This window comes from Cytobacillus sp. NJ13 (assembly GCA_030348385.1).
Taxonomy (GTDB): domain Bacteria; phylum Bacillota; class Bacilli; order Bacillales; family Cytobacillaceae; genus Cytobacillus.
In genome coordinates this window covers 4,301,244-5,223,989 of record JAUCFP010000006.1, presented here as the reverse complement: position 1 = coordinate 5,223,989, position 922,746 = coordinate 4,301,244, and the positions used below count along the sequence as shown (strand labels likewise).

Sequence of the window (922,746 nt, the reverse complement as noted above, 5' to 3'; positions counted from 1 at the left end):
GCAGCCTTTAGAGGTTTAGATGCTTCACGCGCAATGATCATTGCGCACTCTTTTTTTTCTTCCTTCATGATGGCAACTGCATTTTCCAGTATTTCTGCCCTTTTATGAGCAGGCATTTCAGCCATTATTTTTCTGGCATGATCTGCTGCATCAATTGCTGACTTCACATCGGAAGGAGAAGCCATGGCAACTTCTGCAATAACCTCCCCGCTGTAGGGGCTTTTCAATGCTTTGTAGTTCTCTGTTTCCTTGAACTTTCCGCTGATCCATAAATGTTGTTTCATTGGAATTCCTCCTTATTTGCAGCATTCACCTATTACTTCTTCTAGTACGGTTAATCCTTCATTGAGCTGTTCATCGGTTGTAATTAGCGGGGTGAGCAGGCGAATGATATTCCCATAAAGGCCTGCGCTCATAATAATGAGGCCGCGCTTGTGCGCTTTTGACAGGATCTCCTGAACGATTTCCTTATTCGGTTCCTTTGTATCCTGATCTTTAACAAATTCAATGGCACACATTGCCCCTAAAGAACGAACTTCACCCACTTGCTTATATTTTAAAGGAAGATCTGAAAATTTTTCAGTAAAAAGGCTTCCGATTTCATTTGCCCTTCCTAATAATCCTTCTTCCTCAATTGTTCGAATCACTTCTAATGCGGCTGCACACCCGAGCGGACTGCCTCCATAAGTTCCGCCAATTTCACCGATATTCGGTGAATCCATTATGTCAGCCCTTCCAGTTACAGCACTGATCGGCAATCCGGCAGCGATTGATTTTGACATCGTAATTAAATCCGGCACAACATCATAATGCTCCATAGCAAACATTTTGCCAGTCCTGCCAAATCCCGTCTGGACTTCATCAGCGATAAAAAGGATTCCATGTTTTTCACAAAGCTGTTTTACACCTTTTACAAAACGGGAAGACGGCATAACGAAACCGCCCTCACCCTGTACAGGCTCCATAATGACAGCAGCAATTTCTTCAGGAGGCACCTCGCTGAGAAAAAAAGTTTCGAATCTCTTAAGTAAGGCAAGATCATGTTCTTTATCCTTCAGACCCTCGCTGCGGTAATAATAAGGGTAAGGCCATTTATATGTTTCAGGCGCAAATGGCCCGAATTCATATTTATATGGTTTAACCTTGCTCGTTAAACTCATGGACATATAGGTACGGCCATGAAAACCCCGCTCAAATGATATGATCCCTTTACGGCCTGTATATTTCCTTGCTATCTTTACGGCATTTTCCACTGCCTCTGCGCCGGTGCTTAAAAAGAATGTTTTTTTGCTGTGATTTCCGGGTGTAATGCTGTTGAGTTTTTCTGCTAGCTTAATATAAGGCTCATACATCATGACATGGAAGCATGGATGAAGATATTGGTCAATTTGGGCATGCAGGGCTGCCACTACCCTTGGCGGGCAGTGGCCAACATTTAGTGTGCCGATTGCCCCGGCAAAATCAAGAAAAGTATTTCCGTCTATATCTGTCAGAAGTGCTCCAACCCCCTTATCCGCAAATGTCTGCATCGTGTTAAATGGTCCCTTTGGCACATTCTGTTCTTTTTTAGACAACAATTCCTTCGCTCTCGGTCCCGGTATCTCCGTTCTTATTTTAATTGATCCCAACATCATTTCCCCTCTCACTGATTAGTGCCGCACCATTCCAGTATGGCCAGAGCAATGATTTCAGCAGCTTCAAAAACTTCCGGCAAGGAAATATATTCGTTAACATCATGGGCTGCTTCAGTTACACCGGGCCCGAAGACAACTACAGGTGTATTCCCCACTTTTGATAATATTCCTCCATCCGTGCCCCAGGGTGATGCTTCAACTGCCGGCTGCATGCCTTTTACTTCTTCAAAAGACTCCGATAGTACGGTCATTAGAGGGTGATCCTGTTCCAAATTACCGGGCAGCCAGCGTCCGCCGAACCATTCAACTTGGGGAGGATTCTTTTTAAGCCATGCATCAATTTGTGCTGCTTCCTTCAGACACTGCTCCAGCTCTTTTTCGGCAGATTTCATTTCCTCATCTGGCGCCACCCCCATCCTTCCCTCTATGACGGCAATATCCGGCACTGAAGAAGGCCATTCTCCGCTATTTATTTTTCCGATATTAATAGGGATCGGGATAGGAATCTTGGAATATAGCGGATCCTCAATTTTAAGGTTTCTTAATTTCTCCAGTTCCTGAAGCTTTGTCATCACTATCATGGCTTTTTCAATTGCATTGATGCCTTCATATCGGGTTCCTCCATGAGCGGAACGCCCTTTGACTGTTATCCGGAACCACATTGAACCCTGCTGTTTTGGGAAAAGCTTCATATTTGTCGGTTCTGGAATGATTGCCCCGTCTGCTGTATATCCCCGGAGGACAGCAGCCAAAGTACCCGCCCCTCCACTTTCCTCTTCTATGACACTTTGGAATATCACATCTCCTTTAAGCTTGATTCCAAGCGTTATAATGGCTTCCATTGCAAGCAGGATCGAGACTGTTCCCCCTTTCATGTCCGTCGAACCCCGGCCATATAGTTTTCCATCTTCGATTCTGCCGCTAAATGGATCATGATCCCAATCGTTTCGGTCTCCCTCTGGAACAACATCAATATGGCCATTCAGGATAAGGGACCTGCCCCCGCCTGTTCCTTTCAAAGTAGCCACCACATTGGGATTACCGGAAAAATCCTTTCTATCAGAACAAAAGGCAGGATGTTTGATCAATTGCTCCTTGCCAATCTCCCAAATATCAAGGGTTAGTCCAAGTTTGCGGCATTTTTCAATGATGACAGCCTGTGCACTGCTTTCTTTCCCACGGATGCTTCCTTCCTGGACAAGCTGCTGAAGAAGTCTTGTTCCCCTTTGCCTATTTTCTTCCAGCCACTGTTTAATCTTTGCATGAGCATTCATATTCTCACTCCTTTTTTGAGACCACAGCCAAACATAGGATACTATCTATCAATTAATCATTCTCACATTCTCAGCAATTGTAAAACTGCAGCCGGTTTTCGCCTTTACTGCATTAATTGAGTGCGGCGCAAACAATTCAGTCAGTGTCAGACCATGATTTGTTATTTGAAAGACAGCCATCTCCGTAATAATCATGTCTACACAGCGGGCAGATGTAAGAGGCAGACTGCACTCGTTCACAATTTTTGAATTTCCATACTTGTCTGTCTGGTTCATAAGGACAATTACTTTTTTGGCTTTTTGGGCAAGTTCCATTGCCCCGCCCATGCCAGGCACTTTTTTACCGGGTACAATCCAATTGGCCAGATCTCCCTTTTCACTCACCTGCAGGGAGCCAAGGATGGTCATATCAACTCTTCCTCTGCGTATCATCCCAAAGGCAATAGTACTGTCACAATAAGAAGCACCTTTTACAACGGAAACGGGAAAACCGCCAGCATTACAGAGATTTTCATCTTCCTCCCCTTTCTCCGGACTTGGCCCGATACCTGTAATGCCATTTTCAGCATGAAACATCACTTTTGTCCCAGCTGGCAAATGATTGGGAACAAGCGAAGGGATTCCAATGCCGAGATTTACAATCATCCCGTTCTTTATTTCTTCAGCAGCACGTTTTGCAATGCGATCTCTGATTTCTACTCCCATGCCCATTTCCAATTCACTCCTTTCGAAGGGACAATATAATCCACAAAAACCCCTGGTGTTATAATTTCATCAGGATCGAGGCTGCCAAGAGGGACGATTTCCTCCACTTCTGCAATGGTCATATCTCCTGCCATAGCAACAAGCGGGTTTGTGTTTCTCGCACTTTTGTCATAAATCAAGTTTCCGTAGGGATCCGCTTTTTTTGCAAAGACAATGGATATTTCAGCCGTTAGAGCCGATTCGACGAGATATTTTTTCCCACTCAAATTACATGTTTGTTTATTGCTGGTTACAATGTCATTATCAAGGCCAATATCGGAAAGAATGGCAGGGATGCCGACCCCCCCTGCACGGATTCTTTCTGCCAATATCCCCTGTGGTGAAAATTCCACTTCCATTTTCCCATCTGTCATTAATTGGCCGGCTATGGGATTTGAGCCGATATGGGAAGCAATCATTTTTTTTGCCCTTCCCTGGCTGACCACTTTCCCTATGCCAATATGGGGAAAACCTGAATCATTGCCAATAAGCGTTAAGTCTTTGAATCCATTCTCCAAAATGCCATCAATAAGGGCAGGAGGGGTGCCAATTCCGCCGAATCCGCCAAACATAATGATTATGCCATCCCGAAAATGCTTCATTGCATCATCAAGTTCAATGATTTTGTTAAAAGTGTTTTCCATATTTATTCAGCCTCTTCCTCAGCAAAGATCAAGTGTTTTTTTGTGAAAATCTGTAAAGTTCTATCTAACCGTTTCACCAAATCATCAATTTCCCTTTTGGTAATGGTAAGCGGCGGTGCAATCAATACAGCATCTCCTTCTGTGCCCGTTTTGCCTGCACCCGCAGGGTAAATAAGCAGTCCCTGTTCCTGAGCTTCCTGTATTAATCTCTGTGTCAGGCTGAACTTTCTTGAAAACGGCTCTCTGGACAGATGATCTTTTACAAATTCAAGTCCGATCATTAGTCCTTTTCCTCTTACATCACCAATAAAAGGAAATTTGGATTGCAGTTTTGTCAACTTATTTCTCAAATACACACCTTTGCTATCCACTTCAGGAATGATGTTATTTTTCTCAATATACTCAAGCACTGCGAGAGAAACTGCGCAGGACTGAGGATTGGCACTCAAGGTATGGCCACTCATAATGCTCTTTGACCCTGCCAATATAGGCTTCATAACTTCATCGCTAACAAGGGCAGCCGCAATCGGTGCATACCCGGCCCCCATTCCTTTACCAAGTGCGACAATATCAGGTTTCACATTCCATTGCTCGCAGGCAAGCATTGTACCCGTTCTGCCAAAACCAGTCATAACCTCATCAGCAATAAACAAAATGTCATACCGGCCACAAATTTCTTTTATTATCCGGTAGTAATCCTTTGGAGGGGTAATAGCACCCCCTGCAGCCCCAATGACTGGCTCTGCGATAAATGCAGCTATATTCTCTTGTCCTATCCGTTTAATGACAGTTTCAAGTTCATGGGCACACAGATAACCGCATTCAGGCGCTTCCAGATTATAGGGGCACCTATAGCAATATGGCGGATGAACGACAGGAAAATCTTCAAGCAGCGGTATGAAGCGCGCCCTTCTGCCCGTATGACCTGACATCGATAAAGCACCCAGGGTTATGCCATGATAGCTCATCCACCTTGAAAGCACCTTTGTTTTTGTCTGAATGCCTTTTTCCTGCCAGTATTGAATCGCTATTTTCATAGCTGTTTCAGTGGCCTCAGACCCGCTGTTTACAAAAAAGCTCCAATTCAAGTCGCCAATCGCTGCCTCTGCTATTTTATGGGCAAGCTTTTCAGCTGCCCCGCTGGTAAATTGCGAACGATACACAAAAGACACTTTCTTAGCCTGTTCATGCATTGCCTCAATGATTTCCTCAATACCATGGCCAATATTGGCCGTTATCGCACCAGACGATGCATCCAAATATTCCTTTCCGTCAGTATCATATAAATAGACGCCTCTGCCGTAATCAATAACTGGATAATGTGCATGAAGCATTGGCTTTATTAGGTTTGATTGATCCATTTCAGAAACCCCTCCATTGTTATTCGTGCAAAAAAGCGTCTTGGTCTCTAAAGTTGAAGCAGAAATATAAAGTGTGACGCTATCTTCCGGGCCAATATATTAAAATATATGAAATGACTTCCAAAATCTTTCTTAAAGAATATTCATATCCTTAAAATGAACCATTTGCAGGAATTAAAAAAACAGCCGGTTTAATAACGGCTGTTTGATTGGTTAAATAATGCTTTTTTTCAGGTTCATTAGATCAATATCTTCCTCTGCAAGTTCTTGAAAATATCCTTCTTCATCATGATGAAAGACATACTCAAGTTCTTCTGCAGCTTCTTTCAATCTATTTAAGATTGAAAGATAGCAAGCTTTATTATATCTCGCTATCAAAAGGTCAGGATCAATTTCAAGCGCTTCCTCCATTAGTTTTAGTGATTTTTCAACATCCTTAATTTTATGAAAAGAAATAGCCAGTTCAATATATAAGGAAGTATCCTCGTTATGAACCTCTAACCCTTCTTTCATAATCGCTATCGCTTCTTCATACCGTTTTCTTTTATTTAATAATTGTCCGTATCTAAAATGGGCCTCTTTTTCATACGGATTTTCTATTAACACCTTTCTAAAGATTGTTTCTGCCTGGGTGAATCGCATCCTGTGTGTAAATGCAACTGCCTTTAAGAGCATGAGATGTGTATCGTCCGGCTTTTCTTTTAAGCAGGCATCCAGCAGTTTTATTGCTGTATTCATCTCTGCCGCTTCCTCAATGGGATCATTCCCGCCCGCTAAATGCATCTGTGCAAGCTGGTAGGCTGTAATAAAATCCCAATCTTTTTCAAGAGAAGACTTCAGAACCTTTTTGGCATCCTCCTCAAGATTTACAGATTCATAGAATCCGGCAAGACCGATTGGTGCATTTTTATTAAGCGGATTATGTCTGATTGAGGATTCATATAAGTCGATAATTACTCCAAACAAAGTGATTTGCTTTGTCTTTTCTCTCATCTTTTGAACAAACCTTCCAATGAAGGAGGATTTTTGTTCAGCTTCCCAATCCACACCGCTTGCATGCAGGGCCAATGCATCAGCTGCCTTTAAGAATACCTGGCTCTTTTCCGTTTTTTCAGTTCTAATTTTCCCGAGGAATGCCGGAAGGTGTATAATTTTATTGGTTTCGATGAATAGCACAATTAAAGTTTCATATAAGTCTTCGTCATCCCAATATTCTTTAATAAGTTCCTCCAGAGATTTCCTGGCCTCTTTATATTTCTTATTCTTTATAAGCAATTTTGAATAGTGATGTCTTAATTCAGCCAATTGAGAATCCAGATTCAGAGCCTGCAATAGACATTCCTCTTCCTTGACTCTGTCTCCTGCAGCTCCATAAGCATAAGCAAGGCTATCCAATCTCCATGTTTCCAGAACTTCTCCCTGCATACGAATTAATCTTTCAATAAATCCCCGAAGCTCTTCCATGGATAGCAAGCTTGATAAATATTCAATATTAACTCTTAACGGAGCCTTATCAATCAGCTTGAGCATATACTCTGTTTCCTTCAGTTCATTTCCCAAAATCCCATAGATTTGTGCGATGCGGCTATATGCCCCCTCTGTTTCAGGATTAAGATCAAGACATTTTCTTAATGCTTTAACCGCCAGTTCAAACTTTTCAAGTCTAAAATACGTTTCCCCCAGCCTGTAGTATGGAAAAGCTGTTTCATTTCTCCCGATGGCTCTTTTGTATAGGCTAATTGCTTCAGCATATCGCTCAGCACTTTCATATAAAGTGCCCGCATAGCATAGATAGTCAGTTTGGGAGCCTTCACCAGCCTTTGCTTCCAGAAAAGCGATTGCACGATTCACGAAAGAGGACTCTTCTGCTATGTTTACATAAAGCTCCAGGGCTTCATCCATATTTTGATCAACGTAGTTAAAACCTCTTTCAATTAAAGACATTCCTGCCTCCAGCAGGCGGGAATCCTTCAGGCCTTGTGCGAAGTCTGCGACCAGTTTGCCGCCATTTATTAAAAATTCGCTATCCTCACAGAAACGTTCTTCATGTTGTCTTATAAATTCAGCTGCTTCATCAGGCCTCTTCGTTTCAGAGATAGCCAATGCATAACCTAGATAGGCAAAAACCTCATCTGGATTTTCTTCAATACAGGAGAAGTAAATACTCTCTGCTTTTTCATATTCCTCATGATCTTTGTAAAGATCACCCAAGCGAATTAAAATCTGCGGACTTCCTGATAACCCCACTCCTTTCAGTAAAATCTCTTCAGCACGCATTTTGTCTTCAAATAAATATTCATAGCAGTCGGCAAGAGACAGATAGGGATAAGAAATTTCCGGATCAAGGCTGGCTGAAATCATGTAGCCTCTTTCTGCTTTGCGGATTTTTCCTTCTGCCTGGTCAAGCTTTGCTCTCTCATACCATACATGCGAATCACCATGATCTTCACGAAGCAGCTGGCTGAATATCGAGCGTGCTTCATTGTACTTATCCTGGTCCGTAAGAATTATGGCATGATTTACTCTAATAAAGCGGTCTTGCTCATTTATATTTAGGGCAATGTCTGACATTTCTTTCGCATTTTCCGTCTCAGAATTATAGAGGAAGCACAGCGCTATATAACTCCAAATATAGTATTGATCCGGGTCAAGCTGAAGGGATTTTCTGAAAAAACCGATCGCAGAATGGTATTGGTCCTTATACATCTGAATCCTTCCATTCAAATATTGGTACAATGGGCTGAAGGTTTTTCTGTTGACAAGTGTTAAAATCTTTTCCGCTCGATCGATTTCGTTTAAACGTATATATGCCTGAGCTGCATGCAGCTTAAAAAAGTCAGACTCAGGATAAATGGCAAGCAGCTTTTCGGAACATTGAATAATGAATTCTTTGTGTTTATCCCCGGAAAAAAATTTTAATGTATATATGAGCGTATAAGGTTCATTCATTGAAGATGATAAAAAGTCTGCCATAACCGGTTCATTTTTCATTATGTCTTCTTCAACCATTTCCGAAAGGGAGTGAAGTTTCTTATAATACAGGTGCTCTTCCATAGGCAGGAATTCAAGCTCCGCCTCTCTCTCTATTGGCACTGCCGCAATCGACAAAAAATTTGTATTATCAGCAAGCTTTTGGAACTCTGCATAAGGAACATACATTGTATCAAGAAAGTTTGGATCTTGGACCAAATAAAAGCCAAATCGTTCATCAATCCCAATCATAACCTGGACATGTGAAGATGCCTCAAAATCCACACTAAGGATGACGGGTATCCCCTGCTGCAATAATGCCTTATAACGCTCCTTATCACCTGTAAAGAAACGGCATGCGAAACCTTCTTTTTCAAGGTATTCTGCAGATGCAGACAGCTTTGAACCAGTCACATCAAAAATATGTTCTGCAATTTCATCCTGAGTTTCCTTTTTACCAAAATAAGAAAAGAGCATTTCAAAGCTGGCAGGCACACAGTAATTGCTTTTCTGTACAACTGGATTGATTGAGAGCTTTACTGCATCACCTGTTTCAGAAAACCCCTTTTCTCCTGAGAAAGGGCTGTCCTTCATTTTCTTCTGAGAGATAAAGTGTTGTAATTTTTCAAGTTCGTTTTTTTGATAATAGGAAAAAGCTATAAGATGTTCAAAATAGCGCTTATAACTGTGAAAAGGAACAAGCCGATCAAGCTCACTCATTTCTGATAGCATGTCCTCATGCAAGCCGAAATCCCTGTATCTGCGAATAAGCTCCAATTTTATTGCAGGCGCCTGGGGGTGGACTTCCATTCCCTCTTTAATCGTTTGAAGAGCTTTTTCCCTTCCTCCATTTGATGCGTATAAATCTGATAACAAAAGATAACAAACATGTCCCCGTTCTTCATCTCTCAGGCCAGCCGTTAAATAAGATTCTGCCTTTGCACGTTCACCTGTCTGCAGATAATAAAATCCAAGTTTATCCCATATTGGCTTGTCGCTGACCGCCTCCATTTCAACGAGCCTTTTCACTGCTTCTTTTGTTCTTTTTAACTCAAGAAGGCTATGTACTTCTGTAAATATCGCACTTATCCTCAGCTCATTTTCTGCTTCATGCGGCATCTTTTTCAAATATTCCGTTATAATATTATTTGCTTCCAGTGACCTGCCGCTGTCAATTAACTCATCGCAATACCAAATGGCGGTTTGAAGTGTTTTAAAACGCCTGTGTGCATAACGGGCAAGAAACCCGCTATATTGGTACATCAATCCACGGTCAAATAATCGTATGAGCAGCTTAAAATCTTCAACAGAAGTTATTTTTGCTAATTGATTCTTAATAATTGAGAACTTTGATTTTTTCATATCTTCCAACTCATTAGCGAGAACATTCAGCGCCTTTAAAAACTGCCTGTCTTCTGCCAGGCCACTTAGATTTTTCAAAATTTCCATTCTGCACCTCATTTGGGTATGTTAGAAATATAATACAAACATTTACAGAGATTGACTACAGGAAATGGTTGTATTTTATGCTTCACATAAAAATACCCCGGCATATTATCCGGGGATGAATGATTTCTGTTCAATCCAAATTTCACTTTCAGAAGCTTGTGCTTTTATTGCTGCCTTTCCTCCAATCGGAATAGTGGCATAAGGCTGTACATGGCCAAAATTCACATCAGCTATCACAGGAATGCCGTGAAGCTCTTTTTTTGAATCAATAATCTTTCTCAGTGCCTCTTCGGTAACCTGGGAATTCTTCTGAAATCTGCCAATCAGGATTCCTTTGATGCCTTGAGCATCAGGCAGGTGCAGCAGTGATTGAAGATCCCGATCAAAGGTAAGAGCATGTGATTCCTCATCATCTTCAATAAATAAGATTGAATCTTTTAATGATGGCATGAATTCTGTCCCCTGCAGCAAATTAAGGGTACATAAATTTCCTCCTATTAATCTGCCTTCTGCATCCCCTTCCTGAAATACCGTATACCCATTATGTTTGATGAAATGCCTGTCTTCCTGATCAAGATACCATGGATCATCACTCCAATGTGACGATGCGAGAATTTCATAGGGAGCGTCATTGGTTACTGCATTAATAAAAGAATCAAGAGTGTACTCAAACCCATGTTTCACACCAAAGCTTGAGAAATGCGGGCCTGAATAGGTGATCAATCCTGTTTTTTTATAAATGGCCCCCTGCAGTGCTGTGATATCACTAAATCCGCAAAATATTTTCGGATTGTTTTTTATTATCTCGAAGTCTATGTAATTCAAAAGCTGGTTGGCGTTATAGCCGCCAATCACTGTCAGGATTCCCTTTACATCAGGATCAAGAAAAGCATCATGCAAATCTTCAATTCTCTCTTCAATCGAACTACTGAAAAACTCATCATGCTGTTCTGCATTTTTGCCGTATGTTACTGTGAATCCAAGCTGATTCAGCCGTTCCTGGGCAATTCGCAATTGTTCGCCTTTTATGATGGCCATGCTTCTTGACGGTGCAATGACCCGGATCTCATCCCCTGGCTTTAAACGCTCTGCAAGCATTTTTGTCCTCTCCTTTGCCGCTTTTTAGTCTAGTTTATTGTTTTACATTTTATCAGATACAGTCTCGTTAAGAAATGACTGTTTTTACATATTGAAAAAAGGCCAGCTTTTCAGCTTGGCCTCCTTGTTTTTATACTATTGCAGGTTCCCTTCTTGGTGCATTGCTTTTCTTTTCTACGATATCCCTTGCAATCCAAACTCCGCAAGCTCCCGCTTGTGCGAGCCCTCTGGTGATGCCCGCACCGTCCCCGCCGACATAAAGACCGCTGATTTCCGTTTCGAAACAGTCATTCAGTCTTGGGCGCGCAGAGTAGAATTTTGCCTCCACGCCATAGAAAAGTGTATGTTCTGATGCAAGGCCAGGAGATACATGGTTTAAAGCCTCAGTCATTTCAATCAGGCTTTTCATTGTATTATATGGAAGCACAAGGCCTAAGTCGCCGGGTACCGCCTCTTTTAAGGTTGGCTCCAGGAAACCTTCTTTAATCCTCTTCTCAGTTGATCTTCTTCCTTTTAATATATCTCCATACTTTTGAACAATGATTCCGCCGTTTGAAAGGCTGTTGGCAAGCCTTGAAATTTCGTGTGCATATTCATTTGGCTTATCAAACGGCTCTGAGAATGTATGGGATACAAGGAGCGCAAAGTTTGTATTCGGGCTTCCCAGTTTAGGGTCTTTATAAGCATGGCCATTCGCCAGCATGATTCCGGAGTGGTTTTCCACTACGACGTGGCCAGAAGGATTGCTGCAAAATGTCCGTACTCTTGTACCGACAGATGTATTAAATGTGAACTTTCCTTCGTAAAGATGTTTATTGATCTCTTCCATGACAATATTGGAAGTTTCAACCCGGACGCCAATATCGACCTGATTATTGATCATCTTTAAGCGGCGGGACTTCAGGAGATTTGCCAGCCAAACAGATCCATCTCTTCCGGGCGCTACAACCACCTTATCAGCATGAACCTCATTTCCGGACTTAAGCTTAACTCCCTTAATGATATGCCCATCAGGCGTTTTATCGGTTATGAGATCATCAACCTCTGTCTTATAGGACATATCAATTTTCCCACGCAAATATTCATAAATGCTTTTTAGTATTTCAAGGTTCTGCTCCGTACCTAAATGCCTAACCTGTGCACGAAGAAGTTTTAGTCCCGCTGCATAACCACGGCGCTCAATATCTCTCACTTCATCAGTCATTGGATCTGTGATGCTTTCAGTTGCACCGTGTTTCAAATTAATTTCATCTACATATTTTATCAATTCAACAACCTGGGAATCAGGGAGATAATCTGTCATCCAGCCGCCGAATTCACTTGTAATATTGAATTTTCCATCTGAATAAGCACCTGCTCCGCCAAAACCATTGGTAATTGAACATGCCGGCAAACAGCCTGCATATTCTTTTCTTCCCGCGGCCGGAGGGCATTTCTCAATTTTTTTCTGTAAAATCGGACAATTCCTCCGATAAATGTCATGACCTTTATCAATTAATAAAATATTTGCTTCAGGCATTTTTAGTGTTAGTTCATAACAAGTAAATATTCCAGCCGGTCCAGCACCGACAACAATAACATCATAATTCGCGTTCATCGTCCTATTCCCCCAGACGCATTATTCGTTAATTTCAACAACCCTAGGTAACTATATCAAACACTGAATAAATGATCAATCTATTTTACGAACTATTTAATTAAATTAGTATATATTGTTCGTATTTACGATAATTTATGTAAAATTCCGTTAATACCAGAGCATCTGCTGGATCCTCAACAAACAGAAGGCTGCTCCTAAGAGCAGCCTCCACAAGATTCATTTTATATTACCAACTTCCACAGCAGCATGCTCCGATAATGATCAATAGAATGAACAATACGACGATCAAAGCAAAACCGCCACATCCACATCCTCCAAATTGAGCACCCGCTACAGGATATCCAAATCCTGGATAGCATGGGTCGTAGCCAGCACCAGCAACTGCACCTTTATACATTAATAATCACTCCTCAACAAGTTTTCTTGGGCATTTTCAATATTAATGTATGTGGGGTGAACTTGACCCGCATGTGTATTTGCCCATTTTTATAAAAAAACGCTGAACTCCATTTTAAACCTTCCACCATAGCCATTATTAGGGTACGATAACATTAAGAGATTCGGAATAGAAGCGGGGGATTCAAACCAATGAAGAAAAGGAAGATCGGCATATATTTTTTTATCATCACTTTTATATATGGTTTGTATCATTTGTTTGATAGCCTATCTAAAGTTGAAGGGGCAAATCCAACTAACGTGTATCAAAAGCTATCTTCAAAAGAGAATATCAATTACCTTATTATCGGGGATAGCATTGGCAGGGGGTCAGGCGCGACCTCTAAATCTACTGCATGGTTTACAAGGCTTGAGCGGCATCTGCATAGTGAATTTGGGATTAAAGCCAAAAGGCATTCCATAGTCCAAAGCGGTGCCACTGCCTTTGAAGGTTTATATAAGCTTCAGCAATCCGAACATTTAGGGAAAATTGATTTAACTTTTATCGTGTTTGGGGAGAATGACCGCAAATATATGGATGAAAAGCAATTTTCATATTTCTACGAAGGGCTTATCCGGAAAACCAAACAGCTCTACCCTGACACCGAGATCATAACCATTACAGAAAATCCGCTTGATAATGAGGCATTTGTTCAAGCAATTTATGCAATCTCTAATCACTATGGTGCAAAAAATGTGGATATGAGAAAGCCATTCGGACAATCCGGATTGCCTGCAGAGGAACTGACAAAGGATATGGTTCATCCAAATGATGAAGGCTATAAAATATATGCAGATACACTAATCAAGAAAATAAGAGAATTAGCCGGCAGTCATGCAGAGATTGCTGAGCTTTCTGCCCCCATACATGAAAATGAGGATATCGAAATAGCATCCATCCCTCATGTTTCCGATATATCGGGCTCATTTATTCACAAAGACGGCATTTGGGAGAGCAGTCAGGCGGGTGACATTCTTGAATATCAATTTAGCGGCCCTTTCCTTGGGGTCCATATGATTCGAAGCGAAAAAGGCGGGAAGATGGATGTTTTTATAGATGATGCTTATATTACATCTTTATCCGCTTGGTGGCCACTGACTAAAGAGAGATACCAGTATATCGTTAGCGGCCTAGATAACGGACCGCACCATGTAAAATTTATTGTGTCGGATGAAAAATCAGTAAACAACAGCACTCACAATGCTGTCATTCAAATTTCTTCCATTCTTGCAAAATCAGAATAGCAAAGTTTTTTCGTTTGAAAGAGGAGAGCAATTCATGAAGAGTTTATTCAAGAATTTTATTAATGGGATTCTAACGATTGTACCCATTATTTTAGCAATATTTGTTGTGGTCAAAACCTTTTTGTTTCTTGATGGCATTACAGGGAAACTCTTAAAGCCTTATTTAAAAGATGATTATATCCCTGGAATAGGATTGCTCGCTACACTTATCCTGATTACCTTATTAGGATGGCTTTCAACAAAATTCATTACCGGATCCATTATTAAGCTTGCAGATCGCCTGCTGGAGAGAATTCCTCTGGTTAAAACGATTTACACTGTCATTAAAGATATTGTTCATTCCTTCCTTGGTGAAAAAAAATCATTCTCAAAAGTAGCATTGATTACAATCCCAGGAACTGAAATGAAGAGCCTTGGGTTTATTACTTCGGAAGGACTGGAAGATTTTTATGACCCGCTGAGGGAATATGCAGCTGTCTATGTACCCCAAACCTTTCAGGTTGCAGGCTTCACGTTTCTAATACCTAAAGAGCAAATTGAGATCATAGATGTTAAGCCTGAAAATGCAATGAAATTTATTCTATCTGGGGGAATGACCTCGAAGGGACCAGACAAGGAACGAAGTTTATAAAAAATCATGAAAAAGCCGCCCAATCATTGGCGGCTTTTTCTAATTATTTTACAGTAACTGTCATAACTGTAGATGTACCTCTCGTTACAGCTCCCCCAGCATTCATCTCAAGAGATGCAACCTGGTCGCCATTGGTGACTATAATCGGTGTGACTGTACTCTTTGCTTTTTCTTTAACTAGAGCTAAATCAAACGTGACAAGCTTATCGCCTTCACTGACCTTTGTACCTTCGGAAACATGGGTCTCAAATCCTTCACCTTTCATTGAAACCGTTTCAAGGCCAATATGAATTAAAATCTCGGCACCATTTTCAGCCCGAATGCCAACTGCATGCTTAGTTGGGAACACTTGTACAACCTCTCCATTTACCGGGGAAACGACTACCCCTTCAGAAGGTTGGATTGCAATACCGTCTCCCATCATTCTTTCTGCAAAAACTGGATCGGGCACTTCTTCCAGTTTAACTGCTGTACCTGTCAAAGCAGCCTTAACCTCAATTGCTTTGACCGTTTCCTTTTTGCCGAATAATTTTTTAAACATAAAAACACCTTCCATTTCTTAGTTTGCACCATTAAATAATGGCAGAAATTCTTTATAGCCTTCTTCCTCCATCTTTTCCTTGGGTATAAACCGAAGCGCAGCAGAATTAATGCAATAACGGAGGCCAGCAGGTCCCGGTCCATCATCAAAAACATGTCCCAGATGGGAATCAGCCGTTTTGCTTCTCACTTCAGTCCTGACCATAAAGTGACTGCGGTCTTCCTTTTCCAGAACTTCTTCATCTTCAATAGGCTTAGTGAAGCTCGGCCAGCCACAGCCGGCATCATATTTGTCTTTTGAGCTGAAAAGAGGCTTGCCAGAAACAATATCAACATAGATTCCGTCTCTGAACTCATTCCAATATTCATTTCGGAATGGCGGTTCTGTCCCATTATTCTGGGTTACTTCATATTGCATTGGAGCAAGCTTTTGCTTTAAATCTTCTTTATTTTTTGTCATTATCTTTCACCCCAATGCTTATTAATAAATGCCTTTCTTCCAGAACCGGTTTGATAGGCATTGTATCTTTCCGGATTCTTTTTGTAATAATGCTGGTGATAGTCTTCTGCAGGGTAAAAGTCAGAAGCAGGCAGAATCTTAGTAACAACCGGTTTTGTAAAAGGACCGGTTTCTTCAAGCTTTTGTTTTGATTCTTCTGCTGACTGTTTTTGTTTTGCATTATGATAGAAAATTGCCGTCTGATAGGATTGACCTCGATCATAAAACTGGCCGCCTTCATCAGTAGGATCTATCTGCTGCCAATATAGTTCAAGAAGCTTTTCATAAGGGAAGACTTCAGGATCAAATGTTATTTGAACCGCTTCATAATGGCCAGTGGTTTCAGAACAGACTTCCTGATAAGTTGGATTTTTCACATTCCCTCCGGTATATCCGGATTTTACTTCTTTTATTCCAGGCTGTTCATCAAAAGGCTTTACCATACACCAAAAGCAGCCTCCTGCAAATGTTGCCTTTTCAAATTGTTTCTCTGTCATTTACTCCACCTCTTTCCGGCACTTTTCTATCTTTTACTTTTTCCCTTAGAAAGATGATTTAAAGCTATATACATAAGATTAATGAAAAGATTCTTTATATGCAAAAGAAACCTCTTTGCTGAAGAGGTTTCCGAATTTTCACATTCTTTTATTCTTTACTCCAGCGCTCAATTTTTTCCAGCGTTTGCGCTCTTCAGATTGGGCTCTCTTATCCTGCTTTCTGTCCAAATAAGCGAGTTCCTTGAGGAGCTTTTTATAGCTGATAAGACGTGCCCTTGATATGCTTCCATCCTCTATTAACCTAAGCACATCGCAGCCTGGCTCATTTTCATGTGTACAGTCCCTGAATCTGCAGTTTTCAGCGGCTTGCTCAATATCTGTGAAGCTTTCAGAAAGCCCGCTTTCACTTTCCCACAGCTGAAGCTCTCTCATTCCCGGAGTATCAATTAATATGGCACCCTCAGGAAGAAGGATAAGTTCCCGATGGGTAGTTGTATGCTTTCCTTTATCATCACTTAGTCTAATATCCTGGACTTTTTGCTTATCCGCGCCTAGAAGGTGATTTGTAAGAGTGGATTTCCCTACGCCTGAAGAGCCGAGTAAGGCGATTGTTTTTCCCGGCTCTAAAAACGGCTTAAGCTGGTCTATTCCCTTCTCTTCAATGACACTGATTGAGATAACAGGAACACCCATGGCAACACTATCCACCTCAGCAAGCTTATCCTCCAGATTTTCACAAAGGTCAGCCTTGGTAAGAACAATGACAGGAGTTGCCCCGCTTTCCCATGATAAAAGCAAATAACGTTCTAATCTCCTTAAGTTAAGATCCTCGTTAAGAGAATTAACCAGGAAAATAGTGTCTACATTAGCTGCTACAATTTGCTCTTCAGTATTCATCCCTGCAGTTTTCCGTGAAAATTTGCTTTTTCTTGGAAGGACTGCATGAATCGTCCCTCGCTGTTCGCCCGCCCTTTCTTTGATGACAACCCAGTCACCGACAGCAGGATAATCTTCCCTTGATGATGCATCGAAAGAAAACTTCCCTGATACTTCACAAAGCATTTCCCCGTTATCTGTCCAAACGCGATACATTCTTTTATGCTCTAGTGCAATACGGCCAATTTGATACTCTTTTTCTTCATATGCTGAAAACGCCTGTTTAAAGAAGTTATTAAATCCAAATTTATTGATTGTCAATGTTTGTTCCTCCATGCTTATAGAAATTTAATTTACATTTAAAAAACCATAGGCAATCAGCCCATGGTTTGATAATGCAAAGTTCAATAAGCAGTGGAAAACTAACTGGTCCGCTCGATTAAACGATCTCCATTTGGGCTGTGCCTGAATTATTTACAATGAACGTATTTGCATAAAGTTCTCTTTTCATAGCACATCACCCGCTTTCGTTTATTTGTTTATATTATATGGAATATTGCACCAGAAGTAAAGCCCCTTCTTTACTTCATTTTCCAAGTGTGGCATTCACCCAGGCATAAGCATATGTTATTGAAGCAGATTTAGGAGGGAGAAGCATGGCTTCAGAGAGAAATCGGCAATGGTACTTCCAAAGAGCAGCTAAGTATGATCTTCTGGCACAGTATTTTAAAAATATTGACCCTGCACAGCATATTGCATATTACCATAAACATTTACATTGCCTGAATCAGGCTTTTCAAATGATGCGTACAAAAAACCAGCAGCCTTCTGTAAGGGTTCAAGAGGGACAGCAGGCAAGAGTACGAATCTTTCATGGTTCACCTGATGCCGGTCAGATTGATATTTATGTAAACGGTACGCGAATTTTGAAGGATTTCCACTATAAAGAAGCAAGCGGTTATGCTTCACTGCCAGCTGGCAAGCATCAGATAGACATATATCGAGCAGGTAACATGGTGTCCACGCTTCTAAGCAGAAAAATCATTGCTGCCGCAGGTAAAGCCTATACAATTGCTGCCGCAGGAATTGCATTGAAATTAAAGCTTGTTATTTTAGAAGACCACCCTGAAGTACCTGCTGGAGAAACAAAAGTCAGATTTGCCCATCTTTCAGCTGATGCTCCTGCGTTTGATATCGCCGTAAAAAACCGGGATGTCGTTTTTTCCAACATCGCTTTCAGGCAGGCCAGCAAATATCTGGCCTTAACTCCTATGGCTGTCGACTTGGAAGCAAGGATTGCAGGAACCCCCAATACAGCCTTGTCAATTCCCCGAATGCAATTTAAAGCAGACCAGGCTTATACCCTATTAGCTGTAGGTTCCGTTGCCAATGAGCCTGTGCTTGAAGCAATTCTGATTCCAGATTAATGGGTTCAAATACTCGTTAACAGAAAAAGGAATCCTTTGCGAAAGGATTCCTTTTTCTTATTTAACCGGCACAAGAAGAGTAAAACGAATATCATCCTGCTTTAAATTAAATTCATCCACTTTTACTTTTACATCACTTTTCAGCTTCATTTCCTGAAGCGATACATAAATTCGTTCTTTCTGCGGCTGGATTGTAACCCCTTCTGGAAGCTTGTAACGGTCTTTTACCAGCTTTAGGACATGTGATACGGGGAGATTCAGCTGTCCTACAGATATGGACTTTTGCTGGAGGACAACATCCCCATTCTCCAAGGCTTCTGGTTCAAATGATAATTTCATTTGCAGATCCTGGCTGAAGAAAGGGATTGTCCCATATAAATCAACTTCATCATTCAGGAGAACTTTATAATCTATTGCCCCTGTGAGTCCTTCTTTTTCAAGATAGTGGTTAATGACTCTATTCAAGTCTTCTTTATTGGCTTTTATGTTAAAAGGAACATAACTATCACTATTCTCGGTGATGGCTGAATAGTCTTCATCATCTGCCGGCATGCTGATAAAAATAAACAGCACAATTAAAATGATTGCATTAATGACCAGCAGTGCAAAAAACAGCTTTTTCCATTTACTATCTTTCAATCGTCTTCTCTCCATTTCCTTCTGCTTTCCTTTTATACGGAATTTCTTTCAGAACTTCTTCTGTGAGGATTTGATGAACTCGGCCAGCTATTAATTCATAGCCTTTGTCATTTGGATGAAAATAGTCTGTATATAAAAGATTATCATCGGTATTTTCGAATATATCATCTATTTCAACAAAATACGTCCCCGGATAATCTTTTAATATAGCCTGGCTTGTGCCATTCCAATCTTCAAGAATATCATTTATTTCCGTTATTTCGGAAAACCATTTTAAGAATGGATTATACAATCCTATTAAAACGATGTTACTATTAGGGTTTACCTCTTTAATCGCATCTAAAACCTCAATCAAATTCTGCTCATAGTTTTTCTTTTCTTTAGTAAAAGCCCTCAGCTTTAGGTTTGAAAAATTCTCACGGACAACTTTCATTACATCATTACCGCCAATGGTTATGATAATCGCGTCTGCTCTCTTCACAACATCTTTTACTTCTTCAGTCCCTAATTTTTTCAATAATTGATCGGAACGATTGCCTCTTACTCCAAAATTATAAAAAACAGCGTCTTGAACACCTTTGTCTTTTTCCAGTGACATTTCAAGATATGGCACGTAACCTCCACGTTCAGTACTGTCTCCAACCCCCTGGGTTAAAGAGTCCCCTACTGCAGCAACTGTAAGATTTCTTGGGAAAAAGTCGAGGGGAATTTCCTCTTTAAGTGCGAGTTTAGATTCTTTTTTAGAATGAATGATTTCGCTGTTATTTGATGAACTGCAGGAGGCGAGAAGCAGCATGATCAAAAAGATGAAGGTGAATTCTTTTATCATACTATCACCTGCCTATATAAGTCTTCATATTATAACATGTACTTTACTATTAAAAATAATTTGCTTTGCCCGGAAGGTTCCCAGGCTTATCCGAAAAGAAAAATAGACCTTTTCCAAGGTCTATTGCAAGGCTTTAATATCATTCATTATTTCATCTAATGGAATTTCATTAAGTCCAGTATAGTATTTCATTACATTGCCGTTCTGGTCAACAAGATAAAAATCAGTTCCATGGATAACCTGATCGCCTGATTGCGGCTTTTTCACAATGGTTTTAAAGTATTCCATAGCATACTTCTCAATTTCCTCCTGGGCATAACCTGTCAGAAAATGCCAATTGCTGAAATCTGCATTGTATGTAGATGCAAATTCCTTTAATACCTCAGGTGTATCAACGCTGGGGTCAACACTGAAAGAAACAAATTCAATATTTTCAATGCCTTCCTTCTTGGCCAAATCCTGAAGCTTTTTCATATTAGCTGTCATTGGCATACATACATCTTCACAGTTTGTAAAAATAAAGTCCGCAACCCATACCTTGCCTTCAAGATCCTTTAAACCAAATTCCTTATTGTCCTGATTTGTATACTTAAAATCTGCAAGTTCCCAGTTTAACGCATCCTTTATACCGCTCTGTCCGCATGCTGAAAGGACTATTAGCATAAAAGCTGAAACGATAATAGCAAATACTCTTTTTCTCATACATTCACCTGCTTTAATTAGTTACGATGCTAATTTTAGCAAATATTCTTGAAAGAAGAAAGAAGTACTTGTGACAAACTTGTGAATAGAAGCTTTTGCCTCATTTTTAAGAAATAGCGGGATAAGCAGGAAGCATTCGCAAATACACACTTCCTTTTAGGGTGTTTTCGTTTTATGATTGGTCATTATCTCATAAAATGTCCTGATAAAATTTGAATAATTAAATTGCACAGCAATACGATGAATCCGGTATTTCATCTTATCTTCAGGAGGTACATTCCTAAAATCTCCAATGCTCTGGCCAAACGCCTCTCCTCTGTCGACAATTATTTTTATCGGGACATCCATGTATTGAATTTCAGCTCCTTCAAGCATTGCCCAAAAGGTTAACAAATCGTGCAGGGGACTGCCGCTTATGCCAGGATAGGTTTCTTTATAAAAATTAAAATAATAATCCACCATAGGCTTAAGAAGTAAGCCTACTTTATTTTGTACAGACAGATAATAGGCATTAAGTGCGTCGACAATTGCTGGTGTAATGATCGCAGACATTGTTACATCCAAAGGAAAGATATGAATTTTCTTCGGTGCATTCACAAACACAACATTAGCCGCATACGGATCACCATAAAAATTTGCTTCAGCCACTGGTGTCACATTACCGGGAACATTAAATGCCCCTCCCATTATATAAAAGTCACTGACTTTACTCATGAGTCCAGGGTAAAGAATAAATGCCGCAGCCAGTGAAGAAAGTCTGCCTACATTTACTATGATTATATCATTTTCATACTTCTGGATCAGGTCTTTAAAATCACCGAAATTTTCAAATAGGATATTTGAATACTCCAGATTCGGCACAATTGGGCCGAGTCCCTCTAAACCGTGGACGTCCGGATAATATACTGGAACTTCCCCGGTTAAAGGCAGCTCGGCTCCACTGAATACAGGAATATCTTTGTGTCCAGTTACTTCTTGAAGGTATGCAGCATTTCGGATGGCATCTTCTCTGGATACATTTCCATAATCAGCAACAATCCCCACGATATTGATTTCTTCTGAGAAAAAGGCAAAGATCACCGCAACAAAATCATCTATTCCAAAGTCACTGAATAAAAGGACATTTTTTCTCATCAACCCTACACCCCCATAATTCATTTTATTCGGGGGATAAACAAGAATGGCAAATATTTTCAATTAATTATAGGATAGAAGTCTATAAATTTAATCAATAGCCAGCGGAATGAATATCCGGAAAACCGTTCCTTTTCCTTTTTCACTATTAACCTCAATACGTCCCTTCATCCGGTCGACAATCTGGTAGCACACCAGCAGGCCCATTCCAGTTCCCTTTTCTTTCAAAGAATAAAAAGCGGTACCCAATCTATCCATTTCTTCCTTTGTCATACCGATTCCAGTATCAGAAATTTCAAAAACACCATATGTACCTTCACTGGATACTGAAAGCGACAAACAGCCCCCATTTTTCATGGCTTCAATGCCGTTTTTATAAATATTGATCAAAACCTGCTTTAACTCACTTGCATTCCCTTGTATCCATATTCCTTCAGATATCTCCGAAACAACAGATATATTTTTTGACATCATGGCATATGAGTTCATTAAATCAATTACACTGGCAGCAAGTTCTCCGGCATTGATCGCCTCCACTTGTTCTAAATCAGGTTTGGCAAGTGATAAATAATCGTTTATGATTGTTTCTGCTCTGTCCATCTCATCAATCATAAGCTTTATGTACATTTTTTCTTCTCCGGTCATTTCTTCCTTGGCCAGAAAAATCTGGAGAAATCCTTTTACCACTGTCATTGGGTTTCTGATCTCATGTGCCACCGAAGCAGCAAGCTGGCCAATTGCGTTCATCTTTTCAGCTCTTTGCAGCTCCTTAATAATCTTTGTCCTTTCCATGATATGCTCCATTTCCCCTATTGCTTCTTCAAAGCGATGTGAAGAGGGAGTATTCCTTTGAACTGTCCCAAATTGCTCGGAAGTGGCAGACAGCCTTTCAAAAAGGATAGCCAGCCGGGTTGTCATAAAGTTAAATCTCTCAGAAAGAATGCCTAAATCTGCTTGATTAGAAGGCTTTAACTTTACGTTAAAGTTACCGCTGCTGACTTCCTTAAAACCCGAAATAATATCATTGATTGGCTCTAATACTTTTGTAAGACCCCGCTTCAAAACAAAATATACTAAAAAGATAATGATTAAAAACAAACCTGATAAATAAAGGGCTAAATCTCTTTGAATCGATTTCAGCACAGCTGCATCAATATCTATGCATAATATGGCAATTATATTTCCTTTAGGATCCTCTATAGGTGCAAAGGCAGAAACCCAGGTGCCAAACTGATCCTCATAAACCTCACTGGATACAGAGCTTTTTTTCTGCACTGCCGCCGTTAAACCATCTGTAAATTCGTCACCTGCCGAATAAAGTGAAAATGATTCCAGGCCCATTTCTTCAAAGCTTTTGGAAGTTACTAATAACTTTACCGAATTATTATCACTTTTTTCCGGCATAATCAGAGATGCATTTGAAAAGGCTGCCTTTTCATTTACCAATGAAATAAGATGATGCAGCCTTTTATAAGCAGGATCGGACGGATCCTGATATTCCTTTACTTTTTCAACATCTTCGTACGCTATAACAGAGCTCCAAAGAGAAGCCATGTCAGTCACTCTATCTGTAAGCTGCTTCTCCAGCTGCCGGGTTTCAACCATAAAGCTGATGCCTGCTGTAAAAACCGTGACAAAGAAAGAGATGAGGAAGGAGAATAACAGCACTTTTCTGAACAAAGGCAGATTTTTTATTTGATCCTTCATATAGCAGTCACCGATTCCTTTTTTCTAAGTAGCTATCTAACCTTTTTCGGCAAAATTCTGCTGAAATCCTCTAAAAACGCCAAAGTTTTAGAAGTGCAGGCATTTAATCCAGCAAAAAAAACGCATAGCCTTATAAGCCATGCGCCCGTATTATTAATCTTCCAGATGATACATAAATCCAATTGCTCCTGGTCCCGTATGTGTACTGATAATTGGAGTTGTTTCTTCAATTTCAATCTCTGAAGCAGCATCCAGCTCTTCAATCATCTTCTTCAGTTTAGAAGCTAACTCAATGCCTTCTGCATGGACAAGGCCTACACCTTTTATTGTTTTCCCTTTGATATCCTCTGCAAATTGCTTGGCCAAATATTTGGCAACCTGGGTATGGCTTCTTACTTTGGCGACAGGTGTGTATACACCGCCTTCAAGCGAGGCAATTGGTTTTATATTCAGCAAGGAACCGATCATGGCCTTGCCTTTGCCGATTCTTCCGCCTTTTACAAGATTTTCTAACGTATCCACTACTACAAACAATTTAGTATTTATGCGAATGGTTTCCAGCCGGCTGACAATTTCCTGAATACTTTTCCCTTCGCTGGCCATTTTTGCAGCCTCCAATACTTGAAAAGCCAGTGCTTTGGAAATATATCTTGAATCTACCACTGTAACATTTGCATGTGACATAGCTGCTGCACTTTCTGCTGACTGAACAGTACCGCTCATTCCGCCAGTCATATGAATAGAAAGAATATCATAGCCCTGGTCACCAAACCTGTCATACACCTCAGCGAATACTCCCGCAGGAGGCTGTGAGCTTTTAGGCAACTCGTCCGCTTCTTTCATTTTTTTCATGAATTCAGATGGAGTAATATCAACCCGGTCTAAGTATGTATTACCTTCTATGTGAATAGATAGCGGGACGACTTCAATATCGAATTTTTCAATCAATTCGCTGGATAGGTCAGCTGTAGAATCTGTAACAATTTTTATTTTAGCCATTATGCTTTCACTTCCCCTGCATTAACAATTAGTTCATATTATACATTCAAGCAAAATACAAATAAAGCAATAAATATATAGCCTGTATTTCTCCTCCTCAAGGGGTCAAAAAAATACCGGCTGGCTGCCGGCATCAAAGTTGTTAAGCGTTATTTTTTAATTCTGGAGTCTTAAAAATCTCTTCATAGACGGGCCACTTTAAAACTCTCTTTAGATATTCTCTAAAAGAATGGTTCTTAAGTGTTTTCTCATTGGCGTTAGTGGCCGCAATAAAAGTTTTCAAACGGACTTGGATCATAAAATAATAAGGGCTATCTTTTGCCAATACAGGAATTTCAATAATTTTTACCTTCTGTCCAACAGCATTTTTGAACTCTAGGCTTTTAAATAGCAAAATATCAATCCTCTTTTTTACCCGTTTGTTTATATTATACCCCAAATTTGGCTCGAAATGTGTCTGATTATGCTATCTGATTAATTTTTTTAAGAAGATGCCTCTCCTGAATTCTCTGCCTTTTTCAGCTTTCTTTTGTAGACAATTTTTGATAAGTTGATGCTTATTTCATAAAGCAGAAGCAATGGAATAGTGACAAGAATATCAGACATAAAGTCAGGAGGTGATATAACAACTGAAATCACGACAAGGACAAAATAAGCATACTTCCTGATTTTAGTAAGTACATAAGGATTAATGATTCCAAGCGAAGTCAGGAACATGATGACTACAGGGAGTTCAAACAAAACTCCAAAAGGCAATGTCATATTAAGGACAAAGCGGAAATATTTATCCGCAGTGAAATTGGCCTCAAACATTTCTCCACCCAATTCAACAAGAAAGCTTAATACGGTGGGGAAAATGACAAAATAGCCAAAGCAAAGGCCAATAATGAACAAAATAAAAAGCGCCGGCACGTAAGAAAGAGAAATCCTCCGCTCAGCTGCTGTCAGAGCAGGCTTGACAAACAGCCAAATCTGCAAAGCCAGAATGGGAATTGTCCCTGCAACCGCAATGACCGCAGCAAGCATAAAGTAAACCCAGATAATATCACTTGGGCCCAGGACAATCAATTTGACGTCCAGATCTCTTACCAGCCATTTATAAATATCCTCCACAAAAACAAAGCCTGCAATAAAGAACAGGATAAATGCTGATGCCGTTATAATGAGTCTTTTTCTTAATTCATCTAGATGTTCGACTAAATTTAACTCTTTTTCTTCCATACAATTCTCCTGCTAATTTTATAAAAAACCAGGCTTTGGCCCAGCCTGCTGTATCTGAAACCAAAACAAAAAGGCGCAAGAAGTATATCCTTACACCTTATTTAACCGTTTTTTTCTTAGAATCCTGTTCAAGTTCTTCCATTACGTCACTCGTTAGGTCACGGGTGGATTTTTTGAATTCTCTAAGTGTTTCACCAAAAGCACGGCCAATTTCCGGCAGTTTTTTGGGTCCGAATATGATTAACGCCAAAACAAGGATTAAAATTAATCCCGGAACACCAATATTTGAAAGCATATTCACATCTCCCTTTAAAGTACTTCCCTTCTGAATCTAATACGATTATAGTACTTTTCAAAGGAAATGTCACAGATATCATAAAAATTCATATTTCAGTCACAAATCATAATAAGTAATATGAAGCTGCCAAGTCATCCGGTTACTTATACCAGCAGATGAAAAAGGTTACTGTCTTTGTTTATTTCTTTGTATGAGAATCCTTTTTTATTCATTCTCAAAATGAGGTCACTATAGTCCTTTTTATGCTTCAGCTCAATTCCAACAAGGGCTGGACCATTTTCTTTATTATTTTTCTTCGTGTACTCAAACCGTGTAATATCATCTGTTGGGCCAAGAACCTCGTCAAGAAACTCTCTTAATGCTCCCGCACGCTGAGGGAAATTCACAATAAAGTGGTAAAGCAGGCCTTCATAAAGCAAGGACCTCTCTTTTATCTCCTGCATTCGTCCAATATCATTATTGCCGCCGCTGATCACACATACGACATTCTTCCCTTTGATTTGCTCCCTGCACATTTCAAGTGCGGCTATTGGCAGCGCACCGGCAGGCTCAGCCACAATCGCATGCTCATTATATAATTCAAGGATCGTCGTACACACTTTCCCTTCAGGAACCATGAAAATGTCATCAACAAGCTCATTGCAGATCTCATAGGTTTTTTCACCGACACATTTTACTGCCGCTCCATCTACAAACTTATCAATTTCATCGAGAGGTGCTACTGTTTGAACCCTGATTGATTCACTCATCGATGGTGCTCCTGCCGGTTCTACTCCAATCATCTGTGTTTCCGGTGATATACTTTTTATGTAAGTGCTCAGACCGGCCATTAATCCGCCTCCGCCAATACTCGCAAAAACAAAATCTGCAGGCTCCTCACAGTCATTAAGGATTTCCACCGCTACTGTCCCCTGTCCTGCAATCACCATTTCATCATCAAATGGGTGAATAAATGCCCTGCTTTCCGCCTCTGCACATTTAAGTGCTTCGTAATAGGAATCATCAAAAGTATCTCCTACGAGAATGATTTCCACTGAGTCCCTTCCAAACAGCTCCACTTGACTTACTTTTTGCCTCGGTGTGGTTGCCGGCATAAAAATTTTCCCCTGGACTCCAAGATGCCTGCACGCGTAGGCGACTCCCTGTGCATGGTTCCCTGCACTTGCACAGACTACACCATTTTCCAGTTCCACTGCAGTTAAAGATTTAACTTTATAGTAGGCACCTCTTAATTTAAATGAGCGGACATGCTGAAGATCTTCTCTTTTTAGATAGACATTGCACCCATACTTTTCTGATAGACGTTCATTTTTCTGTAAAGGTGTATGGGCAACAATATCCTTTAGCTGCTGGTATGCAATCAAAATATCTTCCAACTGCACCCATTTTTTTGTCATTACCTTCTGTTCCATTTTGCCACCCTCTTCTTTACAAGTTATTAATTTGTACATTATACCATGACAAATCATGATTTCAATTGGGTTTTTTTAAAATTTACATTTTTCGAATTATTTTAAGGGTAGAAATCCCTCAAACCGACATATAATAAGCAAAAGTTAATTTATATCTCAAAGGGGTGCAGGAATGGAGTTTTCTTTATGCAGTCTGGATAGCGCTTTGCCTGTGGAAGTAACATTGGATGAAGATAATGGCCGGTATATGATTCGGAAAAGCGACACGAGCGGAGAGTACTTCAACAGTGCTGATGAATTAATACAGTGGGTAAAAACCAACTTTACAGCAGAAGAGTTTTGCGATCCCAAAGAATACCATGGAATGATTCAGAAGCTGACAGATTATTTAGTGAATCCCAATTTCTAATTTAATTTACCGCTTAAATAATGACAGAAAAAGGCCCCTGACTAAAAAGGGGCCTTCTTCTTATGACGCGATCTTCTTGCCTGTAAGGCTGCTGCAGATTATTTCTCTTACTTCCTGAGCAAGAAACTTTGCATCCATATCTTTAACAATCTTAGAATTCACAGGTTTACACACCCGGATTTCTATTTTAGCCGGCTTTATAAGCCTCCCATTCTTTTCAAAGACATCGGCTGTTCCTTTAATAGAAATTGGCACAATCGGAACTCCTGCATCCTGTGCAAGCCGGAATCCGCCCACTTTAAAAGGCGCTACCTGCCCGCCCTTGCTTCTTGTTCCTTCCGGGAAAATCAGGAGAGAGTGTCCCTGCCTTAAAAGCAATGCAGCATCCTTTAAAGAATTGATAGCCTTGCTGCGATTGCTGCGATCAATAAAAACACAGTTCATGACTTTCATCCATGAAGAGATAATGGGTGCTTTCTTAACTTCAACTTTTGAAATAAAACCAAAAGGTTTATGAATAGATGCAAGAAGGACTGGAATATCAAAATCCCCTTCATGATTGCAAACAATGACAACAGGCCCCTTGGGAATCAATTCCTGCCCCGTAACTTCCACTTGAGAGCCTGAAATTTTCATTATTGTCCTGGACCACTTCTGCGGCACATTATGGATGATGCGGTCTCGTTCATCAACAGGGAGCGCTGCATTCAGGTTCCTCATGCGGGATAGTGCAGGCAGGCTATAAACCAAATATCCGCCCATATACAGAAAAAAGATTATTAATCGAAGCATATTGACCTCCAGGTATTGGAATGGTTTACAAATATAATAATCAGGTTCCTTTCACAATATGTTTAAAGTTTAAATGATTAAAAAGGCAGCCCGCCGGTGCGAGCTGCTTTTAAGGTTATTTTCTTTTATAAATGAGGAATTCAAAATCATATGGATTTTTTTCATCCCTGGTGCCCTTCTCCCTTGATAAGAGGTCCCATTCTGACATGTCTAATTCCGGAAAGTATGTGTCTCCTTCAAATTGATCATAAATCATAGTCAGATAGAGACGATCAGCTGCAGGAAGAATGGCTTTAAAAATCTCGGCACCGCCTATGACGAAGATTTCATCTTCCCTTTCACCGCTGTACTTCAGGAGCTCTTCAACCGTATTTACAACTGTGCATCCTTCACAGGAAAAGGATTTATTCCGGGTAATAACAATATTCTCTCTCCCTGGCAGAGGTCTTCCGATTGAATCCCAGGTTTTGCGTCCCATGGCAATCGGATGCCCCATTGTAGTTCTTTTAAAGAACTTTAAGTCCTCAGGCAGATGCCAGGGAAGTTTATTATCCTTGCCGATCACACGATTCTCATCCATAGCCCACATTAAAGAAATCATACACTGACAACCCCTTTAATATGAGGGTAGGGATTATAGTCTTCCAGCTGGAAATCATCAAACTTAAAGCTGAAAATATCTTTCACATCCGGATTAATAATCATTTTTGGAAGCTTTCGGGGATCTCGGCTCAGCTGGAGGTTTACCTGGTCAATATGATTCTGGTAGATATGCACATCACCGAAAGTATGAACGAATTCACCAGGCTCCAGATCGCACACCTGTGCAACCATCATAGTCAGTAAAGCATAGGAGGCAATATTAAACGGCACTCCGAGAAAGACATCTGCAGATCTTTGATAGAGCTGGCAGGATAGCTTTCCATCTGCAGCATAAAACTGGAACATGCAGTGGCAAGGCGGCAAAGCCATCTTTTCAATCTCTCCTGCGTTCCATGCATTTACAATCAGCCGGCGGGAATCGGGATTTGTTTTAATCTGGTGAATCAGGCTGCTGATCTGATCAACTGTATTTCCATCGGCACCTGTCCAGGATCTCCACTGATGACCATAAACCGGCCCAAGATTGCCTTCCTCGTCAGCCCATTCATTCCATATCCTCACACCATTTTCCTGAAGGTATTTTACATTTGTATCACCGTTTAAAAACCATAACAGTTCATGGATAATGGATTTCAAATGCAATTTTTTTGTTGTTACCAATGGGAAGCCTTCCTGAAGGTTAAAGCGCATCTGATAGCCAAATGTACTTATTGTCCCTGTCCCTGTACGGTCTTCTTTCTTTGTACCATTTTCCAAAACATGCCTGCATAAATCCAAATATTGTTTCATTTCAACCCAACCTTTTTTTAAATACTAATAATATTGTACACGAATTTCCGGAAGTTTCACATCCGATAAAAAACTTTAAGAAACCCCTGTTTTTTTCTACAGGGGTAAACTTAGTTTAATTTGTTTATAAAATCATAGGTTTTCGGAGCATTCACTCTTAATAATTTCCTGGATTCCCCTCCTGCAAAATACATGGCAAAAGCCTCAGCGAAATATTCTTCAGGGAAGGAAAGAAAATAATTTTGACCCGGGAACAATTTAGCTTTCTCGGCTTTCCAGACAGAGAGAAATTTTTGATTAAATCGGATGCCATTGTAAACATGGCGATCAACAGAATGGGCAAGTTCATGAAGTTCCAGATTAACGGACCCATGGCCTTTCCCCTTATCACTGTAGCCTATTTTAACAAGGACTGTTTTTGCCCCGCCAATCCCCGGGACATCATCCCAGGTGGTACCCCCTGTATAGCCGCGGGGAATTACCCCTTCAAGGTGCTGGGCTGTAGGATTATCAGTAAGCTTTCCTACGAATAATTTAACCTTGATATCTTGATCCTCTATTTTGGACAGCAGGGAAGCGGGCAGATTATCCACTCGGGAAATCATTTCTGCAGCCTCCCCCTCATCAAAAGGTTCGAGCGGCAATATAAAGATGTCGCCAAGCTGGCGTGGAGATTTTAAACTGAGAAACTCTTTAAGCTGGGAGGAGTGCGGATAATCCTTTAGTTTTATCCCGCCCATGGCTGCCTGAGAATTCCCCAGCAGTGCAAGGGAAACCATCATGATTGTAAATGTCAGTACCATTTTGCGCATTTTAAAAGCCCCTTCTGCTATTCTAAGATGTATAATTTGCGGGCAACAGAGCTCTATGAAGTGTAAAAGCTGCGGAACTGCCTGAATGGAGTAAAATCTTTAACCGTTCTGGTAAACTATTAAAATTATAACATAGGCAGGAAGGAATTGAAGGAAACAAATGATGGGAAAATTTAATGAAAATTCAAAAAGGGCCCGAGAAATTTCGGGCCCCTGCCAATGGTTATCTTTCTTATGAATATGAACGCACAACATCTGACAGGCCGGGAGAAGCCGTTCCAGTGCCAACTGCAGCAAATTTCCAATCGCTTCCATGGCGATAAATCTCACCAACAATTAAACTAGTTTTTCCGCTGTAATCATCTGTAAGATTGTATTTAATCAATTCTTGATTATTTCCCGAGTTTACGACACGAATGAATGCATTCTGAATCATTCCAAAATGCTGCTTTCTTTTTACACTATCATAGATGTTTACGACAAAAACCATTTTGTGAACGTGTGCCGGCACTCTGCTTAAATCAATCATTACCTGCTCGTCGTCTCCATCTCCCGCTCCGGTAAGATTGTCCCCGGAATGCTGTACACTTCCATCGCTGCTTTTTAAATTACCGAAATAAATAACATCTTTATTACTCTTAAGCTTTCCATTTTCACCAAGCATAATAACAGAAGCATCGCAGTCGATATTTGCACCGCCGCCTCCGAATAAAGATCCCAGGAGACCGCCGCCTCCGCTTTTTTGTACTGGATCCCAGCCTAATCCTACCATAATTTTAGATAATCCCGGATTTCCTTTAGTTAAGTCAACACGCTGGCCCTTTTGAAGATTTATTGCCATTTCAATTCCACCTCATCAATAATTTATATTTTATTTTAAAATGAGCAGCTGCCTAACCCTGCTGCTTCATTTTTTTAAAATTGTCCTGCAGCTGTTCCAGTCTCCTGGTTCCATCTTGCCGTAAACGCTTGTTTTCTTCTTCTATTGATTTTGTCTCCTGCATACCTTTCATGATGATATTCCAGGATTCCTCAATGGTTTCTATCTTAATGCTCGGACCGCCTGCCAATCTTGCGATATCAGCACTTTGATTAGAAATATTCTGGGCATTGCGCACAAGCATTTCATTTGTCCGTCTGTCCAGCTCGCTCATTGAATCTGCAACAAGCTTTTGTCTCTTTGCTGCCACTGCCTGAATCAGGCCATTTTTAAAGATTGGAATAGTGGTAACAAATGCAGAATTAATCTTGCCGATCAGCTTAGTATTGCCCCGCTGCAGCAGCCGGATTTGCGGTGCTGTCTGAAGGGCAACCATTTTAGCCATTTCAAGATCATATACTCTTTGCTCCAGCAATTCGATGGCATTTCTTAACGTATCCAGCTGCATCGAAGCCATTTGATCCCCCTGGGCCGCCCTTCCTTCCAGCAGAGGAAGCTGATTGGCTTTTAAATCGTCGGCTTTCATCTGCCCTGCCACAGCATATTTTTCGAGCGTCAGATAGTACTGATAATTTTGCTCATACATTTGTTCAAGCATGGTTGTGGAATCAACCATTTCACTTTGGTATTTGGAAATTTCAACATAAACTTTATCAATTTCCGCGCCCATTGTCTGATATTTTCCGAAAAGCTTTTCAATCATCTTTTCTCCGCGCTTGAAAAGCTTGCCAAAGATCCCTTTTGATCCCTGCTCGAAATCCTTCTTGTCAAATTTGTCCATAATTCTGCCGAGCTGTTTTAAAAGCTCACCTGAATCTTCAACCTTGGTTGTTCTCATGTTGCTCAGTATCTGATCGGAAAAGCGGGAAATCTGGACAGCAGGCTCTTTACCGAATTCAAGTATTTGAATTTGGTCCTTCTCATCGATGGACCTGGCCAAATTTTGCACCTCAGGCTCCTGCCTTAAAGCAAGCTTAATTTCAGATACCTTATTTTCGGTTAATTTGTCATCCTGCACCTGAGTTGTTAAATTCAAATCTGTTGCTTTAGTCGGATTCATTTTCAATCACCCTTTAAATTTTTTAATAATCCTTGAAAGAGAACCTTCTTTAAAAAGGATGGCTCCTTAAATTCCTGTTCAAAAACAACATCCTCAAGCCAATGGACATCATATAAATCTTCCTCAATGAAGTTTTCAATGTCGTTATGGCCCGGCGGATTATACAATACAATATCCAGTCCAAACTGATTAAGCAGCAAAAGAAGAGCGGCATCCGATCTTACCATCGTCCCGTTCAGCTCGTTGTTATAGAGGATAATCTTAGGGACGTCCTGCGAATAATCAAATTGCTGCATTAATTTTAGAATGCTCGGCGGAATTTGCAGGCTTTGGCTAAATAGATAAATCCTCAATTCTTCTTCCGATTCACCGGAAAGCCGCTTTATACGCGGACGTTCACACATATTTCTAATGGCCATTGCAATTCCATTTTGCAGGCCGCCAGGAAGCTGCTGATACCTCCAATAGTGCCCTGCAATGACTTTTTCAGGGTCAAGCTTTCCTTCCCTGTCAAGTGCATTCCGATAATGGAACCGAAAATCATTGTTGACGCTATTTGTAAAAGGAAATCTCCTTATCAGCAAACTTTCATCATACTGGCTGATTGTCTGTATTCGATCCCAGTATTCCTTGCGGTTCCTGCTTACACCCTGGATCTTTGAAAATACGGAAGGTATCATTACCCTTCCTTCTTTCACCTCGAAGTTTGGGCGGATCATGGCTTTCTCTTTGATTAAAATAAAGAGCTCATCATAAGTGGTTTTCAGAGTCACAGAGGAAGGTGTATAATCCCGCAGCTGCCAGGGTTTATAAAGCCCTGAACCCTCATGGTTAAGGATGGTTTCTATTTCCCTGGATGCTCTATAGGCAACTGTAGCACTCCTTCTTCTCTTTTCTTGCGGAAAAGGCTCTGGCTTTTTCTTTTCAGGGTAATGATGGACAAAAGATTCCTGACCCGCCGGACCCATTTTTGCCGGAAGATCTTCCCCTGAAGGAGAAAAATAAAGAATATCGCACCCTAATTGAATTATGTAGTACAAAAAATAAAAATGACTCTTTTTCCCATTACCGTACCATAGGATCTTTGGCATGGCTATTTTAGGGTCAATATCTTTAAGTTCTGTGCCCAAATGGTTAGCGGACCACTTAATCACATCTACAAGTACTCTTCGGATATCCTGGTTTTTTAATCCGGCTGATTCATGTTCAGAAAAAAGTTTCAGCATACTGATCATCGCTTCTCTAATCTTCCTGTGCATAGAAGGTGAGGATGATTTAAGCAGCAGCTGTTCCCCATCAAGGAAAGCGGCAAAGCGGTTTATGGATAAATCCTGTTCCCGGTTAATGTTCAGGACTTTTTGTATCGCCTGGAACTGCTGATTATTAATGGTTTTATCCAGATGTTCTTCACTCAAAAGAAGCAGCCCTGCATTCTCTGTGTGAATAAGATCAAAAAGACGATTATAATATTCATCTTCATCGAGCGGAACTCCGAGAAACCTGGCAACAATCTGGCCAATATGCAAAGTTTGCTGTTCCTCTCTGTAACTATCACGCTCGTGATTAGGTTTTGTTAAGTGTGAGGTCCAATTCTCATGTGTAACCTTTAAGATGTGAGTTTTGATTTGACTGTACGACAAGTTCAATTTATATCCCTTCCCTCTATGAGCGAAAGATGCATTCTTATCATTTCATTCAAAAATGGCGTTTCAGTTCCCGGATAATGACACCGGGAAAAAAATATGTAAACTTATAACCATCATATCATAGGAATACAGCCTTTTTCTAAAATGGTTAACTTTCTTTACGATTTAACAGGAAGAAAGTTTCATTTCAGCAGTATTTTTCGTAGCTGAATAACCTCAAATGAACTTTTTCACCATTAATCCTGTCCCCGCATAAATTGAAGTACTCTGTGAAAGGAAGGTGAATCAATATGAGGCTGCTTTTTCGAAGAGTGAGATACCAGGGGATTGATCATGATCTCGATATGATCAGGAATATTTTATGTTCCGGTTCTTTAGTTGTTATTGACATCTTTTTCTTGTCATTAATCCTTTCCATTTTCACTTTTGCCAATTACCAGTCTATAGCCATCAGCAGCTTAATCTTTACAGGATGCTATACTTTTTGCATCTGTTTATTTATCGTTTTAAAAAAATGGCTGAGGGACCAGCCGGACTAAACTCTCTCTTTAATATTATTTAAAATATCATCAAGAATTTCTTCTCCGGCTGCTGCCCCTCTATTATTCGAAATCAAGTAAGGATGTGAGAGGGCTAGATTAGCTGCCAGCTCACCATGGTTTGGGACGTATGGGAAATCACAGAACTTTAAGAAATCATGGTCCAGAACTGAATCACCTGCACCGAAAACAATATTTATTCCTTCCCGATTCTTTATAAATTTTACCGCCTCGCCTTTACAGATGGGATTTGGCATAAAGTACAGTTTTCTCCCCTGAAGGGATATTCTCCACCCATAAGACTCAGTCAGCCTTACTATTTCCTCTTTGGCTGCTGTTGTTATTTGTTCATTCAGAATATAGTAAAAGAAAAGATTTTCAGCCGTTTTTATTTTTCCGTTCAGTTCCAGGCATTGTGATCTGTCCATCATTTCCTCAAGCAATGCACACTCTGCCTTTAGACGCTTTCGGACTATGCCGGACCACTCCTCAAGAGGTTTTCCATGATAATGAATATTTGCCCCATTCGATGTGATAGTGTACGGAATGTTAAGGTCATCCTGAAAAATGAAAATACGCTTATATTGTTCGTATGTTCTCGTTGTAACAGGCACAAATAGAATTTGAGCTGATACCTCTTTCAGCATCATGAGAGCCTCATTGGTCATAAAGGCTACTTCCTTGCCATCTTTACGCTCAACACCTATTAAATTTTCTTTTCCTGTCTGTTCAAAATCAGCTAGTGCTTTATTTGAGTAGATCAATGTCCTGTCCAGATCTGAAGCAAACATCCTCATTATTCTTCTCCCGTCTTTTTAATTAATCCACAGCATGTGTAGCTCATATCAGGATAATGAATAATCTCGACATTCCGCTCCCGGGCCAGCATGACGATATGACGAACATATGGGCTTTCCGGGTCTTTCACCAGGATTTTCCATGGAAGCCTTCTCAGAAGAACCCTGGTGGTTTCTCCGACTCCCGGCTTTACAAAGTTGATAGATTCAATTTTAAATTCCTCTTGTATTCTCTGAACTTCTTTCATTCCTTTAAAAGTTGCTTCCCCCGGATTTTCCAAAATCTTGGCCGCAAGTTCAGCTGCTTCCTGTTTAATAGCCGAGAACTCCTCTGTAAGCGCTGAGAGATAATGGTTTGATACATCTGCTTCCTCCATATCCTTATAATATTTGGCGCCATGGAAATCTTCCGGCCCAATTAAGGATTCATTTAATACTGTTCTGCTGACCAATCCTGAAACAGTAGAATTGAGGCAGGCACTTGGAATCAGAAAGTCTTCCCTTGTTCCATAAATTGTTGTGCAAAAGCCTGGATCCGCAAGAACGGCCAAAGTGTCATCGAGAAGAACACCATAAAGTTCATGGAATTGTCTGCATGCCTTGGTTAATTCAACTGAAATAGCCCCTTTGCCTGTCCATCCATCCACAAACTGAATATTGCAGCCAGGATGTGAGTTTAAAATATGCTTTATCGCATTTTCGTCAATCCCCCGATCCCTGATAATGGAAATGCTGTAATGCGGCAATCTTACACCATATACTTCATAAAGATACCTTTTTATCAGAATTCCGACAGGCGTCCCAGCCCTCGCCAGGGAAACTAAAACTGTACTTTTTCCTTTTTGCTTCCAAATTTGTTCTGAAACCACTCCTGTGGACAATGCTGCTTTTCGTTTGTATTCATCAAGCGTTTCCCAAAACAAGGAAAGGTAATTTTCAGGGGGCTGGTATTCAATAGGAAGTGTTTCACTATAATGCTCACCGGACTGAATGTTTTTTTCCCTTTGCTCAATGGATCCCTCAAGTGAATATCCGCTTAAATCCTTCAGTAAAAATACAACGTCATCTTTGCTATATGAACCAAATTTATCCGCAATTCTATTCATTTCTCTCACCCCCATTAAAGTAAACTATTTTTATATTCTTAATATATTTCTTTAATTGATTGATAAATGCCATAAGTGAATCTTTTTCTGGCTCTCTTTCGAAAAACAGGAATACTTCTTCATAATAGTCCTCTGGAATGTTATAAACAAATTGTGCCATTTCAGGGTCTTCAGGGTTTTGAAAGGATATGCCGTATTTGGCTCCATATTCATTATCATTTCTTACAAAAATGGGACTGCGTGTTGTTGAATGGAATTTTACGCCTTCCCCCATTAATGAAGCAAGTTTCATAGGGATATACATAAACTCCCCGGTTCCAAGACATAACGTATTCTTGCCACCCCGTTTTCGGGCTAGGTATTGGCCGATCTCAGCTAATGACACACTTAATCCGGCTTGGCGTTTTGCATCCAGCCCGAAACGGCCAGAATCTTTTAAATAAGGAATAGTTCTGATTTCACCGCTTAGTGCAGCAGAAGGCTCATTCATCCGGCTTAATAGTTCAGGGAATTCATTATTTATATTAATATAGGAAATTAGCGCATCATTTCCTTTCAGTTCATCCGATGTCTGACTTTCATGCACTTCATGGGAACCCTTAACGTCGATCTCCCCTTTAAGAAGAGACACACTGTGAATAATAATGCCCAATTCTTTTTCAAGATCATCAAACAGAAGCTGGTTTTTTGGGGAACGCCAATCCAGAATGGACACGACTGTATAAATCTTTCTGGGGAAGCGATCATGAATGGATCGGATGATATTAATGGCTGTTTTTCCTGTTGTCATTTCATCATCGACAAGAATGATCTCTCTCTTATTATCCAAAAGGCTTTCATTTGTGTAGCATCTGTGGGAAGTAGCATGGGAATGTTCTTCTTCAAATGTTATGACAGAATTCCTATCAATCAGCTGCTCTCTTGTTGTGTGAAAGTAATCGGCACGTTTAAATGATTGAAAGAAAGCATGTCCAAGTGCCGTTGCTGTTTCGGCAAAACCGATAATGACAGGGTTATAGTCTTCACAAATAAAAGGGCTGCTGTTTATGATGCCTGAGCCTTTTTTAAAAGCAGATAGAAGTTCAGCTGCCTTTCCTGCCTCTACTTTCTTCACCTTTTCTATATATCGGCTGGCAAGCAGTTCCCCTGTCAGGAGCCCGATTTGCGGATTAATCGGAATATGTTTTCCGAGTACATTGCTGACAAATAAAAAGGATCTTTTTTTATTTATTCTTGCGGCCATGACAAACAAATCTTCAGGCGCCAGCTCAAAAGGGTTATCGGTTATCTGAATATCAACGGTTAACGAGTTGAGTATCTGAATAGAATGTTTCGTTTTTGAGAAGGTCAATGTATGTGATCTCATCCTGCAGCACCCCGTATACTTCTGATTTTAATAATATTTTTTTAGCCCAATATAAATGGGGTTTAATTTCATTCATTTTGTTTTGGTAATCGCTTTTCATAACACCTATTTTTCCGTCAGCCTGACCGGCGATGCTCTGTGCATCCAAATACTCTTCAAGGGTGACAGTATTCAATGCCTGTACTGGCCTTATATGGGTTGGATGGATAATGGTTTTTCCAGTTAAGCCATTTGAAATATCCATTGCGATTTCTCTTATTAATCCGTCCATATGCCGATCAATCAAGTCCGTCCTCATTTTAAGCCCATCCTGCCCAAGACGTTCCCTGAATGGCGTTTGCCTGATTTGAGGCTTTAGAAGACGCTCCTTTGAAGAGAAATATTCCCATACCGGGCCTGAGATGACATATGGCTGGTCCGCACGCAGGAAAATATTAATGATATCTGATATACAATCTCTAATTACAGCAATATCGTAAACTGTTGTATCTGAATTTCTTCGTATCCCATACAAGCCGCTAAAATCCGTGGCTCCAATTCTCACATTCAGAATCGAAGCAGAATATTGGTCCAGCACCTTCTTAATGCCGATTAACTCCTCAAGCCTTGTTTCTTTTTGAATGATTTCTTTAGTTTCGAGAATCGGCATGGCATATAAACAATAACCATAAGAATTAAGCTTTTCAATTTCAGTTAAAATTTTGCATCCCTTAGCCGGAGAGAACTTCGGCAGGACAAAACCAGTCAGAAGATGCAGGCCATTGGGAATTCTGCTCTTAAGTCTAATAAGCTGATCATAGCTTCTGATTCGCACGAAGATCAAAGGGAGATCTTCTTCTTCACAAAGCCCCTTCGCAAGGTCCGAGCTCAAATTTTCCAATTCCAAAGACAGCAGGTCTTCTGCCTGTTCCACTTCATCATCACCAATTGCATCTTCAAGGCATATGACCATGGATGTAAGGCCTGCATGCTTTTTTGAGAGCAGATCCTGATGAATATTAGGCCTTGTAGCCGGCATATATAAAGTTGCTCCAAGTGCATATGCTAAAAGCTCCCTGTCAGACCTCTTATTAAAATAGCCCGGCTTTTTATAAAACACCTTATTAATTTTTTCATCCGGAAGATCGGAAAATAGTCTCATTTTTGCAGCTCCATTCCTTCACTTAAATACTACTTTCTTCCTTTTTCATCCAAAAAAGATAAAAATAAAAGGGAGCGGACAATTGTCTGTTCCCTTCTTAACTCAATGTAGTTACATTATTTATAATCAGCCCTGATCTGCAGCTTCCTTTTTTGCATTCCTTGCATGAACAATAAATGTAATAGCAAACACGATAACCAATACAATAAAGAAGTAAATATGGTCAATATGAATACCAGCAGCACTTGCAAGCATCTTAGCAGCAATAAGCAGGATCAGAATATATGAGCTGGTTTCCAGTTCAGGCACCCTGTCTATCAGCTTCAAGAATATTCCCGCTACACCACGCATCATGATAATACCAAGCATGCCTCCTATTAACAGCACCCAGATTTCTTGGCTCACTCCAAGCGCAGCCAATATACTGTCTATTGAAAAAGCGATATCCATTAATTCAACTGCAATGACTGTTCCCCAGAAAGTACCGAAAAGGCGAATTAATAAGCCTTTCTGATTAATCCCTTCTATTGCCTCTTCATCACCTTCTTGTTCGGCATTCCGCTTATCAATAAAATACTTGATTGCAAGCCAAGCTAAATAGGCTGCACCCAATACCTTAATATACCAGAATTCAATTAAGAATACACCGATTCCAATGGCAATAAACCTGAAGAAATAAGCACCTAACAGACCATAAAAAAGTGCTTTCTTGCGCTGTTTTTCCGGCAGATGTTTTACCATTACAGCAAGTACGAGTGCATTATCAGCAGAAAGTAAGCCTTCTAAAATGACAAGTGTCCCTATCAGTGCCCAGCTTTCCGGCTTTGATAAAGCTTCAACCCACATGTCCCAGTTAAAGAACTGGGAATATGTATGCATAATAGATTCTAAAATTTCCATTCTAATTTATTCCCCCCGGATGATAACTATTTTATTCATATAAAAGACCCGGCATTGCCGAGCCTTATTAAGCAAATATACCTCTTGTTTATCCAACCTGTAAACCAAAATCTTTTGCCAGTGCAGCCAATCCGCCCTGATATCCGCTTCCAATTGCACTGAACTTCCATTCTCCGTTATGTCTGTATAGTTCTCCAACTACAAGTGCAGTTTCAATAGAGAAATCTTCTCCCAGGTCATAGCGGATCAATTCTTCGCCTGTATCTTCATTCAGGATTCTCACATAAGAATTCGATACCTGTCCAAAGTTCTGATTGCGTGCTTCTCCGTCATGAATCGTGATAGTAAACGTAATACGCTGGATGTTTGCAGGCACATTAGCCAGGTCAATTTTCACCTGCTCGTCATCGCCAGCCCCTTCACCTGTACGGTTATCTCCAGTATGTTCAACGGAACCATTAGCACCTGTTGTATTGTTATAGAAAACAAAGTCGCTTTCAGAAGTTACCTTCCCAGTGTCTCCAAGCAGGAATACGGAAGAATCCAAATCGAAGTCATTTCCGCCATCGTATTTGTTCGTATCCCATCCAAGTCCGACTATTACCTTAGTCATTCCTGGATTTGTTTTTGTTAAGTCAACTTTTTGTCCTTTTGATAAGCTTACTGCCATTTCAACTCAAACCTCCATTATGTAGAATAAATGTATTTACGCTATAAATCATGAAAAGTTTCATAATCCATAAAAATATTTTTTCATATTCCAGGATTTATTTCAATCTTTAAGTCATCCATTTCGGCGGAGTGTTTTTATTCCAGTAAATTGATCCAAGTTCATGGTGGGCCTGAAAATTATCATGGTGTGTATGATAGTGAAAATTAAACCAGTATCCCTGCTGCGGAGGATGGTCCCTTCTTACATGGAACCGTATAACATCATCATTCGTCCTGCTGTTGGTAATATGGAAGATTTTCTCCGATAATCCGCCTCCAGGATTTTCTGTAACTTTTAACTGGGCAAGGCTTTCTTCCGGATATTGCACCGCCACCTCCTGGATAGCTTTTTCAATATTTGGCAGTATTACTTCGCTAAATTCGTTTTCAATAACAGGCCCAATCTTGGCGCCAAACTTCTCATACGATTGCGCCTCAGCTTCCATCAGCATTTGCCTGATAAAGTCCTCTTTATCAAAATGACTGTCTTCCTCATCAGCCAGGTCTGCATTATTTTCTGAGCTTTCCACATCGGAGGCTCTAGAGGCCTTTAACTGGCTGGTATTTTCATATAGAAATGCCTGAGAAGGTGTGACGAGGCCAAACGTTAAAATGGTAACAAGTACAACAAAGGATTTTCTCAGCCAATTCGGCATGTTTTTTCGCCTTCCTTTCTGCTAAGCAAGGATTTTCTTAAGCATGCCGCTTTTTTCAATATTTGCGGCAGCTTGCCTTAATTCATTTTCGGGCTGAACAAGTGCAATCCGAACATATCCCTCACCCCATTGGCCAAAAGCACTTCCAGGGGTTACGACTACGCCGGCGCGGTTAATCAAGTCAACCGCAAAATCCCTGGATGAGCTATATCCAGATGGAACCTCGGCCCACAAGAACATTGACCCCTCTGGCTTGCTGATATCCCACCCGACATTTTTCAGCTCTTTTAATAATACATCTCTTCTTTTTCTGTATGTCTCTCTCAAGTCCTGCAAAAAAGAGGACTGATCATTCAATGCTTTCACTGCAGCTGACTGCACCGGCAAGAATACCCCATAATCCAAATTGGATTTGAAGTTGGCCAGCAGCGCAATAAGCTGCTGATTACCGGCAGCATATGCCACTCTGCAGCCTGCCATATTAAAACTTTTTGATAGTGAATTCATTTCAATCCCTACATCCATGGCCCCTGCTACAGACAAAAAACTTAGAGGTTTCTTCTCATAATAAAGTTCCGAGTAAGCAAAATCATGCAATACAGCAAAGCCGTACTTCTTTGCCAGATGGATCGCCTGAAGAAAAAACTCCTCCGTCGCCATCGCAGGAACGGGATTGCCGGGGAAATTCAGGATCATTAATTTCGTGTTTGCGAGAATTTCTTCAGGGATTTCATCAAAATCCGGAAGGAAGCTGTTCTCCTTTTTTAAGGGCATACCGTACATCTGTGCACCAGCCAGGGCTGCACCTGCAGCATACGCAGTATATCCCGGGTCCGGAACAAGGATATACTCTCCTGGGTCACATAGAACCATCGGCAAATGAACCAGCCCATCCTGTGAACCCATTAAAAGCAGCACCTCTGAAGATTCAAGATCCACTTCAAAATTTCGTTTATAATAGCTGCAGACTGCAGAATGAAATTCAATTGTACCTGTTAACGAGTACCCATATAATTCTGGTTCCCGGGTTCCTCTTGCTAATTCCTCCATAACAAAAGCGGGAGGGGGCAAATCAGGGCTGCCAATGCTCAAATCAATCACCGGAAATCCGCCTGAAAGTTTCGAATTCTTAATTTGGGCCAATTCCGCAAACACACTTTCCGGAAAAGAAGCCATTCTTTTTGAAATAGGAAATTCCATCGTATCCTTCCTCGCTATGTATCTCAATTCTATTTTTCTATTATACTTCTTTTCGAACCAAATTTAAATTGATTTCATGTATCGTTAAAAAGAACAATAGATATATAGTGAAAAATATAATTGCCGGATTATAAAGCAGCAAAGCGGGAATAATAAGAACAAATCGTGTTCTTCAAGCCGAGGAGAAAAAAAAGGGGGAAATTCAGATGGATTGGTCTGTATTCTTTGTTATTGCAAGCCTTTTGCTGATGGCTTACTTTGTTTATCTGGCCATCGCAGATTAAATAAGCAGGTGCCTGGTTTTTCAGGCACCTTTTTTTATTTTTCAATTACCCCAAAATGAAATTTCGATGACTTTCTTTCAATTACTTTGAAGCCATATCGGGCAAACCTGGAACTTCTAAAGTGATCCTTCAGAACCACTCTCTGTCTGGCTGCTCTTTTTGCATGAAAAATAACTTCCTCTGACAGGTCCTCATAAACAGCAAAGTTCCTTAGTGCTTTAATCCCCTCTGACTCAAGGATTTTTTCTTCAAACATGGGATCAAAATAGACAACGTCATAACTGTCCACGGGCAATTTTTTCAAATAAGGAAGGGCCATTGAAGATTCCACCTTTATTCTTCTCATTGCCTGATTCATACTCTCAAGCCCCGAGTCCCATTGTCTAAGCCCATTCGCCACCAGGAAGGAAAGATATTTATTTCCTTCCAGTCCTGTAACTTTGCCTTTACTCCCTGCTGCATAACTGGCTGTTATACTGTCAGAGGCCAGTCCAAGGGTACAATCGAGAATACTGCTGCCTTCTTTAAGCCCCGCAGCCTGAAGAAAAGGATCACCCTCTCCTTTTAGGAGACGTTTTACTCTGAACATCGCTGAACTGGGATGAAAAAAGAATGGCTGGCTTTCACCTATCGGAAAAAGCTCCAAACGTTCTTTTCCAACTACTATGCAGTCCTCAGGAATTTGTTTTTGGATCATTTCTACAGACCTTTTATTCCTGCTGATATATTCTGCTCCCAATTGTTCAGCGATTTTTTTTGCTTTTTCTTTTATTGCTTCATTGGTGCGTCCGGCAGTTGTAATAATCATTGTGTTCACCTGAATTTCTTAATTTTGCTATAAGAAAAGGGTGCCTGCAGACACCCCGTTTTGTTTAATCTTTATATTCTCAGCAATTCGCCTCAAAAGCAGCAAGAAGATTTTCCATGATCGCTTCCATGGAATGGTCTTCAATATCATGGCGGTGAATGAAGTGTACAACTTCCTTCCCTTTTAAAAGAGCCATAGAAGGAGATGAAGGCTCATATCCATCAAAGTACTCGCGCATTTTAGCTGTTGCTTCTTTATCCTGTCCTGCAAACACCGTCACTAAATGATCAGGTTTCTTTTCACTGCGTAAAACGGCCTGCGTTGCTGCCGGCCGAGCCAGTCCAGCGGCACAGCCGCAAACTGAATTGACAACCACAAGAGCTGTTCCTTCAAGACCTTCCATAAACTGCTCTACATCTTCTGAAGCCGTCAGCTCTTTAAAACCGGCCTGTACAAGCTCCTCACGCATCGGTTTTACCATTTGCTTCATATATTCCTCATATGCCATAGACATAAAATTTGCCTCCTCCTTAAGCTGCAGTTTGTAAAGTAAGCATACTATATCGTATGATCTTTATGCAATTTTTCTATGCCGGGTAAAACTTTGCAATCCTTTTTATCGTCCGATTATGGTATTCTATCGTCCTAATTCATATACATATCGGCCAAAAACTCTTATCAGCAAGAAAGCCAGTCATAAATGACCGGCTTTCTTAACATTATTAAATTTTCATAACGCCGCCCGTGCTGGCATTGGTTACAAGCTTCGAATAACGGGCAAGATACCCTTTTTTGACCTTTGGCTCGAAGCCTTTCCAATTGGCTTTGCGTTTTTCAAATTCTTCATCTGAGATTTCCAGGTTGATTGTACGGTTATTCAAATCCAATTCAATGATATCTCCATTTTCCACGAATGCAATAGGCCCGCCTTCAGCAGCCTCTGGAGAGATGTGCCCAATGCTGATTCCCCGGGAAGCCCCTGAGAAACGGCCATCTGTAATCAGGCCGACTTTTGCCCCAAGTCCACGGCCGACAATCTGGGATGTAGGTGCAAGCATCTCCGGCATTCCAGGCCCTCCTTTAGGACCCTCATAACGAATGACAACAACATGGCCTTCCTGCACTTTGCCGGTAATGATTCCGGATAATGCCTCTTCCTGCGAATCAAAGCAGATGGCTGGTCCTCTATGGTACCCGCCTACTGACTCATCAACAGCACCGACTTTTATAATTGAGCCTTCAGGAGCAAGATTTCCAAATAGAACTGCCAGCCCTCCGCGTTCAGAATGCGGATTCTCCAGGGTTCGGATTACATTTTCATCCAGAATTTCACTGCCTGCTACATTCTCCCTGAGCGGCTTTCCGGTAACTGTCAGACAATCTCCATTCAGGGCGTCCGGCTTTTTAAGCAATTCATTGATGATCGCACTGACTCCACCCGCATTATGAACATCTTCAATATGATAATCTGAAGCAGGAGCAATCTTCGCTAAATGCGGAACCCGGTTGGCAATCTCATTAATTCGTTCAATCGGATATTCAATTTCCGCTTCATGAGCAAGTGCCAATGTGTGAAGAACTGTATTGGTTGACCCGCCCATTGCCATATCCAAGGCAAATGCATTGTCAATTGCATCAATTGTAACGATATCACGCGGCTTAATGTCTTTTTTTATTAATTCCATCAGCTGCTTGGCTGAACGTTTAACAAATTCTTTTCTCTCTTCTGATACTGCCAAAATCGTGCCATTGCCAGGAAGTGCAAGACCCAGTCCTTCTGCCAGACAGTTCATGGAATTTGCAGTGAACATTCCGGAACATGATCCGCAAGTCGGACATGCAACCTGCTCGATTTCCTGAAGCCTTTGTTCATCGATTTGTCCAGATTCAAAGGCACCTACACCCTCAAAGACAGAGCTTAAAGATAAAGGTTTTCCGCTTGAATCAACACCAGCTTTCATCGGGCCTCCGCTGACAAAAACGGTTGGAATATTAACTCTTAAAGCCCCCATCATCATTCCAGGCGTAATTTTATCGCAGTTCGGGATACAGACCATTCCATCAAACCAGTGTGCAGAAACAACTGTTTCAAGTGAGTCTGCAATGATTTCGCGGCTTGGGAGAGAATAGCGCATGCCAATATGGCCCATGGCAATTCCATCATCTACTCCGATGGTATTAAATTCAAATGGAACGCCTCCTGCTTCACGGATTGCTTCTTTAACAATTTTACCGAATTCCTGCAAATGCACATGTCCAGGTACGATATCAATGTAGGAATTGCACACAGCAATAAATGGTTTTCCAAAATCCTCTTCCTTAACTCCGGCAGCACGCAGCAAGCTGCGGTGCGGAGCCCGGTCTGTGCCTTTTTTGATCATATCACTTCTCATGTGTGAGCCAGTCATAGTATGTAATACCTCCGTTACCCTAGATTCATAATCTCTTATTCTATGGGAATAATATGATAAGCCTCCTGCCCCCAAATATTTTCTTTCCAATATAGACCCTTTTTCGGATAATTTCAATAATTTTTACAAATTTATTATAATTTTTCGCTTTAAATGGGTAAAACTGCAGTGTGTGTAAGTGATGAAATTCATTAATTTGGGACCTTCTATAAAAATGCCGGGCACACAATTTCGCTTCAGTCATTACCATACTGCCATCCTTCCTAAAGCTTGGAACGATTCCTTCTAAGCCCAACAAAAAAACCGCTCCAGATTTTCATTCTGTGAGCGGTTATTCCCGTAAATTATTCCTGGCCCTGTTTCCGGGATTCAGTCATCTGTTTCCAAACTGATCCTTTTGCTTCTTCTCCATGTTCAATTCTTTCAATTGCCAATTTGATTTGCATGCTGACTTCGAATTCCGGATCGTCTTCTGCTGCTTTTAAAGCAGGTAGCGCACTTTCATCACCCACTTCGTAAAGAAACATGGCCGCACGCCAGCGCACAAGTTTACTGTCGTCCTGCAGTGCTTCCTTCATGGCGTCCATTGCTTCTTCAAATCCCAGGTCAGACAGACAGTCCCCTGCTGTACGTCTTACAGTGACTGTTTTATCCTTCAATGCTCTGTACAGAAGAGGCAGGACACTCTTATCCTCAATCATCCCAAGATAAACTGTAGCAAGTCTTCTGATTGAAGCCTTCTCATCTTTAAGCGCTTTTTCAAGAACAGGCAGGTCCTCCAGTTCAGGATCATCCATCTGTTCGAGTTTTTGATAGCGCTCCCGCCAATCTGGGGAATCCAGATCTTCGACAGACAATTTAAGAAGGGAACGTGCGAGTTTTTCCTCCGTTTTATCAGGGCTTTTTGCCATTTTCACAAGTATCTGGAGTCTCCCATCTGGATAGGCAGCCATTAGTTCTTCTACAATATCATGTCCAACCTGGTCAAAGTCTCCATAGCGGACACCGAATTCTTTCCACTTGCGGACCATGACAACATTATCAGCAGGATCCTGAGCCTCTGAAACAGCTTTGATATAGTTTTCAGGAAGTGCAAAACGCTTTTCTTCCGTGCCGTCAGTCAGTTTCACCTGCATGGGGATTCCTTTATACATTTGGACTAACACCTGTACCTCACCAAAATGTTCATCGATGCCGTTTTCTTCCGGGCCTTCATTTTCCACATCCTCGCCAAAAGCGGATCTTACTTGAGGGAGAAGCTCTTTCCAGTCATATTTGGCATTTCTTTCGACAGCAAGGAAATCGGCAACATGGTAAACCCCTTTGATTCCTTCAATTTCAAGAATATCAAGAATAATCTGTGGAGCTCCTTGTTTTTTATCCTTTTTATAATTATTGGCTTTCCCCATCGGAAGCTCTTCATCAAGAATAACCTTCATTGTATTTGGACTTGGTGTTGGTTCGATTGCTTTTATTTTCAAAAGTATCACCCTTTTTTATATATTCACGATGGTAACTGGTTTTATTTTAACATAAGGAAATTTACGAGGCATTTTAGGCGCTTTTGAAAAAAACCCGGAGATTACTCCGGGTATGCATCACTCATTCTCAGCTGCTTCTGAAAGATAGCTCCATCTCTCAATCAAGTATTCAAGCTCTTCATTCAGCATTGTTTCTTCTTCTACTAAGGCCTGACCCTTTTCAAAGTCACTGCCGATGCTGGCCATTTCTGAGGAAATCGCTTCGAGACGGGATTCAGCCGCTTCAATTTTCCCCTCGATTTCTTCCCATTCCTTTTTTTCTTTGTAGCTCATTCTCTTCTTTTTCGGCTTAGTTTCCCTCGATTTTTTTGGGGCAGGATCAACTTCCTGAACAGGCCTGGCATTCTCGCTTTCAAGAAATTCACTGTAATTTCCATAGTAGGATTCGACTTTGCCCTCGCCTTTTAATACAAGAAGCTGCTCAGCCACTTTATCCAGGAAGTAGCGGTCATGTGAAACTGTAATGACTACACCTGGAAAATCTTCAAGGTAATCTTCGAGAACCGTCAGGGTTTGGGTATCAAGGTTATTGGTCGGCTCATCAAGCAGAAGAACATTAGGCTCAGACATTAAGATTTTCAATAAATACAGCCTGCGTTTTTCCCCGCCGGAAAGCTTGCGGATAGGAGTGCCGTGAGAATACGAAGGAAATAGGAAGCGCTCCAGCATTTGAGCTGCAGAAATCGTTTTGCCATCGGAAGTTTCAACCACTTCTGCTGTTTCTTTGAGGTATTCGATCATGCGCTTGTTCTCATCCATATCTTCGCTTTCCTGTGTATAGTAAGCGATTTTTACCGTCTGCCCAATAATGCGCTTACCTGAGTCAAGCGGAATCCTGCCTGCCAGTATGTTAAGCAGAGTAGATTTCCCCGTTCCATTTCTTCCGATAATCCCTATTCTATCCCCTGGTTTTACAAGAAGATCAAATTGATCCAAAATCGTTTGAGTGCCATACTTTTTTGAAGCAGATTCGAGTTCAAATACCTGTTTTCCGAGGCGGCTGCCGCTTAGGGACATATCCAATTTTTCAGAGGATTTAACTGAGGCAAGCTGACTGTCAAGGGTTTCGAACCGCTGAATTCTGGCCTTTTGCTTGGTGGTACGGGCTTTTGCACCTCGTCTGATCCATTCCAGTTCCCTTCTGAACAGATTTTTCTGCTTATCAATGGCTGCTGCCTCATTTTCCTCTCTTACCGCCTTTGCTTCAAGGAATGCAGCATAATTTCCTTTATAGCTGTATAGATTTCCGCCTTCAAGTTCAAACATCCTATTTGTAACCCGGTCAAGGAAATAACGGTCATGTGTTACAAGGAGCAGCGCCCCCCTGTATCTGCCCAGATATTCTTCCAGCCATTTGACCGATTCAAAATCAAGATGATTTGTCGGCTCGTCAAGAATCAGCAAGTCAGGGGACTGGATCAGTACTTGCGCCAGGGCAACCCGTTTTTTTTGCCCGCCAGAAAGCTCTCCAATCTTTTTGGTGAACTCCTCGATACCCAGCTTAGTGAGTATCGTTTTTGCATCGGTGTTCACTTCCCAGGCATCAAGGGTATCCATTCTTTTTTGAAGTTCGAAAAGATTTTGCTGAATGTCTGAATCTTCAGGGTGCATGCTAAGCTCCAGCAGGGCTTGTTCATATTCTCTCTGCAGTACAAGAATTGGCGCATCTCCTGCAAAAACCTGCTCGAGAACTGTTAAATCATAGTTGAGTTCAGGCTGCTGTGCTGAATATGAAATGGTGTAATCTCTAGGAGTGACTACTTCTCCAGAGTCTGGCAGGTCAACACCGGCAATCACTTTAAGCAGGGAAGATTTCCCTGTACCGTTTACACCGATCAGTCCTGCTCTTTCTTTTTCAGCGATTGTAAAAGATATATCATTAAAAAGTTCTTTCTCTCCATATGTTTTTGTAACATTTTCCACAGAGATCATCTTCATGCTTGACCATTCCATTCTATAAAAAATTGATGCAGATATTGCTCCATAATTTGATGCCGCTCTTCTGCCATTTCCCTGGCAGTGTCAGTATTCAGCAGGTCTCTCAGCTTCAATAGCTTTTCGTAAAAATGATTGATGGATGATGACTTGCCATTCCGGTATTCATCTTCAGTCATTTCCTTTCTGATTTCAAGGCCAGGATCATAAATCGGCTGCCCTTTTTTGCCGCCATAGGCAAATGCTCGTGCAATCCCCACAGCACCAATCGCATCCAATCGGTCCGCATCCTGGACTATTTTAGCTTCCACACTTAAGACCTTCTTGTTATTGCCGCCTTTAAAAGAAACTGAATCAATAATTGTCTTAATGCTGCTGGAGGCTTCTTCTGCAATCTCAATTTCCTGCAAAAAATCAGATAGCTTCCTTTCTCCCGCTTCCTTTGAAGTGTTCAGCTTAGCATCGGGTATATCATGAAGCAGCGCTGCCATTTCAATTAAAAAAGGATCTCCTGCTTGTTCCTTTTTAGCTATGTAAAGGGCATTTTTTCTCACCCGCTCAATATGATGCCAGTCATGCCCGGTTGAATCTTCTCCGAGTGTATCCCGGACGAATTTTTCTGTTAAATGTATATTTTTTTCCTTCATTATTTCACCTGCTTTCAAACTCCACACTCCATTTTAACATTAGTCTCAAAAAGAAACGATGGCAAGGTCATACCATATCTATAGAACTATTTAATGGATTCATTATTATAGACTGCACCGATAAAAAAATGGTGCAGAAAACCAATATTTGATTTCCTGCACCAGGTCCCTAAGCTATTTTATTCCAGGCCATTCAGCCAGCTGATGCCAAGTGTATTTTCTCCTGCATGAACGCCAATGGTAGCCCCCAAAGAATAGCATCCAAATTCAACTCCATTAAATTCTTCCTGGAGTTCCTTCTTCCATGTCTCCGCTTCTTCCGGATGCAAACCGTATAGGATGAATACTTCCTTCAGCGTTTTTCTCTCATGCGCACTCCTCAGCAGATTTACAATTTTATCTTTTGCCTTTCTCTCGCTTCTGGCTTTCTCTTTTACGCTTAATTCTCCATCATGAACTGAGATAATTGGCTTCACATTTAGCATGCTTCCCAGGAAAAATTGAACTCCGGACATCCTGCCGCTTCTATGAAGCTGTTCTAGACTCCCAATGAGGACATATGTTTCGCCCGTATTGCGAAGTGTTTCGAGCCTGCGGATAATGTCTTTAATATCCAGTCCGTTTTCTGCCAATTCCATCCCCTTAAGGATTAATCTTGTTAAAGGGTATGATAATATCTTGGAGTCTATGCTGTATACTGGTATATCAACCAGCTGGGCGGCCTGTTCACTGGAAGAAACAGTCCCGCTGAGCTTTGCTGATACAAGGACAGCGATAATACTGTCATAGTCCTTCTGCAGATTTTCATATAAATTCCGGAAAGCGCCGATGGATGGCTGGGAAGTTTTTGGAGGGGTATCCAGGGTTTTTAAACTCGCATAAAGTTCTTCCGGTGTTAAATCAACCCCATCAGTATATTCATTTCCATCCATAATGATGGTCATCGGAATCTGGTACAAGTGAGGATGGTTTCTTAACTCGTTATTTAAAAAAGCTGTGCTGTCTGTTACCCATGCAATTTTAGCCACTAAATCCTCCCCCTTTTATGTTATTTATACGTGTATGTATGTAAATAAGACTATTTGAAAGGCTGGAAGTGAAAGATTTCTCTTCCAGCCGAAGGTTCTATGGCAGAAAAGGCTTGATTTTAGGAAAAACCTTTATAGCGGTATTGTAAAAAACATCTTCATGATGCTCTTCAGGTATGAGTTCTTTAATAAATTCAATATAAGGACCCACTGGCGCAAGCGGCCAATCGGTTCCAAACAGCAATTTATCGTAAGAATCTGCAAACACTAAAGCATGCCTCAGATGATCCAAAAATCTTCCTTTGCTGCGCTTCTTCAATTCTTTTTCTGTTCCGACAATCAGTCCTGAAAGATCGGCATAGACATTAGGATTCTTGTATATGATTTCAGCTCCCGTCAGCGTCCATGGATCTCCGAAATGAGCCATCATGAAATTGACATTCCGGTGTTTAACAGCAACCTCGTCAATAGCCAGGGGATGAGAATACTTAAGCAATCCCCTCTCTGAATAAGTATCCCCTGTATGAAATACAACAGGAACTCCATATTTTGCAGCGAGTTCGTATACAGGTTCATAAACCTCATCATAGGCGTAGAAAGGATAATACCCCAGGTAAATCTTGATCCCTGCCACGTTAGGCTTTTGCAGATCATCCTCCAGCCTTTGAAGAGCCCCTTCATTGAGATCGTATGGATTGATGCCAGCGCAGTAAACGACATTAGCCGGTATCTTATCATCCAGGTCAAGCCCCATAGGTGTTCTTGCTTCATAATCAGGAAAGCCCATATTTTCTGTTTCTGTAAGTCCCATTGCAATGCTCAAAACTACATTTGCTTTTTGGAACTCCTGCTGATGCCCATGATATGAATAATCTACAAATGAGAGTTCATTGGCAGTATGATGAAATGATTTTATATCAGAAAAATGAATATGCGCATCTATGACTTTCATAATTTCTCCTTTAGCGGAATTCCAGGTTGTGGAGTCTATTAAGCAGTCCGCCCTCGAAGCTTCTTTCATCAAATGCAATAAAGCCCGGTTTGGCCAATGGGCCTGCTTTTCTTTCCGAAATAACTTCGAATGCTTCTTTATTCATATATGCTCCAAGGAATTCATTATCTTTACTTCTCATTACATACATATTTTCAGGAGACCGGCAGCTGGAAATACGGGAGCCATCTATAAGAACAAATGACTGCTCCTCAACTCCGGCCTGATATGCTGATTCTGCTCCTTTGTCACTTACTGTAAGAGTAAGATCCGTTAATGAACCTCCGGATATAAATAAATCTGTAATCCATTTTTCATTTAACAAATACTTCCCGCCTGCATTCTCCGCTTTTACCCAGTGGGCAAGGAGCGGCACTCCCGGCAATAACGCGAAATACTGTGTATATTCAAGGCCTTTCCATATGGGGTGAAGGACAACTTTCGTATGGATGGCCAATACAGACCATTCGTTTCCATACGTATCTTTAACACTGGTAAATTCAGCAGAAGATGTCTCCTTCAATAGCGAGAACACACTCATTTGCGATGGCACAGTTTTCATGCCGCCAGCCCAAGGATTCCACCATCCTTTGGGTACCGGTTCGGGAAAGGAAGAATCAAGCCACTCCCGCTTTTTATAGGTTAATGAGAATAATCCAGGATAAAAATCCGGTGCACCTTTTAAGGTAATGATGCCGTTATCCATGATAAAAACAGCCTTGCCGCCATGCTCTTCCGTAAACATACGGACATTTCCCCGGGGCACAAGCAGGAGTTCTCTTACATGCTTCTTTTCACTGTCAAGGGTAATAGCAGCATTTAAAATAGATAAAGGTTCAGTATCCTTAATAGGAAAATTCGATTTAAATACCCTTAATTCCTGTTCTTGACTGAAATTTGAGGTTTGTTTTTTATGTGTATTTAAATATAAATCAATAGTGCCATTAAGATAACTTGAACGATATGTTTTAAGAGTGAACTCTGCTGTTTCCTTTTCTTTTGCAACTGGATTTCCCCTATTGATAATCAGCGCTTTTTCATTGTGTATATGATTTTCATACTTTGTCTCCACACCTGCAAAATGCTGCATTTCTTCCCATGTCCGGAAAGCTCCTATTGATAAATAGCCAGGTGCCAATACGATCTGATCTCCCGATTCAAAAATGCCAGTTTCCTGCTGATAGCAAAATTGCCACCCATCCGGATTGGACTTCGCATGTTTGGGCCAGCAGAATCCAACCGGCTCGCCGTTATGATCGGCGAAGAACCAATTTTCGGTTATACCTGATAACTCCATGAACCCCAATTCTTTTATGTCAGAAAACTCGATTACTTTATTATCCAGCGGAAAATATGGCTGCTGCATTTCATAATATAACGGCTGGCTGAAATACAGGTTCTCATATTTTACATCCCCTTCGTTTGTCAGTTCAGCCCATATTTTCACAAGGCCTTCACCATATAGGGATGTATACAATGATACAAGAATTCCTGTAAATGCCTCAGACTTGAATACCAATTTGAAGGTGATCGCAGTGTCATCTGTGAACCACTCTGCTGCCGCCGGCTTTGCCTTTGAAAATTCAGTTGAATAGGGTTTCCCAAGTTTAGGAGCAAAAAACGCGAAAGGCTGGTTAACACTTTCGTTCCTGCCAGCCGTTATCTTATAATCCAATTTCCGGATATTCACCTGGCAGATTCCATTGCAGATGTGCCAATAATCCTTCGACTCTCCTCCGAACTTTTGACCAAAGCTTTTAAGGGGAATGCCCACCGAGCTGCATGTAAAAGCGAGTTCGCCCCCATTCTCCTTTGTTGCCAATATCGTCATTTCCGGCTGATAGAAGCCATATTTTCTCACAATGAAAGGCACCTTCAGCAGCTTACGCTCTTTTTTGTGAAGCCTTATTCGAAACTCCCGCTTTTCTAATTCGACAAGATCACTTACAGGAAATGAAAGGTGAAATACAGCGTCTTCTTCCAGGTTGTTCTCTACCTCAATTTCCAATTCAGCTTCCTGATTTATAAATCTGAGATTCCCTTTTGAACCGCCTGTAATTTTGGCTGGCTGCTTAGCAAGCAGACCAAGGCGCAATTCACACTCCACACCATTTACCCACACCTTAACTTCTAATGAAGGATGCGTTTTCCAGATACTAGGCTCTTCCCCTTCATGCACTATGAATTGTCCGGTAATTACCGCGTCACTCTCGGCCATCAGGTCATGCTCGAAAGCAGCTTCGACTCTTCCCTGGTTATTCCCTTCAGCCTTAAAAGAAACAGGAATTCCCGTCTTATTTATGAGTTTGAGCTGGAAATTTTGGATTTCATTTTCGATTACTTCATGATGATCCATGGATAGTTCTAGAAAGTAATCATCCGTTTCTATTAAACTGATTCCTCTGCCCGTTCTTTCAAACCTGACTCTTGCAGACACTTCCCCGCTTTCCCATTTATACTCGTAAAACGTAAAGCCGCTTTCTTTGATTCCATCTGGCTTCACGTCAATTTCTCTCATGCTGCTGCTGTACCAATCAAGCTTTTCTAGCGCCGGTTTCAAGAGCTGTGTCTGGTGAACAGCCGGAATAAAATTCATTAAGTGTGTTGTATCATCTCTGTCTTCCCAGAAGAAACCGCATTTTTTGTAAAGCGGGACAGCTTTCACATTTCCTGGCCATGTATATAAGTCAAGGCGCGGCCAGCCCAATTCAATTGTTTTTTGCAGCGCTTTCAGCACAAGCATCTTTCCTATTTTCCGTCCATGGTAATCCGGCCTTACATTTAAAAGAGGTATATATAAGGAACCCGTATCTTCTTTATATTCCGATAACCCGCAATAGCCCACGACCTCTTCTCCATCCAGGGCTAAGTATAAAGTAATATTGCCATTATTCGCTTCCTTCGTTTTCACTTGTTCTTCAGTCATTACACTGGTATCTCCGCCCCAGCTGTCTCTGCTCAAGTTCCACATTTTTGCGATTCCTGCCGCAAAGCCCTCATGATACTCTGCAATAATAATTTTGTCTGTACATTGAACCATACTTTGTCCTCCTGACTAGGTTACGTCTTGTCTACCCTTCTCAATTCCTTTTCCTGCAATGATAACCATAACCATTTGCTTCTCCTCCTTTTGGTATTTTTAGGGATGTTTTTCCATTCCTTCTTAATCGTATTATCAGAGGATGTGATTGTAAATATATTTTTGAATTTTCCGTATAAATTACATACGAAAAAAGCGCCTTGCTATTTTCGGCAAGACGCATTCATATTAAAAATGGATTTTTCTTAAAGCTTTCATCGAAGCGGTCATATAAGAGATCATTTCATTCAGATCATCTATTTGCTCTTCATAAATAAGCCGGTTAAAAGAAATGACGGTTTCTGTTTCGGCCAGGGCCTTCATATTTTCAGGTTTGTATTTTACAGTCTGTTCGACCTTCCGTCCGCTGCCCCAGATATGACGAAGAACTTCACGGATTTCCAGAAATACATGGGAATCTTTTGGATGTTTAATTGTAAATTTCACATAAATCCGGCAGCCTGCCAGTTCCTCAGATTTCCCTTGAGGCAAAAGCTCAGCTGCGAGATTATCCAGTCCCGCTTCCATTGTAAAGGTACAGAAAATCTCCGCCAAGCCTTTTTCGATGTCTGTGAAAGTAATGTCATACCTCCGGCTCATTTTAGCTGAGTTTAATATATCATTTCGATCAACAATTCTTATTTCACCGTCCAGATCCCGGTCATAAATTCCGCCTTCCATTACAACCTTCATATTTTCAAAGGCAGTTGGATCAAACATGGGCTAATCCCCCTTAAAATAGGCCGACAGCATTCCCATCTTCATCTACATCCATGTTCATGGCTGCAGGGGCTTTAGGCAATCCAGGCATAGTCATCACATCACCGGTGAGTGCTACAATGAATCCTGCACCAATGGATGGCTTCAGCTCACGTATAGTAATGGTAAAATCTGAAGGCCTCCCAAGCTTTGAAGGATCATCAGATAATGAATATTGCGTTTTAGCCATACAAACCGGCAGGACGCCCCAGCCAAAGCTTTCAAAGTCTCTTATCTGCTTTTTCGCTTTGGTTGAGTATTCTACTTTACTTGCGCCATAAACCGTCTGGGCTACTGTTAGAATTTTCTCCTCAAGTGGCAAAGATAAATCATATAGGTGGCTGAACTTCGCTGCTTTTTCATCCAAAATTTCCAGCAGCTTCTCGGCCAGCTCAATTCCTCCCTGCCCGCCTTTTTCCCAAACCTCTGTCAGCGCCACTGGAATGCCGGCCTCACTGCAAAGTTCTATAAGGACCGCAATCTCATTCTCACTATCGGAAATAAACCGGTTAATGGCCACCACATAAGGAAGCCCAAAGCTTTCAATTGTTTCAATATGCTTTTTTAAATTAGCGAAGCCTCTAGTAAGTGCTTCAGTATCTTCCCTGCCCAATTCAGCTTTTGACAAGCCGCCATGCATTTTTAGAGCACGGATTGTAGCTACGATTACAACTGCTTCAGGGTCAATGCCTTCGGTTCTGGCTTTAATATTTAGAAACTTTTCAGCACCAAGATCCGCACCAAAACCAGCTTCTGTCACTACATAGTCAGCCAGTTTGGAGGCAGCGGCAGTTGCAATCACACTATTGCAGCCATGAGCAATATTGGCAAACGGGCCGCCATGAACCAATGCAGGTGTATGTTCAATTGTCTGCACCAGATTAGGTTTTACTGCCTCTTTTAGTAGCAAGGTAAGTGCGCCTTCTACCCCAAGATCAGCCACTGTTACCGGCTGTTTATCATAATTATAGGCTATAACCATTTTTCCCAGTCTTTCCTTCAGGTTCTGAAGGTCAGATGCAAGGCATAAAACGGCCATAATTTCTGAAGCCACGGTGATATCAAATCCATCTTCCCTCGGAACACCTTGTACAGGCCCTCCAAGGCCAATGACGATTTTTCTTAATGCACGGTCGTTCAAATCCAAGGCACGCTTCCATACAATTCTTCTCTGGTCAATATTTAACAGATTCCCCTGCTGGAGGTGATTATCAATCAGGGCAGCCAATGCATTATTGGCTGTAGTGATTGCGTGAAGATCGCCGGTAAAATGCAGATTGATGTCTTCCATCGGCAGAACCTGCGAATACCCTCCGCCGGTTGCTCCGCCCTTAATTCCCATTGTCGGCCCCAAAGAGGGTTCCCTCATTGCGACCATAGCCTTTTTGCCAAGCCTGTTAAAAGCATCAGCAAGACCGACTGTTACTGTGGATTTCCCTTCTCCTGCAGGTGTCGGATTAATGGAAGTGACAAGAATTATTTTTCCGCTTTCTTTCGTGCTTAATTTTTTTAAAATGTCTGCGGATAATTTAGCTTTATATTTGCCGAAAAGCTCCAGATCATCCTCTAAGAGTCCGATTTTTTCAGCTATTTCCGCAATGGGCTTCATTGCAGATGCCTGGGCAATTTCAATGTCTGATTTGACAATCGGTTTCACATTCATTTTTATCCCCCTAGAATCCATTATGTATAGGTTCCTTACAGCTATATTGTACCATCCCTGAATCGAAATATTGTCATTTACTTTTGATATTTTCGCATTTTCACACAGTAAAGCATTGATACAATTTTGAATCGTCTTTATAATAAGTTTAATTGAATTTTTGCACAGGGAGATGATCACTTGCCAATAAAAATTCCTAAGCTTCTTCCTGCAAGGGAGATCTTAGAGGAAGAAAATATATTTATCATGGATGAGGACCGTGCCAAACAGCAGGATATTCGCCCATTGAATATCCTCATCCTGAATTTAATGCCTGAAAAAGAAAAAACCGAAGCACACCTTTTAAGACTCCTTGGAAATACGCCTTTACAGGTGAACATCTCATTTTTAAAAACTGCCACACATCAATCAAAAAATACCAGTCCTATGCATCTCGAACAATTCTATACTACGTTTGAGCAAGTTCGAAACCGCAAATTTGACGGAATGATCATTACTGGAGCACCTGTAGAGCTTCTCGACTTTAAAAAAGTGGACTATTGGGAGGAACTAACCGTAATAATGGAATGGACGAAAACGAATGTTACTTCCACTCTGCATATATGCTGGGGAGCACAGGCAGCATTATTTTATCACTTTGGAATCGGAAAATATGAGCTGCCTGAAAAATGCTCAGGTGTTTATCTTCATGAAGTCCATGACAGAAGCGAGAAATTATTGAGAGGTTTCGACGATATCTACTTTGCTCCGCATTCGCGCCATACCGATGTTTCCATAGAGCAATTGCTGAAACACCCGGAAGTCAAGCTGTTGTCATCATCTGAAGAGGCGGGCCCTTTCATCATGAGTGCAAACGGCGGAAGACAAATCATGGTAACTGGACATCTGGAATATGAAGCAGGCACACTTGCAGAAGAATACACAAGAGATAGAAGCAGGGGGCTGCAGGTTCCAGTGCCCAAACATTACTTCCCTAATGATGATCCTGGCAGAAAGCCGCATAATAAATGGCGGTCACATGCCCACTTAATGTTTTCCAACTGGCTGAACTACTATGTTTATCAGGAAACTCCTTACGAGTGGGATTAATAGTGCAGTGAACGGATAACTTAATTTGCTGCAAAAAGCATGAAAAAAGCCGGTTTATATAAGAGGTTACCCCTCTCAAAAACCGGCTTTTCCTTATGATTGCTGAGCATAATACACTTCTTCAAATGGCTGAACTACTACAAAACCGTCACCTGAAAACTTCATTTGGATCGACTCTCCGCTTCCTCTTCCAAGGAATGTTTTAAATGAGATATCTGTAACAAATTCCGGCTGCAGTGTACCTGACCAAGCAACTGTCGCATTCGGATCGGTATATACCGGATTATCAGGAGTAACCAAAAGTGTCAGCGGCTCATAGTGAGAAGTGATAGCCACCATTCCTGTTCCTTCTAAACGGACATTGAACAAACCTCCTGCAAGCATGCCCGCCATCCTCTTCATTAACTTAATGTCCCAGCTGATGGAAGGCTCGAATGCAAGCAGATCATTTCCATTTACAAAGATGGCATCTCCATCGAGATTCAGGATTGAAATTTTCTTCCCCTGGTCTGCAAGGTACAGCTTTCCGTTGCCTGTAGCTTTCATTAAAGCTGTTCCTTCTCCAGTAAGTGCCTTTTTGAACATTTTTCCTAAGCCATTCTCGAGAATCCCTTCGCGCTCAAACTTAATTTGGCCGCGGTAGGAGACCATCCCCCCTGCTTTAGCCCAAACCTGGCTGGTTAAATTAATTTCGAGCATCCTTGGTGTTTCAAGTTCAAATAATCCTTCTCCTTTATCCTGCTGTTTCGTCTGGTTTACAAACTCTTCAATTGAATATCTGCTCATTCTTGTCCCACCCCTTCATTTTTCTTATTTTCAAGCATAAAGATCCACATAAAAGATAATGATTGCTTTAGCTCATCCGTCAGTGAACCTTTTGAAAGCTGGTCTGATGCTTTTTTATAAACACCCAGTTCATCAATCTTTGACCATCCGTTTTCATTTGCAAGCTGTTCAAATTCCCACGGCATCATGGTATTGCAGATAACTTTTTCCTTATAGAGCCTGCGGTAGCTGTTAGCCCGTGGTGCAGCTGTTGGACCAAGAATGCCCACACACACCCTTCCGCCCGGCTTAACAGTTCGCCGAATTTCTTTTAATACATCCAGCGGGCTCTCTGTCCATTCCAGTGAATTGATGGCAAGGACCGCATCAAGTGTATTCTCTTCAAGCGAAAGATCGGAAATGTCTTCTTTCTTAAATACCGCACCAGTTTTTTCGTTCAATTTTTCCGCTTTATGTATCATCTCTTCAGAGACATCAATCCCGATAACCTTATAGCCAGCCAAAGCAAGTTTGTACGAACCATATCCATCTCCGCATCCAAGGTCACATACGGCAGATCCATTTTTGACATGCTTTTCGAAGAAAGAGATGATATCCTTTCGGCTCCCTTCCTCCCACATTGCCATGCTCTTTGCATTCCATGATACCGCATTTTTATCCCAAAGCTTCTCTGCTTCTGCAGACCAGTTAAAAGTGTTCATCTAATCCCTCCGTGTATACATACGTTTGTTCCATTAAAAAGTTCCCAATATTTTAAATTCGATAAGATAATCAAAAATACCTCTGATTATAAAATGTTAAAAACGTCAACAATATTGATAGAAAATGAATAAGGAGAGTTTTGTATGAACGGCGAACAGCTGACAGCAGTCTACAGAAACAACAATGATGAGATTATTTCATTCCAGACTTCTGGAGGACGGATCATTTCTTATCGGAAAGCACTATTGGAGGCTGAAGAAGGCTTGATTGAGGGTATTCAAATTTATCAAGACGAAGATGGTTCTATGCATCTAAATCCTTCCTATGCGTCATCTTTTGATGATTTTCCGAGCTTCTATTAAAACAGTGCCAGTACATGAAAAAAACCTGACGCAAAGCAGTCAGGTTTTTACTGTTCTTCTTCATTTTTACGCTGGATTTCCCTCAGCACTCCAATGCGGCTTTCATCTTCTTCAAAAAACTGAACCAGGTCGCCAACCCTGTCGATGGCATCCCAGCTCAGGTGATGTTCAATGCCTTCCACATCTTCATAGATATTTTCTTCTTTAACTCCAATAATACGCAGGAGCTGTTCTAAAAGTTCATGCCGATAAACAAGCCTCTTCCCGATTTTTTTCCCTTTTGGCGTTAAAATAAGCCCTCGGTATTTTTCATAAACAAGATACTCATCCTTATCAAGCTTCTGAACCATTTTTGTCACAGAAGAGGGATGTACAGCGAGAGCCTCGGCAATATCAGAAACTCTGGCATATCCTTTGTCTTCAATTAACATATATATTTGTTCAATGTAATCTTCCATACTTGGTGTTGGCATTACGCAACCTCCTGCCAATTAGAAAAGCGCAGAGCGCCATGTCCACTTTATTTCATTCATAAATAATTATAAGACTTTAACGATTTTACTACAGTTGGAAAATAGAGACAAGGAAATACTCTGAAGCAGGCAAATTCAGGTCTTTTGCGGGAAGAGAAATTTGACTCTGTTCTCCTGTTGGTCCCAGGTTAATTTAGCTGAAAATGTTTTATCCTTCCCTTTGCTTGTAAAACCTTCAACTAATTCAGTTTCTCCATCTTTTAATAGCTGTTTGAGCAGTTTTTGAGTCATCGTCTTGCCCATAATGCTTTTGGAAATAGTGAAAGTGCATTTTGTCTTATTATAATGGGAGCATCCATAGAAGCTTCCCTTATCAACAACTTTCCCATCACACAGCATGCATTTGCCCAGATTGGCAGCCCTCTTTTGCTTGAATTTCCCAGGCGTGAATCCCTCTTTATCTTCATCTGAAAATGTCCACTTACCCACATGTTCAATGGAGGCAGAAATCAAATGGCCAACCATTTTATTGGTTTGCTCCATGAATTGTTTGGGGGATGCCTGACCATCCGAAATATCCTTCAGCCGCTGTTCCCATTTAGCCGTCATTTCTGGAGAGGCCAGTATTTCTGTGCCTATTGCCTCTATCAGGATTTTTGCTTTTGAGTTTGCATATACAAGATTCTTCTTTATATCAATGTATTTGCGCTCCTTCAGCATTGTGATGATTCCCGCCCTTGTTGCTTCCGTTCCAAGACCTTCCGTCTTCATCAGGACCTTCTCAAGTTCCTTATCTTCGATTTGCTTCCCGGCCGTTTTCATCAGTGTAATCAGCTGGCCTTCTGTATACCTTTTTGGCGGCTGGGTTTTGCTTTCTTTAACATCCGCCTTTATCACTGCACCTTGATCACCCGCCTGCAATAAAGGCAGAATCGGTTCCTTTTCCTTCTCCTGCTGTGGAATCACTTTTCTCCAGCCTTCTTCAAGCTGTACTTTTCCCTTGGATAAGAACAAAGCTCTTCCATCTGCAAGGGTCTTAATAGTTGTATATTCTGTTACAGCTTTTCCATAATGTGCAGCTATTAAGCTCCTTACGATCAGGTCATAGAGAATTTTTTCATCCGAAGATAATCTTCCCAGGTCTGGCACCTGTTCGGTCGGAATAATGGCATAGTGATCAGTTACCTTTTTATCATTCACATACCGTTTATTCTGCAATATCGAGCTTGAAGGCAGAGGGAAAAATTCCTTATACTCATCTTTTGTTTCCATTTTTCTGAGGATCTCCGGAAACATTTCCGCTTCTCCTTCTGTTACATGCCTGGAATCTGAACGAGGATATGATACGATTCCTTTTTGATAAAGCTTCTGCAATACATCAAGTGTTTTTTTAGGCGGGAATTTGAATCTGCGGTTGGCTTCTGCCTGCAGTGCAGAAAGGTTATAAAGCATCGGCGGCAGGAATTCTTTTTTTTCGGCCTGCACATCTTCTACCTGTGCATCTTTGTCCCTGCAGAATGCCGCAATCTTTTCGGCAAGCTCTTTCGTCTTAATTCTTGTCTCCCCATCTTTTTCCCACTTGCCGGTATATTTTTTCCCGTTTACTTTAAACTGTGCAGTTACCTCCCAGAAAGGTTCGGAAACAAAATTCTGGATTTCCTGTTCTCTTTTTACGATTAAAGCTAAAGTGGGAGTCTGAACCCTTCCTACTGAAAAAACATCCGAGAAACCTTTCTGCTGCAGAAGAAGACTGTATAATCGAGAAGCATTCATGCCAACGATCCAGTCGGCACATGCTCTCGTATAGGCTTCATAATATAAGTTCCTTGTGTCACTTTCATCCAGCAAGGCAAGAAACCCTTCCTTTATGGCTTTAGGAGTCAAGGAAGAGATCCAGAGTCTTTTCATGGGCACAACGATACCGGTAAGCCTTAGAATATTCCGGATGATAAGCTCGCCTTCTCTCCCTGCATCACCAGCATGGATAATTTCTGTTAAATTAGGATTAGAAGCAAGCTGTTTGATTATATTAAATTGTTTTGCTTTATCCTTTGTCACTTCATATTGAAATTGCTCCGGAATTATGGGCAATGTTTTCAATGACCATTTTTTCCATTCCTTACTGTATTTTTCAGGGGCAGACAGCTGGCATAGGTGGCCTATGGCCCAAGTAACATGAGCCCCTTGGGGAAATATATCGTTCGGAAGGATCTCAATATATCCCTGGTGTTTCTTCATTTTAAAAATAGAAGCCAGCGTCATACCCTGATCGGGTTTTTCCGCGATTATCAGTTTCATACTTTAGCTCCCTTTGCATTGTAGAACAAATTGTAAATATCTATTTTAATATTAACCTAAAAATTTAGCAAAGGAAGTTAAAATACCTATATAGTTATGAAATTTTTAAAACAATCGTGTTCCGCTAAGCAAAACAAAAGAAGAACCCCCTGACAGGATTCTCCTCCGTTGCTTATCTTTTAAGAATAAAGCTTGTTTGTGCGGGTACTTCAATTGTTTTTGACTGATATATCTTTATGGTTCTTATCCCAGCCTGTTTTCCGTCTGCAAGCAAATGCCAAGGGCCCTTGCCTGGAAGTGATATTTTAGCTGGTTCTGTATTTGCATTATGGATTACAACAATCTCTTTCGCTCTATCTTTTAGGCCTTTTGCATCCAGTCTGTACGCCACCGTATTATCTGGGGCATCAATAAAATTAAGCTTTGATTGAATATCCTCAGCTGTTGTCATTCTAAACGATTTATAATGCTTTCTGAGCTTAATCAGACCTTTAAAATAGTCTACTTCCCCGCTGAATTCAGTTCGGCGGTCCCAGTCTAACTGATTTACACTGTCAGGGGATTTATAGCTGTTGTGATCCCCGTATTTTGTCCGCATGAATTCCTGGCCTGCATGAACAAAGCTGACTCCTTGGGATGTCAGTATAATGGAAGAAGCCAATTTATGCATTTTCTTTCTTGATTCTTCCGCTGCATCTGGATTGGTCAGTTCAAGCTTATCCCAAAGAGTGTGGTTATCATGTGCCTCAGCATACGTAACCGCCTGTTCAGGATCTTTGTATGTGGCCATTGTGCCCGGATAATCCAAACCGGCTGCAATCCCTTGCTGTACAAAGTTTTCCATGCCTTGTTTGCCATTTACAAACCCTTTATCTAGTTCATCAAACACACTGCCTTTTAATCCATCCCGGATGCCATCATTGAAATGGCCAATGCCAGGCATATCTTCGGCATTTTTCTGATTGGCCTTTCTTTCAGCTGCCAGTGGTGTGTTTAAATCCCATCCCTCCCCAATGATAATGATAGTAGGATCAATATTATCCAATGCCTTTCTTACTTTATTCATTGTTTCAGTGTCATGAATGCCCATCAGATCAAAGCGGAATCCATCAAGATTATATTCCTCAGCCCAATATGCAACAGAGTCGACAATAAATTTCTGCACCATTTTTCTTTCTGAAGCTGTATCATTGCCGACGCCTGTGCCATTGGCAAGTGTTCCATCTTCGTTATAGCGGAAATAGTAGCCTGGAACAAGCTTATGGAAACTGGATTCATTTACTGCAAACACATGATTATACACAACATCCATTACAACCCGCAGCTGCTCATTATGGTATTCCTGAATCATAGTCTTCAATTCTGTAATTCTTGCCGCTGGATCATAAGGATCAGTAGAATACGAGCCTTCCGGCACATTATAGTTTTTAGGATCATAGCCCCAGTTATATTGTGGTTCGTCCAGTTTTGTTTCATCAACTGTCCGGTAGTCATAAATCGGAAGGAACTGAACATGTGTGACTCCAAGATCTTTTATATGATTTAAACCTGTTTTTTCTCCTTTAGAATTTAAGGTGCTTTTCTCAGCAGCCCCAAGGAACTTCCCCTTATGCTTAATGCCGCTGTCCTCATGAATCGAAAGATCCCTTACATGAACTTCATAAATGATGGAGTCCTCTGGATTCTTTAACTTCGGCTTCTGTTTATTCCACTTTTCAGGGTCGGTTGAATCCAGATCCATCACAACGCCCCTATCGCCATTCACTGTTACAGCACGGACATAGGGATCAGTCGCTTCTGTCCATTCTCCTCCGATTTTGACTTTATAATTGTAAATCAGCCCATTTTGATTGCCTTTTAAAACAGTTGTCCAGGTTCCTTTTTCACCTCTTTTAAGAGGAAGTTCTTCAGCGGTCTGATCATCCCAGCTGTCATAAAGCACTAACGATGCTTCACGTGCTGTAGGAGCCCAAAGCCTGAAGGAGGTTTGATTTTTCGCATACTGGTTTCCCAGCTTCCCATCATAATAGAAAGCATCATCAAATTCCTTTGATCTGACAATATCCCCAATCTTCACCTCTGCCTCTCCGAATGAAACTGCAGAGATTTTATATGATTGCCTGAAATCTAGTTTATCTTCTGTTATCACTTTTACCTTATTTGTAAAATCCTTTTCCTCTTCCCCGTCATAAGGGACAACTTCTTTAATATCGGCATTGTCAATTTCAATTATGGATTCCCAATCCCTCCACTGGAAAGGAAAATTGGTTTCAAGTGTAATCTGATTAAAAGTATCCATAGAAGCATTCACTATTTTTGGATCTTTTTCAATATAGGCTGGATTGTAATAAATTCTTTCTGTTCCCTGAACAATCCATACTTCTGCATTCCCATTATCTTCGAACTTTGTAATAAAGCGATCACCAAATTCCTTACCGGCCCAATCATTTCCTTCCATGCTCTTCCTGACTATAAATCCGGCCTTTTTCATACCTTCGGGGTTTTCAAGCTCAAATTCAGCAACTTTCCCAAAATCATCTTCTGCTGTAAAATCAACTCTTTTGCCGTCCTTGCCTTCTGGCCATGTCCATAAATTCCAGCCTTCATAATTTCCGTCATATCGATAGTAGTGGAGTTTTACCTTCACCCGTTCAAATGCTGGAAAGTCCCTGTACTCACCATCAGGCGGTGATGTATATGTATGTTCATCGCCTGCTTTCACCCATACTTCATCATTGCCGCTCTGTACATTGATGAATCGATCCCCTCCATCTTTCTCCCAGCTGTCAGTGCGGACAATAAAACCAACTTCATTATGGATACCTTGCAGCACAACCTCTGCAATAAGTCCAAACTCATCTTCACCAGTGAATTCAAAAACCTGTCCCTCGCCATCTTTTGGCCATACCCACAAATTCCAATCCTTCATTTCTCCCTCTTCAGGCTGATAATGGATGGTGACTGCTGTAGTCTGACCGGCCCCTTGTGTCGTTTTTTCGGCCGATGCAATCGTTTGCATAAATGGGGATAATAAATTGGATGCCGCCATTATTATAGCTGCGGCCAGAAAAATAAACTGTTTATACCCTTTCAACCTAAGTCCTCCTTTATAAATTGTTTAAAGATTCCTGCAATTATATATTAATCCATATGGGAAAGCGTTTGCATAAGGCGGAAGACTCTGTGATTTTTTACCTATTAAACCTGGTCACTAAAAAAATCGGCTTTAGCCGATCATTCTTTTAGATAGCGCATTATTATCAGATTTTTTTGGATGTACCATTTATTTTCTGTGACAATGTTAGAAACCGTCAAAATCATGGATGGTATTTTCTCAACATTAAAAACTATGATGCCTAATTGGTCATTCATAATAATAAAAGACTCTCCATGCGAGTATAGAGGGAGGTCCTTGCCAAGCTGCAGGATTGAGCTGATGATGGCCTGCTTCTCTTCCGCTTCTATTTGGATGTTGGGTGAAAACCTCAAGATCCAATCTTGATTCTCAATGGAAAACCGATACATTTTCCTCACCCTTTGGCAACAAGATAATTATTAATTAATATGAGAAAATCTATAATTTATGTTATCAAATCACTGCATAAACATTGCATTACACTCTCAAAAAAACAAAAGTTAAAATATTTAAAATATTTTAATGTTTTTTGTAAAAAAGCGTTTCAATTCCTTGACGGAAAGTGCCCATTCGTGTATATTATAATCATCATTTAACAGAATATATTTCCGTTATTAGATAAAAATATCTGCTCTATGTTTTGTTAGGTGGTAATATTCATCTAAGGCACAAGATGTGTCTTGACAGGCTTAGGAGGAAAAGTACACATGCAAAACGGTAAAGTAAAATGGTTCAATAATGAAAAAGGTTTCGGTTTCATCGAAGTTGAAGGCGGAGACGATGTATTCGTACACTTCACTGCTATCCAAGGTGATGGTTTTAAATCTTTAGAAGAAGGCCAGGAAGTTTCTTTTGAAATCGTTGAAGGAAACCGCGGACCTCAAGCTGCAAACGTTGTAAAACTATAATTCAAATATAACGATTATAAGGCTGGCATCTGCCAGCCTTTTATTTTCTTCCTGTATTTATGAAAGCTTGCTGCCAATTGATTTAATTTTCTCACCTACCGTGCACTCTTTAATGCAAAATCGATGGGCATATCTGCGCCCTCTATCCTCTTTATGATGTTTATGAAGGAAGCAGTCTTTGCAGTAACTGATCATCAGCTCCTCCACTTCATTAATAATTTCCTTTCTGCTCAAACGATTCACGCCTTCCTTATACCCGATTATATGATCTGCATTTTGCTGTTAATAAACTTACCCTGCAGTGCCTGACCGGCCAATTTATCTGCTTCTTTGTTTTCATTGCGCGGAATGGGTCTATACCTTGGAAGGATACCAAGCTTTTTAATTTTTTCTTCAATACGGTCAAGCCAGCGGTTTAAATTTTCTTCATAACATGGCCATTCACCTTCAAGCTGTTTCAATACTACCTGGGAATCCCCTTTGAATTCACAAGTCATATGATGAACGCCCATTTCATCGAGCAGGTTGAGAGCGTAATAAATGGCCGCATATTCTGCCTCATTATTATTTTCCATCTCATCAAAGAGCTCATTTGCCCGTACACGGTACTTTTTTTTGCCCTGTTTATAATATATTACCGCACCGAGTCCAGCCTGACTGGTTTCTTTATTAAATCCGCCATCAAAAAATACGGTAATATCATGAGGATCCTCTTCCACTTCCATTAGAAGCTTTCTCATTTCTTTTGTGCTCCATGAGGTGCCAGCTTCATCATAATAAATTACTTCTTTGCCCTTCCCTGATTTTTCAATATCTTCTCCAGCCTGCAATGCCGATTCACCGTCAATCCAGTCTGAAGTAAATAATATATCCTCATTTCCTTTAAGTTTATATTTCCATTCCAATTTATATTTCATTAAGGTCAGCCTTTCTGTACTTTATTAGCTGGTCATCATTATTAGAACTGTTTGCAATAGTTGAACTTATTATACTTTACTCAGTTTATTACTAACTGAGTATATTTAAAGGTATAATGGTCAATGACAATTTTATATCTCTGCGGTTCGCAAACTCCCGCATTAACAAAACTAGGAGGAATATGATGTTTAATGAATGGTTTGGATTGTTCTTTGCAATTATTAATTTCACATTAGTATTGGCTATGTACCGCATGTTCGGAAAGACTGGTTTATTCGTCTGGATAGGCTTCTCTACTGTCATGGCCAATCTTCAAGTAGTAAAAACCATTGAAATGTTCGGCCTGACGGCTACTTTAGGAAACGCTATGTACGGTACCGCTTTTCTCGTTACGGATATCCTAAATGAAAAGTACGGAAAAGAAGAAGCAAAAAAAGCTGTATGGCTTGGCTTCTTTACTCTCCTGTCCATGACTCTCATCATGCAGATGGTATTATTATTTAAACCGCATGAAACAGATTTTGCACAGGAGCCGCTCAGCACTCTTTTTTCGATTCTGCCGCGGATTGCTGCCGGAAGCCTCGCTGCCTATTTAGTCAGCCAATTTACGGATGTTTATATCTTTACCTATTTAAAAAAGAAATTTCCAAAGGATTGCCAATTTTGGATCAGAAATAATGGCAGCACCATGATCAGCCAGCTATTGGATACCCTTGTTTTTACAAGTATTGCCTTCCTCGGTGTTTTCCCAAAGGAAGAATGGATTCAAATATTCATCACGACTTATTTGCTGAAATTTATAGTAGCTATACTTGATACCCCGTTTGGCTATATTGCTAAACGTTTTCCAGTAAAAGATTAGGATGCCGTTTTGGTATCCTTTTCTGCTTTAAAAGCGCCCTCACTGATTGAAGTTTCACTTTATCAATTATTTTTATGATAAACTACATTTAGTTTACCCTATTATGCTGTTAAAATCAGGAGGCAGTTTAATTGATTGAAGTATATATCGATGGAGCAAGTGCCGGAAACCCAGGTCCCAGCGGTGCAGGCATATTCATTAAAAATAATGGCAAAGTTGAACGCTATTCCATTCCTTTAGGGAATATGGAAAATCACGAAGCCGAATACCGTGCATTTATTCATGCGCTGGAAATATGTATAGAAAAGGGGTACAAAACAGTTTCCTTTCGAACGGATTCACAGCTCGTTAACCGGGCCGTTGAAAAGGAATTCGTAAAAAATAAAAAGTTTGCTCCCTTGCTTGAAAATGCTTTGGAGCTTACAAGACAATTTGATTTGTTTTTTATGAAGTGGGTGCCCAGCTCCGAAAACAAAGGAGCAGATGAATTGGCCAGAGCTGCCATTCGCAAAAATAGAGCGAAAGGTCAAAAAGATAATGAATAGATCGGTTATATTTGCAGATGTAAGCCTTTTGCTGGTAGCCTTTGTGTGGGGAACCACCTTTGTACTTGTACAAAACGCCATTGCGTTTCTTGAGCCATTTTCTTTTAATGGCGTACGCTTTTTCATGGCCGCTTTCTTGCTGGGAGGCTGGCTTGTTATTTTTGAGAGAGAACAGTTAAAGAAACTAGACAAAAAGCTTTTGATTTCCGGAGTTATTATGGGCTTGTTTTTATTTATAGGCTATGCTTTCCAGACAATCGGCCTGCTTCATACAACTTCTTCAAAAGCTGGCTTTATTACGGGGTTAAGTGTAGTAATGGTCCCAGTCTTTTCTTTTATGCTTTTAAAAATCAGGCCAGGATTTAATGCCATTATAGGTGTATCAATTGCAACGGGGGGTTTGTATTTGCTTACAATGACCGATAAAGTCTCGCTTAATATCGGTGATGCATATGTATTAATCTGTGCTGTCGGTTTTGCACTTCATATCATATTCACAGGGAAATACAGCAGCAAATATCCCGCCCTGCTATTAACGGTTATTCAAATAGGTACCGTGGCATTACTATCAGTCATTTTTGCATTTTTCACAGAAAATTGGCAGCAGGCATTTGAAACAGGAGTCTTATTTAAGACCAATGTGGTGACTGCTCTGATTGTAACTTCACTATTTGCTACCGCGATCGCATTTTTTGCACAGACGGCATTTCAAAAATACACAACACCTACAAGAGTAGCCCTGATCTTTGCCATGGAACCTGTGTTTGCAGCCGCTGCGGGATTTATGTGGGCGAATGAGAGACTTTCCTTTAGTGCCCTGACTGGCTGTCTGCTTATTTTCGCAGGAATGGTTTTTGCAGAAATCCCTGCTAAGAAAACTTTATCGATCTTTAGGAAAAAAACAGCTTAATAAATAGAAAAAAGGCGTGTTCTCTAAAAAGACACGCCTTATTAAATGATTGCTTTTTCTTTTACAAATTTTATCGCTTCCCGCCTGCTGGTAATATTCTTTGAAACCAATGTTTCAAGCAAAGATACGTAAAAACTGCCGTCAAATGATTTCTGCGCTTTTAATGTAAGTTCTATTGCTGCATTTGCAAGCTCGTCAGAAGCATTGGTATAATTTTTGCCAAAGTAAATGAAGCCAACCGCGTCTTCCCGAAATTGAAAACCTTTACTTTGCAAAAAGTGCAAATACTCTTCAACTGTCATTTTTACTTACCCTCTTCCCCTGCTCCCTCCTGCGTTCTCCTAAATCTTACTTGATTTTTCGACAATTATCTACCTTTTTTCTGCATGAAGCAAGGGAGTTGTAAGCTCAATTAGCATAAATTATTTTTTCTTAGTTAGAAGGTAGCCAAGTGTTCCAGTTAATACACCGAGAAGAGCTCCGCCCAATACTTCAGCAGGCTGGTGGCCGAGCATTTCCTTCAGTTTCTTTGGACCTTCCTCCTCAAACTTTACTGTTTCATCTTTGTGAATTTTATCAACCAGCTCACCCAGACTGTTTACCTTCAGGGTTAGCTCACCGGTCTGGCGCCTGATTCCCTGGGCATCATACATAACGATCAGGCCATAAACCAGCGACAAAGCAAAGTCGACCGTCGGCACTCCCCGCTTTAAAGCAATAAAAGTAGTTAAAGACGAAACACCTGCCGAATGGGAACTCGGCATGCCCCCTGTCTGGAAAAATAAATCCGGACGAAGTTCTCCCTTTTTTACATAATGGATGGGGATTTTCAGGCCCTGTGCCAGCCCTATACTTAAAAGAGCGATATAAACTCCCTTATTCATAAAAACTCACCTCTTCTTTATTTTGAAGTATGCAGACTTTTATTATTCCTCCTTCAAATGCTAAATAGGCTTGTATTCATGGAGTAATTAAACCCAAAAAAGAAGAAAAATTCACCGCATCAGTTGCTAAATTGTACCCTGCATGGACATGATTAAAACCCTTAGACTTTAACAATAATAAGGTTATCAATGGAGGAATTGCTGGCTGGGGAGGTGATCACATGAGCAAAAATGGACATACAAACAGAGGAAAAAAAGCACCTGGCGTAAACCCTCAAGGATACGGGCAGGATGCTGAATTTTCAGAAGAGCCTAAAAGCAAACTGGAGAATGCAGCGAAGAAGAAGAATACTAAATAATGCTTGATGGCCGCCTTGGGCGGCTTTTATGATTTATGGGGAATATTGGTTCTGAGGGGAACGCAATTTAAAAAAACCCCAGGCAGCCGCCTGAAGCTTCTATTATGCATATTCCTTTTTAAAATCAAGAAATCTGTGAAGGCCGCGGAATTCAATTTCAGTGAATTTCTCCATGACCTTTTCCCGGTTCATTGTGAATTGCGCCAGGTCGAGAGGGCATTCAACTGGTACATCGCATTTTATTTCGGCGAGCTGTCTGCTCAAGTGCAGCATTTCAAGATCCTGTTCGATCTTGGCACGCTGTCCTTTTGTGAGCTGTTCCAGGTTTTCCAGTACCCCTTCAATATGCTCAAATTGCTGCAGCAGCTTCAGAGCTGTTTTTTCGCCAATTCCTTTTACTCCCGGATAATTATCACTCGTATCCCCCATGAAGGCTTTCAGGTCAATCATCTGCTTAGGTGTTATTCCCTTTTCTTCATAAAAGGTTTCCGTCGTATGCACAAGATAATTCCCATAGCCTTTTTGCAGCAGAATGACAGAAATATTGTCATCCAGAAGCTGCAGGATATCCTGGTCGCCAGTAAGGATCAGGACTTCCGCTTCCTGGCTAACTTTTCTTGCAATGGTGCCAATGCAGTCATCAGCTTCATATCCTTCAAGGCCAATATTAGGCACATCAAAAGCTTCCACGACATCTTTTACTAGATCGAATTGAGGCACAAGTTCAATCGGAGCTTCAGGACGGTTTGCTTTATAGGCATCAAACATTTCCGTGCGGAAGGTTTTGCTTCCCATATCCCAGCATACGGCCACATGAGTCGGGTTAAAGGAAGAAACAGCCGTTAAAAAGTGTTTAACAAATCCGTAAACTCCATTTGTAGGCATTCCTTTTGAATTTATCATAAATTGACCGGACATTGCTGTTGCAAAATATGCCCTGAACAGCAGAGCCATTCCATCAACCAGCAGCAGTGAAGGTTTCTTCTCGTTCATTTTTTCGCCTCCCGATTATAATCATAACAATTATTATAACATGGGAAACTCTCCGTTTCTCTTGAAAAGTTTTACAGCCTTATTCTGTTTCCCTTATTAATTCAACTCCATGTTCTTCCAGTTCATAGTAAGTAGCGATTCGAGCATTACGTATATTATTATTTAATGGATATGCATATATTGTACCATCTTTAAAGGTAAATATTAATTCATCATCAGACATAACACCCATTTTGTTTATGACCGTTTGCCTGGCTTGTTTGATTTCCGGCCAATCATAATGCTTCTCCTTCAAACTGAATAATGTATTAAAATGGACACCATTCTTATCAATATAGTGGTAATAATCAAAACTGAGAATCACTGTAGCCAGTGAAAATAAAAAACATGCTCCTGTAATAAATTTCGCAATCATGCCGAATTTTTCAGCACTGTGCAGCCAAACCCCCGCTAAGATAAAAATCCCCATCGATGCCAAAGCTATGCTAAATGTAATATAAGCGGCTTTAGGCGCTTCGAAAACCCAGGTCCCCTCAGGTCTGTAAAATTGTGCCTGAAATGGCGAAAGTAAAAATATAGGAATAAAAATTGCTGACAATATTAGAATGATTGCAGTCGTTACCAATATTTGTTTTGTTTCAGTTCTTTGTTTTTTTGTTATCGTGTAGCCCGAAGTATTCATTAAACCCCTCCATTTTCAAAATCTATTAAACCTTTTAAATTATATAATAATTTAAAAAGTAAAAAAATCCCTTTTTCAAAAAGGGATTTCACTATTTTTCGACAGTTTCTATTTTATTGCCGTCATAAGAGATCCAGTCACTGAAGCTTCCAGCATATAATTTAACATTAGGGAAGCCGGCTTCCTTTAATGCCAGGAAATTAGGTGCTGCTGTTACCCCAGATCCGCAGTAAACAATTACCGGTTTATTCTTATGTATGTCTGCAAACCGTTGCTCCTGTTCCTCTGCTTCTTTAAACCTTCCATTTTTATACGCTTCAAGCCAAACTCTATTGATTGCTCCAGGGATATGGCCGGCTTTTTTATCAATAGGCTCTTCCAGTCCCAGGTATCTCTTTTCCTCTCTCGAATCAATCATTACAGCAGTATCCTGATTATAGGTAAACTCTTTAACTTCTTCGTATGAAGCAAGTATATCAGGCTGCAGATCGATTTTAAAGTCAGCTGGCCCGTAGCTTTGAACCTTATTAGTCAAAGGATAGCCGCTCTCAGCCCATTCTTTATATCCGCCGTTCAATACATATACTTTTTCATGTCCCAAATACATGAGCATCCACCAGAATCTTGCAGCAAAAGCCCCTTCTCCTCCATCATAGGCAATTATTGTGGTATCCCTGCTGATTCCAGATTTCTCAAGTGCTCCTCTAAATTGAGAGGGATCGGGAAGCGGGTGCCTGCCCCCATGTTCTCTCACAGGGCCTGACAGATCCTTCTCTAAATCAAAATACACTGCATTGGGAATATGGCTGAGATTATATAAGCTGCGCCCTTCTTCAGGCGACCCAAGTTTAAAGCGGCAGTCGGCAATTCGGATATTGGGGTCATCCAGTTTGGTTAAAACCCATTCCTTTTCTACCAGATACTTCATTTAAGGTTCTCCCCTTTTCTCTTTTCCATCAGGCGTATTATATGTTCCTTTGGTGTCCAGCAGTTAAATTGATAGTCAGGTTTCGTTTCATAGCCCAGTCTGCTGCAAAAATAAACCATTCCTTCTTTACGTCTTTCAGGCTGGAAGCTTACGCAGGTTGCACATGCATGAAAAGAATTCTTCCCCATAGCTCTCCCTTTTCTTTTCAGAATTAATTTTAAACTTTCAGTAGTTCCCAAAGCCATTCATTCAGTCCGGATACTTTGCCTTTTTCTTTTGCCATTGATTCACCGGCAATATAGAGGACTTCCCTTTCTGACTCGAGTGTCTCAGCTATTTGATTTGCTAAATGCTCCTGAATAAGACCCCCACGTTTTTTTGCATTAGCCAGGGCCTGATAAAAGAGGGTAATCTCATCCTCTTCCTTTAAACAAAAGAGACCTGTATACAAAAAGTCTCCGTTTAAATTATTTTGCTGAAGCAGCTGCCTTGAAATGAGGCAGGCTCTTACCGCCTGAATTAGCAGCTTCTGTTTCTTAATTGTAAATTCCTCTTTTTTAACCGCTTCACCAAGATTGCGGGAAAAAAGCTGGGTGTAATGCTGGAATAACTTATATCGTGAGAACTCTTTTTCCGCGATACTCCTTAGCCTATTTGAAAAGCCATCCTTATCCTTGTAGATGATGGGTGAGTATGCCCATTCGAAAATACTTGGATTAGATTTCTGCATAAGGTCAAATGCTTTAAAAATATCCCAGCCGTGCACATCATAAGGGGTATTTGCATCAATAACCTCTTTTGCACGTTCAAGGGCAAGATATGCTTTCAGATCCTTATGTTTAAAGATGAAGCGGATATCATAATCTGATTCCGCATCATCTGTCCCCCAGGCCCTGCTTCCTGCTTCACATGCAAAAAGGATGTCAATATTGTATTTTTCTTCAGCATCGGAAAGCCATTTTTCCATAAGAAAAGCAGCAACCTTTCAATACCAATTATTCGTACTGTGCAATGTTCCTCTCAATTTCTTTCAGCTCTTCAATTGGGAAATCATCTTTTAAAGCAGCCGTAATTCCTTCATAATATTCATTGTTCTGTTCAATCAGCGAATTGAGCAGCCGCTCAAATTCGGCCGTCAGCAGGCTGCTGTAATGGAATTTTAGTCTGGTGCTTTCAGCTTGCAGGTAACGGTCTGCAGGTTCCTGCAGGTTCTTCTCCAGTTCATCCGCTAACAGCTTGCGTTCATTCTTTTCAAAAAACGTTTTTGGATTTTTAAAGTAGGATAGAGCTTTTTTAAATTGATTCGGATCTTCATTGGAAAATGCTGAATCAAATTCAATACTTTCCATTTTTAATGGCTCATATGTGCTAAAAGACAAATCACTGTTCACATTGGCGGCTTTTTTCAAAATAGTCTCCTGCTGCTGACCGATCAGCTTGGATATATAGGATTCAAGCCTTAATGTTGTTGCACGAAGCTCTTGGGCAAAATCAAATCCAAAGCTTTCCAGGAATTCATCAAGAGCGATTTTAAGCACTTTCTTTAAGTTCCGGCCATCATCTTTCAGGACTGAAGGGTTGAAAGCCTCCTTAACAAAGTCAAAGAAACGAAGAAACACTCTTTGCTTGATGTAAAAGACAAGCTCATCCGTTTCCTGTTCAAGCCTTTGGGACAGCAGTTCGGATTTTTGTCCACGGATAATTTCAGCAACCGTTTGATGCTCTTCCTCAAGCTGTTTCAGCTTTTCAAACCTGACTTCTTTATTTTCCTGTGAGGAAGAAATGTAAGACCTGAGCTGAGCTAATAGGCGCCTCCACTCTGTTTCTGCTGATGAAATGGAAATATTCAGCAGGTCTTGATTAATAAAGGAGTAAAAGCTTTTTTCAAATGAGCCGATATTGGAAACTTTCTCTTTGCTGCTATCCAGCTTCTCTTCCAGAGCTTGAAGGCTTGAAATGCCAGACAGATGGGGCCGGCGGATTCCGTATTGCACCAGCTGCTCTTCAACGTACTCCAGTACCGAATCCTTTTCTTCTTCACTATTGGCAAGGTCAATGGCATTGACGATAAAGAACATTTTATCAAGAGAGAAGGTGTCTTTGACCCTTCCAAGCTGAATAAGAAACTCTCTATCGGCTTTCGAAAAGGCATGATTATAATAAGTTACAAAAAGGATTGCATCTGAGTTTTTTATATATTCAAATGCAACCCCGGTATGCCTCGCATTAATCGAATCTGCCCCAGGTGTGTCAACAAGGGTAATTCCCTGCCTTGTCAGTTCACAATCAAAGTAAACCTCAATCGTCTCAACGAAGCATGATTTTTCTTCATTTGCAACATAATCCCTAAACTCTTCCAAATCAGCTTTTATGACTTTCCCAAGCTGATCTGTGAAGAAATTAAAACCTCTCATAAACGCATTAAGAAATGCAAAGTGTGTCTTTTCATTCGCATCGAAATCCTGGTTTTCCCCAGTGATCTTCTTAATCGCTGCAGCAGCATCGCCGAAGTTTCCTGCAGAATAATCAAAGACCTTCAATGAATGATTGATATCATTTAAGAGAGTCTTCGAATCCTTTACTTTTACAAGAACGGTTCCATGCTCATTCTCTGCACTAACAGGCTTAATTTTGTTGATTGCAGCTGTAGTGGGATTTGGTGAAACCGGAAGCAGTTTATTCCCGATTAAAGCGTTGGCAAAGGAGGACTTCCCTGCACTAAATGCACCAAAAAGGGCAACTGTGAATTCTTTGCTCTCAAGCCTTGATGCTTTATCTGCCAAATCAGCTGCAAGCTTTTTGAAACCTGGGATATCTTTTACTGCATTAGCGGTGAATTGAAGCTTTTCAATAACAGGCTGAACGGAAACCGCAGGAACAGTTTCCCCTGTCTGCTCTTCTTCAGCAGATTTTTCAGGTTTATTGAGCACCTTTTCCTTCTCAATTTTATCTTCATGCAGGAAAACAACTTCAGCTTCATCGACATCTTCTGCTGCAAGCATTTTGCCTTGCTCTTGAAACTCATCATGAGCAAAGTCACCTGTCAGATAGACTTTCATCTCGGCAGATGCCTTAATTACTTTTTCATTGAGAGCTTTAATTGCACTAAGGGCTTCAGCATAGGCTGTAAGCTTGCGAATTTCATTGACCAGTACAGTTTGATCCTGACTGTTATTTTCTTCAAGCGCTTCCAGAAGTGCATTTTTCAAGAAAGCTGCATTCTTTTTGGCAATTCTCTTTACAGCCTCTGCTGTGTCGTTTGTATACTGAAGAACATAATCTCCTGAAACCACGGCGCCGGATTTTACTGTTTCGGCTAAAACTGCTGATTCAAAGGAAAGCTTGAAGCTCTGAACTTGTGCAAGAATTTCTGAGTCATGGATATTATGCTGCTTGAACTGCTGTAAAAACAGCTCTTTTATATGCCACTCCAGCTGAGACTTAACCTTTTCGGAAAAATCCTGATAGAAGCGGTCAAGCCGCACTGACCTTTCCTGCTCCGTTTTCTGTTTGCTGAAAAATAGGCCAATTTTAAACGAAGGCTGGCACGACTCAAGGTAAGATTCTGCCAGTTCCCTCGTCTGGAAAGGCATTAAATAAGCGTTTTTTAAAATCTCATCTAACTTTCCGGATAACTCAATATCTGCTTCATGTATGGAAGACTTTAGCTTATTCAACTGATTCTCTAACTCTTGCAGCCTGTTTCCGAGCTGATCCCGTTCTTCCTGATCTAATTCAGCCAATTTTTCTTCCCATTTATCTTTTTCAGCTGCATGGGCGTCTCCTAAAAATGCCAGATGATCCTCTGTTAATTTCTTTAAAGAATGAAAAACGGACTGGGGCAAAAGCACTTCACGGTTATCAATGCTGCTGTTAATAAAGTTCTTAAGTGCCTTAAAATCGTTTGCCTGGTGATTTTCGTCTTTTAACGTGGTGTAAAAAATCCGCGCAGGCTTTACTCCCCAGGATGCAAATGATTCCTTTACGCTTTCTTTAAATTGTTCAAAGCTGAGCTCTTCATCCCGGTGTTTATCAATTTGATTGATAACAAGATAAACTTCTTTTCCTGCAGCCGTCAGTTCTTTTGTAAAAAGAAAATTTAATTCCGACTGGACATGGTTATAATCCATAACATAAAAAACGAGGTCAGCCAAATGAAGAGCAGATTCAGTAGCAATTCTATGCGCATCATCTGTAGAATCGATTCCAGGTGTATCCATAATTACTGCCTTCTTGGGCAAACTGGTGGCAGAATGGCTTATTTCAATGGAATGAATTGAATCGCCGTCCTTGCAATAGGATTTTACCTGTCCGTAATCATACGGAGCTGGATAAATCCTTGGCTTTCCTTCCTTAAAAATAACTTTTGCATAATCTTCCTCACCTGATTTGACTTTTACCAGGTTGGCACTGGTTGGTATCGGCGAGGACGGAAGAAGGTCCTCTCCTGCAAGCTTGTTAATCATGCTCGATTTCCCAGCTGAAAAATGTCCGCAAAAAGCGATGGCAAATTCCTGGTCTCTTAGCTTAATTAAGAGATCCTTAGCTCTTTTAGCTGTCTGGCTATCCCCATTTCTCTGGGCGAATGTATATATAGCAGTTATTCTGTTCATTAATTCAGTTTGCTGCAATCCAGGTTGCAAAATCGTGTCAGCCATTTCCATTAATCCCCTTGTAACTTTAATTTACTTCTTATTTTAAATGATTTTCGTTTATTTTCCTATATAGGATGGGTTATTCTTTGATTTTTCTAATATTTCTCAGCAGAAATCAATTCCTGCTTTTATTCTATGTTCCATTTGCATGTATTTTCACATGCGTTAAAAAAACAAAAACCAGGCCTCTGCCTGGTTTCAAAAAAATATAATTATCTTGTATGTGGTTTAGCTACGTTATTTAAAACATGTTTCATAACAAGTGAGTAGGCAGCAATTGTGCCTGCAACAAATAGAATTGTCATATGTAGCAACACCTTCCTGTTGGAATGATATTGAGAATAATTTTCAAATTCAATTAGAAGTTTATCACGAACGATAATCATTTTCAATAGGGATTTTAAAATTGTCAAACTTTTTTAATATCTCTATTCAGGCCTGGCCTTAATCGTAAAAAAGCTTCTTCGTATTCTGTCAATTCTTTTAGTGCTTTTTCTTCGGCTGGTATCCTGACCGAAAGTACCTTTATGTTCAGCAGAGTAAATACAGCCGCTGTGATATAAGCCTGAAACATTAAAGGTATCACGAGAAATTCAGCAGCAACAATTACATAATTGGGATGCTTTATAAAGCGGTATGGCCCCCTTCTGACGACCTTGGCCCCCGGCATGACAATGATTTTAGTATTCCAGTATTTCCCTAAAGAGAATAGTGCCCATATTCTTCCCGCCTGGGTAAGGAAGAAAAGAATCAGAAGAATGGGCCAAAGAGGGGACAGGTCTTTTTCAAAGATGGTTACTTCAACCAGAAAGCAAATAAAAAAGGAAGCGTGAACCGCAACGATCCAGGGATAGTGCCGCTGGCCAAATTCCAGTGCGCCCCGGCCTTTCATCCACTTTTCATTATTTCGGGCTACAGCAAGCTCTGCTGCCCTCTGCAAAATGATGACTGCAATAAATATTTTGAACAGCATCTACACTCACTCCCATTTCAGCAGCAGTAATTCCGAGCTAAATCCCGGGCCAAGGGCAGTTGCAAGCCCGGTATCTCCCTGTCGGCCGATCACCATAAACCTTTTCAATACGTAAAGAATGGTTGCAGATGACATATTCCCGAATTCCTTTAATACATCAAGTGAAATTCTTGTCATATCAGGATCGAATTGCAGTGCTTTCTGATAAGCATCAATGACTTTTTTGCCGCCAGGATGGGCAACAAAATGGTTTATCTCTTCCATTTCTATGCCTTTTCCCCTTAGAAATTCCGTTACATTCGGCTTCAGCCAGCTCTCTATTATGGATGGTATATCCTTTGAGAAAACCACATATAAGCCTTCATTCTTTACTTCCCAGCCCATTACATCCAAAGAATTGCGCATCGTTGTTGATTGGGTTCCCAAAATCCTCGGAATGGATGACACCTTTTGAAAATCCCTTTGAACGTCATCACCCGTTATCAGCGCACATGCTGCACCGTCAGCAAAAAGAGAGGTACCGATTAGATTGCTCTTTGACCGGTCATTGCGCTGAAAGGTCAAGCTGCATAATTCTATGGTTAATACCAGTACTTTTGCTTCAGGGAAAGCCAGGCAATATTCATAGGCTCTTGAAAGACCTGAAGCTCCGCCCGCACAACCCAGTCCCCATATCGGTATTCGCTTGGTATGTTCAGAAAATGGAAGCTTATTCATGATTCTTGCTTCAATGCTCGGTGTGGCAATTCCTGAACTTGAAACAGTAAAAATGGCATCGATTTCATCGCATTGGAGATTCTTGCTCAGGAAAATGTCATTTTCCAGACAGCACTTTATGGCCTTTGTACCCAGTTCAATAGCCTGTTCAATGTAAGCATTGTTTCGATCTTCAAATGATTTATCTGTTTTAAACCAATCGAGTCCCTTTGCAAAGTGGCGCTTTTCAATTTGACCGTTGCGGAAAGCTTTCAATAGGCGTTCAATATCCTTAAAGGACTCTGAAAATAAATCTCTGGCAAAATCCATTACCTGATCCTGTGTCAGAACATGTTCAGGTATTGCTTCTGCAACTGATACAATTGCTGGCATACATGACTCTCCTCCGCTTGCTTTCTTTTATTTTTTCCAAATAAAAACAATTTATGTTCGTAATTGTACAATCAAGCAAAAAAAAGCTCCCCCCATTTGGAGGAAGCAATGTGTTTTGAAGGAGTTGTTGTGCATCTTTATTATAAAGGAATAACTAAATGAATAGCATTACTAAATCTTTTCCAATTAGCGCTGGGGCCAAGCATTTCAATAAATATAACTGGCCCATGACATAGTTATTCTGATGCATCCAATCCATTATTGTTTTTGTGATGCTTTTGTACTTCTATATATATTTTTTTCGTAACCAGGATACCGCAAGCAGCACAAACCTCTTCTTCATTATATAAAAGCCGGCAGTTATCACAATAATATTTCTCCATCACATTACACTCTCTTTCTTGCGAGAAACAATCGCTTCGGAAATGTAAAATACCGATAGAATATTATATTGATTGCCAGAATTATTGTGATTGCCGCAAAGAAGAATTATGAAGCCTTCTGCTCCGCAAAAGATGCAGGCTGAACTGCTTTTTTTCCTTTAGCAACATTGAATACGATGTTTAAAAGAATTGCCGTCACACTGCCTGCCACTATTCCATTATCAGTCAGGATGCGCACACTGGAAGGCATTTGCGCGAATAGTTCAGGAACGGCTGTTACTCCTAATCCCATCCCGACAGAGCAGGCAATGATTAATAAATTTTCCTGAGATGAGAACTCTACTTTGCTGAGCATTTTTATTCCATAGGCGACGACCATACCGAACATGGCTACCATTGCGCCTCCTAAAACGGGAGTTGGAATAATGGTTGTCAATGCGCCGATTTTCGGAACTAGCCCAAGCAGTACAAGAAAAGCCCCTGCTGTATATATGACATTTTTTGTTTTAACGCCTGACATCTGAAGAAGTCCGACGTTTTGCGAATATGTTGTATAAGGAAAAGCATTAAAGACAGCACCAAGGATGATTGCAAGTCCTTCGGCACGATAGCCATTTGACAGATCTTTTTCTTCCAATTTTTCTTCACAGATATCACCAAGGGCAAAGTATACGCCTGTAGATTCAACTAAACTGACCATTGCTACGAGAATCATAGTGAGGATCGCTGTCACCTCAAATGTCGGCATGCCAAAATAGAAAGGTGATGGCATATGAAACCAGGAAGCTTCCCCAACAGCGGAGAAATCTACCATGCCCATAAAAAACGCTGTAATGGTGCCAGCAGCCAGCCCCAGCAAAATGGCAATCGCACGAATAAAGCCTTTAAAGAAGCGGAAGAGAATAATGATGAACAGCAAAGTTCCAAAAGCCAATGCTATGTTTGTCATGGAACCAAAATCCGGGCTTCCCTGTCCTCCAGCCATGTTGTTCATTGCAACAGGAATTAACGTAATTCCTATAATTGTAACAACAGACCCTGTTACAACAGGAGGAAAAAATTTAACTAGTTTTCCAAAATACTTTGAAACAGCTACAACAAATAAGCCAGAAACTAGAATGGAACCATAAATTGCTGGTATTCCATATTGCCCGCCAATCGCAATCATAGGTCCAACGGCAGTAAATGTGCAGCCAAGAACGACTGGAAGGCCAATTCCAAAAAATCTGCTGCGCCATACTTGAAGAAGTGTTGCAATTCCGCACATAAAAATATCAATGGAAACTAGATAGGTAAGCTGTTCCCCCGTTAAGCCCAGTGCCCCTCCTACAATCAATGGTACAATTACTGCGCCTGCATACATGGCAAGGACATGCTGAATTCCAAGGGAAGCAATTTTAAGCGGATTCTGATTCATCGCATTAGTTCCTCCATTTTCTTTGCTGTTTTATCAAAGCTGATCATGCCGTTTTCAAGCGAATCAATAATTGCTAAGGATTCAACCCGAAATCCCTTTTCCCTCAGCAGCTGTCCGCCATTTTGAAAGCCTTTTTCAATAACTATTCCAATCCCTGCTATTGCTGATCCCGCTTTTTTCGCTATATCCGCAAGACCCAATGCTGCCTGTCCATTCGCTAGAAAATCATCGATTATAAGAACATTATCTTTTTCTGAAAGATATTTCTTTGAAACAGAAATTTCACTTGTTTCTTCCTTAGTAAAAGAATAGACAGAGGCTGTAATCAGGTCATTTACCAGAGTGAGAGATTTTCTTTTTCTCGCAAATACAACTGGAACATTCAGATGGAGCCCCGCCATTACAGCTGGCGCAATCCCCGAAGATTCTATAGTCAATATTTTTGTAATTCCGCTGCTGGAGAATCTATCTGCAAATTCTTTGCCGACTTCATGCATTAGCTGAGGATCTATTTGGTGGTTCAGAAAAGAATCCACCTTTAAAACTGTCGGCGATAAAATAATCCCTTCGCTCTTTATTTTTTCAATAAGCATATTCATTTTGCATCCTCCTCTATGATAGATAGCCTTCAAATACCCATTCCGGCCATATAAAAAGCCTGAAGCCCATCGCATTCACAACATAAAAATGAGTGAAGCAATGGCCTTCAGGCTAATGGATCTAAGCTGCAGGCAAACAAGGATGACTAAAAACGTCCTGTACATTGCTCACTCATAGTCGGATCATTTACGGTAACCCGGTAGAAACTTGCGAGCCATATCCTCGCGATTATATGAGTGAATGTTATTAATTTATTAACATTATAACATCATTTACTAATACTTCAATCAAAATCTTTAACTAAATACGAACTAAATAATATATTTTCAGAAAATTGTTCGTTAATTAGACAATTCACTCTCTTCAGTATGCTCATCTTGAAATAATTTAGCCTGCCTTCTTCAGCTTCATTAAACCTTCACAGTTTTTTCACAATTTACAGGTTTGTTTTGTGACATAAATCACTTAAATACCAATTTTTCACCATTATCATAGTGTTTAAGTTACGAATGAACAATTTGTGAACTCAATGAAAGCAACTAGAATCTTCCTAAATGTTTTGTATTATGAAAGTGTAATCATTTACTTTTTCCAAATATTCGAAAGGAGTGAAGGACAATGGCGAAAACGGAACTCAGCCGAAAAACAAAGACTGAAATAGAGGATAGCTCTTCCTTAAAGGGAACGCTAGCTTCCGTTTTCTTATTAGGATTCTTCCTGATCATTACATGGGCAGGTGTTTATTCATTATTTATCAGCCGCTTTTAAAGTTAGAAAGGGGAAAAAGCCATGCATATGCATAAATTTGAAAAGGCCTGGCTCACTTTTGGAATCGGATCGCTGCTTGTTTTTCTAACAGTCTTGGGAGTCAGCGCATTTTACCTGGGCAATCAGCCCCCAAGCTGTTTGGCAACAATTGACCCAGAAAAGGTCGATACTACCGCTCCATTTAATGAGCCAGGACTGAAAAAGGTAGAAGGGAAAGATTGGGATTACGAATTGGTATACGTAGCATCCGCGTTTTCCTATAGCCCGGCTGAAGTGGAGGTTCCATATGGTGCCAAAGTGAAAATTATCGCTACAACCAAAGACGTCGTCCACGGTTTCGAAGTTGCGGGATCAAATATCAACATGATGCTTGAACCCGGCTATATCAGTGAACATGTTACAACATTTGATAAAACAGGCGAATACTTAATTGTATGTAATGAATATTGCGGTGTTGGTCACCACATGATGTCGTCCAAAATTAAGGTGGTGGAATAATGTTTAATCCTTCAGCAAAATTAAAAGTTGACCGCCGTGACGGAAAATTGGCAATGGCTCACTTTTTCGTTGCATTTACAGCTTTAGCAATAGGCGGCCTTGCTGGTTTATTGCAGACTTTGGTCCGCTCCGGTAAATTCGAGCTACCAGCAGGCATCGGATATTACCAAATTCTCACGGTTCACGGTGTTGTTCTGGGACTTGTACTTACTACCTTTTTTATAATGGGCTTCCAGATTGCTGCAACAAGCAAAACATCAGGGACCCTTACAAATAAACAGCGAATTGCCGGCTGGATCGGTTTTTGGCTGATGACAGCAGGAACTGTTCTTGCAGCTGTCATGATCCTGTTGAATGAAGCTACTGTTCTTTATACTTTCTATGCTCCTCTTCAAGCACATGCATTGTATTATATCGGCTTAACACTTGTTATAGTGGGAAGCTGGGTTGACGGGGCAGCCATCATTATGAAGTATGCAGAATGGCGAAGAAAAAATCCCGGACAGCCAAGTCCGTTATTAACCTTTATGTCATTGGTCAACACGATGATGTGGATTGTGGCAACAATCGGTGTAGCGTCTACCGTTCTTTTCCAGCTTCTTCCTTGGTCATTGGGGTTTGTAGAAACAGTAAATATCGGAGTCAGCCGCACTCTATTCTGGTATTTCGGACATCCGCTTGTTTACTTCTGGCTATTGCCCGCATACATGGCCTGGTATGTTGTTATTCCCAAGGTAATCGGCGGAAAAATATTCTCTGATTCATTGGCACGTTTGTCATTCATTTTATTCCTGCTGTTCTCAATCCCTGTCGGATTTCACCATCAATTAATGGAGCCGGGAATTGATCCAGCATGGAAATTCTTTCAGGTTATCCTAACATTCCTGGTTGTCATTCCATCTCTGATGACTGCATTTTCTCTATTTGCCACTTTTGAAAGCTTTGGCCGTTCCAAAGGGGCCAAAGGATTATTCGGCTGGGTAAAAAAACTGCCTTGGGGAGATGCCCGATTTACTGTTCCTTTCATCGGAATGGTTGCCTTTATTCCAGCGGGTGCAGGCGGTATCGTTAATGCGTCCCACCAGATGAACCAGGTTGTTCATAACACGATCTGGGTAACCGGCCACTTTCACTTAACAGTGGCAACATCTGTAGTACTTACATTCTTTGGGGTTTCTTACTGGCTGATTCCTCATCTGACAGGAAGAACATTAACAAAGGCAATGAATAAATTAGGGATCATCCAAGCAGTTATCTGGGCCATCGGAATGACATTCATGTCAGGTGCCATGCATGCTGCCGGTCTTCTAGGAGCGCCTCGCCGTTCATCATACTCTGAATATGGCGGAGCAGCACAGGCAGCAGAATGGATTCCATATCAGGTTGCACAGGCAATCGGCGGTTCTATCCTATTTATAGGCATCATCTTAATGCTTTATATCTTCATCAACCTTGCCTTTTTCGCACCAAAGGGAGAGCAGGAATTCCCTGTCGGAGAAGCTGCCGATGAAGCCGAAAAAGCTCCAATGGTATTTGAAAATTGGAAGCTTTGGCTTGGAATTACGGTTGTTCTTATTCTATTTGCCTACACCATTCCATTTATAGATTTAATTCAAAATGCACCTCCTGGGGCTAAAGGATATAAGCTTTGGTAGAAAGGAAAAGCGGAAGCGCCTTGCCCATGAAGGAGCGCAGAGAACGCCACGTCCTGTGGCAACGTCTGCATGACCCACATCCTCCCAAAAGCTGTCGCTTTCGGTCGTGCGATGTTTATGCTGACGAAGCCTTCCCTGTCCTGTGGGCCTCAAGCACAAGACGAGCCTCTCGAAAAGGCGTTCTTTGCCTTTTTGGGAGGCTTGCCCGAAATGTGGAGGCGACTGCCTAGGGACGAAAGGCATAAGACGGTTCCTGTAAGAAGGCGTTTTTCCTTCTGGAAGGAAACGGCTTATGACCCCGAGTCCCTAGGAGCCGCAACTAGACAAGCTTGTGACCTCGAGGGGGTAGGCTGCTTGCGCTAGACAGTTATCTAAGTTCAAAATTTCATTCTCATTTATTTTAAGAAATAACACTCCGTTCCGATATGGACGGAGTGTTTTAGTGTTCAAGCTCGCTTGAGTCAGCCACCATTCCTGCATTTTTCCTTCTTGCAGGCAAATTCACAATAATTACCGAACTGAGTATCAGCAAAGTACCGGCAATCTGGACTGCACCTAGACTTTCCCCGAAGAGTGTTACTCCTAGAAGCATGGCCACGACTGGTTCAACTGTAGCAATGACAGCTGCTTTGCTTCCATCCGTTTTTTCCAGTCCCCATGTATAGACAAAATAGGCGAGAACCGTAGGCACAAATCCCAGACCAATACTAAGGAACAAAACTTCAGTGTTTAAAAACATTTCAGCTTTTGTCCACAGTCTGGTTACCGGGATTAGAAATACCGATGCAATCAGGAATGTATAAAGCGTAACTGTAAACGGATGATATTTTCTTAACGCAAATTTTCCGAATATCGTATACAGCGCATAGCCAAACCCAGAACCCAATCCCGTCAGAATTCCCAGCATAGTAAGATCACCGCTGCCTGCTGTTACTCCGGCAATTAGAATGCAGCCCAAAATCGTGCCTGCCACAGCTGCAATTTTCCCCAGATTTATCCCTTCCTTTAAGAACAGGTAAGATAATACAGTAACAAATGCTGGAGCTGTGTAAAGCAGAACGACTGCCATTGATATGCTGATTTGATTCATCGCTGTGAAATAACAATAATTAAAAAAGACGATGCTCAGTATTCCGGTTCCGGCAAAAAGTCTGATGTCAGAGGCTGATTCCAGTTTAAAGCAGTTCCGGAAACGCACAATTCCGAAAAGAACGAGAAATATTGCTGCAAAAAAAACTCTCGCGGCCACAATTTCCATAGCCGTAAATCCATAATCTCCGAGCCCTTTAACAAATACAGCAATAATGCCCCATAGACTTGCTCCTAGCGCAATCATTAAGAATGGAAGTATTTTCTTCATTATTTCTCTCCATGAAGTAAGAGGATGGCTGAGGCCACCCTCTTACTCAAATTATTAATAAACACCTATTTCAGCTGATACACCTTACCGTACTTATCATACAGATAGTCAATTAAATGCTGGGCATTCAGCCCTTCACCAGTTACGTCATTTAAGATTTCAAGCGGTTTTTTCATTTTGCCGAACTGGTGCACATTTTGTGTAAACCACTCTTTGATTGGCAGCAAATTGCCCTCTTCAAGTAATTCATCATAGTTTGGCAAATCCTTTAACATGCTGTTTTTAAGCTGTGCTGCATACATATAGCCTAAAGCATAGGAAGGGAAATAACCGAAGCTTCCTCCAGCCCAGTGGACATCCTGCAGAATGCCTGCTCCGTCATTTTCAGGCTTTACTCCCAGGTATTGTTCATATTTTTCATTCCAGATTGCAGGAAGGTCTTTAACTTCGATTTCATCATTGAACAAGCCCTTTTCAATTTCATATCGGATGATGATATGAAGCGGATATGTTAATTCGTCTGCTTCAATACGGATTAAAGAAGGCTTTGATTCATTAATGGCACGATAAAAAGCATCTATTGACACATCATCAAATTGACCGCTTGCATATTCTTTAAGAAGGTCATAATTCTTTTTCCAGAAAGAAAAATGTCTTCCAACAAAGTTTTCATAAAATAATGACTGTGATTCATGAATTCCCATGGATGTTCCAGAGCATAGCGGAGTGCCCACCAGGTCAGAAGAAATATTTTGTTCATATAGAGCATGCCCGCCTTCATGAATTGTACCAAATACAGCTGTTCGAAAATCTGTTTCATCATATTTGGTTGTTACTCGGACATCACCAGGGTTTAAACCGGTTGCAAAAGGATGAACAGTCTCATCAAGGCGTCCTGCCTTAAAGTTATAGCCCATCTGTTCAAGAACTTTAAGGCTGAAATCCCGCTGTTTGTCTTTGGAAAAGTGTTCAAATAAAAAGCTGGTGTCTGGTTTATTCTGTGATTCGGAAATTTGCTGAACCAGCGGAACAATTTTTTCCCTCAGCTGCCCGAAAACCTGATCAAGTGTTTCAACAGTGACACCAGGTTCATACATATCCAGCAGAGTATTATATTTGTTTCCTTCATATCCCCAATAAGAAATGAATCGTTTATTCATTTCAACAAGCTTTTCCAAATAAGGCTGGAACATTTCAAAATCTGAGCCTGCCTTTGCATCTTCCCAAATGCTTTCAGCTTTGGATTGCAGGATGACATATTCCGTGTATTCCTCTTCAGGAACTTTTTTATTCCGATCATAATCCTTTTTACATTCTTCAAGAGTTTTCAATGTTACTTCAGAAAGATTTTCCTGGCCGGAAAGTTTCGCTATGTATGCAGCCATTTCCTCAGATGTAGACATTCTGAATACTTCTGAGGAAATCATTCCAATCACTTCGGAGCGCTGTTCTAGACCCTGTTTTGGTGCGCCTGTCCGCATATCCCAATACATCAGCCCGATGGCTTCATTATAGGCCGTCATTTTTTTGACATAATCAAGGAATTGCTGTTCTGTCTGTTTTAGTGATTCTGCCACACTATTTCCCCCTCTATATCTATTACAGTATCATTTTATCATATTTTTCTGAAAAGGCAGTCATCATAATCTTTTTCCTTTTGCTGTTTTTCTTTTTAACCTGCCGGCCAAAGAGTTATAATGGTGGAAAGTGAACTAAACATAAAGTGAAACTTCAATTAGCGGGGCGCTTTTCCCCGCTGATTGTTAGTTGAACTTATCGGGCCCTTACGGGCAGTTTGACCCCACTTATCCTCTTTTGATTCCTCTGAGCCCTAAAGTGAAGGTCTTACTGCCCGTTGGACGCGAGAAAGTGAGATAGCATGAAATATTTGATTTACTTTATCGTTATTGCAGCATTTATAGATACATTTTCCCAGCTCCCCATTATGAGCCCTTTTGCCAAAACCTTTGACTCTTCACCAGCCTTTGTGGGATTGATTGTTGGGATGTATTCCTTCTCGAATATGATAGGCAATATTTTAGCAGGCTATTGGATAGATAAAAGCGGAGCAAAAAAAGTTTTGGTCTCTGGCCTTTCCTTAACTGGTATGATTTTAGTCCTATATACATTTGCTGAGACACCTGTGGATTTAATTACAGTAAGGTTTTTTCATGGGTTATTTGGCGGCTTTCTGGTACCTGCCGCTTTTACAGTCATTGCAGACCGCGGAAAATCACACAAACAGGGTAAAAAAATGGCTGTATCAGGCGCTGCTGTTGGCTGTTCTGCCATTATCGGGCCTGCTTTTGGCGCTGTGATTGCTTCCAATTACAGCATAAACTGGGTCTTTTTAATTATAGCAGCAACGATGATCAGCAGTGCAGTCCTGGCCTTTGTGTTTTTGCCATCTGGGAATCTGAAAAAAGTTAAAGAAGAGAGCTCTCATTCTGAAAAAATGCTTCCATTACTAAAAAATCCTATGCTTGCAGCAAGCTATTTAGGAGCTTTTTCACTCATGTTTGCTCAAGGGACACTTGCTTATCTTCTTCCTCTTCAGGTAGAAGCTCTGCAATTTGATTCGATGTACAGCGGGATCTTATTAAGCACTTTCGGAATAACCGCAATCCTTATTTTTCTGCTGCCCATTAATAAGATTTTTGATACATATAAGCATCACAATAGCATGCTTGCAGGAATGCTGATCATTGGAATTGCACTCATTCTGCTAAGTTCAGCTTCTTCTCTTGCATTCATGTTTTTATGCATGGTTCTTTACGGCACCGGGTTCGCTCTTTTATTCCCTTCCATTAATGCCCTTATAGCCAGCCATACAACAGAAAAAACAAGAGGAAAGGCGTTTGGCCTTTTCTATGCCTTTTTTTCTTTGGGCGTTGTAGCTGGCTCCACCCTATTAGGTTTATTGGGAGTAACTTTCAACATAGGTTTTTTGATCGCCGCAGCACTTTTACTGTTAACGGTATGCGGCATGTTCATATACTTTAAAAAACGGAGTTCCCAATTATTAAAGAGCCAGGAGTGACCTAAAATGAAGGAATTCGTTGGCAGCTGCTCTGTTTGCGGCAAAGACCTATACTGTCTTGATGGATTCTTCAACGGAGTCCATAATGAAAAAAATGAAACAATCTGTTTTGAATGTATTGAAGAACAGGAAGAATCCGCAGAGTAAGCATCTGCGGATTTTTTTGTTCTAATGATTTTTTTATAACTTTATAATGCCTTTTGAAAAATGTTCTTCGAAATATGATATATGTCACTTATTTGAAAAGCTGCCGCTGTTAAACTAAAAGCAATTAATAACTATTCTCATTGCAGTTGATTCACTGTTATTGGCAACTAATTTAAACCATTAGCCAATTAAAGGAGAGATCAGAATGGAAAACAAAATCGTTGAACTCGATGTAAGAGAGGATATAAAAAATAAATTGGAGCCGTTTCAGAAAATCATGTCTGCGGTATCTGGACTTGATGCCGAAGATGTTTTTATTCTGCATGCCCCATTTAAGCCCATCCCTCTTTTTGGAGTATTAAAGGCAAAAGGGTTTGAATATAAAGCTGAAGAAATTGACAAGAAGCATTGGAAAGTGATCTTTACTAAGAGAGGTGCGTCAAAATGAAGCTGGATAACCGGGGCCTGGAGCCGCCGCAGCCGATGCTGAGAACACTTGCAGCTCTTGATAGCCTTCCAGAAGGAGAAACCTTATCAATCATCAATGACAGGCGGCCCATGTTTCTTTATGAACAGCTGGATGAAATGGGCTGCAGGCATGTAACTGCCGAAAAGGAAGATGGAAGCTTTTTAATAGAAATTAAGAAATAAGCAGGTGATCCCAATGCTCGCCAATACAAAAAATGAGACCAATATCAAACTTCCTTTTTTATTTATACTTTTCAGCTTGCTCTGTTTAATAGGATCTATGGCCCTCATTCTTTTTCAAGGCGATTCCATCATTAACAGCCAATTTCGCGTACCCGCAATTTGGTCATCCGCTCATCTGTTTATATTGGGATGGGCGCTGATGACAGCAATGGGAGCTATGTATCAGCTCATTCCAGTGGCCTTTCTAACACCAATATGGAATGAAAGGTTTGGCTTTATCCAATTTACGGTTACTGCCTTTGGAATATTATATTTTGCCCATAGTTTATTTCATAATCCAGAAAGTGCACTGCTGCCTGGGCTTATTACATTAACAGGCATCTTATTGTTTCTGCTGCAGATGTTCATGACTTTAAGGCAGCAGGCGAAGCCCAATGTATTGACTCTTTTCGTGGGAACTGCGCTGATTAGTCTGTTAACTGCTATTCTAATGGGAATCATCATGGTCTACAGCATGAAAACAGGCTTTATTTCTGATTATTATCAAGCAGTCTTTAAAAGCCACATACTTCTTGGAACAGCAGGCTGGTTTACACTCTTGATTTTTGGATTTTCCTATAAAATGGTTCCCATGTTTTCCTTGTCTCATGGCTATAGCATGAAGCCGGCCAAATATGTCTTTACGGTTTATGCAGCAGGTCTGGCTGCGGCAGTTATCTCTTTTTTCACAGAGAAAAGTTCACTTCTTACCATTGCATTAATGATCCTGGCAGGAGGATTTGCATTCTTCACCTGGCACATGCTGCAAATTCTGCAGAGAAGAATAAAGAAAAAGCTTGATTATTCATTCCGGTTTGCTCTTCTCGCTATACCTGCAGGACTGGCCATCCACCTGGGAGCTTTCGTATGCTCGCTTACCGGCAAATTTGAAAGTACCGTTGGGTATCTGGCATTTGCATACCTCTTGCTTTGGGTAGCATTGAGCATTCTGGGTTATCTATTTAAAATAGTGCCATTCCTATGGTGGACTTGGAAATACAGCAAAAAGATCGGCAAAAAGAGTGTACCTTCGCTCAAGGAAATGATGAATGACAAGGCAGCCATTCCGGTTCTTTCCGCTTTCATTCTCGGTATACTCAGTGTGACAGTCTCCATTGCATATAAACACCTTGTACTGTTCCTATCCGGCCAGATTTTAACGGTTGGCGCCAGCATTGTTTTCTGTTATTTGATTATAACTGTTTTAAAAAAATAGGAGGATTAAACATGAATCCAGAAGAATTAGTTCTCAGCAATCTAAAAAGAGTTATAGATCCTGAGTTAAATATAAACGTGGTTGATTTGGGACTTATTTATGATATTGATTTTCCCCATGATGGCAAGGCAGTTATTACCATGACCCTGACAACACCCGGATGCCCGCTCCATGACAGTATAGTCAGCGGAGTAAAGTATTGCATTGAAGATCTGAATCAATTTTCTGCTGTTGACGTCAACCTTGTCTGGGAGCCTGCCTGGACCCCTGCCCGTATGACACCTGAAGCAAATCAGCTTTTGAGAGGTTAATCGAGTAGGAGGGGGTGACTAACCCCCGACCTCTCACACCACCGTACGTACCGTTCGGTATACGGCGGTTCAATTAAGTTTGACGTAGAAATTCATATCTTTGATATAGACTTTTAAGCCCTCGATTACTCCAATAGGAGTTATCGAGGGTTTTGTGTAGAATTGGACTAGAGGCTATTCTCCAATATTTCTTTCTGGAGTTTCCCCATTCGTATGCCTTTTGGTCAGTGACACCTAGACCTTTGAGTTTTCTTACTCTTGTCCTCGGTTTCTTCCATTGTTTCCATTCAATCATACGAAGTCTTCTTCTAATCCACTCATCGAATTCTTTAAATTTACTTGGTGTATCAGCCAATGCAAAATATCCACACCATCCCGTTAGATATTGATTTAGTTTCTCGATTCTAACTTCCATAGGAATTGGTTTAGAACGGGAGGTTAACCCCCTTATTTTAGTTTTAAGCTTTTTGATACTTTCATTTGCTATTCGAACCTTCGGTATCTTATTAAACGTAAAGCTAAAGCCAAGGAACTTTCGTTTCCACGGGCGATCAACCGCTGATTTTTCTCTATTTACTTTAAGCTTTAATTTCTGCTCAATGAAGCATGTAATCGAGTTCATCACTCGTTCTCCAGCTTTCTTCGATTTCATGTAAATATTACAATCATCGGCGTAGCGGACAAACTTGTGACCTCTCTTTTCTAGCTCTTTATCGAGCTTATCCAGAAGGATATTCGAAAGAAGAGGGCTCAGAGGACCTCCTTGTGGTGTCCCTTCTTCTGCATCATGGACTACACCATTTATCATGATTCCTGCTTGGAGATATTTCCGTATCAATTTCAAGACCAATCGGTCTTGGATTTTACTTGCCATTATCCCCATCAATTTATCATGATTCACTTTGTCAAAGAATTTCTCCAAGTCCATGTCAATCACCCATCTATAACCTTCACTAATAAATTCCCTTGCTTTACGAACAGCGTCGTGAGCTCTTCTTTTTGGTCTAAATCCATAACTATGTTCTGAGAAGGTTGGGTCAAAAAGCGGGGTTAGAACTTGGGCGATGGCCTGTTGGATGAACCGGTCTGTCACGGTAGGTATTCCTAGTAACCTTACTCCACCGTTCGATTTCGGGATTTCGACTCGACGGACTGGGTTAGGTTGATAGGTACCTTTCCTTAAAGAGTCACAAAGGGTGTCCCAGTTCTCATAAAGATGTCTTCGTAGGGATTTTACGGACATTCCATCTATGCCGTGACTCCCTTTGTTCTTCTCCACACGTTTAAGTGCTTCTATTAAGTTTTCCCGTGACAGAATCAGATCCATTAACATGTGATATTTCCTTTCGACGTGAACGTAGAAATCTAATTATGTTATTCCTGCTCCACCCTCATGAAGTCCCCTGTGGATTCACCACTTCCTCCTTCAAGTAAGTCCTTTCGGATTGTCTGCTTCTACACAGGAATTGTATGCCTAGTTTCTCGTTCTTCCTAATTGTTCAGTCCTTCCCTTACCGTCTCGAGTTGGTAAGGTACTATGACCTCTGCTGACTTCTAATTGTTCAGCTATCTATCATTAGATAGGTTACCAAGTGTACTTGGCGTTTCAATCAGACCTCCCCGGGTAAGAGTACAGTCTTTCCCTCCATCTATCTGCTCCATTTACTCTGTACCACCTTCGGCAGTAAGGATTTCGTTTTGATGTGCAAACTCATCCAATGGTACCTAGCCTTATATGAAGTTCGTGTTCCTCAGACCGGAGGTTTGCCGCTCGCTTCCTTCAGATTCCGCGTCACCGCGGACACCCTTGCGTTAAGCTAACCACTACTACTGCCTTCATGGCTCGGGACTTGCACCCTATAGACTGCACCCATGCCGGGCGCACACAATAAGGCAGTGCCCGCTTTTTGGGCACTGCCTTTGTTCAGCTTTTTATGGATGGCTCTGCAGGCAGAACCTTATTTATCGTTTCGCACACTTCTTGATTTTCATTTTTATTCATCAGAATGTGAACTGTGCCCTTGTCTTCATGTGTTCTAATTAATCTCCCAATCCCCTGCCTTAACCGAAGAATCATATATGGCAGATCAACCTCTCTGAAAGGATCAGATGAACCTTCCCTTTTGGCTGTAAAGACCGGATCATGAGGAGGAAATGGCAAGCCAAAAATAAGCACATTTTCCAGGGATCTTCCCGGTATATCAAGTCCTTCCCACAAATGGACCGAACAGAGGACTGAATGCTCATCATTTTGGAAATTTGACACGAGGGTACTTATTTCTGCATCCCCTTCAAAAAAGACTGGCACACTCAATTTTCCTGATGCAAAGGCTTTGAATTCTGCCAATTCAGAAGGGTTATTGAATAATACTAAAGCCCTGCCTTCTGTCAGCATAATTTCTTCTAGAACATATTCCATCTTCTCTAAGCCTGATTCCTCTGCAAATTCCGGCATGCTAATGACCATATTTTCTTCATAGTCGAACGGGGAGTCTACGGTAAAAGATAAATAATCATCTACTCCGAGGCTCTTTGCCATATAATCAAAGGATTTATTTTCTGACAATGTTGCTGAAGAGAATACAAACGGCTTCTTCTGGGAAAATACTTCTTCCCGCATAATATCTTCCACCATTCTTGGCATGATGACCAGGGTTCTTTCCCCATCATTTTCTTCAAACCAGGTAATTCCTTTTAAATCCTTTAGGAACAGTGAAAGTGAGTATGCAATTTGCTCAAGATATTCTTCGACAATTTTCAAGTCATATTCATTAATGACGTACATTTCGCTTTCAAACACCAATTCTTCCTCAAGAGTATTGATTAAGCTCTGCAGTTTACGGCCTTCCCTCATTACATCGGCAGTTTTTTCAATCGTTTTCTTGTCAGAGCCTGTGTCACCCGAAGCGGACATGGCAAGTGTTAAAAAGAAATGCTCATTCTGGTAAATAGCATCCTCAATGATATTTAACGTTTTTTCACGTACATCATTAGCCATAAGCCTTGTTAAAATGGATTCCAGTATCTGCTCAGTAAAACGATAGGTCAGAGCCTTTTGGGATGCATATTCCAGCAAATGGCCTTCATCAAAAACCACACAGGAGCTCTCAGGAAGCAAGGGCAGCTGCCCTTCACGTTTTCTTGATTCCTTTGTCCAGATATGTTCCATATAAAAATCATGCGAACAAATAATCAAGTCTTTTGCGCTCCGGTAGTATTCCCTATGGAGAGTTTGACCGCAGCGGTGGCGTTTCTCACAAGTAAAACAATCCTGGATTGAATCCCACGAGACATTCTTCCAATGCTCATCCGGCAAATCAGGATAATCTTTCCGGTCACCATATCTCTCAAACTTTTGCATGGAAGAGCCTGTTTGAACAAAATCCGGAAGATCATCAAAAATGCGGTTATAATGATCATGAACATCATTCGCTACGAGCTTATCCAGCTTATTTAAGCATAGGTACTGATCACGTGATTTTGCCAGCCTGACATCAATATTCAACCCTAATGCTTTCTCCAGCTTGGCAATATCTCCTTCCTTTTTCACAAGCTGCTCGATTAAAGTCTCATCCGCACAGGCGATAATAGCAGGTTTGTTTATGTACCTGGCATAGCTAATTGCATATAAAAGATAAACAATCGTTTTCCCGGTCCCTACACCAGCCTCAGCAAAAATAATACTTTTGTCTTTAAATGCCTTCTCCAGCTGAAAGGCCATAAATATTTGCTCATCCCGAATTTCAAATCCCGCTTCAGGCAATATATCGTAAAAAACATCTCCGATCCACTCGCTAAGCTTCTCGTAAAAAGATTCGCTCTTGGATACGGCAAAAGGCATTCGGTTAGACATGCTACCCCTCCGTAATTAAAAAGTTAAAGCGCCTTTTTATCCAGACGCTTTGATTTCAGTTCTATCATTATTTCATATTTAGATTGTTTATAATCAAATGAACATCATATAATTTTATCTCAAATACTGCAACTGTCAAGATTTATAAAAAATCGAATATTGATCTTTCACATAAAAAAACAGGGGTGCAATTAAAAGCAGCCCCTGCTCGATATTGACGATTAGTTGACACGTGACATAGAAAATGACAATGCCTGCTGCAATTCGTCCTGTGCATTTCTTAGACTCTCCAGTGCTTCTGCTGATGGATCACCATCTCCCTGTATTGCTTCAAGTGTTCCATTAAGCGCCTGGGAAATTTTATTGAAATCAATGCTGGAATGTTTCATTGCCACCCCTCCTGAAAAAAGAATCAGATAGAAATATTCTATACAGTTTCAGGAGGAATTATGCTTTTGTTTTTAAATACTAATTATTTCTTGGCGGTCTTTTGCCCCAGTACTGATAATAGTCTGTGCGAATAAAACCATTGAAGAGCTTGCGTTTCTTAGTCGCTTTTTTTCCAAAGTGAGTTTCAAATTCTTCGTCTGAAGTCAGGATATAAATGGACCACGTGTCAAGAGGGGCCAAGGCACTGCCCATTTCAGCATACATCCGCTGTACCGCAGCTTTCTCACCAAGTCTCTCCCCATATGGAGGATTTCCGACAATGACACCATATTCCTTAGCAGTCGTAAAATCGCGGACTTGCATTTGTTTGAAGTTTATTAAATCTCCCAATCCTGCTTCAAATGCATTTTCTTCAGCTATTTTCACCATCCTGTGATCAATGTCAGCACCTGTGATATCGAGAGGCTGATCATAGTTCGCCAGATCTTCAGCTTCATTTCTTGCATCTTCCCAGACTTTTTCAGGAATCCATGCCCATCCTTCCGAAATGAATTCACGATTAAAACCTGGTGCAATATTCTGGCCGATTAACGCTGCTTCTATCGGAATAGTGCCAGATCCGCAGAAAGGATCTGCAAATGGCTTATCCGGGTTCCAATTAGTCAGCATAACCAGTGCAGCTGCCAGTGTTTCCTTTAGGGGTGCTTCCCCCTGCCCTGCACGGTATCCCCGTTTATGGAGTCCGCTTCCACTGGCATCGATGGTCAAAAGTGCTACATCTTTATGAAGAGCAACTTCTATTTTAAATAACGGCCCATTTTCTTCGAGCCAGCCTGTCTTCTGATACTTTGTTCTCATACGTTCCACTATTGCTTTCTTGACAATAGCCTGACAATCGGAAACTGAAAAAAGCTTGGACTTCACAGATTTTCCTGAAACAGGAAATTCGGCATTATCAGGCATATACTTTTCCCAGGGCAGCGATTTTGTTTTCTCAAAAAGCTCATCAAAACTTGTTGCTTTAAATTCTCCAACTTTTATGCGAATTCTGTCTGCTGTTCTCAGCCATAAATTCGACCGGACAATTGCAGCTTCATCGCCTTTAAATGTTATTCTGCCGTTTTCAACTTCACATTCATATCCGAGATCGCGCACTTCTTTGGCAGCGAGTGCCTCAAGCCCCATGGCCGTAGTGGCGATTAAATCGTATTTAGACATATTTTCACCCTAACCTAATTCTTATTTCTATTATGTATACCCTAACTCGGCTTAGCAATCAACACATAAAGTATATCTGTTTATATGCTTAGCCGCAATGAAGGCCTGTTAGGTTCCATGATTTTGATTTTATACAAGGCAGCAAAGTAAAAAAGCTCTCCCAAAAGGAGAGCTTGAATTTATAACACTCATACTGTCTCACTAATAACGTTCTGTAAGCCATGTTTTGTACCGTAGTACTGCAAGCGACAAATGTCTCGTACTCAGGTGGCAATCATCTATCTACAGGCATCTGCCTGTCCTTCCCGTTGTTCATTTCCTCAGGGAAAGTGCCCCTACCATCATTTGGGTTTCTCGCTCGCGGGGTTTACCTCGTTCCACCCTTTTCATTTCTGAAAAGGCTACGTCACTGTGGCACTTTCAAGGTATTCATGCCATATCCCGAAGGACTTAGGCATTTTCCCTGCCGTCAGCCAGAGCTAGCTCAGACTGCCCTAGCTTATGAATTCGCTAGGCACGAACACTACAGGCATCTCAGCCTGTGCGAGCATGGACTTTCCTCTACAATATAAAATATATTGCAGCGATTACCCGAACGCTATTAATGATCACAAAGAATATTATATGTAATCTGTGATGGAATAGCAATGGTTTTAAACAGGAAAAACTGATAATTCCTGTCAATCATACAACTTGCTGCCAAAAACGTGTTTTTCCAGATTTGATAATCTTTTTAGAATATCAAAATTGGTTGTACCTGCAGTTTGTGCTGCCGGTCTGCGTGAAGCTTCATCAGCCTGTTTTTTCAATCTCATATTTTCCTGCTGAAGATCTTCAATTTCCTGATGGAAGGCTTCATAATCTTTAATGACCAAATCTAAGAACTTATCAACATCTTCAGGCTTATAGCCTCTCATGGCTGTTTTAAACTCTTTTTCCAAAATATCTTTTGCAGTTAATTTAATTTTATCGGATAGCATGACACTCACCTCAGTATATCGCCAATCATAATTAATACTATTTTTCCAGAGATATGTACATTTGTCAATTTATCTGAGCATTATTCAAATATGTCTCTCTGAGAGAATTGTTCTTCTTCTATAATCAATTGTAAATCATAAAAGGTGATTAGTCTAATGTCATATTCATTTTCTTCCTGATATTTTTTTGCTGTTTCGTATAAATACTTAGGGCTTCCCTCTTTTTCCGAATCATAGAATAGGAGAAGCACGTCACTTTTATTGACAAAAAAATGATTTTTAAGCCTGAATTGCTGCGGGCTTTCATACGGTTTTTTTGATACTGAATCAATAAAATCAGCCTGAAGCAGTATGGATTCATACCATTCCTTGTTCGCATCCTTCCAGGACGCTTCCTGCTCCAAAAATGGAGTTATGACTGCAAGCTTCAGATCTTCGTAACCTTCCAGCTTAAGGTCAGATACAACTTCAGCCGCCCAAAGCTCGGCACCCAGCTGCCCGCTGATGATTACCCACTCGAGGCCATCATCCATCAAAGAAAGCAGGCTTTTTCTTATCGCGGTTTTTATATAGCCGACTGCAGGGTCATCATTTTTAAAAATCCCTACTTCAAAAGGCTTGTACCCTGAAATAACTGCTACTTTTGTCAATTGCAAAAACTCCTTAAAGAAATCTGGCCGTGACTCATTTAAGTTTCCATTTGATATTTATATAAATAAAACAAGGGCAAAAAAGCCCTTGTTCATTATCTGCCGGAAAAACTTGGCCCTTGTTTTGGACCCATTCCGGTTGATGCTCCTGCTACGCCAGTACCTGGTCCGCCATATCCAGGGCCCATTCCCATACCTGGACCCATTCCCATACCTGGACCCATTCCCATACCTGGGCCCATTCCCATTCCTGGCCCCATTCCTGGGCTATATGCCCCTGCAACACCTGGTCTTGGTCCCAAATTAACATTTGATTGTGTCACCTGGTTCACTGTTGACTGAGTTTGCGGGAAAGAATGCTGATTCTCATAGTTAATGTGGTTTACATGAGTATGATGTGTAGGATGAATGTGTGGAACCACAATGTTCTGGAACGAATGAGTTACACAGCATTTTGTCGGATAAACAACAGCAGGCAGCACCTGCGAAGGTCTTGGTCTGCAATACATGTAAAGATCCCCTTTCGAAATTGTTTTTACATTAACAACCTATGTGAGAAAGAGTAATCTTGTACTAATGAAAATACCTATTTTTTAGGTACTAGCCTTAGAGCATGCTGTAGAAACTGTCTTTTAAATTGGAGAAAACGATTGCTGTAGTGAAAATTACAAGGAAGAATAAAAATAAGATTGTTTTATACATTTTTTACCAGCCCCACTATATAAAATTCCTAAAAAAGTACCACACAAGTTATAATTTTAACTGTTAGGAGAAGTACATACAACTAGGAAATAGTGGATTTTTTTGTCTGGTATATTAAAATTATGTTACAGGGGAATTTAAATTCGATTAAACTTTCGTTCAAGCCGTACAATCCGCCGATGTATTTCTTCCTGTTTTATTTTTAGCTTTTCTGTTTCGCCACCTGAGATTTCTTTCATCATGTTAAAAGCTTTTTTCGCATACATAATAGCCTGGCCTATATCCTTAAATCGATGCTCATAGATCTTGGCCAGTTCAATGCAGGATATTACCTTCATATTCATCAAGCCTTTTTCAGCAATATCCTTCCATAATTTTGCCGCCTCATCCCAGTTTTTATGTTTCTTATGCTCAAAAGCCAGTGCAAACCTGGCATCCAAAGCTTCAGAAGACTCTCCTTCAGATATTTTATTAAAGACTGTCTTCGCCTGTGAAGATTCTCCCAGTGCTGAAAGCCACCTTCCTACTTCATAAAGCTCTCGGGAGGTCTGTTTTTCATCGAGCTGCAGTATTTGGAAAGAAAGATGTGTATACAGGCTGATCAGGGATAAAATATCAATTTCATTATGTTTTATGATTCCCAGCATGCCTTCAGGATCTTTTCTTTCAATAAAATCAAAGTAAATCATCGGTGCGAGAAAACCGGGAATATCGTCTTTTCTCTCAATCCCCAGAACATCTTTTTCTACTGCAGCAAGTTTTATTCTCTCGAGTTTGTGCTTCCACATTCTCCTTGCAGCATGATATAAGTCGAAATGGCCAAATGGAGGCAGCTTTGGGACATGCTCCCTTAGGAGGGTATGTCTCGTTTTTACCTGCGGCCAGTCGAAAGCTTTCCCGTTGTATGTCACCATTGTTGAATAATCAATGCTTTCCAGAAAGCTTTTATACAAAGGTATCTCAGCGCCTGGGTGAGGAAGGATATGCTGTTTCAGCTTTATTTTGTTTCCCTGCAGACTGGCTTGGCCAAGCAGGAAGATAGTATTGCCAGTCCCTCCGCCCAATCCTGTTGTCTCTGTATCAAAAAAGAAAAGATTTTCCGGCCCGTGACCGGAAGCAGACAAGGGATGACTGATGCTTGTAGAATTCCATGCCTCCACTGCTGCTGTAAAGTGCCTGAAAGGATAGATTCCATGCATCTGATCAAGACTGTATTCTTTTTCCCTTACAAGGCAGTAGGAGTCTTCAAAATAATACGGATAAACACCTTCATTAGCCCAAACTTCTTTATATGGGACCTCGATCTTATTCTCAGGGTTCCGGACGAATAATGAGGGCTGTTTATTACTATCTGTACCAAGATGGCCCTTTAGCCTGTTCAGCTTGTTTTTAATGGACAATTCTATCACCTGCACTATTAACGCCATTTTTAAAAAGCTTAAGAATCCTGAGTACATCTTTTTTTGCCGTTTCTGATGAAGTATCTGTTCCGATGCAGGAAGGACAGCCATGGTCACATGAACATCTGCTGACCATTTCCTTCGTTTCGTGCATGATATGTTCTATTCCCCCAAAAATTTTCTCACTTAACCCTACACCGCCGGGATACCTGTCATAGAAAAAGATCGTCGGCTTTTCATTATGGGCCGCTTTCACTTGAGGGACAACATGAACATCCTGAGGATCGCACATAACAAATAGGGGTACAATATGTTTAAGCGCATGTGCTGTTCCGATGAGTCCCTGCTCAAGCCGGTCTTGCTTATAATTTAAGGATTCCTTGTTAAACGAAAGCCAGGTTGAGCTTGTATGAAGTTCTTCCTCCGGAAGTGTTATTGGACCGGATCCGATATTTTCATGTGTTTCAAACTTAATTTTCTTAAAGATCGTAGCCATTGCCACAACACTTACATCCCCAAACCCCACTTCCCCAATGGTAGATGTTCTGAGTTTATCCTGTTCCAGCACCTTTAGCTCAACTGCCAGGTTGGCATCAGTAAAATAGTCTACATCCACTTCCCGGACAAACGCCTTTTTCTCTTCCCAATCAAGCATTTCCACCTGAAACTGGGTCCCCTGGTGAAGATAGATTGCTTCTTCATGCAGAAGGGTCATAGCGGAAAAGCGGTCCATTTCGCCAATAACTTTCACATTCGCGATATCCGATTGATCAATTATAACGACATTTTCCTGTGATGCTGAACGGAGGCTGATGTTATGGGCAGGAAATGAGTCTTTCATCCAATAAAATTTATCTCCATTTTGATGAAGCACCCTTTCTTCCGCCAGGTATTCTAATACCTCTTCAGTTTCAAAGGTGCCAAAACGGTCCCCGGCATTAAAAGGAAGCTCATAGGCTGCACACTTGATATGATCCACCAGAATAATAAGATTATCTGGATTAATTCTGGCTGTTTCAGGACTTTTATTAAAAAAGTAATCAGGGTTTTGAATAACATATTGATCGAGCGGACTGGAGCTTGCCACCATGATGACAAGCGATTCACCATGCCTTCTGCCTGCACGTCCAGCCTGCTGCCATGAGCTGGCAATTGTACCGGGGTACCCGGTCATGACACAAACCTGCAGCTGTCCGATGTCCACTCCAAGCTCAAGGGCATTTGTGCTGACAACTCCATAAATCTCCCCTGAACGAAGTCCTTTTTCAATTTCCCGCCTCTGGGTTGGCAGATAACCGCCTCTATACCCCCGAATGGCTTTAGGCCCCAATTTATGCTTTACAAGCTCTTGGAGGTAAGTCAGCAGGATCTCTACTCTGACTCTGCTTCTTGCAAACACAATGGTCTGGATTTTATTTTTCAGAAGTTCACCTGCGAGCTTTCTCGCTTCGAGAGTAGCGCTTCTTCTGATATTCAGCGGTTTATTGACAATAGGAGGATTGTAAAACACAAAATGTTTTTTCCCGCTCGGGGCTCCATTATTATCTACAAGTTTCATCGGCTTTTCTGTAAGCTTTTCTGCGAGTTCCAATGGATTTGCAATTGTTGCAGAAGTACAGATAAAAATGGGGTCACTTCCATAAAAACGGCAAATGCGTCTAAGGCGGCGAATGACATTGGCTACATGGCTGCCAAATACCCCTCTGTAAATATGAAGTTCATCTATGACCACATACTTTAAATTTTCAAACAAAGACACCCATTTTGTATGATGAGGCAATATCGCCGAATGAAGCATGTCCGGGTTTGTTATAACCACATGCCCAGCCCTGCGTACCTTTTGCCGGATGTTTGCTGGTGTATCCCCGTCGTATGTATAGGAATTGATATCCAATCCGGACTCCTGGATGATTTCATTGATTTCGCTTTTTTGGTCCTGAGCCAAGGCTTTTGTCGGAAACATATAAAGCGCCCTTGCATCTGGATCATTGACGATCGTCTGCAGGACTGGAAGGTTGTAGCAAAGTGTTTTCCCTGAGGCCGTCGGAGTTACCGCTACAAGACTGTCCCCATTCATGGCTGTCCGATAAGATGTTTTTTGATGTGTATAAAGCCTTGTAATGCCCCTCTTTTGAAATGCTTCCATTAAAGATGGATGAATGTCTTCCGGAAGGCCGGCAGTCTTAGCCTCTTTTTCCTCTATTGTATGCCAATGGACAATATTATCTTTATATTGCTGTTCAGATATAAGCTCTTTCATGATTTCAGGCAGATTTTTACGCACTTTCATCTATTTCACCTCATATCCCTATTTTAGCGAATAAACGTTCGTTCTAACAGAGCAAACTCTTAAATTTCATTAACTTTTTATGGAAAATATTCTATTAAACATTAAAATCCTCAGTCTGCATTTTCACTAAATCAGAATTCATGGAAAAAATTGACTGAAAGTTCTAAATATAGGACAATATTATGTATATTTTTCATTTATTCTAAAAGAGGTGAAGCCATGCTGCACAGCATATTAAAATCAGCAGCAGTATTTTTGTTAATACTAATTGGATTTATCCTGATTCTTCTTCTTCCCCGGGAACAAGAAATAACTGTTTTTTCGGCGTTTCATGTTGAAGCGGATTATCCCTTTAGCTTTGAATTATATATAGAGAGAATACAAGATTTCACTGATTATATATTAACTGAAAAAGGTTTGGGTGATGCAAGGAGCGGACGCCCAGTCAGTGAGGAATCAGGGATATTTGTTATGCGGAGCATTAAGATTATTTTGCCGGCTTTCTTGGTCAGCATGCTGCTTGGCACACTGATGGGTGCACTCCAATTTTACAGGAGAAAAAAATTTACCGGGAAGCTCCAGAACTTTCTTTCCTGGCTGTTTTCTTCAGTACCCGATTTTTTTCTTTTTATTGCCATTCAATATCTTTTGATTTTGATGATGCAGCAAGGGCTGCCGCACTTTAAACTATATGGGCATGAAAATTGGTATAGCTTTTTACTGCCTCTCATTTCTTTATCCGTGTTTCCATTTCTTCACATGTCCCGTTTTACCTCGGCTGCACTTGAAAATGAAATGGGTGAAGAGTATGTGCGCACAACCTATGCAAAAGGGCTTAGCGACTTTAAAGCACTTCTGCATATGCTCTGGAATTGCTGGACCCCCATTTTGAACCAGGCGCAGCTGGTGATGCTCTATATCCTATCCAGTCTGCCAATCATTGAAAAGCTGGCAGGCTATAATGGAGCAGGCAAGGAGCTTCTATTCAGCATATCATCTAATGATGAAATTAAGGCACTGTCCCTTATGCTCCCTTTCCTCTTTATCATGTTTATAACCATAACCCTTTCACAGATAGCAAAATTCTGGCTTGTGCCAAAAGGAAGGACGTGATGGAGTATGTGCTTTTTAATATGGATTAAGAAACATGCCTTATTTTGCATAGGGGCTTTTTTTGCTGCTGATATTATTGGCAATCACGTTTGCCGGACCATATCTTCCTTTTGTAGACCGCGAGTTATCAAAGATTACATACATCCTTAATGAGGATAAAAAGCCAGTTATACCGCCTTATCCGCCATCAGAGGATTACCTATTCGGCACTGACAAAAGCGGAAGGGATTTGCTCAGCCTGATCATATTGGGAGCAAAAGAAACCATTTTGCTTGTTGCCTGTATAACTGTCCTGCGATACGGACTGGCTATTCCGCTCTCCTTTCTTGCACACAAAAAATGGATGGGTACACACTTATTCCTTAAATGGCTTAATGGGCTGCTGTCATATATTCCAACCATCATCATTGTCATGCTTCTTGCCATGCTTCCGCCATTTTTGTTAACTGAATACCGGCCCCTATCCCTGCTCCTTATTATAGGTTTGGCAGAAATGCCCCGTGCTGCAGAAATGATAAAGCTGGAATTTGATCAGATTTCTTCTAAGGAATACATATATGGAGGGATTGCTGCCGGAGCTTCACCTTCCAGGCTTTTCAGAACATACTATTTGCCTTTTCTATTCAGTAAGCTTCTTGTATATATGGTTACAGACCTTGGAAAAGTCATGTTTTTGCTTGGTCAATTAGGGTTTGTCGGCATTTTTATTTCCCAGGATTTAGTTCAATCCATGGGAGGAGATTGGCAATTGGTCAATAATTCGATTTCATGGCCTATGATGCTGATGAAAGCCTTTGAGGATATAAGAGGCCCAATTTGGATTCCTTTCTTCCCGGCATTTGCAATGACCTGTGCCATCTTAACTTTTAATATATTCGCTCAGGGATTAAAATCATTTTTCACCAGGAAGGTCCGTTATATTTAACTTTTCGGACCAGCCCATCCTCTTTAAGGGCCTTATATGAAAATAAGCTTTTTCTTAATATAAACGTTATGAATGTTTTTTGTTACAATAAGCTTAATAGGACAGAAGCAAGAGGTGGATTATGAGAGCAGAAGAAATTAAAGGAGTTCTTTCCCAGTTCTCTCTTTTTAAAGAACTGAACAATGAAGAGCTGGATAAAGTGGTAGAGATATCAATTTCACGGGAATGGAAAAAAGGAAGTCATGTTTTTCTTCAGGACGACCCGCTGGATAATGTTTATTTCATTAACAACGGCAGAGTTAAGATATATAGAAGTGATATTAATGGTAAAGAGCAGATTGTTGCCATCTTAACAAAAGGCGAGATGTTCCCTCATGTAGGATTTTTCAGAAAAGGGGGGTATCCGGCTTTTTCCGAGGTACTTGAAAACGCTCAGCTCGTTGTTGTGCCAATTTCGCAATTTGAAAAGGTACTAATTGAGAATCCGGAGCTATGCATTAAGGTGTTTAAAGTTCTGGGCGAGAAGATTGTCGATCTGCAGGAGCGGCTGGAAGCCCAAATTTTAAACAATACTTATGAACAAATCATCAAATTGCTTGTCCGTCTTGCCAAAATGCATGGGAGAAAGCTTGAAGACGGCAGCTTTATTTTAAAAGGGGACTTTACCAATAAAGACCTTGCCAATATGATTGGCACTACAAGGGAAACGGTCAGCAGGACTTTAACAAAAATGAAAAAAGAAATGTTAATTGAAACAGATCAGGATGGACATTTAATCATAAACCCTGATCATCTCCTAGAGACAATCTTTTAAAGACCGCACTATGCGGTTTTTTCTTTGTCTAACTCCATTCAGCGACTGCTCCCTCGAGGGGTCGGATGTGAGCACCAGGGTAAAGCTTCATTTGGATGTTCTTCACAGAAACAAACGGTTTTGACTTGTTTCGAAGGCACTTCCGCTCTTCTTTGACTTATTGCTCAATAGGAACATCCACCCAAAGGTCAGCATAGGATATGTTGAAAAATCCTGTTTGAGAGGGGATGGATGTATATGGAGGATCCAAAGAAAAAAGACCGAAATGAGCCATTTGGTGATTTAATGAAATCGATGAATCAGCTTTTCCATGAAAAACCCGTTAGAGGATTTCTGCAGACTATGGATGATTTCTTTAAGAATCCCTTCCCAACTTCTTCTTCCTTCCATGTCGATGTTGCAGAAACTGAAAAAGAACATATCATTAGTGCAGAACTTCCAGGAATAAATAAAGAGCAAATACAAATTGACATCCTGGACAATTATATAACTATTTCTGTCAGATCCTCTGAGATGATAACAGAAGAGGATGAGAAAAATAAAGTTTTCCGAAGACAGCAAAGCATGCAGCGTTCCAGCCGGACTATTCCGCTTCCCCAGCCAGTCAATGAAAAGAAAGTAAAGGCAGTTTACCAAAATGGCCTTTTGCAAATCACAGTGCCAAAGCAGCAGGGAAAAAGAATCGTGATCGATGAAAGCTGATCCTGACTGCAAGCCAGGTAATAATGGTTATTTAATTGGGTCTGGTTAAACAAAAACAAGCAGTATCAATGTCTGCTTGTTTTTGTTTGAATGAACTAAACCAAAGGTGCTAATTAGCTGTTTAGTTTAGTTGTATCAATCCAATTATTGAAATAGCCAGTCGGAACACTGAAGTAATCTTTTGTGAAGGATATAAACTCCTTCGTATCGACCTCTTTATAACGGAAATTTTGATAATAATCGGACAGGAACTGCATCCCCACTGCTTTAGGGGATTCCCCTTTTAAGGTATACTTTTCCTGAATCATTTGTAAAATCTCCAGAGCAGGCTGCCCATAGATATAGCCTGTATGCTTTACCTCATTAACCGGTACATTTGAATATTGCCTGCCAAGGCCAGCTTCCTCAATGGCCTCCATTCGAAAATGGGAAATGCCAAATGCCTGTCTTTCAGCCTGATTTTGACCTGCATAGAAATACATAGAGGTGGCAAATTCAGTAATTCCTTCATCAATCCATGCATTATTGTAAGGGTCATTGGCCACTACTCCATAAAAATACTGATGTGCAATTTCATGAACAATAGAAATTTCATAAAACCTTTTATCATCAATATAAGGGTTAATGGTTACAATACCGGGATATTCCATAAATTGTCCATCATCCAATACGATGTCAAGCTGCTTATGCGGGTAGTCTCCTATATTATCCTGATAGAATGTTAATGCATTTTTTGCCAGTGTTAAGGAAGCTTCAGGGTCTTTATCATGATTGCTCCTTGAAAATAATCTGACCTTCACACCGTCTTTCGCTTCCGTTTCATAAACTTCCATATCCTTCATGACAGCAATGAAGAAGTCTCTGACCTTTTTGGCTTTAATATCCCCTTCATTTTTCCGTTCTGCCGGATCTTTGTCTGCTGTAGAAGCCAGAGAATATCCTTTTGGAAGCTTATAGGAAACTTTGAAATCAGAGAAGCCTGTATGAAATGTTTCCAGCCCTTCCATATAAGGCTCTTTATTCCATTTTCCTTTTTGATAAACTGCAGCCATAGGGTACCATTGAGCAAGATAATAGTTTGTGTCTACTTTTGAAAAGCGGCTGCCTTTGTCAGGGACTGTAAATCCATATTCGATCTTTACATTATGGCTGCTTCTATCTTTCATTTCAGGTCTTAAATGTATGGTTAACGCATCACCCTTTAGCATAAAAGACGCTTTTTGCCCGTTCACTGTCACCTTTCTGATATCTGCTACAGATGTGCCTTCGACAGAATCAAATGCATGTCCCTCTGTAAAAACGTTTGGAATGAAATAAAATACAAGCTCTTTCCATTCTTCATTTGATTGGTTTTTCAATTGGATATTTGCATTGGCAGTGAAATAGCCTTCCCCATTCATTTCCAGATCAATGTTGTAATCCGCGCGGCTCCCGCTTTTAACTCCAATATTGGCGTCTTTTGCGGCAGTTACATAGATCCCAGCACCAGCAAAAGCAATGACTAATACAGAAAAGGCTGCTTTATGAGCAGAAAATGACCAAAATTGCTTTTTTCGGCCATATTGTTTTCTGGAAGGCTGAATTAACGGTTCATGCCCTGTCTTAATCCACGGTGTACGCTGATAATTTGACTGAAATCGATTCTTCAATCCATTTGCCAGCAGGCTGAAGGATACTGTTGTAAATAAAAGGACCGTAAGTGGCGCAACTAATATATGAGTGTTTCCATAGATATTCAATCTTGCCTGCCCAACAAGACCTGACAGCTCTTTTGTAGCTGATAGGTAAATGATGGGGTCAAATCTCATAATGGTTCCGCCAACAAAAATATTCAAAAGCGCCAGCTGGCCCATAAGAGCGATCACATACACAATTTCAAGTATAAACATAACAAGGAAAGTTTCCTTTAACTGAGGGAAAATATGCCTCCAGATTAAACGGTTTTTTCCAGCTCCCAGTGCTTTTGCCGCTTCAATATAAACGGACTTATTTAATTCAGCGGTTTTAAGCCTTACAGATGATACAATGCTAGGAATGCTGATGATTGATGCAATAACTATAAAGTAGAGTATTAATACATTTTGCTTAAGGCTGCTGTTGAAGCTTATTGGTGCCAGGAAAAAATACAGGATCAGAAACAGCGGAACATAGCTCCATGCATTTTCGAAAGCAATTAGCCAGCCAGGTGTCCTTTTCAAGGTGCCAGCATACAAACCGATGATTGTTCCGAAAGCCATTTTAATGATCGTAACAGCAGCTGCAATAAAGACAGTGTATCTTAATCCAAATAAAATCATGGACAAAAGATCGTAGCCCCATTTGTCAGTTCCAAGCGGATAGGAGGATGATTCAAAGGGCTCCAATGGCGGAGCCAAAACCTTCCCGTTTGTATATTGTGTTTCCAATGCTGAAGTCAATGAATGCGGTGCAAGAATAGGCCCAAATATGCTGAAAAAAAGCAGGCCTGCAACCATAAGAATTCCGATAATCAAGGAGTAATTTATTTTTAGCAGCTTATTCATAGATAAAACCCCGTTTAAACAGATAGAATATGAGCCTGTTAGAAATATAGACAATTAGAGAAATCAAAAGCATAGCAAACAAGCCAATTGCAATCGGCTGGACCTCATGGCTCTGAAAAATAAATTTAGTTATGCCGGAAACATTCATAATATGTTCAATAATGAAGAGATTGCCGATGGCCAGGGAAATCACTTTGATTAGCTCAGATTTAATAAATGGCTCTAAATTTTTAAATACATGCTGAAAATTTATGTAATTCAAGCCCATTCCTTTAGCAACTGCAGTCTTAATATAGTCCTCCCCGCTTGTTTGATAATATTTTACCGAGACAAGCTTAAATAAATATAGTGTTGGAGCTAAGCTTGCTAGCACTGTGGGAAACCAGGTGTTAAGGGCTCCTCCATCCGGCCTGAGTGAAATCACTCTGATTCCCGTCATCTTATATATTTTAACGGCAAGAATCATAGACATCACAATGATAATAAAGTCGGGTATGGACGCAAGGATATTTAAGAATGCCCCAAAAAGCTTAGTAAGCCTGAAACGGCTGACAAATACCCCGAAAATAAGACTTATAACCAAGGAAGCATTCACAGCAATCAATACAATTAGCAAACTGGTAAAAAAGTTATCAGCTATATCTTCTGCTATAGGACGCGTTTGCCGGCCAAGCTGATAGGTACCCAGGCTGCCCCCGCTTACTTCCGTAATAAAATCTCCATAAATCTGCGGTAAACTTTCAAAGCTCCAATCAAGACTCCCGCTTGATGGATCAACAGAAATAATTTTTGGCAATGCCGCAAGAAGCAAAATTAATATAAATATGATAACTATTTGCTGCAGAGCACGAACCATACAAATCCCCCTTTAATGACCATAAGTCATTTTTCTATTTTTTCACCTTTATCTAAATTTTGTCAATCATACAATTAAATTTTCCTGGTTAATAATTCCTATATAATGGGAATCGCAAAAAATAGACCGGTTATTTTATTTTTAAATATATTTAATTTTTTTTCAAGTCTGATTTTTATATATAATTCCATGCCCCTAAAATCAAAGATAAAAAAAAAGGCCTATTCGGCCATGATCAGTTAAGCTTTAAATATTCCGCCAATCCCTTTTACCATTGATGATACTTGCGTTACAGCAGACATCATCTGGCCTGCGGTGTCCACCATTTTATTAAGATCAAGCGAACCATCCTGGGCTTTAAAGGAATTCATAATGCTTTGCACTCCGGATGGCTGCTTAGGAATGAATGATTGTTTCGGATACGGATTCATATACGGCATTTGCTGTGCAGCGGACTTGTTTGCTTGAGTTCCATAATAATCTTCAGATTCTAATGGGTTTTGAAAAACACCAGCATTTTTCGAACCGGGCTGCGGGTAATATCCTGGGCCATAATTATGCTGCTGATAGGGCTGTTGTGAATAACTTTGCTGCAATCCTGCCATCTGAGGCGGCTGATGATATTCCATATTATAAGGCAAATAATAAGGGCTATACTGTCCAGCAGAATTATTATAATTCTGCATTGGCTGCTGCCTCAAATAATATTGGCCATTCGTCCCCATATAAAATGGATCAATGTAAATATTTTGATTTAAATGGCCGTATGGCTGCAGATGGTTCGCTCTTTTCATTACTCGGCCAAACATGGGCAAACATCCTCCCCATTCAAAAAATATAAGTATATTAGCGATAATTACAGGTAAAAACGTTCTTATTATCACCAATATACTATATGAAAGATTTTCCCAGAATGTGAAAGAATCAATAACATTTAAAATGGAAGCGGTTTCCGTTTTTGTCTAACTATGAAGAATGCTGTCGGAAGTTTGATTTTTTTAAAAACGATGAAAAATAAATTTTCATGATAGGATATAAAAAACAAAACAGTTTCTTGTCCCCCTTTTTCATTTACCGGGCTGCGGGGAACGAATTTCTCCGCGAATCTATATTCAGAGGAGGCAATATCATGAATGTTCACGAACTAAAAATGAAGTTTCATCAGCTGCGGGAGTACACTCCTGAAAATGTTAATGAATTATTGGATTTTGCTAAAAAGGCCTATATCCATAATGAAATTTCCAGTACAGATTATCGAAATCTCGTTCGTGAGCTTGAAGCTCAAGGAGCGGCCGTTCCGGAAAGCTACAAAGATAACACCCTCCAGGATTCAGTAAATGCATAAGAAATTCAAAAAAAGGGACCCTATTTCAGGTTCCCTTTTTTTCTTCACCTACTAATTTTAACAATTGCTTTAGGACATACTCGGCGGAATTAACATAATTAATGAACCTGGTTTTGCTTGTTTCAGGGAAAAATGCCTGAATGGAAACCATTTCAATATGTTCAGCAGCAGATTCAATCTGCTGTGGATAAAGATTTCGGGGGTTATGAATGCCAATCCACTTCAGGGCTTCTTCTTTCCATCTATCATTTATGGATTTAACGTCATCAGCAAAAGGTTTGACTTCATTATAAAAATCACCCTTTTCACCTGATTCCTTCACCTTTTTAAACCTGCCGTCTGAGATTTCCATATATTCAAGCAGCTGTTCTGTCATTTGCACCAGTACTTTTTCACGATTCATTCAGCTTCATCTCCAAAAATAAAAGTAGCTAGTCAACTTTAGCTACTGAAGGATACTGCTATTCTATGCCACTTAGAAGCCAAGTTCAAGCTTCATTCCGGCTGATCTTTTTGCGTTTTCTATATTGTCTGCCTCAGACCTGATTGCCGTCATATCCTCTTCAATCGCTTCCAGCCTGCTTTCGCAAACCTCTATTTTTTCTGACTGTTCATAATACCAATCCTGGCGAAGTCCCGACAAATTAGACTCAAGTACATTTTCAAGCTCTTCCAGCTGATCATATATTTCTGAAAGCATGGCCAGCAATTCTTCTTTTTCTACCATTTTTCCCTGCATACAAAAAACCTCCCGATTTCTTTTTCTCCTTGCTTCCTGGAATAAATACGACGAAGGATACAGTGAAAATTTTGCTGTGTGCCTACTTAATTCTATTTTGCCTGTAGGTTTCCTCCATGCATGACAAAACTAGAAGTGATTCGTCAAAGAAAGTACTTATTTGCATGGCAGCAACATGGTTTCGACAGCCGCTGGAAGAATGAAAATAACGTCATTGAACAAACTAATTAACGGAGGTGTAATGTAATGGCAAAAAAAGAAAAACAAAATAAAACACAGCCAAAAAAGCTGGAAGAAACTAAAACAGGCTATGGCAATAAGAAGCTTGAAGGCCCTGACCGCCCTTCAACATAAAATGTAAAAAGCAAGGGATCCCTTGCTTTTTCCCTATTCCGCTAACAAAGCAAGCGAAATAATTTGCCCAGCTTCGCAGCAGTATGAAGCTGTTTCTGCTTATGCAAATACCATTTTGTAATATGGGCAGGGTGTTTTAGGACAACCGATTCTGATGCCCATTTACTCTTTATTCGTTTTTTTGCAGACCAATCATTAAATTGATGAATGTGATGAGTGATTATCGGGTATGTACAGCGTAGGAAAGGGCTGGTTCTCCGTATTCTTCCCTTAAAGTATTTCTCATAATCATGCCTTGAACCAGTATGAATCGTGCCCGAAGCAAATTCATACACGTCCTCATAATAGCTGGTGTCAAATAAGATTTCTGCCAGCCGTTTTCCAAGATCAATTCTTTTGGACACCGATCGGAAACCATTTACACTTGCCCCGTATAATTCCCCTTTACAAGTAGGGAAGATTACAGAACTAAAATGAAGATAGTCCTGAAAGGAAAAAAGCAATGTATGAAAAACTTTACTCTTATAAATTTCATGTTCCATTACAGGCTCTTGAATAACATTTTGTTCATTAATAATCAGTGAAATCATTAACCTCTTTTTATTTCTATTTTTCCAGAAATATAGCCACTCCTGTTCCATAAATGCCGATACACGAAAAATTTTTAATAAATGAAACATTGGCCTATTTATTTTCGTCGAATAATGATAGAGGAGTAATTGTGGAAAGGCATCCTGAAAAATCAGCCAATTGGCCCTTTCATATGTAATATAAAGCATGTCCCGCAATTTCTTTCCTATCAATTTAGGAAAACAGCTTCCTTCAAGATCACACATATTCCAGCCGGCATTTCGAGACACCATGGAGGCAAGAAACGCCCACTGTATCTCAGGATGCTTTTTATAAAACCGGAAATATGCTTCCGTTCTTGAAATATTGTCCAGGTTATATTTTGCTGTCATCTTCATAATATGATCTATTATTGCCTGTTCCTTTTTCTCGTGGCTATTTAAGAATTTCCCAGGAAGAAACATCTCATTTCACCTCAGAAACTGATTAGTCTATATTTTTCCAGCAGGAAGACATGCCAAATGACCATGTAACACGAATAAAACCGGAAAATAATGCTCAAATGGAGTTTCCTATATACTTTGTTATTTAGAACTTTTTATTCAGCCAAATCATGCTTACTTTTGTTATTATAGGGAGGAGTTTAAAACGAGGTGAATGCATGAATTTCCATTATCCTAATGGCAGGAGATATACTCCATCTGCTAATAGCGCCAAAAAATTAACACCAGAGAAGAAATGGACATACAGCAATCGAGGAATGACACTGGAGGAAGATATAAATGAAACCAATGAATTCTATCTGAAACATGGAATAGCAACTATTCATAAAAAGCCTACGCCTGTTCAAATCGTCCAGGTCGATTATCCGAAGAGAAGTGCGGCCGTTATTAAAGAAGCATATTTCAAACAAGCTTCAACAACCGATTATAATGGTGTGTATAAAGGGAGATATATTGATTTTGAAGCAAAAGAAACTCAGAACACGACCTCCTTTCCTTTAAAGAATTTTCATGAACACCAGGTGAAGCATATGGAGAAGGTATTAGTCCAGCAAGGGATTTGTTTTGTTCTTCTCCGCTTCTCTGCTACCGAAGAAGTTTTCCTTTTAGAGGCACATCATTTGCTCTCATACTGGGAGAGAATGAAGGATGGGGGAAGAAAATCAATTACCAAGGGTGAAATCGAAATGAATGGCCATCACATTCCGCTTGGATTTCAGCCCAGAATTGACTATATTAAGATAATAGATTATCTTTATACCCTTAAATAAGTTTTTTACAGTTCCATTGTCAAGAAAGGATGAACATAGATATGACTGAAAAATATCAATCAAGAGAGGAGCGCCGCAAACAGCAATCCAAGCCTAAAAAGAAGGGCGGGAAAAAAGGCACAGGCACTTTTAAACGTATTTTTCTTATTTTAATTGCCCTCGGAATTGCTGGAATGCTTTTAGGAGCAGGCGCTTTTGCTTTTATGGTGAAAGACGCACCAAAGCTTGATGAAAAATTGCTGAAGGATCCAATTTCTTCACAGATTTACGATATGGAAGGTGAATTCATTACAGATGTAGGCTCGGAAAACCGTGATTATGTCGCTTATGAAGATATACCAAAACTAGTGGAAGATGCCTTTTTGGCAACAGAGGATGTCCGCTTTTATAAACATAATGGAATGGACTTAATTCGATTAGGCGGTGCCGTAATCGCCAATGTCACACGTGGATTTGGCTCTGAGGGAGCAAGTACGATTACACAGCAGGTGGTAAAGAACTCCTTCTTAAATAATGAAAAAACGCTGAGCCGTAAAGCACAGGAAGCCTGGCTTGCCTTCCAGCTCGAGCGCAAGTATACAAAACAGGAAATCTTTGAGATGTATGTGAACAAGATTTATATGTCTGAAGGTCATGGAGTGCTGACGGCATCGAAAATTTTCTTTGGAAAAGAATTAGATGAGCTGGAGCTGCATGAAGCGGCCCTTCTGGCAGGTATGCCGCAAAGCCCGAACAACTATAATCCTTTTAAACATCCTGATCAAGCAGAAAAACGGAGAAATATAGTTCTTTCTCTTATGAATCAGCATGGTTTTATTACAAAAGCAGAAATGGAAGCAGCTCAAAAAGTGCCTGTAGAATCTACACTTGTAGCTGAGGAGAAACGAGAAACAAATGAATCAAAATATGATTCTTTCATTGATGTTGTCCTGGATGAAGTAGAAAAGAAATATCCGGATTTAAATCCATATTCGGATGGCCTTAAAATCTATACGACCCTTGATCCTAATGCACAGAAACACGTTGAAAACATCTTAAACACTGATGCAGCAGTAGCATATCCAGATGACGAGTTTCAAGCGGGAATAACCTTGCTTGATACTAAAACAGGTGAAATCAGAGCAATTGGCGGAGGTCGCAACCAGGAAGTAAAACGCGGCTTTAACTATGCTGTAGATCAAAAAAGACATGCTGGTTCAACTTTTAAACCGATTGTCGATTATGGACCAGCAATCGAATATCTAAAATGGGGAACCTACCATACTATAGTTGACGAACCCCACACATATTCCGGCGGTACAAAAATCAATAACTGGGATGGAAAGCATATGGGCTCTATGTCCATACGTGAAGCCCTTGCCCGTTCCCGTAATATCCCTGCCCTGAAAACACTTCAGGAAGTAGGAACTGATAAAGCTTTAGAATTTACCAATAAATTAGGCATCCCAATGGAAGAAATGTATGAGTCATATTCTATTGGCGCTTATGAGGTTTCATCTATGCAGGTAGCCGGCGCATACAGTGCATTTGGAAACAATGGCTTTTACACTGAGCCACATGCCATCAAGCAAATTGAAATGCGTGACGGCACGAAGCTTGATTTGAAACCTGAATCTGAAGTAGTAATGAAAGATTATACAGCATTTATGATCAGTGACATGCTGAAAAGTGCAGTTAAATCTTCTTATGGGACCGGCCGTCTGGCAGATGTTCCAGGATTGCCTGTAGCAGGAAAAACGGGGACTACTAACTACACCGATGAACAGGAACAGGAGTTTGGAATACCTAGAGGTGCTGTGCCTGATGCATGGTTTGCAGGATATACAACCAACTATACAGCGGCTGTCTGGACCGGCTATCAGGATAGAAAAAATTATATTCCTGCAGGCGACGAGCAAAAAATTGCTCAAAAACTTTTCAGCAGCTTAATGGCACATGTATCAGAAGGAAAAGAAACAGAAGACTTCAAGGTCCCTAACTCTGTGGAGGAGGTTGCCATTGAAAAAGGAAGCAATCCTGCCAAAAAGGCAAGCCAATTCACGCCTCAGGACCAAATCATTTATGAGTATGCTGTAAAAGGCCATGCTCCGACACAAGTGTCTGAGAAGTTTGATAAACTGGACTCCCCTTCTGGCCTGTCAGCGAACTTTGACCAGGAGACAAATGAAATTACATTATCATGGGAATACCCAGAAGATGCAGAAGGCACTCAATTTGAAGTGACGGTATCTGTAAATGAAGGAGGAGATCAGCAGCTTAGCGTCACTTCTGAAAAAGGCTTAAAAATTGCCAACCCTCAGCCTGGAGCTGTGTATACCTTTAAAGTAACAGCATTTAACGGTGATCAGCAAAGTGATCCTGCTTCTGTAAAAGTAGAAATCCCTGATCAAAGCGTCATCGAAGAAGGTGATACTGAAGGTGAAGGACAAGATGGAACTGGCGAAGAAGAACAGGAAGGTCAAGAAGGACAAAATGGTGAAGACGGCCAGGACGGAAACCAAGATGGCGACGGTTCTGGAAATGGTGAAGGTGAAGGTTCCGGAGATGGCTCCGGAGATGGTGAAGGAGCCGGAAACGGTGAAGGTAATGGTGAAGGTTCCGGAGATGGCGATACCGGTACCGGAGAAGGAAACGGAACGGGTACTGGAGGTACTGGAGGTACTGGAGGTACTGGCAGCGGTGGAAACGACACTGGCAGCGGCACTCCAGGCTCGAGCGGTTCCGGAAATGGATCTGGCACATAACTAAATAGAAATGAAGAGCTGGCTCAGAGTTGAGTCAGCTCTTTTTTGTCGCTGTGCTGATGAACTTGTCTCTAGCCATAGAAAAAAGCGCCTATCATTTAAAGGCGCTTTCTCTTTATTTTTTCCAATGCAAGCATCTTCATATATTGCTTTTCCATTTCAGTCATTAGTTCAGAAAGCTGTATATAAGAATGATAAAAAGCCGGTCGTGCAAAAATGAAATTCAGCCGTTCTTTAAGGTTCACTGGCTTTATTGGCAATTCTCCAGGATCTGACTGAAGGTTTACCGGCTTGCTATTTGCCCAATACAATAGCTGCAAAAATACTCCCAAAGATATTTTCATTGGATCTAAGGCAGCCTTCTGGTTCCGGTTTGAGAAGTGAATATCCAGAAGATGTTTCTGCCCTGCCCATTCCTTCATTAAAACCGGAATATATTTATCGCTGGTTTCCCAAGGCCTTACAGCAGGTATGCCCGCATAAAAAGCCGCTTCATATAAAAATGGCGGGAGAGGCTGATAAGCGGAAAGAGATCCTTCATTTACAGCCAATGAATCATTCTTTTTGTAAAACAGGGAATGGCATAATTGTTCTGTAACAGGAATGGCTATCTCTCCGGTCATTTTGCTTGCTTCATCTTCATTCGTTTTTTGCCTTCACGGCATAAATCCAGCAGAGGGCAAATCTCACATTGAGGATTCTGTGCCTTACAGTGATATCTTCCAAAAAAGATCATACGATGATGAGTAATTGACCATTCATCCATCGGCACTTTCTTCATTAATGCCTTTTCAACTTCCAGTACAGAGTCCTTCCAGCGGCAGAAGGCAAGCCTTTTGCTTACTCGTTCAACATGAGTATCGACTGCAATCGCAGGCACTCCATAAGCCACTGAGACAACGACATTAGCAGTTTTGCGTCCTACTCCAGGAAGCTTTGTCAGCTCATCTCTGTCGCGGGGTACTACACCCTCATATTCATCCAGAAGCAATCTGCATAGCTTTTGAATATTTTTAGCTTTGTTGCGATAAAGACCAATAGAGCGGATATCCTCCTGCAGTTCCTCTATGGAAACATTGAGGTAATCCTGGGGAGTTTTATACTTTTGGAACAGGTTTTTTGTCACTTTGTTAACCAGTGCATCAGTACATTGTGCCGATAGTGCAACAGCTATGACCAGTTCAAATGGATTGGAATGATTTAATTCACAGTGCGCTTCCGGGAACATTTCCCCCATTGCATCAAGGCAGTATCTAATTTGTGTATTATTTAACAAAGAAATCACCAACTTACTATATTCAATATTTTGGGTGCTGCTTTAGCCTGCTTACTGTTCAAGCCAATTATAAAAGGGAACGGATTTCGTTGTCTGTGACGGTGTGTCTTCCCTCTTCGTTCTTTGCTGTGCTTGGTTCTGCCTGAATTTTTTACCATAGCTTTTAGCCTGTTCAATCGTTTTTATGCCGTTCTTTTTCCATTCAAAAAGAATCCTGTCTATATATCTGAAATTTAGTTTACCGGACAGGACAGATTCTCTTAATGCAGCTTTTATAATATGGGGATCATGGTGATCATCATCCATCCAAAGCGCAAGTGTTTCACATTCAAAAGGTGAAAGCGGCCTGCCGAATTCTCTTTCAAAGCAAGTATAAAGATCTGTTTCCTCCTGCTGTATCTTAACAGCTTCCTCTTTTTTGCCGCTGAGCAGAAACTGGTCAATAAGCTTTTCCCAAAGCGGATCAAGATGGTACCTTTCATATCGGATGCCATCAGCAGAATAGCTATCTTTGATATCAATAAAGCCTTTTTGAATTAGTTTTCTTAGCATATCGGTACATTCAGCCACAGAAATGGTCATGCGGGAAGATAATTCTACAGGGGTGGGAAATTCATTCCCATGTTCAATATAGGAAATTACATGAAGAATTAAGACGAGTTCATGCTCATTCAAATTCATTTCTTTATACTGTGACAACAGGACTCCAGGTATTGAAATATTTCCTTCCTGAAGCCATTTTAATAAACTATTTTTAGACATTCGGGACACCTCCTTCTAAGTATATCATGAACATAGTGGCCAAAGTGAGATGAAAAACCGGTAACTTTTCCATGAAATTCAGCCTGACTGTTTCTTCTGAATGATCCAGCGGGAATCGGAAGAAGCAAAAAATCCGCAGTAGGCGGATTTTTGCTTTATCTATCAATTAATTTTAATTATGGATATAGACGGTTTAATAAACGAGGAAATGGAATTGTTTCACGCACATGCTCAACGCCGCTGATCCAGGCTACGGTTCTTTCAAGCCCAAGACCAAATCCGGAATGCGGCACTGAACCATATTGGCGAAGCTCCAGGTACCATTTATAAGCATCCAAATCTAATTTATGTTCATCAAGGCGCTGCTTGAGAAGGTCATAGTCGTGAATACGCTCAGAACCGCCGATGATTTCCCCATAACCTTCAGGTGCAATCAAGTCGGCACATAATACAACATCTTCTCTTGATGGATCCGGCTGCATATAGAACGGCTTCAGTGAAGTTGGATAGTGTGTGATAAAAACTGGCTTATCATAGCTTTCTGCAATTGCTGTCTCATGCGGTGCACCAAAGTCGTCTCCCCACTGGATATCATCAAAGCCTTTTTCCTGAAGAAACTTAATTGCTTCATCATACGTGATGCGCGGGAATGGAGCCGTAATTTTCTCAAGTTTCTCCGTATCACGGCCAAGTGTTTTGAGTTCAATTGAACAGTTCTTAAGAACAGATTGTACAATATGAGCTACATATTCTTCCTGTACTTTTAAGTTATCATCGAATTCACAGAAAGCCATTTCAGGTTCAATCATCCAAAATTCGATTAAATGACGGCGAGTTTTGGATTTTTCAGCACGGAAGGTCGGCCCGAATGAAAATACTTTTCCAAGAGCCATAGCAGCTGCTTCCATATAAAGCTGGCCGCTTTGTGATAAATAGGCATCTTCATCAAAATATTTTGTTGCAAAAAGTTCCGAAGTGCCTTCTGGGGCGCTTCCCGTCAGAATTGGCGGGTCAACCTTGGAAAAACCTTGCTCATTGAAAAACTCATAAGTTGCCCGGATAATTTCATTTCTGATTTTCATGACTGCATGCTGGCGGCGGGAGCGCAGCCATAAGTGACGATTGTCCATCAGGAATTCAGTTCCATGTTCTTTAGGAGTAATCGGATAATCTACAGCCTGATGAATAACTTCCAGGCCTGTTACCAGCATTTCAAATCCGAAAGGTGAACGCTCATCCTTTTGTATCTTGCCAGTAACATAAACGGAAGATTCCTGAGTAACTGATTTTGCACCCTGGAAAATCTCTTCCGGCACTTCCGCTTTCACTACAACACCTTGAATAAAACCAGTCCCATCGCGCAGCTGCAAAAATGCAATCTTTCCGCTTGAGCGCTTGTTGGCAATCCAAGCTCCAATCGTAACTTCCTGATCAACATATTTATGAACTTGAGAAATTGTTGTTTTTATCAATTTATGTTCCCTCCAAAAAAATCTAAGCAATCACTTCTTATGTATCGCTATATATTATACCTTCAAGCACATTGACAAGCAATAACAGTAAGTTTTACGCGCTCTAAATAGATAGAAAACACAGAAGGAGGCCGGATATGATCCGGCGCTCCTGTTTCAGAAAATAAGAAAGTCCAAAATTTTGAATGTAAATTACTGTCTAGCTCCAGCGCCTACCCCCTCGAGGTGACGGGGGTGGAGAAGGCGCTTCCGCTTTTCTTTACTTCATGTTCTTTTCCACAAACCCGTGCATCCGTTCCACTGCTTTCTCTAATAATTGAAGAGAAGTTGCATATGATAAACGGATATTATCCGGAGAGCCAAAACCAGAGCCTGGAATTACTGCAACCATCGCTTCCTCGAGAAGCGCCTTCACAAATTCATCGACACTCGCAAATCCGGTCAATTCTGCTGCCTTTTTCACATTGGGAAACAGGTAAAATGCTCCTTGCGGTTTTACACATGTAAAGCCTGGAATGCTGATTAATTTATCATAGATAACATTTAATCGATGTTCGAATGCTTCTCTCATTTCTTCCAGTGTATCCTGTGGCCCGGAATATGCAGCAATTGAACCATATTGTGCTGTTGTTGTCGGGTTGGATGTGCTGTGGCTGGCAAGGTTGGTCATGGCCTTGATAATATTCTTATTACCTGCGGCATATCCAATTCTCCAGCCTGTCATGGAATGAGACTTGGATACCCCATTAATAATAATGGTTTGTTCTTTAAGTTCAGGTGAAATTTCGGCAATCGAAGTATGCTGATGGCCGCCATATACCAGCTTTTCATATATCTCATCAGAAATGATAAGGACATTATGCTTTAAACAAACCTCGCCAAGCTCCTTTAATTCCTCCGCCGAATAAAGCATGCCGGTCGGGTTGCTTGGTGAGTTAATGATAACTGCCTTGGTTTTGTCAGTTATGCTTTTAGCCAGCTGTTCCGGGGTGATCTTAAAATTATTTTCTTCTCTTCCCTCTGCATAAACAGGAATTCCCCCAGCTAGTTTAACCTGTTCTGGATAGCTGACCCAATATGGAGTCGGGATAATGACTTCTTCCCCTTCATTCAGCAAAACTTGGAACAGTGTATATAAGCCATGCTTCGCACCATTGGTAACGATGATTTCTGAAGCGTCATAATCAAGTCCCTGGTCTTTTTTAAACTTGTTTGCGATTTCTTTCTTTAATGCAGGAAGACCTGCCGAAGGCGTATATTTTGTATGTCCCTCATTCATGGATTTCACGGCAGCATCGATAATATGCTGTGGCGTATTAAAATCCGGCTCGCCTGCTCCCAATCCAATAACATCATGTCCCTGGGCTTTTAGCTCTTTTGCTTTAGCTGTGATTGCCAAAGTTGTTGATGGTGTCAATGCTTTTACTCTTTGTGCCAGTTGAATCTCCATTGCTTGCTTCCTCCCGATTTTCTCCTGCACTAAGGCGGTGTGTTGCCTCAGGCTATAGATTTTCAATTTTTTTTAGCCATTCTCCTGTTTTAAAATCTATATAATAATAATTTATTAAATCACTGCCGGAACGGTAATGAATTTCCCATAATGGAATATTTTTCTCCATTCCCAGCCGCACAGACATGATTTCAGCAGCATTTTTCTCCTGCTTAAGTCTGTTAATGGCTTCATTTCTGGAAATTCCATCAGATTGCTTCAATGTAACGATTTTCCCCTTTTTTTCTGGAACCCACACATATATGCTTGTCCCATCATGATCTTTGCCCTCGATGACATAGTAGGTCTCAGTGCCATGATATAAATTGAAATCTTCAGTTTCAGCAAGATCCGTTTCTTTTTTCGCAAGCTCTACAGCCTTTGATTCTGCCGCTCTAACGGGCTTCATGCTGTTGAAATAAATTAAAGAGCCTGCTCCAATGCATATGACAAGCAGAATAATGATACCCCATATTGCTTTTTTCATGTCTCAATCACTCTTTTATGTACGATATATCGTAAAAATCGCTTTATTTTGGTCTTCCTGATCAAGCGCCAAACCGAACATCAGGTCTTTTTCTTTTAGAGTTCTGTTCAGTGCATCAACAATTTTATACAGATCCGGGCTTTGCTGGATCTTCACGGTAGATAAAACCTCAATTTTGCTTTCCATTCTGGAATTCCTCCTCAGCCTCTACAATATTTGTAACTTATATACTCAACCGTTAAGGTTAAACTAATTTTACAAAGAAATAATCTCAGTAACAGTATAACAGCAGATTTGATTAACTGGTATTAAAACAACTATAAATTTTCTTCTGGTCCACCACGTCATGCTGCGCTGCAAGCGCAGCTTTTTCGTTGTTCCATTTTCCGGGAGATGATGATTCTGCCGATAATTATTAATAAAAAAATTAATTACCTTCACAAAATATCTCCCGAAGGGAATTTTCGTGAAGGTTTAATTTTTGTTTATTTGAACTCCTCGCCCTGGAAAATCGTAAATAATTCATAGTTAATGTCTGTAAATTTGATGGTGACGGTTCCGTGCTTTCTTGTATAATATACATCAACCCAGGCGTCATTTAACAGTCCGAACAGATTCGAATCATGTTTTATGGATGGATTATAAAAAAGAATGGCGATCTGAGGATCCAAATGTTTGATCATCTCTTCTGATATGGAATCGTTCCCTCCAAACGCAGGAAGCTTTACAACATTAACATTGGATAACTCTTTTTCCATGAAAAAATCTTTAGATTTTGGACTTGTCGAGTTCATAAATAATAATCGATGCCTTGCAAATGTAAAGGAAATATCCATTCCTTCCCCCGGTTCCTTACCTGCATAAAGAACTTCTGCAAGCAATCCCGGAAAAAGCTGCTGCTTAAAATTCTGATTCCAGGCATGCAGATTAAGATCACTGATTCCGTTCTCACCCTTCAAATCCGAAACTGCAGAATCATTCGCTATAATTTCTTTAACCCCGAAATCTTCTATCAGCCATTTAAGGCTGGTCATGTTATATAATTCCTCATCTGTCAGGATGATTGCTGAAATACGATTAACGCCATATAATTCAAGAAGCTTTTTTAATTCTTCCTCTGTTCCTTGTCCGCCGGTGTTAATAAGGACTTTTTCGTCATTTCCATGATGAATCAAAGAAGCCTCGCCATCAGATAAAGAAAAAAACGTAAAAGCCAGCTCATTACTTTTTAGTTTTAAGTCAATGCTTTCCACTTTAACAGGAACTGCTGGTGAATCCTTAGGTATGTAATACCAATTCGTGAACAGTAGCATAAAGGCGAACAGCACGTTCATCTTTCCATTCCTCCTACATATGAACAAAAGCAGACTGAGTATTTATAAATAAAAAACCCAACAAATTTATAATGCGTTAATCATCTGAATTTATCCTGATAAAACAGATGCCTTGTTCATCATAGAAGGATTCAGTTGAAAATCCCCGGAACTTTTTACAGCCAAGTATAAATTAATTCGACAATTTCATCAATATTACTTTTCTGGACAGGAATAGGCGGAATGGAATCCAGAAATGCCTTTCCATACCTTGCGGTGATAATTCTCCGGTCAAATATCACGATGACTCCTCTATCCGAACGTGTTCTGATTAATCTCCCGACACCTTGCTTAAAGCGGATAACTGCTTCGGGCAATGAGTATTCGGAAAATGGGTTTTTTCCTTCAATTGCAATTTGCTCATTTTTCGCCTGTGCCATCGGTTCATCTGGCGGTGAAAAAGGCAGTCTGACAATAACAAGGCAGGAAAGATCCTCCCCCGGGATATCCACACCTTCCCAAAAGCTGCTTGTCCCTAAAAGAATGGCTTTATCAAATCGCTGAAAATTCCTCGTAAGCCTTGATCGGCTTCCGCTTGTAACACCCTGGGCAATTAGAGCATAATCCTCCAGAAAACCTGATTCCTTAATAAGCTCATAGGTTCTCCTTAACATCTCATGCGAAGTGAAAAGAATCAGCATTCTTCCTTTCGCTGCTTCCGCAATTGAAATTATATGCTCGGTAATAGATGCCACATACTCCTCGAGCGGTACTGCATTAACTTCAGGCAAATCATCAGAAACCACGAGCTTAACCTGCCTCTGATAATCAAAAGGAGATTGAATTTGCTTCATAGTGCATTGCTGTTCCTCAAGCCCCAGTTCCTTTAGAATAAAACTGAAAGAATTTTTTACAGATAAAGTAGCAGATGTAATGACCGCACTTTCCTTTTGGCTGAAGAATTGTTCATAAAGATATTCAGAAACCGATACAGGCTGTGCATAAACAGTTGTGGCATTTTGTGCAGAGCGCGTATCCATCTCAATCCAAACAACAAATTCCGGGGACGGCAAGTGAAAGATATGGTTTAAGTCCTCATACATATCCCTCAAATCATCCAAAATGGAAGCCACTTCCTCCATTAATGCCTTTTCCTCAAAAGAAAGAGCCGATTTAATCTTTGAAACTGCGCCTACACGGCTGTCTAAGCCTTGGATCAATTCCTTTAGCATAAATCCAAAACGTTCCGCACTCGCTAATACAGCATTCGTCTCCTTGTTAGCAGCACTTTTAAATCGGACCGTAATTCGATTTACGCTTTTTTTTGCTTTTGTAAATTTTTTAGCATAAATCGCTATAACTCTAAACAACTCATCCATTTCATGAATAATCTCAGCTATTATTTGGTTGATTTCAAAAGAATGCATGAAATCATCAGGTGTCTCTGCTTTGTCTTCCACCAGCTTTTCAAGCTTATAATATAGCTGTTTCTGTTCAAATAATCCAATTTGTCCAAGCATCAGCCGAACTGATAGATAATCAAGCTTGTTGCCAAAATGTTTCCCTGAAGCCTTAACAAAATGATGCCCCTCATCGATAACCACATGGCTGAATTCAGGCAAAATAACATTCTCTGCTGTAAGATCCGTTAAAAGCAGTGAATGATTCGTAATAATAATATCTGCCTTTTGTGCATCCTTTCTTGCCCTCAGATAAAAATCTCTGGAAATCCACGACTTATCCTGCAAAAAAGCTGTTTCATCATTCTTTATCCTGCTCCAGTAAATCATCCCGCCGCTTGACAGGTTCAATTCATCAATATCTCCCGTGTCAGTCTCTAGGAGCCAGACAAGAATCTGCATTTTGCTGAGGATTGTATCATAATTATCTTCATTATCTCTTAACGTTTGAACAAACTTCGCAAGGCTGATGTAGTGGCTTCTCCCCTTTAGCAATACAGCTTTAAGCGGAAACGACAGCATCTTTTGCAGCAGAGGAACATCCTTCGCCAGCAGCTGCTCCTGCAGCTGTGTTGTATATGTACTGATAAGGACAGTTCTTCCGCTTTCCTTTGCATAAACAGCCGATGGAACAAGATATGCTAAAGATTTCCCAACACCAGTGCCTGCCTCTATTATTGCATGCTGTTTATTTTTGAACGCTCCATAAACCGAATCCATCATGATAAACTGGCCTTGCCTTTTTTCATAAGCAGGGAAAGCTTTAATGAACATTTCCTGCTTTTCCTCATCACTGAATGGAAAGCCCTGAAATTCGGAGCCTGGAGATTCCTGTGCTTTCATCTCTTTTTTCAAAGCAATCCCTCTGTGAACTTCAATTTCATCAGCTAAATACCCAATCTTACTTTCATTAACAGCAATGAGCTCGTCCAATAATATATCAAGATCACTCTTTAAGCCTCCAGACAGCTTGTGCAGCTGTTCTATGGTGTTTTGGGGAAGGTTTTTAAACTTGTTTAATAATATTAACAGGAGCTCAGCAGTTACATACGCATCACTGTCTGCCTGATGGGGACGTTCATGATTAAGGCCTTCCCGGAGTGCAAGATCAGATAATTTGAAGCTATCTGCGGTCGGAAAAAGAATACGGGCCATCTCAACTGTATCAAGAACAGGACCGTAAAACCCGTTATATCCTGCCTCAATTAATTCTTCCTGTAAAAAAGATAAATCAAATAAAACATTATGAGCCACAAAATAGGCACCCTCAAGCAAAGTCAAGACTTTAGGGGCAATTTCCGAAAAGAGCGGGGCATTCTCGACCATTTCATCTGACAATCCTGTCAGCTCTTCTATGAAAGGGGGGATGGATTGCTCCGGGTTTACAAGGGAGGAGTATTCCTCTGTGATTTTTCCGTTTTCAATCACCACAGCAGCGAATTGTATCATTTTATCGCCTTTTTTCGGGGCGTTCCCGGTTGTTTCCAGATCCACTACAACATATTTATTACCCATGGCTAACACCTCTATATTCAGTCATTCAAACGGTATCATAAAAACGGAAAAAGAAAAAGGCAAATAGCTTTTCCCTTATTATTTTTCTTCCACCTGAACTATGCCGTTATTCACGGTGATTATAAGAAAAGCGGAAGCGCCTTGCCCGTCTCCGGCACCTCGAGGGGCAGGCGCTGGAGCCAGACTGTTATCGAAGTTAAAAATGAATGCTTTTCAAAATTTATAAAAAAGAGCTGAAGCTCCATAAGAGTTCAGCACCTAAAATAACTCTATTATAAAACCGTACTTTCCGGCTCTGCATGTATCATGTCAGTGATCCGATTGCTGCTGTCCATTATCGCTACCTTTGGTTCATGATAAGGCACCTTTTCATCAGGAACGAGAGCATAAGAAATGATAATGACAATATCCCCTTCCTGAACAAGGCGTGCAGCTGCACCATTCACGCAGATTACGCCGCTCCCTCTTTCACCGGGTATAATATAGGTTTCAAATCTTGCCCCATTGTTATTATTAACGATTTGAACTTTTTCATTGGGAGCCATTCCTACTGCTTCAATGATGTCTGTATCGATAGTGATGCTGCCAACATAATTAAGATTGGCTTCTGTTACTGTTGCACGATGGATCTTGCCATTCATCATGGTGCGAAACATGCTGCCTTCCTCCCTTAGCTTTCTTTTTTCACTGATATTATAGCGTTATCTATTAAACGGGCCTTTGAGAATTTAACGGCCATTGCGATGATGATTTTACCTTCCAGGCGGGAAAGCTGTTTAAGATGGGGATAGGATAGAATTTCAATATAATCTATTTCCCCGCTTGTATTTTGTTTAATGAATTCCTTCATGCGTGCGAGAATCCTTTGAGGATCATGTTCCCCTTCAGCTATAGCGGACTCCGCCATCTTAAGACTTTGATAGAGAGCTGTTGCCTGGTCGCGTTCTGCTGGAAGAAGATGCACGTTCCTTGAGCTCTTAGCCAGGCCATCTTCTTCCCTGACCGTCTGAACAGGGACAATTTCCACAGGAATATTGAAATCTCTTACAAGTCCATCAACAACAGCCACCTGCTGAGCATCCTTCATCCCAAAATATACTTTATCAGGCTGTACAATGTTAATGAGCTTTATAAGGACCGTTGCAACACCGTCGAAATGTCCCGGCCTGGATTTCCCGCATAAGACATCCGTCCGGTCCTGTACATTGGCCGTTACAGACGGAGTCACAGGATACATTTCTTCTGCTGAAGGATAGAAGATATAGTCGTTCCCCTCATTCTCTGCAAGGCTGCTGTCACGCTCGAAATCCCTGGGATATGTCGCTAAATCTTCTTTAGGGCCAAATTGAAGCGGATTGACAAAGATGCTTACCACTGTCACATCATTTTCTTTTCTGGCGGCACTTAATAAGGAAAGATGGCCATCATGCAAATAACCCATAGTCGGGACGAAGCCGATTGTCTTTCCTTCCCTCTTAAGCTGAAAAGCAATACTTTGCATTTCTCTTATATCAGTAATCGTTCTCATACTTTTCCTCCATACAAGCTCTGCAGCTCTTCCTCTTTCATCTTGAAAGAATGGGAGTCATCAGGAAATGATCCGTTCTTCACTTCTGCAGAATAAGCCGCAAGACTATCGCCGATAATCGGGTTCAGGTTTTCATACTGTTTCACAAACTTGGGAACACGCTCTACACCGTATCCTAATACATCATGGTAAACAAGAACCTGTCCATCTGTATCCTTGCCGGCTCCGATTCCAATGACAGGAATCGTCAATTCTTCAGTAATCTGCTTTGCCAGCTGTTTTGGAACACACTCGAGGACAAGAGCAAAAGCTCCAGCCCTCTCACATTCCCTGGCATCATCAATCAGCTTTCTGGCTGCTTCAGCGTTTTTCCCCTGGACTTTATATCCGCCCAGGACCCCCACGGATTGTGGTGTCAGCCCCAAGTGGGCAACAACAGGAATACCTGCTTTTGTTAACGCTCCGATATGTTTTGCGACTTCATCACCGCCTTCAAGCTTAACAGCATGTGCTCCTGTTTCCTGAATAAGCCTTGCTCCATTTATAAGTGTATCTTTTGCGGACAAATGATAGCTCATAAACGGCATATCAATCACAATGAATGTATTTTTTGCTCCTCGCTTGACAGCTTTTCCATGATGAATCATATCCTCCATTGTAACGGGAACGGTTGAATCATAGCCCAGCACTACCATCCCAAGCGAGTCCCCAACAAGAATCATGTCCACATTGGCATTTTCGGCCTGTTTGGCAGCAGGAAAATCATAAGCGGTCAGCATGACAATTTTCTCATCATTTTCCTTCATTTTCAGAAAATCAGTTGTTTGCTTCATTATTCGTCCTCCTTATGCAGGAAGAGGCAATAAAACTTCCAAATGAGTTAAAAAACAGAACATTTAAAAAATCCTTCTGAAGGCAGAAGGATTTTGCAATAGCTCATATATCAGTTCATCCCTCTGTCCCGGTCCATTTTTTGGATCTAGGCAGATATTCTATTTATTTTATGATTCTTGCAAAAAGGTGCAGTTCTTTTAAGGATACTGCCCATAAAAAGTATATCAAAAAGGTAAAAGAATTGGCTATAAAAAATTGTAGGCGAGCAAATTAGACATCCAGCTCAATGTCCGCAGAATAGACGTGATGGACCTTCCCGCTGCTGTCTTCAATCATTAGGACCCCATCTTCTGTAATTCCAAGAGCCTTGCCATATATGCTGCCGGTAATAGTTCTTGCAGTAAGGTTCTTGCCAATGCTGACAGCATAACTTTCCCATAAAAGCTTAATCGGATAGAAGCCTTTATCTAAATACAGTTTATAAAGGTTTTCCAGTTTGCCCAGCAATACTCTAATCAGCTCTGCTCTTGAAAGCTTTTCGCCTTTTTCAATGGATAAAGAAGTGGCAATCTCTTTAAGTTCATCTGGATAATCATCATGCGCCTGGTTAACATTGATTCCAATGCCGATGATTATTGAAATTATGCGGTCTGCATCCGCCTGCAGTTCAGTCAGGATTCCAGTAACTTTTTTCCCGTTCATTAAAATATCATTCGGCCATTTAATTTGCGGTGTTAAATCTGTTAACTCTTCAATCGCCTGTACAACAGCCACTGCTGTAATGAGCGTAAGCTGCGGTGCTTTCGGAGGTGGAATGTTCGGCCTCAGGATAACACTCATCCATACACCGGTTGATTTTGGGGAATGCCATCTCCTGTCCATTCTACCCCTGCCTGACAGCTGTTCTTCCGCAATGACGACTGTTCCTTCCTCTGCACCCTCGTAAGCAAGGCGGTGGGCAATCTTCTGAGTTGAGTCAACACTTTCTTCATGATGAATTTGACGGCCAAGTGTTTCAGTCTGCAAACCCAGCCTGATTTCATCAGGAGTAACCTTTTCAGGTGTTTTCGTAATCCGATATCCTTTTCTTCTGACCGCTTCCAGTTCAAAACCTTCTTTCCTCAGCTCTTCAATATGCTTCCATACAGCCGTTCTTGAACAGCCAATCAGGTCGGCTAAATACTGGCCTGAAAGGTATTCCTCCTTGCTTTTCGTAAAAGCATCAATCAATTTTTTCCTGATTTCTGATTGCAATTTATGAGCCACTCCCTTATGGATTCATTGCTATTATTCAATTCGCCGCTCAAGACAGCTTTCTCCGTTTTTTCAAGCTCCGCTTTGATCCAGGGACCAGGAGGTTTGCCAAACCAATCCATCAGGTTATCTCCGGTAAGCTGAAGATCACTTCTCTCTTTAATCGGCAGGGAATTGTATTGACTCCTCAGGGTATCGGTCCCCCTGATTGAGTCCTCATGCATGATTACGTTGCGGACACGCTCGGCGTTAAGTGAAACGCCCCCTGCCTGGTAAAGGGAATAGGCATCCCACTTGTTGTTGGCTCTATACCGAATCCATCTATTAATTGCCAATATCTTTTTTATTTTCTTTATAGGCAGTTTCCAGCTCTTAAAAAAAGCTTCAGCCTGCGACTCGCCCAAATCAAAGATGCATGCAAGAAAGGCCCACATTTCATCCACTGTCAGTTCAGCTGCATTATAATCTTCTGCCTGCATTAATTCCTTTCGGAAGCCAGACATAGCTGGCAAATACTTAGACAATCCTGTTTCCCCAATGACCTTAAGAGCCTTCATCCGGCTGGTTCCTGCTAATAGCTTTTCGAATTCTGCCAGCTTTCTTTCCACTGCAATGTTTTCAAGTAAATGAGCCAAAGATGCCAAAGCATCATACGTTTTTCTTTCAATTTCGAATGCAAGCTGACTAAAAAAGCGGACTGCTCTCATCATTCGAAGTGCATCTTCAGTAAATCTCTCAGCAGGCTGTCCAACGGTGCAGATTCTTTTTTCCTCTATAGCGCCCCTGCCGTTAAAGGGATCAATAAGTCGCCCTTCCTTATCCATGGCAATGGCGTTCATCGTAAAATCTCTTCTTTTCAAATCCTCTTCCAGAGATCTGATAAATTGAACTTCCGAAGGACGCCTAAAATCCAGATATTCAGCCTCTGTCCTGAAAGTTGTAATTTCATAGGGTATTCCATTATATAGGACAACCACAGTGCCATGCTCAATGCCCACATCAAGTGTTCTTGAAAATATGGTTTTTACTTCCTCAGGGGCAGCGGAAGTGGCAATATCAACGTCCGCAATTTCTTTACCTAGGATATGATCCCTGACAGAACCTCCAACAAAATAGGCCTCATAGCCTGCCGCTTCTATATCCTTGAGCACAGGAACTGCCATTAAAAAAGCTTCATTCATCCAAGGTCACCTTTTTCCAAAAGTTCATAATAAAACTCTTCATATTGAATGACAATCTGGCCGGCACTGAACCTGTCTTTTGCAAGTGAAATGGATTGGGAAGCAAACCTTTTAAGAAGGAGCTCATCCTTAAGCAGTTTAATTGCTTTTCGTGAGATATCAGTTATATCCCCCAGAGTACAAATATAACCAGTCTCACCGTCGCTGATTACTTCTGGAATTCCCCCGACTTTTGTGCCGATGCATGGCACTCCGCATGCCATCGCCTCGAGAGCAACAAGTCCAAAGCTTTCCTTTTCCGATAATAAGAGCATTAAATCACTAATGCTGTAAAGTTCCTCCAAATTATCCTGTTTTCCCAAAAACAAGACCTTATCTTTAAGCTGCAGATCATTCACCAGCCTGCATATTACGGTCATTTCCGGTCCATCGCCTACTAATAGCAGCTTGGAAGGAAATTCTTCCATGATTTTTGCAAAAGCTTTGACAACATCAGGCACCCGCTTTACACCGCGGAAATTGGAAACATGGATGATAACCTTCTCATCCGCTTTTATACCATATTCTTCTTTAAGATAAGCAGAATCGGTTTTCTTGTATATTCGTTCATCAATAAAGTTATAAACCGCTCTTATTGATTTATCAGGTTTTATCAGGTCATAAGTTTGCGAAATGAGCGCATTGGAGACCGCTGTAACGCCATCAGATTTTTCGATTCCAAAACGGATTGCATCTGTCAGGGATGGATCATACCCGAGAACGGTAATATCTGTTCCATGAAGGGTCGTAACAATCTTAATATCCGTACCGCTCATCTGCTTAGCCAGAATCGCACAAACTGCATGCGGAATTGCATAATGCACATGAAGAAGGTCAAGTCCCTCGCGTTTTATCACTTCTGCCATTTTACTTGCAAGCGCGATATCGTAAGGAGCATATTGGAACACGGAGTATTGATTTACATCCACCTGGTGATAAAAAATATTTGGGTACATCCTTTTCAGTCTAAAAGGGAGGCTTGATGAAATAAAATGTATTTCATGGCCTTTTTCGGCCAGCATTTTACCCAGTTCTGTTGCAACAACACCTGATCCTCCCACCGTGGGATAGCAGGTGATACCTATTTTTAATTTTTTTCTCATAATTCTCCACCGAATATATCCATATTAACCACTAAGGGTTTATTGACAATAAAACCCTCTGCATATTCCACCCCTGCCTGTTTTCCAAATAGGCTTTCCCTCGCTGCAACAGTTTCAATATAACCGTTGACAAGCGGTGTATCAAATGATTCAGGGCTTTTTGCAAATTGACTTCGATAAGACTCCAGTCCTGCAGCTTTTTTATCCATAAAAGCTGAGATATCGATAAGGAAGTCAGGCTTATGGAAACCATTTATCATGTAAAAGTGCAGGCTTTTCACCTTATGCGGAGCAAAATTGCCGCCTGTTGCATACTTCCTGATTCCGGCCGAAAAGACGGCTTCTTCCACCAGACGGGCACAATGTCCATGGTCAGGATGCCTGTCCTCCATATAAGGCGCAAACACAAGAGCAGGCTTGTATTTACGGATCATTTCAGCAATCTTTTTTATGTACTCCTGGTTAAAATATAAACCCCTGTCAGGCAGATTAAGAGTCTCCCGAACACCAGCCCCCAGAATTTCAGCTGCTTTTAGTGATTCCTCTTTACGGATTTCAACCGTCCCATTAGAAGAAAGCTCGGCCTGGGTCAAGTCGCATATTCCAATCTTTTTTCCAATCGAGGCAAATTTGGCTATTGTGCCGCCCATGCCGATTTCAACATCATCAGCATGCGCGCCAAATGCCAGAATATCAAGATTATCCAGGTTCATTCATGTCACCTTTTTCACTTACAATATTCCTCCATGATAAATCATTGCGTTCCAGGCCTTTAATAATAATTTCAGCAGTTCCCATATTAGTCGCCAATGGGACGGCATATACATCACAGAGGCGCACCAAAGCTGAGACATCCGGCTCATGAGGCTGAACAGTCAGAGGATCTCTGAAGAAAAATACAACATCCATTTTATTGTTGGCAATTAAAGCACCAATTTCCTGGTCCCCGCCAAGTGGTCCAGACTGAAAACGATGAATGGAAAGGCCAGTTTCTTTCATGATACGTGAACCAGTTGTTCCAGTAGCATAAAGGGTATGTTCAGCAAGAATAAATTTATAGGCGATCGCAAATCTTACAATATCATCCTTTTTCTTATCATGAGCAATTAAGGCAATATTCATGTTGGCACCCCTTTCTAATCGATAATATTTTCGAGGCCGTAGACGAGAGTATCAATTTTTAAAACAGTATCAACAGCAAGCTTTACTCCAGACATAAAGGAAGCCCTGTTATAGGAGTCATGACGGATGGTCAATGTTTGTCCCTCCGAACCGAACATTACCTGCTGATGAGCAATCAGGCCAGGAAGCCGTACAGAGTGTATATGCATGCCATCAAAATTTGCGCCTCTTGCACCAGGAATCGTCTCCTTTTCCTGTGAGTGCCCCTGCTCCTTTTTTGCTCTTACATCAGCAATCATTTCTGCTGTTTTCACTGCAGTCCCTGATGGAGCATCCAATTTCTGGTCATGGTGCAGCTCTATAATTTCCACATCGTTAAAATATCTTCCTGCCAATTGTGAGAATTTCATCATTAATACAGCACCAAGTGCAAAGTTTGGGGCGATAATGCAGCCGATTCCTTTTTCCTGGCAAAGTTCTTCAAGCTCTTTCAGATTTTCCTTCGAGAAGCCTGTTGTTCCAACAACTGGCCTTACACCGTACTCCAGGGCTGTTTTTGTGTGGAACATTCCTACTTCCGGAGTGGTCAAATCGATAAGCACATCCGGTTTTAGTTCCTGAAAGCACAGAGCAAGATCTGTGTATACCGGAACTTGGCCAAATTGTGAGAATCCTTCAAAATCGCCAAGATAGCCCCCGCCATTTTTATGGTCGATTACAGCAGCTATTTCATAGTTTTCTATACGATTAACGAGCTGGACTGCTTCGCTTCCCATTCGCCCCCGCGGTCCCGCTATAACAACTTTTACTTTTTCCATTGTCCTCTCTCCTTCTATTCCTCAATTCTTGTCCATCTGTCTTTATCCCGTGTGCTGAATTTTTTCATGACACGATCGTGCGCTTCTTCCAAGTCAATATTTAAGGAATTAGCAAAGCATATTAGAACAAAGAGCATATCTCCAAGCTCTTCTTCGATAGCCTTTTCTTCTTCGGTGGATTTTTTAGGTTTTTCACCATAGTGATGGTTCACTTCCCTGGATAGTTCCCCAAGTTCTTCAGTCATTCTTGCCAGCATGGCCAATGGACTGAAATAACCTTCTTTAAATTGGCTTATGTATGAGTCTACTTCTGTTTGCATTTCTTTGATTGTTTTTGATGTTTGCATTTATTTCACCTCTGCTTTTAATAGGTGTATCTATATACGGAGATTATCACTTTTCATGTTAAGCTAAAGATCGGCTATTTTACAAATATTTTTTATCATCGCGCTTAATTGATTCCCCTGTGCATTCTTGTCCGGAAAGGTCATTGCTCTTATATTCTGTATCTTATATAATTAGATACGCTTTGGTATTGTGATATTCAGGCAGTGGAGGGATAATATGCTTTTTGGGTTAAAGTTTAAAAATATTTTTTTCATTTTGCTTGGTGCGGCCATTTTTTCGTGGGGCCTTGTTCATTTTAATATGCAGAATAATTTGGCTGAAGGCGGATTCACCGGGATAACGCTGCTCTTATATTTCCTTTTCAAGTGGGACCCATCTTATACAAACTTGCTGCTAAATATCCCACTATTCTTTATAGGGTGGAAACTTCTTGGCAGGAACGTTTTTGTTTACACGATCATCGGAACGGTCGGTGTATCCATTTTCTTATGGATTTTTCAGCGGTACCAGATCGAAATGCCTTTAAAAGAGGATTTAACTCTTGCTTCTCTATTCGCCGGAGTCTTTATCGGAATTGGCCTAGGGACCATTTTCAGGTATGGGGGCACAACAGGCGGAGTGGATATAATCGCGAGGCTTGCTCATAAGTACGCAGGGGTCAGCATGGGAAAGACGATGTTCATTTTTGACTTTTTTGTTATAGCACTTTCTTTAATTACATATTTGGATTATAGGGAAGCAATGTATACTCTTGTTGCTGTTTTTATCGGTGCCAAAGTAATCGATTTTATGCAAGAGGGCGCCTATGCAGCAAGGGGAGCGATGATTATTTCCGAACAAAATGATGCCATTGCCGATAAAATCATGAAAGAGATGGACCGGGGTGTCACTGTGTTAAAAGGCCACGGCTCCTTCACCAAGAAAGAGCGGGAAGTGCTCTATTGTGTAGTTGGCCGTAATGAAATTGTCCGGTTGAAAAATGTCATTACAGCTGTTGATCCTCATGCATTTGTTTCGGTTACAGCTGTCCATGACGTACTGGGGGAAGGCTTTACTTTGGATGAAAATAAAAAGCCGGTTGAACGCTAAAAAATAATTCCAGGAGATGTTATAATGAACATCTCTTTTTTGGGCAAAAAAAAAGCCAGCTAGCCGGCTTTTTTTACTATCTAGCTCCAGGCGCCAGCGGCTTTTCCTACTCCGATCTTGTCATACCTGTGTAAATAAGGATTAAGCGAAGCAATTCAAGCACAGCAACAGCTGCTGCCGCCACATATGTCAATGCAGCTGCATTCAAAACTTTTTTAGTTTCTCTCTCTTCATCGTTTCTGATAATTCCGAGTGACACTACCTGATCCATCGCACGATTAGAAGCATTGAACTCCACTGGAAGAGTGATGACCTGGAATACCACTGCAGCTGCCATAAAGATAATTCCCAACAGCACCATTCCGCTCAACCCTGCAAAAAAACCGATTATGATCAGAATCCAGGAGAAGTTTGAACCAAGATTCGCAACAGGCACCAGCGCATGGCGAAAACGCAGGAAAGCGTAATCCTGATTATCCTGAATTGCATGGCCAACCTCATGGGCCGCAATGGCCGCAGCTGCAACTGAATGGCCGTGATAATTTGCTGCTGATAGCCTGACAGTCTTAGAACGCGGATCATAATGGTCTGTTAAATGTCCCCTGGTTTCCTCCACGCCAACGTTAAATAAGCCATTTTCATCCAGAATTCTTCTGGCTACTTCAGCACCTCTCATTTGCGTGGATGAAGGAACTTTTGAATATTTGCTGTAAGCTCCCTTTACTTTCATTTGCGCCCAAAGCGGAACAAGAATAATTATTGCAAAGTAAATGAGATATCCTCCCATTTTATAACCTCCCATCAAGCTGATCATGTTGAATTTTAACCGCTGGCTTTCATATCTCCAGCATACGATTCGTTCTAACTATCTTTTTCCCCTTTCCCTTTATGGCAAAACGGAAAAAGACCTCAATTATTCTTTTTGTACTTAAGATCGATTTTTTTGTCTTGCTCTGTCTCCCTTATATTTTCTCCAGCCTACGTAAGATAATGTAATGATGATAATGCTCCCTGTTGAAATGATCACCCACCATAGGGATGGATCTGTTTCATCTTCTGTCATTTCATCAAAGATTGTCTGCAGATCATTTTCCAATGCAGCGAGTTCCTGCTGACTTGCCTGCTGGGAAAGCACCTGCGGTCGATAGTGATCGATAAAATTAATGCGGGCGTTCAGTTTTTGTACCTTTTCTGCATCAACATCAATTTTTAAACTGGGATAAATAACCTCATATAGAGACAAAAAGGAATTCAAATGTGAATGAAAGTTCTCGTTATTTCCGCTGTATGCGGCTTCCTTAACTTCTCCAAATACCGTCATAATCGGCTTCTCCATTTCGGTCCATAAAGGCTGATATTTTGAGGAGATTGCATCCATTACAAGGCGGAATTTTGTTGCATGATTCAGCCTTTCTTCATGGCTCATTGATGTATTGACAGCAGCTTGTACAGCATCATCATGAGAGACGGTAATAATCCGCAGTTCGTCCATTGTAAATGGCCTTTCCTTGCCATTCACTGCAACAAATTGCTCGGAAAAATACTCCAAAAGCTTCTTGGCATCCTCATACCTATGGAGTTTAACCATCTGTAAGGCTTCATTAGATAATTGATCTAATTTATCTATTTGTGTTGTCTTATCTGCAGACACCATTCCTGGCAATAACATAATAATGAATAAGAATGCGATTACTTTTCGCCTCATTAAACTTGTCCCCCCTCAAATTACTATTAGATAAATATGAAAAGAGGGACAAGGTTAGACCAGAAAATAATTCCGTCAGCCAGGTTATTTCTTTCAAACAAACGAGGAACCAATACACTCAATGATTTGGATCAGGACAATCGAAGCACTATTTCACTATATCCAGACTAAACCGATTCTTTCTTAAGACGAAGTAATAAGCGGTCCCTAATGAAAAAAGACTGAGCCAAAATGTAAAATAGCCGATTTGCGGTGTGTAAAGATCTAAAATAGGATAGCGCGGCAGCATGAAAAAGACGTAATCAATTACATCATTATGAAGAGTCCAGATTCCTGTTAAGACAAGATGCCATACTTTAAAACGGTAGAAAGGTGCATACAGAACGCCCTGAACTGCCATTGCACCATGCGAGAAGATCAGCATGAGAGCAACAGGATCCATTTCACCTGTCACCTGAAAAACGAGCAAATTCATAACCACAGCCCAAATTCCGTATTTAATAAGGGTCACTATAGCTAATGCTTCAAACAGCGGCCAATTTTTACCCAATAGAAAGGCGATTAGCACAAACATAAAAAACAGGCTCGCTGTAGGACTGTCCGGTACGAAAGGCAAGAAAATTGGCGGTGTATCAACAAGCTGCCACTTATACCATATATACCCATAAATTGTGCCTGCCGTGTTAATGATCAGAAGCAGTATCAGCATAGCTCTGCTGCCTAATAAAGGATAGATCCATTTCATATTTTGTTCTCCTTCTCTATGTACACGATTATTTCATTATTTTACCACACCAAATGCCTGTAAAAAAACTGAACAATTTATGTGCATAAAAAAGAAGCTGGCAATGCCAGCTTCTTTACAAATTATTTGCTTTCAAGGCCAGAAATAAACTCAGCAAGCTTCTGAAGTTCTTCATCAGTGCCTTTGAACATTCCTGGAGGCATAGCGCCTTTACCGTTTTTAGCAATGTCAGAAACTTCTTCAGGTGTTAACCCAGTGTCAACAAGTGCAGGTGAACCTGCTCCACCCTGAAGATCTCCTCCGTGGCAGGAAATACAGCCGTTCGCTTCAAAAATCTTGTAGCCTTCATCCTCTTTATCAAACTCTACTTCAGCCACAATCTTACCTTGCTGTGCGGCAGCTTCCCAGTCATGGTGTGCAACAGACTCCCAAGTCAGGAAAGTGATGCCGGCTAGAGCCAATAACATGAAGCCAGTTGCTAAAGGACGCTTGGACGGACGGCGTTCAGGTCCGCGGTCTATGAATGGTGCAAGCAGCAAAGCTCCGAATGCAAGACCCGGAATAATGAAAGCACCGATTGCATTATAAGGTCCAGAAGCATAGCTGTATTTCAGAAGCTGGTACAAGAATAGGAAGTACCAGTCTGGCAGCGGGATATAAGCTGTATCACTAGGATCAGCAATTTTTTCTAATGGCGGCTCATGCGCAATTGTCAAGCATAGGAAACCGATAAGGAATACAGCCCCTACCATCCATTCCTTTAATAGGAAGTTTGGCCAGAATGCTTCTGTTTTTCCTGGATATTCCGAATAGTCTTTCGGGATATTCGGTTTGCGTTCTGCAGGAACACGAGAGTCACCTACGAATTTCATACCTTTACCACGATGCATTGGGCGATTTCCCCTCCTTTTGCAATGATCAAAAAAATTATTTCTTACAACGGTCCTGAAATACCCTGTTTACGAATCATAATGAAGTGGGCAGCCATTAACCCGAATAGTGCAGCCGGTAAGAAGAATACATGGATGGCAAAGAATCGGGTGATCGTCTGAGCGCCGACAATATCAGAAGATCCAGCAATAAGTATTTTCAGATATTCTCCAATCAGCGGAGTTGATTCTACGATCTGGATTGTTACTTTTGTAGCGAAAAGGGCTTTCATATCCCAAGGCAATAAGTAACCTGTAAGTCCGAGTGCAAGCATAATGAAGAAAATAAGCACTCCGACAACCCAGTTTAATTCACGGGGCTTCTTATAAGCTCCCTGGAAGAAAACACGTAACGTATGTAGGAACATCATTACGATTACCAAACTTGCTCCCCAGTGGTGCATTCCGCGGACAATTTGTCCAAATGCAACATGGTTCTGAAGATAATACACGGATTCCCATGCATTTTTAATATCCGGAACATAATACATTGTCAGGAACATACCGGATAAAATTTGAATTACAGTTACAAAGAACGTCAGACCGCCAAAACAGTAAACGAATGCAGAGAAATGATGTGCAGGGTTTACATGCTCAGGAACTTCGTGGTCGGCAATATCCCGCCAAATCGGCGTAATATCTAATCGTTCATCTACCCAATCATAAATTTTGTTTAACAATTATTACGCCTCCTTTCGCGGTTCAGCCTTGCCTAAATACAAAAAGCCGTCTTTTTCTGTGTAAGGAAATACATCTAGCGCTGCAACCGGCGGTGTACCTGGAACGTTTGTCCCATCCTTTGTATAAAGGCCGCCATGGCAAGGGCAGAAGAAATGATCAGGATTTGATTTGTCAGTATTCCAGTCAACTACGCACCCTAAATGCTTACATACTGGAGACAATGCTACAATTTCACCTTTTTCATCCTTATAAACCCAAGCAGTGCCGGTAACTTCGGATGTGTACCAAGCATCCTGCTGTTCAAATGTGTAATCAACCCTTGTTGGCGTTTCAGTAATTTCAGCCACTTTTTGCTTTGTTGGGATAAAATCACTCTCACCAGCTGCCTGCAATACAGGATCGACCGCAAAACGGACCATCGGCATCAGCATGCCAGCTGCCATGAAACCGCCTACACCAGTAAGTGTATAGTTTAGGAATTGACGTCTAGAAACTCGATTTTTGCTCATACTTTTCCCCCCTCTATTATGAAGTTAAGTCCAACGGACAAAATTCAACACAATATAAAACTAGGACATAACAATGATATATCAATCTTTATGTAAGGTCAATATAATCCTTTGGCGAAACATGTAAATAGAGCGACTCAACATTCACACTATTCACCATTTTGCCACTTTTGCACGAATAAATTCAACAGCTGCTTCACCTGGTCATCAAGAATGGAATTTCGATAGTTTTCATCCATATGCTCAAGAGGCAGGGATGGCAGCCAAATCAAACCTCCTTCCAAACGTTCTTCAAGTGATTTCCACATGCTATCTGAAGTTAGAAGGAATATATGCTTAAATCCCTGTGCCTTCAATTCTGCTTCCCATTTTCCCAAGTTGCTGAGGAGGCTGTCTTCCCCTGCTGATTTCAAATAGGCATAGCCAGGAAGCATGATCAGACGGCCTCTGAATTGCCGTTCAAGCTGCACACTTAGAAGCGATATAAATTCTGTCATAGCTACAGACTGTTTGATATCATCGCCAAATGATATTGGAAGGAGCGGCAGAACTGCAGTGTCTACATATTGCTTTTCTTTAAGGAACATTTCGATATCCTGTGATACCCATTTCATATCATTCACTCCATTACATATATTTGCCTCCCTTAATATATCATTAATGATTAGAGTGCTTCAAATCAGATTACGCTATAAGGACTCTGACAAAATAAGAGCCCTGCTTTAATAAAAGCAAGGCTTAGGTTGTTTCTATTTTATTCAGCTGCTGAGTCAAAATGTTAAAAGCTTTTTTATCCTGCTTATCCAATGCTTCATCAATCAGCTCAAGGAGTTTTTCTCTTCTAAATTTCTCAAGGCTTTCTGTCAGGAACCTTTCCGCGATCAGGCGGTCCTTTTCATTAATCTGGAGTGTTTTTGGCATAAAGGGGTTTTCCTCCATGACAGCTGCATACTGATGGGCCTTGTTGGAAGCATTGAAATTAAGCTGAATGTAAATCTCTTCATCCCTGTTTAAGCGGATATCATGGAAGGACTTCTCCGCGTCTGTGGTCATTACATTCTCTTTGTAAAAACGGAAAGGAACTTCATCCACACAATGGGTGGACATGATCAGGCCTCTTGGACAATACTGTGCCTGCTCCACAAAATGCACTTTCTCCATAAGCTGGTCATGGCTCATCAAATAATTGAGAATCCATACGCATTCTCTTCTTTTGAGCTGATAATGGTTTAAAAACCAGCGGATAAAATCTTTCTTCTCGTTGACAGATACAGGGGTCGCCATTTTTGATTCCCTCCTCTGCTTACAGACAAATTTGGCCTAACTGAAATTACAATAAGGGCACCATTCGCTTATAAAAAGCAGCTTCCTCATTTAAGCAAGAAAATCATCTGTGAGTCTTTCCAGAACATCGAGATACTCTTCATTGCCTGGCTCCAGTTTGATTAGTGTATTAAAAATTTCGGCAGCCTCTTCCCTTTTTCCTTCCTCTGCTAAAAAATATCCGTAATCTGAAAGAAAATCAGGCTGCTGTTTAAAGAAAGTATATGCAAGCTGATATTTGTTTAATGCCTCTGAATATTCTTCAGTATGCTGAAAGGCAACAGCTGAATCCCATATAAGCTGCGGCTCTTCAAGCTCGTTTAAAATATCAGTGATCTCGATTACATCTTCATATCTTTCATGCTGGAGAAGAAGTCTATTTAAATAAATGGCTGCCTGGACATATTCGGGATCCAGTGCAAGAGCCTGCCTGAACATATCTTCCGCTTCTTTTTCATTGCCATTTTTCAAGGCGAGCTTACCGCCATAGAAGAATAGTTCTTTATTAAACTCGTCCTGTTTTATGCCTTCCTTTACCGCTTCAAGGCCTTTTCCAGCCTCTTCCTCCCGCTCGTATGCCTGGGCAAGGTATAAATACAGTGAATGATACTCGGGGTCCAGTTCCTTCAGTTCTGTCAATTTTTCAATTGCTGTACGGTTAAAGCCAGCTTGCAGCGCTGTAAAAGCATAGCTGAAAAGGGTATTAATCTCCAGTTTATCATCAAGCGCTTTTTCGTAATATGGAAGGGCATCTTCAAATGCTCCTCCTGCGCTGAGAATATCCGCCATTCTCTGATTTACATTTATACCTGCAATAACTTCCTCTTTCCCGAGAACAATTTCGTAAATCCGTTTTGCTTCCAGGAATCTTCCCTGCTCTGCATAAAGTTCCCCCAAAGCAAAATCTACAATTACTTCATCAGGCAATATTTCTTTTGCTTTCAGCAGTTTTTGTTCGCTGACCTCGAATAGACCATCCATTTGGTACAAATCTGCTAATAGGAGAAGCGACTGCGGAAAGCTTGGATCACGCTCATTTATTCTTTCAAGGACGAGGATGGCTTCCTCTTCATTTCCCAGATCAATATGTGTTTCAGCTAACAGAACGAGCAGTTCCCCTTCTTCCGGATATGCTTCCAGAAGACGTTCATATAATGCTTTTGATTCCTCAAGGAACCCATACTGGAACAGTTCTTCCGCCAGCAGGAACCTTTCTTCATGTGCACCATCCAGCAGTATTTGCTGATAGCTCTCCAATGCTTCTTCGTGATGACCGTTTTCTAAAAGAGTAATGATTTTATTTACTTTATCCATACTAAATTCCTTTCGAATGCTAATCGGCTATTTTAAAGTAGGCTGGTGTACTGATTTTAACATGCTCGCCGGACCCTGAACGAAAAATCACTTCCTGTCCGGCTCGTATCACATTTCCCCTCAGTACAGAGACAGCAAGTTTATCTCTATGATAATGAAACAGCTGTGATTCTTCAATGGTAAGACCTTCTCCAGGTTTTTCATATAAATTATAACTGACTTCACTACCCTGATGGATATTTCCTTTTAACGGGTAAATTCCTGCTTTGGATAGGACTGACCGGGATAGCGGTTCGTGTTCGTTCAGCTCACTTGGCATGGAAGGAATTTTCTGCTCCTGCATCAGTTTTTTCCATAATGTATTAATTCTGCTTTTCTCCTTTTCGTTCCTGCATGCAAAGATAGGGGCAAGCGGGCAATTATAAGGAAACATGGCTTCCCGCAGCCACCCCCATGGTACAGTTTCAAGCTCCTTTGAATCCTGTATTTCAACAAAAACAACAGGAACCCTTTCCCTCTTGCATCTTCTCATAAAAGAAGGTGTGAGGAGACGGACAGGAATCTTAACACCAATAATATAGTCGATTGGGCTGCTTAACAAACCTGCCTTAAAGCATTTCAGGTCACTCTTCATGGAATATTCATGTGTTACAGGTGCGGCTGTCAGGAAGGCTGTACAGCCTTTTAATAGGAACTCCCTTATATAATACTCTTTGAGTTCAGAAAAAGGTTTTTCCAGCGGTATAGATGTATCCAGAACCACAAATCCTGCAGCCATAATAAATGCAGCAACATCCATTCTGGCAAACTGAAACCTTTTCATTTCTGCCTGCATCAGTGAAATCTCATTATTCTTGATAAGCAGTGATGTTTTTAACAGCTTGTCTTCCTTTAAAATATTTGCATTCTCAATAATATAAGTCATAAAACCACCCTCTTAAACGGTCTTATGACAAGCTATGAATTTTTTACATAAATATGACTGATTGAATAGAAAAAGAGCTGCAGGAAAACAGCTCTTTTTTACGATTATGAAATAAGGCTTTCAAAATGCTCGAAAAACGACGGATAGGATACAGAAATAGCTTCTTTCTGATGAAGCTGAACTTCCTCCTTTGAAATGGCAGCTGCAATCGCAAGCATCATGCCGATTCGATGGTCCCCATGGCTTGAAACAGTTCCTCCTGAAAGGGATGATCTCCCTCTGATCACCATTCCATCTTCTGTAGCAGTAATATCGGCTCCAAGCTTTGACAGTTCATTGACAACCGTGTCAATGCGATTCGTTTCCTTGACCTTAAGTTCTTCTGCATCCTTGATTACTGTTTCTCCTTCTGCCTGTGTTGCGAGCAGGGCAATAATAGGAATTTCATCGATAAGCCGGGGAATGAGCGCCCCTTCGATAACAGTTCCTTTAAGGTCAGATGTTCTAATGGTAATATCTCCTGCAGGCTCGGCTAATCCATTTTCATATGGCTCAATGCTAATATTTGCACCCATCTGCTGCAATACTTCAAGGATGCCGGTCCTTGTAGGGTTCAGCCCGACGTTTTTCAATTTAATCTCACTATTAGGCACAATGGCTCCTGCAGCCAGAAAGAAGGCAGCAGAAGATATATCGCCAGGAACATGAATTTCTGTCCCTGTTAGTGTTTGTCCGCCTTTAATCCGAATGGTATGCCCATCTGCCGCAGCTTCCCCGCCAAATTGCTTAATCATTCTCTCGGTATGATCACGCGTCTTCACAGGTTCAATAATGACTGTTTCCCCGCTGGCCTGCAGACCGGCAAAGAGCAGCGATGATTTTACCTGTGCACTCGCAACAGGAAGCTCATACTTTACCCCTGTCAGAGGTCCTCCAATTACTGATAAAGGAGTAAACTCTCCATTCTTCCTGCCATTAATCTTCGCTCCGAATAAACTTAGTGGCGCAGTAACTCTTGTCATTGGCCTTTTGGCTATTGATTCATCCCCGACAAGGACCGAATGGAACGGACGGCCAGCCAGGATTCCCATCATAAGACGAATGGTCGTACCGGAATTGCCAACATCCAAAATATCTTCAGGCTCCTGTAATCCTTCCATCCCCTGCCCCATAATTATGACTTTATTGCCTTCCTGTTCAATAGATACTCCCAGCTTTTGAAAGCATGCAATCGTACTTAAACAGTCCTCACCAAGCAGAAAATTGGTTACAACAGTCTTTCCCTTTGCAATTGATCCAAACATTACAGATCGATGAGATATGGATTTATCACCTGGTACCGCAATTTCTCCGCTTAATCCTTTAAGATTTGTCCTCAAATTTGCCGGAATCATATTAATCACCCTTTGCTGGTTTATAAATGTCTTTCCTCCTGCCCTATAGACCGATGGTTGTTTCATAGCTTGTATATCGCTCTAAGCAATTTATTGCCCGTTCCCGGTCCTCTTCAGTTTGAAAGCTGATAACCAGGACACCGTAAATTTCTTCTCTTGTTTCCAGAATTCTGATATTCGTAATGCTGATTTCTTCCTTGGCTAAATATCCAGTGATTTCTGAAATGACACCAGGGTAGTCAGGAACATCGACGAAGAGATCATAAAATGCCGGAATTGCCCCTTTTTCTTTTTGCGGCAGTTCATCCCTGAACAGTTTTGCACTGGAAAAATACTCAAAAATGCCCTCACTGTTTTCTTGCTTGAGGATTGATTTAACATTCTCCATTTCTTCCTGCCAATCCTCCATTAACTTAAGCAGCACTTCTTTATTCTGAAGCAGGATATCTCTCCACATTGCAGGGCTGCTGGAGGCAATCCTGGTAATATCCCTGAATCCGCCAGCAGCCAGTCTTGGAATAAGCTTTTGCGAACGGCTTGTTTTTTCTGCCTGATGGACAAGAGAAGCAGCCACCATGTGCGGGAAATGGCTCACGATACCAGTTATATAATCATGTTCTTCAGGCGATATGGTCAGAAATTTTGCTCTCGTCCCTGAGAGCCATTCTTTTAACCTTTCAATCTCTTCCGGGGAAATATGATCTTCAGGAGTGAGCAGATAAAAGGCATTTTCAAAAAGCAATGCTTTTGCTGCTGTGACACCGCTCTTATGGGAGCCTGCCATCGGGTGGCCTCCGATAAAAGCAATTCCTTTTTCCTTCAGTACCTTAGCACAGCTGACAATTCCATTTTTAGTGCTGCCTGCATCCGAAATGATGACCGTGCTTTTCAGTTCACACTCTTTTAAAATATGTATAATTTTTTGCGTTTCCTGCACAGGAGCAGCTATTAAAATTAAATCGGCGTCCCTTGCCCCATCTTCAATAGTAGCAGAAATTCCATCTGCGACCCCAAGCATTTCAGCAAGGCGTCCCTGCTCTTTATTTACATCAAAGCCGATGATCATGCTCTCACTATGGCTTCTTTTTATTGATAATGCCAATGAACCGCCGATCAAACCAAGGCCGATAATAAAGATTTTCCCTCTCATCCTCTCACCGCCTTTATTAAAAATAATTCAGAGGCAGCCCTGTGCCTCTGAATGGATATCAAAAAAGTATTAATACTAAGAGCTCCAATATTGCCTACAATGCTGCAGCCTGCTTTGCAAGGTATTGATCCATCGCGGCAAGCACACCATCATTCTGTTCCTTGGAACCTACTGTGACACGGACATATCCCTGGAAGCCAAGTGCTTCGCCGGAACGGACGATATACCCTTTTTCAAGTAAAAATTGAAACACTTCATTTGAATCGGCGTTAAAGTTGATTAAAATGAAATTTCCCTGTGAAGGGTAGTATTCCAGTCCATGTGCTTCACAGAAAGCATAGAATTGTTCCAGCCCTTCCCGATTTTTCTGTCTGCACTCTTCGATAAAATTCTGATCTCCAATGGCTGCAGCAGCTGCAGCCTGAGCAAACTTGTTTACATTGAATGGCTCCCTAACCGGCTCAAGAGCTTTGATAGTTTGAGGATCTGCAATTCCATAGCCTACCCTAAGGCTTGCTAAGCCATAAATTTTCGAAAATGTACGCAGGACAATCAAATTTTCGAATTTCCGGATCAAATCCAATGCATTGTAGTAATCCTCAGCAATAACATATTCATAATAAGCTTCATCAAGGACAACCAATACATCACGAGGCACCTTTTGCAGGAAGGAAAGCAATGAAGATTCATTAACATAGTTCCCTGTCGGATTGTTTGGACTGCAAACCCACACTACAGCTGTATTTTCATCGATAGCAGCCAGCATTCCATCAAGATCATGACCCCCATCAACTAATGGAATTTCTCTGATTTCGGCACCTTCTACTACAGCATTATGCCTATATTGAGGGAATGTTGGCGCAGCCATAACAGTATTTGTTTCTGGACTTAATAAAGCTCTGGAAATCATTTGAATAATTTCATCCGATCCGTTGCCAAAAATCAGCTGATCTTCCTGTATGCTTAGGTGTCCAGCCAGAGCCGTCCGCAGTTCAGAAGCATAACCATCAGGATACAGCGCAAAAAATGATGGTGACTGATTCATAGTAAAAAGAACTTTTTCAGAGCACCCAAACGGATTTTCATTTGAAGCAAGCTTAACTATCTTATCCAGACCGTATTCCTTTTTTACTTGATCAATTGATTTTCCCGGCTGGTAAGGAGTTAAATTCAACAGCTGTTCCTTCCATTTCATTCAAATCCACCTCTTTTTCATCACTTTTACTTATTATCGTATTAAAGTATTATTTGATCTGCTCCTATATTATCATAAAACTCTCCATTAAGGAGAGTCTGTGGTCTTTAGATCTGGCCGAAGCTGGATGGCTTCACGCAAATATATATGGCAGATATTCTGCTGAGGGGCATCTATATTCACATGCATCATTACCCTAATACAATTCCGAAGTGACCCTTCAACAGGTATTTCCCTCATGCACATGACAGGAACATAAGTCCAGCCCTCTATTGAACGCATTGCCTTTGCGGGAAAGGCTGCTGTTAATTCTTCCGTAACGGATATAAATACAGAAGCAACATCCTCAGATTTAATCTTATTCTCCTGAATCATTTGTCTGATCAGCAGCTCAGTTGCTTCTAATATCTCAGATTCACTATTCTTATCTACGGTGACGGCTCCCCTCACCCCTCGAATCACTTGCAGCACCTCCCAAAGCTGATTCACCAGCCTTTTCTTTTTATCTCTTAGTAATAAAGTCTGCCTTGTTTATTTTAAAAATATTGCAAGCTCCTGCAGAATCAAGTCATCAGAAACCTGGTGCATAACGGGACTGCCCACTTCTTTTAATAGAACAAATCGGACATTCTGGCCTTCTGATTTTTTATCCTGCTTCATCCGTTCCAGCAGTTTTGAATGTGATAAATCTTCCGGGAGATCGGTTTTGTAGCCAAGCTGATCAAGCCAGCACCGGAATTCGTTAACATTAAAACGCAGGTCAAGCATTTTTTTACTTAATTGGAGTGCGAATAGCATCCCTACTGCGACAGATTCTCCATGTGTCCATTCTCCATAGCCTTTTTCTGCTTCGATTGCATGACCCAAGGTATGGCCGAAATTCAAGAATGCACGAACACCATCTTCCTTTTCATCCTCAGCAACGATCCTGCCTTTGATTTCTATCCCCTTTGTAAGCATCCCGCTTAAATCATCAGAAGGAAGGTCATCGAGCGAGCGGATGTTGTTTTTAAGACTCAAATAAAAGTTCATATCATGTATCAAGCTATGCTTTATTACTTCTGCAAACCCTGAGCGCCTCTCTTTTTGAGGAAGGGAGTCAAGAAAATTTAAGTCATAAAATACGGCTTGAGGCTGATAAAAAGACCCCACCATATTTTTTCCTGAAGGATGGTTAATGGCAACTTTCCCCCCAACGGCACTATCATGCGCCAATATGGTAGTAGGAATCTGAATGAAGGGTATCCCCCTCATAAATGTGGCTGCCACGAAACCTCCCAAATCTCCGACAGCTCCCCCTCCAAACGCCAGAATAAGAGATTTTCGGTCAAGCTTATGTTCTAAAGCAAATGACAAGCATTGATAGTAAACTTCAAATGTTTTGGCTTTCTCCCCGCTAGGCACTGTGCAGACTTTTGCCTCTATATCCTTAAGTGCTGCTTTTAGCGCAGGCAGATGTATGTCCCTGACCGTTTCATCTGTAATTATCATTAAATTCGTCATGGCCGGAAAAGTATCTTTAATATATGATCCCAATGCCTCAATTGCTCCAGCCCCTATATAGACGGGATAGGTCCTGCCGGGTGTTTTGATTGAAATACGATTCATTAAAACTCCCTCGCAAATTTTCTTTGCTGTTCAACCGAAGCTTTTAATGCTTCAAACCGGTCAGAATAAAATTGATCCACAATGGCTGAAGCCAGTTCCCAGGCAATTACATTTTCTGCAACGACTGCAGCTGCCGGTACTGCACAGCTGTCAGAACGCTCTATGCTTGCTGAGAAAGGTTCCTTTGTTTCAATGTCGACACTCTTAAGGGGCTTATAGAGGGTTGGAATTGGTTTCATCACTCCTCTGACGATGATAGGCATACCCGTTGTCATGCCACCTTCTAAACCGCCAAGCCGGTTCGTTTTCCGATAATAGCCTTTTTCAGGATCCCATGCAATTTCATCATGAACTTCACTTCCAGGCTTCCTTGCAGCCTCAAAACCAATGCCAAACTCAACACCTTTAAAAGCATTAATGCTCACCATTGCACCTGCTAGCTTCGAATCGAGCTTACGGTCATAGTGTACATAACTTCCAACTCCCGGAGGCATGCCTTCAACAATAACCTCCACTATTCCGCCAATGGAATCGCCATTTTCTTTCGCGGAATCAATGGCATCCATCATTTTTTGGCCGGCATCCGGATCCAGACAGCGAACAGGCGAATCTTCTGTGATTTCTTTTAACTCCTTTAGTGAAGAATACTCTCTCTTGCCTGAAACAACCCCGCCAATTTCAATAACATGTGCTGCAACTTCTATCCCTAATTCAGAGAGGAGCTTTTTCGCAGCCGCACCGGCTGCCACCCTCACGGTGGTTTCCCTGGCTGAAGATCGCTCCAACACATTCCTCATATCCCTGTGCCCATATTTAAGGGCTCCATTTAAGTCAGCATGGCCTGGACGGGGACGTGATATTTTTCTCTTCACTTCACCCTCATCCTCAGGATTAAGAGGGTCCTGACCCATAATTTTTGTCCAATGCTTCCAATCATTATTCTCAACAACAAGTGCCACCGGCGATCCCAATGTATATCCATGTCTGATCCCCGCTGTTATTTGAACTGTATCCTTTTCAATTTGCATCCTTCTGCCTCTGCCATAGCCTTTCTGGCGTCTGGCAAGCTCTTCATTTATATCTGAATCAATCAGCGGCATTCCTGCAGGCAGCCCTTCTATTATAGTGGTCAGCTGCGGTCCGTGAGATTCACCAGATGTAAGATATCTCAAAACTCTTTCCCCCTTCAACTCATTAAAGGATTATGTATCAATATAACATAATGCTAAATATAAGAATAGATAAAATTGAAAATTCCTATAATATTTTATTTCTTCTTATGAATGGAGCCATTTTAACACGAATAGATATCTACTACAAAACGGAAAATAACAAAAGAAAAGAGAATGGCAGAAAACCATCCTCCATGCTGTTACTATTTTTATTCTTTTCTATAAAAGAAGGTTTCAGCAGATTCCAGGTGATAGCGGCCAGAGTTAAAAATCTGTTCAGTGCTCCCAACAAAGAATATGCCATCTTTTCTTAATGCGCTGCTGAATTTGTGATAAAGCAGATCCTTAGCTTCCTCTGTAAAATAAATGAGAACGTTCCTGCATACAATTAAATCAAACGGTCCGCCAAAATCGTCTGCAAGAAGATTTTGCTTTTTAAAAATTACCGTCTTTTTTATATCCTCGGATACTTTATAGTAACTTCCTTCACGCCCAAAGAACTTCTGTCTCATCGTTTCAGGAACTTCATTAAGCGAACGTTCAGGGTATACACCCATCCGGGCCCTCGCCAGGGCATTTTCATCAATATCTGTTGCTGTAATCTTTATTTGGGATATTGGCAGCAATTTTGATAAAATCATGGCAATTGTATAAGGCTCTTCACCAGTGGAGCATGCTGCGCTCCAGATTTTCAGATTCCTATTCTGCTTTAATAGCCCCGGCATGATTTTTTTTTCGAGCACCTCCCACCTCTGCGCATTACGGTAAAATTCAGAAACATTTATCGTCATCCTGTCCAAAAAATCATTCAGGAGTTCCCTATCCTTGACTATGCCATTAAAAAAATCTCCAAATGAATTAAAGCCTTTTTTCTCATACAATGATATGAGCCTTCTTTTCATTTGTGCTTCTTTGTACAGAGAAAGATCGATTCCTGTTTTTCTTTTTATATTTAGAATAAAATCCTGATAATCGTTAGCCATTCCTTTTCCCCTCTGGTAATAATTGGTGAGCTTTTTGTCTTCTATTCTCCATGCCAGCACAGCTGTCAAAATGAATTCGGTTACAAAAAAAGCACTTGTCAGGGACAAGTACTTTTTTGAATATTAGTTAATCCATTCATTCATTAGTTTTTTGTATTCCACTTTTTCTTCCTCTTTGAAGAAAAGGCCGATTTCACGTTCTGCACTTGCCGGTGAATCTGATCCATGGATTACATTTTTTCCAACTGTAATGCCGAAATCTCCGCGGATTGTTCCAGGAGCAGCATCTTTAGGATTTGTTGAACCCATCATCTGACGAGCTGTAGCGATAACATTTTCACCTTCCCAAACCATTGCGAATACTGGTCCGGACGTAATAAAGTCAACAAGTTCTCCGAAGAATGGACGCTCTTTGTGCTCTCCATAATGCTCTTCAGCAAGTTCCTGGCTAATGCTCATTAGCTTGCCGCCTATAAGCTGAAAGCCTTTCTTTTCGAAACGGGAAACGATTTCCCCGATTAGATTGCGCTGTACTCCGTCTGGTTTAACCATTAAAAATGTTCTTTCCATTGAATTCCACTCCTAAAACTTATGTATAGTGATTTATGTTAATCCACGAAAATATTAACATTGTTTTGAAAATTTAGCAACAGAAATTTGAAAGCGCTTTTAATTTAAAATTTCCTCATAAACATAAATTACCGGCACCCGGAAGAGTGCTGGCAATTTATTGTGAGGATTAAAATTTTCTTTTGCCTATAAATTTTGCAATATCCCGCAAAGCTTTCTTTGACCTGGAAGGAGGCAGCTCTTCAAGAACCCCCAAAGCTTTTTGCAGATATTTATCACTAATTTGCAGAGATTTTTCAATTGCACCGGAGTCTTTGACCAAGGCAATTATTTTCTCTATATCACTTCGTTCAGTTCCTTCGTGGACTCTGCTGATCTGATCACAGATGATGCTGTCCTCCATTGCAAATAAAGCAGGGAGTGTAATGTTACCCTGATGGAGATCTCCTCCTGCCGGCTTGCCAAGCTCTTTTTCTGTACCGACAAAATCCAGGACATCGTCAATAATTTGATAGGACATTCCCACAAAATAGCCGAATTTAAAAAGCTTTTTATGTATATCTTCATCTACATTAGCCGCAATGCTGCCAAGCTGACAGCTAACGGCAATAAGCATGGCTGTTTTCCTTTTAATTCTCCGGAAATATGTCCTAATATTCTGGTCATAATTATACTTATCTTTAATTTGCTCAATTTCACCTATGCACAGTTCCACAAGTGTATGAGATAGAATTTTGTGAGCATGCGGACTTTCCACATTGGTTATTAACTCCAAGGCACGCGCAAAAATATAATCACCAGTATACATGGCAATCTTATTATCCCATTTTGCTTTAATGGTAGGCTGACCACGGCGCAATTCTGCATCATCAATAACATCATCATGGACAAGCGACGCCATATGGATAAGCTCCAGTGATACCGCTACGTTTTTAATTTTATTAATATCGTACTCTCCGAACTTCGCAGCAAGCAAAACGAAAACTGGGCGGATTCTTTTCCCCCCGGCCTGCAGCAGATGCAGGGAAGCCTGATGCAATAGAGGAGACTCAGCTTTAATCGTCTCCTCAAGCTCGTTCTCTATAACAGTTAAATCTGAATTTAAAAATGAATACATCATTTTCAATTTCATTTGCTTACTCACCCAGCTTATCGATCCCGTCTGATCTATTCTCTATCATTCGATGAGAAACATACAGAACAAGTTATTATTTTTATTTCGTTCCAATGTGTACTGCAGCCACACCGCCGCTATAAGGCTTAAATGTGACATTCTTAAAGCCTGCTTCCTCAAACATTCCTTCAAGTTCTTTCATCCCAGGAAAGTCTCTGGCTGATTCCTGCAGCCAGGAATATTCATTAAAGCTTTTGGCAAAAAGCTTGCCAAACATAGGCATGATAAAACGGAAGTAGAAATAATAAGCCTGCTTGTATCCGAACAGAGTTGGCTGAGAAGTCTCCAGACACACTGCTATACCGCCAGGCTTTGCAACACGGTGCATTTCTTTTAATACCTGCAGATAATCCGGAACATTGCGCAAACCAAAACCGATTGTAACATAATCGAAGGAATTGTCCGCAAAAGGAAGCTCCATTGCATTTCCATGCACAAGCTCCACTTGCTTCAGTTTCCGATCCTTAATTTTTCCCTCGCCGATTTTCAGCATATTTTTACTGAAATCCAAACCTATTACTTTACCGCTTTCTCCTACGGCTTCAGCAAGGGCTATGGACCAATCGGCTGTACCGCAGCATACATCAAGAGCTTTTGAACCCTTTTGAACATTCATCTTTTTCATTGTATCTTTGCGCCATCTTAAGTGCTGCTGAAAGCTGATGACTGAATTCATTTTATCGTAGTTGCCATAAATCTTTTCAAATACGCTATGAACACGTTCTTCTTTTGATTGCTGCATATTTTATCCTTCTTCCACAAAAGTTTTAGCCACAGACTGACTATTATTGAAAATGCTGTGAATACGCTGCTCTAATAATTCATTTGCAAGAGGAAATTTCCTCAGGGATTGATCAACCAAATTCCTTGAAAAATCAATATATCTGTCACAAATGAGAATCAGATATCTCCGCTGCTCCGCAGACATGTCTTTCACTTTTGGGAAAGTCAGCTTTTTAAGGGCTTCAAAAACAACTGAGGTGCCTTCCTTTATGAACTGCTGCTTCTCTGCAATCAGGCGCTTGATGAATAAAAGATTGGATATTACCTCTTTCCAAGCTGCCTTGCTGAATGCATCAGCCAGTTTTTCAAAAAGTGACGCCTCAACTTTTTTGACTGAATTCATCAGGCTGTCAACTGCATCAGGAGACTTCTGATATAGAGAAATTTTATGCTCATTCACATCTTTTATCCCATCTGCGAAGGCCCTGATCATTCGGATATCATCAAAAGCTGCGAGAATCTTGTAATATAAACCGCTGTAATAAACACCTGCAAGTACAGTAAGCTGTCTATGTTTAAGACCTTTGTCTTCAGATTCATCGTTCTTAACAAGTTCATGGGTATCAAGGGCGATTTGGATAAGCATTGCAGTTACTGCATATTTTTCTGCTTTTGAGTCGGGTATTTCCACATCATCCAGGAAAGAGATTAGAAGCAGAAGCTTGTCTTCATCAATAACAGGAGAATCAATATACCTGAGCAGATAAGGGTGGTTAACTTTTTTCTCAATCTGTTCTTTAACATCTGCTAATTTAATCTTCACATCATGCATGCCATCACCCTTGTTTCCCCTTAGTTTTCTTTTTTCATAGCCGCGATTTCTCCATGTGAATACTGCGACAAAGAGATCGGGCACATATTGTCCTTATACATCTTATCTATTTTTAGCCAATTCATTGATTACTATTAAATGAAAACAGGCAAAAAAAAGCCTTTTCCCCGGTATCTTGTATTCAAGAGAAATAATCAAGCAGAGACAATTATATCATAAATTACAGGAACATGTCAGGACATTCTCTTGTGAAAATATCCTATCCTTCTATTCAAAGGGAAAGCTATTTTTTAGCCTCACTTTCAAGTTCCCCGTAGCTTGTCATTATTCTTGCATTCCCCCGGATCTTAATCGCAGAAGTATGCTCTGTAAATTGTGCAATCATTACCTCTCCCTGGTCAAGTTTTTCTGAATGGTGGAATCTTGTATCAGAGCCTCTTGTTAACCCTATGACATTAACACCGTCTTCTTTGGCTTTTATCACAATATAATCATTTCCTGATGGACTTTTCTTTTCCATTCATACCATCCTTTGCTTAATATTGTTCATTTTGATAATTACTTACAAAAAAAGGCTAAAAGTTTTATCTTTCAGCCTTTGACCAATTTATAGCCTGAACTCACCATTAACAGAGCTCTAATTTTTATTGTTTAATCAGCGAAAGGACTTCAGCCCGTGCTCTTGCATCCTCTGCAAACACGCCTCTTACTGCTGATGTCACCGTTTTTGAACCAGGTTTTTTAACACCGCGCATTGTCATGCACATATGTTCCGCTTCTACAATGACCATTACACCATGGGGCTCAAGCTTTTCCAGGATAGAATTTGCTACAGTAGATGTAATGCGTTCCTGAAGCTGAGGACGCTTTGCAACTGCCTCTACCGCTCTGGCAAGTTTGCTTAACCCTGTAACTCTGCCGCCCCTCGGGATGTAAGCTACATGAGCAACACCAAAAAAAGGCACAAGGTGATGTTCACACATAGAGTAAAATGGAATATCTTTAACTAAAACAAGTTCTTCATGATCTTCTCCAAATACTGTTTCAAAGTATTCTTTAGGATCCTGGTTAAGCCCCATAAAAACTTCTTCATACATTTTTGCGACTCGCTTTGGCGTATCCATAAGTCCTTCACGATTCGGGTCTTCACCGATTGCCTCTAATATTAAACGCACCGCATCTTCTATCTGGGCACGATTTACTTCTGCCATAATTATGCCTCCTATGTATTAACACTGTGGTAATAATATGTTCATATTAGCATAACCCTTTCATTCAGGCAAAACGAAACTTCCGTGTTTTTCACTAATATAAATAAACAGCTCTTTCCCCTGGGGTCAGCGCGATTTCAGATCGGATAAAAAAGAAAAAACCGCGAATATTCGCGGTTTTTAGCTCAAGCATAAGCTTTAAGCACTTGTATGTAGATTATTTAACTGCATCTTTAAGCGCTTTACCTGGTTTGAAAGCAGGAACTTTGCTTGCAGCGATTTCGATTTCTTCGCCAGTTTGCGGGTTGCGTCCTTTACGGGCAGCACGCTCGCGAACTTCAAAGTTTCCGAAACCGATTAGTTGTACCTTATCACCATTTTTCAAAGCATCAAGGATTGTATCGAAAACAGCATCAACTGCTTTAGTCGCGTCTTTTTTAGAAAGTTCGCCAGCTTCAGCAACTGCGTTAATTAGTTCTGTTTTGTTCATGCCTTTCACCTCCTCCCAAATATGGATAAAACCCAGTAAAATAAGATTCCTTACATACATTTGTAAACAAAATTACTGAATTCTATACGTTATGGCGTTTTTTTGTTTAACAAGCCCTATAATAAATGATAAATTGAAATTTTTCAATCCAAAAATCATTATAAACCCTTTAAATATAAGGGTTTCGGCCGCCATAACGGTAATTCTGTTAAAAGATTATCACAATCAAATGCTGTTATCAAGAATATTTCATGATTTAATGGGAATCTTTTCTTCTTTGCAACATATTTGTAATAAGTTGACCTGTTTTTATTACCCTAATGGAGCGTTTTAAAACACTATTATGGATACCGCAGGGTAAAAAATAAAAAAAGACTCCAAAAGGAGCCTTCATTAAAGAATTATCGCAATTAATCCGCCAGAGCCTTCGTTGATGATTCTTTCTAATGTTTCTTTCAATTTGTATCTTGCATTTTCAGGCATTAGGGAGAGTTTGGCCTGAATTCCTTCTCTTACGATGGAGCTTAGGCTGCGTCCAAAGATGTCGGAATTCCAGATTGAAAGCGGATCGTCTTCAAAGTCCTGCATCAGGTAGCGGACCAGTTCTTCACTTTGCTTTTCTGTTCCGATGATAGGTGAGAATTCAGATTCCACATCTACTTTAATCATATGAATGGATGGAGCAACGGCTTTTAGTCTTACACCAAAACGAGATCCATGGCGTGTAATCTCCGGTTCATCGAGGCTCATATCAGCAAGCGAAGGAGCAGCAATGCCGTATCCGGTTTGCTTCACCATTCTCAGCGCATCGGAAATTTGGTCATACTCTGCTTTAGCATGGGCAAATTCCTGCATGAGCTCGAGCAAGTGGTCTTTTCCGCGGATTTCAACACCCACTATCTCTTTAAGGACCTCATCATAAAGATCGTCTGGCGCATATAAGTCAATTTCGGCTACTCCCTGCCCCATTTCAATTCCTGCAAGGCCTGCCCGGTCAATGAATTCAAAGTCGCTGAATTGATGGACCACACGGTCGACATCTCTTAGCCTCTTTATATCCTTAACCGTTTCTTTAACAGCTTCCTGATAGCTTTCACGAAGCCAGTGATCTTCATGCAGCACCATTACCCAGCTCGGAAGATTTACATTGACTTCCAGTACCGGGAACTCATAAAGAGCTTCACGCATAACGTTTAGTACATCTGATTCCCTCATGCCCTCAACACTCATGGCCAGGACAGGGATATCGTATTTTTCAGCGAGATCATTTCTCAGTGCATCCGTATTTGGGTGGTGAGGCTGGACACTGTTAATGATCATGATAAATGGCTTGCCAACTTCTTTTAACTCCGCAATAACCCTTTCTTCGGCTTCCAGGTAATTCGCCCGCGGGATTTCTCCAATTGTTCCGTCAGTTGTAATCACCACTCCGATAGTTGAATGCTCCTGAATCACCTTTCTTGTTCCTATTTCAGCAGCTTCATGAAAAGGAATCGGCTCTTCATACCAAGGTGTATTGATCATTCTAGGGCCGTTTTCGTCTTCATAGCCTTTCGCCCCCGGTACTGTATATCCCACACAGTCCACGAGCCTGATATTTACATTCAGCCCTTCTGCAACATGTACTGTAGCAGCCTGGTTAGGGACAAATTTCGGTTCCGTTGTCATAATTGTCTTGCCGGCAGCACTTTGAGGAAGCTCATCCTGAGTGCGGGCACGTTCTGCTTCGTTCTCCATATTTGGCAGTACAACTAGTTCCATAAACTTTTTTATAAATGTAGATTTGCCTGTGCGAACTGCACCAACTACTCCAAAATATATATCGCCGCCAGTTCTTTCGGCAATATCTTTAAAAATATCAACCTTTTCCAAGTGATCCCCTCCTGAAATCTTGAGTTAATGGGATAATATTATCCTATCTATTATGTTTGGACATTATATGTGTATGATGTTGTCCTACATTGTTATGACAGTTTTTTAAAATTTTTACCCCCTATCAGGAATGTACATTGCACCTGCCAGCCCAGCTGGAAATCTCCAATCCTATGACAGTATGAAATGGACAGCTGGCCATTCCAAAATTCCTTTTTTATTTACTATCTCCCCTTACTTCTTTATTTCTTTGCCTTTATGCTTATAGTCAATAGTTGAAGAGTGGTTATAAAAATATATAAAAAAATAACCCTTCTCCTACAATATATTTTGCAGGAGAAGGGTTATGACTATTTCACCAAAAAGATTGGATCATTCGTGCCTGGATCAATTGTATAAGGCAGAGAATAGGCGGGAACAAAATCAGAATCCTCCACAAGAAGATCTCTAATATCTTCTCCAGGTTTAGGCTTGTTTTCCTTATTTTCCAATGCCTGATATAAATCAGCCCGATAATCCACATATACCTCTGCATTGCCGGTAACGACATACGGGAGGCTCTGGCCGCTGTATGGACTGAGGGCTTTAGGTTCTTCCTTAAACCCTAACTTTTTGAAATCCATTGTAAAGACATTTTCAGCAATCTGCTCTTTATATGGCGGGAACCCATGAGCCTTAACCCTCAGGTTAATATCTCTAATGGTTTCAGCAATTCTTAAATCAAAAATCTTCACTTTCGGATCTGTTTCAGCATCAACGATCACATATTGAAAAACTCCGCCTGATTCAAAGGCATTCCCAGGCGGCTCTGCCATATATTCCGGGGCAATTTTCTTAAAGTCAATTGGATACTTTTGATAAATAGGGGTTGTCTGATCCTTGGTTTTAATCGGCAGAAGGCCTCCATTTGCTTCCTGATATTGGTCCACTGCCGACTGGACAGACTGGAGCTGATCCTTGTAGGCTATCTGATTTTGCGATAATTTCTCTTCAGGATACATACAGCCCGTCAGAATAAAAGCACCGCTCAACAAAAGCAAAAACATATTAAAAGCTTTTTTCATTTAATCAACCCTTTATGTAAAAGTGCTAGCTGCTTGTCGGACCGCTGAACACGACAATCACTATAATAATCCCGCTTATTATCATTAAAAAGTAGGCAACAATGGCTGTTATAACCTTAAAAACTCCAGCTTTCAGCTTGTAGCGGCTAAGATAAATTAATATTATAGATAAAAACATAAATCCCATTGAAGCAAGGGATATCCACATTTTCATTAAAGCCGGCGACATACAAATCAACTCCCTTTTCCGAAATGTATTATAACATATTAAATGAATAAATCTAAAAGCTTTTCATTACGAAAAAAATTAAGCACAAAAAAACTGAGGCAAAGAAGGGGCAATTCTTTACCTCAGCCATTTGACTAAATAACCCAGCACCCTGTTCATTACACTAGTTTGCTTCGTTGCATTGTATGCAGGAACCTGCTGTCTCGCATCATCTAATGCCTATATTTTTCAATTAATAAACATTTCAGTTCTTTTTACTCCCGCTTTGATCTTCCAAAACGTTCGCAAGATCTTCCATCTCATGTGTTTTTCCTCTTGCCATCAGAAGATCTACAGCATCCTTCGCATTAACATTATTAAAAAGAACATCATACAGGACAGTGGTAATCGGCATTTTTACGTCATATTTTTGAGCCAGCTGATGTGCTGCCTTTGTTGTCCTGACTCCCTCTACCACCATGCCCATATTATCAAGGACTTCCTGCAGATTATGGCCCTTTCCAAGAAGGTTGCCTGCCCGCCAATTGCGTGAATGGACAGAAGTGCATGTAACGATCAAATCACCGATTCCCGCTAATCCGGAGAAAGTAAGCGGGCTTGCCCCCATCTTCATACCGAGACGGGCAATTTCAGCAAGACCTCTGGTTATCAGGGCTGCCTTTGCATTGTCTCCATAACCTAAACCATCTGTAATTCCAGCTGCAAGGGCAATAATATTTTTTAAAGCACCGCCAATTTCCACTCCAATGATATCCGGGTTTGTATATACTCTGAAATTGTTATTGATAAACAAATCCTGAATTTTTTCGGCAGAGTCCATATTTTTTGATGATACCGTAACAGTAGTTGGATGCCGCAGACTAACTTCTTCTGCATGGCTTGGGCCAGAGAGTACCACTACACTATCCAGAAGATTTCCTGGCATTTCTTCTTCAATCATTTCAGAAATCCGGAGAAGTGAATCAGGTTCAATGCCTTTACTTACATGTACAATGGTAAGGGGCTCTTTTCTAATTCCCTTGATCTTGCCGATTACTTCACGAATGGCCTTTGTCGGCACTGCCAAAATCAAAGTGTCTGTTCCGGTTAAAGCCTCTTCAAGCGAAGTGTATCCTCTTATTCCTTCAGGCAGATGTATCCCTGATAAATATTTTTGATTCATATGCTGCTTATTGATTTCCTCTATTTGATCAGGATTGTGGCCCCACAGTCTGACGTCATGCCCATTATCCGCAAGCACCATAGCCAGGGCAGTCCCCCAGCTGCCGGCACCTGCTACAGCTACACTTTCTTTTTTCCGCTCCATTTGATCACTGCCTTTTAATGTATTTGGATGCATCAAAAATTCATCCGATTTTCCCTGCCAGACAACAATAAAGCTTTCTGGCTGGCGTCATCGCATTATTTTCTTTCCCTTGCAAATATCTTAATAGGTGTGCCTTCAAAACCAAAAGCGTCTCTAATTCTGTTTTCCAGGAAACGTTCATATGAAAAATGAAGAAGTTCAGGATCATTAACAAACACAACAAATGTCGGCGGCTTCACAGCAACCTGTGTTGTATAATAAATTCTTAGGCGTCTTCCTTTATCCGTAGGTGTCGGATTCATCGCAACAGCATCCATGACGACATCATTAAGGACGCTTGTTTCAACACGCAGAGCATGGTTTTCACTGGCTGTGTTAATCATTGGAATTAGGGTATGAATACGCTTTTTCGTTTTAGCAGAAAGGAAAACAACTGGTGCATAATCAAGGAATTGAAAATGCTCACGGATATTTTGTTCAAAAGCCTTCATCGTTCTCTCATCTTTTTCAACAGCATCCCACTTATTGACAACAATAACAACAGCTCTGCCTGCTTCATGAGCATAACCGGCAATGCGCTTGTCCTGCTCGATGATTCCTTCTTCTCCATCGATGACAACTAAGACAACATCTGAGCGTTCGATAGCCCGCAAAGCTCTCAGTACACTGTATTTTTCTGTTGTTTCATAGACTTTCCCTTTTTTTCGCATTCCTGCAGTATCGATGATGACATATTCCTGTCCGTCAACTTTCACCTTTGAGTCGATAGCATCTCTTGTGGTGCCTGCTATATTGCTGACAATGACCCGTTCTTCGCCAAGCATTGCGTTTACAAGGGAGGACTTCCCGACATTTGGGCGCCCAATTAATGAAAACTTAATGACATCTTCTCCATATTCAGTTTGGCCATGTTTCGGGAAATGCTTGGCTGCTTCATCAAGCAAGTCTCCAAGACCAAGCCCATGAGAACCTGAAATAGGAAATGGTTCACCAAAGCCAAGAGCATAAAAGTCATAAATTAAATCCCGCATCTCAGGGTTATCGATTTTATTTACCCCAAGTACTACAGGCTTTTTGGCTTTATATAAAATTTTGGCAACTTCCTCGTCTGCAGAGGTAACACCCTCTCGCCCGTTTACAAGAAAAATGATGACATCTGCTTCATCTATCGCAATTTCTGCCTGAAGGCGAATTTGCTCTAAAAATGGCTCGTCTCCAATATCAATTCCGCCTGTGTCAATAATATTAAAATCATGAGTCAGCCATTCTGCTGAACTATATATCCTGTCCCTTGTCACTCCCGGAATATCTTCGACAATGGATATCCGTTCTCCTACAATTCTGTTAAATATCGTTGATTTTCCAACGTTAGGACGCCCGACAATAGCCACCACTGGTTTTGCCATGAACATCACCCTTTCAATTCTTTATTCTTAAATTGTTTAAACATCCCATCTATGTTTCAGAAATGCCTTTACCTTAAGTAAGCATACAGATGGCTGTCCACAATAACACTACATTGATGTTAAAACCATCCAAAAGCTGTACATTTATAAAATAAACCCTTCTCAAAGATAGAAGGGTCTAACTTAGATATTTTAACAAAGAGAAACCTTCCTAGCAATAGGAAAAGCGGAAGGCGCCCGCTTAATGAAGGCACGCAGACTAAAAACGCCACGTCCTGTGGCAACGTCTGCATGACCCACATCCTCCCAAAAGCTGTCGCTTTCGGTCGTGCGATGTTTATGCTGACGAAGCCTTCCTTGTCCTGTGGGCCTCAAGCATAAGACGAGCCGGCTGAAAGGTTGCTCTTTAACCTTTTGGACGGATAGGAAGAAATGTTGAGGCGACTGCCCAGGGACGACAAGCATAAGACGGTCCCTGTAAGAAGGTGGTTTTTCCTTCTGGAAGGGAACGGCTTATGACCTCGAGTCCCTAGGAGCCGAGACTAGACAAGCTTATGACCTCGAGCCGATGGCGCCTGGAGCTAGACAGTTATCGAAGTACAGAGATATAATTTCTGATTTTATAAAAACTTGGAAGCCTCATTAATGCTTAACAATTACATATAGTTCTTCTGTTAAAGCATGGGCTATACCGTCAAGAATAGCTTCAAGATTGGCTGCGATGATTTCCATTTCTTTTTTATCTTCACATTGAAATACGGCGGTTCCTGATGGTACCTTGGATGGATTTGTTGTAATTGCAGCCAGTATGAATTTTTCAAGCACCATACGCTAACTTCCTTTCCCATTCGTTTGCCGTTCAGTAGGCATCCTAATCGCGTTTTCGAGTGTTGGAACCGCTTCGATGATTTTTATGGCTTTATTGATATTCTTTTCCTGCGGCAATACAAAAACCCCTACACGCCCATCATCAAGGTCCCTTTTCGCAAGCGGAACAAGCGCAGGAGTCCCGGAATCCCGGTAAACACCCAAAGCAGTAGAAACATCATGCAATATAGCCTGCCTCTGCCCAAGATTGGCAATGGTGGAGCGGGCATTGAAATTTTTAGGTTTTAAAATAAACCCCATTCCATAACGCAGCACTTCCTCTTGTCTTTCGGGCAAACCTATATTCATGATATAAATATTGTCAACATACAGGCCCGCTCCATCAAATCGCGGCTCCACAAACTCAACATCAACGATTTCCTTCAGCCTTCCCCCTGACATTAATTTCTTAGAAATAAGTACGGCCAGAATGGCTGCCGCAAGCCCTCCCCATATATTAAAAACCAGATAGCCAAGCGTACTTAATAAAGATGTGAAAATCACAAGATAATTTCTGCTTTCGAAGGCGATCGCCACGCCTTCTATATACGTTTTGCCTCTGGGAACCATTTCGTAGCTGTCCAGTTCAGTAAGCGTGTTTCTCTCCATGTTTCTGACTTCCCTAAACTGGGATGCAGCAAGGGTCAGAAAGGTAATGGCTGTGAATTCTTCCTCCATTATTGAAGGAATGGCCACCGTTCCCAGGCCAGCAGCAATGAAACCCAATGCAACGTGTATAATCTTTCCATGCAAGTATGTAGGATATTGCCGGTAATCGGTCCGCAGCATATAAATACGGGTCAAAGTTCCAGCTGCCAGACCAAAAAGTATCGGGTACGTATATTCGCTCATGATAATTTTTGTTTCTCCCTTTCGAAATGTTTAAAGTTGGCTTCAATATATTTGACTCCCCATTGCACTGCAATCCATACGGCCGATATGGAAACAGAGATTGCCATGATATCCAGAAAGGCCAATGATCCAATAGTGTACGGAAAGGAAAATTTTTTAAGAATGAGTGCATAAAGAACTTCTCCCTGGATGCCCCCGAGCAATACTAACGGCAGTCTGAGCATTCTGTTTTTTTGCAGGAGAACTGCCATATAAACAAGAAGGACTGACAGCATCCAATTACGGGAGAATATTACCCAAACCGGATCAAACAGTTCAAACAGATGAAATGTGACATAGGCCATCATCAGGATGAAAGCACAAAAAAGGAAATAAAATTTACTCAGTTTTTTTAATCTCCCAGCAAAAATATATAAAGATATAAGCAGAAAAAGGCCACCGATACTAGTTTCAACATTCAAGATTTTAAGTGTCCAGGGTGACAGAATAATGAAGAATAGAATCCAGGCAGACAATAAAAACCTGTATTTATTATTTCGATCCATAAAAAAAGTCGCCATAATCCAAACCATCCAGGAAATCCAATAGAAAATTAATCCTTCCATACTCTACCTCCTATCATTTCCATTATGGCTTTTTTGTATGTAAAATAACCCTTCAACTTCAAAAGGATAATTCCTTTGGAATCAAAGTTATCTTTTTGCATAATTCTTTTGCACTCATTTCATCTTAATAACATGGAGGTGTTTAATATGGGCAAAGACAGACAGGAAAAAAAGCTTAAAAATAGCGGAAAAGTGGAATCCGATCGCGACCAGGCACTTCATTATCCTGGAGCTGCCAAGATGCAGAGCCCCGAAGAAGCCAGATCTTTGAATGATTCAAAATACAGTTAAAAAAGAAAAGCGGAAGCGCCTTGCTCCCAAAGGAACGCAGACTAAGAACGCCACGTCCTGTGGCAACGTCTGCATGACCCACATCCTCCCAAAAGCTGCCGCTTTTGGTCGTGCGATGTTTATGCTGACGAAGCCATCCTTGTCCTGTGGGCCTCAAGCACAAGACGAGCCTCCTGGAAAGGCGTTTTTTGCCTTTTTGGGAGGCTTGCCCGAAATGTGGAGGCGACTGCCCAGGGACGACCAGCATAAGACGAGCCCTGCAAGAAGGTGTTCTTTCCTTCTGGAAGGGATTGGCTAGTCTTTCGTCCCTAGGAGCCGAAACTGGTCAAGCTTGTGACCTCGAGGGGGCAGGCGCTCCTCTTAAAAGCTACGCTTTTAATCGTGCGATGATTAGGCTGTCGAAGCGTTCCTTGTGGAGCTAGACAGTCTTCGATGTCCAAAATTTAATATTTACTTCCTTTTGAAGACAAAAAAATAGCTCTCGTCATTGGACGAGAGCTTTACTTTTGGATTATCCGCTGGGAATATGCTTTTGTATCAATGCCACGTTCATTCAGCCAATGATGGGTCCTTTCAGTTATGATAATTGGAGCCTGCTGAAGCTGGGCGATGTTTGCTGCCCCCAAGGCAGTCATGATCACTTTCAATTCGGTATGCATATTGTTAATCTCTTCAATGAGTTCTTCAAGTCCTTCTTTCATGAGAACTTTCAAAAAGTATCCCGCCAACCCTGCAGCTCCTGCACCAAGAGCAATTGCCTTAGCTATTTCATGGCTTGTCTGGATGCCTCCCGAAGCTATGACATCAATATCTTTTTCCAAAGATGCAGCTTCTGCAATGGAGACAGCTGTCGGGATTCCCCACTCATTGAAAAACGTTAGAAGTCTCTCTCTTCTTGCATTTTCTATGCGGGAGAAATTCGTTCCGCCAAATCCGCCAATATCGATTGCTGTAACACCGGCTGATGCAAGCATTGAAACTGTTTCTTTATTTATGCCAAATCCTACTTCTTTTACAAATACTGGAACTTCAGAATGGGAGACGATATTTTCAATTCTTTTTAAGGCACCCCGAAAATCACGGTCACCTTCAGGCATGGTCAATTCCTGGACAACATTTAAATGAATTTGCAATGCATCTGCTTCAATCATATCAACCGCTGCTTTTGCCTGATCGATTGTAGCTTCGCTGCCTAAGTTGCCAAAGATAATTCCACTGGGGTTTTCTCTCCTGACAACCCTGTAGGATTCTGCTTCACTTGGATCCTTCAATGCAGACATTTGAGATCCTACTGCCATAGCAAGGCCTGTTGATCTGGCAGCCAGGGCGAGATCCCGATTAATTTGAACCGTTCTTTCTCCTCCGCCCCCTGTCATGGCATTTATAAAAATTGGCGAACTTAATGTAAGTTCGCCAATTGAAGTGCCTAAATCAGCCTGATCAAGAAACGCATCAGGAAGACTTTGATGAATAAATGCAATATCCTCTAAACCGGTATTGCTGTTTTGGCCCGTTGCCAAAGCATGCTGGATATGATCCCATTTACGTTTTGATCTAGACACAATTTATCACCATTACTTTTTTAAATTCTTTAGCTGGTCGCCAATCATATCACCAAGCGAGAAGCCTTTATTTTCTTCAGGAAGTTCATAGTCAGTCACTTCTTCCTGTTCTTTTTCAAGAAGATCTTTGATGCTCAATGAAAGGCGCTGGTCCTGTTCGTTCACATCAAGAACCTTTACTTTTACTTCCTGTCCTTCGCTCAATACTTCATGAGGAGTTCCAATATGCTTATGCGCAATTTGAGAAATATGGACAAGTCCTTCTACACCTGGGAAAACTTCCACAAATGCTCCATAAGAAACAAGTCTTTTTACTGTTCCATCGAGAGTGCTTCCTTTAGGAGCCTTTTCACTGATATTATCCCAAGGCCCTGGCAAAGTCTCCTTAATGGAAAGTGAAATGCGTTCATTGTCCCGATCTACACTTAATACTTTCACTTTCACTTTTTGGCCTTCTTCCACAACATCTGAAGGCTTCTCTACATGCTCATAAGAAAGCTGGGAAATATGGACAAGACCATCAATCCCGCCGATATCAACAAATGCTCCAAAGTCAGTAATTCTTTGAACTGTTCCATCCAAAACCTGACCTGCCTGAAGGGATTCAAGCACTTGATGTTTCTGTTTTCCTTTTTCTTCCTCTATTACAGCACGGTGAGAAAGAATCAGGCGATTTTTATCTTTATCAAGCTCTACAATTTTAAATGTCATCGTTTTGCCTTTATAATCAGTAAAGTCCTCAACAAAGTGAGCTTCAACCAGGGAAGCAGGAACAAATCCGCGCACACCCAGGTCTACTACTAAACCGCCTTTAACAACATCTTTTATTTCTGCTTCAAAAACTTCACCCTCATTGAATTTCTTTTCGAGGGTTTCCCAAGATTTCCCAGCATCAACTTTTCGTTTAGAAAGAATAAGGGCTTCTTCTTCCACTTTTAAAACTTCAAGCTCGAGCTCATCTCCTTCTGAAACCGCATCGCCTGCTTTTTCAATATGAAGGCTTGAAAGCTCGCTGATTGGGATTATCCCATCCAGTTTGCTGTCAGCAAGGTCTACAATGACTTGCTTTTCTTCAACTTTGGTAACTTGGCCTTTTACCTTGTCACCCACCTCAAAATTTTTAACTTCTACTTGATTCATTTCCTCTGACATATGTATTCCTCCTTAATCCAATGGCTGCTTTCAAATTTTTAATCTGTATTCAACTGCCTGCCATCCAGGCAAGAACCCTGTGTCAGCAGCAGAAATACTCGAATGGCTATTTATTTTGCAGGCTATTTTTCAACTGCTGTTGAATGTCTCTTTCTGCCCTCATAAGAAAAGCGCAAGCGCCTTGCCCGCCCCCGACAAGCTCGAGGGGGTAGGCTGCTTGCGCTAGACAATTCTTGAAGTTCAAAGTAAAGGACAGCCTTATTTTTCGAATATTTTCGCCTTTTTAAAAAATGCCTTTTTACTAACTTCTTACAAAAGAAGTTTTTTGTCAAGCAAGAAGGTCTATGAATAATCTTCAATTAATTTACGTATTTCTGACATAATCATTTCGGTGGTTTCCTCCGCCGAAGCCTTTCTTTCCCTTAGCTCTTTCATATCAATTGGTTTTCCGTAAACAACTTTTAATTTTGAAAAAGCTTTATAGGGGCCAATAATGGCGCAGGGAACGACATGCGCTTCTGACCTGAGAGCAAAAAAACCTGCTCCCGCCAGCCCTTTCCCCAGCTGCCCCGTTTTACTTCTAGTACCCTCTGGAAACAGCCCTAAAACATTTCCTTCTTTTAAGATCCCAAGCCCTTTTCTTAATGCCTCCCTGTCACTCATTCCTCTCTTGACAGGAAATGCGTTTAGATCGGGAAGAATTTTCCCCAGGACCGGTACTTTAAAAAGCTCCTCCTTTGCCATAAAATAAACTGGCCTTGGAGCATTAATGCCGACTACCGGGGGGTCGAGATTATCTATATGATTGGAGCATAAAAGGGCGCCCCCTTCAGCAGGAAAGTTCTCCTTCCCAATTACTTCAAATCTATATATGGGTTTTAGGACTCCATAGACTGCTGCTTTGGCAAAAGAATAGAGATTCACTTTGAACCAATCCTTTCAATAGCCAGATCCATTATCTTATCGACTACCTGTCCAATTGACAAAGAAGTTGTATCAATCTCTATTGCATCATCTGCTTTCTTTAATGGAGCTACTTCACGTTCAGAGTCCAATTTGTCCCTTAAAGAAATTTCTTCCTTCAGCTTCTCAAGATCAGATGGATATCCCTTCTGGATATTTTCGTTATGTCGTCTTACAGCTCTTTCATCGACAGAGGCTAAAAGAAAAATCTTTACTTCTGCATGGGGCAGGACATGGGTTCCGATATCCCGTCCATCCATTACCACTCCTCCATTTAAAGCAAAGCTTTGCTGGCGCAACACCATTTCTTCTCTAACCAGCTTATGCATGGAAACTATAGAAACAGAATTTGTCACTACAGAAGTCCTGATTTCATTTGTCACATCCTGCCCGTCCAGATAAATTAACTGCCCTTTTTCGCCTGGCTGCAGTTCAATAACTGAATTGTTTAGAATCTCCATAAGAGAAGCTTCATCTTCAAGACTTGCATTCTTCTGAATCGCTTTATAAGTCAAGGCGCGATACATGGCACCAGTATCAATATATATGTAAGATAATTTTTCTGCCACAATCTTTGCTACTGTACTTTTCCCTGCAGCAGCTGGGCCGTCAATTGCAATTGATATACGTTTGCTCATAGTTCCTCCTGTACCCCTGGCCGCTTCTTCCCCAGGTTCATTCAGCTTTATTTTAACATAATAAGTCTGCATCAGTGCATTATTAAGCTGTTTTTTAAGTCTTGCAAATTTTTTAAAATAGCCCCTAAAAGACTTATAAATAATCGTTTTTACACGACTGCCAGCACAAAAATAAGCAGGCGCCTGCCTGCTAATAATTTTTCCTGAACGTTTCAAGCAGTTCAGTAAAATTCTGATCTGTTACACCCTCATACTGTGTCAGCTGCCTTAATTCCGGAAAAGCATCCATATGATGAAAGAAAAATTGAGTGAACAGCAAGAAAACAAATTGCACAATAATTAACTTTAGAATAATCCTCTCCACCGTTTTCATCATTGCCATCTCTCCAACTGGTAATATAAGAATAAGCCAATAGACTTCACCATCTATTATGAGAGGTGAGTATAAAAAATATTCCTTTATTTATATTTCCAGGCCTTTTTTCTTCATGGCCAATTGCCTATCGAAACAAAAGCGCAGAAGCAATTGCCTGTCCTGGGGGCTTGTCTCCATAAACTGAACAGAAATAAGCGTTTTTCCATTTTGGAGTTCAGAAACTCTGATTACTTTACTTTTAAGCCGCAAATAATAATTATCGCCGTTTTGCATAGCTAATACGAAATAAGTATGTATTTGCATATTCGCTTTTAAAGAGCTGCTCGTTTGTGCGATAATTGCAGCCCCGCCCGCACTAATATCATCCGTAACGGATACAAAAGGAATAAATTCATTACTTTCCGGGTGGATAGCAACATCAACAGGTGTTTCAACCCGGACAAACTGGCGCCGCTGAATTTTCACCAAATGTTCGTCCCCCGGATATGATAAAATCATCATCGGGATCTTAAGCTTAACTCTTCCCTTAACTTCGCTTTCGAAAAGATATACCGTCCCATCTTCAGCCAAAAAGGTTGCCTTCAGCTGAGTCCCATCGAGCAGGAAAGCAGTTTTATTCGTTTCCTGATTTATTGGATAATCAATATATAGATTATTTCCTTCTCTTTCAGCAAGCTTGCATTTATATTTCTCGGTTTTTTCCGAGTACGTTAATTCCAGCAGCAATGTCTCTCCAATATTTATCACACTGACACACTTCCCCTTATTAAAAGGATAATCTTGTCATTTAATTATGACCGGTATAAAAGAATCCTGCAATAGCATTTTTGAAGTATTTGGGCAAAAAGACCCAAATACTATTTAAAACAAAAAAAAGAAAGCCTATCCGGCTTTCTCTACAGTACATCTTCAAATACTGGTTCAGCATTTTTTAGCTTTTCTACTTTTTCTTCCTGTCCTGTTTCTGCGTTAATATAGATTCTGTAGGTATCTTCACCCAATGTGCCCAGAAATTCATAACAGGAAACTTCCTGATTCAAATCATTAATGATTATTGCCCGTCTGTCTTCCATGACTTTCAGCTGTGGATTCACCTTTGTTCTCGCCTCTTCTGCAGTAATTAGAGGCTCAGGAATTTCTCTCTGATGATGAGCTTTTAAATAATCTTCAGCTGAAAAGGCTGCCATTCTGCCATTGTCAAGCGCAACTTTCACACGAATGGAGTCCGGATAAATTCTTACGCCATCCTGATTGGACACGAAGGTAAATACCCCTAAATTGTCATACTGGGCACTCTCAAATAAATCAAGGTCCTTAAAGCCATTGTCTTTCAGAAATTTAACCGCATTATTGCTTGCTTCATTAAGGCTTACTTTTTGTTTCGCCACTTCCCGATCCAGTATAAACCAGATTGGATAACCGCCTTTTTTAGTGATATCCATGTTTGCTTCTTCTTTTGTTTTTTTATTTTGAATACTGACACTATAAAACCCGTAATCAGATCCTTTGCCGTTTTCCGTCACTCTGATATTCACATTATTTCCCAGACTTGCATATTGCTGACCTATTCGTGCAGCTTCTTCTTCTGTTATTTCTTTGCCCTTAAGATATTTGTAATTTTCATCCTTCCTCTGCATATTTACAAATGCAGGTCCAAAGTCAGTCTCTCCATAGCCTTCAACCGTTTTTTCCACTGTCTTAAATCCATCTATGATTGTATTATCTGCAGCTTCCTCATTGGAAGCGAGCGCCATTTCTACATCCATCCACCGCAAGTTCTTTTCAAGCACCATATGCTGAACTTTGCGCAAATCCTGCTGAACATCAGCAGACTGTTTATAGAGCTGCTTTAGTGTTTGATGTTCCTTATCCGATAAAGGTTCCTTCTCCAAATCCCTTACTGCTGTCCGATAACTGAAATCTCCGATATTGGATAGAAACTCTTCTGTTTTATTGAAAGGAAGAAGCGAGAGAGGCAGCTGGCCAACATCTGAGTGAGCTTCTGAAGTCAATCTCCATACTTCTGCCAATTCAGGTGATAGTGAAGCTCTCGAATTCATCGCTAAGGTTGTTCCGATTTTGTCATGCAATAGGTCAATTTGGTAAGTTAAATCATGAAATGCCCTTTGATAATTATTTTCGGCATTAATTAGGATTGCATTTTTCTCCCGGTGTTCCTGATAGCCCCAAAACGCTGTACCGGCAACACCCAGTGCAAGTACGCCTATGAGAATTCCTCTAAGCATGATCATTCACCCCTCTATTTACAGAATATATGTTTTCCAATCTGCTTGATTTGCGGCCGTGTCCAAATCCATCCGCTTGTAGCTGTATCCGGATTAAAGTAATACAGTGCCTCGCCTGTTGGATCCCATCCATTGATGGCATCAAGGACGGCTTTTTTTGCTGTATCATTCGGCGTTAACCATATCTGTCCATCGGCAACGGCAGTAAAAGCACGAGGCTCAAATATAACGCCAGAAACAGTGTTTGGAAATGAAGCACTGTCTACACGGTTTAAGATTACTGCGGCAACTGCCACCTGGCCTGTGTACGGTTCCCCTCTTGATTCTCCATAAACAGCATTCGCCATCAGCTGGATATCATTTTCTGAGAATCCGTTAGGCACATTTGCAGCAGTTGGCTTTTTAGGAGCTTCCTGCTGCTGTGCCGTTCCCCCGGAAGATCCACCTTGCTGTGGCTTAGTCTGCTTTTCAGTGTCCACTCCGCCATAATGGGTAAATTTATTGCCCTTATTGATTTGTTCTTTCACATACTGCTCGTTATATTTGGATGCTTTCGCAAGCTTGTTTTTTGTTTCCTGGCCAGCAAGCCCGTCTATCGGAAGTCCGAATTCATATTGAAAATTCCTAAGCGCCCAATAGGTTCCCCACCCAAAAACTCCATCGATTTTCCCATTGTAAAATCCTAAATACTGCAGGCGGGACTGAAGCTCGATTACATCATCTCCCACTGCTCCGTGCTGGATAACCTGGTTCGAAAAGGCATTAGCTTTGTCCATATTCCCGCTCAATGGAATTCCCAGAACACAAAGCGAGATTATGAGAAGAACCTTTCCTGCCAAAAAATTCTTTTTCATGGATTTAAACCTCCAAAAGTCAATCTTTTTTCATTGACCCTATTTTTTGTAGTCCTTGGCTTTTTATTCAATAACTTGTGTCTTTTTACTTTAGGAGCGGTTTTCGGCAAAATAAAAAACCCTCCATCAGGAATGGAGAGTTTTCTGTATATCGAATTGATTATTCATGTGGTTCACGCTATGTGCCCTTGCTTTTTTGACTTTTCTTAAGCCCAGCCACCAAAGGAAAATCATAAAGGGAAACATGATAAAAATCCAATGTTTTAGGGAAATCAGGATGTAGTCGTAAATACCGTGAAGGAGAAAAGGTATAAAGAGCGAGAAGGCTATCCATTTTTTTGTCGAGGTTGCCGAGAATTTTCCTTTTCCTATATAATAGCCCATGATAACACCAAAGAGAGCATGACTGGAAACCGGAAGCAAGGCCCTTCCAAGAGCGTGTTCCACACCGAGCGCGACGAGATAGAAGATATTTTCTGCAGTGGCGAAGCCAAGTGACACAGAAGCACCATACACAATTCCATCATATGGTTCATCAAATGTTATATGCTGATAAATAGTATAAAATAATATAAACCATTTAAAGAATTCTTCCAGCAGGCTTGAGGACAGAAATGCATCCATCAAACTGGATTGAAGCACCCCTTCAGTCTCTAAAACATACTGGATAAACATGATGGGGAACACGAGCAAAGCACCAAACAAAAAAGTTTTAAAAACCATTGATATGGGTTCAGACTCATATTGATCTTTTAAATAAAAATAGCTTAATAGTGCCAACCCCGGCGCGATGCCAGCGGATAATATTCCCAGCATGAGCTGCCCTCTTTTCAATCTGTTTTCTTAATCGTATCATGATATAGAAAGAATTAAAATGATTATTCAAATATTGGAAAACAAATATTTCGCATCATAATTTAATTCAAAGCTAAAATTGGGGGATTAACATGGAGAAAAAAAAGATACTTGTTATACACACCGGAGGCACCATTTCAATGAGTGAGGATGCAGCAACTGGTGCTGTTAAGCCGACAGACAATAATCCATTAACTGAAAAAACAAAGGAACTGCTTTCCCTTGCAGAATTACTGGTTGAAGAGCCTTTTCATCTCCCTTCACCGCATATAACACCGAGAGAAATGCTTAAATTGAAGGAAATCATTGAAAAAAGCCTGGCAAAAGAAGAGATTAGCGGCGTAGTAATTACCCATGGGACAGATACATTAGAAGAGACATCCTATTTCCTGGATCTGACTGTAAAAACATCCCTTCCAATCGTTGTTACAGGTGCTATGAGATCAAGTAATGAAATTGGCTCTGACGGACTTTACAACCTAATGTCCTCCATTCGCGTAGCTGCATGCGAAGAAGCAAAAGACAAAGGGGTTCTGGTCGTTTTAAATGATGAAATTCATACGGCGGAAAATGTGACAAAGACACACACAAGCAATGTATCTACTTTCCAAAGCCCGCAGTATGGACCAATCGGAATTGTCACAAAGAGAGGTGTATTATTCCATAACACGCCCACAAATAGAGAATATTATCCTTTAGATGCTATTGTAAAAAAAGTTACACTTATTAAAGCATTTGCCGGAATGGATTCTTCTCTGCTGTATGCGATAGGTGATTTAGATTTTGACGGAGTTGTAATTGAAGCACTTGGACAAGGGAATTTGCCACCAGCCACAATCGAAGGCATTAAAGCTCTTACAGAAAAGAACATTCCGATTGTATTGGTTTCCCGATGTTTCAATGGAATTGCTCAAGATGTATATGGCTATGACGGAGGCGGAAAACACCTTAAGGACATGGGTGTTATTTTCTCTAATGGACTAAACGGGCAAAAAGCAAGAATTAAACTGCTAATCGGACTGGAAACCCAGCAAAATATCGAAGAGATTTTTCAAATATAAATATCCAATAACAAAGGCTGATCCCATGTGATCAGCCTTTGTTATTGCCACTCTCTTTTTCAAATATAGCTTTCGCAATTTGTCCGCCATGGAATCTGCCATTTTCAATAAAAATTTCGTTGGCATTATTTCCGGCAGCTATCACACCCGCAATAAATATTCCAGGAACATTCGTTTCCATCGTTTCAGGATTATAATGAGGGCGGCCTGTTTCTTCATTTATTTGAATCCCCATACTCCTTAAAAATCCGTGGTCCGGATGGTAGCCAGTCATGGCAAATACAAAATCGTTCTTAATGTCGAATTGCTGGCCATCCACCATGTAGGTCAGCTTATTTTCACTGATTTCTTTCACATGTGCACTAAATTTCATGTTAATGACGCCATTTCTAACTAAGGACTCAAATTCAGGCAGGATCCATGGCTTTATGCTTGGTGAATATTCTGTTCCGCGATAGATCACCGTAACTCTGGCTCCTGCTTTAACCAGTTCGATCGCAGCATCGACGCTTGAGTTTTTCCCGCCAATTACCGTTACGTCTTTGTCAAAATAAGGGTGGGCTTCTTTGAAATAGTGAAAAACCTTTGGCAGGTCCTCTCCTGGAACTCCCATGTAATTTGGATGGTCGTAATACCCTGTAGCAATTATTACGTTATTGGAGGTATAAACGCCCTTATCTGTTAGTACTTCAAATATCTCAGATTGATTTTTAATTACTTGGAGAACTTTTTCAAAGGCATTAATCTTAATGCCCTTTCTTTTCACTACTTCCCGGTAATAAGTCAGCGCCTGGTTTCTCTTAGGCTTGTAATTTTCCGTTATGAAGGGTACCCCGCCGATTTCGAGCTTTTCGCTCGTGCTGAAGAAAGTTTGGTGTGTTGGATAGTGGTAAATTGCGTTTACAATATTGCCCTTTTCGATAACAAGCGGGTTACGCCCAGCTTCCTGAAGGGCTATGGCAGCTGCCAATCCGCAGGGTCCTCCGCCAACAATAATAGCGTCTATATTCAAGATTCTCACTCCTTAATCAATACCAAGGAAAAAATTCCATATTTTGGTTTATAAAAAAATCTCCCATCAGTTTATGATAGGAGATTTTTTATGATTATTCAAATGTCTTACTTTCACAAATGGAAATTTATAATTAAATCCATCCGCGGAATCTTGAAGCTTCCGCCATTTTTCTCACACCAACCATATAAGCAGCCAGGCGCATATCCACACGGCGGGTTTGGGACGTCTGATAAATATTATCAAATGACTTAACCATTACCTTCTCAAGCTTTTCTTCTACTTCTTCTTCAGTCCAGTAATATCCCTGGTTATTTTGTACCCATTCGAAATATGAAACTGTTACACCGCCGGCAGAAGCCAGTACATCAGGGACAAGCAGTATCCCTCGCTCAGAAAGGATTCGTGTAGCTTCCAAAGTAGTTGGGCCGTTAGCCGCCTCCACTACAATGCCTGCTCTTATATTATGTGCATTGTCTTCTGTTATCTGATTTTCGATGGCCGCAGGAACAAGAATATCGCAATCAAGCTCAAGCAGCTCTTTATTTGTAATTGTATCATTAAACAATTTTGTCACAGTGCCAAAGCTATCTCGGCGATCCAAGAGGTAATCGATATCAAGGCCTTCCGGATCATATAAACCGCCATATGCATCTGAAATGCCAACAACCTTTGCACCGGCATCATGCATAAACTTTGAGAGGAAACTTCCAGCGTTCCCGAATCCCTGAACAACAACTCTTGCACCTTCCAGATTAATGCCTTTTTTCTTGGCAGCTTCCCGGATGCAAATTGTAACCCCTTTAGCTGTTGCTGATTCCCGTCCATGTGAACCGCCAAGTACAAGTGGTTTACCGGTAATGAAGCCTGGAGAGTTAAATTCATCAATCCGGCTGTATTCATCCATCATCCATGCCATGATCTGCGAATTGGTAAATACATCAGGTGCAGGAATATCCTTAGTCGGCCCCACAATTTGACTGATTGCCCGTACATACCCGCGGCTTAGCCGCTCTAACTCACCGAAGGACATATCGCGAGGGTCACAAACGATTCCGCCTTTACCTCCGCCATATGGAAGATCCACAATTCCGCATTTTAAGCTCATCCAAATTGACAGTGCCTTTACTTCCTTTTCAGTTACATTCGGGTGAAAACGAATACCGCCTTTAGTAGGACCCACTGCATCATTATGCTGGGCCCGGTAGCCAGTAAAGACTTTTACTGTTCCGTCATCCATCCGTACAGGAATTTTCACTGTCATCATGCGAATTGGCTCTTTTAGAAGCTCATATACCTCATCCGAATATCCCAGCTTCCCTAAAGCCTTATGTATGACAGTTTGAGTCGACTTTAAGACGTCCAATTTTTCAGCTTTATTTGAATCAGTACCTTTCTCGGCTACCATTTGTAAACCTCCTAGAAAAATCACTTTCATTAGTTGTCCGCTTCCATGGATTAGTATACACCTTTGCCTAATTTATGCAAGAAGAATAATCTACTTTTCCGCATTTTTTAATTTTTTTATGAAACCGCTCTCAGCCTTGGTATTAAAGGGAATTTTCTGTTTACTCCTAGTACCCGTTTTCCCGTTTAAGCCTAAAAGAAACATCCCATTTCCTTCTTTACTGTATATTTAAAAACTTTTCCATTTTTATGCTATTATTGCAGCTGATTAACTATACTTGTTTTACCCAATTTTTATATAGTTCATGACCATTTAATCCAAATTCACTGCATTTCGCTGTTATCATCCTGCCTGCTGATCCCTGTGGCAGCCTGCAAAAAAAGAGACTGCCTTTGTTCAAAAAAAAAAGAGGATCTCCCCCTCTTCCGCCTTATGAAAAGTATTCAATCAGCTTTTTTACAGCATTGGACTCGATAAGTACTTTCCCATATTCCTGAATTACATGTATGCTGGTAAAGTCTGAATCACCGTACTCAGCTAATATGGCAATAACTCTATGAATGTCTTCTCCCGCTAAATCTGTAACATGATAATAATACATTTCTTTATAACAATATACGCTTCCTTCCTCAATCTGCACACGATTCAGCTCTTTAGCCATTTGAATTACATCTTCAAAATCCTGGAACTCGAATAATATATCTTCACTGCCCTCAACAGTTACTTGCATTTCAATAAAACCATCCTCAAGGAGCTCTTCATCCATCTGCTCCTCCATTGTAACGATCATAACCATTCCCTGAGCCTGCATGGAGAATATCTCCACAGCAACTGAGCCTTGAATGTCTACTCCAAATTCTTCACTTGCCTCTTCCAGCATCTCATGAAAAAGCTGGTGCCATTTTAGAGAATCCTTCCAGACATCTTCCTTAGTCAGTCCCCTATCATTCAAATCATCTAATGTTAGAAAGATTTTGATTTTATTATAATTCAAACGTTCTAAGCGCATAATAAGCCCCCTGCCCTGAACCAACTCTTTGGTTTAGTGTATGAAACATTGCTCAGTTTGTGAGTCGTCTTATTTTGTATGACTTAAAAAAAGAAAAGACCCGGCAATTAACCGCCAGATCTTATATTATAGGAGCCGTTCTCTAATCCATTCTTCCCATTCATGTGTGGAACCGCCGGGAATAAACTGTTCATACTTCATTTTTTCTTCATTACTAAGGGTATCAATGCCGAATCCCCCAAGGCCTACATGCAGTTTCCCATAAGTATCTGTAAGTCTCTCTAGAAGTTTTAGGGTTTCAGGTACGTTGGACTTCATCGTACAGGAAAAGAATACAAACTTTGGTTTAACAATTTCAATCACAGTATCAATATCTTCTTCAGCAATGCTTGTCCCAAGGTAAACGACTTCAAATCCCCTTCTGCGTAAAAATAAAGTAAAAATTAAAAGCCCTAATTCATGAGCTTCTCCAGGTCCGCAGACTGCTATCACCTTTGGCAGGACCCCGTTATGCGGAAAAGAATGGAGAATCATCCCAATTCTGGATCTTAATATGGATGAGGCAAAATGCTCATGTGCACTTGTTATTTTCCCCTCTTCCCACAGAAGTCCGATTTTTACAAGAAGAGAGCCTAATATATCAATTAGGACTTTATCTATGGTATAAAAACTAAAAGCCTGATTAATTAAATCATGTGCTTTTGATTCATTAAACTGAAGAAGAGCTTCAAGAAGCTCATTGGCGAGGGCACCAGACCGATCACCTTCCTTATCCATCTGAAGCGGCTCGGCATTTAATTCCTTATTTTCCAAAAGGGAAACAGCCTGGCTTATGGAAAAACCCTGATCCACTTTCCTGATCAGCCATTTTAACACTTTGATATGTTCTTCTGTATATAGCCTGTGGCCTGATTCATTTCTCTTGGGAGCAACGATTTGATACCGTCTTTCCCATGCTCTTAACGTTCCTGGCTGAATGCCGAGCATCTTAGATACAGCCTTAATATTATACTTTCCTTCTTCTGTTGCCATGCCCAGCCCTCCATTCATTACTAATTATAAAAAACCGTCGCTGGAACTGTAAAATCTGGGTGTGTTTTATTTTCAGCCTTTATTAAGAGTAATGAAATGAGTTTCCGGCTTTGCCCCCAGCCGCAATGGCACACCGGTCGTACCGTAGCCGTTGCTGATCAGAATTGTTGTTTGCGGCAGTACTTTTATCTGCCCCTTCTCATATGGGCTAAACCCGAAAATATGAATTTGCCCGCCATGCGTGTGTCCGCTTAAGACCAGGTGAATATTTTGTTCTTTTTTTATACTGTTAATGATTCTTGGGTCATGGCTGACCAGCACCCGAAATCCTCCTGAACCCGCATCCTTAAGTGCAAGGTCAAGCCGATCTCTATCCTTGCTGAGATCATCTGTTCCCATCAAAATAAAACGTTCTCCTTCATTTGATTCAAAGGAAAGGGCAGTATTATCAAGAATTTTTACTCCGCATTCGAGGAGCAGAGCATCGAGCTGATGATAATCCACTTCATAGTCATTATTCCCCCAAACGAAATAGACGGGCCCGCATTCCTTTAACCCCATTAGGTTTTTCTTTACTCTTTCAAAAGGGACTCCTTTTTCCAAGAGATCGCCGCCGATGATGACCAGGTCAGGCTTCTTCTCTTTAATCTCCCCGATTATCGTTTCTGACACCGTCCGTTTATGAATATCAGAAATAAAAAAAAGCTTTACTTCACCGAAGCTTTCCGGGAATTCAGGAAAAGAAAGCTCTTTATATATAATTCTATCTGCAAATGCCTCCCTAAGCATAAACATTAGTAAACACACACCGCCAATTAAGGCCAAAGCTATTAAGTATATCATAAATCCCCCTGCATCAATCGCCTTCAATCAGTCTTCGGCAAAAGTGATTTTCTTGAAATCTAAAGAAATAATACCATAAATTACTGAAAAACAGAAAAGGGCAAATGCTTCCCATGGCGAAAGGACTGACAAAACAAAAAAGCCTCCAATAAGCAATAAACTCAGCACAGGCCCAAATAAAGCATCAATATGTTTTAATGACCTCATATTTTTTAAAAGCCTGGCGGTCCACTCGATTATACTTCTAATAATCTCTGCGTTGGCTATAAAGGCGATAAGGAAAAAAGTCATTCCCAGGACGAAGCCCGCCGGCTCCAGTACAAAAATGACAATCATATCCGAGATGCCCATTGGAATAGACACCGGAAAAAATTTAATAAATAAAATGCCGCTAATAAAGCCTGTCATTAGCTTCAGGAAAATAAAAAACACTAAAAATCCCTCCCATACAAAGTGTATGAGAAGGATTTATTTTGTTGACTATATTTACATTAATCCTCTGTTATATCCAAAACACGGAAACCGGACTTTTCAAGCCTGCTGATGAACTTATCCATATTATTATTTTTTTCCACCTTCATCACGATGCGGCGGACCAGTTTGTCTGTTTCATCAAAGGTTACAAGGGAAATGATGTGCTCATGGAAATAATGGGCGATTTCGGCTAAACGTGCTATTCGCCCTTCCGCTTCTACAGAAGTAAACGCAATCCTGACGCCGGATTTATTGGTGCCGAAGGCGGACTGGAATTGAGCGAGAACATCAAAGCGAGTAACAATGCCCAGAAATTTACGATTATCGCCCAAAACTGCTAGTAAAGGGAAATCCTTTAAATCCAGAAGCGTTTTTTCAAAAATCTCATTTCCTTTTAAATATAGCTCCTGATGTGTGGCAATATCCTTTACCAATGTCCCTTCAAGAAAATCTTCCTTTGATTTCCCTGACAAAAAGAAGTTCTCATATATTCCATATCTTGTAATTATGCCGGCATATTGGTCGCCATCCAATACAGGAAGCCCGTCTATCTGGTGGTCCTCCAGCAAAGCCAGAGCGTCTATCAATGCTGCATCCTGTCCGATTGTATAACAGGTATGTTTGGGGATCATGATACTTTTCACAAACATTGCCATCACCTCAGAGTAATATTAATTAGACCTAACATTTAATTTCGCCATCACCTCAACTTTCCCCTCTTTTTATTAGAGTAAACAATCATAAAAACACTGCACTTTTCATAAGTTTCAATGACGCATAAAAAGGAGGGATTATGAATGAATACACTCCGTAAAACCTGGCACCCATATGTCAGCCCCTTTGACCCTTGCACTCCGGTAAAGGTCAAAACCTATTCCACTCCTCCAAATCTATATATGGGATTTCAGCCGCCAGGACTTGAACAATTTACACCAATGGAGGCTTTAAGAGCAGGAACGCTTTGGAAGGCTTTCTATGATCCATGGTACAGTCCCTATGAAAAAGCCAGGGAGGGACAATAGCCATGAAACAATTGCCGGCAGATTACTATCAGCTCCTTGAACAGCTTCAGGCTGTGGATTTTGTCCTTGTGGAACTGACTCTATACCTTGACACTCATAACAATGATACAGAAGCCATTAAGCAATTCAATCACTATGCAAAGGAACGAAAAAAACTGAGAAATGCCATTGAGAGCAAGTATGGTCCATTAATGCAATTTGGACACAGCTATTCCGGTCAGCCATGGAATTGGGATGATGCCCCGTGGCCTTGGCAAGTATAAATTTGGTTTACAGGCGCCTTCTTGCATGAAGGCGCTCAATAGATTAGCGGACTTCCGAAAGGAGCTGAGAAAAAATGTGGGTTTATGAAAAGAAGCTGCAATATCCAGTGAGGGTAAGCACATGCAATCCCAAACTGGCAAAGTATCTAATTGAACAATATGGGGGAGCGGACGGTGAACTTGCTGCTGCCCTAAGATATTTGAATCAGCGCTATACTATTCCGGATAAGGTCATCGGACTTCTTACAGATATCGGAACTGAGGAGTTTGCCCACCTGGAAATGATTGCAACAATGGTTTATAAACGAACTGTTTCTATTTTGCAACTATTAAACAAAAAGAAAGGAGGTTCAATGACCTCCAGCGTTTTACTTTATTAGAGAGCTTTTCAAGAGTCGTTCAACGAGTTTCTCAAAATCTAATTTTCCATAAACCTCAACCGTTCCAACTCCGTCAACCGTCTTGGAGCTGGTCAGTTCTTTCCCCTTCAAGAGTTCCTCAAGCTGTTCTCTCATGGTTCCTCACTCCTCATTCCCAGACTATGAACAAATGAATTTGTCCTATGTCTGACACAACGAGAAAGGTCTGGAGTCGTGACCAACTCGGAGCAAAAACTTTTCAAACTCCTCTTTTCTAAACGAGTTCAAATAACGAGTCAGCTCTTGTTGTCTTGTTTGGACTTGGTTCCTTTACAAAGGTTCCCAGAGGGAATGTCAAAAGGTTCCCAAATAAAAAGACCCCAACTCATGAAATTTGAGTGAGGTCTTGTTTATTCTCGTGACAATAGAAAACATACTCCCTATATTGTTCTGGAGTCATTCCGTTGAGGTCTGACAGATATTCAATGAGACTGTCAAAACGGTCTTGAGAAAGGTCAAAGCGTTCCTTGTTGTCCTCGAACCAGAGGAATAAATTGGAGTCTCTCTTGGAAAGGTTCAAGTCAGCTCGTAAAGGAACCATGTTCTCAAAAACTGTTCCTCCGTGACCTGTTGCCAATGGAATGACATGGTCAAAATGAATGCTCTCTGTTGCTCCAGTCAAACAGCAACCTCCGAAATATTGGAGCGTTTCCTCTCGTTCTTTTTGAGTCCAGTCATGAGGGAGAGCTTTCTGTTTTGCTTTTCTTTTCTGGTTCAAAGTATTCACTTTTTCTGGATTGTTCTTCCTCCATTTGTTTCCAGATTTTCTCGTCAGTTCTCTGAACCGTTTTTTATTTTCCTTTATCCATTGAGAGTTTCTTTCTCTGTATGTTTCAACGTTTTCCAAATAATACTGTTTATGATATTCTTGAATTTTTTCTTTGTTTTCAGTGTAATACTCAATTTGTTGTGTCAGCATTTTGTCTCTGTTCTCTTTGTAATATCCTTTTGAACAGACCTTACATTTTGCTTTACGTCCTCCAAGACATTCTCTGTCTTTGTTGAACTCCTCCAGCGGTTTCCACTCATTACACTGTGAGCAATTCTTTCCAGTGACTCCATTTACTGTTTCAAGTTTTGTGTATTGTTTCCCTTTGAAACCTTTACAAAGTTTACACTTTGAGAAACGTCCTCCGAGTCCGTCCATTTTGCTGAAATATTCCTCCAAAGGTTTCCATTCCATGCAACCAGAACAGACCTTTCCAACGACTCCAGACCGTTCAGACAGCTCCGTCTTGAACCTTTTTCCCAAAATAAAAACCTCCTTGAACTGTTTCTCTTGTTCAGTTCAACGAGGTCTCTCTCAAGTTGTGACTCTTTCTTTACATAATTTTAAAAACGAGTCATTTCATGTTGTTCGGTCTTGTCTGGGAGCTTTCACAAAGGAACCTCAAGGGAATGTCAAAAGGTTCCTAACTGGGAACTATTAAAAAGGTAGAAAAGCGGTTTTTCCTGTTCCTGTTGCCATATAAAAAGACCCTTTCCAATTTATGAAAAAGGTCTCGTTCACTATCTCGTATTGTCTGGAACCTCAACAAGCTCCAGAATTTCATTAAAGTCAGTAATGTTGAGAGCGTCCATAATAGTTCCCAAATGTTCATAGTTTATTTTTAATGTATTGTTGCGGATAATCGTTGAAAGCGTGGCTTCTCTAATATTTGTTATTTCACATAATTGTTTCTGACTCATTTTTCTATCGAATAATATTTGAGCTAATTTAAATCTAACTGTTTTCAATTCTGTTTCAACCTCCTTTTTTCTGTTTTAGTATGTAATTTTCAAAACAATATTACCACTTTAAGCAATTACTCCACAACTCAATTTTGTAAATCAGTAAAAAGGGAACAGTCCGAACTATTCCCTCGTTGTTCCTATCAGTTTTCTAGTTTGCTTGTTCCTCTAGTTCTTGACCATATCTCAATTCACTTTGTAAAGCTCGGAGACTCAACTCAATTCGTCCCATATATTTCAATTTATTAATTTCCATTGTTCTCGCTTGGTCATAGTTCCCCTTTTCTCGTTCAATGTCCTCCAACGTTGCCCAACGTTTGAGAGCGTTCCATTCATTAAAGGTCTGTTTCATTAATTGCAATGTTTTGTCACTCGTTGCCATTATTCAAATTCTCCTCTCGGTAAAATAAAAAGGAGGAGCCGAGGAAATGACCTCGCTCCCCTTACTGTTCTCAACTCGTCTCAACTCAAGCGGTCAAACTATTGAAGCATTGAAAGACCAGCTTTTTGACCATCAATATTTTCGTAATATAAAATACTGATTGAACCTTTTCCAATTGCCATTAATAAGTCATTTACAGCTTGAGAATAAATTGCTTCAACCTCGGAGACCTTTGGTTTGATTACATATGACAAATAGGTTTGAGTTCCCTCTGTGTAAACGTCAACCCCAATGATAGTGAACTCCATTCCTTTTGCTAAATGGTCAGCTTCAATTGCTTTTCTGTAAGACTCTTGAGCCATGATTTCAGCTCCAGCTTTGTTGAAAGCTGTTGCTTCAGCCGTGATAAAAACTCCTGTTCCATCGTCAATGTTTGCTGTCGTTGGAGCCGTGTAACTCGTTTTATTGACAGCCGTGTAAGTTGTTCCAGAGTCCAGAGCTTTTATTTCCTCGTCCAGAGCTTGAATTTGAGCGTTTGCTTTCTCAAGTTCAGCTTCAAGACGGTCAATTTCTGCTTGAGCTTCTGCTTGACCAGTCTGTCCTTGAGCTTTCAAGTCGTTGAGCTGTTTGGTCAAGTCCTCAATTTGACCGTTGAGAATTTCTCGTTCTCGTTTCATGTCATTGATTGTTGTATTAGCTTGTTGAACAGCTCCGTCAAAAGTTGTTTTCAATGTGTCATAGGACGTTTTCAAAAAGTTATTGTCAGCAATTGCCGTTGTGAGCTTGTTTTGAATGTTGTTTACACTGGAACGAATGGAGTCAATGTTTGCTCCTCCAGTCCAAGTGATTGTTGAAACAATGAGTCCAGTTCCTAAAACTCCAGCTAAAATGGTTTTTGTTCCCCATACCATAATAAACATTCTCCTTCCGTCCTCTCCCAGAGGACATTCAAATTTTTAGTTTTCAAAGACCGCAATGCAACGAGCAACAATTTAGACCTCGGTCACTTGTTCATAACGCTGGGAATATTCGTTCCAGACATAACCAATTTTCAGAGCGTACTCCTCAACGGTTATTCCGTCAACGTCAGCTCCAAGTTCTGACCGTAAATATTCAAACAACTCTTGTCTTGTCATGGGTTCACCCCCTCAACAGATACGACCTCTCCGAACTCGTTCAACAATATTTTGACTTGGTCTCCCTCTTGAAGCTCCATGAGGTTCATTTCAACGTCAGAGAGAAAACAATTCTGACCTTGACCGTTGACCGTTTTCACATAACCGTCAGAGCGTTCACTCGTTACCGTGTAAACCAACTGACTTTCTTTCTGTTCCTTCACGAGCTGACTCATTGCTGACAGACTCGCTTTCGTTTGACTTACATTCATTTTCATGACTTGTTGTAATTGCTGGAGGTCTTGTTTCGTGACCTCGTTTTCACTCGATTGACAACCAGTGACCAGCAACAGACCAGCAACGACTCCGACAGTTAGCTTTGTTACTTTGTTCAATTACATTTCCCCTTTCAAACTATTTATTTCAACGCTGACCCTCGGAGGAGTGAGGTTCAACGGTCTTTCCCTGTTCGACCTTTGAGGAGGTCTGGAGGTTCAAGAGGAATGAACCGAGGAAATTGTATTGAAGTTTTTCAATTTAGTAAATAAGCAATTTAGCAAAAGGGTAATTAGGGGGCAGAGTTCTGGAACTGACTCTCTCCCTCAACGGTTTTTCACTTGGAAATTTTCCGTCCTATATAGCTTTTGAACAGTCCATTCAAAACTGAACCAAGCTAAAAAGTTTTTCCAGTCCGTCTCTGTTGGAATATGAAAGTTTTCACCAGTCATTAGCTCCCACTCGTGAATGAGGTCTTGAATGTCGTTCCAATGTTTGTCAGTCCATTCATGAGTATCTGAATAGTAAACAAGCTCTCCAACGACTCCAGACTGACAACCATGAGTGAGAACGTCTCGGACAAAGTCCTCTTTCCAGTCCTCGTGAGACTCAACAATTTCTTGAACCGCTTTTTCAAGTTCAGTCATTTTGACCAGCTCACTTTATTTAATTTTCAAAATGTTACTATAACCGAGTATAAGGGCAATTACCAAATTCGTCAATTACCAAATTACTATTTTAGGTAATATTATTCACAAACTCATTATTGACGATGGTTCACAGCTTTTTCTGACAATGAGTTCAACGAGACCGACTTCAGACCGTGACATAAATAATTTCAAAAAATCATGTCACAACGCTGGAGCTGTTTCGTTGTATAAAACAACACGGTTATAACAATGTAATTACTTTGTTTTACTCTCACTCCGTTCGAGGTTAAAACCAACACTGACAACAACGAGAAAAATAAAACCTTGTGACGTGTAGTTGTATTTTGTAATAATTAGCCCCACTAATAACTAGAAACGAGGAAAACAGAACGACAGAGCTTGACTTTGTTTAATGCTTTTCCTTTGTGACCTTTCCTTTTCCTTTACAATTCTCCTTTGAAATGGAGCCACATATTGACGAATATGTCCTCCTTTCTTGCGTGGTAATACAACCCGACAATGATTAGAGGTTGTAGGTCTTATGAAATTGCGGAAACAGTTTCAGAAGACCCTTGTCTGATACATAAAAAATGACAAGTTTGTCAAGACGTTACGTTTCTCCCTTTTGAAAGCTGGTTTTTCCAGCTTCTCTCTTTTTTGGAGGAGTGTATTCAAAATGAATACTTTTCAAAGCTGGTTTTACAGTCTCTCTCTTTTTTTTTGAGGAGTGTATTCAAAATAAATACTTTTGAAAGGAGCTGGAGAAAATGAGAATTTTCACTGGTGAGGAGCTGGTCAAAGTCCGTCATATTTTGGGAATGTCTCAACGTGAACTTGCGTCCGTTGTTGGTTGTTCCCAGCCATTAATCAATAAAATTGAAATTGGTCAAAGACGGCTGACAAGTAAGGTCAATGAAAGAATACAAACGGAAATTTTCCGTTACATTGACAAGGAAACTCTGTTCAAAATGTTGGACGGAGAAATTGAATTTAAATAAAAAGGAGAATGGAAAATGAAAAAATTAATTCAATTCAAAGAGGAGCTTCAAAAATTTGACAATAGTCTGGGAGAGCTGGTCAAGGAACTGACCGCAAAACAAGACGAAAAGAAAGCTCTGGAACAACAGAAAAAGGACTATATTTTGAGTAACTTTGGAGAACACCGAGACCAGAACCAAGTCCGAGCTTATGAAATTAAAATTCGAGAGGTTGACCAAGAAATTGAAAGTCTGTCTGACCAAGTCGCTCTCCTTAATGTCGAAAAGAAAAGCATTTTCAAAGCTAAACTTGAGGACTTGAAAAAGGAACGTCAAGAACTCGCTGACAAGAAAAACAATGAGTTCATTGAATATGAAAAGGAAATTTACAAAAGACGTTTCGAGCTTATGAAAGCAATTGAGGACGCTGGAGCAATTCAACAGCAAAATGAACTGGAGTTGAGAGAGTATAGTGAACTATTTTCTCAATTTGGTGAACGTGACATTAAACCAACAATGTCAACGCTGTTGACCTTTTACCCAGACGCTTTAATTCAAGGAGCTGACAAGGTTCCAACAGCTCCGACAGACTATGAAATGAAAGAGCTAATGAAAGGACTTGGAAAGAACGGTTCAAGACAGCTCCCTCACGCTTATGAACTGTTCAAGCTGACTGGAGAGGTTGTTCTGTCTCAAGCTGAAGCATTGACAAAACTTGAAGCTCACAAACAGAAAGGAGCTAAAAAATAATGAACGAGAAAAACTTGGAGCAATTGTCAAATGAGGAATTTGACAAGCTCCCTCCTTCTCTCAAAATGAGACTTGGTTATTTGAAAGTCATGAAAGAAAAACAAGAGCAACAAAAAGAGGAGGAGCAATTGACGGAGGAACAACTCAAGGAGCAACAAGAAAAGACTCCTTATGAACTGTTGAAACTTGGTCTGGAAAAACAATTGAAAGCTGACGAAAAAGACAGTTTGTCTGACTAAAAAACTAGAAAAGGAGTTTGATTGAATATGGAAAAAGAAAACTTGTTTTTTGACGTTGAGTTCCAGCTCAATGAGAAAGGTCAATATATCAGTGAGGTCTTAATTGGTTCAAAGCTCTCTGGACGTGTTTTAATGACAGCCGAACTCCGTCCATTTGACTCTCTGGAGGAACTGAAAAACGGAGCAAAAGAATTTGAAACGCTGTTCCTCCAAGTTTACGAGGTTTCAGCTCGAAAAGTTATGAGAGAGAAAGGTCTGGAGACTTATGGAGAATAACGAGTTCCGAGAGTTACAACTCCAGAGGAAAGACGAGGTCAGAGAGCTTCTCGTCATTACTCTTGAAGGACGAGAAATTGACCTCCAGAACCTCCCAGAACCAAAGACCAACAACACAAGGAAACTGACTCATAACCAGAGAAAACTCGCTTTGTTACAAGCAACAGCTCCATATCATAACATGAGTTTTACTGAACAATGTGACCTTGTTGGAATTTCTCGAACGGCTGGATATAAAATCATTAAAAAACAGAACTTCCAAGAATACGTTGAGGAGCTGTTGGAGTTCCAGAACCGTCAGTTCATGGGAACAGTATTCAAGACGCTGGAGGACTTAATTTTGAAAAGTCGCTCTGAAAAAATCAAACTGGACGCTGTCAAAGTCTATTTGACTATGACTGGAAAACTCTCCGAGTCCAAGACCGTGACTCATGAAATTAAACAGCTTGAGAGTCAAGAGGAAAGAGAACGGAGAATTATTGAAATGGAACATGAATTGCTTGAAATTGACGGAGACCTCTCCGAGTAAAACAGAGGTCTCTTTTTATTTTTCTAATTCGGAGGAGAATTGTAAATGAAAAACAGTTATGAAATTCAAGACAATGTCGTCTTTATGGAAATAAACGTTAAAGGAAAAACAATGATAACAGCTTTTGACCTCGTTGACCTTGAACGAGTTGAGTCTATTGAGGGAACTTGGTTTGGTTTTGTCGATAATCGTTCTGGAAAGGTCTATGTTGCTCTTTCTAAAAAGGACGAGGATAAAAAGAGAAAAACAATTTTGCTCCATAGGTTCATTTTAGGTCTTGAAAATGAGAAAGGGTTTCATGTTGACCATGTAAATTTCAACACGCTGGACAACAGACGAGGAAACTTGAAAGCAACGAGTCCAACAAGGAACATGAAACGACAAAACAATGAACGGTCAAAGGTCAGAAAACGAGGTTCACAATGGTTTGTTGTCGTTCTCGGTCATATTGTTGGACTACACGAGACCAGAAAAGACGCTCTCATTCATTCCGTTCATGTTGACCGTGAATTGTTTCCAGAGCTGGAGGACTATGTTGAGTTTGAGACTGTGTTGAAACGGCTGGAGGAGTCACAATGACAACTCTGGTTTTTTGTTGTTTAGCTCTCTTGGTCTGGAACAGCAATGACAGAGAAAACAGAATGTTAGATTTTTATATTCAGAGGAGGAACCATTCATGAAAAATGACCGCTTTTTCTTTTCGTACTCGGAGAAATTGAGCTTTTTTCTCATTGAGGTCAAAGGACTAAAATATATAACTCATGCTCGGAGAATGGACAACGACAAGGAGTTTTTCTTGTTTGAAGTGACCAACAAGCTTGAGTCAGCTCTGGAGGAGTACCAAGCAATTAAAAATAAAAACAACTTTGTTCGCTGGGAGGACTTGAGGAAACTCGCTAAATAGTGAGAACAGACAAGGAAAGGAGAGTTTGACTCTCTTTTTTTTATTTGTAAGAAAGGAGAAAAACACATGAATGTTACTGTTATTGACTCCATTATGGGAGCTGGAAAAACGAGTTTTGCAATTCAAACAATGAAAAACGCTCCAGAGACTCAAAAATTTATTTATATTACTCCGTTTCTGGACGAGGTTGAACGAATAAAAGAGTCTGTTCCAGAGAGAAATTTCAAGGAACCAGACATAAAACATGGTCACGGAACAAAGCTCTCCTCATTGAAAAAATTAGTCTCACAAGGAGAAAACATTGTGACAACTCATTCCCTTTTCTCCATGATTGACAACGAGCTAAAAGAATTATTTGAATGGGAGAATTATATTCTCATAATTGACGAGGTCATGGAGGTTATTTCCCAGCTCAAGACCGTCAAGAGAGACGACATTCCAGTAATGTTGAAATCTGGTCTCATTGAAATTGAACCAGAGACAAACAGAGTCATTTGGACGGCTGACACAAGTTTGAATACAAAATATAATGACGTGAAACAATACGCTCTTTCTGGTAATTTATACGCTGTCAACGGAGTCGCTTTCCTTTGGTCTTTTCCAGCTCAAGTGTTTGACCTATTTGACCATACTTTCATTTTGACTTACCTTTTTGAAGGTCAGCTCCAAAAATACTATTATGACTACCATTCTATTAAATATGAGAAAAAGTCTGTCATTCAAGAGAACGGAGTTTTCAAGCTGGTTCCTTACTTCAAAGAGGATAGACAGCAATTCAAGGAGCTTATTTCTATTTATGAGGGAAAGTTGAACAACATAGGAGACAAGGAGACAGCTCTTTCAAAAAGCTGGTTCACGAGTCCTCATAATAAACCAAAAATAACAAGGTTGAAACATGACCTCTATTCCTATTTCAGAACAGTTCAGAAAGCAAAATCAGAACAAATTCTCTGGACAACATTCAAAGACTCTAAAGCTAATATTCATGGAAAAGGTTTTTCAAAGGTTGCTCCAAAAGGGAGACCAGACATTGAGGGAACAGCTTGTTTTATTCCATTCACAACAAGAGCAACAAATAAATATAAACACAAGTCAGTTCTCGCTTTTTGTCTTAATCGTTATATGAACCCTCTGGAGTCTCATTTCTTCAAACAAAGGAATATTGAGGTTGACCAAGACCTTCTCGCTTTGTCTGATATGCTTCAATGGATATTCCGTTCAAGAGTGAGAGAAGGTCAACCAATTGAAATATATATTCCGTCAAAACGAATGAGGAAATTATTGAGAGCTTGGTTGGACAGTGAAATATAACCTTGCAAAAAAAAGTTGCAAGAATTTGTTAAAAACCCAGTCGTATCAAGGGTTTGAAGGCTCTCACCCTTAAAGGAAAATATATAAAATGAGGAACGGCTCCAAAGGAGCCGAGGAGCTACGCTCCTTTTAACAAAGTCAAATAAAACTATTTTAGGAGGAACTTGAAATGAAAAAGGGAACAACAACAGTCAATGAATGTCGTTTAATTGAAATTATTGAATTTCTAATGTTGAAAGAAGGTTCAAAGCTCAAGGAGGTTGACTTGAAATATAAAGAGGACGGAAAACTGTTCGTCAAAGCTCTTTTCAAAAAGGATAAGAGGACATGGAGGTTTCGAGGAGAGTTCAAAATTGATAATATTGAGAATTTAACGCTGTCCGAGTTTTACACTGTTGTTTATGAACAATGTCAAAAACATGGAGTTGACCGCAAAAAAGAGAAAAAGGACATTCAAATGAAAAAGCTCCAAGCAATTCAAGAGGGTTCCAATTGAGGAACTCTCCTTTTCTTTTTGTTGTCATTGTAAACATTGAGGGAATAATGTCGTTTTTATAAAAACGCAATGTATAAGGACATTGACGAACGACAAGAGGAACCTCTGGAACCTTAGAGCGACAAGGAAAATACCGTTTGTTTAACATGGACATTTACCGTTATTTGTCCTCTCTGAAAAGACATTATGAAATGACTTGTATTCATATAATGCGTTCACAAAGGTTAAAACACCCGCTGAAACCTTTCCCCAGAGACAGCTCTCCAAAACTTTGAATACTAGACTATGACCCTCAAATAATGACTCCCTCCTCCCTCCTCTGTTGACCTCTGGAGCTTTCCTTGTTGCTCCAAGTGTTGTTCCCCTTGTTGACCCTATTGGAACCAGCAGAACAGCAACAACGGACGCTCAACAGCTCAAACTCTTTTATTCAATTGTTCATTGTTCTGGAGCTGGTAAACGTCAAACTCTTTTATTCAATTGCTGTTGGTCTTGGAGCTGGTCTGTTGGTCTGTCTGTACTAATGAACGTGAGAACAACACGGACTCAACACGGTCAGAACTATGACTCAACACTGGTTAATTACTGTTCAATGTAACACAATAGTTATTTTGTTACATTCATAAAGACTCATGAAACGTTGGTATAACAACGATTGACGACAATGAGACAGCAAAAAGAGACTCAAAAAGAATAAAATCATAATATATTGACTCTGTTGGACTGGTCATGAACTTGTTGAGACTCATTCAAACTGTTACAAAACAAATGCTTTTGAATGAGTGAAACAGTTTTATTCCCTCGTCAATCAGACCCCCTACACATGGGGGGACAGGGGTCTCTCTTGTCTCCCTCTGGGTCTTACAATTTACACATAAAATTTTTAAAACTTGAGGGAACTGGTCTTGGTTGACGCTTGGTTGACGTTCATTGTCTCCGTGTTGTTCCTTTATGGTTGACCCTTATCTCATGACCGTGTTGACGAAAGCTCTCTCCATTCAAACAACAAGACAAACAACAATGTTCTATACAATGTCGTTCTCATGAGAGCGGACAGTCTGACCCTCTGACCCCTAACAAGAATGACCCCCTTTGTTCTGGAGTAAAACCTTGAAAAAAATTTAAACAAAAAATTTTCAAAAATTGAACCGCTTGACGAATGTAACATAATTCATTTAAACTTTTCACATAATATAGTAATTTAGTAATTACCTAAATAAGTAATAAAGGAGCTGTTGAAAATGGAATTTGTTCAACCTATCAGAGACAAGGAAAAAATTGAACTCATGAAAAAGAGCTTTAAAAATGACCGTGACCGCTTTCTCTTTGTACTAGGAATAAATGTTGCTTTAAGGGTCTCGGACTTGTTGTCGCTCAAGGTCAAGGACTTGAGGAACCGAACTCATTTGGTCATGAAAGAGAGCAAAACTGGAAAGGAAAAACGTCAAATAATTTCTCCAACTTTGAAAAAGGAAATCAATAAATATACCAAAGGAATGGACTCGGAGGACTGGTTGTTCCCTTCAAGAAAGGGAGACAAACCTATTTCAAGAGTTCAAGCATATAGAATTTTGAATGAGGTTGCTCAACGTGTTGGAGTCGAGGAAATAGGGAGTCATTCGTTGAGAAAAACATTCGCTTTTCACTATTACCAAGCAACGAATGACATTGTCACAATTCAACAGCTTTTGAACCATTCGACTCCAGCCGTTACATTGAGATATATCGGAGTAAATCAAGACATAATGGACGAGAAACTCAAGGACTTCAGTCTTTAATGACTGGAGCCTTTTTTGTTTTACCGAACGGTCATTCTTGGTTTTTCTAACCAAATTTGTCCCTAAACCGAGTGGTCAAAATCGAATAGTTTTGACCGAGAATGACCAAGTAGATAGAACTAAATAAATAATATATAGAACTAAATAAATTATGTCCTCGCTACGCTCGGACGTTTATTCAAAAGTTTGATTAATTCAAAGTAACAATGAATATAACACTGTTATGACTTTGTTGTCCCTCGCTGTTTACTTTGAATTATAACTTTGATTGACTCCTCGTTGAACGTTCGCTCTCTCCGACTCCGTCTCCGTTCACTCCCTTATTAAACAACGGTTGAAACAGCTCCAGAATAAATGTCCTTTCTTGTATTAGGTTCTTTTTAAAAGGTTCCCAGAAGGAAGTTCAAAAGGTTCCTCATAGGGTTCCTAAATATTTAATGACTAGGAATGTCTCTAGCAGCTCACCAGAGGACGTTCACGAGGTCTTTTTTGTCTCTCCTTTGTGTTAGGTCTAGGAACTCAAACTGAAGCTCCTCGACCCCTCCAAATACGTTATATAGTAATGACCAAATTTCCTAATAACTCAATAACTCATAGGAGCTATCTTGAGACGTTTTGAGAGCTGTCTGGAGTGTTAGGTCTCGGAGGACAAATTGAACGCTCTGGAGCCAACTCTGAAGGTCTGACGGTTATTTAGAGCAAAACAAAAAGCTCTCCTTTGTGGAAAGCTTTCTGTTGGATATAATTCTATTTCTTGGTCTTGTATGCTTCAATGAGGAACACTATATTTGTTGCACATAAATGTAAAGCATATGCCACTTTATATCGAGGAATTTTTACACTTTTTACTCCCTGTCCATGAGCAGTTAATTTATTTCTTAAAGTTGGAAGACCTAACATTGAATTCTCTAGCCATTCAGGAATTAGTTGGTTTTTCATTAATGTTTTAATCAAGAGGTTTGCATTTTGTTTTGCTGGTAACTCCCATTTCTTTTTTATACAAATTGTTTTCATAACACTTTCAAATGCTTTTTCAGCTTCAGTAACAGCTTCTTTATCGTTACCCTTTTTAAAGTGTTCGTGAGCGTTCATGAACTCCTCTGAAGCTCCTTCAAAACCTTCTCCGAACATAAGCTTGACAGCTGGTTCAACAGCTTCTTTATAAATGTAATCAGAGTCAACACGGACTATTTTTCCATTTAGATACTGATAACCAATACCGTGTTCTTGGAACCTTTTATTCAGTTCTTCAATTGCGTCGTCTGGTGGTTGAGCGATACCCATTTCCTTCCAAAGATGTTCAGTCTGTCTTATTGCTTTATCAATCACTCTGAAAGAAAGTTCTATTATATCAAGAACTTTTTCCACCGATTTTTCATCTTGTAAAAACATAATACAACGCTCTTTTTTATTATTTCCTTTTTGACTTAAAGCATAAACACCATATTCCCTAGATAAACCGTCATGCAAAACGTCCCATGCCTTGTTCGTACTTGGTGAGTAGTAATCACCTATGTCATATCTTCCAATTGCACCATTCCAAATATGAACAATTTGTACTCTTAAAGCTTGTGGTATTTCGTCATATTTAAAAATTGATTTATCATTTTGTTTATTTCTTTTAGAAAAAATGTCAAGAATCCCCAAATTTGTCTCCTCGCTTTTTTGACTAATTATACTCTAAAATTGCATTTTTCTCTATAATATGACATTTATTGAAACAAAAAACTCACCAATAAAAAACTCCTAAATTATATATTTTTAGAACTTCTCTCGGTAACAAAATGATTTAATACAAGGAAAAACACAAAGACAACTCCAAGTCCTATCCACATAGCTGTTGAACCGAGAAATTTCTCTATTAAAAACAGTCCAAATGGAACTCCAACAAGTCCTCCAATGACTAAAGCAATGAGTCCGAACCAATAAAGTCTATGACTTTTGTCGGTTACAATTTTTATAATAGGTCTGATAAATAATAAATAAATCATAACGAGCAAAAAGACAGCTCCAGTTATGTAACCAATAAATTGAAATAAATAATATAATAGCTGAAATAAACCGCTTATAAAATCCATTAAAAACAGCTCCTCTCATTACTAAAATTAAACAAAACAGAGTAAAAATCCTTTTTTAGAATATAGAAAAGACCTCCAGTTCATTGAAGGTCTTTCATAATAATTTTTATATTCATGTCATTGTCGGTCTTGGTGTAAACAATTGCGTCAACGAACTCTCTCAAAATTTCATTTGCTTCTCTCTCGTCCATGTCGTCAGACCCTTCAAGGAAAGCTTTCATTTTGTTCAAGGTCTGTTCCAGAGCGTCAACCTCGGAGGAGTCCTCTTGTTGCTCCAGTTCCCCAATTTGACCCTCAAGCATTGCAATTTGACCTTTGAGCTGTTTAATTTGGTCTTGAGCTTCAGACTCGGAGAAAATTTCCATGAGGAACCCTTGTTGAGTTTTCTTGACTTGTTGCTCCAGCTTTTGAATTTGTTTTCTCTTGGAGTCAATTTGTTCAGCTCTGTTGTCTGTCTGTTCTGGGAGGTCAGCTCCCTTGATTGTTTCAACGTACTTCTCAAGCTGGTCAACGTATTCTGAAAAGTGAGCGTAAAACAATTTTTCAAATTCGGATATGTTCGCTCCCTTATTGTCACAAACAAAATACTCGGTCATGTCCTCGTTATAGTGACGAGTTTGACAGCTTGAAATTCTTTTCCGTTTATATCTGGACGTTTGAAAGGAATGAATTGCTCCACATTTTGAACAGCGAATGAGTCCAGAAAATTTGTGTTTTCCCAGTCTCAAACTCGGAGGTCTGGAGTTCCTCTTTTCTTTAATTGTTTGAACCAGTTCCCACTCCTCAAGGGAGACAATTCCCTCATGAGTATTTTTCACGAGAATTTGTTCCTCCTCACTGGTCTTTTCCGTAACTCGTTTTCCGTCCTTTTTATATTGTTTTGTCTTTCCATATAATGAATGACCAGCGTAAACAACATTGTTCAATAGTCTGGAAACTCCCGCTGGAGTCCATTTCATACCGACAGAGGTCATGACTCCCTCATGTTCAAACTTGAAAGCAATGTCTTTTGTACTCATTCCATTCATGTATAATTCAAAGAGTCGTCTCATTATTTCAGCGTCCTCACTCTTTTCAAGTCGTTTGGTCTCTCTGTTGTACGAATAACCAATAGGAACCTTTTTCCCTAAATAATTACCCTCACGAGCTGACTGTTTTGTCCCTCTGACCAGACGCTTTTTAATTTGTTGGTATTCACTTTTAGCAATAACAGACATAAAGTCTGAAAACATATCGTCCGAGTCCTTTGAATAGTCAAAGACCTTTGACGGAGTGACAACGAAACAACCAGCGTTCATTAGTATCATTTTTATTTGACCAAAGTGAACAACGTTTCTGGAGAGACGGTCTTGGTCAGCAACCACTATTGCGTCATAATGGAACAGCTTGACCTTTTCGAGCATATTCTGAAGCTCTGGACGGTCAAGGTCTTGAGAGGAACCGACCTCCTTGAACAGCTCCCAGTTCCAAGAGTTTTTCTCACAATGGTCAATGAGGACTGACTGTTGACGGTTCAAAGCTTGTTCGTCCTCGTCCTCCCTCGACTTACGAACGTAAACAGCGACATTTGTTATTTGTTTTTCCACGCTCTCCAGCTCCTTTGTAGCTTACAACGATTTATATTCCGTTAAGTGACGTTGCAGAATATAAACAAATTGTAAATTAACAAAGGATGCTACGCCTGATCAAATGATAGCTGCCGGTCTCGACGCCCATTATGCCAACCATGATAATGCTCTGTTTTATAATAATGCTGCAGGTGTGCCTTGGACAGCTTCTTATATTCAGGCAAAGGGCGACCCTATAGCAGACTTATACGAAGACATCGCTGCAGAAGAGAAAGCCAGGGCAACCTATCAATGGATTATTAATATGAGTGATGACCCGGATTTAAATGACGGACTACGGTTTTTAAGAGAAAGAGAGATTATCCATTCCCAGCGCTTCAGAGAAGCCGTGGAAATTCTTAAGGAAGAACGCGATAAGAAGAAATTCTTTTAACACTATACTTAACAAAAAAGAAGCAGACGGGCTGCTTCTTTTTCCATTTACTGTGTGTCATTTATTCTCATGATAAAGATTTATATCATAATTTTTTTTCATCATTTCGAAAACGGTATGGCGATTTTTCCATTCATCTTCTTTTTTCCAAAGGTCTTTGCTCTTATCAATTATTTCACACCTTAGGGCATGATATTCTTTTTCTGCTTTCTCCCTTTTTTCCCTCAGAAGATTCATAAGTCCATAAAGGCCAACCGTAAAAACAAGCAAATAGAAATTAGCTGACTGATTGACAAAAGCCGAAAACATGGATGCAAACGAGTAAGAGTAAGGCTGCATGACACTCTTATAAATATAAAAAAAGAATAAAAAAGAAATAAAAACAGTCGCCCACATGGCAATTAAATGCCAGGACTTGAATCGATCAAATTTTTGCTTTCTCTCTACTACTTTCTCAAGCATTTTTCTTGTAGCCTGGTCTGTACGTTCGTCAAGCATTCTAATCGGCGATTCCAAAACTCTCCCTCCCTTTCTCCATAATGTATGAGCTTGTACATTATTATATGACTAAGAAGGAGAGGCGGCTGCCGCACCTGTTTTCGATCCTTTTATTGTTCAAGCGGAATCTTTAATACCTGGCCCGTTTGTATCTCATTCGACGGCAAATTATTGGCTTGCTTTATTTTTTCAATTCCCGACTGGGATTTATAATAAGTCATGGCAATTCTAAAAATTGTTTCCTTTGGTTTAACCGTATGGTAAACAACTTTGCCTTCCTTTTTTATTTCTTCCAGTTCCTTTGTCCCGGCTGTTTTAGAAGAGTCTGTAGTTTCAGGAGCTGTTTGCTGGGCTTGCTTTTTGGGTTCAGATCCTTTATCTTCTACATCGGTATTTTGAGGGACCTGTTTTTCCTGCTGGACTTTGGCATCTTCTGTTTCTTGAGCATCCTCAGCTTTTTCAGGTTTCTCAGGTTCCTGGGATTCCGGCTCTTCTCTTACTTCTATAGTTGTCTCTTTATCTTTATCATTTGTGGCAAAAACGACCGTTTCAGAACCGGTTTCCTCAATTTCTGCATTTAACCCGGCATTGATGCTTTTATCACTACTTACATATTGATAAATACTGAAAATGGTGATAGGCAAAAGGATAAAGAATAAAGCAAGCAGGCGAATAACAGGGTATTTAATCTTCCACTTACTCTTTTTTCTTTTTTCATGATGAACACGGCTCCGTGGCGGCAAGGCTGATTTTTGCCCGCTATTTTCCGTTTCCTGTTTTCGGTCAATCTTCTTACGGAGTCTTTCGGCTTGATCTCTATAAGGGTCTTCTTTATTCATGTTTCATCCCTTCCTGTAATAAAAAAATCATAAGAAGTATATTTTGATGCTGCTGTTAATGATCGTTAATTACATTCTCCTCTTCCGCTTTCCTTTTAGATTTTACCAGGTAACGTTTTCGAATAAGAATACCAAGAAGAAAGTCAATCAGAAAATGCATAACAATCGTAACAAGCAAATTATTAGTTATATGATAAATATAACCTATTAAAAAGCTTAATGTAATAATATTTACAAACAAAAACCAATTAAAAAGATACCGATAATGAACAAGCGCAAAAATAAGACTTGAGATAGCAAGGCCGAAATGGGTCTGAATAACTCCCCTGAAAAGAAGTTCTTCACTAAAAGCCACCACTGCAGCTATAAAAGCAATATGGAGAAAATTGCGATTCTGAAAGATTTTCTCATTTAATCCTCCATCATCATACAATTTTTCTGGAAGAACCTTCATCAAGACGATATCAATCAGGACAACTGCCGCTCCTGCCGCCGCTCCAATTACCAGAATATTTATATCATCGAATACAAAAAGAGCTTGGAATTCCTCAAAACTATTAAACAATATTATACTTAGAATCAAAGAAATGGATAAAATAAGCACCTGAGTAAGATAAAGATGAAATAATAGTTCCTTGTCTGTCAATTCCTTAATGATATCCGCGTATCTTTTTCTCATTTTGGTTCACTCACTTGGAATCAGGAGGTATTCAAGATGATTTTTCCAATCATACAGCGGGCTTTCCTGATTATCTGAATTTGTATTTCTTGTGAAATTTTCAAATTGCAAACCGCAAATATCACAGCAGGATTGGACGGAGGCATTTTTTTCCTCATCAAAATAGGAAAGTATATTCTCTCTTCGGCATGTCTTCTTGTGTATCCACTTATATACTTCCTCAATGCTAACCCTTTTCAATTTGATTCTGCCTTCGTAATACCCTTTCATCTCCTGCAGAATCCTTCTGTAATCGAGTCCAGATTTGCTTTTCCGCTCAAAAAAGTCATTAAATATTCTCCACTGAACATCGGTTAAACCGGAACGCTGCTTAATTTGCTCTTCAAATGGACCAATATTCAGGATCGCATTTGGGTTTTCTTCTACCCATTCCCTAATCCAATCAATTTGTGCTTTGTCAGGCAATTCACTTTCTGCAAGCTGTATGGGAAGCTGCTCATCACCCGGTGCATAGAGCATGATGGCTATACTTTGATTTCCATCTCTCCCTGCTCTCCCAATTTCCTGCAGATAGGATTCAATCTGAAGAGGCATATGAAAGTGTATTACAAACCTGATATTATCTTTATTAATCCCCATGCCAAAGGCGCTTGTAGCACAAATAAGATCGAGCTGCCCATGAATAAATTGCTGCTGCACAAGGATGCGGCTTTCCTGGTCCATTCCCCCATGGTAAGCCATCACTCTTTTGGCTCCTTTGTCCCTAAGCAGCTCAGCTGTCTGTTCCGCCATTTTTTTGCTGGAAAAATAAATAATTCCAGGACCCTGAAGGATTTCAGCAAGCTCCACAAGTCTATCTGTTTTTTCACGGAAATTCTCTAACTTTTCTACAGATAATGCAATATTAGGCCGGTCAACGGAGTAAATAAATTCGCTGCAGTCCAGTATGCCAAGTGACTTTTTTATATCTGCTTTAACGTCAGGGGTAGCTGTAGCAGTTAAAGCCAGTGTAACCGGGTTCCCAATCATTTTTCTGACTTCGCCAAGCTTTAAATAATCGGGCCTGAAATCATATCCCCATTGGGAGATACAATGAGCTTCATCCACAACAAATAAAGCAATGCGCAATTTCTTCAGCTGAGATAGTACTGATTCATAATAAAGCATTTCAGGTGAAATAAAGATAAACTTATATTGATTTAGATGAATCAATGCCTGTTTTTTCTCTGCACGTGTTAAAAAAGAATTGAATGCAATTACTTTTTTTTCCCCATTCATCATAAGCTGTTCAGCCTGATCCTGCATCAGGGACAGCAAAGGAGATATAATAATCACCTGGCCTTCAATCATATATCCCGGCAGCTGATAACAGAGGGATTTCCCTGTACCTGTAGGCAGCATGGCAACAGTATTTCTCCCTGAAAGCACAGATTCAATGATCTCCTTTTGTCCTGGTCTGAAGGAAGGATAGCCAAATTTGCTCTGCAATACCGCTTCTAATCTCATTGTCCCTCTCCAAGCTTTGCCATGACTAATCTGATTTCAAAATAATCGGATTCCGGCACGATTTGACGTATTTGCTTTAATTGCAATGAATCAGCACTGTTCGCTGCTTGAAGAATCAATTTCTGTTTCTTCTCCGATACATAACGTGTGATATTAAAGCCGCTGTCATTTAACGCTACCTCCACCACATGATCCTCAATTGTGCTTTTTTTCAAGTTTCTCGCTTTCGCTATAACATCCAAATCCAGTCCCTGTTTTAGCAGTGTGTAAGTTCTTTGGGCCGACAACGTTAGCTGAACTTCATTTCCTGCCCCGCTCACTAATTTATCGATAAGCGGATATTCGGCAGCATTTTCTCTTACGCTTGCAAGAATATGATGAATGGCTCCAAGGAACTGATGGTGGTAATAATCCTGCCTGATTCCCAGCTGTTCTGAAGCCTGAACAGCAGTGAGGCCAATACGGTTATAGCCCGTCAGCCTCAATGTCAGCACAGCAGGATTAATATCACTTAGTCTTTCGAGGCACTGGCAAAGTTCCCTGTTCAGCACACCCCCTACTTCCTCGCGGGCAAATCCAGATGTTCTCAAAAAATTTTTCAGCCAGTCATGAACATCTTTTTTTCTTTGAATAGGGAGGTATTTTACATTGTTATTATTTAAATGTGATATAACCTGAATTAAAAGAGTAATCCTCTCCCAAAACAAGTCACCTGCACTATGATACAGCCATCCGTTTAATGAAGACGGTATTGGACATTCTAAAAGAGACCCTTCCAGCTTTTCCTTACCCTCTGCAGTCAAAATGTAATGCTTTTCATCAGTAGCAGTCATCCAGCTGCTGCTTACAATTTCTTGTGCAAGATGATCCAGAACATCTCTGCTTAAACTTCCAAATGTCCGAAAAAGCGGGGTTAGTTGAAATAAATGAGCATCTTGGATGGTTTGGGAAGACTTTTTTCCATTCAGCAAATGCAAAATGGAATATATAGTTCTTTGTCCCTGTAACTCTTTAACACAGTACATTATTACAGTTTTCAAATAAGATCTTTCCATTTTTTTCACCTTACGGCCAAAGATTTTTTTCTTGTTTTAATAAGCTTGTTCTCCTTCTTCCATTTTATCATGAAAGAAATCGGCAGGCCGTTTTTATTATTTTTTTAGTGGGTAAATTATGCCTAAACCCTTATGTGATAAGCATTCTCAATACATTTTCTATTGAAAAGTTGAACATTCAGTTTTACAATAGATGTGAGGAATGTGTTACCATCATCTTGATGGACGATTAATTGTTTAAATCTTGGGAGGTTTTTTTCATGGCAAAGTATACAATTGTTGACAAAGAAACATGTATTGCATGTGGAGCTTGCGGTGCAGCTGCACCGGACATTTATGATTATGATGATGAAGGCATCGCATTCGTTACCCTTGATGATAACCAGGGTATCGTTGAGATTCCAGATGTATTAGTTGATGATATGATGGATGCATTCGAGGGCTGCCCAACCGATTCAATCAAAGTAGCTGATGATGCTTTTGATGGCGATCCGCTGAAATACGAATAATCCTTCAACCATACTTTATCCTTTGTTAAGCTGCTGCTCCCTTTCGTCATGAAAGGGAGTTTTTTTGTTAACTTTTAACAAGCTTGCATGGAGTGAACAGAAAAAGCAGCGGCACACATTTGCCGCTGCTTAGGATTTTATATTAATTATGCTGCACTTTTAATAACAGCCTGCTTTTCCACCCAAGTTCTCATGCGTGTAAAAATAAGCATGAAAACAATTGAAATGATTAAACCTTTTAACATATTGAATGGCAATATCCCAGTCACAATCATTGTTCTCATTTCAGGTGCTGACATTGCAGGGAAGTTAAGGAAGAATGTATATGCCGGCAGAATTACAAGGTAATTGAGCACACTCATTATGACAGCCATAACCATGGTGCCGATTACAAGCCCAAACGTCATGCCCTTTTTTGTTTTCAGCTTGCTGTACACATAATAAGTCGGCAGGACAAACAAAATGCCTGCAGCAAAGTTTGCAATATGCCCAACAGGTACTCCTGTTGCACTCCCTGTCATGAAGTAATCAAGAATATTCTTTATAAGCTCCACTAAAATCCCTGCTGCTGGACCAAAGATTAACGCTGCGATTAATGCAGGAATATCGCTGAAGTCAATCATTAGAAATTGCGGAAACGGCGGGATTGGGAAATTGAGCAGCATTAATACGTAAGAGATGCTGCTTAGCATTCCGATGGCAACCATTGTTTTGATATTAAGTTTTTTCAAGTTCCTCTCTCCTTTTTAGGACTATCTCTCCTAAAGAAGAAAGGTTCAGCAAAGCAAATGTCTTCGCAATAAATAACCCTCAAGCAATTATAACTTGAGGGAGAGTTGCAAAGGCACGCTTAATAACGTTCAAAACCTGCATTTTTTGAACGTCTGCAGAACCTCCATCTTCTCCCATCCAGACTGTACTGTCGGCTTTGGAATCGCACCAAATCCTGCCCAAATTAACCGCAAAGCTTTTTATTCAAAACTCTGCTCTCAGGCTCGCGGGCTTAGAGTCAAGAATGACCCATCACCGCCGGTCGGGAATTTCACCCTGCCCCGAAGATAGACCGTATTTATTTATACAGATTAATTATACTGAAAAAAAGTTATTCTGTGAAGGGATATGTTTACCTGTCAGGTTTAAATCCATGCCAATACACTTTCAGTTTTTTTAGATATAACAAAAAAGACGGCATTATGCCATCCTTTATATATTATCCAAGCGGAAATTCCTTTCTTTCTCCCTTTGAGAAGGTCATGATGGACTGATACCCCACTTCTCTTGCTAAATCAATTGCTTTTTCAAAATCTGCACCTACATGTTCAGGAAAGTGCGCATCAGACGAAAGAACAATTGGGATATTTTTTTCATGGCATTTCTGAAGAAGCCGTCTGTCCGGGTAAAGTTCCCCCACTGGTTTTCGCAGACCAGCCGTGCTGATTTCAACACATGTCTTGGATTCTGCCAGCGCACTGGCTGCACGTTCATATTGCTCCAGCAAAAATTCTTCGTCCTGGGGCACATATTTAAAAATTTTCACGAGGTCTAAATGGCCAACAATATCGAATAAATTTGACTGAGCAAGAGTGACCACCTGATCAAAATACTTTCGATATACATCATATAGATCCCGTTTATCCCATTCTTTTCTAAATTCAGCCAGGTCTATGCCAAAATCTCCAACCCAATGAATGGATCCGATAACATAGTCAAATGAGTAACTATTAATAAACTTCGCCATTTCACCGTGCTTGCCGGGCGTGTAGTCCATTTCAATCGACATCTTTACATCTATGTCATTGCTCCACGCTTCATGAAAAACATTCACATAGTCTTTCATATCATAAAAGCGCCTTTCGTTTACCCATGGATTCTGCAGGATGTCTGCTGTCTGATAGAAATGATATGCGTGCTCTGAAATTCCAAAAGACTCAATCCCTTTCTGGGCTGCAGCATCTGTGAATTTCTTTAAATAATCCAGGCTCAACGTCCCATTTTCGAGATGATTATGATAGTCTGTAAGCATTTCTCAAACTCCCCCAGTTTTTTTACCCATTATACTTTAAGGGAGTAAAGCGGTGCAATCATTTCTCTTCTATTTTTTGCGAATGATTAGAATTTGTCCAATTTTTATAATATCTGAATCAGCATTATTTAAGTCTTTGATTGCTTCTGCAGTTGTATCATGCAATTTCGCTATAGAAGATAGAGTATCTCCCTGTTTAACAGTGTATTCTCTATATTTCTCGGGTTTTATCAATAGCTTTTGACCTGAAAAAATGTTATGAGGATTAATATTATTTAAATCCGCAATATCCCCGGCCTGCAAATTATAGTGTGCAGCAATAGACCATAATGTTTCCCCTGTTTTAACTATATGGTATGTTTCCTCGGAATCATTTTTTATTTTCCTTGACTCAAAATTAGACGGCTGTGCAGAAACTTCACGCGCATTTTCATCTTTAATCACTGTATTTACAGCTTGTCCAACTTCTCCTATCCCAAATGCAACAGAGGGATCAACTGCATTTATTTTATCAGCTGTCCATGCCTGCGTATGTATTTCAAAATGGAGATGCACCCCTGAGGAGTCACCCGTGCTTCCCATCAGTCCGATTTTCTGTCCCTGCACAACATTTTCGCCTTCAGCAGAAAAGCGTTTATCCAGATGGGCGTATACTGTTTCAGTTTGGTTGTTATGTTTAATGAATATCACGTTCCCGTATGTTTGGGAATAATAAGACCTCGACACAATTCCTGCGTCAACAGAATAAACAGGAGACCCGGAATCTCCAGCTATATCGATGCCTTTATGATGCCCTTCCCTTGTCCCAAACGTATCTGTAATGACACCATCTGCAGGCCATACCCAATGCTCTGTCAGTTCCGAAATTTTTGGCTCGGCAGCTTTAGAATGCTTCCCTCCCAGAAATAACAGACTCACACAAAGAGCCATTATTCCTGCGATAAAGAAACGCCTTATGTAATCCTTCATTCTTTTCCTCCTATGTTGTCAGCTGAAATATCCGTACGAGTGCCTGTCATTGACCGCACTCTCTTTCACCCTATGACAGCTTGTACTCTTTTAGAACAATTAACAATAAAGCTCTTAAAAGCACAGTTATTAGTATACTTCGAGCAGCATAGTTTTTATGCAGACCTGAGGGATTTTTATCCCTAAAAAAGAAAAGGCAGCCACATGGGCCGCCTCTCTAATTTGGTAAATCTCGTTTATTAGCTGCTATTGGTACCTTTAATTCTTCAGTAAGGTCAAACTTGCCTATTTTATCAACATCTGCATTTTCCAGTTTCACCGTGTCAAAATCAAAGTCTTTTGCCGTCAGAAGTATTGCTTCAATCGCATGAAGTGTTGATTCATCATCAATTATTTCTGATTCATTATTAAAACGGATTAAGAGTTTGCCATCCTGTATTTCTTCTGTTTCAAAATCAATATCTTCTGGTATGGATGCCTGTAAATTACTTTCAGTCCGGTTTTGCTGCATGGCTATTAGTGCATCTTTTATAGAATTGAGCTGTTCTCTCAGCGGGACCAGGAATGGTGTTGAATCTGCTCCATTTGGATAAAAGAAATAATAAATTAAGTTACCATTGCTATTTTCTGGGATAAATTCCTCTCTATATCCGTAATGGCTAAATTCAATGCCGGTTTCCCCTTCAGTCATGAGGTTAATCTTTTCTATATCAAGATTATTCATTATATTGGACAAGACCTTCTCTAAAAGTAATTCTGTCGCGGAAGATATACTATATGGATGATCCGCTGGCACATTAACAGTTAACATTTTATTTCCCTGATCATAGGTGAAATTTGCCTTCAAAGGATAGTAATCATCTAAACCCCATTCATCTTCGGTAAGCCTGCTCATCGTGTCTTCAAATTGTTCAAATTTCGTCCTGGCAGGGTCTTCATCAATTAAAACACTGACGGGTACAATATTTTGCGCATCCTTATCCGGAATCGCATAAGTCAGTACCTCTTTCCCTGCCAAGTCTTCTTCATAAACGGCAGTAGGGCTTGATTCTGATGCAACTGTCTTCTCGCTTATCTCATCATTTGTTTCCGCTTCCGGCTCAGTGGACAGCTGTGCCTGGTCCTGTTCTTCTGAGCCTTTTTCTTTAGCAATTAATTCAGAGTCTTCCTCTTTTGCTTCCAGAATAGTGTTATTTTCACTTGTTATTTGTTCTGATGAGGTTGATCGGTCCGCTTTCAATTCGACCTGCTTATCGGCAGACTCCTGCCAGCTCATAAGGTTTGGGGCGAGAATAAAAAGCAGGAGCAATGCAGCAGCCGCTGCGACAGATGGCAGGATCCACGTTCTGTTTTTTTGCTTTCCCATCTTAATTTCGATGGCTTGATAAATGTCTTTCGGATCACGATCATCTTTAATTTTAGGCATTTGGCTCAGCAATTCCTGAAGCTGCTCATCGCTCCACTTTGATTCCTTCATTATCCATTCCCTCCTTTACCTTAAAATCTTCCATATGTTTTTTAAGCACCTTTAAAGCACGATGCTGGGTTGTTTTTACCTTGCTTTCGGTCCAGCCAAGCGAATCCGCTGTTTCATTTATGCTGAGTTCATGTATATATCTCATAATTATGACAAGCCTCTGGTCAATGGTGCATAAATCCAGACAGCGATAGATCAGCTGAATCTCTTCCCTTTGCACGGCAATTTCTTCCGGCAAGGGCAGCTCATCCTTTACCTCCTGAGTTGACCAGTCAAATTTCTCCATAATCCTTTGCTTCCATCCCTTTTGCTTGCGAAAGGAATCTATGGCAACATTCCGCGCAATTGAAAAGAGCCATGTTTTTTCGCTGCTTTTCCCTTCAAACCTTTCATATGATTTTAATACTCTTATATAGACTTCCTGGACTAAATCCTCAGCCAGTTCCTTGTTTTTGACCATATAAAAAAGAAATTGAAAAACGTCATGATGGTATTTTTTATAAAGTTCATCAAAAACGGAGTCCATGGATTCCCCTCCCCGTTCAATAAAATAGTCGTTCTTTCTCTAAAAAAAGTTACAGTTTAACTATATTATTATTTTGCAGAAAAGCGCAAGAGCCTGTTTGGGAACAGGATTACTCCCTTGCCTTCAAAAAGGCCGGCCTATTGCTTAGAACAGAATTTCAAAAAAATAGGGAAGGAAATTTCATGCATCTCCTTCCCTAAGCCTATAATTAAGTGTTTCCCGTGTATCAAGAACAATCGTCACATTTCTCGCCTTTATCCTTCATTTCGAGGGATAAAGATTGAAAATGTCGTACCGTGTCCTGTCTTGCTTTGAACGGTAATATGACCTTTATGAGCTTCAATTATATTTTTTGCAATTGCAAGGCCAAGGCCAGTTCCAGATCGGCCCCTTGTTCTTGCTTTGTCCGCTTTGTAAAAGCGTTCAAATACAAACGGCAGGTCTTCTTCGGGAATCCCTGAGCCAGAATCTTTCACTTCGATAAACAGTCCCCGTTCATCACTTCTTTCTAGCACTTTTACCTCTCCATTCTGAGGGGTATGCCGGATGGCATTATCAATCAGATTGGTCATGACCTGTTCAATTCTGTCCGGATCAATTTGAATAGGGACACCCTTGCTTTGCAGATCATGTTCCAGACTAATTTCCTTCTCTTTTGCCAGCCCCTGAAACTTCCTGATAATTCTTTGCAGATAGGAATTCACTTCAGTTTCTTCCATTGTCAGCTGAATATGTCCGGCTTCCATTCTGGCAAGATCCAGCAATTCATTCACAAGCCGGCCCATTCTCAGGGATTCATCATAAATGACACTTGCCATCTCTTTTTTCTCTTCGTCCGTTCCGGCAATATCATCGACAATCGCTTCACTATACCCCTGCATCATAGAAATCGGCGTCCTTAATTCATGAGAAACATTCGCTATAAAATCGTTCCGGAGCTTATCAAGCTTACGCTCCTCCGTCATGTCCCTGATAACCGCAACCGCTCCTCTTATATATTTATTATTATAAAGAGGGCTGACGATTATTACCCAGGAACGTCCTTGTATAGAGATTTCGCCAATCTGCTCCTTCTCGGTATTAACAGCAAGCTGGAAAAGCTCCATGACTTTGGATGGCACTTCCTCTGTATTATTCTCAATGTCATCCAGTTCATAAAACCAGCTTTGCAAAAACCGCTCTGCAGGAGGATTTGTGATGAGAATCGTGCCATCCCGGTTGAAGGTGATAACCCCATCAGCCATCCCGCTTAGAATGCTTGCCAGCTGTTCTTTTTCCTGGCTTAGAGCATTCATATTGAATTTCAGCTGTCTGCCCATTTGATTAAAAGCCATGGCTAATTCGCCAACCTCATCATTAGTCAGAATCGGAACCTTTGTATCAAATTTACCTCTTGCGACCTCAAAGGCAGCTTCTTTCATTTTTCTGAGCGGAGAATTAATTCTTGTCGATAAGAAAAATGCAAAGATGGTTGTTAAAATAATGGCAACTCCTGCAGCCAGCAAAATAAACTTAGTCGTTGAACGCAGTGTTTCATGCATGACTTCAATGGACTGATAAATAAAGACTGCCCCATTGCTGCTGTCACCTCCAAGAGGGACTCCGATTATAAGAATCTTGCTGTCGTCATCTGCGTCTACGTCTGTATACTCAGGATTAACGGATGTTACTTTTTTTACAGTCTTATCTTCCGTGAGAACTTCTTTTAAATCATCTTCCTCGGTGAGGTAGGAGATAGGGAGTTTTAATGAACCTGTATGGTTGGGAGAATAGTAGTACTCATTCGGCGAGTTAATAATAACTACTTTTGTAACATCGTCGACAAGTTCCCAGGAAATCTCCAAACCGACTTCACGGTTATGCTCTTTTAGAATTCTGGTTATTTTATGGGCGGTATTCGATAATCCTTTTTCTGTTTCATTTATATGGTAATTCTCAAAAAATTCAAGCAGCATGACTGTTAATATCAGCAGTACAAAGGAAACTAATAAAAGAATTGTGCCCCATAGCTTACCTGCAACACTCCTAAAGAGCATCATTCATTGATAACCTCGAACTTGTAGCCCACTCCCCAAACAGTTACAATCATTCTGGCAGCCTGCTCAGAAACTTTATTTAATTTTTCACGCAAGCGCTTCACATGTGTATCGACTGTTCTTAAATCTCCGAAAAATTCATAGTGCCACACTTCCTTAAGCAGCTGCTCCCTGTCAAAAACCTTATCCGGTGCCTTTGCCAGGAAATAGAGAAGTTCATATTCCTTTGGAGTTAAACTGACTTCTTTCCCATCAGCCAACACTTTGTGAGCATCATTATCAATCGTTAGATGAGGAAAAACGATTACATCTTTTGCTGTTGTTTCTGTTTGAAGGTAGGTAGTTTTAGAAGACCTGCGCAATAATGCCTTCACGCGTAGCACAACTTCCCTAGGGCTGAAAGGCTTTACAATGTAATCATCAGTGCCCACTTCAAACCCCTGTACGCGGTTAACTTCTTCCCCTTTGGCTGTCAGCATGATCACAGGAGTAGCTTTTTTCTCTCTCAGCTCTCTGCAGACTTCAATGCCGTCTTTGCCGGGCATCATTAAATCCAAAAGAATGACATCGTAATCATTTGCCAGAGCTTTTGATAAAGCCTGGTTTCCATTTTCCGCTTCATCAATGGAATAATTTTCACGCTCAAGGTACATCTTTAATAAACGGCGGATTCTTTCTTCATCATCCACTAGTAAAATTTTTACTTGTTTTTCCATTTTCCAAATCCCCCTAACCTTCAATAAAAATAAATAAAGCTTTAATTAAAGCCTCCACTGTTGTGAAGTGAAGGCTTATGTTTAATATCAGAATTTTTATCTTTGAATTTTGAGAACTGTCTAGCTCCACAAGGAACGCTTCGACAGCATAATCATCGCACGATTAAAAGCGTTAGCTTTTAAGAGGAGCGCCTACCCCCTCGAGGTCACAAGCTTGTCTAGTTTCGGCTCCTAGGGACGAAAGACTAGCCAATCCCTTCCAGAAGGAAAGAACACCTTCTTGCAGGGCTCGTCTTATGCTTGTCGTCCCTGGGCAGTCGCCTCCACATTTCGGTTTGTCTTGTTTCGGCTCCTAGGGACTCGGGGTCATGCAGACGTTGCTACAGGACGTGGCGTTCTTAGTCTGCGTTCCTTTGTGAGCGAGGCGCTTCCGCTTTTATATTTATGATCCGGCGTAAGAGTGCAATCCTGCAATGACCAGGTTTACCGCAACCAGGTTAAACATGATAATGATAAAGCCGATTACTGCAAGCCACGCAGACTTTTCACCATGCCAGCCCTTTGAAAGGCGAAGGTGAAGATAGGCAGCATAAAATAGAAAGGTAATAAGAGCCCATACTTCCTTTGGATCCCATCCCCAGAAACGAGTCCAGGCGATTTGTGCCCATATCATGGCAAAAATCAAAGCTCCGAGCGTAAATACCGGAAATCCGATTAATACTGAACGGTAGCCGATCTCATCAACCAAATCCAGATTAATATTTTTTGCAAGCGGCTGAAGCGCAGCTCCAACCCTTTTTCGGAGAATCAATCTTAAGGCAAGATATAGAATGATACCTGAAGCCAATGACCATATAACTGTATTTAATTTTTTTGCATTGATAATTGCAGGCATTTCGGCCAGAGGTTCAAATTTCCCTTCCGTAATCAGCTGCCCCTCGTTAGGACCAGTTAAAGCAGGCATATGATACTCAAGAACAGCTTCCTGTCCGTTCTTATCAATCCAGTTAAACTCGGCCTTGTAGCCGGAAGCTGAAAAGCTTGAGCTTATAATGATAAAGCCAAGTGTACAAACCAAGCCAAACATAACGGCTTCAAGCCAGAACCTCTGTTTGCTTTGCTTGGTTTGATCGACTGATTTTACCAAATAGATTATTCCTGCAGCAAAGCTTACAGCCAAAATAGCCTGCCCAACTGCCGCAGTTGTAACGTGAATATGAAGCCAATCACTCTGCAAAGCCGGGATCAGCGGTGAAACTTCCCTCGGAAACATACTTGCATAAGCGATCATAAGGACCGCAACAGGAAGCGTAAAGACTCCCAAAATAGGTGTTTTATAAATTAAGTAAATAATAATAAAAGCACCTACAAGCGACATTCCAAAGAATGTTGTAAATTCAAATAAGTTGCTGACAGGCGCATGTCCGGCTGCAATCCATCTCGTAATAAAGTAGCCGAGCTGTGCAGCAAATCCGATAATCGTAATCCATAATCCAATTGCTGCCCATTTGTTTGGCCCTTTGTTTGTATTTTTCTTATCCTTTATGGAGCCAGCAAAAAAGACAGTAGCAATTAAATAAAGGATAAAAGCTGTGTATAGTAAATTGCTGCTTATTGTAACCACTCAGATTCCTCCTTAGCCTTTCTTTTCACTTTGATCTTGCAGCTGGTCTTCCGGCACCTTAATTCCGGTTCCGTCCAATGCTGCTTCTATTTCCCTTTTAAGTCCATGCCAGTTTTTGTTAGTGTGTCCGGCTACCCACACTTCTCCATTGACACGGCGCAGCCAGATTCTTCGATGATTCCAATAAGACCCTTGTGCAACACCTATCATGAAAATAACACCGCCCAATGCGATAATCCATAGGGTCAAATCTTTTCGGACAGTCAGAGCCGATACATTTTTAGTATCTATGCCTTTAAATGCCATCTTATATTCATTATCGCCAAAAGGTTCAATTGTCTGCCGGATTGCAACAAAGCTAATTTCTCCATCTGGCTTATCCGGAGTAAACATTTTAAAAACAAAGGCAGGATTATTAGGAACTCTGGACTTTGTAATCGGTTCCCCATTTTCATCAAATTCAAAATCGGGAAAATAGCTGACAACTTCCGCTTTAAAGCCATTTCCTAGATCATAAACATCCTGAGGATCATTCAGGTCGACTGTTAAATCACCATATTCTTCACCCGTTTTTTTATTTGTCAGGGCAAAGGACATTTTGTTAAGCTCATTAAGCTTATAATCTACTTGGTATAATGCAAATTTTTCAAACTTCAAAGGTTTATTTACCTTAATTTCATAGTCCTTAACTTTCGCGAGATCAGCCTCTTCCCCTGCAACTGTATCTCCCTGTTTTTTATAAAGAGTCACATTGGACTGATAATTTTTTGCTACCATCCCTGCTTTATCAATCGCTTCTTCAAACACTTCTTTATCTTTCTCTTTATCGTACATTTCAAGGATGAAGCCATCATTTTTAAGGTAGTATTGTCCATTGGTTTCAGGGATAACCTTTGTCTCGCCTTCCCGGATCCAAAGTATTTTGTCAACGTACATGCCTGGTACAAAACGCAGCATTCCGCCGATTAAAAATATGATAAGTCCTACATGATTAACGTATGGGCCCCATCTTGAGAAACGTCCCTTCTCGGCAAGGATGTTTCCATCCTCTTCTCTGATGCTGTATTTCTTGGATTTTAATTTTTCTTTTGCCATTGTAAATGCCTGATCAGTATCTTCTGCCTTTGACACTCCAAAGACCCGCTGGCGCTGCAGATAGCTTTCATGACGGCTTACCCTCTGTTTTTTTAGAGCCCTGTACAAAGGGACAACCCTATCCAGACTGCATATCACAAGCGATATGCCGATTGAGGCAATTAAAATCAAATACCACCATGAGCTGTAAAGGTTATGAAATCCCAGATCATAGTATAATTTACCTATCCAGCCATATTGATCTTCGTAATATTCTTCAGCAGGCATGATCGGCGGAATATACATTTCCTGAGGCAGAATTGTTCCAAGGGCTGAAGCAATCAGTGTTATTACAATCAGCCAGACTCCAACCTTTACAGATGAGAAGAAATTCCAAATCTTATCAATTATCGTTTTATTATAGGTTTGCGAACGGCGTGCACTTCCTTCATACCGCATATCCAGAAGCTTCTTATCTTTTTCTTTTTCTTCCAATACCTTGCCGCAAGACTCACATAGTATCGTACCTATGGGGTTAACATGGCCGCAGTCGCATTTTACTTCTTTCATATATAAAAACTCCCCGTAACTTATGGTTTAATCTGTTCCATATAGTTCTTGATCGTATCTTCAGTCATCTCTCCTGTAATATACTTGACTACCTTACCGTCTTTATCGATAAGGAAAGTTGCAGGAAGAGGATTAATCCCGTAAGCTGATTGGACCTGGGTATTCTTATCAATGACAATCGGGAAAGATAAATCGTAACGCTCAGAAAATTTATTAACTGCCAAATCTGTTTCTCCTACATTGACAGCCAAAACCTGAACACCATCATCTTTAAATTGCTTATATTGGTTGTTCATATATGGCATCTCTTTCTCACAGGGCTTGCACCATGTTCCCCAAAAGTTCAGGAAAACACCCTGGCCTTCATAATCTGATAACCGGTGTTTATTTCCATCCATGTCTGTTAGAACAAAATCAGGTGCCTTTTCTCCTACGGCAACCTTTTGAATCTTGTCTTTCGTAAAATTAGCGTATAGCGTATATGCCACGGCAGCACCAAGGACAAGCAATATGATTGTTCTCATTATCAGACGCTGCTTTTTCATAAAAAATTTCCCTCCTAAGGCATCCTTTTCAGATCAAACATCGTACCCATTAACAAATTAATATGTAACATATGGAAAAAGAAATTAGCCTCATAGCTGTTTACTATTATAGCATTTTTCATCATACCTATATTGTTAACAAATAATCGTAACTGTGACACTTCTATGAATTTTTTTAAAAACTCACTATTTCTTTTTCATAGCAAGTGCCCGCAGCTGCTTAACTTCATGGGCCGTAAGTTCTCTCGCATCTCCCGCTGATAAACCCTGCAAAGTGAGGTAGCCATATCGCTCCCTCTTCAGTTTCAGAACGGGGTGGCCAATGGCTTCAAACATCCTCCTAACCTGGCGATTGCGTCCTTCATGGATGCTGATTTCCACAATGGCTGTCTGTTTTTTCTTATCCATTGATAAAAGTTTGGTTTTGGCAGGTGCTGTTTTTCCATCTTCGAGTATCACACCTCTTTGAAGGCTTCTCATGCTTTCTTTTGAAGGGATGCCTTTTACCTTGGCAACGTAGACTTTTTCAATCTCATTGCTTGGGTGCATTAAAAGATTTGCAAACTCCCCATCATTAGTAAGAATGAGAATTCCGGATGTATCATAATCCAGTCTTCCAACAGGGTAAATTCTTTGTTTGATTCCTTCAAAGAAATCCGTGACGACTTTTCTGCCTTTATCATCGGAAACGGCAGAAATTACGCCTCTTGGCTTATAGAGAAGGAAATAAACGGGTTCCTCCCTCTCAACTGGAATTCCATCCACTTCAATCCGATCTGAAGGAGATACCTTAACTCCCAGTTCCTTCACTGTTTTTCCGTTAACTTTTACACGGCCTTCAGCCATTAGTTCTTCCGCTTTTCTTCGCGAAGCAAACCCGGCATGGGCAATAACTTTCTGCAATCTTTCCATATATGTCACCTCAAAGTTTTATTAACAGTATTTCATACTTTTTCACTCCTACTGAATTATGACATAATTCGTCAAGTTTTCAAAGCAAACCATAGTCAAAACAGCTATCATTATAAACAATCTATATTTACTGAAAGTTGAGAATTTGAAAGTAAAATATAAAAAGATACCCCCAAACAAGGTATCTTTTGTGCTAGAAAACTTCTTTACTTTTAACGCTCGCTTACATACTGCCAAAAACAAGAGTTACGATCACAATGGAGGCAATGATGCCTGCCAAATCGGCTAAGAGTCCGACTTTGAGGGCATCTCCCATTTTTTTGATTCCTACCGCTCCAAAGTAGACTGTCAACACATAAAAAGTTGTATCTGTACTGCCCTGAAGCACTGAGGCAAGTCTGCCTATGAACGAGTCAGGACCATGGACAGCGATTAAGTCACTGGTCATTCCCAGAGCTGCAGTTCCAGAGATCGGACGGATGATAGCCAGGGGTACGATATCAGGAGGTACTCCAATGGCATCTAGTCCGGGCCTGATCAGATCCATAAAATACTCCAAAGCGCCGGAAGCCCTGAAGACCGATATGGCTACAAGCATGCCGACAAGAAACGGAATGATAGATACAGCAATTTTTATGCCTTCTTTTCCGCCTTCAGTAAAGCTTTCATAGGTAGGAACTTTCTTAAAAGTTCCATATATTAATATAAAGCCTATTAAAATAGGAATAAACCAAAGGGAAACAGCTGACACAATCTCCATCCTAACCTCATCCTTTACGCGTTCTTCGGTAATAGAAATAACGGTCAATCATTATTGCGGCCAATGTTGAGCAGAATGTAGCCACTAAAGTGGGACCTACAATATCGGTTGGCGAGGCGGAATTATAATTCATCCGTATTGCAATCACGGTTGTAGGAATTAAAGTAAGACTTGAAGTGTTAATAGCCAAAAAGGTTATCATAGAGCGGCTCGCTTCATTTTTGCCTCCATTCAATTGTTTCAGCTCTTCCATAGCTTTAATGCCGAGAGGGGTAGCAGCGTTTCCAAGGCCGAACATATTGGCTATCATATTTGAAAGCATATATCCCATCGCAGGGTGATCACCGGGCACCTCTGGAAAAAGCTTTTTCACAATTGGACGGAATAACGAAGCAAGTATTTTCAGCAATCCAGCGTCCTCTGCTATTCTCATCATTCCCAGCCAAAAAACAAGAATGCTAATCAGACCGATACATAACGTGACCGCTTCTTTTGCACCATTGAAAATGGCTTCGTTCACTTCATTCATGGTGCCATTTATCATGGCAAAAACAATGCCTATAGCGGTTAGTATCACCCAAATGATATTAACCATTTGTCTTCACTCCCGCAATGGAGGTAAAAAGACCCTTAAAGTAATCTAGTAGCGATTTATCTTCTTTTGCTGGATCATGCTTATAATATAAAGGAAGCTTTTTAACAGGCTGATTTTCAAAATACACTGTTGCGTGGCCGATGACTTCAGGCATAGTCCGGCTGTCTTCCCATTTTGACTCAGGTTTCTGCAGCTTTATATCAATTTTAAACTTGTCTTTTTCGTCTTTTGAAATAGGGTAGTGGTAGGAATGCTTTAAATAAACCTTGCCTTTATAATACTCTTCATCCATATCCTCTAAAATTCCCTCGGGCAAGACTTCCACACTATCATAGGTTTTAAAAGCTGTCTCATACATATTAATATGGTCATTCCAGTCATCGGGTCCGTTTAAGGTTACTGCAATCAGATTAAGGCTGCCTTTGGATGCTGTTGTAACAAGAGTTCTCTTTGCCCTTTTTGTATATCCTGTTTTTCCTCCGGTGCAATACTCATATAATTCAGTCAGGAGCCTATTTTTATTTTTCCACACCCTGTCCCAGCTTTCATTCGGGTTTGGCGCTCTGTGCACCTTTGTTCCAGCAATCTTTTGGTAGGTCTCATTATTCATTGCATACCTGGTCAGCAAAGCCATATCATACGCGGTCGAATAATGGTCTTCATGATCATCCAGACCATGAGGGTTTGCGAAATGTGTGTTATTCATGCCAATCTCTTCAGCTTTCTTATTCATTAAAAAGCCGAATCCTTCAAGGCTTCCGCCAACATGCTCTGCGATTGCAACAGCAGAGTCATTGCCTGAACGAAGCATGAGTCCATAGACCAGATCTTCAAGCTTAATTTTTTCGCCTGGCTTTAGATAAATCGAGGAGCCTTCCGCTCTGACAGCACGATCACTAACTTTAACCATGTCGTCCATTTTCCCGGACTCTATAGCCAGAATTGCTGTCATGATTTTTGTTATGCTTGCTATTCTCCTCACTTCATTTGCATCTTTCTGGTAAAGGATACGGCCAGAATCCTGCTCTATTAATATGGCACTCCGGGCACTTACTGAAACAGACGCTTCTGCCTTCTGAGGAATATTCATCATCATCAACGCGGTGGCCAAAACCATGGCCATCAGCCTGCTAAACCATTTCATTGCACAAAACCCCGTCTCCTTTGTGGAATGTTAAATTGAGCGAAATACATGATCTCCCCGACAGGGAGGAGCTCCATGTTTTTCATTTATTTGTACAAGTTTATGCAGGACAAGTAGTGATATGACTATTAAGTTTGACTTGTCTGGCGGCTTTGGAGAAGGCTTGTCCATCAAAAATAAGGGGAATACTCCTGGTACTCCCCTCTTACTTATTGCTCCTATTTAGAACGGCTCCCATTTTAACTCAGATGCTTTTAAATACCTGTCTTCTACATCCTTCCAGTTGACAACATTCCACCAACTTTTCACATAATTCCCCCGATTATTTTTATATTGCAGATAATAAGCATGTTCCCATACATCTAAAACCAGCAATGGGATCGTATCCCACTGGGTTAAAAGCATATGTCTTTCCGACTGAAGTATTTCGAGTCTGCGCGCTCTTGGCGACCAGACCAGGATTGCCCAGCCTACGCCTTCTACCTGTTTGGCTGCTTCAGTGAAATGGCTTTTGAACCTTTCAAAGCTCCCAAAGTATTTGTTGATTTCTTTAAGGAGTGCCCCAGAAGGTTTTCCTCCGCCCTCTGGGCTCATATTATTCCAGAATATTGTATGCAAATAATGACCCGACCCATGGAAGGCGAGTTCACGGGACCAGTGTTTTACGAGATTGTAGTCATTATTGTCTCTCGCATTTTGAAGCATCACCTCTGCTTTGTTCAATCCATCCACATAAGATTGATGATGCTTATCATGATGCAGCCTCATAATTTCACCTGATATATGCGGTTCAAGTGCACTGTAATCATAAGGGAGCGGAGGCAAAATATGCTTACCCGCAGAAATGTACGATTCATTGATATAGATATTTCCAAGCTGCTGCCTATTAGTAAAATAATTCTCCATATCGGAATGAAGAGCGTCCACTTGTTCCTGCAGCTTTTCCAGGGCTTCTATATCGAGGGGACCGTTTATTCCATCCATAATTTCGGTAAAATGATTCAGTCTTTGCCACAGTTCATTATTTTGTTCAACATCCTCCGAGTCTAAAAAATCTCTTAGCTCCTTGTTCCATTTTGTAACTTCCTTAATGTAATCTTCCATTTTACTCATACAATCCCCCACTCACTTCCTTTTATAGCTCACTTTCTATTTGTATGAGTGGAAGGTTGTACGTTTTCCAAAGAAAATTGGAAACCTGCATATAAAGTGAAACTTCAATCAGAGGGTTTTACTGCCCGCTAGCCTGCGATAACCCAGCCCAAAAAAAAAGAACAGCTGCCTGCTGTTCTTCTACATTCCTATTTTGACTGAATCATTTTTGTCCGGTAATCGGTTTCGTAATATTCAAGTTCCTCCCGAATCCTTTGGAACTCTCCTTCCAGCTGCCTGAACATTGTTTTTAGGCTGTCAGGAACTTCCTCATGGAATTGGATTGAGTTTTTTCCAGTATATGCTGAACGGCTATTCTCAAACCAGGCATCATTTTTCGGAGAGAAAAACTCTTCAATGCATTGATGGTAAATCCGATATAATGTTTTTTCGGCAGCCCCCTTTTGGAAGGGTTCGCTTTTTAAAATGATCGTGCAGGTATCAAGCCCTTCTTCACAATAAACCAGCAGTTTTCTGACATGTGAAAGAATGCTTTTATAATAATTCACATTTCCCTGTTTTTCTGTTTCAAGATCTTTAATCGTTGTATTATTTAAGAAATCTTCAAAAGCGGCAACGCTATTACCGAGGAAATTTTTCACATCTTCCATTTGTGATTTAACGATTGAATTCCCCATCCATTACACCCCCGTATTTATACACTGGCTATTACTGCGGTTGAACAATAAAATCTAAAGGTGATCGCAGGTCAAAGGATTTTTTATTCTCCAGCGCTTCAAAAATGGAGGGAAGCCTGGAAAAGTCCAGATCCTGAAAATAGGATGCAAAATCAGCCTTAGAGTTAAGATAAATTCGTTTGCGATGCCTAAAACCCGGGTTCTTTAATAAACATGAAAGAGCAACAAGATCTTTGAACTGCACCTCTCTCGAACCAGCAATGAAGACTGGGTCCTGTTCATAGGGTGTGAACTCATTCATGGATTCATCAAAGAAACGGACATATAAAACATGAAAAGTTTTCTCCTGCCCATCTTCTTCGAACACAATCTCGCTTCTGTTAAAAAAGTCTTCCGAAGTGTTCGGCTTTTCTTTTTCAAGCTCGTATCCCCTGCAATGTTTAATCAGCAAGCAAAACCCTCCTATTTCCCCCGATGGTTTTAAGATGATATGTATGACAGCTGTTTTAAAAGGAAAGGGAAAAATATAAATCTATTTTACCACACTTCCTATGTAATGTGTCAGAAAACTCAAGAATCTAGCTCCTGGAACTTCTCAAAGAATAAATCTGCCTCTTCATGGAAATCCTCTTCTTCACTAATCTTATCCTGCAGCGGCGGAAGCTCTTCTATGCTTTTAAGGCCAAAGTAATCAAGGAATTCTTTAGTCGTTCCATACAGGTAGGCCCGACCTGTTCCTTCTGCCCGCCCAACTTCTTTAACCAGTGCTTTTGCCGATAATGTCTGAAGAGGCCTCTCTGTCTTGACTCCCCTTATCTCTTCAATCTCTGTCCTTGTAATAGGCTGTCTGTAAGCAATGATTGCCAATGTCTCGAGTGCCGCCTGAGATAAGGAGGCGGAAGATGGAGATTCTACCAGCTTTTTTAAATATGCAGAAAACTCTTTTTTCGTTACCAGCTGAAAAGTCCCCGCCAGTTCAACCACCATAATTCCGCGGCTGCTATTGCTGTAGTCTTCAATAAGGCTGTCCATGATTTCACGGGCCTGAAGTTCTTCCACCTCCAGAACATGGGCAATTTGCTTTAAGGATAAGCCTTCATCACCGGCAGCAAACAGAAGGCTTTCAGCAATTCCCTTCCAATTAATAATCTCCATACTATTTTTCTCCTTCCATGGAAGCTACAAAGATATCCGAGAAGTTTCTGTCCTGCTCGACCAGTATTTCTTTACGCTTGATTAACTCCAGCACCGCCAAGAAAGTTACCACTATATGTTCTCTGTCTGATATTGGAAAAAGGTCGGTGAATTTTTTCCTGCCCTTAAAATTCCTTAACTGGTCCACAATTTCAGACATCCGCTTCTCTATAGGAATCTCCTGGCGGGCAACTTTCGCAGAAAGCGGCCTTTGCAGTTTCTTCCTTCTTAATAACTTTTGCAGAGCGCCAAGCATATCATAAAGACTTACATTCAAATCAGCTTTTTCCTGCTGTGAATCATTCACATATTCCGAAAGGTCTGCAGGCGGCTTTGTGTACATTAAACTTCTATCCTGTTCGCGCTCCTTAAGCTCTTCCGCAGCTTCTTTATATTTACGGTATTCAATCAGCCGTTCTACAAGTTCATCCCTTGGATCTTCTTCCATTTCCATTCCAAATTCATCCTCCAGCTCTTCCTCATCATGCTTTGGCAGCAGCATTTTGCTTTTAATAGCCAGCAGTGTAGCAGCCATTACAAGATATTCGCTTGCTACGTCAAGCTGAAGCTCCTTCATTGTATGTATATAAATGAGGTATTGCTCGGTGATTTCTGATACAGGAATGTCATAGATATCGATTTCAAGCCGATTGATAAGATGAAGAAGAAGATCCAGCGGCCCTTCGAACGCATCTATTTTTACGTTATAATGATCATATTGCATAAATAACCACCAAATTTTCCTAATATAAATTCCCTTAAACGCCAAAAGACTATATCTAGTATAGATTATTCATTAATGTTATCCAATAGAAAAATAACCCGGATGTCCATAATGCCCCCAAATTCATTTTCGAACTTTTTGATGCGCCCAATCATTCAGGCAATTGCCTACATACGATGTATGGAAATAAAGATACAGGAGGTATTTTATATGTCTAATACTGGATTTGGAGATTGCGGAACCGGGTTTGCTTTAATTGTAGTGCTGTTCATCCTATTAATTATTGTAGGAGCTTCCTGGTGCTTCTAAATTGTTGCGTTTAATACAGCAAATAACAAAGTCGGCACTTTGCTGGCTGGACCTGAATAAGAATGGCCTTTCAGAGACCAGCCAGAAGCGCCAAAATATACGTGTTCAAATTCATCCCCTGTAAAAGCCCGGTTAAATCGCCGGGTTTTTATTTTTCTGATAACCGCTTCTCCTATGTTAAGATAAAGAAAGAATTGTCAAGGAGTGAGAGTATGTATCCTGATGAATATATCGAGTTCATGGTCCATTTTCATGGTGACCGTGATTATTTTGAATGTCACGAAATACTGGAGGAATACTGGAAGAATACGGATCGAAACAATAAAAATTCTACATGGGTTGGATTAATTCTCATGGCAGTTTCTTTTTATCATCATCGCAGAGAAAATAATAATGGTGCCGAACGTACTCTCCGCAAAGGAATCGGCATATTGGAGTGCAGTCCTGCAGATTTGACGGCACTGGGACTTAATGCAGATCAATTGATGAAAGACCTTAAGGAAAGGCTCGAGCTGATACAAAAAGGCGGAAAGTATACGAGCGTTAATTTACCAATTACAGACCACTTGCTTAAGGAAAAATGCATGAATATTTGCTCTTCCAGGGGATTTGCCTGGTGCTCTGACAGCATTCTACTGGATAAAGAAATTGTTCACCGCCATAAAAGAAGAGATAGAACAATGGTCATTAAAGAGAGACTGGAGGCTCTGAATCAGAAAAAAAGGCAGGAATATTGATTATTCGCTGCCTTTTTCTTTATTTTCATTATTGATATCACATTTGTTCAGAAAAGATTCCGTTTCATCAGTTGCAGTTAACGTTTTGCCAGGGTATAGTTCATCCAATGCTTTTATCATTGTTTTGCCTATCCCTTGATGCCGGTGTGACGGGTTAACAGAGATATGCTGAATCTCCATGGTCTGATCACTTGATGTAACACCAACCAGCCCAATTATATCTTCGCCTTCCTTCCACAAAAACAGCTGCCAATTTTCTTCTGATTCATATTGCTTCATTGTCTGCTGCAGCCTTTTCAAGTCTTTTTCATTAGGCATGAAAGATAAAAGACCCATTGCAATTTTTTCAAATGATTTTTTATATCGAATTAGCATATTAATCCCTCATTATTTGAATAAAAACATCATAAACTATTTTTCCCATTTTTTAATATTTGTAAACTTACCATAACAGTATATGTATTCATGCTGAATGTTGCTATTTTCGAATAAAAACCGAATAATTCATTGCCTTAGCACCTTTTTTGATACAATAAGCTCTAAACTATAAAAAACCAGTAAACCAGTCCCCATCCGATACTTAAGACAAGCAATAAAATAAAAAGAAGCCAATTGCTTTTTTTCATGATTCCTTACTGCCCCCATTTATATATAAATCCTATGACTCACAAACTATCATTCATTTTACACTATTCTTTCTGATAATTCCATTCTGCTTGCTGAAATAGGCATTTTGAGCTAATGTTTCAGTTAAAGAAGAATTGAAACTTTTTCGCATAAGAATCGTCTATTTACAGGAAGCCATTATAATTAAGGAAAGACTTGTCATACATGGCTTACCTATTTTTGCTCCGGGAGGAAACCGCATGAAATGGAATAAAATGCTTGCGCTATTCATGATTTCGCTATTATTTATTATGCCGATACAGGCATTTGCCGATATGGCAGAAGGTGACGTAATTGTCACTCTAGGAGAGAATCTATCAGAAGAACAAAAAAATATGCTTCTGGCTGAAATGAAAGCTCCGAAAGATGCGACCATCATTACTGTTTCAAATGAAGAAGAACATAAATATCTTGGCAATTATATCTCTAAAGCTTTAATAGGCACGAGAGCTATATCTTCTTCAGCCGTCACAATAGCAAAACAAGGCTCCGGACTTGAAGTTGAGACAAAGAATATCAACTGGGTTACTGATGAAATGTATATTAATGCCTTGATTACTGCAGGTGTAAAAGATGCGAAAATCTATATAACAGCTCCTGCGAATGTTTCCGGAACAGCTGCCTTAACAGGCATCATCAAGGCATATGAAATCTCGGCCGAAAAAACAATTCCTGAAGAAGTAAAACAGGCTGCCAATGAAGAAATGGTTGAAACAGCTAAGCTTGGCGATTCGGTCGGAAACGAGAATGCTGCTGCTTTAATTGCCAAAATTAAAGAGGAAATTGCCAAAAATTCACCTGAAACCGATGCAGAACTAAGAACTATTATCGAAAATGCCGCAAAGGAACTTGGCATCACTCTGACTGAACAGGAGATTTTAAGTTTAATAGATTTGTTCAACAAGCTGAAAGAGCTTGATATCGACTGGAATCAGGTCGGCGAGCAGCTTAACCAGGCAAAAGACAAAATTTCCAAGTACCTTGAAAGTGAAGAAGGCCAAGGGTTTTTAGAAAGTTTAAAGCGTTTTTTTGTGAGTGCAATCGACGCTGTTAAAGCCTTCTTTTCTTAAAAAATTAAGCTGCCTTGGCGGGCAGCTTAATTTTTTATTTTTTCATTAATCGGCAGATCTAATCTTAAAATGTCCTCGTATGTTTCTCTTTTAATAACTAGCTTAGCCTCCCCATTTTCAATAAAAACGACAGGCGGCCTTGGGATTCGGTTATAGTTGTTTGCCATGGAATAACCGTATGCACCGGTGCAGAAAACGGCCAGGAGGTCTTGATCCCCTGCTTTTGGAAGAGGCAGATCCCAAATAAGCATATCGCCTGATTCACAGCATTTTCCGGCAATTGATACTGTCTCTTCGGGTTTATCCAATACCCGGTTTGCCAATACCGCTTCATACTTAGCCTGATAAAGAGCCGGCCTGATATTGTCACTCATGCCGCCGTCCACAGCCAGATAATTTCTAACATTAGGAACCTCTTTGCGTGATCCCGTCTGGTATAAAGTTGTCCCTGCATCTCCGACAAGGGACCGCCCCGGCTCAATCCAAATTTCCGGCATCTTCATTGAATAATGTTCAGCCTGTTTCTTAACTTCCCCAATGATTTCTTCAACATATTGAGATGCATGAATCGGATCATCATCTTCTGTATAGCGGATTCCAAAACCTCCGCCTAAATTAAGCACTTTAGGTTCATAAGCATGCTTTTCTTTCCATTCTGCCATCTTTTCAAAAATTTTCTTGGCAGCCAAAATGAATCCTGTTGTATCGAAAATCTGAGAACCGATATGACAATGTAGTCCAAGCGTATCGATCCAGCTTGAATTCAGCGCTTTTTGTAAAGCCGTTTCCGCCTGTCCATTCTGAAGGTCAAACCCAAATTTTGAATCCTCCTGGCCAGTTAAGATATAATCATGGGTATGAGCTTCAATTCCAGGTGTAACCCTCAGTAAAATTTTGGTCCTGGCTGCAAGAGATTCACAAATCTCCTCTAATAATTCCAGCTCATAAAAATTATCGACAACAATACAGCCGACATGATTCTTAAGAGCCATTTCCAATTCTTCTCTGCTTTTATTGTTCCCGTGAAAATGAATTCTTTCAGATGGAAAATCTGCAGCAAGAGCTGTGTATAACTCACCGCCTGAAACTACATCCAAAGAAAGACCTTCTTCATCAACAAGCTGAACCATCGCCACTGTAGAAAAAGCTTTACTTGCATATGCCACTTGCGCTTTTATTCCAAGCTTATCGAAAGTCTGCTTAAATCCCCTTGCCCGTTCTCTTATTAATGCCACATCATATACGTATAAAGGTGTTCCAAATTGACCGGCAAGATCGATTGTGTCCATACCGCCAATTTCAAGATGCCCTTTTTCATTTACCTTCATGGTGCCGTGAAAAAACATGGTTCCCCCTCTTCCTTTTTCCGCAGGAGCCAGGCCAGGTGCCCCTGCCCCCGAGATTATTCAGTTTATGAAAGAAATAGACAGCTGCGTAAGAGACTGTCTATTCTGTTTCCTTTAATCCTTTATTTAATTAAAAAAACTTTACCATATTTCTTGTATTTCCGCAATCGGCATTACGCTTATTTGTTATTTTACAGGCTGCTTATAACGATTTTTAGTCTGAACAATACTCGGCCTGATTTTTGAACCGGGCATGGAACGGCGAATCAGGATTTGGGTTAAGGCCACAGGGCTGAATGGAATAAACGGCCATAGATATGGTGTATTCAAAGACTTAATGCTTGCCAGCAGGAGAATGACTAGTGTAAGTCCAACGACTAGGCCGGGTGTATGGAAAATGGCAACTGCCACAAGCAAACCCAATCGCAGAATTTTATTGGCAATGCTCAGTTCATAGCTTGGTGTCGTATATGTTCCAATTGCCGAAAGTGATACATATAAAATGACCTCAGGAACAAATAGGCCAACATCTATGGCAATTTGGCCTATAAGTACAGCGGCTATTAAGCCCATAGCAGTTGAAAGAGGTGTAGGTGTATGGATGGCTGCAATCCTTAGAAATTCAATTCCGACATCTGCTAGAAACAGCTGGGCTATGACAGGAACATTCGTTTCTTCGTTTGGTCCGATAAACGCGATCCTTTCAGGCAGAAGCGAAGGCTCCAAAACAAACAAGAACCATAGCGGCAAAAGCACAACAGAAGCCAAGAGACCTAAAAAGCGAATCCAGCGGACAAATGTACCGACAGCTGGCGATTGCCTGTATTCTTCCGCATGCTGTAAATGATGAAAATAAGTAGTAGGTGTAATAATGACACTTGGTGAAGTATCAACAAATACAATAACATGCCCCTCAAGCAAATGGGCTGCTGCCACATCCGCCCTTTCCGTATAACGGACCAGCGGGAAGGGATTGTATCCCTGTTTTAATATAAATTCTTCAACTGTTTTATCAGCCATGGTAATTCCATCTATTTCAATTGCCTTGATTTCTTTTCTAATTAAATCAACTAAATCTTTATTGGCAACATCTTTAATGAAACCGATGGCAACATCTGTTTTAGACCTTTCGCCTACGCGCATTATTTCAAACCGGAGTCTTTCATCCCTAATTCTTCTGCGGGTTAAGGCAGTGTTTACTATAATATTTTCTACATAGCCATCTCTTGATCCGCGGACAACTTTTTCAGTATCCGGCTCCTGAGGGGTTCTGCCGGGATAGCTTCTGACATCGATGACAAGCCCTTCTCCCTCTCCTTCGCCCACAACCACAATTAGGCCTGAGAGCACCTGATCGACCAGCTCATCCATTGTTTTAATGTGCTCAATTGATTGATGCCTCAGCCTGTTTTCAATGATTTTAAATAGATTAGCGGAAAGTTTTTCACTGTCATTGATCCCAACCAATCCCTCAATAATGGCAATAATGAAACTTGTATCCGTTAATCCATTAATATAATAAAAGTGTACATCTTTCCTTAATATCGTTAGCTTTCTGACACCCAGGTCGAAGCTTTCTCCAAGGCCGACTCTTTTTTTCATATATTTTTCAATTTCATGTACGGATTCAAATATGGGTGTCTTATCTTCCTTCGTCTTGCTTTGTGCCATAATAGCCGCTCCTTTCCAATACAAGTTCTACTGCCTTTTTAGTAATTGGTGATCCTGCATCATAATGATCTTTCTTAGACATCTTCCCGATATCGCCAATTCCCACGATTATCGGGACATCCAGCTGATCAAGACAATAAACGGTATCACCATTGATTCTGCCTATTTCCATCTCGGGAACTCCAAACTTATCAACTCCATAGGGGGTTAATTCGCCATTATTATCAATACATACATCTACTTTTGTCCATTCGGCCTGTCTTGTTTTCGAGGCAACAGCTATGATTCCCAGAACATCGATATCCTTATGGCACGCAACATATTTCAGCGCATTCTCCCCAGCTCCCTCCCCGATAAACCCGCTGTCATCAAACATGACCAGCACAGGATCATGGGAGACTTTTTTTATCAGCTTGACGATTTGCTGACCGGTTAAGATTGAAGGATTTCCATGCGACAAGGATAAACACCTTCCTCCAATTTCCTTAGCAACAAGCTCAACTGTCTTCCTCGCAAAATCGTCTCCATCTGTTATAAGAATGACGTGCCTCCGTTCATCCATAGCCGTTTTTCCTTTCCGAATCCTCATTTTTCTTTAAATATGCCCAGCCGATTGCTTATTTATTTACAAAATAAATCCATTGAAACAGTGATCCGAACACCTTTCCAAATACAAATGCCATTAATAAAATCGCAATTTTCCCATCCACTCCGATTCTTTTCGCAAGGATTGGAAATACATTCAAAACTTCAGTTAAAGCTGCTGCCAGCATTCCAATAAATATTCCCGAAGCGAGCCCCAGGGGGATTAAAAGCAGCGGTGTTAACTGGAGCACCGGATCCCATAAAGTTACCAGTGCACCTGCCAAAGCGCCTATAACAACGGCAGCTTCATAATGATGGATCATTTTCATCGTTTTGGTCAGCTGGGTCAGCCTCGGGATAATGCCTAAAACAGCCAGAAAGGCAACAAACCCTGAACCAACAGCGAGCCCCCCCGCAAATCCAATGATCATTACCAGGACAACATTAATGGTCATCAAGATGCTTCATACTCTCCTTGTTTTCTTTCAATGCAACATAATTATCAAGATCCAGCTGATAATTGAACATTTCTACTTCCAATGGGCTAGGCTCTTCATTAAGCCGCTTCTTAAAAACATGATTAAAGAATATGATCATGCCAAGCCCCAGGCCTATGGAATAGGGGATTTGAAAAATGAGGGGCTTGCTGTCCACTTCCCCAGTTATGAGAGTGTAAATTCTAAGCTGTACAGCCTGCATGCTCACGTCTTCATGAAAATTCATAATAGCCAGGGCAGCACCAATAAACAGAAGCAGCCAAACCAGCAGGAAAAGAGGGAATGATACTTTTTGCTTTTTTGTAACCACCTCAACTATAGCTTGAGCCGGCCCGATCGACTGGACTTCCAGGTTTGAAAATAATTGGGTAATGGCGCGAATTACCTTCATAACGTCAATTATCACAATATTCCGGTCATGCTCGTTTACTTTATAAAGCGGAAGTGCACAAAGCTTTTCATAAATGTCATCATCGGCAATGACCTGCGCGATATCTTTAAGCAGTATTCTCTGATTGGGCCTTATTTGCAGACGGTGCCGCAAGCGAATATAAACTGTTTTCTCCAAAACGCTCACTTCCCACAAAGTGATTTCCTTTTCATCGGACTTGGTACGCCTATTTAGAGCGTTTCCGCTTTTGTGTCTATATTTAGTATGAGTTACATATATTAGCTTCATGACCTCCAATAATTGGCTGTTTAGAAAAGCAGAAGATGTATGGATCTTGACAGTTATCGACATTCAATGCTTTATTTTTCTTATTTTGAAAATGAAAAAAAGAAAGACCGGATGGATTTATATATCCATTCGGTCTTTCATTTGCTGGAGTATCTTTTTTTCAAGACGCGATACCTGAACCTGAGAAATACCAAGCCTTGCCGCCACTTCGGATTGGGTCTGATCTTTATAATAGCGCAAATAGACTATCAGTCTTTCCCGCTCATCCAATTCGCGGATCGCTTCTTTTAGAGCTATCTTATCAAACCATTTTCCTTCATTGCCATCATCTATCTGATCGAGCAGCGTTATGGGATCTCCATCATTTTCATACACTGTTTCATGTATTGATGAAGGAATACGGCTTGCTTCCTGGGCGAGGATAATATCTTCCGGAGAGATTTCCAGAAACTCCGAAAGCTCTGTAACTGTTGGGATGCGGCCAAGCGTTTTTGATAGCTCATCTTTGGCCTTCCTGATTTTATTGCCCATTTCCTTCAATGAACGGCTTACCTTAACCGTTCCATCATCGCGGATGAATCTTTGGATTTCTCCGATAATCATTGGAACCGCATAGGTTGAAAACTTTACATCATAACTGAGATCAAATTTATCAACCGATTTCAACAAGCCGATACAGCCAATTTGGAAGAGGTCATCCGGTTCATATCCTCTATTCAAGAATCTCTGGACGACAGACCAGACAAGACGCATATTTTTTTGAACAATTTTGTCTCTTGCACCCTGATCTCCGCTTTGGCTTTGCTTTATAAGCTCCTTGACTTCATTGTCCTTTAAATAGGTTTGGCCCTTCTCTGCTTTAACCTCCACATCCATAGCAAGACTCCCTTAATTGCATAGCATTTTACTATTTGATAAATGCTTCCTTAATCGGATCTCTGTGCCTATTCCCGGCTGCGATTTGATTTCGATTTCGTCCATGAAATTTTCCATGATGGTAAAGCCCATCCCTGATCTTTCCAGTTCAGGTTTTGTTGTAAATAACGGCTGCCTGGCCTCCTCCACATCCATAATTCCAAGGCCTTTATCCTTAATCGTCAAATCAATGAATCCATCTTCAATCAGGACAGAAATATAGACAATCCCATTAGGATCATTTTCATAACCGTGAATAATGGAGTTGGTTACAGCTTCGGAAACGACAGTTTTAATTTCTGTCAGTTCATCCATCGTCGGATCAAGCTGGGCAATAAAGGCAGCAACAGTGACACGAGCGAATGATTCATTTTGGCTAAGTGCGCTAAATTCGAGGTTCATCACATTTTTCATAATTCTAGGCAACCCCCAATCTTTGCAGTGCATTTTCTTCTGTCGGTTCTAAACGGATAATCTTAAATAAACCCGACATATCAAATAGTCTCTGCACTGCAGGAGAAATCGCACAAACAACCATTTCACCATGCTTTTGTTTGATTTGTTTGTACCTGCCCAAAATAACTCCTAACCCTGAACTATCCATAAAAGAAAGATGCTCAAGGTTCAAAATAATATGATGGATGTCATGATCTTCAATCGCCCTTGCTGCCTGTTCACGCAGCTCATCTGCCGAATGATGGTCGAGCTCCCCGCTTAAACGAATACATAAGACATCATGCTTCACTTCCAAATTAATGTTAAGACTCACTATCTTAGCCTCCTTATCTGGTATCCGGAACTGAAAAAGCCGCTAATGCTTCATGCTTTTCCTCCGGATAGGATAAGCCGGAATCTCAAAAAATTCCGGTATCCGCCCTTATAGTGAGTCAATTTCGATGCCTGATGTTTCATTTCCTTCCTGGAGACAAAACTAGTGCATTTTCGCTAAAAATAATTAACATTAATGTTCTTTTCGACAAAAATGGAATGGTATTTATTCAGCTTTTGAAAATAATCCCATTGATCTCTTAAACAAGGTCCACCATGATGCTTCCTTGCTATCTTCTTTAGCTACCAGAGGGCTCTCAACTAAAACTTTTCCATCCTTTTTCAAGGTTAATGTTCCGATTTGATCGCCCTTTTGGACAGGTGCCTTAATATTTTTATTTAAAGTGACTTTTTGTTCAATTTCCTTAATGCTTTCACCTTTTTTAGTTAATAGGGAAATCGGTTCGCTTGTCAGGGCTTCAACCATTTTCTTCTCCCCTTTGCTAACTGTAATTTTGCCAAGAACGTGATTTCTTTCATACATTGGGTGTGTCTTATATTGGCTGAATGCATAGTCGAGCATTTTAGTCACCTGGGCATTGCGTTCTTTCGAAGTCGGTGCGCCAAATACAACTGCTATCACACGCATGCCATCTTTCTCCGCTGTTGCTGTTAGACAGTATTTTGCTTCAGAAGTAAAACCTGTTTTAAGCCCATCAACTCCTGGATAAAAACGCACAAGGCGGTTTGTATTGACAAGCCAGAATTTTTTATCTGTGTCCTCACGAAGATAAGCTTCATATGTGCCAGTAAACTCAGTTATTTTTTCATATTTAAGTAGCTCTTTCGCCATTATTGCCATATCATGTGCAGTACTGAAATGTTCCTTAGCTGACAGGCCTGTGGGGTTTTGGAAATTAGTATTCTTAAGACCTAATTCCTTTGCCTTTTTATTCATCATTTCAACAAAAGCTTCTTCTGAACCGGCAATTCTCTCAGCCATTGCAACGGACGCATCGTTTCCGGAACCAATTGCGATTCCCTGCAGCATTTGCTTTGTGGTCATTTCTTCACCTGGCTCGAGGAAGATTTGCGAACCGCCCATGGATGCTGCGTACTCGCTTGTCCGGATTTTCTCATCCCATGACAGTTTTCCTTCATCTATAGCTTCCATGATTAAAAGCATTGTCATTACTTTAGTCATACTCGCAGGCGGAAGCTGTTCACCGCTATTTTTTTCATACAATATCGATCCGGTATCACGTTCGATAAGAATTGCGGATTTCACATTATCCGCTAAATCTGCACTGTTTTCTCTTGCAAATCCTGAAGGAACAAAGATTGTTGCCATTAATAATGTTATTAACATTAATGAGACGAGTCGTTTCATCACACAATACCTCCATTCTTTATAGCCTCCATTTTTTCCATTCAAAGAAAATTTATACAGTTAAGGCTGACTAAAAAGAAAATAAGAGAAGACAGTACCACAGCAAAAAGCCGCCAGACATAAAGTCCTGGCGGCTTTTTGATGCTATATTATTCAGTTATTTCTTCATGAATCAATATTGGAGCCGGTACTTTTTCAGTCGACATAGTAATGTTTTCATAAAGCATATTTCTTACTTCTTCTACATTTTCGAAATTGCTGCAGATGGTTACGAGAGATTCACCTTTGCTTACCCGGTCACCGATTTTCTTTCTTAAAACAAGGCCGACAGCAAGATCGATTTCTGATTCCTTTGTAGCTCTTCCTGCTCCTAAAAGCATGGCTGCAGTTCCGATTTCATCTGCAACAATCTCAGATACATAGCCATCCTGCTTAGCTTCTAATTCAAATGTATATTTTGCCTGAGGCAATTTTTGCGGATCATCAACAACGGAAGCATCTCCGCCCTGAGAGCTTAGGAATACTTTAAATGTTTCTAAAGCGGAACCGTCTTTAATAGCGTTCTCAAGCTTTTCGCGCGCTTCCCTCAATGTATCCGCTTTTTTCGCCAAGAAAACCATATGGCTGCCCAAGGTCAGGCAAAGTTCTGTCAGATCTTCAGGACCTTCGCCTTTTAATGTATCGATCGCTTCTTTTACTTCAAGGGCATTTCCAATTGCATACCCCAGCGGCTGGCTCATATCCGAGATAACTGCCATTGTATTTCTGCCAACATTATTTCCGATTCGGACCATCGCTCTCGCTAATTCACGGGAATCGTCAAGCGTCTTCATAAATGCGCCAGCGCCTGTTTTAACATCGAGGACAATAGCGTCAGCACCTGCAGCGATTTTTTTGCTCATAATCGAACTTGCAATTAAAGGAATGCTGTCGACTGTAGCTGTAACATCGCGCAGTGCATACAATTTTTTGTCCGCTGGCGTTAAATTACCGCTCTGTCCAATTACTGCAATTTTATTTTGATTAACAAGCTTAATAAATTCATCATTTTCAATTTCCACGTGGAAACCTTCTACAGACTCAAGTTTGTCGATTGTTCCGCCTGTATGTCCGAGGCCCCGCCCTGACATCTTCGCAACCGGAACACCAACTGCTGCTACAAGCGGCCCCAGGACCAGTGTTGTTGTATCGCCAACACCGCCAGTTGAATGTTTATCTACTTTAATGCCTTCTATTTTTGATAAGTCGATTTGATCACCGGATTCTACCATCGCCATAGTCAAGTCGGCTCTTTCATTCTCTGTCATTCCCTGGAAAAAGATAGCCATTGTTAAAGCACTTATCTGATAGTCCGGGATTGAACCGTCTGTATATCCATTAATGACGAACTGAATTTCTTCTGTTGTTAACTCAAGACCATCCCTTTTCTTTTCAATAAGATCCACCATTCTCATATTAAAACACCACTGCTTTCATTTAATATATTTTCTTACGCACCAAATTCTTTAACGATTGCTTTCACATAACGAAGAAAATCGGCTTTGACTTTCTCAGTTGTTTCGATTACTTCTTCGTGGTTCAGCGGCTGATCCAGGATACCTGCAGCCATATTTGAGATACAGGAGATTCCAAGCACATTCATTCCTGAATGCTGTGCCACAATGACTTCTGGAACAGTTGACATGCCGACTGCATCTCCGCCCACTGTTCTCAGCATGCGAATTTCTGCAGGAGTTTCATAAGTTGGCCCTGTATTGCCGACATAAACTCCTTCCTGAATCTTCAGGTTTAGCTTATCGGCTATACCTCTGGCAAGCTTTCTCAATTCTTTGGAATATGCTTCTGACATATCCGGAAAGCGTGGACCCATGCGGGAATCATTAGGACCAATAAGCGGATTGCTGCCCATATTGTTGATATGGTCTGAAATAAGCATGAGATCACCAGGTGAATAAGTTTCATTCACTCCGCCTGCTGCATTCGTAACAATAAGCTTCTCAACACCCATTTCGTTCATAACTCTTACTGGAAAGGTTACCTTATCAAATGAGTATCCTTCGTAATAATGGAAACGGCCCTGCATAGCAACCACTTCAATGCCGTTCAAACGTCCGAATACCAGCTGTCCAGCATGGCCCTCTACTGTTGATACAGGAAAATCAGGGATTTCGTTATATGGGATTTTAACCGGTTCTTCGATTTCGTCTGCCAGTACTCCAAGTCCTGACCCTAATATCAGCCCAATCTTTGGCTGCCCTGTATATTTATTTTTTAGAAATTCAGCCGCATTTTGAATTTTAGTATAATTCATCGTCATTCTCCTTATCTGCTTTTTTATTGCGTTATTTCAATTGATTTAAGAAGCTTTTGCCAAAAGCCGGCATCTTTACATTATAGTTATCAGCGATTGTTGCTCCAATATCTGCAAAGGTTTCGCTAATTGGAAGCTCTTGCCCTTCCTTCATGTCTTTTGAGTAAACAAGAAGAGGAACATATTCACGTGTATGGTCTGTACCATGATGGACAGGGTCATTGCCATGGTCGGCAGTTATCATTAAGAGGTCGCCGTCCTGCATTTTTTCAAATACTTCAGGCAGGCGCTCATCAAATTCTTCAAGAGCTTTTCCATAGCCTTCTGGATCACGTCTATGCCCAAACAATGCATCAAAGTCAACAAGATTCAAAAAGCTCAGGCCCGTAAACTCTTTTTCAAATGTTTCAATCAGTTTATCCATTCCGTCCATATTTGAAGTTGTGCGAATGGCTTCAGTTACCCCTTCGCCATCAAAAATGTCGGAAATTTTGCCGATTGCCAATACATCGAGGCCGCTGTCTGCCATTTCGTTCATTACCGTGCGGTCAAATGGCTTTAACGCATAATCATGTCTATTTGATGTTCTTTGGAAATTTCCCGGCTCGCCAATGAATGGCCTGGCAATCACTCTGCCGACCATATATTTTTCATCCAGCGTCAGCTCGCGTGCAATCTTACAGATTTCATACTGTTCTTCGATTGGTATTATATCTTCATGTGCCGCGATCTGCAGTACTGAATCGGCTGATGTATAAACAATCAAAGCGCCGGTTTTCATATGCTCTTCCCCGAGTTCAACTAGAATTTCCGTTCCGCTCGCCGGTTTATTGCCGATTATTTTTCTGCCGGTACGGGCTTCAAGTTGAGAAATCAATTCCTGCGGGAATCCGTCTGGAAATACCCGGAAAGGAGTTTGGATATTCAAGCCCATTATCTCCCAATGTCCCGTCATTGTGTCTTTTCCATTAGAAGCTTCCTGCATTTTTGTGTAAAATGCCATTGGCTTCTCTGCTTTTTCGATTCCTTTGATTTCACTGATATTACTAAGCCCGAGCTTGCTCATGTTGGGCATCTTCAGGCCATTCATTTTTTCTGCAATGTGGCCAATCGTATCAGCGCCTTTATCACCGAACTTTTCGGCATCAGGCGCTTCTCCAATTCCTACTGAGTCCATAACGATTAAAAAAACGCGCTTATATGTATATGCAGACATTTGAAAACCTCCTAATTATTTGAATACGGTTACAAAAATCATATTCGTATAGTACCCTTTTTAGGTTTATTTAACACCGATTCTCTTGCTGAAAGAAAAGCGGAACGCCTTGTCCGCCCGCGACAACTCAAGGAGTAAGGCGCTGGAGCTGGACAGTAAAAAAGGAAATTCTTTCAGTTAAATAAATATATAGATAGCCCTTTCATTCGTCAGAAGTCTGACATCTATATTTTACATAATAAACAGGTAAAAAGACAAGAAAAAGCTGCCTATTTTTCATGGCAGCTTTATGACATTTATATTACTTGGTTAATTAATGGCTTAAGCACGCGGATGATATTGGCTGTACACATCTTTAAGGCGAGTTTTGGTTACATGCGTATAAATTTGCGTAGTGGAAATATCGGCATGTCCAAGCATTTCCTGAACTGCCCGCAAATCCGCACCATTTTCAAGCAGATGAGTAGCAAATGAATGCCTCAGCGTATGCGGAGTAAGTTCTTTCTCGATCCCTGCCTCCTGAGCCAGCCGCTTCAATATTTTCCAAAATCCCTGTCTTGAAAGACGTTTGCCGTGATGATTTAAAAATAACGCTTCATCTTTATGCTTTTTTGAAGCAAACTTTCCTCTTCCTTCATTTAAATACTTTTCAAGCGCTTCGGAAGCTGTTTTGCCAATAGGCACAATCCGTTCCTTGTTTCCTTTGCCTATACACCTTACAAAGCCCATCGTTAAATGGATATCACCTATGTTCAGGCCAATCAGCTCACTCACGCGAATACCTGTAGCATATAAAAGTTCAAGCATGGCTTTATCCCGCAAACCAAAGTGATCCTTTATCTCTGGAAAATCCAATAAGGTTTCCACTTCCTGCATGTTTAATACTTTTGGAAGCGAACGTTCCATTTGCGGTGTTTCTATATGGACAGAAGGGTCATGGCCAACTGCTTTTTCACGGAGCAGAAATTGGTGAAAGGCCCTTAAAGAGGCTATATGCCGGGCCAAGGTTTTTGAGGATTTGCCCTGTTTTTTTAAAAAGCCGAGAAATTGAACAATCTGCGTACGCTGCACACTCTCAAGGCTTGAAATTTTCTCTTCAGACTTGAGATATTTCAGATAACTTTTCAAGTCTCTTTCATAAGAAACAATTGTATTTTTAGCGAGGCCTTTTTCTACAAGTAAATAATGAATAAAGTCTCTTAACTGATCATCCATATGATTGCATTACTCCCCATTTAAGTAGAAAAGAATTAACCGGTCCAGCAAGCTCGCATCTTCATCTGTTCCGCTCGCCGACACCTTAACAGCCGCTCCCTGTGGTTCGTCATAGCGGTGATAATCCTGGTATTCTTCGTTTAACCACATAATACCATAATAAAAAAGGATTGTGCATCCAGTAAAAATGACAAACACTTTAATGGTCTGAAAAGCCATACTCAGCCAGGATTTCATTGATTGGTCCTCCATCACTTTTAATAAGCAAAGATTCAAATGCTTTCTATTACTAAAAGGTATGCCATTTTGGACAAGAATTATACCTGAATCTGCATAATTGGCGTTTCTTTAGGGCACTTTCCTTTTTGTTTGTTATGGAGGATTTTACTTTATTAACAAGACTCTTATAGATTGTAGTTTTTCTCGAAGAAGACCGTTGATTTCCTGTGTGCACTCAGCGGTAAAATATTTTCACCCATTTGAAAGCAGCAAACTTTGTAAAAATAGATAAAAATAAAAAGCCCATTCTCATGTAAGAATAAGCTTTGTCAATAAATATTAGTTTTCTTCTGCTTCGGTTTCGTTGTCTGTCTGTTTATCCTGGCAGCGGTAGCAGATGCCATGAAACGTAAGGCGGTGATCCTTTATTTTAAAGTTCCAGCGGCGTTCAACCACTTCCTCTACGTCTTCAAGCAAATCTTCCTGAATTTCATCAACAGCTCCGCACTCAATACAGACTAAATGGTGGTGAAAATGGGCTGCCCCTTCCTGACGCAGGTCATAACGGGAAACTCCATCACCAAAGTTAATTTTATCGACAATTTTTAGTTCAGTCAGCAATTCAAGTGTTCTATATACAGTTGCCAAGCCTATCTCAGGCGATTTCTCTTTTACAAGGAGGTAGACATCTTCCGCACTTAAATGATCCTCTTCGTGTTCTAACAGGACGCGAACTGTTGCCTCTCGCTGTGGTGTTAGTTTATAGCTGGATGAATGCAACTGTTTTTTTATTCTTTCAATTCTGCTTTCCATACCGAAAGTCCCTCCCTCGCCACTAACATTCTCATTATAACAGAAATGAGATCACATTCAAAATAAAATAATTATAAATAACAGATAAAAATAACTTTTATATAATAATTATTATAATATACATTAAATCATTTTTATACCTCTTTATATGTACCCTATCTTCTTTGTTTCTACCCCTTTTCCTGTACAAACAAAAGGCAGAGCCGCCCGCTCTGCCTTTTGCAATGATTCATATTTTAGGATTGGATTGAGTTGACAACAGACTTCATTAAGACAGGCGAGATAAACGCCTCCACTCCGGCTGCAGCAATTAAGAACAGAATGGCTACAGCAAAAGCAATCATATATCTTCCAAAAAGAGGCATCATGGGCTGACCGACTTTTTTCATAAATTGCCTTCTTATCATTTTTAAAGAGAAAGACACAGCCAGTGCTGCAGCGAGAATAAATATAGGTATGATGATCAGATTCTGGGGAAGGACAGATACGAAGGAGAGCAAAAATCCCTCCCACCCCATTTGGTTAACGAGAAATCCAACTGTAAAGCCAACCACCATCCCTTTCATAAATAGGAGTATCAGAATGACAGGCAGTCCAATTATGGAGATTCCCAAAACCCAAATCAGTCCTATAAATTTTGTATTATGAAAAAAGCTTTGTTTGAATAATTCATCTGCTGCTGCAACATGTCCATCTGATACTTGGCCAAAAAACTGCGACAGATAATAAAATAAATCTTCTTTTTGGGTAAAACTTAAGCTATTTACAACGATAGCCCCAAAAATGACACCCATCAGGAATAAAACAATAACAAATAAATAGATTGAGGAATGTTCGCGAAAGTGGGCTGCTGCGGCGTTCTGGTACATTTTTTTCTTCATTGCTCTTCCCCCTAAGACAAAACAAATTGGATATTAAATTGTATGCCTGTCCCAGATTTGTATGACAAAGAATTGGATTATTCCCAATGGAAAAAAAGTCTTGAATACTTCAGTTATTTCCGCTATAATTTTCAAAATTATTTAAATTTTCATAGGGGGAATAACAATTGGATCCGATTTTAATTGAGTTTCCAGAGAGGATTGAAACCGAAAGACTTTATATGAGACCTGCCTTGCCCGGAGATGGAAAAACAGTGCATGAGGCTGTATTAGCTTCAGCTGCTGAGCTTAAAAAATGGCTTCCTTTTGCGCAGAATGATCAATCAGCGGATGAAGCTGAAGCTGGCATCCGCAAATCTTATGCCAAGTTTATCCTTAGGGAAGATTTCCGTATCCATATTTATAGGAAAGAAGACGATGCTTTTATTGGCTCCACTGGCCTGCATCGTATAGATTGGGATGTCCGTAAATTCGAAATAGGCTATTGGGGAGATTCGAGGTTTCAGAAAAAAGGATATATTACTGAAGCTGCCGAAGGTTTGACGAAATTTGCCTTTGAGCATTTTCAAGCGAATAGAGTGGAAATTAGATGTGATCCGAGAAACATAAACAGCCGAAGGATTCCCGAAAGGCTGGGATTTACACTTGAAGGAGTACTAATCAATGACAGTCTAAGCGCAGATGGAAAAGAGCTTAGGGATACATGCATTTATGCTAAAGCACCTAAAAAACATAGAGCCTGATGAGCTCTATGTTTTTTAGGAATCCATAATTTTGCCGTACTTGCCTCCGCCCCCTGCCTTGAGGTTTAATGTTCCTTCACGCGCCTTCCCAATAAGCCTTGCTGTTTTCTCAGGGATTACTTTGCTTATTTCTGATAAAGGAACATCGTGAAGAATGGCCATTTCAGTGCCGAAATGATTCAGCAGCTTCTCCAGCATTTTCGGGCCTAACCCTGGAATGAATTCAAGAGGTACCTGATGAATATAAGGAGGACGTTCAATGAGCAATTCTCCAGATGATTTTAGTTCAGAGATCCGGTCAGCCACGCCTTTGATAAATTTGTGGTGACCGCAATTTCTGCATTTACCATTTGCATCATCGAAGGGGCCAAAACATTCAGAGCAAACAGTCTGATGGTATTTTCCAAGCAGCGGATCGAGCCCGAAATTGGTTTTCACCTTGCCTTTTTCTTTTCCAGTCAAAGCCTTTTTCAGGTCAGCAAATGTTGGTGACTCCATTTCAAGGATTTGATATTCTCTCGCGATTTTTTTTAGCGAATGGGCATCTGAGTTTGTTAAAAAGGTATATCTGTGAAGTTCAGCTATTTGATCAGCCATCTTAGTATCTGCACTGAGCCCCAGCTCTATTGCATCAATTAAACCAGGATCAAAAACCTCTGATAGCGACCGCTCTACCCCTTTCCCGAATAAACTTTTAAATGGGGTAAAAACATGGGCAGGAATAAATAGCCCATCCAGTTCCTTCACTTTTTCCTGAAGCATTCTGCCTGAGACATAAATTCTCTGTGAGCTTAACGTTATGTTCTTTAAATGCCCCGATAACCAGGCTGAGAAAACCTTCATGGCTGAAAGGGTCGGAAAGAAGCAAAGAACATGAATGGGGCCTTTACAGGATTCATCGTATATTTCAAGTTCTGACCCGGGTATAATTGTTAAATCTCCATATTGAAGTCCCCCGTCCCTTTGTTCAGTTACAAGGCCTTTTTGGGACAAATCCTCGATTTCAAGTATGACTTCAGGAGAATGACAATCAATAATGCCGATGATATCAAGCCCTTTTTCATTTCGGGCATGCCTGATGATATTTGTGAAGGTTAGGGATTTAGCGCCTGTTATTTTAACAGGCTTTCCCGTAAACGTACGTCCAATATGGATATGGAGATCAGCAAAAAAGCGCTTCATGCTATTTTTTCAGCGCCTCTTGCAGCTGCAGATATTGGATAGCATAAGCGGTTTTCGCATCATAAATCCTTTGCTGCTTCAGCAGGGATATTGCTTCATCAAGCGTTACTTCCATAAGATTCACAAATTCATCTTCATCAGGCGAAGCGGCATTTTCTATTTTCATAAGACCCTTTGCTATATATAAATGTACCAGTTCATCGGCAAATCCAGGAGAAGTGTAGAATGAGATCAGCCATTCCATTTCCGTGCAGCCGTACCCCGTTTCTTCTTCCAGTTCCCTTTCTGCACAAACTCTGGGTTCTTCTCCTGCTTCAAGCTTTCCGGCAGGGATTTCAGCAATAATCTTATCCAGCGCTTTTCTATATTGTTCGACCATCACTATTTTATTATCTTCTGTTACTGCCAATACAGCTACTGCCCCGGGATGTTTGATAATTTCCCGCTTCGATGTTTTGCCATTCGGCAGCTCAACATCTTCCACCTGCAGACTAATGACTTTACCAGTGAAGATTTTTTCCGTATTAATCGTTTTTTCTTCTAGGCGGCTCATTGTTTTAAGTCACTCCTGTTCTATTCCGATAATGATTGCTCATACATTTTATCATACTTGATGAGGGGGAGTATGGCATGAAGGTGTATGTCCACAATAGGGGAATTATTCTGGCCGGCAAAGCCTGGGAAGTCCGTGAGAAACTAAAACAATACAGCAGGCAGTATATTCTTGTAAAAGACTGGGTTGAATCTCAGAACAATATAAAATGATAAGCCTCTAAATTTGAGTATGCCTCATTTGTTTATGTACAATTATAGAAAACACTCAAATGAGGTGGGTACTTGAAAAAGAGAAGACTTGGAAACTCAGACTTGTACGTAAGCGAGCTTGGGCTGGGCTGCATGTCAATTGGCACCAAACCTTCCCAGGCTCAGGAGATTATTGAAGCTGCCCTTGAAGAAGGAATCAATTATTTTGATACAGCTGATTTATATGACTTCGGCGAAAATGAAAAGCTTGTCGGACAATCCTTAAAGGGTGTCCGCGAACAGGTGATCATTGCTACCAAAGCCGGCAACCGCTGGAATAAAAATAATGACGGCTGGAGCTGGGATCCCTCAAAAAGCCATATCAAAGAGGCGGTAAAGGACAGTTTAATAAGGCTGGGCACAGACTATATTGATTTATATCAGCTTCATGGCGGAACGATTGAAGATCCTATTGATGAAACCATTGAAGCATTTGAGGAACTGAAGGAAGAAGGATACATCCGGCAGTATGGCATATCCTCCATCCGTCCAAATGTGATCCGTGAATATGCTTCAAGGTCCTCCATCATTTCAGTCATGATGCAATACAGCATTCTAGATCGGCGACCGGAAGAAGAAGCTTTGCCGCTTCTAAATCAAAAAGGCATCAGCGCGGTTACAAGAGGTCCGCTCGCTAAAGGACTGCTCAGCGACAAAATGCTGGATAAGGCTGCGGAGTCAGTTAAAGAGAAAGGCTATTTGGATTACAGCTATGCTGAATTGGAAGAAACACTTACCAGCATTAGGGAAAAAATTTCGGATGAGCGCTCCATGACTGAGATAGCATTTCAGTATAATCTTGCGGATCCCGCTGTCGCTTCCGTGACGGCAGGTGCCAGCATGGCAGAGCAAGTTAGGGCAAATGCAAGTGCAGCAAGAGCTAATCCCCTGAATAAAGATGAATTGACTATTATTCAATCCATTGCCAAGCTAAACAAATATGAGCAGCATCGATAATAAATAGCTCGTAATAATGGAAAAGAAGGGGCTGACGGAAAAGTGGTCTTACCCCTGTCAAGTAGACAACCTTAAAAAAGACTAAGCAGCCAGTGTGAGTCGGTATTCAACCGGAGCACACTGGTTTAGTTTTTTCTGGAATCTTTTATAGTTATAGAGATACATGTATTCTTCAAGTATTTGAATTAATTCTTTTTCTGTTTTAAACTGTGATCGATATAGCTTCTCTGTCTTTAGATGAGAGAAGAAAGACTCAATACAGGCATTATCGAGGCAGTTTCCTTTGCGAGAATGGCTGCCTTGAATGCCTATTTTCTTTAACTTTTTGTGGTATTGATTAGACGTGTATTGGAAGCCTTGATCTGAATGCAGGATCGCACCATACACGTTTCTTTTTTGTGTTAATAGATCGATTGTATTAAGGACCAATTCTAAGTCATTTCTCTTTGAAATATTCCAGGCTAAAACCTCATTGTTATAAAGATCGAGTATAACGGAAAGGTAATAAAATGAATCTCCAACTTGAATATACGTAATGTCTGTTACGTATTTCTCATCTGGTTTTAGAGCCTTAAAGTTACGGTTTAATAAGTTTGAGTAAATAACGGAAGGCTTCCTTCCGAAGAAGTTTCGCTTCTTCCTAATTTCAGCTCGAATATTCATATCAGTCATTAATCGATATACCTTCTTATGATTAATATGAAATCCTTCGTCTTTAAGAGCTATTTTCATACGAGGGTAACCATAAAAAGGGTATGTATGATGAATAGCCATAATATGTGATTTTATTAGATATTCTTTGGTCTGCCTGTCCTCCCTAAGGGAGGTCGTTTTAAGCCACTTATAATAACCTGATCTTGAGACTTGCGCAATCTCAGCTAACCAAGCGATAGGGTAAATACCACTTAGTTCGTTTATGATTTCGAATCGTTCTGCTTTTGGGATGATCCCTCCTCGTGTAGATTTGGATACCGCTTTTTTAGGTATTCAACCTGAGCTTTATAATAATCCCTTTCCTCTTGGATACTTTTAAAGTTCGTTCTGGGGCGCCCTTTAAGTGGATTACTGTCTGTGTTACCGCCTGCACGTCCCCTTAAATCTTCAAAGGACTCTCCCTGATTAAATTTCATAACCCATTTCTTTAATTGGGTTGGACTTCGAAGACCTAGCTCTTCCGATACTGTTCGGTAACTTTTGTTTCCTTCTTTGTATAGTTTTACTGCTCTTATTTTAAAATCTTCTGTATATTTTTGATACGTTCTTCCTGTTTTCCCCATGAAAAATCCCCTCCAAGTTAAGTGTATCACCATTTTTTATGATGGTCTTTTTACACTTCTACTTAGAGGGGATAATATCAAAGTCAGCCCCTTCTTTTTGAAAGATAAGAATGTGTAATTTCTAAAGTTAGATAACTGTCTAGCTCCAGGCACCATCGGCTCTCGGGCCGATAAGCGAGCGCCTTCCGCTTTTCTTATTATTTGAACTCTTTCCAGTTAAGATCGCTTTCTCCAAACAGTTCTTCAAAGCTTTTATTTTTTTCGCGCAGTCTTCTTTCCTCTTTTTTTCGGCGCTCTTCTTCTTTCTTCTGTTTATCTTCAGCAGCTTTTAATTCCTGCTTTTTCCCTTTTAATTGCTCCATCAAGTCCTGGTTTAGCATGTCGCCAAGCGTGACTGGCTTATCGTCTTTTTTAGGCTGGGAATGGTGTTTTTTCTTTTTCATAAAATCCCCTCATCAACTAATTTTGCCATTTATTATATCATATTTTTTTATTCATGAAGGAACAGGCTGCAAAGCTATAGCTATTACGACAAATACTCCAGGAACTCAATTCTGTTTCCGAATGGATCATCAACAAAGAATCGCTTTCTTCCTTCTATTGGCGGTTCTTCCTTTATAGCTATCTTCTGCTCTTCGAGACTGCTTCTCAAGTCTTCGAGGTTTTCCACAATAAATCCTGGGTGGGCTTTTTTGGCCGGCAGGAAGCCTTCCTGCACCCCGATATGGATTTCCTGATCTCCGCATATAAACCAGCAGCCGCCGCGCTTCTGAAGATTTTCAGGCTTGGGAATTTCCTTCAGTCCAAGCTGTTCACCATAAAATTTTCTGGCTGCATCCTCGCAGCCTTTTGGAGCTGCCAGCTGGATATGATCGATTCCTTTAAATGAAAAACTCATTTTTTCTCCTCTTTTCCTTAGGCTGAAAATAATGAAAAGCACAGCATGCAGCTGTACTTTTCAAAAGATATTAATAAGCTTCTGTTACAACTTTGTCATCCACTTGCAATTCAGGTTCTGTTGAATTGATTATGTCCTCGATTGTGAAGCCTTTAGCGACTTCAACAAGCTTCAAACCAGAATCGGTGACATCGATGACTGCCCGCTCAGTTATAATGCGGTCAACGACGTTTTTTCCTGTTAAAGGCAGACTGCATTCTTTCAGGATTTTCGAATCGCCATTTTTATTGGTGTGGTCCATGATGACGATGATTTTATTGGCGCCATGAACCAGATCCATTGCACCGCCCATTCCCTTGATCATTTTCCCGGGAATCATCCAGTTGGCCAGATCCCCTTTTTCAGAAACCTCCATGCCGCCGAGAATAGCAATATTTACATGGCCTCCCCTGATCATCGCAAAAGATTCAGCACTATCAAAATAGGAGGCCCCCGAAATTGCGGTAACTGTTTCTTTTCCTGCATTAATTAAATCCGGATCAACTTCGCTTTCCGCAGGATATGGTCCAATTCCGAGCAATCCATTTTCAGATTGAAGGACTACTTCTTTATTATCAGAAATATAGTTTGCAACCAATGTCGGCATGCCGATTCCCAAATTCACGTAAAAGCCATTTTCTATTTCTTTCTCAGCACGTCTGGCAATTTTCTCGCGGACTGCTGCTTTATCGTTACTCATGAGACCCTCTCCTTCCGTCAGTATCTATTTTTTTACAGTCAGTCTTTCAATGCGCTTTTCCTGTTTTCCCTCAATCAGCGACTGAACATAGATGCTCGGCGTATGAATATAGTTCGGATCCAATTCACCAATTTCATAAAGTGTCTCCACTTCTGCAATCGTCACTTTGCCTGCTGCTGCAATCATCGGATTGAAGTTCCGGGCAGTTTTGTGATATACAAGATTGCCCATTTTATCGCCCTTCCATGCTCTTACAAGGCTGAAGTCTGCTTTCAGTGCCTCTTCAAGGAGATATTCCTTGCCGTCAAAAACCTTGGTTTCTTTCCCCTCTGCAATCGGTGTACCTACTCCTGCCGGCGTATAAAAAGCAGGAATGCCGGCACCGCCTGCACGGATTTTTTCCGCCAAAGTTCCTTGAGGAAGCAGCTCCACTTCAATTTCGCCTGAAAGAACCTGCCTCTCAAACTCTTTGTTTTCGCCGACATAAGAACCGACCATTTTCTTAATCTGTTTATTTTTTAAAAGCAATCCAAGTCCCCAATCATCAACACCGCAGTTATTCGAAATGACAGTAAGGTCCTTGACCCCTTTATCAACTAAAGCAAGAATAAGGTTTTCAGGGATTCCGCACAGACCGAAGCCGCCAACCATAAGGACAGCGCCATCATGAATTTCCTGAACCGCTTCACTGAAGGAAGTACAAATTTTCTTCACTTCAATCACTCCTTTCATTGAAATACTCAATTTTTTTTGGTAATCATTTATTTTGGAAATTTACTATCCAAGCTCCACCACTGTGGCTACCCCTTGGCCACCGCCGATGCATAGAGTTGCAAGGCCTTTTTTCGCCTGTCTTTTTTGCATCTCATGAATAAGAGTTACAAGAATTCTTGCACCGCTTGCGCCGATTGGATGTCCGAGTGCAATGGCCCCGCCATTGACATTCAGAATCTCCTTGTTAAAACGAAGCTCCCTGTCAACTGCGAGCGACTGGGCTGCAAATGCTTCGTTTGCTTCAATAAGCTCCAATTCATCCATGGAAACAGATGCCTTTTCAAGCGCTTTTTTTACCGCAGCAACAGGGCCAATGCCCATAATGCTTGGATCCACACCTGCACTTGCATTTCCTTTAATCGTCACTAAGGACTTAAGCCCGAGTGCATCTGCTTTCTTTTTGCTCATAACAAGCAATACCGCAGCCCCGTCATTAATCCCGGAAGCATTACCGGCTGTTACGCTGCCGTCTTTCTTAAACGCCGGGCGCAGGCCTGCGAGCTTTTCAGCAGTCGTCCCTTTTTTCGGATACTCGTCTGTATCAAAAATAATCGGATCCCCTTTTCGCTGAGGAATTTCCACAGGAACGATTTCATCTTTGAATTTTCCTTCTTCAATTGCCTTTGAAGCCTTTTCCTGGCTGGCTGCGGCGAATTCGTCCTGTTCTTCCCGGCTCAGCTCGTATTTCGAGCAGAGATTCTCAGCAGTAACTCCCATATGGTAATCATTAAATGCACACCAGAGCCCATCTGATATCATTGAATCTATAAGCTTTTGATCTCCCATTTTAAAGCCATTTCTTGCATTTTTCAGTATGTAAGGAGCCTGACTCATATTCTCCATGCCGCCAGCAATCACCGCTTCAGCATCACCGGCTAAAATGGCCTGTGCAGCTAAATGAACTGCCTTCAGCCCGGATCCGCAGACCTTATTAATCGTCATCGCGGAAACGCTTTCAGGAAGGCCCGCTTTAAGAGCTGCCTGCCTTGCCGGATTCTGGCCCAGACCTGCCTGCAGGACATTCCCCAGGATTACTTCATCTATCTGATCCGGTGTTACACCTGCTTTTTCAAGAGCGCCTTTTATCGCAATCGCCCCAAGCTCTGGTGCTGATACATCTTTAAGGCTTCCATTAAAACTGCCGATTGCTGTCCGGACAGCGCTGACTATTACGACTTCTGTTTGTGCCATCTCTCTCATCCTTTCAAAACATCTCTCTGCTTATATTCGTGCCAAGATCTCAAAATTCCTTTTATTTTGTCAAAATTTTTATTATTCTTGCAATCGAAAATACTTTCCTACTACAATAAATTCAAGATATTCAGCATTTTTAAGAAAGCGCTTACCAGGCACAATCTAAAATATGAAACGGGAGAGGAAAACATGACGCTTGCATTTCCAAATAAAGTAACAATTATTGAAGTGGGCCCGCGGGATGGACTGCAAAATGAAAAGGCCTTTGTACCCACCGAAGTCAAGAAAGACTTTATCAGAAGTTTGAAAAATGCAGGATTAACAGAATTGGAGCTTACTTCATTTGTGTCTCCGAAGTGGGTCCCGCAGATGGGGGATGCAGCTGAAATTACGGCAGATTGCCTTGATTCAGATACAAGGGATATCGTGCTGGCCCCAAACCGCAAGGGCATTGACAGGGTATATATGACTGAATGCCGGGCTGTTGCCGTTTTTGTCGGTGTAAGCAATACGTTTAATAAGAAAAATATCAATAAAACCACCCAGGAAAGCATGGATGAACTAAAGCCGATTATCGGAGAACTGAAGGAGAAAGGTTACTTTGTCCGCGCCTGCATCTCCACGGCATTTCATTGCCCGTATGAAGGAGCAATCAATCCTGAAGATACAGTTGGACTATGCCGTCAATTTGTTGAGGCAGGGGCTGATGAATTAAGCGTGGCAGATACAATCGGGATGGCTGCTCCCCATGAGTCGCACGGGCTTTTTTCCCGTTTAAAAGCAGAGTTTCCAAAAACCCTGCTGACTGCACATTTCCATGACACAAGAAAAATGGCCCTTACTAATATTTTTGCAGCCTTACAGGCAGGTGTCGACCGATTTGATGCTTCCGCCGGAGGACTTGGCGGATGCCCATTTGCCCCGGGCGCTGCAGGCAATGCGGCAACTGAAGATGTTGTTTATATGCTTGAGCGTATGGGAATTGAAACCAATGTCAACCTTGATCAATTAATGGAAGCGGTAAAAATTGTTCAGCCTCATCTTTCCAGGCCTATTGAAAGCACCTATTTCAGGCTGAACGCTCAAACTGTTCAATAGCAGCTTCTTAAGATGAATAATGCGCCCTCTCTTATAGCATCTTATTAGATGAAAGCAGCTGACGAATTCAAATCAGCTGAAGCCTATAAAAAGGGGGATAATCCAATGAGCCCAAAACGCGATAAAGGATATAGCCAGAAGGGGAAGCCGAATTCCGATACAGTAAACCAGACGATTGCTGCCGAAGAATTAGAAAAGGCGATTCATCCAACTAAAAGACAAAACGCAAAGCAATAAGCCGCCGCAAAGCGGCTTTTTTCATGCTGAGAGTCCTTCATGAAATTCAGCATGTCCCGGCTCACATCTCTGTTTTAATTTTATCCAGAATGGTAAAATAAAGAAAAAAAGATGGAGGGATGGGTTTGAGAAGGTTTTTACGTTATTTATTTTCCATCGTACTCTTTCTTTTATCACTCGGCGTCTATTTTACAAATAGGCTCATGTTTATGAAAAAGAAGGAAGATGACTTTATTTTAGAAAGGGAGAAGGAGTCCGGCAGACTTGATCTTATCAAGTATGAAAGCCTGCCAAAAAGAGAAGTGCTTATTCCCTCCCCATTTGGCTATAACTTAAAAGCCGTGGCTGTCGAACCGCATAAAAATAGTCGCTATATTGTTATTTCCCACGGGGTTACGGAAAATAAAATGAACTCGATTAAATATATGAACCTCTTTTTGGACCGGGGATTTAATGCGGTTATCTATGATCATCGCCGCCACGGAGAATCCGGAGGAAGAACCACAAGTTACGGGCATTATGAAAAGTTTGATTTAAAAGCAATTATTGATTGGCTTAAAGCGGAAAAAGGGCCAAATATTCAGATTGGCATTCATGGCGAAAGCATGGGAGCTGCTACAATGCTCCTCTATGCGGGAATGCTCGAAGACGGGGCCGACTTTTACATCGCCGATTGCCCTTTTTCAGACTTTAAAGAGCAGCTGGCTTACCGTCTGAAAGCAGAAATGAAGCTGTCGCCAAAGTTCTTTTTGCCTGTTGCCGATCTATTTCTGCGGATGCGTGAGAAATACTCCATCGCAGATGTATCGCCCATTTCCGTTATTGAAAATATAAAGCAACCCATCCTGTTCATACACAGTGAAAAAGATGATTTTATTTTGCCGACCATGTCCGAGGCTTTATACGAGAAGAAAAAAGGCCCTAAACAGCTTTACCTTGCTGTCAATGGGATCCATGCCCAATCCTTCAATGAAAACAGAGAAGATTATGAAAAAGTCATCGACGAGTTTTTGGATCAGTATGTCAACAGCAAAGATACTTTATCACAATAGAAACAGCTGGCTTCAATGTGAGCCAGCTGCTTCATATAGGATCCTCTAATTTTTCTTTTTCTTTATGATTTCCTTGCCCTCTGCCGACAGGCCTCTTGCAGTATGAAAATCTCCCATTTTAAAATAATAGCGTTTGTTTTCTTTTTTAATAATAGCCGCTTCTTCAAATTTCTCTTCCTTGCCGGCTACCTCTACTTTTTTTATATCCCCGTTCTGAATCTCACCAAAAATAATCGGTAATTTGTTTTCTAATTTACCTTCCTTATCGTAATCATAAAAAGTATCTGTATAAACAGTCATATGTTCATTCTTATAATATTCCCAATGGTTATGGCCTTCATTTTTCCAGCCTTTTTTGTCACTGCCCTTCAAATAGGCAGCCGCCATGGCCTCGACCTCGTTTTGTCCATCATTCTGCTGCGTTAAATACAGCAGTATGACTCCATCTTTTACTTTTTCTTTATGTAAGATTTCTTTTACATTGAATGGAATTCCATCATCAATCGCCTGTCCCATTGTTGCTGTACTGCACCCTGACAAAATCAGGAAAGCTGCCGCCAGCAAAAATAACTTCTGCTTCATTCGAATCTCCCCCAATCAGCACTCTCTTCACCAATAATGACAAACATCTTTGTTTTGTTATTCTATTTAGCCTGTAACCTTTTACTAATATATTAAAACCTTATTTTCCAGAATTTTGGAAGGGTATTTTTACCTATGCAGCCAATTAAAAAAGACCGCCTCCTACAGCGGCCGCCTGCTACATCATTATTTTGTTTTATCAATAAAGCTCATTCTCGGGTTTAAATACTGATTCGGGCTTTTTAACTGAAAGCAATTTGCTTTCACTGAAAAGTCTATTGTTAAATCGTCATCCAAAAATACTTCCTTTGATTTTTCCACATATATGCTGCCAGTGTTCGTTTTAATTTCCCTGTCATCTTCATCCAGGTCATTAACAAGCCAGAGAGCCGTTACCCCGCTTACTACACAGCCGCAGCCATCTATATCATACTTTAGTTTTATGAATCCATCTTTGCCGGCAATCCGTTCGGATAATTTTTCTGCCGCCAATTCAGTTAATGCAATTTCCATGTTTAAAACTACCTCCCCTTTGCATATGCTGTATTTTAACACAGATAGGAATAACATGCTTCTGAGAGAGACAGTTGCTTATTCAGCCACCAAACTAAAAATGATTTTGTGAAAGGATGATTGGATATGTCAAAGGTGCAGATTAAAGTAATGGATAATGGATCGTTTCGTGTAACAGGTGATGTAGAGTTAATTGATATGGATGGCAATAAATTCGAAACAAAACAAACCTTTTCCCTTTGCCGCTGCGGAAGATCCTCGAAAATTCCATTTTGTGATGGCACTCATAAAGGAACTTTCCAATCCTGTGTCCGTGCGAAGGAAGCTCTCGATGACAAGCAATAAGGGGGAAAACGGGGACAGTCATCCCCGTTTTTTTTCATTTTTTATTCTTGCGGGTGTTGCTCTTTCATCCTGTACAATACCCTGAAGCAGTTCCCGGTCCCTGTCCGTACTGTCTTCTCCGGCCCCTGGTGCGATATTGGCCATCGGCAGCTGTTCCAGTTCTTTTCCTCTAGGCATATTTCATACACCTCCCTGCTGTTAAGTTGCTTCCCACGCCCAAAAACTACCCGTTTTAAATTCATCCAGTTCAGACAGCTCTATTCTTCCGTGAACCGCGCATCCGCTATAGCGTTAATGGAAATACGGTGAATTTCCCCAAATCGATCAACAATATGAAGCTTTTGGCCAAGTTCATCCCAATAATGGATGCTCCCGATGACCAGTTCATAATTTCTGCCTCTGTAATGAGTAAGTGTAACGCTTTTTTGAAATTCCATTGCCTCCGAAAGAACTTCATCCATATATTCAAATTTCTGCTGATCCAATTCCCGCTTTTGCTCGTACGTATCTTCCTCTGCCCAGTCTCTTAAGAGCTTTACATGTTCCGGCAGCATCATAGAAGTCCATTTTATTCTGCCCCGATCGCGAATCATAAGCTGACCCCCTTTTACATTTTATGGCCGCCAACCAATGTCGCACGGTGCTTGGCGGTTCCTGCGCTTGTATAAGAGACGGCTCTCAGCAGAGCTCCTCCTCCAAACTTGGAGCGGATCCGGTCCACTGTGTAGCCGAGCTCCCTTTTTTTCCAGCCATCCAAATCGAACAGACTCAGCTGCATTTCGCAGTCATCCGTAATATTGCCGAGGGAAATGGAAATCTGACGCACTGTTTTGCCCTCATAATTCTCGTCAAAAAGCTCGAGGCAGACGCGATAAAGATCCATCGTAATATTGGTTGGCTGGTCAACTGTCCTTGAGCGGTAAAAGCCTCCTCCGAATTCATCCTGGCTGTAGCCCAGGCCAAAGCTTATAGTCCTGCCGGCTTTGCGGTGGCTGCGGGCCCTTCTTGCCACTTCCTCACACATCTCAAGGACCACATGCTTAATTTCCTTTTCCTCTTTGTAATCCCTCAGTAAAATCTGGCTTTTCCCAAAGCTGATCTGCCCTTCCATGATCGGTGCCCCTATTTCCGACAGATCAATACCCCATGCATGGTGATAGAGCTGATTGCCCATAATCCCAAACTTTTTTTCAAGCTTAGCCAGATCATAGCGGGCAAGCTGTCCGACTGTAAAGATCCCCATTCCATTCAATGTCTTTTCAACACGGCGGCCGATGCCCCACATTTCCCTTAAGGGGGATACATTCCACAGCTTTGTTTTCACATCTTCATACGTCCATTCAGCAACTCCCTTTTTTTTCGCCTCAAGATCCAGGCAGAGCTTTGACATAAGCAAATTAGGCCCTATTCCTATGGCACAGGGGAGCTGAAATTCCCGTTCAATATCATCTTTTATTTTCCAGGCAATTGTCCGGGCATCACCCCAGAGATGCACTGCGCCGTCTACTTTTATAAAACTTTCATCGACACTGTAGGTATGGATGGCTTCCTTGGGGACATAACGGTTAAACACCCTGGTGATTTCAGTGGAGATTCTTAAATAAGTCGCCATTTTCGGCTCCTCAATTCTAATGCGCGGGTCATTAGGAACCTCAAAAAGGCGGGCCCCTGTCTTTATCCCAAACTCTTTTTTCATTCGCGGAGAGGCAGCCAGAACAACGCTGCCTTTCCGTTCCACATTCCCGGCAATCACAAGATAGCAATCAAGAGGATCCAGACCAAGCATGACAGCAGAACAGCTTGCATAAAAGCTCTTCATATCAACACACAAAATTTGATTATTCGGCATTGCGCTGTAATCAACCATGACTTCGACATCCTCCTTCAGAAAAGCGCAAGGCGCCGTACCTGCTTATGCTCGACGGCAGCTCCTGAATCCAATAGAAAATAAACAAGAACATCTGTTCTATATATGTATACCCATTATATTAAGCGAATATGCGTTCGGTTTCAATGGAAATTTTACGCGTTTTTTCTTAAAACAGGTTCTTTTGCCAGGTGCCGATATTACCAGAAACCAGTATAATCAGCATGAGGTGCAAAAATAATGAACAAAAAACTGATATATAAAATGGTTCAAAACTGTTTAAAGCAATATAACGAGGACAGCCATTCCATTTCGTTTGAGAGCAGGGAATTTGCGGAGATATTCAATAAAGTCATAGAGGAGAAAAATAAAGAAGCAGACAGTGAGGTGCATGAAATAGTAAATGATGTGGTGTACGGGTATATAACGGGATCACCTTATTTTTAAAGAATGAAAAAACAGCCGCAGCGATTTTGCTGCAGCTGCATTTTCATTTCTGATTGAATGCACGTTTTCCAATTTTTTCGAACAAGCCTGGAAAAAGAGAATAGACAATGCTTCCCGCATTCATCCACCGCGGAAGATTGATTTCCCTGACTGGCCGGAGCATTGCATTGACTACCTTGAGTGCCACATATTCGGGCTTAAGCATATACTTGCTGACATTTTTCACATATGTGCCTTTTTCATCGGCAATATTGAAGAAGTTTGTCTCAATCGGTCCGGGATTAACTGCGGTCACAAACACATTGCTGTCGTCAAGTTCCATCCGAAGGCTGTTTGTATAGCCAAGAACGGCATGCTTGGTTGCGGAATAGACACTGGATTTCGGTGTGGCAATTTTGCCCGCCTGTGAGGCGATGTTGATAATATGGCCGCTCCTCTGTTTCCTCATCACCGGCAGCACCATGCTGGTGCAAGCCATTAAACCAACTACATTTACATCAAACATTCCCTTTATTTCTTCAACTTTTGCTTCATGCGCTTCCCGGAAAACTCCGAACCCGGCATTATTCACAAGAACATCTATGTGATCAAACCGGGCAAGTACCTCGGTAAAAACAGCCGAGACCTGGTCAGTGTCCGAAACATCGAGTTTATGTATGTAAACATCCACTGAAAAACGCCTCAGCAAATCTGCCTGCAGTTCCTGCAATTTGTCAAGGCTGCGGGCAAGAAGGACAAGGTTTGCTCCCCTCTCGGCACAAAGGACAGCCATTTGGGCCCCAATCCCTCCAGATGCGCCTGTGATAATCACATTTTTATTCTTTAATCTGTCTGACAAATCAAACCACCTCTTTTGATGCGGAATACAAGAATGCTTCCTCCTCTTTATTTATATAAATCTCTCCTATCGAATGCAAATAGTCAAGCTGGGCAACCGTTTCGGAAATCGTCAGGGAAAGCTCCTTCTCATAAACTTTCGGAAAAAGGCGGCGGCACACTTCAAAAACAGTGAGCGATTCGGACTCGAGCCATGCCTTTACTTTCATTGCCCGCTCATGCTGGCGGCCAAGCCTTTCGTTTATTAACTCATTGACATTTGTAATATCCTCTCCATGTCCAGAGTAAAAAAGGGATATTGGCAGCAGCCGCAGCTTTTTCAGCGACTCGTTATACTGAAGCTGGGGCTTTGGCCGTTCCGTATTGCCGGGAAGCGGAGGCTCCAGGATGGGATTAGGAGAAATATGTGCAAGCAAATGGTCTCCTCCAAGGAATACACCATCTTTCTCCCTGAACAAACCTATATGGCTCTGTGCATGCCCAGGTGTCTCCATTACCGTCCAATCGTCCAGCCCTTCAGGCTGGCTGCCTTCCTCCAGCTCGCCCGTCAGGGTACGATTGCAGGAATAGCGCAAAGTCTTTTTCATCTTATTTATAAAAGAAATATAACTTTCAGGAATCCCAAATTCGCTGAACAGTTTTATGTAAAATTCATCATGAAATTTTAGAAATTGGTCCGTCCGGGACAGCCACCTTTTGTTAACCCGGTGCCCGAACACATCGAGATTGTCAGGAAAAAAGTCAAGCAGCCCGGCATGATCGGGATGATGATGTGTGAGGACAACCTGTTCAAAATCACCGGGAGTTAAATTCAGCTCTTTAAGCTGGGATTTTAAGGCTTCCCATGCTTCGTCCGTTTTAGGGCCGGCATCCACAAGAGTCAGCTTTTCCCCTTTTACTGCATATACATTAACGTCGCCGACAGGAAAAGGTGTCGGGATAACAAGTTTTGCAATTCCATCCTTCCATTTTGCCATTTTAACAATCCCCCTAAAATCACTATATTTAAATAAAATAAAGCTGTTTTTTTTATACTTCCGCAGGCCAGCCAAGTCATACAGTCCATATGCCCTTTAGATAAGCCAACCTGTTTCACCCTTAAAATATCAGCATTTGCCATGCGTACAAATTACCGAAATTCCATAACGTAATTTAGAAATCTTCATATATAAAAATAAGTGTACCGTTCTTTTTATCAATTGTCATTATTTTCACATAACTTTTGCGTATTATTAATATTTTATTGGAAAATACCGCTTGACAAATAAGCGTGTCTTCTTGCATAATCACAATTAAAATTTGATTTAACAGACCAAAGCTGCAATATTGGACAGCAGAAAAATAGCGATGAATAAGATTAGTAAATGGAAAACGGCGAAAGAGAGTGAAGCTCAGCGGCTGAAAGGCTTCACCGTCCACTTGACCATTGAACCTGCCTTATGAGCTGTTAGGAAAACCTAAACGCACCCCCGGCGTTATCGGGATCGAGATGCCTTTTCAAAAGACAGCGGCTGCAGCAGGCATGCTGCACTAAGAAGGAAAAGGCAATGAAGGTGGTACCGCGGAAGCATAGTCTTTTCGTCCTTTACAGGATGGAAAGGCTTTTTTTATTTTAGTCAGCCGGCATTTTGGAACAATAAAGGAGGAATAACAGCAAATGAAAAAATTAGCTATTGTGGGAGCAGGATCAATGGCAGAAGCGTTAATATCAGGAATGATTGAAAGCCGGCTCATTACCGGCAGCAATATTTGGGTGACAAACAAATGCAGCAGGGAAAAGCTGCAATCCATGCAAAAAGCCTATGGCGTTCAGGCAACTTATAATCTCAGTGAACTGTTCAGGGGGGCTGAAACTGTTATTTTAGCGATGAAGCCAAAAGATGCAGCGGATGCCATCACTCTCATAAAACCTTATTTACAGGAAGATATGCTGATCATTTCCGTTCTGGCTGGCGTTTCAATCGAAAGCATTGAACGTTTGGCGGAAAAAAAGCTGCCAGTCGTGCGAGCCATGCCGAATACATCGGCAGCCGTCGGAAAGTCAGCGAGCGCCTTATCGGCTAATGAAAGAGTGACCAAAGAACAGATGGAAGCAGTAAGAGGCATTTTTGATACAGTGGGAAAGTCAGCGTTTGTAGAGGAAAGACAGCTGGATGCTGTTACAGGCCTGTCAGGCAGCGGACCGGCATATATTTACTATCTTGCGGAAGCTATGGAAAAAAGCGCGGAAGAAATCGGGCTCGAAAAGGAAATGGCGAAAGAATTCATCATTCAGACCCTAATCGGGGCAGCCGAAATGCTGGCCAGGTCAGCCAAGGACCCTCAGCAGCTTAGGAAGGAAGTAACAAGCCCCGGCGGCACCACCGAAGCAGGTGTAAAAGTGCTTGAAGCGAACGGGGTGCAGGAAGCCTTTATTGAATGCATCAAGGAAGCGACAGCCCAATCCAGGCGGCTTGGCCAAAGCTTCAGCAGCACAGTGAAAATTTAGCTGGGGGCATCTCCCCCCTGTAGATACGTCTTCTTATTGCAAACTATGAAAAAAGGATGAGAAACCTGCAAATGCTCATTATTCTATTAAGCGCAAGCCTCCTTGTATGGATCGCAGTACTAATTGATGCCGCTCTGGGACTAAAAAGCCTGGACCGCCTTGAAGATAGCGATACGATGACTGAAGGCCCCCTTCTTTCTGTTATAACAGCGGCAAGGAATGAAGAAGCCAAGCTTGCGGAAAGCTTAAAAACCCAGCTGCAGCAAAGCTACAAACGCATTGAATGGATATTGGTCAATGACCGTTCAACCGACAGCACAGGAAGCATCATGGACCGCCTCCAGAAGAGTGATTCAAGGGTTAAGTGTATTCATATTGGGTCCCTCCCTAGTGGATGGCTAGGAAAAAACCACGCCCTTTATAAAGGATATATGGAATCATCTGGGGAATTAATTTTATTCACAGATGCTGATGTTTTATTTAAAAAGGATGCCATCGGCAAAGCGGTTCATGATTTTACAAAAAATAAGCTTGACCATTTGACAGCAGCACCAAGCTTAAAGGGAAGGAGTTTCTGGCTCAACACGTTCATTGCTTTTTTTCTTTTCGGCTTTTCCTATTATAAACGCCCCTGGCTGGCGAACAATCCACGTTCCAAAACCGGCATTGGCATTGGGGCATTTAACATGGTATCCAGGCAATCCTATGAAGCAATTGGAACACATAAAGTAATAAAAATGCGGCCTGATGATGATTTAATGCTTGGAATGAGAATGAAACAAAATGGCCTCAAACAGAAATTTGCAACGGCGATGGACCTGATTGAAGTTGAATGGTATGAAAGCTTAAAAGAAGCCTTCAAAGGATTGGAGAAAAATACTTTTGCAGGCCTTCATTACCGGGTAAGCATGGTTCTGTTTGCAATTGCCGGCACATTCATTTCTCAGGTGCTTCCCTTTATCACAATTTTTTCAGCAGAAAAAGTTACTTTCAGTTTAAGCCTTGCAAACATCATTTTTTTAGCAGGTGTTTATACAATCATTACAAAAAGAATGTCCAAATTCTCTCCGCTTCTGTTTGTTGTATTTCCAATTACAGCTTTACTGTTTATTTATTCCATACTCCGTGCCAGCATTCTAACCTTTGTACGGGGCGGTATAGTCTGGAGAGGTACATTATATAAATTAAGCGATCTGAGGAATAAGCGCTGAAGTAAGCGAACACCTTCCCAAGTGCATCTCTTTTTCATTTGCGGAATCGCCTGATATACTTAATATTTAGGATAGCGAAATAAGGAGGCATTGATTATGGAAACAAAGCTTTTTTCCCCTTTAACGATTAAAGGAATCACCTTTAAAAACAGAATTGTTATGGCACCGATGTGCATGTACTCAAGCCACAATGAAGACGGCATGGTTGAAAACTGGCACCGGACCCATTATACTAGCCGGGCTGTTGGCCAGGTAGGATTAATCATCCTGGAGGCAACTGCTGTAACTCCGCAGGGACGTATTTCTCCGCAGGATCTGGGAATATGGAGCGATGACCATATCGCAGGCCTGAGAGAATTAACCGGGCTAATGAAAGAACACGGGGCATCAGCCGGAATACAGCTTGCACATGCAGGCAGAAAAGCGACTGTCGAAGGGGAAATTCTCGCTCCATCAGCTATTGCTTTTAATGAAAAAATGAAATCACCTAAAGAAATGACAAAAGAAGAAGTGTCTGAAACTGTGGAGGCATTCAAAAGAGGTGCTGAAAGAGCGAAAAAAGCCGGCTTTGAAGTAATTGAAATCCATGCGGCACACGGCTACCTGATTAATGAGTTTCTTTCACCGCTAAGCAATAAGCGAAGTGATGAGTATGGGGGATCAGCCGAAAACCGCTACCGTTTCCTCCGTGAAGTCATTGAAGCAGTTAAAACCGTTTGGGATGGGCCTTTATTTGTTAGAGTATCAGCACATGATTATCATGATGAAGGGTTAACTGCAGAGGATTATGCAGAAATGGGCAAATGGATGAAGGAGCAGGGAGTGGATCTTATTGACGTAAGTTCCGGAGCAGTAGTGCCAGCTAGAATAAATAGCTACCCGGGCTACCAGGTCAAATTCTCTGAAACCATTAAAGAAGGTGCCAATATTCAGACTGGTGCAGTCGGGCTGATTACATCCGGCCTGCAGGCAGAAGAAATTCTGCAAAACGGACGGGCAGATTTAATCTTCATTGCGAGGGAATTGCTGAGAGATCCTTACTGGCCTCGTACGGCAGCAAAAGAACTTGGCGCCTCAATCGAACCTCCTAAGCAATATGAACGCGGGTGGATTTAATTTATAACAGAAAAGGGATGGTGAACCACCATCCCTTTTCTGTTAAATAATCTGCAGTGAATCAAGGAATACAATGATGATAACCAAAGGCACCACATAACGCAAAAGGAAATACCACGCGGAAAAAATCCCATTCAGCGATTTTGAACCTTGAATCAATTCATTTCTCAGCAGGTCTTTCTTCATTTTGTATGAAACAAAAATAGAAATGAACAGCGCCCCTATCGGCATTAATACATTGCTGACAAGAAAATCGGCACTGTCGAAAATCGTTTTGCCGAAAATTGAAATATCTGATAGGCTGCTGAAGGAAAGTGCCGATGGGACTCCCACGATAAAGATTGCAAATCCTGTCAGCCAGGCTGCACGGTTTCTGCCCCTGCCCTTCTTATTCGTCAGAGCAGCCACCACAATCTCGAGCATTGAAAACGCGGAAGTTAGGGTTGCAAATAGAAACAGTGCAAGGAATAAGAGCAAGAACACTCGTCCGAACAATATCTGATCAAAAACAGATGGCAGAACAATGAACAATAAACCAGGACCTGCAGCAGGCTCAAATCCCAGTGAGAAAACGGCCGGGAAAATAGCCAAACCAGCAAGAATCGAAATAAATAAATTCATTCCGACAACTGAAAAGGCAGGCTGCATCAAATTTTCATTCTTAGATAGATAAGAGCTGTACGTTACCATAACCGATACCCCGACACTTAGAGAGAAAAACGATTGACCCATCGCATAAAGGACAGTTTCAGATGTTAAATTTGAAAAATCAGGCTTTAAAAAGAATGAGACGCCTTCCATGGCATTATCCAGTGTTAGAGATCGTGCAATCAAGATAATAAATAAAACGAACAAAGCCGGCATCATAATTTTGCTGACCTGCTCGATACCCTTCTGGATGCCCTTAGCCACCACTAAAACAGTTATGAATAAAAAGATCCCTTGTGCCGCTACAACAGACACAGAGTCTGACACCGATGCGCCAAATAGCTCTTCGTAATTGCCGGCTCCATTCATAGAACCGGTAACCCCGTAAACAATGTACTTCAGAATCCACCCGCCTATCACACTATAAAACGATAAAAGCAGAAAACAGGTAAATACGCCAAGGTAGCCAATCCAGTGCCATTTAGTTCCCGGAGCAATATCCTTGTATGCCGAAATTGCCTCTTTCCCCGTGCTGCGGCCGATCACAAACTCAGCCAGCAAAAGCGGAAAACCAATTAATAGGGAAAATAGCAGAAATAATAATATAAATGCTCCGCCGCCGCTTGTTCCTGTCACATACGGAAGCTTCCAGATAGCTCCAAGTCCGATTGCCGAACCGGCCGAGGCTAAAATAAATCCAATCTTCGATGACCATTGCTCATTTTGCTGCATGCCGTACCTCCATAATTTTAAAATAAGAAAGTGTAAAGTTCTGAAATTCAATAACTGTCTAGCTCCAGGCGCTGATAAGCGGGTACCTGGAGCTTTTCTTAATAGAAACCGGCCAGATTTCCATTTTAAGATACTTTTCCAAAAAAACAAAAAAGCCACATATTTCAAAAGGGACGCGAATCAGATTCACGCGGTACCACCCTTTTTGAAAGCATGTGACTTTCCACTCGAAATATAACGGATTAACCGTCTTCCCTGCTATAGTGCAGAAAAGAAAAGCTCCAAGATGAAATTCATCTTATCTTTGTGCCAGTTTCCACCATCCACTGGCTCTCTATAAACAGGGAGATAAGACTTAATAGAGTCTCTTCATAGCTTTTTAATATAATGTTTTAAAGTATAAATGTGATTATATTATGCCTGCAGGAAACCGTCAATGCCAAATTTGAAAAATTCAATTTTTCCAGACATTACTTTTCGTTCCAAATCCGCCTCCAAACCGCACCCTCACTATCTGCCTTAATTTCGAAAACATCCGGGTTGCTCATCTTCATAAGATGCTCAAAGCCTGCACTTTCATCGAAATAGCGCAGCAGCAAAGTGGATAAATTGCCATGGCTGACCAGAACGAAATGATTTTCATTAGAAGCAATTAATTCATCCAGCAGGGAAGCAGCTCGTTCCATACCTGACGAATGGGATTCTCCCCCTTCGAAAACCAGATCAAAATTGGAAAAGCTCTGTTTAAGCTTCTCCTGCCAATCATCAAAAAGAAAGGAGCTTAGCACCCTTTCCCCCAAACGGCTTTCCTCAACAATCTCAAGATTTCTCGACTGTGCAAGCGGCCGGATAGTTTCAATCGCCCGCACAAAAGGGCTTGAGTATATGCGATTAATTTCCTTGCCTTTAAAGAAATCAATTAGTTTTAATGCCTGTTCCCTTCCGCTTTCTGTCAATTTGGCGGAGAAAGGCTGGCCCTCAGCCTTTGCATGGCGCACGATATAGAAAGTTTTCAATTAATTCTCCTCTCCTTTATCAAGCGGTATATGAATTTCTTTAAAGTCTTCAGCAATTACCGTATTGGGGAAAATTGTCTGTGATTCCTTCACAAGCTGTTCCCAATCCTGGCGTTCATATCGTGAACTGATATGATTCAGGCAAAGTTTCCTTGCATTCGCCTTGCACGCAACTTTGGCAGCCTGCAGGGTTGTCGAATGAAAATAATCGTATGCAAGCTTTTCTTCCCCTTGCGAGAAGGTTGCCTCATGAATTAATAGATCAGCATGAGACGCTAATTCTATTGCCGCATCGCAGATTCTGGTATCTCCCAGCACTGTGACAATTCTTCCCTTTTGAGCAGGGCCCAGAAAGTTCTTTGCTTCCAGAATACTCCCATTCTCAAGCTCTATGTTTTCGCCATTTTTTATTTTCTTATATATTGGACCCGGTTTGATTCCCGCTTCAGCAAGCTTATCCGCGAGCAATGTTCCCGGACGTTCCTTTTCAGTAACCCGGTAGCCATATGAAGGAATCCCGTGCTCGAGCAAGCGCGCTTCCACCTTAAAGTCTTTTTCATCCAATACAGTGCCATCACTGATTTCAGCAACTTTCAAAGGGTATTTAAGGTATGTGCCGCTGACAGAGAGCGAGACTTCAATATATTCTTTCAGCCCTTTTGGCCCGTAGAGAGTCACCTCAGTATCACCACCCTGAAAAGAGCGGCTCGAGAGCAATCCGGGCAGACCATAAATATGATCTCCATGAAGATGGGTAATAAAAATTTTTTCAATTCTCCTCGGTTTAATGCTTGTATGCAGTATTTGGTGCTGAGTAGCCTCCCCACAGTCAAAAAGCCAAATGCTCCCTCTTTCATCAAGGAGCTTTAAAGCCATAGAAGATACATTCCTCAGCTTGGCTGGAATTCCCGCACCCGTTCCCAAGAAAAAAACATCCATTGAAAAAACAACCTCCTTTCCCGCAGTTCGGATTAAAAATCTGCCAGGCCTTGCCAGTTCGAATATATACAATATACCACAGCAGCCGCGGAAATCATTCTAAAACAATTGTATTTTGTTTTATTTGACAGGATAGTTCCTGGCCTTTAGAAAGAAACTATGTTTAAAAAGGGCAAACTTAATATTTGCGAAAATAGCTTTAAACAGATACAATTTTATACTTGTACAGACGTTTTTTAGAATGCAATATAACAGCTTTTACTCAAGCTGCGGGGTGACAAATGTCAGTCCAGCCTTACATACAGAAATTTTGTCGAAAAGAGGTTCTAGAATCGTGAAATCAAACGAAAAACCGACCGCATTAATAATGATATTTGGGGCAACGGGGGATTTGGCAAAAAGAAAATTGTTTCCCTCACTTTACCGCTTGTACAAAAAAGGCAGGCTGTCTGAACGTTTCGCGGTAGTCGGGATTGCCAGAAGGCCGCTCTCGAATGATGAGTTTCAGGCAAGTGTCAAAGCCTCTGTTGAGTCAGCTATTAAAGATAACGGAGAACTTGAAGATTTTATTTCTCATTTTTACTATCATTCGCATGATGTGACGGATTCAAGCTCCTATTTGGCATTAAAGAGTATGGCCGAAAAATTGGATGCTCATTATTCCCTTGAAGGCAACCGCATTTTCTACCTTGCCATGGCCCCTGAATTTTTCGGAACCATTGCAGAGCATTTAAAAGCAGATGGCCTGACGGATGTGGATGGCTTTAAGCGCCTTGTCATTGAAAAGCCTTTTGGTCATGATTTGGAATCAGCGAAACAGCTTAATAAGCAAATTCGAAAAGCTTTTTCAGAAAATGAAATTTACCGGATTGATCACTACTTAGGGAAAGATATGGTGCAAAATATTGAAGTTATCCGTTTTGCCAATGCCATTTTCGAACCTTTATGGAACAATCGCTACATCTCAAATATCCAGGTTACATCAAGCGAAGTACTGGGTGTAGAAGAACGCGGCCGTTACTATGAAAAAAGCGGCGCCCTTCGTGACATGGTTCAAAACCATATGATGCAAATGGTTGCACTCCTGGCAATGGAACCGCCAATCCGGCTGACAACGGATGAGATCAGATCTGAAAAAGTGAAGGTTTTAAGAGCCATGCGTCCGCTTGAAGGCGATCAAGTGAAAGAATACTTTGTCCGCGGCCAGTACGGAAAAGGCCAACTAAACGGACAGGAAGTCCCAGCTTACAATGAAGAGCCGATGGTGGATGAACAATCAAACACCGAAACTTATGTTGCTGGCAAGCTGATGATTGACAATTTCCGCTGGGCAGGTGTGCCAATCTACATTCGTACTGGAAAAAGAATGGCTGCAAAATCAACGAAAATTGTTATCCAGTTCAAGGATATTCCGATGAACTTATATTATCAGACTGAGCAAACGCTGAATCCGAACCTGCTGGTCATCCATATTCAGCCTGAAGAAGGCATTACCCTATATTTGAATGCCCAAAAATCAGGACAAAACATGGAAGCCACACCGGTAAAATTAAATTTTGCCAACAAAGGCATCGATGATATGAATACGCCTGAAGCTTATGAAAGGCTATTATATGATTGCATGCGCGGAGACGCAACCAACTTTACCCACTGGGATGAAGTGGCCCTTTCCTGGAGCTTTGTCGACAAAATTTCCGACGTATGGGAAAACACTAAAGAAGATGGCTTCCCTAATTATAAATCCGGTTCAATGGGTCCAAAAGAAGCGGACCAGCTGCTTGAAAAAGACGGTTTCTTCTGGTGGCCTGTAACAGACCTTGATGTTGAACAGTGTTAACTAATTTTCGAAACCCCCTGCCGCGGCAGGGGGTTTTCGTTTAGTACATGCCATGATCCAGCTTCCTGCAATTATAAAAAAACAGCGCCTGTTGGACGCTGTTTTTTTATATTACTCCATCCAATTTGTATGGAAAATGCCTTCTTTGTCTGTACGCTGATAAGTGTGTGCGCCAAAGTAGTCACGCTGTGCCTGAAGAAGGTTTGCAGGCAAAGTTTCAGTACGGTAGCTGTCATAATAGGACAGCGCAGCAGAGAAGCATGGTACGGGGATGCCGTTCTTCACAGCCGTACTGATAATTTCACGGGTAGCATCCTGGTAGCTTTCCACGATTTCCTTGAAATACGGATCAAGAAGCAGGTTCTTTAAACCAGGCTCACGGTCATATGCTTCCTTAATTTTTTGAAGGAATTGGGCACGGATGATGCATCCGCCGCGGAAAATCATTGCAATATCACCGTATTTAAGATCCCATCCATAGTCTTCGGATGCTGCTCTCATTTGAGCAAAGCCTTGGGCGTATGAGCAGATTTTACTCATGTAAAGGGCTTTGCGGACACTCTCGATAAAGGCTTTCTTATCGCCGGTGAATTCCGATGCAGCTGGCCCGCGAAGAACTTTGCTTGCGTTGACACGCTCTTCTTTCATAGCAGAAATGAATCGGGCAAAAACAGATTCAGTAATGATTGGCAGCGGTACACCGAGGTCAAGCGCACTTTGGCTTGTCCATTTGCCGGTTCCCTTTTGGCCTGCTGTGTCAAGGATGACATCTACCAGCGGCTTTCCGGTTTCACCATCTTTTTTCGTGAAGATATCAGCCGTGATTTCAATTAGATAGCTGTCAAGCTCACCTTTATTCCAATCGGCAAATACTTCATGAAGCTCTTCAGCAGTCAAACCAAGCACATTTTTCAACAGAAAATAAGATTCGGAAATCAGCTGCATATCGCCGTATTCAATGCCGTTGTGGACCATTTTCACATAATGGCCTGCCCCGTCCGGACCGATGTATGTTGTGCATGCTTCGCCATTAACCTTTGCCGCGATATCTTGAAAAATAGGGGCAACCAGCTCGCAGGCTTCTTTTTGGCCGCCAGGCATAATGGATGGCCCTTTTAACGCGCCTTCTTCACCGCCGGATACACCAGTACCAATGAAGTGTATGCCCAGCTCGCTTAATTCCTTATTGCGGCGCTGTGTGTCCACAAAGAAAGTATTTCCGCCATCAATCAAAATATCCCCTTTATCCAATAAAGGCTTTAACTGCTCAATTGTCGCATCTGTCGGGCCTCCTGCTTTAACCATAAGCATGATTTTGCGCGGTTTTTCCAGGGAATCAACAAACTCCTCAATTGTATATGTACCTATAAAATTTCTTCCTTCGACTTCCTTAAGCATCTCATCCGTTTTTTCGCGTGACCGGTTAAAAACGGATACTGAGTAGCCTCTGCTTTCAATATTCATGGCAAGATTTTTGCCCATTACGGCTAAGCCGATAACACCAAATTGTGATTTCGTCATCTTTTATTACTTCCCTTCCAGCCTTTAAGCGTGTAATTGCTTGTTCAAAAAGAAGATCTTATTAAGAGTTTTTTGAACATCATCCAATAAAGTGAAGCTTCAATCAGTGAGGGGATGCCTTTTTCCTCACTGATTGTTAGTTGAGGCCCACAGGAGGTGGGTCACAAAGGCGTTGCCACAGGACGTGGCGTTCTTAGTCTTTGTTCTGCTTTTCGGGCCTTTACGGGCAGTTTGATCCCCACTTATCCTACATTGATTCCTATTAGTCTTAAAATGGGGATCTTACTGCCCGTTAGACTGCGATAAAAGAATCCACTATACTTTAGCAAGATTCCTATTCTTATTCAACTTTCCTGTCTTAGTTTAGCTTATAGCCGCCTGAAAAACTCATGAAATATCATCTTTTTCCTCTTTATTGCCCCTTCCAGGCCTGCTATGCAAAAAATCTTTATTAAAGCTGGTATCAGTGCCGATTTTGGGGCGGGTCAATTTCATTTCCGAAAGTGCACCTGCATTGTCGATTATTTTAGCCCCATATTTCTTTCGCAAAAGATCCATTGTCTGAAATAACGGCTCCTTTTTGGCATCTTTTTCAAAACTGAATAAATCCAGCTGTTTAACCGCCTGTTCGGGTTCGACAAGGTCTGTTCCTGTAATGCCCAGCAGCCGTACTGCGTTTCCATTCCAATGTTTTATAAAAAGCTCTTTTGCCATTTGATAAATTTCTTCATCCTGCTGAATCGGATTCTTCAGTTTGCGGCTTCTGGTAATGGTTTTTCTGTCCTTATACCTAATGGTAATTCCCAGAGAAACCGCCATTACCTTTTTTCTTTTCAGTCTGGAAGAAACCTGTAAAGCCAATTTTTCAAATACTTGAAGCAGCTCTCTTTGATTTGAAACATCCCTTGGCAGTGTAGTCGAATTCCCCACACTTTTAAATTCAGATGCCGATTCCGGATCGACTTTTCTAAGATCTTGGCCATTGGCTTTTTGTTTCAGTCTGGGGCCATTGATGCCCAAGGCTGCTTTTAATAAAATTTCATCGGCTTTTGCCAATTCGCCGATTGTGGTGATGTTGAGATTTCTCAGCTTTTCCCCGGTTTTCTTGCCGACTCCGTGCATTTCTTCCACTTGCATTGGCCATAGAATATGCGGCACATCTCTTTTTCTGAGAACGGTAATCCCCATTGGTTTTTTCATGTCAGAAGCCATCTTGGCTAGAAATTTGTTGGGAGCAACACCGATGCTGCAGGGCAAATCGAGCTGCAGAAAAATCTGCTTCTGTATCGTCTCAGCAATCTCTATTGGGCTCCCAAACTCATAGCTGTCTGTTATGTCCACATACCCTTCATCAATGGATACAGGTTCAACAAGGGAGGAATATTCGTGCAATATATCAAACATTCCCATAGAAGCTGCACGATATCTCTCAAAATTTGGCTTCATAATAATCAGCTGGGGACAGAGCTTTTTAGCCTCCCATAGAGGCATGGTGGTTTTTACGCCGAAGCTCCTTGCCTCATAGCTGCAAGTCACAATTATTCCGCGCCTTTCCTCCGGATTGCCTGCGATCGCTAAAGGCTTGCCTTTTAATGCAGGATCATAAGCCATCTCAACCGAAGCATAAAAACTATTCATATCAACATGGAGGATAACTTTCCCATTTTTTGGATACATTTGTTTCATGCCGGCACTTCCCTGTCAAAATCATTCAATTCTATTTTAGCAGAAATTTTTCTATTCTTTTATTAGGAGGATTTTATAAAAGCAAAAACAGAGAATCTTGATCCCCTGTTTTTAAATTCGCTCACTATGCAGTTGTATGCTGCGTTTTCATATACTCTTTTATTTCCCTTATTCCTTCCAGAGATTCCACCAGCTTTGCAGGGTCGATTATGGTTATCAGCCTGCTTTCGATATTGGCTACACCTGTAAAATAATTGGTTTTCTGATAGGCAATCAAACCTGGCTGTTTCAGACAGTCTGCTGGAATATCGAGAATTTCCTTGGCTTCATTCACTAGCACTGCGAATGATAGCTCGTCTGTCTGCAGCACAATCATTCTTGCTGAGCCGCTATTGGTCAGTGTCCGGCTGTAAAGTATTTCTTCAAAATCAACAACGGGAATTAGTTCTCCCCTGACTTTAACAATTCCTCTTACATAACTAGGCAAATGAGGAATCGGTGTAATGCCTTCCATTTTCTCAATGGATATAACAAAAGGAATGGGCGTGGCATATTCCTCATTTCCAACCCGGAATACGACAGCTTTATTATTTTCAATCATTCCATATCCCCCTCGGACAACACTTATGTATAAAACTAATATATCATAGCCATTATTTTCTAACTAGAGAGGAAACTAATTGAATTCTGTAATATAAAAAAGAGAACCGTATCGGGTTCCCTTTTTTAAGTTTACGCTTTAGACTTCTTCGATAATGGCAATGACCATTTCAGCCAGTTTAGTTAGTTCTTCAATAGGCATACGCTCATTGGTTGTATGAATTTCTTCGTAGCCAACAGCAAGATTGACTGTTGGAATGCCAAAGCCCGCAATAACATTCGCATCACTTCCGCCTCCGCTGTGAAGAAGCTCCGAGCTGCGGCCAATTTTTGCAGCCGCCCTGCGGGCTACTTCAACGACATGGTCGCCTTCGCCAAATTTAAAGCCAGGATACATAACCTGAACATCCACTTCAGCTCTGCCGCCCATTTCTTCGGCAGCACTTTCAAAAGCTTCTTTCATTTTAGCTACCTGCTGTTCCATTTTTTCAGGAATTAATGAACGTGCTTCTGCTAAAATATCAACATGATCACACACGATATTCGTCTGCTGTCCGCCTTCAAAACGGCCAATGTTAGCCGTTGTTTCTTCATCAATGCGGCCAAGCGGCATTCTTGAGATCGCTTTCGCTGCCATAGTGATAGCAGAAATGCCTTTCTCAGGGGCTACACCGGCATGTGCTGTTTTCCCTAGAATAGCAGCTTTAACTTTAGCTTGTGTCGGGGCGGCAACGATAATATTTCCGACTTTGCCGTCACTATCCAGAGCGTAGCCAAACTTCGCTTTAACAAGTGAAGGATCGAGAACCTTCGCTCCGACCAGTCCGGATTCTTCACCAACTGTGATAATGAACTGGATAGTTCCATGAGCAAAATTCTGCTCTTTCAGGACTTTAACAACTTCAAGCATAACGGCAAGTCCTGCCTTGTCGTCGGCTCCCAGGATCGTTGTTCCATCGGTTACAACATAGCCGTCCTTGATGGAAGGTTTAATTCCTTTTCCAGGAACAACCGTATCCATATGGGAAGTGAAATAAATTGTATCTGTTCCTTCTTTAGTTCCCTGAAGAGTGCAGATGAGGTTACCTGCACCGTGTCCGGTCTGTGCAGTTGTATCATCTTCGTACACCTCAACCCCAAGATCCCTGAATTTTTTCTTCAGCACTTTTGCAATTTGAGCTTCATACTTTGTTTCAGAATCAATTTGCACCAGTTCCAGAAATTCGTTTAATAAGCGTTCCTCATTAATCATTTATGTACAAACCTCCAAATTTAAGCTTACTAAGCAAGTATAACTCCAATATTTTAGCACAGCAAATCAGGAATCCATTATAGCGGGATATTTCCATGCTTTTTATGAGGCCTGTTTTCTTTTTTATTGCGCAGCATTTCAAGCGCCTGAATGATCTTGATTCTGGTTTCTCGCGGATCGATGACATCATCCACCATTCCCCGGCTTGCCGCCACATATGGATTGGCGAACTTTTCTCTGTACTCCTCGATTTTTTGTGCCCTGGTGGCCTCGGGATCTTCACTATTCTGGATTTCCCTTGCAAAAATAATGTTGGCTGCACCTTGAGGACCCATTACGGCAACTTCCGCATTCGGCCATGCAAATACAAGATCTGCGCCAATAGATTTGCTGTTCAGGGCAACGTAGGCTCCTCCGAATGCTTTTCTTAAAATAACAGTAAGCTTTGGCACTGTTGCTTCTGAGTAAGCATAGAGAATCTTTGCGCCATGACGTATGATCCCGCCATGCTCCTGTTTAACACCTGGGAAAAAGCCTGTAACGTCCTCAAATGTAATAAGAGGAATATTAAAGGAATCACAGAACCGGATAAACCTTGAAGCCTTATCGGAAGAATCAATATCAAGGCCTCCTGCCATTACCTTCGGCTGATTGCAGACAAGTCCCACCGTCTCACCCTTGATTCGGGCAAGACCGACTACAATATTTTTAGCAAAGTCACGCTGTACCTCCATAAAAGTATCTTTATCCACTACCTGTTCAATGACTTTTCGGACGTCATATGGACGAAGGGCATCAAAAGGAATGGCGTCTGTCAAATCCGGACGGTAATCATCGTCCTCATCCCGTTCTGACATTGGCGGTTTTTCCTCATTATTCTGCGGAAGGTAGCTTAACAGTCTCCTCACCTGTTCAATAACTTCCTCTTCAGACTCACCTCTAAAATGTGCGTTTCCGCTGATGGTATTATGTACCCTGGCACCGCCAAGGTCCTCCGGTGAAATCTTTTCCCCTGTGACCGTTTCGATTACTTTTGGGCCAGTTATGAACATCTGGCTAGTTTTTTCCACCATGAAAACAAAATCCGTGATCGCTGGAGAATAAACCGCACCGCCGGCGCAAGGCCCCATGATGACAGAAATCTGCGGAATCACTCCCGAGTAAATGGAATTCCTGTAGAAAATATGGCCGTATCCATCAAGGGAAACAACACCTTCCTGGATTCTGGCACCGCCGGAATCATTCAAGCCTACAAATGGAGCCCCATTTTCAGCCGCCAAGTCCATTACATTCGCAATTTTTTTTGCATGCATTTCCCCGAGGGCCCCGCCAAAGACGGTAAAGTCCTGGGAGAAAAGGAAAATGGGCCTGCCATTCACTTTCCCATAGCCTGTTACTACTCCATCGCCTGGCCCTTTTTGATTTTCCAAACCAAAATCCGTGCTGCGGTGTTCAATAAATGGATTCAGCTCAACGAAAGTTCCCGGATCTACTAATAAATCAATTCGCTCACGGGCAGTCAGTTTCCCTTTTTCATGCTGTTTTTGTATACGCTCATCCCCGCCGCCCAGTTCAACTTCCCTGCGGCGATCGTATAGTTCGTTTATTTTCTCATAGATGTCTGCCATGCTTTATTTCAATCCTTTCTTTTCACAGAATTCATATAATATGCCGCCTGTTGATTTCGGATGCATAAAGGCTACCTGGGCACCGCCAGCGCCCAACTTCGGTTCTTCCTGGAGCATCCTGATGCCCTGTTCCTTCATTTCGTTTATACGTTCCTGTATGCTGTCAACACCTAATGCTACATGGTGCAGGCCTTCGCCTCGCTTTTCTATAAACTTGGCAATTGGGCTATTCTCACTTGTCGGCTCCAGAAGTTCAAGTTTCGTTTCTCCTGCTTTAATAAAAGCAACCTTTACTCCTTGACTCCCCACTTCCTCAATTCCGAGAAATTCAAGTTTAAGCGTTTCAGTATAAAATGGAAGCGCTTCATCAATAGACCTGACAGCAATTCCAATATGGTCCACCTTCTTGATCATATGTTCCCTCCTCCTGGATGTCGGAATTTGTAAATTCCCCACGCAGACGCGGGGTTTTTTTGATTCTATTATTTAAATATTCGTTAAAAATGTCGAATATCCTTTTATTAATTGAGCGGTTGTTCAATTTGATGTTTACTAGTAAAATAATAGTAAGAATTGGGACGAGGAGGAATAGAATGTCAAATAAGAAAATGACGAAAGTGATTGTTTATTTAATGATATTTGCAATGCTCGCATCCACCCTCATTATGGGGATGTCGATGTTTTTATAACAGGATTTTTCAGCTGCTTCGGATGGCAATTCCGGGCAGCTTTTTTCTGGCATGATTGTGTTTTTTTCTGCATATTTTCAATTCACCTAACATGTATTCCATTTTATTTTACTCCCAGAATGCTTTGCAATGGCGGCCATTGCATAAAAAAACTGCATCCATTCAGATGCAGCTGCTTATTCTTTCAATCCATCACTTTTTATTGCGCCGTACTCTCTTCCAAGTTCATCAAAATTTTCGGGAGAGGTGACAACTAAAATTTTTGTACCAATCGGTACAGATTCATATAACGACTCGACTGCTTCATTCTGCAATCTAATGCATCCATTGGACACGTACCTGCCGATGGATGCAGGGTCGTTCGTCCCGTGAATGCCATAAATTCTTCCATCTGTATTCTCTGCATCAAATCCAATCCATCTTGTCCCGAGAGGATTACGGGGGTCACCGCCTTTAATATCCTTTTTCCTATAATAAGGATCAGCTGCCTTAACGATAACAGTGAACACCCCTTCAGGTGTAAGATCATCCGTTTTCCCAGTTGCAGCTGTGATTACACTCTGCACTTTATGATCATGAATAAACGCGACTTCATTTGTCCGTTTATTGACAATTAAAAATGGATCTCCGGGCAGCGGATTGGGTCCCAAAGGCCAGATTGGGGAAAACGAAAAAAACATGAGGGCCGCTGCAGCAAATTTTAGCATGCTTATTCACGCTCCAAGTCCTTTTCCTTAGTTTGCTTCTGCAGTGCGGCTTTGATTCATTTCCCCATCCTTTAACCCTTTAAATGAGCTTTTTATAATTAAATACTGTTCCATTTCTTTAACAAAGTGCAGCAGGGCAGCACGTGCTTCAAATTCCTCCCTTGTCTTGGGGAGCTCCATATTTTCAAAAGATACTCTCATGCGATACAATTTTTCAAGGAATTGTATGGCTGTATTGCCTGGATGGATATGCTCTGATAATTCTTCAATAAAATCAGCAATCATTTCCCCCTGTTCAACAGGGAGTGCAATGGAAGTTACACTCGGAAGGACACGCTCAATAATTTCAAATTGTTTTTCCCTCATTTTGAAATAGTGATAATATAAATTTTCGTTTCTGCGGAAGTGGTTCTCCACATCCCTGAAGGCCAATGTTTTTGCCTCATCAATCAATTCCATTGTTTCAGTAATTTCTCTGCCGTCCCAGCTGCTTTCATGAGTACGCAAATACTTCACGATTTCGTCAAATATAATCTTAAAGTTTTCTTCTATCTCGAGCCTATATTCCTTAAGCTTTGATTCCAGGCTAGGCATATACAGGTTCGCGATCAGGGCCACACCAATACCGACAATGATAATGCCCAGCTCATTCAGCAGAAGTTCCATGGAAACTTCCCCTGCAGAATAAATATGTAAAATAATAACGGAGCTCGTCACAATCCCATCGCTTGCCTTCACCATGACAGCTGCAGGAATAAAAAACAGAAGCAGAAGTCCAATTACAAGCGGATGGTAGGCAATCCCCTCAAATAACAAGGAAGAAAACGCCATTGCCATTAAGCAGGCAAAAAAACGGTCCCATGAAGCTCGCAGAGATTTTTTCTTCGTTACTTTTATGCATAAAATAGTCAATATTCCTGCAGAGACAAAATTGTCAAGCTGCAGCATCTGTGCAATCATGATGCTAATGGAGGTTCCCAGGGCAGTCTTGATTGTCCTATAGCCAATTCTGTATTTCATTTAGTCAAACTCCTATATTCATTTGCCCGCCCCTAAATTTAAAGAAGGCTGTTTGTTTTGAGAAAAGCGAAAGAGAAGATGATCCTTTTGATCATCTTCTCCCATAGCATATATCGATTATAGCATTTTTTGCAAGAAATCCCTTGCACGTTCACTCTTAGGATTAGAAAAAAATTCTTTTGGTGAAGAATCCTCTACAAGCACGCCGCCATCCAGGAAAAGCACCCTGTCTGCCACTTCACGGGCAAATCCCATTTCATGGGTAACAATCGCCATTGTCATGCCTGTATGGGCTAAATTTTTCATAACGTCCAGAACTTCTTTCACCATTTCCGGGTCAAGAGCGGATGTGGGTTCATCAAACAGCATGACATCAGGCTTCATAGCAAGAGCTCTGGCAATCGCAACCCTTTGCTTCTGTCCCCCGGATAACCGATTTGGATATTCGTATGCTTTGGCTGATAATCCGACCTTCTCCAAAAGCTCGAGCCCTGTTTTCTCAGCTTCCGATTTCGAAACTCCCTTTACCTTCATTGGTGCATAAGTCAGGTTTTGAAGGACCGTTTTGTGCGGAAATAAATGAAAATGCTGAAAAACCATCCCCACATCTTGGCGCACTTTCATAATGTTCGTGCCCTTATCCGTAATGTCCTGCCCGTTAATCATGATCCTGCCGTCTGTAGGCACTTCCAGGAGATTGATGCAGCGCAGCAATGTTGACTTGCCGGATCCGGATGGACCAATAATAGCTACTACTTCGCCATCTTGAATACTGGTTGAAATTCCTTTAAGAACTTCAAGTTTACCGAAATGTTTATGCAAATTTTCCACTTTAATCACTGCGTCTCATTCTCCTTTCAATCCCTTTTCCAAGCACAGTCAGGATCATTACCATAATGTAATAGATAAGCCCGGCAATCAGTATTGGTTCGAAGTAGGAAAACTTTTCGCCTCCCACGATGTAAGCCCGGCGCATCACGTCTGTTACCCCAATAACCGTTACGATTGCAGATTCTTTTGTAAGGGTAATAAACTCGTTCATCAAAGCAGGCAAAATGTTTTTCATTGCCTGCGGGAGAATAATATCCATCATGGCAGGCCTATATGGGACACCTAAAGCCATGGCCGCTTCACTTTGACCCTTATCAACAGCCAGGATGCCGGCCCGGATAATCTCAGAAATATAGGCTGCTGAGTTTAGTCCAAATGACAGAATGGCAGCTGTTGATGGATCAATTTTATACCCGATCAGCTGGGGCGATCCATAATAAATGAGCATCAGCTGAAGAACAAGAGGTGTTCCTCTAAATACGGATGTATAGGCATCTGCTATCCACCCAAGTAGTTTAAATCTGCTGATTTTAAAGAATGATAGAATAATACCTAATACAAAACCCAATATTCCTGCCATAGAAACTATTTGAAGCGTAACACCAATGCCTTTAAGTATATATGGAAGGGAGGGAATGAACTGCTGAAAATCCAGATTCACTATCTTTCCATCCTCTCTATAAATAGTTTATTAGTTTCCCGGGAAGAATAAAGCGTCCAAAGGAAAATATGCCTTGGACGCCAATTCCCAGCGGAATTATTTGTTATCAAACCATTTTACGATCAGTTCTTCCAATTCACCGTTTTCTTTCATCTTCGCAAGCTCTGCATTAAATTTCTCAGTTAATTCACTGTCTTTTGGAAAAGCAATGGCAGAACCTGCCTCAGCTTCAGCTTCTTCGATTGTAAAACCGCCAAGATCTTCATTTTTTTCAAAGTATCCTTTTGCAACAGTGTCTTCAATCATGGCAGCATCAAAACGGCCTGCCATAATTTCCTGAATCAATTCAGGGATGCGGTTGCGGTTTTCCACAGTCATATCAACTGTCTCACCAATTTCTTCTGCTTTATCAGCCTGAATGGAGGCAAGCTGCACACCTAAAGTTTTCCCGTTCAAATCTTCCAAAGACTCAATTCCGCTTCCCTTTTTCGAAACGATCATGTGACTCGCTGTATAATATACATCACTGAAATCAACGTTTTGTTTGCGCTCTTCAGTAGGTGTCATACCAGCCAGAACAAAATCTACCTGGCTTGTTTCCAATGCAGGAATCAATCCGTTAAAGTCCATATCCTTCACTTGTATCTCATAACCCAATTTTTCAGCGATCGCTTTGGCCAAATCCACATCAAAACCGATGATTTCTTCCCCTTTTGCGGAATCTACATATTCAAATGGCGGATAATCCGCTGATGTACCCATAGTTAATACTTTTTTATCTGAGTTTTCCCCTGAGCCGCTTCCAGTACTGGCTTCTTCACTTGTGCCGCATGCAGCTAATACGCCGACTAAAAGTATACTTAAAGCAATCATGATGACTTTTTTCATTTTAGTTTCCCCCCTATAAAATATGAATAATTTCTGCATAACTATTAATAAATATTCACTAAAATGAATTTTAACAGATTTTTATATTTATGCAATAAGATTTTTAAATATTTATTAGAAGTTTAATTATTCAGATAAATAGACATAAAAAAAAGTCCCGTAATTCGGGACCTTTCCGCTTAAAGCTCTTCGCAATATTTCTCAAAGGTATCCTGCAGTTTTTGAACAACAGCCATTGGCTCATGACCTTCAATTTCATGACGCTCGATCATCGTGCATAATTCTCCGTCTTTAAGAAGAGCAAAAGATGGTGATGATGGCGGATAGCCAGTAAAATAAGATCTTGCTTTTTCTGTTGCTTCTTTGTCCTGGCCGGCAAATACAGTAACCAAATGGTCAGGGCGCTTATCATAATGCAGGGAATGCAGGGCCGCAGGGCGGGCAATTCCGCCTGCACATCCGCAGACTGAGTTCACCATTACAAGTGTGGTGCCTTTTTTATTAAGGGCTTCATCCACTTCTTCCGGTGTCGTTAATTCTGTATAGCCGGCATGCACGATTTCCTGCCGCGCCTGCCTTACAACATCATTCATAAATAAGTTGAAATCCATATTCATAGTCATCGCTCCTCTGCCAAGTTTCTTTTTCACTATATACATAATACCAAGACAAGACCAAAATTTACAATCAAGTCAATTTTTTGAATAAAAAAGTTTAGCTTTTGAGTTATGGGGGAAAGATAAAACTACAGCTAGATCCATACCCCTAAACTCCCTAGATTCGCCAGTGCCCGCAAGGCACTGGCCATTTTTTTTTATGAAAAGCTGCCCCGGCGCGGGCAGCTTTATCTTTTCGAATATATATTAAACAATTCTTCCACTGCGGATGTAACCGTCCTGTTTCCTGCGATGACCTCGTTTTCGATTTTCGGAAGGAGCGGTTTTACAGCAGGATGATAAAAAAAGCTGAATTGAAGCTGATCCAGGATCATGGAATGGATCCATTGTTTTGTCTGGAGTCTTCTTCTTTCCTCAAATACACCTGAGGCTTTTGCAGTATCTTCAAACGTTTTGATCACTTTCCATATCTCAGGGATGCCCTGATTCAAAACAGAGGAGCAGGTATAGGCTCTGGTTTGCCATCCCTTTGTAGCAGGCTGGAGAAAGTGAAGAATACGGTTATACTCCGCTTTTGTTTTCTCGGCCAATTTTTTATTGCTTCCATCGGCTTTGTTGACAATTACTGCATCAGCCAGTTCCATAATGCCTTTTTTCATTCCCTGCAATTCATCGCCTGCCCCTGTCAGCGTTAAAAGCATAAAAAAGTCCACCATGTCCCTGACAATGACTTCACTTTGTCCCACGCCGACTGTTTCAACCAGAATGACATCAAAGCCTGCCGCCTCACACAGGAGCATGGTTTCTCTTGTTTTCCGGTGGACTCCCCCCAGTTTCCCTGCTGAAGGGGAAGGTCTTATGAATGCACTTGGGTTTCTGGAGAGCTGCTCCATTCTCGTTTTATCGCCAAGGATGCTGCCGCCGCTCAAGCTGGAGCTCGGATCAACGGCAAGCACAGCTACTTTTAATCCTGCATCACATAGGTATGTCCCAAAAGATTCAATGAATGTGCTCTTTCCTGCTCCCGGCACTCCGGTTATCCCAATCCTAAGCGATTGTCCTGAATGGGGCAAAAGTTTGTGCAGGATTTCCTGTGCATGGCGAAAATGATGTTCTGCGTTACTTTCAATCAGAGTGATCGCTCTGGCAAGCACACCTCTGCTGCCTTTCAAAATGCCTTCTTCAAGAACGTTAAGATCAGGCAGGGAGGCAGATTTTTTTTGAAACCTGCCTTTTTTCTCAAATTTCAGCTTAGGCTCACCTGTATCCACCCCACCGCGCACAATGCTTGTAAAATTATCTGCCTTTTCTTCATCAAACCATTCCGGTTTCTTATCCTCAGTCATTTACTGGGTCACTTCCTCATACCCGAGACGGCTGTATATCTCCCTGATGACTTTTTGGGCTGCCACTGGAATGACGGTGCCCGGGCCAAAAATGGCAGAAGCACCATGCTCATATAAATACTGATAATCCTGTGCCGGAATAACCCCGCCAATGACGACAATAATATCTTCTCTGTCCAATTTTTTCAGTTCAGCAACGAGCTGTGGCAGAAGGGTCTTATGGCCGGCAGCAAGTGAGCTGATTCCAATGACATGAACGTCATTTTCCACAGCCTGCATGGCTGTTTCTTCCGGTGTCTGGAAAAGCGGGCCTATATCCACATCAAAGCCGAGATCGGCAAAGGCGGTTGAAATGACTTTTGCTCCCCTGTCATGTCCATCCTGCCCCATCTTGGCAATCAGAATCCGCGGTCTCCTTCCCTCATTTTCAAGAAATTCATCTGTCATCTGTTTTACTTCTGCAATTTCTTCTTCGTTGGAAAAAGCAGAACTGTACACACCGCTGATAGAACGGATAATCGCTTTATGGCGATTGGCCACTTTTTCAATCGCTTCAGAAATTTCACCGAGAGTGGCTCTCACCCTCGCTGCATTTACTGCAAGCTCAAGAAGATTGCCTTCCCCTGTATCTGCAGCTCTAGTAATAGCTTCCAAGGCTTCCGCAACTTTCTCATTATCACGTGAAGCCTTTAACTGCTCCAGCTTTTCGATCTGCTTTAAACGGACAGCTGTGTTATCAATATCCAGGATATCAATCGGCTCTTCTTTTTCCAGCCGGTACTTATTCACACCAATAATGGTTTCTTTTCCGGAATCAATTTGTGCCTGTCTTCTGGCAGCCGCTTCTTCGATTCTCATTTTTGGCAATCCTGTTTCAATTGCCTTTGCCATTCCGCCAAGATTTTCGATTTCTTCAATATGCTCCCAGGCGCGCTTTATTAATTGATCTGTTAAAGCTTCTACATAATAAGAGCCGCCCCATGGATCGATTACATTCGTGACCCCGGTCTCCTCCTGCAGGTACAGCTGGGTATTTCTCGCTATGCGGGCAGAAAAATCTGTCGGCAATGCGATGGCTTCATCCAGTGCATTCGTATGAAGGGATTGTGTATGTCCCATCGCTGCCGCATGCGCCTCAATAAGCGTTCTTGTTACATTATTGAATGGATCCTGCTCGGTTAAACTCCAGCCAGAGGTTTGAGAATGCGTTCTAAGCGCCATTGATTTTGGATTCCGAGGTTCGAATGTCTTCATCATTTTTGCCCAAATGTAGCGGGCTGCCCTCATTTTTGCCACTTCCATAAAGTAGTTCATGCCGATGGCCCAGAAAAACGAGAGCCTCGGTGCAAAGGAATCGATATCGATTCCAGCTTTAAGTCCAGTCCTTACATATTCGAGGCCATCTGCGAGCGTATAGGCAAGTTCAATATCAGCAGGAGCTCCCGCTTCCTGCATATGATAGCCTGAAATGCTGATGCTATTGAACTTCGGCATGTATTTTGATGTATATTCAAATATATCGGCAATGATTTTCATGGACATTTCCGGAGGGTATATATATGTGTTGCGCACCATATATTCTTTTAAAATATCATTCTGGATCGTTCCCGAAAGTTTCTCCTGGCTTACTCCCTGCTCTTCCGCTGTAACAATGTAAAAAGCCATGACAGGCAATACCGCTCCATTCATCGTCATGGATACAGACATTTGATCTAATGGTATCCCATCAAACAGCGTCTTCATATCCAGGATGGAATCAATGGCCACGCCAGCTTTCCCGACGTCTCCCTCGACTCTTGGATGATCTGAATCATAGCCTCTATGAGTAGCAAGATCGAAAGCGACTGATAAGCCCTTTTGCCCCATTGCAAGATTGCGCCGGTAAAAAGCATTACTTTCCTCTGCTGTAGAAAAACCAGCATATTGTCGGACAGTCCATGGCCTGTTCACATACATGGTTGAATATGGTCCCCTTGTATATGGAGGAAGCCCCGGCTTATCGTTTAGGTGCTCCATGTCTTTAAGGTCTTCATCTGTGTACAGAGGCTTTACTTTTATTTGCTCATTTGTTTCAAAGAGAAGATGATCAATGGATGAATTGATTTCTTCCTCCGCTTTTCTTTTCCAGTCATTTTTTGCTGATTGTTTTGCTTCAAGAATATCAAGGCTTTTAAAATCAGGTTTATTGGCCATTGCTTGCCGCCTCCATCTCGTTAAGCATATTTAAGAGAGTTTCATAGCAATCGCTTTTTACATGAATGTATCCGCTGATGCATGCGTTCTTATATTCATCCTTCTTCCTATCTTCGGGAAGGCCGGCTAAATAGATTGCAGCTGACGGGAAAGCTTCTTTCAATTGTTTAATTAAAGGTACAGCCGTACTTTCGTATTGTTCATTTGATCCGCAAATAAAATAATGCCTGCAATTTGTTTTTTGAATAAACGCTTCAGCATCTTCAGGATTATATACAGAACCGCTTTTAACTGCTTCAACCCCGCCGGGAGCCAGGAAGCCTGAAATAAAATCAGCACGCGCCTTATGGTCTTTCAATGCTCCCAGACAGATAAGACCTGCTTCAGGACGAATGCCCTTTCCCTTTAATCTTTCTGATAAACTCCGCAAACCTTCGAAGGACTCAGAAAGACGAACCTGCGGGATAGGCTTGAGATCTCTCCTGCTGTTCTGGACGATTTCCATATCTGCCTGAAGCGGCTTTTCATCAGGATTTGCATATATATTTGTTCCGATGATACTTCGTTTTCTTGTATGAACATCTTTCTTCTTCTTTTCAAGAACCTGGGAAATCTGATCCTGAACCCATCCTGTTTGAAGGGCATCCGCCATTCCTCCCTGCTCTTCTATCTCCAGGAAAAGCTCCCAGGATTTAGAAATCAGTTCGTTTGTCAGATGCTCAATATACCATGAGCCGCCTGCTGGATCAGAGACCTTCAGTAAATGCGCCTCTTCCATTAAAATGAGCTGAGTATTGCGGGCAATTCGTTCTGAAAAAGGAGATTGAGATCCTTCCAGGTCATTATATGGACTGACATGAAGGTATTGGACTCCTCCCAAAACTGCTGCGAACGCTTCATTTCCTGCTCTCAGCATATTCACATAGGAATCATAGGCTGACTTTGTAAAAAAGGACGTCTCTGCTGAAATGACCATTTTTTTACTGTCACTCTCAGCTCCGTATGCTTCTGCCACTTTGCCCCATAAAACCCTTGCGGCACGCAGCTTGGCGATTTCCATAAAAAAGTTTGAGCCAACAGCAAACTTAAATACCATTTTGGATAGCATTTCTTCGGTGCTTTTGCCTTTTTCAAGAAAATATTGCAGGTGATTTACCCCTGCTCCAAGTGAAAAAGCAAGTTCCTGGACAGCATTCGCGCCGCCATTATGATAGACCACAGAATTTACCATGATTGTTTTCAGGCTGGGCAGATTTTCAGCTGCCACACTCACCGTTTCATTCAAATTTTCATATAGCTCATCGATTGAGCGGTCGTTCAATGAATCTGCAGCAGCAATAGCAAGCGGGTCAGCGGCAATATATCCAGAGACTTTTTCTCTTTCTTTTACTGCACCAAGCCCTGCTATTAATAAGTGCTGATTTGGTCCTGCATCCACACTGAAAGGATATATTTCATAGAGTTCCCCAACAGCCACGCTTATCTTCTCTGGATTTTTTAACTGTTCAGGTTCGAAAGCTAGCGCTGTCTGCCCTTTATTTGTGGCGGCAAAGAGTTTATCTGCCAGCTCTTCAGAAGATGATGCATTAATTTTCTGTGCAACTTTCCATTCTTCTGACAGGTAGCCGGCAGCATATGAACCTCTTCTGAAATCTTCTGCACCTGGATACTGTGATAATGCACCTGTTGTCAGGTCTTCTTTAGAATAAAGCGGTTTCAATTTTATGTTTTCATATGTATTTCGTGATAATGATTCAATGGATTTTCCTTTAAGAGCTTTTTCCGCACTTTGTTCCCATTCATCAATTGACTGCTGCGGGAATTTTTCTTCAATCATTTTCTTTAATGACATAATTTGCTGTCCTTGTAGCTGACAGCGTTCCCTCCCCTCATGCGGCAGCGGACCCGTTTCTTATATGAAACAATGCCGCAAGAAAATTATAATAAAATTCTAAATTCTCCATATACCTATTTTAGTATACAAAAGAGAAACAAGCAATGAACAATAAGAAACCGCTGCCCCAAAGCAGGGCAGCGGCAATTTTACACCTTAATAAATAGTTGTATTTTCTTTAGATGTGTTCTCAAGAATTTCTTTCACGCGCTGCAGGAAGCGTCCGCATACCAGGCCGTCAAGCACACGGTGATCTAGTGACATACAAAGGTTAACCATATCACGGACAGCAATCATGCCATTGTTCATTACAACAGGACGCTTCACAATGGATTCAACCTGAAGAATTGCAGCCTGAGGATAATTGATAATCCCCATTGACTGGACAGAACCGAATGAACCGGTATTATTTACAGTGAAAGTTCCACCCTGCATTTCAGCGGAAGTCAATTTGCCTGTACGTACTTTTAATGCAAGATCATTGATTTCACGGGCAATACCCTTAATCGTTTTTTCATCAGCTGCTTTGATGACTGGAACGAATAACGCATCATCTGTTGCAACTGCAATGGAGATGTTGATATCCTTCTTCTGGATAATCTTATCTCCTGCCCACATTGAATTAATCTGCGGGAATTCCTTAAGGGCCTGTGCAACTGCTTTTACAAAGAAAGCAAAGAATGTAAGGTTGAAGCCTTCTTTTTGCTTAAACTCACCTTTGATGCTGTTGCGGTATTCAACAAGATTTGTAACATCCACTTCCATCATTGTCCAGGCATGAGGTGCTTCATGTTTGCTGCGGAGCATATTGGCAGCAATCGCTTTACGCACTCCAGTGACAGGGATTTCAACATCACCCGGCATAATTGGAACATTAGGTGCAGGCGCTGCCTGTTTAGGTGCTGCAGGCTGGGACGGTGCTGAAGACGGTGCTGGTGCTGGAGCTTCTGTCTTTTCCGGTGCAGCCGCAGCTGCTGCAGCTGTCGGAATATCTCCGGACTCAATGATTTTCAAAAGGTCTTTGCGTGTAATGCGTCCGCCGCCGCCAGAACCTGTTACTTGATTTAAGTCAATGCCATGCTCTTGAGAAAGTTTTAGAACTGCAGGTGAATAGCGGACTCCATTTGGCGCCGCTGATTTAGCAGGTGCTGCTGGTGCGGAAGCTGCCGCCGCTGCTGGTGCAGAAGGTGCTTTTTCTTCCGACTTAGGATTTTCGGATGGAGCTGCCGGAGCTGCTTCACCGCCGCCATCTGTTTCGATTGTCAGGATAACCTGGCCAACTTCATATGTTTCGCCTTCTTCGGCAATCAGTTCTTTAATTACACCAGTGAATGAAGATGGTACCTCAGCATTTACTTTGTCAGTCATTACTTCAGCAAGCGGGTCATATTTATTTACTTTATCTCCAACGGAAACCAGCCATTTGCTGATTGTCCCTTCAGTAACACTTTCCCCCAGCTGGGGCATTTTAATTTGCTCAATAGCCATTGGGTAACCTCCTTCTAGCTGCCCGCATTTTGCGGGTCATGCAGCTGATGCAGCTGAGCCGGAATGAATTCCAGCCGGAGAGCTTCACCAGCTGCGCTTTCCATTTTTATTAACTAAAATCCAGTTATTAAAATTCAGCCAATTCACGCATTGCTTTTTCTACTTTATCAGGATTAACCATAAAGTATTTTTCCATAGTCGGGGCGTAAGGCATTGCTGGCACATCAGGACCGGCAAGGCGTTTGATAGGTGCATCAAGTTCAAACAGACAATGTTCCGCAATAATGGCAGAAACTTCACCCATGATGCTGCCTTCTTTATTATCTTCAGTTAGAAGAAGAACCTTTCCTGTTTTTGAAGCAGCTTCGATAATTGCTTCTTTATCAAGTGGATAAACCGTTCTCAAATCAAGAATATGTGCCGAAATGCCGTCTTTCGCAAGTCTCTCAGCAGCCTGAAGAGCGAAATGAACGCACAGACCATAAGTGATGACAGTGATATCTTCACCCTCGCGCTTTACATCCGCTTTTCCGATTGGCAGTACATAATCATCATCAGGAACCTCACCTTTAATCAGGCGATAAGCACGCTTATGTTCAAAAAACAGTACAGGATCCTCATCACGGATTGCAGCTTTCAATAATCCCTTAACATCATAAGGTGTCGAAGGCATAACAATTTTTAATCCCGGCTGATTCGCAAAGACTGCTTCAACAGATTGGGAGTGATATAAAGCTCCATGAACACCTCCGCCATATGGTGCACGAACAACAATCGGGCAGCTCCAATCATTGTTGGAACGGTAGCGGATGCGTGCTGCTTCTGAAATAATCTGGTTAACAGCCGGCATAATAAAGTCGGCAAATTGCATTTCAGCAATCGGTCGCATTCCATACATAGCCGCACCAATTCCTACCCCAGCGATTGCTGATTCAGCAAGAGGAGTATCAATTACCCGGTCTTCGCCAAATTTTTCATATAGTCCTTGTGTAGCTTTAAATACGCCGCCTTTTAAACCTACGTCTTCACCTAAAACAAATACCTTTGGATCTCTTTCCATTTCCTCGCGGATTGCCATTGTTACCGCATCGATATAAGAAATTACAGCCATCTTCTCTCCCCCTTACTGTTCAGCATAAACATGCTTTAAAGCAGATTCCGCTTCTGCATATGGAGCGTTTTCAGCATAGTCAGTTGCTTCGTTAACAAGTTTCATAACCCGATCATTAATTTCCTTTTCAAGAGCATCATCCATTACGCCATTTTCTTTCAAATATGCGCCAAATGTGATGATTGGATCTTTTGTTTTGGCTTCAGCTACTTCATCAGGAGCACGATAGCTTCGGTCATCATCATCAGATGAGTGAGGAGTTAAACGGTATGAAATGGTTTCGACCAATGTTGGCCCTTCTCCGCGGCGCCCTCTGTCCGCTGCTTCTTTTACAGCCTTATAAACTTCAAGCGGATCGTTTCCATCAACTGTTATACCCGGCATGCCATAGCCGATAGCTCTGTCAGAAACGTTTTCGCACGCAAGCTGCTTTTCAATCGGAACAGAAATTGCATATTTATTATTTTCACACATAAAGATTACAGGAAGCTTATGAACTCCGGCAAAGTTTGCGCCTTCATGGAAGTCTCCCTGGTTTGAAGAACCTTCACCAAATGTAACAAAAGTCACGAGATCTTTACCTTCAAGCTTTCCTGCAAGAGCGACCCCAACAGCATGTGGAACCTGTGTAGTAACCGGAGAAGATCCTGTAACGATACGGTTCTTCTTTTGGCCGAAATGTCCAGGCATTTGGCGTCCGCCTGAGTTTGGATCTTCAGCCTTAGCAAACCCGGACAGCATTAATTCCTTTGCAGTCATCCCGAATGTAAGAACGACACCCATGTCACGATAGTAAGGAAGGACATAGTCCTTATCGCGGTCAAGTGCAAATGCAGCACCAACCTGCGCAGCTTCCTGCCCCTGACATGAAATAACGAACGGAATTTTCCCAGCACGGTTTAAAAGCCACATGCGCTCATCAAGACGTCGGGCTAATAGCATCGTTTCATAAATTTCAAGAACTTTTTCATCACTTAAACCTAAATCTTTATGACGGTTTTCAGCCATTTATACAACCTCCTAAGCTAATATGTATCTCCGGGCTCTAATAGTGAGCCTGGACTTTTTCTATTTATTCATTGGAACTTTATCCGTGGATAGCTTTTCCATCAACTGCAAGGGCAGCTTCACCGATTGCTTCAGATAAAGTTGGATGAGGGTGGATGGTATGTGCTACTTCCCATGGAGTTGCATCAAGAACACGAGCAAGGCCTGCTTCTGAAATCATGTCTGTTACGTGCGGGCCTATCATATGGACACCCAGGATATCATCGGTATCCTTATCTGCCACAATTTTGACAAAGCCGTCGGATTCACCAAATACGAGTGCCTTTCCGATTGCCCGGAATGAGAACTTGCCCGTTTTGACATTATGGCCTTTTTCTTTAGCTTCATCCTCTGTTAATCCTACGCTTGCCGCTTCAGGTGAACTGTAAATGCATTTAGAAACCAGGCTGTAGTCAATTGGAGAAGGATTCTGGCCGGCAATGTGCTCCACGGCTACAATGCCTTCATGAGAAGCAACATGCGCCAGCTGAAGGCCGCCAATGACGTCACCAATTGCATAGATATGGGATTCCTTTGTCTGGAAGTATTCATTTGCTAAAACAAATCCCTTTTCAATCTGAATGTCAGTATTTTCAATGCCAATGCCCTCTGTATTTGCCTGACGACCCACAGAAACAAGCAATTTCTCGGCGGAGAATTCAGCTTGAGATCCTTTCACTTCAGCTGAAATCGTAACTCCTTCGCCTTTCTGAAGGGTTTCAGGAAGCACTTTTGCTCCTGTTACAATTTTGACTCCCTTTTTCTTCATAAGGCGCTGCATTTCTTTTGAAATTTCTTTATCTTCCGTAGGAATAATGCGGTCAGCATATTCGATTACTGTTACATCAGCACCAAAGTCTGATAACATTGATGCCCATTCGATGCCGATGACTCCGCCGCCAACAATTATAATGGAGCTTGGCACTTCTTCCAAAGCTAAAGCCTCATCCGAAGTCATTACAAGTTGTCCATCAATGTCCAATCCTGGCAGGGTACGAGGACGTGATCCAGTTGCTACAATAACATTTTTAGGGATAAGCATTTCATTTTCGTCCCCATTGTTCATTTCAACAGAAATTGTCCCTGGCATTGGAGAGAAAATAGAAGGTCCAAGAATGCGGCCTGTGCCTTCAAAAACATCAATCTTGCCTTGCTTCATCAAGTGCTGAACACCTTTATGAAGCTGATCAACGATTTTATTTTTTCTTTCCTGTACCTTACTGAAATTGATGGATACATCACTTGTCATTACGCCAAAATCTTCACTGTGCTTAGCGGTAGCAAACACTTCAGCACTTCTTAATAAAGCCTTGCTTGGTATGCAGCCTTTGTGAAGGCAAGTCCCTCCAAGTTTTCCTTTTTCAACGATTGCCGTTTTTAAACCAAGCTGTGAAGCACGGATGGCTGCTACATAACCGCCTGTGCCTCCACCTAAAATCACCAAATCATATTCTTGTGCCAAGTTGCTTCCCCCTTCTATTTCAACGCTGCTTTGCCAGCTGTTTTTCCAGGATATTCTTTTTCAGTCTCTTCACCGCGGAGGACACGAAGAGCGCCTTCTGCGAGTGCCTGCAGTTCATTTTCACCAGGCTGCACCATAACATCTGCAATCCAGTTAATCCGCTCACTGATTTCTTTTACAAAGTCCTTGCCATAGGCAAGACCGCCTGTAAGGATAATGGCATCAACCTTTCCGCCAAGCACTGCACTGGCAGATCCGATTTCCTTAGCCACCTGATAAGCCATTGCGGAGTAGACAAGCTTTGCTTTCTCATCTCCGTTTTCAATCATCTTTTCAACCTTTACTGCATCATTTGTTCCCAGGTAACCAACGAGACCGCCTTGTCCAACAAGCTTCTTCATCACTTCTTCACGATAAAAGCTGCCGGAGTAGCAAAGTCCCACCAAATCACCGGCAGGAACTGTACCTGCCCGTTCCGGACTGAATGGACCGTCTCCGTGAAGTCCGTTATTTACATCAACTACTCTGCCTTTTTTATGAGCGCCTACAGTAATACCCCCGCCCATATGCGTAACGATCAGGTTAAGCTCCTCGTACTTTTTGCCAAGTTCTTTGGCTACTCTCCTGGCGACAGCTTTCTGATTTAAGGCATGGAAAATACTTTTTCTTTCTATCATTGAAAAGCCTGAAATACGGGCAATTGGATCCAATTCATCAACCACAACCGGATCGACAATGAACGAAGGAATATTTAAACCCGAAGCAATCTCATATGCCAGGATTCCGCCAAGGTTAGAAGCATGCTGACCAGCATAACCGGCACGAAGATCCTCAAGCATTGCATCATTAACTGAATAAGTGCCTCCTTCAATCGGTCGCAGCAAACCGCCACGGCCGCACACCGCACTTAATTTGGAGATATTGATTCCTTCATGATCCAGTGTTTCCAGAATGGTCTGCTTGCGGAATTCATATTGATCGATAATACTTTCATAAGAGTTAATGACATCTGCATCATGGCGCAATGTCTTCTCCAGGACAGAGATCTCATTATCGAAAACTCCAATCTTAGTTGAAGTGGATCCCGGATTGATGACGAGAATTCGATGTTCTTGTTCTAGCACGTTTAAACCTCCATAAAGAGCGGAAATCTCCCTTGTAAAAGCATACTCTTACTCAGGTACAATTATCTGCCGCTGCATTTTTTCTAATCTGTTTTTAAAGGCAAAGACGCTGAATATCCATTCAGCGCTTTGCATTCCAGGAAAGAAAGTCCTCCCTGAAGCTTATCTGCGGCTTAGAATATGATGGCCATTTTGAAGGAATTGTCCGCGTGAATTACGCATTCTTTCAATTCTTTCCTCAACCATGCGGTCAGCCGCTTTATATGTCGGAATTCCATCCCTTTTAGCAATCTCAATAACTTTTTCAATATTATTGTATACAGTTTCAACTTTTTTCATTGCACGTTCGCGGTTGTATCCGTACAGCTCATCTGCAACATTAATAACTCCGCCTGCATTAATTACATAGTCTGGAGCATAAACGATGCCCATTTCATGGATTAAATCACCGTGGCGTGTTTCTTTAAGCTGATTGTTGGCAGCTCCAGCGATTACTTTTGCTTTCAGCTGTGGAATTGTATCATCATTAACTGTTGCACCTAAAGCACAAGGGGCATAAATATCGCATTCAACTCCATAAATTTCATTTGGTTCAACTGCTTTAGCACCGAACTCTTCAACTGCACGCTGAACTGCTTCTTTATTTATATCCGTAACAATCAGCTGTGCACCTTCTTCATGCAGATGGCGGCAAAGATTGAACGCAACGTTTCCAACACCCTGAACAGCAATTGTTTTGCCTTCAAGAGAGTCAGTTCCGAATGCCGCCTTTGCTGCTGCCTTCATTCCTCTATATACGCCATAAGCTGTAACTGGTGAAGGGTTGCCAGAAGAACCGAAAGCAGGTGAAATTCCTGTTACATAGTCTGTTTCCTCATGGATCAGGTCCATATCAGCTACAGTAGTACCCACGTCCTCAGCAGTAATGTAACGTCCATTTAAACCTTGGATATAGCGTCCGAATGCACGGAACATTTCTTCGTTTTTATCTTTGCGCGGATCTCCAATAATAACTGTTTTACCGCCTCCAAGATTTAAACCAGCTGCTGCATTCTTATAAGTCATGCCGCGTGCAAGGCGCAATGCATCCTCAATAGCTGCTTCTTCAGATTCATAAGTCCACATGCGTGTACCGCCTAGTGCTGGGCCTAAAGTGGTATCATGAATAGCAATAATAGCTTTTAAGCCTGATTGTTTGTCCTGGCAAAACACCACTTGTTCGTAATCGTAAGTTTCTAGGTATTTGAAGATTTCCATGTTATAATTCCTCCCCGGATTTTTTAAAAGTAATATGTTCGTTTTGTTAATAAATTTTTAATTGCAATTTATAAAATGCTGAATGAATTAATTTCTATCAGATCCATTATTTTGCTGAGCATATCGCTAAAGCCAGTGAATAAACCTTGCTTTCAGCAGAATCTGCTCTTGAAGTAAGAACGATCGGAGCTTTGGCTCCTGCAATAACGGCTCCTACTTTTGCTTTAGCAAAATAGACAAGTGATTTATATAAAGTATTCCCAACTTCTATAGTCGGCACTAATAAAATATCTGCCTGTCCGGCAACTTCGCTTTTGATCCCCTTATGTTCAGCCGCTTCAAATGAAATTGCATTATCCAAAGCCAGAGGACCGTCGACAAGACAATCTTTTATCTGGCCCCTTTGGTTCATAAGAGTTAATGCTGAGGCATCCAGAGTTGCCTGCATAGCAGGATTAACAACCTCTACTGCAGCAATCGGGGCTGCGAGAGGCTTTTCTATTCCTATGCTCCTTGCAATTTCAACTGCATTTTTCAGGATCTGTGCTTTTTGATTGAGGTCCGGTGCAATATTCATGGCTGCATCAGTGACAATCGTAAATCGTTCAAAACCTGGAACCTCAAATACAGCCACATGTGATAAAACATTTCCTGTTCTTAAGCCGAATTCTTTATTTAAGACAGCTTTTAAAATACCTGCAGTCGGGATATTTCCCTTCATCAGCACATTGGCTTTCTGCTCTTTTACAGCCCTGACTGCCAATTCTGCAGCATATGCAGGCGATTCTGCATGAATGATTTCAAGCTTAGTGCTCTCAGCTGCTGTGCTATGATTCCGATTTATGATTTCGCGGATTTTTTTCTGATCCCCGAATAATAAAAAGCTTGCTAAGTTCAGCTTAATTGCTTCAGCAACTGCTTCGAGAACTTCTTCGTCTTCCGCTGCGGCTACGGCTACAGTTTTCTCACCATATTGGGTTGCTTTCGTTAGAAGCGAATCCAATTTCATCTGTTCAACCCCCTTACAAGAAAAGCGCAGGCGCCTTGCCCACCCCCGTCACCTCGAGGGGGCAGGCTGCTTGCACTAGACAATAATCGACGCCTTTTTCTTGATGTTCTTCCGTTTATTATACTTGCAAGAAGTGTGCCAACTTAAAAACGCTGTGAAAACGCTTTATTCACCGGACTAAAGCACGCAAATAATTGCACACCATGAAATTTATTGCATGCCATCTTTTGCAATATCGTATTTCTCCAATTTATAGTAAAGATTCCTGACTGAGAGTCCAAGCGATTTAGCTGTCTTGGTTTTATTTCCATCCAGCTTGTGAAGTGTTTGTCTGATCATTTTTGCCTCATACTGCTCTACCAGCTGAGTTAAGGTTTTAGTTTGTTCTTCTTCACTTGTTTCAACGCTTGGAGACGGATTATTGGCACCTATCAAATCTGGAATATGCCGTTCCTCTATTTCCGTTTCGTTGTAATTCATAAAAATAATGGCTCTGCCGAGGATATTATCAAGTTCTCTCACATTTCCCGGCCAATCATAGGCCATCAGTTTATTAACTGCTTGTTCTGTTACACCTTCTACATTCCGTCCATATTCCTGATTGATCTTTTGAATAAGTCTGCTGCATAGAAGAGGAATATCCTCCTTCCTGCGTCTTAATGAAGGAATATGTATGGGCATTCTATTCAGCCTGTAGTATAAGTCTTCCCTGAAGGTGCCCTCTGCAATACCTTTTTCTAAATTCACATTGGTCGCAGCAATAACACGAACATCTATTGATATAGGCTTAGTCCCTCCCACTCTTGTAATTTCATGTTCTTGAAGAACCCTGAGCAGTTTCGCCTGAGTGTTAGCTGTCAGCTCGCCAATTTCATCCAGAAAGATACTGCCTTTATCAGCTTCCTCAAACAAACCCCGTTTGCCGCCTCTTTTTGCTCCCGAGAATGCCCCCTCTTCATAGCCGAATAATTCGCTTTCGAGAAGAGACTCTGATAATGCGGCGCAATTAACCCTGATAAACTTGTTATATTTTCGGTCGCTTGCATTATGTATAGCGTGGGCGAACAATTCTTTGCCAGTCCCTGATTCTCCTCTAAGCAAAACGGTAGCGGGAGTTTTAGCTCCAAGTCTTGCCTGTTCAATTGCAAGCGTCATCTCTTCAGATGTTCCAATAATATCCTCAAATGAATATTTTGCTTCCAATGTACGGATAATCTGTCTTGCCCGGCTTAATTCACGGTTCAGATTCTGAATTTCCGATACGTCGTGAATAACACCCACACTTCCTTTTATCTTTCCATCAACAATGACAGGCGCAACATTTACAATAACATCCTTTCTTTTCGGTCCGACCCTCATGGCCACACCTCTCATCGCCCTTCTCGTTTGAAGAACCTTCATATGAACACTTTCACCTTCGGAAATATCCGCTGTGGCAGGCTTCCCGATCACTTTTTCTTCTTCCAGTCCGGTAAGCCTGGAATATGCCGGATTAATCAAAATCCCTTTCCCATTTTCATCAACTACGGAAATGGCTTCCTCACTTGATTGAATAATCGCCTGAAGCATCGTCTGTATCTCTTTCAAATTCGTAATTTCTTCCGCAAGCGAGACTACTTCTGTTATGTCCTTAAAAACAGCAAATGCACCCATTAATTCGTTATTTTCTCCAAGCATCGGTATTCTTGTCGTTATAATTTTAAGGCCATTTGCCAAAGTCATTTCCTGATTCGCTTCAATTCTCCTTGTCGCCATAACTCTGGGAAGCATGCTGTCTGTAATGACTTCATTAATTTTTTTTCCTAAAGCGTCTTTTCTCTTAATTCCTGTCATTCTCTCCGCACTTCGATTAAAGACTGTAATCTCACTAAGGTTATTGATTACAATCATTCCATCATCAGTCGAATTAAAAATTAAATCATGCTTATACGTTTCATTTCTGAATTTTGAAATCAGCTCTTCCTTTTCTTCAAGTAATTTTGCGATTAAAAAAGCTACACTTCCAGGTATTAGGACCGTATTTTTACTTCTGGCTTCCCTGATGTCGATAAAAACTTGTTCATTTCCGGTAACTTCAATAATGATATCAATATCTTGATCCATAAAATGACGCCAATCAGTGCCAACCGGGATGCCGCTTTCTTTGGCAATCTGAAGCCCGTCAGCATCCGGATCGATATCCACCATTGCTTTTACATCCAGAACAGCCGTTTCTTTTATTATTTTAAGGATGGCCGTACCGCCTTTTCCTGCACCGACAATCATTACTGTTTGCATTGTTTTACCTGCTTTCGTTGAAAATTCTTGCACGATTGACATTATTCCGTGCAACATTCTTCATGAATTTATTTTAGCACAGCAGCGGTACTTGACAAATTTATTTAATGATTTATGATTTCGGTAGGTAATTCGATTTGAAGGGAATTTTTTTATGATTAGACTAATTGCTTTATTAATTTTACTCCTGCCAGGCATATTGGCTGTCTATGGGATAAAATTAATGAGAGATATGGTCTTTGGCGTATTGCAAAGCCCATTTCCATATTTATGGCTTCAATTTGTTTCAGGTTTCCTTTTCTTAATCATAGGTCTTGGCTTTATCGCAGGATTTATTCTTTATCGCGATCGAAAGAGAAACAAAGTTCAGGAACGTTTTAAAACCAAATAAGTTAGTGGGGGATAAAGGTGAAGCCGCTGCAGATATCACCGGAAACAGCATTAAAGCTTGCTGAAAAACTAAATCTTCCTCTTGAGCAAATCATGCACATGCCTCAGCACATTCTAATTCAAAAGATGATTGAGCTTGAGAAAGAAGAAAAGAAATAAATAAGAAAAGCGGAAGGTGCCCGCCTATCGGCGACAAGCATAAGACGAGCCGGCTGAAAGGTTGTTCTTTAACCTTTTGGCCGGATTGGCTTATGACCTCGAGCCGATGGCACCTGGAGCTAGACAGTTATCTAAATTTAGAAATCCTATATCTAATCTTTTAAAAAGTTCAGTTTGAAAAATTTCAAACTGAACTTTTTTGTTTCCGCTGAGTTTTGAGGGGTAATAAAAAACGCCCCATAAGGAGCGCAGCAAAATAAATAAATGATTTTGTTATAAGTCCTTACCCTTTCAAGAAGCTTTGTGCTCCAGACGCAGCTTATCTGCAACCATTGCAATAAATTCTGAGTTGGTTGGCTTTGCTTTTGTCATGCTGACTGTATATCCAAAAAGAGAGGAAATGGAATCAATATTACCGCGGCTCCACGCAACTTCAATCGCATGGCGGATTGCACGCTCCACACGGCTTGCCGTAGTATTAAACTTCTTAGCTATATCAGGGTAAAGCACTTTTGTAATGGAACCGAGAAGTTCTATATCATTGTACACCATTGAAATTGCTTCACGGAGATATAAGTATCCTTTAATATGGGCAGGAACACCAATTTCATGGATGATGCTGGTGATGCTGGCATCCAGGTTCTTAGGCTTTGCTTCTGCCTGAGGACGGTAAGATGGAGCAGGCTTGCGGAGAAATGAATTTGATTTTCCGCTGACCTGACGTATATGGCTTGCCAAATTGTCCATGTCAAATGGTTTAAGGATAAAGTAAGAAGCTCCCAAATCCACTGCCTTCTTGGTAACATCTTCCTGGCCGAATGCAGTAAGCATGATGACATTAGGGAGTGAATTCAAATTTAAATCTCTCATTTTTTCGAGTACAGCAAGTCCATCCAAGTGAGGCATGATGATATCCAATACAAGAACGTCGGGCTGTGTCTGCTCTAATATTTCGAGGCAATCCTGTCCATTATGAGCAACACCGGCAACTTCCATGTCTTCCTGGGAAGATATATATTCCTCCAAAAGCCCGACCAGTTCCCTATTATCATCCACAACACAAACTTTTATTTTTTTCACTTACTTTCCTCCTCGGTCCAATTAGGTCTCTTTAATGAATGTTCATTTTCGAACACGCTCTTTTTGATATCTATTTTCTATTCTAAATGAGAAATTCGACAATGCAACAAAAATTCCTCTACTTTTTTGAAATTTTCTTAAAAAACCAACTAAACCTCATTTATTCTTTTGTTTTCTTCTGTTTTCGACCGATTTCGTCACACTCTTTGCAATTCATGTATTTTTGTCGAAAAAACTTTATGCACGCTCATTTTACCACAAAAAAAGAAAAAGACGGGACTATTCCCCGCCGTTTTCCTGATCCATTCAAGTATTAGGATGCTTTTTCTTCAGCTTTTTCATATATATCGATCCCTGCTTCATTTAGCATCCATTCAATATGGACACCATATCCTGAAGTAGGGTCGTTTACAAATACATGTGTCACTGCTCCAATAATCTTGCCATCCTGGATAATCGGGCTTCCGCTCATCCCCTGGACTATGCCGCCTGTTTTATTAAGCAGCTTCTGATCCGTCACTTTAATGACCATTCCTTTTGTTGCCGGAAACTTCTGCGGAATCGTACTGACAATTTCTATATCGAACAATTGTACTTCATCATTGTCGACCACAGTTAAAATTTGGGCAGCTCCCTCTTTTACCTGATGGGATAAGGCTATAGGCATCGGTTTGTCAAAAATTCCGTTCTTCATATCCCGGTTTAATTCCCCAAATATTCCGAAAGGACTGTTCCTGACAATATTCCCGATTATTTCTTTATCAGAGGAAAAACGTGCAAGTTTTTCACCGGGATTGCCATTGCTGCCTTTTTCAATTGAAGTTACAGTCGATCTGACAATTTGTCCGTCTTCAACCACAATTGGCTTCTTTGTATCCATATCCGAAATAACATGGCCGAGTGCTCCATATTTTTTCGATTCCGGGTGATAGAAAGTCATCGTCCCAATGCCTGCTGCAGAGTCACGTATATATAATCCAAGCTTATAGGTTTCTTCCCCGTTTTCTTTTAAGGGAGTCAGCTCAGTTTTCACCTTCCCGCTTTCACGGCTTACGATGATTTGGAGCGGATTGCCGCTTTTGCCTGCTTCTTGAACAAAGGGAGCAACATCTGACATTTTTTCTATCTTCTTTCCATTGATTTCTGTAATGATATCCCCTATTTTTATTCCGGCTGTTTCGCCTGGCGAAGCTTTTCCTTCAGCCGTATTAATCTGATGGTGTCCAACTACTAACACGCCTACTGTATTCAGTTTAACCCCGATCGATTGGCCTCCTGGAATTACTTTAAAATCTTTTAAAACGTTAACATCAACTTTCTTTATCGGAAATCCTGCCAGCTCGAGAAGCATTTCATTTTTTCCATTTTCATTTGCATGAAGCGATATCGAATGGTTATCTTCCTTAAGTGAAACACTTGTATTATCTATGGACAGTCCAGCCGACACTGCTTCTGCCTTTGCAATGTCCAGCTGCTGCCCTTCAAAAAGAGTAATATTTGCAGGTATTTGCAAATATTCCTGAACAGGCTTGGAAAAACCTAAAGCAATTAATGAAACAAGGAGAATTCCACCAATTATTTTGCGTAAAACATCATATGTCAATTTTTTCACTCTCCTCGCTTCTAGTCCATCCACGTCAAATGGCTACACCTTTAATTTTGCCTGCATTGAAGGCATTTATAACAGCCATTCACATAAAAAAAGCTATCCTGCTTTGGATAGCTTTTCAAGGTATTAGTTCTAATAGCGCAGCTGATGGGAACAGACCTTATAATTGATCAAAATTACTTTAGCTGATTAGCCAGATGCAGCAGCTCTTTCGCATGCTCTTTTGTCAAATCAGTAATTTCCACTCCGGAAATCATACGGCCGATTTCTTTAATTTTCTCATTCTCAGTCAGCGGTTTTACTGTTGTTTTCGTCCGCCCATCCTTTGTGTTTTTAGCAATGAATAAATGAGTATCTGCCATAGCCGCAACCTGCGGAAGATGAGAGATGCACAGCACCTGTGAATCCACGGAAACGTGATGAATCTTTTCCGCGATGGCTTGCGCAACCCTGCCGCTCACGCCTGTGTCTACCTCATCGAAAATAATACTTGTGACACCCTGATGTTTTGAAAATATGCTCTTTAAAGCAAGCATGATTCGGGACAATTCTCCGCCCGATGCAATTTTAGACAGCGGCTTGAGCGGTTCTCCCGGATTGGTTGAAAGGTAGAACTCCGCCCTGTCAATTCCGTTCTTCAAGAAGACTTCGGGATCAGAAAAGAATCTGACCTCAAAAACTGTCTTTTCCATATATAATTCCTTAAGCTCTTTATGAATTAACTTGGTAAGCTTAAGAGCAGATTTTCTGCGCAGCTTGCTCAATTCTTCTCCTTCAACCAGAAGGTCTTTTTTCAGTGCAGCAACTTCCTTTTGCAGCTTATCAATATGAGTTTCTTTATTTTGCAGGGTTTCAATTTCTTCTTCTATTTTTGCAGCGTATTCCAGCACTTCTTCTACCGTTTTTCCATATTTTCTCTTTAGCCCATTAATTTCATTCAATCTGCTTTCTATCTCATTAAGCCTTTGGGGATCATATTCCATAAAGTCCATTTCATTGCGGAGTGATCGGGCTGCATCTTCAAGCAAATAAAAACTGTTTGCCACGTTTTCCGCTATTTCTTTATAGGCGGAGTCCAGTTCAGCGGCATCATTCATATAGCCCATAACCATGCCGATCCAATCAAGCCCTTTATGTTCTCCTTGAAGGGCATTATAGCCTGACTGAAGAGAATCAAAAATACGTTCATAATTGGAAAGCTTGCTCTTTTCTTCAATCAAATCTTCATCTTCGTTCAATTTCAGCTCAGCCGACTGAATTTCATCCAGCTGAAATTGAATTAGATCAAGCCGATGCGCCATTTGCTGTTCATTCTCACTTAAATTCTTAAGCTTTTTCAGAGTACTTTCATATAACCTATAGATATCGTGGTATTCAGTTAAGGCACCGGATATTTTGGATCCTCCAAACTGATCGAGAAGTGGAAGATGAAAGGTTTCATCCATTAATTCCTGATGTTCGTGCTGACCGTGTATATCAATAAGTGAACTTCCGATTTCTCTCAATACAGAAATAGTGACAAGTTTTCCGTTCACTCTGCAGACGCTTTTTCCTGTCTTTGATATATCCCTGCGGAGAACAATCATTCCATCTTCAATCTCTATCCCAAATTCAGCAGACCTGTTATAGCAAGGGTGTTTAGGATCATCCAGGATAAAAAGCCCCTCAATTTCAGCCTTATCTTCACCATGGCGGACAAATTCTGCAGATCCCCTGCCTCCAGCCAGCAAGTGAATGGCATCGATAATGATGGACTTCCCTGCTCCGGTTTCACCAGTTAAAACAGTTAAGCCCTTTTCAAATGAGACAGAAAGGGCTTCGATTATGGCAAAATTTCGTATGGATATTTCGTTTAACAATCATATCACCTCATAAGAAAAGCGCAAGCGCCTTGCCTACCCCCGACACCTCGAGGGGGTAGGCGCTGGAGCTAGACAGTAATCTAACTTCAGAATTTATACTTTCTTATCTTTTAAGAAAAGCGCAGAACGCCCGCATATCGGCTTAAGACCTTGAAGCAATGGCGCTCGCAGCCAGAAAAGTTATCTAAAGCATTTCAAGAAACCGATTTGAAATAGCTTCTGTATCTTCTGGGGTTTTACATATGATCAGGCATGTGTCATCCCCGCAGATTGTTCCCAGAATCTCTTCCCAGTCAAGGTTATCGATAAGTGCGCCAATAGCCATGGCATTGCCGGGAAGAGTCTTCATTACAAGGAGATGTCCTGCAGTATCCACTCTAACAAAAGCATCCATTAAATTTCTTTTAAGCTTTTGCAGCGGATTGAAACGCTGATCCGCCGGAAGACTGTATTTGTACCTGCCGTCCATTAATGGAACTTTTACCAGGTGAAGTTCTTTAATATCTCTTGAGACAGTCGCCTGGGTTACATTAAACCCGGCGTTTTTCAATTCATCCACCAGGTCATCCTGTGTTTCAATATCGTTATTTGTAATAATATCCCGAATTTTTATATGTCTTTGCCCTTTATTCATTTTTTCACCTCTATAATCAGCCGCTTGACAGCAGGCAGAAAAAAATTAATTTAAAGTGTTTTGTACTCTAATGTTAGCTGATTTTCTCAATAAAGTACAATTTTTCCCGTATATTATTTATTATAATTCGTTGAAAGTCGACAAATTCCTTTTAAAAAAGGAACAGGCATTTAGCCTATTCCTCTTCTTTAACCTGCTTTGTTTTCAGTTCGGCATGGGCTTCTTTTACAACTTCATCTGTCCGGGCTTTAAGAAGATTTTCTCCTTCTTCTTTGATGCCTGACCAATACAGATGGAGGAGAAATTCTATGTTGCCGTCTCCGCCTGTAATGGGTGAAAAGGAAACGTCCTTGACATCATAGCCGAGGCTCAGTGCAAATTCGATAATTTTATCAAGCACGGCTTCATGTATTTTAGGATCTCTGACAATCCCCTTTTTCCCAACCTGTTCCCGTCCAGCTTCAAACTGCGGTTTCACTAGGGCAACTGTGTCACTGCCGGGAACCAGCAGCGTTTTTAATACAGGCAATATAAGCTTTAGTGAGATGAACGAAACATCAATGGACGCAAAGTCAGGCATACCGGCTGAAAGGTCGGCTGGGGTTACATATCTGAAATTGGTCCTTTCCATTACAACTACCCGTTCATCCTGCCTTAATTTCCAGGCAAGCTGATTATATCCGACATCTAAAGCATAAGACATTTTGGCGCCATTCTGCAGGGCACAATCTGTGAAGCCTCCGGTAGAGGATCCAATGTCAAGGAGGATCTTGCCTTCAATTTCTAAATCAAAAACTTTTAGAGCTTTCTCAAGCTTTAAGCCTCCGCGGCTGACGTAAGGCATGACCTTCCCCTTTAAAGTCAGCGGAATGTCTGCACTAACCTTCTCGCCCGGCTTATCCAGCCTGCTTTCATTGCTGAACACCAGGCCGGCCATAACAGCTCTTTTCGCTTTTTCTCTTGTCTCAGCAAGACCTCTTTCCACTAATAAAACGTCTAATCGTTCTTTCTTTGTCTTCATTCTTTATGCCCTTTTTTGTTTTTTTCTTGCCAGTTTTCCCATTCTCTCAACAGCATCATCTGCAGTCATCCCGATTTCTTCCAATAGTTCATTTACACTGCCATGCTCAATAAATTTATCAGGTATCCCCATACGGTCGATTTCCGCATGATGGAAGCCATGTTCGTGTGCATATTCAAGAATTGCACTTCCAAAGCCACCCTGCAGCACAGCTTCTTCTATAGTGAGAATAGGCATATTGGCTGAAAACAATTCATGCAGCATTTTTTCATCAAGCGGCTTAATAAACCTTGCATTAATGACTTTAATGTTGTGTCCATGCTTCTCCAGGGTTTGAGCTGCCTTCAAAGCCATTGGAATGGTTGTCCCAAAGGTTAAAATAGCTCCGTCATTGCCATCGCGCAGAACTTCCCATGTTCCAATTGGAATTGGCTTAAGTTCTGTATCCATAGGCACTCCTATGCCATTTCCGCGCGGGAAACGCATAGCAATAGGTCCATCATTATATTCTATAGCTGTTTTTACCATATGCTGGCCTTCATTTTCATCTTTTGGCATCATCAATACCATATTCGGCAAATGCCTTAAAAATGCAATATCGAATACACCCTGATGGGTTTCACCATCTGCACCCACAAGGCCTGCCCGGTCTATTCCGATAAATACATTCAAGTTCTGGCGTGCAATATCGTGTACGACCTGGTCATAAGCACGCTGCAGGAAAGTAGAATAAATCGCAAGAAACGGCTTCATGTTTTGGGTTGCAAGCCCGGCAGCTACGGTTGCTGCGTGCTGTTCAGCAATACCAACATCGTACATCCGATCCGGAAATTCACTTGCAAAGCCTTCAAGCTTCGAGCCAACAGGCATTGCAGGAGTAATTGCAACAATTCTTTCATCTTCTCTCGCAAGCTCCCTGACGGTTTCGGAGACAAGCTTGCTCCATGCAGGCGGTGTACTTGCAGGTTTCACAAAGTCGCCTGTCTCCATTTTATAAGGGCCTGTACCATGCCATGTGCCAATCTTGTCGCTTTCGGCAGGGTGATAGCCTTTTCCTTTTTTCGTAATAACATGGAGGAGCACTGGGCCTTCTGTTTTCTTTGCATAAGCAAGGTTCTCGAATAAGGCTTCATAGTTATGCCCATCAACAGGTCCCAAATAGGTAAAACCTAATTCTTCGAAGAACATGCCTGACACAAACAGATACTTAAGGCTATCTTTCAGTCTTTCAGCAGTTGAGGCTAATTTGCCGCCGACTGCCGGAACCTTTTTTAATAAATATTCAAGTTCATCTTTTACCCAATTATACTTGCCTGCGGTCCTTAACCTTCCAAGTACATTGTGAAGAGCACCTACATTAGGGGCAATTGACATTTCATTATCATTTAATATAACGATCATATCCTTTTTTTCATGACCGATATGGTTTAAGGCTTCTAAAGCCATCCCGCCTGTTAAGGCACCATCCCCAATTACGGGAATGACATAATTATTCTCTTTTTTCAAGTCTCTGGCAATAGCCATTCCCATCGCAGCTGATAAAGAAGTGGAGCTGTGCCCCGTTTCCCATACATCGTGCTCGCTTTCAACCATTTTTGGAAAACCGCAAAGACCTTTATATTGTCTTAAAGTATCGAACTGACACGCACGGCCCGTAAGAATTTTATGGACGTATGACTGATGTCCGACATCCCAGATAATTTTATCCTTCGGACTGTCAAAACATTTATGCAATGCAACAGTCAGCTCAACAACTCCAAGATTAGGCCCAATATGCCCGCCTGTGCCTGAAAGCTTTTCTATTAGGAAAGTGCGGATATCCTGACTTAAACTTTCCAATTCTTTATTCGAGAGCCCTTTTAAAAAGGAAGGGTCTTTAATTGATAACAGATCCATACTGCGGACCACTCACTTTCGTTTCTTATTCGTCCGTTTTCTTTTTACGTAATGTTAGGCAGTGTTGGTATAAGCCTTAACAAAACAAGCCTATTTATTTAAGCGTCTAGCCTGTCTAAAAGATAGTATCTTAAGATTACCTTATTACAGGAGATTTTCCAAATGCTTTTCATATTAAACAGCTTCAGAATATGCTTTCTTGATGGTGTCTCTTCCGCTGGCGAATGCATCCACAGGGAAAAAAGTGCAAGCTTCTCCGGCAGCAATTCCTATGATACCAAAATATACACATTGAAGACCATCATTTTATTAAACAGCAAATGCCGCTGATACAAAAGTACAGCGGCAAGGCCATCGGTTATACATATAATTAGTGGTCCCTGTTTGCAATCAGATCTGTTATTTCTTCCAGCAGCTCTGTTTGAAGGCCTGTTTCCCTCAGCTTTTCTTTTGCAGATCTGATATGGTTTTCAAGCGCCTCTTTCGCCCCATTTATTGTAAGAAGAGATGGATAGGTGCTTTTATTTTTTGATTCATCACTGCCAACAGGCTTCCCAATTATCTCCTCTGTCCCTTCAAGGTCGAGGATATCATCCCTGATTTGAAAAGCCAGTCCCAGATGATAGGCAAAAGCAGATAGAGCCTGAAGTGTTTCCTGACTGGCATTTGCCAAAATTGCTCCTGATACAACACTGCATTCCAGCAATTTGCCGGTTTTATGCACGTGGATGTACTCAAGATCCTCTAAGCCCAGCTGCTTGCCTTCTCCTTTAATGTCTGCTGCCTGGCCGCCAACCATCCCCTCAGCACCGGAAGCTTTCGACAGCTCCTTAATTAAAGACAGCTTTGTTTCGGCTGAAGCAAATTCGTCAGGTGTTTCCGCAATTGTCTGGAAGCTGTAAGTAAGCAGGGCATCGCCTGCCAGAATGGCGAATGCTTCTCCAAATACTTTATGGTTGGTCGGTTTGCCTCTTCTTAAATCGTCATTATCCATGCTTGGCAAGTCATCGTGAATGAGCGAATATGTATGGACCATCTCAATCGCCGCCGCAGTCCACAGCCCTTTCGACGTATCCTCGGCAAAAGCAGCCAATGAAGCAAATAACAGCATTGGCCTGATCCGCTTTCCTCCGGCTTCAAGTGAATACAGCATCGATTCCTTGATCTCAGGAGGAGCTTTCAATTTATTTACGTAATCCTTTAAATGAATTTCCAGTTTTTGTTTATGCAGTTCAGAGAAAGAACTTAAGGATTGCTGCAAGATTATTCCTCCTCCGGAATGGCGAAGTTTGCTTTACGGCCATCCTCCGTCAGTATTTCTGTAAGCTGTGATTCCACGTTTTTAAGCTTATCATGACATAATTTTGAAAGCTCCATGCCTTTTTTATAAATATTTATAGCCTCTTCAAGGGGAACATCTCCCTCTTCAAGCTTTTCTACAATAACTTCAAGTTCTTCCATCGCTTGTTCAAATGAAAGTTGTTTTTCATTCGCCATGCCATTCACTCCTCAATATCCGTTACCTTGCATTCAATGGTTCCATCAGATATCTTCAATTTTATCATATCATCCGCTTTAACTTGGGACACGGTCTTTATTAGGGTTTCCTTTTCTGTATAAGCAAGGCTATAGCCCCTATCCATAATTTTAAGAGGACTGAGTGCCTCGAGGGTTGAAATGACCCTCGCAAAGTCCTTTTCTTTTGCAGCCAGGATATTTGCCATTGTTCTGTTTAAAAGCTTATGAAGCCGATCATTTTTTTCTTTCGCCTGATCCTTTAGTTGTCCTGGATGACTCCTAACCAGCCTTTTTTGCAGGGTTTCTGCCTGCTCCAGCTTTAAATCGTGCAGCCTTCTTGACCCTCTCATTAGCTGTTCGGTTACTTTATCCAGCTGTTCCATTTTTTGTTCATACAATTTTTGCGGGTATCTGAAAGCGTATGATTTCTGCACCCTTAGAAGCCTTTCATTTTGCAGTGCAACTTGTTCTTTCATCGCTCTTATCAGCCTTGATTGCCTGTTGAAAAGCCTTTCCGTCAAGTCATCAATATGCGGAACTGCCATTTCTGCAGCTCCCGTTGGGGTGGGGGCCCTTAAATCTGCAACAAAATCTGCTATTGTAAAATCCGTTTCATGGCCGACAGCTGAAATAATAGGTATTTCGGACTTGAATATTGCTCTGGCTACAGCTTCTTCATTAAAGGCCCAAAGCTCTTCAATAGAGCCTCCGCCCCGGCCGATGATTAAGACATCGGCATCCCCAGAGGAATTAGCTTCAGTTATCGCTTTCACAATAGAGGGAGCTGCCTGGTTACCCTGAACAAGCGCAGGGTAGATAAGTATGTTCGCAATTGGATAGCGCCTTTTGAGCGTTGTCAGAATATCTCTGATTGCAGCTCCAGTAGGGGATGTAATAACAGCAACTGTTCTTGGATAACGCGGGATCTCTTTTTTATGTGCAGGCGAAAAGAATCCTTCTTTCTCAAGTTTTTCTTTAAGCTGTTCATAAGCCAGATAAAGTTCACCAATCCCGTCCGGCTGCATTTCCTGTACGTATATTTGATATTGCCCGCTGGATTCATAAACGGAAATGGCTCCGCGAACTAAGACTTTCATGCCATTCTCTGGCCTAAATTTCATGGTTCTCGCATTTCCTGCAAACATTACAGCTAAAATTCGGGCTTTCTCATCCTTTAAGGTGAAATACATATGGCCGCTTGAATGCTGTTTAAAGTTTGAGATTTCTCCCTTAACCAATATATTTTGCAGATGAGGGTCGGCATCAAATTTTCTTTTTATGTATTTGGTCAGTGCGTTTACTGTCAGATACTGCTGTTCCTTCATAACAATCTCCTTTATGCTGAAGCTGCATTGCATCTCACCAAGAGCAATAACGCAAAAAAACTGTCCTTCCATTCAGCCCGCATGCTTATACCTGCATGACAGGTTTCCTAAATACAGGATAATGGAAATGGACAGATTTTGCATCTCTGGCGGCCATTACTTTTAGATTTTGCTAATGGAAGACTTTGCTGCCTTTAAAGTATTATGCATTAACATGGTAATTGTCATCGGTCCCACTCCGCCTGGAACAGGAGTAATAAATCCTGCTTTGTGCTTAACTGCCTCGAAATCAACATCGCCGCAAAGCTTTCCTTCCTCATTTCGATTCATGCCGACATCTATCACGATTGCGCCATCTTTAACATGGGCTTCTGTGATTAATTTCGCTTTCCCTGCTGCAGCCACCAGGATATCCGCCCGCTTTGTATATTCCTTCAGATTAGCCGTTTTCGAATGACAGTATGTGACAGTAGCGTCTTCATTAAGGAACAGCTGCCCGGCGGGCTTCCCTACAATGTTGCTTCTGCCAATAACCACTACATGCTTTCCGGAAATGTCTGCACCAATGCTATCCAGCATTTCAATGATCCCTGCGGGAGTACAAGGGATAAATGCATCCTGAGCTGTCATCATCCTGCCAATATTTATGGGATGAAACCCATCAACATCTTTGTCAGGAGATATGGTCTCGATGATGGCTTTTTCATTAATATGGCTTGGGAGCGGCAGCTGGACAAGGATTCCATGGATATCATCACTTTCGTTTAACTCTGTGATTTTTCTGATAAGCTCTTGCTCACTGACGCTTTCGGGAAGTTCAATAAGCATAGAATTCATGCCCAGCTTATCGCAGGTTTTCTGCTTGTTTTTCACATATGTTCTGGACGCCTGATTATTCCCCGCTAAAATAACGGCCAGGCCTGGCGTAATCCCTGCCGCCTTCAGCTTTTGCACTTCTGAGCCGATTTGATCCTGTTTCTTTCTTGCAATTTCTTTTCCATCTATTAATTCTGCAGCCATTTTTATCCCCCTATCAGGAACTCGGAAGCGCCTATGATAAGGACTGCCGGCTCGCTTGCATCTAGATAGTGCCAGCACATTCAGTGTGAGTCAGAATTCTAATGTTTTTTAGAGCTTTTCTTTTACCTTTGATAAAACACCATTAATAAACTTGCTTGACTGATCATCACCGTAAAGTTTGGCGATTTCTATTGCTTCATCGAGCACCACATTGGCTGGCACTTCCTCCGCTAAATACAGCAGCTCAAAAACGGATAAGCGCAGAATATTGCGGTCTACAGTAGCAAGCCTTTCCAGCGTCCATTTTTCAAGAAATCCTTTGATTTCGCCATCAATTGTTTCTTTATGCTGCAGGACACCTGATACTAGTTTGTTCAGGTACTCATCGCTTTTTTCACCCTCTAAAACGTGTTCGATGGCAGTCTCCGGCTCTGTCCCGCTTACATCAATCTGAAATAAAGCCTGCAATGCTTTTTCTCTGGCTGTTCTTCTCTTCATCTTTATAAAACTCCTTTATGGCTAACATAGTAATTTTCATTTTTGAGCATTTGCACGTCCAAAAATTGCATAAGAAGATAATAGCATAAGTAAGGAATCTTCGCACTACAACATGAGCATTATGTTTGAGCAGAAACATGATTTTAGGCATGGAAACTTATGAAATTAATTTTCCCTTTAAAAACTCCTTTATAACGTCTTAAGGAGTGAATGATGAAGAGAATGAACCATGAGAAAAGCCAAAGACGAGTTTTATGTCTTTGGCTTGATGGTGCGTTACATTTCCTGTTCGTATTCAACCTCATGCTTTTGGTTTTCAAACATGATTCCTACTACGTGAATGTTTACTTCCTGGGCGTCCAGGGCTGTCATATTCAGGAGGGCCTGACGGATGTTATCCTGAATTTTTTGGGCAACGCTTGGAATGGACACGCCGAATTTCATCAGACAATATACATCAACTTTGATGCCATCTTCTGTTAATTCGACTTTAACGCCTTTTCCATGGTTCTTTTTACCGAGCCTTTCAACCACTCCTGTAGCAAAGTTTCCGCGCATTTGCGCTACGCCTTCTACTTCTGAAGCAGCAATGCCGGCAATAACCTCAATAACTTCCGGTGCAATTTCCACCTTGCCAAGGCCAGAATTTTCAGGGCTCATTTCGAGAATATTATTTTCGCTCATTTCAGCACCTCCACAAGTCTTTAAGAATTCATTACATCGTGCAATTCAAGAAATTTCGTATTAAACTGCCCTTCCACAAATTTTTCGTGGCTTAGGAGCTTGAGGTGGAATGGGATTGTTGTATGAACCCCTTCCACTACAAATTCACTTAATGCCCTTTTCATTCGAGAAATAGCTTCTTCTCTAGTATTGCCGTAAGTGATCACTTTCGCAATCATTGAATCGTAATATGGAGGAATCATATAGCCCGGGTAGGCAGCAGAGTCCACTCTGACACCCAGCCCGCCAGGAGGAAGATACATATTGATTTTTCCTGCTGATGGCATAAAGTTCTTCTCCGGGTTTTCCGCATTAATTCTGCATTCGATCGACCAGCCGCTAAATGTAACATCGCTCTGTGTGAAATTAAGCTTTTCACCTGAAGCAACCTTAATTTGCTCCTTGATTAAATCGACCCCTGTAACCATTTCTGTAACAGGATGCTCCACCTGGATACGCGTGTTCATTTCCATGAAATAGAATTTGCGATTTTGATAATCGTATATAAATTCTATCGTGCCAGCGCCTGTATAATCAACCGCTTTTGCTGCTTTAACAGCTGCATTTCCCATTTCTTCGCGTGTTTCACCGTCAAGGGCAGGTGAAGGCGTTTCCTCCAGCAGCTTTTGCAGACGCCTTTGAATAGAGCAATCCCTTTCCCCTAGATGAACGGTGTTTCCATAATTGTCTGCAAGAACCTGGATCTCCACATGGCGGAAGTCCTCAATATATTTTTCAATATAAACACCAGGATTTCCGAACGCAGTTAGTGCTTCCTGCTGGGTAATCGTAATTCCTTTAATAAGCTCTTGCTCATTGCGCGCTACGCGGATTCCTTTCCCGCCTCCGCCGGCAGTCGCTTTAATAATTACCGGATATTCAATCTTTTCAGCTAGCTGAATAGCATCTTCTGCATCCTTTATGATTCCGTTGGAGCCAGGAACAATCGGTACTCCTGCTTCCTTCATGGTTTCCCTTGCAATATCCTTTGTACCCATTTTGCTGATGGCTTCTGGAGTCGGGCCGACAAAGATAATATTGCATTCTCTGCACAGTTCAGCAAAGTCCGCATTTTCAGCTAGGAATCCATAACCTGGATGGATGGCGTCACAGCCTGTAAGCTTAGCGACACTAATTATATTGGTAAAATTCAAATAGCTGTCCTTTGACGCTTTCGGGCCAATGCAGTAAGCCTCATCGGCCAGCTGAACATGGAGTGCTTCCCTGTCAGCCTCTGAAAATACAGCTACAGATTCTATCCCCATCTCGCGGGCTGCCCTAATGATGCGGACCGCTATTTCTCCTCTGTTGGCAATCAAGAGTTTTTTGATCATCTGTAACCGCTCCTTATTCAGGCTTTACTAAAAATAGTGGCTGGCCATATTCAACTAATTGACCGTCCTTTACAAGCACTTCTACAATTTCGCCATTGACTTCTGCTTCAATTTCATTAAATAACTTCATTGCTTCTACAATGCAGACAATGGAATCTTTTGTAACCTTAGAGCCGGATTTTACATATGCGTCGGCATCAGGTGATGATGATTGATAAAAGGTCCCTACCATTGGTGAGACAATCTTATGTAAATCTTCCGCGGCATCAGCCTGCAGTGCCTGTGCCGGCGCTTCTGCTTTTGGCTCTTCCACTTTTACAGCAGCTGGCTGGACTGGCTGCGGAGCAGGAGCTAACGCCTGAACAGCTGCCGGCTGAACTTGCTGAACAACGGCTGCTTCATTGCCTTTTTTCTTCATCTGAATTTTTGAACCTTCATGCTCATATACAAATTCATCAATATTTGACTGATCAACCAATTTAATCAGTTCACGGATTTCTTGTACTTTTAACATTTTTGCACCCCTTGTTTTCTCACTGCATGACAATTCCTTTAGTCCGTATAAATACTTTTGCTGCAAAGAATTAGAACATACGGCAGGAATGTTCTGCATGATTTAATTATGACTAGATACTAATATCATACGATAAGACCTTATAAAACTTCAACATCCTATTATGTACTGGATAATAATTTCTGTATCCATCCTTTATTTCATTTTAATATTTTTCTAATTTTTTGTGAAATATTTCAGATGATTTACACGAAATTCATCCAGATTTCTATAGTAAACAGGACTTTTATATTATGCACTTATATGAAAAAGTTACCAAACCGCAAACGAAATTATAAAGGGAGCCTGCAGGAATTTTGCAGGCTCCCTCTATATCTTTTACTTTTCAACCTGGAATTCAACGGCTACTGCCTCAAGCTGCCCAATTTCGTTCCTTACTTCCTGAATGATATTGTTTGCAGCGGAAGCTGAATGATCTTTTGCCTTAACCGTAATTTGAACCTTCTTGCCATCAGCACGGACAAGTACATCTTCATAATCCATTGCTCTGATTAATGTTTCAAGCATCGCTTCTTTTTGAGCGATTTCATTTAATTCATCAATTTGATCTTTTGCCTTCATTCTTTCTTCAGCCGGAAGATCTGTTTGACCTAGGACCTCTGTAAGATCCTCCTTCATGCGGCTGCGCTCATCGTCAAGCTGAAGGCGCAGAGTTTCAAACATTTCATCACTGGCAGTGTTTGTAATGATCGCCTTGCCATCTTCACTTTCAACTGATTCCATTTCTCCCTCTGCCTTTTCTTCTATTGCAGCAAGGTCACTGCCTTTTTGCTCCGGAGATGTTACGTAATATACAGATAATACAACCACCAAACTCAGCATTGTTAATAGCCAGACCGTTTGTTTCTTTAAAAGCATCTATTATTCCCCCTTAGTTTTTTTAGGCATTACGGATACTCTATGACTTGGAACATCAAGCGCTCTTGTTACTGCCTCTATAATCCACTTTTTCACTTGTATATTTTCAGCCCCTTTTGCCACAACCAGCACTCCCCTTATTTCAGGTTTCTTGGTTTCTATGACAATGGGAACCTCTTTTTCTCCATTTCGGACAATCACAAGCTGTTCCTCCTGTGACTGATCCTCAACCTTCCTTTTGCCGCCTTCCCGATCTGTTTCATCGGTTTTTTGTGTTTGGGTCGTTTTGTTTTTTTCAAGGACTTTCTTCTCTGTGGCATCCACATTAACCACAACAGTGGCATCTTCTACTCCGACGATTGCATCAAGTGCCTCTTTTATTTGAGCTTCGTATGCCTTTTCATAATTGGCGATTGTGTCATTTCCTCCAGATTTCTGCTGGCCGAATACTGGCACCTCTTCCTCCTGCTTTACTTCTTCTTCTCCATTTTTAAAAACGGACAAATCCTCGGTAGAGCTGTCTTCTTGAAACAGTGTATTGCTGACCAGCATGATCGCTGCTCCAAAAAGGAGAACAAGCAGCAAATAATGGAATTTACCGGGTTTCTTATCAGACTGCCCATCTTTGGAAATCATCTTCTTTATCCATGTGAAAGGACCTTTTTCATTATCCATCCTTATCCATATTCCCCCCTTCTACCAGAACTTCGATTGAGTTTGCGTCTACATTCCATTTTTGTGCGAGAAGAGAAGCAATTCTTACTGCGTCTTCATGTTCAGGCCCGCTGGATGGAAGAGGTTTCCCGGCATTGATTTCTACTGTTTTAACCACTTCTACAGCTTCAGCTTCTGCATCTTCTGCTTTGAGTTGGATCATGACCTTTTGCAGGTTATCCGGGAAGGCTTGATCACTGCTTTCATCTACTAAAATATCAATGTTAGCAATTTCCAGACCGTACTGTTCCATCAACTCCTCTTCTGCGTCCTGTTTCATGTGGACAGCCATTTGTTCTAAAATATATGCATCACTTGAGGCTTGTATTTCTTTTTTCTTCATTTCTATTAAATTTTCCATATTTTTTTCTCCCGATGCCTCAAAAACTGGCACTGAAACAAGGGCCTCTTCAAAATCACTTGATATAATTCTTAAAATTGGTGTAAGTATAATCGCAATCAGCAGCAGTCCTGTCACCATTTTTGTGTATTTCTGAAGCTTGGAACTGGGGAGGAGCATATCAATGACAGTGGCAAGCAGAACAAATAATATGATGTTCGTTACCCATTCTTTTATGAAATCCACTTCATTCCCTCCCTACCTGACCATCATGGTCAAATTTCCGGCTGCTATAATAACCGTAATACTAAGGAAAAACATCAGGGAGACGATGGCCAGAGCGGCAAAAACATAGATGATGCTTTTGCTGATTATATCCAGGCAGGAAATGATTGGCCCTCCCCCCAGCGGCTGCAAAATGGCTGCCGCAAATTTATATATAAACGCAATCATTAAAATTTTGATTGCAGGAAAAGCTGCGATAATAAGGAGAATGGCGACTCCTGCTATCCCAACAGTATTTTTCAATAGCACCGAAGCGCTAATTACGGTATCAGTCGCATCTGTAAACATCCTTCCAATGACCGGAATGAAATTTCCAGTAATAAATTTTGCTGTACGAATGGTAATTCCATCAGTAACCGCGGCTGAGGCTCCCTGAACTGATATAACTCCCAAAAAGACTGTCAGAAACATCCCAAGAAGCCCTATGCTCCAATTCCGGAGCAGATTCGCAAGCTGAGTTACCTTATAGTGTTCTGACAATGTGCTGACAATGCTTAACAGGGCTGATAAAAATAAAAGCGGAAGGATGACATATTGGATAAATAATCCGCTGACATTCATCAAAAATAAAATCACCGGGTGGAAAAAAGCAGCGGATACCACGCCTCCCGAAGAAGCAATCAGTGCAAGCAGCAGCGGTATGAGAGCCATTATGAATGACACCATGGTTGAAATGGTTTCCTGTGTGTAAGTGATCGCAACATGAAAGCTATTCAGCGCAATAATTATTAAAACCATGAACACGATTGAATATGCCGCTTTACTGACAGTGCTTTTTTCAAATGAATTCTGCAGGGACTGGAGAAACATGCTGAATACCGTCAGCAATATCAAGGTTCCCAGCAGTTTTCCATTTACAATGAACTCATGGAACACAAACTTCATTGCGCCTGCAGCCCACTCTTTTAGTGAGAATTCTTTTTCTCCCTTTATAAATTCATAGAGGCTCCCCTTTTGGCTTTCAGGCAAAAAGCCTCCATACTCTGTTGTGATTTCTTCCCAAAATCCTCTTAATTCATTTAGATCTAACTTCTCCACCTGAGATTCTACTAAATCCTGAGGGGATATCGTTTCCTCTGCTTCGCCGGTCTTAGGTGATGCTTGTACAATTGGTGCCAGGAAAAAGAATAGAATTAAACTGAACCATAAAATTTTCTGCATCCTTTGCTTCATTTTTTTCACCTCTTTTAAAAGACCCTATCTAATGCCAGCAATATGTGCTTGTCCAGTCCGGCAGCCTGCATATTCAGCAGGCCGCCGCAAGCTAGCTCGGAATCATGCGAATGATGGTTTCGATTAATACAGTAAGAATCGGGATAGCCATCGCGAGTATAAGTATCTTCCCGCCCATCTCAATTTTTGCTGCAATGGCCCCCTGTCCTGCATCTTTCGTAATCTGGGCTGCAAATTCAGCAATATAGGCAATTCCGATGATTTTTAAAATGGTTTCAACATATACGATATTTACCTTTGCATTGACGGCAATCTTTTCAATCATATGGATAATGGCATAAATTTGGTCGACCAGAAAAAGAAAGATGGCACAGCCGACAAATACAATCAGCAAAAAAGCAAAATTGGGTTTTTGCTCCTTAACAATCAGCGCCAGGAAAGTGGCTACAAGCGAAAATCCGACTATCTGAAGAATTTCAATGGCTGAGCCCCCCTTTTATCCCTGAAACAAAAAAACAGATTTTATTTTTTGGAATAGGTTATCTACAATGGAAGCAACCATGAACAAGATATATATAAATCCGAAAAGCGTCACCCATTGTGCGTATTCCTTTTTGCCCACCTGATCAAGAATAGTATGCAAGAAGGCTACAACAATTCCGACACCTGCAATCTTAAATATGATATCTACCTCTAGGCCCATCTTTTCTCCCCCTAAGCTCTGATCAGCGTCCGGCAATTCAGGCTGCCGGCGTTTCCTACATTAGTAATATGATTAAGAGCAATCCGGATAAAAACCCCAGACTTTTGACCATTCTCTCGTACTTCACTTGTCTGTCATGTGCATCTGCTTCTTCACGTTCAAGATGGGAAAGGGTCAGCATGATCTGCTTTTGCTGGGAAAGACGGTCATGTCTTCCAAGTGTTTCGCCAAATTGCTTCATGATCTCGAATTCCCCTTGTTTAAAAGCCGTCATTTTCCATATTTCCTTCAAACTTTCTTCCCAGGCGTCCTTAACGGTCGTCTCGGAATCAGTCAATTTCTTTGCAAAGGATTCAAAGAACCAGGATAACGGCTTGGAAAGCTGGGCAGAAAGTCTTCTGGCTGCTTCATGGAGAGGCGTATGGCCATACATAATTTCAGCCTCCAGCGACTGCAGGGCCGATTTAAGCTGGCGAAGCTGCCGCGGCCTTTCGCTAAGATGCCTCGAAGCTTCAAATCCTGCCCACGTTGTAGCAATGATGATCAAAACAGCTCCAATAACCTTCATCATTTACATCACGCCCGCTTTATACGGGTATCCCACACCGTCTGAGTTTCTAATGCACACAATGCTGCCAGGCTCTTCTTTCCTGCTCAGTTCAATAAATCGCTGAAAAATGCCCATTTCCAGTATGGCTTGTAAAGTGGGGCGCTTCTTAATTTCTTCCAGAGAATTTCCATGTGTAGTCATAATCAGCTTTATTCCGGCATTTACAGCCTCCATTATGGCCTCTGCATCTTCATGCCTGCCAATTTCATCAACAACCAGAACCTCGGGGCTCATGGAACGAATCATCATCATCATGCCTTCAGCTTTTGGACAGGCATCAAGGACATCAATTCTATTCCCAAATGTCATTTGCGGGATTCCGTTCACACATCCTGCTATTTCGGAGCGTTCATCCACAATCCCGACCTTGCTGGCAGGAAAGTCACCATTCAGATCACCAGATGAAATGATTCTCGCAATGTCCCGCAGCAAGGTGGTTTTACCAGTCTGCGGCGGACCAATAATCATGGTATGCAGCCACCCATCCCTGTAAATTCTGGGAATCAAATTCTGGGCAATGCCGATTTTCTCCCTGGCAATTCTAATGTTAAAAGAGGAAATATCCCTGATTGCCTTAACCTTTCCTTGTTCAAGAATGACCTTTCCAGCAAGTCCCACCCTATGGCCGCCTTCAATCGTGATATATCCTCTTTTCAGTTCTTCTTCCAGTGTGTAAATGGAAAAATGGCTTATTTTATTCAGCAAATGCACGGCATCCTCTGACTCAACTATATAAGGGAGATAATGCGGTACTCCCCTTGCTGTCAGCTCAATGGGCCTGGAAATGCGGACCCTGATTTCCTCCAGATCCTTTAAGATTTGCGGAGGGATTCTCTGTATTTGTTCGGCTATTTTTTTCGGCAAAAAGGCTATAATCGTTTCCATGTCTGCTCCTCCATTCATAATCTGATCTCGGACTAGCTTCTCATTATTTAAAATGTATGCCTGAGGCAAAACAATATGACTTAGATTTGCAAGCTTCACATTTATTTAGGACAAGCTTTTCGCTGAGTAAAAAAAGTCATTTCTCCAAAAAATAATCGAATAAGAACGTTGATAAAGGCTGGTGTCAATTTATGAAAGCTAAATGCATTTACATTATGATTATTTTTCATCTTTTAGTCCTTGGCTTCTTCCCTGCAGAAGGAATGGCTCATCAGGGAAATACAAAAGGACCGCAAAATGTCATTCTGATGATTGGTGATGGAATGGGAATAGGCCAGATTGAGATTGCAAGAAAACTGGAATATGGAAAGGATGGGCGGCTGTTCCTGGAATCTCTCCCTCACACCGCATTGGTGCATACCGAATCTGCCAATAATTTTGTTACAGACTCAGCTGCCGGTGGCACCGCACTTGCAATTGGAATAAAAACGAATAATGAGATGATCGGAGTCACTCCTGATGGGAAGGAAACAGACAGCATTCTTGATTTATTCAAGAAAAACGGAAAAAAGGCGGGGGTTATCTCTACCAATACAGTTACAGATGCAACACCTGCCGCCTTTACAGCAAGCGTTTCAAACAGATGGTCTGGACAGGAGGAAATTGCACGCCAGCAGCTCAATAATGAGGTGGATGTGTTAATGGGAGGCGGGAGAGCCTATTTTAGCCCGGAAAAGCAAGGCGGGAAGGATTTAATTAAGGAGGCCAGGATGAAAGGGTATGACTATGCAAGCAATCGGGATGAAATGCAGAAAGCAAAAGGGAAAAAGCTTCTCGGATTGTTCAATAATGGATATATGAACTTTAAACTGGACCGTCCTCTAAAAAACAGCAAAGAACCAAACTTAAAAGAAATGACTGAAAAAGCGATCAGTGTACTCTCAAAAGAAAAACAGGGATTTTTTCTTATGGCTGAAGGCGCAAGGATTGACCACGCTTCACACGCAGGGGATATTACAAGCATCTGGAAAGAAACCATTGAATTTGATGAAGCTGTCAAATATGCGGTTGAATGGGCAAAAAAAGACCAAGAGACACTGGTTTTGGTTGCCGCTGATCATGAAACCATGGGTATATCAGCATCAGAGCCGCTGGATATACAGCAGTTAAAAGAAATCAAGGCGACACCGCAGTATATGGTCAGCCAATTTGCCAGAGATGAAAATAGGGGCACTTACCGGTCAGAAAGCGTGAAAGATGTTTTAAAAAAGTATGCAAACATTGATTTAACCGAGCAGGAAATTGAAGCATTTAATGACAAGCTGATGAAAACAGACAGCCAGGTTTATCCTAAATATTTAGCAGCATGGGAAATAGGCAGCCTGATTGCAGAAAAATATCATGGGGGAATTTTAACGAATAAAGTAAGATCTCTCAGCTCAACCGGCGGACATACAGGCAATATGATTCCTTTATTTGCTTATGGCATTGGGAGCGAAGCTTTTACAGGAGTGATGGAGAATACAGATATCCCAAAGAGAATTGCGCGGCTGATGAATTACAGCTGGGATTAATAAGTACGCATTTTCTCTCTTACTCCCGCGTAATTCTAGAAAGATACCTCAATGAAAGCGGGGAATGAAATACATGTATTATTATCAGCCCTTTGTCCGCAATTCTGTGCAAAAAGGAAGCCATTCCAGATCAAAACCAAATATTTTAAGGGTTTCAGGTGAGGGGAAGCTAGCTGTACAGCCTGACCAGGCTAACATAAAGCTGGGAGTTTTAACAGAAGACATGGAGCTTCAGAAAGCACAGGAACAGAATGCAGATGCCATTTCAAGTGTCAAAAAGGCGCTTAATGCTATTGGAATAACAGATAAGCAGATTCAAACGTCCGATTTCACCATTTTTCCGCAGTATGATTTTGTGGATGGCAAGCAAATTTTCCGCGGGTACAGGGTTGAGCATATACTAGGCATTACTGTCGATGAGATAGAAAATACGGGACTTGTTGTGGATACAGCAGTGGATAACGGTGCAAACATTGTCAGAGGAATTCATTTTGAAGCTGAAAACCAGTCGGATTTGTACCAGCAGGCATTAAGTCTGGCCGTTATGGATGCTTACAAAAAGGCAGAAACAATTGCCTCTGCACTAAGAGTACAATTAATCAGCACCCCGGTATCCGTTGCGGAACGAGCTTTAGGCATTGAGCAGCCTGTTTCGTTTCAATCCTCCACTTTTGTTAAAAGTGCCGTCAGCACGCCTATCCAGCCCGGAACCATAGACATAGAAAGCCAAATCACGGCAGAGTTCACATATTATAGTTAGAAGATCTTCGAATTATAATCATGAGGAAAAAGCTAATACTAATAATGTTTCACTGAGTAACTTCCCAGAGAAATGAGGTTTTAGGATGAATGAAAACTTAGGTGAATTTTTAAAATACCAGAAAAAAGGCGACAGGGCTTATCTTGGCGGAACACGCGATAACAGAAATGCTCCTGTATCTGACCCTGATTATAATAATCGCAATGATACTGACATATCCCCCGGAGCTGAAGGCAGAAAATATAAAGGATAAAAAAAAATCCCGAGAGATCGGGATTTTTTTATCAAATTATGCACGTGACACATATGAACCATCAGTTGTATTGATAATCAGCTTATCTCCTTCATTAACAAAGAAAGGAACTTGTACAGTCAGGCCTGTTTCAAGTGTAGCAGGTTTCGTTCCGCCGGAAGCAGTATCCCCTTTAATACCTGGTTCTGTTTCAGTCACTGTCAGCTCAACAGAGTTAGGAAGCTCGATTCCAAGAGACTCTCCCTGGTAAAGCATAATAGCAACTTCCATGTTTTCTTTTAAAAACTTTAATTCATACTCAATTGCTGATGCAGGCAGCTCGATTTGCTCATAAGACTCATTGTCCATGAAAACATGCTGATCTCCATTAGCATAAAGGTATTGCATTTTGCGGTTATCGATTTGTGCCTTCCCTACTTTTTCACCTGCACGAAAGGTTTTTTCCTGAATAGCACCTGTGCGAAGGTTACGCAATTTGGAACGTACAAATGCCGCTCCCTTTCCCGGTTTAACGTGCTGGAAATCCATTACACGCCAAATGCCGTTATCAACTTCAATCGTCAATCCCGTTCGAAAATCGTTTACAGAAATCATGAGTTTGTCCTCCTAATGTGTACAATTAAAGAATAATCAATTCTTTAGTAGAATGAGTAAGCGTTTCATTGTGATCCTTTGTAATGACTGTATCATCCTCAATTCGGACACCGCCGAGGCCCGGTATGTAAATGCCCGGCTCCACCGTTACAACCATTCCAGGTTCAAGTATAACATCAGACTTAAATGACAATGCAGGCCCTTCATGCACTTCAAGCCCTATGCCATGTCCGGTAGAATGGCCAAAATATTCGCCATAGCCTTTACCAGAAATATAATCACGAGTTAAGGCATCTGCTTCTTTGCCGCTCATTCCCGGTTTGATGCCTTCCATCCCCCGCTCCTGAGCTTCTTGCACAATTGTATAGATTTCTTTCAGCTTATCTTCAGGTTCTCCAACAGCAACCGTACGGGTAATATCTGAAACATAGCCCTTATAATAAGCGCCGAAGTCCAGTGTGACAAAATCGCCTTTTTCAATAACTTTATCACTGGCTACTCCATGCGGAAGAGCAGAACGGTATCCGGATGCTACGATAATATCAAACGATGATGAAACTGCACCCGCTTTTCTCATAAAGAATTCTAATTCATTGGAAACTTCCAATTCAGTAATTCCTGGCCGAATGACATCAAGAATATGTTTAAACGCAGCATCTGCAATGTCAGCTGCCACCTTTATTATCTTAATCTCTGAATCGGTCTTTATCAAGCGTAACTTTTCAATTGTGTCAGAAAGAGGAACAAGCTCAGAGTTAACAGCTTTTTCATATGCTTTATAGGATGAAAAAGTTAAATGATTCTCTTCAAAGCCAAGCTTTTTGATCCCAAGCTGTTCAGCCTGTTTGGCAACTTCTTCTGGAATTGCACCAGTATGCTTCACAATTTCATACCCTTCACACTGCTTAGCTGCCTGTTCTGTGTACCGGAAATCGGTTATGAAGAGTGCTTTATCCGCACTGATTAATACCACGCCGGCTGAACCGGTAAAACCAGTCATATAACGGCGGTTGAAACTGCTGGTAATCAGCATCCCATCTATCCCTGACTCTGTAAAGCGCGCGCGTAATTTTTGTATTTTTTCCATTTTATCCTCTCCCCTTTTGAAAATTCATTAATGCATGAAAAGCCAGTTCATACCCTTTAAAGCCCAGACCAACTATTTGGCCCATTGCAGCAGGTGCAATGACAGAAGTATGCCTGAATTCTTCCCTGGCATGAACATTTGAAATATGTACTTCGATCAAAGGAACCTGGATTCCTGCAACAGCATCCCTGATCGCATAACTATAATGGGTAAATGCGCCGGGATTGAAAATAATACCCTGTGTGCCATCTTCATTGGCGAGGTGAAGCTTGTCAATGAGTTCCCCTTCATGATTTGACTGAAAACAGGTCACTTCTGTCTCAAATGAAGCACCCAATGCTTTCATATTTTGCTCCAGCTGATCAAGCGTTTCTTTTCCATAAACACCTGGTTCCCTTTTGCCGAGCAGGTTTAAATTCGGCCCATTTAACAGGAGTATTTTCCCCATGTTCAACCCCCTTTTACATAGTTGCTGACGGGCCTCTCTTTCTATTCAAGTCTTCTCCTGACAGCATCGAAAAAGAATGCCCATTAAGAACATTCTATCATAAAGCAAAATTTCATACAGTTCTGATGTATAGCGCTTTTCGCAAAATTCTTCATTACTTACCAGCAATAATGCACAAAGATTTAACATTCGTCATTATGCTTTGTTCATCGAGTTAAATCCGGATCTGTCCGGGCCTTTTTTTCATCTTCAGTCTTGCCTCGGATTTCTTGAGCTTCATAAGAAATGGAATACCCTACGAAAACGCCAAATAATATATAGAAACAGATCGATGTTACAATTGTATTCCGCTCAAGATCCCAAAACGGGCTGATTCCAGGGAAGATTGGATTGAGTACAAAAAATACCAGTAAAAAAAGGGCAACTCCATAGCCAGCCCCCACGAAAATACTTTGAAATTTCCGCAGCGCTGCATAATAAATTAAGGCCGCCACAATCGATATTGCCCCAATAAGGAGAATTGAGATCAGAGTTCCCAGCCAGCCCTCTTTCCAGGCCCCAATCGTCCAGGGTTCGAGAATGACATTAGGGCGAATTTCGGTAAAATTAAACACGTATGCCAGATAGGCCAGGCCGCTCCAAAGAATGCCTCCAACCAGTCCGGTAATGACCACCATTGCCATAAAAGACATTGGTTTTTCCCTTTGATCCTGTTCCAAGCGCTCCTTTTCTTCTGCCACTTTGCGCCACCTCCTTTTCCTATTATGTCCACACGCATTTATTCCATTGCATCAGATTTAAAATAAATGCAGATTGGATTAACCCTCCGGCAAAGATCGTTCATATTTTTTATATATTTTCCTGTTGTATAGAGGTTTTATGAGATTTTAGGTCGAATAAAATAATTAATGATACAGTCCTTTGATTTTGTGCTTATTTGAAGTAATGTGTGTTCCGGGACTGGTGTGCACAGCATAAATTTAAGTATAAGCAACATGCGGGATACTCTTTGATAAACATGCAGCTATTCCTGAAACTAGTTAAAAGTTAATATTCCGCTGTTTAAATTGTAAAGAAATAGGAAAAGAAAAATATGAAGACAACTTTCATTAATTATTTCGATAAACTTTAGCTTATATAGTTTAAAAGCTTATAAAATTGCTCATCATGCTTTTAGGGAGGTGGCTTTCTTGAAAAAACCATTTACATTTTATATTGTCTCCGGGCTCATTATGCTAGCTGTCATCGGAGTTGCCGTCAGCCTGATCTCAAATCCTGCCGGTTTTTTGCAGAGAATAGCTGTCATTGTCATCATTGGTGCTGTGGTATACTTTCTTTTTCAGCGCTTTAACAGATCTAGTCCCTCAAAGCGGGAGCAGCGAGCTTTTATAAAGGCAGCCAAAAAATCAAAAAGGCGCTTTAACAATAAAGAAACAGGCTCAGCCAATGGAAGAAAGGCTTCCGTAGGTTCCCTTACTTCAATTAAAAAGTCTAAGAAAAAATCTTCTCCACACTTGACAGTCATAGAAGGCAAAAAAGGCAAAAAGAAAAATCGAGCCTCCCTTTAATTTGGGCTCGATTTTTTACTTTTATATGATAAGTTCTGAATTCTGGGGGGACCTTCCAGATTAAGCTCATGGCTTTTCTGCTTAATAGCTCCATGATGAAAAAAATTGCTCCGCACATTGCCTGCCGTGCTCCAGAAGATCTTTTTTCTTCTGCTCAGTTATATTAAATTCCGCAGTCAGAACGCCATCCGTTGGAATGAAAATAATGTTTTGTGCATGTTTTCTGGAGATGTATCTGGCATCATGTGCATCCTTCATCGTTTCAAAAAGCGCAGCATACATTTGGATGGCGTTGTCAATTTTATTCGGCGGCCGTTCGCTTAAATTATGGCTTAACTTTATCCCCAGGACAGGCCGGGTCTTCTTCACGTTTTCCTTATCAAAAAGCCACATAGGAAAATTGCTTAGCACCCCTCCATCCACAATGACACTGGAGCTGCTGTATGCGTTCAGCTTGACCGGCTCAAAAAAATACGGGAGACTGCAGCTCATCCTGATCGCCTTTGCAACCGAAAACGAAGCGGGATCAATCCCATAATTTACAAGATCATCGGGCAGTACTACCAGTCTTCCGTTTGTCAGGTCAGACGCTATGACTCTCAGCGATTGCGGAGGAAGGTCTGAAAAGGTTCTAATCCCCCTGTCAGCCAGCTTTTGAGCCATCCAGGTTTCCAGCTCGGATCCTTTATATAATCCCAGCCGCCAATAAAGGTTAAGCCATTTGCCGACAGCGAAGGGAATAAAGGTTTTTCTTTCATCAAGAAGCTTTTTTACATCAAACTCATCGACGAGCTGATATATTTCATCACTTGTATAATTGGCAGAAATTAAAGCAGCAACGATCGAACCTGCACTTGTTCCCGCAACCCGCTTAAATCGAAAACCTCTTTTGTAAACTTCCTCATATGCACCGATTAACGCAAATCCCTTGATGCCTCCTCCTGAAAAAACCCCATCTATATACATGTAAGCCACTCCTGTCGATGTACTTGCCCATAGAGGAACTCTTACTTATACATCTTTAATCAGGAGCTTTTTAAAATAGTACGGCTGACAAGCCAAAAACTCAGGTTTAGGTAAAATATTGCACTTCTGCTTCTGGAAAATAAGAGTGAATATACCCCCTAATCGTATTTTCAAGATCCTTTGCTTCATCAGTCGGATAAACATACTTGCCTATTCCATATCTTCCCCACTTATATTTACGTTTTTCTTCATCCATTTCCAGCTTTGTTTTCGGGTAGCGTTTTTCAATTACCTTTTTGGCTGGCTTTGTAAATCTGTGCTGGATTAACTCGAAAGTTAATCCTTCCAGATTGATGCCTTCGAGCGATTTGCTTAACCTTTGAAAAAGTTCATGATAGCCTTCACGCCAATCATCATGCATGTAAATTGGCGCCACGATAAAGCCAAGCGGGTAGCCTGCATTAGCTACTTTACGGGCGGCTTCAAGCCGATCGTCGAAAGAGGAAGTGCCCGGCTCAAAGTTTTTTATTACAAACCGCGAATTAACACTAAATCGAAAACGGGTTTTCCCATTATGTTTAGCATCAAGCAGATGGTCGACATGATGATACTTGGTGACAAACCGGAGCTGGCCATACTCCGTCTGGCCAATAAATTCAATTGTTTTTTTCAGGGAATGGGTTAAATGATCAATCCCTACGATATCGGAAGTACATGCAGCTTCAAATCGCGTAAGCTCCGGCTTTCTTTCTTCCATATATTTAGAGGCCTGCTCAAAGATTTCTTCAAGGTTTACATACGTGCGAATATATGGCTTGCTTCCAAGTGTAGTTTGCAGATAGCAATAATGACAGTGGCCCATGCAGCCTGTAGCAAGGGGAATGGCGTATTCTGCCGAAGGCTTGGATGTATCAAATTTCAGAGTCCGTCTGATCCCTACCACCAAAGTGGATTTCGCATTGCGGTATTTCTGCAATTCGTTATCACCGGGAATATTTCTCACCTGGTTATGTGATGTTGTTTCTCTAATTTCTAAGTTCATTTTTTTAAATTTTTCCTTTAGCTCTCTTCCCAGGGGATATTCAAGAGCTTGAGGTTCTATATAAACTAACTGTGGGATAAATGGCTTCATAGGCATACCTCACTTAATCAATTTGTCCTGCCAGCGAAAAATATCCGCTGAACCCTATGACTGTAGTATGAACCAAATGATCCAACAGCAAAAAAAGAAGATGGAACAATTATTTCCATCTTCTTTGGTCTATTAAATTATTTTTATAAGCCGCATTTCAGCTGTGCATTACAGTTAGTGCAAGTATTGCAGCCGCCGATTTCTTTGACTTTTCCTTTACGGCATACTGGGCATGTATTGCCGACTTCCGAACCGATTGTTACATCGGTTGAACGCAGGTCGCTGATTGTATCAACCAGAACTACATGCTGCTTTGATTTTTCTTTTTTGACTGTATCTGTACCTTCAAAGCTGTTCTCTTCAGCTTTCAGCGTCAATACTTGAGAATCGCGTGATCCGTCTACATAGACTGTGCCGCCCTTTGCACCGCCGCGGTATAAGCGTTCATATACTTTCTCAACCTGTTCAACACTGTAGCCCTTCGGTGCGTTTACTGTTTTACTGATCGAACTGTCGATCCAGCGCTGAATCACACATTGAACATCTGCGTGCGCTTTTGGAGCCAGATCCATTGCTGCCACAAACCATTCAGGCAGATTATTAGGATCTGCATCCGGATTGCGATCCAAATATTCCTGAACAATATCTGCCTTCACTTCAATGAACTTGCCTAAGCGGCCGCTTCTGAAGTATGAGAAGGAAAAATATGGTTCAAGACCTGTTGATACTCCAACCATGGTGCCTGTGGATCCAGTAGGAGCAACAGTCAGCAGATGTGAATTGCGGATTCCGCTTTCTAAGATGGATTCACGGATATCCTCTGGCATTTTCTGCATGAAGCCTGTTTCTGTAAAAGCTTTGCGAAGACGATTCGTTTCTTCAGGATTTTCACCTGTTAAGAACGGGAAGCTTCCTTTTTCCTTTGCAAGCTCTACAGAAGCTTTGTAAGCTGTCGCTGCAATGGTTTCGAAGACTTTATCAATCAGCACATTGCCTTCTTCAGAACCATATTCTGTTTCGCAATAGATCAGCAGATCATGAAGCCCCATAACGCCAAGACCTACACGGCGCTCGCCTAATGCCTGCTTTTTGTTTTCTTCAAGGAAGTATGGTGTAGCATCTATTACGTTGTCCTGCATACGTACTCCTACTTCAACAGTACGCTTCAGCTTTTCAAAGTTAACGGTCTTATTTTCCTTATCTGCCATTTCTGCAAGGTTCACTGCTGCAAGGTTGCAGACAGAATATGGTGCGAGTGGCTGTTCGCCACATGGATTTGTTGCTACAACCCTTTGTCCGTAAGCCTGTGCATTGGTCATGTCGTTGGCATTATCAATAAAGAAAATACCTGGCTCTGCTGAGTAGGTTGCACAGATATTAATCAGGTTCCAAAGTTCTTTCGCCTTGATTTTGCGGTGAACACGGACTTTATAGCCAAGTTTTCCCCATTCTCTGACATCACCGACTTTATGCCATTCTTCGTTGTAGGTTTTCATGGTATCAGCATCATATGATTCAACATCTGGGAAGCGAAGCTCGTATTCTGCATCATTTTCAACTGCATCCATAAATTCTTTTGTCAGGCAGACTGAAATGTTTGCACCAGTAAGGAATTCAGAATTATGAACACTGTAAGTACCGCCAGTCTCCAGTTTTTCTTCAGCATCCTTTATGATTTTATCGCTGAACCCGCCATAGCCAGGAATGCTCTTGTAATTAATAATACCCTGGTACATGGCAATTTCCTGTTCAGTAAATGGAGTGAATTTTAATTTTTCTTTAGCATATTTTTTTATTGTTTCATCATTTGTATTTTCAAGAAGGAATCGCAGGATTCTTGGGTTTTGCATTTTCGAGATGATGAATTCGATAATGTCCGGATGCCAGTCCGCCAGCATAATCATCTGAGCACCTCTGCGGGAACCGCCCTGTTCCACAAGGTGTGTAAGCTTCGCAATATCATCAAGCCAGGATACGGAACCCGAAGACTTGCCGTTTACTCCTTTAGCAAGTGTGTTGCGCGGTCTTAGGGTTGAGCCATTTGTTCCAACTCCTCCGCCTCGGCTCATGATTTCCATTACCTGCTTGCGGTGTTCGGAAATTCCTTCACGGGAGTCCTGTACGAATGGCATTACGTAGCAGTTGAAATAAGTAACATCTGTGTCGGCACCCGCTCCATACAATACGCGGCCAGCCGGTATGAAATTCAAATTTTTCAATTCCTGATAGAATTTTTCAAACCATTCTTTTTTCTTTTCTTCGATTTTCTCAACAGATGCCAGGCCTGTTGCGTTACGCTTGGCGATTTGCTCATAGAAAATTTCAAGGGGCTTCTCGATTACATCAAGAGGCTTTGTAATAATGCCTGTTCTCGATTCTTCCGGATCATCCAGCACTCCTCTGTAATCTTCCTCTACTAAAACTTTGGCTGTCTTGTTTTCCCAATCGATATCCTGGATAAAGCCCAGGCCCCGTGCAGGAAATTTCGGATCCTCTTTGATGGTGAGGACAACGAAGTCACCATTTGTGAGTGTTACTTTTTCGGTGTCTTTGAAAGTGTAGCGATCAAGCATAACTAAGCGGGAAACACCTTTGTGGGTCATTTTCATATCTGGGGTTACAGGATGAACCTGAGGAAAAAGACGGATGTCCTTATTTAAACGATCGATGTTCAATTTCATTTTTTGTCCTAGAGCAACAGACATTGTTACAACTCCTTCTAAATTCAATTATCAATTAATGTGTAAGCATTTGGGCAGATAGAGTAAATCTATCTGTTTTAAAAGAGTACCCTAAAGTTACCATACCTCAAACCACAAAATCAATATATAGTGTCTTAAATATTTTCGACACCACTACATATTGTGTCAGATTCAGCTAAATATGATTTTGTCAAACTTAAAATATACTAGAATTTAAAGAAAAACAGAGTTAATAGCCGATTTCCGACAATTAACGATAAATTTTAACATATTTTGAAGCTTGCACTTTTACATGGCAGCAATTGGAAAATTATTCATTAAAAAAAGAGAAAAAGCGACTCAGCCGCTTTTATCTCTTATAGTTCCAGTCATCACTTTCATATCGCTCTTTTGCGATTTTTTGTACATATGCCATTTCTTCATCTGTAAGCTTGTAAGGTTCAAGTTCAATATTCATGCCTTCTTCAAATCCCTTTTTGAAAGCTGTTTTTGCTTGATCCAGGGTAATTTTTTCGGTTGTCAGCTCATTTATGGCAACAGCTTTATTTTTGAAAGCTTTTTGCATTCTCTCTTTGACTCTGTCATTCGGATACTTGAACAAGCTGAACAGCTTGTCTTCATCCAAATCAAGCAAAATGGAACCATGCTGAAGGATGACACCTTTTTGCCTTGTTTGTGCACTCCCCGCCACTTTACGGCCTTCTACAACAAGTTCATACCAGCTGGGGGCATCAAAACAAACAGCAGATCTTGGATTTTTCAGGGAGTCCCTTTCTTCAGCTGTCTTTGGCACTGCGAAATAAGCTTCCATCCCAAGTCCGTGAAAACCTTTTAAAATCCCTTCAGAAATGACTCTGTACGCTTCTGTAACTGTATTCGGCATTTCGGGATGGGCTTCAGGAACGATCACACTGTAAGTGAGTTCATGTTCATGAAGCACTCCTCTTCCGCCTGTAGGCCTGCGGACAAATCCCAATCCATGCTGCTTTACAGCTTCCATATCTATTTCTTTTTCAACCTTTTGGAAATAACCGATTGAAAGAGTGGCCGGATTCCAGCCGTAAAAACGGATTACTGGCGGCATTTTGCCCTCACTGTTCCAGTCAAGCAATGCTTCATCCAAAGCCATATTAAAAGAAGGTGACCCCTCTCCTGAATCGATAAATCGCCAAACTTCTTTAGTCATATGTAGCCCTCATTTTCAGATTCTTTAACTAGTCATTTGCGGTTAATAGTCTACCAAAATTCCAGTGAAATTTAAAGCAAGATGAATTTCCATAACAAATTTAACAGATTTCCTTTACTCCTATTAGGAAAGGCTTATATAATATTAGTTGGCTTACCTATGTGTGAAAGGAGAAAGACATATTGGAAACACTTTATTTCATTCTAATCATTTTGGGTGCAATCATTACCTATTCCGTAATAACCTGGTTTTATCAGCGCCGAATTGTTAAAACGCTTACGGAAGACCAGTTTAGGGAAGGCTACAGAAAAGCCCAATTAATTGATGTACGTGAACCAAATGAATTTGAAAACGGCCATATTTTAGGTGCCCGCAATATACCGCTTTCACAAATGAAAATGCGCATGAAAGAATTGCGTCCGGACAAGCCAGTCTACTTATATTGCCAAAGCGGCATGAGAAGTGCAAGAGCTGCCCAGTTTTTGCATCGTAAAGGCTACAAAGACCTTTCACACCTGCAGGGCGGATTTAAAAAATGGACAGGAAAAGTGAAAGCGAAAAAATAATAGCAATATTTGAAAAGACCCCGTTTACTTAACGGGGTCTCTTGATTGAGAAAGCCCCTCTGCCGGTTTAATTATAAGCCAATCCTCAAATCCGCTGTTCTTTTCCTCATTTTCCTTGATTCTTTCCCTTGTTTTCGATTCTTTTCCCCGGAATCGCTGCATTAATCCCAAACTTCCCTATTCCCTTACCAGAGTTCACAATTAGTTTATTTGCCGAAAAAAAAGAGTGTCCTTTTTAGGACACCCTTTTTTTGCTTTTTATTGCTTTTGATAGCGAAGAACCGGCTTTCTTGCAGCCATTGTTTCATCCAGACGGCCAATTACTGTTGTGTGAGGTGCTTCCTGGACAATCTCAGGGTTTTCCTCAGCCTCTTTAGCAATTTGAATCATGGCGTCAACAAAAGCGTCCAGCGTTTCTTTTGATTCTGTTTCTGTTGGCTCAATCATAATGCACTCTTCCACGTTAAGCGGGAAGTAGATGGTCGGCGGATGGTAGCCAAAGTCAAGAAGGCGCTTGGCAATATCCAAAGTACGCACGCCAAGCTTCTTCTGGCGCTTTCCGCTTAAAACGAATTCGTGCTTGCAATGTCTGTCAAATGGCAGGTCAAAGAATGGCTCAAGCCTTCTCATCATATAGTTTGCGTTTAGTACCGCATTTTCCGTAACAGCCTTAAGTCCATCCGGCCCCATAGTACGGATATAAGTATAAGCCCGGACATTGATTCCGAAGTTACCGTAATATGGCTTTACGCGGCCAATTGATTGCGGGCGGTCATAATCAAATTCATATTGGTCACCTTTCTTAACCAAAACTGGCTTCGGAAGGAAAGGAATCAGATCCGCTTTTACGCCGACTGGGCCTGATCCTGGTCCGCCGCCGCCATGCGGTCCTGTAAAGGTTTTATGAAGATTAAGGTGAACAACGTCAAATCCCATATCTCCAGGGCGTGCCTTTGAAAGTACAGCATTCAGGTTAGCTCCATCATAGTATAGCTTCCCGCCGGCGCTATGAACAATCTCAGCCATTTCAAGAATGTTTTCTTCAAACAAACCTAAAGTATTCGGGTTAGTCAGCATAAGGGCAGCAGTGTCCTCGCCAACCACTCTTCTTAAGTCCTCTAAATCCACCAATCCATTTTCATCCGATTTAACAGTTACTGTTTCAAAGCCTGCGACTGTCGCGGATGCAGGATTTGTTCCGTGGGCAGAGTCAGGAACGACTACTTTAGTACGCTTTGTATCTCCATTCGCTTCATGATAAGCACGGATCATCATTAATCCAGTCCATTCTCCATGTGCTCCTGCAGCTGGCTGAAGCGTCACTTCATCCATTCCAGTAATTTCAATCAGATGCTCCTGAAGATCATACATCAGTTCCAGGGCACCTTGAACAGAGCTTTCATCCTGCAGCGGGTGCACGTGGGCAAAACCATTGAAGCGCGCTACATTCTCATTGATTTTAGGGTTGTATTTCATTGTGCAGGACCCCAGTGGATAAAACCCTGAATCAACACCATGATTGCGTTTAGAAAGTGCAGTATAATGACGCATGATATCAAGTTCAGACACTTCCGGCAGCTCTGGCTCTTCCTCTCTCAGGTAGCCTTCAGGAAGAAGCTCGCTTAAGGCAATTTCCGGAATATCCATTTCAGGCAGGCTGTAGCCGATACGGCCTTCTGTGCTTAATTCAAAGATGAGTGGCTGATCTTCCTTATGCATGGTAATCCCCCATTTCTTTAACGAATGCATCGATTTCTTCCTTCGTTCTCAATTCCGTTACAGCAACAAGCATATGATTTTTCAGGTCAGCATAATCTCTGCCCAAATCGTAGCCGCCAATAATGTCCTTTTCAAGAAGCTTTTGATTTACTTCTTTAACAGGCTTATTCAGCTTGATGACAAATTCATTAAATGAAGGGCCTTCGAATGGAACTTCAAAGCCGGCAGACTTGAGTTGCTGTTTTGCATAATGGGCTTTTTGCATGTTGGCAGCTGCCATATCCTTTACGCCCTTCTTGCCAAGAGCAGTCATCGCTACAGATGCCGCTAGTGCGTTTAGAGCCTGATTGGAACAAATATTGGAAGTTGCCTTATCGCGGCGGATATGCTGTTCACGTGCCTGAAGAGTAAGCACAAAGCCGCGGCGCCCCTGATCGTCTACCGTTTGTCCGACAAGACGTCCCGGGACTTTTCTCATCAGCTTGGATGTTACGGCAAAATATCCGCAATGCGGGCCTCCGAAAGCTGTAGGAATTCCGAATACCTGGGCATCTCCTGCTACAATGTCTGCTCCGAATTTACCTGGAGGTGTCAGTGCGCCAAGAGCAAGCGGGTTGCTTGAAACAACAAACATGGATTTATGGGCATGAATAATTTCCTCAAGCTCTTTTAAAGGCTCGACTCTGCCAAAAAAGTTAGGATACTGTACAATGACAGCTGCGATGTCATCGCCAATCATTTCATTTAGGGCTTCAAGATCTGTGATGCCGTCTTTATGAGGGATTTCAATCACTTCAATATACTGGCCCTTTGCGTATGTCTTGACTACTTCTTTAGATTCAGGATGAACTGCGCTTGAGATAAGTATCTTCTTGCGGCGTGTGCTGCCTGCGCTTAGCATGGCTGCTTCGGCAAGTGCTGTTCCGCCATCATACATGGATGAGTTGGCAACATCCATTCCTGTTAACTCACAGATCATTGTCTGGAATTCAAAGATTGCCTGGAGCTCACCCTGGGAAATTTCCGGCTGGTAAGGAGTATAGGCAGTATAAAACTCTGAACGGGATAAAACATGATCCACAATGATTGGCATGTAATGATCATAAACACCCGCACCAAGGAAAGATGTATTTGTACGAAGATCAGCATTTTTCTGAGCCATTTTAGTAAGCTCTTTCAGTAAGGCTGTCTCTGATTTTGCCGGCTTGATTTTATATTCGCCCTTAAATCTTACGCTTTCGGGAATATCACTGAATAGTTCTTCCACAGAACTGACGCCGATTTTTTCAAGCATTGCTTTCTGGTCAGACTCTGTCATCGGTAAATAGCGATGTTTCATCATTTTCTCCCCCCGGTTAGTTCTTTTCTTTTTTATAAAAAGGTGTTGCTGCAATCTTAGCCTTCAGACGTTTGCCGCGGATTTCCACTTCTAGTTCAGTTCCCGGCTCCGCATGCTCTTTCTTGATAAGAACAAGGCCAATGTTCTTTTTTAATGTCGGCGATTGAGTGCCTGTTGTCACTTCCCCGATCAGTTCTTCCCCTTTATATACAGGATAGCCATGGCGCGGAATGCCGCGGTCAATCATTTCAATACCAGCCAGCTTGCGCGGAACCCCATTTTCTTTTTGATTCTTAAGTACTTCTTTGCCGATAAAATCAGCTTCTTTATTGACTTTTACAGCAAAGCCGATTCCTGCCTCAAGCGGTGTGATGTCAGGTGAGAGCTCCTGGCCATAGAGTGCCAGGTTGGCTTCAAAGCGAAGGGTATCCCTTGCGCCAAGTCCGCATGGGAGCACGCCTTCTTCTTTGCCTGCTTCAAGGATTTCATTCCATAATGCGGCTGCATCCTTGGCATCACAGTAAACTTCAAATCCGTCTTCTCCTGTATATCCTGTTCTGGAGACGAGCGCTTTTTTGCCATTCAGATCGACATCCTGCTGGAATTTGAAAAATCCGATATCCGACAGGTTCGTGCCAGCAATCTTTTGGAGCACTTTTTCTGCAAGCGGCCCCTGAATCGCCAGCTGTGCCATATCTTCAGAAAGGTTTTTCAATTCCACATTCCCTTCAGCATGGTCCTGAAGCCAGTTGAAGTCCTTTTCAATATTGGAAGCATTTACAACCAGCAAATAGTGGTCATCCTCTATTTTATAGACAAGTAAATCATCAACAGTTCCGCCATTCTCATAACACATGGCTGTATATTGAGCACCTGAGTTCTTTAATTTGGAAATATCGTTTGTCATCATTTTTTGAAGGTATTTAAGGCTGTCCGTCCCCTTCACTTCGATTTCACCCATATGGGATACATCAAAAAGGCCGGCTTTTGTACGGACTGCTTCATGTTCTTCTTTAATGCTTGAAAATTGAACAGGAAGGTCCCAGCCTCCGAAGTCGATGGTTTTTGCTCCATAATCTTTGTACACCTCGAATAAAGGCGTGCGTTTTAACTGTGACATTTACTCGTCCCCCTTAAATCTTTTGAAGTTTGTTGTAGGAACATAAAAAAGGACAGAGTATCCCCTCAATTATGAGAAGATCTCTGTCCTTGCACCTGAAAGTTTACCGAAACCGGCTTTCCCCTTGGGTGGCTTATTTAAAAGCACTCTCCAGAGCTGCGTCAAACAAGAGTTCTTTTGCCTGAGAGATTCACAGATTTTGCTTGCTCCTTCGGCGCTACAAAGTAGTCTCTCCCCTTGTTGTCATTCGCATTTATAAAATTTTCCAAGTTGGTCATACTTATACCAAACAGAAAAAATAAAGAATCCATTATTTCGGTTAACTAAATGTAATGTGTTAACTTTCAAAACTTTCAAAGCTATTAACATCGTACCACCTTAACAAGGTTTGGGCAATATCTTTATATAGATAAAAGGAGCTGTTTTTATGACAGTGCAAATTGGCTTTGATTCTGCCTGGCAGGATGAATTCTTAAAAAGAATTGATGACGACGGCCCATGGGGAAACTGGGAGCTTTATAAACTGGCTGTAGAGGTTGAAAACCACACGACTATTCCTGATTTCGAAGGCCTGCAGGCTCCAAAGCATCTGCCGAACCTTACTCCCCTTCCCCATCAGCTGGAAGTAGCCAAGCAGGTTGTAGAAAGCATGAACGGCAAAGCGATCCTTGCTGATGAAGTCGGTCTCGGCAAAACGATAGAAGCTGGTCTGATATTAAAGGAATATATGATCAGAGGACTCGTAAAAAAAGTCCTTATACTCGTTCCTGCTTCCCTCGTTTCACAGTGGGCCATGGAGCTGAACAGCAAATTTTTCATTCCTGCTGTGGCACAGCGGAAAAGCTATGTATGGGAACAATGCGACGTTGTGGTATCATCCATCGATACAGCCAAACGCAATCCGCATCGGGACATTATCTACAGCCTGGATTATGATCTGATCATTATAGACGAAGCTCACAAGCTTAAAAATAATAAAACCAAAAACTATGAGTTTGTGCAAAACCTGAAAAAGAAGTTTTGCCTCCTTTTAACAGCAACACCCATTCAGAATCGCATCAGTGAGATATTCAATCTTGTGTCCTTGCTCAAACCCGGCCATCTGGGCAATGAATCAGCCTTTTATGAGAATTATAAAAAGGACTCGCGTTCTTTAAACGATGATGCACATCTAAAAGAACTCGTAAACAAAGTCATGATCCGCAACCGGAGGGCAGATACAGGAATCGAATGGACTAAAAGACATGTGGAAACAATACCGATTGAATTTTCACAGGCTGAGCGCGAGCTTTATGAAGCTGTAACAGAGCTGCGGGGTGAAGGTGACTGGGTCAGTTCCAGCCAATTTTCAGTGATGACCCTGCAAAGAGAGGCATGCAGCAGCAGGGAAGCTGTCTATTTTACCCTTCAGAATATGCTGAAAAGACAGGAACAGCCCTCAATAGCTTTTCAGGAACAAATACAATGCCTTATTAAAAAAGTTGAAGCTGTCCAGCAAAATTCCAAAGCTCAAAAGGCTCTGGAATTAATACAAACAATAAATGACAAGGTCATAATCTTTACTGAATACAGAGCAACACAAATGTATCTTCAGTGGTTTTTAAAACAATATGGAATTACATCTGTGCCGTTCAGGGGAGGATTTAAAAGAGGCAAAAAGGACTGGATGAGGGAGCTTTTCCAAAAGAATGCCCAGATCCTGATTGCAACAGAAGCAGGAGGGGAAGGGATAAACCTGCAATTCTGCAATCATATCATTAATTTCGATCTCCCCTGGAACCCAATGCGTCTCGAACAAAGGATTGGACGTATCCATCGTCTCGGCCAGGAAAAGGATGTCATGATTTATAATTTTGCCACGAAAGATACAGTCGAAGAACATGTAATGAAGCTTTTATATGAGAAAATACATCTTTTCGAAAAAGTCATTGGTGATTTGGATGATATTTTAACAAAACTTGAATTTGGCAGTATTGACGATCACCTTGTTGATATTTTCGGAAGATCAGCTTCAGAAGGTGAAATGCGAATCAAAATGGAGAACCTGACGAGCATGATTCAATTTGCTGAAGATATGAAAGAAGGTGGACTGAATGCAGCAACAGGAAATTCATAAATTCCTTGAAAGGTATTTTCACGCAAATGGATGCGAAATAATTGATAAAAGCCCGGGGTATATGATCGTACAGCTGACGATCGATTTGGATAAGGAATTAATGAATCGCCCCTTTTACTGGCATTATCTCGAAAAAACAGGCGGAGTCCCTAATCCTATGCAGCTTACACTTATTACAAACCAGCAGCTCGCCCCTGCGCATATTAAGGGGGAAGTCATTCATTTTGGCTCCCCAAGACTTCACCAGATCTTTCATTCAGCCCGAAACCTGGCAGGCTATATACGATTATATGAAAACCACCGGCAGGCACCTGGCATGCAGGTTCCATTAAGGCCATGGCTGGGAATGAACGTCCGCGTATCTTATCAATGCGACCGAAAAAGAGATGTCTTTAAATCCATCGGCCTCCAATTAATAAATGGACAAATGGTCGAAAGCTTTCATGACAGATTGCTTGGCATGAGCCTTACACCTAAGATTCCCGACTACTCTTTCACTCTATCTCCACTCATTATGCCGGGGAGCGGTGTATTCAGGGTAGCTAATTTCATAAAGTCCGAAATTGAACAAGAAGAACATTTATGGGCTGATGAAGCTCGTAACCGCTGGCAAAAAGATCTCAACCTTCTTGAACATTTTTATGAAGATGCAGAAGAAAAGGGCGAAAGCTATGAAAACGAAAAAGCAGCCCTTCAAGAGCAATATGAACCAAAAATTAATATCTCTATAATAAATGGGGGCCTCTTTTATCTGACAGACAGCGCAGTATGAAACCACACAAAAAACCGGCAGACATTGCCGGTTTTTTGCATGAAACTATTTATGTTTTTTTCTTCTCATGCCCAAATAGAAAAGATATGAAAACATTCCAAACCACCTGAATAAAAACGGCTCTTTCATGTCCTTTTTCTCTATTCTATACCGTTTTCGCTCATCTTTGGGCTGATCAATATATTTTACTACTGTCTGTGTAAGATACTTTACATAATCGTTGGATTTCATTTGTCATACCTGCCTTTTTCCGCACATATTGCAAAAACAGCTTGCTATTTATCATTTACAAGTATGTCCAACGAGTTTTCACCCTAAACAATCTATTATTTCTTGAATTATTTCTGCTTTTTCTTTATTAGTGGTATCAATGACCACATGGGCGGTTTCATTATAAAGCGGCATCCTTTTTTCATAAAGTTCCTGAATCAGCTTTTTTTTATCGCCTTTCAGCAGTGGTCTGGAATGATCATTTTCAATCCGTTTAAATATTTCTTCCGGCGATGCATAAAGGAAGAAAACGATTCCTTTTTCATTCAGCATTTTTCTGTTTTCAGGCTTAACCACAATTCCCCCGCCAGTAGTAACAATTCCCGCTCTATTATCAAATTCATTTAATATAAGCGTTTCAAGGTTTCTGAAGTATCCCTCTCCATGCTCTTCAAAAATATCATTAATATTTTTCTTCTCCCGCTTAACTATTTCTTCATCTGTATCGATTACTTCCTGATTTAAGCAGGATGCAAGCTCTTTTCCAATTGTTGTTTTGCCGGCACCCATGAATCCGATTAAGTAAATTGGCTTCATCTTTATCCCCACTCAGTGTTTTTCAATCCATTTTATCATTTTTTGCAGATCCGTGTCATAGTAAGCATATCCGGAAATTTCCTTATCAGAGCCAATTTTCGTTTTGAAAGTAATTTGAATTAAGCCTGTTGCCACTTGTGAAATTTCATATGAAACAGATCCATTTTTAAACGAATAAATTCCTGACTTTTCCGGGTTTATATTTTCTCTCAGCATTTTTTCAGTTTTTTTAAAGGAACACAGTAAGTAATACTCCTGCATCATGACGGTTTCCGCCTGATTCACTATCCTTTTCTCAGAAATAAATTGATCTAATTGAATCGTAAGGAGAAAGAGTGCAGCCAGAATGATTGCTAAAGTAAGCGGATAAGAAAATCCCTCCTGATTACGGTACATCAACATCCTCCATATTCATCAGGTAATAAAGAAAAGCGGAATGCTCCTGATCAAAATTATCCGATACATTTATTTCAACTCCGCCATTGAAGGAACTGAATGTAATACCATCTAGTTTTTGAAGGACAATTTCATGGCCCTTCATATCCACTCTCCTCCTCAAATTGGAACCATATTTTTCATAAATCACACTTTTCCCGTCTATCGCTAATGCAATTGAAACAGGTGATATATCTGCAGTATCAGCAAGCCTTATCTCTTTTTTCAGCTGATTAATAAATACATGCCACTCAAGTCTTTGTGTCCTGGCTTCCATTTTCCAGTCCTGAAAGAGGAAATTAAAGCTGATCGGCAAAAAGGAAACGATCAATAAAAATATTGAAAACGCAAACAGCATCTCCAGCATGGTAAATCCATTATTATTGAAATACTTCACACTTTTCTTTCGTTCTATCCCGTACATTTTCATATCTTATGCAAACCTCCATAAATCCTTGGTTTTCCTTAGGGAATATTTCATAGACTGTTTGATTTCTTTTTATAGTCCTCCCCTCAGGAAAACGCCCTTCCGAGGCGGACTGCTGAAGACTCTCATAAAGCAGCTGTGTGCTTTCGTAATCCTGTTTTACCTCTTCAGAATGCTCTATAGCTTTAATGATAAGAGGAAACACTATGCCCGCTGCAAGCAGCATCCCTGATAAAGAAAGCAGGAGTTCAGCCAAAAAGAAGCCTTCATTCCTTCTCCACATAAAATCTCCCTCTTCCGATTAAAAAGGTAATTTTGTATTGATCATTGTCTGCTTTGACATAGAAGGTACCGAATTTATTTGTAATGCCGCCTGGCCCATATTGAAAAAACAAAGGCATGGTCCCCTCCTTAATCTCAATGATTCCCGGATATTCTCTGCTAATGATAGGATCAGCTGCAAGCTTTACCTGAGCAAAATACCTGTTCTCCTCGGGAATAATCTGAATAGCTACATCTGTCTGATGTGTTATGGCATAGTTTTGGGCATAAAGCAGGTCAGACTTTAATTGGGAAAAGAACATTATCTTTTCAAGATAGAGGAATTGCGGTTTTAGAAGAACAGCTGTAATCGTGGCAATAATAAGGAAAATACTGAAAATGAATAGAGTTTCTATTAATGTAAAGCCTTCTTTGTTTTTTATCATGACCCTGCAGTTTCAACCTTCCCCTCTGCAGAAATCTTAATGGCATCTCCATTTGGACAAGTAGTGGTTTCGGCATTGAGATATTCAGCATCCACTAAATCCTGTATATCCGAAGGAAGCTCTTTATTGTCAATTTCATATGCCTGAACCTGGGCCTGCACCATTTTAACAAACGCATCGCATCCCTTGCTGTTTATTTTTGAATTGTGTTTCGTTACATTCGGAATGGTAATGATTAAAAGCACCGAAATCACCAATAAAACAATCATCATTTCAATGAGCGTGAACCCTTTGTCATTGTTGTTTACTATGCGCCATTTCATTAGAATCCCTCCAATAGATGAAACATAGGCAGCAGAACCGCCAAATACATTGAGACTATTAAAAACCCGATAAACATATATAAAATAGGCTGAATCATTTTTAGGAGTTTTTCTGTCTTTTCCTCCAATTTGTTTAGGCAGTGCCTGCTGAAAAAAGATAATTCCTGGTCCAGCCTGCCATTTTTTTGACCATGTCTGATAATATTGGCCAGTTCCCTTTCAAAAAAAGGATAACTCATGAGTATATTCTCAAGCTTATTCCCCTCTCGGAGTTTGATTTTCACGGCTTCACCCAGGGCACTGTAAAAAGGCTGCTTATCATTTTTCTCAAAAAGACTAAGTGCCTCATGTATGGATAGGCCGCCATTTAAAAGGTGACTGAGCTGTGCAGCAAAGAAATGGGTGTAGTAAAGGCGAAGAAAATGGCCTCCTGCAGGAACTTTTACCATGATCTTTTTTTGCTGGATAGGGGAAAGGTTTCTGAATCTAAAAAAATAGTATATAAGCAAAGGGACTAATCCGAAGAGTGCAATCAGAATGAATAATGGGAGAAGGTCCCCAAACAAATAAACGGCTTTTGTGAAGAAATTAGGCTGAAGTTGCATGGAAACGAATAAAGAAGAGAAACGGGGGAGCAGGACTTTATCAACGAAAACAAATAGCAATGCGGTAATGAACATCAGAAAAATAGGATAGGCCATCAATTTTTTCAATTTTTCGATGTCCCTGCCTTTTCTCAGCACCATTTCGCTTCCTTCAAGAAATGCAGAAGCAAGACCGCCATGCTGTTCAGCAAAAAATACATAGCCAATCAGATTTTTATTAAAGTTCATGTTTGCAAGGATTTGATAAAATGGAAATCCTGCTTTCAATTGAGAGTGGCACAGGCTGATTTCATGTTTTCGTTTTGGCGGCAGCTGATGCATCAGTGATTCCAGTGCCTCAGATAAGGGGTACCCTCTGGACAGCAGTTCTCCTGTATTCTTCAGAAACAAACCCTGTTCTTGAATGGTCCATTTATTTGTCTGCATTATCGTGCACCCACCTGCTGTACTCAGTTTCCTTTATATATCCAAGAGCAATCCCTTTAGTTATTACCTCTTTAAGTGTGCGATACTTAACAAGGCTGATTTCGCCTCTTGCCTTCTTTATGGAGGCATTAAGCGCTCTTCCTGCAAGAAGCTCAAACACACTTGCCCTTTTCCACCTGCCGTATCCATAGCAGAATGGAGAACAGTCCCCTTCACAAAAAGGGCAATTCAATTCGACAAGGCGCTGAGCAGTGACAGCCACTAGTGTCTGCTCAATTTCCAGCATATTCACCCCAAACTCAGCTAAACGATATACAGCCCCCTGAGCATCCCGAGTATGCATCGTGCTTAAGACAAGGTGTCCTGTAAGCGCTGCTCTAACTGCAATCTTCGCAGTTTCCGCATCCCGGATTTCACCCACCATAATGATATCGGGGTCATGGCGAAGTATTGCTTTCAAGCCTGCGGAATAAGAAACGCCCGCTTTCTCATTTACTTGAACTTGAAGAACCAAGTCATTCTCTTTTTCAATCGGATCTTCCAGGGTGATCACATTGCGATGGAACATATGGGAGGTTTCATTCAGCAGGGAATACAATGTTGTGGTTTTTCCGCTTCCGGTTGGGCCTGTGAAAATTATTAATCCATGAGCATGCTTCAGCAATGCAAGCATTTTTCTGGTCATGTCTGGAAAAAGGCTGATTCGAAAAAAAGGAATTTGTTCCTGCTGGGGCAGAATTCTGATAACGAGGCTTTCGCTGTGGCTTGATGGGAGGGTTGAAAAACGCAGTCCAATCATTTGTCCATCAACTTCAAGGGAATATGCACCGCTTTGCGGCCGTCTTTTTTCACCAATGTCCATTGAAGCGGTAAATTTAAAATGAGAAATCAGTCTGTCACACTCTTCTTTGGGAAGATAAAGCCTGGGGGTCAATTGGCTGCCGAATCTAAGCTGAATTAGAGTATCTTTTCTTCGGGGAATAATGTGGATGTCGGAAGCATGGCTCCTAACGGCGTCTTTAATAATTCGTTCTGCCATTCTTTCAATTATACTCAACTACTTATGCACCACCTTTATTAATTGTTATAGATAATAATTCGACTAATGCCGGGCATAACCTTCATATTCCGGCAAAACTTTTTGACGAATTTGTGAATAAATTAATTCTTTCTTTTCATAATAAAAGTGTACCAAATGAATTGATGGGCTATAGCCAAGCGGTAAGGCACCGGACTTTGACTCCGTCATGCGCAGGTTCGAATCCTGCTAGCCCAGTAATTATGGAAGGACACCAGGTGTTCCTTCCTTTTTCACTTCAAAAAAAAAGAATGCGCATTATATACGCATTCCTCTTTAAATCTATTTCGCAATATTCTTAAATGCATCCGGATTATAGCCAATGACAATTTTATCTCCGGTTGTCAGTATGGGCCTCCGGAGCAGTTTTGGCTCCTTTATTACCAATTGCACCACTTCTGATAACGATAATTCTTCAAGGTTCTGTTCCAGTTTTTTATAGGATTGGCTGCGGGTCGCGAGCAGCTCGTCAAGGCCGCTTGTTGTTAAGGAAAGGATTTTTAATAATTCTCTTGGTGATGGAGTCTCCCTGAAGAGATGTCTTTCTTCAAAATCAATTGAATGGGCTGTCAGCCATTTTTTCGTCTTTCTGCAGGAAGTACAGCTGGGATATGTGAAAAATGTCAATTGGCTCATACCTCTTCACCTCACAAATTCAGTATTATATCTATTCTTATTGTACATCATTTGTATAATTAATGTATACACTCTTGTATAAGTAATTAAACCTCATTTGTGAACATTTTCTAAACTTATAGTGATTACAGTGTTAACCTCAATCGACTGTATTATAATGGAAGCAGGCCAGGAAGGCGCCAGCTAAATCATATAAGTGACTGCTGATGACCTCGGGAATAAATAACCCTTTTGAGGTGACAATAAATGGAGCAAACATTAAAAATAACTAATGTGTTATCCGATCCAACCCGCTATTATATTTATCAATACATTACGAAAAGACATAAAAATGTTACCGTACAGGAGATTGCAGATAATTTCAGCATCCATCCCAATGTGGCAAGATTGCATTTATCCAAGCTCGAAGATGTCAGTATGCTTGTATCTGAAACAAAAAAAACAGGCAAAGGCGGAAGGCCAAGCCGGTTATACCGGTTATCTGATGATGTAATTCAGCTGCATTTTCCTTACAGGGATTATCAGCTGCTGGCCAAAATAGCCATGGAGACAATGCTGGAGTTAGGTGAAGAAGGCAGAAAAGCACTATATTCGACAGGAAAGAAATTTGGCAGAGAACTGATCCAGCAAGAGCTTAGAAGATTTGCAGGCACAGAAAAACTTACCTTTGACCAGAAATTAAACATCTTAAAGCATGCTGCCGATATGTCAGGTTTTCACCCTGAATTTGATGCAAATGACGAAAAGACCATTGTCTATTTCCAAATTTATAATTGCCCATTTAAAGAGGTTGCAGCTCGGCATGCAGAGCCTGTGTGCAATATGCATTATGAATATTTGAAGGGAATGTTTGAAAGTTTGTTTGATTCCATTCAGCTGGTGGAAAAGCAAAATATGCTGACTGGCTGTGATGCATGCTCCTACCAGGCAATTGTTGGAAACTAAATAACACCCAGAGAAAATGGCGGGAAAAAGGCCATGCTTTGTGTACTATTTTGAAACCATTATTTACTTTTATTGAGCATTTACTTTATAATATTGTAGTGATGGACTTGTAAGGGTAAAAGGAGGGATACATATGGATCGTATGTACAGAGTATTAGGCTTCTGGACGGGAATTTTCGCTGTTATGTTTTACCTTGGCGATATGTATACAACGTCCTTGATTTTCTTCGGCCAAACAGGATTTTTCCTGCTTTTAAGCTACTTAAAGCTTTCCGAACGTATGTATATTTATGTTTTTGGAGCATACTTAACCGTTTTCTTCGTAGGCTTCACTTATTGGTCAACATTTATGATGACACCTGGCGCTGGCGGCCACTAATAGCCGATATAAAAAAGCGATGAATCCATCGCTTTTTTATTTTTCTCATATTTTCTTTGCCTGAAGAACTAGATGAAATGCTGAACTCATTCCTGAAGGCATAATCAGACTTCTGATTGCCCGGTTTCTTTTGCTGATAGGAGAAAAAGGGTTAGGATCATAATGATCTTCAAGTTCCTGTAAAATGCCCGCAGACAGAAAGAATTCGTCCTGCCTCATTTTAAAATGGAAATTCAGCCCTCCCTTTTCTCCAATGCGGATCAGGGAATCAAAGTGGATATGGCTGGTTATGTCCATCTCTCCTGGGTGCTCCAGTACATTATTGATTAAAGAATGCTTGTAATAACCTCTGAGACTTCCATCCCTTCTCATCGGTTCTTGCCATTCCTTATCTGTATATCCATAATCGGCAGTCAGTACAATGCCTTTATCCAGTGCAGCAGACAAGCTCTCAATCATCTGTTCCATTTGCAGAGGAATTTCAATTCTTTGGCCATTGCTAAGTGACAGACCGCTTTCTTCAAGAAATAAGCAAATATCTCCATTTGTTAATGGCACAGCTTTCTCTGCAAGCTCCCCTTCTTTTACGGTTACCATAATTTCATGCAATTGATCATTCTTTTTTTCAACCACATGTACGGGCAAGGCATCAAACAGCTCATTTGAAAAAATCATGCCGCAAAATGGAGTGATTTCATTCAAGCTATCTATTTGTCTGATATGTTCAGAAAATGCAATCTGTTCCCGCTGCAGCTTCCTGTGATAGGGGCTTGTTTCAAGAATGCAGTAATGAATCTCTTCATCAGCAATAAGATTCCATTCATCAATGAAAGCTCTGGCGAAACGCCCATTTCCGCCCCCTATTTCGCAGACCTGAAAAGGCAGCTTATACTCCTTTGCCTTCTGAAAAAACCACTTTGAAATGGTTCTTCCATATATATCAGAAATATTGCTGCTTGTTATAAAATCTCCTCCTGGCCCAATTTTCAGCATATTTTTCATATAATAACCATATTCGGAATGGTACAGGGCCTGCTGGATATATTCAGCATAGCTGATCATTTGCTGAGGAGTATTTTCTATAAAATTCATCAAAAAATTCCGCATAAGAACTCCCTTTTTTAAAAAATTCTAGCTCATTGGAACAGCCATGTAATATTGTTTTGATCACTGTTTTCACTATTGACATAGTGTTTTCTCTGTTATATTGTTAATGTAGTAGCTTAACTATATCCCCTCCCATTTTTATATGAATAAAACATCCCCCAGAAAAGCCCTTCTCATTGGAGAAGGGCTTTTCTATTTTACATTCAGAACCCATTCAGGAATGGATTTGAATCCATTTCCTGTCCAATTGTCGTAACCGGTCCATGTCCTGGAAGTACTTCTGTTTCTTCAGGCAATGTTAATAGCTTATTATGTATACTTTCAAGAAGCTGCTGATGATTGCCGCCCGGCAGGTCTGTGCGTCCAATGCTCCCGCTGAATAATGCATCACCGGCAACCACGATATCAGCATCTTTAAAATACAGTGAAATACTGCCGGGAGAATGGCCTGGCGTCTCTAAAATTTTTAAGTTAAATTCACCTATGCTCAACTCTTGTTCCCCTGTTATAATATGGTCGGCGGCCCTTGCTTTTATCAGCTTGCCTATTCTAAAAAGGTGCGAACCATTTAATGCTGGATCTGGAAGCCACGCTGCTTCTTTTTCATGTATGTATACAGGAATAGAAAATGCATCTCGTATTTCGTCTACAGCGCCAATATGATCAAAGTGGGCATGAGTAAGAATTACAGCTAAAGGATTTAGCCTTTTTTGTTCAATAATAGCGCTTAGTTTTCCGCTCTCTTCACCCGGATCGAAGATTAAACAATCTTTGTTTTCATTCGAAAGTACATAACAGTTTGTTTGCAATGGGCCAAGAGGGATCTGATTCCATTCCATTGCATACACCTCCTATTGTTGGTTTAATTGTTTATTATTTTACACTATATCAGAATGGAATGCCTTAAATCTGCAAAAGGAGAATAAGATGAAAATCCTATATGGCGTTGAAGCCAGCTATATTATTCAAGATGTGCCAGAATTCATGGATCTAATAAAAAAAGAGACTGATCTGTTCGATTTCCAGCAGAGCACTTTTCTGTTTGAGCAGATGGCTCATGCAGAATTTACAAGAAGTGTACTCGCCGAAGCCGGGCTGTTCGAAGAATTTTTTAAGCTCTTTTACATAAATTCCGGTGTAAAGGGAGATACTTTTAATGATTATGCTATAGAAACAGACAGCGGATTCTGCTTGTTCACTGAGCTTCTTAGCGCCTTTACTATAACCGGGGGCAGTGAGGAAGATATCCGGATGGCTCTCTATCAATTTCAGGAACATTTAGTCTTTACGGCAAAAGAAGAAGTGCCATTGGTTTATTTTTCAGAACTTCACTTAAAGGATTTAATAATCGGCATTGCTGAAGCATATGACATACAAGTGTCATTTTTAGACCTCGACAAATAGAAGAAAAAAATATAAAATAAAGGACGAATGTATATACTTGGGTTTTTACATAATGGGTATATAACCTGAACAATGATTTTGATCTGGCTTTTGCCTGGTGATCACGAAATAAAGGGGGCTGTTTTAATGGGACTACCAATTATTTTTGCATTAGTCGCAGTTCTTGCAGCTTTTGGTGCGTTTAGCGCACTGAAAAACAAGAACTTCCTTGGCTTGGTTTTTGCTGTAGGAACACTTGCCGTTTTCGGATGGTTCTCTGTAATGACCATAATTAACAGTGGATATCCTGCTGTTCACTAAGAAAAGCGCAACGTGCCCGCTCGAATTAGCAGATGGCGCCTGGAGCTTGACTTTTAAAAAAATAAAAGGGCTTCCCTCAACGGGGAGCCCTTTTATTTTAGCCATTTAACTGACTTTCAACCCTTCGGACTTTTTCTTCCATTTTCCTTTTAACATCACGTCTGTCATCAATGCGGATATTCGTCGCCACCCTCATTAGGCCATTTTCAAAAGGGACTTCATGCATTGCCTGGATGACCTCAAACAAATCAGCAAGCTCCCCTTCAATAATGGTATTCATAGGTGTCAGCTGAAATCGGATTTTGCCGCTTTCTTCGTATTTTTTTAATACACGCTGAATGTCTGCCACATAACTGCTGACACTTGGCGTTTCCGTTCCAATTGGAATAACAGTAACATCTGCAATAGCCATATCTTTACCCCTCTATCTAACTTGATTTATGTTCTACTAACCGAAAGACTTCTCTTCTGTCGGTCATTATTAATTCTTCGAGATAAAAACCCGCTAAACAGGCTGTCCCATTGGGTGAGCAGCTGAGCGGCGCATTTTCCATATCTTCCAGAAGCACTTCCTTATCTCCTGTTTCACTGTCAACGGATATAAGCTGAAATCCCCCTGCATACATATCACTTTCAGCGCTATACAATGGCTGAAAAGTTATGATGCCCCGAGGAGTCCAGTCATAATACGGTACCAGCCAATCTGAAAACCTTGTCAAATGAGGCACTGAGATTGATGATAGCTTCCTGAAATCATTATCCATAAAAGTATACTTAGCCTGGTCTGACTGATCTGCCGGCACAGTGATGGTCATTAGCCTGTCTTTGGCAGCATCGAATTGAAAAATGTCTGCCTCAACCTGGGTTTCATTATTTCCATCAATAGATTGTTTAACCAGCGGTGCGAAAAGTGACGGGTTTTCACTGTCCCAATCAAGGAAGAAAAGATGATTCGAATCCCCCCATTTGGCAAAAGGCTCCCTTAGGTTTAATTCTTCTGATGTACCTTTTGCAATATCGATATGGTAGGAAGTAAAATCCCAGTCTTCAGTAAATGAAGCAATTAATAATGATTCTTCATGATAAGGGTTCCACTCAACTGCAAAATCATAGCCTGTAATATTTTCCTCCCAAACAACTTTCCCATTTGCTTTTATAACCGTTAAAGTTCCTTCATAAGTTCCTGGTGATGTTCGAATCAGAATGTATTTGCCAGCTGGGCTGACCGTTACGGACGCAATCGGATGTGAACTTTCATAAAGAAGATTTTGATCGCCAGAAAAGAGGTTATAAGAAAAAACCCTGGAAGCTGTTCCCTCATTTACAGTGTAAACAATTTTATCATCGCTGAGCCAGCCATTTGCTCCCTGAAATTCCCCTTCTGTAATCCGGATTGGCTTAACGCTCTTATTTTCATTATCAGGTGGTGCGGACGGTTCAGAGGTTTCTGTTTCTTGATTCTTTTTCTGCTGCATCTCAGCTTTTTCCGGCTGTTCACAGCCGGTTATTAAAAATAGTGAAACCATCAGAATAAAAAATAAAAAAAGAAACTTCCTTTGATATGTAGATTGAGTGTTCAGCAAATCCGCACCTCCTTTTCTCCCTAAATATAAGTACGTAAACAGCATGAAAATGTTTCAAAAATAATAGTATTAATGTATTTAATAGGAAAAAGCCGTTTTTCCGTCTTCGATTTGGAAAAGCGGCTGGTTGCCATAGAACTATTGGCTTGTGAAGTTAGTATGATAGTTATTTTAATGTCTGTTTGATTAAAATACAATAAAGAAGCATTTTCAATGTTAATTTCTCACATATAAAGCGATGCAAGAAAAATGCCCAGCACTTCTTCATAAATATCATCAAATTGTGACAGGGGCAGCGGATTGATGCCTCTTCCAAGTTCAATTGTGAATCCCGGTCTCCGGAACTCCTGTATGAACCAATCCTTATAACCCGCAAAACTATCAATGTATTGAACTGCTTTATACCCGCTGACACGCTCGAACTCAAGCGCGAGCACCTGTGATTCCGGCGGCTCCAATCCCTCGAATCCCCAATAAAATTCTGCTCCTTGTGTATGGAATGCAAGCATCCGGTCGAATTGATTATCTTTTGCCAGTTCCGCCATTGCTATGGCTTCTGGTTCCGTTAACGGGGCTTCGCCAAGGTAATCTCTTGGTGCCGGAGCATTTTGTTCACTTCTCTGCTTCTCAAATTCCCATTTGGCAGGATACTGATTATTTAAATCAACACCCCTAATATTAGCCTTCCAGCCTGTGAAATCAGTGCTTCCCCTATTTATGGCGATTACTTCTTCCCTTAGATCTGGAGGTGGCCCATTTAAGACGAGATCTACTCCATCAGGGTTCACCATTGGAACTATGGAAAGGTCAACAGAATTATATAAAGGCATTGTTGCAATCCCTCTTATCGGCCGGACATTTGTTATGGATAAGAGAAAGCTGTTCAGCAAAGCCATTAATATAGGGGTTGTAATCCATTCGTTTGCATGAAAAGATGCATTAATTTGCACTTTCTTATTCCTTTTTCCCAGACGAATCTCCTGAATTGGCTTCCCAAGGACACTTCTGCCAATTGTATTTACCTTTATAAACGGATAAATATCTGACAGCATGGAAATATCGGCCGTTAAAGCTTTATAGTCATAATTTCTCCTGCCTGATACAATTGGAGATATTACCCGCCTTGGCAGCTTTATGGCTGCACCAGGGGCCAGACTGGTGGGATTAAGGGATTGATTAACCAGGAGAAGAGCATCTGCAGAAAGGTTTCGGGAAGAACTCAGCTTCCAAAAGGTGTCTCCTGGTCTAACCGTATAATTGTGCAATGTAAAGCCTGGAATATTAATTTCCTGGCCTATCTGCAGCGATGCAGGATTAACGCCGGGATTGGAATCAGCAATGAGATTGACTGGCACCATAAAGAGCTGACTGTAATACCATAAGGAGTCTCCGGACCGGACTTTGACTTTCATCTTTATCCCCCTTTCCATCATTTCAATTTTATGAAAAAAGGAAAAAAAGATGACTGTTTAACTGTGTAAATATGAATTGCTGATATGAAAAAGGACTCCGCAGTGTCTAAAGACTCTCACTGTTTTTAAGCAAAGAAAAAGCACCTGCACACAATCAGGCACCTTTTTTTTCAATTTATTTATTTTTAGCAAGCCATGCTGCTCCAATTACGCCAGCATCATTGCCCAATGTCGCAATATCAATGACTGTGGATTCCTTCACTCCTGGAAACGCAAATTTAACGAAGTTTTCAATAACAGGCTTCAGCAGGACATCCCCTGCTTTGGATACTCCTCCGCCTAAAACAATTTTTTCAGGATTTAAGGTATTCGCAATATTTGCCAATGCCAGTCCAAGGTGCATAGCTGTTTCATTGACTACCAGAAGAGATGTTTTATCCCCATTCCTTGCCGAATCGAAAACATCTTTTGCGGTGATAAACCCATTCTCCTTATACAAATTGGAAAGAACCCCTTCTCCACCTGATTCCAGGTTTTCAAGAGCCTGACGGACAATGCCTGTAGCTGATGCTATAGTTTCAAGGCAGCCAGTTTTTCCGCAATTGCACTGAGCTCCGCCAATAGGAACAGAAGTAATGTGGCCTATTTCACCTGCAGCCCCGCTGGCTCCCTGCACAATATCTCCGTTTGCAATTACTCCGCCGCCGACACCTGTGCCAAGTGTGACACATACAAGATCTTTAGCGCCATTTCCGGCACCTTTCCACATTTCCCCCAGAGCTGCGCAGTTAGCATCATTATCAATGATGACTGGAAGCGATGTTTCCACTTCAAGCAAATCCTTCAGCGGGTAATTATCTTTCCAGCCTAAATTAACAGTGTTATAAACAACACCTGTTGCCAGATTTACAGGACCTGGGGCCCCCATGCCAATGCCGATGATTTTGTCCTTGCTTAAATCCAGTTCCTCCAATTTATGATCGATGGCTTTAGCAATATTTATCGTAATATTTTTTCCTTCTTCACTATTGTCAGTGGGAATTTCCCATTTATGAATGATTTCCCCATAGTAGTTGATAAAAGCAAGTTTTGTAGTTGTTCCGCCTAAATCTACCCCAACCAGCCATTTTTCTGCCAAACCCCATCACCTTTTCTGTCTATTTTTTCTCTTTAAGATTCTGAATTTCAGTCCGTAAAATCAAGATGCTGCTCTGGTAATCTTTCACATCAATAAGCTGAGAATCATATAGCTCTTTTAATTCGGCAGCCATAAGCTCCAAATCAGCTTCACGATCCCCTATGTAGATGATTGTCCCATACTTCTTCAGGAATTGCTGTATATCATAAATGGTTTTCATTCTGTACCTCTGCTTTTTCGATAAGTTTATACCACAATAAAGTATAATCTATATTTCCATCCTTCTCAAGATGGACAAGCTCCCGGAAATAAATAAGATTCCCGGACTAATGTAAAAAATCCCTTTCTGGCACAGCAGCCAGTGAGGGATTTTTTACATTTAGCGGTCTGGATCTTTGGGATGCAGGAAACGCGGCCGCCTGTTCTTCAATGGTATTGGCGATCTGAGCAATACATCCCTGAATGCTCTCAGATTGAAAGGGATGAACGGCCACAAGTACGGCACTCCAAAAGATTTCATTCTAGCCAGCATGATTATCAGCAGCATGATGCCAACTACATATCCATAAGTATGGAAAAGACTTGTTGCAATCAGCAGAGCTATTCTTATCAGCCTGTTAGCCAGGCTCATTTCATAGCTTGGTGTTGAAAATGTTCCAATTGCTGCTATTGCTAAATAAAGAATTACTTCATTAATGAACAATCCAACTTCAACAGCTACCTGGCCAATCATCAGGGCCGCCACCAGACCTAGTGCAGTGGCCAGCGCGGATGGCGTATGGATCGCTGCCATCCTCAGCATATCGAGACCGAGCTCTATCATAAGGAACTGAATGACTAATGGCAGCTGTCCTGTATCATTTGGCCCGATATATGATAATACATCAGGCAGCAGCTGTGGCTCTATTGCAAATAGGTACCATAAGGGCAAAAGAAAAATGGAAGCCCATACAGCCAAAAAGCGGACAAATCGCAAATAAGCACCTACAAGAGGCTTATTCCTGTATTCCTCAGCATGCTGCAGGTGATGCCAGAAGGTTGTCGGTGTTATGATCACACTGGGCGAACCATCGACGATAATGCAGACATGCCCTTCATAAAGATGGGTTGCTGCTGTATCAGGCCTTTCAGTATATCTTACCATTGGATATGGATTCCAATGCCGGCCAGAAATGAATTCCTCTATTGATTTTTCGGCCATTGGCAATCCATCAGTGTCAATCTTAGAAATTGAATCCTTTATTTTTTTGACCATTTCAGGATCTGCAATGTCTTCAATATAACTGACAACAATATCTGTTTTAGACCGTCTTCCCACTTGCATATATTCCATGCGAAGTGTCCGGTCTCTAATTCTTCTCCTCGTTAAAGCAGTATTAAAAACGAGTGTTTCTACAAACCCATCCCTTGAACCGCGGACAACACGTTCGATATCAGGCTCCTGTGGGCCTCTAACCGGATATGTACGGGCATCAATGAGGATCACTTCATCGACACCATCCACGACTAATGCAGTCGGACCAGCCAGTACCATATCCACAACTTTATCCAGATCATCAGTGGTTTCAACCTCTACGTATGGTATATACGTTTTTATTAACCGGGAAAGTGTATCCCCTTCCAGCTGGCCTGCATCCAATCCAGCAAGCATTTTCATCAGATAGTGCAATATATCGTCTTTTACAAAGCCATCTACAAGATATAGAGCCATTTCCCTTTCAGCATATTCAACATCCAGCTGAATCACATCAAAGCTTTTTTCAACTCCAAGTGCATCTTTAAGATATTTTATATTTTCTTTCAGCGAACCCTTTACAGGCTCTTTTCTGACTTTCTCCAAAATCCCCACCTCAGCATTCTGTTCCATTCTTTTCCTTGCATACTATTCAACATCATAGACATGCAAAAAAAAAATCATACCAATGACTGGCATGATTCAATGAAAAATCCCCGGAAATGAAGATTTTATTTCCCAGGAAGTAAGCTGAAAATTCAGTATAATATCGGCTGTCTTTCTATTCTATTTGCTTTAATAGCTTTTGATACTCTTCCTGATCCGGTTTAAGACCAGCGGCTTCTTCAGCATGATGCCTTGCTTTTTCCGGGTCTTCTTCATCTAAATAGATCAGTGCCAGATTATAATGTGCTTCGTGGAAAGAAGCTTCTTCCTTCACCACGTGGAGGAGATGCGCTTTTGCTTCTTCCAGTTGTCCCACTTTTATTTCCGCATAGGATAACAGAAAATAAGCTTCCGGGGAAGCGTTCCCTTCATTAACAAAATCAGCAAGCATTGAACGAGCCTGTTCATACTCTTCAGCATTTATTTGCTCCTGGGCCATTATCATTGCAGTCTGTTCATTTAAAAGCCTTCCTGGTTCATTGAAACCATATTTCAACAATCCAGCAGCCAGACAGAATGATGCTGCTAAAAACAGGAACTGAAGCATTGGCCGTTTCTTCTTGGGAAAATGCACAATCCCAGTAGCAAGAAATCCGCCAATCAGCCCCCCGATATGGCCAGCGTTATCAATCCCTGGAATGGTAAACCCAAAAGCAAGGTTGATTCCCAATACTACAAGTATATTAAATCCCATTGTTCGGAAGAAAAGACTAGGATAAATGAGCCCAAAATATAAAAGTGCTCCGAAACAGCCAAAAATAGCTCCGCTTGCCCCAGCTGAAAGTGTAGGGCTAAAAATGAAACTGGCTAATGTCCCGCCAAAGCCAGCAGCCAAATAAATAAATAAGAACCTTATATTTCCATACACGCGTTCCACTGCCGAACCAAGATAAAATAAGGCAAGTGTATTCATTAATAAATGCAGCAGCCCAATATGAAGAACAATCGGAGTCAAAAACCTCCACCATTCCCCCTCAAGAATTAATGGGTTAAATTTAGCTCCATACTTAATTAAAGTCGATGTATCTGTGCTCCCGCCCATTGCTTCCAAAAATAAAAAAACAGCAACTTGAATAAAAATGAATATATACGTAAAGAAAGGCTTCCCAAAATTAAACATTTCCTTTTCTTTCTTTGCTGTTTTCACAGCTTTAGAAAGAGCAGCGTGCTTCAGAGCATCAACATCCATTTCCGTATAATTTCCGGACAGAAGCGTTAATGGCTTTTCGAAAATGGCCTCAACCGCACTTAGGCTATCCGGTTTGCCGGACTCAATGATTAGGGTTTGGACAGAGGCTTTCGCATTTTCAGGCATGAAGGGGTCTGTGATGCGGAATTCATAGTCATCTACAGGCAGGTACTTAGTGACATAGATATTTAATACCGGCATCTCCCTTTTACCAAGCTGCTTCCTGACAGATTCTGCTTTTTGGGCAGTAACTTCAATATCCCGCTGCATCCAATTGCTCCAGTCAAGATTATATTTTAAGAGCCTGATTGCCTTTATCGTTCTATGCTCCATCTTTTCAAGCCATAATTCATCCTGATCTCCAGATAGCTGAATCATTCTGTACCCCTGATCAGATATGAAATAATCCGCAAGTTTCCAAAATAAATAATCCTCTTGAACGGCCAATTCTTCCCCCACTCTCTATATGTTGCAATGATTACAATACTTTATTTTACTATAGGCAAAAAAGAAACCTTTTGTAAAAGAAAAAGCACCTAAATATTTTTCCAAAATAAAAAGACCATTACGGTCTTTTTACTTCTTTATTGCCGCCCTTCCGATGGCCCGGAAGAGAAAACAGAGCTCATCATCCTGTCGCGGACAAGCGGAAAACTCATTACTGAAGTGACTAGCAGTTTCCGCAAAAAGACATTCCCAAAAATAACATTAATCAATCGATAACGGTTATGATAGGCAAAATAAGTGCCAAGGCCTATCATAAATATAGATAGTAATCGAGACATTAAAAATCCCTCCTCTTCCTTATTGTGAGAAGAGGAAATAATTTTTATCCATGCTTCAGAACAAAATAAAATTCGCTCCCCAATGCAAGCTGACTATTCCTTCATTATCGGCTCCATCGTTTTCTTAAGAACATTTACAGAATGGGTAAACTTATCCTTCTCTTCGCTGTTTAAGTGAAGTTCAACAATGTCGCGAATGCCATTTCTATTGACTATAGCAGGTACCCCAATGTACACATCATCATGACCATATTCCCCATCTAAGTATGCTGACACCGTAAGGACCGAATTCTCGTTCTGAAGGATGGCTTTCGTCAGCCTGACCAGACCCATGGCTATTCCATAATAAGTCGCCCCTTTTCGCTCAATAATCTGATAAGCCGCATCTCTGACATTAAGGAATATCGAATTAAGATCTGCCTGCCTAAAATTCTCTTCTTTCCCCATCCAGTCATCAATGTTTTTCCCTGCAATATCAGCATGGCTCCATACAGGCAATTCAGTATCCCCGTGTTCACCTATAATATAAGCATGAACATTGCGCGTATCGACTTTGAAATATTCTCCCAGCAGAAACCTGAATCTGGCCGTATCCAATATCGTTCCAGACCCGATTACTCTTTCTTTTGGCAGTCCGGAGAACTTCCAGACTGCATACGTCAGAATATCAACTGGATTCGTTGCAACCAGGAAAATGCCATCAAAGCCGCTGTCCATAACATGATCCACAATGTCTTTAAAGATTTTAGCGTTTTTTTCCACAAGATCCAGGCGAGTCTCCCCAGGCTTTTGATTCGCTCCAGCAGTTATGACAACCAAATCAGCCTCTTTGCAATCTGAATAATCTCCAAACCAGATTGATGTTGGGGAAGGGGCAAATGGCATGCCATGATTCAAATCCATCGCATCTCCTTCAGATTTATCCTTATTTAAATCGATCAGAACCAATTCCTCTGTAACACCCTGATTTAATAGTGCAAAGGCATAGCTTGAGCCCACAAAGCCAGTTCCAATCAGCACAACTCTGTTTACCCGATTTTTCATAACAACTCCCCTTTTCACTTTATGGTAAGGAACAGCTTCCTCTTAGTCCCTTTATGTCAATACAATATATAGAAGCATTCCCACCGAGGCAGAAGCTAAACCTGAAAAAAAATTAACAAAGTCATTATCTGCAAAACGCCTGCCTTTTACCAAAGAGGCCGGCTGCCCGCAATGTTCGGTTTTTTCAATGTGTGCATTGCACACCAGGCACTTGTATTCAGCCTGAAAAAAAGCTCCAAATATGGAATCAATCAGATTTCCCGCAAATCCAAAGATCCCAATAAGCAAAGCCTCATAAAATGAAACACTGAACAGCATGAATGCCAGAAGTCCAATAGCAAAAGAACCTGACAAAGCTGCAATTGTGCCCAAAATGCTGACAGCACCTGAAGTTCCCGTTTCTATTGGCTTCCAGGTCCTCAATGAAATGGGAGGTTTTTTACTTAATGAGCCAATTTCTGATGCCCAGGTATCCGAGTTCGCTGCAGCCAGGCCGATTAGAAATGCTATTAGCCAAACCGGTAATGGGTTCAGAAGATAAAATATGCTGGCAATAGCTGCTATTCCTCCGTTTGCTGCCACCTGCTGCCAATCCCTTCTTGACCCTTTTGCATGCTTATGTTCGAATGTCTCTTTTCTATGGCTTTTAAATTTTGACCAAAAGCTTGAACTAGCAAAAAAGAACCCCAGCACAAGGAGACCGTAAAAACCAAATCCCCATCCTGTTGCCGCTCCTACAATGAATGCAGCTATACTGCCTGAAAAGGTCAGCAATTGAAAATAATACCCGGCTAGCGCTGTGATCAATATAAAAATAACAATTACAATAGATTCAAGCATTGCCGGATGCCCACACCCGCTGATCGGTAATAATCATTTCCACCGGCTTGTCATGGTTTTCAACTGGAAAGCCGTTTATGACCTGCAGTTCAAAAGCCAGTGAAACGGTTCTTCCTTTATATTGCTCGAGAAAACGATCATAATAGCCTCCCCCAAACCCCAGGCGGAAGCCGTTTTTCATGTATGCCAGCCCGGGTACGATTAAAGTTTCGATTTCCTCACTGCGGACTTCACCTGTCTTTTCTGGACTCGGCTCCCATAATCCATAGTATACAGACTCCAAATCCCTGAAGCTTTTCAGTTCACGGAACACCATTTGTTTTGCGTGTGGAATGCACTTCGGGACAGCAACCCTTTTTCCATCTTCCCATGCTTTTCTGATAATCTGCCACGTATCCGCCTCAGGCGGCTTTGAAACCGTTATTCCTATCGTATTAGCCTGAAGCCATATAGGGCTGCTATAAAGGCTGCAGGCAATTTCATAGGATAGCTGTTCATACTCAGGCTTGCTCAATTCCTTCATTCTTTCCAGCATTTTCTTTCTAAGCGCCTTTTTATCCATTTCCATATCAAACCCTCCAACAGAAGATTTCATCTGCAAAGCCCCTCAATAATTTAACCAAAAAAGGGAAGTATACCCATAAAAAAAATCAACAAAAAAAGCAGTAGGAATGATCCTACCGCTTATTTTGTTTCACGATGTGTAGTCGAACGCTTATCTCTTGGGCAATATTTTTTAAGCTCAAGACGATCTGGATTATTTCGTTTATTTTTTTTAGAAATATAGTTACGATCTCCACATTCTGTGCAAGCTAACGTAATGTTTACACGCATGTAATTTCCCTCCAAACTATGTTCAAACTAGTTCGTTCATACGACTTTTCTATAATATCACTTTTTAAATTGAAATGCTAGTACGTTTTTTTAAAAGTATCCTCTTTAACCCTGCCTATTAGCAGGCTGTTATACTGAAGAATTTCTGATTTGCTGTCCCCGTTAATAATCCATGATTCTCCTTCCACTGTCCCTCTTCCATTGAATACTGCATTAAGCGAGAAGACACTTATGGCATTTCCCTGAACCATAGGATGATATTTTAAAGTTCCTTTCTTTCTGCAGTTCCAAATTTGGTCACTGTATACGTTCCAGTAAGGCTGAATCGTACACTCTTCCATTTTTTTGCCGTTTAGCTGCCCATTAACCAAAAACAGCTTGGAATCAGCCAAATGAAAGATGACATTTTCTGCGGGAGAAATGAATGAGAGATGTTCACGGGAAGAATACTCATGTCTGTGCTGCAATAAGAGCTTAATCGTTCTGGGCTCGTCCACATGGTTTGTGATATAGCTTTTAAAATATGAAATTTTAGAGTGTATTTTTTCTGTCTTAATTTGTACAGAAATATTCTCATCAGGAAATATCTCTTTACTGCCATTCTCCATCCAGAAAGTTTTCCCGCCTATCCATAAACCCGGAATCATTTTCAATTTCCCTATCGGCGCTTTCTCCATTTCTTCATAAACATCAGATTGAATCCAATTTAATGTATTCATCTTCATGCACCTTTTTCTTTATATTTTTTAAAAATTCTAATAAAAGGTTAGTCATATATATTTTACCTGTTGATTTTAGCACGGGTCACTTGCTTTCCGCGGGGAGGAACGCGAGCCTCCTCCCGATGGGTCAAGTGCCCTCCGCTACAATCAACTCAGTGCTTAAAAGTTTTCCAACCTGCTAATACTGCAAAAGCTTTAAACAAGGTCTTCTAGCTTCTGGCTGATTAGGGTTTCCTGGAATACTCTTTTGGTTTCCTCCGCAATGCGTCCCCAGCTGAATAGACTTTCTGCGACCTTTTGACCTTGTCTGCCAATTGTAAGAGCAGCTTTTGGATCTTCAAGGAGAGCGGATGCCTGCTCTGCGAAACTGTCAGGATCACCCGGGGTCATGAACAGTCCGGAATATCCATGTTTTATTATCCCCTTTAGCCCGCCAGTGTTAGATACTATCGCCGGTTTTCCGGCAATCATTGCTTCGAGGGCAACAATGCCAAACGGCTCATAATAACTTGGAAAAACAGCGAACTCACACTTCAGAAAGAGAGCTACTCTTTGCATATCATTAATATATCCCGGAAAATGAATTACATCGTCCACTTTCAGTTCTTTTGCTTTTTTTCTGTGCGCTTCAAGCATAGGACCTTTGCCGGCTATAATTAAATAGGTATCCGGGTACTTTTCTTTTATAATAGGCGCTGCCTCGATCAAGGTATCAAACCCTTTTTCCCTGACCATCCGCCCAATGGAAAATATCAGCCTGGCTCCTTTTTTTACCTGCAGCCCCTCCAATAAACAGTCAGGGTCATCAAGCAGGGTTTCCTTGCTGATTCCGTTTGCGATAACAGACATTTTTTCGCTTTCGATACCAAATTGCTGAAGTACTTCTTCCTTCATATATTCACTGCAGACAATAACCTGATCTGATTCTTGTATCAGCTGCTCTTCTTTCCTATGGATAAACTTCTGCAATTCTGTGTAAATCCCATTATTCCTTCCATATTCGGTTGCATGTATAGTCGTGATTAAAGGACACTTTAAACTCTCCTTTAATGACAGGCCGCAAGCACCTACAAGCCAGTCATGTGCGTGGATGACCTCGAAGCGATGGAAGGATGACAGTTCAATGGCTTTTTGCTCCATAGCCAAATTCAATCCTAAAATCCAATGCAAAAAGTTAGGATCTTTTTCATTAAGCGGCTTAACTCGGTGTATATAGATACCATCTTTAAGTTCAGTGCTGGAAAGATCGCCCGGATTAGCTGTCAGAATATGGACCTCATAATCATGTTTCAATCCTCCGGCGAGTCCATGCACATGTCTTGATAAGCCGCCGACAACATGTGGAGGATATTCCCACGTAAGAAGAAGGATCTTAGGTAAACCTTTATGGCAGCTATTTTTATTTCTCTCAGCAGTTACCGTTTCCATCATTATTTACCTTCTCCTTCACTCATTGATTCATAATAAGTGTATGTACTCACATTCACAGTCCATTCAGCAGGCTGCTTCTCAGCTTCGCCTTTTCCGGATGGTTGATAAAGCATTTCCTCAGAAGTATGAATTGCTTCTGAGCGCAGCAATGGGAAGAAATGGACTTCTGTCAATTTTATGCCCAGCTCTACACAATACACCCTGCCAGGTTTGAGCCCTTTGAAGATCCATTCTGACTGATGAGACAGGATTACTTCATGATCAGAGAGCGCATTGGCGCCATCAAAATTAATCCCGGTTACATCATAGATTCTTAAAGATTTTCTCATGGAAGAGACAGGCTCGTCCAAGTAAAGTGAAGCCATCCTCTCTTTATGATTAGATAATTTCCATAATACTTTTACCTTATCAGATGTTATGCTTGTTAATATCAATTGATCTTTCGTTTGTTTAGGAACGGGATTTTCTTCAGCTGTCCCCTTATGCCCGGCAGACTCCTCGCTGTCGCGTTTTGCTTTATTTTGGATAAGTTTGGTCCATTGGTATTGCACTTTTCCTACTGTTGTATCAAGCTCACTGGCAATTTTGCGAAATGAAAGCCCCCTGCGGCGAAGCTTAATAATTTCATCGATCATACCCGGCACCTCTTGTATTTATTTTCATAACCCAATAAAAAAGGGATATATATGACAAAAAGCAAAATTTTATGACTATTTTTATAACTCAATGTTATCACTGATATGGATAGCCTACAATGAACGGAAATTGTCGCTTCCTGCGAATGCACATGCCTGCTTGAATATAAATAAGAAAAAAATTTTCAAAATTTGCCGGGATGCTTTTTCGACAGAGCTCCAGCGACAAAAATCTTTAATTTTCACCTGTTTATGGATTGCATATCGAAATTTGTCAATTTTGATGGTAAAATATTTCTGTTCAATGAATAAGAGGTGACTTTTTTGGAATCAATCATGCTGGCATTATTGATCTTGTCTATAGGGCTATTTATACTTTCAGCGTTCTTGAAAGATCCTTATAAAGAGCTGCGCGAAGAAATGGACCAAATGTCCATGCAGCAGATTCAGGAAATGTATCAGATTAAAAAGAAATTAAAAGTATTGGAAGAAGAACTGCTGGTGGCTGAAGAACCCTTTATTCAGCACGTTCCTGCTGACTCTTCTGCTCATTCCTTAGTGAAAAGGGACGTTCATGAAATTATAAAAAATCAGGTGATGCTGCTTACCAGGCAAGGATTGTCAATAGAGCAAATTGCCAGACAATCATCACTCTCTCCTGATGAAGTAAAGACCATTCAAACAGAAATGAAATTTAGAGGTCATGGCTATGAATAAAAGAAATACCCGGGCATTTGCATTTGGCATCCTTATGGCTGTCATAGCCTTCGGCACAGCCTATTTTTTCATAAAACCGGATCAGTCTGAAAATAGAAAAATAGATGAAAACAGAGCGAAAGAATTTCTTCAGACAAACGGCTATACTGTTTTAACAGACGAAGAATATACTCTATTGCAGCAGACTAAATCCGAAGATCCAGCAAACAAGTATACGGAAGAAAAAGAAAAACCTGCTGAGAAAAATACGGAGCCGGAAGAAAATTCACAGGAAGTTTATCAGCTTACAATTAATAGTGGCATGACACCTGGGGAAATCGCAGCACAGCTTGAAAAGGCAAATGTAATCGATCAGGCAGCAGACTTCGGCAATTACCTTGAAGAATACGGGTACAGCAAAAAAGTACAGCTGGGCACATTTGAACTGACCGCTGATATGAGCTACAAAGAAATCGCAAAAATCATAACAAAAAGCTAAAAGGAGGTGAATCCTTTTAGCTTTTTTACTGTCTGGCACAAGCGCGGCAAGGCACTTCCGCTTTTCTTATTTAATTATTCAAATCATACTGGCGTCCTTTAACCAGGTAAAAAATATGTTCAGAGATATTGGTAACATGATCCGCTGCTCTTTCTAAATATCGGCAAACAAAAGACAGCTGAGTGATCTGAGGAAGATATTCGGGTTTCTGCAGGTTGATTTGCAGCAGCTCTTTAATTGTTTCACCATATAGGTCGTCTACCTGATCATCCATATCGGCAACTTTTTTTGCCTTTGTAATATCTTCTTCAGTGAAAGCCTCCAGTGATAGACGCAGCATTTCTGTAGAAATTTTGTACATTTCTTTTATATGTTCAATCGGCTTAATAAGAGGTTCTGACCCAATCCGAATTGTAGACTTCGCAATATTCACTCCAAAGTCAGCAATTCGTTCAATGTCTGTTGCGATTTTTATAGCGACAATGATGCGGCGAAGGTCAATAGCCACAGGCTGCTGTTTGGCAATTAACAGAATGGCTAAATCATTTATTTCCTCATATAAAATATCAGCCTGGTTATCGTCATCAATGATCTCAAGTGCCAATTCTATATTTTGTGTTTCAAGCGCTTCAACCGATCTATGCAAGGCCTCTACAGCAAAATTGCCAATTTCAATCAGTTTTTTTTGAAGTTCCTGCAGATCATATTCAAACCTTTCGCGTACTACCATCAATGTAATCCCCCTTCATCCTAATAGTAATGATTAAATCGTTGATACAAACCAGTATAATTGATTAGCCGAATCGTCCAGTGATATAATCCTCAGTCCGCTTATCTGAAGGGGTAGAGAATATCTTATCTGTATCGGCAAACTCGATTACTTCACCGTTTAAGAAGAAAGCTGTTTTATCAGAAATACGTGCTGCCTGCTGCATATTATGAGTAACGATGATAATACTGAATTCTTCCTTAAGCTCCTGCACAAGCTCCTCTACCTTTAAAGTGGAAATTGGGTCGAGTGCAGAAGTTGGCTCATCCATTAAAATGACATCCGGTTCAATTGCAAGACAGCGTGCAATGCATAGACGCTGCTGCTGTCCGCCGGATAAGCCGTACGCATTCTGGTTCAGCCGATCCTTTACTTCATCCCAGATTGCCGCTCCCCTTAAGCTTTTTTCAACAATTTCATCCAGTATTTTTTTATCACGGATTCCGTGTATTTTCGGTCCATATGCCACATTTTCATAAATAGACTTTGGAAAAGGATTTGGCTTTTGGAAAACCATGCCTACACTTGTTCTTAAATCCTCCACTTTAAAAGATTTATCAAGTATATTACGTTCACGGTATAAGATTTCACCGGAAATCTTTACTGTAGGCACAAGTTCAACCATGCGGTTCAGAGTTTTAATATAAGTGGACTTGCCGCATCCTGATGGACCGATGATGGCTGTTACTTCATTTTCATTGATGGCCAAATTAATATTTTTTAACGCATGGCCCTCACCGTACCAAAGGTTAAGATCTTTTGTATGATAAACAACTTTTTTGTTTTCTTTTGAATTTGGGTTTAAGTTTTCTTTTTTTACATTTGGATTTGTTTTTTCTGTCACTACAGGCATTATATAAAACCTCCCAGACTAATATCTTTTTTGGAATTTATTGCGGATCAAAATAGCGATTGAATTCATCACAAACAATACAATCAATAATATAACGATAGTTGCAGCTGCCAGGTTGGCATATTCCGCTACAAGGGCAGAGTCAAGAGTCCAGTAATAAATCTGCACCGGCAATATCGTAAATTTATCAAAGATCCCATCAGGAACAGGTATTAACAATGCCGGAATACCGATAACAACCAATGGCGCTGTTTCACCGATTGCCCGTGACAGTGCAAGAATGACACCCGTAAGAATTCCCGGCAGAGATGCGGGAAGGACTACATTTTTAATGGTCTGCCATTTTGTTGCACCCATACCGTAAGAGGCTTCTCTTAAGAATTGAGGAACTGCACGAATGGCTTCCTGGCTGGCAACTACTACAACAGGAAGAACCAGCAGTGCCATCGTAAGACCTCCTGCGAGAACTACAGAACCCAAATCCAATGCTCTTGCAAAAACAGTTAATCCAAGGATTCCAAAAACAACAGACGGAACACCCGCCAGGTTTGAGATATTCGTTTTAATAAATGAAGTAATACGGCCCTTGGCTGCATATTCTTCAAGATAAATGGCTGTGCCTACACCAAGAATCATCGTTACAGGAGCAACAACAAGCATCAGCCATAGTGTTCCTGTTATTGCTCCCCAGATTCCTGCTCTTTCAGGATCCGTCGATAAACGGTTCATCAGAAAATCCATGTTGATCCAGCCTAAACCATCAGCAAGAACCCGATAAATCAAAACAATTAAAACTACCAGGCCAAATAAAGTGGCCAAAAAGAAAAGTGTTTTAGCAAGGCTATTGGCTAGCAGTCGGCTGCCCATTTTTTTATGCACTTGTTCAGAATCTACATATTTCATATTAATATTCCTCCCTGAACCTGCGAGAGATATACTGAGCAAGAAGGTTCATAATTAACGTAAACACAAACAATGTCATAGCAACAGCATAAAGACTGTAATATAATGTTGTTCCTGCGGCTGCTTCCCCGCCTGTTACTTCCACAATATAAGCAGTCATTGTCTGCATGGATTGAGTAACGTCAAATGTAAAGTTTTTCGAACTTCCGCTCGCAATGGTTACGATCATCGTTTCCCCGATTGCTCTAGAAATTCCTAACACAAACGAAGCAATGATTCCCGAAATAGCTGCTGGTACAACAACTTTCCAGGTCACCTCAAGTTTTGTTGCGCCCAATGCAAGGGCACCTTCTCTCATTGCATTAGGTACAGAACTCATTGCATCTTCAGAAAGGGACGCTACCATTGGGATGATCATGATTCCCATTACAATCCCGGGGCTTAAAATATTTGTTGGTTCAAGGCCGGGAATAAAAGATCTTAGTAAAGGTGTTACAAATGTAAATGCAAAAAATCCATAAACAATAGTAGGAATGCCAGCCAGAATCTCAAGAAGCGGCTTTAAAATTTTTCTTGTTTTTTCTGATGCATATTCACTTAAAAATATCGCTGTCATCAGTCCCACCGGAATGGCAACAAGCATGGCTATTAGTGTGGAAATGATTGTTCCGGTCAGTAAAGGAAGAACTCCAAAAACAGCATTGGCACCTAATGGTTTTAATTCAGTGCCTGTAAAAAAATCTATAAAAGGAACGTCTTTGAAAAAGGCGATTGTTTCCGTAATTAAAGTAAGTACAATTCCAATAGTAGTCAAAACAGAGATTGCTGCGATACCAAATAAAATTTTAGGAATTAACTTTTCAGTATAATTATTAACACTTCGAGATTTTTTCTTTTGTTGTATGATTTCACGTATATTCAACTTTTTGTCGTTATCGTGAACAGCGCTTTTTGCCAAGTGTAAAACCCCTTTCATCCCTCTCATCCATAGAAGAACTTTTTAGCATATATACCCGCATAAAAACTTTTAACACCACAAGAAGATGAGAAGGCTAACCTCTCATCTCCCCGTTTTCAACACTTTTAACACTTACTTCAATCCGTTCAAAGCATCTAGAGAAGCTTGGATATCTTCATCAGATAATGGAGCAAATCCAGTTTCTGCTGCCACATCCTGTGCATTTTCCATTGTATAGATAGCATAATCAAGGACTTGCGGCTTTTCTTTCGCCATATTTGTATTCAGGTATGTGAATACCGGGCGAGTAAATGGAGCATAATCTCCGTCTTCTTTAATTGTGTCTAATGATGGCTCAACTGGCCCATTTCCAAAGTCAACTTTTACTGCAGTCAATTTATCTTTGTTGCTGTCATAGTATCCAAAGCCAAAGAATCCGATAGCGTTTTTATCTTTAGATACAAGATCCACTAAAGTTGAGTAGTCCTGCTGTAAGTTGATATTTTCAGGAAGGTCCTGTTCTTCGAGAATATTTTCAAACATAAATTCGTAAGTGCCATGGTTTTCATTTGGGCCATAAGTTTGAATTTCTTCATCCGGGAAGTCAGGGCGAACATCTGACCATTTTTTCTTTCCTGCACTGGCAAGGAAGATATCGACAACTTCTTGCTGTGTAAGCTCAGCAGCCCAGTCATTTTCTTTATTAATTACAATTGTTATACCGTCTAAAGCAACCTTCATTTCCTGTACATCAATGCCAAGCTCTTCAGCTGAAGCTTTCTCTTCATCTTTGATTTGGCGGGAAGCATCGTTAAAATCTGTTCCGTCTTCTGCAAGGAATTTCTTGAAGCCAGCTGAAGTTCCGGAGCGGCTAACTTCTACAGAGACATTTTCTTGTTCTCCCATATAATTTTCAGCCATGCGTGCCATGAATGGATAAACAGTTCCAGAACCATCTATTACAACACTGCCTTCCAGCTCTTCACTATTTTCGCCATTCCCGCTTGCACCTTCATTTGTATCTCCGCCACCGCAAGCTGCAGTAAATACCATCACAGCTGCCAGCATTAAAAACAGGCTCATTTTTTTAAGACGTTTCATTCCTGAATTCCCCCTAAGAAAATTGGTTGTTTTGTCCTACGAGTATTAGAATAAGGGTTGACTGTTAACGCCGTTTTAACTGATTGTAAAGCTTTTGTAAATGTGGACGATTCTTGTGTAAATATGTCGAATAAGAGGTATAACATAAATTTATCTTTCCATCATAGCCGGGTTGCAATTCATAATAAAAAGAGAAATAAAAAACTGCCTCCCCTTATTGGGAGACAGTTTAGCAGCACTTATTCATCCTCTTCCTTGCGGGCCTCTTCCTGCCCTTCAAGTACATCATCTATATTTTCCACTTTTTGAACAGATTCTTCACTATCATCGCCCTTTTTATGACGTTCCTTTTTAAGATCAAAATAAGCATCCAGGACGCGCTCTCCAATTTCTTTATTGGCACCGTGGTCTACGCTTCCCTGGTAAGCCCATGGAACTAACACTGCCATAGCAACCTCGGGGTTTTCAGACGGTGCATAGCTTACAAGACTAAGGTTCATCACTTCCGGCGGCTCTTTGCCAAACTTGCTGCGTTGCGGTCCATCGTAAAATGCCTCGGCAGTACCGGTTTTCCCTGCCGGCTTATATTCCTTACTTCCAAACAAACCGTATGCTGTTCCGCCTTTTTCCTGCATGACTCTTCGGAAGCCTTCCTGGACCCGGTCCATCCATCCCTCTTCCAGTTCAACCCGATTAAGGACCTTTGGCTCCATTTCCTGAACAATAGGGCCAAGTTCTTGATTTTCCATCAATGGCTCACGGATTTCCTTAACAATATGAGGCTCCATCCTATTTCCGCCATTGGCAATGACCGAAACATATTGGGCAAGCTGCATATTGGAATAGGTATCGTACTGGCCAATCGATAAGTCAAGCATGAAACCAGGCAATGTACTCGTCCCTTTAAAGCCTGTTTGCTCATTCGGCAAATCAATTCCTGTCCGTACCCCAAGCCCGAATTGAGCGAAGGAATCCCTTACAGTATTAAAAGCTTCTTCATTTATCCGCAATGGCTGTTCATACTCATATTTCCCGCCGCCTATATTGATGACAGTTTCAAACATATAAACGTTGGAAGAATATTTAAGCGCATTAATATCATTTAAAGGACCAAAATTTCTCCAGGATTTTTTTACTGGTGTTCCTTTTATTTTTAAAGGCCGGTCGTAAAAAACGGTCCCCGGAGTAATAGCACCCGTTTTATATCCGGTAAGAATTGTAGCGCCCTTCACAGCAGAACCCACATTATAAGTAGTAGTGATATTGCCCAATGCATCGTCCTGCATGACTGATTGGCCAGTCTCTTTATCCTTCACAATCTTTTTGCCGGCCATTGAAAGAACCTCTCCGGAATGAGGATCCATCAGCACTACATATGCTCTGTCCAGTAATGCAGTACCTGCAGATGCCTTGGCTTCACGCAATTCTTCTTCAATGATTTTCTCGACTTCTTTCTGAAGATCCATATCTATGCTCAGAACAAGGTCCTTTCCTCTTTGTCCATCAGTGATGGGTACAGTTTCAAGAACATTTCCGGCCTTATCTGTAATATTTTTCACTTTTGCCTTTTGGCCGTGAAGCACTTCTTCGTATTGCATCTCAATATAACTTTTTCCTACACGGTCATTGCGGCTGTAATCACGGGCCATATAGTATTCAAGCTGCTCAGCCGGCAGCCCTTCATCAGAGCTTGTCACATTACCCAGCACTGATTTTAATGTATCTCCGAAGGCATAATACCTTTCCCAATCGGTTGTTGTATCAACACCCTGAAGAATTTGAAGATTTTCGCTGACAACTGCGAATTCCTCAGGAGTGACTCCTTTATTTTTGACAATTTGCGGTGTTAATGCATATCCGCTTGTAAACTCTCTGTAGATGGCAAGTATTTCAAGATCATCTTTTGTCAATTCGCTTAATTCATCTTCTGTAATTCGATCCAATGTTAGCTGGTAGATGGCTTTGTCCAATTCTTTCTGGTCGCCTTCATACTTCTTTTCAAGCTCTTCTTTGTCTTTTTTAGAGATCTTTTTTTCAGCCTCTTCAGGATTTTTCATAATCCAGTAATCTTTTTTATCGCGTTCCTGAACCTTTTCGGTATCTTTGTGTATGAGCTTGGCCAGCCTTTCTGCCACCTCAAGCATTTCGTCCTGCTTGTATCCATTATTAGTAAATGTGATGGCATTTTGCGGAGTATTATCGACAATCACCTGGCCATTTCTGTCAAACATCTTTCCTCTCGGCACCGGGCTGTTGACTGTAACATCTTCCGTTCTTTCAATCTCACGCTTATAATCGTCACCGTAAACAATCTGAACCATCCCAAGCCTGAGGATCAGCATGGAGAACAATAAAAACACAGCAAAGAAGAGCATATTCAGACGGAAAGGAACATGGGTCTTCTTCTTTTTCTTCCTATTCAAAATTACGCACACTTCCTTTAAAAAAGTCTCATAATCCCATTCTAAAAGAAAATAGCAATAAATTCTATAAAGAACCCTTTTTCGACAGAGATATTTTTCTGGTAAAAAAAGAGAGAGGATTTCCTCTCTCTCATGCAGACTGAAATTGTATTTTCCTGACGAAGAAATATATGACCGAATGTCCGGCCCCAATGATTAAGAGAAGAATAGGGATGCTTTTTTCTTCATTGAAAAAAGATACCGCAGCTAAAAAACTTAAAATGGATACTACACGTCCTGCATTTAAGAAGATTTCCCTTACTACGATATACTCAATTCTCATCTCTGCAGCCTTCCAGCCTCTGCCAATGACATCATATGTCAATGAGATATATGGCACAAGCAGGAGAGGATACGCTATAGCAATAGCGGCTGCATACATCAGCAGCTTTGGATACGTAACCTCAAAAACGATAAAGAAAATGGCACCATACAGTAATAACCCGCCTATAAGTATGGCCCTTTTCCGATACTCCTTCTTTAAAAGCCTTGATACAAGAAAATACCCCAAAAAAGATATACTTGAGTTGACCAATCCGTATGTACCAAGAGCCAGTTCACTGCCAGTTGAAATAAAAACATAAACTGATATGACAAAAATAAAGGTTCCCTCTCTGAGACCCTGAAAAAAATGGGCATTCGTAATCATTCGCCAGTTCAGGCTGTTTTTTCGTTCTGCCAGGATTCTTCCAAATAAATACCTCCCATCAGCTGGCCGCCTTTTAAGAAAAAAGCTTAAAAAGACGGCTATTGAAAAAAGCGTCAGTGAGATGCCGAAGATAACGGAATATCCCGTGAACTTTTCCATCCTTGAAATAATGAAACCCGCTGCTATCGGTCCAATCATACCCCCCACGGATGTTAGTATTCCAAGGAAGCCATTAAAGAAATCGCGATTCTCCGGCTCAGTTATTTCAAAAGTAAGTACATTGAAAGCAAGCCAGTAGAACCCATACCCGACTCCCAGCAGAGCCCCTAGAAGCAATAGAAATTTTGAGGCATTCGTTCCAATGAAAAGCACTGTCAGATAAAATAGTGCCAAAAAAATTACACCGATTCTCAGTACAATGACACGGTCAATTTTTTTCGCCCATCTCCCTGCCAGGATAAACGTCAAAGGCTGAAGAACCACAATGGCCAAGTTATATAAAGCAAGATCGCTGAACTCGCCAGACTGCTTCCAGAGATAAATATTTACAAATGTGTTAGAAAGGGCAGCACTTAAAGAATACAGCCCCCCTATAAATAAAAGCAATGTTAAATCTTTCGTTAAATCCACATCACCGATCAGTTTTTTAAATCTGCTCATAAAAAAAAACTCCCCTTTGGTTCTAAGGGTAGTCTCCTACAAAGCAAGTGCGGTTATGCAATGATTTAGAAATTAGCAGAATAGCTCTTAATTCAAGAACAAAAAAACACGGCAGATGTAATCCGCCGTGCTTTTTGATTTTATTATTTTGCTGCGCTGTAACGCTTAGAAACCTCATCCCAATTAACAACATTCCAGAAAGAATTGATATATTCAGGACGGCGGTTTTGATATTTTAAGTAGTAAGCATGCTCCCAAACATCAAGGCCAAGGATTGGAGTCTTGCCTTCCATTAAAGGAGAATCCTGGTTAGGTGTGCTAGTTACTTCCAATTCGCCATTGTTTACTGCCAGCCAAGCCCAGCCAGAACCGAAGCGAGTTGTAGCTGCTTTTGCAAATTCTTCTTTGAAGCTGTCATAGCTTCCGAATTTACTGCTGATAGCGTCTGCTAATTCACCTGTAGGCTCACCGCCGCCATTTGGAGAAATGATCTGCCAGAATAGAGAATGGTTTGCATGGCCGCCGCCGTTGTTTCGTACTGCAGTGCGAACAGCTTCAGGTACGGCATCCAGGTTAGAAACTACTTCTTCAACAGTTTTAGAAAGAAGCTCTTCGTTTCCTTCTAAAGCATTGTTAAGGTTTGTTACATAAGTATTGTGATGCTTTGTATGATGAATATTCATCGTTTCTTTGTCGATGTTTGGCTCCAATGCATCATAAGCGTAAGGTAATTGCGGTAATTCGAATGCCATAATAAAATTCCTCCCTATGTATCTGTTTTAGTAAGCCCCTGAAACACTTCAATCATTTATAAAATTCTGATTTTAGAATGTTTCTAAGGTCTTTAGTTTAAGATTACCAAAGTTGGTTTTTTGTTTCAAACAAAATGCTTTGCTACATATATACAATATCCAAACTCGTTTTTATTATTCCATCAAATTCTAACCATTCAAGCGGGTCCTCAAAGGACCACAAATAGAAAATAAATAATCATTACCCCTTGAATTACCGCTTTGGCTGCTGCACTGCTGACAAAGCCGATTACCGATCCAAAACCGATTTTCACTGCATCATTGAAGCTGGCCTTATTTACTGCGAGTTCTGCAATGACCGCACCCAAAAAAGGCCCAATTAATATTCCCAATACAGGGATGACAAATGGACCTGCCAGCAGACCGATTGTGCTTCCCCAGACACCCGCTTTTGAGCCGCCATACTTTTTTACCCCAATCATATTTGCTACGTAGTCTGCACCAAATAGCAGCAGGACAAATAGCACCTGAATCGTCCAGAAAAGCCAGTTAAAAGGTTCGAAAGAAAAAAGAATTCCATACAGGATAAAACCGCCCAGCAAAAACAGCACACTTGGAATTATCGGAAAAACCAGGCCCGCAAAAGCGATAATAAATAACAGAATGATCAGCGTCCAATAAATTATCTCCATGATCAGCACCCTTTCTCGAAAAGCGCAAGCGCCTTGCCCACCCCCGACAGCTCGAGGGGGTATGCTGCTTGCGCTAGACAGTTATCTAACTTCAGAATTTATACATTCTTTTAATAAAATAAATAAGCAAGGGATTTCCCCTTGCTTATTTTACCACTTATTCTTCTCCTAAAACAGCTTCAGCAATATTCACCGCGTGATCGCCGATACGCTCAAGGTTGCTGACAATGTCTACATACACAATGCCGGCCTGGCCAGAGCAGACTCCTTCATTCAGACGAAGAATATGCTGTTTGCGAAGCTTTCTTTCCATCTTGTCTATCTCTTCTTCTTTTTTTACAACATGCTCTGCAGCAATTTTATCATTATGGTCCAGTGCCTGAAGAGCTTCTTTTACAGTAGAAATGGTCAATTTGAACATTTGTTCTAAATCAGCCATAGCTGAATCAGTAATGGACACTTTATTTGCCTGTTTATAATCAATCAGTTCTATTACATTTTCGAAATGGTCACCGATACGCTCAATATCTCTTACCGTATCCATCAGCACAGTGTGCTCAGCAGACTCATGTGCTGAAAGTGAACTTGTAGATAGCTTAATCAGGTAATCCGTAATTTTGCGGTCTAGATTATTGATCGCGTCCTCTAACTGGTATGCACTTTCGGAATGTTTTTGATTGCCGGTTTTCAAATATTGAACCGTTTCTTCCAGTCCCCGTACTGAGAATGCTCCCATGCGAAGCACTTCTTCTTTAGCTTGTCCAAGTGCAATCGAAGGGGATTGTTCTATAAAAACAGGATCCAGATGTTTTGCTTTATATTCAGCAACTGCATCTTCTCCCGGAATAAGCTTGGTTACAATCCATGCCAGCACTGCTACAAAAGGCAGCTGAATAAGTGTATTAGTGCTATTAAAAATTCCATGCGCAAAGGCAATGGTCATCTCAGGATTTAAATCCATTTTCCCCTGCAGTGTTTCAATCAATAATGTAAACGGCTTTAATAGTATCAAGAAGATAGTAGTACCAATTAAGTTAAACAATACGTGCACGGCTGCAGCTCTTCTTGCAGCAACAGACGCTCCAATTGCAGCTAATACCGCTGTAATCGTCGTTCCAATATTATCTCCAAACAGAACCGGCAATGCCGCATCCAGGTTAATCAGCTCTTCAGAAAACAACCCTTGAAGAATGCCGATTGTGGCACTTGAGCTCTGAACTATAACAGTAAACACTGTTCCGACAACCACACCTAGAATTGGATTTGAACTCATGCTTACGGTCAAGTCATGAAAAGCTTCCAATGAATGAAGAGGCTTCATTCCCCCGCTCATTAATTCAAGGCCATAGAATAATGCACCAAAGCCAAAGACAATTTGACCGATATTATGGACTTTCTGGTTTTTAAAGAAAAATAATAAAATAGAACCAAGTGCAATAATTGGTAAAGCATACTCTCCAACATCAATACCAATAATAAATGCTGTTACAGTGGTTCCTATATTGGCACCCATGATCACCCCAATTGCCTGGCGCAGAGTCATGAAGCCCGCAGATACCAAACCGACAGTAATAACTGTAGTTGCAGAACTGCTCTGAATCAGCATGGTTACAAGCATTCCAGCCAGAACACCCATAATTGGATTTGTAGTAAAACGATCTAATAAGTCCCTCAGCCGGTCACCAGCTGATTTTTGCAATCCATCACCCATAAACTTGATTCCATAAAGGAAGATACCAAGTCCGCCAAAAAATTCAAATAGCATTTGCTGAACATTTAGTTCCACAATTTTTCAACCCCTATAATTATTTCGACATGTTTCATCAAACCCCATACAATTATTAATAGAATCCCATAGAAATGTAAACCTGTTATGAACTAAATTTACAATACCTTAACATTACATACTTATATTACATTTTTGTTACAAATACCAAAAAGCCTTGCAAATGCGTTTACTTGTAACATCTGGATATTTGGCTAAAATATAATAGTGAATCTCAAAAAGGGTGTGTCCAAATGAATATCTTTCTTCAGTTTTATAAAAGCCTGTTTTCTCCTAAAGATATCGCTTTATTTCGTCATCAGGGCATAGGAAAGACTATTTTGTATGTGTTTTTCCTTACCCTGCTATCAGTACTGCCAACCGTGTATTATTCCGGTTCGGCAATCATTAATGGCTTAAATGCTATTGATGAAACAATAGACAGTGATATACCGGATTTTGAAATTGCAGAAGGAAAGCTTCACACAGAGGAGGAAGTACCTGTAACCCTCAATAAAGATAACTTTACAATCATTGTTGATTCGACAGGAGCAGTTGACCTTTCTGTCTTATCCGAAAGCGGCAATACGATTGCATTATTAAAAAATGAGGTCTACATACATGCTGAAGGACAGGAACAGACATATCCATACACATTGCTGACAAGCCGCACAATAACAAAAAATGACTTATCAGACTTCCTTTCTTCTGCAGAATCCCTTATGCCGATTATTATTCCTTTAATAGCGGCTGTCATTTATATTTTCGCAGCCGGCATTCGATTTATTGAGATATCCCTGTTAGCACTTGCAGGTCTGCTTATCAAAAAAGCTCTGGTCAAAAAATTGGAGTACCGTCATTTATGGCGCATGTCTGCTTACAGCATTACTTTGCCTACCATTTTCTTTGCTATCATGTCTGCCCTTCAGACAGCAGTGCAAAACGGGGCGATGATTAACTGGTTTGTTTCTCTTATCATCCTCCTCTTGTCCATAAAGGAAGTCCCAACTCATAGCTCTAAATAAAAACGTGCCATTAGCGCGTTTTTTTTTTGCAATTAAAAAGAGGAGTTATTTTTTAAATAAAGCAGTTATTAATGCAGAATAATACAAATTGAGGACTTTTCTTGGTCTAATCATATTGGGACAAGCATACTTATTGGATAAACATGCTATTTGCAGGGGGTTTGGCCAATATGAAGAAGCTTGCGGCAGTACTGCTTTCAATCCTAGTTATATATGTAATCTATTATGACCTTAATCAAGGCACACTGCCCGCTGGACAAAAGCAGGCATTGGAGGCAAGTACCCTGCCCGCAGAAACAGGTGAAACCTATTTTGAAGAAAAGGTCAATCCTGGAGAAACAGTTCTTTCAATTATAGAACTAAACCTTGATGGACCAATTCCTGTTGGCATAGACCAGGTTGTGTCAGACTTCTCGGAATTAAACAATGGAATGCAGCCTGAAGACATTAAATCAGGTGAGATCTATAAATTTCCAAAATATACTCAGGACAACTAATCATCATTCTTGTCAACTTCAGCGGTTCATTGATACAATAAAGTGAACCTTCTCTAACAGCATGCATGTCATCTGTTATATGAAAAGATAAAAAGGAGCGAATCTCCATTGAGTGAAATTATACATCGCACTAAAACAAGGCCTGTTAAAGTTGGGCCTTTAACAATTGGCGGAAGCAATGAGCTGTTCATTCAGAGCATGACCACTACGAAAACACATGACGTTGAAGCAACTGTAGCTGAAATTAAAAGGCTGGAAGAAGCAGGATGTCAAATCGTGCGTGTTGCCTGTCCGGATGAAAGAGCTGCAAATGCCATAGCAGATATTAAAAGACAAATTAATATACCGCTTGTTGTAGATATCCACTTTGACTACAAGCTAGCATTGAAGGCAATTGAAGGCGGAGCAGATAAAATCCGCATTAATCCGGGGAATATTGGTAAACGCGAAAAAGTGGAAGCAGTCGTCAAGGCTGCAAAAGAAAAAGGAATCCCTATCCGCATTGGTGTAAATGCAGGTTCTCTTGAAAAAAGAATCCTTGAGAAATATGGATATCCTACAGCAGATGGCATGGTTGAAAGTGCACTGCATCATATCAAAATTTTGGAAGACCTTGATTTCCATGACATCATCGTTTCAATGAAAGCATCCGATGTTAATTTGGCCATTGAGGCTTATGAGAAAGCAGCACAAGCATTTGACTACCCTCTCCATTTAGGTATAACAGAATCAGGCACACTTTTTGCCGGTACTGTAAAAAGTGCCGCTGGACTTGGTGCAATCTTAAGCAAAGGAATTGGAAATACGTTAAGAATTTCACTTAGCGCAGATCCCGTTGAAGAAGTTAAGGTTGCCCGCGAACTTCTTAAAGTGTTTGGTTTATCCTCCAATGCTGCAACACTGATCTCATGTCCAACATGCGGAAGGATCGAGATTGACTTAATCAGCATTGCAAATGAAGTGGAAGAATATATTCAAAAAATTAAAGCGCCCATTAAGGTTGCTGTATTGGGCTGTGCTGTTAACGGGCCTGGTGAAGCCAGGGAAGCTGATATCGGCATCGCAGGTGCCCGCGGAGAAGGCCTTCTGTTCCGCAAAGGCCAGATTGTAAGGAAAGTTCCAGAAGAAACAATGGTTGAGGAACTTAAGATTGAAATCGACAAAATCGCAGAAGAATATTTTGCCAAACAGGAAGAGGAAAAAGCACAGGCAGAAAGCCTGCTGCCATAAGGCGATTGCTGCCCGCTTTCCGAAGTTCAAAAATCTATAGAAAAAGCCTGGCACCAAAATGGGAGCCAGGCTTTTTTCTTCTTTTTCTAAAAAAACGGCAGAATAAACATACCGACAATAATGGATATAGCCCCTATTGCAATCGCCCAGCCACCAAGGCTTTCTGATCCCCTGCGGCGTGCGATAAAACCAAGCACAATTCCTGTTGCTCCAAAAAGAACCGGCAGTACAAACAAAGATAAAATGGAAAGTGCCAGGGCTGCATATCCGACTCCTCTGCCGGCTGCAGCTGTTTCAGTTTCTTCATCCCTATCCACCGATCTATTATAAACACCCGGCGCTGCTATTTCCGCAGAGGTTTCCTCAGAATAATCTTCATGAACTGCAGCTGTTTCAGTTTCTTCATCCCTGTCCACTGATCTATTATAAACACCCGGCGCTGCTGTTTCCGCAGAATAATCTGCATAAACTGATGCTGTTTCGTTTTCCTCATTCCGATCCAGCGACCTGCCGTAGACACCTGGAGCTGCTATTTCCGCAGCAGCTTCTTCAGAATAATCTGCATCTGCTTCGCCAATCCGCTCACTGTACCTGAGGTCATACTCTTCATTACTGCGCTCTTGGTCTGCCATCATGATCCCTCGCTTCCTTTGCTGTGTTCCTAAAAAGTACTGCTTAATGGAGCATTTATAGTGTTTGCGATATAAGCCTTTTTTAAGATGTAAATGTTTAACTTTCAAACCTGTTCAGGCAACACCCTTTTGCAAGGCCGGGACTTTTGTTAAGATAAGGGATATATGCATTAAAGGAGATCATAATGATGAAGAAGCGTTTTGGCATTGATATAGACGGAACGGTTACCTGTCCTGAAGCCATGGTTCCGTATTTAAATGAAGCATTTAATCTGAATATTACTTTAAATGATATTAAGCAATATGATTTAACACCTTTGGTGACGATTTCAGAAGAACAATTTGCACATTGGTTTTATGAAAATGAGCCTATCATATACAAAGAATCTCCCATTGCTAAAGGCGCAAAGGAAGTTTTGACCAACTGGAAACGCAAGCATGAATTGTATTTTATAAGTGCCAGGGGTTCTCACCTGCAGCAAATAACAGAGGAATGGTTTTTAGAGAACACATTGGAGTTTGATCATATTGAACTGATCGGGAGCCATGATAAAATCGAAGCAGCAAAAAAATATGAGGTGGATATCTTTTTTGAGGACAAACATGATAATGCAGTCATGATTCACGAGGCATGCGGAATTCCTGTCATTTTATTCGATACACCCTATAACCAGGAGCCACTTCCCAATGGCGTCATTAGAGTCAGAAACTGGCAGGAAGCGAATGCATGGGTAAATGACTGGCTGAAGCAAAAAGAAGCATGGGGCTACAATATATAGCTCCATGCTTCTTTTTTATTCTTTATTGAAAACATTCCGGGCACTTTCCATATATTTCGAACTTATGTCCAGAAACATCATATCCCTTCAGATTTTCCTGTACCTGCTTCATGGGACAGACTTCGATTTCTTTTGTCTTGCCGCAATCCAGACATATAAAGTGATGATGATGATGTTCATGTGAGCAAGTAAAGCGGAAGTGTTTTTCTCCTGATAGCTCTGTCATTTCAAAAATATCCAGATCCACGAATAAAGATAAGTTTCTGTAGATTGTATCAAAGCTGAGTCCAGGGTAATTATCCTTCATTTTTTCCAGTACATCTTTGGCCGTTAAATATTTATCGCTGTCAGCAAACAGCTGAAGCATCTCTTCTCTCTTCCCTGTATGCTTATAGCCTTTATCCTTCAAAAGCTGCATGGCTTCATCAACATTCATTCTTTTCACCTCATTTTTTGCTCTGAAATAATCTCGGATAGAAGTCATTCACATTTATGCCGGCCTCATGCCTGCAATTTTTTTAAGCAAGATTGTCACAATCAGTATTAACACCGCAATCATGACGATTGTTCCGCCTGGAGCTAAATCTATATAGTAGGAAATCGTCAGTCCGCCTAAAACTGAAATTTCACCGAAAAGCATGGACAGGAAAATCGTCTGTTTGAATCCCTTTGCAATTCTGATGCTTGCTGCAACCGGCAAAGTCATTAGTGATGAAACCAATAAAATACCCACTATTCTCATGGAAGCAGCTATGACCAGAGCCACCATAACAATAAATATGAAGTGGACACTTTTAGCAGCTATTCCAGATGCCTTGGCATGCTCTTCATCAAATGACAGCAGAAACAATTCTTTATAGAGCAGCACCACAAGTGCAATGACAAACACGCTGATGATTAAAATCGTCCATAAATCCAGCCGGCTGACTGCACTGACACTGCCAAACAGATAACTGAATAAATCAGTATTGAACCCGTCAGCGAGTGAAATGAATATTACTCCAAGTCCAATGCCTCCAGATAAAATAATAGGAATAGCAAGCTCCTGATAATGTTTATAAACAGCTCTCAGTTTTTCAATAAACAATGACCCGGCTACTGAAAAGGCCATCCCCATATATAACGGATTCAACCCGCTCAATCCGACAAATTTCTTTTCAAGCAGCAGGCTTGCAGCGATGCCAGCAAGTGTTACATGACTTAAAGCATCGGCAATTAAAGACAGCCTTCTGACAACAATAAACACACCCAGTAGAGGAGCAATGATTCCGATGATAATTCCCGTTAAAAAAGCATTTTGTAAAAATTCATATTGAAGGATTCCTGCAATCATCTGCCTGCTCCTTTATCGTGGTGATGATGGTCATGATTATGTGTCAGAACATGTACATCGTGCCCGTAGATCTCTGACATTTCATTTATATTTAAGCTTTCAAATTCTGCTGTATTTCCATGGAAATGCAAATTCTTATTCAGGCAAGCCACATGGGTGACTTTATCAGAAATTGTGCCAATGTCATGTGTAACCAGCAATAGAGTAATGCCAAGCTTCTTATTTAAATCATCAAGCATCTCGTAGAAAGACTGGACATTTTTTGCATCTACGCCTACTGTGGGTTCATCCAATATTAATAATTTTGGGTCGCTTACCAATGCACGGGCAATGAAAACCCGCTGCTGCTGCCCGCCTGAAAGCTCGCCTATATTGCGCCCAGCAAACTCTTGCATGCCAACAGATTCAATAGCATGCAGAACTTTTGCCTGATCGGCCTTGCCCATAAATTTAAAAAGACCCAGCTTCTTTGTAAGACCGCTTGAAACGACTTCAAAGACCGTTGCCGGGAATCCTGTATTAAATGAATTTGCCTTTTGAGAAACAAACCCAATGTTTTGCCAATCCTTAAAGCGGCTTATTTCCTGGCCAAACAGTTTGATGCTCCCCTTCTGCACTTTAAGCAAATTCAGGATAAGCTTTAGCAGGGTTGATTTTCCCGAACCATTCGGCCCGACGATTCCGAGGAAATCTCCTGAATTAATGGTCAGATTAATATCCTCAAGGACATTTTCTTTTTCATATCTATAAGAAACATGATCTATTTCAATAATTGGCTGTGCCATTTTTATCACCTTACATATTAAGAATCATTACGATTTACTAACACAGTATACAGGAACCTGCATTTAAAGTAAAGGTACATGCTTATTTATGGGAATTTCAAAACTTATTGTCACTATTCACACCCTTAACTCATAAAGTACTGAGGAGGAGTGATGAACATGAAAATATTTGAAAACATCATTAATCACAAGTTAAGCAATATTACAGCAGATGAATTATTAAAATATGGAGAGCAGTTCAACATCAGGATTACAAAAGCGCAGGCGCAGAAAATTGCAGACCATTTGCGAGGCAAGCAAGTAAACATCTTTGATGATCGGGAACGGACAAAAATAATAAAGGAAATTGCCAGGATTGCCGGCCCGGAAACTGCAAGGGAAGTAAACAGGCTGTTTTTGCAATTTACAAAATAGGACTTAGCTTATAATACTTAATTTCTATTGCAAAAAGCTGTGCAATTTCAGGCACAGCTTTTTATTATGGTTATCCAGCCGTAATAGCTTCTAATAGATTTTCATTGAATTCCTGGCTGCGCAGCATATTAATTTCATGCTTATAAGGCGCTTTTTTATTGTTTTTATCTTCGCCAACATAAGGAGTCTCCAGAATTTTAGGGATATCCTGTAATTGCGGATGATGAACAATGTAGTTTAATGCACTGAAGCCAATGTGGCCAAATCCGATATTCGCATGACGGTCTTTACGCATTCCGCGCTCATTCTTACTGTCATTAATATGGAGAACTTTCAGGCGGTCGAGACCAATAATCTTATCGAATTCTTCCAATACACCATCGAAATCATTCACAATATCATATCCTGCATCATGCGTATGGCAAGTATCAAAGCATACAGATAAATGGTTGTTATAATTGACTCCCTCTATAATCATAGCCAGCTCTTCGAAGGATTTTCCGCACTCCGAGCCTTTTCCGGCCATGGTTTCAAGTGCGATCTGCACATTTTCTTCGCCATTTAAGACTTCATTCAAGCCTTCAACGATTTTTTTGATGCCCTCCTCTGTTCCTGCTCCTACATGGGCACCAGGATGGAGAACAATCTGCTTAGCTCCAATCGCTTCAGTGCGGTCGATTTCTGAGCGAAGGAAATTAACGCCTAATTCAAATGTTGAAGGGTTTGAAGTATTCCCGATATTGATAATATAAGGAGCATGTACAACAATATCAGCAATCCCGTTCTCTGCCATATGCTTCAGCCCGGCCTCAATATTCAGATCTTCAATTTTTTTTCTTCTTGTGTTTTGCGGGGCTCCTGTATAGATCATAAATGTATTGGAGCCATATGAAACAGCTTCTTCGCTTGCTGCTAAAAGCATTTTTTTCCCGCTCATGGACACATGTGATCCAATTTTCAGCATGACGATACCTCTCCCTTTAATATTTTTTTAATTGTTTTAGTTATAAAGCATGTCCGTTGATTTCCACTACGTGCATTTGCATTCCGCGGGGAGGAATGAGAGCCTACTCGGCTTCGCCTGCGGGGTCTCTCACTCCCTCTCCTCCCGCAGGAGTCAAATGCCCTCCGCTCCAATCAACTCAGTGGTTAAGACGAGTTAGCCGGTCAAAAATCTTACAAATACCCTTTATATTTATTTACGCTTTATTCTTCTTTCGCGTTTTTTTATTTTATCCATTTCCCATTTCATTTTCTTTTTATAGCCTGGTTTTACTTTTTTTGGTTTTTGTACTAGTGATGCAGCTTTTTTATCAATGTCATCTTTTTGTTTCTGTCTTGTTTTTCGCTTATTGCGATTGTCCAGGTCTGTCCATTCACCTTTTTGCAGATCTTTGTGCTGGAATTCTAATCCCATTTTTTCAAGTCTGTTTAATGCATCTTCATCGGAAGTCTCATACACTGTCAGCGCAATCCCAGAGAATCCTGCACGCGCTGTCCGGCCAACCCGGTGTATATAAAAATCAAGATCTGTCGGAAGTTCATAGTTGATTACATGGCTGATTCCCTGGATATCAATCCCCCTGGCTGCCAGGTCTGTTGCCACAATATATTGAAACTCAAGGTCTAGAATCTGCTTCATCATTTTCTTACGCTCACGCGGATTAAGGTCACCGTGAATACGTCCCACTTTTAGACCTTTGCTGATTAATCCGTCTGCCACTTCATCTGCCTTTTTCTTGGTGTTGGTAAAAACAATGGCTAAGTAAGGATTAAATGAAGTTAATGCTTGATAGACAAGTTCCACTTTGTTCCGGTGTCTGGACGGCAGAAGCCAGTGCTCGATATTGGCTGCTGCTGCCTGCTTCGGCTCAACGTGAACATATTTTGGGTTTTCCATATATTTCTTCAGGAAAGGCTTTAGCTTCTCTGGAATAGTAGCTGAGAACACAAGCATCTGCAGCTTTTCCGGCATCCTTGCTGCAATCTGATCAACATCTTCAATGAATCCCATATCAAGCATTAAATCAGCTTCATCCACAATAAGAATTTCTGCGGTATGCACAAACAGCGCCTGTTCCTTTACAAGGTCATTAATTCTCCCCGGTGTGCCTACAACCACATGAGGCTGTTTTTTCAGCTTTTCAATGGTTCTCTGCTTATCCGTTCCGCCAATATAGCAGCGTGCAGTTATTTCTTCTCCTTCGGGACAATGCTCTGTAACTTTGAGAATTTCATGATAAATCTGATTGGCAAGTTCTCGGGTTGGAGCTGTAATAATAGCCTGAACCTCCTGGCGGGATGGATCAACTTTATGAAGAATAGGCAGTACGTATGAATGAGTTTTTCCTGTCCCTGTCTGTGACTGGCCAATGGCGCTTTCACCCTTAAGTACGGCAGGAATCATTCTTTCCTGAATTTCTGTCGGCTCGTAAAAGCCAAAATCTTTAACCGCTTCTATAATAAATGGCTTCAAATTAAATCGGTCAAATTTCGTTTCGTTCATATGAAAACTCCTCAATTATTCAGATTCGCCTCAGTTCAGGCTGTATCCGAAACATATATTAGTGAAGTAAGATCTACTAGTATCAACTGACAACTTGCTGGTTCCGAGCTTTTCTTACATCCTGTTATTATAATAAAGTTTCCTGCAAATAACCACTCATACAGGCATTTATATTTATATGATAAGCTTTTTGGGCGATTTTAATAAATAAATTGGTTTCTTCTGCTTTATGCCTAAACCAAAATGGGATAAACGCATACTTTATTATATGAAATTTTATTAAGAAGCAGAGATGTGCAAAGAAAGGAGGCCAATGGATATGATGCCAGGATCAAGACCCCCTATGCGCGGAGGAATGCCTCCCCATCCTTTTATGACACCGATGCAGGGAAGACCTCCCATGGGGCCAATGATGGGCGGTCCTCCGGGAATGAAACGCGGTGGCGGCAGGGGAGGATTGCTCTCAAAAATATTGGGAAAAGGCAATGCTCAGCCTGCAGCTGGAATGGGAGCAGCCAGAACGGCAGGAGGCTCCCCCGCAGGCGGAGGCATATTGAAGGCAATAAGCAATCCTTCTTCTATAAACGGCTTTTTAACGAACACTCAAAAGGTTTTAAATACAGCACAGCAAATTGGGCCAATGGTTCAGCAGTATGGTCCGCTGGTCAGGAATCTTCCTGCTATGTGGAAACTTTATAGAGGTTTGAAAGATGCCCCTGAAGCTGATGATGCTTCTTCTGAATCTAAAAAGGAATCCTCTCAGGCAAAAGCAGAAAAAAAGAAACCAGATGCACAGAGCAAAAAAACAAAAAAGGCACCTGCCGCTGAAAAGCCAGCAGCCAAATCGTCTTCAGCAGAAGGTATTTCCAAACCGAAATTATATATTTAAAGAAAAGGATGCTGAGGCATTCTTTTTTTTTTGCTTTTCATTAAGAAGAATTACTCCTTTTGTAATATCGGTTTATCTCTTATATAATAGAGATGCAATATGGGATTTTTTCCGCATTAGAAATAGAACTCACTTCAATTCAGATATAAGCTTTCATTAGGGAGGATAAGCAGATGAATGTCATAAAAATCTCTCCTCGGGGGTATTGTTACGGTGTGGTGGATGCAATGGTTATTGCGAGAAACGCTGCACTTGATCCATCATTGCCAAGGCCCATCTATATTTTGGGTATGATCGTCCATAACAAACATGTAACAGATGCTTTTGAAGAGGAAGGCATTATTACACTTGATGGGAAAGACCGCAAAGAAATCTTAGATAAAGTTGATAAAGGCACTGTCATTTTTACAGCTCATGGCATCTCTCCTGAAGTGCGTGAAGCGGCCAAACAAAAAGGCCTTGTGACAATCGATGCTACGTGCCCTGATGTAACAAGAACACATGATTTAATCATGGAAAAGGAAAAGGAAGGTTTTCAAATCATTTACATTGGCAAAAAAGGCCATCCAGAACCTGAAGGTGCAGTAGGAGTAGCTCCTCATGCAGTCCATTTAGTGCAGACCATTGAGGATGTAAATGAACTTAGCATACAGGCTGATAAAATACTGGTGACTAATCAGACTACAATGAGCCAATGGGATGTCGTCCATGTAATGGATCAGATAAAGGAAAAATATCCTCACGCAGAGTTCCACAAAGAAATCTGCATGGCTACCCAGGTGCGCCAGGAAGCTGTTGCAGAACAAGCTGGCCAGGCTGACGTGTTAATCGTTGTGGGGGACCCGAAGAGCAATAACTCCAATCGTCTTGCACAGGTATCAGAAGAAATTGCCGGTACAAAAGCCTACCGCATTGCTGATATAACTGAACTGGATGTGAATTGGATTAAAGATGCATCGACAGTTGCAGTCACAGCAGGAGCCTCTACACCGACACCGATCACAAAGGAAGTCATCACGTTCCTGGAACAATTTAATCCCGGTGATGAATCCACATGGCCACGCGAGAAAAAAGTGCCATTAAATAAGATACTTCCTAAAGTAAAGAAGCCTGCAAAGCTGTAAGAAAAGCTGAAGTGCCTTGTCCACTCCCGACAATGACCTCGGGGGGGGCAGGGCTTGGGCTAGACAGTTATCCACGTTCAAAAATTATACTTTTTTAATCAGAAGAACCGGGCCCAATGGGAAACCGGTTCTTTTTTTATATCAGACAAACTTAAACGGATCAGTATGAATTTCGGAAGGGAAAATGGATACGCTATACCCTTTGTCCGAACACATCTGTGTTAATCTTCGGGTGACTCCTTTTTTCATTACCTTTTCAACATTATGACCGGGGTCAACAATGTTAAGGCCCAGCATCATAGCATCATGGGCCACGTGATAATACATATCCCCCGTCACATATACATCTGCACCTTTCATCTTTGCTGACATGAAGTATTTATTTCCATCTCCACCCAGAACAGCGACTTTCCTGACTTTGGATGAGAGGTCACCTACTACCCGAACTCCATCCACTTCAAGTGTATGTTTTACATGCTCTGCAAATTCCTTTAGAGTCATCTCGCTGATTTCTCCAATTTTGCCAAGCCCCAAAACTTCCCCTTTGTTTTCAAGCTTATATATATCATAGGCAACTTCTTCATAAGGATGGTTTTTGAACATGGCCGACAGCACTTTCTTTTCTATATGTTCAGGGTAAATGGTCTCAATGCAGACTTCCTCAACAGTCTCGAGCTTTCCCTGCTGGCCGATATGCGGGTTTGCCTCCCCATTAGGCTTAAACTGACCTGTTCCACGGGAGGCAAACGAACAATGACTGTAATTGCCAATTGAACCTGCCCCTGCGTTTCCAAGCGCTTGCCTTAGTGACTCAGCATTTTCTTCAGGTACAAACACAGCGAGCTTTTTCAATTCAGTTTCATATGTTGGATATAATACTTCTGTATCGGTAAGCTTCAATGCATCAGCAAGCATATCATTGACCCCGCCTTTGGCGATATCCAAATTGGTATGTGCTGCATACACGGCTATATCATGTTTGATAAGCTTTTCAATAATTCTTCCTGACGGAGTATCCGTTGAAATTTTTTGCAGCGGTCTGTAGATTAACGGATGATGAGCAATAATCAGCTGCACCTTCTTTTCAATTGCCTCATCAACGACTTCTTCCAGCACATCAAGGGCAATCATGACATTTTCAACGGGGGTGTTTAGCCTGCCAATCTGGAGGCCGATTTTGTCTCCTTCCATCGCATATGCTTTTGGGGAGAACTGCTCAAATAATTGGATAATCTCATGTCCATTTATTTTTTTCATTGTTCGAGTACCTCCTCTGCCATTTTGATTTTCTCCTTTAACTCCTGTTTTCTCTTTTCTGTTTCGCTGGAGTATGCGGCTTTATCAAGCTGCACAAGGATTCTCTCCCAATTTTTCCTTTCACCGAGCCACTTGTTTCGAAATACTTCGGATTTTTGCTCCATAAGAAAAGGACCCATCAGCAAACCTTGTTCTTTATTCTTGTAAGGTTTCAATGGCTCTCCTTTTTCAGCTGCAAGGATTTCATAGATCTTTCCGTCTTCTTCAAGAATTTCTTCGGCGATTAGCTCCCAGCCATTTGCAATCAGCCAGGTTCTAATCGAGATGGCACTTAAATTCGGCTGGAGAATAAGCCTCTGCACAGATGCAAGCTTGCTCTTCCCATCTTCAAGAATGCTCGCAATTAAAGCGCCTCCCATGCCCGCAATGGTTATACAGTCAACTTCACCTGGCCCAATTACTTCAAGGCCGCTGCCTTTTCTTACGGAAATCTGATTTTCGAGCCCTTCCATTTTCACCTGTTTTTTGGCTGATTGATATGGCCCTTCCACCACTTCACCAGCAACGGCAAAAGGGACAATGCCTTTCTTTACTGCATAGCATGGCAAATACGCATGGTCTGAGCCTATATCAGCCACGCGAAGGCCAGGGGGGATATAATTTGTTACAGCTTCAAGCCGATTTGATAATTTCTCTGTATTCATTCTGTCACCACTTATATATGTATTGTAACAAGCGCAGAGCGCCTGCCTATCTGCTCCTCCTGAGAGAAAAGCTAAAAAAGCTATCGTAATTTGCGATAGCCTTTCTTATAGTATAAAAAAAGTCCTTTACATATGCAAAGGACTTTCATTATAGGTATTACTTAAGGCCTGCTAACCATTCAGCCATTTCGGCAGCTTTGTCTTGAGGCACTAATCCTGGAGGCATTGAGCCTTTTCCGTTTACTACGATATTTGCGATTTCATCTTGTGATAAACGATCGCCTACACCTGTTAGAGCAGGACCAACTCCACCTTGATACTGGTCACCGTGACATCCGATACAGCTCTTCTGATAAATTTCTTCAGGGGTTGCAGCTGCAGTTTCTTCAGTTTCAGCACCGCCGCCTTCCTGTTCTTTAGCAAGCTCTTCCATATCGCCAAGACCTTTAAAAGAAACAAGGAACATTGCTACCACACCAAAAACCATAATTAACACAAATGGAATGATTGGATTGCGATTCATGATTTAACCTCCCTTATGTAAGCACATTCAGTTTAAGTAAGTATACAAACAATCTCTATTTTACTTTAAAAAAGTCAGAAGGAAAAGCCCTATTGTAAACTTTGTCAAATCTTGTTCATAAAATGGACAAAAACTCCATCCTGAGGGTGGAGTTTTTTGTTAATTATTTTAACCGCATGACCAAACAAAATCGGTATTAGCACCCAATAAGGCGTGCAATGACCATTCTTTGTACTTCTGAGGTACCTTCACCTATTTCTGTGAGCTTTCCGTCTCTCATGTAGCGTTCTACATGGTAATCTTTCATATAGCCGTATCCGCCGTGAATTTGGACGGCCTGATCGGCGATTTCCATACAGATTTCAGAGGCATAGAGCTTGCACATGGAAGCTTCTTTTGCGAAAGGTCTTCCCTGGTCTTTCAGCCATGCTGCTTTGTAAACCATATTTCGTGCCAATTCAATTTTCATTGCCATATCTGCAAGTTTAAATTGGATAGCTTGGAAGTTTGAGAGAGAACGGCCAAACTGCTGGCGCTCCTTTGCATATTGAAGTGCCTTTTCGTAGGCAGCCTGCGCTATCCCTAGAGCCATGGCTCCAATTCCAATGCGCCCTCCATCCAATGTGATTAAGAATTGCTTAAAGCCCTCTCCTTTTTTGCCGAGCAAGTGCTCAGTCGGAACGCGCACGTCTTCAAGGACCAGTTCAGTAGTATTTGAGGCGTTGAGTCCCATCTTTTCGTAATTATCGATCACTGAAAATCCTTCTGCATCCGTTGGTACTATAATCGCACTGATTTCTTTTTTGCCACCCGCTTCACCGGTGACAGCAGTCAATGCTAAATGCTTAGCATAGCTGGCATTTGTAATGAAGCATTTATTTCCATTAATAATGAATTCTCCATCTTTTTCGACAGCTGTTGTTCTCGTACCGCCTGCATCAGAGCCTGCATTAGGTTCTGTTAGCCCGAAAGCTCCAAAAGACTCACCTGTACAAATTGGCACCAGATATTTTTGCTTCTGGTCTTCGGTTCCGAATAAATAAAGCGGTGCCCCGCCAAGAGAAATATGCGCGGAGTAAGTGATCCCGGTAGACGCACATGCTCTGCTCAACTCTTCTGTTACAATAGCGAAGCTTACAGTATCTGCCCCTGCCCCCCCATATTCTTCAGGGAAAGGAAGTCCCATCAAACCAAGGTCTGCCATTTTTTTGAAAACTTCTATCGGAAATTCTTTTGTACGGTCCCTTTCCAAAGCCCCCGGGGCCACTTCTTCCTGAGCAAATTCCCTTATTGTTTTAAGGATCATATTCTGTTCCGCAGTCAAATCAAAATTCATTTACATCCCCCTCAAACACAAATGTTGTATACGCTTTCATTACTATTATATAAGGGATGCAAGAGTTTTCTCAACATTTAAAAACTTTTTAAAATATTTTATTATACGAATATAGAAATAACTATTAAAAAGGATCCTAGTGTCCCTGAAATCCATAAATATTGAAACTTAAATTTTATACCCGCAAACAGCCAAAGAACACAATTGGTTACTAAGACAGCATATAGTACTTTCTGGTTTTCGGGATATATTTCCGATACAAGCCAAACAGATCCCATCAAGAAAATTAAAGCTGATGAGATGATGGGAATATGCATCAATTTTGCTTTCCTGGAAAAATAAAAAACAAAGAAAGTACACGCGAAAATAAAAAGAATCAAAATGGCGGTTTGCAAAATAATAGACAATTCAGTAAAATAAATTAATAAAGCAGAAATTGGAATAAGCAGCAAGAAAATAAGGTTGGCAAGATACAAAACCTGCTTTTTTATTTCCTTCGGCTGACTTCCTTCCGTATAAAGAGCCAGCAGGTAGTCACAATATCGATCAGGGAGCATTCGGCTTTTTTTCCAATACAGAAGTTCGTTAACAATGACCTTTTTCCTGTTTTCATCCAACCAAAGCACATCCAGTCAAAAAAAATAGTTTACTTCCATTTTAAGAAGTAAACTATCCACTGGCAATTATTTTTTATTCTAAGAAGTCTTTTAAACGTTTGCTTCTGCTGGGATGACGCAGCTTTCTTAAGGCTTTGGCTTCAATTTGGCGAATACGCTCCCGGGTAACGCCAAATACCTTGCCAACTTCTTCTAAAGTCCTGGTTCGGCCGTCGTCCAGTCCGAATCGAAGACGAAGAACATTTTCTTCACGGTCAGTAAGTGTGTCAAGAACATCTTCAAGCTGTTCTTTCAGGAGCTCATATGCCGCATGCTCTGATGGAGAAGTGGCATCCTGATCTTCAATAAAGTCACCTAAGTGAGAGTCATCCTCCTCACCAATAGGTGTTTCTAAAGAAACAGGTTCCTGTGCAATCTTAAGAATTTCTCTTACTTTGTCTGGCGTTAAATCCATATCTTCAGCAATTTCTTCTGGTGTTGGTTCACGGCCAAGATCCTGAAGAAGCTGACGCTGGACACGAATCAATTTATTGATTGTTTCAACCATGTGGACAGGAATACGAATGGTCCTGGCCTGGTCAGCAATTGCTCTTGTGATTGCCTGGCGTATCCACCATGTTGCATACGTACTGAACTTAAAGCCTTTGCGGTAGTCAAATTTTTCAACCGCTTTTATCAGTCCCATATTCCCTTCCTGAATAAGGTCAAGGAACAGCATTCCGCGTCCCACATACCTTTTGGCAATACTTACAACCAATCGGAGGTTAGCCTCTGCCAGGCGTCTTTTTGCTTCTTCGTCGCCTTCCTCAATTCGATTGGCAAGTGCGATCTCTTCCTCTGCAGAGAGTAAATCAACACGTCCAATTTCTTTTAAATACATACGGACAGGATCATTAATTTTCACACCCGGAGGGACACTTAAATCATTAAGGTCAAATTCCTCTTCATTTTTTGCAAGCTCCTGAACATTTGGATCGTCATTTTCATTATCTCCGACTAATTCAACACCCTGATCTCCGAGGAATTCATAGAATTCATCCATCTGGTGGGAATCGAGTTCAAATTGAGACAATCTTTCTGCTATATCATCATAGGCAAGGACACCTGTCTTTTTTCCTACTTCAACTAATTGATCTTTTACTTGTTCAAGGGTCAACTCTGAATCAACCTCTTTTGAACGGGCCGACTTTTCAGCCATATGTCCCCCTCCTTCCAAAAATCACACACATTCTTAACACTTCTTGCAAATGGGACTACTTCCTTAGGAGACGCTTAATCCCAAAAAACATTTATTTAAGGCACACAGCCTTCTTATAGTGACTTACGCAAATGAAGGATCTCCATTGCGATTAAAGCCGCTTTAGCATAATCCTTTTGTCGTTCTGCTTCTTTTTCTTCATTTAGTTTTTCCTTTATTTTTAACATCTTTTGATAATTCAACACCTGTTTAAGATAATCTGATAATTCCTGTTCGCTTATTTCATCGTTTATGGACATCATTTCTATATCCACCACAATGCGCTTAAGCTTTTCATCTTTTATAAAATTTATAAATGCACTTGGATCAGGCGCATGGCCTTTTTCGTAGAAACCTAAAAGATAGGTAATAATTGCCTGGTGTTCATCGATGTTAAATGTGTTTCCCTGAAGCATATCCTGAACTTTAAATGCTATGTCACTATTCCTGAGCATGTGGGCGATTAGCCTTCTCTCCGCTGTATGGTAGGCGGGTTTAAGACTGTCAGCCCTTATTGGTGTTTGCAGCCTTTTTTGAGGTTCGAAAGTACCTTTCCCCTTCTGGCTATTCCTTCTCTTCTCCGTATAATAGACCTGTTTTTGCTGCTCTTTCAGGGCTTCCAGAGAAAGGGAGAATTCATTCGCAAGCTGGCGCAGATAATGATCTCTTTCCACCGCTTTATCCAGCTGGCTGATTTCCTTTAATACCTCTTCGATATAAAGGAGACGATCTCCTTCATTTTGAAGCCTTTTGCCCCTGCGGAGATAAAGAAGCTTAAATGCCATAAAGGTTATGCTGGACTCGATTACATCATGACGAAATTTTTCTTCGCCGAATTCATTAATATAATCATCCGGATCATATCCGTCAGGCATGAGCGCCACTCTGATCTGGCAGCCTGCTTCCATTAGCAGGTTTGCTGCCCGGTATGCGGCTTCAATACCCGCATTATCGGAATCATAACAGATCGTGATTGATTGAACATTTCTTCTTAATGAAGAAACATGTTCTTCAGTTAAAGCAGTGCCCATCGTACCAACGCCATTGCCGACACCAGCACGATCAGCGGCGATTACATCTGCAAACCCTTCAAAAAGAACGGCCCTCTGCAATTTTTTAATCTGTGGTCTCGCCAGATGAAAATTATATAAAGTTTTGCTTTTATTGAAGATTACAGTTTCAGGGCTATTTAAGTATTTGGGCTCATCGTCCCCAAGTGATCTTCCCGAAAAAGCAATCGTATTTCCGCTGCGGTCAAAAATCGGGAACATGATTCTATCTCTGAAGCGGTCAAAATAGTTCCCATCTTTCTCCCTTTTGATTATCAGTCCTGCTCTTTCCATAACATCTGCCGGGAATTTTCTTTTAGTCAGAAACTTGAAGACAAAATCCCAGGACTTCAATGAATAACCGATTTGAAATTTTTCGATCGATTCCATTGTAAAGCCTCTATTAAGCAAATATTCAAGTGCATGCTGACCATCTTTTGTGTTTACGAGCAGATGGTGATAAAATTTACGTAGAAGCTCATGTGCTTCCATCATCTGCTGTAAATCTACAGGCATTGATTTCGCTGATGCTGCAGATGCCGCATCAATTTCAAGCTTGACATTTCCTTTTTCAGCAAGTTTTAAGGCAGCTTCCTGAAAGGAATACCCTTCTAATTCCATTAAGAAAGAAAATGCATTACCTCCAGCTCCGCATCCAAAGCAATGATAGATTTGCTTTTCAGGTGATACAGAAAAGGAAGGAGTATTTTCGCCATGAAAAGGACAAAGCCCAAAGTAGTTGCGTCCTTGCTTGTTTAATTGAATATAGTCGCCAATGACATCAACAATATCTACAGCTTGCCGAATTTCATTTACTTTCTCCTCGGCGATCCGTTCTGCCATATGAACAACTCCATTACTTACTCAGGTATTCGATAAACATTACTGAATTCCTTCAAGATTCGACAAAATCTTTGTCAATTGCTGCACAAACCTGGATCGGTCCTCTCGGCTGTATGGTTTTGGGCCTTTCCCATAAACTCCTCTTCTTCGCGCTTTCGCTGAAAGATGCCTCATTTCAAGCGCGGTCCGGATTTCATTTTCTTCAAATAAAATTCCCCTGGGGGAAAGGACGTAAACACCATTCAGCAAAAGAGTGGATGCCAATCCAATATCTTGAGTTACCACTACATCTCCTGATTTCACATAATTCATTATGAATAAATCAGCAGCTTCCTTACTGCTGTCAACAAATTTCCAGACAGCCCCATTTAGGTCATTTTTCATATGGGCATAAGAAGCAACAAACACTGCGTCCATTGTAAAGGAATTGGCTATTTCGACAATTTCTTCTTTTACGGGACAGGAATCAGCATCCACTATAATGTTTGGTTTGCCTAATGTTCTAATAATTCTACATCACTCCGCATAATCCTTCTTTGCATGAATAACTTTTGCATAGTGAGATATGTCGAATTTTTTCTTGGACGAAAGCTTGACATGCCACAATAAATAGTTTATTCCTTCGCAATGAACTCTAAACCTATTCGGGTACATTTTTATCACAATTTTTTATTATAGTACATTAATCTCTATTTTGCCATTATTTTATCTGGCATGAATATAATTTAATTTGCAGTTTTTTTGTTAAAATGCCCATCTTAGAGTGGAGCATATTTACGTAAAGCTAATCAGCCTTGATGCCGAGCATAAAAAAGAAAAGGCACATAAAAAGTTTATGTGCTAGCTTTTCGGAAAGCTTTTACGGTATTGATTTAAAATCATATTGGCTGTTTCTTCTACTGCCTTATTCGTGACATCTATAACCGGGCATTTAATTTTGGATACGATCTTCTCAAAGTAACCTATTTCTTCTTTGATTCTCTCTATATTAGCATAGCTGGCATTATCGCTTAAACCTAGCGATATTAGACGTTCTCTTCGGATAAAGTTTAATTTCTCAGGACTGATTTTCAGACCGAAGCACTTATCCGGCGGGACAAGAAACAGCTCTTCTGGAGGATCTACTTCAGGAACAAGGGGAACGTTAGCCACTTTAAGGCGTTTATGTGCAAGATATTGAGAAAGAGGTGTTTTTGATGTCCTTGAAACGCCTATTAACACTATATCCGCTTTTAATATTCCACGAGGGTCCCGGCCATCATCATATTTCACAGCGAACTCGATAGCCTCAATCTTTTTAAAATAATCCTCATCAAGCTTTCTGACCAGTCCAGGTTCAAAAAGCGGTGTAATGCCGCATGCTCTTTGGATTTGATCCATTAAGGGGCCAACGATATCAAAAGCATATATCCCTTCTTCTGCAGACCGCTGGTTAATATATTTCCTCATATCCGGCTTAACCATTGTATAGGCTATCATCCCATTATCCAGCTTTGCCAGCGAAATGACTTCATCAATATGTACTTTTTCTTCAACATATGGAAAGCGCTTAATAAATATATCACTGCCATTAAACTGACTCGTGGCAGCTTTTGTTACAAGTTCGGCCGTTTCTCCCACTGAGTCCGAAACGACGTAGATGATCGGCAATTTTTCCATTCTTCAACACCATCTCCTTCTTACTTTTCTACTTTTCTCCGGCCAGGGCCAAGAATGCTTTTGTCAGGTTTGTTTTGGTTATCCTGCCGTTTACTTCGAACCCTTTCTCCGTCTTTTTAACAACAGGAAGGGCATCGATTTGCTTTTCAATCAGCTTTTTAGCGACTTCTATGAGCAAATCATCTTTTTCACACATCGTAATATTAGGCATTCTTGTCATAATGATATTAACAGGGATGGAATTAAGCTCCTGCTTGCCAATACTTGCCCGAAGCAAATCCTTCCTTGACAAAACCCCTACAAGCAGCGAACTCTGGTCCACAACAAATAGCGTGCCGACATCTTCCAGAAACATAGTCACAATTGCATCATATACCGAAACATTTTCATTAACGACTACAGGAATGGATTGATAATCTCTTACATAAAGCTTCTGAAGGTTTTCTGTCAACAGCTGTGCCCCGGTTTTCCCCGTATAAAAATAGCCTACACGCGGACGGGCATCCAAATAGCCTGCCATCGTTAATATAGCCAGATCCGGCCTTAGTGTTGCCCTGGTTAAGTTAAGCTGTTCCGCTATACTTTCACCAGTAATCGGCCCGTTTTCCTTTACGATTTCTATGATCTTTTCCTGCCTTTTATTTAATTCGATCTTCCTCACCACCTAATCTGAAAAAGGTATGCTAATGGCACTCATTTCCCGCTATAATAAGGTTATACTTTTATATAATTATTATATACTATTTGTCATAAATGAAAAGATGTGTTTCATATATAGTTTTCTTTAACTTTGCTTAATATGTCCAAAATATGAAAGAGCCCGTCAGCAATATAACAGGCTCTTTCCTGACAGCCAAAGCAGCTGTCTTCCCTCTTAAAATTTAATCCTATTCCAGCATAAAACGCAAAATTTAAGCTCGTTATTTAACAATAATTTCGTTCATATTTGCAAATTCCTTAATCACATCAGCCAAATTTGCCATCTGATGCAGCCTATTGCTGCGAATTTCCTGATTTTCATCCATAACCATAGTATGCTCGAAGTAATGATCAATTTCAGGTTTCATGCTTATTAGCAAGTTAAAGGCAGCTTCTTCTGTAACCTCTTTTCTTAATTCCTCGCTCACTGATAAATATTTGTTGAACAGAGCTTTTTCGTATTCGTTTTCAAATAAGCTGCTATCTATGTCCTCTTTGTTCTCTGCCTTAGAAGCAATGTTGATAACTCGGCTAAGAGCTTCAATACTTTCCTTGAAACCTTCAGCATCCTTGTGGGATTCCAATACTTCAGCTCTATTTACAAGTGAAGGCACTGAACCGATTTCACTGCCTAAAACAGCTTCAATTAAGTCATAGCGCACTGCCTTCTCCTGGAGCAAATATTTGATTCTTAATTTAAAGAAAGAAACCAGTTCCTGCATCAATTCACTCTTTGATTTCTTTCCAATCTTCGAATTAAGAACAGTCTCAGAAGATAATGCGATCAATTCTTCGAGCTTTAGATCCCAGTTTTTTGCCAGTAAAGTCTGGATAACACCTGTTGCCTGTCTTCTTAAAGCATACGGATCCTGGGAGCCGCTTGGAATAATCCCTATTGCAAAGGAAGACACAATTGTGTCCAGCTTTTCAGCAATAGACAGTACTGCACCAGCATCACTTGCAGGCGTCTGGTCCTCTGCATTGCGCGGCATATAATGTTCATTGATTGCACGCGCCACAGCTTCCTTTTCACCTTTTTGCAGGGCGTATTTTTCCCCCATAAAACCTTGCAGCTCTGGAAATTCATAAACCATATGCGAAACAAGGTCGAACTTGCTGATTTCAGCAGCCCGGTCTGTCACGGCCTTTGCTTCATCACTGAAATGAAGATTCTCACTCAGTCTAGCTGCCAGCTGGCGAACACGGTCCACCTTCTCAGCAAGAGTTCCAATTTCTTCATGGTAAACAATGTTTTTAAGTTTTTCCAGTGATACCGCGATTTCCGTTTTTTGGTCTTCCCTGTAGAAGAAAGCTGCATCAGAAAGTCTTGCCCGTAATACTTTCTCATTTCCTTTAGCCACTTTCTCCAAATGTTCATGTGATCCATTTCGGACAGTAACAAAGTAAGGAAGCAGCCTGCCCTCTTTGGACTTCACCGGAAAATAGCGCTGGTGCTCCTTCATGGAGGTAATTAAAACCTCTTCCGGAAGCTCCAGGTATTCCTCTTCAAACTGCCCATATAATGCTGTCGGGTACTCAACCAGATTGTTTACTTCTTCCAATAAATCTTCATCGACAGGGATCACCCAGTCATTCTCTTCTTCAATTTTTTCCAATTGTGATAGAATAGCACCTTTTCTTACCTGAGGGTTAGTTATCACATATTGCGCCAGCAGAAACTTTTCATAATCAGAAGGATTGTTAATTTCAATTTCTTCGCCCAGAAAGCGGTGGCCCCTTGTAAGGTTAGAAGTCTGAACATTCGTGATTGCAAAAGGAATGACTTCATTTCCGAATAATGCCATAAGCCATTTGATCGGCCTTATAAAACGCAGTTCCTGGTTTGCCCAGCGCATATTCTTCGGGAATGATAATGAGGTAACAATCTGCTGAAGTTCCGGCAGCAGGGCTGCTGTTTCTTTCCCTTTAATAAATTTGCTGACATGGGCATATTCAACCCCATTAATTTCTTTAAAGAATATATCTTCAACAGAAGCTCCCTGACCCCGGCTGAATCCAGCCGCAGCTTTAGACCATTCTCCATCCTCGGTTAAGGCGATTTTTTTTGCAGGTCCTTTCGCTTCCTCATTTATGTCCTCCTGGGCGGTATCTACTCCCGTTACAAGAACAGCCAAACGGCGTGGAGAAGAGAAAGCGCTGATCTCGTCAAAAGATATTTTCTTATCCAAAAGCCATGATTTCACTTTATCTGAAAGCTGATTCATTGAATTAGTGACAAATCTGGCAGGCATTTCTTCGAGTCCAATTTCCAGCAGAAGATCTTTCTTATTCATGAGATCCTTCCTCCTTATCCTTTAAAATTGGGAAGCCAAGTTTTTCTCTCTCTTCATAAAAAGTTTTGGCTACTTTTCTGGCCAGATTTCGGCATCGTGCGATATAGCCTGTTCTTTCTGTTACAGAAATCGCTCCCCTTGCATCAAGCAGATTAAAGGTATGAGAGCATTTTAATACATAGTCATATGCTGGGTGTACAAGTCCTTCATCCATTTGCCTATGTGCTTCTTTTTCATAAATATTGAACAAATTGAAGAGCATTTCCTGATCAGACGTTTCAAATGTATATTTCGAATGCTCGAACTCAGGCTGCAGGAAAATATCTCTAACCGTAAACCCGTCAGTCCATTCAAGGTCAAAGACATTTTCCTTGTCCTGAATGTAGGATGCGAGCCTTTCAATTCCGTATGTAATCTCAACAGACACAGGCTTACATTCCAATCCGCCTACCTGCTGGAAATAGGTGAATTGCGTTATTTCCATACCATCAAGCCAAACTTCCCAACCTAAGCCTGCACAGCCCAGAGAAGGATTTTCCCAGTTATCTTCTACAAACCGGATATCATGTTCAAGCGGATCAATACCCAATGCTTTTAATGAATCAAGATACAGCTCCTGAATATTATCAGGCGACGGCTTCATGATCACCTGAAATTGATGATGCTGATAAAGCCGGTTTGGATTCTCTCCATAACGCCCATCGGCCGGACGGCGTGAAGGCTCTACATAAGCCACATTCCAAGGCTCTGGTCCAATCGCTCTTAAAAATGTATACGGGCTCATTGTACCGGCCCCTTTTTCAGTATCATAAGCCTGCATCAAGATACAACCCTGTTCAGACCAATGTTTCTGAAGTGTTAATATCATGTTTTGAATATTCATAGGACACCTCTTTCTTATTTGTTATAAAGTAAAGCTTTATGAACTTAGCAGCTGTCTACCTGCAGCGCTTCCGCCTTTTTGTGAACATAAAAAACTCCCGTCTCTATGCCCAATGGCATAGGGACGAGAGTTTACCCGCGGTTCCACCCTATTTGCTGCGATTTTGACCGCAGCCTCTTTTGTTGTCGATAGACAATATTGCTCTGGAACGCCCTTCCTTAACCATCCATGCCCGGCTCCCACTATCCCGGGTTCGCTTTTATAGAAAATGTTAAGTACTCTTTTCCTTCACAGCAATTATATTTTATTAATTTGAATCATAGCGGAATGGATTTAAATTGTCAATAATAACAAAAGCTTCGCTTATAAAGAAACTCTTTACATTAAATCATTAAACTTAGCCATTTGATTCAAAAACTTCTTTGTCTTCAAGTTTAAACCTGAATACTCTTCATAATAGGCAGAAATAATCTTTTTTAATTCAGCTTTGGTTTCCGGTTTGACAGAGATATTGCCGAGCCGGGACAAGTCAAAAAAGTAAAATAGGCGAAGCAGCTTAATTGTCGCCTGCGACACTTTATAATGATAAGGATCCTTACCAAGACAGCGGTGACAAATCAGGCCGTTTTCCCGGATAGAAAATGCAAAATGTCCGTCAGTGCTTCCGCAGACAGAACATTGATCAAGTACTGGATATAAACCCAGAGCATTCAGCATTTTCATTTCATAAATGTTTGTGAGAATTTCCGGGTCATATCCTTCGTTTATTAAATTTAGCGTTTGATACAGCAATTCGAATAAGAATGGATTAGGCTTCTTATCCTCGATGCTTTTATCAGTCAAATCGACAATATAGCTTGCATATGCCGTCAAAAAAATATCTTCTTTAATGGACCGCATGGATGAAATCATGTCCCCCTGCTGCAGGGTACCCAAACCGCCTCCACGCTGAACTAAAAAATTCCCGTATGTAAAAAGCTGGGTGACCGCAGCAAGTCTGCTGTTCGGCTTTTTCGCACCTCGTGCCATCACACCAACTTTTCCCCATTCACGGGTATATAAAGTAACAATCTTATTTGTTTCACTATAATTAGTTGTCCTGATGACGATGCCTTCACATTTATCAAGCAACCGTGACACCATCCCTGTCTTTCGACAAACCTATGAGATGGGAAAATCAGCTTCTGCTAGCTCTTCATCATTGCTGCCGGGTATATCCTGAGTTTCCTTTTCTAGCTCCTTGAAGAGAAGATATGTGTCAATATTTCCTGTCTGGGAAAACACTCTCCAGGTAAAATCCATCATCGAAAACCCCACCTTTCAGTTATTCAACTAGCAATTTCTTTATCCCAATACATTTATCTATATCATAGCCTGTCTTTGTAAAATCATGAGACGAAAATATTGTCAATCACCTGTATGCATATAAATCAGAAATGGATAATACTTTAATTAGGGCCGGGTTTAGTACTCATCTTCACGGAAGCCAAAGTCGCGGAGCTGAGACATTTTATTGCGCCAGTCTTTTTGGACTTTGACCCATAGCTCCAGAAAAACCTTTGATCCAAGAAGATTCTCAATATCAACCCTTGCTCTTTTTCCGATTTCCTTGAGCATTTTTCCTTGCTTTCCAATCACAATGCCCTTTTGGGAGTCACGCTCCACAATGATTGTTGCCATGACATGAATGACATCCTTATCTTCGCGGCGCTCCATTTTATCAATGGTTACAGCAAGCGAATGCGGTATTTCTTCTCTTGTTAAATGGAGCGCCTTTTCCCTGATCAGTTCGGAAACGATAAATCTCTCTGGGTGGTCCGTTACTTGATCAGCTGGATAAAACTGCGGCCCTTCCGGAATATATTCTTTAATCTGTCCTAACAGCGTCTCTACATTATTGCCTTCTAAAGCAGAAATGGGGATAATTTCGCTGAACTCGTACTTTTCCTTATATGACTCAATAATTTTAAGAAGTTCATCAGGATGTACCTGGTCAATCTTATTGATTACAAGGAAAATCGGTGTACGGACTGACTGAAATTTCTCAAGTATGAATTCTTCACCGCGTCCAAAGCCTTCCTGGGCATTTACCATAAACAGGATGACATCCACTTCTTTAAGTGTATTCTGGGCAACTTTCATCATGAAGTCTCCCAGTTTATGCTTTGGCTTATGGATTCCTGGCGTATCAATAAAAATAAATTGTGCGTCATTGGTAGTCAGGACACCCTGAACTTTATTGCGCGTTGTCTGCGGTTTATCACTCATAATCGCAATCTTCTGCCCGATTACGCGATTTAAGAACGTCGACTTTCCTACGTTCGGTCTGCCGATTATGGAAATAAACCCTGATTTGTGTCCTTTTGGTGTAGTAGTGTTATTCATGTAAATCCTCCGGTGAAAATGCTCCTGGCAGTAATTCTTCAACTGTTAATTCCTTAATATCCCCTTTTAAGTTGGTTAAAACCACTTTCATGTCAGGCGGACATAATTCGGCTATTACCTGTCTGCATGCACCGCATGGGGGAACTGGACGGTCTGTGTCAGCAACTACAGCTATGGCTGAAAAACTTTTTACGCCATCAGAATACGCTTTAAAAAGCGCAGTCCTCTCAGCACAATTACACATGCTGTATGCAGCATTTTCGATGTTGCAGCCATGAAAGACCTGCCCGTCACTGCTTAATAGTGCCGCTCCTACTTTAAATTTTGAATATGGCACATATGCTCTATCTCTTGCAATTATTGCTTCTTTTATTAGTTGATCGCTGTTCACAAATATTTCTTCCTTTCCTGTAAAGCGAGTTGCTCCCCAAGCCAATATAACCCAATTTTCGGACCTGTAGTGGGCCTTGTGAAATTAAGCAATGCGCTCAATAGCTTCTTCGGTAAGAAGCAGCCGCTTCTCTTTTATTTTACAACATTTTACTGTGATTTTCATCGTTTGTAGCAAAAACGTAATAAAAAAAATTGAATTTTCTAAAAATATATAGGCTGATTTAATTTTGAACCAAACCATTGTTCTGAATGAGATTCCACAACATCTCCCAGCATGCAATATTAACTGCTGTTCTGTCATTTTAGCGGATTCAGCGAGCGTTTTCAAACCCATGCTCTATATTTTTTTCAGAATACTGTCAGGCCTTGCTGTTTATATAGAAATACCAAAAAGTAAAGCTGCCCATCCGGACAGCTTCACATTACTGCAAAAAAATGAGAATTTTAGGAAGAAGTATAACTCCGCCTATAATTACACTTACAATTGCATACACCAGTACTGCTCCAGCAGCAATATCCTTTGCTTGCTTTGCAAGGGGATGATACTCTTCTGTTGCCAGATCCACAACCCTTTCAATGGCTGTGTTCAGCAGCTCGAGTGAGAGCATGCCCCCGATGGCCAGGAGAATGATCATCCATTCAAGGCTGGAAATGTCAAAGAATACCCCAAACATAATAACAGCTATCGACACTGCCAAATGTATCTGCAGATTCCTTTCATTCAATACCGCTGCCCTAATGCCGGAAAAAGCAAACGAAAAGGATTTGAGGACACTGTGTTTTCGGACCTTTCTATCTTGTGAGCCCGAATTCATCTAATATATCCTTTTGGCGGGAAAACATTTTTTTCTCATCTTCTGGATTTTCATGATCATATCCAAGAAGATGAAGGAAGCCATGGACCGCCAAGAAACCAAGCTCCCTTATAAAAGAGTGACCGTACTCCTCCGCCTGCTCCTTCGCCTTCGCAACGGAGATAATGATATCCCCCAGGACTCTGGGCATATCGGCACCAATCAGTTCGATTTCACCTTCTCCCAACTCTTCCATTGCAAAAGAAATAACATCTGTCGGCCGATCTTTATCCCGATACTCCCTGTTGATTTCGCGGATGCGCTCATTGGTCACAAATGTGATGGATACTTCGCTTTCCGGCTCCACAGATTCTATAGAGGCAGCAAAATTAATTAGCTCTTCAATTTTGGCTATATCATTTTCCTGAAGCTCATTTGTTTCGTCCAAAAAATCAATATTTAAATTCATGCCTGTTTCACCTTCTGTTTTGTCATTTCAGGATACTCAATACGTGAATGGAAAATCCCGTTTAACGTTTCACAGAACGAGTGTGAAACGGTTTCCAGCTCTTTTAAGGTTAAATCACATTCATTCAGCTGTCCATCCTGAAGTCTGTCTGCGATTATCTTTTTGACCAGTTCCTCTATTTGTTCTGTAGTAGGATGCGCCATTGAACGGACTGCAGCTTCCACACTATCAGCAATGCCAATTACTGCCGACTCTTTTGATTGCGGTTTTGGTCCCGGATAGCGGTAGTCCTCTTCCTTTACTTCCATTCCATTCTGTTTTGCTTTGTAGTAAAAATATTTCAGCAATGTTGTTCCATGATGCTGTTCGGCAATATCTACTATCTCCTTAGGCATCTTATGCTTCCTCAGCATTTCAGCACCATCGGCAGCATGGGCAATAATAATATTCTTGCTGGTCTGCGGAGGGAGCCGATCATGCGGATTTTCAATATTAACCTGATTCTCGATGAAAAATTGAGGCCGCTTTGTTTTACCGATATCGTGATAATAGCAGCCCACCCTTGCCAGAAGGCCATTTGCCCCAATAGCTTCACACGCTGACTCGGAAAGATTAGCAACCATTACACTATGATGGTAGGTTCCGGGAGACTCGGTCAGTATCTTTCTCAGCAGAGGATGATTAGGATTAGATAGTTCAATCAGCCTCATAGTAGACAAAATTCCAAAGCCTGCCTCGAAATACGGCAGCAGGCCAATTGCCAGCACTGCAGAAGAAATGCCTGAAATCAGAGCGATAACAAAATAAAATCCGTATTCAATCGTATCATAGTGACCGTTTCTTAAGAAAAGCATTGAAAAGATAACAAGTATGTTTACTGCAGATACAAATAAACCAGCCTGCAAAATTTTGGAGCGGCGATTCTGCTTGCTCAAAAACAATATGGCAGCCAAGCCGCTGCAGAGGATATAAATGGCTGATGTCAGCTGAAACGTCCCAGTGACGCCTTCATTAAAAATTACGCTTCCTGTGATAGCCATTATGATCGTATAGTACATGGCAAGCTTTTCATCAATTAGTATTTTGATCAGCATAGCTCCCATTGCTGCAGGGTAAATGTATCCTATCTCTGAATAATCAGCATATTGGAATAGGCTTATGACCTTCATCAGTAATATGGATAAGATAAAAATAAGGCTAAACAGCAATAGATAACTTTGCTTTAATTCCCGCTGTACGTTCATTTCATGGAAATAATAATATAGGGCCGATAAGACAATGACGATTATCAGCGATAACCCGATAAAAGGCTGAATCGAATTTACACTGTCAAGGAGTCCTACAAGTTCCAGCTGCCTGTATATGTCCCTGCTGATCAGCTGATTTTCTTCAACGATTATCTGTCCCTGCAGGATTTTAACCGGCTCGACACTCTCAACAGTCTGCTGCCGTAATTCTTCCGTGGCAGCAGGATCATAAAATTGATTTTGATATATAGCATATCGTCCCAGTTCTATTGCAGCTTTTTTCAAATCTGAATTTAAGCTGGTAAACTTCAGTTCTTCTTCAACACGCTTTTTCGCGTTCTCCACCTGTTCAGCCGGAATTTCATTGTTCATAATTTTATTTATGGCCGTTACAGTAAGGTCTTTTGCAATGCTCAGCTCTCCCTCCTTTGCCTGCAGCAAAGAAAGGAAAACGCCATCTGAAACCTCACGTGTTACGTCATCAGTGAGCTTTTCTTTAACCATAGCCAATTTATCATCAGGACCAGGGCCTGCAGGGTCTGGTGCCTCTGCATCTTTATCGGCCTCATTTGCAGCAGCTTTCTTCTTCTCTTCCATCTCTTCTTTTACTTCATCGTTCACTTCCGATACGGAACCGAAAATGGAGGTAACCAGGTCAACTCTGTTTTGTGCAATCTCTTTTTTTACAACGTAAATATCCTTAACGTTATTTTCTGCTTCTTTTCTCTTTCTTTCTGTGCTTGCTTTATCCTCTACTGTGATTGGTGACCTTATCGTCTGTTCAGCAACAGAGAATAGACTTACATCCAGCTTTTCAGGCTTTACATTGCTATACATGGAAAAATACATAACAATACCCAAGAGAATAAATAAGAGAACACGAAAAAAGTTCATATTAAGCAAATTTCTGATTGTTGTCATACTCTGCTGAAGGTTTGGCACATTTACCCCTCCTGTCCTGGGTAAAAAAATTCCAATAAACTTTAAAAAGCATTTCAGTATTAATTATGTAAAATCATAACAGTTTTTCTGATGGTTTTCACCAAGAAAAAGGCCTATCTATTAACAGGTTACCTAAACATTTCATTAATAGCAAATAATTCCATGAGGATTCCTGCTATTCATTTATACCGCTGAATCTTTTTACTCAACGAAAAAACCGCCAAAATCGGCGGCTTAACGGTTCACTGCTTATCTTCTTTTTCGTATGCCTGGATAATCCTGGCCACAAGCGGATGCCGCACAACATCACTTTGTTCCAAATGAACGAATGATAGCCCACTTACACCCTTGAGTATATCTTCAGCCATTATCAGGCCGGATTTTACTCCCTTTGGAAGGTCAACTTGTGTTCTGTCTCCAGTAATAATCATTTTTGAGCCGAAGCCCAGCCGGGTTAGAAACATTTTCATTTGGGCTTGAGTTGTATTTTGCGCTTCATCCAGGATGACAAAAGCATCATCTAAAGTTCTTCCGCGCATGTACGCCAGCGGTGCAATTTCAATCGTGCCTCTTTCAATCATTCTTTGTGTATGCTCTGCACCTAAAATATCATGCAAAGCATCATACAATGGCCTTAAGTAAGGATCGACTTTTTCCTTCAGATCCCCCGGCAGAAAACCAAGGCTTTCGCCAGCTTCGACTGCAGGACGGGTAAGGATAATCCTTTTCACATTCCCATTTTTCAAAGCATTTACGGCCATGACAACAGCCAAATAGGTCTTGCCTGTTCCTGCCGGACCTATGCCAAAAACCAGGTCATTTCCACGGATTGCTTGAATGTATTGACGCTGGCCTAATGTCTTAACACGAATGGACTTGCCTTTTGCATTTTTTGTAATTTCTTCTTCATATAAATCACTGAAGTACTCAAGTGTACCCTTATGAGCCATTTGAAGGGCATACATGACGTCTCTCTGGCTTATATTTATCCCTTTCCGGATTACATAAAGCAGTTTATCCAGAACCTTTCCAACCAGTTCTACCTTGTCCATTTCTCCAGACACATAAACAGATTCTCCCCTGGTTACAATGGAAACATTCAGTTCTTGCTCAATAACTTTTAGGTTTGCATCCGAATTTCCCAATAGGGCAATTGCTTCGTTTGGGTCTTCCAGCTGCAGGTTCATTGTTTTCAAGTCTTCTGTCATTCCGAATCTCCTTGAATAATTGGTTGTCCTTCTGCAATATTCTCAATAATTTGGAAATGTATTGCTATTGTTACTTTACCATTGTCAATTGATTGGTGCAAAACTTTTTCTCCCATAACTTTAGCATTTTCATCTAAGCTGCTTTTTATTTTTTTTCTTGCCAAATCTTTCGCTGCTTCAAATGCCTCTTTATTGGAATATATTCTTGTGACTTGCTCCCTTTCACGGAACGTTTTATTTACATATGAAATAGGAAGCTCCCATTTCAGGAATTTTACTCTTTTTTCATTTTCCTCTAATTCATACTCTTCAAACTCCGGGCTTCCAAATCCCCATAATGGAATTTCAAGATTTCCGATCGTAATTGCATGCTTGACTTTTTCACTGCCGCTGAAGACTTTGAAAGTGCTTTTAAGCGGAAGAATGACTTCAGACTTATACCATGTCTCCCCGAAAATCTCCCCCTTCGAAGGAACAGTCTCTGTTTGGCCCTCTTTCCCGATTATCCCTGAGACCAAAAGCTGTCCTGGCTGAACATGATCGTGTATATCAACGACTGCACGCCCTTCTTCGACAAACATATCTACAATGACTGCTTTCTTCTTCGCTACCAAATGACGCGGACTTAAATACTCAGGCTTATTAGGCTCATTTTTCTCTACGACCTGCAAATGGTAGGTTGTCCCTTTTAACTCCACACCGACCCAAGTAATCGCTTCAATATTGTTTGAAAGTTTACGCTGAATAGACTCCACGTTATCTACAAAGAACTGCAGCTTTCCTTTTTTAACCCCCATCTTGTCCAATTCTTTGATGATCTGATATTCAGTAGCAGGATTTGCACCCTTGATCTCTATTCCCCAAACCATATTGGATAAAAGGAGAATGACTGCAAAAAACGCGAGTGCACCAGCAGCAAACCCGCTGTTTTTCAGCAGCCTTTTCACAAGGAATGGAGCTCCTGCCCGCTGCAGGAACTCGATTCTGCAATCACTGTTCCTGGCGTGGCTCCTTATTTTTTTGGCATCTTCCAATTTCATTTTAAAGGTGACTGATTGCGTTCCATGGTTTTTCACGTTCCAGATATTGATTCCGCTGCGGGTAAGCGCATTAATAAATCTTTCTATTCCCCTCCCGCTTGCTTTAACTGTTACAAGGCCCCTGTAAAATTCGATCCACTGGTTCTTCATTTCCTTCCCCCTGAATTCTTAATCAGTGTCTGTAATATAAGTAACTGAGTCAATTTTCCCCTCCAGCAATATTTCTTCTGGCAGTATCGTTTTTATAACGAAAGCTTTCCCTCGAATTAAAAGCTGCCCCTGCTTCAAAAGCAGTCTTAATTCCTTATCTGAAAAAGCCAATAATCCCCTGTGGTTCTCTATATAGATATGGATTTGCCCAATCATTGTGATGCGGGGCAGATCCATCATGACATCTTGAGGAAGCTCCATATTTTTAGTCATCCAGCCGCGGACGAATTGTCCCCACTTTTTTGCCATAAAAAAAGAACCCCCTTTCATCTCATATTTATGAAATGAACGGAGGTTCTAGCACTTATTTTTTATTGCTTCCTCTTAGGGATCGGTGAGGATTTTTTGATTTTGGAGGCCCAAGGATTTCAGACCAGATAATTCCGTCAACCAGTGACTGTTTCCTTAGCTCAAAACTTCCTGCTCCAGATGGTTCCTTTGGATGCTCTGCGTTTGTATTTGAAGCTATTTTCGCTAATGCACTTGCTTTTCTTTCGGCAGCTTTCCGCTGATTCTGAAGAGCCTTCATACTTTCTTCAGCCTTCTGTTTACGCTGCCTGTATTCTTCTTCAATTCTTCTGGCTTTTTCTGTCTGCTGCCTTTTTTCTTCTTTTAGCGCTTCGGCCAATGCAGACTCTGCCGAAGTTCTTTCTGCCTGTGTCCGCTGCTCTTGCTGTACTGAACGGGGAGTCTGTTTAACAGGCTTTTCCTCCTTCTTTTTTTTGAAGAAGGAGGAAATGAAAGCTATTAAGGCAATGAGAATAAAAGGATTCTCCAATAAGAATTCCAAGAGAGTTTCCTCCCTTCTCCCAATATGGGATCATTTAGTCATTTTTGCGGCCACTTTTGCCGTCATCACTCATATTGCCGATTGAGTCCCTCATTTCGGTATCAGCTGAGATGTTTTGGATATTCATATAATCCATTACACCAATATTTCCAGAACGGAGCGCTTCTGACATGGCTAGCGGCACCTGAGCCTCTGCTTCCACAACCTTCGCTCGCATTTCTTCAACACGGGCTTTCATTTCCTGTTCTTGCGCTACTGCCATTGCACGTCTTTCTTCCGCTTTCGCCTGGGCAATCTTCTTATCCGCCTCTGCTTGTTCAGTCTGAAGTTCCGCACCGATATTTTTGCCGATATCCACGTCCGCAATATCAATGGAAAGGATTTCGAAAGCAGTCCCCGCATCCAGACCTTTCGAGAGAACAGTCTGAGAAATCATATCAGGATTTTCGAGTACTTTCTTGTGATCAGTCTGCGAACCGATTGTAGAGACAATCCCCTCACCAACACGCGCCACAATTGTTTCCTCACCGGCTCCCCCGACTAGACGGTCAATATTTGCCCGGACCGTAATTCGCGCTTTCGCCTTTACTTCAATACCATCCATCGCCACACCCGCAATGAAAGGAGTTTCAATTACTTTTGGGTTAACGCTCATTTGAACAGCTTCCAAAACGTCACGCCCTGCCAGGTCGATGGCAGCACTGCGTTCAAAGCTTAAATCAATATTTGCACGGTGTGCTGCAATTAATGCATTGACAACTCTATCAACATTTCCCCCTGCCAAGTAATGGCTTTCCAGCTGGTTTGTTGATACATCAATCCCTGCCTTATGGGCTTTGATTAACGGGTTAATAACACGGCTTGGTATAACCCGGCGAAGCCTCATTCCAATTAATGTAAAGATACTGACTCTGACACCCGCTGCCAATGCTGAAATCCACAGCATTACCGGTACAAAGGTGAATAATATCCCAAGTAAAATGACACCAAGTACAACGGCAACCAGAACAAATACTGTCCCTGCTTCTAACATATTCCTACCTCCTGATGATTTTATTTATCTAAATCAAGATTAGATACTTCCCTTACAACAATACGTGAGCCTTCTGCTTTAACAACTTTTACTTTTGCCCCTTTTAGGATAAAGCCTCCCTCACTGACAACGTCAATCCGCTCATCCCCGATGACAACTGTACCAGATGGCCTTAGTGCTGTAAGCGCATAACCCTCAAGGCCAATCAGTTCAAGTCTGCTCTTATTTGAAATATAGCCTTTTTCTGTATTTGTGCTATCGGTTAATATTATTTTTTTGAAGAATTTCATTTTTTTACCAAACACCTTTATCATTAATATAGATGCCAATACTGAAACTCCCATAGCAATTAAAATAGACATTCCCATATGGGCTGCATTGTCAGCAGCCAGGAACAGGCTGCCCAGCACAGCTGCTATTCCAGCTATTCCTGCAATTCCTCCAGGAAGGAAAAACTCAGCTATTATTAAACCTATGCCTATTACAAACAGAATTAATGTTTCATATCCTGCCAGGCCGGCCACCATATGGCCATAAAAGAAAAGGAGCAGGGCCGATAACCCCATGAAGCCAGGGATGCCGAAACCCGGTGAATACAGCTCCAGAACAAGCCCAAGGCTTCCGATGGATAATAGAATTGGTATAACGACAGGATGGGTAATAAAACGGGCCACCTTTTCTGCAAAGCTTTCATCAATTGTCTGTACAGCAGCTCCCTCAAACCCCAGCACTTTCAGTAATTCCGCCCTTGAATCTACTGTGCCTTCCGAATACCCTACCTCTTTAGCCTGTTCAGCTGTGAGGGTAAGAAGCTTTCCTTTCGGCGCCCCTAAATCTGGCAGATCCACCGATTCATCTGCCATAGCAAGGGCATAAACAGGATCTCTGCCCGTTTGTGAGGCAGCACTCTGCATAGCCGCAAACCAGTATGATTCCGCTTTCTTGCCAGCCGTATTACCCTGCTGGTCAATAATTGCTGCTGAACCCATTGTTGAACCAGGCACCATGTATATTTCATCCGTATTCAATGCTATATAGGCACCTGCAGATAAGGCCTGCTTATTGACAAAAGATATTGTTTTTACATTTGTCGAGGTTAACAGCCTTCCGATTTGCCCGGCTGCATCTACTGCGCCTCCGGGTGTATTTATTTCAAATATAATGGCTGAGGCATTTTCTTCTTCAGCTGTTTGGACCGCTCTATTTAAAAATGCATAAAGCCCTTTTTCCACAGTTTCTTCAATAGGAACAATCAGCACTTTTTCATTATTGGCTTTTCCTTGAAAAGGGCTTCCCAAAAGCAGCAGAGCAAAGAACAATGAAAAGGCGGTTATTGCTCTTCTGGCAATCAAATTTCTCCCCCCTTTAACCGCAAAATAGATTCTATATGTATTTACGATTCAATCATTAAAAAGTTTCATTTTTATTTTTTCCTATAATCAGTATTTACAAAGCGGATGTATTATTAGTATAACCTAGAAATAAACGTAAAACATTCCAGCATTATTTAAGCTTTCATAGCCTAAAGGATAAGAATAATTTAAGTGAACAGCAAATAAAAAAGACCGTCAGCCAATGGCTTTCGGTCTTTTATTGCATAGTTTTATGAAAGGTGTTGTTGTACAAGTTTATTTACAAGTGACCCATCTGCTTTGCCTTTTACCTTAGGCATAATTGCAGCCATCACTTTTCCCATATCAGCTTTTGAAGAAGCACCAGTTTCTGCAACCGTTTCTGCAACAATTTTTGAAACTTCATCTTCAGAGAGCTGTTTTGGCATATATAATTCGACATACTGAAGTTCAGTACGAATTTTTTCAACAAGATCTTCACGACCTGCTTTTTCAAATTCATGGAGGGAATCCTTGCGTTGTTTAACTTCGCGAGAAAGGACAGTTAGCTCCTGTTCTTCGTTAAGCTCTTCACCAAGCTTGATTGCTTCGTTTTGAAGCGAAGCTTTAATCATACGAATTACAGTAAGCTTTTCTTTTTCTTTATTCCTCATCGCTTGTTTCATATCTTCATTTAAACGCTCGAGAAGACTCATTACATACACCCTCTCTTACCACTTACGCTTTCTAGCAGCCTCAGACTTTTTCTTACGTTTAATACTAGGTTTTTCGTAGAATTCGCGCTTTCTTGCTTCCTGCAAAGTACCAGTTTTTGATACTGAACGTTTGAAGCGACGAAGAGCATCTTCAAGCGATTCGTTTTTACGAACGACGGTTTTAGACATTCTCTTTCCCTCCCTCCGAGCACAACACACTTACATCAACAACATGGTTTATTCCATGTACCTTGCAATTATAATATAACAGCTTATCAAGGTCAACAGTAATTAGCCTGCTATAGGATTAGTTTTTATTTGATTGTGATTGTTTTATACCCCATTCATGACAAGCTAAACAATTTTTCGCACTTAAGCATGTCCCAGCATGCTGTCCCATAGTATTAATTGTAGGGGGTGAATGCTTGGTCCAGCTGTTATTATTTTTTCTGCTAATCGGGTTATTTATTTATGGTATGACACTTTTAAGATCAGGCCTGTTTAATTTATCTGCCGATTCATTTAAAAAATGGCTGGCAGTGATGACAAATTCACCATGGAAAGGTCTTGTTATTGGCACAATGGTCACCGCTGTCCTGCAGAGCAGTTCAGCGGTAATGATTATTACAATTGGAATGGTTTCTGCACGGATTCTTACTTTTCCCCAGACAATCGGCATCATTTTAGGAACCAACATCGGGACAACATTTACGACAGAATTAATCACTTTTAATATAGAATCTTATATTATTCCGCTTGCTGCTGCCGGAAGCATCCTGGCGGTATTGAAGAAAAATAGCATGCGAAGCACCGGTCTGGCATTACTGGGTTTATCAGCGGTTTTTGCAGCAATGCGCGGGTTTGAATATCTGGCCGGTTCAGTTAAAGATAATGATATGGTTAATCACTGGCTGCTTGCTTTGGATGGAAATTACATATTCGCAGCAGCGGCTGGAATTGTCCTTACTGCGATTATCCAATCAAGCACCGCAACAACTGGCATTATCATGGGGTTTTTAACTGCAGGAGCAATGGATTTGGATACCGGCATTGCCATAATGCTTGGATCTAATATCGGAACATGCGCAGACGCTTATTTAGCATCCATCGGTTCCGGAAAAGAAGCAAAGCTGACTGCCTTTGCACACATCTGGCTGAACTGCCTGGGTGTCGCAGCCTTTTATCCTTTTATTCATGCCCTTGCTGTTTTTGGACAAAGTGCAGCCAGTTCCCCGGATGTGCAGCTTGCACACATCAGTGTTTTATTTAATGTGATATCCTCACTGCTTGTTCTTCCAGTTGCAAATCAGTTTGGAAGGTTTGTCATTAGGCTTCATGACCGATAGAACAATAAAAAAATGCCGGAAAATCCCGGCATTTTTTTACAACAAGTATAATATTTTGAATTTCGATAACTGTCTAGCTCCGGGCGCCCGTTTATCGGCTCGAGGTCATAAGCCGATAAACAGGCGCCTTCCGCTTTTCTTAATAATCTGAATCGCTTGTTAAACCGTTGACAATAGCAGCGCCAGAGCTTGCTCCAATTCTCGTTGCACCTGCATCAATCATTTTCTGTGCATCTTCAGCGCTTCTAACTCCGCCTGAAGCTTTAACACCGATTTCTGGGCCGACAGTTTTTCTCATAAGTGCGATGTCTTCAGCTGTTGCTCCTCCTGTTGAAAATCCTGTAGATGTTTTAACAAAGTCAGCACCTGCTTTTACAGAAAGTTCACATGCTCTAACTTTTTCATCTTCAGTAAGAAGACAAGTTTCGATAATAACCTTTGTTAATGCTTTTCCTCTGGCAGCATCAACAACCGCACGGATATCTCTTTCCACTAGCTCATTGTCTCCGCCTTTTAAAGCGCCAATGTTAATTACCATATCTACTTCTGTTGCACCGTTTTCGATGGCATTCTTTGTTTCAAATGCTTTTGTTTCAGGTGTGGAAGCTCCCAGCGGGAAGCCGATTACCGTACAGACTTTTACTTCAGTTCCGTTAAGCAATTCGCTTGAAAGTTTGACCCATGCAGGGTTTACACAGACTGACGCAAAATTGTATTCTTTAGCCTCAGCACAGATTTTTTCTATTTGGTCTTTTGTTGCATCGGCTTTAAGTAATGTATGATCGATCATTTTCGCTACGTTATTTGTCATTTTAACTACTCCTTTTAAAAAACAGTTGTACGTACCTCTTACATAATATCACTTAGATAATAAAATATCGAGCACTATTTATGTTTTTTGTAATCGTTTTCGAAAATAGTTTTTCCCAAAAGATATTAATAAATTTATCAAGATGTATTTGCTTATGAATTCAGCTCGTTGCTTTCCGCTGCGGGCACTTGCTTTCCGCGGGGAGGAATGGGAGCCTCCTCGGCTTCGCCTGCGGGGTCTCCCACTTCTCTCTCCTCCCGCAGGACATTGATTAAGCTTCCTGGAATAACACCGCACGAAGGAAATGCGTCAGCATTTGCGAGGATCAAGTACCCTCCACTCCAATCAACTCAGTAAATAAACTAAGTTATTAAAAAGAAATAAACTTAAATAAAAGCTTAATAAAAAAGGAACTACCATAAGGTAATTCCTTTAAACTGCAGCCTCTTCTGTTTCATTCAATTCATCAAGGACTCTTACAAATTTACCTTCATTGTAAGGGTAGCCAGCTTTTGTAATTTTAACTTTTACAATCTGGCCGACCATTTCTTCCGTTGCCGGGAAGACGACTTTCAAGTAATTGTCAGTGTAGCCGACAAATAAACTGCTGTCACTGCTTTCCTTAAAGCTTTCCTCTGGAATCACTTCAAGAACTTCGCCTTCATACTGAGATGCGTATTCTTTTGCAAGCTGATCTGATAAGGCAATCAGGCGATGGACACGCTCGTTTTTAACTTCTTCATCAATCTGGTCGTCCATTCTCGCTGCAGGTGTTCCTGTACGCTTTGAATAAGGAAATACATGAAGCTCGGAAAATTTATGTTCTTTAATAAAATTGTAGGTTTCCATGAATTCTTCTTCTGTTTCTCCCGGGAAGCCAACGATAACATCTGATGTAACAGCCAAACCTGGGAGAGCTTCTTTCAAGCGCTCAAGACGCTCAGCAAAGAACTCCATGGTATACTTGCGGCGCATCCTCTTAAGGACCGTATTAGATCCTGACTGAAGAGGAATGTGCAAATGCCTTACAACAACCTTGGACTGATCCATAACCTCAATAACTTCATCGGTAATCTGGCTGGCTTCAATAGAAGAAATTCTTAAACGTTTAAGACCTTTTACCTGAGCTTCCAGATCCCTAAGAAGCATAGCCAGATTATAATCTTTCATATCTTCGCCATAACCGCCTGTATGGATTCCAGTCAGAACGATTTCTTTATAGCCGGCATCAACCAGCTGCTGCGCCTGGCGGATTACTTCTTTCGGATCCCTGGATCTCATTAAACCGCGCGCCCAGGGGATAATGCAGAAAGTGCAGAAGTTATTGCAGCCTTCCTGAATTTTAAGGGAAGCACGTGTCCGATCGGTAAATGCCGGAACATCTAGCTCTTCGTAGACACGATTCTTCATGATGTTTCCAACACCATTGATCGGCTGCCGTTCTTGTTTATACTGCTCGATATACTCAAGCATCTTTACTCGATCCTGGGTGCCAACAACGATATCCACTCCAGGAATCGCCATAATTTCGGCCGGTGAGGTTTGTGCATAACAGCCCGTTACACAGATAACCGCATCAGGGTTTTTCCTGATTGCCCTTCTGATTACCTGGCGGCTTTTCTTATCACCAGTATTTGTAACCGTACATGTGTTAATCACATATACATCTGAAACGGATTCAAAGTCTGTCCGTTCATAGCCAGCTTCTTTGAACAGCTGCCAAATGGCTTCTGTTTCGTAATGATTGACTTTACAGCCAAGTGTATGAAATGCAACTGCAGGCATCTAATTTCACCCCATTAATTCAAAATGATAGGAAACAGCTGACAGCAAATAGAGAGGTGCTGTCTCTGTTCTTAAAATACGCGGCCCCAACCCGCAGGCCAGAAAGCCTGCTTCCTGCAGCAATGAAACTTCATTGTCTGCAAGCCCGCCTTCTGGCCCGAATACAACCATAAGTGATTGTCCTTTATTCATAGAAGAAAGTGTTTTATAGAGCACAGAGTCCTCTCCCCGCTTCGCTTCTTCCTCAAAGGCAATCAATTTATATGAATAATCTCCAGATAATTTCAGCAATGACTTCAAATCAAGAGGTGCAAACACTTCAGGTACCATGGTCCTGTGTGACTGTTCAGCAGCTTCTTTAGCAATCTTCTGCCATCTCTCTGCTTTTTTCACAGATTTCTTCGCATCCCATTTTACTACTGAACGGGCTGAAGTAAAAGGGATAAAACGATGTGCTCCCAGCTCAGTGCCCTTTTGAATGATCCACTCCAGCTTATCCCCTTTAGGCAGTCCGCTCACAATAGTAATATCGGCAGGCAGCTCAGAAGACCCTTCAATCCATTGTACAACTTCTGCAGCTACATGTTCATCGGTAATTTCTGCAATTGAGCAAAGTGCGCTATTTTGGGATTGTTCGACACAGATAATATTGTCGCCTTCTTTCATGCGCATTACTTTTACAATGTGATGGCGGTCTTCCCCTTTAATTAGAAAGACATTTTCCTTTACAGCATTCTCTGTGAAATACCTCTGCACAACCTGCACCCTCTTTCTTGCCAGTCCAGCATTCTATCAACTGTAAAAGGGGGGTAAGTTCATTACCCCCTTTTCACATTATTATTTTCTCCTTGCCACAATAGCAACCCAATCTTCCATTTGAATGGTTTCTTCAACTTCAAATCCCGCTTCGGAAATAGCATCTCTTACTTCCTGTTTCTTCTGCTGGATAATGCCTGAAGCGATAAAGTACCCGCCTTCCTTTACGACAGATGCAACATCATCAGTAAATCGGAGAATCACTTCTGCCAGGATGTTGGCAACGACCACATCAGCTCCCTGACTGACACCATCGAGCAGGTTTCCTTGTGATACTTCAACTATTTTCTGCACTTTATTCAGCTTAATATTTAATTTAGCTGAATTTACTGCCACTTCATCAAGATCAAGTGCTTTCACCTTCTCAGCACCAAGCATAGCTGCTGCAATGCTTAAAACTCCCGATCCTGTTCCTACATCTACAACTTTATCACCCTGTTTTACTGTTCTTTCAAGTGCTTGTATACACATCACCGTTGTAGGGTGTGTTCCCGTTCCAAAAGCCATTCCAGGGTCAAGCTCTATGATAAGCTCATCACTGCTGACAGGTGTGTAATCCTCCCAGGTTGGGACAATTGTAAAACGTTCTGAAATTTTTACAGGATTATAGTATTTTTTCCAGGCAGTAGCCCATTCTTCTTCATTTACTTCACTAATGCTGACTTTATTTGCCCCAATGTCAATGTTAAATAATATCAGGTTATTGATCGCTTCTTTTATTTCATCGACAGTTTCACCAAGAAAACTGTTTACTGGCAGATACGCTTTTACAATTACGCCTTCTTCAGGATAATCCTGCGGATTGAGCTGGTAGATTTCACCGAATTGGTCCTTTCTTTCTTTTACAAGTTCTAAAGGATCCTCTATAACAACTCCGCTTGCTCCGGCTTCATGCAAAATATTCGAAATCGGTTCAACAGCTTCATTTGCAGTATGAATACTGATTTCTGACCATTTCACTACTACCAACTCCCATTCCTTTATTCACCTTTAAAGGCTCGTTTTACTTTAGAAAAAAAGCTTTCTTCCTGTTCTCCCTGGGGAACTGTTCCGCTGACTTCAGCAAATTCGCTTAAAAGCTGCTTTTGTTTTTCTGTCAGCTTTGTAGGAGTAATAATGCGTACAATAATATGCTGATCCCCTGTTCCGTATCCTCTTACATTTGGAACACCTTTTCCTTTGAGGCGGAATTTGGTTCCTGTTTGTGTGCCTGATGGGACTTTAAGTTTTACTTTTCCATGGAGTGTCGGAACTTCGATTTCATCGCCAAGGGCTGCCTGCACAAATGTTATAGGCATCTCGCAATAAACGTCATCGCCATCACGCTCAAAGAATTCATGTGAACGAACATGGAAAACAACATAAAGGTCGCCAGAAGGGCCTCCATTTACACCGGGTTCCCCTTGGCCCGCCACGCGGAGCTGCTGGCCATCATCAATGCCCGCAGGAATTTTCACGTGTATCTTCCTGCGTTTCTGGACTTTACCGGTTCCTCGGCAAGTAGTGCACTTCTCTTTGATTTCCTTGCCGGTACCATTACAGTAGTGGCAAACTCTTCTATTTACTATCTTGCCAAATGGCGTATTTTGTTCAACATTCAGCTGACCTGATCCATGACAGTGACGGCATGTTTCCGGCTTAGTTCCTGGCTTCGCGCCTGAACCGCTGCAGGTATCACACGTCTCTTCACGCGGAATTTCAATATCGGTCTCTTTGCCAAATACTGCTTCCTCAAAGGATAAGGACATGGTGTACTGCAAGTCTGCACCCTGCCTTGGGGCATTAGGGTCACGCCGGCGGGAGCCTCCTCCTCCGAAGAAGGTGCTGAAAATGTCTTCAAATCCTCCAAAACCTTCAAAACCGGCTCCGCCAAAGCCCTGATTAGGGTCCGTATGGCCGAATTGATCATAGTGGGCCTTTTTCTGGTCGTCGCTGAGGACTTCATATGCTTCTTTAACTTCCTTGAACTTCTCGTCTGCATCAGGCTCTTTATTAATATCAGGATGATATTTTTTTGAAAGTTTTCGATAAGCCTTCTTAATTTCATCCTTGGATGCACCTTTGCTGATTCCAAGAACTTCATAGTAATCCCTTTTACTCATGATTACCACTCCCCGATTCATTTCACATAAAGGTTATTGTATCATTCTCTAATTATATTCCGCAACCGCATTACACACTTCTAATGCAGAGAATTATCCATTTGCATTTGCCGCTTCCCCAAAGAAAGGACCCCGGTCCACTCATAGGGCAAGGGGCAAAAACACTTTTATGCATCTTTAATGGATTGCTTCAAACAGAAATAAAAGCCAAAGCCAAGAAAAACCTGACTTTGACTTTTGATGTAAACCTGTAGCTGGTGTGTAGATCACACCATCATTTAATTGATGAATTATTTATCGTCTTTAACTTCTTCGAACTCAGCATCTACGACATTATCGTCGTCACTTTTGCTTTCAGCGCCTTCTGCACCCTGTGCAGCCTGAGCAGCTTGAGCCTGCTCATAAAGTTTCATTGTTAACGCCTGGACAACCTCCTGTAAAGCATCTTTCTTCGCACGGATCTCATCCAGATCGTTCTTTTCAATTGCAGCCTTTAGGGCATCTTTAGCTTCATTTGCTTTGTTCACTTCAGCTTCATCCACTTTGCCTTCAAGATCTTTTAGAGTCTTTTCAGTAGTGAATACAAGCTGATCCGCTTCATTGCGGAGTTCAACTTCTTCTTTGCGCTTCTTATCTGCTTCAGCATTTTCTTCAGCTTCTCTTACCATTTTTTCGATTTCTTCATCAGATAATCCTGTTGATGATTTAATCGTAATGGCCTGCTCTTTATTTGTGCCCAAGTCTTTAGCGCGTACGTTTACGATACCATTTTTGTCGATATCGAATGATACTTCGATTTGAGGCACTCCTCGAGGAGCAGGAGGAATATCGCCAAGCTGGAAGCGGCCCAGTGTTTTATTATCTGCAGCCATCGGGCGTTCCCCTTGCAGCACATGGATATCAACAGCTGACTGGTTATCAGCAGCAGTTGAGAACACCTGAGATTTTGATGTTGGAATGGTTGTATTGCGTTCAATCAGCTTAGTGAACACTCCGCCCATTGTTTCAATTCCAAGAGATAAAGGAGTTACATCCAGCAGGACAACATCCTTAACGTCACCTGTGATTACACCGCCCTGAATGGCTGCACCCATTGCTACAACTTCATCAGGGTTAACTCCTCTATGTGGTTCTTTTCCTGTTTCTTTCTTGATTGCTTCCTGTACGGCAGGAATACGAGTTGAACCTCCGACAAGGATAACTTTATCAAGTTCTGAAGGAGTCAATCCAGCATCCTTTAACGCCTGGCGTGTAGGTCCCATTGTGCGTTCAACAAGGTCTGCAGACAGCTCTTCAAATTTGGCTCTTGAAAGTGTCACTTCAAGGTGTAAAGGGCCTGCTTCCCCAGCCGTGATAAACGGAAGCGAGATTTGTGTTGAAGTAACACCTGAAAGATCTTTTTTCGCTTTTTCAGCGGCATCTTTTAAACGCTGAAGAGCCATTTTATCTTTAGCAAGATCAATGCCATTCTCTTTTTTGAATTGATCAACCAGGTAATCAATAATTACTTGGTCAAAATCATCTCCGCCAAGACGGTTATCCCCGGCAGTTGATTTTACTTCAAATACTCCATCGCCAAGTTCAAGAATAGACACGTCAAAAGTACCGCCGCCAAGGTCATAAACAAGAATTGTCTGGTCTTCATCCATTTTATCAAGACCATATGCTAAAGCTGCAGCAGTAGGTTCGTTGATGATTCGTTCAACTTCCAGGCCGGCAATTCTGCCCGCATCCTTTGTAGCCTGACGCTCAGCATCGTTGAAATATGCCGGAACTGTGATTACTGCTTTAGTAACACTCTCGCCAAGATAGTCTTCTGCATAAGATTTCAAATATTGAAGAATAATAGCAGAAACCTCTTGAGGCGAGTATTCTTTTCCTTCAATTTCAGTTTTATGATCCGTACCCATGTGGCGTTTAATGGAAATGATGGTGTTCGGGTTTGTAATAGACTGGCGCTTTGCCACCTCACCGACCTGGCGCTCGCCGTTCTTAAACGCAACAACTGAAGGTGTTGTACGGTTGCCTTCCGGATTTGGAATTACTTTTGGTTCGCCGCCTTCAAGGACAGCGACACATGAGTTTGTTGTACCTAAATCGATTCCGATAATTTTGCTCATGTTCTTTACCTCCCCAAATATGTAGTTATTGATTTACTTTAACCATTGATGGACGAATGACTCTATCCTTTAACTTGTAGCCTTTTTGAAATTCTTCGACCACAATATTGGAATCAAAATTCTCATCTTCCACCTGCATCACAGCCTGGTGTAAATGAGGATCGAATTCTTTCCCAACTGCTTCAATCTGTTCTGCGCCTTCTTTTTTAATAGCCTCCAGCAAGCTTCGGTAAACCATTTCCATCCCTTGAAGGATAGATTTAGCCTGTTCATTTTCAGTTTCCATCTGAAGTGCTCTCTCAAAATTGTCAATTGCAGGCAGCAAATCGGAGATTAAGCTCTGTGCTCTATATTTTTCAGACGCTTCAAGGTCAAGCCTCGCACGGCGCCGAGAATTTTCAAAATCAGCCTGAAGGCGGTAGATGCGATTTTCTTCCTCTTCCAGCTTGTCTTCCAGTTCAGCAATTTTCGCTTTCGCTGCAGTAAGCTCTGCATCAGTGCTTCCCTCATCAGTACCAGCTTCTGCCTCTGCCTCCGCAAATACCTCTTCAATAGGAGCCTCATTTTCAGTTCCTTCAGGTTCGTTGGTTTGTTCATTTAATTCTTGGTTTAGTGTGTCTTTCTCTTCTGCCAACATGTTCACCTCCCTTAAAGAATGGATGTTTCTTAGAAATAAAAACCATAAGGAAAGGAGCGGAAAGGTTTTTCCACCCTTAATCAATATCTCCACCATCATCTGTTTTGATACAGTTTAGATAAAACAGCTGATAGGTCTGCACTGATATAATTCAATAAGCTTATGACTCTTGAATATTCCATTCTGGTCGGCCCCAGAATGGCGATGGTACCGAGCTGTTCGGTGCCGATCGAATAGCTTGCTGTAATCAGACTGCAGTTTTCCATTGCTGAATTATTATTCTCCCGGCCGATTTTTATATTGATCCCTGACTTGTTTTTACGGATTAAATCATATATGCCTTCTTCCTGCTCGATCATATTCATGAGGTTTTTAACCTTTTCAATATCATGAAACTCGGGCTGGCTGAGCATATTTGTTTTACCGCCAAAGAAAAGCTTATCATAGGCCGGTATCTTGATTGTGTCGGCAATTGAATTCAGCATTAGATCATAATTATTAATATGATGCCTTAAAAGAACGGCAACCTCTTTATATAACTTATTGTTCAGACTTTCCAATGGTGCACCTGCAAGTCGGTCATTAAGGATATTGACAACCTTCTCCAAATCACCAGCATCAATGTTTTCCGGCAAGTGGAACATCCTGTTCTCCACATGGCCTGTATCTGTGACAATAATTGCTATCGCTGTTTCTTTATTCAAGGGTACGATCTGAATTTTCTTCAGCTTGTTATCCCTTACTGCAGGCCCGAGGACAATGGATGTATAATTTGTCAGCTCAGATAGAATTTTTGCCGATCTTTGAACGATTTTCTCGAGCTCATAGATTCTTTCCGCAAAGATAGATTGCACTTTGTGAATATCATGCTGATTTAATTTTTGCGGGGATAAAAGGTGATCCACGTAGTAGCGGTACCCTTTTTCAGATGGAATCCTCCCCGATGAGGTGTGTGTTTTTTCAATAAACCCAAGTTCCTCTAAATCAGCCATCTCATTTCTGATCGTTGCGGAACTAAAAGAAATTTCTTCTTTTTTCGACAAGGTTCTCGACCCGACAGGCTGTGCAGTTTGAATAAAATCATCAACAATTACTTGAAAAATTAATAATTGACGATCTGTTAACACAGTTATCACCTCTGTTAGCACTCTTTGTTCCCGAGTGCTAATTCTACTAATAAATTATCAAATCAAACGTGCAGTGTCAATAATTTGGCTTTCTTTTTTCCCGGTGCACTACCCATGCCTGATTACCCTATAAAGGACTGGAATACTTCATTTCCAAGAAAACGTCCTCGCCTTGTCAATTTAATATGCTCTTCCCCTGCAACAATTAATTCTTTTTCGGTATGCTGTTTAATTTGGACTTCAAACAGCTCCAGGGGATCTTTGCCAAATTTCTCTTTAAAGCGACTTATTGAGACACCTTCCGTTTTTCTCAGTCCAAGAAACATCTCCTCTTCCATCTGTTCATCCAAGGGCACTTTATGTTCTTCTAGAATCGGAAGCCGGCCGTTCTCAATAGGCTCCATATATTTTTTCAGGGGACCGTGATTTGAACGGCGAAGCCCTTCTACATAGCCATGTGCACCAGCTCCAAAGCCGAAGTACCATTCATTATCCCAATAAGTGAGGTTATGCCGGCTCTCAAAGCCTGGTTTTGCAAAATTGCTGATTTCATATTGCGTAAAGCCGTGTTTGTCCATTTGTTCCATTAATAATTCATACATCTCAGCTTCCACATCTTCTCCAGGAGTAGGCAGCTTTCCTTTTCTCATCAGATTATAGAATACCGTTTTGGGTTCAATGATCAGCGAATAGCCGGAATAATGGTCAATATCCAAGGTGAATGATGTTTCGAGTGTATCTTGAAAATCCTGAAGTGTCTGACCCGGAAGACTGTATATAAGATCGATACTGATGTTATCGAAACCGACTTTCTTTGCAGCTTCAATTGATTGAAAAACGTCTTTTGCTCTGTGTGACCTTCCAATTCTTTTTAAAAGTACATCGTTGAAGGTCTGAACGCCAAAGCTGAGCCGGTTGACTCCAGCATCATGCAATATTTGAAGTTTTTCTTTAGAGAGATCTCCGGGGTTAGCTTCGAATGTATATTCTGTAAAAGAGTCATAGGGAAGCTGCCGTTTAATAGTGCCGCAAAGCTGTTCAAGCTGGTTCTCGTTAAGCGCAGTTGGCGTACCGCCTCCAACAAAGATGGAGTCTAGACGGGATGCAGGTGTTTCTTTCAAAGCAAGATTCATCTCTTTGTCAAGAGAGTCCAAATATTCTCCAACTGGCTGGTTCTTCAAGAACACTTTATTAAAATCACAGTAATGACAAATATGTTCACAAAATGGGATGTGTATATAAGCTGCTTTAATCATTTATTTCACTACTTTCATCATTCAATCAACGTTCATAGACAGCAGAATCCTAAATAAAAAGAGGCTAGTGCTGTTATTATTATGACAGCATATCTAACCTCTTAAAACAAAGCAAATATTTTACTTTTTAGGGCTGTTATCGTCCATCTTCAAAACTGCCATGAAAGCTTCCTGCGGAACTTCAACCGAACCAACCTGCTTCATCCGCTTTTTACCTTCTTTCTGCTTCTCCAATAGCTTGCGCTTACGGGAGATGTCACCGCCGTAACATTTCGCCAATACATTTTTGCGAATGGCTTTAATGGTTGAGCGGGCTACAATTTTCTGGCCGATCGCCGCTTGAATAGGAACCTCAAACTGCTGACGGGGAATCAGCTCTTTTAACTTCTCAACGATTACTTTTCCTCTTTCATAAGCAAAATCCTTATGAACGATGAAGCTCAATGCGTCTACCTTTTCTGCATTTAACAGAATATCCATCTTAACAAGTTTGGATGGCTTGTACCCAATTAATTCATAATCAAAAGAAGCATATCCTTTTGTATTGGATTTCAGCTGATCAAAGAAATCATAAACAATTTCCGATAAAGGAATTTCATATATAATGTTTACTCTGGTTTCATCCATGTATTGCATATCAATAAAGATGCCGCGTTTTTGCTGGCAAAGTTCCATAATGGCTCCCACATAATCATTCGGCGCCATCATTGTAGCTTTTACATAAGGCTCTTCAACACGGTCAATCTTTTGAGGATCAGGCATATTGGATGGGTTATCTACTTTAACTTCCGTACCATCAGTCAGGATAACATCATAGATAACACTTGGTGCCGTTGTAATCAAATCAATTTTGAATTCGCGCTCGATGCGCTCCTGAATGATTTCCATGTGAAGCAATCCAAGGAAACCGCAGCGGAATCCAAAGCCAAGCGCCTGTGAAGTTTCCGGCTCGAACTGAAGGGCAGAGTCATTAAGCTCAAGCTTTTCAAGAGCTTCCCGCAAATCATTAAATTTGGCGCTATCAATTGGATATAAACCGCAATAAACCATTGGATTTAACTTTCGGTAACCAGGAAGAGCTTCGGCTGCACCCTTTTTAGCACTTGTAATGGTGTCACCTACACGGGTATCGCCAACATTTTTGATGGCAGCAGTCAAAAAGCCAACATCGCCAACTGACAATTCAGGCATTGGAGTGGATTTAGGTGTGAACACTCCAACCTCTGTAACTTCAAACTCTTTGCCTGTTGCCATCATTTTAATTTTATCCCCTACTTTTACCGTTCCATCCACCACACGGATATAGGCTACTACACCGCGGTAGGCATCATAAAGGGAGTCAAATATAAGCGCCTTTAAAGGGGCATCCGGATCACCTACTGGAGCGGGCACTTTTTCAACGACCTGTTCAAGGATTTCTTCAATGCCGATTCCTGCCTTTGCTGAAGCAAGTACTGCTTCAGAAGCATCCAGGCCGATTACTTCTTCAATCTCATTTCGCACCCGTTCCGGATCCGCGCTTGGAAGGTCAATTTTATTGATGATCGGAAGAATTTCAAGATCGTTATCCAAGGCCAGATAAACATTTGCAAGGGTTTGTGCTTCAATTCCCTGAGCTGCATCCACAACCAGAATTGCACCTTCACATGCCGCAAGACTCCGGGATACTTCATATGTAAAATCGACGTGTCCCGGGGTATCTATTAAGTGGAAAGTATATATATCACCATCTTTTGCTTTATATTTTAGCTGGACGGAATTAAGCTTGATAGTAATGCCGCGCTCTCTTTCGAGGTCCATGGAATCAAGGAGCTGATCCTTCATTTCGCGTGATGTAAGCGCATTGGTTTTTTCGAGGATCCTGTCAGCCAAAGTTGATTTGCCATGATCAATGTGGGCGATGATGGAAAAATTCCTAATTTTCTCTTGCCTTTTAAGTCTTTCTTCTCTGTTCATTGTTTATAATTCAACTCCTACTATAAGAAAAGCGCAAGCGCCTTGCCCACCCCCGACAAGCACAGGACGAGCCTCACGGAAAGGCGTTCTTTGCCTTTTTGGGAGGATTGGCTTGTGACCTCGAGGGGGTAGGCGCTGGAGCTAGACAGCTATCGACGTTAAAATTTCATACCTTCTTACTTTTTAAGAAAAGCGCAAGCGCCTTAAAACAGGCGCCTGGAGCCAAGTGTGGTCAATTTTAAAATAGTCCTTTTAGTTTATACACTATTTTTGATTATATCAGTACGCATGTGAAGATTCAATGCTAAGCTTTACGCCTTAATCGTTCAAAAAAATAAGGCTGCCCTCCTGAGCAGCCTATTTTCCGGTTATTAAGTCTGTAATGAATGCGACCGATTTTTCTGTCAGCTCTGATAAGCCTTCGGAGATGCTTTTTCCCAGAGATGAAAAGAAGTTATATGCTTTCATTTCTTCAAGCTTTTCTTTTTTCTGCTGAAGATCATGGCTGGACACATCATTCCCCAGGACAGATGCCTGCACTTCACCTTCATTGGTTTCATTTAAGGTTAAGGCACTTTTGAAATCTTCGTCATGGAAACCCTTCATTCTGTGGATTCCTTCATTTGCCTGCTGCATTCCAAATAATACTGAGACAAACATAAGCGCTGCCAGAAAAAGAGCTTTTAGCATAAATATTTTCATTCCGCATCATCCTAATACTATTTCTTTTCTGATTCACCGCCAGCTGGTGAATTCACTTCCTCGGCCTGCCAATAATATTCACTGAACACTTCTGCGATTGCTTCTGCCGAACGGTTTAATTCTTCAAACGTATTATCAACTCCGCCAAATTCAATGAGGATGGCATTTCCCGATAAATCCTGATTGAAGTTGCCATTTGTCCCTGCGCCTTCTTTTTTCATGATTCCCCTGCTTAACCCTTTGTACTTAACGTTCAATCTATCATGCAGCTCTTTCGCAAATTTTAAGTTCTTTTCGTAATTCGGGTTATTTCCGCCAATAATGAAAGCTAGTTTGGCATAAGACTCTCCGTTAATTTCTTTCGTTGTATCTTTTTTTCTTTTTGAATCACGGTGAATATCGATTAAGTAAGACAAATCCCGGTTGGACGTAATTGCAGCCTGAACAACTTCTCTTGATTCCTGATAGGAACGTCCATACGTTAGTCCTTTCTTGCTTAAATTTCCCTGGATATCCGTTTTGTCAACAAAGGTCCCTATTCCTTTGCTCTCCATCTCTTCCTTAAGCTTATCACCAATCTTAGTAACGTTAATTTTGGAATGAAAGGCTGCATCAGGATTTGTTACACCCTTCAGATAAGGAAGATAGGATTCCGTATTATGAGAAAAATAAACATAGACTGGTTTTTTATCACCCGTAGACATCGGCGGTGTTTTCGACTGTTTCGCATCACCATCCGGCTCAAGTCCTTCGGTGTTTTGCAGGGCTGCCTCCTGTTCTGCCATCAGCACTTCGATAGGAGGAGAAGATTCCACAGGCATGTTTGTATAATCCGTTCCTTCACCAGCAACAAGGATTTTACTGTCATAAATAGAGAAGAATGGAAGCTCCCTTCCCAAAAGGCTTCTGGGATCATCCAAATTGACATTTGTGGATAGCTTAAAAACCAAATTGGCAAAGCCCGGGGGAGAACTGTTTTCAGAGACCCCCTGGAGAAATGAGTGGTTTTCCCACCCAAGGAAATGATAAAGCATTTCTCCTGTCAGGCTGTTCGCGGCAGAATTAACTGAAGATGAGCTGATTCTGTATTCCGGCTTTAATGAAGTTAATGCTCCGCTTATTGAAAATATCATAAATAGAAAAAGCAAAAATCCGCCAATGGCTTTCAGCAAGCTTGTCCCTTGAATGGTTACTACAAGTCCGTTCGATTTAAAAGGTTTCATTGTTCCACCTCTCCTTGCTAGTCTAGTAAATGTTATGACTTTGCTAGAGAAGATAGAACAGTTATTTCCTATCTGGTATAAAAACCGGCATTATCCTGATTCACTTTTTGATGGAGTGCTGCGTTCAAACCGTTAGCAATTAAATTTGACATATCTTCTATAAATACATCTACTTCCTTTGGAGTCACCATAAGGTTGTGCCCCAAAGGAGACAGCACTTCATAAATAAGCTTCCGCTTCTCCTCTTCAGGCAAGGTTCCAATCATGCCAAGAAAGGTTTTTCTATGATGCTCTTCCGGCAGGTCATCATCTGTGAGCTTTCTCTTCTCCCCAAAAGTCATTCCTGCAGGAGCAAGAGCACGTGATGGACGGTCGCCTTCCTTCATTTCCTTGCCGAAATGCTTCAGGATGTAATCAATTGTATCGCTTGTGATGGATACGGCATCGACAACTGTTGGGATGCCAATCGCTATGACAGGTATCCCTAAAGTCTCTTTGCTGATTTCTTTTCGTTTATTCCCGACACCGGAACCAGGGTGAATCCCTGTATCCGAAATTTGAATGGTAGAATTGACTCTTTCAATTGATCGGGAAGCAAGAGCATCGATTGCTATGACAAAATCGGGCTTTGTTTTTTCAACAATGCCATAAATAATGTCACTTGTTTCTATCCCAGTCAGGCCCATCACTCCCGGAGAAATAGCACTTACTGGCCGATAGCCTTCTTCTACGCTTTCAGGCTGCAGCTGATAGAGATGTCTTGTGATAAGCAAATTTTCGCAAACTTGCGGACCAAGTGCATCGGGAGTCACATTCCAATTGCCCAGACCTACAATTAAACAGGATGCATCTTCATTGATTCCCAGCTGTTTAATAAATTGGGAGAATTCATTTGCAAATACAGACTCCACTTTGTGCTGCAGCTCTGTATCCTGCTGGCGTATGCCCGTCACTTCAAGGGTCAGATATTTTCCTTCTTTTTTTCCCAATGCCTCTGCACCTTCTTTTGTTACTTCTACAAAAGAAATTTTTATATCATTTTCTTCTTTTTCTTTAATTATTACGCCTTCTATTTGGGAAAGATTCTCCTGCTGATGAACATTGTCTTTCTGCCTGTCAGAAATAACCATTTCCCTTGCTTCAATGGCAAGGTCCGTTCGGACTGAGTACTGGCTTAAATCTATTGAATCCTTCATAATTTATCCCTCACATTCTCAGCTTTTTAGGTTATTGGAAAATAACACACAATATACTAAAATTCGGATATATTCTATCATTGCCTTTAAAGTCCAAAAACATGCAGAATAAGAATTAACTTCCCTAATAATGGCGGTCAGTAATTTTGATTACAGAGTATTGCATTATGCCCCCGTGTTTGATAAAATATCACTTGTTCTTAATTATTGTTAATGAATGTGAATGTCGAGTTATAGAATCTCGATGCTTTTTCAGGAGGTGAATGGAATGCCAAACATTAAATCTGCTATTAAGCGTGTTAAAACTAGCGAAGCTCGCAACGCTCAAAACGCTACAGTTAAATCAGCAATGCGTACAGCTGTTAAGAAAGTTGATGCTGCGGTCGTAAACAACGATGCTGCTGCTGCAACTGCATCTTTCGCTGATGCTGCTCGTAAACTAGACAAAGCTGCTGCAAAAGGTCTTATCCACAAAAATGCCGCTGCCCGTAAAAAGTCTCGTTTAATGAAAAAAATGAACTCTTTAAACGCTTAATGTTTGAAGATATCGGCTATTCTTTTGGGATAGCCTTTTATTTTACATAAAAAAGCGGTCCAATTGGACCGCTTTTTTATGTCACCAGAATTTATTATGTCACAGCCCTCAAGATGTCAGAGGCGGGCAAGACGCTCTCTCTCTAAGGATTTTTTCTGAGAGCCTGACTTTGCAGACGAAACAGGAACATTTCAATCAGCATGGTTTTATTCATGCCACCAGTTTTCATTTGGTAATCTGCATCAGCAAGCAAGCTTATGATCGCTGCAAGTTCTTCGTCTGCAAAAAGCTGCGCCTGTCCAGCCGCCAGTTTCACCCGGAAAGGATGAATTTTTAAATAGCCGGCAATCTGCTGCTGGCCGTAGCCTCTCCTGGCAAGCTCCTTCACCTGATAAATTAATCTGAACTGTCCCGTAATAACAGATAAAATCTTAATTGGTTCTTCATTTTGCTTTAATAAATCATAATAAATTCTCAGGGCTTCTTCTATTTTGCGGTGAACAACCTTATCTACAAGGGAAAAAATATTTTGCTCCAATGACCTTGATACCATTTTCTCTGCCATTTGTTCATCGATTCGCTTCGTGTCATTCGCATATAAAGCCAATTTATCGATCTCGTTTGTCAAAATAAATAAGTTGGTGCCTGCCAATGTCAATATCAGTTCAACTGCCGATTCATCAATCTGCACGCCGTTAAGTGCTGCCCGTTCCCTGATCCAGGCTTTCAATTCACCTTCATTTAGTTTCTTTGCTTCAAGGACTGCAGCCGTTTTTTTCAATTGTTTAGTTATTTTTTTCCGGTCATCCAGCTTTTCTGCAGCTGAGGAGAATACCACCACTGAATACGGAGCAGGCGCTTTAATATAGGCTTCCAGCTTTGACAGGTTATGCTCCTGTTTAGCTTTCGATTTTTCAGATGTTAAAAATACTGGGTTATGTAAAAAGATCAGTCTTCTTTCCCCCATAAACGGAAATGTCTCCGCATCTTCAAGCGCTGTATCGAGTGGGGTTTCCTCAAGGTCATAAGAAGATAAATTAAAATCAGCTTCATCTTCGCTTAGCACATTGTTGATCAGAAGCTGCTTCGTTTCGTTTATAAGATAGGGTTCTGTTCCATATAATAAATAAATAGGAGCAAAACTTTTCGCTTTTATTTGCTTCCAAATATCAAAAACCAATTTCTTTCTCTCCGTTCGCCTTACATTATATTCATTTTATTGCAGTCAATCGGGCAGGGATAAAGTCACATCCACTGATTGCATTGCACGTTCACTATATATCCTAAAGAAGCAATGGCAATTTGACAAGACATAAGAAATTGGCGCCCATAAGAACGCCAATTTCCAATCTATATAGAACGCTGCCGCCTGAGGCCCGGGATACTCAGGAAGCTGCGGTGCACCTTTGTTCTATTATTTTCCCCTTGATGTGCTGGCATATTTGTGACAACTCCTGCTATTGCAGGAAAAGGGCAGGGGAACTCTAGATTTTTTTATTTGAATGACTTATACTATATAGGAAATAGGAGGGGTAGACTGTGAACGAATTTGAAAAGAACGTCCAAAGCAAACGTAATGATGCAATCGACTCTGGAGTAGGATTCATCGTATCATTCGGTTTCTTCGCAACGTTATTTGTTATTGCAACAGTCATTAAATTTTTAGGAGCTTAATGGCTACATAAAGTAAGTAAATGTGTCACAATACCGCTGACACATCGAGGCTGCCTCAGCAGTCTCTTTTTTTGCGGCTATAATTGATTAATCATTATGAAGTCCAGACAGGAAGCTGAAGCATTTCTAACATATACTATGGAAGCTGAACGGAAAAGGTTCCTGAATTTCCTTTAAAAACATAGGTAACCGCCCCTTGCTTGTCGGTTCTCAGAACTTGCACATTATAGTCTCTAAGCCTGCCCATTACATCATTATGAGGATGCCCATATCTGTTATTTCTGCCTGCAGAAATAACGGCAATCCTCGGTTTAACAGCTGACAGAAATGAATCTGTTGTGGAGGTTTTGCTTCCATGATGTGCAATTTTTAAAACATCAATTTTTAAATTGGGATAAGATCGTATAAGCTGACTTTCCCCCTTTTCCTCCAAATCTCCGGTAAACAGCCAGTTTAAGCCCCCCACTTTGGCAAAAAGGACAATAGAGCCATCATTTTTCCCTGTATACACGCCCCCCAGCTGATCCCCAAATGGAGACAAAACCTGAAAAGCGTAATCTCCTTTAGACCAGCTATCTCCAGCTTTAGTGAATACAATATCGCTTTTAGTTAATTTAGCCTGAACAATCAATTCCTTCTCAGCCTCTGAGATTTCCGCTCCCTGTGAAAACACAACAGATTTTACCCTCATTTCCCTAATCACAGCTGATGCTCCTCCAATGTGATCCATATCCCCGTGAGTCAAAAAAAACTTATCTATTTTACTGATCCCTTTGCTTTTCAGAAAAGGCACTACTGTGTCCTTTCCTGTATCATAAGGATCTCTTCTCATCCTCCAATCCTCTGTGTCAAACATAAGCGTGCCTCCTGCATCTATCAAATAATTCCCTCTTCCATATGGAAGCTTTATCAGAATGCTGTCACCCTGCCCAACATCTATAAATGTAATTTCACCGGCAGGAGTAAATACATTCGTTAAGTAATGAATTAATATTGCAAGGATAGGGAGCACACCGCTCTTGATTAGAACCTTTTTATTTTTTGACCTTTCCCAGCCGGCAAAGAATGCAGGAATCAGCAGCAGATATACGATCAGCATAATCAGGGACGGCCTGCCAAGGACAAGGGTCGAGTTAGGAATGGCCGAAAGCACTTCAGCAATCCAATTTAGAAAACAGATAAGTTTTTCAAATCCATTAAGCAAGAAATTTGCATTCCCCCATGATAATAAATCAAAAATGAAGAGGATCAACACCACCGGCAGAATTATGGAAGAATATAAAGGCACAAAAATCAGATTGGCAATTATGGAAATATACGATACCTCATAAAAATGCCACAGAAGGATGGGAATGGCAGCCATCTGGCAAACAAAAGAAACTGCCAGGATAGCAGCGTATGATACAGAAAATCTTTTGAGGATGATGGGAGCTGAGAGAATAAGCGATAAGGCGACAGCAAACGACAGCTGAAACCCGGCATTATAGATGATATATGGAGATATAAAAAGGTAGCCAATAAACACTATAGAGATAACATCAGTTAATTGAATAGGGACTTTCAGCTTCTTTGCGAGCAAAACCAGAAGCATCATAAACACAGCCCGCAGAACAGATGGTGCTGCCCCTGTCAGGACTGCATATAGAGGCAAAACTAATAATAAGATGCTGGTCATTTTTTCTCTGGTGATTCCGGCACGTATACCAGCAAGAAAGAACATCCCAGCAAGCATTCCTACATGAAGGCCGGATATCGCAAGCAAATGAATAATTCCGATTTTCTGATAAGAAGCTATGGTATCCTGATCAATAAAATCACGATCGCCGAAAACAAGAGCAATAGCCAGTGGAGCTGTCTGTTCAGGGAAATGGTCCAGGATATATTGAATTCCGGTCTCTCTTATTTTTAAAATGGTTAATGTGGGGCTGCTTTTACGGTAACTGCAATCAGGGAGGTTTAACTGTTCCAATTCGAGGATCCAAAAGATGCTGTTGTGGTTTAGATATTTCTGATAGCTGAAGGAATTAGGATTGGTGGATGTTGAAGGAGTCTGTAAGGTGCCAGTTACCCGGCATGTCATTCCTGTTCCCAGATGGTCTGCAAGGACCTTTTTTTCTGTTTCGGTTTTAATTTTATATCTGGCTGCCAGCTTTTCTTTTTTATCGGCTAATTCAATTATGACTGTAAGAAGGTCTCCATCTATTTTTGCAGATTCTTTCATGGTTATTTCGAACTCGCTCTCATTTCCGTCAAGACTTGTCCTGTTATGTTCTGCCGCCAATTCACACCGCATGAATAAGGCAAGGTAAATCATAATCAGGATGCCCGCGCTCTTTTTGGCCAAAATATTTCTTTTTAAGAGGAAGAGGGCCAGCAGAAAAAAAATGACAGCAATAGCCGGATGAAAAAAAGATGTCAAATTTCCCAGTAGTGAGGCAGCTGCTGCATAGATCCATCTGCCTTTCATATCATTTCTCCTTTAATTTTTTGGAAGGAGTAAGACCTTTTATTTCAGGTGTTACTCCTTCAATGGTTTAATTCTGAAAAAGCTTCTCCTTTGTTTCTTTATAGCTTTTCACCAAGTCCCGATCTTTTCCGCTTTTTTCAAGCTCATTTATTAATTCTTCTATAAAATCACGTTTTTCTTGTTTGCTGTCATCAAAGGACACTTTTTCTGCTATTACCTGCACAGTTTTCACTCCAGCCTTCTCAAAGAGTTCAATTCCATAAGGGTGATTTTTATAGTCCTGTGCGTAATAAACCGTTTTAATGCCTGCCTGTATAATCGCTTTGCAGCATTGGAGGCATGGAAAATGGGTTACATATAATTCTGCATCACTTGTAGGCACCCCAAATTTTGCACACTGTAAAATCGCATTCATTTCCGCATGAATGGTTCTGACACAATGGTTATCAATAACATAGCAGCCATCATCAATACAATGTTCACCGCCGGCAATCGATCCATTATAGCCGCCGGCAATGATTCTCTTATCCCTTACAATGGTTGCCCCTACCGCAAGCCTTGTACATGTGCTCCTCAAAGCAAGCAAATGGCTTTGTGCCATAAAATATTGGTTCCAGGAAATCCGATCCATCTCGCAGTCTCTCCCCTTCCGTCTTTTTCACAGGCGTGTATGCCCCGAATTCAAGCATAGCTTTTTCTCTCAATAAGTGTAAGCCTCAAGCTCATGAAGGTCAATGGATGAAATTATTTTACACTAATATGTTCTTTAAGTTTTTCAAAGGTTTTCTCTCCTATCCCTGATATTAATTTCAAATCCGCAATATCCTTAAAGGATCCATTTGTCTCGCGGTGTTCAATTATGGCTGCCGCCTTGGATGGGCCGATACCAGGCAATGTCTGCAATTCCGATTCATCGGCTTGGTTTAAATTTATCTTTCCGTTATCTTGCTCTCCCCCCGCCTCGAAATTTCCACCAGCTGTGGCCTCCTCGAGGACTTCTCCCTTTTCCGGAACATATATGACCATTTCATCCGTGATATTGAGGGCAAAATTGATTTTAGTGCCATCTGCTTTTTCCGTCAGTCCGCCTGCTTTTTCCAGCAGGTCGATTACCCTGTCTCCTTCTGCCGCTTCGTACACTCCCGGCTTTTGTACAGCACCTTTAATATCTGCCTTCATCGGCTGTGGCATCTGTCCAGCCGGTCCATCACCTTCTGTTTCTATTTCATTAGCACCATCTTCATTTTCATTTAATTGAAGTGACTGTTCAATCTCAGGAAATACTTCATTCTCTTGAACAGGCATGAAAAAATAATAGAGGACGGCAGCCAATGCAATGGCGGCTCCTGCAAAGTAAATTTTATGTGTTTTTATCCATTCGGGCATTAAGGATCGATCCTTTCTTTTTGGAATAAATGTTTTTTTGATACATATCGTTATATGAGAGATCTTGCTTTTGAAGGAGGGATGAAGCGATGAAAATCGGAATTATTGGCACAGGTAACATGGGGAGGATACTAACCGAGGCTTTCCTCGATGGAGGAACCGTTTCCCCATCCTCCATGACGATTACCAATCGGACAGCGGCAAAAGCGATGGAAATAAAGGAAACTCATCAGGATATTACTGTTGTAAATAATGCAAGAGAGGCTGCGCATCGATCTTCGCTTATCTTTATTTGTGTAAAGCCTCATGATGTGTATAATGTCGTTCAGGATATTTTGCCGTTCCTGTCAAAAGATAAATGTGTGGTTTCAATAACCAGCCCAATTAGTGTAAAACAGCTTGAATCAATTCTGCCTTGTTCAGCAGCCAGGGCGATTCCAAGCATAACAAATCGTGCCTTATCAGGGGTTTCGCTATTATCATTCGGTGAACAGTGCAGCGAGCAATGGAAAGGGATAGTTAATACGCTTTTTGAAAGCATCTCCACACCTGTTTTTATCGAGGAAAATATTACCCGTGTTTCTTCGGATATTGTCAGCTGCGGACCTGCCTTTTTCAGCTATTTGACGCAGCGCTTCATCAATGCGGCAGTTGCAGAAACAGAGATTGATAAGGACACAGCTACAAAGCTTGCAGGAGAAATGCTGATCGGGCTTGGGGATTTACTGAAAAAAGGTTTTTATACATTGCCGACATTGCAAGAGAAGGTATGCGTCAAAGGTGGAATTACAGGGGAGGGAATTAAAATTCTCGAAAGCGAGCTTGGTACAATATTTGAGCACTTATTCCAGGCAACACATTCCAAGTATGACGAAGATCTTGTTGAGGTAAAAAAACAGTATTCTCTCCATTAGCTATTCGATGTTCATGGAAATAATCCTTCTTTTTTCTTAAAAAACCAGCCGGATTGCTTTAGTCAATCCGGCTGGTTTTTATTTTAGTTCCTTTTCTTTGCAATAAAAATGATTCGTTCACCCTGGCTGCCTGGAGGGCCCTCTTCAAAATCTGCTGAAATGTCAAGCAGTTCAAATCCGCATTCTCCAAGCCAGCTTTCATATTGATCAATAGGATAAGTGCGCTGGAAGTGAAGTTCGTCATGGCGGTCATACTTTCCGGTTTCTTCTTCCAGGACAAAAAATGAAAGATCATGCTCCACAGAATTAGGATATTCACCCTGATAGCTGTGCCAGATATATGAAATTTCCTCATCATTTTCTGCAAATGTCTGGTTCATAAATATCTGCATAATTTTATAAATGGAGTGGACATCAAATATAAAAAGACCGTCACTTTTCAAATGGGTGTGGACCCTCATGAAGGTGTCCTTCACCTCTGATTCCGTCTCCAGATAATTCAAAGAATCACAAAAGATGCCAATAATATCAAATTCACTGAAACCTTCAAGTTCTGCCATGTTCTGCAGGTAAAAGGGGATTTGCAGACTGTTCTGTTCCGCCTTTGCCTGTGCTACAGCCAGCATATCCTCTGATAAGTCCACACCAGTAACCTCATAACCCTGTTTACTTAGCCTTATGGAAAGCTGTCCGGTGCCGCAGGCAAGGTCCAGCAGTTTTTTGCCGGGTACATTAAATTCAGCATGCTTTTCATTGACCAATTTAATCCAGCTGTCATAAGGGACATCTTCCATCAGTCTGTCATAGAGATAAGCAAACTTTCCGTAGCTCATTGGTTAAGCATGCCTTGAACGTTCTCGACCGGCGCATCGCCCCAAAGTCTTTCCAGATTATAGTAGCTTCTTTCATCCTTATGGAAAATATGAGCAACTATATCACCCATATCAACTAGAATCCACCTTGCTTCATCAAAACCTTCCATTCTTTTAACAGTAAACCCATGTTCTTCAGATTTTTCTTTCATTTCCCGAGCAATGGCCTGCACTTGTTTATCAGAGTTGCCATGGCAAATTACAAAGTAATCTGAAATCAGGGAAATACCTTTCATATTAAGTACTGTTATATCTTCTGCCCGTTTATCATCTGCTGCTTTAACTGCTGTCATCAGCAATGTATTTTCATTCATTTAATCAGTCCTCCTTATTCATTACAAGGTCATTATAAGTTTGAAGGGACGCTGGAAAAACAGGCTGCCCTTTTTTCATTAAAAACATGATAGTATTTTGGACGGCCTTGATTAAGGCTTTGTCCAAATTCGTCTTCGCTAAATCACGCACTTCATCAACACCTGGAAAATGCCTTCCAGGTTCAATATAATCCGCAAGATATATGATCTTTTCAAGAAGTACCATTCCCGGCCTGCCGGAAGTATGATACCTTATGGCATCCAAAACCTCTTTATCATTAATTCCTACTTCTTTCTCCGTCAGAAAAGCACCGACGGGAGCATGCCAAAGTTCACTATGGTACTCCAGAAGCTCACTTGGCATTCCTTCCTTAATGATAATTTCCCTCATCTCTTCCTTAGGACGAAACTTAGCATAATCATGAAAAATGGCCGCCAGTTCCGCTTTCTCTGTATCAGCACCATATTCCGCTGCAAGGTTAATGGCTGTTTCCATCACTCCTACTGTATGAAGGTAGCGATGTTCAGTCAGCTGTTCCTTTACAATTGCAAGTGCCTGTTCACGATTCATATAAATGATTCTCCTTTATATAACTCCGTACAGCATCCGGTACCAGATAGCGAATAGTTCCGCCTTCCTTTACACGGCTTCTGATCATACTCGAGGATATCCCCATTTCAGGAACATCAGCATAAAGAATCGGATACGGAGTCTGCAAATTGTAAGATGGCCGCCTCACTCCTATAAAGGTAATCAATTCAAGAAGTTTGTCAATGTTATGCCACTTGGGCAGATACTCAACCATGTCAGCTCCAATAATAAAATGAAATTGCGTTTGAGGATAGTTTTCCTTCAGAATCCTGATTGTATCGTAGGTAAATGAAGGGCCATCGCGCTCCAGCTCAATCAATTGCAATTTAAAGCCGGGCTGGCTCTGCAATGCCAGTTTCAGCATTTCTGTACGATCACCGCTGCTGACATTATCAAACCTCTTTTTATGGGGAGGTTCATGGTTCGGCATAAACCAGATTTCATCCAAACCATGAGAAGACATTACCTCATTCGCGATAATGAGATGGCCTAAATGAGGCGGATTAAAGGTCCCTCCAAGTATGCCTACCTTTTCCATTTACACTCCTCCATACTTCCAGTTTTACGCTTAAGAAACTTACGGCAAGTCGATTTGTTTGTTTTCTTTCGATTCTTTATATAAAACAATCATATTCCCGATAATTTGTACAACGTCAGCCTTTGTACCTTTTGACAGCTGCTGTGCCACCGTATCCCTGTCTTCTTCACAGTTTTGAAGGACTGAAACCTTTAATAATTCACGGGCTTCCAGTGCTTCTCCTACCTGCTTAATCATATTTTCATTTACCCCGCCCTTTCCCACTTGGAAAATCGGGTTTAAATGATGGGCTTTTGAACGTAAAAAACGTTTTTGCTTTCCTGTTAGCATGATAATCCTCCCAGCTGATTTAAAACTTTATGTCTCATTCTTTCAATGTCAGGTCCAATGCCAGTCCACATCTCGAAAGCAAGTGCACCCTGATATACAAACATATCGATCCCATTCTGAACTCCCGCACCCTTTTCAGCAGCATCCGTCAGAAGCTTTGTTTCAAGCGGGTTGTATATGATATCACTGACAAAGGCTCCAGGCTTAAGCTTATGTACTGAAAGCGGGCTTTTGCCAATTTCCGGATGCATCCCTATTGATGTAGTCTGAACTATTAGATCGTATGTCTCAAGGCTTCCCTCTGCGTCCTGTCTGTTCAGCACCCGCGCAGGAACCCGAAATGGGCAATCATTTATAATTTGTTCGGCCCTTTGTGGAGTCCGATTGCAAATATCCAGAAGCTCAGGACCTTCTTTGGCAATTGTAAAATAAATGGCTCTCGCAGCTCCGCCTGCTCCCACTAGGAGCACTTTTTTATCTTTAATTGATTGTTTTTGATTCAGCAGGCCTTTTACATACCCGCTCCCATCAGTGTTATAGCCTATTAGCTTTCCATCCTGATTAACTACTGTATTAACTGCTCCAATAGCCTCTGCCAGGGGGTCCAGTTCATCTAAAAGAGGGATGATAGCCTCCTTATGCGGTACTGTAACATTAAATCCCGCAATGCCAATTGCCCTGAATCCTTTTATAGAATCGTTAAGATTTTCCCTGGATATATGGAATGGCTGATAATGTGCATCAATACTGTAAGCATTAAATAAATCATTGTGCATAGCGGGGGACATGGAATGGGAAATCGGATCCCCAATAACCCCAAACAGCTTTTTCAAAATTCCTCACCCCTTTTGAAAAGCATAAGCAGCTGCAGGTTCACAGCCTAAATTAAAGACTTTCTTATCATGGCATGTACTCCTTTAGGAACATAAGCAGCTACTTTTGCCCCGCCTTCATTTACTGTAATCCAGCCAAGTCCTGAAAACACTATATCTGTTTTCGGTTCTTTTATTGTGAATTCATGTTTCACAAGCTCCGGGAAGGTTTCCATCTGTTCTTCTCTTGGAGGGGTGAGCATCTCTCCTGCATGATTCCGATATAGCTCATCGGCCTTTTCTGTTTTGGTGCGGTGAATGATTAGTTCATTGGAGAAATGGCAAACAAATGAACGCCGGCCCCCAGCAATGTAATCGAATCTTGCCAGTCCGCCAAAGAACAGAGTCTGCTCTTCATTCAGCTGGTAAACCTTAGGCTTTATCTCCTTTTTAGGTGTAATAACCTTTAAATCCCTTTTATCTACATAATGGGCCATTTGATGATGGTTTATTATTCCCGGAGTATCTACTAAAGCTTTTCCATCAGATAAAGGTATTTCGATAATATCAAGAGTTGTGCCCGGGAAGTGGGAAGTTGTGATGACATCGCCCTCACCTGTTACTTCCTTTAATATGCGATTGATGAATGTGGATTTACCTACATTTGTACACCCAACTACATACACGTCTTTTCCTTCCCGGTAATGGTCGATAGCTTCTGCAATCTCGTTAATGGAGTACCCTTTCGCAGCACTTGCCAGATAGACTTCTTCCGGTTTCAATCCCAGCTGTTTTGATTCCTGCTTCATCCAGTTAATCAGCTTGTTTGTTTTCACCGACTTTGGAAGAAGGTCAACTTTGTTTCCGACAAGCAGAATTTTATTGCTGCCTACAAAACGGTGAAGCCCCGGAAGCCAGCTCCCGTTAAAATCAAAGATGTCCACAATCTTCACGATAAGTGCATCACTTTGTCCAATTTCATTCAGGATCTTAAGAAAATCATCATCAGTCAAGCTTACATCCTGAACTTCATTATAATGTTTCAGCCTAAAACAGCGCTGGCAAATAATCGTTTCCTTCTGCAGAGCTGATTGAGGAGCATAGCCCAGCTCCTCAGGATTTTCTGTTTGAACTTTTACTCCACAGCCTATGCAAACAAATTGCTCTTCACTCACTTTTTAATCCTCCCACTGAATCATTCCCTTTTTTCTGAACCAATTTAATATTCGTCTTTCCACCAGCCGGTTAAATTTTGTAAAAAACCCGTCAGTTTGAGCAACAGGCACGACCAAAATAGTATGGAAGCCGCTTCTGTTTCCCCCCAGGACATCAGTCAGCAATTGATCACCAATCACAACTGTTTCTTCTTTTCTCAGCTCCATCTCTGATAGAGCTCTTCGGAAGGCCCTGCCCATTGGCTTTCTAGCCTGGTAAATAAATGGAATATCAAGAGGGTCGGAAAAAGCCTTAACCCGATTTTCATTATTATTTGACACAATAGTAACCTTGATGTTGCTTTGCTTCATTTCTTCAAACCAGCTAATCAGCTTCGGTGTTGCATTTGGCCTGTCCCATTCGACTAATGTATTATCCAGGTCCGTGATAATTCCTTTAACTCCCTTTTCCTGTAAACTGTGGGGAGTGATTTCAAATATACTTTTTACATGCTGATCAGGCAAAAAATGCTTTAACACTATATTTACACCTCAATCATTTATTCGTATGGTCCAACAATATTGTTTCTCAGCCCTCAAATAGCTCCCGGGCTATATTAATAATTAGCATCAGCAGAGTTTTCACTATAGGAAAACACCGATTCCATCATATCCAATTTCATCCGCTCTTTCAAAATAAAAACTGGCAGATACAATCCAGCTGTTCTATTTTATACGATTCCACAAAATGGGGAAAGACACTCAAAACTCAGTAAATTTCCATGGAATAGGCCTGATTTATGCTTAAAATAAAAATTTTTCGACAAAAACCAACTGCTCTCCCACCCTGTGGATAACTTTATGCACATAATCCAATATGATTTTTATACTTTTTCCCTTTTTATAAACAAAATAATCACAGGTTATCCACGGTTTCCTGTGGATAAGAGAACGGTTGTTCTAGTCGTTTAATTTTGCTAGAGTAGGGGTACAACATAAAATCTTACATTATATGTATAAAATAATTCTTTTAGAACTGAAATATCAAGTACCTGGAGGTGGGACAGGAATGCGTAAACTGTCAGATGAATTACTAATCGAATCATATTATAAAGCAAAGGAACTGCAGCTTAGCAAAGACTTCATTCGTTTAATCGAAACAGAAATCCACCGTCGCTCACTATCAAACAGAATAAAAGTTACTTCTTAAAAATGGACAAGCCCTTAATAGGGCTTTTTTTATTTTCCGTATTCCTTCAAAACCGCAATAAATGGCCACACATTCACATTAGCGTCCCAATCCGCTCCCCTACTTTAATGTGAGCAGGAGTTCTGATTGACTTTTCAAGTTCGAATTTCCCTTGCTCAAACAGGAGAATGACAGTAGAGCCAAACGTAAAATAGGCCATTTCCTTTCCTTTTTCAAGCTGATCCCCTTCATGAGTAAGCTCAATGGAATTTACAAACATAGCGCCAACCTTCACAATCGCAATTGCTGCATCACCATGCCTCACTTCAGTTATGCTCCGATAATTTTTGGAAAGTGTATCTCTTCCATATTTTAATCCCCATTTGTTGACCGGAAAAGATTTCAGCCCCAGAATCCATTGATCTGCTACTTTTCCAGTGACCGGACTGTGTATCCTATGATAGTGGCTCGGACTTAAATAAAAGATCATATAAGTGCCGCCTGCATATTTTCCTGCTTTATTTTCACCAAGCATCTCAGAGATGGAATAGTTTTTTCCTTTTACTGTAATAATACGGTCCTCACGGATGCTCCCAACATCTTCGATTACAGCATCTACAGGACTGACTGCCGAGTCAGGGCTCACATCTGTTACTCTTGCACCTTCTTTTAGCCTTCTAATGAAAAACTCATGAAGTGTCGGATATTCATGCAGGTTTTTTTCCATTTCACTCTCATTTATATTATAAATCCTTATAAATGACGGAATGACCCGCCTGCTCAAATTTGATTTTGCAAATTTCTGCAGCATCCCGGATGTCCATTTTCCATTTGTCAATTCAATCAGCAGGCGATATACAGGTTTTAACAAAGGACATGCCCCCTAAAAAATATGTTCTTTACGAACAGGCATAAAAAGCATAGAATAAAATATTATTATATAACATATAAAACTAAGTTTGCCATAGACTTCCTCAGATTTGACGCTTTTTTTATTTTTTGCTTTTCTTTAAATGCTGTAGATTACTTCTATTTCTACCCTTCCAGATGATTCCCAATTAACAGTAAACTTTAACACATTGCCATAAGAAAAAAACTTCTTATAGTCTGCAAGCTGTGATTCCCAGGTGCAAGGAGTGTTTGACATGTTTTTACAGGATGTTCTTGATTTAACCATCAAGAAGCTAAAGGCACAGATAGCCAATATCTTAACTCTGTCTAACCTGTTTTTAGGGTGCTTTGCTATTTTATTTTCTATTAATGATAATTTGAATTTGAGTGTGCTGCTGATCTTTATCGCAGCACTTGCTGACCGTTTTGATGGGATGGCAGCAAGAAAAATGAATATTGAATCGGATTTAGGAAAGCAGCTGGATTCCATGAGTGATATTATTTCTTTTGGCGTTGCTCCTGCACTGCTCCTATACATAGGCGTCCTTTATGATTTTGGGGCACCAGGCGCCTTCTTAACGGCTATATATATCGGATGTGGAGCTTTGCGGCTTGCACGTTTTAACATCTGTGAAAATAATGGCTATTTTACAGGCTTGCCGATAACGGCTGCCGGCTGTCTGGCCACTTTATGCTTTCTGGCAGTTCCATATTGGCCTTCACCTTTATTTCTCTTTATCATGCTGACACTTTCCATTTTAATGATAAGCCCTTTCAGGCTGAAAAAGGTGTAAAAAAGAGCCATGCTCAACAGAGCGCGGCTTCTATTTTTATTAATTTTCTGTTAATGCCAGGAACTCTTCCACATCGTCCATGCATAATTGAACGGCACTTTCCCAGAACTCAGGTTTTGTTAAATCGGCATTTAAATGCTTCATAGCCAAATCTTCGACTGTCATCGATGCTGTATCCTTTAATAATGCTATATATTTTTCTTCATATCCTTTTCCTTCTTTAAGAGCCTGTGCATAGATTCCAAGCGAGAACAAATATCCAAAAGTATATGGGAAATTATAAAACGGCACGCCAGTAATAAAGAAATGGAGCTTTGAAGCCCAGAAAGATGGATGATACTCATCAAGTGCGCTGCCATAAGCTTCTTTTTGGGCACCCGTCATGATTTCATTCAGACGGTCCGCACTTACATTTCCCCGTTTTCTTTCTTCATAGAATCGTGTTTCAAACAGGAATCGTGCATGGATATTCATAAGCAATGCAACAGACCTTTGCACTTTATCTTCCAAAAGCGCCAGTTTTTCTTCTTCTGACCCTGCATTTTTCACTGCTGCATCAGAGACAATCATTTCTGCAAAAGTAGAAGCTGTCTCAGCAACATTCATGGCATAATTTCGATTCAGCAAATGAAGGTCCCTCATTGCGTATGTATGAAAACCATGCCCCAGTTCATGTGCCAGGGTTGAAACATTGGATGGTGTCCCTGAGTATGTCATAAAGATCCTTGATTGGCTGCTTTCAGGGAAGTAGGTATGGAATCCTCCAGGCGCCTTTCCTGGACGATCTTCTGCTTCAATCCATTTTTCTTCAAACGCTTTTTTAGAAAAGGCTGTCATTTCTTCTCCAAAGTGAGCAAACTGCTCAAGGATAAAATTTGCACCCTGCTGATAAGTTAATTTTGTTTCTGACTTGGAGAGCGGGGCATCCAGGTCATACCAGCTTAATTTTTCTAATCCTAAAAGCTTAGCTTTTCTCTCCAAATATTTAACAAGAGGTGCTTTATTTCCGGAAATTACATCCCACATTGTATCAAGAGTTTCTTTTTTCATCCTGTTTAAGTCCAGAGGTTCTTTGAGGAAGTCATTCCAGCCTCTTAATTTATAAACATTTAATCTAAAACCGGCTAAATGATTTAAGGTTTTAGATAAATAGTCAGACTGGCCATTCCATGATTTTTCCCAATTATCAAATACCTCTTTGCGTAAATTTCTGTCAGGACTTGAAAACTTATTAGCAGCCTGTCCAACTGAAAGCTGCTTTATCTCGCCATTTTCAGTGTAAGGGATTTTTATATTTCCTACTATTACGTCATACATCTGGCCCCATCCGTGGTAACCATCAACAGCAAGGGCATTAATGACAGTTTCTTCTTCTTGCGAAAGTCTTTCTGAAGCATTTTCGCGGCGTTCGTTTAATACAAATGAGAGTTCATTTAAAAATTTATCATTTATAATTTGCTCCCAAGAACTTTGTTCTAAACTTGCAAGCTTCTGATCAAATGCCGTTAAAGCGTTTTGAAAAGCTGCACTAAGTTCCGTAGTTGCCCCTCTAAGATCTTTCGCTTTCTTATCCTCGGTATTCTGAGCCTGAAGACAGCTTACAAAAGCACCAGCCTGGCGCACCTTTCTTGCCGTCTGCTGGAAAAGTTCAATGATTTCACTTATTTCAGCTGCATCTGCAGGTGAATTAGCAGGCTGCCAGTTATGTATTTGATTAAAGAATGAATCAATATGCTTTCTTGTTTCCTGTAAATGCTGATCAAATTCTGCTGAGTCGCTTCCATCCTTAAAAAAGACATCCAAATCCCATACTGACGAATAGGCTGTTACAGTCATATGATCCCCCCATAATAAATTTCGATTACAGAAATATTATACCGTGATTTTTCCGAAATTTCTATAAATATTCTATTAAAAAAGAAGCCCATACTCCTTGGTATGAGCCGACTGCTGGTTCATTTACCTGAAATAGCCTCCGCCATAGTATGCAAATCCTCCAAAAACAAGCAGCAGGATCAGCAGTACAACTGCGAGAGCCAGCCAGAATCCTCCGCCTCCATAATAACCGCATGGATAAGGAGCGGGAACGGGATAACCGCCATAACCATAAGGCATAACCTTTCCCTCCCTTCGCCTTCTATTACTAAGATATGTAATTAAAGGACCAGCGTTTAGGCTTTTACACTAAAATTACGGTGAAAAATCGGTATTTTCTTAGCACCGCTATTAGAATAGTTCATAGAATATACCAGAAGGAATTTTATGGGAGGAGTGTTAAATGAAGATTATCTCAATCTGCAAGAAATGCAAAGGCACAGGCAGCACTACAGCATGTAAATTCATTAAGAAATCCTGCCCTGCCTGCAAGGGATCCGGCAAAGTGACTAAACACCTCTCCGATTTCAAGAAAGACGAACGGAATAAGTTTTTTCTTTACTCTTAACAGGGAGCAATTTTTATGAACCCTTCCACAGGCAAGGGTTTTTTATTTTACGCTGAAATACTATATAATGACATCGATAATGATCGTAACCATTGAACCGATATGAATTGGAGTGAAATGAATGAAACAAGGCAGAACGATTTTGGCAGTTCTTCTGTTATTGCTCGCAGCTGGCTGTTCTGCTGAGGAAGAGCAAAGTAAAAAAACTGCTGATGAACCTTCAAGTAAAACTTCAGATGAGGCTGACTATACTATTATTGAGGCATCAGCTCAGCAAATCGAGCATATTCAAGGAATTGGATACCCGGGAAATGATACTGGCCTCTACCTATCATCCAGCGATGGCTTAAAGTTTTTTAAAGATGGCATTTGGCATGAGACCACTGCCCTTAACCATGACTACATGGGTTTTCAGGCAGTCAAAGATGGTTTTATTATCAGCGGCCATCCTGATAAGAACTCTGTCATAAAAAACCCTCTTGGTATCGTGAAAAGCACTGATAAAGGAGCTTCCTTCAAGAACCTGGCTTTTAGCGGAACAAGTTCCTTTCCTTTTTTGGCTGCCGGCTATGACACAAATATAATCTATATGATCAATCAGGAAAATAGCGATGAGCTTGAGGCAGGTGTCTACCGTTCTCAGGACGCAGGCAAAACATGGGATCCAGTCAGTTTAAATGGACTTAAGTCCGACACACTTGGTATGATTGCAGCACATCCAACCCATCCGGAAATCATGGCCATGTCCACAAGAAGCGGCATCTTCTTCTCACAGGATAAAGGTGAAACTGTTAAATTAGTATCTGAGCCAATCATGGCTACAGCCCTCACTTTCACGGAGAATAGCTTGTACTACGCGTATGCAGATCAGGAAAAGGTTCAGATGAGCAAAATCGATCTTAATACGATGGAAAACTCACAAATTAAAATTCCTTTTCTCAGCTATGACAACCCTATTACATACATTTCTGCCGATAATAAATCTAAGGGAAGGCTTGCTATTTCAACCTATCTCAAAGATTTATATGAATCTGCAGACAGCGGTGAGAACTGGCAGCTTTTATTAAAAAATGGAAGAATAGAATAACCAAAGGGACAGTTGAACTGTCCCTTTAGCTGTTATTTTTCCTTTTTTCTTTTTCCGCCCGATAAAACTCATGGAACATTTTCATCAGTGCCCTCTTTTCAATTCGGGAGACATAACTTCTTGAGATGCCAAGCTCTTTGGCAATTTCTCTTTGTGTTTTTTCTTTTTGCAGGTCAAGCCCGAACCTGCCGACAATTACTTCTTTTTCTCTATCATCCAAAACATCAATATACTCCTTCACTTTTTCCAGCTCCATATTTAGCTGAATCGTATTAATAACATCCTCAGATTCCGACTTAAGAACGTCAATAAGGGATATTTCGTTCCCTTCTTTGTCCTGTCCGATGGGATCATGAAGGGATACATCTTTTTTCGTCTTCTTCAGTGCCCGCAAGTGCATCAGTATCTCATTTTCAATACAGCGGGCTGCATAGGTGGCAAGTTTTGTGCCTTTTCCTTCCGAATAGCTCTCAATGGCCTTTATCAGACCGATTGTCCCTATTGATATCAGATCTTCGGAATCCTCCCCTGTGTTTTCAAATTTCTTAACAATATGGGCGACCAGCCTTAGATTATGTTCAATAAGCATATTACGGGCATGCGCATCGCCTGCAGCCATCAATCGCAGGTATTTCTTTTCTTCTGCTGGAGACAGCGGTTGAGGAAATGCATTATTTTTTACATAAGATACAAGAAACACAATCTCCTTAACCAAAAACCCGAGTGCAGTTAAAATGCCGGACATCGTTCCACCCCCGCTTAGAATGCGTTCAAAAATGTCTATAACTAATTCCTATGTATGAATGGAGTTGTTTTTGTCTGTCCACAGTATTTAATTTGGAGAAAAAATAAGCAGGCAATTGTTTTCTAAATTATTTTAAATAAAATTTATTTTCCTATTTTCCCTTTTTGATTTAAAAATAGGCTGATTGCATGTACAATGTCCTACCATGATACATATTGATATATTACAAAAGCTTAGAAAAGCTTTAAATCCTTAGGAGGCGAAAAAAGTTGAGTATGGAGATGTTTAGTTCATTAGTAGGCAAGACTGTAAAAATTAATAGAAAGGGGCCGGAATCTGTAACTGGAAAAGTATTAAATGCATTCGCTGATTATTTAATTATACAATCCCAAGAGGGAGGCATTGACTATCTTCGTTATCAGCATATTAAAAGCATTACGGAGAATTCAAAACAGGCTTTGATGAACTCTGAATACCAGGAAACTGCTGAATATATGACCGGGGATTCATTTGAAAGTTTAATGAAAAACTTCTGGTATCACTGGGTGACGATCAATAGAGGCGGACACGAAAAAGTAGAAGGAATTGTAGAAAATATTAACGGAAATTATATTACGATCGTTCAAAATGAAGAAATCATCAGATTACCCATGTACCATATTCGAGGCATTAGCTATGGATTACAGCCGTCCCAACCAGAAGAAAAGGAAGAAATGAAAGAAAAAGAAGAAAAGAAATAACAACGTTTGTTTATTGAATAATTTTAGTAAGGAGATGGGACTTAATGGAAAATAGTCAATTTAAATTGGCTTTGTTAAACATGATAGGTTTTGATGTGAAATTATATACGGTTGACGGCAGCACTGTAAAAGGGTTACTAAAAGGGATTCAAAACGATTATTTAGAAGTGGAGTCGGAAGGAACCGGAACAACCTACTTTAGATTGCAAAATATTAAAGGAATCGCAAAAAATGTAAAAGATTACCAAAAGAAAACGTTAGAGACTAGCGCAGGCTCGCCTAACCTTTTAAGAGAGCTGTTAAAGCAGCTTAAGCACCAATGGGTAACCATCAATGGTCAAAAAGAACTCTCTGGAATTTTAAGCAGCATTGAAGATGATTATGTTATGCTGCTTGGGAAAAATGAGCAAATTCTACTCAATACTTCACAGGTTGATCATTTCAGCAAACCAGGATTTCAAAGTGAATCAAACGGAACAGCAGATAAAAATGATGAACAGAATAGCCAAGTCAGCGGGACTGCAAATAATACAAATACTGCTTCAGTTAAAAATACAGAAGGCAAACAGGAGACAAAAGAGAAAAGTTCAAAAAAAGAAAATAAAGAAGAGACAGGCTGCAAAGCTGAAAACGTTAAAGATTATCAGGCTCCAATAAGTAAAGAACCACAAACCTATGAATACTCAATTTTTGGACCAAACCCTGATGATTATTACGCCAGTGCCCGTAGAAAGAAGAGGAAAAAGTGCAGAAAAAAAGCTTAGCATAAGCAGGATAACACGATGACAAAGAGAATGAAAGGAGGACAAAAAAATGGCAGTTTACATGTTTCTCTTTTTCTCGTTAATTGGAATATTATTTTTTCACTTCTTTCTTAAACCTCCTTATTACCAAGAATCACGGAAGGAGCTTTTTGATCTTAATGCATCCCGCCGGGAACTTCTCACAAAAAGCGAGGCGGCAAAAATAAATGGATAGCATGCAGGCAATATGGATGGCAATTATATTTTCACTGACAATCATATTCATGTTATGGAGGCCAAATGGAATAAATGAAACGGTCCCAGCTACCATTGGCGCTGGTATAACTTTGCTGGCTGGAATTGTACCCTTTACAGACATTCTGGACATTTTTGATATAGTAAGCGGTGCCTCATTAACCATTATCTCAACTATCATGATGTCCATTGTATTAGAGAGTATTGGTTTTTTCAGATGGATAGCACTAAATATAGTAAGCCGTTCAAAAGGTTCAGGACTGAGATTATTTATATATATAAATTTATTATGTTTTTTCATGACAATGTTCTTTAATAATGACGGAAGTATCCTTATTACAACCCCTATAATTATTCATGTCGTTTCTCTCCTGAAATTCACAGCCCATCAAAAATCCCCTTATTTAATCTCTGGTGCACTGGTTGCAACTGCTGCAAGTGCTCCAATTGCAGTAAGCAATATATCAAACTTAATCGCCTTAAAAATTGTCGGGCTAAGCCTAAATGATTATATAGAAATGATGTTTGTACCATCGATGATTGGCATTTTTACTATGGGTTTATTGCTTCTTCTATACTTTAGGAGAGATTTGCCAAAAAAAATATTGAAAACACCTTTAAAATTGGACAAATTATCTTCTAATTTCTCATATAGCCACCCTCTTGATCAGCCGGATAGGCATAAATCCATTGATTGGTGGATGTTTAAAGTTTGTTTGTTCATAGTCATCCTAACCAGAGCTTGCTTTTTTGCCCTTTCCTCCTTTGGAATCCCGCTTGAATGGATTGGATTAACAGGTGCATTTCTGCTAATAGTGATTAGATGGAAAAGAAACGGAATTGGTGTAAAAGACATTATACTAAAGACTCCATGGCACATCTTATTGTTTGCTTTTAATATGTATGTTCTAGTATATGGTCTAAAGAATGTAGGGATAAACGAATTTCTTGTTACGAATTTAACAGTTTATATACAAAATGATCCGTTAAAGGCAAGTTTTATTATGGGTACCATTCTTACAGTCTTCTCCAACCTTTTCAATAATCTTCCTGCTGTTATGATCGGGACACTGGCTATTACTGAAATGGGATTGAAAGGTTACATGCTGCAGATTGCTTATCTTGCAAATGTAATGGGAAGTGATATAGGAGCTCTGTTAACACCAGCTGGCACTCTAGCCACTTTAATCTGGTTCCATATCCTAAAAACCCACTCTATAAGAATTACATGGGGCCAATATTTAAAAGTTACTTTCATCATCATACCGATTGCTTTATTTGTCAGTCTGCTGAGCCTTTATTTATGGATCACTTGGCTATTTGTATAGGAAGGAGGAGTTTTCTTGAAAAATATATTTAAAAAACTAATGGGAGAGAACTTAAAATTAAAGTTATCCGAAAAAAAAGTTTTGACGGGGTTATTGATTGACATTGGAAGCGATATACTTGTACTGTTCGATGGAAAAGATTATTTATATATTCCGGCTGTTCATATTCAGGATATGAATGTCCTGAATTCAAGTGAAATTTCAATAAATCCGCCAGCCGATTCTCCTAATCTGGAACATCAAGATGAGCTGTCATTAAGAAAAATATTGAATTCAGCAAAAGGAATGTTCAGTGAAATATATATTACTGGCAATCAGGCTATCCATGGGTACGTAACAAGCATAATGAATAATTACTTTGTGTTTTATTCTCCTGTATATAAAACTATGCTGATATCACTAAATCATTTAAAGTGGCTCATCCCTTATACTTCAAATAAACGGCCTTATGGGCTTAATAACGAGCAGCTTCCTTTAAGTCCAACAAACATTTCATTAGCCAGATCACTTGAAGTTCAAGTTGACAAACTGGCTGGAGAGTTAATTGTCATAAACGTAGGAGGGCACTGCCAAGTGATAGGCAAAGTGGTTAAATTAGAGAATAATTTTATTGAATTAGTTACAGCTAAACAAGAGTATATCTATTTAAACATGCACCATCTTAAAACAATACATTTTACTAATAACCAGTAATGAAAGTACAGAAGCGCCAATTTTCGAAAACTGAATACGCCATTTTTGATTAGACAATCAACTGCACTATTCGTTAAAATAAATTGACAAACTATGAAAGAGGGAAACGATTTTGAACCCGCAGCGCGTTATTCTGGCTCTTGTTTTTTTCATTGTTCTAATGGACAGCCTTGCAAAATTCATTTTCGAAGGATTTTCTTTAAATACCTTGCTAATATTGCTCGCAACTTTGGCAATCGTTTTATTTCTATGGATTTTTCCATATAAAAAGGACTGACTTTAGATATTAAAAAAGTCAGTCCTTTTCTTTTATGGCATGTTATTCTATTACGCTTACCTCAGCAGAAATAATGCAGCCGATAGAACCGCAAACAACTAATCCCATTACAATCCAGAACATCTTTCACACTCCTTTTTTAAATTTCCTTATTTTCTTTAATGTAACATGGCTTTTGCTACAAAAAAGAAGGAGATTGTGAACATTCTGTTAATCGTGACCAAATGGGTCAATTCCTTTTCCTGCGGAATTTCAGCGTTAAAATTAATATATGCAGAGACATGGCTCCTTCCCTCCTAACTGTTTCGTTAGGTGGAATCTTTCTCCACCCAGAAAATTGCCTGACGTCCTTGTAAAATGTAAAACATTTAGCAAACCACCTTTCCTAATTTTTTATTACTGAAATTAAAATGGACGGTAAATAGAGAATTGACGATCACGGTTTTGATCAATAATTTTTTTAGCCATTTGTTCGCGAACAACATCTTCTGCTGATAATTGACGTTTTTTTATTGTGACTGTCAAAAATAATATATTTAATGTCATTAGATATTCCACCTCCTCTTTCATATCCAGCCTGAAGGCACAAAAAAGCCGCAAAGAGATACACTCCCAGCGGCCTGGCCATAAGGCATAAAAAACCGCAGGGCACAATTCTCCCTGCGGCATGGATATGTAATGTCAATTAAGCAAATTTAAGCGATCCATTCCATGTAGGTCGAATTCGTAAAATATTTATTTAGCTGTGCATCTAATACAATTGCCTTTAACATCATTTCATTCGACCTCCTTTTTAGAATTTTTCACTTACATTGGTAATTATATCCACGATTATATAATTTGTAAACCTTTTTTGATCATTTTTATTAAATTTTTATTTTATAAAAAAAAAACGCCCGGAACTCCGGACGTTCATATTATTTATTTCCTCATTAGGTATTCCTGGCCTTCATCCGTTTCATTCAATTTACTTCGGCATCGTTTTGAAAGGATAAAGAAAAGGATTGAGCCAAAGAGGAAAGCTGAAGAAGATCCAGCCATTATATATAAATCAGAAACTGTATTTGCAGTGTCAGGGATAATCAAACCAATGTAAAAAAAAGATCCGACAGCAAGCATAGAAATTGCAAAACGCTTGAAATCCACCATTTTTTCAAATAAATGCTTTGCTTCATTCTTCATTTATTATCACCTTCTATGGAATAGGTCTTATTAAAGACTATAATCCTACTTTAACATATATGTCAGATGTGAAGGTGATGTAAATAATGTAAGCGAGGGAAAAACATCCAAATTAGAAAAGCGGAAGGCGCCTGAAGCTAGACAGTTATCAAAGTTCAAACATATAGATTCTGATAAGACGAAAAGACGGCTCCCCATGATGAAAAGCCGCCAAAACGCCGTTATCTTTAATTACTGCTTTAGGGCATCCACAATCTTCATTACCAGCGTAGCAGAATGAAGTGCCGCCTTCTCCAAAAATTGCTCAAATGAAACATCGGATTCTTTTCCAGCAATATCAGAGAGTGCACGAATGACAACAAAAGGAGTCTGAAATTGATGGGCAACCTGTGCCACCGCCGCTGCTTCCATTTCTACTGCCTGCAAGTCTGTAAATTTATCACGGATATAATCCACTCTTGCCGGATCATTCATGAAGGAATCACCTGTTGCAATTAACCCTCTGACAACCTGGATATCCCCGATTTCCTTTGCACACGCTTCAGCGATCTGCACCAGACTGCCGTCTGCTTCAAAAGCAGGCGGCAATTGCGGCACTTGTCCATATTCGTAGCCAAAAGCGGTAACGTCTACATCATGATGCCTAACCTCTGTTGAGATTACCGCATCGCCCACATTCAGTTCTGGATTAAAGCCTCCAGCAGAACCCGTATTGATTACATAATCCGGCTTATATCTCTCCAAAAGAATAGCAGTGGACATGGCTGCGTTTACTTTACCTATTCCTGAACGGAGAAGCACAACGTCTGCGCCATTCATTTTACCAGCTGTAAACTCGCATCCGGCAATAGTTTCCTGGTGCCTGTCTTCTATTTTATCTCTAAGTAAAGTAACTTCCTCTTCCATTGCTCCAATAATAGCTATTTTCATTATAAAACCTCTTTCTCATTTTTCTAAGCTTTTGATTGCATTCATCAGTATTAGAATGCCCATATGCAGTATCCAAACTCTATTCTACCATCTTAGACGGGATGTTTACCATATTCGGAAATCTATCCAGATTTGAAAGTTGCCAGACTAAAATGCACCCCATAAAATAAATATTGTAAAACAGTATTGAAAGGAAGGGAATCACAATGAATTTTCAGTTCGATTTGATAGAAGATAAGGTTGAGTTCTATGAGGCTCTTGATTTAAAAGAGCTTGAAAAGAAAATAAATACACAGATTGAGCATAATAAAGCAATCCTTTTATCTGTCCATCACGTTTCCCATCAAATGCATCTTGATGAGAATGGAAGAACTTATTACTCGGCGATGGTACACTATAAAGTAAAAAAATAAGGACGCCAAGGCGTCCTTATTAATTGATTTCATTTAATACTTCTACTTTGGATGGCTTCCAGCCTTCTCCGTCAACCCAGTCTATATAGACACGGTACTTTTCGCTTTGATCTTTTGTGGAAATTGTCCCGACAGAGCTGTTTGGCCCATTATTGCCAAGGAACCATACAGTCATATTGCCCTGATCAACTCCGGTAGCATAGGTAATGGCATTGAGCATTTCCTGCCAATCAGCAGAATTTTGATCATAAACAGCAGTATGTTCCCCGGATTGAGATGTACCAACTGGTTTCCATGCTGGATTTTCGATCGTTTTTTCCACATCAGGCGCACTTCCGCCTTCTGTCACGACTTGTTCTTTATCTTCTTCTGATTCCTCTTCGGCTTCATTTTCTTCTGCCTCTTTTTCTTCCTCTTCGGAATTCTTATCTATATTCTCGTCCTCTTTATCCTGCTCCACGTTTTTGCCCTGGTCTTTATTATCATTTTGTTTTGATTCATTCTCAGATGCTGTCTGTTCATCAGCCGGCATTGCCTGGTCATTATTTCCGCCAAAGAATATTTTGGCAGAGACAAAAATAATCAAGACGATAACAAGTGCAATAAGACTATTTAAAACGATATTTGTTTTTTTTCTTTTTTCCCGTTTTCCAAAACGGGATTCTCTGCTATTTCCTTTCAAGGTTTATCCTCCCCAATCTATTATCAGACTTTCAGGTAAATATATTAATAAATGCTTAGTAAGCATTACCCCAGCCGCATGCCGACAGACTATTGCCCAAACAGCGGCTGTCAACATTCTAACATGGAATCAGGTTATCTTAAAAGAAATAACCTATGGACTAAAGGTACTGTCAGCAATTAAATGGACGACGTCAGCATGTGGAAAGTTACACTATACCATATTTGTTTAAGAGTCTGCAGAGCCAGATGGAGGATTTTCTTTTTTATGATTATTGTTATAGATTTCTTTCACAATATCAGCAAAAAGCGGATTTACCCCTCCTGTGTCTTCAGTAACTTCCAGGTTTACCGCTACAAGGGCATATTTAGGATTTTTATAAGGGAAATATCCAGCAAACCATTTATTGTGAAGCTGTTTTCCATCTGACATTATGCCTGTTTCTGCAGTGCCCGATTTACCTGCAGCTTCGTATGGAAGTTCTTTAAACCAGCGGCCGGTCCCTTCTTCATTTATTACTACTTCCCTAAGCAGCCTTTGAAGCTTCATAGCAGTAAAAGGGGCAATTATATCCCCCTCCAGCTTCTGCTTCTTGAATTCTATAAGAGATGTACTGTTTTTATATTCTATTTCAGAAGCAACCCGGACCATTTCTTTTTCGCCTCCTCTTGCTATAGTTGCCATCATGTTGGCAACAGCAAGTGGAGTGGCTCTCACTTCATGCTGTCCGATCCCTGTCAGTCCTGCAAAATTACTATCTTTTTTTGCATCTTCAGACAGAAATACACGTCCTTTTTCTTCATCTTGTAGCTGTTTAAAATCATTAAAATGATAAATATCTCCCTGCCAGCTCACAGGACCCATTAATGAAAGCTTTTCTGCATACTCCTCAAGGAGATCCGGGTTAATATCTTTCAGCTCCTTAGCAATGGAAGCAAATGTATTATTGCAGCTTCTGGCAAAGCTATCATTAAAATTCAGCATCCCATGCTGGTATTTAAGATCGGGCTCTCCGTTTATTTTCCTGCTGCAGTCAAATTGCCTTTTCGGATCGTCCAGACCATGATCAATTGCCGCAGCTGCCACCACAGTTTTAAAAACCGATCCCATAATTTGCTGTTTAATCATATGATTAACCGTCCCGCTGCTTTCTTCATCAAAAGGATTATCTTTATTAATGGATGGACGTGACACCATTGCCAAAACCGAATTAGTCTCAATATCAAGGAGGACAACTCCGCCTTTTTTAATCCCATGCTGATCAGCCAATTTTTCGGCCACCATCTGCAAATCGTAGTCCAAAGTTGTTTTAATATTGACCGGATAAAAGGGGTTTGCCGGCTCAACATATTTTACATCAATCCCAAACAGCGGTCCGCCTGTCGCATCCACATGATAGACAAGTTTTGATGCCCCTTCAGGAAGCAGAAACTCATCAAAGCTTTTCTCCATGCCGGTAATGCCGATCATTGTGTCAGAAGACAGATCTTTGTCCGGATACCTTTCATTTAAAACGTTCTGATTTTGTCCGGTAATTCCAATTAGCTGAGAAGCGGGTTTCTCAGAACGGCTGTATTTCTTCTCAACAGCAAAGACACCCGGAATTTTCAATGCATTGATGTCCTCCATCTGATCGAATGACAGCTGTATTGGCTCTGGGATTCCAAAGGCAAACGGCTCTTTTGCATTCTCAACTGAATGTCGCAAAGAATACTCCGAAGCACCCGTAATTTCAGATATCTTCTTTATATCCCACTCCATTCTTGCAAGGAAGGGGAATAATATAAGAACAGATTTATTCTCAAATGTCATTGGATTTCCGCTGCGATCCAGGAAATTTCCTCTCCCGGCATCAATGATCATCTCTTGGGACCGCTGACGTACACTCGCTTCCAATAGATTGATTTCTCTGCCTGTAAAATGCTCTGTTGAAACAAGCTGCAGCTGTATCAGTCTGCCCATAAGAAAACAAAGGACCATGAAACTTACGATAAGCCAGCCAACTGCTCTTTTTCTCCACATAAAAAAACACCTCGTCAAAAGTCTTGACGAGGTTTTCTGATTTCAAACCAGCTATTCTTATTTAATGGAAACAATGCGTACGTTCATTTCTCCACCAGGAGTCTGAACAGTAACTTCGTCTCCAACTGTACGGCCAATCAGGCTTTTTGCAATAGGAGAATCATTTGAGATTTTTCCTTCAAAAGGATCTGCCTCTGCACTTCCCACGATGGTGTAAGTTTCTTCGTCTCCATCTGGAAGCTCTACGAAAGTAACGGAACGGCCAAGTCCCACAATATCTCCGGCCATTTCTTCCTCTTGGATGATCTTTGCATTGCGGATCATATTTTCAAGAGTGGTAATCCGGCCCTCAACAAATGCCTGCTCTTCTTTCGCTGAATCATATTCTGAGTTCTCGGAAAGATCTCCGAAGCTTCTTGCGATTTTTATACGTTCAACCACTTCTTTGCGTTTAACCGATTTTAAATATTCAAGTTCCTGCTCAAGTTTTTCTTTACCTGCTTGTGTCATTGGGAAAACCTTTTCTGTAGCCAAAACCTTCACTCCTTCGAATTACACATTCTTTAAAAGTATGTGTTCTATAATGTATGTACTTCTTTTTATCATATTTTTAGGAAAATGAACAGGAGCGCGTCCTTTGTTAAAGGGCGCGCAGATCATCTTTTTATGTTGACTGGCTCTGGAAGATTTTGCTGACGGCCTATAGCTAGAATCAGCATCAGATCTTAACACAGCCATTCGGTAAAAGGATAAGTCCTATAGAACATTTTCAATGCTATTGTTTCATAAAAATGACTTTTGTTCAAGAATTGTTTGAATTTTTGTGACCATTAAATCGATGGCAACATAATTATGCCCGCCTTCTGGGATAATGATGTCAGCATATCTTTTGGTAGGCTCAATAAATTGGTTATGCATTGGCCGTACCACATTCACATATTGTTCTATGACTGAATCCATGGTGCGTCCCCGTTCTTTTATATCCCTGAATAAGCGGCGGATAATACGCAGGTCGGCATCCGTATCTACATATAATTTCATATCCATCAAATTACGGAGCCTCTCATCCTCTAGGATCAGAATACCTTCTAAGATGATTACATCCTTTGGTTCGACTTCAATTACCTCTTCTGACCTTGTATGCATGGCATAATCATATACAGGCTTGTTAATCGGTTCATATCTCAGCAGGCTTTCAATATGTTCAATTAGCAAATCGTTATCAAATGCAAGCGGATGGTCATAATTCGTTTTCAATCTTTCTTCAAAAGGCAGATGAGTCTGATCCTTATAATAATAGTCCTGTTCTATCATAAGGATTGAGTGCCCTTTGAAGCGGTCATAGATCGCTTTGGTTACGCTCGTTTTACCTGAGCCGGAACCGCCGGCTACCCCAATTACAACGGGTTTGCGTTTCATTGATTAGAGCTCCTTTCGCATCATGTTGTTAGGGTATACCGGCTTATCAACCTTAAATTGAACAATCTGAAGCGGATGGCGCGCTGCATCCAGCTCATTGCCTTTTTCATCCCATATTTTATCGATGACTTGTGTAAAATTGTCAATTTCAGGACCGAAGAATTCAACTTCCTCTCCAGGCTGAAATTTGTTTCTTTGCTGAAGGGTAACAATTTTTGTATCCGGATTGTATTCCAGCACAAGCCCGACGAAATCGATATTCGTCTTTTTGCTATGATTTCCAAACATTTGCTCTTTATACCCAGGAACCCCTTCAAAGAAAGCAGGAGCTGTTTCGCGGTTTGCACATTTATCAAGCTCTTCAAGCCATTCCTGCTTAATCTTGAAGTTATCTGGATCTGCACAATAGGCATCAATCACTTTACGGTACACGCTGACTACTGTTGCAATGTAATGAATAGATTTCATGCGTCCTTCTATTTTTAAGCTGTCGATTCCCAGTTCAATCATACGTGGAATTGATTCAATCAGCTTAAGATCTTTCGGACTCATTGCAAAAGGAGCAACTCCTTCACTGTATAAAGGAACTTCATTCTCGCCTTCAAGCTGGTATAAGTCATAATCCCAGCGGCAGGATTGACAGCAGCCGCCCCTGTTGGAATCACGGGCTGTCATATGATTGCTGAGTGTACAGCGTCCGGAGTAAGCAATACACATTGCCCCGTGGATGAAGGTTTCAATTTCAATGTCTACCTTCTCCTTCATTTCTTTTATTTCCTCCGCACTTGTTTCACGCGCAAGGACGACACGCTCCAAGCCTTCTTCTTTCCAGAACTCGACTGCCTTCCAGTTAGATAGGGATTGCTGCGTGCTTAAATGAACTTCTATTTCCGGGGCAACACGGCGGCAGGTTTCAATGATAAGCGGATCTGCTACAATGATTCCTGCTACTCCAGCTTCTTTAAGGCCCAGCAAATACTCCTCAAGACCATCAATATTTTCGTTATGTGCGAAAATATTGGTTGTGACATAAATCTTAGCTCCGTATTTTTTGGCGAATTCCACGCCTTCTTTCATTTCTTCAAAAGTGAAGTTGCCTGCGTTCGAACGGAGGCCATATTCCTGTCCGCCGATGAACACGGCGTCTGCACCATAATGGACGGCAATTTTCAGCTTTTCAAGGTTTCCTGCCGGAGCAAGCAATTCAGGCTTCTTTACAATAACCCTTTTGCCGTTGACAATTTCGGAAATTTTTTCTTTTACCGCTGCCATAAAGCTTCCTCCTCTTTCTTTTTAATATAGTCAAATCAGTAGACGGTTTCTTTGAAGAAGAACCCAGTATCAAGCTTTCGGTTCGCCGGCTGAATTTCTTCAATCTCAGCAAGAAGGCCATCTTTTATTTCATCGTATTGGTCCGGGTCTTCGACACATAGATCAATAGCTTTTCTGTAGAGTTTAGTGACTTCGATAATATAGTCCGGGCTTTTTAATACCCCGTCAATTTTAAATGAATCAACACCTGCTTCAATCATTTCCTGCAGTTCATCTATAATGCAGATGTCATTAGGGCTCATGATATGGGTGCCATTTTCATCTTCGAAGATCGGGTATTTGTTTTCCCGTTCCTTGTCGTGAAGGAACATATTTTTTTCCTGTTTGCGGTTTTCAACTTCCAGGGCTTTTCCCTGATATTCATAATAATTGCCAAGCAGGGAGCGCTTTGATTGGAACATTGCTGTCATGCCATGAACCTGCACTTCAATTTCTACTTCAGCATTTTCTTTTATTTCTATGATGGCATCCATATTAATCTCTCTTGCCAGGACTGCGCGTTTAGCACCCTTTCTGCCCCAGTAATTGCATGTATACCAGTTTGTTGCAGTAGTTTCGGTATTCCAATGGAGCTTCATGTCAGGGGCAGCCGAACGGGCTGCCATTAATACAGCCGGATCCCCGAAGATAACAGCATCAGCATTTATTTCTTTTAAGAAACTGATATAGTCCTCGAGCTCAGGCACTTTATCGTTATGAAATAAAGCATTCATCGCCACAAACACTTTTTTTTCATGCTTGTGGGCAATTTCCACCGCTTTTTTCACATCTTCCCTTGTGAATTCTCCTGCAAGCCTCAGTCCATAACGCTGTTCACCTACAACAAAGGCATCTGCACCAGCCGACACAAGCTGCTCGATATCTTCAACTCTTGTGGGTGTTACTAACAGTTCAGGTTTTTTCATTATTATCACCTCTTTTTACTAATTGCCACGCCATCCCCAACAGGCAAAATAACTGTGTGATATTCAGGATGACTCATTAACCATTTATTAAACATATCAATTTTTTTAACCAGATTCCGGATACGTTTATTTTCTATATCAGATTCACACACAAGGCCTTTAAAGAGGACATTATCTGTAATGATTACACCGTCATCAGATAGATAGCGGGAATATAATTCAAAAAACCGCTGATATTGCCCCTTTGCTGCATCGATAAAAATTGCATCATAGGGTCCGTGTTTTTTGACGTCCTCCTCAACTTCCAGTGCATCTCCCTTTATGATGAGGATTTGCTCCTTTTTCCGGGCTTCATCTATATATTGCTCGGCTAGCTGGTAACGTTCCACATCGCGTTCAATTGTAACAATTTTTGCTTCAGGAACTGCGAATGCCATTCTGAGTGCAGAATAGCCAATTGCCGTGCCTACTTCCAAAATCGCTTTCGGCTTTTGGATGCGCAAAAGCTGAAGCATCGCCTCGATTCCTGCCAGTTCCATGATCGGAACATTATGTTCCTTGGCGTATCGCTCCATTTTGTTCAGTAAGTGTGGTCTTTCAGGTATTATTTCCTCTATATATGCATGCAGCTTATCATTCATCAAGCTGGCATCACCTCGATCAGACGGAATTTTATTGTCCAGCTGCGGCTCTCAGGACTCCGGGTCTAAGCCGTTTCCCTCCAGAAGAAAATACGCCTCTTACAGGAATCGTCTTAATCTTGTCGTCCCTTTCCGCTATTCTATTTAGACATGAAAAAATAGCGTTCACAGATAGGATGTGAAAATGCGCTGTGCGGCATTCCGGCTTAGGTGAGCCTGTATCCATGCTTGTCCGTGATTTACGCTATCGCAAAGCTTGTATTAAAACACCTGATCTATTTTACCATAATTAAAAGGGGAATGCTATATCTGCACATTCCCCTTTTTTGCTGTTTAATTATTTGTAATATGCTGTGCTTTCTTTTGGTTATGCTCATCTAGAGTTTTTGAGAAAAGCACTTCTCCTGTAGATGTAGCCAGGAAGTACAGGTAATCTGTCTCTGCCGGCACCAATGCTGCTTCAATTGATGAAACGCCGGCATTGGCAATTGGTCCGGGCGTCAGTCCAGGATACTTATATGTGTTGTATGGCGAGTCGATCTCCAAGTCTTTATATAGGACCCTTGATTTATGTTCTCCATGTGCATACAGGACAGTTGGATCTGTCTGCAGCGGCATTCCTGTGTCTATCCGATTGTAGAAAACACTCGCAATCTGATCACGGTCTACTTTCGCGGTTGCTTCTTCCTCTATGAGCGATGCCATTGTCAACAATTTGTGGGGGGTGTATTCCCGCTGCTCCATGTCACCTCTATACTCTTTAATAACTGATGCCGTTTTATCGAGCATAACTTTGACAATTTCCTCTATAGTCGGATCTTCTTTGTAAAAAGGATAGGTTGCCGGGAATAAGTATCCTTCTAGGGGATACTTAATATTCTCTGCAAGGATTTCCTTTGTCAGCAATTCAGGATATTCTGCTATTAAAGACTCAATAAAAGCTTTATCATTGAGTTTCTTCAAAACGTCTTCAGGTTTTTTATCAGTCTTTTCGGCAATAATTCCTGAGATCTGCTCAAGCTGTTTTCCCTCCGGAATGGTGATCTTAAAAGCCATTTCTTCCATAACCTTACCTGTTTTCAAGCTATCCAGGATTTCCTTCATGTTCATGGAAGGCTTCAATTCATATTCTCCAGCCATGAATCCAGCTTCATTTTTAAATTTTACATAATATTTAAAGACACGCGCATCCCTGATAATCCCATTTTCTTCAAGAACATTGCCGATTCCTGTAACAGATGAACCGATTGGTATTTCTACTTTCTTTGACTTATCATTGTCGGGATCAACAGGCTTTAAAGCTGAATTAATATAAAAATATCCGCCGCCAATCACTGCAGCAGCTGAGATTAATAATATGATTGCAACTATCATTACAATTTTCCGGACTACTTTCGCTTCACCTTGGCGCTCAATCATTTTTTCGCGTATTATTTCTTTTTTCCCTTTTTTATCGTCTGCCGACATCACATATCCCCTCCGTTCCAAAGACGTTGGCTTCTTTTGCAAGAGACAGGCCAATAGCATGATGTTATCCAGTATTAACCAGTATACTTGCTTGCCAACAAGCCTAAGAATATCGTTGTATCATCTTTGTTTCCTGATACATCTCGGCTAATTATACTATATTTTCTTTTGGAAGTCGCAGGATATTACAAAAACCAAAAAGATTCGCCAATAATTTCCACGCTTTTCACTTTTGGTTTTATAAATTTTAGGCCTTTTGAACTCATATCAGAATTCGGAGAGAAAAAATAAAAAACTGGCCCGGGGGGCCAGTTTTATTAATCTTCTTGCTCATCAAGGAATGTGTTAAGCATTTCTTCAATTAAATCCCATTCCTCTTCTGTTTCGATCGGCTGAAGCTCGCCATCCTTGCTGTCTTCGCTTGGGCTGAATGCAGATGCGTGAATTTCAATTTCTTCATCGTCATTTTCATCTGCCCCCACTGGGTAGTACAGGACATATGACTTGCCGAATTCTTCGGAATCAAACGTGAACAATACTTCGCAAAGCTGCTCGTTGCCTTCCTCGTCAATTACAGTAATGTTGTTATCTCCATGGTTCATTTCTGTTCACCTCATTAAATTTGGCTATTTAAAAAGCCTTGTAAAATCATGACGGCTGCCATTTTATCAATGACCTTTTTCCGTTTTTTGCGGCTGACATCCGCTTCAAGCAAAACTCTTTCAGCTGCCATCGTAGAGAGACGCTCGTCCCATAATACGACTGGAAGACCAAATAGCTTTTCCAGCTCTGAAGCATAGAATTGGCTTGCTTCACCTCGGGGGCCAATGGTTCCATTCATATTTTTTGGCAAGCCGACAACAATTTTACTGACTTCATGCTCTTTTATTATTTCACTAATTCTTTCAAAACCAAACTCTTTTTCTTCCTCGCTGATTTTGATGGTTTCCAAGCCCTGCGCTGTCCATCCAAGCGCATCGCTTAGAGCGACGCCGACTGTCTTAGAGCCGACATCCAGTCCCATAGTCCGCATGTTTATCCCTCACGCTGCTGTTTTAAGTATGACTTAACCAATTCTTCGATGATCTCATCCCGTTCAAGTTTACGGATGATATTGCGGGCATCCTTATGGCGGGGAATGTAAGCTGGATCCCCGGACAGCAGATAACCGACAATTTGGTTAATAGGGTTATACCCTTTTTCCTGGAGGGCCCCATAAACTTGAAAAAGAACTTCATTCACATCTTGTTCGATTGGTTCTTCAGGAAAATTGAACCTCATTGTTTTATCAAATGAGCTCATATCTTACACCTCGCTTTTCTGTATGAAGGATGAGGATAGCTTATATGTGCCGGACCTGAAATCCGGTGAACAGCCAGCTTGTCCAGCTCTTCATAACGGTTTGGCCTGCCGCCTGAATAAACAGAGCGATCAATAAATGATCTTGTTCCTGACAGGAAAACATGGTGAAGAACAAGCTGTTTCTTCCTGATGATGAACAATCTCTCTTGGTTACCTACATTTTACACTACTTTTCAGGGATATCAAACGGATTTAACCCATTCTTCCACAAATTGCAGAGCACTTTCAAGTTTTTCCGGGTCTTTTCCGCCAGCCTGGGCCATGTCCGGACGGCCGCCTCCGCCGCCTCCGCATTTTGCAGCGACTTCTTTTACCGCTTTGCCTGCATGGAAGCCTTTTTTGATCAGATCATCTGTTACCCCTGCTATAATATTCACTTTACCCTCATTTACACTGCCTAATACCACAACTGCAGATCCGAGTTTTTGTTTTAAATCGTCGGCCATATTGCGCAGATTATTCATGTCTGACGCCTGAACCTTCTCAGCAAGAACAGTAACGCCGTTGACTTCTATTGCCTTTGATACCAGGCTCCCTGCTTCAATATTGCCCAATTTTGCAGCTAAAGATTCGTTTTCCCGCTGCAGCTGCTTCATTTCTCCAAGCAGCACATCAATTCTTGAAGACAAATCTTTTGGATTGGTTTTTAATTTGCCTGAAGCTTCTTTTAAAACATGAATCTGGTCATTCATCAGCTTATATGCAGCCTCGCCAGTTACAGCTTCAATTCTGCGTGTTCCAGCCCCAATTCCACTTTCCGATTGAATCTTAAACAATCCGATAGAAGAAGTGTTCGGAACATGGCACCCGCCGCAAAGCTCAAGACTGTAATCCCCAACCTGAACAACACGGACAATCTTGCCATATTTCTCACCAAATAGAGCCATAGCCCCCATTGCCTTTGCCTCATCAATATCCTTGAAATTGATATCAACTTCAAGGCTTTGCCAAATTTGTTCGTTGACAATAGCCTCAACCTTCTCAAGTTCTTCAGAGGTAATTTGCCCGAAATGGGAGAAGTCAAAGCGCAGGCGATCAGGGCCTACAAGGGATCCAGCCTGGTTGACATGGCTTCCCAATACATCTTTTAAAGCCTGATGAAGCAAGTGAGTTGCAGTGTGATTCTTGATTACCTTAGAACGGATTTGCTCATTTACTGAAGCCAATACAGATGCTTCAGCCTTCAGCGTTCCTTCTTCAACGACAGCTCTATGAAGGTTTTGTCCATTTGGCGCTTTTTGAACATCCTTAATGGAAACCTTTAAACCCTCTGCTTCAAGAGTTCCCTGGTCCGCTATCTGTCCGCCGCTCTCTGCGTAAAATGGTGTTTCATTCAGGATCAGCTGAACTTCTTCACCCGCATGAGCTTCTTCAATTAATTGCCCTTCCTTCACAATCGCAGCTACTCTTGTTTCTGTCTGGAGCTTTTCGTATCCAACAAATACGCTTTCAGTTTTCAGTTCCCCTAATACGCCGCCTTGGACTTGCATGGAATCTACATCCTGACGCGCTGAACGTGCACGCTCGCGCTGTCCTTCCATTTCCTTTTCAAATCCGGCATGATCCACTTTCATACCTTCTTCTTCCGCATATTCCTCAGTTAATTCTACCGGGAATCCGTACGTATCATAAAGTCGGAAGACATCTTCTCCCTGAATCGTAACACTGCCTTTTTCCTTTTCTTTCTTAATAACAGAAGATAGGATGGCAAGACCTTCATGGAGTGTTTCATGGAAACGTTCTTCTTCGTTTTTGATGACCTTTTGGATAAATTCTGTTTTTTCTTTTACTTCCGGATAGAAGTCATGCATTATTTCTCCTACTACCGGCACCAAATCATACATGAATGGCTCGTTTATATTGATTTGCTTGGCATATCTGACTGCACGGCGAAGCAATCTTCTCAATACATAACCCCGTCCTTCATTGGAAGGCAGTGCACCATCCCCCACTGCAAATGCTACTGTACGGATATGATCGGCAATAACTTTAAATGCAACATCCGTTTCTTTAGAAGCTCCATATTTCTTGCCCGAGATTTCTTCTGTTCCGCGGATAATTGGCATAAATAGATCTGTATCAAAGTTGGTAGGCACATTTTGAACGACAGATGCCATCCGTTCAAGTCCCATCCCGGTATCAATATTTTTCTTTGGAAGAGGCGTATAGGTGCCATCTGGATTATGGTTGAATTCAGAAAACACAAGGTTCCAAACTTCTAAATACCGCTCGTTTTCACCGCCAGGGTATAGTTCGGGATCTTCCGGATCATTTCCATATTCAGGTCCGCGATCATAGAAGATTTCTGTATTTGGACCACTTGGGCCTTCTCCGATATCCCAGAAGTTTCCTTCCAGGCGGATAATTCTTTCTTCCGGAACTCCTACTTTTTCCCGCCAGATTTTAAAAGCTTCGTCATCTTCGGGATGAATCGTAACAGATAGCTTTTCTTCTTCAAAACCAATCCAATTTTTATCAGTCAAAAACTCCCAAGCCCAAATGATTGCTTCTTCTTTAAAGTAATCACCAATTGAAAAATTGCCCAGCATTTCAAAAAATGTATGGTGCCTTGCTGTTTTGCCTACATTTTCAATATCGTTGGTGCGGATGGATTTTTGGGCATTTGTAATCCTTGGATTCTCAGGGATGACACGGCCGTCAAAATATTTTTTCAGAGTGGCGACACCACTATTAATCCAAAGCAGGGAAGGGTCTTCGTGAGGGACTAGGGAAGCGCTGGGTTCAACAGCGTGTCCTTTCTCCTTGAAGAAGTCTAAAAACATTCGGCGTATTTCAGCACCTGATAATTGTTTCATTCTAACCAGCCTCCTAAAAATATGTAAAAACTTTTAAAAACAACAAAAAAAGCCCTCATCCCTGGACAGGGACGAGAGCTTGCTCGCGGTACCACCCTGATTATGGAAGTTTTACGAATAATGACCAGAACTTTATCCAGTTCATTAGTAAATCCCCCATCTCTCAGATCCTTAACGCGGATAAACGGCAGGGATTAGCTGCACTCGGGATTAGCTTTCTGTTATCCTTCATCTAGGAGTTCTTTCAGCCTGGGAACTCCCTCTCTTTTATGAATGCAATACTGGCATTTCACGCAGATGGCCTATAACATACTTATTCCGTCACCATGTTTAATATAGCTTTATAGACGAATTATAGCGATTTATCTTTATTGTTGTCAACATCATGATGGCGTTCCGGTGATTTTTGGCTGTTTATTTTTTGAAAAGTGTTTTTTCGCATGTATGATGCTTACTTTAATGACAGCTAAAATCGGAACTGCGATGATTAAGCCCAATATCCCTGCTGCTTCCCCGCCAGCCAGCAAGGCCAGCATAATGAGAAGCGGATGCATATGAAGGCTTTTTCCAACAATCAGGGGTGATAGGATATTCCCCTCGAGAAACTGAAGAACTATAATGATGCCAATCGTAATCACGATCATCTTGACCGATAAAGCAGAGGCAATGATTACAGCCGGGACTGCTCCGATAATTGGGCCAAAATAAGGAATTACATTGGTAACTCCGATTATAGTGCCAAGCAATAGAGGATAGCGAATATCAAAGATCCAGAAAAGCAGAGAAGATATAGCTCCGATGGCCGCACATACCAAAAGCTGGCCTCTAATATAGCTTCCCAGGGACTTATCTACATCCCTTAAGAATAAAACGCCTTCCTTTCTCCATTTCCTTGGCGTCAAATACCAGGCAGCTTTTTTCATAATCGAAAAATCTTTAAGGAGATAAAAAGAAATAAAGGGAATAACAGCGATAATCACAGCATAATTCAAAACATTAAGAAAAAATGTGATTACCTTCGATAAAAGATTATTTAACCGTTCCTCAACCGCTGCAATGACATCATCTATCCTGGTTTGCAGGCCATCAGGCCATGTTGATGTTTTACTCTGAATAAGGTCGATCCATTCCCGGTACTGATCGGCAAATTGAGGAGCATTTTCTGCAAGATCACGCAATTGATGAATAAAAGCTGGAATCCCTTTATATAAAGCTAGTCCGATCCCCCCGAAAAATAAAAAATAAATAATAAAAACGGCAAACCCTCTATGAAGGCCAGTTTCATGCAATTTTTCCACAATCGGGTGAAGGAGATATGTAATAAATGCTCCAATGACAAAAGGAATGAATACTGCCAATAAGATTTCCAGAACAGGCATCCATAATGCCTGAAGCTTTAGAAAAACTAAAATCACAATAAACAAGAGAAGCAGAAATCCAAGCCGGTAGTACCATTTCATTTGAATATTCAATATGGCCCGCCTCCTTGTTTTTATTGTGATTGCTTCGTGGGGATTTATGCATCGTATGTAATAAGCAAGCGCGAATGCCTTGTTCATGGGACAGGAGCTCAAGCATTCAATTCCACAAAAAAGCTGGCCCTTTATAAAGAACCAGCCCCAAAATAATTTTAAAATAAAGCTTTCGTTATTCTTTTTTGCATGCGTTTCATTTTTCGGCCTGATATCATATTATTCTTTTGCGCGTAATTATAAGCAGCCATGCCTGCCCCAAGCATCATTGCAGAGGTTAATATTTTGTTCAAACTGGCTCACCTCTTTCGTCAATAATTACGAAAGAAACCGGCGCTCATCTTCTTCAAATAAATCATCAAGGGAGCTAAGTGTACCATCTTCCTCTACTTGATGGGTGTTAATGACCCCTTTGGACAAGGAAAGTTCTATAAAGCAATTCCAGCAGTAAAATTGGTTAATTCCAATTTTTCCAATATCTTTGCTCTGGCAATTTGGACATTTCAGCACGGAAAAGACACCTCACTATTTTACATTTACAATTATGGCGTCTTTTCCAATTGCAGGCGGGTCATCGGTTTTTATGACACGTTTTCCTTCCAGCACATCTGAAAAGAAGCCATCCGACAGTTCGTACCCTACAATCGTGCCCAATTCTTCCTTGAAGTATACATCCTCAAGTAAGCCCAGCCGTTCACCTTCCTGGCTCATAATTATTTTTCCAGTTAACCGGTTATGGGTCTCACATGTATAATCCTCATGTTTTGGAATTGCTTGCAGAACAGAGGAATCTTCAATCATTACTCCATCCCATCCAAAAGATGCCACGTCCTCAATATTGATGATAAATGTCTTTTTCAGAAGAGCGCCCTTTCGCAGCAGTAATCCCTGTACTTTACCGGTGCCTGAAATGGATAAATCACAAATATCGCCTGCTTTATTGCCGGTTTTCAATTCAAAGACCGGCAAACCTTTTAATAAAGAAAATGTCCGCAAAGAGAATCCCGCCTTCCCGAACATTTTTAGTTTTCACTGCCCCTCAAAAAACATGACGGAAAACCATTGCCATGGGAGCCAAAAAATATTTTCTCTCCCAGTTTAGTTCTAAGAATAAGTTTTACTTGCCGGTATATCTCGGCTTATTAAAACGCTCATTACGCTCTCCACCATCCGAAAGTTCCTCTGAAAATTCATAATCCGGCTGCTTCGGCTTTTTACGCCGTTTCACACCATGGAGATTGAGAAGAGAGCTTCTGCTTTTATTATTCATGTTCACTGCTCCTCTATATAAATTTATAATTAAACGGCTACACAGTCCTTCTATTGCCAGGATTTTTTAATTCCCCTTTGGCTGAATCTTTCTTATTATCACCTTTAACCAGGTCAGCGCTGGAGGTTAGATTGGAGGCTGCCAGCTCTTCTGAAGCCATATTGTTGTTTGGTGCAGCTTCTTCATTCCACTTTCCCATAAAATCCCTCCTATAAATCTGATGGTATACAAAAAGAACAGTCTGTTATTTAGACTGTTCTTTTTAGCTATATTCTTTTTCCATAAAATCATACGGTGTTATATTTCCCATTCCTATCATGGGATCGGCGCGGAGAAGCTTTTCCTCGAGGGTTAGTGTTTCCTGCAGAGAAGATTCAGCTGTATCTTCCTGCACTGTTTCATCATTTAATGGGATTGCATCTCTAAGCTTTTCAGATAAAGTTGTCAGGCGGGCCTGTTCATCCGCACGTTCCACACCGATTTTTAACGCATCTTCCTCACCGCACAGTATTAAAAATTGTCTGCTGCGGGTAATGGCGGTATAAAGAAGATTTCTTCTAAGCATCCTGTAATAGCTTTTAACAACAGGCAAAATGACAATAGGGAATTCACTTCCCTGGGATTTATGGACAGAACAGCAGTAGGCATGAGTGATCTGATTGAGATCCTGCCTTGTGTATGCAGCTTCCGCACCATCGAAGGATACGACAATCATATCCTGTTTTTCCGTATTTTCCTTTGCGTAAAAAATAGAAACAATCTCACCCATATCCCCATTAAACACATTATTCTCAGGCTGATTGACAAGCTGAAGGACTTTATCGCCGATTCTGTATTTCACATCACCAAAGGACAGCTCTTTCCTCGTTCCATCAGCATTTGGATTCAGAATTTCCTGCAATATTTCGTTTAGCCTGTCAATTCCTGCGGGTCCGCGGTACATAGGGGCAAGCACCTGAATATCTTTTGAAGAATACCCTTTCTTTTTGGCATTCAGGACAACCTTTTCAACAACATCCGCAATTTGGCCCGGCTGGCATTTAATAAAGGAACGATCAGTCTGCTGTGCAGAAATGTTCGCTGGAAGTTTGCCCTTCTTCATTTCGTGGGCCAATTCAATGATTGAGGATCCTTCAGCCTGCCTGTAAATATCTGTAAGTCGAACAGTAGGAATACGTTCTGAACGCAAAAGATCTTTCAAAACCTGGCCTGGACCCACTGAAGGCAGCTGATCTTCATCCCCTACAAGGATTACCTGCATATTTTCAGGGAGAGCCTTGAAAAGCTGATTAGCAAGCCAAACATCAACCATTGATGTCTCATCAACAATTAAAATTCTGCCTTCCAATGGACTCTCTTCGTGACGGTCAAACCCTTCGGTCCCATTCCATCCAAGAAGGCGGTGAATGGTTACAGCGGGCAGCCCTGTTGACTCGGCCATCCGTTTTGCAGCCCTTCCTGTTGGTGCAGCCAGCAGGAACGGAAAAGGCTCTTCCTTTTTATAGTCTTTAGGTTCAAGGGAGCAGCCATGCAGCTCGGCATATAATTCAACAATTCCCTTAATAACAGTTGTTTTTCCTGTACCCGGGCCGCCAGTCAGTATCAGCATAGGAGACATAAGAGCTGTTTGAATGGCTTCCTTTTGGGTTGGGGCATACTGAACACCCAGACGTTCCTCCAGATTGCCAAGGGCCAAAAGAAATTCCGACTCCGGGAACTGTTCATCATACTGTGTTTGCTTAAGGATCCGTTTAATATTGGTTACAAGTCCCTTTTCAGAAAAATATAGGGATGGAAGGTATATCTTTTGGCCTTCAGCCATGATCTTCCCTTCCTCTTCAAGCTTAATGAGTTCATTGGATATATCCTTGTATTCAATGGTATCACGCTTATTTTCTTCTAAAAGCTTCTTCACACTTTGCAGAAGAGGTCTTGCTTCAATATAAACATGGCCTGCCTGCATGCTTTCCATTTCAAGTATGTAGAGGCAGGCTGCTTTTAAACGATCAGGATGATTTCCTGATATGCCGATTTGATATCCCAGTTCATCTGCACGGCCAAAGCCGACTCCTTCTATATCCTCAACCAGCTTATAAGGATTGTTTTGAACGACTTCGATCGTCATTTCTTTATACACTTGATAAATTCTCATGGAAAGCTGCGGGCCAAAACCATATTGATTAAGCGCAATCATGGCTTGCTCAAGACCTTGATGTTCCATAAGCGTGTCGTAAAGCAATTTAGCTTTTTCAGGTGACAGTTTTGGAACCTTATCAAGGATAGAAGGCTGATTAAGAATGCGTGTGATTGCATCTTCGCCAAGTGTCTCGACGATTTGCTCGGCGGTTTTCTTTCCAATCCCTTTAAATAATTCGCTTGATAAATAATTGGCTACACCTTGCTTGGTCTGGGGAAGATCTTTCCTGTAATGGCTTGCGTGGAATTGGACGCCGAACTTAGGGTGGTCTTTGAATTCACCATAGAAAATATAAGTTTCATGCTCATGCATCTTTGGCAGATAGCCTGTAATGACCGCTTCTTTTTCATCATAAGAGTCATTCGTTTCATCAACCCGAATGCGCACAACCGTATATAAGTTTTGTTCATTATGAAAGATTGTGACAAGGTGTCTGCCTTTTATGAACTTTCCCTGTTCGGCAAAAAGATCCATGGAATCCTGTTTCTCCATTATTTTTCCCTCCCCATAGGGCAACTTTTAGTTCAATTCACTGCCGCCTTTTTCAATCAGCTTTTTTCCATAGCCGGCAAGCATATGGTCCGGCTGGATTTCCAGCGCCTTATTAAAGTAAGCAAGTGCTTCATTTTCCTCTTCTTTAAATCCATATGCTACTCCAAGGTTATAATAAGCATCTGCATGCTCCGGCTCAATTTCAATGCACTTTTTCATCTGCTGGATTGCTTCATCAATATAATCCAGCTGTGCCAGGCATAATCCATATTGAAAATATGCTTCAGCATCGTCTTCATTCAGCTCCACACTGCGCTGCAAATAAGGCAAAGCCAGTTTGCCCTGGTCAAGTGCAGTTAGCGACATACCAAGCATGAAGAAGTTATCTCCGGTTTCCAGGCCTTTTTTCAATGCTGTTTCAAACATTTTTTTGGCTTCGTCAAACTGCTGCAATTCATAATATAAATTCCCCGCACTGTAATACGCAGCACCGGCATTTTCATCAAGTCCTATTGCCTTTTCATAGAACTTCAGCGCTTTTTCGTTTTCCCCTACAGCTGATAACACATTTCCAAAGTTAATATAGGAAACAGGATCAGAAGGATTTTCTTCGATTGCTTCCATAAAAACTTTCGCTGCTTCTTCCCATTTTCCTTCCTGCATATATTGAATACCCACTTGGTTCTTATCCATTATTCATCACTCCATTCCAATCAAAGTATAGCATATTTGAATTTTCCTTTTCCGCTGTCGGCTATTCCCCATAATAAAACCCCGATTCTATGTAAGAATCGGGGTCCCGCCTTTTCTTAACCCACATAATCCAGCTGTTTGCCATCTTTGAATATTTTATCAATTGTTCCCCCGCCAAGGCACTCGTCTCCATTATAAAAAACAACTGCCTGCCCCGGGGTAACAGCTCGGATTGGCTCGTCAAAAATAACTTGTACTTTTCCATCTCCAAGAGTATGAACTTTTACTCTGCTATCAGCCTGGCGGTATCTGAACTTAGCCGTACATTCAAATTCCTGCGGCAGATCTGAATGGGTAACCCAGCTGGCATTAACAGCAATAATGGAGTCTGAATAGAGCATTTCATTGTGGAAGCCTTGTCCAACATACAAGACATTCCGTTTCAGATCTTTGCCAATTGCAAACCATGGTTCACCTGCTCCGCCAATGCCAAGTCCATGTCGCTGCCCAATCGTATAATACATCAGGCCATCATGCTTGCCGACAGCTTTGCCGTCCATGGTTTCCATGTTCCCTGGCTGAGCGGGAAGGTAATTTCCAAGGAACTCCTTGAAGTTACGCTCTCCTATAAAGCAGATGCCCGTGCTGTCTTTCTTTGCTGCAGTTGCCAAACCGGCTTCCTTTGCCAGTTCACGCACTTTTGATTTTTCAATATCGCCAATAGGAAACATAACTTTTTCGAGCTGTTCCTGTGTTAACTGGTTCAGGAAATAAGTTTGGTCCTTATTATCATCAAGGCCTCTCAGCATTTTGTATTCGCCATCCCTGAATTCCACGCGTGCATAGTGGCCAGTAGCCAGGTAATCTGCGCCAAGGCTCATAGCGTGTTCAAGGAAAGCCTTAAATTTAATTTCCTTATTGCACATGACATCGGGATTGGGTGTTCGTCCTGCCTTGTATTCTTCAAGAAAGTAGGTAAACACCTTATCCCAATATTGCTTTTCAAAGTTGACTGCATAATAAGGAATTCCGATTTGGTTGCATACCCGGATGACATCATTGTAATCCTCTGTGGCGGTACATACACCGTTCTCGTCGGTATCATCCCAGTTTTTCATAAAAATCCCGATCACATCGTACCCCTGTTCCTTCAGAAGCAGGGCCGCAACAGAAGAATCAACGCCTCCGGACATTCCAACCACTACCCGGGTATCCTTTGGATCTTTATTCATCTATTTCACCTCAATTCCTTGCTTATAAATTTTGCCCGTTGATTTCCGCTGCAGGCACGCAGCGAACCAGCGGGGAGGAATGAGAGCCTCCTCGGCTTCGCCTGTGGGGTCTCTCACTTCCCTCTCCTCCCGCAGGACATTGAATTTACTTCCCCGAATAGCACCGCACGAAGAAAATGCGGATGCATTATCGAGGATCAAGTGCCCTCCGCTCCAATCAACTTAGTGGCTGAATTCATATTTTCAAATATCTTATCTATTTAGCCAGCCGCTTCACGATTTTGGCTGTTTGTTCTGCTGCCCTTTCGGCTTGTTCCTTTGTGTTAAACAGGCCAAAGCTGAAACGGATGGAATTTTGCAGTTTGTCTGATCCTTTTCCAAACATGCTGACAAGGACGTGGGATGGATCGATGGATCCTGCAGTACAGGCCGACCCGCTTGATGCTGCTATTCCAGCCAAATCAAGATTAACCAGCATGGCTTCAACATTTGTTCCGGGAAAGCTTAAGTTTAAAACATGAGGCAGGGAATAATCAAGTGATCCGTTCAGTTCAAAAACAGCTTCTTCCTGCTTCAATTTATTCATGAACAGCATCTTAAAAGAATGCAGCTCTTCCCGCTTAGTTTCCATCTCCTTCTGAATGATCAGGACAGCCTCCTGAAAGCCTGCAATAGATGGGACATTTTCAGTTCCTGCTCTGCGCTTTCTTTCTTGTTCACCGCCAAAAAGGCGTGAAGAAAGTTTCACATCAGGATGGGCATATAAAAATCCGATTCCTTTTGGGCCATTAATTTTATGGGCGGAGACAGAAAGCAAATCCACTCTCAGTTCCTGCACATCAATTTTTTCAATCCCAAAAGCTTGAACAGCATCGGTATGGAATTTAGCAGGGTGCTCCGCTAATAGCTCGCCTATTTCCTTAATCGGCTGAAGGGTCCCTATTTCATTATTTCCATACATGATGGTTACAAGAATGGTATCCTCCCTCAAAGCTTGTTCTACGTCCTTTACCGAAACACGCCCATTCGGATCAACAGGCAAATACGTTACCTCAAAGCCCTGTTTTTCAAGCTCCTCACATGCATGTAAAACCGCATGATGTTCAATTTGCGTTGTGATGATGTGTTTACCCTTATGGCGGCAGGATTCAGCCGTTCCAAAAATTGCATGATTATCAGCTTCAGTACCGCCGCTTGTAAAAATAATGTCATTGGCTTTTGCACCAATGCTGTTTGCTAAGGAAGATCTTGCTTCATCAACAATATGGCGTGCACTCCGCCCGAAATAATGAATACTTGAAGGATTTCCATATTCAGATTTCATGACTTCAGTCATCCGTTCAATCACTTCCGGATGCATTGGCGATGTTGCCGCATGGTCAAGGTATATTCTTTCCAATCTATTTCACCTACTTCATTTCGTCCTGCTGTTTGCTTTTTTACATATGAATTATCCCCTGATTAAGGACTAAATATAAAACATATAAGCATCCGATTCACCGGTATCCGTATGGCTGGCAAGGTCTTCGAGTGTTGTATTATCAAGCACATCTTTCACGGCATCACGAATGCGCATCCATAGTTCTCTCTTTGCAGGCTCTTCATCTTCAATGCCTTCCACCGGGCTGATCGGCCCTTCAAGCACTCTGATAATATCACCGGCAGTAATTTTTGTCGGTTCTTTTCCTAAAATGTATCCGCCGTATGCACCACGGATGCTTTTAACAAGACCGGCATTCCGGAGCGGCGCTATAAGCTGCTCCAGATAGTGCTCAGACAGGTCATTCGTCTGGGCAATCGACTTTAACGATGTAGGGCCTTCCCCATGCTTTTTAGCTAATTCAATCATTATAGTTAAACCATAACGGCCTTTAGTAGATATTTTCATCAGCTTGCACCTCTATCCTTTTCTTTAAGCATTTGATTCGCATAAATATCCTTTTCTTTAAGCTTTGCCAAAAATCGGTCAGTTAAAGCCTGGCACTGCGGCAAAGCTGCCCCGACAATCGGCCCGACTGTCAAGCTGAGCACAATGGTTCCCCAGAAGACAGGTCCTCCAAGCTGCCATCCAACTGTCAGTACAGCAATTTCCATTAAGGCTCTGACATTTCTGACCTTCCAGCCAGTTTTTGCTGTCAAAGCAATCATCAGGCTATCCCTTGGCCCGGCTCCAAGCTGAGCAGAAATGTAAAGCCCCATTCCGTAGCAATAAACAATTATCCCTATCCCAAACATGGCCATTTTTCCAGCAATCCCATTTGGTGTCTGCATAAAAGGCAAAAGTAAATAGGCGTCAATAAACAGACCAATCAGTATCATATTCAAGAATGCACCGGCCTGTGGAAATTCCTTTGAAATCAGTGCTGCAGCAGCTAATATGAAGATCCCCACAATGATGGACCAGCTGCCTATCGTCAGGCCAAGCTGGTAGTACAGCCCAACATGCAGAACATCCCAGGGAGTTGCCCCTATATCAGCTACTATTAATAAAACAATACCCAGGCTCATGACAAGCAGTCCTGTTAGATACACCATAAACCTGGGACCGATTTGCCCTTTATTTTTCAATAACATGTGCTCAACGCTCCCTGCAAGACCTGCTTTAATATATGAAGATTAAATCCTTAGTAATATTATAGACTTTTGACATTATAGCATATTTTAGGAGGAAAAGGGGCGGGACTGGTTTGAACTAAGGGCAATGCTGACTCTGGCCTAATTAATTTCGCAGCCAGATATGTTATGGTATCTTAAATAAAAAGCGGAAACTTTGCTAAAAGTTCTAAGCAGGCTGCAAACTGCCTGCAAAAGGCTGGAGTGATAACGTTGAACATTAAACCTCTTGCATACCGGATGAGACCGAGAACGATTGATGAAATCATCGGCCAGGAGCATCTTGTTTCAGAAGGAAAAATTATCTATCGCATGGTGCAGGCTAAACAGCTTTCATCGATGATTCTGTACGGCCCTCCAGGTATTGGAAAAACCTCGATTGCAAGTGCCATTGCAGGGAGCACCAAATACGCTTTCCGCACTTTAAATGCTGTGACTAACAATAAAAAAGATATGGAAGTGGTAGCGGCAGAAGCCAAAATGTCCGGAAAGGTTATTCTCCTGCTGGATGAAGTCCATAGACTTGATAAAGGCAAACAAGATTTCCTGCTGCCCTATCTGGAAAATGGCAGCATCACTTTAATTGGCGCCACAACCAGCAATCCATATCATGCAATTAACCCGGCTATCAGAAGCCGGTGCCAAATTTTCGAACTAAAGCCGCTGTCTGCTGATGAAATAAAAAGAGCACTGACAAGGGCATTGCTGGATAAGGAACGAGGTCTTGGCAATAAACAAACTGATGTTACCGATGAAGCGCTGACGCATCTTGCCACCGCTTCAAATGGTGATGTCAGAAGCTCGCTTAATGCATTGGAACTGGCTGTGCTTTCAACAAAAGAAGATGAAGAAGGAATCATTAAGATTGATTTGTCTGCTGCCGAGGAATGCATTCAGCGCAAAAGCTTTACACACGATAAAGATGGAGATGCCCATTACGATGTCTTATCCGGTTTTCAAAAGTCCATCCGCGGAAGTGATGTAAATGCGGCATTGCATTATTTGGGAAGATTAATTGAAGCAGGCGACCTGCAAAGCATAAGCAGAAGACTTTTGGTTATCGCCTATGAAGATATCGGACTGGCATCTCCGCAAGCCGGAGCCAGAACCCTTGCAGCCATCGAAACAGCTGAAAGGATTGGATTCCCGGAAGCAAGGATTCCGCTGGCAAATGCAGTCATTGAGCTCTGCCTCTCTCCAAAATCCAATTCAGCATACACAGCATTGGATTCTGCAATTGCGGATATCCGCGCAGGAAAAAGCGGTGAAGTCCCTGATCACTTGAAGGACGCCCACTACAAAGGAGCAAAAGAGCTTGGCAGAGGCATTGGCTATCTATATCCCCACGATTATGAAACAGGCTGGGTCAAACAGCAGTACTTGCCGGACAGAATAAAAAACAAGGTGTATTATCAGCCTAAGAAAACAGGCAAATTTGAACAGGCATTAGCATCTGTCTATGAAAAACTCCTTAAATAGCAAAAGGTCTGGCAGCGATGCCAGACCTTTTATTAATTTTGCGCTTTTATGCAGAAACATCTCTTTTATTAAACACATAAAATGCAAGCACCTGGAAAAGCAGGAAGTATATTAGTATCATCAAGATTGAAAATCCAATCGTCATCCCCTGAACCATTGGCATCCCTTCAAAATATTGAAGGAGGTCTGTATTGGCAAATAGGCTGTACTTTGCCCAATCATATTTCATTGCAATCAGCCTTGTAACCTGTCCTCCCATAAACATGAGAAACAAGGAAAGTCCTATTGCCAGCGAGCTATTCCTGAAAACAGCTGAAATCATAAAAGCCATGGTTGCCAGCATAAGCATATTAATGGATTTAAGGCCATAATAAGCTATCAGATGAAGTCCCATACTTTGTTCTGTCACTGTTCCATTGTAATAATATAAATAAGGAAATGCTTTTTCAGGAAATCCAAAAAGGAGTCCGCCAAGCAGTGCTGAATATCCAAAGAGGATGGACAGCACCAGCAGACCGAATAGAACAACGGTAATATACTTTGCTCCCAGGATTTTTACTCTTTTGATAGGCCTAATCAAAAGAAGCTTGATGGTTCCCCATGAAAACTCACTTGCCACAATTCCTCCGGCAATGATGATGGTAAACAGGCCGGCAAATTCTATCAGCTGTGAGGTATCTGATACAAATCCCCAGACAGAGTATTCCTGATTCGGTGAAATATCATTTTTAATTCTGTATTCGTTAATGGCAATCTCCCTCTGATACTGTTCTTTCATTTCTCTGGGTGCCATTTCCCCCATCTCTTCAAGCTGTTTTTGATAGCTTTCGTTTTGAGTCTGCAGTCCCCTTTTCCATTCCGTATTATCCGGGACCGTCCCTCCGCTTTCCTGATATTTTATAAAGGCACCTGCTACAGTCGTCATGATTAAAAGCAGTCCGATCATAACATATGTGCCCGGCCGCCTAAAAATCTTCATCCACTCATTTTGAATCAGCCCGACCATCACCTGCACCCCCTTTATACTCTGTTACTTCAAGAAAACGGTCTTCCAATGTTTTGGTCACTTCACGCACAGCAAATATTTTTATGTTTTCCCGGACAAACTCCTTTATCATTTCAGGTATCTCGTCCCGGACAAGCGGAAGAATCACACTATTTTCTGTGAATTGAACAGGCAAATCAGGCTGTGCAGCTTTTATAATTCTGTTCGCTTTTTCAGGATCATCCACTTCTACTTCATAAACTTTTTCTTTCCCCTGTACAAAATCACTGATGTGCTGAACATCAATCAATTTCCCGTTTTGAATGATGCCGATTCTGTCACACATCATCTCCATTTCAGATAGTAAATGGCTGGAAACAATGACAGCCATTTCTCTTTCTCTTGCAAGCATCCTCAGGTGATCCCGAATCTCCCTGATGCCGGCAGGGTCGAGCCCATTCGTAGGTTCATCCAGAATGAGGATTTTGGGATCATGCAAAAGACACTGTGCCAGACCAAGCCTCTGCCTCATGCCAAGCGAGTATGTTCTGACTTTATCATGAATCCGATCCGCCAGTCCTACAAGTTCAACCGTTTCATTAATTTTTTCTTTAGTTACACCTTTTGACATTCGTGCATAATGAACCAGATTTTGATAGCCTGACAAAAACTTATACATCTCAGGGTTTTCTACAATGGCTCCAATATGAGAAACCGCCTTTTCAAAATCTGTTTTAATGCTGCTGCCAAGAATTTTAATGTCCCCTGAAGTAATGCCGATCAAGCCCACCAGCATTCGAATAGTGGTGGTCTTACCTGCACCGTTTGGGCCAAGGAAACCGAACACCTCTCCCTTTTTCACCTCAAAGCTGACAGAATCAATGATCGTCCTTCCTTTTATCACTTTTGTAACATCCAGAATTTCTACAAGAGTATCCATATATGTATCCTCCTCCCATCTTTTAAAGTTTTGTCTCGTTTGCAGACGTCTTTTAAAGTCGGGATCATAATTTGACTTACACTTTGTTATTTTACCTTTCAACAACTGAGAATGGAATATTTTCGTCTATTAGGGTGACGATAAGCCTAACAATCGTATTTTCCGAGGTGGTTAAAGGAATGAAGGAACGGAAAGACTTATGGAAACCGGAAGAGGATCATTTACTCGAAGAGACAGTGCTTGAATACACATCAAACGGGGATACAAAAGCATCAGCTTTTAAGAAGGCAAGTACTGATCTCGGCCGTACAGTTTCAGCATGCCAATACCGCTGGAACACAGTCATAAAAAAAAGGACAGATTATGGATCCCGAGAAATCGCAAGCAATAAGGCAGCCAGTCAAACCAATGAAACTCCTGACAGTGTTCCCCCTGCCAATTTGGCTCAAGTCATACACTTCTTAAGGAATTTTGCGAAAACACAGCCTAATTCAGAGCAAATGAGGGAAAATAAACGTCTGCACGAAGCACAAGTGGAATTAAAACTTCAAAATGAGCAGTTAATCAGAAGGTTGAAGGACAAGGAAGCGGAATTTGAAAATCACCTTCTGCAATATGAAGAAATGGCAAGCATCCTGAAAGAAGCCGACCAGCTGCTGAAGCATGACAGCAAAGAAGAGAAAAGAGCCGTTCATTGATTGGAGAGATTCCAGAACTTTATATGCGAAAGACCGGCATGCAGCCGGTCTCTTTTCAGTCATTTACACGTGCAATTTTAATATCGCTTAATAGTTCTTTAACTACATAGCTGGCCATGATTAAACCTGCAACAGAAGGAACAAATGCATTTGAAGATGGCGGCATTTTGGCTTTTCTGATTTCAGCATTATCTTTCCCAACTGTTTTGCGGACATCCTCCCGGATAACGATCGGGCTTTCATCAGAGAATACAACCGGAACGCCTTTTCTGATTCCTTCTTTTCTCAGGCGCGTGCGGATAACCTTAGCAATCGGGTCAGTATGAGTTTTGAAGATATCAGCAATCTGGAACCTGGTCGGATCCATTTTATTTGCAGCACCCATGCTTGAAATCATTGGAATCCCTCTGTTCAAGCATTCTTTCATTAAATGAATTTTATAAGAAATCGTATCGGAAGCATCAACTACAAAGTCCAGTCCATAATCAAAGAATTGCTCATAGGTTTCCTCTGTATAAAACATTTTCAAAGCAATAACTTCACAGTCAGGATTGATATCCTTAATTCTTTCTTTCATTAAATCCACCTTTGGTTTCCCGACTGTAGATAATAAAGCGATGACCTGTCTGTTCACATTTGTGATATCAACATCGTCTTTATCAACCAGCACAAGCCGGCCAACACCGGAACGTGCCAGTGCTTCCGCAGCAAAGGAACCAACTCCGCCGATGCCCAGTACTGCAACGGTACTATTTCTCATTTTTTCAAGGCCTTCTTTGCCAATAGCCAATTCATTCCTGGAAAATTGGTGAAGCATATATATATCAACTCCATCAAATGTTATTTAAAAAGCATGTATTATCTAATACCCGATAATGAATATATCATACTTGAATTTTAAAACAAGTAGTTCTATAGGATTAATTACATTAAACAATTTACCATTAATTAAATTCGAAAACTTCCTCTCCAATAGTGTTAACAGCACTATAATATTTAATCCTTATCACCTTTCAGCAATAGCACTGTTCCAGTACGATCATAATGAATAGGACAACAAAAAATCCATGCTCACAAGCATGGATTTTATCAATCGTATGTATTAAAGAGTCCCAATCGTGCCGTCGCTGTTGATGCCCTCGTTTTGAACCCGCACTCAGCAGGTGGGTGTCCTGTTTCCTGCGTTTGTAAGTCCTCATCCATGAGGCTTTTACGCTGCGGGAAAACTCCGGACTCCCGAAGGAATAATGTTGGTCAAAATTTCAGGTTTTACAACGAACACATCAGGACTCTTTATTTATTGATATGATCATATCACACGGTTTCTTCTTTTTCAAGCTGATGAAATGGGGCAAACTTGAACAAATTTATCCATTTTATTCCTTAAAATTAGACATCCTGTCTAAAAATCAGGAGTTACTTCCCAGTTTAATTTTCTAAAAAATGAATTTTTTCTTCTATTTAAACATTATATAGGAAATTACTCACTTTTTTTCAAGTTAAGCGCTAAGTGCAAATCATTAAGCTGGGACTGGCTAACTTCACCAGGAGCTTCTGTAAGCACACAGCTCGCACTGGCTGTTTTAGGGAAGGCAATCGTATCTCTCAGATTTGTTCTGCCAGCCAACAGCATCACAAGCCTGTCTAATCCAAGTGCAATTCCGCCATGCGGAGGAGTGCCATATTCAAATGCTTCAAGCAGGAATCCAAACTGTTCAACAGCTTCCTCTTTTGAGAAGCCAAGCACACTGAACATTTTCTCTTGAACGTCTCTTTCGAAAATACGCAATGAACCGCCGCCAAGCTCGTAGCCGTTTAATACAAGGTCATATGCTTGTGCACGGACTTGAGCTGGATCTTTATCGAGAAGATTTAAATCTTCTCTGGCAGGCATTGTAAATGGATGATGGGCTGCATAATAGCGGCCTTCTTCCTCATCGTACTCAAGCAGCGGCCAGTCTGTAACCCAAAGGAAGTTAAACTTGCTTTGATCAATCAGATCAAGCTCTTTTCCAAGCTTTAATCGCAGAGCGCCAAGTGCATCTGCCACAACGTTTTTCTTATCAGCTACAAAGAGTAGCAAGTCTCCAGGTTCTACTGACAGAGCTGCATAGAAAGCTTTTTGTTCATCCTCAGTCACAAACTTGGCAATCGGACCTTTTAATCCGTCTTCTTCCGCTTTTAACCAAGCAAGCCCTTTTGCACCATAAACAGCAGCAAACTCTGTTAGGGCATCAATATCTTTTCGTGAATACTTTCCTGCACCATTTTTTACATTAATGGCCTTTACCTGTCCCCCGGAAGCTACTGCTCCGGTAAATACTTTGAAGCTTGAATCTTTTACTATTTCCGATAGATCCGTCAATTCCATTTCAAAACGTGTATCCGGCTTATCAGATCCAAAACGGTCCATCGCTTCCTGATAGGTCATGCGCGGGATTGGAAGCTGGATATCCAGGCCTTTCACTTCTTTCATGATCTTTTTCATCATGTTTTCCATCAGGCCGATGATTTCTTCCTGGCTCATAAAACTCATTTCGATGTCGACCTGAGTAAATTCAGGCTGGCGATCTGCGCGCAGGTCTTCATCACGGAAGCATCTTGCAATTTGGTAATAGCGTTCAAATCCCCCTACCATTAATAACTGCTTAAAGATTTGAGGCGATTGCGGAAGAGCATAGAATTCACCAGGATGCACACGGCTTGGAACTAAATAGTCTCGGGCTCCTTCCGGGGTGCTCTTCGTTAAAATCGGTGTTTCTATATCAAGGAATCCTTCGCCGTCCAGAAAATCCCTCATCGTTTTTGTTACTTGATGACGCATCTTAAAGGTATCAAACATGACTGGGCGTCTCAAATCCAGATAGCGGTATTTGAGGCGGACATCTTCGGAAACATCCGTTTTATCATCAATGACAAAAGGAGGTGTTTTTGCTTCATTTATGATAGTGACTTTCTCTGCTTTAATCTCAATGCGCCCTGTTTTCAGGTTCTCATTGATCGTGCCTTCTTCTCGTGCAATTACTTCTCCCTCTATATCAAGAACAAATTCATTGCGGATCTTTTCAGCTGCTGCAAGAGCTTCAGGGGAAACTTCCGGATTAAATACAACCTGAACAATGCCTGTGCGGTCACGAAGATCCACAAAGATCAGACCGCCTAAATCCCGGCGTTTTTGTACCCAGCCTTTTAAGCTTACTTTTTCTCCAATAGCTTTTTCCGTTACTTCCCCGCAAAAATACGTTCGCCCAAACATTCTAATTCCTCCCAAATATAAAGCTGTTTTATGATTGATAAAGCTCTGTAAATTTTTCAATAAAAGAATCAAGATCAAGCTCTGTTTGTTCTCCCGATTCCATTGATTTCACATTTATTTTGTTCGCTTTAAGTTCATCTTCACCCAAGACAGCAACAAATTTTGCATTCGACCGGTCTGCCGCTTTAAACTGGGCTTTAATTTTTCTGTCAAGATAATCTCTTTCAGCAGAATATCCTGCCATTCGAAGTTTTTGAAGAAGGCCGACTGTATAATCCTTTGCTTCCTCTCCAAGGGATACAAGGTAGCAATCAATGCCCTTATTAAGAGGCAGATCCACCTTCTCTGCCTCAAGAGCAGCGATGAATCGCTCGATACTTAAAGCAAAACCTATTCCCGGCGCTTCTGGACCGCCAATTTCCTCAGTGAGGCCATTGTACCGTCCGCCGCCGCAAAGAGTTGTAATAGCGCCGAATCCTTCGGAATCGCTCATAATTTCAAAAGCAGTATGATTGTAATAATCCAGGCCGCGAACAAGATTTGGATCGACAGTAAAGTCAATATCCAGGTTCTTTAAATACTTTTGAACCTTCTCAAAATAGGCTTTTGAATCATCATTTAAATAATCAATGATGGATGGAGCCGATTTCATAAGTTCATGTTCACGATCCTGCTTACAGTCCAGGATGCGCATTGGATTTTTCTCAAGGCGATTCTGGCAATCCTGACAAAACTCCCCGATCCGCGGCTTGAAGTGGCTGACCAGAGCCTCTCTGTGTGCCGAACGGCTTTCTTTATCTCCCAGGCTGTTCACAATCAATTTAAGCTTTTGCAGTCCCATGCTTCTATAAAGTGACATTGCCAGTGCGATAACTTCCGCATCAATTGCCGGATCCGCGCTGCCGATCGCTTCGACGCCAAATTGGACAAATTGGCGGAAACGTCCTGCCTGGGGGCGTTCATAACGGAACATAGGTCCCATATAATAAAGCTTTACAGGCTGGCTCGCATCACCGTACATTTTATGTTCAACGAATGATCTTACAGTCGAAGCTGTTCCTTCAGGGCGAAGTGTCAGGCTTCGTCCGCCGCGGTCTTCAAACGTGTACATTTCTTTTTGAACAATATCCGTCGTGTCTCCAACACTGCGCAGAAATAATTCTGTATGTTCAAAAATAGGTGTTCTGATTTCACGATATTGAAACTTCTCACAAAGTTCCCTGGCCTTTTCTTCAATCAATTGCCATTTTTCAACTTCCCCCGGCAGAATGTCCTGCGTTCCCCTCGGTATTCGGATAGACATGAAAATTACCTCCTAATGCAAAATGATATCTATGTACAAATTATTGATCCTTATATGATCTAGCCAATAAAGCAGCCATGATCACAATCTCCAAAATAAAAAAACTCCCGCCTCCTTGTATATTAAATACAAGGGACGAGAGTTTGGTTTTCCCGTGGTGCCACCCTAGTTGAAGCCAATAAATAAACTTCCTCTTTTACAGTTAACGCCTGTTAACGTTCAGCTCCTACTAAAGATCACGCCTTTTTCAGAGAGAAACCTACGAAGTGTTCTTTCGTTAAATCATCATGTGAGAATGCTTTCAGCCGTGTGGCACTCTCTCTCTTTTCATGTGGGGTTTAACTACTCTTCTCCATCAATGGTTTATCGAAAAGCAAACACGCCTTGGTCAGGCGCTGCAGCTAGATATTTAATTGTATTTGTCATTTTATTTATATTATAATACGGAGCATTTTCATCAATGTCAAGACTAAAATCATGTTATGATCGCTCCAGCTTTTTTTTCAGTTTCCTGACATCCTTGAGAGATAGTCCAAACTCAGAAGCGAGTTCAATCATGTTTGAGTTTTGTTCTCTCTGTATAAAATCATGAAAATCAACCCCGAACAGCTGATTTTCACCAGATTGTGCAGACATCCCTTTTTCTCCAAATCTCATAATGCTCACCCTTTTTTATGTAGTCTGTTCTATTCTTTCCATTTTCAGATGAAATGTTTCATAACAGGGAAATTTAATTCCCAGCTAAAAATGATTGCTGAGATACCGATATTAGAAGGGAAATTGCACAAGATGCAGAAGTATTTTAGGACCAAAGTTATCTTGACTGCCGGCACCTTGTTTGTTTTTCTGTTAATAAGGATTTTAATTATGAAAGGAGGCGGCCTGTTGGAGAAAAGAAAACCACTTATTCTCGTGATATGCCTCATGCTTTTGGCTGGCATAACACAGGCGGAAACACAGGTTAAAGCTGAAAACAGTTCTGTAACAATTACCACCAATAATCTTAACGTCCGTCAAGGACCAGGCTTAAGCTATCCAATTCTGGGACAAGCCCAGAAAGGAGATCAATTTAACACCCTTTCCCGTGAAGGAGAATGGATTAAAATTAATTTCCAGGGGGAAAATGGCTATGTGGCCAGCTGGCTTGTTTCCGATATGACCACCAGTCAGACAGGAGAAAAAGCCGGCAGGACAAATTCCCAGGCAATCATCACAGCAGATGGCCTGAGGGTGAGAAAGGGACCTGGTACAAGTTACGGTGTTATGGGGACTATCCAGAAAGGAACAGCCTATAAGGTCAAGGGCACAGAAGGAAGCTGGGTTAAGATCCAAACTCCTTATGGAGATGGATGGGTCGCAAATGAATTCGTCCAATACAGCGGCAGCCAAAAGAAAAATTCACTAAGCAGCAGCAAAACCGGGAAAATCACAGCAAACTCCCTAAATGTGAGAAACAAGCCATCGCTTCAAAGTGACATCATCGGCAAACTAAATTCAGGGGAGACAGTAGCTGTTTTTTCTCAAAATGACAGCTGGACAGAAATCTCTTTCTCGGGCAATACCGGATGGATCAGCAGCCAATATATTACTGTTCAATCTTCACCATCAGAAAGTAAACCAAAACAGTCAGCATCCGGGAAATCCGGCACTGTTACAGCAACCTCTTTAACCGTAAGAAATAAAGGATCGTTAAATGGGAAACCAATTGGTTCTGTTACAAAAGGACAAACTTTCCCTATTCTTGAGCAAGCTGATAATTGGGCAAAGATAGAATATCAGCCTGATTCTTATGGATGGGTGGCAAGCTGGTTCATAGACATAGCCGCCGGGAAGAATTCCGGCTCTTCCCAGCAAGGTGTAAACGGCAGTTCTGCAATTATATTACATAACGGATCAAATATTAGGAAAAAAGCGAGTACCCAATCGTCTGTCATTCACAGGGCAAATAAAGGGGATAGCTTTGAAATTATCAGTCTGAATAACGATTGGTATGAAATTCGCCTTCCAAATGGCGGGCAGGGTTTTGTTGCCGGATGGATCGTCACCGTTGAGGGATCTGCACCTGCAATAACAAAACCGGGGGCGGAAAAGCACCTGAAAAATAAAACAATCGTCCTTGATCCCGGCCATGGAGGCCGTGATAACGGGACAACAGGAGCCCGAGGGACCCGTGAAAAGGATATAACGATCAGGACCGCTCAATTGCTCGCCGATAAACTAAGGGCGGCAGGTGCCAATGTCATTCTGACCAGGAACGGAGATACCTATTTGCCGCTGCCTTCCAGAGTAGGCATTTCACATTATCATAATGCAGATGCTTTTATCAGCATTCATTATGACAGCACGCCAGATCGGACTGCAAGAGGGGCGACTACCTATTACTATCATTCTTTTCAAAAGGAACTTGCAGCCAATATCCACTCTAATGTAACAGCGATGACAAACCTGAGAGATCGGGGCTATAGAGTCGGAGATTATCATGTGATAAGAGAGAATAAACGCAATGCCGTTTTAATCGAACTTGGATATCTGAGCAATCCGGCTGAAGAAGCTTTGATTGCTTCTGCACAGTACCAGCAATCGGCAGCAGCAGGAATTTTTCAGGGACTTGCCCGTTATTTCAAAAATTAGCAAAAGCCCCGGCAAATGTTTGCCGGGGCTTTTTGCTTAATTAAAAAACTTTACTTGCTTTCTAAAATTAACGTAACTGGTCCATCGTTGGTTAATTGAACATCCATCATGGCGCCGAATTCACCTGTTTCTACTTTCAGGCCTTTAGCTTCTAAAAACCGGTTAAAAGCATCGTAGATTTTTACAGCATGCGCAGGGCTTGCCGCTTCCATGAAATTGGGCCGTCTGCCCTTTCGGCAATCTCCATATAAAGTAAACTGGGAAACCGAAAGAATTTCACCTTCCTGATCCAGCAGTGATAAATTCATTTTGCCATTTTCATCTTCGAAGACGCGAAGATTGGCAACCTTATCAGCCAGAAAAGCTGCGTCCTCTTCCTTATCTTCATGGGTGACTCCAACGAGCAAAACAAACCCCTTTTTGATGCTTCCTACGGTTTTGCCATCCACCGTAACGCTGGCTTCTTTGCTTCGCTGCACTACAACACGCATTCTATCTGCTCCCCTTAGTTCATAATCCTTCTTACTGCATAAATATCAGGAATTTGTTTGATTCGTTCCACAACCTTTTGCAGGTGGCTGACATTGTGTATGGCAATGGACATATTAATCGTTGCTGATTTATTGCGGTCGGATCGTCCTGATACTGCTGAGATGTTGGTTTTTGTTTCATTAACAGCCTGAAGGACCTCGTTCAATAATCCCCTGCGGTCATAACCGGTAATTTCAATTTCAACATTGTATTCTTTCCGGTCATTTAAGGCTGTTTCCCACTCAACCGGGATGAGCCTTTGTTTCGCATCATCCGTTTCTATATTAGGACAATCATCACGGTGTACAGAGACTCCTCTGCCCTTTGTGATAAACCCGACGATTTCATCTCCCGGGACAGGATTACAGCAGCGTGAAAGGCGAATCAGCAGGTTATCAATGCCTGACACCCGGACACCGGATTCGCGTTTTTTTGCAGATGGAAAAGTCTTCAGTTCCGAAACAGCATTTGTAATATCGGAGGTTTGTTCGAGATCTCGTTTCTTGCGCCATTTTTCTGTCAGCCTGTTGGCTACCTGAAGTGCCGTTACCCCGTTATAGCCAACGGCGGCATACATATCTTCCTCTGTGGCAAAATTGAATTTCTCTGCGACCCTTTTAACATTTTCAGATGTCAAAATTTCCTTCAGGTCGAAATCCATATTGCGAATCTCCCGCTCAACAAGCTCTTTCCCTTTTTCCACATTCTCTTCTTTTCTTTGCTTTTTGAAGAAAGTCCGGATTCTATTTTTTGCCTGTGAAGTCTGAGCAAGCTTCAGCCAATCTTTGCTCGGTCCATAGGAATGCTTGGATGTCAGAATTTCGATGATATCGCCGGTCTTCAGTTTATAATCCAGCGTGACCATTTTTCCATTGACCTTGGCACCGATTGTCTTATTTCCAATTTCCGAATGAATCCGGTAAGCAAAGTCAATTGGAACAGAGCCGGAAGGAAGTTCGATGACATCCCCTTTAGGAGTAAAGACAAACACCATATCGGAAAACAAATCGATCTTCAGTGATTCCATGAACTCTTCAGCATTTGCAGCATCATCCTGAAACTCCAGGATTTCACGGAACCATGTCAGCTTCTCCTCAAAAGAAGAGCCCTCATTCACTCTTTTTCCTTCTTTATAAGCCCAATGGGCAGCAATACCAAACTCTGCAATTCTGTGCATATCCATGGTACGGATCTGGACTTCCAGCGGGTCACCTTTTGGCCCGATAACCGTAGTATGAAGAGATTGATACATATTCTGTTTAGGCATGGCAATATAATCTTTAAAACGGCCGGGCATCGGCTTCCAGCATGTATGAATGATCCCGAGAACCGCATAGCAATCTTTAATGCTGCTTACAACAATGCGTACAGCAAGCAGATCATATATCTCATTGAATTGCTTATTTTGAAGCGCCATTTTTCGATAGATGCTGTATATATGCTTAGGGCGGCCGGATATCTCTGCTTTAATTGAAACCTCTGACAGTCTGCCCCGCATGACATTGATAACATCATCTAAATACTCTTCCCGTTCCGCTCTTTTTTTCTTCATCAGGTTTACAATCCGATAATATTGCTGCGGATTTAGGTACCTTAGAGCCGTATCTTCAAGCTCCCACTTAATCTTTGAAATTCCAAGCCTATGGGCAAGAGGGGCAAAAATTTCAAGCGTTTCGTTTGAAATGCGGCGCTGCTTTTCAGCTGGCAGATGCTTAAGTGTCCGCATATTATGAAGACGGTCAGCAAGCTTAATTAGGATCACACGGATGTCCTGGGCCATTGCCACAAACATTTTCCGATGGTTTTCAGCCTGCTGCTCTTCCTGTGATTTATATTTAATTTTCCCCAGTTTTGTTACACCATCGACAAGCATTGCCACTTCTGAATTGAAGGCTTCTTCGATATTCTCCAACGAGACTTCGGTGTCTTCAACCACATCGTGAAGAAAGCCGGCAGCAACCGTTGATGGATCCATCTCCAGGTCAGCAAGGATGCCTGCCACTTGAATTGGATGGATAATGTATGGTTCACCGGACTTCCTATATTGTTCACGGTGGGCATGCTTGGCAAACTCGTACGCTTTTTTTACAAGCTCTGCATGCTCATCGTTTAAATATTCTTTTGCTCTGTTGATGACTTGCTCGGCGGTCAGAACTTGATCGTTCGCCATGGAATCACCTTTATCTCCCTGAATTTTATGCTTTTGCATAATGTAAAAATTTTGAAATTGGTCATTTATAACAAGTTATAAAAAAAATTAATATTGCTACTATTATCGAAAAAAAAAGTGAAGATGTAAAGGGATAGACTGTTATTTTTATGGGAATAACAGAAATTTTGTCGTTTTTTGTCCGAATTTCTTTATTGTTTTTCCATAATTGGTTTTGGAAGCACTTTATATATCTATTTTCACAGATAAATTAAAAAGAGCGCCATTTCGTCTGGCGCTCTCCTGGTATGAAAAAATAATTAATACTGCATCAATGTCAGAATATCGTAGTCGTCAAGCTTTTTACGGCCGTCAAGGTAAGTTAATTCGATAAGGAATGCAATGCCTGCCACTACTCCGCCAAGTTCTTCAACCAGCTGGATGGTTGCATCGATTGTTCCGCCTGTCGCAAGGAGATCGTCAGTAATCAGAACTCTTTGCCCGGGTTTGATGGCATCTTTATGAATGGTTAAAACATCTTTGCCATATTCCAGGCCATAATTAACCTTGACTGTTTCACGGGGAAGTTTTCCTTCTTTGCGGACAGGGGCAAAACCTACACCTAATGAATAAGCAACAGGGCAGCCGATGATGAATCCGCGGGCTTCCGGGCCAACAACCAAATCAATTTTCTTTTCACGGGCATATTCAACAATTTGGTCAGTCGCATACTTATACGCCTCACCGTTGTCCATAAGTGTTGTAATATCTTTAAATTTTATGCCTGGCTTCGGCCAATCTTCAACAATTGTTATATACTGTTTTAAGTCCATTTTTCTTCCTTTGCCTCCTCAAGTTTTACAGCCCCTTGCATAACTTCATCAAACCAGTCTTTGAGCTGCTGAAAGGATGAATAGAGCAAATCGCTCTCAAGAGTGTATTGTGCCTGTTTAAGCTGATAGGTTCGCGAATCAGCTAAATCACGTTTAATTGATGTATTGTTTAACGAAATGACACCATTATTTATTTTAACAAAATCCAATTCAAAAAACACTTGAGACATAAAATCTACCGTTTCCCTGCTCCATCCCTTATGCTTCGCTATATCATTCCCATGACGCCTGATATCGATCGAGCCTTTTTTAGCAAGCAGGGCAAAATACCACTTAAAATGATCTCTTGTTGGAATAGTGCTGAAATAGTCACTGTCCTCTTTATAAAAATGAGCATATATTCTGGCAGGTTTTTTTCCAGAGAATACATGAGCAAGCATTGCCTTTGAAGGCGGCAAATCTGCAAGCACGATGTTTGAGCCTTCCAATTTTAAAGCTTTTGCATCCTCTTCAGATGTTATTTTCACCATATTTTTCTCTGCGAATGTCCTAAACTTTGATATATATTCCTCATTAAAAAATATCCAAGTTGTGTTTACCTCAGGAATGACGCTTTGAAGCCTTTCGAGCCGCTTTAAACTCCGGATATCGAATAGCTGCCAGGAGTTCACTGCCATATCCTGCAGGAATATTTGCGGTTTTTTAATATTATTCCATTCATTAATGGATAATTCACCAATAACCGATAGCTTGGAATATGGTGAAATATGCTCATGCAAATGTCCGAGGCCAAAGCCGATTCCATCAAGGGAAGATCCATCATTCTCGATAGTGACCTTTATATGAGTTTGATCAGATCCGATTTTTCTCATAGCGGCAATATTGGCCTCTTTTATCATAACTTTCGGTTTTGGATTTCCCATCCCAAATGGGGCAAGCAGCTGCATTTCCTCAATAGAAGAGAGGCTGATATCCTTTAGATGGAAGACGCCATCAATGCTGGTTACCGGAATATAATCTTCCTCGGTCAGCTGTTCATTTGCAAGAGTATTCAGTCTATCCCTGAGGTCATCGACCGATTCAATTGACAATGTCATTCCTGCCGCCATTGGATGCCCTCCAAAGTGGGGTAGGATATCCCGGCATTCAGAAAGATTTTTGAACAGATCAAAACCTTCTATACTTCTTGCTGATCCCTTTGCCAGCCTTTTTTCACTGTCATAACTGAGAACAATGGCCGGGCGGTAAAACTTTTCAACAAGCTTTGAAGCTACTATTCCGATTACACCGGCATTCCAGCCTTCTTTGCCTACAACAATTACTGAATTCTCACTGATTGGAAAATTTGTTTCGACCTCTTTAAACGCTTGTGCCGCAATGTCATTGACAATAGCTTGCCTCTCTTTATTTAACATTTCAATTTCTTCGGCAATAGCTTGTGCTTCATAAGGATCGTTTGTCAGGAGCAAATCCACTGCAGGATCCGCACTTTCAAGCCTGCCGGCTGCATTGAGGCGAGGCCCGATTGTAAAGCCGATTGTTTCTTCACTAATGGATGGAAGTTCAATTCCAGCAGCTTTAAACAAGGCATTCAAACCTGTATTCTTAGTTGATTTCAGCTTTTGAATCCCGCGCTTGGCAATAAGCCTGTTCTCTCCCGTTAAAGAAACAAGATCGGCAATTGTGCCAATTGCAGCTATTTCCAAAAGGTGATCAGGAAGTTCACCATATAGCGCATGTGCAAGCTTAAATGCTACTCCAACTCCGGCCAGTTCCCGGAATGGGTATCTGCTGTCCGGATGCTTAGGGTGCACAATTGCCCATGCTTCAGGAAGCTCCGGGCCAGGCTCATGGTGATCTGTAATAATTAAATCCATCCCAAGCTCTTTTGCAGCCTTTGCTTCATTTACAGCCGATATCCCTGTATCTACAGTAATAATTAAACGGATTCCGGCATCAGCGGCATGTTCAAAAGCCGGGATATTAGGTCCATAGCCTTCAGTAAATCGATTTGGTATGTAGAATTGGACGTCAGCACCGAGATCTCTAAGTGCCATCATCATGACAGAAGTGCTTGTCACTCCGTCCGCATCATAATCACCAAAAATTAAGATAGGTTCCTGTTTTTCAATTGCTTCTTTTATTCTGGAAACAGCATTTTCCATATCTGACATTAAAAAAGGATCATGAAATTCCTGGTCTTTATCCAATAAAAAATACCGTGCTGAATCAACGGTATCCATTCCGCGATTAATTAACAGCGATGCGGCAAGAGGAGCAATATTCAATTCCTTTGAAAGCTGCTGCACCTTATCCTCCTGTGTTTGCCGAACAATCCATCGCGTTCTTGAATGTAACATACGTTCACCCCTCAGCTTATTAATTATACAAGAGGGGGACATGTGTTTCAATAAGTTAAAATCGGGATATTCCATACAGTTTTGGAAAGAAAGATATTAATTGCCGGTCATTTTTTGAGAGCAAAAGAAAAACTTGAGCAAAAGCCCAAGCCTGTTTTATTTTAATGTATATCCCTATCCAGTTCTTTTTCGGACTCTTCTTTATCGGCATTATCCTTTACCGCATGTCCTGCATTCAGCTTTTCATTTTCCTTTTTTAATATTTTCACTTTCCTTTGAAGTGAATAAATGCGGACAAGGCCTACAGAACCGACAATCAATCCTCCCATAAGGACTGATCCTAAAATCACAAGAATGAGCGGCCACTGGCTTTGCCCAAACAAGTAGTTTACCGTTACATTATCAACATTGATTACTGCAAAAACAGCAACTATTAGTGCAAATAAAAAACCAAATAATAAAGCCCATTGAAATTTCATACAATCCTCTCCCAAATATATTCTCTAATTTATGCGCTCTTCCCTATAAGGATTAATGTGCACAAATACATTTTGCACATTTTCCAATCCAAGCAGTTTGCGTTTCACTTCTTTGCCCACCCGATGGCCATCCTCAACAGTCATATTCGGATCCACTGAAACTTTAATATCTACAATTACATAATGTCCGTGTTCCCTGGCGTGCAGTTCATCAATCCTTTTAACCTGTTCAACGGATTCAGCAGTTTGGCGCATCTCAAGTGTATCTTCTTCATGAAGCACATGATCAAGTGTGCTATGAATTGATTCTTTACCCAGCCGCCATGCCATCTGGAGAATCATAAGGGAGACAATGAGGCCAGCAACAGGATCTGCATACTCAAGCCATTCGATCCCCATTCTTCCGCCAATAATCGCACATCCAATGCCTATTAAAGCTGCAATTGATGAATATACATCTGAACGGTGTTCATAGGCATTTACAATTAAAGCATCACTGTTAAGTTTCTTTCCCAAATTATACTTATAACGAAACATTGCTTCTTTCACAATGATAGAAACCAGCACTGCAGCAATCGCAATTGCTTTTGGAGGTTCAATTGGCGAAAAAAATGACTCAAATGATGCTTTGCCGATTTCAATTCCCACGAGGAACAGCAAGACCGCAACAATTATGGCTGCAATCAATTCAGCCTTTCCATGACCATATGGGTGATCCTCATCCGGCGGCTGTTTTGCAGCTCTCAGCCCCAAATACACAGCAAAGGATCCGGCTACATCTGAAGCAGAATGGACCGCATCCGCCACGAGCGCTTTACTCCCTGAATAAACGCCTATTCCCCATTTGATGGCAGCAAGAATAATATTGCCCACGATGCCAATTATAGCTGCAAATTCAGCTTTCTTAAAACGATCGTTATTTTCCAAAGCGATACTTCCTTCCTCCCTGAACTTGTTTTTAGTTTATCCTATTTTCCGGAATCATTAACCATTTTTGTAAAACAGACGGCATCCTGTATTTCAGATTAATAAAAAAAAACTCAGGCATTCGCCTGAGTTTTTGAAAGTATTATACTTGAGGTTCGTCACTGACTTTGCGTTTTTCTTTTACGGTATTAATAACGCCTTTTTCTTTCAGTTCTTTGCCTTTCCATACTGCCCACATCTGCGCAGCAAGGAAAATCGATGAATAGGTACCTGCGATTAAACCGATCAGAAGCGCAAACGAGAAATTTCTGATTGACTCACTTCCAAACACCAATAGCGCTACGACAGTAAATACAACAGTTAAAACAGTATTCACTGAGCGGCCAAGCGTTTGGCGAAGACTTTTGTTTACAACATCAGCAATATCCTCGAATGATTTGAGCTTTTTCTTTTTCTGCATATTTTCACGCATCCGGTCGAACGTTACGATTGTATCGTTGATCGAATAACCGACTACCGTCAGTACTGCTGCAATGAAAGTAATGTCCACTTCAAGACGCGTAAAGCTAAATACAGCGATTATAAAGAAGGCATCATGCAGAAGCGCAAGAACTGCAGGAACAGCCATTTTGATTTCAAAACGAATGGTTACGTAGATGATAATGCCGACAGAGGCTATGGCCAAAGCGATCAGCGCGTTTTTGGCAAGTTCCTTTCCAACTGTCGGTGAAACCGTACTGACATTTGGATCTTGACCGAATTTTTCATGAAAATGAGTCTTTAAATCGGCAATTTCATCTTTTGTCAGCACACCTTTTAACCTTGCAACACCAGTTTCTTTATTATCACCTGAGATGACAATATCATCAGTCTCTAATCCTACTGCTGATAATTCAGTTTGGAGCTCCTCTTTGGTTAAAGGTTCATTAGCCACCTGCTCGATGCGCGTACCGCTGGCAAAATCAATTCCGAGGTTCAGTCGGAATATGGAAACAACGATTATTCCCACTGCAATTAACACAGCAGATAGAATGAAAAACTTTCTGCGATGCCCTACAAAATCAAATTTATCGAACTTGGTCGGCAAATCAAGGGTATCGTAATTTTCAGCAATATTTTTGATCTCACTTTTCTTAACCCCAAACCAGCCTGGCTTTTTATTCAGTGCTTTACTATGGACCCAAAGACCCATAAGCAGCCTTGTGCCATAAACCGCAGTAATAAAGCTTGCCAGGATACTTATAATAAGCATGGTAGCAAATCCTTTTACAGAACTTGTCCCATACATGAATAAAACGCCTGCTGCTAGTATCGTTGTGATATTTGCATCAAATATGGTCGAAAGTGAGTTTTTCTCACCAGCCTGGAAAGCTGATTTGATTGTTCTGCCCACTTTTATTTCTTCACGGATTCTCTCGTAGGTAATGATATTTGCATCAACAGCCATACCAACCCCCAGAATCAGCGCAGCAATACCAGGCAGTGTCAATACGCCATTCATCCAGTCAAATACGAGTAAAATCAGATAAATATAGAAAGATAATGTAAGTGTCGCTATAAACCCAGGGAAACGATATACCGCAATCATGTAGATAAATATAATTGCAATTCCAATGATACCGGCAAGAATAGTCGTTTCCATTGCCTGTTCACCGAATTTCGCACCTACCGATGTCGAATAAACTTCATCGAGCTGTACAGGCAGGGAACCGGCATTCAATAAATCCGACAGTGTCTGTGCTTCTTCAATCGTAAAGTTCCCAACAATTGACACGGTATCCTGATTAAAAATCTGGCTTACCTGGGGAGCAGATAAGTATTTTGGATCTTCTTTTGCTGACTCTGCCTGGAATGAATCCTGGCCTTCTTCAAAATCAAGCCAAATGACAAGCAGGTTATTTGGCGCCCCCATATTGACAATTTTTTGAGTTACATCTTTAAATTTGCTGGCACTCTTTAGCTTCAATGAAACACTTGGCTTTCCGTTTTCATCGAATGTCTGCTTAGCACCGTTTTCAGCAAGGTCTGAACCATCCATCATCAATTGATCATTAACATCTCTAAATGATAGATTAGCTTCTGTGGACAGAATTTCCCTTGCCTTATTCTGATCTGTTACACCAGCAAGCTGAACACGGATCCGCTTATCTCCCTCAATCTGGATATTCGGCTCGCTGACACCGAGAACATTGATTCGCCTATCCAGTGCTTCAGCAGTACTTGCAAGGACATCTTTATTTACCTTCTGCCCATCTTTTGGTGTTACCTCATAGAGCACTTCAAATCCGCCCTGCAAATCAAGGCCTAGCTTAATATTTTTTAAGATGTTGTTTGTCGTTGCCCCTGCCAAGCTTCCCAATAATAAAACAATCAGGAAAAAGGCAACGATACGGCTGCGCTTTACCATTATGAATAAATCCTCCTTAGCTATCGCCCGCTATTTGAAATAACCACATTAGCATCTGTGATGCATTATTTGCCATACTGGCTTGCGTCGGAAAGCTGCATAGCTGTTAAGCAGCCTCCCGTAATAAGATTTTCGTTCGAACCTAGCCGGTTTTTACCATTCGTTCTTAAATTTCACTTTATGTATGAACAATGACATGAAAAAGACCGTTTACTCCGCTTTTCATTATGAAACAGATTGTAAAACCTGTCAATTTGCCTTATATCATGTTAATTTGTGTAAAAATTGGAAATCCGGCTACTTTAATAGTTCCCTTCTTTCTTCTTCATTATCAAAAGCAAAGTCAGCTTCTTTAAAAGCCTCGATGGTAGCATAGTGAATGTATTCACTCACTTTTACCTCCATGATTTCTTCCACAATTTCAAATAGCCTGACATTTTCTTTTGGTTTTTTCCACTTTTTCTTTGTCAGGAAGCCCCAGAGCTCCTGTTCAGTCACTTTTTTATAACCCAGCAGCCGAAATTCATCCAGTTTGCTTTCCAATGCAGGTTTTACCGTAGTGCGAAAATAATCATATTCATGGCCGATTTTCAACTTTCAGCCGCCTCCCCGCCATTATTCACATGGAAATTATGATAGCTTGTCATGCTTTGTCCTCTATCTTGCATATAGATAATTGTATATGATAATACCCATTTTGAGAAGGCAGGGAGTTGAATGTCCAAATTTCTGAAAGGTACCATGATCCTGCTTGCTGCAGGCCTGGTGACCAGGGTTCTGGGTTTTATAAACAGAATTGTCATTGCCCGATTTATTGGAGAAGAAGGCGTAGGCCTTTATATGATGGCTTTTCCAACCATGATCCTTGTCGTCACCATTACACAGCTTGGACTGCCGGTTGCTATTTCTAAGAATGTGGCCGAGGCAGAGGCAAGGGGAGATACAGCAAAAATCAAGAAAATATTAGTGGTTTCCTTAGCGACAACCATTTCACTTTCAATTGTTTTCACTCCTGCTTTAATTTTGCTCGCTCCATTATTATCAGAGACACTCTTTACTGATAACCGGACTCACTTACCGCTTATGGCGATTGCACCAATCGTTCCAATTATTGCGGTTTCTTCTGTCATCCGGGGTTATTTCCAAGGCAGACAGAACATGAAGCCTGCTGCCTATTCCCAGATGATTGAACAGATAGTCCGAATCAGCCTGATCGCTTTGATGACTAAGGCATTTCTGCCATACGGAATTGAGTATGCGGCAGCGGGAGCCATGCTGGCAGCTGTCATAGGAGAGCTTGCATCATTGCTTTATTTAATGACCACATTTAAGCTTAAAAAGAAATTCAGAGTCAGGAAACAATTTTTTAAATTTGTTTCTTCCGGAAAAAGTACATTTAACGAACTGATGACCGTTGCACTTCCGACGACAGGCAGCAGAATGATCGGTTCAGTCGCCTGGTTTTTTGAACCGATTGTGGTAGCGCAGAGTCTTGCACTTGCAGGGGTGGCGGCAGTTGCGGCTACGAAGCAATATGGTGCTCTTACCGGCTTTGCCATGCCTCTTCTGATGCTTCCATCGTTTATTACTTATTCTTTGTCAACATCTCTTGTTCCGGCTATCAGCGAAGCAAATTCACAAAATAATATGCGTCTGATCGAATACCGGCTTCAGCAGGCACTTCGGTTTGCATTTATTACTGGCGGCCTGGCAGTAGTGGTTCTTTATGTCCTTTCTGATCAATTGATGGAAGTAATGTACGGCTCCTCAAGCGGTTCTCATTTTATTAAATTGATGGCGCCATTTTTTCTGTTTTATTATTATCAGGGGCCTCTTCAGGCAACTTTACAGGCATTAAATCTGGCCCGTGCCGCAATGATCAACAGTCTGATTGGCGCTGTCGTTAAAACGGCTGTCATCTTTCTTCTTGCCAGCCAGCCTGCATTTGGCATCAATGGTGTTGCGATGGGAATTCTGACCGGCACAGTCCTGGTGACAATGCTTCACTTTGCAACAGTACTGAAAGCTATTTCGTTTACTTTTTTCGTCAGGGACTATCTAAAGACGTTCATTGCCATGTTTTTGTCAGGAGGCATTGGCTTCTGGATGCTCAAAGATTTACTTTCTCCTGACTTGAATACAGCAGTAAGGGTAATTATGATTTCTTCCGCCATCACTGCTGCATATATAATTCTCTTATTATTCTTTAAGCTCATTAAAAAGAATGATTTGATTCGGATCCCATGGATTGGCAGACTGTTATCAAGGTTTGCATTTAGTTAATTTGCCTTTATCAGCAGGGTCAGCTCAACAAACTGGCATATCTTGAGCTGACCGCTAATTTATTTCCTTTCGTCGAGCAGATCTACATAAAATTGGCCATTTTCATAGCTGCAGAATGATATTTTGGATAACTCTTTAAACCCCTCTTTTCTAAGCTCCTGACGCAGCCAAAAGTCACTTTTATTTATCGTTTCCAGATTAGTTTTCTGAATTGTGCCATCTATAATTAAAGGGATCGTAATCCCCCCCTCTTTGCTTTCCTTTTTTTCAAACACTGACAAAGTACCTGAAGATTCAAGGATGGCAAATTCCACATCTGAGATTTTGGCAATATCTTTTTCTCTTAACTGAAGAAGCAGGTCATCAAAGTTATACCGCTGTTTCCTCATGGCATTTTCATCAATTTTTCCTTTATTAATAATAATGGTCGGTTTGCCATCAACGACATCCCTGAACGTTTTGCTCTTCAGGGAAAATAGGGCCAGCACAATCTGCACAACCATCAAAAGGAGCATTGGCAGCACATTTTTCAGGATTTCTGAATCCGGAGTTTCAATCGCCACTACTGCAAGTTCAGCAATCATGATATAGACGACTAAATCCAGGATGCTTAATTCACCAATTTCTCTTTTGCCCATTAGTCTAAAAATAAGAAGAATGACTGCATAGAGAAATAATGTTCTTCCTACAATGATTAAATATTCTTCCACTTCTACAGCACTCCTTTTGATGCAATCCTTTATATCCTTCCGCATATTGGAACTTTTATGATTTTATCAGGTTTTTTCTTTGAACATTTTCGATTCTATTTTTTCATTGTGTGAATATGCTTGTACTAAGGATTAAGCTGAATAGCCTCTGGGGTAAAAGCTGTTCCTATTTACTGATTCAGAAGGGAGAGGGTCAATATAGAAGAGTCAAAGAACTTCGGGAGCGCCGTACTTTATGGAATTATCGCCATTTTTGCCATTGCTGTAGCGAGCAGTCTCGTTTTTTCACTGCTGCTGCGGTTTACCTCGCTGCAGGAGTCTTCCCTGCAGTATATTATTACTGCTGTTTCGTTTGTTTCTCTTTTTGCGGGCGGGTTTATATCCGGAGGTAAAGGGAAGCAAAAAGGCTGGCTGCTTGGAGGCCTTACAGGCCTTATTTACTCAATCGTTATTTTTCTATTTCAATATTTGGGACATGACAGTTTATTTGATATGGAGCAAATGATATACCACACCTGTTTCACGCTGACAGCAATGATGGGCGGAATATTGGGAGTAAATCTCAACACCAAAAGAACTGCTTAAAAAAGAAGGTCCTGAAATTCAGGACCTTCTTTTTTTGATATTAAGATTTTGCTAATGCATCGCCAGTTGCCTGCGTTACTTCGCGGATCGCTGCACGATCGTATGTAAGACGGCTTCCGTCACCACATTTAATAACCACTTTGTCTTCGTCGATGGCATCAACGAATCCATGAAGGCCGCCGATTGTAACAACCTTATCTCCCTTTTTCAAATCACTCTGCATTTGCTGAACCGCCTTTTGGCGTTTCTGCTGCGGACGAATTAACAGGAAATAGAATAAAACAAACATCAGCAATAATGGCCCTAATGTTCCTAAAAGCTCCATAGTTTTCCCCCCTTTCAAAGATTGTTCCGCTTTAAGGAAAACTGCTCCTTAAATGAACTCTCTTTTTTTTATTAAAAGTTCTTCGCGTTAGGCTTATTGAATCCATACCTTTCGAAAAACTCTTCTCTAAAGTCACCCAAACGATCGTCTCTAATCGCCTGTCTTACCTGCTCCATTAATTTTAGCAGAAAATAGAGATTATGGTAAGTTGTAAGCCTGATTCCAAATGTTTCGTCACAGCGGATCAAATGCCTGATGTAAGCACGGCTGTAATTGCGGCATGTGTAGCAATCGCAATTCTCATCAATAGGGCCAAAATCTCTTGCAAATTTTGCATTCTTAACAACCAGTCGGCCATTACTTGTCATCAATGTTCCGTTTCTGGCAATCCTTGTAGGAAGAACACAGTCAAACATATCAATCCCTCTGATTGAACCATCAATCAGGGAATCGGGGGATCCTACTCCCATAAGGTATCTTGGCTTATCAGACGGCAAAAGCGGTGTTGTGAATTCAAGCACACGGTTCATTACATCTTTAGGCTCGCCCACAGATAAACCGCCCACAGCATACCCTGGGAAATCAAGAGATGTTAAGTCTCTCGCGCTTTGTTTGCGCAGCTCCTCATATTCTCCGCCCTGTATAATTCCGAAGAGTCCCTGATCATTGGGGCGTTTGTGTGCTTGTAGGCAGCGCTCAGCCCAGCGGGAAGTCCGCTCTACTGACTTCTTCATATATTCGAAGGAGGCTGGATAAGGAGGGCATTCATCAAATGCCATCATAATATCTGAACCAAGCGAGTTTTGAATATCCATTGCTTTTTCAGGTGATAAAAATAGCTTGTCGCCATTCAAGTGATTCCTGAAATGAACGCCTTCTTCTTCAATCTTACGGAATTCACTAAGGCTGAACACTTGAAACCCGCCGGAATCTGTTAAAATGGCCCGGTCCCAATTCATAAACTTATGCAGCCCGCCTGCTTCTTCCACGATTTCCTGACCCGGTCGAAGCCACAGGTGGTAAGTATTGCTCAGAATAATGCCCGCTCCCATTTCCACCAATTCTTCCGGGGACATGGTTTTTACTGTAGCGAGTGTTCCCACGGGCATGAACACAGGGGTTTCAAAAGATCCATGCGGCGTATGGACCCGTCCCAGACGGGCACCAGTTTGCTTACATGTTTTAATTAATTCATAACGAATTGCAGTCAAGTTGCAGTTCTCCTTCCATTTAAAACCTCAAAGCAATTATTTTTGCCTGACAAAGACGAAAATAATGCTACAAAATGAGCATAGCATCTCCAAAGCTGAAGAATCGATAACGTTCCTCCACCGCCTGATTATAGGCATTCAGAACGTTCTCACGGCCCGCCAGTGCACTTACAAGCATAATCAAGGTCGATTTAGGCAGATGAAAATTCGTAATCATGCCATCAATCGCTTTAAATTCATATCCAGGATAAATGAAAATATCTGTCCAGCCGCTTGCTTCCTCAAATCGGCCATTATGCATGGAAGCAATGGTTTCTAAAGTCCTCGTGGATGTAGTCCCCACACTGATAATTCTTCCTCCCTGCTCACGCACTTCATTCAATAGCCGTGCTGTTCCTTCTGTTACCTGGTAAAATTCAGCGTGCATTTCATGCTCATTCAAATCCTCCACACTAACCGGCCTGAAAGTTCCCAGACCAACGTGCAGTGTAATAAAAGCAATATGCACACCCATTTCCTTAATCTCTTCAAGGAGCTGTTCAGTAAAATGAAGGCCTGCAGTAGGAGCTGCAGCAGAACCGCGCTCACGGGCAAACACAGTCTGATAACGGTCACGATCATCAAGCTGCTCCTTAATATAAGGAGGCAATGGCATTTCTCCCAATTGCTCCAGCACCTCATAGAATATCCCGTCATACTTAAACTCCAGTACCCTGCCGCCATGATCTGAAGTTCCAGTGCAAACAGCAGTCAAATTGCCGTTTCCAAACGTTATCTCAGTTCCTTCTTTCACTCTCTTGGCTGGCTTGACCAGCGTTTCCCAGGCATCCCCTTCAAGCTGTTTGAGAAGAAGCACCTCTATTTTCGCACCAGTGCCTGTTTTTTCTCCAAACAGCCTGGCAGGAAGGACCTTTGTGTCGTTCAGCACAAGACAATCTCCAGCTCTGAGATTACTCTTAATATCTTTAAAAACACTATGCTGAATATTTCCTGTTTTTTTATCGAGGACCATTAGCCTGCTGCTTGTCCGATCAGCCAAAGGCGTTTGTGCAATTAATTCCTCAGGCAAATGAAAATCAAACCAATCTACTTTCATGATGTCACCCTCTGTTATTCATATAGACTACCGGAACCTGCCAATAAAATAAATGATGGCAGAAAGGATAACACTGATCAAAATCGATGTAACGACTGGAAAATAAAATGTCGTATTGCCTTTCTTGATCACTATATCCCCCGGCAGCTTGCCAATATTAATAAACTGGCTTATAAATCCGATGGCAAAAATGATGGCGCCAATGACCATCAGCCACTTTGATATGCCGCTCAATCAGCAGGCACCTCCATCAGAAAATGGCGGTACACCAGGTCCGTTACAATTCTTCCTCTTGGTGTCCGCTGAAGAAACCCAATCTGCAATAAATATGGTTCATAAACATCTTCAATCGTGTGCGCTTCTTCCCCAATGGTCGCTGCAATTGTTTCAAGGCCAACAGGTCCGCCGCGGAATTTTTCTATAATCCCTCTTAATAATTTATGGTCAATATGATCAAGGCCTAAACGGTCAACCTGCAAAAGCTCTAAAGCTTCCTTGGCCAGCGTTTCATCAATCTGACCATCTGCTTTGACCTGGGCAAAATCCCGGACTCTCCGGAGGAGCCTGTTTGCAATTCTAGGCGTGCCTCTTGACCTTCTGGCCACCTCAATGGCAGCTTTTTGTTCTATACCTGTATCAAGAACCTCAGCTGTACGGACAACAATATCAGTCAGCTGCTCTTCTGAGTAGTATTCAAGCCTGCTGAGCACTCCAAAACGGTCCCTTAACGGAGCCGATAACGACCCTGCCCTTGTAGTCGCGCCAACCAGTGTAAAAGGCGGCAAATCCAGTCTGACTGATCTGGCACTTGGCCCTTTTCCGATGACAATATCCAGACAGAAGTCCTCCATTGCCGGATAAAGAACTTCTTCAATCGAACGCGGCAAGCGATGAATTTCATCAATAAACAGGACGTCACCCGGTTCCAATGCAGTCAGGATCGCCGCCAAATCACCAGGCCTTTCAATGGCGGGGCCTGCAGTGGTTCTGATATTTACGCCCATTTCATTGGCAATAATGGCAGCCAGTGTAGTTTTACCCAATCCAGGCGGTCCATATAGAAGGACATGATCTAAGGTCTCCTCGCGTATTCTGGCAGCTTTGATAAAGATCTCGAGGTTCGCCTTTACTTTATCCTGGCCTATATACTGCTTTAGTGTCTGAGGGCGCAGACTCTGTTCGAATGAAAGATCCTGAAGATCAGCTTCACCGGATATTATCCGCTCTTCCATACATAATCACCTTCTTAATATCAGCATAAATGAATCGGACCGGTTCCAATAAATTATAGTTTTAAAAGCTTTTGCAGAGCCTTCTTTATGTATTGGTCCGTTGTAAGCTTTTCCTTCTTCAGTTCCGGCGTAATCTTTTTCAGTTCCTTATCTGAGTAGCCCAGCGCTTTTAATGCAAGCAAAGCTTCTTCCAGGTCTCCCGCAGGCCCGCTTTCAGCCTGAAGTTTATCCGCTGAAAACAGATTAGGGAAAAAGTCAGGTACAATATCCGGCAGCTTCCCTTTCAGATCAAGAATCATTTGTCTCGCTGTTTTCTTTCCGACTCCAGGAAACTTAACGAGGAATGCTTCATCTTCATTTTCAATCGCCTGCACCACCTGTTCCGGTTCTCCCGAAGCAAGAATTGCAAGAGCTCCCTTCGGCCCAATGCCGGTAACATTCAGCAGTTTGGTAAACAGGGTCTTCTCCTCCCGAGTCTGAAAACCGTACAATGCCATAATATCTTCCCGTACATAATGATACGTGTATATCCTGACTTCCTGCCCGAACTCCGGGGTATAGCTAAATGGATTTGGCGTTAATATCTGATAGCCAATACCATTGTTTTCAATAACCACATATTCCGGTCCGATAAAATCCAGCTTGCCTCTTACAAATTCAAACAATGCCTTTCTCTCCTCTGATTTAACTGTACCTCATTGTACCATAATATATTTTAGGCACGAAGAATAAAATGCTGAAAACCGCTGAGGGAATAATGGTGATTACAATTTTTCGTGAAGCATTTTCTATACATTCCCTTGTTCTTTCCTTAAAACATCCTTTAAATCGTCCTGGACACTCTCTTTACTCAGCTCCACATTAGAACGGTAAGCAGCACGGCAAATTACGTGTGCGGAAATTGGTGCAGTCAGAAATACAAAGAATATTCCAAGCAGTAATCGAATACTGAAAAAATCATCTGCAATCAGGAAGAACAGGAATGCTCCCAGCAGTGTAAACAATACACCTAGAGTGGAACTTTTTGAGGCAGCATGAGACCTCGTGTACACATCAGGAAGCCGTATAATGCCGATCGCACTTAAAAAACTGAAAATGGTTCCTGTCAGTATTAGAATTGCAGCTATCAATTCACTTGACACGTCTGCGTTCAATGACAACCCCCCTCTCCATAAAGCGCGCAAATGCAATAGTTCCAATAAAGGAAAGAATGCCAATTAATAAAATGACTTCCATGAAGGCATGCGTTTTTAATAATACCGAGAAAATGGCTACCCCCGAAATTAAATTAATTCCCAATATATCTAAAGCCTGAACTCTGTCAGGTGTCGTGGGCCCTTTAACCAGCCGAAAGATTGTTGCCATCATTGAAAGCGCCAGAAAGCCCAATGAAAGCATTAAAATGATTTCTATCATTTGCGGGTCACCTTCTTTATCGCTTTTTCAAAGCGTTCCTTTGATTTCATGACAGATTCACTTGATTCCGGAATATCCATTGCATGAATATAAAACACCTTATTATCATGAGAAACCTCTACTACTACAGAACCGGGAGTCAAGGAAAGAAGCAGAGCAAGCAAAGTTACTTCCAATTCTCCTTCAAGTTCAGTTTCAAGAGTGAAAATCCCAGGTGTGATATTTATTTTTGGTCTAATTACCTGACGGATTACAAGTATGCTTGATGTGAATAATTCCCAAATAAAAACAAAAAACAATTTTAGTATGGCAACCAGAGATCTTAAATATAAAGGAGCTTTGAAAAACCTCTCCAAAACGATTAAAACAATTATCCCCACTAGATACCCGCTGAAAAAGGACAATACGCTCCAGTCATCTTGAAGAAACATCCATAAAAAAGCTATAAATAAATTAATTAACACTTGAATGGGCAAATTGATAACCCCTTTCGAAGAAAATCAGTTCTTTTCAAGGCATTAAGGAGTTGACTGGCCTCCAAAGACTGCATGAATATAAAGTTCCGGATTCATTAAGGTTTCAACTGCTAGTTCGGTATATGAAGAGAGTCCTTCAGCTCCCAATCCCAATAATATCGTCAGCAGGCTGAGACAGGCTATTGGAACCATTAGACCTTTAGTTGTACCTGACATCATCTCTTCACTTAAAAAAGTTTCTCCCCAAAAACAATTCATAAAAATTTTAATGACAGAGTATAGGGCCATCAGACTTGTCATCAGGCCTATCCCGCCCAGCCAATAGTAGCCCGCTTCAAAAGTCCCATGTGTTATAAATACCTTGCCAAGGAAACCGCTTAAAGGAGGAATTCCTGCCAGGGACAAAGCAGCAATAAAAAATATCCATCCCAGATAGGGGTGTGTACGAATGAGTCCGCTCATATCTTTTAATTTCCCTGTGCCTGTGAGACTGATTATTGTACCGCCTAATAAGAAAATAAGTGCTTTAACAATAATGTCATGAATTATATAGTAAACAGAACCTGTAATACCCTCGATAGAGAAAGAGGCCAACCCTGCAATGATGAAACCAACACCTATAATCACATTGTAGGCAAGTATATTCTTAATGTCCCAGTGGGCAACAGCTCCAATCGCACCTAAAATCATGGTTGCCGCCCCCAAAATGCCGATCAAGAAATGAGTTATTTGCGGCTCGTGGTAAAAGACCAAGGTAAATAAACGAAAAATCGCGTATATGCCAACTTTTGTTAATAACGCAGCAAAAATCGCAGCCACTGCTGTTGGAGGTGCACTATATGAGCCTGGGAGCCAAAAGAATAGAAATAGTGCTGCTTTTAAACTGAATATGATTAGCAATAAAATGGATATAATTGTCAACAATCCACCCTGGCCTGCCTCTGCAACCCTCACTGAGAGATGGGCAAAGTTTAAAGTCCCGGTAATTGCATAGATATAGGCAATCGCCACAAGGAACAGAAATGACGAAATGATGTTGGTCAGTACATATTTAATTGACTCCCGGAGCTGTACTTTTGTGCCTCCCAATGAAATCAATACATATGAAGAAATGAGCATAACCTCAAAACAGACAAACAGATTAAATAAGTCCCCCGTAATAAAAGAGCCATTTACTCCAGTAATCAGAAATAAGAATAAAGGATAAAAATAATGGCTCTCCCTTTCTTCCCCTATTGACCTGAAGGCATAAAGCAAACAGCAGATAGCTACAATACTTGTTGTTAAAAGCAGCAGTGAGGAAAACATATCTGCAACCATACTAACCCCAAATGGGGGCTGCCAGTCACCTAAATGCAGGGTCTGTATCCCATCGGCTTTAATTTCTCCCATTAACAGGACGGCAATGAGACCTGACGCAGCTAAAGCAATGAGGCTTAAGATTTTATGAAGTTTTATATTCCTCCTAAATATCACCATAGCCATTCCTATAATCAGCGGAACGATTATTGGCATAATAATTAAATTATTCATCATGATTACCTCTCATTTGATCCGTATCGTCCGTGCCCAGCACTTTATAAGCGCGATAGCTCAAAACTAAGAATATAGCTGTTGTTGCAAAATTAATTACAATCGCTGTTAAAATAAGTGCCTGCGGCAGCGCATCTGTAAATGGAAGATCCTGCAGACCCAACAGTGGAGGACCTCCCGTTTTTAACCCGCCCATCGTGAGAATAAGCAGATGAACCCCATGGCTGATAATGGACGTTCCTAAGATGATTCTAAGTAAACTCTTGGTCAGGATTAAATAGGTTCCTATAGCAAAAAATAGACCGACTAGCAGCGACATTAAAGTTTCCATTCTTAGTGATCATCACCTATACTCAGAATAATGGACATCGATGTCCCAATAACGGCCAATGCGACCCCAACATCGAAGAGCACCGCAGTAGCCAGCTCAGTCTTTCCAAAAACCGGAAGATCGAAATAATTGAAAGCCTGTGTTAAAAATGGCGCACCAAAAACAATGCCCCCAATTCCTGTAAAAACAGCAATCAAAACTCCAACGGCTGTAAGCACTTTAAAGTCAACGGGAATGTTTTGGCGGACTGTTTCAATGTCGAAGGCCAAGAACAGAAGCGTCAGAGCAGCTGAAAACCCTAAACCTCCAATGAATCCTCCACCCGGGTTATGATGTCCTGAGAAGAATAGATTGATCGAAAAGGTAAGAATGATGACTACAGCCACCTTTATAACAGCATGCAAAATGATATCATTTGGTTCTTTCACCCCTTATCCCTCCCCGTTATTCTCAGCTTCACCAATGTATAAACCCCTAAAGATGCAATACCAAGAACAAAAATTTCAAGCATTGTGTCGATTCCCCGAAAGTCTACAAGTATGGCGTTAACAATATTTCTTGCCCCAGCAAGTTCATATGAATTTTCATAATAATAGGCAATAGGCTTGAATAACCTTGTCCCATTAGCTGATAGTGCCAGAATTGCGACTATAGCTCCAACACCTATAGAAATTATCAGATTCGTTATTCGGAATTTCACTCTGACTGATTCCTTCCGTATTTCAGGCAAATGGTAAAAGCACAAAAGGAAAAGCGCAGTTGTTACCGTCTCAACAACCAGCTGCGTTAAAGCTAAATCTGGAGCGCGGAAAATGACAAAGAAAAGTGAAACCAGGTATCCGAGTGCGCCAACAGCCACTATAGCAGTCAGCCTTGATTTGGAAAATAGAACGGTTAAGGCCGCAGTGAACATACTAATGATTAACACGCCTTCATATATGCTGACAGGTGCATTGTTGCTGGTATCGAAAGATGCTCCATCCAAATACCAAATGGCACCGCCAACAATAATAATTAGAAAAGAGAAGATATAAACAAAATAGTCACGAATAAAACCTGTCATATAACTCTTTGTTATGGAAACGGACATGTCTTCCATTTTACCAAGCCCTTGATTATAGAAGTTATTGAAGGTCATGCTATACGGGTAGATCGAGTAGATTCCAATCCATTTTTTTAGATATAAATATAGAAAGGTTCCTAATACGACGACTCCCATGGTCATAAATAATTCTGTATTCCAGCCATGCCAGGCACTTATCTTTATCTCAATCTCCCCAGGCTGTGAATAGGACGGCAACACAGCTGCCATTGCTGGTTTAAGAATGTATTGAGAAAGTACATTGGGGAAAAAGAAAATAATTAAAACCAGAGAAGATAAAATAACAGGAGGCACTAACATACCAACTGGAGCCTCATGGGCTTCTTTTTCCAGCTTTTTCGGTTTGTATTTTCCGGTAAAGGTCTTGAAGATCAGGATCATACAATAGATAAAGGTAAAAACGCTTGCTGCCCAGGCGATTACAGGAAAGAGCAAACCTAAGGATTCCATGCTGAATATGGACATATCAGAAGCATTCAGCACGGCCGTAAAGAACATTTCCTTGCTTAGAAATCCATTAAATGGAGGAAGGCCTGCCATAGAAAAACCGCCAATTATTGCAAGGGTAAAAGAGATAGGCATAAGGTGCATCAAACCGCCAAGCCTTCTAATATCCCTTGTTCCGGTTTCATGATCAATAATTCCCACAACCATGAACAAACTTCCTTTAAACGTCGAGTGATTTATTAAATGAAAGATTGCTGCCAATACTGCCACTGCATACATCGAAGCTTCATCACCCGCTCCGAAATACAGAGACGCCGACCCCATGCCAAGCAGACTCATGATGAGCCCCAGCTGGCTAATGGTTGAGTAGGCTAATAAAGCTTTTAAATCTGTTTGCTTTACCGCGTTAAAAGAACCATACAGCAATGTTATAAGCCCTGCACTGGTAACAAGCCAAAACCACTCCGGAGAACCTCCAAAAATCGGTGTCATACGTGCCACTAAATATATTCCCGCTTTAACCATCGTCGCTGAGTGCAGATAAGCACTAATGGGCGTGGGAGCTTCCATTGCATCCGGAAGCCAAATGCTGAATGGAAATTGGGCAGATTTTGTGAACGCCCCAATAAGAAGGAGAACCATTGCAGGCAAAAATAATGAATGTTCATAGATGATGTCAGTTTGTCTGATCATCTCACGTATGCTATATGTTTCTGTCATCATAGACAGCATAATGAATCCAGCAAGCATGGCAAGTCCGCCAAAAATCGTAATATTCATAGATTTTTGTGCCCCGTACCGTGATTTCTCCCTTTGATACCAATAAGCAATTAATAAGAAAGATGAAATGCTTGTCAATTCCCAAAAAACATATAAAACAAGAATGTTATCAGAGAAAACCAAGCCAAGCATTGCCCCCATAAATAACAGTAAATAAACATAAAAATTATGCAGTGATTCTTTCAGCTTTGACATGTAATAAATGGAATACAGCACAACCAAAGCGCCGATCCCTGTAATCAGCAATCCAAAAACCAAGCCTAATCCATCAATATATGTTGTATAGTTGATGCCAAATGATGGTATCCAGGGTACAGAAATAATAATTGTATCTCCATTTGAAATGACTGGGATATACCTTAGTAAATACAGAAAAATGACGGAAGGCACAACAAGCACAAACCAGCCTGTATGTATGCGGGGTGTAAACATTCTATAAATAAACGGAACAACTATTGCATATAAAAATGGAATTAAAATCATTATGTGCAACCAAGACAAACAGGTCCCCTCCTTTTTTAAAAACCCGGTTTACTTTACTGCTTCTAAAATTTCCAGGGCATTTATTTGGTCTCTTAGAGTATGCTCCCATATTCATAAAACCATGACTCCAGAATTTGGTTTAAATTTCTTGAAATGACATTGACTGTTCAGGCAGCATAAGCTATAGTCATACATAGTTTAAAATTATGAACACTATTTAATTTTTCACATCTATTCGAGGTGAGCTTAAAGTGAAGAAATTAAAAGGACGGATGGACGAAAGCATCCTTGTCTGCGTTTATTACGGGCCAAATGGCGAACGGCTAATTCGCCGCGGCTGCCAAATAGCCAGTATGCTCGATTGTCCTTTATATATATTAACCATTGATCCAAAACCTTTTGATGAGATGGATGCAGAAAAATCACATTACATCACAAGATGGAAACAATTAGCTGAGCACTTTAGTGCTGATGCTTTCATTCTGAAAGATAATGATAAACGGCCAGTATCGAAAGTAATTGCTGATGTTGCAAGAGAAAAAGGCATTACTCAAATTATTCTCGGTCAAACAGCTCAAAGCCGCTGGGAACAAATTGCCAAGGGGTCCATCATCAATACACTTCTTCGTGAAATTCCATTTGTGGATCTTCATATTATTTCTGTGTCCCGTTACTTGAAAGATCAAGAGGGGCAATTTGAAAAAGGTGTCCGTGCATACCTGGTTAAGGATGGAAGCAACTATCGTGTGACTTTCAGACATACGAAGGATGCTGAGTTTGAAGGAATCTTCTTTAAAGATCAGGGAACAGACTTTAATAATGGGATTTTTAAATTTATGAAGGATAAGAAAACACTTCAAGTCATCGTTACAGAAGACATAATATCTGACTTAACAAATATTGATTTAGATGATTCCCTAAATGGTGATGATGAATAATCCTCCTCTGCTGAAATGCGGAGGAGTTTTTTTATGCTTTCATATCATTCTAGAGGTTAACGTCCACCTTAATTAATTGCTTTTGACCTTTTTCTATTCCTAAATAACGCAATGTTTCAGCTGATGAGTGATGATTATATATGGACATAATGATCGAGATAGCTATCCCTTTTCTGTAAGCATGATAGCCAAAGGTTTTCCGAATTGTATGAGTTCCAATTTTCCCTTGTATGCCGGCTTCCTTTGCAGCATTATTTATGATCCGATAAGCTTGCTGACGGGTTATTGGCTGATTATTCTTCTTGGATTTGAAAAGAAAATCACAATCAGTAAAGTCATGCTGGGAAAAATATTTTTTTAGTTCTTTTTTCACGCTGTTATTTAAAAAATATGCTTTTGGGTCATTATTTTTACACTCAGGATCATTGTTATTTATATCATCGATATATATAAATTCTTTTATCTCTTTCCCATCCCAGACATCACTGATTCTTAAAGAAAGTAAATCACTGACTCTAATGCCTGTATTTATTCCTAAAACAAATAGCAGTAGATCCCGCTGCGACTGTCTCTTTAAAATCTCTTTAATTTTATTAATACTTTTGATGTCCTTGATAGGATCAACATATTCCACAAGATTCCCTCCTGCATCTAATGTTACTTAACTACATGTTATCAGAAACTAAGTAACATTACAAACGATTCATATCTTCTCTTCTTCAAAACAGAAACATGCAAGAGAAGTCCGCTCTCTTGCATGTTTCTGCACTTATTTAATTTGCGTATTTTTCTCCGGTGGAATAGCTTTTAAATGTTTCAAGGACCTCAACATAACGATCTTTAGTCATAATAGGTATCCCTTTTTTCAGCTCTATGCATTTTGTGCTTTCTAATTTCCCTAAATCGATTTGAAAGAAAGACTGAATGATATTTGTTTTTTGCGGCCTTCCATTGAAAATGGTTAATGTGCCATCCTCAGTTATACCGAAGTACCCATTTGCTTTTAATAATGGCGATATATCATCCATTTTCCGGCGGAACACCATATAATCTATATCCATATCAACAAGCTGCCATTGATCATATTTAGCCCAGAAATCTTCAAGGGTCCATATGGTTTCCTCTATCGTTTCCTGGCTCACTTCCCCATCCAGATATTCTCTCTCCAAAATGACATCCATCTTAAGCGGACCTTCAATGTGTTTTTCTGCTGCCTCAGCATATACAGAAGTATCCATAGATAAAAAGTTGAATGCATCCGTCTGGAAGAAGGGATAAAAGGAAGCAGCTCCTATTAATAGCAAGCCCCATATGGTTCTCATGATCGATCACCTCGATTAAGTAGTAACTTCTGCAGTATCCGCCTGAGCCTGTTTTCCCAGATCTTTATGATTAGTGTGACCAATATTTTCATGTTTATCCTGAAATAATTAATATGTAAAAAGGGGCAAAGCCCAAAAGCTTTGCCCTCTTTGCTAAACCTTTAATTTTCCCTGCGGAATAAACTTTTTAAATCCCAATCAATTTGCTCTCGCGGGCCGCCATCACGAAGATTGTTATCAATGTTTCTTAAACGGCTAAACGTTCCTTCATCAGTTACCACCGTGGCAGATCTTCCGCGCAAATATGGCTGAACAGCTTCATGAATCGCTTCTTTCGTCTGTTCTTCCTTATCGTAATCATTCAAATCTACAGCAATCAAAACATCGCTTCCATAAGTAACAGACCTGACATCTTCAACGTTTGGAACAGCAGCTGCAACGTTGCCAATTTTTTCAGCAAGCTCACCTTCATAAGCCTGATAATAAGAATTTTTGGCTTGTCGTGTATTGTCATCGAGATGCCCATGATAATTTGCATCGCTATGGCTAAAACGATTATCTCTCCGGAAAAAGTTGCTATCCCTGTCTGCAAGAGGAACAGTAGGGTTTCCGGTGTTTTCATTTCTGACTCTTCTTGCATTATTGTCCACTCGGTTGTAGCCGTTATTTTTTCCCTCTCCGCCCAGAGTATGATCCATCATTTCTGTCAGGGGCCCATCATTATCTGTACCATCTTCAACCCGGACATTTCCACCGCGGTTTCCGTGATTTTCATTTGAATAATACCCCATGGGCTGACCAATTTCATTTTTTCGATCAACAGATGCATCTTCATTCGTTCCGCATCCTGCCAATCCCATCGTCATGATGGCAGCCATCGGCACTGCAATTAATTTCTTGTGCAAGCGAAAAACCCCCTCGCTAATATTACAAGCCCTGAGCATTTCTGCTCTTTCTTAGCTTGTGAGCGAAAGGAGGCTTTCATTCTGTCCATTTACGTCCAATTTTTTTGTACATTATTTGTTTATCTCATTGGCTGCATATTTAAGAGCTTTAATAAAACGCTGTCTCTCAGCAAACTGACCTACAGTTAAATCCAAAACAGGACGAATCTTTACAGAATCAAGATATGTTCTATCCCTTATTACACGATTCCATTCCCTAAATATATCAGTTGGAAATGCCAATGCATGAAGAAAGCCCTTTTCTTCAAGATTGGATTTAAAGATTGGATATTTTCCCAAATCGTCAAATGACCATTTCATAAAAGGGAGGATGCGATTTGCATACTGCAAGTAATCGGAATGAGGAGTACCTATCGCTATCAGGTCAAAATCAAGCAAATATAAAGATTGATCCTTTGCTCTGAGAAAATTATGATGTGCTACATCACCGTGCAGAATAACCTTCCTCCCGGATTGAAAAAGCCAGTCTTCCTCTTCAATGCCTTTTAAGGACCAATCTGCCCAGGCTAATAATTCATTAATAATTTCTTTTTGGACAAAATATCTTATTACAGGGAGATTATTAAGGAAAAGGGTCGCTCTTTCTCTCCACTTGTCTGCCTGCCGATATGCCGGCACAACCGTCTGGTAACGGCTTACCAACTTCTCTGTAGTATCGTGGTAATTCTTCAGCAAATTCAGCCCTTCCAAACGATCGCTCTTCAAAAAATAGGTGAACACTTCTTCCGAAGGCGGGATGTACTCCATACAGCCATAATAAGTCCTGTCAAAAAACAAAGGCGGTTCTTTGGCAACCTCGTAAAAAATATATGTCTTTGCAAATCCCTCATTCATTAATGATGAAGTGAATGCCTCCTGAAGCTTTAGCCGGTGATAGGTTGAAAATCCTTTCAAAATAAAGATCCGTTCCTGCGTCCTCAATAGAAAAACCTTTTTTCTGATCTGCTTTAATTCTTCAATTTTAAAGGGCAGCTGATCTTGCAAATAGGAGAGGAGACGATTTTGAACTAAATCGTCTCCTCCATTATTAACCGTCGTATTCACTGCTTTCGTCAAAATTTCTAGGCATTCCAAATGCCTCTCCGCCCATTGGGCCAAAGCCCGGTCCTGGGCCAAAGCCTGGTCCTGGGCCAAAGCCTGGTCCCGGGCCAAAGCCTGGTCCTGGACCAAATCCTGGTCCCGGGCCAAAGCCTGGTCCTGGGCCAAAGCCTGGTCCTGGGCCAAAGCCTGGTCCCGGGCCAAAGCCTGGTCCCGGGCCAAAGCCTGGTCCCGGGCCAAAGCCTGGTCCCGGGCCAAAGCCTGGTCCCGGGCCAAAGCCTGGTCCCGGGCCAAAGCCTGGTCCTGGGCCTGGAGCAAATTGTGGTCCTCCACATCCGCAATCATTGGAAGCACCCATCACCGATCCAGGCATTAATGGCTTTTGGGACATACCCGGAGATTCTTCCATGCCCTGCACCTGCGGCATCTGATGTGGCATTTGCATTCCCATGTCTTCTGCACCCATTACACCTGATGGCATCTGATGCGGCATTTGTGGCATCATGGCCCCTTGCACTTGATGCGGCATTTGCATTCCCATGTCTTCTGCACCCATTACACCTGATGGCATCTGATGCGGCATTTGTGGCATCATGGCCCCTTGCACTTGATGCGGCATTTGCATTCCCATGTCTTCTGCACCCATTACACCTGATGGCATTTGATGCGGCATTTGCATTCCCATATCTTCGGCGCCCATCACACCCGATGGCATTTGATGCGGCATCTGCGGCATCATCGCTCCCTGCACCTGCGGCATTTGGTGCGGCATTTGTGGCATCATTGCTCCCTGCACCTGCGGCATCTGATGTGGCATTTGTGGCATCATTGCTCCCTGCACCTGCGGCATCTGTGGCATTTGTGGCATCATTGCTCCCTGCACCTGCGGCATCTGTGGCATTTGTGGCATCATTGCTCCCTGCACCTGCGGCATCTGTGGCATTTGTGGCATTTGCGGCATTTGCGGCATCTGCGGCATCATCGCCCCTTGCACTTGATGCGGCATCTGCTGTCCCATATCTTCCGCCCCCATCACACCCGACGGCATTTGAGCCATTGGCATGAAAGGCGAAGATTCATCATAATCCGGACTTTCAACTCCAGCCATCATACCCATATGAGGCAATTGATGCTCGGGCATCATTGCTCCCTGCACTTGGTGTGGCATCTGCGGCATCATCGCTCCCTGCACCTGCGGCATTTGGTGCGGCATCTGCGGCATCATCGCTCCCTGCACCTGTGGCATTTGGTGCGGCATCTGCGGCATCATTGCTCCCTGCACCTGCGGCATTTGGTGCGGCATCTGCGGCATCATTGCTCCCTGCACCAGTGGCATCTGGTGCGGCATCTGCGGCATCATCGCTCCCTGCACCTGTGGCATCTGGTGTGGCATCTGCGGCATCATCGCTCCTTGTACTTGAGGATAAGGCATTTGCGGGTAACATGGGTTAAAAGGAAACATTGGCTGATATTGACCTCCTTGATGTGCATATAAAGATGATTCGCTTTCCGGCGATTCAGGACTTTCTTGATTCGAAGCCGGCTTTACCTGCGGAAGGATATTGACTGGTTTAGGCGGGAGCTGGGGCTGTGGCTTGGATTCTGATATAGGCAGTGGTTTTTGCTGTGGTTTTGTTTCTGCAGGCTTCAATGGTTTTTCCTTCGCTTTAACCTCTTTAGCCGGAAGCGGTTTTTGCTCCTGCGGTTTAACCTCTTTTGCTGGAAGCGGCTTTTGCTGCTGCGGTTTAACCTCTTTTGCTGGAAGCGGCTTTTGCTGAGGAGCCGGCTGCTGAATATTCATCATAAAATAATTATTTATATCAATTTCAGGCATAATAGGCTTTGGCATTTTTGGCGTATAAGGTTTTTTGGGAACTTCTTTTGGTGCAGGCTTAGGCACTTCTTTCGGAATTTCAACCTTTGGCGCCGTTACTTTTGGCATTTCCTTTTTCGGTGCTTCTTTTACCGGCTTCTCCTTAGGTGCTTCAGCTGACGGCATGGTAATAGGTTTCTCTTTGGCAAAAGGGTGTTCTGCTTTTGGCATTTCCTTTTTGGCACCCAAATTTATTTTTGCTTCCGGTTTTCCTCCAATAGGAGCCTCTTTTTTTATTGAGCCCCCGCTAGCAGGAACTTTTATTTTCATACCGGGCATAATCATATCAGGGTTGCTGAGCTGTGTATTCATCTTTTTCAGCTCTTCAAAATTCACGCCGTACTTTTTGGCAATCTTCCAAAGAGTATCCCCTTTCTGTACGATATGGATTTTCACTCTGAATTCCCTCCTATGCGTAAGGTGATACTTCCATCAGTGATGGTTAGTAGAACCAATCGGGCATTTACGGGCATTTCATCCATTTATTTAAAAGGTGCAGATTAGTGCCCGTTAATCGCGATGAGTCCATATAGTGTATGAAGGAATGGGCAAATTGCTAACAATCTACACAAAAAGATATGCATTCTTTCCAGGAATTATGAATCAACGTTTCTTCTAATCCTAGTAACAGCAAAGGGCAGCAAGGCAATAAAAAAATCCTCCCGGCGGGGAGAATTTTTTTATTAGCCTTAGTTTACGCAGGGTGTTTCTGAATGCCGCGCGTTAATTTCCTCTGGTTTAATGAACGGCAAACCTTATGCAAACGCTCATGGACGTTCGAGCATCCTATCTAATGCCAATTTAGCAAATGCTGCTGTTTGTTCTTCAACCTGAATTAGATTCTGGCTTTCGCCCTGCACGATTGCTTCAAGACACCAAACAAGGTGCGGCAAATCGATCCTGTTCATGGTCAGGCAGGGACACATATGAGGGTTAAGTGAGATGATTTTTTTATCTGGATGCTGGGTGATAATCCTTTTAACCAGATTCATCTCTGTACCGATCGCCCATGCAGATCCAGGTTCTGAATGTTCAATTGCATCTATTATATAATTGGTCGACCCTGCCATATCGGAAAATTCCACAACTTCCCTTCTGCATTCCGGATGGACAATGATCTTCATTGCCGGATATTGTTCCCGAACTTCTTTGACATTTTCAACAGTAAAGTTTTCATGAACAGAACAATGGCCTTTCCAAAGAATTACTTTAATGTCCTCAAGCGGCCCTTCATATTCCAGCTGATCCGTAATGGGGTTCCATACAGCCATTTCCTCAAGCCCAATTCCGAGGTTATAAGCCGTATTTCTTCCAAGATGCTGGTCAGGCAGAAATACAATTCTCGGCTTCTGCTCAAACGCCCAGCTTACCATTTTTTCAGCATTCGAAGAAGTAACTGTTGCTCCCCCATGACGGCCTACAAAAGCCTTGATGGCCGCAGTAGAGTTTACGTATGTTAAAGGAAGCATTGTATTGCCAAACACATTCTGCAGCTTCGTCCAGGCTCTTTCTGTTTGGCTGATATCAGCCATATCGGCCATGGAGCAGCCTGCGCGCATATCAGGCAATACCACTTTTTGATGGGAATCTGTTAAGATATCAGCCGTTTCAGCCATAAAGTGAACTCCGCAAAACACAATATATTCTGCCTCTGAATTTTCCTGTGAAAGCTGGGCAAGCTTTAGTGAATCACCAGTAGCGTCCGCAAACTGGATGACCTCATCCTTCTGATAATGATGACCCGGAATGAACAGCTTGTTCCCAAGCTTATCTTTTATCTCTCTTGCTCGATCCTCCAGTTCCTTTACAGTCATCATTCGATATTTTTCCGGAAGAATAGTTGTTTGTTTTTCTGCTGTCTGAAAAATATTCATTTCCTCCATACCCCTTTGCCAATAATGCATATATTTTTTTAGAACTTTATATCTTTGAACGTCTATAACTGTCTAGCTCCACAAGGAATGCTTCGACAGCTTTATCATCGCACGACTAAAAGCGCTAGCTTTTAGGAGGAGCGCCTACCCCCTCGAGATGAGGCCCCCAGGATGGGGGTCATGCAGACGTTGCCACAGGACGTGGCGTTCTTAGTCTGCGTTCCTTCGTGGGCAAGGCGCTTCCGCTTTTCTTATTCAACAGTAACCTTCACACTTATATCAAGCGATTTCACAGAATGTGTAAGAAAACCCAGTGAAATAAAATCAACCCCTGTATCGCTGTAAGCTGACAGGTTATCCAATGTAATTCCTCCGGAAGCTTCTGTCAGAATCCCATTCGGCACAATGCTGATCCACTCTTTAATCTCTTCAGGGCTTCTGTTGTCAAACATGATTACATCTGCACCTGCTTCAACTGCTTCAAAGACCTGTTCTTTTGTTTCCGTTTCAACTTCAACTTTTACCATATGCCCAATTTTTGACTGCACTTCTTCCACAGCTTTCGAAATTGAGCCTGCAAAAGAAATATGGTTATCTTTAATCATGACTGCATCATAGAGGCCATATCGATGATTAAATCCCCCTCCGCACCTGACTGCATATTTTTCTAGCATTCTAAGGCCAGGTGTAGTTTTTCTTGTATCACAGATTTTCGTATGAGAACTATTTAAGACCCGGACAGCCTCACTTGTTTTTGTTGCAATTCCGCTCATTCTTTGAAGCAGATTTAAGATCACTCTTTCTCCTTTTAATAAATCGGATACAGGCCCTGTGGCTTCAGCAAGGACTTGACCTTTCTCAATCCATTCTCCATCCTTTACTTTTATATTGACTTCAGCCTCTGGATTCAGCACTTTATACCCTGACCTGATTATTTCTTCTCCGCAAAAAATGCCATTGTCCTTTGCCAGGAAAACGACCTTTCCAGTCTGATCCTCTCCAAAAATAAGTCCGCTTGTCAGGTCGCGGTCACCGATATCCTCGAGAAAAAACTGTTCAAGTTGCAATCGCAGCTTTAATTTGTTCATTTTTACCATCCTTTTCAGATTTTCGGGATTGAATAATTCTTTTTCCAAGCCATTCATGACTTTCGAAAGGATAATCCTGCCGGCAATGACCACCCCGGCTCTCTGTCCTCCTTAATGCAGAATCTGTTATCAGATAAGCTGAAATAAGCATGAAAGCCCGTGTTACTTCCTCTATTGAAAGATCATCAAGTTCTGCTTTCATCCATTCTTCAATTTTGCAGCCTTTAAGCCAGGCAAGCTGATCTAAAAGCCCTTCTTTTGTTTTGATAATCCCTGCATTTTTCATCATTCTCATTTTTATTTCTTCAATTGAAGGCAACCTTTCTTTGAATAGACATCTGAATTCTGTCTCGGGAAATGTCAGTCCTTTAGCAGGTCCACTTGGCGGCTGTTCATTAAGCCATTCCGCAAGTCTTTTGCCCAAATATAAACCTTCCAGAAGGGAATTGCTTGCAAGCCGGTTAGCGCCATGTATGCCTGTGCATGCAGCTTCACCTATCGCATACAGGCCAGGAATGCTGGTGCGGCCCATTAAGTCAGTTTTAATTCCTCCCATTAAAAAGTGGCTTCCGGGTGAAACTGGAATTTTCCCAATGCTTAAATCTACTCCGTTTTGTTCACAGATTTTTGTTATCGTCGGAAACCTGGATTTAAAGTTTTCGATTGTGGAGATATCCAGGAACACGGCTTTTCCTTCCTCAAGAGAATGAAAAATTGCCTGTGATACAACATGTCTTGGCGCTAAATCTCCCTGTGGATGAAGTCCTGCCATTACTGGTTTCCCGTCTTCTGTAATGAGCCGGCCGCCCTCTCCCCTGACAGCTTCAGAGATTAGCCCCAATGCTTTACCGTCTTTATAGAGAAGCGTGGGATGAAATTGGATGAACTCCATATCAGCTATTTCCGCACCTGCTCTGTACGCTAAGGCAATTCCATCTCCTGTTACGGTATCGGCATTGGATGTATATTCATATAGCTGGCCGCAGCCCCCTGTTGCAAGCACAACATGAGATGAAAAAAATCGATGAATTACACCATTGGCATCTTTTCCTTTTACCCCTATACAACTGCCGTCCGTGTCATTTATCAGCAATTCAAGCACGAGAACATTTTCCTTGATTCGAACGTTTTGATTTTTCTTTGACAGCATAAAATCAATGACTGTTTTTCCAGTGCTGTCCCCGCCTCCATGTACAATTCTGTTTTCTGAATGAGCCCCTTCTATGCCTAACGCAATTGCTCCTTCAGAATCCATATCAAACGGGCATCCCTCTTGAATAAGCTCTTTTATCAGGGAGGGTGCTTCACTGGTCAGGGCCAGCACTGCCTCAGAATCATTATGAAACCTTCCTGCTTCGAGTGTATCCATGTAGTGCTTGGATGGGTGATCATTTATTCCCAGGGCAGCCGCAATACCGCCCTGCGCCATATATGAGTTTCCATTTTTAACAGTTGACTTTGTGAGAACAATCACATTCAAGTCCTGGCGCAGCTTCTTTGCCAACTGCAAAGCGGCTACCCCGCTTCCAATAATCAAAACGTCGGCATACATTATTTTTTACCTCCTGTTTTTACAGGTGTCTTGACACCTATATTTACACAGATTTAGAATTATGACAAGAGGTTTTCATAGTTTAAGAGGAACTTCTGGCTTTTTGAATGCTTTATTAAAAAAAGAGAGCAGGTGAGAACATTAAATATTTTGATTATGCAGCATCATGTCCGCTTGATCCGGAAGCGGCAGATGCCTATATAAAAGCCTCAACTGAATACTTTGGCAACTCCCGCAGTCTTCATGATACCGGGAGCGCAGCAGAAGGGCTTCTTGAAAATTGCCGGAGAGAATTAGCCGTAATTTTAGGAGTTGAGAGTGAAGGAATCTACTTTACCAGCGGAGGTACAGAAAGCAATTTACTCGCTATATTAGCCTTGCTGTCTGGCTCTGAAACATCAGGAAAACATATTATAGCGGGAATGGCTGAACATTCCTCTATTCATAGTGTCTTAGAGAAATTACGCCTTGATAAAGGCTTTGAAATTACAGAAATCCCTTTTGGAGCAGATGGCCGTATTGACCTAAAAAAATTAAGTTCAGCCATCAGGGATGATACCGTCTTAATTACCATACAGCATGGCAATCCTGAAATCGGCACATTGCAGCCTGTCCTTGAGATCAGCCAGCTTTGCAGGCAAAGACAAATATTGCTGCATAGTGATTGTGTCCATACTTTTGGCAAATCAGATTTGAAAGAAGTCGCCCGCTTTGTTGATAGCCTGTCCTTTTCTGCCCATAAATTTTACGGGCCAAAAGGGGTTGGAGGGGTTTACCTCAAACCCGGCAGGCGGTGGAGCTCCTTCTTACCCGGCGTATCACATGAAAAAGGTTTCAGGCCAGGCACCGTGAACCTTCCGGGAATTGCCGGAATGACAGTGGCTGCACAGAAAGCTTATGTAAATTTAAACAGACATAACAGCCATTTCCAGACACTGCGTGTAGCACTGCTGCAGGAGCTTGAATCTTCACAGGAGAAATTTGTGTTATACGATTTTGCAGGCTCTTACCAGCTTCCTTCAACATTGGGACTTCGGCTAAAAGGGGTGGAAGGGCAATATACCATGCTTGAATGCAACAGACTCGGATATGCCGTATCTACAGGAAGCGCATGCAGCACAGGCATGAAAACTGTTTCTAAAACGATGGAGGCCCTGGGGGTTACAGAAAAAAACGGCAAGGAATTTATCCGGATTTCTTTCGGGTGGAATACTGCTGTTGAGGATGCAAAGTCACTCGGGGAAAAGCTGGCAGAAATGGCCCGGGAACTCGTACCGCTCTAATCTTTTATCTTCTGCCGTTTCTTATGTTAGAATGAGACATTATCGGATTATAAGGGTGAGGAAAAAATGAAGGAACAAAAAAAGGTGCTCGGAGAGGAGCGAAGGACCTTTCTGCTTCAGCTTCTTAAAGAAAGCGGACAGCCCATTACAGGAGGCGACCTTGCAGCAAAAACAAGGGTAAGCAGACAGGTAATTGTTGGGGATATCACCCTTCTAAAGGCAAGAAAAGAGCCAATCATTGCCACGAGCCAAGGTTATATGTATCTTCATCAGGCTTCTCCTGCTTCTTTAGCCGAGCGGGTCATTGCCTGCCATCATGACCCCGCGAGGACTGAAGAAGAATTGAATCTGCTTGTCGATCATGGGGTAACAGTAAAAGATGTAAGAATTGAACATCCTGTTTATGGTGACTTAACTGCCTCGGTTATGGTATCAACCCGTCAGGAAGTCAAGCAATTCATGGATAAAATTAAAGCCACAAAAGCTTCCTTCTTATCAGAACTGACAGATGGCATTCATCTTCATACTCTTTCTGCAGCCTCAGAACAGAAACTCGATGAAGCTGAGAAATTATTAAAGGAAGCAGGATTTCTTATTGACCTGGAATAGAGTTAATCTTTCTTATTTTCAAATTAGAAAGGGATCCGGATATGTATACACCGGATCCTTTTCTTTTGCTTTATTCCTGAAGAACTTTTGTATTTTTATTGCGAAGCTGAAAATATGGATAGCTTCCCAAAACCTTAACGCTGCAGCCCAGTGCCTCCAATTCGGCAACTGCCCCGGGGATAAGGACATCGTCCTGCTTCATATCCACGTCAATGATAAAGAAATAATTTCCCAATCCTGTTTTCATCGGCCTTGATTCAATCTTCGTCAAATTGAGCTTTCTCCATGCAAATGCCGAAAGCACTTGATGAAGTGCCCCTGACCTATCAGCCGGCAGCGTCACCATAACAGTCGTCTTGTGCCCGGCAAACTCTTTGCGGTCTTCATTGATTGACAGTTCTTTACTGGACAATACTATGAACTTTGTATGGTTAAAATCAAAATCATGGATATCCTCTTTAACGATCGCCAGTCCATAGACTTCTGCCGCTAATTCATTAGCGATGGCGCCGGCCCGCAAGTCTGGATTTTCTTTTACATATTGAGCTGCTGCTGCAGTTGAAGTAGTGCTTTCACAGGGGATTCCTTTCAGCTCTTTATGCAGAAATTTATGGCATTGTGCAATAGCATGGGAATGGCTATAAACTATATCGGTTTTATCCCATTCCTTAACATGATCAGGATGGACCATAAAATGCTGGCGAATAGGGGCTGTCAGTTCGCCGATAATAGGAAAACCGACTTCATGGATTAAATAATCCAATGTAATATTCACTGAGCCTTCCAATGCGTTTTCAAGAGGAACTACCGCCAGTTCTATTTCATTCTCATTTAATGCATCAAAACAGGCTGGTATCGTTGGGTAGGCAACGGCTGTCTCATTCGGAAATAAACTCCTTGCAGCAATATCTGTAAAGGTGGCTTTGGGGCCCAAAAATCCTATCTTCACGGTAATTACCTCCTTTTTCGTCAGACTTATCTTAAATCACTGAAAATTTTCTTTATACTTTACTACTTTAACATATGTATGTAATTTACAAAATAATAAACTAAAAAAGGGCAGGGTACAGAGCGCATTTTCTTATGCACCCGTCCCCAGCACCTCTACTTTTTCTACAAACTCTAATTTTCGAAGCCTTGCCAAGAGCTCCTCAATCTCGATGCCCATTTCAGTTACATTCAGGGAAAGAGTGACATTTGCCCTTCCCTGGAGTGGAATGGTCTGGTGTATGGTTAGGACATTGCACCCCGATGAAGCCACAACGCCCAATAAATGGGATAAAGTCCCCGATCTGTCTTCCAAATGAAAGAATAAAGTGATCAGCCGTTCTTTGACAACAGTATGGAAAGGAAACACAGTGTCTCTATATTTATAAAAAGCACTTCTGCTCAAATCGACCTTTTGGACAGCATCCCAAACCGATTCGGCTTTTCCCCTTTCGATCATTTCCTTCGCATCCAATGTTTTCTTCATTGCTTCAGGCAAAACATCTTCGCGAACCAAATAAAATTTCTTATCGAATCTATCTTTTCTCATTTCTCCACCCCGTCAATCGAGAAGGTTAGTCAATAAACTCGAATTCATAATCAAGCAGCTTAACGGTATCACCGTCTTTTGCTCCTTTTTCACGAAGTGCATCATCCACACCCATTCCGCGCAGCTGTCTTGCAAACCTGCGGACAGATTCATCTCTTGAGAAATCAGTCATCTTAAAGAGCTTCTCAATAGCATCGCCAGATACGACGAACACTCCTGCAGGGTCTCTCGTAATGACAAATTCCGTCTGCTCAGCTTCATGCTTATAAAGAACGCGGTGCACACCTGTATCTTCTTCTTCTTCATGCGACAGCGGGAATTCAGGCGTTTCTTCAAGCTTATCTGCAACGGCAAATAATAAATCCCTTAACCCTTGTCTTGTTAAAGCGGATATCGGAAAAATCGGATACTCTTCTTCAAGCTGTTCTTTGAATTTATTAAGATTTTCCTCTGCATCAGGCATGTCCATTTTATTTGCCACAATGACTTGAGGTCTTTCAGTGAGACGAAGGTTATATTCTTTTAATTCTTTATTGATGGTTAGATAGTCTTCAAATGGATCCCTGCCCTCAACAGCAGCCATATCGATAACATGGACAATAACTCTGGTTCTCTCAATATGCCGTAAAAATTGATGCCCAAGGCCTACTCCCGAATGGGCGCCTTCAATTAATCCAGGCAAGTCTGCCATGACAAAGCTGCGGCCGTCTTCAGTCTCAACCATTCCCAGATTGGGAACAATCGTCGTAAAGTGGTATTCCGCAATCTTCGGTCGTGCCGATGAGACAACGGACAGCAGCGTGGATTTTCCGACGCTTGGAAAACCGACTAAACCAACATCAGCTAAAAGCTTGAGTTCCAGCACAACATCTCTTTCCTGACCCGGTTCGCCATGTTCGGACAATTCTGGAGCAGGATTGGCCGGTGTGGCAAAGCGGGTATTCCCTCTGCCTCCGCGGCCCCCGCGTGCTATGACAGCTTTTTGCCCGTGCTCAGTCAAATCTGCGATTACTTCCCCTGACTCGGCATCAGTTACAACTGTTCCCGGCGGAACTTTAACAATCATGTCTTTTGCATTTCTTCCATGCTGATTTTTAGACATTCCATGCTCACCGCGGGGAGCTTTAAAATGGCGCTGATAACGGAAATCCATTAACGTGCGCAATCCCTCATTCACTTCAAAAACAACATTGGCACCCTTGCCGCCATCTCCCCCGGCTGGGCCTCCGTTCGGCACATATTTTTCACGGCGGAAAGCAACCATTCCGTTGCCCCCGTCCCCGCCTTTAACATAAACTTTGACTTGATCGACAAACATATATTATTCCTCCCGTCTGCAGTATGTCCCAATTGTCTGGCATTCAGCCAAATTAACGGCACTGACTGGATCCACTCTTACACTTAAGAAATGCTCCAGCCTGCAGAGTTTCACACTTAGTATTGCTTTCTGCGGCGGAAATCACTCTCTGCCATTCGCAATGAATGGCACAAATAATTCCAGTGCAAGCTCCTCTTCAGCTAATTCCTGAACAGCAGCCGTTATGTCATCGTTCTTCTTTTTGAAGAACTGATCCAATTTATCGATATCTGTTAGTATTCCGCTAAAATCAAAAAAGAAACGAGCCCCTTCTTTTTCATGCCTGATGGATACAGATAAATGATTATCATGGTAAGGCCTTACTGATGAGTCCAAAATGGCAAAAAAAGAGCCTGTCCACTCAGAAAGGACAAAGTCATCCAATCGGCCGGAAATGGTATCATCGAGCACCTCATATTCAAGCTGAAAGTAGTGGTTTTCCCAATTATAAGTCAATAAAAGCGAAGCAAACTCAGGAAGGTTTAAATTTGAAAGTCTTGCTTCCTGCTGAGCTTCCACCACGATTTCATCTATGATTTCCTTAGCCCTGTCTACCTTGTTAAGGGAAAGGTTGCCTTTAATTAATTGTATTTTATTCAGCCAGTCATGCCGGGCATGACGCAGCACTTCAATCATATTCCAGTCTTTTTCCATATATGCACTCCTGTATGGTTATTAGGCTGTCAGAAGACTGTGCTTGCTGTAAGTATATCAAAAAACATAAGTACAGTAAGCAAATTTATGTTAAATAAGAAAATATTGCTTATGCGAAGAAGAGCTGCTGTCTTCTGGAGCTATAAATTCATTAGATAAAATGTGAAGTGCACTGGCGGATTTTTTGCCAAAAAAAGAAAACCCTAACCTTGTGGGCTAGGGTTTTCTCGAAAAGGCTTACGCCTCTTGAGCTGCAGGATATACGCTCACTTGCTTGCGGTCACGTCCAAGACGCTCGAACTTAACAACACCGTCAACTTTCGCGAATAGTGTGTCATCGCCGCCTTTACCCACGTTTACACCTGGGTAGATCTTAGTACCGCGCTGACGGTATAGGATTGAGCCGCCAGTTACGAATTGTCCGTCCGCACGCTTAGCGCCAAGACGCTTAGAGATTGAGTCACGGCCGTTCTTTGTAGAACCTACTCCCTTTTTAGAAGCGAACAACTGAAGATCTAATTTTAATAGCATTTATTCCACCTCCTGCTTTTTGAAGGTAATCTTTATATACTTTCCGTAGTCTTCTTCAATCGTCTGCAATGAAACAACCATGCCTTCAAGAAGAAGCTGCACTTTCTCATTCATGTCATCCTGAATACCAGGAAGAACACAGCGGAGAAAGCCATCTCCGTGGCTGATTTCTGGTGTCACGCCGGTTAGGGCATGGACAGCATTAATGGCACCGATGGAAACGGCAGATACACCTGCACAGACGATATCCTTGCCTCTGTTTGCGAAGAATGCATGACCGCTTATTTCAAACGAACGAATATTTCCGGAATCTTTACGAATAATCGTAACTTCAATCATCTGAATCGCCTGATTAAGCGTTGATTTTTTCAATCATAACTTTAGTGTAAGGCTGACGATGACCTTGCTTCTTACGATAGTTTTTCTTTGCTTTGTACTTGAATACAGTGATTTTCTTTTGACGGCCTTGTTTTTCAACTTTAGCTGTAACAGTAGCACCTTCAACTACAGGGCTTCCTACTTTTACGCTGTCTCCGCCAACGAAAAGAACCTTTTCAAAAGTAACTGTTTCGCCTGCTTCTGCGTTAAGCTTTTCGATGTAGATAGCTTGACCTTCTTCTACACGTAATTGCTTACCGCCAGTTTCGATAATCGCGTACATGAACTGCACCTCCTCTTAGACTAAGACTCGCCATCCCAGGCGCCGACACGAAAAGCGGGCTTATGTACCTGTTCTGTGCGGTTGTAGCACGGGTGCGCTACAAACATAACATGAAAATCCTATCATATAATGATTATTCATGTCAATAAGAATTATATGATTCTCTTTTTTGCACCTAAAAGTTACTTTTTTACGTGCCTATACAATTATAATGCTAATGGGGTTATTAGGGAAGTGGGAAATACTGCACTAAAAAAGCAGGCGGTGTGGTTAACCCCGCCTGCTTTGAACTATTCAAGTTCTGCTGCACTGCCAAACTTTCTGATTTCATAAAATGGCTTGCAATTTTCCTTATAGGAAAACATTATTTTTAAGCCAATGCTGTCTTCGATTCTCTTTTTATGGGCATCATTTTCCCCTGAGAATAGCGCCGCTGTGCCTGGGGTGGTTTCGATTAAGACAGCTTCATGGTCATTGCCGCGATGTTCCCACAGTTCTCTTTCCAGCCTGAAGGCAATGGTTTCAGCACTCAGCACTCTTCCGGCGCCTTCACATACTTGACACCTTTCGGTGAGTGATTCTGATATAGCCGGTTTTGTCTTTTTTCTGGTCATCTGGAGGATTCCAAGCGGGGTGAATCCAACGAGTTTAGTGCGTCTTTCATCTTTTTTCAGCGCATTTTCCATGGTGGAGAGAATATGCTTCCGGTCAGATGCTTCTTTCATGTCGATAAAATCGATTAGGATCATGCCGCCTATATCGCGGAGCCTGATCTGCCTTGCAGCTTCTTCGGCCGCCTGCTCGTTCGTTTTTAACACAGTATCCCTGCGGTCCTGCTTACCGGCGAACTTTCCGGTATTTACATCGATGACTGTTAAAGCTTCGGTTTCATCAAAAATAAGATATGCGCCAGTTTCAAGCCATACAATTCGTTTCAGCGCTTTATCAATTTCAGCTTCAACATTAAAAGCGGAGAAGATATTTTCCTTGCCAGTGTGCAGCCGAATTGGCAGGCTGGTGTGTTTCTGGAGCACACTCTTCAGTGTTAAATCGTCCACTGCGATTTCTCCGTCAGCCATTTTCTTCGCTTCTTCTTTAATTTCCTCAATAAAAGAATCCGCTTCGTAAACTTTTCCCGGTTTTTTCTTTGCTTCTGCTGCCCTTAAAAGGTCCCTGTACTCCAGCCTTAGCCTTTCAAGTTCATCCATGAGTTCAATTTCTTTCTTGTTATCACAGGATGTTCTGAAAATCAGCCCTTCATTCTCTTCTTTAGCACGATAGCCAAATTGGCGCCAGTTTTCTCTTGCTTCACTATCCTCAATTTTCTTGGATACAGCAACATAACGGCCATTTGGCATATATATCAGCGAATCTCCTGAAAACTCAAGCACACCTGACAATCTCGGTCCTTTAGTTCCGGCAGCGTCCTTTTCAACTTGAACAAGTATTCTTTCTCCCTGATGGACAAAAGAAGAGATGCTCCGTTTTTCCTTTACTTGCAATTCTTCGGCAGAACGAACATAGGCTGCCAGTTTGTCCCGGTGAATAAATCCGCTTTGATCTTCCCCAATCTCTACAAAAGCTGCATTCAATCCAGGCATTACTTTTGCAACGGTGCCTAAGTAAATATCCCCTACTGATGAACGCTGCTTCGGCTGATCAATAAATAGCTTCTCGACCCTCTTATCTTTTAAATGTGCAAATCGGCGCTCTCTTGATGCATAATTTACAACTAACATGTCCAAAACTATTTCCTCACTTTAAAACATTATTTATTCACGTTAATAAAAACTAGCTCTTCAGTAAACATAAAGCAAATCTCCAATTTTAGCAGTCAGCACTTTTTCTGCAAAGCACGCATGCAGCAGTTCATTTTCATCTAAAGCACCCTTCTCTTTCCCGTCCTTTTCAACTATGATTGGGTGTTTGCATCCTCGCTGAAATCTTTCCAGAACGTCAATAACCAATTCTTCCTCTCTTACAACGATTGGTTTTAATGTCCGAAAGTCGCTGTGCTTCCCATAGTATCTTTCGAGGAGAAAACGGATAAATATGAATCGGCTCTGCTTCCATTCATGATATAGCGAAAACACCAAAAAAGCGAGGACTACCCATATATTCAAGTTAACAGGAGAGGTCAGCAAAGTTAATATAATGAAACTGATTAGACCCGCAGCCGAAATGAAAAGTGTTTTTCTATGCGCTTCCGGAAATGCCTGATTAAGAGAAAGCCATAAAAAAACAAGCTTTCCTCCATCCAATGGCCAGACAGGGAGCAGATTAAAAATCAGTATCATTAAATTAAACTGAATAAACAGGTGAAAAATATCAGCAGATACAAAGGAGAGCTCATAAAATAACAGCGCCGCCCCCATCATCCAAATATGCTGAAGCGGCCCTGCTATAATGACTACGATCTCCTCTTTCAGCGGCCGGTTTCCGTGTTCATCCATTTCCGCTACGCCGCCAAATGGCAATAGGGCAATCTTTTTTATTCTCCAGGAATAAAAGGATGCTGCAGCTGCATGGCCCATTTCATGAACGAAGATAATCAGGAGCAGCATGCATAATTCCATAAAATGAGCAGTCGCGACAGATAGTCCGATAATGGCCCATAACAAAGGATGAATATGAATATGTTTAATTAATCCTGTTATTTTATTCAAATGGGATCACCTGGATCGGATCTATAAAATCATCATCTTTTTTTATCGCGAAATAAAAAGAGCCTTTTTCTCCATCATTGGCGTCACCTGCCGTGCCTATACCGGTTCCTTTTTCAACATATTGATATAAATTCACATTAATTTCAGCCAAATTGCCATACCAGGACTCACTTTTATCACCATGCTGAATAATGACCGTATTTCCGAAACCATCTTTCTTTCCAGCAAACCGCACAAGCCCTTCACTCATTGCTTCAATGGAAGCTTCCTTTCCTGTTTCGATCGTTATTCTCTGTCCATTATCATTAAAGTCTTCCAGGATTTTTGCAGAAGCAGGCAATGCATACTCACTGTTTTCTTCAACGTTCTTTTCATCTTTTTTACCATCTGAAAATGGAAGCAGGGCCAGTGGTTTTCCAAATTGTTCCTCATACCAGCCGGAAACCGCGGCGAATTGAAAATCTTTCTCCATGGCTGCCTTTACAAAGTCTCTTGCAGGATCAAATGTCGCAGCCTGGTTTTTAAAAAGAATAGCAGCGAATAAAAAAATACAGGCAGAAGCAAGCAATTTGAAAAGAAATAGTTCCTTTCGAAATAAGGGGTGATTTCCCTCATCGAGGTTGCTCTCGTATGAAGGCAGCTTATTAAACCCATACCGCTCTTCATCTTCTGTCCAAAGAACAGTTGAGTCTCTCTTGTTTGAGAATCTTTCTTTCTCCTTTTTTCTCCGCTCGATTCTCTTGCGTATTTCATCCGCTCTTGAATTCATAATATCCCCACCATTTCTATATAGCTCTATTTGTACAAGTTTATGAGTTGTCCAAATAGAGTATGACTTGAAGTGGGTGTCTGAGATAAAAAAATAAACCGGAGAAGGCTCCCCGGCTTAAGTTCAATAAATTTCAATTATTTAACACCAAAAAACTTTTTTAGTTTTGAGAATACACCTTTGTTCTCTTCTTCAAGAGGCTGTAGCGGAACAGCTTCACCAAGTATGCGTCTGGCGATATTTCGGTAAGCAACAGAAGCTTTGCTGTTAGGATTTAAAGCAATAGGCTCACCATGATTGGAGGCCTTGATCACTTCATCATCATCTGCCACAATTCCAATTAAATCAATCGACAAATGTGCGGTTATTTCATCGACATCGAGCATGTCGCCATTTTTCATCATATGGCTTCTAATTCTATTTATTATCAGTTTTGGAGCCTCTACATTTTCCTCTTTTTCAAGCAAGCCGATAATCCGGTCAGCATCACGCACGGCTGAAACTTCAGGTGTGGTAACAACAATTGCTTTATCTGCACCGGCAACAGCATTTTTGTACCCCTGCTCAATTCCAGCAGGGCAGTCTATGACAATATAGTCATAATCCTGCTTTAACTCGTCGACCAGCTTTTTCATCTGTTCTGGTGTAACAGCCGTCTTATCACTTGTTTGAGCAGCAGGAAGCAAATACAGCAAATCATCAAACCGTTTATCTTTAACAACAGCCTGATGTATTTTGCACCGGCCTTCGACTACATCGACCAGATCATAAATAATGCGGTTTTCCAGTCCCATCACCACATCAAGATTTCGAAGGCCAATGTCTGTATCCACCAGGCACACTCTTTTCCCCTGAAGGGCCAGAGCAGTACCTACATTTGCGGAAGTAGTCGTTTTTCCGACTCCGCCTTTTCCGGACGTAATGACAATCGCTTCTCCCATCCTAGCTTCCCCCTTGCAATCTAGTAATATTAGGTCTTAGATGCATTAATACTTGTAATCTATCTACGGTAATTTGATCATCTTTATCTATGTAAGCACATTCCATTTCTCTTTTTTCGTCATCCTGATCCTTGTCAGGAGCCCGGTTAATACAATTGCTGATCCTTAATTGGGATGGTTTCATAAGCGAAGCAACGACCACGGCTTCCTTATTCCCATGGCATCCGGCATGGGCTATGCCTTTTAGCGCCCCCATTATAAAGATGTTTCCTCCAGCCATGACAGTGCCCCCGGGATTTACATCTCCGATAAGAAGCAGATCTCCCGCCACTTCGAGAACCTGCCCGGAACGAATCACCTTCGCCACAGATACAATTTCGTTTTCTTCCTTCTGTTTTTCAGCTTCTTCTTTGGTAATGACATTGGAGCTTATAGACTCAACGATCAGGTTCTTCTTTTGCCTGATTAACTCCTTCAATTCTTCCTGCTGCTCTTCTGTGAGATAACGGTTGCCGACTTGTACCCTCACTGAAAGGAGCCGGTCTTCAACAGATCTGGAGTTTTCTGAAAGCTTTCTATCAAGTTCTTTCTTCAGCTCTCCATATGAACAGGAATCATCGAGATGCAAAGTCAAACCATCTTTCGTACCTTTTATTGTAACGTTTTGGTTTTTTTTCATTTCAAGATGTTCACCTCAATGATAAGAAACACATAAGTGCTGTTGGCACTCTATTTTAAAGCAGTCCATAAACTGCTATTTTTTCAAACAGCCGCAGGGCCATTCTTTTAAAAACAAATTATGTCAATTATCCCTATCCAATTTGCCCATAAAGGTAGAATTCGACAGAAACCTTCTAAATTCCTTTTTTCCTAAAAATTATTCATTTAAAAGAAACCGGATTAATCCGGTTTCTTTTAAAATGAATTGTGAAATTATATCACTTCAAACGGTTAGTCGTTTAAGCTATCTGCAAATTTTTCAGAAAGTCTTTTAAATGGATAAACAGCTAATATAATGAAAATGGCATTTAATATCAGAGTTGGCACGAGACGGGACGAAAGAAAGGCTGCAAAGACCATATCAGTATGGTGAATTAATAAGTTCATCTGGTAGACACCGGCCTCAAGAAGAGTGATGCCTAAGAGCACAATGATGGAAGCCATAGCCATATTCGTCTGAAGAATTTTCATTAGTTTGGTTGTAATAAAAGCAATGACTGGAAATAGAAACAGGTAAACGCCAATAATTTCCACGTACACAATATCAAAAAGCAAGCCGAATAATAAGCCGTAAAGAATTCCGTGCTTTCTTGAGCCAAAAATGGTCAAAAAAAGCAATCCGGCCATCAGGAAACGGGGAACTGCTATTTTTCCGCTGCCTAACAAATCATGCGGAGTTAATTGAACAAATATGCTTTCACCGATAAATAAGGCCAGGAGTATGAGTGGAAGAAGGAATCTTCTCACAGTTCCTCCTCCTTCTCATCAACCATTTCCATTAGTTCAGGCTGTAAAGCACCTCTTTTAACGACCATTACATGTCCAATATCATAGAAATCTGCCCCCGGCTTAACATAGGCGGTCTGCGTAAGACCAAATTCATCAGGAACAACATCAACAACCTTCCCAATCGGAAGGCTCTCAGGAAAGACACCGCCCAGACCTGATGTAATAACGTTTTGATCCTTTTTTACCTTTGCATCATAAGGAATTCGCTTAAGCAAAAGAAGACCTTTTTCTTTATCGTAGCCTTCAATCAGACCAAAAAAGTTATTCTCGCCTGCCTGAATTTTAGCAGAGATGCGATTTGTCGGGTCCATTGAACTAAGAAGCTGAACTGTTGAAGTAAAGGTATTGCTGCTTTTCACTTTGCCGATCAGGCCTTTAGACGTAATGACAGCCATGTTCGGTTCAATGCCAGCATTTTTCCCTTTATTAATGATAAGCAATTCATGCCATCTGTCGGGATTTCTTCCTATAACAGTTGCCTGCTTTGGCTCAAATTCACTTAAAGAGTCTTTCTTATCCAGAATCTCACGAAGTTCTGTATTGTCTTTTTTCAGCCGCTGAACCTCAGACTCAAGGCGTGCAAGTTCATCCAGCCTTGTCTTTAGCTCTTTATTTTCTTTGTATGTATTTTGCAAGTCTTCGACATTTTCAAAGAATCCTGCCACATAATTCACAGGGCTGGAAACAGCATTTTGTATAAACCCGGTAGTATCTTTTAAAAATTGTTCAGGCCAGGTCAAATTTTCTCTATCTTTTAAAGAAAATCCAATCAATGCCACGAGAATAATAATGCTGACAAGCAAAATAATCAGGCGTTTGTTCAGAAAGAACTGTGGCATCCGTTACACCTCGATTAGTATTTTTTCAGGAAAAATTGTGCCATTAAGGCGCTGCTCAACAAAATATAACATATATCTGCGAAATTATCATTTAAGGTTCAAGAAAAAAACCAAATTTGAGCCCATGCACTTTTTAAGAAGTGAATGGGCTTTATCATTTTCTTATTCAGGCTTCTATTTATCTGGATTCTTTAGCTTTCGTTTTGAATAAATCGATATGGTCAAGAGCTTTTCCAGTACCTATTGCGACACAGTCCAATGGGTTTTCTGCAATAAGGACAGGCATTTTCGTTTCTTCGCTGATTACTTTATCCAGGTTGCGGAGAAGCGCTCCCCCGCCAGTAAGTACAATACCTCGGTCCATAATATCTGCCGCCAGTTCAGGAGGAGTTTTTTCAAGAGTATTTTTTACTGCATCCACAATTGCATAAACTGTATCATTCAAGGCTTTTGAAATTTCTTCAGCAGTAATTTCAATTGTTTTTGGCAGGCCCGTCAGCAGATCGCGGCCGCGAATTTCCATGTTTTCGACGCCTTCCGGATCTCCAGCAGAACCCACTTCCACTTTAATCGTTTCTGCTGTACGGTCACCAATCATTAAATTATAATTTTTGCGGATATAATTGATGATCGCGTCATCCATTTCATCACCGGCAATGCGGATGGATTGGCTCGTAACAATTCCGCCCAAGGAAATGATGGCTACTTCGGTAGTACCTCCCCCGATATCGACCACCATGCTTCCTGTCGGTTCCCAAACAGGAAGATTAGCCCCGATTGCAGCGGCAAACGGCTCTTCGATGGTATAGGCATCGCGTGCCCCTGCCTGGCGGGTGGCATCGACTACAGCACGTTCTTCAACGGCTGTAATGCCGGATGGCACACATACCATTACATATGGCTTACCTGAAAAGAAGCTCTTATTTTTATTAGCCTGTTTAATATAATATTTCATCATGACAGCGGTTGTTTCATAATCCGCAATTACGCCATCCTTCATTGGACGCAGAGCGACAATATTGCCGGGTGTACGGCCGATCATATTTTTCGCGTCATTGCCGACTGCTACAATATTTTTAGTATCTGTCTGCAGTGCTACTACTGACGGCTCTCTGACAACAATTCCTTTTCCTTTCACATAGACAAGTGTATTAGCTGTTCCTAAATCTATTCCAAGGTCTCTAGTACCGATTCCAAACATAAATGGTATCTCCCTTTCTGATACAAATTGCTCATTTTCCTAAGTAAGGTATTTTAATGGAATTTTCTTTAATTTTTCTAGTACAATGAGCCTCCAAAAAGCAAGGCATCTCAAAAATCATAACCAATATTATAGCGCAACGTCAAATAAAAACATAGTGTTATAAATACCCTTTTTCCTTTAAACTGACAAATTTATTTTCACCGATGATAAGATGGTCCAGCACATCGATGCCAATTATTTTTCCGGACTCCGCAAGTCTCTTGGTTACTTCAATATCTTCCCGGCTTGGAGTCGGGTCACCGCTCGGATGATTATGAATACAGATAATGGACGCAGCCGACCTGCGGAATGCCTCTTTAAAGACCTCTCTCGGATGAACAATTGAAGCATTCAGGCTTCCAATAAAGATGGTCTGCTTATGCAGCACCTGATTTTTTGTATTTAAATAAAGGCATACAAAATGTTCCTGAGACAGGAATCGCATATCATGCATAACATAATTTGCTCCATCCTCAGGAGAACGGATAATATATCTGTCGTCATATGTGAGATTGGAAATCCTCCGGCCGATTTCAACTGCTGCCAGCAGCTGAATTGCCTTTGCAGATCCTATTCCTTTAATGGCCGTTATTTCATCCAGGGACGCATCCTTTAATAGCCGGAGTCCTTCAAAATGGGTAAGAAGCCTATTCGCTAGTTGCAGAACAGATTCATCTTTCGTGCCCGTTCTGAGTAATATCGCTATCAGTTCGTGAATGGATAAGCTTTGCGGACCATTTTGGACAAAGCGCTCACGAGGGCGTTCATCTTGAGGGAAATCTTTAATCAATAGAGTATCCGTTTGCATATTTTCCTCCCTAAACTCTGGGGCCAGGGAGCTGAAGATGAAAAATGTATATTAAGTAAGCGAATACCCCGCTTTCCTTAATTCACGAACCGTTCTGGAGACAGGAAGGCCGACAACAGAGAAATAATCTCCGGTTATGCTTTTTACAAGCATGCTGCCAATGCCTTGTATCCCATATGCTCCTGCCTTGTCAAATGGTTCACCGGTGCCAATATAAGAGTTAATTTCTTCATCCGTTAACTCCCAGAACACCACATCGGTTTTTTCATAAAATGTAATTACATTTTCAGGCGCCACGATGGATACACCTGTGTAAACAGAATGGGTGGTTCCAGACAGACTTTTAAGCATCCTGAAGGCTTCCTTGCTGCTGCCTGGCTTTCCTAAAACATTGCTGTCTTTAACTACAACTGTATCTGAGCCAATTACATATGAATCAGGATGTTTATTAAATATAGCCTGTGCCTTTCTATGGGCAAGCTCCTTCACGATCTCTCCTGGTGACAGCACTGGATCAAAACTTTCATCGACATCACTGCTGGAGACTTCAAATTGCAAATGAAGATTTTCAAGAAGTTCTTTTCGCCGCGGGGAAGAAGAGGCTAAAATGAGGTTTTGCATGTAATCACCTTACCTTTATGTATCATATTGGGAGATACAGGTTAATCGTATCAAAAAATTGCCAGACAAACAATTTTAAAGAGGTAATTTATAGATATTTTTATCATAAATTATCGAATAATGACAAAAGAAAGAGTCTGTCTAAATTTCCCGAACAGACTCCATTTAATATGTGATATTTCCCAGAAAATATTCGAATCGGATATTATTATGGCACAATATGCCGGGTCCTTACTGCCCGTCTGACTGCAGCAAAGTCTGATAAGCTGCAAGAAACGCCAGCAGGTGCTCCTGAATTTTACCGGCTGATGCAGAATCACCTGCCTGCTGGTATGTGTCTATTTGCTTCGAAGCATCCAAAAGTTCTTCTCTTATAGAAATCAGGCTTTTATTTTTAATTTGATCGGCCGGCAGATCATTCACTGCCTTGCTATGATTTTTTATTTCCTCAGCCGCCTCAGGAGTTATAGAGCTGCCGAGAGAGGCACTGGCTGCACCTTCTGAAAGGCTTTGATAAAAAGCAGGAGCATTTTCAGCCAGTTTTTTCTCTTCGGCATTCAGCCCTTCAAGTGCTTTACCTTCAAAGGCAACTTCTTTTGCAAATACATCAATCCCTTTGCTTTTTAGATCCGCACCTATTTCCTTAGCCTGATCAAGGCTTCCGGATACCCCTAAAAAAAGAAAAGTCTGCTCACCTATATTTATTGATTGGCTATAGACTCCCTTTTGTGAGTTAGCTTCCTGGATTTGCTGTGCTGCTTCACTGTTTGAGAAAACCCCGCCTTGAACTACGTATGCTGTTAGTGTCTCTAAAGCTGCAGCTGCAGCGGGAGTCTGCTGATTTGATGCTGCCGGAGCTTCATTACTTGGAGGTGCCACAGTTTCGGCTGCCTGATCGGTAAATACAAGCTTCAGCATGATGAATCCGAAGCTGGTCCCGAGCAGTACAGCAAAAAAGACAGCCAGAATAATGGATGTTAAGAAACCTTGCTTATTTCTCCCCTGGAATTTTTTAGCCAGTTTGCTCAGCCCATTTTTAGATGGTGATTTAGGAGGAGCTGCTTTTTTATATTCCTTTATATCCGCATCTTCCGCTTCCTCAGGCAGAATCCAGTCGAAGCTGTCATCCGCCTCTTTACCGGCCGCTGTTTGTATGGTTGCGAAAAATTCAGTTTGTTCCTGCTTTTTCTGTCTATCCAGCTGTCTCGGATCCCATGCTTTCTCCTGCATTTCTTCCTTTTTCTCCTGAAACGGACGGTCCTTGCCATTAATCTTAATTGTGATCGTTTTTTCGCTTTTAGGCTTGTCCACATCTCATCCTCCTTCCGTACCGTTTCCTGAATTGTTTTCATCCTAACATAAGGAAAAAAAAAAATAACAAGACTTTTGTCGTCTTGTTACGGAAGGATTTCGTCAAATTTTTCATTTGGATTTTCGTTTGATTTTCTGTAATTAATTTAGGATCTAATTTATTTATAGGGAGTCCTTCATTGCCGTCAGAATAGCATAAACTTCGCTTTTCGCCTTTAAAACAAACAGCGGTTATGGATTTTCTCTAAAATATAACAAACAGAGAGATTTTATCATTTCCACATTTGATTTTATATAAAAAAATAAAAATCTCGAAATAAAATTACACTTTTTATACTCATTAATTTCTTGGCAATTCCGACTATTTATAAAGGACTGAGTGAAAGTACCATTTTATCAATTCATTGCCATAAAAGTAGGCAATTATTGTTCCCATACCAATAAAAGGACCGAATGGAATTGGTTTCCCCTTTTTCACAACTCCTATAAACATGCCTATACCACCTAGAAATGCTCCAAACAAAGTGGCTAGAAAAAACGAAAGCAAAACAAGCTTCACACCTAAAGCAATACCAATAACTGAGTATAGCTTTATATCTCCTCCACCCATGCCGCCTTTACTGATTACAGCTATAAATAAAAGCAGTAAAAAACCAAGTACCCCGCCTGCTAAACTGTCCCACCAAGGAGAAAGAGGAATAAAAATACGTTCTGCTGTTAGGGTCACACCAAAAACTAAGAGAACTTTATTTGGAATGATCATATATTTATAGTCAGATACAAATATAATGACCAAAAGAGAAACTAGTGTCCAGGCAACAATCAACTCGGAAGTCCACCCTAAAATTAATGGAGCAGCAGCAAACAAAGTACCTGTCGAAAGCTCCACAGCCGGATATAAGGCTGAAACTGACACCTTACAGCGCCTGCATTTTCCACCTAGAAATACATAAGAAAAAATTGGGACAAGCTCCAAACATGATAAAGTATGATTACAGTGTTTACAGTGTGACCTCGGCTTTACAATTGATTGATTTTCAGGAACTCTTAGGCCAACTACATTGTAGAAGGAACCTAGTATGGCACCGAATAAAAATAATATAATTAAGAGATTTAGCATAAATATTAACGCGTCGGCGCAGGCACAAGAAAGCTGATTTCCTCAGTGTCCTATTAGATATAGCGGTCCTCAAATATTGTTATATGCCCGCAGCTTGTTTCCTCCTCCAAAATTTGCAAAACAAAAAAATGATCAATTGAATATGAATATACTTGAACAGTATATGTGTAAGCTTTATGAACTTCAATGATGTATATCACTAAAGGTTTATTTTCGCACAAAAAAAATCCTTTTGACTAACAAAAGGATTTTTACTTCACATATTCCGCAACCTTATTCCTCCCTGCACGCTTAGCCCCAAGATATAAAGCTCGGTCAGCATGGCGTATAAGGGCCAGTGAATCATCAGCATCTTCAGGTGCAGCAGCTACCCCAATGGAGGCAGTTATATAAACTTTTGTGCTGCTGCTTCTTCCATCAATGTTCTGTTTGAGTATGAATGGACGGTTGGCAATGGTCTGCCTGATAAGCTCTGCCCAGCCTATCGCATCGGCTTTCCCGGTTTCAGGCATTAAGACAACAAATTCCTCGCCGCCATATCGTGCAGCAATTCCTGCCGTATCTATTAAATTTGTCAGCCGATCAGCCAGTTCACAGAGAATTTCATTTCCGCTTTGGTGCCCATAAGTATCGTTCACTTTTTTAAAATGATCGATGTCAAGTATGATGAGTGAGAGGAGTTTTCTTTCACCATTTTGCATTCTGCTGAATTCTTCATTTAATTTAGCTTCCATATATCTATAATTGAATAGTTTCGTTAACGCACAGCGCTCGCTTTGGGCTTTTGTTTCCTCATAATGCTTTGCATTCTCAATTGCTATCGCAAAATGCGAACATAAAATATCGACAATCATGAGCTGTGACTTTTCATATGCCCTCTTTTTTGCTGAAGAAAGCAGCAGAATCCCCAATACTTCATCACTTCGGACTATCGGAACACAAATAATGCTTTCGGCATCTGCAGGCAAGAATTCCTTAGCAATGCTTTTCCATTTCTTCCTCAAATGGAAAAGGGCAGATTTTCGGGTGCCCAAAACCAATCCGCTGATTCCCTCACTTTTTTTGGCAGGCTTAAGGTCATTCGGCTTTATTTGGCCACGCTCAATTCGGTAAATCGTGTGAAGTTCATTATTATCCTTAATATCCAGAATATAGGCATAGTCAACAGGCATCATTTCGCTAAATTTCAAAATAAAAAGCTCCATAACCTCATCCACATCAAGGCGCTCTGCCATTTGATGTCCTATATCTGCGGCTTTTTGAAGGTAATCAATAACCTTTTCACTTGAGTAATAAAGATGAAGAATGATTGAAAGACTTACAAATGGCACCCCTACAAACAGCAGTGCAAGAATTCCCACTTCAGCATATAATATGTAAAGGATAAGGCCGATCGGGAATGTTATCAGAGAGGTAATAGTTTCCCATATAAGGTCTTTTTCCAGAAAAGATATTTTCCTGCCATACAATGCAGCCTGAATTACGCTGATCCATACCTGATTTAGAGTAAAATGGATTACCGGGTATGTTGCAGCGACCCAGAAATATTGGGGATTGGCTATTAGATCTACGCCTATTTTGCCTCCCATTGCAAAGTAAGCGAGCCCGCTCAATAAAGATAATGCAAAGAACAAAAGTGAGTTAAGCGGCAGGCGAAACAGCTGATCCTTTTGTATTTTCAGCCTTAAAAGAAGTACCAGGATCCCCAATTGTACCATTATCATTTCAGCAAGGAGCCCAAAGGTTAAAAACACTGCCATCGTAACCCATTGAATTAAAAAGATTGGTGTATTATTGATTACCATCGGCATGGAAGAAACGAAAAACATCAATATGAAAAAGGCAAACAAACTGAGTCCCTGTCCTGAAAAATCGGGAGGGTAAAAATGATAGGTTAGCATGGAACCTGCAGGAAATATCAGTATCCATAATAACCATATTATTTTTTTGGCTGGTGAACTAACTATCTTTTCCCCCTCCTCCAATTTATTCAGGAAAATAGTCGGATAACACAAACATTTTATCAAATTTTCTAACTTTTGTCATATTTTCATTTATTTTTTTCCAAAAGATTCAAAAAAATAGGCTTCACTTCTGAGAGGAAGTAAAGTGATCCAGTAATAACCAGCACGCTGTTTTTTCCTGCTTCACGCAGTTCAGCCTCCAATAGCTCTTTCCAGTCCGTATGAAACTGTCTCCTGCTATTTTTACTGAGATTATATAAATCTTCAGCTGATGCTACTCTCGGAAACTCAAATTCGGTAAAGGTGATGCGATCTGCAGCAGAATCAAGCTTACTGATCATTTTATCAAGCTTTTTATCAGCAAGCGCAGCGAATACAATATTTTTGCTTTTATCTCCAAAACGGTTGTTCAGCTCAGCAGTTAAGGCAGTTATCCCTTCTTCATTATGCGCTCCATCTATTACCACCAGCGGGTCTTCAGATAGAATTTCAAATCGGCCGGGCCAGAAAGCTTTTTTCAATCCGGCTCTTATATGATTTACTTCTATAAGGAAAGAATAAAATTTATTTAAAAGCTCTGCTGCCATTACAGCAAGGGAAGCATTTTCAGTCTGATGTTTTCCGCTCATTCCTGTCTCAAGATCAGAGAAGTTCTGAAAGACTGTCTTAAGGGAGAAGAATTCTCCCAGGTCCAGGGATTTATGATCAGAAATAGCAAACTCATTCCCCAGCTGATAAACAGGGGACTTCATGCTTAAAGCTTTATCTTGAATAACAGCGAGCGCTTCTTCTTGTTTAACAGCTGTAATAACACTGATTCCAGGTTTAATTATTCCCGCTTTTTCAAAAGCGATTTCCCCGTATGTATTCCCAAGGATGGCTGTATGGTCGAGTCCGATGCTTGTAATGATTGATAATACAGGATAGATGATGTTAGTAGAGTCATACCTTCCGCCAAGTCCCACTTCAAACAAAACGAGATCCACTGGCTGTACATGGCCAAAATATTGGAAAGCCATAGCGGTAATGATTTCAAACTCGGTTGGACCGCCAAGTTCCGTCTGTTCCAATTCAATCGCCAGCGGATATATATCATTAGCAAGGCGAACAAGATCTTCATCCTTAATTGGTATTCCGTTAAGAGAAATCCGTTCATTAAATTTCTCAAAATATGGCGATGTAAAAGTTCCGACAGAATAACCTGCCTCTTGAAGAATGGATCTTAAAAACGTAACTGTTGAGCCTTTTCCATTCGTTCCGCCAATATGGACGGACTTAATTCTTCTCTCGGGATGGCCAAGTTTTTCCATCATCCATTCCATCCTTTGCAGACCCGGCTTCATCCCCAGTCTTAGCCTTGAATGAATCCATCCCAGTGCTTCCTCATAAGTAGCAAACATTTATATGCACCTCCGTTATACAGGAAGGAAGACGAATCCCTCATATGGACCCGCCTTCCTCAACTATTAATTATTCTCCTTTTAGCTCTTTAATGCGAGCTTCTACAGCTGCTCTCTTCTCGCTGTAGTCTTGTTCTTTTGCTTTCTCTTCTTCAATTACCTTTTCAGGCGCCTTTTTAATAAAGCCTTCATTTGAAAGTTTCTTCTGGACTCTTTCAACTTCTTTATTTAATTTATCCCACTCTTTCTGAAGGCGGGCAACTTCTTCTTCAATGTTAATCAGGCCTTTAAGCGGAAGAATAATTTCTGCCCCAGTCACAACTGCTGTCATCGCCTTATCAGGAGTCTCAACATTCTGAGCCAGCACTAGTTCTTCAGGATTACAGAATCGTTCAATATAGGCACGGTTATTTTCCAGTGTACCCAGAATTTCCTCATCCTTAGCTTTAACCATCATTTTAATTTTCTTGCTCATCGGCGTGTTCACTTCAGCACGGCTGTTGCGGACAGTGCGAATGATTTCTACAAGCAGCTTCATTTCATTTGCAGCCTGGTTATCTGTGTACTCATCGTTTACTGCCGGCCACTGGGCAACCGTAATGGATTCACCTGAATGAGGGAGGTTCTGCCAAATTTCTTCCGTGATAAATGGCATAAATGGATGCAGCAGACGCATTGTATTGTCCAGAACATATGCCAGGATGGAACGGGTTGTTTTCTTGGCAGCTTCATCTTCTCCATACAGCGGAAGCTTCGCCATTTCGATATACCAATCACAGAAGTCATCCCAGATGAAGTTATATAACACTCGGCCAACCTCGCCAAATTCGTAGCGGTCAGACAATCTTGTAACCGTCTCAATTGTTTCATTCAAACGGGTTAATATCCATTTGTCAGCAACAGACTTTTCACCGCTCAAATCAATTTCTTCGTATGTTAATCCATCCATGTTCATTAATGCAAAGCGGGATGCGTTCCAGATTTTATTGGCAAAGTTCCATGTTGCCTCAACCTTTTCCATACTGAAGCGCAGATCCTGTCCCGGTGAGCTTCCTGTAGAAAGGAAATAACGGAGTGAATCAGCTCCATACTGATCGATTACATCCATTGGATCAACGCCATTTCCAAGGGACTTACTCATCTTGCGTCCTTGAGAGTCACGAACAAGACCATGAATTAATACATCCTGGAATGGACGCTCTCCTGTAAATTCGAGACCCTGGAAGATCATTCGTGATACCCAGAAGAAAATGATGTCATAGCCAGTTACCAGAGCAGCAGTCGGATAGTATCTCTTGAAATCGCTTGAGTCAGTATCCGGCCAGCCCATTGTTGAAAATGGCCATAGGGCTGAACTGAACCAGGTATCCAAAACATCTTTGTCCTGCTCCCAGTTTTCAATATCTTCAGGTGCTTCGTGCCCTACGAAAACCTCACCTGTCTCTTTGTGGTACCAGGCCGGGATGCGGTGGCCCCACCAAAGCTGGCGTGAAATACACCAGTCACGAATATTTTCCATCCAGCGCAGATACGTTTTTTCAAATCGCTCTGGAACAAAGTTTACTTTTTCCTCTTTAGTTTGAAGAGCGATGGCTTCATTAGCAAGAGGCTGCATTTTTACAAACCATTGTGTTGAAAGGTAAGGTTCAACAACTGCGCCGCTGCGCTCTGAATGGCCCACAGAATGCATATGTTCTTCAATTTTGAAAAGAACTCCTTCTTCCTGAAGATCCTTCACAATTTGCTTGCGGCATTCAAAGCGGTCCATACCTTGGTATTTACCGGCTCTGCTGTTCATTGTGCCGTCTTCATTCATTACAAGAATTCTTTCAAGATTGTGGCGATTTCCTATTTCAAAATCATTTGGGTCATGAGCCGGCGTAATTTTTACTGCGCCTGACCCGAAATCCATTTCTACATAATCATCTGCAACAATCGGAATTTCTCGTCCTGTGATCGGCAGTTTAACCGTTTTGCCGATTAAATGCTTATAGCGGTCATCTTCCGGGTGTACTGCTACAGCTGTATCGCCAAGCATCGTTTCAGGGCGTGTAGTGGCAATTTCGATATGTCCTGAGCCATCTGTCAGAGGATATCTCATATGGTAGAAAGCACCTTGAACATCCTTATAAATAACTTCGATATCAGAAAGGGCCGTTTTCGTAGACGGATCCCAGTTGATGATGTACTCACCGCGATAAATCAAACCTTTATTATAAAGTGAAACGAAAACTTCTCTAACAGCTTTTGATAAGCCTTCATCAAGGGTGAAGCGTTCACGGCTGTAATCAAGCCCTAATCCAAGCTTTGACCATTGCTGGCGGATATGGCTGGCGTACTCCTCTTTCCATTTCCAAGTTTCTTCTACGAACTTCTCACGGCCTAAATCATAGCGGCTTTTGCCTTCATTGCGAAGCTTTTCTTCGACCTTTGCCTGAGTGGCAATACCCGCATGGTCCATGCCTGGAAGCCATAAAACATCGTATCCCTGCATACGCTTCATCCGGGTGAGGATATCCTGAAGGGTCGTATCCCATGCATGGCCAAGATGAAGCTTTCCTGTTACGTTCGGAGGCGGAATCACAATTGTATAGGGCTGCTTAGTTTCGTCGTCTTTTGCTTCAAAGAACTTCCCTTCCAGCCACCAATCATATCGTCCTTTTTCAATCCCCTGAGGATCATATTTCGTCGGCATTGATAATTCATTATTATCCATGTGTCATTCTTCCTTTCTAAAAACAATCCTAAAAAATAAAAAACTCCATTCGCCATAAAAGGACGAATGGAGTTTGTTTCGCGGTACCACCTTTTTTTCAATCACTAAAGAAAATCATGGAAAGACATTCTTATAGAGATTGACACTTAAACAGATAACGGATTTCCCGTCTTTTACTACTTGGCTGAAGCCTTTCGCAAAAGATGCTCTAGGGCGACCTTCCAACGGTTCTGCCTGGATAACCTTTCAGCTGCTGGTTTTCCTCTCTTAAAGGCAAATGGCCATTGTACTCTTCCCTGTCTTAGCATCGATATACAATTATATATATAAAATATACTACCGAAAAAAGACTGTTATAGTCAATAAGGATACCCGAGTTTTTTATATATTATTCATTATTTCCATCGAAGTGATGATGATATTGCCTGAAAAAACTTCTTAAGGGGAGTTTAACTATGCCGTTATACAGGAAAGAAACAAAAATAGGCACTTTACCGAAAAATGAATCATAGAATATACATATGAACATTTGGGAAAGGGGCATGCGACAATGAGAAGAAAATATAATCCTTACACACTGCCTCCCTGGTTAAGAACTTTCAGGAATGTGTGTGCACAGTTCATTATCCCGTTCTGTGTTTTTCAAGGCATAAGAACAATTTTGCTGCCTACCACCTTTGATGTACTGCTGCTATCGCTGTTCATTCTGATTGCTATTGCTTTCCATCTTCAATTGGTTTAGGAGCCCGCATCTTTTAGCTTTGGGCTCCTTCTTGCGCTTGAGCTTCGGCAGCTGCCTTAGCTTCTTGTTTTTGCCTCTCGATCTCATCAATTCTCATTACAGCATATTCAATATTTTTCAAAAGCCAATACTGCCTTTGCAAATGCTGGACAGCCTTTCTTTCTCCCCTTTTTCCTTCCCCTTTATAATATTGTTCAGCAGCCCTGATAATAGGACTCGGATGAGCAAAGTAGCTTTGAAACAGCAGCATCTCATCGTCTCTGAATGGAAAGTATTTCATATAAGTGTAAATCCACTCTACACATTCTTCGGATCTTTTTGGATAAGTTTTCAGTGTTCTTGATAAGAACGGCAATATATCATGGAGCGGCGACCCCTGTCTAGCATTTTCAAAATTCGTGAAGTACCCATATCCCCTTTCATCGTACAGAAAATGTTCGGTTGAAACTTTACCATGAATGATTACCGTTCGTGCTTTGTCACTTTCTTTTGTTTTTTCATACCAATCTTTAAATTTGTTTGTGGAGAATTTCAATGCCTGGCTGACGTCGTGATAATATAGGGAAAACATTAGTTCAAAAGGAGACATATACTCTTTTCTTTCGCAGGCTTCGATGAATCCCTCCAAAAATTCCTTTTCTTTCTCCCATTCCTGCAATGTTTTTTCATAATGTTCGGTTCGGTCATCCTTTTTTATAGGAACTTCCCGCGAGGACAATGTGTGCAGTCTTGCCAGTTCCCTCAGCATCTGCTGATGCCTCTCAAATCTGTCCTCCTTTTCTTCATTGGGCATCCAGGGCATTATATAAAATAATTCATTCTGATGGAGCACTGCATATCTTCCATCAACCGTCGGGTAAATAGGGACAATTCTGTTATAGCCTTTTTGAAAGAGAGTTTGTACATGCCTTATAAAATCCGCTCCATGCTGAGGCTTTATTTTCTTCAAAGCAAACACACCTTTGCTACTGTAAACCTTCTGAACTCTCCCAAACTCCTCTACAAAATGCGGCTCTAATGAATAATGATTTAAAATAGGGGAGACTTTCCGCAGCCGATTTTTTTCTTCCACCTTAACCACTCACTTTCCAGAATGAGAAAAAATGATGTTATTCTGAAATATATTGGCTATACAAAAATAGCTGAGCGGGTTATCAATACCTGCTCAGCCTTTTAATCATTTAATGGGCTACCGCTACAGGAATGTACAGCACTTGCCCTTCATAAATATCCTGATTGATTTCAAGGTGATTCACCCTTAATAGCTGCTGTGCTGGTATCTCATACCTTTCAGCAATGGCATCAATTGTGTCGCCGTTCTGCACAATGCAAACCTTGAGTTTAACATGTTCTTCTGTCTCTTCCTTACGGGCAAAGAACTCTGTTAACGACATGCTTTTCTTCTTGGAGAGTTTCTTCTTCTTAGCTTCCTGTTCTGAAGAGGATGATGATTCCTCTGTTTCCTCATGAGTAACTTGCGCAGCCGCCTGAACTGGTTTCTTTTCAAAAGAAGGACTATCTGATTCGGATGCTTCCGTCATTTGATAGATTTCCTGTGCGGTTGGCGGTGCTTCCTCCTCATTGCGCTGAGAAGAAAAAGATATTTCCGGTGCAGTTTTCGGCGTCTGTTCCTCTTCTGGCTGCTCTTGTTTTACTTCGAGCGCTGCCGGCACTGACGGTTTAATGACTTCCTGTTCTTCCACTTCAGGCTGCTTTCTTGCTTCCGCCTCAAATGGAATATAAACCTCATCTGTTTCTGAATGCTCTACCTGCGGCCCCTCTTCCCGTATATCTTCCTCGGCGCCAGCGGATACCTGTTCCTCCCTTTCTTCCTCTTCCTCCTGTTCTTCTTGCTGATAAGAAGGCCATTCCTGCTGAATTATTTCTTCTTCCTCTGTCTCCTCTGCCACTGCAGAAGATCTGTACAGAGGCTCTAATTCTTCCGTTTCCGTTTCAGCTTTAGTTTCAGCTTCAGCTTCATCCTCCCATTCTTGAACAGGAACATGCTGCTGATCACCATACAATCCGGTTATGGTTAAATTAGCTGTCAATTTCATACAGCTTCGTTCCGGCAGAACATAATCGAAGGACTCTACCGAAACGTCAATATCGTAGATGCTTTGGATTCTATTATTCGGAATAGTGATATCGACAGGAAAATAGTGTTTGAATTCACAAACTCCTTCTCCTCTTTCTTCAACTGTCTGAACGAATTTGGTGACTGCCAAATCCTCTTGTTCTTCCTTAGATGCTTCTTCTTCGCTGCGTCTATACTCACCTGCCAATTCAAGTGCTCCCTGGATTGTTACATATTGATCGCTTTCCTGAATTGTTATATTGGGGTCTAACGAGATGGAAATCAGGTCCGATACTTCCTGTCCTTTTTGAAACCATACTGATTCTTCTAAAGAAAATCGTAAGCACGATGGATTCCCCTGAGACAAAGCGACTCCTCCCTTCGAATCTTTACGTTTAATCACTATGTCATTAACAATCCTATGAGGGATTAGGATACTTTATGAATAGAAAAATAGCGCTCTGAGGGAATCTTAGACTAATTTAGAAAAAGAATCTTGGATAAGACTTTTTTTCGCGGCTGCGCATCCAAACGATGCACAAAGACTCTAATAACCATAATTACAAGGGCATAAAAAAACACCCATCAATCGATGAGTGTCAGGCCGTGCTTATTTTAATTTGGAAAATGCCTTTTCAGCTGCATGGATAGTCTTTTCGATATCTTCATCAGAGTGTGCAGTTGAGAGGAAGAGTCCTTCGAATTGCGATGGCGGCAGGAAGACTCCCTGGTTTGCCATTTCCCTGTAGTATTCTGCAAAGAACTCCAGATTGGATGTTTTGGCTTTTTCATAGTTAATAACGTCTTCATTTGTAAAGAAGATGCCGATCATGGAACCTGCACGGTTAATGGTGTGCGGGATATCATATTTATCAGCAGCAGCTTTAAGCCCTTCTTCCAGTCTGTCTGCTTTTCTTTCGAATTCTTTATAGGAATGTGGAGTCAGCTGGCTTAATGTCTCGAAACCGGCTGTCATGGCAAGAGGGTTTCCGGATAGTGTTCCTGCCTGGTAAATTGGACCGCTTGGTGCAATCTGCTTCATAATTTCCGTTTTCCCGCCATATGCACCGACTGGGAGGCCACCGCCTATAACTTTTCCGAGACATGTAATATCCGGTGTCACTCCAAAATAGCCCTGAGCACAATTATAGCCGACGCGGAAACCAGTCATTACTTCATCAAAAATAAGCAGGGAGCCGTTTTGTTCTGTAATTTCTCTTAAGCCTTCAAGGAAGCCTGGCTGAGGAGGAACGACTCCCATATTTCCAGCTACCGGTTCCACAATCACACCTGCGATATCGTCTCCGAATTGCTCAAAGGCATATCTTACGCTTTCAAGGTCATTGTAAGGAACCGTAATTGTATTTTTGGCAACTCCTTCGGGAACCCCTGGACTGTCAGGCAGCCCCAGAGTTGCTACACCAGAACCAGCTTTAATTAAAAGGGAATCACCGTGGCCATGATAGCAGCCTTCAAATTTCATGATTTTATCTCTGCCGGTATATCCTCGAGCAAGCCTCAAGGCACTCATGGTAGCTTCTGTTCCGGAAGAAACCATCCGCACCACTTCAATTGAAGGCACGCGTTCAATGACCAGTTTGGCAAGCTCGTTTTCGATTTCAGTAGGAGCTCCAAAACTTGTCCCCATTTCAGCTACTTTCTTAATAGCCTCGACCACACGTTCATTAGTATGGCCCAGGATTAATGGGCCCCAGGACAATACATAATCGATATATTCATTGCCATCGATATCGTAGATTTTAGAGCCTCGTCCGCGTTCCATAAAAATGGGATCCATATTAACTGATTTAAAGGCACGTACAGGAGAGTTTACTCCTCCAGGCATCAATTCGCTTGCCTCTTTAAAAGCCTTGATAGATTTTTCGTAAGAGCGCATGTCATCCCTCTTTTCGTTTAATGAGAAGTTTTCAATTACTAAGACATCAAGTATTATTAGTCCTGTTCCTTAATCCACCTTGCCGCATCTTTTGCATGGTAAGTAATAATTAAATCACTTCCTGCACGCTTCATGCCTGTGAGCATTTCCATGACTATCTTCTGTTCATCGATCCAGCCGTTTTGTGCAGCAGCTTTAACCATTGAATATTCACCGCTCACATTATAAATCACAATCGGCAGGTTGATGTTGTTTTTAACATCCCGAACAATGTCCAGATAAGGCATTCCCGGTTTAACAATCAGGAAGTCTGCCCCTTCCATTAAATCAGATTCTGCTTCGCGCATGGCTTCCATACGGTTGGAAGGATCCATCTGATATGCCTTTCGGTCGCCAAATTGCGGTGTGCTGTCAGCAGCATCACGGAATGGACCGTAAAATGCAGATGCGTATTTAACTGCATAAGACATAACCGGGATATCTTCAAATCCGGCTTCATCAAGACCTGCTCGGATGGCTGCTGTAAATCCATCCATCATATTTGATGGGGCAATTATGTCTGCTCCTGCTTTAGCCTGGCTGACAGCTGTCTGCACAAGCAGTTCAAGGGATGCATCATTCAGCACTTCTCCATTTTCAATCAATCCGCAATGGCCATGATCGGTATACTCACAGAGGCAAGTATCAGCAATGACGATGATTTCCGGATATTTAGCTTTAATAAATCTTGTAGCTTCCTGTACGATTCCATGATCATGATAAGCCTGCTGCCCGCATGCATCTTTCTCTTTAGGTATACCAAATAAGAGTACCGATTTTATTCCGAGTGAAACGACCTCATTCATTTCCTCTTCCAGGTGATCCAGCGATAAATTGAAGATTCCCGGCATTGAAGGGATTTCTCTTTTAATGCCGTCTCCTTCTGCCACGAAAATCGGATAAATTAAATCCTCAGTACGCAAGAAGTTCTCACGGATTAGAGCTCTCATATTCGGACTTTTGCGAAGGCGTCTATGTCTATTAAATTGAAGATTCATTATTTTCCCCTCCTAATTTCTTCCAAGTAGCTGATAATGCTCATAAGCATGCTATGTACTGTATATTCTTCAGGAACCGCATGAACCTGCAGGCCACATGCCTTTGCGCGTTCTTTAGTCACAGGCCCGATGCAGCCCACCACACTGTCTTTAACAGCATTCTGATATCCAAGCTCCTTTAAAGCCCCTATAAAATGATCCACTGTGGAAGGACTGGTAAAAGCAAGGACATCTAACCCTTTTCCTGAAAGCTGTTTTCTTAACAGACCGATGCTTTCACGTGGAAAAGTTGTCTGATAAACAATGATTTCATCAACTTCAGCACCATTTTCAGAAAGGGAGGCGGCGATATAGTCACGTGCCAGGTTCCCTTTGGGGATTAATACTTTCATCCCTTTTTCTACAAATGGCAAAAAATCCCCAACAAACCCTTCGGCAACATATTCCCTGGGCATAAAATGCACCTTTAATCCCTTATCCGTAAGGAATTTCTTAGTCTTCTCTCCGATAACCGCTATGTTAGGGAAAGGCCCGCACAGACTCAAATTTTCAAAAAAAGCTTCCACAGCTGTTTTGCTTGTGAATATCACCCAATCATACGTATGAATCCGCTTATGGGCTTGAATTAAAGCTTCCTTATCCTGCAAAGGCTCAAAAGCAATCAAGGGGATCTCAACTGGTATCCCCCCAAAGCTTTGGATGAGGGCCGAAAAGGAGTGGGCATGTTTTTTCCCTCTTGGCACTAAAACAGTCATGCCTTCTAAAGGGGAAGTCTGTTTCATTGCCCGTCAAGCTCCTCTTTTACCCTATCAATGAGCTCTTTGGCTCCTTGTGCAGTTAGCCTTTCAGCCATCTGAACTCCAAGCTCTTCCGGATCTGAACCTGTTAGGATCTCCTTATAAATCACTTTACCATCAGGGGAACCTACAAGTCCGGTTAACTCCATTTCACCCGTTTCATTGATTGTGGCAAACCCTGCAATTGGAACCTGGCAGCCGCCTTCCATTTTATGAAGGAACGCACGCTCTGCCCGTACAGTCTGGTTCGTCTCCGAGCATGTGAATTTATCCAGCAATGCCCGAAGCTCCTTATCACTTTCACGGCACTCAATGGATAATGCCCCCTGGCCAACAGCCGGCACGCATACTTCCGGCTCCAGGAATTCTGTAACAACATCAGCCGCCCAGCCCATTCTGGAAAGTCCTGCTGCTGCAAGAATAATCGCATCATATTCTTCCGTTTCAAGTTTAGATAATCTGGTATCAATATTGCCTCTGATCCACTTAATCTCAAGATCCGGACGCTGTGCCAGCAATTGTGCCCCTCTGCGCAGGCTGCTAGTTCCTACAATAGATCCTTCCTTTAAATCATTCAGTTTTATATGCCCTTTTGAGATAAGGGCATCCCTATGGTCTTCCCTTTCAGGAATGCTGCCAATTATCAGTCCTGCCGGAAGAACAGCGGGCATATCCTTCATGCTATGTACAGCCATATCTATTTCTTCGTCAAGCATGGCCTGCTCTATTTCCTTTACGAACAACCCTTTTCCTCCGACCTTTGAAAGGGTAACATCAAGAATTTTATCACCCTTAGTGACAATTTCCTTCACCTCAAACTCAAAGGATGGATCAATGCTTTTCAATTGGCTGATCACCCAATTTGTCTGAGTTAGTGCCAGCTTGCTTCGTCTTGAACCTACGATAATTTTTCTCATGACAGCCTCCTGCAAATATGTCTATCTATGGCTCCTGCTGAACAGTCGCCTCCGCTTTTCTTTGTTTATGTCCAGCTGCGGCTCCTAGCCCCTCGAGGTCATAAGCTGTTCTGCTCTGCGGCAAACTGCGCCGCGGCCGCAGACCATCTTATGCTTGTCGGGGCTGAACAGTCGCCTCCGCTTTTCTTTACTATGTCCAGCTGCGGCTCCTAGCCCCTCGAGGTCATAAGCTGTTCTGCTCTGCGGCAAACTGCGCCGCGGCCGCAGACCATCTTATGCTTGTCGGGGCTGAACAGTCGCCTCCGCTTTTCTTTACTATGTCCAGCTGCGGCTCCTAGCCCCTTGAGGTCATAAGCTGTTCTGCTCTGCGGCAAACTGCGCCGCGGCCGCAGACCATCTTATGCTTGTCGGGGCTGAACAGTCGCCTCCGCTTTTCTTTACTATGTCCAGCTGCGGCTCCTAGCCCCTCGAGGTCATAAGCTGTTCTGCTCTGCGGCAAACTGCGCCGCGGCCGCAGACCATCTTATGCTTGTCGGGGCTGAACAGTCGCCTCCGCTTTTCTTTACTATGTCCAGCTGCGGCTCCTAGCCCCTTGAGGTCATAAGCTGTTCTGCTCTGCGGCAAACTGCGCCGCGGCCGCAGCCCATCTTATGCTTGTCGGGGCTGAACAGTCGCCTCCGCTTTTCTTTACTATGTCCAGCTGCGGCTCCTAGCCCCTTGAGGTCATAAGCTGTTCTGCTCTGCGGCAAACTGCGCCGCGGCCGCAGCCCATCTTATGCTTGTCGGGGCTGAACAGTCGCCTCCGCTTTTCTATGAATACCAAAAATGGAAAGATGAAAGTTTGCCAAACAAAAAGAAGTTAATTAATACAATTAAAAATGATGCCAAATTCCAGAGCGCTAAAGATTTTCCATATAGGCCCTTTCCAACTTTCATATAGAGATAAATACTATATAAAGCAAGGACAATAAATGAACCGATCACCTTAGAGTCATACCAGACCATATGCGGCAACTTAATGTATGCCCACTGGATGCCTAAAATTAAACTTATCATCAGCATAGGTACACCGATTACATTTAATACATAGGACATATGTTCAAGCTTTGACAAGTCCGTTATCCGCAGCAATCTCGTTCCCCATTTTTTCCTTTTCAGCAAATCATATTGAATCAGATAAAGCAGGGAAAAAACGAAGGAAAGCGAGAAGGCTCCATATGAAAGGATTGCAACTGTTATATGAATCAGCAGAAGTTCTGAGATGAGCTGCTGTGCTTTGACAGCCGAATCAATCTGCACAGGTGCGAATGTATGGATCGCCATTATGATAAAACCAAGAACATTTGTAAAAAAGACGATAAAATCGACTCTGAGCAGCCTGTTAATTCCCAAAGAAAGAGTGATAAGCACCCAGGCATAAAAGTATAGGCCCTCAAAAATGGTCAATACAGGGAACCTTCCTGTATTAATCATATAAAGTATCAGGAACACCGTTTGAAGCACCCATACAAATGCAAGTAACCAGAAGGCAATCCTATTCGCCTTCCGGTTATGATGAAGAAAATCAATAAAATATAATAGGACACATAGGGCATACAGAACCACCGTTAATTCGTGCAGCCGTGTCATATACATGTCAGACATGGACAGGACCCCTTTTACGATTGAAAGGAAGTCTGCGGTGATTGAGCGAATGCGTGCTTTGGTTTGGCTGCTGCGTGCACGTTTTGCTGATCTGAAACAAGTTCTTCTATATTAAAGATTTTTACAAATAAGTCTAATGCCTGTTCGGAATCTTTCTGTCCAGCCATTTCTTTAGCTTGTAAAATAGGATCTTTTAATAGCTGATTGATAATGCTCTTTGTATGCTTGTTCAGCACTTTTTTATCACGATCACTCAAATGCGGCAGCTTTCTTTCAATGCTTGTCATGGTTTCACTCTGTATAGCCAGTGCTTTCTCACGCAAGGCGGAAATTACCGGAACAACACCAAGCAGGTTCAGCCATTGCTTAAATTCAACAATGTCCCCTTCAATCATTAGCTGAATTTTCTCGGCTGCCTTTTTACGCTCCTGAAGGTTTGCTTCAACAATGCCTTCAAGATCATCAATATCATATAGGAAAACGCTGTCCAGGTCAGCCAGTTTCGGATCCAGGTCTCTTGGGACAGCAATATCCACCATAAATAGAGGCTTGCCTTTGCGCATTTTTTCTGCGTAAGCCATCATATCCTTCGTGACAACAAACTCTTTGGCCCCAGTAGAACTGATTAAAATATCAGCTTCAACAAGGGCACATTGAAGCTCATGCAATGTTTTTGCCTGGCCCGCATAGCGGCTTGCGAGATCCTGCGCTTTTTCGAATGTACGGTTAATAACTGTTACTTTACTGGCTCCGTTGGCATGAAGGTTTTGGATTGCCAGCTCACCCATTTTACCCGCTCCTAAAATAAGAACATGTTTCTTTTCGAGAGAGCCAAAAATCTTCTTTGCCAGTTCCACTGCTGCATAGCTGACAGAAACTGCATTTGCCCCTATTTCCGTTTCAGAGTGTGCCCGCTTAGCAAGCGTAACTGCCTGCTTAAACAAGTGGTTGAAAACTGTTCCGGTTGTACTTTCTGATTGAGCCTCCAGAAAACTTGTCCTTACCTGTCCTAAAATCTGTGTCTCGCCAAGGATCATGGAGTTAAGGCCGCATGCTACCTTGAATAGATGCTCAATGGCCCCATCCTCTTCATAAATAAATAGGAATGGAGAAAATTCACTCTGATCCATATTGAAATGTTCTGCCAAAAATTCCTTTATATAATAGCGGCCAGTATGAAGCTGGTCCACAACTGCATAAATTTCGGTCCGATTGCATGTAGACAGAATGACATTCTCTAAAATGCTTTTTTTGTCATTTAATGTCTTCATTGCCTCGCCCAATTGTGAAGGATTAAAGGTTAGACGTTCACGGATTTCAACAGGGGCAGTTTTATAGTTTAGACCGACGACCAAGATATGCATTGAAATTGACACCCCCAGAATTATTACCCAGTTCATTAATATTAATTATATCATTTCTATTATTTCAATTAATGCTTAAATGTGAACAGATATTGAACACATATGGTACTATATTTTTAAAAGGAGGCCAGTCTTAGGTTATCCTAAATAGACAAATACTCCCTTATGTACAGTAACAAAAAAACTTGCCGGATTCAAGTGATCCTTATTGGAAGTGGTGTTTTTCATGAAAAATCAGCGTATTTTCCCAGGAATTATTTTACTCGGATTTGGAGCCTACTTTTTCCTGCAGCAGAGCGGATTTACTGCCTTACAGCCTTTTTATTCCTGGCCGACTCTTCTCATTATCGTCGGAGCAGCCTTTTTAATTCAGGGATATGGCGCAAGAGATTATGATTCCATATTGCCAGGTGTCATTTTAACCGGATTTGGCCTGCACTTTCATGTGGTGAAACGCCTGGAAATTTGGCCCGATCATATCGGAACATTCATTCTGATAATCGCACTCGGCTTCCTCCTTCGGCATCAGAAGACAGGGGCAGGATTGTTCCAGGGCATCTTATTTTTAATTCTTGCCGCATTGCTTCTTTTTTATGACAGGGTTGCAGAGTGGATGGGACTCCTGGAAAATGGTGTTTCTGATGTTTGGCAGCTATGGCCGATTCTTTTAATGATAATTGGATTATATTTTTTATTAGTGAAGAAAAAGTAAAAGCGTAAGCGCTTGTTCCTGTGAAGAACATCCAAGGAAGCTTTCTCTTGGTGCGCGCCCCCGACAAGCATAAGACGAGCTCTGCAAGAAGGTGTACTTTCCTTCTGGAAAGATTGGCTTATGTGTCGAGTCCCTAGGAGCCGCAACTAGACAGGCTTGTGACCTCGAGGGGGCAGGCGCTGGAGCTAGATAAAATAAAGACAGGGATATTAAACTTTTCCCTGTCTTTTTATATTCAAACTGGTTAGAGTACAGAATCGAGAAAATTTTTGGTTCTTTGTTCTTTTGGATTGTTAAATAGATCTTCCGGATGTCCCACTTCTACAATTCTTCCATCATGCATATAGACAGCCCAGTCTGCCACTTCTCTTGCAAAGCCCATTTCATGAGTGACAACGACCATTGTCATCCCTTCAAGGGCCAGCTCTTTCATTGTGGAGAGCACTTCCCCCACAAGCTCCGGATCAAGTGCTGATGTCGGCTCATCAAAAAGCATGATATCGGGCTTCATTGCCAGCGCCCTTGCAATGGCTACACGCTGTTTCTGCCCGCCCGAAAGTTTTGATGGATATACGTTCTCCTTGTCAGAAAGACCAACTTTTTTTAATAGTTCCTGGGCATCTTTTTTCACTTGATCCTTAGGAAGCTTTTTCACATGTAAAGGTGCTTCCATCACATTTTCAAGAACAGTCATATGAGGAAATAAATGAAAATGCTGAAAGACCATTCCTACTTTTTCTCTCACTTTATTTAGATCATGTGTTTCTTTTTCAACCTTTTCTCCCTCAAAAATGATATTGCCGCTGTCCTTTAATTCAAGAAAGTTTAAGCAGCGGAGAAGTGTGCTTTTTCCGGACCCGCTTGCACCGATCAGGCAAACAACATCACTTTCTTTCACTGTTATGTCAATGTCCTTAAGTACGTGCAGATCCCCGAATGATTTGTTCAATTTTTCTACCTTAATCATATACGATTCACTCATGCCTTCATTCCCCCTTAATCACTGCTGGCCATTCTTTTCTCAATCATATTTACAAGTATGGAGAAAATAAGTACAAGTACTAAATAGTAAACAGCTACGATCAGCAAATAGCTCATGTAGTCATATTCATTGGAACCGTAAGTCGTGGCCACGTTAAAGAGCTCGTACATGCCGATAAAGGAAGCAAGCGATGAATCTTTCAAAGCAATGATAAATTGATTGCCAAGAGGCGGCATAGCCCGGCGGAAAGCCTGAGGCAGAATTATCCTTCTCATTGCAAGGCCAGCAGTCATACCCAGCGATCGCCCTGCTTCCATTTGTCCTTTGTCGATGGATTGAATGGAGCCCCTGAAAATTTCGGCTATATAGGCACCATTGTGAAAAGCAAGTCCAAGGACAACCGACCAAAACTGTGAAATATCCAATGCTGTCAATCCGAAATAGAAGATAAAAATCTGGACAACAAGAGGCGTTCCCCTTACAAGAAAAATATAGATGTCGGCAATCCATTCCAGAACTTTAATTCTTGAAATCTTTAAAAAGGCAAAAAACAATCCTATAAAAATAGCAATAAACACGGCTACAATGGTTAATTGAAAGGTTAAGAGCATCCCCTTTAAAAATACGGGATATGTATCAATAAACTTTGTAAGCAAATCCACAAAAATCCCCCTTCAGATGGCTATTTCAATTTGTGTAAAAAACAAAACAGGCGAATGTCTGACACACATCCGCCCGCAATGTTATTCCTTCTCAGGATCAACTGTTATATCTTCACCGATATATTTTTTGCTGATTTCTGTGAGTGTTCCATTCTCGCGAAGTGTCTCAAGAGCTTCATTCACTTTTTCGAGCAGCTCTTTATTATCCTTTGCAACAGCAATCGCCTGCTCACTGCGGCCCAGCAGCTCTTTCCCTTCGATTTTCATTCCTGCGCCAATCGCTTCTTTACCTGTTACAAAGTCAGTGATGACAGCATCATGTTTTCCCTTGCTCAAGGCCTCCAGGGCGACAACATCACTATCGTAGAACTGTATGTTATCTGTAGCCTCCTCTGCATTTGAAGTGTATGTAGAACCCTTCGATACTGCTATTTCCAAGCCTTCGAGGTCGGCAAGCGTTTCAACGCTGCTGTCTGGACGCACATAAATTTGCGGGCCTGAATAGTAATATGGCGTCGAAAAATTGACCGCCTTCAAACGTTCTTCCGTAATCGTGTGACTGGCTACCGCTGCATCAAAACGGCCGGACTTCACACCTTCGACAATACCGCCAAACTTAAATTTATTCTGAACCGGCTCAAGCCCGAGTTCTTTTGCTACAGCCTCGGCCACATCAATATCAAAGCCGCTCATGCTTCCATCATCATTTGTATAACTAAAAGGTTTGAACTCTCCCGAAGCCGCGTACGTAAATTTGTCATCGTCTACCAGATCCATTCCGTTTTTAGACGCTTCCTCTGATCCGCATGCCGCCAGGACCAATACAAAAGCAGCTGCAATAATTCCTTTTAACCAATGTCTCACTAGTCTAAATTCCCCCTTCAGTATCTCTCTTTTATAAATGCCCTTTAACTCTATCATGATTTTAAAATATTCTCAAAATTCATATTTTATGATTATTAGTGATATTAAAGAATTTAAGCTGTTCTCACTAACTGACCGTCTTTGAACTCCAACATGACTCCATATCCTCCAGTATTCTGCAGATTCCTCACCCTTCGACAAACACATTATCCATTTTATCCCATCGTTTACTCCCCAGCGGAATATCACATCAAAAGCATTCTTAGGACGAAAGACCTGTATGCAGAAATCACAAAAAATCCCGCTGCACAATGCAGCGGGATTTTTTAAAATTACATGAAGCTTTTCAATGCAGACCAGGCCTTATCTTTTCCATAACCCGTTTCGGAGGAAAACATAATGATCTGATCATTCGGATCGATATCCAATGTTTCTTTCGTGATTTTCATATGTTTTTGCCACTTGGACTTAGGTATTTTATCCGCTTTTGTGGCAATCACTATACAGGGAATTTCATAATGCTTTAAAAAGTCGTACATCATGACATCGTCACTTGTAGGGGGATGGCGCAGATCAACAATCAGAACAACAGCTTTTAACTGCTCTCTGGTTGTTAAGTATGTTTCTATCATTTTCCCCCATGCTTCACGTTCCTTTTTGGATACCTTTGCATAACCATAGCCTGGAACATCAACAAAGTGAAGAATCTCGTTAATAATGTAAAAGTTCAGGGTTTGTGTTTTCCCCGGTTTAGAGGATATTCTGGCCAATCCTCTTCGATTGAGCATTTTATTAATGAAAGAAGATTTGCCGACGTTGGAACGGCCGGCAAGGGCAAACTCCGGCAAATCACTGTCAGGGTATTGATCAGGCTTAACAGCACTGATGACGATTTCTGAGCTGGTTACCTTCATGCTTGAGCACCGCCATTCAGGGCATGCTTTAACACTTCATCCACATGTGATACCAAAACAAAATCAAGCTCTTCCCTGATGCTTTCAGGGATATCTTCAATGTCCTTTTCATTATCTTTAGGAAGAATGATCTTCGTCAAGCCTGCACGATGGGCGCTCAAAGATTTTTCTTTCAAACCGCCAATAGGAAGCACTCGGCCTCTTAAGGTGATTTCCCCTGTCATTCCCACTTCTTTACGGATTGGTTTTCCAGACAGAGCAGAAACCAATGCGGTTGTAATGGTAATTCCTGCAGATGGACCATCTTTTGGAACAGCACCTTCTGGTACATGGATATGAATGTCATGCTTTTCATGGAAATTCTCATCAATGCCCAGTTCCTTAGCTTTTGAACGAACATAACTGAATGCCGCTTGAGCAGACTCTTTCATGACATCCCCAAGTTTGCCTGTAAGAACAAGCTTCCCTTTTCCAGGAGAAAGGGATACTTCTATCTGAAGGGTGTCGCCGCCAACTGTTGTATAGGCCAGCCCTGTAGCAACGCCAACCTGGTCTTCAAGCTCAGCCTGACCGTAGCGGTATTTAGGCTTTCCAAGAAACTCTTCAGTATTTTTACCATTCACAATCACTTTCTTCTTTTCGCCGGATACGATAATTTTAGCCGTTTTCCTGCAGATAGTAGCCAACTGACGCTCCAAGCCCCGGACTCCTGCCTCACGAGTATAATAGCGGACTACCTTCTGCAGGCCATCTTCACGAATCTGAAGCTGTGATTTGGAAAGTCCATGTTCTTTAATTTGCTTAGGCAGCAAGTGGTCTTTAGCTATATGAATCTTCTCCTGCTCTGTATAGCCTGCAATCGTGATAACTTCCATTCTGTCCAGCAGCGGACCAGGGATCGTACCGAGATTGTTGGCTGTGGCTATAAACATGACCTTTGAGAGATCATAAGTTTCTTCAATGTAATGATCACTAAAATTATGGTTCTGTTCAGGGTCTAAAACCTCCAGCATCGCAGATGAAGGATCCCCGCGGAAATCAGAAGACATTTTGTCGATTTCATCAAGCAGGAACACAGGGTTAATCGTCCCTGCCTTTTTCATGCCCTGAATGATGCGGCCAGGCATGGCACCTACATAAGTTCTTCTATGTCCGCGAATTTCAGACTCATCCCGGACTCCGCCGAGGGATACACGGACGAAATTGCGGTTAAGCGATGTCGCGATGGAACGTGCAAGGCTTGTTTTACCGACACCTGGAGGGCCTGCAAGACAAAGAATCGGCCCCTTAAGGGAATTCGTCAGCTTTTGCACCGCGAGGTATTCCAGAACCCGTTCCTTAACTTTTTCCAGGCCATGATGGTCTTCATTCAGAATCCTTTCCGCCTTCAGGATATCCAGGTCATCATCTGTTGCCTTTGACCATGGCAATGTGACAAGCCATTCGATATAGTTGCGGATAACTGCACTTTCAGCTGAACTGGATGGAACTTTTTCATAGCGATCCAGTTCTTTTAAAGCTGTCAGCTGGACATGCTCAGGCATACCGGCATTTTCAATCTTTTCCGTCAGCTCAGCAATTTCTCCTGTCTTGCCTTCCTTATCCCCCAGCTCTTTTTGGATTGCCTTCATCTGTTCACGCAAATAATATTCCTTCTGCGTTCGCTCCATTGATTTTTTTACACGCTGGCCAATCTTTTTTTCAAGGTTCAGAACTTCTTTTTCATTATGGATGATTTCAATAACCTGGTTCATGCGCTCTTTTACATCAATGGTTTCAAGAATATCCTGTTTTTCTTTAAGCTTTAAAGGCAAATGGGAAGAAATGATATCTGCCATGCGCCCCGGCTCTTCTATATCTGCTACAGAGGAGTACGTTTCGGCTGAAATCTTCTTCGATACCTTTATGTATTGCTCAAAATATTCAAGCATGGTCCTCATCAATGCCTGATCTTCTACGTCCTTTGTCTCAGGATCTTCAAAAACCTTCACACTAACGGAATAATGTTCGGCTTCTTCCTGAAAATCAATGATTTCCGCTCTCTTAAGCCCTTCTACAAGAACACGGATTGTACCGTTTGGAAGCTTTAGCATCTGCTTTACACGTGTTAGCGTGCCCATTCCATATAGATCATCTTCTGATGGTTCATCTATAGATATATCCTTTTGTGTTGTTAAGAAAATTAAATGGTCATCTACCATTGCTTTTTCAAGGGCCTGAACCGATTTCTCACGGCCTACATCTAAATGCAGAACCATGGTCGGATATACAAGCAAGCCCCGAAGCGGCAGGAGGGGGACGATGATTTCTTTCTTTTTCGCCATTCCATTGCACCTCCAAAATGCATCTTTTTAACCCCATTATTGCTAATAATTTCTTTGTACAATTCTATCGTATTTAAATAGCAGTGTCTATTAAAGAGAAATTGCTGAAAGCCAGTATTAAAAAGATATTCATTTATAATTACACTTTATCCTTCTTTACGCAAATAAAACTTCGGTTTGTAGCCTAAACTGCAAACCGAAGTTTCTGACCGCGATTAGCGGGAGGCGTTTGTTCAGCGGGTTTTCAATAACTGACAAATCCTGAATGGGTTACTGGGCCACACATCATATGCTCTCTTTTTTCTTTAATTCGATTGAAGCAGTTATGGCCTGCTCTTTGAGATACTCTTTTTGCAGCGCTGCATCAAATACTTCATTCAAATGGGTTACAGGAATAATCTTAATGCCTGTTATTTCCTTTAAGATGGATTGCATATTTTCTTTTGGGATAATTACTGTCTCTGCTCCTGCTTTTTTTGCAGCTTTCACCTTTGGATATACGCCTCCAATTGGCTTGACGTACCCATGAATGCTGATTTCCCCGGTCATAGCTACAGTATTGTCCACTGGCCGTTTATAAATAGCAGAATAGATCCCTGTCGCCATGGCAATTCCCGCAGAAGGGCCGTCAATTGGAACTCCGCCAGGAAAGTTGACATGAATATCATATTCGTCAGCCGGAACGCCCATTGACCTCAAAACAGTAATTACATTTTCAATTGAACCCCTGGCCATACTTTTTCTCCGGATTGATTTTCCTTGGCCGCCTATGCTTTCTTCTTCAACTATGCCTGTAATATTAATACTGCCTTTTTCTTTTGCAGGAATCACAGTAACTTCAATATCAAGCAAAGCACCTGTGTTCGGTCCATATACGGCCAGCCCATTTACAAGACCAACAGCAGAATGGGAATTGATTTTCCTTTCCATTCTCGGTGAAAGCTGACTCGATTGCACAACCCATTCAATATCTTCATCTTTTATGTAATCACGGTCTTCAGTAATCGCTAACCCTGCAGAGATTTGAATCATATTAACCGCTTCTCGTCCATTTCTTGCATAATTGGCGAGAATGCCAAGCGCATTTTCACTAATAGAGAGATTGACCTTATCCGAAGCCTTTTTTGCTACAGCAGAAATCTCTTCTTCAGCTAACTCTCTGAAAAATACCTCCATGCATCTGGAACGAATGGCAGGCGGTATTTCATTCGGAGTCCTGGTAGTTGCTCCGATCAGGCGGAAGTCCGCCGGCAGGCCATTCTTAAAAATATCATGAATATGGGTTGGTATTTGAGTATTTTCTTCATTATAATAAGCACTTTCCAGAAAAACTTTCCGGTCTTCAAGCACTTTCAGAAGCTTGTTCATCTGTATGGGGTGAAGCTCACCGATTTCGTCAATAAAAAGCACGCCTCCATGTGCATTTGTAACAGCACCCTGTTTAGGCTGCGGAATTCCCGCCTGCCCCATTGCCCCAGCACCCTGATAGATAGGATCATGAACAGAACCTATCAGAGGATCTGCAATGCCCCTCTCATCGAATCTCGCCGTAGTAGCATCCAGTTCTATAAAAACAGAAGCTGCCTCAAAGGGTGACTTTGCATTTTTCTTGGCTTCTTCCAGTACCAATCTGGCCGCAGCCGTTTTTCCTACGCCGGGTGGACCATAAATAATAACATGCTGAGGATTGGGTCCGCACAATGCTGCTTTCAGAGATTTAATTCCATCCTCCTGCCCCACAATATCTGCAAAACTGGATGGACGAACTTTTTCTGATAAAGGTTCAGTTAACGAAATGGAACGCATCTTTTTCAATACATCCATTTCCTTCCTTGATTCACGGTCGATAGAAACTTTTTGTGTCCGCTGGCTCCTAAGCAAATTCCAAAAGTAAAGCCCAATGACAATTCCAAAAAACAATTGGATAAATAAAGCGATCCCCGTCCAACTCATTGTGTTCCCTCCTGCATTATTTGTTCTCGTTGATAATGCTAGTATCTCCCTGACTGAGTTGGAATAAACAAGGAATTCATTTAAAAGTAAGCACGGAAAGCGGAAGCGGCTTCCCCACCCCCGACACCTCGAGGGGGTAGGCGCTGGAGCTAGACAACCCTCAGAGTACAAAGTTTTAAATTCAGAAAAACAAAAAAAATGGCCATGCCCCAAGGTGATATTATCCCCTCTAAGTAGACAGTGTAAAAAGACCATCATAAAAAATGGTGATACACTTAACTTGGAGGGGATTTTTCATGGGAAAAACAGGAAGAACGTATCAAAAATATACAGAAGATTTTAAAATAAGAGCAGTAAACCTATACAAAGAAGGAAACAAAAGTTACCGAACAGTATCGGAAGAGCTAGGTCTTCGAAGTCCAACCCAATTAAAGAAATGGGTTATGAAATTTAATCAGGGAGAGTCCTTTGAAGATTTAAGGGGACGTGCAGGCGGTAACACAGACAGTAATCCACTTAAAGGGCGCCCCAGAACGAACTTTAAAAGTATCCAAGAGGAAAGGGATTATTATAAAGCTCAGGTTGAATACCTAAAAAAGCGGTATCCAAATCTACACGAGGAGGGATCATCCCAAAAGCAGAACGATTCGAAATCATAAACGAACTAAGTGGTATTTACCCTATCGCTTGGTTAGCTGAGATTGCGCAAGTCTCAAGATCAGGTTATTATAAGTGGCTTAAAACGACCTCCCTTAGGGAGGACAGGCAGACCAAAGAATATCTAATAAAATCACATATTATGGCTATTCATCATACATACCCTTTTTATGGTTACCCTCGTATGAAAATAGCTCTTAAAGACGAAGGATTTCATATTAATCATAAGAAGGTATATCGATTAATGACTGATATGAATATTCGAGCTGAAATTAGGAAGAAGCGAAACTTCTTCGGAAGGAAGCCTTCCGTTATTTACTCAAACTTATTAAACCGTAACTTTAAGGCTCTAAAACCAGATGAGAAATACGTAACAGACATTACGTATATTCAAGTTGGAGATTCATTTTATTACCTTTCCGTTATACTCGATCTTTATAACAATGAGGTTTTAGCCTGGAATATTTCAAAGAGAAATGACTTAGAATTGGTCCTTAATACAATCGATCTATTAACACAAAAAAGAAACGTGTATGGTGCGATCCTGCATTCAGATCAAGGCTTCCAATACACGTCTAATCAATACCACAAAAAGTTAAAGAAAATAGGCATTCAAGGCAGCCATTCTCGCAAAGGAAACTGCCTCGATAATGCCTGTATTGAGTCTTTCTTCTCTCATCTAAAGACAGAGAAGCTATATCGATCACAGTTTAAAACAGAAAAAGAATTAATTCAAATACTTGAAGAATACATGTATCTCTATAACTATAAAAGATTCCAGAAAAAACTAAACCAGTGTGCTCCGGTTGAATACCGACTCACACTGGCTGCTTAGTCTTTTTTAAGGTTGTCTACTTGACAGGGGTAAGACCAAGGCTGGCCACTTTTTATTATGCTGAAGTCTTGCGCTCTTCTTCTACGACTGTTCCGTCCTCCAAAACAAGTTTTGGCGAACCATTATCAATAACCGTTTCTTTCGTAATAATGCATTTTTTAATATCATCGCGTGATGGAAGATCAAACATCACATCCAGCATGATTCCTTCAATAATGGAGCGCAGTCCGCGGGCACCTGTTTTTCTTTCAATTGCTTTTTTAGCAATTTCTTCAAGTGCACCTTCTTCAAAATCAAGCTCAACATCATCAAGTTCAAGCATTTTCTGATATTGTTTGACAAGTGCATTTTTAGGTTTAGTTAAAATCTCAATCAATGCAGCTTCATCAAGCTGGGAAAGGCTTGCAATAACCGGAAGACGTCCGATAAATTCAGGAATTAAACCGAATTTCAGCAGGTCTTCTGGAAGCACTTTTGCAAGAAGATCCTTTGGCTCGATTTCTTTTTGATTCTGGTCGGATCCAAAGCCAATTACCTTCTGGCCTAAACGGCGTTTAATAATTTGCTCAATGCCATCAAATGCACCGCCGCAGATAAACAGGATATTGGTCGTGTCAATCTGGATAAATTCCTGATGAGGATGTTTGCGGCCGCCTTGTGGCGGTACGCTCGCAACTGTTCCTTCCAGAATTTTCAATAGAGCCTGCTGCACACCTTCACCTGATACATCACGAGTGATTGACGGATTTTCCGACTTACGTGCAACTTTATCAATTTCATCAATATAAATGATTCCTTTTTCTGCCTTTTCCACATCATAATCAGCTGCCTGAATAAGCTTTAAGAGGATATTTTCAACATCTTCCCCGACATATCCGGCTTCAGTCAATGATGTTGCATCCGCAATTGCAAACGGAACATTTAGAATGCGGGCCAATGTCTGAGCCAGCAATGTTTTACCGCTTCCAGTCGGACCGATCATGGCAATATTACTTTTTGATAGTTCAACTTCATCAATCTTGCTGTTGGAATTGATGCGCTTATAGTGATTATATACTGCTACAGATAGCGATTTCTTAGCCTGATCCTGGCCAATTACATACTCATCCAGTATGTCGCGTATTTCAGCTGGCTTTGGCACATCTTTGAATTCCACTTCTTCTTCTGTACCCAGCTCTTCTTCCACAATTTCAGTGCAAAGCTCAATGCATTCATCACATATATATACTCCGGGCCCAGCAACAAGCTTGCGGACCTGATCCTGTGTCTTGCCACAGAAAGAACATTTCAATTGCCCTTTTTCATCATTAAATTTAAACAAATCCTTCACCCCTTGAAAAAACTTCAAAACGATATATTAAGCTTGCGAGATCACATGCAAATAGTTCTTTATTCAGCCATAGAAAGGTTGGGAATTATGGTGGACTCTTTGAAATATACGTGCAATCATGTCCTCTTTAATAATTCACACTTTCTTAAAAATCAAAACCTTCAGCAGTTATGTATTGCATTGTAACACATTTTTACAGTGGACAGGAAATGATAACTCTTAAAACATTTCAATTATGTATGCATGCATGTGATGGGATATCGCAAAGAAAAAACAGGCTGAATTTTATATGTACTTTCATAAGCTTAACCAAAAATGGCTAAATTAAGTCGGCCCCTTGGACCGATAATTAAATTATCTATATATGTATTTGTATTCCTGTCCATGTTCAATATGCCGTAAAACTTTTCACCTGGCAAAGATACAAGGGAGATTTTCATTATGTATTGTCTTGATGGTATAAAACAAGGCACGATAAACTCGCGCCTTGTTTCTTATTAAAAGGGAGAAAATTTCTGCTTTCGAAGTTAGACTACTGTCTAGCTCCGCCTCCTTGCCCCTCGAGGTCATAAGCCAAATTACTACTGAGGTTTAACAACCTCCTCCGTAATTCGTCTTATGCTTGTCGGGGCAGTGCAGTCGGCTCCGCTTTTCTTTTATTATGCAACAGTCTTGCTATTTTCCACAAGGAAATCTACTGCTTTTTTAATTTGAAGATCTGCTTTTAGGCCTTCAAGGCTTCCAAGAGCTTGTGTGATCTGGTCAGCAGACATGTTGTACATTTCTGCCATTTTGTTAAGCTCTTCTGTAACTTCTTCATCGCTTACTTCGATGTTTTCTGCTTTTGCGATTGCTTCAAGAGTCAGGTTAACGCGTACACGCTTTTCAGCTTCCTCTTTCATTTGCTCGCGCAGTGCAGCTTCATCCTGTCCGGAGAACTGGAAGTATAGTTCAAGGTTCATGCCTTGCATTTGCAGGCGCTGTTCGAACTCCTGCATCATGCGGTTAACTTCTGTGTCAACCATTGCAGCTGGAATTTCCATTTCTGCATTAGCAGCCGCTGCTTCAACAACAGTATCGCGGACATGGTGCTCAGCTTCATGCTTCTTGCTTTCTTCTAAGCGAGTTTTGATTTTTTCTTTTAATGCATCCAAAGTTTCAACTTCTTCGTCTGCATCTTTAGCAAACTCATCATCCAGCTCAGGAAGCTGTTTTGTTTTGATTTCATGTACAGTTACTTTGAATGTTGCAGGCTTTCCAGCTAGCTCGGCAGCATGGTATTCCTCAGGGAAAGTAACTTCAACTTCCTTAGATTCTCCAGCAGCAGCTCCAGTCAATTGGTCTTCAAAGCCAGGGATGAACTGTCCTGAACCAAGTTCAAGTGAGTAGTTCTCAGCTTTTCCGCCTTCGAAAGCTTCGCCATCAACGAATCCTTCAAAGTCCATAACAACTGTATCGCCAGTTTCAGCTTTTCCTTCTTCTTTAACGGCAAGTTCAGCTTGTCTTTCCTGAAGTGAAGTTAGCTCGCTGTTAACATCTTCATCCGTAACGTTTGTTTCAAGAGGCTTAACTTCAAGGCCTTTGTATTCGCCAAGCTTTACTTCAGGCTTAACAGTAACTGTAGCTTTGAAGATAAGGTTTTTTCCTTTTTCAATTTGCTCAACATCGATTTCAGGACGATCTACCGGCTCAATGCCTGTTTCGTCAATTGCATTAGCATAAGCTTCTGGAAGAAGAAAATCTACTGCATCCTGGTATAAAGATTCAATTCCGAAACGCTTTTCAAACATTCCGCGAGGCATTTTTCCTTTACGGAATCCTGGAACGTTTACTTGCTTAACTACTTTTTTAAATGCAGCGTCCAGACCTTCGTTCACTTTCTCTGCATCTACTTCAATTGTAAGAACCCCGCGGTTCCCTTCTAACTTTTCAAATTTAGCAGACATACAATCATTTCCCTCCAAAAATCTATTATCATTTCATTCAACACAGAATGTTATGAATATCTCTTGTTATTCAAGCCATATCCATTAAATAAAAATGTATATATACACATAATACAACCATTATATTATAACATACACTCCCTGTCTTTCAACATTGAAGGCTAAATATTGGGATAAGAAATTTCTTCTATCTTTCTTATAAAGGCAAAAGCCTTTTCAATTTCCTCTTCTGGAGCTTCATAAATATCTCCCAGTTTGCTGAAAGAACTGGTTAAGCCATGGTACTCATAAGAAAGCATATGGTATGCCGCCGCCCAGGAAGCAGCGTTATCCGGTGAGGCTTCAAGCGGATATAGCAGGAAAAAGTGCCTTTCTGCAAGGCTCTTTGTATTTTCATATAATACCGGATCTTCCTGCTCGAGCTGAATCTCGAGTTTATTGACTATTTTTAACAGCATCGGCTGCTGATGTACCGGGGGAAGTTCAGCAGGAATCACCCGAACGCTTTTATCAAATTTCCGAATCGGTACATATTTATCATAACCATGCTCGGTAAGCACATTTAACAGCATCGTTTTAAAGAAAGGATTTCCGTCATGCGCTTCAAGATATGCTTTAATATCTTCTATATATGGCCTGATATTATGTTCTGCCAGCTGTGCAGCGATCTGCATTTGGTCATGCTGATCCTTGCAGGAGAACAGATTGAGCTTCCTGTCCTTGAATTCCTCTATTTCAGGTGCTTCAATCTCGATTTCAGAAGGGGAAGCAGCCATCTTTCTGCTGAACTCAAGCATTCTGCTAAAATGCTCAAATTTCTCCTTCGGGATCTCCCTCTCTTCAAGCAGAACTTCAATCATTGCTGCAATCTCGCTGTATTGATGAAGCTGCACAAGGATCATTAAATAAAGATCCATTACTTGTATGTAATCCCCAATGCCTGTTTGGAGCATTTTATTAGCCAGTTTCTTCGCTTTTTCCAATGCTCCAGCTTCATAATATGCCAGAACAAGCCCGATATGGACATCTGTATCCTCAGGCTCCATCTCCATTGCTTCTTCAAAGAACTGGATCGATTCCTGATACCTTTTCTGCTGAAAGGACTCAAGCCCCTTTTCAAGCAGTCTTTTCTCAAGGCCGGGAAATAGAATAATTTTATTGTTTTGTTTTTTCCGTTCCCGCTTTCCCATGCTAGTACCGCCTCAACTTATATTTTTGAAGTTAGTGTAGCATGAATCAGCAGAAAAACAAAAAGATTCATGGTTTCCCGCCATGAATCTTTCATACATTCTTACTGTACAGCTAACTGTTTTTCTTCAAAATTTGAAATGCTTTTATCTAATTGAAGGGTAATCTCTATTTCATCCCAGCCATTAATCAGCATTTTTTTCCAGTAATCATTTATAGAGAATGATGCTGAAAAATTATGTTCATCCTCAATTACTTGATTCTGCAAATCAACCTTCAATTCGTATGGCTGGCTTTTAGCACACTTGAGCAGGTATTCGACTGTTTCAGCCGGAAGAGTGATTGGCAAAAGGCCATTTTTTAAGCAATTTTGATGAAAAATATCAGCAAATGAAGGGGCAATGATGACTTTAAAGCCATAATCTCCTAAAGCCCATGGTGCATGCTCCCTCGAAGAACCGCAGCCGAAGTTTTCATTTGCAATGAGAATAGTAGCACCCTGGTTTTCTTCCTTATTCAACTCAAACTCAGGGTTAGGCAAACCATCTTTTGTAAATCTCCAGTCATAGAACAGATATTGTCCAAACCCCGTTTTCTCAATTCTTTTAAGAAATTGCTTGGGTATAATCTGATCAGTATCCACATTTGCTCTATCTAAAGCAGCAGCTTTCCCTTGCAGTGTTTTAAATCCGCTCATTTTGTTCTCCTCCTTCTTATTGAACTGTTTCTGCGCTAAGCAAAGCTCCTACGTCCACAAAATGTCCGTACAAAGCTGCAGCAGCCGCCATTAAAGGACTGACAAGATGTGTTCTGGCCCCTGATCCCTGGCGTCCTTCAAAATTTCGGTTTGATGTTGAGGCACAATGCTCGCCGCTTGGCACAATATCATTATTCATGCTCAAACACATGCTGCAGCCTGATTCCCTCCATTCAAAACCAGCCTGCTTAAAGATAAGATCCAGTCCTTCAGCCTCCGCCTGCTTTTTGACCTGCTGTGACCCTGGAACAACAAGTGCACGGACTCGAGGATGAACTTTCTTCCCTCTAATTATTTCTGCAGCCTGTTTTAAGTCTTCCAGCCGGGAATTTGTGCAAGACCCGATGAAAACATGCTGAATCTGAATGTCTTCAATTTTCTGCCCTTCCTGCAGCCCCATATAATCTAAAGCTCTGGATAGTGATTTTTGTTCAAGCTCGTTTTTGCATTCCTCAAGTTTTGGAAGTTGTTCATTCACTTTGGAAGTCATAGAAGGATTCGTCCCCCAGCTGACCATTGGCGCAATATCTGCTGCATCAATTTGAATGGTTTTATCGTATGCCGCATCAGGATCAGATACAAGCTCTTTCCAATTATTGACTGCCTGTGTAAATTCAGCTCCTTCTGGTGCATACTTCTTCCCTTGCAGATAGGCAAACGTTGTTTCATCAGGGCTGACAAGCCCAGCCCTTGCTCCTCCTTCAATGGACATATTGCAAATCGTCATTCTTTCTTCCATTGACATTTTAGCGAGTGTGTCCCCGCAATATTCTATAATATGGCCCGTACCAAAGCCAATTCCGTTTTTGGCAATAATATAAAGTATGACATCTTTAGCGGTAACACCCTTTTTCAGCTCTCCGTTTATCTCCAGTTTTAATGTTTTAGGCTTGCTTTGCCATAAAGTCTGGGTAGCCATGACATGCTCCACTTCACTTGTTCCAATGCCAAACGCTATTGATCCAAAAGCTCCATGAGTGGATGTATGGCTGTCACCGCAAACAATTGTCATGCCTGGCTGAGTAAGCCCCAGCTCCGGCCCGATCACATGGACTATCCCCTGTTCAGGACTATCCAGCCCTGCAAGAGGGATGCCGAATTCCAGACAGTTTTTTTCCAAAGTGGTCATTTGGTTCAGTGCAACAGGATCATTGATGACTTTTCGGTTATCAGTAGGAATATTGTGGTCAACTGTAGCAAACGTTTTATCAGGCCTCCTGACTTTTCTGTTTTTCATTCTTAAACCTGAAAAAGCCTGAGGGGATGTAACTTCGTGCACTAAGTGGAGGTCTATGTACATCAAATCAGGCTTCCCCTCTTCCCTGTGGACTACATGCTTTTCCCAAATCTTATCTATTATTGATTTTCCCATTCTGTTCCACTCCCTTTTTAAAAGAAACACGGCCGATGAAGGCCGTGTCCCAGTTTTTAAAATCAGCTGAAACTGTGTCCAGCCATCATTTCAGCTTTTATGCATAAGCCCCCATAATATTAAGAATAGCTTCGTTATCCAAAAGGGTAGCCTTTACCTCTTCAATCATTTCAGAAGTAGTAACCACCTTTTTTCCAAATGAAACAATATCTCTTGTACGATAGCCAGCTTCAAGCACTTGATTAACAGCATTTTCAACCGCTTCAGCTTCCTCTTCCATTCCGAAAGATAAGCGAAGCATCATGGCTGCTGATAAAATCATGGCAATAGGATTGGCTGCATTCTTCCCTTGAATATCCGGTGCTGAACCATGGATTGGTTCGTATAAATAAGGCCCGTTTTCCGAAAGGCTGGCAGAAGGAAGCATTCCTAAAGAGCCAGTCAAAACAGAAGCTTCATCGCTCAAAATATCACCAAACATATTTTCCGTTACTACAACATCGAATTGCTTCGGATTTTTAATCATTTGCATCGCTGCATTGTCAACAAGCATATGCTCCAATGTCACTTCAGGATATTGCTTTGCAATGTCCTCCGCTACCTCTCTCCACATTCGGCTTGATTCCAGAACATTGGCCTTGTCAACAGAAGTCACCTTGCCGCGGCGGCTTCCGGCAAGTTCAAAGGCCAGTTTAATGACACGCCGCATTTCTTCTTTTTGATAAAACAATGTATCTACCACAGCATCTTTTCCGTTTTGCTGGGTCCTCTCGCTTGGCTTTCCGAAATACAGGCCGCCGGTTAATTCCCTGACCATCAGCATATCCACACCTTCAATTACTTCATTCTTTAATGGGGAAGTATCCGAAAGGCTGGAATAATATTGAGTTGGCCGCAGATTTGCATAGAGATTCAATTCCTTGCGGATCTTCAAGAGACCCTTTTCAGGACGAAGGTGGGGAGGCTGCCGGTCCCATTTAGGCCCTCCAACCGCTCCCAGCATGACCGCATCGCTTTCTTTGCAAAGCTCCAGCGTTTCATCAGGCAGCGGAGTTCCGGCTGCATCAATAGCAGAACCGCCAATCTTGCCATAAGAAAATTGGAATTGATGCCCGAACCGTTCTCCAACGGCCTGCAGGACTTCAATTGCTCCCTTCACCACTTCTTTGCCGATCCCATCTCCTGGAAGTACTGCGATACGTTTTTTCATTTTTAATCCCTCCGTCTGGTTTTTTGTTTATGCTTATAGATTATTGTTTTGGTTACTCTGCGAACCCGCGGGGAGGAACGGGAGCTTCTATCAATTCGCCTCTACCGCTTGCGCCTGTGCTTTTTCTTTCATATATATCACTCTATTAACAGCGTTCAAGTAAGCTTTTGAGGAAGCTTCGAGCACATCCTGGGCCAATCCTCGGCCGCTGGTTTCCATTCCTTCGTAGTTCAGTTTTACATAAACCTGAGCTAAAGCGTCTCTTCCTGCCCCCACGGATTGAATGCGGTAATCAAGAAGGTTAGCTGTCCCATTCAAGCATTTTTCCAATGTGTTATACAGCGCTTCGATGCTTCCAGCTCCAGTACCCGCTTCCTGGATCACTTCGTTGTTTGATCCTGACAGGGTAACAGTTGCCGTCGGAACAGAGTTCGTACCATATTGAATTTGGATTCCGATCAAATCATAGAATCGCTGCTCCTTGGAGAGCTTCTCTTCAAGTACGATTGCTGCAAGGTCGTCGTCTGTCATCTCTTTTTTGCGGTCGGCCAAATCTTTGAAAACAGTGAATAGCCGGTTTGCTTCTTCATCTGCTACTTCAAGCCCCAGTTCACTCAGGCGGTTTTTAAAGGCATGGCGTCCAGAATGTTTTCCAAGCACCATTGAATTGGATTGGAATCCGACTAGATCAGGGGAAATAATTTCATAAGTTGTTTTTTCCTTCAGTACCCCATCCTGGTGTATCCCTGATTCATGTGCAAAAGCATTTCTTCCGACAATCGCTTTATTGGCTGGTACCACCATGCCTGTCAGCTTGCTGATCAGGCTGCTCGTTCTGCTGATTTCCTGAAGATTCAGACGCGTCGAAGCCTGATAATGATCATTCCGGATATAAAGGGCTACCGCCAGCTCCTCCAATGCCGCATTTCCAGCTCTTTCACCAATCCCGTTAATGGTGCCCTCAATCTGTGTTGCTCCATTTTCTATAGCTGAAAGGGAATTAGCTATGGCCATTCCCAAGTCATCATGGCAATGAGCTGATAAGGATACTTTATCAATAGAAGGAACATGATTTCTTAAGTATTGAAAAATCTCTCCATATTCCTGTGGTGTTGTGTATCCAACAGTATCCGGTATATTGATGATCCTCGCCCCAGCCTGGATGACCTTTTCGATTATTTCAGCAAGAAAAGGCAATTCTGTCCTGGAAGCATCCTCCGCAGACCATTGGACGATCGGGAACTTTGAAGCAGCATACTTAACTGTTTCTACTGCTGTTTCAACCACTTCCTCTTTCGTTTTCTTTAGCTTATATTGCCTGTGGATTGGAGAGGTTGCCAGGAATGTATGTATTCTTGGCTCAGCCCCGTCCTTTAATGCTCCCCATGCAGCATCTATATCAGAGATAACTGCTCTTGCCAGTCCTGTGACCGAGCAATTTTTAATCGTCTGGGCAATTTTCTGTACAGAAGCAAAATCACCTTTGGATGCTGCAGGAAACCCAGCTTCAATAATATCAACATTTAAACGCTCCAGCTGCCTGGCGATTTCTAACTTTTCGGAAAAGTTAAGGTTGACACCGGCTGATTGTTCGCCATCTCGTAACGTTGTGTCAAATATCTTAATTGTTTGCACTTACGACCACTTCTTTCTTCTTGCTGCTATTGACAAACGGCATCATTTTACGAAGTTCTCTTCCAACCTGTTCAATTGGATGCTCATTCTCTCTCTGATTCACGGCATTAAATACCGGACGATTTGCCTGGTTTTCCAAAATCCAGCCTTTAGCAAAATTGCCTTCCTGGATATCTTTCAAAACTGCCTTCATTTCTTCTTTCACTCTTGCATCTACTACGCGCGGGCCGCTGACAAAGTCACCCCATTGTGCAGTATCTGAGATGGAATAGCGCATTCCTTCCAGACCGCCTTCATACATAAGGTCAACGATGAGTTTAAGCTCATGCAGACATTCAAAGTATGCAAGTTCCGGCTGATATCCTGCTTCTGTAAGAGTTTCAAATCCTGCTTTAACCAATGAAGTCAGCCCTCCGCAAAGCACTGCCTGTTCACCAAACAGATCTGTCTCGGTTTCTTCTTTAAAAGTTGTTTCCAATGCTCCTGCGCGAAGTGATCCAATGGCTTTAGCGTAAGAAAGGGCAAGCTCCTTTGCTTCTCCTGTTACGTCCTGATGGACTGCAAACAGGGCTGGGACACCCGCATCCTGTTCATATGTTCTTCTGACCAAATGTCCTGGCCCTTTCGGTGCTACAAGCAATACATCACACTCTTTTGGAGGCACAATCTGATTAAAATGAATATTAAATCCATGGGCAAACATTAATGCCTGATTTGATAGATTCGGTTCAATTTCTTCCTTGTATACTTTTGGCTGGAGTTCATCCGGCAATAGGATCATCACTACATCTGCCTGTGCTGCTGCTTCACCGACTGAGTATACCTGGAAACCGTCTTCTTCTGCTTTTTCCCAGGACTTCCCTTTGCGAAGGCCGATTACGACTTCAACACCACTGTCCCTCATATTCAACGCATGCGCATGTCCCTGAGATCCGTATCCGATGACCGCTACTTTCTTTCCGTTTAAATACGCTGCATTTGCATCTCCGTTATAGTACATTTTTGCCATGTTTTATCTCCCTCTCCGATTAAAATTTATTATTTTTTATAATTAATTTTTGGCTCTATTCGTATAAATTGTAGTGTTTCGTCTATCAATGCTGTCCGTTTATTTCCGCTCCAGGCTGCTCGCTACAATCAACTCAGTAATTAATAATTAAACAATAGAGTATGATTTGGACTGCTGGGAAGTACGCTGTGTTCCTCTAGGGAATGCCGTTGTTCCCGTCCGGGCAAGCTCTTTGATTCCATATGGTTTAATGAGTTCAATGAAAGCTTCTACTTTATCAGATTCACCTGTAATCTGAACGGTCATGCTATCTTTGCTGACATCTATAACAGAAGCTCTGAAAGGTTCAATTAAAGAGTAAATCTCATTTCTGGTATAAGGGACCGCCTGAACTTTAATGAGGGCGAGCTCTCTTGCCACTATCGATTGATCCGTGATATCAGTTACTTTTATCACATCGATTTGCTTGTTTAGCTGTTTTGTAATTTGTTCACTGGCACTGGAGTCCTCAACATGGACCACACAAGTGATGCGCGACATCCCTTCATGCTCAGACAGGCCAACTGAAATGCTCTCAATATTAAAGTTTCTTTTGGAAAATAAATTCGTGATTCTGTTTAGAACACCCGGCCGATTCATAACAGTCAGGCATATGACTCTTTTCATGGTTTTACACCTGCCATTTCATGAAGTCCTTTTCCAGGTGCAATCATCGGATACACATTTTCACCCGGATCCACCCGGAAATCGATAAGTACTGGTTCACGGTTATGAAGCACTTCATCCAATAACTCTTCAGCTTCGCTTTCAGATTGAATGACATATCCTTTTATTCCGTAAGCTTCTGCCAATTTTACGAAAGATGGCTGTACTGGGATTTTGCTGTGAGAGAAACGGGATTCATAAAAGATCTCCTGCCATTGCCTAACCATGCCAAGGGCCATATTATTAAAAATGATAATTTTCACCGGCAGATTCATTTCCTGGATAATGGCAAGCTCCTGCGTTGACATTTGGAACCCTCCATCTCCGCAAATAGCGAGTACGCATGCTTCCGGGTCGGCCAGCTGAGCTCCGATGCTGGCAGGGAACCCAAATCCCATTGTTCCAAGCCCTCCTGATGTCACCCATCTGTCTGCCTTATTAAAGCGGTAGTATTGGGCTGCCCACATTTGATGCTGTCCTACGTCTGTTACGACAATGGCATTCCCTTCCGTTTTTGAATGAAGCATTTCCATAACTTTCTGGGGCTTCAATCGTCCAGATTCTTTATCATAGAAATATGGATATTCCTCCTGCCACCTCAGGATGGTTTCCATCCATTCTTTATGGGCCGGCGGTTTTCCATCCTGCAGAATCAGCTGCTCAAGAGCTTCTTTTGCATCTGCTACAATCGGAATTGACGTCGGAACGTTCTTTCCTATTTCAGCAGGATCAATATCAATATGGGCGACTGTTGCATGTGGTGCAAAATGCTGTAAGTTTCCTGTTAATCTGTCATCAAAGCGGGCTCCAATATTTATCAGCAAGTCACATTCTGTAAGTCCCATATTGGCTGCATAACAGCCATGCATTCCTGCCATTCCGATAAATAATGGATGATCTGCCGGGAACCCGCCGAGGCCCAGGAGTGTGTGAATAACAGGAACTTGCTGCTGCTCTGCATACTCTTTTAATTCTTTGGATGCTCTACCATGAAGCACGCCAGCACCAGCCAGGATGACTGGCTTTTTCGATCTGCTGACCGCTTCAGTTAATTTCCTTATTTGCAGGTAATTTGGTTTTAAAGTAGGCTGATATCCCGGCAGATTCACTTCCTTTTCTTCCTCAGGCTGATCTGAAACTCCCGCAGCTATGTCCTTAGGGATATCGATCAGTACCGGTCCTGGCCTGCCGGTTGAAGCTATATAAAAAGCTTCTTTAACAATTCTCGGGATATCTTCAATGCTGCGGACCTGATAATTGTATTTTGTAATTGGAGTGGTTATCCCCAGGATATCCGCCTCCTGAAAGGCGTCTGATCCAATGACTCCCGTTGCCACCTGGCCTGTAAAAACAATCAGCGGAAGTGAATCCATCATTGCGTCTGCAAGCCCGGTAACAATATTAGTGGCTCCTGGTCCTGAAGTGGCAATTACAACACCCGGCTTTCCAGATATCCGGGCATACCCTTCAGCAGCATGAATTCCTCCCTGCTCATGACGCGGCAGCACATGAAGAATCTCTGAATGATACAGTTTGTCATAGAGTGGAAGAACAGCTCCTCCAGGATAACCAAAAATCACTTCAACATTTTCTTTCTCCAAGGCTCGTAATAACAGATCAGCACCGGTGACAGGATGTGTCTCCGTTTTTGTTTCTGTTAAGGCAGCTTCCTGCAGCATTTGTTGATAACCTCCTCATATTTTTTATAACTCCAATATAAAAAGCCCTTCCACCCCTAAAGACACCTATCGATTGTAGGTATAAGGGATGAAAAGGCTTTGATAACCTGTTCCACGGTACCACCCTGATTCACGCTTATGATGCGTGCACTCATGAACAGCGAAATGCTGTCCTTTTTGATAACGGGTGAAGAACACCCGGCAGCCCCTAGTCGATCATCGATCATCTTTCAGGACTGCGCTCAGAGGTGAGTTCATTTTAAGAGGGCATTACCGGTTTTCAGCAAATCCGGCTCTCTGTGAATGCCTGTCATAAAACTACTTATCCTCTTCTACGCTTTTCTTATTCGGAGTTAAACCCTTAAAACATTAACGCTTTAAACCACTGAATTATTAAGTTGAAAAAATTCATATTGAGAGAGATTTCACTTAGATGAAGGTTTTAATTCTATTTAACTTTAAGGTGTGAATTTCTTATATTGAGGACTATCTTACGCCCATTTTTATCAGCCGTCAACACCCTTTTCGTGAATTATTAGATAATTTCGATTAATCTGTTTTTCTGTATCCGCTTACATTGTTGATATATTCACATTCCCTGGGACAAAAAAATTTTAGAGAATTTTTTAATTATGGAAGATGACAGCTGAAATGGGTTCAAATATTAAGAGGTTTGTAAAGACGATTTAAATATCGAGGGTTGCACTGGCAGACCCTGCCATTAAAAACTAAACTAAAACAAAAAAACTCACCAAAATGGTGAGTAAGAATTCGGTAAGATATGTAGTGCTGCCAGATGTGTAAATGGCGTCCCAGGAGAGATTCGAACTCCCGACCGACGGCTTAGAAGGCCGTTGCTCTATCCGGCTGAGCTACTGGGACGTATTGAATAATATCACTTGATTGAGATTAATTAACTTAACGACAAGATTTATTATATTAGACAAATGTTAAGAAGTCAACACTTTGTAAGATATTTTTTTATTATTGAGGGAAGACTTGCTTCCCTCAGTTATTATATTCAAATTAATTGCTTTTTACCAGTGAAAAATTTTGTGTCAGATCAGGAATCTTCCCATTAGATAAGTCATACACATCCAGTGTAACATCTTTTCCCCTGGCTTCCAGTATGACATATGTCTTTTCGTTTCTTCCTCTGGGCAGCTGTATGCTTCCAGGGTTAATAAATAATATCCCATCAGACATTTCAGCTCCCAGACCATGTGAATGGCCAAAACATACGATATCTGCTTCCATTTCACGTGCCCTGTATGACAGATTCATTAAGGTAGACTTAACGGAATATCTGTGGCCGTGTGTGACGAAAATGCGGATTCCCCCAGCTTCTTCTATTCTATCCTCCGGGAAAGCTGCCTCAAAGTCACAATTTCCTCTTACAGCAGCGTATCCTCTTAATGATTCATGATCTGCCTGAAGCTCAGAATCTCCGCAGTGAATCATCAAATCCATATCAGGATGCATTTCGCGAATTTGGCTAAGTTCAGAGGTTAACCCATGGCTATCACTTACAATCAGTACTTTCATGAGTTCTCCGCCCCGGCCAAGAAAGAAGGAAGCAGCTCCTCCAGCTTTTTGAGAGCATTCGCCCTATGGCTGATCTGGCTTTTTTCCTCCGGCATTAATTCAGCCATTGCTTTGCCTTTTGCTTCTGCAAAAAAGATAGGATCATAGCCAAATCCATAAGTCCCTCTTTTTTCTCTTAAGATATGGCCTTCACAAGTTCCTGCAGCTGTTTCAGTAGTTTTTCCGGGAGCAGCGATTGCAAGAGCGCAATAGAACCGAGCATGCCGCTTATGATCCGGGATGCTTTCGAGCTCATCGAGAACCTTGTCCATGTTTTTCTGGTCGTTTTTTTCTTCGCCTGCATAGCGGGCAGAATAGATGCCTGGCTTTCCTCCAAGCGCATCAATGATCAGCCCCGAATCATCGGCAATTACCATTCTTCCAAAAGCTTTAGAAACGGCTTCCGCTTTAAGAATGGCATTCTCTTCAAACGTGCTTCCTGTTTCCTCTACATCCTGAAAATCCGGATAATCCAGCATCGTTTTAACCTCATACCCAAGAGGCTTGAACATCCGTTCAAATTCTCTCGCTTTGCCCGCATTTTTAGTAGCGATAATAACTTCCTGCATGCTATGACCTCCCCTTAAGCTTTTCTCTTTTGCTTTGAATGCTTTCTGTGATTTTCTCCCCAAGGGCAGCCTTTTGAAACTCAAACAGCTCTGAAATCCCTTCCTGTGCAGCACCCAGCATTTCCTGCAGCTGGGTATAAGAAAAAGTCGCTTCTTCTCCAGTTCCCTGAAGTTCCACAAACTCACCGCTGCCAGTCATTACGACATTCATATCTACTTCAGCAGAGGAGTCTTCAATATAATTCAAATCCACTGCAGCCTGCTTATTTTTAAGAATTCCCACGCTTGTGGCAGCAAGGAAATCATTGATTGGGTAGTGAGTAAGCTTCTTGCTGCTGTACAGTTTATCCATCGCCTGTGCCATAGCAACAAAGGCTCCTGTAATGGATGCTGTCCGGGTCCCTCCATCCGCCTGGATTACGTCGCAATCAAGCCAAACCGTTCTTTCGCCAAGTGCATCAAGATCCACCACTGCACGGAGAGCACGGCCGATCAGGCGCTGGATTTCCATTGTTCTCCCTGAAATTTTCCCTTTTGCTGATTCCCTGATATTTCTCTGTTCTGTTGCTCTTGGAAGCATGGAATATTCAGCTGTTATCCAGCCTTTCCCCTGTCCCCTCATAAATGGAGGGACCCTCTCATCGATACTTGCTGTACAAATCACCTTCGTGTCTCCAACGGTTATAAGGACAGATCCCTCAGGATGCTTTAAGTAATCTGTTTCAATATGTATAGGCCTAAGCTGCTCAGGTTCACGTCCATCTGCACGCATAAGCTGATTCCCCCTTCTTTTGCTAAGATAAAAATTATTTAGTACGACATATGTATCATTTGCTCAGGTACATTGGCATGCCTTCATTTTACCAATAAAGAAGAGGCGGCATTAAATGCCAACCCCTTTTTCCTGTTACTATATAGTATAACAAAATCTGCTCTATTAAAAACTTCCTGTATTCACATTTTCAGGACGGGTTACAGGTTCAGATAGTTTTTGGCCATCCTCATTGACAATCTCTGCTTTGCCATCGACTGTGACCGCTACGCTTTCGATGCCCTTTTGTTCTGTCAGTGAAAGGACAAGGGCATTCAGCAAGTGCTTGGAAATCATTTTCTCTTCGAAGCTGCTGAAGACATTCTCATTGAAGTTTAATGTGACTTTTCCTTCTTCAATTTTTGGAGCTTCAAGCAGCTCTACATCCGGAAGGAAATCTGTCACCAGATTGGAAGCATAGTTCGGCCCTTTTATAAGTTCGGATACAACAGCTTCAACTTTATTGTCCATATCATTGCTGACACGCTTGGTGACAGGCACGTAATAATAGTTTTCTTCATCCCCGCCCAGATAATAAACGGTAACCGGCTTCGTATTAGTGATATCCACAACTTCTGTTGTATCCATGTTTATTCCATTGGCTCTGCTTAATGCCGAGCTGACCGGAGTGCCATTCACAGGCATCTCTTTTAATTCATGTCCGTTTAATGTCAGCTTAACTTTATCAATGGAATCAAACTGTGTGAGTGTCCAGGTAACTGATTGGAGAATGTTCTTTTCATCTTCTGGAGCATATTCCTGAAATTCTTTTGAAAAATCGACGGTTGCAACTTTATCTTTAATATTTACAGAAACTTTTGTATCAGCCGGAAGGACTGCACGGAAATCATTAGGAAGAAGCTCTGAAACAGGCCCGTTTTCTACCAGATACTCTAACGCCTGTGTAGCAACTGAATTAGTTTTTGGAAGATCAATTGTCTGGGGAACGACATACCCATTCTTATCAATCAAGTAAAGCTCTGTTTTAAGATTTGCCGTAACACCCTCTTCATTTTCGGCTGTTTCTTTTCCAGCTGTTTCTTCGGCAGCACTTTCGCCTTCATCGGTATAAGATACTGCTTTTGGCGGATCGACCTTTTCCTTCCCCTGGCTTCCAAACAATCCGCAGCCTGATAATAGAACAGATGATACCAGCACAGCTGACACTATAGACGTTTTTTTATTTATAGACATACATAATCCCCCCTGAGACAGTTTGTACTACATGTATACGAGCCTATCTGAAATTTAGACCGTCTTTTGGGATAAAAGTGTTAATAGATTTTTGACAAATTTGGACAAACCGAAGGAAAAGCGCAAGCGCCTTGCCCACCCCCGACACCTCGAGGGGGCAGGCGCTGGAGCTAGACAGTTATCGACGTTCAAAATTCTCTTATCTTTCATAGAAAAAGAAGCCCCCATAAGGAGCTTCTCTGTCAAATTTGTTTCTGCAGTTCATCTTTTACCAGGACAGCTTTGATTTTAAAATAATCTATTTCTTCCGGAAGTTCATCTTTAATTGGTTTAAGTTTGTCCCTTCCAGCTTTTTCAGCAGCCTGTAAAACAAGCTTTTCCTCAGTTTCATTGAAAATATCTGACCACTCGATTATATTGCCTTCTCTGATAGAGCGAAATATATGCTCCTGAATCGTTATCGGCGAGAAATTTCGCTTTTTGGCTATTTCCCTTATTGAATCTCCATCCTTGTAATAGTCAAAGGAAATTTGGTAGCTTGGACGATCATCTATAGGTTCCTCTTGTTTTGACGGCGCTTCTGCTGCAGGCTTAGGGGAAATATTGTGTTCTTCGGCAAATTCTCTAATAGCCTGGATAAAGTCTTCCCCATACTTTTCAAACTTCATTTGCCCTACACCTTTAATATTTAACATCATGTCTTTGCTGACGGGAAAATAGCGGCTCATTTCTTTTAATGCTGCATCAGCAAAAACTACGAAAGGAGGGACATTTTCCTCATCTGCAATCTTTTTCCTGAGCTTTCTCAGCATCTCGAAGAGTTCATTGTTCTCTTCTGTGTCCTGAACAGGCACAGGCACATTTATTTTCATGGATAATCTTTTCTGCCCCTTCAAAACGGGAACCGCACTGGCGGATAGCCTTACTGTCGGATATTTTCCATCTGTTAAAATCAGATAGTCCTCAGCAAGCAGATAGTTTATCATATCAGCAATCTCTTTTTCTTTGCGATTTTTCAGCAATCCAAATGTTGAAAGTTTATGAAAATTCATTTCGCGGATTCTCTTATTATTGGAGCCTTTCAAAACCTGGGCTGTCAAAGTAATGCCAAATCTCTCTCCCATTCGCTTAATGCATGAAAAAATCATTAAAGCTTCCTGAGTAATATCCATGCTTGTCCGTTCATCCAGACAGCTGCTGCATTTGCCGCATTGAATAGATTCAGCATTCTCATCAAAATATTCAATGATATAGGACTGGAGGCATTTTTCTGTATGGCAGTAATTAACCATATCCTTAAGCTTGCTGTATTCCTGCTCCATTTTTTGTTGATTCAGACTGCTCTCCTCTATCAAAAACTTCTGCAGCTGGATATCCTGAGGGGCAAACAGCAGGTAGCAGGTGCTATCCACGCCATCTCTGCCAGCCCTTCCCGCTTCCTGATAATAGGCTTCAATGTTCCGCGGAAGATTATAGTGGATGACATACCTGACATTGGATTTATCAATCCCCATTCCAAAAGCATTCGTTGCAATCATAATGTCTGATTCATCGTATACAAAGGCATCCTGCGCTTCTTTTCGTTCTTCTTCCTTTAGGCCTGCATGATATTTGGCAGATGAGCAGTTCTTGCCTTTTAAAAATTGGTACAGCTGGTCCGTTTCCTTGCGGCTTGAAGTGTATATAATTCCCGCTTCGTTTTTATGTTTCTTTATGGTCTGCAATATAAAGTCCCTTTTGTTAACACCTTTCAAAACGTGGAAAGATAAATTCTCCCTTGCAAAACCAGTAATGAACGTATTTTCCTGTTTAATGTTTAAAAGCCTGCGAATATCATCTGCAACATCCCGTGTTGCTGTTGCTGTCAAAGCAGTGATTACAGGTTTCTGGTTCAGGCTGTTAAGCTCAGCGACGACGGAACGATAACTTGGTCTGAAGTCATGCCCCCATTGAGAGATGCAGTGCGCCTCATCAAAGACGATAGCACTAATCGAAATAACGTTTAATAATTCCAAAAAGGCCATGGAACCAAATCGTTCCGGCGCCACATACACGAGCTTATATTCACCATTACGTATTCCGGCCACAACATGCTGATACTCGGCAGAAGACAGTGTGCTGTTGATAAAAGCAGCCGGGATGCCGGCAAGGCTAAGGGCATCTACTTGATCTTTCATCAGGGAAATTAAGGGAGAAATCACAATGGCCGTTCCGGGGAGTACAAGAGCGGGTATTTGAAAGCAGATTGACTTTCCGCCTCCAGTTGGGAGAATGCCAAGAGTATTGGTATGAGAAAGGATATTTTGAATAATCTCCTGTTGACCGGGGCGGAAAGAGGTATATCCAAAATATTTTTTCAGATAGCTTTCGGCTTGTGCCAGCAAATTGATCACCAACTCAACTAATATATTTTGTCTTTCATTCTCATGATACCAAAGCTTTTTTAAAAAGTAATCCTAAAAGAAAAGCGGAAGCGCCTTGCCCACGAAGGAACGCAGACTAAGAACGCCACGTCCTGTGGCAACGTCTGCATGACCCCCATCCTGGGGGCCTCACCTCAAGGGGGTAGGCGCTCCTCCTAAAAGCTAGCGCTTTTAGTCGTGCGATGATAAAGCTGTCGAAGCATTCCTTGTGGAGCTAGACAGTTATTCGCGTTCAAAATTTTATACTTAACTTTAAAAAACACCTTCTAAAAAAGTTCAGAAGATGTCTGCATTTGTTAAAGCGATATTTTTTCTACGGTATTTACAGGAAACCCCAGCCACTTTGAAGCAATTTTAGAAAAAATGGCCGTTGAGCCCGTTGTGCAGAATTTATATTCAGGGTTCTCAGCCACAGCTTTAAGCATTCCATAGTGATGCAGGATGGTACTTGCTTCCCTTGCTGTTTCCTCACCGGAACTGATGACATTTACGTCTTTTCCCATTACATTTTGAATAATTGGTTCTAATAAAGGATAATGGGTACATCCGAGAATGAGTGTATCCATTCCTTTGCCTTTAATAGGCTGAAGAGTCTCTGCCACGATCTTTTTGGCAACAGAGCCTTCATACTCCCCGCTCTCTACAAGAGGAACGAATTTAGGGCATGCCAGACTATGCACATGAGATCTCCTGTTTAACTGAATCAGCGCATTTTCATATGCCTTGCTTTTGACTGTGCCTTCTGTGCCAATGACACCAATTTTATGATTTTTCGTTACTTTTATAGCTGTTCTGGCCCCAGGGAAAATGACACCGATAACCGGTATTCTCAGTTCCCTGCGTATTTCTTCCAGGGCTACAGCAGTAGCAGTATTACAGGCAATGATCAGCATTTTAATATTTTTGCCAAGCAAGTATTTCGTCAATTGCCAGGTAAAAGATTTTACCTCGTCACCAGGCCGGGGGCCATAGGGGCATCGGGCTGTATCTCCGAGGTAAACAATATCTTCATTTGGCAGCTGACGCATAATTTCTTTTGCGACTGTTAAGCCTCCGACTCCGGAGTCAATAATTCCTATAGGTTGTTTCACAAGTACCGCCTCATTCTCCTCGCATATCATGGTGTAATTTCATTAAGTTATCTTTTAAGAACAAGACCTCATTATGTGAAGAATTTTTAAGAACTTCTTTTAGATAATCCTGGCGTTTCTTTATAACTTCTTCAATAATCCGCTCTCCTTCTTCAAGCAGATGGATCCTGACCACTCTTCGGTCATTTGGGTCTTTAACCCTCTTCACAAGGGTGTTTTTCTCCATTCTGTCAACAAGATCTGTTGTCGTGCTGCATGCAAGATACATTTTGTTTGAAAGCTCACCGATGGTCATATCGCCTTCTTCAAAAAGCCATTGCAATGCAACAAACTGAGGAGGGGTAATGGTGAAATCACTTAGAATTTCCCTTCCCTTCTGCTTGATAATGCCGGATATGTATCTTAAGTCTTTCTCAATTTCAGCTACAACATCATTTATTTCATTTGTTTTAGGATCTTCAAGCTTCATTCTTAAACACTCCCATTTAAGCTTTTACGACGTTTTCTGCCCTTGTGCATTATTTTCACCTTTTTCCGTAAAAATTTCAAGACAGAAATAAATCCAATAATGTAAAAATCCCTTTATAAATGTGATAACCGGCTTCCCAGAAGGGTAGCCGGTCTAAATTAAAGTTCTAGCTCTCCCATTCGAAGGAGCTCTACAACAGCTTGTGATCGCCCCTTTACACCAAGCTTTTGCATGGCATTGGAAATGTGGTTCCGAACCGTTTTTTCACTTATAAACAATTCACCAGCGATTTCCCTTGTTGTTTTATCTTGTACTAACAATTCGAATACTTCTCTTTCTCGTTTGGTGAGTAACGGCTTGTGAGTATATTCGTTCTCCTTCAAGTATTGTAACCCTCCTTGCCTTTCGCCAGCTATGAACCGCGGGATGGGTATATATTTAGTCACCATATCATATGTCAGCAAAACAGCCGAAGTGACTATATTTAGTGAAAGGAGAAAGTTATTTTCAAAAATGTGCCATTGTGCCGTTAGGCTCGTACTTTAACCCCGCTTTTCAGCATTTCTTTCATTTCTGCGGTCCAAGGCACACCCTTGCCTGTCACCTTTGATATCTGCACCATCGTCCCCCTGCCGGTGAAGCAAACTGAACCGTCTGATTTCTTGCCCATATAATGAAGATCAACAGAAGAATTACCTATTGAATCAGCTTTTACATATATTTGTATCTCTTCATCAAAGAAAACCTGGCAGATAAAATCGCATTGGAGGTCTGCTACGACTGGTATGGTTTCATTATCAGGCATTACCCAGTCCTGCATGAAGCCTTTACTTTTGAAAAATTCTATCCGTGCTTCTTCATAATATGTGAATGGAACGGTATTGTTCAAATGTCCAAACATATCTGTTTCAGAAAATCTGACTTTTACTGGATGAAAGAAAATGAATTCTTCTTCCCATTTTTTATAATCGTCAATATAGCTCAATTTTTTCATGCTGGTTCCTCCCGGCTATTTATGAATGAGCGCTCACTCTGCTGTATTTATTATAGTGTTTTTTGAATTATTTGAAAACCAAAACCTTTCAGCTTTGAATGCAAAAACCCCTCTCCAAAAAGGAAAGGGGTTTTAAGATGTTTAGATCTGGTCGCTTCCAAAGAAGTTTTTGAAAGACTGGAATGTTGTATCGCGGTTAAGTGCCGCGATGGATGTTGTTAAAGGAATGCCTTTCGGGCAGGACTGTACGCAGTTTTGAGAGTTTCCGCAGTTGGCTAGTCCGCCATCACCCATGATTTGCTCCAGGCGTTCTGCTTTATTCATTTCACCAGTTGGGTGAGCATTGAACAAACGAACCTGTGATAAAGGAGCTGGCCCGATAAAGTCAGATTTGCTGTTTACATTCGGGCATGCTTCCAGACAAACACCGCATGTCATGCACTTTGACAGTTCATATGCCCATTGGCGCTTTCTCTCAGGCATACGCGGTCCTGGTCCCAAATCATAAGTACCATCGATCGGAATCCACGCTTTTACCTTTTTCAAGGAGTCAAACATACGGCTTCTGTTGACCTGCAGGTCACGGACTACAGGGAACGTGCGCATCGGCTCAAGACGGATCGGCTGTTCCAGCTGATCTACAAGTGCCGTACATGACTGGCGGGGCTTTCCATTAATAATCATTGAACATGCACCGCAGACTTCTTCAAGGCAGTTCATATCCCATGCGATCGGAGAAGTATGTTCACCCTTCACGTTGACCGGATTACGGCGAATTTCCATAAGGGCAGAAATAACATTCATATTTGGACGGTAATCTATTTCGAACTCTTCCTGATAAGGGGCTGAATCAGGAGTATCCTGGCGGCTGATTACAAAACGGACTGTTTTAGTTTTTGTTTCTTGCATGGATTAATTCTCCCCTTTCTTTTTGGAATAGTCACGCTTACGCGGTTTAATTAAGCTTACATCAATGTCTTCATAATGGAATGCTGGAGCGGAATTTGCATCAACAAACTTCGCCATTGTTGTTTTCATGAATTCCTCATCATTACGCTCTGGGAAATCCGGCTTATAGTGGGCACCGCGGCTTTCATTACGGTTGTAGGCACCAATTGTAATAACACGTGCCAATTGAAGCATATTCTGCAATTGGCGCGTAAAGCTTGCACCCTGATTGCTCCATTTCGCAGTGTCGTTAATATTGATGTTTTTATAGCGCTCCATAAGTTCAACAATTTTTTCATCTGTTTTCAAAAGCCTGTCATTGTGGCGGACAACCGTTACATTGTCTGTCATCCATTCACCAAGCTCTTTATGAAGGACATATGCATTCTCTGTGCCATCAAGAGACATGATATTATTCCATTTTTCTTCTTCCTGTTTTACATGGCGGTCAAATAATGATGATGGCAGATCTTCAGCACTCTTATCCAGGCCGCTGATATATTTGACAGCATTCGGACCTGCCACCATACCGCCGTAAATGGCTGATAGCAGTGAGTTTGCGCCCAGACGGTTGGCACCGTGCTGAGAATAATCACATTCACCTGCAGCAAATAAGCCAGGAATATTTGTCATCTGATCATAGTCAACCCATAGTCCGCCCATTGAATAGTGGACAGCAGGGAAGATTTTCATTGGCACTTTACGAGGGTCTTCACCCTGGAATTTCTCATAGATTTCAATGATTCCGCCAAGCTTGATATCAAGCTCTTTAGGATCTTTATGGGAAAGATCAAGATAGACCATGTTCTCCCCATTAATGCCAAGCTTCTGGTTAACACACACGTCAAAAATTTCACGGGTTGCAATATCACGAGGCACCAGGTTTCCATATGCAGGATATTTCTCCTCAAGGAAATACCATGGTTTTCCATCTTTATATGTCCAGACTCGTCCGCCTTCACCGCGCGCAGATTCACTCATTAGGCGAAGCTTATCGTCTCCCGGAATAGCGGTTGGGTGAATTTGAATAAATTCTCCATTTGAATAATAAGCGCCCTGCTGATAAACGATTGAAGCAGCCGATCCAGTATTGATAACCGAGTTAGTGGATTTTCCGAAGATAATTCCAGGTCCGCCGGAAGCCATAATTACAGCATCTGCAGCAAATGACTTGATCTCCATAGAAGTCAGGTTCTGGGCAACGACGCCTTTACAAGCTCCATCATCGTCGATTACTGCCCCCAGGAATTCCCAGCCTTCGTACTTTGTTACTAACCCTGCCACTTCATGGCGGCGGACCTGCTCGTCCATCGCATAAAGAAGCTGCTGACCTGTTGTAGCACCAGCGAATGCTGTACGGTGATGCTGTGTTCCGCCAAAGCGGCGGAAATCCAGCAGTCCCTCAGGTGTACGATTAAACATAACACCCATACGGTCAAATAAGTGAATAATTCCTGGTGCTGCCTCTGCCATTGCTTTAACAGGCGGCTGGTTTGCCAGGAAGTCTCCGCCATAAATTGTATCGTCAAAATGAATCCAAGGAGAATCGCCTTCCCCTTTTGTATTTACTGCTCCGTTGATGCCGCCCTGGGCACAAACAGAGTGAGAACGTTTAACCGGCACTAAAGAAAATAATTCAACCGGAGTCCCGGATTCTGCAACTTTAATTGTCGCCATTAAACCGGCTAATCCGCCGCCGACAACTATAACCTTTCCTTTACCCATAGTGACTCACTCCCTAATTACTAGTACAACTTAGAAAAGCGCAGAGCGCCTGCCTATCGCGCTTAAAGCCAGACTGCTTCTCAAAGCTGCAATATTATTGGCACGTTTATAAATCCGAGTTCTAATAGTCTTTTATTGTCTTTTAAATAAATGCTGTAAGAGCACGTACACCAACAATAGATAGTGCAATGAAGATTCCGATCGTTACATACGTGGAAATGACCTGTGAACGAGGAGATACTGTAATTCCCCAGCTGACAAGGAATGACCAAAGCCCATTAGCAAAGTGGAAAATTGCAGAAATGACTCCAATAATATAGAACCAGAACATAAATGGATTAGATAGGATGTTCTCCATCATCTGAAAGTTAACTTCTGCTCCAAAGGCAGCCTGTACACGTGTTTCCCAAACATGCCATGCAACAAAAACCAGTGTAATGACACCTGAAACACGCTGCAGCATAAACATCCAGTTACGGAAGTATCCATACCTGCTTGTGTTATTTTTCGCAGTAAAAGCAATATAAAGGCCATAGATTGCGTGGAACAGCAAAGGTAGATAGATTACAAACGTTTCAAGGAATATTCTGAATGGAAGACTTTCCATGAAATGCGCCGCATTATTAAAAGATTCCTCTCCCCCTGTTGCAAAATGATTCACTACAAGGTGCTGCACCAAAAACAAACCAACCGGTATAACCCCAAGTAATGAATGCAATCTGCGATTAAAAAACTCACGATTACCTGCCATAAACTTTCCCCCCTGATTTTAAAAAAATGATGCTGAGCCCCCGCTCAGGACATCATCTCGAAAATGTTATTCATTTTCTTACAATTATGTGACATGTCCATTTTACTCCCAAGATAATAGAGCGTCAAGAAAACGGATACATAAAATGTTCCATATTAATAAAATTTTTAAAAAATATTAACAGCTAAAAAACATATATTATTCTGCGGTTCAATATGACCTAGTTGCCGGTCTCCAGTATACTGAAATAGTAATTATTTCTATGCAAATCGTTCTATTTTTTCCCGAATTGATATTAACTCCCTCAGCATATTGTATATAATAGAATCATAGAAAGAGGGGAGACTATTGAGCGAATTAGCATCTGCGAAATCCACTAATGAAGATCACATACAGACAGTTCCGGTATTTGGCTATGAACTAATCCGGGAAGTGCTGCTGCATGACCTATTGGGAAATGAAGCACCTGAAATTTTATATTGGGCCGGCAAAAGGATCGCACGCATGTATCCTCTTAAAACAGCCGGCCAGATTGCCGAGTTTTTTATAAACGCCGGCTGGGGAAATCTTTCCATCGCAAACGAATCAAAACATGAAATTGAAATGGAATTATCAAGCCAGCTGATTGCAGACCGCTGCAAAAAGAATAATAACTGCACTTTTCAGCTTGAGGCCGGTTTTATAGCCCAGCAAATTGAACTTCAAAAAGAAGTCATTTGTGAGGCATTTGAACATCCCCGCAAAAAAACTGGCAAAATCCTTATTACGGTGAAGTGGGATAAAAAGGATCCTGCTGAGTAATATCATATGTACGAACAATGAGCTATCAATTTTGATAGCTTATTGTTTGATATTCCTGGAATTAAGCCTTAACCGGAGAAACTGACAGCTTAAATGCATCATGCAAAGCATCAACGGCATCAATCATTTTGCTGTTTTCAACAACTGCCGAGACTTTAATTTCTGACGTGCTTACCATTTTCACCTGTATTTCATTCGCGGAAAGCACTTCGAACATTTCTGCAGCCACACCCGGATTCGAAATCATACCTGAGCCAACAATCGAAACCTTGGCAAGGCCGGATTCCCATTCAATGCGGTCATAATTTAATTGTTCTCTATACTTTTCAAGCACTTTTACTGTATCAGTGAGATCTTCATTCTTTATTGAAAATGAAAGGTTTGTCTTCTGAGCTTCTGTCATGCTCTGGATAATGATATCAACATTAATGTGATTTTTGGCAAGCGCCGAGAAAATAGTAGACAATCCAGTCAGTGAATTAGGAAGACCCAGAATCGTCACTCTTGTTATATCATCCTCAAAAGCCACACCGCGCACGACTAAGTTTTGTTCCATTTTTACTTCCTCCTCAATGATTGTTCCGGCTTCCTTCTCAATGCTTGAACGCACTTCAAGGGGAAGTCCATAGTTTTTAGCAAATTCGACTGCTCTTGGATGGAGCACACCAGCCCCCAAGTTGGCCAGCTCAAGCATTTCATCGTAGGAAACAGAATATAATTTTCTGGCATTCTTTATAAAGCGGGGATCTGATGTAAATACCCCGGTTACATCAGTATAAATATCACATTTATCTGCTTTAAGTGCTGCAGCCAGTGCAACAGCAGTTGTATCAGAACCGCCCCGGCCAAGTGTAGTGATGGAACCATCTTCAGTCATCCCCTGGAAGCCTGCCACAATAACAATTTTCCCTTGGTTTAATTGACCCTGAATGGTACCTGGATCAATATTCACTATCCTCGCATTGCCATGGACCGGTTCTGTCTTAATGCCTGCCTGCCACCCTGTAAAAGAAACGGCGGGATGCCCTTTCGCATTTAAAGCCATCGCCAATAAAGAGATCGTCACCTGTTCACCAGTTGTAAGCAGCATGTCCATTTCCCTTTTATCAGGTGAGGGGGAAATCTCCCTTGCCATGCCAACCAGCTGATCAGTCGTTTTGCCCATTGCCGAAACAACCACAACAACATCATTTCCCCGATTCTTTTCTTCAATTACCCGATTGGCGACATTTTGAATTCTGTCTACAGTCCCCACGGAGGTGCCCCCGAATTTCTGAACAATGATTCCCACAGCTTTCCCTTCTTTCTAAAGATCTAATAATTATGATTTGCCGTCCTTTGTAAGTGAAACTTGAAAGTTCACTCTGCTGTATTTAACAGTGGCTTTAACTCTAAAATACCCTTTTGGGCAATAAAAAAAGCAATGGAATAGTTTACTATCCCATTGCTGTGCAGCCAAAGTATAAAAATGAGCAAACACAGTGAGATAGCTCTCCAGGACGGCATTGTCCTGACAATCCTGCATTTGTTCAATGCAGAACCAGCAGAAAAAATGATGAGATTTTCTCCACTTCGGCGAACATACCCTTTCAAAGCTTTTCATGGAAGCTCATTCTTCTCCAAGCTTTTACTGATGAAGTTCGCACCTCTACCTTCACTTAACGATTCAGTTCACAGTTCAAAAACTTCGTTTGAACTATATGAACATACGCTTTATCGCTATAAAGTGATATTGATATAAAGTTTCAATTAGTATAACATGTCTGAATTTTTCTGTCTATATCCATTTATGACTTAGGATTTCCATTTTGTTCCTCAAGCCTCTGTTTTAATTCCTCAGCAACATTCGCAGGAATGCCTATTTTCCTAAACTCCTCGATTGGTGCCTCTTTCATTTTCTTTACAGATCCAAAGGCTTTCAGCAGCTGTTTCTTTCGTTTTTCTCCTATGCCCGGAATATCATCAAGAATAGACTGAAAGGCACTTTTTCCGCGAAGCTGGCGATGAAAAGTAATCGCAAAGCGATGAACCTCGTCCTGAATTCTCTGCAGCAGATAAAATTCCTGGCTGTTCCTTGCAAGCGGAATAATTTGAAGCGGATTACCATATAAGAGCTGTGAAGTCCTGTGCTTCTCATCCTTCACCAGGCCTGAAATCGGAATATCCAGACCGAGTTCATTTTCAAGCACATCCCGTACAGCTTCAACATGCCCTTTTCCCCCATCAATCATAATTAAGTCCGGAAGCGGCAGCTCTTCTTTCAGTACCCTTGTATATCTTCGCCGGACTACTTCTCTCATGGATCCATAGTCATCAGGGCCTTTAACGGACTTAATTTTATATTTACGGTACTCTCTTTTCTCTGGTTTGCCATCAATAAAGACGATCATGGCTGAAACAGGGTCCGTTCCCTGGATATTTGAATTATCAAATGCTTCTATCCGGTGAGGAGTATAAATTCCAAGCTGATCCCCCAGATTTTCTACAGCCTTAATTGTCCGTTCCTCATCACGCTCAATTAAAGAAAACTTCTCCTGAAGAGCAATTTTTGCATTTTTATAGGCAAGCTTCACCAGGTCCTTTTTTTGCCCGCGCTGCGGTTTTAGCACTTTAACATCCAGAAGCTGTTCTGCCATAACAGCATCAACCGAATCCGGTGCCAATATTTCACGCGGTTTAAAATGGTTTGTTTTTGTATAAAACTGGCCGAGAAAAGTTAAGATTTCTTCCTCCGGCTCATTATAAATAGGGAACATTGATACATCCCGTTCAATGAGTTTGCCCTGTCTGATGAAGAATACCTGAACACACATCCATCCTTTATCAACCGCATACCCAAATACATCCCGGTCGGTAAAGTCTGTCATTGTCATTTTCTGCTTTTCCATCGTTGCATCTATATGGGCAATTTTATCCCTGAGCTCTTTTGCCCTTTCAAAGTCCAATTCTTCAGCAGCCGCTGTCATCTTTGCAGTCAGGTCTTTTTTAATCTCTTTATATCCGCCATTTAAGAATTTTGCAATCTCATCTGTCATTTGCTTATATTCGTCTTCACTTACGTCCTTCACGCATGGCGCAAGACATTGGCCTAAATGATAATAAAGGCAGACTCTGTCCGGAAGAGTTGAACATTTGCGGAGAGGATAAATTCGATCAAGCAGCTTTTTTGTTTCATTGGCAGCCTGTACATTGGGATAAGGTCCGAAGTATTTTCCCCTGTCTTTTTTTACTTTTCTAGTTGTAATCAGACGGGGATGGCGTTCGGCCGTCAATTTGATAAAAGGGTAGCTTTTATCGTCTTTCAGCATTACATTATACTTCGGATCATATTTCTTGATCAGGTTCATCTCAAGGATCAATGCTTCCATATCTGAAGAAGTGACAATGTACTCAAAATCTACGATCTCATTAACAAGTCTTAATGTTTTTCCATCATGTGAGCCTGTAAAATAGGATCTGACACGATTTTTCAGGATTTTTGCCTTTCCTACGTATATAATGGTGCCCTGCCTGTCTTTCATTAAATAACAGCCCGGCTGGGCGGGAAGCAGCATCAGTTTATTTTTTATCGTATCATTCATGGACTTCACCTCCCCGGTTAACTATTTTTATTGCAGTTCAATTTATTCATTATTTGGCATAATCAATTTGGGGTGCAAGCTAGTAATAAAACTTAGTTTGCGCTGGAAGCAAACCAATATTATTTAGCCTCCAATATGCAGATGGCACATTATTACCATCTTATTATATCAGCCTGGAAACCTGCAGCATATCAACAAAACCCATATGACAAAAAAATCCCGATGTCCTCTTGGGACACCGGGAAATTTCTTATAGATTAAGCATGTTTTGTAAGCAATTCAGCAAGAGCTTCTTTCGGCTGGAAACCAACCACTTTATCTACAACTTCGCCTTCTTTTAGAACGATTAATGTCGGAATGCTCATTACGCCAAACTTGCCAGCAGTTTCCTGGTTTTCGTCAACATCGATTTTTACAATTTTCACTTTATCGCCCATTTCAGAATCAAGCTCTTCTAAAACAGGGGCGATCATTTTACAAGGGCCGCACCAAGGAGCCCAGAAATCTGCCAATACTAATCCCGAACCAGTCTCAGCAGTGAAGTTTTGGTCAGTTGCATGTGAAATAGCCATTTGATATGCCTCCTAAAATTTAACTCAAATACTAACGACAGTATATCATCGTTTATTATATGTTGCGAACAATCTGCTCGATCGTAATTTACCCTATTTGGAGCAGATTATTCTCTTTCTTTCCCTATTGGCACTATGTATAATGGGCGGCCATCAGCCGCCCATTGTTATACTATCTTATGCGTTTACTTTAAGCTTTTTGAATTCTTCAGTTAACAGTGGAACAACCTCAAACAGATCTCCAACAATACCGTAATCAGCTACTTTAAAGATATTGGCTTCCGGATCTTTGTTAATGGCTACGATTACTTTTGAGTTGGACATCCCAGCTAAATGCTGAATAGCGCCGGAGATACCGCATGCAATATATAGATCAGGTGTTACAACCTTACCGGTTTGGCCAATTTGCAGTGAATAGTCGCAATAATCAGCATCACAAGCTCCGCGTGATGCACCCACTGCCCCATTTAGAACAGAAGCAAGCTCTTTTAATGGCTCAAAGCCTTCCTCGCTCTTTACGCCGCGGCCGCCGGCAATGATAACCTTAGCTTCGGATAAATCAACGCCTTCACTGGCTTTGCGTACAACTTCCTTAATGATTGTGCGAAGATCTTTGATTTCTGCAGCAACAGAAGCAACATCTCCTGATCTTGATTCATCTTTTTCCAACGGAGCTATGTTGTTTGGACGGATTGTTGCAAAAAGGAGACCATCTGTCATAATTTTCCTTTCAAATGCTTTGCCTGAATAAATCGGGCGGGTGAACACCAGGTTGCCGCCTGCCTCTTCAAGGCTCGTTACGTCAGAGATTAAACCCGACTCCAGCTTGGCAGCAATTTTAGGAGCAAGATCCTTCCCTAATGCTGTATGTCCAAAAATCAGGCCTTCCGGACTTTCGGAATCAATCACAGCCATTAAAGCCTGTGAAAAGCCGTCAGGAGTATATTGCTTCAGCTTTTCATCTTCAACAGTTACAACACGGTCAGCACCATAGTGAATCATTTCATTAGCTAAAGCGCTTACAGAATCACCAATTAAAACACCTACAACTTCTCCGCCTTCTGACGCAGTCTTACCAGCTGCAACAGCTTCGAAGGATACATTACGCAATGAACCGTCACGGACTTCACCCAACACTAATACTTTTCTAGCCATATGTTTTACCCCCTGCGTTATTATTATAAGTTATTGATGATCAGACAACTTTGGCTTCAGTATGAAGAAGCTTTACTAGTTCCTTAACTTGACCTTCCAATTCGCCTTCAAGAACTTTTCCTGCTTCTTTCTTAGGCGGCAAATAGATTTCGATTGTCTTTGTTTTAGCTTCAACATCGTCCTCATCAAGATCAAGATCGTCAAGCTCAAGTTCATCAAGAGGCTTCTTTTTTGCCTTCATAATTCCCGGCAAGGACGGATAGCGCGGTTCATTTAAACCCTGCTGGGCAGTGACCAATAATGGAAGTGATGTCTCAATTACTTCTGAATCCCCTTCAACATCGCGCACTACTGTCGCAGAGCTGCCATTGATATCAAGCTTAGTAATAGTTGTTACATAAGAAATGCCCAAAATTTCTGCTACACGAGGTCCAACCTGTCCCGAACCGCCATCAATTGCTACATTTCCAGCAATGATTAAGTCAGCATCTTTGTCTTTCAAGTATTCGGATAAAATTTTTGCAGTCGTGTACTGGTCCCCATAATCAAGGTCATCTTCTGTGTTTATTAATACAGCTTTATCGGCACCCATCGCAAGAGCGGTACGGAGCTGCTTTTCAGCTTCTTCTGTTCCCACAGAAACAACTGACACTTCTCCTCCATTCGCATCACGAACCTGGATTGCCTCTTCAATTGCATATTCATCATATGGATTAATGATAAATTCAGCGCCATCTTCATTGATTTTGCCGCCGGAGATTGTAATTTTTTCTTCAGTATCAAATGTTCTCTTCATTAATACGTAGATGTTCATGATTTCCCTCCTAGTAATTAAGCATTGTCATAAAACAAAGCCATTAATTAAAACATTTCTTCACTTCGAAAGATTGAAAATATTTAATGCATACAGAAAGGCTAATCTGCTTGGAACTGCCCGCTTTTTAAAATTGAGCGGGCGCTCGCTCACAGACCATAACTTAACCGATGAATCTTCTGAAGATTAAATCATCCGCATACAAGTCTATTATAATAGATTATGAGGATGAATGTAATCTTTCAGCCCAAATCTTTTATAACACTATTTTCCGGTAAAATTTGGTTCACGCTTTTCAATAAACGCAGATATACCTTCCTTGCCATCTTCAGAAACAAATACTTCTCCAAACAATTCCGCTTCTTTTTTAACACCTTCGTAGAATTGTCCGGTCTTTCCGTAGTTTAAGAGCTCAATGGCCGCCTTAATCGATCCAGGACTCTTCTTAGCAATCTTCTTCGCCATATTATAAGCGTTGTCCAAAAGCTGCTCCTCAGGATAGGCATGGTTAGCCAGACCATATTGCACTGCCTCAAGCCCGGTAATTGGGTCACTTGTAAAAAGCATTTCTGCTGCACGCGCAGCACCCACATATCGGGGAAGCCGCTGAGTTCCGGCAAAACCAGGAATTAATCCAAGCTGAAGCTCCGGAAGGCCAAGCTTTGCGTTTTCAGCTACGAGACGGAAATGACAGCCCATAGCAAGCTCCAGGCCGCCGCCCAATGCTGCTCCATGAATCGCTGCCATAATTGGCTTAGGGAATTTTTCCATTCTTTCAAAGAGATCCTGTCCAAAGTTCGCCAAGTTTGAAAAATCTTCTCCGCTTTCAATGGTTGTAAATTCTTTAATATCAGCACCTGCCGAGAAGAATCTGCCTTCCCCATGAATAAGGATTACCCTAATTTCTTCATTATCTTCAACTTCATCCAGGACAGCTGAAAGCTCTTTCAAAAGACCTGATGAAAGAGCATTCGCAGGCGGGCGTTCAATAGTGATCGTCGCCACTAAGTCCTGTTGGGACCATTTTAGATATTCCATCTTATCCCTCCTTACTAATTATAGAGCACTTTATCTGCCTCAAGGTTTTCCGCACCCGCTGATCAAAAGTTTATGAACAGGCTTTGCCAAAGCAGTAAGATCATATTTTTGCTCATTCATTACCCATGTGGTTACTGTTTCATCCATGGTGCCAAAAATCATTTGTCGTGCGAGCCTTATGTCCAGGTCAGCTTGAAACTCACCGCTCTCCCTGCCGTCAGCAAGAATCCTTTCCACTAAAGCGAGATATCCTTTGAGCACCTCATTAATTTTATGGCGAAGATCTTTATTGGACTGCCTCAATTCAAGCTGGGTTACAATTGCCAGGTGCCTGTCTTCCGAGAGCATTCTAAAGTGTGATTCTACCATCATTAATAGTTTCTCTGCAGCTTTCTCTTTTCCTGCAATTTTTTCTTCAATTTTTTCAACAAAGTAGCCCATTTTATCCTGAAAGAGGGATATTAATATATCTTCTTTGTTCTTAAAATATAAGTATATGGTGCCATCAGCAACACCAGCCTGTTTGGCAATTTTTGATACCTGTGCCTGGTGATATCCATTTTCAGCGATCACGACTACAGCCGCATCAATAATTTGCCGGTATTTAGGCTTTGTTTTTTTCAAGCGGTTCCCTCCTTTCAGAATAAACAGGTGTATTGATTTTTATTGAGCAGCAGGATTGGAGTAATACCTTTCCTGCTGCCGGGATTGGACAATCAACTTAGTTTATTTTTGAATTTAATAATCGATCTAAAATGAATGAATAATCATTCATATTTTTATAATAGTAGGACAATTCATTTATGTCAAGAAATTATCCCTAGAAATATAATTTATTATTACATTTCTTTTATGTCCGGACAAGCTTATTGGCTCAAAAATAAAGAGCCGATCGAAAATCGGTCTCTGAAGTTAAGCCCGCTTTTCCTCTTCTTCTTTAAATTTCTTTTTTTCTTCATCTACTAATGCCCTTCTCAGTATTTTACCAACAGCTGTCTTAGGAAGCTCCTCGCGGAATTCATATAGTCTTGGAACCTTATAAGCTGCAAGATGCTTTCTTGCAAACTGATTCAGTTCTTCTTCCGTTGCTTCTTTGCCCTCTTTCAGTACAATATATGCTTTTACTGTTTCTCCGCGATATGGGTCAGGTATACCTGCAGCAACCACTTCCTGCACGGCTGGATGCTCGTATAGCACTTCTTCTATTTCACGCGGATAAATATTGAATCCCCCCGCAATAATCATATCTTTCTTCCTGTCCACTACATAGAAGTATCCATTCTCATCCATATAGCCCAGGTCACCTGTAAGCAGCCAGCCATCTCTTAAGGTCTGTACTGTTTCTTCCGGGCGGTTCCAATAGCCTTTCATTACCTGAGGACCTTTAACTGCAATTTCGCCAACTTCTCCTGCCGGAAGGGCTTCTCCCGTTTCCAGTGAAAAAATGGCTGCATCTGTATCAGGCCAGGGGACACCTATACTGCCTTTGACCCGGGGGCGGTCCCATAAGAAATTCGCATGTGTAACAGGTGAAGATTCCGTCAAACCATAGCCCTCGACAAGCTTTCCCCCTGTTATTTCTTCAAATTTCTGCTGGACTTCAACGGGCAGGGCAGCAGATCCGCTGATGCAAGAGTCTATGGAAGATAAATCATATTTTTTAATATCAGGATGGTTCAATAACCCAATGTAAATCGTTGGGGCACCAGGGAATAAGGTCGGCCTCTGCTTATGAATGGTTTTCAGGGTCGTTTCCGGATCAAATTTCGGAAGGAGGACCATTTTGTGAGCATCCATAACAGATAAGATCATAACTGTTGTCATTCCATACACGTGAAAGAACGGAAGTATGCCCAGCACTGTTTCTTCGCCGCGCCTGCACTTATAAAGCCAGGCTTTACACATTGCTGTATTGGATACCAGATTGCTGTGCGAAAGCATGACACCCTTTGGAAAACCGGTTGTGCCGCCTGTGTATTGCAGTAATGCCAAGTCTTCTTCAAAATCGAAGTCATGGATTTTCAGAGGTTCCGCCGGCCATTTTAAAATCTCCGTCAGCAAATGGTTATGCCCTTCATGTTTTACATTTACGACAAGGCCATACTGTTTTTTCTGGATAAAAGGATATATTAGATTTTTAGGGAATGGAAGAGCATCTTTGATAGCGGTTACAATTAGATGCTTCAATTCTGTCTGCGGCATCACTTTGCTCACTCTTGGAAATAAGATATCCAATGTAATGATTGCTTTTGCTCCTGAGTCTTTCATTTGGTATTCCAATTCCCGTTCCATATACAGCGGATTTGTCTGGACAACAACCCCGCCAGCCATCAGAATTCCATAATAGCTGATAACGGACTGCGGAGTATTCGGAAGCATAATCGCCACGCGGTCCCCTTTTTCAATTCCGAGATTCTGCAAATATGCAGCAAGCTTCAGGGAAGAGTCATATATATATTTATATGTGAATTCCTTTCCCATAAAGTGGATGGCTATTTTCTCCGGAAATTCTTCTGCAGCATTCTTCAAATAATCCTGTACCGGCTGTTTGGGATATGACAAGGTTGAGGGGATTTCTGCCGGATATTGCTTAAGCCATGGTTTTGCTTCTGCCATTTTGTCCCTCCTTTGTTTCATGCCCATCAGAAAAGCGCAAGCGCCTTGCCCACCCCCGACAAGCACAAGACGAGCCTCCCGGAAAGGCGTTCTTTGCCTTTTGGGAGGATTGGCTTGTGACCTCGAGGGGGTAGGCGCTGGAGCTAGACAGTTATCGAAGTTCAAAGTTTTACTTGCTAAACTTTTAGAAAAGCGATGAGCACCTTCTGAACTTTTAGAACATTCCAACTGTTCGACCTTATTATAATATAATGCTGGTTCTATGACAATTAGAATAAGACCTTACACTCAGGAAGATATTTTTTCAAAGGGCTGTCCAGCCAATCGTGGATATTCTTTTTAATGGACATAACAAAAAAATCGCCATATATACTGGCGATTTCCCCATATCCCTATTTCACAAAAATATTATGTTATGAAAAATATATAAATGGCCCCTATAAGAATAAATACTCCACTAAGAACCAGCAGAACCTTTGCTAACTTTTCCAATGTTAATTCTCTCCTTATGATAAACCTGCACCAATTACATAAGACAATCCGATTGACAGCACCATGGAAATAAAACCGACTGCTTTGTTATTATTTTCAATTTCTTCGTCTATTCTAAACTTAGGTGTTAAAAATTCAAATATGAAATAGCCGATCAATAAAAGAAAAAATCCAAAAATTCCCCAGGTAATCATTGTCAGCAAGGTATCATTATGCATGATGGAATGCCTGAAGATATTTGCAATCCCAAAAATTTTTCCGCCGGTCGCCATTGCTACAGCGATATTTCCATTTTTGATTTCTTCCCAATTGCGATACTTGGTAACTAATTCAAAAATAGCTAAAAAAACAATCATACATAAAATGACTACACTGTAATACGCAGCTGTCTGAATAAATTCATTTTCCCAAAATTCTTTCATTTCCATTCTCCCCGCTGGAATAAGTACCCTCCCCCCTGATCAAAAACAAAAGGGGAGCGGGTGGCAAAACTTATTTAAATTCAACGACTGTAACACCTGTGCCGCCTTCTCCTGCTTCACCAAATCGAATTTTTTTAACTGACTTGTGATTTTTTAGATACTCCTGAACACCCTGCCTCAAAGCACCAGTCCCTTTACCATGAATGATGGAGACACGTGGATATCCAGCCAAAAGGGCATCATCTATATATTTCTCCACTCTTAATAGTGCGTTTTCATATCGTTCGCCCCGTAAATCAAGTTCAAGGCTCACATGAAAATCTTTGCCTTTTACGGTTGCAACTGGTTTTGTTTCAACAATTTTTGGACTCTTGATATATTCTAAATCCTTCTCGGCAACTTTCATTTTCAAGATGCCGATTTGAACCTGCCATTCATTGTCAGACACCTTTTCAAGCAAATTCCCTTTTTGTCCAAAACTCAGAACTTTTACCTCATCGCCTGCTTCAAAAACATGTTTATTATTCTTTGGCTTTAATTTATTCTTTGCCGAGCTCATCTGCGGTGCAGCTTCGGACAGGCGTTTCTTTGCTTCTATCAGCTCATGTTCCTTCACTTCAGCATGTTTCTCCATGCGCATTTTTCTTAAGTCACGGATAATTTCTTCTGCTTCTGCCTTGGCTTTCTCAACGATATTCCCGGCTTTCTCTGCTGCCTTCTCATGCATGGCATCTTTTTGCTCATAAAATTCAGCCATTTGCTTTTGCAGATCCTTATGAAGTTTTTCTGCACTTTTCAAAAAATCATTGGCTTCTTCCATGTCAGCCTCTGCTTGTCTGCGGCTTTCTTCAAGTGATGCAATCATATTCTCAACCTGGTTTGTATCTGCACCGATATAGGATCTTGCGGTCTCAATTACTTGATCATTGAGTCCAAGCCGTTTGGAAATTTCAAAGGCATTGCTTCGGCCCGGAACCCCAATCAGCAGCTTATAGGTTGGACTTAGCGTTTCAATATCAAATTCTACACTGGCGTTGATAACTCCTTCTCTGTTGTAGCCATAGGCTTTCAGTTCAGGATAATGAGTCGTGGCGATAACTCTTGCCCCCCGCTTGTATACTTCGTCAAGAATGGAAATCGCCAGGGCAGCACCTTCCTGGGGATCTGTACCTGCACCAAGTTCATCGAATAATACCAGACTATTGAAGTCAACCTGGTCAAGAATATCCACGATATTAACCATATGCGAAGAGAAGGTACTTAAACTCTGTTCGATTGACTGTTCATCCCCGATATCAGCATAAACATTTCCGAATACAGCCGTTTCAGAACCATCCAGCGCCGGGATCTGAAGACCGGCCTGAGCCATTAATGTACAAAGTCCAACTGTTTTTAATGTAACTGTTTTACCGCCGGTATTTGGCCCCGTAATGACAATGGTAGAATATTCAGCTCCGAGCTTAATATCATTTGCCACTACTTCATCAATCGGAATAAGCGGATGCCGGGCTTTGAATAATGAAATCTTTCCATCATTATTGATTTTTGGCTTTGAAGCTTTTATGCGTTTACTGTACCTGGCTTTTGCAAACATAAAATCGATTTCCCCAAGCACATCAACAATAGTCTCCAATTCACTGCTGTTTTCAGCGGTTTGTCCTGACAGCGCGATGAGAATCCGTTCGATCTCCTGCTGTTCTTTTACCCTGATGCCCTGCAATTCATTGTTCAGCTGAACAATGGACGCGGGCTCAATAAATAATGTCTGGCCAGAGGAGCTTTGGTCATGGATAATACCTCCGTAATGTCCCCGGTACTCCTGCTTTACAGGTATGACAAACCGGTCATTGCGGATTGTAATAATCGCATCAGAAAGCATTTTTTGAGCACTGGAGGAGCGAATCATGCTCTCCAGGCGCTCTCTTACACGTGATTCTTTCGTGCGCAGCTGATTTCGAAGGGAACGGAGAGTCTCGCTTGCACTGTCAAGCACTTCTCCATTGTCGTCAACGGCATTGCGGATAGACGTTTCCAACTCAGCCAATACGATAATTTTATCTGTATATCCCAGCAGGATCGGCAGGCTGCTTTCTTCCTCAGCAAATTCCTCGATGAACCTTTTCATCTGCCTGCTTGCATGAATCGTGCTGGATATCTGATTAAGTTCCTGGGGACTAAGCATCCCTCCAATGACCGCTCTCTTCACATGAGGACGAATATCAAAAATGCCTCCAAGAGGTATATTCCCCTTAATTCTAAGTACTGTCACGGCTTCATCTGTCTCTTCCTGCCTGCGGATTACTTCTTCATATTCAGTGGAAGGGCGAATATTTATGGCTTTTTTTCTTCCCAAGGATGAAGAAACGTGCTCAAGCAGCTGTTCCTTCACTTTATTGAACTCAAGTATCTTCAATACTCTTTCTTGCATGAGGATTTTCCCCTTTCATACCCAATTTCCTACTCGCGTTCTTTCAGAAATTTGAGCAAATCTTCTGTTTCCATTGCATTTAGAACGGAAGCCTTCTTGATCCATCCCTTCTTTGCCGCAGAAACGCCGATTTCCATGTGATTTAGAGTGTCTATTTTATGTGCATCAGTATTAATCACTATTTTCACACCGGCTTCCTGAGCTTGTCTGATATGCTCGGAAGCAAGGTCCAGACGGTTCGGGTTTGCATTCAGCTCAAGGGCTGTATTTGTTTCCTTTGCAAGCTCGATGAGCATCTCCATGTCTACTTCATAGCCTTCCCTGCGGCCAATCAATCTTCCCGTAGGGTGGGCAATGATGTCGACATGGGCATTATGCAGCGCCGTTTTCAAGCGAGCCATGATTTTTTCCTTCGGCTGTGAAAAAGAAGAATGAATGGAAGCAATGACAATGTCCAATTCTTCTAGAAGTTCATCATCATAATCAAGCGATCCATCGGGCAGAATATCCATTTCCACTCCTGACAGAATCGTGAAATCATCGATTTGCTCATTAAGCCGCTTTATTTCTTCTTTTTGACTGCGAAGTCTATCAGCAGTCAAACCGTTCGCCACTTTCAAGTACTGAGAATGGTCTGTTATAGCCATATATTTATAGCCACGGGCACGGCATGCTTCAATCATTTCCTCAATGGAATAGGCGCCATCACTCCAGGTTGAGTGCATATGAAGGTCACCCTTAATATCTTCAAGAGATATTAATTCCATGTCTTGCGTATATTCATCAACTTCTTTCCCATCTTCTCTAATTTCAGGCGGGAAGAGTGGAAGTCCGAAATGGGCGTAAAATTCCTCTTCATCTTTAAAAGTAAGGATTTCACCTGTTTCTGTGTTTTCAACTCCGTATTCACTGATTTTTTCCCCGCGCTCTTTTGCAAGCTGGCGCATCCTGACATTATGGTCCTTCGATCCAGTAAAATGATGGAGTGTTGTGGCAAATTCATGCGGCTCAACTAAACGGAAATCAGCCGATATATCATAGGAATGTTCAAAAACAACGGAAACCTTTGTATCTCCTGCGGCGATCACTTCTTTGATCCCGGATAAACTTAATAACTGCTCTTTGACAGAAGCAGGATTGTCTGTAGCTATAATAAAGTCGAGGTCTTTGATTGTTTCCCTCATTCTCCTTAAGCTTCCTGCCCTTGAGTATTTTTCTATATCCTTCATTTCCTCCAGGGCGGCTTCTATGCCTTCTGCTATAGGCAGCATGAATGCAAGCGGCAGCCGTTCCAGTCTGGTTCCTGCATTTTCAAGGGCAGCGAGTATCTTTTCTTCCGATTTTTCCCCAAAACCTGCAAGTCCGCGGACCTTCTTATTGCGGCACGCATCCTCAAGATCTGTGGCATTTTCGACGCCTAGTTCTTTATATAGCTTGGCAATTTTCTTGCCGCCCAGTCCTGGGAGCTGAAGCAGAGGAATTAATCCAGAAGGCACTTCTTCTTTTAATTCATCCAGTACAGAAGACTTTCCTTCTTTTATGTACTCCTCAATAACAGCAGCGGTTCCTTTCCCGATGCCGGATAGCTTTGTAAAGTCATCAATTTCAGTCAAGCTTTCATCATTTGATTCAAGTGCCAGTGCCGCTTTTCGAAAGGCAGCTGTTTTGAAAGGATTTTCTCCTTTTAATTCCATATAAACAGCGATTGTTTCTAAAAGCCTCACAACATCTTTTTTATTTATACTCACGAAAACCACCTGCCTGTAACTGTATTAGTATCCGTATTATCTCTTATTTTGCGGTGGAACTTCAAATCATGGCTATCTTCAAAAAGAAAACTTCTCTAGAAATAGAGAAGTTACGCAGCCATATATTCAACCCACATTTCTTTGAGCTGGTTAGAGAGAACAGGCGTATTCTTAACCATTAATTCTGCCATAAAGGAATTATTGATCGGCACCTGCAGCACTTCTATTGGAACCAGTGCGGCTATGTATAATAGAATAAACATGATAAGATAGACTTCGATAAATCCGAGAATGCCGCCAGCCCAAACATTCAGCTGTTTTAAAACAGGTAGATGGGCAACAAAATCAAGCATGCTTCCGATAATCTGCAGTAATATTCTTACCGCAAAAAAAATCACGACAAATGCAATGGCGCGATAGTAAGCATCTTCAAGATCTGCATTCTCAAATAACGTCTGAATCGCCGAGTCACTGCTAAAGCTTGGATATGGCACCCATAAGGTCAGCTTAGGTGCTAGTTCGCCGTAATACATACGGGCTACAATGAAAGCAATAATGAATCCAGTCAAATGAATTAATTGGAGGATAAATCCTCTTTTCAAGCCTATAAAAAAGCCAAAAACCAAAATAATGATAATTGCAAGATCCAGCATGACTACTTTCCGTCCTTTACTCTATTTAATTCGTTTTCCAGCCGTTCCAGACGGTCTGTTAGCTTTATATAATCATTAACAGCATTGACTGCGGTTAGCACGGCTAACTTACTAATGTCGAGTGAAGGATTCTTCGAACTGATCTCACGCATTTTATCGTCAACCAGCGAAGCGACAAGGCGAACATGGCTGGAGCTCTCTGAGCCTACTATTACATATTGCTGTCCATAAATATCTACACTTGTTCGATTTCTTTGTATCTCTGACAACGTCCATGCCCTCCTTCTTTAAAGAATCCTAATCAATATCATAACATGAACGTATATTGGTGGGAAGTCAAAGCATGTTAAAAGAGCTCAGTTCTTAAGAAAAGCGGAAGCGCCTTGCCCCCCCCACAAGCTGTGACCTCGAGGGGGTAGGCTGCTTGCGCTAGACAGTTATCCAAGTTCAAAATTAAGCGGAATCTTTGTAATACTTCCAAAAGAGGAAGAAGATTCAATCAGTTAACAAAGATGAGGAGAATTAATATGAGCCAAGTAGTACTTTTAAAAAAACCCAATGAATTATCAGAAATGAAGGCCTATTATTCAGGCAGCCTAAATGATAAGCAGCCTCCTGGAAGCGTATTTGCTGCAAAAGTGCCTGGATGTTCGATCACTGCCTATAAATCAGGCAAAGTCCTCTTTCAGGGAAGCGGATGTGAAATAGAAGCTAAAAAATGGGGAGATATCGCCCGCAGTGCACAGCCAAGCAAAAAAACCAGCCCTGCCGCTGCCAAATTGCCGGAAAATATCAGTTCCCTTTCTGTCATAGGATCAGACGAAGTGGGTACCGGTGATTATTTTGGCCCCATCACGGTTGTTGCAGCTTACGTAAAAAAAGATCAAATCCCTTTACTGAAGGAGCTTGGAGTTAAGGACTCCAAAAATCTGGGAGATGAAAAAATCATTGAAATCGCAAAACAGATAAAAGATATTGTTCCCCACAGCCTGTTAACCCTGCATAATGAAAAATACAATAAGCTTCAGCAAACAGGGATGTCACAGGGGAAAATCAAAGCATTACTGCACAATCAGGCAATCGGGCATGTTTTAGGGAAAATTGCACCTGAAAAGCCTGAAGCCATTTTGATCGACCAGTTTGCAAAGGAAGAGGTTTACTTCAACTACTTGAAAAACCAGAAGACCATTCAGAGGGAAAGGGTTTTTTTCAGTACAAAAGCGGAAGGAATCCACCTCGCAGTTGCGGCAGCATCAATCCTGGCCCGCTATGCGTTTGTGCGCCACTTTGAAAATCTTAGCACAAAGGCCGGTTTTCGGCTCACTAAAGGCGCCGGTCCGAAGGTTGATGAAGCAGCAGCCCGGCTGATCAGAGAAAAAGGCAGAGAAGCGCTGCCAGCTTTTGTGAAGCTCCACTTTGCCAATACGGATAAAGCCTTAAAGCTTTATAGCCGGAAATACGAGTAATGAATGCAACCAATCTTGACCAGATTGGCTTTTTTGCACCAGCTAAAGCAAAAAATAGCTGGTATTTTTATTTTTACCGGCCGAAAACGGTCATTTACCGGCCAATTTTTTATATTTACCGGCCAAAACAAGGGAAATACCGGCCAAACTTAGACTTTTACCGGCCGAACTTGTTTCTGTCAAAACGAAAAGGCAGCCCTCGGGCTGCCTTTTCATTTTATCCTCTCAATACTGCTCCGGCTCTTTCCTTCACAGCATCCAATACTTTGTCATGTGTTTTTGTCACATCTTCATCCGTTAGTGTACGTTCAGGGTCGAAGTACTTAAGGGAGAAAGCAATTGATTTTTTACCCGGCTCCATCCGTTCGCCTTCGTACAGGTCAAAAACATGAACGTCTTTTAATAGCTTGCCGCCGGCTTCTTTAATGATTTTTTCAAGCTCGCCCGCGGCTGTTCCCTTATCTGCTACAAGGGCAATATCCCTTGTGATTGAAGGGAAACGCGGGATAGCTTCGTACTGCAAAGGTGAAACTTCTTCTTCCAGGATCGCTTTTAAGGAAAGCTCAAACGCATATGTTTCTTTCAAATCAAGCTCTTTTTCCACAGTAGGATGGATTTGGCCGACAAATCCCACTGATTCCCCGGAAAGCAATACTTCTGCTGTTCTTCCAGGGTGCATCCCGTCCTTTTGTGCCTGACGGAATTCAGCCTTATCAGATAGTCCGAGCTTATCAAATAATCCCTCAAGAATTCCTTTTACAGCGTAGAAATCAACCGGCTTCTTTTCTCCCTGCCATGGGTGGCTGTGCCATAAGCCAGTAACCGCTCCAGCAAGATGCTCACGCTCTTCAGGCAGATCCTCTTCTCCATTGGAGAGGAACACCGCTCCTGTTTCATAAACAGCCAGGCTGTCGTTCTGGCGTGCAGAGTTATATTTTAATACTTCTAAAAGCTGCGGAACAATACTTAATCGGAGCAGGCTGCGATCTTCACTCATAGGCATTGCCAGCTGCACAGGTTTGCGCTCTTCCAGTGCATATTGAGTCGCTTTTGCTTCATTTGTTAATGAATAAGTCACTGCCTGGAAAAGTCCTGCACCTTCAAGGTAACGGCGGACCAATCTGCGTTTGTTCTGGTATTCAGTAAGATGCCCTGGTGTAGACGATCCAACCGGCAAAGTCGATGCCAGATTATCGTAGCCAAATAAACGGCCAACTTCTTCAATAAGGTCTTCTTCAATCGTAATGTCGCCTCTGCGTGTTGGAACTGTAACCGTAATAGTATCGTTATCAGTTTTTGTTTCAAATTGAAGACGGGCAAAAATATCCTCTACTTCATTCATGGATAATTCCGTGCCAAGTACACGATTGATTTTTTCAAGCGTTACAGACACCACGGCAGGTTCCACCTGCAGTGCATCTGCTTCCACAGAACCTTCAAGCACTTCTCCACCCGCATATTGTGCGAGCAATTGAACAGCTCTTTCTGCAGCAGCTCTAACTCTGTTTGGATCCACACCTTTTTCAAAGCGGGCACTTGCTTCGCTTCTTAAGCCATGTTCTTTTGAAGCTTTTCTAACCGTTGCCCCTTTAAAATAAGCTGACTCAATAAGTACATTTTTAGTGTCAGACTGCACTTCAGAATTTGCCCCGCCCATGACGCCGGCAAGTGCAATTGGTTCTGTACCATTTGTTATTAAAAGGTGATCTGAGGTTAACTCACGCTTGGCATCATCTAGAGTGACAATCATTTCGCCATCGCCTGCTTTACGGACAAGGATTTGCTTTGATCCCAGCCGGTCATAATCAAAAGCATGAAGAGGCTGGCCGTATTCAAGCAGAATGTAGTTTGTGATGTCCACCACGTTATTGTGAGGACGAATGCCCGCCGCCATTAACCGAGCCTGCATCCATACAGGAGATGGACCTATTTTTACATTTTTTACAACCTTCGCAACGTAAAGAGGATTATCTTCTTTTGCTTCCACCTGAATTTCAATGTAATCAGACGCCTTTTCAGAAGAAGTCTCAGCATGCGGCTCAGGAAGCTTTACTTCTCTTCCTAAAATAGCTGCTACTTCATAGGCAACACCCAGCATGCTTAAGCAGTCAGAACGGTTCGGAGTCAACCCAAGCTCAAGAATCTGGTCGTCACGATTTAGCTGCTCAAGAGCATCCTGGCCAACTTCTGTATCATTAGGGAAAACATAAATGCCTTCAGAGTATTCCTTTGCAATCAGCTTGCTTTCAATGCCCAGCTCTTGAAGCGAACAGATCATTCCATTTGATTCTTCGCCTCGGAGCTTCGCGCGCTTAATTTTGAAATTGCCTGGAAGCACAGCTCCAACTGTAGCCACGGCCACTTTCTGTCCCTTATCCACATTTGGGGCACCACATATGATTTGTACAGGCTCACCAGCTCCTGTATCAACTAAGCATTTATTCAGTTTATCAGCATTTGGGTGCTGTTCTCTTTCAAGGACATGCCCTACAACAACACCTTTGATGCCTTCATTCAAAACCTCTACGCCTTCAACTTCAATACCGCTTTTTGTAATCTTTTCTGCAAGCTCTGCAGGTGTAACGCCTGATAAATCAACATATTCCTGCAGCCATTTATATGAAACGAACATTTATGATCCTCCTCTTTTATTGTCCAGCTCCGGATTTTCTAATTACTCATGAATTGAAAATTGCTTCAAGAAACGAACATCATTTGTATAGAAGTGGCGAATATCATCCACACCATATTTCAGCATGGCAATTCGCTCAGGTCCCATTCCGAATGCAAAGCCTGTGTATTTCTTAGAGTCGAAGCCAGCCATCTCGAGAACATTAGGATGAACCATTCCGGCGCCAAGAATTTCAATCCAGCCAGTGCCTTTACATACGCTGCAGCCTTTTCCGCCGCAGATTTTACAGGAAATATCCATTTCAACAGATGGCTCTGTAAAAGGGAAGAAACTTGGGCGAAGACGGATTTCCCTGTCTTCTCCGAACATTTTCTTCGCAAACACTTCCAATGTTCCTTTCAAATCGGTCATTCGGATGTTTTCATCTATAACAAGTCCTTCTATTTGCATGAACTGGTGAGAGTGTGTTGCGTCATCATTATCACGGCGATACACTTTACCTGGACAGATGATTTTAACCGGCCCTTTGCCTTCATGCTTCTCCATTGTTCTAGCCTGTACCGGTGAAGTATGGGTGCGCAGAAGTATCTCTTCTGTAATATAGAAGGAATCCTGCATATCGCGGGCAGGGTGGCCTTTAGGAAGATTCAAGGCTTCAAAATTATAGTAGTCCTTTTCAACTTCAGGACCCTCAGCCACTGTATAGCCCATTCCAATGAACAAATCTTCAATTTCTTCGATAATGCGTGTCAGCGGATGATGGTTTCCTGATTTGACAGGACGTCCAGGAAGAGTAACATCTATCTTTTCAGCAGACAGCTTTTCCAGTACTGCCGCTTCCTCAAGATGCTTCTGCTTTTCTTCAATTCCCGCAGCAATACTGTCTCTCACTTCATTAGCCAGTGCTCCCATTTTAGGGCGCTCTTCCGCAGACAGTTTCCCCATTCCTTTAAGAACTTCTGTTATTGGGCCCTTTTTGCCCAGGTAAGATACACGGATGTCATTTAATTCTTTTAAATCAGCAGCAGTGCTGATTTTTTCCAACGCTTCAGTTTGCAGTTCCTTTAAACGCTCTTGCATCTAAAAATCCTCCTTGAAATTAATTTTTTACTTTTTTGGCCAAAATAAAAAACCTCTTTCCCCATAAAGGGACGAGGTTTCGCGGTACCACCCTTTTTAACACATATATGTACTTCATGCACGTGTTCACTTCATTGGGATAACGGCTTATGCCGGTACATCTTTACACGGAAAAGCGGAAGAAGCTCGTTCAGCCGCTTCAGCTGGACAACTCAGCAGAGCGCCAACAATACTTTTCAATGGTCCCGATGCCAACTCAGGAGGTGAATGTTCCCTTGCATTTCCTGTAAAAATGCTTTCAGTCTTAGGCATTTTCTCCCTGAAAAGGCTGACTGCAAGGTACTGGTCTCCGTCATCGTTTTGTTATTATAATTTTGCTGTTAATTATATTACATTCTTGAGGCTGTTTCAAACGGTTTTCAAAAAATTGCCGCCCATTTTCTATTTTCTTAAGTGATAAAGCAGAATTCCGGCAGCCACCGCCACATTAAGTGATTCGCTTTTCCCGAATATCGGTATATAAAGGTTTGCTTCTGTATTAGCCAGGAGCTCTTTATTAACACCATTTCCTTCATTTCCAACGAGCAGTGCGAAGGAATCAGAGGACTCATACTTCGTGTATTCCTGGGCATTTTCCAAAGCGGTTCCATAGACAGGGACTTTCCTTTCTGTCAGTCTGCCGATCCAGTCAGACAACTTCCCTCTTAAAACCGGCAAATGGAAGTGACTGCCCTGTGCAGAGCGAAGCACCTTTGGGTTATATGCGTCAACGCTGCCTTCACCCACAATAACGGCATCAATACCAGCAGCATCAGCCGTCCTTATCATCGTACCCAGATTTCCGGGATCCTGGACGGCATCTATTAATAAAAACCGTTTTCCTTTTACTTCCTCAGTGGAGGGTTCCTGACTGCAGACAGCAAAGATTCCCTGCGGCGTTTCCGTATCCGCCAGCTGCCCGATGATTTCATCTGTAACCATTGTTAAAGGGATGTCGCCATAATCCCATCCAGGAGGCATGTTTTTATTTTCACTAATGATAATTTCAGCTATTTGATTGGCTTTGAGTGCTTCTTCCACTAAATGAAAGCCTTCAACCAAAAAGGTTTCTGTTTTGTCGCGCTCTTTTTTGGTCAAAAGTTTTTTCCATTCTTTAATTTTTGGATTTTTTGCAGATTGTATATGCTTCAATACGGTCTCTCCTTTTATAGAAAACCCCGCACAACCGGAATTTCTTATACAGTTTTTTCATTATAGCCTATTTGAAATACATAATAAAAGCGAAATTAGAGAAGATAATAACGAATTAAATCTGGAAGGAGTGCATCAAGGTGAATTTAAACCTGCGCAATGCCATTTTACACAATGTTTCAGGCAACTCTCAAGACGAACTTAAAGATACGATCGTAGATGCCATTCAAAATGGGGAAGAAAAAATGCTGCCTGGATTAGGTGTTTTGTTTGAAGTAATTTGGAAAAACTCTTCAGAAGAAGAAAAGCTGGAAATGCTTCAAACATTGGAGAGCGGCCTTAGATAAAGCAGAAAAAACTCCGGTAGCCCCGGAGTTTTTCTATTATTCAAAAGTAATTTTATCAACAGTTTCCCGGTCAAGCTTTTTAATCACTTCAGCAATAAGCTTAACGGCATTTTCATAGTCATCGCGGTGAAGCATTGCTGCATGAGAATGGATATAGCGTGTTGCGATGGTGATGGAAAGTGATGGAACTCCATTATGAGTAACATGAATGGCTCCTGAATCTGTTCCGCCGCCAGCGATAGCATCAAACTGATAAGGGATATTCAGTTCATCCGCAGTGTCTGTTACTAGATCACGAAGGCCTTTATGCGAGACCATTGATGCATCATAAAGGATGATTTGCGGACCTTTGCCCATTTTGCTCATGGCTTCTTTTTCAGAAATCCCTGGTGTGTCCCCTGCGATTCCCACATCTACACCAAATGCGATATCCGGCTCGATTTTTTGCGCAGAAGTGCGGGCTCCGCGAAGTCCAACCTCTTCCTGTACCGTTCCTACACCATACACTTCATTTGGAAGATCAGCATCTTTCAATTGCTTAAGCACATCAATGGCAATAGCGCAGCCAATACGGTTATCCCAAGCCTTTGCCAAAAGCATCTTTTCATTATTCATAACCGTAAACTCAAAATAAGGAACCACCATGTCACCAGGTTTTACTCCCCACTCTTTCGCTTCTTCACGGCTTGAAGCACCAATATCAATGAACATATCTTTAATTTCAACAGGCTTTTTGCGCGCTTCAGGGGACAAGATATGCGGAGGCTTTGAACCAATTACCCCGGTGACATCTCCCTTGGACGTTACAATCGTCACCCGCTGTGCAAGCATAACCTGTGACCACCAGCCCCCAACTGTCTGGAAGCGGATGAAACCTTTATCATCAATGTTTGTTACCATAAATCCAACTTCATCCAAGTGGCCAGCTACCATGATCTTAGGACCGCCTTCTTTGCCGTTTTTTTTAGCAATCAGGCTTCCCAGTCCATCTGTTGTCACTTCATCAGCATATGCTGTTATGTATTTTTTCATAACCTCGCGCGGTTCGCGCTCATTTCCCGGAATTCCTTTCGCATCCGTTAAGTCTTTAAGCATGGTTAACGTTTCATCTAATTTAGCCATCATTTCGACTCCCTTAATATTTATTCAAACCTATTATACAGAACCTGCGATTTAATATAAAGAATTATCAGACGGATATTTACTCCGGCTGCAGGCGGACCTACAGGATTAGTATCCTTCAGCCTGCCTTTTATAATTTACTTCATTTTTATCATTATATGCTTTTTCTATATGTGAAGAGTTAAAGCCAAGCATTTCCCCTAGATGTAAATAGGCAGCAATAAGCTCTTTATAATCCGGCAGGGAACGGCTTGTACGAAACTGTCCGATAGCTTCATAGACAGACAAAAACTGGCCATTCACTGACTTCGCCTTTTCCAAAGGAACAGCATATTCCTTTTCGGCGTCAAATCCGCATTCAATTCCAAGTGATAAAATGAAATGTATACCGTCTACAAACTCTTCCAATACTGTTTCCTGAGGAGAAGATGGCTTAAGGCTCCAAAACTTGAAGCATCTTGTCTCATTTGCAAGCTCTCCCAATTCAACCAGCAGCGCAAGCACCTTACGTTCAAATAAATCTTCTTCCTCTAAACCATGGTTCGATTCTATATGGCTGTCCAGCCCTTTTTGCATTTGAAATAATAGCTGATAATTCATTTTCCACCATCCTATATGAAATAAATGATTAACATTCAAAACATTGCCTATCAAAAAAATTATAACAAATCGCAAAAAAGTTGAAACTTTTTTTAATCTCATCCGTAAAGTAAGGAAAATAATAATGGAGGGCTGGTTATTATGTGGCTCCTGCGTATGCTATTGTTTGCTCTGATTCTTTTTCTTATATACACTGCGGTAAAATATCTGCTGAATTCTAAGAGAAAGCTCGAGCTTGCCCATGAACAGAAACGATATTATTTTTGGGATGACCAGGAAAATGTCAGGAAGAACTTCCTGATTACGTATAAAGGGGTTTTATTTGAGGGCGAAAAGTATCTGGGAACCACGGCCAATGCTTTTGATGTGGTCTCCATTTTCATCTGGCCGCACAATACATCGGCCCTTAAAGGGATGGTAAGGGAGGATTTTCTTTTTATAGAAAGAAAGATAACCGAGGCCTATCCCACTGCAAAAATTGACTGGAAAAGTCCAGTGAAGGAATTTATGCATAAAACAGCTTCACCAGGCGAGGAAATTAAAGACCATCTGTAAAAAAACGTTCGGCTGGCCCGAACGTTTTTTTATGCTGCTTTAAAGAATTCCTTCCATTTGATAACGGTCACCTTTTCCCTCAGCACAAATACTAAAACAGAAAGTGAAAGCAAAATCAGGATAATCATTGAAGGAGTGAATCGGCTGATGAATTCACCAAAAACGGTATAAAAAACAGCCAGCGGCAAATTAGAGATCCATGAATTTTTCAAATATTGGTCAAAACCCTTATGTCTCTCCATAAGACAAAAGTTCAATAAATGATAATGAATAAAAGGGATAAGCCTTAATACCGCAACCTGGCCGACAGTTAAATTCCGATATTCCCCGAACCACCGCTTTTTTAGTAATGAAAGCTTTTCATGTGTCCTCGGCATTTTTGTGATCAAAAAATAAAAAAGAATGCTGCTGATCATCAGTCCTGCAATGGAGAAAACAGAACCAAAAAAACTTCCAAACAGAACTCCTCCAGTTATGCAGACAAGCGGTACCGGTATGAATAGAAACTGCCTGATGATATGAAAAAAGATAAAAACAATGGGAGCAAGAATTCCAGCAGTCTCAGCCATGGCAAATAATAGAATCAATTGATCATTCATGCCTTCACCTCTCCCCGATGTCTTTCCTGCTGTTCCCTAAAGCTTATGGATAGCCCTGGCTGTTTATGACAAGAGAATAACCAGGTACACAAGCAAGCCTGCTTCAAGCATCGCCAGAATAGGCAGTCCCCATTTAAACTGCACATGCTTCGTTTTATGCCTGAAGGTCTTCATTCCAAGAGTCATTCCGGCAGCCCCGCTCAAAAAGGCTGTGATCCAGAGTTTTTTTTCGCTGATTCGATACTGATTTCTTTTCGCCTTCTCCTTATCAAGCTTCATCAGGTAAAAACCAGCCACATTCATAATCAGATAGATAAGAGCAATTGCATTGACCATGAGCTTTCTCCTTTGTATGTATTAAGTCTGTATTGAGCTTAAATGAAACGAAAGTTTCTGTCCATTTAAAGCAAAATAAAAGCCATTCCCGTATTTAGGGAATGGCTATTTTATGAATAATTATTACTTGCTAAGCTGCTGCTTTGCAACTGATGCTAATTCAGCAAATGCTTTTTCGTCAGCGATTGCTAATTCAGCAAGCATTTTGCGGTTAACTTCGATGCCAGCAAGCTTTAAACCATGCATTAAACGGCTGTAAGAAAGACCGTTCATGCGAGCTGCTGCATTGATGCGAGTAACCCAAAGTTTGCGGAAGTCGCGCTTTTTCTGGCGACGGTCGCGGTATGCATACATTAGGGATTTCATAACCTGCTGGTTAGCAACTTTATATAATGTATGTTTTGAACCGAAATAACCTTTAGCTAATTTAAGAACTTTTTTACGACGTTTGCGAGTAACAGTACCGCCTTTTACACGTGGCATATTATTTCCCTCCTAATTTCGAGATATTACTTAAGATTTACTAGTAAGTTACGGATGCGCTTGTAATCGCCTGAAGAAACAAGAGTTCCTTTGCGAAGCTTACGCTTTTGCTTTTGAGATTTGTTAGCGAACATATGGCTTCTGTAAGCATGAGAACGCTTCAGTTTACCAGAACCTGTTCTTTTGAAACGCTTAGCAGCGCCGCGGTGAGTTTTCATTTTTGGCATTGGGAATTCCTCCTCTTACTTGTCGTTTTTCGGTGCTAAGACCATAAACATGCTTCGGCCATCCATTTTTGGATGTGATTCGACTGCTGCAACTTCATTGCATGCTTGTGCAAATCGGATTAAAACACGCTGGCCAATTTCCTTATGCGTAATGGCACGACCTTTAAATCGGATCGATGCTTTTACTTTATCGCCTTTTTCAAGGAATTTAATAGCATTGCGAAGCTTTGTATTAAAGTCATGCTCTTCAATAGTCGGGCTAAGACGAACTTCTTTAATACTAATAATCTTCTGGTTTTTGCGAGCTTCTTTGTCTTTTTTCTGCTGCTCGAATTTGAACTTTCCGTAGTCCATGATACGGGCTACCGGAGGTTTCGCATTCGGTGCAACCAGAACAAGATCAAGATTGGCACGAGAAGCAATTTCAAGTGCGTCGAATTTTGATTTAATACCTAACTGCTCGCCGTTTTGGTCAATAAGACGGACTTCGCGGGCGCGAATGCCCTCGTTTAACAACATATCTTTGCTAATAGCTAGACACCTCCAAGGTTTAATGCGAACACAACGTTTGGGTCAAGAAAAGCGCAAGCGCCTGCTGGAGCAGACAGCTTTAAAGCTGCCAGCTGCACCGGACCAAAGCTGAATCGCAAGTTATGCAACATTTCTCTTCCGGAGCGGAAGCAGAGCTGTTTTTAACCAAATAAAAAAGTGCGGATGAAAACACCCACACTTACGTATATAAACAGAAAATGTTCACGTAAAACCTGCCAACTGCACTTTGCGTCAATCAGGTGAGAAGCGGGTGCTTCTTCTTTTCCTCAAACTGTATTCAATTTACCTTAGCTACTATATCACAAAGTATGAATTCGTGTCAAACGAATAACTTTTATCACAACGAAGAAAATCATAACAAAATTAATCGCTTTTGGCAATATGATTTTAACATTTTTTCAAAATGAATTTAATGCCAGCTTTTTGGTTGGCATCAGCTGACTCTGAAATCATAGTTACTGGCGGGCTGCCACGAAGACTTCACAAAAAAAGGGCTGCAGCTCATGCAGCCCTTTTTCATAGTTATCGTTTAACTTCAGCTTTTAATGATGCGATGAAGTCTTCAAATGAAACCGTTTCTGATTTTTGCTCTCCATATTTACGGACATTGACAGCTTTTTCAGCTACTTCATTGTCCCCCACAACAAGCATGTATGGAGTCTTTTGCATTTGCGCTTCACGGATCTTATAGCCGATTTTTTCATTGCGGTCATCCAGCTCTGCGCGGAAGCCCTCTGCCTGAAGCTGCTCCTGGACTTGTTTTGCATAATCAAAGTGAATATCAGGAGAAACCGGAATGACCTGGACTTGAACTGGGGCAAGCCAAGTTGGAAACGCTCCCTTATACTCTTCAATCAGGAATGCCACAAAACGCTCCATAGTGGAAACGACACCGCGGTGGATAACGACCGGACGATGAGGCTTTCCATCTTCAGCTACATAAGTCAGGTCAAAACGTTCAGGAAGCAAGAAGTCCAGCTGGACAGTAGATAATGTCTCATCCTTGCCAAGCGCAGTTTTAACTTGAACATCCAATTTCGGACCGTAGAAAGCTGCTTCTCCTTCTGCCTCAAAATAATCAAGACCGATTTCATCCATGGCTTCTTTAAGCATTGCCTGTGCTTTTTCCCACATTTCATCATCATCAAAGTACTTCTCAGTATCCTGTGGATCTCTGTAGGAAAGACGGAAGGAGTAGTCATTGATATCGAAGTCTTTATACACTTCAAGAACCAGATGTACTACGCGCTTAAACTCTTCCTTAATCTGGTCAGGGCGAACAAAGATATGAGCATCGTTCAGAGTCATGCCGCGTACACGCTGAAGGCCGGATAGTGCTCCTGACATTTCATAGCGGTGCATTGTTCCAAGCTCAGCAATGCGGATTGGCAGTTCACGGTAGCTGTGGATGCCATTCTTATAGATCATCATATGATGCGGGCAATTCATTGGACGAAGAACAAGCTGCTCGTTATCCATTTCCATTACAGGGAACATGTCTTCCTGATAATGATCCCAGTGGCCGGATGTTTTATAAAGATCTACACTTCCCATGATCGGAGTATATACATGGTCATAGCCTAGTCTTTCTTCCTTGTCAACGATATAGCGCTCGATATTGCGGCGGATTGTTGCCCCTTTTGGAAGCCACATCGGCAAGCCCTGTCCGACTTTTTGCGAATTCATGAACAAGTTAAGCTCTTTGCCGATTTTACGGTGGTCACGCTCTTTCGCTTCCTCAAGAAGACGCAAATGCTCAGCCAGGTCTTCCTTCTTAAAGAAAGCTGTTCCATAAATGCGCTGAAGCATCTTATTGTCACTGTCGCCTCTCCAGTAGGCGCCAGCAATACTTAATAATTTAAACTCTTTTAGTTTGCCAGTCGATGGAACGTGGACTCCGCGGCAGAGATCAAAAAATTCTCCCTGCTCATAGATTGTCACTGTTTCATCTTCCGGGATGGCTTCAATCAGTTCAAGCTTGTATTCATCACCAATTTCCTTGTACATCTGAACCGCCTCATTACGGCTGACTTCCTTGCGGACAATGTCAAGGTTTTCATTAATGATTTTCTTCATTTCTTTTTCAATCACAGGAAGGTCTTCTGGTGAAAGTGATTCTTCCAGGTCGATGTCATAGTAAAATCCGCCTTCAATGACAGGCCCTACCCCAAGCTTTACATTTTTATATAAACGCTTGATTGCCTGCGCCATTAGATGGGCAGTGCTGTGGCGAAGAACCTCCAGCGCATCGCTTGAGTCCGGTGTTACAATTTCAATAGCTCCATCCTTTTCGATTGGACGGCGAAGATCATACATTTCTCCATCCAGCTTGCCGGCAATTGCCTTTTTCTTCAGGCCCGGGCTGATCGAAGCTGCAATATCTTCTGTTGTCGCTCCCTTTGGAAACTCCTTTGCAGCTCCATCTGGAAACAAAACTTTAACAACTTCTGACATGATATTTCCTCCCTTTTTATGTAACGCAAGACACCTGGATCAGATGCTATAGCGTTTTGCACTTGAAAAATAAAAAAACCCGTCCCTAAAAAAGGGACGAGTTGTATTTAACACGCGGTTCCACCCTACTTCTCGTTCTCTTAGAAGAAAAACGACTCTGTAGTAAGATAACGGTCTTTTCCCGCCAGCCCATTTCCTGGCTGGAGTTCAGAGGCGGTAAGCATTCGAATCGTGTTAGGAAGGTTTCAGCCTTGCCTTCCCTCTCTTTAAACCGTATTAGAATACCCATATCCTCATCGCAACTTTTGTTCGATTTTTATAATATGTACGTTATTATAGTTTGTTATTTCAGGAAAATCAAGGGTATCTTTTACATTTTTCATCATCGGCATAAGGATGGGTGTTTTGATAATTATAAAAGGCTTCGATAGAGCTTAATTCAAGTCTTTCTTCAAAAATATTGCGGATTGTTCTGACCAGCGGCTGATCGAAATCATCTGAATACAGATAAATAGCTGAAGGTGCGATTGAGAGCAGCGGCGCAATCGTAACGGAATCCACGTATACAGGATGATTGGATAATAGCTTGCGGTCAATCATTCTTAATAGCTCTCCGCGTTTAATTTCGCACAATTGCTCATCATAAAAATAAACGCCTTCATCCATCAGGACATGGATCGTATTAATCTTTGGCTGCTTTCCTGACAGGAAATCTCTCAATGTATGAATAAACATCTGATATTCCTGCTCCATTTTATATTCATCGATGGAAACTTCAACGTATTTGGTCATTTCATTCATAAGCGGCCGCATTCGGAATTTTACGAAAGAATCAAAAGAAAAGGAAATGTTATTCTGGAACAGCTGATCAATTGCGCTTTTCAAACTTTCTTTTACATCCAGGCCACTGACAAACGCAGCAAGATCCTCCCGGCTTCCTTCCAAAATAGAGTGAATGATTTCAAGAATCTGCTGCTGCTCACCTTCGTCCTCATAATAATAATGCTCCATCAGTATCCGTTTAAACCAATCATCCTGCTTCTGATTCACTATAAATTGAAAAAATACTTCCTTAACAGTATTCAGGACAGCACCGCTTTTATCAGCAGAAATTCTGACTATATGTTGACCTTCAAAATGAAGAATATTATTATCACATTGACAAAAAAACTGCAGCTGTTCATAAAGATGCTCATAAAAATTCCTCGCATCCGTGCTGCTTTGGAAAATGATTTCGATCAACCAAATCCCCCCTTTATACAAATCTCTGTTCTATGTATATGGCGGACTTGGCCAAGTTAGAAGTGGGGTTTTGTCTTTTAGTATATTAAACTATGATAAATATTATATGCCTCTTTTCGGATAAATTGTTGTTTTCCGCCTATCAATGTTGTCCGTTGATTTCCGCTCCAGGCTGCTCGCTTTCCGCGGGGCGGGCGGTGAGCCTCCTCGACGCTCCGCGTCTGCGGGGTCTCACCTGTCCCACTACTCCCGCAGGAGTCTCGCACCTTCCGCTACAATCAACTCAGCGAATAATATACAAACAGCAACTCACCTTGCGAAAACAGCTATAATAAAAAAAGCTGCCGGACATTTCATCGGCAGCTTTCAGATTATACTCTTCTGTTCGGTCCTTCCACAAGCACTGGTTCAGCCAGATATTTAATGCGTTCCATAATTCTTCTTGCCTTCATTTTCTCTTCCTCTCCGCGCTGGCTATAAGAGAGATGATGTTCGAGACCCTGCAGGTCGAAGTTGGACGTAAAGAAGGTTGGAAGGCTTTCCTGCATGCGGAACTGCAGAATCGGCCCTAAGATTTCATCCCTTGTCCAGCTGGACATAGTTTCTGCACCAATGTCATCGAACATTAATACCGGTGCTTTTTTAATGGTTTCAATTTTGCTGTTAAGAGTTTGATCTCCAATTGAATTTTTCAATTCCCTGAATAGTTCAGGAACGTAGACAATCATGGAGGATACTTTCTGGCTTGCAAGCTTATTGGCGATAGCACCAAGCAAATAAGATTTGCCTACACCGAATTTTCCATAAAAATAAATTCCTTTTCCCTTGGATCCCGGCTGGTAGTCCATAACAAAAGATGCCGCCTTATCAACAGCCTCAATGCGATCGTCATCATCATATATGGAATCAAAAGTGGCATGAAGGATATCAGATGGTACATATAAGCTCTGAATTAATTTTTCATTTCTCCGCTTCTCATCGTGCATGACCTTGCGCGGGCACTTATCATATTTCAGATCGATAGATCCTCTTTGAATCACAAGTTCCGGATGATAGCCCTGCATAAAATTCACACAGCCCTCCAAGCTCGGACATTTATTGCATTCCTTGCTCTGCTGTGTATACTCAAAGAGTTTGCTAAGGCTCTTTTCAACCATCTCGGATGTTAATTCATCCCGATGAGTATGGATAAAAGCCTTTACTTCAGGATGATTAAGCGTTTGGTTTCTCATCATTTCATACCTTTTTTGAAACCCTTCATTGCCCGCAAGGCGCCTTAATGTTTCATTAATTTTCTCCATCAATCAGTCACCTCCTGTGATCGCAGTTTTTTTAATTTTTCATGAAGCTCCTTTTTTTTCATTTCCAGCTCATACTGATCCTTTTCGCTGTTTTGCTGCTGGGGCTCTTTCTTTTTGGCGGATTCACTGCTTTTTTCATCAAACCACTCCGGAAGCATCTCTGTTCTGATCGGCTTCTTTTTCTTTCCAGTTGTGCTGGCTGTTTTCTTTCCTTCCGCCCAATCCAGGTATTGCCGGTGTTCTTTCTTAGCTAAAGCAATAGCTTCCTGGGGTGTTTTTATTTTCTTTCTAGCCCAATGGCCAGCTATTTTTTCTACGTAGCCTTTGGTCAATTTCATATCTGTTTTGAGCATAACATATTGAATCAGCACATTAATTACCCCGGGCAAAAGCTTTTGCTGGAACATGACATCCTCAATGATCTGCAGATCGCCTTTCGACGGCTCAGCCCCTCCGGATATATCTTTTAAAAGCTGCCTTGGGGAGGTGATTTCCAAATAGCGGATCAATTCTTCTTCCTGCGTTTCAGGCTGTTTTTTGTGAGACTGATGGAGGGCAGGCTGAACCCTGTCAATCAGGGATGGCAGCTGGTCCTGGTTTTGGAATTGATACCAGTCCCGAGCAGATTTTCTTAACTCATCTATGTTTATCTCGTTATCTTCATTCACAGCGCTCATGACAATATTTTTCATTTGAATAGGGTCGATTCCGTACAAAAAGGCAAGATTGCTGATGGACTCCTTTACTTTAACTGTAATGGCCTTTTTCGGTACAAGCGATTCATTCAGCCCAGCCTGAAGCAGTTCAAAATTAAAATCTTCATTCCCGATTTGAATGCCTTCCTGCTCCTGCCTTCCAATATACCCTTCCCCCTCTGATTCATTCATCAGCTGCACCACTTCATCGTCAACCTCAAAAGAACCAGGGTGTCCAGATTGAAATACATCCTGAAAAGCCTTTGTTACTTCCTCATACCCTGTGGCCGGCTGCACCTTCTGGTCAGAGAAGAAGCGTTTCAGCCTCATAAATTGATTTCTGCCCAATTTCTTATAAAGATAGATATTGAGCATGCCATCAAGGAAAAACTGTTCAGGTGTCAGCGGGGGGAGAAGTTCATAAATAAATGACCTTGTCTCTTCATCCTTGTTTACGTATACCTTTAAAAGTCCTATCCCTTCAAGCTTGAGGCGGGCTTCATATATATCCTTAAGCCCCATGCCCATGAAATTCATTAAACTATGGTGTGAATTTGAAGATGACCATAGCCGATTTTCTTCAAGCTCCGCCCATAATGTCATATATAAACTGAAGCACGCAGAGCCAATGAGCGGCTGGTATAAAAGCGTCAGCACTTTTCGGTCATAATCATGCAAAAGCCCGCTGGCTGCTACTGTATATCGATCTATGGGGAGCATTTCCTGCCAATGCTGGGCCATGGTGTTCACCTTTTCTATAAGAGTTATTATGATGATATTGTTCAAAAGCATATATCGTAAAAAAAGAGCCAAAGAAAATCCTTCAGCCCATCAAACTATTTCATTAAAAAGTAAGGACAGCGGCAACTGACCTGATTTAAGATTGTTCTTTTTTGATTAATTCTTTGAGTTCATCAATGAAAACATTGATATCTTTAAATTGCCTGTATACTGATGCGAAACGAACATATGCCACATCATCCACATTGGCGAGCCTGTCCATGACCATTTCGCCAATTTCATCGCTTTTTATTTCAGAGACACCGTTGCTGCGGAGCTCTTTTTCCACTTCAAAAGTAATGTCCTCCAGATCCTTCAGGGCAACCGGCCTCTTTTCACATGCTTTAATAAGGCCTCTCAGTATTTTTTCCCGGCTGAATTCCTCTCTGGTGCCTTCTTTTTTCACAACGATTAAAGGAATTTCTTCCACTTTTTCAAAAGTCGTAAACCGGTATCCGCATTTCTCGCATTCCCTTCTGCGGCGAATGGACCTGCTGTCATCAACAGGACGGGAATCGAGAACACGGGTATTATTGTTTTGGCATGAAGGGCATCTCATACAATCAGCTCCGAATTCTTTTATAAGTAAGTTATTTTGCTGGCTTTAGACCAATTACCGAATTTTATTTGTTACTCTTATCTTATAAAAAAGGAGTTGTCAGTACAAGTACAACTATTTATCTGCGTTTCTTGCAGAACCTAGAAAATCATGCCGTTTATTTACCTTCTCATAAATGGAAAGAACTTCTCTTTTAAGTATTGGGTGTACACCTGCCGGAGAGGATTGCTCAGTTGACATATTGATATCTACAGCCGTTTCAAATGGCCTGACAGTCACGACTGTGACAATGGCAAAACAAGATTTATCTTTCTTAATTTCTGCTGCAATCTCGCCGTGTTCTTTGGAAATGCTGAGAATGTTCACATTTTGGTCTGCTTTGAATAAATCTTCAATCGTCTGCATCATTTGAGCTGTATTGCTTCTATAATATCTTGTAGTGAGCTCAGGATCAGAGTGGTTTTCATTTGTTTCACACTGCTTTTTATAGCGGCTGGCAAGCTGCCTGAAAATAGACATCCTCTTTCCTCCGTTATTTATTATGTATCCTTATTGTACTATTTTTGCTGAAGATACTAAAGGCAGTGGCAGTGTATTTAAGCAAAATAAAAAGAGGTGTATTGAATACACCTCTGGATTGCCTAAGTTCATTCTGTTATTAAAGTACTTGAGCTTGTTTAACTTGAACTGGACCCATACCGCGAGGAATTTCGATATTCTCACGCGTTTGAGCTCCTAACGATTCTGCAATAAAGTCTGCAGCGATGTTAGGGTCAAGATCTCCACACGTATATACATCAATGCTGGCATAGCCATGCTCCGGGAAGCTGTGAATAGTTAAATGAGATTCAGAGATGATAACCACTCCGCTTACACCCTGTGGCGCAAACTTATGAAATGCAACCTCGCGAATTTCAGCACCAGATTTTAATGCAGCATTTACGAATGTCTGCTCAATAAAATCCATATCATTTAACTTTTCAAAATCGCATCCCCAAAGTTCTGAGATTACGTGACGACCCATAGTTTCCATATTCAAATTTCCCCCTTTAAACTTTTAAGCTATTAATTAATGAAATTCCAGATTTAAACTGGTCCATAACTACCACGGGGGAAAGTTAGTCCAGAGAGGTCCTAACCCTTTAAGTAGCTACCATACCAAAACCTCGGAGAAGTTCACGAGGATTAGTATACTTTGTTTAATTTCTTTTTGCAACACATTGTTTTACATTTTTTTTGGCAAAATTTCTGAAGACTTTTCCTTCTCAGGATTTAATTTTGTCCAATAAAAGGAGCCTGCCGGGGAATGGCAGGCTTTAAGGGTATGGGTAGTTTTATATTAAGAGAAACTGGCAATTAACCAATTTTTACTGCAGATGCCTGGAATAGTTCCTGTGCAACAAATTTTGTTAAGTCTACAACGCGGCAAGAATAGCCCCACTCATTATCGTACCATGCAAGTACTTTCACTTTGCTGGTGCCGATTACCATTGTAGATAATCCATCAATGATGGCAGAGTGTTCATTTGTGTTGAAATCAATTGAAACCAATGGTTCGTCAGTAATATCAAGGATACCGTGCAGCGATCCCTGTGAGGCAGCTGCAAATGCCGCATTCACTTCTTCTATTGTAACGTCGCGCTTTAAGTCCACCACGAGGTCAACTAAAGAAACGTTTGGCGTTGGGACACGGAGTGCCATTCCATGTAATTTGCCCTTTAAGTGAGGCAATACCAGCGACAAAGCTTTGGCGGCACCAGTGGAAGTAGGGATTATGGACTGTCCGCAGGCACGTGCCCGGCGTAAATCCTTATGCGGGTTATCAATATTTTTTTGGTCGTTTGTATATGCATGAACTGTGGTCATAAGTCCGTTTTCAATGCCAAATTGTTCATCAAGGACTTTTGCAACAGGTGCAAGGCAGTTTGTTGTACATGATGCATTTGAAATAATATCATGTTCTTCAATTTTTAATGCGCTTTCATTTACGCCCATAACAATAGTCACATCTTCATTTTTTCCAGGTGCAGTAAGAATTACTTTTTTTGCTCCGGCTTCAAGGTGAAGAGCTGCTTTATCACGTGAATTGAACTTTCCTGTAGCTTCAATGACGATATCGATGTTCAATTCTTTCCACGGAAGTTCTTCAGGATTCCGGTTGCTGACAAGCTGAACACTTTTGCCGTTCACTACAATAGCATTGTCTTCTGGAACGACACTTCCATCGAATGGTCCGTGGTTTGTATCATATTTAATTAAGTGTGCCAAAGTTTCAGCTGGATAACTTGCATTTATGGCAACCACTTCAAGGTTTTCATCAAGGATGGCTTTTCTAAAAACCATACGTCCAATTCTTCCAAAACCATTAATCGCTATTCTCGCCTTCATGTTACGGCCCCTTCCGCATTAGTGTTATACTTTTTGTTACCCTAAGATGTAATTAGTATAACATATTAAACATCATTTGTGATGAACTAAATGCGGATTTTTTAATGTTTAACAATTCAGAAATATGAGTTCTTTACTTTCAACAGGATTTATGGGGGAATGGCCTAAAATACAGAAACAATATGTTTATTTTGTCATACTAATTGGGTATTAAATGGAACAAAAAAAAGAGCCTGTGACAGGCCCTTAGATAGCATTCCATTCTCTTAAAATATCCCACAATTGTTTCTCTGTTTCTTCAATCCTGCCATTATTATCGATTACTGCATCGGCCAATGCCTTCTTTTCTCTTAAAGGCATTTGGGAATGGATTCTTGCCATTGCTTCTTTCTCGGAAAGCTGATTTCTTTGCATCAGCCTCTGCAGCTGTATACCTTCATCTGCATAAACTAATAATGTTTTGTCGCACATGTATTGTAATTTACTTTCAAATAAAAGCGGTATATCAAGAATAACCAGCTGTTCATTACGGCTGAAAGCTTGTTCCTTTTTGGCTGTCATTCTTTTGCGGACGGCAGGATGTACAATGGTATTTAAGACTTTCCGCTCTTTTTCATCATGAAAAATAATGGAACCCAGTTCTGCACGATCAATTGAACCGTCTTTAAGCAGAACCCTTTCCCCAAAATGACGGACAATTTCCTGATAAGCTTCTTCTCCTTTTTCAACAGCTAATCTGGCTTCTATATCCGCGTCGATTACAGTGTATCCTTTTTCGATGAGGAGAGATGAAACGGTGCTTTTCCCGCTTGCAATCCCGCCTGTCAAACCTACAGTCAGTGACATAGTGTGTTCCTTTCATATAAAATGCTAGATTTTTAATATCCCGATTACGATTAGAATAATGCCAGGGATGAATGAGAACTTATGGACCCATCCGCTTTTGGAGAAGAGGGATCCTACCTGCATTCCCATAAACACAAACAAAGAACTCATAACGGCGACTGTCATTGCCAGGTAGAAAGGCGAGTACCCAAGCATGGCTGCACCGATTCCAGCTCCGAAAGCATCAAGCGATAAAGCGAGCCCGAGCATAAGTGCTTCAATTCCTGTGATGGTTCCGGATTTATCAAAATCAGCGGACATCGGCTTTTTCAGGATATTAATGACAAGCCCAAGAGATTTGATTTCCAGGTTTACAATCGTTTTTTCATGCGGCAGAACATCCTTAACCTTTTCAGGCCTGAAAAATTGATAAAGAACCCAGGCACCAAGAAAAATAAGAATGACTCCCCCTAGACTTTCAGCTAAAGCCGGAGATAAAAAGGCTTCTATAAAATGGCCAATTGTCATGGCAGCCATTAATGTTATAGCTGAACAGCAAGCGATTATACTGATCGATTTAAATGGTATTCTCATTTTCCTTAAGCCATAGGTTAAACCGACACTAAAACTGTCAAGACTGACAGCAAAAGCAAGTATCAAAAGTGAGAATGTATGCGCCATAGAATAGAGCTCCTTCCTGTCAATCGCTACGATAGTATATGGAAGAAGCCCATCCAATGTTATTCGAAACGCATTTCAGCTCTATTCTTCTTTATTATTTTTTCTGGCAAGCTGGACAGTAAACTGTCCCCCTGCCTCCTGTCACGATCCGCTCAAGCGTGCTTCCGCAGACTTTGCAATCCTCCCCTTTTCGCCCATACACAAAAAGTTCGAGCTGAAACATGCCAATTTGCCCCTGAGAATTAACATAGGAGCGAATGGTGCTCCCTCCCTTATCAACTGCTTCCCTCAGGGTATCCGAAATCTCTTTGTGAAGTGTCTCCAATTCGCTCCTTGTTAAGCTATTTGCCGCTCTTTCAGGATGTATTCGTGAACGGAATAATGCTTCATCGACATAAATATTCCCTAGCCCTACGATCGTTTTCTGATCGAGAAGTGCAGTTTTGATATTGCGGGTGGTCCGGGCAAGTCTCGCAGCAAGGTCGTCTGCCGTAAACTCTTCTGCAAATGGTTCCGGTCCCAGGTGTGCCAGCGGAAGAGTCTTAAATTCTTCGCCCTTTGCATATAGATGCATCGTTCCAAATTTACGGACATCCTTATATCTGAGCTCAGTGCCATCTGTAAAATGAAAAATCACATGAGTGTGTTTTTCAACAGGTTCTTCTTTTGAAAAGAGTCCGTACCTGCCTTCCATTCTCAGATGGGACACAAGGGCATAACCATCGGTATAGAGTATTAGAAACTTTCCTCTCCTGCCAATGTCCTGAAAAACTTGGCCTGCTAAAGCATCTTTGAATTGGGCAAGCTCTTCCGGATGCTTAACCATTTTGGGCCAGAAAACTGAAACATGTGCAATGGTTTTGCCGATCACCAATTCTTGCAATGTTCTTCTGACCGTTTCAACTTCAGGAAGTTCCGGCATGGTCCCCCCTCCTTTGTAAATCAGTTAAAAATGCTTTGGACTTTGCTTTATGATATATTTTGAATCCTGTTTGCTGGTGTGTTAATTTCCGCTGCAGGCACTCGCTTTCCGCGGGGCTTCCGGGAGCCACCTCGGCGCTATGCGCCTGTGGGGTCTCCCTGGGTTCGCCACTCCCGCAGGACTTTGAATAAGCTTCCTTGAGTAAACACCGCACGAAGAAAATGCGAATGCATTTTCGAGGATCTCGCACCTTCCACTCCAATTAACACGATCTTTAATAGCACTTAGCATATCACAACAAGAAAAATCATTTTAAGTGAATTACTTGCAGAGTAAATTCCTCAAGATCAACTTTTATTTCGCATCAAACCACGTTGGCCCGAAGGAATAATCCACTTTAAGCGGAACTTTCAATTCTACTGCATTTTCCATAACATCCGGTACGATTTTTTTGAGCGTTTCTATTTCATCCTCTGGTGCTTCAAAGATCAGTTCATCGTGAACCTGCAGCAGAAGGCGTGCTTTGAGTTCTTCTTTTCTTAGGCGGTCGGCCATGTCAATCATGGCTTTTTTAATTATATCTGCCGCGCTTCCCTGGATTGGTGTATTCATGGCGGTTCGTTCTGCAAAGCTTCGCAGGTTGAAGTTTCGGCTTGTGATTTCAGGCAGATACCTTCTCCTGTGAAGAAGGGTCGAGACATATCCTTTTTGTTTAGCATCATGGATAATATCATCCATATACTGCTTAACGCCAGGATAGCTTTCAAGATAGCGGTCAATAAATTTACCCGCTTCTTTCCGTGTGATGCCCAGGCTTTGGGAAAGGCCATAATCACTGATTCCGTAGACAATTCCAAAATTAACGGCCTTTGCATGGCGCCGCATATTGGATGTAACTTCATCGGCATTAACGTGGAATACTTCCATTGCCGTTTTTGTGTGAATATCCATATCTTCAATAAATGCTTCAATCAGCTTTTCATCATCTGCAATATGAGCCAGTACTCTCAGTTCAATCTGCGAGTAGTCTGCTGCAAAGATGGCCCAGCCAGGTTCTGAAGGGATAAATGCCTGCCTGATTTTTCGCCCTTCTTCCAGACGGATCGGAATATTTTGCAGGTTCGGATCTGTTGAGCTTAACCTTCCTGTCTGTGTAAGAGCCTGATTAAATCTGGTGTGGACTTTTCCGGTTTCATAGTTAACCACCTTAAGCAGGCCTTCAATATAAGTGGATTGAAGTTTGCCAAGCTGGCGGTAATGCAGAATGTCCCGGATAATTTCATGGCTGTTCTCAAGTTTCTCCAGGACATCAGCAGATGTGGAATAACCTGTTTTGGTTTTTTTAATGACAGGCAGCCCTAATTTTTCAAAAAGGATCACACCGAGCTGTTTTGGAGAATTGATATTAAAGGCTTCCCCGGCAAGCTCATGTATGCGCTTTTCGATTTCATCCAATTTGAAGAGCAGGTCCTGTCCCATTGTTTTCAGGCGCTCAAGATCCACTTTAATACCGGTTGATTCCATATCAGCCAAAATCAGAGACAGCGGCATTTCCAGGTCATAAAACAGCTCGGATTGCTGGTTTTCCTTCAATTCACTATCCAGTTTTTCCTTCAATGTCATCAAGGCCGCTGCTTTCCTTGCCAAATGCCCGGCAAGTTCCTTTTCTTCCGGAATCCGCCTTTTTGCTCCTTTTCCGTAAAAAGCTTCATCAGATTGAATCGCATTATAGTCATGATTTTTTGCTATTGAGGCCATATCTTCAATAGTCTGAGACGGGTTAATAAGATAAGAAGCAATATAAAGGTCAAAATCGGCCCCTTTTAGATGAATACCATGATGACGGAGTGAGACTTCCGATCTTTTTGCATCATATACTGTCTTCTTTTTGGTTTCATCTTCAGCCCATTTTTTAAAAACATCAGACTCTAAAGCCGTATCTTTAGAGAAGAAGAAATTCCCCTTTTCATTCGCAACGGAAAAACCAATGATGTCTGCATAATGGTAATTATCTTCTAGAAGTTCAACATAAAATGCATTTTCATCCGAGAACATCTCTTCCTTAATTTCATCTGCAATGGTAAATTCAATTTCTTCCAAATTCTCTTCGACTGCTTCTGTGTCTCCGCCAAGCTTTTCCAGTAAAGAGTTAAAGCCTAGTTCTTTAAAGATGCTTATGACTTTATCTTTTTCAAATCCTTCATATTCAATGTCTTCAATTTTAATTTCAACAGGAGCTTCTCTGGTGATAGTGGCAAGTTCTTTGCTCATTAAAGCTTGATCCCTGAATTCTTCCAGCTTTTCTTTCAGTTTTTTGCCGCTCACCTTATCAACAGAATCCAAGAGCTCTTCAAGGGTTCCAAACTCTTTCAGCAATTTAAGGGCTGTTTTTTCACCAACTCCAGGTACGCCTGGGATATTATCTGAACTATCTCCCATTAGGCCCTTCATATCAATAATCCTGTCAGCAGTGATTCCGTATTTTTCTTCTATATGAGCTGGTGTGTATTCTTCAATATCAGTAATGCCTTTGCGGGTAATGCTGACTGTTACAGCATCGGAACTTAACTGTGTTAAATCCTTATCTCCTGATATAACTTTAACTTCATAGCCATCTTTTTCGGCATGCAGGGACAGTGTTCCAATAATATCATCCGCTTCATAGTTTTCCAGTTCATATCTGGAAATCCCGTAAGCATCCAGCAGCTCTCTTATATAAGGGAACTGTTCGGAGAGCTCAGGCGGTGTTTTCTGCCTTCCGCCTTTATATTCGCTGAAGGTTTTATGGCGGAAGGTTGTTTTTCCGGCATCGAACGCCACAAGGAGATGAGTTGGTTTTTCATCCTCCAGAATCCTTTGCAGCATCATGGTAAATCCGTAGACAGCATTTGTATGTATTCCTTTATCATTGTTTAAAAGCGGCAGAGCAAAAAATGCCCGATAAGCGATGCTGTTGCCATCTATCAGAACAAGCTTTTTTTTATCCAACTAATATCTCCTCCTCTTAAGAAAAGCGCAAGCGGCTTGCCCACAATAAAAAAGCCGATATTTTCCTTTATTCTATCATGAGCAGATAGAGAAAGAAAAATAACGGCTTTTGGGTTATAAATTATTAATCCGTATACCCCATCAGCAGCCGGGCATATGGTGAGTCCGAAGGGAGAACAATTACAGTCTCGCCATTAATGGTCTTTTTATAGGATTCAAGCGTACGGTATAAGGAATAAAATTCAGGATCCTTTGAGAAGGCTTCGTTGTAGACTTTCGCAGCTCCCGCTTCTCCTTCCGCCCGGATTGCTTCCGCATCCGCCTGGGCCTTGGCCAGCATTTCCCTGACACTCCTGTCCGTTTCAGCAATGATGATATTCTTCTGGGCATCACCTTTGGACAGGTATTCCTGGGCTGTTGACTGGCGCTCTGAAATCATCCTTGTGTACACGGACTGTTCGTTTTCAGACGGTAAATCTGTTCGCTTAATTCGTACATCTGTTACTGTAATTCCATAATTATCATTAGAAAGCAATTCATTCACTTTAGTAGTAATTTGATCATTCAATGATCCCCGTGATGACTTTTCATCATTAATTATTTCATCATAATTCAGCCTGCCCAATTCGGAGCGGGTCACGGAGTAGATGAACTCTTCCATTCTGGCCTCCGCTCCCTCCAATGTTCTGGCGTTTGAGATCATTTTCTTCGGGTCATCAATTTTCCATACTGCATAATTATCGATAATCATGACCTTTTTGTCCTTTGTATTGATTTCAGCTTCGGACACGTCATAAGTCATTTGGTATTTTGGCAGCGTGGAGACACTTTGGATAAATGGTATTTTGTATGTTAATCCAGGCTCGCTCTCAATCCTGACCACCTCTCCAAATTGACGGATGACCTTGTACTCTCCTTCCTTTACAATAAAAAGGTTGCTGAAAAGAATTACGAGTGCGGCAATGACAAGCACAAGGATGATTCCAAGTTTGGTATAACTTCTCCACTGGAAATTCCCGCCCCGTTCATTGATATTTACGACATTTTGATCACTCATTATCCGCACCAGCTTCCTCTTTCGGTTTGGCCTGTTCTTTCTCAAGCGGCCTGATCGGGAAATATTTCATTGTATTTCCATCGTCATTCATAATGTAAATTTCAGCACCTGGAAGGACTTGTTCGAGCGTTTCAAGGACAAGCCGCTCACTTGTGATATCAGGATTATTCTTGTATTCTCCATACAATTTATTAAATACTGCCACATCTCCACGCGCTCTTTCCAGACGGGCCGCCTTTTCACCTTCCGCTTTGGAGGCAAGAGCCTCCTTCTCACCTTCTGCTTCATTCATTCTCTGGTTCTTATATTTTTCTGCTTCATTTTTTTTGGTATTGGCTGTTTCCCTTGCATCTGTTACATCCGTAAAGGCTTTTCTGACATCATCATTCGGCAGTTCCACATCCTGCAGTTTGACTGCAAGAACGGATATGCCAATATCATATTTGCCAATTAAAGAGGTTAGGAGCTCTCTGACATCCGCTTCAATCTCTGCTTTCCCTGAAGTTAGCGCATCATCAATTTTAGATCCTCCTATAATACTTCTTAAGGATGAGGAAGTAGCATCATATAGAATTTCTTCTGGATCTTCAGCATTATAAAGATATTTTTCCGGATCCGTAATTTTCCACTGTACAACTAGATCTGCCAGAACGATATTTTCATCACCGGTTATCATCTTTGTCTCATCAGGAAAATCCTTTATTTCTCCGTCTTTTTCTTCATATCCAAACTGCAGGGAAAAAGTTTCTTTTGAAAGCTTCTCCACGCTTTGGACAGGCCATGGCAATTTGAAATGAAGTCCCGGCTCCGTAATGCCTTCCTCTACTTTACCAAATGTTAAAATGACTGCCTGATCCGATTCATCGACGGTGTACCATGTTGTAAAGGCAACTATACTTAAAATAACAATTGCCAGAATTAGCCCTGCGATTGTATAAATTCGCTTTAAGCTGACCATTCCTCTCTCCCCTTCCCTAGCGCTTCCTATAACTTTTCATACGATTTATTTACGTAAAGGTTTCAAAAATATGACAAAAGTTAAAAAAGAAAGAAAATCAAAAATGAAAAAGGCGAAAGCGGGGTCAGCTTTCACCTTTTTCTATGGCTCCTTGGATGAAGGGGTTTAACAATTATGATTTTATCAGCGGAATGTAAAGGGTACATAAATCTGCTGTAAAAATAATGTAAAGTTAATCCTGCCACTTCACCCATTTTTTTCATTATTCATTTTAGGAAGTTCAATTATAAAGGAGGTGCCTTTGCCGACCTCACTTTTTACTGAGATGGATCCTTTATGTGCTTCAACCAGATGTTTTACGATTGCAAGGCCCAGTCCTGTACCGCCGGAATTCCTGCTTCTGGCTTTATCCACCCGATAAAAACGTTCAAAAATACGAGGAATTTCACTGGCTTCAATTCCAATCCCCGTATCCCTTATTTCAGTCAAAACTGTGCTGCCGGTCTTTGCCGCCGAAATATAGATGATCCCCTTATTCGGCGTATAAGAAATTGCATTTGATATGATATTTATAAACACCTGCTTAAGCCGGTGAACATCAGCTTCGATATATACCGGTTTTTCATCTCTCTGATATTCAAAAACAATTTCCTTTTCTGCAGCTTTCCCCTTCATGATGGCCATCACATCTTCGAGCACATCAGTCAAATCCAGCTGCTGAATGGATAGACTGAATCCTTGCTTTTCGATTTTCGATAGATCCAGCAACTCCTGAATAAGAGATTGGAGACGATCACTTTCCTTCAGGATGATACTGAGGAAATCATTCAGAGCCTGTTTGTTTTCCATCGCACCATCCAAAAGAGTTTCCGAGAAACCCTTTATAGAAGTTATAGGTGTTTTCAATTCATGGGAAACATTCGCTACAAAATCCTTCCTCATCTGCTCAAGCTTCTTCAGTTCTGTAATATCATGAAAAACAAGCAAAATCCCTTTCCATTCGTCATTCGTGCCAATAATCGGGACTCCATATACTTCAAAGTAACGTCTTTCGATATTGACGGGAATTATAAGCTGCTTTTTTACTTTCTGCTCAGTCATGAAAATTTCTTCGACCATTTCGGTAATACCTTTGTGCTCAATCACTTCATAATAGAGTTTGTATAGGTATTCGGAAGGATTTACATTGAAAACCTCTTTGTATGGCCGGTTCATTAAATTAATATAGCCTCTGCTGTCAATAAGAATCAGGCCGCTTCCCATGTTTTCAATGAGAGCTCCAAGCCGGTCCTGCTGCATTTCCTGGGACTTCACCATTTCCTGAAGATTCCTCGCCAATACATTGATAGATTTACTCAGCATACCTGTTTCGTCTTCCTGATCTTCATATGTTCTTGCCCGGTAGTTTCCCTTTGTAAGTTCAATCGCAACCTTTGTGGCTGACTCGATAGGCTTTGTATATCGTGCCGTAATTCTTGATCCAAGCAGAATAATCACAAATAAGGAAACCCCCATGCTGATAGTCAAAATCCACCAAATCTGCTGATAAGCCTTTTGGAATTCAGCCATCTTTGTGCTTAAGAAGATATAGCCTTCCTTCTCGCCATTTATCATGACAGGCTGCCAATAATAGTGCAGATTAAACCCTCCGCCCACTTCCAATCCTGATTCATTTGCAGATTCCTTTTCTAAGACTTCTAATATAATTTCCTGATGCCTGCTTTTTGTTGTCTCGCTTTTGACGCTGCTGTCCATTAATATTCTGCCCTTGCTATCAGTAGCAGTTACTCGCAAATCAAGAATCTCTCCGAACTCATTGACTTTATCAATACTAAGGGAGCCAATGCCTCCGTTGCCCTCAACATAGCTCGATGCCAGTTCAGACTCTTTTTGCAGACGGGCATCAAATGTATTTAAATAATAGCTTTTAAAAAGCTGGCCTAAAAGAAGACCTAACGCAATTAAAACAACCAGAATTAAAGTGAGCAATGCGAATAGCAGGCGGGTGCGAAACGTGTTCATTCTCCTTTAGGCTCCTCCAATTTGTAGCCCAGTCCGCGAATGGTCTTTATATATACAGGTTTTTTAGTGTTGGTTTCAATCTTCTCTCTTAAATGGCTAATATGTACATCAACGATTCTTGTGTCTCCCGCAAAATCATAATTCCAGACTGCGCTAAGAAGCTGATCCCTTGTAAGAACACGGCTCTTATTCTTGGCAAGATATAATAGCAATTCAAATTCCTTCGGTGTTAATTCAAGAAGTTCATCTTCAAAATAAGCTTCATAATGCTGCGGAAATATCTTCAGGCCGCCAATCCTAAAAGAATCTCCTTCTTCCGTTTTCTCCTCAGCAGCCTCAGGCACATATTGAGTTCTCCTTAAGATGGCTTTAACTCTGGCAACCACTTCCCGGGGGCTGAAAGGTTTTGTCATGTAATCATCCGCACCCAATTCAAGGCCAAGAACCTTATCAAATTCATCATCCTTGGCAGTCAGCATTAAAATAGGTGTCGCAATTTTCTGCTGTCTAAGCTGTTTGCATACTTCAATTCCATCAAGCTTTGGAAGCATAAGATCAAGTACAATAAGATCCGGCTTTTCAGAAATGGCCAGATCTTTTCCCTCCTGGCCATCCATGGCTGTGATCACTTCATAGCCCGCCTGCTGCAGGTTATACTGAAGTAAAGTTACGATAGATTGTTCGTCATCTACAACTAGAATTTTCTTATCCATACGATCCTCCGAGTGAATGAATTACCCCTGTTTGAAACCTCGGCTGAAACAGCACCATTGGAGTGTCAGCAATTTTTATAAAAGCAGGTATCCCTCCTGCCTTTCAAACCCCTATTTGCCATATACCTATATTATATTATATTTCATGAATTTTTTTCGGATCAATTGTTGGATAGGACTGGATTTCATAAAAAAAAGATGTGCGTTTGCTGCACATCTTTTTGCTATCAGAAATTATCCAGAGCATTCCCATCCATTGGCTGTGGCTTGTATGGCGGGCATATAAGGAGCTGTCCGTTAATAACCGTCTGCTCCTCTTCATTTGTTCCCTGTACCTTAATTTGTACGGTATGACTTGAGGTGTTCACTTCTGTTACCTCAAATAAAAATTGAACGGTGCCATAATGATAGACAGGCTTCACATACTCAATCTCCTGCTTTAAAACATGGCTTCCCGGCCCCGGCAAATATTTTGATATGGCAGAGTTAATGATGCCATTCAGCATAACACTTGGTACAATCGGTTTTTTATAAGGTGTTTGTGAGGCATAATCATGCTGGATATATAAAGGGTTTGCATCGTTCGTTAAGCCCAGGTACAGCAATAGGTCCTTATCTTCTATTTTTTCTGTAAGCGTCAATTTTTCGCCAACAGATATTTCATCAATGGTTCTTCCCAGTTTTCTTTTCTTTCCAAGCAGCATATCTAAGCACCTCCAAGTATTGTAACCGTTTACATAGTTGCTGTAAAAAATAGACTGTTAAATATTTTAAATTATTCAGTCTATTTTTTATATGATATCATTTTATACTATTTCCCAAAAGGGCTTCCAGTAAAAAAATTCGGAGAGTCGCCCCCGAATTTTTTACTATTTATTTTCCGAAGTTATTGATTAGCTTAAGAATTCTGCACGTTGATTTCCGCTGCGGTCACTTGCTTTCCGCGGGGCGGGCGGTGAGCCTCCTCGGCGCTTTGCGCCTGTGGGGTCTCACCTGTCCCGCAGCTCCCGCAGGACATTGAATAATCTCCCTTGAATCAACACCGCACGAAGGAAATGCGATAGCATTTTCGAGGATCAAGTGACCTCCGCTCCAATCAACTCAGCGATTAAACTGAGACAGCTGCAGGGAAAAAACTAGCCATCTTTCCTTAGTACGCTAAAACTTCCATTACCTTGCGAACTGAATCTGCCGATTTATCGAGGGCAGCTTTTTCCTCGCTTGTCAGTTCAAGTTCTATTACTTTTTCAATTCCGTTTGCTCCAAGGATTGCAGGCACACCCAGATAGATTCCTTCGTAGCCATATTCTCCTTCAAGGTAAGCAATGGAAGGCAGTACACGCCGCTGATCTTTAAGGATAGCTTCACACATTTCCACAAGGGAAGCAGCTGGTGCATAGTATGCACTTCCGTTGCCTAATAAGTTGACGATCTCCCCGCCGCCTTTACGTGTGCGCTCAACAATGGCATCAAGACGATCTTTTGAAATTAATGTTTCCAAAGGAATGCCGCCTGCATATGAATAGCGGACTAGCGGAACCATGTCATCACCGTGTCCGCCAAGTACGAATCCTGTAATGTCTTTAACAGACAAATTCAGTTCCTGTGCCACAAATGTGCGGAATCGCGCTGAATCAAGAACGCCTGATTGGCCAATTACACGGTTTTTGGGGAATCCTGATTCTTTGAAGACTGTATAGGTCATCGCATCGACTGGATTTGTCAGAACAACAATATAGCTATTTGGGGAATGTTTTACAATCTCCTGAGCTACACTTTTCATAATCTTCTGATTCGTCTGCACAAGGTCGTCCCGGCTCATGCCTGGCTTCCGTGCAATGCCTGCTGTAATAACGACAATGTCAGAGTCCTTTGTATCTTCATAGCTTGAAGTACCCGTGATGTTCGCATCGAATCCTTGAACAGGACTTGCTTCAAGCATATCAAGAGCTTTTCCCTTTGTCGGATTTTCCATTTGCGGAATATCGACCAGCACAACGTCTCCAAGTTCCTTTTGGGCAAGCAAAAATGCGGTTGTTGCACCAGTAAATCCCCCACCGATTACAGAAATCTTTTTTCGTTTCAATGACATGAGCAGTTCCTCCTTTAGGAAATGAAAGTATCAGGAATTTGCATTCCTTATGTAAGAGGCTGTTTTATTAAACAGCCATCCTATTAGCTTTACACATTCATCACTTACAAAAATCGCCAGCTGTCCAGCTGCAGAAGTTTCCCCAAGAAGCAATCTAAATAACACTGCAGAAATAGTATATTAGCCAAAAGCGCCTTTTATTAAAGGCGCTTTTGATTTTTTCATAAATAAAAAAGTATAAAATTTTGAACTTCGATAACTGTCTAGCTCCAGCACCTAGCCCCTCGGGTCATAAGCCAAATCACTCCAGAAATCAGGATTTCCTGTGTGATTCGTCTTATGCCTGTCGGGGCTGATCAAGGCGCTTCCGCTTTTCTTACTCCATGTTTTTAATTAATTCGTCTGCAAATTCAGAGCATTTCACTTCAGTTGCTCCATCCATTAGACGGGCAAAATCATATGTTACGACTTTAGAAGCGATAGATTTTTCCATAGATTTAACGATCATGTTTGCAGCTTCGTTCCATCCAAGGTGTTCAAGCATTAATACACCTGAAAGAATAACAGAAGAAGGGTTAACCTTATCTAGGCCAGCATACTTTGGAGCTGTACCATGAGTTGCTTCGAAGATCGCATGTCCAGTTTCATAGTTGATGTTTGCTCCTGGAGCAATACCAATGCCGCCAACCTGTGCAGCAAGTGCGTCAGAAATATAATCGCCGTTCAAGTTCATTGTCGCAACAACATCAAACTCTTTTGGACGGGTAAGGATCTGCTGAAGGAAAATATCAGCAATCGCATCTTTAACGATAATTTTGCCGGCTGCTTCTGCATCTGCCTGTGCTTTGTTCGCAGCTTCAACACCCTGCTCATCTTTAATGCGGTCATATTGTGCCCAAGTGAATACTTTTTCTCCGTACTCCCTTTCAGCAAGCTCATAACCCCAATTTTTAAAGGCGCCTTCAGTAAATTTCATGATATTGCCTTTATGTACAAGTGTTAGAGATTTGCGGCCTTCTTTGATTGCATACTCGATGGCAGCGCGTACAAGGCGGCTGGTTCCTTCTTCTGAAACAGGCTTAATGCCGATGCCTGAAGTTTCCGGGAAGCGGATCTTATTAACGCCCATTTCATCCTGAAGGAATGAAATTAGCTTTTTAACCTCATCAGAGCCTTTTGCATACTCAATGCCGGCATAAATATCTTCAGTATTTTCACGGAAAATAACCATGTCAGTATCCTGAGGGCGCTTAACTGGAGAAGGAACGCCTTCAAACCAGCGGACCGGACGCAGGCACACGAATAGGTCAAGCTCCTGGCGAAGCGCAACGTTCAGGGAACGGATGCCGCCGCCGATTGGTGTTGTTAATGGTCCTTTAATCGCAATAAGATATTCATTGATCACATCAAGTGTTTCAGAAGGAAGCCACTCACCAGTCTGATTGAAAGCTTTTTCTCCTGCTAACACTTCTTTCCAGACAAGCTTGCGCTCACCTTTATATGCTTTTTCAACAGATGCATCCAATACACGGGAAGCTGCTGCCCAAATATCAGGACCTGTTCCGTCTCCTTCGATAAAAGGAACGATTGGATTGTTTGGTACGTTTAATACACCATTAGTAACTGTTATTTTTTCACCTTGCATTGTTATACCCTCCATTTTGAAAAGTGCGAGCATCAGCCTTTTTATTTATATAGTCTGCGGCACGATACTGCATCAGTATATCAGAATCAAAGGTTAGAAGGCATTTGCCCCTAACCTTTTCCCTGCTCTCTCTATTACAGCAATTTTTTAATAAAAAGTAAAATGCTGAGTAGTAATTTTAGTTCTATTAATCTGGTTTCTGCTTTTTAAAGGCCTCTTTGCTCTACTGGCACGTATTTTTGCATTCCCGGGCCTGTATAGTCAGCACGAGGGCGGATCAGACGATTATTCTCATATTGTTCGAGAATATGAGCCAGCCAGCCAGATACGCGGCTTACAGCGAAAATCGGCGTGAACAGGTCGTGGTCGATTCCCAGGCTGTGGTATACAGATGCAGAATAGAAGTCGACATTTGGCGGAAGTTTTTTCTCTCCGGTAACAATCGCTTCAATTTGCGTGGACATTTCGTACCAGTGTGGTTCCCCGGTAAGTTCTGTAAGCTTTTTGGACATTTCTCTTAAGTGCTTGGCACGAGGGTCGCCCTGACGGTATACACGGTGCCCAAAGCCCATGATTTTCTCTTTCTTTTCAAGCTTTTCACGGATATAAGGCTCCACATTTTCAAGAGTGCTGATTTCAGTAAGCATTTTCATAACCGCTTCATTGGCACCGCCATGCAGCGGCCCTTTTAAAGCGCCAATTGCAGCTGTAACTCCGGAATAGATATCTGACAATGTGGCTACACATACACGTGCAGTAAAAGTGGAAGCATTTAGTTCATGGTCAGCATGAAGAACTAGCGCTTTATTAAATGCTTCAATCGCGATTGGTTCAGGCTCTTTGCCTGTAAGCATGTATAGGAAGTTGGCTGCAAATCCAAGATCTGTTCTAGGAGCAATTGGCTCAAGGCCTTTTCTTACTCTAGCAAATGCCGTTACGATAGCAGGCATTTTAGCTTGAAGGCGAATTGCTTTTTGATAATTTGCTTCTTCATCCATCTGGTCTGCTTCTTCATCATAAAGTCCTAATAGAGACACTGCAGAACGAAGGGCAGCCATTGGATGCACTTTCTCGATTGGATATGTTTTAAAATGGTTCAGAACTTCCTCTGGAAGAGAGTAGTTTGCTGCAAGCTGACTCTTTAACTCATCCAGCTGGGATTGAGTAGGAAGCTTTCTGTGCCATAAAAGATAAATAACCTCTTCAAAGCTTGCATTTTCAGCCAAATCATCAATATTGTAGCCTGCATAGGTTAATGTATCGTCTATGATGGAGCTGATAGACGAAGTAGTAGCTACTACCCCTTCAAGACCGCGTGTTACTGTCATACCGAATCTCTCCTTTACATAATAAAATTTCCCCATACCCATTTTTGTCTGTACATTAAACATAAGTAAGCCGAACCTGATTTTTCATTTTTCAGAAAAGCTTCCTTGTCATGTCCACATTCTGTATTATCTTTATTATGAACACTTTATAGGGCTGCAGGACAGCCATTGCAAAGCCGGCTGTATTAGCCGATCTACAGACCAAAACCATGAAAGGTGAAACTTCCATTTAGTGAAAGGGCACTCCCCGATATACGGAAGAAATAAACTTTCTTTTGGCTTGCATTCCATCGAGCGGTTGCTCGGTACTCTTTAAAAAAAAGAAAATGCTTACATTTTTTCTGAATAGAAAAAAAGAAAATATATTAATAACATTTTAATAGAGCTTAACTGAATATAATAGGTACCGTGAAATAGGTTACGCTTACAAGTCCTATTATAAACAATTATCTGACTTTTGTGAATGAAAAGCACTTAAAATGTTAAAAAATATTATTTTTCAAAAAAAGTTTATTTACATTAATTGCCCAAGGGCAATAAGAAAAGCGGAAGCGCTTTGCCCATCCCCGACACCTCGAGGGGATAGGCTGCTTGCGCTAGACAGACATCAAAGTTCAAAGTTTTCTTTCTTCTTTTCAAAAAATCTATCATGAGCACTTTAGTCATTCATTTAAAGAGCTCAAAGATTTTCATTGCCATATACGCAATTCCTGCCCCTATCAGAGGACCGACGGCAACACCTTTAAAAAGGGAAACAGCAAGAATGGTCCCAAGAACAAGAGCAGTTGTTATATGAGGGTCTTCAGCGAGCAGAACGATGCCGCCTTTTGCCAAAAGCGCAACTGCAATCCCTGATACAAGGGCAACCCATGCATAAGGGGACTTGAATGCTCCGCCTAAATCCCGGAAGCCGATTTCACCGCTTGCTATAGGTGCCAGGACAGCGATCGTAATAATGGTTACACCCCAGTTAATCCCTTTGGACTGCAGGAATGAAAAGGCTTTTGAATCGAGGCCGGCTGCTTTAAGGACAATCAATACAAAGACAGCAATGATCAATGATTGATTTTTTGCTATTACACCTATACCCAGCAAAAGAAACAAAAAAATGAGCGATTGGGAAAACATTTGCTAATTCACCTGCCAGCTTTCTATATTATCGTAACATAATTTATTTCAATTTAATAATTTATGAGTTCTTTACCGCATTTTAATAAATAGAATAAGTATTACTAGACAATAGCTAATTATTTTTAGCTCCATCAAAAATAATGTATGATATGACTAATAACATTACATAAAAGCGGCAGCTGCAATGACTTAGTCTGTTCTAATTAAATAAGGAGGCTATTACTTGAACCCGGCATATATCTATCGGACCGTAAGATTTTTCTTTGTCATTGGAGTAGTGATCTTAAGTCTCTATGCTTTCTTATATTTATCCAAAGTGACTTACCCTTTCATTATTGGACTGGCTATTGCCTTTCTAATAAATCCCTTTGTCAACATGATGGAAGTTAAATGGAAAATCCCCAGGGCTCTTGCAGTCCTCATCGCTCTGATTCTTATCTTTGCCATTTTTGCTGGATTAATCACCTTGCTGGTAGCAGAGATCGTATCAGGTGCGGATTATTTGGCAAAAGTTGTGCCGCAGCACCTCGATACTTTAATTGGCTTTATTGAGCAGTTTTTTGCTGGGCAAATCATTCCTCTTTATAACCAGCTTGCAAGTTTATTTAATAATCTTGGTACAGGCCAGCAGGATACCATAATGACGAACATAGAAAATGTCGGGAAGCAATTTGGCTCCACTCTGGGAGATTTTATCCAGGCATTTTTCGAGAAAATCCCAAACATCCTTTCCTGGTTTCCCAATGCAGCAACTGTCCTGATTTTCTCGCTGCTGGCCACTTTTTTCATCAGCAAGGATTGGCATAGGCTGTCAGGCCACTTCAGCCGCATACTGCCCAGCCGTGCAAAAAAGAGCGGCAGAACTGTATTTGCCGATCTGCAGAAGGCCTTGTTTGGCTTTGTCAAAGCACAGGCTACCTTAGTATCCATTACCACTGTTATTATACTTGCCGGACTGCTGATTTTGCGTGTCGATTATGCTATTACAATTGCACTTGTGACTGGTCTTGTCGATATCATTCCCTATCTCGGAACAGGGCTCGTTTTTGTGCCATGGATCATCTATGAGGCAATTGGGGGAGAAATGAGCAGGGCAATCGGACTTGGCATTCTTTATATCATCGTGTTGGTGCAGCGCCAGATTATGGAGCCAAAAATTCTTTCATCAAGCATTGGTCTTGATCCTTTAGCTACTCTGATTGCTTTATTTGTCGGTTTTAAACTGATTGGATTTCTGGGCTTAATCGCCGGGCCGGTTACTCTTGTACTCATCACCACTCTTCATAAAGCTGGAGTATTCAGGGATATCTGGATGTTTATAAAAGGCAATGAAGAAGCAGATTAAGATGAAGAACCTGAAATATGGGCATCGCTTTCAATCAGGCTATGTAATGGATTACCTATTTGGCACTTTACATAACCAAAAGGTGTAATACGTCAAAAAATACAAATGCCAATAAAATAAACAAGCCGCTCCCATTTAAAGGAGCGGCTTTATATAACTGTTTTCACCTGATTATCGTGATCGTTCCCTTGTTCATCCATTTTTTCAGCCCAATATACAGGATGTTTTTAAATACTTTTCTTGCAGAAGGAAGAAGCAATGTAAATCCTAATGCATCTGTAATGAATCCGGGTGCAAGAAGCAAGGTGCCTCCAATAAGGATGCAGGCCCCATCAAGAATGGCATCCCCAGGCATTTGCCCGCAGCGGAGCTGGTCCTGTATTTTTCTGATTGTTTCAATGCCCTGTTTTTTAGCCAGATAAGCACCGAGAACGCCTGTAATCAAGATAATCGCAAGAGTAGGCCATAGCCCAATTGTGTTCCCTGATAGAAGTAAAACACTGATTTCAGCAGCAGGAACGATTATCATCAGCAAGAAAATGTAGCGCATCAAGCACCTCTATTTTGTATAAGACTTACCTTCATTATATCAAACATGGAACTGAGAATATAACAATTTGTCTTTCCCAGGAATCAAGGAAAGCGCAAGCGCCTTGCCCACCCCCGACAAGCACAAGACGAGCCTCACGGAAAGGCGTTCTTTGCCTTTTTGGGAGGATTGCTCGAAATGTGGAGGCGACTGCCAAGGGACGACAGGCATAAGACGGTTCCTGTAAGAAGGTGTTCTTCCTTCTGAAAGGAAACGGCTTATGACCCCGAGTCTCTAGGAGCCGAAACAAGACAAGCTTGTGACCTCGAGGGGGTAGGCGCTGGAGCTAGACAGTAATCGACGTTCAAAATTTTATATTTTCTTATTTGTAAAAAAAAGGAAGGGCATCCCCTTCCTTTTGTGAACCCTAATTATAGCACACTTGCATGGCCGTTATAAATTACGCCGCGCTGAGCATCGACTGTTACTTCCTGTCCATCTTTGAGAAGGGTTGTTGCTTTTTCAACCCCTACAATGACAGGTATGCCAATATTAAGGCCTACAACAGCTGCATGGCTTGTAAGCCCGCCTTCTTCTGTAATAAGTGCACTGCATTTTTCAATAGCAGGCACCATTTCACGGTCAGAACCGATTGTAACCAGAATAGACCCTTCTGTTACTTTTGCCAATGCTTCCTCTGCATTTCTAGCCACAACGACTTTTCCAAAGGCTGATTTGCGCCCTATTCCTTGCGCCTTAGCCAGGATATCCCCCACCACATGAATTTTCATTAAATTGGTGGTACCCGCTTCACCAACAGGCACTCCTGCTGTAATAACCACTAAATCTCCTGATGCAACAATTCCGCTGTTCACGCTTTCTTCAACTGCAATATCAAGCATATCGTCTGTAGTAGACGCTTTTTGGCCAATTTGAGGATAAACACCCCATGTTAAAGATAAACGGCGTGATACATAGTCATTTGATGTAACGGCAACAATAGGAGCTTTTGGACGGTACTTTGAAATCATTCTTGCTGTATGGCCGCTCTCAGTCGGTGTAATAATTGCGTTAACATCAAGGTTTAGAGCTGTATGTGCCACGGATTGTCCAATGGCATCTGTAATGTTATGTTCATTATCTTTGCTGCGATTTGATAGGATTTCTTTATGATCTAATGCAGATTCTGCTCTTGATGCGATGTTGTGCATCGTCTGCACAGCCTCGACAGGATAAGAGCCCGCTGCCGTTTCGCCGGATAACATGATAGCATCTGTACCATCAAAAATGGCATTTGCTACATCACTCGCTTCTGCGCGTGTTGGGCGGGGGTTGCGCTGCATGGAATCCAGCATTTGTGTTGCAGTAATAACAGGTTTACCCTGTGCATTGCACTTTTTAATTAATTTCTTTTGCACGAGCGGAACTTCTTCTGCTGGAATTTCAACACCAAGATCTCCGCGCGCTACCATAAGACCGTCTGAAATTTCAAGAATTTCATCAATATTATCTACACCTTCCTGATTTTCAATCTTAGGAATGATGTTGATATAAGAGGCATTGTGCTCTTCAAGCAGCTGTCTGATTTCCAAAACATCAGACGCTCTGCGGACAAAAGAAGCGGCGATGAAATCGACGCCCTGTTCGATTCCGAAGATGATGTCCTGAGCATCTTTCTCCGTTATGCCAGGAAGATTCACAGATACTCCTGGAACGTTGACGCCTTTTTTATTTTTAAGTGTTCCGCTGTTTAATATTTTTGTGTGAATTTCACTGTTGGCTTTATCAATTTTTGTCACTTCAAGTCCAATTAAACCGTCGTCAAGCAGAATTTTGCTTCCTGTGTGCACATCTTCAATAAGCCCTGCATATGTAACGGAAAACTTATCTGCTGTTCCTTCAACCTCGTTCATGGAGATAATAATGTTTTCCCCAGCTATCAGTTCAATCGCACCATCCTTCATATTGTTTGTGCGGATTTCCGGTCCTTTGGTATCCAAAAGGATCGCTACTGTTTTGCCGGTCTTTTCTGAAGCCACACGGATATTCTGAATTCGCTGTCCATGCTCCTGGAAATCACCATGGGAAAAATTTAAACGGGCAACATTCATCCCTGCTTCAATAAGCTGTGTTAACTTTTCAACACTTTCACTGGCAGGTCCAATAGTACAAACGATTTTCGTTTTACGCATTATAATTTACCTCCTGAATTGATGCAGCTTGAATACCAGCACTGACAGCTTTATGCCGCTTGGTGCCGGCTTATATATGATTAGATTAAATAGACAGCTCTTTCGAAAGTTTGAATAGGTCCAGGTCAAGGGTATGCTCTCTATCCAATATTTCTATTATATCATGGTCAACAAGTTTATTATTTTGAATTCCTACTGCACGTCCGCCTTTGCCTTCAAGGAGAAGTTCTACTGCATGTGCTCCAAGGCGGCTTGCCAGCACCCGGTCGAATGCAGTTGGGGATCCGCCCCTCTGCATATGGCCAAGTACAGACACCCGTGTATCAAAGTTTGTTGTGTCTTTGATCTGCTTGGCAAATTCCACTCCGCTGCAGACTCCTTCTGCAACCACAATGATACTGTGTTTTTTGCCGCGTTCATGTCCCTTTTTAAGCCTTTCTGCTATTTCATCCATGCTATAGCCTGCTTCAGGGATGAGGATTGTTTCCGCACCGCCTGCTAATCCTGCACATAAAGCGATGTCTCCTGCATCTCTTCCCATCACTTCAATGATAAATGTTCTTTCATGGGAAGTAGCTGTATCACGGATTTTATCAATTGCATCAATAACCGTATTTAAAGCCGTGTCAAACCCAATAGTATATTGGGTTCCCGGAATATCGTTATCGATGGTGCCAGGTACGCCAACACAAGGAAAGCCCTGCTCTGTCAAAGCTTTTGCTCCACGGTATGAACCGTCCCCGCCAATTACTACAAGACCTTCAATGCCGTGCTTATTCATCTGTTCAATGCCTTTTTGCTGGCCTTCTTTTGTTTTGAACTCTTCGCTTCTTGCCGAATGCAGGACTGTGCCGCCGCGATGGATGATGTCACCAACCGAACCAAGGTCAAGCTTCTTAATATTCCCTGACATTAAGCCGGAATATCCGCCAAAAACACCATACACTTCAATATTATGATAGATCGCTTTACGGACAACTGCACGTACAGCTGCATTCATGCCAGGAGAATCGCCGCCGCTTGTTAATACTCCTATTTTCTTCACAATAATCACCCCGAATGTAATTTATATAAAAATAAGAAAGCGTGTTGTCTGCTGCGCTGTTTATTAACAGCCTATAAACCATGGACACGCCTGCCCAAGAATTTTGTATGTAATATAGGCTCTTTATGTAAAGCAGAGCATAGTCTGCTTATCTTATTATTGAACAAAACGCTATTGAATATTTCTAAAATACCATGAAGAAGGGAGCATCTCAACTTAATCAGGCAAATTCAAGGAAATACAGAATTGTCGGGATACTGAAAGCGTTTTATATTGGAAAACCTGCATTTTTTACTTTGAAGGCGGGTTTTAATAAAAGCCTCACTCTGACGAAGATGGCCTTCCATTCGACACCAGGATGCAATGGAATGTGCAAAAAATAAAAGCGTGCCCGAAAGCACGCTTTTATTTTACCCCAATAAATTCCTTTAAAAACGAATATTCACCAATGGATTTGAACTTGTTGTATCGGTGATCGATCAGCTGATCTTCAGAAAGGACCATCAAATCCTTCAATGATTGATAAAGGACCTCTCCGATTTCCGCAGCCTGAACCTTTACATCTTTGTGGGCTCCACCCTTTACCTCTTCGATAATCTCATCCACAACACCTAATTCTTTTAAATCCGGAGCAGTAATTCTCATGGATTCTGCAGCCTTTTTAGCCTGCGTGGCATCTTTCCAGAGAATGGCAGCCGCTCCTTCTGGAGAAATAACCGAATAAGTGGAGTTTTCGAGCATATGAATATGGTTTCCCACACCGAGAGCCAGCGCTCCGCCGCTTCCGCCTTCACCAATGACAATACAGATAACAGGAACCCTAAGGCTGGCCATTTCAAACAGGTTTTTGGCAATTGCCTCACTCTGTCCGCGTTCCTCTGCTGCTTTCCCAGGGTAGGCACCCTTTGTATCAATGAAACAAATAATCGGCCTGCGGAATTTATCGGCTTGCTTCATAAGCCTTAATGCTTTGCGGTAACCTTCGGGATGCGGCATTCCAAAATTTCTGCGGATATTCTCTTTTGTGTCTTTTCCGCGCTGATGCCCGATGACGGTAACCGGAAGACCCCTAAACTTTGCAATGCCTCCAACAATTGCTTCGTCATCCCCAAAAGCACGATCTCCATGACACTCGAAAAAATCCTCAAAAAGATAGGAGATATAGTCCTGTGTAGTTGGCCTTGCGGGATGTCTTGCAACCTGCACACGGTCCCACGGTTTCATATTTTCATATATATCGGTTTCTAATTTTTCCAAGCGCGCTTCCAGCTTCTCTATCTCAGAGGATAGGTCTACATCGGCTGTTTTTGTAAACTCTTTTAATTCAGCAATCTTTTTTTTCAGTTCCATAACCGGACGTTCAAATTCTAATTCTCCTGCCATTGGAAGTCACCTCCTGGTTGATGTATCGATAAAATGGCTGATATCTTGTCCTTTAGCTCTGTTCTGGGAATTACTGCATCCAATTGACCGTGTTTCAATAAGAATTCTGCTGTCTGGAAGTCTTCCGGCAGTTCTTCTCGGATTGTTTGTTCTATGATTCTGCGCCCCGCAAAGCCAATCAAAGCACCAGGTTCCGCCAGATTGTAATCTCCCAGTGAAGCAAAGCTTGCAGACACACCGCCTGTTGTCGGATGAGTCATGATGGAGATAATCAGGCCTCCATTATCACTGAATCTTTTTAAGGCTACACTTGTCTTAGCCATTTGCATCAGGCTCAAAACGCCTTCCTGCATTCTTGCTCCGCCCGAAGCGGTAAATATAATAAAAGGAACTCCCAATTCATCTGCTTTTTCAATGGCACGGGTGATTTTTTCTCCGACTACAGAGCCCATGCTTCCCATCCTGAATGTGGAATCCATAACAGCCACTGCAAGTTTTTGGCCATTTACAGTGCCTGTCCCAGTCACTACCGCTTCATTAATCTTTGTTTTTTCCCGATCCTTCTCAAGCTTTTCAATATAATCCGGGAAATTCAGAGGATTTTCAGAAATCATATTTGCGTTAATTTCTTCAAAGCTACCGGCATCCAAAAAGCTGGCCAAACGTTCTTTTGAATTCATGGTGTGGTGGTATTGACAGTGGAAACACACTTTAAGGTTCTTAACCAATTCTTTTGTATACATGATTTTCTTGCAGTTCGGACACTTTGTCATGATTCCTTCCGGCACATCCTGCTTTGCCGTTTCCGATGGAATAGTTGCATATTTCTTCTTCTTCGTCTTTGTAAAAATATCTTTAAGCAAGATGAAACCTCCCTGATAATCACTGAATCATTTCCATTAATTTCAACAGTGGTCAGACCACCGATCTAAAAATGAATGCCTAACTCTCCTAGGCTCCATTTATGCTTGTCTGATTATTTAAATATAGAGTATATCAGCTATAAAATCTGCAAAAAATTGTCGTTAGCTTTTCGACAATTTTCTCAGATTTCTATATACACGAATAACTTCGGATTCATTTCTGGAAATCAATGTCTCAATCAGCTCTGCATATTGTTTCTTGGTTACCATCATTGTCTCCAGATCCAAAGAATTATAATAATCTTTAAGGATGATCCAGATACGGAGGAAAAGATGATTATCTGCAAGTGTGACGATTTCCAGGAAAAAGTCATCATCTGAGTAGTCTGCTTCAAGAGCCCACTTTTTGAACCTAAGAAGCTGATCTTCTCCAGCCTTTTGAATGATTAGCCATAAACAATCCAGTTCGATCAGAAACTTGGTTTCTTTAACATCTCTTATGGATTTCTTATCCTGAAGAATAAACGTGCTAAGCAGCTGTACAAGCTGATGCCCTCTAAAATCTCTCACAAAAGTCCCCTCGCCTCTCCTTGTCTCTATTAAGCCAAGAAGTTCAAGGGCTCTTAATGCTTCCCGAACGGAAGAGCGCCCGACACCCAGGCGCTCTGACAGCTCTCTTTCGGAAGGCAATCGATCTCCAGGCTTAAGTCCGTCATGTTCAATCATGGACCTAAGCTGTTTGACAATGCCTATATAAACCTTCGTGTTATTTTGAGGTGAATTCACGTATGGAGTCACTCACCTTTTCCAATGACAGCAAGTTGCTTCGTTTTTTCCTTTATTTCTTCAGGATCCACTTTAATGCGGGCAACACCGGTTTCCATAGCTGCCTTTGCGACAGCAGCCGCAACCGCAGGTGCGACACGGGGATCGAATGGTCCCGGGATAACATAATCCGCATTCAGTTCATCCTGATGAACCAAATTGGCAATGGCTTCTACAGCAGCTACTTTCATTTTCTCATTGATATGAGTTGCACGGACATCCAGAGCACCGCGGAAAATTCCAGGGAAAGCCAGCACATTATTGACCTGGTTAGGAAAGTCGGATCTTCCTGTACCAACTACCATCGCTCCAGCTGCTTTCGCTTCTTCAGGCATAATTTCAGGAGTTGGATTAGCCATCGCGAAAATAATCGGATCCTGATTCATGGTGCCAATCATCTCTGCCGTTAACGCTCCAGCCACAGATACCCCGATGAATACGTCTGCGCCTTTAATAACATCAGCTAGGCTTCCCTTCGCATTCTCCCGATTCGTATACTTCGCTACTTCATTTTTTATCTCATTCATTCCCTGCGGGCGGCCTTCATAGATGGCACCCTTGGTGTCACACATAATAATATCGCGAACACCATAGCTGTAAAGAAGTTTAATGATGGCAATTCCGGCCGCACCCGCACCATTTGCCACAACCTTAATTTCATTCATTTTCTTCCCGGAAAGCTTCAAGGCATTCACAAGACCTGCAACAGTCACAATGGCAGTGCCATGCTGGTCATCATGGAAAACAGGAATATTTGTTTCCTTCTTCAGCCGCTCCTCTACATAAAAGCAATTTGGAGCAGCAATATCCTCAAGGTTTACGCCCCCAAATGTAGGTTCAAGAAGTTTTACAGTCTCAACGATTTTATCTACATCGGTGGTGTTAAGACAAATTGGAAATGCATCCACACCAGCAAAACTTTTGAATAGTACAGCTTTACCTTCCATTACAGGCAGGGCGGCTTCCGGCCCGATATTTCCTAATCCCAGCACTGCTGTTCCATCAGAAACAACCGCGACCATATTGCCTTTCATCGTATATTCATAGACAGTTTCCGGCTTATCATAAATCTCCTTGCAGGGCTCAGCAACCCCCGGGGAGTAAGCAAGGCTTAAGTCTTTGGCATTTCGCACCTGTACTTTTGATTTAGATTCTAATTTCCCTTTATTAGCTCTATGCATATGCAGTGCTTCTTCGCGTAAGGTCAAAATTTTCACTCCTCATATTCCGAATAGGATTTATATATATAAACATAGATCGACAAACATATATATGAAATGCCGCTGCCGTACTGCATGTTCGCCAGATGGTCAGGGCTTATCTTTTCGCTTCAGTGGTCAGACCAGTTTATTTTTCTTCTTACAAATATACCATAATTGTTATTGTTGTAAAGGGTAATTACTTTAAAATGACGTTATTCTGACCAAGCATTTTCATAAGCAATTTAAGGAAATCCTCTGATGGCGAGATTAGATCCTCTTCACCCAGGCGAATGGTTTTTCGGGAGCTTTCATAATACAAAACCACCTGAATCCTGCCTTCATTTTTTTTAAATAATTCTTTAAGCAAACGAAGATTTTCCGATGTTTCCCGATCCTCAGTAATCCTTAAATACAAAACGGGATCTTTGTTTTGTATTTTTTCAATAGCTTCCTTCACATCATCAAGATGCTGGACAATCAGCTGTTTCTTTCCATCCCGCTCCTCTATCCTTCCTTCCGCTAAGACGATGTTTCCCTGGGAGCAGAGCATAGAAAATCGGTTAAACACCTTTGGAAAAACAACTGCCTCCATATCCCCCGTCTGATCGCTCAAGGAAAGAAATGCCATTGGCTCTCCTTTTTTCGTACGAATCTTTTTCACTTCGGATAAATAAGCAACTGTTTTTGCCTTATTTGCAGTTCTTTCGAGTTCAAGCAGCGGACAGGCATCAAGCATATGAAAAGATGATTCGTAAATCGAAACCGGATGATCCGATAAATACAGGCCCAGCACTTCTTTTTCAAATCTCAGCTTGTCCTCGGAACGGATCGGATCTACTTCGGTATATTTAGGCTTAGGAAAAAATTCATCATCCTCAAAGAAATCAGCTTGGTCGTCCTCCGGCATAACAAGCTGGGCATGTTCTGCAGCCACATCCAGGCTGGCAAGAAGAACAGCTCTATCTTCCCCAAATTCATCAAAGCTGCCTGAATGAACCAGGGATTCGAGAATCTTGCGATTAACAGCTTTTGTTGAAACCCTTATGCAAAAATCAAACAGATCTTCAAAGCGCTTATTTTTCCTTGCCTGAAAAATATCCCTTAAAGCTGCAGCACCTACGCCTTTTATGGCTGCAAGACTATACCTGATTGAATCTTTCTCTACCAGAAATGAATAGCCGCTTTTATTAATGGAAGGCGGGCTGAGCGGCAAACCCATCTGTCTCAGTTCTCCAATATATTGGGCAATCCTGCCTTCATTTCCTGCGGCTGAAGTCAGCAGGGAAGCCATAAAGTGAAGCGGATAATGAGTTTTTAAATATGCCAGCTGATAAGCTATGAAACTGTATGCAACCGCATGGCTCCGGTTGAATCCATAGTTTGCAAACCGGACAATTAGATCGTATATTTCATGAGCAGCTTGTTCATTATAGCCTTTCTTCACTGCCCCCCCTGCAAAATGGGAACGCTCACGGTCAAGCACTTCTTTTTGCTTCTTGCTGACCGCTCTCCGAAGCAAATCGGCTTCCCCCAGTGAAAATCCTGCCATTTTTGCAGCGATTTGCATAATTTGTTCCTGATACACGATGACACCATACGTATTTTCAAGAATAGGCTTCAAATCAGGATGAGGATAATTTATCGGCTTCCTCCCATGCTTCCTGTCAATAAACAGCGGAATATTTTCCATCGGACCGGGGCGGTATAGGGCATTGACAGCCACAATATCTTCAAAGCGTGTTGGCTGGAGCCTTGTCAGCACACTTCGCATCCCCTCAGATTCAAGCTGGAAAATGCCTGTAGTATCTCCTTTTCCCAATAGACTGTATACTGCCTCATCATCTAGGGGAATGTTTTTTATATCAATCTGTGTGCCTTTTTTTCTCTGGATAGAGCTTAGGATATTCTCGATTAATGTCAGGTTCCTAAGACCGAGAAAATCCATTTTTAATAGGCCGACATCTTCAAGATGCTCCATTGAGTATTGGGTAAGATAAACATTTTCATGCCCCTTTTGAATAGGAATCGCCTCAACAAGCGGGTGCTCGCTGATTACAACACCGGCAGCATGAGTGGATGTATGCCTTGGCAGACCTTCCAGCTTGATAGCCGTTTCAAAAAGTCTCCGATTTAAATCGGATTCCTGGGTGAATCTTCTTAATGGCTCTGATTCTTTGTAGGCCTCTTTGAGGCTGATGCCCAATTTGGAAGGTACTTTTCTTGAAAGCATGTCCAGCTCTTTCGGATTAAGCCCAAATGCCCTGCCGACATCCCGAAGTGCAGCCTTGGCTGCCAGTGTTCCAAACGTAAGAATTTGGGCAACATGGAGCTCTCCATATTTCCTGGAGACATACCGAATCACCTCATCCCTTCTGTGATCCGGGAAATCGATATCAATATCAGGCATGGAGATTCTCTCTGGATTCAGGAATCGCTCAAATAATAACTGATGCTCAATTGGATCCACATCTGTAATATATAAGACATATGCAACCATTGAACCGGCAGCTGATCCCCGCCCCGGACCGGTTAAAATCCCATTTTCTCTCGAAAACTTCATAAAATCCCATACAATTAGAAAATAATCGCTGAACTTCATGTTTCTAATTATGTTCAGCTCATACCGCAAACGTTCTCTATGCTCATCATCTGCATCCGGATATCTGTCAGCAAAACCCTGCCAGCAGACTTCTGCCAATAGCTCATCGGCACTCATGCCTCTTACAGCAGGATATTTAGGAAGGTTCTGTTTATCTAGCTCAAGCATCACATTGCATTGCTCTGCTATCTTAATCGTATTCTCCAAAGCATCTGGATAATCCGATAACAATTCTGCCATTTCCCAGGATGATTTTAAATAATACTCATCACTCTTCAGCCGCTCTCTCGCTTCATCCTGAAGCTTCTCTCCATTTTTAATGGCCAGCAGGCACTCATGGGCAAAAGCATCTTCTTTCTTTATGTAACAGACACCATTTGAAGCAGCCAGGCCAATCCCTGTTTCCCGAGAAAGCTGAACCAGAAGTTCATTGTTTTTTTTCTCTTCACGCAGCCCATGATCCTGTATAGCAAAAAAGAATGAATTTGGCTCGAAAAGACTGCTGAAAAGTTCTGCTGTTCTTTTTGCCAGGCCGTATTCACCTGCCTCAAGATATTGTTCGATTTCCCCATCAAGCCCGGGAGTTAAAGCAAACAATCCACCTGCATAGTGCTTAAGCCATTTAACAGGGATGCCTTCAGGCGATTTTGTCTGGACTGTGCTTGTGATTTTTAATAGATTCTGAAAACCCTGCCTGTCTTTAGCCAAGATGACCATTGGATAAGCTTCGCCTTCGGATATCTCGCTTAACACATCCACAGAGAGGCCCAGAATCGGCTTTATGGACTGCTTAAGACATTCTTTATAAAAGGCAACAGCTCCGTACATGACATTACGGTCCGTTAAAGCCAGGGCAGGAAACCTGTTTTCCCTGGCGCCTGACACAAGCTGCTCTATTCTTGCCGTGCTCGACAGCAGGCTATAAGCGCTATATACATGAAGGTGAATAAATGACACGTTTCTCACACCCTTAATTTCTCTGCTATTTTTTATTATAGAACGCCCGTTTCCAAAAAGAAAATATGTTCTCTCTTTAACGGCAGCTAAAAAAACATATTTTTCTAAGTTTGTCCATATGATGAAGTATCAAGATAATTCTGGCAGGGCCATTCCTGCAGCGAGGATGGATGATATGAATACCCAGCCCTTTTTTTCCACTTTAATTGAGAGTTATTTTATTGCTTTCGGTGTTTTGATAGGAGGTTCAATCATTGGAGGCATGGCTGCTTTTCTGACAGGAAAACCTCCTTTAAATCAAATCTTCCAGATTTCCAATATGATACGCATTTGGGCAATCATTGCAGCAATCGGAGGAACCTTTGATACAGTTTACAGCTTTGAAAGAGGTGTCATGGACGGACAGACAAAGGATATATTTAAACAATTCATGCTGATTCTTTCTGCTCTCGGAGGGGCCCAGACAGGCGCCATGCTCATTAACTGGCTGACTCAGGAGAACATTTCAGCATGAGGATACCGCCTTACTACCGATTGCCATCCTGGCAGCGCTTTTTTTCAGGAATGGCAATAGGAGGCATCATCAGCTGGTTTATTTTTTTATTTGTTTTTGGGCAATGGCAGGAGAAATACAGCAAAGAAATCAAGCTTCAAAAGGATGCTATTTATGAATTGGAAAAAGATAAAGAAATCTGGCAGGAGGAATTCAAAAAACTAAATAAAGAAAACCAGAAAAAACTGACTGTCCAGGATATATCCATTAAAATTATCAACAGCGACAAATATAAACTGGATTCCTTCAGTGTTTTTCAGCTGGAAGATGAAATAAAAGAGGATATTAGCATGATGATTGCCAAAGACATCGGTACTGTTTATAAAAGCAGTGAACTGATCAAGAAAATAATAGAAAATAAGACACATCGGGTTAACGAAAAGAGATACCGGGTGGAAGTTAAAGAATTGGTCATCTATACAACTGTCTCAATTGAATTGAATATTATGCTGGATTAATGCCCGGCTTTTGCCGGGCATTATATTTTAGTCAGCTTTGCAGACATCCTCCAGATCTCTTACAACGGATTCCATCTCTTCCCATGAATAAATGGAAGCTCCGGCAGCAAGAGGATGTCCTCCGCCTTTATACTTCCTTGCAATTTCATTAATTATTGGACCCTTCGAGCGGAACCGCACACGGATTTGATCACTTTCCTCAATAAAGAAGACCCATGCTTTTATTCCCTTCACATCGCCAAGAGTGCTTACAAGCAGGGAAGCTTTAGAAGGTACTGCCTGAAATTCTTCGAGCAATTCTTTTTTCAGGATCATAACAGCGGCCCCGCTGTCTCTCATTTCAAAGTTCTGCAGTACATAGCCCTTCAATTTAACAATATTTGCGTCCAGCTCGTACATCTTATCAAACAGTCCCGGCCGTGAAAAATTATAGTGAATCAGTTCACCTGCATACGCAAACGTCTTTTCTGTCGTACTTGGATAGAGGAATCGGCCGGTATCCCCTACTATTCCGGCAAATAACAATCTTGCAGCTTCATCCGACATTTTCAGGCCCTGATCTTTGCCGAAAAGATAAAACTCATAAATCATTTCACTGGTAGAACTTGCATCCGTATCAACCCACATCATATCTCCATACGGATCCATATTCGGGTGATGATCAATTTTGATCAGTTTATTACCCGTTCCATATCTATCATCACATATCCGTTCCGCATTTGCTGTATCACAGACAATGACCAGCGCCCCATAATATGTATCATCAGATACTTCATCAAGCCTTCTCATATAATGAAGTGTTTCTTCTTCCTTCCCGACAGTGAAGATCGATTTTTCAGGGAAAGAAGCCTTCAGGATTTCAGCAAGGCCTCCCTGTGAACCATATGCATCCGGATCAGGACGGACATGCCTATGAATAATGATTGTTTCATATTTTTTGATTTCATCTAGTATCTTTTGTTTCATGGCGCGCTCCTTTTATTCTGAATACTACTTTATTTTTACCATATCACCATGAAAAGAAAAAGAAAACACTGCACGCTTATGGCAATTTTTTAATAATGAAGGTAAAATAATAAGAGATTGTCGAAACTTGGAGGTTATGAAATGCCTATCTTTGTTATCCTGATTATTGTCTCTTTTTCTTTCTATATTTTCTATAAAGTGAAATTCTTCAGAAGCAAACAGCCGGCTGAAAGACAATGGATATCAGCCAAGTCCAGGATTGCGCTCGGTTCATTCGTCGCCATATTTGGCCTTAATCAGCTTTTTTTATACAATACAACAACAGCTCTTATTGTGGGAATTGTGTTTATCCTTATTGGGGGATTGAGCATTTGGGGCGGCATAAAAGCATACAAGTTTTACATGCCTCACGCTGCTAAAGAAGCTGAGGAAGCAAGGAAGAGTTAAATTTAACCTGACTTCCCAAAGAGCCCTGCAAAAAAAGCCGTTCAAATTTGAACGGCTTTTTCTTCATTTCTCTCTTAATGCCTGTCAATAAGCTGACACATCATCATCGCCTTGCCTACAAGGACACCTTCATTAAAAACTTCAACATCCACTTTTCCGAACTTCCGTCCTACTTCCAATACTTTTGGATAGATTTCAAGCATACTGTCGATCTGAACAGGCTTAATAAAGTAGACAGTCATATTTTCAACTACGAGATCCCCTTTTTTATAGCTTCTTAAGACTCTGTTTGCAGCTTCCGAAACAATGGTTGTAAAGACTCCATAAGATATCGTTCCGAGGTGGTTGGTCATCTGCGGAGTAACCTCACAGCGATAAACGTCATCTCCTTTTGTTTTTCCCCGTGTCATAACCAGCTGGTTAGTGACTATATCGTCAATTGTTTCACCCACCTGCGGCTGCCTTTGGATCATCTGCAGCGCCTTCAGTACATCCTGACGGCTAACAATCCCTTCGAGTTTATTCGCTTCATCTACCACAGGAAGCAATTCGATTCCTTCCCATACCATCATATGCGAGGATGAAGCAACACTCGTTTTTCCGCCAACCGTCATAGGGTTTTTGGTCATGATTTTTTCTATAAGCGTTTCCTTTTCATGTCCCATAATATCCTTGGAAGTGACAACTCCCTGCACTTTCAGATTACTGTCGACAACCGGGAATCGGCTATGTCCGGTTTCACGATTGTATGTTAGCCAATCCGCAATTGTATCGGTTGTTTCCAGGAAAATCGCTTCTTGCAGAGGAGTCAGGATGTCTTCAACAAGTACAATTTCCTTTTTGATCAGCTGGTCATAGATAGCCCTATTGATCATAGTTGCCACTGTGAAGGTGTCATAGCTGCTTGAGATCACAGGAAGCTGCAGGTCGTCAGCAAGCTTTTTGACATGGTCTTCTGTATCAAAGCCCCCAGTAATTAACACAGCAGCCCCGGCCTTCAATGCCAATTCGTGTGCCTGGGTCCGGTTTCCGACAATCAGCAGGTTTCCGGCATCAGTGTATCTCATCATCGCTTCAAGCTTCATCGCTCCAATAACAAACTTGTTCAGTGTTTTATGGAGGCCGGCTCTTCCCCCGAGCACCTGGCCGTCAACAATATTAACAACTTCTGCAAAAGTAAGCTTCTCAATATTTTCTTTCTTTTTCCGCTCGATTCTTATTGTCCCAACACGTTCTATTGTACTGACATATCCCTTATTTTCTGCATCCTTAATCGCTCTGTATGCAGTCCCTTCACTGACAGCGAGCGCCTTGGCGATCTGTCTGACCGATATTTTTTCTCCAATTGGCAGTTCATCAATGTAATGTAATATTTGCTCATGCTTAGTAGCCAAGACTTTCACCCTCTACAAATTATTCCTTATTTTTCATTATAAGGGTAAAGGGGCCATGATACAATTGACTTAGGCAATCTAAGATTATCGCAGTCTAACGGACAGTAAAACCCCCACTTCAAGACCCAGAGGAATCAAGAAGATAAGTGGGGGTCAAACTGCCCGTAAAGGCCCGATAGAAGAACAAAGACTAAGAACGCCACGTCCTCCCAAAAGCTACCGCTTTCGGTCGTGCGATGTATCGCTGCCGTAGCTTTCCTTGTCCTGTGGCAACGTCTTTGTGACCCACTTCCTGTGGGCCTCAACTAACAATCAGTGGGGGATAAAGAAAACCCTCACTGATTGAAGTTTCACTTTATCTGCCGAAGGAGCGCACCCGCTTCCTGTCTGCCATTTTGCGTACCTGCTTCCCCGAAGCAACCGCTTTTTTCGGGGCAAACAGCAATGCAGTCAGGTTTCCGGCAATGACAAAAAGGGCAAGGGCCAGCCAGCTAATGGCAAAGATCCCTTCAGTCCCTCCATTAAACACACCCATTCTTGGAGCGGCATAATAAAGCATCAAGCCGCACAGCAGCAAACATAGCAAATATCGGTTTTTATTCAATTTAGCTTCCTCCTTTATCCTATCCTCCCTAATATGTATGCGGACAGGCTGGGAAAATGATTGGTTTTTAGTCATAAAAAAACAAACGCAGCCTCCATTAGAAGCTGCGTTTTCATATTATAATTCAATTGATTCTCCTGCTTCCAGCACCTGGCCGACTCCAGTTTCCAGCATGCTGATGAATTTATGCGGATCCTGTTTGATTGGCGGGAACGTGTTGAAGTGAATCGGAACCACCTTTTTGGCGCCAAGGAGTTCTGCTGCGTATGCTGCATCATCCGGCCCCATGGTAAAGTTATCTCCGATTGGCAGAAATGCCAGATCGATTGGATGACGGTCGCCGATTAGCTTCATGTCAGAGAAAAGCCCTGTATCCCCTGCATGGTAAATCGTTTTTCCTTCTAAAGTGATAAGCACACCCGCAGGCATTCCCAGGTAGATAATTTCCTTGTTTTCTGTCTCAAGGCCTGTCCCATGAAAGGCAGGTGTCAGCTTCACTCTTCCAAAATCAAAGTCATAACCCCCGCCGATGGACATCCCGTGAGCATTGACACCCTGCCAGCCCAAATAGGTAGCAAGCTCAAAGTTTGCAATAACAAGAGAGTCATTGCGCTTTGCCAATTCAATCGTATCCCCAAGATGATCACCGTGTCCGTGTGTGACAATCATAACATCTGGTTTCTGGTCTTCGGCTTTTAAATCAGTTAAATCATTCCCGGTAATAAAAGGATCTATTAAGATTGTTTTTCCCTGTGATTCGATTTTCACTACTGCATGGCCATGAAATGATACTTTCAATTTTATGCTCCTTTCAAAATTAGAAGTTATGTAAGTTACTTCAACAGAAATCAAGTTATTCCTGCTCCCTTTTTAATATATACCCGAATTGGCAATCTTTAAAAAGTTTACTTTTTTTAAGATTGAATGTATATTTCTGAAGTTAGATAACTGTCTAGCTCCAGCGCCTACCCCCTCGAGGTCACAAGCCAACCCTCCCAAAAAGGCAAAGAACGCCTTTCCGGGAGGCTCGTCTTGTGCTTGTTGGGGGTGGGCAAGGCGCTTGCGCTTTTCGTATTTAGTTGCTACTCTCAAAGTATCAGTACATAAGGAGGTTCACTATGAATAACAGATTGCAGAAACTGACACAATGGATGAAGGAAAATGATATACAAGTTACCTTTGTAACATCACCGGATAATGTTTTTTATTTAAGCGGCTTTTTAAGCGACCCTCATGAACGCTTGCTTGGACTGGCTGTTTTCCAGGAAGAAGATCCTTTCCTCGTATGTCCGGCCATGGAAAAAGAAGATGCAAAAAAAGCCGGCTGGAGCCAAGAAATTATTGGCTACAGCGATATTCAGAACCCTTGGGAATTTATCCAGACATCCATACATAAAAGAATTGGGAATGTAAATAAAGCAGCAATCGAAAAAGAGCATATGAATGTAGAGAGGTATGAAGCCATCTCTGAACTGTTCAGCGGCGCTTCATTCGCTTCGGCAGAAGAAAAGCTTCGTCAGCTTCGGATGGTTAAAGATGAAAAAGAATTGGAAATCATTCGCGAAGCATGCGCACTGGCCGATTTTGCGATTGAAACAGGCTGTGCCGAGATTCAGGAAGGAAAAACTGAACTGGATGTTCTAGCTGCTGTAGAATATGCACTAAAGAAAAAAGGCGTTAACGAAATGTCTTTCTCTACCATGGTCCTGACGGGGGCTAACGGAGCTTCTCCTCATGGGACACCAGGAGTGACGAAGATTCAAAAAGGGGATTTAGTCCTATTTGACCTCGGAGTTGTCTGGAATGGCTACTGCTCAGATATTACTAGAACTGTGGCTTACGGTGATATCAATGATAAACAAAAAGAAATTTATGATACGGTATTAAAAGCTCAGCTTGCAGCTGTGGAAGCGAGCAAGCCGGGAGTTACTTGCGCAGATATTGACCTGACAGCAAGAAACCTGATAGCAGAAGCCGGCTACGGCGAATTTTTTCCGCATCGATTGGGCCATGGACTTGGTGTGAGCGTTCATGAATATCCTTCATTAACAGAAACAAACTCACTTTTGCTTGAAGAAGGAATGGTCTTCACCATCGAGCCGGGAATCTATGTCCCAGGTGTTGCCGGAGTGCGGATTGAAGATGACCTTGCTGTAACAGCAGACGGAGTTGAAATTTTAACCAAGTTCCCTAAAGAGCTTCAGGTTATTAAATAGAAATTAGAAAAAATTCCACAGAAAATCCGGAGCTATTCAGCCCCGGATTTTTCTTTGAAAAAAATTCGAATTTAGATAAGTGTCAAGCTCCAGGCGCCGATAAGCGGGTACCTTCCGCTTTTCCTATTGCTGTTCCAATTGTGTTCCCGTATCTGAATAGTCAAGGTTATGGGCCTCCGCTACCGCCTTGTATGTCACATAGCCATTTAATGTATTAACTCCCTTTAATAAAGCCTCATTATCCAGACATGCCTGCTTGTAGCCTTTATTCGCAATTTGTACTGCATAAGGCACCGTCACGTTGGTCAGTGCAAGAGTTGATGTCCTGGGAACTGCTCCCGGCATATTAGCTACCGCATAATGAACTACGCCATGTTTTTCATATGTGGGATTGTCATGGGTAGTAATTCGATCAGTTGTTTCAAAAATCCCTCCCTGATCGATTGCGATATCCACGATAACAGAACCAGGGCTCATCGTTTTGATCATTTCCTCTGTGACAAGCTTAGGAGCTTTTGCACCCGGAATCAGGACAGCTCCAATTACGAGGTCTGAATCCTTAACAGCTTCAGCTATATTGTAAGGATTTGAGATTAATGTTGTTATTTCTTTTCCGAAGATATCATCAAGCTGCCTAAGGCGGTCTGGATTCAAATCGATCATAGTCACCTTTGCCCCAAGGCCTATTGCCATTTTTGCCGCATTGGTTCCAGCAACCCCGCCGCCGATAATGGTAACATTTCCCCGGTGCACCCCTGGTACCCCCGATAGCAGGATTCCTTTCCCTCCATGTATTTTTTCTAAAAATTGAGCTCCTACCTGAGCTGCCATTCTCCCGGCCACTTCACTCATAGGAGTCAATAGAGGCAATGTCCGGTTGGGAAGCTGGACTGTTTCATATGCGATGCCCGCTACTTTCTTATCAATTAAAGCACTTGTCAAATCAGGTTCAGCAGCCAAATGCAGATATGTAAAGAGAATTAACCCTTCCCGAAAATATACATATTCGCCCGGTAACGGCTCTTTTACCTTCATGACCATATCCATTGACCATGCCTCTTCTGCAGTTTGAACAATATGTGCACCCGCACCCATATAGTCGTTATCCGAAAAACCGGAACCAGTCCCGGCATCAGCTTCGATATAGACTTCATGTCCAAATTGGATGAGGTTCATAACACCAGCAGGGGTCATAGCAACCCTGTTTTCATTGTTTTTTACTTCCTTTGGAACCCCGATGCGCATTCTGCATACCTCCGTATTTTAAATGATATACCTATTATCTTTATATGGCTATTTGAGGGAAAAGTATACAATAGCTTTGCCCATTTTTTATCTTTACCCGGTATTGCCAAATCCTCATTAAAAAAGCTCTCATTAATTTATGAGAGCTTGCTTTCTTATTGCGGATTGCCTTCATTCCGTTCATGAGCTTCCATGTCAAACTCGGCATTCGGCTGATCAATAACACCGCTGTTATAAGCATTCATGATTTGTGCGCTTACTTCATTTGTACCCTGCTCATCAAAAAAATACGCGGACCCTGCTTTCGGTTCTCTCTTTTCCATTTTCATCTGCTCCTTTAATAAATTTTCATCAGCCTTACTATTGTTCGATTTTTTGTTACAGATATTCAGATTTAACAGCTGTATAATATAGGTAAAGGAGGAGATTCAAATGGGCATGAAGTATAAAAACATATTAGTCGCTGTAGATGGTTCAACGGAAGCAGAATGGGCTTTTAAAAAGGCAATTGAAATTGCGAAGCGCAATAATGCTTCTCTTGTATTGGCACATATCATTGATACCCGCACCTTTGCTACGGTTGAAGCCTATGACCGCACGATAGCTGAAAGAGCTGACCGTTTCGCAACCGAATTAATGGAAAAATACAAAAGAACGGCAATGGAAGCAGGCATCGAGAATGTAACATATGAAGTCGATTATGGTTCCCCAAAAGTGAAGGTTCCAAAAGATATTGCAAGAAAGCACAACGTCGACCTGATCATTTGCGGTGCAACAGGCATGAACGCAGTTGAACGTTTCATCATCGGCAGTGTATCTGAACATATTACCCGATATGCCCGCTGTGATGTCCTCGTTGTCAGAACGGATAAAGAAGATGAAGAATAGAAAAATGGCGCTGCCTGCTGCAGCGCCATTTTTCTATTCTTTATTGACATACTCTTTAATGCTGAGAGATTCCTTCGCTTTTTCAATCGCGATGCTTACTTGTTTAAATCCCGTTCCGCCTGCACTATTTCTTCTTTTGACAGCTGTATAGGGATCCAGTACTTCATAAATATCTTCTTCAAACAATGAATGGGCGTTCTTGAAATCTTCAAGCGGCAAATCTCCAAGGAAGCATCCCTTTTGTACACAGACAAGGACCAGTTTCCCGACAATCTCATGTGCTTCTCTGAATGGAATGCCTTTATCAGATAGATAATCCGCCAATTCAGTAGCATTGGAAAAATCATTTTTAGTCGCTTTTTCCATCTGCTCTGTTTTAACCTTCATGGTGCGGATCATTCCTGCAAAGATTTTCAGTGAACCTGTGACTGTCTTTACAGTATCAAACATCCCTTCCTTATCTTCCTGCATATCTTTATTATAGGCTAGCGGCAGACCCTTTAGTACTGTCAGCAGCCCCATAAGGTTACCGTATACACGTCCCGTTTTACCGCGGATGAGTTCCGCCATATCCGGATTCTTCTTTTGCGGCATAATGCTGCTGCCGGTTGCAAAGCTGTCGTCCAGTTCAATGAATTGAAACTCCTGGCTTGACCAAAGGATGAATTCTTCGCTTAAACGTGACAGATGCATCATCAGGATTGAGCTTGAGGATAAAAACTCAAGAATAAAGTCTCTGTCACTGACTGCATCCAGGCTGTTTTCATAGATGCCTTCAAATCCGAGAAGGTCCGCGGTATACTCACGGTCGATTGGGAAAGTGGTTCCTGCCAGAGCCCCTGCTCCAAGCGGAGATAGATTGATTCTTTTTAAGCTTTCAGAAAATCGCTCTTTGTCTCTCTCAAGCATCCAGAAATAAGCCATTAGATGATGACCGAAAGAGATCGGCTGTGCCCGCTGCAAATGCGTATAGCCCGGCATGATGGTTTCCACATTATTTTCAGCCTGGATGATTAACTCTTCCTGCATTTCCTGAATCAATTCAACAATCTGCTCCACCTGCTTGCGCAGGTATAAATGCATGTCTGTTGCCACCTGGTCATTTCGGCTTCTTGCGGTATGAAGTTTACCGCCGACAGGCCCAGACAGTTCGGTCAAATGACTCTCAAGATTTAAATGAATATCTTCAAGTTTTACTGAGTAATCCAGTTCATCCTTGGCAGCTTTCTCTTTTAGCTGCTGAAGGCCTGTTTTGATTTTTTGAGCATCGTCCTCAGTGATGATTCCTGTTTTAGAAAGCATGGCAACGTGGGCCATGCTCCCTTCTATATCTTCCATAACCAATTCCTGGTCAAATGAAATCGACGCTCCGAATTCATCTACCCATTCTTCAGCAGATTTTGTGAATCTGCCTCCCCATAACTTTTTCACACTGTCACCTTCTTACTGTTTTGAACAATGCTCTGCACCTTTGTCGGCAATCCCCAAAGCTTAATAAAGCCAACTGCCGCATTATGGTCAAATTCATCATCGGAAGTATAAGTTGCTAACTTTTCATCGTAAAGGGAATAAGGAGATTTTCTTCCTTCAACAATCGCATGGCCTTTAAACAGCTTCACTCTGACTGTTCCTGTAACAAAGGTTTGTGTCTCTTTCAGGAAAGCTGTTAATGCATTGTTAAGCTGAGAGAACCACAATCCTTCGTATATAAGCTCAGCCACTTTTTTCTCAATAACCGGTTTAAAGTGGGCCAATTCTTTTACCATCGTTAAGTCCTCAAGCTCTTTATGTGCTTTAAGAAGTGTCATCGCTCCTGGACACTCGTAAACTTCACGGGATTTGATTCCGACAAGCCGATTTTCTACATGGTCGATACGCCCAACTCCATGCTTGCCTGCAACCTCATTCAGTTCGGCAATAAGCTCGGAAAGCTTAATACTTTTGCCATTCAAGCTGACTGGTACACCCTTTTCAAAACCGATTTCAACGGTATCAGGTGTATCAGGAGCTTTTTCAAGAGAAACGGTAAGGTCGTATGCATCTTCCGGAGGAGCTGCCCATGGATCTTCCAGGACTCCGCACTCATTGCTTCTTCCCCATAAGTTTTGATCAATGCTGTAAGGAGAATCCAGATTAATTGGGATGGGGATATTATTTTGTTTTGCATATTCAATTTCTTCCTCACGTGACCAGCTCCACTCACGAACTGGAGCTAACACCTGAAGATCAGGGTTTAGAGCCTGGATTGCCACTTCAAAACGAACCTGGTCATTTCCTTTGCCGGTACATCCATGTGCGACTGCTACAGCACCTTCTTTTTCTGCTACTTCAACAAGCTTCTTGGCGATCAGCGGACGTGAAAGAGCAGAGATCAATGGATACTTATTTTCGTATAAAGCATGTGCCTGCAGCGCTATTAATGCATATTCATTAGCAAATTCTTCTTTTGCATCAATCACATAGGATTGGACAGCACCAACAGTTAAAGCTTTTTTCTGGATAAAGTTAAGATCTTTTCCTTCACCAACGTCAAGACAGCAGGCAACAACTGCATAACCTTGATCCTGCAGCCATTTAACCGCAACTGATGTATCCAAACCGCCTGAGTATGCAAGAACTACTTTATTTTGAGACATATATATTTCCTCCTTGGATTATACGTATAAATATACAATAAAATTATGTTTTTATTCATTTATTATTCTCTTACTTTAACAACCTTTTCTTTAAAAATCAATACTTATTCTTAAAAATGTATAAAAATAAATATAATTTTTCCAATAAAAAAGGCAAATGCCCCGTTTCGGCTTTTGCCTGCAATAGTTTATTAATTTAATGCTTCATAAACCGCTGAGATTACACTTCCATATTGACTGATGCTGTATGTGTCACCTTGAAACTTATGCGGATCTTTTAATGGATCAATGACTGAAGAATGTTTTTTATTTGTCAGGAGAGCGATAGCTAAATTATTTTCTCTGTCTATCACCGTTACCGTTCCTGTCCAGCCGGTATGCCCAAATACTTCTTTCCCAGCATACTTGCTGAACATCCACTCCATACTTGGATCTCCGTTCAAACGCCATCCTAACCCATATGTAGGATTCATATCATAAGGTTCTACAAACTCATCAATTGTTCGTTTATCAAATAACTTTATATTTCCATAGCCTCCATCATTAAGCATCACCTGCATCAGGACAGCAAGATCTGCAGTTGTGGAAAAGAGGCCAGCATGCCCGGATATTCCATCCATTGAATAAAAGGACTTCTCATCATGAACCTCTCCCTGAAGAGTATAGGTCCGGATATTAGGGAAGAAAATGACCCCATCCCTGGTGTTGCCGTGTAATTCAGTTGCGGCGAAATCCTTTTCTTTGAATCCCTTGCGAAGCGGATTAAATAAAGTATGCTTTAACCCTAAGGGCTTATAGATATGATTCTCAGTATAATGGTCAAGCTGCACTCCCGTTATTTTTTCAATAATAAATCCCAGCAGCATATAGTCAATGTCACTGTAAATCTGTTTGGTGCCAGGATCATACTGAAGGGGAGTTTTTAAAATCATGGAAAGCGTTTTACTGCGTTCCTGGGAATACAATTCTCCCGCCCTTTCAGGATTATGATAATGGATGCTTGAAGGAAATCCGGCAGTATGGTGGAGCAAGTCGATTATCCGGAGTTCACCTTTCCCTTTTATTTCATCTTCTGCTGAATCTTTAAATTCAGGAAAATAATGCTGAATTTTTTCTTCAAGATTGATCTTTCCTTCACTGACAAGATGCTGCAGTGAAAAGTTAACGGCATACATTTTCGTGTTTGATGCTAAATCAAACATGGTTTTTGTCTTCATTTTCTGCGGGTGATTTAACGGATCAGATTCATCAAAGACTTTGGCTGAACCATATGCGGAGTTTTTAACAATCTTGCCATCTTTAATTACGACTAAAGCTGCTCCTGGAAAACCATTTTCTATTTCTCCCTCGATCAGCTCATCAACCTCTCTGAGCTTTTTGGAAGAAAAGCCTGCATCCTCGGGGCGCTTTGCTTTTGACAAGGTTGGATATTCTAATGGTTTTTTATGTTTAAATACTTCCTCTTCTGAGCTGCTGCTTCCTGTTCTGCCCAATTCTTCTCCCAGGGCTGCAACGGGATAAGGCAAAAGCAAAACCAGCACCAGGCCTAAAACTGTTAAATGTGTAATAAACCTTTTCATATTATCCCCCTTTTAATTATTTTAATATTCTTAATAGTCAATATGTTATTCGATATCTATTAAATCTGTAAACCAATACCTTAGCTTTTCTATTAAATCAGTACTTGTGAACCAAGTTCATTTATCTTTACATTGGTTCCATAGTAGTATCTGCAGAAAAAGAGTGAATACTAAAACATTCATGCACCGTAAACACCTTTATAGTAAAATAAAAACAAGATTATCGTTTGGGGGATACAAAATGGAGGAGCATTTTTCACATAATGGCCGTCTTGGCATTCCCATACCCGCCTTTGACCGGGAATGGGATGAATATTCACCAAAAACACAGCAGATGATCCTGTTTCAATGGGAAAAAATAAGAGGCAGGATTCCTGACCGCATTGCCGAGCTTGAAGCGGATATCAACAGGAAACAGGCTGAGCTATCAGATGAGGGCAATTTCGAAAGATCATGCAGACTCAACAGTGAAATTTCAGAACTGGCATCAGTCATAAATGATCTGTGGCTATGGTATCGAACGAATCAGGATATTACAGGGAAAATGCATTCATAAAAGAAAAGCGGAAACGCCCCGACACCTCGAGGGGCAGTCTGCTTGCGCTAGACAGTTCCCGAAGTTAAAAATTATACTTCCCTATCATTTTAAAAAAACCTTTCCGCGGCGGAAAGGTTTTTTGCCCTTTATAAATCTTTTCTTAGTTCCCTGACGATATGCCCGAGTTCAGGCAGAATCAGCTTATTCATCGCAAGGCGAACAGCCCCGGATGATCCTGGTGTTGAGAAAACGGCTTTATTTTGCACTGTGCCTGCAGCAGCTCGTGAAAGAATGGCCGCAGACCCGATATCTTCCGTGTAGCTTAACATCCTGAACAATTCGCCGAATCCGTCAATTTCTTTATCAAATAATTCTCTTACCGTCTCAATAGTCACGTCCCTTAATGCAATTCCTGTGCCTCCATTTGTAAGGACAGCGTCAATGCCGGGGTTTTCACACCCTCTTAATACGGCCTCACGAATGAGATTTCCTTCATCTTTGACGATTTCATAGTCAGCTATGACATGTCCTGCCTCTTCCAGCAGGCGGATCATCAGCTTTCCGCTTTTATCTGTTTCTTTATTTCTCGTATCACTTACGGTGACCACTTTGCATCTAACTTCTTTTGGGGCTTCTTTTTTATGCTCGAATGTACTCATTTGGCATCACCTTTGCTTATAATTCATAGTAATCCGGGAGTTTACTGCTGAATGTTTTTTCTATGCAAATATCTCATTTGATAATATTTATGAGCGAAATCTGTTACTTTTCTTGTCAGCTGATAATTGGTCCCGGCTCCAATGGCCATGCTTATGAACGGAATTCCCTGTACTGACTTTCTGCGGAAAAGGTAAATAGCCATTGCTTTAAAAAGCTGCTTCATTGGCTGCTCAATCCAGGTTATATCAGTCAATTCTTCTTTTCCTTCATAAAAATAGAATTCTTCCTGATTCTTCAGCTCATTCATCAGTACTTCCCAAGCACTGCCCTGCATGCGCGGAGGCAGAGTGGCTGCGTGAAAAACCTTAAGAGAGCTCATCATTTCGAATGGAGTATTGACCTCAAAACCATAGGTCATGGCAATCAGCTGGACAGCACGAAGATTAATAACCGCCATAGCAGGAATATCTGTACCCAGCATGAGTGAGCTGCCTGAACCGGCAATGCCGCCTTGTGCAAAAGAATAAAGACGATGCCGGGCAATCTGCTGTTGAGCTATGTATTGAAGCTGGTCGATATTCAATTGCTTAAGGTCTTCAATCGACTCAATATCAGAATGAAAAACACGGCCTGCCGTCAAAATGCGCTCTTTCGCATCCATTTGAAGCTGTGAGCCTTGAATAAGCGCATGAAGATGAAACAGCCAGCTATCCATTGCTGAAAAAAATTGCTGCTGAACTTCTTCAGGCAATAGTGAAAAAGACCTTTCCAATGATTTATCATAAACCATTTCCAAATCATTGGGTTCATAATTCAACAGCTTGTTTTCCCACTCCTGAATACCGGCCAAAACACTTTCTTCCCGTTCGTTCAATGGCATCACAATTCCTCCCAAAACATTTTTTCTTGGACTCAGTATAGCATAAGTCAGATGATGAATTCTCCTTCCGCCTGATGGGCAATAAATCCCGATAAAAACAAAAAAGACAAGAGCGTTAAGCCCTTGCCTTGTTATGAATGTTATTTAGCCAATCTCACTACATCACGTGCAATCATGACTTCCTCATTTGTTGGGATAATCATGACTTTAACTGGTGAATGAGGGTAATTAATGAACGCTTCTTCACCGCGCACTTTATTTAATGCAGGATCCCAGTATACGCCCATGAATTCCAGCCCCTGAAGAACACGATCACGGATAACATCACTATTTTCACCGATTCCGGCAGTGAAGATGATCGCATCTACGCCATACATGCGGGATGCATAGGATCCAATATATTTGTGGATTCTGTTTGCGAATACTTCAAGAGCCAATTCTGCTCTTTCATTTCCTTCAACCGCTTGAACTTCAATGTCGCGAAGATCACTAGAGAATCCGGAAACACCAAGCATACCGCTCTTTTTATTAAGAACGTCAAGAACTTCATCTGCATTCTTGCCCGTCTTTTCCATAATGAATGGAATAAGTGCAGGGTCAATGTTCCCTGAACGGGTACCCATTGTAACACCCGCTAACGGAGTGAATCCCATGGAAGTATCGATTGACTTTCCGCCTTCAATGGCTGTAATACTTGCTCCATTCCCTAAATGGCAGGAGATGAGGCGAAGCTGTTCAAGCGGACGGCCAAGCATTTCTGCAGCACGCTCTGATACATATTTATGTGAAGTACCATGGAACCCATACTTGCGGATGCCATATTTTTCATAATACTCATATGGCAAGCTATATAGGAATGAGCTTTCAGGCATCGTCTGATGGAAGGCTGTATCAAATACTGCCACTGCAGGCACATTCGGAAGAACCTGCTGGAATGCCTTAATTCCCGTAATATTAGCCGGGTTATGAAGGGGTGCAAGTTCCGAAAGTTCATCTATTTTCGCAAGCACTTCATCCGTAATGACTACAGAATCGTTGAATGCCTCACCGCCGTGTACTACACGATGGCCAATGCCTTCGATTTCATCAAGAGATTTAATAATCCCAAGATTTGTTAATTTATCAAGCAGGATTTTAACCGCTACTGAATGATCAGGTATATCAGTTACTTCCTTAATTTTTTCGCCATTTACAGAAATATTGAAGACTGCGTTATCCAGCCCAATACGCTCGATTAAGCCTTTCGTAATTACTTCTTCACTCGGCATGTCAAATAATTGAAATTTTAACGAAGAACTGCCGGCATTGATTGCTATGATTTTTGCCATAAAGCTACCGCTCCTTTAGAAGATGTTCAAAGGGACTGACTTGTCTCTCCAAACCCATACTTTTATATAACAATGTGTGATACGACACCTAAAAGTAATACAACTTTATTTTGTGCATCGGCCACAATTAATATCTCTCAATTTTCCATTTAAACACTGTAAGCAATACATTTCAAGAAGCACCTTGCAATGGTATCGTTTTCATGATAAATTAAATATTTTCTGATACTTCCCTATATTAATACATTTAAAAAAGAAGCCGGCAAAATGCTCGGCTTCTATTCGTTTATCCTTATTTGCTTTCTTTAAACCAGACATCAATTTTCTTGAGAATTTTTTCAGCTTCTGCTGTTTTGGATAAGCTGGGCAAGTTGACCAGCAGAGCCTGCTTAGGCGGAGTGACTCCATCCCCTTTTTTCTGAAGGATAAATATGCTTTTGGCCGCTTTTTCATTTTTAAACATGGTAAGAGGCAGCTGGACCAAGCCTTGAATATAGGCATACTCCATAATGAATTCATGCAGCTTTGGTGCCTGCTCACTTTCAAACAGCCCATTTGGAATGATAAAAAATAGATAACCTCCAGATTTCACATGATTCATGCTCTGCTCAATAAATAAGTGATGAGAATAAGAATGTCCCTCATCTGCTTTTAACTTATACTCAGCTGAACGGACATCATTCGGATAATAGCCAACAGGCAGATCACTCACTACAGCATCAGCAGCTTCTATAAACAAGGGCTCAAGGCTATCCTGGTTAAAAAATTGAATGGGATGCTCCTGTAAATTGGCATTTATATAAGCAAGCTTAATTAATAAGTCGTCAATTTCAATCCCAGTTGCCTCAACCGTTTTATCCTTTTGGTGATTCATAACGGTTGTCAATAAATTTCCTGTTCCTACTGCAGGATCCAGCAGGCGGAAATCTTTTTCCTGAATGAATTTTTCGACCAGATACCCCATCAGCATGCCCACTGCATCTGGAGTCATTTGATGATTAGGCTGGACGTTTTCTTTCATGCCTTTTAATATGGCAAGCTGAAAGGATTTTCTAATCTCTTCTTTTGTGCAGCTGCTTAAGTCAATGGATTCATAACTCTTCCTAAGCCTTTTAACTGTTAATTCGCTAAGCTCATCCTGAAGAATGCTTTCATGGAATAGATTCTCTCCTGTTTCTGCAAGAGCTTCCAAGTATGTACAATGCATTTCTTCCTGCATAATAGCAGCCGTTTCGTTTAAAATGGTAAATAAATCCTCAACCGGAGTTATTTTCACAGCTTATCCCTCCCGTCCTTATTCTTTTTCCTATTTTAACGGGCTTTTGTTTCATTCACAAGTTTGGTGCTGAATGAGAAGTAAAAATTCAAGTCTAACATAGATTGTCATTTTTAAATGTTGCCCGTTGATTTCCGCTCCAGGCACTTGCTTTCCGCGGGGAGGAATGAGAGCCTCCTCGGCTTTGCCTGCGGGGTCTCTCACTTCCCTCTCCTCCCGCTGGAGTCAAGTGCCCTACGCTCCAATCATCTCAGTTGGTTAAAATTAGTTTGCAGCTAATTTCTTACAAGAAGCAGCTAGTATTAAATCTGAATCAATCAGGACGCCACCAGCATAAAAAAATAAAGCCCCGGAACAAATCCGGAGCTTTCAATATTCGTATAATTATTTCGCTTGCTTAGCAGCTTCCACTGCAGCTTCATAGTTTGGATGATCTGTTGCTTCGCTTACATATTCCGCATATGTAACTGTGTCATTTGAATCGACAACAAAAACGGCACGAGCCAATAGGCGAAGTTCCTGGATGGCAACCCCATAAGCTTCACCGAAAGAAAGGCCGCGGTGATCGGAAACGGTTTGAACATTTTCAATGCCTGCTGCTGCACACCAGCGTTTTTGAGCAAATGGAAGATCCACGCTTACAGTAAGAATCTTAACATTGTCTAGCTTGGAAGCTTCTTCGTTAAAACGGCGTGTCTGCGCATCACAAACTCCCGTGTCTATAGAAGGAACTACGCTGATTAGACGCACCTGCCCTTTTGAATCAGCAAGTGTTACTTCAGAAAGATCATTTGCAAGCACCTTGAATTCAGGAGCTTTATCTCCAACTTTTACTTCATTGCCCAGCAATGTTACAGGATTTCCTTTGAACGTAATAGATGCCATTTAAATCGTCCTCCTTAATCACTTATGTACAGTGTAAATCATATCTTTTCAGAATCTTTTTTGCAATTATTTAGGATACATTCCAAGAAAAAAGTTAACTCTCCCGGGGAAAGTTAACTTCCTTCTCTTAGATATCAAGGTCTTGTTTCTTGCCGCTGTACTCATCATTGTTTTGATCCTGAGGCTGGCTTTGCTGATTGCCTCCGTTTTTCTTATTGAACATTTGCTGAATTTTATCGACGGCCTGTGGAGCAAGATCAAGAATTTTCTCATATAAATGAGTGCTTTCATCCAGATGAACCATTTTCACCCCTTGAGAATTAACAATCAAAAAGGCGATTGGAGTGATGGAGACACCGCCTCCGCTTCCGCCGCCAAACGGGTGGCCCTTTTCCTCGCCTGATTGTCCATCAAGCATGAACTCGCTTCCTCCTGCGGCAAAGCCAAAGCCGACCTTTGAAACCGTTAAAATTACACTGCCATCAGGGGTTTCTACTGGATCCCCAATTATGGTGTTAACATCAATCATCTCTTTCAGATTTTCCATGGCAGTTGTCATAAGCCCTTGAATAGGATGGTCAGACATTCTTGCTCCTCCTCTTTTAGACAGTTTTAGTACCATCATCAGATAAGGCAGAAAGCGGCTTTGTCCTGAAATCCGGCCGTCCGCCTTTCCAATATTTGATCAGTTTAATTCCTGCTAACATAGCATGCCCGACACGAAAATGAATCATACATGAAATGGCCGTTTGTGAGACGGAAAATTGGAAATGGGGAGTTACGGTGATGCTGGGAGGCGTTTTCAGTTTCATATAATGACTTATTAATCCAATAATGCTCCCTTTTATCGCCCAGAGAGCCCCAGTAAGCATTCCCGTATGGGCTGCATCCCCAAGGCCAGCAAATGTATGCCATTCAAGATTCCGGATGGTCACACGCTTTAGAAATTTCCGTATTATTTTGTGAATAGACACGATATGATTTATCATTGATTTCGTATCATGCAAACTATTAATAAGATCTTTTGCGGAGTATTGCTTTGTATCTTTTTTAGGAGCATTTTCCTGTGGTCCAGCAGCTGTCTTTTCCTTAACAACAATAGTTGGCGAGTTATCATCCACTTTTATTAGAGGGACATCCATTTTGTATCTGATCAGACCGAACCAGGCTTTGAATTGGATTTTTAAATGGTCATTATCATTTCCATGGTAAAAATGAATATATATCTTTAGTTTTGTTGCCATGACGAGAATTAAAAGAAGTATGAAGACAATTACGGCAATCAGAAGCCACTTCACTTTTTTCACACCCTTTCAGCATTGTATTATGCCCAACTGAAAAAAAATAAACCTGCCACCAAGCGGTGACAGGCTTCCTTTTTTTCAATTATAGACTTGTTCATTTTGCCTTTCATGAACTACAGAGGTATCTGCAAAAAGATCATGCAATCCCTGTTTCTTCGGCAGAAATGCTACAATCACATACCCGACAAAAATAGTCGCTGAAATAAAGCGGCCGATCCATTCACGGAACAAAATTGTGCTCCATGTCAGTTTCTTTCCTTTAAGATTTACTACCTTTAAACCAAATACCATTTTACCGAGTGTCTGGCCAAAAAACTTTGTCATCAGCACAAAATAGGCATAAAACGTAATGGCAGTAGCTATGGAAATCGGAGCAAACAAATTGCTTTCATGCAGAGGAATATCCAGCGCTCTAAAAATTGGATTAATCAATATCCGGTCAACACTGCCAACCACAACTAAATCTAAAAGATAAGCCCAAAATCTCATCCAAAACCCGGCAAACCTGAAGGGTTCCGCAGTTTTCTGAATGGGGAGGGTTTCTGCTTGTGTGATCGTTTCATTAACAGCAGGATCTGCTTCATCAGGGGATGACTCATTCCTGCCTTCACCCTGCAATGAAACAGGACGGGCAAGCTCTCTTTCATTCTGTTCATTTGAAGTCATTTTCTCTCCCCCTCCCTATTCAGCATAAAGATACATTAAACGCGGTGAGTTTGGCTGAGATAACAATTTCATCATCCCTGCCATTTCCAGGTCATCACCCATGATTTTTCGCGCTCCCATGCTGAACATGGAGCCGAACCCAAAATTCTCAGTGTACTTTACAACCTGGGCACCATCTAATTTATGGTCTTTCTTTAATTGTTCAATTACATCATCGTCATAGCCAAAACCGTCAATCAGATTCAGTTCTTTCGCCTGCCGTCCGTCATAAATACGGCCATCTGCAATTTCCTTCACCTGTGCCTCAGTTAGTCCGCGGCCTTCCGAGATGACTTTAACAAACCCTGCATAGGAATTATCAATCATGGATTGAAGGATTTTTCTTTCCTCATCTGTCATATCCCTGGTAGGGCTCATAATATCTTTATACGGCCCGCTCTTAATCGTTACAAACTCCACACCATATTTTTCAGCAAGCCCTGCATAATTATAGCCCTGCATGATAACACCCAGAGAACCGGTCAATGTCTCGGGGCTCGCAAAAATCTTGTCAGCCGGAGCGGATATATAATAGCCTCCTGATGCAGCCATTGATCCCATTGATATGTATACCGGCTTCTTTGTTTCCTTTTGAATTTCAATTATCTTATCATGTATTTCGGCGCTTTCCACAACCCCTCCGCCTGGAGAATTAACCTTAATGACAATCGCCTTTACTGTGCTGTCTTCTTTTACATATTCAAGATTATCCATGAATCCTTTGTGATTGTATCCCGGGCTTGCAAATAAAGAAGCTGCATCTCCGGTATCCTGAATCACTCCATTTACATCAAGCACGGCTATCTTTTTCTGTGCATTTCCCTCTTCAATGACTTCTTCCAAAAATGCTTCATTGCTTCCTGCAAACAGTTCATTTACCGAGCTTTCAAAATCTGTAAATGCAAATGCAGTTACAAAGTTCAGCACAACGGAAAAAACAAACAGACCTGCTGCTATTCCCAGTGCAGCCCAACGTTTTCCATTCATTGTGAAATCCTCCTTTTAATATGCTTTCTCCTTACATAACCAGCCACCCTTGTGCCTTGTTTGACAGATTATGATTCCCAGAAAACCTATTCGTCACATATTCTTCATACGTATAAACTTTTAAAATGTTTCAAAAAAAGGTAAACTGAACTCAGGCAACCATAATCATAGCAAAATATGAATTATTTGGGAAAGAAAATCATCAAGGACATTTTTTCCCCTGGAATTCCACAACCTTTATTACTGTTTGGAGGAATGAATATGCCTGAAAGACGCAATATATACTTTTATCACAAAAAAGATGAAGAAACGATGGAAAAAGTAGCACCGCTTTATAGCCTGGCTAAAGAGCATGCCTTTACCATTGTTAATGACTTCAAACAAGCCAATATCATTGTAAGCATCGGGGGAGACGGAACCTTTTTGCAGGCTGTCCGCAAAACTGGCTATCGAGATGATTGTTTGTATGCCGGTATTTCAACGACTGGCAGTCTGAGCCTGTACTGTGATTTCCATCTCGATGATACTGCCAAGATGGTAGAGGCAATGACAAATGAACAAGTAGAAGTAAGACGCTATCCCACTATTGATGTTACGGTTGATGACCAGACATCTTTTCAGTGCTTAAATGAATTCAGCATCCGTTCCGCCATAATTAAAACTTTTGTAATTGATGTCTTTATCGATGATTTTCATTTTGAAACGTTTCGCGGGGACGGAATGATTGTTGCCACCCCAACCGGAAGCACAGCCTATAATAAGTCTGTAAATGGAGCTGTTGTTGACCCGCTGCTTCCTTGCATGCAGGTAAGCGAACTCGCTTCACTAAATAATAATCGCTATCGCACACTCGGATCTTCCTTTATCCTGAGCGGAAACAGAAAGCTGACCCTCAAAGTGGTTCAAGACGGCAACGACCATCCTACAATGGGAATGGACAACGAGGCCCTCAGCATCCAGCATGTAGAAAAGATTGATATTAAGCTTAGCGACAAAATCATTAAAACCGTAAAACTGAAAGACAATTCCTTTTGGGAAAAGGTTAAGAGGACATTTTTATAAAAAAAGAGTTTCGCATGATGGTGCGAAACTCTTTTTTCTATATGCCAATACCTTTTCCGCGCTTTAGTTTTGTTTCCCAATGGACAAAGAGTTTTGTCCTTGAAACAGAGTAAATCGTTAAGGCCAGCCAAATAAACATAAAGGAAAGCAAGTGAAGCTTTGTAAAGTGCTCATGATAAACGAAGATCCCCAGAATCAGTGTAATGGTCGGCGCAATATACTGCAGAAAACCAAGCATGGACATCGGTATCTTTTGTGCCCCTTTGGCAAAGTACAATAGCGGCACTGCTGTGGCTGCGCCTGCTCCTATGAGGAGCAAGTCGGAGCTTAGAGAAACATGCAGAAATGCCTGTTTGCCATTCATAAAAAGCAAAATCATATAAATAAATGCGATCGGGGTCACTACAAGTGTTTCAAGTGTTAAACCAACTGCAGAATCTACCTTTATGAGCTTTTTGGCTAGCCCATAAAGGCCAAAGGATAAAGCGAGGACAATGGCTATCCAGGGAAACCGCCCATAGCTGACAGTCAAAATCATAACCCCTGCAAACGCAAATCCAAAAGATACATATTGCGCAGGTGATAGTTTCTCTTTAAAAACCACCATGCCCAGAACCACACTTACGAGCGGATTAATATAATAGCCAAGACTAGCCTCAATCATCTGATCGGTATTGACCGCCCAAATATATAAAAACCAGTTGGTGCTGATCAAAAGGGAGGCAATTACAAGAGCGTAAAGCTGTTTTCTATTTGTTTTAAATCCTTTTAGCGTTTCAGCAAAAGCATTCCATTTCTTTGAAGCCAGCAAGATCATCAGCATAAAGAAAAACGACCAAAAAATCCTGTTTGCCAAAATCTCATCTGCTTGGACGTGATCTAAAAACTTCCAATAAACCGGGAGAATGCCCCATAAAAAGTAAGCAAACCCTGCGTATAGTGCTCCCGTTTGCACTTCATTATTTTTCATTGCCATTTCCTCAATTCTTTCTAGTATCGAAATATTTATATTATAAATCTGCCATAAAAATGTTTGCAATCATTTTTTCCTGCCAAAACGATGCCAGGCACCTGGTGGAATAGGTGCCTGGCACTTTCGCTTATGATTCGTATACTATTTTTCCGTCAATAACGGTTTTGTTTACTGAAATGGCGGCAATTTGCCCTATTGGCATTTTAAAGATATCTTCATGTAATATGGTGAAATCTGCCATATATCCTTCTTTTATTACACCTCTATCATTTTCATGGGATGCAGCATATGCACTTCCTTTTGTGAATAAGCATACTGCTTCATAAACAGTTAACGCTTCACTTGGATAATAGACTGTATTGTGCGGATCATCTATATTTGTTCTTGTAACAGCCGCATGAATTCCAAGAAACGGATTGGCCGGCTCAATCGGCGCATCAGAACCTCCTGCACAATGTATCCCTTCTTTAAGAAGTGTCTTCCAAGCGTAACAGTACTCCATATGTTCTTCACCAATGCGGTCAATCACCCATGGAAAATCAGATGCTGTAAATCTTGGCTGGATATCAAGGATTAATGGCAGTTTTTTAGCCCTGTCTATAAGTTCTTTGCGCAATATTTGTGCATGAATCAGCCTGTCTCGTCCCAAACCTTCCAGTGGGTGCTTTTCTATCGCATTTAATGCCATTTCAAATGCCAAATCTCCAATCGTATGGACGGCAACCGGCAATTCATGCTTGCGGGCTTTCTCCACTAATCCATCAAGCTGCTCCTGTGAAAAAATGGCAACTCCCGAAGTGGATGGGTCATCTGCATACGGATGGCTTAATAAAGCTGTTCTTCCGCCCAGGGCTCCATCGGCGAATATCTTCATTGCCCCAAATTCTATATGTTTACTTCCCTCTAAAAACCCTCCGCCTGATTCCTTCATTTCATCCGCAACTTCATGATGAACAAGCAGATGTGCACGGAAAGGAAGATTATCCTCCTCTATTACCTGCTTGAAAGCCTGATAAGTTTGGCTGAATCCTCCATAATAATTGAGATCCTCAGTATGTCCTCCTGTCAGTCCAAGCTTATAGGCATCTTTAATGGCAGCATGAAGTGCCTTCCTTAAATAGCTTTGTGAGACAGCCGGCATCACATTAAATAAAAGTTCCTGGGCCTGGTCTTTCAAAAGTCCATTTAGTTTCCCATATTCATCTTTATCAATTACTCCACCTGGAGGACATTCAGTATCCTCTGTAATATTTGCTTTTGATAATCCAAGGGAGTTGACTGCAAGCGCATGTCTGCACACACGTTTCAGCATGACAGGATGATTCGGAACAAATTGATCAAGCTCTGAAGCATAAATAGGTTCCGGCTGATCCCATAAATTTTCATTCCAGCCTTCCCCAATGACCCACTCTCCCTCTTCTATGGTCTCTGAGAATTCCCTAACAGCCAAAAGAACTTCCTGCTTTGATGTGTGCTTAGATAAGTCGAGCCTTATTAGCCTTTCACCATGCCCGATTAGATGCATATGGCTATCCACAAATCCCGGCAGCATGGTGCTTCCCTGCAGATCTATCTCTTTTTGAATCTCTTCTTTATATTTGTTTCTTAAATCCCTCAAAGCGCCAATTTCAATAATTTGGCTGCCTTCTGTAAAGACGGCCTCTATCTGATGACCTTCCTGCTGAAGGGTATAAATCATGCCCCCATGCCAAAGCGTTCCCATAAATCTTTTCTCCTTTAATAAACTAAAAGTTCACATTTTACCATAGTATAACAAAAATACAGGCGGAATTCCCGCCTGCATTTTTCATAGCATTCAGTTTTGCGCTGAAGCAGTTTCCGCTTCTTTTTTCCGTAATTCAACACGCATAATTTTTCCTGAAGTAGTTTTAGGAAGTTCTGATAGAAATTCAATTTTCCGAGGGTATTTATAAGGAGCCGTCAGCTCTTTTACATGTTCCTGCAGCTGAGAAACAAGGTTAGGATCGCTTGGGTCGACACCCTCCCTTAATACAACGAATGCTTTAACAATCAATCCGCGCACTTCATCCGGACTCCCCACAACTGCACATTCCGCTACATACGGATGCTTTACAAGCGCATCTTCCACCTCGAAAGGTCCAATGGTATAGCCTGAGCTGATTATAATATCATCTCCGCGGCCTTCAAACCAGAAATAGCCATCTTCATCTTTCTTTGCTTTATCTCCGGTAATATAGTAATCTCCGCGGAATTGCATAGCTGTTCTTTCCGGATCTTTATAATAGTTTTTGAAGAGCGCAGGAGTTTCGACATGGACAGCGATATCTCCAACCTCACCAACAGAACATATCTCACCTTCTTCATTGATAATGTCAACTCTGTTGCCAGGGGTCGGTTTGCCCATTGAACCTGCTTTTAGCTCCATATCCTTCGTAATGCCGACAAGCAGGGTATTTTCTGTCTGTCCATACCCGTCACGGACATTTACGTTAAAATGCTTTTTGAATGTATCAATCACTTCGCGGTTTAGCGGTTCACCGGCTGAAACAGCACTATGAAGCCCAGGCAGCTTGTATTCATGAATATTTTCAGCCTTTGCCATCAGCCTGTATTCAGTCGGCGTACAGCAAAGGACATTTACCTGATAATCTTCTAACAGCTGCAAATATTTCTTCGGCTCGAACTTGCCATTGTAAACAAGTCCGGTAGCACCAGAACCCAGAACAGAAAGGAATGGGCTCCAGATCCATTTTTGCCAGCCAGGGCCTGCCGTTGCCCATACTGTATCGCCTTCATTAATGCATAGCCAGTTCGGTGCTGCTGTTTTTAGGTGAGCAAATGCCCAGCCATGTGTATGTACTACACCTTTGGGATTTCCTGTTGTTCCTGATGTATATGAAAGGAACGCCATGTCATCCCGGGAAGTATCAGCCAACGAAAGCTCATCGGAAGCCTTTTTCATTTCCTCATCTAACCCGATCCAGCCTTCTGCGCTTCCGCCTATCACAAACTTCGGCAGCGCTGCTGCTTCCTTAATATCTTTAAATTGGTCAACATATGGATAATAACTTACTATACCTTTAACATCCCCATGATTAATGCGGTATTGGAGATCTTTCGACCGAAGCATTTCTGAACTTGGTATGACGACAATTCCGGCTTTTAATGATGCACTGTAAACCTGATACGCTTCAATCAGTCTTGGAACAATGATCAGAATAACATCCCCTTTATTCAGACCATTTTCTAAGAAAACGTTTCCAATTCTATTTGCATTAAGGATCAGTTCACTGTATGTAATCTCTTTCTTTTCTCCCTGCTCATTTTCCCACTTTATTGCAAGTTTGTCCTTATCTCCGGCAAACCGCTCCATTTCTGATACGAGATTGTATTTCTCCGGTGCAATTAAGTCTTCCCGTTTCATCAAATCTCCCCCTGACAATTTCATTTGCTGGTGTCTGAACATAGATGCGTAATCTATAGAAATTATTATACTAAATTATTATAAAATTTAAAATTATTTATTTTTTGAAAAATAAATTTCGCACAAAAATAAGGAGCAGGAATGATTCCTGCTCCTTGTAGCCATATTATTTAATTATCTTTGGAAACCGCCTAATTGCTGTTCAGCCATTTGAACTAAACGCTTAGTGATTTCTCCACCTACAGAACCGTTAGCGCGAGAAGTAGTTTCAGCACCAAGGTTTACACCGAATTCAGTAGCGATTTCGTACTTCATTTGGTCAAGAGCTTGTTGTACTCCAGGAACTAGAAGTTGGTTTGAGCTGTTGTTGTTTGCCATGTGATTTTCACCTCCTTGTGAGTATAGAATGTGTAGAATCACATGGCCATATACACTATTTAATTGGTAATTGTTGTATTATTTTTTAAAGTTAAATTTAACAATTAATCTGCATTTAAGATCAAAATAACTCCCCAAAAGACTCTTCATTGCGCGATTGAGGTTTAATAACCGTCATTTCGGTATCATCAACTGCTTTTGCAATAAGCGGCTCGAAGTCAACAAAGCTTTCGAAGCGGCGGACTTTGTCGCGTTTTGGTTTTGTTTTTGGTGATGATGGGACAAAAACGGTACAGCAATCTTCGAACGGCCTGATGGATATGTCGTGGGTATCGATGCTTTGGGCAATGTCGATGATTTCTGATTTATCCATTGTGATAAGCGGCCGCAGGATAGGTGTTGTTGTCACATCATTAATGGCAAACATGCTCTCGAGTGTCTGGCTGGCTACCTGTCCAAGACTTTCCCCCGTGATGATGGCAAGACCATCATTTTTATTGCGTATTTCATCAGTGATCCGAAGCATCAATCGTCTTGTAGCCGTCATCGTATAATTCGACGGAACCTGCTGATGGATCAGCTGCTGAATCTCTGTAAAAGGAACAATATGAAGTACTACGGTTCCAGCAATATTAGAAAGTTTTTCAGTTAAATCAATTACTTTTTGTTTTGCGCGCTCACTCGTGAAAGGCGGGCTGTGAAAATGGACAGCTTCAATTTCCAATCCCCTCTTCATGGACAAGTAACCTGCTACCGGGCTGTCAATTCCCCCAGAGAGCATAAGCATGGCTTTTCCGCTCGAACCTGCAGGAAGTCCGCCAGCACCCTGAATGGTTTCGCATGATAAGTAAGCCGCCTCTTCGCGAACTTCAATTTGCAGATTTATATCCGGTTTTTTTACGTTCACTTTTAGACCCGGCACATTCTTCAGCAGGTGTCCGCCAAATTCATGATTGAGTTCGTCTGTATTTAAAGGAAAGCTTTTATCCGCTCTCTTAGCCGTAATTTTGAAAGTCTTTCCTTCTTCAAAATGTTTTAAGAATAATGCCAATGCGGCTGTCTTCATTTCTTCTATATCTTTAGTGGTTTTAACAGCAGGGCTGAAAGACTGAATGCCAAAGATGCCCTTGAGGCGATCAGAAACCTCTCTGCCATCTGCTCCATTCAAGACAACATACATTCGGTCTCTTGTAGATTCAATCTTGATCCCGGGAAATTCATTGAGCACATCTAATATGCTTTTTCTTAATTTATCCACAAACTTATTGCGGTTTCTTCCTTTTGTGGAGATTTCTCCATATCGTATAAGTATACGATCATAATTTTTCATGATTTCATTACCTCTCTTAGCCTTATGACGGTCTCTTTTACTGCCTCAGCAAAAACCTCTGCCTCTTCCATTGTATTATCATAAGATAAGCTGATCCGGACTGCACTTTTCGCATCTTTTTCAGGGATTCCCATAGCCATCAAGGTGATGCTGGCAGCAGCTTTCTTTGAAGAGCAGGCACTTGTAGTTGATATATAAATCCCGCGCTCTTCTAAAGCGTGGACAAATACCTCTGCTTTGAATCCTTCTATGGAAAAATTCACAATATGAGGAGCAGAGTTTCTTTCGGGGGTATGGACAGTAATATCCTCAATTTTATTCATTTCCTCAAAAATATACCTTTTAATAGATATAAGCCGGCTCAAATGCTTTTCCATATTATTTATTGTAAGCCTTAGCGCCTTTGCCATTGCTACAATGCCAGCTACATTTTCTGTGCCGCTTCTTATTTTCCATTCCTGATTGCCCCCGGAGAATAACGGTGAAAGACGAAGACCATCTCGAATGAACAAAACCCCATTCCCTTTTAAACCGTGGAATTTATGAGCTGAAATCGTACACAGATCCACGCTGGCTTGATAAAGATCAAGAGGAACCTTTCCGATTCCCTGGACGTGATCTACATGGAATATCACTCGCGAATGCTTCTTCAGCATCTCTCCAATTTCTTTTATTGGCTGAATGGAACCAATTTCATTATTTACATGCATAACTGAGACTAAAATAGTTTCCGGTGTAATTTCCTTTTCAATGTCTTCAGCATGGACAATACCGTCTTTATCCGGTGGAATGATGGAAATGTGGTAGCCCAATTCTTTCAGCTGCTCCATCGCTTCCTTCACTGAAGCATGTTCCAATCCAGTTGTGATAATATGGCGGCCTCTTTTCCTATGCATTAAAGCCGTTCCTTTTATTGCAAGATTATTGCTCTCTGTCCCTCCTGATGTAAAATACACCTCATTATGCTTAACATTCAGCAGATGAGCAATTTGCTCACGTGCCTGCATGAGCAGCCTCTCTGCCTTTCCGCCGAATTCGTGCAGGGAAGAGGGATTCCCAAAGTATTCTGAAGAAACCTTTATAAAAGATTCAAGCACTTCTTTATATGGTTTTGTCGTTGCACTGTTATCTAAATAAATCACGGACTTCTCCTTTCCGTTCCGAAAACCCTTTAGCCAACTGTAAATCATATCATAACCATGTAAGATTGGAAATGTAATTAGCTTTTGTTTTTAAATATTCATTTCTTTACTATTAAATTATTCAAGTTTGAACAAATTAACCAAATGAATGAATTGCTGCCCCCGTGGAAAGCTGATAATATGGCACTGTGAGTAAAGGACAGCTCCAGTTTATTATCATAAAATACTTAATATTAAGACTTCGTATTTTTTCGACATTTTTTTTAGCACCTGTGCTAATATGAAAATGTTCTAAACATTATGATATGGAACTATTTTCAGGAGGATATATATGGAGAATAAAACATTAGCACCAAAACAAATTCTCGCCGTCGGACTCATGTTATTTGCTCTATTCTTTGGGGCAGGGAATATGATTTTCCCTCCATTCCTGGGACAATCTGCCGGAACGAATGTATGGACTGCTATTATCGGATTTTTAATTACAGGGGTCGGATTGCCGCTATTAGGCATTATTGCCATTGCCAAAAATGGCGATTTACAGACGATTGCAAGCCGTGTACACCCTTTATATGGAATTATTTTTACGATTATTATGTACTTAGCCATCGGACCATTTTTCGGAATTCCGCGTACCGGAACCGTTGCTTTTGAAATAGGGATTACTCCGTTCTTGTCTGAAACCGCTTCCAAAAGTGCATATGCTTTATTAGCTTATACCATTGTCTTTTTTTGCATTACAGCATGGCTTTCTTTGAATCCATCGAAGTTAGTGGATAGGATCGGCAATATTTTCACGCCTGCACTCCTCATAATCCTTGCTGTTCTGGTTATTAAAAGCATCATTACTCCAATGGGCGAATTAAAAGCACCGATGGGGGCATATGCAGAGGGGCCGTTCTTTAAAGGCTTCATTGAAGGCTACCTGACTATGGATACAATTGCAGCTTTAGTATTCGGTATTATTGTTATTAGTTCAATAAAGGGTATGGGTGTGACAAATAAACATTCACTTATGAAAATATGCATTACTGCCGGACTTATAGCAGCTGCTGGTCTTGCGGCAGTATACTTGTCCCTTGCATATATTGGGGCATCAAGTATGGAAGCTATAGGTCAATTTGATAATGGCGGTGCTGTCCTATCCGCCGCTTCTCAATATCTATTTGGCGCTTCGGGAGCATTGATCCTTGGGCTGGCCATTACGGTAGCATGCCTTACCACGTCAGTCGGACTCGTTTCCGCTTGTGCGCAGTACTTTCATAAGCTGCTCCCAAAAGTACCTTATAAAACCATTGTCATCATTCTTTCTCTGTTCAGCATGGTGGTTGCAAACATTGGTTTAACTCAGCTGATTCAACTTTCATTGCCAATCTTAATCATTATTTATCCTCTGGCCATCGTGCTGATTCTGCTTTCCTTTATGCACAATGCCTTTAATGGATACTCTGCGGTATATATAGGGGCTTTAATTCCTACAGGCTTAATTAGTTTTGTGGATGGGTTAAAAACAGCTGGAATGGATGTATCCGTCATCACAGACTCACTGCAATTCCTGCCATTCTTTGCTGAAGGAATCGGCTGGATTGTGCCTGCCATTGCAGGAGCTGTAATAGGTTACTTCCTGGCAATAGCTTTCGGAGAAGCTAAAAAGCCAATTGCTGTAAATGACTAAAGAACAAAGGCAGAAGCGGACAACAAAAAACCAGATCCAATCGGATCTGGTTTTTTAGTGCTCAGTTATCATTTCTTCTATTCTCTTGATCGCACCCGGCTCGACCTCTTCGATTGAAGCTGCAGCCTGCTCCAGTGCTGTTTTATATTCATAGTTTCTAAATGAAGCTTCTGCTTCCATTAACCCTTTATCAATAGATGGATATCTGCTTCTGTATCGATTTCCATATTGAATGACTTTCTCAGCTAAAAGGATCGTCTCAATCATATCACTCACTGAATCCGCAGCCTTATCGACAGTAAGCACCGCAACTTCAAGATATTGCTGGACCGCAGGAATATTCAATGGTTTCTCATCGAGTTTAGCCAGCACATTATCTATGCTTTCTTTCGCATCCTGGATCAAATATTTATATTCCTGGGAAACTCCAGGCACATTGTTTTTGGAGATAAGCCTTATCGTTTCTGCCACTTTCTTGCTTAACTCTTTTACTTTTTCCCTTGCAGACATCTCGTCTTTTCTTAAGGCCTGGAGCATTTCCGCAAAGGCTGTCTGCTCATCTGAAATTTCCTCAATGTGTTCCTTGATTTCAGCAAGCTCTTCTCTCAAGACAGTATGGGGAGTACTCCCGCTATTAATTTTATGCTCCAGCACTTCGAATTTTTTGAAGAGCTGAGTTATTTTTTTCTCCAGATGGATTTGAATTTCCAGATCCTTGTCTGGAACATGATAGCTATTCCGGATAGCAGTTATCTCTGTCTTAAGCTGATTATTCATATCTTTATTATTATAAAGCATGTTTCTTGTTGCATCATCCTGCTGGCTTAAGTAATGTCTGGCATGTACTTCCTTTTCGAGCAGATCATACAGAAGTTCAATATTATCTTTAATCTCTTCGACTCCTTTTTGAACTTCCTCGATTTGCGCTTTATCAATAGAGCCGGCATATGCAGTTACTTGTTCTTCAAGTCTCTCAATTTCTTTATCTATTTGCAGATGATCAAGCAGATACCCCTGATCCAGCATTTCCTTGTACCCATCCCTTAACTCTTCCAGCTGGGAAGGGATCTTGGATTGACACTCAACCATCAGGTTTGGAATAGCTTCCATTTTAGCCTGAGAATCCTCAAGCAGCACTTTAATCACAAGAAGGATCTCACGAGCTTCAAGGTAATTGCCCTTCTCCGTTTTCTCATCAAATTCTTCAAATTTGGCTAATGCTTCATCCAGCTGTTCTTCAAGAATTATTTCTGATTTACCGAATGTATGGCGATGTGCAAGCAGAGACTTTTTGCATTGGCGATACATTTCTTTCAATTCTTCAATTTCCGCTCTATTTTTCTCTTCACTGCCTACCAGCTCATTCAATTCACTCAGCAGATTTTTTATGCTTTCTTCTATCTCGGTTAATCTCTTCTCTATTCTCTGCTGGATTTCCTGGGAATTCTTAAAGCGGTATTTATCGATGCTCTCTTCAGCATCAAATAACAATTCCTCCACATCCGGAAGCTGTGATGTTACGATCTCATCCCATTCATTTCTCCAGCGTTCAAACAATTCTTCTGTCTGCCCCGTCATATTAAGTTTTTTAACTCTTGACATCTCATCTAGAACAGGGCGGTCCGTTATGTCCATCTTCCATGTTTCCAGCCTGTCAATTTCCTTATAATGTTTTTTCTTAAAAAAATATCCCGTGAGATATAGGCATAAAAGAATGACTATAACTCCAATTATGTATTCCATTTTAAAGCCCCCTGTTCTGTTCCCGAGCCAATATGTATATGTAAAGTTTTTATTTAAGTAATAACAAATGCCCGCAGGCGTTTCTTCATTTTCACATGTTATTTTCAATGCTTTTATGATACCATGTAAACGACATTTTTTGACTATTTATTTCATATTTTTATGAATTTCTTCTTTTATATCTTATCTAAATTGCTATTTTCGGAAAATAACTGGAACATCCGTATTTTTTTATTGAACTATATGAGCTGTTCAAATACAAACAATTCGCTTTTTATAAAAGATTTCCTTCTTTATTTAAGAGATATGTTAAAAAGAGACTTGAGTACTGTATTTATAAACATTTGCAGAAAGGAAGCTCTCCATATGCTAAAAGACGGACACATCCACACCCCCTATTGTCCTCACGGGACAAAGGACGCATTAGAAGATTATGTTGAAAAAGCAATAAATCTTGGTTTTAAGGAAATTTCATTTACTGAACATGCTCCGCTCCCTGAGGGCTTTGAGGATCCCGCACCTGCTCGCGACAGTGCGATGCGCAAGGAACATCTTGAAAAGTATTTTACTGATATATCAAGAGTGAAAGCTGCTTATCAAGGAAAAATCAGGATTAATGCGGGGCTTGAAGTGGATTATATTGAAGGCTTTGAACAGGAGATCCGAAAATTTCTCGATATGAACGGGAAGTATATGGATGACTCTATTTTATCTGTACACTTTCTAAAGCATGGGAGCCGCTACGAATGCCTGGACTACAGTCCCGATGTTTTTGGAAAGATGATCGAAGAATACGGTTCAATTGAAGCTGTTTATATGAATTATTTCCGCACCCTGCTTTTATCTATAAAAGCAGATTTGGGGCCATTCAAACCAAGAAGGATTGGGCATATTACCCTGGTTAAAAAGTTCCAAAAAAAATATCCCGCTGATCGGGAATTTAGAGAGGAAATAAACCAAATACTTGATGAGGTACAAAAACAAGACTATGAACTCGACTATAACGGAGCCGGCTTCGCCAAGCCGTTATGCAAAGAGTCCTATCCTCCCGATTGGGCAGCAGAAGCAGCGGCCCAAAAAGGCATTTCACTGATTTATGGGTCCGATTCTCATCAGGCAAAGGAAATGGGCCAGGGCCTTGATAGAATGAAACACCTTTAAATGCTTTCAGAGTACAGCAGCATAAGGTTTTCCGGCATGATTGCATAGGACTCCATCAACCCAATTGAAGATCTCCTTCGTGTATTTGTCTGCGAAATATTTTTCATGAGGAAATACATGCAGAACTTCAGCCATATAATGTGTGTTCAAAAATGGCATGGACAGGAGTCCTTTCAGCTGGACAATCGTATAATTGGCTGAATGGATACGAAACTCTTTTGTTTTCATGCCCCTTTCCAGCACCTTGCCAAAATAAAACTTTTCCTTTGCTAAGTAAGTGGACATGATTTCCCTTACTACTTGGGAGTCTATAGAAATTTCCCGGAGGATCAATCTTGTTAAATGGCTATGTTCAAATTGATAAGCCATAATATTTTGCGCAATTTTTTTCAGGCTCAGAGCAGCCCCCTGCTCAAGAAATGAAAACCCCCTCTCAATCTCCTGAATATACCCTTCAAAAAATGCAGTAAAGCAATATTCAAGCAGCCCGTGTTTGTTATCGAAATAGTATGCGATATTCGCCGGATTTGTCTGCGCTTTGCCTGCAATATCACGGATGGAAGTCCCAGAGAATCCTTTCGTATTAAATAAGGAGATAGCGGCCGACACAATTGCCTCTTTTGAATTTTTTTTCATCTTTCCCGCCTCGCTTTCTTTTGTAAAGTCTCTGTTCATGCATAAATGAGCGAATAATAAATTATGGCTTTATTCAAAAACGGATTTGTTGTGATAATTAAACATTCTTGCTAAAATCGTCTTATCCTTTTTAAAGTTCTCGACAATGTCTATCTAATTTCCTGTTCTTCTGCCAGGAAATTCATATATCTTTGAGGAAGTAAGGTGAATTGTGATGTTTAGTGTCGAATCATACAAGGGAACCCGTGAAGAAAATTATCAATTATTGATTAAACAGCTCTCTGCTCTTCTTGAAGGAGAAACAAACAGCATTGCCAATCTAAGCAATGCATCAGCACTTCTTAATCAATTCCTGGACCGTACAAACTGGGTAGGGTTTTACTTGATGGAAGAAGGCGAGCTGGTTCTTGGGCCATTTCAGGGTCTGCCGGCATGTGTAAGAATCCCCCTTGGTAAAGGCGTTTGCGGGACAGCTGCCAAGCAAATGGAAACATTCCGTGTAGAAGATGTCCATCAATTCCCTGGCCATATCGCCTGTGACGCAGCTTCGCAGTCTGAAATCGTCATTCCGCTTGTCAAAGAGGGCAATCTTCTTGGTGTGCTGGATATTGATTCACCAGAAAAAAACCGGTTTGATGAACTTGACCAAAAATACCTTGAAGACTTCTCGGAAGTGCTTGTATCATTCCTTTAACGGAATTGCAAAAAGGAGATGACCGTATCTGAGGCCATCTCCTTTTAGTATTAGGCTCCTTCGAGTGCCTGGGACAGATCATCCCTGATATCTTCCCACGATTCAAGTCCAACTGAAAGCCTCAGCAGAGTATCTTCAATGCCCATCTTTTCACGTGACTCCTTTGGAACCACTGCATGAGTCATCGTAGCAGGGTGCTGAATCAATGTCTCAGCATCTCCAAGGCTCACAGCAATTTTAATTAGATTCAGCCGGTTCATAAATTCCTGAGCAGTCTCTTTATCCCCCTTTAGAGTAAAAGAAATCATCCCGCCAGGTCTCCTCATTTGTTTTTGTGCAATTTCAAAATCTGCATTATTGCTGTCTCCTGGAAAATAAACTTTTTCTACCTTTGGATGCTCCAATAAGTATGTTGCAAGCTGTTCCGCATTGTCACAATGCCTGTCGAGTCTGACTGCAAGTGTTTTCAACCCGCGCAGAAGCAGCCAGGCATCAAAAGGTGAAATAATGCCTCCAATGTCTTTTTGAGTCGTCATGGAGACTTTATCTAAAAATTCTTTAGACCCAATTACAAGCCCGGCAACTACGTCACCATGACCCCCGATGTATTTTGTCGCACTATGAATGACAATATCACAGCCCAGTTCTATCGGATTCTGCAAATATGGCGAACAGAAAGTATTATCAACTACAACTGGAATTCCTTTCTCTCTCGCTGCTTCTGCAACCATTTTCAGATCCACTAATTTCATTGTTGGATTTATTGGAGTTTCAACATATATACAGGCAGTTTCCGGTTTAATTTCATCAAGCAGCTGCTGCTTTGATTCCATAGCTGAAAAATCATGGCTGATTTTATACTTTTCATCCATCATCTCCAGGAGCCCAAATGTACAGCCATAAACTCCCTGAGAACATAAAATATGGTCAGCTGTCTTTGTTAAAGCAAACAGGACAGCTGAAACTGCAGCCATACCAGACCCAAAAGCAAGGGCTGCTTCTCCTTTTTCCAGAGCGGCCATTCTTTCTTCAAGCATCTTAACTGTTGGATTTCCCAGACGGGAATAGATATAGCCTTCTTCTTCACCCGAGAAACGCTTTTCTCCCTGCTGTGCTGTCTCAAATGTAAAAGTTGACGTCTGGAATATTGGCGGTGCGAGGCTCCCCTTGAACCTTTCAGCATCATATCCTTCATGGATGACCTGCGTCTCGAAGTTAAACCGATGTTTCCTATCCATTCTACCTCTCCCTTTCACTGCAAGCGCTTACATTATTATCTATAATAAACTTCTCTTTCAGCATATGATAATAGTATATTTTTTGAAAGTATTTTGTTTTGGAAAAATACCAATAAAGACTGCCTTTCCATAAGGCAGTCCCTAGATAAATGAATCTGCAGCCGACTCAATGATCACTTTATTTTTCCCTGTATTTTTGGCGGTATATAATGCCTTGTCAGCCCGTTTAAACAGCGCAGCATATGAATCATTTTTCCCCCTGCTCCAATACGATACACCGCATGAAATGGTTACTTGGGGATCAGTGATTTGACATACCTTTCTGACAAGCCGTTCAGCAATAAGCAATCCCGCCGGCAATGAAACACCTGGCAGGTAAAGAGCCAGCTCCTCTCCGCCCCATCTTGCACCTATATCAGTGCTGCGGATATTGCTGTTTATTAAATTGGCAACTTGAATAATGATTTCATCGCCAACCTGATGTCCGTATGTATCATTTACCAATTTAAAATCATCTATATCTACAAGCATAAATGTTCCTTCATGATCTTCATTCATGGACTGATGAATCCGATCATCCAGATAACTTCGCGAATATAGCTTTGTTAAATGATCCGTTACAACCATCTTTTCAAGCTCTTCTCTTAGCATTGAATTGGTAAAGGCAAGTGTGGAATGATGAATCAAAGATTGGAGCAGCTTGAATGTTTCAAACGAAAAATGATAAGGAGAACTATGCATGACAAGGGCAAACCCCTTTAATACTCCAGATTGGGTCATTGGCACAGCCATGATGGATTTGTAAAAGCTGGCCATTCCCTCGAACTGTAAAGAAAAATCCCCAATAAAAAGAGACTCTTTCTCTTTAATGATCTTTGTCTTTATATACTGAATATAGATTTCTGCCTCTTTGGTTTGAAAAAATTCAGTGCTGCCCTGGATTATATTCACATCGGCACTATCAGAAGATATTAAGATGAAACCGGCTTCTTCAGCATCAAAGGAATGCAGAATCTGATCCGCCATGAAGTTCATGGTTTCTGTCAGGCGCAAATTCGAATTCAGGCGGTGGGATGTTTCGTTAATTAATTGAAGGTCCGCTATCAATCGCTTGGATTGCTGATAAAGCTGCGCATTTTCCAGTGCACTGCCTGCAGTATTGGCCAGAAGCGTGATAAATTCAATTTCATTTTTAGGGAATATGATGGTATTAGGAGCTATGACCTGAAGCACTCCATAAACCCCCTGTTTCCCTTTTAATGGAGCATATAAGACAGAGCGCATTTCCTGCAGGGAATCTTCAAATTGAACAGCCCCTGTGACATATGCCTGCATGGCCGCGATGTTTTCGCTGTCATATTCAAGGTCTCTAATGGGCAAATCCCCATGATTATTATTATCCTGGGACAGCAGAAGGTAATAGGTAAACGTAGGATACATTTCCTGCAAAGTATAAATAATTTCCCCCAGCACCATATCCATATCCATTGAGGAATGGAATTTCTCTGTAACTCGATACAGCTGTTTATAGCGTTTTTCTTCAGATGCAATTTTGGCGAGACCCTGAGCTTTAGCAAGAAATTGCCCGCATTCTTCGCTAAGCTCCTGAAATACATTTTCTGGATAGGAGTGAAAACAGCCTGATTCACCTGTTAAAATCATGCATCCCAGCAGCTGACCTCTCTTTACAAGAGGAATCATGATTTGTTCTCCCTTAATCTCAGTGCCTAAACTCTGCAGCTCTCTATTTTTGTTAGCCCATCTTTTTAAATCACCTGAAAAAGCAGGTGAAAGCAAAGCATCCGGGTTCGTGGCAGCTTCTGCAAAAAACTCCTGCTTCCATTCATTAAAGACGTACAGAGTTATTTCATCAGCTCCGGTAAGGGCTTTAATGGCAGAAAGCATTTCATTCACTAATTTTTCATAGTGAAAGAAACCGTTCTCCGTATCGATAATGTCAAAAAATCGGCTTTTTAAATTAAGTATGATTTGGCGTTCAAGTGTATCCATCTTTATTATCACCCATCAAATGTCTCAGATCATGAATCTTTAAACCAATAAGGTATATTATAACGGACCAGAATTAATATTTTCAGCATACATGTGGCTATTTCGTTTCGACTTTCCTATATTCATATCTTTTAAGGCAAGAAATACACATTAAAATAAAAAAAGCAAAGCATCCTTCCTTTAATTAAACAATTCCAATTTTTTCTTTATTATATCATATCTTGCAAATGGACTCTTTATAAGTTTTCTAATTTCATGTGAAAAATAGCAAAGGACAAAAACTTCGCTTATAATTTAAACATTCTTTAAATATGAAGGAGTAAAAAATAAAATCATCTTGACTTTTATCCTCTAAAAATTATATAATACTCCTTGTGTAAAATATTGCAGCCTATGTGAGCACCTTGATGCACTCATTTTGTTCCTCAACCAGAGTTTTCTGGGGATGGGGTACTGTGTAACCCTCTGCTGCTAGGGCGAAGGTACATGAAAACAAAATGGACATGATTGTTGTGCGCATCTGTTTCTGTTTTTATTTTACCCAAATAAAAACACAAAAGGAGGAGTCTTAAATGGCTCGTTATACTGGTCCAAGCTGGAAATTATCCCGTCGTCTTGGAATCTCTCTAAGCGGAACTGGTAAAGAATTAGAAAAGCGTCCTTACGCTCCTGGACAACATGGTCCAAACCAGCGCAAAAAATTATCTGAATACGGATTACAATTGCAGGAGAAGCAAAAGCTTCGTCATATGTACGGAGTAAATGAGCGTCAATTCCGCAATTTATTCGATAAAGCTGGCAAAATGCCTGGTAAGCACGGTGAAAACTTCATGATTCTTCTTGAATCACGCCTTGACAACGTGGTTTACCGTTTAGGTCTTGCACGCACTCGCCGTCAAGCTCGTCAGCTAGTTAACCATGGTCACATCATGGTTGATGGATCTCGCGTTGATATTCCATCATACCGCGTAGCACCTGGTCAAACAATTACACTTCGCGAAAAATCTCGCAGCCTTGACATCGTTAAAGAAGCAATCGAAGTAAACAACTTCGTACCTGACTTCGTATCTTTCGATGCAGACAAGCTAGAAGGAACTTTCACTCGCATGCCTGAGCGTTCTGAACTTCCAGCTGAAATCAACGAATCTCTAATCGTTGAATTCTACTCTCGTTAATAATAGTAAAACTGCCGATGAAATGTCGGCAGTTTTTTTGTTTATGGAGTGTTAATGGAATAATATTAATGAACAATGATTAAATAACAGCTTTTACCAGCGTTGACCATAAAAGTAAATTCTCATGAACAAGCTTATGCGGGATTAACTACTTTATTGTTTGCCCTGATGTCTTTTTCGTAGTTAATCATCTTGATTAACTGCTATTTCTGTTACCCCTCGCCTGTTTTCGTCGTTATTCATCTTGATTAACTGCCATTTCTGTTACCCCTCACCTGTTTTCGGCGTTATTCATCTTGATTAACTGCCATTTCTGTTACCCCTCACCTGTTTTCGTCGTTATTCATCTTGATTAACTGCTATTTCTGTTACCCCTCGTCTGTTTTCGTCGTTATTCATCTTGATTAACTGCCCTTTCTGTTTCCCCTCACCTGTTTTCAGCGTTAATCAACAGAATTAACTGCCCTTTCTGTTCTCCCTGAAATAATCGTCGTTACTCAGTGCAGTCAACGAGTATTTGTTCATCGCGGCTGGTGTTGAATTGCCAAAAAGCCCTCCGTCACAGGAGGGCTTACATTTTAGTATTTAATTAAAAAGTATTTCTTCTTTCCGCGGCGAATGACAGTAAATTGGCCTTCAATCTTGTCCTTATCCGAAAGAGTGTAGTCAAGCTCCGTTATTCGTTCTCCATTTACTGAAACAGCGCCATTCGTCACATCTTCACGTGCCTGGCGTTTGGATGGGGAGATTTTGGCAGAAACAAGCAAATCAACGATGCCCAATTCTCCGCCTTCTGAATGCTCATAAGATGGAACATCCTTAAAGCCTTGTTTGATCTCTGAGGCCGAAAGGTTTTTAATTTCCCCGCTGAATAACGCTGCTGTAATCTTAATAGCCTGTTCCAATGCTTCATCCCCATGGATCAGGCGTGTCATTTCTTCAGCAAGTGCTTTTTGGGCTTTACGGAGATGCGGTTCTTCCTGAACAGCTTTTTCAAGGCCTTCAATTTCTTCACGGGATAAGAATGTAAAGAACTTAAGATACTTGATTACATCCGCATCTGCTGTGTTAATCCAGAACTGGTAAAACTCATAAGGAGATGTTTTCTCCGGATCAAGCCAGATTGCGCCGCTTTCCGTTTTGCCGAATTTAGTTCCATCCGCTTTCGTAACCAGAGGGATGGTCAGACCGTATGCCTTGGACCCTTCAGGCGCCATTTTGCGGATGAGCTCAAGGCCGGTTGTGATATTCCCCCATTGGTCGCTGCCGCCAATCTGCATTTTGCAGTTATGGTTCTCATATAAATGAAGGAAATCCATTGCCTGCAGGATGGTGTAAGTGAATTCAGTAAAGGAAATTCCCGTTTCCAGTCTGGAAGAAATGGTGTCTTTAGCGAGCATGTAATTGACTCCGACATGTTTCCCGTAATCACGCAGGAAAGTAACAATATCCATGGAGCCTGCCCAATCATAGTTGTTAACCATAATTGCACCATTTTCACTTTCAAAATCAAAAATTCTTTTTAGCTGGTTCTTTATGCAGTCGACATTATGCTGTACAGTTTCCAGCGTCTGCAGCTTCCGCTCTTCGCTTTTACCGCTTGGATCTCCAATCAGGCCAGTGGCTCCTCCTACAAGAACGATTGGACGATGGCCTTCTTTTTGAAAGCGCCTTAAAGTCAAAAACGGCAGCAGATGCCCGATATGCATGCTGTCAGCTGTTGGGTCTACACCGCAGTATAAAGAGATTGCCTCTTTTCCGAGAGTGTTCTCGATGCCCTCTTCATCTGTCTGCTGGTAAACAATTCCTCTCCATTGCAAATCTTTAAGTAAACTCATCTTAAACTCCTCCTAATTAACGGCTATTTTCAAGGCATTAACAGGTTATCACCCATACAAAAAACGCCCCTGCAAATATGCAGGGACGCATGATCATTTTTGCGCGGTACCACCCAAATTGAGGACAGCTGTCCTCCACTCTTTCAGAATAACGGATAATCCGTCCACTGCTATAACTGCTGTGCAGGTTGACAGTGAAAGCTCAGGGAGGTAATTCATCCTTCTATTTGTACCGGCTCGCAGCGAACGCCGGCTTTCTGAAACAGGGATAGAAGCATTACTGGGTTCCCATCAATGCCTGTAAAATATTTAAACGTCTTAGATAAAACATTTTTATCATAAAAATCAGCCAAATGTCAAATGCCTGTGCAAAAAAAGGAAATTTCAGATAAATGGCGAACCTTGTCATATTACTATGTCGCAATATGCTATAATAGATGTGATTTTAGGGGGATTGATATGATGAAAGAAAAGCTTCAGATATTATTTGATAAATTGAGGCAAACTCCGGGCCTTTTCGGGAATAAGAAAGCAGCTAAAGGAGCGAGTATAACGTACCAGGTTATCTGGAATCTTACTTTGCTTTTTATCATACTGGCTGTCATTGGCGGTGCGTTCGCGGGAGGAATTGGAGCTGGTTATTTCGCGTCGCTGGTAAAGGATGAACCCATCCGATCCTATGCCAGCATGAAAAAAGATATTTATGACTATGAAGAGACATCGCAAATATACTTTGCAAATAACGTATATTTAGGAAAGCTGAGAACAGACCTCGAACGTGAGGAAGTTAAGCTTGATGATGTTTCCGAACACTTAATTAACGCAGTTGTGGCTACTGAAGATGAATACTTTTACGAACATGACGGAGTGGTGCCCAAAGCGATTATGCGCGCACTGTTTCAGGAAGTAACAAATTCATCTGTTCAATCCGGCGGAAGTACACTTACACAGCAGCTGATAAAGAATCAAATCTTAACGAATGAAGTTTCTTTCGAGCGAAAAGCAAAAGAGATCCTGCTTGCTTTGCGACTGGAGAAATTCTTTGATAAAAAAGAGATATTGGAAGCATATCTGAATGTATCTACCTTTGGAAGAAATGCATCCGGACGTAATGTTGCCGGAGTTGAAGCAGCTGCCAAAGGCATTTTTGGGGTGAGTGCAAAAGAATTAACTTTGCCTCAGGCCGCATTCATAGCAGGACTGCCGCAAAGTCCATTCGGCTACACTCCTTTTACAAGGGAGGGAACGGTCAAAGAGAATCTGGAACCAGGTTTCTCCAGGATGAAAACTGTTCTGAAAAGAATGTATGACGACGGAAAGATTGACCAGAAGCAATACGAGGAAGCTTTGGCTTACGACCTGACTAAGGATTTCACTACGCCTTCAGAAAGCCCTTTGGAAAAGTATCCATATTTGACGTATGAAATTGAAGAACGTGCAGTAAACATCATGACTAAAATTCTCGCAAAAAATGATGGATACGAAGAGCAGGACTTAAAAGAGGATGACGAGCTCCGAGAGGAATACAGGACTCTGGCAGACCGGACGATCCGCCAGAATGGCTTCCAGATCCATACGACGATCAACAAAGATATTTATGATAAAATGCAGCAGGTGAAAAATAACTACCCTTATTATGGGCCAGACAAACCTGAGACGATTAAGGACCCGGTAACCGGTGAAGATAAGCAAATCATGGAGCCCGTAGAAGTTGGTGCTATTTTAATTGAAAATAAGACCGGGAAAATCATCAGCTTTGTCGGCGGACGCGATCACAAACGCGAGCAGCTGAATCATGCTACAAGCGCTCTAAGGCAAAATGGTTCAACCATGAAGCCGCTTTTAGTCTATGCTCCTGCAATGGAACTTGGAAAAGCAGCGCCCGGCACTATTCTGCCTGATGTGCCGCTATACCTAAGTCCAGGATTAAATAGACCTTGGCCAAAGAACTATACAAATACCTATAGCGGGCTCGTTTCAGCCAGACAAGCACTCAAGCATTCATACAATGTCCCAGCTGTAAAGCTCTATAAGGATATAGTCGGACAGCGGCCTGCCGCTTATCTGGAAAAAATGGGCTTTACCTCTCTGATCGGCCCTGACTATACAAACTTGTCTACATCCATTGGTTCTTTGGAATATGGGGTAACTGTTGAAGAAAATACGAACGCCTTTACTACATTTGCCAACGGCGGGAAGTTTATTGACGCCTATATGATCGAAAAAATCACAGATAAAGACGGGAACATTATATTCCAGAATAAATCCGAGCCTGTTGATGTTTTTAGTCCGCAGACAGCGTACCTTACAATCGATATGATGAGAGATGTTATTAACAGCGGAACTGCCACATCGATTAAGAGCAGATTGAAGTTCAGTTCCGACTGGGCAGGGAAAACCGGTACTGGTACTGAATTCATAGATGCATGGTTCGTGGCATCCAACCCAAATATCACTTTCGGTATCTGGTCTGGCTATGATACGCCTAAATCATTAAAAGCCCCTGGACCGCTAAGCTATAGTTTGCGCAATAACTATCTCTGGGCGGATTTGATGAATGCAGCATATGACGTCGCACCTGACCTTGTTGATCCGAGCGAAAGCTTTAAAATGCCGGGCGGAATCGTAAGACGTTCATTCTGCGCCATTTCAGGCCTTCTCCCTTCAGAGGCATGTTCTAAAGCTGGCCTAGTCGAGACTGATTTATTCAATGCCAAATTTGTTCCTACAAAAGTTGACGATAGCCTTGGCAATGGAAAACTTGTACGAATTGGCGATAAAAAATATATGGCACTTGATTCAACACCAGGAGAATTTACTGAACCTGGAATGGTAGTGAATCCGGATTATATTCAAAAACTATTCGGCATTAAAGCAAATCTAAGTACTCTTATTCCGAATAAAGAACGCTGGAAGAGTATTCTGACAAGTGCAGATCAGCTCAAAGACAATGGCAAAGCACCTGCGGCCCCAAGCATAAAAGCTTCAGGCCAAACCATTACTTGGGGAGCACATCCTGAAAAAGATGTCATTGGCTATCGAGTATACAGCGGAGGTAAAAAGGTTGCTACTATAAAAGCCGGCTCTTCCCTAAACTACAAGGCTGGAAGCGGCTCGATCCATGTAACAGCCGTTGACATTGCCGGCAAAGAGTCTGCTTCTTCCAATGTAGTGGAAATCGGCCAAAAGACGGAAAAAGAAAAACCGAAAGAAGAGAAGCCAAAAGAAGAGAAACCTAAAGAGGAGAAACCTAAAGATCCTCCAGCCGAGGAAAAGCCTGATGCTGAGAAGCCATCAGAACCCGGTGATGGTGAAGAAACTAATTAAAGAAAAGCAGAATTCCATTGGCCCAGACAGGGTCTGGGATTCTGCTTTTTCTTTATAGAAATAACAATGCCAAAAATATATTCTGGATACTTTGTTAAACAATTTTATCAAAAGGTTTATAACAAACAACCTTGAAACAATAACAAAGACCGCTGCTCATTAAGCAGCGGCCTCCTCTATTAATCTTCCATTGTAGACAAATCGCCAGTTGGCAGGTCCAGCTCCCATGCCTTAAGCACACGGCGCATGATTTTACCGCTGCGGGTTTTTGGAAGTTTGTCTCGGAATTCGATTTCACGCGGGGCAGCGTGGGCAGCAAGGCCTTTCTTAACGAATTGGCGGATTTCTTCCACTAATTCCTCAGTAGGTTCATGTCCGTCTCGTAAAGCAACAAATGCTTTAATAATTTCACCGCGGACAGGATCCGGCTTGCCGATAACTCCAGCTTCTGCAACAGCTGGATGTTCGATCAGCTTGCTCTCTACTTCAAACGGCCCTACACGTTCGCCAGATGTCATGATAACGTCATCTACACGGCCCTGGAACCAGAAATATCCATCTTCATCCATATAAGCAGAGTCTCCCGAAACATACCAGTTACCTGGCATAAAATAAGATTCATATTTTTGCTCGTTATTCCAGATGGCATTCATCATGGAAGGCCATCCTTTTTTAATCGCAAGGTTCCCCATGCGGTTTGGCGGCAGCTCATTTCCCTGATCATCGACAATGGCTGCTTTAACACCCGGAATCGGCTTACCCATTGATCCCGGCTTAATTTCAAGGCAAGGATAGTTGCAGATGAGCTGTGCACCTGTTTCTGTCATCCACCATGTATCATGGATGCGCATATTGAATACTTTTATGCCCCATCTGACTACTTCAGGATTTAGCGGTTCCCCGACACTGAGGACATGACGAAGGGAGCTTAAATCAAACTTTTTCACAACTTCATCGCCCGCCCCCATCAGCATGCGGAAAGCGGTTGGAGCACTGTACCACACTGTGACTCCATACTCCTCAATCATTTTATACCAAGTCTCCGGGTTGAACCTGCCTCCAACAATAAGGTTTGAAGTCCCTGTCAGCCAAGGGCCGAAAATGCCATATGAAGTACCGGTTACCCATCCCGGGTCAGCAGTGCACCAATATACATCTTCTTCTTTTAAGTCCAGCACCCATTTAGCGGTCTGATAATGCTGAATCATTGCATTATGTACATGCAGCACTCCTTTTGGCTTGCCTGTGGAACCGGAAGTATAGTGCAAAATAAGGCCATCTTTTCCATCAACCCATTCAATCGGCAGCTTCCTGCTCGATTCAGCCATTCTTTTATTAAAATCAACATATGGTCCTGTTTCCTCGATATTTTCCCCAACAAGAAAAACATGCTTCAAGGCAGGCAGCTGATCGACAGGCACACGCTCCAAAAGCTCAGGTGTTGTAATCAGGACTTTTGCTTCACTGTCATCAAGTCTGTCACGGACTGCTCCTTCCATGAAAGCTTCAAACAGAGGGCCTACAATGGCTCCCAGCTTAATAGCCCCCAATACGGCAAAATAGAGTTCAGGAGAGCGCGGCATAAAGATAAAAACCCGGTCTCCTTTCTCTACATCCCCATATGCTTTTAATGCATTTCCCGCTTTATTGGATAGTTCCTTCATTTCTTTAAATGTATATTTCTCATTTCTCTGTCCATCGCGATAATAAAGGGCAACCTTATTTTTTCTGAAAGATTCCGCATGACGGTCAATGGCCTCATAGGCCATATTCATGCGGCCGGTTTCTTTCCAGGAAAATTCTTTTTCCGCATCAGCCCAGTTAAAATTTTCATAAAGCTCATCATAGCTTTTTAAATTGAAGTCCCCTTGTGTTACTGGCAGCGCTTCCACTTTCATATATAATTATCCCCCTTATTTAAGATTTGATATTATTATAGTATAAACATTATATTTTCTCAATTTTTAAAATTTTGCAGCGAAAAATAATTACTTATGAACCAAATAACAAATTGTCACAAACTTTTTTAAATTACACAGAAAATTATGTGAAAGCGCTTTATCCCCCGTGTTTTTATGTATAATAGAAATTACATTGATCATGTCTATTGGGCGGTGAATAAATGGAACATAAAAGAACGTATAATGCAAAAGAATTAAAAACATCCAATGGAAAATTAATCATTGAGGGGCCAATTTCACCTGAAAAATTGGCAGATTATGAGTTTCATAAAGATCTTGTTGCTTTCAGGCCTCCGGCTCAGCAGCATAAAGCCCTGGTTGAAATTGCGGGATTGCCGGAGGGAAGAATTATAGTGGCCCGTGACAGACATACCATTGTCGGCTATGTTACTTACTTGTATCCAGACCCTCTTGAGCGCTGGTCTGAAGGGAAAATGGATAATTTAATAGAATTGGGTGCAATAGAAGTGATCCCTGCTTTCCGAGGTTCAGGGACAGGCAAGAACCTGCTGAAAGTATCCATGATGGATGACGCAATGGAAGACTATATCGTTATAACGACTGAATATTATTGGCATTGGGATTTAAAAGGAACTGGCCTGAATGTATGGGAATATCGAAAAATCATGGAAAAGATGATGAATGCAGGCGGTCTTGAATGGTATGCCACAGATGACCCTGAAATCAGTTCTCATCCTGCAAATTGCCTAATGGCCCGCATCGGAAAAAGAGTGGACCAGGATTCAGTGCAGCAATTTGACCGATTGCGCTTTATGAATCGCTTTATGTATTAAATCTTTATTAACAGCGTCAATACATAATTCATGCCTGTATTCAGTCTATTTTTTCGGCATGAATGCATCTCCATATATTTTATAAGGAGGCATTTAAAGTGATTGTTGAAGAAATTATGAAAACGGATGTCACGTCCTTGTCAAAAGAAGACACCATTGCCGATGCCATAAGAATTATGAGCGAAAAAAGAATACGGCATTTGCCTATAACAGATGAAGCGGGCAAATTGCAGGGACTTGTAACAGATAGGGACATTCGTGATGCCACACCATCTATTTTTCATACAGAACTATTTAAGGAAGATCTGCAGCGGCCATTAAAAATGATTATGAAGACAGATATCATCACAGGACACCCTCTTGATTTTGCTGAAGAAATTGCTGCGGTTTTTTATGAACAGCGGATTGGCTGCCTGCCAATATTAAACGATAATAAGCTGGTTGGAATTGTCACAGAAACCGATTTGCTTCATACGCTAGTTCAATTGACGGGAGCTCATCAGCCAGGTTCGCAGATTGAAGTGAAGGTGCCAAACAGGGCGGGCATGCTGTTTGAAATCGCTGAAGTCATCTGCAAAAGAAAAGCAAATATTCAGAGTGTCCTTGTTTATCCTGACAAAACGGATGATAAATACAAAATACTGGTGATAAGGGTACAGACTATGAACCCTACGCTTGTTGTTGAAGATTTGAAAAAAGCAGGCCACCATGTTTTATGGCCCAGTCTGCCGGGGATTTCACTATGACACATGATTCAGTATTTGTTTTTTCGGAAGACCTGCTGAACTATAAATTCAGCAAAAATCATCCTTTTAATCAGATAAGGCTGAAACTGACACTCGATTTGCTCAAAAATATTAATGCCATTGATGACTGTCATATTATTCCCCCGCGCCAGGCTTCCGATGAAGAGCTTCACTTGATTCATGATCCTAATTATGTGAATGCTGTCAAGCTTGCCGGCCGGGGACAGCTTCCTGAGGATATCGGCGAAAACTATGGTCTCGGAACAGAAGACACACCTATTTTTCCAAACATGCACGAAGCAAGCTCCCTTTTAGTAGGAGGCACTCTGGCAGCCGTTGATGCAGTCATGAGCGGACGTGCTAAGCACGCACTTCACCTTGGCGGCGGCCTTCACCACGGTTTTCGGGGAAAAGCTTCTGGATTTTGCATCTACAACGATAGCTCCGTAGCCATAAAATATATACAGGAAAAGTATAAAGCCCGTATTCTGTATGTGGATACAGATGCCCATCATGGTGATGGTGTCCAATGGTCATTTTATGATGACCCGGATGTATGCACCTTGTCTATTCACGAAACAGGCAGATACCTTTTCCCCGGAACCGGAAATGTAAATGAACGAGGACAAGGGAAAGGATATGGATTCTCTTTTAATATTCCCGTGGATGCATTTACTGAAGACGATTCTTGGCTTCACGCATACCGTACAGCTTTTCGGGAGGTTGCAGAATTTTTCAAACCGGATGTGATTCTGACGCAAAATGGTGCTGATGCACATTATCTTGATCCTCTTACCCATTTGTCATCTACTATAAAGGTTTATAGGGAAATTCCGAAACTGGCCCATGAAATTGCCCATGAATATTGTGATGGGAAATGGATAGCCGTCGGCGGCGGCGGTTATGATATTTGGAGGGTTGTTCCCCGGGCATGGGCCATGATATGGCTTGAAATGACTGAAAACTCGAATTGTTACGGCAATATGCCGGAGGAATGGATAAACAAGTGGAAAGAACACGCCCCTGTCCCTCTTCCCCCGGAATGGGACGATCCGGCTGATTTATATAAGCCTATCCCCCGTAAGAGTGAAATAACTGAAAAAAATGCCCGGACAGTGGACAAAGTCCTTTATCCCATCCGGAACAGATCTATGACAGAATCTTTATAAGAACAGCGGCCGGGAACATTTTACCGGCCGCTGTTCATTTCTGCATATACAAATAAACAGGTCTGACTATTACCAGACCTGTTATCAATTATGAATATTGTTATCTTCATTAAATTTCGGATCAGAAATAATGATTTCAACACGCCTGTTTTTCTCCCAATTCTCCGGTCCGGAATTAGGAACGATAGGACGGGTTTCCCCGTAGCCGACGGCCATAAACCTATGACTGTCAAGATTATGCTTTTCTGTTAGATATCTGATTACAGTACTTGCCCTGGCAGCAGATAACTCCCAATTGGACGGATATCTGTAAGTAGTTATGGGCCGGTCATCAGTATGTCCTTCCACCTTCACAAGGTTTGGCATGTTTGCTAAAAGGGTTCCTACTTTATCCAGAAAAGAATAGGAACTGTCTATCAGACTTGCATCTCCGGATTCAAATAAAACCTGTTCCTGCAGAACGAGAACAACCCCCCGTTCCGTCCTGTTTGCCACAATGACTTTTTCTAATCCATTCTTATCCAGATACGACTGAATCTCCATCAGAAGCTCATCAAGCGAATCGGATTGCCCGCTGCCTTCATTTTCTTTTATTTCTTCATTTTGTCCCGGGTTCTCTGCAGGAATGATAGACGGCTGGAAATCCAGCACCTGCCTGTCCCGGAAAGAATCGGATAATGCCTGAAACTTCATTAAATCAATCTGTGACATCGAAAACAACAGAATAAAAAATACCAATATCAGTGTGACGAGATCGGAGAAAGTCACCATCCATCTTGGGGCGCCTTTTGGAGGCTCCGGAGATCTTCTCCTAGGCTTCATAATCCAGTGCCTCCCCCTCATTTACAGCTTTCTCCAAATCTCTCCGTTCTTCTGAGGATAAAAAGGCGCTCAGCTTTTCTTCCAATATTCTCGGATTCTGCCCGGATTGAACACCGATAACCCCTTCAATAATAATCTGCTTCAAAAAAACTTCCTTCTCTGTCTTTAAAGCCAGCTTTGCCGCCATCGGCAGAAAAATCAGATTGGCCAGCAGGGAGCCATATAAAGTAGTCAGTAAGGCAAGAGCCATATTGGGCCCAAGTGTGGAAGGATCATTCAAATTCTTCAGCATCAGAACCAGTCCGATCAGGGTCCCTATCATTCCCCATGCCGGAGCGTACTCCCCGGCTCTTTCGAGAATGCTTCTCCCTTTTCTGTGCCTCTCTTCCATCGCCATAATTTCGGCATTCATAATGTCAGTAATGACATCTGGCTCTATACCATCCACAGCCAGGTAAACGCCTTTGCGTATGAAAGGATCTTCCACCTTCTCGATTTCAGCCTCAAGCGATAACAGCCCTTCACGCCGGGCACGCTCAGAGAGTTTGACAAAAATTCCAATCAGCTCGCCAACGCTTTGCTCTTCACTGGAAAAAACCTGCTTAAAAACGGTGGCCATATGCCTGATATCTTTTAAAGGAAAACTTACAAGCAGCCCGGCTATTAAACCGCCCAAAACAATAAGAATTGAAGAAGGGTCAACAAAGGATAAAAAACCATCAGCTCCTCCATTCCACATGATTCCAAAAATCAGCATAGCAAGCCCCACCATTAACCCTGCCGGTGTTAAAATATCAAACTTTCTCATACTCTCTCTCCCTGATCCATTGCGAATTGCCTTTGTCTAATGGTTTATTTATGTCCTCGAAAACAGGTACGATAGCTAAAATTGGCAGAAAGAAACGCCTTCTAATTAAGGCGCTTCTCTTTCTTCCCTTTGTCTAGCTGCAGCGCCTAGCCCTTCGAGTCACTTTGGTCCAGCGCTTATCGGGGCTGGTCGAGGCGCTTCCGCTTTTCTGTTATATCGGCAAGTCCATTATTTTGTTGAGCTTCGTTCTTCAATTCGGTGAGGGAGTACAACAATTTGCTCATCGACTGATTCCTTATTCATAAGTTTCGTAAGCAATCTCATGGCAACTGCACCAATATCATACAAAGGCTGTACGACTGATGTCAGCTGAGGACGGACCATTAATGCCAATCTGGTATTGTCAGAGCTGATGACCTCAAAGTCTTTCGGGATATTATACCCTTTATCCTCCGCCCCGTGGACAATTCCCAATGCCATTTCATCAGATCCTGCAAAAATAGCGGTTGGACGCGGATCTGCCTCAAGCAGCTTTTCAAAGGCTTCTATACCTGAATCGTACGTATAATCTCCTTCAACCACCAATTCATCGCGGAAGGGCACCTCAGCTTCTTCCAATGCCCGCTTATAGCCTGCAAGCTTTTTTTCCTGATTAATCGGCTCTCGGAGAGGGCCCACCACGATAGCAGCATCTTTATGGCCTTTTTCAATAAATGACTTGGTCACATCAAATGCTGCCTGTTCATAATTAATATTTACAGATGGGATTTTGCCTGTTTCTTCAATAGAGCCAGCCAGTACGATCGGAACTGGTGACTTTTCAAACTCTTCAACATGCTCGGACGTAATATTGCCGCCCATGAAGACTATTCCATCTACCTGTTTCCCGAGCATAGTATTGAGCAAGTGCAGCTCTTTTTCAATATTTTGGTCGGAGTTGCTGAGAATGATATTATATTTATACATTGTCGCAATATCCTCAATGCCCCTTGCCAATTCTGCAAAAAAGGTGCTGGAGATATCGGGAATAATCACACCTACTGTAGTAGTTTTCTTGCTTGCCAATCCTCTTGCAACCGCGTTGGGGCGGTACCCAAGCCGGTCAATTACTTCCATTACTTTTTTTCTTGTTGCAGGTTTAACATTCGGGTTGCCATTTACAACACGAGAAACCGTTGCCATTGATACATTCGCTTCTCTTGCCACATCGTATATTGTTACATTCATTACTGACACTCCTTCTTTAAATAGCGGTCACTTCTATTACTGTATATTTTACAGCAACACGGCGTAACCTACTCATTTTTTATCCTAATTTGTGAGTGGTTACACATGTACAATTATGTATTTAATCATACGACAGTCCAGGATTTGCCGCAATGTCAAGGCTTGTATTTTTGAAAAAAACTTAAATTTGCACTTTAAATGAGAAAAAGAGCCTTCTGCAACTGGCAGAAGGCTCTTCATATTTAGATGGCTATACTCTCAGCAATGCTGAAGATTGAAGTTCAGCCATAAACTGATCAAATTGATTCAAATCCATTTGCTGCGCTGAATCTGAAAGGGCAACTGCCGGGTCAGGATGAACTTCTGCCATTACGCCATCTGCGCCGATTGCCAGCGCTGCTTTTGCTGCTGGAAGAAGCAAATCTCTGCGGCCAGTTGAATGCGTAACGTCAACCAGTACTGGCAAATGTGTTTCCTGCTTAAGAATTGGCACAGCCGAAATGTCCAGTGTATTGCGTGTTGCACGTTCGTATGTGCGGATTCCGCGCTCACATAGGATGATCTGTCCATTCCCCTGAGACATGATATATTCCGCAGCATTGATGAATTCTTCAATTGTAGCTGCAATCCCGCGCTTTAAAAGAACTGGTTTGTTTACAGCCCCCGCTGCTTTTAATAGCTCGAAGTTTTGCATGTTTCTTGCCCCTATTTGAATGACATCAATATAATTTACAGCCGTTTCAATATCATTAGGGCTTACGATTTCAGAAATAACTGCCAAATCGTATTCATCTGCCACTCTTTTTAAGATTTTTAGACCTTCAAGGCCAAGCCCCTGGAAATCATATGGCGATGTTCTTGGTTTATATGCGCCTCCGCGAAGGAGCTTAAGACCTTTTGCTTTTACAGCTTCAGCAACAGTTGCAACCTGCTCATAAGATTCCACTGCACAAGGGCCAAAAACAAGATGAGGATTGCCGTCCCCTACTTTTTCACCCTTTAAGTCTACAATTGTATTTTCAGGCTTCTTTTTGCGTGAAACAAGAAGCGCTTTTCTATGATCATCTTTTTGAAGTTCAAGACCTGCTTTAAAAATTTCCTTGAACATATGCTCAATTGTTGAATTTTCAAAAGGACCGTCATTATGCTCTTTTATCAAGTCCAGCATCTTGCGTTCTCGGACAGGATCATAACGATAAACCCCTTGTGTTTCCTTTACTCTTCCGATTTCCTGAACAAGTTCTGCTCTTTCATTGATCAAAGCTAAAAGCTGGAGATTCAGCTCATCCACTCGATCGCGAAGTTTATCTAGCTCTTTATTGCTCATTTCCTGTCCCTTCCTTTCGAATCTAAATTTAAGCCGTGTTGGTTTCAGGATGTATGCACATAGCACGCATTTAAATGCGCACAGCGTTAAACATTTCCATCTTTCTCTTTTACGGCCTCTGGATATGTGATACATTTTTTATAATTAGGGTTATTATATATGAATTATTCAGACATGTCACGAAAAATTTCTTTATTAATTAAACGCTTTTAAGTGATAAAGCAGTTTTAGGGCATTATATAAGCATTCTATGACATTTACAAAGAAGGTGTACTGCTTTGGACGAACAAAAAAAGCTTTTTGCACTGGATATCGGCACCCGCACGGTGGTTGGAATTATTCTCGAAGAAAACGGCGGGCAATATCATGTGAAAGACATCGTGATTAAGGAGCATGCAGAAAGGGCCATGCTCGATGGACAGATCCATGACGTACTGGCTGTATCAAAAATTATAGCAGAAATCAGGGATGAACTAGAAGCAAAACACGGCCCATTAAAAAAAGTGTGCGTTGCAGCGGCAGGCAGGGCTTTAAAAACAGAAAGATCTGAAACAGCTATCAGTATTAAAGGAAAACCGATGTTGCAAAAGCAGGATATACTTCACCTTGAATTAAGTGCAGTTCAGCAGGCACAGGCAATGGCTGCTGAACTGCATGAAACTGAAAAAAGCTATTATTACTATTGTGTTGGATATTCCGTTTTATACTATCGTCTTGACAGAGAAGAAATCGGCAGTCTGATTGATCAGCAGGGGGATGAAGCATCCGTTGAAATCATTGCTACTTTCCTGCCCAAGGTTGTAGTGGAGTCACTAATTTCAGCTCTTCAAAGGGCTGGCCTGGAAATGGAAGCTTTGACACTTGAGCCAATCGCAGCTATTAATGTGCTGATTCCTCCTTCGATGAGAAGGCTGAATGTTGCTCTTGTTGATATCGGTGCCGGAACATCCGATATTGCCATTACAGATATGGGCACAGTTACTGCTTATGGAATGGTGCCTGTAGCAGGCGATGAGATAACTGAAGCAATCAGTGACCAGCTTCTGCTGGACTTTCCTTTAGCCGAAAAGGCAAAGAGAGATTTGCATTTATCGGATACAATTACTGTCACGGATATTCTCGGCTTCCAGACAGAAGTCAGCAGGGAAGAGACAATTGAAAAAATTTCTCCTGCGCTTGAACGTTTGACAAATTCCATCTGCGATGAAATTCTGCAGCTGAATAATAGGCCACCCAAAGCCGTCATGCTGGTAGGGGGCGGGAGCTTAACACCTGGACTTCCTGAAAGGATAGCGCAAAGATTGGGCCTTCCAGCGAATAGAGTCGCAATTAGGGGAATTGATGCCATAAGCGGGCTGAATTTACCGGATTTTACAGACAGAGGCCCCGAACTTGTCACCCCAATAGGAATAGCCATCGCTGCTAAAAAAGCTCCGGTCCAATATTGTACAGTTTACGTCAACGATCAGCCTGTCAGGCTATTCGAGGTCAAGAACCTGACAGTTGGGGATTGTCTCCTGGCAGCAGGCATAAAAATGAATAAGCTTTACGGGAAGCCCGGACTCGCCATGATAGTCCAACTAAATGGGCAAAGCGTTACGATTCCGGGAAGCCATGGAGAAGCTCCTGTCATCAAACGCAACAGCCTTACAAGTGCTTTGGATGAAGAAATTAAATCAGGGGATATCATTACTGCTTCAAGAGGACGAGACGGAGTGCCTGCTGAAGTCCGCATAAAAGATTTGATTGATGAAGTTCCGGAAAAGTCAATCACTATTAACGGAAAGCAGTACACAATCCAGCCTGCTATTACCTGTAATGAAAAAGCGGTCTCGCTTGAGCAGATCATTGCTGATCGGGATAAGGTGGAGTGCAGGATTCCGGAAACGTTTGAAGAAACCTTAAGAATTTTAAACCTAAACGATTTATTAAACGAGCTTACGCCTTTTAGAATCAGCATTAATGAAAAAGAGACATTTCTGCCTCGCCATACCGGAAAGCTTTTTAAAAACGGCCTTGAGGCGAATTATCATAGCATAGTAGACGATGGTGACAACCTGCGAATTGAAAAAAGAAGCACACTAACAGTAAAGGAATTAGCAGATATTAAGCAGCTGTCACTTCATCAAAGGATCCCGGTCATGTTTAACGGTAAAAAATTAGAGCTTTCCAGGGGAATACTTGAATTTCAGAGAGAAGGAACTGTCCTCACCGAAGATGATCCGATTCATGCTGGAGATGCCATTACACTCGTGAAAAAACCAATGCCCCCCTTTATTTTCCAGGATGTCTTCAGCCATGTTAGTGTAGATATGCCTGCAGCATCTTCCGGAAGCTTCGTTCTCTTGAAAAATGGGGAAAAGACATCTTTTCATGAACCTGTAGAGCCTGGTGATCACCTCAAAATCGTGTGGCCTGCCATAAATAATAAAAATTCAAATGTAAACTATATATAAGAAAAGCGGAAGCGCCTTCGGAACAAGCCAAAAACGCTTGTTCCTGTGAAGAACAACCAAGGAAGCTCTACACTGGGTGCTCACCCCCGACAATGACCTCGAGGGGGCAGGCTGCTTGCGCTAGACAGTTATCGACGTTTAAAAAATTTTATATTTTCTTGTTTGATAGCAAAAACCCATCCGATTGGATGGGTTTTATCTGTTTTCTTTCACAGCATTCACCAGGGAATCATATGTAATCTTCCAATGTGATGCATGCCAGGCAACATCTCCATTATTAAATAGGATGGCCTGAGGTGACTCATGTTTGATATGAAAAGCTTCTGCAATGTGATTTGACAAAGGACGATCTTCCTGAACAACTAAGTAATAAGCATTTACATCTTGATGCTCTTTCACAAAGCTTTCATATTCTTCATACGCTGCTCCGCTTACCGGGCAAGTGGAACTGTGTTTTAAAATCAGCAGCTGCTCTCCTGATTCTACTGCTTGATCAAATGCTTCATGGCTATCAAATTTTTTCATTTTCTTGCCTCCACAACTAAGCCAGGCAAAGCCTCGCTCTTTAAAGTAAATAACGGTGAAGTAATCGTACCACTTCACCGTCGTTTAAACAAATAAAATTAATTATACTTTTGTTCGGTTTCGTCAAAAGCTTTTTTCGTCTCTTCCAGCTTCATTTGGATTTCCGCATCATTTACTGGTGCGTTCCCTTCTGCCTGGAATGTCTCGTTATTGATGGCCTCTCCATTTTCTTCGGCTGCGCCGTTTGCAGCAGCTTGTCCATTTTGAGCGTCTTTCAAGTTTTTCACTTTATTTACAAGTTCATTGGATTGCTTTGTAACCGTTTGAGTTAGCACATTAGTTTTTTCTTTTGCAGCATTAGCCAGTTCGGTACCTTTTGTCATAGCTGTTTCACGGTACTGTCCTGACTTTTCTTTTAATAGGGCAGCCTTTTCGCTTAAATCGGTCTGAAGCTCTTTGCCTGATTTAGGAGCGAGAAACAGAGCGGTAGCTGCGCCAACCATGCCTCCAATTAAGGCACCAATCATGAAATCTTTCGTATTGATATTTTCATCTGTTTTGGCCTGATTTGAATCAAATTGAGTACGGTCTTGGCTATTCATTCTCCTTTTTCCTCCTTTAAATCTAGTATCTTGCTCTTTCTCTCTGGCGTTCGGGCGGAAGCATCTGTTTCTCACTGACATTGTACTGATAAGGGTCTTCTTTTCTCATTTTCCACTTATCTTTGATTTCCAGGAGAACATTGCTCCACTGTACCACCTGTGAGATTTTATCTTTATTCTGTTCAAGCTGTGTGTTTACAGAAGATGTGATTTTCTGAATGGATCCATTAAATTTGCGGACAGAGTCACCAACTTCTTTTACCGCAGTTACGACACTGTTCAGGTTCTCAGATTTCTGCTGAATGTCTGTAGCCAGTGAATTGGTTTTATGCAGCAGGACAGTTGTTTCCTTCGTGACACCATCTAATTGCCTTTCAAGGCCTGCCAATGTGTGTGATACGTTATCTAATGTCCCCTGTAAGGATTTTAACGTTTTCGCCAGATAAATGACTAAAACAAGAAATGCTATAGCAATGACTGCTACACTTAAGTATAAAATAATTTCCAATTCTTACACCTCCGGTTGTCTGTATACTAATCTTTTTACCCAGATGCACTGCCTCTAAACCAGGAGTACATTAATAGATTCCACTTGTGAAGTCTAAATTCCTTCTCTAACAGGTATTTTCATCAGTTAATGTAAATTCTAGCACAATTGGAAAAGGTTAAACAAAACCTTTCATTTCGGGTACAATAATAGTTGTCGGAAAAATAAATTTACTGGAGGTATTTATCCATGAAAGATCCCCGTATTGCAAAACTGGCAAAAAATTTGATTAACTATTCAGTCCAGCTTCAGAAAGGCGAGAAGATCCTTATTGAAAATTTCGGACTTCAAAAGGAATTAGTGACCGCGCTGGTTAAGGAAGCATATGCAGCTGGAGGATACCCGTTTGTTTCCTTAAAAGATCATCAGGTTGATCGTTCCCTGCTTTTAGGCGCACAGGAAGAGCAATTCAATATGATGGCTGAGTTTGAAGCAAATGTTATGAGCAAAATGGATGCATACATAGGACTGCGCTCCGGAGAAAACATCAACGAGCAGGCTGATGTGCCGGATGATAAAATGAAAATTCATGGATCAACCATCGGACAAAAAGTGCATAGAGAAATCCGTGTGCCAAAAACGAAATGGGTGGTTTTGCGTTATCCTAATGCTTCCATGGCCCAGCTGGCTAAAATGAGCACAGAGGCATTTGAAGATTTCTATTTTGATGTCTGCAATTTGGATTACGGCAAAATGGACAAAGCAATGGACAGCCTTGTGGATTTAATGAATAAAACCGATAAAGTCAAAATTACTGGCCCTGGGACAGATCTATCCTTCTCGATTAAGGATATTCCGGCAATCAAATGCTCCGGCCAAATGAATATTCCTGATGGAGAGGTCTATACTGCCCCTGTACGTGAGTCTGTCAACGGCGTCATCACCTATAACACTCCATCTCCATACCATGGTTTTACATTTGAAAATGTAAAACTGACATTCAAAGATGGGAAAATTGTTGAAGCGGAAGCGAATGACAGCGAACGCATCAATAAAATCTTTGATACGGATGAGGGTGCGCGCTATATAGGTGAATTCGCTATCGGGGTTAACCCATACATTCTTCATCCGATGCAGGATATTCTGTTCGATGAAAAAATTGATGGAAGCTTCCACTTCACACCTGGACAATGCTATGACGAAGCCTATAATGGCAATAAATCCAATATTCATTGGGATATGGTTAACATCCAGCGCCCTGACTATGGCGGAGGTGAAATCTACTTTGATGATGTCTTAATCCGGAAAGACGGCCGATTTGTCATTAGTGAACTTGAAGCATTAAATCCGGAGAATTTAAAGTAATAAGAAAATCTCCAGGCAGTTACCAACACTCAAATTATATATAAAAAGGATGCTTCCTTAGCGGAGCATCCTTTTTTAGATTTATATTTGGTTTTCATATGCCTGCTGGAATTTTTGGATATCCCCGGCACCCATAAACATAATTACGCTATCTTCATGATTCCTTAGTACAGCCGTTTCTTCTTCATTTAGAATTTGTGCATTGGGAATTTTGGCTTTTAAGTCATCAATCGTGAGTTTTCCATGGTTTTCACGGGCAGAGCCAAAGATTTCGCATAGGTACACTTTGTCAGCCAAATTAAGACTTAACGCAAAATCATCAAGAAAGGCCTGAGTCCTTGTAAATGTATGCGGCTGGAAAACTGCGACAACATCCTTTTCAGGATACTTTTGTCTGGCAGCTTCTACAGTCGCCTTAATTTCTGTCGGATGGTGGGCATAGTCATCAATAATTACCTGAGAGCCCACTTTCTTCTCGGAAAATCTTCTTTTCACCCCTTCAAAGGAAAGAAGCTGTTCCTGGACAATCTTCGCATCGATCTCTTCATAATGACATAGAGCGATAACAGCTAAAGAGTTCAAGACGTTATGATCTCCATAGGCTGGAATAGAGAAAGTCTCATAGAAGGTGTTGCGGACAAACACATCAAAGGTTGTTCCTTCTGTTGTTTTAACTACATTGCGTGCCTGAAAATCATTGTCTTCTCCAAAACCATAAAATACCACGGGCACTTTAGCCTGGATTTTTTGCAGCTGCTCGTCATCACCGCATGCGAAAATCCCCTTATTCACTTGCCATGACATTTCCTGAAAAGCAGAAAAAACATCTTCAATGTTGGCGAAGTAATCAGGGTGGTCAAAATCAATATTCGTCATTATTGCATAATCAGGATAGTAAGAAAGGAAATGCCTTCTGTATTCACAAGCTTCGAAAACAAAATATTCCGCTTCCTTGTCCCCTTTGCCCGTACCGTCACCAATAAGGAATGAAGTTGGTTTTGCGCCTCGCATTACGTGCGCAAGCAAGCCTGTAGTAGATGTTTTTCCATGAGCTCCCGTCACTGCAATGCTCGTGAAATTCTTCATGAAATCACCTAAAAAGCGATGATAACGCACAACAGGCAAGCCAAGCTTCATTGCTTCCTCAATCTCTTCATGTGTGTCCGGATATGCATTCCCGGCGATTACCGTCATGCCCGGCTGTATGTTTTCCTTTTGAAAGGGAAGGATCTTTATTCCGGATTTTTCAAGTGCCACCTGAGTAAAAAAGTGTTTCTCAAAATCGGAGCCTTGAACCTGATAATTCATATCATGCAGAACTTGTGCCAATGCACTCATTCCAGACCCCTTAATACCTACGAAATGGTAAATAGTCATATAAAGAACCTCCAACCATCGTATATCTGTAAAACAGTATATGACATATATCTAGTTTTGCGCATATCCCCTTAGAAGACATGCTCCCATGACTGTGCTGCTAAGCTTTTCCGCTGTCACTTTTATTTACTTACACTTTAATGTATTGAATCATTATATCATTAATTGATTTTAAAAACTATGTAACGTATTGCCAGCTATTTATTCCCCAAAAATAAAATATAAAACATTAGATTTCAGGAAGGCTCTCCACGTAAGGTCAGGAACTTTTAATTTTGACTTCGAAAAGGTCTCTGTTAAACGTTTAACTGCTTCATTACTTTGAATAGAGATAAATGGTCCGATAGGCAGATCATACATCTGGATTGGTATTCTTCTAATAAAATACCACCCTATTGACAGTTCCGGCCGGACCACCCCGTGCTGACTTAAGAGAAAAGAAGTGTTATCTTCCGCACTGTAGGCAGAGATTACCTTTTGGCTTACATCTAAAATCCGGATGGGCTCCATGACTGATGTTAAAAAGAGAGCCCCCTGAATGAGATCTGATTCTGAAAGCTGCCGGGAATTGTTTTTTAAGAACAGACTAAACATAGATGAGCCTTGAATGGTTTTATAATCAAAGAGAAACCAATCCTGAAAAACTTCCTGCAGAATAGGCGAAAAAGCCGCTTCAGGAGCAAGACCGAGCGTTTGCCGAAATAAATGCTTTGCCCGGACTTTCTCTCTGATATTAGCCGTCCGTTCCGTATAATCCTTGCTTAATGTGTATAAACGCAGAGCATTTTTTTCTCCCTGGAGCTGTTTAGCTTTACGGAAAGAATGTAAATCCAGAATTGAGCCGTCCATATCCATTTAGGATGCTCCTTACTTTCTTGTAAATAGCGTTCTGTTATTCAACCTTTTCAAGGCGGGGGTTTGGACGATAACGCCGTCCTGCCTTAGCTGCATGCTTACCGTCAATCATTACATTGTCTCCAGTGAATCCTGTGGTGATCTTCAGCAGGCTGCTTCCAATTCCATAGGTATCAACCGGAACACCCTGTTCTTCAAATTCGCGGATTCGGGATTCAGTAAAACCGCCGCTCACCACAATCTTCACATGTCCGAAACCTTCATCATCCAGCGCTTTTCTTAAAGCAAAAATCAGTTCTGCATTGACCCCGCGCGGGTCAAACGTTCCCAGCAAATGCTGATTTCTTAAGAAATATTGATCAATCATTGTTCTTGATGTGTCAACCCGGACTCCTCTAAGCTCTTCGCCAAAGGCTCTTGCCACTTTTAGGGAATCGGTGATGGCATCATTGTTGTAGTCTACCAGAGCGACTAAATCGTCTTCAGGAAACGTCTCCTGATAAGCCTTAGTGGATGCAACGATATCTCCCTTGAACATTTGGATCAATGCATGCGGCATTGTTCCCATGCCTTTTTTGCCCCACCATTCATTCATGGCATGCGTGGCCTGGGCTGTTGCCCCCCCAATAAAGGCTGCATAGCCATCTCCTGCCTGGGTGATATAATGATCATCCCGGTCCCCCATGAAGATGACCTGCTTTTGAACACCAGAAACACCTGCCGCTTTTACCACATTATAGACATTCGTGGCAACTGAAGTTCTTCTGGCCAATATGCCGTCAATTATTCCTTCGAGATATCCAAAATCCTGATATCTTCCTGTAATGGTTAATACTGTTTCAAAGGGTGAAATCTTATCACCGTCTTTTAAAGAATGGATTTCCAGATCATCCGGGCGGTCCGCAAATGTTTTTAATAGCGCAATGACTTCATCCGTACCGCATAGAACAGCATGATTCTTTTGGAAAAACTGCATGGTTACGATTTTATCTTCATGATATTTCTTAACAATCTCTCTTGTCTTAAGGAAGTATACCGCTGAAAACCAGCCATCTCTTACACGTTCATCGAATTTAAAAGTCTGGTTTGTCAGACGTTTAATTTCTCCTTTAACCTTCATTTCAATTTCCTTCATCCCTAAAGCTCCTTAGAAACACGAAAAGCGCAAGCGCCTTGCCCACCCCCGACCCTCGAGGGGGTAGGCGCTGGAGCTAGACAATTCTCGAAGTTCAAAAATATAGATACTTTTATCCACAAAGAAAGCAGGCGCGCCTGCTGACTTGGGTTTGCAAGGAGCAGGCATCTATGCTGGCAGCCCGCCAGCTTCAGAAGGCTTTCTTCGTTTATCGCAGTCTAACGGGCAGTAAGCCCCCCATTTCAAGACTCAGAGGAATCAATGGAGGATGAGGGGGGCAAACTGCCCGTAAAGGCCCGATAGAAGAACAAAGACTAAGAACGCCACGTCCTGTGGCAACGTCTTTGTGACCCACTTCCAGTGGGCCTCAACTAGCAATAAGTGGGGATAAAGCCCCCCCACTGATTGAAGTTTCACTTTATCGTAGTTGTTATTCATATTATTTTAAACATGCAAGTAAAGAATACCATGGATTAATTTAATGTACTAGTGTCTTGTATGGATTCAAGATCAGCTTCTGTAATGAGGACATCCCTTGGTCTGCTGCCTCTATTTTCAGAAATGAACCCTTGTTTTTCCATCATATCAATCAGCCTGGCTGCCCTATTATAGCCTATTTTGAATCTTCTTTGCAGGCTCGAAGTGGAAGCCGCTCCCTGATCAACAACAAATTCGCATGCTTCAAAAAACAGTTCATCCTCTTCTTCTATGGCATGGGCTTTTTTCAGAAGTTCTTCCTGTTCAAATAAGTAGTCGGGATCGCGTTCCCTGCGTACATGGGCTACCACATCATCAATTTCTTTATCTGAAACAAATGTCCCCTGCAGCCTCACTGGCTTTGAGGATCCATTTTCAAGGAAAAGCATATCTCCCCGGCCAAGCAGTTTTTCAGCTCCGCTTATATCAATAATTGTTCTTGAATCGATTTGAGATGACACGGAGAATGCAATTCTTGTAGGCACATTCGCCTTTATTAGGCCGGTAATAACATCCACGGAAGGACGCTGGGTTGCGATAATCAGATGAATTCCGCATGCACGGGCTTTTTGTGCAATCCGGCAAATGGCTTCTTCCACATCGGCCGGCGACATCATCATTAAGTCTGCCAGCTCATCAATCACAATGACCATAAATGGCAGCTTCTCTGAAAATTGCTGATGCTCTTCTGCCAGCTCATTAAAACGGTTTATATCCCTCACACCGGCATGGGCAAACAATTCATACCTGCGTTCCATCTCCTCGACAGCCCACTTCAAGGCAGCCGTTGCTGCTTTTACATCGGTAATAACCGGGCTGACCAAATGTGGAATTCGATTATACGGTGCAAGTTCGACCATTTTTGGGTCGATCAGAAGAAGCTTTAATTCATCCGGACTCGCCTTATACAGCAGGCTTACCAGGATCGTGTTAATACAGACGCTCTTCCCTGATCCCGTTGCACCGGCAATCAAACCGTGCGGCATTTTCCGTAAATCCGTCACAATCGGCTTCCCTGAGATATCAAGCCCCAGTACAGCCGTTAATGGGGATTGTCCAGTCTGGAACTCCGGGGTGCTGATGATCTCACTGATAAATACCGGACGGCTGCTCTGGTTCGGAACCTCAATGCCGATTGTATGCTTTCCTGGTATTGGCGCTTCGATCCGAATATCCCTTGCTGCGAGACTCAGCTTTATATCATCTGAGAGGTTCGTGATTTTATTCACCTTGACACCTGGTTCAGGCTGTACTTCAAACCTTGTTACAGAAGGTCCTTGCGTAACATTAACCACCCTCGCCCTGACATTGAAATTTTGCAGTGTGGAGTTTAACATTTGTTCCTGTTCGTAAAGCCAATCGGAAGCTTCCTCCATGATAACTGGCGGTGTAAGCAATGTCTGGGAAGGGAATTGGTAATAAAAAATTTCTTCATCCGCCAGATAATTCTGTTTATCCTCAATTCGGACCGATTCCAGTGCAGGCGGTGACTGTTCTTCCATAGGCAAATGGTTCTCCGCTGGATGATCCTCGATCTTTTCTGCTGCAGCAGCAGACTGCTGAATGTTTTCAGACGGAAACATAGCGATCTTATTTTTTTTTTCATTTGACGGTCTTGCGATCTTATCCTGCTGATTCAGTTTTTTTCTGTCATTGTTCAGCATGATGACATTAAATGGAATTGACCCTCTTGATGAAGGCTTCTTCTCTTCCTGGACATCTTCTTCCTGCTGCGAGGTTGACGCAGCAGACTCTGTTTTTGTTTCTAAGTATTCATTTGCATCTGCAGTCTGATTTTGCTCTATATTCTCAGCCCTGTTTATATTAGTAATCAGTTCAGTCTGAGAAAAGAACGAGCCTGTTAATTCCCCGCTATCTTCAGGTTCAGAACTTAATTCAGCTTTATCAGACGTCTCCAGTCCTTCTGCTTGTGAGTTTCCCTCTTCTAAGTTTATATGGATAAACTCTTCCGAATCACTTTTAGCATCAATCCCTAAATCGTGATGGAATTCATTTTTTTCTGCACCCTCTTCAGCTTCAATCCCAAGGATCGCATGAGATCTCCCTTCGCTCTGTCCTGAGAGTTCTGCTGTGTATTCTTCATTTTTTTCTTCGTGCAGAGCCTCTTCAATCAAGTTTGCGAGCGATCTGCTGATTCCCGATTCTTTTTTATGACCGATGCGATCCTCCCTGTTTGGAGATTCACCGTCGGACTTGGAAGATCCAGGCTGCCTGGCAGGTTCCTTATGATCTTGCCATGCAGGATGTGTTTCTTCATGCCGCTCTGTTTCTAGGTTATCTTCGGGTACTTCAAACATTAATTCAGACGCTTCACCTATTTTGTATCTTTTTGCTGCAGGTTCCTCTGTTTCCAATGCAGAAGCCTGTGCCTGGAAAGCTTTCAGTTTATCGGAAATGACAGTTTCTCTTTCTTCATCCGAAACAGCTTCGGTCACCTTCGGCCGATTAGTAGGAGTCTGCTGAATTTTGCGCATAACCTCATCGTATGTAAGTTCCCTGTGGTTTTCCTGTTCCCCGTTTTCTGATTTATCTTGCTGGGCATTTGGCCGCGGTCTCTTAAATCCATATATCGGCGATGGAATTTCTGTTGGCTGGAAAGGCCTTTTCTTGCTGGCAGCCTCTCTTTCATTACGGGTCAGAATTTTTTCTTCACTGGCAGGTGATGGCGCAGACTTTCTTTGCCGCTCCCTATCTGCGGAACGAGGTGTCCTTTTTTCATGGATTTGAGTATCCGCCGGCTTTCTCTGCCATTCCGTTTCTCCTGCCCTTGACTGCCGTTTTTCAGTTTTATTTACAGTTTTCCCACGAATATGGTCCTGTCTATTATGATTCTGTCTTTGCTGCCTCTTATTCTCCCGTTCTGCTTCATGGTCAGGTATGACCGGAAAACGGAATTGGCCTTTGGGATATTGATAGACTACTTTAGCATCTATATCCCTTGAACTTTCTTTTGTTTTTTTAGAAGGCGGCTGTTTCTCATAATTTTGCTCATCTGGATGTTCCTCAAATTCCTCATATTCTTCCTCATCACTTTTAAACATATGGAATATCTTTTTAATCCAGCTCATTTATATCAACTCTTTCTATTAAAAACTTTGTTAGACTTTCTATATTATTTTAGCAGTTATTCACAGATTTTGAATAAGAAATCCGAGAATGAGTCCTTATAAAGACAGAATGGGTAAATTTACAAACAAACTAAAAGCTGCAGGCATACTTTCGACTCAGGCGGGTGATTAAAGGTTCATATGTACAGACATCTGACTTTTTACCCGGAACTGTTTTATTTTATTTGAAATTACTGATCTATATATAATTCGGTAATGACTCTTCTCTCCTGGGGGTTTATTGCCTTGTTTTCAGCGCGTAAACAAAAAAGGACCACATTGCTGTGACCCTAAAAAAATTACTTCTTTTTATTCTTACCCAAAATAAATATTGGTTCAAACTCTCCGTTCTCATATAGGAATGACAGAGAAGTGATGGGCACTCTGCCGCTCGCAAAGAAACTCATAGTCATCTGGGCGAGAACGTCATAGCCTGTTTCATTTTTAATATCAGCAATGATCAATACGTCTTGATGCGGAACTGCAACGGCCATGGATCCTTCTGCTTTCCTGTCCATTTCTTTAATAAAGGAATCATTCAGTATTCTGCTTGCATCATATCCATCATTTTTGTTTAAAAAATAGAAAGTATTGCCTGCAACAGTATCCGATTTCATATCTGTCGACAGGGATCTTACGTTGAAAAGAGCCGTTTCTCTAATTCTTTCCGGATCCCAGCCCTCTTTTTCCATTAGCTTTGCATCAATGAGACGATACGTATTTCCGAGATCGAGCGCATAGTAAATTCGTGTTTCAGCCGTATGTTCATCTGTCAAAAAAGGAATACCTTCCTGTGACTCACCTGGAAAAGAAGTTGATCGGATGACTGGAAAAATATTTTTTTCATGTCCCGACAAATGGGCATCCTCCACCATTGCTTCCAGGCCTTCCTCCACATAATATACGACTTCGTCAATCGCTTTTTCCTTTTGCTCCTGCCATTTAGCAATAATGCCCGGAAGAGAGATGGTAATTCCTTTTCCAGTGTCCTTATTTTCGATTCTGAGCTGATCTTTTTCCCTGTCAAAAGAGAAAGTCCGGTTCTTTTTTCCTAAGCGCTGCTCCAATTCATTTTTCATCTTTCTGCTATCCATTTTCATATATAAGCCCCTCCTTATGGGGATTGATTTCCGACTATCATTTTACACTAATAAACCCTCCTGCTCAAAAGAGATGCAGGAGGGCCTAAAAGCTGAAGCGCCTTGCCCCGCCTCGAGGGTGCAGGCTGCTTGCGCTAGACAGTTATCAAAGTAAAAATTTGAACACTAAATGTACGCAGGCTTATTGTTCAAGAGTTTGAATAAAGTTTTCAATTTCTTCCTGGGTTTTGCGGTCTTTGCTGACAAAGCGGCCGAGTTCCTGGCCGTCCCTGTATCCAATGAAGCTTGGGATGCCAAAGATATCAAGCTCTATGCAAAGATCAATGAATTGATCACGATCTACATAAATAAAAGTGTATTCACTATATTTTGCTTCAATTTCAGGCAATACCGGTTCAATAACCCGGCAATCCGGACACCAGTCAGCTGAAAACATGAAAATATGTTTCCCATTGCTGCGCATCTCGTTAAATTGCTCTATTGATTCCAATTTTTTCATTTTCTTTCGCCCCCTGTGCTGATATGCATGTCTCCATATTGGATCCAGCCTTTTTTCCTCATATATTCAGATAATATCAGGCTGATAAGAGCCGGTCCAATAAAATGCAATATAATTACCTTCATCCAAACATCTGAACCAAAGCCCATCGTTGTAAAAGTCATTATCTGGCCAACAAGCCCGCTTGTTCCCATGCCTGCTCCTGCAGCATTGTTTTCCATTAGCCAGATGGTCGTGCCGAAGGGTGCCAGGACTGCTCCTGCAAGAGTAGGAGGAATCAGGATACGCGGGTTTCTAATAATATTAGCTACCTGCAGCATAGAAGTTCCAATTCCAATCGCTACTAATCCTCCCATCTTATTTTCCCTGAAGCTGCTCACCGCGAAGCCGACCATTTGTGCTGCACAGCCAATCGTGGCAGCTCCTGCTGCAACTCCGTGCAGATCAAGCATAAGCGCAATGGCGGCTGAAGAAATGGGAGCCGTCAATGCAAGGCCCATTAATACCGCCACAATGATGCCCATGATGATTGGCCTTTGCTCAGTCCCCCACATGATCAGGCTTCCAAAGCTCTTCATTCCATAATCGATCCCCGGGCCAATTAATGTTGAAACGATATACCCTGCCGCTATTGTAACAAGCGGAGTTACAATGATATCAACCTTTGTTTCCTTACTGACAAGTTTTCCAAGCTCTGTGGAAATAAGGGCGGCGGCGAAGCTCCCTGCTGGACCGCCAAGAGCCGCGCCTGCAGCACCGCTGGCAATGGCCGAAAAGATAACCAGCGGCGGCGCATTAAGTCCGTATGCAACTGCAACACCAATTGCAGGGCCCATCAGCCCCATAGCCAAATTGCCCATATCCTGCAGATATTTGAAATCAGTCTGTTCGCCAATTGTCTTAATAATCAGCCCAATAATCAGCGAAGCGAATAATCCAAGCGCCATGCTGCTCAGTGCATCTATAAAATATACTTTAGGTGAAAGGGTTACCCCTTTTCTATTCAGAAAGGCTCTCATGATTTTCCCCCTATGTAAAAGTTCTGCAACTATAAGATAACACATGTAAAGACACTTGTAATATAAAATCTTTTGTATTCTTATTGTTCTTTATAATAGGGGTTTTCTATCATATTTATTAAAAATTAATTCTTTAAAAAAAGCAAAACAAAAACGAAGGACATCGCCCTTCGCTTTAATTCTTCACCTGGACAGAATTAGCTATCTCCATCATCGCAGCGGCCTCAGAGGATAAATTTCTGGTCGCAGCCTGCGTAGATAATTTTACTCCGCCAATCCCGACTACCAATTCATGTTCATCTTTTTTTCCGCTGTTGATTAACATGAAGCCGTTATGACCATCTTTTGTAAACGTCTCTTTAACTTCATATTCATCTTTCTGCTTTAGAGTAGCATCATATACAACCTTGCTGTCCGAACCTTCATGCTGGTTGTAAAAAAGGATATACCGTTTGGAGCCATTTTTTAAAATGATGTTATTTGGACTTTCCTCTTCTACTTCGTACCCAAAAGGCAAATAATATTCTATATCTTCAAACTCATGGTTTGGCTTTTCTTGTGATTGGCTAAATGCTTCCTCTGCAGCATTCTTTGCGGCAGTTTGCTCTTCTTTCAACGATGCTGAACAGGCACTGAGCAGTATAAATGAAATAAATAAGAACAAGGCTGCGGTGAATCTTTTATGCATTTCTAAAGTCCCCTCCTTGCATGGAATGTCATATCCTTCCCTATCATACATTTCTTCTTAATAGTCTGACAACCCTTCATATAAGGATTGAGAGCCTTTTCACTGCGTTACTTCTTAGAAGAAATGTTAAAATATAAGAATATTGCATAAAGGAGGAAAAAAGATGGAAATAACCGTCTACTTAGCAGGTGAAATACATTCCAATTGGCGCAATGAATTAAAGGAGAAAGCTAAATCACTTCAGCTGCCTGTTCATTTCACAGGTCCTATGGAAAACCATGACCGTTCTGACATGATCGGAGAGGAAATTCTCGGGAAACAGCCGGATGCAATCTTCCGTGATGAAGCCGCTTCAAGCATCAATAACTTAAGAACACAGCTTCTTATGCAAAAATCGGATCTGGTGATTGCTTTGTTTGGTGAAAAGTATAAGCAATGGAACACTGCCATGGACGCAAGTGCTGCTGCTGCACTTGGAAAACCGCTGATCCTCATCCGTCCCAATGAGCTGCATCACCCTTTAAAGGAGCTTTCAAGTAAAGCAAATGTTACAGTTGAAACGGTCAACCAGGCCTTGAAAGTTTTGTCGTACATCTTCGAAACCGAATAAAAAAAGGGGGTTAGCACTTAGCTAGCCCCTTTTCTATATTCATATTGCCCAACAAGAAGCTTCATGACATGTGAGAACATGTCAGCACGATTTACCTGCCCATTTGTAAAAATTCCAACTGCCCCTTCATTTTTGCGGACGTTTTCTTTTTTTGCGTAATCATCCATTACAGGACCCAATTCTTCGCCAGCAAGAAGCCTTGCTGAAATTTCCTCAGGAAGCGGAATCCTGGCTCCCCCTGCAATAATCGGAGGCTGTCCTTTTTCCGCCAGTGCTCCCCAGTTACAGAGAAAAAGCCCGTATTCTGTTTTTTGCACACCGCCTTCAAGGCCGATGCCAATTTGACCGCCTGATGATTCAAGGGCTCCATAGGCTCTATTGATGGCCCCTTTTATGGTTTCTTCATCCGAGAATGGCTGGACGTTTACTCCAGAGGGCACATCTTCGGATATAATAGCAGCTTCATAATGACTAAAAGCAGCTTGTACTGCCAAAATTTTTGCGGGATTCTTTGAACCAATGATGACTTTCATGAGAACTCCTTTCATATTACAGGAAAAAGAGACAGCATCTGCTGTCTCATCTGCTTAACTGTTTTGACGGATGGTTTCTGCTGTTGAACGGTCACAAGCTTTTACTAGTTTTACAAGCAATTCTTTTGCCGCTGCATAGTCATCAACATGCACAATGGATGCATGTGTGTGAATATAACGGGAGCAAATGCCGATTACGGCACTTGGAACACCTTCATTGGATATGTGAACTTTTCCTGCATCTGTTCCGCCTTGCGAGACGAAATACTGATATGGAATGTTGTTCGTTTCAGCTGTATCCAGAACAAATTCCCGCATGCCGCGGTGCGTTACCATTGAACGGTCCAGTATGCGCAGAAGAGCTCCTTTGCCTAAATGGCCGAACTCGTTTTTATCCCCGGTCATATCGTTGGCAGGGCTTGCATCCAATGCAAAGAAAATATCAGGATTGATCATATTTGCTGCAGTCTGTGCACCTCTTAAGCCAACTTCTTCCTGAACTGTTGCTCCGGAATAGAGAATATTGGGAAGTGCTTCACTCTGGACTTCCTCTAATAGCTCCACCGCTAAACCGCAGCCATAACGGTTATCCCATGCTTTCGCCAGGATTTTCTTTTCATTTGCCATTGGTGTAAATGGACAAATCGGCAGAATTTGCTGTCCTGGCTTAATGCCTATTCTTTTCGCATCTTCACGGTCATCTGCACCAATGTCAATCAGCATATTCTTTATTTCCATCGGCTTGCTGCGCTTTGCTTCATCTAAAAGATGTGGAGGAATTGAACCGATAACTCCTGTTACAGGTCCATTTTCTGTAATAATTTGGACTCTTTGTGCAAGCATTACCTGGCTCCACCAGCCGCCGAGTGTCTGAAAACGGATCATGCCATTATCAGTAATGGAAGTGACCATGAATCCAACTTCATCCATATGGCCTGCCACCATTACAGTTGGGCCGCTTTGATCGCCTCTTTTTACGCCGAAGATGCCTCCAAGCTTATCCTGAACGACTTCTTCTGTATACTGGCTGATTTGTTCACGCATAAATTTTCGTACTAAATGCTCGTTTCCAGGTGCTCCCGGCAACTCTGTCAATGTTTTAAAAAGCTGCAATGTTTTTTCGTTCATTATTCTTCTCCTTTATCACTTTCCAAATTAGCTATGCAGATATGTATAATTTTATTTTACAGAACTTTCATACGTCTTTCCACCATTTCAGACATGAAACTTCGATTGTCGAAATTTAGGCTGTGTATTATTTATTTTAGTTTAATCCTATTTTTGGTAAGATAGAATTGGAAAACAGCTAAAAAAATGTAAAAATGAACTGCTTTTTTATCATCAGCCTGGGGAGGTGCAAATATGAATTGGAAGTCATTTATGTTAGGTGTTGGGGTTGGTTTGGCAAGCGGATACGCAGCAAGGGAATTGCTCTCGCAAAAAACTGCTGTTTCCCCGGAGAAAGCTTTGGCAAATGCAAAGGATGCATTTAAACAGGAAGGACCGATAAGCGGGTCATGGATTCATATGAAAGCTGAACCTTATGAAAAAGGTCATTTAAAATATCAGGTTTATAAGGGCGGCATTTCGAGGTTTTCGGGTGAAGAAGCCGAGCAGTATGAATTCATTGCCGACGCAGAGACTGGAACCATTTTGGACGTTTTTCCTCTGCATTAAGGAAAACGCAAGTGCCTTGACCACCCCCAACACCTCGAGGGGGTAGGCTGTTTGCGCTAGACAGTTATCGACGTTCAAAGATTGTTAAAAAATCCCCGAAAGGGGATTTTTTAACTTTGTTTCTTTTCCACTTTCTCCAGCATGTTTCCTGATTCATCCCACTTGACTGCCCGGTAAAAAGCATCATGGTAAAAAGTGAACCATGCATTTTTTTTCAGCCCGTATCCCATCCATTTTTCCTTAGCGCTTATTGAATCCATCGGGTAGTCATCGTAAGCGAGAACCCATAATACATTCGCATGGGCATGAGTTGGCATGATATCAGCCATATGAATGACGGTCACATCCTCATCTTCTATAACAAGTATAGAATGTCCATCACTATGGCCGCCTGTATGCACCATTTTAATAGGGCCGAGCGTCCACTCTCCTTCAAAGACTTCCACCTGATGCTGAATGGACTCCCAGTTTTCTTTCCAATATGTATTCCTAGAGCGGATATTAGGATTTCTCATTTCTTCCCATTCCACTCGTGATGCAATGATTCTGGCATTTGGGAATACAGAAGAAAAATTTCCTTCTTCCGGTTTTGTCAGTCCGCAGGCATGATCAAAATGAAGATGGGTCATAAGGATATAATCGATGTCCTCGGATGACAAACCGTGCTTGGCTAAATCCTGTTCAACAAAAGACTCTTCAATCGCTCCGAAATTCCTCTTTTGTTTATCATTCAGCTTCCCGTTTCCAAGACCCGATTCGACTAAAATATTTTTACCGTCAAATTGAATAAGTATGGGATCTGTTCTCAATTCAATCTGATTTTTTTCATTGCAGGGATATCTTTTAGACCACAAAGGCTTGGGAACTACTCCAAACATTGCTCCGCCATCAAGATGTGTGACACCGCCGCGAAGCCAGGACAGCTTTAAGTTCTTTAACTCCAATGTTTCCATCATTATCTCCTCCATTTAAGTTCTCTGAGCAAGCGCTCGCTTTCCCCTAATCTCATATTAACATTTAAGCGCTTACTTATAGAAATATTTAAATTATTTTAGGCGCATGCAAACAGCCAATATAGCAATACCAAAAAAAGCCTATCCATCTGGATAGACTCGCTTATCTGTATTGTGCTTCACACCGGAATATACGGCTTCCCCTTGAAGAAAACTTCTCTTCATATTCGGTCATGATGTTTCCTTCATAATCGCTATTGTGAAGGTCCAGGCTGACAAATGTCAGAAGCATGCCGTACTCGGAGAAACTCATAAGAGATGATTCAAACAATCCCTGGTTATCAGTCTTAAAGTGGATTTCTCCCTTATCCCCAAGGATATCTTCATAAATCTCCAGGAAGCTTCTATAAGTCAGCCTGCGTTTTGCATGGCGTTTCTTTGGCCATGGATCTGAGAAATTGAGGTATACACGATTGACTTCGCCTTTTTCAAAGTACTCCCGAAGATCATTGGCATTCACATTCAGAAGCTTTACATTTGGTAGTTCATCCTCGATGATACGATCCAGAGCAGTGACAATGACGCTGTCAGCGAGCTCAATTCCTATATAGTTGATATCCGGGTTTGCTTTTGCCATACCAGTTATGAAACGGCCTTTTCCTGTCCCAATTTCTATATGAAGGGGCTGATCTTTATCGAAGGCTTCCTTCCACTTTCCTTTATATTTTTCAGGTTCTGAAATTACGTATTGTGGATATTCGGCTAATTTATCTTTCGCCCAGGGTTTATTTCGCTGTCGCATGTTGACACTCCTAAAAATTAATATCGTTCAAACAATATCATGCCTATCGCAGTGATGCAACTTTATTTTCAGGGGGATTACTAAAGTGGTTCATCCCTTGTTTGTAGTTTAACCCAATGGCACTCAAACACCTAAATTACAATCCGCCAATGAATAAATAAAAAAAGGAATCCACAAGCTAAAAGTGAATTCCTTTTGTTTGTATTTTCAGCTTCAATAGAAAGGGTGCTTTTCATGCCGCTTGGACACCAGGATCAATTAAATTTATTAAAAGATATTTTAAGCAATCATCAGACAGATTGCTGTGGCTCTATTTCAGAATGTGAACAATTGGAACGTTTGGTAAAATCATTAATGATCAACGGAAATATTAATCAAAACGTAAAAACAGTATTAGAAGAAATTTATGAATACAGTCAGCACGGGATCAATTCTTCCCAATTGGATAATCACATTGAGTCCCATCAGAATGAATTATCACAATGGGTACAGGATATAGATCAATTTTCGTAATTCTTAAAGGAGCTCATCCAGATAGGAAAGCCACCTTTCCATTTCCTGGTACCTGAATTTATTTTTATGCCATTGGATAGATGTCAAAGTCTGTGCAATCACATACCATTTCATGCGGAGCAGCAAATCATCTGTCAATTGAATACCGTACCGCTCAAGCCAATTTGGCCATTCTTCTTTAGGAATATACCAATACAATAGCATCCCCAGATCAATGGCCGGATCTGCTATCATAGCTCCATCCCAATCAATCAAGTACAGCTGGTTGTTTTCCGAAAGCAGCCAGTTGTTATGATTCACATCGCAATGGCACACCGTATTTTCCTCACAGCGGATATGCGATACCTCTTTCTTCAGGAAATGGACTGACTGAATAACAGCAGCCTGTTCCTTCAGGTCACAATCCAGTTCTTCCTCAATCAAATGCAAAAGGGTTTCGGGCTGCAGCGGAGACTTCCCCATTCTTGTCAGCATACCAAGCAGCGGCTTTGAAGAATGAATTTTCCTCAAAAGCTTTGCTACGCTTTCCTGGTTCATGTCAGAAGCTTTAAGCTCTCTTCCATTAAGCCATTGCTGGGCAGTTATAACGTCCCCATTTTCCATTCTTTTTGTCCAGATAAGTTTCGGGACGATTCCTTCCGCAGACAGAACCGCCAGGAAAGGAGAAGAGTTTCTTTTAAGAAAAAGCCTCTGCTCTTCGTGCTTTGCGTAGAAGGCTTCCCCTGTCGCCCCTCCGGCGGGAACAATCTCCCAGTCATGTCCAAATAAATGTTCCAAAATTGTTCACCTGCAATTTAGTAAGCCATTGGTTGTAAAATAGCTTGAGTTGAAAAATAAGCCCTGTTTTTTGCAGCAAGACTTATTTTGCCATGGCCGATAAAGAGGCCGTTGCTTAGTTATGTTGAGTTCTATTCGACTATACTGCATTTCCTCAAATATAGCTGTTTATCAGGTTAATCAAGTAAAGCACCTATAAAGCACAAAGTAATCGGGCAAATACAAAACCAGCAATGTATCGGGAACTTAAAATAAAAAAAGAGCTATTGATGTAAGTTCCCTACAATAGCCATCTTTATAAATTTTATTCTTACTGGCTTTTTTCGTCAAGTGCATCTATTTAGGTTTACGGAATATTATCTGAAAAAATGAAGATTTTTCTGGTCAATTCATCAGTATTTTCCATATGAGGATAATGTTTTAAAAGATAGCACGGGACACCGGTATGCTTCTCAGACTTCTTCTATCTTCTGCAAACCAATACATATGAACATAATGGCGGCATTTCAAATCTGGTATTAATCTTGCGAATAGTGGAAATTCCGGCTTCATGTTCATCCGCAATAAGGTCCCAATCCCCTTCCGGGAGAAAAATTTCTTCTTCCGTCATTGAAGGATTGATAATAACGGCGGCATGGCTGTAATCGGCATTTTGATCACTGCTTATTAACACATAACCTATTAGCGGTTTTTTAATATCCAGAAACCGCATGGAATTCCGGATCATTTCTGCATTGGCAAGCCTGAAAAGAGGTATTGACCTTCTAATGCTGATCATCCCTTTAATGTATTTAACATTATTTAAGTAATGGGATTTCCTCTCCCAGTCCAGATTATTGATGGAGTCTGGGGCACGGTAGCTGTTTCCATTTCCTTCTTTGGTCCGAAAGAATTCCTGTCCGCTATGCAGAAATGGAATTCCCTGTGAAAGGAGTACCATTGCTGTTGCCAAGCGGTGCTTTTGCTGCTGAACAAGAGGATCCGCATTTTCAGAACAAACCTGTATTTTATCCCATAGAGTATGATTATCATGTGATTCCACATAATTTACAGATTGAGACGGGGAAAGGAAAATGCCTTTTTCCTTTTTTTCGAGGCCAATGCTTCCACCCAATACCTGCTTTGCCGCATCATAGTAATAATCATTCCCCAATGCATATCCTTTATCATATAAATTAAACGTACTGCCTTTGATGGAATCTCTGAACCAGTCATTAAATTGGCCGATTCCCGGCATCTTTTCCTGATTGCGAATGCTTGCTTTTTGGTCATCCGGTATAGGGGTATTCAAATCCCAGCCCTCACCAATAATAATGACGGATGGGTCAATCGATTCCGCATTCCGGCGAACATCATTCATCGTTTCAATATCGAGGATACCCATCAAATCAAACCTGAACCCATCAATTTGATATTCCTTCATCCAGTATGATACGGAATCAACAATAAATTTCCGGGCCATCAGGCGTTCAGAGGCAAAGTCATTTCCAACTCCGGTGCCATTTGATGGCATTCCATATTCATCATGCCGGAAGTAATAACCCGGTACGATTTTTTCAAAAGAAGAATGCTCGCGAATATAAACATGATTATAGACTACGTCCATAATGACTCTTAGTCCCTGGGAATGAACAGACTGAATTAAGGCTTTCAATTCTCTGATACGCGAATAGGGGTCTAGAGGATCAGTAGAATAACTTCCTTCCGGAACATTAAAATGGAGCGGATTATAACCCCAGTTGTATTCTTCTTTTGGACTTTTTTCATTCACACCTTCAAAGTCATGGACAGGCAGAAACTCAATGTGAGTAATACCGAGCTGCTTGACATATGACAGGCATGTCGGCTCCCCATCTCTGCCAGCGGTGTTAGTCTCTCCCGCTCCTAAATAAAGGCCTTTCTTTGCTGCCCCGCTCTCGGAATGAATGGTAAAATCCCTTATATGTGTTTCATATATGATGGCATCTGTCGGCTGCAGAAGCGGCAGAAGCTCCGGCTTCTTTATTTTTGTATTTTCCAGATTGACTACCGCACCATATTCCCCATTTATAGCCGAAGATACTGCGTATGGATCAACAGCTTCTTTCCACTCCAGATTAATGCATACAAGGAAAGAATAAAGAAAACGATCCAGGTCGCCTTTTACTTCACAGCTCCAGACTCCTCTCTCTTCTCTGGCCATCGGAATACGCTCAGCTTCCTCCTCCAATGCTCCTTTAAGCTTCAATTTTACCTTTGCAGCTGTCGGAGCCCAGAGCCTGAAAAGCGTCTTTTCTTTGCTGTACGAGAACCCCAGTGGACCGTCATAATAGAATTTCTCATCAAAATCACTTGTTCGAATAACAGCACCAATTTGCAGATCTGTTTTCCCCCCATATTCATCCACTATCCAATATTGTTTTCCGAATTCGACTTCATGGTCTATTCTGCATGTATATTTAACGGCATCCTCAATCGGCATGCTTTTCAATATTTCAACAGGAAACTCTTCTTCCCAGTCAGTAAGGAGAGAGAACCCGGAAGAACGTCCCTGATGATAGCTGAAAGGAAGTATGATCGTAATGAGGTGCATTTCGTCTAAGTATGCATTAAAAGTCCGTTCAATCGTTATCATTCCGAACTCATCTCCTTTACTTAGTCGGACGGTAATTTAAGAGCAGCTCTCTCCTAAAATCATCACCCATCTTTTACATTGCCTATAATTACAGGAAGGGCTTCGGGGCAAACAGAGGCTGAAATCGGCGTGCTGCCTAAGGCCTCGCCATCTGCGTGAGCAGGGATGGGGTGTGAAGATCTAATGCTGACATTCCGGCCCTGAAGAACTGTGACTTCTTTAAATCCTATATGACGCCCCTTGAAGACAGAGGCAAATACAATCAAAAGTTTTATTCTTGATATATCATGGACGACCGTCACATCTAGAATTCCATCAAAAGGATTTGCATCCGGGGAAATCTTCATACCGCCTCCATAGAATGGCTGATTGGAAATAGTAATAAACCAGGCTGAGTTAAAATGGCGTTTTTTTCCATCAATAACGATTTCAAGATCAGAGCATTTATAGGTAAACAGCTCTTTTACAAGAAAGAGAGCGTATACAAATTTACCCAGAGATAACTGATTCAAGATACCTTTCATCTTTGAACTGTTTACTTTTCGGGAAATCAGTGCATCAAATCCAGCGCCCATATTATTAATAAAATATGTTTTTTTCCCATCTATGTGTCTCATCATTCCGATATCAGCTTTCACAGAAGAATGACTGATCCCCTTAAGGATTGCGTGTAAAGACTCTGCGGGGTCTTTAGGAACTCCAAAGCCCCGCGAGAAATCATTCCCAGATCCTCCCGGAATAAATCCGACAGTCACATTCTGATGCCTCGCAGCGCCATTCATAACCTCATGAACCGTCCCGTCTCCGCCCACAGCAACAAGATACAATCTTTGTCCGCCTGCCTGTTCTGCATAAATCTTCGCCAATTCCCTGGCATGGCCCTGATATTCTGTACTGGCTGCAGAGAAAGGGATATTTTCCTCTTTCAGCATCTGCTCAACTATTTTCCAGACTTTCAGGCAGGAGCCATTTTTCGCCTGCGGGTTAATAATGAACTTAAGCTCTTCCCTGCTATGCGCTTTATCCTCGATGAAATTTTCATGATTCATCCCGATTCTCCCACTCCAGCCTTTTGACTGATGCAGTCTGGCAATATTGAAGCAGTGCCTGTGCCCCTTTTAATTGAACATGCTTAAGAGGCGAACGCTGGCTTCTCATTGTCTGAAACCATTGATCATAGGTCCTTTTCTCGATTAGCTGAACATCAATAGGAGCTGCCGGATAATCAATATAGCCATTTCGAGTAAGTACAGCTTTTTTAATCGGCAATTCAATAGAATGAATTTCAAATATTTTTCGGACAATTTTTTCAGTTCTATTTAATGCAAGCAGCGGATTCAGGACCTTCCTTTCTTCCCCTTTTCCCTTTTTTGTCCAGAATCTATCCTTCGAACCTGAGAATACCGCTGAATCTTCTTCCTCCAAAAAGCTGATGCACCATACCTCTGTCGGACTTATTACAATGATTTCTGTTTCCACCGGCGCCTTTTTCAGCAGAAAGATCGGATTGTACATGACAAGATACGTATCCGGATATCTTTGCAAAAAATACTTTAGCTTCTCATCATAATAGTAATGCTTATCAGGAAATGATTTTTCCGTTAGTGTGGAGGTTGCCCATTTCATCTGAAATCGGTAAAGCTGGTCTAGAAACTGGTGTTTTAAATTCTCGATTGTTTCTGGACGCACAGCAAAGGAGGCTTCAAATTCAAGCACATCTTCCTCCTTTTTCACTTCATTCCCGGCAGTCTCGTATTCCTCTAATTCTTCATTTTTCCCCCGCTTTAATAACCCCTTTAGCTTTTCCATAAACGGCTCTTTTTCTTCCTCTGGCCAGTCCGCCGTGCCGGCTGTATATTGCTGCCCGGATTTGTGGCTGAAGGATTCATTTGTTTCCCATGCTTTATGCCATTTATCCCACTGCTGTTTTTTTAGCCTGACAAAACGGGAAGGATATGCAAAAATATCCTGTTGGTAACGAGAAACATAATCCTGCAATTTAATTAACTGTCCCATTCTCCTAGCCCTGCTTTCGTATATAACTTTCTATCTCTAATTATTCATTTATGTTCTTTTTATTTTGCCCGTTGATTTCCGCTGCAGGCACTCGCTTTCCACGGGGCTGCCGGGAGCCTCCTCGACGATGCGTCTGCGGGGTCTCCCCTGGTGCGCTACTCCCGTTGGAGTCTCGCACCTTCCGCTCCAATCAACTCAGTGATAAATATTTTATATTCTTTCAATAGCAGCAATTTCACCTAAGCTGTTATTCATTAATAGTATGTATTTATTTTATTCCGCCAAGAGCGGAAAGATGGCAATGCTTTCATATTTCGGTGTTTTGTCGAGATGGGTCTGGTAGAGGACGACTTCTGAAGCCTCAAACTCAAGGGGCCCCTCCTTGAATGGACTGTTAGCGTCCAGCATGCTTTCCTGAAATGGATTAGTGCCGGCCCATTTTCTTGCCATAGTGATATGAGGTTTAAATGGTCTTGTCTCCAATTCAAAGCCCGCTTCTTGACACGCTGAATATACTTTCGATCTTAAATCCTGGAGATGTTTGTCCTGCTGTGTTCCACACCAGAAAATTCTTGGTGCGTCTTGTTTTCCGAATATGCCAAGTTTGCAGATATGAAGGGGAAATCTTTTTTCATTTCTGATTGAGTCAGCAGCAAGCTTGGCTGCTTTCTGCAGGTTTTCTTCGGGTGCAGACCCAAGAAATGCTAGTGTAATATGATAATCCTCTTGATGGACCCAGCGGCTAAAAGGCATCTTTGAACATAAATTCACGCAGTATTCTTTCAATTTTCCCTTTGTTTCATCCGGTAATTTTAACGCAAAGAAAAAATGATCATTCAATTGTTTGGACACTTGAGATTCCTCCATATTTTCACTTATTTTAACAAACATCAGTTAAAATTGGCAGATACTTTCTGTTTGTCCTCTCATTTTAAGTATTTCTTCCAATTCCTTTTGATTTGATTGGAATAGTCTGTTTTAGTATGATGGATATAATATGAATAGTTATAGATTTCCTTTGTTAGGATGAATTTAAACAGATGGACATAAAATAACAAAGTATTAAACTTCCTTGTTATTACAGTCTTATTCGAAAGGGAGAGTCAGATGAAAATTGTCAACAATCTCGCGGACTTAATTGGAGATACTCCACTTGTTAAATTAAATAAGCTCGCCCCTGAAAATGGAGCAAGCATTTATGCAAAGCTTGAATTCTACAATCCAAGCCGCAGTGTAAAAGACCGCGCGGCATATAATATGATTGTCGAAGCTGAGAAAGCAGGCAAATTGAAACCAGGTTCAACCATTATTGAACCAACCAGCGGAAACACCGGCATCGGGCTTGCAATGAATGCAGCAGCACGCGGCTATAAGGCTATCCTGGTTATGCCTGATACCATGACGGCAGAGCGCATCAACCTTTTGAAAGCATATGGAGCAGAAGTTGTCCTGACTCCTGGAGATGACAAAATGCCCGGTGCTATAAAAAAGGCTAATGAGCTGGCTGAGGTAATCCCAAACAGCTTTGTGCCGATGCAATTTGAAAATAGCGCTAACCCTGATGCACACCGCCATTCAACAGCAGTCGAAATTATTGAGGGCATGAAGGAAATCGGCAAACCACTTTCTGCCTTTGTTGCCACGGCAGGCACCGGCGGCACGATTACCGGCACAGGAGAAGTTTTGAAAGAGCATTATTCTGGATTGGAAGTGCATGTTGTGGAGCCCAAGGGCTCACCTGTCCTATCGGGCGGAAAGCCTGGCAGGCACAAGCTTGTCGGCACAAGTCCCGGATTTGTTCCGGAAATTCTCAATACGGATGTTTATGATGAAATTCATCAAATCAAAGATGAAGAAGCATATGATACGACGCGCAGAATGGCAAGAGAAGAAGGGATATTAGTCGGTCCATCCTCAGGAGCAGCCTGCTATGCTGCCATCCAGGTTGCAAAAAGGCTAAAGCCGGACGAAGTTGTCGTATTCATCGTTTGCGATACTGGAGAAAGATACCTTTCAAGCGATCTGTTTCAGTTTGAATAAGGAAGTTAAAAGACCAAGACCCCAGGGATTTCTCCTGGGGTCTTTCGTTTTAGAACTATCTAATTTTAACCGTCAAACTGCCGCACTGTTTTTCAATTGCCTCTTCAAAAAGGTTCTGTAATTTATTTGTGATGGGACCAGGACTTCCATTACCAATCGGCTTTCCTTCAATCTCTGTAATCGGAGTAATTTCAGCTGATGTACTGGACATAAAGACTTCATCCGCGTCCAGCAGATCATCCTTTGTAAAAGCAGATTCTTCAAGTGCTACTCCATTTTCCCTGCAGATCTCATTGATCTTGCGGCGGGTAATGCCATTTAGGATCAGATTTGTTGCAGGATGAGTATATAGTGTCCCATCTTTTATGATTGCAATATTGGAGGAACTCCCTTCAGTCACCGTATCCCCGCGATGCTGAATCGCTTCAAAGCAGCCGGATTGTGCTGCTTTTTGCTTTGCCATGATATTGCCAAGCAAATTCAGGCTCTTTATATCACAGCGCAGCCAGCGAATATCTTCAATCAAACTAGCCTTAACGCCATTTCTCATGCTCTCAACAGGCCTTGAGGTTTCACGGGTATAGGCGGTAAGCACCGGTGCAACATCTGCACCAGGATAAGCATGATTTCTTGGAGAAGTTCCCCTGGAAAATTGCATATATACAATTCCCAGTTCAAGATTATTCCTCCCAATCATCTCTGCAAGCATCTGTTTAAGCTGCTCTGAGGAATAAGGGATGTTTAGCTCTATTTTCTTTCCGCTTTCAAGCAGCCTTTCAAGGTGATCCATTGCTGTAAACATTTTTCCGTTATAGACGCGGATCACTTCATAGACGCCATCACCAAATTGATAGCCCCGGTCCTCGATATCCACTTTTGCTTCTGATCGTTCAATCAAGTCTCCGTTCAAAATAACATATTCCATTTCCCTGCCACTCCCTGTATATGTTTTTTTGTCTAATCTATTAGCTGTTTATGTAAAATCTTTCAGCCATCATATCAGGTTTTAGAGCTATTTCGCAAGTTCATAAATCGCCTGTGCATAAATAGCTGCAGCTTTTATTAAATCCTCAATAAACACATATTCATCTTTTTGATGTGCCACGTCTTCCCTGCCTGGGAAAAGCGGGCCAAACGCCACACCAGACTTCAAGGAACGTGCATATGTGCCCCCCCCAATGGATAAGAGCTCTGCCTTTTCCCCAGTCTGCTGTTCATACACTTTTTTCAGGGTTTGGATAAGAAAATCATCTTCTTCCACATGATGCGGCTTGGCATCAGTGAAATTCTCTAATCTGAAATGTTCGTCTTCGATCAAGGACTGAAGCTTATTTTTCGTATCATCCATATTGTTAGTGACGGGATAACGTACATTAAAGCCTAAACGGCCGCCATTTTCTTTCGTATATGAAAGTTTTCCTACATTAACGGTTAAATCACCGGTAATCTCATCCGTACAGGCGATGCCAAGCTTTCTTCCTCTGGAATCATCACATAAGTATCGTGATACAAACTGAAAATATTGGCATGCCTTCCCATCCAGCTGAAGGGATGCCAGGAATGATGCCATTAGAATACCTGCATTTTTCCCATTATCAGGCTCCATCCCATGAGCCGATACCCCCTGAAGCTCCAGAATCAGTTCGCCGTTATCTATGTAATACTTTCCTTCAAGCTCAGTCTTTTTCAGGAAATCAATATACCTTTGCACCACTTCAGTGTGTTCAAGATGGACTACAAGACTAGCTTTTGCAAAATCAGGAACCATGTTATATCTTCTTCCTGATTGGAAATGCACGACCTCTGCCAATACTTCCCTGTCTATTTCTTCGGTATGGCCGATTTGGACAAGATCAAAATCTGAGATGCCCTTTTCTGCATAGATAATTGGGAAATCTGCATCAGGTGCAAATCCCATTGCTGGCATTTCTTCGTGTTTAAAATAATGCTCTACACAGCGCCAGTCACTTTCTTCATCTGTTCCAATAATCATTCGGACCCGTTTGCTTAAAGGCAGCTCCAATTCCTTTACAATTTTCATAGCATAATAAGCAGCCATCGTAGGGCCTTTGTCGTCGATCGCCCCTCTGGCAAAAATCTTTCCATCGCGAATTTCTGCACCAAATGGGTCGCTAGTCCATCCATCTCCTTCAGGAACTACGTCGACATGACAAAGTACACCAACAATTTCTTCACCCTCGCCAAATTCCAGATGACCAGCCAGGCTGCCGACATTTTTGACAGTGAATCCATCCTTTTCTCCAAGCTCAAGCATGAAATCGAGTGCTTCCTTTACACCTTCACCAAGGGGCGCATCATCTGCTGCATTCTCTTCATCCAGCAGGCTTTTAATTCTCAAAAGTTTTTGAGTATCTTCAATTAAAGCGTCTTTTCTGTTATTAACCTCTTTTTGCCAATCCAATACGTTCATAAAGTTACCTCCTTATCCTGATTTGAACATTTATGATTTACCCATTATAACCCATTTTGCCTGCAATTTGCTTATGGGACTGTGTAATAAAAACATACCTTTATTATGCACCAAGAATGCTGAACCTTGCCAAGATGATTGTCAAAACGCTTACAATCAGGCCTAAGATCAAAATGGCAAGGAAGAATAAGGCTATGACCGTTCTATTCCTTGCAGTGAAATAGAAATCTTTTTCACTATATTTTTTCGTAGAGGGATGGGACATAATGGATTTATCCCAGGTGATCGAAAGCCATGTATACATTAAGAAAAGGAAGACAGCCGACACAATTACTTTTATCCATAGTGGCGGAATGGCAATAATCCCCGCTGCGCTTACAGAAATGATTTGAAAAAAACTGAAAATATATGAGGGATTCCGTATGAAAATCTTTATGAATAATTCTATCAGTCCCGTAATAGGTGTTCTCTTCTTAAAGATCCGTCTGGAGTTTCTGAATAATAGAGGTCTTGTCCTCATTGAAATTGCAGGCTTTTCTATCTCAGGAGCCATCATAAATATCCATTTGATATACTTTGTTTTTTCCTCCTGCTCAAGCATAATTTCAAAGTCTGCGGCCGATATCTTTTTCAGCATCTGGGAGACTCTCGTTAAGGTGTCGGAAAGCAGCACTGCCGATATCATGTATACCGGAAAGTCTGCACCGAAATTCCACAGTGAATAGACGAGCTGGCTGAACCAGCTCAATAATACAAACAGCAGAAAGCCAATTACATATCTTCTAAACTTCCCTTCAACTCTCTTCAGATAATAGGAAACTGTCATAATCGCCCATTTCAGAGTAATGAAAAAAATCAGCAGGGCAATGATTTGACTCCATTGCAAAAAATAACTGTTCTTTAGAAAGGGAAGAAGAAGAGCTATCATTGCGCCTGTACTGACTGCCTGAAAGAAAAGTGAATAGACAAATCCCCATTTTCTCATTCCCAAATAGAGGCTCTTATTCTTCACCAGAAACACTTTATCAGCCTCTTGTATAAATGGGCGAAAGTTACCCAGCCATGAAAAAATATAAAGCAGGAAGAAAAGGAGAAACATTGGCAAGTTTGCAATCCATTCCGGCGTTTCTAACCACCAGGAGCGATATATCATTCCAAAAATGACAGCACCGGGAACAATGAGATAAACCATGATGGTCCAATCTGCAATGGAACGGAAAATACCAAACTGATACTTCCAGCTATTGATTAACCTTACAAGAAAGAGCGAACTACTTTTCATTGTCATTTCCCTCTGCAATCTGATGAAAGCAATCATAAAGCGAACCAGCCAAAAGACCGCATTGCTGCCTGATATCGTCTAATGAGCCGGAAGCCTTCAACTGGCCATCATGCACAATTAGAAAGCGGCTGCACACTTTCTCTGCCGTATCCAGTACATGTGTGGACATAAGAATGCCTGCGCCTCTTTGCCTCTCTCTTTCAATTGATTCCAGAAACAGTTTCATAGCATTAGGATCCAGCCCAATAAACGGTTCATCAATAATATAGACATCAGGCTTGGCAATCATCGCAAGAATCAGCATGGCCTTTTGCTGCATTCCCTTTGAATATGTGCCAGGAAATTTATGAGCGTGTTCAGACAGATTATACTCCTTCAAGAGCTCTGATGCCCTCTTCTTATACTGGCTTTCCGGCAGTCCCTCTACGGCAGCTGTAAAATCCAAGTGTTCCCACAATGTCAGCTCATCATAGAAAATGGGGCGTTCAGGTATATAGGAATACTTAACTCCCTGCTTAAATTCCACTGTCCCCTTTTTATGTTCCAATAATCCCAGGATTGTTTTAATCGTTGTGCTTTTTCCTGCCCCGTTAGGACCTATAAGGCCGATCAATTCCCCTGTCTTTACATCAAAATTAATATTATGTATGATCGGGTTTCCATTTTCATAGCCTGCTGATGCAATATCGACGTTTAATAAGTTCATTTACTCTCCTCCTGACTATACATACGGATATATTTGGAAAAGGTTTCCTCTTTTTCATATATTCTTTATAACCTAAATAAAACTGCCCCTTCAAAGGAGCAGTTTAATTATGGCTGGAGGATATCCATTAATTCTGTATTTTCAAAGTCTGCAGCGTAATCATAGGCTGTATAGCCATCCGCATCCTTCACAGCGGGATCTGCACCATACTCGAGGAGAAGCATGGCCATTTCAGTATCCTCATTAAATACTGCACTCATTAAAGGAGTGGTTGGATAGTTATCTGCCGAATTAGGATCCGCCCCGCTTTCCAGAAGAAGAGCCGCACTGTCATACTGGCCATTAAGCACAGCCCAATGCAAGGCAGTCGTGCCATCTGCATCTTTTTCTTCAATATCAGCCCCATCAGCCAGCAAAGTATGAATCATGTCAGTATCATTCTCGCTCGCTGCATTCATTAGAGCAGTAGCTCCTTCAATTCCCATAACCGTTTCAGTCCACAAATCCATTTTTTCAAGTGATTTAAAACCAATCCAAAGTCCGCCGGAAAGAATAGTCAGCGTTAGGACTGATCCTGCTATCCCCAGCCATATCCTGCCCTTTGGTTCTTTTAACTCAACTGCAGAGTCTTCAGCAAAAACTTTTGATAAAGCATAAATTCTTTTCGGCAGGTGAGGATGGGTGGAAAGTTTCTCATTCAGCCAGACAAAAAATCCCGTTTCCGTTTGGAGCTGCTCCATGTATGCCTGCTTATTGACCTTAGGATAAAGTTCTTTTCCAATGGCAAGCATGGTCAAGGCATCCCTTGATGCTTCAAAAGACTTTATATAATAGGCAGCATAACGATCACATGTATACTCGCATGCTCTTAGGTATGCATTCCCGAGGAATGGAACCCACATAGCAGGGAGCAGAAGCAGGCTTATGATAACATGCTTTCTTTTTAAATGAGCAAATTCATGGGCCAGGACGAACAGCACTTCCTTTTCAGCTCCCCGCGCAGTCAATTCAAAAATACCAGAATATAAGACAACCATATTTCTTCTGAAAAACCTGGTTGCAAAAGCATTTAAGACACCTTCAGACTCAATCACGTATATATCCGGCAGATCTTGCAGACCCATTTCCTTCGCAGTTAATACTGCTTTTTCATAAATCTCCGGAAATTGTTTCTCATTTATTCTTACTCCGTTTCGTCTGATGCCGCCCATCATAATACCATGGAACAGAAGAGATACAATGATTAATGCCAATATAATGACAATCCCAATAATAGAGAATGCGAGAAAAATATAAGACAAAATACTAAATAAAGCAACGAATGCAAAATAAATATTTTCCTTCGGGTATACCAGGCGATCTCTCAGCGAGTGAGCTTCCATAACACTTTCTTCCTTTCAATCTCTTTTAAATATACCAATTGATTATAATCAAAAAACAAATTTTAGGATATAGAAACTTTCCTGAATGATTATTTGAATTTTCAGTACATATTACAGGCCCCTTCTGCCATAAGGTATAGTAATAGTCCCTTTTCCCATCGAGGTTTAATCGCAAATAATTAGGGAATTAAACATACATTAAAAAGGAGGGGAACGTAAAGACTAAAACACAAGCAGCATTATAAATTTTTTGTAAAATTGTACTCTTAAAGTAGAAATAATCAGATAATAGCGTTACAATATAGTCAGAGGTATGACATCTTGACTAAAATAACCAGAATACAAAGGGGTTGTCTGGGGAAAAGAAAACTACATACGATTGAAGGAACATCCTTCAATGTAGCTGTCGGTTGCAGGAAATTGCCATGGGGTTTGAAAAAAGGATAGGGAGTGGTTTTTTGAAACCTTCAACTAACCGGATGTTAAACCGTGTAAAATCCGTCTACATGTTTATAAGTAAGCGCGGAACTGTAACAACTCAGGAGCTTGTAGAGGAATTTGGTATTACTCCTCGCACCATTCAAAGAGATTTAAATGTCCTCGCCTACAATGACTTGGTTAAGAGTCCAAGCAGAGGCAAATGGACCATAACTCAAAAGAAAGTAAAGATGTCATCTTAACACTTAAAGCATAGCCAACCTATTAAATAAAAAATCGCCCTGCTGTCAGGGCGATTTTTCCGTCTCATCTCACTTCATAATTCATCAGCTTATCAAGCTCTTCATCAGTCAATTCCCGATATTCACCCAATTCCAATGTTTCATCCAGCTTGAGCGGGCCCATTGAGAGTCTCTTTAAATAAATGACTCTTTTGCCCACTGCCTCAAACATTCTTTTCACCTGATGGAATTTTCCCTCCGTGATGGTTAACTCAATATCGGATGTCATGCCGGATTTAAGGATCTCCAGGTCCCCAGGCTTGGTTTCATAGCCGTCATCCAATATAACCCCTTTTTTAAATGCGGCAATATCATCAGCTGTTACTTCACTGTCTATGACTGCAAAATAGGTTTTAGGAACATGCTTCTTTGGAGAAAGCAGCCGATGGGCCAGCTGGCCGTCATTGGTCAGCAGCAAAAGCCCTTCTGTATCCTTATCGAGGCGCCCTACTGGAAAAGGAGAAAAAACAAGGTCTTCCATTTCAAGCAGATCCACCACGGTTTCAAATTGAGAGTCCTCTGTTGCGGAAATGACGCCTGGCGGTTTGTTCATCATCAAGTATATGAATTCCTTATATTCAACCTTTTCGCCATTAATGATGACAGCATCCTGTTCAGGATCGACCTGGTGCTTGGGATCCTTTACTTTTTCATCATTAACGGTTATAGCTCCATCCTTTAATAGCTTCTTAACATCCTTACGGCTGCCGTAGCCCAGATTGGCCAGCATTTTGTCAATTCTCATGGCTGTCCCTCCCTTTTAATCATAATTAATCTGGTTTAGATTAAAATCGCGTTATTAAAGAGTTATCTTTTAAAAAGATTCTCTTATTCTTGTTATAAGTAAATATTCTGCCCGTTGATTTGTATATTGTTATCTAAAACCAAATCCTAAACATTCTTTAAAAAAGGCCCCCATCACGGAGACCTTCTATTTTTATGCCTTCAATCTTAATTTCTTCAGCATTCTATCGACTCTTGATCCGAACAGGAGATAGATTAAATTTGTTCTGAAGCTTAAGTAGAAATAGACACCCGCTCCTGCTGCGGCACAAATGATGACAATAATCATAGCCTGAAAAGGTGATGCCGGCGATAAAAAGACTGTTGTGATTTTATAAACCACACCTGCAGCAATGTACATGCACGCAGTAAATAATACAATCAGCATTCCCCTTCTTAAGACAAGCTTGAACGGATATTTTGCATAAGTTTTGATTACAAATAGGTTAATTAATATTGCCACAGTATAGCCAAGAGCTGTTGCAAATACTGCTCCCTGTGTTTCAAACAGCTTTATGAGCGGAATATTCAATGACAGCTTTACAAGCAAGCCTGTAAGCAAGCTTAATATTGTAAAACGCTGTTCATTGATTCCCTGCAGAATGGCTGCTGTTACAGAAAAATAAGCAAACAGAATCGCTACAGGTGCATATGTTCTCAGCACTTCAGTACCCAGTTCTTTATGCTCATAAAACAGGGTAAAAACCGGCTCTGCAAGCAGGGACAATCCTGCCACGGCAGGAAGAGTCAGAAAGAGAAGCACCTGGAAAGTCTGGTTAAGCTGGCGGTTTAAATCTGACCTATCTTCTTCCATAAATGCTTTCGTCACACTTGGCACAAGCGTCAGCGAGAAAGCTGTGGCGAGTGAGACAGGAATGATGACCAGCTTATGCGTCTCAAAGTTCAGGACAGAAAAGGCTGCCACTGCATTTTTCGATTCACCGATGGCATCCATCGCCCTTGTAAATGTAATCTGATCAATAAACTGAAAGAGAGGATTAGCGAGACCCACAAATACAAAAGGTGCGGCATAAAGAATGATTTCTTTATAAATTTCCTTTAGGGAAATGTCCACGGTTCCTTTATCTTCTTCAAGCATTTTATCCAAATGCGGTTTACGTTTATGCCAGTACCAGAATAACACCCCAAGGCTTCCGAGTCCGCCGATAAAGGCAGCAAAGGTGGCGACACTGATCGCTGTGGTCAGCGATCCCTCCATAACATTTAAAACGACATATGCACCTGCAAGAACGAACAGAATGCGGACAATCTGTTCCACAACCTGTGAAACAGCAGTAGGACCCATTGACTGATGTCCCTGGAAGAACCCTCTTATCAAACTCATGAACGGAATAATAATCAGGGCAAATGATACCGCTCTGATTACAGTTGTTACATCTTCAACACTGACCTCAACATCTTTTCCTGCCAAGGTCATTTCGGCAACAACTGGTGCCAGGAAGAACAGGATAAGGAAAGAAATAACCCCGCTAGCCGTCATAATTACCAAACCTGATTTGAACAGCTTTCTACCGACCGCATATTCCTCTATTGCATTATATTTAGAGATAAACTTTGCAACAGCGAGCGGAACCCCTGCTGTTGCAACACTAATAAAGATTGTATAAGGTGTATACGAAAAGGAATAAAGGGCTGTCCCTTCCTTCCCGACAATTTGGTAAAAAGGAATAACATAAAACAAACCAAGAACCTTCGAGATAATTGTGCCAAGCGTAAGGATGAAGGTTCCCTTTAAGAGCTTAGATGACATAAAATCCCTTCCTTAAAAAAACTGCAGCATGCAGACTTTGACAGCCTGTGATTGCCAAAATAATTCGCAGTAAGTTCGTCAATTTTCTATCTTTTTAGACACACTATTTGTAGTGTACTCTTCTTGCTGAAGAAATTCCACTTGCAATACCGCATAATGGGGCATTATTTTTAGAAATAGGATATTTGATTTATAATGGAGCTATTGCTTTCTTAGCTAATCAAAATAAGTTGGTGAAATCATGAAATATGATGTAATAGTTATAGGCGGGGGTCCTTCGGGATTAATGGCAGCAATCGGTGCTGCGGAACAAAAGGCAAAAGTTCTGCTGATTGACAAAGGAAACAAGCTTGGAAGGAAGCTTGCCATTTCCGGAGGAGGCCGGTGCAATGTCACAAACAGGCTGCCAGTAGATGAAATCATTAAGCATATTCCCGGCAATGGCCGGTTTTTGTACAGCGCATTCTCCATTTTCAGCAATGAAGATATTATCCGATTCTTTGAGAATTTGGGAATTAAGCTGAAAGAGGAAGATCACGGGCGGATGTTTCCCGTTACCGACAAAGCACAATCTGTTGTTGATGCCTTGATTTCAAGGCTGAAAGAGCTGAATGTCGATATCAAAACGAACAGCCCGATTCAGGATGTTCACTATGAAAATGGAAGGGTGAAATCGGTAGAATTAAAAACAGGCGATGTTTATGAAGCAGACTCAGTTGTGATAGCCGTCGGAGGAAAATCAGTCCCTCATACCGGCTCAACCGGTGACGGCTATGCATGGGCGGAAAAAGCAGGCCATACGATTACAGAGCTTTTCCCAACCGAGGTTCCGCTGACATCTTCTGAGAATTTTATTAAAGAAAAAATGCTGCAGGGATTGTCGCTTCGCAGTGTAGCACTTAGTGTTTTAAATCCTAAAGGAAAAGCGCTCATAACCCATCGGATGGATATGATTTTTACCCATTTTGGCATTAGCGGCCCGGCCGTTTTGCGCTGCAGCCAATATGCGGTGAAAGCGATGAAGAAGTGGAATTTAAAAGAAGTGGTCATGAATTTGGACGCTATCCCGGATACAAAGGAAGAGCCTCTTTTTCAGGAAGTGTCCAAAAAGATTAAAGAAGATCCAAAGAAAAGTATTAAAAATCTCTTAAAAGGGATGCTTCCCGAAAGATATCTTTTGTTTCTTCTTGAGCAGAACGGAATGGATCCGTCCTCACAGGGAGCTGCGATTTCAAACGAAAAGATCAGAAGTTTTGTTAAAGCCTGCAAATCTTTTCAATTTAAAGTAAATGGGACGTTGCCTCTCGATAAAGCCTTTGTTACGGGCGGAGGGGTTTCCGTCAAAGAAATTGAACCGCAAACAATGGCTTCAAAATTGATGGAAGGACTTTTCTTCTGCGGAGAAATCCTGGACATCCATGGCTACACAGGCGGGTATAATATCACATCCGCACTTGTAACAGGCAGGTTAGCCGGAATAAACGCAGCAGTTTCAGCTAGAATCGTATAATAAAGATAGAGCCTGATGCTCCTCAGACATCAGGCTCTATATATAACCATTGCAGAGAAACAATAAATTTGTTCATCTTCATCCTCTTTCATTGCGGCAACATTATATTTTATATCCAGCAGCTTTTTTTCCTCAATCTTCTCCAGAAAATGATTCATATCCTTTTCCAGGTCTTTTTCATGTTCATGATCAAATAACTTTACCTTAATCACAGGAAACTTCCTTTCATAGTTTTTTATCAGTCTGGACAATTTTCTGAATTTTTAAAACAAAATAAAAAAAACGAAGCCTTCTGCGGCTCCGCTCTTTTCTATTTTGTTTCCCCCTGCCAGTTCAGCATGCCCCCGGCCATATTGCGGACTTTATATCCCTGGTCCTGCAAATAGTGGCATACGTTTCCGCTGCGATTGCCAGAACGGCAAATAATAATGTACTCCTTATCTTTATCAAATTTATCAAGATTTTCAGGTATCGTGCCCATACGGATATGTCTCACCCCTGGAATCATGCCGGATGCAACCTCTGCATCTTCCCTCACATCTACAAGCTCAAGCTTCTCCCCAGCTTCAAGCTTTTTCTGTAATTCTTCTGTTGTAATCTCTTCAATACGCTCCAATCCTAACACCCTTTCTGGAAAGCTTTTTAAATAGCACTTAGCATTTAATACTGCTGCCACTCCTATAATACCCTATATATCACGAAAAATATAAAAGGAAAGTTTCATTATCACAAATACAAAAACCACCCCTTATCAAATAGAGGTGGTTTCATCTGATACAACTTAATTTGCAACGATATTTACAAGTTTACCTGGCACCGCGATGACTTTACGGACAGTTTTTCCGTCAATTTGTTCTTTTACTTTGTCATCGTCCATTGCGATTTGCTCCAATAGGTCTTTTTTGGCATCGGCAGGAACCATAAGCTTTGCTTTAACTTTGCCGTTGATCTGGATAACGATTTCGACTTCATCATCTGTCATTTTGGCTTCATCATATGCCGGCCAGGCTTCATAAGCAATGGATTCACCATGGCCTAATTTTGACCAAAGCTCTTCAGACATGTGAGGAGCAATTGGTGAAAGCATTTTAACAAAGCCTTCTGCAAAGATCTTTGGAAGCACATCTGCTTTATACGCTTCATTAATGAATACCATCATTTGAGAAATAGCTGTGTTGAAACGAAGCCCTTCGTAGTCCTCAGTTACTTTTTTCACCGTTTGGTGGTAAACCTTTTCAAGGCTGCTGCCTTCTTCAATGTCCTGAATTCCCGGGCTTAATTCACCAGTCTCTTCCACAAACAAACGCCAGATGCGGTCAAGGAATCTTCTTGAACCATCCAATCCATTTGTAGACCATGCAATGGAAGCTTCAAGCGGTCCCATGAACATTTCGTATAGACGAAGAGTATCTGCACCGTGGCTTGCTACAATTTCATCCGGATTAACGACATTGCCTTTTGATTTACTCATTTTCTCATTATTTTCCCCAAGAATCATACCTTGGTTAAATAGCTTTTGGAACGGTTCCTTCGTATGGACAACTCCCACATCGTAAAGGACCTTGTGCCAGAAACGGGCATATAGAAGGTGAAGAACCGCATGTTCAGCTCCGCCGATATAAATATCAACCGGAAGCCATTCTTTTAATTTCTCAGGATCTGCAAGAGCTTCACTGTTTTTCGGATCAATATAGCGAAGATAGTACCAGCAGCTTCCTGCCCATTGCGGCATTGTGTTCGTTTCCCTGCGGCCTTTTTTGCCTGTTTCAGGATCCGCGACATTAACCCAATCATCGATGTTGGCTAATGGTGACTCTCCAGTGCCGGATGGTTTGATTTCCGTTGTTTTTGGAAGCACTAATGGCAGCTGATCTTCCGGCACGGCAGTCATTGTGCCATCTTCCCAGTGGATCACTGGAATCGGCTCGCCCCAATAGCGCTGGCGGCTGAATAGCCAGTCACGAAGACGATAAGTAACCTTCTTAGTGCCAATGCCTTTTTCTTCAAGCCATGCGATCATTTTCTCAATCGCTTCCTCTTTGCTTAATCCATCAAGAAAACCTGAGTTCACATGCTCGCCATCGCCAGTGTATGCTTCCTTTTCAACATCTCCGCCGGCAACGACTTCTATAATAGGAAGATCAAATTGCTTGGCGAACTCATAGTCGCGCTCGTCATGAGCTGGAACTGCCATGATGGCCCCGGTTCCATAGCTGACTAAAACATAATCTGCAATCCAGATTGGCATTTTTTCGCCATTAACCGGGTTAATCGCATAAGCACCAGTGAAGACACCTGTTTTTTCTTTGGCAAGATCTGTTCGCTCGAGATCGCTCTTGCTCTTTACTTTGTCAATGTAAGCCTGAACTGCGTCACGCTGCCCATCTGCTGTGATTTTTTCAACAAGCGCATGTTCTGGAGCAAGAACAGCATATGTTGCACCATATAATGTGTCAGGCCGTGTTGTGAAAACAGTGAACGTGCCATCATGGCCCTCAATATTGAATGTTACTTCTGCTCCTTCAGAACGGCCGATCCAGTTTCGCTGCATATCCTTAAGGCTCTCTGGCCAATCCAATAAATCAAGATCTTCAAGCAGGCGATCCGCATAGGCCGTAATTTTAAGCATCCACTGTCTCATTGGACGGCGTTCTACCGGATGGCCTCCGCGTTCACTTTTTCCGTCAATGACCTCTTCATTTGCAAGCACTGTTCCAAGTGCGGGACACCAGTTAACAGCTACTTCATCGATATATGCAAGTCCTTTTTCATAAAGCTTTAAGAATATCCACTGAGTCCATTTATAGTATTCAGGGTCTGTTGTGTTTACTTCACGATCCCAGTCATATGAAAAGCCTAACGCCTTAATCTGGCGGCGGAAGGTGTTGATATTCTGTTCTGTGAATTCAGCAGGATCGTTTCCTGTATCAAGGGCATATTGCTCAGCAGGCAAACCAAATGCATCCCAGCCCATTGGGTGAAGGACGTTATAGCCCTGCATGCGCTTCATGCGGGAAAGGATGTCTGTTGCCGTATATCCTTCCGGGTGCCCGACATGAAGTCCTGCACCTGAAGGATAAGGGAACATATCCAGCGCATAAAACTTGCGCTTGCCTTTATCTTCAGTTGTTTTGAATGTTTTATTTTCTTCCCAGTAGCCTTGCCACTTTTTTTCAATCTCCTGATGATTGAAACTCATTTTGTTTCCTCCTAATATCCGAAAGCGCAGGGCACCCGCTTATCGGCGACAAGCATAAGACGAGCCGATGGCGCACGGAGCCAGACTACTTTCTGACTTCAAAAATTTGCACTTCATTTTTTTAATACAATAAAAAAACCTCTCATCCCAAAAAAGGGACGAGAGGATTATGTATAAATCTCCCGCGGTACCACCCACATTAGTGAACATGTCACTCGCTTCATTCATCCTTAACGCGGAAAACGGCAAGCATTACTGGCACTTCACACTTGCTGCTCAAAGGCGAGTTCATGATGTGCCCGGCTGACTTGCACCTTCCGTCAACTCTCTAAAACGGGCTGCTGCACCACTACTGCTCCTTATCTAAGCATTTTAGTATAGGAATATGACTATTGTAATAAATTTCCCGCCAGGATGCAAGAGGCTTATTCTGACAGGAATTTAATAGCTAGAATATGCAATGCTTTTCGCAAATGTGCCTGTATTTACTGAACAGTATAACCTCCATCAATAACTGCCGCCTGGCCTGTAATTCCTTTAGCTCCTTCACCAGCCAAAAAAATCGCATAATCTGCAATCTCTTCCACCGTCAGAAGCCTCTTCTGCGGCACTAAAGGATAGATGACTTCTTCCAGCGCCTTTTCAAGTGGTACATTTCTTGTTTTAGCAAGGTCGATCAGCTGGTTCCTAACAAGTGGTGTATCCACATATCCCGGACAAATCGCATTCACCGTGATTCCATCCTCAGCAGCCTCCAATGCTGCTACTTTAGTAAGGCCTATAACGCCATGCTTAGCACTGTTATATGCTGCCTTACCTGCAAATCCTACAAGTCCATTAATGGACGCCATATTAAGTATTCTGCCGGATTTTTGTTTTTTCATGATTGGCATCACGTGCTTGATGGCCATGAATGGGGCAGTCAGCATCACTTTGATCAGAAATTCAAATTTCTCAGTAGGGAAGTCTTCAATAAAAGAAACATGCTGCAGCCCCGCATTATTTATCAGCACATCCAAGGAACCGAATTGGCTGACTGTTTCATTGATGGCTGCTTGTATATCAGACTCGGAAGTCACATCACATTTAAGCCCAATTGCTTCAAATCCTTCATGCTTCAGCTTTTCAGCAGCTTTTTTCACAGCATCTTCCTGAATATCCGTCAGAACAATTTTCGAGCCGTGTTCAGCGAACCTCTTGCCAATTTCATAACCAATTCCCTGGGCTGCACCAGTAATAAACACTACTTTATTTTGTACCATGAATAAGCTCCTTTCAAAAACAAAGCCGGGGCTCACCTTAAAAGAGCCCCTGCCGCAGGAATTTAGATTCCTAATCCGAGTGAGAACAAGATAATAGCAAGCGCTGTCCCAAGGGCAGGCACTATAACAGTAAGTGCTCCCACTGCGCCATATGCATCCTGATGCGTTTCACCGCAAATTGCCCTGACAGTTGTAACAACATAACCATTATGAGGCAGAGAGTCCAGTGCACCTGATGAAATGGCTACTGTTCTGTGAAGGGCTTCTGCATTTACCCCCATATCCATATAGTGCGGGGCTAGAATTGGCAATGCAATTGCCTGGCCACCAGAGGAGGAGCCTGTCATACCTGCAATCACACTAACAGCAATCGCACCGCCTATAAGCGGACTTCCTGGGATATTTGTCATCCACCCTACAGCAGTTTCAAATGCAGGCACTGCTTTGGCTACCCCGCCAAACCCTACAACAGCCGCTGTGTTGCCAATGGCTATCAATGCACCTAGAGTTCCATCGGAAACGGCATCCCAGAAGTTTGTAAAATACTTACGGTTTAGTAAATAAGTAGAAATGACTCCACCTAATAAAGCAAGTATAAGTGCAGATTGTTTAAGTGAATCATGGAATAAAAAGGAGATGATCAGCACGACGATTAACGGCACCACTCCCATTAATGGATGCGGTAAATCTTTGTTTTCAGTAGCAGGATCCTGCTCGCGTGATTCAAAAACTTCTCCATTATTTACAGCTTTTGTAATCATACGCTTCAGCCACCAATAGCCAAAGATCATCATAAATACTGCTACGATTATGCTGACTTCCCATCCGGCATATGGAGTAGTTCCCAGAAATTCAACCGGAATCCAGTTTTGAATTTCAGGTGAACCCGCAGAAGTCATCGTAAAAGTTACGGATCCAAAAGCAAGTGCTGCAGGGATAAATCTTCTTGGAAGATTAGCCTGCTTAAATAAACTCAATGCCATAGGATAGACTGAAAAGGCAACAACGAATAAACTTACTCCTCCATAAGTTAAAATGGCACATGAAGCGACAATGGCAAGAACAGCATACTTCATTCCAAGTTTATCTACTACCATTTTAGATACACTGTCGGCCGCTCCGCTATCTTCCATAACCTTTCCAAAAATAGCTCCCAATAGGAACATTAGGTACCACGACGTAACAAATCCTGAAAAACCGGACATGTAGTTGCCTACCAAATTGGCTTCTCCTTCACCAACCAGCTGCGGAAACAGCGGCATACCGCTTAAAACAGCTACAAACAGTGCGGACAACGGCCCAGCTACCAGCAGGTTCATTCCCCGCATGGTAAAGAAAATCAGCAGGGCAAGCCCGCCTATTAATCCAATCATACTTAGCATTTCATTTCCCCCTTTGATTTAACATGAAAATAACTAATGGCTCCCTCCTTTATTGAAACCGTTTGCAAAAAAAGAAAAAAATAACTTACTTAGAAATTAAAATGCAAGAAGCGTGCCAACATGAAATGCCTTTATAAGATTGGATTCATGAACAAATTATGAATTATTTTTCCAGAATCCTGGAATGAGCAGGGGAGCAAGTCTTCTTATCTGATAGACTAATTTTCTGATAATTCCGTCCGGGATAGGATTATGGGCGCATACAATTACTAGAATGAAAACAGTCCAGAAATCCGGAACGTATTCCGGATTTCTGGACTAGCTAAAATTATACAATTCCATATTTCTTTAGTTTTTCATACATAGAAGATTTACTGATGCCCAGAGCCTTCGCCGCTTCTATGCGGTCATTGTTATATTTGCTTAAGCTTTGTGTCAGGATTCGTTTTTCTGTTTCCTCCAAAATATCCTTCAAATTCTTTTTCCCGACTGGATAAACGGCAGATTCTTTCATATAATCCGGCAATGATTCTATGGTAATCATTTCACTGCTTGTTAAATGAATGGATGCCTCTATGACATTTTCAAGCTCTCTAATATTGCCGGGCCAGCTATATTGGTGAAATTTTTCTATAACCTCATCGCTAATCGAGCTTATTCTCTTTCCTGATTTTTTCGTTATTTTATTTATAAAACTGTCGATTAAAAAAGATAAATCCTCCATCCTGTCGCGCAAAGGAGGAACCATGAACGGCACCACATTAATCCGATAAAATAAATCCTCCCTAAAGCGTTTTTCTTCCATCATTTTTTCGAGCGGCCTGTTGGTTGCAGCAATAATCCGGACATCCACTTTAACCGTTGAAGTGGAACCAACGCTTTCAATCTCGCCTTCCTGCAGGGCACGCAATAATTTCACCTGCATATTGAGCGGCATATCGCCAATCTCATCCAAAAATAATGTCCCACCATCAGCAAGCTGAAACTTTCCTTTTTTGCCGCCCTTTTTCGCTCCTGTAAATGCTCCTTCCTCATAGCCAAAAAGTTCAGATTCAAGAAGTTGTTCAGGAATGGCGCCGCAATTTATTTTGACAAACGGCTGATGGCTCCTGTTGCTGAGCTGATGAATGCTGTGGGCAAAAAGTTCTTTGCCGGTTCCGCTTTCCCCGCGGATTAAGACGGAAATATCACTAGCTGCAACCATTTTTACTTTTTCCTTAAGGCTTTGAATCTGGCTCGATTTCCCTAATATATCATCGAGGCTATATTTTACGCTGCGGTCAATTTCCTGAATGTAGCTCTGGATTTTTGTCAGCATGCTCTTTACATGGCTGTTCATCTGCATCCATTCCTTTGTATCCCTAAAAAAGACTGTCCCGAAAGCGCCAATTACTTCGCCATCAGATAAAATCGGAATGCGGTTTGCTATCATATAATTGCCTCTTATATATTGCAGATCTGCAATTTCTTCCTTGCCTGTTTCTGCCACGATATGCATTCGGGAATTTTCAATAACCCCGGAAACATGCCTTCCAAGAACCTGTTCCCTCTCCACTTCAAGAAAATCGCAATAATTTTTATTGATGTAAATAATTGTTCCTTCTTTATTTACAACCACAAGCCATCCAAAGGCGTTCTCAACAATGGTTTCAACAATTTTCAAAGGCAAATCGAATAACGCACTTTTCATTTGAATCCCCTCATTTAGGAAAATCTACTATTATGATCACTATTTTATCATATTTTTCTGAAAACAAATTCACTTCAATGGGTATTCTTATTGCTTTTGCTGTCCATAACACTAGTAATCGGCAGACATGGGAGGTGTTTGAGCTGAAAGGCATCTATCTGATTAATCCGCACTGGCAATCTGGTAACAAATCAAAGCAGGAATGCGCTCAAGCGCAAAAACAGGCGCTGGAAACCTATATTGAGGACCATAATATTTTTACAGTGAAGCTAAATCAATGGCAGCTAAATGACTATTACACCATTCCGCATGCCCTTTTGTATGATTTGAAACAAAAAAAGGCAGATCTGGATGTCCTGCTTCTTTATTCAGAAGAGGTACTCGAAGACTTTATCAATTCTTATCCAGCGAGATGGCTGATTTTGAAAAGCTTCTTCAATGAAGTTGTATTTGCTGCTAAGCAAAAAGAAAATTACTTCGAAGGCGCCGGTTAAAAACAAAAATATTAAAAAACCTGCAGCTCAAAACTGCAGGTTTCTGTCTTAAAAAGGATGTATAAATTATGAAGTTGGATAACTGTCCAGCTCCACAAGGAAAGCTGCATCAGCATTCTCATCGCACGACTAAATGCGACAGCTTTTTATGAGGGGGCGCCTTCCACTTTACCTATGATGCATGCGCCAACTCTTTAGACTCCTTCAATTTCCGGTCATAAACAAGAGTTGTCAGAATGGCAAAAACAAATAGAACCATTAATACTGCAAACAGCATGGAAATTCCGTAAAGGTCAACCAGAATCCCCCCCAATAATGGCCCGATCATCCGTCCGCCTGTTGCAGTGCTGTTAACGATTCCCTGGTAAAAACCTTCCCGCCCTTTTGGAGCAAGCTGGTTGGCAATGGTCGGAACTGCTGGCCATATAAGCATTTCACCAATCGTCAGAATAACCATGGCAGTAATAAAAGCTGAGAACTGTTCTGCACTGGCTGCAGCAGCAAACGATCCTATAAATATGACCATGCCGGCAATCATCTGCACCTTTAGCGTTTTGAACCATTTTACCAGAGCACTGATAAAAGGCTGGCCCAATACAATCAATGCTCCGTTAATTGTCCACAGCAGGCTGTATTGCTTTAAAGAAATATTCAATTCCTGTGTGTAAGCAGCGATAGTGGATTGCCATTGCACATATCCGACCCAGCACAATAAATAACCTGAGCATAATATGAGCAGTGCGTAAAGCTTGGTATGATTTTTAACCTTACGATTTTCCTGAAGGATGGAGGTCTGCTGACCCATAACAGTATTTATTCCCCTGTATCCAAAAACAGCGATCAGTAAAAAAACGATATACATAACAGTATTGGCCAGGAAAATTAACTGAAAAGAGTACGATGCCACAAGACCGCCGAGTGCAGCACCAATGGCCACACCGGCATTCTGAGCTACATAGATGGCATTGAAAGCTTTACGGCCGCCTTCTTTCCAGACAGATCCCGCCATCGCAAACATTGAAGGAAAAACAATTCCAGATCCGAATCCCACAAAGGTCAGGAACACCACGTATGCAGGCCAGCCATGCCAAAAGGTCAAACCGAGGAGTGCCATTACCGTGATGACAATTCCAAGAAGAATCGAACGATAGCCGCCTATTTTATCATATAGGCTTCCCCCTATTAAATTTCCTGCTACGCTCGCAGCTGCGTTCACCATCAGAACCAGGCCGGCTACCGATAAGGATTTGCCTAAGTGGTCATGGATGTAGATTGTATTAAGAGGCCACAAAAAAGAAGATCCAGTTACATTTACTGCCATCCCAATAATTAAAAGCCATAAGCTCCGCGGCATAAGATTACGCCCCTTTTTTCATATTTTTTATGTTTAGCCGGCACATTACCACTCCGGCACTATTTCGAAATCCAAAATAATTTTAGTTGGTTTTTCCTGTCCTTGCAAGAGGTTTTCATTCGATTTTAATAGACAGAATACTCCTTCTTTTAAACTTGAGCTGAATGTGGATTTTTAAGGAATGCACCTATTAAGAATAGTTCGTTAAACGGCACAAAAAATAAAGCCCCGATTTTGAAAAATCGGGGCTTTCCATATTAATAAAAAAATTAAATTTTAATGTAGATAGCTGTCTAGCTCCAGCGTCTACCCCCTCTAGGTCACAAGCCAATCCTCCCAAAAAGGCAAAGAACGCCTTTCCGGGAGGTTCGTCTTGTGCTTGTCGGGGGTGAGCAAGGCGCTTCCGCATTTCTTATGATGATTGTTCCGGCTCAGGGTGAAATTTTGATTTTACAGGCTGACCGCCTGATTTCTCATAGTTCTTTTTCGACTGCTTTACCGCATCAAAATCCCGGCCAAGTTCAACATCCTGGCTATTGGCGCCATTGCGGGTCTTTTGTTCCGGATTGTTTTGTTTTGAGCGCTTTTTTACCATCTGTGGACCACTCCTTAATGAGGAAGTATTATCATCTGATTTTGGAGCTGCTGCAGCTGGAGCCTCATCCGGTGAAGCTGTTCCCGCTGCTGGGAGTTGGCGCTGTGCGCCATCTGGGTTATATCGTTATAAGCAGCTTCCAAAGACTGAAGTGCATTGGAGTATTCGTTATCATTGTAATGCTCCTGCGTTCTGCCTGATTCAAACTGCTCCTGGGCAAAACGGATTGCATCCTCACACTGCTGCAGGAGTGTATCCATCGATTCTCGGGTTGCCATTATCTGTTCCCCTCCTTAACGAATGGGTCTAGAAGCTTGCATGCTTCATTAATTAGTTTGTTCATTTTTCCTCAATCCTTTCCACTCTATTTCCTGCCAATTCCCCTTGGATAAGATTTTGGGTCATGATAAGATTAATTTTATGAAATCCTTCATATTCATTTTTACCTTATAGATTACTCTTTGAAAAAGGAGGGATAATTGTGGATAAAGTAAATCCTTTTCCATATGCATCCGATAATAAACGGTACCATACATGGAATTATCATTTGCGTAATGAATTTGGCCATAAAGTTTTTAAAGTGGCACTCGATGGCGGTTTTGATTGCCCAAACCGTGATGGCACGGTCGCACATGGAGGATGTACATTCTGCAGTGCCGCCGGTTCTGGAGACTTTGCCGGGAACCGCGCTGATGATTTGGAAACACAGTTTAATGCAATAAAAACAAAAATGCATCATAAATGGAAAGACGGAAAATACATGGCCTATTTTCAGGCCTTTACGAATACACATGCCCCTGTGGAAGTGCTTCGTGATATGTATGAGAGGGTGCTTGAGCAGGACGGTGTTGTCGGGCTGTCTATTGCAACCCGCCCTGACTGTCTGCCTGATGATGTAGTTGAATATCTGGCAGAGCTTAATCAGCGAACCTATCTCTGGGTAGAACTGGGCTTACAGACTGTACATGAACGGACTGCCCTTTTAATTAACCGCGCACATGATTATCCATGCTATGCGGAGGGAGTAAACAAGCTCCGCAAACATGGCATCCGCATCTGTGCACACATCATTAATGGCCTTCCGCTTGAAACACCGGAAATGATGATGGAAACCGCACGGGAAGTTGCGAAGCTGGATGTGCAGGGCATTAAAATTCATCTCCTTCATTTATTAAAAGGAACCCCAATGGTTAAGCAATTTGAAAAAGGCATGCTTGAGTTTCTTTCTCTTGAGGAGTATGTAAACTTAGTATGTGACCAGCTGGAGATTTTACCTCCGGAAATGATTGTCCACCGTATAACAGGCGATGGGCCAATCGATTTGATGATCGGGCCAATGTGGAGTGTGAATAAGTGGGAAGTGCTCAATAGGATTGATGCGGAATTAAAGCTCAGAAACGGCTGGCAAGGAAAATTTTACAACCCAAGCCAAATGGAGGCATTGTCATGAAGCTTGAAAGAATCTTACCTTACGCAAGACAGCTGCTTGAGAAAGCAGTATCACACGGGGATATCGTTATTGATGCCACTTTGGGCAACGGTCATGATGCAGTATTTCTGGCGGATCTGGTAGGGCCTAATGGAAGAGTCTACGGATTCGATATTCAGGAAGAAGCTGTCCAGAATACAAAAACACGCCTGGCTGATCATGATCTGTCAGACAGAACTACCCTTTTCCATTCAGGACATGAATTCATTCTTGAGAATGTGCCGCCTGTCCATCATGGAAAAATAACTGCAGCCATTTTTAATTTGGGTTACCTGCCTGGCGGTGATAAAGATATTGTCACTCGTCCGCAGACAACCATTTCTGCCATCGATCAGCTTTTGGAACTGATGGCTCCGGAAGGGATTATTCTTTTGGTGATTTATCACGGCCATATTGAGGGAGCTGTTGAGCGTGATTATCTGCTCAGATATGTAAAGCAGCTGGATCAAAGCCTCGTTCATGTTTTGCAGTATCAGTTTATAAATCAAAAAAATAACCCGCCGTTTATTGTAGCAATTGAAAAACGGTAAAAGCCTGCGAAAAATGCAGGCTTTTTATTATTTTTCAATTGCTCCTGAAAAACCAGCAGGCATCATCTTCTGCAAAGTCCGGTAAGCTCTTCCGTTCACATAAAAGAAATAGCTTACCATTCCGCCTGTTCTGATCATGCTTTTGGCTAATCTTCTGACATTCCGCTGCTTCCGGACCTTTTCATCGGATAGATAGACCCCAAGCAAGCCGCGATTAATCAGTTTATGGAAATGTTTATGAGGCAGCTTTTCAGTATGCTTATCTGCTTCGGCAACAAAATGCTTCAATCTCGAAAACAGTTTTTCTTCGTTCTCATAGTAAAAGCAAAAATTCAAGTCTCCACCGGCTTTGTCCTCTTCCTGATCAATCAGATAATCAAGAAGAATGTGGAGACCCTGGATGTAGGGAAAATATCCATTTCGTATATTTACCGCATGCTCCGCTTCAAAATCATCTCTCAGTGCGTAGGAAACAAGGCAAAAAATCCCCAAAGTCGAACCCGAGCAAGCAGAGAATTCATACCATTCCATCTCAGGTATATCAGACCGATATTGGTCAAACCAGTTCTGCAGACGGGGAACTCGTTCTTCCACCACAACATGCTTATGTATTTGCAGATCACAATAGTAACGGCATAATTCAAGCAGATGGCTTTTTATATGTGTGTAATGCTCCAGACTGGACAGCACTTCCCTGCATGCTGCAGCTAAATCTGCAAGATAGTTTCCATCATCCTGTTCATTTCTCAGCCGATAATATTTTTTTTCTGATGCATCCGTATCGAGGGCATCCTCCATTGACTCGTGAAGTGCCGCAAAGTCCCGCGGATCAAGCGAGGTGCTCCGGTCGCAGAGATTGTCCAAATAATCACTGATTGTCTGATATGCGACGATAAACTTAATCGCTTGTTCATATTTTTCCTTGGCCATTAATGACATAATAGCTCCGCCTTCACAGTGGAAGGTTTTATGCTCAATGCTGGCAAGAGCCTGCTTTCTTAACTCCTGATCAGGAATTGCTTCCGCCCTGCTTCTCCAGTATGCAAGTTCCTTATGGACAGCTGGCAGAACCTTCCTGTAGACATGTGACATTAAGCTAATTGGCATGGAAGGTACACTCATGACATGATAAACCTCCTTTTGCTTAGGGGATAGGTAAGCAGTTTCTTATGTTAAGCCTGCACCCTCCATAATTAAAACCCCGTTCTTAAACCACATAACCAAGCGCTTTTAATTGGCTGTTCACGAAATCCTTCGCGTATTCAAAAACTTCTTCACGTTCAGGTTCATTAAAGACTTCGTGGTAGCATTTAGGCCATTCTTTGAACCTTTTCTCTGAGAATGGCGCAAGATTAAACCACTCTCTGACAGTTGTTTTATTCACGATCTTATCATCGCCGCCCTGCAATACGAGGAGGGGCAAATCCTGGATTTTATCAAGATTCTCAAAGGCAAGCTTTATAGCAAAAACAAGTTCCCTGTACCATCTGACCGACACTTTTGTCACATACAGTGAATCATTTAAATCAGCATCAAGGACATCCTGATTCCTCGTCGCCATGTCCACGGATAATCCGGCATCCATTTTCAGGCCTGGCATCACAGAATTGAGTCCAAGCGATAAAAAGTTCAGAAATTTAGAAGGCTGTTGAACCAAACCTAAACATGGAGATGACAAAATCACTCCAGCGAGATTCATTCTTTCCTCCTGCAGCAGGCGAATGGCAATCAGTCCGCCCATGCTGTGTCCTAAAAGAAAGACAGGCAATTCAAATTCATAAGCAGCCTGTACCCAATCCTGAACTTCAAGTATATATTCATCAAAGGAATCAATATGGCCTCTTCTGGATCTTGAAGTCATCCCCTGGCCAGGAAGATCTCCCATAATGACATGGAAACCAGCCAAGCGCCACATTTCAATCAGCCAGCCATAGCGGCGGTGATGCTCCATTGCCCCATGCACCATGACAATAACGCCCTTTGCATCTCCTTCAGTTTCCCATTTCCACATAGTCAATCCTCCCAGCCTTTTTACGTACTGTCTTATGTAAATATATTATAGCCTAGATGCTAAAATTGTTCATGAATCAACCTTTGTAAAAATGGAATTCTTTTTGCCAGAATAACGTTTATCATGCCTCTTATGATAAAATCAAAATAATCAAACTGCATATAGGAGTGTTTCACATGATCTATCCATATAAAGATAAAGAACCTAAAATTGCAGAATCCGCATTTATTGCAGATTTTACTACCATTACCGGTGATGTTGAAATTGGCGAGAATTCCAGTGTTTGGTTCAACTCCGTTATACGCGGAGATGTAGCTCCAACAATCATCGGCAAAAAAGTCAATATTCAGGACAATTCCGTCCTGCATCAGAGCCCGAATAACCCGCTGATATTGGAAGATGAAGTGACAGTTGGCCATCAGGTAATCCTTCATAGCTGCATTATCCGCAAAAAGGCTTTAATAGGGATGGGCTCGATTGTATTAGATCAGGCTGAAATCGGAGAGGGAGCATTCATTGGCGCAGGGAGCCTTGTTCCACAAGGAAAGAAAATTCCTCCCAATACTCTTGCATTCGGCAGGCCTGCAAAAGTGATCCGCGAGCTGACACCAGATGATATCAAAGATATGGAACGGATCAGCAGGGAATACGCCGAAAAAGGGGAGTATTATAAGTCTTTGCAGAAAAAGCCTGAATAACTCTCCTGCACCCTTTTATTAATAGAATGGGAAAATAGCCGATAATAAACATAAGGCAATACCAATGGGCGGGTGAAGAAATTGAAAATTTATATTGCGGCTATTGTTCTTTTCTTACTTTTAATAGTGATATTCAGAAAAACAATGTTAAAAACGGCACCAATGTTTTTAATTGTCTTCATTCTGATTTCTGGTGCATTTGTTTATGACAACCTTTCAGGTAGCCAGCCAGCTTCAGCCGTAAACCAAATTAAATCATGGCTGTCTGAACCTGCTGAGAAAGCCAGCTCTTTCCTTGGACACAACACTGCCGTAATTAAGATCAAGGAAGAAACAATTATAGATGCTCCCGCAGTCAATCAGTTTCCTGAGCTCCCCAGGGGATGTGAAGTGACGAGCTTAGCCATGCTCCTTCAGCATGCAGGGATCCAGGCTGATAAAATGACGCTCGCTAAAGAAATAAAGAAAAATCCTGAGCCTTACCGCATTGAAAACGGAAAAATCTATTTCGGGCACCCGAATGACGGGTTCATAGGCGATATGTATTCCTTTGATAATCCAGGTCTCGGCGTTTATCATAAACCCGTAAAAGAGCTTGCGGAAAAGTACATGCCTGGCTCCATTGAAGACCTTACCGGATCCGATTTTGAAGAATTAAAAATCCATTTGTCAGACAGCAGGCCTGTCTGGGTTATTATCAACACAGCCTATAAACAGCTTTCTGATGACTTTTTCCAGACCTGGCATACGCCAAGCGGAAAAATCCAGATTACCTATAAAGAGCATTCAGTCCTGCTCACAGGCTATGATCAGGAATACATGTATTTCAATGACCCGCTCACAGGCGAGAAAAATAAAAAAGCACCCATAAACGATTTTGAAAAAGCATGGGTGCAGATGGGCAAACAGGCTATTACCTATCTCCCAAAATAAGAACGTCCACCAGGTTTTCACCTGATGGACGTTTTTAATTTAGCCTTTAAGCGGCTGCAAGTCTTTAGTTAACAAATACTCTTTCTCAAAAGAATACTTTTTCTCCACATATACCTGATGCCAAACCATGAACATAAGAACTGTCCAGATTTTGCGGCTGTTATCTGCTTTATCCTGGCAATGGTCTTCAAGAAGCCCTAACACATAATCTTTATTGATTAAGTGATCCACATTGCTTTCACGGATAATATTTTTAGCCCACTCATTCATCTCGTCTTTCAGCCAGTGGCGGATTGGCACAGGGAATCCAAGCTTCTTACGGTTCAGCACATGATCTGGAACGACTCCTTCAGCAGCTTTGCGAAGAATATACTTCGTAGTGCCATTTGCCGTTTTCAGGCTGGTCGGAATTTTGGAAGCCACTTCAAACACTTCTTTATCAAGGAACGGAACACGAAGCTCGAGAGAATGAGCCATCGTCATTTTGTCCGCTTTCAATAGAATGTCTCCGCGCATCCAAGTATGAATGTCGATATACTGCATGCGGTCAACCGGATCATATCCGCGGCTTTCTTCATATAGCGGTTTAGTGATATCCGTATAATTTAAGCTGTCTTTATATACATGAAGCAGGCTGCGCTTCTCTTGCTCTGTAAACATTTTTGCGTTTCCAATGTAGCGCTGTTCCATTGGCGTTACACCGCGTTCGATAAAGCTTTTCCCTTTCATTCCCTCTGGCATCATATTTGCAATCATGCGAAGAAGCTTTTTGCCGATAGCAGGAATTTTATTGAAGACTTCCAGGGATTGTGGTTCACGGTAAATATTATAGCCGCCAAATAGCTCATCGGCTCCCTCACCTGAAAGTACAACCGTTACATGCTTGCGTGCTTCTCTTGCCACAAAATAAAGGGGCACACAAGCTGGGTCAGCAAGCGGATCGTCCATATGCCACATGATTCTCGGAATCTCATTCATGTATTCCTCAGGAGTAATGATGTAGCTGATGTTTTCCACACCAAGCTTTTCTGCTGTTTCTTTCGCTACATCCACCTCGCTGAAGCCGTTGCGTTCAAAGCCGACAGAGAAAGTTTTAATGGCAGGATGAAACTCTTTCGCAATGGAAGCAATGATGGAAGAATCAATTCCGCCTGAAAGGAATGAACCAACCGGAACATCGGCACGCATATGCATTTTGACTGAATCGAACAAAACATCTCGAATTTCCTTTGTAAAATCAGCTTCTGATTTTTGCACTGGATGGAAAGCAGCTTTCCAATAGCGCTTAATATCCATAGGAGCGCCAATTTTTTTCGTGAAATAGTGACCTGGCTCAAGCTTATGGATTCCCTCTGACATTGTGTCTGGCTCCGGCACAAATTGATATGTCAGATAATGCTGGAGAGAGTCATAGTTTAATACATCATTCTGAAGCGCTAAAAGAATACTTTTCTTCTCTGAGCCGAAGAACGTGCGGTCTCCTTTATTATAATAAAAGAAAGGCTTTATCCCGAATGGATCTCTGGCTCCATATAAAGACTGCTCCTGTTTATCCCAAATGACAAACGCAAACATTCCTCGCAATTTTTCAACAGCCTTTTCTTTCAGATGGCTGTAAAGGGCGATTATAACTTCAGTATCTGAGCTTGTTTCAAAGCTTAAGCCAGCTTTGAGAAGTTCTTCACGAAGTTCCACATAGTTGTAGATTTCTCCGTTAAAAATAATCCAATAACGTTTATTTTCGTAAGTCAGCGGCTGGTGCCCGCTTTCAATATCGATGATGCTCAAACGGCGGAAGCCGAATTGAATATGATCATCAAAATAGTATCCTGAATCATCCGGACCCCGATGGGTAATGATATCATTCATATTTTGAAATTGTTCTTTATCTGCGTCACGGTAATTTTGTGCTTTTTCATGTACACAACCAATAAAACCACACATTATGTACGTCACCTACTCCATTCTATTCTCAATATTTAGATATAGCCTTAACGGCTCCTTTGTCTTAGAAAACATACCCTATAATACTACCACTAATCATTTATAATTAGCACGTGGATTATAAAAAAAATCTTCGCGGAAAATTAAGCCATTATCCGAAGTTTATACGATAACATATAAAAATAAACGACTAAAGAGCAGAAAGAACGAAAAGTGAATTAACGCCCTATATGTATAAAGACGCAAAAAAGAAAGCGGGAGTTACATTATGAATGCAACTCCCGCTTTTTATATTATTGTCTAGCTCCACAAGGAACGCTTCGACAGCTTTTAGGAGGAGCGCCTCCCCCCTCGAGGAGGCCCCCAGGATGGGGGTCATGCAGATGTTGCCACAGGACGTGGCGTTCTTAGTCTGCGATCCTTTAGCGAGCAAGGCGCTTCCGCTTTTCTATTCAGCTTCAGAACGAAGAATTTCTGCCTTATCTGTACGCTCCCAAGGAAGATCAACATCTGTACGTCCGAAATGTCCGTAAGCAGCTGTCTGCTTGTAAATTGGGCGGCGAAGGCCAAGCATATTAATAATTCCTGCAGGACGAAGATCAAAATGCTTTCTTACTAGATCAACCAGTACATCTTCGCCCACTTTGCCTGTTCCGAATGTATCAACAGAAATCGATACAGGCTGTGCCACACCGATCGCATAAGCAAGCTGAACTTCAACTTTTTCAGCTAAGCCGGCTGCTACAAGGTTCTTTGCTACATAACGAGCAGCATAAGCAGCAGAGCGGTCAACCTTTGTAGGATCCTTACCGGAGAAAGCGCCTCCGCCATGACGGGCATAACCGCCGTAAGTATCAACAATGATTTTGCGTCCGGTCAGGCCTGCATCCCCTTGAGGTCCGCCAATAACGAAACGTCCTGTTGGGTTGATGAAGTACTTAGTATTCTCATCGATTAGTTCTTTGGGAACAACCGGGTTAATAACATGTTCCTTCAGGTTGCGCTGGATTTGCTCCAGGCTGATCTCAGGGTGATGCTGAGTAGAAATAACAATTGTGTCAATGCGGACAGGCTTGTCATTTTCATCATACTCAACCGTTACCTGAGTTTTTCCGTCTGGACGAAGGTAAGGAAGGATTTCTTCTTTACGAACTTCAGTCAGGCGGCGGGAAAGTTTATGTGCTAAAGAAATCGGAAGAGGCATAAGCTCTTTCGTTTCGTTGCAGGCAAAACCGAACATTAAACCCTGGTCTCCTGCACCAATTGCTTCGATTTCCTGATCGCTCATTTGTCCTTCGCGTGCTTCAAGGGCCTGGTCAACACCCATTGCAATATCTGCTGACTGCTCATCAATGGAAGTTAATACTGCACAAGTTTCGGAATCGAAACCATATTTAGCACGGGTATAACCGATTTCTTTTACCGTTTCACGAACGATTTTTGGAATATCTACGTATGTAGATGTTGTGATTTCACCTGCAACTAATACAAGTCCAGTTGTTACAGAAGTCTCTGCAGCAACACGGGCATTCGCATCTTTAGCTAAAATTGCATCTAAGATTGCATCAGAAATTTGGTCACAGATTTTATCCGGATGACCTTCAGTAACTGATTCAGAAGTAAACAAACGACGCTTTGTTGACATCTGGCTTCCTCCTTATAAATAGAAAATTGAGCGAGAATTAAGAAATGGGGGAAGCGGAAATAACTTTTCCCTGTCATTTCATGGATCTCTGTTTGATACGGAACTCATTCCCTTAGTAGTATGAAATAAACATGGAGTTTTTATTAGAAAAATAGACAGCGCTGGGCAGAAAGCCAGGCATCCATTTTTCATTATGCATCTCTGCAATCTGCTAAAAACTCACATAAATAGTACATTCCAAAAGCCGTTCATTTCATTGCAAAATAAAAAACCTTCTCATTAGTGAAAAGGTTGAAAGCAAATCGATTCGCGCCTTTCACTCTTATCGTTCAAGGAATTACGTCCTTGCGTCAGGTTAGCACCTTTGCTGATTATTGCCTTTAGCAGGTTGCTGGGTTTCATAGGGCCTGTCCCTCCACCAGCTCGGGATAAGAGAGTATCCGTTCAAGGTTGAATCATACCGTATTTTATCGAATCATGTCAACAGATTTTCATTATTTTTCACTTTAAGTTTTAAGCATTTAAGATTATGCTCCATGCTTACAGCGAACAGCTTCCGTCGTCACATTTTTTCTTTAGAAATTTATGCCTGTTTTTAGCAATCCATTTATAGATCGGATCGCCCAGCATTGGCGTCAATGGGAGATATAAAAGGAGGCCAATTAAAAAGGATGCAGGAAAGAGGAACAGCAGTCTCCTTACTGCAGAATACCCCTTTTTCACACCACCCGATGGTGTAATAATATGAAGCTCTCTGCGCAAATCAATCTTGGAAAACGAGAGCGAGTTCGGGATTTTTTCATACTCCTGCAGAGAAATCCATTCCACTTTATTCAGCCAATCGAGTTTTTTAAATATCTTCTTTGTTTCCTTGCATAAGGAACAAGTTCCATCATAGAGAGCAATTGTCTTCATTTTAGATCAGTCCCATGTTAAAATTAACACTTTCTTCTATATTAACATATACAAGTTATAAGGTTATTAAAGTGGATTACTTGTCCAATTATGACATTTTTATAACATGAACAAAAAAGTTTCGTAATAGTATAGACTAATCATTTTAATGTGTTATACTAATTTCGAGATGTAATCACTTTCATAAAAAAATCGGGAAAAAGGAAGGTATTCATCAGATGAACTCTGTAAGCATATCAAACGAATTGAGCGAATTACTAAATGGCAGCAACATTCAAGTGCAATTATCCGTTCCTCAGCTTGTGGAAAAAGTATTAAACCGCAATGAAGGGTCCCTTACCTCTACTGGTGCCGTACGCGCTACTACAGGCAAGTATACAGGACGTTCTCCTAAAGATAAATACATTGTTGAAGAAGCATCAAATAAAGATAAAATGGACTGGGGCAGCGTAAACCAGCCTATCTCTGAAGAAGCATTCTCTAATCTTTATAATAAAGTAATCAACTACTTAAAAGAAAAAGAAGAAGTATTTGTTTTCAAAGGCTTCGCAGGTGCCGATAAAAAGCACCGCATGCCAATCCAGGTAATTAATGAATATGCCTGGCACAATCTTTTCGCACATCAGTTATTTATTCGTCCGGCAGAAGACGAGCTATTGGATCATCAATCAGAGTTCACAGTCATTTCTGCACCTAATTTCAAAGCAGACCCTGCAGTTGACGGCACAAAGTCCGAAACATTTATCATCATTTCATTCGAGCGCCGCACTGTTTTAATCGGCGGTACTGAATATGCAGGCGAAATGAAAAAGTCCATTTTCTCTGTTATGAACTACATGCTTCCAGAAAACGGGATTCTTCCGATGCACTGTTCCGCGAACGTTGGTCGCGAAGGTGATGTTGCTTTATTCTTCGGCTTATCCGGAACAGGAAAAACAACCTTATCTGCAGACCCTAACCGCAAGCTGATTGGTGATGACGAGCATGGCTGGTCGGCAAATGGTGTCTTCAATATTGAAGGCGGCTGCTACGCAAAATGCATTAACTTATCCCGTGAGAAAGAACCGCAAATTTTTGATGCAATCCGCTTTGGAGCTGTATTGGAAAATGTGGTGGTAAACAGTGAAACTCGGGTTGCTGATTACGATGACAGCACTTTAACTGAAAATACACGTGCGGCATACCAGCTTCAGGCCATCGATAATATCGTTGACCCAAGCATTGCCGGGCATCCTAATACAATCGTATTTTTAACAGCTGACGCATTTGGCGTATTGCCTCCAATCTCTAAACTATCAAAAGAGCAGGCAATGTACCATTTCTTAAGCGGCTATACTTCCAAGCTTGCAGGAACTGAGCGCGGCATTACTTCACCGCAGGCAACGTTCTCAACATGCTTTGGCTCACCTTTCCTTCCGCTTCCTGCAAACCGTTATGCTGAAATGCTTGGCGAGAAGATCGATGAGCATAATGCAAAAGTATTCCTGGTAAACACAGGATGGACTGGTGGAGAGTACGGAGTCGGTGAACGCATGAAACTTGCTTACACTCGTGCTATGGTGGAAGCTGCACTTGAAGGCGAACTGAACAACGTAGAAACAGTCAAGGACGAAATTTTCGGATTGGAAATTCCGCAGCACGTTACAGGTGTGCCTGACGAAGTTCTTCAGCCAAACAAAACATGGGCAGATCAGGCTGCTTATGAAGCAAAAGCAAAAGAACTCGCTGCAAAATTCCGTGAAAACTTTAAGAAATTCACAAGCGTTTCTTCTGATATCGAAGAAAAAGGCGGACCAATCGCATAATATCAAAAAAGGAATTGCCGTATGAGCGGCAATTCCTTTTTTGATATTTTATTTTGTAATTCAGCCATCTCGAATGAGTATGTTTCCACAAGCGGACTTATATTTGCCGATCGGCACTGTTCACACCGATTAGTTCCCTTCGTGGCGCCTTGTCCTCGCTTAGCGGCACTATCCCCACTGATTAGTTCCTTTCGGGCTCTCTTTCTCTTTCCTTAATTTAAAAGCACTATTCTCACTTGCAGTTTTCAGAAAATTTTCGAACGAAAAAACGCCGGACTTAGTCCAGGCGCTCTTTTAGTTTGTTGAGTTTAAGGAAACAAGCTGGTAAGTAATGAGGGTCTGGCTGTTTTCCCATTCCACTTTTCTGATAACACCCATACCGTTCAGGTCACCATCAATTGTTCTTTTTACCTCGACCGGGATATCGAGCGGATATAATCTGTACCCGTCTTTGACAAGTGAAAAGAAATTCTCATCAAGTCTGATCTCCCTTCCCTTTGTCACTATCATTGTGTTCAGCTCTAAAGGCATACCCATTGGTATCTCTCCTTCATTCTTAATATCCTTTTCTCTATTTTACCCCACCTTATTGCGCTCTGAAAGTCCTTAATTTTATCTGCCCTTTGCTTTCATCCACACGCTTAAATCCTCTACCGTCTTGCGGTTCACGGCTGGCGGAAAGTAGTGGGTATATTCAGGGAAATACCAGCTGCCTACTTCTTTTTTTAGAGCCTTGAGCCTTTTTTCCAGGCGATAGGAATGCTCCACCGAAACATTATGATCCTGTTCTCCATGGATGATTAGGACAGGCGCCTGCAGCTGCTCCAGCCGAAAAAGCGGGGTGCGATATTTATACCTTTCCGGGAACTTTGTCGGGGTTCCGCCTATTACACGTTTCATCATTCTCCGAAGATCCTTGCGTTCCACATAAGTGAGAAACATGTCACTGACCCCTCCCCATGTTACAATGGACGCGGCTTCCGGAAACTCGATTGCAGTAAGCAATGCCATTACGCCACCGCGGGAAAAGCCAAAAATATGAACTCTTTTTACCCGGGCATGCTCCTGAAGAAGAGTAAAAGCGGCAAACGCGTCCTGTCTGTCCTCCCCTGCAAAATCTTCGTTTCCATCTCCCCCTTGGTTGCCTCTGTAAAAAGGCGCGAATACAATAAAGCCTTCACAGGCAAACTGGACAATCCGTGAAGGCCTTACTTTCCCGACATTTTTTATGCCTCCTCTCAGATATAGGAATCCATCATATAGCTCCTCCCCCTTTGGCTCTGCCAGCAGGCCTTTTATATGTAAACCGTTTGCATGATATGTGACAACAGATAATTCGATTGCCGGATTTGGCGAAGGAAATCTCTGTTTATTTATGATATGGCCATTTTGGAATTCCATGTCCTCATCCCCCTCTTGAAGTAGAACTGAATACGACTAATAGTATGAGCTATATGACCTCCGCCTAAAAATGTTTCCATGGGCATTCACACATTTTTTCGATTTTCATACGATATCCTAGGCTTTTAAATCTGACTTTTTTAGCATAAGGGAGGTCTTATGGCTTATGAAAAAATGGATGAAAGTAAGCATGCTTCTTTTGCTTACAGCGATACTTATTGTTCCTTTGGCAGCCTGCGGAAAGGATGAAATGCAAACTGTCCGTATTGCCGAAGTGACACGCTCCATCTTCTATGCTCCGCAATATGTAGCCCTTGAGAAAGGTTTTTTTGAAGAAGAAGGGCTTAAAGTAGAGCTTACGACAACAGCCGGCGGAGATAAAACGATGACTGCTCTGCTGTCGGATAGTGCTGATGTCGCTCTTGTAGGTTCTGAAACTTCCATTTACGTTTCGGCTCAGGGCTCCAATGATCCAGTCATTAACTTTGCCCAGCTCACCCAGACAGACGGAACATTTTTAGTTTCCCGCAATAAAATCGACAATTTTTCCTGGGATATGCTGAAAGGCAAAACATTCCTTGGCCAGCGTAAAGGCGGTATGCCGCAAATGGCCGGTGAGTTTGTTTTGAAAAAGCATGGAATTGATCCTCACGCAGATATGGACTTGATTCAAAATATTGATTATGCCAATATCGCTCCGGCCTTCGCTTCAGGAACAGGCGAGTTTGTTCAGCTGTTCGAGCCGACTGCCAGTGTTTTTGAAAAAGAAGGCAAAGGCTATATCGTAGCTTCTTTCGGAACAGAGTCCGGTCATATACCATATACCACATTCATGACAAAACAAAGCTATATTGATGAAAATAAAGAAACGGTCGAAAAATTCACAAGAGCTATTTATAAAGCACAGCAATGGGTTGAGACACACAGTGCGAAAGAAACGGCAGAAGCCATTCAAGGATATTTCGACAATACCGAGCTTGATATCATTGAGATGGTAGTAGATCGCTATAAGAGCCAGGGGTCATTTGCAGCAGATCCTATCCTGGACACTGAAGAATGGGAAAACCTGCAGAACATCATGGACGAAGCAGGAGAGCTCCCTAAGCGCATAGAGCATGACACACTTGTCAACACAGAAATTGCTGAAGGCGTAATGAAGTAAACGAAAGAGGAGGCCGACATGAATTTTCTAAAGGTAGATGCTGTCCACCACACTTATTTTACGAAAACCTCTGCTGTAACGGCCCTCTCCAATATTTCGCTTGAAGTGGAGGAAGGAGAATTTGTTTCCTTCCTCGGCCCAAGCGGATGCGGTAAGACGACTTTGCTTTCCATCATAGCAGGCTTGTTTGAACCTACTGAAGGCACTGTAATACTTGAAGGAAAGCGGGTTAAAACAGCAGAAAATGAAATTGGCTATATGCTGCAGCAGGATTATCTTTTTCCCTGGAAAACGATTGAAGAAAATATCCTGCTGGGGCTTAAAATTGGAAACAGCCTTACTCCCGACAAAAAAGCATATGCACTGCAGCTCCTTCAGGAAATGGGATTAAAGGGTGTAGAGTCACAGTTTCCGAAGCAGCTTTCAGGCGGAATGCGCCAGCGCGTTGCCCTTGTAAGAACACTTGCAACTGAACCAAAGCTGCTCATGCTTGATGAACCCTTTTCCGCATTAGATTATCAAACCAAGCTGAAGCTTGAGGATTTAGTCTCTAATACGCTTAAATCATTTGGAAAGACAGCCATACTGGTTACCCATGATATTGGTGAGGCAATCAGCATGAGTGATCGTGTTTTTCTCTTTTCAGCAAGGCCCGGACAGCTTCATAAAACGTTTGTAATACCAAAAGAATTAAGAGATGAAACCCCTTTTAACGCTAGAAATCATGAAGCATATCCAGCGATTTTTCAAACTATATGGAAGGAGCTGGAGTCCCTTGAGCCCGCAGGAGAACGTTAAATTCCTCCACCAGAAATATATCCAGTCGCTAAACCGTGAAAAAAAATGGGTCCGCTTCTATCAGGCTGTCATCTTTATCGTATTTTTTTCCGGATGGGAGCTGGCAAGCCAAAAGCAATGGATTGACCCATTGATTTTCAGTGCGCCTTCTAAAGTATGGGGATTATTTTTAACCAAAGTTCAGGATGGTACCTTGATGGTGGATTTAGGCTACACCTTGTCAGAAACCGTATTTGGATTCATATTAGGCACTTTTCTAGGCACATTGCTTGCAGCCATCCTCTGGTGGTCACCGATGCTTTCAAAAATAGCGGATCCCTATTTGGTTGTCCTGAATTCAATGCCAAAGGTTGCTCTTGGTCCGATATTAATCGTCGCATTAGGCCCCAGCTTTACTTCAATCGTAGCCATGGGCGCGATTATTTCCATCATCATCACAACCATTGTCGTGTATACATCTTTCAAAGAAGTTGACCCCAATTATATTAAAGTGCTTCAAACCTTTGGGGCAAATCGATTTCAAATCTTCAGGGAAGCCATTTTGCCTGCTTCCTTCCCGACCATTATCTCCACTTTAAAGGTGAATGTCGGGCTATCATGGGTCGGTGTTATCGTAGGCGAATTCCTTGTATCCTCAAAAGGTCTCGGATACATGATTATTTACGGCTTCCAAGTATTCAACTTCACACTTGTCATGCTGTCATTGCTTGTAATTGCTGTTTTTGCAACAGTGATGTATCAGCTCGTCGAACTGCTCGAGCGAAAACTGATAAAAAATGGGTCATAATTAAAACGGCAGCGATAATGCCGTTTTTTTACTTTCCCTGCATGATTTTTTCGAGGCTCTTTTCAACTACTTTATCCTTCATGATAAAACTGTATTGGCTGCTCCACCTGTCTTCCAGCAAGTTTCCCGCTGTCAGAATGGGACCGTTTGTTTCAAAATATTGATCCGTTTTGTTAAGGCTTTTCACCTCGGCGAAAAAAATGGCTTTGACAAAACGCTCTGTTCCCAAATTAACTTCATATTCACCAATAAAATTTAAATTCTTTAAGTCTGCTCCTGTTTCCTCATAAACTTCTCTTCTGGCTGCCCCTTCAAGAGACTCACCCTGTTCTCTCTTACCGCCTGGAAATTCCCACCCCCGCTTTTTGTGATTCGTCAGCAGCCATTGATCGCCATAGCGGCAAATGACCAGAACATGTTTTGGCTCAGTTCCGAAAGCTCGTTTATTAAAAGAAAATCGCACTTCCCCGCCGTTCTCATCCAAAAAGGTTTCCATACTTTTCCCCCACTCGATAATTAAATTCTGATATTATCATTATAAAGGTTATTCATATATTTAAAAACTTCTGGGGCTAAAGTATCAATTTACATATTTTTGAAACTTTTCTCCTTTTTTCCTCGTAAAATTAGTTGACTAACCTAAATAGAGGAGTGTATACCTTGAAAAAATCCCTTGCAGTCCTTACCGGATTCCTAATGATTCTAATGCTGGCTGCGTGCAATGAAACAGCCAAACCTGTAAATGAATCTGCTGGCGGCACCGACAAAGAAAAGACAAAAACAGAAGAAGCTTCAGAATTGACACTGGAGGAAGTTTTAACGAAATCTACCGAGGCTTCAGAAGAGCTAAAAAGCTTCTCGGTAAATATGGATATGAGCCAGGAAATGAGCTCAGGCACTGAAGGGGAAAATATGAATATTGATTCTGTCATTGATATGGATGTTACAACAGATCCATTGGCCTTCTACCAAAAAATGACTATGTCGATGGACGGCACAGAAGAATCGTATGATGTTGAAAGCTACTTTACTGAAGAAGGCATGTTCCTCTATGATGCAGCCGGTGAGCAGTGGATGAAGTTCCCTAAAGAAATGTCGGATGATTTGCTTCAAATGTCCAGCCAGCAGACGAATCCTGGTGAAGAACTAAAGAAATTGCAGGAGTTCGTGGACGACTTTACGTTTGAACAGGATGCAAAAAGCTATATCCTAAAACTGAAAGCCGATGGAGAAAAATTCAATGATTTTGTGAAGGAAACAGCAGCAGAAACACTTCCGCCAGAACTGGCAGCCAACGGAGAAATGCTTGATAACATGAAAATTAACGGCGTGGAATACGAAATCGTGATTGATAAAGAAACTTTTTATCCAAGCGTGCTGAATATGATTATGGAAATGGAAATCACGGCTGAAGGCCAGACAATCTCCATGAAGCAGAACATGAACGGCCAATACGCAAACTATAATAAGGTAGAGGCTATAGCCGTTCCGCAGGAAGTTCTAGATACAGCTGTAGAAATGGAAATGTAAGAAAAGCTGAGGCATTCGCCTCAGCTTTTTACCCTTGGTACTTCGAGAGCTTTCTAGCTCCAGCGCCTCCCCCCTCGAGGTGTCGGGATGGGCAAGGCGCTTCTGTTCTTCTTATTTATGTTCCTCTTCAGTAAGGATTCCCATGCTTTCTATATGTTTTCTTGCTTCATCGTCTCCAAGATCATAAATCATTCCATATATTTTCTTCATTGTATCATCATAAGCATCATTTTCACGGTCATAATGGTATTGAACATAAGGAACATGGGCTCGGTAAAAATTCTGCCACTCAGTTGAATAGTTCTGGTCAAAATATTCTCTTAAGGCAATGATTTCATCATCTGTTGCCTCTATTTTAAAATTCCATGTTGAGCCAGTGGCGCTTTGTGAAATCTCCCCAGAACCAAGCGTTATATAATACGTTTTTTTATTCCCTTCCAATCCTGTCAGCCCCTTTTTTGTTCATTCCTGTGACGCAGTTTCAACACCGGTTACTTTATCATTAAATATCATGACTTTTTCATTTCTATAGTTATCGTTTCCCACATTTATGATAAAATTATACGAAATTACGATCATTCTTCATAAGCTTACATATACTAAGTTAAATAATTGAGAAACAGCTTCTCAATTTATCTGCGGTGAATATTTTCCTGCATCAGGGGTATTAAATTAAGTATACTATATAAAACGGGAGAATTTTTTTAAGGAGGTGTTATCATGAAACTGATTGATGAGCTATATGAACTTTACAGGAATAAGCTGACAGGTGATGAAGAGGATATCGATATGCTCGCTTTTGCCTTCTTAGAAGAAATGGACAGAGAAGACCTGCTGAATATTATCAGGGATCTCGATAATCAGGAATTATATGATTTAATGGGGCTTTATCTGATTGAGAGCTTAAAAGGGAAATTTGCCAGTGAGAATTACGGCCAGCGCAGAAGCCCAATCATTCATCACCGGAACATACACTAAACTATACATATCCGAATTATTAACTATCCATATTATTTGAAGGCGGCGATAAGCCGCTTTTTATTTTAATGTCTAGCTCCAGCGCCTGCCCCCTCGAGGTGAGGCCCCCAGGACAAGGAAGGCTTCGTCAGCATAAACATCGCACGACCGAAAGCGGCAGCTTTTGGGAGGATGGGGGTCATGCAGACGCCACAGGACAAGGAAAGCTACGGCAGCGATACATCGCACGACCGAAAGCGTTAGCTTTTGGGAGGACGTGGCGTTCTTAGTCTGCGTTCCTTCGTGGGTAAGGCGCTTTAAGCTTTTCTTTTTTGCATATAAAAAGACCAGCTTTCCAGCCAGTCTTTGTTTATTATCCAAGGTATGCTTTCAGCATCCAAATATGTTTCTTTAAGCTTTGCTTTACAGCAATCAGCATGTCGCCTGTTCCTTCATCTTTGGCTTCTTCTGCAAGCTCAATTGCTTCCTGAAGCTCGTCCACCATTTTTTCGAAGTCATCTACGACGGATTGGACCATCTGTTCTTCATTTTCTTTTCCTGTCGCTTCTTCGAGAGAACTGGTCTCAAGAACTTCCTTCATAGTCGCAACCGGCTTAGCCTCAAGAGCCAGGATTCTCTCAGCCAGTTCATCTACATGTATGTTGGCTTCATTATAAAGTTCTTCAAATTTTGCGTGAAGGGTAAAAAAGTTTTTCCCTTTAATATACCAATGATAATTGTGAAGCTTTACATATAGAACAGTCCAGTTTGCTACTTGCTGGTTAACAGCTTTTACTAATTCTTTACTCATATAAATCATCCTCCCAACAATAGATTACCCACAATAACAAAATTCAAACCTGTACCTAGGCCATAGCGAAATCTTTCATGAAAGAGCTGCTTTCATGGTAAAATATTGAGAGAAAAGGGGGAGAAACATGTATACGGTATTAGTCATATCGATTATCATTGTGATCGTGGTACTGCTTTTAAGCGTCATCACCACTTCAAAAGCTTACAAATTCAAGCATACGGTAGACCCAATTGATCCGCTTCCTGACAGCGAGCAGGGACAAAAAGAGGCTAAAGAAGAACAAGAAGATAACCAAAACCGTTCATAAGCATACGATATTATATATACAGCCTCCGTACAGCCGGAGGTTTTCCTTTTAAATGGACGGAAATAACATACATGTGGAGAGGACATTGAGATGGATATATACTCCATGATGCTTACAGTATTTTTAGTCTTAAATTTTATCCTGGCTATATTTGTTATCTTTCTGGAGCGAAGGGATGCAGGCGCCACATGGGCGTGGCTCATGGTTTTGTTTTTTATTCCTCTTCTTGGTTTTTTCATGTACCTCTTCTTTGGGCAGAATTTAACCAAAAGAAAGATGTTCCAATGGGAAGACCGCAAAAAGATTGGAATTGATGAACTGCTGAACAATCAAATCAGAGGAATCAAGGAAAAGGATTTCCATTTTCAAAATGGCATAATTAAAAACTCCAAAGACCTTATATATATGCACCTTGTCAACAATGATGCGGTATTGACACAGGACAACGAGGTCAGGATTTTTACAGATGGGAAAGAGAAGTTCAATTCGCTTGTGGAGGATATCAAAAATGCAGCCGATCACATCCATCTGCAATATTATATCTTCAAAAGAGATAATTTGGGGAAAAGCTTAATCAATCTTTTGACGGAAAAGGCAAGGGAAGGCGTAAAAGTAAGGCTTCTCTATGATGAACTGGGCTCAAGAAGCCTGCATAAAAGGGCGTTTAAAGAGCTGATTGCGGCAGGAGGAGAAATTGAGGCCTTTTTCCCTTCCCGGCTGCACTTTATCAACTTGAGAATTAATTACCGGAACCATCGTAAGATTGCCATTATTGACGGCCAGATTGGATATGTTGGCGGGTTTAATGTTGGGGATGAATATCTCGGGCTAAATCCAAAGTTTGGATATTGGCGTGATACTCATTTAAGAATTAGAGGGAGTGCTGTTCATTCCCTGCAGACTCGCTTTATCCTTGACTGGAACCAGGCTTCGCACCGCCATGATATTTACTATGCCCCTAAGTATTTTCCGCTGGCCGAGTCTCGCGATAGCGTAGGGATGCAAATTGTTACCAGCGGTCCTGATTCGGAATGGGAACAGATTAAAAATGGATATATAAAAATGATTTCATCGGCCCGTAAATCTATTTATATCCAAACCCCATATTTCATTCCGGACGCAAGTCTTTTGGATGCATTGAAAATAGCTGCATTATCAGGTGTTGAAGTGAACATTATGGTACCGAACAAGCCTGATCATATGTTTGTTTATTGGGCAACCTACTCCTATATAGGGGAAATGTTAAAAGCTAATGCAAACATCTTTATTTACGAGAATGGCTTCATCCATGCAAAAACCTTGATTGTTGACGAGAAAGTTTCGTCGGTTGGAACCGCGAATATAGATGTTAGAAGCTTCAGGCTGAATTTTGAGGTAAATGCCTTTATATATGATGAGGACGTTTCGAAAGAACTGACTGAGAGCTTTAAAGAAGATGCCCAGCTTTCAAGTATTCTGACTGCAGAAGATTACAGGAATAGGGCCTTAAAAATCAAATTAAAAGAATCCATTTCAAGGCTTTTATCGCCAATATTATAAGAAATACAGTTATCGGCGTTCAAAATTTTATACTTATCTTATTATAAAAACGGGCTGACTAGTCAGCCCGTTTTCATTATGCAAAAACCTGTTTCAAGTCATCCTTCGATTGTTCCAGCCAGAATCTCATAAGACGTTTTGCGCCTTCAAGGTCATGAAGCTTTGCCTGTCCGCATTGCTTCTCATTTGCAGCAGGAATCTCGGTTATTTCAACCGCATCTTGCATTGTAGCTTCAAGCAAATCGATTATTTCTTCTACTGACGGCTCTCCGCTAACGACTAAATAATAGCCTGTCTGGCAACCCATCGGGGAAATATCAATAATATCAAAATGATCATATTTCTCTGCATGTGTACGGATATTAAAAGCAAGCAGATGCTCAAGTGTGTGAATGACATCCGGCTTCATCGCCTGCTTATTTGGCTGACAGAAACGGATATCAAACTTGTTAACTAAACCATCACTTCCCACTTTATGCACACCGCAGTGCCTCACGTATGGAGCTTTTACAGCATTGTGATCCAATTCGAAACTTTCTACTGAAGGCATTCAAAACACTCCCCTAAAGTTTTCCTTTTATTATAACGTAATATCCGACTAAATTCATCAAATTAATATGAAAATTATGACGTTTTCACGATTATATGTTATTTTAAAAGAAAATATGTTTTAACCAGGAAAGGTAATGCCATGTTTAAAAAGATATTGATTTCAATATTTCGTTTCTATCAAATTGTGATTTCCCCGCTGAAGCCTCCAACATGCCGGTTTTATCCGACATGTTCCCATTATGGGCTGGAATCTGTTAAGCGATTCGGCGCCTTAAAGGGCGGATGGCTGACGATAAAACGCATTTTAAAATGCCACCCCCTTCATCCAGGCGGAGTGGATCTTGTTCCTGAGGAATGGCCTAAAAGGAAAAAGAATTAACCCTCGTATCCGTCCACTACCAGGTCAAGCTTGCCTGTGCCAGGATGAATTACAAGCCCATGCACAGGCACATCAGCTGGCATCAATGGATGCTTTTTCACCATATGGACGCTATGGGAGACACTATCCTCTACATTTTCAAAGCCTCTTAGCCAGTCCTCTGCAGCAATTCCTGAGTATGTCATCGTATCCAATGCATCCTCAGTAATGCCTCTCTCCTTCATGCTGCTCACAACCGCATCTGCTTTCATTCCGCTCATGCCGCAGTCATGATGGCCAATAACAAACACTTCTTTTGCCTGCAGCTGGTAAACAGCTACTAAAATGCTTCTCATAATACTTCCAAACGGATGTGTTACTAAAGCTCCCGCATTTTTGATAATTTTCACATCACCGTTTCTTACATTGAGCGCTTTTGGCAGAAGCTCCACTAAACGTGTGTCCATGCAAGTCAAAATAACCATTTTCTTATTAGGGAATTTCGTTGTTTCAAATTCTTCATACTTTTTTTCTTCAACAAACTGCTGGTTATGGTTTAAGATTTCTTCTAAAAGTTTCAATTGTTCCACTCCCTGTCTTTTATGCATTCCTTTGCTTTGAGCAGGCATAAATGCTGCAATACTTGACTAAAAGATGTCAATACTAATGATAACCTTTAACAGGCATCTATATTTATGATACATAAAGCTTGAGCTTCAAACAAATTTTTATCCTTGCTTTTTAGCTGGATATTTTGTAAGATAACTAAGTGAAATCGTAATGATTACGTATTATTAATTACTTGGACGCTGACTTCGGCAATTAACTGCCCTAATAAACATTATCTAAAATAGAGTCCGTGCTTTAAATCGTAATAACTACGTTTTATAAAAGGAGGAGAAAAAATGACAAAGAAATTTTTAGTATTTATTCTAGGCCTAGTCCTTGTTATATCAGGCTGCTCAGATGCAAAGCCAGAGGAAAACAGCAGCAATAAAACTACGGTTTATACAACGGTATATCCGCTTCAATACTTTACTGAACGAATCGGAGGGGATGCGTTAGAAGTTGAAACCATCTATCCTCCCGGATCGGATGAACACACTTTTGAACCATCACAAAAAGATATGATGAAGCTGGCTGATTCTGATCTTTTTATTTTTATAGGACTCGGTCTTGAAGGCTTTGTGGAAAAAGCAAAAGGAACATTGAAAAATGAGAAAGTTAAAATGGTGGCCGCAGGAGAAAATATAGAGTTTGTTCACTCAGATGAAAATCATGATCCTGCCCATGAAGACGAAGGACATACTGATGAAGCTGAGCATGAAGAAGAACATGCTGATGAACACGGAGCTGAATCTGAAGAAGGCCATGATCATAGCCATGGAGATATCGACCCCCATGTTTGGCTGGATCCTTTATACTCCAAAGAATTGGCTGAATCAATTAAAGATGCCTTAGTGGAACAGATGCCTGAGCAGAAGGAGCAATTTGAACAGAATTATCTGGAGCTTGCCCAGGAGCTCGATAATCTTCACAATGACTTTGAGCAGACAGTCCAAAATGCTGAGCATAAGGAATTCATTGTTTCACACGCAGCATATGGTTATTGGGAAGACCGATATGGTTTGGATCAAATCAGTGTATCCGGTTTAAATTCTTCCAGCGAGCCAACTCAGAAAGAACTGCAGAAAATCATCGCGGAAGCAAAAGAACATGACTTGAAATATGTCTTTTTTGAACAGAATGTAAGCTCAAGACTGACTGAAATTCTGCAAAAAGAAATCAGCGCAGAACCGTTAATGCTTCATAATTTATCGGTCCTGACGGAAGAAAATATTAAAGAAAACCAAACATATTTTAAATTAATGAACGACAATCTTGCTGCCCTTGAAAAAGCTCTAAATGAATAATTACATTCACCTCCCGGTTTGGGAGGTTTTTTCATTAAAACAGTCCAATCTTGACATTCCTTCAAATGCCATGACTGAATCCGAAGACTCTGCAGAAAATAAAGAAGACCCTGGTACCAGGTGCCGCCCGAAATTTGCAATTTTCGGCTTGGTCATATTTTCTGCTTAGGAGTGATCAGCAATGGCAAAAGATGTTTTATGTGAAGTCAATAATTGTGCGTTCTGGAAAAATGGGAACCGCTGCAGTGCCGACCAAATATACGTAGTCAGCCATACTGGCGAAACTGCAGACAACAGCAAAGAAACAGACTGCAAAACGTTCGAGCCTCATGACCTTTAATGGGTGACAGCACCTTCCAGGTGTTGTAGGCGGTCTTGCATTTCATTGGATAGTTATGCGAAATGCTGCAAAAGCGGTGCATTTTATGCATCGCTTTTGCGTTTTTTATAAAAACAAGTTTATTAAGATTATTACTGGGAATGTATAGAGTAACAACAACTTATAGGAGTGATACAAATGTTATCAACCATTATTTTGCTTGGAGCTGCTTTTGCCGCTGCTGCTGGATTAAGCTCCTTTGCCATTAAAGAGGATTCATTTATTAAGGATGAAATTACACAATAATTAATAATAAAAGGCGCTGATAATGCGTCTTATTTTTTTGCAATAAAATGAAAACCGCAATTCTGACAAATATAGAAATGCGGTTTTTTACTTATAAAGCAATGCTTTCTTTTGAGGCGGAAACTTCGTTCAGCCTTTTCTCATTAATTTCATAACCGATTCCCGGTTTATCAGGAACTTTTATCATCCCGTTTTCCACGGTGACTTCGGGAAGAATAATGTCTTCTTCCCAATACCTGCCCGATGCTGAGATATCACCAGGAATGGCAAAGCCCTCCATGGAGGCAAGAGCAATATTATGTGCACGGGAGATACCGAACTCCAGCATGCCTCCACACCAGACCTGGATCCCTTTATCCATGCAATAATCATAAATCTTCTTTGCCGTCCCCAGACCTCCAACCCGGCCAATCTTAATATTGATTACTTTACAGCTTCCCAGCTCGACCGCTCTCCTGGCATCATTAAAGGTGACAATACTTTCATCCAGGCAAATCGGGGTTTTCAGTTCTTTCTGAAGCTTTGCATGATCAACAATATCATCATATTCCAGCGGCTGTTCAATCATCAGCAGCCCGAAGTCATCAAGCCGTTTTAAATGATCAATATCGTCCAATGAATATGCTGAATTAGCATCTGCCATTATTGGCAGATCGGGGTAAAAGCGGCGAATCTCTGAAATAAATTCATAATCGTTCGCGGGGCTGATTTTTATTTTGACCCTTTGATAGCCATTCTCCAGATAGTATTCAATTTGCCTTCTTACTTCTTCTTTTGTTTTGGCGCCAACAACCACGCCTGATGGAATCAATTCCCGCTGGCCGCCTATATATTTTGATAGCGAAATATCTTCTTTTTTGGCTGCCAAGTCCCATAAAGCCGTTTCCAGCGCTGCTTTCGCCATTTGATTCCTTCTGAAGGCGTCAAAAACCCGGCCTGCTTCTGAAGGATGCTTTATATCCGCATTACGCATTGTTGGGATAAGGAATTCTTTAAGCATATGATAGCTTGTTTCAACCGTTTCCTCCGTATACCAGGGTGAAGAAAAAGCGACTCCTTCTCCGTACCCTTTCCGTCCTTCTTGATCGATTACCTCAACAATGATTCCCTCTCTGTCCCTCACTGTTCCTAAATGAGTGGAAAATGGCGTTTTCAAAGGCATCTTGATTTTATATAAAGTAATTGTTTTTATATCCATGTTAATTCCCGCTTTCCTCAAGCATTTCCCGAAGCTTTCTTCTTAAAATCTTTTTAGAAGCGTTCCTTGGAATTTCATTGATGGTGATAAGTTTTTTAGGTGCTTTATACTTTGCCAGCTTCTCTAAGCAGTACTGCATCACTTCTTTTTCATCCAGATTCTCGTCTCCGGCAATAAAGGCGACAGGCACTTCACCCCAAACGTCGTCCTTCATGCCAATGACCCCTGCATCCGATATTTGGGAGTGCGAAACAAGAACACCTTCGACTTCAGCCGGATAGATATTTTCTCCGCCTGAAATAATTAAATCTGACCGCCGATCAAGCACATATAAGAATCCTTCTTTATCCACATATCCAATATCTCCAGTTGAAAGCCAGCCACCCTTTAGTTTTTCTGCTGTTTCCTCTTTTCGGTTTAAATACCCTTTTGTCACATTTGGACCTTTTACGAGAATTTCGCCCGCTTCTCCGGGGTTAGCATGCTTCCCATTATGAGCATTAACTTTCAGCTGGGAAGGAAATAAAGGCTTACCGGCCGAACCCAATTTGCTGAAACTGTATTCCGGAGCCAGTGTAACAATCTGGGACGAAGTTTCTGTCATTCCGTAAGTCTGGTAAACAGGAATTCCCTTCTCTCTGCAATCCTCAAGAAGTGATTTTGCTGCGGGCCCTCCCCCTAATAACATACATCTGAAATACTCCGGCAGCTTTTCGCCTTTAAGTGCATCTGCTATCCTGGTAAGCATCGTACTTACAACAGACATGATGGTCACTTTTTCGATGGAAATAGCCTCAATAGCTTTCTCTTCATGGAAAGATTCGAAAAGAACCATTTTCATGCCATAGATAATGCTTCGCATTAAAATGGAATAGCCGCTAATATGAAAAATCGGGACAGCACACAGCCAGCTGTCGTTTTCATTCAACCCTAAATTCAATGCAGATCCCACTGCACTCCACCAATGATTTCCATAGGTTTGCAGAACACCTTTCGGATTGCCGGTTGTTCCGGATGTATACATGACGGTACAAACTTCATCAAGACTTATTTCTTCCACTAATGACGGCTCATCAGGATTTGTCTTGAATAGATCTTCTTTATGGATCGCCGAAATTTCTCCTAAAGACTTTACAACCTTTTGGCTTACTTCGTTAAAAGAATTCTCTGTTAAAAGGAAAGCGGCCTTCGAATCATTCATTTGCCAAATCAATTCCTCAGCAGTCAGCCTGTTATTTAATATAACGGCCTTTACATCGATTAGCTGCAGGGCCAAAAGAATAAAAACAGTGTCTTCATGATTTCGGAGAAGGACACCTGCAAACTGTCCTCTCATGCATCCAGCTGCCTGCAGCTGCCCTGCTATCGTGTATGCACGCTCATATATTTCAGAAAATGTATAGGTTTTCCCCAAAAAGGAAAGGGCAGGGCGATCGGGGGTTAAAAAAGTTCGCTTTTGAAGAAAATTCGGCACTATTTGCGCTTCCATCATATACTCCTCATTTCATGCGATTTTTAATATAAAAACAGCCTGATGGCAAGCCATCAAGCTGAAAAAATCAATATTCAATCAAGGAAAACGCGGGAATTGGCCGAAGTCAGGCTTGCGTTTTTCTTTAAATGCGTCACGGCCTTCTTTCGCTTCATCCGTTGTATAGTATAGAAGTGTTGCATCTCCGGCGAATTGCTGGATTCCTGCAAGCCCATCAGTATCGGCATTGAAGGCAGCCTTCAAGAAGCGGATAGCCGTCGGGCTCTTCTCAAGTATTTCTTCACACCACTTAATTGTTTCTTCTTCCACTTTCTCAAGCGGCACCACTGTATTGACAAGCCCCATATCCAAAGCTTCTTGAGCGCCGTACTGGCGGCACAGATACCAAATTTCGCGGGCTTTCTTATGGCCGACGATTCTTGCAAGATATCCTGAACCATAACCTGCATCGAAGCTTCCTACTTTAGGTCCTGTTTGTCCGAATACAGCGTTATCTGCTGCAATCGTTAAGTCACATACGATATGAAGGACATGTCCTCCACCAATTGCATAGCCTTTTACCATCGCAATAACCGGCTTAGGAATGACACGGATCAGGCGCTGCAGATCCAGTACATTTAAACGAGGGATCTGATCATCGCCTACATATCCGCCATGTCCTCTGACAGATTGGTCCCCGCCTGAACAAAATGCTTTGTCTCCAGCACCTGTCAGGACAATAACACCTACATTTTCATCATCACGTGCGTACGCAAATGCATCAATTAATTCCATTACCGTTCTTGGCGTAAAGGCATTATGGACTTGCGGTCTGTTAATCGTAATTTTCGCAATTCCATTGTATGTTTCATACATGATTTCTTCGTACTGTTTTCCTGCAACCCATTCAACAGCTGACATACATGAATCCTCCTTAATATGTATTAGAAAGTGTTAATTGCCGCACAGCTTTTGCGCAAGCATTGACATCATTCCTCAATCTTTGCTGCTTTTGTATTAATCTCCTCTGTTTGCGACAAAAACCCACTTACTATTGTACCAAATAATTCAGGTTTCTCCACATGAATTGCATGTCCTGCATCTTCAATGGACTTCCACTGGACATTTGGCAAAATTTTCGCCATCTCTTCTGCAATTCTGCAGAATTTCTGGTCCAGTTCTCCAGTAATTAGAAGGACTGGCATTTCGAGCTGAACAAGCTCGTCCCAAAAGGATGGCTGCGCGCCAGTTCCCATGCCATTCAGGCTGTTTGCCAGACCATCAATAGAATTGGCCAAACGCTGGCTTCTTATTCTGGTGCGGATTTTTTCTGGAAGGCTTTTTTGACTTTGAAATAAAGGGATGTCCTCCCAATAGTCAATAAAATTATTAATGCCTTCCTGCCGGATTCTTTTAGACAATTTTGTATCCTGAATCCTTCTATCATGCCGCTCCTTTTCCGTCCTAAGCCCAGGAGAAGCACTTTCCAAAATCAGCATGCGGACCTTTTCAGGATATTTAACCGCAAAAGTTAGCGCAAGGCGCCCTCCCATAGAATATCCAAGAACATCGATCTTGCCGATTCCCATCTTTTCTAATAGACTGTTAATCACTGCGGCCGACTCTTCTATTTGATAATGGCCAATATCAGGTGGTGATTCAGAATCCCCATGGCCGATAATGTCCAAAGCTATTATCTTCGAATGGTCCTTCCAGAAGGGAGAGAACTCTTTCCAACCTTCACTATTTCCTGTGAAGCCATGTAGAAGCAGAAGCGGAAATCCCGTCCCCCATGTATCGACATGATATCGAACTCCATTAATGACATATTTCATCGGCATTCACCCTTCCAGCAATCGACTTATTTCCCGGGAAACAGATTCCCACAATTCTCGATGCTCGGTTAAATTTCTATCCCGATTTGTCGTAATTTCCATTACTTTTATGCCTGATCTGTCCATGTTCTGTTTGAAGACGGAAATAAAATGCTCCCAATCTGAGATTAAATCGTATTGGCCGCCAAACATCTTAATGGCATGGCTGAAATCCAGATCAAGAGGTGTTCCAAATAGTTTTTCAAAGTTCCTGGGGTGATTTGCCTGCGGAAGGAATGAGAAGATTCCTCCTCCATTATTATTAATCAGCAATATATTGATATCAATCCCATACTGTTTAGAGGCAATTAAGCCATTTAAGTCATGGAAAAAGGTTAAATCACCAAGCACTAGATAAAGCGGCTGTGATGCCACTCCAGCACCAAGAGCAGTTGAAACGGTGCCATCAATGCCATTTGCTCCCCTGTTGGCCATTACTCTAATGCCCTTTTGATTATAGTGGAAGAATGTATCCAGGTCCCGTATAGGCATACTATTTCCTACAAATAGGGTTGAGCCTTCCGGCAGCATTTCCGCCAGCTGGAAAAATAATTTCCCCTCGCTCAATTCGTTCACTGCATTAATATCAGCAAGCCTTGATCTGGTAAGATCATTGATTTTTTTCCATAGAGCAATGAATTCATCATTCTCTGGAGTGTTTAAATATGGGGAGACAGACTCGCAGAATAGCAGCTCATCGCAATGAATCATTTCGGTCGAGAGCAGTGCAGGATCCCGCCATCCGCCGCCTCCATCAACAATAATTTGGCGGGCAGTGCTATTTTCTTTCATAAAAATGGTCAATGGCTTCGATACAGGCATTGCACCGAAGCGTATAATGACATCCGGCTTGAGTTCCTTTTTCGCATCCTCATTTTTCAAAAAGCTATCATATGCATCAATAATGCAGCTTCCTTCGTGAAGCCCGCTTCTTAGCTGGGATAATGGATCGGCAATGATCGGATAGTTCAGCTTTTCCGCCAGCTTAATCACTGCTGCAGGGAAGTCGGCTTTTTCCAAAGGACCGCAGACAATAATCCCTTTTTGTGCAGTGTTTAATATCTGTGCCATTTCCTTGTACTGTTCTTTATGCAGCCCAAACTGGCCACCCTGAATATTTACATAACCTTCGGTGCGCTCACGAAGCTCAAATAAATCAGCACGATCGAGCTGCGGAACCAGCGGCTCACGGAAAGGAAAGTTAAGATGAACCGGGCCTGCTGGCGAGCTCTGGGCAGCAGAAGCTGCTCTTGCACATACTGTGCGGGCATAACGAAGCATTTCTGCTGTATTCTCAGGAGGAGCCATCTCAACAAACCACTTTACATTCTTACCATATAAATGGATCTGATCGATCGCCTGTGGAGCACCCACATCTCTTAGTTCATGAGGCCGGTCCGCAGTAAGTACAATTAGCGGCACTCTGGAATACTGGGCTTCCACAATGGCAGGATAGTAATTGGCTGCAGCCGTTCCAGATGTACACAGCAAAGCTGCTGGTTTTTGGGATGCCTTAGCAATCCCCAACGCAAAAAAGGCAGCCGAGCGCTCGTCCACATGGATATGTACACGAAGCTCCGGATGCTCTGCCATTACCATAGCCATTGGGGTAGAACGGGAGCCGGGACTGACCACGACATCCTCTACCCCGTTTTTTACTAATTCAGCCACAAATGCGGCTATATATGAAGTTAAAGCTTCCTGATGATTCACTTTTCATAACCCCCAAGAGCCGTAAGCATTGGCCGGAATTTAATCTTTGTTTCCTGATACTCGCTTTCGGCATTTGAATCCTGCACCACTCCGCAGCCTGCAAATAAGGATGCTTCATTTCCCTGGATAAGTCCAGATCTGATTGCAACAGCATATTCGCCATTTCCTCTGAAGTCCATCCATCCTAACGGAGCAGCATAAAAGCCCCGATCCAGTTCTTCTGCTTCTCTTATTTTTTCTACTGCTTGTTTTTTAGGCAGTCCCCCAAGAGCAGGAGTCGGATGCAGACGGTCAACTAAAGCAAGAAGGGAAGCATCTCCCTTGGTTTTTCCTATTACAGGAGTATACAAGTGCTGAATATCTCTCATCTTCATCAGCTGCGGCTCATCCGGCAGTTCAACTTCTGAGCAGGATTCCTCCATTGCTTCCTTAATCATATCAACCACATATTGATGTTCGGTTAAATTTTTCTGATCATGCAATAAAGCATCGCCAAGGATATGATCATCTTCTTCCGTTTTGCCTCTTGGAATGGAACCCGCCAGACAAGTTGTAAAAACATTTTCTCCATATTTCTTTATAAGCCGTTCAGGCGAGGCTCCAATAAAGCAGTCACCGTTCGATTCAAAAGCAAAGATAAAGCTTTCTCTCTGCATTTCCATCAGATTCCAGAGAACTCTTTCAATCTCAATGGGCTTATCATAAATGAGCCTGGATTCCCGGGCAAGCACAACCTTTTTTAATGATCCGGATTTAAGTTCATCCACAACCGCATCTACTGTCTCCATCCATTTTTCCGGATTGATATCTGCTTCCTCCTGAAGAGTGTTTGCTCTCTCAGGATGATAATCTTTGATTGAAGCCATTAGCATGCCTCGCTCGGCCACTATCTTTTCAAAAAGAGAATCACCATCATGCTGAGTGCAGACAACATTTGTTGTCAAATACGCCTGTCCATTCATTTCACTGTACATATAAGTCGGCACATGAAAAAGGGAATCGGAATACTTCGACCAAAGCTTAGTTTTCTTCTTTAGCGGATCGAAAGAAAAGCCGCCAAACATCACGGGCCCTGTAGCATTTTTATCATAAGGGTTAAAAATAATGCTGTTATTAATAAAACGCTTCCATTCCTTTTCAACACGATTAAATCTGCCTGTACTTTGATCTGACTGGATTTGCTTGCAAATCCCAAGCCCGATTATATAAGTTTCACCAGAAGGATCCTTCCAGAAAAAGCGTTCACCAAAAAAACGGCTCTTTCCTGCCGCATAATAAGAAAGGGGGTCTATATGATTTATTTTTTGAACCTCGCTCACTAAAACAGGCTTTGACAAGGCTTTGGCCCTCTCAATCGCCTCTTGGATCCCTTCTTTTAGTTCCGTATCTTGTATCGTAACCAAAAAAATCCCTCCAATAACAGCTTAGATTGCCGTTATCCTACTTTAAACTTATTCTAAGATACACCTGTGATTCAGGGAATGTCAATGATGTCAATCACGCCATTCCTTTTTATATCCTTATTATATTATAGCTTACTTTAGGCATCTATAATATGAATTGAACTCAATTCAGCAAATAGCGCTGTTATTTCCGAATTGTGCTGCTTCAAAGTTCCCTTAACCATGGAAAATACCGGTTTTATTTACGGCAATAATACGTTGACACTCTTGCCTTATTTACCTAAACTTAAGGTGTTTGGTATATAGCCGTATAGCGTTTTACTTTGACAATACCCTGGTAATCGGTTAAAATAAACAAGTTTGAATGATGCAATTATTAATATCATTACAGAATAGATCAAAAAGGGGAGAGTTATCATGCAACCACAAGCACAGACCAATTTTCCGCCTGCTTCCAACTCAAAGAACTGGAGGGTCTGGTGGCAGCTGACCAGGCCACATACTCTTACTGCTGCCTTTGTGCCGGTTCTGCTTGGAACAGCTCTTGCAATGGAACTTACTGAAATAAATTTCGGCCTGTTTTTTGCTATGCTGGCAGCAAGCTTGCTGATTCAGGCTGCCACTAATATGTTTAACGAATACTACGACTTCAAAAGAGGGCTTGATACGGAAGACTCTGTCGGAATTGGCGGAGCTATTGTCCGGGAAGGAATCAAACCAAAAACGGTTCTGAACCTGGCTTTTGGCCTTTATGGGATTTCAATATTGCTTGGATTCTATATTTGCATGAACACAAGCTGGTGGATTGCAGCAATTGGACTTGCCTCCATGGCAGTAGGATATTTATATACAGGCGGTCCGCTTCCGATAGCGTACACACCATTTGGTGAAATATTTGCAGGTTTTTTCATGGGCATGCTGATCATCCTAATTTCTTTTTACATTCAGGCAGGAACCGTAACAGCAACAAGTGTTTTAGTTTCCTTCCCTATTTTGATTCTTGTTGGCGCCATTCTGCTGGCCAATAATATCAGAGACCTGGACGGCGATAAGGAATTCGGCCGCAAGACATTGGCAATTCTTTTAGGGAAAAAAGGAGCCATCAAGCTGCTTGCCGCAATGTTCATCGTTTCGTATGCATGGGTTTTCATATTAATCGCCATGAACATCATAACACCATGGCTTGCTATCGTTGTTCTTAGTGCGCCTAAGGCCATTAAAGCAACGAAAGGCTTCATCGGAAAAACACTGCCTATGCAAATGATGCCCGCGATGAAAGCGACTGCCCAGACAAATACAATCTTTGGCTTTCTTTTATCAGTAGGCTTGTTTCTCGGATATCTTCTATAATTTAAAGGAACCTCTGCTTTTATAGTAGGGGTTTTTGTTTGGAAAAAAACAGCAGAAAGCACCATCTTGGTTTTATCCCATTTTTAACGGGTATTTTTTACTTAAGGAAGATGCTTGACCCTAAAATTATTTCTTCCGTTATGATTTTGCCAACAACGTCCATACTAAACCCATATGGACTAAGATTCTTAATACTCGTCAGAGCAAGAGCGGCAGAGCTCGGCTTTATTATGGGCTTGACTATGGCATCAGCAGGCCTTTTATAAAAATTATCAAAACCAAGGATGTGACATAATATGTTGACCAATGAACAAATCAGCCATTTTAAAAAAGAATTGAATGATGAAAAAAAATCACTGGAATCCCAGCTTCAAGGCAATAAAGAAGGAAGTCTGGAAGGTGCAAATGCCAGAGATACAGTGGGTGAGCTTTCCATGTATGACAACCATCCAGCTGATATGGGCTCTGAACTTTATGAACGTGAAAAGGATTTTGCTTTAGAAGAGCATCACGACTCTGAGTTGAATAAAGTGAATGCAGCACTGCAGGCAATTGAAAATGGTTCATATGGCAAATGCAAGGAGTGCGGGGCTGAAATTCCATATGAGCGACTCGAAGTGATTCCAGCAACCCTTTACTGCAAGGAACACAGCCCGGAACAAAATGTGCCGGGAGACCGCCCTGTCGAAGAAGATGTACTCGAACCTGCGCACGGGAATACCTTTCAGCATCATCAATTCAGAGAAGTCGTGGATAACGAAGACAGCTTCCAGGAAGTTGCCCGTTTTGGCACTTCTGAGACACCATCAGACTTAAGAGGGGACTATGAAGATTATAACTCCCTTTATAATGAAGGGCATGATGACGAAGGGTTTACAGAGGATTATGAGACATTTATCGGAAATGATCTTGAAGGCAAGGAAAGAAAAATCTATCCTTCCAAGAAACAGGAAGAGTATGAAGCGATGCTGGATGAAAATGATATCGAAGCACCTTATGGTGATGTTCCGTATCATCAGACTGACGGCTATGTGGATGAAGATAAGGATTAAAGTAAAAGCGATGCGGCTGCATCGCTTTTTTATGTCAAATGGCAAAATAAGATACCCTTATATATATTTATAGTTTGGATTCGATATCCTGGATGATCTCATCAATCGTATCAGAAACATCGTTTGTGCGGCGGGCAATGGAGATGCTGAATTCCAGCAGTTCTTTATAATTTTTCACCGGAATAGAATCATTTGTTTTCTCGAATTCATTTAGTTGCAGTCCAATATTCTGAAGATGCAGCAAAACTTCTTCCATTGATCCTCTCTCGATTTGGTACATTTAACAGCTACCCCCTTTATGTCTAATGATTTCATTATCAGGGTTTTTAAACCTTTTTTGAAGTGGCAATTATTGTTAATAATTTTACTTTGCAGAGTAAAACTGCTTCTCATAGGCAATATTATTTTAAGAATAACTTGCTGGGAGGTTCATTATGTCCGGACAAATAAAAGCAGCATGCTTTTCAGAATATGACAAACTTGAACAAGTAGTGGTCTGTGAACCTAAGTACATGACGATTGTAGATACAATTAATGAAACACAAAAGCATTATGAAAAAGAAGGAATTAATATAGACACAGCCATGAAACAGCACAAACATTTTGTCAGTGCATTAAAGGAGCAGGGAATCAATGTGGTTTTACTGCCCCCGCTTGAAAAATATCCTGAGCAAGTTTTTACCCGCGATATCGGATTTACACTTGGAGAAAAGGTATATGTTGCAGAAATGGCAGCAGATATTCGGCAAGGAGAAGAAAATGTACTGAAACAATGGCTGGAAGTAAACCAGGTCCCTTTTTACAATCTTACGGGAGACCTCATAGAGGGAGGAGACGTCCTGATAGATGGCCAAACCATATATGCTGGAGTGAGCAGCCGTACCCACGAAGAAGCGATCGAGCATCTTCGCGGCCTTATGCCCGATTATGATGTCGTCTCCATCCCTTTCACAGATACATATCTGCATCTTGATTGTGTATTCAATATTATTTCTCCTGAGGAAGCTCTTATCTTTCCAGGAGAGATCCACGGGGAAAAAGTTAAAATGCTGGAATCACGCTATGATTTAATAAAAGTGTCGGAAGAGGAGCAATTCACGCTCGGAACCAATGTCCTCTCTATCGGCAATAAAAAAATCTTCAGCCTTCCCATCAATAAGAATGTCAATAAAGAGCTCAGGTCCAGGGGCTATGAAGTCATTGAGGTAGACATTACTGAAATTATCAAATCAGGAGGTGCCTTCCGCTGCTGCACTATGCCTGTTAGGCGCAGTAAAGTGTAGATCTCCTGCCTCAATGAACCTTAGAAAGATTATAGACTCTCTTGGAAACCGCTGTTTGTGATTAACTGCTTTTCTCTCTTGCGCATCTACAGTTTGGGAGTTAATCCTCCTGATTAACTTCCATTTTCTCTTAAGCACCTTCATTTTGGACGCTATTCCCACTGATTAACTTCCATTTTCTCTTCAGTACCTTCATTTTGGACGCTATCCCCCTAATTAACTCCCATTTTCTCTTAAGGACTTTCCTTTTGGGCGTTATTCGCACTAATCAACCAAAAACAGCCTTTCTCACTGGAAAGGCTGTTCTCCTTTTACTTATTCATCATCTCAACGCCAGCGGGCTTGATTCTCCAGATTTCCCGGGCATATTCGCTGATTGTGCGGTCGCTTGAGAAATAGCCTGAGCTGGCAATGTTCATTAAGCTCATTTTCAGCCATTGTTCCCGATCCTCATATACTTTCCCAGCTTCTTTCTGGATATTGACATATGAAGCAAAATCCCTCAACACAAAGTATTGGTCATTTTCCATCAGCAGTGAATCAAAAATGGGCTCGAATTCATCATCGGCATCCAGGAAAAATCCATTCACGAGCTGGTCGGCAACCAGGCGGATTCGCTTATCATGATGATAATACTCTCTGGAATTATACCCGCCATTTTGGTAATAGCTGAGCACCTCATCTGCCGTTAGACCAAAGATGAAAATATTGTCATCTCCTGCTTTTTCTTTTATCTCAATATTGGCTCCATCAAGCGTACCCACTGTCAAAGCGCCATTCATCATGAATTTCATATTGCCTGTACCGGAAGCTTCCTTGCTTGCCGTTGAAATTTGCTCGCTGATATCTGCAGCCGGGAATATTTCCTCCGCTAGCGAAACCCGGTAATTCTCCAGGAAGATAACCTTTAGAACATCTTTTGTCTGCGGGTCATTGTTCACCTTTTCAGCCACGGTATTAATTAATTTAATGATTTTCTTGGCATAGTAATAGCCTGGCGAAGCTTTTGCTCCGAAAATAAATGTCCGCGGATGTATTCGGAAATTGGAATCTTCCTTCAGCCTATTATATAAATGCATAACATGAAGAATATTTAACAGCTGGCGCTTATAAGCATGCAGACGCTTAACCTGAATATCAAAAATTGAAGACGTATCAACAATTATGCCCTGCTGCTCCTGGATGCGCTTTGCCAATCTTTCCTTGTTCATTTGCTTAACCTTATGCAGCTGATCAAGGAAAATTCTATCATTCTTAAAATCTGCCAGTTCGTGAAGCTTTTCAGGTTCCCGAATCCAGCCAGCCCCAATGCTTTCATTAATAAGACCAGATAAAAGCGGATTGGCTTTCAGCAGCCATCTTCTGTGTGTGATCCCATTGGTTTTATTATTAAACTTCTCAGGAAAAATATCATAAAACTGATTCATTTCCCGCTTCTTTAATATTTCTGTATGAAGCGCGGCAACACCATTGACGCTTGAACTGCCGACAAGGGCAAGGTGTGCCATCTTAACCTGGTCATGTGCGATGATTGCCATATCCTCAATCCGCTTCCAGTCACCCGGGTATCTTTCCCAAAGCCCTCGGCAAAATCGTTCATTGATTTCATTCACTATCATGTAAATCCGCGGCAGTAAAGGCTGAAAAATACGGACTGGCCATTTCTCCAAAGCCTCTGAAAGAGTTGTATGATTCGTATAGGCAATCGTCCGGACCGTAATGTCCCAGGCTTCCTCCCAGTCCATTCCCTCTTCATCCAGCAGGATTCTCATAAGTTCAGGAATGGCAAGGACCGGATGTGTATCATTAATATGAATGCTCACATATTCATGGAAATCTCTTAAACTATTATGCTGCTTTCGATAGGAACGCACAATGGAACGGATACTGGCCGAAACAAGAAAGTATTGCTGCTTAAGCCTCAGAATCTTCCCCTCATCATGGGTATCATCAGGATATAGAAACTCCGAAACCGATTCGGTTTCCCTTTTATATTTTAAAATATCATGATTTACAGGATAAGGAGACGGTTCAGCATTCCAGAGCCTTAGAGTGTTAATCGTATCTGTTTTATAGCCAGCGACAGGCATATCGTAAGGAACAGCCGAAATTGTCTCAGCATTCACATGGCGGAACACAAGCCTGCCGTTGTCCTCTGCCGTTTCGACTTTGCCCCAAAAAGGAACTTCAATTGCCAGGTCTGCTTTTCTTACTTCCCAGACATGTCCGTTCCGCAGCCACTGCTCCGGAAGCTCCACCTGATAGCCATCTACGATTTTCTGCTCAAATAGGCCATGCTTATAGCGAATTCCACAGCCATGGCCTGGAAGATTTAAGGAAGCCAGTGAATCCATAAAGCAAGCTGCCAGACGTCCCAGCCCGCCGTTTCCAAGCCCTGCATCTGCCTCAATTTCTTCAAGGCGGTTCAAGTCAATTCCCAGGTCTGCCAGGCCTTCCTTGACAACCTCCTCTATTCCCAGGTTTATCAGATTATGATGAAGCAGGCGCCCCAATAAAAACTCGATGGATAAGTAATATACCTGCTTTTCACGGTCGATGCGGTACCGTTCATTTGTATTAATCCACTCTGTGCTCACATGTTCCCTGATCATATTTCCGAGCGTGAAGTATTGATCTCTTTCTGTGCTTTCACCAAAGCTTTTACCGCATGTCATCTCCAGTTTCTTCAGGAATTCCTCTTTGAACTCATCGCGATCAGAAAACATGGCTTTCACTCCTTGAAACAAGGCCTGCATATAGCTGATTGTATTTGAAAGCAGATTGTGCCCAGCTGTTATCCATTCCCATTGCATTTTTCATAATTTGCTCCCATATTTTGCTGTCACCGTAAAAGCTTATTGCTCTTCTAATAGTGTACAGCATGTCATGGGCATTAAAATGACTGAAGGAAAAACCGTTGCCTTCTCCTTTGTCTTCATTATAAGAATGAACAGTATCATTTAAACCGCCTGTTTCCCTGACGATGGGAATTGATCCATATCTCATTGCAATCATCTGCCCTAAACCGCATGGCTCAAATTGTGAAGGCATTAAGAATAAATCGGCCCCTGCATAGAACTCATGTGCTAGCCCTTCATCAAACCCAATATATGCTTTGCACTTATCGGGGTAGCCCGCTTCCATCTCCCTGAAAAATTGCTCAAACTCAGGATCACCAGTCCCCAAAACAAGGACTTGAATATCATCCTGCATAAGCTCATGGAACACACATTTAACAAGGTCCAGGCCCTTTTGTTTTGTCAGCCTCGTAACCATGGCTATTAGCGGTACCTCTTCCTTCACCGGCAGGCTGAATTTTTTCTGAAGATGCATCTTATTCTCTTTTTTAATCTGAAGCTTTTCAACGGCGTAGTTCTCTTTTATAAATGGATCCTTCTGAGGATTATAAAACTCATCATCAATCCCATTTAAGATTCCTTCCAGATCATAAGCTCTGCGCTTCAGCAAATCATGCAGTTTCTCTCCGTAATATTTCGTTTGAATTTCATCTTTATAGGTAGGGCTGACAGTTGTAATTTTATCAGCAGCGACAAGTCCGCCCTTCATAAAATTGATATTTCCGAAGAATTCAAGCTTATCTGGATGAAAGTGGCTATAGTCAAGCCCTAATAGATCCCCTAAAGCACTCCCCGGCATGATTCCCTGAAACTGAAGATTATGAATGGTGAAGACTGTCCGAATGAACTCATACCCCTTTTTCGCACGATACTCAACCCTCAGCAGAAAAGGAATTATCCCAGTATGCCAGTCATGGCTGTGAATGACATCCGGATAGTAATCAATATGCTGAAGAGCATCCAGCACGGCCCGGTTAAAATAGGCAAACCTCTCTCCATCATCATAATACCCATATAATTTTTCACGGTTGAAGTAGTATTCATTATCAACAAAATAGAATAGGATTCCCTGATGCTCAAGTTCTTCAATTCCGCAATACTGGTTTCTCCAGCCTACCTGAACTGTAAACTCGCACTTTTTAGACATTCTCTTTTTTAAATCATCTGATATGGAACCATACTTAGGAAGAATAACCCGTACGTCAGTCCCCTGCTTTGCAAGTTCTTTCGGGAGAGAACCAGCTACGTCAGCAAGACCTCCGGATTTAACGAATGGAACACATTCAGAAACAGCAAACAATACTTTCACGAGTTCATCAGCGCTCCTTGTACGGTACCTTTGCGAATAACCAGAGGCATTTCATGTCTTCCCTCAATCCTGGCACCGGATTCTACCTTAACATCTTTATCTAAAATAACGGAGTCTAAAACACAGTTTTCTCCTATTTGGGTTTTTTGCATAATTATGCAATTTTTCACGACTGAGCCCTTGCCAATTTTTACCCCTCGGGAGATAATGCTGTTCTCGACTGTCCCTTCAATCATGCATCCATTCGCAATCATCGAATTCTTTGCGCTCACACCTTTCATATAACGGGTTGGCGGTTCATCCTTTACTTTTGTGTAAATCGGCTGGCTGCGCAGAAAAATATTTTTCCATGCCTCCGGTTCCAATAGGCCTATGCTGGCAGCAAAGTAATTTTCAATGGAATCAATCATGACGGCCAAACCGGCATATTCATAATTGCATATCGTGTAGGAATGGTGGATGTCTGTAACGACATCACTCATGCATGTGTATCCAGTTTCGTTTCTATTTTCTATTAAGCTAATGAGCAGCGAAGTTTTTACAAGGTACATTTCAAGGGAGCGCCCATCCTGCCGAACAACTGTAATATCACACCCTGTCATAATATGTCTATCTAGAACAGGCCTGAAATCCATATTAAAAACGGTAAAACAGTTTGAGATCAATGCATACTCCTGTTTGCTGCGATAAAAATAATCCAAATTAGCAGCAAAGTGATTGAACGATCCAATTCCTTTACTTGGACTATCCAGCAAAGGAGATGGGAAAAAGAATAGCCCATCCCTTTTTCTGTTTAGGTCCCAGTCTTTCCCCGAACCAAGATGATCCATTAAAGAGCGATATTGATACTTCGGAAATATGGCAACACTTTCAATATCCGAGTTGACCATATTGGAGAGAACAAAATCGATTAGCCTATAGCGGCCTGCAAACGGAACAGCTGCGAGCGACCTGTGTAGTGTCAATTCCTCTAAATCTTCATGGTAGGTTGTTGCGTCTATCACACCAAGCATTCTCTTCTTCATGACATTCCCTCCCGTTTTATTGGCCAGGCGCCGTTTTGGCATCCAGGCTGTATATTAAGAACAAATTCCCTGTATCATTTCCTGTGTTATCAGAATAATTTCATCATCTTCTTCGGAAGCACTAATCACAACGCCATCAGGTATGTTCATTCCGCTTGGCACAATAGCCTTTTCAATATAGACATTTTCACCAATTACAGCATCAGGCATGATGACCGATTCACGGATCACAGTATTCTTCCCAACCAGAACCCCTTGAAATAGCACTGACTTTTCAACTTCCCCTTCAATTGTACAGCCTTCATTTATCAAAGACTCTGCAACCTCTGCTTGAGTTGAAATAAACTGTGGAGGATGATTCGGATTCACCGAATAGATCCGCCAATCATGATCAAAAAGATTCAGCTCGCATTCATCATCCAATAAATCCATATTTGCTTCCCACAGGCTCTTGACTGTACCGACATCCTTCCAATAGCCATTGAACGGGTAAGCGAACAGCTTTTTATTTTCATCAAGCATTAGTGGGATAATATCCTTCCCAAAGTCATGACTTGATTCCGGATTCCGGTCATCCATTTCCAGATATTCCTTTAAAACAGACCAATTAAAAATATATATTCCCATGGAGGCCAGATTATTTTTTGGATATGCTGGTTTTTCTTCAAATTCTGCGACCCGCATCTCCTCATCCGTGTTCATGATTCCGAACCTGCTTGCCTCCGGCCAAGGCACTTCAATTACAGAAATAGTGGCATCCGCGCCTTTTTCAATATGATAATTCAGCATCAGCTCATAATTCATTTTATAAATATGATCACCGGATAAAATCAGGACATATTCAGGATCATACTGCTTTAGATAATTGAGGTTCTGATAAATGGCACTCGCTGTTCCCGTATACCACTTGACTTCCGATGATTCGCTGTAAGGGGGCAGCACTGTTACACCGCCGTTTTTTCTATCAAGATCCCATGCACTGCCTATGCCAATATACGAATTCAGAACCAGCGGCTGGTATTGGGTAAGAACACCGACTGTATCAATTCCGGAATTGGTGCAATTGCTCAATGTAAAATCAATAATCCGGTATTTCCCTCCAAACGGAACTGCAGGTTTCGCCAGGCTTTTTGTCAGAGAACTAAGCCTGCTCCCTTTCCCTCCTGCTAATAACATTGCGACGCACTTTTTCTTTCCCATTTCCCTTCCTCTCCTTCCGATGTTTTACAGGGCGTAAAATTGAAATGCCAAATGGCGAAATAGACATTTCCAAGCTGAACGGCTTGCCATGAAACTCTTTTTCCTCAGTCTTAAGGACCCTCTTGTTGGTGCAATTCGATCCTCCAAAGCTATCACTGTCACTGTTGAGTATTTCCCGATAAGACCCCGCCTTTGGAACTCCAATACGATAATCAGGGTAGAAAGCAGGTGTGAAATTGCAGACAATCACAAGAAAATCATCCACTTTAGAGCCTTTCCTGATAAAAGAAAAGATGGATTGGTCTGCATTATGACAATCAATCCATTCAAAACCATCCTGAAGGTGATCAAGCTCAAAAAGAGCCTTTGAACGTTTATAAACCTTTATTAAATCTTTCACATAATCATTTGCTTTTTTATGCATGTCGTAATCAAGCAGATGCCAATCAAGCTGTTCTTTGTCTTTCCATTCGGAAAACTGCCCAAGTTCGCTCCCCATGAAAAGAAGCTTCTTGCCGGGGTGGGCAATCATGTAGCCAAGCAGGAGCCTGAATTGGGCAAATTTTTGCCAGTAATCTCCCGGCATTTTATCAAGCAGCGATTTTTTTCCATGGACAACTTCATCATGTGAAAAAGGCAGTATGAAGTTTTCTGTAAAAGCATATAAAAGCGAAAATGTCATCTTTCCATGAACACCAGATCGCCTCTCAGGAGCTGTTTCCATATATGTAAGAACGTCATTCATCCAGCCCATATTCCACTTGTAATGAAAACCCAGCCCTCCATAATGGACTGGTGCAGTCACTTGCGGCCAGTCTGTTGAATCCTCTGCCATCATGAGAAAGGAAGAGTCATATTGAGAAACAACTTTATTTAAGTTCTGCAGAAAACAGGTGCCGAATGGATTTTCTGTCTTCCCATCCCGGTTAGGCCAATAGATAATATTAGCGACCGCATCAACCCGGAAGCCATCAATATGATACTTTTCCATCCAAAAAACAGCGTTGGAAATAAGAAAGCTTTGAACTTCATTTTTGCTGAGGTCAAAATTGGCAGTGCCCCATACTCTGTTCTCTCTGTCGCCTTCTGTTTCATACTCATACAAATACGAACCATCAAACTGGTAAAGGCCATGGGCATCCTTGCAGAAATGCCCCGGCACCCAGTCCAGAATGACCCCAACACCATGCTGGTGGCACTGATCAACAAAATACATAAAATCATGCGGGCTGCCATAACGGCTTGTAACTGAGTAATAACCTGTTCCCTGATAGCCCCAGGAAGCGTCGAGCGGATGCTCAATTAGAGGAAGCAATTCTATATGCGTAAACCCATGTTCGACCACATAAGGAATTAGCTCATCTGCAAGCTCCCTGTATGTATAAAGACCTCCAGATTTTTTTTGCTTCCACGAGCCCAAATGGACTTCATAAATGACTGCAGGCTCCGTATAAATAGACTTCATTTCTTTTTTTTGGATCCATTTGCTGTCATTCCACTGATACCCGTCCAGCGAATATACTTTAGATGCTGTATTGGGCCTTACTTCTGAAAAAAAGCTATAAGGATCAGCCTTTAATAACACATCTCCTTTCTTTGTTTCAATTTCATACTTATACAAGGCACCTTCCATGTTTCCATCCAGCTGTATAAACCAGACACCTTCATTATTCACTCTATGTAAGGTATAGCCTTCTCCATTCCAATCATTAAAATCACCGACTAATCTGATAATTTCAGCATTCGGTGCCCACACACAAAAACGGGTAATCACTTCTCCGCCATTGGAAACTACATGTGCACCAAATAACTGGTGACTCTCATAATATGTCCCTTCATGGAACAAATGCAGCTGATAATCGGTTGGAAACAAAGTATCCACTACCATCCTTCTCCCCACCCAGTCTCGTTTCTTTTGACTTTCCTGTTATATTCGGTGAACGTGAGAAAAATCCTTGTAAAAGTTTTTTTAATTTTATGACAGCAATGTTTAAATCTCCCTAAAAACCGATAGCATTCTGCCCAATTTAACAGCGTTCGACATAATCTCCGGTAAACTTAGACAAAATAAAACAAAGTATGGAAGCAAAAAATGAAAGGAGAATAATATTTTGAGCAATAAAGAAGAGGAATTTTTATTGAATGAGGCATCAAAAAATGAAATAAGAATTCCGTTATTTGAAGCACCGGATGGAAAGATTATGGCCATTGGTGATATGTTCAGAGGCCCCTATACGGGAATATCTTCCGAAATCGATTTGAATAATCCAGGCAATAAATTAAGCAAGGAAGAAGAGAAGTTTGATTAAAAAACAGGGAAATAACTAACTGAGGGTAAGCTGGAACAGAACAGAAAAGACAACAAAAAAGCTGCCAACAAATTGTTGACAGCTTTTTTGTATGACCCCTACGGGATTCGAACCCGTGTTACCGCCGTGAAAGGGCGGTGTCTTAACCGCTTGACCAAGGGGCCAATATGGCGGAGAAGGAGGGATTTGAACCCTCGCGCCGGTTACCCGACCTACACCCTTAGCAGGGGCGCCTCTTCAGCCACTTGAGTACTTCCCCATATATGGCTCCGCAGGTAGGATTCGAACCTACGACCGTTCGGTTAACAGCCGAATGCTCTACCACTGAGCTACTGCGGAACAATAATATAAAATGGTGGGCCTAAATGGACTCGAACCATCGACCTCACGCTTATCAGGCGTGCGCTCTAACCAGCTGAGCTATAGGCCCATTTTGGAGCGGGTGAAGGGAATCGAACCCTCATCATCAGCTTGGAAGGCTGAGGTTTTACCACTAAACTACACCCGCATAAGAATCTAAAATGGTGGCTCAGGACGGAATCGAACCGCCGACACAAGGATTTTCAGTCCTTTGCTCTACCGACTGAGCTACTGAGCCACATATTATTTATTTTTAAAAAATGGCGGTCCGGACGGGACTCGAACCCGCGACCTCCTGCGTGACAGGCAGGCATTCTAACCAACTGAACTACCGGACCAAATTGCGGGGGCAGGATTTGAACCTGCGACCTTCGGGTTATGAGCCCGACGAGCTACCGGACTGCTCCACCCCGCGACAATAATATTATGGAGGAGGAAAGGGGATTCGAACCCCTGCGCGGTTTGACCCGCCTGTCGGTTTTCAAGACCGATCCCTTCAGCCGGACTTGGGTATTCCTCCGTATAAATGAAAGTGGTGGACCTTGTAGGACTCGAACCTACGACCGGACGGTTATGAGCCGTCTGCTCTAACCAGCTGAGCTAAAGGTCCAGCATCGATTAATTAAATGGTAGCGGCGGAGGGGATCGAACCCCCGACCTCACGGGTATGAACCGTACGCTCTAGCCAGCTGAGCTACACCGCCGAAATGTTAAAATATTCATGGTGGAGCCTAGCGGGATCGAACCGCTGACCTCCTGCGTGCAAAGCAGGCGCTCTCCCAGCTGAGCTAAGGCCCCAATAATAAATGGTCGGGAAGACAGGATTCGAACCTGCGACCCCTTGGTCCCAAACCAAGTGCTCTACCAAGCTGAGCTACTCCCCGTATATAATGGCGCGCCCGAGAGGAGTCGAACCCCTAACCTTTTGATCCGTAGTCAAACGCTCTATCCAATTGAGCTACGGGCGCATTATTAAATTCTACTGGTGCCGAGGACCGGAATCGAACCGGTACGGTAGTCACCTACCGCAGGATTTTAAGTCCTGTGCGTCTGCCAGTTCCGCCACCCCGGCAATAAATGGAGCGGAAGACGGGATTCGAACCCGCGACCCCCACCTTGGCAAGGTGATGTTCTACCACTGAACTACTTCCGCTTAATGAATGGTGCGGGTGAAGGGAGTCGAACCCCCACGCCTTGCGGCGCCAGATCCTAAGTCTGGTGCGTCTGCCAATTCCGCCACACCCGCAATATGAAATTAAAATGGTGAGCCATGAAGGACTCGAACCTTCGACCCTCTGATTAAAAGTCAGATGCTCTACCGACTGAGCTAATGGCTCATAATTTTATGAGACTTCCTAAATCCTGATAAGTGCAGTCAGATGTTCCAAAGCTAAACGCTTTGTCACAGATTGCTATTCGGGTGAAGTGATTCACTGGTGCTGCAATCTGCTCTACCGACTGAGCTAATGGCTCGTTGAAGTGGTGCCGGCGAGAGGACTTGAACCCCCAACCTACTGATTACAAGTCAGTTGCTCTACCAATTGAGCTACACCGGCAGCTTGTACATTTAATTTAATGGTGGAGGATGACGGGATCGAACCGCCGACCCTCTGCTTGTAAGGCAGATGCTCTCCCAGCTGAGCTAATCCTCCATTATTAACGCCCGGCAGCGTCCTACTCTCACAAGGGGACAGCCCCTAACTACCATCGGCGCTGAGAAGCTTAACTTCCGTGTTCGGTATGGGAACGGGTGTGACCTTCTCGCTATCGCCACCAGACTATTTTTCAAAGACAAGTTTTATTATACCGTCTTTTTAGGATTTTTCAAGAGGAAATTTCATATTTTTCATTCCCTCAAAACTAGATAATGCATGAAGAAGCATTTGCCGAGTATTCACCAATGACTTGGTTAAGTCCTCGATCGATTAGTATCAGTCAGCTCCACATGTCGCCACGCTTCCACCTCTGACCTATCAACCTGATCATCTTTCAGGGATCTTACTAGCTTGACGCTATGGGAAATCTCATCTCGAGGGGGGCTTCATGCTTAGATGCTTTCAGCACTTATCCCTTCCGCACATAGCTACCCAGCGATGCCTTTGGCAAGACAACTGGTACACCAGCGGTGCGTCCATCCCGGTCCTCTCGTACTAAGGACAGCTCCTCTCAAATTTCCTGCGCCCACGACGGATAGGGACCGAACTGTCTCACGACGTTCTGAACCCAGCTCGCGTACCGCTTTAATGGGCGAACAGCCCAACCCTTGGGACCGACTACAGCCCCAGGATGCGATGAGCCGACATCGAGGTGCCAAACCTCCCCGTCGATGTGGACTCTTGGGGGAGATAAGCCTGTTATCCCCGGGGTAGCTTTTATCCGTTGAGCGATGGCCCTTCCATGCGGAACCACCGGATCACTAAGCCCGACTTTCGTCCCTGCTCGACTTGTAGGTCTCGCAGTCAAGCTCCCTTGTGCCTTTACACTCTGCGAATGATTTCCAACCATTCTGAGGGAACCTTTGGGCGCCTCCGTTACTTTTTAGGAGGCGACCGCCCCAGTCAAACTGCCCACCTGACACTGTCTCCCGCCCCGATCAGGGGCGCGGGTTAGAATTTCAATACAGCCAGGGTAGTATCCCACCGACGCCTCCACCGAAGCTGGCGCTCCGGCTTCTCAGGCTCCTACCTATCCTGTACAAGCTGTACCAAAATTCAATATCAGGCTACAGTAAAGCTCCACGGGGTCTTTCCGTCCTGTCGCGGGTAACCTGCATCTTCACAGGTACTATAATTTCACCGAGTCTCTCGTTGAGACAGTGCCCAGATCGTTACGCCTTTCGTGCGGGTCGGAACTTACCCGACAAGGAATTTCGCTACCTTAGGACCGTTATAGTTACGGCCGCCGTTTACTGGGGCTTCGATTCAAAGCTTCGCTTGCGCTAACCTCTCCTCTTAACCTTCCAGCACCGGGCAGGCGTCAGCCCCTATACTTCGCCTTGCGGCTTCGCAGAGACCTGTGTTTTTGCTAAACAGTCGCCTGGGCCTATTCACTGCGGCTCATCAGGGCTATGCACCCTAATGAGCACCCCTTCTCCCGAAGTTACGGGGTCATTTTGCCGAGTTCCTTAACGAGAGTTCTCTCGCTCACCTTAGGATTCTCTCCTCGCCTACCTGTGTCGGTTTGCGGTACGGGCACCTTTTCCCTCGCTAGAGGCTTTTCTTGGCAGTGTGGAATCAGGAACTTCGGTACTAAATTTCCCTCGCCGTCACAGCTCAGCCTGTGTGGTAACGGGATTTGCCTCGTTACCGGCCTAACTGCTTGGACGCGCTAATCCAGCAGCGCGCTTACCCTATCCTCCTGCGTCCCCCCATTGCTCAAACGGTAAAGAGGTGGTACAGGAATATCAACCTGTTGTCCATCGCCTACGCTTTTCAGCCTCGGCTTAGGTCCCGACTAACCCTGAGCGGACGAGCCTTCCTCAGGAAACCTTAGGCATTCGGTGGATGGGATTCTCACCCATCTTTCGCTACTCATACCGGCATTCTCACTTCTAAGCGCTCCACCAGTCCTTGCGGTCTGGCTTCAACGCCCTTAGAACGCTCTCCTACCACTGACATCGAAAGATGTCAATCCACAGCTTCGGTGATACGTTTAGCCCCGGTACATTTTCGGCGCGGAGTCACTCGACCAGTGAGCTATTACGCACTCTTTAAATGGTGGCTGCTTCTAAGCCAACATCCTGGTTGTCTAAGCAACTCCACATCCTTTTCCACTTAACGTATACTTTGGGACCTTAGCTGGTGGTCTGGGCTGTTTCCCTCTTGACTACGGATCTTATCACTCGCAGTCTGACTCCCATGGATAAGTCTTTGGCATTCGGAGTTTGTCTGAATTCGGTAACCCGATGGGGGCCCCTAGTCCAAACAGTGCTCTACCTCCAAGACTCTTACTACATGAGGCTAGCCCTAAAGCTATTTCGGAGAGAACCAGCTATCTCCAAGTTCGATTGGAATTTCTCCGCTACCCACACCTCATCCCCGCACTTTTCAACGTGCGTGGGTTCGGGCCTCCATCCAGTGTTACCTGGACTTCACCCTGGACATGGGTAGATCACCTGGTTTCGGGTCTACGACCACATACTCATTCGCCCTATTCAGACTCGCTTTCGCTGCGGCTCCGTCTCTTCAACTTAACCTCGCATGTAATCGTAACTCGCCGGTTCATTCTACAAAAGGCACGCTATCACCCATTAACGGGCTCTAACTACTTGTAGGCACACGGTTTCAGGATCTCTTTCACTCCCCTTCCGGGGTGCTTTTCACCTTTCCCTCACGGTACTGGTTCACTATCGGTCACTAGGGAGTATTTAGCCTTGGGAGATGGTCCTCCCTGCTTCCGACGGGATTTCTCGTGTCCCGCCGTACTCAGGATCCACTCTGGAGGGAACGAAGTTTCAACTACAGGGCTTTTACCTTCTCTGGCCGGCCTTTCCAGACCTGTTCATTTACCTCGTTCCTTTGTAACTCCGTGTAGAGTGTCCTACAACCCCAGGAGGCAAGCCTCCTGGTTTGGGCTAATCCCGTTTCGCTCGCCGCTACTCAGGGAATCGCGTTTGCTTTCTCTTCCTCCGGGTACTTAGATGTTTCAGTTCCCCGGGTCTGCCTTCAATACCCTATGTATTCAGGTAAAGATCCTATCCCATTACGGATAGGGGGTTTCCCCATTCGGAAATCTCCGGATCAAAGCTTACTTACAGCTCCCCGAAGCATATCGGTGTTAGTACCGTCCTTCATCGGCTCCTAGTGCCAAGGCATTCACCGTGCGCCCTTTCTAACTTAACCTACTTCGGCCGCTGATCGACTGCGGATCTCTGCGTCAGCTCTCTCGCTCCGCTCCTCACGTACTGAAGTACGCTCCGGTGCTCACTCGGTCGCTTCCTTGATCTCCTTGCCGCTCATCGTCCTCATGGTTTGTGCTCTTACGTTGTTTTAAAACAATAATAAGAGAAAAAAAACTAAGATGGCGATTACTCGGTTATTGCTTCTTCATTAACATTATCTAGTTTTCAAAGAACGAATCTTTCAATGAGAGATTGAACTCTCAAAACTGAACGAACAAAACGCGTCACGTTTCATGTAAATATCCTTAGAAAGGAGGTGATCCAGCCGCACCTTCCGATACGGCTACCTTGTTACGACTTCACCCCAATCATCTGTCCCACCTTAGGCGGCTGGCTCCAAATGGTTACCCCACCGACTTCGGGTGTTACAAACTCTCGTGGTGTGACGGGCGGTGTGTACAAGGCCCGGGAACGTATTCACCGCGGCATGCTGATCCGCGATTACTAGCGATTCCGGCTTCATGCAGGCGAGTTGCAGCCTGCAATCCGAACTGAGAATGGTTTTATGGGATTCGCTTAACCTCGCGGTCTCGCAGCCCTTTGTACCATCCATTGTAGCACGTGTGTAGCCCAGGTCATAAGGGGCATGATGATTTGACGTCATCCCCACCTTCCTCCGGTTTGTCACCGGCAGTCACCTTAGAGTGCCCAACTGAATGCTGGCAACTAAGATCAAGGGTTGCGCTCGTTGCGGGACTTAACCCAACATCTCACGACACGAGCTGACGACAACCATGCACCACCTGTCATCCTGTCCCCCGAAGGGGAACGCCCTATCTCTAGGGTTGTCAGGAGATGTCAAGACCTGGTAAGGTTCTTCGCGTTGCTTCGAATTAAACCACATGCTCCACCGCTTGTGCGGGCCCCCGTCAATTCCTTTGAGTTTCAGCCTTGCGGCCGTACTCCCCAGGCGGAGTGCTTAATGCGTTTGCTGCAGCACTAAAGGGCGGAAACCCTCTAACACTTAGCACTCATCGTTTACGGCGTGGACTACCAGGGTATCTAATCCTGTTTGCTCCCCACGCTTTCGCGCCTCAGCGTCAGTTACAGACCAAAGAGTCGCCTTCGCCACTGGTGTTCCTCCACATCTCTACGCATTTCACCGCTACACGTGGAATTCCACTCTTCTCTTCTGCACTCAAGTTCCCCAGTTTCCAATGACCCTCCCCGGTTGAGCCGGGGGCTTTCACATCAGACTTAAGGAACCGCCTGCGCGCGCTTTACGCCCAATAATTCCGGACAACGCTTGCCACCTACGTATTACCGCGGCTGCTGGCACGTAGTTAGCCGTGGCTTTCTGGTTAGGTACCGTCAAGGTACCGGCAGTTACTCCGGTACTTGTTCTTCCCTAACAACAGAGTTTTACGATCCGAAAACCTTCATCACTCACGCGGCGTTGCTCCGTCAGACTTTCGTCCATTGCGGAAGATTCCCTACTGCTGCCTCCCGTAGGAGTCTGGGCCGTGTCTCAGTCCCAGTGTGGCCGATCACCCTCTCAGGTCGGCTACGCATCGTCGCCTTGGTGAGCCGTTACCTCACCAACTAGCTAATGCGCCGCGGGCCCATCTGTAAGTGATAGCCGAAACCATCTTTCAGCTTTCCCTCATGTGAGGGAAAGAATTATCCGGTATTAGCCCCGGTTTCCCGGAGTTATCCCAGTCTTACAGGCAGGTTGCCCACGTGTTACTCACCCGTCCGCCGCTGACTTCAGGGAGCAAGCTCCCATCTGTCCGCTCGACTTGCATGTATTAGGCACGCCGCCAGCGTTCGTCCTGAGCCAGGATCAAACTCTCCATATAAGAGTTGATTAAGCTCATAAATTGTCTTTTCAAAAAAGACTAAAGAATTAACGTTGACGTTTTTGTTCGTTCAGTTTTCAAAGATCAATTTCTCTTTGCTATATTTTACCTTATCGCTCAGAAGCGACTTTATCAATATAACATGTTATCCATTAGCACGTCAACAACTTTTTTAAAATCCTTTTTTCTGTTTAACATGCCTTGTTGAGGACAAGAATTAATATACCATGACTTATTAAATGTTTGCAATATAATTTTTAAAAATGTTTATCTTTATATTTTCAGTGCATATTATTATATATCTACTCTCTATTAAATTGTTGTTTTGGAATCAATTTAAAAGACGGCACCTTTACGATAAAACTTTATATATTTTAATTGTTCTATAGCCAGATCTCATAAAATGTGCATTTTCTTAACATCAAATTTAAACGCATTTCACCTGAACTTTTGAAAATTCATTATATCAGTAACATATTATTCGAAACCTTCATTTCACATACCCACAAACTTATCCACTACTAAACACTTATAAATTCAGTTGTCAACAAAGTTACCCACATCATGTGGATAACTTTGTTCAGTTTTCCACACTTTTATTAGCTTCTTTTAACAATAATTAAATTTATACATAATTTATTGATTAGCCGTCACGGGAGAGAGAAATCAAGTTTTAAATATTAACAATATAAAGATATAGTAATAGTTTTGGTTATTTTTCATAAAATCTATTAACTCTACTTTAAACGGAAGGTGTGAATGACACTGGAAACCGCTGCACTATATCTATCAGTAATCATGGCCATATTTTTGTTTGCTTACGCCTATGCAGAGGGGATTAAAATTGCAAATTCAGATGAAGAGGTCTATGGAGGCACCTTCATCTTTTCTGTTACAGCTGCATTTATTTTTTCTGCTCTGACTTATGTATTTAGATAAAAAAATCTCCCCATTCCCAGGGAGATTTTTCTCTTATATACTTCAAAATAGATTGCTTATCTATTTATCCGGTAACCGTTGTTTTTTTCTTCAATTCTTTCATTCGAATCCTTCTCTCATCTAATAAGAAGAGAGTTATTCCTCCAATTACAATTGTTCCCCCAAGAATTTGCGTCCATAAAATAGACTCATGAAGTAAATAATATGCTAAAACAGCAGCACCGACTGGCTCAAATAAGATGGCCATAGAAATCGTTGAAGTGCTTAGCCACTTTATTGACCAATTAAATAATGTATGTCCGAGCAGGGTGGGAACAAGAGCGAGCAAGATAAAATATACCCAATCACCGGTTCCATATGGGAGTAAAGGTTCTTCGACGATTAACACATAAAATAACAATGTAATAGTGCTTATACTATAAACAACAAAGGTGTAAGTAACGAGCGATAGTCTTTTTCTGACTGTTTGGCCAAACATTAAGTAAGCCGTTACCAGGGCGCAGGCAATGATTGCAAGTATATCCCCGAACAAAGCAGTCCCGCTGATTTGAAAATCTCCCCAGCTGATAATAACACTGCCCGCAATTGCCAGAAACCCGCTCAAAATGGCTTTCCAGGTAAACTTTTCTTTAAAAAAGAAATATGTGCCTGCAAATGCAAATAAGGGCTGGAGTGTCACAAGGACTGTGGAACTGGCTACAGAGGTGTAGTTCAGTGACTCAAACCAGAGAATAAAATGGAATGCAAGAAACACACCGGCAATGATGGAATAGATCCAATCCCGCCGTGTAATAAGACGAAGTTCCGGAACATACTTTATAAGAAATACAGGCAACATGAAAAGAACAGAAAATAATAATCTGTAAAAAGCAATGACTCCCGATGGGGCGCTGGATACCTTCACCAATATGGCTGAAGTAGAGACAGAAATGACGCCAATCGCCAGGGCAACATAGGGATTTATTTTTTTATCTGACATTTTTTAATACTCCTTGTTTCTGTTTCCTAATAATTAGGGTATATTTCATTTTACAACGTATAGTCAAACTTTTACTACGGTTTTATTTAAGCAGGATTTTAGAGATCATATTTTGGATATATAATACTTAAAAAAGCGGGAGATATTATGAGCAGTTTAGAGATAGAAATATTAATGAAGCTGGGTATTTCAGCAGTCCTGGGTCTTGTTATAGGCCTGGAGAGGGAATTAAAAAGAAAGCCGGTCGGCTTAAAGACCAGTTTAGTTATTTCCATAGTAAGCTGTCTGCTGACTATTGTGTCTATAGAATCGGCCTATATGTTTCCCGGTAATGATGACATTAACATAACGATGGATCCTCTCCGTTTAGCTGCCCAAATTGTTTCAGGAATCGGCTTTTTGGGTGCAGGCGTTATTTTAAGGCGGGGAAATGACAGTATTTCAGGTCTTACAACAGCTGCTTTAATTTGGGGGGCAGCAGGAATCGGAATTGCTGTAGGAGCCGGCTTTTATATTGAAGCAATGGCGGGAGTGGCGCTCCTTATTATTTCAGTGGAGGTAATTCCTTTTATCATGGGCATAATTGGTCCCAAACGCTTAAGAGAAAAAGAAATCAATCTGCAGCTGAAAGTAAGGGATAAAGAAAATATCGCTGACATCATCCCAGCGGTAAAAGACCTTGATATATCTATAAAACATATTCGCATTAAAGATTTAGAAGATGAACATCTGCATCTAGTACAGCTGATAGTTGCCGTCGACTATAAAAGAAGAACTACGGATGTTTATTACAGCGTTTCAAGTATCCCTGGAGTGCAGTGCATGGAAATCGATAGTATGCAGTAAAATTATTTTATAATTCCTCTTGCAAGATAACTCCGATGTGGTTATAATTTTTCTTGTACCACTTCTCGGGGGATTAGCTCAGCTGGGAGAGCGCAACGCTGGCAGCGTTGAGGTCAGGGGTTCGAGCCCCCTATTCTCCATATTGAAAAACCCTTGCTTAGCAAGGGTTTTTTCTTTTATAGTGATTTTTTATTTATGTTTATATTTATTAAGTGTGCACAAAATGTACACCTTTAGTTAACTAAAAAATTTATTTGTTAGTAAGAAAGTTCTTTTCGAAACACTCATCAGGGGCTTACTTATTTATTAGCCATGAACTTGGTCTCCTCAGCACTTACTTCTAGTCAACCAGATACTTACTTTTTTATTTAAATTTGTGGTATGGATTCAAGATCATCAGGTGCAATTTTAAATGGGTCATTTGAAATTACAACATTTTTAGCTTTAGCCATATCCTTGAGTTCATTTACTACATCCTCCGATAATATAATGCCTGATTTTAAATTCCTCTCAGCTATTTTTGCTTCGATTTCTCCAGGATAGAGCACGCTTTTATTCCCATCCCGAACAGGCAATCCGTGTAAATATTCAATCAATTCATCTACTGAGGATTTAAAATCTGAAAGTTCTCTAAAACACTCAATACGGATCGCCATAAAGAAGTGGCTAATTGGATTAGGTTTATCTATATCTCTATACACACTAGGAATCTCTGGTCCATAAGCTCCACCTGCTAACAACGACGTTAGAATTTCCATCATTACTGTTAGACCAAACCCTTTGTGCATACCAAACGGTCTCATAATAAATTCAGCAACTGGATTTGCATTTGGATCTGTTGTTGGATTGCCGTCTGTATCAAGCCAACTGCCTTCTGGAAAAATTTTGCCCAAGCGCTTATATTCGTACACTTTTCCTAATGCCATTACACCATTGGAAATATCCAGACTAACATGAGGATATTTTCCAGCTGGTGCTGTAATAGAAAACGGATTGCTTCCTAGAGCTCTCGTCTTACCTGTAGGTGCAGAAACAATAGGCTCTGAATTTGTGGAACAAATACCGATCATATCTTCTCCTGCTAGCTCTATTCCCCAAATACCAGCTGCACCAAAATGATTACTTTGTCTTACTGAAACAACTCCTATTCCATTCTCTTTCGCTTTTTTTCTTGCAATATCAACTGCCTTCTTGCAGATAACCATACCAATACCATTATTTCCATCTATTAAAGCTGTGGTAGATGTCTCGTTTATTATTGTAATTTCTTTATCTAGATCCAAGGTACCTCCATTAATTCGATCAATATAATTTTTGATCCTTACCATACCATGACTTTTTACGCCTCGAAGTTCTGTCGATACTAATGCCTCTGCAAATATACTAGCCTCATCAGCTTTTACTCCATAAGCCTTGAATAAGTCTGTGCAAAAACAAATTAAATGATCTCTTGATATAATATAGTTCTTACTCATGAAATTTTACCGCCACGTTCTTCACCTGTGTATAATTCCTAAGCGCCTCTAGTCCTTTTTCTCTGCCGAAACCACTTTTTTTGTATCCTCCAAATGGTTGGGCAATGCCGCCACCGGAACCATAGTGATTGATGAAAACTTGGCCGCAGTGCAGCATGCTGGCAACGCGGTGTGCTCTGCCGACGTTTTCAGACCATACTCCTGCTACAAGTCCGTACGGTGTGCCATTGGCAATTTCGATTGCTTCTTCCTCTGTTTCAAAGGTAGTTACTGTCAATACAGGACCAAAGATTTCCTCCTGTGCAAGATGATGGCTTGCAGGAACATTATCCAAGATGGTCGGCTGAAGGAAGTAGCCTGATTCGCAGCCCTCTACTAACTCACGCTCTCCGCCCGTCGCAATCCTAATTCCGTCTTGCTTTGCCAGATCAATAAAGCTTTGGATCCGCTCATATTGTTTCTGTGATAACACTGGTCCAAGATCATGATTCTCAATTCCTGGACCAATCGTCAGTTTTTCCATCGCATCTATAAGCTTGGCTACAAAAGTTTCCTTAATTGTCTTTTCAATTACCAAGCGTGAGCCTGCAGAACATGTTTGACCTGCATTTTGTACAATGGACTTTAGGACCCACTCGAGCGCCTGCTCGTCATTACAATCGGCAAAAACAATATTCGGCGATTTTCCGCCAAGCTCTAGGGTAACAGGAACTATATTTTTTGCTGCTGATTCCATGACCCTTTTCCCTGTCTCAACCGAACCTGTAAACGTAATATGATTAATATCAGGGTGAGCCGAAAGCGCAGCGCCTGCTTCATTACCGTAACCTGTTACAACATTCAATATACCCTTCGGCAGTCCTAATGGCTCTATTAATTCAACAAGCTTTAGCGTTGTTAAAGGTGTATCCTCTGCAGGTTTCAGGACAGCTGCGTTTCCGGTTGCTATGGAAACGGAGATGCTTCTTGCTGCAATCTGCAGCGGATAATTCCACGGAATAATATGTCCGACAATGCCAATTGGTTCACGAACTGTGTAATCGATGATTCCTGGTTCAACTGGAATCGTTTCTCCAAGAATTTTGTCAGCTACACCTGCATAATATTCAAAATAACGTGCTGCAATCTCTACATCCACAGAAGACTGTGCAAGGGGCTTTCCAACATCTAACGTTTCCAATTTTTCTAATTCATCCTTATTCTCACGGATGACTTCTGCAATCTGATAAAGAAGCTTGCCCCGATTATAAGGCTTGAACATCTTCCACTCTTTTGAATGAAAAGCTTTTTTCGCTTCTTTTACAGCAAGATCAATTTCTTCTTTACCTCCTCTTGGAACAAAAGCTAAGACTGAGCCATCCCCTGGATTCTTCACTTCTATTAATCTTTCTTTGTCCATAATCATCCATTCGCCGCCTATGAAACATCCTGTAACTTGCACATCGACCTCCCTCACTTACTAAATCCCCCTTCCGCCATCTACATTGATTACAGAACCCGTCACAATGGCTGCTTCTTTCGAACACAAATACACAAGAGAATTCGCAATATCATTCGGATTAATTAACCTTCCTAATGGAACACTTTTCCTAAAAACAGATTCCTTCATTACTTCAATATCTGCATCCCTTGATGTGAATTGCCCAAGCATATTCGTGTCTGCTGGACCTGGGTTCACGACATTTACCCGAATTCCATATTCAGCTAATTCGATGGCTAATGCTTGCGAAAAAGAAACGGCAGCTCCCTTTGAAGCAATATAAGCATTCAAACCTGGTCGAGGCCTCACCATTGATATAGAAGCGATATTTACAATCACTCCATTCCCTTGTTTCTTCATATAAGGTACAGCAGCACGGCATGTTAAAAATAGGGCTGTTGCGTTTACACGCATAATTTTCTCCCAATCCGTCAAGCTTACTTCTTCAATCGGTGTTACCGGCTGGGCGATGCCTGCTATATTAACAAGCCCCTCAATGCGATCAAATTTCTCGTTTGCAGCTGAAAAAACCTTCGCAACATCCTCTTCCTTTGTTAAATCCGCAGCAATCGGCAAAAGACGATCGCTTTCCTCCACACCGTCCACATTTATATCAACAGCTGCAACAAAAGCTCCTTCCTCTAAAAACCGTTTCACGGTTTCTTTTCCCATTCCGCCCTGTGCACCCGTAATAACATATACTTCATTTTCTAATCTCATCTTCATCGCCTCTCTTTCACTAATAGTAATTGTTGAATAGCATCTCGTATGGCTGATCCCATCTCGCTTGTCGTTGAATTACCACCCAAATCAGGTGTTTGCACTTCTTTTTGTACAAGAACCTGTTCAATTGATTCCAATATGACTGCAGCTAAATCCCCTCTCTCTAAATGCTCAAGCATAAGAGCCGCCGACCAGATCTGTGCAATTGGATTGGCGATTCCTTTGCCCGCAATATCAGGAGCTGACCCATGGACAGGTTCAAACATGGATGGGAATTCCCCTTCTGGATTTAAGTTTGCAGACGGGGACAACCCAAGCCCTCCTACAACCGCAGAGCCTAAGTCACTTAAAATATCCCCAAACAAATTGGAAGCAACAACAACTTCAAATTCCTCTGGTTTTGAGACGAAATAGGCTGCAAGAGCATCAATATAGTAACTTTGTAGATTAATAGCTTGGAATTCTTCTCCAACCTCACGTACAGCCTCATCCCATAGTTTCATTGAATGGATGATCGCATTGGATTTTGTCGCGCTGGTGACCGTCCCTTTTCCATGCTTTTGTGCATATTCAAAAGCAAATCTTGCAGCTTTTTCCGTACCTGTTCGTGTAATAATAGTGTTTTGAACGGCAATTTCCTGATGATGGCCCTGATACAATCTACCGCCGCTATTGGAATATTCACCTTCAGCGTTTTCACGGATAATCACAAAATCAATATCTTCACCTGTAAATCTACAAGAAACTCCTTTTAATAATTTAACTGGCCTAAAATTAATGTACTGCTTAAACTTTTTCCGAATTGGCATAATTAGCTCCCATACCGTCACATCATCAGGCACCCGTTTATCGCCAATCGCTCCGAACAAAATCGCATCGAATTTTTTTAATGTATCCAAGGCGTCTTCCGGCATCATTCTTCCATGCTTTAGGTAATACTCACTGCTCCAATCAAAGGTATCAAATTCGATTTTTAATGAAGAATCCAGCTTTTGGAGTAGCTCTAGTACTTTAACTGCTTCGTTCATTACTTCCGGTCCGATTCCATCCCCAGGTATAACAGCAATCCTATGACTTGTCATCCACATCACTCCTCTTCATGATTGAAAAACTTATACACTCTCTACCAACTTTTCATAACTTCCTTCAATTAACTTAACCAAATTTGTTACCATTTCATTGAATGGGGTTTGGACTGAATATATAGAACCATACTTTACTATTGCACCATTAATAACATCTATTTCTGTCTTACGTTTATTTAATATATCCGTTAACATGGACGATTTGTTTTCGCCAATTTTTGTAAGTCCCATTTCAATACAATCGTGTACAGGACTTTCGTATAATAGCTTAATTCCTTTTGCTTCAGCTACCTTCACTGCTTCCTCTATCAATTTCCTCACTATTTCCTTTCCTTCTGTCGGAAGAACAACATCGCCATTTTTTAATCTTGTTATTGCAGTAAGGCCATTGAACGCTACATTCACCATTAATTTACTCCAAATGACTGATTGCACATCATCTGACACGTCGGTTTTTAATCCGCTACTTGTAAACATATCAGCAATTTTTTGAAGTTTTTCCGATTCCGTTTCATTGTCAGAAAATCCGATAAAAGTATCTCCCCATGCACGATGACCAATTAAACCATCCTCAATAATTCCAGCACCGGCCCCTGTCCCCCCTGCCCCAACGTGATGTCCTGGAATTAATTTTTGTAAGTTTTCAAGATTCCCAACACCATTTTGCAAAGTTAAAATAATGGTCTCTTTATCCATTGTATGTAAAACCTGTTGCAGTACTATTTCAGTAGCAAATGTCTTAACCAAAATAATAATAAGGTCATATGTTCCATCAAGGTTTGACGGATCAGTAACTGCAGGAATATCCACCTTTGATAGGGTGCCGTCTCTTTCGATAATACGCAAACCAGCTTCTTGAATTTTTTCTATATGTTCGTTTTTTCTATTAAAAAGCGTAACATCAAAATTAGATTGTTTTAATTTCCCACCGAAAAGGGATCCCATGGCCCCAGCACCAACTATTAAAGTTTTCAAAATAGCACCTTCCTTCGTCTCTTGTTTTCTGAATAAATTTTTATTCAATCATTAAGTTGGGCAGCCAGGTAATTATGCCTGGGAAAATAATTAATAGAATAACAGCTAAAATTTGCAGTGCTATAAACGGCATAACCCCCTTATAAATATGGGCAGTTGTCACTTCTGGTGGAGCCACCCCTTTTAGATAAAATATAGACAAAGCAAATGGCGGACTCAGAAAACCAGTTTGCATGACAACCATTACAAGTAAAGCAAACCAGAGTGGATCATAGCCTAACCCAGCAGCAATCGGAGAGATAATCGGAACGGCAAGCATGATAATGGCAATTTCGTCAAGAAACATTCCCATCAAGAAAATAATACCGAGCATAGCCAACAAAATGCCCCAGGAAGGGAATGGCAGACTATTTAATAAATTTTCAACTACCAGATTTCCGCCTAATCTAGTAAACACAATTGTAAAAAATCCTGCACAGATTAAAATCATAAATGTCATCGCAGAAACTGTAACAGTGCGGTACAGAGACTCCTTTAAATTTTTAAAAGTAAGCTTTTTATAAGCTGCTGCTAACACTAAAGAAGCCAAAGCTCCTATCCCTGCTGCTTCAGTCGGAGAAGCAATACCAAAGAAAATCGTTCCTAACACTGCAAGCATTAACAACCCTACCGGTAACACAGAGGTAGATAACAAACGAAGCTTTTTAGATAAAGGTATATTCACTTCAGATTTTGGGAGAGGGGGCCCATCTTCTGGCTTTATTAAGCAATGGATAGCAACGTAGACAACATATAACAATGAAAGTAGCAATCCTGGGATAACTGCAGCCATAAATAATTTACCAACTGAGATCCCTGCTACCGGACCATAAATTAAAATAATTACGCTTGGAGGAATGAGTACTCCCAATGTACCCCCTGCTGTAATTGCACCTGTAGCAAGTGGTATATTGTATTTATGCTTGATCATAGCAGGCAGCGCCAATAACCCCATGGTAACAACAGATGCATTTATGACGCCTGTAGCTGCAGCGAAAATGGTACATGTAATTACTGTGGTAATAGCCAACCCTCCAGGCAATCTTCCAAGAATTACATGCATTGCATCATATAATCTGGCTGCTAAACCGGATTTTTCAATTACCACTCCCATAAATACAAATAACGGAACGGCAACCAATAAATAGTCACTGAATATTCCAAAAGTTTTAAACATAGAAAAGCTAATTGCAGACGGACCTATATAAATCAAACCGAAAATAGTTGCAATTCCACCAAGCACAAATGCCACGGGATACCCTAACATTAGGAAACATACCATACAAACTATCATTATTATGGTAACAAAATAGGGATTCGAGATTAGTAGACTCATATTGCGTCATCTCCCTTAACCAAACGAATAATATCCTTCAGAAACTCTAATAGCCCTTGTATTACAAACAAGAGTATCCCAATAAAGATCCACAGTTTAAATGGCCAAATTAAGGGAAGCCAGCTTCCATATGAACTTTTTTCCCCTGTATGGTATGAATCCATGATATTAGGTATCATTACTTGAATCAGTAAAATCCACATGGGAAAAAAGAATACTAAAGTAAAAATGATAGAAAGTATTAATTGTGTTTTTCTGGAAAATTTGTTATAAAAAATATCGATATTTACGTGATTTTTTGTTTGTAAAGTATAAGCCATTGCCATAATGATTAAAAAGCTTGATAGGAAATAAGACATTTCATAACTCCATATAGTTGGGCGGTTAAAAACGTATCTTGAGACTACTTCGTATGAAATGACCAAAATTAATACAACGATGGCCCATGCAGAAACTTTTGCTACTTTTTCATTAAACCACTCAATTCCAGCACATACTTTTTTAAAATAATTCATATGTGTGATCCCCTTTATACTAGGTAAGAGAGCAGGCTCGATGTAAACTGAACTCTCTTACCTGTTTTTTTCTGTTATTCTGTTTCTGGAGTCATCAATTCTTTAAAGTTTGTGTATCGTTCTCTATATTCCTTGATAGATTCCCAAGTTTCTTTATACAAGCCTCCAAATTCTTCTGATTGGGCATCTAAATAATTTATCATTTCTTCCTGAAGTTTTTGTTGGGTTTCATTATCTACGGTTACTGATGTCACACCTTTTTCTATAAAATACTCATTTGCTTCCATACTTTCATGTTGATCACGTGTATAACTCCAAAGGGTAGTTGCTTTCGCAGTAGCTAGGACAATCTCTTTCAAATCTTCAGGTAAAGCATTCCAGGAGTCTTTGTTTACTCCTAAATAATACATCGTTGATGGTTGATGCATTCCTGGTCCAGTGTAAAATTTAGACACTTCATCAAATCCTAAATCACGATCTATATTTGGTGTAGCAAATTCTGCCGCATCAATGACTCCTCTTTCCAAACCTGAATATACTTCTGCAGCAGGAGTAGATGTAACGGATACTCCACTCTTCTTCAAAATCTCACCCCACCACCCTGCAGTTCGATACTTCAATCCTTTCCAATCTTCGAGGCTTGACATTTCTTTATTAGACCAAGCAACAGTTTCAGGGCCAGTAAACCCTAATGGAATTACTTGAATATTTAAGCCAGCGTCATCATACATTCTCTGCCAAAGCTCCAACCCTCCACCTTCATAAGTCCATCCTAGCCTTAAACTTTCATCCATTATCATAGGTATAGTAGTAAAAAATGGAGAAGCAGGCATTTTCCCCAACCACATATTTGTTGCAGCATGGTATGCATCGATAGTTTTCATGTTTGCTGCATCCAGCACTTCTCCTCCACCCATTAATTCACCTGCAGCATTAACTTCAATTTCTAGCCTTCCACCAGATGCTTTCTTTACGTCTTCAGCCCATTTTTTAGGGATTTCTTGTAAAAACATTGATTCTGGCCATGCGGTTGCAAGTTGCCATTTAAACTTCTCATTCGAAGATTCAGATTTACTTTCTACCGGTTGGATTTGTACACATCCAGCAAGTGAAAACAAAAATACAATTGACAAAACTAATACAGAAAATCTTTTCAACATTAACTCCCCTCCTAATGATTTTTAATAGATTTATGTTTTTTTATTAATAACAATCATTCATGAATTGATTCAAAACTAATGATCGATCCTATCGATGTTTATTTATTACCCTCCTCAAATTAAAGCGCTTACAAAATTCTAATTAAGAAAAAAACAATCTTATTAGTTTTCAGATTCAGCCATTTTAGCCAAAAATATTTTCTCGGGCATTTCCAGATGGGAGTACATTATCAAAGATGCTTCATCACTATTACCATCTAAGATGTTTTTATAGATACCTTCGTGCTCTGTAAATACCTTTTCAATAACTCCAGGCAGTTGGAAAAATTTAGACACTTCTGTTCGATAGCTATCTATAAGCAGCATAGTCAGCTTATGTAATACTGGATTATTTGATGCTTGAGCTACAGCATTGTGAAATTTTAGGTCCCAAAAAGCAAATGTATCATTATCATTTAAATTTTTTTTCATCATGTGTATAGCTTCTTCCATATTTAAAATATCTTTATCGGTTTTACGTATTGCTGCTAAAGAACTTGTTTCTCTCTCAATAATTTGTCTTGCTTCCACAATTGCCCGGAGGTTTTTGACATCATGGAAAATTAAAGATGAAAATTCAGAAGTAACAAACGGCCTTTCTCCTGGTTTGTTCAGGTATGTTCCTTTTCCTTGCTGAAAACTTATCATTCCTATTGCGGATAATTTTGATAGTGCTTCTCTTATAACTATAAGGCTTACCTGGTAATGGTTTGCTAACTCCTTTTGAGAAGGTAACTTCTCTCCGTACAAACCATCTTCCACATCTCTGATAAATGCATTTATAACCTCTTCAACTAAAGATGTACGTTTTAATTTCAATATTTTTCTCTTCCTTCCAACTCTTCATATGATATGTTAACTTATGAGTAGTTTATTACCAATTTTCAAAATAGTCAATAATTTATCAATTGTTAATTAAATAATTAATAATAAAGCTATGTTAAGAAACGAAAAAAAGAGTCAGCTCTTAGCTGACCCGTCTTACTATAAGTTAAAGTGGAAATAATCCTAGACTTTTATTATTTAGAGGAGCATTTCTTAGAAAAACACTTATTGAAACTGGTATAAGGAAAGGTTTAGAACATCCTGACACTATAAAACATAGTCAAATGTTGGACGAACTAATTTTTAGGTTCCAGTCTGCGTGTAAGTAGTTATATTTACATACAATCTATTTATCGATCATAAAATTAACATTTTCTCGCCTCCATTTAAGTGATTTTTTTTATACACTGCAAAAACTGAATCTTTAAATTAATTAATACGTATATATATTATTTTTAACCCGAGGTGATAATATGACAACAAAAAAAACATGTAAGGAATGCGGTCATGATATTTTTGTACAAGGAAAATTAGGCCATGGTTACGCAAACGTTTATCCTATAGGAAAAATTCTATATAGCTCACCCATGATTGTTTCTTTTTGTAAGAATTGCGGAGAAGTATCATCAATAAAAGTTAAAGACACTTCAAAGTTCTAATGCCAACTGAATTCAAACCACAAGCCACTGACCTTATAATCGGTTTTCTTTTTTTATAGCACCACATTGTTTCATAGTATCTTTGAATTGGTCATTATTATTCAAAAACGGCTATTTAAATCCTCATATGGCATAAGTCCAAAAGAAATATTACCTTTAAATTTAAAGCGTTTCAGCGATAAGTTAGTGCTAGTTATAAAAAACAACATGGAAACTATGAAACCGCTAAAAACTTGATGATAAATTAAATTTCCGCCCCCCTAGCATATTTAATTATGGTTGGGACTTTCAGGGAGTTTTTTAGCTGATTAATCGCTGAAGGAATGAGGAATCCGCTTTATAAAGACATCCCTATTGAAGCTTAGAAACCCTCTTTCTTGATAATACTAATAACTATCTCAAGTTAATATCAAGAAATAACACAAAACTAAAGTACTCTATGCGTGATAAAGAACGTGGTTTTTCCATCTGTACGTTTTTATTGTGTATGCAAAGCTAAACCATATATATGGGTCAGCCATGGAAACCGGCTGACCCTATTTTTAAAAATTATTATCCCTTTAATGTAAACCCTTGTATTTAGGGCTTTCAAATCCCACTTCAGTATTTTGTTTCTTATTAAACGCTTTTTTTCTTTTTCCATTTAAAAGCTCATAAACAACAGGAACGATAATTAAAGTTAGAAGTGTTGAACTTAATAATCCCCCTATGACAACTATAGCTAATCCTTGGGACATCACTGTGCTATCAGAAAGACCAACTGCGAGTGGTATTAATGCAATCATAGTAGCACCCGCTGTCATTAAAATTGGTTTTATTCTTGTAACAGATGCATCAATAATTGCTTTTCTTACATCCATTCCTTGTTCCCTATATTGTTCAACTCGGTCGATAAGTACAATCGCATTTGTAACTACTATACCTATAAGCATTAGAAAACCAATTAATGTCGTTACGTTGATAGAGTTCCCGCTTATCATTAGTCCGTATAGTCCACCGATTAGTGCCAGAGGTAATGAGAATAAGATTGCAAATGGTGCAGATGCATTCCTGAAAGTAATAACCAATACAAGATAAACTGCCAGGATAGAGACGAACATAGCAATGAACATTTGATTAAAACTCTCGCTAATGCTGTCACTAACGCCACCCAATTTCCTTTCCACACCCTCAGGAAGCTCCACTTCAGCAAGGTCAGCATATAATTGATTGCTTATCCCTGCTTGATCTTCCCCATTAATTTTAGCAGTGAGTGTTACAACCTGCTCTGAATTTTCCCGGTAAATCTGGACTGGCGCAGCCTCGTTTTTAACAGTTGCCACTTCAGAAAGACTGACCAATCCCTTACTCGGAGAACTAATTTTTAATTGGTTAATCTTATCTAAGGATTTGATTTCTTCTTCATTTATACCGATTTTAATTTGAGAGGTCTCTCCATTTATGTCAATTTGGGATTGTAAGTTCTGTGTATTTAGGATAGGCTGCAGCTGTCCCATAATATCCATTGCTTTTAAACCAGCATCCTTGGCTTCCTGAACCTTTATTTCAACCGTTACCTGATTCTTAACTTTGCTTAACGAATCATCTATTTGTGAAAGTTCCTCATAGCTTTCCATCTTTTCCTTTATCAATTCAGCGCTTTCCTGTAAATCTTTCATATTGTCTCCGCTGAGGATGTAATAGAATTGCGCCTCCTGGCCTGCAGGGTTTAAAGAATAGACCCATTGATCCACTGATGATCCATCAGGTAGCCTTGTTTGGATCTCTTTACTGAACTTATCCATCACATCATCTACTTCATTTCCCTCAGAAATTTGGGTAATGATAAGAGATTTATAAGGGTAAACTTCATTTACATTGTTCTTGTAATTAAATCCTACAAGAGTCTGAACACTTTCGAATATTTGATCGTTATTGGAATTTTTCGCATTCGTTATAAATTCATCTATTTCTTCCATGGTATTTTCATTGCTTTCCTTAGATGTTGCCTGGGGGAGGTCTATATCAAAGAAGACTGTACGCTCTGATTCACTTGATGGCATGAAAGCAACTGGCAAACTAGGGACTGTAAGCACAAGAGATCCTGTGAAAACAACGAATGTAGCCAAAAGGACTTTTTTCTTATGGTTAAGAAGTTTGTTAAGCAAGGAAGTATATTGCGTAGTGAGTTTCTTCTCTTTGACTGACTCTACCTTTTTGCTGAATTTAATCTGCTTTAGTACCATTAATTTGACAAGCATTGGTATGAATGTGACTGAAACAAGGAGTGATGCAAGTAGTGCACATATTAATGTAATGGCAAACGGTTTAAATACGTCCCCTACAACCCCGCTTACAAAAGCCAGAGGAACAAAAACTGCTGCCGTGGTCAAAGTGGACGATACGATCGCGCTTGCTACCTGCTGGGTACCAAAGAGGATAACCGATTCCTTTCTCTCCTGTCTCTTCAGCAGTTGACTATAAATGTTTTCCACAACCACTATGCTGTCATCTACTACACGCCCTACGGCAATGGCTAGGCCACCTAATGTCATAAGATTAAGGGATATATCAAAAGAGGACATTCCTATCAGGCTTAGTAAGATTGACAGTGGAATTGAAACAATTACTACAAATGTAAGGCGGAAATTTCTTAAGAACAAGAGAATCATAACTGCAGCCAAGATTGCTCCTAAAAGCCCCTCGACTACCATGCCGTTGATTGAATTGTTTGTGTCTACTGCATCGTTTATAGTAGTCTGGAAGTTGACATCCTTAAAATCCTCCTTCCAAGTTTCAAGAAGGCCAGACAATTTTTTGTCGATCTCTACAACATTCCCATCTTCTGATTTAAACAGCATAAACATAATAGAGGATGTTCCATTAAAGCTGCTTAAATATTTGGAATCCAGTACTTCTTCTACTTCTGATACATCCCCAACTGTAACCTTTTGCTCTCCGTTGTTTACAATTTCAATTTCTTTTAATTCATTTAGATCTTCCAAGGTGGCAACAAAGCGAACCAATTGCGAGCTGTTTTCGAAATTCACCCTTCCGACCGCACCATCAGCAAGTGAAGCCTCTATTGCATTAGAAACCATCGAAGGGGAAATTCCATTTTCTAAAAGCTTTGATGAATCCAGCTTAATTGATACAACTTTTTCCCTGTCACCAACTGTATAGACATTTTCAACACCCTGAACGGATTTTAGCTCTGGCAGAACTTCCTCCTTGACGCTGTTAAGCCGCTCAACATCCGTTCCCTCCTTCATGTTCATGGAAAGATAATAGAACGGCTGGCTGGACAACCCTTGAGTGGAGACGACTGGCTGCTGGGCCTGCGGTGGCAAATTCATATTTGCCAGCAATGAATTTACTCTATTTTTTACATCTTCTGGTTTCTGATCTGGCATTAAGCGCAATCCAACAATTGAGATGTTTTCATCCGAGGTAGAAACTATTGTCTCAACACCCTGAAGTCCAGACACCGTTTCCTCTATTGGAATCGTTACATTCTCCAAAACATTTTCAGGTGAACCGGGATAAACAGTATTAATTTGAACATATGGATACTTAATATCGGGCATTTTTTCTTTTTGTAAAGATATAGTCATCATGACAGCTGTTCCTGCCAATAAAACCAAAAGAACAATCATAGCAGCCGTGTTTTTCATAGAAAACTTCACAAGATATTTCATTGTCATTAAGCTCCTTTTTAGTTTATCAGTTATTTCTAAGTATTCTGTATTTCGTAAATTCGGTCTTTGTACCATTCCTTTATACTAAAATGGTTGATCTTCACTACTCGATCAGGGAAAAGATTATGCTTTGCACATGCTGAAAGTTTGTAATTATGAGCTAGATCGTAGTGCCTAAAATAATATAAGTCCGATATCTCTTTACCACACAACTTAGGGTACTTATTGTTCTGGCTGAGTATAGAAAATGAATCCAGCGGAATTGAAAGTCCTTTTCCAACAGCTTTTATATAACTTTCTTTCAGTGTCCACATTTCAAAAAATTTAGCCAGCTTACCCTTAATTGGTTCAGCATTCAATTCTTCAACTTCTTTTTTGGAAAAAAACCTATCAGCAAGGCTAATGTCAATTGGTCTGATTTCCTCCACATCAATGCCAACTGGATTTGAATCCAACATACAAACCACCCAATTTCCCGAGTGAGACAGGTTGAAATGAAAATTTTCTTCAGATTGTAATAAACTCGGCTTACCAAATTCATTTAGTTCGAATTCAATAAGTTCATCAGATAAACCTAGCCTTTGCCCAATTAGATAGCGAATTAATAATTCCGAATACAGTGATCGCTTTGCATCTTCTTTTTGGCGAAAGTTTAAAATTTTTCTTTTCTTTTCAGGAGAAGCAAGATTTATCATAGAACTAAAATTCGAATCAGCATCCTCTCCAGAAATATTCAATGCATATATCTTCATTTGCATCCCCTTTGCTGTAAATAATAAATCTCATGATTTATTATTAAGTATTTAAGCATTTACTTAATAATTTAAATATATACAACATAGAAAATTATGTCAATTGTTTCTTTTGAATTTTCTAATAATAGGATTAGAAATAAACCAAATAACAATAGCTATCAAAGGAATCGAAAGAAGTGTTAGTAATCCTCCGCTACCCTCTTTTTTATTTTCATTAGCGGCTGAAACAGATTCTTCTTCATCAGTATTTATCACATTACCACTCTCTTTGCCTGCTATTTTTATCAGTTCAAGAATGTCTTCACCTTTTTCATTCTTCCTAGTATAAGAAACAGCGATATCGTGGCCACGGAGCGATTCTTCATCAGCCGGGCCATTAACAATCTTTGGATGATGAGAAAGACTATACTCTCTTCCATTGATAAAAACCTTACTCAATTCTTCATTTTCCGATGGAATTACGTTTTCAATTATCCCGTTCGGACCTTTAGATAATCCAGAGCGAACAAAAAAGTCTTTTCCATCTACCTTTGCTGAGAAATGTTCCCCCATAAATATCGCAAACTCTTCTCTGGTTATTTCTTTATTGCTTGCGATTCTTAAAGTCTTGTTAAAGAACACCTTATTTACATCCTCAAATGTGGCATTTCCTTGAATAGTATCAATCAACCCTTTGTCAACTGCTTCTTCTGGTGAATGAGTCCCATTAGTACCATGATGGTCGATACTATTCTGCAAATTGAAATTTATAGCCCATACAGCAAGGTCTTCTCTTGTTAGCACTTCATTAGGCCTAAACAAATTTACCCCCTCCTCAGCCGCTATCGCGTTCATAGATCGAAGGTACAATATTTCTTCCGCTGCTTCAGATGTAGCAATATCCTCATATAAATTCTTTTCGTTTGTGATATGAGCTACAACATTTATCGGTGCTATTATTAGTAACAATGTTAAAATGACACCTGCCAGATGCTTCAACGTTTTTCTCTCCTTTTAAATAAATTAATCTTTTAGTATTTCAACCGGCTGAATGTATAGAGCTCCGTTTGTCTGCTCAAGGTAGAAATCTTCCGATTCCGCTTCGATAATTGAATAATCAATTGAAAAACCCTTCAATATCTCTAATAATTCTTCAGGAACAAGAAAGCCATTTATAAAGCCAGCCTCTACATCCAGCCGTATATTCATATCCTCTTTTATGAATCTTGCTATTAGGATTAGATTTGCTTCTTCCCGCTTCAAATTGACATAGACATGATCAGATCTTATAAAATAATCTAATGCGGTAAATTGATTAATACTGCTTTCCTCCAAACGGTATGAGGAATCTTTGGAGGCTTGTTCCACAATGTTATGTATATTTTCATGAATTGCTTCTCCATCTTCAGATAGCTCCAACAGGTATCCGATATTTTGAGTCCAAATCTCAGAAACTTTTTCGCTCACTTCTTCAGTAGAAGGATTTCCTCCTAACGAATTCAAAATTGTTTCCCTCTTTTTCAAATTTTCCCCCAGCACATCCAAGAGTTCTTGGTAACTCATTAGAGTGTCATGACGTACTCTAAGCGGCAAATACTCCGAATAAAGCCGTTCCAATTGTTTAAAGTCCTCATCAAGCTTCTTTTTAGCTAAACTTTGGAAAGTAAGAAGCTCTATCAGACTATTAGAGAGATTTAATGTTTTAAAATAAGCATCCATTCCCTTTGTCTGATAGAAGACAAAAGCGGGTTCAAATTCCTTAATCTTCATTTTAAAATCTTCTTCATGTAATTTAACTTCCGGACCTAGTTCTTCAATCTCCCTTTTTGTCTCTGACAGTTGCTCCTTCAACAATTCAATTGAATTTTCATCCATCATATCCACAAATACACCCGTTAAATGGGCATAAACGGGTATTGAGATAAAAATGCAGCAGCCAATAATGAAAAAAATCTTCTTAATCATATTTCAGCGTCCTAAAAGTGGAAATGAAACTCCCGATCAGCCCCAAGAAAAGCCCCCCGCAGAGCGATAAGAAAAACACCAAAACCAGGTTTGGATTTTGCTCTTCAAATAAATATGGGAGTTGAGTGTGCAGCGCTTGAAAAAGGCTTTCGTTAACGAAAAATATTAAATAGTTTGCCAGTATGCTTCCAAGCAACCCAATAATTCCTCCTTCAATCAAGAATTGAAGCCTTACATGGCTTGGTCTTGCCCCCAATAATAATTTCACCTTTACTTCTTTCATTCGCTTAATCATGGCAAGATTAATAGTCATCATGACAGTTAATACTGATGCAAAAACAAGACTAACAAGCGCAAAAAAGCTATATTTTTCTACTTGGGCTGTCCAGCGGATGACTGTTTCAGCATATTCTCCAGGATATATTACATCTGTAATACCTTCCGTATCCCCTAGCATATTGGCCATTTGTTCTACCTTGCTGTTGTCTTTCAATTCAATAGTGATAGCATTGGGGATAGTGCTGAAATTGAACATTTCCAAAAGTTCAGACTTATTTTCGAATAGCTTACCCATGCTTAAAACCATGTCTTCCTTTGTTTCGACTTTAACCGTGCTGATAAGGGTATTTTTTTCAAGTACTTCAGCAATCTCATAAGGATCCAATTCATGGTCTAGCATAATTCTGATTTTCACCTGTTCATTCAAGAAACTAATTGTATGATTTAGACTATTTTTTAAAAGCAGAGAAACCCCTAAAACAGAAATTGAAATAAATATAATCAATACCGAAGCAATAACAGGTAGAATATTGCGCAAGATGCCTAATCGGGCCTCATTAAACAGATAGATGATGTTTCTCAACAAATTCCACTTTCCCTTCTTTCATCATCATTAATTTTGCAGGAAATCTTTTAGCCAGTTCCCGATCATGGGTAACAGTTAATACCGTTACGCCTTCATTATTCAATTCCTGAAAAAGCTGCAAAATTTGATACGCGTTTTCAGCATCAAGATTGCCCGTAGGCTCATCAGCCAATATTATTTCTGGCTGGTTAAGCAGAGCCCTTGCTACTGCAACTCGCTGCTGTTCCCCGCCGGATAATTTGTTTGGATAAAGGTGCTCCTTTCCCTGGAGTCCCACCCGTTCAATCAATGATAAAGCCTGCGGCTTAATGTCCTTGATAGGCCTGCCAATAACCTGCCCGGCAAGAATAATATTTTCATAAACGGTTTTTTCTTGGAGTAGCTCGAAGGATTGATAGATCATGCCTATTTTCCTTCTGATCTTATACGGAGCAGTCTTATTTAGATCCAGTCCCCCAATAAAGATCTTGCCTGTCCATTTCTTAATTTCTTTTGTCAATATTTTTAATAATGTACTCTTGCCTGAACCTGATTTTCCCAGCAAAAAGACAAAATCCCCTTGCTCAATTTCAAGGTCTAGATTATCAATGACTCTCTCCCCGCTATAGGTTTTATTTAAGTTCTGTATAATGATCATGTTAGAACCTCTCGTTTCTCCTTTGCCATTATGGAAGCTGCCAAATTATATCCGCTAGATATTACCCCACTGTAGCCAGCTCCTGGACGTGTCCACGCACCAACCAGATAAAGTTGAGGGATAGGCGTTGTTTGCGGAAGACTTCTATGCAGTGATTGGCTAACAGTCTGTGCTGCCCCGTAAATAGCACCTTCTGAGTGACCAGTATAACGCTCAACAGTCAATGGAGTTGCAAGTTCTATGTGCTTTATTTTTTCTTTTATGCCAGGATAAATGGCTTCAAGTCTTTTCAAATAGATCTCAGTTATATCCCTTTTCTTATGCAAGTATTGCTCCTTATCCAGATTTGCCCAATCTTTATAGCTACAGATTTGCATCATAGTCAGCGTACTTTCAAATGAGTTTTGATAATCAGGGACAATATTCTCATAGATTGTTAGGCATACGGGCATTTCATCATACCTACCTTGGAACATATCCTGTTCAATCCTGTTAAGATCGTAATAATTATTAATAAAAATTTCATGGCTTTGTTCATTAAACAGTTTGGAAAAATTACCCTCCAGAATAATGTATGCTTGAATGCATGAGTAGCTTGGCTGTATATTTGCTACTTTCTCAGTAAACCGTTTTGGCATTTTTTCAATACCTGATATTATAGGCAGCAGTTTCTTGGGATCCATATTTGAAATAATATGATCAGCCCGAAACTCTTTCCCTTTTTTTGTTCTTACACCGCGCACTTTTCCATTTTCAGCGAACACCTCTGTAACTTCCTGCCTTGTAATGACTTCTCCGCCCATGCCCTCCAGTACTGAAATTAATTTATCTGAAATCATCTGGGATCTTCCGACTGGATAAAAACCGCCATAATGATGATAATCTGTCCAGGCATAGGCAAAGTAGTTGGCGGAAAGCTTAGAAGGCGGCAGTCCAAAGTAGCCCCAAAATTGGCAAATAAGAGACTTGAGTTTCGGTGATTGAACAAATTCGTCTAGCATCTCCTGCAGACTGTAATCTTGATATTTTAGAAAAGTAGGTACCCCTTTCTTGTTGTTGATCATTTCATTACGAATATTTACAAACAGCTGGAATAACTTAGAAATCCCCTCTTTCTCTTCAGGGAAAGACCTGATGAGTTCTTTCTCATAATTATCTACATGGCCATCCACCGTTAACTTCCCTTCTGGGTGGATGACTGAATATAGGTGAGGTGCTTCATTAAATTCCAAATCGTCCAACACCCCTATCTCGTCAAGAATCTTCCTAACCCTCCCCCCTTCTTTCAATCCGCTCATGCTATGCAGTGATACATCAAATTCCCATTTCCTTTTTCTTTTAAAAGAGGTGGCAAAGCCTCCTGCTACATAGTGCTTCTCTAGTACAGCAACCTTTTTTCCAGCTAAAGCCAGCTTACAACCTGCTATTAATCCCCCAAGGCCAGATCCAATAATAATCACATCATACATTTTTTTCCCTCCTAAATTGACTAATTATAATAAAGATGCGCTCTCTTTAATTTTTTTTGTTTTTTGGGAATCCCCCGTTTTCTCTTGATTGATGGCAACATAAGTTTCTATACTTGCACTATTTTCAACTTCTCTTTGTACATTCTCCATCCTGTCCCTTTCAGTATCGTAAATAATTCCTTGACTTCTTTTTACTATTCTGCCTGGTATACCGACTACTGTTGAATTCTCAGGAATGTTTATCAATACTACTGAACCTGCACCTATCTTGGAGTTATCCCCTATTGTTAAAGGCCCTAGTACTTTCACACCAGCAGAAATGACTACATTATTGCCTACTGTCGGATGCCGTTTTCCTATATCCTTTCCGGTACCGCCAAGAGTTGACCCATGATAAATAGTTACATTATCACCTATTTCAGCTGTTTCTCCGATGACGATCCCCATTCCATGATCAATAAAGATCCCTTTTCCCAGTTTTGCAGCAGGGTGAATTTCTACTCCTGTAATAAACCTATTAAAATATGCAATTCCCTTTGAAAAAAATATTAAGTTCTTTGAGTAAAGCCAGTGTGCAATCCTATGTAGCACCAAAGCCTGAAACCCTGGGTAAAAGCAAATCACTTCGATTGCGTTATTAGCTGCTGGATCCCTTTCTAAGACCGCTTTCAGATCACAATTAAAATTGTTAAACATTTGAACCTCCTAATCGCAAAATGATTTTTCTCATTTATTTCCTTAAATGTAACAATTTTGTTATTGTTATATTAAATCTATTTTTTTAAGGAGAGTAGCTAATGAAATCAGATTCTTTGTTGACTCAGTGGTGTTTTAATAAAACTCTTAAACCGGAATCTAAAATGCGTATACTATTTTTCCCTTATGCATGCGGCGGTGCCTCAATTTATCGCACATGGCAGAATTTCTTTTCTTCAGATATTGAAGCTATCCCTATCCAATTGCCGGGAAGAGAAAATCGAATTACAGAAAATCCCTATTACAGCATAGAAGAACTAGCTGATCATCTGTTTGAGATTCTAAAACCTCTATTTGATAGGCCAGTTGCTTTATTTGGACATAGTATGGGCTCCTTAATAAGCTACGAACTATCCATTAGGATGCACCAGTCAGGAATAATCCCAGCCCATTTGTTTGTTTCAGCACATACTGCCCCGCATAAAAGCAATCGTGGTACACAAGACCACTTGTTATCCGATGAACAATTAATTAATAGACTTCGAGAATTATCGTTTACACCAGAACCCGTTTTACAGAATAAAGACCTAATGAGACTTCTGCTTCCATTAATTCGCGCAGATTTTGCCATGTGTGAGAATTACCGATTTAAACACAATACCGTACTTACCTGTCCAGTAACTGTGTTCGGCGGAACTAATGACAATGAAGTATCAATTAGTGAGCTGGATGATTGGAAGCATTACACCACTTCAGATTTTTCAAAAGTTGTCATAGACGGCGATCATTTCTTTGTACATGATCAAGCTTCTATTATTACTACCAATATCAGCAACAAATTTCCGCATATTACTATCGGGCAATAAAGATTTCCTCCCTGCCCTCAAAAAAATTTTATTAGAGGGCATGGAGGTCTAATTATTGACTTATTCCAGCCCTTTTGTTAAGCCGATGTTTCAAGAAAAATTGTTTGATAGATATAATAATAGTTATTAATAAAAACAAATATCCTCCATACCTTAGCAACAGATGAGGCATTGCATCAGGAGCAGGTTCAATTCCCCGAATATGGTATCCAAAGTTATCCCAAAGACTGCCAATGGTCATTACAACTACGGCCAGTAAGTTTAGCGTCATTATCCACTTATTTTGTTCTTTAAATACTATTCGATATCTGAGGACAGATACGGCAGATAAGACAATTCCCAGCATCATGGCTGCATGAGGTGCAGGAATATATTCTATTTTTATCTCGGTAGTTAAGTGCATTACCGTGTCCCATACAAACCCGATAAAATATACTAGTATAGACAGCCAAATCCATTTCATTTTTTTACCCCCTTAATTTTTTGAGAAGATTTACTGCGGCTTTTCCAGGCCACAGTAAATCCAGTATCTACACCATTATGTTCAGGCTTCGCAAAATTTCTGCATGTTTTGCTGCATAAGGTGAGTTCAGCATTTCCGTATGTTTTCCGAAACCTTTAAAAACTTGATACTTCCCATTAGTTAATGAAGCCCATCCCAAGCCATCAGTGTCTTCAGAGCAGATCACAATAATATCAGCGTTTACGAAACCTTTATTTACGGTTTTCTCTAAATATGCTCTATACTTCCTTATTCTGTTCTTTACCTTTTGCCGAAGTGCTGGAATAGCCAGCAACTCCCGATAGTGGGTTTCAGCCAATTGTAATTGGTCGTCTATTTCCTTATCCATCAGCTGTCTGCTAGTTTCATCAATCCTATATTTCCGTTCTGCATCCATGATTACCAGTCTCGCTACCTGATCTCCTGATAATTCTATTGCTTTCGCAACTTCAAAACCAAGATTGCCGCCTGCAGAATAGCCTAATATTGTATAGGGACCTTCTGGCTGAATAGATTTTATTTTTGAAACATATCTTTCTAACCTGTCATCTTCTTCTATAAAATCAAACGCATATACTTCATAATCTGAGAGATGCTCTGCTAAACCTTTAAATTCGAATCCAAAGCCAGCTACTGGGGGAAAGCAGAAAATAGGATATTGCCCGTTACTTAATTTCATTACTGGGTCTTCGCTTACCAAATCGGAGGTTCTTAATTTTCTAACTATTTCCGACAATTCAAGGAGAATAGGAAAACGGAATACCGATTCCAACGGAACTTCTATTCCCCATTTCTTATACATTTTCGCAACTAACGTCGTCGCCTTTAATGAATGACCCCCTAAATCAAAGAAGTTATCCTGAAGCCCTACTCTTTCAACTCCCAAAAGATTCTTCCATATTTCAGCTATCGCTTGGGCTGTTTCGCTTTCCGGCCTTTCAAACGGTTCTTCTAAAATTTGCTCCTTTGGATTCGGCAATGTTCGCCGGTCAATTTTTCCGTTATCACTAAGCGGCATTTCATCTAGCCAGACATAATGGGATGGAAGCATATAAACAGGCAGGGATGCGGCCAAATGCTCACGCAGTTCGCGGTCTGTTACATTCCTCCCGCCTACCAGGTAAGCACACAGTCCGCTGTTCCCTTCTTCATCCTTTAGCACGGTTACCACGGTTTCCTTCACGGCTGGATGACTGGAAAGCTTCGCTTCCACTTCCCCCAGCTCAATCCGGTAGCCTCTTACCTTGACCTGGTGATCCTTTCGCCCAAGGAATTCCATGTTCCCATCCGGAAGCATCCGGCCAAGGTCACCAGTCCGGTACATTCGGGCCATTCCATTTTCCCGGAACGGGTCCTTCATAAAGGCGGCTTTTGTTTTTTCCTCATCTCCCATATACCCGCGGGCTACCCCAATTCCTCCAATGTACAGCTCTCCTATTGCCCCTTGCGGGACAGGGCGCTGGTTTTCATCCAGAATATAAAACGCATTATTTCCAATTGGTTTCCCGTAAGGAATGCTCTTTTCTCCTTCTTTAACCGAGTCAATCGGATAATAGTTGGACCAGATGGTCCCCTCTGTCGCCCCGCCGAGGCCTATTATTCGAGCATTTGGAAGATACGCTTCTGAACGTTCCTTCAGGTCCACTGGAATCCAGTCACCACTTAAGAACACGAGACGCAAATCTTCCTGAAGGTAGGATGTTCCGCTTTCCTCAAGGCTCCTAATCAGATGATGCAGGGTGGTTGGAACAGAATCCCAAAATGTGATTCTTTCCTCCTTGAGCATTTCCCGCAGGCGGATGGGATCCTGCACTTCTTCTTTCTGGGCTATGACTACTGTTCCCCCCGAAGCAAGAACCCCGAACAGATCATATACGGAAAGGTCAAAACACATCGATGTCAGCCACAGGAGCCGGTCTCCTGCTCCTACTCTGTAAGTGGTGTTCACCCAATGAATCAGGTTTACGGCAGAGCGGTGTTCAATCATGACCCCTTTCGGTTTCCCCGTTGATCCGGATGTATAAATGATATAGGCCAGACTGGACGGATCCGAAGGAACCGCTACTTCACCCGGAATCCCCCCGACTGCTTCCTCCAGGGCAATCACACGTGTTTCAGGCAAAAGCTTTCCTTTCAGCATCCTGCAAGCTTCTTCATCCATAAAGACACTTGTGAGGCGGGATTGGCTTTGAATATAACGGATCCTTTCCTCCGGATAATCCGGTTCCATCGGAACATAGGCCGCACCTGCCTTTAAGATGCCAAGGAGGCCAGCCACAGTCTCCGCCTTCCTGCCAGCTATAATGCCTACATGATCTCCCGGGCGAATACCTTCCCGGATAAGACTGGCCGCAGCAGCACTTGCCTGTCTGGACAGCTCCTGATAGGAGATGCGGCGGTCCCCGCATACTAGGGCAGTCTCATACGGACTGCGTGCAGCCTGTTCTTCCACCAATTGATCGAGCCGTTTATCCACTGGGAATTCCATTTCTGTAGAATTGAATTCCTTCAATACTCTTTTTTCTTCATCAGACAATATCTCTAATTCGTAAAGAGTGTTTTCCGGCACTTGCAGGACACCTTCCAAAACCTTGCTCAAATTTCTTTTAAGGCGATCTACTGTATCCCTTTCATACACTTCCTTATTGAATCTGAATCTGAATTCAATTTCCTCACCCGGAACAACAATAACATTCAGATCATAGCTGGTTTGCTCAAATGCTCCCTCATTTTGGATGCTAAAGCCCGCCTGGGCTCCCCCTTTTGCCATGGCTTCTTCATCAAAGGGATAGTTCTCCACCACGAAAAGGTGGTCAATCAGCCCTTGGCCCAGTTCACTTTCCCCCTGTATATCCGCCAGGGAGAGGAAGCTGTTCTCCTGGGATGAGACAGCCGCTGACTGTCCTTCCTTCACCAGTTCCGCAAATGTTTTATCGGGCGAAGGCTGATAGCGCACCGGAATGGCATTGATGAAGAGGCCAACAATGGTCTCCACTCCCTTCACAGCCGGCGGCCTTCCGGAAACAACGGTTCCAAACACCGCATCATCCTGCTGGCTGTATTGTGATAACAGCACTCCCCAGGCTGCCTGGAGAACCGTGCTCACTGTGCTGTTCAGTTCGCGCGCCACCTCTTCGAGCCTTCTGGTCTGAGATGCCGGAAGACTGTATTGAACCTCCGCCTGCTGATAAGGAACGGAAACGGCTGCTTGTTTCTTAGGAAGGGCCGCCTTCTCCGCGTATCCTTTCAGATGCTCCCTCCAGTATCCTTTTGCCTGGTCTGGATCCTGATCTGCCAGCCATTCTATATAACGGCCATACGATGGAACCGAGCCTAATTCGGCCGGGAGGCCCTTCCTTTTTCCTGCGTAAAGGGACAGGAATTCCTGAAGGAGAAGGCTCAGGCACCATCCATCCATCAGGATATGGTGATGGCTCCAGATCAGCACAAACTCCTCTTCTCCGGTCTGAAGCACCTGAAGACGCATAAGAGGACCTTTTTTCAAATCAAATCCCGCCTCGATATCCGCTGCTTTCCATGCATCAATCGCTTCCTGCTGGTCTTCTTTGTCTATATCCAGCAGTGAAACTTCTTTCACCTCAAGAGGCAGTTCCTTCAGGACCAGCTGGAGCGGCTGATCACCTTCATTCGTAAACACCGTACGAAGAATTTCATGCCGGACCGCCAGGTCCTGGAAGCTCTCCCGCAGCCACACACTCTCGAGTTCCCCTTTTGCCACAAAGCTCAGCTGCTCAAAGTAGGCCGGGGAATCCGGGTTCATCAGCCCTTCAAACAGGATGCCTTCCTGCATCGGACTGAGAGGGCGGATAGCCTCAATCAGCTCTGCCGGATAAACTTTCTGGATCTCTTTCCAGGCTTCAAGCGACAATCCCGGGTATCCGGCATCAGACGGGGTTTTCAGACTCCGTTCCTGAGTGATGCAGTAATCCGCAAGCTCTTTTAGATGCCGCTTAAAGCTTTCCGCAAACGCACGGATCGACCGTTCCCTGTATTCAAATCGGTTATAGCTCAATCGGAATTGAAGCTTTCCTTCAAGCGTCATTCCGTTAATTTCAAGGGCGTGGATCCGATGGTTCGCCGGCCCCAGCGAAGCGCCGCTTGAATATGGCGACATCCTCCACTCTTGTTCGCCCCCCGCACTTTCGCCAAAATCACCGAGATAATTAAAGCCAACCTCCGGTTTGTATTCTGCCGGTTTCTCATCTGGTGAATTCTGATAAGCGAGGAGGCCGTAGCCCATTCCCTTGTTCGGTATCCGGCGCAGCTGCTCTTTCACCATCTGGATTTGTTCTCCCGGATCTGCAGCACCAGAAGCGCTAAGGGCTACCGGGAACATGGTCGTAAACCAGCCCACGGTTCGGGAAATATCCACCGATTCCCCAATGGACTCTCGTCCATGCCCTTCGAGATCTATCACCAGGCCGGGATTGCCCGTCCATTCTTCTGCCGCATTCAGAAGAGCCGTTAACAGAAGATCATTCATGTCTGTCCGATACGCCCGGCTGGCTTCTTTCAGAAGACGATCGGTTTCCTCTTTGGTAAACTGTATGACCACATGGCTTTCATCCGCCATGTGATTTCCCGGTGCTTCGCCGTCTTTTGGCAGCGGAAGGACAGGGACTTTTGCCACTTCGCTCCAATAGGCCTGTTCCTTCCGGACCCTTCGGCTTTGAGCATACTGGGCCAATTCACGGGACCACTGCTGGAAGGAGCTGGTCTTTTTCGGCAGCTGAATCGCCTCCGACCGCCTGGCCTGGCTGTATCCTTCGGCAAGGTCCTCCAGCAGAATGCGCCAGGAAACTCCATCGACCGCAAGGTGATGAATCGCAAGCAGAAAATGGTCGCCCTGCCGGGTCTGGAATAAGGCACCTGCCACAAGCGGGCCATCCACGAGATTCAAGCCGGCCTGGAGGCGGGAAGATTCCTGTTCGATCCTTCCGGCCAGTTCGTCCCCTGTTTCCTCCATACGAATGGTCTCCCATAGGTAAAGGGCTCCCTCTTCCGCTGAACGGTTCCATTGAATAACCATTCCGTCTTCTTCCCGGTAGGCCATCCGGAGTGCGTCATGATGGCAGAGAAGAGCATGGACGGAAGATTCCAGAGCCTCTGGATCAAAGCCCTCCGGGCTGTAAAGCAGGACGGATTGGTTCCAGTGATGAGCCTCTTTAAACTTCTGATCAAAAAACCAGCGCTGAATGGGCGTCAGGATCACTTCTCCCGTTGCTTCTTCCTGGCTCGACTGAACGCCGCCGGCTTTCTTCATATAAGGAGCGAGCTCCGAGATGGTCGGATGCCGGAAAAGGTCTTTCAATTCCAGCTTCCATCCTCTTTCATGAAGACGGGCAGCTACCTGTATTCCTTTGATGGAATCCCCCCCAAGATCAAAAAAGTGATCATAGCGGCCGATTGTCCTTGCCCGGAGCACCTCTTTCCATACGAGGGCCAGCCGCTCCTCCGCATCCCCCTGCGGTGCTTCATAAACAGCGCCCGTGTCCATATGGCCAACAGGTGCTGGCAGCGCCTGTTTATCCACTTTCCCGTTGACTGTGAGCGGGAACTGGTCCAGCTGGACATAGGAAGCCGGGATCATATAGTCCGGCAGGTTTCTGGACAAATGGCTCCTTATGGCAGAAACGGTTAGTGCCTTTCCGCCCGCCAAGTAGCCGCAGAGGAAATCTTGCCCATCAGCGTCCTTTTGAGCGAGGACCAGGGCGTCTTTGACCCCTTCCAGATGAAGAAGATGGGCTTCTATTTCTCCGAGTTCAATCCGGTGGCCTCTGATTTTCACCTGGTCATCCATCCGGCCCAGGTATTCCAGGCGGCCGTCAGGCAGCCATCGGGCCAGATCCCCCGTACGGTAAAGCCGGTTTCCGGGTTCGCAGGGATGATCGATAAATTTCTCCCTGGTCAATTCAGGACGGTTTAAGTAGCCCCTCGCCAGGCTCTCTCCTGCGATGCAGAGTTCGCCGGGCACGCCAATTGGCTGAAGCTGACTGTTTTTCCCTAGAATATACACTCTGGTATTGGCAATCGGATACCCAATTGGCAAATTAGCCTTCTGTTCGCCGATAATGCCGCTCGTTGCCACTACCGTATTTTCAGTCGGCCCGTAGTTATTAACGAGCTGAAACCTGGACGGACGATAGCTTTTCAGCCTGTCTCCCCCTGTTAGGAGTACTCTGAGGGACTGATTGTCTAAGGCCAGAAACGGTTCACACAGCGGGGTCGGAAGAAAACTGATAGTGATCCTGTTTTGTTCAAAGAACTCATTGATCCCTTGAATATCCATGCGCAATTCTTCCGGTACGATATAAAGGGACGCTCCTTTTAGAAGCGGCGGAAAGATCTCCCACACCGAGGCATCGAAGCCGAAACCGGCTAGTTTAGTGCTTCGGTCCTTTTCCGTTACCTCAAACTGATCATTATGCCACTGGCATAGATTCGAAAGCGAGCGATGCTCGACCATTACCCCTTTTGGATAGCCAGTCGTACCGGAGGTATAAATGACATAAGCCAGCTGATTAGCAGCAGTAGACTGAGGAAGGTTTTCTTCGGTTTCCCCAGTCCAGCCCCTTTCCTCAAGCACCACCTGTTCTGCACTTCCCTTGACCTTACCGGTCAAGTGCTGTTGGGTGATAGCCAGAACCGCCTGGCTGTCTTGAAGCATGTACTGAATTCTTTCCGCCGGATAGGCTGGATCAATCGGCACATAGGCACTGCCAGCTTTCAGCACGGCTAGCACCGCTAAAATCATATCAGCGGACTGGTCAGCCAGGACCGCTACGATTTTTTCAGCCCCAGCCCCTTTGGCCTGGAGGTGCCGGGCAAGACGATTCGCTTCCCTGTTCAGCCTCTTATAGCTCCACTTTTCATCTCCGAACACCACCGCGGTATTCTCAGGTGTTTGGCTTGCCTGGTCCTCAAAGAGTTCAATGATGGTCTTATCAAGATCATATTCACCTTTGGAATCATTAAACGCTGCCTGTACATCCCGCTCCTCTTTAGGCAGTGACAGGGCGGACAGTTTCTGGTCAGGCTCCTCTGTGGCTTCCTTCAGGATATGAAGGAAATGGTCTGCCATCCGTCGGACAGTCTCACTGGCAAAGAGAGAGGTCCGGTATTCCCAGCGCATCAGGCTGCCTTCCGGCTGGTCCAATATTTCCAGGGTCAGGTCAAACTTGGCAGTACGATGCGGCAGGTCATAAGGATAAGCAGCACTATCCCCGAAGGATAAAACCGACTGGTCCATATTCTGGTGGACAAGCACAGCTTCAAACAGAGGATTGCGGCCAGCATCTCTCGGGATCCCCAGGTCCTCCACAAGATCTTCAAATGGATAATCCTGATGCTCAAGTGCCTGTAATGTCCGGCTTCTCACTTCCTGCAGGAACGTCCGGAAAGACTTAGTGCCTGTTGGCTGATTTCGCATCGGAAGCATGTTTACAAAGACACCGATGGTGTCCTGGATTTCATCCCGGGATCTTCCCGCCACTGGGGTCCCGACCACAATGTCATCCTGTCCGCTGAACCTGGAAAGCAGAATATTGTACGCTGCCATAAAAATCATAAACATGCTACTATTAGTCTTTATTGCAAGTTTTGTTAATTTTCCTATTAGCTCTTTATTTATTTCGAACGTTAATTGAGAGCCATAATAATTAGGAGGATTTCCATTTCTTTTGTGATCTGAAAATAATTCTAATACTGGTATGTTCTCCTTAAATTTTTGCATCCAAAAAGTTTGGTCCATTAGATAAAAACTTGAACCTTTTTGAGCTTGCTGCCAGACTGCGTAGTCTTTATATTGGATTCCATCCCTCTGCGGAGAATGGCCATTGAACGCGTCCATAACTTCTTTCACCAAAATTTGAATGGATGTTCCATCTGATAAGATATGATGCATATCAAACAGCAGTAGATGTTGATCATTCTCTATCTTTATAAGGCCCGTACGGAACAGAGGGCTTTCTTCCAGATCGAACGGACGCACAAATCGATCTATAGCTTTGGTCAGCCCTTTTTCTGTTGAATACCGGCACTCGATCTTTACTTCCACCGTTTCCTGAATTTGCTGAACCGGTTTCCCATCCACCATCTTAAACACGGTACGCAGGATCTCATGTCGGGCAGCTACTAATTCCAGCGCTGCCTGAAGTTTTTCAGAATTCAGATCCCCTTTTATTACCCATGCCGACGGCATGTTGTAGCTCGTGCCAATCTCAGGAAATTGGCTTAGAACAAACAATCTTCGCTGGGAAGAGGAAAGCGGATAGGCTTTCCGAGAGGAAGCAGGCTGTATATCCTGCACAAGGATGCTATCTAGATTATTAAGCCTTGCCGATAATTCCCTGATGGTAGGGAACTCAAATACAGCGCTGAGGGGCAGCTCTTTTTTTAGAGTTCTTTTCACTTTCCCAGCCAGTATAGTCGCTTTCAGGGAATGCCCGCCAAGATCAAAGAAGTTATCATCAATTCCAAATCCCTGAACTCCCAGCACTTCGCTCCAAATCTGGGCTAATTGCTTTTCTGTCCCTGTTTCCGGCGCCTCATAGCCAGCCGCCCGTCGCTCCGGCTCCGGCAGGGCCTTTCGGTCCAGCTTTCCATTCGCTGTCAGAGGCAGCTCTTCGAGCACCACAAAATGAGCGGGCACCATATAGCCAGGCAGCTTCCCTGCCAATTCTGCTTTCACAATTTCCAGAGGAAGGGCCTTTTCGCCATCCTTCCAGACGAGATACCCGCAGAGATACGCATCCCCTGAAGAATCTTTATGCATCGCTGCCGCTGCTTCGCGGACCGGTTCCATTTTTTCCAGATGGGATTCGATTTCCTTGAGCTCTATCCGGTAGCCCCGCAGTTTCACCTGCTGGTCCATGCGCCCCGCGTATTCAATCTGCCCATCGGGCAGCCAGCGTGCGAGGTCGCCAGTCCGATACATGATATCGCCGGGCTCAAACGGGCTTTTCACAAATTTCTCGGCGGTCAGCTCCGGCTGATTAAGATAGCCGCGTGATACGCCGCTTCCGGCAATGCACAGCTCTCCATAGACCCCCATAGGCTGAAGACGGTCGTTTGTGCCCACAATATAGCACCTTGTATTCCGGATAGGACGGCCGATGGTGACCTCCTGGTCCGATGTTACATTTTTGATAACAGAGTAGATTGTTGTTTCCGTTGGCCCGTACGCATTGTAGATGTCCAAATGGGTGTGGGCCTGAAGGCTGTGCAGAAGGGATGGCGGAAGAGCTTCTCCCCCCATTATCAACACCTTGACCATCTTCAGACATTTCTCCCCATCCGGATGCATCACCAGGCCTTTAATCCTGGACGGTGTCGCCTGTAGAATCGAGACCTTCCGGTCTAATATCAGCCGGCTCAATAAGCCGGGATCCTGGTGTTCCGCTTCGCTTGCCATGATGACACATGCGCCTTTGGCTAATGGAAGGAAGGTCTCGGTGACAAAGATGTCAAACGATACCGTGGTCAGCGCGAGAACCGCATCATCCGGAGAGACACCCACACAGTCACTCATCCCTTCAATAAGGTTCTGCACCGACCGGTGCTCTACCATCACGCCCTTTGGATTTCCGGTTGATCCGGACGTGTAGATAATATAAGCCAGGTCATCAGCGGAAACGCCCGCTTCCGGATTAGATGGGGATTCACCTGTTCCAGCCAGCTCTGAAAGCGGCAGGACCTTCTCTTTAAACGATTGGAAACAGCCAGCTTCATCTGCGATGACATATTTGACGCCGCTGTCTTCTGCCATAAACGCAATGCGCTCTTCCGGATACTCCGGATCAATCGGGACATAGGCCGCTCCTGTTTTTAACACAGCGAGCAGTGCAGTCATTAAGCTCTCCGACCGTCTGACCATCACCCCGATGCGGTCTCCCTTTTTCACCTTTTTTCTCTGAAGGGCTCGGGCCATTCGGTTCGCCTGTTCATTGATTTCCCGGTAGGTAAACTCCTTTCCTTTGGAAACTATGGCAGTCCGGCCAGGGGTTAAGGCTGCCTGTGCTTCAAAAAGTTCATGAATCGGACGTTCTTCCCCTTGGATTTCCGTTGGATTCAGCCTATGTAGAAGATTATGGCGTTCATAATCAGAGATCATCTCCACTGCCGACAGCGGCTGATCAGGATCCTCAGCGATTTCCTTCAGAATGCGGAGAAAATGGGCGGCCATTGTCTCGATCTCATGTCTGGAAAATAATGCTGTGCTGTATTGAAACCAGGTCTCCAGTTCCCTGTCCTTCTCTGTCACTTCCAGAGCCAGATCGACTTTGGCAGACCGGTCCTCTACCGGATAGGGAATAACCTGAAGGTTTTCCAGGTCCAGCTTCGCTGCATCCGCATCATGCATGATAAACATGCAGTCAAAAATCGGATTCCGGCTCATGTCCCTTTTAACGGATACTTTTTCTACCATCTGATCGAATGGATAGGTTTGGTGCTCAAAGGCACGGATCGCCCGATCCCTCACATTCTCCAGCAGCGCCCGAAAACTTAGGTCTTCCCTTACCCTTGTTCGCATTGGAAGAGTATTTCCAAGCATCCCCACCATGCGATGAAGGTCGGCATGGGTCCTGCCCGCTGCCGGAGTTCCGACGAGGATATCCTCCTGGCCGGAATATCTGGAGAGAAGTACCTGGTAGGCCGATAAAAGCACCATGAACAGAGTGGTCCCGGTTTTATGGGCAAGTCCCTGAAGCTGTGCAGCCAGCGATTTTGGGACTGTAAAGTCCACCCGCTCCCCTTCAAAGCTCTGGAACCTTGGCCGTTCTTTCCGTAAAAGATCAAAAACAGGCAGGTCTCCGGCCAGTTCTTTCAGCCAGAAATCTTCGGCCTTTCGGAATGAGTCTGCTTCCATCCGCTCTGATTGCCAAGCTGATACATCTTTATATTGAAGACGGAGCGGCGGCAGCGTTTCGCCCTTATAAAATAGGCTGATTTCTTCCAGAATCGTATTCAGTGAAGACGCATCTGAGATAATATGATGCATATCCAGCACCATTACATGCTTTTCAGTCCCCATTGAGATAAGGCCTGCCCTCAATAAAGGAGCAGAGGAAAGATCGAAAGGGCGGGAAAAATCATTCACACGCTGAGGAACCATCGGTTCCTCCTTTTCCCAGCTTTCCAGTGAAAAGGAGACCTGCGGATGAACCCGCTGGATAAACCCATCCTCTGACCGGCTGAATGAGGTCCGCAGCGCTTCATGCCGGCTGATAACCTGACGGATGGCCTCTTCCAGCCTTATAGGATCAAGAGCCCCATTTAATTGGACAGCTCCAGTAATATTGTAGTTGGTCCCAATGTCCTCGAGCTGATTTAAGATCAGCATACGCTTTTGAGCTGAGGATGCCGGGTAGTGCTCCTGTTCTGCTACTGGTTGAATCTCATTGAATCCCTGCTTGTCCTCCTTATTTTCCTGTTCAATGCCCCGGGCCATAAGATGGATTGTCGGGTATTCAAACACGGCCTTCAGCGGCAGTTCCATATCTAGATTTTTATGGATCATATTGACCAATTGAGCTGCCCTCAGAGAGTGGCCGCCCATTTCAAAGAAATCATCATGAATGCCTACCCGCTCCAGACCGAGCACCTCCCGCCAAACCGGCGCCAGCCTGCGTTCCATATCTGATTGAGGCTCTACAAATGGAGACACGCTTCTCATCTCCGGCTGTGGCAATGCGTTCCGGTCAATCTTCCCGTTGGAGGTAAGCGGAAGGGATGACAAAAAGATAAAGTGAGCAGGAACCATATAATCGGGCAAAAACTCGGCGAGATATTTCCTTAAGTCAGCAGAAGATAAATCCTCCGCGGATGCCACATAAGCACAGAGATAATTCGCATCAGTTTGATCTTTATAAGCAAGAACCGCAGCCTCGTTTATAAGAGGGTGGAACAATAGCCGGTTTTCGATTTCCCCCATCTCAATTCGATGGCCGCGAATTTTAATTTGATGATCTATCCTGCCAAGGTATTCTAATTCCCCATTTAACATCCTCCGAACTATATCTCCTGAACGATAGATTAACTCGGAAGAATCATAGGGATTTACTATGAATCTTTCTTTAGTTAACGCTTCATTATTTATGTATCCTTTTGATACACCTTCTCCCCCTATATATAGCTCTCCAATAGAACCTACCGGAACTAGGTTTTGATCTTTGTTCATAACATATGCTGTTAAAGTTGGAAGCGGCCTGCCGATACTACTTAAGTTCGCTTCAATTTCATTTAATGTAATTTCCTTATATGTAACATGGACTGTTGTTTCGGTTATTCCATACATATTAATTAAATGTAAATGGGGATATGAGCATTTCAATTGGTGTAACATAGCAGGCTTCAATGCTTCTCCTCCAAAAACAACGTATCGGAGACTCAGATTATCAGCACCCCCGGTAGATATTTCCTCAATCAGATGAGAAAATGCGGAAGGTGTTTGGTTTAGTACTGTAACATTCTCTTTTTGAAGAAGCTTTAGAAATGCCTTCGGGTCTTGAGCAGTATCTTTCGGCACAATGACACAAGTACCACCATTCAGGAGTGAACCATATAGTTCCCAAACCGAAAAATCAAAACTAAACGAATGGAAGATGGTCCATACATCCTTACTATTAAAGCTAAACGGCAATTTATCATTAAGAATTAAACTAACAACATTTCTATGCTCTACCATTACTCCTTTTGGCTTTCCAGTAGTTCCGGATGTATAAATAATATATGCAAGATCGCCGGGACTGCATATATTTTCATTTGACAATAATGGAAACTCAGTTTTATATAGTTCATCTTTTAGTTCGATTACTTCCCCTGAGAATTTACAAGGAAGCTTCCATACCTTTGGTGTTAAAAGAAATCTTGCTGAGCAATCCTTTAGAATATAACTAATCCTTTTAGCAGGCAAAGTTGGATCTATTGGAACGTAGCACCCTCCAGATTTTAAAATTGCTAACATTCCAACAACCGTGTCAAGGCTTCTATCAGATATTAAACCTACCGGCTCTTGTCTTCTAACTCCTTTTTTTCTTAGAAGAAATGCTAATGCATCAGCTCTTGAATTAAGTTCTTTATAAGTCAGATGCTTATCGCCAAAAACGGCTGCCTTCTTATTAGGATTAAATTCAGCTTGCATTTTAAATAACTCATGAATTGTTTTATCATCAGGATATTTTACATTTACTTTGTTTTGTAATACTTCTGATAATTCATCTTCTGTAAGAATTTCATACTCGGAGAGTAACTTATTGGGACTATCCAAAATACAACAGACAAGATTTTTAAAGTGATGGCATATCTGTTCTATATATTGCTTTTGATAGACATGCCCGTTATAAGTAATTTTCAGGGTGATTTTTTCACCCGGAAAAATGTTCATATTAAAATCAAAATTTGTTTCTTCAAATATTTTTAATTCATTGATTGAAAAGCCTATGTCTTGTCCTTCAGATATAGACTGTCTATCCAAAGGATAATTTTCAAAAGCAATCACGTGGTCTATTAGTTCATTTTTTAATTCACTTTTAGCTAAGGACTCATAAAGAGGATAATAATGATATTTATTCTCGGCCTGAATATCCCCGTGTACCTGCTGCAGTAATTCAGGAAAAGTTTGGCCAGACGATCCTTTAATTCGGACTGGAATGGTATTAATAAACAAACCAACAGCCTTCTCTACACCACTAAGTTCTGGTGGACGACCAGAAACAACTGACCCGAACACTACATCATTACTATCATTGTACTTTTGCAGTAGCATGCCCCAAATTGCCCTTAGAACAGAATTAAGTGTAACTTTATGCAACTTTGCTAAAGAAACAAGAGCTTTAGTCAAAGGTACATCAAACGTTTCGAAATGCTCCAAATGAAGATAATTGCTTTTTCCATCTTTTTTCTTTAAGGCGGGCATAATACCCGCCTTATTGTTGTAGCCTTGCAGTGTTTTTTCCCAAAATCGCGAAGCTTCCTCAAGATTCTGATTTCTCAGCCAAACTATATAATCACTGTACGGGAATCCATTTATCACTTTCATCGGCTGTTTATTTATTTTGGATGCATATATTTCCAGCCATTCCTTAAGTGCAACACCCAATCCCCAACCATCTAGAATAATATGATGGAAACTTACAAATACTGTATAGAGTTTACTTGTTTGCTTGAACACTTTTACTCGAATTAAAGAATCCTTCTCAAGATTGAAGTTTCTTTCAAGATCTTTATGTTTATATTCACCTATAATTCTTTCTTTTTCACTTGCCCCGAGAGTTGAAAGATTATCAAAGCTAAAGGAACTTTTTCTCTCTTTAAAGACAACCTGTAAAGGCTTCTTTAATTTTGAGTAGCGAAAAATTGTCCTGAATACATCATGGCGATTTACTAGTTCCTGAAAACTGGATTCAAAATGTGAGATATCCAAATGCCCCTCAAGGTTTAATTCAACTTGTTCCATATATGCTTTTGATTTCGCATCAATGAAATGGTTAAATACCATCCCTTCTTGAAGAGGGGTTAACTCATATACATTTTTAATATTAATCTTCATCTCTGTCATAATAATCCCCTTCCGATATACAGCTCATCCAATAGTTTCAGGAAGCAGTTTATTATTCATTGGCAGTATGGCTTTTATTTGCTTGAGATTCTTATGAATATATGGATCATCTAACATCTCAGCATGCTTTCCGTAACCCTGGATTTCTTCATAGGACCCTGCAGTAAGAGATTCCCATCCAAGTTCCGAGGTTTCTGTTGAACGGAATGCATAGATATCAGCATTAATCTGACCATCATTTTTAGAATTATTAAGATAGATGCGATACTGCCTTATTCTATTTTCAGCTGCCTGGAATAATGTTGGGACACTTAAATACTCTCGATATTTTTCGCGTACGGACGCAAGTTGCTCTTTGGTATCATTAGTTATTTGTTCAATAGAAGCAACTCCAGCCTGATTTTTTCTTTCTGCATCTATGATAATTACCTTGCTTACTTTTTCCCCAGCTTCCTCTAATGACCTCGCAACTTCATATGCAAGATTGCCACCTGCTGAATACCCAAGCAATGTATACGGCCCTTGAGGCTGAATATCTTTTATAATCGATAAATACTGAGAAATTCTATTTTCTTCTTTAATGAAGTCAAATCCATACACAGCCCATTCATCCAGATGCAGTGACAGCCCTTTATATTCGGAGCCAAATCCAGACACAGGAGGAAAACAGAAAAGCTGATATTCTCCATCTTTTAGTTTCACGACTGGTGTTTCCTTCGGAAACCCTGATTTAAGTAAGTTATCTATTTGATTTGAGAAACTCTCAAGAGTTGGATATTGGAATACCCATTGCAGCGGCACTTCAATATCCCATTTTTTAAATATTTGGGTAGTAAGTGATGCAGCTTTTAGAGATTGACCACCTAATGTAAAGAAATCATCGTGAAGCCCTACTCTTTCAACTCCCAAAAGATTCTTCCATATTTCGGCCATCGCTTGCGCTGTTTCGCTTTCCGGCCTTTCAAACGGTTCTTCTAAAATTTGCTTCTTTGGGTTCGGCAATGATCGCCGGTCAATTTTTCCGTTATCACTAAGCGGCATTGCATCTAGCCAGACATAATGGGCTGGAAGCATATAAACAGGCAGGGATGCGGCCAAATGCTCACGCAATTCGCGGTCTGATACATTCTTCCCGCCTACCAGGTAAGCGCACAGTCCGCTGTTCCCTTCTTCATCCTTTAGCACGGTTACCACGGTTTCCTTCACGGCTGGATGAGCGGAAAGCTTCGCTTCCACTTCCCCCAGCTCAATCCGGTAGCCTCTTACCTTTACCTGGTGATCCTTTCGCCCAAGGAATTCCATGTTCCCCTCCGGAAGCATCCGGCCAAGGTCACCAGTCCGGTACATTCGGGCCATTCCATTTTCCCGGAACGGGTCCTTCATAAAGGCGGCTTTTGTTTTTTCCTCATCTCCCATATACCCGCGGGCTACCCCAATTCCTCCAATGTACAGCTCTCCTATTGCCCCTTGCGGGACATGGCGCTGGTTTTCATCCAGAATATAAAACGCATTATTTCCAATTGGTTTCCCGTAAGGAATGCTCTTTTCTCCTTCTTTAACCGAGTCAATCGGATAATAGTTGGACCAGATGGTCCCCTCTGTCGCCCCGCCGAGGCCTATTATTCGTGCATTTGGAAGATACGCTTCTGAACGTTCCTTCAGGTTCACTGGAATCCAGTCACCACTTAAGAACACGAGACGCAAATCTTCCTGAAGGTAAGATGTTCCGCTTTCCTCAAGGCTCCTAATCAGATGATGCAGGGTGGTTGGAACAGAATCCCAGAATGTGATTCTTTCCTCCTTGAGCATTTCCCGCAGGCGGATGGGATCCTGCACTTCTTCTTTCTGGGCTATGACTACTGTTCCCCCCGAAGCAAGAACCCCGAACAGATCATATACGGAAAGGTCAAAACACATCGATGTCAGCCACAGGAGCCGGTCTCCTGCTCCTACTCTGTAAGTGGTGTTCACCCAATGAATCAGGTTTACGGCAGAGCGGTGTTCAATCATGACCCCTTTCGGTTTCCCCGTTGATCCGGATGTATAAAGGATATAGGCCAGACTGGACGGATCCGAAGGAACCGCTACTTCAGCCGGAATCCCCCCGACTGCTTCCTCCAGGGCAATTACCCGTGTTTCAGGCAAAAGCTTTCCTTTCAGCATCCTGCACGCTTCTTCATCCATAAAGACACTTGTGAGGCGGGATTGGCTTTGAATATAACGGATCCTTTCCTCCGGATAATCCGGTTCCATCGGGACATAGGCCGCACCTGCTTTTAAGATACCAAGGAGGCCAGCCACAGTCTCCGCCTTCCTGCCAGCTATAATGCCCACATGATCTCCCGGGCGGATGCCATCCCGGATAAGACTGGCCGCAGCAGCACTTGCCTGTCTGGACAGCTCCTGATAGGAGATGCGGCGGTCCCCGCATACTAGGGCAGTCTCATACGGACTGCGGGCAGCCTGTTCTTCCACCAATTGATCGAGCCGTTTATCCATTGGGAATTCCATTTCTGTAGAATTGAATTTTTCCAGTGAGCTCTTTTCCTCTTTGGATAAAATATTTATTTTTTGCAGAGGGAATTCCGGGCTTTCAATTACTTTCTCCAAAATTGTGATAAGATGCTTGGCCATATTCTGGATGGTTCCTTTTTTAAATAACTGAGTACTGTATTCCCAATCAAACGTTAAGCTCTCCCCAACATCTATGACCTCTAATGTAATATCAAATTTTGAAGTTAAATTAGTTACAGGCACAGGTCTAAACAGTGAATTTTCCGAAACCTCTTTTTCTGCATGACGGAGAAGAAATACAGTATCAAAGATTGCATTTCTGCTAACATCCCGCTTGATATTCAATTTTTCAACAAGCTTCTCAAAAGGGTATTCTTGGTTCTCAAATGCTTCCAGAATCACTTCCTTTGCATTCTGAAGATAGTCAGTAAACTTAAGATTGCCTTTTGGATTAACTCTCAATGCAAGGGTGTTGGCAAACATTCCAATTAACTCTTGTATCTCGTCATGCATCCTTCCAGAAATAGTAGAACCAATAATTATATCTTCCTGTTGTGTATATTTGGAAAGCAAAATAGAATAAGCTGAAAAAAGCACCATATATACAGAAGTATTTGTCTTGTGAGCCAATTCTTTAATTCTATTAAACAGTTCCTTATCAACAGTCAGACTATACCGATCTCCGAGGAACTTATTTATAATCGGCCTAGTAAAATCCGTCGGCAAATCAACCGCTGGAATTTCACCATTTAGCTTCTCCATCCAATACCTTTCCTGTTTTGCTATTCTTTCTGTCTCTAGCTCTCTTCTTTGCCACACTGCATAATCTTTATACTGAATTGACAGCGGAGCAAGAGATTCACCCTTATATAGTTTTGTGAAATCTTTTATTAACACGTCCATTGAAATACCATCACTAATGATATGGTGGATATCGAACAATAATAGGTCTTCATCTTCCATATGCAATAGTTTCACTCTCATTAATGGTGCTTGATGTAAATCAAATGGCATCACAAACTCCTGGATCTTTTCATTTAGATTACTTTTTGTTGCTGAATCGGTATATAACTCTATATTCCCTTCTGTATAAATCTCTTGCTTCAGCTCACCATCTATCAATTTAAATGACGTCCTTAATGATTCATGCCTTCTTGCCAGAGCATGAATCACTTCTTTAAGATTTTGTTCTTTGAGCCTTTCCTTTACCCTAAAAGCAGCCGGAATGTTATAGCTTAGGCTTGACTTGTCAAATTGGCTGATGATGTATAACCGTTCTTGAGCTGATGATGCAGGATAATAATTACTATTATCAGCTGAATTGATACCAGAATATTTCTTGCTGTCTTTACTTGTTATAAGAGCAGCCATTTCAGCAAGAGTCGGGTTCTCAAAAACACTCCTTATCGGGAAATCAACATTAAACTCCTTGCTCACCTTTGCAGCCAAATTTGCAGCTTTTAAAGAATGACCTCCTCTATAAAAGAAATTATCATCAATGCCGATTGAATCAGATCCCAGCAACTCCCTCCAGATAATCATCAGCTGCTCTTCTATAGGGTTTCTAGGCTCTTTAGCTATCACCGATTCTTTATTAACATTCATTTCTCTTAATGCTTCTCGATTCACTTTTCCATTATTGGTGACAGGAAACTTATCTAGCTGAATAAAATATGTTGGCATCATATACTCTGGCAAGTTTTTGGACAGATGGCTCCTTATGGCAGAATCCGTTAGTGCTTTTCCGCCCGCCAAGTAGCCGCAGAGGAAATCTTGCCCATCAGCGTCCTTTTGAGCGAGGACCAGGGCGTCTTCGACCCCTTCCAGATCAAGAAGATTGGCTTCTATTTCTCCGAGTTCAATCCGGTGGCCTCTGATTTTCACCTGGTCATCCATCCGGCCCAGGTATTCCAGGCGGCCGTCAGGCAGCCATCGGGCCAGATCCCCCGTACGGTAAAGCCGGTTTCCGGGTTCGCAGGGATGATCGATAAATTTCTCCCTGGTCAATTCAGGACGGTTTAAGTAGCCCCTCGCCAGGCTCTCTCCTGCGATGCAGAGTTCGCCGGGCACGCCAATTGGCTGAAGCTGACTGTTTTTCCCTAGAATATACACTCTGGTATTGGCAATCGGATACCCAATTGGCAAATTAGCCTTCTGTTCGCCGATAATGCCGCTCGTTGCCACTACCGTATTTTCAGTCGGCCCGTAGTTATTAACGAGCTGAAACCTGGACGGACGATAGCTTTTCAGCCTGTCTCCCCCTGTTAGGAGTACTCTGAGGGACTGATTGTCTAAGGCCAGAAACGGTTCACACAGCGGGGTCGGAAGAAAACTGATAGTGATCCTGTTTTGTTCAAAGAACTCATTGATCCCTTGAATATCCATGCGCAATTCTTCCGGTACGATATAAAGGGACGCTCCTTTTAGAAGCGGCGGAAAGATCTCCCACACCGAGGCATCGAAGCCGAAACCGGCCAGTTTAGTGCTTCGGTCCTTTTCCGTTACCTCAAACTGATCATTATGCCACTGGCATAGATTCGAAAGCGAGCGATGCTCGACCATTACCCCTTTTGGATAGCCAGTCGTACCGGAGGTATAAATGACATAAGCCAGCTGATTAGCAGCAGTAGACTGAGGAAGGTTTTCTTCGGTTTCCCCAGTCCAGCCCCTTTCCTCAAGCACCACCTGTTCTGCACTTCCCTTGACCTTACCGGTCAAGTGCTGTTGGGTGATAGCCAGAACCGCCTGGCTGTCTTGAAGCATGTACTGAATTCTTTCCGCCGGATAGGCTGGATCAATCGGCACATAGGCACTGCCAGCTTTCAGCACGGCTAGCACCGCTAAAATCATATCAGCGGACTGGTCAGCCAGGACCGCTACGATTTTTTCAGCCCCAGCCCCTTTGGCCTGGAGGTGCCGGGCAAGCTGATTCGCTTCCCTGTTCAGCCTCTGATAGCTCCACTTTTTATCTCCGAACACCACCGCTGTGTTCTCAGGTGTTTGTTTCACTTGATATTCAAACAATTGAACAATTGTTTGTTCAAGTTTATAAATTTCTCCTGTTTTGTTAAAGGACTGTATACTAGAAATCTCAGCCTCTGATAATCTTTGTATATCAGAAACAATCATTTTTGGATTTGTGATCACTCTGTTTATTAATCTAGTAAAGTGTTCAATTAAAAGATCAACCGTGTAAGCTTCAAATCTTTCCGGGTTAAACCGGAAAGTATATTTTAGTTCTTCTCCAGGAACAATAATGACATTCAGATCATAGCTGGTTTGCTCAAATACTCCCTCATTTTGGATGCTAAAGCCCGCCTGGGCTCCCCCTTTTGCCATGGCTTCTTCATCAAAGGGATAGTTCTCCACCACGAAAAGGTGGTCAATCAGCCCCTGGCCCAGTTCACTTTCCCCCTGTATATCCGCCAGGGAGAGGAAGCTGTTCTCCTGGGATGAGACAGCCGCTGACTGTCCTTCCTTCACCAGTTCCGCAAATGTTTTATCGGGCGAAGGCTGATAGCGCACCGGAATGGCATTGATGAAGAGGCCTACAATGGTCTCCACTCCCTTCACAGCCGGCGGCCTTCCGGAAACAACGGTTCCAAACACCGCATCATCCTGCTGGCTGTATTGTGATAACAGCACTCCCCAGGCTGCCTGGAGAACCGTGCTCACTGTGCTGTTCAGTTCGCGCGCCACCTCTTCGAGCCTTCTGGTCTGAGATGCCGGAAGACTGTATTGAACCTCCGCCTGCTGATAAGGAACGGAAACGGCTGCTTGTTTCTTAGGAAGGGCCGCCTTCTCCGCGTATCCTTTCAGATGCTCCCTCCAGTATCCTTTTGCCTGGTCTGGATCCTGATCTGCCAGCCATTCTATATAACGGCCATACGATGGAACCGGGCCTAATTCGGCCGGGAGGCCCTTCCTTTTTCCTGCGTAAAGGGACAGGAATTCCTGAAGGAGAAGGCTCAGGCACCATCCATCCATCAGGATATGGTGATGGCTCCAGATCAGCACAAACTCCTCTTCTCCGGTCTGAAGCACCTGAAGACGCATAAGAGGACCTTTTTTCAAATCAAATCCCGCCTCGATATCCGCTGCTTTCCATGCATCAATCGCTTCCTGCTGGTCTTCTTTGTCTATATCCAGCAGTGAAACTTCTTTCACCTCAAGAGGCAGTTCCTTCAGGACCAGCTGGAGCGGCTGATCACCTTCATTCGTAAACACCGTACGAAGAATTTCATGCCGGACCGCCAGGTCCTGGAAGCTCTCCCGCAGCCACACACTCTCGAGTTCCCCTTTTGCCACAAAGCTCAGCTGCTCAAAGTAGGCCGGGGAATCCGGGTTCATCAGCCCTTCAAACAGGATGCCTTCCTGCATCGGACTGAGAGGGCGGATAGCCTCAATCAGCTCTGCCGGATAAACTTTCTGGATCTCTTTCCAGGCTTCAAGCGACAATCCCGGGTATCCGGCATCAGACGGGGTTTTCAGACTCCGTTCCTGAGCGATGCAGTAATCCGCAAGCTCTTTTAGATGCCGCTTAAAGCTTTCCGCAAACGTACGGATCGACCGTTCCCTGTATTCAAATCGGTTATAGCTCAATCGGAATTGAAGCTTTCCTTCAAGCGTCATTCCGTTAATTTCAAGGGCGTGGATCCGATGGTTCGCCGGCCCCAGCGAAGCGCCGCTTGAATATGGCGACATCCTCCACTCTTGTTCGCCCCCCGCACTTTCGCCAAAATCACCGAGATAATTAAAGCCAACCTCCGGTTTGTATTCTGCCGGTTTCTCATCTGGTGAATTCTGATAAGCGAGGAGGCCGTAGCCCATTCCCTTGTTCGGTATCCGGCGCAGCTGCTCTTTCACCATCTGGATTTGTTCTCCCGGATCTGCAGCACCAGAAGCGCTAAGGGCTACCGGGAACATGGTCGTAAACCAGCCCACAGTTCGGGAAATATCCACCGATTCCCCAATGGACTCTCGTCCATGCCCTTCGAGATCTATCACCAGGCCGGGATTGCCCGTCCATTCTTCTGCCGCATTCAGAAGAGCCGTTAACAGAAGATCATTCATGTCTGTCCGGTACGCCCGGCTGGCTTCTTTCAGAAGACGATCGGTTTCCTCTTTGGTAAACTGTATGACCACATGGCTTTCATCCGCCATGTGATTTCCCGGTGCTTCGCCGTCTTTTGGCAGCGGAAGGACAGGGACTTTTGCCACTTCGCTCCAATAGGCCTGTTCCTTCCGGACCCTTCGGCTTTGAGCATACTGGGCCAATTCACGGGACCACTGCTGGAAGGAGCTGGTCTTTTTCGGCAGCTGAATCGCCTCCGACCGCCTGGCCTGGCTGTATCCTTCGGCAAGGTCATCCAGCAGAATACGCCAGGAAACTCCATCGACCGCAAGGTGATGAATCGCAAGCAGAAAATGGTCGCCCTGCCGGGTCTGGAATAAGGCACCTGCCACAAGCGGGCCATCCACGAGATTCAAGCCGGCCTGGAGGCGGGAAGATTCCTGTTCGATCCTTCCGGCCAGTTCGTCCCCTGTTTCCTCCATACGAATGGTCTCCCATAGGTAAAGGGCTCCCTCTTCCGCTGAACGGTTCCATTGAATAACCATTCCGTCTTCTTCCCGGTAGGCCATCCGGAGTGCGTCATGATGGCAGAGAAGAGCATGGACGGAAGATTCCAGAGCCTCTGGATCAAAGCCCTCCGGGCTGTAAAGCAGGACGGATTGGTTCCAGTGATGAGCCTCTTTAAACTTCTGATCAAAAAACCAGCGCTGAATGGGCGTCAGGATCACTTCTCCCGTTGCTTCTTCCTGGCTCGACTGAACGCCGCCGGCTTTCTTCATATAAGGAGCGAGCTCCGAGATGGTCGGATGCCGGAAAAGGTCTTTCAATTCCAGCTTCCATCCTCTTTCATGAAGACGGGCAGCTACCTGTATTCCTTTGATGGAATCCCCCCCAAGATCAAAAAAGTGATCATAGCGGCCGATTGTCCTTGCCCGGAGCACCTCTTTCCATACGAGGGCCAGCCGCTCCTCCGCATCCCCCTGCGGTGCTTCATAAACAGCGCCCGTGTCCATATGGCCATCAGGTGCTGGCAGCGCCTGTTTATCCACTTTCCCGTTGACTGTGAGCGGGAACTGGTCCAGCTGGACATAGGAAGCCGGGATCATGTAGTCCGGCAGGTTTCTGGCCAAATGGCTCCTTATGGAAGAAACGGTTAGTGCCTTTCCGCCAGCCAAGTAGGCGCAGAGGAAATCCTGCCCATCAGCGTCCTTTTGAGCGAGGACCAGGGCGTCTTCGATCCCTTCCAGATGAAGAAGATGGGCTTCTATTTCTCCAAGTTCAATCCGGTGGCCCCGGATTTTCACCTGGTCATCCATCCGGCCCAGGTATTCCAGGCGGCCGTCAGGCAGCCAGCGGGCCAGATCCCCCGACCGGTAAAGCCGGGTTCCGGGTTCGCAGGGATAATCGATAAATTTCTCCCTGGTCAATTCAGGGCGGTTTAAGTAGCCCCTTGCCAAGCCTTCTCCTGCGATGCAGAGTTCGCCAGGTACACCGAAAGGTGTTAATCTCCCCCACTTATCTAATATACTTATTGCCAAAGTTGGAATTGGCTGTCCAATCGGGCTTGCATCACCCATGATATCCTTCATTTTTATTTCCTTATAGGTTGCATGAACAGTAATTTCTGTAATTCCATACATATTAATTAGACGTACATCTGGATACCTAACATGCCAATCCTTTAATATAATCGGATTTAATGCTTCTCCGCCAAAAACTATATATCTTAGCGACAAAGTTACAGATCTTCTGAATTCATGCTTCATTAGGGATTTGAAAGCTGTTGGTGTCTGGTTTAAAATTGTTACCTTTTCTGACTCCAATAAATTCAAAAACAAGTCAGGATTTTGTGCGGTTTCTTTAGGAACAACCACACAAGTTCCTCCATTTAATAAGGCACCATAAATTTCCCAAACCGAAAAATCAAAGCTGCAGGAATGAAAAATTGTCCAAACATCACTTTCATCGAAGTCAAACAATTGATCATCGTTCTTAAAAAGTCTTACCACGTTTCGATGCTCAATCATAACGCCTTTAGGATTTCCAGTAGTCCCTGAAGTGTAAATAATATATGCTAAGTGTCCTGGTCTTGAGGAAATGGAGAGATTTGGTGCAATCCCTTTTAGGTCATTCTTATCAAATCGAACAAAATTACCATTAAATTCAAGATCCTCAGGTAGTGGTGTTTCAGAAATAATAACCTCGGCCTTACTGTCTTCTGCAATAAATTGAATCCGATCCTTTGGATATGAAGGATCAATTGGAACGTAAGCTCCACCAGCCTTCAAAACTGCAAGCATGCTAATAATGATATTTGGGGATCGATCCATTAGAATAATGGCCAGTTTATCAGGTCCAATTCCTGCACTTTTCAATTTACCGGCCAAATTATTGGCACAATTATTTAATTCCCTATATGTCATTTTCTGTCCGGCAAATGATATAGCTGTGTTTTCAGGAAATTGCTCTACTCGTTTTTCAAATAGGGAGTGAATTGTCTCTACTTCTGGATATCCGATATCCAATTTATTAAAATTCTGCCTTATTAGTTCTTTCTCTTTATCAGTTACAACATCAATTTGGCCAATCGGTGCATCTGGCTTGTCAGCTGCCGCAATCAATATTTCCATGAAATGGCCACTCATTTGATTGATCTGCTCTGCGGTGAAAATTAAGGTTTTGTATTCCCAGCAAAATGATATATAATCCTCTTCTTGAGTTGTTTCCAATGTTAAATCGAACTTTGATGTTGTATGCGGCAAATTATAAGGTTTTACCTTAGTCTTTTCTAAGGTGAATTGGGATTGTTCCATATTTTGATGGACCAATGCAACGTCAAATAAAGGATGGCGGCTTGTGTCCCTATGGATTTCAAGTTTCTCTACTAAATCTTCAAATGGATAGTCCTGATGTTCTAATGCTTCAAGGGTTTGATTCTTGACTTCTTTTAAAAATGAACGAAAGCTTTTTGAACCTGCAGGGTAATTCCTCATTGGGAGCATATTTACAAAAACGCCAATGATTTTTTGTAACTCATCATGTGTACGACCAGAGACAGGGGAGCCAATAGTAATGTCTTCCTGGCCGCTGTACTTTGATAGCAAGATATTATAAGCAGTAAGAATTATCATATATAAGCTGCTCTCTGTCTGTTCCGCCAATTTGTTAAGCTTTTTATAAAGAACGGAATCAATGATTCCATTTTGGCGCCGACCTTCAAAACTCTGAATAGTTGGCCGGGTTCCTAATAAAGGTAATTCCAGGCGCTCTGGTTTACTATCAAATTTGTTTAGCCAATAGCTCTCCTGTTTTAGATAAGCATCAGAATTTTTATCCTCTTGCTGCCAAACAGCATAGTCTTTATATTGAAATGGCAACTGTTCAAACATTTGCCCGCTATATCCGGACAAGACATCCTTGACAATAAGGTTCATGGATATTCCGTCCGAAATAATATGGTGCATATCAAACAAAAGCAATGATCTGTCTTCTTCCAGATTGACTAAGGACACTCTGAATAGAGGACCCTTTTCCAAATTAAATGGTTTAACAAAATTGGAATCGATAAGTGATATATCTTTATCTAGAGCACTAATCTTTTCAATTTCCACATCAACAAAGTCATTTATTACCTGTACCGGATGGCCTTCATGCATTTTAAAAGTAGTCCTGAGGCTCTCGTGCCGCTGTACAACTTGTTGAAGTGATGCCTTAAGCCGTAAAACATCAATTGGCCCTTCGATCAGCATGGCATTTGGCATATTATAACTTGTTCCAACTTCCTCAAACTGGCTAAGTACAAATAAACGGCGCTGTGCAGAAGAAAGCGGAAAGTGTGCGCTTAATGACGCTTTTTGAAGACTGCTTTTTTTAATTTCCTCTCTTGACTGCTCCAGGCGCATTGAGAGTTCCCGTATAGTGGGATATTCAAATATTTCACTTAAAGGAACTGTCTTACCGAAAATTTTCTTTAACCTTGCAACCAAGATTGTTGCCTTCAACGAATGACCACCCAAAGCAAAGAAGTCATCATGCACACCAATATCTTTTAAACCCAGGATTTCTTTCCATACCTCTGCAAGCTGTTGCTCCTCAACAGTCTGGGGAGCAACATATCGATCATTTAGATATACTTCTGGTTCCGGCAATGATTTTCTGTCTAATTTTCCATTTGGAGTAAGAGGCATACTCTCCAATACCATGAGGTGTGCTGGAACCATATACGCAGGCATCTTAGTTCCAAGAAATTCTTTTAGCTCTTTTTGAAAAAGACTTTCAGCTACATGACCTTGCTTTAGCACAACATACGCAGAGAGATAGTCCTCATTCATAGCATCCCTGCGCAGTGTAACTACCGCTTCAATTACCATGTCGTGTTCTAGCAAACATGCTTCAATCTCCTGAAGCTCAATCCTGTAACCTCTAACTTTAACCTGCTGATCCATTCTTCCTAAATATTCGATTTGACCATTTGGCAGCCACCTGGCCAAGTCTCCTGTACGGTACATCTTTGAACCAAAATCAAAAGGGTTGTTAACAAATTTTTCTCTCGTTAAATCGACTCTATTCAAATATCCTCTAGCTAATCCCACACCTGCAATACAAAGTTCCCCGATAACACCAACCGGCATGAGGTGATTGTAGGCATCAACAATATAAAGCTGAACATTATCTATAGGTTTGCCGATTGGGACTAGATCATCAATACCGTCTGGCCCGCAGTCATAATAAGAAACATCTACTGTTGCCTCAGTTGGTCCATACAGGTTAATTAATTCTGTTCGGTTGGCTGAATATAAAAGCTCGTTGAACTTGTGCACTTGCTTCAAAAGCAGCGCTTCTCCACTTGCAAAGCATTTCTTTACCGAAGCAAGCTTCTGAACACTCTCTTCCCTTTCATCCACATAATTTAAAAAGGCCTGTAGCATGGATGGGACAAAGTGAAGAATTGAAACATTATTTTGATTAATGGTCTCAACCAGTATTTCTGGATCCTTCTCTCCCCCAGGGGCCAAAAGACATAGAGAAGATCCAGTAATAGTCCACCAAAACAACTCCCATACAGACACATCAAAGGTAAACGGAGTTTTTTGCAAAATTACATCATCTTTATTAATTGGATATTCTCTTTGCATCCAATACAGCCGGTTCATAACTGAATCGTGCTGGATCATAACCCCTTTTGGCTTTCCTGTTGATCCTGAAGTGTAAATAATATAGATTAGATCTTCAGGTGAAATTGGAGATTTGATATTGCTGGCATCTCCGGAGTATAAGTCTGGATCATCCAGAAAAAGAGTCTGTCCCTTAAACCCTTCCATTAATGGTTCAACATCAGACTTTGTTAATAAAAAGCCAGCATGTGAATCTTCAAGCATATAATTCGTTCTTTCCTGAGGGAAATCAGGATCAATCGGCAAATAGGCGCCTCCAGCTTTAAGAATTCCAAAAATCCCAATTATCATTTCTAATGATCTTTCAAGTCTTAAAGCAACAGTTCCCCCCCCACGCAAACCATTCTTCTGTAAAACAGAGGCCAATTGATTAGCCTTATCATTCAGCTGCCGGTATGTAAGTTCCTCATCATTAAATTTAACTGCTGTTTTATTTGGAATGCACTCAGCCTGCTCCTGAAGTATTTCATGAATCATAATATCTCTGCGGAAATTTACTTCAGGACCTGAGCTAACTTTCATAATAAGTTCTTTCTCTGACTCATTTAGCATTTCAAGCTCTTTGATTGCAAGCCCCGGAAAATCGGTTACCTGTTCCAACAAGTTGCTTAAATGGCCAGAAACGTTTTGCATAATCTGCTGGTTATAAACATTAGCATTATAGCTAAGTCTCAGATAAAAATTTTCTCCAGGAACCACCAATAATTGAAAATCGTAATTAGTATGTTCTATGATCTCCATATGACTGACTGTCAATCTGTTTTCCATTTCGGAATCTGTACCAGATTTAAGGGGATAATTCTCAAACATTACCAAATGATTTAACAATTCTTTTCCAAGGCTACTCTGTCCTTGAATATCAGCTAATGGAACAAAGGCATGCTCTTGCGAAGCAAGAGCATCCTTCTGAAGTTTTAACAATAAATCCTCAAAGGAAGTATTATCAGAGATTGTAACTCGAACAGGCGTAGTCTGGATAAATAACCCAATCATCTGATCTATGCCGGTGATTTCAGAGGGTCTTCCAGACAAAACAGAACCAAACACTACATCCTTAGTTCTGTTGTATTTTGTCAACAAAATGCCCCATACTGCTTGGATATAATTATTAAGCGTCACATTAAGCTTCCTCGCAATTGTTTCCATTCGAGATAGCATATTTACATCAACAGGAATGTCAATCCACTTTAAGTCGTACTTGTCTTTAGAGATTTCTTTTTCATTCCTTGTTGGTAAGGATGCCTGTACCTCATATCCATCTAGGTAATTCCTCCAGTAGTGCAGAGAACTGTCCTTGTCACGTTTTTCCAGCCAGCTAATGTAACTGCTGTAAGGCTGCACAGGAGGCAAATTGGCAGGTTCACCAGTCATTATTTCCTTATAAATAGATGTGAATTCTTCCCATAAGAGACCTAAAGACCACCCATCCAATAAAATATGATGGAAACTCCAAAGAACCACTGATGAATTGCTGCCAGTTGCAAAAACTGTAATTCGCATTAGCAGATCTTTATCCAATTGAAAGATTCTTTTTTTCTCTTCATTTATATAATTATTTATAAACCGGGACTGTTCATCCGAATTTAAATGGTCAATTTTTTCAAGGTGAATATTTGCATGCCTCTCCTTTAATACAACTTGTACTGGACGGGGCACTCCTTCATGTATAAAAATTGAACGCAAAATATCATGGCGAGCAATCAGCCTATTAAAAGATTCCTCAAAAGCCTGAATGTTGATAACCTTATCAATGTCAAGGCGAACTTGCTCAAAGTAAGCATTGCTTTCTTTTGAATACAAAGCATGAAACAGCATACCTTCCTGCATGGGAGACAAAGGATAAATCTTTTGAATTTCTGGTTTTGCCATGGTATTCCTCCTATTATTTGAGCTTTGCTTCTATTAAGTCCTGCAAACCTTCCAGTTCTTCAAAAGAAAGATTGTGATCTTCGCCAAAGTCTGAAGGGGAATATTCACTTTCCTCCTTCATGGTGCAAAAATTAATTAATTCTATGAGATGCGATTTAAACTGCATGGACCATGTTTCAATGGAGCTGTGCGAGTATTGCAGCCTGTTATATTCCCACTGGAACTGTAATTTTCCGTTTACAATCTTTCCTAGAATTTCTATTTCATGAGTCCTAGCCGATTCGGGATTAACTGATTCCCCTAAAGGCAGTGTGCTTAACGCAAAAGGTTCCTTCAGTTCGTTCCCATACTCACCTAAAAAATTAAAGCTGATTTGAGGTTCCCGCAGAGCGGAAAGACCGACTTCTTTTTCCATTGGAGATAGATATTTTAGTATTCCAAAACCTATTCCCTTATTTGGTATTTTTCTCAGCATCTCTTTAATTTGTTTGATCAGCAGACCTTTATCTTCGGAATAGCGCGCATCCAACATTATTGGATAGATGGAAGTAAACCAGCCTACAGTGCGGGAAATATTAATGTTATTGTTTAATACTTCTCTTCCGTGCCCCTCCAGGTTTACTAGGAATTTCTGATTTCTAGTCCATGATTTCAAACTTAGTGCCAATGCCGTTAATAAAATATCATTTGTTTCAGTATGAAATGCCTGATTTACATTATTCATTAAACGAGCAGTGTCTTCTTTCGAAAACTCCACTAATGCCGAATTGGTGTCTTTAGCAAGATTCTCACTCACAGGAAATTCTTTCTGTAATTCAGGAACATCCTCACTCAGAATTTTCCCCCAGTAATCTTCTTCTTTTAATAGAGATATTTCACTAGAGTAGGCCGTTAACATAGAAGACCAAGACTGATAGGATGCTGTTTTCTTAGGCAGAGAGAAACTCTTATCCTGTTTCATGCTTTCGTAACCGCTTATAAAGTCCTCGGCAATAATTCTCCATGAAACACCATCAATCACCAGATGATGAACACTAAATAACAAAAAGTCGCCTCTATCAGTTTTAAATAACCCAAGGGAAACTAAAGGGCCATTTTTTAAATTCACTCTCTTATGGAGATACTCAGCTTTTTTTGTAATCTCTAACTCATAATCATCTATATCGGTGCAATTGAATATGTCAAAATGAAACAGCTCTTCCTCCGCACAGAAAGTTCCTCTATTTAGCTGTGTAACCGTTAGCCCTTCCTGAAAGGACATCCGTAAAGCATCATGGTGCTCTAAAAGTTTTTTCATTGCTTCTTTTACATACTTTTCTTCCAGTTCCTTTTGAGAATGAAGCAATATTGCCTGATTCCAATAATGCTCCATAGATTGTTTTTCAAAAAACCATTTCTGAATAGGTGTAAGCCGCACTTCTCCTTCTATTTTCCCTTGGAATTCTTCATTGGCTTCTCTCTTTATATATGGCGAAATGCTTTCAATAGTCGGATATTTAAAGAGATCTTTCACTTCCATTTTTAGATTGAGGGCATGCAGTTTCGCGGATATTTGGAGTGCTTTAATAGAGTCTCCACCCAAATCAAAGAAACTAGCATTTGTACTTACCTGTCCAACTCCCAGTACTTCTTTAAAAACATCTACCAGTAGCTCCTCAATTTCATTTCTGGGCAGGGTTATGTCTTCTTCAAATCTGGTATCTGGTGTCGGAAGTGCTTGCTTATCCAACTTGCCATTAGCAGTTAGAGGAAGCTTGGTTAATTCCATAAGGAAAGCAGGAACCATATAAGCTGGCAATCTTTCTTGAAGATCTGCCCGAAGCTCTTGAGATTCAACGTTTTGATCTGAAACATAATATGCACAGAGATGCTTCTCATTTTTTATATCCTCATATACTGTTACAGCTGCATTCTTCACGGAAGGGTGATTCAGTAAAACTGCTTCGATTTCTTTAGGTTCAATTCGGTAACCTCTAATTTTTACTTGTTTGTCCTTTCTTCCGACATAATCTAGATTTCCATCCGGCAGCCACTTTCCAAGATCACCTGTTCGATATATCCGATCTTGTTCGATAAATGGGTTATTGGAAAACTTCTGGGCAGTTAACTCAGGGTTATTTAAGTAACCTTTTGCGACCCCTGCACCGCCAACGCATATTTCACCAACAACGCCAATCGGCTGCAGGTTGTCGAAGCCATCGACAATAAATAAACTCGAATTACTTATTGGACGCCCAATTGGTATATTTTTCTTAAAATCCTTACTGACAGGAAAATAAGTAGAGAAAGTCGTGTTTTCAGTTGGTCCATACACATTTGTAATGCTCAACCCTTTATGTCTGCGGGCAAGGGCAATATGCATTGGAGACAAAACTTCCCCTCCAACCAATAAATAGCGCAATGGAGCAAACATGTCGCTATAATATTCTGCGTATTGATTAAACAAAGAAGAAGTAAGCCATAAAATACTTATCTTGTGCTTGCTGATATACTCAGAAAGATTCTTGGCGTCAAGGAACAAGTTTTTATCACATAAATGGACAGTTAAACCATTTAGCAATGAACCCCAAATCTCAAAGGTTGTTGCATCAAAACCAGTTGCACCAGTAAGAAGAATCTGATCAGATTCATTAAATTCTATATAATTTGTATTAATAACCAAACGATTAACGTTCTTGTGTGTAACCATTACACCCTTTGGTTTACCAGTAGTCCCTGAAGTGTACATAATATAAGCCAGGCTATCTGGTGTACCAGCAGATCTTAAGTTCTCCCCCTCCCAATCATCGAAAGGGAATCCATTGATATTGATTATTTCACCCGGAAGAGCCAAGTCCGACTTGATTAATGAATCCTTTAGAATAAAACGGGCTCCGCTATCTTCAAGCAAAAGCTTCAATCTGCTTTCCGGAAACTCTGGGTTAAGAGGAAGATATGAAGCTCCTGTTTTCAAAATAGCCAATATTGATATAATCATTTCTGCTGTCGGCTCCATCAATATAGCTATAGGTTCCTCCGGAACAATGCCTTGAGCCTTTAAAAAATGTCCTAATTTATTTGCCTTTTCATTTAGTTCCTTATAAGTTATAGGCTGCCCTTTGTAGATTACCGCTATTTTGTCAGGGTCAGAATTTGTTTGAATCTCAAAAACTTCTTGTATTGTACTATTATCATGGTATGTTGATTTAGGACCGATCGAAAATTGCAAAATTTCTTTCTTCTCAGTTTCCGAGATTATCTCTAAATTGCAAATCTGACGGTTAGGATTAATACACACAGCCCGTATAATATTGGTGAAACATTCAGAAAAGTGAGCAATAGTTCTTTCTTCAAACAGCTCAGTGCAATATTGAATGTTAAACTCTAGGGAACCATCTTCCTCTATTGCCTCTAACAGTAAGTCAAATTTTGCGGTTGAAGCCTTTAATGGATAAGAAGTAAAGGCCTCATCTTCCAGCTGAAATCTAGGCAATCCCTTGTTTTGCAAAACAAAAGAAGCATCGAATAATGGATTTCTTCCAGGATCCCTCTCGAGCTTTAATTTTCCAATCAGCTCTTCGAAGGGATAATTCTGATGTGCAAACGAGTCTAGGGCAATCTGTCTAGCCTCCTGCAAGAATTTTAAAAATTCTTTTTCTCCTTCTGGATACAGCCTTATAGGAAGCATGTTCACAAACATTCCGATTAAGGAATGGACTTCTGGATGGCTCCTGCCTGAAACTGGCGTTCCTACAACAATGTCATCTTGCCCGGAAAAACGAGCCAATGTGATTTGATAGCAAGAAAGTAAAATCATAAATAAGGTAGCATTAGCACTTTCAGCAACCTTATATAGCTGATCAACCAGAGGCTTTTCTACTTTGAACTGGTGCTGGTTTCCTTTATAGCTCTTAATCTTTGGCCTAACATAATCGAAAGGAAGTTCCAATAGCGGAACGCCATTTTCAAATTGTCTGAGCCAATACTTTTCCTGATTCTCTAACCTATACTCGTCTAGCATTGTTTTTTGCCAGACAGCATAGTCTTTATACTGAAGAGATAGAGTGTCCAAATGCTTTCCTTGATAGAGCGATAAAAGTTCTTTCTCCATGATTTCCAGAGATAATCCATCTGAGATAATATGATGCATATCCAGCATCAAATATTGGCCGGCATTGCTATCTGTAATCAGCGTCATTCTGATCAGAGGCGCCTTAGACAAATCAAAAGGCTTTATAAATGATTCTATTAAAGAATCGATGTTTTCTACGTGTAAAACATTAATCTCACTTTTGATTTTTTTATGAATCCTTTGAACAGGCTCCCCGCCACATATCTCAAATGATGTCCTTAGAATTTCATGTCGTTCAATAAGGGCTTCAAAGGCCTTCTGTAGCCGGTTCAAATTTAATTTTCCTCTTACTTTTAAAACAGCCGGCATGTTATAAGTATTTACAACATCTTCCATTTCGTTTAATATAAATAACCGCTTTTGTGCTGATGTTAAAGGATATGCTGTTGCCTCTTCTGCTGGTAATATTGGAATATACTTAACTTTTTCCTGTTTCTCGATCCATCGGGCCATCGTATATATAGTGGGACATAGGAACAAATCTTTTATTGTAATTTCTACATCAAAAAACTTATATATCTCAGAAACAAGCTTTACTCCTTTTAATGACTGACCGCCAATAGAGAAGAAGTTTTCATGAATGCCTATTTCCCCAATTCCCAGCACCTCGCTCCAAATCTGGGCTAATTGCTTTTCTGTCCCTGTTTCCGGCGCTTCATAGCCAGCCGCCTGGCGTTCCGGTTCCGGCAGAGCCTTTCGGTCCAGCTTTCCATTCGCTGTCAGAGGCAGCTCTTCGAGCACCACAAAATGAGCGGGCACCATATAGCCAGGCAGCTTTCCTGCCAATTCTGCTTTCACACTTTCCAGGGAAGGGGCCATTTCTCCATCCTTCCAGACAAGATACCCGCAGAGATACGCATCCCCTGAAGAATCTGTATGCATCGCTGCCGCTGCTTCGCGGACCGGTTCCATTTTTTCCAGATGGGATTCGATTTCCTTGAGCTCTATCCGGTAGCCCCGCAGTTTCACCTGCTGGTCCATGCGTCCCGCGTATTCAATCTGCCCGTCCGGCAGCCAGCGAGCGAGGTCGCCGGTCCGATACATGATATCGCCGGGCTCAAACGGACTTTTCACAAACTTCTCGGCGGTCAGCTCCGGCTGATTGAGATAGCCGCGTGATACGCCGCTGCCGGCAATGCACATCTCCCCAAAGACCCCTATCGGCTGAAGACGGTCGTGCGTGCCCACGATATAGCACCTTGTATTCCGGATAGGGCGGCCAATGGTGACCTCCTGGTCCGATGTTACATTTTTGATGGTCGACCAGACCGTTGTTTCCGTTGGCCCGTACGCATTATAGAGGGCCAACTGGGTATGGGCCTGAAGACTGTGCAGAAGGGATGGCGGAAGGGCTTCTCCCCCCATAATCAAAACCCTAACCGGCTCCAGGCATTTCTCCCCATCCGGATGCATCATCAGGCCTTTGATCCTGGACGGTGTCGCCTGTAGAATCGAGACCTTCCGGTCTAAAATCATCCGGCTCAATAAGCCGGGATCCTGCTGTTCCGCTTCGCTTGCCATGATGACACATGCGCCTTTGGCTAATGGAAGGAAGGTCTCGGTGACAAAGATGTCAAACGATATCGTGGTCAGCGCGAGAACCGCATCTCCCGGAGAGACACCCACACAGTCACTCATCCCTTCAATAAAATTCTGCACCGACCGGTGCTCTACCATCACGCCCTTTGGATTTCCGGTTGATCCGGACGTGTAGATAATATAAGCCAGGTCATCAGCGGAAACGACCGCTTCCGGATTAGATGGGGATTCACCCATTCCAGCCAGCTCTGAAAGCGGCAGGACCTTCTCTTTACACGATTGGAAACCGCCTGCTTCATCTGCGATGACATATTTGACGCCGCTGTCCTCTGCCATAAACGCAATGCGCTCTTCCGGATACTCCGGATCAATCGGGACATAGGCCGCTCCTGTTTTTAACACAGCGAGAAGTGCAGTCATTAAGCCTTCCGACCGTCTGACCATCACCCCGATGCGGTCTCCCTTTTTCACCTTTTTTCTCTGAAGGGCTCGGGCCATTCGGTTCGCCTGTTCATTGATTTCCCGGTAGGTAAACTCCTTTCCTTCGGAAACTATGGCAGTCCGGGCAGGCGTTAAGGCCGCCTGTGCTTCAAAAAGTTCATGAATCGGACGTTCTTCCCCTTGGATTTCCGTTGGATTCAGCCTATGTAGAAGATTATGGCGTTCATAACCAGAGATCATCTCCACTGCCGACAGCGGCTGATCAGGATCCTCAGCGATTTCCTTCAGAATGCGGAGAAAATGGGCGGCCATTGTCTCGATCTCATGTCTGGAAAATAATGCTGTGCTGTATTGAAACCAGGTCTCCAGTTCCCTGTCCTTCTCTGTCACTTCCAGAGCCAGATCGACTTTGGCAGACCGGTCCTCTACCGGATAGGGAATAACCTGAAGGTTTTCCAGGTCCAGCTTCGCTGCATCCGCATCATGCATGATAAACATGCAGTCAAAAATCGGGTTCCGGCTCATGTCCCTTTTAATGGATACTTTTTCTACCATCTGATCAAATGGATAGGTTTGGTGCTCGAAGGCACGGATCGCCCGATCCCTCACATTCTCCAGCAGTGCCCGAAAGCTTTGGTCTTCCCTTACCCTTGTTCGCATTGGAAGGGTATTTCCAAGCATACCGACCATGCAATGAAGGTCAGCGTGGGTCCTTCCCGCTGCCGGAGTTCCAACGAGGATATCCTCCTGGCCGGAATATCTGGAGAGAAGTACCTGGTAGGCCGATAACAGCACCATGAACAGAGTGGTCCCGGTTTTATGGGCAAGTCCCTGAAGCTGTGCAGCCAGCGGTTTCGAGACTGTAAAGTCCACCCGCTTCCCTTCAAAGCTCTGGAATCTTGGCCGTTCTTTCCGTAAAAGATCCAAAACAGGCAGGTCTCCGGACAGTTCTTTCAGCCAGAAATCTTCGGCCTTCCGGAATGAGTCCGCTTCCATCCGCTTTGACTGCCAAGCTGACACATCTTTATATTGAAGACGGAGCGGCGGCAGCGTTTCGCCCTTATACAATAGGCTGATTTCTTCCAGAATCGTATTCAGTGAAGACGCATCTGAGATAATATGATGCATATCCAGCACCATTACATGCTTTTCAGACCCCATTGAGATAAGGCCTGCCCGCAATAAAGGAGCAGAGGAAAGATCAAAAGGGCGGGAAAAACCATTCACACGCTGAGGAACCATCGGTTCCTCCTCTTCCCAGCTTTCCAGTGAAAAGGAAACCTGCGGATGAACCCGCTGGATAAACCCATCCTCTGACCGGCTGAATGAGGTCCGCAGCGCTTCATGCCGGCTGATAACCTGACGGATGGCTTCTTCCAGCCTTATAGAATCAAGTGCCCCGTTTAATTGGACAGCTCCAGTGATATTGTAGTTGGTTCCAATGTCCTCGAGCTGATTTAAAATCAGCATGCGTTTTTGAGCAGAGGATACAGGGTAGTGCTCCTGTTCTGCCACTGGTTGTATCTCATTGAATCCCTGCTTGTCCTCCTTATTTTCCTGTTCAATCCACCTGGCCATAAGATGGATTGTTGGGTGTTCAAACACGGTCTTCAGCGGAAGTTCCTTATCTAGCGTTTTATGGATCATATTGACCAATTGGGCTGCCCGCAGAGAGTGGCCGCCCAATTCAAAGAAATCATCATGAATGCCTACCCGCTCCAGACCAAGCACCTCCTGCCAAACCTGAGCCAGCCTGCGTTCCATATCCGATTGAGGCTCTACAAATGGAGACACGCTTCTCATCTCCGGCTGCGGCAATGCGTTCCGGTCAATCTTCCCGTTGGCGGTAAGCGGAAGGGATGACAAAAAGATAAAGTGGGCAGGAACCATATAATCGGGCAAAAACTCGGCGAGATATTTTCTTATGTCAGCAGAAGATAAATCCTCAGCGGATGCGACATAAGCACATAGATAATTGGCATCAGTTTGATCTTTATAAGCAAGAACCGCAGCCTCTTTTATATGAGGATGGAACAATAGCCGGTTTTCGATTTCCCCCATCTCAATTCGATGGCCGCGAATCTTAATTTGATGATCTATCCTGCCAAGGTATTCTAATTCCCCATTTGGGAGCATTCGAGCCAAGTCGCCTGTTTTATACATCCTTTCCCCTACTCTGAAGGGGTTATCTACAAAACGCTCTTTCGTTAATTTCCCCCTAAATAAATACCCTTTAGCTACTCCTTTCCCCCCTACGTATAGTTCACCCGTAACACCTACAGGCAGCAGTTCCTTTTGTTCATTCAATATATAAACATGATTAGTAGGAATTGGTTTTCCTATATTACTTATGTTTTGAGTAATATCGTTGTCTGTAATTTCTTTATAAGTAACATGAACTGTTGTCTCAGTAATTCCATACATATTAACGACCTTTACATCGGGATACTTTTGCTTCCATCCTTGCAGCATTGCCGGCTTCAATGCTTCCCCTCCGAAAATGATGTAACGAAGGTCAAGTTCTGTCCCTTCCTTGGAGTTGATTTCATCAATAAGCTGAGAAAATGCGGAAGGGGTCTGGTTTAATACTGTTACATTTTCAGTCTGAAGCAGATTAAAGAAGTCCTTCGGGTTTTGAGCCGTTTCTTTTGAAACAATGACGCATTTTCCTCCATGTAATAAAGCACCGTACATTTCCCATACAGAGAAATCAAAACTAAAGGAGTGAAATATTGTCCATATATCCTCACTGCCAATATTAAATTGGAAATTGCTGTTGTGAAGAAGTCTTACTATATTTTGGTGCTCAACCATTACACCCTTGGGCTTTCCTGTTGTCCCAGAGGTATAAATAACGTAAGCTGTGTCAGCTGGTTCATTTACATTAATTAAATTCTCCGCTGGCATTTCTTTAAGTTCAGAGTCTCTTAAATTGATAACTATACCTGTATATCCTTTTAATTCACCTGATTGGCCTACAAGGAACCCCGCCCTGCTGTCATGGAGAGTATAAAGAATCCGTTCTTCTGGAAGTGTAGGGTCTATTGGAAGATAAGCACCTCCAGCTTTTAATATAGCAAGAATGCCAATAATCGTTTCAGGAGTACGATCAGCTAGTATGGCCACTATTTCTCCCCGATTTAGACCATTCTTTCTCAGAAAGGCAGCTATCTGATTGGCTTCCTTGTTTACCTCAGAATAAGTAAATTCCTTATTCCCATACTTCAATGCACTCTTTGAAGGATACTTATCTGCATACATTTCAAAAATTTCATGGACGGTAGATTCACTCGGATATGCTGACATTTTCCCATTCCCATTTTCAAGAATGAATGCTCTCTCTCCGTCGGACAAAGGGGAAAAATCCCCAAGCAGCTGGTCAGGATTTTCACATACACTTTTAGCCAGTTGAGAAAGGTGCAATTTTATTTCCTTCACAAACTCCTTGTCATAAACTTCTGAGTTAAAAGAAATTCTGAATGTGAGATTTTCTCCAGGAAACACCACTACATTTAAGTCATAATGAGTTTGATCATAAAACTTAATATCCTCTACTGAGAAGTGATTATCTGTACTGTTTGCAAACGTTTCGGGATTTAAAGGGTAATTCTCAAACGCAAGTACATGGTTGATCAGATCCTGATCAGGATTCAGTTTTCTTTCAATACTGTATAAAGGATAAAACTCGTATGCCTTGCTCAGTAATCTATCATCATGAGTAGATTTAATAAGAGCAGTAAATGGTATATCCTTTTTAATATTCATCCTGACGGGCACCGTATTAATGTACATTCCTACTGCCTTTTCAATTCCGGGAAGCTCAGATGAACGTCCTGATACAACGGAACCAAATAAAATATCATCAGTTTGAGAGTACCAATGCAATAATAGTCCCCACAAAGATTGAACTACACTATTTAAAGTAACCTTTTCACTCTTTGCTATTTCCCTAAGTGAATCAGTTATTTCTTGGTCCAGTTCAAAGACAAATTCTTCTGCCCTATAGTGGGGGGAAACTTTTTTATTGGATAATTTCGGCAAACTTAAAGGCTTTTCGTAATCTAGAAAATACTTATTCCAATAGGATGCTGCTTCATTGGTATTTTGTTTCTCCATCCAGGAAATATATGAACTGAAAGGAAAGGCTTCTTCGAAAATTATATTTTTCCCCTCAGATATTGCATAGTAGGCACGCAATAATTCCTCAAGAAGAATAGCGACTGACCATCCATCTAAAATTATGTGATGGAAGGTAAGAAGTAGCTTATACTTTTGGTCTGCAACTTTTAATACTGTAATTCGAAACAGCTGTTCTTTCGATAAATCAAAGCCTTCCTCAATTTCAAGCGAGCAGTATTTTTCTAAAATCAACTCTTTTTCTTCATTAATTACGTTTGAAATATCTTCATATTTTATTTGCGCTTTTCTTGACTTCAGGACAACCTGTAAGGGCCTTACAAGTTTTTTTGATCTAAAAACAGTCCTTAATACCTCATGGCGGTCAATAAGAAGCTGAAAAGCCTTTTTCATAACACTTGGTTCAAAATCCCCTTTAATGGATAAAACCATTTGTTCAATATATGATTTCGTTCCTTCATCCATTAAATAATGAAATAAAATCCCCTCTTGTAATGGTGTTAAGGAATATATATTTTGAATCTCAATTTTTTGGCTCATAATCGCTTACTCCTCATCTGCCAGTCCTACAGCAACTTCCTGGATAAAACTTTCTAGTTCTTCAATATCGAAACCGCTAAAGGTTAGGTCACTTGGCGTTAGCTCTTGTTCTGCATTCGTACAGTAGTCAATTAGTTCAATCAGATGCTTTTTATAAAGATTGGTCAGCATATTCATGGTTTGGCTTAGATACTCATTGCTGCTGTACTCAAGCATCATAACGAACTGATCATCTTTTACATAACAATTAATATTCAACGAATATGGTCTGTTTGCTTCGGGACTTACCGTATCACCTAAAGGTAAATAGGAAAGAGTAATAGCTTTCCCGTCAATTTCACGATTAAATTGACCTAGGTAGTTAAAGCTAATTTCAGGATTCATATCATTATTAAATTCCCCGGCAATAGAATGTGAACTATATTTCAATAACCCGTAGCCAATCCCTCCGTTTGGAACCTTTATGAGCAATTCTTTAATCTGTTTAATTTGATAACCTTTACTTTTATATGGATCAAATTCAAGAAGAACCGGATACATAGATGTGAACCATCCGACCGTTCTATCAATCTTCAAATCCTTAGTAATGTTTATTCTGCCGTGTCCCTCTAAATTTATGGAAACTGCAGCCTTTTTCGTCCATTCGTATATTGCCAGACTTAATGCCGTTAATAGTATCGTTTCAACACCGGTATTAAATGCCTGACTTGATTTTGTCAAAAGGTTTTCCGTATAAATTTCATCAAGATAAAATTCGATAGTTTCTGAGGAGTTATTTTTATTATTGTGACTATTAATATCTTTCGGCAAAGCCGCTTCCATGCAATTAGAAATCTTTCTCCAATAAGGAATCTCATTTTCTAAAGTCAAACTCTTTGAATAAATATCCAGCTGATTAGACCAAGTCTGGAAGGAATCCATTTTAGGGGGGAAATTTATTTCCTGACCAGACAACGCACTTTTGTAGCCTTTGACAAAATCTTCAAACAATATCCGCCAAGATACTCCATCAATAATGAGGTGATGAATAATCATCAGAAGATATGCACCATCTTTTGAATTGAATTGAGCTAACTTTAAGAAAGGAGGGTGACTCAAATCAATTTCTTTTTGAAGCTGCTCTGCCTCTTTACTTATCAGCCCTTCAGGCTCATTTTCTTCCGTTAAGTCATATAAAATTACCTTTGGCGACTTAACCTCTAAATCATGATTAAATAGCTTTATGCCTTCCTTTGTTTTATTTATGCCAATTCGAAGAGCATCATGGTGTTCAAGCAGACGGTCAAATACCAGCTGGACCTTCTCAGTTTCAAATCCGCTTTTCGACTTTATAAGAAAAGCTTGGTTAAAGTGGTGCTTATCTTTGAATTTTTGTGCAAAAAACCAGTTCTGAACTGGTGTTAAGTTGATATCCCCTTTTACAGCTCCCTGATCAATGTCCCTTGCATTCTGCTTCACCTGCCTGCTTATGGCGGCAATTGTCGGGAACTTAAAAATATCGTTAATATCCATCTTAAGGTTATAGTTATCTAAACGCGCTGCCGCTTGTATTGCCTTTATGGAGTCTCCTCCGAGTGCGAAGAAGTTATCATTTATTCCAATTCCTTTTATCCCCAACAACTCTTCCCAAATGTTTACCAGAATCTCTTCAGTTCTATTGTTAGGGGGTTCATATTGCTGGCCTAAATCAATGGAAGAATCAGGATCCGGCAATGCTTTTCTATCCAATTTTCCGTTTAAGGTTACCGGTAGCTTTTCTAATACAACAAAATAAGATGGAATCATGTATTCTGGAACTCTTTCTGCCAGGAAGCTCCTAAACTCAGAGGGATTGATCCTTTCTTCAGATAAAATGTATGCGCATAATGATTTTTCCTCATTGCTGTTTTCAATCATTAATACATGGGCTTCCTTAACCTTTTTATGCATTGATAGCACCGACTGTATTTCACCCAGTTCAATTCGATAACCTCTTATCTTAACCTGAAAGTCCAGTCTACCTAAAAATTCGATATTTCCATCTTCATGCCATTTTGCCTTATCCCCTGTTTTATACAACCTTGCAGACTTCGAATCTAAAAATGGATTTGATAAAAAACGTTTATTGTTTAACTGTGGTGAATTAATATATCCTTCAGACAAACAATCTCCACCTATATATAATTCACCCGGCACACCAATTGGACATGGTTGAAGATGTTTATCGAGTATATAATACTGGGCATTTTGGATAGGCTTCCCGTAAGGAATACTATTCCAATCCGGCAACACCCTGTCCACCTTATAAAAGTTTGACCACACAGTCGCTTCCGTTGCTCCACCTAGGCTAATTAGCTTCGCGGAGGGAAATGCCTCCGAGATAATCTGAGGTGTTGATAAGGGAATCCAATCACCGCTTAAGAAAACATGCCGAAGCTTATTGCTTGCTGCTTTTCCATTTTGAATAAATGGGACGATTTGTCCAAATGCCGCTGGGGCAGAATCCCACAAGGTTATCGGATCATTTTTAATCAATTCTAGTAAAATTAAAGGATTTCGCTGTTCATCATTACCAGCAATTCTGATAGAGCCTCCAGCAGAAAGTATTCCAAAAATATCATAAACAGATAAATCAAAGCTGAGGGACGTCAGAAATAAAACTCGGTCTGCAGGACCAATTTTAAATTCCCGATTAAACCAGTCAATCAAATTAACCACCGACTTATGCTTAACCCTTACACCATTAGGTATTCCTGTAGAACCAGATGTAAAGATAACATAGGCATTATCATCTGAAGTTACAGACACAGAGGGGCTGCCCAATGAGTCATGCACGTGATTTGGATCGATAAAAAATGATAAGTGTTCTCCCGCTAGCTCCCCGGCTCTTCTTTTCTGTTTATCATTAATAACCAATGCTTTTATTTGGAGGCTATTTATTATATAGTCTAGCCTGCCTTTAGGGAGACTAGGATCAAGCGGAACATAAGCTGCTCCAGCCTTAAGAATGCCTAAAACCCCGATTATCATTTCAAAACCACGGTTAAGAAAAACGCCAACATAATCTCCATTCCTTATCCCTTTTTGGACTAGATAAGATGCTAGATTATTTGCCTTTTTATTTAACTCTTTATAGGTCATCGTCTGCTGTTTGTAGAATAATGCCTGGGCATCCGGCGAACGGTCTGCCTGTTCTTCAATTAATTGATGAATCGTTTTATGTTCCGGAAACTCCCTCGCCGTATCATTAAAGCAAAAGAGCACGTTAGACCTCTCTTCTTCACTTAGCATATTTATATCAGCTAATTTTTTTTGCGGATGCAGAGTGATATCAGCCAATACATTATTAAAATGATTAATGAAACGCTTGACTGTATTCTGCTTAAATAACCCGCTATTATACTCAACATTAAAATGGATGATATCCTCTGTTTCAATTGCTTCAAGCGTCAAATCAAATTTGGAAAATCGAGACTTAATGGGGATTTCTGTTATATCGAGCCCCTCATTATTAAACGAACTTTTATTCATGTTTTGCATCACAAAAACCATATCAAACAATGGGTTCCTGCTTGGGTCCTTAGTATATGAAAGTTCATTAAGCAGCTCTTCTGTTGGATAACTTTGATGGTTTAGGGCATCGAGGATCCGAATCTTAGTCTCCTTTAGAAAATTGACGTAGGACTTATCGGATTCAGGAAAACTCCTTATTGGCAAAGTATTTACAAACATACCAATGATACTTTCTAGATCAGGGTGATACCTTCCAGAAACAGGAGTTCCTACAATGATGTCTTCTTGCCCTGTATACTTAGAAAGTAGAACGTTAAATGCTGAGAGCAGAACCATATATAATGTAGTATCAGTTTCCTTTGCAAGCATTCTCAAATTTTCCAGTAATGACCCGTTCACTGAAAATGGCAAAACTTCCCCTTTAAAACTTTGAATTTTAGGCCTCCGGTAATCTGCAGGAAATTCCATAACCGGGAGCTCACCTTCCAAAATGCTTCTCCAATAATTTTCTTGCTCTTTAAAAAAGGGCTCTTCCTTTGATTTATCATTCCATATTGAAAAATCTTTATAATGCACCTGCAAAGGGAATAAATCCTTACCTTCATAGAAATTAAAAAAATCATTGATCAGCAGACTCATGGAGATTCGGTCTGCCACGATATGATGGACATCAAAGATTAATATGAAATCTTCTGTACTTAATTCACATATTCCAAACCTTATTAGCTGTTCACCTACAAGATCGAAAGGCTTAATGATCACTTGTTGTAAATTATTTATATCTTTTGGATCTATTCTTACAATTTCAGTTGCTATGGATTTGTTAACAACTTGACGAATTTCACCCTTCTCTGTAACAAAATTAGTCCGAAGAGATTCATGGCGGTCTATCAGCATCTGAAATGCGGACTGTGCTTTGTCCACCGAAAGTCTGCCAGTGACTTTTAATGATGCAGTTACATTATAGGCAGTTCCTATTCCTTCATAGCGCTCCATGAAATATATCTTTCTTTGCATTGGGGTAATCGGATAAGAGCTGCTTTCCTCTACTGAAGCCAATGGTGAATATTTACTTTTATTCTCAGAGCTTTGAATAAATGCCGCCAATCTATGAACTGTAGGTAATAAAAACAATTCTTCAAAAGTCATTTCGATGCTATATTTTTTAAATATTAACCCCAGAATCTGGCTTGCCTTTAAGGAATTTCCACCCATTTCAAAAAAATGATCATAAATGCTGACATCATTTAACTCCAAAACCTTCTTAAAGTATTCAGTAAGCTCCTGTTCTATTTTATTTCGAGGTGCGGCAATAAAACGAGAAGACCTTTCCCAAGCTAATAATTCATCCACTCGTTCTTTTAATTCATCAAATTCCCCATCTTCATATTGCTGGGCAAGCAAATATCTTTGCACTTTTCCGCTTGTCGTTCGTGGAATTTTCTTGACTGGCAATACACTAGCAAGATCTATAGCTAATTCTCGATTTAGATGCTCTTTCAGTTGGGAGCAAGTTGATCCAAACTCCTCAAAAGGTCCCCTATATAAAACAAAGGCTATTACGTCCTCCTTCTGAAGATCCTCATTTAAAACCCCACAGACAGCGATTCTTCCTAATTCTATCCCCTCTACATGTTCTGCCACTCTCTCTATATCATGTGGATAGTAGTTTTGACCATTTATAAAAATAATATCTTTCTCCCTGCCTGTGATTGTCAAATCCCCGTCGTTCATGAAACCCAAGTCTCCTGTAATCAGCCATCCATCTTTTGTCATTACCTGTTTAGTAGCTTCGGAATTATTATAGTAACCACTTGTTACATTATTCCCCTGGATCTGAACTCTGCCAACTCTGTTATTTCCCAGCTCCTTGCCATCCTCATTACATATCCGGATACTTGTACCTTTAATTGCTTTTCCTAAACTGACTAATACTGCTGCATTTGGATTATAGTGAGAGAATCTTTTTATTTTCGAATTAATTTTTAGAGTTTTTCGATCTATATAAATAGGAAGAAAACCGTCATTCACAACCGGAAATGTAACTCCCACTGCAGCTTCTGCCATTCCATAGGAAGGGACCATTACATTTTCCCTAAGCCCAAATGGATGCAAAACCTCTATAAACTCCCGTGTGAGATCATATGAAATAGGTTCAGCACCATTTACGATTTTTCTTACACTCGATAAGTCCAGCTCATCCGTGCCTTCGTTCTTAAATCGATCAAGTAAAAATTTATATCCAAAATTTGGGGATGATAGTACTGTTGCTTTATACTCTTGGACTTTATTTAACCAGCTAAGGGGAGAACGGATAAACATATTTGTAGGCATAAGATACTGATGGATCTTGGCAGCTATTGGAGCCAGGTGAAATCCAATTAACCCAAGGTCGTGTGTTAATGGCATCCAGCTAAAGAATTTATCCCCTGCCCAATGATTTGGGTCTGCTTCTACAATACCTTCAAGATTAGTTATAAGGTTTTCATGAGTTAATGTAACACCTTTAGGTTCTCCAGTAGAACCTGATGAAAACTGTATCATTGCAATATCTTTAGGATTTGCATAATGCAACTTTCCTGCTGCAGCAAATCCGTCCACATCCTCAAAGTAAATTGTTTTATCCTCGATATGCTTAATTAAAGAAACAGCACCCTTTATGCTCGAAAGACTTTTCAAAATTCTACTGCCTTTTTGATCCATGAATAAAAATGGGTCATTCATCTGCTTCCATATTTTTAAAAGTTTGTATTTGTGCTCATTAGTATTACCTGCGCTGACGGGGACTGGAATAAACCCTCCCATGATACATGCCCAGAACATATAGACAAATACATTAACTTCATTTGTTAGAATGATAATCTCTGAACCAGTTTTAATCCCTTTTCTTTGAAGGCCCCCTAATATATGTAAAGATTTCTGGTGGAGTTCATTATATGTAATATGTTGGTCTTGCTTATTGCTGATAAAGGTAACTCCCCGTGTTTCGTCTTCAAGGTTAAGCTCTAGTAATTGAAGCAAATTTTTTACTTTCATCACTTTCTCCTCCCCTCTCCTACAATTGATTTATTATGTTTTAGCGTTGAACGGCAAAAGTCAATTCAGCTTTAGATACAAGTTTGCCTTCTACCATCGCTATAGCTTTTACTATGCCCGCCGACTCGAACATCTTAATCACTTCACACGTAAATTCTATTTGATCTCCCGGAATAACAGTTTCAAGAAAGCGAGACTTTACTGACGATAACAAAAAAGACATCCCAGTTTCATTCCCATCCTGACTCAATTTGAATAATAAAATGCTCGCCTGAGCCATGGCTTCAACCAGCAATACACCCGGAAAGATAGATTTGTCAGGAAAATGCCCTGGAACTATCCACTCATTACCTGAAACATTCTTTCTGCATACAATTTTTTCTCCTGGACTTACCTCCTGAACTCTATCAATAAAAATGAAGGGATAATCCTGGGGCAATAACTTTTTAATTTCATCAAATAGATACTCATTTCTCATTTTAGTCACCTCACATAAAAATAAAGGGTGAAGAAGTTAAACACCCTTTACAACCACTGCACTTGAAGAGCCAAAAAAGTCCTGTTCAATAAGCAGAACACATTCATCAGTCGAAGGTACCTCCCAAGGCGACTCCTCTTTATGCAATAGGTTTTCATCTTGCAATCCTGCCGAACACCTTCTGGGAAGCTTGCACCTATTTAACACACCAGCAGCTGCTGCCATCTGAAAAAGACCGTTTGCTCCACTTAATTCACCAGTCATGCTCTTTATGCATCTAATTGGTACCCTTTCATTTGAAAACACTTTTTCAATTGCAGCCTGTTCAGTGAAATCTAAAGAAGGCAGGCCATTGGCTCCAGAAAGAATTAATTTTACATCTTCAGCTTTGTTTCCGCTTTTTTTAAGAGCTTTCGTTATGGCCTTTTCTAATCCGAATCTCTGCCCTGATTTATCTTTCTTGGAGAATGCACTGGACCAGGAGCTGACTTCAGCCAACATAGGTGCATTCCTCTGTCTGGCATCTGAAAAACGTTCCATGATTAAAACTGCAGCTCCTTCCCCCGGTACAATTCCGCCGCTCCCTTGATCGTATGGGGATCCCATTGGCTTATTTAAATCTTCACCCAGAAATCCTGAGTTCTTGTAATACCATGAAATAGCTGGATTGATCTCTTCTGTTCCCCCTACTAGCACATACTTTGCCTGATTTTTCTGCAGTATTTTTATTCCATAACCAATTGCATCCAATCCGGCACATTGACCCGATGAAACTGTAGTATTACAAGCCCTTGACTTTATTTTTAACGCAAGATGAGAAGCGGGAGAATTCACAAGCGTATTTGGAGCCTGCATTGGACTAACATATTTTGGTCCCCTCGTTCTTGCTGTGTAATCATATTCCCAAGTCATTTTCATCCCTGCAAAATTACTCCCAATCACCACTCCTAATTCTTCCGGTTCCAAATCTTCCACAATTAAACCGGCACTTCGCAAGGCCTGGATGGAGGCACCAATCAAGTACTGTGTACTTGGCTGTAGATATTGAAGACCCCGATTGCCTAATAAATCTTGAGGATCCCAATCTCTCATTCTATTTGTCCAGAATGAGTATTTATTACCGAAATTATCCTCAATATCGGCAATGCTACGGCAAGATTTGCCTTCTTCCAAAGCTAGCCAAAGAGAATCAGGATCCATACCAAGCGGAGAAATGACTCCAATTCCTGTAATAACAATAGATTCCTGATTATCCTGCATTCTTGACTGCCCCCATTAAAATTGTTGAGATATTTCCACCAAATGCAAAAGAATTACTTAATGTGTACCTTACTTCTTGTTGTATGGATTTATTAGGAACAACATTTTTTATACAATCAGAATCATGTTCATTAAAATTCATTGTCGGAGGTATGAGATTATTATGAATTGCAAGAGCACATGTAACAGCCTCAATTGCACTAGCTGCCCCCATGGTATGACCAAGCATTGACTTGATGGAGCTTACCGGTATACGATCAGCCGCTTCACCAAAAACCTCTCTTATGGCAATAGACTCTATGGTATCGTTGGCTTTAGTGCCCGTTCCATGAGCGCTAATGTAAGAAATAGATTCTTTTGCCACACCAGCATCCAATAATGTTTTTTCCATTGCAGATATTGCGCCTAAACCTTTGGGATGCGGGGCGGTTGGGTGATGAGCATCACAAGATAAACCACATCCGAGCAGCTCAGCATAAATCGTTGCACCTCTCGCAAGAGCCCGATCTCTTTCTTCAAGTACAATTACAGCTGAACCCTCGCTTACCATCATTCCTTTGCGATCTTTATCAAAAGGCTGACAGATTTCAGGGGCAATTGCTCCTAATCGGTGAAATGTGGTATAACATGCTCTGGAAAGACCATCCGATCCTCCCACTAGGGCTATTTCAACATCCCCATCCTCAATTAAATCTCTTCCATAAGTGATTGCATAGTTTCCTGCAGCACAAGCAGTGGGAATCGTTAAACAGGGACCTTCTAAATTCAATTCCTCCCCCACAGCACCTGATATGTAGGAATTCGGAAAATGACTAATGAGGGCATCTGAAACTAGACCAGCTTCTTTCTCAAGATATGCGTCAGTCGCAGATTCCAAAATTCCTGTATTCCCCATTGTAGTTCCAATGCAGACACCTATATTTTCAGGATGGTATCCTGCATGCTCCAATCCTGCATCTTGATACGCCATTTTTGCAGCTGCAACAGCTAATTGGGTTGTTCTTCCCGCTTTCTTAAAATGAGAGGAAGAATAGTAATCTTCTGGCTTGAAATTTTTAATCTCGCCACCTCGATTCACTTTAAAAATGGAAGTATCAAATGCCGTAATTTCTGATGTTCCAATCTTCCCACTGACCAAGGCATCCCAAAATTCATGGCGTCCTGATCCAATTGGAGATAGCACGCCTATACCCGTAATCACAATCCGTTTTCTCATCATTCCACTCCGCTGCCTGCAGAGACTGATTGTCTTTGTTCTTCAATCAAATGCCTTACAATACTCTCAACATCGTTTAATGTCTGAAATTGACCTAGATACTCCTCAGAAATATCAATTTTATATTTTTGCTCAATTTGGGCAACTATCTCAATTGACATCATAGAATCAAGTCCCAAATCTACAATGAAGTCTTCGTCATCCTGAAAATCATCAATTTCAATCAGTTCTGCCACAATCATTCTTAATTCCTGTTTTAGGTTCTTCTCCATTAATTATTCCCCCTACTATAATATAAATTTATTAAATTATTGCTTAAGCACTTAGTCCGCCATCAACCACAAGTGTTTGGCCTGTAATATAGCTTGCATTCCCTGATAATAAAAACTTAATGGCTTCAGCTACTTCCTCCGAAGAAGCAGGCCTGCCTAAGGGAATACTATGAAGCACCTGCTCCTGCTTTTTATCTCCTAAAGCATCCCACATATCAGTCATAACAAATCCTGGCGCAACTGCATTTACATTTACTCCGAATTTTCCGACTTCTTTAGCGAAAGATTTTACAAATCCGATTTGTCCTGCCTTTGTTGCTGAGTAGTTGGTTTGCCCAGGAACACCCATCATTCCGCTTACAGAACTTACGCAAACAATGCTTCCAGCTTTTTGTTTTACAAATCCAAATGCCGCTGCCCTGGCATAATTAAAAGTGCCTTTTAGGTTGGTAGCAACCACGTCATCCCAATCATTCTCTGGCATTGACCACAAAAGATTATCTCTTGTGATGCCGGCATTAATGACTATCCCGTCTAATCCTCCTAATAAGCTTTTGGCTTGCTTAACAGTTTCCTGAGCTTTTTCATAGTCTTCTGCATCTGCAGGTATCATAAACAATCTCTGTGATTCTGTGTTGGCCTCTTTGCATAACTGATCAGCTAAACTATGGTTGCTCTTGTATGTGGATACAACTTTAGCTCCAGCATTTATAAGAGATATAATGACTGCCCGCCCAATTCCTCGGCTACCTCCAGTGACAAGTATTTTTTTTCCAGATAACACAATTAGCATCTCCTTATAAGTTCAAATTGATTTGTTAAATTATTAGTATAAAATTCCTATGAAAAATTTACGGAAATTTCACGAATAAATCCCTTACATAATGTGACAAAACACTTATAATATAAGTAGGATTTTTTTACATAATATGAAAAAAAAGGATTCTTATACCTATTAAAACAAACCATATTTTTGTGCCATAAACTTTTAAAGTAATCATAGAAATTAGTATATATATACCAGTTTAGTGCTATTTTATCTTTGCTAAATTCAGAATCTTCGGCATTTCATACTTATATATTTCTTTTCAGAGTGACTTTTATTTTGCCAGAAAATAAACGTTGTAACTGAGAAAAACGCACATATAGAAAGAAGATGAGACTTTTTTTTATACATACAACACCTCCCTGAACCAAAGATACGGAGAACATTAGGTATAGGTATTTTTTCTCCTGTTAGCACCATGTTCATAGTCTTAAATTATCATACTCACTATTTATATCCTATTGAGAAAATTACATTATTTAGCAGAGAGATACAGACATTTTATTCTCTAACTTTCTCAAGTCGAAAAAGGAGGAATAATGATGATTGGCAGTCGAATTAAGTATTACAGAATCAATTCAAGCCTCACTCAAGAAGAGCTCTGCAAGGGGATTTGTTCACCTTCATATCTCAGTAAAGTGGAAAATAACAACATGGATCCAAGCGAGGAAATACTCAGATTGCTGTGCGATAAAATGAAGATTTCAGTAAATTTAATAAAAAATATGGATGAGAGTGAATTAAACAAAAAAATTGAGAATTGGTATGAGTTACTACAGGGAAATGCTGAAAAGAACATATTGAAAGAGCAATTTGAAGAGATGAATAAATTATTTAATTCTATCCTGGCCACATACCCAGCTCTTAAATTTAAATTATTCAGTATAAAGTATTTCATTAAGCTCGAAGACTATAATGCTCTTGATTTTCAAATAAAAGATTTAAAAAAGTACCAGACTGCTATGTCAGATGATTTATTATTCTATTTTTGCTACCTTTCAGGAGTTTGTTATTATGTTCAAAAACAATACTGCCATGCAGAAGAGCAGCTGCTAATTTCACTTGAGAAGCTGCAGAATTTAACAAGACCAACAGATTCATTTAATTATGAATTAGGTGATATTTTTTATTATCTTTCCTTGTGTTATGGAAAACTTTACAAAACACATAAAACGAAAGAATTTGCTTTAAAGAGCCTAGAAATTGCTGATCAATCTTTAGATTACCTACAACAAATCAAGCTTTACGTTATTTTGGGTATTAACGAAGGCAGGACAAAAAGTTACAGAAAAGCAACAGAATATTACCAAAGGGCTATTAAAATTGCAGAGGCAATTAATCATGATAGTTATACTCAAATTATTCATCATAATTTGGGTTATCTCTACAGCCTTCAGGATAAGCATCTTGAAGCCATTGCTTACTATGAGAAAAGCTTAAAATATGGTTCTGCAAAAAATATTAATAGGCTTGTCACAACCTACTTTTGTCTGGCCCGAGAATATAAATACATCAATCAGTTAAAAAAAATGAAAGGAATGATAAAAAAAGGAAGAGAGTTAATTACAGATAATAAAGAATATATCCACCACTTCAATATGCTAGAGCTGTCAAATACTGATTCACTTTTTCAAAACAAGCAGTACATAAAGGAAGAGGTAATTCCCTTTTTTTGTGATCTGAATCAATGGAAGTATGTTATGGAATATGCAGAAATAATGGCAAACAGTTTAGAAGCTAACTTCCAATATAAGGAAGCGGCTAAATTATATAAGATTGCCTTCTCTGCACAAAAAAAATTAATGTAAGGAGAGTTTTTAAGATGAAAAATAAGTTTATTTACTTATCGGTTCTAGTAATATTCTCACTAATTCAAGGATTTGCTGGTTACAGCGAAACTAATATTACACAGGCCAAGTTTCTTAGCAATAAACACTTAGCACATGAAATATTCCCTGAAGAGAGTGTCCTCACACCGCTCTTACACCTGAAGATTAATCCTTCACATGAAATTTTTCCTGAAGAAAATAACAGGATCCTCGACGAATTTGTTAATAATAACACAAGTGGGGATTCCACTCTGAACCTGCATGCTAATGGACATGAGCTATTTCCTGATGATCCCAACTCCTTCTTAAAAGATATAATTTAAAATTTTATAACTAACGACGGTCAATTAAATTGATCGTTTTTTTATCTTTATTTTCCAGTATCTTTAATGTGTTAATTATTGTTAATTGTCGAATAACAGCTAAATTTACTTCATGGAACTAATTGACAGATAGTAACATTTATCTGTATACTACAATTAAGTATTTACTTAATTATTTAATAACCTTATACAAAAGGAGGAACAAAAATTGTGGCAATAGGTGAATTATTTAAAGCCCTTTCAGATGATAACAGAAGAAAAATCTTGGATCTTTTAAAAGATGGAGATTTAACTTCTGGCGAAATAGCTAATCATTTTAATATGAGCAAACCTGGAGTCTCACAGCATTTGAATATTTTAAAAAATTCAGAGCTCGTATATTCGCATAAGAAGGGACAATATGTTTATTATTCTCTAAATACAAGTGTTTTACAGGATATTATGAAATGGGCAATTCAATTTAAGCAAGATAAAGGAGCGGAATAAATGATAAGGAAAATCATTGCTTGGTTAATAGTAGTAATAGCTTTTGGGATCAGTTTTTATTTTAATAAAGATCTTCCAAGTGTACTTCCTAGCAAATTTGCTAACTTGAATGGAACTCCTACTGAATTTGCTCCAAAAAGCATAATCTTATTTATAATTCCTGTCACCATGATCATCAGCAGTCTCTCCCTTTTTATTGTGACTCAATTCCGATGGCATTCAGAGGTTGTCAGACGGCTGGATAAGAGTTTAGGAACAGTCTCTTTGGTTCTTAACAGTGTACTGTTAATCCTTCATTGTGCTTTAATTTATGTAGGCTTAGGAAACAATTTTAATATGCTCCTTCTTCTACCAATAATTGTAGGCATAGTATTTGTCATTATAGGAAATACTCTTCCGCGATTTAAGCTTGAGTCATTAACCGGAACGAATTCATTACAAAACGCCACTTACAATTTATGGAATGAAGTTTCTAGACCAATTGCATACACATTATTTATTAGTGGAATAGTCATGTTATTATCAGTGCTCCTCCCTAAAGATTTAGTATTCGGATCCTTCTTAATAATATTACTATTAACTGTAGTTGTTGCACTGTTTTTCGCCTATACGAGATTTTCACGCTCTGCAAAGATAGATTAATTAAAAGCTTAATGCGATTGTTCTAAGGTTTTTTAGACAGCATCTTTACTTTAATTAGTCCTATGATTGAAATTTTTTTACAAAGAGAAAGCTCCCGCTATTATTGCGGGAGCTTTACTTTGACTATATTTTAATTCTTCTTTAAATGTTTCCAGATAAGAATTTGTACCATTAAGTTTTTTCCTTTGGTGTGAAGTCTACTGAATAAATCCCTATTGTTTCTCTTCTTAACAAGTATTATTTTTGTACCAATCAAAATGATTTAGTAGTGCTAATTTCATTTTGGAGGGATAACCGAAGGATATTACCGGTTTATTCCTTTTATTATAGAATTTTACAGCGGGATTTCCCTATTCCAGATTTCACTTACCAATTATAAATTTGGCAGAAACAATTAAGCTACTTATAAAAGAGTTAACCAACGATTTCTTCTGGCAGCGTGGAGGTCAGATCAGGGGTCCGAACCCCCTATTCTCCATAAACTAAAAAGCTGTAAGGCCTAAAATAGGCTATGCAGCTTTTTTTATCTCATTAACTTGTTATTCCTCCACTCTTTCATCCTTCCCCGCCAGCCAAAAAGCCGCACCAACGGAAGCAATGATCACAATAAACGGCGCATAAAACATCACAAATTCAGCCATGATTTTTCCCTCCTATGCATGATCGTCCCGCTTTCCCTGAACATAGTCTTTATTGAATAGGAACAGCCTGAGAAGCAGATAAAGGGACGGCAAGAGCAATCCCAGTCCTGCTATGAAGGCAATAATGAGAGCAATGGCCATAGCTTCGTTTGTAAAACCGTCATAAATGGTCAGGTATGGATAAAGCAGGTACGGATAATGCGAGATTCCGTAGGCAAAGAACGCCACTAGGAATTGTCCTGCCAAGAGCCCAAATGCGAGTCCGTACAATTTACGCTTCCATATTAGATAAACAGTCCCGGCAAACAGGATGAATGAGATGCCGAACAGCCACCATAGGTCCATTAATCTGCTGAAATGCTCAGGATTGTGATCCCGCAGTTCAACAATAATGCCTGTCGCTGTTACGATAGCAGGCACCGCCCATATAAGAGCGTATTTTCTAAGCAGCTCTGTGGCCGGTTCATCGTTTGCTTTATTGGCATACCACGTCAGGAATACTGCTGATATATATAATACTGCTGCAATACTCAGTACAACGATGCTCCATGTCAGCGGACTCGTGAACAAGGCCCAGTAGTCAAGCTTCAGCCCTGATGATGTCTCACTAACGAATCCGCCTTCTGAAATGGTCAGGACAATGGACAGGGAGGCAGGAATGAAAAGACCCGAAAGTCCATACAGATAGGTCCATTTTTTTTGTCTTAGCCCGCCGTAGGTGGTAAAAGCGTAATAAGATCCGCGGATGGCAAGCAGGACTACCGCAATGCTTGCCGGCACCAGCAGGACCGTTCCATAATAATAGGCTGTTTTTGGAAAGAATCCGACAATGCCTACGAAGAAAAACACCAGGAACACATTCGTAACTTCCCAAACCGGTGATAAATAGCGCTGAATAATACGGGTTAAAATATGCTGTTTTCCACGGAATAGACTGTATGCGTTGAAAAATCCTGCTCCAAAGTCAATAGAGGCAACGATGACGTATCCAAATAGAAACAGCCATAAGACGGAAATTCCGATAATCTCAAGCGTCACCGCTGATCACCCTCTTTCTCCAGCTCACGGTCGGCCAATTCCTGTTCGACCGGATTTTTGCGGAACATTCTGGTGAGCACAATGATGCTTCCAATTGCCAGCACCAGATATAAACCTGCAAACAGCAGAAGCATAAGGTCGACCTGGCCGCTTGAAGTGGCAGCCTCTTCAGTACGCATGATGCCCCTCAGAATCCACGGCTGCCGGCCCACTTCCGCAAACCACCAGCCCGCTTCAATCGCAATGATGGATAAAGGACCGCCCAGAACGATCAGCCACCGGAACCATTTCGACGTAACAAAACGCATTTTAAACCAGGTGCCTAAGACATAGAAGAGTGAAAGTGCCGTCATCCACATGCCAATCGTCACCATAAGGTCAAACAAGTAATGGATATAAAGCGGCGGAATTTCATCTTCCTGAAATTGATCGAGGCCGATTACTTCTGCATTCGGATTGCTGTGCGCAAGGATGCTGAGTGCATAAGGAATCTTAATCGCATATTTCACTTCGCCGTCATCAAGGACCCCATAGAGCATTAACGGTGCCCCTTCTTCTGTTTCAAAATGCCACTCGGCAGCAGCCAATTTTTCAGGCTGGTATTCCGCAAGGTATTTTCCGGAGAAGTCACCAATTACCGCTGTAGCGATCGAGAAAATCAATCCGATTTTCATTGTGAGCAGCAATGCCTTCTTATGGTAGATATGATTCGATCCTTTTAGAAGACGAAAAGCTCCTATTGATGCCAGGACAAATGCAGATGTCATATAGGCTGTTGAAAGCACATGCGCAACCTTCGTTGGCATGGCGGGTGTGAACATTGCCAGTATCGGGTTAATATTTACCAGCTGGCCATTCACAATGTCAAAGCCCTGCGGTGCATTCATAAATGCATTTACAATTGTAATGAAAATAGCAGAAAATGAAGCCCCTATAGCAACTGGTATTAATAAAAGCATATGCTTCTTCTGATTCTCAAACCGATCCCATGTATACAGATAAATCCCAAGGAAAATTGCTTCAAAGAAAAAAGCAAAAGTCTCCATAAACAAAGGCAGCGCAATGACATTGCCTGCTAGTTCCATAAAGTTAGGCCACAGCAATGATAGCTGCAGACCGATGGCTGTCCCCGTAACAACACCGACAGCCACCGTAATGACAAAACCGCGCGTCCATCTTCGGGCGAGCAGAATATAATGTTCATCCTGTTTTTTTATCCCCACCCATTGTGCAATCATAATCATGAGCGGGATGCCGACACCAATGGTGGCGTAAATGATATGGAAGGATAATGTCAGCTCAGTTAAGACACGGCTGAAAAAAACAGATTCTTCATTTCCCATTTACCATTCTCCTTTTCCTATCCTGCAAAAATGCGACCAATAAAAGAAAGCCCCATAATGATAGCCACTGTAAAAGCAAGCCACATTAATATGCGTTCCTGTTTTTTATACATTCATTCACTCACTCCTCCAGAATGCTCACTACATCACATTATTCCACAGTTCCGGACTAAAAGCTGTGACACTTAAACAACATTTATATGAGGAAAATGTGAAAACTATGTAATTCCTTTTACAGCTTCCTATTCCCTTTTGAGAAGGAATTAAAACGAAAATGACATTGGAATTTGCCAATGCCTGTTTTGCTAATCGTTTAACTTATATGTGTTTTGGCGTATAAGCAGCCCATCATCCAATATAATTTTACCCTTCTCCTATCCTTTGGGCAGATACTTGTGTCTACTAATTTAATCTTCTCTAAGCGGCACAATATATACTTAGTTTTGCCAATAAAAAACCCGGTGCATACACACCGGGCAAGAGTTATAAATTATTCACTGCTGTTTCAGTATCTTCATCGCCTGATACCAGATCGAATGCGCGCTTATTGGTATTTTCTTTATCCAGCACAGCATAAAGGGTTTTAGCCACATCCTCACGGGGAATGAAGCCACGCTCCAAATTTTCTGCTGCTTTGATTTTGCCGGTTCCCGCTTCATTTGTCAGGCCGCCTGGACGAACGATTGTGTAATTCAAGCTGCTGTTTTCCAGAATCCTGTCGGCATAATGCTTTGCAGCGTAATAAGGCTTGATCGTATCACTCCACTTATCGCGATTATTCGCCTGTATGGCGCTGACCATTACAAACCGGTCCACACCAGCCTTCTCCGCCGCTTCTATTGTTTTTACCGCACCATCTAGGTCAATCAGCAGAGTTTTGTCATAGCCGGTATTTCCGCCTGAACCTGCAGTAAACACAATTGCATCGCAGCCATTGGCTGCTTCAGCCAATTCATCAACTGTTCCTTCAAGGCTTGCGACTGCCGTCTCAATACCCATATCCTCAAACTGCCGGGCCTGCTCTTCTTTTTTGATCATTGCTCTTGCTGTATGTTTATCGCCTTCTTTAATAAGCTTTACCAGCTGCTTTCCGATTTGTCCGTTTGCTCCAACAATAAGAACTTTCAAGAATACCTGCCCCTTTCTGTTTTTGTGGTCTTAATTATTTCAAAAGAAAATAGCGATATCAAATGAACTGTTTAGGACCCCATACGGACAATCCGCTTTTTATAAAGAGCCGCAATTGTGTTCATGATTAATACAGGGATCTTCTTTGGAAAATATCTTTTTCTGTAAAATTTATAAAATGCATGCTTTAAGTCGTCCCACTGCGTACAATTCTTCGTTTGTTTAAATCGTGCAACATCAATGATTTTAATATGGTCACCCTCTGTAAGAATAATGTTGCGCAGGTGGATATCCGAAGGGTTAAGCCCTCTTTCCCTTGCCAGCTTTAAAGCCTCATCTATTTGCCTGATTTTCTCCTCTTCTATCGGGACTCCTTTTGCGAGACATTCAAACAAAGTCAGCCCCTGTACATAATCAATTACAATATAGTTATCTCCAGAGCCGTATAAAGAGGGATAGTACGGATGGTCAGGCAGCGCCCTGTATATCTCCGCCTCTTCCCTGGCCGTTCTTTTAAACTCCGGAAAAAATACTTTTAATACAAGATTGGTTTCTTTTATCCTAAAAGCAAATGCACTTCTCCCTGCTCCTATAAATTCCAGACTGTCGTCCTTCTCAATAAGTCTGGTCCAATTAAGGCTTCTGGAAAATTTCACACTGTCTGCAAGCTGCTGATATGGTTTCATCATTAAACCTCCCTTTTCCAAACTCTTCCTGAAAAATAAAAGGCACTGAACCATTTATTGGTCTCAGTGCCTTTTAAACAAAAGAGACCTTACCAAATAAATGGTAAAGGTCTCGCAAGCAACGTTGTGTTGCCAGTAAAGCCGGAGATTCATCATCTCGTATTGACGACTCTACTTAACAGCTACTCCCCTTCAGGAAGAATCCGAACTATTTTGTTAACTTAATTATATGATTTAATAATCCATTAGTCAAACGATACGTTCCTGGAAACTGAGTGGATACTCCCTAAACGGCTTTTACTTTTCAAAAATAGAATTTGAAAGCAATCGGAAAAGGTAATCAGTATGATCACGGAAGCCGGCTTCAATGCCAATTAGTGTAACATCCTTATCCTGCTCTTTCACCATGATGGCCTGGCCCTGTGCAGCACTGCGATTTTTCCAGTGTCCTGCTACGAAGAAGTCTTCCTCATCAGCAATGGCTGCAAGCACTTCATCATTCTCTGTGCCTGTATACCAGACTGGACGGTAGACAAATCCAAGATCATCCCCACTGTATCCTGCTGATGCACCGGTTCCTTTATAATCTACCTTAATGATTCCGTTGCTGTTGGATCCGCCAGTATTGATCATATCATCTGTCAGGCCCAGAGTCTTTGTTGCACGGGAAGCACCGGCACCAACAGCTATATATTTTCCGCCTTCAGAAACGAACCTTTCCACATTTGCTTTAAATGCAGCCAGTTCTTCCTGGCTTTTAAGGCCGAATTCTTTGTTGGCATTACTCAAATTCAGAGAAATTAAATTTTCCGTTCCGCTGTAAACAAAGACATCATGGGAAGCAAGGCCGTTATTAGCGACTTCTGATGGAGACAATTCAGTCACACTAAATCCCAGTCTCTTAAGAGCCAGTTTGGTGCCAGAGTGTGATTGCGCTTTGTTCATCCCTCCATCCTTTAATATGGCTACACTCACTTTGTTAATTGCCTTTGCGTCTGCAGGCACTTTTCCTGACAATATATTTAGGCCGGAATCCTTAACGGCTGATGAAAAAACATTGGCTGATCCTTCAGCATAGAAGTTTCCTTCACTGTCGCGTTTAACCATGACCCCCTGCTCAAGAAGTCCGTTCACAAGCTGAACAGCTTTCACTGAGCTGTTCGGTATGATAAATGGCCCGTTTCCGCTAAGTGAACCCTGTTCTTTTACATTATTTATCTTTGTTACTGATGCCTTTACATCTTGTTGAACAGAGATTGCTTCAAAGCCCCATAGCTCCGGAAGACTCCAGGCAGAAATATCATACATGGCCGGTGTATCATCTGTTATATCCTCGCCATCCCACAGCATGGTGTTTGCCAGACCTGCCTTTGCCTGATCCATTGGAACGATGTAAGTGCCCTTTGGATATGACTTGCCATCTGCTGCAAATGCTTTTGACGCCTGAACAACCTCGATATCATTCTTAATTAAATGATTAACTGCCTTATTTACAGCGGTTGGATCTTCCTCATTCACTGGAAGAACATATGCTTTCGGGAAATAGCCTTCTTCATGAAAAGGATGATCAAAATTAATGCCGCGCTTGAACATTTCAATTTGATCTGCAATCATTTCTTCCTTGTTATCGGTTGAGTATTTCAGTGCTCCCATAATGGCATTGTACATCCAGCGCACGCCGTCCTCGTCATTTGTCGGAGCTTCAAGCGTATGGCCATAAGCACCATGGTACATGGCATACATCGGTGTGAAAATTGGCGGGTAATCATCCCATCCAGCGGAATCATCCCGCTGCGGAATATATGCGCCATTCATTTCTTTATACAGGGTGCCTGTGTAAAGAGCCTTGTCCTTCATAATTTCAGCTTCCATCGCTTCTGCCTGATGATTAGCCCATTTTTGATATAAATCATATTCATAGTTAGGATTATGCGGAGGTGTACAAGGTTCAATCAAACCCTGTTTGTTTGGTGCATAATTTTTCACATAACCGTGAGTATCCAGGAAAACCATCGGATTCCACTCTTTAATAAGAGAGACGGTTTCTTGCGTTTCCGGCTGTGATTGCGTGATAAAATCACGGTTCAAATCAATTCCTTCCCCATTAAAACGGGTCGCATCCACCCGGCCATCAGGATTCTGGACCACATTGAAAATAAGGATGTTATTGCCCAGAATCTCCTTTGTATCCTTGTCATTCTGTGTGGCAAAACGTTCAATCAGCTGCATCACTGCATCGCTTCCCACAAACTCCGTTCCATGAATCGATCCATTGATCATGATTGGCACTTTAAAATCCGGGTTATTCGCAATCCAATTCTGGGCTTTCTCCGGGTTTTTGAACATTTGTTTTCTTAAGGCCTGAATCTTACCGAACTTGCCCTGTGCACCCGGATCTGCAATAGTCACGACATATAGAGGATATCCATCCGCGGAAGTACCTTTTACCTCCACCTTCACTCTATTAGACTGTTTTTCAATTTCTGCAAGTTTGGTCCCTATTACTGAGAATTTCATAAAATCATAGTTCTCACTATTGAATAAACTTCCGTCCATTTCCTCTGATACATTAACATTGATCCACTTGGGGCTGATCGCATGAGCAGCACTTAAAGGAACAGATGCCAAAATGCCCGCTGCCAAAATGCCTGATAAAGCTTTCTTTTTATTCATTATGTACCTCCAGATGCATTAGTTTGTATATTTATGAGATAGAATTTATTTTAATTCAATTCGTTTAATTGTGGCAATGCTACTTTTTTCCTAAAATAGTCTATTAAAAAGAAAAGAGGGACCAAGAAATGATCCCTTTTATTTACCTATTTAAATGCTTTAACTCCACCTTGCAGAGGAAGCACTATATGGCTTCTTTCCGGATCTATGGTTATCTTCGTGCCTGCCTTTGGTCTAATAGTATAGTTATAATCACTAGATAGAACGACGACCCCCAGACGATCACCTTCTTTAAATACATAATCATCAGGCTGCATATCCCATGTAAAAGTATATTCACGGTCCGGTGTGAGCCCTGAAGATCTATTTTCACTGTGAATGTTTTGCGGATCCATCCACCCTCTAGTAACAATTTCCGGTTTTCCTTCCCCATATTTAACAAGGAGGGCTGTTAAGTTGGCTGTTTTCCGGTCAATTCCAGCCCGAATTTGAATTTCCGGGGTTCCGCTCATGCGAATATCTTTTTCTAAAGGCGGAGTCAAATAGACGAGCCTATTAGCTAATGAAGCATCAGGATCCATAGCCAATTCTTCAGCCTTGATTGTGGCATCATCCACAAAATGCTGATCCTCCTTATTCTTGTTCGGTACAGGCTGCAGTTCTAAGCTGCCGCCTCCATCGGAAGCCGGCTTAAAATGCAATTTTGCGTCAGAGGTTCCCTCAGCTGGCCAGTTTGCCTCTGTATGCCATGTCTTATCCTCCCTCTGGATGTCAACCATTGGTTCATCCATGACATCATTTTTAATATCATATAGCCAGTAATCAAACCATTTATTTAAAGCAGGGAGCCATACATCGCGTCTGAAGCTGTAGGGGCTGGAATGGCCGCCTTGATGAAGCCACATTTTTCTGGGAACATCATTCTCGCCAAGCGCTTGCCACCAATCTGAAAAATGCTTTGTTTTAACATTCCAGTCATTTAACCCATGGACAATAAAGACACTTGCTTCAACCTGATCAGCATCCTTTGTATAATCTCTTTTACTCCAGAATTCATTGAAATCCCCGTTTTCCCTGTCCTGGCCTTCCGTTAATCCTTTGATCATATTGCTGCACGCTTCAGGGTTTTGCCTAGTTAAAATGGCTTCAGCCATATTATCCGCATCTTCACCTTGATATCCGCCTGGCGCAATCACAGCACCGTTTGAACGATAATAGTCATACCAGCTGCTAATTGCAGCAATTGGCACAATCGTTTTCAGGCCTTCAACTCCAGTTGAAGCAACGGCATTGGGAAGTGTTCCATTGTAAGAAACCCCTGTCATCCCCACATTTCCTGTTGACCAATCAGCTTGTATTTCCTGTCCCTCTGCATTAAAAGCTTTTGCTCTTCCATTCAGCCAATCAATTACTGCACGTGTTCCGAGTATCTCATGCTCATCTCCGGTTGTAGGACAGCCGTCAGATAGGCCAGTCCCAACACTTTCTGCAAGAACAACAGCGTAGCCTCTTGGTACAAAATAGTCATCATAATATCCTGGGAGATTTGCCTGCGGTTTTCCTTTTTCACCTTTATTGTTCCCTTTCTTTTGCACAGAGTTCAGTTCTACATCCACATCATAGACCGGGACACCCTTAATTCCAGAACGGTAAGGACTCATTTCATAAATAACAGGAACCTTTAAACCTTCCTCTGTTTCCTTTGGCCTGATAATATCAGCACGTACCCGATCCAGCTTTCCATCCCCATCACTGTCAGTTGCTGTTTCAACAAATACTCTTTCGACAATGGCATCATCCAGAGAAAAAATGGGCTGTGTCATGCCATTTTCGACTTTAATCTGAGATTCAGCCGAGGCCATGCTGCTTTGGCTGTCTATACCTGCTGCAGGCAATGCCCCTCCGGCAATTAGCGGGAAAGCGATAGCTGAGGTTATGAGCACTTTTAATGCAGCTTTTTTCATAAAAATCCCCCTATACAAATAGATGTTATAATTTTCAGAATAAATTAAAACTGCGTAAGTTTCGATAGTCGAAAGACCTATATTTTTCAAGGTAAATTTGATAACAATTCATTGGTCTCCTCCAAAGGTCATGAAATAACATGGGTGTTGTTCTGATTCGGTACTTTAAATCTACCATTTTTTACAATTCAGAAAGGTAAAGTCTTCCTTTTCTCACACATCTGAAAAATCTGCTAGTCTAATAGAATCGTTTTAACTCTTTATTAAAGGAAGGGGAGCTATGTAAGCGAATACATATAGCTGGATTACTAGTCGAGGAGGAATAAAAGATGAAAGTTGGAAAGAAAGCTTCTTCAATTATGCTTGCAGCCGTTCTGACAGCTTCAAGTTTGTATGCAGTGCCTGTTCAAATTGTGCCGACTGCTGAAGCAGCACAAAGCAAAGCTGGAGATCCTGGCTCCAAAGCATTTGATCAGAAGGTCATTGCAAGGGTAGATGCAGCCCGCATGATGGAGGATGTCAGCTATTTATCTGAAACCATAGGGCCGCGGGTTGCAGGAACAGTAGCAGAAAAGCAGTCAGCTGATTTTATCCGCAAACGCCTTGAGTCCTATGGCTACACAGTAGAAACACAAGAGTTCAGCATACCGGATAAAATGGCTGGAGATTTGCACACTAGTGATCTGAAGGAGGTTCTTATAACCATTCCTTCCGGATCAGGATCAACGCCTGATGAAGGAATTACCTCTGAATTATATGATGCTGGATTAGGCAGGGCAGCTGATTTTACAGAGGAAGCATCAGGGAAAATAGCACTCATTTCACGTGGAGAAATTCCTTTCTCGGAAAAAGTTACAAACGCAGTGAATGCCGGTGCTGCGGGGGTTCTAATTTACAACAATGCGGATCAGCCAGCACCCATGAATCCCTCAATTGGGGGCCCATATGACATTCCGGTGGGAAGTATAACGAAGGCAAGCGGAGAAGCACTCCTTCAAGATGTTGAAGCACAAAACAAAACAGTAACGCTTACTGTAAAGAGTTTTAAAAACATAAAATCGCAAAATATTATTGCCACCAAGCACCCTATGCCCAATAAAGGCGGGGAAACTGACATTGTCCACATTTCTGCACATTTCGATAGTGTACCATTTGCTCCGGGGGCTAGTGATAACGCATCCGGTACTGCTGTTGCCTTAGAGCTGGCTAGAGTCCTGAAAAGCTATCCTGCTGACAAAGAATTGCGATTTGCATTTGTAGGTGCAGAAGAAATTGGTCTTCTTGGTTCTGAGTATTATGTCAGCCAGCTGAGCAGCAATGAAATAGAGCGAAGCATCGCAAATTTCAATATGGATATGGTAGGCACAGCATGGGAAAATGCAACTGCGATTTACATGAATACCCTTGATGGCCAGGCAAATATCGTAACAGAAACTGCTCTTGCCACAGCCGGGCGGATTGGCACCCCATCTGAGCTGGTTGTTTATCAGCGCGGAGCTTCCGACCATGTTTCTTTTCATGATGCAGGCATCCCGGCTGTTAACTTTATCAGACGAGAACCTGCCACTGCCAATCTTGAACCGTATTACCATACACCACTTGATTCCATCGAGCACATTAGTGCCGAGCGGATGAAAGAAGCCGGTGATCTGATAGGCGCTTCGGTTTACAGCTTAATTCGAAAATAGAATTGACTTTAAGAATCCCCGAATTTTCCCCGGGGATATTTTTTCGTTTTTTTTACTTTCCAGCTATTTAGTATAAACGATGTGTTTACGCGCAAAATATGAGGGTAAACTATATTCGTTCTAAATTTCATGTTCAAATTATAAGGGATTTACCGTTTAAATGGAAAAGAAATCGGGTAACATAATTGTAATATTATAAAGGAATTTACTATCTGCCCGATAGTCCTATATATCCCTAAAGGAGGGAGTCATCATGGATTTTGAACACGAGGCTGTCATACTAAAAAGAGAACTCTCCCTTCTCATGGATGAATATGAAAGGTGCGAGATTGACTACGTGAAAAATGAAATATCAAAGGATATTCAACTGCTGAGCCGTGCAATAGACGATATACTTAATTAAAAGTATATGCTGGCATGGCTTTTTTTTATATTCTGTGCAGCTGACAATTTTTAGAAGTCAGCTGCTGAAACCTTTTGTAAATTAGGAGGGTAATTTATGCCTCAGCACATCTATTACAGTTTCATACGTCTGCCCTTAGTAATCAGAATTCTGCTGATTGCCCTGATGGTGATCTTTCTTTTTGGCGGATTAATACATATTATTGAGCCCTCCTCCTTTCCGACATTTTTCGATGGAATCTGGTGGGCGGTTGTAACCGCTTCAACTGTCGGTTTTGGAGATTTTTATCCAAAAAGTACTGCGGGGCGAATAGTGGGCATTGCGCTTATTTTTACAGGAGCGGGCTTTCTGTCTACCTATTTTATTTCACTTGCAACAGCAGCAGTTACCAGGCAGAATGACTTCCTGGAAGGGAAAATCGAATATCGCGGCCAAAACCATATTGTTGTTATCGGATGGAACGAACGCTCAAGAGAAATTGTTAATACCCTTGGGGGTGATGGGATGAACCATTCCATTGCTTTAATAGATGAAACTCTAAAGTCAAACCCTGTTCCCCACAATAATGTACATTTTATTCAGGGACGCGCTAACAGAGATGATGTCCTCATGAAGGCAAATATATTTGATGCCCAAAAAGTAATCATAACAGCTGATCAGAACAAAGATGAACTGCATGCAGACATGAATTCAATTTTAACTCTATTGGCAATCAAAGGATTGAACCGGGATGTTCAATGCATCGTTGAAATATTAACTTCAGAACAGGCAGCCAACGCCAAAAGGGCGGGAGCTGATGAAATTGTTCAGACGAATGTTCTTACGAGCTTTGTTATGATCAACAGCGTTTCTTCCCAGGAGCTTGTTACTTCATTTCTTGATTTGCTGGGACAGCTTGATAAACGCAAATTAACTTTTCAGCCTGCATCAGAAGATGTAGAAAATAAGACTTTTGCTGAGCTTAGTGCCGAGCTGATGAAAGAAGGCATTTTGCTTTTAGGTGTTAAAAGAGGGGAAGAAACTCTAGTTAATCCTCCCCAGCCTTTTAAAATTCTTCAGCAGGATCAGCTGATTGTTATACTCGGTTAATCTCTTAATAATATGGACTCCAGCTCTTCAACAAGCGCTTTGCCGAGATCAATAAATTCTTCCGGAAAACTGGCGTCCTTATCCACAGGCTCCGAGAATTGGTCGAAGGAGGCGCTGAAATTCCCTGTATAGGCGTGGTCATCCAGGCCGCGCTGGTACTTATGGGAAAGCAGAAACGGCCTGCCTATTTCCACCGTACAGCTTGGATCATCAAGCTGCCCATCAATTGCCTTGAATGGGACCCTTAAATACTGGTACCCCACCTCATCATCAATTTTATAATCAAAAGACCCGTGATCATAATCCCAGTTCCCGCCAACCGAATATCCAATCGGCTTTAGATCCTGCTCCAGCTTATATAAATCAAAATGCTTCCCTTCCACTTTTGAAGGTATCTCAATCACTGAATCCATCCCCTTTTACGCTTTTTGCTTAGTTTCTCCAAAGTAAGGGATATCATGAATGCGATTTCCGAAGATTACGTTAAGGAATTGGATATTTCGCGGATATAATTAGTTTTCGCGATTATCTGTAGAAATTCGCGGATATAATTTAGTTTTCGCGATTATCTGTAGAAATTCGCGGATATAATTTAGTTTTCGCGATTATCTGTAGAAATTCGCGGATATATCCGTTTTTTCGCGGAAATATGGAAAATCTCGCGGAATTATTAAAATTTTTTCGGTTAAGTGCCATTTTCGTCTTTAGAAAGGAGGAATTCCATTCTTAAAAGCGGAATTATTATTACTTAGAAAGGAGTGAAATCTATTTGATATTTAAAAATCGTTTAATACCTATCAGAATCCGACAAAATGAGGCCCTAATTAGGCGAATCTCAGCAGCTCATCCACAGAGATCAACTATAGAAGGTGATTTAGCTAAAAGAAAAGCTGGTTATCGAGGGGAACAGTCGCTGGATTATTATTTAAGTCAACTCCCTGCTAAAGAATTTACTATCCTGCATGATTTAAGGCTTTATAATGGAAGCACTTATTTCCAAATTGATACCCTCATTCTTTCTCCATACTTCGCTTTAATTATTGAAGTGAAAAATATCCTTGGAACCCTTCTTTTCGATGAGACCTTTAATCAGTTGATAAGAACCCGAAATGAAAAAGAAGAAGGCTTTCCTAATCCTCTTATTCAAGTCAAACGCCAGAAAACACAATTTAAGACCTGGTTAATCCAAAACTTAGCAGCCGATATACCAATAGAATATCTAATTGGCATAAGTAGCCCCTCTACTATCCTGAAAACTTCTGCAAATAGCTCAAATGTCCCATTTCGCGTTATTCACATTGAAAACCTTATTTACAAAATTAAGTTCTTTAAACAAAGTTATCCAATAGAAGTTATTACATCTCGACAGATTAAAAAGATTTCGAGGGCACTGGTTATAAACCATGTTCCTGGATTTTTAAATGTCTTGGACCATTATAATATCTCTTCTCAAGAAATTATTGCAGGTGTTCAATGTCCAAGCTGTCTTATTTTTCCCATGCGACGTATCCATGGAGATTGGCTGTGCCCCAAGTGCGGGTGTAAAGATAAGAAAGCTCATCTGCCTGCTATCCAAGATTATCTTCTTCTGATTAGTCCTACTATATCAAATAAGCAAGCCAGGGCCTTCCTTCATTTAGCTTCAGAGGATACTGCATCTCGACTTCTGTCTGCAATGCCCAGTTCAGGCACTAAAAAAGGCAGAATATATTTTCTCCAATAAAAAAACGTCCACCCGCAGGCAGACGCTTCTCGCTATTACTTCAATCTCTTTTCAAGTTCAGCTTTTTTCTCTTCAAATCCCGGTTTTCCTAATAGGGCGAACATGTTCACTTTGTATGCTTCAACACCAGGCTGGTCGAACGGATTCACTCCCAACAGGTAGCCGCTCATTGCACATGCTTTTTCAAAGAAGTAAACCAGATAGCCAAATGTATAGGCATCCATTTTTGGAATGGAAACGATCAGGTTTGGCACTCCTCCGTCTGTGTGTGCAAGCATTGTCCCTTCAAAAGCTTTGTTATTAACAAAGTCGACAGTCTCACCCGCAAGATAGTTTAGGCCATCAAGATCATTCTCTGCTTCTTCAATGGTAAGCTCATGACGTGATTCTTCCACCTTGATAACCGTTTCAAAAAGGTCCCGGCGGCCTTCCTGCACATACTGGCCTAATGAATGAAGATCAGTGGAGAAGTTTGCTGATGAAGGGAAAATTCCTTTCTGGTCTTTTCCTTCACTTTCACCGAACAGCTGCTTCCACCACTCTGCAAAATATTGAAGTCCTGGTTCATAGTTAATCAGCATTTCAATCGTTTTGCCTTTGTTATAGAGAACATTGCGGACAGCAGCGTACTGGTATGCTGCGTTCTCCTGAAGCTCAGATTTGCTGAAGTCTTCGCGTGCCTGTGCAGCACCGCTCATCATATCTTCAATGTTTGCACCGCTGACGGCAATTGGCAAAAGACCTACTGCTGTAAGGACAGAATAACGTCCACCGACATCATCCGGAATAATAAATGACTCATAGCCTTCTTCTGTCGCAAGAGTCTTCAAAGCACCTCTTGCTTTGTCGGTTGTAGCATAGATTCGTTTACGTGCTTCTTCCACACCATATTTTTCTTCCAGCATTTTGCGGAAAATACGGAAAGCCAATGCAGGCTCAGTTGTTGTGCCTGATTTGGAGATAACATTGATGGACCACTCTTTGCCGTCAAGAAGGTCCATTAAATCCTTCATATAAGCGGAACTAATATTGTTGCCCGCAAATAATACCTGCGGAGTGCCGCGCTTTTCTTTTGGAAGTGCATTATAGAAGCTGTGCTGAAGCATTTCAATAGCCGCACGCGCTCCAAGATAGGAACCTCCAATTCCAATGACGATAAGAACATCGGAATCGCTTTTAATTTTCTCAGCCGCTTTTTGAATGCGGGAGAACTCTTCTTTGTCGTAATTTGCAGGCAGATCGATCCAGCCTAAAAAGTCACTGCCAGCTCCAGTTTGTTCATGAAGGGAGTGATGTGCTACCTTCACGGCATCCTGCAGATATGTAATTTCATGTTCGCCAAAAAAAGGAAGTGCTTTTGCGTAATCAAAACGAACGTGTGTCATGAATGTCCTCCAATTTTCCTCAAATTTAAACAGCCTGCAGTAATTCTAGCTGTCATCCTTATACCACTTTAACGAAAGCCTCAAAGTTAATCAAGAATCATCCTCTAATGTAAGCGTGTCCAATTTTGACATATTTTTTACGCACTAATGGTGATTGTCATTTTTCGGCGGAAAATGTAAAAGGACTCTGCTTTAGGCAGAGTCCAGCTTGGTATTATAAAGAAGCGCGGTAGATTGAAACCACGTCATCATGATTTAATTTCGCAAAATTGCCGAATTCTCCGTTGACAGTCGCTTTGTCTGCCATCAATTCGATCTTGCTGTCATCGATATCATAATCAGCCAGGCGTGTAGGTGCACCAATGCTGTTCCAGAATTCACGAAGCCTTTCAATGCCTTCAAGCGCAGTCTCCTCATCTGTTTTCCCTTCCGGATCCACGTTAAATACACGGATAGCAAGCTGCTTAAATCGCTCAGGCTTCACGTTCAGATTATGCTTCATCCAGTTAGGGAACAGAATGGCCAGACCGCCGCCATGAGGAATATCATAAACGGCCGATACAGCATGCTCGATATTATGCGTAGCCCAGTCTCCCCGGTAGCCCATATTCAGAATACCGTTTAATGCCATTGTGCCGGAATAAAGAATGGTCGCACGATGCTCATAGCTTTCAAGGTCTTCAAGGAGCTTAGGAGCTGCTTCCATAATGGTAATCAGCAGCGATTCACACATACGATCCTGAAAATCGGTATTTTCTTCAAGATGGAAATAATGCTCCAGTACATGGGACATCATGTCCACGATTCCATATACCGTCTGATTCCTTGGCACAGTGAATGTATTAACAGGGTCTAGGATTGAAAATTTAGGGAAAGTCACAGGACTGCCCCATCCATATTTTTCATTTGTTTCCCAGTTTGTAATAACAGATCCTGCATTCATTTCAGAACCGGTAGCCGCTAATGTAAGAACGGTTCCAAATGGCAGAGCTTTTACAGCAAATGCTTTCTTGATGACCAGATCCCAGGCATCGCCATCATATTTAGCACCAGCTGCGATAGCCTTTGTGCAGTCGATTACACTCCCGCCGCCAACTGCCAGCAGGAAATCGATGCCTTCAGCTTTACAAATTTCAACGCCTTTGCGGACAGTGGAAATTCTTGGATTAGGCTCAACACCTGATAGTTCAAACACTTCAGCACCAATTTCATGGAGCTGCGCTTTCACTTTATCATATAAACCATTGCGCTTAATGCTTCCACCGCCGTACACAACCAGAACCTTCTTGCCATACTGCGGGATTTCAGTCTGCAATTGGGACAGCTGATCTTTCCCAAAAATTAGTTTAGTCGGATTATAAAAGGTAAAATTTTGCATATCACCATCTCCTTTTCCACATCATTATCTTTCATATTTTCAGCTATTGCAAAGAGTAAGATTCGAAAGGTGAACATTAGAATTCCCGGGTTCTCAGATCATCTTTTTCATTATGGCTCTTAACGTTTATTACAATGAATATTTTTTATTTCCGTGCAGCAACATAATAGTGAACCTATACTACAAGGAGGAAACATCATGAGTGGCATTCAGCGTATTGCACTGGTTCTAACAATTATTGGCGCTATTAACTGGGGTTTAATCGGATTCTTCCAATTTGATCTTGTGGCAGCTATCTTTGGCGGTCAGGATTCAGCCCTTTCAAGAATTATATACGGTCTTGTTGGCATTGCGGGCTTAATCAATCTGGGGCTTCTTTTCAAACCAAATGAAGAAATGGAAAGAGAACCTGAAGCAAGGCCAACCCGTTAATGAATGCAAAAAATCCTTGCACAATTGAGTGCAAGGATTTTTTGTATTGAATCAGTATTTATATACCGTTTACTGAATTAAACCCAGCCTCTGAAGCGGGATGCTTCAGACATTTTTCTGGCGCCGACCATATAAGCTGCAAGGCGCATATTTACTTTTCGCTGCTGTGAAGTCTGGTAAACGTTATCGAAAGCCTGAACAAGCACTTTCTTCAGCTTTTCTGTAACTTCCTCTTCAGTCCAATAGTAACCCTGGTTGTTCTGCACCCATTCGAAATAGGATACGGTTACACCTCCTGAACTGGCTAACACATCAGGAACAAGCAGGATTCCCCGGTCTGAAAGAATTTTTGTAGCCTCAAGAGTGGTTGGGCCATTTGCTGCCTCTACAACGATGGAAGACTTAATATTATGGGCGTTTGCAGCGGTAATCTGATTGGACACAGCCGCAGGAACCAGGATATCGCAATCCAGTTCAAGCAATTCTTCGTTTGTCAATGTGTTATCAAAAAGGGTCGTTACCGTTCCAAAGCTATCGCGTCTATCAAGAAGGTAATCAATATCCAGTCCATTCGGATCATATAGAGCACCATAGGCATCTGAAATGGCGACTACTTTAGCTCCTGCATCATGCATGAATTTTGCCAGGAAGCTTCCTGCATTTCCAAATCCCTGAACAGCCACACGGGCTCCTTTAATGGAAATGCCTCGCTTTTTTGCAGCTTCCTCAATGCAGATCACTACACCCTGTGCAGTTGCCTTTTCCCTTCCTTGCGACCCGCCGAGAACAAGCGGCTTGCCAGTAATGAATCCAGGAGAATCATACTCACGGAGGCGGCTGTATTCATCCATCATCCAGGCCATGATCTGTGAATTCGTATAAACATCCGGAGCAGGTATATCTTTTGTAGGGCCAACGATCTGGCTGATTGCCCTTACATAACCCCGGCTTAAGCGTTCCAGTTCACCCATTGACATGGAACGGGGATCACAAATGATGCCGCCTTTTCCCCCTCCATAAGGAAGATCCACAATTCCGCACTTTAAACTCATCCACATGGATAAAGCTTTTACTTCATCCTCATTTACTTCAGGATGAAAACGGACACCGCCCTTTGTCGGTCCTACCGCATCATTATGCTGTGATCTGTAGCCGGTAAAAATTTTTATCGACCCGTCATCCATCCTTATCGGAATTCTTACCGTGAGCATTCTCAGCGGCTCTTTCAGCAGCTCATACATCTCATCTGCATAGCCGAGCTTGTTCAAAGCCTCCTTGATCACAACTTGGGTTGAAGTAAATAAATTTAAAGACTCTTCCATTTTTTGTTCAGCTTCTTTACCAGCTACTCCTGCAGCTCCCATCATGGCACCTCTTGATTTTAATATTTAGGAAAATTACAGCAATACTCCTTAACCGGAGGCCCTGCATCACAAATTCAGATACAGGGGCCAACTGTCCGTAAATTTGTATTAGCTTAATACTTTATTGATTCTTTCTATTGCCCAATCAAGCTCTTCTTCAGAAATGACTAAAGGCGGAGCAAAACGAATAACCGTGTCATGCGTTTCTTTGCAAAGCAAACCTTGTTCTTTAAGCTCTTCGCAATATTTGCGTGCGGGCTCATTCAGCTCAACACCAATAAATAATCCGCGGCCGCGCACTTCTTTAATGACAGGATTATTAATTTCTTTTAATTTGTTCATAAAATATTCGCCCAGTTTGAGGGAACGTTCTGCAAGCTTTTCTTCAACCAATACGTTCATGGAAGCAACAGATACGGCACAAGCCATTGGATTTCCTCCAAATGTTGAACCATGTGATCCAGGATTAAATACCCCAAGAACATCTTTATTCGCAACCACACATGAAATCGGGAATACTCCTCCTCCAAGTGCTTTCCCTAAAATGTACATGTCAGGATCTACATCTTCCCATTCACATGCAAACATTTTTCCGGAGCGCGCAAGGCCTGCCTGAATTTCATCAGCAATGAATAATACATTGTTCTCCTTACAAGTTTCATATGCTTTTTTCAGGAAGCCTTCCGGAGGAATCACTATTCCAGCTTCACCCTGGATTGGCTCAATTAAGAAAGCTGCCGTGTTCTCAGTGATTGCTTCTTTAAGGGCATCAAGGTCGCCGTACGGAATCAGCTTAATGCCAGGAAGCATAGGTCCGAAACCCCGCTTATATTCTTCTTCAGAAGAAAGCGAAACCGCTGTCATTGTACGGCCATGGAAGTTACCTATACAAGCAATGATCTCTGCCTGGTTATCTGCAGCGCCTTTTACATCATAAGCCCAGCGGCGTGCAGCTTTGATTGCCGTTTCAACTGCTTCTGCACCTGTATTCATTGGCAGGGCCATTTCTTTATTTGTCAGTTCGCAAATCATTTCATACCAAGGTCCCAGCTGATCGTTATGGAAAGCACGGGATGTTAGCGTTACGCGGTCAGCCTGATCCTTCAGCGCCTGAATGATTTTCGGATGGCGGTGCCCCTGGTTTACAGCTGAATAGGCACTTAGCATATCCATGTATTTACTGCCTTCAGGATCTTCCACCCAAACACCTTCCGCTTTTGAAATAACGATTGGAAGCGGGTGATAGTTGTTTGCACCGTATTTTTCAGTTTGTTCGATAAGTGAACGTGATTTTGTCGCTTCAGTCAATTAAAATTCCTCCTTCTTCAGAATAGTCCTTTTTATTGTAACGTTAAGCTATCCTTCTTTAAACTATTTAAGGTTTTAGCATGCACAGCATATGAAATATCCCGTACATGCTTTACAAGTCTTAATACATTTCAGATGTAGTCTTCGCCTGCATGTGCAGAAGAATGTAGTCAGGGCCGCCCGCTTTGGAGTCAGTTCCGGACATGTTGAATCCGCCGAATGGCTGGTATCCAACGATCGCACCTGTACAGCCGCGGTTGAAGTATAGGTTCCCTACATGGAAGTCTTCGCGTGCTTTTTGGATGTGCTCACGGTTCTGCGTGATCACAGCTCCTGTTAAGCCGTACTCCGTGTTGTTGGCGATTTCAAGCGCATGGTCGAAATCTTTTGCCTTTGTGAAGCCAACGACAGGTCCAAAGATTTCTTCCTGCATTAAGCGTGCATCTTCAGCAAGATCAGCGAATACAGTCGGCTTGATGAAGAAGCCTTTCGAGCTGTCTCCTTCTCCGCCTGTCATTAGCTTGCCTTCTTCTTTGCCGATTTCGATGTAGCTCATGATCTTATCAAATGCGCCCTGGTCAATCACTGGGCCCATGTAGTTGCTCTGGTCTTCAGGGTTGCCTTGTGTTAACTCATTCGTTAACTCGACAACACGGTTTAGTACTTGATCGTATACATCTTCTACTACAACCGCACGTGAACATGCAGAGCACTTCTGGCCGGAGAAACCGAAAGCAGAAGCAACGATTGAAGTAGCCGCCAATTCAAGGTCTGCTTCTTTGTCCACAACGATAGTGTCCTTGCCGCCCATTTCAGCGATAACACGCTTCAGCCAGATTTGGCCTTCGTTTAATTTAGAAGCGCGCTCATTGATGCGAAGACCAACGTCGCGTGAACCTGTGAAGGAGATGAAGCGAGTGTCTTTATGATCAACCAAATAGTCGCCCACTTCTGCACCGCTGCCGGGCACGAAGTTTAGCACACCCTTCGGAAGGCCTGCTTCTTCCATCACTTCAACAAATTTCGCAGCCACAACCGGTGTTGTAGAAGCTGGTTTTAAAAGAACAGTGTTTCCTGCCACGATTGCTGCAACCGTTGTGCCGGCCATGATCGCAAGCGGGAAGTTCCAAGGGGAGATGATGATCCCCACTCCCAATGGAATGTAGTCATAACGGTTATATTCGTTCGGACGGCTGTTGACTGGAACACCGTCTTTGATTGTTAAGATTTGGCGTGCATAGTACTCAAGGAAGTCAATGGCTTCCGCAGTATCAGCATCTGCCTCGTTCCAAGGCTTTCCTGCTTCCTTTGTTAAAAGGGCAGAAAATTCATGCTTGCGGCGGCGGATAATCGCAGCAGCTTTGAATAATACATCTGCGCGTGTTTCCGGCTTCACTTTTCTCCATGTTTTGAATGCTTCAACAGCAGCCTGCATCGCTTTTTCCGCAAGCTCGCGGTTTGCCTTTGAAACACGGCCAACTACTTCTTCTTTATTTGAAGGATTGATGGATACGATTTTATCTTCAGTGGAGATTCTCTCTCCGCCAATTAATAAGTCATAGTCCTGCCCCAAATAGCTTTCGACTGTTTTTAATCCCTGTAAGTATGCTTCGCGATTTTCTTCTGTTTTATAATTTGTGAAAGGTTCATGTTTGTACGGCTGTACCATGATTCCATCCCCCTTTAATAAATTCGTTTTTCATCCACCATTTTACAATGCAAGAACTGTGCCAAATATAAAAAGCTGATAAATGACAATTCTTATAAGATCAAAGCAAAATATTTTTGCTCTTTTTGAATTACTAATAGTTTTTAGTGCAAATTTTCATTGCATATATTCAATTAAATATATACTATTGAATAAACTGCCGAGTGAAGGAGACCACAATGAATCACATGGAATTTGAACAGCTCCAGCTAAAAAACAAGATCTTTCAGCGGATATTAGATGAAATTGATGTTGGTGTCCATGTAGTGAATGAGGAAGGAAGAACAACTTACTACAATAAAAAAATGGCTCAAATAGAAGGCATGGATTATGAAGATGTATTGGATAAAAATCTTCTGGATGTGTTTTCTTTCAACCAGGACGAAGACAGCACCTTACTTCAGGCGCTCAAAAATGGCAGCAAAATTAAAAATGCCAAACAAACCTACTTTAACAATAAGGGGCAGGAAATCACCACAATCAATAATACCTTTCCAATTATGGAAGATGGTGAACAGATTGGCGCTATGGAAATCGCACGTGATGTGACCAAGCTTGAAAAGCTGATCAGAGAAAATATGAATAAACGCGGAGACACCCGCTATACTTTCGATAGTATTATTGGGAGCAGCGACGAGATCCATGAAGTGATTGAAGCGAGCAAAAGAGCAACCCGGACAAGTTCTTCTGTCCTGATTATCGGGGAGACCGGCACAGGAAAAGAGCTCTTTGCCCAAAGCATCCATAATGGCAGCAGCCGCTCTTCAAAACCATTCATCTCTCAAAATTGTGCAGCCCTTCCGGACAGTCTGATTGAGGGTCTTCTGTTTGGCACAAAAAAAGGGGCATTTACAGGCTCCATTGAAAGGCCGGGATTGTTTGAACAGGCAAATGGCGGGACTTTGCTGCTGGATGAAATCAATTCACTTAATCCATCCCTGCAGGCAAAGCTATTGAGAGTTTTACAGGAAAAAACAGTCCGCAGGGTCGGTGATACGAAAGACCGGACAGTAGATGTAAGAATTATAGCAACCATTAACGAAGACCCGATTGATGCTATCTCAGAGGATCGTTTGAGAAAAGATTTATATTACAGACTGAGTGTTGTTTCCCTATTCATTCCGCCTCTGCGAAAGAGAAGAAAGGATATCCGGGATCTTGCACAATTTTTCATAGAAAAATACAATCAGCTCTTTGGAATGAATGTAGCGGAAATCGATGAAGAAGTAATGAACAAATTCGAGCAATACGATTGGCCGGGCAATGTACGGGAACTTGAGCATATTATCGAAGGAGCCATGAATCTGATTGATCAGGAAGAAGCCATCAGCTATGTGCATTTGCCTCTTCATTTCCGGAATAAGCCGCAATTCAAGGAGGAGCCGAACGAAACCGGTCATTTGGAGGATTTGCTGATTCAGAAAAACAAGCCTATTAAATCACTTGAACAATATATACAGGAAGCTGAAACCTACTATCTAAAGAAAGTCCTTAAACACCATGGCAATAATATAACCCAGGCCGCAAAATCCCTTGGCATGAGCCGGCAAAACCTGCAATACCGGCTGAGGAAATACGGAGTCAGGAAAGAAACAGCTGATTGATGGTGCTTGAGGATTAGAAGAATAATTGGTTTGCAGATATAATGAATTCTTCGCGGATAAAAAATATTTTTCGCAGTTATAGTCTAATTTCCGCAGATAAAAAACGAAAAGCTCCCCGCGGGGAGCTTATTTGTATAGAATATCGTCCCGAAGCGCTGCAACGCGAGTCAAAGCTTCGTCGATATCCCTCTCACTCACTCCAAAGTGGGCAAGAGCATCATGCAGATGCTTGGCAATCGCATTAAAGTGTTCGGGCTGCAGGTTCATACCCTCATGTGCTTTTGCCATGGAATTGCCTGAATATTGATTAGGACCGCCTAATGCATAGCTGATGAACTTGGATTGATGGCGTTTTTGCTTAATCATATCCGTATGCTCAAAAAATTGATTGACGGTCGGATCCTTTAATACCAGTTCCTCGTAAAAATAATCAACCACCTTTTCAATGGCTTCTCCGCCGCCTACTTTTTCGTAAAGTGTCTGTTCTGCCATAACTATCTCTCCTTTCAACAAAATGTATTCTTTGACTAACTCAAAGTCCCTATTCATAATCTCAACAGAATTGCTCCCATTTACTTTACCCTATTGCTTTCTCAAAAAACAAAAGAATCCGAAGGGTCGGAGCCTTATGATGCTATTTGATCTTTTTCTTCCATTTCTTTTCGTTCCTGATCACTCATGAAAGTAATTTTGTAGCCAAGCATGGCAAAGATAATAGCCAGGATTGGCACAGTGAAATTTAAAATCGCGTAAGGTGCATATTCAAAGGGATGAACGGCCAGTGTTGACATGATAAACACTGCACAAGTATTCCATGGAACAAAAACAGAAGTGACCGTACCGCCATCTTCAAGTGCCCGTGAAAGATTTTTGGATTGCAGATTTTTATCCTTAAATGCCTGTGTATACATTCTTCCCGGCAGCAGTATGGAAATATACTGCTCTGCAGCCGCCACATTTGTAAAGAAGGCAGATAGTACAGTAGTTGCTACTAAGCTTCTTGCTGAACGAGCTAATTTCAGTATCTGTTCAACTATGGCTTTTAACATGCCTGTCTGCTCCATAACTCCACCGAAGGCCATCGCCACAATCGTAAGGGACACGGTGTACATCATATCGTCAATGCCGCCTCTATTGAAAAGCTCGTCCACCATTGCGTTGCCTGATTCAATTGAAAATCCGCCCTGAAGAGTGTTGACAGCATCCCCCACAGCACCGCCCTGGACAAAAATATGGCAAAGCCAGCCAAGGAAAACACCAACCGCAAGCGCAGGCAGTGCAGGCACCTTTTTTGCCACTAACCCTATAACAATTACAGGCACCAATAAAAGCCAAGGAGAGATGACAAAGTTCTCTGATAAAACATTCATTACACCAGTAATTTTTTCATTATTCAAATCATCCCCGCCAAATTGCCTTCCCAAAAACCAATAAGCAATAATGGCAATGGCCAGCGCCGGAAGGGTTGTGTAAAACATATGTTTTATATGCTCAAAAAGATCCGTGCCTGTGATTCCCGCAGCCAGATTAGTCGTGTCAGACAGCGGAGACATTTTATCTCCGAAATAGGCACCTGAGATGATAGCTCCTGCCACCATCGGGGCCGGTATGCCCATGCTGATTCCAATTCCCATTCCAGCAACGCCAATCGTTCCCATTGTCGACCATGAGCTTCCGATTGCCAGAGTGACAATGGCACAGATAGTACAAATTGAGACTAAAAACATAGATGGCGTCATCAGTTTTAATCCGTAAAAGACCATGGTCGCGACAATTCCCCCGCCTATCCAGGAGCCAATTGTCAAACCGACCATTATAATAATCAGAATAGCCGGGAGCGCTAACTTAATGCCTTTATAGAAGCCTTCCTCAATATCGTTCCACTTATAGCCAAAACGCCAGGCGATGAAAGCGGATACAATTGTTCCAGTAATTAAAGGCACATGAGGGCTTCCCTCAAACTTAACAATTGTAATAATCATGGCAGCAATCATCACCAGCAGGGGCAGCACTGAAAACCAGAATGGGATTTTCTTTCCTGTTTCTTGCATATATGTTCCTCCTTTTTAAAGTTGCAGTTGGTTTAACTATTGCAAGATTAATGCCAAGATATAAAATTCCGACATTTTTCAGACTATTTACGTTAAAATTTTAAATTTCTTATGTTTTATGTAGGTAAACATGCAAAATATCTGTCGAGCGCCCGCTCATTTTGCACGAATATGCAAATATTTTTTGCATCTCAATAAAAATAAAAAACCGGGCATGAAACCCGGTTTATATATTTTGTTACTTCTTAATAAGATCCTCGCGCTGAGACTGGTCAATCCACTCTTGAAGCTTATCCTTAAGTGTGTTGAATCCCTGTGCAGATTCGTCTTCCATTTTGATTGGAGCTGCCTGGCGCTTGCGAGGCTTTCTAGCTTTCGCTTCTGCTTGTGGAGCTTCTTCTGTTGCACGGATTGATAGACCAATTTTTCCTGCTTCTTCGTCAACAGATAGCACTTTCACCTTTACTTCATCGCCCACTTTAAGATGCTCATTGATATCTTTAACGAAACCATGAGTCACTTCGGAAATGTGCACTAATCCCTGTGTATTCTCATCTAATGCCACAAACGCACCATATGGCTGAATACCTGTTACCTTTCCTGTAATAACACTGCCTACTTCGATTTTCTCAGACATGAAAACACTCCTATTTAAATTCAAATTTTATCTCTTTATACGCAATAAAAAATTATATCATAACTTCATAAAAATATCAAAAATGATTTTGATGGCAATCACAGCCATTTTATCCCATAAAATTTCTGGACAGTCATTCATTATAATAAAACAATCCGCAAACAATATGTAGACATCTTATTTAGTTTGTTAACGAAATGTTCATGAACTGGAGCAAGGATTTTAAGGTTCTCATGATAAAATATAGATAGAAGAAATTGACAGTGGGAGTGATGGATATGTCAAATATCGGCCATAACATTAAAGCTTGCCGCGAACGTGTAAATATGACCCAGCAGCAGCTCGCATTAAAAGTGAGAGTTGGGACGGGGACGATTGCAAAATATGAAAATGGAGACCAGATTCCTGATACCCAGACTGTTTTAAAAATTTCAACCGCCCTCGATATACCAGCTTCTGAGCTGCTTGAACAGGAACTTCAGAAGGGCCAGTCAGGAATCGATTATGAAATCGAACAGCTTGTGCGTGAAATTGGCACCAAAAAAGCAAAGCTCATCTTGCGCAAAGCAAAGGAATTCAGCGAGGAAGACTTCCTCCGTGTTATGCAAATGCTATATGAAATCAAATATGACCAAAAAGTATTATAAAAGGAAGTATATAAAAAGGGAATACTGGTTAGCCTTGTAGTGTAAGGCTTTCTAGTATTCCCCCCTTTTTGAAGTTGACAATCTGTTGTGGATTGTCCTTTTTTTATGCCTTTTGGTTTCGCTTCAAGAAAAGGCCAATTCTCTTAATTGCTTCCTGCAGAAGTTCCATGGAAGTGGCATAAGAGCAGCGTACATGGCCTTCCCCGCTTTCGCCAAAAATGTTGCCTGGCACCACCGCTACCTTTTCCTCCAGCAGCAGCTTTTCTGCAAATTCTTCAGAAGAAAGTCCCGTGCTTTCAATAGATGGGAAAGCATAAAAGGCTCCGCCCGGCACATGGCATGTTAATCCAAGTTCATTTAGGGACTGAACAAAATAATTCCGCCTGCGCTTATAGCTCTTTTTCATATCCTCGACATCTGATCTGCCGGTTTTCAAGGCTTCCAGAGCGGCAAACTGGGCCATCGTGGGCGCACACATCATCGCATACTGGTGAATTTTCAGCATCGCCTGGGAGATCGTCTCAGGCGCGCAGACAAACCCCAATCTCCAGCCTGTCATGGCAAACCCCTTTGAAAATCCCGAGATCAAGATGGTTCTTTTTTTCATTTCGCTGATTGCAGCAAAACTCGTATACTCGCCATCATAAGCAAGCTCTGCATAAATTTCATCAGAAAGAACCAGCAAATCGTACTTTTCAGCTATTTGGGCGATTGCCTCCAGTTCACTTCCACTTAACATTGTTCCAGTTGGATTATTGGGGGAGCAAAGTATAATGGCTTTAGTCCGGTCGGTAATTACTTTTTCCAGCTGCTCAGGCAGAATCTTAAACCCATTCTCTTTTAAAGTCTGGACCTGAACAGGCACACCGCCAGCAAGAGCGACTAATGGCACATAGGAAACAAAGCTTGGTTCTACTACAATTACTTCATCACCCGGATCGAGGATTGCCCTAAGTGCTATGTCCAGCGCCTGGCTCGCTCCCACCGTCACAATTATTTCACTCCGGGGAGAATAAGAAACTCCGAAGCCTTTCTGCATATAGCCTGCAATTTCATCCCGAAGCTCCATTAACCCTGCATTAGCCGTATAGGAGGTATATCCCTGCTCAAGGGATAGGATGGCTGCTTCACGCACTGACCAGGGTGTGATGAAATCAGGTTCCCCCACTCCAAGGGAGATGACCCCTTCCATTCCTGCAGCAAGGTCAAAAAAGCGGCGAATCCCGGAAGGCTTCAGCTCTTCTACCGTTTTGGATAAATAGGACTTAGTTGCATTCATTACGGTGACACCACAATTCGTTTGTCGTCTTCATTTTGTTCAAAAATAGTCCCGTCATGCTTATATTTTTTTAGGATGAAATGTGTGGTTGTCGATAAGACAGAATCGAGAGTCGACAACTTTTCTGATACAAATCGGGCAACTTCATTCATGGAACGGCCTTCGATGATGACAGAAAGATCATATGCCCCGGACATTAAATAGACAGACCTTACCTCTTTAAAACGGTAAATTCTCTGTGCAACTTCATCAAATCCTACCCCGCGCTTTGGAGCGACCTTCACATCAATCATAGCTGTAACGCCTTCATGACCGTCGACTTTTGACCAGTTAATAACGGAATTATAACGCACGAGCACTTTCATTTCCTCGAGTTTATCTAAAATAGTTTCAGTTTCCTCCTTACTTAATTCAGCCATTTTTGCAATGTCTTCCACAGGGATTCGCGCACTGTTGTTTTCTAAAATTTCCAAAACCTCTATTTGCTTTTCAGTTAATTTCACCTTTGCAGCTCCCATCCTTTAGTGATTTACTCTATAAAATAGTTACATTATAGCAAAAACTGCGGAAAATAAATGTGTCACTTTCATTATTTATTAATTTCTTTAAAATCATATGTGTCAAGATTAAGTTTAAGGGGAAAATAAAGTAAAACTGGGACTAGGAGGGGCAGGCCAATGGAACAAGCGACTTTTTCAGGAACAGAGCCAATTAATGGAACAGATGTTTATTATGAATACTACCAGCATGAGTCCTCCAGGGATACCCTGGTTCTGCTGCATGGTTTTCTGTCATCCACCTTTAGCTTTCGCAGGCTGATTCCTCTGCTGCAAACGGAATTCAATGTGGTATCCATGGATTTGCCGCCCTTTGGAAAAAGCGGGAAATCTCAGCAGTTCATCTACTCATACAAAAACCTGGCGGATACGGTTATCCGCTTATCAGAAAAGCTGGGATTTGAAAAAGTTACTTTAGTAGGGCATTCCATGGGAGGCCAGATTGTTTTAAATGTCGCCCACTCCAAGCCTGATCTAGTAGACCAGGCAATATTGCTGTGCAGTTCCGGATATATGAAGCGAATGAAGCCGCATATCATCTTTTCAAGCTACATACCTTTCTTTCATCTGTATGTTAAATTATATCTTCAGCGCTCAGGGGTAAAGCAGAATTTAAAAAATGTTGTCTACGATCATTCCATGATTGATGATGAAATGCTCTACGGATATTTGTCGCCATTTTTAGAAGACGATATTTTCCGAGCCTTAACCAGGATGATCCGCGACAGGGAAGGCGATATGCCTGCCGCTGCATTGAAGAAAATAGAAACGCCGTGTCTTTTAATTTGGGGAGAACATGACAGAGTCGTCCCGCTTCATATCGGCAAACGGCTCAATAAGGATTTAAAAAATTCCAAGCTGGTGGTCTTAAAGGATACCGGGCATCTCGTGCCGGAAGAACGGCCGGAAGATGTTCTTCAGCACATCAGGAGTTTTATGAATACCGTTCGGGTACAGGAGAGTGTATAGGAAGTTTATTGTGAATAAAAACGGCAGCCCCCAAGGTCTGAGAGCAGCCGTTTTTTATGCTAAATAGCACAGGAGCCATTATTCTTGATTTCCAGAAGACGCCCGGAGATTACTTTGCATTTTTCCAAAGGAATGATTTCCTCGAACGAGAATTCATAAATGGATTGAATCTTCCTGGCCAATCTCACCTGATCATCCAGATCATGGACGGCTTGGACTGAATCCGCAATTTCAGTGTCATAGTTGCCCGGCCCCACACCGAATGGATCCCACTGATCCAGGGTGTAGACAAGCAAAAGATTCGTTTGCTGGATTTCCATGTATATCACCTTTTTATTATTCGGCCGATTGAGCCGCAATATTTTAATTTTTAGTATCAATATCATATCATAGAGTCAGAGTACATAAAAGAATTCTAAAGGCGGTGACAGGATTGAATCGTTTTAATTTCCATCAAAAAATCAGCAGGGAAAATACAGCTTCTGTTAAGTGGGATCGGACCAAGGAGGTTTTTGGCAGATCCGATGTATTGCCCATGTGGGTGGCAGACATGGACTTTCAGCCTCCTGAAGAAGTAAAGAATGCCATTGAAGACAGAATGGCTCATGGGGTCTACGGATACACGTATGCACCGGATTCAACTGCAGAATCTATCGGACAATGGCTTGACAAGCGGCATGGCTGGAAAATCGAAAATGAGTGGATTCTATACAGCACAGGAGTCGTTCCCTCCATCGCAACTGCCATCCAGGCTTTTACTGAAAAAGAGGATAAAGTAATGCTGCAGTCTCCGGTATATACTCCATTCTTTGAGATGATTAAACAGAATGGGCGCACAGTCGTTAATTCTCAGCTGAAACTCGAGAATGGCCGGTACGAAATTGATTTTGCCGATTTTGAAAACAAATTGAAAGAGGGCGTGAAACTATTCCTGCTCTGCAATCCGCACAATCCGGGCGGCCGAATGTGGACAGAAGAGGAACTGAGGAAAATAGGGGAGCTATGTGTTAAATATGATTGCCTTATTCTTTCCGACGAGATCCATTCCGATTTAATTTATAAAGGCCATAAGCATTATCCCGTTGCTTCAATGGATCCGCGATTTGCAGAACTTACGGTCACCTGCATAGCTCCCACAAAAACCTGGAACCTTGCAGGGATTCAAGCTTCTGCTGCCATTATAAGCAATGAGAAGCTGCGGAAAGCTTTTCAGGCTGAACAGCACAAGCAAGGATTCTTCACGCTGTCCGCTTTTGGAATTATCGGCATGGAAGCAGCTTACCGCCATGGTGAGGAATGGCTCGATGGTCTAATGGATTATCTGGATGAGAATAAAAGAACTGCTGCTGAATTTATCGGGGAACACCTTCCGGGTATTCGTCTGATGGAGCCAGATGGCACATATCTGCTATGGCTTGATTGCCGCGGATTGGGATTAACTGATGCCGAACTGCGCCATAGCCTTTTGGAAAAAGGGAAACTCGCCCTGGAGCCAGGCCCGAAATACGGTCCAGGGGGCGAAGGATTTGTTCGAATGAATATTGCCTGCCCTCATGAAGTATTGGCGGAAGGGCTGGAGAGGCTGAAAAGCGCTTTTGGGTGATATTGTTTGTGGAGGCACGGCTGAGGCCGTGCTTTTTTGATGTGCTGGGATATCGCGGTAGTCTATACTGATTAACTACCATTCTCTCATGTTTTTTCATCGTTAATACTTCTGATTAACTACCATTTCTCTTTGCAACCCTTATTTTCGGCGATAATCCATCCGATTAACTACCACTCCTATTTTCGGTGTTAATCCCTCTGATTAACTACCATTTTCCCCTTGCAGTTCCTATTTTCGGAGTTAATCCCTCTGATTAACTACCATTTTCCTCTCCCCGTTCCTATTTTCGGCGTTAATCCATCTGATTAACTACCATTTTCCTCTCCCCGCTCCTATTTTCGGCGTTAATCCCTCTGATTAATTACCATTTTCCCTTGCCACTTCTAATTTCGGTGTTAATCCATCTGACCTCCATTCACTTTTTCTTCCCATTGGCATGCTTGGTAATATGAAGCTTTCCCCCTCCCCTTTTTCTCATAATTTTTCACTAGTATCCTCTGCACCACTTTCCTAGAACAAACACCACCGCACCAATCCACTATTGTGTTTGTAGTCATTTTCCTATCAGGAAACAAGACCGCATATTCCTTTGCACTTCTCAGTACTGCAGTATCCACCTTTTCTTTCGATCCACATTCCCCGCAGGCTAAGTAACCTTGAGTAAAGGAGGCTAAAAAAGAAGTACACGAACTGCATATAATCCCTTTTCTCAATTGGCCATAAGTGTATTCTGGAATTCGCACATAGGGATTCTCCTTCAAGCAGCGGGCATATAACTGTTCGGCCAGCTTCATGTTTCTGGATTTCGCCACATTAGGAATAAGCTTTTAATTTCTCCAGAAATCGTTTAAGCTGCGCAGGAAATACTGCAGGAATGTTTATAGGAGCTTGATAAAGCTGAAAGCCGGGGTTAATGAAGATCAGGTGTGATTTAATGGAAAGGTGGAAGCCTAATTCTTTAAGGAGGCCACGTAAAAGGGTTTCGCTTCTCTGCAGCTGGAGGAGGGGATTTTTTATATCTGTTCTGGACAGCAGGGAATACCATCTTTCATTTTCTATGTAATAGTCCCCTTCGTAGTTTTTCACTTCAAAGACAAATATAGTGCCGCCGGCGATAAGGAGAGTATCGATTTGGAAATGGGTATTGCTGTTTTCCAGCAATAGATCATTTAAAATAATGCAAGAGTCTGGCAAGTCCTGAAGCTCCCTGTCAAAATGCTGCTCGCCTGCATAGCCCTTCTCTAAATGCAGATACTGATTTTCATTTTTCAAAGGCAGCTCCAGGCGGCGGGAGAGAAAGCGGAGGATTTCCAGCTCCTTTGGTTCGAAACGGAGTTTGGTTATCATCACTCACATCCTTGATTAAGATAATTTAATTTTATGAAAACTCCACCAAGACTACAAGCAAAATCCCCTTGGTTTTTCTAGCAAGGGGATTCATAGTACATATTCAGCAAGGACGCTCTGCACTTCGTATATGTTCAAGTTTTTATTAAAATGCTTTTCAATTGGTTCGTCTGATCCTGAGATCCAAATTTTTAATTCGGCCTCCAGATCGAAGCTGCCAGCAGTTTCAATGCTAAAATGGGTGATGTTTTTGTAAGGGATGGAATGATACTCGGTTTTTTTCCCTGTGATTCCTTGCTTATCCACCAGAATCAGGCGCTTGTTTGTAAAAATGAATAAATCGCGGACGAGCCTGTAGGCTTTTTCAACCTGTTCACTCGGGGCAAGGACTGCTGAAAATTCCTTCTGAACCTCATTAATGTCCGCTTCAGATGCATTACCGATAAAACCATCGAAAATTCCCAATTAACCAACCTCCATTATAAGGTTTAACTCCATTATACGGATCGTTCGGAAAAATTCCCAGTGATAAAGGCTCTCCCTTCCAGGAAAGCCTTCAATTATTTATTCTTCTGTTGATTGATCGTCCTGTGCTTTTTTCTGCCCTTC

872 protein-coding genes, 23 tRNA genes, 3 rRNA genes, 2 other RNA genes, 3 pseudogenes, 5 riboswitches and 9 other annotated features (2 of these 917 running past the window's edge) are annotated in these 922,746 nt (G+C 41.5%); of the genes and pseudogenes, 177 read left to right on the top strand and 726 right to left on the bottom strand.

Translation table 11 applies throughout. The features are described from left to right. From QUF73_25875 to QUF73_25830, 10 genes are all read right to left on the bottom strand, one after another. A protein-coding gene (locus QUF73_25875) for an aldehyde dehydrogenase family protein (protein ID MDM5229547.1) crosses the window boundary here: on the bottom strand, positions 1-284 show its start. 1,138 nt of this gene lie to the left of the window's left edge; the window shows 284 of its 1,422 coding nt (coding positions 1-284); it begins with the start codon at positions 282-284; its stop codon lies off the left edge, out of view. A gap of 12 nt (positions 285-296) precedes the next feature. Continuing rightward, positions 297-1,631 carry a 4-aminobutyrate--2-oxoglutarate transaminase gene (gene gabT / locus QUF73_25870; GenBank protein ID MDM5229546.1) on the bottom strand — a complete coding sequence of 445 codons (1,335 nt, stop codon included), beginning with the start codon at positions 1,629-1,631 and terminating at the stop codon, positions 297-299. Positions 1,632-1,642: 11 nt separating this feature from the next. After that, a complete protein-coding gene (locus tag QUF73_25865) occupies positions 1,643-2,908 on the bottom strand; it encodes a peptidase (protein ID MDM5229545.1) in 1,266 nt (421 codons plus the stop codon). Positions 2,909-2,956: 48 nt separating this feature from the next. Then, positions 2,957-3,619: a 3-oxoacid CoA-transferase subunit B gene (locus tag QUF73_25860; GenBank protein ID MDM5229544.1), complete on the bottom strand. Its 663-nt coding sequence runs from the start codon at positions 3,617-3,619 to the stop codon at positions 2,957-2,959. Further along, a complete protein-coding gene (locus QUF73_25855; GenBank protein MDM5229543.1) occupies positions 3,604-4,296 on the bottom strand; it encodes a CoA transferase subunit A in 693 nt (230 codons plus the stop codon). Before QUF73_25855 ends, QUF73_25860 begins: the two co-directional genes overlap by 16 nt. 2 nt (positions 4,297-4,298) lie before the next feature. Then, positions 4,299-5,657, bottom strand: coding sequence for an aspartate aminotransferase family protein (locus tag QUF73_25850; protein MDM5229542.1), 1,359 nt, complete (start codon positions 5,655-5,657; stop codon positions 4,299-4,301). Between the two features lie 213 nt (positions 5,658-5,870). Beyond that, positions 5,871-10,076: a tetratricopeptide repeat protein gene (locus QUF73_25845; GenBank protein ID MDM5229541.1), complete on the bottom strand. Its 4,206-nt coding sequence runs from the start codon at positions 10,074-10,076 to the stop codon at positions 5,871-5,873. 105 nt (positions 10,077-10,181) lie between these two features. Further along, on the bottom strand, positions 10,182-11,174 hold the full coding sequence (locus QUF73_25840; protein ID MDM5229540.1) for an LD-carboxypeptidase: 993 nt from the start codon (positions 11,172-11,174) through the stop codon (positions 10,182-10,184). 130 nt (positions 11,175-11,304) lie between these two features. Continuing rightward, entirely contained in the window at positions 11,305-12,771 is a 1,467-nt protein-coding gene (locus tag QUF73_25835) for an NAD(P)/FAD-dependent oxidoreductase (protein MDM5229539.1), read from the bottom strand. Positions 12,772-13,000: 229 nt separating this feature from the next. Beyond that, the gene (locus QUF73_25830) at positions 13,001-13,171 is read right to left on the bottom strand and encodes a YjcZ family sporulation protein (GenBank protein ID MDM5229538.1); all 171 of its coding nucleotides are present in this window, start codon (positions 13,169-13,171) and stop codon (positions 13,001-13,003) included. A gap of 191 nt (positions 13,172-13,362) precedes the next feature. On the opposite strand from QUF73_25830, the gene QUF73_25825 reads away from it, so the two are divergent. Further along, positions 13,363-14,454: an SGNH/GDSL hydrolase family protein gene (locus QUF73_25825; GenBank protein ID MDM5229537.1), complete on the top strand. Its 1,092-nt coding sequence runs from the start codon at positions 13,363-13,365 to the stop codon at positions 14,452-14,454. A 34-nt stretch (positions 14,455-14,488) separates the two neighbouring features. After that, the gene (locus QUF73_25820) at positions 14,489-15,085 is read left to right on the top strand and encodes a DUF502 domain-containing protein (protein ID MDM5229536.1); all 597 of its coding nucleotides are present in this window, start codon (positions 14,489-14,491) and stop codon (positions 15,083-15,085) included. A 43-nt stretch (positions 15,086-15,128) separates the two neighbouring features. Here QUF73_25820 and QUF73_25815 read toward each other — a convergent pair whose 3' ends face one another. The 4 genes from QUF73_25815 to rsgA form a co-directional block, all read right to left on the bottom strand. Beyond that, positions 15,129-15,626, bottom strand: a complete 498-nt coding sequence (locus QUF73_25815) for a PTS glucose transporter subunit IIA (protein ID MDM5229535.1) — start codon at positions 15,624-15,626, stop codon at positions 15,129-15,131. Between the two features lie 18 nt (positions 15,627-15,644). Then, complete coding sequence (gene msrB / locus QUF73_25810; protein MDM5229534.1) at positions 15,645-16,085, bottom strand: peptide-methionine (R)-S-oxide reductase MsrB; 441 nt, start codon at positions 16,083-16,085, stop codon at positions 15,645-15,647. Further along, on the bottom strand, positions 16,085-16,621 hold the full coding sequence (gene msrA / locus QUF73_25805; protein MDM5229533.1) for a peptide-methionine (S)-S-oxide reductase MsrA: 537 nt from the start codon (positions 16,619-16,621) through the stop codon (positions 16,085-16,087). The genes msrB and msrA overlap by 1 nt, the downstream gene beginning before the upstream one ends. A 138-nt stretch (positions 16,622-16,759) precedes the next feature. Beyond that, the gene (gene rsgA, locus QUF73_25800; protein ID MDM5229532.1) at positions 16,760-17,818 is read right to left on the bottom strand and encodes a ribosome small subunit-dependent GTPase A; all 1,059 of its coding nucleotides are present in this window, start codon (positions 17,816-17,818) and stop codon (positions 16,760-16,762) included. Between the two features lie 335 nt (positions 17,819-18,153). Between rsgA and QUF73_25795 the strand changes: the two genes are divergently transcribed. Then, positions 18,154-18,924: a DUF4397 domain-containing protein gene (locus QUF73_25795; GenBank protein MDM5229531.1), complete on the top strand. Its 771-nt coding sequence runs from the start codon at positions 18,154-18,156 to the stop codon at positions 18,922-18,924. A gap of 57 nt (positions 18,925-18,981) precedes the next feature. Here the strand turns inward: QUF73_25795 and QUF73_25790 are convergent, their stop codons facing one another. The 10 genes from QUF73_25790 to ilvA all read right to left on the bottom strand — a co-directional run bounded on the left by QUF73_25790 (position 18,982) and on the right by ilvA (position 27,865). After that, the gene (locus QUF73_25790) at positions 18,982-19,563 is read right to left on the bottom strand and encodes a YpmS family protein (protein MDM5229530.1); all 582 of its coding nucleotides are present in this window, start codon (positions 19,561-19,563) and stop codon (positions 18,982-18,984) included. Further along, entirely contained in the window at positions 19,553-20,392 is an 840-nt protein-coding gene (locus tag QUF73_25785; GenBank protein ID MDM5229529.1) for an SGNH/GDSL hydrolase family protein, read from the bottom strand. Before QUF73_25785 ends, QUF73_25790 begins: the two co-directional genes overlap by 11 nt. A gap of 120 nt (positions 20,393-20,512) precedes the next feature. Beyond that, positions 20,513-21,094 (bottom strand): SCO family protein, encoded by a 582-nt coding sequence (locus tag QUF73_25780; protein MDM5229528.1) that lies wholly within the window; start codon positions 21,092-21,094, stop codon positions 20,513-20,515. 156 nt (positions 21,095-21,250) lie between these two features. Next, positions 21,251-22,228, bottom strand: coding sequence for a nucleoside hydrolase (locus QUF73_25775; protein MDM5229527.1), 978 nt, complete (start codon positions 22,226-22,228; stop codon positions 21,251-21,253). Positions 22,229-22,318: 90 nt separating this feature from the next. Next, on the bottom strand, positions 22,319-23,935 hold the full coding sequence (locus tag QUF73_25770) for an ATP-binding protein (GenBank protein MDM5229526.1): 1,617 nt from the start codon (positions 23,933-23,935) through the stop codon (positions 22,319-22,321). A 153-nt stretch (positions 23,936-24,088) separates the two neighbouring features. Next, positions 24,089-24,934: a DegV family protein gene (locus QUF73_25765; GenBank protein MDM5229525.1), complete on the bottom strand. Its 846-nt coding sequence runs from the start codon at positions 24,932-24,934 to the stop codon at positions 24,089-24,091. Between the two features lie 142 nt (positions 24,935-25,076). Further along, complete coding sequence (locus tag QUF73_25760; protein ID MDM5229524.1) at positions 25,077-25,328, bottom strand: DUF2535 family protein; 252 nt, start codon at positions 25,326-25,328, stop codon at positions 25,077-25,079. A gap of 89 nt (positions 25,329-25,417) precedes the next feature. After that, a complete protein-coding gene (tatC, locus tag QUF73_25755; GenBank protein MDM5229523.1) occupies positions 25,418-26,155 on the bottom strand; it encodes a twin-arginine translocase subunit TatC in 738 nt (245 codons plus the stop codon). Positions 26,156-26,252: 97 nt separating this feature from the next. Continuing rightward, positions 26,253-26,450, bottom strand: a complete 198-nt coding sequence (locus tag QUF73_25750) for a twin-arginine translocase TatA/TatE family subunit (GenBank protein MDM5229522.1) — start codon at positions 26,448-26,450, stop codon at positions 26,253-26,255. Between the two features lie 146 nt (positions 26,451-26,596). After that, positions 26,597-27,865, bottom strand: coding sequence for a threonine ammonia-lyase IlvA (gene ilvA / locus QUF73_25745; GenBank protein MDM5229521.1), 1,269 nt, complete (start codon positions 27,863-27,865; stop codon positions 26,597-26,599). Between the two features lie 172 nt (positions 27,866-28,037). Between ilvA and QUF73_25740 the strand changes: the two genes are divergently transcribed. After that, positions 28,038-28,274: a hypothetical protein gene (locus tag QUF73_25740; GenBank protein ID MDM5229520.1), complete on the top strand. Its 237-nt coding sequence runs from the start codon at positions 28,038-28,040 to the stop codon at positions 28,272-28,274. 60 nt (positions 28,275-28,334) lie between these two features. On the opposite strand, the gene QUF73_25735 is transcribed toward QUF73_25740, so the two are convergent. The 7 genes from QUF73_25735 to QUF73_25705 form a co-directional block, all read right to left on the bottom strand. Then, positions 28,335-29,066 (bottom strand): lysophospholipid acyltransferase family protein, encoded by a 732-nt coding sequence (locus QUF73_25735; GenBank protein ID MDM5229519.1) that lies wholly within the window; start codon positions 29,064-29,066, stop codon positions 28,335-28,337. Between the two features lie 115 nt (positions 29,067-29,181). Then, positions 29,182-29,667: a dihydrofolate reductase gene (locus tag QUF73_25730; protein MDM5229518.1), complete on the bottom strand. Its 486-nt coding sequence runs from the start codon at positions 29,665-29,667 to the stop codon at positions 29,182-29,184. After that, entirely contained in the window at positions 29,664-30,458 is a 795-nt protein-coding gene (locus QUF73_25725; protein ID MDM5229517.1) for a thymidylate synthase, read from the bottom strand. The genes QUF73_25730 and QUF73_25725 overlap by 4 nt, the downstream gene beginning before the upstream one ends. Before the next feature lie 110 nt (positions 30,459-30,568). Then, on the bottom strand, positions 30,569-31,270 hold the full coding sequence (locus tag QUF73_25720; GenBank protein ID MDM5229516.1) for a toxin: 702 nt from the start codon (positions 31,268-31,270) through the stop codon (positions 30,569-30,571). A 232-nt stretch (positions 31,271-31,502) separates the two neighbouring features. After that, entirely contained in the window at positions 31,503-32,111 is a 609-nt protein-coding gene (locus QUF73_25715) for a TerD family protein (GenBank protein ID MDM5229515.1), read from the bottom strand. 52 nt (positions 32,112-32,163) lie between these two features. Beyond that, positions 32,164-33,270 carry a toxic anion resistance protein gene (locus QUF73_25710; GenBank protein MDM5229514.1) on the bottom strand — a complete coding sequence of 369 codons (1,107 nt, stop codon included), beginning with the start codon at positions 33,268-33,270 and terminating at the stop codon, positions 32,164-32,166. A gap of 2 nt (positions 33,271-33,272) precedes the next feature. Further along, on the bottom strand, positions 33,273-34,910 hold the full coding sequence (locus tag QUF73_25705; protein ID MDM5229513.1) for a YceG family protein: 1,638 nt from the start codon (positions 34,908-34,910) through the stop codon (positions 33,273-33,275). 296 nt (positions 34,911-35,206) lie between these two features. Here QUF73_25705 and QUF73_25700 point away from each other — a divergent pair, with 296 nt between their 5' ends. Continuing rightward, positions 35,207-35,455 carry a hypothetical protein gene (locus tag QUF73_25700; GenBank protein ID MDM5229512.1) on the top strand — a complete coding sequence of 83 codons (249 nt, stop codon included), beginning with the start codon at positions 35,207-35,209 and terminating at the stop codon, positions 35,453-35,455. Here the strand turns inward: QUF73_25700 and QUF73_25695 are convergent. The 19 genes from QUF73_25695 to QUF73_25605 form a co-directional block, all read right to left on the bottom strand. After that, a complete protein-coding gene (locus tag QUF73_25695) occupies positions 35,452-36,252 on the bottom strand; it encodes an HAD family hydrolase (protein ID MDM5229511.1) in 801 nt (266 codons plus the stop codon). The genes QUF73_25700 and QUF73_25695 overlap by 4 nt on opposite strands. Further along, complete coding sequence (locus QUF73_25690) at positions 36,252-37,358, bottom strand: cysteine protease StiP family protein (GenBank protein ID MDM5229510.1); 1,107 nt, start codon at positions 37,356-37,358, stop codon at positions 36,252-36,254. Before QUF73_25690 ends, QUF73_25695 begins: the two co-directional genes overlap by 1 nt. Continuing rightward, the gene (locus QUF73_25685; protein ID MDM5229509.1) at positions 37,351-38,724 is read right to left on the bottom strand and encodes a phosphoribosyltransferase family protein; all 1,374 of its coding nucleotides are present in this window, start codon (positions 38,722-38,724) and stop codon (positions 37,351-37,353) included. Before QUF73_25685 ends, QUF73_25690 begins: the two co-directional genes overlap by 8 nt. Further along, positions 38,654-39,865: an HpcH/HpaI aldolase/citrate lyase family protein gene (locus QUF73_25680; GenBank protein MDM5229508.1), complete on the bottom strand. Its 1,212-nt coding sequence runs from the start codon at positions 39,863-39,865 to the stop codon at positions 38,654-38,656. Before QUF73_25680 ends, QUF73_25685 begins: the two co-directional genes overlap by 71 nt. Before the next feature lie 126 nt (positions 39,866-39,991). After that, a complete protein-coding gene (locus QUF73_25675) occupies positions 39,992-40,765 on the bottom strand; it encodes a TerC family protein (protein ID MDM5229507.1) in 774 nt (257 codons plus the stop codon). 88 nt (positions 40,766-40,853) lie between these two features. After that, complete coding sequence (locus tag QUF73_25670; protein ID MDM5229506.1) at positions 40,854-41,435, bottom strand: TerD family protein; 582 nt, start codon at positions 41,433-41,435, stop codon at positions 40,854-40,856. A 109-nt stretch (positions 41,436-41,544) separates the two neighbouring features. Next, positions 41,545-42,132 (bottom strand): YpjP family protein, encoded by a 588-nt coding sequence (locus tag QUF73_25665; protein MDM5229505.1) that lies wholly within the window; start codon positions 42,130-42,132, stop codon positions 41,545-41,547. Between the two features lie 21 nt (positions 42,133-42,153). After that, a complete protein-coding gene (locus tag QUF73_25660) occupies positions 42,154-43,332 on the bottom strand; it encodes an LL-diaminopimelate aminotransferase (GenBank protein ID MDM5229504.1) in 1,179 nt (392 codons plus the stop codon). 318 nt (positions 43,333-43,650) lie between these two features. Continuing rightward, positions 43,651-44,424, bottom strand: a complete 774-nt coding sequence (locus tag QUF73_25655; protein MDM5229503.1) for a class I SAM-dependent methyltransferase — start codon at positions 44,422-44,424, stop codon at positions 43,651-43,653. Positions 44,425-44,503: 79 nt separating this feature from the next. Continuing rightward, the gene (locus QUF73_25650) at positions 44,504-44,938 is read right to left on the bottom strand and encodes a BrxA/BrxB family bacilliredoxin (GenBank protein ID MDM5229502.1); all 435 of its coding nucleotides are present in this window, start codon (positions 44,936-44,938) and stop codon (positions 44,504-44,506) included. Between the two features lie 208 nt (positions 44,939-45,146). Then, positions 45,147-46,832, bottom strand: coding sequence for a dihydroxy-acid dehydratase (gene ilvD, locus QUF73_25645; GenBank protein ID MDM5229501.1), 1,686 nt, complete (start codon positions 46,830-46,832; stop codon positions 45,147-45,149). A gap of 347 nt (positions 46,833-47,179) precedes the next feature. Further along, positions 47,180-48,316, bottom strand: a complete 1,137-nt coding sequence (locus QUF73_25640; protein ID MDM5229500.1) for a conserved virulence factor C family protein — start codon at positions 48,314-48,316, stop codon at positions 47,180-47,182. A 117-nt stretch (positions 48,317-48,433) separates the two neighbouring features. After that, positions 48,434-50,314: an ABC-F family ATP-binding cassette domain-containing protein gene (locus QUF73_25635; protein MDM5229499.1), complete on the bottom strand. Its 1,881-nt coding sequence runs from the start codon at positions 50,312-50,314 to the stop codon at positions 48,434-48,436. Continuing rightward, entirely contained in the window at positions 50,311-50,961 is a 651-nt protein-coding gene (locus QUF73_25630; GenBank protein ID MDM5229498.1) for an HD domain-containing protein, read from the bottom strand. Before QUF73_25630 ends, QUF73_25635 begins: the two co-directional genes overlap by 4 nt. Positions 50,962-51,137: 176 nt before the next feature. Next, the gene (locus QUF73_25625; protein MDM5229497.1) at positions 51,138-51,986 is read right to left on the bottom strand and encodes a DegV family protein; all 849 of its coding nucleotides are present in this window, start codon (positions 51,984-51,986) and stop codon (positions 51,138-51,140) included. 97 nt (positions 51,987-52,083) lie between these two features. Beyond that, the gene (locus tag QUF73_25620; protein ID MDM5229496.1) at positions 52,084-52,938 is read right to left on the bottom strand and encodes an amidohydrolase family protein; all 855 of its coding nucleotides are present in this window, start codon (positions 52,936-52,938) and stop codon (positions 52,084-52,086) included. A gap of 10 nt (positions 52,939-52,948) precedes the next feature. Next, positions 52,949-56,017, bottom strand: a complete 3,069-nt coding sequence (locus QUF73_25615; GenBank protein ID MDM5229495.1) for a GNAT family N-acetyltransferase — start codon at positions 56,015-56,017, stop codon at positions 52,949-52,951. A gap of 228 nt (positions 56,018-56,245) precedes the next feature. Beyond that, positions 56,246-56,776, bottom strand: coding sequence for a hypothetical protein (locus QUF73_25610; protein ID MDM5229494.1), 531 nt, complete (start codon positions 56,774-56,776; stop codon positions 56,246-56,248). 13 nt (positions 56,777-56,789) lie between these two features. After that, positions 56,790-58,478, bottom strand: coding sequence for a formate--tetrahydrofolate ligase (locus QUF73_25605; GenBank protein ID MDM5229493.1), 1,689 nt, complete (start codon positions 58,476-58,478; stop codon positions 56,790-56,792). 180 nt (positions 58,479-58,658) lie between these two features. On the opposite strand from QUF73_25605, the gene metA reads away from it, so the two are divergent. Next, positions 58,659-59,567, top strand: coding sequence for a homoserine O-succinyltransferase (metA, locus tag QUF73_25600; protein MDM5229492.1), 909 nt, complete (start codon positions 58,659-58,661; stop codon positions 59,565-59,567). A gap of 93 nt (positions 59,568-59,660) precedes the next feature. Here the strand turns inward: metA and QUF73_25595 are convergent, their stop codons facing one another. Further along, the gene (locus QUF73_25595) at positions 59,661-60,353 is read right to left on the bottom strand and encodes an AIM24 family protein (GenBank protein ID MDM5229491.1); all 693 of its coding nucleotides are present in this window, start codon (positions 60,351-60,353) and stop codon (positions 59,661-59,663) included. Next, on the bottom strand, positions 60,350-61,054 hold the full coding sequence (locus QUF73_25590; protein ID MDM5229490.1) for a class I SAM-dependent methyltransferase: 705 nt from the start codon (positions 61,052-61,054) through the stop codon (positions 60,350-60,352). Before QUF73_25590 ends, QUF73_25595 begins: the two co-directional genes overlap by 4 nt. A 144-nt stretch (positions 61,055-61,198) precedes the next feature. Here QUF73_25590 and QUF73_25585 point away from each other — a divergent pair, with 144 nt between their 5' ends. Beyond that, positions 61,199-61,417 (top strand): DUF3892 domain-containing protein, encoded by a 219-nt coding sequence (locus QUF73_25585; GenBank protein MDM5229489.1) that lies wholly within the window; start codon positions 61,199-61,201, stop codon positions 61,415-61,417. A gap of 47 nt (positions 61,418-61,464) precedes the next feature. On the opposite strand, the gene mntR is transcribed toward QUF73_25585, so the two are convergent. The 4 genes from mntR to QUF73_25565 form a co-directional block, all read right to left on the bottom strand. Beyond that, on the bottom strand, positions 61,465-61,890 hold the full coding sequence (mntR, locus tag QUF73_25580) for a transcriptional regulator MntR (protein ID MDM5229488.1): 426 nt from the start codon (positions 61,888-61,890) through the stop codon (positions 61,465-61,467). 135 nt (positions 61,891-62,025) lie between these two features. Then, complete coding sequence (locus tag QUF73_25575; GenBank protein ID MDM5229487.1) at positions 62,026-64,188, bottom strand: DNA topoisomerase III; 2,163 nt, start codon at positions 64,186-64,188, stop codon at positions 62,026-62,028. Positions 64,189-64,360: 172 nt separating this feature from the next. Beyond that, the gene (gene pulA, locus QUF73_25570) at positions 64,361-67,207 is read right to left on the bottom strand and encodes a type I pullulanase (GenBank protein MDM5229486.1); all 2,847 of its coding nucleotides are present in this window, start codon (positions 67,205-67,207) and stop codon (positions 64,361-64,363) included. Between the two features lie 215 nt (positions 67,208-67,422). Continuing rightward, entirely contained in the window at positions 67,423-67,713 is a 291-nt protein-coding gene (locus tag QUF73_25565) for a hypothetical protein (GenBank protein ID MDM5229485.1), read from the bottom strand. A 318-nt stretch (positions 67,714-68,031) separates the two neighbouring features. Between QUF73_25565 and cspD the strand changes: the two genes are divergently transcribed. Further along, the gene (gene cspD, locus QUF73_25560) at positions 68,032-68,232 is read left to right on the top strand and encodes a cold-shock protein CspD (GenBank protein ID MDM5229484.1); all 201 of its coding nucleotides are present in this window, start codon (positions 68,032-68,034) and stop codon (positions 68,230-68,232) included. A 57-nt stretch (positions 68,233-68,289) separates the two neighbouring features. Here cspD and QUF73_25555 read toward each other — a convergent pair whose 3' ends face one another. Together QUF73_25555 and QUF73_25550 are read right to left on the bottom strand one after the other, a co-directional pair. Next, positions 68,290-68,466 (bottom strand): zinc-finger domain-containing protein, encoded by a 177-nt coding sequence (locus QUF73_25555; protein MDM5229483.1) that lies wholly within the window; start codon positions 68,464-68,466, stop codon positions 68,290-68,292. A 26-nt stretch (positions 68,467-68,492) separates the two neighbouring features. Next, positions 68,493-69,149 carry a ribonuclease H family protein gene (locus tag QUF73_25550; GenBank protein MDM5229482.1) on the bottom strand — a complete coding sequence of 219 codons (657 nt, stop codon included), beginning with the start codon at positions 69,147-69,149 and terminating at the stop codon, positions 68,493-68,495. A 185-nt stretch (positions 69,150-69,334) separates the two neighbouring features. Between QUF73_25550 and QUF73_25545 the strand changes: the two genes are divergently transcribed. The 3 genes from QUF73_25545 to QUF73_25535 all read left to right on the top strand — a co-directional run bounded on the left by QUF73_25545 (position 69,335) and on the right by QUF73_25535 (position 71,467). Continuing rightward, complete coding sequence (locus tag QUF73_25545) at positions 69,335-70,012, top strand: queuosine precursor transporter (GenBank protein ID MDM5229481.1); 678 nt, start codon at positions 69,335-69,337, stop codon at positions 70,010-70,012. Positions 70,013-70,143: 131 nt separating this feature from the next. Continuing rightward, positions 70,144-70,557 (top strand): reverse transcriptase-like protein, encoded by a 414-nt coding sequence (locus QUF73_25540; protein MDM5229480.1) that lies wholly within the window; start codon positions 70,144-70,146, stop codon positions 70,555-70,557. Next, positions 70,550-71,467: a DMT family transporter gene (locus tag QUF73_25535; protein ID MDM5229479.1), complete on the top strand. Its 918-nt coding sequence runs from the start codon at positions 70,550-70,552 to the stop codon at positions 71,465-71,467. The genes QUF73_25540 and QUF73_25535 overlap by 8 nt, the downstream gene beginning before the upstream one ends. Before the next feature lie 41 nt (positions 71,468-71,508). Here the strand turns inward: QUF73_25535 and QUF73_25530 are convergent, their stop codons facing one another. Together QUF73_25530 and QUF73_25525 are read right to left on the bottom strand one after the other, a co-directional pair. Beyond that, entirely contained in the window at positions 71,509-71,769 is a 261-nt protein-coding gene (locus tag QUF73_25530) for a DUF6123 family protein (GenBank protein MDM5229478.1), read from the bottom strand. A gap of 120 nt (positions 71,770-71,889) precedes the next feature. Next, positions 71,890-72,351 carry a divergent PAP2 family protein gene (locus QUF73_25525; GenBank protein ID MDM5229477.1) on the bottom strand — a complete coding sequence of 154 codons (462 nt, stop codon included), beginning with the start codon at positions 72,349-72,351 and terminating at the stop codon, positions 71,890-71,892. A 221-nt stretch (positions 72,352-72,572) separates the two neighbouring features. Here QUF73_25525 and sspL point away from each other — a divergent pair, with 221 nt between their 5' ends. After that, positions 72,573-72,710, top strand: a complete 138-nt coding sequence (gene sspL, locus QUF73_25520) for a small, acid-soluble spore protein L (GenBank protein MDM5229476.1) — start codon at positions 72,573-72,575, stop codon at positions 72,708-72,710. 102 nt (positions 72,711-72,812) lie between these two features. Here the strand turns inward: sspL and QUF73_25515 are convergent, their stop codons facing one another. The 11 genes from QUF73_25515 to QUF73_25465 all read right to left on the bottom strand — a co-directional run bounded on the left by QUF73_25515 (position 72,813) and on the right by QUF73_25465 (position 84,429). Further along, positions 72,813-73,703, bottom strand: a complete 891-nt coding sequence (locus QUF73_25515) for a 5'-3' exonuclease H3TH domain-containing protein (protein MDM5229475.1) — start codon at positions 73,701-73,703, stop codon at positions 72,813-72,815. Between the two features lie 79 nt (positions 73,704-73,782). After that, entirely contained in the window at positions 73,783-74,385 is a 603-nt protein-coding gene (locus QUF73_25510) for a hypothetical protein (GenBank protein ID MDM5229474.1), read from the bottom strand. A 91-nt stretch (positions 74,386-74,476) separates the two neighbouring features. Then, entirely contained in the window at positions 74,477-75,313 is an 837-nt protein-coding gene (locus tag QUF73_25505) for a sulfurtransferase (GenBank protein ID MDM5229473.1), read from the bottom strand. After that, the gene (locus QUF73_25500) at positions 75,310-75,501 is read right to left on the bottom strand and encodes a hypothetical protein (protein ID MDM5229472.1); all 192 of its coding nucleotides are present in this window, start codon (positions 75,499-75,501) and stop codon (positions 75,310-75,312) included. The genes QUF73_25505 and QUF73_25500 overlap by 4 nt, the downstream gene beginning before the upstream one ends. Before the next feature lie 29 nt (positions 75,502-75,530). Then, positions 75,531-76,280 carry a nucleotidyltransferase domain-containing protein gene (locus tag QUF73_25495; GenBank protein ID MDM5229471.1) on the bottom strand — a complete coding sequence of 250 codons (750 nt, stop codon included), beginning with the start codon at positions 76,278-76,280 and terminating at the stop codon, positions 75,531-75,533. Positions 76,281-76,308: 28 nt separating this feature from the next. Continuing rightward, complete coding sequence (locus QUF73_25490) at positions 76,309-79,971, bottom strand: dynamin family protein (protein ID MDM5229470.1); 3,663 nt, start codon at positions 79,969-79,971, stop codon at positions 76,309-76,311. A gap of 406 nt (positions 79,972-80,377) precedes the next feature. Next, the gene (locus tag QUF73_25485) at positions 80,378-80,941 is read right to left on the bottom strand and encodes an isoprenylcysteine carboxylmethyltransferase family protein (GenBank protein MDM5229469.1); all 564 of its coding nucleotides are present in this window, start codon (positions 80,939-80,941) and stop codon (positions 80,378-80,380) included. A gap of 6 nt (positions 80,942-80,947) precedes the next feature. Then, complete coding sequence (locus QUF73_25480; GenBank protein ID MDM5229468.1) at positions 80,948-82,030, bottom strand: 3-oxoacyl-[acyl-carrier-protein] synthase III C-terminal domain-containing protein; 1,083 nt, start codon at positions 82,028-82,030, stop codon at positions 80,948-80,950. A 236-nt stretch (positions 82,031-82,266) separates the two neighbouring features. Next, positions 82,267-82,416: a hypothetical protein gene (locus QUF73_25475; GenBank protein ID MDM5229467.1), complete on the bottom strand. Its 150-nt coding sequence runs from the start codon at positions 82,414-82,416 to the stop codon at positions 82,267-82,269. A gap of 103 nt (positions 82,417-82,519) precedes the next feature. Then, positions 82,520-83,830: a nucleobase:cation symporter-2 family protein gene (locus QUF73_25470; protein ID MDM5229466.1), complete on the bottom strand. Its 1,311-nt coding sequence runs from the start codon at positions 83,828-83,830 to the stop codon at positions 82,520-82,522. Beyond that, on the bottom strand, positions 83,827-84,429 hold the full coding sequence (locus QUF73_25465) for a xanthine phosphoribosyltransferase (protein MDM5229465.1): 603 nt from the start codon (positions 84,427-84,429) through the stop codon (positions 83,827-83,829). The genes QUF73_25470 and QUF73_25465 overlap by 4 nt, the downstream gene beginning before the upstream one ends. 155 nt (positions 84,430-84,584) lie before the next feature. Then, positions 84,585-84,686: riboswitch (purine riboswitch) on the bottom strand. Positions 84,687-85,048: 362 nt separating this feature from the next. Between QUF73_25465 and QUF73_25460 the strand changes: the two genes are divergently transcribed. The 3 genes from QUF73_25460 to QUF73_25450 are packed head-to-tail and all read left to right on the top strand — an operon-like array spanning position 85,049 to position 87,351. Then, positions 85,049-85,198: a cytochrome c oxidase subunit 2A gene (locus QUF73_25460; protein MDM5229464.1), complete on the top strand. Its 150-nt coding sequence runs from the start codon at positions 85,049-85,051 to the stop codon at positions 85,196-85,198. Between the two features lie 21 nt (positions 85,199-85,219). After that, positions 85,220-85,696 (top strand): cytochrome c oxidase subunit II, encoded by a 477-nt coding sequence (locus tag QUF73_25455; protein MDM5229463.1) that lies wholly within the window; start codon positions 85,220-85,222, stop codon positions 85,694-85,696. Further along, positions 85,696-87,351: a b(o/a)3-type cytochrome-c oxidase subunit 1 gene (locus QUF73_25450; protein MDM5229462.1), complete on the top strand. Its 1,656-nt coding sequence runs from the start codon at positions 85,696-85,698 to the stop codon at positions 87,349-87,351. Before QUF73_25455 ends, QUF73_25450 begins: the two co-directional genes overlap by 1 nt. Before the next feature lie 439 nt (positions 87,352-87,790). Here QUF73_25450 and QUF73_25445 read toward each other — a convergent pair whose 3' ends face one another. After that, on the bottom strand, positions 87,791-88,711 hold the full coding sequence (locus QUF73_25445; GenBank protein ID MDM5229461.1) for an EamA family transporter: 921 nt from the start codon (positions 88,709-88,711) through the stop codon (positions 87,791-87,793). Positions 88,712-88,776: 65 nt separating this feature from the next. Then, positions 88,777-90,288 carry a carboxypeptidase M32 gene (locus QUF73_25440; protein MDM5229460.1) on the bottom strand — a complete coding sequence of 504 codons (1,512 nt, stop codon included), beginning with the start codon at positions 90,286-90,288 and terminating at the stop codon, positions 88,777-88,779. Positions 90,289-90,590: 302 nt separating this feature from the next. Here QUF73_25440 and QUF73_25435 point away from each other — a divergent pair, with 302 nt between their 5' ends. From QUF73_25435 to QUF73_25410, 6 genes are all read left to right on the top strand, one after another. Further along, on the top strand, positions 90,591-91,751 hold the full coding sequence (locus QUF73_25435; protein MDM5229459.1) for an MFS transporter: 1,161 nt from the start codon (positions 90,591-90,593) through the stop codon (positions 91,749-91,751). 6 nt (positions 91,752-91,757) lie between these two features. Next, entirely contained in the window at positions 91,758-91,898 is a 141-nt protein-coding gene (locus QUF73_25430; protein ID MDM5229458.1) for a hypothetical protein, read from the top strand. Positions 91,899-92,103: 205 nt separating this feature from the next. After that, a complete protein-coding gene (locus tag QUF73_25425) occupies positions 92,104-92,346 on the top strand; it encodes a DUF2249 domain-containing protein (protein ID MDM5229457.1) in 243 nt (80 codons plus the stop codon). Beyond that, on the top strand, positions 92,343-92,549 hold the full coding sequence (locus QUF73_25420; protein MDM5229456.1) for a DUF2249 domain-containing protein: 207 nt from the start codon (positions 92,343-92,345) through the stop codon (positions 92,547-92,549). Before QUF73_25425 ends, QUF73_25420 begins: the two co-directional genes overlap by 4 nt. A 13-nt stretch (positions 92,550-92,562) precedes the next feature. Then, a complete protein-coding gene (locus QUF73_25415) occupies positions 92,563-93,804 on the top strand; it encodes a hypothetical protein (protein MDM5229455.1) in 1,242 nt (413 codons plus the stop codon). A gap of 11 nt (positions 93,805-93,815) precedes the next feature. Continuing rightward, positions 93,816-94,115, top strand: a complete 300-nt coding sequence (locus QUF73_25410; protein MDM5229454.1) for a metal-sulfur cluster assembly factor — start codon at positions 93,816-93,818, stop codon at positions 94,113-94,115. Between the two features lie 73 nt (positions 94,116-94,188). Here QUF73_25410 and ltrA read toward each other — a convergent pair whose 3' ends face one another. The 11 genes from ltrA to QUF73_25355 form a co-directional block, all read right to left on the bottom strand. Continuing rightward, the gene (ltrA, locus tag QUF73_25405; protein MDM5229453.1) at positions 94,189-95,448 is read right to left on the bottom strand and encodes a group II intron reverse transcriptase/maturase; all 1,260 of its coding nucleotides are present in this window, start codon (positions 95,446-95,448) and stop codon (positions 94,189-94,191) included. 591 nt (positions 95,449-96,039) lie between these two features. Next, positions 96,040-97,968 carry an ATP-dependent DNA helicase gene (locus QUF73_25400; protein MDM5229452.1) on the bottom strand — a complete coding sequence of 643 codons (1,929 nt, stop codon included), beginning with the start codon at positions 97,966-97,968 and terminating at the stop codon, positions 96,040-96,042. A 221-nt stretch (positions 97,969-98,189) separates the two neighbouring features. Beyond that, a complete protein-coding gene (locus tag QUF73_25395) occupies positions 98,190-98,357 on the bottom strand; it encodes a hypothetical protein (GenBank protein ID MDM5229451.1) in 168 nt (55 codons plus the stop codon). A 79-nt stretch (positions 98,358-98,436) separates the two neighbouring features. Beyond that, positions 98,437-99,576, bottom strand: a complete 1,140-nt coding sequence (locus QUF73_25390) for a class I SAM-dependent RNA methyltransferase (GenBank protein ID MDM5229450.1) — start codon at positions 99,574-99,576, stop codon at positions 98,437-98,439. 210 nt (positions 99,577-99,786) lie between these two features. After that, an RNA gene (rnpB, locus tag QUF73_25385) (RNase P RNA component class B) lies at positions 99,787-100,175 on the bottom strand. 81 nt (positions 100,176-100,256) lie between these two features. Further along, on the bottom strand, positions 100,257-100,556 hold the full coding sequence (gene gpsB, locus QUF73_25380) for a cell division regulator GpsB (protein ID MDM5229449.1): 300 nt from the start codon (positions 100,554-100,556) through the stop codon (positions 100,257-100,259). Positions 100,557-100,636: 80 nt separating this feature from the next. Further along, positions 100,637-101,206 (bottom strand): DUF1273 domain-containing protein, encoded by a 570-nt coding sequence (locus QUF73_25375; GenBank protein MDM5229448.1) that lies wholly within the window; start codon positions 101,204-101,206, stop codon positions 100,637-100,639. 95 nt (positions 101,207-101,301) lie between these two features. After that, positions 101,302-101,715, bottom strand: coding sequence for a CotD family spore coat protein (locus QUF73_25370; protein MDM5229447.1), 414 nt, complete (start codon positions 101,713-101,715; stop codon positions 101,302-101,304). Between the two features lie 97 nt (positions 101,716-101,812). Next, positions 101,813-101,908, bottom strand: coding sequence for a hypothetical protein (locus tag QUF73_25365; protein ID MDM5229446.1), 96 nt, complete (start codon positions 101,906-101,908; stop codon positions 101,813-101,815). A 137-nt stretch (positions 101,909-102,045) separates the two neighbouring features. Then, the gene (locus QUF73_25360) at positions 102,046-103,308 is read right to left on the bottom strand and encodes a ribonuclease H-like domain-containing protein (GenBank protein ID MDM5229445.1); all 1,263 of its coding nucleotides are present in this window, start codon (positions 103,306-103,308) and stop codon (positions 102,046-102,048) included. Then, complete coding sequence (locus tag QUF73_25355; GenBank protein MDM5229444.1) at positions 103,298-105,598, bottom strand: DEAD/DEAH box helicase; 2,301 nt, start codon at positions 105,596-105,598, stop codon at positions 103,298-103,300. The genes QUF73_25360 and QUF73_25355 overlap by 11 nt, the downstream gene beginning before the upstream one ends. Before the next feature lie 219 nt (positions 105,599-105,817). Here QUF73_25355 and QUF73_25350 point away from each other — a divergent pair, with 219 nt between their 5' ends. The 4 genes from QUF73_25350 to QUF73_25335 all read left to right on the top strand — a co-directional run bounded on the left by QUF73_25350 (position 105,818) and on the right by QUF73_25335 (position 109,152). After that, the gene (locus QUF73_25350) at positions 105,818-106,711 is read left to right on the top strand and encodes an ABC transporter permease (protein MDM5229443.1); all 894 of its coding nucleotides are present in this window, start codon (positions 105,818-105,820) and stop codon (positions 106,709-106,711) included. A 61-nt stretch (positions 106,712-106,772) separates the two neighbouring features. Beyond that, positions 106,773-107,636, top strand: coding sequence for an ABC transporter permease subunit (locus tag QUF73_25345; protein ID MDM5229442.1), 864 nt, complete (start codon positions 106,773-106,775; stop codon positions 107,634-107,636). Between the two features lie 121 nt (positions 107,637-107,757). Further along, positions 107,758-108,450 (top strand): Crp/Fnr family transcriptional regulator, encoded by a 693-nt coding sequence (locus tag QUF73_25340; protein ID MDM5229441.1) that lies wholly within the window; start codon positions 107,758-107,760, stop codon positions 108,448-108,450. A gap of 237 nt (positions 108,451-108,687) precedes the next feature. Further along, a complete protein-coding gene (locus QUF73_25335) occupies positions 108,688-109,152 on the top strand; it encodes an Hsp20 family protein (GenBank protein ID MDM5229440.1) in 465 nt (154 codons plus the stop codon). 113 nt (positions 109,153-109,265) lie between these two features. Here the strand turns inward: QUF73_25335 and QUF73_25330 are convergent, their stop codons facing one another. The 3 genes from QUF73_25330 to QUF73_25320 all read right to left on the bottom strand — a co-directional run bounded on the left by QUF73_25330 (position 109,266) and on the right by QUF73_25320 (position 113,339). Further along, on the bottom strand, positions 109,266-111,674 hold the full coding sequence (locus QUF73_25330; GenBank protein MDM5229439.1) for an ABC transporter permease subunit: 2,409 nt from the start codon (positions 111,672-111,674) through the stop codon (positions 109,266-109,268). Next, positions 111,667-112,530, bottom strand: coding sequence for an ABC transporter permease subunit (locus QUF73_25325; GenBank protein MDM5229438.1), 864 nt, complete (start codon positions 112,528-112,530; stop codon positions 111,667-111,669). The genes QUF73_25330 and QUF73_25325 overlap by 8 nt, the downstream gene beginning before the upstream one ends. Before the next feature lie 239 nt (positions 112,531-112,769). Then, positions 112,770-113,339, bottom strand: a complete 570-nt coding sequence (locus QUF73_25320; protein MDM5229437.1) for a YppG family protein — start codon at positions 113,337-113,339, stop codon at positions 112,770-112,772. A 320-nt stretch (positions 113,340-113,659) separates the two neighbouring features. Here QUF73_25320 and QUF73_25315 point away from each other — a divergent pair, with 320 nt between their 5' ends. After that, complete coding sequence (locus QUF73_25315) at positions 113,660-113,875, top strand: YppF family protein (protein ID MDM5229436.1); 216 nt, start codon at positions 113,660-113,662, stop codon at positions 113,873-113,875. Positions 113,876-113,900: 25 nt separating this feature from the next. Here the strand turns inward: QUF73_25315 and QUF73_25310 are convergent, their stop codons facing one another. From QUF73_25310 to QUF73_25300, 3 genes are all read right to left on the bottom strand, one after another. After that, on the bottom strand, positions 113,901-114,278 hold the full coding sequence (locus QUF73_25310) for a YppE family protein (GenBank protein MDM5229435.1): 378 nt from the start codon (positions 114,276-114,278) through the stop codon (positions 113,901-113,903). 72 nt (positions 114,279-114,350) lie between these two features. Further along, positions 114,351-114,614, bottom strand: a complete 264-nt coding sequence (locus tag QUF73_25305; GenBank protein MDM5229434.1) for a hypothetical protein — start codon at positions 114,612-114,614, stop codon at positions 114,351-114,353. Positions 114,615-115,009: 395 nt separating this feature from the next. Next, on the bottom strand, positions 115,010-116,002 hold the full coding sequence (locus tag QUF73_25300) for a DUF2515 domain-containing protein (GenBank protein ID MDM5229433.1): 993 nt from the start codon (positions 116,000-116,002) through the stop codon (positions 115,010-115,012). A gap of 197 nt (positions 116,003-116,199) precedes the next feature. On the opposite strand from QUF73_25300, the gene recU reads away from it, so the two are divergent. Both recU and QUF73_25290 read left to right on the top strand, forming a co-directional pair. Then, positions 116,200-116,811 carry a Holliday junction resolvase RecU gene (gene recU, locus QUF73_25295; GenBank protein MDM5229432.1) on the top strand — a complete coding sequence of 204 codons (612 nt, stop codon included), beginning with the start codon at positions 116,200-116,202 and terminating at the stop codon, positions 116,809-116,811. Positions 116,812-116,852: 41 nt separating this feature from the next. Continuing rightward, positions 116,853-119,555 (top strand): PBP1A family penicillin-binding protein, encoded by a 2,703-nt coding sequence (locus tag QUF73_25290; GenBank protein MDM5229431.1) that lies wholly within the window; start codon positions 116,853-116,855, stop codon positions 119,553-119,555. A gap of 98 nt (positions 119,556-119,653) precedes the next feature. Here QUF73_25290 and QUF73_25285 read toward each other — a convergent pair whose 3' ends face one another. From QUF73_25285 to QUF73_25190, 20 genes are all read right to left on the bottom strand, one after another. Beyond that, positions 119,654-120,178 (bottom strand): hypothetical protein, encoded by a 525-nt coding sequence (locus QUF73_25285; GenBank protein ID MDM5229430.1) that lies wholly within the window; start codon positions 120,176-120,178, stop codon positions 119,654-119,656. Continuing rightward, positions 120,175-120,831, bottom strand: coding sequence for an endonuclease III (gene nth / locus QUF73_25280; GenBank protein ID MDM5229429.1), 657 nt, complete (start codon positions 120,829-120,831; stop codon positions 120,175-120,177). The genes QUF73_25285 and nth overlap by 4 nt, the downstream gene beginning before the upstream one ends. A 51-nt stretch (positions 120,832-120,882) precedes the next feature. Then, on the bottom strand, positions 120,883-121,593 hold the full coding sequence (locus tag QUF73_25275; protein ID MDM5229428.1) for a DnaD domain-containing protein: 711 nt from the start codon (positions 121,591-121,593) through the stop codon (positions 120,883-120,885). Positions 121,594-121,769: 176 nt separating this feature from the next. Beyond that, positions 121,770-123,062: an asparagine--tRNA ligase gene (asnS, locus tag QUF73_25270; GenBank protein MDM5229427.1), complete on the bottom strand. Its 1,293-nt coding sequence runs from the start codon at positions 123,060-123,062 to the stop codon at positions 121,770-121,772. A gap of 262 nt (positions 123,063-123,324) precedes the next feature. Continuing rightward, a complete protein-coding gene (locus QUF73_25265; GenBank protein MDM5229426.1) occupies positions 123,325-124,509 on the bottom strand; it encodes a pyridoxal phosphate-dependent aminotransferase in 1,185 nt (394 codons plus the stop codon). Positions 124,510-124,567: 58 nt separating this feature from the next. Beyond that, the gene (locus QUF73_25260; GenBank protein MDM5229425.1) at positions 124,568-125,041 is read right to left on the bottom strand and encodes a DUF5590 domain-containing protein; all 474 of its coding nucleotides are present in this window, start codon (positions 125,039-125,041) and stop codon (positions 124,568-124,570) included. Positions 125,042-125,056: 15 nt separating this feature from the next. Then, a complete protein-coding gene (locus QUF73_25255; protein ID MDM5229424.1) occupies positions 125,057-125,227 on the bottom strand; it encodes a YpmA family protein in 171 nt (56 codons plus the stop codon). Between the two features lie 69 nt (positions 125,228-125,296). Further along, positions 125,297-125,482 carry a hypothetical protein gene (locus QUF73_25250; GenBank protein MDM5229423.1) on the bottom strand — a complete coding sequence of 62 codons (186 nt, stop codon included), beginning with the start codon at positions 125,480-125,482 and terminating at the stop codon, positions 125,297-125,299. Positions 125,483-125,526: 44 nt separating this feature from the next. Further along, positions 125,527-126,375, bottom strand: coding sequence for an ATP-dependent DNA helicase (locus QUF73_25245; protein ID MDM5229422.1), 849 nt, complete (start codon positions 126,373-126,375; stop codon positions 125,527-125,529). 155 nt (positions 126,376-126,530) lie between these two features. After that, complete coding sequence (dinG, locus tag QUF73_25240; protein ID MDM5229421.1) at positions 126,531-129,329, bottom strand: ATP-dependent DNA helicase DinG; 2,799 nt, start codon at positions 129,327-129,329, stop codon at positions 126,531-126,533. A gap of 272 nt (positions 129,330-129,601) precedes the next feature. Beyond that, a complete protein-coding gene (panD, locus tag QUF73_25235) occupies positions 129,602-129,985 on the bottom strand; it encodes an aspartate 1-decarboxylase (GenBank protein ID MDM5229420.1) in 384 nt (127 codons plus the stop codon). A 14-nt stretch (positions 129,986-129,999) separates the two neighbouring features. Further along, a complete protein-coding gene (panC, locus tag QUF73_25230) occupies positions 130,000-130,857 on the bottom strand; it encodes a pantoate--beta-alanine ligase (protein ID MDM5229419.1) in 858 nt (285 codons plus the stop codon). Next, positions 130,854-131,690 (bottom strand): 3-methyl-2-oxobutanoate hydroxymethyltransferase, encoded by an 837-nt coding sequence (gene panB, locus QUF73_25225; GenBank protein MDM5229418.1) that lies wholly within the window; start codon positions 131,688-131,690, stop codon positions 130,854-130,856. The genes panC and panB overlap by 4 nt, the downstream gene beginning before the upstream one ends. Positions 131,691-131,961: 271 nt before the next feature. After that, complete coding sequence (locus tag QUF73_25220; protein MDM5229417.1) at positions 131,962-132,945, bottom strand: biotin--[acetyl-CoA-carboxylase] ligase; 984 nt, start codon at positions 132,943-132,945, stop codon at positions 131,962-131,964. Then, positions 132,918-134,126 (bottom strand): CCA tRNA nucleotidyltransferase, encoded by a 1,209-nt coding sequence (locus QUF73_25215; protein ID MDM5229416.1) that lies wholly within the window; start codon positions 134,124-134,126, stop codon positions 132,918-132,920. Before QUF73_25215 ends, QUF73_25220 begins: the two co-directional genes overlap by 28 nt. Continuing rightward, positions 134,123-135,268, bottom strand: a complete 1,146-nt coding sequence (gene bshA, locus QUF73_25210) for an N-acetyl-alpha-D-glucosaminyl L-malate synthase BshA (protein ID MDM5229415.1) — start codon at positions 135,266-135,268, stop codon at positions 134,123-134,125. The genes QUF73_25215 and bshA overlap by 4 nt, the downstream gene beginning before the upstream one ends. Further along, entirely contained in the window at positions 135,265-135,981 is a 717-nt protein-coding gene (bshB1, locus tag QUF73_25205) for a bacillithiol biosynthesis deacetylase BshB1 (protein ID MDM5229414.1), read from the bottom strand. The genes bshA and bshB1 overlap by 4 nt, the downstream gene beginning before the upstream one ends. Beyond that, on the bottom strand, positions 135,968-136,390 hold the full coding sequence (gene mgsA, locus QUF73_25200) for a methylglyoxal synthase (protein MDM5229413.1): 423 nt from the start codon (positions 136,388-136,390) through the stop codon (positions 135,968-135,970). The genes bshB1 and mgsA overlap by 14 nt, the downstream gene beginning before the upstream one ends. Positions 136,391-136,404: 14 nt before the next feature. Next, positions 136,405-137,208: a 4-hydroxy-tetrahydrodipicolinate reductase gene (gene dapB, locus QUF73_25195; GenBank protein ID MDM5229412.1), complete on the bottom strand. Its 804-nt coding sequence runs from the start codon at positions 137,206-137,208 to the stop codon at positions 136,405-136,407. A 14-nt stretch (positions 137,209-137,222) separates the two neighbouring features. Further along, entirely contained in the window at positions 137,223-137,555 is a 333-nt protein-coding gene (locus tag QUF73_25190) for a nucleotide pyrophosphohydrolase (GenBank protein MDM5229411.1), read from the bottom strand. Between the two features lie 217 nt (positions 137,556-137,772). Here QUF73_25190 and QUF73_25185 point away from each other — a divergent pair, with 217 nt between their 5' ends. Then, a complete protein-coding gene (locus QUF73_25185) occupies positions 137,773-138,645 on the top strand; it encodes a YitT family protein (GenBank protein ID MDM5229410.1) in 873 nt (290 codons plus the stop codon). A gap of 106 nt (positions 138,646-138,751) precedes the next feature. Here QUF73_25185 and QUF73_25180 read toward each other — a convergent pair whose 3' ends face one another. The 32 genes from QUF73_25180 to QUF73_25025 form a co-directional block, all read right to left on the bottom strand. Continuing rightward, complete coding sequence (locus tag QUF73_25180; GenBank protein MDM5229409.1) at positions 138,752-139,432, bottom strand: zinc metallopeptidase; 681 nt, start codon at positions 139,430-139,432, stop codon at positions 138,752-138,754. A gap of 141 nt (positions 139,433-139,573) precedes the next feature. Continuing rightward, positions 139,574-140,350 carry a sporulation protein YpjB gene (ypjB, locus tag QUF73_25175; protein MDM5229408.1) on the bottom strand — a complete coding sequence of 259 codons (777 nt, stop codon included), beginning with the start codon at positions 140,348-140,350 and terminating at the stop codon, positions 139,574-139,576. A 148-nt stretch (positions 140,351-140,498) separates the two neighbouring features. After that, positions 140,499-141,095: a DUF1405 domain-containing protein gene (locus tag QUF73_25170; protein ID MDM5229407.1), complete on the bottom strand. Its 597-nt coding sequence runs from the start codon at positions 141,093-141,095 to the stop codon at positions 140,499-140,501. 122 nt (positions 141,096-141,217) lie between these two features. After that, positions 141,218-141,985, bottom strand: a complete 768-nt coding sequence (locus QUF73_25165; protein ID MDM5229406.1) for a c-type cytochrome — start codon at positions 141,983-141,985, stop codon at positions 141,218-141,220. Between the two features lie 44 nt (positions 141,986-142,029). Next, positions 142,030-142,704, bottom strand: a complete 675-nt coding sequence (locus QUF73_25160; GenBank protein MDM5229405.1) for a cytochrome b6 — start codon at positions 142,702-142,704, stop codon at positions 142,030-142,032. 3 nt (positions 142,705-142,707) lie between these two features. Next, entirely contained in the window at positions 142,708-143,214 is a 507-nt protein-coding gene (locus QUF73_25155) for a ubiquinol-cytochrome c reductase iron-sulfur subunit (GenBank protein MDM5229404.1), read from the bottom strand. A gap of 149 nt (positions 143,215-143,363) precedes the next feature. Beyond that, complete coding sequence (locus QUF73_25150; protein MDM5229403.1) at positions 143,364-143,828, bottom strand: YpiF family protein; 465 nt, start codon at positions 143,826-143,828, stop codon at positions 143,364-143,366. A 124-nt stretch (positions 143,829-143,952) separates the two neighbouring features. Next, positions 143,953-144,498: a ReoY family proteolytic degradation factor gene (locus QUF73_25145; GenBank protein MDM5229402.1), complete on the bottom strand. Its 546-nt coding sequence runs from the start codon at positions 144,496-144,498 to the stop codon at positions 143,953-143,955. A 90-nt stretch (positions 144,499-144,588) separates the two neighbouring features. Next, a complete protein-coding gene (locus QUF73_25140) occupies positions 144,589-145,851 on the bottom strand; it encodes a tetratricopeptide repeat protein (GenBank protein MDM5229401.1) in 1,263 nt (420 codons plus the stop codon). 19 nt (positions 145,852-145,870) lie between these two features. Then, positions 145,871-146,776, bottom strand: coding sequence for a hypothetical protein (locus QUF73_25135; protein MDM5229400.1), 906 nt, complete (start codon positions 146,774-146,776; stop codon positions 145,871-145,873). Positions 146,777-146,880: 104 nt separating this feature from the next. Further along, entirely contained in the window at positions 146,881-148,170 is a 1,290-nt protein-coding gene (gene aroA / locus QUF73_25130; protein ID MDM5229399.1) for a 3-phosphoshikimate 1-carboxyvinyltransferase, read from the bottom strand. A gap of 43 nt (positions 148,171-148,213) precedes the next feature. Continuing rightward, entirely contained in the window at positions 148,214-149,320 is a 1,107-nt protein-coding gene (locus QUF73_25125; GenBank protein MDM5229398.1) for a prephenate dehydrogenase, read from the bottom strand. A 94-nt stretch (positions 149,321-149,414) separates the two neighbouring features. Continuing rightward, positions 149,415-150,515, bottom strand: coding sequence for a histidinol-phosphate transaminase (hisC, locus tag QUF73_25120; GenBank protein ID MDM5229397.1), 1,101 nt, complete (start codon positions 150,513-150,515; stop codon positions 149,415-149,417). Positions 150,516-150,602: 87 nt separating this feature from the next. Then, positions 150,603-150,977 (bottom strand): chorismate mutase, encoded by a 375-nt coding sequence (aroH, locus tag QUF73_25115; GenBank protein MDM5229396.1) that lies wholly within the window; start codon positions 150,975-150,977, stop codon positions 150,603-150,605. A gap of 69 nt (positions 150,978-151,046) precedes the next feature. Then, positions 151,047-152,123 carry a 3-dehydroquinate synthase gene (gene aroB, locus QUF73_25110; protein MDM5229395.1) on the bottom strand — a complete coding sequence of 359 codons (1,077 nt, stop codon included), beginning with the start codon at positions 152,121-152,123 and terminating at the stop codon, positions 151,047-151,049. After that, positions 152,123-153,295 (bottom strand): chorismate synthase, encoded by a 1,173-nt coding sequence (aroC, locus tag QUF73_25105; protein MDM5229394.1) that lies wholly within the window; start codon positions 153,293-153,295, stop codon positions 152,123-152,125. Before aroC ends, aroB begins: the two co-directional genes overlap by 1 nt. 209 nt (positions 153,296-153,504) lie before the next feature. Then, on the bottom strand, positions 153,505-154,278 hold the full coding sequence (locus QUF73_25100) for a protein-glutamate O-methyltransferase CheR (protein ID MDM5229393.1): 774 nt from the start codon (positions 154,276-154,278) through the stop codon (positions 153,505-153,507). Positions 154,279-154,401: 123 nt separating this feature from the next. Beyond that, positions 154,402-154,848, bottom strand: coding sequence for a nucleoside-diphosphate kinase (gene ndk / locus QUF73_25095; GenBank protein ID MDM5229392.1), 447 nt, complete (start codon positions 154,846-154,848; stop codon positions 154,402-154,404). A 169-nt stretch (positions 154,849-155,017) separates the two neighbouring features. Then, the gene (gene hepT, locus QUF73_25090; protein ID MDM5229391.1) at positions 155,018-155,980 is read right to left on the bottom strand and encodes a heptaprenyl diphosphate synthase component II; all 963 of its coding nucleotides are present in this window, start codon (positions 155,978-155,980) and stop codon (positions 155,018-155,020) included. A gap of 82 nt (positions 155,981-156,062) precedes the next feature. Next, a complete protein-coding gene (gene menG, locus QUF73_25085) occupies positions 156,063-156,764 on the bottom strand; it encodes a demethylmenaquinone methyltransferase (GenBank protein MDM5229390.1) in 702 nt (233 codons plus the stop codon). A gap of 3 nt (positions 156,765-156,767) precedes the next feature. Continuing rightward, positions 156,768-157,577, bottom strand: a complete 810-nt coding sequence (locus tag QUF73_25080) for a heptaprenyl diphosphate synthase component 1 (protein MDM5229389.1) — start codon at positions 157,575-157,577, stop codon at positions 156,768-156,770. A 283-nt stretch (positions 157,578-157,860) separates the two neighbouring features. Beyond that, positions 157,861-158,097, bottom strand: a complete 237-nt coding sequence (gene mtrB, locus QUF73_25075; protein ID MDM5229388.1) for a trp RNA-binding attenuation protein MtrB — start codon at positions 158,095-158,097, stop codon at positions 157,861-157,863. Between the two features lie 124 nt (positions 158,098-158,221). Continuing rightward, entirely contained in the window at positions 158,222-158,788 is a 567-nt protein-coding gene (gene folE / locus QUF73_25070; protein ID MDM5229387.1) for a GTP cyclohydrolase I FolE, read from the bottom strand. Positions 158,789-159,005: 217 nt separating this feature from the next. Then, positions 159,006-159,278, bottom strand: a complete 273-nt coding sequence (gene hbs, locus QUF73_25065) for a non-specific DNA-binding protein Hbs (protein MDM5229386.1) — start codon at positions 159,276-159,278, stop codon at positions 159,006-159,008. A 393-nt stretch (positions 159,279-159,671) separates the two neighbouring features. Beyond that, positions 159,672-161,150, bottom strand: coding sequence for a stage IV sporulation protein A (spoIVA, locus tag QUF73_25060; GenBank protein MDM5229385.1), 1,479 nt, complete (start codon positions 161,148-161,150; stop codon positions 159,672-159,674). A gap of 350 nt (positions 161,151-161,500) precedes the next feature. Beyond that, complete coding sequence (locus QUF73_25055; protein ID MDM5229384.1) at positions 161,501-162,214, bottom strand: hypothetical protein; 714 nt, start codon at positions 162,212-162,214, stop codon at positions 161,501-161,503. 25 nt (positions 162,215-162,239) lie between these two features. Next, the gene (locus QUF73_25050; protein ID MDM5229383.1) at positions 162,240-162,443 is read right to left on the bottom strand and encodes a DUF2768 domain-containing protein; all 204 of its coding nucleotides are present in this window, start codon (positions 162,441-162,443) and stop codon (positions 162,240-162,242) included. Positions 162,444-162,687: 244 nt separating this feature from the next. Further along, positions 162,688-163,749, bottom strand: a complete 1,062-nt coding sequence (locus QUF73_25045) for an NAD(P)H-dependent glycerol-3-phosphate dehydrogenase (protein MDM5229382.1) — start codon at positions 163,747-163,749, stop codon at positions 162,688-162,690. A gap of 95 nt (positions 163,750-163,844) precedes the next feature. Then, positions 163,845-165,155: a ribosome biogenesis GTPase Der gene (gene der / locus QUF73_25040; protein ID MDM5229381.1), complete on the bottom strand. Its 1,311-nt coding sequence runs from the start codon at positions 165,153-165,155 to the stop codon at positions 163,845-163,847. 642 nt (positions 165,156-165,797) lie between these two features. Continuing rightward, the gene (locus QUF73_25035) at positions 165,798-165,983 is read right to left on the bottom strand and encodes a hypothetical protein (GenBank protein MDM5229380.1); all 186 of its coding nucleotides are present in this window, start codon (positions 165,981-165,983) and stop codon (positions 165,798-165,800) included. 3 nt (positions 165,984-165,986) lie between these two features. Further along, the gene (locus QUF73_25030; GenBank protein ID MDM5229379.1) at positions 165,987-166,874 is read right to left on the bottom strand and encodes a YIEGIA family protein; all 888 of its coding nucleotides are present in this window, start codon (positions 166,872-166,874) and stop codon (positions 165,987-165,989) included. Further along, on the bottom strand, positions 166,871-167,479 hold the full coding sequence (locus tag QUF73_25025; GenBank protein ID MDM5229378.1) for a hypothetical protein: 609 nt from the start codon (positions 167,477-167,479) through the stop codon (positions 166,871-166,873). Before QUF73_25025 ends, QUF73_25030 begins: the two co-directional genes overlap by 4 nt. Before the next feature lie 147 nt (positions 167,480-167,626). Between QUF73_25025 and QUF73_25020 the strand changes: the two genes are divergently transcribed. Next, entirely contained in the window at positions 167,627-167,770 is a 144-nt protein-coding gene (locus QUF73_25020; GenBank protein ID MDM5229377.1) for a YpzI family protein, read from the top strand. 500 nt (positions 167,771-168,270) lie between these two features. Here QUF73_25020 and fni read toward each other — a convergent pair whose 3' ends face one another. The 9 genes from fni to prsW form a co-directional block, all read right to left on the bottom strand. After that, positions 168,271-169,332, bottom strand: a complete 1,062-nt coding sequence (gene fni, locus QUF73_25015) for a type 2 isopentenyl-diphosphate Delta-isomerase (protein MDM5229376.1) — start codon at positions 169,330-169,332, stop codon at positions 168,271-168,273. Positions 169,333-169,344: 12 nt separating this feature from the next. Then, on the bottom strand, positions 169,345-170,484 hold the full coding sequence (gene rpsA, locus QUF73_25010) for a 30S ribosomal protein S1 (GenBank protein ID MDM5229375.1): 1,140 nt from the start codon (positions 170,482-170,484) through the stop codon (positions 169,345-169,347). 342 nt (positions 170,485-170,826) lie between these two features. Continuing rightward, complete coding sequence (locus QUF73_25005; protein MDM5229374.1) at positions 170,827-171,408, bottom strand: lysophospholipid acyltransferase family protein; 582 nt, start codon at positions 171,406-171,408, stop codon at positions 170,827-170,829. Beyond that, the gene (cmk, locus tag QUF73_25000; GenBank protein ID MDM5229373.1) at positions 171,405-172,085 is read right to left on the bottom strand and encodes a (d)CMP kinase; all 681 of its coding nucleotides are present in this window, start codon (positions 172,083-172,085) and stop codon (positions 171,405-171,407) included. Before cmk ends, QUF73_25005 begins: the two co-directional genes overlap by 4 nt. Positions 172,086-172,275: 190 nt before the next feature. Next, positions 172,276-172,458 (bottom strand): YpfB family protein, encoded by a 183-nt coding sequence (locus QUF73_24995; protein ID MDM5229372.1) that lies wholly within the window; start codon positions 172,456-172,458, stop codon positions 172,276-172,278. A 90-nt stretch (positions 172,459-172,548) separates the two neighbouring features. Then, positions 172,549-173,208, bottom strand: a complete 660-nt coding sequence (locus tag QUF73_24990) for a flagellar brake domain-containing protein (protein ID MDM5229371.1) — start codon at positions 173,206-173,208, stop codon at positions 172,549-172,551. A gap of 149 nt (positions 173,209-173,357) precedes the next feature. Further along, entirely contained in the window at positions 173,358-174,707 is a 1,350-nt protein-coding gene (gene ypeB, locus QUF73_24985) for a germination protein YpeB (GenBank protein MDM5229370.1), read from the bottom strand. Positions 174,708-174,721: 14 nt separating this feature from the next. Continuing rightward, a complete protein-coding gene (gene sleB / locus QUF73_24980) occupies positions 174,722-175,561 on the bottom strand; it encodes a spore cortex-lytic enzyme (GenBank protein ID MDM5229369.1) in 840 nt (279 codons plus the stop codon). Between the two features lie 126 nt (positions 175,562-175,687). Next, complete coding sequence (gene prsW / locus QUF73_24975) at positions 175,688-176,377, bottom strand: glutamic-type intramembrane protease PrsW (GenBank protein ID MDM5229368.1); 690 nt, start codon at positions 176,375-176,377, stop codon at positions 175,688-175,690. A gap of 131 nt (positions 176,378-176,508) precedes the next feature. On the opposite strand from prsW, the gene QUF73_24970 reads away from it, so the two are divergent. Then, entirely contained in the window at positions 176,509-177,477 is a 969-nt protein-coding gene (locus QUF73_24970) for an asparaginase (protein ID MDM5229367.1), read from the top strand. Between the two features lie 31 nt (positions 177,478-177,508). Here the strand turns inward: QUF73_24970 and QUF73_24965 are convergent, their stop codons facing one another. The 7 genes from QUF73_24965 to QUF73_24935 all read right to left on the bottom strand — a co-directional run bounded on the left by QUF73_24965 (position 177,509) and on the right by QUF73_24935 (position 183,905). Beyond that, the gene (locus QUF73_24965; protein MDM5229366.1) at positions 177,509-178,492 is read right to left on the bottom strand and encodes a YpdA family putative bacillithiol disulfide reductase; all 984 of its coding nucleotides are present in this window, start codon (positions 178,490-178,492) and stop codon (positions 177,509-177,511) included. Between the two features lie 130 nt (positions 178,493-178,622). Next, the gene (locus QUF73_24960) at positions 178,623-179,897 is read right to left on the bottom strand and encodes a Glu/Leu/Phe/Val dehydrogenase (GenBank protein ID MDM5229365.1); all 1,275 of its coding nucleotides are present in this window, start codon (positions 179,895-179,897) and stop codon (positions 178,623-178,625) included. A gap of 430 nt (positions 179,898-180,327) precedes the next feature. After that, complete coding sequence (locus QUF73_24955; protein MDM5229364.1) at positions 180,328-180,906, bottom strand: genetic competence negative regulator; 579 nt, start codon at positions 180,904-180,906, stop codon at positions 180,328-180,330. A gap of 126 nt (positions 180,907-181,032) precedes the next feature. Then, on the bottom strand, positions 181,033-181,938 hold the full coding sequence (locus QUF73_24950) for a MerR family transcriptional regulator (protein MDM5229363.1): 906 nt from the start codon (positions 181,936-181,938) through the stop codon (positions 181,033-181,035). A 72-nt stretch (positions 181,939-182,010) separates the two neighbouring features. Further along, positions 182,011-182,781 (bottom strand): metallophosphoesterase, encoded by a 771-nt coding sequence (locus tag QUF73_24945; protein MDM5229362.1) that lies wholly within the window; start codon positions 182,779-182,781, stop codon positions 182,011-182,013. A 27-nt stretch (positions 182,782-182,808) separates the two neighbouring features. Further along, on the bottom strand, positions 182,809-183,213 hold the full coding sequence (locus tag QUF73_24940) for a hypothetical protein (protein ID MDM5229361.1): 405 nt from the start codon (positions 183,211-183,213) through the stop codon (positions 182,809-182,811). A 59-nt stretch (positions 183,214-183,272) separates the two neighbouring features. Continuing rightward, positions 183,273-183,905: a CBS domain-containing protein gene (locus QUF73_24935; GenBank protein MDM5229360.1), complete on the bottom strand. Its 633-nt coding sequence runs from the start codon at positions 183,903-183,905 to the stop codon at positions 183,273-183,275. 147 nt (positions 183,906-184,052) lie between these two features. On the opposite strand from QUF73_24935, the gene QUF73_24930 reads away from it, so the two are divergent. The 3 genes and pseudogenes from QUF73_24930 to cotJC all read left to right on the top strand — a co-directional run bounded on the left by QUF73_24930 (position 184,053) and on the right by cotJC (position 184,845). After that, positions 184,053-184,277, top strand: coding sequence for a spore coat associated protein CotJA (locus QUF73_24930; GenBank protein MDM5229359.1), 225 nt, complete (start codon positions 184,053-184,055; stop codon positions 184,275-184,277). Between the two features lie 2 nt (positions 184,278-184,279). Beyond that, the gene (locus QUF73_24925) at positions 184,280-184,540 is read left to right on the top strand and encodes a spore coat protein CotJB (GenBank protein MDM5229358.1); all 261 of its coding nucleotides are present in this window, start codon (positions 184,280-184,282) and stop codon (positions 184,538-184,540) included. A 74-nt stretch (positions 184,541-184,614) separates the two neighbouring features. Next, positions 184,615-184,845: pseudogene (gene cotJC, locus QUF73_24920) on the top strand (spore coat protein CotJC). Positions 184,846-184,908: 63 nt separating this feature from the next. Here cotJC and QUF73_24915 read toward each other — a convergent pair. The 8 genes from QUF73_24915 to QUF73_24880 form a co-directional block, all read right to left on the bottom strand. Continuing rightward, positions 184,909-185,055: a hypothetical protein gene (locus QUF73_24915; GenBank protein ID MDM5229357.1), complete on the bottom strand. Its 147-nt coding sequence runs from the start codon at positions 185,053-185,055 to the stop codon at positions 184,909-184,911. A 229-nt stretch (positions 185,056-185,284) separates the two neighbouring features. Then, on the bottom strand, positions 185,285-186,211 hold the full coding sequence (locus QUF73_24910) for a hypothetical protein (GenBank protein ID MDM5229356.1): 927 nt from the start codon (positions 186,209-186,211) through the stop codon (positions 185,285-185,287). A 257-nt stretch (positions 186,212-186,468) separates the two neighbouring features. Then, entirely contained in the window at positions 186,469-186,696 is a 228-nt protein-coding gene (locus QUF73_24905; protein MDM5229355.1) for a helix-turn-helix transcriptional regulator, read from the bottom strand. A 145-nt stretch (positions 186,697-186,841) separates the two neighbouring features. Beyond that, a complete protein-coding gene (locus QUF73_24900; protein MDM5229354.1) occupies positions 186,842-187,072 on the bottom strand; it encodes a hypothetical protein in 231 nt (76 codons plus the stop codon). A 98-nt stretch (positions 187,073-187,170) separates the two neighbouring features. After that, positions 187,171-187,983 carry a hypothetical protein gene (locus QUF73_24895; protein ID MDM5229353.1) on the bottom strand — a complete coding sequence of 271 codons (813 nt, stop codon included), beginning with the start codon at positions 187,981-187,983 and terminating at the stop codon, positions 187,171-187,173. 81 nt (positions 187,984-188,064) lie between these two features. Next, positions 188,065-188,208: a hypothetical protein gene (locus QUF73_24890; protein MDM5229352.1), complete on the bottom strand. Its 144-nt coding sequence runs from the start codon at positions 188,206-188,208 to the stop codon at positions 188,065-188,067. Beyond that, complete coding sequence (locus tag QUF73_24885; protein MDM5229351.1) at positions 188,205-188,582, bottom strand: hypothetical protein; 378 nt, start codon at positions 188,580-188,582, stop codon at positions 188,205-188,207. Before QUF73_24885 ends, QUF73_24890 begins: the two co-directional genes overlap by 4 nt. Positions 188,583-188,789: 207 nt before the next feature. Next, entirely contained in the window at positions 188,790-189,110 is a 321-nt protein-coding gene (locus QUF73_24880; protein MDM5229350.1) for a hypothetical protein, read from the bottom strand. Between the two features lie 770 nt (positions 189,111-189,880). On the opposite strand from QUF73_24880, the gene QUF73_24875 reads away from it, so the two are divergent. The 10 genes from QUF73_24875 (at position 189,881) to QUF73_24830 (ending at position 196,373) form a co-directional block, all read left to right on the top strand. After that, complete coding sequence (locus tag QUF73_24875; GenBank protein MDM5229349.1) at positions 189,881-190,111, top strand: helix-turn-helix domain-containing protein; 231 nt, start codon at positions 189,881-189,883, stop codon at positions 190,109-190,111. A 15-nt stretch (positions 190,112-190,126) separates the two neighbouring features. Continuing rightward, entirely contained in the window at positions 190,127-190,840 is a 714-nt protein-coding gene (locus QUF73_24870) for a hypothetical protein (protein ID MDM5229348.1), read from the top strand. Then, positions 190,840-191,079: a hypothetical protein gene (locus QUF73_24865; GenBank protein MDM5229347.1), complete on the top strand. Its 240-nt coding sequence runs from the start codon at positions 190,840-190,842 to the stop codon at positions 191,077-191,079. The genes QUF73_24870 and QUF73_24865 overlap by 1 nt, the downstream gene beginning before the upstream one ends. 27 nt (positions 191,080-191,106) lie before the next feature. Continuing rightward, positions 191,107-191,355, top strand: coding sequence for a hypothetical protein (locus QUF73_24860; GenBank protein MDM5229346.1), 249 nt, complete (start codon positions 191,107-191,109; stop codon positions 191,353-191,355). Beyond that, on the top strand, positions 191,345-191,884 hold the full coding sequence (locus tag QUF73_24855; protein MDM5229345.1) for a phBC6A51 family helix-turn-helix protein: 540 nt from the start codon (positions 191,345-191,347) through the stop codon (positions 191,882-191,884). The genes QUF73_24860 and QUF73_24855 overlap by 11 nt, the downstream gene beginning before the upstream one ends. 45 nt (positions 191,885-191,929) lie before the next feature. Continuing rightward, on the top strand, positions 191,930-192,463 hold the full coding sequence (locus tag QUF73_24850) for a hypothetical protein (protein ID MDM5229344.1): 534 nt from the start codon (positions 191,930-191,932) through the stop codon (positions 192,461-192,463). Between the two features lie 97 nt (positions 192,464-192,560). Next, entirely contained in the window at positions 192,561-192,788 is a 228-nt protein-coding gene (locus QUF73_24845) for a hypothetical protein (GenBank protein ID MDM5229343.1), read from the top strand. A 66-nt stretch (positions 192,789-192,854) separates the two neighbouring features. Then, on the top strand, positions 192,855-194,099 hold the full coding sequence (locus tag QUF73_24840) for a DEAD/DEAH box helicase family protein (GenBank protein ID MDM5229342.1): 1,245 nt from the start codon (positions 192,855-192,857) through the stop codon (positions 194,097-194,099). Positions 194,100-194,268: 169 nt separating this feature from the next. After that, positions 194,269-194,595 carry a hypothetical protein gene (locus QUF73_24835; protein ID MDM5229341.1) on the top strand — a complete coding sequence of 109 codons (327 nt, stop codon included), beginning with the start codon at positions 194,269-194,271 and terminating at the stop codon, positions 194,593-194,595. Positions 194,596-195,836: 1,241 nt separating this feature from the next. Continuing rightward, the gene (locus QUF73_24830) at positions 195,837-196,373 is read left to right on the top strand and encodes a site-specific integrase (GenBank protein MDM5229340.1); all 537 of its coding nucleotides are present in this window, start codon (positions 195,837-195,839) and stop codon (positions 196,371-196,373) included. 747 nt (positions 196,374-197,120) lie between these two features. Here QUF73_24830 and QUF73_24825 read toward each other — a convergent pair. The 3 genes from QUF73_24825 to QUF73_24815 form a co-directional block, all read right to left on the bottom strand. Next, entirely contained in the window at positions 197,121-198,020 is a 900-nt protein-coding gene (locus tag QUF73_24825; GenBank protein MDM5229339.1) for a hypothetical protein, read from the bottom strand. Between the two features lie 104 nt (positions 198,021-198,124). Then, positions 198,125-198,451 carry a hypothetical protein gene (locus QUF73_24820; protein MDM5229338.1) on the bottom strand — a complete coding sequence of 109 codons (327 nt, stop codon included), beginning with the start codon at positions 198,449-198,451 and terminating at the stop codon, positions 198,125-198,127. 80 nt (positions 198,452-198,531) lie between these two features. Continuing rightward, on the bottom strand, positions 198,532-200,037 hold the full coding sequence (locus QUF73_24815) for a recombinase family protein (GenBank protein MDM5229337.1): 1,506 nt from the start codon (positions 200,035-200,037) through the stop codon (positions 198,532-198,534). Between the two features lie 73 nt (positions 200,038-200,110). On the opposite strand from QUF73_24815, the pseudogene QUF73_24810 reads away from it, so the two are divergent. Further along, a pseudogene (locus QUF73_24810) lies at positions 200,111-200,452 on the top strand (manganese catalase family protein). A 57-nt stretch (positions 200,453-200,509) separates the two neighbouring features. Here the strand turns inward: QUF73_24810 and QUF73_24805 are convergent. From QUF73_24805 to QUF73_24785, 5 genes are all read right to left on the bottom strand, one after another. Next, the gene (locus QUF73_24805) at positions 200,510-200,968 is read right to left on the bottom strand and encodes a YpbF family protein (GenBank protein MDM5229336.1); all 459 of its coding nucleotides are present in this window, start codon (positions 200,966-200,968) and stop codon (positions 200,510-200,512) included. A gap of 92 nt (positions 200,969-201,060) precedes the next feature. Continuing rightward, positions 201,061-201,789: a LysM peptidoglycan-binding domain-containing protein gene (locus QUF73_24800; GenBank protein MDM5229335.1), complete on the bottom strand. Its 729-nt coding sequence runs from the start codon at positions 201,787-201,789 to the stop codon at positions 201,061-201,063. A gap of 55 nt (positions 201,790-201,844) precedes the next feature. Then, entirely contained in the window at positions 201,845-202,468 is a 624-nt protein-coding gene (locus QUF73_24795) for a CPBP family intramembrane metalloprotease (GenBank protein MDM5229334.1), read from the bottom strand. A gap of 6 nt (positions 202,469-202,474) precedes the next feature. After that, positions 202,475-203,974 (bottom strand): ATP-dependent DNA helicase RecQ, encoded by a 1,500-nt coding sequence (locus tag QUF73_24790; protein ID MDM5229333.1) that lies wholly within the window; start codon positions 203,972-203,974, stop codon positions 202,475-202,477. Beyond that, the gene (locus tag QUF73_24785) at positions 203,971-205,029 is read right to left on the bottom strand and encodes a helix-turn-helix domain-containing protein (GenBank protein ID MDM5229332.1); all 1,059 of its coding nucleotides are present in this window, start codon (positions 205,027-205,029) and stop codon (positions 203,971-203,973) included. Before QUF73_24785 ends, QUF73_24790 begins: the two co-directional genes overlap by 4 nt. A 260-nt stretch (positions 205,030-205,289) precedes the next feature. Between QUF73_24785 and QUF73_24780 the strand changes: the two genes are divergently transcribed. Continuing rightward, complete coding sequence (locus QUF73_24780; protein ID MDM5229331.1) at positions 205,290-205,538, top strand: ferredoxin; 249 nt, start codon at positions 205,290-205,292, stop codon at positions 205,536-205,538. Positions 205,539-205,684: 146 nt separating this feature from the next. Here the strand turns inward: QUF73_24780 and QUF73_24775 are convergent, their stop codons facing one another. From QUF73_24775 to QUF73_24685, 19 genes are all read right to left on the bottom strand, one after another. Then, positions 205,685-206,269: an ECF transporter S component gene (locus tag QUF73_24775; GenBank protein MDM5229330.1), complete on the bottom strand. Its 585-nt coding sequence runs from the start codon at positions 206,267-206,269 to the stop codon at positions 205,685-205,687. A 162-nt stretch (positions 206,270-206,431) separates the two neighbouring features. Next, positions 206,432-206,602, bottom strand: a riboswitch (FMN riboswitch). A 146-nt stretch (positions 206,603-206,748) separates the two neighbouring features. Continuing rightward, complete coding sequence (locus tag QUF73_24770) at positions 206,749-207,561, bottom strand: histidinol-phosphatase (protein ID MDM5229329.1); 813 nt, start codon at positions 207,559-207,561, stop codon at positions 206,749-206,751. 69 nt (positions 207,562-207,630) lie between these two features. Beyond that, on the bottom strand, positions 207,631-208,530 hold the full coding sequence (locus tag QUF73_24765) for a LysM peptidoglycan-binding domain-containing protein (protein MDM5229328.1): 900 nt from the start codon (positions 208,528-208,530) through the stop codon (positions 207,631-207,633). A 217-nt stretch (positions 208,531-208,747) separates the two neighbouring features. Beyond that, positions 208,748-210,007: a hypothetical protein gene (locus QUF73_24760; GenBank protein MDM5229327.1), complete on the bottom strand. Its 1,260-nt coding sequence runs from the start codon at positions 210,005-210,007 to the stop codon at positions 208,748-208,750. Next, a complete protein-coding gene (sigX, locus tag QUF73_24755) occupies positions 209,982-210,533 on the bottom strand; it encodes an RNA polymerase sigma factor SigX (protein MDM5229326.1) in 552 nt (183 codons plus the stop codon). Before sigX ends, QUF73_24760 begins: the two co-directional genes overlap by 26 nt. Before the next feature lie 254 nt (positions 210,534-210,787). Then, positions 210,788-212,572: an ATP-binding protein gene (locus tag QUF73_24750; GenBank protein MDM5229325.1), complete on the bottom strand. Its 1,785-nt coding sequence runs from the start codon at positions 212,570-212,572 to the stop codon at positions 210,788-210,790. Continuing rightward, the gene (locus QUF73_24745) at positions 212,569-213,285 is read right to left on the bottom strand and encodes a response regulator transcription factor (protein ID MDM5229324.1); all 717 of its coding nucleotides are present in this window, start codon (positions 213,283-213,285) and stop codon (positions 212,569-212,571) included. The genes QUF73_24750 and QUF73_24745 overlap by 4 nt, the downstream gene beginning before the upstream one ends. A 442-nt stretch (positions 213,286-213,727) precedes the next feature. After that, complete coding sequence (gene ccsB, locus QUF73_24740) at positions 213,728-214,909, bottom strand: c-type cytochrome biogenesis protein CcsB (protein ID MDM5229323.1); 1,182 nt, start codon at positions 214,907-214,909, stop codon at positions 213,728-213,730. Between the two features lie 12 nt (positions 214,910-214,921). After that, positions 214,922-216,553: a cytochrome c biogenesis protein ResB gene (locus QUF73_24735; protein ID MDM5229322.1), complete on the bottom strand. Its 1,632-nt coding sequence runs from the start codon at positions 216,551-216,553 to the stop codon at positions 214,922-214,924. Positions 216,554-216,573: 20 nt separating this feature from the next. Further along, complete coding sequence (locus QUF73_24730) at positions 216,574-217,098, bottom strand: thiol-disulfide oxidoreductase ResA (GenBank protein ID MDM5229321.1); 525 nt, start codon at positions 217,096-217,098, stop codon at positions 216,574-216,576. Positions 217,099-217,284: 186 nt separating this feature from the next. Further along, a complete protein-coding gene (locus tag QUF73_24725; protein ID MDM5229320.1) occupies positions 217,285-218,010 on the bottom strand; it encodes a pseudouridine synthase in 726 nt (241 codons plus the stop codon). Positions 218,011-218,233: 223 nt separating this feature from the next. Continuing rightward, positions 218,234-218,770 (bottom strand): spore maturation protein, encoded by a 537-nt coding sequence (locus tag QUF73_24720; GenBank protein ID MDM5229319.1) that lies wholly within the window; start codon positions 218,768-218,770, stop codon positions 218,234-218,236. A 7-nt stretch (positions 218,771-218,777) separates the two neighbouring features. Next, positions 218,778-219,365: a nucleoside recognition domain-containing protein gene (locus QUF73_24715; protein ID MDM5229318.1), complete on the bottom strand. Its 588-nt coding sequence runs from the start codon at positions 219,363-219,365 to the stop codon at positions 218,778-218,780. After that, complete coding sequence (locus QUF73_24710) at positions 219,358-220,509, bottom strand: D-alanyl-D-alanine carboxypeptidase family protein (GenBank protein ID MDM5229317.1); 1,152 nt, start codon at positions 220,507-220,509, stop codon at positions 219,358-219,360. Before QUF73_24710 ends, QUF73_24715 begins: the two co-directional genes overlap by 8 nt. Before the next feature lie 222 nt (positions 220,510-220,731). Next, entirely contained in the window at positions 220,732-221,622 is an 891-nt protein-coding gene (locus QUF73_24705) for a superoxide dismutase (GenBank protein MDM5229316.1), read from the bottom strand. 188 nt (positions 221,623-221,810) lie between these two features. Continuing rightward, the gene (locus QUF73_24700; protein MDM5229315.1) at positions 221,811-222,299 is read right to left on the bottom strand and encodes a YpuI family protein; all 489 of its coding nucleotides are present in this window, start codon (positions 222,297-222,299) and stop codon (positions 221,811-221,813) included. A 31-nt stretch (positions 222,300-222,330) separates the two neighbouring features. Further along, entirely contained in the window at positions 222,331-222,750 is a 420-nt protein-coding gene (locus tag QUF73_24695) for a hypothetical protein (protein ID MDM5229314.1), read from the bottom strand. Positions 222,751-222,869: 119 nt separating this feature from the next. Further along, on the bottom strand, positions 222,870-223,454 hold the full coding sequence (gene scpB / locus QUF73_24690) for an SMC-Scp complex subunit ScpB (GenBank protein MDM5229313.1): 585 nt from the start codon (positions 223,452-223,454) through the stop codon (positions 222,870-222,872). Position 223,455: 1 nt separating this feature from the next. Next, positions 223,456-224,217, bottom strand: a complete 762-nt coding sequence (locus QUF73_24685) for a segregation/condensation protein A (GenBank protein MDM5229312.1) — start codon at positions 224,215-224,217, stop codon at positions 223,456-223,458. 210 nt (positions 224,218-224,427) lie between these two features. Here QUF73_24685 and QUF73_24680 point away from each other — a divergent pair, with 210 nt between their 5' ends. Both QUF73_24680 and QUF73_24675 read left to right on the top strand, forming a co-directional pair. Next, positions 224,428-224,526, top strand: coding sequence for a YjcZ family sporulation protein (locus tag QUF73_24680; GenBank protein ID MDM5229311.1), 99 nt, complete (start codon positions 224,428-224,430; stop codon positions 224,524-224,526). A gap of 212 nt (positions 224,527-224,738) precedes the next feature. Next, on the top strand, positions 224,739-225,263 hold the full coding sequence (locus QUF73_24675; GenBank protein MDM5229310.1) for a DUF309 domain-containing protein: 525 nt from the start codon (positions 224,739-224,741) through the stop codon (positions 225,261-225,263). Here the strand turns inward: QUF73_24675 and QUF73_24670 are convergent, their stop codons facing one another. Beyond that, positions 225,264-225,638 (bottom strand): GNAT family N-acetyltransferase, encoded by a 375-nt coding sequence (locus QUF73_24670; GenBank protein MDM5229309.1) that lies wholly within the window; start codon positions 225,636-225,638, stop codon positions 225,264-225,266. It abuts the gene before it with no gap. Positions 225,639-226,129: 491 nt separating this feature from the next. Here QUF73_24670 and QUF73_24665 point away from each other — a divergent pair, with 491 nt between their 5' ends. Continuing rightward, positions 226,130-226,999, top strand: coding sequence for a DUF1002 domain-containing protein (locus QUF73_24665; protein MDM5229308.1), 870 nt, complete (start codon positions 226,130-226,132; stop codon positions 226,997-226,999). 26 nt (positions 227,000-227,025) lie between these two features. Here the strand turns inward: QUF73_24665 and lysA are convergent, their stop codons facing one another. The 16 genes from lysA to spoIIM all read right to left on the bottom strand — a co-directional run bounded on the left by lysA (position 227,026) and on the right by spoIIM (position 241,505). After that, positions 227,026-228,345: a diaminopimelate decarboxylase gene (lysA, locus tag QUF73_24660; protein MDM5229307.1), complete on the bottom strand. Its 1,320-nt coding sequence runs from the start codon at positions 228,343-228,345 to the stop codon at positions 227,026-227,028. Between the two features lie 186 nt (positions 228,346-228,531). Continuing rightward, complete coding sequence (locus QUF73_24655; protein MDM5229306.1) at positions 228,532-230,016, bottom strand: spore germination protein; 1,485 nt, start codon at positions 230,014-230,016, stop codon at positions 228,532-228,534. Next, entirely contained in the window at positions 229,988-230,578 is a 591-nt protein-coding gene (locus QUF73_24650) for a stage V sporulation protein AE (protein ID MDM5229305.1), read from the bottom strand. The genes QUF73_24655 and QUF73_24650 overlap by 29 nt, the downstream gene beginning before the upstream one ends. A gap of 55 nt (positions 230,579-230,633) precedes the next feature. After that, the gene (locus QUF73_24645; GenBank protein MDM5229304.1) at positions 230,634-231,056 is read right to left on the bottom strand and encodes a stage V sporulation protein AB; all 423 of its coding nucleotides are present in this window, start codon (positions 231,054-231,056) and stop codon (positions 230,634-230,636) included. Next, on the bottom strand, positions 231,046-231,666 hold the full coding sequence (locus QUF73_24640) for a stage V sporulation protein AA (protein ID MDM5229303.1): 621 nt from the start codon (positions 231,664-231,666) through the stop codon (positions 231,046-231,048). Before QUF73_24640 ends, QUF73_24645 begins: the two co-directional genes overlap by 11 nt. Before the next feature lie 228 nt (positions 231,667-231,894). Continuing rightward, on the bottom strand, positions 231,895-232,653 hold the full coding sequence (gene sigF, locus QUF73_24635) for an RNA polymerase sporulation sigma factor SigF (GenBank protein ID MDM5229302.1): 759 nt from the start codon (positions 232,651-232,653) through the stop codon (positions 231,895-231,897). A 12-nt stretch (positions 232,654-232,665) separates the two neighbouring features. Further along, entirely contained in the window at positions 232,666-233,106 is a 441-nt protein-coding gene (gene spoIIAB, locus QUF73_24630) for an anti-sigma F factor (GenBank protein ID MDM5229301.1), read from the bottom strand. A 4-nt stretch (positions 233,107-233,110) separates the two neighbouring features. Further along, positions 233,111-233,461 (bottom strand): anti-sigma F factor antagonist, encoded by a 351-nt coding sequence (spoIIAA, locus tag QUF73_24625; GenBank protein MDM5229300.1) that lies wholly within the window; start codon positions 233,459-233,461, stop codon positions 233,111-233,113. Between the two features lie 225 nt (positions 233,462-233,686). Beyond that, positions 233,687-234,850 carry a D-alanyl-D-alanine carboxypeptidase family protein gene (locus QUF73_24620; GenBank protein MDM5229299.1) on the bottom strand — a complete coding sequence of 388 codons (1,164 nt, stop codon included), beginning with the start codon at positions 234,848-234,850 and terminating at the stop codon, positions 233,687-233,689. 149 nt (positions 234,851-234,999) lie between these two features. Continuing rightward, positions 235,000-236,304, bottom strand: a complete 1,305-nt coding sequence (locus QUF73_24615; protein MDM5229298.1) for a pyrimidine-nucleoside phosphorylase — start codon at positions 236,302-236,304, stop codon at positions 235,000-235,002. A gap of 35 nt (positions 236,305-236,339) precedes the next feature. Continuing rightward, the gene (locus QUF73_24610) at positions 236,340-237,161 is read right to left on the bottom strand and encodes a purine-nucleoside phosphorylase (protein MDM5229297.1); all 822 of its coding nucleotides are present in this window, start codon (positions 237,159-237,161) and stop codon (positions 236,340-236,342) included. A 31-nt stretch (positions 237,162-237,192) separates the two neighbouring features. Beyond that, positions 237,193-238,377, bottom strand: a complete 1,185-nt coding sequence (gene deoB / locus QUF73_24605; GenBank protein MDM5229296.1) for a phosphopentomutase — start codon at positions 238,375-238,377, stop codon at positions 237,193-237,195. A gap of 321 nt (positions 238,378-238,698) precedes the next feature. Then, on the bottom strand, positions 238,699-239,592 hold the full coding sequence (gene xerD / locus QUF73_24600; protein MDM5229295.1) for a site-specific tyrosine recombinase XerD: 894 nt from the start codon (positions 239,590-239,592) through the stop codon (positions 238,699-238,701). Positions 239,593-239,601: 9 nt separating this feature from the next. After that, positions 239,602-239,829, bottom strand: coding sequence for a YqzK family protein (locus QUF73_24595; protein MDM5229294.1), 228 nt, complete (start codon positions 239,827-239,829; stop codon positions 239,602-239,604). Positions 239,830-240,150: 321 nt separating this feature from the next. Then, complete coding sequence (locus QUF73_24590; protein MDM5229293.1) at positions 240,151-240,624, bottom strand: Fur family transcriptional regulator; 474 nt, start codon at positions 240,622-240,624, stop codon at positions 240,151-240,153. 236 nt (positions 240,625-240,860) lie between these two features. Continuing rightward, positions 240,861-241,505 (bottom strand): stage II sporulation protein M, encoded by a 645-nt coding sequence (gene spoIIM / locus QUF73_24585; protein MDM5229292.1) that lies wholly within the window; start codon positions 241,503-241,505, stop codon positions 240,861-240,863. A 167-nt stretch (positions 241,506-241,672) separates the two neighbouring features. On the opposite strand from spoIIM, the gene QUF73_24580 reads away from it, so the two are divergent. Continuing rightward, on the top strand, positions 241,673-242,248 hold the full coding sequence (locus tag QUF73_24580) for a GNAT family N-acetyltransferase (protein ID MDM5229291.1): 576 nt from the start codon (positions 241,673-241,675) through the stop codon (positions 242,246-242,248). 15 nt (positions 242,249-242,263) lie between these two features. On the opposite strand, the gene QUF73_24575 is transcribed toward QUF73_24580, so the two are convergent. Both QUF73_24575 and QUF73_24570 read right to left on the bottom strand, forming a co-directional pair. Continuing rightward, positions 242,264-243,430: an endonuclease Q family protein gene (locus QUF73_24575; protein MDM5229290.1), complete on the bottom strand. Its 1,167-nt coding sequence runs from the start codon at positions 243,428-243,430 to the stop codon at positions 242,264-242,266. A gap of 1 nt (position 243,431) precedes the next feature. Next, on the bottom strand, positions 243,432-243,983 hold the full coding sequence (locus QUF73_24570; protein ID MDM5229289.1) for an NUDIX hydrolase: 552 nt from the start codon (positions 243,981-243,983) through the stop codon (positions 243,432-243,434). A gap of 77 nt (positions 243,984-244,060) precedes the next feature. On the opposite strand from QUF73_24570, the gene mciZ reads away from it, so the two are divergent. Beyond that, a complete protein-coding gene (mciZ, locus tag QUF73_24565; protein ID MDM5229288.1) occupies positions 244,061-244,195 on the top strand; it encodes a Z-ring formation inhibitor MciZ in 135 nt (44 codons plus the stop codon). Between the two features lie 72 nt (positions 244,196-244,267). After that, entirely contained in the window at positions 244,268-245,191 is a 924-nt protein-coding gene (locus QUF73_24560) for an aldo/keto reductase (GenBank protein MDM5229287.1), read from the top strand. A gap of 81 nt (positions 245,192-245,272) precedes the next feature. Here QUF73_24560 and QUF73_24555 read toward each other — a convergent pair. From QUF73_24555 to QUF73_24530, 6 genes are all read right to left on the bottom strand, one after another. Next, positions 245,273-246,468, bottom strand: a protein-coding gene (locus QUF73_24555; GenBank protein MDM5229286.1) for an IS3 family transposase whose coding sequence is annotated in 2 segments (ribosomal slippage) — positions 245,273-246,162 and positions 246,162-246,468 — 1,197 coding nt in all. Because the reading frame shifts where the segments join, the coding sequence is not laid out codon by codon here. Positions 246,469-246,665: 197 nt separating this feature from the next. Further along, a complete protein-coding gene (locus QUF73_24550) occupies positions 246,666-246,911 on the bottom strand; it encodes a YqkE family protein (GenBank protein ID MDM5229285.1) in 246 nt (81 codons plus the stop codon). A gap of 83 nt (positions 246,912-246,994) precedes the next feature. Further along, on the bottom strand, positions 246,995-247,366 hold the full coding sequence (locus tag QUF73_24545; GenBank protein ID MDM5229284.1) for a VOC family protein: 372 nt from the start codon (positions 247,364-247,366) through the stop codon (positions 246,995-246,997). 70 nt (positions 247,367-247,436) lie between these two features. Next, positions 247,437-248,105, bottom strand: coding sequence for a CoA transferase subunit B (locus tag QUF73_24540; GenBank protein ID MDM5229283.1), 669 nt, complete (start codon positions 248,103-248,105; stop codon positions 247,437-247,439). A gap of 24 nt (positions 248,106-248,129) precedes the next feature. Next, positions 248,130-248,819, bottom strand: coding sequence for a CoA transferase subunit A (locus tag QUF73_24535; protein ID MDM5229282.1), 690 nt, complete (start codon positions 248,817-248,819; stop codon positions 248,130-248,132). 63 nt (positions 248,820-248,882) lie between these two features. Then, positions 248,883-250,070, bottom strand: coding sequence for an acetyl-CoA C-acetyltransferase (locus QUF73_24530; protein ID MDM5229281.1), 1,188 nt, complete (start codon positions 250,068-250,070; stop codon positions 248,883-248,885). Between the two features lie 192 nt (positions 250,071-250,262). Between QUF73_24530 and QUF73_24525 the strand changes: the two genes are divergently transcribed. From QUF73_24525 to QUF73_24515, 3 genes are all read left to right on the top strand, one after another. Further along, entirely contained in the window at positions 250,263-251,171 is a 909-nt protein-coding gene (locus QUF73_24525) for a hydroxymethylglutaryl-CoA lyase (protein MDM5229280.1), read from the top strand. A 105-nt stretch (positions 251,172-251,276) separates the two neighbouring features. Beyond that, positions 251,277-251,408: a hypothetical protein gene (locus tag QUF73_24520; GenBank protein MDM5229279.1), complete on the top strand. Its 132-nt coding sequence runs from the start codon at positions 251,277-251,279 to the stop codon at positions 251,406-251,408. 125 nt (positions 251,409-251,533) lie between these two features. Next, the gene (locus QUF73_24515; protein MDM5229278.1) at positions 251,534-252,460 is read left to right on the top strand and encodes an alpha/beta hydrolase; all 927 of its coding nucleotides are present in this window, start codon (positions 251,534-251,536) and stop codon (positions 252,458-252,460) included. Between the two features lie 45 nt (positions 252,461-252,505). On the opposite strand, the gene QUF73_24510 is transcribed toward QUF73_24515, so the two are convergent. Both QUF73_24510 and QUF73_24505 read right to left on the bottom strand, forming a co-directional pair. Continuing rightward, positions 252,506-253,042 carry a hypothetical protein gene (locus QUF73_24510; GenBank protein ID MDM5229277.1) on the bottom strand — a complete coding sequence of 179 codons (537 nt, stop codon included), beginning with the start codon at positions 253,040-253,042 and terminating at the stop codon, positions 252,506-252,508. A gap of 186 nt (positions 253,043-253,228) precedes the next feature. Then, on the bottom strand, positions 253,229-253,555 hold the full coding sequence (locus QUF73_24505) for an iron-sulfur cluster biosynthesis family protein (protein ID MDM5229276.1): 327 nt from the start codon (positions 253,553-253,555) through the stop codon (positions 253,229-253,231). 126 nt (positions 253,556-253,681) lie between these two features. Between QUF73_24505 and QUF73_24500 the strand changes: the two genes are divergently transcribed. After that, the gene (locus tag QUF73_24500) at positions 253,682-253,900 is read left to right on the top strand and encodes a CDGSH iron-sulfur domain-containing protein (protein MDM5229275.1); all 219 of its coding nucleotides are present in this window, start codon (positions 253,682-253,684) and stop codon (positions 253,898-253,900) included. Between the two features lie 18 nt (positions 253,901-253,918). Here the strand turns inward: QUF73_24500 and QUF73_24495 are convergent, their stop codons facing one another. The 3 genes from QUF73_24495 to QUF73_24485 form a co-directional block, all read right to left on the bottom strand. Further along, positions 253,919-254,077, bottom strand: a complete 159-nt coding sequence (locus QUF73_24495) for a hypothetical protein (GenBank protein ID MDM5229274.1) — start codon at positions 254,075-254,077, stop codon at positions 253,919-253,921. A gap of 80 nt (positions 254,078-254,157) precedes the next feature. Continuing rightward, entirely contained in the window at positions 254,158-254,493 is a 336-nt protein-coding gene (locus QUF73_24490; GenBank protein MDM5229273.1) for a YolD-like family protein, read from the bottom strand. Positions 254,494-254,507: 14 nt separating this feature from the next. Next, the gene (locus tag QUF73_24485; GenBank protein ID MDM5229272.1) at positions 254,508-255,767 is read right to left on the bottom strand and encodes a UV damage repair protein UvrX; all 1,260 of its coding nucleotides are present in this window, start codon (positions 255,765-255,767) and stop codon (positions 254,508-254,510) included. A gap of 240 nt (positions 255,768-256,007) precedes the next feature. Here QUF73_24485 and QUF73_24480 point away from each other — a divergent pair, with 240 nt between their 5' ends. Continuing rightward, complete coding sequence (locus QUF73_24480; protein MDM5229271.1) at positions 256,008-256,214, top strand: YqzH family protein; 207 nt, start codon at positions 256,008-256,010, stop codon at positions 256,212-256,214. Positions 256,215-256,257: 43 nt separating this feature from the next. Here the strand turns inward: QUF73_24480 and QUF73_24475 are convergent, their stop codons facing one another. Together QUF73_24475 and QUF73_24470 are read right to left on the bottom strand one after the other, a co-directional pair. Beyond that, positions 256,258-257,052, bottom strand: a complete 795-nt coding sequence (locus tag QUF73_24475) for an SDR family oxidoreductase (protein ID MDM5229270.1) — start codon at positions 257,050-257,052, stop codon at positions 256,258-256,260. Between the two features lies 1 nt (position 257,053). Further along, positions 257,054-258,028 (bottom strand): MBL fold metallo-hydrolase, encoded by a 975-nt coding sequence (locus QUF73_24470; protein MDM5229269.1) that lies wholly within the window; start codon positions 258,026-258,028, stop codon positions 257,054-257,056. Positions 258,029-258,708: 680 nt separating this feature from the next. On the opposite strand from QUF73_24470, the gene proC reads away from it, so the two are divergent. The 3 genes from proC (at position 258,709) to namA (ending at position 261,866) form a co-directional block, all read left to right on the top strand. After that, entirely contained in the window at positions 258,709-259,539 is an 831-nt protein-coding gene (proC, locus tag QUF73_24465) for a pyrroline-5-carboxylate reductase (GenBank protein MDM5229268.1), read from the top strand. A gap of 71 nt (positions 259,540-259,610) precedes the next feature. Then, positions 259,611-260,750, top strand: coding sequence for a glycosyltransferase family 2 protein (locus QUF73_24460; GenBank protein ID MDM5229267.1), 1,140 nt, complete (start codon positions 259,611-259,613; stop codon positions 260,748-260,750). A gap of 96 nt (positions 260,751-260,846) precedes the next feature. Then, positions 260,847-261,866: an NADPH dehydrogenase NamA gene (gene namA / locus QUF73_24455; GenBank protein MDM5229266.1), complete on the top strand. Its 1,020-nt coding sequence runs from the start codon at positions 260,847-260,849 to the stop codon at positions 261,864-261,866. Positions 261,867-261,908: 42 nt separating this feature from the next. Here the strand turns inward: namA and QUF73_24450 are convergent, their stop codons facing one another. The 3 genes from QUF73_24450 to rnz form a co-directional block, all read right to left on the bottom strand. Beyond that, positions 261,909-263,246: a sodium-dependent transporter gene (locus QUF73_24450; GenBank protein MDM5229265.1), complete on the bottom strand. Its 1,338-nt coding sequence runs from the start codon at positions 263,244-263,246 to the stop codon at positions 261,909-261,911. Positions 263,247-263,412: 166 nt separating this feature from the next. Next, positions 263,413-263,628 (bottom strand) — a binding site (T-box leader). An 88-nt stretch (positions 263,629-263,716) separates the two neighbouring features. Continuing rightward, complete coding sequence (locus QUF73_24445) at positions 263,717-264,262, bottom strand: histidine phosphatase family protein (protein MDM5229264.1); 546 nt, start codon at positions 264,260-264,262, stop codon at positions 263,717-263,719. Then, complete coding sequence (gene rnz, locus QUF73_24440) at positions 264,263-265,201, bottom strand: ribonuclease Z (GenBank protein ID MDM5229263.1); 939 nt, start codon at positions 265,199-265,201, stop codon at positions 264,263-264,265. A gap of 334 nt (positions 265,202-265,535) precedes the next feature. Here rnz and zwf point away from each other — a divergent pair, with 334 nt between their 5' ends. After that, positions 265,536-267,038 carry a glucose-6-phosphate dehydrogenase gene (zwf, locus tag QUF73_24435; protein ID MDM5229262.1) on the top strand — a complete coding sequence of 501 codons (1,503 nt, stop codon included), beginning with the start codon at positions 265,536-265,538 and terminating at the stop codon, positions 267,036-267,038. A 111-nt stretch (positions 267,039-267,149) separates the two neighbouring features. Here the strand turns inward: zwf and gndA are convergent, their stop codons facing one another. The 6 genes from gndA to mce all read right to left on the bottom strand — a co-directional run bounded on the left by gndA (position 267,150) and on the right by mce (position 274,139). Next, positions 267,150-268,559: an NADP-dependent phosphogluconate dehydrogenase gene (gndA, locus tag QUF73_24430; GenBank protein ID MDM5229261.1), complete on the bottom strand. Its 1,410-nt coding sequence runs from the start codon at positions 268,557-268,559 to the stop codon at positions 267,150-267,152. 387 nt (positions 268,560-268,946) lie between these two features. Continuing rightward, positions 268,947-270,245, bottom strand: a complete 1,299-nt coding sequence (locus QUF73_24425; protein MDM5229260.1) for a DNA polymerase IV — start codon at positions 270,243-270,245, stop codon at positions 268,947-268,949. A 124-nt stretch (positions 270,246-270,369) separates the two neighbouring features. Next, on the bottom strand, positions 270,370-270,846 hold the full coding sequence (locus tag QUF73_24420; GenBank protein MDM5229259.1) for a chemotaxis protein CheW: 477 nt from the start codon (positions 270,844-270,846) through the stop codon (positions 270,370-270,372). Between the two features lie 138 nt (positions 270,847-270,984). After that, entirely contained in the window at positions 270,985-272,097 is a 1,113-nt protein-coding gene (locus QUF73_24415) for a tripeptidase T (GenBank protein ID MDM5229258.1), read from the bottom strand. 77 nt (positions 272,098-272,174) lie between these two features. Further along, positions 272,175-273,725 carry a carboxyl transferase domain-containing protein gene (locus tag QUF73_24410; GenBank protein MDM5229257.1) on the bottom strand — a complete coding sequence of 517 codons (1,551 nt, stop codon included), beginning with the start codon at positions 273,723-273,725 and terminating at the stop codon, positions 272,175-272,177. Between the two features lie 3 nt (positions 273,726-273,728). Continuing rightward, a complete protein-coding gene (mce, locus tag QUF73_24405; GenBank protein ID MDM5229256.1) occupies positions 273,729-274,139 on the bottom strand; it encodes a methylmalonyl-CoA epimerase in 411 nt (136 codons plus the stop codon). Between the two features lie 179 nt (positions 274,140-274,318). On the opposite strand from mce, the gene prli42 reads away from it, so the two are divergent. After that, positions 274,319-274,414, top strand: coding sequence for a stressosome-associated protein Prli42 (prli42, locus tag QUF73_24400; protein MDM5229255.1), 96 nt, complete (start codon positions 274,319-274,321; stop codon positions 274,412-274,414). 176 nt (positions 274,415-274,590) lie between these two features. Here prli42 and QUF73_24395 read toward each other — a convergent pair whose 3' ends face one another. The 17 genes from QUF73_24395 to QUF73_24315 form a co-directional block, all read right to left on the bottom strand. After that, positions 274,591-275,121, bottom strand: a complete 531-nt coding sequence (locus tag QUF73_24395; GenBank protein MDM5229254.1) for a L,D-transpeptidase — start codon at positions 275,119-275,121, stop codon at positions 274,591-274,593. A 27-nt stretch (positions 275,122-275,148) separates the two neighbouring features. Next, complete coding sequence (locus QUF73_24390) at positions 275,149-276,141, bottom strand: aromatic acid exporter family protein (GenBank protein MDM5229253.1); 993 nt, start codon at positions 276,139-276,141, stop codon at positions 275,149-275,151. Positions 276,142-276,258: 117 nt separating this feature from the next. Further along, positions 276,259-276,981, bottom strand: coding sequence for an amino acid ABC transporter ATP-binding protein (locus tag QUF73_24385; protein MDM5229252.1), 723 nt, complete (start codon positions 276,979-276,981; stop codon positions 276,259-276,261). After that, positions 276,974-277,633, bottom strand: coding sequence for an amino acid ABC transporter permease (locus tag QUF73_24380; GenBank protein ID MDM5229251.1), 660 nt, complete (start codon positions 277,631-277,633; stop codon positions 276,974-276,976). The genes QUF73_24385 and QUF73_24380 overlap by 8 nt, the downstream gene beginning before the upstream one ends. A 96-nt stretch (positions 277,634-277,729) precedes the next feature. Then, positions 277,730-278,521 (bottom strand): transporter substrate-binding domain-containing protein, encoded by a 792-nt coding sequence (locus QUF73_24375; GenBank protein MDM5229250.1) that lies wholly within the window; start codon positions 278,519-278,521, stop codon positions 277,730-277,732. 179 nt (positions 278,522-278,700) lie between these two features. After that, a complete protein-coding gene (locus tag QUF73_24370) occupies positions 278,701-279,138 on the bottom strand; it encodes a BrxA/BrxB family bacilliredoxin (GenBank protein MDM5229249.1) in 438 nt (145 codons plus the stop codon). A gap of 227 nt (positions 279,139-279,365) precedes the next feature. After that, entirely contained in the window at positions 279,366-280,484 is a 1,119-nt protein-coding gene (gene meaB / locus QUF73_24365) for a methylmalonyl Co-A mutase-associated GTPase MeaB (GenBank protein MDM5229248.1), read from the bottom strand. Then, positions 280,485-282,677 carry a methylmalonyl-CoA mutase gene (gene scpA / locus QUF73_24360; GenBank protein MDM5229247.1) on the bottom strand — a complete coding sequence of 731 codons (2,193 nt, stop codon included), beginning with the start codon at positions 282,675-282,677 and terminating at the stop codon, positions 280,485-280,487. Then, positions 282,667-284,529 carry a methylmalonyl-CoA mutase family protein gene (locus QUF73_24355; GenBank protein MDM5229246.1) on the bottom strand — a complete coding sequence of 621 codons (1,863 nt, stop codon included), beginning with the start codon at positions 284,527-284,529 and terminating at the stop codon, positions 282,667-282,669. Before QUF73_24355 ends, scpA begins: the two co-directional genes overlap by 11 nt. Before the next feature lie 198 nt (positions 284,530-284,727). After that, positions 284,728-286,059: a dihydrolipoamide acetyltransferase family protein gene (locus QUF73_24350; GenBank protein ID MDM5229245.1), complete on the bottom strand. Its 1,332-nt coding sequence runs from the start codon at positions 286,057-286,059 to the stop codon at positions 284,728-284,730. Positions 286,060-286,186: 127 nt separating this feature from the next. Then, a complete protein-coding gene (locus QUF73_24345; GenBank protein ID MDM5229244.1) occupies positions 286,187-287,170 on the bottom strand; it encodes an alpha-ketoacid dehydrogenase subunit beta in 984 nt (327 codons plus the stop codon). Between the two features lie 12 nt (positions 287,171-287,182). Then, the gene (locus QUF73_24340) at positions 287,183-288,178 is read right to left on the bottom strand and encodes a thiamine pyrophosphate-dependent dehydrogenase E1 component subunit alpha (GenBank protein MDM5229243.1); all 996 of its coding nucleotides are present in this window, start codon (positions 288,176-288,178) and stop codon (positions 287,183-287,185) included. A 79-nt stretch (positions 288,179-288,257) separates the two neighbouring features. Beyond that, positions 288,258-289,679: a dihydrolipoyl dehydrogenase gene (lpdA, locus tag QUF73_24335; GenBank protein ID MDM5229242.1), complete on the bottom strand. Its 1,422-nt coding sequence runs from the start codon at positions 289,677-289,679 to the stop codon at positions 288,258-288,260. Between the two features lie 14 nt (positions 289,680-289,693). Continuing rightward, a complete protein-coding gene (buk, locus tag QUF73_24330) occupies positions 289,694-290,803 on the bottom strand; it encodes a butyrate kinase (protein MDM5229241.1) in 1,110 nt (369 codons plus the stop codon). 162 nt (positions 290,804-290,965) lie between these two features. Continuing rightward, positions 290,966-292,060, bottom strand: coding sequence for a branched-chain amino acid dehydrogenase (gene bcd, locus QUF73_24325; protein ID MDM5229240.1), 1,095 nt, complete (start codon positions 292,058-292,060; stop codon positions 290,966-290,968). A 106-nt stretch (positions 292,061-292,166) separates the two neighbouring features. Next, the gene (yqiS, locus tag QUF73_24320) at positions 292,167-293,069 is read right to left on the bottom strand and encodes a phosphate butyryltransferase (GenBank protein ID MDM5229239.1); all 903 of its coding nucleotides are present in this window, start codon (positions 293,067-293,069) and stop codon (positions 292,167-292,169) included. Between the two features lie 210 nt (positions 293,070-293,279). Next, the gene (locus QUF73_24315) at positions 293,280-295,346 is read right to left on the bottom strand and encodes a sigma 54-interacting transcriptional regulator (GenBank protein ID MDM5229238.1); all 2,067 of its coding nucleotides are present in this window, start codon (positions 295,344-295,346) and stop codon (positions 293,280-293,282) included. 154 nt (positions 295,347-295,500) lie between these two features. Between QUF73_24315 and QUF73_24310 the strand changes: the two genes are divergently transcribed. Further along, positions 295,501-295,737, top strand: a complete 237-nt coding sequence (locus QUF73_24310; protein ID MDM5229237.1) for a DUF2627 domain-containing protein — start codon at positions 295,501-295,503, stop codon at positions 295,735-295,737. 17 nt (positions 295,738-295,754) lie between these two features. After that, positions 295,755-295,895 (top strand): YycC family protein, encoded by a 141-nt coding sequence (locus tag QUF73_24305; protein ID MDM5229236.1) that lies wholly within the window; start codon positions 295,755-295,757, stop codon positions 295,893-295,895. A gap of 291 nt (positions 295,896-296,186) precedes the next feature. Here QUF73_24305 and spo0A read toward each other — a convergent pair whose 3' ends face one another. The 22 genes from spo0A to spoIIIAA form a co-directional block, all read right to left on the bottom strand. Then, the gene (gene spo0A, locus QUF73_24300) at positions 296,187-296,975 is read right to left on the bottom strand and encodes a sporulation transcription factor Spo0A (GenBank protein MDM5229235.1); all 789 of its coding nucleotides are present in this window, start codon (positions 296,973-296,975) and stop codon (positions 296,187-296,189) included. Positions 296,976-297,288: 313 nt separating this feature from the next. Next, the gene (gene spoIVB, locus QUF73_24295) at positions 297,289-298,578 is read right to left on the bottom strand and encodes a SpoIVB peptidase (protein ID MDM5229234.1); all 1,290 of its coding nucleotides are present in this window, start codon (positions 298,576-298,578) and stop codon (positions 297,289-297,291) included. 182 nt (positions 298,579-298,760) lie between these two features. Beyond that, the gene (recN, locus tag QUF73_24290) at positions 298,761-300,443 is read right to left on the bottom strand and encodes a DNA repair protein RecN (GenBank protein MDM5229233.1); all 1,683 of its coding nucleotides are present in this window, start codon (positions 300,441-300,443) and stop codon (positions 298,761-298,763) included. Positions 300,444-300,630: 187 nt separating this feature from the next. Continuing rightward, positions 300,631-301,080 (bottom strand): transcriptional regulator ArgR, encoded by a 450-nt coding sequence (argR, locus tag QUF73_24285; GenBank protein MDM5229232.1) that lies wholly within the window; start codon positions 301,078-301,080, stop codon positions 300,631-300,633. A 175-nt stretch (positions 301,081-301,255) separates the two neighbouring features. Further along, positions 301,256-302,101 carry a TlyA family RNA methyltransferase gene (locus tag QUF73_24280; GenBank protein ID MDM5229231.1) on the bottom strand — a complete coding sequence of 282 codons (846 nt, stop codon included), beginning with the start codon at positions 302,099-302,101 and terminating at the stop codon, positions 301,256-301,258. A 3-nt stretch (positions 302,102-302,104) separates the two neighbouring features. After that, positions 302,105-303,997, bottom strand: coding sequence for a 1-deoxy-D-xylulose-5-phosphate synthase (dxs, locus tag QUF73_24275; GenBank protein MDM5229230.1), 1,893 nt, complete (start codon positions 303,995-303,997; stop codon positions 302,105-302,107). 370 nt (positions 303,998-304,367) lie between these two features. Next, positions 304,368-305,258, bottom strand: coding sequence for a polyprenyl synthetase family protein (locus QUF73_24270; protein MDM5229229.1), 891 nt, complete (start codon positions 305,256-305,258; stop codon positions 304,368-304,370). A gap of 2 nt (positions 305,259-305,260) precedes the next feature. Beyond that, positions 305,261-305,494 carry an exodeoxyribonuclease VII small subunit gene (xseB, locus tag QUF73_24265; protein MDM5229228.1) on the bottom strand — a complete coding sequence of 78 codons (234 nt, stop codon included), beginning with the start codon at positions 305,492-305,494 and terminating at the stop codon, positions 305,261-305,263. Between the two features lie 5 nt (positions 305,495-305,499). After that, a complete protein-coding gene (gene xseA, locus QUF73_24260) occupies positions 305,500-306,840 on the bottom strand; it encodes an exodeoxyribonuclease VII large subunit (GenBank protein MDM5229227.1) in 1,341 nt (446 codons plus the stop codon). A 162-nt stretch (positions 306,841-307,002) separates the two neighbouring features. Then, a complete protein-coding gene (folD, locus tag QUF73_24255; protein ID MDM5229226.1) occupies positions 307,003-307,860 on the bottom strand; it encodes a bifunctional methylenetetrahydrofolate dehydrogenase/methenyltetrahydrofolate cyclohydrolase FolD in 858 nt (285 codons plus the stop codon). Positions 307,861-307,968: 108 nt separating this feature from the next. Beyond that, on the bottom strand, positions 307,969-308,358 hold the full coding sequence (gene nusB / locus QUF73_24250) for a transcription antitermination factor NusB (protein MDM5229225.1): 390 nt from the start codon (positions 308,356-308,358) through the stop codon (positions 307,969-307,971). 276 nt (positions 308,359-308,634) lie between these two features. Continuing rightward, complete coding sequence (locus tag QUF73_24245; protein ID MDM5229224.1) at positions 308,635-309,042, bottom strand: Asp23/Gls24 family envelope stress response protein; 408 nt, start codon at positions 309,040-309,042, stop codon at positions 308,635-308,637. A 20-nt stretch (positions 309,043-309,062) separates the two neighbouring features. Continuing rightward, a complete protein-coding gene (accC, locus tag QUF73_24240; protein ID MDM5229223.1) occupies positions 309,063-310,415 on the bottom strand; it encodes an acetyl-CoA carboxylase biotin carboxylase subunit in 1,353 nt (450 codons plus the stop codon). Positions 310,416-310,428: 13 nt separating this feature from the next. Continuing rightward, complete coding sequence (accB, locus tag QUF73_24235) at positions 310,429-310,929, bottom strand: acetyl-CoA carboxylase biotin carboxyl carrier protein (GenBank protein MDM5229222.1); 501 nt, start codon at positions 310,927-310,929, stop codon at positions 310,429-310,431. A gap of 378 nt (positions 310,930-311,307) precedes the next feature. Further along, positions 311,308-311,847 carry a SpoIIIAH-like family protein gene (locus QUF73_24230; GenBank protein MDM5229221.1) on the bottom strand — a complete coding sequence of 180 codons (540 nt, stop codon included), beginning with the start codon at positions 311,845-311,847 and terminating at the stop codon, positions 311,308-311,310. Between the two features lie 3 nt (positions 311,848-311,850). Next, positions 311,851-312,522, bottom strand: coding sequence for a stage III sporulation protein AG (gene spoIIIAG / locus QUF73_24225; GenBank protein ID MDM5229220.1), 672 nt, complete (start codon positions 312,520-312,522; stop codon positions 311,851-311,853). Continuing rightward, complete coding sequence (gene spoIIIAF / locus QUF73_24220; protein MDM5229219.1) at positions 312,515-313,147, bottom strand: stage III sporulation protein AF; 633 nt, start codon at positions 313,145-313,147, stop codon at positions 312,515-312,517. The genes spoIIIAG and spoIIIAF overlap by 8 nt, the downstream gene beginning before the upstream one ends. Before the next feature lie 12 nt (positions 313,148-313,159). Further along, positions 313,160-314,359: a stage III sporulation protein AE gene (gene spoIIIAE / locus QUF73_24215; GenBank protein MDM5229218.1), complete on the bottom strand. Its 1,200-nt coding sequence runs from the start codon at positions 314,357-314,359 to the stop codon at positions 313,160-313,162. A gap of 91 nt (positions 314,360-314,450) precedes the next feature. Then, positions 314,451-314,840: a stage III sporulation protein AD gene (gene spoIIIAD, locus QUF73_24210; protein ID MDM5229217.1), complete on the bottom strand. Its 390-nt coding sequence runs from the start codon at positions 314,838-314,840 to the stop codon at positions 314,451-314,453. A 15-nt stretch (positions 314,841-314,855) separates the two neighbouring features. Then, positions 314,856-315,062 (bottom strand): stage III sporulation protein AC, encoded by a 207-nt coding sequence (gene spoIIIAC / locus QUF73_24205; protein ID MDM5229216.1) that lies wholly within the window; start codon positions 315,060-315,062, stop codon positions 314,856-314,858. A 55-nt stretch (positions 315,063-315,117) separates the two neighbouring features. Then, positions 315,118-315,633, bottom strand: a complete 516-nt coding sequence (gene spoIIIAB / locus QUF73_24200; GenBank protein ID MDM5229215.1) for a stage III sporulation protein SpoIIIAB — start codon at positions 315,631-315,633, stop codon at positions 315,118-315,120. After that, complete coding sequence (gene spoIIIAA / locus QUF73_24195; GenBank protein ID MDM5229214.1) at positions 315,634-316,557, bottom strand: stage III sporulation protein AA; 924 nt, start codon at positions 316,555-316,557, stop codon at positions 315,634-315,636. 191 nt (positions 316,558-316,748) lie between these two features. Here spoIIIAA and QUF73_24190 point away from each other — a divergent pair, with 191 nt between their 5' ends. The 3 genes from QUF73_24190 to QUF73_24180 all read left to right on the top strand — a co-directional run bounded on the left by QUF73_24190 (position 316,749) and on the right by QUF73_24180 (position 319,144). Beyond that, positions 316,749-318,131, top strand: a complete 1,383-nt coding sequence (locus tag QUF73_24190; GenBank protein ID MDM5229213.1) for an alkaline phosphatase — start codon at positions 316,749-316,751, stop codon at positions 318,129-318,131. Positions 318,132-318,204: 73 nt separating this feature from the next. Next, entirely contained in the window at positions 318,205-318,891 is a 687-nt protein-coding gene (locus QUF73_24185; protein ID MDM5229212.1) for an SIMPL domain-containing protein, read from the top strand. 85 nt (positions 318,892-318,976) lie between these two features. After that, on the top strand, positions 318,977-319,144 hold the full coding sequence (locus tag QUF73_24180) for a hypothetical protein (GenBank protein MDM5229211.1): 168 nt from the start codon (positions 318,977-318,979) through the stop codon (positions 319,142-319,144). Between the two features lie 36 nt (positions 319,145-319,180). Here the strand turns inward: QUF73_24180 and efp are convergent, their stop codons facing one another. The 4 genes from efp to QUF73_24160 all read right to left on the bottom strand — a co-directional run bounded on the left by efp (position 319,181) and on the right by QUF73_24160 (position 322,013). After that, on the bottom strand, positions 319,181-319,738 hold the full coding sequence (gene efp, locus QUF73_24175) for an elongation factor P (GenBank protein MDM5229210.1): 558 nt from the start codon (positions 319,736-319,738) through the stop codon (positions 319,181-319,183). Positions 319,739-319,763: 25 nt separating this feature from the next. Next, positions 319,764-320,825, bottom strand: coding sequence for a Xaa-Pro peptidase family protein (locus QUF73_24170; GenBank protein ID MDM5229209.1), 1,062 nt, complete (start codon positions 320,823-320,825; stop codon positions 319,764-319,766). 1 nt (position 320,826) lies between these two features. Continuing rightward, positions 320,827-321,273, bottom strand: coding sequence for a type II 3-dehydroquinate dehydratase (aroQ, locus tag QUF73_24165; protein MDM5229208.1), 447 nt, complete (start codon positions 321,271-321,273; stop codon positions 320,827-320,829). Between the two features lie 206 nt (positions 321,274-321,479). Continuing rightward, positions 321,480-322,013 carry a YqhR family membrane protein gene (locus QUF73_24160; protein MDM5229207.1) on the bottom strand — a complete coding sequence of 178 codons (534 nt, stop codon included), beginning with the start codon at positions 322,011-322,013 and terminating at the stop codon, positions 321,480-321,482. 450 nt (positions 322,014-322,463) lie between these two features. On the opposite strand from QUF73_24160, the gene QUF73_24155 reads away from it, so the two are divergent. Further along, entirely contained in the window at positions 322,464-322,841 is a 378-nt protein-coding gene (locus QUF73_24155; GenBank protein MDM5229206.1) for an SA1362 family protein, read from the top strand. 81 nt (positions 322,842-322,922) lie between these two features. Here QUF73_24155 and QUF73_24150 read toward each other — a convergent pair whose 3' ends face one another. The 4 genes from QUF73_24150 to QUF73_24135 form a co-directional block, all read right to left on the bottom strand. Next, positions 322,923-323,807 (bottom strand): patatin-like phospholipase family protein, encoded by an 885-nt coding sequence (locus QUF73_24150; protein ID MDM5229205.1) that lies wholly within the window; start codon positions 323,805-323,807, stop codon positions 322,923-322,925. Positions 323,808-323,913: 106 nt separating this feature from the next. Beyond that, positions 323,914-324,939 (bottom strand): spore photoproduct lyase, encoded by a 1,026-nt coding sequence (gene splB / locus QUF73_24145; GenBank protein ID MDM5229204.1) that lies wholly within the window; start codon positions 324,937-324,939, stop codon positions 323,914-323,916. Between the two features lie 143 nt (positions 324,940-325,082). Then, the gene (locus tag QUF73_24140) at positions 325,083-327,644 is read right to left on the bottom strand and encodes a vitamin B12-dependent ribonucleotide reductase (GenBank protein MDM5229203.1); all 2,562 of its coding nucleotides are present in this window, start codon (positions 327,642-327,644) and stop codon (positions 325,083-325,085) included. 346 nt (positions 327,645-327,990) lie between these two features. After that, a complete protein-coding gene (locus QUF73_24135; GenBank protein MDM5229202.1) occupies positions 327,991-328,827 on the bottom strand; it encodes a biotin/lipoate A/B protein ligase family protein in 837 nt (278 codons plus the stop codon). Between the two features lie 182 nt (positions 328,828-329,009). On the opposite strand from QUF73_24135, the gene QUF73_24130 reads away from it, so the two are divergent. Next, the gene (locus QUF73_24130; GenBank protein ID MDM5229201.1) at positions 329,010-329,393 is read left to right on the top strand and encodes a rhodanese-like domain-containing protein; all 384 of its coding nucleotides are present in this window, start codon (positions 329,010-329,012) and stop codon (positions 329,391-329,393) included. A 24-nt stretch (positions 329,394-329,417) separates the two neighbouring features. Here the strand turns inward: QUF73_24130 and QUF73_24125 are convergent, their stop codons facing one another. From QUF73_24125 to gcvT, 4 genes are all read right to left on the bottom strand, one after another. After that, complete coding sequence (locus QUF73_24125; GenBank protein ID MDM5229200.1) at positions 329,418-329,555, bottom strand: hypothetical protein; 138 nt, start codon at positions 329,553-329,555, stop codon at positions 329,418-329,420. Positions 329,556-329,651: 96 nt separating this feature from the next. Then, a complete protein-coding gene (gcvPB, locus tag QUF73_24120; protein ID MDM5229199.1) occupies positions 329,652-331,112 on the bottom strand; it encodes an aminomethyl-transferring glycine dehydrogenase subunit GcvPB in 1,461 nt (486 codons plus the stop codon). Then, entirely contained in the window at positions 331,105-332,451 is a 1,347-nt protein-coding gene (gcvPA, locus tag QUF73_24115; GenBank protein MDM5229198.1) for an aminomethyl-transferring glycine dehydrogenase subunit GcvPA, read from the bottom strand. The genes gcvPB and gcvPA overlap by 8 nt, the downstream gene beginning before the upstream one ends. Before the next feature lie 16 nt (positions 332,452-332,467). After that, on the bottom strand, positions 332,468-333,571 hold the full coding sequence (gene gcvT / locus QUF73_24110) for a glycine cleavage system aminomethyltransferase GcvT (protein MDM5229197.1): 1,104 nt from the start codon (positions 333,569-333,571) through the stop codon (positions 332,468-332,470). Positions 333,572-333,730: 159 nt separating this feature from the next. Continuing rightward, a riboswitch (glycine riboswitch) is annotated at positions 333,731-333,818 on the bottom strand. A 180-nt stretch (positions 333,819-333,998) separates the two neighbouring features. On the opposite strand from gcvT, the gene QUF73_24105 reads away from it, so the two are divergent. Further along, complete coding sequence (locus QUF73_24105; GenBank protein MDM5229196.1) at positions 333,999-335,687, top strand: SNF2-related protein; 1,689 nt, start codon at positions 333,999-334,001, stop codon at positions 335,685-335,687. Further along, positions 335,665-336,459, top strand: coding sequence for a YqhG family protein (locus QUF73_24100; protein MDM5229195.1), 795 nt, complete (start codon positions 335,665-335,667; stop codon positions 336,457-336,459). The genes QUF73_24105 and QUF73_24100 overlap by 23 nt, the downstream gene beginning before the upstream one ends. A 45-nt stretch (positions 336,460-336,504) precedes the next feature. Here QUF73_24100 and QUF73_24095 read toward each other — a convergent pair whose 3' ends face one another. From QUF73_24095 to comGA, 9 genes are all read right to left on the bottom strand, one after another. Beyond that, the gene (locus tag QUF73_24095) at positions 336,505-336,690 is read right to left on the bottom strand and encodes a YqzE family protein (GenBank protein MDM5229194.1); all 186 of its coding nucleotides are present in this window, start codon (positions 336,688-336,690) and stop codon (positions 336,505-336,507) included. Between the two features lie 78 nt (positions 336,691-336,768). After that, complete coding sequence (locus QUF73_24090) at positions 336,769-337,266, bottom strand: shikimate kinase (GenBank protein MDM5229193.1); 498 nt, start codon at positions 337,264-337,266, stop codon at positions 336,769-336,771. 12 nt (positions 337,267-337,278) lie between these two features. Further along, positions 337,279-337,662 carry a competence type IV pilus minor pilin ComGG gene (gene comGG, locus QUF73_24085; protein MDM5229192.1) on the bottom strand — a complete coding sequence of 128 codons (384 nt, stop codon included), beginning with the start codon at positions 337,660-337,662 and terminating at the stop codon, positions 337,279-337,281. Further along, on the bottom strand, positions 337,652-338,131 hold the full coding sequence (comGF, locus tag QUF73_24080; GenBank protein ID MDM5229191.1) for a competence type IV pilus minor pilin ComGF: 480 nt from the start codon (positions 338,129-338,131) through the stop codon (positions 337,652-337,654). The genes comGG and comGF overlap by 11 nt, the downstream gene beginning before the upstream one ends. Then, positions 338,082-338,411, bottom strand: coding sequence for a phosphatase (locus QUF73_24075; protein ID MDM5229190.1), 330 nt, complete (start codon positions 338,409-338,411; stop codon positions 338,082-338,084). Before QUF73_24075 ends, comGF begins: the two co-directional genes overlap by 50 nt. Then, on the bottom strand, positions 338,395-338,835 hold the full coding sequence (gene comGD, locus QUF73_24070) for a competence type IV pilus minor pilin ComGD (GenBank protein ID MDM5229189.1): 441 nt from the start codon (positions 338,833-338,835) through the stop codon (positions 338,395-338,397). The genes QUF73_24075 and comGD overlap by 17 nt, the downstream gene beginning before the upstream one ends. Next, a complete protein-coding gene (gene comGC / locus QUF73_24065; protein MDM5229188.1) occupies positions 338,832-339,158 on the bottom strand; it encodes a competence type IV pilus major pilin ComGC in 327 nt (108 codons plus the stop codon). Before comGC ends, comGD begins: the two co-directional genes overlap by 4 nt. Further along, positions 339,158-340,189 (bottom strand): competence type IV pilus assembly protein ComGB, encoded by a 1,032-nt coding sequence (gene comGB, locus QUF73_24060; GenBank protein ID MDM5229187.1) that lies wholly within the window; start codon positions 340,187-340,189, stop codon positions 339,158-339,160. Before comGB ends, comGC begins: the two co-directional genes overlap by 1 nt. After that, positions 340,176-341,246, bottom strand: coding sequence for a competence type IV pilus ATPase ComGA (gene comGA / locus QUF73_24055; GenBank protein MDM5229186.1), 1,071 nt, complete (start codon positions 341,244-341,246; stop codon positions 340,176-340,178). The genes comGB and comGA overlap by 14 nt, the downstream gene beginning before the upstream one ends. A 147-nt stretch (positions 341,247-341,393) precedes the next feature. Between comGA and QUF73_24050 the strand changes: the two genes are divergently transcribed. Next, a tRNA-Gln gene (locus QUF73_24050) sits at positions 341,394-341,465 on the top strand. Positions 341,466-341,549: 84 nt separating this feature from the next. Here QUF73_24050 and QUF73_24045 read toward each other — a convergent pair. After that, a complete protein-coding gene (locus QUF73_24045) occupies positions 341,550-341,903 on the bottom strand; it encodes a Spx/MgsR family RNA polymerase-binding regulatory protein (protein MDM5229185.1) in 354 nt (117 codons plus the stop codon). Between the two features lie 246 nt (positions 341,904-342,149). On the opposite strand from QUF73_24045, the gene QUF73_24040 reads away from it, so the two are divergent. Continuing rightward, positions 342,150-342,848, top strand: a complete 699-nt coding sequence (locus QUF73_24040; GenBank protein ID MDM5229184.1) for a helix-turn-helix domain-containing protein — start codon at positions 342,150-342,152, stop codon at positions 342,846-342,848. A gap of 133 nt (positions 342,849-342,981) precedes the next feature. After that, entirely contained in the window at positions 342,982-343,227 is a 246-nt protein-coding gene (locus QUF73_24035; GenBank protein MDM5229183.1) for a DUF2626 domain-containing protein, read from the top strand. Positions 343,228-343,272: 45 nt separating this feature from the next. Here QUF73_24035 and QUF73_24030 read toward each other — a convergent pair whose 3' ends face one another. Further along, positions 343,273-344,334, bottom strand: a complete 1,062-nt coding sequence (locus tag QUF73_24030; GenBank protein MDM5229182.1) for an SAM-dependent methyltransferase — start codon at positions 344,332-344,334, stop codon at positions 343,273-343,275. 203 nt (positions 344,335-344,537) lie between these two features. Beyond that, entirely contained in the window at positions 344,538-345,173 is a 636-nt protein-coding gene (locus QUF73_24025) for an MBL fold metallo-hydrolase (protein MDM5229181.1), read from the bottom strand. A gap of 88 nt (positions 345,174-345,261) precedes the next feature. Here QUF73_24025 and QUF73_24020 point away from each other — a divergent pair, with 88 nt between their 5' ends. Further along, positions 345,262-345,738, top strand: coding sequence for a hypothetical protein (locus QUF73_24020; protein ID MDM5229180.1), 477 nt, complete (start codon positions 345,262-345,264; stop codon positions 345,736-345,738). A gap of 126 nt (positions 345,739-345,864) precedes the next feature. Next, positions 345,865-346,038 (top strand): DUF2759 domain-containing protein, encoded by a 174-nt coding sequence (locus QUF73_24015; GenBank protein ID MDM5229179.1) that lies wholly within the window; start codon positions 345,865-345,867, stop codon positions 346,036-346,038. Positions 346,039-346,135: 97 nt separating this feature from the next. On the opposite strand, the gene QUF73_24010 is transcribed toward QUF73_24015, so the two are convergent. The 15 genes from QUF73_24010 to QUF73_23940 form a co-directional block, all read right to left on the bottom strand. Then, a complete protein-coding gene (locus QUF73_24010) occupies positions 346,136-346,450 on the bottom strand; it encodes an MTH1187 family thiamine-binding protein (GenBank protein MDM5229178.1) in 315 nt (104 codons plus the stop codon). A 16-nt stretch (positions 346,451-346,466) separates the two neighbouring features. After that, positions 346,467-347,621 carry a hypothetical protein gene (locus tag QUF73_24005; protein ID MDM5229177.1) on the bottom strand — a complete coding sequence of 385 codons (1,155 nt, stop codon included), beginning with the start codon at positions 347,619-347,621 and terminating at the stop codon, positions 346,467-346,469. A gap of 224 nt (positions 347,622-347,845) precedes the next feature. Then, a complete protein-coding gene (locus tag QUF73_24000) occupies positions 347,846-349,033 on the bottom strand; it encodes a M14 family metallopeptidase (GenBank protein ID MDM5229176.1) in 1,188 nt (395 codons plus the stop codon). Between the two features lie 175 nt (positions 349,034-349,208). After that, positions 349,209-350,171, bottom strand: coding sequence for an ROK family glucokinase (locus tag QUF73_23995; protein MDM5229175.1), 963 nt, complete (start codon positions 350,169-350,171; stop codon positions 349,209-349,211). Positions 350,172-350,190: 19 nt separating this feature from the next. After that, positions 350,191-350,391, bottom strand: a complete 201-nt coding sequence (locus QUF73_23990; GenBank protein MDM5229174.1) for a YqgQ family protein — start codon at positions 350,389-350,391, stop codon at positions 350,191-350,193. A gap of 159 nt (positions 350,392-350,550) precedes the next feature. Further along, positions 350,551-352,038, bottom strand: a complete 1,488-nt coding sequence (locus tag QUF73_23985) for a spore germination protein (GenBank protein ID MDM5229173.1) — start codon at positions 352,036-352,038, stop codon at positions 350,551-350,553. A gap of 148 nt (positions 352,039-352,186) precedes the next feature. Next, positions 352,187-353,707, bottom strand: a complete 1,521-nt coding sequence (locus QUF73_23980; protein ID MDM5229172.1) for a rhomboid family intramembrane serine protease — start codon at positions 353,705-353,707, stop codon at positions 352,187-352,189. 137 nt (positions 353,708-353,844) lie between these two features. Further along, a complete protein-coding gene (locus QUF73_23975; GenBank protein ID MDM5229171.1) occupies positions 353,845-354,045 on the bottom strand; it encodes a hypothetical protein in 201 nt (66 codons plus the stop codon). 93 nt (positions 354,046-354,138) lie between these two features. Next, entirely contained in the window at positions 354,139-355,089 is a 951-nt protein-coding gene (locus QUF73_23970; GenBank protein ID MDM5229170.1) for an L-lactate dehydrogenase, read from the bottom strand. A gap of 51 nt (positions 355,090-355,140) precedes the next feature. After that, positions 355,141-355,929 (bottom strand): DUF92 domain-containing protein, encoded by a 789-nt coding sequence (locus tag QUF73_23965; GenBank protein MDM5229169.1) that lies wholly within the window; start codon positions 355,927-355,929, stop codon positions 355,141-355,143. Then, the gene (locus QUF73_23960) at positions 355,922-356,497 is read right to left on the bottom strand and encodes a 5-formyltetrahydrofolate cyclo-ligase (protein ID MDM5229168.1); all 576 of its coding nucleotides are present in this window, start codon (positions 356,495-356,497) and stop codon (positions 355,922-355,924) included. Before QUF73_23960 ends, QUF73_23965 begins: the two co-directional genes overlap by 8 nt. A 116-nt stretch (positions 356,498-356,613) precedes the next feature. After that, entirely contained in the window at positions 356,614-356,763 is a 150-nt protein-coding gene (rpmG, locus tag QUF73_23955) for a 50S ribosomal protein L33 (protein MDM5229167.1), read from the bottom strand. Between the two features lie 77 nt (positions 356,764-356,840). Then, positions 356,841-357,482 (bottom strand): hypothetical protein, encoded by a 642-nt coding sequence (locus tag QUF73_23950; protein ID MDM5229166.1) that lies wholly within the window; start codon positions 357,480-357,482, stop codon positions 356,841-356,843. Between the two features lie 198 nt (positions 357,483-357,680). Further along, positions 357,681-358,916, bottom strand: coding sequence for a glycosyltransferase family 4 protein (locus QUF73_23945; protein MDM5229165.1), 1,236 nt, complete (start codon positions 358,914-358,916; stop codon positions 357,681-357,683). Next, positions 358,916-359,551 carry a DUF4912 domain-containing protein gene (locus QUF73_23940; GenBank protein MDM5229164.1) on the bottom strand — a complete coding sequence of 212 codons (636 nt, stop codon included), beginning with the start codon at positions 359,549-359,551 and terminating at the stop codon, positions 358,916-358,918. The genes QUF73_23945 and QUF73_23940 overlap by 1 nt, the downstream gene beginning before the upstream one ends. A 324-nt stretch (positions 359,552-359,875) precedes the next feature. Between QUF73_23940 and QUF73_23935 the strand changes: the two genes are divergently transcribed. Together QUF73_23935 and QUF73_23930 are read left to right on the top strand one after the other, a co-directional pair. Beyond that, entirely contained in the window at positions 359,876-360,268 is a 393-nt protein-coding gene (locus tag QUF73_23935) for a hypothetical protein (protein MDM5229163.1), read from the top strand. Beyond that, entirely contained in the window at positions 360,261-360,746 is a 486-nt protein-coding gene (locus QUF73_23930; protein ID MDM5229162.1) for a hypothetical protein, read from the top strand. The genes QUF73_23935 and QUF73_23930 overlap by 8 nt, the downstream gene beginning before the upstream one ends. A gap of 70 nt (positions 360,747-360,816) precedes the next feature. Here QUF73_23930 and phoU read toward each other — a convergent pair whose 3' ends face one another. From phoU to QUF73_23880, 10 genes are all read right to left on the bottom strand, one after another. Beyond that, positions 360,817-361,476, bottom strand: coding sequence for a phosphate signaling complex protein PhoU (phoU, locus tag QUF73_23925; protein ID MDM5229161.1), 660 nt, complete (start codon positions 361,474-361,476; stop codon positions 360,817-360,819). Positions 361,477-361,540: 64 nt separating this feature from the next. Then, a complete protein-coding gene (gene pstB / locus QUF73_23920; GenBank protein MDM5229160.1) occupies positions 361,541-362,368 on the bottom strand; it encodes a phosphate ABC transporter ATP-binding protein PstB in 828 nt (275 codons plus the stop codon). An 18-nt stretch (positions 362,369-362,386) separates the two neighbouring features. Next, positions 362,387-363,271: a phosphate ABC transporter permease PstA gene (gene pstA, locus QUF73_23915; GenBank protein ID MDM5229159.1), complete on the bottom strand. Its 885-nt coding sequence runs from the start codon at positions 363,269-363,271 to the stop codon at positions 362,387-362,389. A gap of 1 nt (position 363,272) precedes the next feature. Next, positions 363,273-364,247, bottom strand: a complete 975-nt coding sequence (gene pstC, locus QUF73_23910) for a phosphate ABC transporter permease subunit PstC (GenBank protein ID MDM5229158.1) — start codon at positions 364,245-364,247, stop codon at positions 363,273-363,275. Positions 364,248-364,361: 114 nt separating this feature from the next. Next, a complete protein-coding gene (locus QUF73_23905) occupies positions 364,362-365,330 on the bottom strand; it encodes a PstS family phosphate ABC transporter substrate-binding protein (protein MDM5229157.1) in 969 nt (322 codons plus the stop codon). Between the two features lie 239 nt (positions 365,331-365,569). Then, positions 365,570-367,753 (bottom strand): penicillin-binding protein 2, encoded by a 2,184-nt coding sequence (locus QUF73_23900; protein ID MDM5229156.1) that lies wholly within the window; start codon positions 367,751-367,753, stop codon positions 365,570-365,572. A 130-nt stretch (positions 367,754-367,883) separates the two neighbouring features. Continuing rightward, entirely contained in the window at positions 367,884-369,101 is a 1,218-nt protein-coding gene (locus QUF73_23895; protein ID MDM5229155.1) for an MFS transporter, read from the bottom strand. A gap of 143 nt (positions 369,102-369,244) precedes the next feature. Continuing rightward, positions 369,245-369,853: a superoxide dismutase gene (locus QUF73_23890; GenBank protein ID MDM5229154.1), complete on the bottom strand. Its 609-nt coding sequence runs from the start codon at positions 369,851-369,853 to the stop codon at positions 369,245-369,247. A 209-nt stretch (positions 369,854-370,062) separates the two neighbouring features. Continuing rightward, complete coding sequence (locus QUF73_23885) at positions 370,063-370,545, bottom strand: DUF456 domain-containing protein (protein MDM5229153.1); 483 nt, start codon at positions 370,543-370,545, stop codon at positions 370,063-370,065. 157 nt (positions 370,546-370,702) lie between these two features. Further along, a complete protein-coding gene (locus QUF73_23880) occupies positions 370,703-372,331 on the bottom strand; it encodes a Na/Pi cotransporter family protein (protein MDM5229152.1) in 1,629 nt (542 codons plus the stop codon). A 233-nt stretch (positions 372,332-372,564) separates the two neighbouring features. On the opposite strand from QUF73_23880, the gene QUF73_23875 reads away from it, so the two are divergent. The 3 genes from QUF73_23875 to ispG all read left to right on the top strand — a co-directional run bounded on the left by QUF73_23875 (position 372,565) and on the right by ispG (position 375,062). Next, a complete protein-coding gene (locus QUF73_23875) occupies positions 372,565-373,335 on the top strand; it encodes a DUF1189 domain-containing protein (protein MDM5229151.1) in 771 nt (256 codons plus the stop codon). A gap of 170 nt (positions 373,336-373,505) precedes the next feature. Then, complete coding sequence (locus tag QUF73_23870) at positions 373,506-373,832, top strand: hypothetical protein (protein ID MDM5229150.1); 327 nt, start codon at positions 373,506-373,508, stop codon at positions 373,830-373,832. 117 nt (positions 373,833-373,949) lie between these two features. Continuing rightward, positions 373,950-375,062: a flavodoxin-dependent (E)-4-hydroxy-3-methylbut-2-enyl-diphosphate synthase gene (gene ispG / locus QUF73_23865; protein ID MDM5229149.1), complete on the top strand. Its 1,113-nt coding sequence runs from the start codon at positions 373,950-373,952 to the stop codon at positions 375,060-375,062. 86 nt (positions 375,063-375,148) lie between these two features. On the opposite strand, the gene QUF73_23860 is transcribed toward ispG, so the two are convergent. Further along, positions 375,149-375,478: a hypothetical protein gene (locus QUF73_23860; protein ID MDM5229148.1), complete on the bottom strand. Its 330-nt coding sequence runs from the start codon at positions 375,476-375,478 to the stop codon at positions 375,149-375,151. A gap of 404 nt (positions 375,479-375,882) precedes the next feature. Here QUF73_23860 and QUF73_23855 point away from each other — a divergent pair, with 404 nt between their 5' ends. Further along, the gene (locus QUF73_23855; GenBank protein MDM5229147.1) at positions 375,883-376,473 is read left to right on the top strand and encodes a hypothetical protein; all 591 of its coding nucleotides are present in this window, start codon (positions 375,883-375,885) and stop codon (positions 376,471-376,473) included. 22 nt (positions 376,474-376,495) lie between these two features. On the opposite strand, the gene QUF73_23850 is transcribed toward QUF73_23855, so the two are convergent. From QUF73_23850 to QUF73_23840, 3 genes are read right to left on the bottom strand one after another with little or no spacing between them, the layout of a single operon-like run. Next, positions 376,496-376,909, bottom strand: a complete 414-nt coding sequence (locus QUF73_23850; protein ID MDM5229146.1) for a Fur family transcriptional regulator — start codon at positions 376,907-376,909, stop codon at positions 376,496-376,498. A gap of 54 nt (positions 376,910-376,963) precedes the next feature. Continuing rightward, positions 376,964-377,806, bottom strand: a complete 843-nt coding sequence (locus QUF73_23845; GenBank protein MDM5229145.1) for a metal ABC transporter permease — start codon at positions 377,804-377,806, stop codon at positions 376,964-376,966. Continuing rightward, on the bottom strand, positions 377,803-378,591 hold the full coding sequence (locus QUF73_23840; GenBank protein ID MDM5229144.1) for a metal ABC transporter ATP-binding protein: 789 nt from the start codon (positions 378,589-378,591) through the stop codon (positions 377,803-377,805). Before QUF73_23840 ends, QUF73_23845 begins: the two co-directional genes overlap by 4 nt. A gap of 159 nt (positions 378,592-378,750) precedes the next feature. On the opposite strand from QUF73_23840, the gene QUF73_23835 reads away from it, so the two are divergent. Continuing rightward, positions 378,751-379,005: a DUF2624 domain-containing protein gene (locus QUF73_23835; GenBank protein ID MDM5229143.1), complete on the top strand. Its 255-nt coding sequence runs from the start codon at positions 378,751-378,753 to the stop codon at positions 379,003-379,005. A gap of 70 nt (positions 379,006-379,075) precedes the next feature. Here QUF73_23835 and QUF73_23830 read toward each other — a convergent pair whose 3' ends face one another. Beyond that, positions 379,076-379,969 carry a deoxyribonuclease IV gene (locus tag QUF73_23830; protein ID MDM5229142.1) on the bottom strand — a complete coding sequence of 298 codons (894 nt, stop codon included), beginning with the start codon at positions 379,967-379,969 and terminating at the stop codon, positions 379,076-379,078. A 231-nt stretch (positions 379,970-380,200) separates the two neighbouring features. Beyond that, on the bottom strand, positions 380,201-381,511 hold the full coding sequence (locus QUF73_23825) for a DEAD/DEAH box helicase (GenBank protein MDM5229141.1): 1,311 nt from the start codon (positions 381,509-381,511) through the stop codon (positions 380,201-380,203). A gap of 319 nt (positions 381,512-381,830) precedes the next feature. On the opposite strand from QUF73_23825, the gene vrrA reads away from it, so the two are divergent. Together vrrA and QUF73_23815 are read left to right on the top strand one after the other, a co-directional pair. Then, a complete protein-coding gene (vrrA, locus tag QUF73_23820) occupies positions 381,831-382,400 on the top strand; it encodes a VrrA/YqfQ family protein (GenBank protein ID MDM5229140.1) in 570 nt (189 codons plus the stop codon). Positions 382,401-382,573: 173 nt separating this feature from the next. Further along, positions 382,574-383,524: a 4-hydroxy-3-methylbut-2-enyl diphosphate reductase gene (locus tag QUF73_23815; protein MDM5229139.1), complete on the top strand. Its 951-nt coding sequence runs from the start codon at positions 382,574-382,576 to the stop codon at positions 383,522-383,524. A gap of 141 nt (positions 383,525-383,665) precedes the next feature. On the opposite strand, the gene QUF73_23810 is transcribed toward QUF73_23815, so the two are convergent. From QUF73_23810 to rpsU, 27 genes are all read right to left on the bottom strand, one after another. Then, positions 383,666-384,781 carry a Nif3-like dinuclear metal center hexameric protein gene (locus QUF73_23810; GenBank protein MDM5229138.1) on the bottom strand — a complete coding sequence of 372 codons (1,116 nt, stop codon included), beginning with the start codon at positions 384,779-384,781 and terminating at the stop codon, positions 383,666-383,668. Beyond that, on the bottom strand, positions 384,778-385,485 hold the full coding sequence (locus QUF73_23805; protein MDM5229137.1) for a tRNA (adenine(22)-N(1))-methyltransferase TrmK: 708 nt from the start codon (positions 385,483-385,485) through the stop codon (positions 384,778-384,780). The genes QUF73_23810 and QUF73_23805 overlap by 4 nt, the downstream gene beginning before the upstream one ends. Positions 385,486-385,642: 157 nt before the next feature. After that, the gene (locus QUF73_23800) at positions 385,643-386,008 is read right to left on the bottom strand and encodes a cytochrome c (protein MDM5229136.1); all 366 of its coding nucleotides are present in this window, start codon (positions 386,006-386,008) and stop codon (positions 385,643-385,645) included. 196 nt (positions 386,009-386,204) lie between these two features. Beyond that, positions 386,205-387,344: an acyl-CoA dehydrogenase gene (locus QUF73_23795; GenBank protein ID MDM5229135.1), complete on the bottom strand. Its 1,140-nt coding sequence runs from the start codon at positions 387,342-387,344 to the stop codon at positions 386,205-386,207. Positions 387,345-387,445: 101 nt separating this feature from the next. Next, the gene (locus QUF73_23790) at positions 387,446-387,970 is read right to left on the bottom strand and encodes a hypothetical protein (protein ID MDM5229134.1); all 525 of its coding nucleotides are present in this window, start codon (positions 387,968-387,970) and stop codon (positions 387,446-387,448) included. A 64-nt stretch (positions 387,971-388,034) separates the two neighbouring features. Then, positions 388,035-389,159, bottom strand: a complete 1,125-nt coding sequence (gene rpoD / locus QUF73_23785) for an RNA polymerase sigma factor RpoD (protein ID MDM5229133.1) — start codon at positions 389,157-389,159, stop codon at positions 388,035-388,037. A gap of 113 nt (positions 389,160-389,272) precedes the next feature. Next, positions 389,273-391,090, bottom strand: a complete 1,818-nt coding sequence (gene dnaG, locus QUF73_23780; GenBank protein ID MDM5229132.1) for a DNA primase — start codon at positions 391,088-391,090, stop codon at positions 389,273-389,275. 39 nt (positions 391,091-391,129) lie between these two features. Next, a complete protein-coding gene (locus tag QUF73_23775; protein ID MDM5229131.1) occupies positions 391,130-391,567 on the bottom strand; it encodes a DUF188 domain-containing protein in 438 nt (145 codons plus the stop codon). A 363-nt stretch (positions 391,568-391,930) separates the two neighbouring features. Continuing rightward, positions 391,931-392,749: a pyruvate, water dikinase regulatory protein gene (locus QUF73_23770; protein ID MDM5229130.1), complete on the bottom strand. Its 819-nt coding sequence runs from the start codon at positions 392,747-392,749 to the stop codon at positions 391,931-391,933. A 28-nt stretch (positions 392,750-392,777) separates the two neighbouring features. Next, the gene (locus QUF73_23765) at positions 392,778-393,413 is read right to left on the bottom strand and encodes a helix-turn-helix transcriptional regulator (protein MDM5229129.1); all 636 of its coding nucleotides are present in this window, start codon (positions 393,411-393,413) and stop codon (positions 392,778-392,780) included. A gap of 256 nt (positions 393,414-393,669) precedes the next feature. Continuing rightward, a complete protein-coding gene (glyS, locus tag QUF73_23760; GenBank protein MDM5229128.1) occupies positions 393,670-395,742 on the bottom strand; it encodes a glycine--tRNA ligase subunit beta in 2,073 nt (690 codons plus the stop codon). Next, complete coding sequence (glyQ, locus tag QUF73_23755; protein MDM5229127.1) at positions 395,735-396,625, bottom strand: glycine--tRNA ligase subunit alpha; 891 nt, start codon at positions 396,623-396,625, stop codon at positions 395,735-395,737. The genes glyS and glyQ overlap by 8 nt, the downstream gene beginning before the upstream one ends. A 116-nt stretch (positions 396,626-396,741) precedes the next feature. Further along, positions 396,742-396,926 (bottom strand) — a binding site (T-box leader). Positions 396,927-397,003: 77 nt separating this feature from the next. Then, positions 397,004-397,756 carry a DNA repair protein RecO gene (gene recO / locus QUF73_23750; GenBank protein ID MDM5229126.1) on the bottom strand — a complete coding sequence of 251 codons (753 nt, stop codon included), beginning with the start codon at positions 397,754-397,756 and terminating at the stop codon, positions 397,004-397,006. Positions 397,757-397,786: 30 nt separating this feature from the next. Then, the gene (locus QUF73_23745) at positions 397,787-397,930 is read right to left on the bottom strand and encodes a YqzL family protein (protein MDM5229125.1); all 144 of its coding nucleotides are present in this window, start codon (positions 397,928-397,930) and stop codon (positions 397,787-397,789) included. A gap of 159 nt (positions 397,931-398,089) precedes the next feature. Next, on the bottom strand, positions 398,090-399,010 hold the full coding sequence (era, locus tag QUF73_23740; protein ID MDM5229124.1) for a GTPase Era: 921 nt from the start codon (positions 399,008-399,010) through the stop codon (positions 398,090-398,092). Further along, positions 399,003-399,401, bottom strand: coding sequence for a cytidine deaminase (locus QUF73_23735; GenBank protein MDM5229123.1), 399 nt, complete (start codon positions 399,399-399,401; stop codon positions 399,003-399,005). The genes era and QUF73_23735 overlap by 8 nt, the downstream gene beginning before the upstream one ends. A gap of 424 nt (positions 399,402-399,825) precedes the next feature. Next, positions 399,826-400,218 carry a diacylglycerol kinase family protein gene (locus QUF73_23730; GenBank protein MDM5229122.1) on the bottom strand — a complete coding sequence of 131 codons (393 nt, stop codon included), beginning with the start codon at positions 400,216-400,218 and terminating at the stop codon, positions 399,826-399,828. Further along, the gene (ybeY, locus tag QUF73_23725) at positions 400,196-400,666 is read right to left on the bottom strand and encodes an rRNA maturation RNase YbeY (protein MDM5229121.1); all 471 of its coding nucleotides are present in this window, start codon (positions 400,664-400,666) and stop codon (positions 400,196-400,198) included. Before ybeY ends, QUF73_23730 begins: the two co-directional genes overlap by 23 nt. After that, a complete protein-coding gene (locus QUF73_23720) occupies positions 400,663-402,855 on the bottom strand; it encodes an HD family phosphohydrolase (protein MDM5229120.1) in 2,193 nt (730 codons plus the stop codon). The genes ybeY and QUF73_23720 overlap by 4 nt, the downstream gene beginning before the upstream one ends. 242 nt (positions 402,856-403,097) lie before the next feature. Further along, complete coding sequence (locus tag QUF73_23715; protein MDM5229119.1) at positions 403,098-404,063, bottom strand: PhoH family protein; 966 nt, start codon at positions 404,061-404,063, stop codon at positions 403,098-403,100. Further along, on the bottom strand, positions 404,060-405,253 hold the full coding sequence (gene yqfD / locus QUF73_23710; GenBank protein MDM5229118.1) for a sporulation protein YqfD: 1,194 nt from the start codon (positions 405,251-405,253) through the stop codon (positions 404,060-404,062). The genes QUF73_23715 and yqfD overlap by 4 nt, the downstream gene beginning before the upstream one ends. Positions 405,254-405,271: 18 nt before the next feature. Continuing rightward, positions 405,272-405,562, bottom strand: coding sequence for a sporulation protein YqfC (yqfC, locus tag QUF73_23705; GenBank protein MDM5229117.1), 291 nt, complete (start codon positions 405,560-405,562; stop codon positions 405,272-405,274). 55 nt (positions 405,563-405,617) lie between these two features. Then, positions 405,618-406,103, bottom strand: coding sequence for a hypothetical protein (locus tag QUF73_23700; protein MDM5229116.1), 486 nt, complete (start codon positions 406,101-406,103; stop codon positions 405,618-405,620). A 34-nt stretch (positions 406,104-406,137) separates the two neighbouring features. Next, positions 406,138-407,136, bottom strand: a complete 999-nt coding sequence (floA, locus tag QUF73_23695) for a flotillin-like protein FloA (GenBank protein ID MDM5229115.1) — start codon at positions 407,134-407,136, stop codon at positions 406,138-406,140. A 20-nt stretch (positions 407,137-407,156) separates the two neighbouring features. Next, the gene (locus QUF73_23690; protein ID MDM5229114.1) at positions 407,157-408,470 is read right to left on the bottom strand and encodes a nodulation protein NfeD; all 1,314 of its coding nucleotides are present in this window, start codon (positions 408,468-408,470) and stop codon (positions 407,157-407,159) included. Between the two features lie 269 nt (positions 408,471-408,739). Further along, the gene (locus QUF73_23685; protein ID MDM5229113.1) at positions 408,740-409,183 is read right to left on the bottom strand and encodes a GatB/YqeY domain-containing protein; all 444 of its coding nucleotides are present in this window, start codon (positions 409,181-409,183) and stop codon (positions 408,740-408,742) included. 15 nt (positions 409,184-409,198) lie between these two features. Further along, the gene (gene rpsU, locus QUF73_23680) at positions 409,199-409,372 is read right to left on the bottom strand and encodes a 30S ribosomal protein S21 (GenBank protein ID MDM5229112.1); all 174 of its coding nucleotides are present in this window, start codon (positions 409,370-409,372) and stop codon (positions 409,199-409,201) included. Positions 409,373-409,608: 236 nt separating this feature from the next. Between rpsU and QUF73_23675 the strand changes: the two genes are divergently transcribed. Beyond that, on the top strand, positions 409,609-410,529 hold the full coding sequence (locus QUF73_23675) for a Na/Pi symporter (protein ID MDM5229111.1): 921 nt from the start codon (positions 409,609-409,611) through the stop codon (positions 410,527-410,529). A gap of 139 nt (positions 410,530-410,668) precedes the next feature. Here QUF73_23675 and deoC read toward each other — a convergent pair whose 3' ends face one another. The 13 genes from deoC to gpr all read right to left on the bottom strand — a co-directional run bounded on the left by deoC (position 410,669) and on the right by gpr (position 426,260). Then, positions 410,669-411,340, bottom strand: a complete 672-nt coding sequence (deoC, locus tag QUF73_23670) for a deoxyribose-phosphate aldolase (GenBank protein ID MDM5229110.1) — start codon at positions 411,338-411,340, stop codon at positions 410,669-410,671. A 432-nt stretch (positions 411,341-411,772) separates the two neighbouring features. After that, a complete protein-coding gene (gene mtaB / locus QUF73_23665) occupies positions 411,773-413,125 on the bottom strand; it encodes a tRNA (N(6)-L-threonylcarbamoyladenosine(37)-C(2))-methylthiotransferase MtaB (GenBank protein ID MDM5229109.1) in 1,353 nt (450 codons plus the stop codon). A 6-nt stretch (positions 413,126-413,131) separates the two neighbouring features. After that, on the bottom strand, positions 413,132-413,881 hold the full coding sequence (locus QUF73_23660; GenBank protein MDM5229108.1) for a 16S rRNA (uracil(1498)-N(3))-methyltransferase: 750 nt from the start codon (positions 413,879-413,881) through the stop codon (positions 413,132-413,134). A gap of 81 nt (positions 413,882-413,962) precedes the next feature. Further along, positions 413,963-414,901 carry a 50S ribosomal protein L11 methyltransferase gene (gene prmA / locus QUF73_23655; GenBank protein MDM5229107.1) on the bottom strand — a complete coding sequence of 313 codons (939 nt, stop codon included), beginning with the start codon at positions 414,899-414,901 and terminating at the stop codon, positions 413,963-413,965. A gap of 20 nt (positions 414,902-414,921) precedes the next feature. Further along, the gene (gene dnaJ / locus QUF73_23650; protein MDM5229106.1) at positions 414,922-416,043 is read right to left on the bottom strand and encodes a molecular chaperone DnaJ; all 1,122 of its coding nucleotides are present in this window, start codon (positions 416,041-416,043) and stop codon (positions 414,922-414,924) included. A 290-nt stretch (positions 416,044-416,333) separates the two neighbouring features. Further along, entirely contained in the window at positions 416,334-418,163 is a 1,830-nt protein-coding gene (gene dnaK / locus QUF73_23645; GenBank protein ID MDM5229105.1) for a molecular chaperone DnaK, read from the bottom strand. Between the two features lie 25 nt (positions 418,164-418,188). Continuing rightward, complete coding sequence (gene grpE / locus QUF73_23640; protein ID MDM5229104.1) at positions 418,189-418,800, bottom strand: nucleotide exchange factor GrpE; 612 nt, start codon at positions 418,798-418,800, stop codon at positions 418,189-418,191. A gap of 95 nt (positions 418,801-418,895) precedes the next feature. Further along, entirely contained in the window at positions 418,896-419,927 is a 1,032-nt protein-coding gene (hrcA, locus tag QUF73_23635) for a heat-inducible transcriptional repressor HrcA (GenBank protein ID MDM5229103.1), read from the bottom strand. A 122-nt stretch (positions 419,928-420,049) separates the two neighbouring features. Then, positions 420,050-421,183, bottom strand: a complete 1,134-nt coding sequence (hemW, locus tag QUF73_23630) for a radical SAM family heme chaperone HemW (GenBank protein ID MDM5229102.1) — start codon at positions 421,181-421,183, stop codon at positions 420,050-420,052. Positions 421,184-421,303: 120 nt separating this feature from the next. Beyond that, complete coding sequence (gene lepA / locus QUF73_23625) at positions 421,304-423,139, bottom strand: translation elongation factor 4 (protein ID MDM5229101.1); 1,836 nt, start codon at positions 423,137-423,139, stop codon at positions 421,304-421,306. A gap of 357 nt (positions 423,140-423,496) precedes the next feature. Next, positions 423,497-423,841, bottom strand: a complete 345-nt coding sequence (locus tag QUF73_23620) for a YqxA family protein (protein ID MDM5229100.1) — start codon at positions 423,839-423,841, stop codon at positions 423,497-423,499. 17 nt (positions 423,842-423,858) lie between these two features. Then, complete coding sequence (locus tag QUF73_23615) at positions 423,859-425,064, bottom strand: stage II sporulation protein P (protein ID MDM5229099.1); 1,206 nt, start codon at positions 425,062-425,064, stop codon at positions 423,859-423,861. 68 nt (positions 425,065-425,132) lie between these two features. After that, on the bottom strand, positions 425,133-426,260 hold the full coding sequence (gene gpr, locus QUF73_23610; GenBank protein ID MDM5229098.1) for a GPR endopeptidase: 1,128 nt from the start codon (positions 426,258-426,260) through the stop codon (positions 425,133-425,135). Positions 426,261-426,528: 268 nt separating this feature from the next. On the opposite strand from gpr, the gene rpsT reads away from it, so the two are divergent. Next, positions 426,529-426,795, top strand: a complete 267-nt coding sequence (rpsT, locus tag QUF73_23605; GenBank protein MDM5229097.1) for a 30S ribosomal protein S20 — start codon at positions 426,529-426,531, stop codon at positions 426,793-426,795. Between the two features lie 142 nt (positions 426,796-426,937). Here the strand turns inward: rpsT and holA are convergent, their stop codons facing one another. Further along, positions 426,938-427,975, bottom strand: coding sequence for a DNA polymerase III subunit delta (gene holA / locus QUF73_23600; protein ID MDM5229096.1), 1,038 nt, complete (start codon positions 427,973-427,975; stop codon positions 426,938-426,940). Between the two features lie 359 nt (positions 427,976-428,334). Here holA and QUF73_23595 point away from each other — a divergent pair, with 359 nt between their 5' ends. Next, positions 428,335-428,469, top strand: a complete 135-nt coding sequence (locus tag QUF73_23595; GenBank protein ID MDM5229095.1) for a YqzM family protein — start codon at positions 428,335-428,337, stop codon at positions 428,467-428,469. 136 nt (positions 428,470-428,605) lie between these two features. Here QUF73_23595 and QUF73_23590 read toward each other — a convergent pair whose 3' ends face one another. The 3 genes from QUF73_23590 to QUF73_23580 form a co-directional block, all read right to left on the bottom strand. Then, the gene (locus QUF73_23590; protein ID MDM5229094.1) at positions 428,606-430,936 is read right to left on the bottom strand and encodes a DNA internalization-related competence protein ComEC/Rec2; all 2,331 of its coding nucleotides are present in this window, start codon (positions 430,934-430,936) and stop codon (positions 428,606-428,608) included. A 67-nt stretch (positions 430,937-431,003) separates the two neighbouring features. Next, on the bottom strand, positions 431,004-431,567 hold the full coding sequence (locus QUF73_23585) for a ComE operon protein 2 (protein ID MDM5229093.1): 564 nt from the start codon (positions 431,565-431,567) through the stop codon (positions 431,004-431,006). Positions 431,568-431,680: 113 nt separating this feature from the next. After that, positions 431,681-432,322, bottom strand: coding sequence for a helix-hairpin-helix domain-containing protein (locus QUF73_23580; protein MDM5229092.1), 642 nt, complete (start codon positions 432,320-432,322; stop codon positions 431,681-431,683). An 89-nt stretch (positions 432,323-432,411) separates the two neighbouring features. Between QUF73_23580 and comER the strand changes: the two genes are divergently transcribed. Beyond that, complete coding sequence (gene comER / locus QUF73_23575) at positions 432,412-433,236, top strand: late competence protein ComER (protein MDM5229091.1); 825 nt, start codon at positions 432,412-432,414, stop codon at positions 433,234-433,236. Positions 433,237-433,319: 83 nt separating this feature from the next. Here the strand turns inward: comER and QUF73_23570 are convergent, their stop codons facing one another. Genes QUF73_23570 through QUF73_23535 form a run of 8 tightly spaced genes read right to left on the bottom strand, consistent with a single transcriptional unit; the run spans position 433,320 to position 438,388 of the window. Further along, positions 433,320-434,069 carry a class I SAM-dependent methyltransferase gene (locus tag QUF73_23570; GenBank protein ID MDM5229090.1) on the bottom strand — a complete coding sequence of 250 codons (750 nt, stop codon included), beginning with the start codon at positions 434,067-434,069 and terminating at the stop codon, positions 433,320-433,322. After that, positions 434,066-434,422 (bottom strand): ribosome silencing factor, encoded by a 357-nt coding sequence (rsfS, locus tag QUF73_23565; GenBank protein MDM5229089.1) that lies wholly within the window; start codon positions 434,420-434,422, stop codon positions 434,066-434,068. The genes QUF73_23570 and rsfS overlap by 4 nt, the downstream gene beginning before the upstream one ends. 4 nt (positions 434,423-434,426) lie before the next feature. Continuing rightward, positions 434,427-434,993, bottom strand: a complete 567-nt coding sequence (gene yqeK / locus QUF73_23560) for a bis(5'-nucleosyl)-tetraphosphatase (symmetrical) YqeK (protein ID MDM5229088.1) — start codon at positions 434,991-434,993, stop codon at positions 434,427-434,429. After that, positions 434,983-435,552 (bottom strand): nicotinate-nucleotide adenylyltransferase, encoded by a 570-nt coding sequence (locus QUF73_23555; protein MDM5229087.1) that lies wholly within the window; start codon positions 435,550-435,552, stop codon positions 434,983-434,985. The genes yqeK and QUF73_23555 overlap by 11 nt, the downstream gene beginning before the upstream one ends. Positions 435,553-435,591: 39 nt before the next feature. Next, positions 435,592-435,882 (bottom strand): ribosome assembly RNA-binding protein YhbY, encoded by a 291-nt coding sequence (gene yhbY, locus QUF73_23550; GenBank protein MDM5229086.1) that lies wholly within the window; start codon positions 435,880-435,882, stop codon positions 435,592-435,594. Then, a complete protein-coding gene (locus QUF73_23545; GenBank protein ID MDM5229085.1) occupies positions 435,876-436,715 on the bottom strand; it encodes a shikimate dehydrogenase in 840 nt (279 codons plus the stop codon). Before QUF73_23545 ends, yhbY begins: the two co-directional genes overlap by 7 nt. Positions 436,716-436,762: 47 nt before the next feature. After that, positions 436,763-437,869, bottom strand: coding sequence for a ribosome biogenesis GTPase YqeH (gene yqeH / locus QUF73_23540; protein ID MDM5229084.1), 1,107 nt, complete (start codon positions 437,867-437,869; stop codon positions 436,763-436,765). Positions 437,870-437,872: 3 nt separating this feature from the next. Continuing rightward, positions 437,873-438,388 carry a YqeG family HAD IIIA-type phosphatase gene (locus QUF73_23535; protein MDM5229083.1) on the bottom strand — a complete coding sequence of 172 codons (516 nt, stop codon included), beginning with the start codon at positions 438,386-438,388 and terminating at the stop codon, positions 437,873-437,875. A gap of 529 nt (positions 438,389-438,917) precedes the next feature. Between QUF73_23535 and QUF73_23530 the strand changes: the two genes are divergently transcribed. Next, positions 438,918-439,058, top strand: coding sequence for a sporulation histidine kinase inhibitor Sda (locus tag QUF73_23530; GenBank protein ID MDM5229082.1), 141 nt, complete (start codon positions 438,918-438,920; stop codon positions 439,056-439,058). Positions 439,059-439,131: 73 nt separating this feature from the next. Here the strand turns inward: QUF73_23530 and QUF73_23525 are convergent, their stop codons facing one another. Then, positions 439,132-439,908 carry a phosphatidylserine decarboxylase gene (locus QUF73_23525; GenBank protein ID MDM5229081.1) on the bottom strand — a complete coding sequence of 259 codons (777 nt, stop codon included), beginning with the start codon at positions 439,906-439,908 and terminating at the stop codon, positions 439,132-439,134. Positions 439,909-440,182: 274 nt separating this feature from the next. Between QUF73_23525 and pssA the strand changes: the two genes are divergently transcribed. Beyond that, positions 440,183-440,722: a CDP-diacylglycerol--serine O-phosphatidyltransferase gene (gene pssA / locus QUF73_23520; GenBank protein MDM5229080.1), complete on the top strand. Its 540-nt coding sequence runs from the start codon at positions 440,183-440,185 to the stop codon at positions 440,720-440,722. Positions 440,723-440,761: 39 nt separating this feature from the next. Here pssA and QUF73_23515 read toward each other — a convergent pair whose 3' ends face one another. Beyond that, positions 440,762-442,558, bottom strand: coding sequence for a M3 family oligoendopeptidase (locus QUF73_23515; protein ID MDM5229079.1), 1,797 nt, complete (start codon positions 442,556-442,558; stop codon positions 440,762-440,764). 123 nt (positions 442,559-442,681) lie between these two features. After that, positions 442,682-442,837 carry a hypothetical protein gene (locus tag QUF73_23510; GenBank protein ID MDM5229078.1) on the bottom strand — a complete coding sequence of 52 codons (156 nt, stop codon included), beginning with the start codon at positions 442,835-442,837 and terminating at the stop codon, positions 442,682-442,684. 163 nt (positions 442,838-443,000) lie between these two features. On the opposite strand from QUF73_23510, the gene QUF73_23505 reads away from it, so the two are divergent. Both QUF73_23505 and QUF73_23500 read left to right on the top strand, forming a co-directional pair. Beyond that, positions 443,001-443,165, top strand: a complete 165-nt coding sequence (locus tag QUF73_23505) for a hypothetical protein (protein ID MDM5229077.1) — start codon at positions 443,001-443,003, stop codon at positions 443,163-443,165. Between the two features lie 121 nt (positions 443,166-443,286). Continuing rightward, the gene (locus QUF73_23500; GenBank protein MDM5229076.1) at positions 443,287-444,252 is read left to right on the top strand and encodes a hypothetical protein; all 966 of its coding nucleotides are present in this window, start codon (positions 443,287-443,289) and stop codon (positions 444,250-444,252) included. A 25-nt stretch (positions 444,253-444,277) separates the two neighbouring features. Here QUF73_23500 and sigK read toward each other — a convergent pair whose 3' ends face one another. Further along, positions 444,278-444,997, bottom strand: coding sequence for an RNA polymerase sporulation sigma factor SigK (gene sigK / locus QUF73_23495; GenBank protein ID MDM5229075.1), 720 nt, complete (start codon positions 444,995-444,997; stop codon positions 444,278-444,280). A gap of 269 nt (positions 444,998-445,266) precedes the next feature. Between sigK and QUF73_23490 the strand changes: the two genes are divergently transcribed. From QUF73_23490 to QUF73_23475, 4 genes are all read left to right on the top strand, one after another. Further along, a complete protein-coding gene (locus QUF73_23490; GenBank protein MDM5229074.1) occupies positions 445,267-445,737 on the top strand; it encodes a hypothetical protein in 471 nt (156 codons plus the stop codon). A 44-nt stretch (positions 445,738-445,781) separates the two neighbouring features. Further along, positions 445,782-446,501 (top strand): hypothetical protein, encoded by a 720-nt coding sequence (locus QUF73_23485; GenBank protein ID MDM5229073.1) that lies wholly within the window; start codon positions 445,782-445,784, stop codon positions 446,499-446,501. 206 nt (positions 446,502-446,707) lie between these two features. Next, positions 446,708-448,063, top strand: coding sequence for an arsenic transporter (locus QUF73_23480; GenBank protein ID MDM5229072.1), 1,356 nt, complete (start codon positions 446,708-446,710; stop codon positions 448,061-448,063). A gap of 15 nt (positions 448,064-448,078) precedes the next feature. After that, complete coding sequence (locus tag QUF73_23475; GenBank protein ID MDM5229071.1) at positions 448,079-448,756, top strand: DUF2642 domain-containing protein; 678 nt, start codon at positions 448,079-448,081, stop codon at positions 448,754-448,756. Between the two features lie 682 nt (positions 448,757-449,438). Here the strand turns inward: QUF73_23475 and QUF73_23470 are convergent. From QUF73_23470 to mtnN, 3 genes are all read right to left on the bottom strand, one after another. After that, on the bottom strand, positions 449,439-449,579 hold the full coding sequence (locus QUF73_23470) for a YrzI family small protein (protein MDM5229070.1): 141 nt from the start codon (positions 449,577-449,579) through the stop codon (positions 449,439-449,441). A gap of 375 nt (positions 449,580-449,954) precedes the next feature. Beyond that, on the bottom strand, positions 449,955-450,215 hold the full coding sequence (locus QUF73_23465; protein MDM5229069.1) for a YrhC family protein: 261 nt from the start codon (positions 450,213-450,215) through the stop codon (positions 449,955-449,957). Positions 450,216-450,446: 231 nt separating this feature from the next. Next, complete coding sequence (gene mtnN / locus QUF73_23460; protein ID MDM5229068.1) at positions 450,447-451,145, bottom strand: 5'-methylthioadenosine/S-adenosylhomocysteine nucleosidase; 699 nt, start codon at positions 451,143-451,145, stop codon at positions 450,447-450,449. A gap of 206 nt (positions 451,146-451,351) precedes the next feature. Here mtnN and QUF73_23455 point away from each other — a divergent pair, with 206 nt between their 5' ends. Next, positions 451,352-451,558: a YrzA family protein gene (locus QUF73_23455; protein MDM5229067.1), complete on the top strand. Its 207-nt coding sequence runs from the start codon at positions 451,352-451,354 to the stop codon at positions 451,556-451,558. Positions 451,559-451,577: 19 nt separating this feature from the next. Here the strand turns inward: QUF73_23455 and QUF73_23450 are convergent, their stop codons facing one another. The 24 genes from QUF73_23450 to QUF73_23335 all read right to left on the bottom strand — a co-directional run bounded on the left by QUF73_23450 (position 451,578) and on the right by QUF73_23335 (position 474,134). Then, on the bottom strand, positions 451,578-452,240 hold the full coding sequence (locus tag QUF73_23450; protein MDM5229066.1) for a YrrS family protein: 663 nt from the start codon (positions 452,238-452,240) through the stop codon (positions 451,578-451,580). 228 nt (positions 452,241-452,468) lie between these two features. Beyond that, on the bottom strand, positions 452,469-454,262 hold the full coding sequence (locus QUF73_23445) for a penicillin-binding protein 2 (protein ID MDM5229065.1): 1,794 nt from the start codon (positions 454,260-454,262) through the stop codon (positions 452,469-452,471). A 57-nt stretch (positions 454,263-454,319) separates the two neighbouring features. After that, positions 454,320-454,796, bottom strand: coding sequence for a transcription elongation factor GreA (gene greA, locus QUF73_23440; protein ID MDM5229064.1), 477 nt, complete (start codon positions 454,794-454,796; stop codon positions 454,320-454,322). A gap of 249 nt (positions 454,797-455,045) precedes the next feature. After that, positions 455,046-455,681, bottom strand: a complete 636-nt coding sequence (udk, locus tag QUF73_23435) for a uridine kinase (GenBank protein ID MDM5229063.1) — start codon at positions 455,679-455,681, stop codon at positions 455,046-455,048. 3 nt (positions 455,682-455,684) lie between these two features. Continuing rightward, complete coding sequence (locus tag QUF73_23430; protein ID MDM5229062.1) at positions 455,685-456,953, bottom strand: U32 family peptidase; 1,269 nt, start codon at positions 456,951-456,953, stop codon at positions 455,685-455,687. A gap of 35 nt (positions 456,954-456,988) precedes the next feature. Then, positions 456,989-457,918, bottom strand: a complete 930-nt coding sequence (locus QUF73_23425; GenBank protein MDM5229061.1) for a peptidase U32 family protein — start codon at positions 457,916-457,918, stop codon at positions 456,989-456,991. Positions 457,919-457,923: 5 nt separating this feature from the next. Beyond that, positions 457,924-458,559 (bottom strand): O-methyltransferase, encoded by a 636-nt coding sequence (locus QUF73_23420; GenBank protein MDM5229060.1) that lies wholly within the window; start codon positions 458,557-458,559, stop codon positions 457,924-457,926. A 333-nt stretch (positions 458,560-458,892) separates the two neighbouring features. Beyond that, a complete protein-coding gene (gene mltG, locus QUF73_23415; GenBank protein MDM5229059.1) occupies positions 458,893-460,026 on the bottom strand; it encodes an endolytic transglycosylase MltG in 1,134 nt (377 codons plus the stop codon). Between the two features lie 317 nt (positions 460,027-460,343). After that, positions 460,344-460,628, bottom strand: a complete 285-nt coding sequence (locus QUF73_23410) for a DUF1292 domain-containing protein (protein ID MDM5229058.1) — start codon at positions 460,626-460,628, stop codon at positions 460,344-460,346. A gap of 14 nt (positions 460,629-460,642) precedes the next feature. Next, positions 460,643-461,059, bottom strand: a complete 417-nt coding sequence (gene ruvX / locus QUF73_23405) for a Holliday junction resolvase RuvX (GenBank protein ID MDM5229057.1) — start codon at positions 461,057-461,059, stop codon at positions 460,643-460,645. 2 nt (positions 461,060-461,061) lie between these two features. Then, positions 461,062-461,328 carry an IreB family regulatory phosphoprotein gene (locus QUF73_23400; protein ID MDM5229056.1) on the bottom strand — a complete coding sequence of 89 codons (267 nt, stop codon included), beginning with the start codon at positions 461,326-461,328 and terminating at the stop codon, positions 461,062-461,064. 242 nt (positions 461,329-461,570) lie between these two features. Beyond that, entirely contained in the window at positions 461,571-464,204 is a 2,634-nt protein-coding gene (gene alaS / locus QUF73_23395) for an alanine--tRNA ligase (protein MDM5229055.1), read from the bottom strand. Between the two features lie 383 nt (positions 464,205-464,587). Next, a complete protein-coding gene (locus tag QUF73_23390; GenBank protein MDM5229054.1) occupies positions 464,588-465,676 on the bottom strand; it encodes an AI-2E family transporter in 1,089 nt (362 codons plus the stop codon). Between the two features lie 158 nt (positions 465,677-465,834). Beyond that, positions 465,835-465,969: a YrzQ family protein gene (locus tag QUF73_23385; protein MDM5229053.1), complete on the bottom strand. Its 135-nt coding sequence runs from the start codon at positions 465,967-465,969 to the stop codon at positions 465,835-465,837. Between the two features lie 25 nt (positions 465,970-465,994). Further along, positions 465,995-466,186: a hypothetical protein gene (locus QUF73_23380; protein MDM5229052.1), complete on the bottom strand. Its 192-nt coding sequence runs from the start codon at positions 466,184-466,186 to the stop codon at positions 465,995-465,997. A gap of 15 nt (positions 466,187-466,201) precedes the next feature. Then, positions 466,202-466,672 (bottom strand): PRC-barrel domain-containing protein, encoded by a 471-nt coding sequence (locus tag QUF73_23375; protein ID MDM5229051.1) that lies wholly within the window; start codon positions 466,670-466,672, stop codon positions 466,202-466,204. Positions 466,673-466,793: 121 nt separating this feature from the next. After that, positions 466,794-466,946: a hypothetical protein gene (locus QUF73_23370; GenBank protein ID MDM5229050.1), complete on the bottom strand. Its 153-nt coding sequence runs from the start codon at positions 466,944-466,946 to the stop codon at positions 466,794-466,796. Between the two features lie 37 nt (positions 466,947-466,983). Next, positions 466,984-467,145, bottom strand: a complete 162-nt coding sequence (locus tag QUF73_23365) for a hypothetical protein (GenBank protein ID MDM5229049.1) — start codon at positions 467,143-467,145, stop codon at positions 466,984-466,986. 63 nt (positions 467,146-467,208) lie between these two features. Continuing rightward, a complete protein-coding gene (locus QUF73_23360; protein MDM5229048.1) occupies positions 467,209-469,635 on the bottom strand; it encodes an ATP-dependent RecD-like DNA helicase in 2,427 nt (808 codons plus the stop codon). 27 nt (positions 469,636-469,662) lie between these two features. Next, the gene (locus QUF73_23355; GenBank protein MDM5229047.1) at positions 469,663-470,328 is read right to left on the bottom strand and encodes a tetratricopeptide repeat protein; all 666 of its coding nucleotides are present in this window, start codon (positions 470,326-470,328) and stop codon (positions 469,663-469,665) included. A gap of 116 nt (positions 470,329-470,444) precedes the next feature. After that, positions 470,445-471,560, bottom strand: coding sequence for a tRNA 2-thiouridine(34) synthase MnmA (gene mnmA / locus QUF73_23350; protein MDM5229046.1), 1,116 nt, complete (start codon positions 471,558-471,560; stop codon positions 470,445-470,447). Positions 471,561-471,816: 256 nt separating this feature from the next. Next, entirely contained in the window at positions 471,817-472,959 is a 1,143-nt protein-coding gene (locus QUF73_23345) for a cysteine desulfurase family protein (protein ID MDM5229045.1), read from the bottom strand. A 69-nt stretch (positions 472,960-473,028) separates the two neighbouring features. Continuing rightward, entirely contained in the window at positions 473,029-473,448 is a 420-nt protein-coding gene (locus QUF73_23340; protein ID MDM5229044.1) for an Rrf2 family transcriptional regulator, read from the bottom strand. Continuing rightward, positions 473,448-474,134, bottom strand: coding sequence for a YitT family protein (locus QUF73_23335; protein MDM5229043.1), 687 nt, complete (start codon positions 474,132-474,134; stop codon positions 473,448-473,450). Before QUF73_23335 ends, QUF73_23340 begins: the two co-directional genes overlap by 1 nt. A 252-nt stretch (positions 474,135-474,386) precedes the next feature. Here QUF73_23335 and QUF73_23330 point away from each other — a divergent pair, with 252 nt between their 5' ends. Beyond that, on the top strand, positions 474,387-475,652 hold the full coding sequence (locus QUF73_23330; GenBank protein ID MDM5229042.1) for a replication-associated recombination protein A: 1,266 nt from the start codon (positions 474,387-474,389) through the stop codon (positions 475,650-475,652). Between the two features lie 46 nt (positions 475,653-475,698). On the opposite strand, the gene QUF73_23325 is transcribed toward QUF73_23330, so the two are convergent. Then, complete coding sequence (locus QUF73_23325) at positions 475,699-476,658, bottom strand: ABC transporter permease (GenBank protein ID MDM5229041.1); 960 nt, start codon at positions 476,656-476,658, stop codon at positions 475,699-475,701. Beyond that, entirely contained in the window at positions 476,636-477,577 is a 942-nt protein-coding gene (locus tag QUF73_23320; protein ID MDM5229040.1) for an ABC transporter ATP-binding protein, read from the bottom strand. The genes QUF73_23325 and QUF73_23320 overlap by 23 nt, the downstream gene beginning before the upstream one ends. A gap of 179 nt (positions 477,578-477,756) precedes the next feature. On the opposite strand from QUF73_23320, the gene QUF73_23315 reads away from it, so the two are divergent. After that, on the top strand, positions 477,757-478,275 hold the full coding sequence (locus QUF73_23315) for a hypothetical protein (protein MDM5229039.1): 519 nt from the start codon (positions 477,757-477,759) through the stop codon (positions 478,273-478,275). A 55-nt stretch (positions 478,276-478,330) separates the two neighbouring features. Here the strand turns inward: QUF73_23315 and QUF73_23310 are convergent, their stop codons facing one another. The 5 genes from QUF73_23310 to QUF73_23290 all read right to left on the bottom strand — a co-directional run bounded on the left by QUF73_23310 (position 478,331) and on the right by QUF73_23290 (position 483,491). Next, positions 478,331-479,092, bottom strand: coding sequence for a tRNA threonylcarbamoyladenosine dehydratase (locus tag QUF73_23310; protein MDM5229038.1), 762 nt, complete (start codon positions 479,090-479,092; stop codon positions 478,331-478,333). Between the two features lie 288 nt (positions 479,093-479,380). Then, positions 479,381-479,568: non-coding RNA, 6S RNA (gene ssrS / locus QUF73_23305), on the bottom strand. Between the two features lie 187 nt (positions 479,569-479,755). Then, entirely contained in the window at positions 479,756-481,531 is a 1,776-nt protein-coding gene (gene aspS, locus QUF73_23300; GenBank protein MDM5229037.1) for an aspartate--tRNA ligase, read from the bottom strand. A 28-nt stretch (positions 481,532-481,559) separates the two neighbouring features. After that, positions 481,560-482,834 carry a histidine--tRNA ligase gene (gene hisS / locus QUF73_23295; protein ID MDM5229036.1) on the bottom strand — a complete coding sequence of 425 codons (1,275 nt, stop codon included), beginning with the start codon at positions 482,832-482,834 and terminating at the stop codon, positions 481,560-481,562. A 128-nt stretch (positions 482,835-482,962) separates the two neighbouring features. Next, positions 482,963-483,202: a binding site (T-box leader), on the bottom strand. Positions 483,203-483,314: 112 nt separating this feature from the next. Then, the gene (locus QUF73_23290; protein ID MDM5229035.1) at positions 483,315-483,491 is read right to left on the bottom strand and encodes a hypothetical protein; all 177 of its coding nucleotides are present in this window, start codon (positions 483,489-483,491) and stop codon (positions 483,315-483,317) included. A gap of 228 nt (positions 483,492-483,719) precedes the next feature. Between QUF73_23290 and QUF73_23285 the strand changes: the two genes are divergently transcribed. Beyond that, positions 483,720-485,465, top strand: coding sequence for an SH3 domain-containing protein (locus QUF73_23285; protein MDM5229034.1), 1,746 nt, complete (start codon positions 483,720-483,722; stop codon positions 485,463-485,465). 50 nt (positions 485,466-485,515) lie between these two features. Here the strand turns inward: QUF73_23285 and dtd are convergent, their stop codons facing one another. The 8 genes from dtd to QUF73_23245 form a co-directional block, all read right to left on the bottom strand. Continuing rightward, positions 485,516-485,956: a D-aminoacyl-tRNA deacylase gene (gene dtd, locus QUF73_23280; protein MDM5229033.1), complete on the bottom strand. Its 441-nt coding sequence runs from the start codon at positions 485,954-485,956 to the stop codon at positions 485,516-485,518. A 14-nt stretch (positions 485,957-485,970) separates the two neighbouring features. Next, a complete protein-coding gene (locus QUF73_23275; GenBank protein ID MDM5229032.1) occupies positions 485,971-488,166 on the bottom strand; it encodes a bifunctional (p)ppGpp synthetase/guanosine-3',5'-bis(diphosphate) 3'-pyrophosphohydrolase in 2,196 nt (731 codons plus the stop codon). A gap of 299 nt (positions 488,167-488,465) precedes the next feature. Next, on the bottom strand, positions 488,466-488,978 hold the full coding sequence (locus tag QUF73_23270; protein ID MDM5229031.1) for an adenine phosphoribosyltransferase: 513 nt from the start codon (positions 488,976-488,978) through the stop codon (positions 488,466-488,468). Beyond that, positions 488,969-491,338 (bottom strand): single-stranded-DNA-specific exonuclease RecJ, encoded by a 2,370-nt coding sequence (recJ, locus tag QUF73_23265; protein MDM5229030.1) that lies wholly within the window; start codon positions 491,336-491,338, stop codon positions 488,969-488,971. Before recJ ends, QUF73_23270 begins: the two co-directional genes overlap by 10 nt. Positions 491,339-491,499: 161 nt before the next feature. Next, positions 491,500-491,817, bottom strand: coding sequence for a DUF1049 domain-containing protein (locus QUF73_23260; protein MDM5229029.1), 318 nt, complete (start codon positions 491,815-491,817; stop codon positions 491,500-491,502). Between the two features lie 24 nt (positions 491,818-491,841). Beyond that, a complete protein-coding gene (locus QUF73_23255) occupies positions 491,842-492,744 on the bottom strand; it encodes a cation diffusion facilitator family transporter (GenBank protein ID MDM5229028.1) in 903 nt (300 codons plus the stop codon). A 142-nt stretch (positions 492,745-492,886) separates the two neighbouring features. Further along, positions 492,887-495,151, bottom strand: a complete 2,265-nt coding sequence (gene secDF / locus QUF73_23250) for a protein translocase subunit SecDF (GenBank protein MDM5229027.1) — start codon at positions 495,149-495,151, stop codon at positions 492,887-492,889. A 297-nt stretch (positions 495,152-495,448) separates the two neighbouring features. After that, the gene (locus QUF73_23245) at positions 495,449-495,745 is read right to left on the bottom strand and encodes a post-transcriptional regulator (protein ID MDM5229026.1); all 297 of its coding nucleotides are present in this window, start codon (positions 495,743-495,745) and stop codon (positions 495,449-495,451) included. A gap of 123 nt (positions 495,746-495,868) precedes the next feature. Here QUF73_23245 and spoVB point away from each other — a divergent pair, with 123 nt between their 5' ends. Then, the gene (gene spoVB / locus QUF73_23240; GenBank protein ID MDM5229025.1) at positions 495,869-497,434 is read left to right on the top strand and encodes a stage V sporulation protein B; all 1,566 of its coding nucleotides are present in this window, start codon (positions 495,869-495,871) and stop codon (positions 497,432-497,434) included. 59 nt (positions 497,435-497,493) lie between these two features. On the opposite strand, the gene QUF73_23235 is transcribed toward spoVB, so the two are convergent. Continuing rightward, a complete protein-coding gene (locus QUF73_23235; GenBank protein ID MDM5229024.1) occupies positions 497,494-498,144 on the bottom strand; it encodes a DUF421 domain-containing protein in 651 nt (216 codons plus the stop codon). Positions 498,145-498,342: 198 nt separating this feature from the next. On the opposite strand from QUF73_23235, the gene QUF73_23230 reads away from it, so the two are divergent. Beyond that, complete coding sequence (locus tag QUF73_23230) at positions 498,343-498,729, top strand: TIGR04086 family membrane protein (GenBank protein MDM5229023.1); 387 nt, start codon at positions 498,343-498,345, stop codon at positions 498,727-498,729. A 40-nt stretch (positions 498,730-498,769) separates the two neighbouring features. Here QUF73_23230 and yajC read toward each other — a convergent pair whose 3' ends face one another. The 13 genes from yajC to QUF73_23165 form a co-directional block, all read right to left on the bottom strand. Further along, positions 498,770-499,054, bottom strand: a complete 285-nt coding sequence (gene yajC, locus QUF73_23225) for a preprotein translocase subunit YajC (GenBank protein ID MDM5229022.1) — start codon at positions 499,052-499,054, stop codon at positions 498,770-498,772. Between the two features lie 71 nt (positions 499,055-499,125). After that, on the bottom strand, positions 499,126-500,265 hold the full coding sequence (tgt, locus tag QUF73_23220; GenBank protein MDM5229021.1) for a tRNA guanosine(34) transglycosylase Tgt: 1,140 nt from the start codon (positions 500,263-500,265) through the stop codon (positions 499,126-499,128). A gap of 67 nt (positions 500,266-500,332) precedes the next feature. Further along, a complete protein-coding gene (gene queA / locus QUF73_23215; protein MDM5229020.1) occupies positions 500,333-501,361 on the bottom strand; it encodes a tRNA preQ1(34) S-adenosylmethionine ribosyltransferase-isomerase QueA in 1,029 nt (342 codons plus the stop codon). A gap of 27 nt (positions 501,362-501,388) precedes the next feature. Beyond that, positions 501,389-501,595 (bottom strand): DUF2905 domain-containing protein, encoded by a 207-nt coding sequence (locus QUF73_23210; GenBank protein MDM5229019.1) that lies wholly within the window; start codon positions 501,593-501,595, stop codon positions 501,389-501,391. Beyond that, the gene (gene ruvB, locus QUF73_23205; protein ID MDM5229018.1) at positions 501,592-502,593 is read right to left on the bottom strand and encodes a Holliday junction branch migration DNA helicase RuvB; all 1,002 of its coding nucleotides are present in this window, start codon (positions 502,591-502,593) and stop codon (positions 501,592-501,594) included. Before ruvB ends, QUF73_23210 begins: the two co-directional genes overlap by 4 nt. A 53-nt stretch (positions 502,594-502,646) precedes the next feature. Beyond that, the gene (ruvA, locus tag QUF73_23200) at positions 502,647-503,258 is read right to left on the bottom strand and encodes a Holliday junction branch migration protein RuvA (GenBank protein ID MDM5229017.1); all 612 of its coding nucleotides are present in this window, start codon (positions 503,256-503,258) and stop codon (positions 502,647-502,649) included. A 123-nt stretch (positions 503,259-503,381) separates the two neighbouring features. Further along, positions 503,382-503,747: a Na+/H+ antiporter subunit G gene (locus tag QUF73_23195; GenBank protein MDM5229016.1), complete on the bottom strand. Its 366-nt coding sequence runs from the start codon at positions 503,745-503,747 to the stop codon at positions 503,382-503,384. After that, the gene (locus tag QUF73_23190; GenBank protein ID MDM5229015.1) at positions 503,725-504,009 is read right to left on the bottom strand and encodes a Na(+)/H(+) antiporter subunit F1; all 285 of its coding nucleotides are present in this window, start codon (positions 504,007-504,009) and stop codon (positions 503,725-503,727) included. Before QUF73_23190 ends, QUF73_23195 begins: the two co-directional genes overlap by 23 nt. Next, positions 504,006-504,485: a Na+/H+ antiporter subunit E gene (locus QUF73_23185; protein ID MDM5229014.1), complete on the bottom strand. Its 480-nt coding sequence runs from the start codon at positions 504,483-504,485 to the stop codon at positions 504,006-504,008. The genes QUF73_23190 and QUF73_23185 overlap by 4 nt, the downstream gene beginning before the upstream one ends. A gap of 42 nt (positions 504,486-504,527) precedes the next feature. Then, positions 504,528-506,018 carry a Na+/H+ antiporter subunit D gene (locus QUF73_23180; protein MDM5229013.1) on the bottom strand — a complete coding sequence of 497 codons (1,491 nt, stop codon included), beginning with the start codon at positions 506,016-506,018 and terminating at the stop codon, positions 504,528-504,530. Next, positions 506,011-506,349: a Na(+)/H(+) antiporter subunit C gene (locus tag QUF73_23175; protein ID MDM5229012.1), complete on the bottom strand. Its 339-nt coding sequence runs from the start codon at positions 506,347-506,349 to the stop codon at positions 506,011-506,013. The genes QUF73_23180 and QUF73_23175 overlap by 8 nt, the downstream gene beginning before the upstream one ends. Before the next feature lie 2 nt (positions 506,350-506,351). Continuing rightward, positions 506,352-506,777 (bottom strand): Na(+)/H(+) antiporter subunit B, encoded by a 426-nt coding sequence (locus QUF73_23170; protein MDM5229011.1) that lies wholly within the window; start codon positions 506,775-506,777, stop codon positions 506,352-506,354. Beyond that, complete coding sequence (locus QUF73_23165) at positions 506,774-509,179, bottom strand: Na+/H+ antiporter subunit A (GenBank protein MDM5229010.1); 2,406 nt, start codon at positions 509,177-509,179, stop codon at positions 506,774-506,776. Before QUF73_23165 ends, QUF73_23170 begins: the two co-directional genes overlap by 4 nt. Before the next feature lie 233 nt (positions 509,180-509,412). Here QUF73_23165 and QUF73_23160 point away from each other — a divergent pair, with 233 nt between their 5' ends. Next, the gene (locus QUF73_23160; protein ID MDM5229009.1) at positions 509,413-510,099 is read left to right on the top strand and encodes a universal stress protein; all 687 of its coding nucleotides are present in this window, start codon (positions 509,413-509,415) and stop codon (positions 510,097-510,099) included. A gap of 49 nt (positions 510,100-510,148) precedes the next feature. Here the strand turns inward: QUF73_23160 and QUF73_23155 are convergent, their stop codons facing one another. The 8 genes from QUF73_23155 to nadB form a co-directional block, all read right to left on the bottom strand. Next, positions 510,149-510,733, bottom strand: coding sequence for a tyrosine-type recombinase/integrase (locus QUF73_23155; GenBank protein ID MDM5229008.1), 585 nt, complete (start codon positions 510,731-510,733; stop codon positions 510,149-510,151). Between the two features lie 139 nt (positions 510,734-510,872). Continuing rightward, the gene (locus QUF73_23150) at positions 510,873-511,421 is read right to left on the bottom strand and encodes an intercompartmental signaling factor BofC (GenBank protein MDM5229007.1); all 549 of its coding nucleotides are present in this window, start codon (positions 511,419-511,421) and stop codon (positions 510,873-510,875) included. Between the two features lie 161 nt (positions 511,422-511,582). Beyond that, the gene (locus QUF73_23145; GenBank protein MDM5229006.1) at positions 511,583-512,326 is read right to left on the bottom strand and encodes a YhcN/YlaJ family sporulation lipoprotein; all 744 of its coding nucleotides are present in this window, start codon (positions 512,324-512,326) and stop codon (positions 511,583-511,585) included. 111 nt (positions 512,327-512,437) lie between these two features. Beyond that, positions 512,438-513,430 carry a phosphotransferase gene (locus tag QUF73_23140; protein MDM5229005.1) on the bottom strand — a complete coding sequence of 331 codons (993 nt, stop codon included), beginning with the start codon at positions 513,428-513,430 and terminating at the stop codon, positions 512,438-512,440. Continuing rightward, entirely contained in the window at positions 513,414-515,693 is a 2,280-nt protein-coding gene (safA, locus tag QUF73_23135; GenBank protein MDM5229004.1) for a SafA/ExsA family spore coat assembly protein, read from the bottom strand. The genes QUF73_23140 and safA overlap by 17 nt, the downstream gene beginning before the upstream one ends. A gap of 371 nt (positions 515,694-516,064) precedes the next feature. After that, positions 516,065-517,171 carry a quinolinate synthase NadA gene (nadA, locus tag QUF73_23130; GenBank protein MDM5229003.1) on the bottom strand — a complete coding sequence of 369 codons (1,107 nt, stop codon included), beginning with the start codon at positions 517,169-517,171 and terminating at the stop codon, positions 516,065-516,067. A 251-nt stretch (positions 517,172-517,422) separates the two neighbouring features. Beyond that, positions 517,423-518,259 (bottom strand): carboxylating nicotinate-nucleotide diphosphorylase, encoded by an 837-nt coding sequence (nadC, locus tag QUF73_23125; GenBank protein ID MDM5229002.1) that lies wholly within the window; start codon positions 518,257-518,259, stop codon positions 517,423-517,425. Further along, complete coding sequence (gene nadB / locus QUF73_23120) at positions 518,228-519,811, bottom strand: L-aspartate oxidase (protein ID MDM5229001.1); 1,584 nt, start codon at positions 519,809-519,811, stop codon at positions 518,228-518,230. The genes nadC and nadB overlap by 32 nt, the downstream gene beginning before the upstream one ends. 200 nt (positions 519,812-520,011) lie before the next feature. Between nadB and QUF73_23115 the strand changes: the two genes are divergently transcribed. Together QUF73_23115 and QUF73_23110 are read left to right on the top strand one after the other, a co-directional pair. Continuing rightward, positions 520,012-521,094 (top strand): IscS subfamily cysteine desulfurase, encoded by a 1,083-nt coding sequence (locus QUF73_23115; protein ID MDM5229000.1) that lies wholly within the window; start codon positions 520,012-520,014, stop codon positions 521,092-521,094. A gap of 66 nt (positions 521,095-521,160) precedes the next feature. Continuing rightward, positions 521,161-521,703 carry a transcription repressor NadR gene (locus QUF73_23110; protein MDM5228999.1) on the top strand — a complete coding sequence of 181 codons (543 nt, stop codon included), beginning with the start codon at positions 521,161-521,163 and terminating at the stop codon, positions 521,701-521,703. Between the two features lie 70 nt (positions 521,704-521,773). Here the strand turns inward: QUF73_23110 and pheA are convergent, their stop codons facing one another. The 22 genes from pheA to QUF73_23000 form a co-directional block, all read right to left on the bottom strand. Next, the gene (gene pheA, locus QUF73_23105) at positions 521,774-522,652 is read right to left on the bottom strand and encodes a prephenate dehydratase (GenBank protein ID MDM5228998.1); all 879 of its coding nucleotides are present in this window, start codon (positions 522,650-522,652) and stop codon (positions 521,774-521,776) included. A gap of 132 nt (positions 522,653-522,784) precedes the next feature. Beyond that, positions 522,785-523,240, bottom strand: a complete 456-nt coding sequence (locus QUF73_23100) for an ACT domain-containing protein (protein MDM5228997.1) — start codon at positions 523,238-523,240, stop codon at positions 522,785-522,787. A gap of 25 nt (positions 523,241-523,265) precedes the next feature. Further along, positions 523,266-524,558 (bottom strand): GTPase ObgE, encoded by a 1,293-nt coding sequence (obgE, locus tag QUF73_23095; protein ID MDM5228996.1) that lies wholly within the window; start codon positions 524,556-524,558, stop codon positions 523,266-523,268. A gap of 141 nt (positions 524,559-524,699) precedes the next feature. Continuing rightward, complete coding sequence (locus QUF73_23090; GenBank protein ID MDM5228995.1) at positions 524,700-525,251, bottom strand: sporulation initiation phosphotransferase B; 552 nt, start codon at positions 525,249-525,251, stop codon at positions 524,700-524,702. Between the two features lie 237 nt (positions 525,252-525,488). After that, entirely contained in the window at positions 525,489-525,782 is a 294-nt protein-coding gene (rpmA, locus tag QUF73_23085; GenBank protein ID MDM5228994.1) for a 50S ribosomal protein L27, read from the bottom strand. Further along, positions 525,783-526,121, bottom strand: a complete 339-nt coding sequence (locus QUF73_23080) for a ribosomal-processing cysteine protease Prp (GenBank protein MDM5228993.1) — start codon at positions 526,119-526,121, stop codon at positions 525,783-525,785. A 13-nt stretch (positions 526,122-526,134) separates the two neighbouring features. Beyond that, on the bottom strand, positions 526,135-526,443 hold the full coding sequence (gene rplU / locus QUF73_23075) for a 50S ribosomal protein L21 (protein ID MDM5228992.1): 309 nt from the start codon (positions 526,441-526,443) through the stop codon (positions 526,135-526,137). Positions 526,444-526,456: 13 nt separating this feature from the next. Then, positions 526,457-526,536: a sequence feature (ribosomal protein L21 leader region), on the bottom strand. 197 nt (positions 526,537-526,733) lie between these two features. Continuing rightward, positions 526,734-528,182, bottom strand: a complete 1,449-nt coding sequence (locus QUF73_23070; protein MDM5228991.1) for an Rne/Rng family ribonuclease — start codon at positions 528,180-528,182, stop codon at positions 526,734-526,736. Between the two features lie 60 nt (positions 528,183-528,242). Next, positions 528,243-529,109: a M50 family metallopeptidase gene (locus tag QUF73_23065; protein ID MDM5228990.1), complete on the bottom strand. Its 867-nt coding sequence runs from the start codon at positions 529,107-529,109 to the stop codon at positions 528,243-528,245. Then, positions 529,102-529,878: a M23 family metallopeptidase gene (locus QUF73_23060; protein MDM5228989.1), complete on the bottom strand. Its 777-nt coding sequence runs from the start codon at positions 529,876-529,878 to the stop codon at positions 529,102-529,104. Before QUF73_23060 ends, QUF73_23065 begins: the two co-directional genes overlap by 8 nt. Positions 529,879-530,015: 137 nt before the next feature. Next, positions 530,016-530,819: a septum site-determining protein MinD gene (gene minD / locus QUF73_23055; protein ID MDM5228988.1), complete on the bottom strand. Its 804-nt coding sequence runs from the start codon at positions 530,817-530,819 to the stop codon at positions 530,016-530,018. 1 nt (position 530,820) lies between these two features. Further along, positions 530,821-531,498, bottom strand: a complete 678-nt coding sequence (gene minC, locus QUF73_23050) for a septum site-determining protein MinC (GenBank protein ID MDM5228987.1) — start codon at positions 531,496-531,498, stop codon at positions 530,821-530,823. Between the two features lie 272 nt (positions 531,499-531,770). Beyond that, the gene (mreD, locus tag QUF73_23045) at positions 531,771-532,286 is read right to left on the bottom strand and encodes a rod shape-determining protein MreD (GenBank protein MDM5228986.1); all 516 of its coding nucleotides are present in this window, start codon (positions 532,284-532,286) and stop codon (positions 531,771-531,773) included. Continuing rightward, the gene (gene mreC / locus QUF73_23040) at positions 532,283-533,167 is read right to left on the bottom strand and encodes a rod shape-determining protein MreC (GenBank protein ID MDM5228985.1); all 885 of its coding nucleotides are present in this window, start codon (positions 533,165-533,167) and stop codon (positions 532,283-532,285) included. The genes mreD and mreC overlap by 4 nt, the downstream gene beginning before the upstream one ends. A 178-nt stretch (positions 533,168-533,345) precedes the next feature. Further along, the gene (locus tag QUF73_23035) at positions 533,346-534,368 is read right to left on the bottom strand and encodes a rod shape-determining protein (protein ID MDM5228984.1); all 1,023 of its coding nucleotides are present in this window, start codon (positions 534,366-534,368) and stop codon (positions 533,346-533,348) included. 160 nt (positions 534,369-534,528) lie between these two features. Then, entirely contained in the window at positions 534,529-535,218 is a 690-nt protein-coding gene (gene radC, locus QUF73_23030) for a DNA repair protein RadC (protein MDM5228983.1), read from the bottom strand. A 51-nt stretch (positions 535,219-535,269) separates the two neighbouring features. Beyond that, on the bottom strand, positions 535,270-535,839 hold the full coding sequence (locus QUF73_23025) for a Maf family protein (protein MDM5228982.1): 570 nt from the start codon (positions 535,837-535,839) through the stop codon (positions 535,270-535,272). Between the two features lie 231 nt (positions 535,840-536,070). After that, positions 536,071-537,150: a hypothetical protein gene (locus tag QUF73_23020; GenBank protein MDM5228981.1), complete on the bottom strand. Its 1,080-nt coding sequence runs from the start codon at positions 537,148-537,150 to the stop codon at positions 536,071-536,073. A gap of 361 nt (positions 537,151-537,511) precedes the next feature. Continuing rightward, positions 537,512-538,270, bottom strand: a complete 759-nt coding sequence (locus QUF73_23015; protein ID MDM5228980.1) for a prepilin peptidase — start codon at positions 538,268-538,270, stop codon at positions 537,512-537,514. Between the two features lie 251 nt (positions 538,271-538,521). Beyond that, the gene (locus QUF73_23010; protein ID MDM5228979.1) at positions 538,522-540,171 is read right to left on the bottom strand and encodes a sensor domain-containing diguanylate cyclase; all 1,650 of its coding nucleotides are present in this window, start codon (positions 540,169-540,171) and stop codon (positions 538,522-538,524) included. A gap of 149 nt (positions 540,172-540,320) precedes the next feature. Next, positions 540,321-541,634: a folylpolyglutamate synthase/dihydrofolate synthase family protein gene (locus tag QUF73_23005; protein ID MDM5228978.1), complete on the bottom strand. Its 1,314-nt coding sequence runs from the start codon at positions 541,632-541,634 to the stop codon at positions 540,321-540,323. 70 nt (positions 541,635-541,704) lie between these two features. Further along, complete coding sequence (locus tag QUF73_23000) at positions 541,705-544,350, bottom strand: valine--tRNA ligase (protein MDM5228977.1); 2,646 nt, start codon at positions 544,348-544,350, stop codon at positions 541,705-541,707. Positions 544,351-544,405: 55 nt separating this feature from the next. Next, positions 544,406-544,662, bottom strand: a binding site (T-box leader). Positions 544,663-544,900: 238 nt separating this feature from the next. Between QUF73_23000 and QUF73_22995 the strand changes: the two genes are divergently transcribed. Next, positions 544,901-545,092, top strand: coding sequence for a hypothetical protein (locus QUF73_22995; protein ID MDM5228976.1), 192 nt, complete (start codon positions 544,901-544,903; stop codon positions 545,090-545,092). Positions 545,093-545,105: 13 nt separating this feature from the next. Here the strand turns inward: QUF73_22995 and ysxE are convergent, their stop codons facing one another. The 8 genes from ysxE to hemA form a co-directional block, all read right to left on the bottom strand. After that, entirely contained in the window at positions 545,106-546,164 is a 1,059-nt protein-coding gene (ysxE, locus tag QUF73_22990; GenBank protein MDM5228975.1) for a spore coat protein YsxE, read from the bottom strand. A 109-nt stretch (positions 546,165-546,273) separates the two neighbouring features. Then, positions 546,274-547,536, bottom strand: a complete 1,263-nt coding sequence (spoVID, locus tag QUF73_22985; GenBank protein ID MDM5228974.1) for a stage VI sporulation protein D — start codon at positions 547,534-547,536, stop codon at positions 546,274-546,276. Between the two features lie 243 nt (positions 547,537-547,779). Then, positions 547,780-549,066 carry a glutamate-1-semialdehyde 2,1-aminomutase gene (gene hemL, locus QUF73_22980; GenBank protein ID MDM5228973.1) on the bottom strand — a complete coding sequence of 429 codons (1,287 nt, stop codon included), beginning with the start codon at positions 549,064-549,066 and terminating at the stop codon, positions 547,780-547,782. Positions 549,067-549,122: 56 nt separating this feature from the next. Continuing rightward, positions 549,123-550,103: a porphobilinogen synthase gene (hemB, locus tag QUF73_22975; protein ID MDM5228972.1), complete on the bottom strand. Its 981-nt coding sequence runs from the start codon at positions 550,101-550,103 to the stop codon at positions 549,123-549,125. Beyond that, positions 550,103-550,885: a uroporphyrinogen-III synthase gene (locus QUF73_22970; protein MDM5228971.1), complete on the bottom strand. Its 783-nt coding sequence runs from the start codon at positions 550,883-550,885 to the stop codon at positions 550,103-550,105. The genes hemB and QUF73_22970 overlap by 1 nt, the downstream gene beginning before the upstream one ends. Then, positions 550,882-551,817, bottom strand: a complete 936-nt coding sequence (gene hemC / locus QUF73_22965) for a hydroxymethylbilane synthase (protein ID MDM5228970.1) — start codon at positions 551,815-551,817, stop codon at positions 550,882-550,884. Before hemC ends, QUF73_22970 begins: the two co-directional genes overlap by 4 nt. Before the next feature lie 810 nt (positions 551,818-552,627). Beyond that, positions 552,628-553,461 carry a cytochrome c biogenesis protein CcsA gene (gene ccsA / locus QUF73_22960; GenBank protein MDM5228969.1) on the bottom strand — a complete coding sequence of 278 codons (834 nt, stop codon included), beginning with the start codon at positions 553,459-553,461 and terminating at the stop codon, positions 552,628-552,630. Between the two features lie 14 nt (positions 553,462-553,475). Then, a complete protein-coding gene (gene hemA, locus QUF73_22955; protein ID MDM5228968.1) occupies positions 553,476-554,825 on the bottom strand; it encodes a glutamyl-tRNA reductase in 1,350 nt (449 codons plus the stop codon). Positions 554,826-555,051: 226 nt separating this feature from the next. On the opposite strand from hemA, the gene QUF73_22950 reads away from it, so the two are divergent. Next, entirely contained in the window at positions 555,052-555,537 is a 486-nt protein-coding gene (locus tag QUF73_22950) for a DUF5668 domain-containing protein (protein MDM5228967.1), read from the top strand. 244 nt (positions 555,538-555,781) lie between these two features. Here the strand turns inward: QUF73_22950 and QUF73_22945 are convergent, their stop codons facing one another. The 6 genes from QUF73_22945 to lonB all read right to left on the bottom strand — a co-directional run bounded on the left by QUF73_22945 (position 555,782) and on the right by lonB (position 563,236). After that, positions 555,782-556,519, bottom strand: a complete 738-nt coding sequence (locus QUF73_22945; protein ID MDM5228966.1) for an amino acid ABC transporter ATP-binding protein — start codon at positions 556,517-556,519, stop codon at positions 555,782-555,784. A 14-nt stretch (positions 556,520-556,533) separates the two neighbouring features. Then, positions 556,534-557,181 (bottom strand): amino acid ABC transporter permease, encoded by a 648-nt coding sequence (locus QUF73_22940; GenBank protein MDM5228965.1) that lies wholly within the window; start codon positions 557,179-557,181, stop codon positions 556,534-556,536. Between the two features lie 81 nt (positions 557,182-557,262). After that, positions 557,263-558,045: a transporter substrate-binding domain-containing protein gene (locus tag QUF73_22935; GenBank protein ID MDM5228964.1), complete on the bottom strand. Its 783-nt coding sequence runs from the start codon at positions 558,043-558,045 to the stop codon at positions 557,263-557,265. Positions 558,046-558,377: 332 nt separating this feature from the next. Then, complete coding sequence (yihA, locus tag QUF73_22930; GenBank protein ID MDM5228963.1) at positions 558,378-558,959, bottom strand: ribosome biogenesis GTP-binding protein YihA/YsxC; 582 nt, start codon at positions 558,957-558,959, stop codon at positions 558,378-558,380. Then, positions 558,956-561,283 (bottom strand): endopeptidase La, encoded by a 2,328-nt coding sequence (gene lon / locus QUF73_22925; GenBank protein MDM5228962.1) that lies wholly within the window; start codon positions 561,281-561,283, stop codon positions 558,956-558,958. Before lon ends, yihA begins: the two co-directional genes overlap by 4 nt. 285 nt (positions 561,284-561,568) lie before the next feature. After that, complete coding sequence (gene lonB / locus QUF73_22920) at positions 561,569-563,236, bottom strand: ATP-dependent protease LonB (GenBank protein ID MDM5228961.1); 1,668 nt, start codon at positions 563,234-563,236, stop codon at positions 561,569-561,571. A gap of 296 nt (positions 563,237-563,532) precedes the next feature. On the opposite strand from lonB, the gene QUF73_22915 reads away from it, so the two are divergent. Beyond that, positions 563,533-564,728 (top strand): IS3 family transposase gene (locus QUF73_22915; GenBank protein ID MDM5228960.1). Its coding sequence is split into 2 segments (ribosomal slippage): positions 563,533-563,839 and positions 563,839-564,728, totalling 1,197 coding nucleotides; the frame shifts between segments, so codons are not numbered across the junction. A gap of 55 nt (positions 564,729-564,783) precedes the next feature. On the opposite strand, the gene clpX is transcribed toward QUF73_22915, so the two are convergent. From clpX to QUF73_22800, 23 genes are all read right to left on the bottom strand, one after another. Further along, positions 564,784-566,049, bottom strand: coding sequence for an ATP-dependent protease ATP-binding subunit ClpX (gene clpX / locus QUF73_22910; protein ID MDM5228959.1), 1,266 nt, complete (start codon positions 566,047-566,049; stop codon positions 564,784-564,786). Between the two features lie 668 nt (positions 566,050-566,717). Then, positions 566,718-568,004: a trigger factor gene (gene tig / locus QUF73_22905; GenBank protein ID MDM5228958.1), complete on the bottom strand. Its 1,287-nt coding sequence runs from the start codon at positions 568,002-568,004 to the stop codon at positions 566,718-566,720. Positions 568,005-568,165: 161 nt separating this feature from the next. Continuing rightward, complete coding sequence (locus QUF73_22900; protein ID MDM5228957.1) at positions 568,166-569,194, bottom strand: tetratricopeptide repeat protein; 1,029 nt, start codon at positions 569,192-569,194, stop codon at positions 568,166-568,168. Between the two features lie 101 nt (positions 569,195-569,295). Then, complete coding sequence (leuD, locus tag QUF73_22895) at positions 569,296-569,889, bottom strand: 3-isopropylmalate dehydratase small subunit (GenBank protein MDM5228956.1); 594 nt, start codon at positions 569,887-569,889, stop codon at positions 569,296-569,298. Positions 569,890-569,905: 16 nt separating this feature from the next. After that, the gene (leuC, locus tag QUF73_22890; protein ID MDM5228955.1) at positions 569,906-571,321 is read right to left on the bottom strand and encodes a 3-isopropylmalate dehydratase large subunit; all 1,416 of its coding nucleotides are present in this window, start codon (positions 571,319-571,321) and stop codon (positions 569,906-569,908) included. A gap of 97 nt (positions 571,322-571,418) precedes the next feature. After that, positions 571,419-572,531 carry a 3-isopropylmalate dehydrogenase gene (gene leuB / locus QUF73_22885; GenBank protein MDM5228954.1) on the bottom strand — a complete coding sequence of 371 codons (1,113 nt, stop codon included), beginning with the start codon at positions 572,529-572,531 and terminating at the stop codon, positions 571,419-571,421. Between the two features lie 90 nt (positions 572,532-572,621). Next, positions 572,622-574,166: a 2-isopropylmalate synthase gene (locus tag QUF73_22880; protein MDM5228953.1), complete on the bottom strand. Its 1,545-nt coding sequence runs from the start codon at positions 574,164-574,166 to the stop codon at positions 572,622-572,624. Next, entirely contained in the window at positions 574,153-575,175 is a 1,023-nt protein-coding gene (gene ilvC, locus QUF73_22875; protein ID MDM5228952.1) for a ketol-acid reductoisomerase, read from the bottom strand. Before ilvC ends, QUF73_22880 begins: the two co-directional genes overlap by 14 nt. Positions 575,176-575,322: 147 nt before the next feature. Continuing rightward, positions 575,323-575,841 (bottom strand): acetolactate synthase small subunit, encoded by a 519-nt coding sequence (gene ilvN, locus QUF73_22870; protein MDM5228951.1) that lies wholly within the window; start codon positions 575,839-575,841, stop codon positions 575,323-575,325. Beyond that, complete coding sequence (gene ilvB / locus QUF73_22865) at positions 575,838-577,559, bottom strand: acetolactate synthase large subunit (GenBank protein MDM5228950.1); 1,722 nt, start codon at positions 577,557-577,559, stop codon at positions 575,838-575,840. The genes ilvN and ilvB overlap by 4 nt, the downstream gene beginning before the upstream one ends. Before the next feature lie 81 nt (positions 577,560-577,640). Then, positions 577,641-577,903: a binding site (T-box leader), on the bottom strand. Positions 577,904-578,364: 461 nt separating this feature from the next. Then, positions 578,365-578,441: transfer RNA gene (locus QUF73_22860), tRNA-Arg, on the bottom strand. A gap of 144 nt (positions 578,442-578,585) precedes the next feature. Next, positions 578,586-579,104: a metallophosphoesterase gene (locus tag QUF73_22855; GenBank protein MDM5228949.1), complete on the bottom strand. Its 519-nt coding sequence runs from the start codon at positions 579,102-579,104 to the stop codon at positions 578,586-578,588. Beyond that, complete coding sequence (locus tag QUF73_22850; protein MDM5228948.1) at positions 579,101-579,712, bottom strand: XTP/dITP diphosphatase; 612 nt, start codon at positions 579,710-579,712, stop codon at positions 579,101-579,103. The genes QUF73_22855 and QUF73_22850 overlap by 4 nt, the downstream gene beginning before the upstream one ends. Position 579,713: 1 nt before the next feature. Further along, a complete protein-coding gene (gene rph / locus QUF73_22845) occupies positions 579,714-580,484 on the bottom strand; it encodes a ribonuclease PH (GenBank protein ID MDM5228947.1) in 771 nt (256 codons plus the stop codon). Between the two features lie 165 nt (positions 580,485-580,649). Further along, entirely contained in the window at positions 580,650-581,717 is a 1,068-nt protein-coding gene (locus QUF73_22840; protein MDM5228946.1) for a GerMN domain-containing protein, read from the bottom strand. A gap of 242 nt (positions 581,718-581,959) precedes the next feature. Next, positions 581,960-584,101: a DNA helicase RecQ gene (gene recQ / locus QUF73_22835; protein ID MDM5228945.1), complete on the bottom strand. Its 2,142-nt coding sequence runs from the start codon at positions 584,099-584,101 to the stop codon at positions 581,960-581,962. Between the two features lie 335 nt (positions 584,102-584,436). Next, positions 584,437-585,231, bottom strand: coding sequence for a glutamate racemase (gene racE / locus QUF73_22830; protein ID MDM5228944.1), 795 nt, complete (start codon positions 585,229-585,231; stop codon positions 584,437-584,439). A 10-nt stretch (positions 585,232-585,241) separates the two neighbouring features. After that, positions 585,242-585,700, bottom strand: a complete 459-nt coding sequence (locus QUF73_22825; protein ID MDM5228943.1) for a MarR family transcriptional regulator — start codon at positions 585,698-585,700, stop codon at positions 585,242-585,244. A 158-nt stretch (positions 585,701-585,858) separates the two neighbouring features. Next, complete coding sequence (locus QUF73_22820; GenBank protein ID MDM5228942.1) at positions 585,859-586,083, bottom strand: response regulator transcription factor; 225 nt, start codon at positions 586,081-586,083, stop codon at positions 585,859-585,861. 146 nt (positions 586,084-586,229) lie between these two features. Further along, on the bottom strand, positions 586,230-586,694 hold the full coding sequence (locus tag QUF73_22815; protein MDM5228941.1) for a thioesterase family protein: 465 nt from the start codon (positions 586,692-586,694) through the stop codon (positions 586,230-586,232). Between the two features lie 141 nt (positions 586,695-586,835). Next, on the bottom strand, positions 586,836-587,603 hold the full coding sequence (gene sdhB, locus QUF73_22810; protein MDM5228940.1) for a succinate dehydrogenase iron-sulfur subunit: 768 nt from the start codon (positions 587,601-587,603) through the stop codon (positions 586,836-586,838). 3 nt (positions 587,604-587,606) lie between these two features. Beyond that, positions 587,607-589,367 carry a succinate dehydrogenase flavoprotein subunit gene (sdhA, locus tag QUF73_22805; GenBank protein ID MDM5228939.1) on the bottom strand — a complete coding sequence of 587 codons (1,761 nt, stop codon included), beginning with the start codon at positions 589,365-589,367 and terminating at the stop codon, positions 587,607-587,609. Positions 589,368-589,509: 142 nt separating this feature from the next. Then, positions 589,510-590,118 (bottom strand): succinate dehydrogenase cytochrome b558 subunit, encoded by a 609-nt coding sequence (locus tag QUF73_22800; GenBank protein ID MDM5228938.1) that lies wholly within the window; start codon positions 590,116-590,118, stop codon positions 589,510-589,512. A gap of 348 nt (positions 590,119-590,466) precedes the next feature. Here QUF73_22800 and QUF73_22795 point away from each other — a divergent pair, with 348 nt between their 5' ends. Then, entirely contained in the window at positions 590,467-590,919 is a 453-nt protein-coding gene (locus tag QUF73_22795; protein MDM5228937.1) for a YslB family protein, read from the top strand. A gap of 61 nt (positions 590,920-590,980) precedes the next feature. Here QUF73_22795 and QUF73_22790 read toward each other — a convergent pair whose 3' ends face one another. The 13 genes from QUF73_22790 to zapA all read right to left on the bottom strand — a co-directional run bounded on the left by QUF73_22790 (position 590,981) and on the right by zapA (position 606,707). Next, positions 590,981-592,210 (bottom strand): aspartate kinase, encoded by a 1,230-nt coding sequence (locus QUF73_22790; GenBank protein ID MDM5228936.1) that lies wholly within the window; start codon positions 592,208-592,210, stop codon positions 590,981-590,983. A 188-nt stretch (positions 592,211-592,398) separates the two neighbouring features. Then, positions 592,399-592,578, bottom strand: a riboswitch (Lysine riboswitch). 128 nt (positions 592,579-592,706) lie between these two features. Next, complete coding sequence (uvrC, locus tag QUF73_22785) at positions 592,707-594,500, bottom strand: excinuclease ABC subunit UvrC (GenBank protein ID MDM5228935.1); 1,794 nt, start codon at positions 594,498-594,500, stop codon at positions 592,707-592,709. 257 nt (positions 594,501-594,757) lie between these two features. Further along, on the bottom strand, positions 594,758-595,072 hold the full coding sequence (gene trxA, locus QUF73_22780) for a thioredoxin (protein MDM5228934.1): 315 nt from the start codon (positions 595,070-595,072) through the stop codon (positions 594,758-594,760). Between the two features lie 177 nt (positions 595,073-595,249). Further along, positions 595,250-596,227: an electron transfer flavoprotein subunit alpha/FixB family protein gene (locus tag QUF73_22775; protein MDM5228933.1), complete on the bottom strand. Its 978-nt coding sequence runs from the start codon at positions 596,225-596,227 to the stop codon at positions 595,250-595,252. Between the two features lie 40 nt (positions 596,228-596,267). Next, positions 596,268-597,041, bottom strand: a complete 774-nt coding sequence (locus tag QUF73_22770; GenBank protein ID MDM5228932.1) for an electron transfer flavoprotein subunit beta/FixA family protein — start codon at positions 597,039-597,041, stop codon at positions 596,268-596,270. A gap of 264 nt (positions 597,042-597,305) precedes the next feature. Further along, positions 597,306-598,079: an enoyl-CoA hydratase gene (locus QUF73_22765; GenBank protein ID MDM5228931.1), complete on the bottom strand. Its 774-nt coding sequence runs from the start codon at positions 598,077-598,079 to the stop codon at positions 597,306-597,308. 39 nt (positions 598,080-598,118) lie between these two features. After that, the gene (locus QUF73_22760; GenBank protein MDM5228930.1) at positions 598,119-598,703 is read right to left on the bottom strand and encodes a TetR/AcrR family transcriptional regulator; all 585 of its coding nucleotides are present in this window, start codon (positions 598,701-598,703) and stop codon (positions 598,119-598,121) included. A gap of 288 nt (positions 598,704-598,991) precedes the next feature. Continuing rightward, the gene (locus QUF73_22755; GenBank protein MDM5228929.1) at positions 598,992-600,695 is read right to left on the bottom strand and encodes a long-chain-fatty-acid--CoA ligase; all 1,704 of its coding nucleotides are present in this window, start codon (positions 600,693-600,695) and stop codon (positions 598,992-598,994) included. Positions 600,696-601,201: 506 nt separating this feature from the next. After that, positions 601,202-601,609: a DUF350 domain-containing protein gene (locus tag QUF73_22750; GenBank protein MDM5228928.1), complete on the bottom strand. Its 408-nt coding sequence runs from the start codon at positions 601,607-601,609 to the stop codon at positions 601,202-601,204. A 70-nt stretch (positions 601,610-601,679) separates the two neighbouring features. Beyond that, positions 601,680-604,037: an endonuclease MutS2 gene (locus QUF73_22745; GenBank protein MDM5228927.1), complete on the bottom strand. Its 2,358-nt coding sequence runs from the start codon at positions 604,035-604,037 to the stop codon at positions 601,680-601,682. Positions 604,038-604,066: 29 nt separating this feature from the next. Continuing rightward, positions 604,067-605,785, bottom strand: a complete 1,719-nt coding sequence (gene polX / locus QUF73_22740) for a DNA polymerase/3'-5' exonuclease PolX (GenBank protein ID MDM5228926.1) — start codon at positions 605,783-605,785, stop codon at positions 604,067-604,069. A gap of 110 nt (positions 605,786-605,895) precedes the next feature. Next, positions 605,896-606,438 (bottom strand): CvpA family protein, encoded by a 543-nt coding sequence (locus tag QUF73_22735; protein MDM5228925.1) that lies wholly within the window; start codon positions 606,436-606,438, stop codon positions 605,896-605,898. Positions 606,439-606,440: 2 nt separating this feature from the next. Next, a complete protein-coding gene (gene zapA / locus QUF73_22730) occupies positions 606,441-606,707 on the bottom strand; it encodes a cell division protein ZapA (GenBank protein MDM5228924.1) in 267 nt (88 codons plus the stop codon). A gap of 258 nt (positions 606,708-606,965) precedes the next feature. Here zapA and rnhC point away from each other — a divergent pair, with 258 nt between their 5' ends. Beyond that, positions 606,966-607,904 carry a ribonuclease HIII gene (gene rnhC / locus QUF73_22725; GenBank protein ID MDM5228923.1) on the top strand — a complete coding sequence of 313 codons (939 nt, stop codon included), beginning with the start codon at positions 606,966-606,968 and terminating at the stop codon, positions 607,902-607,904. 217 nt (positions 607,905-608,121) lie between these two features. Here rnhC and pheT read toward each other — a convergent pair whose 3' ends face one another. Together pheT and pheS are read right to left on the bottom strand one after the other, a co-directional pair. Beyond that, positions 608,122-610,536: a phenylalanine--tRNA ligase subunit beta gene (pheT, locus tag QUF73_22720; protein MDM5228922.1), complete on the bottom strand. Its 2,415-nt coding sequence runs from the start codon at positions 610,534-610,536 to the stop codon at positions 608,122-608,124. Between the two features lie 42 nt (positions 610,537-610,578). After that, on the bottom strand, positions 610,579-611,616 hold the full coding sequence (pheS, locus tag QUF73_22715) for a phenylalanine--tRNA ligase subunit alpha (protein ID MDM5228921.1): 1,038 nt from the start codon (positions 611,614-611,616) through the stop codon (positions 610,579-610,581). 149 nt (positions 611,617-611,765) lie between these two features. Here pheS and QUF73_22710 point away from each other — a divergent pair, with 149 nt between their 5' ends. Next, a complete protein-coding gene (locus QUF73_22710) occupies positions 611,766-611,906 on the top strand; it encodes a hypothetical protein (protein MDM5228920.1) in 141 nt (46 codons plus the stop codon). A gap of 151 nt (positions 611,907-612,057) precedes the next feature. On the opposite strand, the gene QUF73_22705 is transcribed toward QUF73_22710, so the two are convergent. Beyond that, positions 612,058-612,807: an RNA methyltransferase gene (locus QUF73_22705; protein MDM5228919.1), complete on the bottom strand. Its 750-nt coding sequence runs from the start codon at positions 612,805-612,807 to the stop codon at positions 612,058-612,060. A gap of 140 nt (positions 612,808-612,947) precedes the next feature. On the opposite strand from QUF73_22705, the gene sspI reads away from it, so the two are divergent. Further along, positions 612,948-613,154, top strand: a complete 207-nt coding sequence (sspI, locus tag QUF73_22700; protein MDM5228918.1) for a small acid-soluble spore protein SspI — start codon at positions 612,948-612,950, stop codon at positions 613,152-613,154. Between the two features lie 36 nt (positions 613,155-613,190). Here sspI and QUF73_22695 read toward each other — a convergent pair whose 3' ends face one another. Together QUF73_22695 and QUF73_22690 are read right to left on the bottom strand one after the other, a co-directional pair. Beyond that, positions 613,191-614,276, bottom strand: a complete 1,086-nt coding sequence (locus QUF73_22695; GenBank protein ID MDM5228917.1) for a M42 family metallopeptidase — start codon at positions 614,274-614,276, stop codon at positions 613,191-613,193. A 108-nt stretch (positions 614,277-614,384) separates the two neighbouring features. Next, the gene (locus QUF73_22690; protein ID MDM5228916.1) at positions 614,385-614,876 is read right to left on the bottom strand and encodes a dUTP diphosphatase; all 492 of its coding nucleotides are present in this window, start codon (positions 614,874-614,876) and stop codon (positions 614,385-614,387) included. A gap of 141 nt (positions 614,877-615,017) precedes the next feature. On the opposite strand from QUF73_22690, the gene QUF73_22685 reads away from it, so the two are divergent. Further along, positions 615,018-615,431, top strand: a complete 414-nt coding sequence (locus tag QUF73_22685; GenBank protein MDM5228915.1) for a sigma-w pathway protein ysdB — start codon at positions 615,018-615,020, stop codon at positions 615,429-615,431. Between the two features lie 29 nt (positions 615,432-615,460). Here QUF73_22685 and QUF73_22680 read toward each other — a convergent pair whose 3' ends face one another. The 26 genes from QUF73_22680 to QUF73_22555 form a co-directional block, all read right to left on the bottom strand. Then, entirely contained in the window at positions 615,461-616,030 is a 570-nt protein-coding gene (locus tag QUF73_22680; GenBank protein ID MDM5228914.1) for a VTT domain-containing protein, read from the bottom strand. 63 nt (positions 616,031-616,093) lie between these two features. After that, positions 616,094-616,366, bottom strand: a complete 273-nt coding sequence (locus tag QUF73_22675; protein ID MDM5228913.1) for a DUF1294 domain-containing protein — start codon at positions 616,364-616,366, stop codon at positions 616,094-616,096. Between the two features lie 123 nt (positions 616,367-616,489). Beyond that, positions 616,490-616,849 (bottom strand): 50S ribosomal protein L20, encoded by a 360-nt coding sequence (rplT, locus tag QUF73_22670; GenBank protein ID MDM5228912.1) that lies wholly within the window; start codon positions 616,847-616,849, stop codon positions 616,490-616,492. 26 nt (positions 616,850-616,875) lie between these two features. Then, positions 616,876-617,076, bottom strand: a complete 201-nt coding sequence (gene rpmI / locus QUF73_22665) for a 50S ribosomal protein L35 (protein MDM5228911.1) — start codon at positions 617,074-617,076, stop codon at positions 616,876-616,878. A 15-nt stretch (positions 617,077-617,091) separates the two neighbouring features. Further along, positions 617,092-617,595 (bottom strand): translation initiation factor IF-3, encoded by a 504-nt coding sequence (infC, locus tag QUF73_22660; GenBank protein ID MDM5228910.1) that lies wholly within the window; start codon positions 617,593-617,595, stop codon positions 617,092-617,094. 177 nt (positions 617,596-617,772) lie between these two features. Further along, positions 617,773-617,896: a sequence feature (ribosomal protein L20 leader region), on the bottom strand. A 254-nt stretch (positions 617,897-618,150) separates the two neighbouring features. Then, positions 618,151-620,082, bottom strand: coding sequence for a threonine--tRNA ligase (thrS, locus tag QUF73_22655; protein MDM5228909.1), 1,932 nt, complete (start codon positions 620,080-620,082; stop codon positions 618,151-618,153). Between the two features lie 357 nt (positions 620,083-620,439). After that, positions 620,440-621,324: a putative sporulation protein YtxC gene (gene ytxC, locus QUF73_22650; protein ID MDM5228908.1), complete on the bottom strand. Its 885-nt coding sequence runs from the start codon at positions 621,322-621,324 to the stop codon at positions 620,440-620,442. Between the two features lie 371 nt (positions 621,325-621,695). Further along, positions 621,696-622,625, bottom strand: a complete 930-nt coding sequence (dnaI, locus tag QUF73_22645; GenBank protein MDM5228907.1) for a primosomal protein DnaI — start codon at positions 622,623-622,625, stop codon at positions 621,696-621,698. Further along, positions 622,625-624,061: a replication initiation and membrane attachment family protein gene (locus tag QUF73_22640; protein MDM5228906.1), complete on the bottom strand. Its 1,437-nt coding sequence runs from the start codon at positions 624,059-624,061 to the stop codon at positions 622,625-622,627. The genes dnaI and QUF73_22640 overlap by 1 nt, the downstream gene beginning before the upstream one ends. A gap of 136 nt (positions 624,062-624,197) precedes the next feature. Further along, positions 624,198-624,659 carry a transcriptional regulator NrdR gene (gene nrdR, locus QUF73_22635; GenBank protein ID MDM5228905.1) on the bottom strand — a complete coding sequence of 154 codons (462 nt, stop codon included), beginning with the start codon at positions 624,657-624,659 and terminating at the stop codon, positions 624,198-624,200. Positions 624,660-624,773: 114 nt separating this feature from the next. Further along, the gene (locus QUF73_22630; GenBank protein MDM5228904.1) at positions 624,774-625,178 is read right to left on the bottom strand and encodes a hypothetical protein; all 405 of its coding nucleotides are present in this window, start codon (positions 625,176-625,178) and stop codon (positions 624,774-624,776) included. Between the two features lie 139 nt (positions 625,179-625,317). After that, on the bottom strand, positions 625,318-625,692 hold the full coding sequence (gene speD / locus QUF73_22625) for an adenosylmethionine decarboxylase (GenBank protein ID MDM5228903.1): 375 nt from the start codon (positions 625,690-625,692) through the stop codon (positions 625,318-625,320). A 323-nt stretch (positions 625,693-626,015) separates the two neighbouring features. After that, positions 626,016-627,047, bottom strand: a complete 1,032-nt coding sequence (locus tag QUF73_22620) for a glyceraldehyde-3-phosphate dehydrogenase (GenBank protein MDM5228902.1) — start codon at positions 627,045-627,047, stop codon at positions 626,016-626,018. 246 nt (positions 627,048-627,293) lie between these two features. Beyond that, entirely contained in the window at positions 627,294-627,893 is a 600-nt protein-coding gene (coaE, locus tag QUF73_22615; GenBank protein ID MDM5228901.1) for a dephospho-CoA kinase, read from the bottom strand. 24 nt (positions 627,894-627,917) lie between these two features. Continuing rightward, a complete protein-coding gene (gene ytaF, locus QUF73_22610; protein MDM5228900.1) occupies positions 627,918-628,553 on the bottom strand; it encodes a sporulation membrane protein YtaF in 636 nt (211 codons plus the stop codon). A gap of 94 nt (positions 628,554-628,647) precedes the next feature. Further along, complete coding sequence (gene mutM, locus QUF73_22605) at positions 628,648-629,475, bottom strand: DNA-formamidopyrimidine glycosylase (GenBank protein ID MDM5228899.1); 828 nt, start codon at positions 629,473-629,475, stop codon at positions 628,648-628,650. Positions 629,476-629,829: 354 nt separating this feature from the next. Beyond that, positions 629,830-632,463 carry a DNA polymerase I gene (gene polA / locus QUF73_22600; protein ID MDM5228898.1) on the bottom strand — a complete coding sequence of 878 codons (2,634 nt, stop codon included), beginning with the start codon at positions 632,461-632,463 and terminating at the stop codon, positions 629,830-629,832. 124 nt (positions 632,464-632,587) lie between these two features. Further along, positions 632,588-633,520 (bottom strand): protease modulator HflC, encoded by a 933-nt coding sequence (locus QUF73_22595; GenBank protein MDM5228897.1) that lies wholly within the window; start codon positions 633,518-633,520, stop codon positions 632,588-632,590. Beyond that, positions 633,513-634,478, bottom strand: a complete 966-nt coding sequence (hflK, locus tag QUF73_22590; GenBank protein ID MDM5228896.1) for an FtsH protease activity modulator HflK — start codon at positions 634,476-634,478, stop codon at positions 633,513-633,515. The genes QUF73_22595 and hflK overlap by 8 nt, the downstream gene beginning before the upstream one ends. A 246-nt stretch (positions 634,479-634,724) precedes the next feature. Further along, entirely contained in the window at positions 634,725-636,500 is a 1,776-nt protein-coding gene (locus QUF73_22585) for an ATP-binding protein (protein MDM5228895.1), read from the bottom strand. After that, on the bottom strand, positions 636,497-637,213 hold the full coding sequence (locus tag QUF73_22580) for a response regulator transcription factor (protein MDM5228894.1): 717 nt from the start codon (positions 637,211-637,213) through the stop codon (positions 636,497-636,499). Before QUF73_22580 ends, QUF73_22585 begins: the two co-directional genes overlap by 4 nt. A 227-nt stretch (positions 637,214-637,440) precedes the next feature. Further along, on the bottom strand, positions 637,441-637,917 hold the full coding sequence (locus tag QUF73_22575) for a MaoC/PaaZ C-terminal domain-containing protein (protein MDM5228893.1): 477 nt from the start codon (positions 637,915-637,917) through the stop codon (positions 637,441-637,443). A 446-nt stretch (positions 637,918-638,363) separates the two neighbouring features. After that, positions 638,364-639,305, bottom strand: coding sequence for a malate dehydrogenase (gene mdh, locus QUF73_22570; GenBank protein MDM5228892.1), 942 nt, complete (start codon positions 639,303-639,305; stop codon positions 638,364-638,366). 376 nt (positions 639,306-639,681) lie between these two features. Continuing rightward, on the bottom strand, positions 639,682-640,950 hold the full coding sequence (gene icd / locus QUF73_22565) for an NADP-dependent isocitrate dehydrogenase (GenBank protein MDM5228891.1): 1,269 nt from the start codon (positions 640,948-640,950) through the stop codon (positions 639,682-639,684). Between the two features lie 206 nt (positions 640,951-641,156). Next, positions 641,157-642,278 (bottom strand): citrate synthase, encoded by a 1,122-nt coding sequence (citZ, locus tag QUF73_22560; GenBank protein MDM5228890.1) that lies wholly within the window; start codon positions 642,276-642,278, stop codon positions 641,157-641,159. Positions 642,279-642,944: 666 nt separating this feature from the next. Beyond that, the gene (locus QUF73_22555; protein ID MDM5228889.1) at positions 642,945-643,406 is read right to left on the bottom strand and encodes a DUF441 domain-containing protein; all 462 of its coding nucleotides are present in this window, start codon (positions 643,404-643,406) and stop codon (positions 642,945-642,947) included. A 226-nt stretch (positions 643,407-643,632) separates the two neighbouring features. Here QUF73_22555 and ytvI point away from each other — a divergent pair, with 226 nt between their 5' ends. Next, complete coding sequence (gene ytvI, locus QUF73_22550) at positions 643,633-644,754, top strand: sporulation integral membrane protein YtvI (GenBank protein MDM5228888.1); 1,122 nt, start codon at positions 643,633-643,635, stop codon at positions 644,752-644,754. Positions 644,755-644,917: 163 nt separating this feature from the next. Here ytvI and QUF73_22545 read toward each other — a convergent pair whose 3' ends face one another. From QUF73_22545 to dnaE, 8 genes are all read right to left on the bottom strand, one after another. Next, positions 644,918-645,304: an FxsA family protein gene (locus QUF73_22545; GenBank protein ID MDM5228887.1), complete on the bottom strand. Its 387-nt coding sequence runs from the start codon at positions 645,302-645,304 to the stop codon at positions 644,918-644,920. 410 nt (positions 645,305-645,714) lie between these two features. Further along, positions 645,715-647,475 carry a pyruvate kinase gene (pyk, locus tag QUF73_22540; GenBank protein MDM5228886.1) on the bottom strand — a complete coding sequence of 587 codons (1,761 nt, stop codon included), beginning with the start codon at positions 647,473-647,475 and terminating at the stop codon, positions 645,715-645,717. An 85-nt stretch (positions 647,476-647,560) separates the two neighbouring features. Then, positions 647,561-648,520, bottom strand: a complete 960-nt coding sequence (gene pfkA / locus QUF73_22535) for a 6-phosphofructokinase (protein ID MDM5228885.1) — start codon at positions 648,518-648,520, stop codon at positions 647,561-647,563. 405 nt (positions 648,521-648,925) lie between these two features. After that, positions 648,926-649,903, bottom strand: coding sequence for an acetyl-CoA carboxylase carboxyl transferase subunit alpha (gene accA / locus QUF73_22530; GenBank protein ID MDM5228884.1), 978 nt, complete (start codon positions 649,901-649,903; stop codon positions 648,926-648,928). Further along, positions 649,888-650,766, bottom strand: coding sequence for an acetyl-CoA carboxylase, carboxyltransferase subunit beta (gene accD, locus QUF73_22525; GenBank protein MDM5228883.1), 879 nt, complete (start codon positions 650,764-650,766; stop codon positions 649,888-649,890). Before accD ends, accA begins: the two co-directional genes overlap by 16 nt. Positions 650,767-650,928: 162 nt before the next feature. After that, a complete protein-coding gene (locus QUF73_22520; GenBank protein ID MDM5228882.1) occupies positions 650,929-651,492 on the bottom strand; it encodes a GntR family transcriptional regulator in 564 nt (187 codons plus the stop codon). Between the two features lie 68 nt (positions 651,493-651,560). Next, a complete protein-coding gene (locus tag QUF73_22515) occupies positions 651,561-652,799 on the bottom strand; it encodes a malic enzyme-like NAD(P)-binding protein (protein ID MDM5228881.1) in 1,239 nt (412 codons plus the stop codon). Positions 652,800-652,989: 190 nt separating this feature from the next. After that, positions 652,990-656,349, bottom strand: a complete 3,360-nt coding sequence (dnaE, locus tag QUF73_22510) for a DNA polymerase III subunit alpha (GenBank protein MDM5228880.1) — start codon at positions 656,347-656,349, stop codon at positions 652,990-652,992. Positions 656,350-656,524: 175 nt separating this feature from the next. On the opposite strand from dnaE, the gene QUF73_22505 reads away from it, so the two are divergent. Together QUF73_22505 and QUF73_22500 are read left to right on the top strand one after the other, a co-directional pair. Continuing rightward, positions 656,525-656,863 (top strand): YtrH family sporulation protein, encoded by a 339-nt coding sequence (locus QUF73_22505; GenBank protein MDM5228879.1) that lies wholly within the window; start codon positions 656,525-656,527, stop codon positions 656,861-656,863. After that, positions 656,860-657,360 carry a sporulation protein gene (locus tag QUF73_22500; protein ID MDM5228878.1) on the top strand — a complete coding sequence of 167 codons (501 nt, stop codon included), beginning with the start codon at positions 656,860-656,862 and terminating at the stop codon, positions 657,358-657,360. The genes QUF73_22505 and QUF73_22500 overlap by 4 nt, the downstream gene beginning before the upstream one ends. A 27-nt stretch (positions 657,361-657,387) precedes the next feature. Here QUF73_22500 and QUF73_22495 read toward each other — a convergent pair whose 3' ends face one another. After that, complete coding sequence (locus tag QUF73_22495) at positions 657,388-658,326, bottom strand: bifunctional oligoribonuclease/PAP phosphatase NrnA (GenBank protein MDM5228877.1); 939 nt, start codon at positions 658,324-658,326, stop codon at positions 657,388-657,390. A 141-nt stretch (positions 658,327-658,467) separates the two neighbouring features. Between QUF73_22495 and QUF73_22490 the strand changes: the two genes are divergently transcribed. Next, complete coding sequence (locus QUF73_22490) at positions 658,468-658,773, top strand: YtpI family protein (GenBank protein MDM5228876.1); 306 nt, start codon at positions 658,468-658,470, stop codon at positions 658,771-658,773. A gap of 74 nt (positions 658,774-658,847) precedes the next feature. Here QUF73_22490 and QUF73_22485 read toward each other — a convergent pair whose 3' ends face one another. The 3 genes from QUF73_22485 to QUF73_22475 form a co-directional block, all read right to left on the bottom strand. Next, positions 658,848-660,167 carry a CBS domain-containing protein gene (locus QUF73_22485; protein ID MDM5228875.1) on the bottom strand — a complete coding sequence of 440 codons (1,320 nt, stop codon included), beginning with the start codon at positions 660,165-660,167 and terminating at the stop codon, positions 658,848-658,850. 355 nt (positions 660,168-660,522) lie between these two features. Further along, positions 660,523-660,771, bottom strand: coding sequence for a hypothetical protein (locus tag QUF73_22480; GenBank protein MDM5228874.1), 249 nt, complete (start codon positions 660,769-660,771; stop codon positions 660,523-660,525). Between the two features lie 117 nt (positions 660,772-660,888). Further along, on the bottom strand, positions 660,889-661,569 hold the full coding sequence (locus QUF73_22475) for a metal-dependent hydrolase (GenBank protein MDM5228873.1): 681 nt from the start codon (positions 661,567-661,569) through the stop codon (positions 660,889-660,891). A gap of 320 nt (positions 661,570-661,889) precedes the next feature. Here QUF73_22475 and QUF73_22470 point away from each other — a divergent pair, with 320 nt between their 5' ends. Beyond that, positions 661,890-662,987 carry a Xaa-Pro peptidase family protein gene (locus QUF73_22470; protein MDM5228872.1) on the top strand — a complete coding sequence of 366 codons (1,098 nt, stop codon included), beginning with the start codon at positions 661,890-661,892 and terminating at the stop codon, positions 662,985-662,987. 123 nt (positions 662,988-663,110) lie between these two features. Here the strand turns inward: QUF73_22470 and ald are convergent, their stop codons facing one another. Both ald and QUF73_22460 read right to left on the bottom strand, forming a co-directional pair. Then, positions 663,111-664,232, bottom strand: a complete 1,122-nt coding sequence (gene ald / locus QUF73_22465) for an alanine dehydrogenase (protein ID MDM5228871.1) — start codon at positions 664,230-664,232, stop codon at positions 663,111-663,113. 155 nt (positions 664,233-664,387) lie between these two features. Next, positions 664,388-664,555, bottom strand: a complete 168-nt coding sequence (locus QUF73_22460) for a hypothetical protein (protein ID MDM5228870.1) — start codon at positions 664,553-664,555, stop codon at positions 664,388-664,390. 109 nt (positions 664,556-664,664) lie between these two features. Here QUF73_22460 and QUF73_22455 point away from each other — a divergent pair, with 109 nt between their 5' ends. After that, a complete protein-coding gene (locus QUF73_22455) occupies positions 664,665-665,120 on the top strand; it encodes a universal stress protein (GenBank protein ID MDM5228869.1) in 456 nt (151 codons plus the stop codon). 33 nt (positions 665,121-665,153) lie between these two features. Here the strand turns inward: QUF73_22455 and argH are convergent, their stop codons facing one another. The 3 genes from argH to pbp4b all read right to left on the bottom strand — a co-directional run bounded on the left by argH (position 665,154) and on the right by pbp4b (position 669,336). Beyond that, complete coding sequence (argH, locus tag QUF73_22450; GenBank protein ID MDM5228868.1) at positions 665,154-666,551, bottom strand: argininosuccinate lyase; 1,398 nt, start codon at positions 666,549-666,551, stop codon at positions 665,154-665,156. Further along, positions 666,548-667,756, bottom strand: coding sequence for an argininosuccinate synthase (locus tag QUF73_22445; protein MDM5228867.1), 1,209 nt, complete (start codon positions 667,754-667,756; stop codon positions 666,548-666,550). Before QUF73_22445 ends, argH begins: the two co-directional genes overlap by 4 nt. Positions 667,757-667,947: 191 nt before the next feature. Next, on the bottom strand, positions 667,948-669,336 hold the full coding sequence (gene pbp4b, locus QUF73_22440) for a penicillin binding protein PBP4B (GenBank protein ID MDM5228866.1): 1,389 nt from the start codon (positions 669,334-669,336) through the stop codon (positions 667,948-667,950). A 241-nt stretch (positions 669,337-669,577) separates the two neighbouring features. Here pbp4b and QUF73_22435 point away from each other — a divergent pair, with 241 nt between their 5' ends. Further along, positions 669,578-669,892, top strand: a complete 315-nt coding sequence (locus QUF73_22435) for a hypothetical protein (protein MDM5228865.1) — start codon at positions 669,578-669,580, stop codon at positions 669,890-669,892. 128 nt (positions 669,893-670,020) lie between these two features. Here QUF73_22435 and QUF73_22430 read toward each other — a convergent pair whose 3' ends face one another. From QUF73_22430 to sppA, 9 genes are all read right to left on the bottom strand, one after another. Beyond that, on the bottom strand, positions 670,021-670,533 hold the full coding sequence (locus QUF73_22430) for a molybdenum cofactor biosynthesis protein B (protein MDM5228864.1): 513 nt from the start codon (positions 670,531-670,533) through the stop codon (positions 670,021-670,023). A gap of 41 nt (positions 670,534-670,574) precedes the next feature. Next, positions 670,575-671,414: an EcsC family protein gene (locus QUF73_22425; protein ID MDM5228863.1), complete on the bottom strand. Its 840-nt coding sequence runs from the start codon at positions 671,412-671,414 to the stop codon at positions 670,575-670,577. Between the two features lie 140 nt (positions 671,415-671,554). Next, the gene (locus QUF73_22420) at positions 671,555-672,742 is read right to left on the bottom strand and encodes an acetate kinase (GenBank protein ID MDM5228862.1); all 1,188 of its coding nucleotides are present in this window, start codon (positions 672,740-672,742) and stop codon (positions 671,555-671,557) included. Positions 672,743-673,034: 292 nt separating this feature from the next. Then, on the bottom strand, positions 673,035-674,018 hold the full coding sequence (locus QUF73_22415) for a class I SAM-dependent methyltransferase (protein ID MDM5228861.1): 984 nt from the start codon (positions 674,016-674,018) through the stop codon (positions 673,035-673,037). Positions 674,019-674,402: 384 nt separating this feature from the next. Continuing rightward, on the bottom strand, positions 674,403-674,903 hold the full coding sequence (tpx, locus tag QUF73_22410) for a thiol peroxidase (protein ID MDM5228860.1): 501 nt from the start codon (positions 674,901-674,903) through the stop codon (positions 674,403-674,405). A gap of 127 nt (positions 674,904-675,030) precedes the next feature. Continuing rightward, entirely contained in the window at positions 675,031-675,489 is a 459-nt protein-coding gene (gene ytfJ / locus QUF73_22405; protein ID MDM5228859.1) for a GerW family sporulation protein, read from the bottom strand. Positions 675,490-675,505: 16 nt separating this feature from the next. After that, positions 675,506-676,201, bottom strand: coding sequence for a DUF2953 domain-containing protein (locus QUF73_22400; GenBank protein MDM5228858.1), 696 nt, complete (start codon positions 676,199-676,201; stop codon positions 675,506-675,508). Positions 676,202-676,285: 84 nt separating this feature from the next. After that, entirely contained in the window at positions 676,286-676,873 is a 588-nt protein-coding gene (locus QUF73_22395) for an RDD family protein (protein ID MDM5228857.1), read from the bottom strand. 15 nt (positions 676,874-676,888) lie between these two features. Continuing rightward, positions 676,889-677,899 (bottom strand): signal peptide peptidase SppA, encoded by a 1,011-nt coding sequence (sppA, locus tag QUF73_22390; protein ID MDM5228856.1) that lies wholly within the window; start codon positions 677,897-677,899, stop codon positions 676,889-676,891. Between the two features lie 261 nt (positions 677,900-678,160). On the opposite strand from sppA, the gene QUF73_22385 reads away from it, so the two are divergent. Then, positions 678,161-678,961 carry an NAD kinase gene (locus QUF73_22385; GenBank protein MDM5228855.1) on the top strand — a complete coding sequence of 267 codons (801 nt, stop codon included), beginning with the start codon at positions 678,161-678,163 and terminating at the stop codon, positions 678,959-678,961. A gap of 37 nt (positions 678,962-678,998) precedes the next feature. Here the strand turns inward: QUF73_22385 and rarD are convergent, their stop codons facing one another. The 6 genes from rarD to QUF73_22355 form a co-directional block, all read right to left on the bottom strand. Then, positions 678,999-679,931, bottom strand: coding sequence for an EamA family transporter RarD (rarD, locus tag QUF73_22380; GenBank protein ID MDM5228854.1), 933 nt, complete (start codon positions 679,929-679,931; stop codon positions 678,999-679,001). 130 nt (positions 679,932-680,061) lie between these two features. Continuing rightward, a complete protein-coding gene (locus QUF73_22375; GenBank protein ID MDM5228853.1) occupies positions 680,062-681,657 on the bottom strand; it encodes an amidohydrolase in 1,596 nt (531 codons plus the stop codon). Positions 681,658-681,750: 93 nt separating this feature from the next. Continuing rightward, on the bottom strand, positions 681,751-683,340 hold the full coding sequence (locus QUF73_22370) for an acyl--CoA ligase (protein ID MDM5228852.1): 1,590 nt from the start codon (positions 683,338-683,340) through the stop codon (positions 681,751-681,753). A 174-nt stretch (positions 683,341-683,514) separates the two neighbouring features. Then, a complete protein-coding gene (locus QUF73_22365; protein MDM5228851.1) occupies positions 683,515-683,718 on the bottom strand; it encodes an alpha/beta-type small acid-soluble spore protein in 204 nt (67 codons plus the stop codon). Positions 683,719-683,839: 121 nt separating this feature from the next. Beyond that, positions 683,840-685,048 (bottom strand): tRNA uracil 4-sulfurtransferase ThiI, encoded by a 1,209-nt coding sequence (gene thiI / locus QUF73_22360; protein MDM5228850.1) that lies wholly within the window; start codon positions 685,046-685,048, stop codon positions 683,840-683,842. Further along, positions 685,045-686,190 (bottom strand): cysteine desulfurase family protein, encoded by a 1,146-nt coding sequence (locus tag QUF73_22355; GenBank protein MDM5228849.1) that lies wholly within the window; start codon positions 686,188-686,190, stop codon positions 685,045-685,047. Before QUF73_22355 ends, thiI begins: the two co-directional genes overlap by 4 nt. 331 nt (positions 686,191-686,521) lie before the next feature. Between QUF73_22355 and brnQ the strand changes: the two genes are divergently transcribed. Further along, positions 686,522-687,865, top strand: coding sequence for a branched-chain amino acid transport system II carrier protein (gene brnQ, locus QUF73_22350; GenBank protein ID MDM5228848.1), 1,344 nt, complete (start codon positions 686,522-686,524; stop codon positions 687,863-687,865). A 54-nt stretch (positions 687,866-687,919) separates the two neighbouring features. On the opposite strand, the gene ezrA is transcribed toward brnQ, so the two are convergent. Continuing rightward, a complete protein-coding gene (gene ezrA / locus QUF73_22345; protein MDM5228847.1) occupies positions 687,920-689,608 on the bottom strand; it encodes a septation ring formation regulator EzrA in 1,689 nt (562 codons plus the stop codon). Positions 689,609-689,974: 366 nt separating this feature from the next. On the opposite strand from ezrA, the gene hisJ reads away from it, so the two are divergent. Next, complete coding sequence (gene hisJ / locus QUF73_22340; GenBank protein MDM5228846.1) at positions 689,975-690,769, top strand: histidinol-phosphatase HisJ; 795 nt, start codon at positions 689,975-689,977, stop codon at positions 690,767-690,769. A 6-nt stretch (positions 690,770-690,775) separates the two neighbouring features. Here hisJ and refZ read toward each other — a convergent pair whose 3' ends face one another. After that, the gene (gene refZ, locus QUF73_22335) at positions 690,776-691,405 is read right to left on the bottom strand and encodes a forespore capture DNA-binding protein RefZ (protein ID MDM5228845.1); all 630 of its coding nucleotides are present in this window, start codon (positions 691,403-691,405) and stop codon (positions 690,776-690,778) included. 214 nt (positions 691,406-691,619) lie between these two features. Between refZ and QUF73_22330 the strand changes: the two genes are divergently transcribed. Next, positions 691,620-692,099: a GAF domain-containing protein gene (locus QUF73_22330; protein MDM5228844.1), complete on the top strand. Its 480-nt coding sequence runs from the start codon at positions 691,620-691,622 to the stop codon at positions 692,097-692,099. Between the two features lie 50 nt (positions 692,100-692,149). Here the strand turns inward: QUF73_22330 and megL are convergent, their stop codons facing one another. Continuing rightward, positions 692,150-693,337 carry a methionine gamma-lyase gene (megL, locus tag QUF73_22325; GenBank protein ID MDM5228843.1) on the bottom strand — a complete coding sequence of 396 codons (1,188 nt, stop codon included), beginning with the start codon at positions 693,335-693,337 and terminating at the stop codon, positions 692,150-692,152. A gap of 141 nt (positions 693,338-693,478) precedes the next feature. Continuing rightward, complete coding sequence (locus QUF73_22320) at positions 693,479-695,347, bottom strand: diguanylate cyclase (GenBank protein MDM5228842.1); 1,869 nt, start codon at positions 695,345-695,347, stop codon at positions 693,479-693,481. 572 nt (positions 695,348-695,919) lie between these two features. Here QUF73_22320 and rpsD point away from each other — a divergent pair. Beyond that, the gene (rpsD, locus tag QUF73_22315; GenBank protein ID MDM5228841.1) at positions 695,920-696,522 is read left to right on the top strand and encodes a 30S ribosomal protein S4; all 603 of its coding nucleotides are present in this window, start codon (positions 695,920-695,922) and stop codon (positions 696,520-696,522) included. A 578-nt stretch (positions 696,523-697,100) separates the two neighbouring features. On the opposite strand, the gene tyrS is transcribed toward rpsD, so the two are convergent. Then, positions 697,101-698,360, bottom strand: a complete 1,260-nt coding sequence (gene tyrS, locus QUF73_22310; GenBank protein MDM5228840.1) for a tyrosine--tRNA ligase — start codon at positions 698,358-698,360, stop codon at positions 697,101-697,103. A gap of 78 nt (positions 698,361-698,438) precedes the next feature. Continuing rightward, positions 698,439-698,664: a binding site (T-box leader), on the bottom strand. A gap of 155 nt (positions 698,665-698,819) precedes the next feature. On the opposite strand from tyrS, the gene QUF73_22305 reads away from it, so the two are divergent. Further along, complete coding sequence (locus QUF73_22305) at positions 698,820-701,687, top strand: transglycosylase domain-containing protein (protein ID MDM5228839.1); 2,868 nt, start codon at positions 698,820-698,822, stop codon at positions 701,685-701,687. A 179-nt stretch (positions 701,688-701,866) separates the two neighbouring features. On the opposite strand, the gene acsA is transcribed toward QUF73_22305, so the two are convergent. Then, positions 701,867-703,585: an acetate--CoA ligase gene (gene acsA / locus QUF73_22300; GenBank protein MDM5228838.1), complete on the bottom strand. Its 1,719-nt coding sequence runs from the start codon at positions 703,583-703,585 to the stop codon at positions 701,867-701,869. A gap of 224 nt (positions 703,586-703,809) precedes the next feature. Between acsA and QUF73_22295 the strand changes: the two genes are divergently transcribed. From QUF73_22295 to QUF73_22285, 3 genes are all read left to right on the top strand, one after another. Then, positions 703,810-704,442: a GNAT family N-acetyltransferase gene (locus QUF73_22295; protein MDM5228837.1), complete on the top strand. Its 633-nt coding sequence runs from the start codon at positions 703,810-703,812 to the stop codon at positions 704,440-704,442. 98 nt (positions 704,443-704,540) lie between these two features. After that, a complete protein-coding gene (locus QUF73_22290) occupies positions 704,541-705,188 on the top strand; it encodes an acetoin utilization AcuB family protein (GenBank protein ID MDM5228836.1) in 648 nt (215 codons plus the stop codon). Continuing rightward, positions 705,185-706,357: an acetoin utilization protein AcuC gene (locus tag QUF73_22285; protein MDM5228835.1), complete on the top strand. Its 1,173-nt coding sequence runs from the start codon at positions 705,185-705,187 to the stop codon at positions 706,355-706,357. The genes QUF73_22290 and QUF73_22285 overlap by 4 nt, the downstream gene beginning before the upstream one ends. 84 nt (positions 706,358-706,441) lie before the next feature. Here QUF73_22285 and motS read toward each other — a convergent pair whose 3' ends face one another. From motS to QUF73_22265, 4 genes are all read right to left on the bottom strand, one after another. After that, on the bottom strand, positions 706,442-707,179 hold the full coding sequence (gene motS, locus QUF73_22280; protein MDM5228834.1) for a flagellar motor protein MotS: 738 nt from the start codon (positions 707,177-707,179) through the stop codon (positions 706,442-706,444). After that, on the bottom strand, positions 707,169-707,987 hold the full coding sequence (gene motP / locus QUF73_22275) for a flagellar motor protein MotP (protein ID MDM5228833.1): 819 nt from the start codon (positions 707,985-707,987) through the stop codon (positions 707,169-707,171). Before motP ends, motS begins: the two co-directional genes overlap by 11 nt. A 228-nt stretch (positions 707,988-708,215) precedes the next feature. Next, positions 708,216-709,214, bottom strand: a complete 999-nt coding sequence (gene ccpA, locus QUF73_22270; protein ID MDM5228832.1) for a catabolite control protein A — start codon at positions 709,212-709,214, stop codon at positions 708,216-708,218. Between the two features lie 250 nt (positions 709,215-709,464). Beyond that, positions 709,465-710,541: a bifunctional 3-deoxy-7-phosphoheptulonate synthase/chorismate mutase gene (locus QUF73_22265; protein MDM5228831.1), complete on the bottom strand. Its 1,077-nt coding sequence runs from the start codon at positions 710,539-710,541 to the stop codon at positions 709,465-709,467. Between the two features lie 278 nt (positions 710,542-710,819). Between QUF73_22265 and QUF73_22260 the strand changes: the two genes are divergently transcribed. Further along, entirely contained in the window at positions 710,820-712,997 is a 2,178-nt protein-coding gene (locus tag QUF73_22260; protein MDM5228830.1) for a cell division protein FtsA, read from the top strand. Positions 712,998-713,192: 195 nt separating this feature from the next. On the opposite strand, the gene ytxJ is transcribed toward QUF73_22260, so the two are convergent. The 3 genes from ytxJ to QUF73_22245 all read right to left on the bottom strand — a co-directional run bounded on the left by ytxJ (position 713,193) and on the right by QUF73_22245 (position 714,632). Continuing rightward, a complete protein-coding gene (gene ytxJ / locus QUF73_22255) occupies positions 713,193-713,522 on the bottom strand; it encodes a bacillithiol system redox-active protein YtxJ (protein MDM5228829.1) in 330 nt (109 codons plus the stop codon). Positions 713,523-713,620: 98 nt separating this feature from the next. Further along, the gene (locus tag QUF73_22250; protein MDM5228828.1) at positions 713,621-714,124 is read right to left on the bottom strand and encodes a YtxH domain-containing protein; all 504 of its coding nucleotides are present in this window, start codon (positions 714,122-714,124) and stop codon (positions 713,621-713,623) included. A gap of 22 nt (positions 714,125-714,146) precedes the next feature. Beyond that, positions 714,147-714,632 (bottom strand): DUF948 domain-containing protein, encoded by a 486-nt coding sequence (locus QUF73_22245; protein ID MDM5228827.1) that lies wholly within the window; start codon positions 714,630-714,632, stop codon positions 714,147-714,149. A gap of 228 nt (positions 714,633-714,860) precedes the next feature. On the opposite strand from QUF73_22245, the gene QUF73_22240 reads away from it, so the two are divergent. After that, positions 714,861-715,976 carry an aminopeptidase gene (locus QUF73_22240; GenBank protein ID MDM5228826.1) on the top strand — a complete coding sequence of 372 codons (1,116 nt, stop codon included), beginning with the start codon at positions 714,861-714,863 and terminating at the stop codon, positions 715,974-715,976. Between the two features lie 81 nt (positions 715,977-716,057). Here QUF73_22240 and murC read toward each other — a convergent pair whose 3' ends face one another. The 8 genes from murC to QUF73_22200 form a co-directional block, all read right to left on the bottom strand. Further along, positions 716,058-717,353, bottom strand: coding sequence for a UDP-N-acetylmuramate--L-alanine ligase (gene murC / locus QUF73_22235; GenBank protein ID MDM5228825.1), 1,296 nt, complete (start codon positions 717,351-717,353; stop codon positions 716,058-716,060). Positions 717,354-717,554: 201 nt separating this feature from the next. Continuing rightward, on the bottom strand, positions 717,555-718,208 hold the full coding sequence (locus tag QUF73_22230; protein ID MDM5228824.1) for a hypothetical protein: 654 nt from the start codon (positions 718,206-718,208) through the stop codon (positions 717,555-717,557). Between the two features lie 37 nt (positions 718,209-718,245). Next, positions 718,246-719,343, bottom strand: a complete 1,098-nt coding sequence (locus tag QUF73_22225; GenBank protein ID MDM5228823.1) for a nicotinate phosphoribosyltransferase — start codon at positions 719,341-719,343, stop codon at positions 718,246-718,248. 473 nt (positions 719,344-719,816) lie between these two features. After that, positions 719,817-722,909 carry a DNA translocase FtsK gene (locus QUF73_22220; GenBank protein ID MDM5228822.1) on the bottom strand — a complete coding sequence of 1,031 codons (3,093 nt, stop codon included), beginning with the start codon at positions 722,907-722,909 and terminating at the stop codon, positions 719,817-719,819. A 338-nt stretch (positions 722,910-723,247) separates the two neighbouring features. Further along, entirely contained in the window at positions 723,248-724,048 is an 801-nt protein-coding gene (locus tag QUF73_22215; GenBank protein ID MDM5228821.1) for a DUF1444 domain-containing protein, read from the bottom strand. 181 nt (positions 724,049-724,229) lie between these two features. Continuing rightward, positions 724,230-724,547 carry a thioredoxin family protein gene (locus QUF73_22210; protein MDM5228820.1) on the bottom strand — a complete coding sequence of 106 codons (318 nt, stop codon included), beginning with the start codon at positions 724,545-724,547 and terminating at the stop codon, positions 724,230-724,232. Continuing rightward, positions 724,544-725,566 carry a PTS sugar transporter subunit IIC gene (locus QUF73_22205; protein ID MDM5228819.1) on the bottom strand — a complete coding sequence of 341 codons (1,023 nt, stop codon included), beginning with the start codon at positions 725,564-725,566 and terminating at the stop codon, positions 724,544-724,546. Before QUF73_22205 ends, QUF73_22210 begins: the two co-directional genes overlap by 4 nt. 175 nt (positions 725,567-725,741) lie before the next feature. Beyond that, positions 725,742-726,254 (bottom strand): hypothetical protein, encoded by a 513-nt coding sequence (locus QUF73_22200; GenBank protein MDM5228818.1) that lies wholly within the window; start codon positions 726,252-726,254, stop codon positions 725,742-725,744. A gap of 163 nt (positions 726,255-726,417) precedes the next feature. Between QUF73_22200 and QUF73_22195 the strand changes: the two genes are divergently transcribed. Continuing rightward, complete coding sequence (locus QUF73_22195; protein MDM5228817.1) at positions 726,418-726,864, top strand: YtoQ family protein; 447 nt, start codon at positions 726,418-726,420, stop codon at positions 726,862-726,864. Positions 726,865-726,881: 17 nt separating this feature from the next. On the opposite strand, the gene QUF73_22190 is transcribed toward QUF73_22195, so the two are convergent. Both QUF73_22190 and QUF73_22185 read right to left on the bottom strand, forming a co-directional pair. Then, positions 726,882-727,397 (bottom strand): DUF84 family protein, encoded by a 516-nt coding sequence (locus QUF73_22190; protein ID MDM5228816.1) that lies wholly within the window; start codon positions 727,395-727,397, stop codon positions 726,882-726,884. A gap of 54 nt (positions 727,398-727,451) precedes the next feature. Then, positions 727,452-728,525 carry a M42 family metallopeptidase gene (locus tag QUF73_22185; GenBank protein ID MDM5228815.1) on the bottom strand — a complete coding sequence of 358 codons (1,074 nt, stop codon included), beginning with the start codon at positions 728,523-728,525 and terminating at the stop codon, positions 727,452-727,454. Between the two features lie 234 nt (positions 728,526-728,759). Between QUF73_22185 and QUF73_22180 the strand changes: the two genes are divergently transcribed. Next, positions 728,760-729,074, top strand: a complete 315-nt coding sequence (locus QUF73_22180; protein MDM5228814.1) for a PepSY domain-containing protein — start codon at positions 728,760-728,762, stop codon at positions 729,072-729,074. A 110-nt stretch (positions 729,075-729,184) separates the two neighbouring features. Here QUF73_22180 and QUF73_22175 read toward each other — a convergent pair whose 3' ends face one another. Together QUF73_22175 and trmB are read right to left on the bottom strand one after the other, a co-directional pair. Beyond that, positions 729,185-730,027, bottom strand: a complete 843-nt coding sequence (locus tag QUF73_22175) for an MBL fold metallo-hydrolase (protein ID MDM5228813.1) — start codon at positions 730,025-730,027, stop codon at positions 729,185-729,187. Positions 730,028-730,190: 163 nt separating this feature from the next. Next, on the bottom strand, positions 730,191-730,829 hold the full coding sequence (gene trmB, locus QUF73_22170) for a tRNA (guanosine(46)-N7)-methyltransferase TrmB (GenBank protein ID MDM5228812.1): 639 nt from the start codon (positions 730,827-730,829) through the stop codon (positions 730,191-730,193). Positions 730,830-731,063: 234 nt separating this feature from the next. On the opposite strand from trmB, the gene QUF73_22165 reads away from it, so the two are divergent. Then, positions 731,064-731,342, top strand: coding sequence for a YtzH-like family protein (locus QUF73_22165; GenBank protein ID MDM5228811.1), 279 nt, complete (start codon positions 731,064-731,066; stop codon positions 731,340-731,342). Positions 731,343-731,345: 3 nt separating this feature from the next. Here the strand turns inward: QUF73_22165 and QUF73_22160 are convergent, their stop codons facing one another. From QUF73_22160 to thpR, 5 genes are all read right to left on the bottom strand, one after another. After that, positions 731,346-732,119: a phosphotransferase family protein gene (locus QUF73_22160; protein ID MDM5228810.1), complete on the bottom strand. Its 774-nt coding sequence runs from the start codon at positions 732,117-732,119 to the stop codon at positions 731,346-731,348. 463 nt (positions 732,120-732,582) lie between these two features. Beyond that, on the bottom strand, positions 732,583-734,733 hold the full coding sequence (gene pulA / locus QUF73_22155) for a type I pullulanase (GenBank protein MDM5228809.1): 2,151 nt from the start codon (positions 734,731-734,733) through the stop codon (positions 732,583-732,585). 62 nt (positions 734,734-734,795) lie between these two features. After that, positions 734,796-735,782 (bottom strand): diacylglycerol kinase family lipid kinase, encoded by a 987-nt coding sequence (locus QUF73_22150; protein MDM5228808.1) that lies wholly within the window; start codon positions 735,780-735,782, stop codon positions 734,796-734,798. Next, positions 735,772-736,749: a nuclease-related domain-containing protein gene (locus QUF73_22145; protein MDM5228807.1), complete on the bottom strand. Its 978-nt coding sequence runs from the start codon at positions 736,747-736,749 to the stop codon at positions 735,772-735,774. The genes QUF73_22150 and QUF73_22145 overlap by 11 nt, the downstream gene beginning before the upstream one ends. A 273-nt stretch (positions 736,750-737,022) precedes the next feature. Continuing rightward, the gene (thpR, locus tag QUF73_22140) at positions 737,023-737,601 is read right to left on the bottom strand and encodes an RNA 2',3'-cyclic phosphodiesterase (protein ID MDM5228806.1); all 579 of its coding nucleotides are present in this window, start codon (positions 737,599-737,601) and stop codon (positions 737,023-737,025) included. Between the two features lie 255 nt (positions 737,602-737,856). Here thpR and cysK point away from each other — a divergent pair, with 255 nt between their 5' ends. Continuing rightward, a complete protein-coding gene (cysK, locus tag QUF73_22135) occupies positions 737,857-738,789 on the top strand; it encodes a cysteine synthase A (GenBank protein MDM5228805.1) in 933 nt (310 codons plus the stop codon). Between the two features lie 55 nt (positions 738,790-738,844). Here cysK and dat read toward each other — a convergent pair whose 3' ends face one another. From dat to QUF73_22110, 5 genes are all read right to left on the bottom strand, one after another. Next, entirely contained in the window at positions 738,845-739,714 is an 870-nt protein-coding gene (gene dat / locus QUF73_22130) for a D-amino-acid transaminase (GenBank protein MDM5228804.1), read from the bottom strand. 87 nt (positions 739,715-739,801) lie between these two features. Next, a complete protein-coding gene (gene pepV / locus QUF73_22125; protein MDM5228803.1) occupies positions 739,802-741,220 on the bottom strand; it encodes a dipeptidase PepV in 1,419 nt (472 codons plus the stop codon). 103 nt (positions 741,221-741,323) lie between these two features. Further along, positions 741,324-742,502: an ABC transporter permease gene (locus tag QUF73_22120; GenBank protein ID MDM5228802.1), complete on the bottom strand. Its 1,179-nt coding sequence runs from the start codon at positions 742,500-742,502 to the stop codon at positions 741,324-741,326. Continuing rightward, a complete protein-coding gene (locus tag QUF73_22115; protein MDM5228801.1) occupies positions 742,492-743,208 on the bottom strand; it encodes an ABC transporter ATP-binding protein in 717 nt (238 codons plus the stop codon). Before QUF73_22115 ends, QUF73_22120 begins: the two co-directional genes overlap by 11 nt. Positions 743,209-743,315: 107 nt before the next feature. Continuing rightward, positions 743,316-744,590: a M48 family metallopeptidase gene (locus QUF73_22110; protein ID MDM5228800.1), complete on the bottom strand. Its 1,275-nt coding sequence runs from the start codon at positions 744,588-744,590 to the stop codon at positions 743,316-743,318. Positions 744,591-745,048: 458 nt separating this feature from the next. On the opposite strand from QUF73_22110, the gene QUF73_22105 reads away from it, so the two are divergent. Then, positions 745,049-745,270, top strand: coding sequence for a DeoR family transcriptional regulator (locus QUF73_22105; GenBank protein ID MDM5228799.1), 222 nt, complete (start codon positions 745,049-745,051; stop codon positions 745,268-745,270). Between the two features lie 64 nt (positions 745,271-745,334). Here the strand turns inward: QUF73_22105 and QUF73_22100 are convergent, their stop codons facing one another. Together QUF73_22100 and QUF73_22095 are read right to left on the bottom strand one after the other, a co-directional pair. After that, the gene (locus QUF73_22100) at positions 745,335-746,054 is read right to left on the bottom strand and encodes a pseudouridine synthase (GenBank protein MDM5228798.1); all 720 of its coding nucleotides are present in this window, start codon (positions 746,052-746,054) and stop codon (positions 745,335-745,337) included. 192 nt (positions 746,055-746,246) lie between these two features. Continuing rightward, the gene (locus QUF73_22095) at positions 746,247-747,863 is read right to left on the bottom strand and encodes a polysaccharide biosynthesis protein (protein ID MDM5228797.1); all 1,617 of its coding nucleotides are present in this window, start codon (positions 747,861-747,863) and stop codon (positions 746,247-746,249) included. Positions 747,864-748,104: 241 nt separating this feature from the next. Here QUF73_22095 and QUF73_22090 point away from each other — a divergent pair, with 241 nt between their 5' ends. Further along, positions 748,105-749,373 carry an NAD(P)/FAD-dependent oxidoreductase gene (locus tag QUF73_22090; GenBank protein MDM5228796.1) on the top strand — a complete coding sequence of 423 codons (1,269 nt, stop codon included), beginning with the start codon at positions 748,105-748,107 and terminating at the stop codon, positions 749,371-749,373. 29 nt (positions 749,374-749,402) lie between these two features. On the opposite strand, the gene QUF73_22085 is transcribed toward QUF73_22090, so the two are convergent. The 6 genes from QUF73_22085 to QUF73_22060 all read right to left on the bottom strand — a co-directional run bounded on the left by QUF73_22085 (position 749,403) and on the right by QUF73_22060 (position 756,906). Beyond that, complete coding sequence (locus tag QUF73_22085) at positions 749,403-749,585, bottom strand: sporulation protein Cse60 (protein ID MDM5228795.1); 183 nt, start codon at positions 749,583-749,585, stop codon at positions 749,403-749,405. Between the two features lie 98 nt (positions 749,586-749,683). Beyond that, the gene (locus QUF73_22080; protein ID MDM5228794.1) at positions 749,684-749,989 is read right to left on the bottom strand and encodes a rhodanese-like domain-containing protein; all 306 of its coding nucleotides are present in this window, start codon (positions 749,987-749,989) and stop codon (positions 749,684-749,686) included. Between the two features lie 165 nt (positions 749,990-750,154). After that, positions 750,155-752,572 (bottom strand): leucine--tRNA ligase, encoded by a 2,418-nt coding sequence (gene leuS / locus QUF73_22075; GenBank protein ID MDM5228793.1) that lies wholly within the window; start codon positions 752,570-752,572, stop codon positions 750,155-750,157. 151 nt (positions 752,573-752,723) lie between these two features. Beyond that, positions 752,724-752,947 (bottom strand) — a binding site (T-box leader). 110 nt (positions 752,948-753,057) lie between these two features. Then, positions 753,058-753,834: a 3-hydroxybutyrate dehydrogenase gene (locus tag QUF73_22070; GenBank protein MDM5228792.1), complete on the bottom strand. Its 777-nt coding sequence runs from the start codon at positions 753,832-753,834 to the stop codon at positions 753,058-753,060. A gap of 62 nt (positions 753,835-753,896) precedes the next feature. Next, positions 753,897-755,216 carry a GntP family permease gene (locus QUF73_22065; protein MDM5228791.1) on the bottom strand — a complete coding sequence of 440 codons (1,320 nt, stop codon included), beginning with the start codon at positions 755,214-755,216 and terminating at the stop codon, positions 753,897-753,899. A gap of 328 nt (positions 755,217-755,544) precedes the next feature. Beyond that, positions 755,545-756,906: a sigma 54-interacting transcriptional regulator gene (locus QUF73_22060; protein ID MDM5228790.1), complete on the bottom strand. Its 1,362-nt coding sequence runs from the start codon at positions 756,904-756,906 to the stop codon at positions 755,545-755,547. Positions 756,907-756,938: 32 nt separating this feature from the next. On the opposite strand from QUF73_22060, the gene QUF73_22055 reads away from it, so the two are divergent. Further along, positions 756,939-757,400, top strand: coding sequence for a hypothetical protein (locus tag QUF73_22055; protein MDM5228789.1), 462 nt, complete (start codon positions 756,939-756,941; stop codon positions 757,398-757,400). 172 nt (positions 757,401-757,572) lie between these two features. On the opposite strand, the gene QUF73_22050 is transcribed toward QUF73_22055, so the two are convergent. From QUF73_22050 to QUF73_22040, 3 genes are all read right to left on the bottom strand, one after another. Continuing rightward, positions 757,573-758,754 (bottom strand): MFS transporter, encoded by a 1,182-nt coding sequence (locus tag QUF73_22050; GenBank protein MDM5228788.1) that lies wholly within the window; start codon positions 758,752-758,754, stop codon positions 757,573-757,575. Positions 758,755-759,166: 412 nt separating this feature from the next. After that, a complete protein-coding gene (locus QUF73_22045; GenBank protein MDM5228787.1) occupies positions 759,167-759,349 on the bottom strand; it encodes a glycogen biosynthesis protein GlgD in 183 nt (60 codons plus the stop codon). Between the two features lie 14 nt (positions 759,350-759,363). Next, positions 759,364-759,627 carry a YtzC family protein gene (locus tag QUF73_22040; GenBank protein MDM5228786.1) on the bottom strand — a complete coding sequence of 88 codons (264 nt, stop codon included), beginning with the start codon at positions 759,625-759,627 and terminating at the stop codon, positions 759,364-759,366. 203 nt (positions 759,628-759,830) lie between these two features. On the opposite strand from QUF73_22040, the gene QUF73_22035 reads away from it, so the two are divergent. Together QUF73_22035 and QUF73_22030 are read left to right on the top strand one after the other, a co-directional pair. Beyond that, positions 759,831-760,799, top strand: a complete 969-nt coding sequence (locus tag QUF73_22035; protein MDM5228785.1) for a TIGR01212 family radical SAM protein — start codon at positions 759,831-759,833, stop codon at positions 760,797-760,799. Next, on the top strand, positions 760,796-761,368 hold the full coding sequence (locus QUF73_22030) for a class I SAM-dependent methyltransferase (GenBank protein MDM5228784.1): 573 nt from the start codon (positions 760,796-760,798) through the stop codon (positions 761,366-761,368). The genes QUF73_22035 and QUF73_22030 overlap by 4 nt, the downstream gene beginning before the upstream one ends. Before the next feature lie 27 nt (positions 761,369-761,395). On the opposite strand, the gene QUF73_22025 is transcribed toward QUF73_22030, so the two are convergent. Both QUF73_22025 and QUF73_22020 read right to left on the bottom strand, forming a co-directional pair. Further along, positions 761,396-762,490, bottom strand: coding sequence for a tetraprenyl-beta-curcumene synthase family protein (locus QUF73_22025; protein MDM5228783.1), 1,095 nt, complete (start codon positions 762,488-762,490; stop codon positions 761,396-761,398). Positions 762,491-762,575: 85 nt separating this feature from the next. Beyond that, complete coding sequence (locus tag QUF73_22020) at positions 762,576-763,379, bottom strand: alpha/beta hydrolase (protein MDM5228782.1); 804 nt, start codon at positions 763,377-763,379, stop codon at positions 762,576-762,578. Between the two features lie 176 nt (positions 763,380-763,555). Here QUF73_22020 and QUF73_22015 point away from each other — a divergent pair, with 176 nt between their 5' ends. Next, positions 763,556-764,077, top strand: a complete 522-nt coding sequence (locus QUF73_22015; protein ID MDM5228781.1) for a gamma carbonic anhydrase family protein — start codon at positions 763,556-763,558, stop codon at positions 764,075-764,077. A gap of 81 nt (positions 764,078-764,158) precedes the next feature. Then, positions 764,159-765,010 carry a C39 family peptidase gene (locus QUF73_22010; GenBank protein MDM5228780.1) on the top strand — a complete coding sequence of 284 codons (852 nt, stop codon included), beginning with the start codon at positions 764,159-764,161 and terminating at the stop codon, positions 765,008-765,010. Between the two features lie 39 nt (positions 765,011-765,049). Here the strand turns inward: QUF73_22010 and asnB are convergent, their stop codons facing one another. The 3 genes from asnB to QUF73_21995 all read right to left on the bottom strand — a co-directional run bounded on the left by asnB (position 765,050) and on the right by QUF73_21995 (position 769,514). Beyond that, positions 765,050-766,954, bottom strand: coding sequence for an asparagine synthase (glutamine-hydrolyzing) (asnB, locus tag QUF73_22005; GenBank protein ID MDM5228779.1), 1,905 nt, complete (start codon positions 766,952-766,954; stop codon positions 765,050-765,052). A gap of 448 nt (positions 766,955-767,402) precedes the next feature. Beyond that, positions 767,403-768,599, bottom strand: a complete 1,197-nt coding sequence (metK, locus tag QUF73_22000; protein MDM5228778.1) for a methionine adenosyltransferase — start codon at positions 768,597-768,599, stop codon at positions 767,403-767,405. Positions 768,600-768,918: 319 nt separating this feature from the next. After that, positions 768,919-769,034: riboswitch (SAM riboswitch) on the bottom strand. A gap of 105 nt (positions 769,035-769,139) precedes the next feature. Beyond that, positions 769,140-769,514: a DUF393 domain-containing protein gene (locus tag QUF73_21995; protein ID MDM5228777.1), complete on the bottom strand. Its 375-nt coding sequence runs from the start codon at positions 769,512-769,514 to the stop codon at positions 769,140-769,142. Between the two features lie 218 nt (positions 769,515-769,732). On the opposite strand from QUF73_21995, the gene pckA reads away from it, so the two are divergent. After that, the gene (gene pckA / locus QUF73_21990) at positions 769,733-771,319 is read left to right on the top strand and encodes a phosphoenolpyruvate carboxykinase (ATP) (GenBank protein MDM5228776.1); all 1,587 of its coding nucleotides are present in this window, start codon (positions 769,733-769,735) and stop codon (positions 771,317-771,319) included. 294 nt (positions 771,320-771,613) lie between these two features. Here pckA and QUF73_21985 read toward each other — a convergent pair whose 3' ends face one another. Next, the gene (locus tag QUF73_21985) at positions 771,614-771,856 is read right to left on the bottom strand and encodes a DUF2584 domain-containing protein (protein MDM5228775.1); all 243 of its coding nucleotides are present in this window, start codon (positions 771,854-771,856) and stop codon (positions 771,614-771,616) included. A 75-nt stretch (positions 771,857-771,931) separates the two neighbouring features. Then, on the bottom strand, positions 771,932-772,720 hold the full coding sequence (locus QUF73_21980) for a prolyl oligopeptidase family serine peptidase (GenBank protein MDM5228774.1): 789 nt from the start codon (positions 772,718-772,720) through the stop codon (positions 771,932-771,934). Between the two features lie 166 nt (positions 772,721-772,886). Between QUF73_21980 and QUF73_21975 the strand changes: the two genes are divergently transcribed. Genes QUF73_21975 through QUF73_21965 form a run of 3 tightly spaced genes read left to right on the top strand, consistent with a single transcriptional unit; the run spans position 772,887 to position 775,467 of the window. After that, positions 772,887-773,882: an ABC transporter substrate-binding protein gene (locus tag QUF73_21975; GenBank protein ID MDM5228773.1), complete on the top strand. Its 996-nt coding sequence runs from the start codon at positions 772,887-772,889 to the stop codon at positions 773,880-773,882. An 18-nt stretch (positions 773,883-773,900) separates the two neighbouring features. Continuing rightward, positions 773,901-774,680 (top strand): ABC transporter ATP-binding protein, encoded by a 780-nt coding sequence (locus tag QUF73_21970; GenBank protein ID MDM5228772.1) that lies wholly within the window; start codon positions 773,901-773,903, stop codon positions 774,678-774,680. Then, on the top strand, positions 774,658-775,467 hold the full coding sequence (locus tag QUF73_21965; protein ID MDM5228771.1) for an ABC transporter permease: 810 nt from the start codon (positions 774,658-774,660) through the stop codon (positions 775,465-775,467). Before QUF73_21970 ends, QUF73_21965 begins: the two co-directional genes overlap by 23 nt. A 28-nt stretch (positions 775,468-775,495) precedes the next feature. Here QUF73_21965 and ytkD read toward each other — a convergent pair whose 3' ends face one another. After that, entirely contained in the window at positions 775,496-775,963 is a 468-nt protein-coding gene (ytkD, locus tag QUF73_21960; protein ID MDM5228770.1) for a nucleoside triphosphatase YtkD, read from the bottom strand. 155 nt (positions 775,964-776,118) lie between these two features. Between ytkD and QUF73_21955 the strand changes: the two genes are divergently transcribed. Next, on the top strand, positions 776,119-776,997 hold the full coding sequence (locus QUF73_21955) for a hypothetical protein (GenBank protein MDM5228769.1): 879 nt from the start codon (positions 776,119-776,121) through the stop codon (positions 776,995-776,997). Positions 776,998-777,108: 111 nt separating this feature from the next. Here QUF73_21955 and QUF73_21950 read toward each other — a convergent pair whose 3' ends face one another. Then, the gene (locus tag QUF73_21950) at positions 777,109-777,438 is read right to left on the bottom strand and encodes a hydrolase (GenBank protein ID MDM5228768.1); all 330 of its coding nucleotides are present in this window, start codon (positions 777,436-777,438) and stop codon (positions 777,109-777,111) included. A 279-nt stretch (positions 777,439-777,717) separates the two neighbouring features. Here QUF73_21950 and QUF73_21945 point away from each other — a divergent pair, with 279 nt between their 5' ends. Then, a complete protein-coding gene (locus QUF73_21945; GenBank protein MDM5228767.1) occupies positions 777,718-777,975 on the top strand; it encodes a DUF6154 family protein in 258 nt (85 codons plus the stop codon). Positions 777,976-778,327: 352 nt separating this feature from the next. On the opposite strand, the gene QUF73_21940 is transcribed toward QUF73_21945, so the two are convergent. Then, positions 778,328-778,765: a DNA starvation/stationary phase protection protein gene (locus QUF73_21940; protein ID MDM5228766.1), complete on the bottom strand. Its 438-nt coding sequence runs from the start codon at positions 778,763-778,765 to the stop codon at positions 778,328-778,330. Between the two features lie 127 nt (positions 778,766-778,892). Here QUF73_21940 and ytzI point away from each other — a divergent pair, with 127 nt between their 5' ends. Together ytzI and cls are read left to right on the top strand one after the other, a co-directional pair. After that, on the top strand, positions 778,893-779,075 hold the full coding sequence (ytzI, locus tag QUF73_21935) for a YtzI protein (protein MDM5228765.1): 183 nt from the start codon (positions 778,893-778,895) through the stop codon (positions 779,073-779,075). 90 nt (positions 779,076-779,165) lie between these two features. Then, on the top strand, positions 779,166-780,614 hold the full coding sequence (gene cls / locus QUF73_21930) for a cardiolipin synthase (GenBank protein ID MDM5228764.1): 1,449 nt from the start codon (positions 779,166-779,168) through the stop codon (positions 780,612-780,614). A 76-nt stretch (positions 780,615-780,690) separates the two neighbouring features. On the opposite strand, the gene QUF73_21925 is transcribed toward cls, so the two are convergent. Then, the gene (locus tag QUF73_21925; GenBank protein ID MDM5228763.1) at positions 780,691-781,164 is read right to left on the bottom strand and encodes an S-ribosylhomocysteine lyase; all 474 of its coding nucleotides are present in this window, start codon (positions 781,162-781,164) and stop codon (positions 780,691-780,693) included. Between the two features lie 141 nt (positions 781,165-781,305). Here QUF73_21925 and yidD point away from each other — a divergent pair, with 141 nt between their 5' ends. Beyond that, positions 781,306-781,545, top strand: a complete 240-nt coding sequence (yidD, locus tag QUF73_21920; GenBank protein ID MDM5228762.1) for a membrane protein insertion efficiency factor YidD — start codon at positions 781,306-781,308, stop codon at positions 781,543-781,545. Here the strand turns inward: yidD and QUF73_21915 are convergent. Next, positions 781,542-782,105 (bottom strand): carbonic anhydrase, encoded by a 564-nt coding sequence (locus tag QUF73_21915; protein MDM5228761.1) that lies wholly within the window; start codon positions 782,103-782,105, stop codon positions 781,542-781,544. The two genes, yidD and QUF73_21915, sit on opposite strands and share 4 nt — an antisense overlap. Positions 782,106-782,429: 324 nt before the next feature. Here QUF73_21915 and QUF73_21910 point away from each other — a divergent pair, with 324 nt between their 5' ends. Together QUF73_21910 and QUF73_21905 are read left to right on the top strand one after the other, a co-directional pair. Then, entirely contained in the window at positions 782,430-783,437 is a 1,008-nt protein-coding gene (locus QUF73_21910; protein ID MDM5228760.1) for a zinc ABC transporter substrate-binding protein, read from the top strand. Between the two features lie 181 nt (positions 783,438-783,618). Further along, positions 783,619-783,777 (top strand): DUF1540 domain-containing protein, encoded by a 159-nt coding sequence (locus QUF73_21905; protein MDM5228759.1) that lies wholly within the window; start codon positions 783,619-783,621, stop codon positions 783,775-783,777. A gap of 376 nt (positions 783,778-784,153) precedes the next feature. On the opposite strand, the gene menC is transcribed toward QUF73_21905, so the two are convergent. The 6 genes from menC to QUF73_21875 all read right to left on the bottom strand — a co-directional run bounded on the left by menC (position 784,154) and on the right by QUF73_21875 (position 791,721). Beyond that, positions 784,154-785,260, bottom strand: coding sequence for an o-succinylbenzoate synthase (menC, locus tag QUF73_21900; protein ID MDM5228758.1), 1,107 nt, complete (start codon positions 785,258-785,260; stop codon positions 784,154-784,156). 1 nt (position 785,261) lies between these two features. Next, positions 785,262-786,749, bottom strand: a complete 1,488-nt coding sequence (locus tag QUF73_21895; GenBank protein ID MDM5228757.1) for an o-succinylbenzoate--CoA ligase — start codon at positions 786,747-786,749, stop codon at positions 785,262-785,264. Positions 786,750-786,830: 81 nt separating this feature from the next. Continuing rightward, entirely contained in the window at positions 786,831-787,652 is an 822-nt protein-coding gene (gene menB, locus QUF73_21890) for a 1,4-dihydroxy-2-naphthoyl-CoA synthase (GenBank protein ID MDM5228756.1), read from the bottom strand. 68 nt (positions 787,653-787,720) lie between these two features. Next, on the bottom strand, positions 787,721-788,566 hold the full coding sequence (gene menH / locus QUF73_21885) for a 2-succinyl-6-hydroxy-2,4-cyclohexadiene-1-carboxylate synthase (protein MDM5228755.1): 846 nt from the start codon (positions 788,564-788,566) through the stop codon (positions 787,721-787,723). Positions 788,567-788,572: 6 nt separating this feature from the next. Continuing rightward, on the bottom strand, positions 788,573-790,318 hold the full coding sequence (gene menD / locus QUF73_21880) for a 2-succinyl-5-enolpyruvyl-6-hydroxy-3-cyclohexene-1-carboxylic-acid synthase (GenBank protein MDM5228754.1): 1,746 nt from the start codon (positions 790,316-790,318) through the stop codon (positions 788,573-788,575). Next, on the bottom strand, positions 790,315-791,721 hold the full coding sequence (locus QUF73_21875; GenBank protein ID MDM5228753.1) for an isochorismate synthase: 1,407 nt from the start codon (positions 791,719-791,721) through the stop codon (positions 790,315-790,317). Before QUF73_21875 ends, menD begins: the two co-directional genes overlap by 4 nt. A gap of 417 nt (positions 791,722-792,138) precedes the next feature. Here QUF73_21875 and QUF73_21870 point away from each other — a divergent pair, with 417 nt between their 5' ends. Genes QUF73_21870 through QUF73_21860 form a run of 3 tightly spaced genes read left to right on the top strand, consistent with a single transcriptional unit; the run spans position 792,139 to position 794,123 of the window. Next, complete coding sequence (locus QUF73_21870; GenBank protein ID MDM5228752.1) at positions 792,139-793,071, top strand: 1,4-dihydroxy-2-naphthoate polyprenyltransferase; 933 nt, start codon at positions 792,139-792,141, stop codon at positions 793,069-793,071. Between the two features lie 38 nt (positions 793,072-793,109). Next, positions 793,110-793,337 (top strand): hypothetical protein, encoded by a 228-nt coding sequence (locus QUF73_21865; protein MDM5228751.1) that lies wholly within the window; start codon positions 793,110-793,112, stop codon positions 793,335-793,337. Positions 793,338-793,367: 30 nt separating this feature from the next. Continuing rightward, positions 793,368-794,123 (top strand): TraR/DksA C4-type zinc finger protein, encoded by a 756-nt coding sequence (locus tag QUF73_21860; GenBank protein ID MDM5228750.1) that lies wholly within the window; start codon positions 793,368-793,370, stop codon positions 794,121-794,123. Positions 794,124-794,190: 67 nt separating this feature from the next. Here QUF73_21860 and QUF73_21855 read toward each other — a convergent pair whose 3' ends face one another. Next, entirely contained in the window at positions 794,191-794,403 is a 213-nt protein-coding gene (locus tag QUF73_21855; protein MDM5228749.1) for a hypothetical protein, read from the bottom strand. A 154-nt stretch (positions 794,404-794,557) separates the two neighbouring features. Here QUF73_21855 and QUF73_21850 point away from each other — a divergent pair, with 154 nt between their 5' ends. Next, positions 794,558-795,406, top strand: coding sequence for a dimethylarginine dimethylaminohydrolase family protein (locus QUF73_21850; protein MDM5228748.1), 849 nt, complete (start codon positions 794,558-794,560; stop codon positions 795,404-795,406). A 311-nt stretch (positions 795,407-795,717) separates the two neighbouring features. Here the strand turns inward: QUF73_21850 and QUF73_21845 are convergent, their stop codons facing one another. Genes QUF73_21845 through glgB form a run of 5 tightly spaced genes read right to left on the bottom strand, consistent with a single transcriptional unit; the run spans position 795,718 to position 803,686 of the window. Further along, positions 795,718-798,132 (bottom strand): glycogen/starch/alpha-glucan phosphorylase, encoded by a 2,415-nt coding sequence (locus tag QUF73_21845; protein MDM5228747.1) that lies wholly within the window; start codon positions 798,130-798,132, stop codon positions 795,718-795,720. After that, positions 798,122-799,573 (bottom strand): glycogen synthase GlgA, encoded by a 1,452-nt coding sequence (gene glgA / locus QUF73_21840; GenBank protein ID MDM5228746.1) that lies wholly within the window; start codon positions 799,571-799,573, stop codon positions 798,122-798,124. The genes QUF73_21845 and glgA overlap by 11 nt, the downstream gene beginning before the upstream one ends. After that, complete coding sequence (locus QUF73_21835; protein ID MDM5228745.1) at positions 799,570-800,598, bottom strand: sugar phosphate nucleotidyltransferase; 1,029 nt, start codon at positions 800,596-800,598, stop codon at positions 799,570-799,572. Before QUF73_21835 ends, glgA begins: the two co-directional genes overlap by 4 nt. A gap of 54 nt (positions 800,599-800,652) precedes the next feature. Next, complete coding sequence (locus QUF73_21830; GenBank protein MDM5228744.1) at positions 800,653-801,798, bottom strand: glucose-1-phosphate adenylyltransferase; 1,146 nt, start codon at positions 801,796-801,798, stop codon at positions 800,653-800,655. Further along, a complete protein-coding gene (gene glgB, locus QUF73_21825; protein ID MDM5228743.1) occupies positions 801,740-803,686 on the bottom strand; it encodes a 1,4-alpha-glucan branching enzyme in 1,947 nt (648 codons plus the stop codon). Before glgB ends, QUF73_21830 begins: the two co-directional genes overlap by 59 nt. A gap of 223 nt (positions 803,687-803,909) precedes the next feature. Between glgB and QUF73_21820 the strand changes: the two genes are divergently transcribed. After that, positions 803,910-804,107, top strand: coding sequence for a hypothetical protein (locus QUF73_21820; protein MDM5228742.1), 198 nt, complete (start codon positions 803,910-803,912; stop codon positions 804,105-804,107). Between the two features lie 92 nt (positions 804,108-804,199). Here QUF73_21820 and QUF73_21815 read toward each other — a convergent pair. The 23 genes from QUF73_21815 to QUF73_21705 all read right to left on the bottom strand — a co-directional run bounded on the left by QUF73_21815 (position 804,200) and on the right by QUF73_21705 (position 811,166). Continuing rightward, positions 804,200-804,271, bottom strand: a tRNA-Glu gene (locus QUF73_21815). A gap of 4 nt (positions 804,272-804,275) precedes the next feature. Then, positions 804,276-804,366, bottom strand: a tRNA-Ser gene (locus QUF73_21810). A gap of 5 nt (positions 804,367-804,371) precedes the next feature. Then, a tRNA-Asn gene (locus tag QUF73_21805) sits at positions 804,372-804,446 on the bottom strand. 14 nt (positions 804,447-804,460) lie between these two features. Next, positions 804,461-804,537, bottom strand: a tRNA-Ile gene (locus QUF73_21800). A 4-nt stretch (positions 804,538-804,541) separates the two neighbouring features. Continuing rightward, a tRNA-Gly gene (locus QUF73_21795) sits at positions 804,542-804,615 on the bottom strand. Between the two features lie 14 nt (positions 804,616-804,629). Then, a tRNA-Phe gene (locus tag QUF73_21790) sits at positions 804,630-804,705 on the bottom strand. Positions 804,706-804,728: 23 nt separating this feature from the next. Further along, positions 804,729-804,805: transfer RNA gene (locus QUF73_21785), tRNA-Asp, on the bottom strand. 3 nt (positions 804,806-804,808) lie between these two features. Then, positions 804,809-804,882 (bottom strand) — tRNA-Met (locus QUF73_21780). 12 nt (positions 804,883-804,894) lie between these two features. After that, a tRNA-Ser gene (locus tag QUF73_21775) sits at positions 804,895-804,987 on the bottom strand. A 13-nt stretch (positions 804,988-805,000) separates the two neighbouring features. Then, positions 805,001-805,077 (bottom strand) — tRNA-Ile (locus QUF73_21770). A 17-nt stretch (positions 805,078-805,094) separates the two neighbouring features. After that, positions 805,095-805,171, bottom strand: a tRNA-Met gene (locus QUF73_21765). 18 nt (positions 805,172-805,189) lie between these two features. Next, positions 805,190-805,265 (bottom strand) — tRNA-Ala (locus QUF73_21760). A gap of 9 nt (positions 805,266-805,274) precedes the next feature. Next, a tRNA-Pro gene (locus QUF73_21755) sits at positions 805,275-805,351 on the bottom strand. 7 nt (positions 805,352-805,358) lie between these two features. Then, positions 805,359-805,435, bottom strand: a tRNA-Arg gene (locus QUF73_21750). A gap of 15 nt (positions 805,436-805,450) precedes the next feature. After that, positions 805,451-805,539 (bottom strand) — tRNA-Leu (locus QUF73_21745). Positions 805,540-805,545: 6 nt separating this feature from the next. Next, a tRNA-Gly gene (locus QUF73_21740) sits at positions 805,546-805,620 on the bottom strand. An 8-nt stretch (positions 805,621-805,628) separates the two neighbouring features. Beyond that, a tRNA-Leu gene (locus QUF73_21735) sits at positions 805,629-805,713 on the bottom strand. A gap of 15 nt (positions 805,714-805,728) precedes the next feature. Continuing rightward, positions 805,729-805,804, bottom strand: a tRNA-Lys gene (locus QUF73_21730). 143 nt (positions 805,805-805,947) lie between these two features. Then, positions 805,948-806,023, bottom strand: a tRNA-Thr gene (locus QUF73_21725). Between the two features lie 20 nt (positions 806,024-806,043). Next, positions 806,044-806,119: transfer RNA gene (locus tag QUF73_21720), tRNA-Val, on the bottom strand. A gap of 9 nt (positions 806,120-806,128) precedes the next feature. Beyond that, positions 806,129-806,245: ribosomal RNA gene (gene rrf, locus QUF73_21715) — 5S ribosomal RNA — on the bottom strand. A 127-nt stretch (positions 806,246-806,372) separates the two neighbouring features. Beyond that, positions 806,373-809,308: ribosomal RNA gene (locus QUF73_21710) — 23S ribosomal RNA — on the bottom strand. 308 nt (positions 809,309-809,616) lie between these two features. Next, positions 809,617-811,166 (bottom strand): 16S ribosomal RNA (locus QUF73_21705). The 16S, 23S and 5S rRNA genes sit together here with 20 tRNA genes alongside, the layout of an rRNA operon. Positions 811,167-811,925: 759 nt before the next feature. Here QUF73_21705 and QUF73_21700 point away from each other — a divergent pair. Beyond that, a complete protein-coding gene (locus tag QUF73_21700) occupies positions 811,926-812,105 on the top strand; it encodes a hypothetical protein (protein MDM5228741.1) in 180 nt (59 codons plus the stop codon). A 64-nt stretch (positions 812,106-812,169) separates the two neighbouring features. Here the strand turns inward: QUF73_21700 and QUF73_21695 are convergent, their stop codons facing one another. Next, entirely contained in the window at positions 812,170-813,084 is a 915-nt protein-coding gene (locus QUF73_21695; protein ID MDM5228740.1) for a DMT family transporter, read from the bottom strand. A 147-nt stretch (positions 813,085-813,231) separates the two neighbouring features. Here QUF73_21695 and QUF73_21690 point away from each other — a divergent pair, with 147 nt between their 5' ends. Then, positions 813,232-813,930 carry an MgtC/SapB family protein gene (locus QUF73_21690; protein ID MDM5228739.1) on the top strand — a complete coding sequence of 233 codons (699 nt, stop codon included), beginning with the start codon at positions 813,232-813,234 and terminating at the stop codon, positions 813,928-813,930. A gap of 67 nt (positions 813,931-813,997) precedes the next feature. Beyond that, positions 813,998-814,070: transfer RNA gene (locus tag QUF73_21685), tRNA-Ala, on the top strand. Between the two features lie 228 nt (positions 814,071-814,298). Here QUF73_21685 and QUF73_21680 read toward each other — a convergent pair. The 9 genes from QUF73_21680 to QUF73_21640 all read right to left on the bottom strand — a co-directional run bounded on the left by QUF73_21680 (position 814,299) and on the right by QUF73_21640 (position 823,576). Next, positions 814,299-815,405 (bottom strand): Ldh family oxidoreductase, encoded by a 1,107-nt coding sequence (locus QUF73_21680; GenBank protein ID MDM5228738.1) that lies wholly within the window; start codon positions 815,403-815,405, stop codon positions 814,299-814,301. Next, positions 815,398-816,810, bottom strand: coding sequence for an aldehyde dehydrogenase family protein (locus QUF73_21675; protein ID MDM5228737.1), 1,413 nt, complete (start codon positions 816,808-816,810; stop codon positions 815,398-815,400). Before QUF73_21675 ends, QUF73_21680 begins: the two co-directional genes overlap by 8 nt. A 54-nt stretch (positions 816,811-816,864) precedes the next feature. Next, positions 816,865-817,605, bottom strand: coding sequence for a glucose 1-dehydrogenase (locus QUF73_21670; GenBank protein ID MDM5228736.1), 741 nt, complete (start codon positions 817,603-817,605; stop codon positions 816,865-816,867). Positions 817,606-817,607: 2 nt separating this feature from the next. After that, the gene (locus QUF73_21665; protein MDM5228735.1) at positions 817,608-818,690 is read right to left on the bottom strand and encodes a tartrate dehydrogenase; all 1,083 of its coding nucleotides are present in this window, start codon (positions 818,688-818,690) and stop codon (positions 817,608-817,610) included. A 30-nt stretch (positions 818,691-818,720) separates the two neighbouring features. Next, positions 818,721-819,668 (bottom strand): 2-dehydropantoate 2-reductase, encoded by a 948-nt coding sequence (locus tag QUF73_21660; GenBank protein MDM5228734.1) that lies wholly within the window; start codon positions 819,666-819,668, stop codon positions 818,721-818,723. A gap of 40 nt (positions 819,669-819,708) precedes the next feature. After that, on the bottom strand, positions 819,709-820,989 hold the full coding sequence (locus QUF73_21655; protein ID MDM5228733.1) for a TRAP transporter large permease subunit: 1,281 nt from the start codon (positions 820,987-820,989) through the stop codon (positions 819,709-819,711). Between the two features lie 50 nt (positions 820,990-821,039). Beyond that, positions 821,040-821,558, bottom strand: coding sequence for a TRAP transporter small permease subunit (locus QUF73_21650; protein MDM5228732.1), 519 nt, complete (start codon positions 821,556-821,558; stop codon positions 821,040-821,042). A gap of 74 nt (positions 821,559-821,632) precedes the next feature. Continuing rightward, positions 821,633-822,718 carry a TRAP transporter substrate-binding protein DctP gene (gene dctP / locus QUF73_21645; GenBank protein MDM5228731.1) on the bottom strand — a complete coding sequence of 362 codons (1,086 nt, stop codon included), beginning with the start codon at positions 822,716-822,718 and terminating at the stop codon, positions 821,633-821,635. Positions 822,719-822,880: 162 nt separating this feature from the next. Next, a complete protein-coding gene (locus QUF73_21640; GenBank protein MDM5228730.1) occupies positions 822,881-823,576 on the bottom strand; it encodes a FadR/GntR family transcriptional regulator in 696 nt (231 codons plus the stop codon). 230 nt (positions 823,577-823,806) lie between these two features. On the opposite strand from QUF73_21640, the pseudogene QUF73_21635 reads away from it, so the two are divergent. Further along, positions 823,807-823,911: pseudogene (locus QUF73_21635) on the top strand (aspartyl-phosphate phosphatase Spo0E family protein). 890 nt (positions 823,912-824,801) lie between these two features. On the opposite strand, the gene QUF73_21630 reads toward QUF73_21635, so the two are convergent. The 8 genes from QUF73_21630 to cysE form a co-directional block, all read right to left on the bottom strand. Further along, positions 824,802-827,918, bottom strand: a complete 3,117-nt coding sequence (locus QUF73_21630; protein ID MDM5228729.1) for an efflux RND transporter permease subunit — start codon at positions 827,916-827,918, stop codon at positions 824,802-824,804. Positions 827,919-827,953: 35 nt separating this feature from the next. Continuing rightward, positions 827,954-828,670 (bottom strand): 4'-phosphopantetheinyl transferase superfamily protein, encoded by a 717-nt coding sequence (locus tag QUF73_21625; GenBank protein ID MDM5228728.1) that lies wholly within the window; start codon positions 828,668-828,670, stop codon positions 827,954-827,956. Between the two features lie 99 nt (positions 828,671-828,769). Further along, entirely contained in the window at positions 828,770-829,651 is an 882-nt protein-coding gene (locus QUF73_21620; GenBank protein MDM5228727.1) for an S-layer homology domain-containing protein, read from the bottom strand. Positions 829,652-829,675: 24 nt separating this feature from the next. Beyond that, the gene (locus QUF73_21615) at positions 829,676-830,617 is read right to left on the bottom strand and encodes a hypothetical protein (protein ID MDM5228726.1); all 942 of its coding nucleotides are present in this window, start codon (positions 830,615-830,617) and stop codon (positions 829,676-829,678) included. Then, positions 830,610-831,479, bottom strand: a complete 870-nt coding sequence (locus QUF73_21610) for a permease-like cell division protein FtsX (GenBank protein ID MDM5228725.1) — start codon at positions 831,477-831,479, stop codon at positions 830,610-830,612. Before QUF73_21610 ends, QUF73_21615 begins: the two co-directional genes overlap by 8 nt. Next, a complete protein-coding gene (locus tag QUF73_21605; GenBank protein MDM5228724.1) occupies positions 831,454-832,119 on the bottom strand; it encodes an ATP-binding cassette domain-containing protein in 666 nt (221 codons plus the stop codon). The genes QUF73_21610 and QUF73_21605 overlap by 26 nt, the downstream gene beginning before the upstream one ends. Further along, on the bottom strand, positions 832,116-833,588 hold the full coding sequence (locus QUF73_21600) for an NAD(P)/FAD-dependent oxidoreductase (GenBank protein ID MDM5228723.1): 1,473 nt from the start codon (positions 833,586-833,588) through the stop codon (positions 832,116-832,118). The genes QUF73_21605 and QUF73_21600 overlap by 4 nt, the downstream gene beginning before the upstream one ends. 24 nt (positions 833,589-833,612) lie before the next feature. After that, positions 833,613-834,284 carry a serine O-acetyltransferase gene (gene cysE / locus QUF73_21595; protein ID MDM5228722.1) on the bottom strand — a complete coding sequence of 224 codons (672 nt, stop codon included), beginning with the start codon at positions 834,282-834,284 and terminating at the stop codon, positions 833,613-833,615. A 101-nt stretch (positions 834,285-834,385) separates the two neighbouring features. Here cysE and QUF73_21590 point away from each other — a divergent pair, with 101 nt between their 5' ends. Beyond that, positions 834,386-835,150 carry an alpha/beta fold hydrolase gene (locus QUF73_21590; GenBank protein MDM5228721.1) on the top strand — a complete coding sequence of 255 codons (765 nt, stop codon included), beginning with the start codon at positions 834,386-834,388 and terminating at the stop codon, positions 835,148-835,150. Between the two features lie 52 nt (positions 835,151-835,202). On the opposite strand, the gene QUF73_21585 is transcribed toward QUF73_21590, so the two are convergent. From QUF73_21585 to fabG, 10 genes are all read right to left on the bottom strand, one after another. Further along, complete coding sequence (locus QUF73_21585; protein MDM5228720.1) at positions 835,203-835,613, bottom strand: hypothetical protein; 411 nt, start codon at positions 835,611-835,613, stop codon at positions 835,203-835,205. Positions 835,614-835,680: 67 nt separating this feature from the next. Next, complete coding sequence (locus tag QUF73_21580; GenBank protein MDM5228719.1) at positions 835,681-850,230, bottom strand: amino acid adenylation domain-containing protein; 14,550 nt, start codon at positions 850,228-850,230, stop codon at positions 835,681-835,683. Positions 850,231-850,254: 24 nt separating this feature from the next. After that, positions 850,255-864,861: an amino acid adenylation domain-containing protein gene (locus QUF73_21575; GenBank protein MDM5228718.1), complete on the bottom strand. Its 14,607-nt coding sequence runs from the start codon at positions 864,859-864,861 to the stop codon at positions 850,255-850,257. A 13-nt stretch (positions 864,862-864,874) separates the two neighbouring features. Next, positions 864,875-875,629, bottom strand: a complete 10,755-nt coding sequence (locus QUF73_21570) for an amino acid adenylation domain-containing protein (GenBank protein ID MDM5228717.1) — start codon at positions 875,627-875,629, stop codon at positions 864,875-864,877. A 6-nt stretch (positions 875,630-875,635) separates the two neighbouring features. Then, entirely contained in the window at positions 875,636-882,157 is a 6,522-nt protein-coding gene (locus QUF73_21565) for an amino acid adenylation domain-containing protein (protein ID MDM5228716.1), read from the bottom strand. Between the two features lie 40 nt (positions 882,158-882,197). Beyond that, on the bottom strand, positions 882,198-882,635 hold the full coding sequence (fabZ, locus tag QUF73_21560) for a 3-hydroxyacyl-ACP dehydratase FabZ (protein MDM5228715.1): 438 nt from the start codon (positions 882,633-882,635) through the stop codon (positions 882,198-882,200). A 36-nt stretch (positions 882,636-882,671) separates the two neighbouring features. Continuing rightward, positions 882,672-883,895, bottom strand: a complete 1,224-nt coding sequence (locus QUF73_21555) for a beta-ketoacyl synthase N-terminal-like domain-containing protein (protein ID MDM5228714.1) — start codon at positions 883,893-883,895, stop codon at positions 882,672-882,674. Further along, positions 883,885-885,114: a beta-ketoacyl-[acyl-carrier-protein] synthase family protein gene (locus QUF73_21550; protein MDM5228713.1), complete on the bottom strand. Its 1,230-nt coding sequence runs from the start codon at positions 885,112-885,114 to the stop codon at positions 883,885-883,887. The genes QUF73_21555 and QUF73_21550 overlap by 11 nt, the downstream gene beginning before the upstream one ends. Continuing rightward, a complete protein-coding gene (locus QUF73_21545; GenBank protein ID MDM5228712.1) occupies positions 885,111-885,383 on the bottom strand; it encodes an acyl carrier protein in 273 nt (90 codons plus the stop codon). Before QUF73_21545 ends, QUF73_21550 begins: the two co-directional genes overlap by 4 nt. Positions 885,384-885,426: 43 nt before the next feature. Continuing rightward, positions 885,427-886,167 (bottom strand): 3-oxoacyl-ACP reductase FabG, encoded by a 741-nt coding sequence (gene fabG, locus QUF73_21540; protein ID MDM5228711.1) that lies wholly within the window; start codon positions 886,165-886,167, stop codon positions 885,427-885,429. Positions 886,168-886,748: 581 nt separating this feature from the next. Between fabG and QUF73_21535 the strand changes: the two genes are divergently transcribed. The 4 genes from QUF73_21535 (at position 886,749) to QUF73_21520 (ending at position 889,489) form a co-directional block, all read left to right on the top strand. Further along, positions 886,749-888,017, top strand: coding sequence for a helix-turn-helix transcriptional regulator (locus tag QUF73_21535; GenBank protein ID MDM5228710.1), 1,269 nt, complete (start codon positions 886,749-886,751; stop codon positions 888,015-888,017). Between the two features lie 14 nt (positions 888,018-888,031). Next, entirely contained in the window at positions 888,032-888,361 is a 330-nt protein-coding gene (locus QUF73_21530; protein MDM5228709.1) for a hypothetical protein, read from the top strand. A gap of 216 nt (positions 888,362-888,577) precedes the next feature. Beyond that, the gene (locus QUF73_21525; GenBank protein ID MDM5228708.1) at positions 888,578-888,847 is read left to right on the top strand and encodes an autorepressor SdpR family transcription factor; all 270 of its coding nucleotides are present in this window, start codon (positions 888,578-888,580) and stop codon (positions 888,845-888,847) included. Next, on the top strand, positions 888,848-889,489 hold the full coding sequence (locus tag QUF73_21520) for a DUF1648 domain-containing protein (GenBank protein ID MDM5228707.1): 642 nt from the start codon (positions 888,848-888,850) through the stop codon (positions 889,487-889,489). It begins immediately after the preceding gene. A 653-nt stretch (positions 889,490-890,142) separates the two neighbouring features. Here the strand turns inward: QUF73_21520 and QUF73_21515 are convergent. The 6 genes from QUF73_21515 to QUF73_21490 all read right to left on the bottom strand — a co-directional run bounded on the left by QUF73_21515 (position 890,143) and on the right by QUF73_21490 (position 898,962). Next, complete coding sequence (locus tag QUF73_21515) at positions 890,143-891,168, bottom strand: cytochrome d ubiquinol oxidase subunit II (GenBank protein ID MDM5228706.1); 1,026 nt, start codon at positions 891,166-891,168, stop codon at positions 890,143-890,145. Beyond that, on the bottom strand, positions 891,165-892,511 hold the full coding sequence (locus tag QUF73_21510) for a cytochrome ubiquinol oxidase subunit I (protein MDM5228705.1): 1,347 nt from the start codon (positions 892,509-892,511) through the stop codon (positions 891,165-891,167). The genes QUF73_21515 and QUF73_21510 overlap by 4 nt, the downstream gene beginning before the upstream one ends. A 483-nt stretch (positions 892,512-892,994) precedes the next feature. Then, positions 892,995-893,639 (bottom strand): SDR family oxidoreductase, encoded by a 645-nt coding sequence (locus QUF73_21505; protein ID MDM5228704.1) that lies wholly within the window; start codon positions 893,637-893,639, stop codon positions 892,995-892,997. Between the two features lie 71 nt (positions 893,640-893,710). After that, complete coding sequence (locus tag QUF73_21500) at positions 893,711-894,325, bottom strand: protein kinase family protein (protein ID MDM5228703.1); 615 nt, start codon at positions 894,323-894,325, stop codon at positions 893,711-893,713. 297 nt (positions 894,326-894,622) lie between these two features. Next, on the bottom strand, positions 894,623-896,998 hold the full coding sequence (locus tag QUF73_21495; protein ID MDM5228702.1) for a M14 family zinc carboxypeptidase: 2,376 nt from the start codon (positions 896,996-896,998) through the stop codon (positions 894,623-894,625). Between the two features lie 146 nt (positions 896,999-897,144). Continuing rightward, entirely contained in the window at positions 897,145-898,962 is a 1,818-nt protein-coding gene (locus QUF73_21490; GenBank protein ID MDM5228701.1) for a Xaa-Pro dipeptidyl-peptidase, read from the bottom strand. A 329-nt stretch (positions 898,963-899,291) separates the two neighbouring features. Between QUF73_21490 and QUF73_21485 the strand changes: the two genes are divergently transcribed. From QUF73_21485 to QUF73_21475, 3 genes are all read left to right on the top strand, one after another. After that, positions 899,292-900,650, top strand: a complete 1,359-nt coding sequence (locus QUF73_21485; protein MDM5228700.1) for a DUF4910 domain-containing protein — start codon at positions 899,292-899,294, stop codon at positions 900,648-900,650. 253 nt (positions 900,651-900,903) lie between these two features. After that, positions 900,904-901,053, top strand: coding sequence for a hypothetical protein (locus QUF73_21480; protein MDM5228699.1), 150 nt, complete (start codon positions 900,904-900,906; stop codon positions 901,051-901,053). A gap of 96 nt (positions 901,054-901,149) precedes the next feature. Beyond that, positions 901,150-902,142, top strand: coding sequence for a potassium channel family protein (locus tag QUF73_21475; GenBank protein MDM5228698.1), 993 nt, complete (start codon positions 901,150-901,152; stop codon positions 902,140-902,142). Here the strand turns inward: QUF73_21475 and QUF73_21470 are convergent. After that, complete coding sequence (locus QUF73_21470) at positions 902,139-902,546, bottom strand: YugN-like family protein (GenBank protein MDM5228697.1); 408 nt, start codon at positions 902,544-902,546, stop codon at positions 902,139-902,141. The genes QUF73_21475 and QUF73_21470 overlap by 4 nt on opposite strands. Before the next feature lie 365 nt (positions 902,547-902,911). Here QUF73_21470 and QUF73_21465 point away from each other — a divergent pair, with 365 nt between their 5' ends. Beyond that, the gene (locus QUF73_21465) at positions 902,912-903,865 is read left to right on the top strand and encodes a nuclease-related domain-containing protein (GenBank protein ID MDM5228696.1); all 954 of its coding nucleotides are present in this window, start codon (positions 902,912-902,914) and stop codon (positions 903,863-903,865) included. A 35-nt stretch (positions 903,866-903,900) separates the two neighbouring features. Here the strand turns inward: QUF73_21465 and QUF73_21460 are convergent, their stop codons facing one another. After that, positions 903,901-905,250: a glucose-6-phosphate isomerase gene (locus QUF73_21460; GenBank protein ID MDM5228695.1), complete on the bottom strand. Its 1,350-nt coding sequence runs from the start codon at positions 905,248-905,250 to the stop codon at positions 903,901-903,903. A 214-nt stretch (positions 905,251-905,464) separates the two neighbouring features. Next, positions 905,465-906,628, bottom strand: a complete 1,164-nt coding sequence (locus tag QUF73_21455; protein ID MDM5228694.1) for an iron-containing alcohol dehydrogenase — start codon at positions 906,626-906,628, stop codon at positions 905,465-905,467. 198 nt (positions 906,629-906,826) lie between these two features. On the opposite strand from QUF73_21455, the gene QUF73_21450 reads away from it, so the two are divergent. After that, entirely contained in the window at positions 906,827-907,060 is a 234-nt protein-coding gene (locus QUF73_21450) for a DUF378 domain-containing protein (protein MDM5228693.1), read from the top strand. 77 nt (positions 907,061-907,137) lie between these two features. Here QUF73_21450 and QUF73_21445 read toward each other — a convergent pair whose 3' ends face one another. The 3 genes from QUF73_21445 to pruA all read right to left on the bottom strand — a co-directional run bounded on the left by QUF73_21445 (position 907,138) and on the right by pruA (position 911,401). Then, positions 907,138-908,382 (bottom strand): Glu/Leu/Phe/Val dehydrogenase, encoded by a 1,245-nt coding sequence (locus tag QUF73_21445; protein ID MDM5228692.1) that lies wholly within the window; start codon positions 908,380-908,382, stop codon positions 907,138-907,140. 150 nt (positions 908,383-908,532) lie between these two features. After that, a complete protein-coding gene (locus QUF73_21440) occupies positions 908,533-909,732 on the bottom strand; it encodes an ornithine--oxo-acid transaminase (protein MDM5228691.1) in 1,200 nt (399 codons plus the stop codon). A 121-nt stretch (positions 909,733-909,853) separates the two neighbouring features. Then, a complete protein-coding gene (gene pruA / locus QUF73_21435; GenBank protein MDM5228690.1) occupies positions 909,854-911,401 on the bottom strand; it encodes an L-glutamate gamma-semialdehyde dehydrogenase in 1,548 nt (515 codons plus the stop codon). Between the two features lie 218 nt (positions 911,402-911,619). On the opposite strand from pruA, the gene QUF73_21430 reads away from it, so the two are divergent. After that, a complete protein-coding gene (locus tag QUF73_21430; protein MDM5228689.1) occupies positions 911,620-913,044 on the top strand; it encodes a sigma 54-interacting transcriptional regulator in 1,425 nt (474 codons plus the stop codon). A gap of 126 nt (positions 913,045-913,170) precedes the next feature. Here the strand turns inward: QUF73_21430 and QUF73_21425 are convergent, their stop codons facing one another. The 3 genes from QUF73_21425 to yugI all read right to left on the bottom strand — a co-directional run bounded on the left by QUF73_21425 (position 913,171) and on the right by yugI (position 915,732). Further along, positions 913,171-913,536 carry a group 1 truncated hemoglobin gene (locus tag QUF73_21425; GenBank protein MDM5228688.1) on the bottom strand — a complete coding sequence of 122 codons (366 nt, stop codon included), beginning with the start codon at positions 913,534-913,536 and terminating at the stop codon, positions 913,171-913,173. A 134-nt stretch (positions 913,537-913,670) separates the two neighbouring features. Beyond that, positions 913,671-915,095, bottom strand: coding sequence for a Na+/H+ antiporter NhaC (gene nhaC, locus QUF73_21420; GenBank protein ID MDM5228687.1), 1,425 nt, complete (start codon positions 915,093-915,095; stop codon positions 913,671-913,673). Positions 915,096-915,333: 238 nt separating this feature from the next. Then, positions 915,334-915,732 carry a S1 domain-containing post-transcriptional regulator GSP13 gene (yugI, locus tag QUF73_21415; GenBank protein ID MDM5228686.1) on the bottom strand — a complete coding sequence of 133 codons (399 nt, stop codon included), beginning with the start codon at positions 915,730-915,732 and terminating at the stop codon, positions 915,334-915,336. A 278-nt stretch (positions 915,733-916,010) separates the two neighbouring features. Here yugI and QUF73_21410 point away from each other — a divergent pair, with 278 nt between their 5' ends. Continuing rightward, positions 916,011-916,379 (top strand): helix-turn-helix transcriptional regulator, encoded by a 369-nt coding sequence (locus QUF73_21410; GenBank protein ID MDM5228685.1) that lies wholly within the window; start codon positions 916,011-916,013, stop codon positions 916,377-916,379. Positions 916,380-916,482: 103 nt separating this feature from the next. Here the strand turns inward: QUF73_21410 and QUF73_21405 are convergent, their stop codons facing one another. Further along, positions 916,483-917,658: an aminotransferase gene (locus QUF73_21405; GenBank protein ID MDM5228684.1), complete on the bottom strand. Its 1,176-nt coding sequence runs from the start codon at positions 917,656-917,658 to the stop codon at positions 916,483-916,485. Further along, positions 917,658-918,161 carry an Lrp/AsnC family transcriptional regulator gene (locus QUF73_21400; protein ID MDM5228683.1) on the bottom strand — a complete coding sequence of 168 codons (504 nt, stop codon included), beginning with the start codon at positions 918,159-918,161 and terminating at the stop codon, positions 917,658-917,660. Before QUF73_21400 ends, QUF73_21405 begins: the two co-directional genes overlap by 1 nt. Positions 918,162-918,335: 174 nt before the next feature. On the opposite strand from QUF73_21400, the gene QUF73_21395 reads away from it, so the two are divergent. Further along, a complete protein-coding gene (locus QUF73_21395) occupies positions 918,336-919,184 on the top strand; it encodes an alpha/beta hydrolase (GenBank protein MDM5228682.1) in 849 nt (282 codons plus the stop codon). A gap of 59 nt (positions 919,185-919,243) precedes the next feature. Here QUF73_21395 and QUF73_21390 read toward each other — a convergent pair whose 3' ends face one another. Then, positions 919,244-919,504: a DUF1871 family protein gene (locus tag QUF73_21390; GenBank protein MDM5228681.1), complete on the bottom strand. Its 261-nt coding sequence runs from the start codon at positions 919,502-919,504 to the stop codon at positions 919,244-919,246. Between the two features lie 113 nt (positions 919,505-919,617). Between QUF73_21390 and QUF73_21385 the strand changes: the two genes are divergently transcribed. Continuing rightward, positions 919,618-920,787: a MalY/PatB family protein gene (locus QUF73_21385; GenBank protein MDM5228680.1), complete on the top strand. Its 1,170-nt coding sequence runs from the start codon at positions 919,618-919,620 to the stop codon at positions 920,785-920,787. A 398-nt stretch (positions 920,788-921,185) separates the two neighbouring features. On the opposite strand, the gene QUF73_21380 is transcribed toward QUF73_21385, so the two are convergent. The 4 genes from QUF73_21380 to QUF73_21365 all read right to left on the bottom strand — a co-directional run. Then, complete coding sequence (locus tag QUF73_21380; protein MDM5228679.1) at positions 921,186-921,533, bottom strand: hypothetical protein; 348 nt, start codon at positions 921,531-921,533, stop codon at positions 921,186-921,188. A gap of 70 nt (positions 921,534-921,603) precedes the next feature. Then, positions 921,604-922,137: a nuclease-related domain-containing protein gene (locus tag QUF73_21375; GenBank protein ID MDM5228678.1), complete on the bottom strand. Its 534-nt coding sequence runs from the start codon at positions 922,135-922,137 to the stop codon at positions 921,604-921,606. Between the two features lie 90 nt (positions 922,138-922,227). Beyond that, the gene (locus QUF73_21370) at positions 922,228-922,602 is read right to left on the bottom strand and encodes a PH domain-containing protein (GenBank protein ID MDM5228677.1); all 375 of its coding nucleotides are present in this window, start codon (positions 922,600-922,602) and stop codon (positions 922,228-922,230) included. Positions 922,603-922,701: 99 nt separating this feature from the next. Next, positions 922,702-922,746, bottom strand: the final stretch of a protein-coding gene (locus tag QUF73_21365) for a superoxide dismutase family protein (GenBank protein MDM5228676.1). The gene runs 525 nt beyond the window's last position; 45 of the gene's 570 nt are visible here — the last part of the coding sequence; the start codon falls outside the window, past its right edge — the gene reads right to left on this strand; the stop codon is at positions 922,702-922,704.

Coding starts and splice junctions, on each gene's coding strand:
- gabT (MDM5229546.1), bottom strand. CDS start 1,631: ATGTTGGGATCAATTAAAATAAGAACGGAGATACCGGGACCGAGAGCG.
- QUF73_25865 (MDM5229545.1), bottom strand. CDS start 2,908: ATGAATGCTCATGCAAAGATTAAACAGTGGCTGGAAGAAAATAGGCAA.
- QUF73_25860 (MDM5229544.1), bottom strand. CDS start 3,619: ATGGGCATGGGAGTAGAAATCAGAGATCGCATTGCAAAACGTGCTGCT.
- QUF73_25855 (MDM5229543.1), bottom strand. CDS start 4,296: ATGGAAAACACTTTTAACAAAATCATTGAACTTGATGATGCAATGAAG.
- QUF73_25850 (MDM5229542.1), bottom strand. CDS start 5,657: ATGGATCAATCAAACCTAATAAAGCCAATGCTTCATGCACATTATCCA.
- QUF73_25845 (MDM5229541.1), bottom strand. CDS start 10,076: ATGGAAATTTTGAAAAATCTAAGTGGCCTGGCAGAAGACAGGCAGTTT.
- QUF73_25840 (MDM5229540.1), bottom strand. CDS start 11,174: ATGCTTGCAGAGCGTTTAAAGCCAGGGGATGAGATCCGGGTCATTGCA.
- QUF73_25835 (MDM5229539.1), bottom strand. CDS start 12,771: ATGAACGCGAATTATGATGTTATTGTTGTCGGTGCTGGACCGGCTGGA.
- QUF73_25830 (MDM5229538.1), bottom strand. CDS start 13,171: ATGTATAAAGGTGCAGTTGCTGGTGCTGGCTACGACCCATGCTATCCA.
- QUF73_25825 (MDM5229537.1), top strand. CDS start 13,363: ATGAAGAAAAGGAAGATCGGCATATATTTTTTTATCATCACTTTTATA.
- QUF73_25820 (MDM5229536.1), top strand. CDS start 14,489: ATGAAGAGTTTATTCAAGAATTTTATTAATGGGATTCTAACGATTGTA.
- QUF73_25815 (MDM5229535.1), bottom strand. CDS start 15,626: ATGTTTAAAAAATTATTCGGCAAAAAGGAAACGGTCAAAGCAATTGAG.
- msrB (MDM5229534.1), bottom strand. CDS start 16,085: ATGACAAAAAATAAAGAAGATTTAAAGCAAAAGCTTGCTCCAATGCAA.
- msrA (MDM5229533.1), bottom strand. CDS start 16,621: ATGACAGAGAAACAATTTGAAAAGGCAACATTTGCAGGAGGCTGCTTT.
- QUF73_25795 (MDM5229531.1), top strand. CDS start 18,154: ATGGCTTCAGAGAGAAATCGGCAATGGTACTTCCAAAGAGCAGCTAAG.
- QUF73_25785 (MDM5229529.1), bottom strand. CDS start 20,392: ATGATAAAAGAATTCACCTTCATCTTTTTGATCATGCTGCTTCTCGCC.
- QUF73_25780 (MDM5229528.1), bottom strand. CDS start 21,094: ATGAGAAAAAGAGTATTTGCTATTATCGTTTCAGCTTTTATGCTAATA.
- QUF73_25775 (MDM5229527.1), bottom strand. CDS start 22,228: ATGAGAAAAAATGTCCTTTTATTCAGTGACTTTGGAATAGATGATTTT.
- QUF73_25770 (MDM5229526.1), bottom strand. CDS start 23,935: ATGAAGGATCAAATAAAAAATCTGCCTTTGTTCAGAAAAGTGCTGTTA.
- QUF73_25765 (MDM5229525.1), bottom strand. CDS start 24,934: ATGGCTAAAATAAAAATTGTTACAGATTCTACAGCTGACCTATCCAGC.
- tatC (MDM5229523.1), bottom strand. CDS start 26,155: ATGGAAGAAAAAGAGTTAAATTTAGTCGAACATCTAGATGAATTAAGA.
- QUF73_25750 (MDM5229522.1), bottom strand. CDS start 26,450: ATGCTTTCAAATATTGGTGTTCCGGGATTAATTTTAATCCTTGTTTTG.
- ilvA (MDM5229521.1), bottom strand. CDS start 27,865: ATGGAACAGAAGGTAATGACAAAAAAATGGGTGCAGTTGGAAGATATT.
- QUF73_25740 (MDM5229520.1), top strand. CDS start 28,038: ATGGAGTTTTCTTTATGCAGTCTGGATAGCGCTTTGCCTGTGGAAGTA.
- QUF73_25735 (MDM5229519.1), bottom strand. CDS start 29,066: ATGCTTCGATTAATAATCTTTTTTCTGTATATGGGCGGATATTTGGTT.
- QUF73_25730 (MDM5229518.1), bottom strand. CDS start 29,667: ATGATTTCTTTAATGTGGGCTATGGATGAGAATCGTGTGATCGGCAAG.
- QUF73_25725 (MDM5229517.1), bottom strand. CDS start 30,458: ATGAAACAATATTTGGATTTATGCAGGCATGTTTTGGAAAATGGTACA.
- QUF73_25720 (MDM5229516.1), bottom strand. CDS start 31,270: ATGCGCAAAATGGTACTGACATTTACAATCATGATGGTTTCCCTTGCA.
- QUF73_25715 (MDM5229515.1), bottom strand. CDS start 32,111: ATGGCAATAAATCTTCAAAAGGGCCAGCGTGTTGACTTAACTAAAGGA.
- QUF73_25710 (MDM5229514.1), bottom strand. CDS start 33,270: ATGAATCCGACTAAAGCAACAGATTTGAATTTAACAACTCAGGTGCAG.
- QUF73_25700 (MDM5229512.1), top strand. CDS start 35,207: ATGAGGCTGCTTTTTCGAAGAGTGAGATACCAGGGGATTGATCATGAT.
- QUF73_25695 (MDM5229511.1), bottom strand. CDS start 36,252: ATGAGGATGTTTGCTTCAGATCTGGACAGGACATTGATCTACTCAAAT.
- QUF73_25690 (MDM5229510.1), bottom strand. CDS start 37,358: ATGAATAGAATTGCGGATAAATTTGGTTCATATAGCAAAGATGACGTT.
- QUF73_25685 (MDM5229509.1), bottom strand. CDS start 38,724: ATGAGATCACATACATTGACCTTCTCAAAAACGAAACATTCTATTCAG.
- QUF73_25680 (MDM5229508.1), bottom strand. CDS start 39,865: ATGAGACTATTTTCCGATCTTCCGGATGAAAAAATTAATAAGGTGTTT.
- QUF73_25675 (MDM5229507.1), bottom strand. CDS start 40,765: ATGGAAATTTTAGAATCTATTATGCATACATATTCCCAGTTCTTTAAC.
- QUF73_25670 (MDM5229506.1), bottom strand. CDS start 41,435: ATGGCAGTAAGCTTATCAAAAGGACAAAAAGTTGACTTAACAAAAACA.
- QUF73_25665 (MDM5229505.1), bottom strand. CDS start 42,132: ATGCCGAATTGGCTGAGAAAATCCTTTGTTGTACTTGTTACCATTTTA.
- QUF73_25660 (MDM5229504.1), bottom strand. CDS start 43,332: ATGGAATTTCCTATTTCAAAAAGAATGGCTTCTTTTCCGGAAAGTGTG.
- QUF73_25655 (MDM5229503.1), bottom strand. CDS start 44,424: ATGATTATTACAACTGCCGGACGCACCAATGAAGCAATAAAAGAAAAA.
- QUF73_25650 (MDM5229502.1), bottom strand. CDS start 44,938: ATGTCTATGGCATATGAGGAATATATGAAGCAAATGGTAAAACCGATG.
- ilvD (MDM5229501.1), bottom strand. CDS start 46,832: ATGACTGGCTCACACATGAGAAGTGATATGATCAAAAAAGGCACAGAC.
- QUF73_25635 (MDM5229499.1), bottom strand. CDS start 50,314: ATGAAGATGATCTCTGTGGAAAATGTTACAAAAACATATGGAGAGAAA.
- QUF73_25620 (MDM5229496.1), bottom strand. CDS start 52,938: ATGAAAGTCATAGATGCGCATATTCATTTTTCTGATATAAAATCATTT.
- QUF73_25615 (MDM5229495.1), bottom strand. CDS start 56,017: ATGGTTCAATGTACAGACAAAATTATTATTGCAGAGTATCATGAGGGC.
- QUF73_25610 (MDM5229494.1), bottom strand. CDS start 56,776: ATGTTTGATCCAACTGCCTTTGAAAATATGAAGGTTGTAATGGAAGGC.
- QUF73_25605 (MDM5229493.1), bottom strand. CDS start 58,478: ATGAATGTGAAACCGATTGTCAAATCAGACATTGAAATTGCCCAGGCA.
- QUF73_25595 (MDM5229491.1), bottom strand. CDS start 60,353: ATGAGCAGATATTCAATTGAAGAGTTTGTAAACCAGACGAAACAGCAG.
- QUF73_25590 (MDM5229490.1), bottom strand. CDS start 61,054: ATGAACACTTTTAACTGGTCTGCAGAAGCAGAGAAGCTTTGGGATAAA.
- QUF73_25585 (MDM5229489.1), top strand. CDS start 61,199: ATGAACGGCGAACAGCTGACAGCAGTCTACAGAAACAACAATGATGAG.
- mntR (MDM5229488.1), bottom strand. CDS start 61,890: ATGCCAACACCAAGTATGGAAGATTACATTGAACAAATATATATGTTA.
- QUF73_25575 (MDM5229487.1), bottom strand. CDS start 64,188: ATGAAACTGATAATCGCGGAAAAACCCGATCAGGGTATGACGCTGGCT.
- pulA (MDM5229486.1), bottom strand. CDS start 67,207: ATGCAAACGATTGCATCGGCCGAAAAAACGACACAAGGGGCCGGTCAG.
- QUF73_25565 (MDM5229485.1), bottom strand. CDS start 67,713: ATGTATCGGTTTTCCATTGAGAATCAAGATTGGATCTTGAGGTTTTCA.
- cspD (MDM5229484.1), top strand. CDS start 68,032: ATGCAAAACGGTAAAGTAAAATGGTTCAATAATGAAAAAGGTTTCGGT.
- QUF73_25550 (MDM5229482.1), bottom strand. CDS start 69,149: ATGAAATATAAATTGGAATGGAAATATAAACTTAAAGGAAATGAGGAT.
- QUF73_25545 (MDM5229481.1), top strand. CDS start 69,335: ATGTTTAATGAATGGTTTGGATTGTTCTTTGCAATTATTAATTTCACA.
- QUF73_25535 (MDM5229479.1), top strand. CDS start 70,550: ATGAATAGATCGGTTATATTTGCAGATGTAAGCCTTTTGCTGGTAGCC.
- QUF73_25530 (MDM5229478.1), bottom strand. CDS start 71,769: ATGACAGTTGAAGAGTATTTGCACTTTTTGCAAAGTAAAGGTTTTCAA.
- QUF73_25525 (MDM5229477.1), bottom strand. CDS start 72,351: ATGAATAAGGGAGTTTATATCGCTCTTTTAAGTATAGGGCTGGCACAG.
- sspL (MDM5229476.1), top strand. CDS start 72,573: ATGAGCAAAAATGGACATACAAACAGAGGAAAAAAAGCACCTGGCGTA.
- QUF73_25515 (MDM5229475.1), bottom strand. CDS start 73,703: ATGAACGAGAAGAAACCTTCACTGCTGCTGGTTGATGGAATGGCTCTG.
- QUF73_25510 (MDM5229474.1), bottom strand. CDS start 74,385: ATGAATACTTCGGGCTACACGATAACAAAAAAACAAAGAACTGAAACA.
- QUF73_25505 (MDM5229473.1), bottom strand. CDS start 75,313: ATGAAGTATCTGGTAGAAAAGGAATGGGTTTTAACCAAACTGGATGAC.
- QUF73_25500 (MDM5229472.1), bottom strand. CDS start 75,501: ATGGGGAAGAATTCTTTTCATGCATGTGCAACCTGCGTAAGCTTCCAG.
- QUF73_25495 (MDM5229471.1), bottom strand. CDS start 76,280: ATGGAAAAATGGCTTTCCGATGCTGAAGAAAAATACAATATTGACATC.
- QUF73_25490 (MDM5229470.1), bottom strand. CDS start 79,971: ATGGCTGACACGATTTTGCAACCTGGATTGCAGCAAACTGAATTAATG.
- QUF73_25485 (MDM5229469.1), bottom strand. CDS start 80,941: ATGCTGTTCAAAATATTTATTGCAGTCATCATTTTGCAGAGGGCAGCA.
- QUF73_25480 (MDM5229468.1), bottom strand. CDS start 82,030: ATGCCAGCAATTGTATCAGTTGCAGAAGCAATACCTGAACATGTTCTG.
- QUF73_25470 (MDM5229466.1), bottom strand. CDS start 83,830: ATGAATCAGAATCCGCTTAAAATTGCTTCCCTTGGAATTCAGCATGTC.
- QUF73_25465 (MDM5229465.1), bottom strand. CDS start 84,429: ATGAATATGCTTATTGAAAAAATAAAGAGCGAAGGGATTATTTTATCG.
- QUF73_25460 (MDM5229464.1), top strand. CDS start 85,049: ATGGCGAAAACGGAACTCAGCCGAAAAACAAAGACTGAAATAGAGGAT.
- QUF73_25455 (MDM5229463.1), top strand. CDS start 85,220: ATGCATATGCATAAATTTGAAAAGGCCTGGCTCACTTTTGGAATCGGA.
- QUF73_25450 (MDM5229462.1), top strand. CDS start 85,696: ATGTTTAATCCTTCAGCAAAATTAAAAGTTGACCGCCGTGACGGAAAA.
- QUF73_25445 (MDM5229461.1), bottom strand. CDS start 88,711: ATGAAGAAAATACTTCCATTCTTAATGATTGCGCTAGGAGCAAGTCTA.
- QUF73_25435 (MDM5229459.1), top strand. CDS start 90,591: ATGAAATATTTGATTTACTTTATCGTTATTGCAGCATTTATAGATACA.
- QUF73_25430 (MDM5229458.1), top strand. CDS start 91,758: ATGAAGGAATTCGTTGGCAGCTGCTCTGTTTGCGGCAAAGACCTATAC.
- QUF73_25425 (MDM5229457.1), top strand. CDS start 92,104: ATGGAAAACAAAATCGTTGAACTCGATGTAAGAGAGGATATAAAAAAT.
- QUF73_25420 (MDM5229456.1), top strand. CDS start 92,343: ATGAAGCTGGATAACCGGGGCCTGGAGCCGCCGCAGCCGATGCTGAGA.
- QUF73_25415 (MDM5229455.1), top strand. CDS start 92,563: ATGCTCGCCAATACAAAAAATGAGACCAATATCAAACTTCCTTTTTTA.
- QUF73_25410 (MDM5229454.1), top strand. CDS start 93,816: ATGAATCCAGAAGAATTAGTTCTCAGCAATCTAAAAAGAGTTATAGAT.
- ltrA (MDM5229453.1), bottom strand. CDS start 95,448: ATGTTAATGGATCTGATTCTGTCACGGGAAAACTTAATAGAAGCACTT.
- QUF73_25400 (MDM5229452.1), bottom strand. CDS start 97,968: ATGTCTAACCGAATGCCTTTTGCCGTATCCAAGAGCGAATCTTTTTAC.
- QUF73_25395 (MDM5229451.1), bottom strand. CDS start 98,357: ATGAAACATTCCAGCATTGATTTCAATAAAATTTCCCAGGCGCTTAAT.
- QUF73_25390 (MDM5229450.1), bottom strand. CDS start 99,576: ATGTCTAAATACGATTTAATCGCCACTACGGCCATGGGGCTTGAGGCA.
- gpsB (MDM5229449.1), bottom strand. CDS start 100,556: ATGCTATCCGATAAAATTAAATTAACTGCAAAAGATATTTTGGAAAAA.
- QUF73_25370 (MDM5229447.1), bottom strand. CDS start 101,715: ATGTATTGCAGACCAAGACCTTCGCAGGTGCTGCCTGCTGTTGTTTAT.
- QUF73_25365 (MDM5229446.1), bottom strand. CDS start 101,908: ATGTATAAAACAATCTTATTTTTATTCTTCCTTGTAATTTTCACTACA.
- QUF73_25355 (MDM5229444.1), bottom strand. CDS start 105,598: ATGAAAGTGCGTAAAAATCTGCCTGAAATCATGAAAGAGCTTATATCT.
- QUF73_25350 (MDM5229443.1), top strand. CDS start 105,818: ATGCTGCACAGCATATTAAAATCAGCAGCAGTATTTTTGTTAATACTA.
- QUF73_25340 (MDM5229441.1), top strand. CDS start 107,758: ATGAGAGCAGAAGAAATTAAAGGAGTTCTTTCCCAGTTCTCTCTTTTT.
- QUF73_25335 (MDM5229440.1), top strand. CDS start 108,688: ATGGAGGATCCAAAGAAAAAAGACCGAAATGAGCCATTTGGTGATTTA.
- QUF73_25330 (MDM5229439.1), bottom strand. CDS start 111,674: ATGAATAAGCTGCTAAAAATAAATTACTCCTTGATTATCGGAATTCTT.
- QUF73_25325 (MDM5229438.1), bottom strand. CDS start 112,530: ATGGTTCGTGCTCTGCAGCAAATAGTTATCATATTTATATTAATTTTG.
- QUF73_25320 (MDM5229437.1), bottom strand. CDS start 113,339: ATGTTTGGCCGAGTAATGAAAAGAGCGAACCATCTGCAGCCATACGGC.
- QUF73_25315 (MDM5229436.1), top strand. CDS start 113,660: ATGAATGTTCACGAACTAAAAATGAAGTTTCATCAGCTGCGGGAGTAC.
- QUF73_25310 (MDM5229435.1), bottom strand. CDS start 114,278: ATGAATCGTGAAAAAGTACTGGTGCAAATGACAGAACAGCTGCTTGAA.
- QUF73_25305 (MDM5229434.1), bottom strand. CDS start 114,614: ATGCAGGGAAAAATGGTAGAAAAAGAAGAATTGCTGGCCATGCTTTCA.
- QUF73_25300 (MDM5229433.1), bottom strand. CDS start 116,002: ATGTTTCTTCCTGGGAAATTCTTAAATAGCCACGAGAAAAAGGAACAG.
- recU (MDM5229432.1), top strand. CDS start 116,200: ATGAATTTCCATTATCCTAATGGCAGGAGATATACTCCATCTGCTAAT.
- QUF73_25290 (MDM5229431.1), top strand. CDS start 116,853: ATGACTGAAAAATATCAATCAAGAGAGGAGCGCCGCAAACAGCAATCC.
- QUF73_25285 (MDM5229430.1), bottom strand. CDS start 120,178: ATGACCGGAGAGATAGCCATTCCTGTTACAGAACAATTATGCCATTCC.
- QUF73_25275 (MDM5229428.1), bottom strand. CDS start 121,593: ATGTCTAAAAATAGTTTATTAAAATGGCTTCAGGAAGGAAATATTTCA.
- QUF73_25260 (MDM5229425.1), bottom strand. CDS start 125,041: ATGAAAAAAGCAATATGGGGTATCATTATTCTGCTTGTCATATGCATT.
- QUF73_25255 (MDM5229424.1), bottom strand. CDS start 125,227: ATGGAAAGCAAAATTGAGGTTTTATCTACCGTGAAGATCCAGCAAAGC.
- QUF73_25245 (MDM5229422.1), bottom strand. CDS start 126,375: ATGAACGTGCTGTTCGCCTTTATGCTACTGTTCACGAATTGGTATTAC.
- dinG (MDM5229421.1), bottom strand. CDS start 129,329: ATGGGTAATAAATATGTTGTAGTGGATCTGGAAACAACCGGGAACGCC.
- panD (MDM5229420.1), bottom strand. CDS start 129,985: ATGTTTCGCACCATGATGAATGGCAAGATCCATCGTGCAACAGTAACA.
- panC (MDM5229419.1), bottom strand. CDS start 130,857: ATGAGAACGATTACTGATATAAGAGAAATGCAAAGTATTGCTTTTCAG.
- panB (MDM5229418.1), bottom strand. CDS start 131,690: ATGAAGCAAACAACTGATTTTCTGAAAATGAAGGAAAATGATGAGAAA.
- QUF73_25215 (MDM5229416.1), bottom strand. CDS start 134,126: ATGAATGAAGCTTTTTTAATGGCAGTTCCTGTGCTCAAGGATATAGAA.
- bshA (MDM5229415.1), bottom strand. CDS start 135,268: ATGAGAAAAAAATTAAAAATAGGTATCACCTGCTATCCCACGGTGGGA.
- bshB1 (MDM5229414.1), bottom strand. CDS start 135,981: ATGAACCTGGATAATCTTGATATTCTGGCATTTGGCGCGCATGCTGAT.
- mgsA (MDM5229413.1), bottom strand. CDS start 136,390: ATGAATATTGCCTTAATTGCTCATGATAAGAAAAAGGATGATATTGTA.
- dapB (MDM5229412.1), bottom strand. CDS start 137,208: ATGGAAAAAGTAAAAGTTGTTATAGCGGGACCGCGGGGGCGAATGGGA.
- QUF73_25190 (MDM5229411.1), bottom strand. CDS start 137,555: ATGCAAACATCAAAAACAATCAAAGAAATGCAAACAGAAGTAGACTCA.
- QUF73_25185 (MDM5229410.1), top strand. CDS start 137,773: ATGCTTTTTGGGTTAAAGTTTAAAAATATTTTTTTCATTTTGCTTGGT.
- QUF73_25180 (MDM5229409.1), bottom strand. CDS start 139,432: ATGGGAGGATATCTCATTTACTTTGCAATAATTATTCTTGTTCCGCTT.
- ypjB (MDM5229408.1), bottom strand. CDS start 140,350: ATGAGGCGAAAAGTAATCGCATTCTTATTCATTATTATGTTATTGCCA.
- QUF73_25170 (MDM5229407.1), bottom strand. CDS start 141,095: ATGAAATGGATCTATCCTTTATTAGGCAGCAGAGCTATGCTGATACTG.
- QUF73_25165 (MDM5229406.1), bottom strand. CDS start 141,985: ATGCATCGTGGTAAAGGTATGAAATTCGTAGGTGACTCTCGTGTTCCT.
- QUF73_25155 (MDM5229404.1), bottom strand. CDS start 143,214: ATGAGCAAAAATCGAGTTTCTAGACGTCAATTCCTAAACTATACACTT.
- QUF73_25150 (MDM5229403.1), bottom strand. CDS start 143,828: ATGAAATGGGTATCACAGGATATCGAAATGTTCCTTAAAGAAAAGCAA.
- QUF73_25145 (MDM5229402.1), bottom strand. CDS start 144,498: ATGGCGACCCCTGTATCTGTCAACGAGAAGAAAGATTTTATCCGCTGG.
- QUF73_25140 (MDM5229401.1), bottom strand. CDS start 145,851: ATGGATAAAGTAAATAAAATCATTACTCTTTTAGAAAACGGTCATCAC.
- QUF73_25135 (MDM5229400.1), bottom strand. CDS start 146,776: ATGACTTATATTATTGAGAATGCAAATATTTTAAAGGAAGACAAGCTG.
- aroA (MDM5229399.1), bottom strand. CDS start 148,170: ATGATTCCGGCAAATTTGAGGACAAATCTTAAAGGATTAAGCGGAGAA.
- QUF73_25125 (MDM5229398.1), bottom strand. CDS start 149,320: ATGAGAGGGAAAATCTTTATTATCGGCCTTGGTTTGATCGGCGGTTCA.
- hisC (MDM5229397.1), bottom strand. CDS start 150,515: ATGAAATGGAAGGAACAGCTGTTGAATTTAACTCCTTACCAGCCGGGA.
- aroB (MDM5229395.1), bottom strand. CDS start 152,123: ATGAATCGTATTTCAATCAAAACACCCGGCAGGACCTATCCCGTCTAT.
- QUF73_25100 (MDM5229393.1), bottom strand. CDS start 154,278: ATGGCTAACGATTATCAGGATTTTATTCTAAATATAAAAAGAAAAACA.
- ndk (MDM5229392.1), bottom strand. CDS start 154,848: ATGGAAAGAACATTTTTAATGGTTAAACCAGACGGAGTACAGCGCAAT.
- hepT (MDM5229391.1), bottom strand. CDS start 155,980: ATGAAATTGAAAATGATGTATTCATTTTTAAATTCAGATTTAACTGTT.
- menG (MDM5229390.1), bottom strand. CDS start 156,764: ATGCAGCAATCAAAAGAAGAACGTGTTCATAGCGTATTTGAAAAGATT.
- QUF73_25080 (MDM5229389.1), bottom strand. CDS start 157,577: ATGCATGATGTGAAGATTAAATTAGCAGATGTTAAAGAACAGATTGAG.
- mtrB (MDM5229388.1), bottom strand. CDS start 158,097: ATGGAAAAGAAAAGTCCATCAGGAAATGATTATATTGTGATAAAAGCC.
- folE (MDM5229387.1), bottom strand. CDS start 158,788: ATGGCAGAAGTAAATCGTGCCCAGATAGAAGATGCGGTGCGTTTAATA.
- hbs (MDM5229386.1), bottom strand. CDS start 159,278: ATGAACAAAACAGAACTAATTAACGCAGTTGCTGAAGCTGGCGAACTT.
- QUF73_25055 (MDM5229384.1), bottom strand. CDS start 162,214: ATGAAAAAAGCTTTTAATATGTTTTTGCTTTTGTTGAGCGGTGCTTTT.
- QUF73_25050 (MDM5229383.1), bottom strand. CDS start 162,443: ATGTCGCCGGCTTTAATGAAAATGTGGATATCCCTTGCTTCAATGGGA.
- QUF73_25045 (MDM5229382.1), bottom strand. CDS start 163,749: ATGGAGCGGAAAAAAGAAAGTGTAGCTGTAGCAGGTGCCGGCAGCTGG.
- der (MDM5229381.1), bottom strand. CDS start 165,155: ATGGCAAAACCAGTGGTGGCTATTGTCGGGCGTCCTAACGTTGGAAAA.
- QUF73_25035 (MDM5229380.1), bottom strand. CDS start 165,983: ATGGTGCTTGAAAAATTCATACTGGCTGCAATTACAACAAATCCATCC.
- QUF73_25030 (MDM5229379.1), bottom strand. CDS start 166,874: ATGAGCGAATATACGTACCCGATACTTTTTGGTCTGGCAGCTGGAACT.
- QUF73_25025 (MDM5229378.1), bottom strand. CDS start 167,479: ATGGAAGGATTAATTTTCTATTGGATTTCCTGGATGGTTTGGATTATG.
- QUF73_25020 (MDM5229377.1), top strand. CDS start 167,627: ATGGGCAAAGACAGACAGGAAAAAAAGCTTAAAAATAGCGGAAAAGTG.
- rpsA (MDM5229375.1), bottom strand. CDS start 170,484: ATGTCAGAGGAAATGAATCAAGTAGAAGTTAAAAATTTTGAGGTGGGT.
- cmk (MDM5229373.1), bottom strand. CDS start 172,085: ATGAGCAAACGTATATCAATTGCAATTGACGGCCCAGCTGCTGCAGGG.
- QUF73_24995 (MDM5229372.1), bottom strand. CDS start 172,458: ATGAAAACGGTGGAGAGGATTATTCTAAAGTTAATTATTGTGCAATTT.
- ypeB (MDM5229370.1), bottom strand. CDS start 174,707: ATGCTTAGAGGAATTCTCATAGGCGTACTTGCACTGGGTGTTGCCGGT.
- sleB (MDM5229369.1), bottom strand. CDS start 175,561: ATGAAAAAGAATTTTTTGGCAGGAAAGGTTCTTCTCATAATCTCGCTT.
- prsW (MDM5229368.1), bottom strand. CDS start 176,377: ATGCTGGGAATATTATCCGCTGGCATCGCGCCGGGGTTGGCACTATTA.
- QUF73_24970 (MDM5229367.1), top strand. CDS start 176,509: ATGGAGAAAAAAAAGATACTTGTTATACACACCGGAGGCACCATTTCA.
- QUF73_24960 (MDM5229365.1), bottom strand. CDS start 179,897: ATGGTAGCCGAGAAAGGTACTGATTCAAATAAAGCTGAAAAATTGGAC.
- QUF73_24955 (MDM5229364.1), bottom strand. CDS start 180,906: ATGCGCTTAGAACGTTTGAATTATAATAAAATCAAAATCTTTCTAACA.
- QUF73_24950 (MDM5229363.1), bottom strand. CDS start 181,938: ATGGCAACAGAAGAAGGAAAGTATAATATTAAGGCTGTATCTAAGATG.
- QUF73_24945 (MDM5229362.1), bottom strand. CDS start 182,781: ATGATATACTTAATAGCTTTGGCCTTAATTGGCGGTGTGTGTTTACTA.
- QUF73_24935 (MDM5229360.1), bottom strand. CDS start 183,905: ATGTTTGTGAAAAGTATCATGATCCCCAAACATACCTGTTATACAATC.
- QUF73_24930 (MDM5229359.1), top strand. CDS start 184,053: ATGAATACACTCCGTAAAACCTGGCACCCATATGTCAGCCCCTTTGAC.
- QUF73_24925 (MDM5229358.1), top strand. CDS start 184,280: ATGAAACAATTGCCGGCAGATTACTATCAGCTCCTTGAACAGCTTCAG.
- QUF73_24915 (MDM5229357.1), bottom strand. CDS start 185,055: ATGAGAGAACAGCTTGAGGAACTCTTGAAGGGGAAAGAACTGACCAGC.
- QUF73_24900 (MDM5229354.1), bottom strand. CDS start 187,072: ATGGCAACGAGTGACAAAACATTGCAATTAATGAAACAGACCTTTAAT.
- QUF73_24895 (MDM5229353.1), bottom strand. CDS start 187,983: ATGGTATGGGGAACAAAAACCATTTTAGCTGGAGTTTTAGGAACTGGA.
- QUF73_24890 (MDM5229352.1), bottom strand. CDS start 188,208: ATGACAAGACAAGAGTTGTTTGAATATTTACGGTCAGAACTTGGAGCT.
- QUF73_24880 (MDM5229350.1), bottom strand. CDS start 189,110: ATGACTGAACTTGAAAAAGCGGTTCAAGAAATTGTTGAGTCTCACGAG.
- QUF73_24875 (MDM5229349.1), top strand. CDS start 189,881: ATGAGAATTTTCACTGGTGAGGAGCTGGTCAAAGTCCGTCATATTTTG.
- QUF73_24870 (MDM5229348.1), top strand. CDS start 190,127: ATGAAAAAATTAATTCAATTCAAAGAGGAGCTTCAAAAATTTGACAAT.
- QUF73_24865 (MDM5229347.1), top strand. CDS start 190,840: ATGAACGAGAAAAACTTGGAGCAATTGTCAAATGAGGAATTTGACAAG.
- QUF73_24860 (MDM5229346.1), top strand. CDS start 191,107: ATGGAAAAAGAAAACTTGTTTTTTGACGTTGAGTTCCAGCTCAATGAG.
- QUF73_24855 (MDM5229345.1), top strand. CDS start 191,345: ATGGAGAATAACGAGTTCCGAGAGTTACAACTCCAGAGGAAAGACGAG.
- QUF73_24850 (MDM5229344.1), top strand. CDS start 191,930: ATGAAAAACAGTTATGAAATTCAAGACAATGTCGTCTTTATGGAAATA.
- QUF73_24845 (MDM5229343.1), top strand. CDS start 192,561: ATGAAAAATGACCGCTTTTTCTTTTCGTACTCGGAGAAATTGAGCTTT.
- QUF73_24840 (MDM5229342.1), top strand. CDS start 192,855: ATGAATGTTACTGTTATTGACTCCATTATGGGAGCTGGAAAAACGAGT.
- QUF73_24835 (MDM5229341.1), top strand. CDS start 194,269: ATGAAAAAGGGAACAACAACAGTCAATGAATGTCGTTTAATTGAAATT.
- QUF73_24830 (MDM5229340.1), top strand. CDS start 195,837: ATGGAATTTGTTCAACCTATCAGAGACAAGGAAAAAATTGAACTCATG.
- QUF73_24820 (MDM5229338.1), bottom strand. CDS start 198,451: ATGGATTTTATAAGCGGTTTATTTCAGCTATTATATTATTTATTTCAA.
- QUF73_24800 (MDM5229335.1), bottom strand. CDS start 201,789: ATGAATAAAGAAGACCCTTATAGAGATCAAGCCGAAAGACTCCGTAAG.
- QUF73_24795 (MDM5229334.1), bottom strand. CDS start 202,468: ATGAGAAAAAGATACGCGGATATCATTAAGGAATTGACAGACAAGGAA.
- QUF73_24790 (MDM5229333.1), bottom strand. CDS start 203,974: ATGAGATTAGAAGCGGTATTGCAGAGCAAATTTGGCTATCCTTCCTTC.
- QUF73_24785 (MDM5229332.1), bottom strand. CDS start 205,029: ATGGAAAGATCTTATTTGAAAACTGTAATAATGTACTGTGTTAAAGAG.
- QUF73_24780 (MDM5229331.1), top strand. CDS start 205,290: ATGGCAAAGTATACAATTGTTGACAAAGAAACATGTATTGCATGTGGA.
- QUF73_24770 (MDM5229329.1), bottom strand. CDS start 207,561: ATGCTTACAGACTATCATAATCATCTCGAAAATGGGACGTTGAGCCTG.
- QUF73_24765 (MDM5229328.1), bottom strand. CDS start 208,530: ATGAAGGATTACATAAGGCGTTTCTTTATCGCAGGAATAATGGCTCTT.
- QUF73_24760 (MDM5229327.1), bottom strand. CDS start 210,007: ATGAAGGAATCAAAGTGGAGCGATGAGCAGCTTCAGGAATTGCTGAGC.
- sigX (MDM5229326.1), bottom strand. CDS start 210,533: ATGGACTCCGTTTTTGATGAACTTTATAAAAAATACCATCATGACGTT.
- QUF73_24750 (MDM5229325.1), bottom strand. CDS start 212,572: ATGATGCTCTTTAGGAGTGTTGCAGGTAAGCTATGGGGCACAATTCTT.
- QUF73_24745 (MDM5229324.1), bottom strand. CDS start 213,285: ATGGAAAAACAAGTAAAAATTTTACTAGTGGATGATGAAGAAAGAATC.
- QUF73_24735 (MDM5229322.1), bottom strand. CDS start 216,553: ATGAAAGAAGTAAAATGCGACTGCGGCCATGTTAACCCCATAGGTACG.
- QUF73_24730 (MDM5229321.1), bottom strand. CDS start 217,098: ATGAAAAAGCAGCGTCTGATAATGAGAACAATCATATTGCTTGTCCTT.
- QUF73_24725 (MDM5229320.1), bottom strand. CDS start 218,010: ATGGAAAGATTGCAGAAAGTTATTGCCCATGCCGGGTTTGCTTCGCGA.
- QUF73_24720 (MDM5229319.1), bottom strand. CDS start 218,770: ATGGAGATTGTGTCAGCTGTTTCCCTTTGGTTTATTCCTATTTTAATA.
- QUF73_24715 (MDM5229318.1), bottom strand. CDS start 219,365: ATGGTTAATATCATTTGGGTGATACTAACCGCTATAGGCATTGTTTTT.
- QUF73_24710 (MDM5229317.1), bottom strand. CDS start 220,509: ATGAAATGGTTTAGCAGGCTGATGGCCATGGTTTTGGCCACCGCGTTG.
- QUF73_24705 (MDM5229316.1), bottom strand. CDS start 221,622: ATGAGTAAAATGGAAGATTACATTAAGGAAGTTACAAAATGGAACAAG.
- QUF73_24700 (MDM5229315.1), bottom strand. CDS start 222,299: ATGGGGAATTCAATCGTTAAATCACAAATGGAAGATGTGAAAAATTTC.
- scpB (MDM5229313.1), bottom strand. CDS start 223,454: ATGGAGATTATTAATTGGAAGGGAATTGCTGAAAGCCTTCTGTTTGCT.
- QUF73_24685 (MDM5229312.1), bottom strand. CDS start 224,217: ATGCAATATGATCATTATAACGTAAAAATAGATGCGTTCGAAGGGCCG.
- QUF73_24680 (MDM5229311.1), top strand. CDS start 224,428: ATGTCTAATACTGGATTTGGAGATTGCGGAACCGGGTTTGCTTTAATT.
- QUF73_24675 (MDM5229310.1), top strand. CDS start 224,739: ATGTATCCTGATGAATATATCGAGTTCATGGTCCATTTTCATGGTGAC.
- QUF73_24670 (MDM5229309.1), bottom strand. CDS start 225,638: ATGCTAATTCGATATAAAAAATCATTTGAAAAAATTGCAATGGGTCTT.
- QUF73_24665 (MDM5229308.1), top strand. CDS start 226,130: ATGAAATGGAATAAAATGCTTGCGCTATTCATGATTTCGCTATTATTT.
- lysA (MDM5229307.1), bottom strand. CDS start 228,345: ATGTTTTTTCACGGCACCATGAAGGTAAATGAAAAAGGGCATCTTGAA.
- QUF73_24655 (MDM5229306.1), bottom strand. CDS start 230,016: ATGGCACAAAGCAAGACGAAGGAAGATAAGACACCCATATTTGAATCC.
- QUF73_24650 (MDM5229305.1), bottom strand. CDS start 230,578: ATGGATGAACGGAGGCACGTCATTCTTATAACAGATGGAGACGATTTT.
- QUF73_24645 (MDM5229304.1), bottom strand. CDS start 231,056: ATGACCATTAATGTTGTCCTGGTAATGATCATTGGATTTGCGGGGGGG.
- sigF (MDM5229302.1), bottom strand. CDS start 232,653: ATGGATGTGGAGGTTAAAGCAGAGAAGGGCCAAACCTATTTAAAGGAC.
- spoIIAB (MDM5229301.1), bottom strand. CDS start 233,106: ATGAAAAATGTGATGAACCTCGAATTTAGCGCACTTAGCCAAAATGAA.
- QUF73_24620 (MDM5229299.1), bottom strand. CDS start 234,850: ATGAAACGACTCGTCTCATTAATGTTAATAACATTATTAATGGCAACA.
- QUF73_24615 (MDM5229298.1), bottom strand. CDS start 236,304: ATGAGAATGGTGGATCTTATTGAAAAGAAAAGGGATGGTCTTGAGTTA.
- QUF73_24610 (MDM5229297.1), bottom strand. CDS start 237,161: ATGAATTATACTAAAATTCAAAATGCGGCTGAATTTCTAAAAAATAAA.
- deoB (MDM5229296.1), bottom strand. CDS start 238,377: ATGTCTGCATATACATATAAGCGCGTTTTTTTAATCGTTATGGACTCA.
- xerD (MDM5229295.1), bottom strand. CDS start 239,592: ATGGATGATCAGTTAAGAGACTTTATTCATTATTTACTTGTAGAAAAA.
- QUF73_24595 (MDM5229294.1), bottom strand. CDS start 239,829: ATGAAATCCTGGCTGAGTATGGCTTTTCAGACCATTAAAGTGTTTGTC.
- QUF73_24590 (MDM5229293.1), bottom strand. CDS start 240,624: ATGGAAAGCAGAATTGAAAGAATAAAAAAACAGTTGCATTCATCCAGC.
- spoIIM (MDM5229292.1), bottom strand. CDS start 241,505: ATGAAGAAAAAAATGTACCAGAACGCCGCAGCAGCCCACTTTCGCGAA.
- QUF73_24575 (MDM5229290.1), bottom strand. CDS start 243,430: ATGAAGCGCTTTTTTGCTGATCTCCATATCCATATTGGACGTACGTTT.
- QUF73_24570 (MDM5229289.1), bottom strand. CDS start 243,983: ATGAGCCGCCTAGAAGAAAAAACGATTAATACGGAAAAAATCTTCACT.
- mciZ (MDM5229288.1), top strand. CDS start 244,061: ATGAAGGTGTATGTCCACAATAGGGGAATTATTCTGGCCGGCAAAGCC.
- QUF73_24550 (MDM5229285.1), bottom strand. CDS start 246,911: ATGAAAAAGAAAAAACACCATTCCCAGCCTAAAAAAGACGATAAGCCA.
- QUF73_24545 (MDM5229284.1), bottom strand. CDS start 247,366: ATGAGTTTTTCATTTAAAGGAATCGATCATATCCAGCTGGCAGCTCCA.
- QUF73_24540 (MDM5229283.1), bottom strand. CDS start 248,105: ATGAGTAACGATAAAGCAGCAGTCCGCGAGAAAATTGCCAGACGTGCT.
- QUF73_24530 (MDM5229281.1), bottom strand. CDS start 250,070: ATGGCACAAACAGAAGTCGTAATAGTCAGCGCTGTCCGGACAGCAATC.
- QUF73_24525 (MDM5229280.1), top strand. CDS start 250,263: ATGACGCTTGCATTTCCAAATAAAGTAACAATTATTGAAGTGGGCCCG.
- QUF73_24520 (MDM5229279.1), top strand. CDS start 251,277: ATGAGCCCAAAACGCGATAAAGGATATAGCCAGAAGGGGAAGCCGAAT.
- QUF73_24510 (MDM5229277.1), bottom strand. CDS start 253,042: ATGAAGCAGAAGTTATTTTTGCTGGCGGCAGCTTTCCTGATTTTGTCA.
- QUF73_24505 (MDM5229276.1), bottom strand. CDS start 253,555: ATGGAAATTGCATTAACTGAATTGGCGGCAGAAAAATTATCCGAACGG.
- QUF73_24500 (MDM5229275.1), top strand. CDS start 253,682: ATGTCAAAGGTGCAGATTAAAGTAATGGATAATGGATCGTTTCGTGTA.
- QUF73_24495 (MDM5229274.1), bottom strand. CDS start 254,077: ATGCCTAGAGGAAAAGAACTGGAACAGCTGCCGATGGCCAATATCGCA.
- QUF73_24490 (MDM5229273.1), bottom strand. CDS start 254,493: ATGATTCGCGATCGGGGCAGAATAAAATGGACTTCTATGATGCTGCCG.
- QUF73_24485 (MDM5229272.1), bottom strand. CDS start 255,767: ATGGTTGATTACAGCGCAATGCCGAATAATCAAATTTTGTGTGTTGAT.
- QUF73_24480 (MDM5229271.1), top strand. CDS start 256,008: ATGAACAAAAAACTGATATATAAAATGGTTCAAAACTGTTTAAAGCAA.
- QUF73_24470 (MDM5229269.1), bottom strand. CDS start 258,028: ATGGCAAAATGGAAGGATGGAATTGCAAAACTTGTTATCCCGACACCT.
- proC (MDM5229268.1), top strand. CDS start 258,709: ATGAAAAAATTAGCTATTGTGGGAGCAGGATCAATGGCAGAAGCGTTA.
- QUF73_24460 (MDM5229267.1), top strand. CDS start 259,611: ATGCTCATTATTCTATTAAGCGCAAGCCTCCTTGTATGGATCGCAGTA.
- namA (MDM5229266.1), top strand. CDS start 260,847: ATGGAAACAAAGCTTTTTTCCCCTTTAACGATTAAAGGAATCACCTTT.
- QUF73_24450 (MDM5229265.1), bottom strand. CDS start 263,246: ATGCAGCAAAATGAGCAATGGTCATCGAAGATTGGATTTATTTTAGCC.
- rnz (MDM5229263.1), bottom strand. CDS start 265,201: ATGGATGTTTTTTTCTTGGGAACGGGTGCGGGAATTCCAGCCAAGCTG.
- gndA (MDM5229261.1), bottom strand. CDS start 268,559: ATGACGAAATCACAATTTGGTGTTATCGGCTTAGCCGTAATGGGCAAA.
- QUF73_24425 (MDM5229260.1), bottom strand. CDS start 270,245: ATGAAACAAATGTATCCAAAAAATGGGAAAGTTATCCTCCATGTTGAT.
- QUF73_24420 (MDM5229259.1), bottom strand. CDS start 270,846: ATGATTGAAAATAATAAAGCTGTCGTATTCCGGGTTGGAAATGAGGAA.
- QUF73_24415 (MDM5229258.1), bottom strand. CDS start 272,097: ATGATTAATGAGGAACGCTTATTAAACGAATTTCTGGAACTGGTGCAA.
- QUF73_24410 (MDM5229257.1), bottom strand. CDS start 273,725: ATGGCAGACATCTATGAGAAAATAAACGAACTATACGATCGCCGCAGG.
- mce (MDM5229256.1), bottom strand. CDS start 274,139: ATGATCAAGAAGGTGGACCATATTGGAATTGCTGTCAGGTCTATTGAT.
- prli42 (MDM5229255.1), top strand. CDS start 274,319: ATGTCAAATAAGAAAATGACGAAAGTGATTGTTTATTTAATGATATTT.
- QUF73_24395 (MDM5229254.1), bottom strand. CDS start 275,121: ATGCTAAAATTTGCTGCAGCGGCCCTCATGTTTTTTTCGTTTTCCCCA.
- QUF73_24390 (MDM5229253.1), bottom strand. CDS start 276,141: ATGAAATACAGAATTGGCTATAGGACAATCAAGACTGCCCTGGGAACC.
- QUF73_24375 (MDM5229250.1), bottom strand. CDS start 278,521: ATGAAAAAAGTCATCATGATTGCTTTAAGTATACTTTTAGTCGGCGTA.
- QUF73_24370 (MDM5229249.1), bottom strand. CDS start 279,138: ATGAATATGGATTTCAACTTATTTATGAATGATGTTGTAAGGCAGGCG.
- meaB (MDM5229248.1), bottom strand. CDS start 280,484: ATGACTGAGGATAAGAAACCGGAATGGTTTGATGAAGAAAAGGCAGAT.
- scpA (MDM5229247.1), bottom strand. CDS start 282,677: ATGGCCAATAAACCTGATTTTAAAAGCCTTGATATTCTTGAAGCAAAA.
- QUF73_24355 (MDM5229246.1), bottom strand. CDS start 284,529: ATGTCATTAAAGAAAATGATTGAAGAAAAATTCCCGCAGCAGTCAATT.
- QUF73_24350 (MDM5229245.1), bottom strand. CDS start 286,059: ATGGCTATTGAGCAAATTAAAATGCCCCAGCTGGGGGAAAGTGTTACT.
- QUF73_24345 (MDM5229244.1), bottom strand. CDS start 287,170: ATGGCTGTAATTTCTTATATCGATGCGGTAACAATGGCAATCCGCGAG.
- QUF73_24340 (MDM5229243.1), bottom strand. CDS start 288,178: ATGGCTGAAAACCGTCATAAAGATTTAGGTTTAAGTGATGAAAAAGTT.
- bcd (MDM5229240.1), bottom strand. CDS start 292,060: ATGGAAATCTTCAAATACCTAGAAACTTACGATTACGAACAAGTGGTG.
- yqiS (MDM5229239.1), bottom strand. CDS start 293,069: ATGAAATTGGATTCGCTTCTAACGAAAGCAACCCAATATGGTGAGAAA.
- QUF73_24315 (MDM5229238.1), bottom strand. CDS start 295,346: ATGCAAACAGTAATGATTGTCGGTGCAGGAAAAGGCGGTACGGCCATC.
- QUF73_24310 (MDM5229237.1), top strand. CDS start 295,501: ATGATTAGACTAATTGCTTTATTAATTTTACTCCTGCCAGGCATATTG.
- argR (MDM5229232.1), bottom strand. CDS start 301,080: ATGAATAAAGGGCAAAGACATATAAAAATTCGGGATATTATTACAAAT.
- QUF73_24280 (MDM5229231.1), bottom strand. CDS start 302,101: ATGAAGACAAAGAAAGAACGATTAGACGTTTTATTAGTGGAAAGAGGT.
- dxs (MDM5229230.1), bottom strand. CDS start 303,997: ATGGATCTGTTATCAATTAAAGACCCTTCCTTTTTAAAAGGGCTCTCG.
- xseB (MDM5229228.1), bottom strand. CDS start 305,494: ATGGCGAATGAAAAACAACTTTCATTTGAACAAGCGATGGAAGAACTT.
- xseA (MDM5229227.1), bottom strand. CDS start 306,840: ATGAAGGAACAGCAGTATCTGACAGTAAACGCACTGACCAAATACATA.
- folD (MDM5229226.1), bottom strand. CDS start 307,860: ATGGCTGCAGAATTAATAGATGGAAAAGAAATTGCAAGAAAGAAACAG.
- nusB (MDM5229225.1), bottom strand. CDS start 308,358: ATGAAGAGAAGAACAGCCAGAGAAAAAGCATTGCAGGCTTTATTTCAG.
- QUF73_24245 (MDM5229224.1), bottom strand. CDS start 309,042: ATGAGCGAAAATAATATTCTCGAAATGAGCCCTGAAAATTCTGGCCTT.
- accC (MDM5229223.1), bottom strand. CDS start 310,415: ATGATCAAAAAACTCTTGATTGCCAACAGAGGAGAAATAGCGGTCCGC.
- accB (MDM5229222.1), bottom strand. CDS start 310,929: ATGTTAAAAGTACAAGAAATCCGTGAACTGATTAAATTGGTTGATCAG.
- QUF73_24230 (MDM5229221.1), bottom strand. CDS start 311,847: ATGCTTTTAAAGAAACAAACGGTCTGGCTATTAACAATGCTGAGTTTG.
- spoIIIAG (MDM5229220.1), bottom strand. CDS start 312,522: ATGGATAATGAAAAAGGTCCTTTCACATGGATAAAGAAGATGATTTCC.
- spoIIIAE (MDM5229218.1), bottom strand. CDS start 314,359: ATGAAGCAAAGGATGCAGAAAATTTTATGGTTCAGTTTAATTCTATTC.
- spoIIIAC (MDM5229216.1), bottom strand. CDS start 315,062: ATGGGCCTAGAGGTAGATATCATATTTAAGATTGCAGGTGTCGGAATT.
- spoIIIAB (MDM5229215.1), bottom strand. CDS start 315,633: ATGATGAAGGTTATTGGAGCTGTTTTGATCATCATTGCTACAACGTGG.
- spoIIIAA (MDM5229214.1), bottom strand. CDS start 316,557: ATGGAAACGATTATAGCCTTTTTGCCGAAAAAAATAGCCGAACAAATA.
- QUF73_24190 (MDM5229213.1), top strand. CDS start 316,749: ATGAAAGCTAAATGCATTTACATTATGATTATTTTTCATCTTTTAGTC.
- QUF73_24185 (MDM5229212.1), top strand. CDS start 318,205: ATGTATTATTATCAGCCCTTTGTCCGCAATTCTGTGCAAAAAGGAAGC.
- QUF73_24180 (MDM5229211.1), top strand. CDS start 318,977: ATGAATGAAAACTTAGGTGAATTTTTAAAATACCAGAAAAAAGGCGAC.
- efp (MDM5229210.1), bottom strand. CDS start 319,738: ATGATTTCTGTAAACGATTTTCGAACGGGATTGACGATTGAAGTTGAT.
- QUF73_24170 (MDM5229209.1), bottom strand. CDS start 320,825: ATGGAAAAAATACAAAAATTACGCGCGCGCTTTACAGAGTCAGGGATA.
- aroQ (MDM5229208.1), bottom strand. CDS start 321,273: ATGGGGAAAATACTCCTGTTAAATGGGCCGAATTTAAACCTGCTCGGC.
- QUF73_24150 (MDM5229205.1), bottom strand. CDS start 323,807: ATGTATATAGATGGGGTTTTTTCAGGAGGAGGCATCAAGGGATTTGCG.
- splB (MDM5229204.1), bottom strand. CDS start 324,939: ATGAAGCCATTTATCCCACAGTTAGTTTATATAGAACCTCAAGCTCTT.
- QUF73_24140 (MDM5229203.1), bottom strand. CDS start 327,644: ATGTCTGTTGCTCTAGGACAAAAAATGAAATTGAACATCGATCGTTTA.
- QUF73_24135 (MDM5229202.1), bottom strand. CDS start 328,827: ATGACTAAAGAAGTTTGGCGATTTATCGATTCAGGAGAGGGGTCACCT.
- QUF73_24125 (MDM5229200.1), bottom strand. CDS start 329,555: ATGCAGCGATTCCGGGGAAAAGAATCGAAAACAAGGGAAAGAATCAAG.
- gcvPB (MDM5229199.1), bottom strand. CDS start 331,112: ATGCATAAGGAAGATCAGCCACTCATCTTTGAATTAAGCACAGAAGGC.
- gcvPA (MDM5229198.1), bottom strand. CDS start 332,451: ATGAAACATCGCTATTTACCGATGACAGAGTCTGACCAGAAAGCAATG.
- gcvT (MDM5229197.1), bottom strand. CDS start 333,571: ATGTCACAGTTAAAACGCACGCCTTTATTCGAGGTGTACAAAGATTAT.
- QUF73_24105 (MDM5229196.1), top strand. CDS start 333,999: ATGACAGTGCAAATTGGCTTTGATTCTGCCTGGCAGGATGAATTCTTA.
- QUF73_24100 (MDM5229195.1), top strand. CDS start 335,665: ATGCAGCAACAGGAAATTCATAAATTCCTTGAAAGGTATTTTCACGCA.
- QUF73_24095 (MDM5229194.1), bottom strand. CDS start 336,690: ATGAAATCCAACGATTATGTAAAGTATCTTACACAGACAGTAGTAAAA.
- QUF73_24090 (MDM5229193.1), bottom strand. CDS start 337,266: ATGAAGCCAATTTACTTAATCGGATTCATGGGTGCCGGCAAAACAACA.
- comGG (MDM5229192.1), bottom strand. CDS start 337,662: ATGTACCGTAATCAGGAGGGATTTTCTTATCCGCTTACTTTAGCAATC.
- comGF (MDM5229191.1), bottom strand. CDS start 338,131: ATGAAAATGTACGGGATAGAACGAAAGAAAAGTGTGAAGTATTTCAAT.
- QUF73_24075 (MDM5229190.1), bottom strand. CDS start 338,411: ATGTGGAGAAGGAATGAAGGCTTCTTTTTGGCTGAACTCCTGCTTTCT.
- comGD (MDM5229189.1), bottom strand. CDS start 338,835: ATGATAAAAAACAAAGAAGGCTTTACATTAATAGAAACTCTATTCATT.
- comGC (MDM5229188.1), bottom strand. CDS start 339,158: ATGAAATGGCGCATAGTAAACAACAATGACAAAGGGTTCACGCTCATT.
- comGB (MDM5229187.1), bottom strand. CDS start 340,189: ATGCAGACAAATAAATGGACCATTCAAGAACAGGGTTTGTTTCTGAAG.
- QUF73_24045 (MDM5229185.1), bottom strand. CDS start 341,903: ATGAGCCAATTGACATTTTTCACATATCCCAGCTGTACTTCCTGCAGA.
- QUF73_24040 (MDM5229184.1), top strand. CDS start 342,150: ATGGAGCAAACATTAAAAATAACTAATGTGTTATCCGATCCAACCCGC.
- QUF73_24035 (MDM5229183.1), top strand. CDS start 342,982: ATGGATCGTATGTACAGAGTATTAGGCTTCTGGACGGGAATTTTCGCT.
- QUF73_24030 (MDM5229182.1), bottom strand. CDS start 344,334: ATGCGGAATTTTTTGATGAATTTTATAGAAAATACTCCTCAGCAAATG.
- QUF73_24025 (MDM5229181.1), bottom strand. CDS start 345,173: ATGGAATGGAATCAGATCCCTCTTGGCCCATTGCAAACAAACTGTTAT.
- QUF73_24020 (MDM5229180.1), top strand. CDS start 345,262: ATGAAAATCCTATATGGCGTTGAAGCCAGCTATATTATTCAAGATGTG.
- QUF73_24015 (MDM5229179.1), top strand. CDS start 345,865: ATGGGACTACCAATTATTTTTGCATTAGTCGCAGTTCTTGCAGCTTTT.
- QUF73_24010 (MDM5229178.1), bottom strand. CDS start 346,450: ATGGCTATTGCAGATGTTACTGTTATTCCAATTGGAACGGAAACGCCA.
- QUF73_24000 (MDM5229176.1), bottom strand. CDS start 349,033: ATGAAAGTCAAAGTCCGGTCCGGAGACTCCTTATGGTATTACAGTCAG.
- QUF73_23990 (MDM5229174.1), bottom strand. CDS start 350,391: ATGAAAACCATTTATGATATACAGCAATTCCTGAAGAAGTATGGGACA.
- QUF73_23985 (MDM5229173.1), bottom strand. CDS start 352,038: ATGGAACAGAATGCTGAGGTGGGGATTTTGGAGAAAGTCAGAAAAGAG.
- QUF73_23975 (MDM5229171.1), bottom strand. CDS start 354,045: ATGTCTCGATTACTATCTATATTTATGATAGGCCTTGGCACTTATTTT.
- QUF73_23970 (MDM5229170.1), bottom strand. CDS start 355,089: ATGAAAAATCGGGTAAACAGAGTTGTGCTGATTGGAACTGGCTTTGTG.
- QUF73_23965 (MDM5229169.1), bottom strand. CDS start 355,929: ATGCTTGAATCTATTGTAATTGTTATTTTTATATTGATCACAGCGCTA.
- QUF73_23960 (MDM5229168.1), bottom strand. CDS start 356,497: ATGGAAATGGATAAAAAGGCGCTTAGAAAGAAAATGCTGGAAAGAATG.
- rpmG (MDM5229167.1), bottom strand. CDS start 356,763: ATGCGTGTAAACATTACGTTAGCTTGCACAGAATGTGGAGATCGTAAC.
- QUF73_23950 (MDM5229166.1), bottom strand. CDS start 357,482: ATGAATACATTAAATTGGATTCAATCTGATGTTTATGAAGAAATGGAG.
- QUF73_23945 (MDM5229165.1), bottom strand. CDS start 358,916: ATGATGGAAACGGTAACTGCTGAGAGAAATAAAAATAGCTGCCATAAA.
- QUF73_23940 (MDM5229164.1), bottom strand. CDS start 359,551: ATGATCGATGAAATTATTAAGCTTCGCCGCAGGGGGCTTTCATTTCGC.
- QUF73_23930 (MDM5229162.1), top strand. CDS start 360,261: ATGAATAAAAGAAATACCCGGGCATTTGCATTTGGCATCCTTATGGCT.
- phoU (MDM5229161.1), bottom strand. CDS start 361,476: ATGGTAGTACGCGAAAGGTTTGAATATGATCTGCAGGAACTTCAAAAA.
- pstB (MDM5229160.1), bottom strand. CDS start 362,368: ATGCCTGTAGTGACAGAAAAAACAAATCCAAATGTAAAAAAAGAAAAC.
- pstA (MDM5229159.1), bottom strand. CDS start 363,271: ATGAAATATGTAGATTCTGAACAAGTGCATAAAAAAATGGGCAGCCGA.
- pstC (MDM5229158.1), bottom strand. CDS start 364,247: ATGAAAGGGGTTTTACACTTGGCAAAAAGCGCTGTTCACGATAACGAC.
- QUF73_23905 (MDM5229157.1), bottom strand. CDS start 365,330: ATGAAACGTCTTAAAAAAATGAGCCTGTTTTTAATGCTGGCAGCTGTG.
- QUF73_23895 (MDM5229155.1), bottom strand. CDS start 369,101: ATGAGCAGATTTAAAAAACTGATCGGTGATGTGGATTTAACGAAAGAT.
- QUF73_23890 (MDM5229154.1), bottom strand. CDS start 369,853: ATGGCATTCGAATTACCGCAATTACCTTACGCTTATGATGCATTGGAG.
- QUF73_23885 (MDM5229153.1), bottom strand. CDS start 370,545: ATGGAGATAATTTATTGGACGCTGATCATTCTGTTATTTATTATCGCT.
- QUF73_23875 (MDM5229151.1), top strand. CDS start 372,565: ATGAATATCTTTCTTCAGTTTTATAAAAGCCTGTTTTCTCCTAAAGAT.
- QUF73_23870 (MDM5229150.1), top strand. CDS start 373,506: ATGAAGAAGCTTGCGGCAGTACTGCTTTCAATCCTAGTTATATATGTA.
- QUF73_23855 (MDM5229147.1), top strand. CDS start 375,883: ATGAAGAAGCGTTTTGGCATTGATATAGACGGAACGGTTACCTGTCCT.
- QUF73_23850 (MDM5229146.1), bottom strand. CDS start 376,909: ATGAATGTTGATGAAGCCATGCAGCTTTTGAAGGATAAAGGCTATAAG.
- QUF73_23845 (MDM5229145.1), bottom strand. CDS start 377,806: ATGATTGCAGGAATCCTTCAATATGAATTTTTACAAAATGCTTTTTTA.
- QUF73_23840 (MDM5229144.1), bottom strand. CDS start 378,591: ATGGCACAGCCAATTATTGAAATAGATCATGTTTCTTATAGATATGAA.
- QUF73_23835 (MDM5229143.1), top strand. CDS start 378,751: ATGAAAATATTTGAAAACATCATTAATCACAAGTTAAGCAATATTACA.
- QUF73_23830 (MDM5229142.1), bottom strand. CDS start 379,969: ATGCTGAAAATTGGATCACATGTGTCCATGAGCGGGAAAAAAATGCTT.
- QUF73_23825 (MDM5229141.1), bottom strand. CDS start 381,511: ATGAACGAAACGAAATTTGACCGATTTAATTTGAAGCCATTTATTATA.
- vrrA (MDM5229140.1), top strand. CDS start 381,831: ATGATGCCAGGATCAAGACCCCCTATGCGCGGAGGAATGCCTCCCCAT.
- QUF73_23815 (MDM5229139.1), top strand. CDS start 382,574: ATGAATGTCATAAAAATCTCTCCTCGGGGGTATTGTTACGGTGTGGTG.
- QUF73_23810 (MDM5229138.1), bottom strand. CDS start 384,781: ATGAAAAAAATAAATGGACATGAGATTATCCAATTATTTGAGCAGTTC.
- QUF73_23805 (MDM5229137.1), bottom strand. CDS start 385,485: ATGAATACAGAGAAATTATCAAATCGGCTTGAAGCTGTAACAAATTAT.
- QUF73_23800 (MDM5229136.1), bottom strand. CDS start 386,008: ATGAATCGCAATCCAATCATTCCATTTGTGTTAATTATGGTTTTTGGT.
- QUF73_23795 (MDM5229135.1), bottom strand. CDS start 387,344: ATGAATTTTGATTTGACTGCGGAACAGAATATGATCCTTAAAACAATA.
- rpoD (MDM5229133.1), bottom strand. CDS start 389,159: ATGGCTGAAAAGTCGGCCCGTTCAAAAGAGGTTGATTCAGAGTTGACC.
- dnaG (MDM5229132.1), bottom strand. CDS start 391,090: ATGGCAGAACGGATCGCCGAGGAGAAAGTAAATGAAATTCGGCAAGCT.
- QUF73_23770 (MDM5229130.1), bottom strand. CDS start 392,749: ATGGAAAAATTGCCGATCATCTACGTCGTTTCGGACTCAGTGGGAGAA.
- glyS (MDM5229128.1), bottom strand. CDS start 395,742: ATGAATAAGAAAGATCTTCTGCTGGAAATTGGACTCGAAGAAATGCCT.
- glyQ (MDM5229127.1), bottom strand. CDS start 396,625: ATGAATATTCAAAACATGATATTAACACTTCAGAAACATTGGTCTGAA.
- QUF73_23745 (MDM5229125.1), bottom strand. CDS start 397,930: ATGATGGATTTTACCTGGAGAGTGTTTTCCCAGACAGGAAATATTGAC.
- era (MDM5229124.1), bottom strand. CDS start 399,010: ATGAATAACACTACTACACCAAAAGGACACAAATCAGGGTTTATTTCC.
- QUF73_23730 (MDM5229122.1), bottom strand. CDS start 400,218: ATGAATTCGGGCTCACAAGATAGAAAGGTCCGAAAACACAGTGTCCTC.
- ybeY (MDM5229121.1), bottom strand. CDS start 400,666: ATGAATTTAAATATTGATTTTTTGGACGAAACAAATGAGCTTCAGGAA.
- QUF73_23715 (MDM5229119.1), bottom strand. CDS start 404,063: ATGACAGAAGACTTGAAAACAATGAACCTGCAGCTGGAAGACCCAAAC.
- yqfD (MDM5229118.1), bottom strand. CDS start 405,253: ATGAAGAACCAGTGGATCGAATTTTACAGGGGCCTTGTAACAGTTAAA.
- yqfC (MDM5229117.1), bottom strand. CDS start 405,562: ATGGCAAAAAAGTGGGGACAATTCGTCCGCGGCTGGATGACTAAAAAT.
- floA (MDM5229115.1), bottom strand. CDS start 407,136: ATGTTAGAAGCAGGGACAGTATTTGTTCTGGTTGCCGTTGTACTTGGT.
- QUF73_23685 (MDM5229113.1), bottom strand. CDS start 409,183: ATGAGTCTTCTCGAGCGTTTAAATGAAGATATGAAACAAGCGATGAGG.
- rpsU (MDM5229112.1), bottom strand. CDS start 409,372: ATGTCTAAAACCGTCGTTCGTAAAAACGAATCGCTTGAAGATGCTCTT.
- deoC (MDM5229110.1), bottom strand. CDS start 411,340: ATGACAAATAACGTAGCGAAAATGATCGATCATACATTACTTAAAGCC.
- mtaB (MDM5229109.1), bottom strand. CDS start 413,125: ATGCCTGCAGTTGCATTTCATACACTTGGCTGTAAAGTCAATCATTAC.
- dnaJ (MDM5229106.1), bottom strand. CDS start 416,043: ATGAGTAAAAGGGATTACTATGAAGTTCTTGGAATCAGCAAAGGTGCA.
- dnaK (MDM5229105.1), bottom strand. CDS start 418,163: ATGAGCAAAATTATCGGAATCGATTTAGGTACAACAAACTCATGTGTC.
- grpE (MDM5229104.1), bottom strand. CDS start 418,800: ATGTTGGCAGAAGAGAAAGACACACTAAACCAAGAATTAAATGAACAA.
- hemW (MDM5229102.1), bottom strand. CDS start 421,183: ATGATTAAAGCAGCTTATATACACATCCCATTTTGTGAACATATTTGT.
- lepA (MDM5229101.1), bottom strand. CDS start 423,139: ATGAACAGAGAAGAAAGACTTAAAAGGCAAGAGAAAATTAGGAATTTT.
- QUF73_23620 (MDM5229100.1), bottom strand. CDS start 423,841: ATGAAAATATTTATGCTAAAAGCTCTTTTTCTGGCAGCGCTTATGTTT.
- QUF73_23615 (MDM5229099.1), bottom strand. CDS start 425,064: ATGAAACCTTTTAAATCGAACGGACTTGTAGTAACCATTCAAGGGACA.
- gpr (MDM5229098.1), bottom strand. CDS start 426,260: ATGAAGGATTCAATAGATTTAAGCCAGTACTCAGTCCGAACGGACCTT.
- rpsT (MDM5229097.1), top strand. CDS start 426,529: ATGCCAAACATTAAATCTGCTATTAAGCGTGTTAAAACTAGCGAAGCT.
- QUF73_23590 (MDM5229094.1), bottom strand. CDS start 430,936: ATGAAAGGCAGATGGATCTATGCAGCAGCTGCCTCACTACTGGGAAAT.
- QUF73_23585 (MDM5229093.1), bottom strand. CDS start 431,567: ATGGATCGGATTTCCTGGAACCAATATTTTATGGCACAAAGCCATTTG.
- QUF73_23580 (MDM5229092.1), bottom strand. CDS start 432,322: ATGCCCGAATGGATAAAAACACATAAAATTTACTTTGCAGGAGCCGCC.
- comER (MDM5229091.1), top strand. CDS start 432,412: ATGAAAATCGGAATTATTGGCACAGGTAACATGGGGAGGATACTAACC.
- QUF73_23570 (MDM5229090.1), bottom strand. CDS start 434,069: ATGAGCTACGGAAAGTTTGCTTATCTCTATGACAGACTGATGGAAGAT.
- rsfS (MDM5229089.1), bottom strand. CDS start 434,422: ATGAATGAAAATACATTGCTGATGACAGCAGTTAAAGCAGCAGATGAT.
- yqeK (MDM5229088.1), bottom strand. CDS start 434,993: ATGAATCGTGAACAGGCACTTGCAATTGTAAAGGAACAGCTGACTGAA.
- QUF73_23555 (MDM5229087.1), bottom strand. CDS start 435,552: ATGGAAAAGGTAGGCATACTTGGAGGGACCTTTAATCCGCCTCATTTA.
- yhbY (MDM5229086.1), bottom strand. CDS start 435,882: ATGCTAACAGGAAAGCAAAAACGTTTTTTACGTTCAAAAGCCCATCAT.
- QUF73_23530 (MDM5229082.1), top strand. CDS start 438,918: ATGCGTAAACTGTCAGATGAATTACTAATCGAATCATATTATAAAGCA.
- pssA (MDM5229080.1), top strand. CDS start 440,183: ATGTTTTTACAGGATGTTCTTGATTTAACCATCAAGAAGCTAAAGGCA.
- QUF73_23515 (MDM5229079.1), bottom strand. CDS start 442,558: ATGACTGTAACAGCCTATTCGTCAGTATGGGATTTGGATGTCTTTTTT.
- QUF73_23510 (MDM5229078.1), bottom strand. CDS start 442,837: ATGCCTTATGGTTATGGCGGTTATCCCGTTCCCGCTCCTTATCCATGC.
- QUF73_23505 (MDM5229077.1), top strand. CDS start 443,001: ATGAAGATTATCTCAATCTGCAAGAAATGCAAAGGCACAGGCAGCACT.
- QUF73_23500 (MDM5229076.1), top strand. CDS start 443,287: ATGAAACAAGGCAGAACGATTTTGGCAGTTCTTCTGTTATTGCTCGCA.
- sigK (MDM5229075.1), bottom strand. CDS start 444,997: ATGTCCGGCATTTTAACTGCACTCGGGTTTTTGGTTAAGGAGATTGTG.
- QUF73_23485 (MDM5229073.1), top strand. CDS start 445,782: ATGGAAAATAGTCAATTTAAATTGGCTTTGTTAAACATGATAGGTTTT.
- QUF73_23480 (MDM5229072.1), top strand. CDS start 446,708: ATGGATAGCATGCAGGCAATATGGATGGCAATTATATTTTCACTGACA.
- QUF73_23470 (MDM5229070.1), bottom strand. CDS start 449,579: ATGACATTAAATATATTATTTTTGACAGTCACAATAAAAAAACGTCAA.
- QUF73_23465 (MDM5229069.1), bottom strand. CDS start 450,215: ATGAAGAATGAAGCAAAGCATTTATTTGAAAAAATGGTGGATTTCAAG.
- mtnN (MDM5229068.1), bottom strand. CDS start 451,145: ATGAAAATAGCTATTATTGGAGCAATGGAAGAGGAAGTTACTTTACTT.
- QUF73_23455 (MDM5229067.1), top strand. CDS start 451,352: ATGAATTTTCAGTTCGATTTGATAGAAGATAAGGTTGAGTTCTATGAG.
- QUF73_23445 (MDM5229065.1), bottom strand. CDS start 454,262: ATGTGGAGAAAAAGAGCAGTTGGCTGGCTTATCGTAAGTTTCATGGTC.
- udk (MDM5229063.1), bottom strand. CDS start 455,681: ATGAAACGCAAACCCGTTGTAATTGGGGTAGCCGGCGGTTCCGGCTCA.
- QUF73_23430 (MDM5229062.1), bottom strand. CDS start 456,953: ATGGCAGCGGTAAAAGAAAAAATTTCCGAAATTGTCAACGGCAAAAGG.
- QUF73_23425 (MDM5229061.1), bottom strand. CDS start 457,918: ATGAAAAAACCTGAACTGTTAGTAACACCCACAAGAGTTGAAGATATC.
- QUF73_23420 (MDM5229060.1), bottom strand. CDS start 458,559: ATGAATGATAAGCTGCATGCATATATAGAGGAAATAATACCTGAAAGA.
- mltG (MDM5229059.1), bottom strand. CDS start 460,026: ATGTCGGCAGACGATAAAAAAGGGAAAAAAGAAATAATACGCGAAAAA.
- QUF73_23410 (MDM5229058.1), bottom strand. CDS start 460,628: ATGAACCATGGAGATAACAACATTACTGTAATTGACGAGGAAGGCAAC.
- ruvX (MDM5229057.1), bottom strand. CDS start 461,059: ATGCGGACTATGGGACTGGATGTCGGCTCTAAGACAGTCGGCGTCGCT.
- QUF73_23400 (MDM5229056.1), bottom strand. CDS start 461,328: ATGAGCTCATTTGATAAAACAATGAGGTTCAATTTTCCTGAAGAACCA.
- alaS (MDM5229055.1), bottom strand. CDS start 464,204: ATGAAACAATTATCAGGTGCTGAAATACGCCGAATGTTTTTAGACTTC.
- QUF73_23370 (MDM5229050.1), bottom strand. CDS start 466,946: ATGAATAATAAAAGCAGAAGCTCTCTTCTCAATCTCCATGGTGTGAAA.
- QUF73_23365 (MDM5229049.1), bottom strand. CDS start 467,145: ATGGGAAAGTGGAATGAAGAAGCTGCACCAAACAACAATATGGCTTCA.
- QUF73_23360 (MDM5229048.1), bottom strand. CDS start 469,635: ATGGAGAAACAGGATTCCATGGATCTTTTTGCCGAACAGGGAAAGTTC.
- QUF73_23355 (MDM5229047.1), bottom strand. CDS start 470,328: ATGGATAAGAACCAAGTGGGTATTCAATATATGCAGGAAGGAAAATGG.
- mnmA (MDM5229046.1), bottom strand. CDS start 471,560: ATGAATAAAGATCCAAAGGATACCCGGGTAGTGGTTGGAATGTCCGGA.
- QUF73_23340 (MDM5229044.1), bottom strand. CDS start 473,448: ATGAAAATATCTACTAAAGGCCGTTATGGTTTAACTATAATGATTGAA.
- QUF73_23335 (MDM5229043.1), bottom strand. CDS start 474,134: ATGTTATTGAAAAATAAAGGGCAAATCGGTCCCAGGTTTATGGTGTAT.
- QUF73_23325 (MDM5229041.1), bottom strand. CDS start 476,658: ATGGTCGGGCTGATTCAAAATGAGTGGATGAAGATTTTTAGGCGGCCG.
- QUF73_23320 (MDM5229040.1), bottom strand. CDS start 477,577: ATGGATACTCTTGTAGAAATTCTGGATGTTACAAAAGTGATAAAAGGA.
- QUF73_23315 (MDM5229039.1), top strand. CDS start 477,757: ATGAAGGAACGGAAAGACTTATGGAAACCGGAAGAGGATCATTTACTC.
- QUF73_23310 (MDM5229038.1), bottom strand. CDS start 479,092: ATGCTTCACCAATTTTCCAGGAATGAATTGGCTATTGGCAAAGAAGGC.
- aspS (MDM5229037.1), bottom strand. CDS start 481,531: ATGTTTGGGCGAACGTATTTTTGCGGGGAAGTAACGGAAAAAGCTATT.
- hisS (MDM5229036.1), bottom strand. CDS start 482,834: ATGTCTATCCGAATACCGAGGGGAACGCAGGACATTCTGCCGGGGGAA.
- QUF73_23290 (MDM5229035.1), bottom strand. CDS start 483,491: ATGAGATTTGGAGAAAAAGGGATGTCTGCACAATCTGGTGAAAATCAG.
- dtd (MDM5229033.1), bottom strand. CDS start 485,956: ATGCGTGTTGTAGTGCAGCGAAGCAAAGAAGCCAGCGTTACGGTGGAT.
- QUF73_23275 (MDM5229032.1), bottom strand. CDS start 488,166: ATGGCGAACGATCAAGTTCTGACCGCCGAGCAAGTCATCAACAGAGCA.
- QUF73_23270 (MDM5229031.1), bottom strand. CDS start 488,978: ATGGACTTAAAACAGTATATAACAATTGTTGAAGATTGGCCGAAGCCA.
- recJ (MDM5229030.1), bottom strand. CDS start 491,338: ATGTTACATTCAAGAACGCGATGGATTGTTCGGCAAACACAGGAGGAT.
- QUF73_23260 (MDM5229029.1), bottom strand. CDS start 491,817: ATGAAATTTCAATGGGCTTTATTATTTGGTTTTTTATTTGCACTAATA.
- secDF (MDM5229027.1), bottom strand. CDS start 495,151: ATGGTAAAGCGCAGCCGTATCGTTGCCTTTTTCCTGATTGTTTTATTA.
- spoVB (MDM5229025.1), top strand. CDS start 495,869: ATGTCCAAATTTCTGAAAGGTACCATGATCCTGCTTGCTGCAGGCCTG.
- yajC (MDM5229022.1), bottom strand. CDS start 499,054: ATGGAGCTTTTAGGAACATTAGGGCCATTATTGCTGATGTTTGTTTTA.
- queA (MDM5229020.1), bottom strand. CDS start 501,361: ATGAAAGTAGATTGGTTTGATTTTCATTTGCCTGAGGAATTAATTGCA.
- ruvB (MDM5229018.1), bottom strand. CDS start 502,593: ATGGAAGAGCGGATAATATCCGGTGAAGCTGATCTTCAGGATCTTTCA.
- QUF73_23190 (MDM5229015.1), bottom strand. CDS start 504,009: ATGATAGAAATCATTTTAATGCTTTCATTGGGCTTTCTGGCGCTTTCA.
- QUF73_23180 (MDM5229013.1), bottom strand. CDS start 506,018: ATGAATAATTTAATTATTATGCCAATAATCGTTCCGCTGATTATAGGA.
- QUF73_23175 (MDM5229012.1), bottom strand. CDS start 506,349: ATGGAAACTTTAATGTCGCTGCTAGTCGGTCTATTTTTTGCTATAGGA.
- QUF73_23150 (MDM5229007.1), bottom strand. CDS start 511,421: ATGAGAACCATATGGGGCTTGCTATTAATAGGAGCTGCTTCCTTTTAT.
- nadA (MDM5229003.1), bottom strand. CDS start 517,171: ATGAATATTTTTCAGACAGCAGAAAAACAAACAACTATTCTTCCGGAA.
- nadC (MDM5229002.1), bottom strand. CDS start 518,259: ATGAACAAATTAAAGCTGCGATTGCAACTTGAACAGTTTTTTCTCGAG.
- nadB (MDM5229001.1), bottom strand. CDS start 519,811: ATGTATGCCGACGTTTTGATTATTGGAAGCGGGGTAGCCGCTTTGCAG.
- QUF73_23110 (MDM5228999.1), top strand. CDS start 521,161: ATGAAGGAACAAAAAAAGGTGCTCGGAGAGGAGCGAAGGACCTTTCTG.
- QUF73_23100 (MDM5228997.1), bottom strand. CDS start 523,240: ATGAGAAAAGATAGATTCGATAAGAAATTTTATTTGGTTCGCGAAGAT.
- obgE (MDM5228996.1), bottom strand. CDS start 524,558: ATGTTTGTCGATCAAGTCAAAGTTTATGTTAAAGGCGGGGACGGGGGC.
- QUF73_23090 (MDM5228995.1), bottom strand. CDS start 525,251: ATGGAAAAAGACTGGAATATGATTGAAGTGCTGCGTCATGCCCGGCAT.
- rpmA (MDM5228994.1), bottom strand. CDS start 525,782: ATGCTATTAAAATTAGATCTTCAGTTGTTCGCTTCTAAAAAGGGAGTA.
- QUF73_23080 (MDM5228993.1), bottom strand. CDS start 526,121: ATGATTGAAGTTACGATTATTCGTAAAGATTCCGGAAATATTCGTTCG.
- rplU (MDM5228992.1), bottom strand. CDS start 526,443: ATGTACGCGATTATCGAAACTGGCGGTAAGCAATTACGTGTAGAAGAA.
- QUF73_23070 (MDM5228991.1), bottom strand. CDS start 528,182: ATGTTAGTTGTAAATTATGCATCAAGAGAGCGCCGATTTGCACATTTA.
- QUF73_23060 (MDM5228989.1), bottom strand. CDS start 529,878: ATGAATTCAAGAGCGGATGAAATACGCAAGAGAATCGAGCGGAGAAAA.
- minD (MDM5228988.1), bottom strand. CDS start 530,819: ATGGGAGAAGCGATTGTCATTACGTCCGGAAAAGGCGGAGTCGGAAAA.
- minC (MDM5228987.1), bottom strand. CDS start 531,498: ATGAAAAAAAACCAAAACGTTACAATAAAAGGTACGAAAGATGGTTTG.
- mreC (MDM5228985.1), bottom strand. CDS start 533,167: ATGCCACAGTTCTTTCTGAACAAACGCCTGATTATTTTGCTTGTCAGC.
- QUF73_23035 (MDM5228984.1), bottom strand. CDS start 534,368: ATGTTTGGAATCGGTACTAGAGACCTTGGAATAGATTTAGGAACAGCT.
- radC (MDM5228983.1), bottom strand. CDS start 535,218: ATGCAAACGGATACTCTATTGATTAAAGATTTCCCTCAAGATGAACGC.
- QUF73_23025 (MDM5228982.1), bottom strand. CDS start 535,839: ATGCAAAACCTCATTTTAGCCTCTTCTTCCCCGCGGCGAAAAGAACTT.
- QUF73_23015 (MDM5228980.1), bottom strand. CDS start 538,270: ATGCTAAATCTCTTAATTATATTATTTTTATTCGGTGCCATACTAGGT.
- QUF73_23010 (MDM5228979.1), bottom strand. CDS start 540,171: ATGCTAACCTATCATTTTTACCCTCCCGATTTTTCAGGACAGGGACTC.
- QUF73_23005 (MDM5228978.1), bottom strand. CDS start 541,634: ATGTTTGCTACTTATGAGGAAGCACTGGGATGGATTCATTCAAGGCTA.
- QUF73_23000 (MDM5228977.1), bottom strand. CDS start 544,350: ATGGATAATAATGAATTATCAATGCCGACGAAATATGATCCTCAGGGG.
- QUF73_22995 (MDM5228976.1), top strand. CDS start 544,901: ATGAGAAGAAAATATAATCCTTACACACTGCCTCCCTGGTTAAGAACT.
- hemL (MDM5228973.1), bottom strand. CDS start 549,066: ATGCGCTCTTACGAAAAATCTATCAAGGCTTTTAAAGAGGCAAGCGAA.
- hemB (MDM5228972.1), bottom strand. CDS start 550,103: ATGAATCTTCAATTTAATAGACATAGACGCCTTCGCAAAAGTCCGAAT.
- QUF73_22970 (MDM5228971.1), bottom strand. CDS start 550,885: ATGAAACAGACTTCCCCTTTAGAAGGCATGACTGTTTTAGTGCCAAGA.
- hemC (MDM5228970.1), bottom strand. CDS start 551,817: ATGAGAAAAATTATCGTAGGTTCAAGACGAAGCAAGCTGGCACTAACT.
- ccsA (MDM5228969.1), bottom strand. CDS start 553,461: ATGTCTGACATGTATATGACACGGCTGCACGAATTAACGGTGGTTCTG.
- hemA (MDM5228968.1), bottom strand. CDS start 554,825: ATGCATATCTTGGTCGTCGGTCTAAACTATAAAACTGCCCCTGTTGAA.
- QUF73_22950 (MDM5228967.1), top strand. CDS start 555,052: ATGAAAAATCAGCGTATTTTCCCAGGAATTATTTTACTCGGATTTGGA.
- QUF73_22945 (MDM5228966.1), bottom strand. CDS start 556,519: ATGAGTGAATCGTATATGATTAAGGTAGAAAAATTGAACAAATCATTC.
- yihA (MDM5228963.1), bottom strand. CDS start 558,959: ATGAAGGTAACCAGCTCAGAAATCGTCATCAGTGCTGTTAAGCCTGAT.
- lon (MDM5228962.1), bottom strand. CDS start 561,283: ATGGCGAAAAAGAAAGAAATCATCGTCCCCCTCCTGCCGCTTCGGGGC.
- lonB (MDM5228961.1), bottom strand. CDS start 563,236: ATGAGTTGGACGGGGATCGCTTTATTTATCCAATTGTTTTTTGGAATT.
- tig (MDM5228958.1), bottom strand. CDS start 568,004: ATGTCTGCTAAATTTGAAAAGTTAGAAGGGAACCGCGGGGTTCTTACA.
- QUF73_22900 (MDM5228957.1), bottom strand. CDS start 569,194: ATGGGAAAGCGGGAACGGAAAAAACAAAACAATAAAATTATTCTATTT.
- leuD (MDM5228956.1), bottom strand. CDS start 569,889: ATGAGCGGATTTAAAACACTGCAAGGGAAAGCTGCTGCTTTAGATAGA.
- leuC (MDM5228955.1), bottom strand. CDS start 571,321: ATGGGAAAATCAATAATAGATAAGATTTGGGAAAAGCATGTAGTCCAC.
- leuB (MDM5228954.1), bottom strand. CDS start 572,531: ATGAAAAAACGTATCGCAGTACTTCCAGGAGATGGGATCGGCAAAGAA.
- ilvC (MDM5228952.1), bottom strand. CDS start 575,175: ATGGCAAAAATGTACTATAACGGAGATGCAAATGCAGCGTATTTAAAC.
- ilvN (MDM5228951.1), bottom strand. CDS start 575,841: ATGAAAAGAGTCATATGCCTGACTGTTATGAATCGGCCGGGTGTTCTA.
- ilvB (MDM5228950.1), bottom strand. CDS start 577,559: ATGCTGCAGGAAGCTGCCTTAACAGAAACAAAAACGGAGACACATCCT.
- QUF73_22855 (MDM5228949.1), bottom strand. CDS start 579,104: ATGAAAGTACTGATTGTAAGTGATAGCCATGGGTTAACCTCTGAACTT.
- QUF73_22850 (MDM5228948.1), bottom strand. CDS start 579,712: ATGCAGGAAGTTATTATCGCTACTAAAAATGCGGGCAAAGCGAGAGAA.
- rph (MDM5228947.1), bottom strand. CDS start 580,484: ATGCGTGCAGATGGACGTGAACCTGAGCAGCTTAGGCCTATACATATT.
- QUF73_22840 (MDM5228946.1), bottom strand. CDS start 581,717: ATGTCTATAAATAAAAAAACGTCTATAGTGTCAGCTGTGCTGGTATCA.
- QUF73_22825 (MDM5228943.1), bottom strand. CDS start 585,700: ATGAAGCTTGAAGATCCTAAAACAAATGAAATAAATGATGTTGTAGCT.
- QUF73_22815 (MDM5228941.1), bottom strand. CDS start 586,694: ATGAAAAAATTGAGCTATATTGACGATTATAAAAAATGGGAAGAAGAA.
- sdhB (MDM5228940.1), bottom strand. CDS start 587,603: ATGCAAGAAACAAAAACTAAAACAGTCCGTTTTGTAATCAGCCGCCAG.
- sdhA (MDM5228939.1), bottom strand. CDS start 589,367: ATGGGTAAAGGAAAGGTTATAGTTGTCGGCGGCGGATTAGCCGGTTTA.
- QUF73_22800 (MDM5228938.1), bottom strand. CDS start 590,118: ATGGCAGGTAATCGTGAGTTTTTTAATCGCAGATTGCATTCATTACTT.
- uvrC (MDM5228935.1), bottom strand. CDS start 594,500: ATGAATGATACGATAAAAAATAAACTGATGCTGCTTCCCGCCCAGCCG.
- trxA (MDM5228934.1), bottom strand. CDS start 595,072: ATGGCTATTTCACATGCAACTGACCAAAACTTCACTGCTGAGACTGGT.
- QUF73_22775 (MDM5228933.1), bottom strand. CDS start 596,227: ATGGCTAGAAAAGTATTAGTGTTGGGTGAAGTCCGTGACGGTTCATTG.
- QUF73_22770 (MDM5228932.1), bottom strand. CDS start 597,041: ATGAACATCTACGTATTAATGAAGAGAACATTTGATACTGAAGAAAAA.
- QUF73_22765 (MDM5228931.1), bottom strand. CDS start 598,079: ATGGAATATCTAAAATGGTCCCAACAGGACTTAGTGGCGACGATCACT.
- QUF73_22755 (MDM5228929.1), bottom strand. CDS start 600,695: ATGGCAGAAGCAAAACCATGGCTTAAGCAATATCCGGCAGAAATCCCC.
- QUF73_22750 (MDM5228928.1), bottom strand. CDS start 601,609: ATGAAAGAATTTTGGGAAAATGAATTTATTCAGACAGCTGCGTATTAC.
- QUF73_22745 (MDM5228927.1), bottom strand. CDS start 604,037: ATGCAAGAAAGAGTATTGAAGATACTTGAGTTCAATAAAGTGAAGGAA.
- QUF73_22735 (MDM5228925.1), bottom strand. CDS start 606,438: ATGCTGGATCTTGCAATTATCATTATTTTGGTTTTTGGCTTTTTTATA.
- rnhC (MDM5228923.1), top strand. CDS start 606,966: ATGAGCCAAGTAGTACTTTTAAAAAAACCCAATGAATTATCAGAAATG.
- pheT (MDM5228922.1), bottom strand. CDS start 610,536: ATGTTCGTTTCATATAAATGGCTGCAGGAATATGTTGATTTATCAGGC.
- pheS (MDM5228921.1), bottom strand. CDS start 611,616: ATGCAAGAGCGTTTAAAGGAACTGCAAACTGAAGCGTTGGAAAAAATC.
- QUF73_22710 (MDM5228920.1), top strand. CDS start 611,766: ATGCCGGTACATCTTTACACGGAAAAGCGGAAGAAGCTCGTTCAGCCG.
- QUF73_22695 (MDM5228917.1), bottom strand. CDS start 614,276: ATGGCTAAATTAGATGAAACGTTAACCATGCTTAAAGACTTAACGGAT.
- QUF73_22690 (MDM5228916.1), bottom strand. CDS start 614,876: ATGAATTATCAGCTATTATTTCAAATGCAAAAAGGGCTGGACAGCCAT.
- QUF73_22685 (MDM5228915.1), top strand. CDS start 615,018: ATGTGGCTCCTGCGTATGCTATTGTTTGCTCTGATTCTTTTTCTTATA.
- QUF73_22680 (MDM5228914.1), bottom strand. CDS start 616,030: ATGAATGATCAATTGATTCTATTATTTGCCATGGCTGAGACTGCTGGA.
- QUF73_22675 (MDM5228913.1), bottom strand. CDS start 616,366: ATGGTCAATGCAATTGCTCTTATCTATCTGATTATGAATGTGGCTGGT.
- rplT (MDM5228912.1), bottom strand. CDS start 616,849: ATGCCACGTGTAAAAGGCGGTACTGTTACTCGCAAACGTCGTAAAAAA.
- rpmI (MDM5228911.1), bottom strand. CDS start 617,076: ATGCCAAAAATGAAAACTCACCGCGGCGCTGCTAAGCGTTTCAAAAGA.
- infC (MDM5228910.1), bottom strand. CDS start 617,595: ATGTTGTTAAACGAGGGCATTCGCGCCCGCGAAGTCCGTCTTATTGAC.
- thrS (MDM5228909.1), bottom strand. CDS start 620,082: ATGTCAGAAGTTGTTAAAGTTTTGTTTCCAGATGGAGCTGCAAAGGAG.
- dnaI (MDM5228907.1), bottom strand. CDS start 622,625: ATGGAGAAAATTAATGAAACATTAAGGCGCCTTGCGGGCAATGAAGGG.
- QUF73_22640 (MDM5228906.1), bottom strand. CDS start 624,061: ATGGCCCAGCATTGGCAGGAAATGCTCCCCATAGATCGATATACAGTA.
- nrdR (MDM5228905.1), bottom strand. CDS start 624,659: ATGAGATGCCCTTCATGCCAAAACAATAATACCCGTGTTCTCGATTCC.
- QUF73_22630 (MDM5228904.1), bottom strand. CDS start 625,178: ATGTCTATTTTCAGGCAGCTTGCCAGCCGCTATAAAAAGCAGTGTGAA.
- speD (MDM5228903.1), bottom strand. CDS start 625,692: ATGGAAACTATGGGTCGTCACGTAATCTCAGAACTTTGGGGATGCGAT.
- QUF73_22620 (MDM5228902.1), bottom strand. CDS start 627,047: ATGAAGGCGAGAATAGCGATTAATGGTTTTGGAAGAATTGGACGTATG.
- coaE (MDM5228901.1), bottom strand. CDS start 627,893: ATGTCACTGACTGTAGGTTTGACAGGCGGGATTGCAAGCGGGAAAAGC.
- ytaF (MDM5228900.1), bottom strand. CDS start 628,553: ATGGCGCATACATTCTCACTTTTGATACTTGCTTTTGCTGTCAGTCTT.
- mutM (MDM5228899.1), bottom strand. CDS start 629,475: ATGCCGGAACTTCCTGAAGTTGAAACGGTCAGAAGAACATTGCAAGAA.
- QUF73_22595 (MDM5228897.1), bottom strand. CDS start 633,520: ATGAGTGATCAAAATGTCGTAAATATCAATGAACGGGGCGGGAATTTC.
- hflK (MDM5228896.1), bottom strand. CDS start 634,478: ATGGTCAGCTTAAAGCGAATTTATACAATCGCAGGGCTAATTCTGGCA.
- QUF73_22585 (MDM5228895.1), bottom strand. CDS start 636,500: ATGAACACGTTTCGCACCCGCCTGCTATTCGCATTGCTCACTTTAATT.
- QUF73_22580 (MDM5228894.1), bottom strand. CDS start 637,213: ATGGATAAGAAAATTCTAGTTGTAGATGACGAACAATCTATCGTAACT.
- QUF73_22575 (MDM5228893.1), bottom strand. CDS start 637,917: ATGCTGCTTGGAAAGAAAAGAAAACTGGGAAGAACCATTGATGAAATA.
- mdh (MDM5228892.1), bottom strand. CDS start 639,305: ATGTCATTGAAACGAAAAAAGATTTCTGTAATCGGTGGGGGATTTACT.
- icd (MDM5228891.1), bottom strand. CDS start 640,950: ATGCAAGGTGAAAAAATAACAGTTACTAATGGTGTATTAAACGTACCA.
- citZ (MDM5228890.1), bottom strand. CDS start 642,278: ATGACAGTAACACGCGGTCTTGAAGGGGTAGTAGCTACTACTTCGTCT.
- QUF73_22555 (MDM5228889.1), bottom strand. CDS start 643,406: ATGTTTTCCCAATCGCTCATTTTTTTGTTTCTTTTGCTGGGTATAGGT.
- QUF73_22545 (MDM5228887.1), bottom strand. CDS start 645,304: ATGCGCTACATTTTCTTGCTGATGATAATCGTTCCTGCTGCTGAAATC.
- pyk (MDM5228886.1), bottom strand. CDS start 647,475: ATGCGTAAAACGAAAATCGTTTGTACTATTGGACCTGCCAGTGAAAGT.
- accA (MDM5228884.1), bottom strand. CDS start 649,903: ATGGCAGGAGAATTAGAATTTGAACGTCCGGTTATGGAACTGAAAAAA.
- QUF73_22520 (MDM5228882.1), bottom strand. CDS start 651,492: ATGATTGAACATGACGGACTTAAGCCTGGAGATCGATTGCCTTCCGAA.
- QUF73_22505 (MDM5228879.1), top strand. CDS start 656,525: ATGAATACCCAGCCCTTTTTTTCCACTTTAATTGAGAGTTATTTTATT.
- QUF73_22500 (MDM5228878.1), top strand. CDS start 656,860: ATGAGGATACCGCCTTACTACCGATTGCCATCCTGGCAGCGCTTTTTT.
- QUF73_22495 (MDM5228877.1), bottom strand. CDS start 658,326: ATGAAACAAAAGATACTAGATGAAATCAAAAAATATGAAACAATCATT.
- QUF73_22490 (MDM5228876.1), top strand. CDS start 658,468: ATGCCTATCTTTGTTATCCTGATTATTGTCTCTTTTTCTTTCTATATT.
- QUF73_22470 (MDM5228872.1), top strand. CDS start 661,890: ATGAATAACAGATTGCAGAAACTGACACAATGGATGAAGGAAAATGAT.
- ald (MDM5228871.1), bottom strand. CDS start 664,232: ATGCGCATCGGGGTTCCAAAGGAAGTAAAAAACAATGAAAACAGGGTT.
- QUF73_22460 (MDM5228870.1), bottom strand. CDS start 664,555: ATGGAAAAGAGAGAACCGAAAGCAGGGTCCGCGTATTTTTTTGATGAG.
- QUF73_22455 (MDM5228869.1), top strand. CDS start 664,665: ATGGGCATGAAGTATAAAAACATATTAGTCGCTGTAGATGGTTCAACG.
- QUF73_22445 (MDM5228867.1), bottom strand. CDS start 667,756: ATGTCTCAAAATAAAGTAGTTCTTGCATACTCAGGCGGTTTGGATACA.
- pbp4b (MDM5228866.1), bottom strand. CDS start 669,336: ATGAAAAGGTTTATTACACATTTAACAGTTTTAGGCCTGGTGCTGGTT.
- QUF73_22435 (MDM5228865.1), top strand. CDS start 669,578: ATGGAGGAGCATTTTTCACATAATGGCCGTCTTGGCATTCCCATACCC.
- QUF73_22430 (MDM5228864.1), bottom strand. CDS start 670,533: ATGAGTACATTCGAGCATAAAAAAGAAGCCCCAAAAGAAGTTAGATGC.
- QUF73_22425 (MDM5228863.1), bottom strand. CDS start 671,414: ATGCCATTGAACGAACGGGAAGAAAGTGTTTTGGCCGGTATTCAGGAG.
- QUF73_22420 (MDM5228862.1), bottom strand. CDS start 672,742: ATGGCAAAAATCATAGCAATCAATGCCGGCAGTTCTTCGTTAAAATTT.
- tpx (MDM5228860.1), bottom strand. CDS start 674,903: ATGGCATCTATTACGTTCAAAGGAAATCCTGTAACATTGCTGGGCAAT.
- ytfJ (MDM5228859.1), bottom strand. CDS start 675,489: ATGTCTGACCATCCTATTCAAGGGCTTATGACAACTGCCATGGAAAAT.
- QUF73_22395 (MDM5228857.1), bottom strand. CDS start 676,873: ATGACTTCAAATGAACAGAATGAAAGAGAGCTTGCCCGTCCTGTTTCA.
- sppA (MDM5228856.1), bottom strand. CDS start 677,899: ATGAATGGAAAACGTTGGGCTGCACTGGGAATAGCAGCAGGTCTGTTT.
- QUF73_22385 (MDM5228855.1), top strand. CDS start 678,161: ATGCCTGAAAGACGCAATATATACTTTTATCACAAAAAAGATGAAGAA.
- rarD (MDM5228854.1), bottom strand. CDS start 679,931: ATGAAAAATAATGAAGTGCAAACGGGAGCACTATACGCAGGGTTTGCT.
- QUF73_22375 (MDM5228853.1), bottom strand. CDS start 681,657: ATGGGAACGCTTTGGCATGGGGGCATGATTTATACCCTTCAGCAGGAA.
- QUF73_22370 (MDM5228852.1), bottom strand. CDS start 683,340: ATGAAACGGGAAGACTTAATTGCACCGGAGAAATACAATCTCGTATCA.
- QUF73_22365 (MDM5228851.1), bottom strand. CDS start 683,718: ATGGCAAACAACAACAGCTCAAACCAACTTCTAGTTCCTGGAGTACAA.
- thiI (MDM5228850.1), bottom strand. CDS start 685,048: ATGAAAAATTATGATCGTATACTTATACGATATGGAGAAATCTCCACA.
- brnQ (MDM5228848.1), top strand. CDS start 686,522: ATGGAGAATAAAACATTAGCACCAAAACAAATTCTCGCCGTCGGACTC.
- ezrA (MDM5228847.1), bottom strand. CDS start 689,608: ATGGAATACATAATTGGAGTTATAGTCATTCTTTTATGCCTATATCTC.
- hisJ (MDM5228846.1), top strand. CDS start 689,975: ATGCTAAAAGACGGACACATCCACACCCCCTATTGTCCTCACGGGACA.
- refZ (MDM5228845.1), bottom strand. CDS start 691,405: ATGAAAAAAAATTCAAAAGAGGCAATTGTGTCGGCCGCTATCTCCTTA.
- QUF73_22330 (MDM5228844.1), top strand. CDS start 691,620: ATGTTTAGTGTCGAATCATACAAGGGAACCCGTGAAGAAAATTATCAA.
- megL (MDM5228843.1), bottom strand. CDS start 693,337: ATGGATAGGAAACATCGGTTTAACTTCGAGACGCAGGTCATCCATGAA.
- QUF73_22320 (MDM5228842.1), bottom strand. CDS start 695,347: ATGGATACACTTGAACGCCAAATCATACTTAATTTAAAAAGCCGATTT.
- rpsD (MDM5228841.1), top strand. CDS start 695,920: ATGGCTCGTTATACTGGTCCAAGCTGGAAATTATCCCGTCGTCTTGGA.
- tyrS (MDM5228840.1), bottom strand. CDS start 698,360: ATGAGTTTACTTAAAGATTTGCAATGGAGAGGAATTGTTTACCAGCAG.
- QUF73_22305 (MDM5228839.1), top strand. CDS start 698,820: ATGATGAAAGAAAAGCTTCAGATATTATTTGATAAATTGAGGCAAACT.
- acsA (MDM5228838.1), bottom strand. CDS start 703,585: ATGAAAGTGGAAGCGCTGCCAGTAACACAAGGGGACTTCAATTTAAAA.
- QUF73_22295 (MDM5228837.1), top strand. CDS start 703,810: ATGGAACATAAAAGAACGTATAATGCAAAAGAATTAAAAACATCCAAT.
- QUF73_22285 (MDM5228835.1), top strand. CDS start 705,185: ATGACACATGATTCAGTATTTGTTTTTTCGGAAGACCTGCTGAACTAT.
- motS (MDM5228834.1), bottom strand. CDS start 707,179: ATGAAGCCTAGGAGAAGATCTCCGGAGCCTCCAAAAGGCGCCCCAAGA.
- motP (MDM5228833.1), bottom strand. CDS start 707,987: ATGAGAAAGTTTGATATTTTAACACCGGCAGGGTTAATGGTGGGGCTT.
- ccpA (MDM5228832.1), bottom strand. CDS start 709,214: ATGAATGTAACAATATACGATGTGGCAAGAGAAGCGAATGTATCAATG.
- QUF73_22265 (MDM5228831.1), bottom strand. CDS start 710,541: ATGAGCAATAAAGAGCTAGATAAACTTCGCGATCGAGTGGATGAGCTG.
- ytxJ (MDM5228829.1), bottom strand. CDS start 713,522: ATGAAAAAATTTGATAGCCATGAAGCATTTGATCAAGCAGTAGAATCA.
- QUF73_22250 (MDM5228828.1), bottom strand. CDS start 714,124: ATGAATAGCCAAGACCGTACTCAATTTGATTCAAATCAGGCCAAAACA.
- QUF73_22240 (MDM5228826.1), top strand. CDS start 714,861: ATGAAAGATCCCCGTATTGCAAAACTGGCAAAAAATTTGATTAACTAT.
- murC (MDM5228825.1), bottom strand. CDS start 717,353: ATGACTATTTACCATTTCGTAGGTATTAAGGGGTCTGGAATGAGTGCA.
- QUF73_22230 (MDM5228824.1), bottom strand. CDS start 718,208: ATGGATATGGACGGCTCAATTCTGGATTTACATTCTTTCCGTAAAGCT.
- QUF73_22225 (MDM5228823.1), bottom strand. CDS start 719,343: ATGAAGGAAATTGAAATGAAGGTTAAAGGAGAAATTAAACGTCTGACA.
- QUF73_22220 (MDM5228822.1), bottom strand. CDS start 722,909: ATGAGCTGGATTAAAAAGATATTCCATATGTTTAAAAGTGATGAGGAA.
- QUF73_22215 (MDM5228821.1), bottom strand. CDS start 724,048: ATGAAAATGGATAGCAGAAAGATGAAAAATGAATTGGAGCAGCGCTTA.
- QUF73_22210 (MDM5228820.1), bottom strand. CDS start 724,547: ATGAAAAAATTGGAATCAATAGAGCAATTTAACGAGATGCGCAGCAAT.
- QUF73_22205 (MDM5228819.1), bottom strand. CDS start 725,566: ATGAGAGCCTTTCTGAATAGAAAAGGGGTAACCCTTTCACCTAAAGTA.
- QUF73_22200 (MDM5228818.1), bottom strand. CDS start 726,254: ATGCATAAAAGATTCACCGCAGCCTTGTTCTTATTTATTTCATTTATA.
- QUF73_22195 (MDM5228817.1), top strand. CDS start 726,418: ATGGAAATAACCGTCTACTTAGCAGGTGAAATACATTCCAATTGGCGC.
- QUF73_22190 (MDM5228816.1), bottom strand. CDS start 727,397: ATGAAAGTCATCATTGGTTCAAAGAATCCCGCAAAAATTTTGGCAGTA.
- QUF73_22185 (MDM5228815.1), bottom strand. CDS start 728,525: ATGAACGAAAAAACATTGCAGCTTTTTAAAACATTGACAGAGTTGCCG.
- QUF73_22180 (MDM5228814.1), top strand. CDS start 728,760: ATGAATTGGAAGTCATTTATGTTAGGTGTTGGGGTTGGTTTGGCAAGC.
- QUF73_22175 (MDM5228813.1), bottom strand. CDS start 730,027: ATGGAAACATTGGAGTTAAAGAACTTAAAGCTGTCCTGGCTTCGCGGC.
- trmB (MDM5228812.1), bottom strand. CDS start 730,829: ATGCGACAGCGAAATAAACCCTGGGCGAAAGATAAATTAGCCGAATAT.
- QUF73_22165 (MDM5228811.1), top strand. CDS start 731,064: ATGCCGCTTGGACACCAGGATCAATTAAATTTATTAAAAGATATTTTA.
- pulA (MDM5228809.1), bottom strand. CDS start 734,733: ATGATAACGATTGAACGGACTTTTAATGCATACTTAGACGAAATGCAC.
- QUF73_22150 (MDM5228808.1), bottom strand. CDS start 735,782: ATGAATCATGAAAATTTCATCGAGGATAAAGCGCATAGCAGGGAAGAG.
- QUF73_22145 (MDM5228807.1), bottom strand. CDS start 736,749: ATGGGACAGTTAATTAAATTGCAGGATTATGTTTCTCGTTACCAACAG.
- cysK (MDM5228805.1), top strand. CDS start 737,857: ATGAAAATTGTCAACAATCTCGCGGACTTAATTGGAGATACTCCACTT.
- dat (MDM5228804.1), bottom strand. CDS start 739,714: ATGGAATATGTTATTTTGAACGGAGACTTGATTGAACGATCAGAAGCA.
- pepV (MDM5228803.1), bottom strand. CDS start 741,220: ATGAACGTATTGGATTGGCAAAAAGAGGTTAATAACAGAAAAGACGCT.
- QUF73_22120 (MDM5228802.1), bottom strand. CDS start 742,502: ATGAAAAGTAGTTCGCTCTTTCTTGTAAGGTTAATCAATAGCTGGAAG.
- QUF73_22115 (MDM5228801.1), bottom strand. CDS start 743,208: ATGAACTTATTAAACGTCGATATTGCATCAGCAGGCTATGAAAATGGA.
- QUF73_22110 (MDM5228800.1), bottom strand. CDS start 744,590: ATGGAAGCTCACTCGCTGAGAGATCGCCTGGTATACCCGAAGGAAAAT.
- QUF73_22100 (MDM5228798.1), bottom strand. CDS start 746,054: ATGAGAATTGACAAAATGCTGGCCAATCTGGGCTACGGCAGCCGTAAG.
- QUF73_22095 (MDM5228797.1), bottom strand. CDS start 747,863: ATGTCATCTAAGCTCTTAAAGGGAACCTTCATCCTTACGCTTGGCACA.
- QUF73_22090 (MDM5228796.1), top strand. CDS start 748,105: ATGAAATATGATGTAATAGTTATAGGCGGGGGTCCTTCGGGATTAATG.
- leuS (MDM5228793.1), bottom strand. CDS start 752,572: ATGAGTTTCAATCATCAGGAGATTGAAAAAAAGTGGCAAGGCTACTGG.
- QUF73_22070 (MDM5228792.1), bottom strand. CDS start 753,834: ATGGTACAAAATAAAGTAGTGTTTATTACTGGTGCAGCCCAGGGAATT.
- QUF73_22065 (MDM5228791.1), bottom strand. CDS start 755,216: ATGCTAAGTATGATTGGATTAATAGGCGGGCTTGCCCTGCTGATTTTC.
- QUF73_22060 (MDM5228790.1), bottom strand. CDS start 756,906: ATGAAAAGTGCGTTATTCGATTTGCCTTTGAAAATTGTTGAAACCATT.
- QUF73_22055 (MDM5228789.1), top strand. CDS start 756,939: ATGATCACTATTTTATCATATTTTTCTGAAAACAAATTCACTTCAATG.
- QUF73_22050 (MDM5228788.1), bottom strand. CDS start 758,754: ATGCCGCGGAGCTTATGGCTTTTAATTATTGGGATGGCAGTAAATGTA.
- QUF73_22045 (MDM5228787.1), bottom strand. CDS start 759,349: ATGGTAAAAAAGCGCTCAAAACAAAACAATCCGGAACAAAAGACCCGC.
- QUF73_22040 (MDM5228786.1), bottom strand. CDS start 759,627: ATGGCAACCCGAGAATCGATGGATACACTCCTGCAGCAGTGTGAGGAT.
- QUF73_22030 (MDM5228784.1), top strand. CDS start 760,796: ATGAAGCTTGAAAGAATCTTACCTTACGCAAGACAGCTGCTTGAGAAA.
- QUF73_22025 (MDM5228783.1), bottom strand. CDS start 762,490: ATGAGTGTACCTTCCATGCCAATTAGCTTAATGTCACATGTCTACAGG.
- QUF73_22020 (MDM5228782.1), bottom strand. CDS start 763,379: ATGTGGAAATGGGAAACTGAAGGAGATGCAAAGGGCGTTATTGTCATG.
- QUF73_22015 (MDM5228781.1), top strand. CDS start 763,556: ATGATCTATCCATATAAAGATAAAGAACCTAAAATTGCAGAATCCGCA.
- asnB (MDM5228779.1), bottom strand. CDS start 766,954: ATGTGTGGTTTTATTGGTTGTGTACATGAAAAAGCACAAAATTACCGT.
- metK (MDM5228778.1), bottom strand. CDS start 768,599: ATGTCAACAAAGCGTCGTTTGTTTACTTCTGAATCAGTTACTGAAGGT.
- QUF73_21995 (MDM5228777.1), bottom strand. CDS start 769,514: ATGAAGACAATTGCTCTCTATGATGGAACTTGTTCCTTATGCAAGGAA.
- pckA (MDM5228776.1), top strand. CDS start 769,733: ATGAACTCTGTAAGCATATCAAACGAATTGAGCGAATTACTAAATGGC.
- QUF73_21985 (MDM5228775.1), bottom strand. CDS start 771,856: ATGGGTATGCCTTTAGAGCTGAACACAATGATAGTGACAAAGGGAAGG.
- QUF73_21980 (MDM5228774.1), bottom strand. CDS start 772,720: ATGGAATTCCAAAATGGCCATATCATAAATAAACAGAGATTTCCTTCG.
- QUF73_21975 (MDM5228773.1), top strand. CDS start 772,887: ATGAAAAAATGGATGAAAGTAAGCATGCTTCTTTTGCTTACAGCGATA.
- QUF73_21970 (MDM5228772.1), top strand. CDS start 773,901: ATGAATTTTCTAAAGGTAGATGCTGTCCACCACACTTATTTTACGAAA.
- ytkD (MDM5228770.1), bottom strand. CDS start 775,963: ATGGAAACCTTTTTGGATGAGAACGGCGGGGAAGTGCGATTTTCTTTT.
- QUF73_21945 (MDM5228767.1), top strand. CDS start 777,718: ATGAAACTGATTGATGAGCTATATGAACTTTACAGGAATAAGCTGACA.
- QUF73_21940 (MDM5228766.1), bottom strand. CDS start 778,765: ATGAGTAAAGAATTAGTAAAAGCTGTTAACCAGCAAGTAGCAAACTGG.
- ytzI (MDM5228765.1), top strand. CDS start 778,893: ATGTATACGGTATTAGTCATATCGATTATCATTGTGATCGTGGTACTG.
- cls (MDM5228764.1), top strand. CDS start 779,166: ATGGATATATACTCCATGATGCTTACAGTATTTTTAGTCTTAAATTTT.
- QUF73_21925 (MDM5228763.1), bottom strand. CDS start 781,164: ATGCCTTCAGTAGAAAGTTTCGAATTGGATCACAATGCTGTAAAAGCT.
- yidD (MDM5228762.1), top strand. CDS start 781,306: ATGTTTAAAAAGATATTGATTTCAATATTTCGTTTCTATCAAATTGTG.
- QUF73_21910 (MDM5228760.1), top strand. CDS start 782,430: ATGACAAAGAAATTTTTAGTATTTATTCTAGGCCTAGTCCTTGTTATA.
- QUF73_21905 (MDM5228759.1), top strand. CDS start 783,619: ATGGCAAAAGATGTTTTATGTGAAGTCAATAATTGTGCGTTCTGGAAA.
- menC (MDM5228758.1), bottom strand. CDS start 785,260: ATGGATATAAAAACAATTACTTTATATAAAATCAAGATGCCTTTGAAA.
- QUF73_21895 (MDM5228757.1), bottom strand. CDS start 786,749: ATGGAAGCGCAAATAGTGCCGAATTTTCTTCAAAAGCGAACTTTTTTA.
- menB (MDM5228756.1), bottom strand. CDS start 787,652: ATGTCAGCTGTTGAATGGGTTGCAGGAAAACAGTACGAAGAAATCATG.
- menH (MDM5228755.1), bottom strand. CDS start 788,566: ATGAAATATGTCATTAATGGAGTTCGATATCATGTCGATACATGGGGG.
- QUF73_21870 (MDM5228752.1), top strand. CDS start 792,139: ATGCAACCACAAGCACAGACCAATTTTCCGCCTGCTTCCAACTCAAAG.
- QUF73_21860 (MDM5228750.1), top strand. CDS start 793,368: ATGTTGACCAATGAACAAATCAGCCATTTTAAAAAAGAATTGAATGAT.
- QUF73_21855 (MDM5228749.1), bottom strand. CDS start 794,403: ATGTACCAAATCGAGAGAGGATCAATGGAAGAAGTTTTGCTGCATCTT.
- QUF73_21850 (MDM5228748.1), top strand. CDS start 794,558: ATGTCCGGACAAATAAAAGCAGCATGCTTTTCAGAATATGACAAACTT.
- QUF73_21845 (MDM5228747.1), bottom strand. CDS start 798,132: ATGTTTTCTGATCGCGATGAGTTCAAAGAGGAATTCCTGAAGAAACTG.
- QUF73_21835 (MDM5228745.1), bottom strand. CDS start 800,598: ATGAAGAAGAGAATGCTTGGTGTGATAGACGCAACAACCTACCATGAA.
- QUF73_21830 (MDM5228744.1), bottom strand. CDS start 801,798: ATGGGAAAGAAAAAGTGCGTCGCAATGTTATTAGCAGGAGGGAAAGGG.
- glgB (MDM5228743.1), bottom strand. CDS start 803,686: ATGGTAGTGGATACTTTGTTTCCAACCGATTATCAGCTGCATTTGTTC.
- QUF73_21700 (MDM5228741.1), top strand. CDS start 811,926: ATGACACTGGAAACCGCTGCACTATATCTATCAGTAATCATGGCCATA.
- QUF73_21695 (MDM5228740.1), bottom strand. CDS start 813,084: ATGTCAGATAAAAAAATAAATCCCTATGTTGCCCTGGCGATTGGCGTC.
- QUF73_21690 (MDM5228739.1), top strand. CDS start 813,232: ATGAGCAGTTTAGAGATAGAAATATTAATGAAGCTGGGTATTTCAGCA.
- QUF73_21680 (MDM5228738.1), bottom strand. CDS start 815,405: ATGAGTAAGAACTATATTATATCAAGAGATCATTTAATTTGTTTTTGC.
- QUF73_21675 (MDM5228737.1), bottom strand. CDS start 816,810: ATGATTATGGACAAAGAAAGATTAATAGAAGTGAAGAATCCAGGGGAT.
- QUF73_21670 (MDM5228736.1), bottom strand. CDS start 817,605: ATGAGATTAGAAAATGAAGTATATGTTATTACGGGTGCACAGGGCGGA.
- QUF73_21665 (MDM5228735.1), bottom strand. CDS start 818,690: ATGACAAGTCATAGGATTGCTGTTATACCTGGGGATGGAATCGGACCG.
- QUF73_21655 (MDM5228733.1), bottom strand. CDS start 820,989: ATGGTATGTTTCCTAATGTTAGGGTATCCCGTGGCATTTGTGCTTGGT.
- QUF73_21650 (MDM5228732.1), bottom strand. CDS start 821,558: ATGAATTATTTTAAAAAAGTATGTGCTGGAATTGAGTGGTTTAATGAA.
- dctP (MDM5228731.1), bottom strand. CDS start 822,718: ATGTTGAAAAGATTTTCTGTATTAGTTTTGTCAATTGTATTTTTGTTT.
- QUF73_21630 (MDM5228729.1), bottom strand. CDS start 827,918: ATGAAATATCTTGTGAAGTTTTCTATGAAAAACACGGCTGCTATGATT.
- QUF73_21625 (MDM5228728.1), bottom strand. CDS start 828,670: ATGAAGATATATGCATTGAATATTTCTGGAGAGGATGCTGATTCGAAT.
- QUF73_21615 (MDM5228726.1), bottom strand. CDS start 830,617: ATGATTAAGAAGATTTTTTTCATTATTGGCTGCTGCATTTTTATCTCA.
- QUF73_21605 (MDM5228724.1), bottom strand. CDS start 832,119: ATGATCATTATACAGAACTTAAATAAAACCTATAGCGGGGAGAGAGTC.
- QUF73_21600 (MDM5228723.1), bottom strand. CDS start 833,588: ATGTATGATGTGATTATTATTGGATCTGGCCTTGGGGGATTAATAGCA.
- cysE (MDM5228722.1), bottom strand. CDS start 834,284: ATGTTTAACAATTTTAATTGTGATCTGAAAGCGGTCTTAGAAAGGGAT.
- QUF73_21590 (MDM5228721.1), top strand. CDS start 834,386: ATGAAATCAGATTCTTTGTTGACTCAGTGGTGTTTTAATAAAACTCTT.
- QUF73_21585 (MDM5228720.1), bottom strand. CDS start 835,613: ATGAAATGGATTTGGCTGTCTATACTAGTATATTTTATCGGGTTTGTA.
- QUF73_21580 (MDM5228719.1), bottom strand. CDS start 850,230: ATGACAGAGATGAAGATTAATATTAAAAATGTATATGAGTTAACCCCT.
- QUF73_21575 (MDM5228718.1), bottom strand. CDS start 864,861: ATGGCAAAACCAGAAATTCAAAAGATTTATCCTTTGTCTCCCATGCAG.
- QUF73_21570 (MDM5228717.1), bottom strand. CDS start 875,629: ATGAGCCAAAAAATTGAGATTCAAAATATATATTCCTTAACACCATTA.
- QUF73_21565 (MDM5228716.1), bottom strand. CDS start 882,157: ATGAAAGTAAAAAATTTGCTTCAATTACTAGAGCTTAACCTTGAAGAC.
- fabZ (MDM5228715.1), bottom strand. CDS start 882,635: ATGAGAAATGAGTATCTATTTGATGAAATTAAAAAGTTATTGCCCCAG.
- QUF73_21555 (MDM5228714.1), bottom strand. CDS start 883,895: ATGCAGGATAATCAGGAATCTATTGTTATTACAGGAATTGGAGTCATT.
- QUF73_21550 (MDM5228713.1), bottom strand. CDS start 885,114: ATGATGAGAAAACGGATTGTGATTACGGGTATAGGCGTGCTATCTCCA.
- QUF73_21545 (MDM5228712.1), bottom strand. CDS start 885,383: ATGGAGAAGAACCTAAAACAGGAATTAAGAATGATTGTGGCAGAACTG.
- QUF73_21535 (MDM5228710.1), top strand. CDS start 886,749: ATGATGATTGGCAGTCGAATTAAGTATTACAGAATCAATTCAAGCCTC.
- QUF73_21530 (MDM5228709.1), top strand. CDS start 888,032: ATGAAAAATAAGTTTATTTACTTATCGGTTCTAGTAATATTCTCACTA.
- QUF73_21520 (MDM5228707.1), top strand. CDS start 888,848: ATGATAAGGAAAATCATTGCTTGGTTAATAGTAGTAATAGCTTTTGGG.
- QUF73_21510 (MDM5228705.1), bottom strand. CDS start 892,511: ATGGGAAATGAAGAATCTGTTTTTTTCAGCCGTGTCTTAACTGAGCTG.
- QUF73_21500 (MDM5228703.1), bottom strand. CDS start 894,325: ATGAAACCATATCAGCAGCTTGCAGACAGTGTGAAATTTTCCAGAAGC.
- QUF73_21495 (MDM5228702.1), bottom strand. CDS start 896,998: ATGAATAAAAAGAAAGCTTTATCAGGCATTTTGGCAGCGGGCATTTTG.
- QUF73_21490 (MDM5228701.1), bottom strand. CDS start 898,962: ATGAAAAAAGCTGCATTAAAAGTGCTCATAACCTCAGCTATCGCTTTC.
- QUF73_21485 (MDM5228700.1), top strand. CDS start 899,292: ATGAAAGTTGGAAAGAAAGCTTCTTCAATTATGCTTGCAGCCGTTCTG.
- QUF73_21480 (MDM5228699.1), top strand. CDS start 900,904: ATGGATTTTGAACACGAGGCTGTCATACTAAAAAGAGAACTCTCCCTT.
- QUF73_21475 (MDM5228698.1), top strand. CDS start 901,150: ATGCCTCAGCACATCTATTACAGTTTCATACGTCTGCCCTTAGTAATC.
- QUF73_21460 (MDM5228695.1), bottom strand. CDS start 905,250: ATGACACACGTTCGTTTTGATTACGCAAAAGCACTTCCTTTTTTTGGC.
- QUF73_21455 (MDM5228694.1), bottom strand. CDS start 906,628: ATGCAAAATTTTACCTTTTATAATCCGACTAAACTAATTTTTGGGAAA.
- QUF73_21450 (MDM5228693.1), top strand. CDS start 906,827: ATGAGTGGCATTCAGCGTATTGCACTGGTTCTAACAATTATTGGCGCT.
- QUF73_21445 (MDM5228692.1), bottom strand. CDS start 908,382: ATGGAAGAGTCTTTAAATTTATTTACTTCAACCCAAGTTGTGATCAAG.
- pruA (MDM5228690.1), bottom strand. CDS start 911,401: ATGGTACAGCCGTACAAACATGAACCTTTCACAAATTATAAAACAGAA.
- QUF73_21430 (MDM5228689.1), top strand. CDS start 911,620: ATGAATCACATGGAATTTGAACAGCTCCAGCTAAAAAACAAGATCTTT.
- QUF73_21425 (MDM5228688.1), bottom strand. CDS start 913,536: ATGGCAGAACAGACACTTTACGAAAAAGTAGGCGGCGGAGAAGCCATT.
- nhaC (MDM5228687.1), bottom strand. CDS start 915,095: ATGCAAGAAACAGGAAAGAAAATCCCATTCTGGTTTTCAGTGCTGCCC.
- yugI (MDM5228686.1), bottom strand. CDS start 915,732: ATGTCTGAGAAAATCGAAGTAGGCAGTGTTATTACAGGAAAGGTAACA.
- QUF73_21410 (MDM5228685.1), top strand. CDS start 916,011: ATGTCAAATATCGGCCATAACATTAAAGCTTGCCGCGAACGTGTAAAT.
- QUF73_21405 (MDM5228684.1), bottom strand. CDS start 917,658: ATGAATGCAACTAAGTCCTATTTATCCAAAACGGTAGAAGAGCTGAAG.
- QUF73_21395 (MDM5228682.1), top strand. CDS start 918,336: ATGGAACAAGCGACTTTTTCAGGAACAGAGCCAATTAATGGAACAGAT.
- QUF73_21390 (MDM5228681.1), bottom strand. CDS start 919,504: ATGGAAATCCAGCAAACGAATCTTTTGCTTGTCTACACCCTGGATCAG.
- QUF73_21375 (MDM5228678.1), bottom strand. CDS start 922,137: ATGATAACCAAACTCCGTTTCGAACCAAAGGAGCTGGAAATCCTCCGC.